846 protein-coding genes, 8 tRNA genes, 1 other RNA gene, 14 pseudogenes, 18 riboswitches and 3 other annotated features (1 of these 890 running past the window's edge) are annotated in these 922,746 nt (G+C 29.7%); of the genes and pseudogenes, 192 read left to right on the top strand and 677 right to left on the bottom strand.

Annotation, left to right across the window (positions count from 1 at the left end; translation table 11 throughout):
- Positions 1–271 carry the end of a hypothetical protein gene (locus Q6H37_RS09440; RefSeq protein ID WP_318741289.1) on the top strand. Its footprint begins 311 nt before the window's first position, so the window shows 271 of its 582 coding nt (coding positions 312–582); its start codon lies off the left edge, out of view; the stop codon is at positions 269–271.
- A gap of 543 nt (positions 272–814) precedes the next feature.
- Here the strand turns inward: Q6H37_RS09440 and Q6H37_RS09435 are convergent.
- From Q6H37_RS09435 to Q6H37_RS09335, 21 genes and pseudogenes are all read right to left on the bottom strand, one after another.
- Positions 815–1,156, bottom strand: coding sequence for a DUF190 domain-containing protein (locus tag Q6H37_RS09435; protein ID WP_318741287.1), 342 nt, complete (start codon positions 1,154–1,156; stop codon positions 815–817).
- 12 nt (positions 1,157–1,168) lie between these two features.
- Positions 1,169–1,522, bottom strand: coding sequence for a fluoride efflux transporter CrcB (gene crcB / locus Q6H37_RS09430; RefSeq protein ID WP_318741285.1), 354 nt, complete (start codon positions 1,520–1,522; stop codon positions 1,169–1,171).
- Entirely contained in the window at positions 1,523–1,969 is a 447-nt protein-coding gene (gene crcB, locus Q6H37_RS09425) for a fluoride efflux transporter CrcB (protein ID WP_318741283.1), read from the bottom strand. It lies immediately after the preceding gene.
- Positions 1,970–2,058: 89 nt separating this feature from the next.
- Positions 2,059–2,118: riboswitch (Fluoride riboswitch) on the bottom strand.
- Between the two features lie 260 nt (positions 2,119–2,378).
- On the bottom strand, positions 2,379–3,065 hold the full coding sequence (locus Q6H37_RS09420) for a HesA/MoeB/ThiF family protein (RefSeq protein WP_318741281.1): 687 nt from the start codon (positions 3,063–3,065) through the stop codon (positions 2,379–2,381).
- 2 nt (positions 3,066–3,067) lie between these two features.
- Entirely contained in the window at positions 3,068–3,292 is a 225-nt protein-coding gene (locus tag Q6H37_RS09415; RefSeq protein ID WP_007062357.1) for a MoaD/ThiS family protein, read from the bottom strand.
- Between the two features lie 15 nt (positions 3,293–3,307).
- Positions 3,308–5,131: an aldehyde ferredoxin oxidoreductase family protein gene (locus Q6H37_RS09410; protein ID WP_318741279.1), complete on the bottom strand. Its 1,824-nt coding sequence runs from the start codon at positions 5,129–5,131 to the stop codon at positions 3,308–3,310.
- Positions 5,132–5,277: 146 nt separating this feature from the next.
- Positions 5,278–6,276, bottom strand: a pseudogene (locus Q6H37_RS09405) (sigma-54 interaction domain-containing protein); the annotation flags it as partial.
- A gap of 23 nt (positions 6,277–6,299) precedes the next feature.
- Positions 6,300–6,731, bottom strand: coding sequence for an MOSC domain-containing protein (locus tag Q6H37_RS09400; protein WP_318741277.1), 432 nt, complete (start codon positions 6,729–6,731; stop codon positions 6,300–6,302).
- 30 nt (positions 6,732–6,761) lie between these two features.
- The gene (locus Q6H37_RS09395) at positions 6,762–8,669 is read right to left on the bottom strand and encodes a molybdopterin biosynthesis protein (protein WP_318741275.1); all 1,908 of its coding nucleotides are present in this window, start codon (positions 8,667–8,669) and stop codon (positions 6,762–6,764) included.
- A gap of 4 nt (positions 8,670–8,673) precedes the next feature.
- Positions 8,674–9,906, bottom strand: a complete 1,233-nt coding sequence (gene glp, locus Q6H37_RS09390; RefSeq protein WP_318741273.1) for a gephyrin-like molybdotransferase Glp — start codon at positions 9,904–9,906, stop codon at positions 8,674–8,676.
- 53 nt (positions 9,907–9,959) lie between these two features.
- Positions 9,960–10,664 carry an energy-coupling factor ABC transporter ATP-binding protein gene (locus Q6H37_RS09385; protein ID WP_318741272.1) on the bottom strand — a complete coding sequence of 235 codons (705 nt, stop codon included), beginning with the start codon at positions 10,662–10,664 and terminating at the stop codon, positions 9,960–9,962.
- Positions 10,654–11,313, bottom strand: coding sequence for an ABC transporter permease (locus Q6H37_RS09380; protein WP_318741270.1), 660 nt, complete (start codon positions 11,311–11,313; stop codon positions 10,654–10,656). Before Q6H37_RS09380 ends, Q6H37_RS09385 begins: the two co-directional genes overlap by 11 nt.
- A 24-nt stretch (positions 11,314–11,337) precedes the next feature.
- Positions 11,338–12,183, bottom strand: coding sequence for a substrate-binding domain-containing protein (locus tag Q6H37_RS09375; protein ID WP_007062348.1), 846 nt, complete (start codon positions 12,181–12,183; stop codon positions 11,338–11,340).
- Between the two features lie 632 nt (positions 12,184–12,815).
- Complete coding sequence (locus Q6H37_RS09370) at positions 12,816–15,011, bottom strand: DNA topoisomerase III (RefSeq protein ID WP_318741268.1); 2,196 nt, start codon at positions 15,009–15,011, stop codon at positions 12,816–12,818.
- Positions 15,012–15,118: 107 nt separating this feature from the next.
- Entirely contained in the window at positions 15,119–16,213 is a 1,095-nt protein-coding gene (locus tag Q6H37_RS09365) for a HAMP domain-containing sensor histidine kinase (RefSeq protein ID WP_318741266.1), read from the bottom strand.
- On the bottom strand, positions 16,203–16,898 hold the full coding sequence (locus Q6H37_RS09360; RefSeq protein WP_318741264.1) for a response regulator transcription factor: 696 nt from the start codon (positions 16,896–16,898) through the stop codon (positions 16,203–16,205). The genes Q6H37_RS09365 and Q6H37_RS09360 overlap by 11 nt, the downstream gene beginning before the upstream one ends.
- Positions 16,899–16,953: 55 nt before the next feature.
- Complete coding sequence (locus Q6H37_RS09355; protein WP_318741262.1) at positions 16,954–18,900, bottom strand: serine hydrolase; 1,947 nt, start codon at positions 18,898–18,900, stop codon at positions 16,954–16,956.
- 215 nt (positions 18,901–19,115) lie between these two features.
- On the bottom strand, positions 19,116–19,709 hold the full coding sequence (locus Q6H37_RS09350; protein ID WP_318741260.1) for a molybdenum cofactor guanylyltransferase: 594 nt from the start codon (positions 19,707–19,709) through the stop codon (positions 19,116–19,118).
- 74 nt (positions 19,710–19,783) lie between these two features.
- On the bottom strand, positions 19,784–20,959 hold the full coding sequence (locus Q6H37_RS09345) for an alanyl-tRNA editing protein (protein WP_318741258.1): 1,176 nt from the start codon (positions 20,957–20,959) through the stop codon (positions 19,784–19,786).
- Positions 20,960–21,033: 74 nt separating this feature from the next.
- Positions 21,034–21,912 carry a potassium channel family protein gene (locus Q6H37_RS09340; RefSeq protein WP_318741256.1) on the bottom strand — a complete coding sequence of 293 codons (879 nt, stop codon included), beginning with the start codon at positions 21,910–21,912 and terminating at the stop codon, positions 21,034–21,036.
- 87 nt (positions 21,913–21,999) lie between these two features.
- Positions 22,000–23,442 carry an MFS transporter gene (locus tag Q6H37_RS09335; RefSeq protein ID WP_318741254.1) on the bottom strand — a complete coding sequence of 481 codons (1,443 nt, stop codon included), beginning with the start codon at positions 23,440–23,442 and terminating at the stop codon, positions 22,000–22,002.
- Between the two features lie 121 nt (positions 23,443–23,563).
- Between Q6H37_RS09335 and Q6H37_RS09330 the strand changes: the two genes are divergently transcribed.
- Positions 23,564–24,442, top strand: a complete 879-nt coding sequence (locus Q6H37_RS09330; protein WP_318741252.1) for a LysR family transcriptional regulator — start codon at positions 23,564–23,566, stop codon at positions 24,440–24,442.
- A 143-nt stretch (positions 24,443–24,585) separates the two neighbouring features.
- Here Q6H37_RS09330 and Q6H37_RS09325 read toward each other — a convergent pair whose 3' ends face one another.
- The 9 genes from Q6H37_RS09325 to Q6H37_RS09285 all read right to left on the bottom strand — a co-directional run bounded on the left by Q6H37_RS09325 (position 24,586) and on the right by Q6H37_RS09285 (position 33,804).
- The gene (locus Q6H37_RS09325; RefSeq protein ID WP_318741250.1) at positions 24,586–24,834 is read right to left on the bottom strand and encodes a hypothetical protein; all 249 of its coding nucleotides are present in this window, start codon (positions 24,832–24,834) and stop codon (positions 24,586–24,588) included.
- Positions 24,835–25,077: 243 nt separating this feature from the next.
- Positions 25,078–26,325, bottom strand: coding sequence for a Zn-dependent hydrolase (locus Q6H37_RS09320; RefSeq protein WP_318741248.1), 1,248 nt, complete (start codon positions 26,323–26,325; stop codon positions 25,078–25,080).
- 49 nt (positions 26,326–26,374) lie between these two features.
- Entirely contained in the window at positions 26,375–27,760 is a 1,386-nt protein-coding gene (gene hydA / locus Q6H37_RS09315) for a dihydropyrimidinase (protein ID WP_318741246.1), read from the bottom strand.
- A gap of 164 nt (positions 27,761–27,924) precedes the next feature.
- Entirely contained in the window at positions 27,925–28,422 is a 498-nt protein-coding gene (locus Q6H37_RS09310; protein WP_007060244.1) for a DUF1097 domain-containing protein, read from the bottom strand.
- Between the two features lie 25 nt (positions 28,423–28,447).
- Positions 28,448–29,686, bottom strand: coding sequence for an NAD-dependent dihydropyrimidine dehydrogenase subunit PreA (preA, locus tag Q6H37_RS09305; protein WP_318741243.1), 1,239 nt, complete (start codon positions 29,684–29,686; stop codon positions 28,448–28,450).
- Positions 29,687–29,717: 31 nt separating this feature from the next.
- On the bottom strand, positions 29,718–30,983 hold the full coding sequence (locus Q6H37_RS09300) for an FAD-dependent oxidoreductase (RefSeq protein ID WP_318741241.1): 1,266 nt from the start codon (positions 30,981–30,983) through the stop codon (positions 29,718–29,720).
- A gap of 366 nt (positions 30,984–31,349) precedes the next feature.
- Complete coding sequence (locus tag Q6H37_RS09295; RefSeq protein ID WP_318741239.1) at positions 31,350–31,493, bottom strand: hypothetical protein; 144 nt, start codon at positions 31,491–31,493, stop codon at positions 31,350–31,352.
- Positions 31,475–32,893 carry a cysteine--tRNA ligase gene (cysS, locus tag Q6H37_RS09290; protein ID WP_318741237.1) on the bottom strand — a complete coding sequence of 473 codons (1,419 nt, stop codon included), beginning with the start codon at positions 32,891–32,893 and terminating at the stop codon, positions 31,475–31,477. Before cysS ends, Q6H37_RS09295 begins: the two co-directional genes overlap by 19 nt.
- Before the next feature lie 419 nt (positions 32,894–33,312).
- The gene (locus tag Q6H37_RS09285; RefSeq protein WP_318741235.1) at positions 33,313–33,804 is read right to left on the bottom strand and encodes a hypothetical protein; all 492 of its coding nucleotides are present in this window, start codon (positions 33,802–33,804) and stop codon (positions 33,313–33,315) included.
- Positions 33,805–34,062: 258 nt separating this feature from the next.
- On the opposite strand from Q6H37_RS09285, the gene Q6H37_RS09280 reads away from it, so the two are divergent.
- A complete protein-coding gene (locus Q6H37_RS09280) occupies positions 34,063–34,914 on the top strand; it encodes a GNAT family N-acetyltransferase (RefSeq protein WP_318741233.1) in 852 nt (283 codons plus the stop codon).
- Between the two features lie 543 nt (positions 34,915–35,457).
- On the opposite strand, the gene Q6H37_RS09275 is transcribed toward Q6H37_RS09280, so the two are convergent.
- Positions 35,458–36,738 carry a cation:dicarboxylate symporter family transporter gene (locus Q6H37_RS09275; RefSeq protein WP_318741231.1) on the bottom strand — a complete coding sequence of 427 codons (1,281 nt, stop codon included), beginning with the start codon at positions 36,736–36,738 and terminating at the stop codon, positions 35,458–35,460.
- A 384-nt stretch (positions 36,739–37,122) separates the two neighbouring features.
- On the opposite strand from Q6H37_RS09275, the gene Q6H37_RS09270 reads away from it, so the two are divergent.
- Both Q6H37_RS09270 and Q6H37_RS09265 read left to right on the top strand, forming a co-directional pair.
- Positions 37,123–38,406 carry a sensor histidine kinase gene (locus Q6H37_RS09270; protein WP_318741229.1) on the top strand — a complete coding sequence of 428 codons (1,284 nt, stop codon included), beginning with the start codon at positions 37,123–37,125 and terminating at the stop codon, positions 38,404–38,406.
- 3 nt (positions 38,407–38,409) lie between these two features.
- Positions 38,410–39,330: a response regulator gene (locus Q6H37_RS09265; RefSeq protein WP_318741227.1), complete on the top strand. Its 921-nt coding sequence runs from the start codon at positions 38,410–38,412 to the stop codon at positions 39,328–39,330.
- Between the two features lie 48 nt (positions 39,331–39,378).
- Here the strand turns inward: Q6H37_RS09265 and mntR are convergent, their stop codons facing one another.
- The 10 genes from mntR to Q6H37_RS09215 all read right to left on the bottom strand — a co-directional run bounded on the left by mntR (position 39,379) and on the right by Q6H37_RS09215 (position 49,020).
- Positions 39,379–39,852 (bottom strand): transcriptional regulator MntR, encoded by a 474-nt coding sequence (mntR, locus tag Q6H37_RS09260; protein WP_318741225.1) that lies wholly within the window; start codon positions 39,850–39,852, stop codon positions 39,379–39,381.
- A gap of 215 nt (positions 39,853–40,067) precedes the next feature.
- Positions 40,068–41,339 (bottom strand): cation:dicarboxylate symporter family transporter, encoded by a 1,272-nt coding sequence (locus Q6H37_RS09255; RefSeq protein ID WP_318741223.1) that lies wholly within the window; start codon positions 41,337–41,339, stop codon positions 40,068–40,070.
- Positions 41,340–41,647: 308 nt separating this feature from the next.
- Positions 41,648–41,833, bottom strand: a complete 186-nt coding sequence (locus Q6H37_RS09250) for a hypothetical protein (protein WP_318741221.1) — start codon at positions 41,831–41,833, stop codon at positions 41,648–41,650.
- Positions 41,834–41,941: 108 nt separating this feature from the next.
- Complete coding sequence (locus Q6H37_RS09245) at positions 41,942–42,571, bottom strand: hypothetical protein (protein WP_318741219.1); 630 nt, start codon at positions 42,569–42,571, stop codon at positions 41,942–41,944.
- Between the two features lie 75 nt (positions 42,572–42,646).
- Entirely contained in the window at positions 42,647–42,940 is a 294-nt protein-coding gene (locus Q6H37_RS09240) for a hypothetical protein (RefSeq protein WP_318741217.1), read from the bottom strand.
- Between the two features lie 163 nt (positions 42,941–43,103).
- Positions 43,104–43,757 carry a pyrophosphatase PpaX gene (gene ppaX / locus Q6H37_RS09235; protein WP_318741215.1) on the bottom strand — a complete coding sequence of 218 codons (654 nt, stop codon included), beginning with the start codon at positions 43,755–43,757 and terminating at the stop codon, positions 43,104–43,106.
- A gap of 324 nt (positions 43,758–44,081) precedes the next feature.
- Positions 44,082–46,004, bottom strand: a complete 1,923-nt coding sequence (locus Q6H37_RS09230; RefSeq protein WP_318741212.1) for an LTA synthase family protein — start codon at positions 46,002–46,004, stop codon at positions 44,082–44,084.
- 138 nt (positions 46,005–46,142) lie between these two features.
- Positions 46,143–47,675 carry a HAMP domain-containing sensor histidine kinase gene (locus Q6H37_RS09225; protein WP_318741210.1) on the bottom strand — a complete coding sequence of 511 codons (1,533 nt, stop codon included), beginning with the start codon at positions 47,673–47,675 and terminating at the stop codon, positions 46,143–46,145.
- 11 nt (positions 47,676–47,686) lie between these two features.
- A complete protein-coding gene (locus Q6H37_RS09220) occupies positions 47,687–48,367 on the bottom strand; it encodes a response regulator transcription factor (protein ID WP_318741209.1) in 681 nt (226 codons plus the stop codon).
- 113 nt (positions 48,368–48,480) lie between these two features.
- The gene (locus Q6H37_RS09215) at positions 48,481–49,020 is read right to left on the bottom strand and encodes a macro domain-containing protein (RefSeq protein WP_318741207.1); all 540 of its coding nucleotides are present in this window, start codon (positions 49,018–49,020) and stop codon (positions 48,481–48,483) included.
- A 259-nt stretch (positions 49,021–49,279) separates the two neighbouring features.
- Here Q6H37_RS09215 and Q6H37_RS09210 point away from each other — a divergent pair, with 259 nt between their 5' ends.
- Positions 49,280–53,323 (top strand): AAA domain-containing protein, encoded by a 4,044-nt coding sequence (locus tag Q6H37_RS09210; protein WP_318741205.1) that lies wholly within the window; start codon positions 49,280–49,282, stop codon positions 53,321–53,323.
- Between the two features lie 78 nt (positions 53,324–53,401).
- On the opposite strand, the gene Q6H37_RS09205 is transcribed toward Q6H37_RS09210, so the two are convergent.
- A complete protein-coding gene (locus Q6H37_RS09205) occupies positions 53,402–53,623 on the bottom strand; it encodes a helix-turn-helix domain-containing protein (protein WP_007060222.1) in 222 nt (73 codons plus the stop codon).
- Positions 53,624–53,856: 233 nt separating this feature from the next.
- On the opposite strand from Q6H37_RS09205, the gene Q6H37_RS09200 reads away from it, so the two are divergent.
- The gene (locus Q6H37_RS09200; protein WP_007060221.1) at positions 53,857–54,027 is read left to right on the top strand and encodes a hypothetical protein; all 171 of its coding nucleotides are present in this window, start codon (positions 53,857–53,859) and stop codon (positions 54,025–54,027) included.
- Positions 54,028–54,136: 109 nt separating this feature from the next.
- Complete coding sequence (locus Q6H37_RS09195) at positions 54,137–55,129, top strand: biotin--[acetyl-CoA-carboxylase] ligase (RefSeq protein ID WP_318741201.1); 993 nt, start codon at positions 54,137–54,139, stop codon at positions 55,127–55,129.
- A 506-nt stretch (positions 55,130–55,635) separates the two neighbouring features.
- Here Q6H37_RS09195 and Q6H37_RS09190 read toward each other — a convergent pair.
- The 4 genes from Q6H37_RS09190 to Q6H37_RS09175 form a co-directional block, all read right to left on the bottom strand.
- Positions 55,636–57,039: an amino acid permease gene (locus Q6H37_RS09190; RefSeq protein WP_318741198.1), complete on the bottom strand. Its 1,404-nt coding sequence runs from the start codon at positions 57,037–57,039 to the stop codon at positions 55,636–55,638.
- 330 nt (positions 57,040–57,369) lie between these two features.
- Entirely contained in the window at positions 57,370–58,914 is a 1,545-nt protein-coding gene (locus Q6H37_RS09185) for a DHA2 family efflux MFS transporter permease subunit (protein ID WP_318741196.1), read from the bottom strand.
- Positions 58,915–58,930: 16 nt separating this feature from the next.
- Positions 58,931–59,584 carry an HlyD family secretion protein gene (locus Q6H37_RS09180; RefSeq protein ID WP_318741195.1) on the bottom strand — a complete coding sequence of 218 codons (654 nt, stop codon included), beginning with the start codon at positions 59,582–59,584 and terminating at the stop codon, positions 58,931–58,933.
- A 16-nt stretch (positions 59,585–59,600) separates the two neighbouring features.
- The gene (locus Q6H37_RS09175; RefSeq protein ID WP_318741193.1) at positions 59,601–60,593 is read right to left on the bottom strand and encodes an efflux RND transporter periplasmic adaptor subunit; all 993 of its coding nucleotides are present in this window, start codon (positions 60,591–60,593) and stop codon (positions 59,601–59,603) included.
- 389 nt (positions 60,594–60,982) lie between these two features.
- On the opposite strand from Q6H37_RS09175, the gene Q6H37_RS09170 reads away from it, so the two are divergent.
- Positions 60,983–61,582 (top strand): TetR/AcrR family transcriptional regulator, encoded by a 600-nt coding sequence (locus Q6H37_RS09170; protein ID WP_318741191.1) that lies wholly within the window; start codon positions 60,983–60,985, stop codon positions 61,580–61,582.
- A gap of 218 nt (positions 61,583–61,800) precedes the next feature.
- Here Q6H37_RS09170 and Q6H37_RS09165 read toward each other — a convergent pair whose 3' ends face one another.
- From Q6H37_RS09165 to Q6H37_RS09145, 5 genes are all read right to left on the bottom strand, one after another.
- Positions 61,801–64,731, bottom strand: coding sequence for an insulinase family protein (locus Q6H37_RS09165; protein ID WP_318741189.1), 2,931 nt, complete (start codon positions 64,729–64,731; stop codon positions 61,801–61,803).
- A 217-nt stretch (positions 64,732–64,948) separates the two neighbouring features.
- The gene (locus Q6H37_RS09160; protein ID WP_318742973.1) at positions 64,949–65,080 is read right to left on the bottom strand and encodes a serpin family protein; all 132 of its coding nucleotides are present in this window, start codon (positions 65,078–65,080) and stop codon (positions 64,949–64,951) included.
- Between the two features lie 8 nt (positions 65,081–65,088).
- Positions 65,089–65,772: a M15 family metallopeptidase gene (locus tag Q6H37_RS09155; protein ID WP_318741187.1), complete on the bottom strand. Its 684-nt coding sequence runs from the start codon at positions 65,770–65,772 to the stop codon at positions 65,089–65,091.
- 32 nt (positions 65,773–65,804) lie between these two features.
- Positions 65,805–68,768, bottom strand: a complete 2,964-nt coding sequence (locus Q6H37_RS09150; protein ID WP_318741185.1) for an insulinase family protein — start codon at positions 68,766–68,768, stop codon at positions 65,805–65,807.
- Positions 68,769–68,832: 64 nt separating this feature from the next.
- Entirely contained in the window at positions 68,833–69,813 is a 981-nt protein-coding gene (locus tag Q6H37_RS09145) for a VanZ family protein (protein ID WP_318741182.1), read from the bottom strand.
- Between the two features lie 327 nt (positions 69,814–70,140).
- Here Q6H37_RS09145 and Q6H37_RS09140 point away from each other — a divergent pair, with 327 nt between their 5' ends.
- Together Q6H37_RS09140 and Q6H37_RS09135 are read left to right on the top strand one after the other, a co-directional pair.
- Positions 70,141–70,818 (top strand): response regulator transcription factor, encoded by a 678-nt coding sequence (locus Q6H37_RS09140; protein ID WP_318741180.1) that lies wholly within the window; start codon positions 70,141–70,143, stop codon positions 70,816–70,818.
- A 9-nt stretch (positions 70,819–70,827) separates the two neighbouring features.
- The gene (locus Q6H37_RS09135) at positions 70,828–72,366 is read left to right on the top strand and encodes a HAMP domain-containing sensor histidine kinase (RefSeq protein ID WP_318741178.1); all 1,539 of its coding nucleotides are present in this window, start codon (positions 70,828–70,830) and stop codon (positions 72,364–72,366) included.
- Positions 72,367–72,566: 200 nt separating this feature from the next.
- On the opposite strand, the gene Q6H37_RS09130 is transcribed toward Q6H37_RS09135, so the two are convergent.
- The 4 genes from Q6H37_RS09130 to Q6H37_RS09115 all read right to left on the bottom strand — a co-directional run bounded on the left by Q6H37_RS09130 (position 72,567) and on the right by Q6H37_RS09115 (position 74,806).
- The gene (locus tag Q6H37_RS09130) at positions 72,567–73,430 is read right to left on the bottom strand and encodes a hypothetical protein (RefSeq protein WP_318741176.1); all 864 of its coding nucleotides are present in this window, start codon (positions 73,428–73,430) and stop codon (positions 72,567–72,569) included.
- Positions 73,408–74,022, bottom strand: a complete 615-nt coding sequence (locus Q6H37_RS09125) for an RNA polymerase sigma factor (RefSeq protein WP_318741173.1) — start codon at positions 74,020–74,022, stop codon at positions 73,408–73,410. Before Q6H37_RS09125 ends, Q6H37_RS09130 begins: the two co-directional genes overlap by 23 nt.
- Before the next feature lie 207 nt (positions 74,023–74,229).
- Positions 74,230–74,304 (bottom strand) — tRNA-Glu (locus Q6H37_RS09120).
- A 121-nt stretch (positions 74,305–74,425) separates the two neighbouring features.
- Positions 74,426–74,806, bottom strand: coding sequence for a zinc-ribbon domain-containing protein (locus Q6H37_RS09115; RefSeq protein WP_318741171.1), 381 nt, complete (start codon positions 74,804–74,806; stop codon positions 74,426–74,428).
- A gap of 572 nt (positions 74,807–75,378) precedes the next feature.
- Here Q6H37_RS09115 and iadA point away from each other — a divergent pair.
- From iadA to Q6H37_RS09100, 3 genes are all read left to right on the top strand, one after another.
- Positions 75,379–76,554, top strand: coding sequence for a beta-aspartyl-peptidase (iadA, locus tag Q6H37_RS09110; RefSeq protein ID WP_318741169.1), 1,176 nt, complete (start codon positions 75,379–75,381; stop codon positions 76,552–76,554).
- Between the two features lie 149 nt (positions 76,555–76,703).
- Positions 76,704–77,363: a molybdate ABC transporter permease subunit gene (gene modB, locus Q6H37_RS09105; protein ID WP_318741166.1), complete on the top strand. Its 660-nt coding sequence runs from the start codon at positions 76,704–76,706 to the stop codon at positions 77,361–77,363.
- Between the two features lie 20 nt (positions 77,364–77,383).
- On the top strand, positions 77,384–78,058 hold the full coding sequence (locus Q6H37_RS09100; RefSeq protein ID WP_318741163.1) for an ATP-binding cassette domain-containing protein: 675 nt from the start codon (positions 77,384–77,386) through the stop codon (positions 78,056–78,058).
- Between the two features lie 69 nt (positions 78,059–78,127).
- Here the strand turns inward: Q6H37_RS09100 and gatB are convergent, their stop codons facing one another.
- The 12 genes from gatB to Q6H37_RS09040 all read right to left on the bottom strand — a co-directional run bounded on the left by gatB (position 78,128) and on the right by Q6H37_RS09040 (position 96,579).
- Positions 78,128–79,567 (bottom strand): Asp-tRNA(Asn)/Glu-tRNA(Gln) amidotransferase subunit GatB, encoded by a 1,440-nt coding sequence (gene gatB / locus Q6H37_RS09095; protein WP_318741161.1) that lies wholly within the window; start codon positions 79,565–79,567, stop codon positions 78,128–78,130.
- 19 nt (positions 79,568–79,586) lie between these two features.
- Positions 79,587–81,047, bottom strand: a complete 1,461-nt coding sequence (gene gatA / locus Q6H37_RS09090) for an Asp-tRNA(Asn)/Glu-tRNA(Gln) amidotransferase subunit GatA (protein ID WP_318741158.1) — start codon at positions 81,045–81,047, stop codon at positions 79,587–79,589.
- Between the two features lie 78 nt (positions 81,048–81,125).
- Positions 81,126–81,410 carry an Asp-tRNA(Asn)/Glu-tRNA(Gln) amidotransferase subunit GatC gene (gene gatC / locus Q6H37_RS09085; protein WP_007060199.1) on the bottom strand — a complete coding sequence of 95 codons (285 nt, stop codon included), beginning with the start codon at positions 81,408–81,410 and terminating at the stop codon, positions 81,126–81,128.
- 91 nt (positions 81,411–81,501) lie between these two features.
- Positions 81,502–82,785, bottom strand: coding sequence for an aspartate--tRNA(Asn) ligase (aspS, locus tag Q6H37_RS09080; protein ID WP_318741153.1), 1,284 nt, complete (start codon positions 82,783–82,785; stop codon positions 81,502–81,504).
- Positions 82,786–83,023: 238 nt separating this feature from the next.
- Positions 83,024–83,276 (bottom strand) — a binding site (T-box leader).
- A 243-nt stretch (positions 83,277–83,519) separates the two neighbouring features.
- Positions 83,520–85,040, bottom strand: coding sequence for a diguanylate cyclase (locus Q6H37_RS09075; RefSeq protein WP_318741151.1), 1,521 nt, complete (start codon positions 85,038–85,040; stop codon positions 83,520–83,522).
- A gap of 331 nt (positions 85,041–85,371) precedes the next feature.
- Complete coding sequence (locus tag Q6H37_RS09070; RefSeq protein ID WP_318741149.1) at positions 85,372–87,573, bottom strand: cellulose biosynthesis cyclic di-GMP-binding regulatory protein BcsB; 2,202 nt, start codon at positions 87,571–87,573, stop codon at positions 85,372–85,374.
- 29 nt (positions 87,574–87,602) lie between these two features.
- Positions 87,603–89,837, bottom strand: a complete 2,235-nt coding sequence (locus Q6H37_RS09065) for a glycosyltransferase family 2 protein (RefSeq protein WP_318741146.1) — start codon at positions 89,835–89,837, stop codon at positions 87,603–87,605.
- A 20-nt stretch (positions 89,838–89,857) separates the two neighbouring features.
- Complete coding sequence (locus tag Q6H37_RS09060; protein WP_318741144.1) at positions 89,858–90,982, bottom strand: glycosyltransferase family 2 protein; 1,125 nt, start codon at positions 90,980–90,982, stop codon at positions 89,858–89,860.
- 158 nt (positions 90,983–91,140) lie between these two features.
- Positions 91,141–92,706, bottom strand: a complete 1,566-nt coding sequence (locus Q6H37_RS09055; protein ID WP_318741142.1) for a glycosyltransferase family 39 protein — start codon at positions 92,704–92,706, stop codon at positions 91,141–91,143.
- A gap of 142 nt (positions 92,707–92,848) precedes the next feature.
- Positions 92,849–93,904, bottom strand: coding sequence for a mannose-1-phosphate guanylyltransferase (locus Q6H37_RS09050; protein ID WP_318741139.1), 1,056 nt, complete (start codon positions 93,902–93,904; stop codon positions 92,849–92,851).
- Between the two features lie 463 nt (positions 93,905–94,367).
- Positions 94,368–94,450, bottom strand: a riboswitch (cyclic di-GMP riboswitch).
- Positions 94,451–94,947: 497 nt separating this feature from the next.
- Positions 94,948–95,029: riboswitch (cyclic di-GMP riboswitch) on the bottom strand.
- 380 nt (positions 95,030–95,409) lie between these two features.
- Positions 95,410–95,574, bottom strand: coding sequence for a zinc-ribbon domain-containing protein (locus tag Q6H37_RS09045; protein WP_318741137.1), 165 nt, complete (start codon positions 95,572–95,574; stop codon positions 95,410–95,412).
- A gap of 348 nt (positions 95,575–95,922) precedes the next feature.
- The gene (locus Q6H37_RS09040) at positions 95,923–96,579 is read right to left on the bottom strand and encodes a B12-binding domain-containing protein (RefSeq protein ID WP_318741134.1); all 657 of its coding nucleotides are present in this window, start codon (positions 96,577–96,579) and stop codon (positions 95,923–95,925) included.
- A gap of 386 nt (positions 96,580–96,965) precedes the next feature.
- On the opposite strand from Q6H37_RS09040, the gene Q6H37_RS09035 reads away from it, so the two are divergent.
- The 6 genes from Q6H37_RS09035 to Q6H37_RS09010 all read left to right on the top strand — a co-directional run bounded on the left by Q6H37_RS09035 (position 96,966) and on the right by Q6H37_RS09010 (position 103,701).
- Complete coding sequence (locus Q6H37_RS09035; protein ID WP_318741132.1) at positions 96,966–98,573, top strand: PucR family transcriptional regulator; 1,608 nt, start codon at positions 96,966–96,968, stop codon at positions 98,571–98,573.
- 24 nt (positions 98,574–98,597) lie between these two features.
- Positions 98,598–100,439 (top strand): ASKHA domain-containing protein, encoded by a 1,842-nt coding sequence (locus Q6H37_RS09030; protein WP_318741129.1) that lies wholly within the window; start codon positions 98,598–98,600, stop codon positions 100,437–100,439.
- Positions 100,440–100,758: 319 nt separating this feature from the next.
- Positions 100,759–101,067 (top strand): hypothetical protein, encoded by a 309-nt coding sequence (locus Q6H37_RS09025; RefSeq protein WP_318741126.1) that lies wholly within the window; start codon positions 100,759–100,761, stop codon positions 101,065–101,067.
- Positions 101,068–101,264: 197 nt separating this feature from the next.
- Entirely contained in the window at positions 101,265–101,819 is a 555-nt protein-coding gene (locus Q6H37_RS09020; protein ID WP_318741124.1) for a hypothetical protein, read from the top strand.
- A gap of 302 nt (positions 101,820–102,121) precedes the next feature.
- On the top strand, positions 102,122–102,856 hold the full coding sequence (locus tag Q6H37_RS09015; protein ID WP_318741121.1) for a polysaccharide deacetylase family protein: 735 nt from the start codon (positions 102,122–102,124) through the stop codon (positions 102,854–102,856).
- Between the two features lie 35 nt (positions 102,857–102,891).
- Entirely contained in the window at positions 102,892–103,701 is an 810-nt protein-coding gene (locus Q6H37_RS09010) for a polysaccharide deacetylase family protein (protein WP_318741119.1), read from the top strand.
- A 675-nt stretch (positions 103,702–104,376) separates the two neighbouring features.
- Here Q6H37_RS09010 and Q6H37_RS09005 read toward each other — a convergent pair.
- The 14 genes from Q6H37_RS09005 to Q6H37_RS08940 form a co-directional block, all read right to left on the bottom strand.
- Positions 104,377–105,672 (bottom strand): IS110 family transposase, encoded by a 1,296-nt coding sequence (locus tag Q6H37_RS09005; protein ID WP_318733743.1) that lies wholly within the window; start codon positions 105,670–105,672, stop codon positions 104,377–104,379.
- A gap of 552 nt (positions 105,673–106,224) precedes the next feature.
- On the bottom strand, positions 106,225–107,034 hold the full coding sequence (locus tag Q6H37_RS09000; protein ID WP_318741116.1) for a transporter substrate-binding domain-containing protein: 810 nt from the start codon (positions 107,032–107,034) through the stop codon (positions 106,225–106,227).
- Between the two features lie 28 nt (positions 107,035–107,062).
- Positions 107,063–107,770, bottom strand: coding sequence for an amino acid ABC transporter permease (locus Q6H37_RS08995; RefSeq protein WP_318741113.1), 708 nt, complete (start codon positions 107,768–107,770; stop codon positions 107,063–107,065).
- Between the two features lie 20 nt (positions 107,771–107,790).
- Positions 107,791–108,504, bottom strand: coding sequence for an amino acid ABC transporter permease (locus tag Q6H37_RS08990; RefSeq protein ID WP_318741111.1), 714 nt, complete (start codon positions 108,502–108,504; stop codon positions 107,791–107,793).
- A gap of 12 nt (positions 108,505–108,516) precedes the next feature.
- Positions 108,517–109,251 carry an amino acid ABC transporter ATP-binding protein gene (locus tag Q6H37_RS08985; RefSeq protein ID WP_318741108.1) on the bottom strand — a complete coding sequence of 245 codons (735 nt, stop codon included), beginning with the start codon at positions 109,249–109,251 and terminating at the stop codon, positions 108,517–108,519.
- 36 nt (positions 109,252–109,287) lie between these two features.
- The gene (locus tag Q6H37_RS08980; RefSeq protein ID WP_318741106.1) at positions 109,288–109,767 is read right to left on the bottom strand and encodes an L-2-amino-thiazoline-4-carboxylic acid hydrolase; all 480 of its coding nucleotides are present in this window, start codon (positions 109,765–109,767) and stop codon (positions 109,288–109,290) included.
- A 354-nt stretch (positions 109,768–110,121) separates the two neighbouring features.
- Positions 110,122–110,238: riboswitch (SAM riboswitch) on the bottom strand.
- Between the two features lie 111 nt (positions 110,239–110,349).
- Positions 110,350–111,726, bottom strand: coding sequence for a glycoside-pentoside-hexuronide (GPH):cation symporter (locus Q6H37_RS08975; RefSeq protein ID WP_318741103.1), 1,377 nt, complete (start codon positions 111,724–111,726; stop codon positions 110,350–110,352).
- Positions 111,727–111,855: 129 nt separating this feature from the next.
- Positions 111,856–112,968 (bottom strand): uroporphyrinogen decarboxylase family protein, encoded by a 1,113-nt coding sequence (locus tag Q6H37_RS08970; RefSeq protein WP_318741101.1) that lies wholly within the window; start codon positions 112,966–112,968, stop codon positions 111,856–111,858.
- A 1-nt stretch (position 112,969) separates the two neighbouring features.
- On the bottom strand, positions 112,970–113,596 hold the full coding sequence (locus tag Q6H37_RS08965) for a B12-binding domain-containing protein (protein WP_318741099.1): 627 nt from the start codon (positions 113,594–113,596) through the stop codon (positions 112,970–112,972).
- A 127-nt stretch (positions 113,597–113,723) separates the two neighbouring features.
- Positions 113,724–114,278: a DUF2284 domain-containing protein gene (locus Q6H37_RS08960; protein ID WP_318741096.1), complete on the bottom strand. Its 555-nt coding sequence runs from the start codon at positions 114,276–114,278 to the stop codon at positions 113,724–113,726.
- A 33-nt stretch (positions 114,279–114,311) separates the two neighbouring features.
- Entirely contained in the window at positions 114,312–114,800 is a 489-nt protein-coding gene (locus Q6H37_RS08955; RefSeq protein ID WP_318741094.1) for a hypothetical protein, read from the bottom strand.
- On the bottom strand, positions 114,793–115,401 hold the full coding sequence (locus Q6H37_RS08950; protein WP_318741091.1) for a GTP-binding protein: 609 nt from the start codon (positions 115,399–115,401) through the stop codon (positions 114,793–114,795). Before Q6H37_RS08950 ends, Q6H37_RS08955 begins: the two co-directional genes overlap by 8 nt.
- Before the next feature lie 68 nt (positions 115,402–115,469).
- Positions 115,470–116,141, bottom strand: coding sequence for a DUF1638 domain-containing protein (locus Q6H37_RS08945; protein ID WP_318741088.1), 672 nt, complete (start codon positions 116,139–116,141; stop codon positions 115,470–115,472).
- Between the two features lie 41 nt (positions 116,142–116,182).
- The gene (locus Q6H37_RS08940) at positions 116,183–116,980 is read right to left on the bottom strand and encodes a methyltetrahydrofolate cobalamin methyltransferase (protein ID WP_318741086.1); all 798 of its coding nucleotides are present in this window, start codon (positions 116,978–116,980) and stop codon (positions 116,183–116,185) included.
- A 428-nt stretch (positions 116,981–117,408) separates the two neighbouring features.
- Here Q6H37_RS08940 and Q6H37_RS08935 point away from each other — a divergent pair, with 428 nt between their 5' ends.
- Both Q6H37_RS08935 and Q6H37_RS08930 read left to right on the top strand, forming a co-directional pair.
- Entirely contained in the window at positions 117,409–118,449 is a 1,041-nt protein-coding gene (locus Q6H37_RS08935; RefSeq protein ID WP_318741083.1) for an NlpC/P60 family protein, read from the top strand.
- A 336-nt stretch (positions 118,450–118,785) separates the two neighbouring features.
- The gene (locus Q6H37_RS08930; RefSeq protein WP_318741081.1) at positions 118,786–119,850 is read left to right on the top strand and encodes a uroporphyrinogen decarboxylase family protein; all 1,065 of its coding nucleotides are present in this window, start codon (positions 118,786–118,788) and stop codon (positions 119,848–119,850) included.
- Positions 119,851–119,979: 129 nt separating this feature from the next.
- On the opposite strand, the gene Q6H37_RS08925 is transcribed toward Q6H37_RS08930, so the two are convergent.
- The 3 genes from Q6H37_RS08925 to Q6H37_RS08915 form a co-directional block, all read right to left on the bottom strand.
- The gene (locus Q6H37_RS08925; RefSeq protein WP_007063183.1) at positions 119,980–120,804 is read right to left on the bottom strand and encodes a MetQ/NlpA family ABC transporter substrate-binding protein; all 825 of its coding nucleotides are present in this window, start codon (positions 120,802–120,804) and stop codon (positions 119,980–119,982) included.
- Between the two features lie 62 nt (positions 120,805–120,866).
- Entirely contained in the window at positions 120,867–121,529 is a 663-nt protein-coding gene (locus tag Q6H37_RS08920) for a methionine ABC transporter permease (RefSeq protein ID WP_318741076.1), read from the bottom strand.
- Positions 121,526–122,518 carry a methionine ABC transporter ATP-binding protein gene (locus Q6H37_RS08915; RefSeq protein ID WP_318741074.1) on the bottom strand — a complete coding sequence of 331 codons (993 nt, stop codon included), beginning with the start codon at positions 122,516–122,518 and terminating at the stop codon, positions 121,526–121,528. Before Q6H37_RS08915 ends, Q6H37_RS08920 begins: the two co-directional genes overlap by 4 nt.
- 655 nt (positions 122,519–123,173) lie before the next feature.
- Here Q6H37_RS08915 and Q6H37_RS08910 point away from each other — a divergent pair.
- On the top strand, positions 123,174–124,571 hold the full coding sequence (locus tag Q6H37_RS08910) for an amino acid permease (RefSeq protein ID WP_318741071.1): 1,398 nt from the start codon (positions 123,174–123,176) through the stop codon (positions 124,569–124,571).
- Between the two features lie 95 nt (positions 124,572–124,666).
- Here Q6H37_RS08910 and Q6H37_RS08905 read toward each other — a convergent pair whose 3' ends face one another.
- The 19 genes and pseudogenes from Q6H37_RS08905 to nifB all read right to left on the bottom strand — a co-directional run bounded on the left by Q6H37_RS08905 (position 124,667) and on the right by nifB (position 142,088).
- Positions 124,667–125,410, bottom strand: a complete 744-nt coding sequence (locus tag Q6H37_RS08905) for a LytR/AlgR family response regulator transcription factor (RefSeq protein WP_048030085.1) — start codon at positions 125,408–125,410, stop codon at positions 124,667–124,669.
- 4 nt (positions 125,411–125,414) lie between these two features.
- The gene (locus tag Q6H37_RS08900) at positions 125,415–125,825 is read right to left on the bottom strand and encodes a hypothetical protein (RefSeq protein ID WP_318741065.1); all 411 of its coding nucleotides are present in this window, start codon (positions 125,823–125,825) and stop codon (positions 125,415–125,417) included.
- Between the two features lie 6 nt (positions 125,826–125,831).
- Positions 125,832–126,824, bottom strand: coding sequence for a flotillin-like protein FloA (gene floA, locus Q6H37_RS08895; protein ID WP_007061022.1), 993 nt, complete (start codon positions 126,822–126,824; stop codon positions 125,832–125,834).
- A 22-nt stretch (positions 126,825–126,846) separates the two neighbouring features.
- Complete coding sequence (locus Q6H37_RS08890; RefSeq protein ID WP_318741062.1) at positions 126,847–127,347, bottom strand: NfeD family protein; 501 nt, start codon at positions 127,345–127,347, stop codon at positions 126,847–126,849.
- A 171-nt stretch (positions 127,348–127,518) separates the two neighbouring features.
- Positions 127,519–128,379 carry a sensor histidine kinase gene (locus Q6H37_RS08885; protein WP_318741060.1) on the bottom strand — a complete coding sequence of 287 codons (861 nt, stop codon included), beginning with the start codon at positions 128,377–128,379 and terminating at the stop codon, positions 127,519–127,521.
- Positions 128,380–128,609: 230 nt separating this feature from the next.
- The gene (locus tag Q6H37_RS08880; RefSeq protein WP_318741058.1) at positions 128,610–129,095 is read right to left on the bottom strand and encodes a YbaK/EbsC family protein; all 486 of its coding nucleotides are present in this window, start codon (positions 129,093–129,095) and stop codon (positions 128,610–128,612) included.
- Between the two features lie 130 nt (positions 129,096–129,225).
- Positions 129,226–129,329, bottom strand: a riboswitch (SAM riboswitch).
- Positions 129,330–129,509: 180 nt separating this feature from the next.
- Positions 129,510–129,622, bottom strand: a riboswitch (SAM riboswitch).
- Positions 129,623–129,770: 148 nt separating this feature from the next.
- Positions 129,771–130,106 carry a NifB/NifX family molybdenum-iron cluster-binding protein gene (locus Q6H37_RS08875; protein WP_318741056.1) on the bottom strand — a complete coding sequence of 112 codons (336 nt, stop codon included), beginning with the start codon at positions 130,104–130,106 and terminating at the stop codon, positions 129,771–129,773.
- Positions 130,107–130,223: 117 nt separating this feature from the next.
- Positions 130,224–130,382, bottom strand: a complete 159-nt coding sequence (locus Q6H37_RS08870; protein WP_318741054.1) for a YezD family protein — start codon at positions 130,380–130,382, stop codon at positions 130,224–130,226.
- 112 nt (positions 130,383–130,494) lie between these two features.
- A riboswitch (SAM riboswitch) is annotated at positions 130,495–130,607 on the bottom strand.
- Between the two features lie 71 nt (positions 130,608–130,678).
- Complete coding sequence (locus Q6H37_RS08865) at positions 130,679–131,830, bottom strand: pyridoxal phosphate-dependent aminotransferase (protein WP_318741052.1); 1,152 nt, start codon at positions 131,828–131,830, stop codon at positions 130,679–130,681.
- 123 nt (positions 131,831–131,953) lie between these two features.
- A riboswitch (SAM riboswitch) is annotated at positions 131,954–132,066 on the bottom strand.
- Between the two features lie 126 nt (positions 132,067–132,192).
- The gene (locus Q6H37_RS08860) at positions 132,193–132,627 is read right to left on the bottom strand and encodes an Rrf2 family transcriptional regulator (protein ID WP_318741050.1); all 435 of its coding nucleotides are present in this window, start codon (positions 132,625–132,627) and stop codon (positions 132,193–132,195) included.
- Positions 132,628–132,872: 245 nt separating this feature from the next.
- Positions 132,873–133,787, bottom strand: a complete 915-nt coding sequence (locus Q6H37_RS08855) for a PLP-dependent cysteine synthase family protein (protein ID WP_412523913.1) — start codon at positions 133,785–133,787, stop codon at positions 132,873–132,875.
- Between the two features lie 26 nt (positions 133,788–133,813).
- Positions 133,814–134,962, bottom strand: coding sequence for a trans-sulfuration enzyme family protein (locus tag Q6H37_RS08850; RefSeq protein WP_318741046.1), 1,149 nt, complete (start codon positions 134,960–134,962; stop codon positions 133,814–133,816).
- 3 nt (positions 134,963–134,965) lie between these two features.
- Complete coding sequence (locus Q6H37_RS08845) at positions 134,966–135,595, bottom strand: class I SAM-dependent methyltransferase (protein ID WP_318741044.1); 630 nt, start codon at positions 135,593–135,595, stop codon at positions 134,966–134,968.
- Between the two features lie 61 nt (positions 135,596–135,656).
- Positions 135,657–135,910 (bottom strand) — a binding site (T-box leader).
- Positions 135,911–136,017: 107 nt separating this feature from the next.
- Positions 136,018–136,479, bottom strand: a complete 462-nt coding sequence (locus Q6H37_RS08840) for a YbaK/EbsC family protein (RefSeq protein WP_318741042.1) — start codon at positions 136,477–136,479, stop codon at positions 136,018–136,020.
- Between the two features lie 59 nt (positions 136,480–136,538).
- A complete protein-coding gene (locus tag Q6H37_RS08835) occupies positions 136,539–136,697 on the bottom strand; it encodes a YezD family protein (protein ID WP_318741040.1) in 159 nt (52 codons plus the stop codon).
- A gap of 87 nt (positions 136,698–136,784) precedes the next feature.
- Positions 136,785–136,890, bottom strand: a riboswitch (SAM riboswitch).
- Between the two features lie 154 nt (positions 136,891–137,044).
- Positions 137,045–138,397: pseudogene (locus Q6H37_RS08830) on the bottom strand (nitrogenase component 1).
- 11 nt (positions 138,398–138,408) lie between these two features.
- A complete protein-coding gene (locus Q6H37_RS08825; protein ID WP_318741038.1) occupies positions 138,409–139,920 on the bottom strand; it encodes a nitrogenase component 1 in 1,512 nt (503 codons plus the stop codon).
- A gap of 38 nt (positions 139,921–139,958) precedes the next feature.
- Positions 139,959–140,786: a nitrogenase iron protein gene (nifH, locus tag Q6H37_RS08820; RefSeq protein ID WP_318741036.1), complete on the bottom strand. Its 828-nt coding sequence runs from the start codon at positions 140,784–140,786 to the stop codon at positions 139,959–139,961.
- 24 nt (positions 140,787–140,810) lie between these two features.
- On the bottom strand, positions 140,811–142,088 hold the full coding sequence (nifB, locus tag Q6H37_RS08815; RefSeq protein ID WP_318741034.1) for a nitrogenase cofactor biosynthesis protein NifB: 1,278 nt from the start codon (positions 142,086–142,088) through the stop codon (positions 140,811–140,813).
- A gap of 293 nt (positions 142,089–142,381) precedes the next feature.
- Positions 142,382–142,487, bottom strand: a riboswitch (SAM riboswitch).
- A gap of 187 nt (positions 142,488–142,674) precedes the next feature.
- A riboswitch (SAM riboswitch) is annotated at positions 142,675–142,782 on the top strand.
- A 108-nt stretch (positions 142,783–142,890) separates the two neighbouring features.
- Here nifB and Q6H37_RS08810 point away from each other — a divergent pair.
- Positions 142,891–144,174 (top strand): homocysteine synthase, encoded by a 1,284-nt coding sequence (locus tag Q6H37_RS08810; protein ID WP_318741032.1) that lies wholly within the window; start codon positions 142,891–142,893, stop codon positions 144,172–144,174.
- 130 nt (positions 144,175–144,304) lie between these two features.
- Here Q6H37_RS08810 and Q6H37_RS08805 read toward each other — a convergent pair whose 3' ends face one another.
- From Q6H37_RS08805 to ygeW, 8 genes are all read right to left on the bottom strand, one after another.
- Complete coding sequence (locus Q6H37_RS08805) at positions 144,305–145,090, bottom strand: amidohydrolase family protein (protein ID WP_318741030.1); 786 nt, start codon at positions 145,088–145,090, stop codon at positions 144,305–144,307.
- Positions 145,091–145,240: 150 nt separating this feature from the next.
- Entirely contained in the window at positions 145,241–146,371 is a 1,131-nt protein-coding gene (locus Q6H37_RS08800) for a transposase (RefSeq protein WP_318742970.1), read from the bottom strand.
- 596 nt (positions 146,372–146,967) lie between these two features.
- Positions 146,968–147,648: an amidohydrolase family protein gene (locus Q6H37_RS08795; RefSeq protein ID WP_318741027.1), complete on the bottom strand. Its 681-nt coding sequence runs from the start codon at positions 147,646–147,648 to the stop codon at positions 146,968–146,970.
- Positions 147,649–147,691: 43 nt separating this feature from the next.
- Positions 147,692–148,642, bottom strand: coding sequence for a carbamate kinase (gene arcC / locus Q6H37_RS08790; RefSeq protein ID WP_318741025.1), 951 nt, complete (start codon positions 148,640–148,642; stop codon positions 147,692–147,694).
- 18 nt (positions 148,643–148,660) lie between these two features.
- A complete protein-coding gene (locus Q6H37_RS08785; RefSeq protein ID WP_318741023.1) occupies positions 148,661–149,881 on the bottom strand; it encodes a YgeY family selenium metabolism-linked hydrolase in 1,221 nt (406 codons plus the stop codon).
- A 26-nt stretch (positions 149,882–149,907) separates the two neighbouring features.
- A complete protein-coding gene (ssnA, locus tag Q6H37_RS08780; RefSeq protein WP_318741021.1) occupies positions 149,908–151,236 on the bottom strand; it encodes a putative aminohydrolase SsnA in 1,329 nt (442 codons plus the stop codon).
- 31 nt (positions 151,237–151,267) lie between these two features.
- Complete coding sequence (gene ygfK / locus Q6H37_RS08775) at positions 151,268–154,285, bottom strand: putative selenate reductase subunit YgfK (protein ID WP_318741019.1); 3,018 nt, start codon at positions 154,283–154,285, stop codon at positions 151,268–151,270.
- A 25-nt stretch (positions 154,286–154,310) separates the two neighbouring features.
- On the bottom strand, positions 154,311–155,507 hold the full coding sequence (gene ygeW, locus Q6H37_RS08770; RefSeq protein WP_318741016.1) for a knotted carbamoyltransferase YgeW: 1,197 nt from the start codon (positions 155,505–155,507) through the stop codon (positions 154,311–154,313).
- A gap of 330 nt (positions 155,508–155,837) precedes the next feature.
- On the opposite strand from ygeW, the gene Q6H37_RS08765 reads away from it, so the two are divergent.
- Both Q6H37_RS08765 and dpaL read left to right on the top strand, forming a co-directional pair.
- Positions 155,838–157,187 (top strand): nucleobase:cation symporter-2 family protein, encoded by a 1,350-nt coding sequence (locus Q6H37_RS08765; RefSeq protein ID WP_318741013.1) that lies wholly within the window; start codon positions 155,838–155,840, stop codon positions 157,185–157,187.
- A 143-nt stretch (positions 157,188–157,330) separates the two neighbouring features.
- On the top strand, positions 157,331–158,509 hold the full coding sequence (dpaL, locus tag Q6H37_RS08760; protein ID WP_318741011.1) for a diaminopropionate ammonia-lyase: 1,179 nt from the start codon (positions 157,331–157,333) through the stop codon (positions 158,507–158,509).
- Between the two features lie 90 nt (positions 158,510–158,599).
- On the opposite strand, the gene Q6H37_RS08755 is transcribed toward dpaL, so the two are convergent.
- The 10 genes from Q6H37_RS08755 to Q6H37_RS08710 form a co-directional block, all read right to left on the bottom strand.
- Entirely contained in the window at positions 158,600–159,418 is an 819-nt protein-coding gene (locus Q6H37_RS08755) for an FAD binding domain-containing protein (protein WP_318741009.1), read from the bottom strand.
- Positions 159,412–159,879, bottom strand: coding sequence for a (2Fe-2S)-binding protein (locus Q6H37_RS08750; protein ID WP_318741007.1), 468 nt, complete (start codon positions 159,877–159,879; stop codon positions 159,412–159,414). The genes Q6H37_RS08755 and Q6H37_RS08750 overlap by 7 nt, the downstream gene beginning before the upstream one ends.
- On the bottom strand, positions 159,879–161,993 hold the full coding sequence (locus Q6H37_RS08745; RefSeq protein ID WP_318741005.1) for a xanthine dehydrogenase family protein molybdopterin-binding subunit: 2,115 nt from the start codon (positions 161,991–161,993) through the stop codon (positions 159,879–159,881). Before Q6H37_RS08745 ends, Q6H37_RS08750 begins: the two co-directional genes overlap by 1 nt.
- Before the next feature lie 67 nt (positions 161,994–162,060).
- Positions 162,061–164,625: a selenium-dependent xanthine dehydrogenase gene (gene xdh, locus Q6H37_RS08740; protein ID WP_318741003.1), complete on the bottom strand. Its 2,565-nt coding sequence runs from the start codon at positions 164,623–164,625 to the stop codon at positions 162,061–162,063.
- 132 nt (positions 164,626–164,757) lie between these two features.
- Positions 164,758–165,690 (bottom strand): NTP transferase domain-containing protein, encoded by a 933-nt coding sequence (locus tag Q6H37_RS08735; RefSeq protein WP_318741001.1) that lies wholly within the window; start codon positions 165,688–165,690, stop codon positions 164,758–164,760.
- 70 nt (positions 165,691–165,760) lie between these two features.
- Positions 165,761–166,348 (bottom strand): TetR/AcrR family transcriptional regulator, encoded by a 588-nt coding sequence (locus Q6H37_RS08730; RefSeq protein WP_318740999.1) that lies wholly within the window; start codon positions 166,346–166,348, stop codon positions 165,761–165,763.
- A gap of 88 nt (positions 166,349–166,436) precedes the next feature.
- Positions 166,437–168,146 carry an adenine deaminase gene (gene ade, locus Q6H37_RS08725; RefSeq protein WP_318740997.1) on the bottom strand — a complete coding sequence of 570 codons (1,710 nt, stop codon included), beginning with the start codon at positions 168,144–168,146 and terminating at the stop codon, positions 166,437–166,439.
- A gap of 85 nt (positions 168,147–168,231) precedes the next feature.
- Positions 168,232–169,656 (bottom strand): NCS2 family permease, encoded by a 1,425-nt coding sequence (locus Q6H37_RS08720; RefSeq protein WP_318740995.1) that lies wholly within the window; start codon positions 169,654–169,656, stop codon positions 168,232–168,234.
- Positions 169,657–169,722: 66 nt separating this feature from the next.
- Entirely contained in the window at positions 169,723–171,006 is a 1,284-nt protein-coding gene (gene guaD / locus Q6H37_RS08715; protein ID WP_318740993.1) for a guanine deaminase, read from the bottom strand.
- A 361-nt stretch (positions 171,007–171,367) separates the two neighbouring features.
- Positions 171,368–172,093, bottom strand: a complete 726-nt coding sequence (locus Q6H37_RS08710) for a lysophospholipid acyltransferase family protein (RefSeq protein ID WP_318740991.1) — start codon at positions 172,091–172,093, stop codon at positions 171,368–171,370.
- A 608-nt stretch (positions 172,094–172,701) separates the two neighbouring features.
- Here Q6H37_RS08710 and Q6H37_RS08705 point away from each other — a divergent pair.
- Together Q6H37_RS08705 and Q6H37_RS08700 are read left to right on the top strand one after the other, a co-directional pair.
- Positions 172,702–174,108 (top strand): amino acid permease, encoded by a 1,407-nt coding sequence (locus tag Q6H37_RS08705; RefSeq protein ID WP_318740988.1) that lies wholly within the window; start codon positions 172,702–172,704, stop codon positions 174,106–174,108.
- A 564-nt stretch (positions 174,109–174,672) separates the two neighbouring features.
- Positions 174,673–174,969: a hypothetical protein gene (locus Q6H37_RS08700; RefSeq protein ID WP_007060986.1), complete on the top strand. Its 297-nt coding sequence runs from the start codon at positions 174,673–174,675 to the stop codon at positions 174,967–174,969.
- Positions 174,970–175,142: 173 nt separating this feature from the next.
- Here the strand turns inward: Q6H37_RS08700 and Q6H37_RS08695 are convergent, their stop codons facing one another.
- Positions 175,143–176,288 (bottom strand): MFS transporter, encoded by a 1,146-nt coding sequence (locus tag Q6H37_RS08695; protein WP_318740985.1) that lies wholly within the window; start codon positions 176,286–176,288, stop codon positions 175,143–175,145.
- Between the two features lie 366 nt (positions 176,289–176,654).
- Here Q6H37_RS08695 and Q6H37_RS08690 point away from each other — a divergent pair, with 366 nt between their 5' ends.
- Positions 176,655–177,992, top strand: coding sequence for a PLP-dependent aminotransferase family protein (locus Q6H37_RS08690; RefSeq protein WP_318740983.1), 1,338 nt, complete (start codon positions 176,655–176,657; stop codon positions 177,990–177,992).
- Between the two features lie 661 nt (positions 177,993–178,653).
- Positions 178,654–178,720: riboswitch (cyclic di-GMP riboswitch) on the bottom strand.
- Here the strand turns inward: Q6H37_RS08690 and Q6H37_RS08685 are convergent.
- The 4 genes from Q6H37_RS08685 to Q6H37_RS08670 form a co-directional block, all read right to left on the bottom strand.
- Positions 178,677–178,856 (bottom strand): cysteine-rich KTR domain-containing protein, encoded by a 180-nt coding sequence (locus Q6H37_RS08685; RefSeq protein ID WP_318742967.1) that lies wholly within the window; start codon positions 178,854–178,856, stop codon positions 178,677–178,679. (Overlaps the previous riboswitch by 44 nt.)
- A 33-nt stretch (positions 178,857–178,889) precedes the next feature.
- On the bottom strand, positions 178,890–179,621 hold the full coding sequence (locus Q6H37_RS08680; protein ID WP_318740981.1) for an ABC transporter permease: 732 nt from the start codon (positions 179,619–179,621) through the stop codon (positions 178,890–178,892).
- The gene (locus Q6H37_RS08675) at positions 179,621–180,346 is read right to left on the bottom strand and encodes an ABC transporter ATP-binding protein (protein WP_318740979.1); all 726 of its coding nucleotides are present in this window, start codon (positions 180,344–180,346) and stop codon (positions 179,621–179,623) included. Before Q6H37_RS08675 ends, Q6H37_RS08680 begins: the two co-directional genes overlap by 1 nt.
- Complete coding sequence (locus Q6H37_RS08670; RefSeq protein ID WP_318740977.1) at positions 180,347–180,916, bottom strand: TetR-like C-terminal domain-containing protein; 570 nt, start codon at positions 180,914–180,916, stop codon at positions 180,347–180,349. It lies immediately after the preceding gene.
- Positions 180,917–180,970: 54 nt separating this feature from the next.
- On the opposite strand from Q6H37_RS08670, the gene Q6H37_RS08665 reads away from it, so the two are divergent.
- Positions 180,971–181,216 (top strand): transposase, encoded by a 246-nt coding sequence (locus tag Q6H37_RS08665; RefSeq protein WP_412523912.1) that lies wholly within the window; start codon positions 180,971–180,973, stop codon positions 181,214–181,216.
- A 199-nt stretch (positions 181,217–181,415) separates the two neighbouring features.
- Here the strand turns inward: Q6H37_RS08665 and Q6H37_RS08660 are convergent, their stop codons facing one another.
- On the bottom strand, positions 181,416–182,780 hold the full coding sequence (locus Q6H37_RS08660; RefSeq protein ID WP_318740975.1) for a CCA tRNA nucleotidyltransferase: 1,365 nt from the start codon (positions 182,778–182,780) through the stop codon (positions 181,416–181,418).
- Positions 182,781–183,730: 950 nt separating this feature from the next.
- Between Q6H37_RS08660 and Q6H37_RS08655 the strand changes: the two genes are divergently transcribed.
- Both Q6H37_RS08655 and Q6H37_RS08650 read left to right on the top strand, forming a co-directional pair.
- The gene (locus tag Q6H37_RS08655; RefSeq protein WP_318740973.1) at positions 183,731–184,909 is read left to right on the top strand and encodes a 5-bromo-4-chloroindolyl phosphate hydrolysis family protein; all 1,179 of its coding nucleotides are present in this window, start codon (positions 183,731–183,733) and stop codon (positions 184,907–184,909) included.
- Positions 184,910–184,939: 30 nt separating this feature from the next.
- Complete coding sequence (locus Q6H37_RS08650) at positions 184,940–186,082, top strand: toxic anion resistance protein (protein ID WP_007060880.1); 1,143 nt, start codon at positions 184,940–184,942, stop codon at positions 186,080–186,082.
- A gap of 160 nt (positions 186,083–186,242) precedes the next feature.
- Here the strand turns inward: Q6H37_RS08650 and Q6H37_RS08645 are convergent, their stop codons facing one another.
- The 3 genes from Q6H37_RS08645 to Q6H37_RS08635 form a co-directional block, all read right to left on the bottom strand.
- The gene (locus Q6H37_RS08645) at positions 186,243–186,854 is read right to left on the bottom strand and encodes a hypothetical protein (RefSeq protein WP_318740970.1); all 612 of its coding nucleotides are present in this window, start codon (positions 186,852–186,854) and stop codon (positions 186,243–186,245) included.
- 160 nt (positions 186,855–187,014) lie between these two features.
- The gene (locus Q6H37_RS08640; protein ID WP_318740968.1) at positions 187,015–187,392 is read right to left on the bottom strand and encodes a DUF488 domain-containing protein; all 378 of its coding nucleotides are present in this window, start codon (positions 187,390–187,392) and stop codon (positions 187,015–187,017) included.
- A gap of 25 nt (positions 187,393–187,417) precedes the next feature.
- A complete protein-coding gene (locus tag Q6H37_RS08635; protein ID WP_318742965.1) occupies positions 187,418–188,119 on the bottom strand; it encodes an FprA family A-type flavoprotein in 702 nt (233 codons plus the stop codon).
- Positions 188,120–188,247: 128 nt separating this feature from the next.
- Here Q6H37_RS08635 and Q6H37_RS08630 point away from each other — a divergent pair, with 128 nt between their 5' ends.
- Positions 188,248–188,775: a flavodoxin family protein gene (locus tag Q6H37_RS08630; RefSeq protein ID WP_318740966.1), complete on the top strand. Its 528-nt coding sequence runs from the start codon at positions 188,248–188,250 to the stop codon at positions 188,773–188,775.
- A 37-nt stretch (positions 188,776–188,812) separates the two neighbouring features.
- Here the strand turns inward: Q6H37_RS08630 and Q6H37_RS08625 are convergent, their stop codons facing one another.
- Positions 188,813–189,496, bottom strand: a complete 684-nt coding sequence (locus tag Q6H37_RS08625; protein WP_318740964.1) for a Crp/Fnr family transcriptional regulator — start codon at positions 189,494–189,496, stop codon at positions 188,813–188,815.
- 155 nt (positions 189,497–189,651) lie between these two features.
- On the opposite strand from Q6H37_RS08625, the gene pflB (Q6H37_RS08620) reads away from it, so the two are divergent.
- Positions 189,652–191,904: a formate C-acetyltransferase gene (pflB, locus tag Q6H37_RS08620; protein WP_318740962.1), complete on the top strand. Its 2,253-nt coding sequence runs from the start codon at positions 189,652–189,654 to the stop codon at positions 191,902–191,904.
- Positions 191,870–192,664 carry a pyruvate formate-lyase-activating protein gene (gene pflA, locus Q6H37_RS08615; RefSeq protein ID WP_318740960.1) on the top strand — a complete coding sequence of 265 codons (795 nt, stop codon included), beginning with the start codon at positions 191,870–191,872 and terminating at the stop codon, positions 192,662–192,664. The genes pflB (Q6H37_RS08620) and pflA (Q6H37_RS08615) overlap by 35 nt, the downstream gene beginning before the upstream one ends.
- A gap of 426 nt (positions 192,665–193,090) precedes the next feature.
- Here the strand turns inward: pflA (Q6H37_RS08615) and Q6H37_RS08610 are convergent, their stop codons facing one another.
- The 3 genes from Q6H37_RS08610 to Q6H37_RS08600 all read right to left on the bottom strand — a co-directional run bounded on the left by Q6H37_RS08610 (position 193,091) and on the right by Q6H37_RS08600 (position 197,223).
- Entirely contained in the window at positions 193,091–195,355 is a 2,265-nt protein-coding gene (locus Q6H37_RS08610) for a M56 family metallopeptidase (RefSeq protein ID WP_318740958.1), read from the bottom strand.
- Between the two features lie 39 nt (positions 195,356–195,394).
- On the bottom strand, positions 195,395–195,775 hold the full coding sequence (locus tag Q6H37_RS08605; protein WP_318740956.1) for a BlaI/MecI/CopY family transcriptional regulator: 381 nt from the start codon (positions 195,773–195,775) through the stop codon (positions 195,395–195,397).
- 314 nt (positions 195,776–196,089) lie between these two features.
- Positions 196,090–197,223, bottom strand: coding sequence for an acyltransferase (locus Q6H37_RS08600; RefSeq protein ID WP_318740954.1), 1,134 nt, complete (start codon positions 197,221–197,223; stop codon positions 196,090–196,092).
- A gap of 853 nt (positions 197,224–198,076) precedes the next feature.
- Here Q6H37_RS08600 and Q6H37_RS08595 point away from each other — a divergent pair.
- Positions 198,077–199,402: a glycosyl hydrolase family 18 protein gene (locus tag Q6H37_RS08595; RefSeq protein WP_318740952.1), complete on the top strand. Its 1,326-nt coding sequence runs from the start codon at positions 198,077–198,079 to the stop codon at positions 199,400–199,402.
- Positions 199,403–199,495: 93 nt separating this feature from the next.
- Here the strand turns inward: Q6H37_RS08595 and Q6H37_RS08590 are convergent, their stop codons facing one another.
- The 4 genes from Q6H37_RS08590 to Q6H37_RS08575 all read right to left on the bottom strand — a co-directional run bounded on the left by Q6H37_RS08590 (position 199,496) and on the right by Q6H37_RS08575 (position 203,488).
- Positions 199,496–200,581, bottom strand: a complete 1,086-nt coding sequence (locus Q6H37_RS08590) for an eIF2A-related protein (RefSeq protein WP_318740950.1) — start codon at positions 200,579–200,581, stop codon at positions 199,496–199,498.
- 93 nt (positions 200,582–200,674) lie between these two features.
- Entirely contained in the window at positions 200,675–201,700 is a 1,026-nt protein-coding gene (locus tag Q6H37_RS08585; RefSeq protein ID WP_318740948.1) for a phosphodiester glycosidase family protein, read from the bottom strand.
- Positions 201,701–201,718: 18 nt separating this feature from the next.
- Positions 201,719–202,954 (bottom strand): DUF4179 domain-containing protein, encoded by a 1,236-nt coding sequence (locus tag Q6H37_RS08580; RefSeq protein WP_318740946.1) that lies wholly within the window; start codon positions 202,952–202,954, stop codon positions 201,719–201,721.
- A complete protein-coding gene (locus Q6H37_RS08575; RefSeq protein WP_318740944.1) occupies positions 202,955–203,488 on the bottom strand; it encodes a sigma-70 family RNA polymerase sigma factor in 534 nt (177 codons plus the stop codon).
- A 377-nt stretch (positions 203,489–203,865) separates the two neighbouring features.
- Between Q6H37_RS08575 and Q6H37_RS08570 the strand changes: the two genes are divergently transcribed.
- The 3 genes from Q6H37_RS08570 (at position 203,866) to Q6H37_RS08560 (ending at position 206,708) form a co-directional block, all read left to right on the top strand.
- Positions 203,866–204,516 carry a PspA/IM30 family protein gene (locus Q6H37_RS08570; protein ID WP_318740942.1) on the top strand — a complete coding sequence of 217 codons (651 nt, stop codon included), beginning with the start codon at positions 203,866–203,868 and terminating at the stop codon, positions 204,514–204,516.
- Between the two features lie 117 nt (positions 204,517–204,633).
- The gene (locus tag Q6H37_RS08565; protein ID WP_318740941.1) at positions 204,634–205,074 is read left to right on the top strand and encodes a hypothetical protein; all 441 of its coding nucleotides are present in this window, start codon (positions 204,634–204,636) and stop codon (positions 205,072–205,074) included.
- A gap of 207 nt (positions 205,075–205,281) precedes the next feature.
- A protein-coding gene (locus tag Q6H37_RS08560; RefSeq protein ID WP_412523864.1) for an IS1182 family transposase occupies positions 205,282–206,708 on the top strand; the annotation gives its coding sequence in 2 pieces (ribosomal slippage) (positions 205,282–205,870 and positions 205,870–206,708; 1,428 coding nt in all).
- Between the two features lie 138 nt (positions 206,709–206,846).
- On the opposite strand, the gene Q6H37_RS08555 is transcribed toward Q6H37_RS08560, so the two are convergent.
- Together Q6H37_RS08555 and Q6H37_RS08550 are read right to left on the bottom strand one after the other, a co-directional pair.
- On the bottom strand, positions 206,847–208,880 hold the full coding sequence (locus tag Q6H37_RS08555) for a methyl-accepting chemotaxis protein (protein ID WP_318740939.1): 2,034 nt from the start codon (positions 208,878–208,880) through the stop codon (positions 206,847–206,849).
- A gap of 93 nt (positions 208,881–208,973) precedes the next feature.
- Positions 208,974–209,144, bottom strand: coding sequence for a uracil-DNA glycosylase (locus tag Q6H37_RS08550; RefSeq protein ID WP_318740937.1), 171 nt, complete (start codon positions 209,142–209,144; stop codon positions 208,974–208,976).
- A 297-nt stretch (positions 209,145–209,441) separates the two neighbouring features.
- Here Q6H37_RS08550 and Q6H37_RS08545 point away from each other — a divergent pair, with 297 nt between their 5' ends.
- The 5 genes from Q6H37_RS08545 to Q6H37_RS08525 all read left to right on the top strand — a co-directional run bounded on the left by Q6H37_RS08545 (position 209,442) and on the right by Q6H37_RS08525 (position 214,943).
- The gene (locus Q6H37_RS08545; RefSeq protein WP_318740935.1) at positions 209,442–209,765 is read left to right on the top strand and encodes a hypothetical protein; all 324 of its coding nucleotides are present in this window, start codon (positions 209,442–209,444) and stop codon (positions 209,763–209,765) included.
- Between the two features lie 198 nt (positions 209,766–209,963).
- Positions 209,964–211,811: an APC family permease gene (locus tag Q6H37_RS08540; protein WP_318740933.1), complete on the top strand. Its 1,848-nt coding sequence runs from the start codon at positions 209,964–209,966 to the stop codon at positions 211,809–211,811.
- A gap of 71 nt (positions 211,812–211,882) precedes the next feature.
- On the top strand, positions 211,883–212,860 hold the full coding sequence (locus tag Q6H37_RS08535; protein ID WP_318740931.1) for an RNA methyltransferase: 978 nt from the start codon (positions 211,883–211,885) through the stop codon (positions 212,858–212,860).
- A gap of 186 nt (positions 212,861–213,046) precedes the next feature.
- A complete protein-coding gene (locus Q6H37_RS08530; RefSeq protein ID WP_318740929.1) occupies positions 213,047–214,174 on the top strand; it encodes a YibE/F family protein in 1,128 nt (375 codons plus the stop codon).
- A gap of 4 nt (positions 214,175–214,178) precedes the next feature.
- A complete protein-coding gene (locus Q6H37_RS08525; RefSeq protein WP_318740927.1) occupies positions 214,179–214,943 on the top strand; it encodes a YibE/F family protein in 765 nt (254 codons plus the stop codon).
- Here the strand turns inward: Q6H37_RS08525 and fdhD are convergent.
- From fdhD to Q6H37_RS08510, 3 genes are read right to left on the bottom strand one after another with little or no spacing between them, the layout of a single operon-like run.
- Positions 214,933–215,721: a formate dehydrogenase accessory sulfurtransferase FdhD gene (fdhD, locus tag Q6H37_RS08520; RefSeq protein WP_318740925.1), complete on the bottom strand. Its 789-nt coding sequence runs from the start codon at positions 215,719–215,721 to the stop codon at positions 214,933–214,935. The genes Q6H37_RS08525 and fdhD overlap by 11 nt on opposite strands.
- A gap of 24 nt (positions 215,722–215,745) precedes the next feature.
- Positions 215,746–216,408, bottom strand: a complete 663-nt coding sequence (locus Q6H37_RS08515; protein ID WP_318740923.1) for a response regulator transcription factor — start codon at positions 216,406–216,408, stop codon at positions 215,746–215,748.
- A 17-nt stretch (positions 216,409–216,425) separates the two neighbouring features.
- Positions 216,426–217,577, bottom strand: coding sequence for a sensor histidine kinase (locus tag Q6H37_RS08510; protein WP_318740921.1), 1,152 nt, complete (start codon positions 217,575–217,577; stop codon positions 216,426–216,428).
- 220 nt (positions 217,578–217,797) lie between these two features.
- On the opposite strand from Q6H37_RS08510, the gene Q6H37_RS08505 reads away from it, so the two are divergent.
- Positions 217,798–217,956: a DUF1540 domain-containing protein gene (locus tag Q6H37_RS08505; protein WP_318740919.1), complete on the top strand. Its 159-nt coding sequence runs from the start codon at positions 217,798–217,800 to the stop codon at positions 217,954–217,956.
- 122 nt (positions 217,957–218,078) lie between these two features.
- Here the strand turns inward: Q6H37_RS08505 and Q6H37_RS08500 are convergent, their stop codons facing one another.
- Positions 218,079–218,936 carry an SDR family oxidoreductase gene (locus Q6H37_RS08500; RefSeq protein WP_318740917.1) on the bottom strand — a complete coding sequence of 286 codons (858 nt, stop codon included), beginning with the start codon at positions 218,934–218,936 and terminating at the stop codon, positions 218,079–218,081.
- A 188-nt stretch (positions 218,937–219,124) separates the two neighbouring features.
- Between Q6H37_RS08500 and Q6H37_RS08495 the strand changes: the two genes are divergently transcribed.
- The 3 genes from Q6H37_RS08495 to Q6H37_RS08485 all read left to right on the top strand — a co-directional run bounded on the left by Q6H37_RS08495 (position 219,125) and on the right by Q6H37_RS08485 (position 224,714).
- The gene (locus Q6H37_RS08495) at positions 219,125–220,852 is read left to right on the top strand and encodes a cell wall-binding repeat-containing protein (protein ID WP_318740915.1); all 1,728 of its coding nucleotides are present in this window, start codon (positions 219,125–219,127) and stop codon (positions 220,850–220,852) included.
- A gap of 201 nt (positions 220,853–221,053) precedes the next feature.
- Complete coding sequence (locus Q6H37_RS08490) at positions 221,054–223,120, top strand: helix-turn-helix domain-containing protein (RefSeq protein WP_318740913.1); 2,067 nt, start codon at positions 221,054–221,056, stop codon at positions 223,118–223,120.
- A gap of 202 nt (positions 223,121–223,322) precedes the next feature.
- Entirely contained in the window at positions 223,323–224,714 is a 1,392-nt protein-coding gene (locus Q6H37_RS08485; protein WP_318740911.1) for an MATE family efflux transporter, read from the top strand.
- Positions 224,715–224,770: 56 nt separating this feature from the next.
- Here the strand turns inward: Q6H37_RS08485 and Q6H37_RS08480 are convergent, their stop codons facing one another.
- The 5 genes from Q6H37_RS08480 to Q6H37_RS08460 form a co-directional block, all read right to left on the bottom strand.
- On the bottom strand, positions 224,771–225,913 hold the full coding sequence (locus Q6H37_RS08480; protein ID WP_318740910.1) for a S8 family peptidase: 1,143 nt from the start codon (positions 225,911–225,913) through the stop codon (positions 224,771–224,773).
- 544 nt (positions 225,914–226,457) lie between these two features.
- A complete protein-coding gene (locus Q6H37_RS08475; protein WP_318740908.1) occupies positions 226,458–227,942 on the bottom strand; it encodes a M56 family metallopeptidase in 1,485 nt (494 codons plus the stop codon).
- A gap of 5 nt (positions 227,943–227,947) precedes the next feature.
- Positions 227,948–228,319 carry a BlaI/MecI/CopY family transcriptional regulator gene (locus tag Q6H37_RS08470; RefSeq protein ID WP_318740906.1) on the bottom strand — a complete coding sequence of 124 codons (372 nt, stop codon included), beginning with the start codon at positions 228,317–228,319 and terminating at the stop codon, positions 227,948–227,950.
- A 241-nt stretch (positions 228,320–228,560) separates the two neighbouring features.
- Positions 228,561–228,950, bottom strand: coding sequence for a DUF1284 domain-containing protein (locus Q6H37_RS08465; protein WP_318740904.1), 390 nt, complete (start codon positions 228,948–228,950; stop codon positions 228,561–228,563).
- On the bottom strand, positions 228,944–229,495 hold the full coding sequence (locus tag Q6H37_RS08460; RefSeq protein ID WP_318740901.1) for a biotin transporter BioY: 552 nt from the start codon (positions 229,493–229,495) through the stop codon (positions 228,944–228,946). The genes Q6H37_RS08465 and Q6H37_RS08460 overlap by 7 nt, the downstream gene beginning before the upstream one ends.
- A 380-nt stretch (positions 229,496–229,875) precedes the next feature.
- On the opposite strand from Q6H37_RS08460, the gene Q6H37_RS08455 reads away from it, so the two are divergent.
- On the top strand, positions 229,876–230,598 hold the full coding sequence (locus tag Q6H37_RS08455; protein WP_318740899.1) for a phosphatase: 723 nt from the start codon (positions 229,876–229,878) through the stop codon (positions 230,596–230,598).
- A gap of 499 nt (positions 230,599–231,097) precedes the next feature.
- Here the strand turns inward: Q6H37_RS08455 and Q6H37_RS08450 are convergent, their stop codons facing one another.
- From Q6H37_RS08450 to ilvD, 3 genes are all read right to left on the bottom strand, one after another.
- On the bottom strand, positions 231,098–232,780 hold the full coding sequence (locus tag Q6H37_RS08450) for a PocR ligand-binding domain-containing protein (protein WP_318740897.1): 1,683 nt from the start codon (positions 232,778–232,780) through the stop codon (positions 231,098–231,100).
- Between the two features lie 240 nt (positions 232,781–233,020).
- Entirely contained in the window at positions 233,021–233,980 is a 960-nt protein-coding gene (locus Q6H37_RS08445) for a bile acid:sodium symporter family protein (RefSeq protein ID WP_318740895.1), read from the bottom strand.
- A gap of 101 nt (positions 233,981–234,081) precedes the next feature.
- A complete protein-coding gene (ilvD, locus tag Q6H37_RS08440) occupies positions 234,082–235,740 on the bottom strand; it encodes a dihydroxy-acid dehydratase (RefSeq protein ID WP_318740893.1) in 1,659 nt (552 codons plus the stop codon).
- Between the two features lie 498 nt (positions 235,741–236,238).
- Between ilvD and larA the strand changes: the two genes are divergently transcribed.
- Positions 236,239–237,531, top strand: coding sequence for a nickel-dependent lactate racemase (gene larA, locus Q6H37_RS08435; protein ID WP_318740891.1), 1,293 nt, complete (start codon positions 236,239–236,241; stop codon positions 237,529–237,531).
- An 824-nt stretch (positions 237,532–238,355) separates the two neighbouring features.
- On the opposite strand, the gene Q6H37_RS08430 is transcribed toward larA, so the two are convergent.
- The 7 genes from Q6H37_RS08430 to Q6H37_RS08400 all read right to left on the bottom strand — a co-directional run bounded on the left by Q6H37_RS08430 (position 238,356) and on the right by Q6H37_RS08400 (position 246,062).
- A complete protein-coding gene (locus Q6H37_RS08430; RefSeq protein ID WP_318740889.1) occupies positions 238,356–239,558 on the bottom strand; it encodes a M20 family metallopeptidase in 1,203 nt (400 codons plus the stop codon).
- Between the two features lie 53 nt (positions 239,559–239,611).
- The gene (locus tag Q6H37_RS08425) at positions 239,612–240,790 is read right to left on the bottom strand and encodes a PLP-dependent aspartate aminotransferase family protein (RefSeq protein ID WP_318740888.1); all 1,179 of its coding nucleotides are present in this window, start codon (positions 240,788–240,790) and stop codon (positions 239,612–239,614) included.
- Between the two features lie 120 nt (positions 240,791–240,910).
- Positions 240,911–241,735, bottom strand: coding sequence for an epoxyqueuosine reductase (locus Q6H37_RS08420; protein ID WP_318740886.1), 825 nt, complete (start codon positions 241,733–241,735; stop codon positions 240,911–240,913).
- A 29-nt stretch (positions 241,736–241,764) separates the two neighbouring features.
- Positions 241,765–242,595: a MetQ/NlpA family ABC transporter substrate-binding protein gene (locus Q6H37_RS08415; protein ID WP_318740884.1), complete on the bottom strand. Its 831-nt coding sequence runs from the start codon at positions 242,593–242,595 to the stop codon at positions 241,765–241,767.
- A gap of 106 nt (positions 242,596–242,701) precedes the next feature.
- Complete coding sequence (locus Q6H37_RS08410) at positions 242,702–243,382, bottom strand: methionine ABC transporter permease (protein ID WP_318740882.1); 681 nt, start codon at positions 243,380–243,382, stop codon at positions 242,702–242,704.
- Positions 243,383–243,411: 29 nt separating this feature from the next.
- Positions 243,412–244,482 (bottom strand): methionine ABC transporter ATP-binding protein, encoded by a 1,071-nt coding sequence (locus tag Q6H37_RS08405; RefSeq protein WP_318740879.1) that lies wholly within the window; start codon positions 244,480–244,482, stop codon positions 243,412–243,414.
- Positions 244,483–244,597: 115 nt separating this feature from the next.
- A riboswitch (SAM riboswitch) is annotated at positions 244,598–244,706 on the bottom strand.
- Between the two features lie 144 nt (positions 244,707–244,850).
- Positions 244,851–246,062, bottom strand: a complete 1,212-nt coding sequence (locus Q6H37_RS08400; RefSeq protein WP_412523938.1) for an Nramp family divalent metal transporter — start codon at positions 246,060–246,062, stop codon at positions 244,851–244,853.
- 266 nt (positions 246,063–246,328) lie between these two features.
- Here Q6H37_RS08400 and Q6H37_RS08395 point away from each other — a divergent pair, with 266 nt between their 5' ends.
- The 4 genes from Q6H37_RS08395 to Q6H37_RS08380 all read left to right on the top strand — a co-directional run bounded on the left by Q6H37_RS08395 (position 246,329) and on the right by Q6H37_RS08380 (position 249,279).
- Positions 246,329–246,937 (top strand): histidine phosphatase family protein, encoded by a 609-nt coding sequence (locus Q6H37_RS08395; protein ID WP_318740875.1) that lies wholly within the window; start codon positions 246,329–246,331, stop codon positions 246,935–246,937.
- Positions 246,938–247,020: 83 nt separating this feature from the next.
- On the top strand, positions 247,021–247,404 hold the full coding sequence (locus Q6H37_RS08390) for a VOC family protein (protein ID WP_318740873.1): 384 nt from the start codon (positions 247,021–247,023) through the stop codon (positions 247,402–247,404).
- Between the two features lie 70 nt (positions 247,405–247,474).
- Positions 247,475–248,203 (top strand): MBL fold metallo-hydrolase, encoded by a 729-nt coding sequence (locus Q6H37_RS08385; RefSeq protein WP_318740870.1) that lies wholly within the window; start codon positions 247,475–247,477, stop codon positions 248,201–248,203.
- A 929-nt stretch (positions 248,204–249,132) separates the two neighbouring features.
- Positions 249,133–249,279 carry an aspartyl-phosphate phosphatase Spo0E family protein gene (locus Q6H37_RS08380; RefSeq protein WP_318740868.1) on the top strand — a complete coding sequence of 49 codons (147 nt, stop codon included), beginning with the start codon at positions 249,133–249,135 and terminating at the stop codon, positions 249,277–249,279.
- 293 nt (positions 249,280–249,572) lie between these two features.
- Here Q6H37_RS08380 and Q6H37_RS08375 read toward each other — a convergent pair whose 3' ends face one another.
- Positions 249,573–251,771, bottom strand: coding sequence for a YhgE/Pip domain-containing protein (locus Q6H37_RS08375; RefSeq protein ID WP_318740866.1), 2,199 nt, complete (start codon positions 251,769–251,771; stop codon positions 249,573–249,575).
- A gap of 283 nt (positions 251,772–252,054) precedes the next feature.
- On the opposite strand from Q6H37_RS08375, the gene Q6H37_RS08370 reads away from it, so the two are divergent.
- Genes Q6H37_RS08370 through Q6H37_RS08360 form a run of 3 tightly spaced genes read left to right on the top strand, consistent with a single transcriptional unit; the run spans position 252,055 to position 254,725 of the window.
- The gene (locus tag Q6H37_RS08370) at positions 252,055–252,477 is read left to right on the top strand and encodes a hypothetical protein (protein ID WP_318740864.1); all 423 of its coding nucleotides are present in this window, start codon (positions 252,055–252,057) and stop codon (positions 252,475–252,477) included.
- A complete protein-coding gene (locus Q6H37_RS08365) occupies positions 252,474–253,160 on the top strand; it encodes a response regulator transcription factor (RefSeq protein WP_318740862.1) in 687 nt (228 codons plus the stop codon). Before Q6H37_RS08370 ends, Q6H37_RS08365 begins: the two co-directional genes overlap by 4 nt.
- A complete protein-coding gene (locus Q6H37_RS08360; RefSeq protein WP_318740860.1) occupies positions 253,160–254,725 on the top strand; it encodes a HAMP domain-containing sensor histidine kinase in 1,566 nt (521 codons plus the stop codon). Before Q6H37_RS08365 ends, Q6H37_RS08360 begins: the two co-directional genes overlap by 1 nt.
- A gap of 28 nt (positions 254,726–254,753) precedes the next feature.
- On the opposite strand, the gene Q6H37_RS08355 is transcribed toward Q6H37_RS08360, so the two are convergent.
- The 8 genes from Q6H37_RS08355 to Q6H37_RS08320 form a co-directional block, all read right to left on the bottom strand.
- Positions 254,754–255,626 carry a DUF1002 domain-containing protein gene (locus Q6H37_RS08355; RefSeq protein ID WP_318740859.1) on the bottom strand — a complete coding sequence of 291 codons (873 nt, stop codon included), beginning with the start codon at positions 255,624–255,626 and terminating at the stop codon, positions 254,754–254,756.
- Between the two features lie 172 nt (positions 255,627–255,798).
- On the bottom strand, positions 255,799–256,548 hold the full coding sequence (gene truA, locus Q6H37_RS08350) for a tRNA pseudouridine(38-40) synthase TruA (protein WP_318740857.1): 750 nt from the start codon (positions 256,546–256,548) through the stop codon (positions 255,799–255,801).
- Between the two features lie 173 nt (positions 256,549–256,721).
- Positions 256,722–257,579 (bottom strand): formate/nitrite transporter family protein, encoded by an 858-nt coding sequence (locus tag Q6H37_RS08345; RefSeq protein ID WP_318740854.1) that lies wholly within the window; start codon positions 257,577–257,579, stop codon positions 256,722–256,724.
- 395 nt (positions 257,580–257,974) lie between these two features.
- Positions 257,975–258,760: a molybdate ABC transporter substrate-binding protein gene (gene modA, locus Q6H37_RS08340; RefSeq protein WP_318740852.1), complete on the bottom strand. Its 786-nt coding sequence runs from the start codon at positions 258,758–258,760 to the stop codon at positions 257,975–257,977.
- A gap of 108 nt (positions 258,761–258,868) precedes the next feature.
- Positions 258,869–259,204, bottom strand: coding sequence for a LysR family transcriptional regulator (locus Q6H37_RS08335; protein WP_318740850.1), 336 nt, complete (start codon positions 259,202–259,204; stop codon positions 258,869–258,871).
- A 13-nt stretch (positions 259,205–259,217) separates the two neighbouring features.
- Positions 259,218–259,478 carry a TlpA family protein disulfide reductase gene (locus Q6H37_RS08330; RefSeq protein ID WP_007062504.1) on the bottom strand — a complete coding sequence of 87 codons (261 nt, stop codon included), beginning with the start codon at positions 259,476–259,478 and terminating at the stop codon, positions 259,218–259,220.
- Between the two features lie 34 nt (positions 259,479–259,512).
- Positions 259,513–259,701 carry a DUF6440 family protein gene (locus tag Q6H37_RS08325; protein WP_318740845.1) on the bottom strand — a complete coding sequence of 63 codons (189 nt, stop codon included), beginning with the start codon at positions 259,699–259,701 and terminating at the stop codon, positions 259,513–259,515.
- A gap of 172 nt (positions 259,702–259,873) precedes the next feature.
- Complete coding sequence (locus Q6H37_RS08320) at positions 259,874–261,115, bottom strand: dicarboxylate/amino acid:cation symporter (protein WP_318740843.1); 1,242 nt, start codon at positions 261,113–261,115, stop codon at positions 259,874–259,876.
- A 163-nt stretch (positions 261,116–261,278) separates the two neighbouring features.
- Here Q6H37_RS08320 and Q6H37_RS08315 point away from each other — a divergent pair, with 163 nt between their 5' ends.
- Together Q6H37_RS08315 and Q6H37_RS08310 are read left to right on the top strand one after the other, a co-directional pair.
- On the top strand, positions 261,279–262,154 hold the full coding sequence (locus Q6H37_RS08315; protein WP_318740841.1) for an AraC family transcriptional regulator: 876 nt from the start codon (positions 261,279–261,281) through the stop codon (positions 262,152–262,154).
- Between the two features lie 197 nt (positions 262,155–262,351).
- Positions 262,352–263,320, top strand: a complete 969-nt coding sequence (locus Q6H37_RS08310) for a polysaccharide deacetylase family protein (protein ID WP_318740839.1) — start codon at positions 262,352–262,354, stop codon at positions 263,318–263,320.
- Positions 263,321–263,387: 67 nt separating this feature from the next.
- Here the strand turns inward: Q6H37_RS08310 and Q6H37_RS08305 are convergent, their stop codons facing one another.
- A complete protein-coding gene (locus Q6H37_RS08305; RefSeq protein ID WP_318740837.1) occupies positions 263,388–264,206 on the bottom strand; it encodes a Cof-type HAD-IIB family hydrolase in 819 nt (272 codons plus the stop codon).
- A 693-nt stretch (positions 264,207–264,899) separates the two neighbouring features.
- Here Q6H37_RS08305 and Q6H37_RS08300 point away from each other — a divergent pair.
- Positions 264,900–266,570, top strand: a complete 1,671-nt coding sequence (locus Q6H37_RS08300) for a M4 family metallopeptidase (protein WP_318740835.1) — start codon at positions 264,900–264,902, stop codon at positions 266,568–266,570.
- Between the two features lie 204 nt (positions 266,571–266,774).
- Positions 266,775–267,389, top strand: a complete 615-nt coding sequence (locus tag Q6H37_RS08295; protein ID WP_318740833.1) for a PepSY domain-containing protein — start codon at positions 266,775–266,777, stop codon at positions 267,387–267,389.
- Between the two features lie 89 nt (positions 267,390–267,478).
- Here Q6H37_RS08295 and Q6H37_RS08290 read toward each other — a convergent pair whose 3' ends face one another.
- From Q6H37_RS08290 to Q6H37_RS08265, 6 genes are all read right to left on the bottom strand, one after another.
- The gene (locus tag Q6H37_RS08290) at positions 267,479–268,519 is read right to left on the bottom strand and encodes a chemotaxis response regulator protein-glutamate methylesterase (RefSeq protein ID WP_318740831.1); all 1,041 of its coding nucleotides are present in this window, start codon (positions 268,517–268,519) and stop codon (positions 267,479–267,481) included.
- 6 nt (positions 268,520–268,525) lie between these two features.
- A complete protein-coding gene (locus Q6H37_RS08285; protein ID WP_318740829.1) occupies positions 268,526–269,338 on the bottom strand; it encodes a protein-glutamate O-methyltransferase CheR in 813 nt (270 codons plus the stop codon).
- 80 nt (positions 269,339–269,418) lie between these two features.
- A complete protein-coding gene (locus tag Q6H37_RS08280) occupies positions 269,419–272,604 on the bottom strand; it encodes a methyl-accepting chemotaxis protein (protein WP_318740827.1) in 3,186 nt (1,061 codons plus the stop codon).
- Between the two features lie 86 nt (positions 272,605–272,690).
- Positions 272,691–273,185, bottom strand: a complete 495-nt coding sequence (locus tag Q6H37_RS08275) for a chemotaxis protein CheW (RefSeq protein WP_318740826.1) — start codon at positions 273,183–273,185, stop codon at positions 272,691–272,693.
- 45 nt (positions 273,186–273,230) lie between these two features.
- Positions 273,231–275,723 carry a methyl-accepting chemotaxis protein gene (locus Q6H37_RS08270; protein ID WP_318740824.1) on the bottom strand — a complete coding sequence of 831 codons (2,493 nt, stop codon included), beginning with the start codon at positions 275,721–275,723 and terminating at the stop codon, positions 273,231–273,233.
- A 79-nt stretch (positions 275,724–275,802) separates the two neighbouring features.
- Entirely contained in the window at positions 275,803–277,848 is a 2,046-nt protein-coding gene (locus tag Q6H37_RS08265; RefSeq protein WP_318742962.1) for a chemotaxis protein CheA, read from the bottom strand.
- Between the two features lie 618 nt (positions 277,849–278,466).
- Here Q6H37_RS08265 and Q6H37_RS08260 point away from each other — a divergent pair.
- Positions 278,467–280,881 (top strand): glycogen/starch/alpha-glucan phosphorylase, encoded by a 2,415-nt coding sequence (locus Q6H37_RS08260; RefSeq protein WP_318740822.1) that lies wholly within the window; start codon positions 278,467–278,469, stop codon positions 280,879–280,881.
- Between the two features lie 608 nt (positions 280,882–281,489).
- On the opposite strand, the gene Q6H37_RS08255 is transcribed toward Q6H37_RS08260, so the two are convergent.
- From Q6H37_RS08255 to Q6H37_RS08220, 8 genes are all read right to left on the bottom strand, one after another.
- Entirely contained in the window at positions 281,490–282,257 is a 768-nt protein-coding gene (locus tag Q6H37_RS08255) for a hypothetical protein (protein ID WP_318740819.1), read from the bottom strand.
- A 107-nt stretch (positions 282,258–282,364) separates the two neighbouring features.
- Complete coding sequence (locus Q6H37_RS08250) at positions 282,365–283,027, bottom strand: response regulator transcription factor (RefSeq protein ID WP_318740817.1); 663 nt, start codon at positions 283,025–283,027, stop codon at positions 282,365–282,367.
- Positions 283,020–284,300: a sensor histidine kinase gene (locus Q6H37_RS08245; protein ID WP_318740815.1), complete on the bottom strand. Its 1,281-nt coding sequence runs from the start codon at positions 284,298–284,300 to the stop codon at positions 283,020–283,022. The genes Q6H37_RS08250 and Q6H37_RS08245 overlap by 8 nt, the downstream gene beginning before the upstream one ends.
- Before the next feature lie 410 nt (positions 284,301–284,710).
- On the bottom strand, positions 284,711–285,454 hold the full coding sequence (locus Q6H37_RS08240) for an ABC transporter permease (RefSeq protein ID WP_318740813.1): 744 nt from the start codon (positions 285,452–285,454) through the stop codon (positions 284,711–284,713).
- 11 nt (positions 285,455–285,465) lie between these two features.
- Positions 285,466–286,173: an ABC transporter permease gene (locus Q6H37_RS08235; RefSeq protein WP_318740811.1), complete on the bottom strand. Its 708-nt coding sequence runs from the start codon at positions 286,171–286,173 to the stop codon at positions 285,466–285,468.
- On the bottom strand, positions 286,170–286,904 hold the full coding sequence (locus Q6H37_RS08230; RefSeq protein WP_318740809.1) for an ABC transporter ATP-binding protein: 735 nt from the start codon (positions 286,902–286,904) through the stop codon (positions 286,170–286,172). Before Q6H37_RS08230 ends, Q6H37_RS08235 begins: the two co-directional genes overlap by 4 nt.
- A gap of 120 nt (positions 286,905–287,024) precedes the next feature.
- Positions 287,025–288,122: a HAMP domain-containing sensor histidine kinase gene (locus Q6H37_RS08225; protein ID WP_318740806.1), complete on the bottom strand. Its 1,098-nt coding sequence runs from the start codon at positions 288,120–288,122 to the stop codon at positions 287,025–287,027.
- A 20-nt stretch (positions 288,123–288,142) separates the two neighbouring features.
- On the bottom strand, positions 288,143–288,826 hold the full coding sequence (locus tag Q6H37_RS08220; protein ID WP_318740804.1) for a response regulator transcription factor: 684 nt from the start codon (positions 288,824–288,826) through the stop codon (positions 288,143–288,145).
- Between the two features lie 124 nt (positions 288,827–288,950).
- Here Q6H37_RS08220 and Q6H37_RS08215 point away from each other — a divergent pair, with 124 nt between their 5' ends.
- Positions 288,951–289,562, top strand: coding sequence for a TetR/AcrR family transcriptional regulator (locus tag Q6H37_RS08215; RefSeq protein WP_318740802.1), 612 nt, complete (start codon positions 288,951–288,953; stop codon positions 289,560–289,562).
- Between the two features lie 194 nt (positions 289,563–289,756).
- Here Q6H37_RS08215 and Q6H37_RS29545 read toward each other — a convergent pair whose 3' ends face one another.
- From Q6H37_RS29545 to Q6H37_RS08160, 13 genes and pseudogenes are all read right to left on the bottom strand, one after another.
- A complete protein-coding gene (locus Q6H37_RS29545; RefSeq protein WP_412523937.1) occupies positions 289,757–289,897 on the bottom strand; it encodes a DUF6718 family protein in 141 nt (46 codons plus the stop codon).
- 247 nt (positions 289,898–290,144) lie between these two features.
- A complete protein-coding gene (locus tag Q6H37_RS08210) occupies positions 290,145–292,754 on the bottom strand; it encodes an ABC transporter permease (protein ID WP_318740800.1) in 2,610 nt (869 codons plus the stop codon).
- A complete protein-coding gene (locus Q6H37_RS08205; RefSeq protein ID WP_318740798.1) occupies positions 292,751–293,434 on the bottom strand; it encodes an ABC transporter ATP-binding protein in 684 nt (227 codons plus the stop codon). The genes Q6H37_RS08210 and Q6H37_RS08205 overlap by 4 nt, the downstream gene beginning before the upstream one ends.
- A 144-nt stretch (positions 293,435–293,578) precedes the next feature.
- Positions 293,579–294,580, bottom strand: coding sequence for a HAMP domain-containing sensor histidine kinase (locus Q6H37_RS08200; protein ID WP_318740796.1), 1,002 nt, complete (start codon positions 294,578–294,580; stop codon positions 293,579–293,581).
- Between the two features lies 1 nt (position 294,581).
- Positions 294,582–295,259 (bottom strand): response regulator transcription factor, encoded by a 678-nt coding sequence (locus Q6H37_RS08195; RefSeq protein WP_318740794.1) that lies wholly within the window; start codon positions 295,257–295,259, stop codon positions 294,582–294,584.
- A gap of 310 nt (positions 295,260–295,569) precedes the next feature.
- Positions 295,570–295,896 carry a hypothetical protein gene (locus Q6H37_RS08190; RefSeq protein ID WP_318740792.1) on the bottom strand — a complete coding sequence of 109 codons (327 nt, stop codon included), beginning with the start codon at positions 295,894–295,896 and terminating at the stop codon, positions 295,570–295,572.
- Positions 295,856–295,987, bottom strand: a pseudogene (locus Q6H37_RS29540) (IS110 family transposase); the annotation flags it as partial. The pseudogene Q6H37_RS29540 and the gene Q6H37_RS08190, both read right to left, overlap by 41 nt.
- Before the next feature lie 259 nt (positions 295,988–296,246).
- The gene (locus Q6H37_RS08185; protein WP_318740790.1) at positions 296,247–298,802 is read right to left on the bottom strand and encodes a PEP/pyruvate-binding domain-containing protein; all 2,556 of its coding nucleotides are present in this window, start codon (positions 298,800–298,802) and stop codon (positions 296,247–296,249) included.
- Positions 298,803–298,827: 25 nt separating this feature from the next.
- Entirely contained in the window at positions 298,828–300,639 is a 1,812-nt protein-coding gene (locus Q6H37_RS08180; RefSeq protein ID WP_318742960.1) for an ABC transporter ATP-binding protein, read from the bottom strand.
- A gap of 2 nt (positions 300,640–300,641) precedes the next feature.
- A complete protein-coding gene (locus tag Q6H37_RS08175) occupies positions 300,642–302,357 on the bottom strand; it encodes an ABC transporter ATP-binding protein (RefSeq protein WP_318740789.1) in 1,716 nt (571 codons plus the stop codon).
- Positions 302,358–302,604: 247 nt separating this feature from the next.
- Positions 302,605–303,018: a transcriptional regulator, SarA/Rot family gene (locus tag Q6H37_RS08170; protein ID WP_318740787.1), complete on the bottom strand. Its 414-nt coding sequence runs from the start codon at positions 303,016–303,018 to the stop codon at positions 302,605–302,607.
- A gap of 172 nt (positions 303,019–303,190) precedes the next feature.
- Positions 303,191–303,589: a helix-turn-helix domain-containing protein gene (locus Q6H37_RS08165; protein ID WP_318740784.1), complete on the bottom strand. Its 399-nt coding sequence runs from the start codon at positions 303,587–303,589 to the stop codon at positions 303,191–303,193.
- 127 nt (positions 303,590–303,716) lie between these two features.
- Entirely contained in the window at positions 303,717–304,196 is a 480-nt protein-coding gene (locus Q6H37_RS08160) for a hypothetical protein (RefSeq protein ID WP_318740782.1), read from the bottom strand.
- Between the two features lie 487 nt (positions 304,197–304,683).
- Between Q6H37_RS08160 and Q6H37_RS08155 the strand changes: the two genes are divergently transcribed.
- The 3 genes from Q6H37_RS08155 to Q6H37_RS08145 are packed head-to-tail and all read left to right on the top strand — an operon-like array spanning position 304,684 to position 306,170.
- Positions 304,684–304,851: an amidohydrolase family protein gene (locus tag Q6H37_RS08155; protein WP_318742957.1), complete on the top strand. Its 168-nt coding sequence runs from the start codon at positions 304,684–304,686 to the stop codon at positions 304,849–304,851.
- A 59-nt stretch (positions 304,852–304,910) separates the two neighbouring features.
- The gene (locus Q6H37_RS08150; RefSeq protein WP_318740780.1) at positions 304,911–305,159 is read left to right on the top strand and encodes a hypothetical protein; all 249 of its coding nucleotides are present in this window, start codon (positions 304,911–304,913) and stop codon (positions 305,157–305,159) included.
- Between the two features lie 6 nt (positions 305,160–305,165).
- Complete coding sequence (locus tag Q6H37_RS08145) at positions 305,166–306,170, top strand: amidohydrolase family protein (protein ID WP_318740778.1); 1,005 nt, start codon at positions 305,166–305,168, stop codon at positions 306,168–306,170.
- Between the two features lie 1,081 nt (positions 306,171–307,251).
- On the opposite strand, the pseudogene Q6H37_RS29535 reads toward Q6H37_RS08145, so the two are convergent.
- From Q6H37_RS29535 to Q6H37_RS08045, 21 genes and pseudogenes are all read right to left on the bottom strand, one after another.
- Positions 307,252–307,596, bottom strand: a pseudogene (locus tag Q6H37_RS29535) (transposase); the annotation flags it as partial.
- A gap of 71 nt (positions 307,597–307,667) precedes the next feature.
- Positions 307,668–307,910: pseudogene (locus Q6H37_RS29530) on the bottom strand (PD-(D/E)XK nuclease family transposase); the annotation flags it as partial.
- A gap of 311 nt (positions 307,911–308,221) precedes the next feature.
- Positions 308,222–308,538, bottom strand: a pseudogene (locus tag Q6H37_RS08135) (acetyl-CoA hydrolase/transferase C-terminal domain-containing protein); the annotation flags it as partial.
- Positions 308,528–309,157, bottom strand: coding sequence for a Crp/Fnr family transcriptional regulator (locus Q6H37_RS08130; protein ID WP_412523936.1), 630 nt, complete (start codon positions 309,155–309,157; stop codon positions 308,528–308,530). The pseudogene Q6H37_RS08135 and the gene Q6H37_RS08130, both read right to left, overlap by 11 nt.
- 157 nt (positions 309,158–309,314) lie before the next feature.
- On the bottom strand, positions 309,315–309,956 hold the full coding sequence (gene pcp, locus Q6H37_RS08125; RefSeq protein WP_318740774.1) for a pyroglutamyl-peptidase I: 642 nt from the start codon (positions 309,954–309,956) through the stop codon (positions 309,315–309,317).
- A 15-nt stretch (positions 309,957–309,971) separates the two neighbouring features.
- Complete coding sequence (locus Q6H37_RS08120) at positions 309,972–310,901, bottom strand: DUF979 domain-containing protein (RefSeq protein ID WP_318740772.1); 930 nt, start codon at positions 310,899–310,901, stop codon at positions 309,972–309,974.
- A complete protein-coding gene (locus Q6H37_RS08115) occupies positions 310,898–311,584 on the bottom strand; it encodes a DUF969 domain-containing protein (protein WP_318740770.1) in 687 nt (228 codons plus the stop codon). The genes Q6H37_RS08120 and Q6H37_RS08115 overlap by 4 nt, the downstream gene beginning before the upstream one ends.
- Before the next feature lie 225 nt (positions 311,585–311,809).
- Positions 311,810–314,032 (bottom strand): heavy metal translocating P-type ATPase, encoded by a 2,223-nt coding sequence (locus tag Q6H37_RS08110; RefSeq protein WP_412523911.1) that lies wholly within the window; start codon positions 314,030–314,032, stop codon positions 311,810–311,812.
- Positions 314,033–314,050: 18 nt separating this feature from the next.
- Positions 314,051–314,416 carry a metalloregulator ArsR/SmtB family transcription factor gene (locus Q6H37_RS08105; RefSeq protein ID WP_318740768.1) on the bottom strand — a complete coding sequence of 122 codons (366 nt, stop codon included), beginning with the start codon at positions 314,414–314,416 and terminating at the stop codon, positions 314,051–314,053.
- Positions 314,417–314,623: 207 nt separating this feature from the next.
- Complete coding sequence (locus Q6H37_RS08100; RefSeq protein WP_318740766.1) at positions 314,624–314,998, bottom strand: phage holin family protein; 375 nt, start codon at positions 314,996–314,998, stop codon at positions 314,624–314,626.
- Between the two features lie 523 nt (positions 314,999–315,521).
- The gene (locus tag Q6H37_RS08095; RefSeq protein WP_318740764.1) at positions 315,522–316,928 is read right to left on the bottom strand and encodes an amino acid permease; all 1,407 of its coding nucleotides are present in this window, start codon (positions 316,926–316,928) and stop codon (positions 315,522–315,524) included.
- 448 nt (positions 316,929–317,376) lie between these two features.
- Positions 317,377–318,432, bottom strand: coding sequence for a 2,4-diaminopentanoate dehydrogenase (gene ord, locus Q6H37_RS08090; protein ID WP_318740762.1), 1,056 nt, complete (start codon positions 318,430–318,432; stop codon positions 317,377–317,379).
- Between the two features lie 52 nt (positions 318,433–318,484).
- Entirely contained in the window at positions 318,485–319,576 is a 1,092-nt protein-coding gene (orr, locus tag Q6H37_RS08085; protein WP_318740760.1) for an ornithine racemase Orr, read from the bottom strand.
- Between the two features lie 170 nt (positions 319,577–319,746).
- Positions 319,747–321,102 carry a GlmL-related ornithine degradation protein gene (locus Q6H37_RS08080; RefSeq protein ID WP_318740758.1) on the bottom strand — a complete coding sequence of 452 codons (1,356 nt, stop codon included), beginning with the start codon at positions 321,100–321,102 and terminating at the stop codon, positions 319,747–319,749.
- Positions 321,103–321,142: 40 nt separating this feature from the next.
- Positions 321,143–323,347: a D-ornithine 4,5-aminomutase subunit OraE gene (gene oraE, locus Q6H37_RS08075; RefSeq protein ID WP_318740756.1), complete on the bottom strand. Its 2,205-nt coding sequence runs from the start codon at positions 323,345–323,347 to the stop codon at positions 321,143–321,145.
- On the bottom strand, positions 323,347–323,712 hold the full coding sequence (locus Q6H37_RS08070; RefSeq protein WP_318740754.1) for an ornithine aminomutase subunit alpha: 366 nt from the start codon (positions 323,710–323,712) through the stop codon (positions 323,347–323,349). Before Q6H37_RS08070 ends, oraE begins: the two co-directional genes overlap by 1 nt.
- 14 nt (positions 323,713–323,726) lie before the next feature.
- A complete protein-coding gene (ortB, locus tag Q6H37_RS08065; protein ID WP_318740752.1) occupies positions 323,727–325,139 on the bottom strand; it encodes a 2-amino-4-oxopentanoate thiolase subunit OrtB in 1,413 nt (470 codons plus the stop codon).
- 65 nt (positions 325,140–325,204) lie between these two features.
- The gene (gene ortA, locus Q6H37_RS08060; RefSeq protein WP_318740750.1) at positions 325,205–325,492 is read right to left on the bottom strand and encodes a 2-amino-4-oxopentanoate thiolase subunit OrtA; all 288 of its coding nucleotides are present in this window, start codon (positions 325,490–325,492) and stop codon (positions 325,205–325,207) included.
- Positions 325,493–325,903: 411 nt separating this feature from the next.
- On the bottom strand, positions 325,904–327,304 hold the full coding sequence (locus Q6H37_RS08055) for a sigma-54 interaction domain-containing protein (RefSeq protein WP_318740748.1): 1,401 nt from the start codon (positions 327,302–327,304) through the stop codon (positions 325,904–325,906).
- Positions 327,305–327,674: 370 nt separating this feature from the next.
- Positions 327,675–328,718: a uroporphyrinogen decarboxylase family protein gene (locus Q6H37_RS08050; RefSeq protein ID WP_412523935.1), complete on the bottom strand. Its 1,044-nt coding sequence runs from the start codon at positions 328,716–328,718 to the stop codon at positions 327,675–327,677.
- A 330-nt stretch (positions 328,719–329,048) separates the two neighbouring features.
- Positions 329,049–329,717 carry a transcriptional regulator gene (locus tag Q6H37_RS08045; protein ID WP_318740745.1) on the bottom strand — a complete coding sequence of 223 codons (669 nt, stop codon included), beginning with the start codon at positions 329,715–329,717 and terminating at the stop codon, positions 329,049–329,051.
- A gap of 561 nt (positions 329,718–330,278) precedes the next feature.
- On the opposite strand from Q6H37_RS08045, the gene Q6H37_RS08040 reads away from it, so the two are divergent.
- On the top strand, positions 330,279–331,577 hold the full coding sequence (locus Q6H37_RS08040) for an aromatic amino acid transport family protein (RefSeq protein ID WP_318740743.1): 1,299 nt from the start codon (positions 330,279–330,281) through the stop codon (positions 331,575–331,577).
- Between the two features lie 144 nt (positions 331,578–331,721).
- Here the strand turns inward: Q6H37_RS08040 and Q6H37_RS08035 are convergent, their stop codons facing one another.
- The 8 genes from Q6H37_RS08035 to Q6H37_RS08000 form a co-directional block, all read right to left on the bottom strand.
- On the bottom strand, positions 331,722–332,315 hold the full coding sequence (locus Q6H37_RS08035; protein ID WP_318740741.1) for an SMI1/KNR4 family protein: 594 nt from the start codon (positions 332,313–332,315) through the stop codon (positions 331,722–331,724).
- 314 nt (positions 332,316–332,629) lie between these two features.
- Positions 332,630–333,058, bottom strand: a complete 429-nt coding sequence (locus tag Q6H37_RS08030) for a VOC family protein (RefSeq protein WP_318740739.1) — start codon at positions 333,056–333,058, stop codon at positions 332,630–332,632.
- Positions 333,059–333,180: 122 nt separating this feature from the next.
- On the bottom strand, positions 333,181–333,909 hold the full coding sequence (locus Q6H37_RS08025) for an ATP-grasp domain-containing protein (RefSeq protein ID WP_318740737.1): 729 nt from the start codon (positions 333,907–333,909) through the stop codon (positions 333,181–333,183).
- A gap of 160 nt (positions 333,910–334,069) precedes the next feature.
- Positions 334,070–334,810 carry a DUF4253 domain-containing protein gene (locus Q6H37_RS08020; protein WP_318740735.1) on the bottom strand — a complete coding sequence of 247 codons (741 nt, stop codon included), beginning with the start codon at positions 334,808–334,810 and terminating at the stop codon, positions 334,070–334,072.
- Between the two features lie 194 nt (positions 334,811–335,004).
- Positions 335,005–335,424 (bottom strand): hypothetical protein, encoded by a 420-nt coding sequence (locus Q6H37_RS08015; protein ID WP_318740733.1) that lies wholly within the window; start codon positions 335,422–335,424, stop codon positions 335,005–335,007.
- A 146-nt stretch (positions 335,425–335,570) separates the two neighbouring features.
- Positions 335,571–336,788 carry a hypothetical protein gene (locus tag Q6H37_RS08010; RefSeq protein ID WP_318740731.1) on the bottom strand — a complete coding sequence of 406 codons (1,218 nt, stop codon included), beginning with the start codon at positions 336,786–336,788 and terminating at the stop codon, positions 335,571–335,573.
- A 109-nt stretch (positions 336,789–336,897) separates the two neighbouring features.
- Positions 336,898–338,187 (bottom strand): hypothetical protein, encoded by a 1,290-nt coding sequence (locus tag Q6H37_RS08005; protein WP_318740729.1) that lies wholly within the window; start codon positions 338,185–338,187, stop codon positions 336,898–336,900.
- Between the two features lie 69 nt (positions 338,188–338,256).
- Positions 338,257–338,823, bottom strand: a complete 567-nt coding sequence (locus Q6H37_RS08000; RefSeq protein ID WP_318740727.1) for a hypothetical protein — start codon at positions 338,821–338,823, stop codon at positions 338,257–338,259.
- A gap of 219 nt (positions 338,824–339,042) precedes the next feature.
- Between Q6H37_RS08000 and Q6H37_RS07995 the strand changes: the two genes are divergently transcribed.
- From Q6H37_RS07995 to Q6H37_RS07975, 5 genes are all read left to right on the top strand, one after another.
- Positions 339,043–339,261: a type IV pili methyl-accepting chemotaxis transducer N-terminal domain-containing protein gene (locus Q6H37_RS07995; protein ID WP_318740725.1), complete on the top strand. Its 219-nt coding sequence runs from the start codon at positions 339,043–339,045 to the stop codon at positions 339,259–339,261.
- Positions 339,262–339,332: 71 nt separating this feature from the next.
- The gene (locus tag Q6H37_RS07990) at positions 339,333–340,073 is read left to right on the top strand and encodes a methyl-accepting chemotaxis protein (RefSeq protein ID WP_318740723.1); all 741 of its coding nucleotides are present in this window, start codon (positions 339,333–339,335) and stop codon (positions 340,071–340,073) included.
- Positions 340,074–340,141: 68 nt separating this feature from the next.
- Complete coding sequence (locus tag Q6H37_RS07985; protein ID WP_318740721.1) at positions 340,142–340,549, top strand: Rrf2 family transcriptional regulator; 408 nt, start codon at positions 340,142–340,144, stop codon at positions 340,547–340,549.
- A 147-nt stretch (positions 340,550–340,696) separates the two neighbouring features.
- Entirely contained in the window at positions 340,697–341,224 is a 528-nt protein-coding gene (locus Q6H37_RS07980; protein WP_318740719.1) for a class I SAM-dependent methyltransferase, read from the top strand.
- Between the two features lie 168 nt (positions 341,225–341,392).
- Entirely contained in the window at positions 341,393–341,956 is a 564-nt protein-coding gene (locus Q6H37_RS07975; RefSeq protein ID WP_318740717.1) for a flavin reductase family protein, read from the top strand.
- Between the two features lie 34 nt (positions 341,957–341,990).
- Here Q6H37_RS07975 and Q6H37_RS07970 read toward each other — a convergent pair whose 3' ends face one another.
- A complete protein-coding gene (locus tag Q6H37_RS07970; protein WP_412523934.1) occupies positions 341,991–342,221 on the bottom strand; it encodes an HAD family hydrolase in 231 nt (76 codons plus the stop codon).
- A 4-nt stretch (positions 342,222–342,225) separates the two neighbouring features.
- The gene (locus tag Q6H37_RS07965; RefSeq protein WP_318740714.1) at positions 342,226–342,534 is read right to left on the bottom strand and encodes a hypothetical protein; all 309 of its coding nucleotides are present in this window, start codon (positions 342,532–342,534) and stop codon (positions 342,226–342,228) included.
- Positions 342,535–342,580: 46 nt separating this feature from the next.
- Here Q6H37_RS07965 and Q6H37_RS07960 point away from each other — a divergent pair.
- Positions 342,581–343,432, top strand: a pseudogene (locus Q6H37_RS07960) (nitroreductase family protein).
- Between the two features lie 354 nt (positions 343,433–343,786).
- Here the strand turns inward: Q6H37_RS07960 and Q6H37_RS07955 are convergent.
- Entirely contained in the window at positions 343,787–344,356 is a 570-nt protein-coding gene (locus tag Q6H37_RS07955) for a TetR/AcrR family transcriptional regulator (protein ID WP_318740712.1), read from the bottom strand.
- Between the two features lie 153 nt (positions 344,357–344,509).
- Between Q6H37_RS07955 and Q6H37_RS07950 the strand changes: the two genes are divergently transcribed.
- Positions 344,510–345,019, top strand: a complete 510-nt coding sequence (locus Q6H37_RS07950) for an HXXEE domain-containing protein (RefSeq protein ID WP_318740710.1) — start codon at positions 344,510–344,512, stop codon at positions 345,017–345,019.
- A gap of 356 nt (positions 345,020–345,375) precedes the next feature.
- Positions 345,376–346,758 (top strand): MATE family efflux transporter, encoded by a 1,383-nt coding sequence (locus Q6H37_RS07945; protein WP_318740709.1) that lies wholly within the window; start codon positions 345,376–345,378, stop codon positions 346,756–346,758.
- A 488-nt stretch (positions 346,759–347,246) separates the two neighbouring features.
- Here Q6H37_RS07945 and Q6H37_RS07940 read toward each other — a convergent pair whose 3' ends face one another.
- The 5 genes from Q6H37_RS07940 to Q6H37_RS07920 form a co-directional block, all read right to left on the bottom strand.
- Complete coding sequence (locus tag Q6H37_RS07940; RefSeq protein WP_318740707.1) at positions 347,247–348,092, bottom strand: 4Fe-4S binding protein; 846 nt, start codon at positions 348,090–348,092, stop codon at positions 347,247–347,249.
- A 233-nt stretch (positions 348,093–348,325) separates the two neighbouring features.
- On the bottom strand, positions 348,326–348,511 hold the full coding sequence (locus tag Q6H37_RS07935; protein ID WP_318740705.1) for a hypothetical protein: 186 nt from the start codon (positions 348,509–348,511) through the stop codon (positions 348,326–348,328).
- A gap of 186 nt (positions 348,512–348,697) precedes the next feature.
- Positions 348,698–348,871 (bottom strand): hypothetical protein, encoded by a 174-nt coding sequence (locus Q6H37_RS07930; protein WP_318740703.1) that lies wholly within the window; start codon positions 348,869–348,871, stop codon positions 348,698–348,700.
- 83 nt (positions 348,872–348,954) lie between these two features.
- Positions 348,955–349,461, bottom strand: a complete 507-nt coding sequence (locus Q6H37_RS07925) for a chromate transporter (RefSeq protein WP_318740701.1) — start codon at positions 349,459–349,461, stop codon at positions 348,955–348,957.
- A complete protein-coding gene (locus Q6H37_RS07920; protein ID WP_318740699.1) occupies positions 349,458–350,072 on the bottom strand; it encodes a chromate transporter in 615 nt (204 codons plus the stop codon). The genes Q6H37_RS07925 and Q6H37_RS07920 overlap by 4 nt, the downstream gene beginning before the upstream one ends.
- Before the next feature lie 220 nt (positions 350,073–350,292).
- On the opposite strand from Q6H37_RS07920, the gene Q6H37_RS07915 reads away from it, so the two are divergent.
- Positions 350,293–351,168 (top strand): LysR family transcriptional regulator, encoded by an 876-nt coding sequence (locus Q6H37_RS07915; protein ID WP_318740697.1) that lies wholly within the window; start codon positions 350,293–350,295, stop codon positions 351,166–351,168.
- A gap of 637 nt (positions 351,169–351,805) precedes the next feature.
- Here the strand turns inward: Q6H37_RS07915 and Q6H37_RS07910 are convergent.
- The 8 genes from Q6H37_RS07910 to Q6H37_RS07875 all read right to left on the bottom strand — a co-directional run bounded on the left by Q6H37_RS07910 (position 351,806) and on the right by Q6H37_RS07875 (position 359,968).
- The gene (locus Q6H37_RS07910) at positions 351,806–352,243 is read right to left on the bottom strand and encodes a hypothetical protein (RefSeq protein ID WP_318740695.1); all 438 of its coding nucleotides are present in this window, start codon (positions 352,241–352,243) and stop codon (positions 351,806–351,808) included.
- A 29-nt stretch (positions 352,244–352,272) separates the two neighbouring features.
- Complete coding sequence (locus Q6H37_RS07905; protein WP_318740694.1) at positions 352,273–353,904, bottom strand: GH-E family nuclease; 1,632 nt, start codon at positions 353,902–353,904, stop codon at positions 352,273–352,275.
- 311 nt (positions 353,905–354,215) lie between these two features.
- Entirely contained in the window at positions 354,216–354,626 is a 411-nt protein-coding gene (locus tag Q6H37_RS07900) for a GNAT family N-acetyltransferase (protein ID WP_318740692.1), read from the bottom strand.
- Positions 354,627–355,846: 1,220 nt separating this feature from the next.
- Positions 355,847–356,302: an NUDIX hydrolase gene (locus Q6H37_RS07895; RefSeq protein ID WP_318740690.1), complete on the bottom strand. Its 456-nt coding sequence runs from the start codon at positions 356,300–356,302 to the stop codon at positions 355,847–355,849.
- A gap of 200 nt (positions 356,303–356,502) precedes the next feature.
- Positions 356,503–358,056 (bottom strand): ABC-F family ATP-binding cassette domain-containing protein, encoded by a 1,554-nt coding sequence (locus Q6H37_RS07890; RefSeq protein WP_318740688.1) that lies wholly within the window; start codon positions 358,054–358,056, stop codon positions 356,503–356,505.
- Positions 358,057–358,322: 266 nt separating this feature from the next.
- Positions 358,323–358,598 (bottom strand): CD3324 family protein, encoded by a 276-nt coding sequence (locus Q6H37_RS07885; protein WP_318740686.1) that lies wholly within the window; start codon positions 358,596–358,598, stop codon positions 358,323–358,325.
- 330 nt (positions 358,599–358,928) lie between these two features.
- The gene (locus Q6H37_RS07880) at positions 358,929–359,783 is read right to left on the bottom strand and encodes a GNAT family N-acetyltransferase (RefSeq protein ID WP_318740684.1); all 855 of its coding nucleotides are present in this window, start codon (positions 359,781–359,783) and stop codon (positions 358,929–358,931) included.
- Between the two features lie 50 nt (positions 359,784–359,833).
- A complete protein-coding gene (locus Q6H37_RS07875) occupies positions 359,834–359,968 on the bottom strand; it encodes a hypothetical protein (protein WP_318740682.1) in 135 nt (44 codons plus the stop codon).
- A 385-nt stretch (positions 359,969–360,353) separates the two neighbouring features.
- Between Q6H37_RS07875 and Q6H37_RS07870 the strand changes: the two genes are divergently transcribed.
- Positions 360,354–361,028 carry a hypothetical protein gene (locus tag Q6H37_RS07870; RefSeq protein ID WP_318740680.1) on the top strand — a complete coding sequence of 225 codons (675 nt, stop codon included), beginning with the start codon at positions 360,354–360,356 and terminating at the stop codon, positions 361,026–361,028.
- A gap of 88 nt (positions 361,029–361,116) precedes the next feature.
- On the opposite strand, the gene Q6H37_RS07865 is transcribed toward Q6H37_RS07870, so the two are convergent.
- Positions 361,117–361,683: a TetR/AcrR family transcriptional regulator gene (locus tag Q6H37_RS07865; protein ID WP_318740678.1), complete on the bottom strand. Its 567-nt coding sequence runs from the start codon at positions 361,681–361,683 to the stop codon at positions 361,117–361,119.
- Between the two features lie 207 nt (positions 361,684–361,890).
- On the opposite strand from Q6H37_RS07865, the gene Q6H37_RS07860 reads away from it, so the two are divergent.
- The 3 genes from Q6H37_RS07860 to Q6H37_RS07855 all read left to right on the top strand — a co-directional run bounded on the left by Q6H37_RS07860 (position 361,891) and on the right by Q6H37_RS07855 (position 364,737).
- A complete protein-coding gene (locus tag Q6H37_RS07860; RefSeq protein WP_318740676.1) occupies positions 361,891–362,712 on the top strand; it encodes a nitroreductase family protein in 822 nt (273 codons plus the stop codon).
- A 31-nt stretch (positions 362,713–362,743) separates the two neighbouring features.
- The gene (locus Q6H37_RS29525) at positions 362,744–363,031 is read left to right on the top strand and encodes a LexA family protein (protein WP_412523933.1); all 288 of its coding nucleotides are present in this window, start codon (positions 362,744–362,746) and stop codon (positions 363,029–363,031) included.
- A gap of 279 nt (positions 363,032–363,310) precedes the next feature.
- A protein-coding gene (locus Q6H37_RS07855) for an IS1182 family transposase (protein WP_412523864.1) occupies positions 363,311–364,737 on the top strand; the annotation gives its coding sequence in 2 pieces (ribosomal slippage) (positions 363,311–363,899 and positions 363,899–364,737; 1,428 coding nt in all).
- Positions 364,738–365,420: 683 nt separating this feature from the next.
- On the opposite strand, the gene Q6H37_RS07850 is transcribed toward Q6H37_RS07855, so the two are convergent.
- The 9 genes from Q6H37_RS07850 to Q6H37_RS07810 all read right to left on the bottom strand — a co-directional run bounded on the left by Q6H37_RS07850 (position 365,421) and on the right by Q6H37_RS07810 (position 373,594).
- Positions 365,421–366,044 (bottom strand): hypothetical protein, encoded by a 624-nt coding sequence (locus tag Q6H37_RS07850; RefSeq protein WP_318740674.1) that lies wholly within the window; start codon positions 366,042–366,044, stop codon positions 365,421–365,423.
- Between the two features lie 610 nt (positions 366,045–366,654).
- Positions 366,655–367,092, bottom strand: coding sequence for a hypothetical protein (locus Q6H37_RS07845; RefSeq protein ID WP_318740673.1), 438 nt, complete (start codon positions 367,090–367,092; stop codon positions 366,655–366,657).
- Between the two features lie 29 nt (positions 367,093–367,121).
- A complete protein-coding gene (locus Q6H37_RS07840) occupies positions 367,122–367,634 on the bottom strand; it encodes a hypothetical protein (protein ID WP_318740671.1) in 513 nt (170 codons plus the stop codon).
- A gap of 442 nt (positions 367,635–368,076) precedes the next feature.
- Positions 368,077–368,958, bottom strand: coding sequence for a LysR family transcriptional regulator (locus Q6H37_RS07835; protein WP_318740669.1), 882 nt, complete (start codon positions 368,956–368,958; stop codon positions 368,077–368,079).
- Positions 368,959–369,146: 188 nt separating this feature from the next.
- A complete protein-coding gene (locus Q6H37_RS07830) occupies positions 369,147–370,352 on the bottom strand; it encodes an MFS transporter (protein WP_318740667.1) in 1,206 nt (401 codons plus the stop codon).
- A gap of 179 nt (positions 370,353–370,531) precedes the next feature.
- A complete protein-coding gene (locus tag Q6H37_RS07825) occupies positions 370,532–371,170 on the bottom strand; it encodes a lactate utilization protein (RefSeq protein WP_318740665.1) in 639 nt (212 codons plus the stop codon).
- A 728-nt stretch (positions 371,171–371,898) separates the two neighbouring features.
- The gene (locus tag Q6H37_RS07820) at positions 371,899–372,210 is read right to left on the bottom strand and encodes a transporter (RefSeq protein WP_318740663.1); all 312 of its coding nucleotides are present in this window, start codon (positions 372,208–372,210) and stop codon (positions 371,899–371,901) included.
- Between the two features lie 36 nt (positions 372,211–372,246).
- Positions 372,247–372,690, bottom strand: a complete 444-nt coding sequence (locus tag Q6H37_RS07815; RefSeq protein WP_318740661.1) for a GNAT family N-acetyltransferase — start codon at positions 372,688–372,690, stop codon at positions 372,247–372,249.
- 460 nt (positions 372,691–373,150) lie between these two features.
- Entirely contained in the window at positions 373,151–373,594 is a 444-nt protein-coding gene (locus tag Q6H37_RS07810; protein ID WP_318740658.1) for a GNAT family N-acetyltransferase, read from the bottom strand.
- A 539-nt stretch (positions 373,595–374,133) separates the two neighbouring features.
- Between Q6H37_RS07810 and Q6H37_RS07805 the strand changes: the two genes are divergently transcribed.
- The gene (locus Q6H37_RS07805; RefSeq protein WP_412523932.1) at positions 374,134–375,927 is read left to right on the top strand and encodes a stage V sporulation protein D; all 1,794 of its coding nucleotides are present in this window, start codon (positions 374,134–374,136) and stop codon (positions 375,925–375,927) included.
- A 417-nt stretch (positions 375,928–376,344) separates the two neighbouring features.
- Here the strand turns inward: Q6H37_RS07805 and Q6H37_RS07800 are convergent, their stop codons facing one another.
- From Q6H37_RS07800 to Q6H37_RS07770, 7 genes are all read right to left on the bottom strand, one after another.
- Entirely contained in the window at positions 376,345–376,584 is a 240-nt protein-coding gene (locus Q6H37_RS07800) for a hypothetical protein (protein ID WP_318740655.1), read from the bottom strand.
- A 188-nt stretch (positions 376,585–376,772) separates the two neighbouring features.
- Complete coding sequence (locus Q6H37_RS07795) at positions 376,773–376,994, bottom strand: PF20097 family protein (RefSeq protein WP_318740653.1); 222 nt, start codon at positions 376,992–376,994, stop codon at positions 376,773–376,775.
- 242 nt (positions 376,995–377,236) lie between these two features.
- On the bottom strand, positions 377,237–377,884 hold the full coding sequence (locus tag Q6H37_RS07790; RefSeq protein ID WP_318740651.1) for a hypothetical protein: 648 nt from the start codon (positions 377,882–377,884) through the stop codon (positions 377,237–377,239).
- A gap of 324 nt (positions 377,885–378,208) precedes the next feature.
- Complete coding sequence (locus Q6H37_RS07785; protein WP_318740649.1) at positions 378,209–379,513, bottom strand: hypothetical protein; 1,305 nt, start codon at positions 379,511–379,513, stop codon at positions 378,209–378,211.
- Between the two features lie 81 nt (positions 379,514–379,594).
- Positions 379,595–380,731 carry a hypothetical protein gene (locus Q6H37_RS07780; RefSeq protein WP_318740647.1) on the bottom strand — a complete coding sequence of 379 codons (1,137 nt, stop codon included), beginning with the start codon at positions 380,729–380,731 and terminating at the stop codon, positions 379,595–379,597.
- 1,626 nt (positions 380,732–382,357) lie between these two features.
- The gene (locus Q6H37_RS07775) at positions 382,358–383,032 is read right to left on the bottom strand and encodes a phage head-tail adapter protein (protein WP_318740645.1); all 675 of its coding nucleotides are present in this window, start codon (positions 383,030–383,032) and stop codon (positions 382,358–382,360) included.
- 52 nt (positions 383,033–383,084) lie between these two features.
- The gene (locus tag Q6H37_RS07770; protein WP_318740643.1) at positions 383,085–383,522 is read right to left on the bottom strand and encodes a cytidine deaminase; all 438 of its coding nucleotides are present in this window, start codon (positions 383,520–383,522) and stop codon (positions 383,085–383,087) included.
- A gap of 283 nt (positions 383,523–383,805) precedes the next feature.
- Here Q6H37_RS07770 and Q6H37_RS07765 point away from each other — a divergent pair, with 283 nt between their 5' ends.
- The 5 genes from Q6H37_RS07765 (at position 383,806) to Q6H37_RS07745 (ending at position 386,122) form a co-directional block, all read left to right on the top strand.
- Positions 383,806–384,030: a DUF1659 domain-containing protein gene (locus Q6H37_RS07765; RefSeq protein WP_007060504.1), complete on the top strand. Its 225-nt coding sequence runs from the start codon at positions 383,806–383,808 to the stop codon at positions 384,028–384,030.
- A gap of 54 nt (positions 384,031–384,084) precedes the next feature.
- On the top strand, positions 384,085–384,303 hold the full coding sequence (locus Q6H37_RS07760) for a DUF2922 domain-containing protein (protein ID WP_318740639.1): 219 nt from the start codon (positions 384,085–384,087) through the stop codon (positions 384,301–384,303).
- Positions 384,304–384,445: 142 nt separating this feature from the next.
- Positions 384,446–384,619, top strand: a complete 174-nt coding sequence (locus Q6H37_RS07755) for a YvrJ family protein (RefSeq protein WP_318740637.1) — start codon at positions 384,446–384,448, stop codon at positions 384,617–384,619.
- A gap of 274 nt (positions 384,620–384,893) precedes the next feature.
- Positions 384,894–385,538, top strand: a complete 645-nt coding sequence (locus Q6H37_RS07750) for a hypothetical protein (RefSeq protein WP_318740635.1) — start codon at positions 384,894–384,896, stop codon at positions 385,536–385,538.
- Positions 385,529–386,122 (top strand): sigma-70 family RNA polymerase sigma factor, encoded by a 594-nt coding sequence (locus tag Q6H37_RS07745; protein WP_318740633.1) that lies wholly within the window; start codon positions 385,529–385,531, stop codon positions 386,120–386,122. Before Q6H37_RS07750 ends, Q6H37_RS07745 begins: the two co-directional genes overlap by 10 nt.
- 173 nt (positions 386,123–386,295) lie before the next feature.
- Here Q6H37_RS07745 and Q6H37_RS07740 read toward each other — a convergent pair whose 3' ends face one another.
- Complete coding sequence (locus tag Q6H37_RS07740) at positions 386,296–387,540, bottom strand: IS110 family transposase (protein WP_318734740.1); 1,245 nt, start codon at positions 387,538–387,540, stop codon at positions 386,296–386,298.
- Positions 387,541–387,858: 318 nt separating this feature from the next.
- Between Q6H37_RS07740 and Q6H37_RS07735 the strand changes: the two genes are divergently transcribed.
- Genes Q6H37_RS07735 through Q6H37_RS07725 form a run of 3 tightly spaced genes read left to right on the top strand, consistent with a single transcriptional unit; the run spans position 387,859 to position 389,914 of the window.
- Positions 387,859–388,962, top strand: a complete 1,104-nt coding sequence (locus tag Q6H37_RS07735) for a DnaD domain protein (RefSeq protein WP_318740631.1) — start codon at positions 387,859–387,861, stop codon at positions 388,960–388,962.
- The gene (locus Q6H37_RS07730) at positions 388,904–389,653 is read left to right on the top strand and encodes an ATP-binding protein (protein ID WP_318742952.1); all 750 of its coding nucleotides are present in this window, start codon (positions 388,904–388,906) and stop codon (positions 389,651–389,653) included. The genes Q6H37_RS07735 and Q6H37_RS07730 overlap by 59 nt, the downstream gene beginning before the upstream one ends.
- Before the next feature lie 60 nt (positions 389,654–389,713).
- Positions 389,714–389,914 carry a hypothetical protein gene (locus Q6H37_RS07725; protein WP_318740629.1) on the top strand — a complete coding sequence of 67 codons (201 nt, stop codon included), beginning with the start codon at positions 389,714–389,716 and terminating at the stop codon, positions 389,912–389,914.
- 184 nt (positions 389,915–390,098) lie between these two features.
- On the opposite strand, the gene Q6H37_RS07720 is transcribed toward Q6H37_RS07725, so the two are convergent.
- The 5 genes and pseudogenes from Q6H37_RS07720 to Q6H37_RS07700 form a co-directional block, all read right to left on the bottom strand.
- Positions 390,099–390,908: a class I SAM-dependent methyltransferase gene (locus Q6H37_RS07720; protein WP_318740627.1), complete on the bottom strand. Its 810-nt coding sequence runs from the start codon at positions 390,906–390,908 to the stop codon at positions 390,099–390,101.
- Between the two features lie 94 nt (positions 390,909–391,002).
- Complete coding sequence (locus Q6H37_RS07715) at positions 391,003–391,641, bottom strand: TetR/AcrR family transcriptional regulator (RefSeq protein ID WP_318740625.1); 639 nt, start codon at positions 391,639–391,641, stop codon at positions 391,003–391,005.
- A 471-nt stretch (positions 391,642–392,112) separates the two neighbouring features.
- Positions 392,113–392,895, bottom strand: coding sequence for an EFR1 family ferrodoxin (locus Q6H37_RS07710; RefSeq protein WP_318740623.1), 783 nt, complete (start codon positions 392,893–392,895; stop codon positions 392,113–392,115).
- A gap of 318 nt (positions 392,896–393,213) precedes the next feature.
- A complete protein-coding gene (locus tag Q6H37_RS07705; RefSeq protein ID WP_318740621.1) occupies positions 393,214–394,137 on the bottom strand; it encodes a DUF6263 family protein in 924 nt (307 codons plus the stop codon).
- 116 nt (positions 394,138–394,253) lie between these two features.
- Positions 394,254–394,388 (bottom strand): annotated as a pseudogene (locus Q6H37_RS07700) (phosphoenolpyruvate hydrolase family protein); the annotation flags it as partial.
- A 582-nt stretch (positions 394,389–394,970) separates the two neighbouring features.
- On the opposite strand from Q6H37_RS07700, the gene Q6H37_RS07695 reads away from it, so the two are divergent.
- From Q6H37_RS07695 to Q6H37_RS07685, 3 genes are all read left to right on the top strand, one after another.
- The gene (locus tag Q6H37_RS07695) at positions 394,971–396,851 is read left to right on the top strand and encodes a sigma-54-dependent Fis family transcriptional regulator (protein ID WP_318740617.1); all 1,881 of its coding nucleotides are present in this window, start codon (positions 394,971–394,973) and stop codon (positions 396,849–396,851) included.
- Positions 396,852–397,069: 218 nt separating this feature from the next.
- Positions 397,070–399,691: a bifunctional acetaldehyde-CoA/alcohol dehydrogenase gene (gene adhE, locus Q6H37_RS07690; RefSeq protein ID WP_318740615.1), complete on the top strand. Its 2,622-nt coding sequence runs from the start codon at positions 397,070–397,072 to the stop codon at positions 399,689–399,691.
- A 99-nt stretch (positions 399,692–399,790) separates the two neighbouring features.
- Positions 399,791–399,922 (top strand): hypothetical protein, encoded by a 132-nt coding sequence (locus Q6H37_RS07685; protein ID WP_318740613.1) that lies wholly within the window; start codon positions 399,791–399,793, stop codon positions 399,920–399,922.
- A gap of 131 nt (positions 399,923–400,053) precedes the next feature.
- On the opposite strand, the gene Q6H37_RS07680 is transcribed toward Q6H37_RS07685, so the two are convergent.
- Together Q6H37_RS07680 and Q6H37_RS07675 are read right to left on the bottom strand one after the other, a co-directional pair.
- Positions 400,054–401,811, bottom strand: coding sequence for a helicase-related protein (locus Q6H37_RS07680; protein ID WP_318740611.1), 1,758 nt, complete (start codon positions 401,809–401,811; stop codon positions 400,054–400,056).
- Between the two features lie 260 nt (positions 401,812–402,071).
- Positions 402,072–402,833: a hypothetical protein gene (locus Q6H37_RS07675; protein WP_318740609.1), complete on the bottom strand. Its 762-nt coding sequence runs from the start codon at positions 402,831–402,833 to the stop codon at positions 402,072–402,074.
- Positions 402,834–403,296: 463 nt separating this feature from the next.
- On the opposite strand from Q6H37_RS07675, the gene Q6H37_RS07670 reads away from it, so the two are divergent.
- On the top strand, positions 403,297–403,926 hold the full coding sequence (locus Q6H37_RS07670) for an NAD(P)H-dependent oxidoreductase (RefSeq protein ID WP_318740608.1): 630 nt from the start codon (positions 403,297–403,299) through the stop codon (positions 403,924–403,926).
- Between the two features lie 235 nt (positions 403,927–404,161).
- On the opposite strand, the gene Q6H37_RS07665 is transcribed toward Q6H37_RS07670, so the two are convergent.
- The 7 genes and pseudogenes from Q6H37_RS07665 to Q6H37_RS07635 all read right to left on the bottom strand — a co-directional run.
- Entirely contained in the window at positions 404,162–404,962 is an 801-nt protein-coding gene (locus Q6H37_RS07665) for a hypothetical protein (protein ID WP_318740606.1), read from the bottom strand.
- 11 nt (positions 404,963–404,973) lie between these two features.
- The gene (locus tag Q6H37_RS07660; RefSeq protein WP_318740604.1) at positions 404,974–405,789 is read right to left on the bottom strand and encodes an ABC transporter permease; all 816 of its coding nucleotides are present in this window, start codon (positions 405,787–405,789) and stop codon (positions 404,974–404,976) included.
- Complete coding sequence (locus tag Q6H37_RS07655) at positions 405,755–406,519, bottom strand: ABC transporter ATP-binding protein (protein ID WP_318740602.1); 765 nt, start codon at positions 406,517–406,519, stop codon at positions 405,755–405,757. The genes Q6H37_RS07660 and Q6H37_RS07655 overlap by 35 nt, the downstream gene beginning before the upstream one ends.
- 215 nt (positions 406,520–406,734) lie before the next feature.
- The gene (locus Q6H37_RS07650) at positions 406,735–408,126 is read right to left on the bottom strand and encodes a S8 family peptidase (protein WP_318740600.1); all 1,392 of its coding nucleotides are present in this window, start codon (positions 408,124–408,126) and stop codon (positions 406,735–406,737) included.
- 70 nt (positions 408,127–408,196) lie between these two features.
- On the bottom strand, positions 408,197–409,612 hold the full coding sequence (locus Q6H37_RS07645; RefSeq protein WP_318740598.1) for a HAMP domain-containing sensor histidine kinase: 1,416 nt from the start codon (positions 409,610–409,612) through the stop codon (positions 408,197–408,199).
- Positions 409,605–410,294 (bottom strand): response regulator transcription factor, encoded by a 690-nt coding sequence (locus tag Q6H37_RS07640; RefSeq protein ID WP_318740596.1) that lies wholly within the window; start codon positions 410,292–410,294, stop codon positions 409,605–409,607. The genes Q6H37_RS07645 and Q6H37_RS07640 overlap by 8 nt, the downstream gene beginning before the upstream one ends.
- Before the next feature lie 94 nt (positions 410,295–410,388).
- Positions 410,389–411,222 (bottom strand): annotated as a pseudogene (locus Q6H37_RS07635) (lanthionine synthetase C family protein); the annotation flags it as partial.
- A 196-nt stretch (positions 411,223–411,418) separates the two neighbouring features.
- Between Q6H37_RS07635 and Q6H37_RS07630 the strand changes: the two are divergent.
- The 3 genes from Q6H37_RS07630 (at position 411,419) to Q6H37_RS07620 (ending at position 414,261) form a co-directional block, all read left to right on the top strand.
- Positions 411,419–411,973, top strand: a complete 555-nt coding sequence (locus Q6H37_RS07630) for a DUF6431 domain-containing protein (RefSeq protein ID WP_318742904.1) — start codon at positions 411,419–411,421, stop codon at positions 411,971–411,973.
- Positions 411,974–412,179: 206 nt separating this feature from the next.
- Positions 412,180–413,439, top strand: a complete 1,260-nt coding sequence (locus tag Q6H37_RS07625; RefSeq protein ID WP_318734736.1) for a DDE-type integrase/transposase/recombinase — start codon at positions 412,180–412,182, stop codon at positions 413,437–413,439.
- A gap of 15 nt (positions 413,440–413,454) precedes the next feature.
- Positions 413,455–414,261, top strand: coding sequence for an ExeA family protein (locus Q6H37_RS07620; protein ID WP_318733562.1), 807 nt, complete (start codon positions 413,455–413,457; stop codon positions 414,259–414,261).
- Between the two features lie 203 nt (positions 414,262–414,464).
- On the opposite strand, the gene Q6H37_RS07615 is transcribed toward Q6H37_RS07620, so the two are convergent.
- The 6 genes and pseudogenes from Q6H37_RS07615 to Q6H37_RS07590 form a co-directional block, all read right to left on the bottom strand.
- A complete protein-coding gene (locus Q6H37_RS07615; protein WP_318740595.1) occupies positions 414,465–414,956 on the bottom strand; it encodes a lanthionine synthetase LanC family protein in 492 nt (163 codons plus the stop codon).
- Between the two features lie 22 nt (positions 414,957–414,978).
- A complete protein-coding gene (locus Q6H37_RS07610; protein WP_318740593.1) occupies positions 414,979–418,188 on the bottom strand; it encodes a lantibiotic dehydratase in 3,210 nt (1,069 codons plus the stop codon).
- Positions 418,189–418,331: 143 nt separating this feature from the next.
- Positions 418,332–418,496: a gallidermin/nisin family lantibiotic gene (locus tag Q6H37_RS07605; protein WP_318740591.1), complete on the bottom strand. Its 165-nt coding sequence runs from the start codon at positions 418,494–418,496 to the stop codon at positions 418,332–418,334.
- Positions 418,497–418,551: 55 nt separating this feature from the next.
- Positions 418,552–418,716 carry a gallidermin/nisin family lantibiotic gene (locus Q6H37_RS07600; RefSeq protein ID WP_318740589.1) on the bottom strand — a complete coding sequence of 55 codons (165 nt, stop codon included), beginning with the start codon at positions 418,714–418,716 and terminating at the stop codon, positions 418,552–418,554.
- Between the two features lie 657 nt (positions 418,717–419,373).
- Positions 419,374–419,663, bottom strand: a pseudogene (locus Q6H37_RS07595) (ATP-binding cassette domain-containing protein); the annotation flags it as partial.
- 45 nt (positions 419,664–419,708) lie between these two features.
- Entirely contained in the window at positions 419,709–421,556 is a 1,848-nt protein-coding gene (locus Q6H37_RS07590) for an ABC transporter ATP-binding protein (RefSeq protein WP_318740587.1), read from the bottom strand.
- Positions 421,557–422,399: 843 nt separating this feature from the next.
- Here Q6H37_RS07590 and Q6H37_RS07585 point away from each other — a divergent pair.
- From Q6H37_RS07585 to Q6H37_RS07575, 3 genes are all read left to right on the top strand, one after another.
- Entirely contained in the window at positions 422,400–422,570 is a 171-nt protein-coding gene (locus tag Q6H37_RS07585) for a hypothetical protein (RefSeq protein ID WP_318740585.1), read from the top strand.
- 450 nt (positions 422,571–423,020) lie between these two features.
- Entirely contained in the window at positions 423,021–423,926 is a 906-nt protein-coding gene (locus tag Q6H37_RS07580) for a hypothetical protein (RefSeq protein WP_318740584.1), read from the top strand.
- A gap of 1 nt (position 423,927) precedes the next feature.
- Positions 423,928–424,965, top strand: a complete 1,038-nt coding sequence (locus Q6H37_RS07575; protein ID WP_318740582.1) for a radical SAM/SPASM domain-containing protein — start codon at positions 423,928–423,930, stop codon at positions 424,963–424,965.
- A 266-nt stretch (positions 424,966–425,231) separates the two neighbouring features.
- On the opposite strand, the gene Q6H37_RS07570 is transcribed toward Q6H37_RS07575, so the two are convergent.
- The 7 genes from Q6H37_RS07570 to Q6H37_RS07540 all read right to left on the bottom strand — a co-directional run bounded on the left by Q6H37_RS07570 (position 425,232) and on the right by Q6H37_RS07540 (position 434,367).
- A complete protein-coding gene (locus tag Q6H37_RS07570) occupies positions 425,232–427,202 on the bottom strand; it encodes a methyl-accepting chemotaxis protein (RefSeq protein WP_318740580.1) in 1,971 nt (656 codons plus the stop codon).
- 211 nt (positions 427,203–427,413) lie between these two features.
- Positions 427,414–428,712, bottom strand: a complete 1,299-nt coding sequence (locus tag Q6H37_RS07565; protein ID WP_318740578.1) for an MFS transporter — start codon at positions 428,710–428,712, stop codon at positions 427,414–427,416.
- Between the two features lie 215 nt (positions 428,713–428,927).
- Entirely contained in the window at positions 428,928–429,878 is a 951-nt protein-coding gene (locus Q6H37_RS07560) for a phosphoglycerate dehydrogenase (RefSeq protein ID WP_318740576.1), read from the bottom strand.
- A 74-nt stretch (positions 429,879–429,952) separates the two neighbouring features.
- Positions 429,953–430,960: a 4-hydroxythreonine-4-phosphate dehydrogenase PdxA gene (gene pdxA, locus Q6H37_RS07555; RefSeq protein ID WP_318740574.1), complete on the bottom strand. Its 1,008-nt coding sequence runs from the start codon at positions 430,958–430,960 to the stop codon at positions 429,953–429,955.
- Positions 430,961–430,983: 23 nt separating this feature from the next.
- Positions 430,984–431,883, bottom strand: a complete 900-nt coding sequence (gene dapA, locus Q6H37_RS07550; protein ID WP_318740572.1) for a 4-hydroxy-tetrahydrodipicolinate synthase — start codon at positions 431,881–431,883, stop codon at positions 430,984–430,986.
- A 49-nt stretch (positions 431,884–431,932) separates the two neighbouring features.
- The gene (locus tag Q6H37_RS07545; RefSeq protein ID WP_318740570.1) at positions 431,933–433,093 is read right to left on the bottom strand and encodes an iron-containing alcohol dehydrogenase; all 1,161 of its coding nucleotides are present in this window, start codon (positions 433,091–433,093) and stop codon (positions 431,933–431,935) included.
- Positions 433,087–434,367, bottom strand: a complete 1,281-nt coding sequence (locus Q6H37_RS07540; RefSeq protein WP_318740568.1) for a four-carbon acid sugar kinase family protein — start codon at positions 434,365–434,367, stop codon at positions 433,087–433,089. The genes Q6H37_RS07545 and Q6H37_RS07540 overlap by 7 nt, the downstream gene beginning before the upstream one ends.
- Before the next feature lie 261 nt (positions 434,368–434,628).
- Here Q6H37_RS07540 and Q6H37_RS07535 point away from each other — a divergent pair, with 261 nt between their 5' ends.
- Positions 434,629–436,416 carry a sigma-54-dependent transcriptional regulator gene (locus Q6H37_RS07535; RefSeq protein WP_318740566.1) on the top strand — a complete coding sequence of 596 codons (1,788 nt, stop codon included), beginning with the start codon at positions 434,629–434,631 and terminating at the stop codon, positions 436,414–436,416.
- A 105-nt stretch (positions 436,417–436,521) separates the two neighbouring features.
- On the opposite strand, the pseudogene Q6H37_RS07530 reads toward Q6H37_RS07535, so the two are convergent.
- The 5 genes and pseudogenes from Q6H37_RS07530 to Q6H37_RS07510 all read right to left on the bottom strand — a co-directional run.
- Positions 436,522–436,725, bottom strand: a pseudogene (locus Q6H37_RS07530) (nitroreductase family protein); the annotation flags it as partial.
- Positions 436,726–436,760: 35 nt separating this feature from the next.
- Entirely contained in the window at positions 436,761–437,201 is a 441-nt protein-coding gene (locus Q6H37_RS07525; RefSeq protein WP_318740562.1) for an OsmC family protein, read from the bottom strand.
- Between the two features lie 184 nt (positions 437,202–437,385).
- Positions 437,386–438,210, bottom strand: a complete 825-nt coding sequence (locus Q6H37_RS07520; RefSeq protein ID WP_318740561.1) for a methyl-accepting chemotaxis protein — start codon at positions 438,208–438,210, stop codon at positions 437,386–437,388.
- A 219-nt stretch (positions 438,211–438,429) separates the two neighbouring features.
- The gene (locus Q6H37_RS07515) at positions 438,430–439,266 is read right to left on the bottom strand and encodes an aldo/keto reductase (protein ID WP_318740559.1); all 837 of its coding nucleotides are present in this window, start codon (positions 439,264–439,266) and stop codon (positions 438,430–438,432) included.
- 279 nt (positions 439,267–439,545) lie between these two features.
- On the bottom strand, positions 439,546–440,358 hold the full coding sequence (locus Q6H37_RS07510) for a helix-turn-helix transcriptional regulator (protein ID WP_318740557.1): 813 nt from the start codon (positions 440,356–440,358) through the stop codon (positions 439,546–439,548).
- 254 nt (positions 440,359–440,612) lie between these two features.
- Between Q6H37_RS07510 and Q6H37_RS07505 the strand changes: the two genes are divergently transcribed.
- The 4 genes and pseudogenes from Q6H37_RS07505 (at position 440,613) to Q6H37_RS07495 (ending at position 443,787) form a co-directional block, all read left to right on the top strand.
- Entirely contained in the window at positions 440,613–441,809 is a 1,197-nt protein-coding gene (locus tag Q6H37_RS07505; protein WP_318740555.1) for an MFS transporter, read from the top strand.
- A 60-nt stretch (positions 441,810–441,869) separates the two neighbouring features.
- Positions 441,870–441,959 (top strand): annotated as a pseudogene (locus tag Q6H37_RS29520) (Tn3 family transposase); the annotation flags it as partial.
- Positions 441,960–442,243: 284 nt separating this feature from the next.
- Positions 442,244–443,200 (top strand): biotin synthase BioB, encoded by a 957-nt coding sequence (gene bioB / locus Q6H37_RS07500; RefSeq protein WP_318740553.1) that lies wholly within the window; start codon positions 442,244–442,246, stop codon positions 443,198–443,200.
- 38 nt (positions 443,201–443,238) lie between these two features.
- A complete protein-coding gene (locus Q6H37_RS07495; RefSeq protein WP_318740551.1) occupies positions 443,239–443,787 on the top strand; it encodes a biotin transporter BioY in 549 nt (182 codons plus the stop codon).
- 116 nt (positions 443,788–443,903) lie between these two features.
- Here Q6H37_RS07495 and Q6H37_RS07490 read toward each other — a convergent pair whose 3' ends face one another.
- From Q6H37_RS07490 to Q6H37_RS07475, 4 genes are all read right to left on the bottom strand, one after another.
- Complete coding sequence (locus Q6H37_RS07490) at positions 443,904–444,380, bottom strand: MarR family transcriptional regulator (RefSeq protein WP_318740549.1); 477 nt, start codon at positions 444,378–444,380, stop codon at positions 443,904–443,906.
- 189 nt (positions 444,381–444,569) lie between these two features.
- Positions 444,570–445,568, bottom strand: coding sequence for a hypothetical protein (locus tag Q6H37_RS07485; protein ID WP_318740547.1), 999 nt, complete (start codon positions 445,566–445,568; stop codon positions 444,570–444,572).
- Positions 445,569–445,710: 142 nt separating this feature from the next.
- Positions 445,711–447,084, bottom strand: a complete 1,374-nt coding sequence (locus tag Q6H37_RS07480) for an amino acid permease (RefSeq protein WP_318740545.1) — start codon at positions 447,082–447,084, stop codon at positions 445,711–445,713.
- A 265-nt stretch (positions 447,085–447,349) separates the two neighbouring features.
- A complete protein-coding gene (locus tag Q6H37_RS07475; RefSeq protein ID WP_318740543.1) occupies positions 447,350–449,833 on the bottom strand; it encodes an MBL fold metallo-hydrolase in 2,484 nt (827 codons plus the stop codon).
- Between the two features lie 216 nt (positions 449,834–450,049).
- Between Q6H37_RS07475 and Q6H37_RS07470 the strand changes: the two genes are divergently transcribed.
- The 4 genes from Q6H37_RS07470 (at position 450,050) to Q6H37_RS07455 (ending at position 452,220) form a co-directional block, all read left to right on the top strand.
- Positions 450,050–450,613 (top strand): RNA polymerase sigma factor, encoded by a 564-nt coding sequence (locus tag Q6H37_RS07470; protein ID WP_318740541.1) that lies wholly within the window; start codon positions 450,050–450,052, stop codon positions 450,611–450,613.
- Between the two features lie 3 nt (positions 450,614–450,616).
- Positions 450,617–451,075: a zf-HC2 domain-containing protein gene (locus Q6H37_RS07465; protein WP_318740539.1), complete on the top strand. Its 459-nt coding sequence runs from the start codon at positions 450,617–450,619 to the stop codon at positions 451,073–451,075.
- Between the two features lie 25 nt (positions 451,076–451,100).
- A complete protein-coding gene (locus Q6H37_RS07460; RefSeq protein ID WP_318740538.1) occupies positions 451,101–451,757 on the top strand; it encodes a DUF2953 domain-containing protein in 657 nt (218 codons plus the stop codon).
- Between the two features lie 64 nt (positions 451,758–451,821).
- The gene (locus tag Q6H37_RS07455; protein ID WP_318740537.1) at positions 451,822–452,220 is read left to right on the top strand and encodes a GerW family sporulation protein; all 399 of its coding nucleotides are present in this window, start codon (positions 451,822–451,824) and stop codon (positions 452,218–452,220) included.
- Between the two features lie 63 nt (positions 452,221–452,283).
- Here the strand turns inward: Q6H37_RS07455 and Q6H37_RS07450 are convergent, their stop codons facing one another.
- Together Q6H37_RS07450 and Q6H37_RS07445 are read right to left on the bottom strand one after the other, a co-directional pair.
- Positions 452,284–453,114, bottom strand: coding sequence for a YitT family protein (locus Q6H37_RS07450; protein WP_007060463.1), 831 nt, complete (start codon positions 453,112–453,114; stop codon positions 452,284–452,286).
- 331 nt (positions 453,115–453,445) lie between these two features.
- Positions 453,446–454,408, bottom strand: coding sequence for an LCP family protein (locus Q6H37_RS07445; RefSeq protein WP_318740534.1), 963 nt, complete (start codon positions 454,406–454,408; stop codon positions 453,446–453,448).
- Positions 454,409–454,614: 206 nt separating this feature from the next.
- Between Q6H37_RS07445 and Q6H37_RS07440 the strand changes: the two genes are divergently transcribed.
- Positions 454,615–456,276 (top strand): ABC transporter ATP-binding protein, encoded by a 1,662-nt coding sequence (locus tag Q6H37_RS07440; protein ID WP_318740532.1) that lies wholly within the window; start codon positions 454,615–454,617, stop codon positions 456,274–456,276.
- A gap of 8 nt (positions 456,277–456,284) precedes the next feature.
- On the opposite strand, the gene Q6H37_RS07435 is transcribed toward Q6H37_RS07440, so the two are convergent.
- The 21 genes from Q6H37_RS07435 to Q6H37_RS07335 form a co-directional block, all read right to left on the bottom strand.
- Positions 456,285–457,244, bottom strand: coding sequence for a hypothetical protein (locus Q6H37_RS07435; RefSeq protein WP_318740530.1), 960 nt, complete (start codon positions 457,242–457,244; stop codon positions 456,285–456,287).
- Positions 457,245–457,288: 44 nt separating this feature from the next.
- Positions 457,289–457,450: a hypothetical protein gene (locus Q6H37_RS07430; protein WP_318740528.1), complete on the bottom strand. Its 162-nt coding sequence runs from the start codon at positions 457,448–457,450 to the stop codon at positions 457,289–457,291.
- Between the two features lie 15 nt (positions 457,451–457,465).
- Positions 457,466–459,409, bottom strand: coding sequence for an asparagine synthase-related protein (locus Q6H37_RS07425; RefSeq protein ID WP_318740526.1), 1,944 nt, complete (start codon positions 459,407–459,409; stop codon positions 457,466–457,468).
- A 10-nt stretch (positions 459,410–459,419) separates the two neighbouring features.
- A complete protein-coding gene (locus Q6H37_RS07420; protein WP_318740522.1) occupies positions 459,420–459,884 on the bottom strand; it encodes a lasso peptide biosynthesis B2 protein in 465 nt (154 codons plus the stop codon).
- Entirely contained in the window at positions 459,859–460,149 is a 291-nt protein-coding gene (locus tag Q6H37_RS07415) for a lasso peptide biosynthesis PqqD family chaperone (protein ID WP_318740520.1), read from the bottom strand. Before Q6H37_RS07415 ends, Q6H37_RS07420 begins: the two co-directional genes overlap by 26 nt.
- A 100-nt stretch (positions 460,150–460,249) precedes the next feature.
- Positions 460,250–461,491 (bottom strand): nucleotidyltransferase family protein, encoded by a 1,242-nt coding sequence (locus Q6H37_RS07410; protein ID WP_318740518.1) that lies wholly within the window; start codon positions 461,489–461,491, stop codon positions 460,250–460,252.
- Positions 461,492–461,627: 136 nt separating this feature from the next.
- Positions 461,628–462,797, bottom strand: coding sequence for a Coenzyme F420 hydrogenase/dehydrogenase, beta subunit C-terminal domain (locus Q6H37_RS07405; protein WP_318740516.1), 1,170 nt, complete (start codon positions 462,795–462,797; stop codon positions 461,628–461,630).
- Between the two features lie 22 nt (positions 462,798–462,819).
- Positions 462,820–464,295, bottom strand: coding sequence for an oligosaccharide flippase family protein (locus tag Q6H37_RS07400; protein ID WP_318740514.1), 1,476 nt, complete (start codon positions 464,293–464,295; stop codon positions 462,820–462,822).
- A 106-nt stretch (positions 464,296–464,401) separates the two neighbouring features.
- Positions 464,402–465,625, bottom strand: coding sequence for a polysaccharide pyruvyl transferase family protein (locus Q6H37_RS07395; protein ID WP_318740512.1), 1,224 nt, complete (start codon positions 465,623–465,625; stop codon positions 464,402–464,404).
- Between the two features lie 35 nt (positions 465,626–465,660).
- Positions 465,661–466,893 (bottom strand): hypothetical protein, encoded by a 1,233-nt coding sequence (locus tag Q6H37_RS07390; protein WP_318740510.1) that lies wholly within the window; start codon positions 466,891–466,893, stop codon positions 465,661–465,663.
- Between the two features lie 49 nt (positions 466,894–466,942).
- Positions 466,943–468,286 (bottom strand): hypothetical protein, encoded by a 1,344-nt coding sequence (locus tag Q6H37_RS07385; RefSeq protein ID WP_318740508.1) that lies wholly within the window; start codon positions 468,284–468,286, stop codon positions 466,943–466,945.
- A gap of 149 nt (positions 468,287–468,435) precedes the next feature.
- Entirely contained in the window at positions 468,436–469,560 is a 1,125-nt protein-coding gene (locus Q6H37_RS07380; RefSeq protein WP_318740506.1) for a hypothetical protein, read from the bottom strand.
- A gap of 23 nt (positions 469,561–469,583) precedes the next feature.
- On the bottom strand, positions 469,584–470,657 hold the full coding sequence (locus Q6H37_RS07375; RefSeq protein WP_318740504.1) for a hypothetical protein: 1,074 nt from the start codon (positions 470,655–470,657) through the stop codon (positions 469,584–469,586).
- Positions 470,658–470,677: 20 nt separating this feature from the next.
- The gene (locus Q6H37_RS07370) at positions 470,678–471,844 is read right to left on the bottom strand and encodes a glycosyltransferase family 2 protein (RefSeq protein ID WP_318740502.1); all 1,167 of its coding nucleotides are present in this window, start codon (positions 471,842–471,844) and stop codon (positions 470,678–470,680) included.
- 74 nt (positions 471,845–471,918) lie between these two features.
- Positions 471,919–473,364: a B12-binding domain-containing radical SAM protein gene (locus Q6H37_RS07365; RefSeq protein WP_318740500.1), complete on the bottom strand. Its 1,446-nt coding sequence runs from the start codon at positions 473,362–473,364 to the stop codon at positions 471,919–471,921.
- Between the two features lie 167 nt (positions 473,365–473,531).
- Positions 473,532–474,134: a sugar transferase gene (locus Q6H37_RS07360; protein ID WP_318740498.1), complete on the bottom strand. Its 603-nt coding sequence runs from the start codon at positions 474,132–474,134 to the stop codon at positions 473,532–473,534.
- Positions 474,135–474,148: 14 nt separating this feature from the next.
- The gene (locus tag Q6H37_RS07355) at positions 474,149–476,032 is read right to left on the bottom strand and encodes a nucleoside-diphosphate sugar epimerase/dehydratase (RefSeq protein ID WP_318740496.1); all 1,884 of its coding nucleotides are present in this window, start codon (positions 476,030–476,032) and stop codon (positions 474,149–474,151) included.
- An 89-nt stretch (positions 476,033–476,121) separates the two neighbouring features.
- Positions 476,122–476,817, bottom strand: coding sequence for a CpsD/CapB family tyrosine-protein kinase (locus Q6H37_RS07350; RefSeq protein ID WP_318740494.1), 696 nt, complete (start codon positions 476,815–476,817; stop codon positions 476,122–476,124).
- An 18-nt stretch (positions 476,818–476,835) separates the two neighbouring features.
- Positions 476,836–477,588, bottom strand: a complete 753-nt coding sequence (locus Q6H37_RS07345; RefSeq protein WP_318740492.1) for a YveK family protein — start codon at positions 477,586–477,588, stop codon at positions 476,836–476,838.
- A 34-nt stretch (positions 477,589–477,622) separates the two neighbouring features.
- Positions 477,623–478,258, bottom strand: coding sequence for a response regulator transcription factor (locus tag Q6H37_RS07340; protein WP_318740489.1), 636 nt, complete (start codon positions 478,256–478,258; stop codon positions 477,623–477,625).
- A gap of 460 nt (positions 478,259–478,718) precedes the next feature.
- Positions 478,719–479,360, bottom strand: coding sequence for a response regulator transcription factor (locus Q6H37_RS07335; protein WP_318740487.1), 642 nt, complete (start codon positions 479,358–479,360; stop codon positions 478,719–478,721).
- A gap of 110 nt (positions 479,361–479,470) precedes the next feature.
- Positions 479,471–479,553, bottom strand: a riboswitch (cyclic di-GMP riboswitch).
- 344 nt (positions 479,554–479,897) lie between these two features.
- Between Q6H37_RS07335 and Q6H37_RS07330 the strand changes: the two genes are divergently transcribed.
- Positions 479,898–481,190: an ATP-binding protein gene (locus Q6H37_RS07330; protein WP_318740486.1), complete on the top strand. Its 1,293-nt coding sequence runs from the start codon at positions 479,898–479,900 to the stop codon at positions 481,188–481,190.
- A gap of 284 nt (positions 481,191–481,474) precedes the next feature.
- On the opposite strand, the gene Q6H37_RS07325 is transcribed toward Q6H37_RS07330, so the two are convergent.
- The 4 genes from Q6H37_RS07325 to Q6H37_RS07310 form a co-directional block, all read right to left on the bottom strand.
- Positions 481,475–482,443 carry a transketolase family protein gene (locus tag Q6H37_RS07325; RefSeq protein ID WP_318740484.1) on the bottom strand — a complete coding sequence of 323 codons (969 nt, stop codon included), beginning with the start codon at positions 482,441–482,443 and terminating at the stop codon, positions 481,475–481,477.
- Positions 482,444–482,445: 2 nt separating this feature from the next.
- On the bottom strand, positions 482,446–483,288 hold the full coding sequence (locus Q6H37_RS07320; protein WP_318740482.1) for a transketolase: 843 nt from the start codon (positions 483,286–483,288) through the stop codon (positions 482,446–482,448).
- Between the two features lie 62 nt (positions 483,289–483,350).
- Positions 483,351–484,721: a glycoside-pentoside-hexuronide (GPH):cation symporter gene (locus tag Q6H37_RS07315; protein ID WP_318740480.1), complete on the bottom strand. Its 1,371-nt coding sequence runs from the start codon at positions 484,719–484,721 to the stop codon at positions 483,351–483,353.
- A gap of 166 nt (positions 484,722–484,887) precedes the next feature.
- Positions 484,888–485,895 (bottom strand): zinc-dependent alcohol dehydrogenase, encoded by a 1,008-nt coding sequence (locus Q6H37_RS07310; protein ID WP_318742949.1) that lies wholly within the window; start codon positions 485,893–485,895, stop codon positions 484,888–484,890.
- A gap of 620 nt (positions 485,896–486,515) precedes the next feature.
- On the opposite strand from Q6H37_RS07310, the gene Q6H37_RS07305 reads away from it, so the two are divergent.
- Positions 486,516–487,415: an AraC family transcriptional regulator gene (locus Q6H37_RS07305; RefSeq protein ID WP_318740478.1), complete on the top strand. Its 900-nt coding sequence runs from the start codon at positions 486,516–486,518 to the stop codon at positions 487,413–487,415.
- Positions 487,416–487,712: 297 nt separating this feature from the next.
- On the opposite strand, the gene Q6H37_RS07300 is transcribed toward Q6H37_RS07305, so the two are convergent.
- The 3 genes from Q6H37_RS07300 to Q6H37_RS07290 form a co-directional block, all read right to left on the bottom strand.
- Positions 487,713–489,206, bottom strand: a complete 1,494-nt coding sequence (locus Q6H37_RS07300; RefSeq protein ID WP_318740475.1) for a flotillin family protein — start codon at positions 489,204–489,206, stop codon at positions 487,713–487,715.
- Between the two features lie 29 nt (positions 489,207–489,235).
- On the bottom strand, positions 489,236–489,781 hold the full coding sequence (locus Q6H37_RS07295) for an NfeD family protein (RefSeq protein ID WP_318740471.1): 546 nt from the start codon (positions 489,779–489,781) through the stop codon (positions 489,236–489,238).
- Between the two features lie 315 nt (positions 489,782–490,096).
- Entirely contained in the window at positions 490,097–491,278 is a 1,182-nt protein-coding gene (locus Q6H37_RS07290) for a PDDEXK nuclease domain-containing protein (RefSeq protein WP_318740469.1), read from the bottom strand.
- 250 nt (positions 491,279–491,528) lie between these two features.
- Here Q6H37_RS07290 and Q6H37_RS07285 point away from each other — a divergent pair, with 250 nt between their 5' ends.
- Positions 491,529–492,053: a sigma-70 family RNA polymerase sigma factor gene (locus tag Q6H37_RS07285; protein WP_318740467.1), complete on the top strand. Its 525-nt coding sequence runs from the start codon at positions 491,529–491,531 to the stop codon at positions 492,051–492,053.
- Positions 492,043–493,446: a DUF4179 domain-containing protein gene (locus tag Q6H37_RS07280; RefSeq protein WP_318740465.1), complete on the top strand. Its 1,404-nt coding sequence runs from the start codon at positions 492,043–492,045 to the stop codon at positions 493,444–493,446. The genes Q6H37_RS07285 and Q6H37_RS07280 overlap by 11 nt, the downstream gene beginning before the upstream one ends.
- A gap of 229 nt (positions 493,447–493,675) precedes the next feature.
- Here Q6H37_RS07280 and Q6H37_RS07275 read toward each other — a convergent pair whose 3' ends face one another.
- The 11 genes from Q6H37_RS07275 to Q6H37_RS07225 form a co-directional block, all read right to left on the bottom strand.
- On the bottom strand, positions 493,676–494,656 hold the full coding sequence (locus Q6H37_RS07275; RefSeq protein ID WP_318740463.1) for a DUF4367 domain-containing protein: 981 nt from the start codon (positions 494,654–494,656) through the stop codon (positions 493,676–493,678).
- A 2-nt stretch (positions 494,657–494,658) separates the two neighbouring features.
- Entirely contained in the window at positions 494,659–495,204 is a 546-nt protein-coding gene (locus Q6H37_RS07270) for a sigma-70 family RNA polymerase sigma factor (RefSeq protein ID WP_318740461.1), read from the bottom strand.
- Between the two features lie 542 nt (positions 495,205–495,746).
- A complete protein-coding gene (locus Q6H37_RS07265) occupies positions 495,747–496,766 on the bottom strand; it encodes a sugar kinase (RefSeq protein ID WP_318740459.1) in 1,020 nt (339 codons plus the stop codon).
- A gap of 20 nt (positions 496,767–496,786) precedes the next feature.
- Positions 496,787–497,434, bottom strand: coding sequence for a bifunctional 2-keto-4-hydroxyglutarate aldolase/2-keto-3-deoxy-6-phosphogluconate aldolase (locus Q6H37_RS07260; protein WP_318740457.1), 648 nt, complete (start codon positions 497,432–497,434; stop codon positions 496,787–496,789).
- Between the two features lie 80 nt (positions 497,435–497,514).
- Positions 497,515–499,002, bottom strand: coding sequence for an altronate dehydratase family protein (locus tag Q6H37_RS07255; RefSeq protein WP_318740455.1), 1,488 nt, complete (start codon positions 499,000–499,002; stop codon positions 497,515–497,517).
- 18 nt (positions 499,003–499,020) lie between these two features.
- A complete protein-coding gene (locus Q6H37_RS07250; RefSeq protein WP_318740453.1) occupies positions 499,021–500,469 on the bottom strand; it encodes a tagaturonate reductase in 1,449 nt (482 codons plus the stop codon).
- Between the two features lie 236 nt (positions 500,470–500,705).
- The gene (gene kduD, locus Q6H37_RS07245) at positions 500,706–501,488 is read right to left on the bottom strand and encodes a 2-dehydro-3-deoxy-D-gluconate 5-dehydrogenase KduD (protein WP_318740451.1); all 783 of its coding nucleotides are present in this window, start codon (positions 501,486–501,488) and stop codon (positions 500,706–500,708) included.
- A gap of 227 nt (positions 501,489–501,715) precedes the next feature.
- Positions 501,716–502,726: a LacI family DNA-binding transcriptional regulator gene (locus tag Q6H37_RS07240; protein WP_318740449.1), complete on the bottom strand. Its 1,011-nt coding sequence runs from the start codon at positions 502,724–502,726 to the stop codon at positions 501,716–501,718.
- A gap of 248 nt (positions 502,727–502,974) precedes the next feature.
- Positions 502,975–504,348, bottom strand: a complete 1,374-nt coding sequence (locus tag Q6H37_RS07235; RefSeq protein ID WP_318740447.1) for a glycoside-pentoside-hexuronide (GPH):cation symporter — start codon at positions 504,346–504,348, stop codon at positions 502,975–502,977.
- A gap of 117 nt (positions 504,349–504,465) precedes the next feature.
- Complete coding sequence (gene uxaC / locus Q6H37_RS07230; protein WP_318740445.1) at positions 504,466–505,866, bottom strand: glucuronate isomerase; 1,401 nt, start codon at positions 505,864–505,866, stop codon at positions 504,466–504,468.
- A 170-nt stretch (positions 505,867–506,036) separates the two neighbouring features.
- Positions 506,037–507,080, bottom strand: coding sequence for an aldose 1-epimerase (locus tag Q6H37_RS07225; RefSeq protein ID WP_318742947.1), 1,044 nt, complete (start codon positions 507,078–507,080; stop codon positions 506,037–506,039).
- A gap of 549 nt (positions 507,081–507,629) precedes the next feature.
- Here Q6H37_RS07225 and Q6H37_RS07220 point away from each other — a divergent pair.
- Together Q6H37_RS07220 and Q6H37_RS07215 are read left to right on the top strand one after the other, a co-directional pair.
- Complete coding sequence (locus tag Q6H37_RS07220; protein ID WP_318740443.1) at positions 507,630–509,087, top strand: hypothetical protein; 1,458 nt, start codon at positions 507,630–507,632, stop codon at positions 509,085–509,087.
- 61 nt (positions 509,088–509,148) lie between these two features.
- Complete coding sequence (locus tag Q6H37_RS07215) at positions 509,149–509,343, top strand: hypothetical protein (RefSeq protein ID WP_318740441.1); 195 nt, start codon at positions 509,149–509,151, stop codon at positions 509,341–509,343.
- A gap of 296 nt (positions 509,344–509,639) precedes the next feature.
- On the opposite strand, the gene Q6H37_RS07210 is transcribed toward Q6H37_RS07215, so the two are convergent.
- Both Q6H37_RS07210 and Q6H37_RS07205 read right to left on the bottom strand, forming a co-directional pair.
- Positions 509,640–511,142: a CoA transferase gene (locus tag Q6H37_RS07210; RefSeq protein ID WP_318740439.1), complete on the bottom strand. Its 1,503-nt coding sequence runs from the start codon at positions 511,140–511,142 to the stop codon at positions 509,640–509,642.
- Positions 511,143–511,212: 70 nt separating this feature from the next.
- Positions 511,213–511,791, bottom strand: coding sequence for a TetR/AcrR family transcriptional regulator (locus Q6H37_RS07205; RefSeq protein ID WP_318740437.1), 579 nt, complete (start codon positions 511,789–511,791; stop codon positions 511,213–511,215).
- A gap of 723 nt (positions 511,792–512,514) precedes the next feature.
- On the opposite strand from Q6H37_RS07205, the gene Q6H37_RS07200 reads away from it, so the two are divergent.
- Positions 512,515–512,658: a hypothetical protein gene (locus Q6H37_RS07200; protein WP_318740435.1), complete on the top strand. Its 144-nt coding sequence runs from the start codon at positions 512,515–512,517 to the stop codon at positions 512,656–512,658.
- 625 nt (positions 512,659–513,283) lie between these two features.
- Here the strand turns inward: Q6H37_RS07200 and Q6H37_RS07195 are convergent.
- Together Q6H37_RS07195 and Q6H37_RS07190 are read right to left on the bottom strand one after the other, a co-directional pair.
- A complete protein-coding gene (locus tag Q6H37_RS07195; RefSeq protein ID WP_318740433.1) occupies positions 513,284–515,194 on the bottom strand; it encodes a cell wall-binding repeat-containing protein in 1,911 nt (636 codons plus the stop codon).
- Between the two features lie 230 nt (positions 515,195–515,424).
- Entirely contained in the window at positions 515,425–515,625 is a 201-nt protein-coding gene (locus Q6H37_RS07190; protein ID WP_318740431.1) for a small, acid-soluble spore protein, alpha/beta type, read from the bottom strand.
- Positions 515,626–515,922: 297 nt separating this feature from the next.
- Between Q6H37_RS07190 and Q6H37_RS07185 the strand changes: the two genes are divergently transcribed.
- Positions 515,923–517,113 carry an SH3 domain-containing protein gene (locus Q6H37_RS07185; RefSeq protein ID WP_318740429.1) on the top strand — a complete coding sequence of 397 codons (1,191 nt, stop codon included), beginning with the start codon at positions 515,923–515,925 and terminating at the stop codon, positions 517,111–517,113.
- 939 nt (positions 517,114–518,052) lie between these two features.
- Here Q6H37_RS07185 and Q6H37_RS07180 read toward each other — a convergent pair.
- Entirely contained in the window at positions 518,053–519,348 is a 1,296-nt protein-coding gene (locus tag Q6H37_RS07180) for an IS110 family transposase (protein ID WP_318733743.1), read from the bottom strand.
- Positions 519,349–519,944: 596 nt separating this feature from the next.
- A riboswitch (molybdenum cofactor riboswitch) is annotated at positions 519,945–520,078 on the top strand.
- A 63-nt stretch (positions 520,079–520,141) separates the two neighbouring features.
- Between Q6H37_RS07180 and Q6H37_RS07175 the strand changes: the two genes are divergently transcribed.
- Together Q6H37_RS07175 and glp (Q6H37_RS07170) are read left to right on the top strand one after the other, a co-directional pair.
- A complete protein-coding gene (locus Q6H37_RS07175; RefSeq protein ID WP_318740427.1) occupies positions 520,142–521,164 on the top strand; it encodes a molybdopterin-binding protein in 1,023 nt (340 codons plus the stop codon).
- 6 nt (positions 521,165–521,170) lie between these two features.
- On the top strand, positions 521,171–522,388 hold the full coding sequence (gene glp, locus Q6H37_RS07170) for a gephyrin-like molybdotransferase Glp (RefSeq protein ID WP_318740425.1): 1,218 nt from the start codon (positions 521,171–521,173) through the stop codon (positions 522,386–522,388).
- A gap of 94 nt (positions 522,389–522,482) precedes the next feature.
- On the opposite strand, the gene Q6H37_RS07165 is transcribed toward glp (Q6H37_RS07170), so the two are convergent.
- From Q6H37_RS07165 to Q6H37_RS07140, 6 genes are all read right to left on the bottom strand, one after another.
- Entirely contained in the window at positions 522,483–522,605 is a 123-nt protein-coding gene (locus Q6H37_RS07165; RefSeq protein WP_007062812.1) for a hypothetical protein, read from the bottom strand.
- A 68-nt stretch (positions 522,606–522,673) separates the two neighbouring features.
- Positions 522,674–523,096: a hypothetical protein gene (locus Q6H37_RS07160; RefSeq protein ID WP_318740422.1), complete on the bottom strand. Its 423-nt coding sequence runs from the start codon at positions 523,094–523,096 to the stop codon at positions 522,674–522,676.
- Positions 523,097–523,184: 88 nt separating this feature from the next.
- Positions 523,185–524,558 (bottom strand): sulfurtransferase, encoded by a 1,374-nt coding sequence (locus Q6H37_RS07155; protein ID WP_412523931.1) that lies wholly within the window; start codon positions 524,556–524,558, stop codon positions 523,185–523,187.
- 335 nt (positions 524,559–524,893) lie between these two features.
- Complete coding sequence (locus Q6H37_RS07150) at positions 524,894–525,700, bottom strand: DUF166 domain-containing protein (RefSeq protein WP_318740420.1); 807 nt, start codon at positions 525,698–525,700, stop codon at positions 524,894–524,896.
- A 333-nt stretch (positions 525,701–526,033) separates the two neighbouring features.
- Positions 526,034–526,495: a chemotaxis protein CheX gene (locus Q6H37_RS07145; RefSeq protein ID WP_318740418.1), complete on the bottom strand. Its 462-nt coding sequence runs from the start codon at positions 526,493–526,495 to the stop codon at positions 526,034–526,036.
- Positions 526,495–527,349 (bottom strand): response regulator, encoded by an 855-nt coding sequence (locus Q6H37_RS07140; RefSeq protein WP_318740416.1) that lies wholly within the window; start codon positions 527,347–527,349, stop codon positions 526,495–526,497. Before Q6H37_RS07140 ends, Q6H37_RS07145 begins: the two co-directional genes overlap by 1 nt.
- Positions 527,350–527,583: 234 nt before the next feature.
- On the opposite strand from Q6H37_RS07140, the gene Q6H37_RS07135 reads away from it, so the two are divergent.
- Genes Q6H37_RS07135 through Q6H37_RS07125 form a run of 3 tightly spaced genes read left to right on the top strand, consistent with a single transcriptional unit; the run spans position 527,584 to position 529,464 of the window.
- Positions 527,584–527,955, top strand: a complete 372-nt coding sequence (locus Q6H37_RS07135) for a PadR family transcriptional regulator (protein ID WP_318740413.1) — start codon at positions 527,584–527,586, stop codon at positions 527,953–527,955.
- Positions 527,948–528,520: an HAAS signaling domain-containing protein gene (locus tag Q6H37_RS07130; protein ID WP_318740411.1), complete on the top strand. Its 573-nt coding sequence runs from the start codon at positions 527,948–527,950 to the stop codon at positions 528,518–528,520. The genes Q6H37_RS07135 and Q6H37_RS07130 overlap by 8 nt, the downstream gene beginning before the upstream one ends.
- A 17-nt stretch (positions 528,521–528,537) precedes the next feature.
- Complete coding sequence (locus tag Q6H37_RS07125) at positions 528,538–529,464, top strand: DUF4097 family beta strand repeat-containing protein (protein ID WP_318740409.1); 927 nt, start codon at positions 528,538–528,540, stop codon at positions 529,462–529,464.
- A gap of 122 nt (positions 529,465–529,586) precedes the next feature.
- Here Q6H37_RS07125 and Q6H37_RS07120 read toward each other — a convergent pair whose 3' ends face one another.
- The 3 genes from Q6H37_RS07120 to Q6H37_RS07110 form a co-directional block, all read right to left on the bottom strand.
- Complete coding sequence (locus Q6H37_RS07120) at positions 529,587–531,140, bottom strand: HAMP domain-containing sensor histidine kinase (RefSeq protein WP_318740407.1); 1,554 nt, start codon at positions 531,138–531,140, stop codon at positions 529,587–529,589.
- Positions 531,130–531,828 carry a response regulator transcription factor gene (locus Q6H37_RS07115; RefSeq protein ID WP_318740405.1) on the bottom strand — a complete coding sequence of 233 codons (699 nt, stop codon included), beginning with the start codon at positions 531,826–531,828 and terminating at the stop codon, positions 531,130–531,132. The genes Q6H37_RS07120 and Q6H37_RS07115 overlap by 11 nt, the downstream gene beginning before the upstream one ends.
- Positions 531,829–532,106: 278 nt before the next feature.
- On the bottom strand, positions 532,107–534,020 hold the full coding sequence (locus Q6H37_RS07110; RefSeq protein WP_318740403.1) for an EAL domain-containing protein: 1,914 nt from the start codon (positions 534,018–534,020) through the stop codon (positions 532,107–532,109).
- Between the two features lie 383 nt (positions 534,021–534,403).
- Between Q6H37_RS07110 and Q6H37_RS07105 the strand changes: the two genes are divergently transcribed.
- Positions 534,404–534,760, top strand: a complete 357-nt coding sequence (locus Q6H37_RS07105; protein ID WP_318740401.1) for a HesB-like protein — start codon at positions 534,404–534,406, stop codon at positions 534,758–534,760.
- A gap of 36 nt (positions 534,761–534,796) precedes the next feature.
- Positions 534,797–535,657 (top strand): LysR family transcriptional regulator, encoded by an 861-nt coding sequence (locus Q6H37_RS07100; protein WP_318740399.1) that lies wholly within the window; start codon positions 534,797–534,799, stop codon positions 535,655–535,657.
- A 208-nt stretch (positions 535,658–535,865) separates the two neighbouring features.
- On the opposite strand, the gene Q6H37_RS07095 is transcribed toward Q6H37_RS07100, so the two are convergent.
- Positions 535,866–537,092 (bottom strand): S8/S53 family peptidase, encoded by a 1,227-nt coding sequence (locus Q6H37_RS07095; RefSeq protein ID WP_318740397.1) that lies wholly within the window; start codon positions 537,090–537,092, stop codon positions 535,866–535,868.
- A 198-nt stretch (positions 537,093–537,290) separates the two neighbouring features.
- Here Q6H37_RS07095 and Q6H37_RS07090 point away from each other — a divergent pair, with 198 nt between their 5' ends.
- Positions 537,291–537,806, top strand: a complete 516-nt coding sequence (locus Q6H37_RS07090) for a hypothetical protein (RefSeq protein WP_318740395.1) — start codon at positions 537,291–537,293, stop codon at positions 537,804–537,806.
- A gap of 55 nt (positions 537,807–537,861) precedes the next feature.
- On the opposite strand, the gene hcp is transcribed toward Q6H37_RS07090, so the two are convergent.
- On the bottom strand, positions 537,862–539,706 hold the full coding sequence (gene hcp / locus Q6H37_RS07085; protein ID WP_318740393.1) for a hydroxylamine reductase: 1,845 nt from the start codon (positions 539,704–539,706) through the stop codon (positions 537,862–537,864).
- A 288-nt stretch (positions 539,707–539,994) separates the two neighbouring features.
- Positions 539,995–541,485, bottom strand: coding sequence for an Ig-like domain-containing protein (locus tag Q6H37_RS07080; RefSeq protein ID WP_318740392.1), 1,491 nt, complete (start codon positions 541,483–541,485; stop codon positions 539,995–539,997).
- A 282-nt stretch (positions 541,486–541,767) separates the two neighbouring features.
- Between Q6H37_RS07080 and Q6H37_RS07075 the strand changes: the two genes are divergently transcribed.
- On the top strand, positions 541,768–542,979 hold the full coding sequence (locus Q6H37_RS07075; protein ID WP_318740390.1) for a PocR ligand-binding domain-containing protein: 1,212 nt from the start codon (positions 541,768–541,770) through the stop codon (positions 542,977–542,979).
- Positions 542,980–543,033: 54 nt separating this feature from the next.
- Entirely contained in the window at positions 543,034–543,777 is a 744-nt protein-coding gene (locus tag Q6H37_RS07070; RefSeq protein WP_318740388.1) for a response regulator transcription factor, read from the top strand.
- 167 nt (positions 543,778–543,944) lie between these two features.
- Here Q6H37_RS07070 and Q6H37_RS07065 read toward each other — a convergent pair whose 3' ends face one another.
- From Q6H37_RS07065 to Q6H37_RS07040, 6 genes are all read right to left on the bottom strand, one after another.
- On the bottom strand, positions 543,945–544,085 hold the full coding sequence (locus Q6H37_RS07065) for a hypothetical protein (protein ID WP_318740386.1): 141 nt from the start codon (positions 544,083–544,085) through the stop codon (positions 543,945–543,947).
- 121 nt (positions 544,086–544,206) lie between these two features.
- On the bottom strand, positions 544,207–545,319 hold the full coding sequence (locus Q6H37_RS07060) for a sn-glycerol-3-phosphate ABC transporter ATP-binding protein UgpC (RefSeq protein ID WP_318740384.1): 1,113 nt from the start codon (positions 545,317–545,319) through the stop codon (positions 544,207–544,209).
- Positions 545,320–545,334: 15 nt separating this feature from the next.
- Entirely contained in the window at positions 545,335–546,060 is a 726-nt protein-coding gene (locus Q6H37_RS07055) for a glycerophosphodiester phosphodiesterase (protein ID WP_318740382.1), read from the bottom strand.
- A 106-nt stretch (positions 546,061–546,166) separates the two neighbouring features.
- Complete coding sequence (locus Q6H37_RS07050; protein WP_318740380.1) at positions 546,167–547,513, bottom strand: ABC transporter substrate-binding protein; 1,347 nt, start codon at positions 547,511–547,513, stop codon at positions 546,167–546,169.
- A gap of 47 nt (positions 547,514–547,560) precedes the next feature.
- Positions 547,561–548,382 (bottom strand): carbohydrate ABC transporter permease, encoded by an 822-nt coding sequence (locus Q6H37_RS07045; RefSeq protein WP_318740378.1) that lies wholly within the window; start codon positions 548,380–548,382, stop codon positions 547,561–547,563.
- A gap of 16 nt (positions 548,383–548,398) precedes the next feature.
- Positions 548,399–549,313, bottom strand: coding sequence for a sugar ABC transporter permease (locus Q6H37_RS07040; RefSeq protein WP_318740376.1), 915 nt, complete (start codon positions 549,311–549,313; stop codon positions 548,399–548,401).
- Positions 549,314–549,534: 221 nt separating this feature from the next.
- Between Q6H37_RS07040 and Q6H37_RS07035 the strand changes: the two genes are divergently transcribed.
- Entirely contained in the window at positions 549,535–551,160 is a 1,626-nt protein-coding gene (locus Q6H37_RS07035; RefSeq protein ID WP_318740374.1) for a tannase/feruloyl esterase family alpha/beta hydrolase, read from the top strand.
- Between the two features lie 96 nt (positions 551,161–551,256).
- Here the strand turns inward: Q6H37_RS07035 and kduD (Q6H37_RS07030) are convergent, their stop codons facing one another.
- The 5 genes from kduD (Q6H37_RS07030) to Q6H37_RS07010 all read right to left on the bottom strand — a co-directional run bounded on the left by kduD (Q6H37_RS07030) (position 551,257) and on the right by Q6H37_RS07010 (position 555,284).
- Positions 551,257–552,033: a 2-dehydro-3-deoxy-D-gluconate 5-dehydrogenase KduD gene (gene kduD / locus Q6H37_RS07030; protein WP_318740372.1), complete on the bottom strand. Its 777-nt coding sequence runs from the start codon at positions 552,031–552,033 to the stop codon at positions 551,257–551,259.
- A 39-nt stretch (positions 552,034–552,072) separates the two neighbouring features.
- Positions 552,073–553,446, bottom strand: coding sequence for a PTS galactitol transporter subunit IIC (locus tag Q6H37_RS07025; protein ID WP_318740370.1), 1,374 nt, complete (start codon positions 553,444–553,446; stop codon positions 552,073–552,075).
- A 191-nt stretch (positions 553,447–553,637) separates the two neighbouring features.
- Positions 553,638–554,399, bottom strand: a complete 762-nt coding sequence (locus Q6H37_RS07020) for an IclR family transcriptional regulator (protein ID WP_318740368.1) — start codon at positions 554,397–554,399, stop codon at positions 553,638–553,640.
- 128 nt (positions 554,400–554,527) lie between these two features.
- The gene (locus Q6H37_RS07015) at positions 554,528–554,941 is read right to left on the bottom strand and encodes a VOC family protein (protein WP_318740366.1); all 414 of its coding nucleotides are present in this window, start codon (positions 554,939–554,941) and stop codon (positions 554,528–554,530) included.
- 13 nt (positions 554,942–554,954) lie between these two features.
- Positions 554,955–555,284 carry a helix-turn-helix domain-containing protein gene (locus Q6H37_RS07010; protein ID WP_318740364.1) on the bottom strand — a complete coding sequence of 110 codons (330 nt, stop codon included), beginning with the start codon at positions 555,282–555,284 and terminating at the stop codon, positions 554,955–554,957.
- Positions 555,285–555,510: 226 nt separating this feature from the next.
- Here Q6H37_RS07010 and Q6H37_RS07005 point away from each other — a divergent pair, with 226 nt between their 5' ends.
- Entirely contained in the window at positions 555,511–556,305 is a 795-nt protein-coding gene (locus tag Q6H37_RS07005; protein ID WP_318740362.1) for an amidohydrolase family protein, read from the top strand.
- Positions 556,306–557,081: 776 nt separating this feature from the next.
- Here the strand turns inward: Q6H37_RS07005 and Q6H37_RS07000 are convergent.
- From Q6H37_RS07000 to Q6H37_RS06965, 8 genes are all read right to left on the bottom strand, one after another.
- On the bottom strand, positions 557,082–557,687 hold the full coding sequence (locus Q6H37_RS07000; RefSeq protein WP_318740360.1) for an HAD family phosphatase: 606 nt from the start codon (positions 557,685–557,687) through the stop codon (positions 557,082–557,084).
- Between the two features lie 425 nt (positions 557,688–558,112).
- A complete protein-coding gene (locus Q6H37_RS06995) occupies positions 558,113–558,325 on the bottom strand; it encodes an acetyl-CoA carboxylase biotin carboxyl carrier protein subunit (RefSeq protein ID WP_318740358.1) in 213 nt (70 codons plus the stop codon).
- Positions 558,326–558,435: 110 nt separating this feature from the next.
- Positions 558,436–559,983, bottom strand: a complete 1,548-nt coding sequence (locus Q6H37_RS06990) for an acyl-CoA carboxylase subunit beta (RefSeq protein WP_318740356.1) — start codon at positions 559,981–559,983, stop codon at positions 558,436–558,438.
- A gap of 252 nt (positions 559,984–560,235) precedes the next feature.
- The gene (mce, locus tag Q6H37_RS06985) at positions 560,236–560,643 is read right to left on the bottom strand and encodes a methylmalonyl-CoA epimerase (protein ID WP_318740354.1); all 408 of its coding nucleotides are present in this window, start codon (positions 560,641–560,643) and stop codon (positions 560,236–560,238) included.
- Positions 560,644–560,677: 34 nt separating this feature from the next.
- The gene (gene meaB, locus Q6H37_RS06980) at positions 560,678–561,616 is read right to left on the bottom strand and encodes a methylmalonyl Co-A mutase-associated GTPase MeaB (protein ID WP_318740352.1); all 939 of its coding nucleotides are present in this window, start codon (positions 561,614–561,616) and stop codon (positions 560,678–560,680) included.
- 85 nt (positions 561,617–561,701) lie between these two features.
- On the bottom strand, positions 561,702–562,097 hold the full coding sequence (locus Q6H37_RS06975; RefSeq protein ID WP_318740350.1) for a cobalamin B12-binding domain-containing protein: 396 nt from the start codon (positions 562,095–562,097) through the stop codon (positions 561,702–561,704).
- Positions 562,098–562,118: 21 nt separating this feature from the next.
- Positions 562,119–563,765 carry a methylmalonyl-CoA mutase family protein gene (locus Q6H37_RS06970; protein ID WP_318740348.1) on the bottom strand — a complete coding sequence of 549 codons (1,647 nt, stop codon included), beginning with the start codon at positions 563,763–563,765 and terminating at the stop codon, positions 562,119–562,121.
- Positions 563,766–563,819: 54 nt separating this feature from the next.
- Complete coding sequence (locus Q6H37_RS06965; RefSeq protein WP_318740346.1) at positions 563,820–565,328, bottom strand: acetyl-CoA hydrolase/transferase family protein; 1,509 nt, start codon at positions 565,326–565,328, stop codon at positions 563,820–563,822.
- Between the two features lie 273 nt (positions 565,329–565,601).
- Between Q6H37_RS06965 and Q6H37_RS06960 the strand changes: the two genes are divergently transcribed.
- A complete protein-coding gene (locus tag Q6H37_RS06960) occupies positions 565,602–566,561 on the top strand; it encodes a LysR family transcriptional regulator (RefSeq protein ID WP_318740344.1) in 960 nt (319 codons plus the stop codon).
- A 109-nt stretch (positions 566,562–566,670) separates the two neighbouring features.
- Here the strand turns inward: Q6H37_RS06960 and Q6H37_RS06955 are convergent, their stop codons facing one another.
- Entirely contained in the window at positions 566,671–567,540 is an 870-nt protein-coding gene (locus tag Q6H37_RS06955) for a PhzF family phenazine biosynthesis protein (RefSeq protein WP_318740341.1), read from the bottom strand.
- A 170-nt stretch (positions 567,541–567,710) separates the two neighbouring features.
- Here Q6H37_RS06955 and Q6H37_RS06950 point away from each other — a divergent pair, with 170 nt between their 5' ends.
- Together Q6H37_RS06950 and Q6H37_RS06945 are read left to right on the top strand one after the other, a co-directional pair.
- Positions 567,711–568,127 carry a hypothetical protein gene (locus Q6H37_RS06950; RefSeq protein WP_318740340.1) on the top strand — a complete coding sequence of 139 codons (417 nt, stop codon included), beginning with the start codon at positions 567,711–567,713 and terminating at the stop codon, positions 568,125–568,127.
- Between the two features lie 63 nt (positions 568,128–568,190).
- Positions 568,191–569,237: a S1C family serine protease gene (locus Q6H37_RS06945; protein ID WP_318740338.1), complete on the top strand. Its 1,047-nt coding sequence runs from the start codon at positions 568,191–568,193 to the stop codon at positions 569,235–569,237.
- Between the two features lie 1,107 nt (positions 569,238–570,344).
- Here Q6H37_RS06945 and Q6H37_RS06940 read toward each other — a convergent pair.
- The 19 genes from Q6H37_RS06940 to Q6H37_RS06850 all read right to left on the bottom strand — a co-directional run bounded on the left by Q6H37_RS06940 (position 570,345) and on the right by Q6H37_RS06850 (position 589,042).
- On the bottom strand, positions 570,345–571,640 hold the full coding sequence (locus Q6H37_RS06940) for an IS110 family transposase (protein ID WP_318733743.1): 1,296 nt from the start codon (positions 571,638–571,640) through the stop codon (positions 570,345–570,347).
- A gap of 527 nt (positions 571,641–572,167) precedes the next feature.
- Entirely contained in the window at positions 572,168–573,259 is a 1,092-nt protein-coding gene (locus Q6H37_RS06935; protein WP_318740336.1) for a glycerol dehydrogenase, read from the bottom strand.
- A gap of 27 nt (positions 573,260–573,286) precedes the next feature.
- Complete coding sequence (locus Q6H37_RS06930; RefSeq protein ID WP_318740334.1) at positions 573,287–573,832, bottom strand: BMC domain-containing protein; 546 nt, start codon at positions 573,830–573,832, stop codon at positions 573,287–573,289.
- Entirely contained in the window at positions 573,829–575,178 is a 1,350-nt protein-coding gene (locus Q6H37_RS06925; RefSeq protein WP_318740332.1) for a 4Fe-4S dicluster domain-containing protein, read from the bottom strand. Before Q6H37_RS06925 ends, Q6H37_RS06930 begins: the two co-directional genes overlap by 4 nt.
- Before the next feature lie 64 nt (positions 575,179–575,242).
- A complete protein-coding gene (locus Q6H37_RS06920) occupies positions 575,243–576,652 on the bottom strand; it encodes an aldehyde dehydrogenase family protein (protein ID WP_318740330.1) in 1,410 nt (469 codons plus the stop codon).
- Complete coding sequence (locus Q6H37_RS06915; RefSeq protein ID WP_318740328.1) at positions 576,636–577,640, bottom strand: cob(I)yrinic acid a,c-diamide adenosyltransferase; 1,005 nt, start codon at positions 577,638–577,640, stop codon at positions 576,636–576,638. The genes Q6H37_RS06920 and Q6H37_RS06915 overlap by 17 nt, the downstream gene beginning before the upstream one ends.
- Positions 577,641–577,656: 16 nt before the next feature.
- Positions 577,657–577,932: a EutN/CcmL family microcompartment protein gene (locus Q6H37_RS06910; protein WP_007062662.1), complete on the bottom strand. Its 276-nt coding sequence runs from the start codon at positions 577,930–577,932 to the stop codon at positions 577,657–577,659.
- 66 nt (positions 577,933–577,998) lie between these two features.
- The gene (locus Q6H37_RS06905; protein ID WP_318740326.1) at positions 577,999–578,811 is read right to left on the bottom strand and encodes a flavoprotein; all 813 of its coding nucleotides are present in this window, start codon (positions 578,809–578,811) and stop codon (positions 577,999–578,001) included.
- A 112-nt stretch (positions 578,812–578,923) separates the two neighbouring features.
- Positions 578,924–579,751, bottom strand: coding sequence for an ethanolamine utilization protein EutJ (gene eutJ / locus Q6H37_RS06900; RefSeq protein WP_318740323.1), 828 nt, complete (start codon positions 579,749–579,751; stop codon positions 578,924–578,926).
- A 5-nt stretch (positions 579,752–579,756) separates the two neighbouring features.
- On the bottom strand, positions 579,757–580,413 hold the full coding sequence (locus tag Q6H37_RS06895; RefSeq protein ID WP_318740321.1) for a phosphate propanoyltransferase: 657 nt from the start codon (positions 580,411–580,413) through the stop codon (positions 579,757–579,759).
- Entirely contained in the window at positions 580,400–581,086 is a 687-nt protein-coding gene (locus tag Q6H37_RS06890; RefSeq protein ID WP_318740319.1) for a BMC domain-containing protein, read from the bottom strand. Before Q6H37_RS06890 ends, Q6H37_RS06895 begins: the two co-directional genes overlap by 14 nt.
- Positions 581,087–581,112: 26 nt before the next feature.
- Entirely contained in the window at positions 581,113–581,544 is a 432-nt protein-coding gene (locus Q6H37_RS06885) for a glycerol dehydratase reactivase beta/small subunit family protein (RefSeq protein WP_318740317.1), read from the bottom strand.
- 5 nt (positions 581,545–581,549) lie between these two features.
- Positions 581,550–583,367 (bottom strand): diol dehydratase reactivase subunit alpha, encoded by a 1,818-nt coding sequence (locus tag Q6H37_RS06880; protein WP_318740315.1) that lies wholly within the window; start codon positions 583,365–583,367, stop codon positions 581,550–581,552.
- A gap of 13 nt (positions 583,368–583,380) precedes the next feature.
- Positions 583,381–583,893, bottom strand: coding sequence for a diol dehydratase small subunit (locus Q6H37_RS06875; protein WP_318740313.1), 513 nt, complete (start codon positions 583,891–583,893; stop codon positions 583,381–583,383).
- Between the two features lie 10 nt (positions 583,894–583,903).
- A complete protein-coding gene (locus tag Q6H37_RS06870) occupies positions 583,904–584,569 on the bottom strand; it encodes a propanediol/glycerol family dehydratase medium subunit (protein ID WP_318740311.1) in 666 nt (221 codons plus the stop codon).
- A 16-nt stretch (positions 584,570–584,585) separates the two neighbouring features.
- Positions 584,586–586,250, bottom strand: coding sequence for a propanediol/glycerol family dehydratase large subunit (locus Q6H37_RS06865; RefSeq protein WP_318740309.1), 1,665 nt, complete (start codon positions 586,248–586,250; stop codon positions 584,586–584,588).
- Between the two features lie 65 nt (positions 586,251–586,315).
- Positions 586,316–587,155, bottom strand: coding sequence for a propanediol utilization microcompartment protein PduB (pduB, locus tag Q6H37_RS06860; RefSeq protein ID WP_179945248.1), 840 nt, complete (start codon positions 587,153–587,155; stop codon positions 586,316–586,318).
- Between the two features lie 85 nt (positions 587,156–587,240).
- Positions 587,241–587,522 carry an ethanolamine utilization microcompartment protein EutM gene (gene eutM, locus Q6H37_RS06855; RefSeq protein WP_007062651.1) on the bottom strand — a complete coding sequence of 94 codons (282 nt, stop codon included), beginning with the start codon at positions 587,520–587,522 and terminating at the stop codon, positions 587,241–587,243.
- A gap of 215 nt (positions 587,523–587,737) precedes the next feature.
- Entirely contained in the window at positions 587,738–589,042 is a 1,305-nt protein-coding gene (locus Q6H37_RS06850) for a hypothetical protein (RefSeq protein WP_318740306.1), read from the bottom strand.
- A gap of 229 nt (positions 589,043–589,271) precedes the next feature.
- On the opposite strand from Q6H37_RS06850, the gene Q6H37_RS06845 reads away from it, so the two are divergent.
- From Q6H37_RS06845 to Q6H37_RS06825, 5 genes are all read left to right on the top strand, one after another.
- Positions 589,272–590,303, top strand: coding sequence for a LytTR family transcriptional regulator DNA-binding domain-containing protein (locus Q6H37_RS06845; RefSeq protein ID WP_318740304.1), 1,032 nt, complete (start codon positions 589,272–589,274; stop codon positions 590,301–590,303).
- Positions 590,304–590,530: 227 nt separating this feature from the next.
- Positions 590,531–591,376, top strand: coding sequence for an ABC transporter ATP-binding protein (locus Q6H37_RS06840; RefSeq protein WP_318740302.1), 846 nt, complete (start codon positions 590,531–590,533; stop codon positions 591,374–591,376).
- Positions 591,377–592,090 carry an ABC transporter permease gene (locus Q6H37_RS06835; protein ID WP_318740300.1) on the top strand — a complete coding sequence of 238 codons (714 nt, stop codon included), beginning with the start codon at positions 591,377–591,379 and terminating at the stop codon, positions 592,088–592,090.
- Positions 592,091–592,140: 50 nt separating this feature from the next.
- Entirely contained in the window at positions 592,141–593,979 is a 1,839-nt protein-coding gene (locus Q6H37_RS06830) for a serine hydrolase (RefSeq protein ID WP_318740298.1), read from the top strand.
- Positions 593,980–594,070: 91 nt separating this feature from the next.
- Positions 594,071–594,418, top strand: coding sequence for a DUF6483 family protein (locus Q6H37_RS06825; protein WP_318740296.1), 348 nt, complete (start codon positions 594,071–594,073; stop codon positions 594,416–594,418).
- Positions 594,419–594,597: 179 nt separating this feature from the next.
- Here the strand turns inward: Q6H37_RS06825 and Q6H37_RS06820 are convergent, their stop codons facing one another.
- From Q6H37_RS06820 to Q6H37_RS06800, 5 genes are all read right to left on the bottom strand, one after another.
- Positions 594,598–595,251: a VanZ family protein gene (locus Q6H37_RS06820; RefSeq protein WP_318740294.1), complete on the bottom strand. Its 654-nt coding sequence runs from the start codon at positions 595,249–595,251 to the stop codon at positions 594,598–594,600.
- A gap of 149 nt (positions 595,252–595,400) precedes the next feature.
- Positions 595,401–597,566, bottom strand: a complete 2,166-nt coding sequence (locus Q6H37_RS06815) for a sensor histidine kinase (protein ID WP_412523930.1) — start codon at positions 597,564–597,566, stop codon at positions 595,401–595,403.
- Positions 597,550–598,242, bottom strand: coding sequence for a response regulator transcription factor (locus Q6H37_RS06810; protein WP_318740290.1), 693 nt, complete (start codon positions 598,240–598,242; stop codon positions 597,550–597,552). The genes Q6H37_RS06815 and Q6H37_RS06810 overlap by 17 nt, the downstream gene beginning before the upstream one ends.
- 263 nt (positions 598,243–598,505) lie before the next feature.
- Positions 598,506–599,507, bottom strand: coding sequence for a WG repeat-containing protein (locus tag Q6H37_RS06805; RefSeq protein ID WP_318740288.1), 1,002 nt, complete (start codon positions 599,505–599,507; stop codon positions 598,506–598,508).
- A gap of 15 nt (positions 599,508–599,522) precedes the next feature.
- Complete coding sequence (locus Q6H37_RS06800; protein ID WP_007064043.1) at positions 599,523–599,678, bottom strand: hypothetical protein; 156 nt, start codon at positions 599,676–599,678, stop codon at positions 599,523–599,525.
- A 485-nt stretch (positions 599,679–600,163) separates the two neighbouring features.
- Between Q6H37_RS06800 and pepV the strand changes: the two genes are divergently transcribed.
- A complete protein-coding gene (gene pepV, locus Q6H37_RS06795) occupies positions 600,164–601,555 on the top strand; it encodes a dipeptidase PepV (protein ID WP_318740285.1) in 1,392 nt (463 codons plus the stop codon).
- 68 nt (positions 601,556–601,623) lie between these two features.
- On the opposite strand, the gene Q6H37_RS06790 is transcribed toward pepV, so the two are convergent.
- Positions 601,624–602,214, bottom strand: a complete 591-nt coding sequence (locus Q6H37_RS06790) for a 3'-5' exonuclease (RefSeq protein WP_318740283.1) — start codon at positions 602,212–602,214, stop codon at positions 601,624–601,626.
- A 194-nt stretch (positions 602,215–602,408) separates the two neighbouring features.
- Between Q6H37_RS06790 and Q6H37_RS06785 the strand changes: the two genes are divergently transcribed.
- From Q6H37_RS06785 to Q6H37_RS06760, 6 genes are all read left to right on the top strand, one after another.
- On the top strand, positions 602,409–603,932 hold the full coding sequence (locus Q6H37_RS06785) for a cell wall-binding repeat-containing protein (protein WP_318740281.1): 1,524 nt from the start codon (positions 602,409–602,411) through the stop codon (positions 603,930–603,932).
- A 678-nt stretch (positions 603,933–604,610) separates the two neighbouring features.
- Entirely contained in the window at positions 604,611–604,991 is a 381-nt protein-coding gene (locus tag Q6H37_RS06780) for a GntR family transcriptional regulator (RefSeq protein WP_318740279.1), read from the top strand.
- Between the two features lie 35 nt (positions 604,992–605,026).
- Positions 605,027–605,884: an ABC transporter ATP-binding protein gene (locus tag Q6H37_RS06775; RefSeq protein ID WP_318740277.1), complete on the top strand. Its 858-nt coding sequence runs from the start codon at positions 605,027–605,029 to the stop codon at positions 605,882–605,884.
- 2 nt (positions 605,885–605,886) lie between these two features.
- Entirely contained in the window at positions 605,887–606,531 is a 645-nt protein-coding gene (locus Q6H37_RS06770) for an ABC-2 transporter permease (protein ID WP_318740275.1), read from the top strand.
- Between the two features lie 141 nt (positions 606,532–606,672).
- On the top strand, positions 606,673–607,317 hold the full coding sequence (locus Q6H37_RS06765) for an ABC-2 transporter permease (RefSeq protein ID WP_318740273.1): 645 nt from the start codon (positions 606,673–606,675) through the stop codon (positions 607,315–607,317).
- 171 nt (positions 607,318–607,488) lie between these two features.
- Positions 607,489–608,825, top strand: a protein-coding gene (locus tag Q6H37_RS06760; protein WP_318740271.1) for an IS3 family transposase whose coding sequence is annotated in 2 segments (ribosomal slippage) — positions 607,489–607,876 and positions 607,876–608,825 — 1,338 coding nt in all. Because the reading frame shifts where the segments join, the coding sequence is not laid out codon by codon here.
- Between the two features lie 445 nt (positions 608,826–609,270).
- On the opposite strand, the gene Q6H37_RS06755 is transcribed toward Q6H37_RS06760, so the two are convergent.
- Positions 609,271–609,639, bottom strand: a complete 369-nt coding sequence (locus tag Q6H37_RS06755) for a LiaI-LiaF-like domain-containing protein (protein ID WP_318740270.1) — start codon at positions 609,637–609,639, stop codon at positions 609,271–609,273.
- Positions 609,621–610,136: a hypothetical protein gene (locus tag Q6H37_RS06750; protein WP_318740268.1), complete on the bottom strand. Its 516-nt coding sequence runs from the start codon at positions 610,134–610,136 to the stop codon at positions 609,621–609,623. Before Q6H37_RS06750 ends, Q6H37_RS06755 begins: the two co-directional genes overlap by 19 nt.
- Before the next feature lie 224 nt (positions 610,137–610,360).
- Here Q6H37_RS06750 and lepB point away from each other — a divergent pair, with 224 nt between their 5' ends.
- Both lepB and Q6H37_RS06740 read left to right on the top strand, forming a co-directional pair.
- A complete protein-coding gene (lepB, locus tag Q6H37_RS06745) occupies positions 610,361–610,912 on the top strand; it encodes a signal peptidase I (protein WP_318740266.1) in 552 nt (183 codons plus the stop codon).
- 168 nt (positions 610,913–611,080) lie between these two features.
- Positions 611,081–611,821, top strand: coding sequence for a polysaccharide deacetylase family protein (locus tag Q6H37_RS06740; RefSeq protein WP_318740264.1), 741 nt, complete (start codon positions 611,081–611,083; stop codon positions 611,819–611,821).
- 59 nt (positions 611,822–611,880) lie between these two features.
- Here the strand turns inward: Q6H37_RS06740 and Q6H37_RS06735 are convergent, their stop codons facing one another.
- Positions 611,881–612,525, bottom strand: a complete 645-nt coding sequence (locus tag Q6H37_RS06735; protein WP_318740262.1) for a hypothetical protein — start codon at positions 612,523–612,525, stop codon at positions 611,881–611,883.
- 611 nt (positions 612,526–613,136) lie between these two features.
- On the opposite strand from Q6H37_RS06735, the gene Q6H37_RS06730 reads away from it, so the two are divergent.
- Positions 613,137–613,511, top strand: a complete 375-nt coding sequence (locus Q6H37_RS06730; protein WP_318733555.1) for a transposase — start codon at positions 613,137–613,139, stop codon at positions 613,509–613,511.
- Positions 613,508–614,362: an IS3 family transposase gene (locus Q6H37_RS06725; protein WP_318742896.1), complete on the top strand. Its 855-nt coding sequence runs from the start codon at positions 613,508–613,510 to the stop codon at positions 614,360–614,362. The genes Q6H37_RS06730 and Q6H37_RS06725 overlap by 4 nt, the downstream gene beginning before the upstream one ends.
- Before the next feature lie 157 nt (positions 614,363–614,519).
- Here the strand turns inward: Q6H37_RS06725 and Q6H37_RS06720 are convergent.
- From Q6H37_RS06720 to Q6H37_RS06710, 3 genes are all read right to left on the bottom strand, one after another.
- Positions 614,520–614,603 (bottom strand) — tRNA-Leu (locus Q6H37_RS06720).
- A 64-nt stretch (positions 614,604–614,667) separates the two neighbouring features.
- Positions 614,668–614,743, bottom strand: a tRNA-Lys gene (locus Q6H37_RS06715).
- A gap of 2 nt (positions 614,744–614,745) precedes the next feature.
- Positions 614,746–614,820, bottom strand: a tRNA-Gln gene (locus Q6H37_RS06710).
- 550 nt (positions 614,821–615,370) lie between these two features.
- Here Q6H37_RS06710 and Q6H37_RS06705 point away from each other — a divergent pair.
- Entirely contained in the window at positions 615,371–616,063 is a 693-nt protein-coding gene (locus Q6H37_RS06705; RefSeq protein WP_318740260.1) for a radical SAM protein, read from the top strand.
- A gap of 1 nt (position 616,064) precedes the next feature.
- A complete protein-coding gene (locus Q6H37_RS06700; RefSeq protein WP_318740258.1) occupies positions 616,065–616,532 on the top strand; it encodes a QueT transporter family protein in 468 nt (155 codons plus the stop codon).
- Positions 616,533–616,621: 89 nt separating this feature from the next.
- On the opposite strand, the gene Q6H37_RS06695 is transcribed toward Q6H37_RS06700, so the two are convergent.
- The 16 genes from Q6H37_RS06695 to Q6H37_RS06620 all read right to left on the bottom strand — a co-directional run bounded on the left by Q6H37_RS06695 (position 616,622) and on the right by Q6H37_RS06620 (position 634,117).
- Positions 616,622–616,903 (bottom strand): STAS domain-containing protein, encoded by a 282-nt coding sequence (locus Q6H37_RS06695; RefSeq protein WP_318740256.1) that lies wholly within the window; start codon positions 616,901–616,903, stop codon positions 616,622–616,624.
- A 10-nt stretch (positions 616,904–616,913) separates the two neighbouring features.
- Positions 616,914–618,908, bottom strand: coding sequence for a methyl-accepting chemotaxis protein (locus Q6H37_RS06690; RefSeq protein ID WP_318740255.1), 1,995 nt, complete (start codon positions 618,906–618,908; stop codon positions 616,914–616,916).
- Between the two features lie 32 nt (positions 618,909–618,940).
- The gene (locus Q6H37_RS06685) at positions 618,941–619,330 is read right to left on the bottom strand and encodes an ATP-binding protein (protein WP_318740253.1); all 390 of its coding nucleotides are present in this window, start codon (positions 619,328–619,330) and stop codon (positions 618,941–618,943) included.
- A 10-nt stretch (positions 619,331–619,340) separates the two neighbouring features.
- A complete protein-coding gene (locus Q6H37_RS06680; RefSeq protein WP_318740251.1) occupies positions 619,341–620,837 on the bottom strand; it encodes a PAS domain S-box protein in 1,497 nt (498 codons plus the stop codon).
- 306 nt (positions 620,838–621,143) lie between these two features.
- On the bottom strand, positions 621,144–622,310 hold the full coding sequence (gene rpsA, locus Q6H37_RS06675) for a 30S ribosomal protein S1 (RefSeq protein ID WP_318740249.1): 1,167 nt from the start codon (positions 622,308–622,310) through the stop codon (positions 621,144–621,146).
- A gap of 230 nt (positions 622,311–622,540) precedes the next feature.
- A complete protein-coding gene (locus tag Q6H37_RS06670) occupies positions 622,541–622,951 on the bottom strand; it encodes a YjdF family protein (protein WP_318740247.1) in 411 nt (136 codons plus the stop codon).
- Positions 622,952–623,203: 252 nt separating this feature from the next.
- On the bottom strand, positions 623,204–624,169 hold the full coding sequence (locus Q6H37_RS06665) for a P1 family peptidase (protein ID WP_318740245.1): 966 nt from the start codon (positions 624,167–624,169) through the stop codon (positions 623,204–623,206).
- A gap of 214 nt (positions 624,170–624,383) precedes the next feature.
- The gene (locus Q6H37_RS06660) at positions 624,384–624,959 is read right to left on the bottom strand and encodes a flavodoxin family protein (RefSeq protein WP_318740243.1); all 576 of its coding nucleotides are present in this window, start codon (positions 624,957–624,959) and stop codon (positions 624,384–624,386) included.
- Positions 624,960–624,995: 36 nt separating this feature from the next.
- Complete coding sequence (locus Q6H37_RS06655; protein ID WP_318740241.1) at positions 624,996–625,748, bottom strand: DUF2271 domain-containing protein; 753 nt, start codon at positions 625,746–625,748, stop codon at positions 624,996–624,998.
- A gap of 2 nt (positions 625,749–625,750) precedes the next feature.
- Entirely contained in the window at positions 625,751–626,407 is a 657-nt protein-coding gene (locus Q6H37_RS06650) for a TetR/AcrR family transcriptional regulator (RefSeq protein WP_318740239.1), read from the bottom strand.
- 231 nt (positions 626,408–626,638) lie between these two features.
- The gene (locus Q6H37_RS06645) at positions 626,639–628,648 is read right to left on the bottom strand and encodes a DUF5050 domain-containing protein (protein ID WP_318740237.1); all 2,010 of its coding nucleotides are present in this window, start codon (positions 628,646–628,648) and stop codon (positions 626,639–626,641) included.
- Between the two features lie 140 nt (positions 628,649–628,788).
- Positions 628,789–629,379, bottom strand: a complete 591-nt coding sequence (locus Q6H37_RS06640; protein WP_007062297.1) for an ECF transporter S component — start codon at positions 629,377–629,379, stop codon at positions 628,789–628,791.
- Positions 629,380–629,638: 259 nt separating this feature from the next.
- Positions 629,639–630,550 (bottom strand): pseudouridine-5'-phosphate glycosidase, encoded by a 912-nt coding sequence (locus tag Q6H37_RS06635; protein WP_318740234.1) that lies wholly within the window; start codon positions 630,548–630,550, stop codon positions 629,639–629,641.
- Positions 630,544–631,638 (bottom strand): PfkB family carbohydrate kinase, encoded by a 1,095-nt coding sequence (locus Q6H37_RS06630; RefSeq protein ID WP_318740232.1) that lies wholly within the window; start codon positions 631,636–631,638, stop codon positions 630,544–630,546. The genes Q6H37_RS06635 and Q6H37_RS06630 overlap by 7 nt, the downstream gene beginning before the upstream one ends.
- A 174-nt stretch (positions 631,639–631,812) precedes the next feature.
- The gene (locus Q6H37_RS06625; RefSeq protein ID WP_318740230.1) at positions 631,813–632,271 is read right to left on the bottom strand and encodes a YbaK/EbsC family protein; all 459 of its coding nucleotides are present in this window, start codon (positions 632,269–632,271) and stop codon (positions 631,813–631,815) included.
- A gap of 325 nt (positions 632,272–632,596) precedes the next feature.
- Complete coding sequence (locus Q6H37_RS06620) at positions 632,597–634,117, bottom strand: hypothetical protein (protein ID WP_318740228.1); 1,521 nt, start codon at positions 634,115–634,117, stop codon at positions 632,597–632,599.
- Positions 634,118–634,268: 151 nt separating this feature from the next.
- Here Q6H37_RS06620 and Q6H37_RS06615 point away from each other — a divergent pair, with 151 nt between their 5' ends.
- A complete protein-coding gene (locus tag Q6H37_RS06615; protein ID WP_318740226.1) occupies positions 634,269–634,472 on the top strand; it encodes a heavy metal-associated domain-containing protein in 204 nt (67 codons plus the stop codon).
- Positions 634,473–635,176: 704 nt separating this feature from the next.
- On the opposite strand, the gene Q6H37_RS06610 is transcribed toward Q6H37_RS06615, so the two are convergent.
- Together Q6H37_RS06610 and Q6H37_RS06605 are read right to left on the bottom strand one after the other, a co-directional pair.
- Positions 635,177–636,013, bottom strand: a complete 837-nt coding sequence (locus tag Q6H37_RS06610; RefSeq protein WP_318740224.1) for a YjjW family glycine radical enzyme activase — start codon at positions 636,011–636,013, stop codon at positions 635,177–635,179.
- Entirely contained in the window at positions 636,007–637,503 is a 1,497-nt protein-coding gene (locus tag Q6H37_RS06605) for a YjjI family glycine radical enzyme (RefSeq protein WP_318740222.1), read from the bottom strand. The genes Q6H37_RS06610 and Q6H37_RS06605 overlap by 7 nt, the downstream gene beginning before the upstream one ends.
- A 157-nt stretch (positions 637,504–637,660) precedes the next feature.
- Here Q6H37_RS06605 and Q6H37_RS06600 point away from each other — a divergent pair, with 157 nt between their 5' ends.
- Both Q6H37_RS06600 and Q6H37_RS06595 read left to right on the top strand, forming a co-directional pair.
- A complete protein-coding gene (locus tag Q6H37_RS06600; RefSeq protein WP_318740219.1) occupies positions 637,661–638,212 on the top strand; it encodes a serine/threonine protein kinase in 552 nt (183 codons plus the stop codon).
- Between the two features lie 196 nt (positions 638,213–638,408).
- On the top strand, positions 638,409–638,912 hold the full coding sequence (locus Q6H37_RS06595) for an amidase domain-containing protein (protein ID WP_318740217.1): 504 nt from the start codon (positions 638,409–638,411) through the stop codon (positions 638,910–638,912).
- 57 nt (positions 638,913–638,969) lie between these two features.
- On the opposite strand, the gene Q6H37_RS06590 is transcribed toward Q6H37_RS06595, so the two are convergent.
- The 5 genes from Q6H37_RS06590 to Q6H37_RS06570 form a co-directional block, all read right to left on the bottom strand.
- Positions 638,970–639,902 (bottom strand): patatin-like phospholipase family protein, encoded by a 933-nt coding sequence (locus Q6H37_RS06590; protein ID WP_318740215.1) that lies wholly within the window; start codon positions 639,900–639,902, stop codon positions 638,970–638,972.
- A gap of 96 nt (positions 639,903–639,998) precedes the next feature.
- Positions 639,999–640,808, bottom strand: a complete 810-nt coding sequence (gene folP / locus Q6H37_RS06585) for a dihydropteroate synthase (protein WP_318742939.1) — start codon at positions 640,806–640,808, stop codon at positions 639,999–640,001.
- Between the two features lie 211 nt (positions 640,809–641,019).
- Positions 641,020–642,207: a pyridoxal phosphate-dependent aminotransferase gene (locus Q6H37_RS06580; protein WP_318740213.1), complete on the bottom strand. Its 1,188-nt coding sequence runs from the start codon at positions 642,205–642,207 to the stop codon at positions 641,020–641,022.
- Positions 642,208–642,691: 484 nt separating this feature from the next.
- Positions 642,692–643,489 (bottom strand): ABC transporter permease, encoded by a 798-nt coding sequence (locus Q6H37_RS06575; RefSeq protein WP_318740211.1) that lies wholly within the window; start codon positions 643,487–643,489, stop codon positions 642,692–642,694.
- Complete coding sequence (locus tag Q6H37_RS06570; protein WP_318740209.1) at positions 643,489–644,247, bottom strand: ABC transporter ATP-binding protein; 759 nt, start codon at positions 644,245–644,247, stop codon at positions 643,489–643,491. Before Q6H37_RS06570 ends, Q6H37_RS06575 begins: the two co-directional genes overlap by 1 nt.
- Before the next feature lie 260 nt (positions 644,248–644,507).
- Here Q6H37_RS06570 and Q6H37_RS06565 point away from each other — a divergent pair, with 260 nt between their 5' ends.
- Together Q6H37_RS06565 and Q6H37_RS06560 are read left to right on the top strand one after the other, a co-directional pair.
- Positions 644,508–644,729: a helix-turn-helix transcriptional regulator gene (locus Q6H37_RS06565; RefSeq protein ID WP_412523910.1), complete on the top strand. Its 222-nt coding sequence runs from the start codon at positions 644,508–644,510 to the stop codon at positions 644,727–644,729.
- Position 644,730: 1 nt separating this feature from the next.
- Positions 644,731–645,234, top strand: coding sequence for a hypothetical protein (locus Q6H37_RS06560; protein WP_318740207.1), 504 nt, complete (start codon positions 644,731–644,733; stop codon positions 645,232–645,234).
- Between the two features lie 193 nt (positions 645,235–645,427).
- Here Q6H37_RS06560 and Q6H37_RS06555 read toward each other — a convergent pair whose 3' ends face one another.
- The 3 genes from Q6H37_RS06555 to Q6H37_RS06545 all read right to left on the bottom strand — a co-directional run bounded on the left by Q6H37_RS06555 (position 645,428) and on the right by Q6H37_RS06545 (position 647,969).
- The gene (locus Q6H37_RS06555) at positions 645,428–646,408 is read right to left on the bottom strand and encodes an NrtA/SsuA/CpmA family ABC transporter substrate-binding protein (protein WP_318740205.1); all 981 of its coding nucleotides are present in this window, start codon (positions 646,406–646,408) and stop codon (positions 645,428–645,430) included.
- A gap of 63 nt (positions 646,409–646,471) precedes the next feature.
- Positions 646,472–647,218 (bottom strand): ABC transporter ATP-binding protein, encoded by a 747-nt coding sequence (locus Q6H37_RS06550; protein ID WP_318740203.1) that lies wholly within the window; start codon positions 647,216–647,218, stop codon positions 646,472–646,474.
- Positions 647,178–647,969, bottom strand: coding sequence for an ABC transporter permease (locus Q6H37_RS06545; RefSeq protein WP_318740201.1), 792 nt, complete (start codon positions 647,967–647,969; stop codon positions 647,178–647,180). The genes Q6H37_RS06550 and Q6H37_RS06545 overlap by 41 nt, the downstream gene beginning before the upstream one ends.
- Before the next feature lie 411 nt (positions 647,970–648,380).
- Between Q6H37_RS06545 and nadA the strand changes: the two genes are divergently transcribed.
- From nadA to Q6H37_RS06525, 4 genes are all read left to right on the top strand, one after another.
- Positions 648,381–649,295 (top strand): quinolinate synthase NadA, encoded by a 915-nt coding sequence (gene nadA / locus Q6H37_RS06540; protein ID WP_318740199.1) that lies wholly within the window; start codon positions 648,381–648,383, stop codon positions 649,293–649,295.
- A 1-nt stretch (position 649,296) separates the two neighbouring features.
- The gene (locus tag Q6H37_RS06535; RefSeq protein WP_318740197.1) at positions 649,297–650,598 is read left to right on the top strand and encodes an L-aspartate oxidase; all 1,302 of its coding nucleotides are present in this window, start codon (positions 649,297–649,299) and stop codon (positions 650,596–650,598) included.
- The gene (gene nadC, locus Q6H37_RS06530; protein ID WP_318740195.1) at positions 650,579–651,412 is read left to right on the top strand and encodes a carboxylating nicotinate-nucleotide diphosphorylase; all 834 of its coding nucleotides are present in this window, start codon (positions 650,579–650,581) and stop codon (positions 651,410–651,412) included. The genes Q6H37_RS06535 and nadC overlap by 20 nt, the downstream gene beginning before the upstream one ends.
- A gap of 72 nt (positions 651,413–651,484) precedes the next feature.
- Positions 651,485–651,874: a hypothetical protein gene (locus tag Q6H37_RS06525; protein WP_318740193.1), complete on the top strand. Its 390-nt coding sequence runs from the start codon at positions 651,485–651,487 to the stop codon at positions 651,872–651,874.
- A gap of 60 nt (positions 651,875–651,934) precedes the next feature.
- On the opposite strand, the gene Q6H37_RS06520 is transcribed toward Q6H37_RS06525, so the two are convergent.
- From Q6H37_RS06520 to Q6H37_RS06495, 6 genes are all read right to left on the bottom strand, one after another.
- Positions 651,935–653,308, bottom strand: coding sequence for a hypothetical protein (locus Q6H37_RS06520; RefSeq protein WP_318740192.1), 1,374 nt, complete (start codon positions 653,306–653,308; stop codon positions 651,935–651,937).
- Positions 653,309–653,488: 180 nt separating this feature from the next.
- Positions 653,489–654,373, bottom strand: coding sequence for a 3-hydroxy-5-phosphonooxypentane-2,4-dione thiolase (lsrF, locus tag Q6H37_RS06515; RefSeq protein WP_318740190.1), 885 nt, complete (start codon positions 654,371–654,373; stop codon positions 653,489–653,491).
- A 52-nt stretch (positions 654,374–654,425) separates the two neighbouring features.
- Positions 654,426–655,532 carry a substrate-binding domain-containing protein gene (locus Q6H37_RS06510; RefSeq protein ID WP_318740188.1) on the bottom strand — a complete coding sequence of 369 codons (1,107 nt, stop codon included), beginning with the start codon at positions 655,530–655,532 and terminating at the stop codon, positions 654,426–654,428.
- 92 nt (positions 655,533–655,624) lie between these two features.
- Positions 655,625–656,647 (bottom strand): ABC transporter permease subunit, encoded by a 1,023-nt coding sequence (locus Q6H37_RS06505; protein WP_318740186.1) that lies wholly within the window; start codon positions 656,645–656,647, stop codon positions 655,625–655,627.
- Positions 656,632–657,675, bottom strand: a complete 1,044-nt coding sequence (locus Q6H37_RS06500) for an ABC transporter permease subunit (RefSeq protein WP_318740184.1) — start codon at positions 657,673–657,675, stop codon at positions 656,632–656,634. Before Q6H37_RS06500 ends, Q6H37_RS06505 begins: the two co-directional genes overlap by 16 nt.
- A gap of 3 nt (positions 657,676–657,678) precedes the next feature.
- A complete protein-coding gene (locus Q6H37_RS06495) occupies positions 657,679–659,214 on the bottom strand; it encodes a sugar ABC transporter ATP-binding protein (RefSeq protein WP_318740181.1) in 1,536 nt (511 codons plus the stop codon).
- A gap of 376 nt (positions 659,215–659,590) precedes the next feature.
- Here Q6H37_RS06495 and Q6H37_RS06490 point away from each other — a divergent pair, with 376 nt between their 5' ends.
- The 3 genes from Q6H37_RS06490 to Q6H37_RS06480 all read left to right on the top strand — a co-directional run bounded on the left by Q6H37_RS06490 (position 659,591) and on the right by Q6H37_RS06480 (position 662,952).
- Positions 659,591–660,532, top strand: a complete 942-nt coding sequence (locus Q6H37_RS06490) for a sugar-binding transcriptional regulator (RefSeq protein WP_318740180.1) — start codon at positions 659,591–659,593, stop codon at positions 660,530–660,532.
- 459 nt (positions 660,533–660,991) lie between these two features.
- Positions 660,992–662,554: an autoinducer-2 kinase gene (lsrK, locus tag Q6H37_RS06485; protein ID WP_412523909.1), complete on the top strand. Its 1,563-nt coding sequence runs from the start codon at positions 660,992–660,994 to the stop codon at positions 662,552–662,554.
- Between the two features lie 47 nt (positions 662,555–662,601).
- Positions 662,602–662,952, top strand: coding sequence for a cupin domain-containing protein (locus Q6H37_RS06480; protein WP_318740178.1), 351 nt, complete (start codon positions 662,602–662,604; stop codon positions 662,950–662,952).
- A gap of 1,034 nt (positions 662,953–663,986) precedes the next feature.
- Here Q6H37_RS06480 and Q6H37_RS06475 read toward each other — a convergent pair.
- Both Q6H37_RS06475 and Q6H37_RS06470 read right to left on the bottom strand, forming a co-directional pair.
- Positions 663,987–664,496, bottom strand: coding sequence for a tryptophan transporter (locus Q6H37_RS06475; protein ID WP_318740176.1), 510 nt, complete (start codon positions 664,494–664,496; stop codon positions 663,987–663,989).
- A gap of 216 nt (positions 664,497–664,712) precedes the next feature.
- Positions 664,713–664,955: a binding site (T-box leader), on the bottom strand.
- An 82-nt stretch (positions 664,956–665,037) separates the two neighbouring features.
- Positions 665,038–665,715 (bottom strand): hypothetical protein, encoded by a 678-nt coding sequence (locus Q6H37_RS06470; protein WP_318740174.1) that lies wholly within the window; start codon positions 665,713–665,715, stop codon positions 665,038–665,040.
- Positions 665,716–665,830: 115 nt separating this feature from the next.
- On the opposite strand from Q6H37_RS06470, the gene Q6H37_RS06465 reads away from it, so the two are divergent.
- Complete coding sequence (locus Q6H37_RS06465; protein WP_007064254.1) at positions 665,831–665,974, top strand: hypothetical protein; 144 nt, start codon at positions 665,831–665,833, stop codon at positions 665,972–665,974.
- 12 nt (positions 665,975–665,986) lie between these two features.
- On the top strand, positions 665,987–666,157 hold the full coding sequence (locus Q6H37_RS06460; RefSeq protein ID WP_318740171.1) for a hypothetical protein: 171 nt from the start codon (positions 665,987–665,989) through the stop codon (positions 666,155–666,157).
- A gap of 72 nt (positions 666,158–666,229) precedes the next feature.
- On the opposite strand, the gene pflA (Q6H37_RS06455) is transcribed toward Q6H37_RS06460, so the two are convergent.
- The 5 genes from pflA (Q6H37_RS06455) to Q6H37_RS06435 form a co-directional block, all read right to left on the bottom strand.
- Positions 666,230–666,952: a pyruvate formate-lyase-activating protein gene (pflA, locus tag Q6H37_RS06455; RefSeq protein ID WP_318740169.1), complete on the bottom strand. Its 723-nt coding sequence runs from the start codon at positions 666,950–666,952 to the stop codon at positions 666,230–666,232.
- A 160-nt stretch (positions 666,953–667,112) separates the two neighbouring features.
- Complete coding sequence (pflB, locus tag Q6H37_RS06450) at positions 667,113–669,362, bottom strand: formate C-acetyltransferase (protein WP_318740167.1); 2,250 nt, start codon at positions 669,360–669,362, stop codon at positions 667,113–667,115.
- A 392-nt stretch (positions 669,363–669,754) separates the two neighbouring features.
- Positions 669,755–669,955 (bottom strand): hypothetical protein, encoded by a 201-nt coding sequence (locus tag Q6H37_RS06445; RefSeq protein WP_318740165.1) that lies wholly within the window; start codon positions 669,953–669,955, stop codon positions 669,755–669,757.
- Between the two features lie 130 nt (positions 669,956–670,085).
- On the bottom strand, positions 670,086–670,274 hold the full coding sequence (locus Q6H37_RS06440; protein WP_007063963.1) for a hypothetical protein: 189 nt from the start codon (positions 670,272–670,274) through the stop codon (positions 670,086–670,088).
- A 339-nt stretch (positions 670,275–670,613) separates the two neighbouring features.
- Positions 670,614–671,009, bottom strand: coding sequence for an HNH endonuclease (locus Q6H37_RS06435; RefSeq protein ID WP_318740163.1), 396 nt, complete (start codon positions 671,007–671,009; stop codon positions 670,614–670,616).
- 672 nt (positions 671,010–671,681) lie between these two features.
- On the opposite strand from Q6H37_RS06435, the gene cls reads away from it, so the two are divergent.
- The gene (gene cls, locus Q6H37_RS06430) at positions 671,682–673,106 is read left to right on the top strand and encodes a cardiolipin synthase (protein ID WP_318740161.1); all 1,425 of its coding nucleotides are present in this window, start codon (positions 671,682–671,684) and stop codon (positions 673,104–673,106) included.
- Positions 673,107–673,144: 38 nt separating this feature from the next.
- Here cls and Q6H37_RS06425 read toward each other — a convergent pair whose 3' ends face one another.
- On the bottom strand, positions 673,145–675,145 hold the full coding sequence (locus Q6H37_RS06425) for a fructose-1,6-bisphosphatase (protein ID WP_318740159.1): 2,001 nt from the start codon (positions 675,143–675,145) through the stop codon (positions 673,145–673,147).
- A 406-nt stretch (positions 675,146–675,551) separates the two neighbouring features.
- On the opposite strand from Q6H37_RS06425, the gene Q6H37_RS06420 reads away from it, so the two are divergent.
- A complete protein-coding gene (locus Q6H37_RS06420) occupies positions 675,552–675,797 on the top strand; it encodes an AbrB/MazE/SpoVT family DNA-binding domain-containing protein (RefSeq protein WP_318740157.1) in 246 nt (81 codons plus the stop codon).
- A 431-nt stretch (positions 675,798–676,228) separates the two neighbouring features.
- On the opposite strand, the gene Q6H37_RS06415 is transcribed toward Q6H37_RS06420, so the two are convergent.
- The 5 genes from Q6H37_RS06415 to Q6H37_RS06395 all read right to left on the bottom strand — a co-directional run bounded on the left by Q6H37_RS06415 (position 676,229) and on the right by Q6H37_RS06395 (position 682,955).
- A complete protein-coding gene (locus Q6H37_RS06415) occupies positions 676,229–678,256 on the bottom strand; it encodes a methyl-accepting chemotaxis protein (RefSeq protein WP_318740155.1) in 2,028 nt (675 codons plus the stop codon).
- Positions 678,257–678,452: 196 nt separating this feature from the next.
- Positions 678,453–679,115, bottom strand: a complete 663-nt coding sequence (locus Q6H37_RS06410; protein WP_318740153.1) for a L,D-transpeptidase family protein — start codon at positions 679,113–679,115, stop codon at positions 678,453–678,455.
- 122 nt (positions 679,116–679,237) lie between these two features.
- A complete protein-coding gene (locus Q6H37_RS06405) occupies positions 679,238–679,666 on the bottom strand; it encodes a hypothetical protein (protein ID WP_318740151.1) in 429 nt (142 codons plus the stop codon).
- A gap of 239 nt (positions 679,667–679,905) precedes the next feature.
- On the bottom strand, positions 679,906–680,550 hold the full coding sequence (locus tag Q6H37_RS06400) for an HDIG domain-containing metalloprotein (protein WP_318740149.1): 645 nt from the start codon (positions 680,548–680,550) through the stop codon (positions 679,906–679,908).
- Positions 680,551–680,588: 38 nt separating this feature from the next.
- Positions 680,589–682,955: an ATP-dependent DNA helicase gene (locus Q6H37_RS06395; protein ID WP_318740147.1), complete on the bottom strand. Its 2,367-nt coding sequence runs from the start codon at positions 682,953–682,955 to the stop codon at positions 680,589–680,591.
- Between the two features lie 379 nt (positions 682,956–683,334).
- Here Q6H37_RS06395 and Q6H37_RS06390 point away from each other — a divergent pair, with 379 nt between their 5' ends.
- Complete coding sequence (locus tag Q6H37_RS06390; protein ID WP_318740145.1) at positions 683,335–684,636, top strand: SH3 domain-containing protein; 1,302 nt, start codon at positions 683,335–683,337, stop codon at positions 684,634–684,636.
- A gap of 311 nt (positions 684,637–684,947) precedes the next feature.
- On the opposite strand, the gene Q6H37_RS06385 is transcribed toward Q6H37_RS06390, so the two are convergent.
- The 7 genes from Q6H37_RS06385 to Q6H37_RS06355 all read right to left on the bottom strand — a co-directional run bounded on the left by Q6H37_RS06385 (position 684,948) and on the right by Q6H37_RS06355 (position 692,069).
- A complete protein-coding gene (locus Q6H37_RS06385; RefSeq protein ID WP_318740143.1) occupies positions 684,948–685,502 on the bottom strand; it encodes a YARHG domain-containing protein in 555 nt (184 codons plus the stop codon).
- Between the two features lie 197 nt (positions 685,503–685,699).
- The gene (locus Q6H37_RS06380) at positions 685,700–686,827 is read right to left on the bottom strand and encodes a DUF1648 domain-containing protein (protein WP_318740141.1); all 1,128 of its coding nucleotides are present in this window, start codon (positions 686,825–686,827) and stop codon (positions 685,700–685,702) included.
- A 76-nt stretch (positions 686,828–686,903) separates the two neighbouring features.
- Positions 686,904–687,278, bottom strand: coding sequence for a GntR family transcriptional regulator (locus Q6H37_RS06375; protein WP_318740139.1), 375 nt, complete (start codon positions 687,276–687,278; stop codon positions 686,904–686,906).
- Positions 687,279–687,455: 177 nt separating this feature from the next.
- Entirely contained in the window at positions 687,456–687,824 is a 369-nt protein-coding gene (locus Q6H37_RS06370) for an SdpI family protein (protein WP_318740137.1), read from the bottom strand.
- A 228-nt stretch (positions 687,825–688,052) separates the two neighbouring features.
- Positions 688,053–688,901 carry a response regulator gene (locus Q6H37_RS06365; RefSeq protein ID WP_318740135.1) on the bottom strand — a complete coding sequence of 283 codons (849 nt, stop codon included), beginning with the start codon at positions 688,899–688,901 and terminating at the stop codon, positions 688,053–688,055.
- A 302-nt stretch (positions 688,902–689,203) separates the two neighbouring features.
- On the bottom strand, positions 689,204–689,947 hold the full coding sequence (gene ymfI, locus Q6H37_RS06360; RefSeq protein ID WP_318740133.1) for an elongation factor P 5-aminopentanone reductase: 744 nt from the start codon (positions 689,945–689,947) through the stop codon (positions 689,204–689,206).
- A gap of 55 nt (positions 689,948–690,002) precedes the next feature.
- The gene (locus Q6H37_RS06355; RefSeq protein WP_318740131.1) at positions 690,003–692,069 is read right to left on the bottom strand and encodes a methyl-accepting chemotaxis protein; all 2,067 of its coding nucleotides are present in this window, start codon (positions 692,067–692,069) and stop codon (positions 690,003–690,005) included.
- Between the two features lie 288 nt (positions 692,070–692,357).
- Here Q6H37_RS06355 and Q6H37_RS06350 point away from each other — a divergent pair, with 288 nt between their 5' ends.
- Positions 692,358–693,242 carry a DUF2156 domain-containing protein gene (locus tag Q6H37_RS06350; protein ID WP_318740129.1) on the top strand — a complete coding sequence of 295 codons (885 nt, stop codon included), beginning with the start codon at positions 692,358–692,360 and terminating at the stop codon, positions 693,240–693,242.
- Positions 693,243–693,362: 120 nt separating this feature from the next.
- Here Q6H37_RS06350 and Q6H37_RS06345 read toward each other — a convergent pair whose 3' ends face one another.
- Positions 693,363–693,734, bottom strand: a complete 372-nt coding sequence (locus Q6H37_RS06345; protein ID WP_318740127.1) for a DUF3232 domain-containing protein — start codon at positions 693,732–693,734, stop codon at positions 693,363–693,365.
- Between the two features lie 252 nt (positions 693,735–693,986).
- Positions 693,987–694,784 carry a hypothetical protein gene (locus tag Q6H37_RS06340; protein WP_318740125.1) on the bottom strand — a complete coding sequence of 266 codons (798 nt, stop codon included), beginning with the start codon at positions 694,782–694,784 and terminating at the stop codon, positions 693,987–693,989.
- A gap of 279 nt (positions 694,785–695,063) precedes the next feature.
- Between Q6H37_RS06340 and Q6H37_RS06335 the strand changes: the two genes are divergently transcribed.
- On the top strand, positions 695,064–695,273 hold the full coding sequence (locus Q6H37_RS06335; protein WP_318740124.1) for a hypothetical protein: 210 nt from the start codon (positions 695,064–695,066) through the stop codon (positions 695,271–695,273).
- Positions 695,274–695,484: 211 nt separating this feature from the next.
- Here Q6H37_RS06335 and trmB read toward each other — a convergent pair whose 3' ends face one another.
- The 16 genes from trmB to Q6H37_RS06260 form a co-directional block, all read right to left on the bottom strand.
- A complete protein-coding gene (trmB, locus tag Q6H37_RS06330; protein WP_318740121.1) occupies positions 695,485–696,132 on the bottom strand; it encodes a tRNA (guanosine(46)-N7)-methyltransferase TrmB in 648 nt (215 codons plus the stop codon).
- A gap of 37 nt (positions 696,133–696,169) precedes the next feature.
- Positions 696,170–696,814, bottom strand: a complete 645-nt coding sequence (locus tag Q6H37_RS06325) for a site-2 protease family protein (protein ID WP_318740119.1) — start codon at positions 696,812–696,814, stop codon at positions 696,170–696,172.
- Between the two features lie 33 nt (positions 696,815–696,847).
- Entirely contained in the window at positions 696,848–697,873 is a 1,026-nt protein-coding gene (locus Q6H37_RS06320; RefSeq protein WP_318740117.1) for a hypothetical protein, read from the bottom strand.
- A gap of 35 nt (positions 697,874–697,908) precedes the next feature.
- Positions 697,909–698,916 (bottom strand): phosphodiester glycosidase family protein, encoded by a 1,008-nt coding sequence (locus tag Q6H37_RS06315; RefSeq protein ID WP_318740115.1) that lies wholly within the window; start codon positions 698,914–698,916, stop codon positions 697,909–697,911.
- 291 nt (positions 698,917–699,207) lie between these two features.
- Entirely contained in the window at positions 699,208–700,584 is a 1,377-nt protein-coding gene (locus tag Q6H37_RS06310; RefSeq protein ID WP_318740113.1) for a PhoH family protein, read from the bottom strand.
- A gap of 369 nt (positions 700,585–700,953) precedes the next feature.
- Entirely contained in the window at positions 700,954–701,616 is a 663-nt protein-coding gene (locus Q6H37_RS06305; RefSeq protein ID WP_318740111.1) for a Type 1 glutamine amidotransferase-like domain-containing protein, read from the bottom strand.
- A 177-nt stretch (positions 701,617–701,793) separates the two neighbouring features.
- Entirely contained in the window at positions 701,794–702,012 is a 219-nt protein-coding gene (locus Q6H37_RS06300; RefSeq protein ID WP_318740109.1) for a hypothetical protein, read from the bottom strand.
- Between the two features lie 417 nt (positions 702,013–702,429).
- Entirely contained in the window at positions 702,430–703,266 is an 837-nt protein-coding gene (locus tag Q6H37_RS06295) for a methyl-accepting chemotaxis protein (protein WP_318740107.1), read from the bottom strand.
- Between the two features lie 89 nt (positions 703,267–703,355).
- Complete coding sequence (locus tag Q6H37_RS06290; RefSeq protein WP_318740106.1) at positions 703,356–703,847, bottom strand: CYTH domain-containing protein; 492 nt, start codon at positions 703,845–703,847, stop codon at positions 703,356–703,358.
- A 130-nt stretch (positions 703,848–703,977) separates the two neighbouring features.
- On the bottom strand, positions 703,978–704,166 hold the full coding sequence (locus tag Q6H37_RS06285) for an aspartyl-phosphate phosphatase Spo0E family protein (RefSeq protein WP_318740104.1): 189 nt from the start codon (positions 704,164–704,166) through the stop codon (positions 703,978–703,980).
- 182 nt (positions 704,167–704,348) lie between these two features.
- Positions 704,349–704,558 carry a hypothetical protein gene (locus Q6H37_RS06280; RefSeq protein WP_318740102.1) on the bottom strand — a complete coding sequence of 70 codons (210 nt, stop codon included), beginning with the start codon at positions 704,556–704,558 and terminating at the stop codon, positions 704,349–704,351.
- Positions 704,559–704,903: 345 nt separating this feature from the next.
- On the bottom strand, positions 704,904–704,978 hold the full coding sequence (locus Q6H37_RS29515; protein WP_412523929.1) for a BhlA/UviB family holin-like peptide: 75 nt from the start codon (positions 704,976–704,978) through the stop codon (positions 704,904–704,906).
- 58 nt (positions 704,979–705,036) lie between these two features.
- Positions 705,037–706,794, bottom strand: coding sequence for an SGNH/GDSL hydrolase family protein (locus Q6H37_RS06275; RefSeq protein ID WP_318740101.1), 1,758 nt, complete (start codon positions 706,792–706,794; stop codon positions 705,037–705,039).
- A 282-nt stretch (positions 706,795–707,076) separates the two neighbouring features.
- Positions 707,077–707,151: transfer RNA gene (locus Q6H37_RS06270), tRNA-Glu, on the bottom strand.
- A 278-nt stretch (positions 707,152–707,429) separates the two neighbouring features.
- Positions 707,430–708,050, bottom strand: coding sequence for an HD-GYP domain-containing protein (locus Q6H37_RS06265; RefSeq protein ID WP_318740099.1), 621 nt, complete (start codon positions 708,048–708,050; stop codon positions 707,430–707,432).
- Complete coding sequence (locus Q6H37_RS06260) at positions 708,028–708,339, bottom strand: DUF2325 domain-containing protein (RefSeq protein ID WP_318740096.1); 312 nt, start codon at positions 708,337–708,339, stop codon at positions 708,028–708,030. The genes Q6H37_RS06265 and Q6H37_RS06260 overlap by 23 nt, the downstream gene beginning before the upstream one ends.
- A 565-nt stretch (positions 708,340–708,904) precedes the next feature.
- Here Q6H37_RS06260 and Q6H37_RS06255 point away from each other — a divergent pair.
- Genes Q6H37_RS06255 through Q6H37_RS06240 form a run of 4 tightly spaced genes read left to right on the top strand, consistent with a single transcriptional unit; the run spans position 708,905 to position 711,840 of the window.
- Complete coding sequence (locus Q6H37_RS06255; protein WP_318740095.1) at positions 708,905–709,573, top strand: metal ABC transporter ATP-binding protein; 669 nt, start codon at positions 708,905–708,907, stop codon at positions 709,571–709,573.
- Positions 709,560–710,369: a metal ABC transporter permease gene (locus Q6H37_RS06250; RefSeq protein WP_318740093.1), complete on the top strand. Its 810-nt coding sequence runs from the start codon at positions 709,560–709,562 to the stop codon at positions 710,367–710,369. Before Q6H37_RS06255 ends, Q6H37_RS06250 begins: the two co-directional genes overlap by 14 nt.
- Positions 710,370–710,404: 35 nt before the next feature.
- Positions 710,405–711,061 (top strand): ATP-binding cassette domain-containing protein, encoded by a 657-nt coding sequence (locus Q6H37_RS06245; protein WP_318740091.1) that lies wholly within the window; start codon positions 710,405–710,407, stop codon positions 711,059–711,061.
- Entirely contained in the window at positions 711,058–711,840 is a 783-nt protein-coding gene (locus tag Q6H37_RS06240; RefSeq protein ID WP_318740090.1) for an ABC transporter permease, read from the top strand. Before Q6H37_RS06245 ends, Q6H37_RS06240 begins: the two co-directional genes overlap by 4 nt.
- Before the next feature lie 60 nt (positions 711,841–711,900).
- Here the strand turns inward: Q6H37_RS06240 and cobO are convergent, their stop codons facing one another.
- The 26 genes from cobO to Q6H37_RS06110 all read right to left on the bottom strand — a co-directional run bounded on the left by cobO (position 711,901) and on the right by Q6H37_RS06110 (position 736,401).
- A complete protein-coding gene (gene cobO, locus Q6H37_RS06235) occupies positions 711,901–712,416 on the bottom strand; it encodes a cob(I)yrinic acid a,c-diamide adenosyltransferase (protein ID WP_007062173.1) in 516 nt (171 codons plus the stop codon).
- Between the two features lie 39 nt (positions 712,417–712,455).
- A complete protein-coding gene (locus Q6H37_RS06230; RefSeq protein ID WP_318740087.1) occupies positions 712,456–713,289 on the bottom strand; it encodes a kinase in 834 nt (277 codons plus the stop codon).
- A gap of 12 nt (positions 713,290–713,301) precedes the next feature.
- Complete coding sequence (locus tag Q6H37_RS06225) at positions 713,302–714,087, bottom strand: cobalt-precorrin-6A reductase (RefSeq protein WP_318740085.1); 786 nt, start codon at positions 714,085–714,087, stop codon at positions 713,302–713,304.
- A gap of 39 nt (positions 714,088–714,126) precedes the next feature.
- On the bottom strand, positions 714,127–714,924 hold the full coding sequence (locus Q6H37_RS06220) for a sirohydrochlorin cobaltochelatase (protein ID WP_318740083.1): 798 nt from the start codon (positions 714,922–714,924) through the stop codon (positions 714,127–714,129).
- Positions 714,925–714,951: 27 nt separating this feature from the next.
- Entirely contained in the window at positions 714,952–715,668 is a 717-nt protein-coding gene (gene cobJ, locus Q6H37_RS06215; RefSeq protein ID WP_318740081.1) for a precorrin-3B C(17)-methyltransferase, read from the bottom strand.
- Positions 715,669–715,693: 25 nt separating this feature from the next.
- Positions 715,694–716,677, bottom strand: a complete 984-nt coding sequence (gene cbiG / locus Q6H37_RS06210) for a cobalt-precorrin 5A hydrolase (protein WP_318742931.1) — start codon at positions 716,675–716,677, stop codon at positions 715,694–715,696.
- Positions 716,658–717,434, bottom strand: coding sequence for a precorrin-4 C(11)-methyltransferase (cobM, locus tag Q6H37_RS06205; RefSeq protein ID WP_318740079.1), 777 nt, complete (start codon positions 717,432–717,434; stop codon positions 716,658–716,660). The genes cbiG and cobM overlap by 20 nt, the downstream gene beginning before the upstream one ends.
- A 19-nt stretch (positions 717,435–717,453) precedes the next feature.
- Positions 717,454–718,140, bottom strand: coding sequence for a cobalt-factor II C(20)-methyltransferase (locus Q6H37_RS06200; protein WP_318740077.1), 687 nt, complete (start codon positions 718,138–718,140; stop codon positions 717,454–717,456).
- A gap of 41 nt (positions 718,141–718,181) precedes the next feature.
- Entirely contained in the window at positions 718,182–718,748 is a 567-nt protein-coding gene (cbiT, locus tag Q6H37_RS06195; protein ID WP_318740075.1) for a precorrin-6Y C5,15-methyltransferase (decarboxylating) subunit CbiT, read from the bottom strand.
- On the bottom strand, positions 718,745–719,383 hold the full coding sequence (gene cbiE / locus Q6H37_RS06190; RefSeq protein ID WP_318740073.1) for a precorrin-6y C5,15-methyltransferase (decarboxylating) subunit CbiE: 639 nt from the start codon (positions 719,381–719,383) through the stop codon (positions 718,745–718,747). Before cbiE ends, cbiT begins: the two co-directional genes overlap by 4 nt.
- Positions 719,384–719,398: 15 nt before the next feature.
- Complete coding sequence (locus tag Q6H37_RS06185; RefSeq protein ID WP_318740071.1) at positions 719,399–719,863, bottom strand: GNAT family N-acetyltransferase; 465 nt, start codon at positions 719,861–719,863, stop codon at positions 719,399–719,401.
- Position 719,864: 1 nt separating this feature from the next.
- A complete protein-coding gene (cbiD, locus tag Q6H37_RS06180) occupies positions 719,865–720,953 on the bottom strand; it encodes a cobalt-precorrin-5B (C(1))-methyltransferase CbiD (RefSeq protein WP_318740069.1) in 1,089 nt (362 codons plus the stop codon).
- Between the two features lie 35 nt (positions 720,954–720,988).
- The gene (locus tag Q6H37_RS06175) at positions 720,989–721,612 is read right to left on the bottom strand and encodes a precorrin-8X methylmutase (RefSeq protein WP_318742928.1); all 624 of its coding nucleotides are present in this window, start codon (positions 721,610–721,612) and stop codon (positions 720,989–720,991) included.
- A gap of 54 nt (positions 721,613–721,666) precedes the next feature.
- Positions 721,667–722,740, bottom strand: coding sequence for a nicotinate-nucleotide--dimethylbenzimidazole phosphoribosyltransferase (gene cobT, locus Q6H37_RS06170; RefSeq protein WP_318740067.1), 1,074 nt, complete (start codon positions 722,738–722,740; stop codon positions 721,667–721,669).
- A gap of 21 nt (positions 722,741–722,761) precedes the next feature.
- Positions 722,762–724,084, bottom strand: coding sequence for a cobyrinate a,c-diamide synthase (locus tag Q6H37_RS06165; RefSeq protein WP_318740065.1), 1,323 nt, complete (start codon positions 724,082–724,084; stop codon positions 722,762–722,764).
- 80 nt (positions 724,085–724,164) lie between these two features.
- Positions 724,165–725,433, bottom strand: coding sequence for a glutamate-1-semialdehyde 2,1-aminomutase (gene hemL / locus Q6H37_RS06160; protein ID WP_318740063.1), 1,269 nt, complete (start codon positions 725,431–725,433; stop codon positions 724,165–724,167).
- Between the two features lie 2 nt (positions 725,434–725,435).
- Complete coding sequence (hemB, locus tag Q6H37_RS06155; protein ID WP_318740061.1) at positions 725,436–726,407, bottom strand: porphobilinogen synthase; 972 nt, start codon at positions 726,405–726,407, stop codon at positions 725,436–725,438.
- A 164-nt stretch (positions 726,408–726,571) separates the two neighbouring features.
- Complete coding sequence (gene cobA, locus Q6H37_RS06150) at positions 726,572–728,038, bottom strand: uroporphyrinogen-III C-methyltransferase (protein ID WP_318740058.1); 1,467 nt, start codon at positions 728,036–728,038, stop codon at positions 726,572–726,574.
- A gap of 22 nt (positions 728,039–728,060) precedes the next feature.
- Positions 728,061–728,933, bottom strand: a complete 873-nt coding sequence (hemC, locus tag Q6H37_RS06145) for a hydroxymethylbilane synthase (RefSeq protein ID WP_318740056.1) — start codon at positions 728,931–728,933, stop codon at positions 728,061–728,063.
- Entirely contained in the window at positions 728,908–729,606 is a 699-nt protein-coding gene (locus Q6H37_RS06140; RefSeq protein ID WP_318740054.1) for an NAD(P)-dependent oxidoreductase, read from the bottom strand. The genes hemC and Q6H37_RS06140 overlap by 26 nt, the downstream gene beginning before the upstream one ends.
- Positions 729,564–730,760 carry a glutamyl-tRNA reductase gene (gene hemA, locus Q6H37_RS06135; protein WP_318740052.1) on the bottom strand — a complete coding sequence of 399 codons (1,197 nt, stop codon included), beginning with the start codon at positions 730,758–730,760 and terminating at the stop codon, positions 729,564–729,566. Before hemA ends, Q6H37_RS06140 begins: the two co-directional genes overlap by 43 nt.
- Before the next feature lie 59 nt (positions 730,761–730,819).
- Positions 730,820–731,920, bottom strand: coding sequence for a histidinol-phosphate transaminase (locus Q6H37_RS06130; RefSeq protein ID WP_318740050.1), 1,101 nt, complete (start codon positions 731,918–731,920; stop codon positions 730,820–730,822).
- Between the two features lie 37 nt (positions 731,921–731,957).
- Positions 731,958–732,917: an adenosylcobinamide-phosphate synthase CbiB gene (gene cbiB / locus Q6H37_RS06125; RefSeq protein WP_318742926.1), complete on the bottom strand. Its 960-nt coding sequence runs from the start codon at positions 732,915–732,917 to the stop codon at positions 731,958–731,960.
- Positions 732,918–732,946: 29 nt separating this feature from the next.
- Positions 732,947–734,464, bottom strand: coding sequence for a cobyric acid synthase (locus Q6H37_RS06120; RefSeq protein WP_318740048.1), 1,518 nt, complete (start codon positions 734,462–734,464; stop codon positions 732,947–732,949).
- Between the two features lie 177 nt (positions 734,465–734,641).
- Positions 734,642–734,826, bottom strand: a riboswitch (cobalamin riboswitch).
- Between the two features lie 46 nt (positions 734,827–734,872).
- Positions 734,873–735,598 (bottom strand): ABC transporter ATP-binding protein, encoded by a 726-nt coding sequence (locus Q6H37_RS06115; protein WP_318740046.1) that lies wholly within the window; start codon positions 735,596–735,598, stop codon positions 734,873–734,875.
- Positions 735,599–735,603: 5 nt separating this feature from the next.
- On the bottom strand, positions 735,604–736,401 hold the full coding sequence (locus tag Q6H37_RS06110; RefSeq protein WP_318740044.1) for an energy-coupling factor transporter transmembrane component T: 798 nt from the start codon (positions 736,399–736,401) through the stop codon (positions 735,604–735,606).
- A gap of 248 nt (positions 736,402–736,649) precedes the next feature.
- Here Q6H37_RS06110 and Q6H37_RS06105 point away from each other — a divergent pair, with 248 nt between their 5' ends.
- The gene (locus tag Q6H37_RS06105) at positions 736,650–737,975 is read left to right on the top strand and encodes an ATP-binding protein (protein WP_318740042.1); all 1,326 of its coding nucleotides are present in this window, start codon (positions 736,650–736,652) and stop codon (positions 737,973–737,975) included.
- 63 nt (positions 737,976–738,038) lie between these two features.
- On the opposite strand, the gene Q6H37_RS06100 is transcribed toward Q6H37_RS06105, so the two are convergent.
- The gene (locus Q6H37_RS06100) at positions 738,039–738,593 is read right to left on the bottom strand and encodes an NUDIX hydrolase (RefSeq protein ID WP_318740040.1); all 555 of its coding nucleotides are present in this window, start codon (positions 738,591–738,593) and stop codon (positions 738,039–738,041) included.
- Between the two features lie 771 nt (positions 738,594–739,364).
- On the opposite strand from Q6H37_RS06100, the gene Q6H37_RS06095 reads away from it, so the two are divergent.
- The 4 genes from Q6H37_RS06095 to Q6H37_RS06080 all read left to right on the top strand — a co-directional run bounded on the left by Q6H37_RS06095 (position 739,365) and on the right by Q6H37_RS06080 (position 743,918).
- Complete coding sequence (locus Q6H37_RS06095; RefSeq protein WP_318740038.1) at positions 739,365–740,168, top strand: methyltetrahydrofolate cobalamin methyltransferase; 804 nt, start codon at positions 739,365–739,367, stop codon at positions 740,166–740,168.
- A gap of 29 nt (positions 740,169–740,197) precedes the next feature.
- Complete coding sequence (locus Q6H37_RS06090) at positions 740,198–740,830, top strand: corrinoid protein (RefSeq protein ID WP_318740036.1); 633 nt, start codon at positions 740,198–740,200, stop codon at positions 740,828–740,830.
- Between the two features lie 36 nt (positions 740,831–740,866).
- The gene (locus Q6H37_RS06085) at positions 740,867–741,844 is read left to right on the top strand and encodes a uroporphyrinogen decarboxylase family protein (RefSeq protein ID WP_318740034.1); all 978 of its coding nucleotides are present in this window, start codon (positions 740,867–740,869) and stop codon (positions 741,842–741,844) included.
- 250 nt (positions 741,845–742,094) lie between these two features.
- Complete coding sequence (locus Q6H37_RS06080; protein WP_318740032.1) at positions 742,095–743,918, top strand: ASKHA domain-containing protein; 1,824 nt, start codon at positions 742,095–742,097, stop codon at positions 743,916–743,918.
- Between the two features lie 286 nt (positions 743,919–744,204).
- On the opposite strand, the gene Q6H37_RS06075 is transcribed toward Q6H37_RS06080, so the two are convergent.
- A complete protein-coding gene (locus tag Q6H37_RS06075; protein ID WP_318740030.1) occupies positions 744,205–744,564 on the bottom strand; it encodes a hypothetical protein in 360 nt (119 codons plus the stop codon).
- 253 nt (positions 744,565–744,817) lie between these two features.
- On the opposite strand from Q6H37_RS06075, the gene Q6H37_RS06070 reads away from it, so the two are divergent.
- The 3 genes from Q6H37_RS06070 to Q6H37_RS06060 all read left to right on the top strand — a co-directional run bounded on the left by Q6H37_RS06070 (position 744,818) and on the right by Q6H37_RS06060 (position 747,282).
- A complete protein-coding gene (locus Q6H37_RS06070) occupies positions 744,818–745,240 on the top strand; it encodes a MarR family winged helix-turn-helix transcriptional regulator (protein ID WP_318740028.1) in 423 nt (140 codons plus the stop codon).
- A gap of 138 nt (positions 745,241–745,378) precedes the next feature.
- Positions 745,379–746,227, top strand: coding sequence for an alpha/beta hydrolase (locus Q6H37_RS06065; RefSeq protein WP_318740026.1), 849 nt, complete (start codon positions 745,379–745,381; stop codon positions 746,225–746,227).
- A gap of 401 nt (positions 746,228–746,628) precedes the next feature.
- Positions 746,629–747,282: a YidC/Oxa1 family membrane protein insertase gene (locus tag Q6H37_RS06060; RefSeq protein ID WP_318740024.1), complete on the top strand. Its 654-nt coding sequence runs from the start codon at positions 746,629–746,631 to the stop codon at positions 747,280–747,282.
- 107 nt (positions 747,283–747,389) lie between these two features.
- Here Q6H37_RS06060 and hutG read toward each other — a convergent pair whose 3' ends face one another.
- The 6 genes from hutG to Q6H37_RS06030 all read right to left on the bottom strand — a co-directional run bounded on the left by hutG (position 747,390) and on the right by Q6H37_RS06030 (position 753,425).
- Complete coding sequence (hutG, locus tag Q6H37_RS06055) at positions 747,390–748,406, bottom strand: formimidoylglutamase (RefSeq protein ID WP_318740022.1); 1,017 nt, start codon at positions 748,404–748,406, stop codon at positions 747,390–747,392.
- Positions 748,399–749,865, bottom strand: a complete 1,467-nt coding sequence (locus Q6H37_RS06050) for a PLP-dependent aminotransferase family protein (protein WP_318740020.1) — start codon at positions 749,863–749,865, stop codon at positions 748,399–748,401. The genes hutG and Q6H37_RS06050 overlap by 8 nt, the downstream gene beginning before the upstream one ends.
- 93 nt (positions 749,866–749,958) lie before the next feature.
- On the bottom strand, positions 749,959–750,780 hold the full coding sequence (locus Q6H37_RS06045; RefSeq protein ID WP_318740018.1) for a MetQ/NlpA family ABC transporter substrate-binding protein: 822 nt from the start codon (positions 750,778–750,780) through the stop codon (positions 749,959–749,961).
- A gap of 50 nt (positions 750,781–750,830) precedes the next feature.
- On the bottom strand, positions 750,831–751,472 hold the full coding sequence (locus Q6H37_RS06040) for a methionine ABC transporter permease (RefSeq protein ID WP_318742924.1): 642 nt from the start codon (positions 751,470–751,472) through the stop codon (positions 750,831–750,833).
- Positions 751,465–752,433, bottom strand: coding sequence for a methionine ABC transporter ATP-binding protein (locus tag Q6H37_RS06035; RefSeq protein WP_318740016.1), 969 nt, complete (start codon positions 752,431–752,433; stop codon positions 751,465–751,467). The genes Q6H37_RS06040 and Q6H37_RS06035 overlap by 8 nt, the downstream gene beginning before the upstream one ends.
- 158 nt (positions 752,434–752,591) lie before the next feature.
- Positions 752,592–752,701, bottom strand: a riboswitch (SAM riboswitch).
- A 91-nt stretch (positions 752,702–752,792) separates the two neighbouring features.
- Positions 752,793–753,425: a TrkA C-terminal domain-containing protein gene (locus tag Q6H37_RS06030; RefSeq protein ID WP_318740014.1), complete on the bottom strand. Its 633-nt coding sequence runs from the start codon at positions 753,423–753,425 to the stop codon at positions 752,793–752,795.
- 500 nt (positions 753,426–753,925) lie between these two features.
- Here Q6H37_RS06030 and dapB point away from each other — a divergent pair, with 500 nt between their 5' ends.
- Positions 753,926–754,741, top strand: coding sequence for a 4-hydroxy-tetrahydrodipicolinate reductase (gene dapB, locus Q6H37_RS06025; protein WP_318740012.1), 816 nt, complete (start codon positions 753,926–753,928; stop codon positions 754,739–754,741).
- Positions 754,742–754,957: 216 nt separating this feature from the next.
- Here the strand turns inward: dapB and hpdA are convergent, their stop codons facing one another.
- The 20 genes from hpdA to Q6H37_RS05925 all read right to left on the bottom strand — a co-directional run bounded on the left by hpdA (position 754,958) and on the right by Q6H37_RS05925 (position 774,655).
- Positions 754,958–755,896 (bottom strand): 4-hydroxyphenylacetate decarboxylase activase, encoded by a 939-nt coding sequence (hpdA, locus tag Q6H37_RS06020; RefSeq protein ID WP_318740010.1) that lies wholly within the window; start codon positions 755,894–755,896, stop codon positions 754,958–754,960.
- Between the two features lie 9 nt (positions 755,897–755,905).
- Entirely contained in the window at positions 755,906–756,166 is a 261-nt protein-coding gene (hpdC, locus tag Q6H37_RS06015) for a 4-hydroxyphenylacetate decarboxylase small subunit (RefSeq protein ID WP_318740008.1), read from the bottom strand.
- 35 nt (positions 756,167–756,201) lie between these two features.
- Entirely contained in the window at positions 756,202–758,895 is a 2,694-nt protein-coding gene (gene hpdB, locus Q6H37_RS06010) for a 4-hydroxyphenylacetate decarboxylase large subunit (protein ID WP_318740006.1), read from the bottom strand.
- A 36-nt stretch (positions 758,896–758,931) separates the two neighbouring features.
- Positions 758,932–759,999: a butyrate kinase gene (gene buk / locus Q6H37_RS06005; RefSeq protein WP_318740004.1), complete on the bottom strand. Its 1,068-nt coding sequence runs from the start codon at positions 759,997–759,999 to the stop codon at positions 758,932–758,934.
- A 194-nt stretch (positions 760,000–760,193) separates the two neighbouring features.
- Positions 760,194–760,739, bottom strand: a complete 546-nt coding sequence (locus Q6H37_RS06000; RefSeq protein ID WP_318740002.1) for a 2-oxoacid:acceptor oxidoreductase family protein — start codon at positions 760,737–760,739, stop codon at positions 760,194–760,196.
- Positions 760,740–760,750: 11 nt separating this feature from the next.
- Positions 760,751–761,488 (bottom strand): thiamine pyrophosphate-dependent enzyme, encoded by a 738-nt coding sequence (locus Q6H37_RS05995; RefSeq protein ID WP_318740000.1) that lies wholly within the window; start codon positions 761,486–761,488, stop codon positions 760,751–760,753.
- 13 nt (positions 761,489–761,501) lie between these two features.
- A complete protein-coding gene (gene vorB, locus Q6H37_RS05990; RefSeq protein WP_007061349.1) occupies positions 761,502–762,581 on the bottom strand; it encodes a 3-methyl-2-oxobutanoate dehydrogenase subunit VorB in 1,080 nt (359 codons plus the stop codon).
- 22 nt (positions 762,582–762,603) lie between these two features.
- Positions 762,604–762,807, bottom strand: a complete 204-nt coding sequence (locus Q6H37_RS05985) for a 4Fe-4S binding protein (protein ID WP_318739996.1) — start codon at positions 762,805–762,807, stop codon at positions 762,604–762,606.
- A 97-nt stretch (positions 762,808–762,904) separates the two neighbouring features.
- Positions 762,905–763,597 (bottom strand): hypothetical protein, encoded by a 693-nt coding sequence (locus Q6H37_RS05980; protein WP_318739994.1) that lies wholly within the window; start codon positions 763,595–763,597, stop codon positions 762,905–762,907.
- A gap of 60 nt (positions 763,598–763,657) precedes the next feature.
- A complete protein-coding gene (locus Q6H37_RS05975; protein WP_318739992.1) occupies positions 763,658–764,563 on the bottom strand; it encodes a bifunctional enoyl-CoA hydratase/phosphate acetyltransferase in 906 nt (301 codons plus the stop codon).
- 215 nt (positions 764,564–764,778) lie between these two features.
- On the bottom strand, positions 764,779–766,647 hold the full coding sequence (locus tag Q6H37_RS05970; RefSeq protein ID WP_318739990.1) for a sigma 54-interacting transcriptional regulator: 1,869 nt from the start codon (positions 766,645–766,647) through the stop codon (positions 764,779–764,781).
- An 88-nt stretch (positions 766,648–766,735) separates the two neighbouring features.
- Positions 766,736–767,239: a DUF1097 domain-containing protein gene (locus Q6H37_RS05965; protein ID WP_318739988.1), complete on the bottom strand. Its 504-nt coding sequence runs from the start codon at positions 767,237–767,239 to the stop codon at positions 766,736–766,738.
- A gap of 132 nt (positions 767,240–767,371) precedes the next feature.
- Positions 767,372–768,307: an NAD(P)H-dependent oxidoreductase gene (locus tag Q6H37_RS05960; protein WP_318739986.1), complete on the bottom strand. Its 936-nt coding sequence runs from the start codon at positions 768,305–768,307 to the stop codon at positions 767,372–767,374.
- Positions 768,308–768,399: 92 nt separating this feature from the next.
- Positions 768,400–768,969, bottom strand: a complete 570-nt coding sequence (locus tag Q6H37_RS05955) for a DUF1097 domain-containing protein (RefSeq protein WP_007061341.1) — start codon at positions 768,967–768,969, stop codon at positions 768,400–768,402.
- A 36-nt stretch (positions 768,970–769,005) separates the two neighbouring features.
- Positions 769,006–769,866, bottom strand: coding sequence for an acetyl-CoA hydrolase (locus Q6H37_RS05950; RefSeq protein WP_318739984.1), 861 nt, complete (start codon positions 769,864–769,866; stop codon positions 769,006–769,008).
- Positions 769,867–770,082: 216 nt separating this feature from the next.
- Positions 770,083–771,432 (bottom strand): hypothetical protein, encoded by a 1,350-nt coding sequence (locus Q6H37_RS05945; protein ID WP_318739982.1) that lies wholly within the window; start codon positions 771,430–771,432, stop codon positions 770,083–770,085.
- A 158-nt stretch (positions 771,433–771,590) separates the two neighbouring features.
- Complete coding sequence (locus tag Q6H37_RS05940) at positions 771,591–772,472, bottom strand: LysR family transcriptional regulator (protein ID WP_318739980.1); 882 nt, start codon at positions 772,470–772,472, stop codon at positions 771,591–771,593.
- A gap of 83 nt (positions 772,473–772,555) precedes the next feature.
- Entirely contained in the window at positions 772,556–773,215 is a 660-nt protein-coding gene (locus Q6H37_RS05935; RefSeq protein WP_318739978.1) for a GntR family transcriptional regulator, read from the bottom strand.
- An 83-nt stretch (positions 773,216–773,298) separates the two neighbouring features.
- Positions 773,299–773,544 carry a hypothetical protein gene (locus tag Q6H37_RS05930; RefSeq protein ID WP_318739976.1) on the bottom strand — a complete coding sequence of 82 codons (246 nt, stop codon included), beginning with the start codon at positions 773,542–773,544 and terminating at the stop codon, positions 773,299–773,301.
- Positions 773,545–773,752: 208 nt separating this feature from the next.
- A complete protein-coding gene (locus Q6H37_RS05925; protein ID WP_318739975.1) occupies positions 773,753–774,655 on the bottom strand; it encodes a D-alanine--D-alanine ligase in 903 nt (300 codons plus the stop codon).
- 222 nt (positions 774,656–774,877) lie between these two features.
- Between Q6H37_RS05925 and Q6H37_RS05920 the strand changes: the two genes are divergently transcribed.
- Complete coding sequence (locus tag Q6H37_RS05920) at positions 774,878–775,000, top strand: hypothetical protein (protein ID WP_278246428.1); 123 nt, start codon at positions 774,878–774,880, stop codon at positions 774,998–775,000.
- Positions 775,001–775,033: 33 nt separating this feature from the next.
- On the opposite strand, the gene Q6H37_RS05915 is transcribed toward Q6H37_RS05920, so the two are convergent.
- Together Q6H37_RS05915 and Q6H37_RS05910 are read right to left on the bottom strand one after the other, a co-directional pair.
- Positions 775,034–775,672: an amino acid ABC transporter permease gene (locus Q6H37_RS05915; protein WP_318739970.1), complete on the bottom strand. Its 639-nt coding sequence runs from the start codon at positions 775,670–775,672 to the stop codon at positions 775,034–775,036.
- Positions 775,673–775,689: 17 nt separating this feature from the next.
- Positions 775,690–776,496 carry an amino acid ABC transporter substrate-binding protein gene (locus Q6H37_RS05910; RefSeq protein ID WP_048030142.1) on the bottom strand — a complete coding sequence of 269 codons (807 nt, stop codon included), beginning with the start codon at positions 776,494–776,496 and terminating at the stop codon, positions 775,690–775,692.
- Between the two features lie 316 nt (positions 776,497–776,812).
- On the opposite strand from Q6H37_RS05910, the gene Q6H37_RS05905 reads away from it, so the two are divergent.
- Positions 776,813–777,886 (top strand): acyltransferase family protein, encoded by a 1,074-nt coding sequence (locus Q6H37_RS05905; protein WP_318739966.1) that lies wholly within the window; start codon positions 776,813–776,815, stop codon positions 777,884–777,886.
- A 929-nt stretch (positions 777,887–778,815) separates the two neighbouring features.
- On the opposite strand, the gene Q6H37_RS05900 is transcribed toward Q6H37_RS05905, so the two are convergent.
- Genes Q6H37_RS05900 through Q6H37_RS05875 form a run of 6 tightly spaced genes read right to left on the bottom strand, consistent with a single transcriptional unit; the run spans position 778,816 to position 785,321 of the window.
- On the bottom strand, positions 778,816–779,976 hold the full coding sequence (locus tag Q6H37_RS05900; RefSeq protein ID WP_318739964.1) for an amidohydrolase: 1,161 nt from the start codon (positions 779,974–779,976) through the stop codon (positions 778,816–778,818).
- A gap of 31 nt (positions 779,977–780,007) precedes the next feature.
- The gene (locus Q6H37_RS05895) at positions 780,008–781,375 is read right to left on the bottom strand and encodes an N-acyl-D-amino-acid deacylase family protein (protein ID WP_318739962.1); all 1,368 of its coding nucleotides are present in this window, start codon (positions 781,373–781,375) and stop codon (positions 780,008–780,010) included.
- Positions 781,376–781,395: 20 nt separating this feature from the next.
- The gene (locus tag Q6H37_RS05890; RefSeq protein ID WP_318739960.1) at positions 781,396–782,487 is read right to left on the bottom strand and encodes a spermidine/putrescine ABC transporter substrate-binding protein; all 1,092 of its coding nucleotides are present in this window, start codon (positions 782,485–782,487) and stop codon (positions 781,396–781,398) included.
- Between the two features lie 25 nt (positions 782,488–782,512).
- The gene (locus Q6H37_RS05885; RefSeq protein ID WP_318739958.1) at positions 782,513–783,307 is read right to left on the bottom strand and encodes an ABC transporter permease; all 795 of its coding nucleotides are present in this window, start codon (positions 783,305–783,307) and stop codon (positions 782,513–782,515) included.
- Positions 783,307–784,209, bottom strand: a complete 903-nt coding sequence (locus Q6H37_RS05880; protein WP_318739956.1) for an ABC transporter permease — start codon at positions 784,207–784,209, stop codon at positions 783,307–783,309. The genes Q6H37_RS05885 and Q6H37_RS05880 overlap by 1 nt, the downstream gene beginning before the upstream one ends.
- The gene (locus Q6H37_RS05875) at positions 784,206–785,321 is read right to left on the bottom strand and encodes an ABC transporter ATP-binding protein (protein ID WP_318739954.1); all 1,116 of its coding nucleotides are present in this window, start codon (positions 785,319–785,321) and stop codon (positions 784,206–784,208) included. Before Q6H37_RS05875 ends, Q6H37_RS05880 begins: the two co-directional genes overlap by 4 nt.
- Before the next feature lie 338 nt (positions 785,322–785,659).
- Between Q6H37_RS05875 and metA the strand changes: the two genes are divergently transcribed.
- Positions 785,660–786,577, top strand: coding sequence for a homoserine O-acetyltransferase MetA (metA, locus tag Q6H37_RS05870; protein ID WP_318739953.1), 918 nt, complete (start codon positions 785,660–785,662; stop codon positions 786,575–786,577).
- Between the two features lie 59 nt (positions 786,578–786,636).
- Here the strand turns inward: metA and Q6H37_RS05865 are convergent, their stop codons facing one another.
- From Q6H37_RS05865 to Q6H37_RS05820, 10 genes are all read right to left on the bottom strand, one after another.
- On the bottom strand, positions 786,637–786,780 hold the full coding sequence (locus Q6H37_RS05865; protein WP_318739951.1) for a hypothetical protein: 144 nt from the start codon (positions 786,778–786,780) through the stop codon (positions 786,637–786,639).
- Positions 786,781–786,932: 152 nt separating this feature from the next.
- The gene (locus tag Q6H37_RS05860) at positions 786,933–788,270 is read right to left on the bottom strand and encodes an MFS transporter (protein WP_318739949.1); all 1,338 of its coding nucleotides are present in this window, start codon (positions 788,268–788,270) and stop codon (positions 786,933–786,935) included.
- Between the two features lie 204 nt (positions 788,271–788,474).
- Positions 788,475–788,675 (bottom strand): hypothetical protein, encoded by a 201-nt coding sequence (locus Q6H37_RS05855; protein ID WP_318739947.1) that lies wholly within the window; start codon positions 788,673–788,675, stop codon positions 788,475–788,477.
- A gap of 423 nt (positions 788,676–789,098) precedes the next feature.
- Positions 789,099–791,144, bottom strand: coding sequence for a KUP/HAK/KT family potassium transporter (locus Q6H37_RS05850; protein WP_318739945.1), 2,046 nt, complete (start codon positions 791,142–791,144; stop codon positions 789,099–789,101).
- A gap of 405 nt (positions 791,145–791,549) precedes the next feature.
- Positions 791,550–792,476, bottom strand: coding sequence for a DUF4179 domain-containing protein (locus Q6H37_RS05845; protein ID WP_318739943.1), 927 nt, complete (start codon positions 792,474–792,476; stop codon positions 791,550–791,552).
- Positions 792,477–792,600: 124 nt separating this feature from the next.
- The gene (locus tag Q6H37_RS05840; protein WP_318739941.1) at positions 792,601–793,554 is read right to left on the bottom strand and encodes an oligopeptide/dipeptide ABC transporter ATP-binding protein; all 954 of its coding nucleotides are present in this window, start codon (positions 793,552–793,554) and stop codon (positions 792,601–792,603) included.
- A 1-nt stretch (position 793,555) separates the two neighbouring features.
- Positions 793,556–794,578 carry an ABC transporter ATP-binding protein gene (locus Q6H37_RS05835; protein WP_318739939.1) on the bottom strand — a complete coding sequence of 341 codons (1,023 nt, stop codon included), beginning with the start codon at positions 794,576–794,578 and terminating at the stop codon, positions 793,556–793,558.
- Between the two features lie 361 nt (positions 794,579–794,939).
- Entirely contained in the window at positions 794,940–795,791 is an 852-nt protein-coding gene (locus tag Q6H37_RS05830; protein ID WP_318739937.1) for an ABC transporter permease, read from the bottom strand.
- Positions 795,792–795,795: 4 nt separating this feature from the next.
- Positions 795,796–796,746, bottom strand: a complete 951-nt coding sequence (locus tag Q6H37_RS05825; protein ID WP_318739935.1) for an ABC transporter permease — start codon at positions 796,744–796,746, stop codon at positions 795,796–795,798.
- A gap of 102 nt (positions 796,747–796,848) precedes the next feature.
- Positions 796,849–798,426 carry an ABC transporter substrate-binding protein gene (locus Q6H37_RS05820; RefSeq protein ID WP_318739933.1) on the bottom strand — a complete coding sequence of 526 codons (1,578 nt, stop codon included), beginning with the start codon at positions 798,424–798,426 and terminating at the stop codon, positions 796,849–796,851.
- A gap of 141 nt (positions 798,427–798,567) precedes the next feature.
- On the opposite strand from Q6H37_RS05820, the gene Q6H37_RS05815 reads away from it, so the two are divergent.
- Positions 798,568–798,927: a hypothetical protein gene (locus Q6H37_RS05815; protein WP_318739931.1), complete on the top strand. Its 360-nt coding sequence runs from the start codon at positions 798,568–798,570 to the stop codon at positions 798,925–798,927.
- Positions 798,928–799,625: 698 nt separating this feature from the next.
- Here the strand turns inward: Q6H37_RS05815 and Q6H37_RS05810 are convergent.
- The 70 genes and pseudogenes from Q6H37_RS05810 to Q6H37_RS05465 all read right to left on the bottom strand — a co-directional run bounded on the left by Q6H37_RS05810 (position 799,626) and on the right by Q6H37_RS05465 (position 853,746).
- A complete protein-coding gene (locus Q6H37_RS05810) occupies positions 799,626–799,991 on the bottom strand; it encodes a serpin family protein (RefSeq protein WP_318739929.1) in 366 nt (121 codons plus the stop codon).
- 216 nt (positions 799,992–800,207) lie between these two features.
- A pseudogene (locus Q6H37_RS05805) lies at positions 800,208–800,370 on the bottom strand (DUF4352 domain-containing protein); the annotation flags it as partial.
- A gap of 246 nt (positions 800,371–800,616) precedes the next feature.
- Positions 800,617–801,480 carry a YitT family protein gene (locus tag Q6H37_RS05800; RefSeq protein WP_318739927.1) on the bottom strand — a complete coding sequence of 288 codons (864 nt, stop codon included), beginning with the start codon at positions 801,478–801,480 and terminating at the stop codon, positions 800,617–800,619.
- Between the two features lie 134 nt (positions 801,481–801,614).
- Positions 801,615–801,929 (bottom strand): hypothetical protein, encoded by a 315-nt coding sequence (locus Q6H37_RS05795; RefSeq protein WP_318739925.1) that lies wholly within the window; start codon positions 801,927–801,929, stop codon positions 801,615–801,617.
- A 440-nt stretch (positions 801,930–802,369) separates the two neighbouring features.
- A tRNA-Sec gene (locus Q6H37_RS05790) sits at positions 802,370–802,459 on the bottom strand.
- A 324-nt stretch (positions 802,460–802,783) separates the two neighbouring features.
- Entirely contained in the window at positions 802,784–803,323 is a 540-nt protein-coding gene (locus Q6H37_RS05785; protein WP_318739923.1) for a hypothetical protein, read from the bottom strand.
- Between the two features lie 101 nt (positions 803,324–803,424).
- A complete protein-coding gene (locus Q6H37_RS05780) occupies positions 803,425–803,784 on the bottom strand; it encodes a hypothetical protein (RefSeq protein ID WP_318739921.1) in 360 nt (119 codons plus the stop codon).
- A gap of 15 nt (positions 803,785–803,799) precedes the next feature.
- Complete coding sequence (locus Q6H37_RS05775; protein WP_318739919.1) at positions 803,800–804,564, bottom strand: N-acetylmuramoyl-L-alanine amidase; 765 nt, start codon at positions 804,562–804,564, stop codon at positions 803,800–803,802.
- Between the two features lie 21 nt (positions 804,565–804,585).
- Positions 804,586–804,819 carry a hemolysin XhlA family protein gene (locus Q6H37_RS05770; RefSeq protein WP_318739917.1) on the bottom strand — a complete coding sequence of 78 codons (234 nt, stop codon included), beginning with the start codon at positions 804,817–804,819 and terminating at the stop codon, positions 804,586–804,588.
- 288 nt (positions 804,820–805,107) lie between these two features.
- Positions 805,108–806,055: a LamG domain-containing protein gene (locus Q6H37_RS05765; RefSeq protein WP_318739915.1), complete on the bottom strand. Its 948-nt coding sequence runs from the start codon at positions 806,053–806,055 to the stop codon at positions 805,108–805,110.
- A 27-nt stretch (positions 806,056–806,082) separates the two neighbouring features.
- Entirely contained in the window at positions 806,083–806,901 is an 819-nt protein-coding gene (locus Q6H37_RS05760; RefSeq protein ID WP_318739914.1) for a hypothetical protein, read from the bottom strand.
- A gap of 211 nt (positions 806,902–807,112) precedes the next feature.
- Positions 807,113–808,366 carry an Ig-like domain-containing protein gene (locus tag Q6H37_RS05755; RefSeq protein ID WP_318739912.1) on the bottom strand — a complete coding sequence of 418 codons (1,254 nt, stop codon included), beginning with the start codon at positions 808,364–808,366 and terminating at the stop codon, positions 807,113–807,115.
- 33 nt (positions 808,367–808,399) lie between these two features.
- Entirely contained in the window at positions 808,400–809,524 is a 1,125-nt protein-coding gene (locus tag Q6H37_RS05750) for a cohesin domain-containing protein (RefSeq protein WP_318739910.1), read from the bottom strand.
- A gap of 258 nt (positions 809,525–809,782) precedes the next feature.
- Entirely contained in the window at positions 809,783–811,297 is a 1,515-nt protein-coding gene (locus Q6H37_RS05745; RefSeq protein ID WP_318739908.1) for a signal peptidase II, read from the bottom strand.
- Positions 811,298–811,312: 15 nt separating this feature from the next.
- On the bottom strand, positions 811,313–812,311 hold the full coding sequence (locus Q6H37_RS05740; protein WP_318739907.1) for a hypothetical protein: 999 nt from the start codon (positions 812,309–812,311) through the stop codon (positions 811,313–811,315).
- A gap of 14 nt (positions 812,312–812,325) precedes the next feature.
- Positions 812,326–812,574, bottom strand: coding sequence for a hypothetical protein (locus Q6H37_RS05735; protein WP_318739905.1), 249 nt, complete (start codon positions 812,572–812,574; stop codon positions 812,326–812,328).
- A gap of 30 nt (positions 812,575–812,604) precedes the next feature.
- On the bottom strand, positions 812,605–814,854 hold the full coding sequence (locus Q6H37_RS05730; protein ID WP_318739903.1) for a hypothetical protein: 2,250 nt from the start codon (positions 814,852–814,854) through the stop codon (positions 812,605–812,607).
- Between the two features lie 20 nt (positions 814,855–814,874).
- Complete coding sequence (locus tag Q6H37_RS05725; protein ID WP_318739902.1) at positions 814,875–816,398, bottom strand: hypothetical protein; 1,524 nt, start codon at positions 816,396–816,398, stop codon at positions 814,875–814,877.
- 30 nt (positions 816,399–816,428) lie between these two features.
- Positions 816,429–817,556, bottom strand: a complete 1,128-nt coding sequence (locus Q6H37_RS05720; protein WP_318739900.1) for a hypothetical protein — start codon at positions 817,554–817,556, stop codon at positions 816,429–816,431.
- Positions 817,556–819,376, bottom strand: a complete 1,821-nt coding sequence (locus Q6H37_RS05715) for a zinc-dependent peptidase (RefSeq protein WP_318739898.1) — start codon at positions 819,374–819,376, stop codon at positions 817,556–817,558. Before Q6H37_RS05715 ends, Q6H37_RS05720 begins: the two co-directional genes overlap by 1 nt.
- Before the next feature lie 19 nt (positions 819,377–819,395).
- The gene (locus Q6H37_RS05710; protein WP_318739896.1) at positions 819,396–819,725 is read right to left on the bottom strand and encodes a hypothetical protein; all 330 of its coding nucleotides are present in this window, start codon (positions 819,723–819,725) and stop codon (positions 819,396–819,398) included.
- Positions 819,725–820,819 carry a hypothetical protein gene (locus Q6H37_RS05705; RefSeq protein ID WP_318739894.1) on the bottom strand — a complete coding sequence of 365 codons (1,095 nt, stop codon included), beginning with the start codon at positions 820,817–820,819 and terminating at the stop codon, positions 819,725–819,727. Before Q6H37_RS05705 ends, Q6H37_RS05710 begins: the two co-directional genes overlap by 1 nt.
- Positions 820,809–821,243 carry a hypothetical protein gene (locus Q6H37_RS05700; protein ID WP_318739892.1) on the bottom strand — a complete coding sequence of 145 codons (435 nt, stop codon included), beginning with the start codon at positions 821,241–821,243 and terminating at the stop codon, positions 820,809–820,811. Before Q6H37_RS05700 ends, Q6H37_RS05705 begins: the two co-directional genes overlap by 11 nt.
- Before the next feature lie 14 nt (positions 821,244–821,257).
- Complete coding sequence (locus Q6H37_RS05695) at positions 821,258–823,438, bottom strand: phage tail tape measure protein (protein ID WP_318739890.1); 2,181 nt, start codon at positions 823,436–823,438, stop codon at positions 821,258–821,260.
- 45 nt (positions 823,439–823,483) lie between these two features.
- Positions 823,484–823,693 (bottom strand): hypothetical protein, encoded by a 210-nt coding sequence (locus Q6H37_RS05690; protein ID WP_318739888.1) that lies wholly within the window; start codon positions 823,691–823,693, stop codon positions 823,484–823,486.
- Positions 823,674–824,099, bottom strand: coding sequence for an esterase (locus Q6H37_RS05685; RefSeq protein WP_318739887.1), 426 nt, complete (start codon positions 824,097–824,099; stop codon positions 823,674–823,676). Before Q6H37_RS05685 ends, Q6H37_RS05690 begins: the two co-directional genes overlap by 20 nt.
- Before the next feature lie 36 nt (positions 824,100–824,135).
- A complete protein-coding gene (locus Q6H37_RS05680; protein WP_318739885.1) occupies positions 824,136–824,561 on the bottom strand; it encodes a hypothetical protein in 426 nt (141 codons plus the stop codon).
- Between the two features lie 432 nt (positions 824,562–824,993).
- Positions 824,994–825,800, bottom strand: coding sequence for an ExeA family protein (locus Q6H37_RS05675; protein WP_318733562.1), 807 nt, complete (start codon positions 825,798–825,800; stop codon positions 824,994–824,996).
- Positions 825,801–825,815: 15 nt separating this feature from the next.
- A complete protein-coding gene (locus tag Q6H37_RS05670) occupies positions 825,816–827,075 on the bottom strand; it encodes a DDE-type integrase/transposase/recombinase (protein WP_318734736.1) in 1,260 nt (419 codons plus the stop codon).
- A gap of 206 nt (positions 827,076–827,281) precedes the next feature.
- Positions 827,282–827,836 carry a DUF6431 domain-containing protein gene (locus Q6H37_RS05665; RefSeq protein ID WP_318742904.1) on the bottom strand — a complete coding sequence of 185 codons (555 nt, stop codon included), beginning with the start codon at positions 827,834–827,836 and terminating at the stop codon, positions 827,282–827,284.
- 180 nt (positions 827,837–828,016) lie between these two features.
- Positions 828,017–828,277 (bottom strand): annotated as a pseudogene (locus tag Q6H37_RS05660) (hypothetical protein); the annotation flags it as partial.
- A gap of 3 nt (positions 828,278–828,280) precedes the next feature.
- Positions 828,281–828,658 (bottom strand): hypothetical protein, encoded by a 378-nt coding sequence (locus Q6H37_RS05655; protein WP_318739883.1) that lies wholly within the window; start codon positions 828,656–828,658, stop codon positions 828,281–828,283.
- Between the two features lie 5 nt (positions 828,659–828,663).
- Complete coding sequence (locus Q6H37_RS05650; RefSeq protein WP_318739881.1) at positions 828,664–829,011, bottom strand: HK97 gp10 family phage protein; 348 nt, start codon at positions 829,009–829,011, stop codon at positions 828,664–828,666.
- A 4-nt stretch (positions 829,012–829,015) separates the two neighbouring features.
- The gene (locus Q6H37_RS05645; RefSeq protein WP_318739879.1) at positions 829,016–829,381 is read right to left on the bottom strand and encodes a hypothetical protein; all 366 of its coding nucleotides are present in this window, start codon (positions 829,379–829,381) and stop codon (positions 829,016–829,018) included.
- The gene (locus Q6H37_RS05640; RefSeq protein WP_318739877.1) at positions 829,381–829,662 is read right to left on the bottom strand and encodes a hypothetical protein; all 282 of its coding nucleotides are present in this window, start codon (positions 829,660–829,662) and stop codon (positions 829,381–829,383) included. Before Q6H37_RS05640 ends, Q6H37_RS05645 begins: the two co-directional genes overlap by 1 nt.
- Before the next feature lie 10 nt (positions 829,663–829,672).
- Positions 829,673–829,885: a hypothetical protein gene (locus Q6H37_RS05635; protein ID WP_318739875.1), complete on the bottom strand. Its 213-nt coding sequence runs from the start codon at positions 829,883–829,885 to the stop codon at positions 829,673–829,675.
- A gap of 65 nt (positions 829,886–829,950) precedes the next feature.
- Positions 829,951–830,988, bottom strand: coding sequence for a major capsid protein (locus tag Q6H37_RS05630; RefSeq protein ID WP_318739873.1), 1,038 nt, complete (start codon positions 830,986–830,988; stop codon positions 829,951–829,953).
- A 75-nt stretch (positions 830,989–831,063) separates the two neighbouring features.
- Positions 831,064–831,399, bottom strand: coding sequence for a hypothetical protein (locus tag Q6H37_RS05625; RefSeq protein ID WP_318739871.1), 336 nt, complete (start codon positions 831,397–831,399; stop codon positions 831,064–831,066).
- 51 nt (positions 831,400–831,450) lie between these two features.
- The gene (locus Q6H37_RS05620; RefSeq protein ID WP_318739869.1) at positions 831,451–832,101 is read right to left on the bottom strand and encodes a phage scaffolding protein; all 651 of its coding nucleotides are present in this window, start codon (positions 832,099–832,101) and stop codon (positions 831,451–831,453) included.
- A gap of 19 nt (positions 832,102–832,120) precedes the next feature.
- Positions 832,121–833,080, bottom strand: coding sequence for a hypothetical protein (locus tag Q6H37_RS05615; protein ID WP_318739867.1), 960 nt, complete (start codon positions 833,078–833,080; stop codon positions 832,121–832,123).
- The gene (locus tag Q6H37_RS05610) at positions 833,070–834,551 is read right to left on the bottom strand and encodes a phage portal protein (protein WP_318739865.1); all 1,482 of its coding nucleotides are present in this window, start codon (positions 834,549–834,551) and stop codon (positions 833,070–833,072) included. Before Q6H37_RS05610 ends, Q6H37_RS05615 begins: the two co-directional genes overlap by 11 nt.
- Positions 834,551–836,077: a phage terminase large subunit gene (terL, locus tag Q6H37_RS05605; protein WP_318739863.1), complete on the bottom strand. Its 1,527-nt coding sequence runs from the start codon at positions 836,075–836,077 to the stop codon at positions 834,551–834,553. Before terL ends, Q6H37_RS05610 begins: the two co-directional genes overlap by 1 nt.
- A 48-nt stretch (positions 836,078–836,125) precedes the next feature.
- Positions 836,126–836,698 carry a recombinase family protein gene (locus tag Q6H37_RS05600; RefSeq protein WP_318739861.1) on the bottom strand — a complete coding sequence of 191 codons (573 nt, stop codon included), beginning with the start codon at positions 836,696–836,698 and terminating at the stop codon, positions 836,126–836,128.
- 176 nt (positions 836,699–836,874) lie between these two features.
- Complete coding sequence (locus Q6H37_RS05595) at positions 836,875–837,363, bottom strand: terminase small subunit (RefSeq protein WP_318739859.1); 489 nt, start codon at positions 837,361–837,363, stop codon at positions 836,875–836,877.
- Between the two features lie 74 nt (positions 837,364–837,437).
- Positions 837,438–837,911, bottom strand: a complete 474-nt coding sequence (locus Q6H37_RS05590; RefSeq protein ID WP_318739857.1) for a hypothetical protein — start codon at positions 837,909–837,911, stop codon at positions 837,438–837,440.
- A gap of 103 nt (positions 837,912–838,014) precedes the next feature.
- Positions 838,015–838,341 (bottom strand): DUF4236 domain-containing protein, encoded by a 327-nt coding sequence (locus Q6H37_RS05585; RefSeq protein WP_318739855.1) that lies wholly within the window; start codon positions 838,339–838,341, stop codon positions 838,015–838,017.
- An 82-nt stretch (positions 838,342–838,423) separates the two neighbouring features.
- Positions 838,424–838,603 carry a hypothetical protein gene (locus Q6H37_RS05580; RefSeq protein ID WP_318739853.1) on the bottom strand — a complete coding sequence of 60 codons (180 nt, stop codon included), beginning with the start codon at positions 838,601–838,603 and terminating at the stop codon, positions 838,424–838,426.
- Between the two features lie 34 nt (positions 838,604–838,637).
- Positions 838,638–838,916 carry a YjcQ family protein gene (locus tag Q6H37_RS05575; RefSeq protein WP_318739851.1) on the bottom strand — a complete coding sequence of 93 codons (279 nt, stop codon included), beginning with the start codon at positions 838,914–838,916 and terminating at the stop codon, positions 838,638–838,640.
- Positions 838,917–838,927: 11 nt separating this feature from the next.
- Positions 838,928–839,116, bottom strand: a complete 189-nt coding sequence (locus Q6H37_RS05570) for a hypothetical protein (RefSeq protein ID WP_318739849.1) — start codon at positions 839,114–839,116, stop codon at positions 838,928–838,930.
- 90 nt (positions 839,117–839,206) lie between these two features.
- The gene (locus tag Q6H37_RS05565; protein WP_318739847.1) at positions 839,207–839,362 is read right to left on the bottom strand and encodes a hypothetical protein; all 156 of its coding nucleotides are present in this window, start codon (positions 839,360–839,362) and stop codon (positions 839,207–839,209) included.
- A gap of 118 nt (positions 839,363–839,480) precedes the next feature.
- Positions 839,481–839,762: a hypothetical protein gene (locus Q6H37_RS05560; protein WP_318739845.1), complete on the bottom strand. Its 282-nt coding sequence runs from the start codon at positions 839,760–839,762 to the stop codon at positions 839,481–839,483.
- 1 nt (position 839,763) lies between these two features.
- On the bottom strand, positions 839,764–839,952 hold the full coding sequence (locus Q6H37_RS05555; RefSeq protein WP_318739843.1) for a hypothetical protein: 189 nt from the start codon (positions 839,950–839,952) through the stop codon (positions 839,764–839,766).
- Complete coding sequence (locus Q6H37_RS05550) at positions 839,945–840,130, bottom strand: hypothetical protein (RefSeq protein ID WP_318739841.1); 186 nt, start codon at positions 840,128–840,130, stop codon at positions 839,945–839,947. Before Q6H37_RS05550 ends, Q6H37_RS05555 begins: the two co-directional genes overlap by 8 nt.
- Before the next feature lie 93 nt (positions 840,131–840,223).
- Complete coding sequence (locus Q6H37_RS05545) at positions 840,224–840,823, bottom strand: GIY-YIG nuclease family protein (RefSeq protein WP_318739839.1); 600 nt, start codon at positions 840,821–840,823, stop codon at positions 840,224–840,226.
- Positions 840,824–840,898: 75 nt separating this feature from the next.
- Positions 840,899–841,024 (bottom strand): hypothetical protein, encoded by a 126-nt coding sequence (locus Q6H37_RS05540; RefSeq protein ID WP_318739837.1) that lies wholly within the window; start codon positions 841,022–841,024, stop codon positions 840,899–840,901.
- A gap of 44 nt (positions 841,025–841,068) precedes the next feature.
- Complete coding sequence (locus Q6H37_RS05535) at positions 841,069–841,467, bottom strand: hypothetical protein (RefSeq protein ID WP_318739836.1); 399 nt, start codon at positions 841,465–841,467, stop codon at positions 841,069–841,071.
- Between the two features lie 169 nt (positions 841,468–841,636).
- On the bottom strand, positions 841,637–842,386 hold the full coding sequence (locus tag Q6H37_RS05530) for a Rha family transcriptional regulator (protein WP_318739833.1): 750 nt from the start codon (positions 842,384–842,386) through the stop codon (positions 841,637–841,639).
- 435 nt (positions 842,387–842,821) lie between these two features.
- Entirely contained in the window at positions 842,822–843,076 is a 255-nt protein-coding gene (locus Q6H37_RS05525; protein ID WP_318739831.1) for a hypothetical protein, read from the bottom strand.
- 300 nt (positions 843,077–843,376) lie between these two features.
- Positions 843,377–846,160, bottom strand: a complete 2,784-nt coding sequence (locus Q6H37_RS05520) for a hypothetical protein (protein WP_318739829.1) — start codon at positions 846,158–846,160, stop codon at positions 843,377–843,379.
- Positions 846,161–846,297: 137 nt separating this feature from the next.
- A complete protein-coding gene (locus tag Q6H37_RS05515) occupies positions 846,298–847,620 on the bottom strand; it encodes a hypothetical protein (RefSeq protein WP_318739827.1) in 1,323 nt (440 codons plus the stop codon).
- A gap of 24 nt (positions 847,621–847,644) precedes the next feature.
- Positions 847,645–847,830, bottom strand: coding sequence for a hypothetical protein (locus Q6H37_RS05510; protein WP_318739825.1), 186 nt, complete (start codon positions 847,828–847,830; stop codon positions 847,645–847,647).
- 413 nt (positions 847,831–848,243) lie between these two features.
- A complete protein-coding gene (locus Q6H37_RS05505; protein ID WP_318739823.1) occupies positions 848,244–849,194 on the bottom strand; it encodes a hypothetical protein in 951 nt (316 codons plus the stop codon).
- A 156-nt stretch (positions 849,195–849,350) separates the two neighbouring features.
- Complete coding sequence (locus tag Q6H37_RS05500) at positions 849,351–849,539, bottom strand: hypothetical protein (RefSeq protein ID WP_318739821.1); 189 nt, start codon at positions 849,537–849,539, stop codon at positions 849,351–849,353.
- Between the two features lie 33 nt (positions 849,540–849,572).
- The gene (locus Q6H37_RS05495; RefSeq protein ID WP_318739819.1) at positions 849,573–849,992 is read right to left on the bottom strand and encodes a hypothetical protein; all 420 of its coding nucleotides are present in this window, start codon (positions 849,990–849,992) and stop codon (positions 849,573–849,575) included.
- Between the two features lie 92 nt (positions 849,993–850,084).
- Positions 850,085–850,378 (bottom strand): hypothetical protein, encoded by a 294-nt coding sequence (locus Q6H37_RS05490; RefSeq protein WP_318739817.1) that lies wholly within the window; start codon positions 850,376–850,378, stop codon positions 850,085–850,087.
- Between the two features lie 402 nt (positions 850,379–850,780).
- On the bottom strand, positions 850,781–851,581 hold the full coding sequence (locus Q6H37_RS05485; protein WP_318739815.1) for a hypothetical protein: 801 nt from the start codon (positions 851,579–851,581) through the stop codon (positions 850,781–850,783).
- 42 nt (positions 851,582–851,623) lie between these two features.
- Positions 851,624–852,217, bottom strand: a complete 594-nt coding sequence (locus Q6H37_RS05480; RefSeq protein WP_318739813.1) for a helix-turn-helix transcriptional regulator — start codon at positions 852,215–852,217, stop codon at positions 851,624–851,626.
- Between the two features lie 109 nt (positions 852,218–852,326).
- Positions 852,327–852,590: a hypothetical protein gene (locus Q6H37_RS05475; protein ID WP_318739811.1), complete on the bottom strand. Its 264-nt coding sequence runs from the start codon at positions 852,588–852,590 to the stop codon at positions 852,327–852,329.
- Between the two features lie 356 nt (positions 852,591–852,946).
- Positions 852,947–853,324, bottom strand: a complete 378-nt coding sequence (locus Q6H37_RS05470) for a hypothetical protein (protein WP_318739809.1) — start codon at positions 853,322–853,324, stop codon at positions 852,947–852,949.
- Between the two features lie 20 nt (positions 853,325–853,344).
- Positions 853,345–853,746 carry a DUF5348 domain-containing protein gene (locus tag Q6H37_RS05465; RefSeq protein WP_318739807.1) on the bottom strand — a complete coding sequence of 134 codons (402 nt, stop codon included), beginning with the start codon at positions 853,744–853,746 and terminating at the stop codon, positions 853,345–853,347.
- 273 nt (positions 853,747–854,019) lie between these two features.
- On the opposite strand from Q6H37_RS05465, the gene Q6H37_RS05460 reads away from it, so the two are divergent.
- Positions 854,020–854,259, top strand: coding sequence for a helix-turn-helix transcriptional regulator (locus Q6H37_RS05460; protein ID WP_318739805.1), 240 nt, complete (start codon positions 854,020–854,022; stop codon positions 854,257–854,259).
- Positions 854,260–854,286: 27 nt separating this feature from the next.
- Here the strand turns inward: Q6H37_RS05460 and Q6H37_RS05455 are convergent, their stop codons facing one another.
- Positions 854,287–855,168 (bottom strand): P63C domain-containing protein, encoded by an 882-nt coding sequence (locus Q6H37_RS05455; RefSeq protein ID WP_318739803.1) that lies wholly within the window; start codon positions 855,166–855,168, stop codon positions 854,287–854,289.
- A gap of 61 nt (positions 855,169–855,229) precedes the next feature.
- The gene (locus tag Q6H37_RS05450) at positions 855,230–855,463 is read right to left on the bottom strand and encodes a hypothetical protein (protein WP_318739801.1); all 234 of its coding nucleotides are present in this window, start codon (positions 855,461–855,463) and stop codon (positions 855,230–855,232) included.
- A gap of 272 nt (positions 855,464–855,735) precedes the next feature.
- Between Q6H37_RS05450 and Q6H37_RS05445 the strand changes: the two genes are divergently transcribed.
- Positions 855,736–856,101 carry a hypothetical protein gene (locus Q6H37_RS05445; RefSeq protein WP_318739799.1) on the top strand — a complete coding sequence of 122 codons (366 nt, stop codon included), beginning with the start codon at positions 855,736–855,738 and terminating at the stop codon, positions 856,099–856,101.
- A 271-nt stretch (positions 856,102–856,372) separates the two neighbouring features.
- Here the strand turns inward: Q6H37_RS05445 and Q6H37_RS05440 are convergent, their stop codons facing one another.
- The 8 genes from Q6H37_RS05440 to Q6H37_RS05405 form a co-directional block, all read right to left on the bottom strand.
- Positions 856,373–856,741 (bottom strand): hypothetical protein, encoded by a 369-nt coding sequence (locus Q6H37_RS05440; RefSeq protein WP_318739797.1) that lies wholly within the window; start codon positions 856,739–856,741, stop codon positions 856,373–856,375.
- A 558-nt stretch (positions 856,742–857,299) separates the two neighbouring features.
- Positions 857,300–857,785 carry a helix-turn-helix domain-containing protein gene (locus Q6H37_RS05435; protein ID WP_318739795.1) on the bottom strand — a complete coding sequence of 162 codons (486 nt, stop codon included), beginning with the start codon at positions 857,783–857,785 and terminating at the stop codon, positions 857,300–857,302.
- A gap of 6 nt (positions 857,786–857,791) precedes the next feature.
- Positions 857,792–858,784, bottom strand: a complete 993-nt coding sequence (locus tag Q6H37_RS05430) for a tyrosine-type recombinase/integrase (protein WP_318739792.1) — start codon at positions 858,782–858,784, stop codon at positions 857,792–857,794.
- A 104-nt stretch (positions 858,785–858,888) separates the two neighbouring features.
- A tRNA-Sec gene (locus tag Q6H37_RS05425) sits at positions 858,889–858,985 on the bottom strand.
- Positions 858,986–859,323: 338 nt separating this feature from the next.
- A complete protein-coding gene (gene selB, locus Q6H37_RS05420; RefSeq protein ID WP_318739791.1) occupies positions 859,324–861,228 on the bottom strand; it encodes a selenocysteine-specific translation elongation factor in 1,905 nt (634 codons plus the stop codon).
- Between the two features lie 43 nt (positions 861,229–861,271).
- Positions 861,272–862,654, bottom strand: a complete 1,383-nt coding sequence (gene selA / locus Q6H37_RS05415) for an L-seryl-tRNA(Sec) selenium transferase (protein WP_318739790.1) — start codon at positions 862,652–862,654, stop codon at positions 861,272–861,274.
- 25 nt (positions 862,655–862,679) lie between these two features.
- The gene (selD, locus tag Q6H37_RS05410) at positions 862,680–863,714 is read right to left on the bottom strand and encodes a selenide, water dikinase SelD (protein ID WP_412523908.1); all 1,035 of its coding nucleotides are present in this window, start codon (positions 863,712–863,714) and stop codon (positions 862,680–862,682) included.
- Positions 863,715–863,908: 194 nt separating this feature from the next.
- Positions 863,909–864,499 (bottom strand): helix-hairpin-helix domain-containing protein, encoded by a 591-nt coding sequence (locus Q6H37_RS05405; protein ID WP_318739788.1) that lies wholly within the window; start codon positions 864,497–864,499, stop codon positions 863,909–863,911.
- Between the two features lie 127 nt (positions 864,500–864,626).
- On the opposite strand from Q6H37_RS05405, the gene Q6H37_RS05400 reads away from it, so the two are divergent.
- Positions 864,627–865,865 (top strand): D-alanyl-D-alanine carboxypeptidase family protein, encoded by a 1,239-nt coding sequence (locus Q6H37_RS05400; protein WP_318739786.1) that lies wholly within the window; start codon positions 864,627–864,629, stop codon positions 865,863–865,865.
- Positions 865,866–865,894: 29 nt separating this feature from the next.
- Here the strand turns inward: Q6H37_RS05400 and Q6H37_RS05395 are convergent, their stop codons facing one another.
- The 30 genes from Q6H37_RS05395 to Q6H37_RS05250 form a co-directional block, all read right to left on the bottom strand.
- Positions 865,895–866,797 (bottom strand): RluA family pseudouridine synthase, encoded by a 903-nt coding sequence (locus Q6H37_RS05395; RefSeq protein WP_318739784.1) that lies wholly within the window; start codon positions 866,795–866,797, stop codon positions 865,895–865,897.
- A gap of 113 nt (positions 866,798–866,910) precedes the next feature.
- Positions 866,911–867,291: a RidA family protein gene (locus Q6H37_RS05390; RefSeq protein ID WP_007062788.1), complete on the bottom strand. Its 381-nt coding sequence runs from the start codon at positions 867,289–867,291 to the stop codon at positions 866,911–866,913.
- 136 nt (positions 867,292–867,427) lie between these two features.
- On the bottom strand, positions 867,428–868,006 hold the full coding sequence (gene yqeK, locus Q6H37_RS05385) for a bis(5'-nucleosyl)-tetraphosphatase (symmetrical) YqeK (protein WP_318739780.1): 579 nt from the start codon (positions 868,004–868,006) through the stop codon (positions 867,428–867,430).
- Between the two features lie 34 nt (positions 868,007–868,040).
- Entirely contained in the window at positions 868,041–868,643 is a 603-nt protein-coding gene (gene nadD / locus Q6H37_RS05380) for a nicotinate-nucleotide adenylyltransferase (RefSeq protein ID WP_318739778.1), read from the bottom strand.
- Between the two features lie 51 nt (positions 868,644–868,694).
- A complete protein-coding gene (gene yhbY, locus Q6H37_RS05375) occupies positions 868,695–868,985 on the bottom strand; it encodes a ribosome assembly RNA-binding protein YhbY (protein ID WP_318739776.1) in 291 nt (96 codons plus the stop codon).
- A 15-nt stretch (positions 868,986–869,000) separates the two neighbouring features.
- Positions 869,001–870,275 (bottom strand): GTPase ObgE, encoded by a 1,275-nt coding sequence (gene obgE, locus Q6H37_RS05370; protein ID WP_318739774.1) that lies wholly within the window; start codon positions 870,273–870,275, stop codon positions 869,001–869,003.
- Positions 870,276–870,618: 343 nt separating this feature from the next.
- Positions 870,619–870,924 carry a 50S ribosomal protein L27 gene (rpmA, locus tag Q6H37_RS05365; protein WP_318739771.1) on the bottom strand — a complete coding sequence of 102 codons (306 nt, stop codon included), beginning with the start codon at positions 870,922–870,924 and terminating at the stop codon, positions 870,619–870,621.
- 4 nt (positions 870,925–870,928) lie between these two features.
- Positions 870,929–871,258, bottom strand: a complete 330-nt coding sequence (locus tag Q6H37_RS05360; RefSeq protein ID WP_007062782.1) for a ribosomal-processing cysteine protease Prp — start codon at positions 871,256–871,258, stop codon at positions 870,929–870,931.
- Between the two features lie 6 nt (positions 871,259–871,264).
- Positions 871,265–871,579: a 50S ribosomal protein L21 gene (rplU, locus tag Q6H37_RS05355; protein ID WP_007062781.1), complete on the bottom strand. Its 315-nt coding sequence runs from the start codon at positions 871,577–871,579 to the stop codon at positions 871,265–871,267.
- 139 nt (positions 871,580–871,718) lie between these two features.
- On the bottom strand, positions 871,719–873,155 hold the full coding sequence (locus Q6H37_RS05350; protein ID WP_318739769.1) for an Rne/Rng family ribonuclease: 1,437 nt from the start codon (positions 873,153–873,155) through the stop codon (positions 871,719–871,721).
- A 36-nt stretch (positions 873,156–873,191) separates the two neighbouring features.
- Positions 873,192–873,902: a TIGR03936 family radical SAM-associated protein gene (locus Q6H37_RS05345; protein ID WP_318739767.1), complete on the bottom strand. Its 711-nt coding sequence runs from the start codon at positions 873,900–873,902 to the stop codon at positions 873,192–873,194.
- Complete coding sequence (locus Q6H37_RS05340) at positions 873,877–875,736, bottom strand: TIGR03960 family B12-binding radical SAM protein (protein WP_318739765.1); 1,860 nt, start codon at positions 875,734–875,736, stop codon at positions 873,877–873,879. Before Q6H37_RS05340 ends, Q6H37_RS05345 begins: the two co-directional genes overlap by 26 nt.
- Positions 875,737–875,811: 75 nt before the next feature.
- Positions 875,812–876,657: a M50 family metallopeptidase gene (locus tag Q6H37_RS05335; RefSeq protein ID WP_318739763.1), complete on the bottom strand. Its 846-nt coding sequence runs from the start codon at positions 876,655–876,657 to the stop codon at positions 875,812–875,814.
- Positions 876,658–876,674: 17 nt separating this feature from the next.
- Positions 876,675–877,463 (bottom strand): M23 family metallopeptidase, encoded by a 789-nt coding sequence (locus tag Q6H37_RS05330; protein ID WP_318739761.1) that lies wholly within the window; start codon positions 877,461–877,463, stop codon positions 876,675–876,677.
- Between the two features lie 181 nt (positions 877,464–877,644).
- The gene (gene mgsA / locus Q6H37_RS05325) at positions 877,645–878,025 is read right to left on the bottom strand and encodes a methylglyoxal synthase (RefSeq protein WP_318739759.1); all 381 of its coding nucleotides are present in this window, start codon (positions 878,023–878,025) and stop codon (positions 877,645–877,647) included.
- 11 nt (positions 878,026–878,036) lie between these two features.
- A complete protein-coding gene (gene rodA / locus Q6H37_RS05320; protein WP_318739757.1) occupies positions 878,037–879,158 on the bottom strand; it encodes a rod shape-determining protein RodA in 1,122 nt (373 codons plus the stop codon).
- A 90-nt stretch (positions 879,159–879,248) separates the two neighbouring features.
- On the bottom strand, positions 879,249–879,518 hold the full coding sequence (gene minE, locus Q6H37_RS05315; RefSeq protein ID WP_318739755.1) for a cell division topological specificity factor MinE: 270 nt from the start codon (positions 879,516–879,518) through the stop codon (positions 879,249–879,251).
- Between the two features lie 12 nt (positions 879,519–879,530).
- Positions 879,531–880,328 carry a septum site-determining protein MinD gene (gene minD / locus Q6H37_RS05310; RefSeq protein WP_318739753.1) on the bottom strand — a complete coding sequence of 266 codons (798 nt, stop codon included), beginning with the start codon at positions 880,326–880,328 and terminating at the stop codon, positions 879,531–879,533.
- Positions 880,329–880,386: 58 nt separating this feature from the next.
- Entirely contained in the window at positions 880,387–881,019 is a 633-nt protein-coding gene (minC, locus tag Q6H37_RS05305; protein WP_318739751.1) for a septum site-determining protein MinC, read from the bottom strand.
- A gap of 139 nt (positions 881,020–881,158) precedes the next feature.
- On the bottom strand, positions 881,159–883,792 hold the full coding sequence (locus Q6H37_RS05300; protein ID WP_318739749.1) for a penicillin-binding transpeptidase domain-containing protein: 2,634 nt from the start codon (positions 883,790–883,792) through the stop codon (positions 881,159–881,161).
- Positions 883,793–883,996: 204 nt separating this feature from the next.
- The gene (locus tag Q6H37_RS05295; protein WP_318739747.1) at positions 883,997–886,663 is read right to left on the bottom strand and encodes a penicillin-binding transpeptidase domain-containing protein; all 2,667 of its coding nucleotides are present in this window, start codon (positions 886,661–886,663) and stop codon (positions 883,997–883,999) included.
- Positions 886,664–886,823: 160 nt separating this feature from the next.
- Entirely contained in the window at positions 886,824–889,484 is a 2,661-nt protein-coding gene (locus Q6H37_RS05290; RefSeq protein WP_318739746.1) for a penicillin-binding transpeptidase domain-containing protein, read from the bottom strand.
- Positions 889,485–889,499: 15 nt separating this feature from the next.
- A complete protein-coding gene (gene mreD, locus Q6H37_RS05285) occupies positions 889,500–889,991 on the bottom strand; it encodes a rod shape-determining protein MreD (RefSeq protein ID WP_318739744.1) in 492 nt (163 codons plus the stop codon).
- 11 nt (positions 889,992–890,002) lie between these two features.
- Positions 890,003–890,860 carry a rod shape-determining protein MreC gene (gene mreC / locus Q6H37_RS05280; RefSeq protein ID WP_318739742.1) on the bottom strand — a complete coding sequence of 286 codons (858 nt, stop codon included), beginning with the start codon at positions 890,858–890,860 and terminating at the stop codon, positions 890,003–890,005.
- A 10-nt stretch (positions 890,861–890,870) separates the two neighbouring features.
- Entirely contained in the window at positions 890,871–891,881 is a 1,011-nt protein-coding gene (locus Q6H37_RS05275) for a rod shape-determining protein (protein ID WP_007063280.1), read from the bottom strand.
- Positions 891,882–891,902: 21 nt separating this feature from the next.
- Positions 891,903–892,589, bottom strand: a complete 687-nt coding sequence (gene radC / locus Q6H37_RS05270; protein WP_318739739.1) for a RadC family protein — start codon at positions 892,587–892,589, stop codon at positions 891,903–891,905.
- 14 nt (positions 892,590–892,603) lie between these two features.
- On the bottom strand, positions 892,604–893,179 hold the full coding sequence (locus tag Q6H37_RS05265) for a Maf-like protein (RefSeq protein WP_318739736.1): 576 nt from the start codon (positions 893,177–893,179) through the stop codon (positions 892,604–892,606).
- A gap of 12 nt (positions 893,180–893,191) precedes the next feature.
- Positions 893,192–893,452, bottom strand: a complete 261-nt coding sequence (locus Q6H37_RS05260; RefSeq protein WP_318739734.1) for a DUF4321 domain-containing protein — start codon at positions 893,450–893,452, stop codon at positions 893,192–893,194.
- 196 nt (positions 893,453–893,648) lie between these two features.
- Positions 893,649–894,377: a hypothetical protein gene (locus Q6H37_RS05255; protein ID WP_318739733.1), complete on the bottom strand. Its 729-nt coding sequence runs from the start codon at positions 894,375–894,377 to the stop codon at positions 893,649–893,651.
- 80 nt (positions 894,378–894,457) lie between these two features.
- The gene (locus Q6H37_RS05250; RefSeq protein WP_318739730.1) at positions 894,458–894,955 is read right to left on the bottom strand and encodes a GNAT family N-acetyltransferase; all 498 of its coding nucleotides are present in this window, start codon (positions 894,953–894,955) and stop codon (positions 894,458–894,460) included.
- Positions 894,956–895,105: 150 nt separating this feature from the next.
- On the opposite strand from Q6H37_RS05250, the gene Q6H37_RS05245 reads away from it, so the two are divergent.
- On the top strand, positions 895,106–896,509 hold the full coding sequence (locus Q6H37_RS05245; protein ID WP_318739728.1) for a leucyl aminopeptidase: 1,404 nt from the start codon (positions 895,106–895,108) through the stop codon (positions 896,507–896,509).
- Between the two features lie 302 nt (positions 896,510–896,811).
- On the opposite strand, the gene Q6H37_RS05240 is transcribed toward Q6H37_RS05245, so the two are convergent.
- A complete protein-coding gene (locus tag Q6H37_RS05240) occupies positions 896,812–897,249 on the bottom strand; it encodes an ACT domain-containing protein (protein ID WP_007063273.1) in 438 nt (145 codons plus the stop codon).
- Positions 897,250–897,754: 505 nt separating this feature from the next.
- Here Q6H37_RS05240 and Q6H37_RS05235 point away from each other — a divergent pair.
- The gene (locus Q6H37_RS05235; RefSeq protein ID WP_318739726.1) at positions 897,755–899,176 is read left to right on the top strand and encodes a sigma-54 interaction domain-containing protein; all 1,422 of its coding nucleotides are present in this window, start codon (positions 897,755–897,757) and stop codon (positions 899,174–899,176) included.
- A 77-nt stretch (positions 899,177–899,253) separates the two neighbouring features.
- Here Q6H37_RS05235 and Q6H37_RS05230 read toward each other — a convergent pair whose 3' ends face one another.
- The 18 genes from Q6H37_RS05230 to Q6H37_RS05145 all read right to left on the bottom strand — a co-directional run bounded on the left by Q6H37_RS05230 (position 899,254) and on the right by Q6H37_RS05145 (position 919,124).
- Positions 899,254–899,841, bottom strand: coding sequence for a 4Fe-4S dicluster domain-containing protein (locus Q6H37_RS05230; protein ID WP_318739724.1), 588 nt, complete (start codon positions 899,839–899,841; stop codon positions 899,254–899,256).
- A 5-nt stretch (positions 899,842–899,846) separates the two neighbouring features.
- Complete coding sequence (locus tag Q6H37_RS05225) at positions 899,847–901,229, bottom strand: [FeFe] hydrogenase, group A (RefSeq protein WP_318739722.1); 1,383 nt, start codon at positions 901,227–901,229, stop codon at positions 899,847–899,849.
- A gap of 35 nt (positions 901,230–901,264) precedes the next feature.
- Complete coding sequence (locus tag Q6H37_RS05220) at positions 901,265–901,819, bottom strand: 4Fe-4S dicluster domain-containing protein (protein WP_318739720.1); 555 nt, start codon at positions 901,817–901,819, stop codon at positions 901,265–901,267.
- Positions 901,820–901,950: 131 nt separating this feature from the next.
- Complete coding sequence (locus tag Q6H37_RS05215; RefSeq protein ID WP_318739718.1) at positions 901,951–902,709, bottom strand: 2Fe-2S iron-sulfur cluster-binding protein; 759 nt, start codon at positions 902,707–902,709, stop codon at positions 901,951–901,953.
- Positions 902,710–902,720: 11 nt separating this feature from the next.
- Complete coding sequence (locus Q6H37_RS05210; RefSeq protein WP_318739716.1) at positions 902,721–904,526, bottom strand: NADH-ubiquinone oxidoreductase-F iron-sulfur binding region domain-containing protein; 1,806 nt, start codon at positions 904,524–904,526, stop codon at positions 902,721–902,723.
- Positions 904,526–905,008 carry an NADH-quinone oxidoreductase subunit NuoE gene (gene nuoE, locus Q6H37_RS05205; protein ID WP_318739714.1) on the bottom strand — a complete coding sequence of 161 codons (483 nt, stop codon included), beginning with the start codon at positions 905,006–905,008 and terminating at the stop codon, positions 904,526–904,528. Before nuoE ends, Q6H37_RS05210 begins: the two co-directional genes overlap by 1 nt.
- Before the next feature lie 321 nt (positions 905,009–905,329).
- Positions 905,330–907,477 carry a formate dehydrogenase subunit alpha gene (gene fdhF / locus Q6H37_RS05200; protein WP_318739712.1) on the bottom strand — a complete coding sequence of 716 codons (2,148 nt, stop codon included), beginning with the start codon at positions 907,475–907,477 and terminating at the stop codon, positions 905,330–905,332.
- An 806-nt stretch (positions 907,478–908,283) separates the two neighbouring features.
- On the bottom strand, positions 908,284–909,666 hold the full coding sequence (locus Q6H37_RS05195) for an FAD-binding oxidoreductase (protein WP_318739710.1): 1,383 nt from the start codon (positions 909,664–909,666) through the stop codon (positions 908,284–908,286).
- Positions 909,667–909,687: 21 nt separating this feature from the next.
- The gene (locus Q6H37_RS05190) at positions 909,688–910,674 is read right to left on the bottom strand and encodes an electron transfer flavoprotein subunit alpha/FixB family protein (RefSeq protein ID WP_318739708.1); all 987 of its coding nucleotides are present in this window, start codon (positions 910,672–910,674) and stop codon (positions 909,688–909,690) included.
- 2 nt (positions 910,675–910,676) lie between these two features.
- A complete protein-coding gene (locus Q6H37_RS05185; protein ID WP_318739706.1) occupies positions 910,677–911,477 on the bottom strand; it encodes an electron transfer flavoprotein subunit beta/FixA family protein in 801 nt (266 codons plus the stop codon).
- Positions 911,478–911,933: 456 nt separating this feature from the next.
- A non-coding RNA gene (gene ssrS, locus Q6H37_RS05180) (6S RNA) lies at positions 911,934–912,128 on the bottom strand.
- 10 nt (positions 912,129–912,138) lie between these two features.
- Positions 912,139–912,221: transfer RNA gene (locus Q6H37_RS05175), tRNA-Leu, on the bottom strand.
- A gap of 157 nt (positions 912,222–912,378) precedes the next feature.
- A complete protein-coding gene (locus tag Q6H37_RS05170; protein ID WP_318739704.1) occupies positions 912,379–912,945 on the bottom strand; it encodes a lytic transglycosylase domain-containing protein in 567 nt (188 codons plus the stop codon).
- A gap of 1 nt (position 912,946) precedes the next feature.
- Positions 912,947–913,582 (bottom strand): dephospho-CoA kinase, encoded by a 636-nt coding sequence (coaE, locus tag Q6H37_RS05165; RefSeq protein ID WP_318739702.1) that lies wholly within the window; start codon positions 913,580–913,582, stop codon positions 912,947–912,949.
- 31 nt (positions 913,583–913,613) lie between these two features.
- Entirely contained in the window at positions 913,614–916,256 is a 2,643-nt protein-coding gene (gene polA / locus Q6H37_RS05160; RefSeq protein WP_318739700.1) for a DNA polymerase I, read from the bottom strand.
- A gap of 202 nt (positions 916,257–916,458) precedes the next feature.
- On the bottom strand, positions 916,459–916,788 hold the full coding sequence (locus Q6H37_RS05155; RefSeq protein ID WP_007060800.1) for a YbjQ family protein: 330 nt from the start codon (positions 916,786–916,788) through the stop codon (positions 916,459–916,461).
- A 173-nt stretch (positions 916,789–916,961) separates the two neighbouring features.
- A complete protein-coding gene (locus Q6H37_RS05150; RefSeq protein WP_007060799.1) occupies positions 916,962–917,099 on the bottom strand; it encodes a hypothetical protein in 138 nt (45 codons plus the stop codon).
- A gap of 348 nt (positions 917,100–917,447) precedes the next feature.
- Entirely contained in the window at positions 917,448–919,124 is a 1,677-nt protein-coding gene (locus Q6H37_RS05145) for a formate--tetrahydrofolate ligase (protein WP_318739696.1), read from the bottom strand.
- 144 nt (positions 919,125–919,268) lie between these two features.
- Positions 919,269–919,354: riboswitch (ZMP/ZTP riboswitch) on the bottom strand.
- Between the two features lie 251 nt (positions 919,355–919,605).
- On the opposite strand from Q6H37_RS05145, the gene Q6H37_RS05140 reads away from it, so the two are divergent.
- On the top strand, positions 919,606–920,043 hold the full coding sequence (locus Q6H37_RS05140; protein WP_318739694.1) for a VC0807 family protein: 438 nt from the start codon (positions 919,606–919,608) through the stop codon (positions 920,041–920,043).
- 473 nt (positions 920,044–920,516) lie between these two features.
- Here the strand turns inward: Q6H37_RS05140 and Q6H37_RS05135 are convergent, their stop codons facing one another.
- Both Q6H37_RS05135 and Q6H37_RS05130 read right to left on the bottom strand, forming a co-directional pair.
- Positions 920,517–921,281 (bottom strand): SagB/ThcOx family dehydrogenase, encoded by a 765-nt coding sequence (locus Q6H37_RS05135; RefSeq protein WP_318739692.1) that lies wholly within the window; start codon positions 921,279–921,281, stop codon positions 920,517–920,519.
- Between the two features lie 240 nt (positions 921,282–921,521).
- A complete protein-coding gene (locus Q6H37_RS05130) occupies positions 921,522–922,715 on the bottom strand; it encodes an anaerobic nitric oxide reductase flavorubredoxin (protein WP_318739690.1) in 1,194 nt (397 codons plus the stop codon).
- Positions 922,716–922,746: the final 31 nt, after the last annotated feature.

The following is a 922,746-nucleotide window of genomic DNA, read 5'->3' as shown; positions in this document are numbered from 1 at the left end:
GAACAGTTCCTGGCAGAAAGGTATGATTGAGAAGAATCATGAGTATATACGATATGTGATTCCAAAAGGAGAAAGTCTGGACACTTATACACAGACAGAAGCTATAAAACTGATGAATCACATCAATAGTGAAGCAAGAGACAGCTTGAATGGCTGCACCCCATTCAAGCTGTCCCAACTGCTTCTAAACAGTGCGCTTCATAAGGTACTTAAGCTTCGGGAAATCCCTGCAGACAAAGTATCCTTAAAGCCATCACTACTGAAAAAATAAACTGATAAAGCAAAACGAAATCCACTGCCGAATTTAATTATGCACAAAAAAGGTATGTGGAATTTAGTTTTGCACGATTTTTCAGATGCCTGTTTGCCATGCTTGCACTTTATTGAAACAGGTACTATAAGGATAGTATATCCCTGTTTTAATAATTCGTAAACAGATGATTCATGATTTTAGTCCTACAAAATCATACTTTCTCTAAAATCAAGAATTTAACTTTTCATTTAACGATTCTTGTTTGCAATAGTAATTTCATACTAGTTTAAAGTAAAGTTATGGTTATATTTGCAAAAATATCTACAAATTATATGATGTTATTATAATAATTTAATAATCAAGACTTTCATTTGCATACTTATTGGGAAGTGTAGCTGTGTCTGTTACAAGAAGTTCTCACTGCCAGATGTTGGTTGTAAGATTGTAAACTGAAAAAGCAAGAATAAAAGCTAATCAAAATTTTATATACCTTGATTAGCTTCTATTTATATTATAAAACAAAAAATTATATTTTATAATCAAATGGTAACTTTCTCATTGTTAACCTACATCGTCTTTCCCATACTTCTCAACATTAACATCAAAAGTAATTACTAAACCTTTGTCTACCATTTCTTTTACTACTGGCATTGCTCTTTCAATCTTTTCAGCTTCATCAATTACCTCTATAATGATAGGAAGACTTGAACTTAAGTCAAGTATTTTAGCATTATGAATAGCTTTAGATTCACCATATCCAACTAATCCTCTTGTAACAGTTGCACCTGCCATTCCAATTTCTTTTAACTTTATTACTAATGCATGATATAAATTGCGTCCTTTGTATTTTGAATCTTCACTTATGTAGATTTTTAATATTTTGTATTTACCACTTAAACTCATGATTTTCTCCTCCTATATATTTACTATTTTAGTTCCTAATGCAAATCCCACAGTACCTAAAATTAAACTCCCTAAAATATATATAAAAGCATTAATTTTTTCTCGTTCTTGAAATAAATTAAATCCCTCATACATGAAAGTAGAAAAAGTTGTATATGCTCCTAAAAAACCATCTGCTAACAACAGCGTCATATTGCTGCTTACTGGAATTGAACTTACAACACCAAGCAAAATTGCACCTGTTATATTTATAATAAAAGTTCCTATTGGAAAATTCATACTAGATTTTTCACTTATTACTTTACCAAGACTATATCTAACTAAGCTCCCTGCTCCACCACCAATTGCAACTAATAAATATTCCATCTACTTATCCTCTCCTGATACATTTTCTAAATTTTCTTCATCATAATCATCATTTTCTTTTACTAATTTTGCAACAATTTCCCTTGCTAGTATTATTGCAAAATATGCCGCTGCTAGACCTAGCATAGTAGAGAAGCCTATATAAGATATAGAAGAATAGTAATCTCCTTGCTTCATAAGATTTACAGTTTCTTTGCACATTGTAGAAAAGGTTGTATATGCTCCTAAAAAACCTGTAGCTATTCCTAATCTTAAGTCAGAACTAAATTGCCAAATTTCAAAAGCTATAGTTAGTACAAGTGCTAAAACAAAGCTGCCAGAAATATTAATCATTAACGTATTTATTGGCACAATTTCTTTGTAATGATAAATATGAATATGTTCGATTCTGTATCTTAGCATAGCTCCAAGCATCCCACCTAATACTATAAATATGTATTTTTTCATAATCCTCCCCCTTTTTTAAAATCAATGTTATAAAAATTATGTATAAGATATTTATAAATAAAAAAACCCCTACAAATAGCATTTTTATACTACTTGTAGGAGTCATTAGCTTTCAAGCAATTATGGTGAACTCCATCACCTTCACAAAATAATTATATTACAAGCTTTTCAAAATTGCTACAAATTTTTTTGCTTTTTATAAATTATGTTTTTACTTTTAAAAGCACTAGTAAAAATAGAGATCTTAGAGTATGGTTTAATGTTAAATATTTATATCAGTTTTTTATTTGATTAAAAATTAGCACACTTGCTTTAAATACAAAAACAGTGCCAAGCTTTTAAATAAGCAAAGCACTGTTTTTTTGAAATTTAGATACTTTTTTCATCTAAACTATAAATTTTTTTACTTTCATTCAAATGAAACTACATCATAATCACTAGAAAGAAGATCTATAAAGAGTACTTTTTTTCTTAAAAGTTCTCCTCTTCCTATTAAAATTTTTATTACTTCACTTACCTCAATGGAAGCTGCTAAAGCTGGTGTAAAGGATGGATTTCCAAGCTCCTTTTCAACGCCTTTTGTTTGATTTTTATCTTTATTATAAATTTTGTTTAAAGTATCATCTCCAGGAAGTATGGTAGTAATTTGCCCATACCACCCTGCTATAGCTCCATGAACCATCGGTATATTTAATTTGTTACAGCTATCTTGAAGTAAAAGTCTAGCTGGTATACTATCAAGCGCATCTACCACCACATGATGACCACTTAAAATTTCCAAAGCATTTTCTTCAGTTAACATTTCGTTTACTGCTTTTACCTCAATTAAAGGATTCACCTTTTCCATTCTGTGTTTTGCCTCTAGAGCTTTACTTAATCCTAGAGACTCGCTGCTAGAAATTATCTGGCGGTTTAAATTGGATTCTACAAATATATCTCCATCCACTGCTGTAATAGTGCCAATTCCTATTCTCCCCAGCATTTCAATAATATATCCTCCAATTCCTCCACAGCCTATGACACAAACTTTAAATTCCTTTAATTTGTGATTTTCTTTTTCTGATAGAGTTTTCATATTTCTGTCATAACGTTCCAAGTTTAGCCACCTCCCACTGGTGGAAATAAGGATACTATATCGTTGTCATGCAAAACAGTTTCTAATTTGCCGTCTCTTCCATTTATAAGAAGTATAGCTACCTCTTCTTCATCTATTTTAAGCATATTAACAATATCTCTTGGAGTTATGCCTTCATTTAGATCTAAAAAATACTTTTTTTCTCTTCCTTCTCTAAATGTTGCAAACAATCTTACTTCAAGTTTCATTCTTCCCTCCCTGGTTTAGATTTTTCCAATATACTCTTCTAATCCAAGCTTTCTTAAAGTTTCTTCTGTAGGAATACCATTAGAATCCCATCCTCTTACTGAATAATATTCAGGTAATAATACATCTAACTTATGAACTTCTCCTTTTGATGGTCCTTCTGGAACTGGTTCCTCAAGTAATCTCTTTGGAAGAGTATCTTGTGAACTATCTATACCTGCCTTTAAGTTAAATATTTTTTCTAAAGTCCATATTCTATCTCCAGCTAATAGTAAAGAATTTACATCATGTAATTCTCCACCAACTACTGCATTATATAAATCAACATAATCCTGTGCACCAAGACCAAATGTTGTGAAAATACATAATCCAAGTGAATCTATAACAGCTGTTAAATCATGGAATACTCTAGCATATGCTGCTTTTCCTTCTAATGCAAATCTATCAAGTTTTTCTGGATAACCAAGTATTTCAGGACTTATCATATATCCTTTAATATGACAACCTCCTCTGTTATTAACAGCATAAGTTATACCATGTCCTTGCGCTCCTCTTGGGTCATATGCTGGAAGTTCCTGTTTTTTAACAGTCATTGCATATTCAGGCACACCATATGAGTCACAAAGCCTGTATGATCCATCTGACATTTTATCTCCAAATCCTTCTCTAAGTCCCATTTTCTTAACCCATTCAATCATGGACTTAGCGTCTCCCCAATTAAGTGATAATCCGTCTCCTGCTATTTCTTCATCCTTAATATAACCTCTTTGATAAAGTTCCATAGCTGCTGCAATAGTACATCCTGCTGAAATTGTATCTAATCCATATTCATTACACAACATATTTGCTGTATTTACAGCATTTAAATCATATACATCACAATCAGATCCAAATGACCATAATGTTTCATATTCTGGTCCACCGCATTCAGTTCCATCATCAAGTTTTACCCATCTTCCACAAGCAATTGGACATCTATAGCAAGCATTTTTCCTAACTAGACAATCCTTAGTCATAGTTTCTCCACTAATCTTATCTGCCTCAGGTGTATAGGATTCTTGAAAGTTTTTTACTGGGTGTATACCATTTTCATTTATAATATTAACAAGTACAGCTGTTCCGTATGTTGGAAGTCCGCTTCCTGCTACTGGATCCTTTCTTAAAATACCTGTCTTTTCAAGTGATACGGCTTTTACTTTTTCCTCATCAAATAATTTTACTTTTCCGCTTCCTTTAACTACAATAGCTTTCAAGTTCTTTGAACCCATAACAGCTCCAACACCGCCGCGGCCTGCTGTTCTATCAACATCATTCATAACTGCTGCCATAAGTGATAATTTTTCTCCAGCTGGTCCTATGCATAAAACCTTAGCTCTTGGATCTGTTTCTTCCTGAAGCATTTTTGTAGTTTCTTCTGTTAGTTTTCCCCAAACATGAGAAGCATCCCTAAATTCTACTTTGTCATCTGCTATATTTACATAAACTTCTTTATCTGATTTACCTTCAACGATTATCATATCATATCCAGCTGCTTTGAACTCTGCCCCCCATTTTCCACCTGAGTTTGCAATAGCAATAGTTCCTGTTAAAGGTGACTTTGTAACTACCATAAATCTTCCACTTGTTGGAACAGGCGCTCCTGTAAGTGGCCCTGCTGCTATAATAAATTTGTTATCAGGTGATAATGGATCTATTTTTGGATCTACTTCATCAAATAAAGTTTTTACGCCTAATCCTCTTGCACCTATAAATTTTTTCGCTTGGTCAATTTTTAATTCTTCCACTACATAAGTTTTATTACTTAGATTAATTCTTAACACCTTATCATTATATCCGTACATAAAAACCCTCCTAAAAAAATTGATTATTCAAACAATTGCATATTCATATATAGCATAAATCGTGCCAATGATGAAAATGTAGTGTTTTGAGGGTACTGCGCCAAAATTATTGTTCTATTTTGGCGCATTTTTTGTTCTGTTTCAGATCACAGTTCCATTTTGGAACACTCTATATGATACTTTTCCATCTTCCTGTATAAGGTGTTTCTTCCAATTCCCATTGCCTTAGCTGCTAAACTTATATTTCCACTGAAGGTTTTAAGAACCTTTATAATATGATTTTTTTCTACATCTTCAAGCTTCATACTTTCAAAATTTATATAACTTTCAGCAGCTTTATTTTTTGCAACTACAGAAGTTTTATGTATTTTAAGTATATAGTCTGGAATCTTTTCTGTATTTACTATAAGTTCAATAACGTTTTCCAATTCTCTTATATTTCCAGGCCACTCATATTCTAAAAACTTCTTCATAACTCTGTTATCAATATTAAACTTTTTCTTATTCAATTTTTTGCTTATTCTGGCCATATAATAATCCACTAAAATAGGTATGTCTTCTTTTCTCTCTCTTAGAGGAGGAAGTCCTAGAGGTATAACGTTAAGTCTGTAAAACAAATCCTTTCTAAAGCTTCCCTTGTTTACTTCTTCTTGTAAATCTTTATTAGTAGCTGCTATAATTCTAACATCTACAGGAATCTGCTTTGAACCTCCAACTCTGCTTACAACACCTTCTTCTATAACCCTTAAAAGTCTTACTTGTGTCTCTAAAGACATTTCACCTATTTCATCTAAAAAAATAGTTCCGCCATGAGCCATTTCAAATTTACCAGCATTTCCACCCTTTTTAGCTCCTGTAAAAGCTCCTTCTTCATAGCCAAGCAACTCTGATTCAATAAGGTTTGATGGTATAGCACCACAGTTTACTGCAATAAAAACTTTATCTCTTCTACTGCTGGAATTGTGTATAGCTTGTGCAAAAACCTCTTTACCTGTACCGCTTTCACCAGTTATCAATACAGTAGATGTACTGTCAGATATTTTTTTTGCGTATTCTACGATGCTTACAAAATTTTTGCTTTTCCCTATTATCTTATCAAAGGTATATATAGCACGACCTTGAGCTATCTTTCTTACTGATTTTCTATATACTTTTTCGTTAGAATTTTTCATACTATTTCAATTTTATCTCCTTTTTTAATCCATCCAGAACTTAACACTTTAGCAAATACACATTCCATAGTCATCACACAGTCATCTTGTAATTTTCTTCTTTCACACCCCTTATGACACTGTTTTCCAACCTCAGTAATTTCTAAAACAGCTTCACCAATTTTCATTTTTGTACCAACAGACAACTTATATAGATCTAAGCCAAAGGTAGTAAGATTTTCAGTAAATTTAACTGTACAAAAGCCATCTATTCCTGATTTTTTTATCTTATCAATGCTTTCCTGTGCCAGTAAACTCACCTGTCTATCCAATTTTCCTGCATGAATATCTCCTACAAGACCATGATTTATTTTAAAATATCCCTTTTCAACATTTTTCTTAACAACTCCTTTCTTCTCACCTATATTTATTGATAAAATACTAGGCATCCAAGTATCTCCCTTCATACAACTTATCTTTTAAATGTATACAATATTACATATATCCGAGTAATCATAGCCTCCAAGTTCATCAAGCTTCTTTAAAAATTCACTGCTTTTCATAACCCGAAGCAGTTCTTTAATTATATAAAGTTCTAAATACTGTACAGGCACTGCAAAATCGTATTCCTCATTGCAAACTGGAATAAAATCAAGACCCATCATATCTGCTGCAGAATATACTCCAAGACCACAATCAACATCTCCGTTAGCTACTGCCGCTGCTACTGAAAGGTGTGTAAATTCTTCTCTTTCATAACCATTAATTTGTTCTGGTGAAATGTGAAGCTTTTTTAAGTAATAATCTAAAAGTAATCTTGTGCCTGCTCCTCTTTGTCTATTTACAAAACGCACATTTTTTTCTGAAATATCTGAAATATTCTTAAGTGCCAAAGGATTACCCTTTTGAACCATAAGTCCTTGAATTCTTTTTACTCCCTTTACCAATACTATATTTTTATTTTTTAAATACTTATTGATATAAGAAATATTATATTCTCCAGTTTCCATATCTAATAAATGAATTGGGGCAATATGTGTTTCTTCATTTTTAAGTGCCATTATTCCTCCCATACTTCCTGTATGAGCTGAAGACAAATAGTAATGCTTATTTCTTACATGAAGCATATCTGATAATATATCTAAAATTGGGTCATGACTGCCTATACAAACAATAGTATTTTTGATTTCTTCCATATCCCTCATAAGATTTATTTCAACTTTAGTTCCTGCTTCAATACCTTCTACATTTTGAGGAACCTCTAATGTTCCATCAGCTCTAACAAGTGACATAGTAGCACCTGCTCCTCTTGATAGTGGTGTTGCAATAATCTTATTTCCCACATATCCAAGCTTCATTCTCACAAATTCTAAATGCTTTAAGGATGACATAATTCTTCTTGATAAAATTGCCTCTACTTTTTCAGGTTCTTTTGTCTTTAGCCCTTGATAATTTTCTACTATTTTCTTAAGAACTTTTTCCATTATAAAGTAAGCAGAAACAGGATATCCAGGTATACCAAGAACAGGCTTATTACTAATCTGTCCCATAATAGTAGGTTTTCCTGGTTTTATAGCAATACCATGTACATAAACTTTTCCTAAGTCAGCAATTAAATCACTGGTAAAATCTTCTCTTCCTGCAGAAGAACCAGCATTGATTATAACTATATCACACTCTGAAACAGCCCTTTTTAAAGTTTCCTTTAAAGTTTCATAATCATCTTTTACTATACCATATCTTTTTGGTGTTCCTCCATATTCAATTACTTGTGCACTGAAAACTCTTGAATTAAAATCAATTATATCTCCAACCTTAAGGTCACTACCTGGCTCCACTAGCTCAGTACCTGTTGGTATAATGCCTACTAAAGGTTTTTTGTAAACTTCAATTGCATTTACTCCTCCTGCCAGCATTGCTCCTATATCTACAGGTCTTACAACATGGCCTGATGGAACAATAAGTTGATTTTCCACTATATCTTCACCTAAAGGACGTATATTCTGCCAAGAAGCTGCACTTTTATATATTTGAATTCTATTTTCATCTATGTTAACTATATCTTCTACCATTATTACACAGTCATATTCCTTTGGAACTGGATCTCCTGTATCTACTACTATATAATCCTCCTCTTCCTTTAACACCACTGGATGCTTTTCGGACGCTCCTATAGTTTTAGAACTATGAAGAGCAATACCATCCATGGCAGAACAATTATAAAAAGGGGAAGAAATTTTTGAATAAACCGCCTCTGCAGTAACTCTTCCTAAACCTTCTTCTGTGTTTATTACCTCTTTACTTAAAAATACAGAACTTATTTCGTCTAAATATTTATTTAGTGCTTCTTTAAATTCATAATTTGATAAATATACTTTCTGTGCCATAATATCACCTCTGAAATTTATAAACATATACCTGCTGATCTTTAAAAATTCCCTCTACATTTTTATCTATCTTTACATAACCCCAAGCTTTGGTAAATCCACTGATTACAGCAGACTTAGATAAAACAGGTACAGCTATATATTCTCCTTCTATATTTTCAATTTTAACTGGAAGATATTCTTCCCTTCCTTTGGCCTTATGATAGTTAGTACTAAACTTACAAGGAATAGGATATTCAACTTCTTCAAATTTCATCATCCTCTGTAAAAGATATCTAACTATTATTCTATAAACTACTGCACAGGAAAGAGGATGTCCTGGTAACCCAAATATAGGTTTATCTTTAACTTTTCCTAGTATAGTTGGCTTACCTGGTTTTATTGCTATTCCATGAAGAAGTATCCCTGGATCTCCAAGCCCATCAATAACTCTTGCAGTTTGATCCTTTTTCCCTACTGAGCTCCCACCAGATATGAGAACTAAATCACATTCTTCATTAGCTTTTCTTACATTTTCAAATAATTTATCATAATCATCTCTTATAACTCCATAGAATATTGGTTCTCCACCATCTTCAATGACAGAAGAGTATAAAAGATATGAATTTATGTCTCTAATTTGACCAGGCTTTGGATACTCTTCTGGTGCTATAATTTCATCCCCAGTGGAAATTATCCCTACCTTTGGCTTACAAACTACTGGTACCCTAATAATTCCTAAGCTTGACAACATACTTATGCTGTAAGGTTTAAGCAGTGTTCCTGCTTTAAGCACAGTTTCTCCTAATTCCACATCTTCATCTTCATTAAGTACATTTTCACCAAAGGAAACTGACTTATTCACAAGTATAGTATCGTCGTCCATTTTGTCAGTGTACTCAATCATTACTACACTATCTGCACCCTCAGGAAGCATTCCACCAGTTGGTATATACATACATTCTCCTGGAAATTCCAATGCTTTAGAAGGCATCTTGCCCATTATAACTTCTCCATTTAACTCCAGCATAGAGGGTATACTTTCACTAGCACCCTGCACATCCCTGCATTTTACTGCATATCCATCCACAATAGATCTCTTAAAACCTGGAATATTTAATGGTGAAACAATATCCTCATAAAGTATTCTATCATTACACTGCTCTAAATCTACTAATTCTTTTCCTAAACCTAAAGAAAATTTAGATTTAATTATGTCTTTTACTTCTTCAACTGATAATACCTTATAAAAGTCCATACTTTAGTGCCTCCTATCTTCTACCATCAAAGTGATGATTTTAGTATTTAATTCTATTTTATGCAATCTACATTTAACCACATTTTAAGCTTTTCATTTGAAGGATTTGTAAAAAACTCAACCTTATTTCCATATTCGATAATTTTACCTTTATCCATGTACAGAACATAATCAGCTATTCTCTTTGCTTGATACAAGTCATGAGTAATCATTATCACAATTCTGCCATTTAAAGACATACTTTTTATTAATTTTTCAGCAACTAATGTGCTTTCTAAGTCCATACTGGCAGTTGGTTCATCTAATAAAGTTATCTTTGTCTCCAGCATAGCTACTCTTAAAAGAGCTGTTTTTGATTTTTCTCCACCAGATAAAGTTTTTGCATTCTTATCCATTAATTTTTCCATATCAAAATCTTTAATATAAGAATTATACTTTTGTAAAAGCTCTTCCCACCTTTCCCCTTTAAATAAAAGTCCTTTTATTATGTTTTCCTTAACAGAAGTATTGAAAATATATGGTTTCTGAAGCAACATCGAAATTTTATCTTTTTCATCTTTAAAATCTTTATGGTCGTATTTTATGCTTCCTGAATTAATTCTATTTACTCCTGCTATACACTCAAGAAATGTACTTTTTCCACTTCCATTTAAACCTAAAATTATGTATAATCCAGTGTTTTTAAAATTAAATTTGTCTATATTTAGCACTACTCTATTTCCATATTGTTTTATAATATTTAAAACCTCAATATTCATCAGTTTCACTTCCTTGAAATTTGTGTAGAACAATATTTATAATTAAAGAAATAGAAAGTAGTATTACTCCTATGATAATAGCTCCTTCAAAATTTCCTTTTCCTGTTTCTAACGCTATATATGTGGTCATTACTCTTGTATGATCTTTAATATTTCCTCCTACCATCATTACTGCTCCAACTTCTGAAATAGCTCTTCCAAAGCCACTGGCAGCTATAGTAAGTAACTGTTCCTTCATTTCCACAATTATAGTTAATAAAGTTTTGAATCTTGAAGCACCAAGCACTTCACAATTTTTTTTAATCTCCCTACCCTGCTTTTGTGTTGAACTAATTGTAAGACCAGTTATTATAGGAAATACCAATAGTGTCTGTGCTATAATCATAGCTGTTGGAGTAAATAAAAGCTCCAAACTGCCTAAAACACCTTTTCTAGAAAGTAGTAAATATACTAAAAGCCCCATGAGTACTGGTGGAGTACTCATAAGGGTTTCTAATAATCTTACTATAACTTTTTTCAATTTGAAGTCTTTCAGTCCTGCTAAAATCCCTATAGTTATTCCTACTACTGCTGCCATAACTGTAGATGACATGGATACCATTAGGGACATACCTATAACAGGAAGTAATTCTTTTATAAGTGTTAGCATTTTAAAAATGTCTCCCATTATAAATTATTTTTTAGCATTTGGAATAAAAAGTGCCTGCCCGTATTTGTCTTTTCCATATTCACCTATAGTTTTTTGAATTTTATCAGACAAAATCCAATTGTAAAATTCATCTGCTTCTTTTTCCTTAAGCTTAGGGTTCTTAGCAGGATTTAATTTTATTACTCCATATTGATTATATAACTGAGGACTTTTCTCTGTAACAATTTGAAGCTTTAGCTTGTTTTTCATAGATAAATATGTTCCTCTATCAGTTAAAGTATAGGCTTTCATTTCATCCGCCATTTGTAATACTGCACCCATTCCCTTGCCTGCAGATACATACCAGCTTCCACTAGGTGTAATTCCTGCAGACTTCCACAAGCCTTTTTCTTTGCTGTGAGTACCTGATTCGTCTCCTCTTGAGATAAATTTAGCATTACTATCCTTAATTATCTTTAAAGCTTCAACTGGATTATTATAAGCCTTTTCTTTAATCTTAGCTGGATCTTCAGCTGGTCCTACAATAACAAAATCATTATACATTACATCATTTCTTTTAAGACCATAACCATTCTTTATAAATTCTTCTTCCTTTGCTTTATCGTGTACTAAAAGACAATCAGCATCACCATTCTGTGCAAGCTTTAAAGCTTCTCCTGTTCCTTTAGCTACTACCTTTACATCTATTCCAGTATCCTTTTTAAATAATGGAACTAAATAATCTAAAAGTCCCGTATCCTGGGTACTGGTAGTAGTAGCTAGTACCATACTTCTAGCTTCCTTTGGTTTAGCAGCTTCTTGTTGTTTAGTAGTGCATCCCACTAAAAAAACAAAAATTAAACTTAATAATAGTGCAAGTTTTTTCTTCATAAAAAAGACCCCCTATTTAAAATTTGTATAGAAAAGAACAAAGATAAGTTCTTTCTTTTTAGTAGAATGTGTAATCCTTTACGAATCTATTCATATCAAGTCAATGGACTTATGGTTGAGAATTATCAATTAAAACTACACGTACTTTACAATTTCGACCATTATTTCATTTTATACTATCTTAATTGCAATATTATAATGTTTTTGCTATTGTTGTCAATATTTTTTTGTAAATTTCTAAATAAATTAAATATTATATAAAATTCAACATGTTTTTATGTTTTTAATTATTGACATTAATATAAGCTTCCATTACTATATTATATAAATCAGAATGGTTATGTAATATTTTCTTTCACTATTAACTAGAAAATATTTAATTTAAATTTTAGGATGGTTATTACTATGTTAATGGATGTGATCATGTTAATGATGCAGAGTCAGATTGTTATGGTTTGTCTCCTACTTATGGAGATTGTTTATTGGGTAGAGAATTTGTTCAGTGTCCTTAGCTGAATTTAAAAAAACATATTATCCAAAATCTTTTAAGTAGTTTTGGATAATATGTTTTATATAGTTTTTTTCACATTTTGTTAATTTTCTCAATATATCTCTCAATAGAAATATCTATCTTATTTTAGTTTTAATTTAGCTAATGCATCTGCTAAAGCTGAATTCATTGGAGCTTCATTTTCCTTTTTCATCTTCTTCATATAATTTGCTACATCTCTTTTACTGTTCTTACCTTCCTTATTATCAAATCTTTTATTGAAAGAAGCTGCTTTTTCCCTGAAGCTGCAAGTTGTACAAACATAAATTTGGCCATCTCCATGTCCTCTAAGCTCAAGCTTCTTGTGACAGTTCGGACATCTAGCATTAGTTAACCTTGCTAAATTTTCTCTATGACCGCAAGCTCTATCCTGACACACAAGCATTCTTCCATGCTTTCCATTTACCTCAAGCATATATTTGCCACATTCAGGACATTTAGCACCTGATAAATTATCATGTTTAAATTTATCATGGCTTCCTTTTACATCTTCCACAAGCTTCACTGAATAGTTTCTCATATTACCTATGAAACTCTTATCATTTAATTTTCCCTTACTTATTAAATTTAAATCAGTTTCCCATTTCGCAGTTAAAAGTGGTGATTTTAAATCTTCTGGTACTAATTCTACAAGTTGTTTTCCTTTAGAAGTTGGTATTATTTCTTTACCTTTTTTCTCTAAATAAAAAGTATTAAATAATTTTTCAATTATATCTGCTCTTGTAGCAACTGTTCCAAGCCCACCTGTTTCTCCTAAAGTTTTTGCATATTCCTTATTCATATTTATATATTTTTGAGGATTTTCCATAGCAGACAACAATGTTCCTTCATTAAATCTTGCAGGTGGTTTAGTTTGACCTTTATGCATCTTAACTGCTGTAAGCTTTATACTATCTCCTTTATTTATTTGTGGAAGCACTTGTTCCTTTAATTCATTTTCATGTGCATCATTATCATCAAAATCTTCATCTTTATCATATACAGCCTTCCAGCCCTTTGATTTAATTACCTTTCCACTGGCTACAAAGTTTTCTCCACTAACTTCTACCTTTACAGTGGTTTGCACATATTCAAATGGAGGAAGCAATACACTTAAAAATCTTTTAACTACTAAATCATATACTTTTCTCTCTTCATTACTTAACTTTGAAAGATTAACTCTTTCTTCTGTTGGAATTATAGCATGATGATCTGAAACCTTACTATTATCCACAAAACCTTTATGTGCTCTTATTTTTCCCTTCATAATTTCCATAGCAAATTTACTATAGTTTCCTACTGATATTGCCTTTAATCTATCTGGCAGTGTAGGTACTATATCATCTGAAATATATCTTGAATCTGTTCTTGGATAAGTCAAGAACTTATAATTTTCATATAATCTTTGCATTATAGAAAGTGTCTGCTTTGCTGAGAAACCAAAAAGTCTATTGGCATCCCTTTGAAGCTCTGTTAAATCATAAAGTGCTGGTGCATACTTTTTCTTATCACTTTTTGTTACATCAACTACTTTTCCATTTTGATTATTAACCTTTGATACTATCTTGTTTGCAAAATCTTCATCAAAAGTATTAAAATGTCCTTTACCACCTTGCCACTGAAGAGTATATCCATTAGCACTTCCTGTTATACTATAATAGTCCTTTGGTTTAAAATTTTTAATTTCCTCTTCTCTATGAACAATCATAGCCAGTGTTGGAGTCTGAACTCTTCCTGCTGAAAGTTGAGCATTATGCTTGCATGTAAGCGCTCTTGTAACATTAAGTCCTACAATCCAATCTGCTTCTGCCCTACTTTGTGCAGCTCTATACAAATTATCATATTGTGATGCAGGTTTTAAATTTCTAAAGCCTTCATTAATAGCTTTATCCGTTTGAGAAGAAATCCAAAGTCTCTTTATAGGCTTATTTATCCTAGCCTTTTCAATTATCCATCTTGCTACCAATTCTCCTTCTCTTCCAGCATCTGTAGCAATAACTATTTCAACTACATCTTTTCTATTTAACTGTTCCTTTACTGCATTAAATTGTTTACTAGTTTGTTTTATAACTACAAGCTTCAAATATTTAGGAAGCATTGGCAAATCTTCCATCTTCCATGTTTTATATTTATCATCATAAGCCTCTGGGTCCGCTAAAGTAACTAAGTGTCCCAAAGCCCAAGTTACAATATATTTTTCTCCTTCCAGGCATCCATTGCCTTTTTTACCACATTTCAATACTCTTGCAATTTCTCTACCAACAGATGGTTTCTCTGCAAGAACTAATATTTTTCCCATATACTTTAAATCCTTTCTTCAAGTAAATTGAATAAAAAAGCAAAGTTGATATAACTTATGCTTTTATATTTATAGACATATTAATTATACTCATTTTTAAAGTAATATCATAGGTTTATATATAATTTAAATTCAAATTGTGTTTTTTCTTTAGAACTTGTAACTTTTATCTCTCCAGAATGCAATTCTATTATTGTTTTTACAATTGCTAAACCTAGTCCTGTTCCTTCTCTTTTGTCACAAGATTTTTCTACTCTATAGAATCTATTAAACAAATTTGCCAGATTCTCCTGTTTTATTTGCTCTCCATAATTTATAAACTTAACTATTGCCATATCATTTTCTTTGTCTATAATTATATCCAAATATTTTCCTTTGCTAGCATATTTAATGGTGTTACTTATTATATTTTCGAATGCTCTAACTAACAAAATAGGATCTGCATTTATTTTTAAACCTTTAATTTTTGAGGTTATTCTATATTCCATATTATTATCTTCAAACACTGGTATAAATCCCATAGTTACCTGCTCAATTAATGCTTCTATGCTTATTTCAGTTTTATTTAACTGCAAATCTGCATTATTTATCTTAGTAAATTCAAAAAGCTGATCTATAGAATTCTTCAATTTCTTAGCTTTCTCCAGTGAAATATTGCAATAGTGTTTTAATTTTTCATCACTACTAGCATACTTTTCTATTAATTCTAAGAACCCAAGAATTGAAGTTAATGGAGTTCTTAAATCATGTGATAAATTAGTAATTAAATTATTCTTATGATTTTCCCATTCTCTTTCTTTTTTCATTAATTCATTTAAATTGTAAGTCATTTTATTTACATCACTTGCCAAAGTTCCAAGTTCATCTTTTCTTCTGATGGGGATATTTACATCCATGTTTCCTGTAGCAACTAAATTTAAGACTCTTGAGATTTCTTCTATATAATCAGTAATCTTGTTCATCTTATTTATAAATATAAAACACATTAAACATATAAATATGACGAAAATAACTAAAGTGAAAATTGTCATAACTGTTCTATCACTATTATAAGCATTTGCAAAACTTATATAAAGGCTTTTAGATAAAACATGTAACATTCCAAAACCTAAAACAAATATTAACATAGTCACTATAAATGCTTGCACTCCGCTGAAAAAAAAATTAGTAATTATATTATATTTTATACTTCTACTCTTCAATTTTGTATCCAACTCCCCATACTGTCTCTATTAACTTAGGCTCCTTAGGATTTTCCTCTATCTTTTCTCTAAGCCTCCACATATGAACCATAACAGTATTATTTCCTTCAAAATATTTCTCTTTCCAAACTTCTTTAAATATCTCTTCAGCGCTAAATACTTTACCCAAATTATTAACTAGTAATAATAAAATTTCATATTCTATTGGAGTCAATTTTAATTCTTTGCCTAACTTACATACTCTGTGATTTTTTTTGTTTATAGTTACATCTTTAAATTCAATAATATCAACATCATTAGTTCTATTGCTTTTTTCATTTAAAAAGATATATCTCCTTATTTGAGATTTGACCCTAGCAATAAGCTCCATAGGATTAAAAGGCTTAACCATATAGTCATCTGCTCCAATGGACAATCCCTGTATCTTGTCCATATCTTGACTTTTAGCACTAAGCATTATTATTGGTATATTATAATCTTTTCGTATTTTCATACATACCTGATAACCATCCATACCTGGCATCATTATATCTAAAATAACCAGATGAATATCTTCTTCATTTATTATGTTGACTCCCCCGGCACCATTATAAGCTTTAAAGACCTTATACCCTTCATTAACTAAATATATTTCCATAAGCTCAACTATTTCAGCTTCATCATCTATAATTAAAATATTAAACATGTAAATTTATCCCCTTATTCAATAGTTGTCCTTACTATACTATAACTTACTTTAACTATATTTTATAGCCTAAAAGATTAAAGTAATATAAAAGCCATATAAAAGTTAAATTTGCTATATTTAAAAACACATAGCATATCTTTGTCCTTATTGATACATTCTTCTTAACCAAATAACAAATTGATAAACCTAAACTAAAGAGAGCCATTATAGTTGATATAATCAACATAGTTAAAAAAAGGTAAAGTAAATATTTAAAACTAAAATCATTATTATAAATCATCATTACTGATAACATTATTGCTCCTAATGTTCCAATGACATTAAAGACTTCTATAAATATGTTTAATGGCTTGATAACTCCTATTTTTTCTGATTTCCTATATTTTTTATTTTTTCTTCTAATGAATGATACTAAAAATGAAATTATATTTATAATAAACATAAATATTGAAATACCTAATGCTGACATAATAAATCTTCTCTCATCATGAAACTTTATCTTTTCAAAGGAATTCTCACTTACATCATTAAATGCATAAGCTACCTTTCCATCCTTATCAAATTTAAAAGCAAATTTTCCTCTTCCATCTTCTCTTAAAAATACTCCATTTTTTATTTCAACAAGTTTAGTTGTGATTTCTTCTTTAGCTGATGTGAATTCATGCAAAGTTAACGTTCCATTCTTATTATCTTTAATTTTCATATCCATTGATGGATCAAAAAGTACATTTAATTTCATAATATTAGTTTTTGATGTTCCATCATAACTTCTATAGATTCCTTCATATTTACTATAATCTTTACCTACATTTTTAGGAGCAGCATTGAATTTATTATTACTTTCAGGATAAAAATAATTTAGAAATTCCTCTTCAAAATTAAATGGAAGTGGGCCTAATGAATTAGTTGCAACGTATATTCCTAAATTCTCTTTTGGAATAAAAAATAGTGTAGTAGTATATCCAGATGGTAGAGCTCCTTCATGCTTTATTATTTCTTGTCCATTTCTATAACTTCTAATAAATCCAAAGCCCATTCCTGGTAAATTCTCATCATTAGAAAATTGTTTGCTGTGCATCAAAGCTAATGTATTCTTACTTAAAATGCTGTTATTTTCAAACTGTCCATTATTTAAATTAGCTATAATAAAATTTTCCATATCCTTAGCTGTGGCAATTATTCCAGCTGATCCTGAAGTATATTGATATGCTAAAGGATTTGAAACATACTTATGATCATATGTATATCCCATAGCCGTATTACTGCTTTTTAACCTAACTGAGCTATTATTCATATTTAAAGGTTTTAATATTTTTTCTTTCACATATTCCTCATAACTAATTCCAGAGACTTTTTCCACTATATATCCTAAAAGATCATATCCCTCATTTGAATATCTAGAAATAGTGTTTGGTTCTGTAACAACTACTGGAGTATGGGTCTTAATAAAATACTCCTGTGATTTTATAGCTTTCTCATCTGTTGTAGTTCCATTAAGTTCACTCGCTTCATCAAGTCCGCTTGAATGAGTTAATAAATTTCTACAAGTAACAGCCTTATTATACTTATTAATAACTTTATATGGTCTAATATAATCATTAATATTTCTATCTAAATCTATTTTTCCATCTTGATATAACTGCATTATAGCTGTTGCTGTAAATAACTTACTTACAGAGCATGCAGGAAAACTTGTTTTGTCTGGATCAACTAAAGCTTTAGCTTCTAAATTGCTATATCCATAACCCATCTTAAATATTTCTTTATTATCTTTAACTACAACAACTGATGCTCCTGGCACTAAGTACTTCTTCATTTTTTCATGGAAGTAATTATTCATAAAACTCTTAACATCTTCATTATTATTTATAATTCCATGTACTTCGCTGGATTTTTCTTGGGCTTTCACTTCTTTTATACTGAGGTTATTACTTACCCCCACTAAGATTAAAACTATAATTAACAATGATCCAATTACTTTTTTTGATATTATATTCATAAGATTCAACTCCTTAACTTTTCTGTAATTAAATCTTACATGAATATAATTCTTTAATTTTAACTTTTTTCTTACGAAAATTTTAATTTTTTATATTTTTTTCTACAGTAGAATTTAATTATCGAAAAATGAAACAGAAGAATCTTCAGTTAATGAGGATTCTTCATTCATTTCAAGATATAATCAAAAAAGTTACCTTGTTTAGTCTGCTGGAATTAATATAACTTTTTTAAAATATCCAAATCCTTAACGTAATTTAAATTCACAAACATCTCCAAGTCCTCGCTGTAACTTCTTGTAACCTCTTCTGGAATATAATGAATCTTCGAGTTTTTTATTATGTCATAAAGAAGTAGATTATTGTTATCTATTCCCTTTTGAAAATCTTCTATTAGATCTTTAGAATAAAAGGCATACATTGGTTCAATCCATTTTCCGTTTTTAGGAAGGACACACTCGCAGTTATCTTCTTCAGCTATTTTCATCATATACTTTATATATTCTATATTTACTATAGGCATATCGCAAGCTATGAAGAAAACATATTTAGAATTGGCATATTTCAGTGCTGTATATATACCCCCTGCTGGACCATATTCTTTTTTTAAATCTTCTAGTACTGTATATTTTAATGTCTTAAACTTATCCTTTTTTTCAGCTACTAATATCACTTCATCAAAGACAGTTTCTAATTTTTCAGCAGTAAGTTCCATTAAATATTTGCCTTTTATTTCTATCTTGCTCTTATCAAAACCCATTCTGCTGCTTTTACCTCCACAAAGTATAACAGCAGTTCCAACCTTCTTCATTAAAATTCCCCCTTAATGCAAAAGTCCCATATAAAAAACAGTAGCATATACTACTGTTTTTTTAAAGCCTTTTTTTAAAGCTTTTCTCTTACAGTGGCGGATAATAACTCGCAGAACTTAATAAGGTCTTCTTTATTATCAAAGGTTCCTTGAGCTCTCTTATCTTTTCCGCCGCCTTTTCCATTAAATTCTCTTATATGTTCTTTAAATAATTTTCCACAGCTTACATCTATATCTGTATTATTTAGGAATAATATTTTTTTATCATCTAATGATGCAAAAATAACTACATAGCCTTTATTTTCAAGTATAGAACCTATTAATTGTATATCTTCAAAGTTCTTATCCTCAAATTGTATAGATATAAGTTTAGATTTTGCATTTTTAATTATACTTTCTGCTTCAATTCCTGCTATAGTACTTTTTAATCTGCTGGATTCTCTTTTTAAACTCTCTATTTCTTCAAATTGTTTATTAACTCTATCCAATATTCCATTTTCATCTACGGATAGAACTTTATTTAAACTTGTTATAATATCATGTTTTACTTGAAAATCCTTAAAAGCTCTCTTTCCACATTTAATATAGATTCTAGTCATTCCTTTATATCTTTCAGCTTTTAAAATCTTTACTATACCTACTTCACTAGTAGTTTTAACATGTGTACCACAGCAAGGACAGCAGTCCATATCTTTTGCTTCTACTATTCTTATATCCTCATCTACATTTATCTTTTTTCTTGCAGGCACTTTATCTACTTCATTCTTAGTAACTATATATGTATCAAAGGTTCTATTTGCATATATGTACTCATTTACTTCATCTTCTACCTTCTTAACCATATCTTCAGTAAAAGGATCTATATCTATGTCTACAGTTACATATTCTTCTCCTAAATGAAATCCTTTATTGTTTCCACCATAAAGCTTAAAAATAGCTCCTGAAAGTAAATGTTCTCCTGAATGCTGCTGCATATGGTCAAAACGCCTTTCAAAATCTATTGAACATTTTACCTTCTTATTTTCTGGTGCTTTATCCATATGGTGATATATTATCTCACCTTTTTCTGAAACATAACTTACCTTTATTCCATCTATTGTTCCAGTATCTGAAGGCTGTCCTCCTCCCTCTGGATAAAATGGTGTTTCATCTAGTACAACAAGTACCTTTCCATCCTCTTCTATTATATCTAAAACATTTGCTTCACATTCTGTTATATAAGCATCCTTATAATATAGTTTTTCTGTCAAACTAAACAGCTCCCTTCATTATTTAAACATTTAACTATATTTTATCCTTTTTCACAAAAGTTTTAAAGTTTTTTTTACTTTTTACTGTTCCAGAATAAACAAGATCCAAAGGTCCCTATTATAAATACTCCAAATATGGTTTCAACCATAACAAGTACACGCACTAAAGTAGAATTGGGTAATATATCTCCATAACCTAAAGTAGTGATAGTTACTGTACTAAAATACAAAAAATTCCATAAGGAGTGTTTAAATTTATCATTTACGATCTTCTTTAATACTATAGGGCTATCATCTAAAAATGAAATGGAGTTTTTCATCAAATTTACAAAATAAAAATTTAGAGGATAAAAATAGTTTTCATTATTAAAAATTTTATCATAAATTATAGGGTAATTTTCTATCCAAACTTTTACCGTGTCAATCTTTTCAAATTTATTGTTATCATTTTTATAAACTTCATAGTTATCGTGCTCATTTTTATCATTAAGACTGTATAAAGAAATCTTCAAAACATAAGTTTTAAACTTATTGATCACGTTATATTCTTTAACATCTTCTATTTTCATATGGGTAATTCCCTTTTCCTGAGCTAGTAGGTAGTAATAATTAGCCCATGTGTCACCTAATGAATTATTAAAATCAAAATTATACAGCTCTTTTCCATCTAAAATTTTTACGGGCTGCCTTTTATATTCTCCCGCTATTATTAAATCATTTATAGCATTTTTTAAATCTTTACTGCATGTACCTATTTTCATATCTTTTTTAAAAGCATTTATTCTAATATTTGTATTTATATCTTCTTGAAATACAAAAAATTCTCCTGAAGATAAATTAGCTATTTTCCAATAGATTATTCCAAAAACTAATATTGTGCTTAAATATAATATTGTTATGAGTATAAGTAAATTAACTTTTTTTACATCTCTTAAAGATTTAAGTACATTCATATTCATCCACCTTATAAATATGTTTATACCTAAATTTTATTAATAACTTTAAGAATATATAATAAAAATCTCCTTTAATTTTAGAACTTAAACTGATATTTCCTTTTCCAAATTTTCATCCTCATCTAATCTTTTACCTTTTATAGAGTGAGGAAGTAAAAATATAAAAATAAGTGCCAGCAGCAAAATTATGATTCCAAAATAATAAGTATCTCTTTGCGCAAGTAGATAAACATCTTTCACCCCTAAATGTGTCTTTTTATTATAAACCAACTGGCGAGATGCTAAAATAATGGTACTAGATGCAACTCCCAATGTCTGTCCAAGATTACGCATAGTTGCTAACATTCCAGAAGCAACTCCAGCGTGTTTTCTAGGAGCTGAACTTAGGATAGCTGTATTAATTGACGAAACACTCAAACCATTTCCAATTCCCATAACAATCAATGCAATAATTACTATAATATAATTGGATGATACTTTTAATGAACTCATAATTAAACAACTAACACAAATAAAAATCAATCCCACACTGGATGGCAAACGCGTTCCATATTTATCAGTCATGCCACCTCCAACAGGTGACATTACCATCATTGCAATTGATGATGATAACATGATCAATCCTGACTTATCTGATTGCAGCGATAATACATTTATTAAGTAAAATGGTAACAAATAAGTAATCAATTGTTGAACTAAATACGAACACATGCATGCTGCATTTGCCATAGAGAATGTTCTATTTTTAAATAATTGTAAAGACATTAATGGTGATTTTATATGTTTTTCATGCATAATAAATATATTTAATACTAAAATACTAAAAAACATACATCCTAAAAATGATTTCCATCCCAATTGATTACTAAAATTAAGTCCTACTGAGAAAGTACCTATTGACATTGCAAATAAAATTGCACCAAGCCAATCCATACTCCTGTTTTCAGAAGTTTCTTTGCTGTCATCCGGCATAATAATGCAGGTTGAAATAAAACCTAAAATACAAATTGGTACATTAAAATAAAAAATAGCATGCCATGAAAAATGAGTCAATAAGAATCCACCAATAGTAGGTCCTGCAGCTAATCCTACGGAAATAAATACAGAATTCACCCCTAAAGCTTTTCCACGTTCATTTAAATCAAAAGTTCGACTAACAATTGCCTGAGTAATAGAAACCATAATACTATATCCAATTCCCTGTAAACATCTGAAAAAAATCAGCATTCCCAAATTTATCGATAGTAATGGTGCTGCAACACATACTGCTCCAAAAAATAAAAAGCCTATTTTAAATTGTCTCTTATATCCATAAAGTTCTGCTGTACGTCCAAAAATTAGCAAAGCACAGCACGGTATCAAAGAATATACTAAAGCTAACCAGCTAACATTATTCTGAGTAACACCAAATTCTTTTGCTAGTGTTGGAAGTGCAAGATTCAAACTATTTACAGAAAATGATACTATTAGATTGGCCATACTAGTGACTGCAAATATTATCCACTTTTTGTGATTATTCTCATTCATTTAAATACAACTCTCTTTCGACTATATAACATCTTGATTTATTATATTACATATGTTAGTATTTGTTAAACGAATTTTATTGATAATATTAATTCGATTATCGAATAGTAAGGAGTTTGAAATGGATACACAAAATTTACAAACTTTTCTTCTACTCTCAAAATTGAAAAACTTTTCACTTACAGCTGAAAAATTATTTGTAGCACAGTCAACTGTCACAAATCGTATTGCTGAATTAGAAAGAGAAACAGAAAAAAAATTATTCATACGAAATAAGAAACATATAGAACTAACTGCTGAAGGTATTGTATTTAAAAATTATGCAAAGCGAATTTTAGAATTAGAAAAGATTGCTATACAAGAAATGAATCAATCAAATTTTTATAAAAATGCACTTAGGATTGGTAGCGCTAACACTATTTATGAATGTCATTTATATTCTATTACCCATTCTTTTATAACCTCTAATAAAGATATATCCGTTAAAGTAATACTTGATCATTCACATGATTTGCTTCAGATGTTAGAAGATCAACTATTAGATGTTGTTTTTTCCTATATATATTATAAGAAATTTGGATATAAGTGTATTCCTTTTGCTTTAGATGAACTACTTCTTGTTACCAGCCCTAAAAATAGCTTCTTCACAGATGGTATCTGTAAAAATGATCTATTAAAAATAGATTATCTTATGTGTGATCTTGCACTAAAAGAAACTGGACAATTTATACGTTCATTATTTCCTTCTTATTATCAGTTTCACTTTGAAATTGACAACAGCACAAAGCTTATACAATATTTACTTGATGGCATTGGTTATAGTTTTCTTCCCAAAAGCATTGTGGAACCTTATATAAGAAGCAATTCACTAATACACATACCATTAATTGATTTTGATGCACCTCAAATCAAAAGTTATATTATTTTTAAGACTAATAATGATAATATAAAAGCATTTTTATCAATGTGTTCTTCTAAGCAATTGTTGGAAGATTTTTAAATATGCAAATAACTAGCTGTTTCAAAATTTAACATTTGTAAATTTTCACGACAAAAAACCATATATAAAGGGATTTGTTTTCCTAATATATATGGTCTTTGATTTCAGATAAAAGTTTATATTCTTTCTTTAAAAATATTCTTTTATAACTCTTCCATTATCTTCTTTGCAAAATAATTTGCATTTAATTCTCCATCTACTTCTATTGCTATTACTTGACTTAAACCAGCTGCTTCTCCTGTGACATAAACTATTTCACCACATTCGTCATCTACCTTTCTAATGACCATAGCTTCATCACCTTTTTTGATTTTTACCTTTTTTCCTTTATTCGTTTCTATTATAGCATTTTGTGTAAACTGAATTTTCTCTCCTATTTTATATTTCTTCATATGAATTTCCTCCCAAAGTAATTTGTTAGTTACTTTTTATAATTTCTTAAATAAGCTCTATATTAATTAAATCGTTAGTATGTAAACTTTCTTAAGATAAAAAAGATACATGGGAATATGTAATACCCCCATGTACCTTTTTTCTTTCTGATTAAATTTACATACCCCATAGTATATATGTAAAGATAACCATAAAATGATAAATTCGTATAATTAATTTTCTATATTCTTGTTTTCTATTTCTTATTTTTGATCTGCTTTAAGAACTGCATGAAGCATTACACTTGCAGCTTTTGTACATTGTTCAACTGAAGTAAATTCAGGTTCACAGTGGCTGTGTCCATCTTTACTTGGAGCAAATATCATAGTTGTAGGAATTACTTCAGATACGTACTGAGCATCATGTCCTGCACCACTGTTGATGTACTGATTTGAATATCCAAGTTCATCCACACTTTCTTTAACGTATTCTACCAATTCCTTATCATAATACACTGTATCTCTAGCCCAAGCCTTTTCTACTTTACATGTGCATTTTTCAAATTTCTTACCATCAAGACTCTTAACAATAGCAAGAACCTTTTCAAGAACCTTTGGATCTTCATGTCTTACATCAATTGAAAAATCAATCATATCAGGAATTACTGTATGAACACATGGATGACATACTATTTCTCCAGTTGTATATACAAGATCTTTGTCACCTAATTTATCAATTTCTTCATGTAAGTAGCAAAGAGCTTTAGCTGCAGCAAACAATGCATCATGTCTCTTATGCATTGGAGTGGTACCTGCATGATCAGCCTGACCGAATAATTTGATTCTGTAGTTGAACATACCAAGTACACAAGTTACAACACCAATGTCATTACCTGCATCTTCAAGTATTGGTCCTTGCTCGATATGTGTTTCAAACATAGCCATATATCCATTAGGTGTTAATCTGTTCTTTTCTTCTCCCTTATATGGACTTGCATCTAAAGCTTGTCCAAAAGTCTTTGTGCGATCTAATATGCTCTTTGAAGCTAACATATCTTCCTTTTTAAATTTACCACAAAGAATTCCTGATGACATCATAGCAGGTGGATAAAGAGAACCTTCTTCATTTGTCCAAATCATGGCTGTAATAGGATGTCTGTGTGGAATCTTATTAGTTGCAATTGTCTCCAAAACTTCCATAGCAGACAATACACCTAAAATACCATCATAATTTCCACCATTTTTAACTGAATCACAGTGAGATGCCATTGCAATTCTTTTTAGTCCCTTTTCTGAACCTTCAATAGTTGCATATACATTAGCCATATCATCTGTCTCGATTGTTGCGCCAATTGCCTTCATTCTCTTTACAAATTCATCTCTTGCCTGATGAGCTTCAGGTGACAATGAGTATCTGGTAATTCCGCCATGACCCGCGTCACCAAACTTACTAAATGTAACAATTTTATCTTCCATTCTATCTTTATCACAAGTTATAATTTTATTTCCCATTTTAAAACACATCCCTTTTTAATCTTTAATAATTATATAATTATTTAAGCTATATCATCATCGGAGCTTTTCTTACTATAAATTTACCTGCTCCTTCTTCCCCTACAAATTTACCATCTTTAGCAACTACATTTCCTTTACTTATTGTAGTTACTGGATATCCCTTTAATTTGAATCCTTCATAAGGTGTGTAATCCACATTTTCATGAAGCATAGATTGTGTAACTGTAGTTTCAATATTTGGATCAAATACTACTAAATCAGCATCGCTGCCTACTGCAATAGTTCCCTTTTGTGGATACATGCCATATACCTTAGCAGCATTTGTTGATGTTACTTGTACAAATCTATTTAAATCAAACTTTCCGTCCGCTACTCCATAAGTATAAATTAATGACATTCTAAGCTCTACTCCAGGTGCACCATTTGGAATCTTAGTGAATGATTCTTTTCCTAACTCTTTTTGTTTCATAAAGAAAGGACAATGATCTGTCGCTACTAATTGAACAGTATTATCTTTTAAAGCTTTCCATACAACAGGCCAATTTTTCTTATCTCTAAGAGGTGGTGACATTACATATTTAGCTCCATTAAAGCCTGGTTCTCTATAGTTGTCCTCTGAAAGTAATAAATATTGAGGACAAGTTTCTCCCATTATTGGATGACCTTCAGCTCTTGCACGAGCTATTTCAGAAATGGAAGCTTCACAAGTATTATGAACTACAAAAAGAGGTGCATTAACCATTCTGGCAAGCTTTATAGCTCTTCCGCAAGCTTCTCCCTCTACTAAATCTGGACGTGATAACGCATGATATATTGGTTCAGTTTTTCCTTCTGCTAAAAGTCTTTTTGTATTATAGTCTATAGCATAATAGTTTTCTGCATGAACACAAGTTAAACCACCACTTTGATTAACCTTTGTTAAAGTTCTAAGTAAAGTGCCATCATCTACTCTCATACCCTCATAAGTCATAAATAACTTAACACTAGAGTATCCTTCTTTAATCATTTCAGGTATTTCATTCATAACATCTTCAGTCATATCTGTTATATTCATATGAATACCATAATCTATAACTGCTTTACCATCTGATTTTTCACGCCATATTTTAGCAGTTTCCTTTAATGATTTTCCTTTTGGTTGAACAGCAAAATCTACAATAGTAGTAGTTCCACCACAAGCTGCTGCTATAGTTCCAGTTTTAAAATTATCACTGGAGAAAGTACCTCCAAAAGGCATGTCCATATGTGTATGAGGATCTATTCCACCTGGAAATACATATTTACCCTTTGCATCTACAACTTCAACTGCATCTTCATTTAAATCTGATGACAATTCTACAATCTTACCATCTTTTATACCAATATCTGCCCTATAAGTATCAGAAGCTGTTACTACAACCCCGTTTTTTACTATCATATCAAACTTTTTCATTTTATACCCCCCTAAAAAATACTATACTATCTCTATAAAATCAAAACCCTACATTTAATGTATATTATCTCTTCAAACAATCTTAGTACAAAATAATTAATCTATGAAATTCATCCATATGCGGCTAATAAACCTCATATGGATGAATCCAACAATATATTCCGTTATCCTTGTTTTTCTACCAAATTCTCTTCCGTTTCCTTTTTATTGGTTAACCTTACCAATAATTCTCCACCAGCATCTGAAAGCAAGCCTACAACTGAACCCATTAAAAGTGCTACTACTGTAGATAAATAAGTTCCATTTAAAGCAAGCATTCCAAAAGTTGTAGAGCATCCAATATATACTCCTGGTACAAACGACAAGTTCTTCCACTTAGCTTCTGCAACTATACCAAATGAAATAACTCCTGTCATAATAGCAACTATATTAGGAACATGGAGAACCTTAGATACTTCCACACAAATTATGGCCCATAATACTCCTACCATATTTGCAATCATACCTTTTACCCAGCCTTTTATAAATCTCTCTCCTGATGCATAATAGGTTGTAGTGCCCATAAACCCTGCCCAAGTTGAAACTCCAACGGCTGCGCTTAAATTAGCCCATATCCATGCCAATATCCCCATGCTAATAGCACCTGACATTATCGCGCTCATAAAAACTCCCCTTTACCGTTTTTTGTTAAAGAGATATTTCTCTCTTTACACCGAAATCTTTAAATTCGATTTCTCCTTTTGTTATACATCCTTCTATTGGGCATACTAGTGCACATAAATGACAACCTACACAATTATCTTTATTTATTGAAGGTTTTCTATTTTCTTCATCCCATACTACAGCTTGATGAGCTCCATCGTAGCATGAAATATAACATCTTCCACACCCGATACACTTATCAGTATCATATTTTGGGTATACTATATAATCTCTATCTAAATTTTCAGCTGGTACCATATTGTAAAGTGCAGCACCAACTAAATCTGAAAGCTTTTCTACACCTTTTTCTTCCATATAGTATTGTATTCCACTTATCATATCTTCAACTATTCTATATCCATACTGCATAATAGCTGTAGTTACCTGAAGATTTGCTGCACCTAACAGTATAAATTCAAGAGCATCTTCCCAAGTTTCTATTCCTCCAATACCACTTATTGGAACATTTTTAAGTTTTGGTTCTTTAGCAAGTTGATTTATAAATCTTAAAGCTATTGGTTTAACAGCTTTTCCTGAATATCCAGATATAGATGATTTACCATTTACTATTGGAAGACCTACTTTTTTATCTAAGTCAACTCCAGTAATACATTTTATTGTATTGATAGCAGCAATTCCTGTAGCTCCACCTTCTATTGAAGCTATTGCTGGTACTTCCATGTTTCCTATATTTGGAGTCATCTTTGCAAGTACAGGAAGATGAGTTCCTCTTCTTACTGCTGCTGAATATTTTTTAACTAGTTCAGGATTTTGTCCAACATCTGAACCCATAGCATGACTTGTCATTTGTGGACATGAGAAGTTACACTCAATAATGTCTGCACCTATTTCTGTAACAAGCTGTGCAAGTTTAGTCCATTCTTCTTCATTTGAACCCATTATTGAAGCTACTAATACTTTGTTTGGATAATTTTCTTTAAGTTTTTTCATATCTGCAAGATTCTGTTCAAGTGAATGTTCTGAAACTTGCTCCATATTTTTAAATCCTATAAAAGGAGTTCCTTCTTTTTTATTAGCATCAAAACGTGGTGAAACTTCTATCATTTTTTCCATAGCAGCTGTCTTAAAAACTATTCCACCCCAACCTGTTTCTAATGCTTTTGCACACATTTCATAATTATTTCCAACTGGTGATGATGATAGGAAAAATGGATTTTCACATTTTACCCCACAAAACTCTATTGAAAGATCTTTTTTTCTCATTTAATCTACGCCTCCCTAATTCCTTATGTGACTATCTTGTACCTGCTAAATAAGAATCTATTGATTCTCCAGCTAATTTACCTAGTGCAACAGCTTGTACAACTGTTTTATCTCCTGCAACTATATCTCCTGCTGCAAATATGTCTGCTACATTTGTTTTACAATCTTCTGTAGCAATTATTCCTTTTCCATCAACATTTACATCTGCAATAAGTTTTGCATCTTCTGGTTCTTGACCCACTGCAAATATAACCATATCAGCTGTAAGTTCTAACATAGCAGCTTCATCAAACATTCCTGTTGCTTTAAAGCTTGCCACCTTTCCTGAATTACCTACTATTTCTGATGGTTTGAATCCTGTAAATATAGGAATATTTAATGATTGGATATATTCTCTTTCATTTACATCTGCAGGCATTTTTTCAATAGTTCTTCTGTAAACTATTTTTACATCTTCACATCCAAGTAATTTAGCAGTTGATGCACAGTCCATAGCAACGTCACCGCCACCGATAACGATTACATGATTATCTACTTTTACATCACCTTTATTAGTTTTAGCTTTTCCAAGGAACTCTACACCGTTTACAACACCTTCTAAATCAGCGCCTTTAACGTCTATAGCTTTCCCTTTTTGAATTCCACTAGAAATTAAGAATGCTTTAAATCCTTTTGATCTAAGATCATCTATTTTAATATCTTTTCCAACTTTACAATTTGTTTTAAATTCTACCCCTAGTTCTTTTATGTAGTTTATTTCATCTTCTACAACTTCTTGAGGTAATCTTTCAGGTGGTATTCCGTAACTTAACCATCCACCTAGAATATCTTTTTCTTCAAATACAGTTACATTGTACCCTTTTAATGCAAGTGTTGCTGCTGCTGAAAGGCCACTTGGTCCAGCACCTATAATTGCTACTTTTTCTTTTGTAGCTTCTACTTTGTCTAACACTTTCATATTTATATTTTTCTCGTAATCTGTTAAATATCTTTGTAACTCACCTATTCTTATAGGCTTGTCTATACCGCATCTGCTGCAAGCTCCTTCACAATATTTGTCATAAGGACATACTCTTGCACATACTCCAGCAAGCACATTATTTGTTCTTATAGTTTCTACTGCTCCTTTAAAATTTCTAAAACGAAGTGAACGAATGAATTTTGATGGATTGGTTCCTGCTGGACAAGCCTTGCTGCAAGGTGCATCATGGCATAAAAGACATCTTGCTGCCTCTTCCATTGCTAAAAGAGGTGTCAATGGTTTGTTTGTTTCTTCTAAGTATTTTCTTGTTTCCATTTAGTATTTTCCCCTTTCGAGATTTTATATATTTTATATTTTGGAATGATTTTTAGAAGGAACCGTATATTTATATATATCTGTCTTCCTTCTGTTAATATATTAACACTTATTTTTCAACATTTCTACAGCTTGTCTTCTACTTTTTACGACATAGCTTGCTGGTTTTATGTCAAGAATATTTAGTTTCATAATTTTATACAAACAGATTTTATTAATGCAATTATGAAAACCTTTTTATTTAGGTTGTTGCATTATACACACCTGATATAAATTTAAATAAATGTATATTCAGTCAATTCTGTTTTTTCGACTTTTTCTTAAATTTTTTTCTATAACTTTTAAAAAACTTTTTTTTAAAAATTTTCAAAAATCTTTTCCGGGTACTATATTTTTCCCAAGTTCGATACCAATTACTGTATCCTTTAGCTGTTTGATGCCAAATAAAAAGAGAAAGCAAAAACTAAGCTTTCTCTTTTTACTCAAATTTTTTATTTCTTTAAATTCCATTTAGTTCCTTCTTTAGAATCTAAAATTTGAATATTCATGGAACTTAATTTATCCCTGATTTCATCTGCTTTAGACCAATCTTTATTTTTTCTTGCCATATTTCTTTCTTTTATAAGTTTATCTACAAGTTCGCTATCTACATTAGAATCTAAACTTTGTTCCTCATCTGGCTCAAACAAATTCATTGATAGTACTGTATCAAAGCTCTCTACTAAATGGCATTTTTCTCTGCTGGTAAGTTCATTATCTTTTACTACTTCCCATAGAACAGTAAAAGCATTTGGCATATTCAAATCATCACTTATTTTTTCTGCAAATTTATCCTTATAATTTTTTATCTTTTCCAGGTCTAATCTTTGATCTTCGTTTGCATCCTTTGCTAGAGCTGCTACTTTATTCTTTAATTTTTTATATGCAATTTCCGCATCCTTTAGTGCATCAAAACTGAATAACAATTGTTTTCTATATCTTGATTGAAGACAAAAATATCTATAAACTAGCGGATTAAATCCTTCTTCCTCTAATTTATTTACTGTTAAAAAATCACCTTTAGATTTTGACATTTTTCCACTATCCAGAACAAGAAACTCCCCATGCATCCAGTAATTTACCCATTTATGTCCTATTGCTCCTTCAGATTGAGCAATTTCATTTGTATGATGAACTGGAATATGATCTACTCCGCCGCAATGTACGTCTATTCTTTCTCCTAAATATTTCATAGACATAGCTGAGCACTCAAGATGCCAACCTGGAAATCCTCTTCCCCAAGGCGAATCCCACTGCATAATTTGATTTTTAAATTTTGAATTTGTAAACCATAATACAAAATCTAGTGGATTCTTTTTATTTTCATCTACTTCTACTCTATTTCCAGCTTCCAATTCTTCCATGCTCAAGTTTGCAAGCTTATTGTAATCTTCAAATTTATCAATTTCATAATATACATTTCCATTTGATATATAAGTGTATCCCTTTTCCTCTAGCTTTTTTATTAAATTTATCATATCATCAATATGTTCTGTAGCTCTACAAATTACAGTTGGAGTTTCTACATTTAATTTTTTACAATCATCTAAAAATGCATTTTCATAAAATTTTGCTATTTCCCATACACTTTTATTTTCACGTTTTGCACCTAATTCCATTTTATCTTCACCTTCATCTGCATCAGACTGAAGATGACCTACATCCGTAATATTCATTACATGCTTTACTTCATAACCTAAATATCTTAAAGATTTTTTTAATACATCTTCAAATATATATGTTCTTAAATTTCCGATATGTGCAAAATTATAAACGGTAGGCCCACAAGTGTACATTCCCACCTTTCCTTCCAATATAGGTACAAATTTTTCTTTTTTTCTGGACATAGTGTTATAAACATAAAAATCCATAGGTAGTCTCTCCCTTCAATACTTTTGTTTTTATGTATTACAAAAAGTTCTTTACGTAAATTTAGGTAATAAAAAACTACAGGATAATAAAAATCACCTGCAGTGTATAAAATAAATTTACTTAAATTTCAAAAAATACTTTTAATGTACGCAGGTCGTATTTGATTTTAAATGAAAATTAAAACAATTTAAACAACAACACATGATATACGACCTCCTAAAGTTTACTATATATAAATCTTACCACAATTATGAAATAATGCAATAATCTCGAAAAACTTTTATTATATATTATGTTTTATTATTTTAATATTATACATTAACTGACACTAAAATACAGAATAAAATTTATAATGATGTTTTTTAATTAAGCGTGAACTAAAATTAATCGAATATATTTAGAAGTGTTTTTTAATAACTTACTTTAAATCCCATAAGACATTTACCAAATCTTCATTGTAATATAAATTTTCCATAGGATTATCGAAATATTTTCTGCCATCTCCATAATACATAAAGCACTCTTCCTCATTACGAGGTCCTTCCATCTGTATAGGGAAAAATAATCTTGTATACCTAAATGGTTTTACACCATCACCTATGATATCCATTTCATGTTCTTGAAGATATATAAATTCTATAGATAATGCATCGTTTTTTCTTTTGTTTATAAGCTCTTCGCTGACCTCTTTTTTTATACTAAAAACCTTTGGATTAAATCTTTTATTTGTTATTTTTACAATGTTGTCCATCTTTTTATCGGACTTTTTAATCACCTTTTGTTTACCCTCACTATAAACTATAATTTTATCAGGAATATCTATACATCCTCTGTGTTCATTATAACAGCCTATTAAACAAAGTTGAAATATGAAGGCAAAAACTAATATCAATAATATTCTATTTTTCACACCAGTCTCCCTTCTTAAAACCATAATTCTATATTGCCATTTGTCAAAATTATACCATTTTTCTTCCAATATTGCTATATATAAAACTTTACAATGTGTTCATTTCTTACGATAATTGCAGGAAATGATTATAACAAATTCATATTTTAGTCATAATTTAAAACTTTTTTCATTAAATTTTGAAAATACAGCTTTGAGTTTATAAAAAAAAACATTTTTATTGTATAATATATAGGAGATAGTAAGGGGAGAAATAAAATGATTAACTATAAAAGATGTTCAGAAGTAAGTATAGATTCAGTATTTAGTGCCTTTAAAATTGGTTTTAGCGATTATATGATAAAAATAGATATATCTAAAGAAGTTTTCATAAATAGATTTTTTAATACTGAAGGTAATTCTATAGAAAGATCCTTTATAGCACTTGACTCCAATAGTCCTGTAGGAATCATTTTGGGAGGAATAAAAAACTATGAAGGTATTCCTACTATGAGATGTGGAAGCTTTGCTGTACATCCATCCTATAGAGGTACAAATGTAAGTGTAGACTTATTTAAACTACACAGAAATGAAGCTGTAAGAAATGGATGCAAACAATTATTTTTGGAAGTGATTAAAGATAATTTTAGAGCGATAAAATTTTATGAAAATATGGGTTATCAGAAAATATATGAATTAAATTATTTTTATACACAAAATATGAAACCTTTAACAAAAAACAATAATATACAGTTGGAAATAAAAAGAAGAGATATTAACGATATAAAATTAGTATTTAAAAATTTAAAGGATTTTCACATAAACTGGCAAAATGACATTGATTATATGGATAAAGTCAATGATGCCTATTTTTATAGTGCTTACAAACAATATAGTCTTTTAGGAGTTTTATGCATAGATTCTAGTGGAAGAATAATATTTTTATGGGTGAATAAGCATTATAGATGCAAATCCATAGGCAAAACTTTATTATCCTCAGCTTATATTGATTTAAATTTATCTAAACTATCAGTAGGATTTCCTAACAATAACTTAATGCAAGGATTTATAAACCATATAGGATTTGTTAAAAATCCTATATCACAATATGAGATGTATTTAACTCTTTAAAAATAATCAACTTTAGCAATATAAAATAATGCAACACAACTTTTTAGGGGGAGTCCGCATTGAATATATGATGTATAAAAGCCAACCGTTCATTAAGTAGCTCTAATGCCTAAAATTCAAAAAATCTCTTTCTAGATATTTCTATAAAATAAAAAACAACTTCTTTTTAAACTAAATATATTATCTAAGTATTAGTTATTATTATGAATATAATTTTGTCTTACTGAAGTTACTAGTTTGGATTTTAAATTTTATGCAGTGATATATGATAAGGGCGTTATCACATTAGCTAAATTGTTTTAGTATTATTCTTAGCTCAAAATTTTTGAAAGCCTTAGAACTTTAGTCCTGTTTGAGAGAACCGAGTTTGACAAAGTTCTTAGGCTTTCAAAAATTTCGAGCTTTAGAATAATTAAAACATTTAGCCGTGATGACACCCTTATCATATATCATGGAATAAAAGTTAAAATTCAAACTTCTACTGCAACTTACATCACAATGCTTATTTTAAACCAAAACTCTTGAAAATAATCTACATTTAAATTATGCAGCGGTTTTAATAGATTCTACATATTTTTTTGCTTTTTCAGTATCATATTTTCCTTCTAACTTAGATACAACTACTACTGCTAATGAGTTACCACAAACATTTACAGCAGTTCTTGCCATATCAAGAATACGGTCAATACCAGCAATAAATGCTAGTCCTTCTAGCGGTATACCTACAGAACCTAATGTAGCTAAAAGTACAACAAAGGATACTCCTGGTACTCCTGCTATCCCCTTTGAAGTAAGCATTAGTACAACAACCAAATTAATTTGAGTTAATATTGGCAAATGCATTCCATATAATTGAGCTATGAATAATGCTGCAATAGCCTGATACAGTGTAGAACCATCTAGATTAAATGAATAACCTGTTGGTACAACAAATGTAGCAATAGATTTTGGACATCCGAACTTTTCCATCTTTTCCATAATTCTTGGTAACACTGTTTCTGAACTTGCTGTACTATATGCAAGTATAAGTTCATCCTTTAATACTTTTATAAGTGTAATAATGCTCGTTCCAGCTACTTTTGCTATAAGTCCAAGTACTACTAAAACAAAGAAGAACATTGCACCATAGGTAGTTATTGCTAACTTGCCAAGAGGAATTAAGGATTTAACTCCAAATTTTGAAACTGTTACACCAATTAATGCAAATACTCCAAATGGTGCTGTTTTCATAATTTGATTAGTTACCCAGAACATTGTATCAGCAACACCCTGACATATAGCTAAAACTGGCTTTCCCTTTTCTCCTATTGCAGCAACACCTAAGCCAAACATAACAGAGAAGAATATAATTGCAAGCATGTCTCCTTTAGCAAGAGATTCAACAATATTTGTAGGAACTATATTTACAAAAGTATCTGCAAATCCGTGATGTGATACTGTTTGTGCTGTATTCATGTAATTTGAAATATTACTCTTTACAAGTGAATGCATATCAATACCAGTTCCTGGGTGGAATACATTAGCTATTATTAATCCAAGTACAATAGCAACAGTAGTTACAACTTCAAAATAAATTAAAGTTTTCACACCTAATTTTCCAACTTGCTTAATGTCCCCTCCTCCAGCAATTCCAACTACAAGTGCTGAAAATACAATAGGAACAACTATCATCTTGATTAATCTTAAAAATATATCTCCGATTGGCTGTAAATAAGTACTAACTGCTGGATTGCCATAAAATACAGCACCTACTATAACACCAAGTATAAGTCCGATAAGAATTTGAGTGGCTAAACCTAATTTCTTCTTTTTCACTTTTACCATCCTTTCTTTTTTAATTTGTAGATTCTAAATTTACAATTTATTTTTTTATCATGAATTCATTTACATAGAAATTTTATAATAAATCCTATAAAAATCTACTAAATCAAACTTAAAACTACAAAAGAATTTTTTTAATTTTTCTTACTAATGAATATTTGAAATATTTTTATTCAATTGTATACGTTTACCAATTAATCATGACTGCTAATGTGCAATTGTACATATAACAATTGTCATTTAGTATATATATATTACACTAAAGTTACATTCTTCCAAGTACTAGCATATTTACAATTTTTCTGATATCCTTTTTCTATCAGGTTATTTAACTGGAAATATACTTATTAGAAGTGTAAAATATAAGTTCAAGGGAGTGTAACGCAATTGAAAGAAGACTTATTTATCCTAGCATTAATGATTATTACAATACCTTTAACAGGGGAACTTAAAATGTACCCATTTCATGATACTTTTCGTATCAGTTTTGCTACACCAATTTTTTTATTCTTTTTGCTGTGGATAAAAAAATTACCTTTGTTTATACCAGGATTTATAATTGGGTTTTGCGTTATAGCATTTCGCACAACTTTAGACTTTTTTGTAAAAGGAAGTTTTCAATTTTTCCCAGATTTTATTTATCATTTTTCTGCTTTCTTTTATTATGCAACTTACTCAAGCCTTTTTTATTTAACAAAGGTAAACCGGCTGCACCACCATCCACTTTTATTAGGCTCCTTATGTGCATTAATAGATATAATATCAAGCATTGTTGAATTATTTTTTAGGTATTTCTTTTTGGGTAATAAATTTTATCTCTCTACCTTAGGAATTATTATTATAATAGCAATTATTAGAAGCTTTTTTGTCCTTAGCTTTTTTAATATAATTAAGCTAAATGAGATAAAAGCAGCAGCAAAGCAGCAAAAGGAACAGAATGAACATATGCTTCTTGTTATTTCTGGCTTGTATGCAGAATCAGTTCAATTGAAAAAGTCTCTAAAAGATGCAGAAAATATAACTAGAAATTGTTATGATTTATATCAAAGTTTTCAAGATTCAAAATCTGACTTAAGTCAAAAAGATTTAGCTTCAAAATTATTAGCTATTGCTGGTCAAGTGCATGAAATAAAAAAAGATAATCAAAGAATTTATGCTGGTCTTTCTAAAATGATTTCCGCAGAAAATTCAACTGATTATATGAATATTAATAGAATAGGACATATTATTGTTGAAACTAATGAAAAATATGCTCGTTCTCTTGGCAAAGATATTGAATTTATTTTAAACATTAATGATTATTTTCCAAGTTTACATATTTACACTATATTGTCTCTTATTAATAATTTAGTTTCTAATTCTGTAGAATCCATTAAAGATAAAGGTACTATAAAAATTTCTATTTATAAGGATAATGAATTTATTAATTTTGAAGTTTGTGACACTGGATCTGGTATTCCCGAAAAGAAAAAAAACTTAATCTTTAAACCTGGATATACTACAAAATATAATATAAATGGTGAACCTTCTACTGGAATGGGGCTGCCTTATGTAAAAGAGTTAATTGGAAATCTAAAAGGTACTGTAACATTAAAGGATAACACTATTGAAAATGGAACAGTGTTTAATATAAAGCTTCCAATAAACAGTTTGATAGCGAAAGGGTGGTAAAATATGAATTTTTTGATTGTTGATGATGATGAAGCTATTCGTTCTATGCTAGGTGATATTATCGAAGATTATGATTTAGGCGAAGTTGTTGGAGAAGCTGAAAATGGTTCTAATATAAATGATCAATTATTAAAATCAAAAAAAGTTGATATTATTATCATTGATTTGTTAATGCCTCTTAAAGATGGTATTCAAACAATTCGTGATTTAGGTAATTGTTTTGCCGGAAAAATTATAATGCTTTCTCAAGTAGAAGATAAGGAAATGATTGGAAAAGCCTATTCTCTTGGAATTGAATATTATATTACAAAACCAATTAATAGACTTGAAGTAATAGCTGTTATTGAAAAAATAATTGAACATATGCAGCTTGAAAAATCCATACAAGATATACAGAAAACACTTAATGTATTGCAATTTAATAAAGAAAAGGATAGGCAGGTTCATTCTTTTATGAACAAAGACATAGTGAGCTCTGGTCAATTTCTTTTGACAGAGCTAGGTATAATAGGGGAAAGCGGAAGTAAAGATTTATTAGATATAGTTCAATATTTGTTTGAATGTGAAAACGAAAAGCCTTTTGAGCTAGGATTTCCATCTCTAAAAAAAATATTTATTGATGTAGCCATGAAAAAATTAGGACCTCTATGTGATTCAATGGATTTGAATAAAGAAATAAAAGCTTCAGAACAAAGAATACGAAGAGCAATATATCAAGCATTAAATCATCTGGCTTCTTTGGGATTAACTGACTATTCTAATCCTAAGTTTGAAGAATATGCTGCTATTTTTTTTGATTTTACAGAAGTTCGAAAAAAAATGCTTGAACTACAAAATGGAAGCAACTCTTCTATTTCATCAGTTCACATTAATACAAAAAAATTTGTTAGAGTTCTATATATAGAGTCAAAGAAAAGATTATAAAAAATATTGACTTAAGATGAAATTTCATACTTCACCTTAAGTCAAGCCTCACTTAGTTTTCTTATTTTTTCTAAACTCCACAAAATCATTTACTGTTTCCGGTCTTAATTTTAAAAAATTGATAAAATCCTGCAAGTATTGTACAGTTTCATCATTTATAGTATGTTCTACTTTTTCAGTTTGTTCCAAGACTCCATTAGAAATTCCCAGAATCTTAAAAAACCCTTCTATTATATTATGCCTATTAAGCAGGTATTTGCCCATACTTTTACCTTCTTTAGTCAAGATTATAATTCCATACTTTTCATACTTTACAAACTTTAATTCCGATAATTTTTGTACCATCTTCGTCGCAGAAGGAGGTTGTACATTTAAAGCTTTTGCTAATTCGTGTATACGCGTAAAACCTACTTTTTCTGATAATCTATAAATCATTTCCAAATAGTCTTCCATAGAAGCAGTTAATACATCACATTCCTTTTTCATATATTCACTAAAAGTGAAAAAGTCTTCATTTGCCACTTTTTCCACCTACTTAAATATTTCTCTTTTTAATTTTATAACTCATTTCCTAAAAATAGAACTGTATATTCATATAATATTCATTATATATTGTATGGTGCAGCAAAACACAACTTTTTAGAAGGAGTCCACATATTTAAATATATGATGTGTAAAAATTAACCGTTCATAAAGAAGCTAACTTAATAATTATCTCCAAATAAATCAGATTTAAACTATGCAGCATTTTTAATAGATTCTACATATTTCTTTCCTTTTTCAGAATCATATTTTCCTTCCCACTTAGATACAACCACAACAGCTAGAGAGTTTCCGCAAACATTTACAGCAGTTCTTGCCATATCAAGAATACGGTCAATTCCAGCAATAAATGCTATACCTTCTACTGGTATTCCTACAGATCCTAATGTAGCTAATAGCACAACAAAGGATACCCCTGGTACTCCTGCTATACCTTTTGAAGTAAGCATTAATACTACTACTAAATTAATTTGAGTTAATATTGGCAAATGCATTCCATATAATTGAGCTATGAATAATGCTGCAATAGCTTGATACAATGTGGAACCATCTAAATTAAAGGAATAACCTGTTGGAACAACAAATGTAGCAATAGATTTTGGACACCCGAATTTCTCCATTTTCTCCATAATTCTTGGTAACACTGTTTCTGAACTTGCTGTACTATATGCAAGTATAAGTTCATCCTTTAACACTTTTATAAGTGTAATAATGCTCGTTCCTACAAATTTTGCTATACATCCAAGTACAACTAAAACAAAGAAGAACATTGCACCGTAAGTAGTTATAGCTAATTTACCAAGAGGGATTAAGGACTTAACACCAAATTTTGAAACAGTTACACCAATTAATGCAAATACTCCGAATGGTGCTGTTTTCATAATTTGGTTAGTTACCCAGAACATTGTATCTGCAATTCCTTGACACACAGCTAGAACTGGCTTTCCCTTTTCCCCTATAGCAGAAACACCTAAACCAAACATAACAGAAAAGAATATAATTGCAAGCATGTCTCCTTTAGCAAGAGAGTCAACAATATTTGTAGGAACTATATTTATAAAAGTATCTGCAAAACTATGATGTGATACAGTTTGTGCCGTATTCATGTAACTTGAAACATTACTTTTTATAAGAGAATGCATATCTATACCAGTTCCCGGGTGAATCACATTACCTATTACTAATCCCAGTATTATAGCAACAGTCGTTACCACTTCAAAATAAACTATAGTCTTTACACCTAATTTTCCAACTTGTTTAATATCTCCTCCTCCTGCAATTCCAACTACAAGTGCTGAAAATACAATTGGAACTACTATCATCTTAATTAACCTTAAAAAGATATCACCTATTGGCTGCAAGTATGTACTTACTGCTGGATTTCCATAAAATACAGCACCTACTACAACACCAAGTACAAGTCCTATAACAATTTGAGTTGCTAAAGCTACTTTCTTTTTTTTCATTTTTACCATCCCCCTTTTTTAAAATATATAAAGTTTAAATTTATATTTGTTATGAAATCCTTTACAATGGAATTTTATAATACAATCTATAAAAATCTACCAAATTAAACTTAAATCTACATAATATTTTTTATATTTTTTCTAAACAAACATTTGATTGAAAAAATTACAATGTTTTCTCAAATATAAAACAAAGAAAAAGATTACAAAAAAATATTGACTTAAGGTGAATTTTCATACTTCACCTTAAGTCAAATCTCACTTAGTTTTGTTGGTTTTTCCAAACTCCCAATATATCTTATTTTGCATTATATTTGTCTTCTTATTTCATTTCCACATTTAAATTCTCCTTCTTCTGCGCTATGAACCTTCCAATGGGTTTTTGTATGCATGTCAGTACTCTGTACAGATTGAGCCTGAATGTTTTCCGGATTTTTTTGATCTAAATCTTGAATTTTATCTGGTGCTGTTTTTGCCATTGAACGATAAGTCATAAAACCACCTCCTTTTTATAGTTTTGCTCAGAGGAGTTTTTTTATTATATAAATTTTAAGCCTTCTTTTCCATGAATTTATTCTTTTTCAAATAAGTTTTATAAATATTTATTCTTCTGAACAAATTTCATCTAACTTAGCTAAAATATTTCTATAACCTTTTTTTATAATTTCATTTTCATATAACTGTTTATAAGTTATATCATCTATATCCATGTTAACCGCTTTTTTTAAATTTTCTCCATAAAGTTTTTTTAAAAGCATTGTACAATCTATTTTTACCAAATCGCAACTATTGTTGTCATAATAGTTAAATTCATTTGTATCTCTATTTAACTTTTCTATAATTCCATATAACTGATATATATAACTTAATTCTTTTAAATCAAATTCATTTTTTAAATAAGCAACACCACTTGAATATTCACCATCCATAGGTACAGGATACATATCTGCACTATTTTTATCATTAAAGGACTTTAAGAGTCTAATACTTTGAAAAATGGCAGTACATAAGTCCAGTCTTATTATATTAGCATATTGACGACTTCTTTTTTTCCTTATAGCCTCTTGATACTTCCTATTATCTTCCACTATTTTATTTTGCACTTCTATATTCCTATCAGTAGATCTTTTAGTTGTAAACCAACTAAAAATACCACCAATTATTGCTCCAAGTATTATTGATATAAAAGATATTAATGGTGTTATAAGATGTTGAGGCAAGCTGTTTATCATTTTTCCTCCTTAAGTATTAGTAATAAAATGCTTTTAAATTATTTTTTCTATAAAAAAGCGTTTTTATACTTTAAATCATTTTCCCCTACTTCTTTTTTGAAAATTATTTATACCATCTAAAAAGTCATGCATGAAATTGGATCCTCTAGATATAATAACCCCTGTAAGTATCATTCCCATATAAGGTATACTTATAGGAAGTCCAACTGCATTCATTAAATCTATATTGGACCCAATAGCTATAAGTTCTCCAAAAGCTAAAGCACCAAGTCTATCATAACTAAATTTGCCATCCTGCCAGAACATCTTTGTTGTTTCCCATAAAGCTTCTACTATTAAAGCTGCTATCAAAAACCTTAACAAATTCATTTTTTTATAATATTCACCACCAATTAAAATTACTAGGTAAACTTCTTAAGATGTTTTTCTACAAGTTATATATGCAGTATTTTTTAACATTATGAAAATTAGATATAAAAAATAGTAGATCCAATATGCTTGGTCTACTATTTTTCATATCCTATTTTAATATTTATATTACATTTTTCTCAGCAGATTTACAAATTTCCGTTAAATCCTCAATACTATCTATAATGTAATCCGGTTTATATTCTATAAGTTCCTTTAGTGAAAGAGCTGTATATTTTACTAAACAAGTTTTGCATCCAGCATTTCTTCCACAAAGTATATCATTATGACTATCTCCAACCATTATGGCCTCTTCTGGTAAAATGTTAAGCAGCTCACAAGCCTTTAATGCTGGATCTCCCAAAGGCTTATGCTTTTTTGTATCTTCAGGGCATACTATAACATCCATATATTTGTATATATTTATAAGCTCAAGACCTCTAAGCGCCATATTTCTTCTTTTTGAAGTAACTACAGCAAGTTTTACGTCTATGTTCTTTAAAGCTTTAAGACCTTCTTCTACACCGCTAAATTTTGTAGCTAATTCATCATGCTTACTTTCATTGAAACTTCTAAAAAGATTTAAAAGCAAATCAGCGTTTTCGCTGTCATATCTTGCCATAGCATCTCTTAAAGGTTCTCCAAAAGTCCTTACTATTTCTTCTCTTGAAATATCTTTATTAAAGTGTTTGTTAAAAGCATACTTAAAACTCTTTACAATAAGATCATTAGTATTTATAAGTGTTCCATCTAAATCAAATAAAATTGCTTTAATCATTTAATCTTCTACCTCCTGCTCATAAGTGACTCTACTACATGGTATCATAGTAAACACTTAACAACAAGGGTTATACTAATATCTTATTTAAAATCACCACAATATCTAATTAAGCTAAACACTTTTTGATAAGATTAAAGGTAAAATAAATTGTACTTATAACTATTACGTCAAAGGATAAACTTTTAAACTTTTCAATATCTATACCCTTCACTATCCTTACACCACCTTAATTTAAATTAATATTCCAATCATAAATCCACTTAAAAAAATACTTTTCACTAACATAAATGATACTCCAATAAAAATAAATTTCAATTCTATTTATTTTCCTTTGAAGGTCTTTATTAAATTATGATTTAATATATCGTCGGAATACTGAAGTTCTTTCAAATATTGTTCTTTTTCGGCTTTTAAAGCTTCAGTTTCTGGTATTTTTTCTCCTGTTTTTACATCATAATAAGTATTGGTCCAGGATATATAGAACACCTTTCCATTTGTAAAGGACCCATTTCTAAAAACAACCTTACCACTATTACTATTTAAAATATCTTTTCCTAGCATATATTGTCTAGGCAAATTAAACATATTAGCTAAAGTAGGATACAAATCCATTTGTGATGAATAAGTATGATTTACACCTTTATTTTCATCTCCAGGAAAATGTATAAACATTGGCACCTTTTGATATTTTACCCAATCATAATCAGTAGCATTATTTATTTTTTCAAATTTATAAAGCTCTTGTTCATTATCCTTTGGAATTGCAAAATGATCTCCATACAAAACTACAATGGAATTATCTAATATTTTTTCTTTTTCCAATTTATCCAAAAATGTTCCTAATTGTTGATCTGTATAATGTATTCCCTTTAAATAGTTACCTAAAAGAGTACCTTCATATTCACCTACATTAAAATCTCCATATCCCTTTGTGTCATCATAAGGATAATGACTACTTAGGGTTACTAAAAATGAATAATAAGGTTGCTTAAGAGTTTTTAGTTTATCTAAGCTTTGGTTTAAAAATGATTTATCACTAAGACCAAGTCCTACATTCTCATCTATATTAAAGCTGTGTTGTCCATAAAATTTATCAAACCCTTGTACTGGATACATTACATTTCTATTCCAAAATCCTTCATTATTAGCATGAAAAGCTTCCGTATTATATTGCTTCTCTTTAAGTTCCTTAGCCAAAGAACTATAAGTGTTACCACTATAACTATAATAAGCTGCACCTGATTCTGCAGGATATAATGAATTATTGGACATAAACTCTGCATCAGAAGTATTTCCCCCTGCTACTTGATAAAAATAGTTATCAAAATACATGCTTTTATTTATCCATCTATTTAAATTCGGAGTTATTTCTTGTCCATTTATTTTCTGATTTATAACAAACCCTTGCAGTGCTTCCACCTGTATCATTATAAGATTTTTTCCTTCCGCTGCACCTGTAAAGTTAGTTCCAGTACTTTCATTATTTTTAGCCAAAAAGTCTTTTATTTCCTGCTCCCTTGCAGTTGAAAGCTTAGATGAATTTTTTATAGATGTACTTACAAAATTATATGCATCTATGGCATGGAAATTAATATTCCCTATCATTTTGGTTAAATATACTCTATCACTCATTGAACTTATAAGAGTAGGCTGCTCTTTAGATACTGCATAAACAGATTGAGTATCCATTACAACCCCAATAAGTAAAGTTGCCATAAACATACATGCTTTTCTTAAAAACATTTTTTTATTGTTATTTACAACTTTAAACTTTTTTATAATAGGTGCAAGAAATACTATATCTATTAAATATAAAAAATCTTTTATGTTAATTAAACTTTTTACACTGGCAGATACTCCAGTTAAAAGTTTTACATTTTTTACAGCCGAAACTGTTATTACATCTTTATAATATCTAAAGTATATAATGTCCGCTATTAAAATTAAACTTATTAAAATATCTAATGCGAATAACAATTTTATTCTTCTACTCTGTTTAAACAGGGTAAAGAAACTAACTAATATAAGTATAGACGCTATAATAGGACGATCTACCTTAGCATAAAAATAATCTGGAGATATTTGTTTTCCATAATGCATGACTTTTACATATATTATAATCAAAAACAAAATTAAATCTAAATTATTTCTAATATTTAGCATTAGTTTATCTATATAAAATTTTGTCTTGTCATTTATTTTAAAAGGTATCTTATCTTTCATTTTTAATTTTATATTATTCACTTATAACCCTCCTAACTTATAAACTTATATTACTATGATTAAATTACATATTCGTGACAAGTTAATGAATAAATTGTGAATATCATTATAAAAGCAAGAAATTATAGAAGGATTATCTTTAAAATTACTTACATAAACTTACTTACATAAACTTACTATAAAATAAAATCTAACACCGTTACTTATATTTTTTACACCATATTCATATCCATGGAGCATAAGTATGTTTTTCACTATAGCAAGACCTACTCCCGTTCCACCTAACTTTCTGTTTCCTGACTTATCTATTTTATAAAATTTGCTCCATATTTTATCCATTTCATCTTCTGGTATTTGTTTACCGCTATTCTCTACATAAACTAAAGCCTTGTTATTCTCCAGTTTTTCTAAACTTATCTTAATATATCCATGCTCTCCAGTGTGCCTTATAGCATTGGTAATAAAATTGATTAAAACCTGCTCTATTCTTCTCCAATCCGCATATATTTTTATATCCTGCTGTAAATTCAATTTAAAATCTATAGAATTATTCTCTATTGGTGCTGAAAATCTTTTAATAGTTGATTCTATAAGTTTATGTGCCAAAAATTCTTCCTTAATTAATTTAAAATTTCCAGATTCCAACTGAGATAAATCCAGCATATCATAAACCAAATTCCCCATTCTTTTGGATTCATCTATTATTATATCTATGTAATAGTTCTTATCATCGCCTTCAAATATGCCATCCTTAATTCCTTCGGCATAGCCTTCTATTAAGCTTATAGGAGTTTTTAATTCATGGGAAACTGCAGCAACAAACTCCTTTCTCATTTTTTCTAATGCTCTTTCTCTTTCTATATCATTTTCCAGCTTAATATTAGCTTCTTTTAATGAAGTCAATGATTCATCCAAGTTCTCTGATAAAAAATTTAAAGTATTAGATAAATTTCCTATTTCATCTTCTCTTTGTATATAGCACTTTTCTGAAAAATCTAAAGCTGCCATCTTAGATGCTGTTTCATTAATTTTTAAAAGAGGTTTTGATATCATGTTAGAATATAGAAGTGATAATATTACAATGAGTATTACCGCTCCTACATAAAAATAAAAATAAAATTCTTTTATTACTAAAGATGCTTCATTTACAGGCTGAAGTGAAGATATAGCAAATATTATATTTCCCTTACCAACATTAGAAGTAGCAGTTACTATAGTCCTCATTTCACTACTTTTCTTGGAAGTTATCCTTGTTATAGTCTTATCTTCTTTTTTCATGATTTCCATAATATCAGAACTCATTGTCCAAGACTTTATAACTTCATTAATGATTCTAATTTTTAAATTATCTGCTTTTTCATTATTGGATTTCACTATGAATTTAAGATTACCGTTGTTATCTAATATGGCTATTTTAGCATTGTTACTTTCTTCAAATTCCTTTATAAGTTCCATTTCTCTTTCTTGTGTTTTAGCTTTGTTATAGCTTATCTTAAATTTTTGTATACCATCTTGCAAATTAGCTTTTTTCTTACTTACATAAAATTTTTCAAAAAATAAAGATTGAATTAAAAAATTAGTGCTTATAAAAATTATAAAAACTATAAAAGTTACAATAAATAACTTCCAAGTTATACTTTTATTTATCTTATTTGATATATTATCTTTAAAAAATTTTATGTTTAATTTCATATTCAATACACCTAAGCATATCCTTTCGTTTCAAATTTATATCCTGTTCCTCTTACAGTAGATATTAAATATGCCTTTTCACCAAGTTTTTCTCTAAGTCTCTTTATATGCGTATCAACAGTTCTTAAATCTCCATAGTAATCTATTCCCCATACTGAATCCAAAATTTGTTCTCTACTAAGGACCATTCCCTTATTTTTAGCGAAATAACTTAACAATTCAAATTCCTTTGGAGACAAATATATATCTTCGTCATTGATCTTTGTTTCATGGGCTTTTTCATTTATATAAAGTCCATCAAAAAAGTTGTCTTGATTATTTTCATCTGGATAAGCTCTCTTTAAAAGTGCTTTTACTTTAGCTACTAACAATTTAGGACTAAAAGGCTTTGTAACATAGTTATCTGTTCCTAACTCAAACCCCAATATTTGATCTTCATCTTCTGCTTTTGCAGTAAGCATAATAACTGGAACTTGAGATATTTTTCTAATTTCTTTACAAGTTGTCCATCCATCCATGACGGGCATCATTATATCAAGTACCACCAATTCCACAGTATTTTCTTTAAAAATCTTCAATGCATCCTTGCCATTTTCTGCTTGAAGCACATTAAAGCCTTCCTTTTTTAAATAAGCATCTATTAAAAATCGCATTCTCTCTTCATCATCTACAATTAATACAGTTTTATTCATGTTCAATCTCCTAACTTTAAATCAGTAATCAAAGATTAACAAATAGTTCTAATTACCTTTTTTTAGTTTAACCATCTACTGTTACAACACATTGTCAAACTTGTTAATAAACTTTAAACATATTCTTTTTCCTTCTGTAAAAATATGTTACAGGTTTCATCATCATAATTGCACATAACTACAGTTTCTAAACTGTCAGCCTTATTTTTTAAAAACTCAACTGCAGTTTTTAATAATATATCTGCACATCTATCCTTTGGAAATCCAAATATTCCAGAGCTTATGGCTGGCATGGATATAGACTTCAATCCATAGGCTTCTGCTACATTCAGCACATTATTAGTTGCTTTTTCTAATTTTTCTTCTTCATTTCCTTCTCCCATTTTAGGCCCTACCACATGTAATATAAATTTGCATGGCAATTTATATCCATCAGTAACAACACAATTAGTTACATCTAGAAATCCCCTCTTCTTAATTAAATTATTGCTATCCTTTTGTATCTGCATTCCACCTGCTTTTACTATTGCTGCTGCAGCGCCTCCCCCATGCTTCAACGCTCCATTTGCAGGATTAACTATAGCATCTGTTTCTTCCTTTGTAATGTCTCCTTTCTTGATTATTATGCTCTTCTTGCCGTCAATTTTAATCATAAACATCCCCACCCTTAAATTAATTTAATCTTATAAAATAAGCAAAATGCGAAGCAACTTTTTTACATTACTAATTTTATCCGACTTACACTTTTATAAAATAATCTTATAATTATTGAAGTTTTTTTTCAATATAAATACAGTAATAAATTCTTATATTTTATGCAATATACATATGTTAGTTTTAGTACTAATACCTACACATCTATGCTATAATGAAATGTATGATTTAATGTAGACTATTTAGGAGGTTTTTATTTTGGACACGAGAGAAAAAATACGAAATATATTTTTGTACTTGCTAAGTATAAAGAACATGGATAAAAAAATAGTAAGAGATGTTACAAAATATATTAAAGTAATTTCTGAATCGGATTTGTATAACAAAAAAGGATGTTTAATAAATAAAAGTGATGATGAAAACTGGCTTACAGTTGGTAAAGAATGTGATGATTTATATAACACTTTATTTAAAATATATTCTACTATGGAGAAAAACAGTGAAGATCTGGAAATAATTTGGGGACATGGACTTTTAAGCTTAGAAGTAAATGGTGAAAAAATAATTCATCCCATGTTTAGTACTAAAATGGTGCTGAACTTTAATAGCGAAAAAGCCATATTTACTCTTTCTCCCTACAATAATATAACAAACTTTGAAATAGGAATATTGGAAGGTTTGGATTTGCCTAATCTAGATAAGATATTAGATATTTCATTAGATATAAAAAAGAATGGAATAGATGCAAGGAATATATGTGATATAGAAGCTATTTTAATGAATATTTTAAATTGTTTAAGTGCAAAGCTTGAAGAAAATTCATTAAATAAAGATATTGTTTCTTTAAACTCCGTAAAGGTTTCAACATCACCTGTTTTTTATAACTCACCCTGCATTATTTTAAGAAACATAGATACTAGGATATGGGATGTGGAACTTAAGGATATACTAAATTACATAGATAAAGGTAATCCTATTCCTAAAACTATAGAAGCCTTAGTAAAGGAAACAAGCTCTTTAGGTAATAACGATATTTATAATGAATGGGAAGGCATAGGTAAAGATATATTATTTCCTCTGCCAGCTAATGAAGAACAAAAAGAAATAACTAAAAGACTTGCTAACAATTTTGGAGTAGTAGTTCAGGGACCTCCTGGAACTGGTAAAAGCCATACTATATGCAATTTAATATGTCATCTTATGGCTCACGGAAAAAGAGTTTTAGTTACCAGTCAAACGGATAAAGCTCTAAAGGTATTATCTGAAAAAATACCAGAAGAAATAAGATCCTTATGCATAAGTCTTTTAGGTAATGATACAAAAGCTTTAAAGGATTTAGATGAATCAGTAAGAAAAATAACTGAAAACTTATCCATTAATCCTAATACTCTTTTAAAGGAAATTGAGCCTGTAGAGGCAGAATTGAAAAAATGTAGAAAAAATATAGAAAACCTTATGAGCGAATTAAAAGAAGCTGAATCCTTTGAAAATAAAACTATAAATTACAGAAGCGAAAGCTTTACCCTTACTCAATTATCAAAATGGATTAATGAAAATAAAAATACCTGTTCATGGATAGATGATAGTATAGAAATGAAAACTAGAGCATCCTTGTCACAACAGGATTTTCATAGTCTTATAAAGCTTATGAAGGAAACTAAAAAAGAATATATAGATAAATTAAATAAGGTTGGAAATTTACTGTACAATCTTCCTTCTTATAATGAGCTAACGGAAACCTTAAGCAGAGTAAATTTCTTAGAAGATAATTTGAATAAATACAGAAAAAATGTAGAATTATGCACTATAGAAATTGGTAATGAGAAGCTCGAAGAATTTTTGAAATTCATTACAACAGCTAGAGACAAAATGGCATTAATAGAAAACGGATGGCTTAAATCCATATTAAAATCTTATTATAGCAATGATGCTTATGAAGAGTTTTGGAAAGATATAATTTTAAACTTAAATAAACATGTAAATGAAATAAGTGTTATAAAGCAAATAGTAAATTCACACAACATAAAATTTCCTGTTGGCATAGATATAACTAAGCTTAAGGATGACTTTAAAATAATACATGACCAAATTAATTCTAAAGGAAAACTTGGTTCCATATTTAAATTACTTCATAATCAATGCAACTACATTCTACAGGATTGTGAAGTAGATTACAGACCTTTAACTACCAAAGAACAGTGTGATATATTTAGCAAAGCTATAGACAAGGAAATTTTAGAAAGAAATCTTAGAACCTTATGGAATAATACAGTAAAAGAATATGGTGGAAAGATAATAACTAATTCAGATAGCAATCTTTTAAATACTATTTCAGAAAATATATCGAAAATAGAAATTGTAATTAATTGGGAAGAATCTTACACAAAGATCATAAAAGAATACTTAGGTAACTCCAAATTCCCTATTGAACTTAATTTATATAGTAAAAAAGATTATGATTATTTAATAAACATATTCCAATCTGTAAAATACTTAAGAGAATATGAGGAATTAAATAATAAATTACAGGCTACCAGACAGCTATTTATAAAAAATGATTATTTAAGTGAAGCTTCTGATTGGATTGCAGATTATGATAAAACAAAAATCAGAAAGTTATATGATGAACTGTGGAAGCTCAAGGATATAAAGAATACATCTGATAAAATAAATACTTATATTAGTAAACTTAAAGGTACATGCCCTACATTTACCAAAAAACTATTAAGTCAATGGTCTGATAATTCTATTGATGACAATTATAAAAATTGGGATGATGCTTGGAAATGGAAAGCTGGCAGTTCTCTTTTAAATGAAATATATAAGTTAAAACCTGATCAATTAGAACAAGATATAGAAGCTGAAAAGTTAAGAGAAACTATGCTGATAAAAGAGATAGTAGCCAAAAAAACCTGGTACAATCAAATTATACACACTACTGAATCTCAAAAAAGAAGTCTTTTTACCTGGATGGAATCTATAAAAAGGATTGGAAAGGGTACAGGAAAGCAAGCTTCAAAGTATAGAAGATTAGCTCAAAAGGAGATGGAAAATTGTAAGGGTGTTATACCTGTTTGGATTATGCCTCTAAATAAAGTTATAGAAACTATAAAGTTAGAAGATGATTTATTTGATGTAGTTATTGTAGATGAAAGCAGCCAAAGTGACATTTCAGCAATTACTGTATTACTTAGAGGTAAGAGAGCTGTTATTGTTGGTGATGAATGGCAGATAAGCCCTGAAGCTATTGGTAAGGATAATGAAATGGTGGAAAATCTAATTCATAGATATTTAAAAGAGATTCCTCACAGTGAATGGTTTGATTTAAAAACAAGCCTTTATCACACAGCATTAAGGGTATTTCCTAGTCGCTTAGTGCTTAAGGAACATTTTAGATGTGCTCCTAGCATAATAGATTTCAGCAATAATCTATGTTATTCTGGAGAAATTATACCTTTAAGGTGTCCTGAAACTTCTGATTCATTTTCACCTGTAGTTTCTGCAGTTAAAGTAGAAAATGGTCTTAAAGATCTATCTAAAAATGTAAATGAAGAAGAAGCGCTCGCTATAGTAAATAAAATAGTTCAGTGCTGCAATGATGAAAAATATAAAAATATGACTATGGGGGTTATATCTCTCTTAGGGGAAGCTCAAAGTGAACTTATAGAAAATATGCTTAAGGAAAGCTTAGGCATTGAAGAAATGATACGTAGAAGGTTAATATGTGGTGATGCTTATTCCTTCCAAGGTGATGAAAGGGATATAATTTTCTTATCTTTAGTTATTGCTAAAAATGCTAAGTTTACAGCTTTGACTAAGGAATCTGATATAAGAAGATTTAACGTAGCTGCAAGCCGTGCCAGAAATCAAATGTTCTTATTTCACAGCGTAGATATAGAAGATCTGAATCCAAAATGTGTAAGATCAAGCCTTTTAAGTTATTGTTTAGATAGCGAAAAGAAATCCTTACAGTATGAAAAGGGAAATAATTTATTAGTATCTGGTTTTAAAAATGACGTATTGTGTGCTCTTGAAAAAAGAGGCTACAAGGTTAAACCTAATATAAAAATAGGAAAATACAAGATAGATTTTGTAATAGAAGGAACTTACGGCAGGCTAGCAATAGATTGCTGCGGGGAAGACACTGCATTCTCCTCAAATTGGGAAGAAAATCATAACAGAAGAATGACTCTTCAAAGAGTTGGCTGGAAATTCTTTATACTTAGAGAAAGTGAATTTTACTATAATCCTAATAATTGCATAGATAAAATTTCACATTATTTGGAGTTAAATCAAGAATAATTAATTGTTTAAACATAAAGGTAGCAGCTGTATGTAAAAATAATATATAGCTGCTACCTTGTATTCACTTGACTTTTATTAGGCACTTAATATTAACTCGTCTACCTTACATCGTAAAACTTTCGCAAGGACGACTACTTTTTGAAAACTTGGATTTTTCTTATCCCCTCTTTCTAACTCCTCTAAATAAGATTTTGAAATTGAAGTTTCGTATTTCGGATTCTTCGTAAGATTTTGGATATCCAAAGTAGTATATCCAAGATTTAATCTTATATCACGAATTTTTTTACCGTTTAACATAAGAAAACCCCCTATTTAATTATTAAGTTCCTAGTTCAATTATAACTTCTTTTTCGTAAAAATTGTAGTACTTTTTATACGTTTTTTAACTATTTAATAACAAATTAAAACTAAATTAACATATTGTTAATGAATATAAAATTAAGTTAAGAATTAATAGTTGTGGAATAAATAATTTTCTATTATTCGGGAACATTATAATTATGTATTTTACTTTTTATGGAGGTATATTTATGGATAACAATAAAAGTCATATGAGAACTGATGATAAATCTAATGCTGAACTTAGAAAAATGTATCCAAAAGATGGTGAAGATATAGGTATAGTTCAAGGAGAAAAATTAGGCTCTCATTCCAATGGTAAAAAGTTCACCAAACGCTCCAAATTATCTCACAATGTATAATTAGTAATACATTATCAACAAAGTCCTTTTTTAATAGTAATTAAGGACCTTGTTGCTTTTTTATTTTTTGTAGTATAATGTATTAGACAATATATGCGAGGTGAATTTAATGAAAGATAAAATTCTTCATTTATTAAAAGAAAATGGAGGAAATTTCATATCAGGACAAACAATTAGTGAAAAATTAAATGTAAGCCGTACTGCCATATGGAAATACATAAATATTCTTAAAAAAGAAGGTTACCACATAGATTCCATGTCAAAAAAGGGATATAAATTAACTTTTTCTCCTGATATACTTTCTTTTGAAGAAATAAGTGAAAATTTAACTACAAAATACATAGGTAAAAATTTATTTTATTTTGAAAGCTTAGATTCTACAAATACAAAAGCAAAAGAACTTGCTTCAAAAGATGCAACCCATGGTACTATAGTAATAAGCGAAGAACAAACTTCTGGAAAAGGCAGATTGGGACGAGTTTTTGTATCTCCTAAAAGCAAAGGTATTTGGATGTCTATAATTATGAGACCGGATATTGAACCTTTAAAAGTGCCTAAAATCACTCAGGTAGGTGCTGCAGCTCTTGTTAAAACTTTTGAAAATTTCAATATAAAAGTTCAAGTAAAATGGCCAAATGACATAATTTTAAATAACAAGAAGCTTTGCGGTATTTTAACTGAGATGAGTGGAGAATTAAATAAGGTTAGTTATGTAGTTATGGGTATAGGAATAAATGCAAACTTAGATAAAGAAGATTTTCCAGAGGACTTAAGAGATAAAGCTACTTCCATAAGCATAGAAACAGGGAATTATATAAAAAGGAAAGAATTTGTAAGTATTTTAATCAATACCTTTGAAAAGCTATATGAAGAATTTGTAGAAGAAGATAACATAAAAACTTCTGTAAGCATATGTAGGGATCACTCTATACTTATCGGAAAAGAAATTAAAATTATAAATAGGAATGAAGAAATATTTGCTAAAGCATTAGATTTAGATGAAAACGGTGAATTAGTAGTTGAATTTAAAGATAGAAGCATTCACAAGATTTTTTCTGGTGAAGTTTCCATTAGAGGAATAAACGGAAGCTACACTCCTTAACATGAAAAGCCTGTAATATCTACAGGCTTTTGCCGTTTTGCTCTTTATAAACAGAACCTGTTCTTACCCACTTTTGTCCACATTGGGTACACTTTAAAATTTCGCTATTTTTTCGAATATTAAGCACTAATGTTTTAAATTTATGGCAACCACAGTTACATTTAAATTTACTTACCTTCAATATGGTTTATCTCCCTTCTCAATATCAATGAATCTCACTTATTTAAAGCTTGTTTCTCCTTATAAGCTTACATGAATTATGCATTAGTTTAACTATCAGATAAAATTTAATCTTGTTGTCCAATTATATCATATTAGCTAGCTTTATGCTAATTATACTTTTAAAACTTCTTTTTTACTACTTTATATATTAATATTTATACTGAAAAATATACTTTTCAATAAACTTTTTCACAAAATAACTAAAAAAGCTATGAATTAAGGTTAAAACCTATATTTCATAGCTTATATATTTAATATTGATATTCTCTTAATTCGCTAAATTATTATGCTGCATTACTTTTTCCACTATTCATAGCACTATGCTTATAACTGTATACGAAGTATATTACAAGTCCTATTACTAACCAAACTAAAAATCTAACTTGAGTTATAACTGGAAGTTTAAATATTAAAAGTGCACAGAAAGCTATTGAAAGTCCTGGAACTACAGGTACTAATGGACATTTAAATGCTCTCTTTCTATTTGGCTCATGTTTTCTTAATACTATAACAGCTGCTGAAACTATTATAAATGCTGTTAAAGTACCTATATTAGTAAGCTCTGCAACAACTCCTATTGGAGTGAAGCCTGCAACTACCATACTTATAATACCAACAAGTAATGTACTTTTTACAGGTGTCTGGAATTTTGGATGTACGTCTCCAAATACTTTTGGAAGTAATCCATCCCTTGACATTGCAAAGAATACACGAGTTTGACCATATAACATAACAATTAATACTGAAGTAAGACCACAAACTGCACCAACGGATACCAAAGCTGAACCCCAAGTTATACCAACCTGCTCAAGTGCAAATGCAACTGGAGCTGCTGTTTCTTTAAATTTAAGATATGGAACCATTCCTGTTAATACTGCAGAAACTACAATATACAATATAGTACAAACAATTAATGAACCTATAATTCCTCTTGGTAAATCTTTTTGAGGATTTTTTACTTCCTCTGCTGCAGTTGAAACTGCATCAAATCCTATATAAGCAAAGAATATTACTGAAGCACCTGATAAAACACCACTCCAACCATAAGGCATAAATGGACTCCAATTTGCTACATTAACATGACCTACACCTAATGCTATAAATAATAAAACAACAGCAACTTTTATCCCAACTATTATGTTATTCAATTTAGCACTTTGTTGTACACCTATTATTAGAACGCCTGTTACTACAGCAAGTATAAGAACTGCTGGTAAATTTACGATACCACCTGCATCAGGCGCATTTGCTAAAGCCTTTGGTACAATGATACCTGCAGATGCAAGAAGTTTAACTATATATCCTGACCATCCAATTGCTACTGTTGCAATAGCAAATAAATACTCAAGTATTAAATCCCATCCAATAATCCATGCCCACACTTCACCAAGAGCCGTATACCCATAGGTATAAGCACTACCTGCTACTGGAACCATAGAAGCAAACTCAGCATAACACAAACCAGCAAATGCACACGCAATGCCTGATATGATAAATGATATAACAAGTGCTGGTCCAGAATAATTTGCAGCTGCAATACCTGTAAGTACAAATATTCCAGTACCAATTATTGCCCCAATACCAAGCATAGTAAGTTCGAAAGCCCCCAATACTTTCTTCAATGACTTTTCACCCTGCGTCTCCTTTATGAGATCTTCAATGGGTTTTGTTCTAAATATATTTTTCATAATTATTGCCCCCTTTTTTAATTGGCATTTCAATCGATCGAAATTAATGTATCCTATGAAAATTTTCAAAAATGAATCTTGTTATTATATTACCACCATTATTTATATATTTCAATATCATTTTTATAATTTTAATAGTATTTTTTTAATAAAGTGTTTTTTTAAGTCATATTTAAATATCATTTAGTTAATATTGTGAATGTAAACGTATAACTTGATGCAATTGTTTTCTATGTATAATAACTTTTCTATCATTAAACCTTGAATTGAAATAAGCGTGATTTTTTCATCACGCTTTTTCAATATAATATTTTTAGTTGAGTATGAATATTAACTCTCAACGGATTCGGTTTCTACTTTAGGTTTAATTTTTATTAATAAAGTTGAAATTAACGCTATTAATACAAATAGTGCACACAACACCAATATATAATCAAAAGCATCTACAGAAGCCTTCTTCTTTAAAAGTCCCATAAGAATACTTTTAGCTTGAATTTGTGATTGTGCTTGGGATATCCCCGTAAGTGTTAATTTATTTTGCATTTGATTCAAAAATGCTGCTGCTTGTATATTAAAAGGTGTTACCTGTTCTGATAATCTATAATAATATATATCTGATTTACTTGTAAGAGAAAGTGTCATCATAGTTATAGCAGCAGATCCTGCTATTTGTTTAAAAGTATTCTGAAGAGTTGAACCTTGGGAAATTAAACTTTGTGGTAGAACATTCATTCCCAATGTAGTAAGTGGCATCATAGTAAGTCCTAATCCTGCACCTCTAAGTATTAAAATCAAATTCGTCATATCTCTGGAAGTATTTAAATCTATTTGTGCCAATTGATATGATGATATTGCAAGTATCACCAATCCAGGTAATATTATTACTTTAGGATTTATTTTGTCTACTATCTTCCCGCTTATAGGCATCATTAACCCTGTAACAATTGCAGATGGAAACATCAATATACCTGTTTGCATAGCTGTATATCCTTTGAGCCTTTGTAAAAATAGAGGTATGGTATATACTCCTCCCATCAATGCCATATTTATTAATGTTAAAGCAATTAAAGAAAATGAGAAGTCTAATTTTTTTAGTACTTTTAAATCTAAAAGTGGTTCTGAAACTGTCAGTTCATTTATAACAAACATAATAAGATTGAAAATACCTATTGTTAAAAGAACAGGGTTTTGTACGTCACTCCAATCTATAGGATTTTCGCTTAGTACATATAAAACACTTACAATACCAATCGTTGAAAATATAAAACCTGTAATATCAACTTTTTCAGGAGCCTTGTGTGGAAATTCCTTTAACAGTATTGTTGATAAAATTATTGCTGTAATTCCAATAGGTACATTTACATAAAAAATTAATCTCCAATCCAATTTTTCAATAATAAAACCGCCAAGAGTAGGTCCTATAGCAGGAGCTGCCATACTAGCTATTCCCCAAAAACCCATAGCAAGTCCACGTTCTTTAGGTTCAAACATCTGAAAAATAATAGTCATACTAACTGGCATAATCATTCCACCTCCAAGAGCCTGCAGCACACGGAAGATTATCATGGCTGAATTGCTCCAGGACATACCACATAGAAAAGAACCTAAGGTAAATGAAATTAATGCAAAAATATACAGTTTCTTATTTCCAAATTTCTCTCCTAAAAATCCTGTAAGAGGTACGATAGCGCCTAATGTAAGCGTATATGCAGTTAATACCCACTGAACAGAATCTAAAGATACATTAAAAACTGCCATCATTTTAGGTATTCCGATATTTACTATGCTAGTATCAAGAATAGCCATAAACGTACCCATAACCACTGCTGCAAGAGCAAACCATCTATATGAATCTGATGTAATATCTTTTTCCATAAAAATCTACCTCTTTTCATTTAACATGGATTTTAACAACAGTATTTATTCCAGGTAATAGTTTATATTTATTTTTAGGCAGTGAAATCTTTACAGGAATTTTCTGTACAACCTTTGTAAAGGTTCCGCTAGTGGACGTAGGAATAACAGACAAATCAGAATTAGCATAATCTCCAACGCTTATAACTTTGCCACTTAATTTTAATCCATCATATTCATCTACAGTAATATCAACACTTTGTCCCACTTTTACCTTTTTAAGCTTTGTTTCATCTATATTAGCATTTATGTAAAGAGCAGATGGATCTATCATTGTAGCAAGTGGTTGTCCTGCAGTAACCACCTCACCTGCAGTTCCTTGCTTTTTTAATATAATTCCACTAATTGGAGCTCTTACAACAGAGGAGTCTGTAGCTATATCCGCTAAATTACCCATATCAATCCTACCTACTATTTGATCCTTTTCCACATACTGACCATCCTTAATATTTATTTCTGCAAGTTTACCTGTAATCTGTGGTGCCACTTTTACCAAATCACTTTGAACTGTTGAATCATCTGTTGAAACAAAATATGTAGAATTGTACCAATAATATGCAATTATACCTCCTACAACTGCTAACATTAATATAAACACAGGAATTATTAACATCTTTCTATTTGATTTCATGATTTATTCACCCACCTTATTTTTTTAACCCTATTTCTGCAAACATACCTGGTTTTAGAATATCACTGTGATCTTTAAGAGCTATTTTTACTAAAACATCCTTATTACGAGAATCTATTTGAGAATTTATTGTTGAAATTTCGCCCTGAAACACTTTATCTGAAAATCCAGATACTTTAACATTAACTTGAAGTCCTACTTTTAACTTGGCAAGCAAGTTCTCTGGTACATAACTATCTATATGAAGTCCACCATCGTTTACAATTGTAACAAGAGGTTGGTTAGCACCAGACATTTCTCCTACATTTATATTTTTTACAGTAACTGTTCCTGATATTGGTGCTGTAATAACTGCATGAGTTAATGAAGTTTTCGATATTTCTGCTGCAGCTTCAGCTTGCTTTACAAGTGCCAGAGATGCATTTATATCACTTTGTGTTGGACCATTTTCCATAGAAGCTAGAACTTGTGAATCTGCATCATACTTAGCTTTTGCAGCAGAGAATGCCTGCTGTGCTTGTTCAAGGTTTACCTCAGCAGTGTTACCTCCCTGCAGCAACTGTTTTTGACGCGCATAATTTTTTTGAGCAATATCATAAGCTGTTTTATCTCCATCTACAAGCGCCCTTTGGGAAGCAATTGATTCCGGTCTTATTCCAGCTTTAATTTTATCTAAGTTGGCTTGATTGGTTGAAACAGCAGCTTCTGCCTGATCCACTTGAGATTGAAGATCTTTATTATCTAAGTAAATGATTGGATCCCCAGCATTTACTTTAGTGCCCACATCTACTTTAATTTCAGTTACTTTTGCATTGATTTGAGAGGATATATTGGCATAATTATTTGCTTGAATTTTTCCACTTAAAATGTATATATCTTCAGATTGTGCTTTATTTTCACTAGTCCCTCTAAAATTATTTTCACTCGAGGAACATCCTGCAAATAATGTTGTAATGGTCAATGATAATAACAATGGCATTAATTTTTTTATTCTTTTTTTAGTTAACATAAACTTATTTCCCCCTTTATTAAAAATATTAAAAATTTTGTTATCAACCAAAATCAGTTGATTCTTAAAAATTTCTTAAACATAGTTTTAATCAACGTTTTAAACAATGTTTAAATAAATATTAATACTAACCTTACTAGTTGTCAATATAATTTTCTTTTTAAAGTCAAGATATAAAAAACCATTTTTGTAAATGCCTTTATATTACCAAAACATTTTTGTAAATTATAATAAAAAAACATATACCTATTACTTTTGTTATTGACAAAAAATATATAAATTAGTATGATAATATTAAAATACGTTTTAAACATTGTTTACATATAAAATAGTAATAAGCGATTCACACAAAATCATAGATTTTTGTTAACCGCTTAGGAGGAATTCATATGAAAAATAATTTAAAAAATGCATCAAATGCAAAAGAAAGAATACTAAATTCAACACTTTATATTATTGGAAAGGAAGGCTTCCAAAATGTTACCACAAGAAAAATAGCAGCAGCTGCTGATGTTAATATAGCATCTATTAATTATCATTTTGGATCAAAAGATAATGTAATTAATGAAGCTTTAAAATGTTTTACTGGTATGTTTAGAAATTCCTTTAAAATTCTTGACAATAATGAATTAACTCCAATAGAAAGGCTTAGAAATTTTCTTAGAAGTTATTCAGATGTTAGTATAGAATATCCTGATGTATTTAAAAACTTCATTAACAAACTTATATATAATGAAGAAGTTCAACCTGAATACATGAAATTTCTTCAACAAGAAGGAATTACAAGTTTAATGAATATTTTAAAAGAATTGACGGATATTAAAGATGATTATCATCTGCATATGATGGGATTGCAAATAATTAGCACTTTAATATTTCCTATATTATTAGGTAATAAAGTAGAAAATATTGCTAGACTTGATTATAAAAATAAAAATGTTAGATATGATTATATTGAATTATTAATTGAATCTATTCAATGTAAGTAACACAACTTTTTCAGAGGACATTTGACATAGGACAGAAGACCGTGAAGGTTAATTTTTTGCTAACGCAAAAGAACCTTTAAATTTATATAAGTCATTCATGTTTCGCTTTAGCGAAACGAGTCATCAAAAATTTAATTGAAGATTTTTCGCATCGCAGCGGAGAAAAATCCTCCTTCACTCTCCTCTGTCAATTGTCCTCTGTCCTCTTAATAGATCTGCTACTTTGTTAAATGAATTATTTTATTAAACATATTCTTTTGTTCATTTATTTTATCTTTATTACCTAATACAAAGAAAACATTCTGATTAATAACCTCCTGAACCATGTCATGCATCTTATTTATATCGCCCGAGGTTGTATTTAAAATCTCATTCAATTCCCTTTCATAATCACTTTTGTTCTTTCCTTTAATTGTATCTTCCTGGCTATTTATTGCAGAATAAACCTGTGATTCTGGATTGGTTAGCTTTTTAAATGCACCTATTTTATATCGCATCATTTCATCATTATCAGATTTGAAATTTTCTAAATATGCTGGCAAGCCATCATATATCGTCATAGATTTATTAATATCTGGCATTCTAGCAGTGCTAAAATAAATGTTACCATCTTCGCTTATATTTGAATCTGCATCATATCCACCATTTGCACGTACTTGGTTAATAAGATATTCATCAATTACAGCTTGAAGAACCTTCATACTGCCACTATATTTGTAGCCAAGTTTTTCAAAATTATATTCTTTAACTACTTCATTTATATTTGCACTCAAGGTAGGAATAGCCTCATTTTTATTGGTTCCATCAAATTTATAATTTACAGGGGTAGAATTTGTATATCTGATTTCTTGTAAAAAGTTTTGAATACTTCCCTGAAAGTGTGAATAATCATCATTTGTTCCAACAAATCCAACTATAAGATTTTTTTTATTGAATACAGTATTATACACATCTATAAGATTACCTTGAATTTCACTCCATTTTGAATCAAAATTATCCTGCATGTTACATAAAAAATCATAATAAGGAAATCCTTTTAAATTGTCATTATATCTACCTTTTTCAGATAAATATGATAGAAAGCGATTAGTAGAAACTGTGCTCTTTGATGCAATTTTTGCTTGATTTATAAAATTCTTTATTTGATCTTTATTATTGAAGTTTGTATTATTAATTATCTCCTTAAGTAATTTCAATGAACTATCTATGTTACCATTTGGTGCAGCTACATATGCCTTTATTTTAGGAGAATATGCAGTAGAGGAATCAAGCCTTCCATATGCATCTGAAGAAAATTCTATATTGCCATAAGTTAAAGTATCAGTTCCATTTGTAGAATTGAACTGATTGTATTTATCATTGCTTCCATTTGTAAGGATATAGCACAATAGATTTATATAGGGGATCTTATTTTGTGGTATCATAGAAGTATCAAAATATAAATTGTAGTAAGAACCATTACTTGTATTAACCGGTGTAAACAACATTTTAGTTCCATCTGAAGAAATGGATGTATTTACTACAGGTTTATCTAATTTTAAATCCGAATTACTAAGCAAAGGCAGTTTTGAAAGCACATCTTTTGAATTTACCTCTGACTGCCACTTTTTTAATCCTTCTGTATCTTGAATAATCTTATCAATTTCATTCTTAGATAGTGATTTTATGTCTATATTTCCTTTATCTTGTGCAGCATCTTTTTGTGATTTCAGTGTAACTATAGATTTATGACTATTATTTATTAAGTATTTTTGAATCATATCTTCAAGATATCTTCCATTAAGTTCTTTCTTTAAAATATTTACATATTTATCGGCATCAAGATAAATTGTAGGATCACCATCAAATAACCATGACTGCATAATTTCATCATTTAAATGAATGCCATGTGCTGCACTTAAAGATTCATTATTTTTGTCAGATTCATAAGAAGAAATTAAAGCTTTTATATCTTTCTTATCGATTCCATTTGTTACAATATCTTTTAAAGTATCATCAATGGTTTTTTGAAATTTCCCCTTTTGATCCTCAGATACATTATCACATTCAATAGTCAAAACTGGTTGAAGATATGAAAAAGGCATAACATCTACCTCATTAAGACCATTATTACTTGCAGCTTTATTAAGTTTGGATTGAAGAATATCACATAGCACATGAAAAGAATTTACTGCTTCCGTATTTGTAATTTTATCAATTATATAATTCTCCGAAAAATAAGTACTGTTTTTATCAGTGGTACTTTCTGTATTATAGTAATATGTTTTGTCTGCACCTTTTACAAAAGGTTTTTGAAAACTAATTTTACTATCAACTTGTTCATTGTCAAATTTGCTAAGGTAATTATTATCTATATATTTAAGTGTTTCATCAATATTTAAATTTCCATAAAGATAAATATAACTATTTGATGGCTTATAGAATTTTTTATAAGTTTTTACTACATCCTCATATGTAACATTAGGAATATCCTTTGGGCTACCACCTGAATTCCACTTATATATAGTATCAGGAAGTACGGATTCAGGAGACTTATAATTCATCATTCTAGATGGATCTTCACCAGACATTTGTTCGTTATATACAACACCAGTATATTTTGCTTTTGACTTATCTGCACTGATTTCATAATGTCCTCCTTCCTGAAGAAATATATTGCGATTAGTAAGTAAATTGGGATAAAATACTGAATCCAGAAGTACTCCTGTAAAATTCATAAAGTCCTTATCATTGGAACTTGTTACGTAGTATTGTGTACTCTCCTCATCAGTATGTCCATTTTCAACCTTACATAAGGATTGATTGTTCATTGTAAGTGCAGCATTATTTACAGGATATTTTTTCGATCCATCCAATAAACAATGCTCAATTATATGATTTACACCAGTATTATCAGATGGTGGAGTACGAAAATTTATACAAAAGGTTTTATTTGGATCATCATTTTTTAAATATATTAATTTAGCACCACTTTTAACATGAACATATTGCATTACAGTAGTTTTTAAACTATTAATATAAGTCTGTTTTACTAATTTAAAACCATTATTATTATTTTCTGCTGCAGCAAAAACTAAAGTAAAATCAATACTTTGAAACATAAACACAAATGTTAATATAAAAATCAATTTACTTTTCAATAATTTCATTATAAAATTCCTCCTATAAATTAAGCCTGAATAAGAATATAAATTATGCATAACTTACATTTTTATATTAAAGCTCAATTATTACAAAAAACTAAACTAAACATAAATTTTTTAATAAGTCGGCAGTAAAACGTGAAACTCTATAAGTTTAAATGAGTAAATTATGAGAAAAAGGCGAGTCTTTATGAACTCGCTTTTTTTATAAAATACATTTTAATTATTTTTGTAGGTTTTCAACATTTCCCATAAATACTATTACTCCTGTTTTACAATCTCTTATTGCAAAAACAAAAGGTCTGTCAATAAAAAACTCAACATATCTTGCATATAAGCTAGTCTCAAATAAAATATATATTTTTACTTCTGACCCAAATATTCTTCCAATACCAAATTTTTATCAAATATTTCCTTTGCTGCCTTTATTCCAACATATCGGATATGCCAGGACTCATAATTATAACCTGTTATAGCTTCTTTTTCTTTTGGATATCTCATTATAAATCCAAATCTATAGGCATTAGCCTTTAACCACTTTCCTTCCTTAGTTTGTCCAAAGTCTACCATTAATCGACCTTGTGCACCTTCTTTATTAGTTACATCCATTGCAAGACCAGTTTGATGTTCACTAGCTCCAGGTTGTGCCACATACTCATCAGCTTGCTGCTTACCAACCTTTTTTACTCTTTCATTATAGATATGCTTTTGTGATTTATAAGATCTATAACCAGAGTTACCATATAAATTTATATCTTGCTTACCAGCATATGCGAATAAATTTTCCAAAGATCTAGCCGCCTCACCTTGCATCATTTTTTCTTCATGAGATGCATTAAATGCAAAATTCACATTAGGTATTGTTAAATTTTTAGGTATATCATTGCTTGATAACCTATTATCTCTATTTACTAAAATTAAAACATCACCTGTTTTTTTATCACTTCCATAAGCTAAATTATTTATAATTTGATTTGGCTTAAATACTGAGTAAATTATTATTACTACAGCTAGAAACAGTACTGGCATCATAAGTAACTTTTTCAATTCTATACGCCTCCATAACTTGTTTACAGCTTTTAATTATCACATAAATTCTTTATACTTTGAAACAATGCTTTATTTGAATTTATTATATTTGCATTTCCACTTACACACAGATTATTTTGCTTCATGATGCCATCCATCATAGGCGCATAATTTCGTATATCCTCTGCTGTAGTTGAAAGAATTTCATCACGATACTTTTGAACATCTTCCTGTGTTATACCCATAATATACATATTATCAGCTTCAGAAGCTTTACCTTTAGGATCTCTCAGCGTATCTATATACCTTAATGATGCTAAAATATATTTATTCATCTCATTTTTATCTGGATTGAAATTTTTTAAATAATCTGGTACCGTGTTAAATGTATCTATTGTGTTTTTTAGATTAGGGTCACTTGTAGAATAAAACGAAAAATCGGAATTATTTCTTTCTACACCTACACTGTAAGCACCACCTTTTATTCTAAGCTTTTGTGTTAAATAGCTTTGTACTATTGTCTCAAATACCACCATTTTTCCACTAGGTTTATATCCTAATTTTTTGTAGTTTCCTGACTTTACTATACACTGCACTTGTGCTGGAGTTATAAATGCTTCATTCTTTGATGAATAATCAAATGTATATTTTTGATTGTTTCCATTTGATCCATTTATTTTATTGAAAAAGGTATCAAAGCATTTAACAAAGTTACCATAATTCGAGTCATCTCCAGTATAACTTACAATTAAATTATTCTTATTAAATGTTAAATTTTTTACATAATTAAGATTTTTTATAACTTCATCAGATTGCTTATCAAAATTCTTATCCAAATCGCAAATAAAATTATAAAAAGGTAAGCTATCTATATTATAGTATTTGCCACTATCAGAGCTGTAAGACAGTGCTTCAGGAGCAACAAAATTATAAGGGTCATTGTTTATATCATTTTGCATATCTGATTTCACTTCTTTAATCAAGCTCTTTAAACGATCCTTATCTGAAAAATTACTACTGTTAGTTATCTCCTGCAGAATGTTAAAGGAATTTTGTAAATTATTATTTAGTGTGAGCATAGAAACATTTAATTTAGAATAATACTTATCAGAATCTTTATCACACATTGGACATTCTAAACTTGGATTATCAATATAAAATGTAATTCCACCAGTATTAGTACCTACTGCATTTGATAACTTATCATAAGTATAATTTTGCGTACCAACCTTTCCTAATATTTTTCTCAATAAAACTAAATACATTAATTTATCTTGAGGAATTTTACTTGTATCAAAATAAAGATTAATATATTGAAGTCCGGCTGTATAAATAGGATGTTTTAATATCTTCACTCCATTATAATCGCTTACTTCTGAAGGTATTTCTTCAGATTTTTTATTTACAGTATCTAAATCTACAGAATTATTTTTAGAATTTTGCTTTGAATAATCATCCTGCCAGGATTTAAATGCTTTATTTTGATTTATTAATTCGTTTATCTGATTTAAAGATAAACTTGCTTTATATTTTGCTAGAGAATCCTTTAACTTACTTTCATTTTCATCATCCAATCCAGGCTTAGGCTTCATAACGACAAGTGATGAATGAGTGTTATTTAATATATATTTTTGGATTAAATTTTCAAAGTATCTATTGTCTTTTTTATATTTTTCTTTAATATTTTCAATTTTAGAGATGGATAATAAACTTTGTTCTATACTTTCATTTTCACACCATGCCTCAATAATATCCTTAACGTATATTTTTTCCCTGACAGCCGATGAAGACTCCTCACGCTGGCTCATTTCATACTCGTTAAATTTAGAATTAACTAGCTCCTTATCAAAACCATTCTTAACTATGTTTTGTAAAGTACTGTTAACTACAGTTTGAAATTTTTCCTTCTGAGATTCATTTGCTCCTTCAACTGTTATGCTAAAAGGATTGTCACCTACCCAAACAGGATGTCCTAAATTATTGTCAGAAAATGCTTTTTCTAAAGGTGATGAAATAATATTCTCAAGCATAGCAAGAGTTTCTTTATTTAGATCATTTCCAAGTGCATAATTTAATGACAAGTATGTTTTATTTGTAACGCTACTTCCTTTAGGTAGAGAATAGTATCCTTCAGAAAAAGCCATTTTGTCATTAACTTTTTCATCTTTCGTACTGGTGTCAATTGAAGCCGTCTTATTAAATTTACTAAAATAATTATTATTTATGGATTCTAATATTCTTGTAATATCTAAATTTCCATAAAGACAAATAAGACTATTTGAAGGAGTATAGTTCTTTTTATAAGTTTCTAAAAGTTCTTTATAAGTAAGTTTAGGTATATCTTCAGGATTTCCTCCTGAATCAAATTGAACTGAATTTGGAAATAAAGATGCTTCTATTTTATCTTGAAGAGCTTCAATAACTGACTTTCTACCTTTTTCTTCATTATATACAATACCATTTACTTTAAGTTCATCACTAGGGGAAGATATCTCATATCTCCATCCCTCTTGTTTCATTAAATTTTCATTAATATTTGGGAAGAATACTGAATTTAATGTACCCTTCATAGCAGTTTCAAATTTTTCTTCATTCAAATCAGCTCCATGATAAAATGTGAATTTCGCATCAGTATTACTATTTCCTTGTGAAAACATGCCATTATTATGTCTTTGTTCTTCTGCGATTACATGTTCAATAATATGATTTACACCAGTGCTGTCCTTTGGTAAAGTTTTGAAAGCAACTGAAAATACTTTATAATTATCATTGTTTTTGATGTAACAAACTCTCCCTCCTGTCTTTTCATGTTCAAGCTCATAAACTGTTGAATCAATATCTTTTATATATGTCTTTGATAACACCTTAAATCCAAAGTAACTATTTCCAACAGTTAAATCAATAAGGGTATTCTCATTGGAATTTGCAGCTGCAAATACTGTATCAAAGCTAGAGCATTGGAACATAAATACAAATGCTAGTAGTAAAACAATTTTCATTTTTAAAGTTCTCATTTTTAATCCTCCTTTTATTATTTTAGAGCTCTATTATGTAAGAGACATCATATATAAAAAAGGTTCAAAATTTTTGCTGTTCGCTAGATTCATCGTGAATGCTAATTACATCTGCAATAAATTTTCCTTTATCATATTTTCCCCATACAGATATTTTTGTACCAGAGGATAACTTACTTATATTCTCAGTAGGAATTTTACTGTAGGCAACAGTTAAACTATATCCTTTTAAAAATTTTTTCTTTAAAACACCTTTTTCTAAATAAACCTTAGTAGATTTATTCAACATTACTTCAACATTCTCTTCATTAACATTTTTAGTATAATTAGAACTTACTGCAGTACTTTCGTTCTTATTATTTCTAATAATTTTATCTACAGTAACTAAATCACTACTACTATTCACCAATTTTCCAAATATATCAGCCTTACCTTTTGGAACATTTTCTCCACCAATAACTTGTTCATGCAATTTACTAATTCCTAAGTATGTCCCAAATTGATCTACAGCAATAATACCTCCACCAATAAACAATATAAAAGTTGTTATTATTATGCTCGCATAAAAAGTATTTCTTTTTGGTATCAGCTTATTGATGTATTTATATAAAACATATCCTATAATACCTCCCATAGTATTTAAAATAATATCATCAATATCACTACTTCCAACACCTAAAATATACTGAGAAATTTCAAAAAATAAGCTAAAACAAGCTGTAGATATTAACACATTACTAAACTTTGAATATTTTTCATTTAAAGAAGGTATAAAATAACCAAATGGTATAAATATTATTATATTGCCAAAAGTATTGGATATGGCACTCATATACCCCATTGTTCTACTATTAACAAGGTCTTGAATAACTGTTTTAAATGGAATTAAATTAATCGACCTCATTTTTCCATAACTTCCACTGAATAATTGACTTATTGAAAGATATCTAAATATTAAAATTTTAAATAAAGCAGCAATATATGCTATAAATAAAATCCATATTACAGCCTTTAATAAACTAGTTTTATCAAATTTAAACTTCATGTGATTTCCTCTCTTCCTTCAAAATGTAAACTTTCATTTTTTCATCGTTTTTGTATTATATTCTTGTTTTGTTTTAGTATTTTTAAAAATGCATTCATTATATTAGAAACATCTTGTACAAAAAAGGTTCAATTTATTTTATAAGTAACTGCCATAACGCCCACACTAAATAAAATTCATTGATAATTTTATAAATTAAACTAAAGCTTGATAAAAAATTGATATAGTATATAATTTAAGCTGTCAATGTCACACAAGTTTATATTAAAATTGCAATGTTACAGGAACGTGAAATAATTTAAATTTCATTAAGAGGTGATAAATATTATGTTTAAAAATCTGCTTATAGTTGAAGATGATGCAGGAATTAGAAATTTAATAGCTATGTACTTTAGAAAGGAAAATTTCAATATATATGAAGCCGAAGATGGAAATCAAGCTTTAGATAGCTTTAAATTAAATAAAATAGATTTAATTATTCTTGATATAATGATTCCTTATATCGATGGTTTTAAAGTTTGTGAATGCATTAGAAAGATTTCTAATGTACCCATTATTATGCTTACTGCAAAAACTGAAGAACAGGATATACTACAGGGATTTGATGAAGGTACTGATGCATATGTAACCAAGCCTTTCAGCCCTAAAGTACTTGTAGCAAAGGCCAATGCTCTTTTAAATAGAGTTGATAATAAATTAAATACTAATGACAATATTTTTTCAAAAGATGGTTTTATTATAGATTTTAATTCTGGTGAAGTCACTGTGGACAACTCAAAAATAGTACTGACACATAAAGAATATGATTTATTAAAATTTTTAATACAAAATAAAGGAATCATTTTATCAAAGGACATAATACTCGATAAAGTATGGGGATATGACTATTTTGGAGATCCAAGAACTATTGACACACATATTAGAAGGCTAAGACAAAAACTAGGTAATAACCACAAATTTATAATAACAGTTAAAGGTAGAGGATATAAATTTGATGGTTTATAGAGGTGAAATATGAAATTTTACAAAAGTATTATCTTTAAGCTTTTTATAATATTATCTTCAATATTAATTTCTTTTCTGTGTATTATTGTTTTTATCCAAGTATTTATAGTAGGGAGAACCTACAATATTTCGCAAAACACCATAGAAAAAGAAAGACATATAGAAGTTTTTACAGATGATTTTATAAGTAAAATTATATTCAATGATGAAGGAATAAATTCCAAATCCACTGCTTTTGAAAAAATACAATTAAATTCTTTGGAAGACTTTGAAAATCAAAACCTGATAAGCTTTGTTATATTTGATAAAGATTTAAATAATGTAAAAATCACACAAGATACAAAATCACAATTTGATCCTTATTATGTTGATTATATTAAAAATAAAATTATAAATTACAATTCCAGCATACATTATTTCCCTGACATTGGGAATGAGATGCCTATTTTTCGTATTTATAACAAATATAAAATTCCTACCAAATATATAGTGTTTGAAAAAGCCTATAAGACATCAAAAACTGACTATGTTTATGTAACCGCAATTATTCCAGAAGTTTTTACATCAGCATCTTCAAATATATTAAAAAAATATGCTATTTATATATGTTTATTTTTAATTATTTTAATTTTTATCGTTTCCATAATTCTTGCATATTGGGTAGCAAAACCTATATTGAAAATAAATAAAACTGCATCTAAAATAGCAAGCTTAAATTTTTCTGAAAGGTGTGAGATAAAAAACGAAAATGAAATAGGAAGTTTAGCTAAAACTATAAATGTTATGTCATATAACCTTGAAAATACCCTACATAAACTTTCTAATGCTAATGAAAAATTACAAAAGGATTTAGATTTGCAAAGAGAACTTGATTTGCTTAGAAGAGAATTTTTAGGCGCTGTAACTCATGAATTTAAAACACCTATTACATTAATAAGAGGCTACACGGAAAGTATAAAAGACGATGTTGCACAAGGAGAAGAAAGGGAATTAGCCTTTAAAACCATACTAGATGAAACAGAAAGAATGGATAAACTTGTAAAAGATTTATTAGAACTTTCAACCTTAGAATCTGTAGGATATAAACTTAACATTTCTGAATTCTACATAAATAATCTTATAAATAAAATAAGTGATAAATATGAAAATATTGCTAGAGAAAGAAACATTACATTTGAACTCAGCAACTATAGTGATGTACTAGTCATAGGAGATGATTTTCGTATAAGCCAAGTATTATTTAACTTTATAAATAATGCTATAGATAACACACCAGAAAAGGGATATATTAAGTTGTCCTTAGAAAACATGACCACCTACGTAAAAATATCAATTGAAAACTCTGGCAAAAATATTAATGAAGCTGAAATAAGTAGAATTTGGGAAACCTTCTATAGAGTTGAAAAATCTCGAAATAAAAAATTTGGAGGAACAGGTCTTGGACTTGCTATATCAAAAGCAATCCTTGAACTTCATAATAGTGATTACGGTGCTACAAATACACCAAATGGTGTTTGTTTCTTTTTTACATTAAGAACTATAAATTAAAAAAATCACATTAAATTGTACATGATCTTATTTGCTAAAATTATTTATTAATCATTGAATTATAGATAACTGCTAGTTTGGATTTTGCCTATACATAAATATTACTATGATAATTTAAAATCCAAACTAACATTTATTAAATTCTTGATTATGTGGTATACTACTTATGCTTTATTGAAACTAACTTTGATTTTCTAATTTTAATTTGAATTCATTATGCTCTCAGCTATTTTTGACATTTCTTCAAAACTCAATTTATTATTTTCATCAGTAAGTTGATAATTCACATTGTTTTGCGTCCATTTCAATGAATGTGATTTATTAAATTCTTCTTTAAGTTTCGTACCATTTTTGCTACTAACAGCAACTAATATTTCTTTACCGTTCTTGCAATTTTCGTTTACCTTAGCAGCCTGCTCTTTTGTCAATTTAATATCAGTAGGCAATACATGTACTATATACTCTGCCCAATATGCAGTAGTATTTCCTACAGTTACAGCTTTAGCATTTTTATATATTGATGAATCTTTCTTGGCTCCAACTTTCCAAGCACTTAACGATATACTTTCTTCCCTGGTATTGTTTTTTGAATATATACCGTCTGCTTCTTTTTTATCATATTGTTTATCTGGAGTTGAACCGTTAATATGACCAGATATTCCAGCATCAATTAATTTATATTCTCCTGGAAGAGATTCTGGCATTTTTGCATCATAGCCTAAATCGCTTTTTAGATTATCCTTTGATGGTGCCTTATCATAGCTTTTCATATCTATATATCCATTAACATACTTTCCTATGCTTTGAAGTGCTGAAACTCTAGCATCTGGAGAAAATGTAAAAACTGCTCCTGCTGCTATAAACATGCAGCATGCTGCTGTTATCATAGATTTTTTTAAATTAAAATATGGCAGCCTATCCCTCAAATTAAGTATTTTTTCATTTCTATTTGATTGAATTTCATTTCTTATATTTTCAAACATATTCTCCTTTTGAGATACTTTTTCAGCTTTATCCATTAATGCTGATTTTATTATATTATCAAATTGTTGTTGGTTTGACATTTTCATCTTGCTCCTTTCCATTCAAACTATTATAAAAGGAATACCCTTCAAACTTTTTACTTCTTAATTCCTTCTCTAAAAACTTTCTAGCATTGTGAAGCCTTGACTTAACCGTACCTTGGAAGCACCCTAAAATTTTTGATATTTCTTTAATAGACAACTCATTATAATAATAAAGAATAATAGTTGTTTTTAAAGGTACACTTAATTTATCAATAGCTTCATTTACAAAACTTTTAATTTCATCTTTTTCAGCTATATCAGATAGTACTAAACTATCTGCAATTGTTTCTCTATTATTATCATCCATACTTTCTGTATGTAAATAATTTTTTTCCTTTGAACAGTAACGCCAAACTATCCTTGTGAGTAATCGATAAAACCAAGATTGAAAGGCTTCAGCATTTTTTAGACTTTTAATTTCTTTATAACATTTTATAAAAGCCTCCTGTACAATATCTTCTGCCATGTCATTTCGTCCAATTATAAGATATACTGTTCTAATTGCTTGCTTACTATATTGGTTAAATAAAATATTAAAAGCCTCCATATCACCCTCTTTGCAGCGCTGTATTAAACTGATTTCATCCACATCATCAACTTCCTTTCTAGGTGCACCTATTATATAAGAGACACCATATACAAAAAAGGTTCAAAAATTTTTTCTTAAATACAAATATTAAATTGATATGTAATTCTAAAATTTCAATAACAACAATGCTTTCACCTACATTATAAACTACTTGCAAGCACAAAAATGCCAGTGTATTAAATTTTAATACACTGGCATTTTAATTAATGGTGACCCCTAGGAGACTCGAACTCCTGTTACCACCGTGAAAGGGTGGTGTCTTAACCGCTTGACCAAGGGGCCTCGTATTTTTTCTTTTGTTTATTAGGTTTTTTTCTTTAGCATTTCGACTACATGTATTATAATAATATATTTTCTCCTATATGTCAACATTTTTTATAACTTTTTTTCGTTATTCTTATCATTATTTTAATCTTTCTCCACAATAAGGACAAAATTCAAAATTGGAATCTACTGCCCTTCCACAATTGCTGCATCTTAATTGTGCCTGTGCCCCATTATAATTTTCTATAACCTTTAAGTCCCAATAAGTAATGGCTGAATCTTCTCCATTTTCTACTCTAATACCTTTTTCTTTAGGTATCTCATAAATAGTATTACAATTATTGCATATCAAGAAATATCTTATATTCCATTTAAAAATTGGTATGAAAAATATATGAAAAAAAGAATATTGTTTTATTAATGTATGTCTACTACTATTACAATTCTTGCAACCTATAGTATTTATATCTTTTATCTGTTTCTGTTTATCTTCTACTCCAAATATTCCTATAAAGAACATTGTACCCTCCTAACGCATTGATATGCTAAGAAAATCCACTTCATAATATTACAACAAAAACTCTCAACTTACAACACAACTTCATCTTAACACAGTATATTTTAACACATAATAAGTAATAATATAAGCATAATGCGACGTAAAGGTGCAGTAAAAGTTTGAATTACTTTTACTCCGTGATATATGATAAGTGTTTCATCACGGCTAAGTGTGCATAAACTAGGTAATAAGTATTATTTGTACACGCAATGCACTAAGAAGTAACTTTCAACTGTATGCAGACTGATATATGCTGTGAAGGAAGATTCGAACGAATTTTAGAAGTTCTTTGCTTGAGATATTGAAAAATTTCGTAATTTTTGCCAGGACGGCAAAAGCTTCGAAAGCGACAGGACGTCGCATTTGAGGAGGTAGAAATTTTTCAATATCTCAAGCATTAGAACTTCTTAACGAAGTGAGTTTTCCTTCACAGCATATATCAGACGGAATACAGTTGAAAGTTACTTCGCTTACATACACTTGTGTCACATTATTCTTATATTGCCTACTTAGTTCAAAAGGAGATGTTCATTATGATATTGATAAAAAACATAGAAATTTATTCACCAGAATACTTAGGTAAAAATGATGTTCTCATATGCTTTGATAAGATAGTCTATATATCTAAAAATATACAAATTCCAGATAAAAACTTTCCTGAAATCCAAATAATTGATGGTGATGGTTTTACTTTAACACCTGGCCTCATTGATCTTCATGTCCATATTATTGGTGGTGGTGGTGAAGGTGGATTTACCACTAGAGCTCCTGAACTAAACCTTACAGACTTTACCTCCAACGGAATTACTACCTGTGTTGGATTGTTAGGAACTGATGGAATTACAAGAAGTATGGGAAACTTACTTGCAAAAGCAAGGGCTTTGGAGGAAGAAGGTATAAGTACTCACTGTTGGACGGGATGTTATGAAATGCCTACAAGAACAATAACTGATAGCGCTAGAGGAGACATTGTTTTAGTAGATAAAATAATAGGTGTAGGTGAAATTGCTGTATCTGACCATAGGAGTAGTAATCCTTCTTCTGAAGATTTAATTCATCTAGCTTCTGAAGCTAGAGTTGGAGGCATGCTGTCTGGCAAATGTGGTATTTTACATATACATATAGGTGATGGAAAAAAAGGACTTACTCCTGTATTTGATATAGTAGAAGACTCTGAAGTACCATATGAAAACTTACTCCCTACTCATGTAAACAGGAATCCATTAGCATTTAAACATTCTATAGAATATGCTAAAAATGGAGGTTTTATTGATATAACTACAGGTATTAAACCTGAGGGAGATAATGCCTTATTTGCTTTTGATGTTTATAAAACCATGCTTAAAGAAAATATATCCCCTTATCACATTACTATGAGTTCCGATTCAGGAGGAAGTATGCCTATATTTGACGAAAACGGCAAATTACTTTCTTTAAAAATAGGCTTACCATCTACAAATATTGAAACCATAAGACAATGCATAGAAAATGATATATCCATGGAAGAATCCCTTATTCCTTTAACTTCTTCACCAGCTAAGTTTTTAAAATTTAAAAATAAAGGTAAAATTTCTGAAGGCTTTGATGCTGATTTATTAATATTAGATAAAAAATTAAACTTGAATACAGTTATATGCAAAGGTAAAATTATGATAAGCAATTATAAACCTACTGTATATGGAACTTTTTCAAAGCCAAGTGATTCTTAGACTCAGGTAATATTCCTCAAATAAAAAATGATAAAAGTGTTACATATAGCAGCTATGCTACAAATTTAATTGTTTACATCAAAAGATTATTGCGTTAAACTATTATTAGTATAACGAATTGAAAAATAAACAGAAGTGGGTTGTTACAAATGATACTAAGTCCAATAATTATTTCTTTAAAAGTTTCTTTAATTTCCACAATCTTCACATGCATAATAGGAATTGCTTTAGCTAGACTATTTACCAAATACGAGTTTAAGGGTAAGGATATTCTAGAAGTTTTGATAATTTTACCTATGGTATTACCTCCTTCCGTTGTAGGATATGGTCTTTTAGTAATATTAGGCAGGTACGGTTTTATAGGTAAATTTATTCTAAATGTTTTTAACAAAAGTCTAATTTTCACTTTAACTGCTGCTTGTATAGCTTCTTTTGTGGTTTCTCTTCCTCTAATGTACCAAAGCTGCAAAGCAGCTTTCATAAATATGGACAAAGTCTGTGAAAACGCTGCAAGAACATTGGGAGCTAGTGAACTTAAAGTATTTTTTAAAGTAACACTACCAATGGCTTTCCCAGGCATAATAAGTGGCTTAGTTTTATCTTTTGCCAGAGCGTTAGGTGAATTTGGTGCTACACTAATGATAGCTGGAAATATTCCTGGAAAAACTCAAACCATTCCTACTGCTATATATTTTGCTGTGGAAAGTGGAGATAACAGAACTGCTAATATTCTTGTATTAATAGTTTTAATTTTCAGTTTCACAACCATATATAGCCTTAACATGTGGACAAAGCGAAATTGCAAATAATATTTTTAAGGATGGATTTTATGCTTAACGTTAGAATATTTAAAAAGATGTATTGTTTTGATTTAGATGTGAACTTTTCCCTTAATAAAGAAGTGCTTGTTATACAAGGACACTCAGGTTCTGGTAAAACTACAATTTTAGATTGTATATCTGGTATAAAAACTCCTGAAGAAGGTGAAATATCCGTAGGTAATGAAGCTATATTTTCTTCTAAAAAAAATATAAATATGAAAATTAAAGATAGAAATATAGGCTATGTATTTCAAAATTATGCTCTCTTTCCTCACATGACTATAGAAAAAAACATATTATTTGGTTTAGAATGCAAAAATTTAAAAGACACTAACTACATTGAACATATTATGGAAGCTTTTAATATTGATCATTTAAAAAAGAGATATCCAAAACAAATATCAGGTGGTGAAAAACAAAGAGTTGCTCTAGCTAGGGCCTTATCTATAAAACCTGACGTTCTTCTTTTAGACGAACCTTTTTCAGCTCTAGATGTACAAACTAAGTCCATAGTATATGAAGAATTTTTGCAGTTAAAAAAGCTATATTCTATAGACATTATTTTAGTTACACACAATCCTGAAGAAGCTCGTTTGTTAGGCGATAAAATAATTCATATAGATTATGGAAGAATTAAAGAATGTGAAAATACTAGCACTTTAGAAGCTGGTATTTCTATTTAATAATTTAGAAAGCTATGAAATATAAGTTCGCACCTTAATTTCATAGCTTTTATTATATTACAATATTTTCTACATAGACTTTAATTTAGTCTCAATAAGTTCTTTTGCTATCTTAGGATTTGCCTGACCCTTTGAAGCCTTCATTACTTGACCCATTAAGAATCCAGCTGCCTGCTGTTTACCACTCTTATAATCTTCTATTGATTTAGGGTTAGCACTTAAAACTTCATCTACTATCTTTTCAAGTACATCTGATGAACTTATTTGAGAAAGTCCTTTTTCCTTCACTATTTCTTCAGGATCTTTTCCTGAATCAAACATTTCATTGAATACTTCTTTTCCTGCTGTATTACTTATTTTTCCTTCACCTATTAACTTTATAAGTTTACAAAGCATTTCTGGTTTAAGAGTCATATCAGTGCTTTCCATTTCTTTTTCTTTAAGTATTCTAAGCACTTCAGCTAAAATCCAGTTTGCAGCAGTTTTTGCATCTGCTCCAAGTGCTACAACATCTTCATAGAAATGACTTAACGCCTTATCAGAAACTAAAATATCTACTTCTTTTTCTGTAAGCTTAAATTGCTCCATAAATCTAACCTTCTTCTCTGGTGCAAGCTCTGGAATAGTTTTCTCTATACTTTCTATTTGATTGTCACTAATAACTATTGGTACTAAATCTGGATCTGGAAAATATCTATAATCATCCGCATCTTCCTTGGATCTCATAGGAATAGTTCTTCCCTTTCCGCTATCCCATCTTCTAGTTTCCTGCTTTATTTTATCCCCTTCTCCAAAAGTATAAAGCTCTTGTTGTCTTTTTTGTTCCTTTTCTAATGCTTTTTGAACTTCTTTAAAAGAGTTTATATTTTTAATTTCTACCTTAGTATTGAATTCTTCCTGTCCCACTGGTCTTAAAGAAATGTTAGCATCACATCTCATAGATCCTTGATCCATTCTACAGTCTGACACTTCTGCATACTCTAATAGCGATTTTAACGTTTTAAGAAAAGCTACTGCTTCTGCTGGTGAATGAATATCTGGCTCCGTAACTATTTCTGCTAGTGGCATTCCTGCACGATTATAGTCTATTAATGAAAATGGTTCATCTTCCAAATGAGTAAGTTTTGCTGGATCTTCTTCTATGTGTATTCTATTTAATCTTACTTTCTTTTTAACTCCGTCTAATTCAAACTCAACATATCCCCCGCTGCAGATTGGTAAATCAAACTGAGAAATTTGATAAGATTTTGTAAGGTCTGGATAAAAATAATTTTTTCTATCCATTTTGTTTAACTTATTTATTTTACAGTTTAAAACCTTACCAGCTTTTATAGCTAATTTAATTACTTCTTTATTCAAAACAGGCAATGTTCCTGGCAATCCTAAACATACTGGACATGTATTGCTGTTAGGCTCAGACCCAAACTTAGTAGAACAGTTGCAAAATATTTTTGTCTTTGTATTTAATTCAGCGTGTATTTCCAAACCAATTATTGTTTCATAACTCATAATTTTTTCTCCCTTCTGCTTACTTTATAGCTAAAGTATCTACTTTAAGTTCTTTTTCAAGTGCATAAGCAGCTTTTAATATTTTCTTTTCTCCAAAATGAGGTCCTATAATTTGAATTCCTATTGGAAGTCCTTCTTTGCTAAATCCACAAGGAAGGGATAATGCTGGAACTCCAGCTAAATTGATATTTACAGTGTATATATCCGCAAGATACATTTCCATAGGATTTTCACTCTTTTCTCCACTTAAAAATGGAAGTACAGGTGAAGTTGGACTCAATATTAAATCATATTTTTCAAGAGTTTCTTTAAACTGTCTTCTTATTTCTTTTCGGAGTTTTTGAGCTCTATTGTAATAAGCATCATAGTAACCAGAAGATAATGCATATGTCCCCAGCATGATTCTTCTCTTAACTTCTTTTCCGAAGGCTTCTGTTCTTGTTTGTGCCATTAAATCATCAACAGATTCGTAATCCTTAGCTCTATATCCATATCTTATTCCATCATATCTATCTAAGTTTGAGCTAGCTTCTGCTGAAGATATTATATAATAAGAAGAAAGTCCTTCCTCTGTTATAGGCATAGTAGTTTCTTCAACGATTGCACCCATTTCTTTAAGCTTTTCCATAACCTTTTCCAAAGAAGCTTTTATTTCTTCATTTAAGCCTTTTCCAAAGAATTCCTTAGGCACTCCTATTTTTAATCCTTTAACACTTCCATCTAATGCACTTAAATAATCTATTTCAACTTCTTTTCTTGAACTAGTACTATCCATTTTATCATAACCTGCTATAGTTTCTAATGTCATAGCACAATCTTCAACTGTTTTTCCAAAAGGTCCTATTTGATCAAGAGATGATGCAAAAGCTACAAGTCCAAATCTTGATATTAATCCATAAGTTGGCTTTAATCCAACTACTCCACAAAATGCTGCTGGCTGACGAATTGAACCACCTGTATCAGAACCTAATGACACTGGTGCAATTCCAGCTGCTACTACTGCAGCAGATCCACCTGAAGATCCACCAGGAACTCTTTTAAGATCCCACGGATTTTTAGTTTTCATAAAAGCTGAATTTTCTGTGGAAGATCCCATAGCAAACTCATCCATATTAGTTTTTCCTATTATAACTGCATCTTCTACCTTTAATTTTTTAATTACAGTAGCATCATATGGAGGAATAAAATCTCCCAACATTTTTGATGCACAAGTAGTTTTTATTCCATCTGTACATATGTTATCTTTAATTGCAATAGGTACTCCTGCAAATTTTCCAAGCTTTTCTCCATTTTTAACTTTTTCATCCACTGCTTTAGCTGATTTTATAGCTTCTTCTTCACAAAGTGTAATATACGCTTCTACCTTTGGATCTACTTCTTTTATTCTTTCAAAAAGCTTTTTTACGATTTCTTCTGAAGTAAATTTTCCTTCTTCTATACCTTTTTTTATTTCAAAAGCTGTCATAGCTTGTATTTCCATATTTACAACCTCCTGATTTTAAATTAGAGCGAGAATCAAGGTATTTTAAAAGGTTAAAGTACCTTAATTCCACTTTAATTATTCTATTATCTTTGGAACTTCAACGTAAACGTCTCTCATGCTTTTAACGTTCTGGAATAATTTTTTCTTCTCTTCATAAACTTTTACTTCATCTTCTCTAACAAAGGATTTTAATCCATCTTCATATTTATTCAAATCTACGCCGCTTAAATCAAATTTATCTATAGATGCAAAATGTCCTAATATTCCTTCAAAGTCTTTAGCCATTTTTTCTGCTTCTTCATCAGTAACCTTAAGTTTTGCAAGCTTCGCAATATATTTAACCTCATCAATGCTTATCATCTTTAAATCCTCCTATTTCTAAACCAAGATACTTTCTAATGCTTAATCATTCTAAATATTTTATGATTAATGCTAATTTTTTAAAAATATCCTAAGGCTCTAATCTCTTCATATCTCTTGGGAGTAATGTAGCTTCTCTTATATTGCTTAGGTTAAGAATTTTCATTGTAATTCTTTCAAGTCCTATAGCCAATCCGCCATGTGGTGGCATTCCATATCTAAAGCTTTCTAAATAGAATCCATAATCCTCTGGGTTAAATCCAAATTTCTTTATATTTTCTTTTAACATTTCATAATCGTGTATTCTTTGACCTCCAGTAGTTATTTCAAGTCCTTTATATATAAGGTCAAAACTCTTTGTCATTCCATCTTCATCTGGCATAGCATACATAGGTCTCTTTTTAATTGGGTAAGCTGTTAAAAATACAAAGTCACTATCATATTTTTCTTTTATATATTTTGCAAAAAGTTCTTCTCCTTCAGCATCAATGTTTCCTACTGGAGATCTCTTACCATACTTCTCTAAGAGTATTTTATGAGCTTCTGCAAGAGGTATTCTTGGAATTTCCACTTTTTCTGGAAGACTTACATCAAACATTGCTAATTCCTTTTGGCAAGTCTTTCTTAAATGCTGGAATAAGTGTCTCATAAAGCCTTCTTCTAAATCCATAATATCATTTTCATCTTTTATGAATCCCATTTCTAAATCAAGACTTATATATTCATTTAAATGTCTGTAAGTGTTGTGAAGTTCTGCCCTATATGCTGGAGCTATTTCAAATACTTTTTCAAATCCCGCTCCTACCATCATTTGCTTAAAAAACTGTGGACTTTGAGCTAAAAATGCTCTTTTGTCAAAATAGTTTATAGTAAATACTTCAGAACCACCTTCAGTACTTGCACCTAAAATTTTTGGCGTATGAATTTCTGAAAAGTCATTTTGTAATAAATACTCTCTAAAAGCTGTAACTATTTCCTGTTGAACCTTAAAAGCTGCTCTAGTTTTTGGATTTCTTAAACTTATATATCTATAATCTAATTGAGTTTCCAAATGAGCTGAGCTTTTTCTTTCATTTACTGTTATTGGAAGTTTATCATAATAAGTTTTTCCTAAAACCTTTAATTCCTTAACCTGTAATTCAATCCCACCTGGAGCCTTTTCATTTGCTACCTTAGTTCCAACAACCTCTAAACTCATTTCTAATCTTAATCCCTTTAAAAGTTCCTTACCAACTACTAATTGAATTATTCCTGTCTTATCTCTCAAATGAACAAAACCAAAGCTTTTAAAATCAATTACTTTATGAACCCAACCTTGAACTAAAACTTCATCTGAAGCTGATTCCTTAACTTTTTCTACATATAATCTTTCCATAATATTGCCTCCTAAAACATATATTTTCCACTTTTCCAAATAAAAAACCCCTGTATCTTAATAGATACAGGGGCGAATTTCTTCGCGGTGCCACCCTAATTTAGCTTTAAACACTTATCCGGTATACTTATAAATATACACATAATAAAATAAGAGTTACTGCTTCATTAGGGAATTTATGCCTTTGCATAAATTAAATTTATTTTTGAATATAAAAAACCGTCCTTATACCTTGCGGTATAGGGACGGATACTATTCCGTGGTGCCACCCTAATTTAGCTTTAAAGCTATCTCTTATCGGTACAGATAATTAAACTTACTTATCGATACCTATCCCTTGTAACATAGGGAATACGTCTAAGCCTACTCTTATAAAAATTTCGGTTAGATACTCCAGGGTGTTCTTCAATATAATCTTCATACTCGGCTTCCACCTTCCCGAATTCGCTCTGAATCTGAATTATATTTACTCTCCCTATCATTGTTTTTCTTCAACATTTCAAGTTATGTTTATATTATAATTACTGTATAAATATAAGTCAATAGTTTTTTGATAATTTTTTAAATATTTAAATATATTCTTTTCACTTTAGTTAATTAATATTACATTCTTTAATAAGTTTTTATCAAAATGCTATATTATTTAACATTGTTATTATTTGTATCAATTGCAATCCTATATACAACAAATCTTATATATGTACTTTTCCCATAACAACCAATTTATTTTCATTTTATATTTTAGTTTCAATTCGATTTCTACCATTTGCTTTAGCCATATATAATAATTTATCAACAATTTTTATACATTCATACTTTGTATATACTTCATTTTCATATACCCCTCCACTTATTGTAACATTGATCTTTTGTTTCCATGAAAGATTTGCAACACCTTTTCTAATTCTTTCAGCTATTTCTTTTGCTTTTTCTTTTTGTGTATCAGGTAAAACAACAATAAATTCTTCTCCACCATATCTTCCAATATAATCTGTAGACCTCAAATTTTTTTTTAAGACACTACTTACAGCAACTAAAACTTCATCTCCGCACAAATGACCATAAGTATCATTAATAGATTTAAAATAATCAATATCAAACATTAATGTAGTAAATTTTTTCCCTTGCTTTATATAAATTTCTATCATAGTATCTAATATAGATACTATATAATTCCTACTATACAAATTTGTCAAATCATCTCTAATTGATTTTTCGTATATAATTTTGTTTTGCATTCTCAAATTTTCTAATTTAATTATTTCATTAGAGTAATTAGTTATAACTACATAAGTTTCCAAAAATGCAAAAATGAAAATACCTATCTGAAAGCTATACCCACCACCTTTAATACAATTATCCACCAACATATCATTTATAGTTGTTATTAATAAAAATAAAAAAGCAATAAGTGATATTTCACTATTTTTTTCTTTTTTTCTAACCTTATTTATTAGAAATATTAATACACTAATCATAATAATTAGTAAGATAGCTTCATTAAAAAATAGCAATTTATCATTAGTTATAAAAAGCATAATAATAGAAATTGATGAAAATATTAATGAACTTGCAATTATCTTTTTAGATAAATTGGTGAACCATTCATTTAAAAATAAAATGTATATAGATATCCATGGATAATATGTAAATGCCTGAATTTTAATTATTTCCACATTAGGCATATTGGGAAAAACGATTTTAATTAACCACTCATTTAAAAACAAGCACCTCATTTGAACTAATAAACATAACATAAAAAAATACAGAAAAGCATTATCCTTTTTAAGCCTTTTATATAAAAATATAAATAATAATTCTAAAATAAACAAGCCACCTATTATTATAAAATCTATACCTGAATGGAATATAAATTCATTCATAATCTGGTCCTTAAATCCAAATTCCATAGGTTTAATTTCTATAAAAGGATCCTTATCATTAGATATTTGAATTACTTTATCTGCTATTTCATCTTTTAAAATAAAATATGTATATGCTTGGGCTTTCAAGTTATCTTGTACTACTTTAAATTTATCAGTATTTTTATATTTTAAATCCAATGGTTCAAGCATTGTATTATTACTTAATTTCCACTGATCTGTTAATTTATCAGTTCCTATTTTTGTAAAATTATAATTATTTAAATTACAAATACTTTCACTAGCTTTTACATTACTAGCTTTATAAGCATTTAAAAATAAACATATACTTACAAACAGAACTAAAATAGTAATACTTATAATTTTTCTCATATAATATCTCCCTTTAATAAAAATAAGTAATTAAATAATATTTATCTAACTTATCCGATGATTGTCTGATCTAATACTCATGATTACTTTATAAAATTCACTATCACTAAATCAAATATTGTCTACATCTGATTTTCTTGAAGTATAAGCTACAAGTGCCTATATACTTGAATAAATATTTCTAATCCATTAATCTAGATATATTTAAGAAATAACAAAGATGAAGTATAATTTACACCTCATCTTTGTCAACTTTATTATTCAATCGTTAAATACCGCTAAAATTACATCTATTAGAAATATTCTATTAAATTAATCTATTTTAAATTTATTAATTCTTTTTATCTTTGTTTATTATTTCTTCATTTTCTTTATTTGAAAAACCACTTTCATTTTTTAATTTTTCACCCTTTTTCTTAAATTCATTTTTACTTCTATGTAAAAAGATTATAGTTATAACACCTGCAACTATAGCTATGGACATAATTAATAGCATCCACCAATGCAAATGTGTCTTAAATTCAATATATCTTACCTGTTCCAAAAAAGTTTTTGTTATTTTAACAGTTTTTGTTTCTTTAACAGTTATAGTATGAATTTCTTTATTATTATCCAATACTGCAACTTGTCCATCTAATTTCGACAATACATTTCTATCATTTAATACAGAATTTAAAAGTTGAAGATTTGCATCATTATCATATAATATAACATATACACGTTTTGAAGTATCCCATGGGGATCTTACAACTTGAAATAATACTTTGTCTCTCAGCACTTCAGGAACTAAATCAATCCCCTTCTTAATATCCAAATTCCCGCTTTCCAAAGGAACTACTGTCAATTCATTTTTTACACTTTCTGGAATTTTGGCATTTCTATAAGACCCTAAAAACACCATATTCATCTTCTTCTGTTCATTAGTTAACTTGCCATCATTTCCTAGTACATCCCAATTAAACACTTCACCGGTGTTTTGACCTATACGTGTTGCTATCATTGATGATGCCTTCAAATCAAGTTCATTTGAAGGCTCTCCCATTCCTATAGCCACTTGTTCTTTAGTACTTGAATATTTTGTGTAAAAAAACGGAAACTTTTGTAAATTAGGTTGTATGCTTGTTTCTCCTTTAAGTAAACATACCTTTGAGTCTGAATTTATAACAGTCCATGCACTATCATAATAATCTTTAGAGCAATCAATTTTACCTAAATAGTTGTAGCATTCTATAGAAACTTTTATCTCTGGTAAACTTAAGGCAGATTCAGGTATATTAATCTTTAAAGTACCATCTTCAGCATTAGCTACTGTTAATTTAGCACTATTTACTGCCATTCCATTTATATACACTGTTATACTTGATCTATCTGAATCGAGTACTTTAGAATGCCTAAATTTCAATTCTATGTAGGAGCCTTTCAAATTTTGTATTCCCTTTGGCTGAACAAAAGATAAATCTACCTTCTGATGAAAAGCGCCTTTTAAATTAATATCTGTATATCCAAAATCAGAAAATTTATAAATACCACCTTCATTGATATCTTGAATGCTTTTATTATCTGATAACTTGGAATTAACCTTTATAGAATTGCTTATAACCTGATTTAGAAGATTATTATTTGATATAAAGTCCACTGCTTTATTTAATCCAATATCATTTTCTCCCGTTACTAAAGTGTTATAAGTAGAGTTATTTTCACTTTTTATAGATAAATATCCTTCATCATTTGACAATTTAATATTTTCTGCATTAAATAAATTATTAATATTAGAAAAAGCCGAATATTTTCCTATGAACACTTTATTTTTTTCTGTTGTTTTATCTCCTTCCTTAAACACATTATAGTCAATGTTATCTTTAGCAGTATACATTTTTCCAATGGAAGAACACATTTTTAATAATCCACATATGGAATTATTATCTACAACTTTTGGCAATATAAAATCAGTAGCTAACATATTATCATTTAAAAAATTATCATAGTATGTAGGATAAAAATTTGATAATATAGCATCTGGATATTTATTTACTGTTACATGCAATTTTGAATCTTTATGAAAAACAACCCAATTGCTAGGATTATCAATATCCTGACAATCTCCTTCTATGGATCTTTGATTACTTTGAAATTTAAGTTCATTGATACCATTTATTTTTAATTTTGAAACTGGTAATTTTACATTCCACCAACCTGATGTTTCCCTTTGAATATCATAAGTCCATTTAGTTTCCACTGGAAAATCGTTAATTAGCATAGTAATATTAGAACGAGTACTAATTAAAGTATTGGAAAATGTAAAATGCAATTCAATGTAAGAATCATCTGTAATATTAAAACCCTTAGGTAAAGTAAACCAATATGAACCTGTATTCTTAGGTAAATTTAATTTTTGATCATCTTTAAATATTTGAATATCATACCCTTTACCTGAATTATTATCTCCTGCCGCAAAAGCAGTAAATGGAACTATAAGCGCAATTATCAAAGATATAATTACTAACTCTACTTTGAATTTTAATTTTCTGTACATTTTTACCTCCCTAAATTTTAAAAATTATGCTATATAGAAACATTGTTTCTTTCAATATCTTTTTCTCTTATTTCCGTTAAGCCATGTTTAGTCTTTTCCCAATAAAATGGCTTAACAATTAATTGTATCAAAGCCTTATAAGCTGCTACACTCATTAAAACCCAGTATATAGGTGACATCAATGCATATTTAACTAATCTATATGAAAATGGTTGTCTATTCTTAAGACAGCAATCTCTTATAACCCAGTACATACCAACTCCATTAGTATATGTAAACATGAAATTTCCAAAAAACAACTGAAAAGCTGCTATGTAATAAAATGCTCCTGGAAACATAATCCTTATCCAACTAGCCTTAGTAGTGTACCATAGTAATAACATTAGCCAGAATATAGGATTAATAAGTGGAAGCAATGGTGTTCCAAGTATCATAGCTTGGTATCCTATAAACCCTTTTATTCCTAGTGACTTGTATAGCTGTATTGGATGTCTCATATGTACCAACCATGTTTGCATGTATCCTTTTATCCATCTTGAACGCTGTCTAATCCAGTTTGGCAAATCCGAATTTGCTTCCTCCCATGTACGAGAATCTACCACTGCCGTATTGTAACCTTTTTTGAACAATCTTACTCCTAAATCAGCATCTTCAGTAACATTAAATGGATCCCATGCACCAACTTCTTTTAAAAATTCAATTTTAAAATGATTTGAAGTTCCCCCAAGTGGTATAGGAGTTTTTATTTGCATTATCCCAACTAAAAGTAGTTCAAACCACATACTATATTCTTGTGTAAATAGTCGTGTTAAAAGATTCTGATTACTATTAAAATAGTTAAGTTTACCTTGAATACAAACATAACTATCTGGCAAATTTTTAAATGATAAATAAACTTTTTTTAATTGGTCTGATTCTGGTCTATCTTCCGCATCATATATAACTACATATTTCCCCTTTGCTCTAATGAGTCCGTAATTACAAGCTTTAGGCTTTGTTTTTGGAATACTATTAGGTACAATAACAGTAGAATAATATTCTGGAAGATTCATTTTTTTTACAGCTTCTATGGTTTCATGATCATCTTCTTCAAGTAATACACAAACATCTAATTTATACTGTGGATAATCAATATTTTGTATATTTTTAATTAAACTTTGAATTACTTCTTTTTCTTTGTAAACAGGTATTAAAATAGTATACACAGGTAATTTCTTTTCATCTATAGCTGCTATTTCTTCTTTACTAAAATGCAATTGTTTATCTTTATAAGAACCTTTTAAAACTATATACAATTTTAAAACTGTCATAAATGCATATATACTTTGAAAAAGCAAATTCAATGAAAGTAATGTGGCCTTATAATTAGCTATCATAAGTAATAATAAAACTATACAAGTTATTATTAGTACTATTAATTGATATTTAGAAAATGTTACAATAGCTGAATTTTCTGGTTGTTCATCATACAATTTAAATACACTTTCTTCATTTTGCTTATGACTATAAACCTCATTCCAAAAGTTATCTATTTCAAACATCGTAGCTAATACTTGCTCAACTGGTTTACCAAGATAAGTTTCAATTTCTTTTAACTGTTCATTATTTAATAACTCTTTTACAGCAATAATGTAAGAATCATTTCTTAAGTTTACTATTATGGCATTATACTTAAGTGCTAAATCATATGGCAACTTTTTAGAAATACTTAAATCAAAGTTTTTACCAACTCTACCAACATTATTTTGTGTAGCAAGATACCTATATAATCTTTCAGGCTTTATAAATCCCAAAAATAACAATATATCGCCTAATCTTCCTCCACTCTTCTTCTGTAAATCAAGTGCTTTTAAAAGTTGTTCTTCTGTTATTTCATTATTTTCTACAAGTATTTTTCCTATTGGAAGCCTATTTTTATAATTTAATTTTAAATAATCATCTAACACTTTTTGGCTTATAAAACCTAATGAAACTAGGATATTTCCTAATCTTCCACCATTCTCTTGCTGATACTTTATAGCTTGTTTTAATTGTTCAGGTGTTATAGCTTTTACATAAACCAGATATTCACCAATCTTAGAAAATTGGCTATTAACAATATACTCCGCTAATTGTTGTTCAGATATGAACCCATTCTTAACTAATACATTTCCTATAAGTTCATTATTCTTTTCTTGTATTTTTAATGCAATTTCTAGCTGCTTTTTAGAAATATACCCCAGCTTTAAGAGTCTATCTCCGATTCTATTTGTATTGCTCTTCATGATAACAAAACACTCACTCTCTATAAACTCTTATAATAATCTTCCACATTTTTAAATCTGTTAATTTCAAAAACATAAAATTTACTCATATAATAATTTGAAAAACTAGAACAAAGAATTCCAATAAAATTTCCTATATATTTATTTAATCCAAACATATTGTAGAAGATTAATAAAATTATAAATTTCATTAAAATTCCTATAAGTGATACCATTACATATTTAATAAACTTCATTCCAAAAAATTTATTTGTTAGCTGCATTTGATTTTTTAACTTATCTCCCCAAGTAATTGAATTGTTCAAAATATAATTTGATACTACAGCTATTACTGCAGATATTACTGCTGCAACTTTTACATATATGGCGGGCAGTATCACTCCTATTAGTGCAAATACACTCATATCAATAAAAACACCTATTAAACCTACTGCACAAAATGAATAAAATCTTTTATCCTCTCTACTTCTGCTTATCAAACTTAATAAATGAACTATATAATCCATCTGAACTTTCAAAGACATTTTTGATTTTCCAGAGTTTCTATTACAAAACTTATATGGAATTTCAACTGGATTGTTATATTCACCTATAACTAATATTTCAAGTAAAATTTTCCATCCAACAGTGCAAAGTTTTTTTTCATTAATTATTTGCTTTTTAAGCATAAAGATTCCACTTGTAGGATCAGAAAAATTTCTTATTTTTTTAAGCAAAATCTTAGCCATATATCTTGCCCCAGCTGAAACTAATTTTCTAAATAAATTTAAGCCTCCATCATCTCCTCCAGGTATAAACCTACTAGGAACTACAACATCTGCACCTCTATGTATAGCATTTATCATATCAGATAGTATTTCTGGTGGATGCTGTAAATCTCCATCCATTACTGCTACAATATCTCCATTAGAAATTTTAAATCCTTCAACTACTGCAGAAGAAAGTCCATTTTTAGTTTCCCTGTGACTAAACTTTACTTTCTTATCTTCAATTGCTATAGATTTTATTACTTCAGTAGTATTGTCTATACTGTCATCTATAAATATAATTTCATATTCTTCATTTAATAAAGTTTTTTCTATTCTTTTAACCAATTCTTTAATATTTTCCATCTCATTGTATACTGGAATAATAACCGATAACATTAATTCACCTTCCAATACATAGTTTTATCTGATGGCTACCTACTGTAACACTCCCACTTCTATCAAAGTAGGAGATAACAGTAGATACGCCCCTAGATAATTCATCTAATATTTAGTGGAAGAACCAAACTCCCATTAAGCAAGATTCATTGATAATTCTAATAGTTAACCTTAAATAGCTTGTACCCATCAAATTCTTTAACTAATGTACACCACTCTGCGCCATATTTATATAAATCAGGATATTGAGTATTAATAGCATCTAATTTACCAATGCCTGATTTATCTGGAACCAATATATATGTAACTCCATATTTCCAAGGATTTTTTACAGCCTCTTTAAAATTTAAACTACTACTTATTACAAGATTATCTACATTTTGAACATTCACCAATATCCCTGAAGTTAAAAATGAATCAGATAATATAATTTCATCACTTAAATCTGAATTTATATAATCAGCAACTTTATGACTCTCATTTGTAATAATTAAATTATGCTCTTCTGGCGAAAGACTAGCATCCAATAAAGCAGTTCCTGTTAAAATTGATGATAGCAATAACGAGACAATTAATACTGAAAATTCAAATTTTTTATGTTTTTTGTTTATCTCTGACAATTCGTATGGTATCCATGCAAAGCATATAGGTAATGAATAAGAAAAAAATCTAAACCATCCATAAGAATTTCCTTTAATAAGCATTGTAAAATGAAAAATTATCATAATCATTACCATAAAAAGTAATATCAGGAAGTCAATTCTTAGCAATCTTTTATTTTTAATTCTTATTATTACAATTCCTATAAACAATGGCATAAATGGCTCACATTTTTTTAAAATATATTTTAAGGCACTTATAGAATTTGTAATAGTTGCAGCATATTGGCTTTGTGCTGAATTAGAGTATGCTGAATTTAAAAAATATAAAGCATTTCCACTTATAATCCAATTGAATAGTATCCACAACATTATTGAATATAGAAAAGGAGTATATAAAATTACTAAACTACTTTCCGCATAAAAATATTTCTCTTTAAAACTATTATTAAAAACAAATTTTTTTTCTTTTTTACTAAAAAAGATGATCAATACAACACCTACTCCAATTGCTAATGCAAAAGGTACTGCTTCATATCTACAAAAAAATGCCATAGCCAATGCAAACGCAATTTTAACAATATAATTTGCAGATCCTTCTTTGATCCATAAAGTTAAACACAAGACACTGTAAATAATCATAAAGAAAAATATAACTTCACTCATTCCATTAGAACCATAAAAAAATATAAAAGGATTAGTTACATATAAAGCTATTAAAATGATGCTGTAAACCTTTGGTACTTTTAGTCTAATAAAGATTTTGTATATATAGCTGCAACTTAATGCAGAAAACAATGCTGTAATAATGTTAGCTGCTATTCCTGAAGAAACCATTGGCCTCCAAAACTTTGCCAAATATACTAATGGTAGTTGTAATACACTTGGGAGTGGATTCCACACAAGCCCAATTGACGCAAATCTTCTTGGTTTGACAAATAAAACATAAAAAGAATTTGCTGTTCTGCTTAAAGCATCATTTAATACTATATCCTTGAAATAACTAAAGTATATGCCTAAAGCTATTTCACAACTGAATATAATAAAAAATATAAGCCTCATATCCTTTTTTTTAGGTTCAGTAAACCTATATGTGATTTTAAAACTATTTTCCATATCATTCATTGTAAAAAACCTCTAAATCATGTGTATTTAAATAGGAACTTACTCAAAAATGGTTTTCAATAACCAAATAATTTTACTAATACTTAGGTACATGCTAATTATTAAATAAATTTATAATTAAATTCTTCCAAATTTAATTATGCTATTCTAAATTACTGCATAAATTTTTAGCTATTTTTATTTCTTGCTCTTTTTCCTTTGAAGAAACAAGAATATAATCTTCTGTTTCAACTACAATTAAGTTGTCCACATTATTAAGCAGTGCTTTCTTCTTTGTTATCACAATATTCTTTTTGGATTTATACACAATACTATTTTCATTTGTTACATTCCCTTCATTATCCTTTTTTCTATATCTTTCTATACTTGTCCAATTTCCTAAATCATCCCATTGGAATTCGCATGGTATAGTATAAATGCTTCTTACATTTTCCATGATCGCATAGTCTATAGATATATTTTCTATTTCCCTATAGTTTTTTTCTAAAACTAGACTCACACCTTGATCCCAATAATTTTCAATCTCAACTAACTTACTCCAAATATCCGTGGCATATTTTTTAGCTAGTTGCAAAATAGTTTCAATTTTCCAAATAAATATTCCACAATTCCATAAATATTCATCACTTTGCAAATACTTTTCAGCTTTACATAAATCAGGTTTTTCAATGAACTTATTAACTAAAAAAACCTTTTTACTGTTAACATTTACATAGTGACTATCACATTTTATATATCCATATCCAATTTCTGGTCTATTAGGTCTAATCCCAATAGTAACAATGGAATCTTTGTTTTTTGCTATAAATTTTTCTCCTACCACCAAAGTATTTATAAACTCTTCATTATTTTCTATGCGATGATCTGAAGGTAACACCACTAATGTAGAATCTTTATAATATTTTCTAATTTTAAGTGCAGAAAGTATTATACAGGGAGCTGTATTTCTACTTAATGGTTCCACTATTATATTTCTTGAAGATAATTCTGGAATCTCCTCTCTTACTAATTTAGTATATTGTTTAGAAGTAACAACAAAAATCCTTTCATTGGGAATTAATTTTTGCAATCTCTCAAATGTAATTCTAAGCATGGTTTTTTCACCTAACAATTTTAAAAACTGCTTAGGTTTTTTTTCTGTAGAGAGCGGCCAAAAACGTTTTCCTTTTCCTCCAGCCATGATAAGTGCACAAATCATAAAAAATGCCTCCTTAAATAAACTTTATTATAAAAAATACTATATATAATAATTAATTTTTGTTATAATATAATTGCAGGTTATTCCAGTAACTTGCATTATACTATTTTTACCATCAAATCAGGTAAATCAGAATACGAATTTTATTTTTAATTGCAAAGAATAGTTGTATCTGCTTTTATCTGTATGGTAATACTTTGTTGAAAGAACATAGACTATCATCTAACAATGATAATTTATGTTCTTTTCTTTAGTTTTTTAATTACTTCAGCATACAAAATCGTGTCAAATTTTAACTCAATTAAATTATCCCTCCTGTAAATAATTTTAGTTACTTTCAAATATTTCATTATTCCTCCTTTATTTTAATATTAGTATTTTTTTAATATATATAGTATATTAAAATACTAGCTTTATTTTACTTGATATTTATTCTCATCTTAACCATAAAAAACCGACCAAATAAATATTCGGCCGGTTGCACTAGTAACTCCCTATATACAAAGTGCCCAAATAAGTATATAGTTCAACATCTCCAAATTTAACAGATTATCGCAATACAAAAGGAACTTATATGCATCAAATATTAATTGATACAAATTTGTCATTTTTATTAATTATATGTTATATATTGTAATTTGTCAACATGCATATCACTTTATTTAAATGGAAATTTTAATGTAATATTAATTTGTACTAAATATTTTCCAAACTTATTCATTATTATTGAACATATTTTAATGCTAATTAAATACTTTTTATATGAAAGTTATAAAACAATTTATTTAATTTCTGAAATATATTTATACCTAAATGTAATTTTGGAATGTTCGCTTTTTTCTGTAAATTCTTTTTACTATTTTGGGCAAACTGATTGATTGTAATAATACTAATGTAACATTTTTATAATATTTTTTTATTGTAATATACCAAGCTATATTTTTACTTATGGACTCTATTATAATCCTTTTAAGAAACAATTCTAAAATATATTTTTTGTAAAATGAGTATATTGTCTAAAAATAATAAAAAACCGGCCAAATCAACATTTGGCCGGTTGCACTAATTGCTTCCTACATACAAAGTGCCCAAATAAGTATGCAGTTCAACGCTTCCAACATAATAAAATTATTTATATATTAAATACCAATTATATACACTTCTTATCTCAAATTTAGTATATGTCGTATTTAGAAAATTGTCAATAAAAATATTATATGGGTTTAATTTGTTGCTTTAAATTATTTAACCAAAATTTATGACTTTTCCGTTAATCTTTTTTGTCAATCATCTCTTTTAAATTGCAGCATAATATGAGATAAATAAAAACAAGATATATGGAATGCATAAATTCGTGTTTAAAAATGAATATTTAGGCGATGGTTTAGATGTATTATTTTGCAATTATGTTTCAAATTTTGCAAATAAGTATTTTAGTATTGCAATAAGATCCTAAACTTTAAAAGTTCAGGACTTACAAACACAACAAAAAAATTATACTGAAGTTAATATCTTCTATCATTGTTTCTTTGCTGTTTTCTTGCTTTTCTACAAGATGGGCATCTTTGTGGTTCATTTTCGAATCCTTTTTCCTTATAAAATTCTTGCTCTCCTTCTGTAAAAACAAATTCTGAATTACAATCTTTACATACTAAAGTCTTATCTGACATACCTATATACCTCCTGAATAACCTGGGTTTTAACTAATTTTTGACTAATTATTATATACTAGCAGAATATTGTCTAAAAATAATTAACCCACATATTATTGTAAATTTATTATCATTGGTAAATACAACATACTCAAAGCATAGAACTTACACTATAAATTTTATAACTAAATCCTATGACAATATAAATTGTATTTACTTTAAAATATATTCTATCCTAAAATTAAATAATTATACTTTTAAAAATTATTATTAAAATTTATTTTGATACATTTTCAATAGGATTTTTTCTACTTTTGCAATAAATAATATAACACCAGTTTTTATTTGTTATTGAAATTCTAAGAATCACTTGATAATTCTCAAGTAATTTTTTCTTTCACCTTTATTATATACTTTTTTGCAATACTCTACAGTTTCCTGAGCTGTTTTGCAAACTACATCAGCTTTTACATATTCACGAGCTTCTTCACTCATAGGCCCTCCTCCAATCAATACCTTTACATATTCTCTAAGGCCCTCCTGTTCAATTCTTTGTATACACTCCTTTACATTGTCAAAACCATTAGTAAGAAGACATGAAATAGCAACTACTTCAGGTCTATATTTTCTAATTGCCTCAATAAATTTTTCCGTAGGCACATCAACACCTAAATCTATAACTTCAAAATCATTACTACTCATAACAATACTTACTATATTTTTACCAATATCATGAATGTCTCCATAAATAGTTCCTATAACAAATATTCCACGTTTTGATGTCCCTGGAAGAATTGTTTCTCCTAATATATCGGAAGCTTCTTTAAATATTTCTCCAGATATAATAAGTTCTGACATAAAGTAAATTCTTTCTTCAAATCTCTTTCCAACTATACTAATGCCTTTCTGTAAATATCCGATAATATCCATGGGAGACACATGATTTTTTATAAGAGCTTTTACTTGTGCAATTACTTTATCTTCATTAAGCTCTGCCATTGCTTCTATAAGTTCTTTGCTCATAAAATATCCTCTCCAATTCGTATAATATATTAATAAATCTTTCATTGATATTAAAAGATCACTCATTAAATCTGAGATAACCCTTTTTCTTATAACCTTGTGCTTATATATAAATTACCATAAATATGTCACCAAAACATCTTACATAATGCTCAAATTAAGTACATAAAAGTAAACATCATGCATATATTATTAATCTAATTTTTCTGATAATCTATTAACATATACTTATTATAAACACTATTAATTTTTAAAATCAATCTTGTATACTTACCTTAAAAAATGAATATTTAATGTATAAAGTTTATGTTAAGAATTGCAATTTTAAATTAACTATTTAAATTTTATTAATAATGGATTATTATTTTTATAAGAGGTGTTTTTTTATGGAAATAAATTTAAGTACTTTTTTAAGTAAGCTCAGAAACTATAATCCTGAATTACACATTTCACCAAACTATAATACATCAATTAAATCAATTAAATTACTACAAAAAAATCAATGCTCATTCCATAATAATTGCTTATATGTTGGTACAGTATCAAATTTGCCAAAAGTATTTCCTCAAAATACTGTCATTAATTTAGTTTGTATTTTAAATAAAACTTTACCTAATAAACATATAAAAAACCCTATGTTAAACTTAATATTATTAAATAATGATATAGACTTAGCTACAGTTTTTAATGACCTTCAATCAGTTGTAGAATCCGAACAAACTCTTGCTTTAAATTCAGCAACATTACTGGATTCTCTAACCAGTGGAAAAGGCATCAAACATATAATAAATGTTGCTTCTGAACTCTTAGGAAATCCAATATGTGTTATAGATTTAAGCTTTAAAATTATTGCTCATTCTAAAGACATCAATCCAAGTGATCCTATATGGGTTGAACTATTTACTAAGGGATATTGTTCCTACAATTTTGTCTCTGTATCAAACGTGAAGAAATTTATCGAAGTGGTTCACAAAAGTACCTCCCCTGTTTTTATGAGTGAGGATAAATTTAGAATTCCTAGAATAATATCAAATATTAAAATTGATAATAAAGTGGTAGGCTATTTAGCTGCATTAGAGTGCAACAAACCTTTCAGCGAAAATGATATGGAATTGGTTTTCACCCTATGCAAAGTAATTTCCTCTGAAATGCAAAAAAGCAGGTTTATTGAAAATACCAAAGGATCAAGGTATGAACATTTTATTATACATTTACTTAGTGGCGAAAAAATTGACAAAATAACCATTGATGAAAGATTAGAATTTTTAGACTTACACTTTAAGCACAATCTTTATGTAATGGTACTAAATGTTCCTCAAAATAACTTTGTAAATATTCCATTAAATCAAATAAGAGATAGAATTGACTATATGATTGTAGACAGTAAATCCATCATATATAATGATGCCATTGTTGTAATCATAAACTGCAATAATAAAATATCCCCTATAGATAAAACCTTTTCAAAACTACTTGAATTTATGCAAAAAAATAAAATTTTTGCTGGTTTAAGCCGATGCTTTCATAATTTAACTGATATGAAAAGCTATTATGAACAAGCCTTAAAAGCTATTGAGCTTGGTATAAGTTTAAAAACAAATGAGTTCTTTTTTTCATATGAGGATTTTACAATATATCATCTTTTACAACTGTGTTCATCACAAAGTAATTTAAAAAATTTTTGTCTGAGTTCAATATTTTCTTTAATAAAATATGATCATACAAACAATACAGATTACATGAAAAGTCTTTATACTTATTTGCTAAATGGAAAGAATCAATTAGAAACAGCTGATAAGTTAAAAGTTTGTCGAAGTACTTTAGCTCATCGTATTGAAAAAATCCAACAAATTATGGATATCAATTTAAATGACTCTATTACAAGTTTTAAACTCATTTTAACCTTTATTATACTAGATTATATTGATAAAACTAAATCATATAACGAATTAAACATTGATGATAAATCCTCTCAAAACAATTGCATATTATAAAATACATACTTTGGAGGTAATATAATGAATACTTATAAGGTTGTTTTTAAACCTTTTAATGATGAAATTCTTATGCCTGAAGGATCTACAATTAAGGAAGCTATTATTAAATCAGGCGTTGATTTTGATTTTCCTTGTGGTGGTATAGGCAATTGTGGTAAATGTCGTATTAAAGTTCTAGAAAAAGCCTTACCACCTACTCTTAAGGAGCAAAACTATTTAACTGAAAAAGAACTTTTACAAGGTATCCATCTTGCTTGTGAAATAAAAATTCAGGATAATTTAATTGTAGAATTACACAAAAATAATGATAATCTACATAATATATTACAATGGTCTGTTGAAAGAACTTCTAATGTTAATCCACTCATTGACAAGACTTATGTTGAAGTGGACTTGCCTTCTCTTGAAGAACAAAAATCTGATCTAAAACGCTTAAAAGAAAAGCTGTCACTAAAAAACAGCAACTATCAAAATATAAAAATTAAATTTTCCGCTTTGAAAGATTTACCAGATATAATTCGTGAAGCTCAGCATAAAATCACTGTAATTAATGATGATAGTGAAATACTTGGAATAGAAAAAGGAAATACCTCTTCAAAAATATTAGGTATGGCTTTTGATATTGGAACTACAACTATTGTAGGATATCTAATGGATTTAAATACTGGAAAAGAATTATCCATTTCTTCTACTCTAAATCCACAAGTTAAATTTGGTGCAGACGTAATTTCCCGTACAACCTATGCTAATCAAAATGCAGATGGTATAAAAATGATGCAATGTACCCTTTTAAAGGCAATTGATAAATTAATTGAAGATGCTTTAGATAGAGTATCTATGAAAAGAGAAGATGTATACAGCATCACCATAGTAGGAAATACCTGCATGCATCACATATTTTTAGGTTTAACACCTAGATATATTCCAGCTATACCTTATGTTCCTGTAATAAGTGAACCGATAAATGTAAATGCATCAGATCTTAATCTCCATATCAACCCTTGTGGTAAAATTTTTGTACTTCCTACCATTGCAGGCTTTGTAGGTGCAGATACCGTAGCTGTAATTCTTGCCACAGAAATGGATAAAAACGAAGATATAAAATTGGCTATTGACATTGGTACTAATGGAGAAATTGTATTAGGAGATTCAAAAAAACTTGTATCTTGTTCTGCTGCTGCAGGTCCTGCCTTTGAAGGAGCTCAAATTAGCAGTGGAATGAGAGGTGCTATAGGTGCTATAGACCATGTGAATTTTGGAAAGACAATGACTTACACAGTTATTGGAGATGGCAAACCCGAAGGCATTTGTGGTTCTGGACTTTTGGATATAATTGCAGGTTTTGTAGAATTGGGTATCATTAATAAGAGGGGAAAGATTTTATCTCCAAGTGAATTTACGAATTCTTCTGCAAAAGCATTTGAAAAACGCATTATTACTTATGACGATGCAAATGCCTTTCTAGTTGTACCTGAGAGTGAAACAGCACATGGACGTCCTATTATGGTCACACAAAATGATATAACAGCACTTCAATTGGCAAAAGGCGCTATTTCAGCTGGTATTAACATACTTATTGATAAACTAGGTATAACAACCTGTGACATAAAAGAGGTTCTTTTAGCAGGTGCCTTTGGAAACTATATGAATCCTCATAGTGCTTGTGCTATAGGTTTAATTCCTAAAGATCTTGAAAATAAGGTTAAAATGGTGGGAAATGCTGCTGGTACCGGTTCAAAACTAGCTCTACTATCAAGAACAGAATATGAACGTTCTAGTAGCATTGCATCTACAGTAAAATATATTGAATTAGGTGCTCAAAAGAACTTTAATAGAGCATTTGCTAAAGGAATGCAATTTTAATATAATATTAAATATATTACTAAAAACACATATACAATTTTTTACCATTTGGCCCTGTAAAAAATAACGTTGATATTTTAGGAACAACTACAGGAGCTTCATAATATCTACATATTAATTTTATAAAATATATACACATACAACTTGTAGCACTAATTTTACCATAAAAGTTAAATTAGCCTTTGATTTTTAATAAATCAAATAGTAAAATTTATTTATTATATTGCATATATACATCATAACAGTATTTTTCATTATTTATAACGCTATCAGTGATAGTTATTAATTTATTATAAAGTTAATTTGGAGATGGTATATTATGATAAAAATTGATGACAAAGCTTTTGATTTCGTCCATGGCAAAAATCTATGCTTTGTAGTAAGTGTAAAAAAAACACCTCTAGAATGTGATTGTTGTAATTGCAGTGCTGACTTTAAATCTCTTAAGGTAAAAGTCCTATTTGAAACTGAAGTTTTGGACAAAGAATTATATAATGTTTACGAATATGAAGGTATAAAAGTATTTATTTCAAAAAATTTAAAGGCTGATGGTGATATAAATATTTATCAAAAGAAAAAAATACCTTTTATGGAACCTACATTTGGAGTTAAAGGTATTATAGCTTAGCAATATTTTCATATGAGTCAACTACAAGATGCTTTAAATATATAATAATTTATCTTAAAACTTGTTAAAGATTTAATCTCTTCTCTTTATTGTGAGGAGATTTTTTTATTGTATAAAAATTTACCAGTAATTAAATATATATTAAACAGCAACACTAAATAGTACTTGAAACTTTTATATTAAATAGCGAGGTTATTATGGACAATAATGTAACAAAACATATTAATCATAGTAAACAAACTTACAATATTCCAATAAGACTATATACCAAATATACATTAATTTTTAAAATAATTATTGTATTTTTTAGTTTATGTGCATTAGTTTTAAGTTACTTATTAATTACTAATAAAATAAAAAATAATGACAGAGAATCTATGATTAATTCTATTATGATTATTGTTCTTTTTCTACTTTTAGGTATAGATTTAATTCATGGAGAAATATTACATAGGCAGTACATTGAACTTAATAATCAAGGAATAAAAATGAAAAACTTATTATTCTCAAATTTTATAAAATGGAGTGATGTACTTTCTATAGGCATAGTTAAGCATTTCAGAACAACTGAATATATTGCAATTAAAAGGATAGAACACGAAGGAATTCTTAAAAAAATAAAAGAAATTTTCTCCTATGGTGAATACATGTCTATAAGATTGGAAAAGTACTCAGAAATAGAAACGTATATGTTTACAAATACTGTTGAAAAAAAGACTAAGGCTAATTATATTCAATTAAATAAATATTAAAGGTTCTATCTTTGTTTATACCTTTACTAAATAACATTGCGGCAAAATAAATTTAAAATATATCTTGAACATATACACTAGCTTTTATCTTAAAATTCATTAAAGAATTAATCTCCTCATTTCATTATGAAGAGATTTTTTTAGTACATAAATACTTTTATGTAGAATTTACTAGTAATTAAATACTTATTAAACAGTAACAATAAGTAATAATTAGGACTTAAATTAAAATCTTTTGTCTACATTAAATGCTTTATCAAATTACTAAAACTTTCTTTATATAAGTTAAGGAGATGTGTATTTTGAAAAGAAAAAGAATAATTTCATTTTTTGTTGCAGTATTTTTATTATGTACCTTTGTAATAACTAATAAATTGGGATTTGAAATATGGAAAGCCAAGGCAGCACCTTTAAATGCTGATAACAAGATAATTTATTTAACCTTTGATGATGGACCTAGCTCCATTGTAACCAATGATATTTTGAATATCTTAAAACAAAATAATGTAAAAGCAACCTTCTTTGTAGTAGGAAGTATGATTCAAGGAAGAGAGCCAATTTTAAAGAGAATATATAATGAAGGGCACAGTATAGGGTTGCATACTTATAGTCATAAATATAACCAAATATATTCCAGTGAAGATGAATTTATTAAGGAAATGGAAAAAACCTCAAAGGAAATAAAAAAAGTAATTGGAATTCAACCAAATATAATAAGATTTCCATATGGTAGTAACCCCCACTTAAACAATAACTTCTTAAAAAAATTACATGCTCATAATTTTAAGATTTATGATTGGAATGCTTCAATTTCTGATGGTGTAAGACCTAATACCTCTCCAGAACTATTAACTAGAGAAGCAATTGCCAGAGGTAATGGAATATCTTATATGGTTTTTTTAATGCATTGTACTAATACAAATGTAAATACTTATAAAGCTTTGCCTCAAATTATTCAACATTATAAAAAACTAGGATATGAATTTAGAGCAATCACAAACGATACTCCAGAATTTTACTGGCACCCTTCTAATTAAATATTTTTCACAACATTATATTGGAGGATAGAAAGTTGAAAAATAAACTATTTATATACTTTATGACCATAGCATTTATTAGTTTAATATTTAGTCAAAACGTAAAAGGTATAGCTGCAGAAAACACACTGAAACCAATTAAGAACTTAACAACATGTGAAAATTATGTAAATGAGAAAAATAAAGTAATATATTTAACCTTTGATGATGGTCCAAGTGATAATGTTACAAATAAAGTTTTAGATATTTTAAAAGAAAATAATATAAAAGCCACCTTTTTTCTTATAGGTAATCAAATTGATGGTTTGGAAAATGTTGTAAAAAGGATTCATAAAGAAGGACACAGCATTGGACTTCATACTTATTCACATAAAATCAAAAAAGTCTATTCCAGCAGAACTTCCTTTATAAACGAAATGCTGCAATGTCGTGAAAAAGTAAATGAAGTAGCTGGTGTTTCTCCTAATATAATTAGGTTTCCTGGCGGAAGTTATAAACGCCTTTCAGAAACCTTTCTTACCAAACTTCATAGCTACAATTTTAAAGTCTATGATTGGAATATGGTAACTTCAGATGGTTTAAAACCAAAGGTTTCTCCAGACAGACTATATAGAGAAGCAACAAAAGACAGTAAAGAATTATCTACCATAGTTTTACTTTTGCACTGTGATTATATGCACAAAAACACCTGCACAGCACTGCCTAGAATAATTAAATATTATAAAGATGAAGGATATGATTTTAAAACAATTACACAAGATACTCCTGAACTTTATTTTTCTATAACCAAAAAATCTTTTAGTTTATTTGATTTCTTGTTTCCATCTACGGATTGCAATGAATAGATAAATGAAATGCGCAAGGTAAGCATTATGCAACATAATGGTACAGTGGAAGTTTGGATTTTGACTTTCATTCCGTGATATATGATAAGGGTGTCATCACGGCTAAAGATTAAGGCGGAGCCTGCTGTTAGGCTAATATATTTAGTTTAAAAAGCAGCTTGCTTTCTATTCTGTTGAAATGTCTTAAAAGAGACTTATTATTTATGTGATTGAAAAATATAAGGCTAAAGCATACAAATATTTCAAATACATTTAATAATCAATTAACTTACTATTTTTTCAGGCTGCGCCATAGGCTATTATTAAAATAGCTGAAATATACATAAACTAGATAACAAGTATTATGAAAGCTACGCTTTTTATTTAGAGCCATATCAAGAAGTAATATATATACACGTAATGCACTAAGAGGTAACTTTCAACTGTATGGAGACTGATATATGCTGTGAAGGAAGATCCGAACGAATTTTAGAAGTTCTTTGCTTGAGATATTGAAAAATACCGTAATTTTTGCCAGGAAGGCAAAAGCTCCGAAAGTGACAGAACGTCACATTTGAGACCAGCTAGTAAAAGTCAATAAGTTTTTATAAAAAATTTTATTAATAAAAATAGGTATCACAAAAAATCCATTAAAAAACACGAATAATGGAAATTACTTCCTAATTATTTTAGCCGTTAGGCTGCTGGTTTAGATAGCTTATTAAGATACATTTTTGTATGTATTTTAGGGTCACGTAATTCATACTCTTTTTGATTTTTAAGAACAGAGAATATGTAGTTAATTAGCTTATGCATTATTGCCACTAAGCCTACTTTTTTACTTTTACCTTTCATATTTTCAGTATAAAAATTAAGTAAAACTTTATTTATTGGTTCACCGTTTCTACTTTTACGTACGGATGATAACGCGACAACATATAAGGCTCTTCGTCCTATTCGGGTACCTCGTTTAGACATAACATTTTTGTTACTATTAAACTTACCAGATTGTTTAACTGAAGGATCTAAGCCAAAATATGCAACTAAATGCTTAGGTTTAACAAAACCTTTAATATTACCAATTTCGCTCATTATTGCAATGGATGTAAAATCTCCAACACCAGGTATTGAGTAAAGTAATTGTACATTTTTCTTAAATTCATCAGAAATTCTATTGCTACACATTAATATATGAATTTCAGTTAATAGGTTTCCAATTTGGATTTCCAATGATTCTATTATTGCAATAGTATTAATTACTTTTACAAATAGACTTGGTGATTTAAGACCAATGTAAACAGCTTCCTCAGCAGCAGCATATAACTTTTTATATATCTTTTCACTATGTACTAACCCTTTTCTAGAATTGCTTGAAATGAGATTAATAACTTCATCTCTATCAGCATTTAAAACTGCTTCAGCACTAGAATACTTTTTTAAAATGGCTATTGATGTTTTTCCTGTAATATTTGAAAAAACAGACCTGTAACCAGGAAAAATGACTCTTAAATCCGTAGAAAGTTTTTTTGTAAATGTAGATTTACTATCAGTAAATTTATAGTAATCTCTACAAAGAGATTTTAAAGTGTAGATTTCAATATCAAAACTAGAAGAATATTTGACATCTTGAAATTTACCTATATTAGCAATGGTTAATGCATCTTTTTTATCATTTTTTACTTTTCTTATATCCACATTTTTGTTACAATTAGTAATGAGTGGATTAAGGATACATACTTCAAATGTATCTTTAAGAAAGTGGAAAAGAGTAAGATGGTATACACCAGTAGATTCCATGAAAATGGCTGTTTTCATGCTAAACTCTTCTTCCACTTTTTTTATTTGATCTACTAGGTAATCAAAACCATTTCTATTATGCATAATCTTAAAAGGTTTTCTATAAATTTCACCGTTAGGTGCTAGTATAGCAGCTACTGAAAAATCTGCGGATACATCAATTCCAACTGTTGGTCTATAAAAAAATTTACTCATATACATTATCTCCTTTGTTTGTAAGAGATAGAATAGATATTCCATTTCTATCAGTAATTTTGTAACCTTGTTTGTGACACAGGTAATTCCCAAAGGGAAACCTAACCAGCTAAACACAGAATTCTCACTGATGGAATGACATGCTCAGTCACGGGTAATAATGACTCGATAGAGTCATTTCCCAGGAGGTGTCCATCTATCTTCTATTCAGGAGATATTATACATCAATATTTACTAATTTGGTTTCCCCTTAAGGGAAAATAGAAAACTAAGTTAGAGTAGAAACATACACCCTGTCGGGTAAAAGAATTACGAATAATAAGAAAAAACTAAGTTGTAATATTCACAAATGGTATAGATAGTTTTCTATTGAATGTTATGGCTACATTATACAAGGAGGTAGGGATTTTTCAATATCTCAAGCATTAGAACTTCTTAATGAAGTGAGTTTTCCTTCACAGCATATATCAGCCGGAATACAGTTGAAAGTTACTTCGCTTACATGCACTTATGCTGCATAATTTTTATATTACAATCCATTTAAATTTGATTCTATTTATAAAGATCTTCCCCAAACCATTTTGTTGATAACTTGGATAATGTTCCATCTGCCTTTAACTCTTTAAGAACTTTATCTATATCATTTTTTAACTCAGTATCTTTTTTATTTAATACAAAATAAGTTGGTACTTTAGTAACTGTTCCTGTTAGCTTTACATCCAAATTTAAACTTTTTTGAACTGCAGGGAAAGCAGCTGAAGGATATACTGCAGCATCATATTGTCCTGAAGCTATCAATTTGAATGAATCAGCAGTGTTTAATGCTTCAATAGATTGTAAATTTACTTGTTTGTCTGGATGTTTCTCATTATACTCTTTAATTACAGTATAACGAGCATCATTAGCTGGAATTGGTTCTAACTTCTTTCCTACTAAATCATCCATTGTATTAATATCATTACGATCCTTTTTAGTTACAATCTTCAAATCACTTAATCCAAAAGGTTCATCAGGGAAAAGATATTTCTGTTCACGTTCTGGACTCTTATAAAAATGACATGTACCCAAATCGTATTTACCTGATTCTACACCTAGAAGAAGTGCACTTTGGCTCATACCATTAAATTCAAATTTATATTTAGTAAGTTTTTTGCTTACTTCTTTAAGAACTTCAGCATCATATCCAGAAGCTTCTCCATTTGCATCTATATAAGTAAAAGGTTTAGCATCATTTACTACAGCAATTTTTACAACCTTAGCATTACTGTTACTGCTTGAAGAATTGCTAGATTGTTTTGAACACCCTGCTGCTCCTACCGCTAATGTAGTTATTAAAGCTATTGAAACAAATATTTTTTTCATGTAAATTACCTCCATAATTATAATAATTTTAAACACTAATTTTCTTATAAACTTTTAATCTATTTTCTAAAACCGTAAATAATTTTGCAAATATATAGCACACAATGAAATATATAATTGCTGCATCTAAATAAGCTTCCAAATACTTATATCCCGAAGATGCTTCAACAGATGAAACAGCCATGATTTCAACTACCATTACAGAAAATGCTAGAGATGTATCTTTAGTAATTTGTATAAATACATTACTAAAATTAGGCAATGCTGCAACTAAAGCTTGTGGTAAAATAATTCTTCTATAAGCTTCAAAGCTTGTCATACCTATAGAATAAGCAGCTTCAAGTTGTCCTTTATTTACTGAACTTAAAGCAGATCTTATATTTTCTGAAAGGTATGCAGCTGCATTTAATGTAAATGCTATTAATGCTATGGATATATGCGATATACCACTTGGTGACACCTTCCACCCTAAGCTTTGATGCAGATAAGTTAGTAATTCTGGAAATCCATAAAATACTACATAAAGCTGTACTATTATAGGTGTTCCTCTTATAAATGACACAAAAACTGCACATATAGGTTTTAAAATAGGAATGTTATTAGTTCTGCAAATAGCAATAATTAAACCTATAACTAAACCAATTGCAATGGAAACTATAGATATGGATAGCGTCATAGGAACAGCTTTTAATATTTTAGGAAATGTATTTATGGCAAATTGAATATCAAAATTCATATTAATCATCCTTTCCGCTATTAACAATTGCTATTTGCTAGTTTTTTAATTGATTTATTGTTCATATGTTCATATAACGAAATAAATTGTTCAATTACTATAGAAATAATCCAATAAATTAATGCTACTGCAAGGAACGCTTCTAATTGTCTTACTCCATAACCATCAGAACCTATTAATTTTGCTTTTCCTAATATATCTACAACTCCTATTGTGAAAACATAAGAAGTTTCTTTTAAAAGACTTATTATTATATTTCCTAAATTAGGCAAGCAAATTTTAAAGGCTTGTGGAATTATAATTCTTCTTAAACATTGAATGTTATTCATTCCTATACTAAGAGCAGCTTCACTTTGCCCTGCATCCACTGATAAATATGCAGATCGCATAATTTCTGATATAAAAGCTCCACTATTTAAGGCAAATGTTATTATTGCAAAAATACTTTTACTCCAATCATTAATATCAATTCCAACAAAGGACAATAATTGTGGCAACCCATAAAATACTAAGAATAATTGAAGTAAGGCTGGTGTTCCTCTTATAAATGCCGTATACCCATTAGCTATGGATTTAAGTAGAATATTTTTTTGCAGTTTCATTACTGTTAAAATTAAACCCAATAATAATCCAAAGATTAGGGATGCTATCATAATAATAAGGGTTAATGGTAAAGCTTTCATAATGGAAGGTATTGAACTGAATATATAACTAGGATCAAATATCTTATTCATCTTTTTACCTCCCTAATGCTCTATTTTTTGTAAAAACTGTTTAGTTCTTTGCTCCTTAGGGTTATTAAATACTTCCTCTGGAGTGCCTTCTTCCACAACTACTCCACCTTCCATAAATATAACCCTATCAGCAATATTATAAGCAAAAGACATTTCATGAGTAACAACAATCATAGTCATGCCTTCTTCTGCTACCTGCTTCATAACTGATAGCACTTCACCAACAAGCTCTGGATCAAGTGCTGAAGTTGGCTCATCGAAAAGTATTACTTCAGGATTAATTGCAAGTGCTCTTGCAATACCAACACGCTGCTGTTGTCCACCTGAAAGCTGAGAAGGATAAAAATTATATTTATCAGCTAGTCCTACTTTATCCAACAATTTTTCACTTATTTCTTCAGCTTCCTTCTTAGGAACCTTTCTAGGAATAATCAAGCCTTCCATTACATTTTCAATTACAGTTTTGTTATGGAAGAGATTATATGATTGAAAGACCATAGCTGTTTGTTTTCTTACTTTTGAAATGTCACTTTTAGTGGCAGCCTTAAAATTTATCTTAGTATCACCAACTGCTAACTCACCTTCATCAGCTTTTTCTAAAAAATTTATACATCGTAATAATGTGGTTTTTCCAGAACCACTTGGTCCCAGTATTACAACAACCTCTCCCTTATTTACTTTTATACTTGCCCCTTTGAGAATTTCATTTTTACCAAATGATTTATGAATTCCTTTAATTTCAATCATGTAACCACTTCCTAAATTTTATTATTTAATCTTCAATTACTTTTTTGTTACTATAACATGACAGCATTCGTCACCTTTTGATAACATTTTAGGAAAATCTAATTCTATACCATCAAAACTACTAGCTATACCAAAATCTCCATAATTAGCCATACGACACAATTCAACTATTTCATCCTTAGAGCATCCAAGCTGTTTCCAAGCTTCTACTAATGCACAATGACTAAATTTTAGTTCTGATTTTTTATCTCCTGCTGCAGCTATTTCAGCTCCAAAAGCACATTTAGTAACTCCTCCTACAAGTTGAGTTGCAAAATCTTTAGCTCCATTTACATCCTTAAAATTCTTGCTTTTCATTTTTCCATATTCTGTTATTGCCTTCTTTGCTATTTTATCTGCATCGATTCCTTCTTCTTTTACAGCTTTAAGTAATAAATAAAACCAAGTTGCTCTATCACCAATTGCTCCTCTTATTGCCTTTGTTAATTCTTCTTCTGTATACTTTTTTTCACTCATTTTTTATTCCTCCAAATCAATTTAATTTTTTTACAAACAATTTTACATTTTGTATAGCATGAATATTCAAACAAAGCTTTGTATGGTATATGTAGATTTATGTTCTTGATTTATCATATTATATTACAGATTTTTTAATTTAACAATAGTAAAATTAAAAATTTATTAATTTTAGATGTACTTTTTTGATGAATGCTCATAAAAACGCGCGTTAAACTTTACATTTCACAATTAATACACTAATTTGAAACAAGTCATAATATTCATATATACCATTTTTTTATAAAAAAAAGCTATCTTTTTTAGATAAAAAAGATAGCTTATTACAAACCTTGACTTATAAATTTGCCATTTTTCTTATCTTCCAGAGTACGCATAATTACTCTGCAGGAATTAACACCAGTACATTAAAAAATAAATGCTGGTTGTCGGGTTTCATAGGGCCAGTCCCTCCACCGCTCTTGATAAGATACGTAATATATTAAATTTTCTAATAACCATTATTTATTGCTTGACTTATTACGATTATATACATTAAATTTCATCATGTCAACACATAATTAATTTTTTTTGTAAACAAAATTAAAAATTTACATCTTCTGATTTTCTTACTGCAATTTCTTTTTGCATCTTTTCAAGATTATTAGGTGTAATTTTATAAAGTAATACAATAAAAATCAATCCTACTATCATTATAATTGCTGGAATTAATGCCATTCCGTTTTTTATACCACTTATTAATTGTGCTGTAGGCTTCATATTTGCAACATATCCTGCACCTACAAGGACAGAAGTTATAATAATACTTCTTAAAAATATTGCAATTTTAATTGGAAAACTTATCAATGACATAATAAACCCTCTTGCATTCTTTCCAGTTTTCCATTCTCCATATTCAACCGTAGATGAATACATAGCAACACCTAATGCATCAGGAATTCCATATCCTAGATATGCTACAAACATCAATACTATAAATGACATATAATTCATTGGCAAAGCCCATACAATGAGCAATCCAACTATAAATATTGCAAGAGACAAAATATAAGTATTTCTTTCTCCAATTTTTTTAGCTAGTGGATTTGTAATAACAGCACCAAAAAGACATACTATACTTAGCCCTGTAAAAAATATAGTGACTACTGCCAAATTATTTACAACATATTTAAAATAATAAAATGCCATTCCAAAAATAACAAACCTTCCTAAATATCTTCCAAGTTCACCTAATAACAATCCTATAAGAGGTGGATTTACTACTATTTGTTTTAACATCTCACCTACAGACATTTTTTCTTCTACCTTACCTGTTTGAGTGGACTCTCCAGCATTTCCATAGTCTTTAGTCATAAAAAACAATATATAGTAGCAAGCAATCATAATAATGCCTCCAAGTATAACAGTAAAAGTATATCCACCTGCAGGATTACCAATAGCTTTACCTATCATCAATATTAAAGGCATACTTACTAAAGAAAAACAAATAGTACCTAATGAGTTAAACATACCTCTGTTTGATGCCATAGCAATTCTTTCTTCTCTTACTTCTGTCATAGAAGAGTTCATTGCTACATGTGCTGCGTAAAAAATATTCCAAATTAAATGGCTCACTATAAATCCCATTGAAATTATAATTGCGTTCATTGTTGAAGAACCTATCTTAGAAAATTCTAAAATATAAAATAGTACTGCAAAAGGAGGTCCTATTAATAGCCATGAACGATATTTACCCCATTTCATATTGAATTTTTCTAATATAACTCCTGCAGTAGGAACCCATACAAGGTCAAATATACTTGTAATCATAAGTACAGTACCTGCTAAAGCTGCGGATATTTTTGCATAGTCAGTTAAAAATGCAGCAAAATAATATACTTCTACATTTACAAGCAGCTGAAATCCAAAGGATGGTACTCCATAAAAATTAATAATAGATTTTTTTAATTTTTGTTCCATAACATTTTCCTCCCATAAATATTTAGTTGGTTTTATAAAAAAATATCATAACAAATAAAAAGGGCTGGTATTAGTGATACAAAATCACTAATATAACAAGCCCTAATATAAAAGTAATCTATTTTGTTTTTATCTTCCTGTAGCTGCTGAAATCATAGCCTTTACATTTTCAACCTTTGCATTTGGAGGTATTGAACATCCACTAGATAAAATAAATCCTTGTCCCATATCTTTAATAAGCTTTGTACTATAATCATATATTTCATCAGGAGTGCTAAGAACAAGCTTTGCAGCAGGTACATCTCCTTTGATACATACATGACCTCCAAGCTCTTGTTTTATCTTGTAAATATCTGTCATACCATCTGTTTCAAATACAATCTTTCCTTTTGGAAAATCCTTAAAGTAGTGCAAATCACGTTCCCAGTTTCCATCAATATGAATGTCACACACTACGCCCTCTTCTATAATGGCATCTGCTGCTCCCTTAATATATTTCCATACAAAACGCTCCCATAACCTAGGAGAATAAAATTCACTAGCTCCACGTGCTGGAGAAAGGAAGAAAACATCTGGTTTAGATTCTTTTATTTGCTTTTTTATACCTTGAATCATACCTTCTTGAATAACATCTAAAACTTCCTCAACCTTATCTGGCATTCTAAATAAATCTCTCATGAATTTTGTCATAGAACGTCCGCCACTTAAGTATTCATTTACAGTTATAGCTACAGCAGGGCTATATAATACAAATCCAGCATCTCTAACATTCTGCTGTGCTTGTGGAGAATAAGCTAAATCTGCCGCAATTTCATCAATATTAACTCCCAATCTATCTTTTAAGTAACCAGGCATAAAGCTATTCCAGCCTTTATTTATAATTGTGTCATAATCTTCCGGCTTCATCATTTCTGCTTCATCAATCTGCCAAAGCATATCATCTGCAAGTTCACGTCCCGGAAGCTTAACTTTCGCCATAAATATTAATGGAAATACAGGTCCTACACAATAAGCTGAATTAACTCCATCAACATCTCCTAAATCTTTCATAGAGTTTATTATAACTTCATTTGATTTTTTAACGCTGTCTTTTCCACAAAGATCTGCTAATTTTAGTCCCATATGTTTAGCAGCAAATGAATCATTCATAAGTATAACAGGTGTTCTGTCAGTTTTCTCCAATGCCAATGTCTTTCTAAATCTCTCCAAACGTTCATTGTATAATTCTTGTGTTGTTTTCAATTTATTTCACCTCCACAAATTTTTTACAATATTCTACAGTCTGCTGAGCATTTTTACATACTATATCTGCACCCATATATTCACCTGCAGCATCGTCAACAGGGCCTCCTCCTACTAAAACTTTTGTACTTTCTCTAAGTCCTGCATCTCCTATTGCCTTTATACATTCTTTAACGTTATCAAAACATGTTGTAAGAAGACAAGAAATTCCAACTACTTTAGGTTTATACTGTTTAACTGCTTCAATAAATTTATCTGTAGGAATATCAACACCTAAGTCAATAACTTCAAATCCATTACTTCTCATTACAGTAGTTACAATATTCTTTCCAATATCATGAATATCGTCATATATTGTTCCTATAACAAATATTCCATTTTTTGATTTACCTGTTTCACCCATGCCTCCAATTATCTCTGAAGCTTCATTGAAAACCTCTGCAGACATAATTAATTCTGATAAGAAATATTCCTTTTTCTCAAATCTATTTCCTACAATTTCCATACCTTCTTGTAAACTAGCTATAATATCTAGAGCAGGTGTTCCTTGAGCCTTTAAAGCTTTTACCTCTTCTAAAACCACATCTTCATCAAGATCAGCCATTGCTTCAACTAATTTTTTACTCATAATATTTCCTCCCCCTATAAAATATTTTTTTAATTATATATAATGTTAATTCGATCCATTTTACTATTTAGAAATTTGAAGTATATATCTTCAATATTTTTTATTGTTAATCTAAATAGTTTAATATTCATTCATTAAAAAGTATTAAACCTACATAAGAAACAGTATTTGGACCATTATAATAAGGTATACCTGCACTTTTTTCTAAAGCCATAACATCAATACCATAAGCTTCCACTGAAGAAAGTGCTTTATCAGGAAACCTGCACTTTTCTCCATCAAGATAAGTACATCTCTCACATATATCACAACAACCTGCTTTTAGTGCTAAAATATCCTCAAATTTGTATTTATCCTTTACATGATCAAGTATTTTTCCGAATATTTCATTATGCTCTTTACCTGCTGCTATCATGCCTTTATAATCAAAAGAACTTGATAGTTTATGTGCAGTTTGTATTAAAATACCTTGTTTGTAATTTTTAACTTTATCCATTAATTCATTAATAGGTCCTACAGCTGGTGGTCCCATCCAATTTGTATCATACTTGCGGCATACATTTCTTTCACAAGCTTTTCTATAATCTTCATGAAACTTGATTTTTGAAGTATCTGCCATTGCTGCGTAAGTAGCTTTTAATTCCAATGCATCTTTAATTAAATCATCAAAATTAATTTTCATATATCTACTCCTCAAAACACATATTTTCCAATTTTAACAATGTATCTTAACATGTAATAATTCCTCTAATTTTTTCAATGTTATGAATTTTAAAGTTTTCTCATCAGTTCCAAATACAATTGCTGTTATGTTTACAGTTATACTTTTAACTTTTTTATCTTCATGATTTTTTGAAGTTTTTATATTTGTATTTTTACCAGTAGTTGCAATCCAGACGTTGAAATTTTCTTCACCTTCAACAAAAGCTTTAATGTGTCCTATGAAATATTTATTTTCTAACACCCACTTTTTAAGGCTTTCTATCCAAGCTTCCAAAGAATTTTCCATCTCATTTACTGATACTTCTTTATTGAGTTCAAGTGAAATTGTATTTGAAAAAACAGCTGGAACTTCCTTAAGCTCACCATATAATTCTTCTTTTGAATGTTCATGATTACATCCACATTCACCTTCATGGCTGTGATAATACTGATGTTTCTGAACTTTGCCTAAAGGCTTCTGCAGTTTACGAATATCATTCACTGATATCCACCACCTTTTTCCACATACAGTCATCTACATTTTTACTTGCAGATACCCTATATATGTTAGCCTTTTCATTAAGGTGTTTTACATCTTTCTCTATAATCTCTAGTTCTGAATCCAAAGTTAAATCAACTTTATTTATAAGTACTGAATCCCCTTCAGCTATCTGATTTTCTATAAGTATTGGAGCTACAGTCCTTAATTCATAAAAACGTTCTGCATCAACTACAGTTACAGTTTTTATGCTATCTATCCCTTTTCCATACTTATTTAAGTTTCCTAATATTTTACCTGGATAAGCCAGTCCAGTAGTTTCAATGATTACCCACTTAGGGTCAATTTTTTCTTTTATATCATTTAAAGTAATTATTAAATCTGATGTAAGCTGGCAGCAAATGCATCCTGCAAATAATTCTCTTACACTAAACCCACCAGATTTAAGTACTTTATCATCAATGCCTATATCTCCAACTTCATTTTCAATAATTACTAAATTAGGCTTCTTTGACGTTTGACTTTCAACAATGAAATGTGCCAAAGAAAGTATTAAGCTCGTTTTTCCTGATCCAAGAAATCCACTAAAAATAATTAAATTCATCTAACCTCGTACTCCCCCTTCCTTTATTTAGAATTCAGGTTAAAACTATCACAAACATCCTTGCAATGCTACCCTATTTCAGCATTACCATAAACATGTTCTAATGTAATAGTTTCATTTGGATTTATCACTACAAATTCATCATCCCAAGGACCATTTAAAAGCTTCTTAATATATCTTAAAGTTCCAGGAATTATTTCTCGTCTTAACTTCAAATCCTTGGCAACTTGGTCGGTTTTTTTTAGAAATGTTTTAAGTGGAAAAGCATTAGTATTAATAACCCCTAACCTTTTATAATTCTTTAAAATTATTTTATACACCCTATCTGCTCTATCTTTTCCGTGTCGTCTTACAGTTTCTTTATATTCAGCCCATATATTGCTTTCAAAATCTAACCAACCCTTAGTGAGAAAATAAGTACCCTCTTCCTCTGAAATTTCCTTTCTTCTTTCACAGGAACCTAGCAACAAAGCAACACAATCATCTACCTTTGGAAAAATCATTCTGTAATCTGATGATTTCAAACCAATTAATGCATTCCCACAATATCCAAAGGCTAAAAGTACCTGCTCAACATTTGATATGTGGTCAAGTTCTTCTTGGATACGTTTTCTTAAAGATTCAGTGTTTGTATGCAGACCTGATTCTATCCACAATACAGGATATTTGCAGCTTGTTTCCTTTATAGCCATATTTAATTCATCTGTAATAGTTCTACATGCTACAATAACAGTGTTCACATCATTTCTCCACCTTTGCTACTTTATTATTAAAATAACCTCTAATCATATAATCCTTCACGGAAGGCTTTTATAAACTTTCTTGAGAATCTATCCTGTCCTAACAATGTTTGTGATGCAATTAGGGCACTTCTCATTTCTTTATTTGTAGGATCCATTATATAAGAATCCATTCCTCGAGCCATAGTTTGTACCATAAATAATCTATTTAATACTTTTCTTGCAGGCAAGCTGTAAGATATATTACTTAATCCACAAGTAGTGTGTACCCCTGGATGACCTTCCATAATATTCTGTATTGCTTGTAATACTTCTATTCCATTTTTTTGCCCTGCACTTACTGGTTTTATAAGTGGATCTATATATATATCATCAATATTAATTCCTTCTCCAGTTAATTTTGTAATTATAGAATCTGCAATTCTAATTCTATCTTCATTTGTCTTTGGCATTCCACCATCATCAATACATAAGGCTATAATTTTTGTATTAAACTTCTTTACTAAAGGTAATACTGCATTCCATCTTGGAGTTTCAAAAGTTATAGAATTGATCATTGATTTACCATTAGCAGCCTTTTTTAATCCTGCTTGTAAAGCTAATGGATTAGGACTATCTATACATAGTGGTAAACTAGTAACTTGAAGTATATTGTCTACTAACCATTCCATAGTCTCAACTTCAGTTTCTATACATGTACCACAGTTTACATCAATGTATGTTGCTCCTGCTTCTTCTTGTGCCTTTGCAATTTGTTTTATGTACTCCCCATCTTTTTTTTCAACAGCTTCTCTTATCAGCTTTCTACTTGTATTTATTAATTCTCCAATAATTAGCATTTACTATTTCCTCCTTTTTGTCTTGATAGGATAATTCGATAATTTTTAAATCAAATTTTACCAATTTTAATTTAAAACCTATAAATATTGGAAAAAAATTCAATAATTATAAACTGTTCTTACATTAAAATAATATCACATATATTCTGAAAATTCATGCTACATAATGCTTAAATTCACGGCACTAATTTATACATCATGTGTTGTAATTTTTTATACATAAAGAAAAGATCCAATAGAATTATATATTATTAATGCTATTAGAAACTAAACAGAGATATATTTACTACTAATTTATTGTTTTATTCACCTAACAACTTTATTTACAATATATTAATATTCTATATTTGGACAAAATGCTATAATATTGTGTATAGTCATGTAAACTTACAATTAGAATAATTCACAATAATTTAGGAGTGATTAACTTGAATTCCTTATTTAAAAAATCTATTTTAGCATTAACAATGTCTATAGTACTTACTACTACGGCATATGCTGAACCAGTTCAAAACAATGCTAATAATGGAAACTCTACTGTAGAAAATTTACTGATTAACATTGAAAAACTTGATAATGAAATAGAAACTGTAATGAAACAAACGGATGATAATAATAAACAAATAACTGCTACTGAAGCAAGTATTAAGACTACTGAAAAAGAACTTCAAGATGCTGAATCAAATCTTAATAATCAGAAGGATATTTTTAACAAAAGAGTAAAATCAATGTATATAAATGGATTTGATAGTTATTTAAATGTGCTTCTTCAATCTAAAGATATTGGAGATTTACTTTCAAACACTGATACACTTGTAAGATTAATAAATCTAAATGAAAATACCATTAATAAGTACAAGCAGAATAAAGACTTAGTAAGTACTAAAAAGGATGCTTTAGTTTCAAAAAATAATACATTACATGCATTAAAAACTGATAATGAAAAAAAGCTAGCTCAATTAAATAGTGCTAAAGAATCTGAACAGAAACTTTTAATTGAAGCTCAAGCTGCGGAAAATTCATATTCTGTTAATGATGAAGCAGCCCTATCGGATGCTTTCAAATATCTTAACAGTATAAAGGGTAAAGCTTCCTCAACTTCTCCTTCTGACATAGATGCAGTTATGGCTTATGCTGCTAGTTTTTTAGGAACTCCATATGTATGGGGCGGAACATCTCCAAAGCCAGGCTTTGATTGCTCTGGTTTCACACAATATGTGTGTGCACATTTTGGAGTATCCATTGGTAGAACTACTTATGACCAAATAAATGATGGTACAGAAGTACCTAGAAGCTCTTTAAAACCTGGAGATTTAATTTTCTTTGGAACTGCCAGTGATCCTCATCATGTAGGTATGTATATAGGCTTTGGAGCATATATTCATGCACCACATACAGGAGATGTTATTAAAATTTCCCCTTTAAACAGGAGTGATTACTTAACTGCAAGGAGAGTTCTTAGTAAGTAAATTATTTACTTTAAGCATTATACTAAAAGTTGAATGAATAACATAAAAAAGTTGATACTATATTGTGACCTTAAATTGGGCAAGTTGTTGAAATTCTTTCAATAAACTTGCCTTTTATTTTTTTGGAGGACAATTGTTATCTATAATTTAAGTTTATAGTTAAAGCATAAAATATTTAGATTTGAAATACATAATATACTAATCTCAAATTTAATTTATAATATACATGTTCAAGAAAACTTACTTATATTAATGTTAATGGTAAGTTAATCATACAAATTACATAATTTAAAAGTATAAGCAAGTTTTAATTTTCATAAGAAGAGGTGTATATAAATGCAATATGATGAAATGACTCCTAAAGAAAGGGCATCAGCTATAAATTCCGGAAAACCATTTGATCGAATTCAATGCTGTCCATTAATGGGAGAAGTAGGCGCAAAATTTATAGGTGTAAAAATAAGCAAACTTTGTTTTGATTATAAGTTGATGGTAGATACAGAAATAAATTCTTACAAAACGTTTGGTTTTGATGGTGCTGGGATTGGTCCAAATTTATTTGGCATTGCAGAAGCTATGGGTACAACCTTAGCTTACCCTGACAATGATATGCCATACATAGACATACCATTTTTAAAAAATTATGATGATATAGACAAACTTATTCCTGTAAATCCACATAAGGATGGCAGATTACCATTATTTTTAGAAGCTTGTAAAATAATTAATGAAAAAATAGGCGCTGAAGTTGGAGTTTCAAGTGGTCTTGGCGGCCCTTTCACCACTGCAGCTTCTTTAAGAGGCACTGATGTTTTTTTAAGGGATATTATAAAAAATCCTGAGTGGGTACATAAACTTTTGGAAATTTCCACTGAAAGCATATTTAACTACATTGATGCTGTCAGTGACATAGGTATAAAACCAAGCTTTGGAGAACCTGTTGCTTCTCTTACTGTCATAAGTCCAAAACAATTTAGAACTTTTGTAAAACCATATTTAAAAAAGTGTGTTGATAAAATAATTGAACGCTGGGGAAGTGGTCCGTCTATTCACATCTGTGGTAATACAAAAGGAATATGGGAGGATATAGCAGATACAGGTGCTCAAGTAATTAGTGTTGATAACGTAGTTGATATGGAAGAGGTAAAAAACTCAGTTGGCAATAGGTCAATAATAATGGGTAATGTTAAACCGATTGATACAGTATGTTTTGGAGGAAAAGAAGAAATTTTTAATGAAGTAAAAGAATGTATTAAGAAATCATATAATAGCCCAAAAGGATTTATCTTGAGTACAGGCTGTAAAATTCCTATGCAAACCTCAAAGGAAAATGTGGAACTATTTATGCAAGCCGCAAGGACCTATGGTAAATATCCTATTAATCCTAAAATTTTAGATTAATCCTGTAAACTAAAATATGATTATTATCTATATAAAAGAATAAGAAGGTGCTGCCCCACATGAAAATTCTATTGTGAGACAGCACCTTCTTATTTTTATAATATTATAACTTTTTACTTTAGCAACAAACTAGAATAGAGGTATCAAAGTTCCTTTTGCTTTCTTTTTTAATAATTCTTTAATTCCTTCTGTTCTATATGCATCATTTAAATCTTTAACCCATTTTTTATTTTCATTACCGTTTTTCACAACAACTCCAACTGCATATGTTTCATTATCTTTTGGACTTGCAATATATTTAGATGCATCTAAACCTGCATTTACCATATGAGTAGCTGCTAGCAAAATACAATCTACATCCTTCAAAGATTGTGGAAGTGTTTGCATGTCTGCTTCTATGAATTTAAATTTCTTTGGATTAACAGCAGCATTATCTTTAACATCATAAATTGATGGTGATTTTTTATCAGCAGGAAGTTTTATCAATCCAATTTCGTTTAATAAATTCAAACCTCTTGACTGATTTGTAGCATCATTGCAAAGACCAATAGTAGCTCCATCTGGAAGTTCCTTATAGTCTTTATACTTACTAGAGTACATGCCAAAAACAGGAGCCCAAAGTTTAGGCTTAACCATAACAAAATTTGTCTTATTAGATTTATTGTAATTTTGTAAGTATGGTTCATGCTGATATATGTTTGCATCAATGCTTCCTTCACCTAAAGCAGTATCTGGTCCAATACTATCATTAAAAGTAACAACTTTAACATCATAACCCTTCTGTTTAAGTGCTTTAGCTGCTTCATTTCCATAATCTAGAGAATCTGCTCTCATTCCAATTTTGATTGACTTCTTTTCATCTGATGAACTACTTGTAGCGTTACTTTTTCCGCATGCTGTCATTGATGTTGTAATCACCAACATACATAACATTAACTTCATAAATTTTTTCATAAGTTTTCCCCCTCAAAAATAAAATTTGTATAGATAAATAGATTAATTAAAAATATAATATGCTATTTCAATTTTTTATAAAGCGTATCACCACCATATTGAATTAAGCATACTAATACAATTAATACTACAACTATTGAATACATAATTTTCTGATTAAAATTTTGATAGCCGTGAGTTAAAGCTACTGCACCTAAACCTCCAGCTCCAATTGCTCCTGCCATTGCTGTTGCACCTAACAAGTTTATTATAGCCAAGCTCATACCTGAAATTATCGAAGGTAATGCTTCAACTAACATTACGTTGAAAATAATCTGCTTGTTTGAGGCACCAAAGGATTTTGCCGCTTCAATAAGTGATGGATCCACTTCTTTAAAACTACTTTGAAAAATACGGGCAATAAATGGTGTAATTGCCGTTGTCAATGGAACAATAGCTGCTTCCTGCCCTATAGAGCTTCCAGTAATAATTCTTGTTAAAGGAATAATAGAAATCATCAATATAACAAATGGAAAAGAACGAATTACATTCACTACAGTATCCAATACTCTATGAATAAATTTATTAGGCTGAAGCCCATTGTCATCACAGATTACCAAAATGATTCCCACTAAAAAACCTAAAAATGTTCCCAGCATACCAGATATAAAAACCATTCTTACGGTTTCTCCAAGTGCTGGTAAAATCAACATATTAATAATTTCAGTTAATGTATAATCGCTCAATTTCTCACCTCATTCCCATCATTTTTAATTTCCATCCATTCTACTTTATTTTTATCTAAATAATTAGTAACTGAATTAAAATCACTATCATCTATGTTTATAACAAAAGTAGATATTTTATCATTTCTATATGATTGAGTAGAACTTTCTATAATAGAAAATTTGATATTCAATTCATTTACGATTCTAACAATTAATTCTGAGCCTTCCAACTTTTCAATTCTGTACATAAATCGTATATTTTTGCCTTTTTCCGGCAATGCACTATTTTCAACTCCTATTAAACGTTTTAAAGCTGGTGGTTGATTTAAAAATATATCCTTAACAGTTCCTTGAGAAGCTATTTTGCCGTTTTCTAAAATAGATACTTTATTACAAATTCTTTGAATAACAGACATTTCATGAGTAACTAATACTATGGTAATTCCAATTTTTTTATTTATATCACTTAATAGGTCTAATATAGAGTTTGTCGTACTAGGATCAAGTGCTGATGTTGCTTCATCACACAGCAAAATGCTTGGATTCATGGTCAAAGCTCTTGCAATTGCAACCCTTTGCTTCTGACCACCACTCAAGTTTCTTGGCCTTGCTCCAGCTTTATCTTTTAGTTCCACCAGTTCAAGCAGTTCATTAACCTTGCTGTCAATTTCTTTTTTTGAATATTTCCAGCATCTCATAGGTAAAGCAATATTATCATAAATACTCTTTCTCTCTAATAAAGAAAAATGCTGAAAAATCATACCAATATTTTTTCTAAATTCTTTTATCTGCTTTGTATTTAAATCTTTAACTTCATAATCATTAACCTTCATGCTTCCATCCTGATAATCTGTTAAACCATTAATACATCTCAAAAGTGTTGACTTTCCTGCTCCACTCCTACCAACAAGACCATAAACGTCTCCTTTTTCAATTTTAAAATTAATATCTTCTAATACAACATTTTTATTTTCATAAACTTTTTTCAATCCAGTTGCAGTTATCAAAATATCTCTTCCCCTTATTTATTAAATTTTATAATTATATCAACAAATAAACTACGCAATAATCAACAAGTTCTGTTTAAATTGATTGTCCACAATTTGATGCAAAAAAATAACGGTTTAACAAACATTTACTTTCAATATGAGCATCAGTAAACATTCTGTGCCGCTTTAAGTTTTTTTAATGTTGATTCCTATAGCAGTAAAACAGCTTAATTACTTCAAATTTTGACACAATTTTCACATAGATAATTTTAACTCTTATAGCTACCAAAATCAAATATTAAAATATTATGCATCAACGTCATTCTATTATAATTTTTTATACATTAACAGTAAACTTATTTTTTTATATAATAGCATTTAAAAATTTCACACTTAATGTTTCATTATCGTTTCTTCTTGCATCTGCAATGTTTAATTAAATTATATAGTTATTTTTGAATATCTCTTTTACATTTTATTATAATATTTATGAATTTTTTAAGCTTTTCATGAATATTATTTAATAGTGCACTTATAAAATTATCCATTAAATTCTGAATTTTCAATCATATATAAATCTTAAGGAGGTGTTAAAAAAAATTTTGTATATGGCTATAAAGTGATTAATAATCTGTTTTAAAAGTTATTAATTAATTTTATGAGGGGGATTAAAATGAATAAGGATAATACTGGCCTGAACGAAGAACTTCATCGTGGTCTAGAAGAGAGACATATTCAACTTATGGCTCTTGGTGGTGCAATTGGTGTTGGCTTATTCCTTGGATCCGCATCAGCTATTAAAACAGCCGGTCCTTCACTTCTATTAGCTTATGCTGGTGGTGGAGCTATTTTATTCTTTATTATGCGTGCACTTGGCGAGATAGCAGTTGAGCATCCTGTTGCTGGTTCCTTTAGTGCATATGCCAATGAATTTATTGGCCCTCTTGCTGGATATTTGACTGGATGGACCTATTGGTTTATGTGGATTGTTACTTGTATGGCTGAAGTTACCGCAGTAGGTGTTTATGTTAATTTCTGGTTCCCAACTATCCCTCAATGGGTATCAGCCCTTGGTGCTGTTGTTATAATGTCCATAGTAAATTTAACAGCAGTTAAAGCCTTTGGAGAATTCGAATTCTGGTTTGCACTTATAAAAGTTGTTACTATTGTTATTATGATTGTTATAGGAATAATTATGATTATTACTGGATTAGGTAATACCGGAAAACCTACTGGTATATCAAACTTGTGGAGTCATGGAGGATTTTTTCCTAAAGGAATAAAAGGTACAGTTATGGCCTTACAAATGGTTACATTTGCCTTTATAGGAATTGAACTTATAGGAGTTACAGCCGGTGAAGCAAAGAATCCTCAAAAAACTATACCATCAGCTATTAATAAGGTTTTCTACAGAATATTAATATTCTATGTAGGAGCATTATTTGTAATTATGTCACTATATCCTTGGGATAAAATAGGAACCCTAGGAAGTCCGTTTGTTTTAACATTTAGCAAATTAGGAATTGCAGCAGCAGCAGGCATTATAAACTTCGTTGTACTAACTGCAGCCTTATCTTCTTGTAATAGTGGTATTTTCACCACCGGTCGTATGCTTTACAATCTTTCTCTTCAGGGATCAGCTCCAAAAGCCTTTGGAAAGCTTAGCAAATCACAAGTTCCTAGTAATGCAATTTTAATCTCTGCATTTTTCATGCTTATAGGTGTTTTTCTTAATTATATTGTTCCAGCTAAAGTATTTGCTTATGTTACTAGTATTGCAACCTTCGCAGGAATTTTTGCTTGGTTTATAATATTACTAGCTCAAATGAAATTTAGAAAATCTCTTACTTCTGAAGAAGCAAAAAAATTAAAGTTTCCTATGAAAGGATATCCTTATGCAAACTACATTAGTATAGCATTTTTAATATTTGTACTTGTAGTTATGTGCTTAAGTCCAGATACTCTAATAGCAGTTATTGTAGGACCAGTTTGGCTTATAATACTAGTTGCTTTCTACTATGGAAAAGGTATGAATAAACATAACAATACTAAAATTACTAAATCTGAATAATTCAACTTTTTCAGAGGACAGTAAAGGAAAACTTACCTTCACTGTCCTCTCTCAATTGTCCTCTAAAAAATGTTTAGCTTTTAAATTATAAAAATTTAAAAGCTAAACATCTTTTTAAGCATCTCATATCTTTCATGAGTAATAAGAGCATCCTTATCTGTATTTTTTAGTTTCACTATATAAGTCCATCTTCCATAAGGATATATTTTATTAATCATAGACAAATTGATAATATAAGACTTGTGACTTCTAAAAAACACTGCTTTATCCAGCCTTTCTTCTAATTCACTCATACCTTCAGAAGTAATATAGGAATTATCAATTGTGTATATAACCGTATTTCTATCTTCTCTTTGTATAATGACTATATCCTTCATATCTATGAAACTTATACCATCTTTATTCCTTATTAGTATTTTATCTAATCCCTTTTCGTGGCGGATTATTTTATACATATTTTCTTCGCTTTGAACATCATTTAAAGTTTTTATTCGATTTAAAGTTTGATAAATTCTATCTAACTTAAAAGGCTTTACAATATAATCAAAGGCATAAAGTTGAAATGCATCAGACATATATGCATCATGTGCTGTAACAAAAATAATTATAGTTCTTGGATTTATATCCATTATTCTTTTAGCACATTCTACTCCATTCAATTTTGGCATTTCCACATCTAAAAATATAATTTCAGGATGTTTTTCCTCTACAAAGGAGAGAACAGCTTCTCCATCAGCTGCCTCTCCTACTAATTTAAATCCCTCTATTTTTTCAATGGCCTTTTTTAACACCATTCTCATGCCTTCTTCATCGTCTCCAATGAAAACTTTAAGCTCCAATAAATCACCGCCTTCTTCTCCTTCTTTTTGCTCTAGGTTTACCCAATATCTCTGAATATACTATGGCCTGCATAATATTTTCTTCTTTTAGCTCTAAATTCATTGTTGTTTTTTCTTGTTCTAATTTCTTTTTTAATTCTTGAACTTTAGTTTTTTCATATTCCATATTTCTTTGAAGTTCTGCCTTTTCTGTATCTTCTGTATCATATGAAAAATTTAAATTTTTTTGTTTATTCTCTTGCAAATTATTTCCTTTTAACCAATCATAATTATCCTGCCTAGCATTATTATCAAAAATATTACCTTTAGTTTCATTAGTTACTTTTCTTGCTTTTTCACTGGAGGCTTTTATAATATCTTTCAAGACTTTTCCTGAATCACAAATAATATCCACCAAATTATCAAAATCAGTCATAATTTTTTACTCCTTAACATCATTAGGATTGCCATATGAAGTCTTTTTATCTTTTTTATCACCAACTTTAGATATAGACTCTCTCATTCTTGTATCTGATATTACATTTTGCATATCATAATAATCCATTACTCCTAATTTTCCTTCTCTTAAAGCTTGAGCCATAGCTCTTGGTACTTCTGCTTCTGCTTCCACTACAGCAGCTCTCATTTCCTGCTCTCTTGCTACTGCCATAGCTCTTCTTTCTTCTGCCTTTGCTTGGGCAATATTTTTATCTGCTTCTGCTTGAAGGGTTTGAAGTTGTGCTCCTATATTTCTTCCAACATCTACATCAGCAATATCTATAGATAGTATTTCAAAGGCAGTACCTGCATCCAATCCTTTTGCTAAAACTGTTTTAGATATAGCATCTGGATTTTCCAAAACTTCTTTATGTGAGGTAGATGTACCAACTGTAGTTACAATACCTTCTCCAACTCTAGCAATTACTGTAGCTTCACCAGCTCCACCTATTAATCTTTCTAAGTTTGCCCTTACTGTTACCCTTGCTTTTGCTAAAAGCTCAATTCCATCTTTTGCAACACCTGAAACATTAGGTGTTTCAATTACTTTTGGATTAACACTCATTTTTACAGCTTCAAGTACATCTCTACCTGCAAGATCTATTGCTGCTGCTCTTTCAAAGGGTAATTTAAAATCTGCTCTATGAGCTGCAATAAGTGCATCCACTACTTGATCTACATTTCCACCGGCTAAATAGTGAGCTTCCAGTTGATTTACACTAACTTCCAATCCTGCCTTTGTTGCTTTTATTAATGGAAAAACTATTCTTTTTGGTTGAACCCTTCTAAGTCTCATTCCCACTAAATTGAAAATACTTACCTTTACATTTGCAGCCAATGCTGAAATCCAAAGACCTACTGGTACAAAACTTAAAAACAATGCTAAAAAAATTATAAGTATTCCTAAGAATACAACTACAGTGATAGGACCATTCATAATATTTATTCCTCCTTATTTTCTAAAATATTTTTCTAACTACAATTATTCTTCCTTCTACTTTTATAATCTTTACCTTTTCATCCTTTGGAATAAACTCTCCTTCTGAAACCACATCCATTTTTATCCCATTAAAATCTGCAATACCAGCTGGTCTCAAAATTGTAAGAGTAATTCCCTGTTGACCCACAAAATATTGTAAATCCTCGGAGCCTGTATATCCAGTTTCTTTCTTTTGGGTTTCACGCAAAATTAGTATTTTTGAAAGTCTACCTTTAGTTGCAGAGCGCAGAACTAAAGTAAGAGCTACTCCTAACACTGCAATGATGATACTAACTAAAATCAATGCTTCCATAATACTTTTCGCTGTTATTACTATGCCCATTATTAAAAATATAGCTCCGAAAATTCCTGGTATTCCAAATCCAGGATGAAACATTTCTATAACTACCAGCAAAAATCCAAATGAAAAACACAATATGGCAATCCAACTTATAGTAGATAAAAAACTTACCAGCTCCATTTCTCCCTCCTCCTTTAATTGTAACTTCTGTGTATCTGTCTATACTAGTATAATACTTCCTACATGAATTAAAATGAATGCATAGTAGTCCAAAAATACATAATTCAGTTTAAAATGTCATATTTCAAGTTTTACCTTATGACTTACCCTACATCATATTGAAAAGTTTATTTATCTTGGAATCCATCCTTGAAAAACAGTAAATTCATTTTCTGTAAATACTTTAATTCCCCCTCCATATTCCTCTAGTATATGCTTTACAATAGCCAGTCCCATACCTTCTCCTTTTTCACCTTTGGTAGTAACTCCTGCTTTAAAAATTTTTTTCACAAGTTCTTCTGGAATTTTTGGTCCATTGTTCTTTATTTTAAATCCATATAACTTTAAATCTTCGAATAATTCTATTTGTATAATTCTTTCTTCATCTATTTCTTGAAGTGCATAAATTGCATTATCTACAATATTACCAAGTACCCTGCAGAATTCCCAAGATGGTACCTTTAAATCTTGAAGTGAGGAAGTAATTAATATTTCTGTTTTTATTCCTCTTTTTTCTCCATAAAGTATTTTAGCTTGAAGCAGCGCATTAACTGCTGGATTAGCAGTTTTTAATACCTTATTTACCTTTTGAATGTCTTTAAATACTTTTTCTATATACTCTCTTGCATCATGATATTCTTCCATTTCCATAAGACTATATACTACCTGCAGGTGATTCATAAAATCATGTCTTTGAGCTCTAAGAGTTTTGTTAAGTTCCCCTAGCTGTTCTAATGTATTCTTAAGCATTTTATATTCATCATTGTTGCCATTTAAAGAACGAATATCCTTAATTGCAAAAAAACTATTTATAATTCCTATGGATATAATTAAATATACCAAAAGTTCTCCACTATAAAATTTATCTTGTAAATTTAATACATTTTTATAAAAGTAATTGTACAATATCACCATAACAATTGTAGTTATTTGAATTGCATTTAAAATAATTACTGTAGTGATTGTTTTATTTACGTCTAACTTTTTCTTCATTACAAAAAACTAAACTCCCTTCCCTATTTCTGTAATCAAATTAATTATATCATAAAATAACACTACCTCCACTAAAATACATTTTAATGAAGGTAGTGTTAATAATATTCTTTTATTTTATTTAAAAAGATTTTTAGTGGATTATTCATGTCACCTAATTCTTTCATCATATTAAGCATTTCTAAATGCACAAAAATTGTTTAAATGACTTTCCAAATTAATCAACACTCTCATATTATCACTCCCCTAACATAATCATTGTATTCACAAATATCCACCAACTGACCGCAAGTTAATTTAATTACTTCATTATAATTAACTGTTACTACAAAATTTTTCATTCCTGCACAAAGATAAATATTATTTTTTCCCTTTAAAGAAATATCTATATAGGTTTTTAATGGTTTTTTTAATCCGAAGGGACTTAACCCTCCACTAGGATGACCTGTAATTTTTATTATTTCATTATTACTTAATTCTCTTGGTTTTACTTTAAAATATTCTCTAAATTTTATATTACTGATTATAGTATTTTCATCTGTAACAACCATTATGTTTTGTCCTCTTACTGTAAAAATCTGTGTTTTTGCAGTGCAAACCTTTGTTAACAAATTACTTTTTTCTTTTCTGAAAAACTTAGAATTTTTTTCAAATCGGTTAATAGAGCATTCTATTCCTTTACTTAAAAAATCATCCACTACACTACTTATACTCATTTTCATTCTCCTTTGAAATTTTTAATTTTATTAAGCTTAAATAGGCAAATCAAGTTCATTAATTGGATATACATGCACATAATAAAATCTCCTTATAGATAAGCTACAAGAAGATTTATCAAATTCTAGTTTCTTATCTCTCAGATATAATATCTGCTGGAATTAGCACCTTGAAACATAATTTCAGGTTGCCGGACATCAAAGGGCCAGTCCCTCAGTCTCTCTTAATAAGAATTTCAATATTAAATTATTTAGTAATGTTAAATAACCAAAAAAACTGAAACCTAATTATATCTTAATTAAGATAGATTAGTTTCCAGTTTTCTGGTCAACTAAAGGGATAAAAAAAAGCTATTTTTCATTTAAGAAAAATAGCTTATTTCAACAAAATTTTAGTTTATAAACCTGCTATTTTTCTTATCTCTCATTGTAGTATAAACTACTCTGTAGGAATTGACACCGATGCATATTAAAATGCCAGTTGTCGGGTTTCATAGGGCCAGTCCCTCCACCTCTCTGGATAAGAATAAATTTATTATTTTAAGCTAACTGATTAACAATTGATTTACATATTATAATATAATTGTATAAATTATAGTATGTAATACATGATATGTCAATGCTTATTTAGGAAATAAATTTAATATCACTTTTTAAACTGTAGCTTTTATACAATTATATTTCAAAAGAAGAACTCAATATTCCTTCAATTACATCACTTATACTATAATCTGTTTCAAAAGCTTTTATTCCATTAAACTTTAAAAACACTAAAGCCATATACCCTATATTTTTAACAAAAATAGCCTTACAATCCGATATCAAATTTACTAACGTTTTCATATATTTTTCATTATGACCACGCTCTTCAAAACATAAACCACTTTCTCTAGTTTCCAAATATTCTGCTATATTTTCTTTAATTTCAAAAATGAAAAGCTTTCTTGATGTTTCAAAGTTTTCGTTTACATTCTTTCCATCATTACTAACAAAAGCTACTTTATAGTTCATAAATTCACCTCCAAATTCAAACTGCAATTTCATAAAAGATTCAACATCTAAACATCCCTTAATATATAATATATATTTCGAATATGCTAATAACATTCTTGATAAATTTATTTAAAATCATACTATTCTCATTTTTTCATTTTTTTCTATTTCAACTACCATCCCATCTTGAATAACTAAAGCTACAAAACCATACTTGACAATCTTTAAGATCTCTAAAAGCTTATTTAGATTTTCTTCTGAAATACCCTTATTACTTTTATTCTTATTTAACACTTTAGTCTTCTCCTTTTAATGTTTACATTGATCTTATAACTTATAAAAAAGCTATCCTTCTTCAATAAGAAAGATAGCTTTTAAAAAATTTCCATTTCATAAAACTCCATTTTTCTTATCTTTCAGAATATGTAATTATATTCTGCAGGAATTAGCACCGATACATATTAAAATGCCGGTTGTCGGGCTTCATAGGGCCAGTCCCTCCACCTCTCTGGATAAGAATGTAATAATATTTAATTTTATTCCTTTTTTCACATAAAAATTATTTTATATACTAACCAAAAGTCAAATGACTACTTTTTTAATTTTTTTAATCTTTCAATAGCTTCAATCAATGTTTCATCTTTTTTTGCAAAATGAAATCTTATATAATTATTTATATTTTCTTTAAAAAAGCTAGATCCAGGAACAGCAGCAACACCAATTTCTTTTGCCATCCACTTACAAAATTCATAGTCATCCTTCCAGCCAAATTCTGAAATATCAACTAAAACATAATAAGCTCCTTGAGGTTCAAAATATTTTAATCCAATTTCATCCAATCCATTTAAAAACAGTTTTTTCTTTTTTTCATAAATATTATTAAGCTCGTCATAATAGCTTTCTTCAAGACTTAATCCTGCACAAGCTGCTTTTTGTAAAGGTGCAGCTGCTCCTACAGTTAAGAAATCATGTACTTTTTTACAATTATTTATAACATCTTTACTTGCAATAATGTATCCAAGCCTCCATCCAGTTATAGAATAAGTTTTTGACAAAGAACTACAGGATACTGTTCTTTCAAACATTCCTGGAAGAGACGATAGATAAGTATGCTTATTTGGCTTAAATACTATATGCTCATAAACTTCATCTGTAATAACAAAAGTATCATATTCTTTTGCAAGTTCGCTTATATATAATAATTCTTCTCTAGTAAATACCTTACCTACTGGGTTTGAAGGATTACACAATATTAGCGCTTTAGGTCTACTTTCAAAAGCTTTTCTTAATTTCTCTCTATCAAAATTGAATTCAGGAGGTACCAAAGGTACATATATAGGCTCTGCTCCTGCTAAAATTGTATCTGCTGTATAGTTTTCATAAAATGGTGAGAATACAATAACTTTATCCCCTGGATTGCATACAGACATCATAGCTACCATCATAGCTTCAGTGCTACCGCAAGTAACTACTATATTTTCATCAGGATTTATTGATATTCCCATAAATTTTTCTTGTTTCTTTGATAGTTTTTCTCTAAATTCTTTTGATCTCCATGTTACTTCATATTGATGTGGTCCTTTTTCTGCTGCTTCCTTTAAACTATCAATAAGTTCTCTTGGTGGATCAAAATCTGGAAAACCTTGTGAAAGATTTACTGCTCCATATTTATTAGCCACTCTTGTCATTTCTCTTATTACTGATTCAGTAAAATAATCTAATCTGTTGCTTAATTTTTGCATTTTATATAGCCCCCATTACTATTTATTTAAATATTAAATCATAAAAAATTAAAAAGCTGTTTTTCTTTAAATAAGAAAAACAGCCTTTGCTTACAAAATTTTAATTTCACGTAACAACCACTTCTCTTATCTTTCAAAGTAATTAAAATTACTTTGTAGGAATTGACACCGATACATATTAAAATGCCGGTTGTCGGGTTTCATAGGGCCAGTCCCTCCACCTCTCTGGATAAGAATAAAACATATTAAATTTTCTAAATAAACTTAAGTATTCTTCCATTATATCAGTGGTACTTTATTATATCAATATATTTTTTCAACTTTATCTTACACAAAAATAGATTATTACACAAAACTTTTCTTTAAATAAAATACATATAATAGTCCGCTTCACTCTTGTATTTGTTAACTAAATCTTCTAATGTAATACTATCAAAATAATCATTAATATTTTTATTTATTGCATCCCATAGATTTTCATTTATACATCTCTCTAGATCGTCTGCATCATCCCTATTTCTAATATCTACCAATGACAAATTACCTTCTAAGGTTCTTAATATTTCTCCAATAGTTATTGTACTTATATGCTTTGATAATGTATATCCTCCTTGAGCCCCTTTCTTTCCTATAACTAAACCACTTTTCCTTAATGCCGAAAAAATCTGTTCTAAGTATCCTTCCGAAATATTTTGTCTTTCTGAAATACTTTTTAATGTAACTGTTTCAGAATTAGAATACATAGCTATATCAATAAGTGCTTTTAATCCATATCTTCCTTTAGTTGAAATCTTCACACGATCACCTTTCCATCAATTGCATATTTGGTATAACAACATTATTCTCATATACCAATATTATTATATAAATACAATACTTAAAAATCAATTTTAAATTTAAACTGTCTTAGTTATATGATTTCAACTTATTTTTCAAATTAGCTAAAGAACAAGATTTAACTCAACTTTTTCAGAGGACAGATGACAATTGTTCTCTAAAAAATGCTTGACATTTTTTTTAACTGTAAAAGTTTAATATTTAATTAATCGTATATATTTTTGCTAAAATATCTATCTCCTCTGTCTGGAAATACAGTAACTATATTACCGCTGTCTATAGTTTCTGCTAATTTTAAGGCCGCTGCCATAGCAGCTCCAGAAGAAGAACCTACTATAACTCCTTCTTTTCTTGCTAGTTCTTTTACCATTTTAAAGGATTCTTCATCATTAACCTTTATTGTATGATCAACTAATTCTATATCCATAGTTCCTGGTATAAAATTATTTCCTATACCTTCTATATTATAGCAGCCCTCTTCACCACCACCAATTGTAGATCCAATCGGATCGGCTAATACAGCCTTTACATTTGGATTTTTTTCCTTTAAATATTTTGCAATACCTGTAAATGTTCCACCGCTGCCTGCTCCTGCTACAAAATAATCTATCTGGTCACCTAAAGACAAATATATTTCTGGTCCTGTAGTTATATAATGAGCCTCTGGATTAGCTCCATTTTCAAATTGCTTAAGAGAAATTGAATTGGGAATTTGATTTAAGAGTTCTTGGGACTTTTCAATAGCTCCTTGCATTCCAAGTTCTCTAGGAGTATTTATAATTTCTACTCCTAAAGCCCTCATAAGTACTTGTTTTTCTATTGAAAATTTCTCAGGTACTACAAATATAACTTTATATCCTTTATTTATAGCTCCTAAAGCAACTCCTAATCCAGTATTACCTGCAGTTGCTTCTATTATAGTATGTCCTCTTTTAAGAATTCCCTCTTCTTCAGCTTTTTCTATCATGTATACACCAATTCTGTCCTTTACACTACCAGCTGGGTTAAGATATTCTAATTTTGCAAATATATTAACTCCATTTTTTATATTAAAATTATTTATTTTTAGCATAGGCGTATTTCCAACCAATTCCCTTATATCATTAACATATATACTCATTTTCATTTCCCCCCAAAATATATTTTTTATATATTTTTTGATTTACTTAATGCTTTTTCTATATCCTGTACTAAGTCCTTCTTATTTTCAATTCCTACAGACAATCTAATCAGATTATCTACTATTCCTACCTTTTGTCTTATTTCAGCAGGTATTGAAGCGTGTGTCATAGTAGCAGGATGAGATATTAAGGATTCTACTCCTCCCAAGCTTTCTCCTAGAGTTATAAGCTCTACACCTTTAAAAAATTCATTTATGTTAAAGCCTTCTTTTAGCACAAAAGATATTATAGCTCCCGCTCCATTTGCTTGTTTTTTATGAATTTCATAACCCGGATGATCTTTAAATCCTGGATAATAGACCTTTTCTACTGCTGGATGACTTTTTAAAATTTCTGCCAAATAACTTGCATTTTCAATATGTCTGTCCATTCTTACTGATAATGTCTTTATTCCCCTTATCAAAAGCCATGAGTCAAATGGGTTTAACACTCCTCCTGTAGAGTTTTGAATAAAATGAAGTTTCTCAGCTAATTCCTTACTATTTACTACAGCAAGTCCAGCCACCAAATCACTGTGTCCTCCCAAATATTTCGTTGCACTATGAACTACTATATCAGCTCCTAGCTCTATTGGTTTTTGAAGATACGGCGTCATGAAGGTATTATCTACAATAGTTAATATTCCATGATTCTTTGCTATACCAGCTATCTTATTTATATCTGTTATGGTCATAAGTGGGTTTGTTGGTGTTTCTATAAATATAGCTTTAACATTATCTGTAACCTTTTCCTCCACAAGCTTTTCATTACTTGTGTCTACAAGTTCGTATTCAAGATTAAAATTTTTAAATACCTTATCTAAAACTCTAAAGCTTCCTCCATATACATTATCTGATATTAAAACTTTATCTCCACTCTTAAAAAGCATTAAGGCTGCTGTTATTGCTGCCATTCCAGAGGCAAATGCAAAACCTGCATAACCTCCCTCTAAATCTGAAATAAGTTTTTCTAGTGCATATCTTGTTGGATTACCTGTTCTTGAGTATTCATATCCACTATTTACTCCCAGTTCTAACTGTCTGTACGTAGACGTTTGATAAATAGGCACATTTACAGCACCTGTAGTTTTATCTCCATCCACTCCTCCATGTATTAATAATGATTCAATATCCATTTTTTATTCCTCCTTAATTCCTTTTGCTACAAATATTCCTGTTTCTGTATATTCTCCTTTACTTGAATAGCCTTTACATTTAAGTTCTGTACTGTTTACTTGAACTTGGCTAAAGCCAGCTTCCTTAAGCCAATTCTTTATCTGTTCATGTGAAAAACCAAGCCACTCATCATGCATTTCTGTTCTAGCCCACTCTCCATTGTGCTCCTCTACATCTGTTATAACTACTGTTCCATCCTTTTTAAGTACTCTAAACATTTCTTCTATTGCTTTTTTTGCATCAAATATATGATGTAAAGCCATATTTATAAAAACTCTATCTATTGATTTATCAAACAAAGGCAAGTTTTCCATAGAACCACTAATAGGATATATATCTTTTAAGCCTTTTTTGGAAGCTGTACTATGCAGTTCTTTAAGCATATTTTTAGAGTTATCTATCGAAAAAACAATTTTAGCTTTCTCCAGTAATGCTAATGATATAAAACCTGTGCCACACCCTAAATCTGCACATATTTTATCTTTTATATCAAATTGAGAAAGTGCTGTATATTTTAGCTTTTCTTCAAAATACTCCTCTCTTATCACATTCCATTGATTTGCTATGGAATTAAAATACTCTACAGAATTCATGACAATCCTCCTAATTTTAATAATTTAATATATTTTTGGACACAAAAAACTCCTGCCTCAATACAGAGGCAGAAGTTAACTTCCGCGGTTCCACTCTGTTTATTATGCATCAAAAATAGAATACATAACAACTCATAAATATTGGTACAATAATACCTCAACGCTTTAATGGGCGTACCCACTGAAGTCTACTAAATTTCGATTCAGAGCTCCGAGACGCATTTCAGTTAACTTTCACTCAAAATCTCTTACACCCAATGGAGATTTCTCTCTGCCAGCTTCCATTTACTTACTTCTTCTCATCTTTACTTTTCCTACTATTCCTATATGTTTTTCTCATTGATATTATTATATATACTATTTATTAGTATGTCAATAGGAAAAGTAATATTTACCACTTTTCCTTACTAAAGTTCTGTATACTATTCTTGACAGACATCAACCCATTCAGCATTAGTAAGCCCTTGAATTCTTTCTGGCGATATCTTAAGTGCAGTTGTTCTCGAACCTGCTGCTGGATATACAAAATCAAAATCTTTTACAGATACATCTATATAAATATCTATAGGATTTTTCAATCCAAATGGACACACGCCCCCAACTGGATGCCCTGTTATTTCTTCTACTTCATCTAAACCAAGCATTTTAGCTTTTGTTTTAAAATAAGTTCTAAATTTTTTATTGTCTATTCTAGCATCACCACGAGTTACAACCAATATATCCTTTTCCTTCAATTTAAATGCCAGTGTTTTAGCAATAAACTTAGCTTCAACACCTATAACCTGAGCTGCAAGATCCACTGTAGCCCCACTATCCTCCAATTCAAATACTGGATCTTCTTGATTCCTCTCTTTAAAAAAATTTCTCACACTTTCTACACTCATTCTTGTATCCTCCTCTTTATATTTTAAAAGTTAAAAATGAAATTTGTTCAATTCCTAATCTACACTAGTCTCACCTTTTCATTTTTTTCTATTTGTACAACTACCCCATCCTGAATAACTAAAATTACAGAACCATATTTAACAGTTTTCAACATTTCTAAAAGTTTATTTAAATTTTCTTCTGAAATACCAGCCTTACCTCTGCTACTATTTATCACATTACCCCCTCCACTTTAATCCCATTATTTGAAAATAAAAACCTCTTCTACAAAAGAAGAGGTTTTAATGCATTATAAATACTGCTCTTCTTATCTCTCAAAAATAATTTTGTTGGATTTGGCACAGTATTCTAAAAAAGAATCCGCTGCCGAGGCTTCAAAGGGCCAATCCCTCCACCTCTCTTGATAAGAATATATCATATTAAGTTTTCAAATTTTCCTTAGATATTTCATACTATTCGTATATGTTATATATTATTATATTAGTCACATTTTAATATGTCAATATTTAATTTACAATTTTTTAATATGAGATTGGAATCCATATCTTTTATGGTTGCATAAAACTAGGCACTAGCACTAACTATGGTAGTGTATATTTTTTCAAGCAGTGTAAGTGCCCCTCTATAACCTACATAAGATTTTGATATGACAACTTCATAAGATGCTGGAAATCCTATTTCAACTATAGAACCTTTTAATTCTTTTGCTAGATCTCTTTCCCAAGTAGTTCCAAAAATAATTGGAGGTTTATGCCCAAAATCAGTTTTTCTTACTTTATCATGAATGGTATAACTGTCTTCTTCAAATTCCACGTCCAATGAAACATCTTCTGCTATATTTTTATATTCTTCTCTAATGATATATCTATATTTCTCTGGTGGGTTTTCAGTTACAATTTGTTTTGCAGGTATAAGTCCTAGCTGATTTACTAAAAACTTTGTTATAGCTAAGTTGTATGCACTATCACCTACAATTGCAAATTTGGCTGGTAACCCCCACCAATACTCTGCATAAAAGTCAGAAAAATCCTCTAAATATTTATAGTATTTTCTTTCTTCACTCTCAATAAATTCTTCTGCCTTATTTTTATCTATTCCTGAAAAATCAACTACTTTTCTCAAAAAACTGCTAGTTTCCTTTGCTCATATAGGAATTATAGGGATATGCAAGTAGGGCTGACCATACTTTTTCTTTAAATATTCTGCAGTTTTAAGTCCAAGCCATGGAGAAAGTACAAGGTTGAACTGTGCCTTTTTAATATTTTTCCATTCTGAAATTCCACTACTCTCATGTCCAAATAAAATATTGACTTCAAAACCTACACCTTCCAAAATTCTTTTGATCTCTGCAAGATCACCTCTCCAAAAAGTATTATGATATGGAAGAAGAGACCACACATTTACAAGCCCTTTTTTCAAAGGCCCCTTATAATCTCCCACATATTGATCAATAATAGCCTCTGTTACAAGTTCATGCCCTATAAAATTATTTCCTTTAAATCCTCCCGTTTCAGCATATACTACAGGTAAACCTTGATCCTGAAACTCACTTACTACAGCTCCCACATCATCTCCTACAGTTTCTGGTACGCATCCTGTCATAACTACAAATAAATCTGCATCTAAGACTTTAAAAGAGGATTCTATTAATTCTCTTAATCTATTTTCACCTCCAAATACTACTTCTTTTTCGTGTATATTAGTACTTGGTATAACAGATCCACCTCCATAACCTCCTCCTTGAAATCCATTATAAAAGGATATGTTGGAAGTTTGTTTATCAGCGCATCCTGGCCCGCAGTGGGTAATTGGAATAACCCTTGGAATTGCAAAAACACTATGCATTGCTCCAATGGCGCATCCATATCTAACCTGTTCTATTGAATTTGATTTTTCTACATTTTTTGTATTTGTCACTATTTTCACTCCTATTCCACTGCATAATTTTGCTTTTCAAGTATATATGGATCTTTCTGATCAAGCCACCATTTTGTATAAGGTAATTTTACATGTTCTTTCAAATCTTGATGAAATTTTTTATGAGCTAATATTTCAAGAATGGTCTCCCCTAAATTTAAAATTCCCTGATAGCCTATTGCATGATGTTCATCACCAAGTGGTGCTGCTGGAATTCCCATACGAGACGCAAGAGGTGCTAAACCATTATGTCTTATAAGAATAAAGTCTGGATTTACATTTTTTAGTAGTCCATAAAACTGAAACTGCTGTCTATTGCTCACGCTAAAGTTAGGAACATCATCGTAGTTATCCACTAGAAATTTTAAAGAGTCTTTACTTGGATCATTACTGTCATATACAGGATCATGATGAAATACAAGAGAACCATCAACTTGAATTCCAAGTTCCTTGAGTACTGCAATAAGTCCATGAGAATATGCTGAACCTGTAGCTGCGTAACCTTTTTTGCCTTTTAAAAGTTCTTTAAGCTCTTTAAGCCTTGGTGCTATTCTCTTATGCTCTCTCTCTATATAGGCTTCTGCTTTTTCTTCCCTATGCGTAACCTTTGCAATTTCTCTTATCCATGCATCAGTCCCTGCAATTCCATAAGGTTGTGGTGCTTTAATTTCCGGTACCCCAAATTGTTCTTCCAAAACAGCTGCCATATAAGAAGATAATGTATGACAAAACGTAATGGTTGCAGCAGCTTCTGAAAGCTTTTCCAAATCTTCTACTTCAGCTAAATCAATAACATAATTTACTTTAAGTCCAAGCTCCCCCAATATAGGTGTAAAAACATCACTTCCCCAGAGATTAATTACATTTACAAGGTTTTCTTGCTTTTTAGGGTTTTTATTTACTATCTGCCTTAGAATTCCATGCTGTGTAGCATCAAAACCAGTACTCCAGTGCTTTGACATAAAACCTTCACATGGCATTGGTACAACAGGTATTCTAAGTTCCTCTTGCATTCTAGTTGCAACACTATCTATATCCTCCCCTATAATTCCCGAAGCACATGAAGTAGCAACAAAATTTGCTTTAGGATGATGTCTATTCCATGCATCCTTTATGGATTGTTCCAGCTTGTCTAGTGCACCAAACACCATATCAGTTTCTTTTATATTTGTATTTATTATTTGTATATTTTCAACAGGTAAATTTCTAATAGCAAGACCATTTCTATATATGGAATTATAAGCTACCTGTCCTGTACCACAACCTATTGGTGCATGTTGAATTAATACTGCATCTCTTACATTGCCAGCCTGACATTCTACCATTTGTTCACTACAAGTAGAACCTTGGGTAAAGGGTCCTGAAGCTTCACACAACCTTTTTCCACCATTTCCTTTACAACCTGAACACGTATAAGCAGAATCCCTGGAAAGTTCTGAAGCCTTTCCAGTTTTCCATCCAATAATAGTTCCAAGCCGCTGTTCACGAGTTTTTACTACTGAAGTTTTAAGATTAAATTTCATTAACTTTACCTCCTCATCAACTTTCTAATTATGGTATTTTACACTACTTGCTCTACCAATCCATTTTGCAAAATTATTTCTTCCAACCTTTTTTGTGACATAGGTTTTGGAATTACAAAGTTCTTATTTTTTTCTATTGCCTCTGCTAGTGATCTGTATTCATTTGCCTGATTTGATTTAGAATCAAATTGTATTACAGTTTGTTTATTAATTTCTGCCCTTTGAACTACATTGTCTCTTGGTACAAAATAAATAAGCTGTGTACCTAATTCCTCTGCAAATGCCTCCAATACTCCCCTTTCATTGTCTACTTTTCTGCTGTTGCATATAATTCCACCTAATCTAACGCCACCTTTATTGGCATATTTTTTTATTCCCTTTGATATATTATTTGCTGCATAGAGTGCCATCATTTCTCCACTAGCCACTATATATATTTCTTTTGCCTTTCCTTCACGAATTGGCATAGCAAAACCACCGCATACAACATCTCCTAAAACATCATAAAAAACATAATCCAAATCTTCAGTATATGCGCCAAGTCTTTCAAGCATGTTTATAGATGTTATAATACCTCTTCCAGCGCATCCTACACCTGGTTCAGGTCCGCCTGATTCTACGCACTTTATTCCATTAAAGCCTTTTTTCAATATATAATTTAAATCTACATCTTCTCCTTCTTCCCTTAAAGTATCCAGTACTGTTCTCTGTGCAAGTCCACCTAAAAGTAATCTTGTAGAGTCTGCCTTTGGATCACATCCAACTACCATAACCTTTTTTCCTATTTCAGATAAACCTGCAGTTAAATTTTGTGTAGTTGTAGATTTACCTATTCCACCTTTTCCATAAATAGCTATTTGTCTCATAATATATTCCTCCTAAATTTGAATTTATTTATTTTTTTTAAGTAATTCAACAGCTTTTTTTATACCTTTATTAATTTCCTGGTACATTTCAAATACTCTTATTCCCTTCTCATAGAGCCTATCCATAGGCTCAAATCCTGCTCTGACCACAAGCACAGCATTACAATCAATTACATTTTTTATTATATTTTCTATTTTGTCCTCATGTTCTCCACAATCATATACTCCATTACAGTACTTATTTACTTTTCTCTTCTCTCGAAATTTAATTTCATCATTTATCATGTCGTATATATAAAATTCTGACGCATGCCCAAAATGTTCATCAATACTTACACCTGATTTGCTCGCAATGGCAAATCTGTACTTATGATGTTTCAATTCAATTACATCTTTATCTTCTAATTTATTTTCATTATCATTTGATTCCTTTGCAATATTGTTTTCTCTAAATTGACTTGATATATCATTCTTTAAAGTTCCAATAGCATCTGCCCTACACTGCTTGCAATGATACATCTGTTTCAATATTGAATCGCAGCTTTTTCTCATGTCATTCAATTCAACTTCGGTTACTGTAGGGTTATTTTCAAATGCACTTCCTTTAACAGGTATCAGAGGCATAATATTTGCCATATATGCTCCACATTCTTTAACTTTCCTTACTATTTCAGGAACATGAATATCATTGATTCCTTTTATCATAACTATGTTAACTTTACATACTATTCCCTTTTGTGCAGCATATTTAAGTCCTGATAATTGATTGCTCAATAACACCCTTCCTGCTTCTTCTCCAACAAATACATCTCCCAAGTAGTTTACAAATTTGTATATTTCCCCACCTATTTTAGGATTAACTGCATTTATGGTTATAGTTAAATGTGTGACCCCTAATTCTATCAATTTATCTACGTAAAAAGGAAGCATTAAACCATTAGTTGAAAGACAAAATGTAATATCTTTTGATTCATTTTTTATTAATTCTATAGATTTTTTTGTTTCATAAAAATTTGCAAGTGGATCACCAGGTCCTGCTATACCAACTACAGTTAAATTTCTAACCTTGTCCTTTACTATTTTAAATTTATCTTTGGCCTCTTCAGGTGTTAAAACTTCACTTGTTACTCCAGGTCTGGTTTCATTTACACAATCATATTTTCTATTACAAAAATTACAACTAACATTACACTTAGGAGCTACTGGTATATGCATTCTTGCATATTTATGAGCAATGCAGTTATAACATGGATGCATAAATGTTTTTTCTTCTATAGTTCTTGCAAACACATTTACACTCATACTTATTTTCTCCTTTTCTAAATAAAATTAAAAACTAAAACTTGATTAATTATATTTCAATCCATTAACAATTCAAATTAGAAAAGGCCAAGTTTCACCTATCTATCTATGTAGATAGGTAAAACTTGACCTCTGGTTTATCCAGTCAATCAATAGAAATCAATATAATATTTTTAAATCAGATGAGTGTTCAAAAGAGTATACACAATTGTTAAGTTAAAAATTTAAACTTAATTTGATTGCTTAAAATAAAAAACTTTCTGTAAGAAACACAGAAAGTTAAATTCTCTTGTTTCTCATCTTCCAGGTTAATCCTGCTGGAATTAACACCTTAAATAAAATAATTATTCAGGTTGTTGGATTTCATCGGGCCAGTCCCTCCATCTCTCTTGATAAGAATTTTTATTTGATTTATACACATAATACAGTTTTTCAATTTCTTTGTCAACAAAAAAATTTATCTAAATTTTTTTAAAATTAACTATTGACAACAAAATTTAAAGGCTGTATACTTTGTAACAACGAAAGCAAACAATACTAATTAATTGTAAATTTGAGAATTATTGTTTAAAATAAAATACGGAACTTCTTATCCAGAGTGGCGGAGGGACTGGCCCTGTGAAGCCCGACAACCAGCATTTTTCATTTGAATGTATGGTGTTAATTCCAGCAGGTAAAACCTGAAAGATGAGAAGCATGAAGAAAAATCTTCTTGTAACTTATCTTACGAGAAGATTTTTTATTTTGCCAGGTTATGGAAGTTTCGTTTTTAAATATATTTAATATTTAGGAGGAACAAAAAATGAGTGAAGAAAGAAAATTATCCTTTGAAACATTACAAGTACATGCAGGTCAGGAGCCAGATCCAACAACAGGATCAAGAGCTGTACCAATTTATCAAACAAGTTCTTATGTATTTAAAAATGCAGATCATGCTGCAAATCTATTTCAATTAAAAGAGCCTGGAAATGTATATTCAAGAATTATGAATCCTACAACAGATGTATTTGAAAAGAGAGTTGCTGAACTAGAAGGTGGAGTTGCTGGTCTTGCAACAGCTTCAGGATTAGCAGCAATTTTATATTCAATACTTAATGTTGCAAGTGCTGGTGATGAAGTAGTTGCTGCAAGCACATTATATGGTGGAACTTATGAATTATTTGGAGTAACTTTAAAGAAACTTGGAATAAAAGTTGTATTTGTAAATCCAGATGATCCTGAAAACTTCAGAAAAGCAATTACAGATAAAACCAAAGCAGTTTACGCTGAAACTATAGGAAATCCAAGAATAAATGTTCTTGATATAGAAGCTGTTGCAAATATTGCCCACGAAAATAAAATACCATTAATCATAGACAATACTTTTGGTACTCCATATCTTGTGAGACCAATAGAATATGGTGCAGATGTAGTAGTTCATTCTGCAACTAAATTTATAGGTGGACATGGAACTACAATTGGTGGAATTATAGTTGATGGAGGAAACTTTGATTGGAAAGCAAGTGGAAAGTTCCCTGACTTTACAACACCTGATAAAAGTTATAATGGATTAGTATATGCTGATCTAGGTGCTCCTGCATTTGCTTTAAAGGCTAGAGTACAGCTTTTGAGAAATACTGGTGCAACTTTAAGTCCTCAAAGTGCATTTTATTTTCTTCAAGGATTAGAATCTCTCTCACTTAGAGTTGAAAGACACGTATCTAATACACGAAAAATTGTCGAATTTCTAAGCAAACATCCAAAAGTTGCATGGATTAACTATCCTGAATTAGAAGGAAGTCCATATAAAGATTTAGCTAAAAAATACTTGCCAAAAGGAGCAGGTTCAATATTTACATTTGGAATAAAAGGAGGACTTGAAGCAGGTAAGAAATTTATAAATAGCGTAAAATTATTCTCATTGCTTGCAAATGTAGCAGATGCAAAATCACTTGTAATTCATCCTTCAAGTACAACTCATGCTGAACTTACAGAAGAAGAACAAAAAGCTGCTGGAGTTACACCTGATCTTATAAGACTTTCAATTGGAGTTGAAGGTGTAGATGATCTTATATATGATCTAAATCAAGCTCTTGAACAGGCTTAACTAAGAACTAATATACATCCCCTTTGCAGTTTTTCTGTAGAGGTGATGTATTTTTAAGTATGTAGAAACTCCCTCTAAACCTAAAAATCACTTTATATAAAAGCTATTGCTAAAAAGCAATAGCTTTAGTTCACCACGTCTTCCTATATAAATACTTTCCAATAGGCTTATCTTCAATAAGCTTTCCATTGTATATGACCTTGTTTCCTCTTAAAAAGGCATGCAGCACTCTTCCATGCTGCTCAAAGCCTTCATAAGGTGTATAATCTACATTTTGCATTTGATTTTTAGCACTAATAGATGTAGAAAAATCAGGATTCCACACTACAATATCAGCATCACTGCCAACTGCAATAGTCCCTTTTTGTGGGAAAAGTCCAAATAATTTAGCTGCATTAGTTGAAGTAAGTGCAACCATTTCATTCATACTTATTCTATTTTTTAATACTCCGTAAGTATACATTAGTCCAATTCTATGCTCTACCCCTGGAGCTCCATTTGGAATCTTGCTAAAATCATCCCTGCCAACCTCTTTTTGTCCTTTATAGTTAAATGAACAATGATCTGTTCCTATAGTCATTATCTCTCCATAACACACTCCTTTCCACAATGCATCATTGTCATATGGTTTCCTAAGTGGAGGTGACATTACATATTTTGCTCCTTCAAAACTATTGCTATCTTTATCTCCATAGCAAGAATCATCTAAGAGCAAATATTGAGGACAGGTTTCTGCATAAACCTTTATTCCTCTCTTTTTAGCATCTAAAATACTTAATAATCCTTCTCTTGTGCTTAAATGCACAATATACACTAGTACATCTAGAATTTCTGCAATATTGAGTAACCTTACAATTGCCGTTGCATAAACTTTATAAATGCATATAAAAACCTTATATAACTTTATAAATTTCACTTATGTTATTCATTACTAAATAACCTTTCCTATTCACAGAGTTCTATTTTGAATAGTTTCTTATTCTACTCTAGTTTGGTGTAACTCTCCCAGGACTTAAATTCTCCCACAACGCAGGATACACATAGTATAATTTTTCAAAATCACCATTTATACTATTTTGTAGTTACCAAGATTTATTGAAGCGTTTTTATCTCTATCTATTTCTAATCCACAGATATCACATACATATACTCTATCTTTAAGTTTTAAATCTTTTTTAACATTTCCACAACAAGAGCAAGTTTTACTGCTAGGATAAAATTTATCTACTTGGATAAACTCTACTCCATTAAACTTACATTTATATTGCATTTGTCTAATAAATTCATAAAAGCCTTGTTCTTGTATAGCTTTTGATAAATGTTTGTTTTTTAGCATACCACTAATATTTAAATCTTCCATCACAACTCTGTAAGGCCTTAATTTTATTATCATATTAGTAGTTTGGTGTATATGATTAGCTCTGATATTACTAAGCTTTCTATATACAAATTTAATAACTTTTTCTAGCTTAATAATATTATTTGTTTTATTAAATCTATCTTTTATTCTATTTGCTTCATATTTTCTTGATACTTGCTTTTGTAATCTTTTTAATCTCTTTTTCAATTTCCTAACCTTAGTACATTTATTAATGTTTTTAATAGGCTTATCTATACAATTTACTACAGCTAGATTAGATACTCCCAAATCAATTCCAATAGATAAATCTTTATTAAGCTCAACTTGATTTTCGTCATGCTCAAATCCTAATGTTAGATACCAGTACTTACCATCAAAATGACATCTTGGATTATTATAGTTAGGTAAAATAGGTATATCATAATTTGTTTTATATTTTACTTTGCCTATTTTTTCAATATTGACAGCACTTTTTTTTAAGTAAATGCTATCATATCTAACATAAAAGGACTTTCTAGATTTTCTTTTGGTTTTGAATCTAGGATATTTAGCTAAACCTTTAAAAAAGTTCTTATACGCATTATTTAGATCATCAAAAGCCTGTGCTGTAAGTTGACCACTAACTTCTTTTAACCATTTATATTCCTCTTGCTTTTTAATAGTATTGTTAAATTCTTTTCTTATCTTACCTTTTGAAGGTTCTAAACCTTGCTTATATAGCTCCTCCCATCTAGCTCTGCCCCAATTATAAGCAAATCTCATTACACCACAAGATTTGAACATTAATATCTCTTGTTCTTTGGTAGGAAATAATCTTATTTTTATTGCCTTTATCATCATTTTTCACCTCATCTTCCATAATTTTATTATGACCATATAGCAAAATTATATGAGATGATTAATTATGATTTTAAAAGATTACATTTATTTTCTTTAAAAGAGTAATGTTTTATAAAGTTATATAAAGTTTTCAAAGAACATTTATAAAGTTTATTATATTTACCATAGAACGCTGCTTCTATGATGCCATTTCGCTTACGCTAGTGGCCTCGACCTTTCGGATACGAGCGTAGACTATATCATTACCCGTTATACTAACTTAGTATAAATTGGGCATCCTCCACTTCCACTACCGATAGCTTGTAGTGTACTTCCTTTACGGAATAGTCGTTGAACTTTACTCTATTCGAGTCTTAGTTGCTGATTATCCATTGTTTCAGCACTTAGGATTTAACCCTATGCCATCTTAACTATTTTTTCTGCTTTCGCCACCTTCACGTTTAGGCTTATTTCATCCTTACGTTGTAGTTAGTTAAGCTTTAGGAACTTCCAGCAGTTCAAAGGATTTTGGCATTCTTTCCGGATGCACTCCACACTCTTTATGAATGTGGGAGGCTTAGTTATAAGAAACTTTTAAAGTTTTATAACCTTTACTAAAGTTTCTGTAACTGTTTAGTTACCTCTTTTTCAACCTGTGCCGGTCTTGTCCGTGGATGATAATAAGGAGATTTATTTCCCTTTGATTTAGCTTCATTTATAAGCTCCTCTATAATATCACCATTTTCACAATGGAAAGTTATAATTCCTTTTAGTTCTTTACTTCTTTTTAAAGCTTTAAATATTACACCGTCATCTACCTGAAGTGTATTCTTATAAGCCATGTATAATTTAAATGAAGTTACTCCTTCTTCAATCATATCTTTCATTTCATAACAGGTTTCATCATTCCAATCTGTAATGCCCATATGAAATCCATAATCACAATAACAAAGTCCATCTGACTTTTTGTGCTGCTTTTTTAAAGCCTCTTTTAATGTTTCTCCCTTGTTTTGTGTTGCATAATCCAATATTGTAGTAGTACCTCCGACCAAGGCTGCCTTTGTCCCCGTTTCAAAATTGTCTGCAGTTACTACAGAACCACTTTCCAGATCAAAGTGGGTATGAGTATCTATACCACCAGGTAAAACATAGCATCCCTTTACAGATATGACTTCATCTCCAGATCTTTTTAAACTTTTTCCTATTGAAACAACTTTTTCACCTTCTATTCTTATATCCGAACAATAAGAATCTACAGCAGTTACAATTTTCCCACCTTCAAGTACTATTCCCATGAGCAAAACCTCCCTCTAAGTAAAAAACTTAAAGTATACTTCATTATCCATTTAAAGTAATAACTGTCCCTGTTTTACCTTCTAAGGCATCTTCACCTTTATAAAGTGATGTAATTATAGATTTGTGGGAAGAGTTTGCCTTTGCAAACATAAGTGCTGCTCTCACCTTTGGAAGCATTGACCCTGGAGCAAAGTGACCTTCTTCGATATACTTTTCTGCCTCTGCCACTGTAATATGATCAAGATCAATTTGATTGGCTTTTTTAAAGTTAAGTGATACCTTTTCAACTTCTGTTAATATCATAAAAATATCTGCATTCATATCTTCTGCAAGTCTTTCAGCTGCAAGATCCTTGTCTATAACTGCTGCAACACCTTCTAATGATCCATCTTCTTTTTCAACAACAGGAATACTGCCACCTCCAGCTGCTACGCAAATGGTAGAATCCCACAGCACTTTAATTACTGGAAGTTCAACTATCTTTTTTGGGAAAGGTGAAGCTACTACTCTCCTCCACCCTCTTCCAGAATCCTCTTTCATCACATAACCTTTTTCTTCTTTAAGCTTTTTCGCCTCTTCTTCACTGTAAAAAGTGCCTATGGGTTTGGTTGGATTTTTAAATGCAAGATCATTTTTGTCAACTACTGCCTGGGTTATGAGAGTTACTACTGGCACTTTCTTTTTTCTCTTATCCAGTGCCTTTCTCAGTGACTGCTGAATATGATATCCTATATATCCCTGACTCATAGCACTACATACATCAAGAGGCATAACTGGTGTAACACTATTAGCAGCCTCAGACGCAAGTAAAATTCTTCCCACTTGGGGACCATTTCCATGAACTATTAAAAGCTCATACCCCTTACAGCTTATATCTGCAATATATTCACAAGTTTTTTTTATCACTTTCAGTTGTGCCTCAGCTGTAGCTGGAGTATTAGGTTCTTGAAGTGCATTTCCACCTAATGCTATAACCAGTTTACAAAATCCCATTGTGATTCCTCCGCATAATTATTTATTTACATAATCTGTTACATAAGATAATGGAATAAGTGCATACATTGCTGCACATTTGACCAATTCATCTTTCCAGGTCTTTTCATTAGGTGCATGAGCTTGGTCTTCGTGACCTGGTCCAAAACCTATACATGGTATTTTATATCTTCCCATAATGGAAACTGCATTTGTAGAAAATGTCCATTTATCTACCTTTGGTTCACTCTTAAACAAATCTTTATAACAGCTTATAACATTTTGGCACACTTTATGATCTTTAGGCAGTACCCAGGTTGGGAAGAAACATTCTGTAGGATATTTTAATCCTGTATAGGAAGGTCTTTCATAAGTGTACATTTCAACCTCAGCTCCTGCAGCTTTAACTGATTGTAAATTTTTAATTTGTTCAATTGCATATTCCCAGCTTTCACCATCAGTAAGCCTTCTGTCAATGGAAATACTGCATCCATCTGCTACAGCACATCTTGAAGGTGATGAGAAAAAGATTTCAGATACAGTCAATGTGCCTTTTCCTAAAAACTTATCATCAATCAACCTTTCATTTAATTCCTTTAATTCATTTAATATAGGTGCCATTTTAAAAATTGCATTATCTCCTCTTTCTGGTGCAGATCCATGGCAGCTAACACCGTGAGTTGTAACTTTTATTTCCATCCTTCCTCTATGTCCTCTATATATATTCAATGAAGTTGGTTCTGTGATAACTACAAATTCTGGTCTCACCTTGTCTTCATTGATTATATACTGCCAGCAAAGTCCATCACAATCTTCTTCTTGAATAGTACCTGTTACTACTAATGTATAATCTCCTTCAAGACCAAGCTCTTTAATTATCTTACCTGCATAGACCATGGAAGCCATTCCACCTTCCTGATCTGATACACCTCTTCCTAAAATCACTTCATCATCCTCATAGCCTTCATAAGGATCATATTTCCACAGATTCCTATCCCCTATACCTACTGTGTCTATATGAGCATCCATGGCAATAAGGTGTTTACCATGCCCTATATATCCAAGTACATTACCCATTGGATCTATTTCTACCTTGTCAAAGCCTACTTTTTCCATTTCCTCTTTTATTCTCAGTATAACTTTTTCCTCACCGCAGCTTTCACTTGGAATTGCAGCCATATCCCTTAAAAACTTGGATATTTCAGTTTTATATTTTTCTGCCATCTCCAATATTTTTTGTTTATTTAAATCTAACGTCATTTAAACTCCCCCCATTTTAACTATATTTAAAAACGCTTCCACAGATCTTGTGCCAGTTCCCTGCTTCTTGCCATAATTCTTTCTTCATCAATGCCTACAAGTTTCCTATCTTCCATAATAACTTCACCATTTATAATGGTTGTATCTACACAACGTCCATTAATACCAAATAATAAATGCGAATTAATATTGCTTTCGTTTATTGGTGTAGGTGAGTTGTAGTCTACAATAATTATATCTGCCAGTGCTCCTTCTTTTATAACTCCAATTTTTCCATCAATAAATCTTTCAACAATCTCTCTATTATTATAGAAAAACATCTGTGGAATTTCAGTCCAAGCTACAGTAGAATCTTCAAAAGCATGTTTGTGAATAATATTTCCTACTTTGTAAGATTCCATCATATCTGCAGTATAACCATCTGTACCAAGCCCCAATAAAATTCCCTTCTTGTACATTTTTAGTACAGGAGATACACCTACAGCATTGCCCATATTGGATTCAGGATTGTGAACCACTATTGTATTTTTCTCTTTAATCAGGTCCATTTCCTCATCTGAAACATGAATACAGTGAACTAAAATTGTCTTATCTGAAAGTGCTCCTGCATCATACCATCTCTGTACAATACCTTTTCCATACCTTTCCTTGGTAATCTGCAAATCCTGTATACCTTCTCCTGTATGAACATGAAAACCAGTATTTAAATTTTCAATAGCATCCATGCATTTTTCCAAGGTTTTATCTGAAATCGTCATAGAAGCATGAAGTCCAAACATACCTTTAATCATGTCGTCTTTTTTATCATTGCAATACTTAATGAATTCTACATTTTCAGCAATACCTTCATCAGCAATTTTTTCTCCATCTCTATCTGAAGTTTCATAACATAAACTACTGCGGATACCTATCTTTTCTGCAGCTTCAGCTATTTTAAACAAACTTCCCTTAACTGAATAAGCACTTGCATGATGGTCAAAAGCAGTTGTAACACCATTTTTAACTTCATCAATCATTGGTACAATAGCACTATAATATATGTCCTCTGGAGTTAATACCTTGTCAAGTCTCCACCATAGTCCTGTAAGTATATCCATAAGATTTTTTGCTGGAGGACTGTCATTTGCCATCCCTCTGGCAAAAGTGCTGTAATAATGCATATGAGTATTGATAAATCCTGGCATAATAAGCTTATTCTTTGCATCAATAAACCTTGCATCTTTATATTTTTTCTTTAATGCTTCAGTTGAACCAATTTCAATAATTTTATTTTCCTTTACAGCAATACATCCATTATCAATAATGGGTCTAGCATCATCTCTAGTAATAAGCTTGCCATTTCCTATTAATAACATATATTTCCCCCCATTTGTTTTAAATGTTAAATTACAGCATGTAACTATATTTATCTATACAGCTCCTAATTACATATTCCATCTCTTTTGAGACAATGTCTTTCTCACCAATGGTGTACATGACAACTTTGTCATCTTCTCTTCTAACTTTACAAATGCCTTTTTTAATATCAACAATATAAAAGCCCTTGTTATCACTATTTTCAAAGTCATTTTCATTCCAGAAAACTGTCACCTTATCTTTATATGGATTTCCTTTATATGGACAGAAAACTCCACAATTACCACATTCATTACACATACCATCTAAATGTATAATCTGATGAGAAGAAGCAAATCCTCCTTCTACATTAATAACTACATTGGCTCTATTAGGACAAACATCAACACACAATTCGCAAATGTTACTGCAAGAAAGACATCTTTCAGGTTCTTCTTCGCAATTTTGTGAATCTCTTAATACGCCCTTTCTACCATATATTTCCTCTTTATCTATAGGGATAACTTTTTTCTCAAAATCGTTATTCAAGCCTTCTTTTGACAATATATCTTTTGCAACTGCCTTTCCATCTGCTATTGCCTTTACAATTGTAGCTGGTCCTTTTTTTGCATCTCCTGGAATATATACATTGGAAATATTGGTCTCGCAAGCTATATTTAATTTAGGAAAACCCTTAGAATCTAATTCTATTCCGTTTCTTTTCAGCAAATCACTATCTACTTTTTCTCCTACAGCAGCAATAACAGTATCCGCATCTAAAACAACCTCTTTACCACTTGGAACAGGACTTCTCCTGCCTGAAGCATCTCTTTCTCCTAAAGTCATCTCCTGACAAAGCAATTTATTTTCCCTAATAGACATTGGTGCAAGAAGCTCTTTAAATACAACACCGTCAGAAATAGCTAAATCTAATTCTTCAGAATCTGCAGGCATATATTCTCTAGTTCTTCTATATATAACAGAAACATTTTCCACTCCAGCTATCCTCTTAGCTGCTCTTGCTGCATCCATTGCTACATTTCCACCACCAATAATACAAACCTGCTTTCCCAAATTTATGTTTTCTTTTTCTGATTTATATCTTCCAAGAAATTCAATAGCATTTACAGCTTTTTCGCTGCCTTCTTTTAAAGGTGCTCTTCCCTGTTTCCAAGCACCTATTGCAAGGATAATATAATCATATTTCTCTTTTAATTCATCTATATTAAAGTTTTCATTAATGCCAAATTTAAATTTTACTCCCTGCTTTTTTATAAGTTCAAAATCCTGATCAATCATTTCATATGGAATTCTAAAATCAGGAATTGCATATCTTACTACACCATAAGGTTTTTCTTTTTTGTCCATTACAGTTACATCCATACCATTTCTTCTCAAAAAGAGAGCTGTAGAAAGTCCTGCAGGACCTGCACCTATAACTACTACCTTTTTATTACTTTTTATATCTGCTAGTTTGATATTTTCAATATATTTTTTCTCAGCATTTAAAACAACAACTTTCTTCATATCCCTAATTAATACAGATGAATCATAATCTAATCTGGTACATTTAAACTGACAGTTGTGATTACAAATAGTTGCTGTAATTGCTGGCGAAGCATTGTCTTTAGCAATTATAGAAAAAGCTTCATCATATTTCTTTTTTTCAGCCAAAGCTATATATTCAGGAATTTGTTGGTTTATAGGACACCCTGTGCTGCAAGGTGCTGCTGCACAATCATAAATAGGAAGTTCTATAGAAAGTTTTCTACCCTCCACAGTTCTTGAATTTTTAAGATAATGTTTGTCATTTAAAGCTTCCAATAATAATTTTGATAACATATCTGTATCAATTTGTGAAAAGGCACCCTTAAGCTTTTTCTCTACCTTTTGAGCCATTTGAGTTATCCTCTCATATCCACCTGGCTTTAAAATAGTAGTTGCAAATGTCACTGGTTGAATTCCTACAGCTAAAATTTTATCAACATTAAAAAAATCTGCACCACCTGAATAAGATATCTGCAAATCGCCTTCAAATTCTTTGGCTAATTTATTTGCTAATGATATTGTAAGTGGAAAAAGAGAACGTCCTGACATATACATTTCCTCCCCAGGTAATTCACTGTTTTGAATTTTAACTGGCAAGGTATTTGTAAGTTTAACTCCTATTTCCAAATTCATTTTTTTTGCAGCATCTTTCAAACGCTGTAACATTGCCACTGCATCCTCATACTGCAAATCATTTTTAAAATGATCTCCATTTAAGGTTATATAAACATATCCCATTGTGTTGAGTGTATTTCTAACAAACTTTTCTCCTAAAAGAGTTGGATTCATCTTTATAAAAGTGTTTAATTTCTTTTCTCTGAGTAAATAATTAGATATTTTTTCTATTTCTTCTGGAGGGCATCCATGTAATGTAGATACTGTAATAGATGAACAAATAACTGGAGAGATTTTTTCTAAATCTTTTTCATTGAAATTATCAAATAAATTCATATTAGAAGTAATTGCTTTTTTACATTCATTCCATACTTTTGTGTTTGAAGCATTCCTCATTCCTTCAATGTAATTATCTATTTTAGGTGATTTAATTCCATTTAAATCATAACCTACACTCATGTTAAACATAAAATCTCTTTGCTTGCTTAAATTAAGTTCTCTCATTAAAATATGAAGCAAAAACCAAGCTTTTATATATTCATCAAAAGCATCGGATACTTTTAATTCTGTAGACCATTCCACATTATAGCCTTCATCCTGTGCATGGATGCAAGGTTTAGCTACTGGTAAGTCTTCACCATCAATAACTTGCACCGTTTTCAATTCAATAAATCGACTTCCAGTTAAGTAAGCAGAAACAATGTTCTGAGTTAATTGAGTATTTGGTCCAGCAGCAGGTCCAAGGGGTGAAGCTAGCTTTTCACCAAATACCTCAATTGATTTCCCACTTTCATTTTTATAAAATTTATTTTTATGAATTCCAAAAATAGATTCCTTTTCTTTTAATTCTCTTGTAATCCAAACAAGCATTTTTTCAAAAGAAATAGGCCGCATCCTATCACTCATTTATATTCCCCCCTTGCAATATATTTTACTTTGCTAAAAACCTCGGTGGCTTTGCTTCAATAATTTCTGTAAGTGTTTTTGCAGGATCTTTTACCTTACTTAAGAAAATCATTGAAGCAACAATATATGGTTTATATCCTGCCTGTTTATAAAGTTCTTCACGATATCTATCAAATACAGAAGCAGCTACTTCCCCCTGTTTACAACTTACTCCCGTAATATCTGCAGGTAAACAATGCATATATAATGCTTTAGAATCCTTAGTAAGCTTCATCATTTCTTCTGTACATTCCCAATCTTTATAATTGGCATTTTGATTTAAAAGTTCCTTTTCAAGTACTTTTATTTCATCAAATTTACCTTCTCCATACAATTTAGTACGTTTTTCCATAGCAGCAAATGGAGCCCAACTCTTTGGATATACTATATCTGCATTTTTAAAAGCTTCTTTCATAGAGTTAGTTTTAATAAATTCACCTCCACTCTTATTAGCATTATTTTTTGCAACCTCTTCTACTTCTGGCAGTATGTCATATCCATCAGGATGTGCAAGTACAACTTCCATACCCATTCTCGTCATCAATCCAATAATTCCTTGAGGTACAGATAATGGTTTACCATAAGATGGAGAGTAAGCCCATGTCATAGCCATTTTTTTGCCTTTAAGTTTTTCTGCTCCACCAAAATAATGAATTAATTGAAGTAAATCTGCCATACATTGAGTTGGATGGTCTATATCACACTGAAGATTTACAAGAGTAGGACGCTGTCCAAGAATTCCTGCTTTATATCCCTCTTGAACTGATTGAGAAACTTTATGCATATACTTGTTTCCTTTTCCTATAAACATATCATCTCTAATTCCTATAACATCCGCCATAAAAGAAATCATATTTGCTGTTTCACGAACAGTTTCACCATGGGCAATCTGTGATTTTCCTTCATCAAGGTCCTGAACTTTAAGTCCAAGCAAATTGCATGCACTTGCAAAACTAAATCTTGTTCTTGTAGAATTATCACGGAACAATGAAATTGCTAGTCCACTATCAAATATACGTGGTGATATATTATTTTCTCTCATTTCACGTAAAATATCAGCTACTGTAAAAACTGCCTTAAGCTCCTCATCTGTTTTTTCCCAGGTTAAAAAGAAATCATTATTATACATATTTTTATAGTCTAGTTTTTTTAAATTTTGGATAAGTTCTTTTAGCTTTTCCATAAGATATGCCTCCTAATTGTAATGATTGAATAAAATGTTTTAATGCAAACATATTTTGTCTTAGATATGATGTAATTTAAAAATCGGATTAACTAGTTAGTATAATTTGATTTTATAATAATAGGATATTTTTGTCAATAATAAATTAATTTTACTTTAGTTCAAAATAATTCATAAAGCAATTCTAAAATTTATAACACCATTGGATTTTTATTTAATTGTAATATTGATAAAATATTATTAATATTATTAGAATAAAATATACTAACTAGTAAATCCAACCTTAAATTGCATTACTTTGATATAAGCTTATTTATAGGAGGTTTTACAATGTCGGAACAATCTGTAAACAAGGTAAATGAAATGCTTCCTCTTCCAAAACTTTTTACTTTAGGACTTCAACATGTGCTTGCAATGTATGCAGGTGCTGTAGCTGTTCCTATACTCATCGCCTCTTCCGTAGGTTTGACACCTAGGCAGCTGGAACTTTTAGTAGCTGCAGATTTGTTTACTTGTGGTATAGCAACTCTAATACAAGCAATTGGTATAGGACCTTATGTTGGTATTAAATTACCTGCAATTTTAGGATGTACTTTTGCTGCTGTTGGCCCTATCATTATTATTGGTAAAAGTTATGGAATGGCAACAGCCTACGGTGCCATAATAGTAGCAGCACTTATTGTAGTATTAATTGCACCAATATACGGAAAAGTGTTAAAGTTTTTTCCAACGGTAGTAACAGGTACTGTAGTAACAATAATAGGTCTCTCTCTAATTAATGTTGGTATTAGTAGTCTAGGTGGTGGTTCAGGAGCTAAGGATTTTGGAAGTATCTCTAATCTTTTACTTGGTACTTTCGTAATGATAGTTGTCATATTATCAAACAAATTCTTTAAAGGATTTTTTCAAGCAATCTCTGTTTTAAATGGAATTATTTTAGGCACAATAGTTGCTGCATTCATGGAAAAAGTAGATTTTTCAGTAGTTGTAAATGCAAAATGGGTAAGTTTTGTTAGTCCATTAAATTTTGGTATACCTAAATTCAATGTTGCATCTATAGTTATGATGACTTTTGTCATGCTTACAGTAATGATTGAATCCACAGGCACATATCTTGGTATAGGTAGAATTTGCCAAAAAAAGATTACAGAAAATGATATTGTACGAGGCCTTAGGGCTGAAGGAATTGCAACAGTTTTAGGTGGTATATTCAATTCTTTTCCTTATACAACTTTTAATCAAAATTTAGGACTTTTAGCTCTAAGTAAAGTGAAAAGCCGTTTTGTTGTAATTGTTTCTGGAATCATCCTCATATGCCTTGGATTAATTCCTAAATTTGCAGCCTTAGCTACCATCATTCCTCAGCCAGTTATAGGTGGAGCTACAACTATAATGTTTGCAATGGTAGCAGTAGCCGGCATACAAATGCTTTCAAGTGTAGACTTTGATAAAAATTCAAATATGCTAGTAGTTGCCTGTTCCATTGGCGTAGGCCTTGGAGTTACCGTTGTCCCTGGTATACTTGATCATACTCCTCAATTTTTTAAATCAATCTTCAGCAGTGGTATAGTTTCTGCTTCTGTAGTTGCAATAATTCTCAATGCATTTTTAAACCATGGTGAAAAAAATGTCACTAATATTGAAATCTCTTCTGAAAATCACCAAGAAAAACATGAATAGCAATCATCAAGGGTAGATTTTTACCATCAAAAACCATTTATGTTAATATATTGACACAAAAATAATTCAGAATTATAATAAAAGTGGATTAACTGGTTAGCAGTATTTATTAAAAATTTATATTTTTTGGGGGTGACTTATCGTTGAAATGGATTGTTAATGGTAAAAAAAATCTTAAAGAACATAAACCTTTATTAAATAAAAGTGACTTACATGAAGTTAAAAGCTTCCATGAAAGTTTTGAGCAATATAAACAAACTCCTCTCGTCAACTTAGATGAATTAGCAAATTTTTTAGGACTATCTAATATCTTTGTAAAAGATGAATCTTTTCGTTTTGGATTAAATGCATTTAAAGTATTAGGTGCTTCCTATGCTATTGGTAAACACCTATCACAAAAATTAGGTAAGGATATATCTGAGCTTCCATTTTCAGCATTAAAATCTGAAAAACTAAAAAGTGAACTGGGAAATCTTATTTTTGCTACAACTACAGATGGTAATCATGGAAGAGGAGTTGCCTGGATGGCAAAACAACTTGGATATAAATGTATTGTATATATGCCTAAAGGAAGCACCCAAAATAGAGTAAATAATATAGCTGAATTTGATGCAGATGTCAGTGTAACTGATTGGAACTATGACGATACAGTACGTTTTACAGCTGAGCAAGCTTCTAAAAATGGATGGGAAGTTATTCAGGATACAGCTTGGGAAGGATATACTGAAGTTCCTACATGGATCATGAAAGGATATTCTACTTTAGCTCAAGAAGCTATTGAACAATTACATGGAACTATTCCAACTCATGTATTTTTACAAGCAGGTGTAGGAGCCTTTGCTTCCGTTATAGCAAGTATATTTATTTCCACATTTGAAAAAAATCCACCAAAGATCGTTATTGTAGAGCCTGAAAAGGCTGATTGTTTTTATAGATCCTGCAAAGCAGGTAAACTTGAAGCTGTCACAGGAGAAATGAATACCATAATGGCTGGCCTTGCCTGTGGTGAACCTAACCCTGTTGGCTGGGATATTTTGAAATGCTGTGCAGATGTATTCGTGTCAGCCCCTGACTGGGTAACAGCAAGAGGAATGCGTGTCTTAGGAAATCCTCTTAAAAGCGATAGTAGAATAATATCCGGCGAATCAGGCGCTGTAACAGCAGGACTCTTATCGATTTTATCCGACAACAAATATAAAGACTTAGGTGAAACATTAAAACTTGATAAAAACTCCAAAGTTTTACTCATTAGCACAGAAGGAGATACTGATCCACAAATATATAGGAACATAGTTTGGAACGGTGACTATCAAAGTCTCTAGTTGAGATTTGATAACTCAAATCTTGTAATATAAGCATAATGCGAAGCTTTGCTTCGCATTATGCTTATATTAATTTAAAACTCTGTATATTTAAATTTCATTGCTTTCAAGAAAATCTCTAAGTAAATTCATGCATACAATCTTCCTATATTCTGCTGAAATCCTACCTTTTATAGGAATAATAATCTTATCATATGCTGCAAGATAATCTTTTTTTAAAACTTTTGCTTCTTGAATAGTCTTGCCAATGAGCATTTTATCAATATCTGGACGCCTTATGACAACATCACTAACTGCACCAAAGGCTGTACTGCAATTAGAAATTTTATTGTCTTCTATATTAAGAATACCTGCAAAAGATACTCTGGAAATTGCTAAGGCATTTCTTGCTCCTACCTTCTTATAATAATAGTTATCAAAGCCTTCCTTACTCATGAGAATTTCAGCAAGTAATTCATCCTTTTTAAGAGAAGTCTTTTTTCTCCCAAGATAAAATTCATTAATGGGAATAACCCTCTCTCCTTTACTGCTCACAAGACGTAATTTGGAGTCTGTAACAAAAAAGATAAGTGCACTGTCTGCTTTAGGTGATCCATTGCATATATTTCCTCCAACGGTACCTAGGTTTCGAATTGCAGGTGCTGCAATCTGTTCTACTGCTTCTTTTAGAATGGCAGGAGTTGATTTATTTTCAATAACATCTGAGAAAGTAACACCTGCACCAATACGAATATAATTTTCATCTTCTACTATACTTTTCATCTCAGCTACTTTATTTAAAAATAAATATCTGGCATCTTCATTTGCCTTAATCATTAAATCCGTTCCTCCTGCATAAGGGGTAACATCCTCTTTTGCAAGGATATGCAGTGCTTCTTTTAAAGATAATGGCATATAACTATTTACCATAAACCTTTTCCCTCCTTTGCTGCAATACCAATGGCTTTAACAATGGCATTATAGCCAGTACATCTGCAAAGATTTCCAGAAATACCTTCTCTAATCTCTGCTTCTGTAGGATTTGGATTTTTTGAAAGTATACACTCAGATGCAAGTACCATACCAGGAATGCAAAAACCACACTGCACAGCACTAACAGAGGCATATGCCTTATCAAGAACTTCAAATTGCTTGGTTTCACGATATCCTTCAATAGTCATAACATTACTTCCCTCTATACTTCCTACTGCCACCAGACAGGAGTTAACTAGTCTTCCATCAAGTATAACAGAACAAGCACCACATTCTCCTTCCTTGCAGCCACATTTTACACCAGTAATATGAAATTCATTTCTAAGTACATCAAGTAAACGCTCATTTTCATTGGCAGAAGAGCTAACTTCTTTCCCATTAAGCATAAATTTTATCATTACTTAAGCACCTCCTGTAAAACCTTCATAGTATCTTCTTGAGTAAATGGAGCTTTATTTAAATTTGCATCAAGTGCATTTTCCACAGCTTCCACATAAGCTGGAGCTGTACCAACAAGAGGAAGTTCACCTGCACCTTTTGCTCCATATGGACCATAACTATACGGATTATCTACTATTTCGGTTACAAGATTTGGTACATCTACTGCTGTTGGAATAATATAGTCACTGTAGCTATTATTACGAATTACGCCTTTGTCATTACATTCCATATGTTCCATAGAAGCATATCCAATCCCTTGTAAAAAACCTCCCTGCATCTGTCCCTGTATAATATTCATGTCTATGGGAACACCTACATCAAAAATCCCCCATGCTCCAGTTACCTTTGTAATAGCAGTAAGTGTATCCACCTCCACTTCAATGACATTTACAGACCAGGAAAAGGTTGGATAAGCATCTCCTTTGAATTTTTCCAGATTAAATGGAATCATAAAGCCAGGCTCCACAAAATGTTCCTCTACAATTTGTTCTTCTCCACTCTTCCATTCTCCCTTAAGTTTTTCTGCTGCACGTCTAAGCAATTCTCCAACTACCATTAAAGAACGACTTGCTACAGTAGGACCTGAATCAGGTACACGATCCGTATCTGGATTATTTACAATTACTCTATCATAAGAAATACCAAGAGTATCTGCAGCAATTTTGCAAAAAGTAGTTTTGATGCCCTGTCCTATGTCTGAGTTACTTACTAAAAGTTCTACTGTATCATCTATGTTTTTTCTAATTTTTACAACAGCCTTTATGAAATCACGTTCTCCACTTCCTGTAAAACCACAACCATGAAAAAACAATGACATTCCAATACCTTTTCGGTACCTGCCCTTTTGATTCTTATACATCTTGCGTTTTTTACGATAACTAGCAAGCTCATCAGCTCTCTTGATCATTTCAGGCAGAGGTACATGAAAATGATACTCTCCACTTGTAGAAGTAGAATCACCCTGTTTGACCATATATTTTTCCTTTAGTTCAAGAGAATCTACACCCATTTTCTTTGCAATATGATTCATCATCATCTCTACTGCAAAGAAAGTCTGTGGAGCACCAAAGCCACGGTATGCACCACAAGGTACCGTATTTGTCTTAACTGCACGCCCCTCAATATGCAAATTTTCTATTCTATATGCACCGCTTGCACAAATTACTCCACGTTGTAAAACAACAGGAGAAAGAGTAGTATATGCACCACTGTTGAACAGCACATCAATATCCATGCCTGTAATTGTGCCATCTTTAACTGCCACTTTATAAGTACAAATAGATGGATGGCGCTTTGAAGTAAATTCCATATCTTCTCGCCTGTCAAATATTACTTTTACAGGTTTATTAGCTTTTTTAGCTGCCACTGCAGTCTGACATGCAAGTATGGACGGAATATCTTCCTTACCTCCAAAGCCTCCTCCAGTAACATCCTGAATAATTTGAATATCCTTTTCATCATATCCTAAAGCTTTGGAAACTGCACCATATACATAATAAGGACACTGCATAGAACCACGTATGGTCATTCGTCCATCATGTGGATAAGCAATTATTCCCTGAGTTTCAAGATACGCTTGTTCCTGATAACCTGTTTCAAAGGTTTCAACAAAGACTTCATCAGCTTCTTTTAAAGCCCTATAAACATCCCCTTTTTCACATTTATAATGAAAAAAAACAGTATTAGATTTTCTCATGTCCAAGACAGGAACTTGTTCTTCATATACTATAACAATTTCACCTAAAATTCTCTTAACTTCCTTAAAATCAGGTCCCACAACCATTAAAATAGGTTCTCCAACATACTCTACAGTATTTTCAGCATAAACAGGTGTATCATTCTCTACTATTGCAACACGGTTTACACCTGGCACATCATTTTTATCAACTACAAAATATCCTTCAGGCAATTTGGGAATACGAACATCCATAATCTTAGCTTTTGCCTTTGTTGAATGTAACAGCTTGCCATAGAGCATATCATCCATTACATAATCATCTACATAAATAGCATGACCACTCATCTTTAGCTCATGATCTTTTTTCTTTACAGACTTGCTAATATTTTTCATACAATCCCCCCATGTATAATTCATAAAACTTTGAAAAAAGTCACAGCTTATATAATAAAATAGCTTTTTATTTCTTTGTCTTCTTGTAAAATGTATCTTTCAGTGGCAGTTGATTACGGAATTTGCCATCTAATCTGTAGTATGCATGAGCGCAAGCTGGTGCTGTTGGAATCAGACATAATTCCCCGCAGCCTTTTGCTCCATAGGCTTCAGCAATTTTCCCATTACCTTGTACAAGAATAACTTCAAGTTCTGGAGTATCTGTTGATCTCATAAGTCCTAGTGTTCCTAATTTGGTCTTGGGATAGCCCCCCTCAACTTTAAATTCTTCTGTCAAAGCATATCCAAGTCCCATAACAATTCCGCCTTCAATCTGTCCTTCAACGGCCTGAATATTAACAGGTGTTCCAACATCATATGCTGCAACTACCTTTTCAACCTTTCCCTTCTCATTAAGGATAACAACTTGAGCCCCATAACTGTAGCTTACATGACTTACTGGATTTTTCTTTGGAGATCCCATTGGATCTGTTTTTGCAGAATATTCCCCATAAAATTCCTTTCCTTCTAAATCGTAAAGATTTAATCCTTTATTTAATTCCGCCTTTAGCTTTTCAGATGCCCGTCTTACAGCTTCCCCAGTTACAACAGTTTGTCTAGATGCAGTGCTAGTTCCAGAATCAGGTGTATATATAGTATCTGCTCTTTCATGAACAGCAAGTGCTGGATTTAAACCAGTTGCTTCACAAAATATAGTAGTACACATTGTTGCAATTCCTTGTCCCATACAAGCTGCAGAGGTTCTAATATGAACTTTTCCATTTTTCACAGATAAAATACAACGACCAATATCTCTATTTCCCACTCCAGTTCCACTGTTTTTAAAGGCTATGGCAAGTCCTGCATAAGGATTTGATTCGTATACATCTTTAACAACTTCCAGGCATTTTGACATTGCAACACTATCATCTGCTATTTGACCATTTGGAAGTACCTGTCCTGGACGAATTGCGTTACGATAGCGCATTTCCCAAGGTGATATACCCACCATATCTGCTAGTAAGTTAATATTGTTTTCAGCAGCAAAACAGCTTTGTGTCACTCCAAAGCCGCGAAATGCTCCAGCCACAACATTATTTGTATAAACTGACATACCCAAAATGTCAATATTCTGATAATTATATGGTCCTGCTGCATGAGTACATGCTCTTTGTAATACAGGTCCACCTAAAGATGCATAAGCACCTGTATCTGCAATAATTACGCCTTTCATAGCAGTCAAATATCCGTTTTCATCACAAGCTGTTGTAAATTCCATTTCCATTGCATGCCGTTTAACATGATAATTTAAGCTTTCCTGTCTTGAAAACTTTACTTTCACTGGTTTTTTTGTGTGCCATGCCATTAATGCTGCAAGATGTTGAACACTCATATCTTCCTTACCACCAAAGCCACCTCCAACAAGCTGGGAATGACAATGTACTTTTTCTTTTGGAATTTGAAGCATGTTTGAAATTTCACGCTGCTCATCATAAACAGATTGTGAACCTGAATACAGCAAAATACCATCTTTGCCTTCAGGTGCTGCAATTGCACACTCTGGTTCCATAAATCCATGTTCCTGAAATGGAGTTTTATATTTTCTTGTTATCACATATTTAGAATTTTTAATTGCTTCATCTGCATTTCCACGCTGTATAATAGAACGGCTCATAATATTACCATCTGCATGAATTAGAGGTGCATCTGCTCTCAGAGCATCTTCAGGAGAAGTGATTGGCTGCAATTCTGTGTATTCTACATCAACCAATTTACACACCTCATCTAACTTGTCTCTATGATAAGTTGCTATTAGTGCCAGGCAATCTCCTATATACCTAGTTGTTCCCCCTTCTGGAATCATTACATCCCAATCTTGTTTTATGTGTCCAATAATATTATGTGGAACATCCTTTGCCAGTAAAACTTTTACACAATCAGGATGTGCCTGTGCTTTACTGATATCAATTTTATTTACAATAGCCCTTGGATATTTAGACCGAACTGCTTTAGCATAAATCATTTCTGGTAATTCAATATCATCCACAAAAATACCTGTTCCATTTACCTTTTCATCTACATCTACACGTTTAAACTTTTGATTCATTCCTAATTTATCAACAGGTGCTGATATCTCAAGATTGCGCCTAAAATATTTTGCTGCCATTAAAATGGCCTCTTCTATTTTTTTATATCCAGTACAGCGGCAGATATTACCTCTAATTGCCTTCTTTACATCTAACTTTGTTGGATTAAAGTTAGTATCTAGGAGGGCTTTTGCACAAATTATCATTCCAGGGATGCAAAAACCACACTGCACTGCACCTGCTTCTCCAAAACAATATTCATAAACTTCTTTTTCTCTCTTGCTTAATCCCTCAACAGTTAAAATTTTCTTGTCCACAAATCTTGATACTTTTTGTACACAAGCTTTTACTGCCTTTCCATCTACTAAAATAGTGCATGTTCCACATGCACCTTCACTGCAGCCGTCTTTTGCAGAAGTGATTTTCAAATCATCTCTTAAAAAACGCAATAGGGGTTTATCAGTATCAGAAACTACATCCTTACCGTTAATATTTAGCCTAAACATAAATAACCTCCTATTTATAATTTTTAACAATTACTGTTATAATTATTATAAAATGGAAGTTAATCTTTATCAAATTCTTTATAAAAAGAACTTGCCTATTCTATTAGTGAATTCTAATACAAAACATTCTATCTATTCCTGAAATAATCTATCGAACTCATCTTTTGCATATTGACGAACATTGTGTTCAAATTGCTCATATCTCCTTAAAAATTCTTCTCCTTCTTTTGTCAAATAAGTTTTTCCACCATTTCGACCACCATGTTTTCTTTTAACTACTGCGTAACCTAATTCCTCTTCCAATTGATTTAACATGTTCCATGCTTTACTATAAGAAAGTGCCATATGTTTACATGCATTTCTCACAGAATGTGTATTTTGAATTAGGAGCAAAAGCAATTTTGTTCTTGAATTGAAAAACAAGGTTTCCTTTTCAATGCTTATTTTAACAAATGGATGTAGAATACGCTGATTATGTTTTCTTAAAAGCTTTTCTAACTGACAAGAATCTCCTATACCATTTAAAATACCCTCATCCTCTACATCCATCACATACCTTGAAACCCCAATATTTTGGATAACTCCCTCCATACCTTTATCACCATTGTATTTTAAAATTTCGGGAATTACTTTAGAAGATATTAAAATAGGATGTCCAATTTTAGAATGATAACAGGGTGAAAGTAACTCTTTATCGCATTCTATCATTTTTTGAATGGTTTCTGGTGTGAATAAAGGAACACTTACTGGATTAACTATTACCTTATCACATTTATTTTTTAAGAAATTCAATCCTATTTTTACTGAATCAATCATCTGTGAATCTTCATACTTTGGATTATAAAGAAATATAACCCCATAATAAGCTAAATTGTGTTCAACTTCCTGAGACCTATAACCAGTGACTACCACAATATTGGAAATTCCAGCCTTTTGAAAAGTTAAAACAATTCTCTTTATTATAGTAATGGAACCAATCTTACGTAATGGCCATATTTCATTTTTTTCTGATGTTTTTCCTGCTGCAACAATTATACCTCCTGTTGTTTCTCTCTCTCTTTCCATACTTGTACTCCCATAGTTACAATTTTCATAAATATATAATTAAAATGGTATTATCCTTGCCAATAAATAACTAACTTTCTTCTTCTAAACACTGACCAATAAGGCCTTCAGCTGCATCAAAATATTTTTTCAAATCAAATTTGTCTTCATCAATAAGATACTGCAGTGATGCTCCTAACATTAAAGATACCATTATATATGTAAGCATATCTTTATAGTTATCATCTGCACCATCTTTAAACTTCCCTTTACTTAAGACTTCCTTAATACTACTGCGCCATATATTAAAGGTTTTCTGAAATTTTTCCCTTATTTCCTTATTTACTGTACCTTGAACCCAGTAATCAAGCTGCACATAATCTAATTCTTTGTTATTTAAAATATCATCTTCCTTTTGTTCAAAAAAACCTCTTATATTTTGAAAAACATCTTTATTGTCTAAATCAATATACTGCTTACGATTCTCTGAAAATTGTTTTTGTATATCATCTAAAAGGGCTATCATTATATCATTTTTAGTTGGAAAATAGTAGTGCAAATTAGCCTGACTTCTATCCGTTTCTTTTGCAATCATATGCATACGAGTACCACTTATTTTTTCCCTAGCAATTACCTTCATAGCTGCATCTAATATATTCTTCTTTGCATCTTTTGACATATCATAACCTCTTTCTAGTAAAAATTATACTTTATTATAAAATTATACCTCAAACTTAAACTCTACGCAAAATTTCCATAATATATGATTAAGCATCCGTAAATAAATCTATAAAATCAAATTTGGAATAATCAAACAATCCTCTTGAAGTTATTTTTATATCTGGAATCACTGGAAGCGCCATAAAAGCAAGTGTTAAAAATGGATCAACTTCTTTTTTAATACCAAACTTCACTGCAAGCAAATTCAGCTTTGTAATTTTATCGATGACCAAATCTGGATTCTGAGATGTCATAAGTCCACCTATTGGCAATTTTAAACACTCCAGCAATTTACCCTCAGATACAAATGCAATACCTCCATTGTTGTGTATAATATTATTCACTGCTATTTCCATATCTTTATCATTATCACCTAATACAATTATGTTATGAGAATCGTGTGCAATTGTCTGAGCTATAGCAGCTTTTTTAAGTCCTAATCCTTCTATAAATCCAACACAGTGTTTTCCACTATTTTTATGTCTTTCTATTACAGCTATTTTGTTTACAATTTCTCCTTTACCTTCAACACATTGAACTAATCCTCTATTTACTTTTACTTCTCTTTCTTCTTTTTTAGTTACTAATAACCCTGGATGCACTTTTATTACATTTACAAATTTTCCTTTAGCTTCAATATGAAATAGGTCTTCTTTTATGCAATCTACATTTACTGAAGGCTTGATAAAAACATCCTCATATATGTGATTATCTTTATATATTTTACCGTTCTTAATCACATTTTTTATCTTTAATTTTTTTATATCTTCAAATATTACCAAATCAGCCTTCATGCCAGGTGAAATAGCACCTCTATCCTTTAATCCATAGCAATTAGCTGCATTGAAAGAAGCTATTGTATATGCTTTCACAGGGTCCATTCCTTCATCTATAGCAATTCGTATACAGTTATCAATGCTACCTTCATCTACCAAATCTTCAATGTGTCTGTCATCAGTACAAAATATAAATCTACTATAATTTTTGTCATTTACTGCAGGCAATAGTTTTTTCAAATCCCTAGCTGCAGAACCTTCCCTAAGCATTACATACATCCCATTTGCTACCTTTTGTAGAGCTTCCTCATAATTTGTACATTCGTGATCTGTTCTGACATTAGCACATAAATAAGCATTTAGCTCTTTTTCATTAATTTTAGGACAATGTCCATCTATACTTTTGTTTTGATTATTCACCATTAAAATTTTTTTCAACATATTTTTCTTTCCCGAAGTAACTGCATTAACGTCCATCACTTCTCCCAAGCCTAAAACTTTAGGATGATTAATAAACTTTTCTAAATTATCTGCTTCAAGTACTGCCCCATTATCTTCAAAATCTACTGCTGGAACACAGGATGGAAGCATAAAAAATGTGTCTATATCTCCCTTTTTACTATTTTCCAGCATAAATTCTATACCTTTTTCTCCTAAAACATTAGCTATTTCATGAGGATCTGCAACAATTGTAGTAACACCTTTTTTGATGACTAAATCAGAAAATATCTCTGGAGTTACCATAGAAGATTCTATATGAACATGAGAATCTATAAATCCTGATGCTACAAACAAACCTTTACAATCAATTTCTTGATTGCCTTCATACTTACCTATTCCTACAATCACATCATCATTTATTGCAACATCTTTTTTCTCAATAGTCTGGGTAAATACATTTATTATAAAAGCATCCTTCAGTACAAGTTCCGCTTTTACCTTACCCATAGCAGCATTAATTTTATCTAATAATTTATTCATTCACTATTTCTCCAATCTATTAATCAAGTGATTCTTAGAGGAAGAGTCATTGCACTTCCCCTAAAATTACAGAATATAATATTATTTACTCAAAGGGAAGTAGTAAGTATCTTAACACAAACAGTATGGCAAGAACATAAACTATTGGACTGAGTTCCTTATGCCTTCCAGTAGCTATTTTTACTATAGGATAAATAATCATTGCAACTGCAATACCATTTGCTATGCTATAACTAAAAGCCATTAATGAAATGGCAAAAAAACATGGTAATGCTTCTGTAAAATCACTAAAGTCTATATTCCTAATTACTCCCATCATTAGGGCACCTACTATAATAAGTGCTGGTGCTGTAGCTTGTGAAGGAACTACTCCAACAAGTCCTGAAAAAAACAATGAAAGTATAAATAATATGCCTACAGTTACAGCTGTAAGGCCAGTTCTTCCTCCTGCTGTAACACCAGAAGTTGATTCAACATAGGTATTAATAGTACTTGTTCCAAAAAATGATCCTGCAGTTGTTGCTACTGCATCACAGATAAGAGCTTTTTTAAGCCTTAAAACTTTACCATTTTCATCTACCATTCCTGCTTTTGTGGCAGTTCCAACAAGTGTTCCAATAGTATCAAAAAGATCAACCAAGCAAATTGTTATAACAACCATAACAAAACTCAAAATTGCACCAGCTACAGAAGTTCCACCCTTTGAAAAAAGACCAGAAAAATCAAAAGCTGCAAAAGTAGGTGCAAGAGAAGGTGGGGCACTAAAAATGTGTAAATTTGCAAGAGAAGTAACTTTAAGCGGTATACCTATAAGTGTAGTTAAAATAATACCTATAAGAATAGATCCTGTAACATTTCTTGCCATAAGTATTCCAATTATTAAAACTCCTATTATAGTAAGCAGTGTTCCTGGATCTGCAAAATTACCAAAACCTACAAGTGTCGCCTTATTTGAAACTATTATTCCACCGCTCTTCAAACCAATAAGAGCGATAAAAAGCCCTATACCACCAGACATAGCATATTTTAAATTTTGAGGTATGGCATCAACTATCTTTTCTCGTATAGATGTAACTGTAATAATTATAAACAAAATACCTGAAGTTAACACTGCAGTAAGAGCTTGATGCCAATTAAATCCCAGTGTCAAACATACAGTATAAGTAAAAAATGCATTAAGCCCCATACCAGGCGCTTGAGCAAAAGGTAAATTTGCATAAAACCCCATTATAAATGTTCCAACAGCAGCAGCTAGACAAGTAGCAACAAATACTGCTGATACAATTGGGTCAGAACCCACATTGAATTTTGAGGCTGCATCCCCAACTACACCTGCTGAATTCATACCTGCTATTCTGAGCACACTTGGATTAACAAATATTATATAAGCCATAGTAATAAAAGTAGTAACTCCTGCAAGAATTTCTGTTTTTACATTTGTGTTATTGTCTTTCAACTTAAAAAATGATTCTAGAAATGAATTTTTCTGTCCACTGGTTCCACTTTCCATAAATTAACCCCCATTATAAAATTTATTTAAAGTTCTCTAGACTAGTTAAGTTGAAGAACTTTATTTTTAATAACACTCAGGCTCTTCTACTTTTTTGCCAGCTACATATCTTTCTTTAATATTTCTATCATCTCCAGTATAAATAAATTTTTGCAATCTTTCTTCTATTGACAATGGTTTAAATATAGGCAAACTGTTATCATCAATAACAAGAGCATCAAACTCATAACCCTCTTCAAAGCTTCCTACTTTACCAAAAAACTTTCCTCCACCTTTTGTTGCCATATAAAATAATTCTGCAGTATTAAAAGGCTTATCTACTTTACTACTTTCAAGCCATTTTAAATTTGCCACCTGACCACTACTTACAATTACGTTTGCTATTGACAAGCTGTGTCCTGCAGATATATCACTACCAAGCCCTACTGCAATACCTCTTTCAATAAACCTTCTAACAGGTGCAATTCCACTTGATAAATTACAATTTGAGTGAGGACTGTGTGCAACAAACACATTTTTTCTTTTCATTAATTCAATTTGATCTTCATCTACCAAAATACAATGAGCCATAATAGTAGGCACATCACCAAACAATCCAGCACCCTCATATACTCTTGCATAATTTTTAAATTCCGGATGTAGTTTTTTTACAAAGCTAACTTCATCATAATTCTCACACAAATGTGACTGTACTGGAGTATTATATTTCTTAGCTAAATTTCCTAATCCCTTCAATAATTCCATGCTGCAGCTTGGAACAAATCTAGGTGTAATTATAGGCTTTACAAGTTCATATTTTGTAGAATATTCTTGTAGTATTTGCTCTGTATCATAAATTGAATTTTCTGTATCCTCTACTAAGTATTCTGGTGAATTTCTATTCATGTTCACTTTTCCAACATATGCAGATAAACCCGACTGAGCAAATAAATCCATTAAAAGTTTTGTTGATTCCTTATGAATAGTTGCAAAAACACATGCTCTAGTTGTACCAAATCTCCATAGATCTTTTATTAATGCTGAATACACCTTTTTTGCATAATTGATATCATCATATTTTGCTTCCTCAGGAAAAGTGTATTCTTGGAGCCATGGCATAAGCTCCTTATCAATTCCTAACCCTATATTTCCATATTGTGATGCATGCAAATGCAAATCAACAAATCCTGGTATTATAAGTGAGTTTCCATAGTCTATTATTGTTACCTTGTCAAACTTCTTTGGAAGGTCTTTGTACACACTTTTAATGTACTTTCCTTCAACTACAATATAACCATTTTCAAATACTTCAAATTTTCCAAAGGTTTTAGTAAAAATAATATTTCCTCTAACAATGTATATTTCTCCCATTAAGGCTGCCTCCTTTAAGTTCTTACAATCTTGCATTCAAAGGTTAAAAATAGAGATTTGAACAACATGTTACTATTAAAAATGATTGTAATTTAGAATAATGATGAGTAAAGATAATGTGGTATATAATAATATATGATTGAGTAGTACTATTTATATTATACTAACTAGTTAGTCCACTTTTATTATAATTCTTAATTGCATTTATGTCAATATATGTTAATTAAGTGATAATATTCCCAAATACAGTAATAAAGCTCTACGACAAAATACTTGCCACTAGAACTTCATTATTTTAATAAGTACTACTTGTGCAATTGTAGAAAATAAGTTATATATATGATGCCACTAAATAATACATTTACTTTAAAGTATTTAAATCCTTAAGACCATTTTCAATAGTATCCTGCAATATCTTTGATAAGTTCTTCTTTTCCTCTTCTGATAGCTTATCTACATATACAGGCTCATGAATCATTATCTTAACTTCATTTCCTCTTACCTTATTTCCAACTTCCAAAACCTTATAAGTACCATCAACAGTAATTGGTACAATAGGTACATTTGCTTTAATGGCCAATTTCATACTTCCCTTTTTAAATTCACCCATTTTTGATTCCAAACTTCTTGTACCTTCAGGGAATATAATCATTGAATATCCATTTTTCAAATTTTCTATTCCTTTATTAATAGCTTTCATTCCTTCTCTAACATTTTTTCTATCAATATATACAGAATGCATTACATTTAACCAGTTACTAACTAATGGATACTTTTTTATTTCCTTTTTAGCAATAAATCCTGATAACTTACATACATTTGAATATATAAGAAAACAATCAAAAATTGCTTGATGATTAGATACAAAAACACAAGGTCCTTGTGGAATATTTTCTTTTCCCTTCACAATACTAATAGTTTTAGACTTTTTTAAAAGGTGATCAGATATTTCCTTTGACCTTCTATACACAAGTTCATCAATTGCCTCTTGTGATTTTTCTCTTAAAAAGAACAAATCTATCTTAGTTACAATACTCTTAATTAAAAGATAGATTCCAAAATAACTATACCAAAGTAATTTTATCATTTCTTATTTTCTCCTTATTCTTAATATCATTTGTTAATAAAGTTTTCCCAGTTGCTATTTTACCATAATTTTTGTCTTACAAAACTATATATTCAAAAAAAACTTTTACTAACTATTTTTCATTATTGAGTTTTAAATTTCTATCAAAATAATTATATATTTGATTGAATTTTTATCGTAGATTTCATTTAATTTTATCACTAGTTAGAATTTTATATTTCTTTTTAAAATTTAATCTTCATACTTATATAATATTTATGTATGCACTTCTAAACTAAATTTGCATTACACAAAAAGTCTTACAATAATTGAAATTTCTCATTTTTTAATATATTATTTTAAAAGTTTTAAAAATTATACAGTCAAAAAATACTAATATTATAAAGATATAATGATTACTTTTTATTTATTTTAAAAAATAATAAAATTTAAACTTTCATTTTTCTTAAAAGTTTTATATAATATAAATATTATTCATTGCCACACTGTATACTATTAAACTGTATACTGCTAAATTACATGCTAAAATGTGCTCTGAATAATTTAATACTTTGAAATTGTACATTGACAATTCAATATTCAAGTAAATTTTTTAAGGGGGCTTTTTTATGAACATTTTCAAAAAGAAATCTTTAGAGCAGTTAATGGATGGGGTTCAGAAAACTGGTTTAAAGAAAAATCTTAAAGCCAAGGATATAGCAGCCCTTGGTGTTGGTGCAGTAGTAGGTGTAGGAATTTTTGTTGCTACAGGTGAGGGAGCTCACATGGCGGGTCCAGGAATTATTATTTCATTTCTTATTGCTGGTATGGTAGCAACTCTTTGTGGACTATGCTATATAGAGCTTGCAACAATGTTTCCTGTGTCAGGAAGTACTTATTCTTATGCTTATATTACTTTTGGTGAATTTATTGCAATGATAATAGGCTGGTGTTTAACAGCTGAGTATTTGGTTGCGGCCAGTGCTGTTGCTTCTGGTTGGTCTGGAACTTTTGTTGGTATATTAAAAACATTTAATATTTCATTACCTAATGCTATTATTGCATCGCCAAGCAAAGGTGGATTGGTAGATTTACCCGCAATTTTAATAGTTTTAGCTATAACTTATCTTTTATACTATGGAATGCAGGAAAGTGCTAGAGTAAATAACATTATTGTTGGTGTTAAGGTGTGCATAATTCTTTTATTTATATTTTTAGGGGTAAGACATATACAACCATCTAACTACGTTCCTCTTTTACCATTTGGATGGAAAGGTGTTGCTGCAGGAGCATCTACAATATTCTTTTCTTACATAGGATTTGATGCAATTTCAACTTCAGCAGAAGAAGCTGAAGATCCAAAGAAAGATATTCCACGTGGTTTAATAGCGTGCTTAGCAATAGTTAGTTTCTTATATATATCAGTTGCTTTTGTACTTACAGGAATGGTTCCATTTAAGGAAATAATAGCTGAAAATGCAGTACCTGGTGCATTAGCAAGAGTTGGTATAACTTGGGGTTCTGCTTTAGTAGGAGTTGGTGCAATACTTGGAATGATTTCCACAATCATGGCAGTGCTTTATGGACAAGTTAGAGTATTTATGGTTATGTCAAGAGACGGCTTAATTCCTAAGATGTTTTCAAAGGTACATTCTAAACATAAGACTCCATATATTTCTACAGCACTAACTGGTATTACAGCAGCAGTAATAGCTGGGTTATTACCACTTGATATTATCGTACAATTCTTAAGTATTGGAACATTATTAAGCTTTATATGTGTATCTATAGCAGTCATGGTACTTAGAAAAACTATGCCTAATTTCGAAAGAAAGTTCAAATGTCCAGGAGTACCTTTTACCCCTATAGTAACTGTAATAGCTTGTGGTTACTTACTAGCTAATATGAAGGCAAAAACTTGGATAGGCTTTTGCGTTTGGTTGGCATTAGGATTAATTGTTTACTTCACTTATGGTAAGAATCATAGTGTTGTTCAAAATGCTGATAAGGAAGATACAGAAATGGATGCTGTTTAAAATAATAAGCATATTGCGGTGTAAGTTGCAGTAGAAGTTTGGATTTTAACTTTTATTCCATGATATATGATAAGGGTGTCATCACGGCTAAATGTTTTAAGCAGAGAGCCAAAATCTACGATTTTGTGCGAATCACTTACTCCTCTGAGGAAACGAAGAGGAGTTTCTTATTTATTCTTCTCAATCCTCACAAAAGTCTCTTGGTTATATTTCCACTTTTACAAAATTCACTTTCTTTCAGATAATGCCACTCATACAGTTGTTTTATCATATCTGCTATTTGTGTCATAAGATAATTGTTCTTCATGGCCTGTTCGTTCCAACTATATGTATGGGTGCTATCTTCTTGCTAGTTCTCCTGACGTTTAAATCGTTCATTCTCTATCTTCTAACATTTTATTGAATTTATAGATTTTTTTTAATCTTTACATGTTATTTTTATACTTGTAACCTATTGTGAATATTTACATTTTTCAAACATTATAACAAAAACATAATTTTTTTGTTATAATTATGATAAAAAGGAAATAAAAATATAAAAAAGTAAAATTCAGGAGGACGTAAATGAGTAAATTGACAACTTGTAAAGCATGTGGTAAAGAAATAGATAAGGGAAGTGTATGCTCTAATTGTGGCAAAGATCATAGGATTTTTTTTGCAAGGCATAAGATATTGACAGGGCTAGCAGTATTAATTATAGCAATCATTGGTTTTGTTACAAATGCTTATGTAGCAGGACAGGCAACTGTGGTGGCTATACTTATTATAGCAATCATCGGTCATAGTCTTGATAAGTCAAGACTCAAAAAATTTAGAGGGTCAGATAAACTTGCTTCAACTACTAATTCAAATACTAAATAAAGAGTTAAAAAAGGCACTTGATATACATAAAATAGAGTAACTTTCAACTGTATGCAGACTGATATATGCTGTGAAGTGAGTTTTCCTTCACAGCATATATCAGCCGGAATACAGTTGAAAGTTACTTCGCTTACATTCGCTTATGTCTCATAATTTTCATTACATAAACTTAACTAATGAAACTTTAATTTAGATACTATAAAAATAAACAACATAATTCCAATAGAAAAAGTTATCCAAAGTGTTTTATAATTTCCTTGAGTAAGTATAAAACTGCTAAATTGAGAACCTAATCCTCCACCTCCAAATAAACCTAATCCTATTAACGCTGAAGGTAGACCCTTTGCTTCGGCTGCCACATCAAAAGCTAAAGTAGCTAAAGTTGATTGTATAAATATATATCCAAACCCTAAGGTAATCACAGATATCCATGATGTTTGTAGATAAGGTAAATTTGCTAAAAGCAAAGCTGAAATTAAAGCAAGGCAGCCTCCAAATATAATTGTTTTTTTATATCCAAATCTTTTACTTACATTTCCCACCTTAGAACCTGCCGCTAGGCAAGCAAATCCGTAAAACATTACAACTGCTCCAACTTGTAAATAATTTAAACCTACACTATCATGTAAATATGCTCCTAAATAACTATATAAGCCAAGCAACAAAAATCCTGCTGCCAAAGCTAATGGAAATATAACTCTTCCCTTTTCAGAAAACACTACCTTCTTTAATTCACAAAAAAAGTTATTACCTACGGTTACTATACCATTCTCAGGAATTTTTCTTAATGCAAATACTACACAGATTGATATTACTGCAAAAAAAGCAAATGCTATTCTCCATGTAATATAATTAGCAAATATTCCTCCTAGACCAACGCTTAGTCCTTGTCCTAAAAAAACAATTCCCATGAATTTGCCCACATAAAATTGACGTTTTTCTAAAGGCACACTATCACCAATCAAAGCTAAAGATACAGCAATAATTCCAGCTGCAAAACAACCTGTAATTATTCTAAAAATGCATAATATCCATAAAGAAGTTGCAAATGCACATCCAAAAGTACCAAGTGCAAGACCGCACACAATCCAGCGTAATACTTTAGTTTTTCCCCAATTATCACTAAAAAATCCATATACGGGCTGCATTATTCCATAAGGTATCATATATGCTGTAATTATAATTCCAGTTTTTGCAATTGAAGCACCGAATCCAGCTGATATTGCTGGAAGTATCGGAGAAATGAGCCAATTATCTGCAGCTGAAACAAAACCTGCCATACCTAATATCAAAACTAACATATCATTTTTATTCTTCATGATTATTTATCCTTTCTAAATACTTAACTATAAAATTTATATTTATCTTAGTCAATATTTGTTTTGTAGTACATTTAAAGTGTAGAATATATATATGTTTGAATCAATGATAGATTTTGTCATGTGGGCTAGTACAGATAGAATCAAGTGATTCTTAGACTCAGGTGGAGTTTGCTTGTGAGGAATACCTCTTACCTGAGCAAGCTCGTAAAATATCATTTAGGTATTTTACCCATCTGAGTCTTAGAAGAACTTATCCAGGCGCGTAGCAGTGCTTATCCCCCACTTGAAGAAGATGGTGGTATTAGCAATGGTAGCGATCGGATAAATTAATACTTTAAACAAGCTTTAACAGGGGGAATAATTTTGACAAAATATGAAGCTATTATTAACTATATAAAAAGCGAAATATCAAAAGGTACTATAAAACCAGGTAAAAAACTGCCCTCCATAAGGAAAATTTGTGTACAATTTCAATGCAGTAAGGTAACTGTAGTTAAGGCATATGATTTACTTGAAAAAGAACATATGGTATATTGTATGCCTAAAAGTGGACATTACCTTATTAAAAACCATTTAACTTCAAGCAATGACATTATTACTAAAAAAATAGATTTCTCTACAGCTGCACCTGATAGTTCAATTTTACCCTACGAAGAATTTCAGCATTGTATAAATTCCGCAATGAATTTATACAAGGAAAATCTTTTCTCCAACAATAGTACTCAAGGTTTTGAAAATTTAATTCTTGCTATAGTAAAGCAACTTCAAAACTATCAAGTTTTTGCCAAAAAGCAATGTATTTTTATAACTACAGGTTCACAACAAGCTATTAACATATTGACTAAAATGGAATTTCCAAATAATCAAAAAAATATACTTGTAGAGCAGCCTACCTACCATGGCATCATACAATCTATAATTCTTAATAATATAACTGCTTTTGGTATAAAAAGAGATTCTAATGGAATAAACCTTGATGAATTAGAAAAAAATTTTAAGTATAATAATATAAAATTTTTTTATATTATCCCAAGATTTCACAATCCAACTGGTTTCTCCTATTCCAATGAAGAAAAAAAGCAAATACTTAATCTTTGCGAAAAATATAATGTTTATATAATTGAAGATGATTATCTTGCTGATTTAGAAATCAATAAAAAATCAGATCCAATGTATGCCTTAGATTCATCTTCCAGAGTAATATATTTAAAAAGTTATTCTAAAATATTACTTCCTGGATTAAGAGTTTCCGCTGTTGTACTTCCAGAATTACTATTAGACACTTTCAAAAAATATAAGATCTGGGATGACTTAAATACACCTATACTATCTCAAGGCGCTTTGGAAATTTACATCCGAAGCGGTTTGTTTGATTCTCATAAGGAAAAACTTGAAAGTGTATATTCCAAAAGAATGAAATATCTTAAAGAGCTGACAAAGGATTTAAGTAACGAAAATGTAAAATGGTATATTCCAGATTCAGGTTTTTTCGCAAATTTTGAAATTACTAATGATATGAATATTAAAGATCTAATCAAAAATTTATATTCAAAAAATGTATTACTTAGAGATACACAAGATTCATTCTTAAAAAATTACAGTAGTAATAAATTAGTTAGAGTGAGTATCAGTAATGTAACTAATGTTGAAATTAAAAAAGGCATTTCTCTCATCTTACAAGAAATACTAAAATTATGCTAATTGTGCTGCTCCATTTTAACTTAAGTTTATTAATTCATAATACAATTTAGAAATTACACTAAATACAACCTTATCCATTGTATTTAGTATTTTTTATTTAAAAAATTATTAAATTATCTCTTAAAGATTTTGGCAATATAAATTTAATTAAGAAAGAATTTTTTTCATGAAAAAAAATTCTTTCTTAATACTTACAAACATATTGGCATTTTTCTTTGTAATTATCGCTGTTAGTGCATTATATTTTCATTTACATGTTGGTTTTCCATTAGAGTATTTTAGTATAATCAACCCATTTATTTTTCTTAAAATAATTACTTTAATATCAATATTGCTTCTATATATATGTTTATTTCTAAACAAAAAGTTTCAAAAGACAGTTCGTTATTGAAAAAAAGAACTTACTAAAGTAATTCCTATTTTATCTGAAACCTTATTTTTAATTACCTGTTTAAGCATATATTGTTCTACTATTATGGTACAACCTACTTTTCCACTTGGTTTGAATCCATGGAACACATTTAAGCTTATTGCTTTAGCTTCATTAATTATAACTGTATTTCTTACACTCTATAAAAGAAACTCACTAAAAATTACTGAATATCATCGGGTCAACTTGGCCCGAACAAGCTATAATAGCAGAAAGACGGTTCTGGCCTCTAATCGCAACCCGGCTGTCGTAGTTTAAACCTTAGACCCGTGGCTCTGCGTCTTAGCGTCTGGATCTTTGATAACTGACATATTTAGTTGTCGTACATTGATTAGCGTTTTCTTCTTGCACTTCGGGCAGAATAGAGGAAGGTTTTCAATAGTTGTATCATCACGTACCCTAATGCGGGTTTTATTTTTGCATACAGGACACAATAACCATTATGCTCTCATAGATCTTTATTAACATCAATTAATTTTCATCTTTCGGGTGAATACAAGGATGGATATGACTACAGTCAAACCAGCATATCCAAGAACCCACCATATATGCGGGAATATTCCTTCAAAGTTGCTCCCCAAAACGGCTCGTCCAAGTTCAACAGCGTGCACAAACGGTAATGCGTATGCTATTTTTTTAAATAGACCTCCAACAAGGGCTAAATCAAACCATGTTCCTGAAAGCCATGCTGCTAAATTTGTAAGTACCGGTCCGCAGATACTACCTACCTGCTTGTCATTAAAGATACTTCCAAGCAGAAGTCCTAATGTAATAAAGAACATCGCAATCGGTACGGAAAAGAGAATCGCATAAACAATGTTTATAGTAATCTTCAATCCTAAAAAGATGGCTGTAATGTAGCAAATTACGCTTTGCGCCAATGAAATGGGAATAAGGGGGAGCGCATATCCCAAGATATAATCACTTGCGGTTAAGGGTGTAGTGTATAATCTTTGAATCAAAGCACTCGATCGGTCTTTTGCTATCAACATTGAAGAAAACAACGTCATAAAGGATAACCCGAATACAGATATTCCCGGCACAAGCTTGTCTATCTTGAAAAGGCTGATAGGAATATTTGCCTGTATCGCAGACAACAACAGAAGAATGACTAACGGGAATCCTATACCTAATGCCACATTTAAAGGGTCACGCAGGATTTCCTTTGTTGTATGTGTGAAAAAAGAAAGCATTCTCATTACAATCCCTCCTTGACAAGTTTCACGAAAGCGTCTTCAAAGCGATCCGTTCCGGCTTTAATTTTGATTTCATCGGCCGTTCCTACAAATAAGAGCTTACCATTCTTCATAACGGCGATATGGTCTGAAAGTGATTCTGCTTCTTCCATATAGTGCGTTGTCAAGATTATTGTAATTCTTCCTTTAAGAGAACGAATGATATCCCATAAATCGCTTCGTGCCAAAACGTCCAATCCCAACGTTGGCTCATCTAAAAACAAAATTTGCGGTTCGGAAATCAAAGCCATTGCAATACTAAGCTTACGCTGCCAACCACCTGAAAGTTTCTTTGCTTGCTTATTTGCGATTTCATGTAAGCCAAATTGACCAATCAGCTCTGTTATTTTGGCTTTAGCTTTTTCGTTGGAAAAACCATGAGCGCCTGCCATAAGCCCTAGATTCTCTTTTACGGTCAAATTAGGTGCAACAGCTGTTTCTTGTGGTGAAACAGCGATTATTGACTTTACTGCCTGTGTATCTTTAGTAATGCTTTTGCCACTCAATACCGCGTCGCCACTTGTAGGCCGTGTAAGACATGAAAGCATTTTTATTGTCGTAGTTTTGCCTGCTCCGTTTACACCCAAAAGTGAAAATAATTCTCCGGTCTGAATTGATAAGCTTAGGTCATTGACAGCAGTTATGTCTTTATACTTTTTAGTTAGGTTACTCATAACAATCGCATCCATTTACTTGCCCTCCTTATTTTTATATCGTTCTCTCATGCTCTCGTATGCATCGGTCAACATCATACTGATCATATCCCACCCCAAATCCAGATAGGATGTAGCACTCATTGTGGCAATTCCGTGAGCATAGGTCCACATTTCAATGTGAAACATAAAGGCATCATCCAAACTCATTCCGGTATTAGCTGAAATGAGGTGTAAAAGTTTAGAAATGTCCTCTCGTTCCTCTTTTATTTCTTCCTGAGACCGATCACGCATAAAAAGCAGTTTGAACAGTTCTTTTTCCTCTCTAGCAAACTTAATATAGTAGATACCACTTGCTTTGTACGGCGGATAGGCGGAATCCTCCATGCCTCTTTCAATAAATTGCTGATAAATCTGCTTTGCCGATTGCATTACATCCACTTTTAAATCTTCCATGGTGGAATAGTTGCTGAAAATCGGCTGTGTGGAACAGTTTAGTTTTTTGGCCACAGATCTGGCGTTCAAGGCTTCTACTCCACTTTCGCGAACAATAGCAAGAGAAGCCGTTATAATATCGGCTTTGGATATTTTGATTTTTGGTGGCATTCTACTTCCCCCTTTTATAATATAACTTAAGTTATATATCATATGATATTTTAATTGAATATTTTGATTCTGTCAATAGAAGGCTGCAAATTGAGAATGAATCAAATTATTCAAGCCGAAGGCTCTTTTGCAGAGATAAAACAGGATATGGGGTTTCGTAGATATCTAAGTAAAGTTAAGAAGAATGTTTGGGCCGAAAGTATTCTGTTAGCAATGGCACATAATATAAATAAGCAACATAATAAAATTCACTCAGATAGAACCAGAACACATCTTTTTCAGCTTAAAAAGGAATCATAATTTTAAAAACTATACAAATCAAAAAAGGCCTTAATATCAAAGGCTTATTAAATTGTTCCATTTTTTAATTATCGAGCTTATTGGAGAGTAAAATATCATTAAATTTTCTATGAGGCATACACAAAAACGCTGCCGCGTTAGCATATTTTTCATGCTAATGCGACAGCCTCTCTTCTTCACTTTATAGCTTTTTTCCTGCTCAATGTTTATTTATATATTCATTACAAACTATATCTGAAAGTTTCTCTTTATTATTAAGCTCAGGATTTTGTAAAACTCTCTCCAAAAGAGCTTGAAGTATTTCTCCTATTTGCTTTCCCTGTTTTATACCTAATTTTATTAAGTCACCCCCATTAATATTTAACTCCTTCATATTTAATGGCTGCTTTTCCTTAATTATAGTTTCACATTTAGCTTTAAGTGATAAAATTTTGCTATAATCACAATACTCTTCTGCTAAACCTTTAATATCTGCTATCTGAAGTTCAAATAAACACTCCAAATTTTCAATTTTTACCCTGTTCATAAATTTCTTAATGCTATAAGTTTTTATCTTATCAAACTTACTCATATGCTCATAAATCAATAGACAAACTGTATCTATAGTTTTATTATCAAACTTTAACCTTGTCAATACTTTTCTTGCAATTTCAGCACTTACTTTATTATGTCCATAAAAATGTCCTATATTTTTATCATCCATTGTGAAGCACTCTGGTTTTCCTATATCATGAAGCAATGCTGCTAATCTAATATTAATTTTATTAGGAGCATTATCGAGTACTGATAACGTATGATAAAAAATATCTTTATCATGATGTACATTATGCTGGTTAAATCCAATACAAGGAATTATCTCTGGCAAAATATATTTCAAAAGATTAGTTTCCTTTAGAGCTAAAACTCCATTACTTGGTTTATGTGATATTAAAATTTTGCAAAATTCTTCCCTTATACGTTCTACACTTATATTTTTTATTAGATTACAATTCTTCTTAATAGCACTAAATGTGCCTTCAAAATCCAATTTAAATTCAAGTTCAGAAGAAAATCTCACTGCTCTAAGCATTCTTAATGCATCTTCATTAAATCTTTCATCAGCACTTCCAACACATCTAATAATCTTACTTTTCAAATCGGAAATTCCATTAAAGTAATCAATTAGGCCTTTATCTTCGTTATAGGCCATTGCATTAATTGTAAAATCTCTGCGTGATAAATCCTCTTTTAATGAAGTTGTGAAAGTCACATTATCAGGATGCCTATTGTCCAAATATTCTCCATCTACTCTATAAGTTGTAACTTCATAAGGATTACCATTCATGAGAATAGTTACTGTTCCATGTTTTATTCCTGTTTCTATAACTCTAAATCCTTCAGCCTTAAATATCTCTAAAGTCTGCTCTGGTAATGCATTTGTAGTTAAATCCCAATCCTTAGGTTCCCTATTTATTAAACTATCTCTTACACATCCACCTACAACATAACTCTCATATCCTTTATTTTTTAAAATTTTCATTATATGTTTTGTATCCTGTGGTATAAAAATCTTGTGATCATCCATTGTTTATTGTACTCCTATGTTAATTTTCATTGTTATTTACTACTAAATTATATCATACTAATCTAAGTAAAATATTTTTCATTATATATTCTACACTACTCTTCAGTTTCAATTCCATAAATAATTACTTTAATTCAACAAAACTTCTACTGCACTTTAATATCATATGACTTTTTACAAAATTTACATTTTTTATTATCGTATTTTTTTAAAATAATTGCACATATTAATAGCATAAGGGACATAACAGTTGAACGCAGACTTCTATAGGCTCCTTTAAGTGGGGTATATACAGGTCGACCAACGACTATATAATGGTCATTAAAAGTGGCTGTTATATAGTCAGAGGGCAGATCTTCTAGGGTGGAGAAAAGTTTTATTATAGTCGACATCGATTAATTGATTATAATGGGATTCCAATTTATTCTATAAGGTCGAGTTAAGACTACTCAGGGTGCCGACGGATTGACTAAGACACAATTCATTATGGCCTTACCCATAATTTTGTAAGTTTTACTTTATTCCTGTTGATTCTATACAGCCGAAAGGTTGTATAGGGTTGAGTAGGTATCTTGTTTGGTTGAACGAACCATGATTATAGGTTGTGATTTGCTTTATTATGGTGGCAACATCATAATAAGGTAATAAGCTATCTATAATTGTGCAAGGTAGATTGTTATATTCTTTATATATAATTCTGGAATTTTATAATAAGTTCCAGTTAAAAATAGAAGAGGTCATCTTAATGGTAAATATACTATTAAAATGACCTTTTTTATATTTGTTTTATATAAGGCATCTTCAAAAAATAATTACTCTCATTAGCTTATCTAAAAACTTACATGGAGAAGTTGTTACAAATTGTAATTTATATAAGAATGATATATAATATATGCGAAATATTATTTTAATTAATTAAGTTATACGAAAATAATTTGGAGGCTGCCAAAATGAGAAGAAAGGATTTTTCTGATTTTGAAGATCAAATCAGAGATACATTAAAAAATACATTCGATGCTATAGACTTTGCTGGATTAAAAGATGATATTGACGATAGAACTGAAAATTCTTTAAATAAAGTTAAAATAAAGTTAAGAGATAGATCCCACTATTTTAATGAAAAAATAAAAAGGAAAAGACATTATAGGCATAAAAGTATGGTTTCCAAGGATACAAATAAGATACAAATGTATATTGCTAAAAGACCAGTTGGAAGCGTATCAGGAATACTTTATACAGTCTTCGGCTTTATTGGCACTGGAGCTCTATGTGCTACGCTGATTGCATACTCTGTATTCATTTCTTTTCTAAGTATAATTTCAACAATTAACTTTATTACTTTGGGACTTTTATTTTCTTTTTTTATTGCAAGTATAGCTTTAGCCTTAAGGGGTCTAAGTTTAAGAAAAAGGATAAAGCGTTTTAAAGGCTACGTAAGTACCCTCAATGGCCTTGATTATTGTTCAATAGAAAAATTAGCATCTGATACTAGAAGAAATAATAAATTTGTTGTTAAAGATTTAAGAAAAATGATTGATTTAAATATGTTCCCACAAGCACATATTGACGATAAACAGACATATTTCATGTTAAATGATGAAGTTTATGATAATTATTTAGATTCACAAGAATCTCTTAAGCGCCGCAATGAAGCTGAATTAAAAAGACAAGAAGAATTAAACGATCCAGAAAAAAAAGAATTAAGAGATGTAATTGAATTAGGAAAAAACTATATTGAACAGATAAGAAGTGCAAACACAGCTATTAACAAAGAAGAAATCTCAATAAAATTGTACAGACTTCAAAATGTTGTAAGTCAAATATTTCATCATTTAGAGAATAATCCTCAAAAGCTTCCCGAAGTTAATAAATTTACCAATCACTATCTTCCAATTACATTAAAGCTAGTTAATTCCTATAAGGATCTAAATGAACAGCCAGTTCAAGGCGATAACATAAAAAATGCGAAAAATGAAATTGAAAGAAGTATAGATGTCATAAATACTGCCTTCGAAAAACTGTTAGATGATCTATTTGGTGAGGTAGCTTTAGATATTTCCACAGATATTTCTGTACTTGAAACACTATTTACACAAGAAGGACTGACTAAAGAGGATTTTAAAAAGTAACGGCTAAAAAACAAAGGGGGTAAATTAAAATTGGATAATGAATTTAAGGAAAATGTTGATATGACACCAAGCTTAAGCTTTGAACCTTTTCAAGATGAGCTTCCCATTACTAAAATAAAAGAGGAAAAGAATCAACCAGATGTTCTTGATGATAGCTATTTAACAGAAGAAGAAAAAAAACTGGTAGATGAATTTGTAGATAAAATTGATATAACTAATACAAATTCAATTCTTCAATATGGAGTAGGTGCTCAAAAAAAGATTGCAGATTTCTCTGAAACTGCCTTAAATAACGTAAAAACTAAGGACCTAGGCGAAATAGGTGATATGCTTTCTAATGTAGTAGTTGAACTAAAGAATTTCGATACTTCAGAAGAGAAAAAAGGATTTTTTAGCTTTTTCAAAAAAGCTTCAGAAAAGATTGATCACATGAAAGCAAAATATGACAAAGTTGAGGGAAATATAAATAAAATTTGCAATACCCTTGAAAAGCATCAAATACAACTTTTAAAAGACATTGCTATGCTTGATAAAATGTACGAAATAAATAAAGTATACTTTAAGGAACTTTGCATGTATATCTTAGCTGGAAGAAAGAAGCTTTCAAAGCTGGAAAAAGAAGAACTTCCTATTCTAGCCGAAAGAGCAAGAATTAGTGGACTTCCTGAAGATGCACAAGCAACAAATGATTTTGTAGCTCTTTGTAACCGCTTTGAGAAAAAAATTCATGATTTGGAGCTGACTAGAATGATTTCTCTTCAAATGGCTCCTCAAATTCGTTTAGTTCAAAATAATGATTCCTTAATGTCTGAAAAAATACAATCTACTATTGTGAATACAATTCCACTTTGGAAGAGTCAGATAGTATTAGCTCTTGGAGTTGCTCATTCTAGTAATGCAGCTAAAGTTCAAAATGAAGTAACCAATATGACAAATGAACTTCTACGTAAGAATGCAGAAACACTTAAAATGTCAACTATAGAAGTAGCCAAAGAATCTGAACGTGGAATTGTTGATATCGATACTCTTCGCCAAACAAATGAATCATTAATTTCTACTCTTGATGAAGTACTTCGTATCCAAACAGAAGGACGTCAAAAACGTAAAGAAGCTGAAGTAGAATTACAAAACATTGAGGAACAATTAAAAAATAGGCTTTTAAAGCTTAGATAGATAATATTATTAGTTTAGAAACACTGGTATTGTGCCTTTTGTGGATACAATACCAATGTCTCTGTGTCATATCGCCTCCATGACACAATAATATTAAAAAATCTTCTCTTTTTATAAGTTTTTTTATAAATATTCTTGCCAAAGGGATCACTTTATACATCTATGACTCTTTTCTAAGCTCAAACGTCTGCTCATCAATTTGATCATATACAATTCCGCTGTTTTCCATAATTCCTACAATTAAGCTTTCCCTAATCGCATAATAATAATCAACATTTCCATGAATCATATCCCAATAAGATTTGTGGATATCTACTGTTTGATTCCATATAATGCTATTCTCATCTTCATTTGTAACCTCATTAACTCTATCGCACGGCATTCCATTCAGCAGTAAATTGTCTAAGTAATCATATGCCTCTTTTATAGAAATTCCTCTTTGTACAGAATGTTCTCTTCCAAATTTGTATACGGCACAATTAATGTCCTTAATTCTTTCTGGATGCCCATCCGTAACAATTGTAATAAGAAATGTAAGCCGGTTTTCTACAACTGTAATTTTTTCCTGTAACCATCCATGAATATTATTTTCATCAATAATATCTGCAAGTTCTCCTTCTTCTAATGTTCCACATCTATGATCGAGCTGTGAAAGTAGCTCATCCTCATATCCTTTTTGTGACACAAAATTCCTTATTCTTTTTATTAGTTCATCCTGGAATTTTATTTTTTTATATAGCCAGGTATGAATAGGTGCTAAAAATGCGCTCATATATTCCTCCTACTGGTTAAACCCTGATTTATTTATTTAACATTTTCTCGATTATCAAGCCCTGATTAAAATCACAATTCTTAAGATTTTTAAGAACCATATCATTTACATACAGTACAACTTGATGTCTGTTCACACTGAAAACAAAATATTTCTGTTATTATAACAACATATTATTAACATTCTTTAGAACCCATCTTTTTAAAACAGCTGCATTATTTTCATTGAGAGATTTCGCTGCAAACACGAATGTTATATTATCTAACAGTAATAACTCTTCACATTCATCTTTAAACAAATATGATTCTCTGTTCACTCTCAGTTCTTCTTCATACTTCTCTACAAACTCTGGAAATCTTTCACTTTTGTGTCCAAACCAGCTTCGTAGTTCTGCCGATGGTGCTATTTCCTTTTTCCAACTGTATATTTTTGCTTTTTCTTTTGTTAATCCTCTTGGCCATATACGGTCTACTAATATACGATACCCATCGGATAAAACTGTTTGTTCATAGATTCTTTTTATCTTTATTTCATTCATATAAAATCCTCAATAGATTCTTTCTCTATTCTGTCAGAGCCTTATGATAAAAATTCAAAGTAGGTTGTAACATCTTTTCTATCAAAACTCCATGGCCAGGTGCTATCATGCGAATTGAATAATTTAAAATACAAATGGCATTTTTCTTCTGTTCACTAGTTGCTTCTGAGGACACTCTTGTATAGTAAGCATCAAGTGCCTTTATAAAAACGTCTTCAGTGTATTCACTATCAAGTGGAGATTCACTTGCCAGTAGTTGTCCAAATAAATCATTAGAAAACAAAATTTCTTCTTTTTCAAAATAAGTAACCATGTTATCATTCCAATGTAATCCAGGTGTCTTAATAAACTTAAAAACATGATCCCCCAGCACAGCTTTTTCTCCTGAAGCCACAATATGACACTCCATTCCTGCTAACTGTTCTGAAATTCTTTCCTGACACTCATTTGTACAATAGATCACCATTTCTGGATACTCTCTTTTCATAGCCAAAAGAGCTCCGCTGTGGTCTTCCTCTGAATGATTCAGAATCAAAAAATCTAGTTTTTCATTTTTTAACAATTTTTTTACTTCTTGACACAGCAATTCTGCAGAACGTAATGGTAATGTATCAACCAACACATTCACCTTCCCTTTAATCAGATACGCCATAAATGAAAACTGTTTATCTGGCTTAATAATAGTCTTTCCTATTGCAAATATATTTTCTGTTATCTGATAAACCATCACAATCACCCTTCCTTTTCTTCATCATATGATAAAAAAATCACCTATTATGTTGCATACGCAACGCAACAGATACTTCTTTTTAATAAAATAAATATGAACGTTGATTAAAAAAGGAGACATTAATCATGAAAGATATTGCTATATTTGTATCTTCCCTAAGTGGAAATACTCAGAAAATTGCTGATGCTATAAAAAGGGATTTAGAACAGAAAGATTATTCTGTGGTCATGCAGGATTCTTGTATGATAATGAAAACTCTTACTAATGCACAATTTTACATTCTTTGTTTTTGGTGCAGAAGAGCCTCTTTAGATGATGACAGTAAAAAACTGTTAGCTCAATACAAAAACATACCCTTCCTTGCTATTGGTACATGTGGTCATTATCCAGATTCCGATTATGGCTATAAAATAAAAAAAAATATTACCGAATATATCAATGAGGGAAACTTATGTATAGATGTTTTTCTAAGCCAGGGAGCTGTATTTCCATTTAGCACGGAATATCGAAGAAAACTTCCTGTTGATCACCCACATCATCTGGATGATGCTGGATATGCAAGACATATGGAATCCCAAAATCATCCAAATGAAACTGATATTAAAAACGCTATTGATTTTTTAAACTCATACTTACAAGATTCCAATGATTAAACTTATTGCACATAAAAGTAAATATGCTGCCATATTTTTATTCCAAACTTTTTAAAATATGAAACGAATTCTTATCATATTCAATTAATCCTTCATTACGCATAGTATTTAATTCTCTTGTCAATGCGCTTCGATTTGCACATAAGTATTCTGCTAATTGTACACGACCTAAAGTAATATCAAAATAAGGATTATTCTGTTTCCCTGCCTCTTGTAATAAGTAGGTTGAGATTTTTTCGCGCAGCGTTTTCTTTGATAATATATCTACCTTATCCATTAACATCACATTTTTTTTTGCAATTAGCGTTACCATATTTTCGATTAATCTATGATGAAATTTGCATGCCATAGAGCAGGAATGCATAATTTGACTAAATGATAAATACAAAATTTTTGAGTCAATAGAGGTCCAAAATGATACTGTTGCATTTTTAACGGCTCCACAAGAAAAACTCTCGCCAAATAGTTCTCCTTTTCCCATAGACACCAATAACGTTCTATTGCCCCATAAATCTTCTCGAATCATATGAACTTTTCCTGATAATATAATTCCTACAAAATCTACATTATCTTCACATAGAATAATACATTGATCCTTTTTATATTCTTTTATGTATGCTCTAAAACAATTCAGCATTGACTCCATTTCTTTATGATCTATGCCATGGAACAAATACATGGACTGTAAATCTGGAATATATTCTTTGCACAAATTTTGCATAATTAGTAACCTCCGAAATTTATTCCACTAAAAAGTGTTTATTTCTATTTTAACATCTTATGAATATGTTGCAAGCGCAACATACTTATTTTATGTATAAAGTAAACTATTTATGAATTGTAAAATATATGCATAATATACAAGGAGGATTTGACATGTTAGAAAATGAACAATGGACTGGTTTTGAAGGAAGAATATGGAGAGAAGAAATCAATGTTAGAGACTTCATTCAAAAAAACTATACACCATATGATGGTGATGCAAGTTTCTTAGCAGATCCAACAGATGCTACAAATAAACTTTGGGTCAGATTACAGAAATTACAAAAAGAAGAAAGAGCTAAAGGTGGAGTCCTTGATATGGAAACAGAAGTTGTTTCTGGTCTTACAGCTTATGGCCCTGGATATATTGATGAATCTTTAAAAAATCTTGAAAAAGTTGTAGGTCTTCAAACAGACAAGCCACTTAAGAGAGCTTTCATGCCATACGGTGGTATTAAAATGGCTGAACAATCTTGTGAAAACTATGGATATAAACCAAGTTCAGAATTACACAAGGTATTTACTGAATACCATAAGACACATAATCAAGGAGTATTTGATGCTTATACACCAGAAATGAGAAAAGCTCGCAGCAGCCATATCATTACAGGACTTCCTGATACTTATGGACGCGGACGTATCGTAGGTGATTACAGAAGAGTTGCGCTTTATGGTATTGATTACCTTATGGAAGAAAAAGCAAAAGACCTTGCTAACTGCGGCGATGGAACTATGACAGATGAAGTTATCCGTCTAAGAGAAGAAATTACAGAACAACATAGAGCACTTGCGGATATGAAAAAAATGGCTGAAAGCTATGGATTTGATATTTCAAAACCAGCAAAGAATGCTAAAGAAGCAATTCAATGGTTATACTTTGGATACCTTGCAGCAATAAAGACACAAAATGGTGCGGCTATGTCAATAGGACGTGTGTCTACTTTTCTTGATATCTATATCCAAAGAGATATTGATAATGGAGTTCTTACTGAAGAAGAAGCTCAAGAATTAATTGACCATTTAACAATGAAATGCAGAATGGTTAAATTTGCAAGAATAACTTCTTACAATGAATTATTCTCAGGAGATCCTTCATGGGTTACTATTGGATTAGGTGGTATAGGTGTTGATGGACGCCACATGGTAACAAAGAATGATTATCGTTTTCTCCACACATTAGAAAATATGGGACCTTCACCAGAACCTAACCTTACTGTATTTTATTCTTCTGCCCTTCCTGAAAACTTCAAGAAGTATGCAGCAAAGATTTCAGTAAAGACAAGTTCTATACAATATGAAAATGATGATGTTATGAAACCAGAATGGGGCGATGATTATTCAATATGCTGTTGTGTATCTGCTACTCAAACTGGTAAGGAAATGCAGTTCTTTGGAGCTAGAGCGAACCTTGCTAAATGTTTACTTTACGCAATAAATGGTGGTGTTGATGAAAAGTCAGGTAAACAAGTTGGACCTGAATACAAGGGAATTATATCAGAATACCTTGATTATGATGAAGTAATTGAAAAATATGAAAGAATGAGTGACTGGTTAGCTGGTCTTTATGTAAATATATTAAATCTTATTCAATATATGCATGATAAATACTATTATGAAGCAGCAGAAATGGCTCTTATCGATACAGATGTAAGACGTACATTTGCAACAGGTATTGCAGGTTTCTCACATGTAATTGATTCACTTTCTGCAATTAAGTATGCAAAAGTTAAAACAATTCGTAATGAAGCTGGTATTGTTACAGATTACGAAATTGAAAGAGACTTCCCAAGATACGGTAATGATGATGAGAGAGCTGATGAAATTGCTATATATGTTCTTAAGTCATTCCTTGATAAGATCAAGAAGAGACACACATACAGAAATTCTGAACCAACTACATCAATCCTTACTATTACATCAAATGTAGTATATGGTAAGTATACAGGTAATATGCCAGATGGACGTGAAGCTTGGACTCCACTTGCACCAGGAGCTAGCCCATCTTATGGAGCAGAAAATAATGGATTACTTGCTTCATTAAACTCTGTAGCTAAGCTTCCTTATGAATGGGCATTAGATGGTATTTCAAATACACAAACAATTAACCCAACTGCATTAGGACACGATGAAGATGAACAAGTTGATAAACTTGTACAAGTATTAGATGGTTACTTTGACCAAGGACCACATCACTTAAATGTTAATATATTCGGTATTGAAAAATTAAAAGATGCTATGGAACATCCTGAAAAAGAAGAATATGCTAACTTTACTATCCGTGTATCAGGTTACGCAGTTAAGTTTATAGATTTAACAAGAGAACAACAACTTGATGTTATCTCTAGAACATGCCATGAAAGAATGTAATTTAGATAAAAAGATTGGGAGAATTCATTCAATAGAGAGTTTTGGATCTGTTGATGGGCCAGGGCTTCGTTTTGTTATTTTTTTAAAGGGCTGTTATATGAGATGTCAGTTTTGCCATAACCCGGATACATGGGATGTTGATGGCGGTGAAACAAAAACTGCAGATGAACTTTTGTCTCAAGCTCTTAAATACAAAACTTATTGGAAAAAGGGAGGCGGAATCACCGTAAGTGGTGGTGAGCCCCTTCTTCAAATTGATTTTCTAATTGAATTCTTTACAAAAGCTAAAGCAAAAGGCGTTCATGTCACGCTTGATACATCTGGAAATCCATTTACAAGAGAGGAACCTTTTTTTAGTAAATTTAATGAGCTTATGAAAGTAACAGATCTTGTAATGTTGGATATTAAACAGATAGATGAGGCTGAGCATAAAATACTCACAGGATGTAGTAATTCAAATATTCTTGATATGGCAAGATACTTATCAGAAATTAATAAACCTGTATGGATTCGTCATGTACTTGTACCAGGTGGGAGTGATAAGGATGAACAACTTATAAAACTTGATGAATTTATCAAGACTTTGAAAAATGTAGATCGTGTGGAAGTGCTTCCATATCATATTCTTGGAACTTTCAAATGGCAACAGCTTGGTATTGATTATCCTTTAAAGGGTGTTGAACCTCCTACTAAGGAGAGAATAGAAAATGCCAGAAAACTTCTTCATACAAGTGAATATAATGGATATTTATCAAGATAATTTATACAAATTAAATCTTTAATCTACACCATAAAATCCACGATAGAAATATCTATGAAACTCCTTCTCCTATTGTCGAAGGAGTAAGTGATTCGCACAAGATCATAGATTTTGGATCTCTACTTAAGTTGGGAATAAGCACTGATACGCGCCTGAATAAGTTCTTCTAAGACTCAGATGGGTAAAATGTCTAAATGACATTTTACGAGCTTTGCTCCGGCAATAAATGTCTAAATGACATTTTACGAGCTTGCTCAAGTAAGAGGTATTCCTCACAAGCAAACTTCACCTGAGTCTAAGAATCACTTCATATTTAGGATTAAGAGGAACTGCTACATTAAAAACAAATACTACAAAATGTAAATGCTTAGTGCAACAACTCCTTTTTATATTTAATCAGTTTCTAGTTAATTTGTTACATTGAATTTAGTCTATTGGTTTTGAATTAACAAAATCTTTAGCTATTTCATCTGGGTTTTCAATATCTGCATATATTGAAACTTCACAATAAAATCCATTTTCTTTCCAAACATACTCTTCGGATTTTGTTTGTTTATTTGGTTCAGTTTCAAAAGAATCTTCATATTTAAAAACTTCCTTGTCATTAATTTTTAACGTCTGAACTTTAAGTTGTTTTGATTTATTAGACGCATCTTGCACTTCTACATATCCATTTTTGTTTATGCTATCATAAGTTTTTGAAGTTCTTCCCTGCCAAAATGTTAATGAACCTTTGTTTAAGTTGTAAAATGTATTCAGTTCATAATTAATCTTTTTATTTTCAATATCAGAATCTCCTGAAATTCCTACTGCTGAACCTTTTATAGTTATATCTTTATTAATATTTAATGGTAGTTTAGGATCAAATCCTAAAAGTTCTTTAGCTCTTTTTAAATCTTCTTTATCATATATTGTGAAAGATGAAATTTCTGTTGAAACATCCCTTTTTACAGAATAATTTACATTTTTTGCATCTTCAATATGTTTTATTGATGATGCAACTTTTCCTACTTCATCTGTAGAAACATCCATAAATTTTTTATGATTTTTGCTTCCTTGAATTCCTTGATTGTATTCTATACTATACCACATTCCTTCATTTTGCCATACAAAAAATTTGCTTATTTTTTGATAATTCCCAGGTAATATACTTTTTATAGTGATATTAGATCCATTTATTCCTTCTAAATTCATTGCTTCTTTACTAATTTCAACTTTTCCTTCTTTTTGATTTTTTACTGTATTGGGTATTTCTACATTTTGCATCTTTTTATTTTCATTCTCAGCAATTTGTTTTAGGCATTCCTCCATGCTCCCTTTAGAAACTTGAAAGTCGAAGTTATTGCTAACCTTACCATTTTCTCTATTTTGAAAAGATATTTTTAAAGAATTATCTTTATCAGAAATTTTTATAACAACAAAACCAGGATCAACTACATAATTTGCTGGAATATAATCAGGTATCTTGAATTTAAGACCTGAAATTTCTTCTGCTTTTTTTAAATTGTCATAAACCTTTACTGGTGAATCAATAATAAACTTAGACTCCTGCTTTTTTACTGAATCATTATTCTGAGCCGCTGTAACAACTGTATCAGATTTCACATTTTTAGCATTTACACCATTTGTAAACACAATACCTCCTGCTATTACACAACATATAACTGCTGCTGCCGACATCCTATAAGATCCTTTTTTAAACTTTTTTATCATTTTTATTCTCCTTTTAATTTGGTTTTTTGTTTCAAAAAAAATTGCTAGCTGTGGAGTTTTACAATCTTTTGAAAACAATTTCGAGAAATTAATAAGATTCATACCATATTCTATAGCTTCTTCTTCCCCTAAGATTTCAAGTACATAAGCATCACAAGCATACTCTCTTTGAAGTTTCATTCTCTTTACTGAAAACCATATTATAGGATTAAACCAATGTATCAAAAGAGCAATAGTTCCAAGAAAGTTATAAAACAAGTCTTTTCTTTTGTAATGTATCAATTCATGCAAAAGTATATGTGACAGCTGCTTATAATTTTTTGTAATGTATGCATATTTAGGGATATAAATCTTTGGATTTAAAATTCCCACTATACACGGACTTTTAAAATTGTCACAAGCATAAATAGGAATATTTTTATTTACATCCGCTTTCTTTTTACATTCTTCCATTAAAACTATAACCTTTAAATCGTTAAGCTTCTTTAGATTGGAGGTTTTTCTTTTAACTTTCCATACAACCATGAAAAAAAATAGAGTTGTAATAAAAACACCCATTAGCCAGACAAAAGAAGCTATATTTAAAACATAAGTAACTGCATTTTCTTTTTTTATTTTTTCTTTATCATTACTTGTTTTTTCTAAATATGATATTTTTGATACTGTTTTATCTTTTTGTTTATCATTTAAATAGACTTTTCCTTCTCTTAGAAAATCATAAGTAAAATTAGTATTACTTCCAATGTTTAATGTTTTATTTTCATATCTACCAAATAAAATATTAAACAAGCTTATATTGCTTTGAATATTCACAGGTATTATAAGTCTTATTATAATTATGAACAGCAAAGCATGTTGAAGTCTTACTCCAATATGATTATTAAATAATTTTAAAACTAAAATTACTAATATAGCTGCAATACTTGCTGTTAATGAAACATGGAGAACCCATAAAAAAGTTCTAATTAAGGTATCCATTTTAATATCCCCCTATTTTAAAACTACAGAAACCTAACTTTATTTTCCTTCTTTCTTATTTTTAAGAAGTTGTTCTAACTCTTCAATTTCTTTTTCAGACAAAGACTCTTCCTCTAAAAATTTTGTAAAGAGCATACCTACAGCTCCATCATATACTTTTTGAAGAAAAGATTGATTTTCAGCTTTTATACATTCATTTTCAGATATTAAGGGATAATAATTATAGGTTCTCCCAACCTTTTTAAAACCTATTGCTTCTTTTTTCAAAAGCCTAGTTATAAATGTCTTTACTGTTTGTGTTGACCAATTCATTTTAACTGTCAGCGAATTAATTATCTTTTCAGATGTTAAAGGATTTTCTTTCCAGAGAAGCTTCATTACTTCCCACTCAGCTGCTGAGATTTTAGGTATTTCTTTCATGTTATATCCCTCCTTTTAAGTTTACAAATGTAGATCTACAATTACAGTCTACATTTGTAGACTAATATTGTCAAGGAAAAATATGTATTTATTTCATTATGATAACAACATCATAATGATGTGATAAGCTATCTATAATTGTGCAAGGTAGATTGTTATATTCTTTATATGTACTACTGGAATTTTATAATGAATTCCAGTTAAAAACAGAAAAAGTCATCTTAATGGTAAATATACTATTAAAATGACCTTTTTCTATATTTAGTTTTTAATTCCTCTTTAGATATTAGTAGATACTACCTGAACTCTAAATCCTAAAAACTACTTTTAACAGTTTGGACTACTCTTTTAATATTTATACTTTTAATCATTTCTATATAGGATTTTTGCTTGCTGCCTGTTATAAAGTACCCATAAGGAATGTGACTAATAGCTTTAATTAAAATAGTATTTACTATACAAGAGGAAATCCATAAAACCGTTCCTACAACTAACCAATCTCTTATGCGATATTTAAACATTATTATCTTTAAGATTGATTGAATCAATAAAACATGAGATAAATAGCTTCCAAAGGAATATTTTCCAAAGAAATTAAATATGCTATATGTTACAGTTCTATTAGATAGAATAACAGAAATTACATACCAAGCCAAAATAGAAAAAACAAAATAAAGCAAATATATTGCTCTTACAAATGGTACCATATTCATCTCATTTAAATATGCATATGTAAATAGACCAATGTATGTTACAATTATTAAAACTTTAAACTTTAAAACTGTTCTTTTAAAAATTTCATAATTCAATGCTATATATATTCCCATTATAAAATATAAAAACCAGAAAAAAGGTGATATATTTATAATTTTCATTTGAGCTGATGTAGGATTATTGAATATAAAATGTATTACTTTATCCGAAATTACATTTTGATATTTTGATACTTCATAATAGGATAAAGCCATAGTGATAAAAACAGATAACCTTAAAATAAAGCTTTGAACATGTATTTTTTTTAAAATCCATAAAATCAACGGTAGGTATATAAATAATCTTACTATCATTCCCATATACCATAAATGATACCCAGCATCTCCTGATAATACTTGCATACATAAATTAGGAATATTAATATTCTTTTTAAAATAATGCATATATACAATTGACCATAATACATATGGTATAAATATATATATTGCTTTTTTTATATAATATTTTTTCACTACAAATTTTTTTAAAGATGAATAAGAAATTACTATTCCACTAATACAAAGAAAAGCTGCCACTGCTGGCTTTGCTAAAGTATACATAAATTTAAATATTTCATAGTAAAAATAACTGATACCCTTTATATTAAAATACCCACCCATAGTATGTTGTTCTACTACAAAAATAAAAGCAAAAGCTCTTAAGACATCTAATTCCTTTAATCTAGTATTATTCAAGTCTAATTCCCCCTGCCTGATTTAACTGCTTGTCCATATTGCATTATAACACAAGCTTGTAAAAAACAGCATAAAACATAACACCTTTAAAATAATTTTTACATTTAATTTTAAGAAATTTCCTCTTTTTTCCTTGTATTTTTCAAAGAAAATTGCACATATTAATAGCATAAGGGACATAACAGTTGAGCGAAGACTTATATATGCTCATTAAACTGGGTGTATATAGGTCGACCAACGATTATATGATGGTCAAAATGGCTGTTATATAGTCAGAGGGAAGATTTTATAGGGTGGAGAAAAGTTTTATTATAGTCGACATCGATCAATTGATTATAATGAGATTCCAATTTATTCTATAAGGTCGAGTTAAGATCACTCAGGGTGCCGATGGATTAAATAAAATAACATTATTATGGCGTTAACTATAGTTTGTAAATTTTACTTTATTCCTTTCGATCCTATACAGCCGAAAGGTTGTATAGGGTTGAGTAAGTATTCTGTTTGGTTGAACGAACCATGATTATGGGTTGTGATTTGCTTTATTATGGTGGCAGCATCATAATAAGGTGATAAGCTATCTATAATTGTGCAAGGTAGATTGTTATATTCTTTATTGATTCACTGAAATTTTAAATATGAATTTCAGTTAAAAAGTTGAAGGATCATCAATATAGTAAGTATACTACATTGATGATCCTTCTCTTTATTTATTATTATTTTTACTGAAGACTTTAAAATTCTTTTGACCTCCAGAAGTTTTTTTTGGTAAACATTACCGTTTAATTTAATTTTAAATTTTTCGATAATAAAATTAGTATAACAAATTAGAAAACAATGGAGGTATATGAAAATGAAACAAAAAAAGGTACTTTCACTAGTCTTAGCCCTATTCTTAACAATCTTTAATTTCAGCATTGTTTTAGCAAAGCCTCGCTCATCACAACCACCACCTTCAGCACCTACTGGTCTTGCCATAACAAATATAACTTCTTCTGAAATTAATTTAACTTGGAATGCTGTATCAGGTGCTTCAGGCTATAAGTTGTTTAGAGCAACCACCTATGATTCTAATTATACTCAAATAGCTACACTAACTTCTAATTCTTACAAAAATACAGGATTAAGTGCTTCAACTAAGTACTGGTATTTTGTAAGAGCATATAACTCTTATGGTACTTCTGCTGATTCAACTCACGTAAGTGCTACCACTAGTCAAGTAGTTGTACCTTCTTCTAGTAAAATAGTTTTAGGCTTTGCAACTTACTATTATTCTGGTGACAGCTCATCCTATAATTCCATGGTAAACAATTCCACTACAATAAATGAAATTGCAACAGATACCTTTACTACGGATGGTTTAGGAAACATTACTGGTCTCGTTCCATCAAGTCAAATATCCTATGCTAATAGTAATGGCATTAAACCTTATGCCATGATAACAAATAATTTCGATGGAAGCATAGCTAAAACCTTATTAGAAAGTTCAACTAATAGACAAACCTTGATTAATAACATATTAAACTCTTTGAAAGCTAATTCATACAAAGGAGTTAATGTGGACTTAGAAGGAGTTTACTACTACGATAGAAGTTACTTCACTACTTTTATGAGTGAACTTTATAATACGTTGCACCCACAAGGTTTTGCAGTTACAGTTTCTGTACCAGCTAAAACCTATGACAACACTACTGATTCCTGGAATGGAGCTTTTGATTATGCTAAAATAGCAAATTATTCCGATCAGATAGTTTTAATGGCATATGATGAACATTATCCAGGCGGCTCACCAGGAGCAATTGCTTCAATAAACTGGGTTAAGAATGTTATAAACTACGCAGTTACAGTAATTCCTACAAATAAAGTTCTACTTGGTTGTGCAGCTTATGGATACGATTGGTCATCAAATGGAACTAAAGCATACAGTATTAATGGAGTTTATAATCTAGCTTCAACTTATGGTGCACAAATACTATGGGATTCAGTTTCACAAAGCCCTTACTTCAATTACACAGACGCTAGTGGTATAAAACATACTGTATGGTTTGAAAATAGTACAAGCCTTTCATACAAATTAGATTTAGTAAATAGCAGCAATATTTTAGGTATTGCAATTTGGAGATTAGGTTTAGAAAATACGGATTATTGGACAACTATAAAAACAAAACTTGTAAATTAAAAAACAAAGCTTTTTTGCTTTAAACAGACATAGTAAAAAACACTATCATCCTTATTGAATTCAATAAAGTTGATAGTGTTTTTTCATAGATTTCTATTTAAGTGCAGTTCTAATTACTTTACTATTAGAAAGTGCATATATATATTTATCTTGTATTTCTATAAAGTTTCCAGTATATTGTGTTTCTGCATTAGTTACTACATTTTTAACAGAACTTTTCGATTGATTTTTTATATATATATTACCGCTGTTAGTTATAACTATATTGCTTTTATCTGTTACCTCTGGTAACTTTAAATTTTTCCACTCAGATGTAGAGTTTTTCAAATCGCCAAACAATATACTGCTTATTTTGCCACCTTCTGAAATTCCTATATACACTTTGTCTTGAGTATCAGTACCTAGTAAGACCCTCTTACTGTTATCCTGAAAATCTATACTAGAAATATTAGTTGATGTTTTCTCATCACCTTTTTTATTTTTAATCACAGTTTGAGTTACACTTTTAATTTCTTCTTCTTCTTTATCTTCATAAACTAAATTAGAAGCAAGATTTAATATTGAAATATTACCTATTTCATTATTAGGAGTTTTAATTTTTTCAATCTGATTCATAACATTACTTCTATAAATATCGCTCTTACCATTTTTATGCAAAATTTTTGTATACATTACATGACTAGCCGTAGACAAAGCAATATTTTCTACTTTATCATTTTTACTATCCAGCTCAATAATAAGTGGTTTCATATCATGATCAGTTAATTGATTTTTACTATTTTTACTAGGGTTATAATTATAAAAATTTATTCTATCTCTACTATCCTTCTCACAAATTAAGATCCAATTGCTATCTGGCATCCATTTAAAATAAGAAATAGTTGCATTATCCTTAGTTTCTACACTTTGAACTTTTTCATCCTGAGTATTAACTATTTTTAACTCTTTATTTTCGCAATATGATATATATTTTCCATCAAATGAAACTTGAACATTTTCTGCATTTTCAGGAACTTTAACCTCATTATATGTTTTTTTCTCTGATTTTGTAGTACTTTTTACTTCTTTATAATCCGATGCGGAAGTTCTGGAATAAGCTTTATCTAAATAAAAAAACATCCCTGACTCAATCAATACTGCAATTATGCTCCAAATCAACAGTTTTTTTAACAAATTCATAACACTACAACTCCTATACAATCATATAACTATATATTTAATATACAGTAAAATTATTTAACATACATTTTAAATAATACTTCTCTTAATTTATTATTTTTCTGGTTCCACATATAAAGCTGTAGGAACTGTTCTTTCCCCATCCCATTCATTTGGACTATTGATAACTTCGCCTTCATAGTACATTGTACTTGAATATCCACCATCTAATCTTCCTGCATTAATTGCACCATGATCATATAATATCTTCTGTAAATCGTAAAGGCTTGCCCCTAACTTCACTAGATTTTTTCTACCATCTGTAACTAAAAACAGCACTGTACCATCAGCCCTTTGACCTACTGCTGTTCTTGGGTTAGCACCATCACATTGAGGATCATCTATTTGCTTTTTACCATCTATGATAAGTGTAGGAGCTAAGAAGCATACCGCCTCAGTTACATTACATGCCTTAAGTTCATTTATACTATGATCACCTACTATTAACTTTCCTTCTTTTGTGAAAGCTATTACATTTGCTGGGGTATCCTCATCGCAGTCCTTGTATATGACTTGTCCATTAGAAATAACAAAGCCTCCTGGAGTTGAACCAACTCCAGCATAATTTTTGTCAACAAAAGAACCACCATTAATAGCAGCAACAGCATTTCTCTCTTTGGCCATTTCACTAGTTTTTTGTCCTCTATCTGAATATTTAGTGTATGCAATCTTTATTCTAGTAGGATCCTTTATCTCTAAAAGATAACCATCAAATTTTTTATCATTTATTTCATATTTAATTATCTCATTATCATTTTTATGCTGTATGTTAATTTTTTCAATGTCTTCATCAGCTTTTGTTTCAGCAGTTTTTGTGCTGCCAACCAGTGACTGGATTTTATCCTTTGATAAAAACATCTCCACTAAATATCTATGTCTTGAACCCCAAACCATTCCCACTAAAGTCTTTTTTACATTTTGAAAAGGCCCATATAATACATAAAATGGTGAAGTAATTGCTATAAAAAAGCTTATATAGAGAATAAACGCTATAAACTTTTTAAACGAAAATTTATTTTTATGTTCATTGCTCTTATGTTTATGCTCATTATTCTTACGTTTACGTTCATGTTTTGCCATTAAAATATTCCTCATTTCCTACTTTATTTTTACCTTTGTGCTTTCTATATCTTTCGAAAATTGTTGTGAATCATTATCATAATTAAGCTGATTTATTACTAAATAAAGTTCCTTTGAATCTCTAAAATAAGAACTTTGAAAATTCATATTTAAACAGTTGTCAGAATCCATTTCTTCTAAATCATTATCTGCAAATAAATACTTATTACCTTTCTCATCAATTAAATAAGGTAATTTGCTATTATCTGTTTTATCATTTTTCATGATTTGACGTCCTATGGAATAACATTGTGCTGAATTTATGGTATTCTTTCCTAATTCTATTTTCATTTCAATATGTGTAGGATATATTTTTAAAGCTTTAATATTAAAATCCGTATGATTTTCCCTAAACTTAATATTATTATATACTTCAGGCTTTTTATATTTTAAACTCTGATAAGCGTTTATGTCAAACTTCCACTCACCAGCTACGCTTATTGGTTCTCTTTTAAAATTTGAAAGAAACTTTTCATACTTATTTTTTGAATAACTCATCTTATAAGCCTCAGTTAAACTTAAAAACTTTAAATTCAATTCATTTGGTATCTTACTTCCATTAACACTTGACAGTTCTATACAACCATAGCTTTCTCCACTTTTTGAATAATTTTTAAAACTGTTACCAAGTGAAGCAACTACACAACTATATTCCTTATTATATGTCAATAAATAATCTCCATCCTCATGATCTAGCTTAGCTGGAAGCTTAGAATAATAATTAGAGGTACTATCCAAAAGTACATTATCATCATTATCAGTTATCTTAAAATTTTGTAAAAAAAGATTTTTAAGTCCTTCTTTAGCCATTTTTCCATTTAAAGTATAAAATATAAACAAATTTTTATCATCGCCAACTATATTATTTATAGTTACTTTTATATTTTTGTTTATTTTTGATTCATCTATACATTGAGATGCTCCTTCTTTTACCGCATTTCCTATGTTCTTATCATAATAACACTGAAGTTCACGAGTTATTGGTTGTCCAATAGTTACATTATTTATAGCCTCAGCAAAAACCGGTATAAATTTAACACTAGTCATAAATATAACAGATATCGATGCTGCTGCCAATGTATATTTAATTAATTTAGTTTTGATTATATTTTTCTTCTTATCTTTTTTCGCTTTTTTAATAGCTTTTTCTACTACATCATCAAGCTTTTCTGAAACTTTTATTTTCTCAAAGCCATTTTTAGGTTTAAAGTCCATTTAAATAAACTCCTCCCTCAGCTGAATTCTTAATTTTTTTAAAGCTCTATGTATATAAACTTTTACAGTTCCTTCAGGAATTTCAAGCATATTAGATATTTCGGAAATAGTCATATCTTGAAAATACTTTAAAATAATTATAGTTTTTGATTTTATATTTAAACTATCAATAGCATTATAAAGATCTATACATTTAGGTATATCCGTTTCTAAATCTAAATTACTAAGATTAAAATTATCAATTTTTTCGTACTCATCAACTAAAATCACTCTCTTATTTTTCTTTAATCTATTTATAGAATTGTTTATTAATATTCTTGTAATCCAAGTTTTAAAGAATTTTGGATTTTTCAATTTATTTATATCCATATAGACTTTATATATGGTATCGCTTACAATATCTAAAGCTTCTTCTTCATTTTTTAAATAAGCAAAGGCTATTTTATAAAGATTTTCTTTATGACACTTTATTAATTCACCAAAAGCTTTATCATCCCCTTTTTGAGCTTTAATCACTGTATCAATATCATTCATCTTTTCACCTCTTTAATTGGATAATATACAGGCCATATAAATTAGACAATATTACTGTATAAAAAGTTACACTTCAAACATACTTTTTTAATTTTAATAATGTCAGTATATCATATTGTTCTATTCATTTTGTCACAATTGTGGTTATAAAACTAATAAATATTATAATCCACTAATGTCTTCTTTAATTCTAGTATAACATCAAAACTTTAAGATTTTTGAAGATATTATGAGTTAAACGCCAATATAAGGTTTGTTTTCACTTAAAAAGGCGTATTTTAAAATTTGTTAAGCGTTATAAATAACTATATAATCAGTTCATAGATTTTAATTAGTAATTAAAAAATTATTTGAAATATAATTTAGGAGGAATTGTTATGGGAATATTAAAAAAGATTAACAACATGTTTAGAGCAAAGGTTAATGGTGCATTAGATGAGATAGAAAATCCAATTGAACTTTTAGATCAAAAGTTAAGAGATATGGATGAAAGTTTAAACAAAGCTAAAATTTCATCTGCACAAATTTTAGGAAACGTTCATGAAATAGAGAAAAAAATGGATACTGCTAAAAAAACTTCTGAGGAATTTGATGAAAAAGTAAAACTTGCCATGAGCAAAGGTAATGAAGAATTAGCTAAAAAAGCCTTAGCAAAAAAAATTGAGGCTGATAAATCTTACGATTCATTAAAATTGAGTTATGAAGATGCCTTTAAAAAAGGTGAAGCTATCAAGAAAAAATTAAGGGAACTAGAAGAGGAAATTCAAAAGACTAGAACTTATAGAGATGAGGCCGCTGCAAGATATAACAATGCAGAAGCTAGTAAAAAGGTTAATGAAATTTTATCAAATGTAGATACTGGAAGTAATAAAATAAATTTAGATGATATAGAAAGAAAAATTGAGAAAAAAGAAGCTTTGGCAGAGGGATTAAATGATTTAAGAGAAGATAATTCATTGGATAAGGAATTTGAAAAATTAAATGAAGTAAATTTAGATGAAGAATTAAAAAAATATCAAGTAAAATAATTCATAAGGAGCTTTAACTCCTTATGAATATTTAATGTATAAAGTTTGTATTCACAATTTATACATTATATTGTAATATTGAATTAATAGCTATTATTTTATAGAGGGGGTATTCACATGTTTTTAGAGGAACTTAATAAGGAAGAATCTGTTGTATTTGTTAATTTAGTTCAACTTCTAGCTAACGTGGATGAAGTTTTTGCTGAAAATGAAAAAAAGTTAATAGATGATTATATGGATGAGCTTTCATTGACTAATGAAAACGTAAAAAGTTTATCTTTTCAAGAAGCTGTAAGCGAATTAAAAACTTCTACAGACAGAATTAAGAACATAATATATTTTGAATTAGTTGGTCTTGCTATATCAGATGGATCCTATGATTCTAAGGAAATAGAATTTTTAAACAAGCTAGCTTGTGAATTTAACATAAGCAAAGATAAGCAGCAGGATTTTCTAGATTATTTTAAAAAGGTAAAAGATACTTATGAAATAACTTGTGTTGAATACGAAAGTAAAATAGAGTCCTTAAAAAAACTGGCTTTGAGTTTATTGCAATAGAAATTTCATTTTAATCTAAAAAGCTATGAAAGTAAGATTGATATCTTACTTTCATAGCTCAGGCTGTTGATAAACATATTTTGTCAGCAGCTCTTTTAATTTTTTGCCCGATAGGGATTTTTTTGATTCAAAAAGGATTTTCTGTATAAATGTCGAATATATAATATAGATAAAATTAACCCGATAGGGTTTTTACGGAGGTAATATATGCTTACAAATAATTCAGAAAAACAAAATGAATTAGAATTAGTTTATATAGAAAATTTAGTTCCCAAAAACCATATCCTTAGAAAAATAGATAAATATATTGATTTTTCTTTTATAAGAGAACTAATAAAAGATTTATATTGTCACAATAATGGTAGGCCATCAGTAGATCCAGTAGTCTTATTTAAAATGCTTTTTATTGGATATCTATTTGGTATACGTTCAGAACGTCAGCTTGTTAAAGATATTGAAGTTAATGTAGCTTATAGATGGTTTTTGGGATATAATCTTACAGATAAAATTCCAAGTCATTCAACTATAAGTCAAAATAGAATAGCAAGATTTAAAGATACCAATATATATCAAAAGATATTTGATAATATTGTACTTCAAGCTATAAATAAAAAATTAGTAGATGGTAAAATTTTATACACAGATTCAACTCACTTAAAAGCTAACGCTAATAAAAATAAGTTTACTAAAGAAATAATTACTCAGTCAACTAAAGGATATCTTGAACAACTGGAAAAAGATATTGATAAAGATAGAATAGAACATGGAAAAAAACCTTTAAAAAAAAAGAAAAAATAGCTGAAACTAAAGAAATAAAAGTAAGCACTACAGATCCTGAAAGTGGATACATGGTTAGAGAAGGTAAACCGAAAGGTTTCTTCTATTTGGATCATAGAACAGTAGATGGCAAATACAATATAATAACTGATGTCTACGTAACTCCAGGAAATATTAATGATGTAGATCCTTATATTGATAGATTAAAAACACAAATAGAAAAGTTTAATTTTCACACAAAATATGTAGTTGCTGATGCTGGTTATTCAACTAATCCAATTTGTAAAAAACTTTCTGAGAAAAGTTATAAGGCCGTTTTAGGCTTTAGACTAGGACCGCACGTTAAAGGCAAATTTACAAAATATAGATTTCAGTATGTTAAAGATTTAGATGGTTATGTTTGTGAAAATAAGTACCTATTAAAATATAAAACAACCAATAGACAAGGCTATAAAGAATATGTTAGTAATTCAGATAATTGTACAAACTGTAAATATAGAGATAAATGTTTAACTTCAGATAAAGCAAGCTTTAGAACTATTAGACGCCATGTTTGGGAGGACTATAAAGAAGAAGTTTTTAAGTTTACCAAGACAGAAAAAGGAAAAAGTATATATAATAGACGAAAAGAAAAAATTGAGCGTAGCTTTGCAGATTCAAAAAATCTTCATGGTCTACGCTATGCTCGTTTGCGTGGAATCAAAAAAGTTTCTGAACAATGCCTACTTACGGCAGCAGTTCAGAATATGAAAAAGATAGCCAGAGTGCTATCGCACATTTTTTTGATTTTACGAAACAACTATTTACAAATATTTGAAGATGTTGATATTTTCTATAAATACTACCGCATAAATTAGAATCGATAATTTTACCCAGCACTTTTAAAAGTGCTGGGTTCTTGAACAATCTGAGCTATGAAAGTAAGATTGATATCTTACTTTCATAGCTTTTATTTAATGAATTTTTAGCTAACCATAAAATAATTAATTTCAAAGTTAAATCTTAAATTTAGATACAATTTCCTGCAATTTATCAGCACTTTGCTTATTATCCTCAGAAGTAGATTTTATACTTCCAAGCTTTTCATTTATACTAGCTGCCTTGCTAGCTATTTCTGTAACACCTCTAGCACCATCGCTTACAGTGTTAGCTACTTCCCCTATAGCACTAGCTATGCCTGCAATAGATGAACTTAACTCTTCTGCCACAGCGCTAAAATCACTCATGAAATTATTTACTGTTTCTGCATCATTATTATAATCCTCTCCAGTTTTCACCAAATTGCTATAATCCTTCAAAACAGTTTCATTGATAAATTTAAGAAGTTTTGATGAATTACCTGATAAATTTTGTACTGATTCTACAACCTGGCCAACTACATTCTGAATGTTACTAGCTGTTGCTGCAGATTCTTCTGCTAGCTTACCAACCTCATCCGCCACTACAGCAAATCCTTTTCCTGATTCACCTGCTCTAGCTGCCTCTATAGAAGCATTAAGAGCCAATAAATTTGTTTGTTCAGTAATATCAAGTATATCAGCAGACAATAAATTTATCTTTTCAATGGACTTAGAATTTTCAATAGCTTTTTCCAAATCATTTTTTACTGACATATATATTTCATTAGCCTTTTTGTTAGACTCAACTGCAACATTCTTTAATTTTTCAGCTCTTCCAGCAATATCATTGGCATTAGCAGAACCACCTGCAGCTTTTTCAGCCATAGAATGTACTGCATTTCCCATTTCATCTGAAGAAGCTGAAACCTCTTCTACAGTAGCTGCATTTTCCTCCATACCTGCTGAAAGATTTTCACTTTCTTCTGCTGTCTTTTCAGCATAGCTCTTTAACTCAATAGTTAGCTTATCCACTAACTCTGCATTTGAACTTATTACAGCTGAAGCTGATGTTATATTTCCAACCATTTCCCTCAATACTTTTCTCATATTTCCCATAGAACGAGCCATCATTCCTACTTCATCATTATAATTATACAACCTATCAAAACTTTCAATATTCTCTAAATCTAAATTAGCTGTTTTATCTATGAGATTAACAATTTCACCAATAGGCTTAGTAATCCTTAATGAAAATCCATAACCTATTCCTATAGCTATAATTGAAAGCAAAATAGATATAATGATTATAATATTAGTCATGCTTTTAATATCCTTTAATACTTCCGATTTATCACTAGTTGTTACTATAACCCAATTTGTTTCAGGTATAACCTGATATCCTGCTATTTTATCCTCATTTTTGAAATTATATTTAAGTATACTTCCCTTTACAGTTTCCCCTTTATTTAGTTTATCAGCTATAGCTTTTATTTCAGGAGTTTCTGTAGGCTTTCCTATTTTGTCTTTAGTAGGATGATAAATCATATTTCCTTTGTAATCCATTAAAAATGCATAACCAGATGAAAATTCATTTACTTTAGCCTTAGCTAAATACTTTGAAAAACTGCTGCCATACACAGCTGTACCTACATATCCTAAAATTTCGTTATTTAATTTAACTGGATTAGTAAAAACCACTATAGGATTGTTAGTTACTTTTGACATAATTACTTCACTTATTGAATTTTTACCTTCTAAGCTTGGTTTATTATAAGACCTATCATTTGTACTTTTCCCAAGATAATCTTTGTCACTATCTGCAATTATATTTCCTTTAGTATCCACTAAAAAGATATGCTCAAGATTTTTAGTTTCTTTCACATAATCTTGTAGTGCTAAATTCATATCCTGTTGCTGCTTATTAAAATCTTCACTATTTGGAGCATCCTTATTTACCTTAAGTAAATTTCTAACTACATTTTTTTCTGAATAAATTCTAACTGCCAACTTTTCTTTTTCAATTGTTGAACTTATAGTTTCAGCTGAACGGTCACATATTTGTTGTATTTCACTATTAGTTTTGTTTTCTATTATATTGCTAGACCTATTGTTAATAAAAATAGTAGTTACAACCATTAAAACAATAATTATTACTGCAATTAAAAAAGGTATTTTTTTCCTTATAGACATAAAAAACAGCTCCCCCCATAAATAAACCTTATTTACCCCTATTCTCGTACAGTTTGAAAAAATACTTAATATATATGGACAAATTAGTTTACTTTATAAATTATAACAATAATTTCCACATTGCTTTCCAATAGATTGGTAAACAATAATAGAAGGCATTTGCTTTGATTTTACCTTAAATAGCTTACATCCATATGGAAAATTCTTATCCCATGTAATATAATAATATTTGCATTTTCTACACTGTACCATTTCTATAGTCATACATTTCATCTCCATATACATTAAAATCAAAATTTTAAAACTTTCTATTTACATTTTAACTTGGTAATATATATATAATAACAAATATATATAAAAAAAACACAATATTATGGTTTTTTTACTTAAAATATGATAATATGAATACTTGTTACCCTGCTTATAAGTTTATTTGCAGAAAAACTTATAATTTTATGTAACTGTGAAATATTAATGGCATAAAAATCCAAAATATACCAGTATATGTGCCATATTATAAGCTTAAAATATTATTATATAACTTAAAAGGGGGAGGCTATAATGAAAACATTTCAAAGTCTCATTAATGAAACTCTAGAAGCTGAAAACTTAGACGAATTAGAAGCAGCAGCTGATTTATTCCAATTTGGTATTGAAAAAGGATATTATACTAAACAACAAGCAGATGAGTTTAACAATGCCTATTGGAAAGTAAAAAATGTTTACTTAGGCTATGAAGTTGCTAAAGAAGTAAAAGGAAGTAAATTAGATATTATTACTATAGTTTCTAATGCTCCTAACAGCGTAAAAAATGACAAAAGCAAACTTGTTGGCTATGTAAACGAACGTATAAAAGCACTTAAAGGTAAAATTAAAGGAATTTAATATGTTAAATGAAAAAATCCTCAAATTTAAGAGGATTTCTTTCATTTATTTTGCAATTTTCAAGGCTTACAGCAAATTGATTTTTATTAACGTTTTCATAAAATTTTAATTTTCTAATTTTTTAATTTCTTATTTACTTTATAAATTGTCATATTATAATATATTGTGAATAATTAACTTAATTAGTGGAGGTAAATAATGTTACGGGAATTTCTAGATATAATTATTGGTAAGCCATTACCTAATGAACAAAATTCACAAGAAAAATATAATGTTTTCTTTGGACTTGCGGTTATGGCTAGTGATGCTGTTTCTTCAGTGGCTTATGCAGCAGAAGAAATTCTTTATGTGCTTATAGCTGTTATAGGTCTAATGTCCTATAAATGGTTAGGCTGGGTTTCCCTAATGATTGTAGGGTTACTTATTATACTTACTATTTCCTATGTTCAAATCATAAGAGCATATCCTCATGGAGGAGGCGCCTACATAGTTGCAAAAGAAAACATTGGCACAAAATCTGGTTTAGCAGCAGCATCTGCTCTTTTAATTGACTACATACTCACAGTTGCTGTTAGTGCTAGTGCTGGTATTGCTGCAGTAATATCCGCTTTTCCTCAACTCGAACACCATAAAGTATCTATGGTTATAGTTCTTATTATTGTATTAACTATTTTAAATTTAAGAGGAGTAAGCGAATCATCTAAAATTTTTAGTATTCCTACTTATCTATTCATATTCAGTATGATTTTTATGATTGTTTATGGCTTAATAAAATTTTATTTGTATGGAGCTCCTGCACCTATGGTAAATCAGCAAATTAAAGCTTCTGGAGAATTAAGCTTATTTCTAATTTTAAGAGCTTTTTCATCTGGATGTTCTGCTTTAACTGGACTTGAAGCTGTTAGTAATTCAGTTCCAAACTTTAAAGAGCCAAGTCAAAAAAATGCAAAGACTGTTATGGTTTTATTATCTTTATTGATACTATTTATATTTGGTGGCACTTCAATATTAGCAAGATTTTATCATGCCATTCCCGTAGGAAATCCTACTGTAATTGCACAAATTGCTTATGGTGTTTTTGGAAATACACTTATGTTTTACATTGTTCAATTCACCACAGCTATTATATTACTCATGGCATGCAACACTGCTTTTACTGGATTCCCTATGCTAATGTATGTAATTGGAAAAGATGGCTTTGCTCCAAGACAATTTACCATAAAAGGTAAAAGACTAAGCTTTTCCACAGGAATTGTATCTTTATCATTTGTTGCTTGCATACTTGTTTTTATATTTAATGCTACTACCCATAGATTAATTCCTCTTTACTCTGTAGGAGTTTTTCTATCCTTTACTTTAGCACAGACAGGCATGGTAATTCATTGGAAAAATAGCAATGAACCTAATTGGAGGAAGCGTGCTGCAATTAACGGATTTGGTGCTGTAATAACCATTATCACTACTTTTATTATTATTTATGAAAAATTTATTGAAGGTGCTTGGATAGTTATAATCCTTATACCTATAATTGCAATTGTAATGATGAAAATCAAAAGACACTATAACTATGTAGCTGATAACTTAAGAGCTAATGAAGAAGATATTCTAAATGCTGAACTAGGCAAACAATTTGTTCATATTATGATAGTTCCTATAGCAAGTTTAAATAAAGCTACCTTAAAAGCACTACAATATGCAAGAAGTATAACTCCTGATGTAATAGCTATAAATATTTCCACAGATAAAGATCTTTTAGAGAAATTGAAAAAAAAGTGGAGTACTTTAAACACAGATATATTACTTGTTAGTAAATATTCACCTTATAGGGCTGTAGTAACTCCTCTTTTAAGTTTTATAGCGGATATAGTTAAATACTCAGGTGAAAATGAAAAAATAACTGTTCTTTTACCTCAATTTATAACTCCTGAATGGTGGGGACAATTACTTCATAACCATACTAGTTTCTTTTTAAGAGAAACCTTGTTAAAAAATAAAAATGTGGTTATATCATCATATCCTTATCATTTACCTGATGAAGAAGAATAATATTAATTAATAATAAGGGTAATTTGTTTAAAGATAACAAGTTACCTTTATTTATTAAAAGAGGTGTGCTTATGTTTAAATTAATACCTATGGATATAAACCCAAAGGTAAATCTTAATAACAAAATTAAACCCTATTTTTATATAATTAATTTTGCTCAAGATGAAGAAAGCTTGTGCAAAATGGAAATGAAATGTCTTTTCAATAAAGTTCCAGACAAAAAACATTTCTTTTCTTATCACTATATTGCCACATCTAGAAGTCCATTTATAAAAGAATCTATATCCATAATGTATACTGGAAAATCCTTAGAGGATATAATTGATAAAATTACAGTAGATAAACTGGCATATGAAAACTTCAAAGTTTCTTATGTGAATTATGGTGATGAAATCCTTAGTTATGAAAAGAGGCGTAAAATAGAATATGAAATTGGTCAAAATATAACAGGAGAAGCTAAAATGAAAAATCCTGAATTACTCTTTGGTATAACAAGAGTAAATAAAAAATGGATATTCGGCAAATATGAAAAAAATAATCCAGAATGGAAATTTCATAACAGAAAACCATACTCATATTCTAATGCGCTTGATTCAAGAGTTGCAAGGGCAATAGTAAACATTGCTGTATGCAATAAATTAGACTATAAATTAGTTGATCCTTGTTGTGGTATTGGAACTGTTATTATAGAAGCTCTGTCCTTAGGAATTGATACCAAAGGCTGGGAAATAAACCCTATGATTGCTGCAAATGCAAAAAAAAATCTAAACTACTTTTGCTGTGAAAATGTAATTACTACTGGGAATATGCATGATATAAAAGATAACTTTGATGTATCAATTATAGATTTACCTTATGGCTTATTTTCATCAACTACACTTGAAGATCAAGTAGCTATAATAAAAACTGCTCGTAAAATATCAAATAAAATGGTAATTGTTACTTTTGAAAATATGGATAAATATATTCTTTCATCTGGTTTTAATATTATTGATAAATGTTTTGTTGCTAAGGGTAAATTTAAAAGACATATAACTATATGTCAGTAAGTTTAACATAATAAGGAACAATAATAATTTACGTACTTACTTCAATGTGTTATCATTAAAATCAAAGTAATCTAAGTAGTAATGAGCTTCAATTTTAAGCTGCAGCTCATACTATATTATATGAAATATTCTTTAAATAAAAATATCAACAAAAGCAGACTTTTGGTAAAAGGAGTTACTTAAATTATGGAAAAAATATTGTCATTATTAAAGAAAAATAAATTTACTTCCATAGTTGCTATATCATTAGTACTTATTTGTGGGATTATCTACTGTTTTACATCAAACAATGAAAACTATTATGACAAAACTATAGCAAAGATAACATATATAAAAGAAACTCCATCTAAAATCACCAATATAAATGGTGATGTTGAACAAATAACAAAACAGCAAATCAAGTCAATAATTATGAATGGAAAATTTAAAGGGCAAGAAATTGGGCTGGAAAATTTATCTTCCTATTCTGGAGTCAATAATTTAAATTTAAAAGTTGGTGACGAGGTTTTTATATCAACACAGCAAGATGCAAATAATAAAATAATTTCTGCAAAAATACTTGATCTTAAAAGAGATAAATACATTGTATATATTACATCCATATTTATATTTTTAATTTTGCTAGTGGGTGGTTTTAAAGGATTTCGTTCTTTAGCCAGCGTAATTATTAATATTATAATTTTTTGCATTATAGTTAAATTGTTTATACATGGCTATAATCTCATAGTTATTTCCATAGTAGCCAGTTTATTATTTGTCATTTTATCCATATCAATTGTATGCGGAACAAATAAAAAAACTCTTTCTGCTATACTTGGAACAATAGCAGGAACTCTTTTGTCAATGTTAATAGCTGTTTTTGTAATACAGTTAAATCACTGGAGTGGAATTAAATTTGAAGAAATGGAGTTTCTTACTCATCCACCGGAACAAATATTTTATATTGAAATTCTTATAGGTACTTTGGGTTCAATAATGGATATTGCAATTTCTATTTCCTCCTCTATAAAAGAATTATGTGATAAAAACCCAAACATTGAAAGTAAAGTTCTTATTAACTCGGGTAAAGAAATTGGAAAAGATATTATGGGAACCATGACAAATACTTTAGTTTTTGCATATATTAGTGGCAGCATACCGCTTATACTGCTTTTGTTAAAAAACGGTTTTTCAATTTTTTATATTATAAGTATAAATCTTTCCCTTGAATTTGTACGTGCACTTACTGGAAGTATAGGAATCATTTTGAGTATCCCTATTACTATTTACATATCCGTAATACTTTTTAAAAATCATAAGATTGGAGTATTTTAAAGCTATGAATGTATCAATAGTACTATTAATTATATTGTTTGCTTTAATGGTGATAATAGGTGGCAAAAGAGGGATAAAATCATTTTTTACATTAATTTTTAACTTCTCAATTTTGTTTTTTATGCTCATACTCATTGCTGCTAAAATGGATCCAATTAAAATAACTTTTGTGGGATGTATAACTATTACCTATGTCACTTTATTTTATATTAATGGATTAAATAAAAAGACAGTTTCAGCACTTTTTTCAGTTACCTTAGTTATACTTATAACCATGCTTATTACATACGACATAGGAAATAATGCAAAAATACAAGGCTTTGGTGTAGAACAATCAGAAACAATTTCTGCACTATCCCTTTATGTACAATTGAACTTTTCACAAATAGTTATATGCCAAGTTTTAATTGGATTATTAGGCGCAATAATTGATGTATCTATTTCTATATCTTCCTTTATGTATGAACTATATAAACAGGATCCATCAATAAGTAAAGCTGATTTATTGAAATCTGGAATGAATATTGGAAAAGATATTTTGGGAACTATGACAAATACATTACTTTTTGCATATATAGGTGGATTTATGACATTAATTATTTATTTTAACGAACTCCATTATTCAATGTCCTCTATAATAAATGCAAAAGTATTTTGTTCAGAAGTGTTTCAGATATTATGTGGTGGAATAGGCATTATACTCATAATACCTATTACTTCTCTAATTACAGCAAACATATTATATATTAAGTTAAGAGTTAATATATAATTCTTTCTTCACCAGAATATATATTCATTTTATTCCCTCTCACAAACCCCACTAATGTAATATTAAGCTTTTTTGCTAAAGCAACAGATAAGCTAGTTGGCGCAGATTTAGATATAATAACTGGTATTTCAAGTTTGGCTGCTTTTAAAATCATTTCAAGGGATACTCTGCCACTAAGTATTAAAATTTTATCCTTAAAAAAAATTTTCTTTAAAAGCCCTTCTCCTATCACTTTATCTAATGCATTATGACGTGCTACATCCTCTGAAATAATAATTATATATTCCGTATCACTAAGAGCAACACAATGTAACCCTCCTGTTTTTTTAAAGATTTCAGAAAAATCAAGGTTTTTTTTCATAAATTCCAAGACCTTGTTTGCTTTTAAAGTTATTTTACTAACTACTGGTGTGCAATCTATACACTGTAAAAAGTTTTTAAACTCTTTTAAGCTATTATCTTTTAAATTGTCTAATTCAACCTTTTTTGAATAAAAGCTTTTTCTAAAAACATTTTTATCAAAAGTTTCTGCTTCAACTAAAGCTTTCACATCATCTAATTTAAAATATTTTATATCTTCTAAGCTTTCTATAATTCCTTCTGTTCTTAGAAATCCTAAAGTTAACTCTTTAAGTTTTTCAGGACTGCAAAGAAGCGTAGCTATCTTTTTTCCGTTAAGACAAATTGTTAGAGGATACTCACATACTACTAACTCATTAATACAGCTGCTTTCACCATTTTCAATTTTCACAACTTTACATTCTAATAGCTTATCCATAAATCCATCTCCCTTAAAATTTTTTTAATATAGCTGTATTTGACTAATAAAAACAGCTAATTCCGTTCTACTATTTAATTGGAGCTTTTCAAATATTTTTGTAACATAATTTTTAACTGTACCTTCTGATAAAAAAAGAACTTTGCAAATATCCTTATTACTTTTACCTTCAGCTACTAATTTTGCCACATCCATTTCTCTCTTGGTAAGCAAATCTAATTTATATTTTTGTGTTTTATATTTATCAAGATTTTGTTTTTCAGTAGTTATGGACTTGTACGCCTTAACTATCTTTGCTGCTACTTCAGGATTAAGAAGTATATTACCATTATAAGCAGTTTTTATTGCTTTTATTATATCCTCTGAACCAGCATCCTTTAATATATACCCATCTGCTCCATTTTTAATTCCTTTAAATATGTATTCATCTTCAGTAAAAGTAGTTAAAATAATTACTTTTACATCCTTATATTGTTCTTTAACAAGTTTAGTAGCCTCTACCCCATCCATCACAGGCATCCTAACATCCATGAGAATGACATCTGGTATTTGTTTTTCTAAAAATGACATTAATTCTCTTCCATTTTGAGCCTCTCCTATGATATTTATTTCTTCATCCAAGCTTAAAATCATTTTAATTCCTTCTCTTACAATTTCCTGATCATCAACTAGTAATATATTTATCACAACTTGTCACACTCCTATTATATTGGAATATTGGCTTCTATACTAAACCCTGAATTTTTCCCACTAAAATAATTTACTCTTCCATTTAGTAGACCTATTCTATTTTCAATTCCATTTAATCCATTAGACTTTATAATTTTATCACATCGAATTCCATTATTACTTATTATTAAGTTTATGCCTTCACTGCTCTTTACCATATTTATATTAATTTCAGTTGCTTGTCCATGCTTTATGCTATTTGTTAAAGCTTCCCTTATGGTTTTATATATTGAATTTTTAATATTAATATCTACATCATCAACACTCATGTCCCCATTAAAATTAATTTTTACTCCACCAGCTATCTCAAAGTTATCAATAAGATTTTTTATAGATTCATTAAGATGTTCTATTTCTCTTTCTTCCTTAAGAGCATTAACAGCCTTTCGTAAATCATTAACACTATCCTTTGCAATCTTTTCTGATTTTTCCAATACTCCCTTAACCTTATCAGGTTTAGAATCCATAACTTTTTTTGCAAATTCTAAATGCATAGTTAGTGCCATAAGTGAATGTCCTAAAGAATCATGTAATTCTTGAGCAACTCTCCTTCTTTCTTTAGAGATAGTCAAATCTTCAACTTTAAGAGAGTATTCTTGTAGTTTTATATTTGCCAATTTTAATTTCTCATTTAACTGCTTTGTTTCTTCTTTTTCCATTTGAATCATTTTTATAGAATATATTATACTAGCCACAGCAAAATAGCTTATTATTGTTATTCCCATATCTGACATCTTATCTACAGTATTAGGAATTCCTATACTTAAAATAGATACTATAAAAAAGGAAGTTCCATGAATTAAGAAAAAAATTTTTAACAATTTTCCCTTTACTCCCAAAAGTTCGGCTAATGAAAAGAATATATATCCGCTGGCTCCTAAGCCTCTCACAAAATATCTTAGCACTGCTGCTCCACAAATAGTAAAAAATAATGATACATACTTATACTTTGAATTTTTATTTAATATTTTATTTCTTACATAATCATTAATCATTATCACTGTACTAAACAAAAATAATAGTATCATAATTGAAACTTTCTTATTAAATCCGTGATGAATATCAACAAATACAAGCACTAAGAATAAATATTTAAAAACTACTAAAGATTTTCTCAATATGTACATTATTTATACAACCTCGCTTAATTTAATCTAAAAATTCCATTTTGGCTATTTTAAATAGCTAATTATATTTTTTAATTATATTATAGCATTATAGTTAAGTTATGGAATATTTTATATAGAAGATAACACCTCAATTATAAAAACTACCATGAATATATATAAGTTAATATCACACAATAATATCACAGAATTTTAAAAAATAAATTTGGAGGTGCTTTTTATGGAGAAGAATAACAGTATAGGATGTATCGTCTCAGAATGTAAGTTCCATGCACATAATGAGGATTATTGTACTTTAGAAAAAATTCAAGTTACTAAACACGAATATGCTACAACGAACGTTGAAGGTACAGACTGCGGAAGCTTTAAAATAGAATAATTAAACATAAAAAAGATGATGCTGTTGTAGTAATAATGAACACTACAATATATTATTAATGCAACTCCTCATCTTTTTTACTTTAAGCACTTCCTTATTCCCCCATCTTAACCCATTCTAATTTATACAGTAACCATTTTCCCACCATTTACATGTAGAGTTTCACCTGAAACAAAGCTGGAATCTTCAGAAGCTAAAAATACATAAGCTTGAGCTAGCTCCACAGGCTGCCCTGGTCTACCCATTTCCGTATCAGTACCAAATTTGCCAACTTGCTCTGCAGTAAACGAAGATGGAATAAGAGGTGTCCAAATTGGTCCTGGTGCTACAGAATTTACTCTTATATTTCTGCTTGCTAGCGAAAGTGCCATTGATCTAGTAAAAGAAGTTACAGCTCCTTTCGTTGCAGAATAGTCTATCAAAATTTTATCACCTTTATAGGCTGTAATAGAAGATGTATTAATAATTATACTTCCATTTTTCAAGTGAGGCATCACTGCTTTTGTCATATAAAACATTCCAAAAAAATTAGTTCTAAACGTTTTTTCAAGCTGCTCACTTGTAATATCTTCTATACTATTTTGAGGATGCTGCTCTGCTGCATTATTTACAAGTATATCTATCTTTCCAAATTCTTTTATTATATTTTCTACAGCTTTTATGCAAAAACTTTCATCTCCTATATCTCCTGGTATAAGCATACATTTTCTTCCTTTTTCCTGTATTACTTTTTGAGTTTCCTTAGCATCCTCATGTTCATCAAAATACACTATAGCTATGTCTGCACCTTCCTTAGCATATGCAACTGCTACAGCTTTACCAATTCCGCTGTCCCCTCCTGTAATTAATGCAGTTTTATTACTTAATTTATTTGCTCCTTGGTAATTTACATTATCATAAATTGGTTTTGGATTCATAAGTGACTCTAGTCCTGGTTGTTTATCCTGTTTTTGAGGTGGTATTGTTTTTGGAAAATCCATACTTTTATCTTCCTTTCATTTAAAATAATATTTTTTCTCCATATCTAGTATTGCTCATTAAAATCTTTATTATTTACTTAATATATTTACTATATAAGTGTTTTTATGGTAAACTCATTGTAGATGAGAACATTTAAATCTTTAATGATAAATTTTAATATAAAAAAATTTTTAGGGGGACATTTTTTATGAAAAAAACAAAATTATTAATCACTTCAATTGTAATTAGTATAGGTTTATTACTTCCAACATCTGTTTTTGCTAATAATGACACTAATAATGTTAATTCTAATAAACCTAGTGTAACTAGACTAGCTGGTTTAGATAGATATGGAACCTGTAATACCATTGTACAGAATGGATGGTCTCAATCTGATTATGCCATTTTGGTTAACTCTGATATGTTTGCAGATGCTATTACTGCTTCTCCACTAGCTAAAAAACTTAATAATGCACCAATTTTGCTTACTGAAGGTAATTATTTAAATGATTTAACTAAAGACCGTTTGCAAATGTTAGGAGTTAAAACAGTTTACATTATAGGTGGTACTGGTGTTATTTCTAATGATGTAGCAAACTTTCTAGGTTCAATAAATATAACCAGTAAAAGAATTGGAGGAGCAGATAGATATGAAACTTCCATTAAGGTTGCTAAGGAATTAACAGGAGGCAATGCTTCTGGTATGTTTGTTGTTTCAGGCGATACCTTTGAAGACGCTTTAATTACTGCTCCTATGGCTTCTAAACTTCAATATCCTATAATATTAGTATCCAAAAATTACATTCCTGTTTCAGTTAAAAATTATGCAGCAAGTGCTAAAGATAAAGATTTAATATTAGTAGGTGGTTCTGATGTTTTAGGCAGTAACATTTCTAAAGAACTATCAACAACAAAAGTTTATAATCAATCTGATAAATACAGCAGAAATCTAGCATTAATAAATGACTTTAAGGGAATTTTAGATTTAAATAAATTACTTGTAGCCAGCGATTCAACCTTTGCAGATGCTCTTTCAGGTTCAGCACTAGCAGGAAAATCATCAAATCCAATTATACTATTAGGAAATAGTAATATAAATGCTGTTTCAAATTTTATTAGTAAAAATGATGTAAAAAATGTAAATGTATTAGGTGAAAGAGGAGTTATAAGTGATGATGCTGTTAATAGTATTATAGGAACTACTGTTGTTCCAAATTCATATTTAGATTCAATTGCAGATAATACAGATTTAACTGATGCTCAAGTAGATTATTTATTATCACAGCTTCAAGGTGATTGGTACAAACAAATTTATTTAGAAGATAAGAAGGTATCCATACCTTATGATAGCAAAATACTTCACTTTAATACTAAAGCTTCTAGCAAATATCAATTTATTACAGCAAACAAAAATGATGCACAACTAGAAACTATTCAAAAAATCAAAAAAATATCTAAAAACCAATATTTGTTTTATGGCATGAGCGGAACTGATGAGTATGATACCCTGTTTACTATAGACATTGGTAATAATACAATAACTCTTGATTCAGTTGCTCTTATAACTACTAACTCTAAATATTTAAATAATGAAACTTTCATTAAAACAGATTTTGTTAACTCAATAAACAGGGCTGCTTATGTAGGAAAATTTTTAGATGGTGCTAATAACACATATGAATTCAAAGATGATCTTACTGCAGTATGGTCAAACAAAACTTTTAAATATAAAATCAAACCATTAGATAATACTGGTAATTGCTACCTTTTCGAGGAATATGATTCAAATGGCAGCGTAGTAAATAGACTAGTTTCTCAAGATTCAAAAAATGCAAGAATATTCTATATAGCTGTAAAAAATCCTGATAAACATACTGATTTCGATCCTGCATACGTAAAAGGTGCTAAATACCTTGCCTTAACTAAAGCTAACTAAAATTAATATTACAATTAATAAGTTTGTTTTAAAACAAATAATGAGTGTAAATAAAAGCTATGAAATTTAGTTATACAACCTATATTTCATAGCTTTTCAAATTGAAAAAAGTTTTTCTATATATTATACTAATCATAAATTAAAAAAATCATTAAATAATCCACCGTTTTTATTATTAGCTTAAAAGAAAGGAGATAACTTATGAGAAAAAAATACATAACTTATCCTTCCGATATGCCAGTTTCAATATCTCTAGAGAATGTAATAAATTATCCCATGCATTGGCATAATTCCATAGAAATTCTCTATGTCCTTAAGGGTAAACTCAATATCACTATAAGTTCAGATAACTATGAACTCATAGAAAAGGACATAGAAATAATAAATTTAGATGAACCTCACAGTATCGTAAGTAAGGATAAAGATAATAAAGTTTTAGTTTTTCATATAGATTCTTATTTTTTCGAAAAATACTACAGTGATATTGAAAATATGTTTTTCTTCACTAATACTACAGATGACAGAGCTCAGGAAAGTGAAAAATACGATGCTCTAAGAACATTTTTAGCTAAAATAACCTGTGAAGCAGTTCAAAAACAAGATAACTATGATAAAGAAATACAAGTTATCCTCATAGATCTTCTTTACCACCTTATAAACAATTTTCACTATTTGATGTATGAAAATGAAGATTTAAAAGAAAAAGAAGAACAACTAGAAAGATATCATAGAATTTCTAAATACATATTTAATAACTCTAATGACAATATAACACTTCAAGACATAGCAAAAAAGGAGTTTTTAAGTACTGATTATTTATCTCACGGAATAAAAGATGTTACAGGCTCCAGCTTTACAGATTTGTTAAATTCAAATAGAGTTCAAGAAGCTTTAAAACTTCTTTTAGATACAGATAAAACCATATCCGAAATTTCAGAGGAAGTGGGATTTTCTCATACTAGATATTTTAATAAACATTTTAAAGCTCATTATAAATATACTCCTCTTCAATATAGAAAAAAATTTAAAGTTGATGACGAAACCTTTGAAACTCAAAAAAAACTTAAATTTTTTGAGTTAAATGAAAGTCTTCAATATATAACCTATTATTTAGAGGATTATGATAGATTTAATTATGAGGATAAAATAACAAAAATAGATATAAACATGGGTGAAGATATTGGAGAATTTCATAAATCCTTTAAAGATGTGCTAAACGTAGGAGATGCTTTTGATCTTCTTTTAGAAGATAATAAAGACATACTTGAAGTCCTTCAGGAAGAAATAGGCTTTGAATATGCCAGACTTTTAAATGTTTTTAGTCAAGATATGTGCATCTTTCCAGGTTCTAAATTTTACAACTGGAATAGAACCAGTGATGTATTTGAATTTTTAGATACACTTAATATAAAACCTCTTATAGTTTTAGATGATAAAAACTTTTCCACTGAAGAGTTCTTAAAAGCTTTAAAGTCTTTCCTAAACTATTTTGGAGAATTGGATAATTTGGATTTGTATTCTTTTAAATTTCAATTTAGTTCAACTATGTCAGATGTTACCCAACACAAAATAGTAGAACTTTTGTGTAAGGATTATGAGTTAGAAGTATCTGATAAGCCATTTTATGCTAATGATAGTACAGACTATATTTACGATACAACATATATGATGCCATACATTATTAACAGCGTAATAAGAAATATAAATTCCTTGAACTTTTTAAGAGCATTTGATGTTTTAGATAAGCAAGTTAACTTAACTAATGAAGTATTTTTTGGATATCCTGGTCTTATAAATGACAAAGGAATAAAAAAGCCTTCCTATTATGCATATTACTTATTAAACAAGTTAGGGGATACATTAGTTGCTAAAAATGATGGATATATAGTCACAAAGTCTGATAAAGAATATCAAATTTTACTTTATAACCATAATGATGATATAGATAAACTTATTCCATTTAAAAGTTTTTCAAAGCTTAGAGCTGTAAAAAATGCTGTTGCACAAAAACTTTCATTAAATATAGTCAATATACCTTCATCTATAAAAATAACTACTTACGAAATAAATGAAAAATCTGGTTCCTCATATAACTACTGGATTGATATGGGAAAACCTAAAAGATTGAGTAAAGAGGAAAAACAAATTCTTCATAAAGCCTCTTTTCCTACTATACATTTTAAAAACCTGAAAAAAAGTACTGTATTTAATTTACAAATCACTCTAAAAGGCTATGGAGCTTTACTTATCTTGATAAAAGAGGCTTAATAATACCTAAAAATAGGTGTTATTAAGCTATTTTCCTATTTTTTCTATTTTCTCAACACCTCATAATTGTACTTTTCTTCTAAACCTTTAAGTGAATGTAAATTTCCCCCAAAACCATTATAATTTAATTAAAGAGTTAAGTAAGCAAAGATTATTTTTTTAAATGTCATAGCTTACTTTTCTAAAATTTGAGGTGAAATTTATGGAAATTGACAGTAATATTTTTGCAAAAGAAAAAATCAAAACAACCCTTTTTAAATTTGCTGTACCTGCTATATTTGCATTGTTGGTATCGGAACTTTATAACATTGTAGACACAATATATGTAGGTCACTACATAGGAGTTACTTCCCTGGCAGCTATAACCATAGCATTTCCTGTTCAAAAGCTACTTATAGCTCTTGGTCTTTTAATAGCTGTTGGTACTTCAACTTACACTGCTAGAAGCTTAGGTGAAAATAACATTTCAGAATTTAAAAGAATAATAGTTACTTCTTTAACTTTAGTTTTAACTCTCTTAACCTTAGTTTCATTTATTGTTTTTGTATTTAGAAAACCTATTTTTTATACACTAGGAGCTAGTGACATAACCTATGCCTTAGTAAATAAATATGTATCCATAATATTATTAGGTGGCATTTTTCAATCTTTATCAGTAGTAGCCTGTTATATTATGATTTCTCTAAAACAAACTAGAGCTTTATTATATACTAACTTAATTGGTGCTGTTTTGAATATAATAATCAATTATATATTAATAGTTATGCTTGGCTTTGGAATAGAAGGAGCTGCCATATCCACAGTAATTTCTCAAATAATTGCCTTTAGCTTTGCTTTTTATAAATTCAAAAATATTATAAGAGATTTTAATATTGAATTTTCAATGCATTCTATTCATACTTCGATTACCAGAGAAATTTTAACTGGTATAATAACTATTGGATTTTCAACCTTTATCATAGAAATTGAAGATGCTTTAGTTTCTGTAGTATTAAATAACCTTCTTTATTCTCAAGGTGGAGAAGCTGCCATTGTGATAATAGGAGTAATAACTAAAGTTTCAATGTTTTTATTTGTAACAATAATAGGAATAAGCTCTGCAATGCAGCCTATAGTTGCTTATAACTTTGGTGCTAAAAACTATGATAAAGTTAAAAAAGTTTTAATTACTTCAATTAAAACTGTGCTAATAGCTTCCTTTGGTTTTTGGTTGATTTTTATGTTCTTTTCAAATTCTATAATAGGATTTTTCTTAAAAGATTCTACTTTACTTAATGAAACAGTTAAAGCTTTCAGATTATGTATTTCTTTAATACCTCTAACTGGAGTATATTATATGGGAATAAATTATTATCAAGCAATTGGTGAAGCGAAAAAAAGCTTTTTACTTTCAATATATAGGGAAATTATAATATTCATACCTTTAGCTATACTATTTGTTGAACTATTTGGTATAAAAGGTACCTGGATTGCTTATCCTATAACTGATGCCATTGCTGCCTTAACTTCCTTTTACTTCTTAAGTAAAACTTTGAGAGAAGACTTCAACGAATTAGAAATAAGCCGCAAACTTAAAGTAAAAACTCATATGTAAAAAAACAGCTTCCACTTTACTTAAAATAGTGGAAGCTATTTTTTTATAAGTTATATTTAATGTATAGAATCCATGAACTTCACTGGATTAATTATATATAGACCTTCTGAAGTAGTTGTCTTGGTTTCTATTAATTTATCTATTATTTGATCAAATGTTAAATTTGGATTAACCTGCCATGCTAAAGCTGCAAGTCCTGTAACATAAGGAATAGCCCAGCTAAAGCCTCCTTCACCCCAATAAACATAATCGTTATCTGAACTGTTGCCAGCAGTAGTCCTAAAATCTCCTGGAACAATTATGCTAGACTTATCTATCCTATACTGTTTCAAGTAATTACTAATCTCATAATTTGAAGGATTATTTCTATCTTTTGAAGCATTACATCCTCCCCATCTAAACTTTTTTTCTCCTAGTAAATTAGAGTATACCACTGTTAAACCTTCTGAATTTGCTTTCTTTATAGTTTCTTGCCATTTACTATAATATTTATCTTTCTTCTCTACCCCATCAGATATTGATACAATTCTTATTTTTTCATTCTTAGGAAGTGATTTATTAATATCAATAATTTTATCTATAGCTTCCATATAATATTCTTGCCTATCTCTTGAATCTGGAGTCGCAAAGTAATATAGTTTTGCTCCACTTGCTACTCCACAAGTTTTTCCTGCTAAAATAGATGCACAAGCCAATCCATGAAAATGAGGATTGGTTTGATCACCTATTTTAATATAGGTCATCTTATCTTTAAATTCATTATGGGTCGATCTTATCGGTTTATCTATAACTGCCACACTAATTCCTTTTCCAGTAATACCTTTTTCATGAATTTTACTTAAATTAAGCCCTGGATCTTTACCTATGTCAAACCATTTATCTGGATCATACCCTTGTGGAAGTTTACTTTTTTCTGGCCACTTTGTTGATTTATCAAAGCCTATGTTTGAAATTACTTCTAAAGAAACTTTAGACAAATCCTTTTTAGATACATCCTTTCCTTGAAATCCATATATTCTCTCAAGCTCTGAATGATGTTTTTTCAAAACCTTATCTGTCACTATATCTGGAAGTTTCGAAGGATTAATTCCCCAGTTTTTAGGATCTCCCCTCTCTATAGCCTTCTTCACAAAAATACCCCCACCGATCAAAGTTAAAATTACAATCGTAATCGTAACAATTAAAATTTTTTTCTTCATTTTTGCATCTTCTCCTTTACTATAAATTTAAGAACTACAATATATTTAGGAATGATTATATAATGCAGTGTTCTGTCGCTTTCGAAGCTTTTGCTTTCCTTGCAAAAATTGTGTCATTTTTCAAATCAAATTAGGTAAATACAATTTTGAATTACTAAACTTATCTATGACAATACAATTAAATGTGTAGACTCGAAGTTATTAGTTTGGATTCTAACTTTTAGGTAGTGATATATGCTAAGTGTGTCATCACATTAGCTAAATTGTTTTAGTATTATTCTTAGCTCAAAATTTTTGAAAGCCTTAGAACCTTAGTCCTGTTTGAGGAAACCGAGTTTGACAAAGTTCTTAGGCTTTCAAAAATTTCGAGCTTTATTTTAAATTGGAAACTCCTCTCCTCAGAGGAGTAAGCGATTCGCACAAAATCGTAGATTTTGGCTCTCTGCTTAATACATTTAGCTGTGATGACACACTTAGCATATATCACGGACTAAAAGTTAAAATCCAAACTTCCACTGCACCCTTGTGTCACATTATTTTTATGCTACGATTTAACCTTTTTCAACACATAATAGCTTGGTCTTCTGCATCCAAAAGCATAGTCTCCACTTTTCCACTGAAAAAACATATAGGTTTCCCCATCAATATCTTTTATAAGATATTCACTTGAAAGCTTGTCTGCTTTATTTATAATAATACCCTTGGTCCATGATAGCCACTTTTTATCTGTTGTTCCATTTTCAAAAAACTTAAGCTCTTTAATATATATTTGTTTATTATTGTATTCCTTATATTTTTTAAAATCTGATATATATCCAACAAAATCTACACACTTCCAGCTGCCAATAATCTTAGAATCATATTCATATGGATAATCAACATTGTCCATTATTATATTTCTACCCAATTCATCTACTACATATTTAGAAGTTATATTACTATTAACATTGCCTAAAAATACATTATTTATTTTTGCTTCCGTAAGCATAGTAGCTCCAAAAACTAATAAAATAAACACTGAAATTATAAATATCTTAGGTGAAGTTCTTTTAAATTGTTTTATCACATTAATTCTTCTAACCATATCTTCAGCATTTACTGAAATACCCACTGCCATATTCAATTTTCTTTTTGTATTAAATTTAGAATATTTAATAAGATTTAACATGGTATATCCATATTCCTTTAGCTTGTCATTCTCCACATAACAAAGTGCTAGAGAATCACAGCATAATTCCATGTCCTTTTTCATCTTTTTTATAAAGCACCATATAAGTGGATTAAACCAATAAACTACATTAACTATTCTAATAATATAATTAGTCAAAATGTCTTTTCTTTTATGATGTGAAAGCTCATGAAGAAATATATTTCTGATATCATTATCATTCATGTATTCAATTATATTTTCTGGTATTAATATTTTAGGATTAAAAAGCCCAAAAATTGCTGGACTTTTTATATTTTCTCCTTTAACAACATCTATTTTAATTTTTATTTTCATGTCTTTTTTACACTTTTCTAAAATTCCTATAACTCTATCATCTGCTAATTGATTGCATCTACTAATCTCATTCAAACATATTTTATATGACATAATCATATAAAACACTCCTAAAATAACACCTGCAATCCATATTATAAATGTGAATTGTATAGTTGATATCGATGATCGATTTCCAATAATGCCTGGATTTAGATACCAATACTCTTTGTTTCCTTGAACGCTTCTCAATGCTTTCTCATCTGGATTTTCAGTGAGATACTGATCATAATCGAATTTATCTACTGCAGATACCACCGGTGGTCTATTGAAAAAAATCGGTGTTATATTAAATATACTAAATGAACTTTGAGGCAGCATAGGTATGATTAATCTTATTAAAATAAAAAGTCCCACTATATATTGAATTTGCAGTCTCAATTTTTGTTTTAAAAGCTTTACTATAAAAAAAGTAAATAAAATCAATACACTAGCTGAAAATGACAAGTATAATACCCATTTATATAAAACCATTAAATGAAACATAATCTCTACTTCCTATCATCTAATATACGTTTCAAGTCATCTATATCCTCTTCTGTCAATTTATTGTCCTCAATAAAATTCAATAACATATTTTTAGCAGCACCATTATATACTCTTTGTATAAAAGATTTACTTTCTTCCTTTATACATTCCTTCTCATTGACCAAAGGATAATAATAATATGTTCTGCCTTCTTCATTAAAACTTATAGCATTCTTTTTTAAAAGTCTACTTATAAGTGATTTAACTGTTTTAGGTTTCCATTCAGTGCTGCCTTCTAAATATTTTATTATTTCATTTGCAGTACAAGGGTTTTTGTTCCATATAATCTTCATTACTTCCCATTCTGCTTCAGATATTTTAGGTATACTACTCATATTTTAATCCTCCTATTAATTACAATCGTAATCTATATTATTATACTACAATCGTAATCAACTATTGTCAATATTATTTCAATCTATAATATTAATTAGTATGGCATTGATATGAAAATTATACTATATTGTATAAAACAATCTTTATCAAAATATTTATTTACAAAAAAAGTTTAATACCGAAAAATTTAATTTCAGTATTAAACCTATACTTAGCTATTTTAAGATTTACTTCATATAACTAAGGATTACCAAACATTCTATTTTTACAATACCCATAACTAAACCATTGACAGCTTCCACAAATCTCCTGAAATTTTTCATAACTTAAATTTTCTCTTATACTATTTAAAATATCTTTATACAAATAAGTCCTGTTTACTATAAGGTTAAGCTCATTTAACACTTTAAAATCCAATTCAAAAACTTTTTCCTGACTTTTGCAAGTGTCATCCTTCAATTTATGTGGACATTTGACACAAATATCATCTACCATCATTACAATTTTTACATACATGTTATCACTTAAATTATTCACTACTCTGTCCATATTTTTAGTAAATTCAAAACTATATCCATTACCTTCATATCCTTGAATGCACAACAAATGATGAGCTCTTAAAACTAACATTTTATTAATTTCGCCCCTAGGAGTGCTTGTTTAACTTTGACTCCAACTAGATATGCAGCTATAATTTTAGCAGTATCTAAAAGCACATAAGGAGCTGCTCCTACCATAATAGATTTTTGTAATGACATTTTTGTTACGAATGAAAGCTGAATTACACCAAAAGTATAGCAAATTAGTAATGATATGAACAAACCTAAAATTGTTACCATAATATTATGCCTTTTTTCTGTTACCTTACCTATTACAAAAGCTATAATAGGATAACTAATCAAAAAACCTCCTGTGGGGCCAAGTATAGAACTTATTCCTCCGTGAAAACTTGCAAATACAGGCACTCCAACAGCACCAAGTAGAATATAAACAAGTTGAGACATAAATGAAAGTCTGCTGCCTAAAATTATTGCTGATAAATATACTGCTAATATTTGAAGAGTAATTGGCACTGGACTAAAAGGCAGAGCTATAGATATTTGTGCTAATATTGATGTTATGGCTGCAAATATTGCTATTAGTATCATTTCTTTAGTTGATAACTTTAATTTCATACTTCATCCTCCTAATCAATCTTTGTCAACTTAATTTCTTAATAAAGTTAACAATTAAATTATAGATAATTACTATTTATTTGTCAAACATTATATCTCCAATTTTAATTAACAATTAAAGTAGAATTATTTGTATAAAAATTTAATCATTAAACATATCAGTAATTCTATATAAAAAAGTTAATAATAATTTTCATACAATTAATATACAAATTAATATTTTATAGTAAAATATTATATGAGTTTTATATTTAAATTTAAACATTTAACTATGCAGCAAAACTGTTATCTAATTATAATATGGTTAATAAAAATATAAACTTTAACATTTATTATATAATAATATTAGGTCACTTTAATTTTGAAAGGAGTCAATTTAAATGAAATATGTTCTTGATGTGCATACTCATACTATAGTAAGTGGGCATGCTTATTCTACTTTATTAGAAAATGCTAAATATGCTAGTGAAATAGGTCTACAACTTTTAGGAACAACAGATCATGGTCCTTCTATGCCTGGTGCCCCTCATGAATGGTATTTTGGAAACCTTAAAGTACTTCCTAGAGAACTTTTTGGTGTAACTATGCTTTATGGATGCGAAGCAAATATTATAGATCTTGAAGGAAATCTTGATTTACCAATGGATATGCAAAAAAATTTAGATATACTCATAGCTAGTATTCATGAACCTATAATGAAAGGAAATAACAATCCTGATTTAACTACTACTGCTCTATTGAAGGTTATGGATAATCCTAATGTACATATTTTAGGTCATTCTGGTAATCCCAAATTTCCAATTCACGAAGAAGAAATAGTAAAAAAAGCAAAGGAAAAAAATATACTTATTGAAATAAATAATAGTTCCTTTGTAAGTTCAAGAATAGGTAGTGAAAAAAATTGTTCTAGAATTGCTAGTCTATGCAAAGAACATGGCGTAAAAATAATACTAAACAGCGATTCTCATTTTGCCTATCGCATAGGTGGTTTTGATGCTGCAATAAAAGTATTAAAGCAAATAGATATGCCTGAAGAACTAATAATAAATAAGAGCAAAGAAGATTTTCTTGATTTTTTAAGAGCTAAAGGAAAAAATCTTTAATTTTAATTCAAAATGCTTTGTATACTATAAAAATATTACGGTGCAAGAGTACAGTGGAAGTTTGAATTTAGCACATAGCTTAACGCTTAAAAATTAAGGCAGAGCCTGCTGAAAACTTAACATGTTAAATTTAAAAACAAGTTATCTCTTATTTTATAGAAATATCTCGAAAGAGATTGATTTGGTAGATAATTTTCTTTTAAAAATCCTGTATTTTTAATACAATGAATAATCAATAAGTTTAATACATTTTTACAGGCTGCGCCTTATCTTATTTATTAAAAAAATCAATGCAAAATATATAAACAATAAAAATTAAGAAAGCTGCGCTTTTTTATATATAGCTCTATATTATAAGCAATTCATCATAATTAGAAGAATACACTTACTACATAACTTTTTAGGCATTAGAGCTCCTTAATAAACGGTTGGCTTTTATACACCATATATTCAATGCGGACTCCACCTAAAAAGTTATGTAGCATTGTACCTATTTTATTCACCTCTTCTTTTTCAATTTTGCCCTATATCCATTAGGTGTACAATCTTCCATCTTTTTAAATATGCTTCCAAAGTAGCTTAATTGACTATATCCAACCTTTTTACTTATATCAGATATTTTCATATTTGTTTCCTTTAAATATTCTTTAGCCTTTTCTATTCTCAACTTATTTATATAGTCTTTTAAAGACATACCATTTTTTTCATTAAAAATAGTGCTTAAATAATTAGGACTTATAAAAAACATCCCTGCAAGAAAATTCAAAGTAATTTCTTGATTAAAGTTATTTTCTATATATAAATTTATTTTTTGTATAATATCATATCTACCATTTAATAATACATTTTTTAATATGTTTATAATTTCTTCACAAGCCTCTAAAATTATATCTTTTAAGTTATTATAATCAATACAATTTTTTATTTTCTTCTTATACTTGTACCTTATATCCAAAAACATATCCTTATCATTAGTTTCTGAATATACTATTCTGCTTAAAATTATTAAAAGCTCTTCACAATTTTCTTTTATCTCTTCTATAGATAGGCCCTCATATTTAGTTATAATTTGTAAAATCATGTTATGACAAGCACTTTCATCAAGTTTCTTAATATAATCTTTCAGCTTTTCTTCTTCAGAAATAGGATATTCCATAGTTTCCGTGTAAAAATAATTTTTAGACTGGAAATTATAGTTTTGAATACTTGAAGATACTTGAGATTTTAAAAGTTTTAAATTAGCCTGCTTTAAAGCATCTTCCAAATAAACTTTTTCCTTTGTATTTTTCAGTATTTCATTATTTTTTTCACTTAATTCCTTTTCCACTAAACTGCTTTCAATAATATTAGAAATGAGCTTAGAAACTATTCCTAATGATTCTTGAAGAGCATAAAGCCTGCTTTTAGGAATTAGAGGTATATCATTATATGCAGCTATTAATTCTTCACAATCTATACTTGCATTTTTACAACTTGCTAAAATTAATTTTTCTGTATCCTTAGATTTATTTATGATAAGGTGTCCACATTTCACATAACCTATAATCTTATCTCCCATTAAAATAGGAACTATTATAGTTATTATATTATTGCAGCATTCAAATACTTTATCCTGTTTATTTAATTCACTTTCATACTTACTTTCCTTCTCTTTGCATAATCCAGCTGATTTACACAAGCTGCAAAACTTATTTAAATTTATAGGCTTTGTAATATCATTATTATTATTATCAGTAATGACTACGGAAAGCTTTAAAAGCTCTGATACTTCTTTTTGAATGTTTTCAAGTACTTCTATATCAACTATATCTAATATATGTTTATCATTTACAATAGATAAATTCTGATGTATTTCCATTAATTTTGATGGTGTATATGTTATAAGAAAAACTAATTCCTCTTGACTTGTATTTATAACTTCATGTTCTGAGTAAGGTGGACAATGAATGAGCATACCTTTTTCTAGCTTCTTTTCCTCTCCATTTATCTTATGTATACCCTGTCCTTTAATCACATATAATATTTGTTCTTCTCCAAAATGAACATGTCTAGTCTGCTTTTTACCTGGAAAAAATTTTACTAACCCTGCACTAAGTCTCTGGGTAAGTAAGTTACTTGGTTCATGTAGCCATGTAACTTCTCCCCAGTCAAATTTTTGTATATCATATTTATTTTTTTTCATCATGTCACCAATCCTAAAATATTCAAATGTTAAAATCCATTTTACAAATATATTATATCCTACTTATTTTAAATCTCAACTTACATTAATTCTACTATAAAATTTAACCAATAGTATTGAATAATAGCAAATGAATTTAACAAAAAATTAGAAAGAGGCTGTAGCACTAAGAAATTTACATACAATATGCTGTGAAATTTATTCTTAGTGTGACAACCCTGTCCTAAATATACATTATTATTAGATTGTATTACTATAATTCTGATCTTTTTCTTCTATTTGTTTATTGGACCAGAATGTTGCAAGGCTTGGTCCTGATATATTATGCCATACACTAAATATAGCTGCTGGTATAGCTGCTGCTGGTGAAAAGAAACTCATTGCAAGAGATACTCCTAAAGCAGAATTTTGCATACCTACTTCAAGTGACACTGCTCTTCTCTTAGTTTCTTCCATACCAAGCACTCTTCCAGCTAGATATCCAAATAAAAATCCGCATAAATTATGAAGCACTACTACACCAATTGCCATTGCTGCTGTACTTAATAATCTTTTTGAATTTGCACCTACAACTCCTCCAACTATTAAAACTATAGCTATAGTTGATACTAAAGGAAGTGCTTTAGTTGCCTTCTCTACCTTTTGTCCAAATATTGTATTTACAACAACACCTAAAACTATAGGTAAAATAACTATTTTTGCAATTTCTATAAATAAGCTTACTACAGGAATTGAAACCCATTTACCAGCTAAAAGTAATATTAATAATGGCATAAACAATGGAGCTAAAAGTGTGGAAACTGCACCAATTGAAACTGAAAGTGCTAAATCACCCTTTGCTAAATAACACATTACATTAGATGCAGTACCACTAGGACAACATCCAACTAAAATAGCTCCTACTGCTAATTCTTTTGGTAATTTAAATAGTATACATAGTATATACGCTATAGATGGCATCAGTATATAATGAGCTACCACCCCTATAAAAACATCTTTAGGTCTTGTAAACACTTCTTTAAAATCTTCCTTTTTTAAGGTCATACCCATACCAAACATTATAATACCCAATAATAGCGAAACTTTTGGTACTACCCACAAAAATAATTTAGGTTTAAAAAGACCTATCGCTGCTGCAATTATAACTAATAATGCAAAGTATTTTCCTAATATTTTACCTACTTTTTCTATAAAATTCATTGTATAGCCCCCTATTATGTCATTAATATTTATATAATAAGATTTAGTTAGAGATCAAGATCATGAAAATCAACTTTCTCTATCTAAACCTTAAAACAATTTTATTTCAACACTGCCCCTGTGTTTGCTGATGTAACCAATTTTGCATATCTTCCTAAATAACCCTTTGTTATCTTAGGTTCTGGTTTAACATACTTTTCTTTACGTTTTGCAAGTTCATCTTCACTAACTAATAATTCTAACTTTTTATTTGATATATCTATAGAAATTTTATCTCCTTCTTCTACTAAGCCTATTATTCCATCCTCCATAGCTTCTGGAGATATATGACCAATAGCAGCTCCTCTTGTAGCCCCTGAAAATCTTCCATCAGTTAAAAGCGCTACATCCTTATCAAGTCCCATACCTGCTATTGCAGCAGTTGGAGATAACATTTCTCTCATTCCTGGACCACCTTTTGGTCCCTCATATCTTATAACTACTACATCACCTTTATTTATATTACCTTTGAATATTGCTTCAACAGCTTCTTCTTCAGAATTAAATACTCTAGCTGGTCCTTCATGTTTAAGCATTTCCTTAGCTACTGCAGATTCTTTTACAACAGCACCATTTACTGCTAAGTTTCCTCTTAATATAGCAAGTCCACCTTTGTTGCTATAAGGTTCTTCTACAGAATGAATTACATTATTATCTTGTATAGTCTTATTCTTAATATTTTCTCCTACAGTTTTTCCTGTTACAGTTAAAGCATTTTCACAAATAAGCCCCTTTTTAGATAACTCATTCATCATAGCTGGAATTCCTCCGGCAAGATGTAAATCTTCTATATGGTATTTTCCACTAGGACTTAATTTAGTTAAGCAAGGAGTTTTTGAACTTATTTCATCAAATAAATCTAAGTCAAGTTCCATTCCAGCTTCATGTGCTATTGCTGGTAAATGTAATACTGTATTTGTTGAACCAGCCATAGCCATATCAACAGTTATTGCATTTTTAAAAGCATCTAATGTTAATATATCAAGTGGTCTTATGTTATTTTTTAATAATTCCATAACTCTCATTCCAGCATATTTACCTAATTGTTTTCTTTCACCTGAATGAGCTGCTGATGTACCATTGTAAGGAAGACCCATACCTAAAACTTCAGTTAAGCAATTCATACTATTAGCAGTAAATAAACCAGAACAAGACCCACAACCTGGACAAGCTTTTTGAGCTATGTCTTCAAGTTCTTCTGATGTAATTTTACCATCATTATAAGTTCCAACACCCTCTATTACAGTAGTAAAATCTGCATCACAACCATTACGTTTGCCTGCTTTCATTGGACCTCCACTTACAACTACTGCTGGTATGTTTAATCTAGCTGCCGCCATAAGCATTCCTGGTACAATCTTATCACAGTTAGGAATTAGAACTAATCCATCAAATCCATGGGCTATTGCCATAGTTTCTATAGAATCAGCTATAAGTTCTCTACTTGCTAAAGAATATTTCATTCCTACATGTCCCATAGCAATACCATCACATACACCTATAGATGGAAATTCCATTGGAGTTCCTCCTGCCATAGTAACTCCAACCTTTGCAGCATGTGCAATTTCATCTAAATGTACATGTCCCGCTATTACTTCATTTTGAGCGTTCACAATTCCTATTAATGGTCTATCTATTTCTTCTTTTGTAAAGCCCATACCATACATTAAAGATCTTGTTGGAGCACCTTTTGCTCCTCCTTTTACAACATCACTTCTCATTAATAAATTCCTCCTAAAAGTTTATATTAAATTTAAATTTTCGTTTAAAGTACAGATGCTAATTATATATATTGTATAATATTATAATTGAAAGGACTATAGATAATTTACTGAAAATATATTCCTTTATTAAGTTTAAATACTATAAAAATATTACTGTAAAGTATTAATATATTCCACTTTCATTCAACACTTATTATCATAATAATTAAAATTTAAAATATTTTATTTTTTCAATATATTCAATATAAAATCATATTTTGCATATCAAACAATATTTTCTCAACCTTTTATAACTTTAATTTACAATATTTACTGTAATTTTGACATTTTTACTAATATTTAATATCAATATAAAGAAAATAACAATATAATAAAAATTTAGTGACTATTTAATATAATGCATTTTTATGTTAAAATTATATAAATTGTTAATAAGATATATCTTCAATGTTATATTTTATAATAAAAACTCACAAGATTTTAGGGGGCATATTTATGAAAAATATTGAATTAAATTACGGGAGAGGAACAGTTAATCTTTCCTTAGATGAAAAAAATATAATTGAGGTCATCGAAGGAAATGAATTTAAAGTTTCAAAATCAGAAGATGAAATAATTCTAGATGCATTGCATAATCCTATTGGAAGTCCTAGACTTAAAGAACTAGTTCATGCTGGAGAAACTGTTTGTTTGATTATACCTGATATTACAAGAGCTTGGCAGAAAACCGACAAATTCTTATACAAAATTGTACAAGAATTAAATGATGGTGGAGTAAAAGATAAAGACATAACTGTTATAAGTGCGGCAGGTTCTCACAGAGAACAAACTAAAGAGGAACATGAAAAACTATTAGGAAAAGAACTAGCAAAAAGGCTATCTGTTATTAACCATGATTGCTTTGATACGGAAAATTTAGCCTATGTTGGTGAAACTACATATGGTACTCCAGTATGGGTAAATAAAAAAGCTTTAGAATGTGACCATATAGTACTTGCAGGTGGTATTGTTTATCATTTCCTTGCAGGATACGGTGGAGGAAGAAAAACTGTTCTTCCAGGAATAAGTTCTTATGAAACTATAATGCATAATCATTCACTTTGTCTTAAACCAAACTTAGGTGAAGGTAAAAATCCAAATTCAGCTTGTTCAAACTTGAAAGGCAATCCAATACATGAAGATATGATGCAAGCTGCAGCATTTTTAAGACCTACTTTCATATTTAATGTAATTGTTGGACATGATGGAAAAATTGCTGCTGCAGTTAGTGGAAACTATGTAGAAGCTTTTTATGAAGGATGCAAAATAGTGGATAAAATAGATGGAGTAACTATAAAGAAAAAAGCTGATCTTGTTATTGGTACAGCAGGAGGATTTCCTAAAGACATAAATTTCTACCAAACTAGTAAAACTATTATAAATATAAAAGAGGCTGTAAAAGAAGGCGGCACAATGATTATTTTGAGCCAGTGTAGTGAAGGTCTTGGTGGAAATCAGGATGTTCAGGATATGCTGCTTAATTATGATAATTTATTGGATAGAGAAAAAGAATTACGTAGAGAATATAGTATTTCAAAGGATATAGCTTATATTTTCTGCGAATTTGCTAGCAAATATGATGTTATATTTGTATCTGATTTAGATCCTGAACTTCTAAAGAAAGCTAATATAACAGTAGTTAAAACTTTAGACGAAGCTTTAGAACTTACTTGGAGCAAAAAAGGCAAAGACTTAAAAACTTATGTTATGACTGCTGCTGCAAGTACATTTCCTAAAATGGTAGACTAATAACTAAACTTTTGCATATACAAATTGGGACTTATTATAAAAATAATGCGATGTAAAGGTGCAGTGGAAGTTTGGATTTTAACTTTCATTCCGTGATATATGATAAGGGTGTCATCACATTAGCTAAATTGTTTTAGTATTATTCTTAGCTCAAAATTTTTGAAAGCCTTAGAACTTTAGTCCTGTTTGAGGGAACCGAGTTTGACAAAGTTCTTAGGCTTTCAAAAATTTCGAGCTTTAGAATAATTAAAACATTTAGCCGTGATGACACCCTTATCATATATCACTGCATAAAAGTTAAAATTCAAACTAGTAACTTCAAGTGTACGCACATAATTAAATTGTTATAAGCCGCTTTGTAACTGAAAATTATATTTAACCATAACTTATAACACTTAAAACTAAGGCTGCGCCATAAAGTATTATTTAAAAATAGTTCAAATATACATAAACTAAATAATAAGCATTATGAAAGCTGCGCTTTTTCTAAAGAGCTATAATTATAGTGTATTATAAGCAATTTTTCATATTAGAATTACAATAGTTACTACACAACTTTTTAGGTGGAGGGAGCTTTGAATATATGGTGTATAAAAGCTTTTGAGTGAATTTAGGAGCTCTTATGTCTAAAATTTAAAAAATCTCGTAATTTGAATCAGGACGATTCAAGCCGCGAAAGTCCCAGGAAGGGACATTTGAGCGGGTAGAGATTTTTTAAATTTTAGGCATTAGAGCTCCTTAATAAACGGTTGGCTTTTATGCACCATATATTCAATGCGGACTCCACCTAAAAAGTTGTACCGCATTGTACTTATATTATGTTGTTACAAATTTCTATGTCTATTGAATTCTTCTTTAATCTCTAATAACTTATGTTCATCTGTTAAAAGAGTAAGCCCTGTAAGTGCTAAAGCCTTTGATGCAGTTATCAAAGCTTCATCTCCACCTTTTGATTTAGCAGCTTCTCGAAATTCAGGTGTATGAGCACACAAACTTTTATCCCCTATTTTTATAATGGGCTGAATAGTTGGAACTACTTGACTTACATTACCTGCATCTGTAGAACCTATACCTTTTTTAGGAATGTTATCTATATTTATTCCAAGTAATTTTAGATTTTCTGCAAATACTTCATCGAACTTTTCATTTATAATAAAGTTATCTACCTCATTTTGAAAAAAGCTTATATTAACTTTAGCGCCGGTACTTAAAGCTGCTCCTTCCGCAATATTTTTAACCTTTTCTGTAACTAGATCACAATTTTCTTTTGTAAATGCACGTATAAAAAACTTAGCCTTTGCATAATCTGGAACAATGTTTGGTGCACTTCCTCCATCTGTTATAATTCCATGTATCCTAACATCATCTGTTACATGCTGTCTTAAAGCATTTATTCCATTGAAAAGCTGAATTACCCCATCTAATGCATTTATACCATTTTCAGGAGCAGATGCAGCATGAGAAGCTTTGCCTATAAATTCAAATTGTATAGGATTATTAGCTAAAGAATATGGAGTTACAGAGTTTTCTCCTCCAGGATGAACCATTAAGCAAGCATCTACACCCTTAAATAATCCCTGTTTGACAAAGGTTGCCTTTGCACTTCCGTTTTCTCCACCTTCTTCAGCAGGCGTTCCAAACACTAAAACTTCCCCACCAATTTCATCTATATATCTAGATAAAGTAATAGCCGCTGCTGTACTAGCAGTTCCTATAATATTATGACCGCAACCATGTCCTAAATTGGGAAGAGCATCATATTCTGCTAAGAATCCTATAATAGGTCCAGAATTTTTACTGGATTTCTTCCTAGCTATGAAAGAAGTATGATGACCTGCTAATGCTTTTTCTACCTGAAACCCTTCTTTTTCTAAAGTATCTATAAGCAGTTCAGAAGCATAAACCTCCTCATTTCCTATTTCAGGATGTTCATGTATCTTATGGCTTATATCTATATAATTCTCTTTTCTATTTTCTAATTCATCAATTATATCTTGCTGAGTTTTTTTAATATTGTGTATATTCATATATAAATGCCCCCTTGTAGTGTAAGTAAACTTATCTATAAGCTTTGAATTGTTTATATTTTATTTAACGCCCTGTCAAATTCGGAAATTAAATCATCTACATTTTCTAATCCTATTGAAACTCTAATCAAACCCTTTGAAATATTGGCCTTTTTAAGTTCTTCATCATTTAATGCTCTATGAGAAGTTTTAACAGGATAGGAAACTGATGTAGTAACTCCTGCCAAACTTGGTACAAATTTTATTGTTTCAAGCTCTCTTATAAGATCGTAAGCTCCCTTTTCCCCATTTTTCAAATCAATACTGAGCATGCCCCCATATAAGTTACTATTGAAAATCTTATTTGCAATTTTATAAGAAGGTGAACTTATAAGTCCTGGATAATATACATTTGCAATTTTAGGGTGTTTTTCTAAAAACTCTGCTAATTTCAAAGCATTATTTGAATGCTGAATTATCCTAAGCTCTAATGTTCTCAAACTTCTTATTAAAAGCCATGCATCAAAAGGACTCATCATAGGTCCATATAATGCTCCTGTATTTTTCACCTTATTTATAGTCTCTTTATCTGAAACTACGGCTCCTCCTGTTACATCACTGTGGCCATTTAAATATTTTGTGGCACTGTAAACTACCACGTCCGCTCCTAATTTTAGTGGTTGGCATACCACAGCTGTAGCAAAAGTATTATCTACAATTAACTTTGCATTATGATTATGAGCTTTATTAGAAATATCATTTATATCAATAGCTTCCATCAATGGATTTGATATAGTTTCTACATATACTAATTTTGTATTTTGCTTAAAGTATTTTTCTACATCATCATTTATAATATCAACAAATGTAACCTCTACATTAAATTTATCTAATTCAACTTTAAGAAATTGATAAGTTCCTCCATATAATACATTTGAAGCTATTATATGATCTCCTGCTTTTACTTGTGAAATAATAGCCATAGTAATAGCAGCCATTCCTGAAGAAAATACTTGAGCATCTTCTCCTTCATCTATGTTTGCAATTATTTCCTGCAGTGCATCATGAACTGGGTTCCCATTTCTTGAATACACATACCCCTTAACTTCCCCTTCATATACTGCATCTAATGTTTCTACATCATCAAAAACAAATACTGAACTCATTGATATAGGTATGGACTTTGCTGAAGATACTGATGGTGGATTCTTTTCTCCTAAATGAGCAAGACTTGTTGCAAAACTTTTTTTCATATTACCTTTCCTCCAAACTTCTATTTATCAATAGTCATTTTTATACCATTATTATCATATGTAAATATTTTTAAAATCTCTTTAGCTATATAATTTATACTCACATAATATTAGCTCAAATCAATTTGAACCATAGCTTCTGCAGTGAATCCATCCACTATATTCTGACATATCCTTGTTTTCCTTAAGTACTTCTTTTTCCTTTAAATATTTATTGGCATCCATTCCATAAATTTTTCTATCTTCTCCAACAGGGCATACCTTTATACATACTCCACATGGATATTTATAAGCACCTTTAAGTTCAGCATGATATTTAGCACATTTTTCTTTATCCATTTTAAAAATAGAGCCTTCCTTTGAAATAAATGCTTCTGTTGGACAGCATTTTTTGCATATACTGCATTTAATACATAATTCCTCTTCACACATTTTATCTTCTGGAATAACAGCATCAGTTAAAACTGATACAAGCCTTACCCTTGGGCCAAACTCCTTTGTAAGTAAAGTGTGATTACATCCAATAGTACCAAGTCCAGCATATTTGCCTGCTAAAACATGAGAAAAAGCAGCTTCTGGCTTTTTAACAAGTACAGAAATATCACCATAGCAATCCCTTGGAAAGAAAAATGCTTTGTGTCCCTTCTTATTAAGATAATTTGCAAGCTTATATGCCATATCATCTAATAGCCGATTTGTAGTATTATACAATTCAGAATAAACAACTGAAGGAGTTGTTTCGAGCATAGGTAAAAATATTTGCAATCCTAAAACAATAACTATTTTAGTTCCAGGCCATATGTTTTCAGGGAAAAATTCTGGCTTAGTATCCTTAAATTCTTCCCATCTTTGGACAGGAGCAAATCCTATAAGATTTGCTCCCATTCTTTCTGCTTCCTCAATAATAGATACTTTTAGTTCATAACCTTCATTGTTATCAATCATATCAAAAACTCCTTAATAAACACTGACTTTTAAAACACAGGTACTTGAGCACCTTTATATGTTTCTTTTATAAACTGCTTTATATCATCGCTTTGATAAGCTTTAACTACTTTTTTATAAGCCTCATTATCCTTATCCTTTTCTCTAGCAGCTATTAAATTTATATAAGGCTTAGCTTTATCATTAGTAACGTCTTCTATAAGTATAGAATCTTTAACTGGATTAAATTTTGCATCTATTGCAACTCCGCTATTTATTATAGCTGCATCAACATCTTGAAGAGACCTTGGAATTTGAGTTGCTGCAAGCTCTACAAATTGAATATTTTTTGGATTTTCTGATATATCCTTAAGTGTTGGTAAATTTCCTACACCATCTTTTAATTTTATTAATCCTACACTTTGAAGTAAGTTTAGACCTCTACCTTCATTAGTTGCATCATTAGGAATAGCTATCTTACCACCATTTTTAATGTCCTTAACAGATTTTAAAGTTTTTGAATATACTGCAAGAGGTGCAAGCACAGTATCGCCTATAGCAGTTATTTGCAAATTATGTTCTTTTTTAAACTTATCTAAATAAGCATGATGTTGAAATGAATTTAAATCAATTTCTCCCTGAGCAAGTGCTAAGTTAGGACGTACATAATCTGAAAAACTAACTATCTGTAAATCAATATTGTCCTTTGCAACTTTTTCTTTAACTTTATCCCATATCTTATGATCATCGCCTGTTATACCTATCTTTACTACCTGTTTTTTATTAGAACTGCTTTCCTGTGAACTACTGCTTGCTCCACAACCTGATAAAAGTCCCAAAGATAATGTTATTGCTAAAAATATACCTGTAAATTTTTTCATGAATCTTCTTCCTCCTTTTAGTCGGAAACACTGAGTAGTTAATCCTACTCGCTTCCGCTCATGAACTACTCGTTAAAGTCCATTTAGGACTTTAACCTCTTGAAAATTAATGTGTTACTAATCTTGATAAAATATCTCCTAAAAATTGAATAATATTAACAATAATTAAAAGTACAATTATTGTAGCTACCATAATATCAGTTTCAAAATATTGATATCCATAGCGTATTGCAAAATCACCAAGTCCACCACCTCCAACAGTACCTGCCATAGCTGATAGTCCAATTAAACTTATAATGGTTATGGTCACAGCATGAATAATGCCTGGCAATCCTTCTTTTAACATTACTCTAAATATGATTTCTAAAGGACCTGAACCCATAGCCTGGGCAGCTTCAATTACTCCTTTATCTATATCAAGTAGTGCTGATTCAATTTGTCTTGCAAAGAAAGGGGTACATCCAAATATAAGTGGAACAAGAGCCCCTTTAGTACCTATGGTAGTACCTACTAAAAGTCTTGTAACTGGAATAATAGCTGCAAGAAGAATAATAAATGGTATAGATCTAAATATATTAATTATTTTTGCAAACACTCCATTAATAATTTTATTTTCTAATATATTTCCTTCCCTTGTAACTACCAATGTAACTCCTAAAATAACTCCAATAATTGCTGATATAATTCCTGAAATAGCAACCATATAGAAAGTTTCAAATAATGCTTTTATCATATCTGGATAGAGTTTTATTAAATTCGGTGCTATATTATTTAAATATTCATTCAATCTTATCGCCTCCATGAAATTTTTAGCACTTAATTACTGCTAATTTTTAATTTTTTATCATCTTTTTTAATATCTATTGTATCTACAGAAATATTATTTTCTTCTAAATATTTTATTGAACTTGCTATACCTTCATTAGATCCATTTAACTTTACTATCAAATTACCAATTGGAGTATTCTGGATGATTTCTATGTTCCCAAATAATATACTTGCATCTACCCTAAATTTCCTTGAAATTTTAGAAATGAACGCATGACCTGTTTTTTCTCCTGTAAATGATATTCTTACTACCTTCTCTCCTTCTGTAATTTCATTAAAAGCAAAATTTTCTTTTTTAAGAAAATCATAAATTTTTTCATAGTGAAATAATGAACCTATAAATCGTTTTGTTATATCTGCTTTTGGATTTGTAAATATGTCTATTACAGATCCTTGTTCTACTATTTGTCCTCCATCAATTACTGCTGCCTTCTGACAAATCTCCTTAACAACCTCCATTTGATGAGTTATAATCACTATAGTTAATTTTAGCTTTTCATTAATGTCCTTAAGTAATTTCAAAATTGCTCCAGTAGTTTGCGGATCTAAAGCTGAAGTTGCTTCATCACATAAAAGTACTTCGGGATCATTGGCTAAAGCTCTAGCAATACCTACTCTTTGTTTCTGTCCACCACTTAACTGTGAAGGATAAACATTAACTTTTTCTTCAAGTTCCACTAGTTTTAAAAGACTTAGTACTTTTTCTTTTATCTCTTGTTTACTCAATCCTTTACCCTTTAAAGGATAAGCTACATTTTCAAATACAGTTCTACTTCTCATAAGATTGAAATTTTGAAATATCATACCAATTTTTTCTCTGCTTTTCCTAAGTTCTTTTGTCGATAGCTGCATTAAGTTTTTCTCATTTACAATTACATCTCCTGAAGTAGGCTTTTCCAATAAATTTATACATCGAATCAAAGTACTTTTACCAGCTCCACTATATCCTATAATTCCATAAATTTCACCAGCTTTGATCTTAAGATTAATTTCTTTTAAAGCTTCCACCTCAACATTTCCATTTGTATAAATTTTTTTAATGTTTTTTAGCCATATCATTTTTGTCCCTCCCTAATTTATACTTGCTTAATTATTTAAAAAATAAAAAATCCTCTTCGAAGAAGAGGATTCCCATTATAAAAAATCGTACTAAAGTACATAAATTTTCTATACCATCTCATCTTCCAGAACAAAGTTCTGCTGGAATTAGCACCTTTACATGCTCACTGCATGTGGTTGCTGAAACTTCATAGGGCCAGTCCCTCAGTTTCTCTTGATAAGGTAAAAAATATTCACTTTTAAATTTATGTTTCTGTCTCAAACAATTAAGTATTTAATGATTTACATTATAATTATAATTTTCCATACTGTCAATACTTTTATAATTAAAATTTATACTTTTTTAATTGAATATATATAAAAACACTTTAAAAAAAGGTTAAATATAGCAATAATATATTTAATGATATTATTATAGCTGCTATTAATCCGCCTAAAATTTTAGTATATTTGCCATTAGCTAATTCACCCATTAAATCCTTACGATTTGATATATATAACATTTGAATAATTGGAAATGGAAGTATAAAACTTAAAGCAACTTGACTTAGCACAAGCACATACATTGGATTGATTCCCATAGCTATAATTACCATAGCTGGTGACATAGTTATAAGTCTTCTTAAGTTTATTGGAATACTTAAATTAACAAAACCTTTCATGATAGTCTGACCTGCTATAGTTCCTACTGCAGAAGAAGATAAACCTGATGCCAAAAGTGCAATTCCAAAAGCGCCACTTGAGAAAGCTCCTAATAAAGGCTGTAATGATTTATGTGCTTCTTCTATAGTACCAACTGCTATTCCATTTTTATAAAACACTGCAGCAGATACTATAACCATTGCAGCATTAACTATAAATGCAATATTCATGGCTACAAATATATCTATTTTTTCCATCTTAAGATGTTGTAATTTGTCTAAATTAGATGAACCTGATTTTCTATATTGAACTAAATGAGAATGCAGGTATATTACATGAGGCATGACTGTAGCTCCAAGCATACCAACAGCAATTAAAACTGCTTCATTATTAGGTAACATAGGAACTATGGTATGCACACCAACTTCAATCCAATCTGGTTTGGAAAGGAATAATTCTATGGTATAAGCTGTACAAATTACAGTTATCAATAAAGTTATAATAATTTCTATAACTCTTTGACCATATTTCTCCATATATACTATTGCAAAGGTTATTACTCCAGTTAAAAAGCCTGCATATATTAATGGGATTCTAAACAATAAATATAATCCTAAAGTTCCACCAAGAAACTCTGCTAAATCAGTTGCCATCGCTCCTAATTCAGCAACAATCCAAAAAATCCAATTCACAGATTTTGGAAAAACTTCAGCACACATTTCTGGAAGATTTTTTCCTGTTGCTATACCCAGTTTCGCAGACATAGTTTGTAGAAATATAGCCATTATATTACTAAACAGTATTACCCAAATGAGCTCATAATTGAATTTAGCTCCACCAGTTATATTGGTTGCAAAATTTCCTGGATCAATATATGCTACACTAATAACAAATGCAGGTCCTAGATATTTTAATAACTGTTTTATTTTAGTAAGCATTTTATTATTTTGAGCATCAATGACTGTTAGCTCGTTAGGAACAACATTTAACTCAATTGCACTTCTATCACTTCTCATCATTATACACCTCAGCTATTTATTTTATTTTCCTGATATAATATAATTTATTAGGGGCTAAGTATCTTAACCTAGCCTAAGTTTGTTTCAGTAATATAATTATGCATTGCATTTTAAGAATGTTACCTTATAAAGTAATTTTTTCTTATAATCAAACATATATATATAGTTTATAAGGAGTGATTAATTTGAAAATATACCTAACAAGGCATGGCGAAACAGAATGGAATAAAGAGCTTAGAATGCAGGGATGGAAAAATTCCAATCTTACAGAAAAAGGTATTGAAGATGCCAAAAGTCTTGGAAACCGTCTTAAAAATATAGATTTTGATTTAATTTATAGTAGTCCTTTAAAAAGAGCCTTAGATACGGCAAAGTACATTCGAGGAATGAAAAATACAAAAATAGTAATAAATGAAAATTTTAAAGAAATGAATTTTGGATTATGGGAAGGAATGAATGAAGAAGAATTAACAACACATTATCCAAAAGAATATAAAATTTTTCTCCAAAAACCACAACTATTTAAACCTTTTGGAGGTGAAACTTTTTTAGAACTTGTAAAAAGAATAGAAAATGGCTTATATGATGTTATTGATAATAATAACAGCGCTGACAATATACTAATTGTAGCTCATGCTGTTGTTATTAAGGCTATTATGAAAATAGTTAAAGGATATGGAATTGAAAAATTGTGGAGTCTTCCATTCATACGTGGTACAAGCATTACTGTTTTAGAAGTAGAAAATAGAAATATAAAAATTTTATTAGAGGGTGATACATCACATGTCCTCTAATGTACATAAAGTGTAAATTCTTTTATTTTAAATATAAATAGAATATAATATAATTATTAAAATAGAAGTTGAGGTGTTTTATAATGAAATTTAAATTTGATCATAACAATATTAATGTTTTAGACTTAGAAAAAAGTATTAAATTTTACAAAGAGGCTCTTGGACTAGAAGAAGTAAGAAGACATCATTCTTCAGATGGAAGCTTTACATTAGCATTTTTAAAGTCAAGTGAGGGAGACCATCAAATTGAGCTTACATGGCTTAAGGATAGAAAAGAGCCATATAATTTAGGAGATAATGAAATACATATGGCAGTAAGAACAGATGACTATGAAGCTGCTCATAAAAAGCATAAGGAAATGGGCTGTATATGCTATGAAAATGAAGAAATGGGACTTTATTTTATAGCAGATCCAGATGGATATTGGACTGAGATATTGGCTTTTAAGGCATCAGAAATTAAGTAGGTTAGTATCAAACAATCTCATGTAATTTTTACCATGGTAAAGCTGATTTAAGTGAGAGGCGGGATGTATTTTGAATAAATTAAAAATACATTATTTATACAATAGCGGATTTTGTGTAGAAACTCCAAATTGTATTTTTATATTTGATTATTATAACGATAAATGTACAGAAAATGAAAAATCACTAAAAAATGGGGTAATAAGTGAAGATTTGCTAAAAACTGAAAAAGCAATATATGTTTTTACATCTCATAGCCACTATGATCATTTCAATCCTTTAATATTTGACTTCACCAAATTTAATTCTAATGTAAAGTACATTTTAAGTAGTGATATAAAAAACATAAGAGAAGATGTAAATTCCTTTATTGTAAAAAAAGGCGAAACAATAAAAATAGACAATTTAATTATAAAAGTATATGGTTCTACAGATGAAGGTGTATCTTTTTTAGTAAATTTCAATGATTTTAATATATTCCATGCAGGAGATTTAAATTGGTGGCACTGGAAGGAAGATAGTTCTGAAGACAACAAACATGCTGAAAAATGGTTTAAAGAAGAAATAGATCTTATAAAAGGTGAAAAAATTGATATAGCATTTTTCCCAGTTGATGCAAGACAAGAAGAATTTTTCTATCTTGGTGGAAAATATTTTATAGAAAATCTGAAACCCCAAATTTTCATTCCTATGCATTTTAGAGAAGACTTTTGGGTAACACAAGAGTTCAAGACAATGATGAAGGAATTCTCTACAACAATTTACAATATACCATGTAGAGGATTTGAAATAGAAATTTAACCTTACAATTTAAGCATTATGCGACGTAAAGGTGCAGTGGAAGTTTGGATTTTAACTTTTATTCCGTGATATATGATAAGGGTGTCATCACGGCTAAATGTTTTAATTATTCTAAATCTCGAAATTTTTGAAAGTCTAAGAACTTTGTCAAACTCGGTTCCCTCAGACAGGACTAAAGTTCTAAGGCTTTCAAAAATTTTGAGCTAAGAATAATACTAAAACAATTTAGCTAATGTGATGACACCTTTATCATATATCACTGCATAAAAGTTAAAATTCAAACTAGCAACTTCAAGTGGATGTACATAATTACATTGCTATAAGTAATTTTAGTAAGCCACAATCATATTTATGACTATAATTTATAACGCTTAAAATTAAGGCGTAGCCTGATGTTGGACTAATATATTTAGTTTAATTCTATTCTGTGGAAATGTCTTAAAACAGACTTATTATTTTTGCAGGCTACGCCATAGGATATTATTAAAATGGCTGAAATAATAGTTACTACACAACTTTTTAGGTGGAGGGAGCTTTGAATATATGGTGTATAAAAGCTTTTGTGAGAATTTAGGAGGTCTTATGTCTAAAATTTAAAAAATCTCATAATTTGAATCAGGACGGGACATTTGAGCGGGTAGAGATTTTTTAAATTTTAAGCATTAGAGCTCCTTAATAAACGATTGGCTTTTATACACCATATATTCAATGCGGACTCCACCTAAAAATTTGTGTCGCAATATGCTATGCTTAAATTGTAAAAAATGCGTGAACAATTATTTTACTTATTTTTACTGATATCCTTGATTTTACAATACGGTAAACATTTACATGATCATTTTTTGTATATTTGTAAATTGTTGAAAAATTATTATTATTATATTATAATATCATATGTTGTTCAAATTTTTATTATGGAGATGAAATTTATGAAAGAAGAAATCGAATCACTTAGAGAAAACTTACATGAGTTACTAGAAATAGATAAATGCTTATGCTCAAATGAGATAGTAAAACTTAGTCAGGAATTGGACAAGCTCATTTATGCATATTATTCTTGCACTGCAGAGGTATAAATTATACTTGCAATTATTAGCACTAATATTAATAATTCATTATTAAAAGTTTTATAGATTAAATTTATTTTAATACATTATATATGTATTAATTTATTTTTTTCTGAACTTTTTTAACCTTCTCTCATAATCAAATTACATAACTTAAACAAAGATAATCTTATCAAATAGATTAATCATTAATAAACATAAGCTATACCTGCAGCAATTTCTTACAGGTACAGCTTATTATTACTAAATAAATTTAATTATGAGCTTTACAACCAAATAGTTTTGGGACAATTTCTCGTTTTCTACTCTCCTGCTAGACCACTGTCTTTAAACTGTTTTACAAACTTCTCACTTAACTTATTTGCCTTCTCCTTAAAGAATACTCCAAAGAATATAGAAATCAAAAAGAATATTAATAATAACATTACATTTTTAATTAACGCTTGTGGTAAAATTCCTCCCACAGCCTCTCTCATAGCTCCTATGGCATAAGTAAATGGAAGCATAGGATTTATATTTTGGAAAAAGTGAGGCATTAATTCTATCGGGAAAGTACCGCCAGAGGCTGAAACTTGTAATACCATTGCTACCATTGCTAATGCCTTACCTATATTTCTTAAAACGGATACCAAAGTATAGATAATCATAGTAAATACAATACTTGTATAGACACCTATCATTACATATACAATGGGAGACACAACATAGGTTTTTAAAAGGACTAGATTACCTATAGTTGTAACTAATGCCTGCATAATCGCAATAGTTACAAAAGTAAAATATCTTCCAAAAAATTGCTCTCTTGCACTAAGTTCTACACCATCTTCAAAACTTTTAACTTCTACAGATAATAGTGAAAGTAATATAAACGCCCCCACCCAAAGAGACAGTGTAGTATAAAATGGCGACATAGCTGAACCATAATTGGGAATTGGGTAAATTCTATTTTGCTTTAAATCTATAGGATTTCCTAAAAAATCACTTTCTTTTTTAGCATCTTTTTTTAGTATTTTAGTAATTTCGTTAAATTTTTCATCTTCACTAAGACCTTTTAACTTTTCTGAATTTGAATGTATATCTTGTTGTATTTTAGGAAACTTATCTTTTAATTCCTTCAATTTATTCACACTGGAACCAGATGCAGTATTTATACCTCCTATTAAGCTGCTAATTAATGGCATGTTAGTCTGCATATTTTGCAGCATTTTCACTGCATCATCCGATAGTCCAGCAAAGTTTTTTAAAGACTGATCAATAGCTGGAGCAGTTTCACTATCAAAATTATCAATCATATTACCTAGTGTACCTGAAATTTTATTAGCTCCTTGTATAGCTGAATTTATATCACCAGGCAGCACCTGATTTCCACGATCTATAGTATCAATAAGCAAACTTATAAAATTTTGCTGATCTGACATTTGATTTCTAATATTTGAAAGATTATTAATAAAACTTTCCAGTCTGCTATTACTTAAAACATTATTTATTGAATTTAATAAGCTCAAAACCTGATCAAGCTTTTTTACACCATCTGCATATTTATCCCTAACATCCACTAGAATTTTTCTAGTAGCTCCAGTATCTGATGACTTTAAATCTTGAAGCTCTCTCAAAAGAGTTTCAGCATTATCTGATGTATTTTTTACAAGAGATAAATTTGCCTTTATAAATGGAGAAATAGTCTGTAATGATTGTTGTGTTTTACTAGCATATCCATTTCCTGTTTGAGCAATACTTAAAGCCTTATTCAATGCATCCGATGTAACAGGCAAGCTATTTTGAACATTCTGCATATATTTTTGAAAATCCAAAGACTGTGAATAAAAACCATCTATATCTTTACTAATTTCAGGTATACTGCTATCTACACTAACAATAACATCTATAATATTTTTAAGTTCTGGTTTCATCTTTTCCAATTCAATCCCAAATTGATTAAGATAAGATAAAATAGTATTGCTGGATGTTTCAATAAAATTTCTAGTAATTTCTTCTTGTAAATTAGTTGCTCCTTTTTGAGTAATCTTAGGAGCTATAGCGTTTCTTTTTTCATTAACTGAGTATATTAATTCCCCCTTCTTTGGAGTATCTTGAGTTACAATAGAAAGGAGATTTTGTGAAAAATCTTTTGGTATAGTTACACTAGCATAGTACTTCCCATATTTTACTCCATTTTCAGCTTCACTTTCGCTAACAAATTTCCATCCTATAGCTTGATTATTTGCTAATTTTTTTACTACATCTTCTCCAACATTTATCTTTACATTCCTAAATTCTGTTCCCTTATCTAAATTGACAACTGCAACTGAAAGCCCCTTTGTATTAGCATATGGATCCCAACAAGCTTTAATGTTAAACCATGAATAGAGTGAAGGCAATATAGCTAAAGCTATAATTATTGCTAACGTCACATAACTTGTTAATATGTTTTTCATATCTCTTCTGTATATTCTAAAAACATTTTTTATATGATTCTTAAAGATACTGAAAATATTTTTCATGTAACTTATTTTCCTCCTTTTAGAAATAATCAATTAAATCTGGTCATTATCCTCATAGTTTATGCATTATTAACCTTTCTATTAAATGTACAATAGAATTTTTAACATATTAATAAGCCTTTTTATTTAATCACTATATCATTAAATTTAAAATTAGTAAACATATTAACTAATTATTTTCATAAATTTCATATATGCTTTTCTAGTATTAAAATGAATTTACAAATTAATCTTAATAATATATTATTAAAAAGGTAAAAACTATCCAGTGAGGAGATCAAATATGGAAAACTATCTTGATAATTCAAATATATGTATTGAAAAAGAAATAGAATGCAGCAATGCAGAAGATTATAAAATTAACATTAATAATACCCTTAAAAGTATGATTTCAAAGGATGAAAGGATATGTTTTGCTATTATCGCTGAAAGGTCAGGTGTAACCCGCTTTGTAATAAGGCAGTATCCTGAATTAAGGAACTATATACTTGAAAAAATGGCCTATTATAAGGAAATCCAAGTTATAGATAGAAAAATAAATAGATCACTTAGAAGCTTATTAAAAAATAATAAGAGTGTAACTTTTATATCATTAATAAACAAGTGCAAATTTACCACAGATACTGTTTATCATAATGAATACATAAAGCAGAAAATTCGTAGTGTAATAATTGATAATGTTAATAAAAAAGGAGGAGCTTTATGAATCCACTGATTAAAGACCAAATACACATTCTTGTAGTTGATGACGAAGAAAGCATAGTTGAATTTATAAAAATGGGGTTAGAAGATGAGGGTTTTATTGTTCATACTGCTTTTGATGGTTATGAGGCAATTTCACTAGCAAAAGAGTTAAATCCTAGCATAATAATATTGGATATCATGCTTCCAGGCATCAACGGATATGAAGTATGTTCTGAAATAAAAAAATGGGTAAACGCATCTATTATTATGCTTACTGCCAAAGATGATATAGATGATCGTGTAAAAGGCTTAGATTTAGGTGCGGATGATTATATGATAAAACCCTTTAGTTTTAAAGAATTATTAGCTAGAATAAATGCTAGACTGCGTAATAATCTTCCTGAATTAAATGATGTTATGTCTATTGGAAACTTCTATTTGAACGATAAGGCTCATGAGATATATTTCAGAAATAATCTTTTAGAGTTGTCCCCTACTGAGTATAATTTATTAAAATATTTGCTTTTTAATAATGGTTTAGTTTTAAGCAAGCCTACAATCTTAGAAAAAGTTTGGGGTTTTGATTTTAATGGAGATGTAAATATTGTTGAAGTATATATAAGATACCTTAGAGATAAAATTGGTGACAATGAACATAATATTATACGTACCGTAAGAGGAGTAGGGTATAAGGTGGTTATATAATGAAAAATAGGTTTAACATAATAAAAACTCAAAGCTTACAATGGAAACTTTTATCTAGATTTTTTTTAATATTAATGTTTCTACTGTTAATAATGGAGTCTTATCAATATATAACTATGAAACAGTATTTATATAAAAGTAATGAAGAAGTTTTGGAATACAGATTCAGAAATGTTCCAATATCTGATATGAAAAAAATTCAAACCTCAAAAGATCTTGTACAAAATTCCTCAATGCTTCTAGAAAAAATGTTGGATGCTAATATAAGTGTATCTATTATTGATAATAATGGAAATATCATTGCTAGTGATAGTAGAAGTAAGAATTTAGAAATGCACAAAAATCCCAATTACAATTTAGATAACCATGAAAGTGATGATGACAATAAACTAAAATACCCTATTTCAATTCCTAAGCTTCCACAAGATCTTTATATAAAACAGATTCGTAAAAATGGAAACTTAGATGGATATATACTAGCCAGGGATGAAAATAAAAATTTGCAAGTAATTATTTTGCGTAAACTTGGAAATGGTACTTCAAGTGCTGGGTTAGTTCAATTAAGCACTCCAGCAGGTCCAGTTGAAGATATCCTTCTAAATCAAATATACACGTATATTGGTGCTTCTATTTTAGTACTAATTGTAGGTGCTTTACTGGGATTAACAATTTTCAAATATACCTTAAAACCACTTCATAATGTAACTAATACCGTGAAAAAAATAAATGCAGATGAACTAAATACTCGTTTGCCCTTAGAAACTGGACAAATTGAAATTGATACACTGTCAAAGGCTTTTAATGATATGCTTCAACGTATAGAAATATCCTTTGAACAAGAACAGTACATTAAAGAAAAAATGAGACAATTTATTTCCGATGCTTCTCATGAATTAAGAACTCCTCTTACTTCAATTCATGGATTCGTAGAAGTTTTGTTAAGAGGTGCTGCAAAAGATGAAAAAAAATTGAATTTAGCATTAAACAGCATTTTAATTGAAAGTGAACGTCTTACTAAATTAGTCAATGATTTATTGTTATTAACTAGACTAGATAGAAAAGTTCCTGTAGAGATGAAGAAAGAAAACATTAGTAATATTGTAGAAGAAGTTTATCCTCAATTACAAATACTAGTGAAGGAAAGAAAACTTTTATTACAATTAGAAGATGACCTACTTATTACTGGGAATAGAAATCAAATTAAGCAAGTTATTTTCAATTTAGTTCAAAATGCTGTACATCATACTGATGAAAAAAATGGAGTTATTAATATAAGCACAAGTCTTATAGAAGAATCCAAGAATAAATTTATAGTGCTAAAAATATCTGATAATGGAACTGGTATACCTAAAGAACAGCTAAACAGCATATTTGATAGATTTTTCAGAAGTGAATCTCACAGATCTCGTAAACATGGTGGTTATGGTTTAGGTCTTTCTATAGTTAAATCCATAATAGAAGCCCATGATGGAAAAATTGAAGTAGTTAGTGATTTGGGCTTAGGTGCTAACTTTATTATATATTTAAAACCATTTATAGAAACAAATGGTAAAAAAACAAGATGATGTAATAAATCATCTTGTTTAACTTTTTCTACTTGAATATACTATCAAAGAAACTTCTGATAGCAGCCCATATCTTACCGAAAAAGCTCTTGGCTTCATCACTTTGTAAAGTTGTCTTTAATTGATCTGTAACACCATTTAACTGACTCTTCAAATCATTAAAATTCAAATTCAAACCATTTATCTTATTCATTAAAGAAGTCAAATTCTTTATATCAGCATCACTTAAATTGTAATTGTATTTTCCAGTTACATCTTTTACTATTTTTTCTACTTGTTCTTGATTTTTAGGTTTTTCTTTAACTACTTCTTTTTTTACTTCATTTACTAATCCAGCTGCTTTATCTTGTCCGATTTTCTCGCCCAAATTACCAGTAGTAACTAACTCCGCATTAGCTGCTTCTTTTTTATTTTCATCAATCTTCTTTCCACCAGTACTATTCTCAAAACCTTTTAATATTCCTGTAAGAGCTGCTGTACCAGATACATTAAATGGAGCTGCTGCTTTAACATTAGCATTTTTTATACCTGCAGTAATTAATGCATTTCTTATCATACTTTCGTTAACCCAGTATATATTATGTGTTGTGACTTTTAATCCACCTTCATTAGTAGGTTCCACATAAGAACAAGATATGGATCTAGTTCCTATTTGCTTGTCAGTAGCTACACCTTTTAAGTACTTAGCTTCTTCATCTCTATTAACTTCAAGTACATTTGCTTCTTCTTTAGTAACACCAAAGTATTTAAGCATTTCCTGTTTTTGACTATCAGTTAAATCTGCTCCTAATGTAACATTTTTATAAGCATCAGCATGAACCTGACTCAATGGCATATACATTGCTACAGCCATAACAACGAACATAACTAGTAACTTACTCATAATCACTTTAAATTTCATAATTTTAGTCTCTCCTTTGCCTTTCATGAAAATAACCAAATAAATTAATCTAAAATCAAGATAATTTTTATTTGGCAGCATTTAAAATAACATTTATTATTATAGTATAACTTTACCTCTCAGTCTATGAAATAATTATTAACCTTTACTTTTTTATGGTATAAGTGAAAATTTAATACTGAATATCTTTTAAACACAAACCTTTTGCTGCTGCCATAGGACCTGCTTCTGCTCTTTTCTTTTCATATAGAATTTTCTCCACATCTGATGGTTTAAGAGTTCCCTTTCCTACCTCTAAAAGAGTACCTACAATAATTCTCACCATATTTAACAAAAAAGAATTTCCATTTACCTCTATTTCTATCATGCCATGCTCTTCTGTTATACTTATGTAATTAATAGTTCTAACAGTAGATTTAGTATTAGACTTTAAACTAGTAAAGCTTTGAAAATCATGAGTTCCTGTTAATACTTCCGCTGCATTTCTCATTTCACCTAAATTAAGATTTTCTTCAACATGATAAGCATACTTTCTGTTAAACACATTTCTAAATTTATTATTATTTATTGTATACAAATAAGTTTTTGATTTTGCATTATACCTTGCATGAAACCTTTCGCTTGTATCCCTTAAGGATTTAACTACAATGTCTTCAGGTAAAAACTCATATAGATAATTCAACATATCTTCTACAGTCAATATGGAATCAGTGTGAAAATTTGCTACATAATTTTCAGCATGAACTCCTGTATCAGTTCTTCCACAACCTACTACTTGAATATCTTCCCCTGTCATTTTAGATAACACACTTTCTATTTTATCCTGTATAGTTGATACACTATTATTATCCTTATGATTTTGTTTTTGCCATCCTTTGTATCTACTTCCGTCATATTGTATTAACATTTTTAAGTTTCTCATATGAACCCTCCTCTAATTTGTCTGATGACTACCCTAGAATAAATTATATGAAACTTTGTAAACATATAATAACACTGATTTTACATATATTCTATACCTTTACCATAATTTATTCTATTTTAGTTGATAACAGCTCATGAATTAATATTTCATGAGCTGTTACCAACTAAACTTTATTTACTTACACCGTTATTTGAAACTTCACTACTTTTTCTTGCTGGAATATATTTATAAGCTAAATAATATGCAAGTCCAACTAATATTGCACCACCTACTATATTGCCAAGAGTAACTGGTATTAAATTCTGAACCATATGTGATCCATCTATCATTTTATCCGGTGCTATTCCAGAAGCTCTAACAAAAGCTGGATTAGATTTAGCAAATATACCTGCTGTTAAAAAGTACATATTAGCTACGCAATGCTCAAATCCACAAGTAACAAATGCCATAATAGGAAACCATATTATAACTAGTTTACTAATAACATCCTTGGCTGCTGAAGCTCCCCAAACAGCTAAGCATACTAAAAAATTACACATTATAGCACTGGCAAAGGCTGTCCCAAATGAAAGATTTCCTTTGGTAGATGCAGTCTTTATTACAACTCCCCCAAGTTTACCTGCACTTAAACCAAATACTCCTGCTTCAAATACTAAAAATGCTATTAAAATGGAACCAATAAAATTTCCTATATATACCACTACCCAATTTTTTAAAACCTCTTTTATGTTTATCTTTCCGTCTGCTAGCGGCACAACCATAAGGCAGTTTCCTGTAAATAATTCTGCTCCACAAATTACAACCAACATAAGTCCTACTGGAAATACTGCTCCTGCTGCAAACTTAGATACCCCAACGTTAGTTATACTGTGTGAAACTACCGCAGAAACAGCTCCCCCAACAGCTATAAATGCACCTGCCAAAATACCTAATACCAATTGCTGCAAAGTGGTTAATTTTGCTTTGCCGCAGCCACTGCCTATAGAAGCATCACATAATTCGCCGGGCTTTAACATCATACTATCCATACAAATTCTCCTTTCATTATAGAAATCTTATATAATTATATGTTAATTTATAATGCACTAATTACAGATTTGTTTGAAAGTAATGTTAAAAATTTAACTTATCATGATAAAATTAAGCATATTTAAATTATTTGAAATGCCAATTTGTATGCACTTCAAATAATTTAAATACATTTTATATCCACATTGTTTTAATTTTTCCAGTATGCCATATTAATTCAAGTATAACGTTTTCAAGAACTTATGTCAATTTATATTTTACATTTGTTAACATATAACATCAGTTCAAATTATAAATTATATTATATATTTAAGCCAAGTTTATTTGTACTATATTTAACAATTTTTATGTAAAAATTTTCTAAAATGCTCTGTATAATATATTACTATTGTACTTATTTTACGCTAACTTCAAATCCATATTTTTTAAAGGTTTCTTTTGAACTATCTGTAGTTAAATAATCCAAAAATTTCTTTGCAGTTTCTTTTTCTTTAGATGCTGTAACTATTGCTTGTGGATAAACTATTGGTTTATGTGAACTTTCATCGATGGTTTCAGCTATTGTACTGTTCTTTAATACAGTAGCATCTGATTTATATACAATACCTGCAGCTGCTTCTCCATTTTCTACATATTGAACTACTTGTTTAACGTCCTTTGCATATACAATTTTACTTTTTACTTTATCCATTAAATTTAATTTTTCTAAACTTTCTTTTCCATATTGTCCTGCTGGTACTACAGTAGGTTCACCCATTGCAATTTTAGAATTAATATTCACAAGATCTGAAGTTGATTTTATTTTATCCTTATAATCCTTTGCTACTATTAACACTAATTTATTATTCAATAAATTTTTTCTACTGCTTTTATCAATTAAATTTTCTTTTTCTAAATTATCCATTTGCTGTTTTCCTGCTGATATAAATACATCTGCTGGTGCACCTTGTTCTATTTGTTTTTGTAATGTTCCTGATGCTCCAAAATTAAAAGTAAGCTTCACATTGTTATCCTTTTCAAATTTAGGTTGAATTTCCGTTAATGATTCCTTTAAGCTGGCAGCAGCTGAAATAGTGATATTTTTAGGACTTTGTTTTGAAGTTTCTGAATTTTTTTGTGAACATCCAGAAAAAATTAAGGTAGTAGCCAAAATACTTAGAACTAATAAATTTTTTTTCAATACAATCCCCTCCCAAAATTTTCAAATTAAAAAATCGTTACACTATTTAAAGTATAACGATTTTTTACACTATTGTAAACAATATTTCACCATTTATTAACTTACATACTAATTATTTTTAAAATGTTTGGAAAAAATATCTTGCAAAGCTTCATTGCATTCATCCAAAAATTCATTATATGTTTTGATAAAATCCTCAGCTTCTTGAGTAAGGATAGAACCCCCTCCTTTATTTCCTCCTGATTTACTTACTAAAAGTTCAAAACCTAATCTTTTACCCGTATTTTTAATCAGATTATGAGCTTTATTGTAGGACATACCCATGCTTTTGGCAGCTTCTGATAGAGAACCTAAATTTTTTACTCCTATTAAAAGATTATATACACCTTTTCCAAAAGTTCTCCCCTCATCCTGCAGCCAAATTTTATATTTAAGTTTTACCATTAAATTTTCACCTCTAACTACAAGCCTTTTCAAATACTTTCCGAACAATATCTTTAGAAGGAACCCCTTCATGTACCTTAACCCCATCAACATAATAAGTAGGTACATAATAATAATCATATTGTTTAGCAATATCAGGTTCACGTTCTTCATCCACTATTTTTATTTCAATGTCCTCGTATTTAGGGTTTTCTTTTTTTACCTCTTCCATAAAAGAAAATGCTTGCTTACAATATGGACACCACGAAGTTATAAACATTATTACAGTTTTCATTTGTTTTTATCACCTATCTTTCATAAGAAAAAACTTACTTATTACATTTAGTAATTACGGGTTTGCCGTTTTCATCTAATAGTACTGTTAAACCACCTGCATATCCTGCAAAAGAAAATAAATAATTTACACCAGTTTGCTTATCTCTAATAATTTTATTTCCTTCCAAATTCCCCTCAGAAAAAACTACTTCAAACCTTTTATTTTTATCATCTTCCAGCATATCATTTTACCTAAGTTATTTAATTACTAAATAATTAGGATTTTTCACTTCCTTTCTTAATAACATATTTTTAAAGTCATAAAATATTTAAGTGATTTTGTAAATTGTACTATTTATAGTTACCTTTTCTTAAATTTTATCACAAAAATACTAAGTTTACACCCTGCAAAAGTTATTTAACCTGTTTTTTGCCTTCTACAATTCTTGTTACCATCATAGCACATACTGTATTTCCGGTAGAATTTAACATGGTTGCAGGTGCATCTATAATAGTACTTATAACAGCAATTATAGGTAACAATTCTGGTGGAAAACCATATACACTTAAAATGAGCATTTCACCAATCATTCCACCGCTAGGAATAGCAGCCATTACAGCACCTACTAAAAATGCTACCAATATTATGCCCACTATAGTTGAAATACTTGTCATGTCTTTTCCAAACAAGCCAAATAGAAAAACTATTTTCATAATACCACCAAATACTGATCCATCCTTGTGTATAGTAGCTCCTAATGGAATTACAGTTTCAGCTATATCCACTGGTACACCCATTTTTTTTGTAGTTTCTAAATTAACAGGAATACATGCAGCACTTGAACATGTAGCTAAAGCTGTCACTGTTGGTGTCAATGCATTTTTCCAAAAGGTTCTTATTCCATCTTTACCATTAGCTAAAAAAGCATAAAGAGTAAAAAATCCAAAATAGTAAACCACTGAAAGAATTATATAAAGAATAAATACTCTTAAATATCCTTGTAATATTTGTGGACCTAATTCACCTATTACAGCAGCGAAATAACATCCTAACCCTATAGGTGCATAATACATTATAATTTTTACCATTTTCATAACTACTTTTGAGGCTGAGTCCAAGAATTTAGCAACAGGTTGTGCTTTTTCTCCAAGCATTGTTGTAGAAATACCAAAAAGTATTGAAAAAACAATAATCTGCAGCATATTATTTTTAGAAAATAGTCCTACAAAATCTGGTACTGTAAAAGTATTTACAATCTGCTGCAAAATTCCTAAATGCTTAATTTTTTCTGTAGGATTAGTATTTTCTGTTATAATCTTTTTTATAACAGAATAATCTATTCCTTTGGTAGGATTCATTATTAAAGCGCCTATAAAAGCAATTACTGCTGCTATAAGAGCTGTACTTAAAAATACTATAACTATTGCCCCCATAATCTTACCAAGTCTTTTCATACCATTCATATTGGATATAGCTGAAGAAACACTCAAAAATACTAGTGGTACTATTATCATAAACATTAAATTTAGAAATAAATCTCCAAAAGGTTTAAGCACCGATGCTTTTGTTCCAAAAATAATACCTACAATACCACCTAGAATTATAGATCCTAATAATATCACCGAATCCTTATAGTTTTTAAAAAGTGACTTCATTATCTATCCCCCCTATTATTATATTAATTGAAAACCATAAATTAATTTTTACCTTCTTGTTTATTATATGATAAACTTTTACTATATTTATTGCTAAAAATGCTTGAAACATTGCAAAAAATGCTGTACCATATTGAGTGAAACTTATTATAGGAGTATTAATATGCTAGACAATGAATCTTTAAAAATTTTAAAAATAAAAAGAGGCTATTTAAAAAAAGATTTTCAAATTTTTCATTTAAAAGATAAAAAAGATACACAATTTCAATTTCATTATCACAATTTTAATAAGTTGGTAATTTTCATATCAGGAAATGTAACTTATCTAATAGAAGGCAAAGCTTATAAATTAAAACCCTTTGATATATTACTTATAAACAACAATGATATACACAAAGCTGTAATAGATCCTAATAATGTTTATGAACGTATAATCATTTGGGTAAATTCAGACTTTTTAATAAAACATAATAATGGCTGCAATTTGCTAACTTGTTTCGAACTTGCTTCAAAACAAAACTTTAACTTATTAAGATTAAGTGATGACTGGATATCAAATATAAAAGATTTACTTTTTAAACTTGAGAGTGCTTCCAAGGATAAAGATTTCGCATGTGAAATACTAAAATCTTCTCTATTTTTAGAGTTCATGGTTTATATTAATAGATTATTTCTTGGAAACCAAAATATTAAAGAATTATCAGATATTGAATATGATAAAAATATTACTTCAATTTTAAATTATATAAATGAAAATTTATCTGAGGACCTATCTATAGATACACTTTCCTCTAAATTTTACATGAGCAAATACCATCTCATGCATAAATTTAAAATACAAACTGGATATACAATCCACAGCTATATACTTCACAAAAGACTTATTATGTCTAACTCGCTTATAAAAGCTGGAAAAAACATAACTGATGCTTGTGTAGAATGTGGTTTTAATGATTATTCCAATTTTGTCAGAGCCTTTAAAAAAAACTTTGGACTTTCTCCTAAAAATTATTGTAAAATGCTGTCTGAAATTAAATAAAAAGAATATTTTACAAAATCTTAATATAAAAACTTTATTTTTTGCATTAAATATTGTAGTCTTAGCTTGTATAATTTTGTATAATAGGAGTAGTGGCATGAAATTAAACTCAAAATTCCTCAAATTTGCCACAAAGGGAATTAAACTAAATCAAATTTATGTTGATTTAATTAAGAACAGATAGGAGATATAGGACAATGACTACAAACAACAATCGTATTAAATTTATACGAAACAGCGCTCTAATTTTATTACTGATAATTGGTATTTTTACTTTATCCTATAAGAGTTATAATTATTTTTATGGCTCTAAAGTAAAAGCTACTAAAGCAATATCAACTAACAAAACCCCTGAAGCTAAAGATGACAAAAATCAGTCTGCAAAAAAAGATGATAAGGATTCTAATGCTAAGGATAAAGATAAGAACAATGATACTAGTAAGGATGATAACAAACATAATGTATCTAATGATGGAAAAAAATATACTTATGATGCTCAAAAGGTAAAAGCCATAATAGATGGTAAAGGTGAAAAGGATGGAAAAAAAATAGCATTTCTCACTTTTGATGATGGACCATCTACTACCGTAACTCCTAGAATATTAGAAACTCTTAAAAACTACGATGTTAAAGCAACATTTTGTTTAATGGGTCAAAATGTAGATACAAATGAAAGAAGTAAAGAATTAGTAAAAGAAATATTTAATAGTGGACATGCTATTGGAAATCATACTTATACACATAGTATGAAAAAACTATATCCTGGAAATAAACTTGATGTAAATCATTATATGGATGAAGTTGAACAAGATAATAACGCTATAAGAAATATTCTTGGAAAAGATTTTAATACAAGAGTAATAAGAATGCCTGGTGGATACATGTCAAGACAACATTACCATGATCCTAATTTAGAAGAGTTTAATGCAAGATTAAAAGAAAAAGACATGTACAGTATAGATTGGAATGCTTATGACTTTGATGCTGAAGGCAAAAGAAAAAATGCAGCTCAACTTTTAGAACAGGTAAAAGAAAGTGTAGGATCACAAGAAAAAGTAGTTATACTAATGCATGATACCTATGGCAAAGAAGAAACAGCTAAAGCATTACCACAAATTATAGAATATCTTAAAGGACAGGGATACGAATTTAGGACAATCTCCTAAATAACTATTTAATTAGACCTTAATCAAGAGGCTGTTTAAACTACTAAAAACAGTCTCTTTTGTTTTTTTACAATACAAATTTATTAATTGCATAAGCTATTCCTGATTCATTATTAGATTTAGTTACATACTTTGCCTTTGATTTAAGATCTTGTACAGCATTTTCTACAGCTATTGGCATTCCAACACATTTTAACATTTCCATATCATTATAATTATCACCAAATGCAATTACATTTTTTAAGTCCACATCCATATTTTCTGCTAAGAATTTTAATGCATTTCCCTTTGATACATTTGGTGCCATTATATCTAAAAGTCCTTTTGCCGAACTTACAGCAGTAATTTGTTTATTTTTTGAAAAATATTTTTCCAGCTCTATAACTCTTTCATGCTCACTACAAACAAGTAAAATTTTAATAACATTTATGTTCTTAATACTTCTAACTGCATTTTCTAAATATTCTACAGGTACCTTCATTTTCTGAAAAGGATCTTTGCTAAGTTTTTCATATTTAATTCCAAGAGGATTTCCCTTATTACTATACACTTTATCAAAGCTATATATAAGAAAATCTATATTATTCTCACAACAATAACTTAAAATTTCTTCTGCTGCTGATTTTTCAATTAGCTTTGAATAAAGTATTTTACCTGTTTTTATATCTCTAATTAAGCCTCCATTACTGGATATAACAGGACCTGTAAGCCCCAACTGTTTTATAAAACAGTTAAGCATAAGGTCTGTTCTTCCTGAAGCAATTATAACTTCCATACCTTCTGATTTAACCTTTTTAAGTGCTTCCTCATTTTCATCTGATATAATACTTTGGGAGTTCAATAATGTTCCGTCCATATCACATACACACCATTTGTATTTAGTCATTTGCATATTCTCCTTTGTCTATAAATATCATATTACACATAACATTATACAAAAAAGTGCTTAACGCTGCAATTTTCCTAAGGCCTTCTTAAACTTAACGTTATTAACATAGTTCTACCCCAAGTACAAACTTTTTCATACATAATGCTCCCTTTAATCACTTGTTAATTTAAGAGATATTATATATTCTGTAATTATTATAAAATATAATTGTTACAGTACTGTTACAACATTACCTAAATTTTAAAAACTTTTCACAATAAAATAGAACCTAAACATTTTAAAAACAAGTTGAATTTTACTTTATTGTATTAAAACAACTTTATTGTTTAGGTTCTACTTCCATTTAAGTAAAATTTGTGAAAATACACATACATATATTTTGACAAATCTTTTTTTATTCTAATATTTATGTCATTAATTAGTATATTAAAATATAAAAACATTGCAATTTATAATTTTAATTTTCATTTAATTAAAATTGTAAAAAAAATTTTTTTCAATAACTTATTCTATTAAATTATATTTAATGCGTTATTTTTTTTGTAAAATAACGCAAATTTCATTACATATTTTACCAAATGGTTTTTTTTAACATTTGCTATTTATATTATAAAATTTTATAATATAAACATTCCAAAAATTGGATTTTTTGGTTTAAAACTATAATGTTAACTTAAGGGGGACTTTATTATGAAAAAAACCATGTTATCAATTATGTTAACGGCAGCACTTGTATCTACCTCATGTTGTTTTACTAATGTATTTGCAAAGGGACAATCAAATAGCAACGCTACTATAACTGAAACTTTAAACAGTAAAGCCAATGAAAATACTAATTCAAATTCTTATCAAGATAAAAAAACCAATATATTTATTACAGATAAATCATCAGATAAAATATCAATTACTGAAAATGACATTCTCAAATATCTTGAACAAAACAAATCATCTTTCACAAATGCAAGCGGCACAAGTAATTTTAAAATAATTTCTATGAAAAAAGATAATTTAGGTTATACTCAAGTTAAGATAGCTCAAGCAATAAATGGCATTCCAATAAGAGAAAGCGAAATTATACTCCACTTGGATAAAGATGGTACTATAAAAAATTTAATAGGAGCTGTTAATAAAAGCTATAAACAATTAGATAATGTAAAGGCTCAGTGTATTTCACCAAAAGAAGCAGTTAATATTGCAAAAAAACAATTTAATTATACTAATTTAAACAACACTCCTGAAGCTAAACAACAAATTATAATTAAAAATGGTTCACCAATTTTAGTGTATAGTGTAAATATATATTATACGGATCCTGAAATAGGTAATTGGGATGTATTATTAGATGCTCTTAATGGAAGTATAATTCAAAAGGTTAATAATATAAGATATGATGGTGCTGCTAAAGGTACAGGAACTGCTGTAGATAAAAGCACCAAGGATCTTAATCTATATAAATCTAAAAATTCTTATCAAATGATAGATACTACAAAACCAATGAATGGACAAATAAAGACCTATACTGCTAATAATAAGAAAGTCCAACCTGGAACTATAGTAAGTAATAGTACTAATAAATTTGATACTGAAAATTTCAAGGCATCAGTTAGTGCTCATTATTATGCTGGTGTAGTTTATGACTTTTATAAAAATTTATTTAATAGAAATAGCATAGATGATGCTGGTATGAATATAATTTCTACAACTCATTATGGTAAAAACTATGATAATGCTTTTTGGGATGGACAGCAAATGGTTTATGGTGATGGTGATGGTCGTGATTTCACCTATTTTAGTGGGGATTTAGATGTAGTAGCTCATGAACTAACCCACGGAGTAGATTCAACTTCTGCAAACTTAGATTATTCTGATCAATCTGGTGCTTTAAATGAATCATTTTCTGATGTTTTTGGAGTTTTAATTCAAAGCTATGACAACTGTAATGTAAGAAACGGCGGAACATGGAAATTTAATTCTAAAGATTGGGTAGTTGGCGATGGTATTTGTCTTCCAACTGGCTCCTACACTGCACTTAGAAGTCTTTCTGATCCAAAACTTTATAACCAGCCAGACAATATGAAAGATTACGTTAATACTTCAGATGATAACGGCGGAGTTCACACAAATAGTGGAATTCCTAACAAAGCAGCCTTTTTAATTGCACAAAATATAGGTTGTGAAAAAACAGCTCGTATTTATTATAGAGCACTTACTGGATATTTAACTACTAATTCAGACTTTTTAGCAACAAGAAATGCATTAATATCATCCGCCTCTGATTTAAATTATAGTGCTTCTGATATAGCAGCTATAAAAAATGCTTTTGATTCTGTTGGAATTACTGACAATTCAAATTTGCAATAGTTAATGAACTATAGCCTATATTGTAATTAAAAATTTTAAGTATCTGATGAATTTTTTCTTTAATAGTAGTAATTTATTATTAGCTTTCTTGTTAAATATTTAAATAATATTTAGCTCATCAGATACTTAAAATCCTCCTTACAAAGTCACAAACCTCCATCTTTCTATTGATTATTTAATAGATTTTATCAAAGGAGATAATAAATGAAAAAATTAAATATTAGTAATGCTTATAAACGGATATATTCACAAAATACAACTTCATATCAAGACAAGAAGGATAACATATTTATACAAGAAAACTCATTAAAAAAATTTCAAATAACAAAAAAAAGTATAGAATCATATTTAAATGAAAATAAATTCCTACTTTGTAGCACAAATAGCTTAAGTAATTTTAAAATAGTATCTATACAGAAGGATACCCTAGGTTATACAAAAATTAAAGCAGTTCAAACAATAAATAACATTCCTATTAGAGGAAGTGAACTAATAATGCATTTAAATGAAGATGGCACTATAAAAAATATAATAGGTGCCATTAATAAATGTTTTAAGCCTTATAATAAAACGATACAAAAAAATATTACCCAAGACGAAGCAATCGATATTGCTAAGAAACAATTTAATTATACAAATTTACAAAAAAGGCCAGAAATAATAGAACAATTTATAATTAAAAATGAATTGCCTATTTTAATATATAGTGTGAATATATACTACACAGAACCTGAAGCAGGAAATTGGGATGTGTTAATAAATTCTTCTACTGGAAAAGTCATTGCAAATATAGATAATATAAAATATGGTTTAAGTTAAAATTATAAGGCTGTATTCCTCATAGTAAAATAACACCTAATTATAAAAATAAGTTAAGTGTTATTTTTTATATAAAATATTATATGCTTTTAGACATTACTTCTATTTAAATATGGTCCTAATGAACCCGCTATGTTTTCAATGGAAACCTGCTTTTGTACAGCTCCTATATCATAAGCTACCTTTGGCATTCCATATACTACACAAGATTCTTCATTTTGTCCTATTGTAATGGCTCCTCTTTTTTTCATAGAAAGTAATCCTTTTGCTCCATCATATCCCATACCCGTAAGTATAATTCCAATGGCATTTTTTCCTGCTTCCTTTGCCACTGATTCGAAAAGTACATCTACAGCTGGACAATGTCCATTAACCTTTTCACCTTTAAAACATTTTACATAGTAATAAGTTCCTCTTTTTTCTAAGGACATATGATATTCTCCAGGTGCTATTAATGCAAGTCCATTGTAAAGTCTATCACCATTTTTAGCTTCTCTTACTTCCATAGGACATGAATTGTTAAGTCTTTCAGCATACATCCTTGTGAAAACTGGAGGCATATGCTGCACTACAACTATAGGCGGTATATTTTTAGGAAGCATTTTTAAAATAGTAGCTACAGCTTCTGTACCTCCTGTAGATGAACCTATAGCAATAATTTTATTTGAAACATTACTGCTTATAACATTGTTTGAAAATCTTTCATCACCTTTTTTCTTCCAATGTGCTACTTTTGCTACAGAAGCTATTTTTATCTTTGTAACCAATTCTTTAATAAACCCTTCAAGTCCATTAACACTTCTTCCATCTGGTTTAGTAACAAAATCTACAGCTCCTGCATTTAAAGCATCAAATACATTGCTACTTACTGCGCTAACCACAACAACTGGCAGTGGATATTGAGGCATTAATCTTTTTAAAAATTCTATGCCATTCATTTTAGGCATTTCTACATCTAAGGTAATAACATCTGGTTCATATTCAATTATCTTGTCTCTTGCATCAAAGGGGTCTGAAGCTGTGCCAACAACCTCTATTCCTCTGTCTTTTGCAATGCCTTTAGCAACAGTTTCTCTGAATATAAGTGAGTCATCTACCACCAGTACTCTTACCTTTTTACTCTTATACATACTAATCTATCCTTTCCGATAAACTCCAGGCATTATATATCTATAATCAGTTTCATCCCTACTAATAGATTCTGAATGTCCTATAAAAATATATCCTCCTGGTTCCGTCATTTTATAGAATTTATTTACCAATTCCATTTTTGTTTTAGCATCAAAATAAATCATTACATTCCTGCAAAATATAACATGAAATTTTTTCTTAAAGGGAAATACTTCATCCATAAGATTAAAAACTCTAAAAATAACTTCTTTCCTCAATTTATCTGAAACTTGGTAATTATCATTATCAATTTTATTAAAATAATTTAATTTCCAATTAGCTGGAATTCCTTCTATGGATTCCTTTGAATAAATACCCCTATCTCCCGTATGAAGAACATTTACAGAAATATCTGTAGCTAAAACTTTTTTATCCCAAGCTGCTTTATTCCCTTGGAAATAATCTTCTAGTATCATAGCCAAGGTATAAGGTTCTTCTCCAGAGGAACATCCAGCACTCCATATTCTTAAATCTCTATCTTTTACTTTGCTCTCTAAATAAGGCAAAACTTCATTTTTAAAATATTGAAAATGAGCAGCCTCCCTCATAAAGAAAGTGTGATTTGTTGTTAACTTATTAATGAGAAGAGTTAATTCATTTTTTGACATATCGTTAAATAAGAAATTCAAATAATCCCTAAAATTTTTAAAACCTTTTTCTATTAATATATTGTTTAATCTTCCCTCTATTAAAATTTTCTTTTTAGTAAGATTTATACCATAATTACTTTTCAAATACTCTGTTAACTCTTTGAATTCATCCTGTTTTATATGAATCATGCTTCACCTCTAAGATACAAAAAGGCTATTGTATTAATTTGAAAAATATGCAATAGCCTTTTATAATATTTTTACATCAATTAATACTTACCAAATTCACTATCACTAAGAGCTATTTTAGGTTTGCTGGAGGTTACTGCTGCTTCTGCATATGAATAGTCTATATCATCCACATAATTTTCTTTATTTCTATATTGATTCTTGTCATATGCTGAATTCTTCATGGAAGTACTATTAAGTCTAAACTTGCTTACCATTTCCTTTAATATTTGAGATTGACTTGAAAGTTCTTCACTAGCTGCTGCACTTTCTTCTGCTGTAGCAGAATTTGTTTGTACAACCTGTGATACTTGCTCAACTCCTTTATTTATTTGTGCAATAGCTGCTGCTTGCTCATTGGAAGCTGATGCTATTTCACCTACAAAATTAGCTGATTTTGCTACTCCTCCAACAATTTCATTAAGAGCTTTAGCTGTAGCATTAGCTATTTCTGTACCAGCTTCTACCTTTCTAATAGAACCCTCTATAAGTCCTGTTGTTTCTTTAGCTGCATTAGCACTTCTTGCTGCCAAATTTCTAACCTCTTCTGCTACTACTGCAAAGCCCTTACCATGCTGTCCTGCTCTTGCTGCTTCTACTGCTGCATTTAAAGCAAGTATATTGGTTTGAAAAGCTATTTCATCTATTACTTTGATAATCTTGGAAATATTTGAAGATGATTCGTTAATTTCCTCCATAGATTTAAGCATTTCACCCATATGTTCATTACCCTGCTCTGCATTTTCCTTTGCCTTAAGCGCTAGTTCATTTGCTTGATTTGCGTTAACTGCATTTTCTTTTGTTTGTGCTGCTACCTCATTAATGGACACTGTTAATTGTTCAACAGAACTTGCCTGCTCCGTAGCTCCTTGAGATAATGCCTGACTTCCATCAGATACCTGTCTTGATCCTGAAGCAACCTCAGTTGCTGAATTGTTAATCTCATTTAATACATCATTAAAGAAACTAATTGTAAAGTTCAAAGAATCCTTCATTCTAGCATATTCACCCTTATAATCTTCATTCATCTTAAATGTCAAATCACCTTCTGCCATTTTCTGCATTATATTTGAAGCTTCTTCTATTGGTTTAACTACTGCATCCATAGTCTTATTAATTCCTTGAATAACTTCCCTATATCCACCTTTAAATTTATCTGCATTTCCTCTTATACCTAAATTTCCATTTACAGCTGCATCAACAAGCACACTAGATTCATTAATTAATTCCTGTATTGTTTCCATCATTCTTATTATTGCAGGAAGCAATCTATCATTTTCAGATCTTCTTCCTAGCTTACGCAATTCTTCTAGTCTTGATGTATTTCCATTGGAGATATCGATAAATATAGCTTGAATGCTTGAAAGTCTTTGATGTACACCGTCTATAGCATCTGAAAATTCTTTAAGCATGCCTTTGTAGTTGCCACTCATTTGTACGCTTAAGTCATTTAAAGACATCCTATTCAAAACTTTATTAGCTTCCTTTAAAGGAGCATTCAATTCATCTATAAGTTTGTTTATTTGATCAACTATTGTTTTGTTATTTCCTTTGAATTTTGTTGAATCTCCTCGAACATCTAACTTTCCTTCAATAGCACTATTAGTTAACATTTGAACTTCAAGGAATAAATTTTTATTTGTTTCCATCATCTCTATTAATGCTGGGAGCAGCTGATCATTTTCACATCTTCTTCCCACACGTTTTATTTCTTCTAATTGACTAATATCTCCCTTTGCAGTATCATTAAAAGCTCTTTGTATTACCAATAACCTCTTGTGCAAATCATTAATGGAATTAGCATAGGTATTAAAATCCCCTTTATAACTTTTAGTCATATTACCTGTGTAATCATTAAGAGAAAACTTTTGTAAAACTATCATTGAATCATTAATAGGCTCTGCAATTGCCTCAAGAGTTTTATTGAAACCTTCTACTAATTCTTTATATCCACCCTGGAATTTTCCAGCATTTGCTCTTGAACTTAAGCTTCCATTTATGGCATTATTAGAAAGAGTAACTGTTTCATCTATTAATTCCTGTATTGACTCCATAACAGCTATGGCTGCTGGCATTAACTTATCATTTTCAGATCTTCTGCCTATTTGTTTAAACTCATCTAATCTGCTTATATCACCCTTTGAAATCTTGGTAAAAATATCTTCAGCATTGAGTAGATTTTTTTGTACAGTATTAATTGAATTGGCAAACTTTATGAACTCTCCTTTTTGATTTGTATCCATTTTTGTAGTAAAATCATTTACTGACATTTTACCTAAAACTGCATTTGCTTCATTTAATGGTTCTATCACTGAATCAAGAGTATTATTAAAACCTTCTACTATTTTACGATAATCTCCATTATGTTTGTTTGCATCTACTCTTGTATTAAGCTTTCCCTCTACTGCTGCTGCTGCAAGCATATTGGAATCCGTTATTAAATTCTTCAATGCTTGTACAATTTTTTCAAATGCCTGCATAAGAATTCCCACTTCATCTTTACTATCAATATTTAAATCCACATTAAGATTTCCAGAAGAAATACTATTTGCTGCATCTAATATTTTATTTAAAGGCTTGCTAATTATCTTTGAAACAAATAAACCTATTAATACAGACATAATTACTGCCAATAATACAATTCCAAACATTAACATTTCTGCTCTGCTTCCATTATCTACATTCATCTTATTTCGATCATCAGCTTGCTTATTATTAATATCAAAAGCTTTTGTAATAGAAGCATCCAGCTCATTTGTTATAGTACTACCATCACCATTCATTAATGCTAAGGCAGCATCCAATTGATTGGATTGTATAAGGTTAAGAACCTTATCCTTAACTGCTGCATACTTATCCACATCGGATTTTAATAATTTATAATTTTGATCTTCTTCATTTGAAGATATATATTTACTATACTCATTTAAATTATTATTTAAATCCTTATATGAATCATTTATCGTATTAACATATTGAGATTTATCTTGTGATTTACTTAATGCCATATCTCTTAAACTAATACGTACTTTTAAGAAATCCGTTTCTACTCTATATACAGGAGTTAATGGTGTTATATTTTCTTTATATATTAACTTACTTAAACTATTAATTTTATTAATATATAAAAATCCTACTGATCCAATAAGTAAACCACCAATTACCGCTATAGCCGTAATTGAAGTAATAATTTTTTTAGAAATTTTCATATTGTAAAACCATTTCATAGCATTCATTCCTTTCCAAATTAAGTTACTTATTTTGTTCAATTAGGTAGAATTACAGCAAATTCTACCTAAACTTAATAGTTATTTTATAACACTTCTTTAATAGCATCCATTTCATCATCATTTAAAACTTTTTCACAATCCAATAAAAGTTTAACTTCATTGCCTACTTTACCTATTCCTTTTACATATCGATTATGAAATCCTGTTTTTAAATCTGGTGGTGGAACAATATTTTCTTCTTCTATTGTAAGTACTTCTGAAACATTATCCACTATCAATCCTATAGAAATTTCTTCAACATCAATTACTATTATACATGTCCTATCATTATAATCTTTTGGTTCTTTTTTAAACCTTAACCTTACATCCATTACAGGTATAATCTTACCCCTAAGGTTTATTATGCCTTTTACATAGTCAGGAAGTTCTGGCACTTCTGTTATTTCTTGTATGCCAATTATTTCTTTAACATACTTAATTTCTATGCCATAGCTTTCCTTTCCAACTGAAAATGTTAAAAACCTTCCTTTTTGAGTATCTTCTGATAATTCTGTTATTTCATCAATAATTTCTGACATTTAATACACCTTCCTTCAATTTAAATTTAATAAAAAAATAATTTATTAGTACTTACCAAACTCATTATCACTAAGAGCTATTCTAGGTTTTGTAGATGCCGCTGCTGCTTCCATGTACGCATAATTCATATCATTTTTATAACCTTCTTTATTTTTGTACTGCTTCTTTTCAAATTCTGTATAATTTGAGTTTACAGTATTAAGTACAAATTTTCCCACCATCTCCTTTAATATTTGAGATTGACTTGAAAGTTCTTCACTGGCTGCTGCACTTTCCTCTGCTGTAGCCGAATTAGTCTGCACTACCTGTGAAACTTGCTCAATTCCTTTATTTATCTGTGCTATTGCTGATGCCTGCTCACTAGATGCTGAAGCTATTTCTGAAACAAAATTTGCTGATCTTGCTACGCCATCAACAATTTCATTAAGTGCTTTAGCTGTTTCATTAGCTATTTCTGTACCTGATTCTACCTTCTTAATAGAACCTTCTATCAATGCTGTAGTTTCCTTTGCTGCATTTGCACTTCTTGCTGCCAGATTTCTAACTTCCTCTGCTACTACTGCAAAGCCTTTACCATGCTGTCCTGCTCTTGCTGCTTCTACTGCTGCATTTAAAGCTAGTATATTAGTTTGGAAGGCTATTTCATCTATTACTTTGATAATTTTCGAAATATTGGAAGAAGATTCATTAATCTCTTCCATAGATTTAAGCATTTCTGCCATGTGTATATTACCTTGTTCTGCATTTTCCTTTGCCTTAAGCGATAATTCATTTGCTTCATTTGCATTAACTGCATTTTCTTTTGTTTGTGATGCAACTTCCGTAATAGATACTGTTAACTCTTCTATAGCACTTGCTTGCTCTGTAGCTCCTTGTGATAATGCTTGACTTCCATCAGACACCTGTCTTGATCCAGAAGCAACTTCTGAAGATGCATTATTGATTTGGCTTAATATGCTATTTAAAAAACTAATTGTGAAATTCAACGAATCTTGCATCTTAGCATACTCACCTTTGTATGCTCCATTCATATTACATGTTAAATCTCCCTGGGACATTTTTTGCATTACACTTGAAGCTTCTTCAATTGGCTTCACTATTGAATCCATGCTTTTATTTATTCCCTCAATAACTTCTCTATAACCACCTTTAAATCTTTTTGAATCACCTCTAATATTTAAATTGCCTTCCACAGCTGCAGAAGCAAGTGTTTTTGATTCACTAATTAAATTTTCTATAGTAACCATCATTTCTATAGCAGAAGGAAGTAATTTATCATTTTCAGATCTTTTACCAATTTTTTGGAATTGCTCCAATTTACTTGTGTCACCATTAGAAATTTTAACAAAAGCATCTTGTACACTTAATAGTCTCTCTAAAACACCATTTATTGAATCCGAAAATTCTTTAAATGTTCCTTTATAATCATTAGACATTGAAATACTAAAATCATTTAAAGATAACTTTCTTAAAACATTATTAGCTTCATCTAATGGTTTTATTACAATATCAAGTGTATTATTTACACCTTCCACTATTTTGCGATAATCTCCACTGAGTTTATTGGCATCCGTTCTCACGTCTAAATTTCCTTTTTCTGCTGCTTCAATTAAATTATTGGTTTCATTTACTAATAATTTCATGTTGTCAATCATTTTTACTATTGACTTTCCAAGCACATCTTCTTCCGACTTTACCTTTACTTGTATTTTAAAATCACCTAAAGCTATTTTATTTATAGCATTAGTGTTTTCCTTTATATTTCCAACCATTTCCTTAAATGCATGCTGAAGTTTTCCTATTTCATCTTTTGAAGCTGATTGTATATCAACTTCAACATCTCCCATTGAAATTTGTTTTGCAGTTTCAGTAAGTTTTTTTAGTGGTTTGCTTATTATATGTGATAAAAATCCTCCTATTATCAATGCTAGCATTACAAATGCAATTATCAAAATTGAAATTAAAGTTACTGCTTTATTGGCTGTAGAAGTATTAGTATCTGATTTATCTTTAGCACGATCTATCTTCAAGTTAAATAGATTTTTAGAAGATTTATCTATAGATTTTTTTAATTCAGCACCTTCTCCATTCATTACTTTTATAGCCTCTGCATCATTTTGTGCAGCTGCAAGATTTGTCACTTTATCTCTAATAGGTCTATATTTATCTATCAAATTCTTTAGATTATTGTATTCATCTTTAACTTCCTGACTATTCATATTTTTTGCAAATTCAGTCATATTACTATCTAAATCTTTATCCAGATTTGATATTTCACTTTTACTACTATTAATTTCATTTAGATCTGCACTTATAACTTCATTTCGTACCAGACTGCTCATTTTTTCGAGATCTAATGAAATAGCATTTAAATTAGCTAATGGCTTTGTACTTTTTTCATATAAATCCGTATCCAGGCTGTCTATAGCCCTAATGTCTTTAACCGCTGTATAGCCCATAATAAGCATTAATACACTTATTAGTATAAAGGCTATTGCAATTTTAAATCTTATGTTTAAATTCTTAAAATAACCCATTTATAAAGCCCCCTTATTATAAAGTTGTTAAATTTAATAATTTATATAAATTAAAAATTTTAATTTAATACATTAGAGTTTACAGCCTTTCCAAAACACCATTTACATCTATTATCAAGCTTATACTGCCATCTCCTAGTATAGTACATCCTACAATTCCCTTAACCTTTTTGATATATTTAGGTAACGCTTTAACTACTACCTGCTGTTCTCCTAATAACCTATCAGCAAAAATACACGCTGACTTTAAATCACCATCTACCATTACCATAATCCCATCTTCTATTGAAGTGACTTCTGTCTGTATATTGAAGGCCTTATGAATTCTTAATACAGGATAACACTGGCCTCTTATCATAATAATTTCATTTCCATCACAATCCTCTGTAACATCTTTTGCAGAAGGTTTAAAGGATTCTCTTATGGAAGTTGTTGGTATGGTATACTTTGTTTTTCCTACGGCAATTTCCATACCATCTATTATGGCAAGTGTTAAAGGAATTTTTATTACTATAGTAGTCCCCTCACCTGCAGTACTGTCTATTACTATGCTTCCACCGATGCTGTCAATATTTTTCTTCACTACATCCATACCTACACCACGTCCAGAAAACTCTGTGACTTTTTCTTTGGTGGAAAATCCAGGTAACAATATGAATGAAAAAACTTCTTTATCAGTAAGTTCATTTGGATTTTTTGTTAAAAGTCCATTTTCCTTAGCTTTACTCAAAATTTTTTCTCTATTCATGCCTTTTCCATCATCTTTAATTACAATCCATACATCTCCACCTTCACTTCTAGCCTCTAAAGTTATCTTTCCTTTTTCGGGTTTGCCATTTTTTATTCTCGTTTCTCTATCCTCTAACCCATGATCTACTGAATTCCTTATAAGATGCATAAGAGGATCTGAAAGATGATCTATAATATTTTTATCTACTTCAGTTTCTTCTCCAATAATTTCCAATTCAACTTCTTTATTTAATTTTTTACTCATATCTCTAACTATTCTATTCATTTTGTGAAAAGTCATAGACACAGGAACCATTCGTATAGACATTACAATATCCTGAAGTTCATTTGTAAGCTTCCTTAATTGCCTTGCAGCTTTATTAAAGCTATCTAATTGTAAGGATTCTATTTCCGGATTTCTTGTAACCATAGCTTCTGAAATAACTATTTCACCTACTAAATCCATGAGCATATCTAACTTTGAAATATTTACACTTATAATACTTTGCTGTTTGGAGGCTTTAGATTTATTTTCATTGTTCTTATTATTGACAGGTTCCACCTCATAAGTTTTTTGTTTTTCTTCTGTATTGTGGACATTTGTATCTTCCTCTTGAGATGAAGGAGCTGTAATTTTCTCTGGATATTCCTCAATTTCATTTATTTCCATACTCCTTACAAAGGCAGTTTGATTTAACAATGCTTCAACTTCTAATCGTGATTTATCAGTAGCAAAATACATTAAAAATCCGTCTTTTTTTATAACCTCTGCACTATCATTGTTATCCATAATATCTTCAGGAAAATAATAAATTTCTGTAGTAATATCCTTAATGTTATGCCAAACAGTATATGCTCTTATATTTTCCATTTCGCAATCTTCTTCAAATAGGATACATACAGAATATTTTGTTACTTTATCACTTGAAGGTTCACCTTTAAAAGAACCTACATAATATTGTGTTTTATCTTCTTCATTTTTTTCTAAATTTATTTCATTAGCTCCATTTTCATTACCTTTCATAATACTTAAATGCATCTTTATGCTCTCTACAAGTGCATCGGAATTTCCATCAGCTTCATTAAAGTTTTCCAGTTTCTCTATCTCAGCCTTTATAAAATCAATGCCTGAAAGGACTAATTCAGATAACTTTTCAAAGTCAATTGATGTAACTTTATTTTCTCTTATAAAGAAAAATAAATCCTCTAAAGAGTGAGCAAGAACAGAAATGTTATTAAACATCATCATTGCTGAAGATCCTTTTATCGTATGCATTATTCTGAAAATTTCGTTTATGTCTTCCTCTTGAAGCTTTTTATCTTTTTCACACTGAATTATTATTTCTTCTAATTGCTCTATAAGCTGATTTGTTTCAAAAAGGAACATATCCAACATTGGTTCTCTATCCACCTTAAATCACTCCTCACAATATTTTTGGTCACCGAAAAAACTTTATATACAATTATAAATTTGTATTAAATGCTACCCAAAATAACATATTTTGCTTTAATTATTTCTAAAATGTAATGTTTTTATTTAAAAAAAACAATAAACAATTTATTTTTAGTTAATTATTGTAATTTTCAGGCATTTTAAAAAATTATTGTAAATAGGATCAATAAGCTTAATGTTCTTTTCCTACTAATTTGATATTTTTCTATATTTTACAATAATTTTCAACACATTTTTAATACACATTCTTTTGTTTTGCATATATATTCTACATGGAACCCATAAATTCCTTTTTTTTGGTATTCATTAATTTCACTTTCTTTTTTTAATCAAACTAAATTCAAAGTTAAAACTTTTTTATCACCAATAAACATATGTATATAGTATATTATCGTATATTTTAAATAAACCTAATCTTCTACTAATCTAGAAAAGTAACTACTCTTCTTAATATAAATTGTACTTTTTTACTTATATGTTATAATATAGTAATGATGTGACTTCAATACTATATATTTCTTTATCTAAAAGAATGTATTTTATGAAAGGATGATATATAATATGTACATTAACAAAAAAAGTATTAAAAGGGATTTTATAAACGAACTCACCACTATGTACTCTGAAGATATTAATGAAGCATCTAACCTTCATAAATACTTTGCCCTTGCAAAGCTAGTAAAAAAGTATTCATCCCAAAATTGGATGAGAACTAATAGAAAATATAAAAATACTAAAAAAAAACAAGTATATTATTTTTCTATGGAATTTCTAATAGGAAGACTTTTAGGAAATAATCTATTAAATTTAGGAATAGAGGATACTTGTAAAGAAGCTTTAAGTGAATTGGGTATTAATTTAAATGAACTTGAAGAAATTGAAAATGATGCTGGTCTTGGTAATGGTGGATTAGGTAGACTAGCTGCTTGTTTTCTTGATTCAATGGCTTCTCTAAATATTCCTGGTCATGGGTGCGGTATAAGATATTATTATGGACTTTTTCAACAAAAAATAATAAATGGATATCAAGTTGAAGTTCCTGATCATTGGTTAAGGGATGGAAACATGTGGGAAACAAGAAAAGAAGATAAAGCTGTTAAAATTAGATTTGGTGGTAATATACATTCTGTAATGGAAAATGACTCTCTAAAATTTATACATGAAAATTATGAAGAAATTCTAGCTGTACCTTATGATACTCCTGTAATAGGCTATAACACAGATACCGTTAACACTCTAAGATTATGGAATGCTGAAACTTTAGATGATGATTTTGATTTTGCATCCTTTAATAAAGGACAATATTCAAAAGCCCTAGAATATAAAAATTCTATTGAATCCATATCTCAAGTATTATATCCCGACGATTCAAATGAGGAAGGTAAATTATTAAGGCTTAAACAACAGTATTTCTTAGTAAGTGCAGGTCTTCAAAGCATAGTTAGATATTATAAGAAAATGAATATTCCTATTAATGAATTAGATAAATACATCGCTGTTCAAATAAATGATACTCATCCATCTATGGCTGTTGCAGAGCTCATGCGAATTCTAGTGGATGAAGAAAATATTCCATGGGATGAATCCTTCAAAATTACTACAAATATTATATCTTACACAAATCACACTATACTTTCAGAGGCTCTTGAAAAGTGGCCTGTAAACATGTTTAAAAAACTTCTACCAAGAATTTATATGATAATAGAAGAAATAAACAGGCGTTTTTGTGAAGAAGTACAAAATAAATACCCAAATGATACTAAAAAACTTAATGACATGTCTATAATATTTAATGGTGAAATAAGGATGGCACACTTAGCTATAGTAGGAAGCCACTCCGTTAATGGTGTTGCCAAGCTTCATACAGAACTTTTGAAAAATAAAGAGTTAAAAAACTTCAATGAATTCTATAGCGGAAAATTTAATAATAAAACTAATGGTATAACTCATAGAAGGTGGCTTGTTAAAGCAAATCCACGTCTTACAAAAACTTTATGTGAAACTATAGGAAATCAATGGATTAAAAATCCTTTAGAATTTGAAAATTTCGCAAACTATGCTAAAGATTCAAATATTCAAAATAAAATTAGAGAAGTAAAAGAAAAAAATAAAATAGATTTTTGTAACTATGCCAAACACACATATGGCATAGATATAAATCCTTATTCTATATTCGATGTGCAGGTAAAAAGGCTGCATGCATATAAAAGACAACTACTAAATGCCTTTAATATATTAAATCTATATTATAAACTTAAGGAGAATCCATCCTTAGACATTATCCCAAGAACATTTTTCTTTGGTGGAAAAGCTGCCCCTGGTTATTATCTTGCAAAGCAAATCATAAAATTTATCAATACAGTAGCAGTTAAAGTTAATAATGATAAGGATGCTATACATGGAAAGTTAAATGTTATATTTTTACCAAACTACTCTGTATCCTTAGCTGAAAAAATAATTCCTTGTGCTGATGTAAGTGAACAAATATCAACAGCTACTAAAGAAGCTTCCGGTACTGGAAATATGAAATTCATGATGAATGGAGCAATAACTATTGCCACTTTAGATGGAGCTAATATTGAAATTAAAGAAGCTGTAGGAGATGAAAATATTATCATATTTGGTATGAATAAAGAAGAAGTGCTTTCTTTGGAAAAAAATAAAAATTACAAAGCAAATAACTATTACCATTCAGATTCCAGACTTATGAAAATTATAAATTCTCTTGTAGATAATTCCTTAAATGTATCCTCATCTGAATTTAAAGATATATATTCGGCGCTTTTAGAAAAAAATGATGAGTATTTTGTTCTAAAGGATTTTGATTCTTATACAAAGGCTCAAGATAAAATAGATAAGCTTTATAGAAATAAAAATAAATGGCAGGAAATGTGCATAATGAACATTGGAAAATCAGGTATTTTCTCTTCTGACAATACCATAAAAAAATATGCAAAGGAAATATGGCACGTTTAAATTTCATATAATATATACATTCATTGCGACACAACTTTTTAGGTGGAGTCCGCATTGAATATATGGTGTATAAAAGCCAGCCGTTCATTAAGGAACTCTAATGTCTAAAATTTAAAAAATCTCTACCCGCTCAAATGTCCCTTCCTGGGACTTTCGCGGCTTGAATCGTCCTGATTCAAATTACGAGATTTTTTAAATTTTAAACATAAGAGCTCCTAAATTCTCTCAAAAGCTTTTATACACCATATATTCAAAGCTCCCTCCACCTAAAAAGTTGTGTAGTAAGCGTATTCTTCTAATTATGATGAATTGCTTATAATATATTATAAATATAGCTCTATATAAAAAAATCATAGCTTTTTTAATTCTTGCTGTTTATATGCTTTATATTGACTCTTTTAATAAATAAGATAAGGTGCAGCCTGTAAAATGTAGTAAACTTGTTAACTCATTCATTGCATTATAGCAGTCTCCGCCTCAATTTTTAAGTGTTAAGCTATATGTTAAATACAATTTCAATTTACTAGAGTTACCTATAACAACAAAATTAAATGGCTACACATAAAGTTAAAATCCACCACTTAAAAAATTCAATTATATTAATTATTTTACTGATAATAATTTTTAATATAATTTATCCATTCGTTATATATATCTTCATCAGATTTTCCAAATACCTTTTCATAATCTTCAGTTTTAATTATCATCATTAATTTTTCCCATCCATATTTTTTATCTATATACTCTATATAAGTATTAGCAAAAGTATAACCTCCCATTTTTGAAAATTTCACTGGATTACTAGTTTTGATTTCTGAAAAAGTTGGAATATGCATATTGTAGGTATATTTTTTGTAAAAAGGTTGTGCATTGGATAAATATAAAGCCATTCCTTCAGTTAACCATAATCTGATGTGTGGATTTATTATGCTTATGTAGGCATGAACCATTTCATGTAAAGCAGCTTGCTTATTATCATCATAGTCATGAACCTTTCCTGGATTTGCAGGCGATGTCAGTATAACATTCGTTCCTATATTGTCACCAATATACCAGTCTAGCCCTAACATTGGCCCTATTAGTCCATATTTTTTCATTTGCATTGTAGACTGATGGTCATAAATATAAATATTAATATTTTGCTTTTCACTAAATCCTAATTTTTTAGCTAATTTACCAGCTCTTGCATTAGCTAACTGAAAAACATCCTTAGCTGCCGACTCTTCATCTTCATAATAAACATTCACCCATTCTCCTTCAATAATGTGCATATTTGATGCTTTTAATCTAAGAGTTGGAATAAGATTAATAAAAATAAGTAATGCGGCTATCACAAAAATAATTCCAAATACTTTAACTGATTTATTTTTTTTCATCTCTTTTTCCTCATTTCTTTTTTATTTTCTATAGAATAACTAAAATATCATTCATAAAAAAGTAACCAGAGTCATTATTTTCATATGACTCTGGTCATGTTTAATTATTAAGAAAATATTTTTGCAAGCTTTAAGGCTAACATGGTCCTATCCTTTATTCCTGTTTTATCATAAATAGTACTTATATAATTTTTTACTGTACCTTGAGAAATATATAAGAATTCTGCTATTTGAGAATTTGTATATCCATCAGAAAGCAACTGACAAATCTCTATTTCTCTTTCAGTTAAATTTTTTAATAAGTCAAAGTTATGATATTTGTTTTTATCTGTATTTTCATTTGAGCATTTTGACATTATATTTGCTAATGCAGTCATTACTTTACTATCAAGCATGCTTTGGCCATTCATAACATTAAAAATTCCTTTGACAATGACTTTTGTTCCTGCATCTTTTAATAAGTATCCATCTGCCCCATGCATCACTGCCTTCACAATGTTTTCTTCATCATAAAAAGTTGTCAAAACAAGTATTTTCATCTTAGGATATGTTGTTTTTACCTTTAATATCAATTCCTGTCCCGACATTCCTTCCATATTTAAATCTACTAATGCTATATCTACTTGTTCTTTTTCTAAAATATCTAATGCTTCTTTTCCATCATGTGCTAATCCTGTTATTGCAAAAGATTCATTCATAGATAAGATTAACTCAAGGCTTTCTAAAAGAAGTTTTTCATCATCTACTATCAATATTCTAATTTTATTCATTCTCATCACCTGCTCTTGTTGGAATTTTTAGCATTACCAGAAGTCCTTCTTGATTTTCTATTTTTAAAATCCCGCCTATAGAAATTAAGTATTTTCTGATTTTTTTAATTCCAAATCCAGAGTCCAATAATTCCTCATAATTTCTCATACTTTGTATACCTGTTCCATTGTCCTGAACTATTATATTTATATTATTTCTATCTACATTTATAATAACAATAATAGCCGTTGCATTTCCATGCTTTACACTATTTGTAACCAGTTCCTGCAATGCTCCTATTAAGAAGTCAATTCTTTCGATACAAATACTCTGCGTTTTTAATTGTTGTTCACTATAATCGATTTTGGTTCTTATTTTAATATTAAAATCATCTTTTAATTTATCAATATTTACATTTATTAATTTCATCACATCTTCTATGGTTTTTTCATTTCCTTTTGTGTTTACCCCACGTACTACTTTTCTAATGGCTTCAAGACTCTCACGCATTCTTATATTAGCAAATTTTATTTTTTCCATTGCTTTTTTAGAATTCTTATTATATACTGCTTCTGCCGCATCCAAACTCATAATCGCTGCCATTATTGTATGACCAACGCTATTATGTATATCTCTGCTTACCTGCTCCCGCTCCTCATATTTTATCTTCTGCAGAGCAATAGATTTTTCCAGTTCAAAAACCTCTTTATCTTTTATAAACTTATGGTAATTAAGCATGAGTCCAGAAGTACGATTACATAATATATAAAACAAACTTCCACAGCATAAATATTGAAGTATTCTTGGCAAAGCTCCATATAGCATTATATTTTTTAATCCGGTAAAGGGTTCAACCCATGGTTCCATCAAAAAATAAAAGCTAAGTAAATGGGCTATTAATATATTAAATACTGATTCAATAATTACTACTATAAGCTGTTTCTTTCTAAAATACATAGATGCTAATATTGTTGGAATAACAAACATTAAAACTGTTTGAAAGGTCAATAATGTATAACATATTCCTGTAGAAATCACAGCACAAGTAAGTATCAAATACTTTGTCCATGCTTTCTTAAGTTCAAATATATCTACTAAAATTGTTGGCAGCAAAAGAGGAATTATAAGTAATACATTCATTTTTACCATAACATTCTGCACGGCATCAAATATATGAATTAAATTTAAAAATCCTGCTGCAAAGCAAAAATACAGAACAATACGCATCGCCTTTGATACTGTTTTATTTGTCTCTATTTCATTTTTCCATAATAATTCATCCACCTGATTCATATTATCCCTCTTGTCTATAATATTAATTGCATAAAAATATTCTTAACTTAAAATCTTCATTTAAATATCTTAAAATTCTTCAAAATTATTTCTATAATTTTATTCAATACTTGGATATTCTTATGTTCTTTCAGTCGATATTAACAACCTAACTTATAAAATTAACTCCATTACTTGTTAAATATGGATTATAATTAGTATAACATAAATAAAATACCCCAAAATCCAAATTATCAATTTTTGTAAGTTTGATTGTAGTGCTACCCCGTAAAAATAAAAAAACACGACCACCTGTAAGCTGCTATTCAAACCACATACAAATGGACGTAGATTTTATGGTGGAGGCGAAGCACGGTTTGCAAAATCCACTATAATTTATCATATCTTTTCCTTATATCACAAAGTCAAAGTCAAATCCAATCCTTTTTAGAAAATGAACAGCAGCCTTTAATCAAATAAAACATAAATGTAGCAAAGGTAATAATGAAAAAGGAACTCCACTCCACTCTTGGTGATAAATTAATCCCTTGAGGAAACATTGCATAATATGCACTTGAATATGGAAACCATGCTCCGATATATGAGTTAAAACCCGTAATTACAATATTAGGTATAACCATAAATACATTTAATACTAATGCTCTAGAAAAACTTTCAAATTTAATTGATAACCATAATTGTAAAGCTGCAAGTGGGAATATGGCAAAGTATCCACCCACTACTCCAAAAGCCACTGTTTTCCACGGAATTATGCCAACTAATTGTATTTTATACCCTGAATAACCAATAAGAATATAACTAATTAAAAATGATAATTGTACAATTAATAAAATAATGATAATAACTATAAATTTAGAGAAATAGATTGCTGATCGTGAATAAGGCAAAGTCAAAATCTGTTTCCATACACGATTCTTATGTTCATAAGAACATATTAATGCAGCAACTATGCCTGTAAGTAATGGTAAGAAAAACATTGCATGCAGCATCACTTCTTGAAAATACAAAGTATTCCAGTTAGGTGCAAATGTTTCTTTATAGTCATTTACAGCATTGATTGCTAATATAGAGCTGACTAAAATATCCATAAGAATAAGTAAAAGAATAGATTTCCATTGAATTTTAAGTAACTCAGTTTTTATTAATTTTATCATAAAGAAGCCTCCTATTTAAATTCACTTTTTTCGAACATTACTGAACTAACAACAAGAAAGAAAACTCCCAATATAATTGACAACATAATCCAAAGCTTATAGTTTTCAATAAAAGGAGATGCTAAACTTGGATAAGCCCAGGGTAACAAGTGCAAATACTCTATTTTACTTCGTGCTAAAGTTAAACTGGAAACTCCCCCTATAACTCCTATTGTTAAAGGGATTGCTTGATTTGAAATACGTATAGATATCCATAATTGAATTGTTAATGCAGCAACTGAAGCTAAAAAACTGCTTAAGACTTGTTTTATTAAAAATATAAATGGTAATGGCTCTGAAGTATAGGTTAACCATAGTATTGTTAATCCAATAACGATTAAAGCACAAGTCTCAAACATAAATAAACATATCAAAATTAACTTACATATATAAATTTTTGAATGCTTTAAAGGTAATGAAAACATAACTTTCCATGCTCCTGCTTTATGCTCTATTTCTGCTATAATACTTGAGAGCATTGTGACAGTCAAAAGCATTATAAATGGTAGAAATATATATAGTGCATTGAAAATACCATAGGCTCCTACAGATGTTCTTCTAAAATAGCTATACCATTCAATACAAGTAAATGCAATCAATATTATAGAACTTATTACAGGAATAAAATAACATATATTTTTCAGCTTCATTTTTTCAGAAATAAGTATTTTAAGCATCATAAACTTTCACTGCCCCCTACAAGTTCTAAGAATATCTCTTCTAAAGACTTAGCATTATTACTTATATGCTTCAATTTATCCATAGGACCTTGGAATATTAATTTTCCTTCATTTATTATTCCAACATTATCAGCAACTGCTTCTATTTCACTTAATATATGGCTAGAGATTAAAACTGTCATTCCATGATTTTTGGATAAATCAATAATCAATTTTCTAATTTCTTGTATTCCAAATGGGTCCAATCCATTTGTAGGTTCATCTAAAATTAAAATTTCTGGGTTTCTAATTAAAGCTAGAGCTACTCCTAGACGCTGCTTCATTCCCAGTGAGTAACCTTTCACTGGTTTATTAGCATATTGCGTTAACCGCACTATTTCTAATACTTCGTCAATTTTCTTATCTGGTATGTCCAAAAGCTCTGCAATAATTTTCAAATTCTTATATGCAGATAAATGACCATAATATGCTGGGGCTTCTATTAGAGAGCCCACTCTTCTTAAAATATAGCTTCTATGCTCTAAAATAGATTTATTGAATATTTTTATAGCTCCTTCATCTGGTTTAATCAAACTTAGAAGTAATCGCATTGTTGTAGTTTTTCCAGCACCGTTTGAACCCAAAAAACCATAGATTTGACCTTTTGCTACCTTTAAGTTTATATGATCTACAGAAATAAAATCCCCAAATCTTTTAGTTAAATTCTCAGTTTCAATTATATAATTACACATTTCCTTCACCTCTTCGTTAACTTATATAACAAATTGTATATGCCTAACATTGTTTTAAAGTAAAGAAAAGTAAAAATTAAGTAAAAATAAAATTTAATTTATACAAAAATAAAAACCAGCCTAAGCTGGTAATTTTATTGTTACACATGTACCTATATTCTTTTTGCTTATTACTTCTATAAAACCGCCATGACATTCTATAAATTGTTTTGATAATGACATTCCAAGACCTGAACCCTCCACAGAACCATCTGTAGAACTGCCTCGAAAATATTTCTGAAACATATTTTTAAGTGTCTCTTCATCTATACCATTTCCGTCATCTTCTACTTGAATTTGAAAGTAATTTTCTACTTTATCTACAGTTACTTGAATGTTAGTCCCCCTTGGATTGTGCAGAACTGCATTCATAATTACATTTTGCAAGGCTCTACGAATTAACTGAGTGTCTATATGTAAAGCATATTTTTTTAACTTGCTGTTGAATGAAAAGGAATATTCCTTTGCTAATGGATTATTAGCAATGTCAATTACTATTTGTTGAATATATGGAATCATATCTTCAGCACTTTTCTTCAAGAATATATCCCCGCTATAAAATTTAAGAGACGTACTTAAATCGTTAATTAGATTTTCCATATGTACAGATTTTTCTTCTATTTTTTCTACGAAGCCTTTAATTTGTGTATTATCCCATTCATATTTAGGTGCAGTAATCATAGAAGAATATCCACGAATATATGCCAGTGGAGTTTTAAGATCATGAGTAATTCCAGCAATCCACTGCCTGCGATTTTCTTCTAACAACTTATGTTGCACTTCGTTTTCTAATAGTATTTCAGTTAAGCTATTTATTTGAAAAATCAGTTCTTTATACAAAATATAGGGCCATTTATTAGCTTTAACTAAATTTCTAATTTCCAATAATTCAGTTTTGTCCTCTTCTTTATAGCTCTCATCTGATAATAACCTCAACCATCTAAACATATTGTTTACAGGCTTTGCTATAATATAAATAAACATATATAGAAATATAAAAAATAATGCTAAAACGCTACAGAACTGAAATGTGTTAGCCTTAACACTTTTAAACATTGGAGTATTATATTTTACTGAGATGAACATTAATGTAATAACTATAAAGCTTATGAAAAAACAAAATAGTAAAATAATGAATACTATTAATATTCTTAAGACAATCTTATAAAAAATTTTCACTATTAAATTTCTCCTTAAGCTTAATGTGGTACAAACTTATAACCTAAACCTCTAGCATTAATTATGTACTTAGAATCTTTTTCTATTTTCTTCCTGATTTTTGAAATATATATTACTACAGTCTTTTCATCTCCCAGACTCTCTTGTCCCCATACATTTCTATACAGTTGATTGATTGTGAATATCTGATTCGGGTGTTTCACAAAGAAAAGTAAAAGGTGGAACTCCAAGGCTGTGCATTCCACTAGTTTACCTCCAGCTACAAGTTCACAGGTTTTTTCATTAATTTCAAAATCTTTAAATTCTAAATCAATATTTTCTTCCTCCTCTTTATACAATCTGCATCTATTGAGCTGTGCTTTAATTCTGGCAACCACTTCTAAGACATTAAAAGGCTTAGTAATATAATCGTCTCCCCCCATGCCAAATCCCATTAACTTATCATAATCACTAGTTTTAGATGTTAAAAAGAGTATAGGTACACTTGTCAGTTTACGTATTTTTACACATAACTCAAACCCATTTGTATCTGGCAACATGACATCGAGAATTATCAAATCTGGTACTTTCTCTTCTATAAATTCTAGAGCTTCTTTGCCATTTACAGCTTTATATATTTTTTTAAAACCTTCTTTTTCTAATACTAATTGAAGCATCTCTAATAATCCAATTTCATCATCTACCAAAAGGATAGACTCCTTCATCTAATCACTCCCTAATTTTGTTGTTGTATCAATTAACCATATATCAAATATTTATTTAATACAACTGTACTAAATAAAATTTAACATGCTCATCATATTTAGTCAAGTGTGATATAATAATGTTATGCCAAAAATTATTGATCACGAAAAACAAAAAATAGAAATAGCTGAAGCAACATGGGATGTAATTATTGAAGAAGGTCTTCAGAATGCTTCTGTAAGAAAAATCGCTAAAGTTGCTGGAATATCTGTTGGTTCTTTGCGCCATTATTTTTCTACACAGTCAGAGTTATTACTATTCTCTATGAAACTCGTTTCTGACCGTGTAAAACAGCGTATTGCACAGAGAGGATATACGAATTATTCTTTGGAAGTTTTAGAAGAAGTGCTATCACAATTTTTACCTTTTGATGAAGAACGACGAATTGAAATGGAGGTGTGGCTTATTTTCAATGCAAATGCTCTCGTCGATTCTAAATTAAAAAATCTAAGCACTAATGTATACGATGAAATGCACCAATGCATACAAAATTTTGTTAATGGATTAATCAAGCTTCAGTATACAAAAGAGAATCTTGATATGGAGCTTGAAATTCACCGACTACATGCATTGATTGATGGGATGGCAATGCATCATTTATTATATCCTGATAAATTTAATAAAGAACAGATGACAAACATACTAACATGTCACCTTCGCTCAATCTGTAAGAACAGTAGAGGCAATAGTAGATAAACTTTAATATAAAAATATACTTAATTTTATTAGAAATATACAATTGGTGGAGCTTACCCTAACCCAACAAAAAACACACCTGCTCATAAGTAGCCATTTAAGCCACTTACAGGCGGGTGCTACTATGTATGGTGGAGGCGAGGGTGACCTTTGAAATCCACCAAAAATCTTATCTTATTTTAATCCAAAATATATTACATACTAATAACCTTACTTATAAAATCCACCTCATTATTTATTAATGTATATGGAGAATATTCGTTATAACTTTCTAAATCGTTTAATGTTACTGTTTGAACACCACGTTCTAATGTTGTTACTGTTGAATATTTGATAGCGATGCTAATCTTTACCCTTGCTCAACTCTTAATACTAAGCTTCCTTATTAAATTTCTTTACTATTAGATAGCACATATTCTAGCACCTCCTTAAATTCTTACTCATCTTTAATCTCGCTAGTATCATATTTTTCTCCTAATGACTTTCCAATTAAATAAAAAAGCTAGGGATATTCTCCAAAGCTTTTTCTTATTTTATAGCTAATTAACTTTTTATCATAGATATTAAATAATTGTATTGATACTATTCACTCTTGAGTGCATCTATAATATTCTCCTTTTTTACTCTTGAGCTAGAATAAAGCATTGCTACCCCCACAATTATAAATACAGAAACTACAGCTGATAAAATGCTTATCCATGGAAGAATAAAAGCAAAATTAAATTTCCCCATGATTGTTCTATGAATCAAGTACATTATTCCAATACTTACTGGAAGTCCATATGCAAGTGATTTAATACCATAGAATATACTTTCATAGTTTATCATTTTATTAAAGCTTTTTGGTGTCATTCCAACAGATTTTAACATAGCGAACTCTCTTTTTCTAAGAGCAACGCTAGTGGATATAGTGTTAAGTATATTTGCAACACATATAGCTGTAATTAATGCAATGAATCCATAGCCAAAAACTGACATGAGTACAATCATCTGATTTTCTCTTTGTCTGATCATAAATAGATTTTGAATAGACATTTTGTTGTCTCCACCAGCATTTCTAATAGTCTCAATACTTGTTTGAAGTGCTAAAGGATCATTACTTTTTATAAACAAATTTGTATCTATGCTTTCAATTATATTTTCACGACTGCCTATTATTTTATCAAACACTTCTCTAGACACTATAACATTAAAGACTGGATTTGCCCCATGAGAAAAGATTCCTATAGGTAATTTATCTGTAACAGCTGCTATTTCTACCGATGTTAACGGCTCATCTTTTTCTGGTTCAAAGCTATGATAAAGTAAATCTAGCTTTTCTCCCTTATTTACTTTTACTGCCTTCGTTTGAATATATTTTTTGGTCTTCATATCCTTGTATTTAACTGTATCAATGACTATTGCAGAGATTTTATTTGTATCTTTTAACAAATTAAAATCTACTCCAACTTCTTTTGCATATCTTTTAAGAGATTCGTTATCTAATGCATTTACGTTAACACTATAAGGATATGCTCCATTTTTCATTATACTTTTGTCGTCACCTTTCAAGTAGTCTGCCATGGAATTTTCATTAACCCATACCCTTGCATCAAAAGTATTTACTTGATTGATCTCTTTTATGTTGTTAAGAGAGCTTATCTTTTTAACTATGTTGTTTTTTTCCTCTACATTTTTGCCCGTGATCAATACATTTATATCAAAGTTTATTCCATCTTGACTTAAAATAACAGATTTCTTCAAATCGGAAGTAAATGAGCTTACACTTAAAAACAATATCATACTAATAGTCAAAGAAAATATCGTTGCCTTATATCTACCTTTATTTCTTTTTAAATTCTTAAGCCCTATATTCCCCTCAATACCAAATATTTTTTCTGTAAACTTTGAAGTTTTTATCACTTTACCTGTTAATTTTATATCTGCGGTTTGACGAATAGCATCGATAGCAGATATACTTGAAGCTCTTTTTGCAGGAATATATGTTGAAATTAGTATAGTAAGAGCAGAAACTACAATGGCAGCGATAACAATTAACGGCGATACGACTACTCTAAAGTTTTCAGTAACACCTAAAGCTCCCCTTATCATAGAGTTTACACATAGAAATGTAAGACTCATACCTAAAAATCCGCAAACAATTCCAATTGGAATACCTATTGCCCCTATAACTGCTCCTTCAAAAAACACTGAATCTCTCTTTTGTCTTTTGGTAGCTCCTACACTTGATAGCATTCCCAAATATCTTGAACGCTCTGATACAGAAATAGCAAAAGCATTATATATGAGCGAAACAGATCCAACCATTATTATAGTAATCATTATAGCTGATAAACCAAGAAGCGTATTGCGCAGTGAATCATCCTTAACAACTCCATGATATCTAAGCAAATTGTTATTAAACTCTACTGTTTTTATTTTATTTTGTACTGATATAGCTTTTGCATGATCAAATAATCCTCTGTTAACACTTTTTAATATTACAGATGCATTTGCTTTTTCCTTCGAAGTAACATTATTCTCATCTAAATAAGCAAGCACTGTAAAACCTGGAGCCCATGTAGGCTCAAGCTTAGAACGCTTTATTATACCTACAATCTTATAAGTTTTTGTATTTTCTTTTGTCAAAGTTTCTCCAAGAGTATCTTTATTCTTTTGAAAATAATCGTTCTGCGTCAAAACCTTATTGTTGTTTTCCTTGTCTTTCGAATATCTCTTTCCAATATCAGCAGTTAAAATATCTCCTATTTTATAGTTAACTTTAGCATTATCTATAATCTCTTCTGAAATTACAACTTCATTTGCAGCTTCTGGGAACCTTCCCTTACTTAATTCAACTGGAAACTTCCTAAAGCCTTCTTTGTTGTACTCTTGTATAAATAAGTAAGGTTTACTAACATTTTTACTTCCATTTAACAATGCATATCCTAAATCCCTGTTCAAAATAACATTCTTTGTATCTTTATCACTCTTTATTGATTGAAGCTGAACGTTATCAACATCTTTATAGACAACATGCCACTCTCCCTCATTAGCTATACTTTGTCTTTGCATTACATCCATAAAAGAAACTGCGAGAGTAGCCACACCAGTTACCATTGCCGCTGATATAATTACACCTATTATAGTTACAATTGTTCTCTTTTTATTTAATCTTAAATGTCTTAAAGTCAATTTATTTATTATATTCATGAGCGAACCACCTCATCCTTTTTAATTTCACCATCTTCTATTGCTATAATTCTGTCAGCTTGTAATGCAATACGCTCATCATGAGTAATTATTATAAGAGTTTGGTTAAAAGTTTTATTAAACATTTTTAGTAAATCAACTATCTCACTACTATTCTTACTATCTAGATTTCCAGTCGGCTCATCTGCAAGCATTATAGCTGGATTACTTATAAGAGCTCTTCCTATAGACACTCTTTGTTGTTGTCCACCAGAAAGTTGGTTGGGCAAATGATTGAGCCTTTTCTCTAAATTAAGTATTTTTATAATCTCATCAAACTGCTTCTTATCTACTTTATGTCCATCAAGCAGTAGTGGAAGATTAATATTTTCTTCTACAGTAAGTACTGGAATAAGATTATAAAATTGATATATAAGTCCGATTTGTCTGCGCCTAAAGATAGCCAACTGCGTTTCATCTAAATTATAAATATCAGTGTTATCTACTAAAACCTTGCCACTAGTAGGTCTATCTACCCCACCAAGCATATGAAGCAAAGTTGATTTTCCTGAACCTGATGGTCCAATAATTGCGACAAATTCTCCTTTTTCTACTGAAAAGGATACATCGTTAAGCGCCTTTACCGCAGTATCTCCACTTCCGTAAACCTTAGATAAATGTTCTATTCTTAGTATTTCCATCTTAAAACCTCCAAGTTTTTTATCATGGTTTTAGTATATATAATTCAGATGACTTTACAGTGACTTTATGTGACTTTATTATTACAATTTAGTCACTTATGAATTTTTAAGCTTTAAATTTTGTTTTATATAAATGTCTACCTTTTACACCATTACCTTATAAAATTTTATAGTAAAACATGTCCCTTCATTTTTCCTGCTGCTTACATTTATATCTCCATTTTGACTTGTAACAATACTTTTAGCCATAGCAAGACCTATTCCCACGCTATCTTCACCTGCATTTTTGCCCTTGTAAAATCGCTTGAAAATATATGGTAAATCTTCTTTTTCTATTCCACTTCCGTTATCTGAGATCTTTATTTCTGTAAACAAAGGATTTTCATCAAAGAAGATAGATATTCTTCCATCTTCTTTCGTATACTCTATGCAATTTTTTATTATGTTGATTAAAGCCTCTGTAGTCCAGTATAAGTCCCCAATAAAGCTTACATTACTACCGCCTTCTATCACTAATGTTTGATTTTTAATTTCTATGGGAATTAGAAAAGGCTCAGTTGATTTTCTAATTAGTTCTGGTACAGCTACTCTATCCTTTTTAAAACTCACCGTTCCAGCATCTATTTTAGATAGCTTTAGTAAAGAAGTTAAAAGCCACTGCATACGATCAAGCTGCATTTCAATATTATTAGTAAATTCAATTCTTTTTTCTGCCTCTAGGTCATTATCACTTAATAAGTCTGACATAACTCTCATAGATGTAAGCGGTGTCTTCAGCTGATGAGATATATCTGAGATAGCATCAGCAAGCTGCATTTTCTCTTTTTTGAGAAGTTCCCCTTGCTTTGAAAGCATAAGAGTTACCTTATAAATCTCATTTTTAAGAATACTTAGTTCTCCCTCTTCATTATCTCTAATATCCAGCGAATACTCTCCATTACAAATACGTCTCAAATAACCAGAGAGTTTCTCAAGCTCTCCATATTCTCTTTTAATAAACCAAAAACTACTAACAAGTAAGATAGCAAAGGCTATAAAAGAAATTATTCCTGCTAGAACATTCAAGAAAAAAATACAGGCTGCTGCTATCATAGATACTATAAAGGCAATAATAAAGTATACTCTAATCTCTCTATTTCTTATCATTTTAATCACCAACCTTATATCCCATCCCCCTGACTGTCTTAATAATTGTAGGCTTTTGTGGATCATCTTCAAGCTTTTCTCTTATCCTTTTTATGTAAACCGTTAGCGTATTATCATTTACAAAATCTCCTGCTACATCCCATATTCCCTCTAAGAGCTGATTCCTTGATAAAACCTGCCCTGGATTATTTGCAAAGATCAGCAATAGACGATACTCAAGCGCTGTTAAAATAATTTCTTCATCATTTTTATATACCTTCGCATCAAGAGTATTAATACGAATATTGTTTAATTCCAATATTGCCTTTGAACTGCCGTCCTTACTATATCTACGTATCACAGACCTTATGCGAGAAATAAGTTCTCTAATGCGGAAAGGCTTTGTTATATAATCATCTGCACCCATATCAAGTCCCATTACTACATTAACTTCATCATCGCAAGCAGTTAAAAATATAACAGGTGTATCATCTTTTTCTCTAACTAGCTTGCATAGTTCATATCCGCTTCCATCAGGCAGCGATAAGTCAAATAAGCATAGATCAAATTTATTATCTTTTATAACACCCTTAGCTGAGGAAACATTATAACAAATCCTTGTATCAAACCCCTCCTGCTTTAAGGAATATTCAAGTCCAGATGCAATAGTTTTATCGTCTTCAACTAGTAAAATTTTCAAGTATATCACCTCTTTTATAGATTTAACATTATTATAACAGCCTATACGATTTTTACGTGACTAAATTGTAATAAAACAAAAATTGCAGTTATTTTAGTCACATGCAAAGTAATTAAGCTCAGACAGCAGGCGTTTCCTCGCTAATGGGTCAGGCACTACCGGAAACTTGTAAGTATATGGCACTATTAAACAATAGAACACTTAAAAAAATTTAATATCATATGTAAAAACACCCGCTATTTTATTTGTAAAACTAATAATTATATGATACAGCAATATCAACCATTAACATTTTTCCTACAGGATTTGACTATTCACTTTTACTAGACTTAGATTTTCTAGTTCTATTGAGATTATGAATAACACCTCTATAAATAGGGTTTCCTAATTTATTTCTATCATTAGTTGAAACATTGATAAATAAATCTATTAAAGTTTTACTATTGTTATTAGCATTTTTTGTTTCAAAAGTACTATTCCTTGTTAATAGCTTAGATATTATTTTTTCCTCTAAATACTCAAAATCTTTGTCTAAAAGATGACTCTCATCTAATATTTCATTTTCAGCAATATGTTGAATTGCACTACTAATTATGGTATATCCATTCAGCAGTATATGGTTCAGAATATCTGCCATCTATAACAAGCTTTTCGATTATTTTAGAGTCTTTATGATAATTCTTAATTTGAGAGTTATCATCTAGTTCCTTAGTTCTTTTAACTATGAAACTTCCGCTAGAAGTATTAAATGTCTTTTTAAAAGCTGGCTTATTTAATGCAACTAAATAAGATACATACTAACTTTTATACAAAAAACTAAAAAACCGTACTGGATTTTATCCAATACGGTCATATGTATCGTGGTTTTTAATGGTGGAGGCGAAGCGTGACTTTTGAAATCCACTAGTAGTTATTCCTCAAATTCTTTGAAAAAGGCATTATTTTATTAGTTAATTAATTCTTATATTACCCTTTATATTTCGCATCTTATAATAATGTTATTACTCCTTTTGTACCATCTACCCTTATTTTTTGTCCATCTTTTAATATATTCATCACATTGTCAATAGCTACAACAGCAGGGATGCCGTATTCTCTTGCTACAATAGCTGCATGAGAGCTTGCACTTCCTATTTCAGTAACTGCTGCACCTGCCACTTTAAATAGTGGTGTCCATATTGGAGATGTATAATTTGAAACAAGTACATCTCCTTTTCTTAGCTTTTTGAATTCAGATGGACTCTTTACTATACATACCTTTCCTTCGTATACCCCCTTACTTGCAGCACTTCCCTTTATAGAATTAGGAGTCTCCTTCTCCTCCTGTTCCTTTTTTTGTTTTGTCTCAAATATAGGAAAAGAACCTGTAGATACAAACCAATGGATACCGTTATTATGAGCAGCATATACCTTTTCAAAGGCACTTTTTCTTTTCTTAATTTTTTCTCTAAACTTTATTTTCCCAGAAGCTGCTAAACTCAATTCCTCAAGAAAAATAAAAAATACATCATGAGCTTTATCTATAACTCCTTCTTTTTCAAGTAGAGTTCCAAGCTTTAAGGCCATTCTATGTAAACAGCCTGCCACCTTTTCCAAATAAAAAACACTTTCTTCTCTGATGATTGTTGTGTTTCTTATCTTATCTAGGATTTCAACAAACTTTTTATATTCTGTTTGTGTCAGCTCTTTTTTTATGGTTTCTCTTGCAGCTAAATATGCTTCTTCCTGCTTTTTAAAGCTTTCCTCTGGATTAATGGCGGCATCACAAAGCAATGCTTCAATAATATCGTTAAGCATTTCTGGTTTTTCCTGCCATGTATCTGGTGATAACATACGGCCCATACCAATAGATGGCCTGTCCCCGAACTCCTCTAAAAAGCTCTTCAATTCTTCCTTATAAGCCTTACTGTCCCTTCCGTTTACTGCAACTGCATAAGCTATCTTAAGTAATGCTTTATTCTGCAAAGCTGTTTTAAAAGGCAGAGCTCTTTGGAGGGTTTCCTTTAATTCCTGAACCTTTTCTTTACCTACAGCCTTCTTGATTAATTTTGTAAACTTATACTCAGTGAATACACTAGGCATACCTACAATAGAGAATCTTTTATAAACGAAACTTTCATAATCCTTAAATGCTTCCTCAATATACTTTGCTAGCTTTCTAGCATCCTTTATTTTCTCTACTTCCACTTCAGTTTTTTTAATCCAAGTGTCTATTTCCTTTATAAAATCCTCAACAGAATATTGAGATTTAACGAATAAACTTTTAATTAAATTTGTTGGTGCTTTCCACAAAGTAGCTGCTGAGATTGTTGGTCCGCTATAACTTAAAGCCACACAGCCGCTTTCTCTTTCAACAGGCTTGTTTTTCTCCTTTGGGAGCTTAAGCCCAACCTCTGCAAAGGAGGCATTTATACCACTATAGAAATGGCTGAAGCAGGCAAAATCCAAAGGTGTATGAGGATATGGAGTGTGTTCTACCATACTTTGAAAAGCTAGCGGAGCTTTTTTACCCTGATAGATTATCTTATCATCAGGTCCAAGTATATCTAAATTCTCGTAAGTACACACCTCAGTATTGCTAATTATTGTAGTAATAGGCCTTGCCTGTAAAAGATAAATTTTTCCCTTTGAGAGTGCCCATTCAGTATCCTGATAGCTGCCATAGTGCTTCTCAACAAGCTGTGCTAAAGTTTTAAGCTGCATCAGCTCCTTCTCCTCAATGCAGTAAACCTCACGTTTTGACTTAGGCACCTCTTCTGTAACTGTCCCCTTTTCTGTAAGCCTTATACAAATCTCCTTTGAACCAATTGTCTTTTCTTTCATATTTCCTTCTTTTGTAATAATAAAGGAATCTGGAGTTATTAATCCACTTACAACAACCTCACCAAGACCATACCCTGCACTTATGAGTATTTCATCACTATTTCCGCTTACAGGGTTTGCAGTAAACATTACCCCTGCAGCCTCAGAAGGTATCATAGCCTGAATAACTACCGCTAGATCAACCTTAAGATGATCAAAATCCATGCTAATTCTGTAGGTTATAGCTTGAGGAGACCAAAGACTTGCCCAACATTTTTTTACATATTTAAACACAGCTTCTTTCCCATGGATTCCCAAATATGTTTCGTGCTGTCCCGCAAAAGAAGCTGTAGGTAAGTCCTCTGCAGTAGCACTAGAACGTACTGCAACTGATAATTTTCCGCCATTTCCAACTTCATGACATAAGCTGTCATAAGCACTCCCAAGCTCTTTTTGAATAATATCAGGCATAGAAGCATCCTCAATCCAGGATGAAATACATTCACTTGCCTCTTCTACTTCCTTTATATTATCTACTTTTAGATTTTCAAGCTTATTTACTATCTTTTCCTTTAAGTCTGAGGTCAAAAGATGAGCAGCATAAGCCTTAGTTGTAACTACAAAACCTGGTGGCACAGGAAGATTTGCATTTATAAGCTCACCAAGGTTAGCACCCTTTCCACCTGCTTCAAGTAACGAATCTTTATTTAACTCTTTTAATTTTTTTATATAATTGGTCATAATTATAATCTCCTTCATTTCATATTTAAGCTGTGAAACCAGTTGTTGATATGCTATTTCCTGCAAACTGGCTTTGATAGATATCTGCGTAGGTTCCATCCATTCTAAGCAATTCCTTATGTTTTCCAGTTTCAACGATCTTTCCCTGTTCCATTACCACAATTCGATCTGCATCATATATTGTTGACAATCTATGAGCTACAACAAAGCTTGTTCGACCTTTTAACAGCCTTCGCATTGCCTTTTGAATGATGAGTTCAGTACGGCTGTCTACATTAGAGGTTGCTTCGTCCAAAATTAGAATGTCAGGATTAGCTACAAAGGCTCTTGCAATGGTTATTAACTGCTTCTGACCTTGAGAAATATTTCCTGCTTCCTCTCCAAGTACCGTATTATAACCCTTAGGTAATTTTTGAATAAATTCATCAGCATATGCAGCTCTAGCCGCAACATAAACTTGTTCCTCCGTGGCATTTTCATTTCCATAACGGATATTGTCATAAATAGTTCCTGAGAATAACCATGTGTCTTGAAGTACCATACCAACTCTCTTCCTCACTTCTCTTCGCTCTAGATTACGGATATCTATGCTGTCAATGTGGATGCTGCCTCCCTTTATTTCATAAAACCTCTGCAATAGATTGATCAAGGTTGTTTTTCCAGAACCGGTATGTCCCACAATTGCTACCATTTGTCCAGCATTTACTGTAAGGGAAAAATCCTTTATTAGAGGTTCTTCAGAGTAACTAAAGAAGACATTCTTAAATACAACCTTTGCTGTTTCATCCTTCCTATTTAAAAAGGCTTTATCATACTCCTTCATTTCTTCTGAATCTAGCAGATAAAATACACGCTCTGCAGAAGCAATAGCAGTAAGTAGATTTCCCCAAAACATAGATAGCCTTGATAAAGGAGAAGAAAATTGCTGAGAGTATTGCAGAAAGGCCTGCATATCACCAACGGTTATTGAACCATTCACTACAAAGGCAGCACCTACAGCTGCAATAAGAACATAGACCACATTTTGCACCAGAATCATGCAAGGCATCATGCACCCGCTAAAGAATTTTCCCTTCCAACCAGATTTATACATCTTCATATTCACTTCATCAAATTTCTGCAGCACTTCCTTTTCTCCATTAAAACTTTTTATTACAGAAAAACCTTGATAGGTTTCTTCAATCTGACTATTTAGATCCCCCATATTTTTGTAGTAGCTCTTATTGAATTTCTTCGCCCTTGGTGTAAAAAGTTTAACTACCACAAGGCTTCCAGGGATCATAATACAAGCTAGCAGGGTAAGTAATGGGTTTATATAAAACATAAAACATATGACACCAATTACTGTAATGACTCCAGATATAAGCTGGGTCAAACTTTGCTGCAGACTGTTTGCAATATTGTCTATATCATTAACAGCAACTGACATAAGGCTTCCATTAGAATTCTTATCAAAGAAAGAAACCGGCACCCTATTCATTTTTGCTTTTAATTGATTTCGAAGTTCATAAGTGGTCTTTTGAGCAACTACATTCATGATTCTCTCCTGTAAAAAGGAAGTAATAAATACTCCTATATAAAGAACTGTTACTGTAAGTAGTATGGACACAAGAGCATGCATATCAATTCCTGCCTTGCTGCTTATTCCTTTAAAGATCAGTGTAGTTGCATTCCCAAGCAGCTTAGGACTTAATACCTGCATCACTGCTCCAATAATGGCAATCACTATTGTCAAGCTAATGAGCAAACTACTTTTTTTCATAAACCCCATGAGCCTTTTGGTACTTTGCCATAGATTATTTGGCTTTGCAGTGACTTTGGATTCTTTTTTGCTCATATTCATGCTATCTCCTCCTTATATGTCTGTGAATTAACTATTTCTTGGTAAACAGGATTTGAAGCTAAAAGTTCTTCATGGGTCCCAAGGCCTGCCAGTTTTCCTTTGTCTAAAACAGCTATAAGATTAGCATTCATAATGGTACTTACTCTTTGTGCAACAATTACTGTTACGCTGTTTGACAACTTCTTTTTCATGGATGAACGTACGGCGGCATCAGTCTTAAAATCAAGAGCTGAAAAGGAATCATCAAAAATGTATATATCAGCATCCTTAAGAAGTGTTCTTGCAATACAAATTCTCTGCTTTTGCCCTCCAGAGAAATTTCCTCCGTTCTTTTCTATAACACTATCAAGACCTCCCTCAAGCTTTGAAACAAATTCTGAGGCACAGGCTAGCTCTAAAGCAACCCATATTTCTTCGTCAGTAGCATTAGGTTTTGCCATTTGAAGGTTCTCCCTTATGGTTCCCATAAACAGTGTTGATTTTTGAGTTGTAAAACTTACTCTATCATTAAGCTCCCTTAGCTCTATTTCTCTAATATCTATACCACCAATTTTCACACTTCCTTTCTCTACGTCATAAAACCTTGCTATAAGATTGACTAGGGAGGTTTTGCCATCACCAGTGCTTCCAATGATAGCTAAAGTTTGTCCTCGTGTAATCTTAAAGTTTATATTCTCAAGAGTTTTCTTTTTTGCATTTGGGTACCTAAAATCCACATGATCAAACTGTACACTTCCATTTAAAGGTGCTACTGTCGTATCTAAATTTTGTATACTCAAAGGCATATCCAAGATTTCATAAATACGATTAATAGAAATCTGGCCGCGGGGAATAACTAAAATCACACTTGTAATAATGGCAAAGCCAAGAAGTATTTGAGCTGAATAGGTAATTGTTGCCATAATGGTTCCAACTTCCATGGTACCGCTCATAATTGAGCCTGCACCAATCCACATGATTATGATGGTAGTCAGACTAAGAATAAATGTAATCAACGGGCTAAAAAAACTCATTATAGTACCTGCTTTAATTACTGTTCTTGTATAGTCCATATTTGTATTGCTGTATTTCTCATATTCTTCCTCTTCCTTTCCAAAGGCTCGAATGACCTTTACTCCTGTAAGCCCTTCTCTAAAATAGAGATTTAGTCTATCTAATAGAATTTGAATTTTCCCATAAAGTGGATTTGCAAATTTATAGATAATAACTGATCCAAGAATCAAAAAAGGAATCACGGCCACAAAAACCAAGGATAACTTTGGACTGAGTTTATAAGTCATTGCAATTCCTCCAATTAGGTAAAGAGGTGATACAATCATAAATTTCAGCCCCATCTCTACCAAGCTCTGCACTTGAGTTACATCATTGGTGTTGCGGGTAATAAGGGTAACAGCGCCAAATTTGTCATATTCGTTTTTTGAGAAACTAAGCACCTTTCCATAAATCTCCCTGCGGATTTCTTTGGCGAAATTAAAGGCAATCTTTGAAGAAACATAAGGATTAAGCACTTGTCCAACAAGACCAATCAGCGTAAGCCCTATCATTAGTCCTCCTTGCCTCCAAATAAAACCTATGTCTCCCTTTATCACTCCATTGTTAACCATATCTGCTGTCATGTAAGGCAGATACATGGCACAAGCCACCTGAAGTAGCAAAAATGCAATTGCAATTGTTACTCTGCCCGCTGGCAGTCGTTTGATAATTCTAAACATAAAAAACCTCCAAATAATTTTTGATTTTTTCTTTATAAATATATTTTCAAGTCTTAGGTAGAGTTCTACCTTTTTAGTTGTAGATATGTAGAAGTCTACCTATTTAACTAGTGCTCTACTAAAGCTAACACTTATAATATACTAATAAGATTTTTTTGTTATTTCATAAATAAATCACTTATTATTTATGTAGGCATCTACCTAAAGTATCAAATAAAAAAGCACAATATGCTTTTTTATTTGATACTTAATCCCCACCCAAGTTTTTATAAGCGGTAATAAGTAGCTCCAGGAAAGTCTTTTTCTGCTCCTCTGTCATGCCCTTTAGCATCTGCTGCTCTGTCTCTTCAAAGACTTCTTCCATTTCCCTTACCAATTGATAACCCTTGGGAGTAATTTCTATTTGAAAAGTTCTAGCATCATTAGCTCCAGTGCTTCTTATAATATAGCCTTTGCTTTTCAACCCATTAATAAGATTCGTTATAGAGGGCCCTTTAAGCTTAAGAACTTTTTCCATAACCTTACGGGTTATTTCCTCATCATTCCTTATCCCTCGTTCAATGAGTTCAAGCAATGAAGCTTGAGAAGAAGAAACATTATACTCCTTCAATTTCTTATCATTAATGGTGCGTATCTTTTGAGCGATACTTTTTATAAACAAATCATAGGGATATTCCCATTCTCTTTCACTTATAATATATCACCTTCGTTCTAAATAGGTAGATTTCTACTTAATAGTGTAAGCCATAAATATTAAGTTGTCAATAATTTTAATTTATACAAGATTAATAATAGGCATCTATTTAATAAAGATAAGTCATCTACTTTCACAATTATTTATTATTAATTTCAATAAGTTCAATAGAATAATAAATATGAAGAATTTCATCTGCATTATCCAAAGTAATATTCGTTAGTTGTTTTATCTTGTTAATACGATAAAATAGTGTATTTCGATGTATAGCATCATTGGGAGAATTGGTGAAATAGATATAGTATTTTAGTGTTTCTAAAAAATTAGTATTATTTTTACTATCTTCCTTAGCCAAATAAATTACAGCATGATGGCAAAAATCCATAAAATCATATTGACTATTAATTAAATCTGAAATTATATATTTTATACATACATCATAATTAGAAACATATCTATTATACCTTTGGCTAATTTCATTTGCTTTAAGAGCTTGTAAATAATATTTCCTACTATTCGCCAATGATGTAAATCTCAAACTAACGCCTGCGCAAAGAGAATTTACCTTCAAATATTTAATAAAATCTGAATTTGAATTCTTAAATAAATTATCAATAAGCGATTCATCAACGAATACTACCAATGACGATTTATATACAATGCAATTATTTGTAGGAATAAATGCTTTTAAAGATTGAATAACGAAATCTTTTATGAATTATCTCTTCACTCATATAATTCTTTTCTATCAAATCAGTTAATATATAATTTGATATTAGGTCTTTATCAATATTAAAAAAATTTGTTTTTTGAAGTTCAACAGATAACAATATGCTAAATGACTCCATCAGTTTAAAATCAACTTCTTGAAATTGCCTCCCACCCTCAAGCACAACAAGTTGCCCAACTTCAACATCTTCAATATATATTAAATTCACCAAAGTACCATTGTATGGATTTTCTTTTCTAACATAATGGCTTCTTCCACTATTGCGTATCTTTGACATAATATTACTATTGCGAATAAAATCAATAATATTTTCATCTAAATACTGCCCTACGTTTATATCTTCATGGACTCCGACAATATCCTTAGCATCATAAGACGATGCTATAATTTTAAAACTGTTATCTATAACAAGCATTGTATGCCCCAAAGGCTGCAACAAGAGAACTAGAAAGATGTGTCAAAATGCTTGGTTTTAAAGGTGCTATAATAAATAGATGTATTCCAAACCACTTTATTGATGGACCTGACTTTGATCCTATTTTTAAAATGGCCGCTTAATTAGATGTACCTATTCATATACATCCTAATTTAATAAACAAAACTGTAAGAGATATCTACTACGGAAATTTCGATCCAATTGTTACATCTCTTTTAGCTTCTTCCGCATGGGGATGGCATGTTGATACTGGTATTCAAGTACTACGTTTAATTTTATCTAATATCTTTGATAAATATCCAAATCTACAAATTATTATAGGCCGCTGGGGCGAAATGATTCCTTTCTTCTTGGAAAGACTTGACGGCATGTTACCTACAAAAGTTACACATTTAAAAAGAAGCATTAAGGACTATGTGTTAAATAATTTATATGTAACTCCTAGTGGTATGTTTAATATGGCTCAATTAAAAATACCATTGAAATTATTGGACCAGATAGAATTATGTATTCAGTTGATTATCCTTATTATGATAATAAGGGAGTTAAAGATTTTATTGAAAATGCCCAAATAAGCCAAGTTGATAAAGAAAAAATAGCATATAAAAACGTAGAAAAATTGTTAAAACTTTAAACTAAATATTACAATAAATTGTTACTTAAATAAAATAACTAATTGAAAGGAAGAAAAATATGATGAACAATGAAAATAAAATTACAGCTATAATTAATGTTAGAATTTTTGATGGAGAAAAAGTAATTGACTCTAAAACAGTTATTATCGATGAGGATAAAATTATTTCCGTTAATGGTGAAATTCCATCAGATGCAACTATTATTGATGCAACAGGATGCACTTTACTACCAGGTCTTATTGATTCACATGTTCATACTTCAGAAGAAAGTCTTCGTGATGCTGTAAAATTTTGCGTTACTGCCTAATGGAAAATGATGGGAAAATATACAAAAAAAGTCAGAGAAGTATTAAATGGTATTGATGATATTGCTGATGTAATCTCGCCTGGTATGGCTGTGACTCCTCCAAATGGTCATCCATTTGAATTATTTCCACCTAATTTCACAGCACATTGGATATCAGAATTTGAAGAAGGACAAAAAGCACGCGGCGAAGAAGAACCATATGTAACATCAATAGAAAAGGCTATTAAACATGTAAATCAACAAGTAGCTGAAGGTGCAGACTTTATTAAAATCATGATTGATGATGGTTCTTTACATGAAAATCTAAATGTTCCTGTTTTAAGTGCTGATATTATGAAAGCAGCCGTAGAAGAAGCTCATAAGTTAAATAAGATTACACTTGCACATGCCATGACAGCTAAGGAATCTCAACTTGCTGTTGATATTGGAATAGATGGATTAGCTCACGTGTTTATTGACCGTCCAGATTGGACTCCTGAATTAGTAAAATCAATTGCTGATCGTAAAGTTTTTGTAACACCATGTTTAGTATTGAATTCTTCTTTTATTGGTATACCTGGTGCTGAATTTGCAAATGATTCACGTGTCAATTCAAAACTAAGTCCAAAATGGTTAAATACAATAAATTCTTGTTATAACGTCTATAAAAAAGGCAAACTAAAAGATAGCTTCAAAAATGTAATAGATCTTTATAATGCAGGCGTAGATATTTTAGTTGGTACAGACGTTGCTGTGCCAATACCTGGCCTTGGAGGTCTTGCTCATGGTGCCAGCGTTCATCACGAGTTACAACTTTTAGTTGAAGCAGGTTTTAAACCTATAGAGGCGCTTAGAGCTGCAACTTCAGTTCCTGCTCGTATTTTTAAACTTAGTGATAGAGGCAATATAAAAGCTGGAGTACGCGCAGATTTACTATTGGTTGATGGTGATCCAACTATAAATATATCTGATACATTATCTATAAGAGAAGTATGGCTTCGTGGTAAAAAACAGAATTTATTAACTAAATAATCTAATTAATTCAATATTTGCAGATTTAATTCCATTAATACACATTCTAACTTTAGCTTATTGAATAGTTTTAATAAATTTATCTCTATAAAATAGAATACCCACGAAAATCCAAATTTTAGATTTTCATGGGTTTCATGGTGGAGGCGAACCTCGTTGAACTCCTATGTGTTCTTTATATTGTAAACCATCTTAACTTCGTGTTATAGACATAATTACTATAATTAAAATACATCACGTTATAATATTTCTAATTGGGTTATACCATATTAATCCGTATTATTACCTATACTTACAAAATGAAATTAACTTTACTTTAATTCAAAATTATACCTATATATATTTAAACCTATTAATTACACTTAATGTATCCTAGAAATCGCAGCACTAACAGAGGTGGACTTGCCTTGTAAGGTGGTTATAAGCATGTTCACTTCCTGTGGCTAGCATGAATTAGAGCAACTATTTGAATAAAATTTTTTGCGTGTATAAAGACATAAAATGAATACCCTAAACGCTTGTGTATTTAACTAAACAATTAATTTGGCGCTATACAAGCTGCTAACCTTAAGAATTTACCCCAAGTTACGATGGTAGCTTGTTTGTGCGTTAAATTAACACTTGTTTGTCGAAGTAGACCAGAAAAGGCCCTATAGAAATACTTAATGCCTGCAGAGCTGCAGCGGATAAATTTGTCCATAGCTTCCTTTATTATTACTACTAAATTTACTATTTATACTACTTAACTATAGTCGAGTAGACTTACACCTCACAATGTAATCTCCTCACAGAATCTTTACGTGCGGCTTTCCCACACACGGCTCCTCATAATAACATTCACTATTTTAAAAAAACTTTCATCCTTTTACATAAACTAAAAAAGAGATTATACTCAAAAATAATACTGATGAGAATTACCCCATCAGTAAATTTTATCATGCAAAATTTTTTAATTATTAATTTTAGGTGTATTATTTTTGACTACATCTCGTACATATTCAACATCAAATTCATTTATTTCTGCAATATATTCTATAGAAAGCCCTTTACTGTATTATTTGAATATAAGTTGTTTTATTGCTTCTTGTCTACCCTCTTCTCTTCCTTCTTCAATTTTTTCCCTATCTCTTTCCAATAAAGTCATGAATTCCACCTTCACTGAAATATCATTTTTAACTTTCTGTACTCTTTTATATATACTTTTAACAAGATTTCCTTTAGACTTCTTTACTGTATCATCCGTTGAATTTTCTACATATTTAAGAAATTCTAATAATTCTTCACTTAAATCATTCATGCTTCCTTTTGTATTTAATACTATTTTTTGTGCTTAATCCTTTAATATTATACTATTATCTTCTAGGCATACATTTTCAAAAGTATATTCATGACGTCCTTTATTAAACAAATCAAATGTACAGATAAGTGAGAGTTCAAATTTTATATTTGGTCACTCGAACTTACTCAGCGAACGTATGTAAGTCAAGTTTCCTTTTACACATAACTTTTTGTAAGCTTCCTATAATCTTCGCCTTTGCTTATTAAATCTAAATCTATGCTTCCTTGATAATATCTTAGTCTTTTAGGTAAATTTTTATGCTTTCCTCGCTGCATTTCTACATTATAGATTGTATTATTTTCATCTCTAACATAAACATCAATCCTAGCGCCTTTACTTTCAAGCAATAAATCTATGGTTTTCTGTTCCTCTACCATTTGAACTTTTTCTATATCTATTTCTTAAATCTTTTTCGAGGTATTTCTATAAAATAGGGAACAACTGCTTTTTAAACTAAATATATTAGCAAAACATTAGACTCCAACTTAATTTTTAAGTGTCATAAGTTATGATTATAAATATAAATTTAGCTTACTAAAGTTACCTATAACAATACAATTAGATGCGTAGACTTGAAGTTACTAGTTTGAATTTTAACTTTTATGCAATGATATATGATAAATAAAAGTTAAAATTCAAACTTCCACTATACTCTTGCTTCGCAATATTTTTAAAATTTAGTTCTAAATCTTTTTTCATATTCTTCTATAAGTTAATGTCTAAAATCTGGATGAGTAATATTTATAAGTGCTCTAGACCTTTTCTTTAAAGATTTACCCTTAAGCCTAGCAATACCATACTCTATAATAATATAATTTACATCAGTTGCATAATAAGACTCTACTACAGGATTATCATCTACAAAATCGTACAACTTTTTTGTGCCCATTAAGAAAGTTACAACTGTTTTTCCTGGATTCAAAGTTTTTTGTTATTATTAATTGCATCTGATTCTATCAAGTCAACTACCCCATCAGATATCTTAAGCAAAATTATACCACATTTATATTTTTTAACATTATTCTTCAACTATAAATTTAAGTCTGTTTGTATCTAAAACATATATTTTCTTGTTTCTCATCTCTATTATTTTTTCATCTTTTAAATATTTTAAGGTCCTTGTTACCGTTATACGAGAACAACCCACCAAATTTGCCAATTCTTGTTGTGTCATTGGTATGTTTATTAAACATTTATTTTCTGAAATTTTTGTAGTTTGAATAAGCATCCTATATATAGCATTTATTATTTTAGCTTTAGAAGAACAAAATAAACTATCTTGCATTTGTAAAACAGATATTCTATACTTCCTAACTATGCTATGAATAAAAAAATTATAAGCTTTGGAATTCTCCTCCAAAAATTTATTTAAAATTTCTTTATTAACCAATGCTATTTCCGAAGCTTCCATAAACACAATTAGCGACCTTTCTCCTCCTACAAAATAATTTATCTCTCCAAATATCTCTCCACCTTGAAGAAAATAAAGTACTTTTTCCATACCCCTTGAATTACAAATTATACTTTTAACTTTACCTTTAATTACTATTGCTATAAAATTTTCTTTTTCAATATCTATAAATTCACTTTTCTTATACTGCTTTTTTTTACCTAAAGGAGCTAATTCTTTTAAAAAAAATAATCTCATTTCATCCTGCTTTTCTTTATCAAAAAGTTCTTTATACATACGTATTACTCCTTCGCATTTCATTTGAAATATTTATTTTAATTTTAAGCTAAAATAAAATACATAGCAACAAAATTGCTATGTATTTTAAAATAATATTCATTTTTATATATAATCTTTAACAAATTTCACCGCAAGATAACTTTATATCTTCTTTATTTTTTAGTATTGCTATTACTGCACATTCTAATGCTTTAACCATATCATCTAAAGCCATTGAAGGTACCTCTTTTTTATTAACTACTTGTATAGGTATATAAGGAACATGTATAAAACCACCTTTTATACTAGGATATTTTTTGTTAATAATATACAATAATCCATACATTATATGATTGCATACAAAAGTACCTGCAGAATTGGATACAGATGCTGGAATACCATTATTACTTATCTCTTTTACTATTGCTTTTATAGGAAGTGTTGAAAAATAAGCATTTTCACCATCTTGGAATATCTTTTCATCTATAGGTTTATTGCCATCATTATCATCTATTCTTGCATCATCCATATTAATAGCAACCCTCTCTACTGTTATATCAAATCTTCCACCTGCTTGTCCTACACATATTACTGTATCTGGATGATGTTTTTTTACAGCCTCTTCAAGCTTTTCTATAGACTTTCCAAATACAGTAGGAATTTCCTCCCTTACTATTTCTGCTCCCTCTATATTATCTTTTACCTTCTTTATGGCCTCTAATGCAGGGTTTATTTTTTCACCTCCAAAAGGCTCAAAACCTGTAATTAAAATTTTCATATTTAAAAACCTCCTTTAAAATGCTAATTTATACATAAGAATTATATGAATTATAAGCAATAATATAGCCATTGGTAGTTGAGTTATTATAATTCTATTTTTGCTTTTAGTTTCTAATAATGCTGCTGGCACCACATTAAAATTGGCAGCCATAGGTGTCATCAATGTTCCACAGTATCCTGCAGTAAGTGCCAAAGCCGCTGCTATCGCTGGATTTGCGCCTTGAGAAAATACAAAAGGAATTCCCACTCCTGCTGTTATAACAGCAAAAGCTGCAAAAGCATTACCCATTATTATAGTAAATATAGCCATACTTATACAATACACTATTACACCCAAAAGTATATTTCCTTTTGGCATAACTGTAGAAATTCCTTGAGATATAACTTGTCCAACTCCAGCTGTAGTAAACACAGTTCCTAATGCTGCTAAAAGCTGCGGAAGTATATTGGAAGGTCCTACTTGCTGCATCATTCTATCTCCATCTACAATTACATTCTTTAAAGGAGATTTTGTTATAATAATAGTAAATATAATTGCTACTACAGCAGATATTCCTATAGCTACCTCTCCTCCAAGTTTTGTATATTGTGCTACTACAAAAGCTGCTACTGCAAGTATAACTGAAGGTACAAATATCTTACTTCCTATCTTTTTAGATTGATTTTCTTTAAATTCCTCAGTAGGTTCTAGTAGTTTGCCTATATTAACTTGTTTTAAAGCAGTTAATATCCCCATAATAAGAATTAATCCACCAGTTAACTCATTTGGCATATATGTACCACCCATGAAAACTATTCCAAGTAATGCCCAAAAGGTTGCTGTGCCTATTCTTGTAGGATGCTTTTTGTCTATTGAGACATAATACGCTGTAACAATCATCATTACGCCTGATAGTATACAAAAAAATTCTAAAAGGATTTTAGATATTATTTTTATACTCATTTATTATCACCCTCAATTCTTTTTCCATATTTTTTTCTAAAACTTCTATCTAACCAAAGATTTTGTATAACTACTATTATAAAAGCTAATATCGCAATAGGTATAGAAGCTTTTGCTACATCTATTTGACTTGCGTTGTATCCTAACTTGCCCATTGTTCCTGCAATAAGAAGTACCCCTGGACTAGCAACAAAAACGTTTTGGCCATAAAAATTTCCGTAGTTTTCCATGGCTGCTGAAGCTCCCTTTATTTTTTCTTCATCCTCTTCATCTATATTTTCATATTTACTAACAGCTGCACCTTGAGCCATTGGATTTATAAGTGGCCTTATAAATTGAGGATGTCCTCCTAATTTTATAGAAAGAACTGATGCCACTTCTCTTATAAACATATATAATGTAAGTATTTTTCCTGTTGTAATAGCTTTAGTATTTTTTATTAGATCAATTGATTTTTCTTTTAAACCATACCTTTCACATATACCTATTACTGGAAAAGTAAGAACAAATAATGTCATATATCTGGTATCAGAAAAAGCCTTTCCAAGTATTCCTAATATGTCCATAAAATTTAGTCCTGCTACAAGTCCTGTAGCAAGTCCTGCTATTAAAACTACTGCTATAGTGTCCAGTTTTAAAGCAAACCCAACTATTACTATAAGAACACCTATAAGTTTTAACATTTTTGATAACCCCCTTATTTAATTTTTGATTTTAGTGTAAATTGAATTTTTACATCTATTAGTTTTAAATTATACAAACAATTCTAAATATTTTCTGTAGCCTAGACTACAAAAATAAAAATAAACTTTCTAATGATAATATAAATAAAAGAGGTTATTTCAAGGTCTCACAAGTTAACCTTTGAAATAATCTCTTTTACTCTTTTCTAATTAGTGTCTATAATTTTATGCATTTTTTACTTTCAACGCTCTCATAGAATTTAAAATTGCAATTACTGCTACGCCTACATCTCCAAATACTGCTTCCCACATGTTTGCAATTCCTAAGGCTCCTAGTACTAGGATTATTGCTTTAACTCCTAATGCAAAAACTATATTTTGCATTACAATAGACTTTGTTCTTTTTGCTATCTTTATAGCAGTTACAATTTTGAAAGGTTCATCGGTCATGATTACTACATCTGCTGCTTCTATGGCTGCATCTGATCCTAAGCCTCCCATTGCTATACCTATATCTGCTCTTGCAAGCACTGGTGCATCGTTAATTCCATCTCCAACGAAAACGAGCTTGCCCTTTGATGATTTTTCTTTTTCTACATTTTCAAGTTTTTCAACCTTGTCCTGTGGAAGAAGTTCAGAATAAACCTCATCTACTCCCAATTCTTGTCCAACTTTTGAACCTACAACATTATTATCACCTGTTAGCATGATAGTCTTTTTAATTCCTATTGACTTTAATCCCTGTATTGCCATTTTTGAATCTTCTTTTATTTCATCAGATATAACAATATATCCTGCATACTTTTTATCAATAGCTATACATACTACTGTTCCAAAAGTGTCTATGGAATCATACTGTATATTTTCTCTTTCCATTAATTTAGCATTTCCACATAACACTTCTTTTCCTCTTATTTCTACTCTAATGCCATGTCCTGATATTTCCTCATAGTTCTTCATATCACTTTTATCTATTTCTTTACCATAAGCTTTTAAAATTGAAGTAGCTATTGGATGATTAGAATAACTTTCTGCTAGTGCAGCATACTCCAATATTTCTTCCTTGGACATATCATTAAAAGCTTTAATTTCAGTAACTTTAAATGTTCCTTTTGTCAGAGTTCCTGTTTTATCAAAAACAACCATTTCCACATTATTTAAAGCTTCTAGATAATTGCCACCTTTTATAAGGATTCCATTTTTAGATGCTCCCCCTATTCCTCCAAAGAAGCCAAGTGGTATTGATATTACCAATGCACAAGGACAAGAAACTACTAAAAATACTAAGGCTCTGTATATCCATTCGGAAAAACTTGCATCACTAATTACCAAAGGTGGAATAAAAGCTAATAAAACAGCTGATATAACCACAACTGGAGTGTAGTATCTAGCAAACTTAGTTATAAACTTTTCTGTTGGTGCTTTTTTACTGCTTGCATTTTCTACTAAATTCAATATTTTAGCTACTGTAGATTCTGAAAATTCTTTTGTAACTTTAATGGTTAAAAGACCATTTTTATTGATAAATCCACCTAATATGGTATCACCTACTATAGCTTCTCTTGGAACAGATTCACCTGTTAATGCAGAAGTATCTAACATTGATTTTCCTTCTACTATAACTCCATCTAATGGTACTTTTTCACCTGCTGTTACAACAATTAAGTCTCCTATATTTACTTCTTCAGGCTTAACCTTCTTTACTTCATCGCCCAATTTCAAATTAGCAAAATCCGGACGGATGTTCATAAGTGAAGAAATAGACTTTCTAGAATTATTTACAGCTGCATCTTGAAACAATTCTCCTACTTGATAAAATAGCATAACTGCTACAGCTTCTGGAAATTGTTGAATTGAAAAAGCTCCAATAGTTGCAATACTCATCAAAAAATTCTCATCAAATACTTGTCCTTTTGCTATATTTCTTAAAGCTTGTATTACTACTTTTCCACCTATTAAAATATAACTTATAATATATAATGCAGCTTCCATCCAAAAGCTAAATTCAAAAACAGATGTAATTACAAATACTGCTGCACCAATAGATAACTGGATTAGCTCCTTTTTGTCTAGTCCTTCTTCATGACTGTGATTATGCTCATGTTCCTCATTATCATGCACTTTCTCTTTAGATAATCCTTTGTTTAACATCTTCTCTTTCATAATAACTTGTGATTCAATATTTTTGACAATTTTTTCAGCTGCTGCAATAAGCTCATCAGTTCTACTTATTTCTTCAATTTCTAGTGCCAAAGACTTTCTCATAAAATCTACAGAAACATTTGTAATACCTTCTATTCTACTTATATTTCTTTCCATCTTAGCTGCACAATTTGCACAACCCAACCCCTCTAATATAAACTCTTTTCGCAATTTACCATTCATGTTTTTTGGGGAAATTTTAATAGTCTTATTTGGTATTTTTCCTTTTTTTATTACAGTTGCCATTTTAGCACCACCTTCAATTTATCTTTCATTAATGTGAAGTAATCCTTGATCAAAAATACGCTTTACATGTTCATCATCAAGAGAATAATATACAACCTTTCCCTCTTTTCTAAACTTTACTAGTCTTGCTTGTTTAAGTACTCTTAATTGATGCGATATTGCCGATTGAGTCATTGAAAATAAAGCTGCTATATCACACACACACATTTCTGCTTTAAATAGTGCACATATTATCTTTATTCTTGTGGTATCACCATAAACCTTAAAAAATTCTGCTAAATCATACAGCTTTTCCTCTTCAGGTATGCTTTTCTTCACTTCATTTATTACATCTTCATGTATTACATTACAATTACAAAATTCAACGTTGTTTTTATTTTCCATATAATCCTCCAAATATGTTAAATTGTTTATTTGTTCATATGTTTATCTGTTCATATATTCATATTAATTCTTTTATGGCATTTTGTCAATATTTACTTTTATTCTATTTATAAATTAAGCGGCCATATAAATCCTTAGATTTTAATATGGCCGCTTATTCTTTGAACAACTATCGTATTTAAAACTATATATTAATAAGAAACTAAATTACATAGCCCTACCAGGAACTACAGCATCCAATATTCCAATAACTATGGCTGCTAATATTGAACCCATTATAGATACCCTCATATTAGGAACTAAAAATTGTGTTAAATATATTATTATAGCAGCAATAACAAATCCTTTAAGTCCTTTTCCAAAAGGTGACGCATCAACGCCCATAAAAGATTCTACTAAATAATCTAGTACAGTTATTACAACTGCAGCTAATAAAAATGACCACAAACCAATAATGCTAAAGCCTGGTGTCAAAAATGATGTTATTGCTAAAATAACTGCAACTGCTACTAGTCTTCCTATCCAGTGTAGAAGACCGCCGCCACCTGAATGTTCTTCTCTTTCTCGTTTTTCATGTGCCATTAATAATTACCTCCTTTAGAAAAGTAAATTTGACTTCATGAATACATGCTTAAGCAAGCTCAACTAAGATTTATATAAAAAATTAGAAACCTAATATCAATCAAGCTTTACTTTTATTAGCATATACATGTAGTTTTCTCATATTACTTAAAAATATAAGTGGTAAGTATTCCTTAATAATTTTAAAATACACTATTTTAAAAAATGCATCTGGGATTACAGTCATTAAATTTTTAAAATGATTTTTTATTGATGTTACAAAAGAAGATAACTATTAATACTTTTTGAAACAGCTTGGAATATATGGCCTGGATAAATTACCATATTACTCAAGTAATACATAAAGTTGTATATATAGTAAAATTTTTTATTAATAAATATCAAATAAAAAAACATCAAAATGTTTTATTTTGTTTGCGCACTTACAATAAGAAAACATTTTGATGTTTTTTTATATTCTAAATTTTTTTCATTTAACTTGTTAAACTCATATTAATTTAGAAAGCTCAATATAATATTGTTTTTAAAATTTTCCCACCTGTTCATCAGTATCTTGTCTATTATTTAATGTACTATGTCTTCTGCCATATATGAAATAAATTGAAACACCAATTAATGTCCATATTGCAAACCTAATCCAGGTAACTACAGGTAAACTTGCCATTAAGTAAATACAGAAAATTACTGTTAATATAGGTGTAAAAGGTACTCCTGGACACTTAAACTTTCTTTCAATATCAGGCATAGTTTTTCTTAAAACAATAACACCTATTGATACAATTACAAAAGCAGATAGAGTACCTATATTACACAAATCCATAAGTACAGTTAATGGTAAAAGGCCTCCTATAATAGCCGTTACAACTCCTGTCATTATAGTACATTTTCCAGGTGTACCGTATTTTCCTGATATTTTAGCAAAAGACTTTGGTATTAATCCATCTCTTGACATAGCCATAAATATTCTTACTTGACCATATGTAGTTACAATAAGAGCAGATATCATTCCTATAATAGCACCTACAGCAACTAATGCTGAACCCCAGTTAATTCCTATTCGTCTTAATGCAGCAGGAAGAGCATTATTTACATCTATTTCTTTATATGGAACCATTCCTGTAAGTGTAAAGGAAACAGCTATATACAATATAATAATTACAATCATACAAATAGTTAATCCAAGAGGAATATCTCTTTTAGGATTAACAGTCTCCTCTGCAGCAGTAGACACTGCATCAAAGCCAATATATGCAAAGAATATAATTGCTGCACCTGACATTATTCCCTTAAATCCATAAGGTGCAAATGGATGGTAGTTTGCAGGATTTATATGAGTTACTCCAAGGGCTATAAATATAAGTATTACACTTACCTTAATTATAACTATTACATTATTTACTTTGGCACTTTCTGATACCCCAATATAAAGTAAAGAAGTTACAATAGCCATAATTATAACCGCTGGCAAATCTACTATGCCGCCAGCCAGTGGAGAATTTATAAACATTTTAGGTAAATGTATATTATAAGCTTCAAAGATTCCTACTAAAGTTGATGACCACCCTGATGCAATAGTTGCTGAAACAACAAGATATTCTAAAATCAAATTCCACCCAATAATCCATGCTACAATTTCACCAAAAGCTACATAAGTATAAGAGTAAGTACTACCTGAAACAGGAAACATAGTGGCAAGTTCTGCATAAGTAAGAGCACATAATGCACTTGTTATGGCAGCTATTACATATGACATTATTATTGCTGGACCTGCAAGCTTTGATCCTTGACCTGTTGCCACAAATATACCTGTTCCTATTACTGATCCAACGCCAAGAGCTGCTATATCGAAAGCTGTTAATTTTCTTTTTAAACCACTCCCCTCTGCTATCTCTTTAAAGTCTTCTACACTCCTCTTCCTAAATAAATTCATTAGATAATCCCCCTCAGTTTTTTTATTTTTATTTTATTAAACTTTTCATTATCAATGATTACATATACAAGTTATTTTGCATATTTATATCACTTTAGTTTTAAGTGTATAATTTTATAAAACTTACTTTGATAAAATTTTAGGGAGTAAGAAAGGTTTAAATCAAGATGATTACTTACAGCACTTAGCTTACCAACTCTCTAACAGCTCTTTTTTATTGACCATAATCTATAGACACATAATGAAATATTTTATTCGAGTTGTATCTATTTCATGATTTTTCCGAAAATTTAGCCTAAAGCTAAAAAATTAACGATTTTCTATTTAACTAATAAATTGTAGTTAAATTCAGATGAAGTTTATACAAATTTATTCATTACTAAAATAAACTTCATCCAAATTAACTTTTTACTTAATAAGAATTATTTACATATATCGTAAGTTATACTTATTCTCTATCATTAACTAGATCTCGTACATCACCTATAATTGCTCTTGGTACTGGCAAATCTAGCATAGTTTTTAATCCAGGTGTAGAATTCATTACAAGTGGAATCATGTTAACACATATAGCAATAGTAGCAATACCTCCAGGAATTTCTGGTTTTATTTGAAGATCTATTTTAGGATCTCCATTTATTGTTATATAGTCCCCTGTGTCAACATTCTCAATCTCTGGTCTTATTTGTTGAGGGTGCTCCATTTTTATAAATGTCTTATCTCCTAAAGAAGCATATCCTAGCTGTCTGCAACCTGCTACATCACCAGATTTAACTGATACTATTTCTGTAGAACGCGGAACAGTTGTAAGAATTGGTTCCTTTTCTTGTCTTATATCATTGAACTTAACATTAAAAGCTTCTTCAAACATTCCAAAGGACTGTAAAAAACCAACATGTCCAGCTACAGTGTCATTTTTTACTCCTTCTATAAACTCTTCTTTTTTAAGTCCTATGCCCTGTTCCACCATAACAGCTTTACCAAAACAAGCTAAATCATTTATTCTAGATACATTTATATTATCGACTTTGTCACAAACACCAGTTAGTGCAATAACAATTAGATCCATAATAAAACCAGGATTTACACCAGTTCCTAATATAGAGACATTATTTGCTTTTGCTATTTTGTCCATTTTCTCAGATAACTCTGGATCTAAAGCCTTTGGATATGACATTTCTTCAGCTGTAGTTACAACATCCATACCAGCCTCTGCTGCCATTTTTATTAACGGAAATACTACTTTTGTAAATGAAGCTGTAGCTATCATACATACATCTGCAAAGCCCTTTTTAATAACCTGTTCAGGCTTATCCGTAACTATACAACAATTATCTTCATTTTCTTCTAAATCTAAAATATTACAAAGCTTTTTACCTACTTTATTAGGGTCCATATCAATAGCACCAACTATAGTAAATCCTTTTTTCCCCAATATCATTTTGGCTATTCCACTTCCCATGGAACCTAAACCCCAAGTTACCACTTTTACTTTTCTTTTCATAAAAAATTCCTCCTAAATAAAGTTTTTTATTTTATCTTGAGCAATTCTATTTTTATATGCTAGACATTGCTAATTCCTTTGCATAATATTTTTTCACGTATTGCGAAGTCATAGCGGCAAGAACGCATCCATAATCCATCTTAAATTTTACTATGTCTCCAACTTCAAGATCTCTTGAACTATCTGTAATATCTAAAATTAAATGATCACTGCTTGCACCAAAAATGCTTATATTTTTATCTAAAGGTATAAGTCCATCTACCTTTATATCCTGCCTTCCTACAGCTACAATAGCTCTTTTACGTATTCCCATATCTTTAAAATGAGGTTTTTCACCAAAGGCATCCCTTCCTATTTCTCCTGTAGGAACCGTAGGCTTTTCTTTAACTTCTACTATTTCTCCTTTAAGTATAAAGGCATCATCATAGCAATTAGCTATAGGTTTTCCAAAGGCTGTTTCCTTACCTAATGCAATTCCTTCTCCTACTCTTAGTTGGTTAATTTCTTTTGGTATAGTGTTATTCATCACCATATAAAGACTACTAGAATTTCCTCCTGAAATTATTGGAAGATCTATATTAAAAATCTTTTTTATATCTTTTTTTAACTCTACTAATTTGCCTAAATTATTTTCATCAGGAAGCACTCCTCCATAACAGGTAACATTAGTTCCTAGCCCTATTAAATTTATATTACTAAGTTTTAATATTTCCCTAACGGTTTCATTAACATCTTTAACAAGTACACCTTCTCTTAAATCTCCTACATCAACCATAAGTATAATGTTATGAACTTTATTAATGCTTTCAGCTGCTTCTGATAAAACTTTAATAGTTTGCAATTCAGAATTAAGACTTATATCACTGTATTTAACTACTTCTTCCGCTTCACTTTCCATTGAAATTCTTAAAAGAGTTTTTTTACAATGAATATCTTTCATGTTTATTAAATTTTGTATTCTAGAATCTCCAAAGTGTTTAATTCCACCTTTTAGCATTGCCTGTACTATAGATAATTCAGCACAAAACACTTTAGTTACCCCAACCACCTCAATACCTTTTTTACTGCACATTGATAGAATTGTCTTTGCATTATGTGTTATTTTGCACAAATCTATTTCTACACATGGGTATTCCCTTTTCATAACCAAATTCTCCTTTTTAATTAATATTTAAAAATTTTCAACTTCCATAGCTTCATTGATCCGATGACTATCCGCTCTAATACTCCTGCTTCTTAAAGCTTGAGTAAAGAGCGGCTACGTCCCTGGATAATTCATCTAATACTTAGTGTGAGAAATAAAATCCCACTAAGTTAAGATTCATTGATATTCAAGCTTTGCTTCAAAAGAGCTTCTGCAGCCTCTCTATTATCTTTACTTAGAACCCCCGCTGAAGCCATAATATATTCTTTATCTATTAATGCTTTAGCACCTTTTCTAGGCATCATAGTCACATCATCTTCTAAAAACCTTATACCTAAAAGATTTTTTTCTCCATCTGGAAGCCTTGTAAGTGCCCCTCCAGTTCCTATAATATATTTAACCTGCGATAAATCTTTGCCATAAGCTACAAAACCACTTTCTCCACCATATTTTCTTTTTATGGTTCCTACATGTCTATTTACAGCTACTTCCACTGCTTTTTTTGTAAGCATTAAACTTGCCTTTATATCTTCTTCTTTCTCAGGTATAGCTTTTATATGCTGTGATATATAATCTTTGTTAAGCTCACCAAGATCTCTAATATCCAGTAAATCTATTACATTTTTGCTATTTACAAAAACCCCCAAATCACCTTCCACTGTTCTTTTGGCTTTAGGTTCAGGACTTATTAACATATCTAAAACTACTGCACTTCCATCAGTTACAGAATGAACGTCTGTAGTAGCTCCCCCTACATCTAAAACAACTAAATCCCCTATGATATCATAAAGTATTTTTGCGCTCTCCATAACTGCACCAGGAGTTGGCATTATACTTCCATTTACCATACTCTTTATTTTGTTCATACCTGAAGCTTTTACAATATTTTTTTCGAAAGCCTCTTGTATTATTTTTCTTGCAGGTTCTACATTTAATTCATCTACTCTAGGATAAACATTGTCAATAATATAAAGTTCCTGGCCCTTAAATATTTCTTTTATTTCTTCTCTATTTTCAATATTTCCACAATAAACTATAGGCTTGTTAAACTTTTCCGCACTTATAAGTTCTGCATTGTAAATAGCTGTTTCCCTCTCCCCATAGTCTGTACCACCTGCAATCATTATCATATTGGGATTAATTTTGTGTATCCTTTTTAAATCTATTTTTCTCATTTTTCCTGAAGTAACCATTTTTATTATGCCACCAGCACCTAATGCTGCTTCTTTAGCTGCTCTAACTGTCATCTGTTCCATAAGACCATGAACTGTTATTTTAAGTCCTCCTGCAGCACTGCTAGTAGCCATCATTTTTTCCCATGTGAGAGGTTCTTTTATTTTGTTTTCTATATCTTTCACTGCATTTTCTAGTCCAATAGTTACATCGCCTTCCAACACTGTAGTACAGCTTTTCCCCTGAAAAGGAGCATCTACAAATATCTTTCCTAAGTCGTCATTCTTTACATTAAAAGCGGTTACAAGCGTAGTAGTACTACCTATTTCAGCAACTAAATAATCTACTTTCATAAGAAGTCCCTCCTATTCAAATTGCTGCTTACCTTAAAAATCATTCTTCCTCATCTGGATCAAGTCCCATTAATTTTTTAATTATAAAAGATGCAACATCTGTGCCATTAGAACCTCTTCCAAAACCAACATCCATGCCATGAGCTTTAGCTATTTCATCTGTTACTTGAGTACCACCAGATACAAGAATTAATTTATCTCTTACACCTTTTTCTACACATAAATCATGAAGTTTTTGCATATTTTTTATATGCACATCATTATGAGTGATTATAGTGCTACACAATATAGCTTGAGCCTTTGATTCTATAGCTGCGTCTACAAGTTTTTCCACAGGACATGAAGTTCCAAGATATATTGCCTCTATACCAAATCTTTCTACACCACCATGTTTAATATCAATAACTTCTCTTAATCCAACAGAATGTTCATCTTCTCCAACAGTAGCTGCAACAACTTTTACAGGATGTTCTTTTACATAGTCTCTCATTATATCTGGAGCAAGAGTTTTTCTTCTTCTTGGAAGAGTAAGTTCATCTCTCTTTACAGCTTTGAAATCACATACTCCTTTAATTTCAACTAACGTTGCTTCAGATTTTTGAAGTACTTGTTTGTGTATGATTTCTACATCCTTTAAATTCATTCTCTTTCCAATTTCTAAAGCTGCTGCTTCACTAATTTGCTCATTTTCAGGTATACATAAGGTAACTTTTAAATATCCATCCTTAGACCATTGAACTTCTGGTACTATAGTACCGTCTTCTTTAACTTTTTCCATTCTCTTGAATACGTTGTCATTGTCATCTAATTCATCTATATATTTAATTTTCGAATGATCACATAAGGTACACTTATTTATAGCATCACAAGGTTTTTTATACTGCTTTGGTACATTGTTATATCCAAAATGCGCACAAACTGGTGCAAAGTAGTCTTCTTCTCTTTTTACTATAGTTCCTACAGCATCTCCACCTTCCATTTTTCTTGCAATGCCGTCTCCATTTCTCTCTGGATACTGCCCTGAATCTATAAAGAAACCACTATCAACTGCTTTAAAATATCCGCCAACTTCTATCACTTCTTCTAAAAACAAAACTGCTCTTTCTTTAAGTTCCCTTACTTTTTCAGGTAAATATCCAGTTTTCTTAAGTTCTATCATGTCCATTAGTCCATCCATAGCTATAAATGATTGCTTTGTTGTATTTACAGCATGTATATTATTATAATGCCATGGAACATTTCTTCCTTCATCTGGAGTTATGGTACTTTGAATATCTACTGAAGTTAGTTCTGAAATTAATAAATTCAAAGTATGTCCTACTGTAGCTTCTCTTTCACAAGATTCTATATATTTAGTGTTCATTTGAGCTCTCATTTTATATCTATCAAATAATTGTCTTAAAGCCACTGCATAAGGTAAATCATATCTCATGCAAGGAGCTGGTGCTGATGTTGGTGGTACTGTAGAAAGTGATATATTCTCTGGTTTCATCCCAATCATTTCTGAAAACTTTGAATTTATAGCATGCTGAACCATAAGTTCAGGCATTACATTATAACCTTTCATAGCTGTAGCATTGGCATTATGTGCACCATCTATTTGAAGCATATCTGCCCATACCATTATTTTTTTAGCTACTGCAGCATCTACAAAGGATCTATACATATTTATATTTCTATAAAGTACATTATATTGTGGATCTTGATGTGCTCCATTTACACCTTCTTCTGCAAACATAACTGCAATATCAGGTCCCGCTACACCAGACACATAGGAATGAAAATTGATTTTTCTTCCCACTTCTTCTTCTATTAAATCTATAGCTTTCCTTGTAGCTCTAACTTCTTTTCTTGTAATAGGAACACCGCCTATTCCTTCTGGAGTTCCTTCTATTAATCCATCATAATGGCTTTGTCCTGCTGTCCTTATAACCATTAAGTGATCAGCTCCGTGCCAAGCTGCCATTCTCATTCTTCTTAAATCATCTTCAAATCTGCCTGAAGCTATCTCTGTAGTAATAACAGCCTTTGGTTGAGGGTCTATTCCATTAAAACTTCTTGCTGCAGGAAGAGGTTCACTATTTTTTAAAGGTTTAGATATTTCATGATAGGTAAATTCTCCAACTTTTCCTTCCGGATAAGGTTCTCTCCAATGCCAGCCTCTCCACTTTGGTTCATATTTATCTAAATCTTTTAATATTTCTTCTACATTAAGCTTTTCATTTTCTTTTAATTTTTCAATCATTATCTTTCACCACCTTTCATTTTATCCACTACTAAATTCCATCCTATTCCTTTAGATAATTCTTCTCCTGCTTTCAAGTAATCCATATTTTTTAATTTTGCATAGGTCAAAACCACATTTCCTATACCTTTACCTAGTAAATTCCACTTGGTTCCATATTCAACTATTGGCTGCGCTTCTAGACTGGAAAACCCCATTCTTAAAAGTACTGAACGTTCAATAGCTGGGGATGTATATTGATAAGATAAATCAACTAAAGGCTTTACAATTTCAGAAGTAAGGCTCCAAAACCTGTCATAAAGTTGTTCATCTGTTAAACCTTTTAAATGCTTTCTTCTCTTTTCATAATCATCTTCTCTTTTCATAATCTTCACCTCTTCTATTCTATTTCAATATTATTTTGCTTTAATGCTTCTACAACCTTTTCTTTGCTCAATTTAGTCTCACTACATAAAAATTCTAAATCTGTTTTTCCAATTTTATTTTCTTTTACTTTCTTAAAAGCATTTTTCAAATAAGATTTTCTTAAATTGTCCATATTTTCATCAATTACAGTAACTAATCCAGGATGAGAAGGTAATATTATGTTTTTACCCGGTACTTGATCTTTTGGGTCTCCTACTAAAACCTCAATGCCATTTTCTTTTGCAAAGTTAAGTTGTGCTATGGGACTTTTGCCTGCTCCTGTATATTCAGTTTCTTGGATCACTATTATGTCGTCATCCTCATATTCCTGAGCAATTACAAAGGCCGATGCTAATGAAGTGTTTCCAGCAGGTCCTCTTTCTAATCCTTCTAATTGAGCTAGAAGCTCGGTCATCCAAAATACTTCACCTTGGGTTATTGTCACATATCTGTCCATGTATCTTAGTGGTCTTGCTGCACTTCTTGGCACATCTGATCTATCTGGATTAGTCATAAATGGTATTCCAAAACCAGTGTGACCTGTTGTAAAAGATTTTTTATTAAATGCTATATCTGATGCCATATGCAAGCCACTTAAATCCACAGATGCTCCTATTATTTTTGTATCCTTTGCTCCTGATTTTATAAGTCCTCTAGCCGTTCCTGTAACATTACCTCCACCTGCATGAGTTATAACCACAGCTTTAGGATCTTTTCCAAACTTTTCTCTACACTGCTCTGCTATTTCAAAGCCTAATGTTTCTATACCAGCTACTCCATAAGATGAGTACAATGAAGCATTGTAATATTCCATATCTTCAAGTATCTTTAGAAAAGTATAAAATAGTTCAGGCCCTACAGTAAGCCTAACAACTTCTGAACCATAGCCCTCACACTTTCTTCCCTTTTCCAATATCTCAGGTTGGCCAACTTTTCTTGAATCATAGCACTCATTAGCAATTATGCATTTAAGGCCTCTCATATTAGCTTGCGAAGCCACTGCTGCACCATAATTTCCTGATGTAGCTGCAGCTACTCCTTTATATCCTCTTTTCATTGCATCGTATACAGATACTGATGCTCTTCTATCTTTAAAGCTTCCAGATGGATTACAGCTTTCATCTTTTACAAATATTCTAGCTGCTTTTCCTGTTTTAGATACTTTCCTTGCCAATTTTGTAAGATTTCTTAATTCTAATAATGGTGTGTCTCCTACACCTACTTCTTTTTGAATTTTTTTAATTTCTTCTAGAGAATATCCAACATCCTTCATAAGACCATCATAATCAAATGAAAGCTCACCATTTTCATATTTATCAAAATCAATGCCAACAGATTTAAGCATAATTTCATTTTTTCTTGACATAAGCTCTTCATATTTATTCATGCTTTATAGACCTCCTACTATGAACTTTTATTTTACCGTTAACGTTTTCTCGAAAGGCAGTGTGCCTACTTGATCATATCTCTGGCTTGTTTTCCTATATATCCAAGTTCGCTAACATATTTTCCAAAGGAATGATAGTATCCCGGTTCTACATCAACTACCTTACCTTGCGCTATTCTTCCTACATTTGTTTCAACATCTACTTCATCACCTAATTCACAATCATTTAAGCAATTTCCCCTTATCCAGCATTTAAGAGGAGTTTTTTTGGTTTCTTCTGGTATATTTTTAGCTCTTTCCTCAGGTGTCAATACGATCTCCTCAACCTCAACCCATGTACCTTTTTTTATCATACTTCTTCACCTACCATAAATATAATTTTGTATGTAACTAATGGAACCTTAGTTTCCATTAATTTCTTCAATAATAGATAAAGCAAATAATATGCCATAGGTTAAACCTTTTATTTTATGTAGATTAATAACTTAAATGTATAAAATTACGCAAAAAAGTTTGCACATAAATAATACTTAATGGTATTTTTTTGAAAAATCCAATATATGTAACCGTCTTGACATATGCAAAATATTTTTACATATGACAAATTATTTTGCTATTATATTAATTAATTAATTTTTTTGAATATTTATTTATTCTTAACACAACAAATAAAAACTAGTATGTAGATATGCTTCTATGTACATACTAGTTTTTATAAACTTTTATATTGAAAACACAATAAACATGTAGTAGTACTTTCTTTACTACTCTCCTTCATGCTTAATATTGTGCTTTTTTAATTTATACTGTAAATTTTGTCTTGAAATATTTAATTGTCTAGAAGTTTTACTTACGTTATAGTTATTTTTTTTAAGAATCTTTTCAATTACGTTCTTTTCTATGCTGCCTATATATTTTTCTAAATCAATTTTTTCACAATTATCTATATTAAAATCTTCATACAGCCCACTTATTGATTTATTAAAAATTTTAGATTCAAAATTGTTACAATTTAAAACAGAAGAGTCGTCTGCCATATTTACGGCAGATTCAATTACATTTCTAAGTTCTCTTATGTTTCCCGGCCAACTGTACTTTAAAAACCTTTTCATTAAATCTTCATGTATTCTTTCTATATTCTTCCCCATAATCTCATTGCACTCTTTAAGAAATTTATTAGCTAAAATAGGTATATCCTCTTTTCTCTCTCTTAACGGTGGTATTCTTAATTTTATTACACTTAATCTATAATAAAAGTCTTTTCTAAGTTTTCCTGATTTTACAAGTTCCTCAGGTTCCTCATTTAATGTAGCTATTATTCTTACATCTATATCTATAGTTTTATTGCTTCCAATTGGTCTTATGTATCCATCTTGAAGTACTCTTAAAAGTTTAGATTGAAGATATGGTTCCATTGAATTAATTTCATCTAACAAAATAGTTCCATGATTTGCTTCTTCAAATAATCCCTTTTTATTTTCCGATCCTGTAAAACTACCTTTTGTTGTTCCAAACATCATTCCTTCAAGTAAAGCTGCTGGTATTGCAGCACAATTAATTGGTATAAAAGGGTTATTATTTCTTATCCCACCATAGTGAATACTTTGAGCCATTACTTCTTTTCCTGCCCCTGTCTCTGCATAAATTAAAACTGATGAACTTGACAAACTGGACCTTTGGGCTTTTTTCACTACCGCCTTCATCTTATCACTATTAGTAATTATATCCTTAAAGGTAAACCTTTTTTTCACTTTTGTATCATTTCCCTGTAACTTATATATATATTCAGTAAGTTCTTTTAACCTTGTCATATCTTTAGATATTTCAATTGCCGCTACATTTTTACCATCACATGACACAGGTACAGTAGTATTTATGGTCGTAACCTTTTTCTTATATTCATTACTATATTGTTGAATTAAATCTACAATTTTTTTCCCACTTTTTAATACCCTCATAAGAGTCGATGTATCTTCTTTTACATCTGATAAATATTCATTAACACGCTTTCCTAAAACTTCATTGGGATTTATTCCTTCCACCTTACCCATTACCTGATTATAATATATAGTTTTACCTGTAGAATCTACAATTTGAATTCCTTCATCTAAATTTTCCAATAAACATTCTAAAATTTTTTTATGGTCCAGTAAATTTTCTACCATGTTATCCCCCTTACTATATTATTTTTACATCAATTCTATTTTGCGAACATTACAATGCAAATTAAATTTACCTATAAACACATTTCTATTATTTTAATTTTTATAATAATATCTTAGAATTAATTTACTTTTTTATCAATAGTTATCAGCCAAAATTTTACACACAAAAAAGTATCAACAGTAATTATATCCTATTGGTGCTTATCTCAAGCATCTTACCAAGAATTGTTCCAAGTCCAAGAACAGTTGCAATAAATGCTAAAAAAAGTATCATGAAATAGATATTATATAGCGAGTGTAAACAAAATGGGAACATCCTTAGATTTGTATAAATCAAATCTAAGAATGTTCCCTTATTTTTACTGAAATATTATCTTCTAATGGAAATCCTTCCACTATATTTTTTAGTTGCTTCTATAACTGCTTTTATATTTTCAATTGGAGCACCACCAGGAATATCACATCCAGATCCAACTATATATCCATTTGGACTATCTGCTGCTTTTTCTATACAGCTTTTGACTTCTCTATAAACATCTTCTACTGTGCCATTTCTTATAATTGAAACAGGATCAATATTTCCAACCAAACACACCTTATCTCCTAGTGCATTTTTAACTTCTTCCATATCTTCACAGTTATCAACACTAAAAGCTGATATATTTAAATCTCGCAGGTCGTTCCAAATTCCTTTTGTTTTTCCACATATATGAAGTGATGGTTTTTCACCAGTTATCTTATATATACCATCTATCATTTTACTAAGATATGGTTTTGAAAATTCCCTAAACTGCTTAGGACTTATTAAATTTGCACAGGATATAGGGTCTCCAATACCACACATTAATCCGTGCTCTCTATAAACGGCTTCAACATATGCTAAATTACACTCTACTATAAAGTCCAATAACTTATGTACACCTTCTTTATTTTGTATAAAATCCTTCATAAGATTTTCTGTTCCTCTAATGGCAGAAGCTGCACTAACAGGCCCTGATACTCCACTTCCAACACTTGCTTCATTACCTAATTCTTTTTTTATTTTACCCAGCGCTTCTAATGTTATTGGAAGTCGGCCATCTTTATAAGGGTTTACAACCTCCATGTTATCTAACATTTTATAATCTTTTAAAACAGGATCTATTAAAAATGAGGCCCTTGAATCACTATATCCCATTTTGCTCCCAAGTGCTTCTCCTAGTCCTCTTAAAGTCACATTAATTCCACAGCTTTCTGCTCCAAATTCTCTTACTATAAACTTTTCAGCTTCCAACATTTTATTAGAATCAAAATAGTATTCTTCAACATTTATGCCTGCATATACTGCTGCGGTTTCTTCAAACATAATAGCGCAAGGTAACCTATCTACTTCTTCTCCCCTAAAATAGGCTTCTCTTCTCTCTTTAGAAGTCATTTCCTCTCTAAAAATCCCCACAATTCTACCTTCCTTTATAATTTATAATATTCTTATATTTTTTATAGTTTATCTAACCTCAAATTATACTAACTTTTTCTACGTTTTTCTACAAATATAAAAAAAAATAATAGTCAACCTATATACTATTATTTTCTGCTAATTTATCTGATGCTAATCAGTAATTTGCTCAGTGGTCGCAGACAAACTTCACCTAAGTAAAAACAAAAAAATAAAGCATCAATAGCTATTTTTCAAACCATTAATGCTCATATTACTATTTCTCATTTCAATAAAACATGTCCTAAATTAACATCAAAATTGCTTATTTCAATGAGTGGATTTAAATTTGTTAAGGTATCTATATATTGTAGGTTCTGATACTTGGAGTGCCTTTGCAACTTCTACAACTGCACCTTTAAGGTTAAATGTACCTTTGTCGTATAGTTGTTTTACAACATACATTTTTTCGTCAGCTGACATTCTTTGAGGATCTATGTTTACATCGCGAATTATATCGTGGATCATAGTATGGAGGATGTCATCTACATTATCATAGAATTGCTCCTGGGTTTTTATATCTTCAATTTCTTTCTCAGACTCATCGCATATAAAACTGAGTTTATCCATTAATTTTTTTACATTATTGTACTCTTCTATATCTATGTTTATACATATCGCTCCTACTATTTTATTTTTTTCATTTTTTATAAAATAACTTGCAGATCTAAAGGTTTTAAAATTTCCCTCTGCTTTATAATTTGCCACAAAATCCTTATTTTTGTAGCTCTTATTCTGTATTATGTTAAGGACTAGATTTGTAATAGGTGACCCTATTCTCCTACCACTTAAGTGTCCATTTTTTATAAATATTACAGAATGATTTGGATCGGTAACATCGTGTATTAAAACTTCACAATTATCTCCCAAAAGTGCTGATATAAATTCTGCGATAGGTATATGTTTTTCAATTAATTCTCTGTCATTCAAAGTTTCCACCTCACTAATAGTAGTAAATTGACTTTTTAAATGTATAGAACCACCATTTTTTAGTATTTAGAATACAGGACTACTAAAAACGATGGCTGAAACTTGTATATATTATAGCATCAAAATGAATTATTATAAAGATTAAAAACATTTAATGTATTTATAAAAAAGGATAAATTCAAAAATAATAATTTGAACTACGACTGCTATGGCTTAAAACAATTTTTTTAAACTAATTATCCATTAGACTCTATTATACAAATTTCTGCTATATTATGTTGACATTACATTTTTCGTGTGTTATATTCTTATTGCAATAAAAAATTATTATATTGATAACTATTTATTCTCACAATTCAAATTTTACTACTAAATTTTCGAAATAACAATATGGGGGTGAAAATAAAATAAATAATCAATTGAAATAATACATATTTAAATTGATGGGTTTAGTTTAAGTCTTGAAGACTTACTGCTCATAATGATAACGGTTTCGAGCAAAGAGAATAAATATTCTCTTTAATAAGTGCGATACCAAATCGGAAAAGAAGTATAAAGGAGACGTTAAAGATGATTCAAGAAAAATTTCAGGAAACAAAAGAATATAAAAATCCTAATAAATGGCATAGCCAAGATACAACTTGGGCAATGAGCCTTTTTGGAACAGCAATTGGAGCAGGTGTACTCTTCTTACCAATTAATGCAGGAGCAGGCGGAATATTATCTTTACTTTTAATTACTATAATTGCATTCCCTATCATGTATTTTTCACACAGAGCCATGGCAAAAATGATTTATTTTTCTAAATCTGGTGATAAGGGAATTACAGCTACTGTAAGAGAGTATTTTGGAAATACGGCAAGTAAAGTTTTTGATGTTGTCTATTTCTTCTCTATTTATTCAATACTATTAATGTATGCAGTTTCATTAACTAATACTGCAGAGAGTTTCTTACAAAATCAAATGAATATGCAAGCACCACCAAGAATGATATTATCACTTATTTTAGTTCTTTTTCTAATATTCATTGTAAATTTTGGACAAGATATCACTGTAAAAGTAATGAGCTATCTTGTATATCCATTTATAGCAACCTTAGTTTTTTTATCTATATATTTGATTCCACAATGGAATGTATCAAATTTAAGTTTAGCCGGTAACTTTGCACCAGCAAATGGAAAAGTTGGTATTACTACTGTATTAGGAGTAGCTTGGTTTATTCTACCAATCATTGTGTTTTCATTTAACCATTCTCCAATGATATCTACTTTTGTTGTTAAGCAGCGTGAAACTTATGGAATGGAAAATGTAGACCGCAAATGTGCTCAAATTCAAAAGGTATGTTATACAGTAACAATTTGTGTTGTATTGTTCTTTGTGTTCAGTACTGTTTTAAGTGTAACTTCTGCTGACCTTGCACTTGCTAAAAAAGAAAATTTACCAGTTCTTTCTTTCCTTGCTAACAAATATAAGATGCCATTATTCGCTTATGGAGCTCCTATCATTGCTTTAGTTGCCATTACAAAATCTTTCCTTGGACATTATATAGGAGCATATGAAGGTTTGGAAGACATTATTGTTCAGGGTGCTAAATCTTGTGGAAAAGATTTAAATAGTAAAACAGTTAAAAACATTATTGTTGGATTTATGATTTTGACATGTTGGCTAGTTGCTTATAAAAATCCAAGTATTCTTGATCTTATAGATAGAGTTAATTCACCACTAATTGCAATAATTCTATTCTTATTACCTATGTACGCAATATACAAAGTACCTACATTATCTAAATATAGAAAAAGCCTTAGTAATGCATTTGTTATTATTGTAGGATTACTAGTAGTTTTATCAAGTATTAAAGCATTCTTCTAGGATTCTTTAGAAATACATAAAACTCTAAATAAAATTAATATTATATCGCTGAATAAAACTTTACATATTTAATACAGGATAACCCCCTTGATTGTTCAAGGGGGTTATGATTTTTATGTGTTTTATATTTAAATTTATACATTTTTACTCCTCTTCATCCTTTAAATAAATAAAATCATTATCTATTAAATCCTGCAAATATTCATCAAAACTATCTGCAATAACTCTATATTCATCAGGATCATGCAAATATCGAACAATTTGACCACATATGCCTTTATCTGAAGGATTAAAATCTACATAAAGTCTTGACGTTCCACCATTATTCATGCAATCAGAAAAATGAATATATGTCCCGCCAAGAAGTCCTTCTAAATTTATTTTAGGATCTACAACCTCATCATCATCTTCTTCATCTTCAAGAAGATATGATACATCTTCATCCTCTTGTGAACTTTCAAGTATCTGCTGCACAGACATCAAATAATAAGGATAGCTACCTCCACTAACATCTGAAGCTAAAATACAAACTGAAATTTTCTTTTCACCATATTGTCTCCAATATGTTCCATCAATATTTTGAAGCAAAGAGATAAGAGACTCAGGGCATTTTGGATATTTTAATCTGAGCTCATTAATATCCTCTATTTTAGCACCTGTCGCCACATCTAATTCCTTAAGTTCATCTTGTGGTAATGCTGATTTCAAACCTGTTAAAAACTTTTCCACTAATTCCATTCTTTAAACCTCCAATATTAAAATGATATTTAATTTATTGCTGATTCTGGTAACTTATTCTTTTTAGACACTTGACTTTCACAAGACAAAAAGAGATATCATAAACTTATTACCAGCTTTAATTATATCACCATCACAAGCTATTATTATTTCTTCAGTCCTCATTCATTCCTTAATACAAAAACAAAATGCGTTGATTCAAGAATTTCAATTCTATCAATCACCGCATTAGATATTTCATCATCAAACTCTGCGAGCAATACTTCTAGCTCATTTATAACTTTTATAATTTCGTCTACTCTATAAAGTATTTTCTAATCTTGTTCTTGAACCTCAGCAGATAATTCCCAGTGTACTTTAAATTTATCTATAAGCGAACCATAGCAAGTGCTGAAGAATGTTCTAGCTAATGGGGTTAAAACTTCCCCACCTTCTTTCAAAGTTGAAAATGCATGTTGTATTTCATCAACATTACCTTCTACACATATGCAAACAAGGGAACCATCCTTATTTATTTTTTCTAATGAATCAGATAACCTGATTAAATTGTCTCCCAATTGAATAGTGGCTTGAATAATCCAATTTTTTTGTTTTTCTGAAAGCGGCGGCATGTTGGAGTTTGGTGGAATGTCACTAAATCTCATTATATTTTTTGCCTTTGTTTTGAAAGCTTTTGAATATAAGTTTACTGCCTCTTCACATTCACCATAAAAATAGATATATGGTCTGACTTTCACACTCATTACCTTCTTTCCTCTTATTTAAGTGTTTTGTTATAAATAATACTATTCAATTATTGTTAGCTTTTTTGAATTTTTTATAAGGTAAAAGGTAGAGATATTTTCCAATGGAACCTCGGCCATCTTTAAAAGTCACACTCATCCACACTATTTGTTAGCTCTGCCCATCTAGCTGATAGCAATTTTGCATAATCTATGCTTTGTAATCCATATGAACCCAGAGAATATCCTTCATTTACTTCTATAAGTAATGTTTCTCCTTTATCTGTTACTCCAAAATCTATTCCATAACCATAAGGAGCGGAAATAAACTCTGAAATAGCTTTATCAACAATCTTGGGATTTAAATAGTTTCTCCAATCACCCCTATATCTTCTGACATCTAGTATTTTTCCGTATCTTACAAAGCAGCGCCATTCCGAAACAAAATTTACAGTTTCAGAACATAAAATATCTATATCATTTTCACCATTTCTAAGCCCTATGAAATCTCTAAATTCTTTAACCACTAACCCAGTAAATCTTTTACCTTCTATTGGTTTAATAAATATATTCCACTTTGAAGGATCATTTTCTATATTACTTAATTTTGATTTCCATACCTTTCTTCCTAAAAAAGCTTTTAGTTCATCAGGATAACATATCTCCGGAACCTCAATTTTAAATTTACTTAAAGTTTTTCTAGTATCTTCAATTGTTCCAACTATCAAATCTTCTTTTCTGTTATCTGTAACTTCATCTATATTCTCATAAAATATAATTTCAAATCCCATATCCATGAAGCCTTCATATGCTAAATAAATATTATGGCTAGCAATTTCTCCCTTGGAATTTTTCTTAATATATATCTTCATACCAATTTCCTCCATGTGTTTAAAGTTTAATGTTTTTAGCCTTTCGAAGTCAATCATAAATAATTTGAATTCAAACCAAGGACTTCATTTATTAAATTGTACATTCTAACTCTATTACGTTTCTTAGCTAATTCTATTGCTGATAATCCATCATTTTACCTTAATCCCACCAAAAGAACCAAACATGTGAATGCAAAAGCTCTAATGCAAGCTCTTTTAAGGTATATTCATCCAGTGATATAGATGAATGCTGTGCCACTCTATCAAAGCAAAAAACAAAGTGTTCCATGGCAAGTAATTTTGCCTCTTCAATATTATGTGGTAACTTCTCTACATAAAACTCCCATTTATTATGGCTTACCACTGCTGGAATAGCTCTATATTTAGAATACCAATATTCCATAACTGAAATTTGTCTTTCAATTTGATGATCATACTCATAATGACCACCTTCATACAAATAGGCTCCTACTTTCCATGGCTTTTTTGTTGGTATCTTTGCTAAAACAATATTATAATTAAGATTTTCTTCTCTATCCAAATAGGAACTAAACTTATTTCGTATATAAGCATTATCTATTATTGTTTCTTTATCTCCATATTCATCTAGGTATTTAATGCAGTCCTCATAATACTCTGAGTAACACAGTTCATGGCTGGTTATTTTATACTTTTTTGATTTTCTAATAAATTTTCTTCTACTTTTATCAGATTTGTGGATAAACAATTGATTGCAGGGCTCCATACACAATATTAGCGGCGTATATCCTTTAATTTTTCCTTCTTTAAGGTACCATAAATATTTTTTCATACTAAAGCTTTGAGTTCCTTTTCGGAAAACTTCACAAGGACAGTTTAAATATTCTATGATATACTCAATTTCTTTTTTTTCATAACACATTATAGTAAAACAATCCCTTCATAATATCTGTTTCTGCTTCCCATTATTAGCTTAATTAAGAGTTTACAAACATACTCTTTATAACTTCATCAAGTATTTCTTCACGAGTACATCTGTTTACATCTAATACTGTATTCTCAAGTGCTAAAAGATTGATTTTCTTAACTTTATAAGTTCAGGATGGTAACTCACCTTCAATTTTTATCATATATATCTAATCTCGCAATATCAAAAAAAGTATACTCTCCTATTAATCGTTCATCCCTTGAAAAATAACCTAAATTGAATTCTGCAATACCACAATCAACTATAACAGGATTAATAGATACTATTTGTCCAAATGCAGAATATGACCATGTACTATTGGGCTTAATAATTAGATCCTTTACTTTATCTTTATTCTCACTAAACATAACTTCCCACTGAATCTCTATTCCCTCTAAAAAATCAAATTCAACCCTATAAGAGGCTCCGACCTCAAAATTTACAGGGAATCCAAATGCACGATATTCTTTATTATTAATCTCAAATGTCACAACAGCCTCATTTGCTTCTTCTGAAAGCCATTCCATTTTTACTATTTTTACTTGTATATCATCTTTTATTATAATCACCTTCTAAAGTACTTTTCACTTTCATTACACAAAAGTGGAACAAAAAAATTCTTTTCTAGTGATAAAAGTTTTTCTTGTTCCAATGTCTATATTAAGTTCAAAATGACAAGCTACGCAAGGTTGGCTGTCCCCATTGCCTATTTATCCTAATCTGGCAATGTATATATTACATCAAATGGATCTTTACCTCGAAAAAATTCACCATATAGTTCTCTAATTTTAATAGAATTCAAATTGTCTTCCTTTAATAATATATCTCCTAATTTCTCAAAAATCTTTGCCTCTCTTAATGATAGTATTTTAGCTTCCACCATTCTATCTGCAGTTCTTGATGAGCTCCAACTCCAATCATAACAAGCTCCAGCATATGAAAAATATGAAAATTGCAGAGTGCTCTTATTAACATTCTCTCCACATAATGGATGAACCACTAATAGAAACTGACAAATAGCATTTGAACGTCCAAGCATTCTAGCTGCTTTTTTTACCTCCATCAAAAGTTCAGAAAATCTATCTGGAATTTCGCCCCACTCATAAATGTTCATTCTAGAAAGAATAGCTATGGTATGTTCTTTATCCTCTAAATTCTCAGCTAATTTTGTAAATACCTCTACAGAACTTATACCAAGATCTATAAAGTTATTCAAACAATGTGCAGCATCTTCACACATATTATCATTACATAATACTACATAATCATCCAAAAGCTTATTCAAGCTATAGTTTTCAACCCAATATTTTTTCTTAAGAATATCAGCTTCATCTGTATTTATAGAATTTATTATAGTTTCAATTAATAAGCTTCTGTCCATATTGTTTCTTTGGATTATTGCTTGTCTATCAAACTCATCAGCTTTACTAATTTGATTTTTATATTCCTCACTATTAACCATGTTATTATTTTTAATAAGAAGCTCTATCAATGTCTTAGTAAACTCCTGACCATAGTAATCAAATAACTGCCAATTATCTTTGAGGCTTGGCAATAAAGCCATAAAGGTATCATATTCCTTACTTCCAATTTCTCTTGCTAAATATGCCAATATTCGATTAAGGATTCTAGCTCCATCTTTAGATCGTCTAAACATATCTGGAAGATACTCGGTTTCTTTCACTATTGGTGCTTTTTTTATGTATAGTATTCTTTCCATAGTTTTTTCAATATCACTATTACATTGTTTATATATCTCAAAAGCTTCGTTTACACTAATACCTGTCTTTTGAACAATTGGTGCCATTTTATACTGCTTTAATAAATCAAAAGCTTTTTCAACATCATTATCTGCTTCCTTCAAAACATTTCTGCAATCTTTAATTGATGCTGCAATTAATTTTCTTAACTTCTCAATATTTTGAGTTTCCACTATAACTTCACCTTTCTTATATATGTAAAAATATAACTCTATTTTTGAATTCAAGCTCTCATATTCCCATTAGCTTCTTTCATCATAATATTAACTCTCCCTTAAGATTCTATTTCTTCCTCTCAACCATACGGCCACCTAGATATTTAAGCTCAGCTTCCTTATTACCGTTTTCAAACCAAGAAAGATAAGATACTCCATCTTCATTGATGCCATTCTTTAAAAATTCTTCCCATCTAATTTGACCATTCTCATAATAAGATACTAAATGCCCATTATATTTTCCCTCATCATTAAATGGCTGCACATATTGTATTTTCCCGGATTTATACCAATCTTTCCAAAGGCCAATCTTTATACCATTATTATAAAAATGTTCATACTGCAGTTGTCCATTATCAAACCACCCTCGTGATTCACCATGTATTTTATCATTTATGTAATATGCTTCATGTTTTAGTTGTCCATTTTTGTAAAATTCCCTTACCTGCCCATTTTTAATGAAATTATGAATGCTGCTGTTGGAATTTTGTAGAACTTCACTAAAGTATTCTTCTTTATCCTCCCAATGACTTAAAATATGCTCAATTTGCCAAGGATAGAGACACTGGATTAACTTTTCTATGTTAAAGTACACCTCATCTCTGCTTTGTGGCAAATATTTAATTTCAATTATTGGAGGATGTATCTTTAAATTTTGATATGCTAATAATTTATGATGACCATCAAGCACAAAATCTGCAGATTCATCATCCTGTTCTTTTAAATAGCAATTATATATGATAGCAGCTGGTCTATTCCCCTTCTTAATTTCCTTTTCAAAATAAGCAACCCTTTCTTTGTTTATTTCTGAAAAAGGTTGTGTAGCAATTAAAGCTTTATAATATCCATCATAAAAACCAGAAGTAGAATATTCCAATATGCTAGGTACAAATCCATTATTTTTTGCTTTTTCAATCAAATATTTCTCATAAGAAGTTTTAATTTTCTCAGTATTTTCAATATCTGTATCTTTTTCAGAAAAAATAATTTTCCAATCTTCATAATGAACATTAGAATAATTATCATTTGAAGTTTTATATGCAAAAAAAGCTTTTTCACTGCTGTTATAAAAATTCAAAGAATAGTTTCCATTAGGAAAAAGCTGAAAAAGAGGTTTTAATATTTCATGCAGTCCTTCTATATTATCAGAGAAATCACCATTCAAACTATCAATTATCCTATTTCTTAGTTCTTTCCTATAATTTTTATTATAGGGTAAAAGGCATAGATATTTTCCAACAGAACCGCTGCAATCGTACCATGTAACCGATATTGGATTATGAAAATTTAGGTAACTGCCTATTTCCCCTAAACCTATGGATATCATATTTAATCCTTCAGTTATTTTAAATTCCATAATACTTTCTCCTTCATTTTATTGAGCATAGATTATAATCAGCATCTATGCTCAAGTCAGTTTCCTATATCAATTGCTAAGCCGCAGTTCATAAAAGTACTGCACAATTGGGTGCTTCAACTTCATTTTCTCAGCCATCTTTAAAAGTCGCTTTTTTCCCACACGTCTGTCCACCAATGCCAATACATTTAATAATATATCCTTACTCTCTAAACTTTCCTCTATAGAAATAGTTAAAAATCTATTCACTACATCATTGAAATTTGATTTGCTTAATGCTGACTGTGCAGATAGTATTTCCTTTGCATATTCTGATATTTTTCTATTTCTTGCAATTATTTTTAACCTATCCTCTGGTACTGTGCCCTTTGTATTCTTTCTAACCATTTCAATTTCCTCATTATCAATAGGAATTTGAATATCTGGATCATTTTTTATTTCCTGCTCTGTCTTATACCATCTAATTAAGGTGCTTGTATCACTCATATTGAATATGTTCTTTTTATCTACCTTTATATAACATTGCCCAGCTTTATCAGGTAAATATCGGTAGCTAGTTGCACCATATTCTACTCTGCCATATAATGCAGGGCAAAGAAAACTCTCTAGACTTTGTTTCATTTTGCTCCAACTCATAAAATCCTCCTATGAATTAACATTTTAAATTATTATACAATAACCAGAATAGTTTTTGTTGATAAATTGAAAATATATACAATATGTGATTATAACCACGGTATAATCATCCATTTAAAGCTATAATATACTGCAAAATGCTTTTATATAAACAAAAATAAAATTGATAAACCTAAAAACTTTATTAGCATCATGAAAGAGTATAAAGGAGGAACCTTTATGAAAAGTATCAAATTCAAAATTATTGGCAGCTTTCTCATTCTACTATTACTAATTATAGTTAATTTCATTTTTATTTTAAACATGCTTAAATTACAAAAGCAAGATGCTCTTTTAGTTAATCTAGCTGGTAGACAAAGAATGCTAAGTCAGACAATGAGCAAAGATACCTTTTTACTTGTTCAAAATGATAAAATCCAAGGTGCCAATATAGACTAAAGGCAGACTTAAAAAAGTCAGCGGACCTTTATGACAAAACTAGTAAAGCATTTTTAAACAGTGCAACCACTTTGCATACTAATAACACAGAAGTAACCATTAATAATTTAGGAAAAAATGTTCCTATAGCTCAAAAAGCTGATGATCTGTGGAAACCATTTTATGAAAGTGTAAAAAATGTTTTAGAAAAAAATGATATTAAATCCATTAAATTTATAGCTGAAAATAATAATAATTTGTTATCTCTATCTAACGATATTGCTACTTCTCTTCAAAAACAATCTGAAGCAAAAATTAATTTAATAAAGATTGTTCAACTTTTTATTACCATTATAACTTTTATAACTTTCATTATTATTGTACTATTTGTAAACAAATCAATAGTAAATTCATTAAAAATTGCTGTTAGTAATTTGAACACTATTTCTACAGAAGATCTTTCTAATGTAATCTATGAAAACAGAAAAAAACGTGAAGATGAAATTGGTGAAATTGAAAATTCTACAGAAATTATGTTGTGTTCTCTCAAAAATTTAGTAAATAACATAAAAGGTGCTTCAAGCCATATTGAAGCGTTAATTACCAATATTTCAAAAAATACCTCAGACCTAAACACAAATATAAATGAGGAAGTTAGAAATCTAGCCGAAAAATCAAAAGCTACAATATTTGAAATACAAAATATAAATGCCAAAGTGACCGAAGCCGTTAACATAATAAATCAAGAATCCAGTGAAATAATGCATCAAGCTTCACTATCAAGGAAGAGTACAGAAAATTTGACCATAGATATAAATAAATTTAGTTATTGACAAGATTGATAGTTGACACTATAATCATAGACATAAAAGCTCTTTAATGTATTTTAGGTGGTGATTATTTGAAATATACGAAAGCAACTAATTATGCTTTGCACACAATTTTATATATGATTGAAAATGCTAAAAGTAAAAAACTTAGTGTATATGCCCTTGCGAAGCACTTTAATGTATCCGATACATATCTTTCTAAGATACTAACTCAGTTAGTAAAAGCTGGTATAATAGATTCAACTTCAGGAGCAAATGGTGGGTATTTTTTTAGTAAGAAGGTAGAAGAAATTTCTTTTATAGATATTATCAATGCAGTAGAAGGAAACTTTGCTTTATTTAAATGTGAATTTAACGAAAGTAAATGTCCTATTCATAAAGTAATGGTAGACGCTGAAAAACTAATGGAAAGTTATCTGCAAAACAAAAAAATATATGAACTAGCTCACGAAGAAAACTTTGAAGTTAATGAAGAATAGTCATATATATTACTTCGATTAAGTCCTAATGGGACTTGTCACTTCAATTAGAGATATAAAACATCTTTAATATACTTTATAAGAAAGTAAAATATTCACTATCTAAGAACTTAAGAATTTTAAATTAGTATGAGGAGGGTTAATTTTATGCATGAAAATAATTTCACAGTGGAAGGTATGATTTCTATGCTAGAAGAGCGAGATAGAACTGCTCCAATCAACGAAGAGTGCGATAAATTTAATATTAAAAATGGAGATATTGTAATTGACTATGGTTGTGGATCAGGTGGATACACTAAAAAAATATCAGAATTGCTTGGTGAAAATGGCAAGGTTTATGCCGTTGATATTCATGAGCTAGCAATAGAATCGGTAAAAAAGAAAATTAACAAATACCAACTTACAAATGTAGAAACAGTGTTAGTAAAGAATATTAATGAAATAAGAGATAATGCAGCCAATATAATAATTGCTATAGACATGTTTCATATGGTTCAAGACAAAAATGTATTTCTAAAAGAATTATATCGCCTTATTAAGAAAGATGGTACTTTATTTATTAGCACACATCATATGACATCAGAGGAAGCACAAAGAATAATATTAGATTCCAAGTTATGGAAAATACAATATGAACTAGATAATTGTTTAAAATGTATTCCATTGATTGAATAGCTCTTTTTATACAAAGCAAGTAATAGATCTAAATCTCAAGAGCATTTATTTTGGGGCGTGATCTATCTATATGATAACTCATAGAAAAGAAACAGTCTATATTTTTTTTTATTTATCCATATAATTAATATTGTTGCAACAAATAAATATATGGATTGGAGAAAGAATATGATAAAGAAGAAAATAGCAAATATCCCTTTTGGACCATTTATTACAGTTTTAGCAGGGGCGATGGTTAATGGAAAACCAAACTATGCCACACTAGGTGCATATGGTGTTGTAAGTGAGAAGCCTGTATTATATATTTCATTGAAAAATTCCCACTATACAACTTCGGGTGTAGTAGAAAATGGATTCTTTAGTGTAAACATACCATCCTCTGAAGCTATTGATAAGACTGATTTCTGTGGGTGTGTCTCTGGTAATAAAGAAGATAAATCCAACGTTTTTGATTCCTTTTATGATGATGCAGGAAATGCGCCAATGATAAAAGAATGTCCTGTGAACTATCTTTGTAAGGTAATACAGTCAATTCCTGTATTTGATTTTACAATGTTCCTTGGAGAAATTGTTGCAGTATATGTGAATGAAAACTGCTTGGAAGATGGGAAACCAAATGCTCTAAAAGTTAAACCAACAATAATGATGGATTCAGGGTACTTTGATCTAAAGGATAAAGTTGGTTCAATATTTGAAACATATAGAACCATGAATTCCACTGATCCTAAATAAGATAAATTAGCAACAAAGATTGCTCGTTTCACTTCTAATCTTTGTAAAGGGTCCGTCCTCTTACAAAAACTGGAACAGTTTTTGTTGCTAATAGTTCTTCTTTCATTATGAAATTATCAATTGCATAAGCTATACCAAACTCATCATTTGATTTAGTTACATATTTAGCTTCTAATTTAACCTTATCAACTGCATTTCCCATAGCTATAGGCATTCCTACTTGTCTAAACATCTCAATATCATTATAATTATCTCCAAAAGCAATAACTTTACTTTAGTGAACTTACCATTGTAATATCCTGAATTTCTGAAAAATCACTTTCTGCCAACTTAACCCGTTCAGTATCTTTACAAACCAGCAAAATTTTAAAAGCATCAATTTCATCTAAATTTTCTATGATTTCATCATTTACATACTTTATTGGTATTCTTAAATCCTCTGAAAATGACTTATTTAAAATTTCATATTTTTTAGCCTTAGGATTATTTTTACTAGAATATACATTATCAATAGTGTATATAAAAAATTCAACATTATTTCTTATACAATAAATTACAAGTGTAACATTTTTTAACATGAAAGTTGAGTTTACAATAAATAAAAACATGAATGGAGATGGTAATATGATGAAAGTAGATACTGAAAAGTGTGTAGGATGTGGATTATGTGTTAAGGATTGTTTTCCAAAGGATATAGAAATGGTTGATAACAAAGCTAAGATTACCAATGTAACTTGTTTTAAATGTGGCCATTGTATAGCAGTATGCCCTAAAGCAGCAATAACAACTGATGAATACAATATGGAAGATGTAAAGGAATATAATAAAGAGGAATTTTCAGTACAGCCTGATAGTTTATTGAATTTCATTAAGTTTAGAAGAACTATAAGACAATTTGAAAATAAGCCAGTAGAGAAAGAGAAGATTTCTAAAATTATAGAAGCAGGAAGATTTACTCAAACTGGCAGTAATATGCAGGATGTATCTTATATAGTAGTAGAAAAAGGAATACAAGAACTTAAAGCTTTAACTCTTAAAAGTCTGAAAAAAATAGGAGAAACTATGTTAGCTAATCTAACTCCTTAGACTATGGCATATAAGAGATATGCTGAGTTATGGTTAAAAATGTACGAAGAATATTTAGAAAATCCTAATTTCAATGACAAACTATTCTTCAATGCTCCAGCACTAGTAATTGTTACAGCTAATTCAGTTGTAGATGGAGCCTTGGCTTCTTCAAATATGGAATTAATGACTAATGCCTTAGGGCTTGGAACCTTCTTCAGTGGATTTTTCGTAAGAGCTGCACAGGACAATAAAGAGATTTTGGACTTCCTTGGAGTTAAGGAAGGTAAACAAGTTGTTACCTGTATGGTGATAGGATATCCAAAAGTTAAATATATGAGAACTGTACCAAGAAAAGCTGCAGATGTATCCTGGAAATTGTATTTAGATATTGTGAAATTGTATTTTTGATATAGGGGCTCTGGCAACAGATTTTCCTATTTTTAAAAATGGTATCATGCAAAAGCAAATAGAAACTTCCAATTTCTACAATAACCTCAGTGGTACTATAGGCGAACTCAAAAGTTCGCCTTAATAAGACCCCAGGTTCTTATGGAATGGATAACATTTAGCTATATTTGGTTACAGCTCTATTTTTATATTTTTTTCCGTATAATCTTTCAAATTAAAATTATTTTATCTCAACTCTACAAATTTGAATTTAATACTCAACATGAACTTCTTCTTTTTCTAATTGTCATGTAAATAATTTAAATTACACATTATTTCGATAATAACTATTTAATAAGCACAATTATGATATTATTATTGGCATGGATAGTCAAACACTTCTGCTAATTTTAAAAAAATTTGAGTATGATTAGTCAATTCTTCATATCCATCATTTTGCAGGCACCACCTAATTGAAGTCATAACAAGTGCTGCATATAACTCTGACAAATAATCTAAAATGTCAGGGGACTTTTTATTCTTTGTTTTATACTGGTCATAAAAACTTCTCTTTAAAAAATCAGACATATCATCATATAAATGAATCGTATCTGTATTAATGGTATAAAGAGCTAAAGTTTCTTCTCGTTTAACAGATAGTATCTGATATAAAGGTTTTATAACCATAAGAGCATCTTCTACATTAGCACATTCAAATCGATTTTTCACACCGGTTATTAGTAAGTCAAACACTTCATTGCAAAGAGTTTCTGCCAGCTGATATTTATCTGTGTAATGCTTATAGAATGTAGAGCGGTTAATCAAAGCCCTGTCCAATATATCTTGCACTGTTATTTTGTTAAAGTCTTTTTGCCTTAGTAAATAAATAAAAGATTCTTCTATATATTTTTTTGTCTTTATAACACGCAAATCATTTTGATTCATATGCAATTCCTCCATACAATTATTTTAAAATATTTTATATAGATAAACAACACTTTGTATTATTTTTGTATTTTAAGTGCATAAACACTTAGATATTGATGTTTGAAACATTAAAGTAAATGAGTAAAATAAATAACAAAGGAGGAATGAAAAATGAATGAATTAAAATGGTTTGTATGGTTGTTTCCATTATTATTTATTGTACACGATATGGAAGAAATTATTATGGCAAAGCACTGGTGCAAAAAGAATTTAAAACAATATGTCCGCCTGCCTATAACACCCTTTGGAGGCACAAAAAATACAGCTGGATTCGCAATAGGTGTATTTGAAGAATTGATTTTATGGCTTATAGCTACTATGATTGGTAATATTACTGGATTTTATGGTTTGTGGTACGGTTTGCTCGTGGCAAATATCGTGCATCTAATTTTATTGCATATTATATTATTACCATTGTCCTACCGTCATTATGTTCCTGGTGAAATAACAGCATGGCTGACAGTTATTCCATGCTGGTATATTTTAAAACTTGCTCAGAATATCTTGGGGTACTCTGTTATTGAAATTACTATTTGGGTAACGATAGGGATTGTATTTGCTTTCGTAAATATGAAGATATTGCATAAACACATTAATAAATTTTCTAAATTGGTGGAATGATTATATGTTAATAAAGAATAGGGGCGTAACTTACAACGTTACATCCCCTTAGTAAAAATTTAAATACATTGTGAAGTTTATACTCTCACCTCTATGATTTTCATAGCTTTAACCCTTGCAATACATCTCATTAGATTGATAGTTTTTTGAAGTCAAATAATACCAGAATAAAAGTGATAATTATTGTCATAGGTACAAGTTTATAAAAATAGCATTTAATGGTATACTTGTCCTTAAGAGTTAAATCCAATTGGTATTTTATTATGAATTAAGGAAGTGATTGTATATGAAAAGTAATATAATTAACAATCTATTATAAATATATAATTCAATATAACTTTTTTGGAGGCAATAATATGACTGAACTTGAAAATTTTATTTTGGAAGGTAATATCAAAAAATTACTCTTTAAGTTTTCTCTTCCTGCTGCAAGCGTATTTTTAGCTAATGTATTATATAATATTATTGATGCAATTTTTATAGGTAATCAGCCTAGTGGCAGCTTAGGAATTGCAGCTTTAACTATAGTCTTTCCTATTCAACAAATAATACTGGCTCTTTCTCAAATGATCGGGGTTGGAATTGCTTCTGTAATTTCCAGAAGTCTTGGAGCCGGAGATAAAATAAGAGCTGAAAAGGCTGTGGGTACTGCATTAACATCCTCTATTCTATTAGGAATTTTAATTATGGTTATGGGCCTTACTTTCATCAGACCTATATTGTATGTTTTTGGTTCCTTAGAAACTATACTCCCCTATGCTGTAACATTCTTTAGAATTACTTTATATTGCAGTGTTTTTTTCGTTTTTAGTATTGTTTGCAATAGCATCATACAATCAGAAGGACATGCTAATATTGCTATGATAAGCATGATAATAGGACCTGTAATTAATATTCCGTTAGATTACATATTGGTTACAAGACTTCAATATGGGATAAAAGGAGCTGCAATTGCTACAGACATTTCCCAAATAATATGTTTCATATTTTTGTTGGTATACATATGTTTTAATAGCAAAATTTTAGGAGTAAAAGTTAAAAATTTAGCAATCAATATAAAGTTATTAAAAGAAGCTATTTTCTTAGGAACGTCCACCTTTATGACTCAACTGGCTTATGGAATTCTAGCCATAGTATTAAATAATTCGTTAAAAATTTATGGAGGCTCTGACTTATATGTTTCTGCAATTGGTATATATAATCGTGTATTCGGTTTTATTACTATTCCTATGTATGGAATTAGACAAGCTCTTCAGCCTATTATAGGATTTAATTATGGTGCTAAAAAATTCAATAGAGTAAAACAAAGCTTAAAGCTTGGAATTTTAACATCAGTTGTAATTTCATTGGGATTTTTAGTTATAATTATTGGTTTTACAAATAAAATAGCAGGTGTTTTTACATCTGATAATGGATTAATAACACTTACGGTTCCTATTTTAAGAGTACTGATATTTATGAGTCCTTTAGTAGGTGTTCAAGTAATTACTGCAAGTTTTTTTCAGTATATTGGCAAACCTAAGCCTGCATTATTTTTATCAATAATGAAACCATTTTTATTTTTAATACCATTAATATTAATCATCCCAATATTTCTTAAAGTCAATGGTATTTTTGTATCTGTTCCGTTATCTGATTTTCTTACTGCAATGATATCTTTAATTTTTATATATCGTGAGATAAAAAAGATGAATGAATTAAACGTAATTGAAGAAAAAAATAAAAATGTATGTGTTTAGGATAATTTTCAAGCTAATAACATCAAGTGATTCTTAGACTCAGGTGGAGTTTGCTTATAAGGAATACCTCTTACCTGAGCAAAAGCTCGTAAAATACCATTTAGATATTTATTGCCGGAGCAAAGCTCGTAAAATGTCATTTAGACATTTTACCCATCTGAGTCTTAGAAGAACTTATCCAGGCGCGTAGCAGTGCTTATCCCCCAGTTAAGTAGAGAGCCAAAATCTATGATTTTGTGCGAATCACTTACTCCTTCGACAATAGGAGAAGGAGTTTCATATAAAGAAAGTTGGGGTATTAGCAATGGTAGCGATCGGATAAATGCAAATAGCAGACAAATATGAGAATTTCCACATACAATAGTTGTTATAACTACTATTGTATGTGGAAATGAATTAATATTGTTTTAGCAGAAAATTTATGAATTTAAAATTAATCTATCGAATAGCATCATATACTACATTTATGATAGTTGTGAGTTTTATGGTTAATTATCAGGACATATCACCTTAGGAATTTTACTTTCACAAGGCACACCTGTTTGGCATTTTCCACAGCCATATCTAGGTTTAAACTTTTGTGCTGTTATATCCAAAAATTTAGAACATATGTTATGATCCTTTCCGTTCTCTAAAGATATCGCTTTTGCAGGACAATTTCTTATACAGGCACCACACATAGAACAATATTCATAAACCTCTTTATATTTTCTTTCGTCAGGTTTAAATGATATATCACTTATAATACTTCCAAGTCTACCAGCTGCACCAGCTTTAGTTATAATTCCTTTTGAAAGACCAAATGTTCCAAGTCCACATACGAAGGCAGCATGTCTTTCAGACCAGTTGCTTGTAAAAGAGAGATTGGGATTAGAAGACTCTTTAGTAAGAGGACCTTTGAACCAAAACCTTTCATCTATAGAGGGAACAACCACCTTATAACCTTCATTCATTAGTTCTGACTTTAAATATATGGACAGTTTGTTGATTAGAGCTTGACCTTCTATACGTCCATGAAGCCATTCTTCTGATGGCCAAGACATATTCTTTCTATTTCCAATTTTCACTGCTTGACTAAAAGGTAAAAAAAATGATATAACAGTTTTTGCCTGTGGCAGCCATTCTTTTGGAAGCATAAAATGTTCTCCAATTGCTTCTGAATTTTTAAGTAATGAAAAGTATTCATCTTCTGCAGATCCAAAAGCAAAGATTGGTGCTTCAAAAATTTTCATTCCTACAACATTTTCAGAAATAGCAATCTCTTCTGTTATAATATTATCCTTTAAACTTTCAACAAAATCTGCTGCCATTTTTATTAAATCTTCTTTTACCATTTTAACTGTTAGTGAGAATACTCTGTCTCACTAATACACCTTCTTTCATATATTTTCTATATATAATTATACTATAACACAGTTTATCTTTTAACATTTTGAGTGCATTTCATTTCTGGTGATTCTGATTATATCATCATTTACTTAGATGAATTTAATTTGTTGTATAATTCCATTCCCTTACTTGTTAAATTAGGCAATATAAGACTCCGCAATGTAGATAACTAATTTTTTCAATCATTAGTTTCTTCTCTCTCTTTATATAAGTGGCACCATTTAGCTTCTTCTTTGCAAGTCAATTTACAGTTTCCACGCCTTATGCAATGTAAATCTGGATTCTTATATTTACTCTTAGGATTAACTTTTACATGTATGCAGTTAATGCATATCTTATTTATTAAAGTATTATTTTCTTTCATTGTAACCACCTATTCACATTTTTTTATTCTAATATATTATTCCATATAAAACTATTGTAACATTAACTAAAATCACATACCAATATATAGAATAAATATATTTTTATTAACCCCCTTTATACTTACATCTGATTAATTACTCTAATTTCTAATAAATTTATTAAGAATTAGATTTAAATTTTGATTTTACACTTGACTCATAATCCTGATACCTTTGTAGGTTCCTTCTTCAATATTGCTTCCACCCTTAGTTAATTCAGCAATTAATTTTTTATCTCCGAATTTATCACCTGTTATAATTTCCTCAGAATTATTCAATACATCATCTTTCACCAATGATTCTTTATATTTTTGATACAAATAATTGTACTTTTGATATAGGAACTCTGGAAACAGAGCTTCCTATCTTTAAGCACTAAAATGTTGTTAATTATCCATTGTTATCATTTAAATATTACACCTACTAAAGCCGAAACTAGTAATATAACATTTGTAGATACACGTCTTGATATTGCTAATACAAAACTTGCCAATGCAATTGCAATTGTTTCTATATCAATACCATTGTTTACAAATATTTTAAATACAACTATTACACTAAAAGTAGATATAACAATCACTACACCATCAAGCATGCCTTGTGTTGCAGGATAACTGGCAATACGATTATAAAAGCGTTGAACAATTAAGATTAATAATGGTGGTAAAAGTAACGCAATGCATGCCAACAATGCCCCACGTAATCCAGCAACTAAATAGCATAAACTTACAACCCAAAGTCCATTAGGTCCAGGAGTAATTTGTCCAATTGCTAAGGATTCAGTAAATTGTTTTTGTCCTGTCCATCCATAATTTATAAAATCAGAGTGCAAACTAGGTAACGGACCGTAACCTCCTGAAGAGAATAAAACTGATTTAAGTAAAGTCCAAAAAAATATAAGCCAGCTCATTTATTAACCCTCATCTCTTTCTTAGAAATATGCCAATAAGCAATAGCAGCACATAGGCCGCCTAAAATATATAACAAAATTACAGGTGGATTTAAAAGTATATAAATAATTCCACTGACCATCATTATAACAAGTGTTATCCAGAAAATCATGTGTCCTCGTTTATAATTTTTCATAATAACAGGTTGTACATTTCTCCAATTAGTAGCTAAAGCTATACCAAAAATAGCAGCAAATACTGTATGAAGCATAGAATGTACTTTTGGTAACTTGCTAATAGAGGTATAAATTGTAGTTAATGCAATTGTAACTGCTATACTAGGAAAAATAAGTCCTACTAAAGATAAAAATATTCCCATACCGCCAGACAACTTTTTCCCAATAAGTATCGTATATGCAATAATATTCATACCTGGTGTTATTTGACACATTCCAATGATATTAGAATATTCTTCGACTGTTATCCATTTATGTTTATAAATAAATTGTTCTTGAATAAGATATTGAGTAGTAGCACCACCACCGAATGATGTAAAACCAATTTGCAGCCATGTAAGAAACATCTTGGTAATTGTAAAAGTATCTGATTTAATTTCATTTTCATTAATCATTTTAGCTCCTTTTAAATTAAAAATTTCTTAAAAATATTTGATTGATGATATCATCAGTAGCATATAACAATTAGTAAATACACATGGGTACTTTTTTAATATGCATAATGATTCCTTCTTAATCATTTAATTTAATTATATACATCATATGTTATAATGTATAATGATACTATTTTATAAATAGTCATAACTAAAAGTAATGAATAAAGGATTAATAACTATGGATGAAAAAGACTATAAACTAATATTGATGCTATATGAACTAAAAAGTATTACAAAAACATCTGAAAAATTATTTATCACTCAACCTGCTTTGACAAAGAGGATTAAAAAAATAGAAAAAGATTTAGGCACTGACTTGCTTATCCGCTCTAAAAAGGGAGTTTTATTTACTCCTTTAGGTGAAAGCATCATCCCGTATATTAGAACTGCAGCAAATACTTTAGAACAGATGCGCCAACATGTATCCTCTAACAATAACTTTATCGGTGGAAGTCTAACTTTAGGAGCTTCATTAAATTATGCACGATATCGCCTTCCTAAGGTTTTAAAAAGTTATACAGAGTCATTTCCAAATGTTGATGTTAATATAATTACTGATCATAGCAAAAATTTATATAGTAGACTTAAAAATGATGAATTTTCTATGGCTATCATACGTGGAGAATATAAGTGGGACGAACACATCATACTATTAGATACCGAACCGATGTGCCTCGTATGCAGTAATGAAAATGCAAATCTCTCTCTTAATTCTTACTCATACATTGTCAAAACTACTGATCCTATTTCACAAGGAAAAATCCAGACTTGGCTTTTTGAAAATGGCATATCTATTGACAATGCAAAACTTTGGATTGACAATATTGATACTTGCTTAGAAATGGCTAAATGCGGATTAGGATGGAGTATTCTTCCTAAAATTTGTTTAGACAACTTTGATGGATATGTTAAAGATTTATATTTTTCAGATGGAACTCCATTTTCCCGTAGTACTTATATTTTATGTAAAAATTCTTATTATATGCTGCCACAGATTAAACTACTTATAAAATATTTAAAATGTAACCAAAGACATCATCATCAGTCACATTGATAACACTATAATAAATAAATTTTAGATTTGTTTTTCAAATAACTTCTAATCATAGAATTATTGGTGTATTGGTTAATGTTATTAAGCATCCACTTTCTCTTTATACTTATAGAGATTTCTTAGTAAAAAAGGACCTTGTTAATACTGGATAGCAGGATGCTGTTGAAAAGGCTATAAGTTATGGATTGAATGATAAAGAAATGATAAATTTAGTAGAATTGTTTTCCAAAATGGTTAATCAGGTTAAATAAAAATGAAACTATATAAATTATAGCTTCATTTTTATATTTGCTTCACATAATCTTTGTATTATAAACTTATCTATTTATTTTAATATATCAATATTAAAATGTAGCTTTTGAAAAACATAACTAAAAACACTCCAAAATTCAAAATTGAATAATGCAGTGTTCGTAAAAATTATTTGATTTTCAGAATTAAATCGTTAGATAAGGGGATATGTGATAAAATTAATGTTAAAATTATACTACCTCAAATCATTAGCCTTTTATTACATTCTTTAACTAACCCATCCTATTCATCTATTTCTTATTTTGTTCTGTTATTTTTTAGTAAGCGTAGTTAAAGGACGTTACAAAGCCTTAGTTAAGCTTGCTTGCTGCTGGTTATTTTTGAATTAATCTTTTATAATACCTTTTCTAAAGAAATTAACATATTTCCTGTCTTCACCTTGAAAACATCTTCCATCTGACATTTCGTTAGCTGCAGAGAAATATTTTAATGCTCTGTCATAGTCCTTCATTCCAAATAACACCTTAGCTGCCAAAAAGTATCTCTCTCCGCTGTCAATTCTAAAAGTAGCACATTCAAAAAGTTCATTCGACCACTTTTTAGCTTCTTCAAAATTGTTCAATGATATATAAGCTCTACAAATAGCTTCTGCTAGGTGAAAACTCTCACTATAGTTTTCTTTTGGTAAAGGTAACAGGTACCATGCTTGTTTTAAAGTTGCTAGTATTTTATCATAGTTCTTTTGCTCATAATACTGATTAGTTGAGCACATTAAATCATCTATGATTTTACTTAATTTATCATTTAATATTAACTTTTCCATTACAATCACTCCATTCATCTGTTTTAATTTTATTTTACTGGTGGTAATTTTACAGGAGGTACTTCTTCTATAGGTGGTTCATCTATAGGAGGTAAATCCATTTCCATCTGTTCCCACACATCTGAAGGCTTTTCTTTATCTAATGGGGGTAGGTATGTTTCTTTTATTCTTCCGCCATCTGCTCTGTTTTTGCTACGGTGTTCAAGATAATAATTATCTGGATTTAACATCCATTTTCTTACTTCTGGAGCCCTTTCACCATACTTTCTTCCCTCTTTATTCCACCATTTAACTGCATCAGTTATATGTGACATATCTCCGTAGCTTAGTTCATACCATTCACCATCATACGCTTTAAATTTAGTTTGGCCATTCTGTACTTTTATAGTACCATCTTTTAACATTCTAGCAATAACTTGTTTGCCTGTACGTGAGGTTTTACTAGGTGTTTTTCCTACGCATTGTAATCTTTTTGTGATTCCGGCTATTAGTGGTGAATCTTCTCCACCTAATACATTATAGATATGTTGACCCTTTGCTTCATTTAATTTATCAATATTATAATTTAACTTATCTTCACTAAGATCATTAGCATTTAACAGGATTTGACCAACAATCCCTCCTAAGACATTATTAGCCACCTCGTCAGTATAGCGGTCTAGCCAAGAATCCTTTGGATTCTCATTTCTATATTTGATTATTTCTTCTTCGATTTTCTGTTTTTCCTCTATTGTATTAGCTTCAAACCATTTTAATGATAAAGCTACTAATACATTTTGAGATTTAATTGAGTACTTATCTGAATCCTTATCTTTATCATATAATATATCTGGAAATGATATGGCTTCTTCTCTTAATTTACAGTATTCATCTTGACCTAAAATAATTTCTGAAAGCTCTAACATATCAATTTCTTCATCTGTTAAATCTTTTGGATTCTTCATCATTAATTGCAGTATTTTATTTTTGTCTACTTTTCCATCCACTGAAATAAGTCCCATTTCTCTAATCTTACGTAAATCATTATCAGACATTCCGGACATATGCCTAAACACTGAACATATATTGCTTTCCAATGTCTTAACACCACTGCAATACTGATTAAAGGAATCGTTAAAATCTGTCAAACTAGTTGTTTGATCTTTTAGCGACTTTCGTGCCTTTTCAATATCTTCTCCAATAGGAAATGTTGTAAAGGTTAGGCTATTCAATAAATTTTGTATTTCTACAAATTTAGAATCCATTTTTTTTAAATGGTTATTTACACACTCATCAACATTTTTATTTATTAGAGCTTGACCTGAGTATTGAAGTGAAATAATCCCTATATCATCATGTGTAAGAGCCGCTCCTCCTGCACTTCTTTTTATACAAGCTTCAAAACCCTCACATCTTTTCTTTAATTTAATCGCATCTGGCTTTGCATATCTTTCCATTACATTTTCCATATACTTAAAATCTTCTTCTAAATTTGTATAAAACTCTTGCTTTTTACTATGATTTTGTTCAAATTTATCTTTTGCTGCACCTGACCATCCCATGTCTGTAAGTTCTTTAACTGTTTTATTTATATTTCCTTTTTGTTCTTCTAGTATCTTTATAAAATTTTCATAGTCTCTTATTGTATTAGTCAATTCCCCTATGTCTAATTTAAAATCCATTTATTTTCTCCCCCATGCATGTAGCTTTACATTAATATTCACATACTCCTTTATTTTAATTTTCATTCATATATATGTCAACATTAACTTATTTTTCCCATGATGTTAAAAACAGTTTAATTGATTTTGAATTGAACTCAAATACAAAAATATCGACCTTTCCCTTTTACAAAATGAAATTTTTCTTAATTAGTTAATATTAATAACATAATAATCACTGCATTATTAAATTTTCAAAGAACGATTTTTACATATTTAAATTTTTAGATTGTTAGACATTATTTTCATATTTCGTCACTACAGTATTTTAATTAAGGCCTATTAAACATAAATTTATAGAAATCCTCTTCTTTAAATCCACACTTCAAATATAATTTTTCAGCATACTTTGTCCAAAGAACTTTACTTGTGTCTTTTATATTTGCATGGTTGTTTATAAACTCAATTAGTTTTTTTCCCAAGCCATTCCCCCTATATTTTTCATCAATAATTACATCTAATATTAAACTGTAAACAGCATAATCACTTACAACTCTTGCAAATCCAATTTGTATATCATTGTGATAAATTGCAAAACAAAGTGAAGTTTCAATTGTTTTAGCAATGGTTTCAACAGATCGATTTTTAGCCCAATGAGATTGCCTTAACAAGTTACAAACTTCACCTAATTTAATTCGAGTAGAGTTATCTGTAAATATGTATTCACCTTCAATTATTTCCACTTTAAAAACCCCCTCCAAATCGTTCTAAAAATTTCGGAAACAACGATAATATTCCAAATACAAAGCATTTCTTACTGCTTGCTGAAACAAAGCCTAATGTCATATCAATTCCGGCTGAAATACCTTATGATGTATTAATGTCCAAATAATTAAATAGTAGAATATTAATATTCATTTATTTTTAATTTTCATTATAAATTTTTTTCTAGAAAAGAGAGGGTAATTCCTAAAATTAAAAACAGTATACCCACAGTAATATATCCTATTACTACTGCTGGAGCATCTAAACCATATTTATAATGTCTCCTCCTTGTATAAGATATTCTACAACTATAATACAACATAAGAAACTTGCACAATTAATTACCTAAATATTTTTGCTTTTCTCGATTTTTGTATTTATAGTCTTTACTACGTTCCATATTAGAATAATTGGAATTATAATTTTTAAATAAAAAATAGAATTAAGATATATTCTATTTAACAGAACTCATAATCCTGCCGCCTTCGTAAAGCTTATTTTTATTATATTTTAATGTTGATTTAAATCTTATTCAGTTACTACAAGCTTTATAAATACTATTATCCATGAATTCTGTTCCACTGCAAAAGACTTAACACTTTCAATTCAAGAGATGCAAAAAGCTATAGATCAAGCTTCACTATCAAGGGAAAGTACAGAAAAATTGAATATGGATATAAATAAATTTAAAATATAGTTCTATAGTTCCTTTGTATTAAAGTTTCTATAAAAGATTTGACGGGTTAAGTCAGCCTTTTTTATTATTTCTGTACTTCCTTGGAGTTAAGAAAGGTAAATTCTTCACATACAATGCCAAAAGTGATATTATTGTATCAAAAACAAAACGCTTAGTTTCTGCATCAATACCCTTTACAGCTCCCATGGTTATAACTACTTTTTTGCGCCAATCCTCAGTTTATAAAGCATGTGTGGAATATGCTCTGCTTTGGGCAAGTTTCCAATTCTTACAGGTTCCCTGCTATCTGCAATCCATGATACAACTTTATCAAAATGAATATAGACAAATTGAGATAAAACCAAGCTATCTACCAGATTGAACTTGGTAGTTTTAAAATCCTCCATTTGTCATTTTGCATAATCCACAATAAATCTATTAAATACGTCTGTCATTGCAAATATAAAGAAAAACTTATTCTCACCATTTCTTATTTCACAATAATTGAAAACTAAAATATATTTACTTACATATGTTGTAATACTTATCTATCATTATTCTATGGGTATTTGGTATATCCTTAGGTAATTCTTCATAACTAAAAAACTTTAATTCCTTAGTTTCTAAACCATCTATATTTAATATTCCACTGAAGCTTTTAGTAAAATATCCAACACTTATAAAATATGCCTTATCGCCATTTGGAAATTCTATGAGACATTCTTCTCCTGAAGTGGTTCCTAATAAATTTAGTTCTTTAACCTCTAATCCTGTCTCTTCCTTTGCCTCCCTAACTGCAGTTTCTTCAAGGGATTCTCCTAATTCCGTAATTCCTCCAACTAGCCCCCATTTATATGGGAATGTTCCTCTTCTTTGAAGTAAAATTTCATTGCTAGGATTTATTATCAGTACATTTACTCCTGTTAAATTTATTGCATCATGCCCAACTCTATTGCGTATATATTTAACATAATCCATTTTCTAACTTGCTACCTCCTAATTACATCTGCAAAAGTTTGTCAACGGCTTCATATCTAATAGGAACACCTGCTTTGCCTCTCCTTATATCTCTTTTACCTATCATATTAGCAACATATATGTCCTCAGAAACTTGAACAAATTGAATTTGTTAACAGCCCCCGGAAGTCCTTGCGAAGCCTTGCCAGAGCTTACTAATATCATTTAGTAGAGTATCTCCAATCTTCACAACTCCATACATCTGTTGCAATATCTCTATAAAACTCTAGCTCGTGACATACTAAAATTATACTTCCATCATATTCTTTTAAGGCACGTTTAAGTTCATCTTTAGCATATATATCCAAATGATTTGTAGGTTCATCTAAAACTAATACATTTGTAGGTTTATTAATTAGCTTGCATAGTCTAACTCTAGCTTGTTCTCCTCCACTTAATAAGTTAATGGAGCTATCTATATGTCGTCTTGTTAATCCACATTTAGCAAGGCTGCTTCTTACTTCTGTTTGAGTGAAATTTGGAAAAGCGTTCCAAACCTCATATAGAACTGAATTAGTATTATCTCCTATAATTTCCTGCTCAAAATATCCAATCTTTTTATAATCACTTAAAATTACTTTACCATTTATAGGTCTTAATAATCCAAGTAAACTTTTTAAAAGAGTAGTTTTTCCTAACCCATTAGCTCCTGTTATTACAATTTTTTGTCCTCTTTTCATACTTAAATTTAAAGGCTTGCTTAAGGGTTTATCATATCCAATAATTAAATTACTAGTTTTAAAAATTATGTTTTCTGGCATTCTTATACTTTTAAAATTAAAATGAGGTTTTATGATTTCTTTTTTAATTTCTATTTTTTCAATTTTATTAAGTTGCTTTTCTCTTGCTTTAGCTTGTTTTGCAGTTGCTGTTCTAACTTTATTTTTTCTTATATATTCTTCAAGCTTTGCAATTTTATTTTGCTGCTCTTTATATTCAATTATCCTCTGCTGTTTTCGTATTTTATAAAGCTTAACAAAATAGTCATAGTTTCCTTCATATCTTGTTAATACTTTGTGTTCAAGGTGATAAACTACATTTACTACACTATTTAAAAAACTATTATCATGGCATATTAATATAAATGCACTTTCATAGTTTGATAAATAATTTCTAAGCCATTCTATATGTCTTTCATCCAAATGATTAGTTGGCTCATCTAACAATAAAATATCTGGTTTTTCTAAAAGCAGCTTGGCAAGTAAAACTTTAGTTCTCTGCCCTCCACTTAAATCTGAAACATCTTTATATAAAAGCTCATTAATTCCAAGACCAGCTGCCACTCCCTGTATTTTCGAATTAATACTGTAAAAATCACTCTTGTCTAAGATTTCCTGCAAAGTAGAAATTTTATTTAAGCTTTTATTCATTTCCTCCATATTCATATTACCAAGTTTAATATATAAATCATTAATTCTATTCTCTATATTAAATAAATTTATAAATGCTTTTTTTAAAAAATTTATTGCAGTAATTCCTTCTTTTAAATCAACCAACTGATCCATATATCCAATATTGAATTTGCTATTCCATTCAATAGTACCACAATCAGGTAAAATTTCATTATTTATAATTTTCATAAAGGTTGATTTACCTTCGCCATTAGCACCAATAAGTCCAATATGTTCTCCTCTTAACAATCTAAAAGATGCATTATTAAATAATATTCTGTCACCAAATGAATGACTCATATTTTCGATTTTTAAAATGCTCACAATTATCTCCTCCTTATATCTCACAATGAATAATATCATCATAAGATGCAAAGACCAAGTTCATAAATAATTCTGTAATGTTTATAATCATATGTGGATGCCTCACTAAGGAATTTACATACAACATATTGATTTACAAATTTAAAATCAACATAATATTATTGTAGTATTTATTCTTAATACAACATTCCCTTTAAAAATACTTATATATGAAAATTAAAGACATATTTTTCATAGTAATAACTGTGAAAAACATGTCTTTTATATTAATCATATTTTTTTTGCTTTCTGATTATTCTTCTAATACTGCTTTCTGTTAAAAAATACTCTTGAGATAAAACTTTAACAGGCACGCCTAAAGAATATCTATCAAATATTTCTTTATCCCGTTCTTGAAGATATTTTTTAGTTTCAGTATTTTCCCCCCAGGATTTTTTGTTTTCATCTTTTCGAGGTATATATATATATCCACCATCAATATAATTTTGAATTATCTCAATTATATTGTCTGGCAATATATTTTGTGCTTTTTCATATTTCATAAATTCTTTGCTCCAATCTACATTTAATATATAAATGAAGATGCAAAAATTAATTAAAATATGAAAAACTTAATATATTGGCTCCAAGCAAAAGTTTTTCATATCTTACAATCTTTGCATGGAGCTAACTACTATAGTTAAAATCATGATAAATTCACCTCCTTTTTTATTATACACTACAATATTTCAGTAATTTATGTCAATTTTAAATTTACTTGTTTTGCTTTTGCATAACCAAGTACTTTATTATAAAACATTTTAGTTGAAGATGTTCTCCTTTCAGTAGAGTAAATCAATTGTACATTACCATTTTTTACATATTTTCTATATTTATAATTTCAAAACCATTTCATATTGGCTAACATTTTGTTCAAATTTTAAATTCAATAAAAAATCTTTCATAGAATCGCAGTGATTATCTACATTTAGAACCTTAATATTATATGCTTCCGTATTCTTAAATAAATCTGCAAATATACTTCTCCCAATCCCCCTACCTCTATAATTTTTATCTACTGCTATCTGTGGGATATCTCCTGTATATTTATCAATAATTCCATAACCAACTATAGTATTATCTATGATTATAATAGAATATACAAATGTACCTGATGCATCATTAACTGAATCAATAGAATTTTGCCATGATGGTTTAAAATCCCAAAACTTTGCAAATTCTTTCCAATTACTTTTAGTAATACTATTTATATGTTGAGTCTCATATGCTGCTGTAGGAATATATTTATTTTTATCTAAATTGAAGCATTCAAACTCTCTTAATATTTCAAAGCCTTGTTTTTTATATAGACGAACTGCAGAAATATTTGATTGAATTACTTCAAGTAAATATTGTTCCACGCCCATTTCTTCGAGCAGCTGTTTTGTATTAAAAAACATATTACTTGTTATTCCATGTTTTCTATAAGTTTTTATAACACCTGTTCCTGTGTCATATGCAGTTAATTTACCATCCCAGTACCTAATTCCATTTAAAAGAAAACCAACTAATGCATTATTTTCAAATGCTCCTATTGAAGCTTTTGAAACATATCCTCGTCTTTGAAGCATTTGTTGAAACTTTAAAATCGGTAAATCAATTTTTACTTGATAATCAGAAAATGCTTCTATAAAAGTTTTATATAATTTCTCCACATCTATACTTTCCAAAGTGCTGTAATTAAACATTTCTTTCCTCCTTCTAGCTGTATTTTTTGTTCATTTGATAACTAAACTCTTTATTTAATCGAAAAACTTCTCGATATCCTTTTTTCATATTGGAAATCAAAAATTCCAAAGAAATTAACTGCACTTTGTCCAAAAAAGTCCATAGAACTTTTAAAAACAGAATCCTCAATTCTTTGATAATCCATAATTATTCTCCTCTAATTATACCAAATTTTACTTAACATAGTATTGGTATAATTTTTAGAAATTTACACCTGTGGAGTATTAAAAGTGTTTGCCTGAAATTTCTAATTTTTGCGAACCCTAGAATAGTTTTTTTTTGCTACTATTAGCAAGTTCAACCAAGGCTGTGCAAAAAACTAGTTTATCATGCAAGATTTCAACAACTATATTGCAAAGAGTATTAGTGTTTTATATGAAAAAGGGCTTGATGCCATTAATTTATTAGTAAGCAGCAATACCATTTTGGAAATATGATATAATATTCATAAAGTTTAAACGAAATACTAAAATAAAATATAATATAATAGAGTTTAATTATTTTTATTTTATGAGTTTGGAGAGATATTGATGTCTATTGAAGAAAACAAATATGGTAATATAACTGGTATTGTTAGTAAAGTAGTAAAGATATCGGATGATAAATTAGATAAAGAAATTCACCAAGTTATGGAAATGTATGCTAAATTAGTAACTGCATGTCCTCATACATTTAAAGAAATAAAAAAGTATTTTTTAGAACAGTGTGATGCTATGCCTATAGCATTAAATGATGAGCGTATGGACCTTTTTAAATCAGTTGTGATTATGAAACATTTTAAAGATGAAGAGCATAAAGCACCAAGATTTTCTGATATGACAAATGAAGAAATAGCCAAATGGCATAAAGAAAAAAGTGATATGTTTTATGATGCTCATTTTGAGTCTCCTCAACAATATGGACTTAATCTTCATGGATACTATTTACCATATACAAAACGTAATGAAGTTTTCTATAATGAAGTGTATTCAAAATTCAAGAACTGTACATATGGAATTGCTAACAGATCTGAGATGGATGATATTTGTTTCTTCTTTGAAGAAACTACTGGAGATTATTATTTTACCTGTCCTGGATGTAGTCTCATGTATAAAGTGATAATTTTTATTGGTATAAATGAGGAGGATATTAAAAAACGTAATCAACGTTTTGCAACATACTTCAATGCAATGGTTCAAATGGGGTATTTGCCTAAATTGTATTAAGAATAATAAATTTTAATACTTATCATCCTTTTCAAATAATTTCTCTAAAACCTTCTTACATAAAAAAGTATTTGTAAAAAATATAGTTCTATAGTTCCTTAACATCATAAATTAAAGGATTTATAAGCTTTAATACAAGTTCTGCAAGTTGTGCAGGAGTTTCTATAAAATTATTTTCCAGCCAATGAGCTTTTACTTGAACTAAACCACCTAATAGAAAATGTTTCATATATGATATTTCTAAATCAGAGTTGGCATAAAGTTTAATAATTGCTTGGTCAAAATATTTGCCCATATAGGGATAATAGAAATCCATAACTTTATGATTGACCTTACTTTTTTTTACTAATAACAAAAAATCCTTATTTTTATGCCAATAATGAAAATAAGTTACCAATATTTTATACATATTCTTTTGGGGCATTTGTTCTATTTCATCAAAACAGTCTTTATATAATTTTTTTACATATTCATTAAGTACTTCTTCCTTTGTATTAAAGTTTCTATAAAAGGTTTGACGGGTTAAGTCAGCCTTTTTTATTATTTCTGTAATTGTAATCTTATTAAATTCTTTTTCTTCCATTAACGCTAAAAGAGCTTCTGTAATCCACGTTTGAGACCTTAAAGCTGTGATGTTTTGTGTTTCTTTTTTCATAAAGGTTACATTCCTTTCTATAATGTATCACTTAAGCTAAAAGTATTGACCATACTTTTCTAATATTATATTATATAAGCAAATAAGTTACAAGTGTAACACTTCTTCAGAGGACAGAGGACACTTCTTCAGAGGACAGAGGACAATTGACATAGGACAGTGAAGAATGATTTTATAATAAATAAAAATACGAGTGGAGATGGTAATATGATGAAAGTAGATACTGAAAAGTGTGTAGGCTGTGGATTATGTGTTAAGGATTGTTTTCCAAGAGATATAGAAATGGTTGATAACAAAGCTAAAATTAACAATGTAACTTGTTTTAAATGTGGCCATTGCATAGCAGTATGCCCTAAAGCAGCAATAACAACTGATGAATACAATATGGAAGATGTAAAAGAATATAATAAAGAAGAATTTTCAATACAGCCTGATAGTTTATTGAATTTCATTAAGTTTAGAAGAACTATAAGACAATTTGAAAATAAGCCAGTAGAGAAAGAGAAGATTTCTAAAATTATAGAAGCAGGAAGATTTACTCAAACTGGCAGTAATATGCAGGATGTATCTTATACAGTAGTAACAGAAGGAATACAGGAGCTTAAAGCTTTAACTCTTAAAAGCCTGAAAAAAATAGGAGAAACTATGTTAGCTAATCTAACTCCTCAGACTATGGCATATAAGAGATATGCTGAGTTATGGTTAAAAATGTATGAAGAATATTTAGAAAATCCTAATTTCAATGACAAACTATTCTTCAATGCTCCAGCATTAGTAATTGTTACAGCTAATTCAGTTGTAGATGGAGCCCTGGCTTCTTCAAATATGGAATTAATGACTAATGCCTTAGGACTTGGAACCTTCTTCAGTGGATTTTTCGTAAGAGCTGCACAGGACAATAAAGAGATTTTGGACTTCCTTGGAGTTAAGGAAGGTAAACAAGTTGTTACCTGTATGGTGATAGGCTATCCAAAAGTTAAATATATGAGAACTGTACCAAGAAAAGCTGCAGATATATCTTGGAAATAATATTTAGGTGTTGTGAAATTGTACTTTTGATATAGGGGCTCTGGAAACAGAGCTTCCTATCTTTAAGCACTCAAATGTTGCTTCTCATGGCGATTTAGTTGCTGCAGGTGAGAATAATGGTAATTGGTGTGCTACATTAAAATTTTTCATGCAGGAAAATGGCACTCCATTCCTTAGAGCTGCCAATCCTAATTATAAAGATATTCCAATGACTTCTAATCATAGAATTATTGGTGTATTGGTTAATGTTATTAAACATCCCCCTTCTCTTTATACTTATAGGGATTTTCTAGTTAAGAAAGATCTTGTTAATACTTGATGGCAGGATACTGTTGAAAAGGCTATAAGTTATGGGTTGGATGATAAGAAAATGATTAATTTGATAGAGTTGTTTTCTAAGATGGTGAAACAAGTTAAGTAACTCAGGACCTATAATTAAAATTATAGGTTCAGGCTGTTGATAAACATATTTTGTCAGCAGCTCTTTTAATTTTTTGCCCGATAGGGATTTTTTTGATTCAAAAAGGATTTTCTGTATAAATGTCGAATATATAATATAGATAAAATTAACCCGATAGGGTTTTTACGGAGGTAATATATGCTTACAAATAATTCAGAAAAACAAAATGAATTAGAATTAGTTTATATAGAAAATTTAGTTCCCAAAAACCATATCCTTAGAAAAATAGATAAATATATTGATTTTTCTTTTATAAGAGAACTAATAAAAGATTTATATTGTCACAATAATGGTAGGCCATCAGTAGATCCAGTAGTCTTATTTAAAATGCTTTTTATTGGATATCTATTTGGTATACGTTCAGAACGTCAGCTTGTTAAAGATATTGAAGTTAATGTAGCTTATAGATGGTTTTTGGGATATAATCTTACAGATAAAATTCCAAGTCATTCAACTATAAGTCAAAATAGAATAGCAAGATTTAAAGATACCAATATATATCAAAAGATATTTGATAATATTGTACTTCAAGCTATAAATAAAAAATTAGTAGATGGTAAAATTTTATACACAGATTCAACTCACTTAAAAGCTAACGCTAATAAAAATAAGTTTACTAAAGAAATAATTACTCAGTCAACTAAAGGATATCTTGAACAACTGGAAAAAGATATTGATAAAGATAGAATAGAACATGGAAAAAAACCTTTAAAAAAAAAGAAAAAATAGCTGAAACTAAAGAAATAAAAGTAAGCACTACAGATCCTGAAAGTGGATACATGGTTAGAGAAGGTAAACCGAAAGGTTTCTTCTATTTGGATCATAGAACAGTAGATGGCAAATACAATATAATAACTGATGTCTACGTAACTCCAGGAAATATTAATGATGTAGATCCTTATATTGATAGATTAAAAACACAAATAGAAAAGTTTAATTTTCACACAAAATATGTAGTTGCTGATGCTGGTTATTCAACTAATCCAATTTGTAAAAAACTTTCTGAGAAAAGTTATAAGGCCGTTTTAGGCTTTAGACTAGGACCGCACGTTAAAGGCAAATTTACAAAATATAGATTTCAGTATGTTAAAGATTTAGATGGTTATGTTTGTGAAAATAAGTACCTATTAAAATATAAAACAACCAATAGACAAGGCTATAAAGAATATGTTAGTAATTCAGATAATTGTACAAACTGTAAATATAGAGATAAATGTTTAACTTCAGATAAAGCAAGCTTTAGAACTATTAGACGCCATGTTTGGGAGGACTATAAAGAAGAAGTTTTTAAGTTTACCAAGACAGAAAAAGGAAAAAGTATATATAATAGACGAAAAGAAAAAATTGAGCGTAGCTTTGCAGATTCAAAAAATCTTCATGGTCTACGCTATGCTCGTTTGCGTGGAATCAAAAAAGTTTCTGAACAATGCCTACTTACGGCAGCAGTTCAGAATATGAAAAAGATAGCCAGAGTGCTATCGCACATTTTTTTGATTTTACGAAACAACTATTTACAAATATTTGAAGATGTTGATATTTTCTATAAATACTACCGCATAAATTAGAATCGATAATTTTACCCAGCACTTTTAAAAGTGCTGGGTTCTTGAACAATCTGGACCTATAATTAAAATTATAGGTTTCTTCTTTAATAACTATATTTAATTCGTATAATTTTTGAAATATAACTTAACCATTCATCTATATTGATTATGAAATGTTTATGTGGTACAATCTTATAATTGTGTACTGTACTCGACTCCTGACTGAGAATGCCGGTGCACTCGATTTCTGTGATAAAATGATTGTCTTTGACAAATTGATAATTTCACTTTCGTTCTATACACTACTCTTTATCATTGCTTGTTTTATGGGAGGAGTTGGTAACATGACAGCTTGTTTATTAGTTAACTTAATAACTAATTTTATTGCAGGATTCAGAGGTCGGGTAGAGTACACATCATTTTGTTATGATTTTCACTCACTTTTATCCATCCAATTTTTGAATGGAACAAATTAAATGATAAAGAAATGACTAATTTAATAGAATTGTTTTCTAAAATGGTTAAGCAAGTTAAATAATTTAGGACCTATGATTAAAATTATAGATCCTTTTTTATAACTATATTTAATTCATATAATCTTTGTAATGCGACGAAAAAACACCGTAGAATTCAACTTTGAATAATACAGTGTTTAGATAAATCGTTCGTTTTTTCAGTTGTTACGCTAAAAAAAAGGTTGCAAACTAATCATCAATATCATATACTAACTCCTTAAATTCTTTAATCGATTTGGAATTAATCAAATTAGGAAATACATCTCTGATTTCATTAAGAAGCATCATAGATTTCCTTTTGACTTCTTGTTCAAATTCTGTATATGATATGAAAGATTCTACAAAATCGGTAGTTTCCATTTCAACATCCTTTGTGAATGTTTCACCTGTATTTAACACAATCTCTGCACAAAGAGGAGTCACTGACATTGCAGGTGTACCTCCATATTTAAAATTTTTAATATTATACGGAATTTGTCTAAGTTCTCTGACTTTAATACTGTCACCTAATTTTGTTAGATCTATCCAATCACTACATTCAATTTCAGAAAAGATTAAATAGTTATTTTTCCTTAAAAGTTTCACTGCTTGAATAAGGTGTGTAAACCATAATATTACCCACTCATCTTGGAAGCATCCTACCTTAAACATTTCTTCAGAAATTTTTCCTTCAAATACATAACCTATTTTATTGCCATTAAAATTCAACTCAATTTGTCCCTCAAAGTCATTGAAATCATCATCAAAAACTTCAGGTGTTAAAAGCAAAAGTTCTTTTATATCCTCAACTATCCTATATTTAATTTCAAACACCTCATATCACCCCCTAGTATGTACATTCTCGTTACTTCTGTAAAAATTAATTATAAATTTCTTACTGTTGTACAATAGTTTACGATTGTGATTTAATCAATATAAAAATTGTACCACATTTTCCATATATTTTTAGAATTATATAAAAAGCGTAGGGATTTTTAACACTGAATTATTCCATTTTCAAAGACCATCGTTCGTATTTCCTTCTACAGTATTTATGTCACAATATTTTCAGAAAGAGTATATATCGTAAATTTAAAATAAATACAAATAGTATTTGTATTATAACATCATCTGTTTATTTTAATATATCAATATTAAAATACAGTTTTTAAAAAAGCAACTAAAAACACTCCAAAATTCAAAATTGGATAATGCAGTGTTCATAAAAATTATTTGATTTTCAGAATTAAATCGTTAGATAATGGGAGATGTGATAAAATTAAAGTTAAAATTATACTACCTCAAATCATTAGCCTTTTATTACATTCTTTAACTAACCCATCCTATTCATCTATTTCTTATTTTGTTCTGTTATTTTTTAGTAAGCGTAGCTAAAGGACGTTACAAAGCCTTAGCTGCGCTTGTTACTGACTATTATTTTGAATTAATCATTTGTAATACCTTTTCTAAAGAAATTAACGTATTTCCTGTCTTCATCCTCAAAACATCTTCCATCTGACATTTCATTAGCCGCTGAGAAATATTTTCGTGCTCTTTCATAATCTTTCATTCCAAATAATACTTTAGCCGCTAAGAAATACCTTTCTCCACTATCAATTCTAAAAGTAGCACACTTGAATAGTTGGTTTGACCATAGTACTGCTTCTTCAAAATTATTTAACATTATATAAACTTCACAAATAGCCTCTGCTAGATGGAAACTTTCATCATAATTTTCTTTTGGTAAAGGTAACAGGTACCATGCTTGTTTTAGAGTTGCTAATATTTTATCATAGTTCTTTTGCTCATAATACTGATTAGTCGAACGCATTAAATCATGTATAGCCTTACTTAATCTTTCATTTAATACTAGTTCTTCCATTCCAATCACTCCATTCATCTGTTTTAATTTTATTTTACAGATGGTAATTTTACAGGAGGTACTTCTTCTATAGGTGGTTCATCCATAGGAGGTAAATCCATTTCCATCTGTTCCCACACATCTGAAGGCTTTTCTTTATCTAATGGGGGTAGGTATGTTTCTTTTATTCTTCCCTCTTTATTCCACCACTTAACTGCGTCTGTTTTATGTGCCATATCTGCGTATTTTAATTTATACCATTTGCCATCATATGCTTTAAACTTAGTTATACCATTCTCTACTTTTATAGTACCATCTTTCAACATTCTATCAATAACTTGTTTACCCGTAGGTGATGTTTTACTAGGTGTTTTTCCTACGCATTGTAATCTTTTTGTGATTCCGGATATTAGTGGTGAATCTTCTCCACCTAATACGTTATAGATATGCTGACCCTTTGCTTCATTTAATTTATCAATATTGTAAGCTAACTTATCTTCACTAATATCATTAGCATTTAACAGGATTTGACCGACAACCCCTCCTAAGACATTATTAGCCACATTTTCGGTATAACGTTCTAACCAAGAATCCTTTGGGTTCTCATTTCTATATTTAATTATTTCTTCTTCGATTTTCTGTTTTTCTTGTATTGTATCAGCTTCAAACCATTTTAATGATAAAGCTACTAATACATTTTGAGATTTAATTGAGTACTTACTTGAGTCTTTATCTTTATTATATAATATTTCCTTACTTTTACGGACTAAATTCTCACAAAATACTATTAAAACAACAACTGCACTTAAATAAATATCTAAGCGAAGTTGTTGTTATTTATATACAATGTTTCATCTTAGTATTTGGTTCGTCCTTTAAGAAAAATATAAAAACTTTTAACAGTATTCTTAATAATAGAGAAGAGATTTTATTAGGATATGAAGCAATAATTCACACATTAACTGATATTTCAAAGCTGAAGTTTGATGGCTTAAGCCGGCAGGACTAAGCACTTTCTTGTATTAACATTATGAAGGACTTTAATGCTGGAGAAATCCATTTGTCCTTATGGCAAATAACTTGTGTCATAATATCAAAAGCTGGTCCACTCCAATTAAGTTCTATTAACTGTTTGCTATCCAATTCATTAAGAACAGTAAACCGTGGAAGTAATGTTATACCAAAACCCAAAATAGTAAGCTGCTTAACTGTTTGAATATTACTAGTTTCTAAGGTTATTTTAGACGTAACCTCGGTATCTGACAAAATTCTTTCAAAAATATTTCTAAAGAAGCATCCTTGTCTGGTAAGTAACAGTGGATGCTTAGACAAATCTTCGGAGCAAACACTGCCCTTTTGTAGTAAAGGGTGGTTAGGAGCAACTAATAAGGATACTGGTTCTTCTTGGCTGGATTTTATAACAAATTCAGGATAAGATATTACCGAATCCAGTAAAATTGCTACATCAATTTGATTATCCCGCAATAATGATTGTAGTTCCCGGGAATTACCGGTTTTTAGAACAATTTCAACCTCAGGATAAAGTTCATTGTATTCTTTTAGAATGTTCGGAAGTTTGAAAGCGCAAATAGATTCAACCACACCAATAGAAAGGGTTCCTTTGATAATATCTGAGTTAGAGGCAATACCTTTAGCATTTTCCCATATATTAAGCAATTGTTTGGCGTATAAAAGAAATTCTCTTCCTTCAGAGGTTAAGGATACTTTTTTGCCAATTCTATCAAATAATTTAATACCTAATTCTTTTTCTAGTAACTGAATTTGAGAAGTAATAGCTGACTGTACATATCCCAATACATTTGCTGTTTGAGTAAAACTATTCAATCTTGCAACAGTTGTAAAGGTTACTAATTGTTTCATATCCATATTTTTCACCCCTTGTTATCCAAATTACTGATTATAATTGCACAAACTATTCACAAAACTAATTAACATGCTCATAATAACATAACCTTAGAAAAAAATCCATGACCACAAGAACATTTACAAGGTCATGGATTTTATTAGATTTTCACACAATTGTAATTTTATTGAACCGTTGTCCTATGGAATGATTAAAAATTTAAGCTGCTACTTTTTTTAGAACTAATATGAAATAAAAACATTGTTAAACTTATACAACAAGCTATTAGCATTATGAAAGGCCAAACTGCAGTTATACCAAATTTATTTATATATCCCCCCATGAAAAATATGCCACTAGCTCTTCCTAATGAGTAACAAATGAACATTAAGGAGGAGTAACGTCCTCGCATTTCTTCATTACTATTGTTTGCAAGATATACTCCAAAGTTTGTAGAATTTAGTATTTCTCCAATAGTCCAAAATATTGTAGACAATATGAAAAGAGAAAAATGCCTAGAGATACCTATCATTCCAAAACCAATAGCATATAAAGCACCTCCAAAAGTTATATTAATAAGAGAGGATTTTTTTCTCATTAAATAGGTTATTAAGGCTGTTAGTGAAACAACTGTAATTGCATTAATACTCATCAAGTAACCGAAAAATACAGGACCATTACCATCGAATAAGCTATTTAGCATAAGTGGTAATGAAAAACTGTTTTGTGCGTAGATAAAACTATACATTAAATATAAAAATAGAAAAAATATGATTTTATAGTTTGTTTTTAACTCATGTATAAAACCTAGCTTATTTTTGGTGTTAACTTTTAAATTTCTTTTTCCTTCATCTTTTATATTAAATACCACTAAGCCCACTGCAACAAAAGAAGTAGCAGCATCGCAAATAAAAAACAATTTTAAATAATGATTAAACATAAACCCAGCTAAAAGTGTTCCAAGGGATACACCTAAATTCACCCCTAAATACAAAAGGGATTGTCCAGTTTTTCTTTTATTGGGAGGTAAAAAGTCATATAACATTGTATTTACTGTTGGCTTAACAGATGCGCTAAAGAAAGCCGATAGAAAAATTAAAATAACGATCCATATTTTGTTATTTATGAATACACATGATAATATGCATAATCCCGATAATGTTTGGGATAAAATATATGTGCCCTTTCGACTCCAATAATCAGAGATAATACCTCCCAGCATAGAACCTGGAATCTGCAATAGAACTATGCAAGTTACCAGTATGCTAGCTGTTTTTGAATTGAATTGTAATTTATTAATTAGAAACATTGCTAAAAATGGGACAACAAAATCACCAAGTCTATTTATTAATTGAATCCAAAATAATATATATACGTTTTTTGGTAATCCTTTGTAAAGTTTTATAAAATTAAACATTTGTATCTCCTTTATTTAATGCCTTAAAAATTGTTTAATAGATGTGCCATGAAATTATATACAAATATAAGTTAAGGAGATTGTAGTCAAATTTTCTAATATATATATATCTAAATATATCCAAGGCTAGACTAACTCCAGAATAATTATACTTCTTGATCATCATTAGCTATGAAGTATTAATACCCTAGTTCTTCTCCAATGACTAATACGGTTATATTGCTTTGCATAGGCTTTCGTTTAATGACAGAATAAACTCTGCATCCCCTGGTACTACTATGACAATCCATGCAAACTCCTGTTTTAATACAAGGATTGTCCCAATTTAATTTTTTTATGTTCAATGGTGCAGCTATAGTTTCATTTCTATTGAATGCTTCTTCAGTGTCACGGCATATTTTATTTACTCCAACAGCTATTATAACCTTTTGAGGACCAAAGGTCATTGCGCTAACCCGGTTACCAACACAATCAATGTTTACCAATTCCCCATCCAATGTTATTGCGTTACTACTGCAAAGGAACAAATCACAAGTAAGTTGCTGCCTTCTTATAGCTTGTTTTTCGTCTTTCGAAAGTGCAGGGTTATTGTGATCTAGGATAATTGCCTTTTTATCTAATGCCTTTTTTTGAATTCCCATTTCAGAAATTGTTGCTGAACCGCCAAAACCGATTTTATCTCCTTCTTTGATGTACTCCATAATATATGCAGTTGCCTCCACTGAAGTTTCAAAATAAATTGCATCAAAGAAATTTTCTTTTAGAGATTCCACAACCCGTTCTCCGATTACTTTATCATGCCATTTTTTATTTTCCATTATTATTCCTCCTGATTATATATTTTTTATTAACTTATTGTCATGTACTCCAAGTGATTTTAATAATAATATCGATATTTTTAATATTTGTATAATTTAATTACTCTTCTTTGCATATTTATGATATCATAGGGGATTGTATTAGTAAAATTGATAGTTTTGATTATAATATTCGAAATAATTGATTGATATGTAATGTTGTAACAAAACACTTGCCTTGAGCGTAAAATTAGTTCGTTCATTAATGGGGTACCGCCAGTAAAATGAGGATTTACGACGTTAAGGAATAAAAAGCTGTAATTTGAATAATCAGTATTATTTATAGCATAAAAATAAAAAGGCAAGAATGCCTTTTTTAGTTGTTGAATAATATCTTACTATTGTGTCACTTGCTAAATTTTATTAAATGGAGCCTCCAAGTCATTGAACTACCCATTATTAGCCTTACGAGAATGATGATAACACTCCAAATTATGTGAATAATTGAGAGTTATATTAGGTTCTTTTAATCCCATTACGCATTCAGGAGTTATGTTATAATTTATGAAGAATACGTCTTAACTCAAAATACGAATTATACTCATACCCTCACCAATATATTTAAATTTATTCACCTATTTATTCATTAGAAAAATCCCCATAATACATACCACAACACCAATAACCTTTTGTATAGTAAAGCTTTCTTTAAAGAATAGTGAACCAGCAATTAGAAGAAGATTCGCTACTCATATATTGGATATAAGAGCACCTTTGCTTATTTCCCATCCTAAACGATACATAATAATATATCCACCTTCAATGCCAACTACAAGTAATCCTAATAAAATATTTGATATATTGATACTTGAAATTTCCATAGTTAAGTTGCTTTTTGAAGTAATTAAAAATGTAATGATACTTATAAAACAAGCAACTCCACATGTTGCAATTAAACCAATAAATGGATTTGAAGTATTTGACATATTCTTACTAGTTAAATGATAACAAACATTGCATATAATCACCACTAAAAGTGGCATAAGAGAATTTATATTCATTTTTACAAGTCTCCTAAATCCCTTTTCATACATAATTTATTTTTTATATAACATATCTATATGCGGAATATTATCCTCTAGATATTCTTCTGAAACTGCCTTAAAGCCAAGACTACTATAAAAATTAAGTAAATATACTTGTGCTTGAATTTTAATAGTATCTTCTTTTAAAGTGTTTTCTATAAACTCAATAGCTTTTAACATCATTTCTCTTGAAATTCCTTTACCACGGTGATTTTCTTTTACGACTACTCTGCCTATTGATATTTCATCATAAGAAACTCCCTTTTCCAAAATTCTTAAGTATGCAACTACTTTTCCATTTTCTTCAGAAAATAAATGATATGAATTTAAATCTTTATCATCACAGTCAAGGTATGCACACTCCTGCTCTACAATAAATACTTTGTTTCTTAATGCTAAAATTTTGTATATTTCTTCGACCTTAAGTTGATTAAATTTTTTAATGTTCCAATTCATTAAATTACCTCCATCTACATCAAATATTATATTTTAATATAATGCTTAAACTCCCCTAAAAAACACAAAAGCACCGAATCTCATTCCTCCTTAAAAAGGCCCTAATGGAATAAGAATCAGTGCTTATTAATATTCTTACCCGGGGATAAGAATAAGCATCATATTATTTAATTACTATACATAATATCATAGAATTAACTTTTAAGCAATAGTGAATTTAAACTAGCTGATAAATTCTTGTTTATCTTTCTGTTATGCAAATAATTGATATGTCACATTATCTAACTATTGTGTCACTTGCTAAATTTTAAATGGAACCTTCAAGACATTAAACTATTCATTATTAGCCTAATTAGAATTACTACACCATGTCCAATTATATGGATAATGAGAAGTTATATAAACTGATAACCTATAGGGGACATATTAACTATTTATGTCCCTTATAAATTGGAATTTGTTAAGGAAGTTTCATATACAAAATAGGGTACGGGTTTCCTTGTTCATCTATGTCTGTACGTTTATAAACTTGAAATCCCATATGTTCATAAAACCCTTTTGCTTGTGGATTTTGTTCATTTACTCCCAATTCATTTACGGAATGGTGTTTTATTCCATATCCAATTAACTGTTTACCCAATCCTTTTCCTCTCTCTTCTGGAGAAATAAATAGCATTTCTAATTTTTCACCTTCAATTCCCATAAAAGCAACAGGCTCATTTTCATTATTTGTTGCAATTACTAAATGAGGAATTTGTTTTAAAGCCCTGGGGATATACTTTGCTATTTCTTTAATTTCGCTATCTGATAAAAATAAATGCGTGGCTCTTACTGATTTTACCCAAACCTTACACAGTTTATCTATCAGCATTTCATTTCTATCTTCAACATTTAAAATTTTCATTTTATACTACTACCTTTCAAATTACTATTTATCTACAGATTATTATAAATTGTTTTTACTTCATATTTATTTAAAATTGACTACACTTTTTAATAAAACTTTATATACTTCAACTTCTTGTTATTAGCCTAATGGGAATGATAATAGCACGCCTAATTATATGAATAATTGAGCGTTATATTAGGCTCTCTTAATCCCATTACGCATTCAGAAGTTATGTCATAATTTAAGAAAAGTGTGAATTAATTAAGAACTAGTAAGAACTTTTTTTATAAAACAATTGTCATAATATGCATCTTCTTTTTCAGTACTTGGGGTAGAAGGAGCAGCCATGTTATCAAGTACAAAGTAACTTGCAAATAATGGTACATTATGGATATTTATGGAAATTTCGAGTAATTAAGAGTTACAATTTTTGAATTTTTATCAAAATTTAACATTTTTTATTGTTATTGTATGATTTTTTATGAATTGTATTTTATAATAGTTTTATAGTACTACATGAGTATCATAGGGTTATCATTAAGAAGGAGGCAATTATTTTGGTACAAAAGGAAAAAAACAATTCATCAAAAAAGTTATTTTTCATAGTAATTATGATGATTTTTATATTTTCAGGTTTAATAGGAAGGCTTTTTTATATCATGAAAATTAAATCTTCATTTTATAGTAACAAAGCTTTATATCAATGGACAAAGGATTTTGAGATTCCTGCAAGAAGAGGTAAAATATTAGATCGTAATGACATGGAAATAGCCGTAAGCATGAATGCATATAGAGTAGATCTTGATATGGTTACATTAAGAGAAAGCTTAGTAAATAAAAAAATGACAATAGATCAACTTGCTGCAAAGTTATCGCCTATACTAAACACTAGCACTGATAAACTATCTGACATTTTAAGCAAAACCTCCTCTAATGGGTTTGCTATTCTAGCTAGAGGTATTGATAAAACTCAAGTGGATAAAATAAAGGAATTAAACATTAGAGGTCTTATAACATCATCTGATTCAAAAAGGTATTATCCAAATAACAACTTTTTAGCTGGAGTACTTGGATATGTAAATTTGGAAGGCAAAGGTGTTTCAGGAGTAGAATTAAATTATGATAAAGAACTATCTGGAACTCCAGGCCGTACTACCTATGAAACAGATAGAAACAATGCTCAACTACCTTATGGCAATTCAGATTATACGGCACCTGTTAATGGTAAAGATGTTACTTTAACTATTGATGAGAATATTCAATCTATAGTTGAAAAAGCTGCACAAAAAGCTTTAACTGATAATAATGCTAAATCAGTTACCATAACCGTAATGGATCCCAAAACTGGTGAAATATTAGCTATGGTAAACAAACCAGATTTCGATCCTAATAATCCTAGTAAAAATTTAAAAGGAACTAATAAATCCATTGATGATGTTGTAAAAAACATTGCTGTGCAAAGTGCTTTTGAACCTGGTTCCATATTTAAAGTAATTACCGCTTATGCAGCAATAAAAGAAAATGTAGCAAATGACAGCAGTACTTTTTACTGTAATGGAAGTTTGAATGTAGACGGAGGAATTATTCATTGCTGGAAATTAGATGGTCACCAAACAGAAAGCTTTGAAGACATAATTAAAAATTCCTGTAATGTGGGATTTGGCAAATTAGGACAACAATTAGGTAAAGGACGTTTAGGCTACTATGTATCCTTATTTGGATTTGGCAAAAAAACTTATATAGATTTACCAGGAGAATCTATTGGAATAGTTAAAAATCCTGATACATTAAATAATTTTGACTTATCCAGCCTAGCTTTTGGACAAGGTCTTTCTGTTACTTCAGTTCAATATTTAGCTGCTTTTAACTCTGTAGCAAATGGTGGTACCTGGATAAGACCTCATATTATGAAGCAAATATCTCATACAGATGGAAATAATAATAAAATTGTGGACAAAACTTTTAATGACTTTGGTAAAAAAGCAATTCTTGACGCTAATTCTGTTGCTACATTAAAACCTTATTTAGAGAAAGTAGTAAGTGATCCTCATGGAGTTGGAAACAATGCTTTCATTGAAGGTTATCATATTGCAGGTAAAACTGGAACTGCTCAAAAGGCAAACCCTAAAGGTGGTGGTTATGAATCTGATAAGTACTTTTCTTCCTTCGCTGGTATGGCCCCTGTAGGTGATCCTAAAATTACTTTACTTGTTTCAGTAGATGAACCTGATCCATCAAGATATTATGCATCTGAAGTATCAGCACCAGTAGCTAAGAATCTTTTTAGTGAAATCTTTAATTATATGATAATGAAAGGACAATTATCATTAGATAAACCTACTAACTAGATATATTGAATGTACTATTTAATTTTGCAGAAAGTGCATAAGAGTAGCTAAACTTATCCAAAAGTTTATGAATTTTATCTAATTTTGAATAAATTTATTCTAAAATTACATATACATGGGTGTCGCCAACATTTCCGACAAAACCCACGCTAAGCCAATTATATCCAATAACCAAATACCATAAAGGTTATTTTAGAGTAGTTTTGGCACTTTGATTTTGGTAATAGTTTTAGAACTAAAATTTAGCTATAAATCAGATATTTTAAAGGCTTAAAAGAAAGTACCATAAACCCTTGTTTATGGTACTTTCAAATAAAATAAAACTAGAGTATTTTTACTCTAGTTAAGTTAGTAAACAATATAAGAAAATTATGTATCAAAACTTAGGCATATAGTATTATTTCATGTATTTTACTTTTAAGAATTTGATACATTCCAATTCCATCTTGCATTTATTGTATCTATAAATTTATTGATTTGTTCTTCTGTTAAATCTTTTTCACCAGTTACTACGTTAATGTATCCTTCAAGTTTCCAAGTTTCATCATAAGGTTTCTTAGGTACTTTCCATCTAACCGAAAATCTATAATTATCTCCATTAATTTTTACTTGTAACGATAATATATCTCCATTAAGCATAAACTCCTTCATTTCCATCTTATAAATACCTCCATTGTTATTACTTATACAATATGAACATTTACTATTATTAGTAAATATTTAACCTGTTTAATTTGCTATATTTTATAATTTCATGGTATAAAAATAAATATTAGGTATAGCCTAATATTTATTCATGTAATCTTTCTGTTGTTTAAATACCACAGATTTATAAAAAATCATAGTCACTTAACATCAATTATAATCTTTTTGCATATCTCACAATAATTAGATTCAATATGAGTTTTAAGCATATTTGCTTCATCTAATTGGATGCAATCACTATTAATGATTTTTGATATAATACTTCTTTTTTTATTTTCTTCTACCCATATCAACCCAACTCTTCCATCGCCTTCAATAAATCCTTTTTTCATATCACTTTGACAGTATGGACACTTAACCATTCAAATACCTCTTAATTGTCTATTTCACATAAGATTACGACTATAATTCAATATTACCATTTATTAGTCTAGAAATAAAGATTAAGTAGACGCCAATTTTTATTTTATATAATTTTTCTATAGTGTCACAAATTTAATTTAAAATAAAAAACACACCTTAATTAGTGTATTTTTTAAATTATTTATTTAAGTTATTTTATTTAAATAAATAACTCATTCTTTTGTATTTACTAGTTCCAATATTAAAACTTTTCAATATTACTAAATTCGCTACTTTTTTCTGCTTCCCACTTAATTACTATATTTAAAGTACTTCCAATTATTTCTGATAAGTTTTTAAAAACTACACAAATATTTTTATCTTTTACATATACATTCTCAATAATAATTCCCATACCAAATACAACTTCGGTACTTAAACTATCAAAAAATATATTTTCGGTATCTAAATGAGTAGTTCCTCTTAATTTTCCATAGTTAAATTGACTTAAGGTATATCTGTTTGATAATATTTCAACTTCTTGCCACTTCTGTGGATTAGAATAACAACTAAAATTTAGTTTAACTCTATCTGGATTGAATTTTAAAGGTATAGTTTTTACATATGTTTTAGAAGCAGGAACATTGGTTGACGTATCTGTAAATACTCCATAATCTATCTTCTGAAATTTATCTATTATGTCTTTTTTTATGATTTTCAGTTCATCTTCAACTCTCTTATTTACCAAAATTTTAACTAAAAAATATAAAGATACTCCTGTAGCCGCAATAATAACACTTAATATTGCCCATGTAAGACCTAAAGAGAAATTTACATTATTCTGCACCAGATTAATTTGTTTTTCTAATGAATCAATTTTCTGTATCAATTCTTTTACTTGATCTGACATATTTTCACATCCTTCCATTACATATTTTTCAACAAAAAGATGTAAAATCCTTTTTTATTTTTTATATTCACTATATATTAATATACTGCAAAATAACATTATATGGATTATTATAACTATAGGTATTACTTTAAAATTAAAGTTTAAAAACATACCATGGATAGTAATATTACTAAATAGATTATTAGGCTTGCAATAAAATTTATAGTTAGTACATCTAAATTTACTATTGTGTCACTTGCTAAATTTTATTAAATGGAGCCTCCAAGGCATTGAACTACCCATTATTAGCCTAATGAGAAACTTAATTAACTATTTAGTTTTCTATTTTAGCAAATCAATTACTTTATTAGAAGATAATGTCCTAAAAATATCAAAATAACCCTTATTTGATTTTATAATTTCCAAGTTTAGTCTTGCCTCTTCAAGATTTGGATTAATTTTCATAGCTTCTTCAAAATGCATTATGGACTTAGCTTTGTTACGAAAAATAACACTTGCATATATTAATCCTAATATATTATGTAAAGACTCTTTGTCGTCTTTTGTATGCTGCAAAGCTTCTTCAAAGAATGCAACTGCTTTATCGTATTCTTTATAAACTTCTAAATACATTTCTCCCATATTTATAAAAGGTAATGGATTATCTTTTGAGCACTGTATTGCTAGCTGAAAATACTTCTTTGCATTTAAATAATCATGAAGCTTTTCTTTATACACTGCTCCAATGTTATTCAATACTTCACTATCATCAGGTGCTACTTTGCTAGCAGTGAATAGGTACTCCAGGGCTTCTTTATATTTTTCAAGTTTCATTGCATATAAACTACCAATATTAAACAGGCTATTTAAACTTTTGCGATCTTTCTCCAACACTAAAAGATATCTTTTTTCAGCCTCTTGAAAATTGCCAAACTTTTCATCTATTAAAGCTATTGTATTATTATATTCAAATTCCTCTTCGTATTGGTCGACTATGTAGTTAAACAATTTCTTTGCTAGCTCTAATTTACCTCTACTATACTCAATATGTGCTTTTAAAATAATGCCTTCCTTGTGACCATGATTAATATGTAACCATTTAATTAGTTTATATTCCTGCTCTAAAGGATTTTTTTCATAATATATCTCCATAATTTCATCAAAATTAATTTTTTTGTCATTAATATTTCCGCTATATAATCTAGTCTGTAATTCAAGCATTTTACCCATTTGTTGTGTAATTTGCTTGTACATCTGATGTTGTTCATTTATATGCTCTTTTTCTACTAGCAATCTATTTAAATCAAAATCCTTTTTAATTTCTTGTCTAAGTAATACTATAAATTTATTAATTATTTCTTTACTAGCACACTTACTGTTATCATATGGATTATTATTAAAATCATCTATATTTAAACTTTCCTCTCCTAAGTTGAATAAATTTATAATCAAATCTACATTTTCTTGTCTTGTCAAAAAGCTATTAAACTTATCTCCATATTCATTTCCATAAATATTATAAAATTTTTCATGTGCACGCTCATATGCATTACCAATTTTATATTGCAAATCATCCTTTGTTATACAACTATATACGCCATTACCTACAACTCCAGTAAAAATGCTAACTAAAGTTTCTATAATCATAATATCCCCCTATATAAACTTAAGCTTTATGTTATAAATATTGCCTATTTTCTTTATCTTCAAAAACCTGAAGTTGCATATTTATGTCTCATAATATGTTTTATTGATCCTAGAGTCTTTATTTACTAATGAAATTTTTTCAAAGTTTTCAAAATTAATTGTCTCATTATACCACCAAAACAATAACTTTAACTTATTGGGTAGAATATTATCAATTTTATGTACAAAATCTATACATACTTGAAGATATTCAACTAATTGATTATAATTTAAGTTAAGTAGTGGTTGTGTTTCACAAATTCCTGTTGAATGGTCAATAAATGGTGAAGCATGAACATAACGATCTCTATATTTAATCACTTTTTTGTACTTACTAAAGCTTTCCATTAATACTTCCTGAGAGCTAGGAAATAAATGATAAATTACCTGCTTAACTATTTGCTCATCCTCTATTTTCTTCATTTCTAATAGATCCTTAATGCCTTCTTTACCCTCTATGTAAGTATTTTTGATGCAATAAAATAGATTATATAAATATGCCTCAACGAAACTGACACCAATAAAAATTAAGCTTCTATGCAATGCTGCCAGCTTATAAAGGTTTTCTCTGGTATCTTCTTTTTTGTAATATTCAAATATTTCTTTTTCAGAAAATAAAAGTTTCCTTTCTGCTTCAAGTTTACTCTTAATATCAATATAAAAATTCCATTGTACCTTTAGATCACTAAACACAATGCACTCTGGTATTGTTAACATAAAACCTCTTAATAAAGAGAATTCAATCCAATGGTGATTTGAAACAGCCTCAATATTAAAATGCTTTTTCAAATCAATATATCTTGAAAACTCTGAAACTAGAAATAATGATTTTTTCTTTTCCTTTAGTTCCTTCAGTCTTTCCCTAAAAAATTTTATAATATTATTTAAAAAATCCTCATCGTATGGTGGTTTAAAATAATTTTTTTCTAGGCTTGAATTCACAATAGATGATATTCGTGCTATTATCCCATCAAAATTGGTTTGTTTTCTAGGAAGTTTCATTACTTCATCAGCCTTTTGAATTGAAATTTTTTGAGCTTCTGTATAGTGATTTCCAGTAATTAAATTAATGAACATAGAGCAAATACAATACTTATAGACAAGTTTTTGTTTTCCACTCATTTTATTAAGCCTTTCTCTGCCTATAATATTCTGTAAAAAATCAATCTCTCCTTGCATACTATATCTCCATTCCAAACTTAACATTACTAAATGTATATTAATATAATCTAATCATGTTTTTGATCAACATGATATTTTAACATTTCAACCTTTTAACCATTATGTAAGATAATGATATATCTATCTAATATTAAAAATCTAATTTTAGACATTACCATTGTTTAAAATAACATTTTGGATTTTCTAAGCTTCTAATTATAGACATAATTACTATAATGAAAATATATTACATACGTCATAATATTTCTAATAAAATTATACCATATTAACCCACATTAATACTTATATTTACAAATCAAAAATTAATTCACCTTTATTTAAAGATTACTCAATATCATATAATGCATATTAATTTCACACAGCCTATATAAAACCATAGCACCAACAGGGGTGGACTTGCCTTGTAACGTGGCTGTAAGGACAAGTCTTTTTAATACTTGTACTTATAGCTAAATATTAGAAGCATGTCCACCCCTGTGATCTAGCGTGAATTGAAATACCTATATGAATAAAACTTTCTGCGTGTGTAAAGACGGAAAAGGAATACCCTAAACGCTTGTCTATTTAGCTAAACAATTAATTTGGCGTTGTACAAGCTGCTGACCTTAGAGAATTACCCCAGGCTCTGCTAGTAGCTTGTTCGTGCGCTAAATTACCACTTGTTTGGCGAAGTAGACAAGCGGGAAGACCCTTGAGGAATACCAGGAAAGGGTGGACCTGTCTTTCTGCGAAAATCTATATGAACACGTCTTTTTAATGCCTGTACATGCAGATTTTTGCAGGAAGCAAGTCCACCCTCACGCACTCTGCCGGGTACCCAAATAAAGGACTAGCTAAAGTCGTGAAATTCTTAGTTTATAAAAGGCTCGGATTAAAGGAGAGACTTTCATAAACTTAGAGTTACTAGATAGGAGCCTGTACTTTTTGGGGTGGCAGTATTAGTGCCGAAGATATACTATGAGTATTAGCATTACTTATACTATTACTATATACATTATAATTAACACAGTCATATTACACTTACAAATCTATACAATTGTTTAAATGCATTTTTTATAAAGTTTATTCATCTTCTATTCCATAATTCTATAAAATATAAAACTTAAATGCAGTTATATTTTTTCACCTTGGACTAGCTATTGTTTTGAATGTAAGGAGTGCAGCTCACGACCCCATAGGAATACTTAGTGCCTGCAAAGCTGCAGCGAGTGAAGTGAAAAAGAATAGCTTGTTCAAGGTTTCCTATTTGGTTCATTGGTTAAAGGGCTCTTTCTACCGATTTTTTAATTAACTTGCAAGCAATTTAAAATACCTATTTATTTTCTTTAATACACTAGGACTGTCTTTTAACCAATTATCATTTTTGCTTTGGACAAGATTATCGGCTGCGACCCTAGAGGAACACTCCACGGCTGCAGGGGATAAGTTTGTCCAAAGCTTCCTTCCGACCAAAGGGAGACTATTATAAGACCTGCAGAGATTTGCTTCCTGGGTTTGGGGCGGAGCAGCCCATTATATTTAATGTCTATGGATAAGCTTTTATTCTGACGATAGGAAGAGTTAAAGCTGGTCTATAGCTTCATTTATTATTACTACTAAATTTATTATTTATACTACTTAACTCTAAATTGGAATTTGTAAGCTTTTGCATATTTTATTTTTAATGCGAAGACTGGCTTCAATATGCATTATCCAATGTCGTGAAAATGGCATTTGAATTAAGCCCTGAATATTTTTATCACACCAATAATCAATTAACCAAATAGCATTATCATCATTGCTCACTACACTTAATGACTTAAGCAGCTTCTTATCCTGTTCAGTCATTTTTATTTTTAAATCCTCATATGAAAGTCTTTTTAATAATTGTGTTGTCGAAACATCAATATCACTAATATATTGATATAATTCATCCAAATTTAGTTTAGATGAAAATATTGAAATTTCTTGTTTTACCAGCTCGTTCCCAGTTGTCATTATAGGAGATTTCAATCTTTCACGATAGTTATCTTTAAAAAATATTTGCTCTCCTTTTTTAATCAAAGAATTGGATACTATATCTTCTATTCTAAAAATATGATACAAAGAATAGGCAATTGTTTTATTATGATATCCTTTCGCATTGATAAAAGGCATTGCATTAAAATCTTCTCTTTTCAATAATTTCTTGAAATCTATTATTTGTTTCATCAATTCTTTTCTTAACTCCAATAATATGTCAATTCCTGCATGAAAAGTACTTTTTTTCTTTATCTGTACCTGCATTTTTTTATTTAAATCTGACCATTCGGCATTCATAAAATCTCCTCCACAAATTACTATTTACATTACTCAAACCTAAATTAGAAATTTATTGATTCGATTCACTATTCTTACAACGATACATTCCCCACCAATCTGGTAGGAGCTTTTCTAAAGTCAATGTTTCTTGTTTTTCATAATCAACCATGATTTCCATATCTTTATTTTTAATATTTAACTGCATTAAAAACTCTCGACAAGCACCACAAGGCATTCCACTTCCTTCTCCAAAAGGTGCTTTATCCCTAAATGCTATTAACCTTTTGATAACAGTTTGTCCGCTATTTATATACATATTTAGTGCAGCTGTTCTTTCTGCACATAAATCAAGTACTCCTCCACAGCTTTCGATACAAAATCCAGTAAAGATTTCACCATTTTCACTTTCTAAGGCACAAACAACATGATGTGCATATATAAATGGCGATACTTCTTCAGGATGATATTGTTCCTTTGCTTTTAAATATAACTTTTCCCAAATATCCATAATTTCATCTCACTTTCAAATTACTATCTATGCTTTTACTACATTGTAACATATTTTGTAAATATCATATTATTCAATTTTCAATAATGAATTCATCTAATTTTCCACTTGTCCATTCTTCTCATTTACTACCTTAGCAAACATAAGCCTCCATTTTTTGCAATAACCTTAATGGTACTAGCTGAACTCAAAACCATGAATACTGTAATTACTAACCTACATAAAATCTCTGTCTCCTTTTCAAAAACTCAACCTATATATTAAGTGAAAGGAGATGATAAGCATGGCTGCAAAAGCAACAAAGCTTGAAACTGCAATGATTCTTAAGTACAAGGATGGTGTAGACAAAAATGGAAAGGACGTAATCAAAAAACAGAGTTTCTCAAAGGTGAAAACTTCAGCAGCAGATCAGGATATTTTTGATGTAGCAAAGGAATTTGAAAAGCTGCTTGGAAAAACTTTAAATGAACTTGTAAGAGAAGACCAAAGTGGAATAACCAACGCTTAAACTACAAAAATTAAACACTTAACTATTTTCAAATAACAAAAAGGAGGCATTAATATGGCAAAATCATTATCTATGACTTTTTTAAATGAAGAAGGCAAAAAATCTTCCATAACCTTAAATAATGTTAAAGAAGATGTCACTGAAGCTGAGGTTAAAGCAGCTATGGATGTAATATTAGCTAAAAACATATTTACATCCGGTGGTTTGGATTTAAAATCAAAGGATTCAGCTCACATAGTAGAAAGAAATAGTTCCAACCTAGCAGTAAAATAGGCAAATTTCAAACTTATAACTAACAAGGGGAGCTGTCTTAAAGCTCATAAGTAAGCATTTAAGGCAGCTTCTTCTCTACTTTATATTTAAATTTTGAAAATGCTGTACTAAATAACTTTATACTAACTTGGAGGTTTTTAACATGGACATGAATCTTGTAAATTTAATAGGCGATTTAGGATTTCCAATTGCAGTATCTGCTTACCTCTTAGTAAGAATTGAAAGCAAAATGGAAAACTTAACTTGCAGCATAAATAATTTATCCAATGCTATAAACCAAATGATAAGAGATGAAAAGAAATCAAATGATTCCTGATGTAAAATAATCAACTTCAAAAAATTCTGATTGAAAATAACTCAATCAGAATTTTTTTTGAAATATTTTTTCCATAAAATTTATCTATATAGAAGAAATTCAACACTAAAAACAGTTATGTTTCTTTCTCAATTTCAAATAATCCTCATATAATGCCAACTTTCAGCATATTGTAGAAAAAAGCTGTAAAAATAATTAAAATTGGTTGTGCAACATTTTATTCATAAATTGGAAATAAGCTATTGAAGGAAAAAAAAGAAAGAGAGGTAATAATATGCTTACTTACGAAACTGATTTTGAAAACTTTTTAAAAAGATTAAGGTCCAAAGACAATGAAGCCTTTGAAAAACTGTTCAAATACTGTGAAGGCTTCATTATAAAAAAATACCATGAAAAGATTGGTAAAGCTTATGGGAACCAATATTGGCATGATTATGAAAGTGAAGTATTTACGTCAATTTTTAAAGCAACTTTGAATTTTAATGGAAACAATAAAAGTAACTATAAAAGTTATATATATGAAACTATATTAAATTGTTTAAGAAAAACCATTAGAAATAACTGTGATTCTCAAATTATAATTAAATATTTAGATGACGAAAACGATTTAGCCTATGTAGAAAAAAATTTTATCTATAAAGAAGATAGTGCTTTAAATGAAGTTTTATTTAATAAAGATTTAATGGATTATTTAAATCGTAAGCTAAAACCTTTAGAAATTGACTTGTTTCAATGTATTTTTTATAAAAAGGAAACACTAAAATATTTTTCTGAAACTCACAATCTAAATTATTCCTCTGTAAGATCCATCTTTCGCAGAATGTTAAAAAAATTAGACTACAAAAAAATAAAATCCTTATTAGAATTGAAACACAGTTTTTTCCTATTTATCGCCTGTATTGTTGGGGGGTGCTTATAATATTACAGCTTCTAGATTTAGTAAAAAAGGCCCAAAATGGAGATGAAGCATCTCTTCAAGCTATACTCAAAAACTTTGAAGGCTTTATGTACAAAACTGCTAGTTCTATTTACATAAATGGGTACGAAATAGAAGATCTAATACAAATAGAAGCTATAGCTTTAATTAATGCTGTATTTAAATATAACTGTGGATACAAAAATGCTTTTACAACCTACGCGGCTACTGCTATTAAAAATGCTGCATTCAATGAACTTAGAAGTTATTTAAATAAGAAAAATGGAGAAAAATTTGAATTTAGCTTAAATAATACTATAGATGAAGACACTGAATTCATGGACATGCTTCTTAGTGATGATAATGTGGAAGAGGATATTTTGCTAAAAGAAGAGGTAAAAACTTTAAGAAAAGCTTTGAAAAGTCTGCCTGACAACTTTAGAGAAATTATATGCTGGCACTATTTTAAGGAAAAATCTTTAAAGGAATATGCAGAGTTTAAAAATATAAAATACTCAGCTGCAAAGAAGCGACATGAAAGAGCACTTGAAAAGTTGCAGCAAATAATTATAGCAATAAGTAAATAAAATTTCTTTTATGTCAAAACGAATACTGTTTTTAAAATACAAAATTATGTAGTTAAAGGATTGGTGTTAAGGTTGAAAATAAAAGTATGAACTGTCACTAGTGTAAAATTGCATAGCAAACAAGCCATCATTTGATGACTTAAAAAAATTAAATATAGATGAGAACAATAAGTTTAGGTAGCTGACTTGATTTTATAACCTTGGAACTGTGCCATTAAAATAGCTTGCTCCACTGTGATTTCGCGTTCAACAGGAATAGCATCTGCTTTTTTATAAAGTTCAGCATTATAAGTTTCTTTATTTTTTAACATATTGTATAATGCTGTTAGAAGCATTCTTGCTATTGCAATGATTGCCTTCTTGTGACCGCGGCGTTTCCTTAAGCGGAGGTAGCGATTGCGGATTTCTGGATGCTTTTCACTTTTAACCACAGAAGTAGCACATTGTACTAAAAGTGGCTTAATGTAGCATCCAGCTTTGGAAACCCGGACAGATTTTTTCTTCCCTGCACTTTCATTGTTGGTAGGTGTTAGACCTGACCATGAGCATAAGTGTTTCGCCGAAGGAAAAGCCTCCATTTTGACACCAATCTCTGAAATGACAGTGATTGCAGAGAACGGATTTTTAAATGATGGAGCAGTTAGAATTAGGTCGAGTTCTTGTTGATAGGGACTGGCGAGCGCAAGAATCAGTTCTTCTAGCTCTGCTTTCCGGGATTCCAAATCCTCAAAATGTTTCTTTATAATCTTTAATTTACCAGCCTGTTCAGTAGAAATAAATCCATCAACGGCGAGCTCTATCTCAGGAATTTTGTTCCTCATAGAGCCATGAATTAAAGGTTTAATATCAAAGGAAGTATCCAAAGGATTTTCAAGAATCTTGTCTAAAATTCTTTTTGAACTTTTACCAAAAGTGTCCGAAACAACGTTTCCCAATTGGATATTAGAAACCGTGAGACAATTTTGAAGACGATTCTTCTCACTAGACATAAAGCAGGTTAGTTTGTAACGATAGCGCATAAGGTCACGAAGCTGACGAATGTCAGTAGGAGGCATAAAGCTACCGACAACAAGATCATGCTTAAACAGGTCAGCAATCCATTTCGCATCTTTCTTGTCAGTTTTTTTACCACGAATAGCCTTAACATATTTAGGATGTGCCAATACAATGGAACAACCTTTCTCTAAGATGTTGTACACAGGAATCCAATATTTACCTGTGGATTCCATACAAACATCCTTACAATTTGAATCAAGCAGCCATTGTAACAGCTCTTTCAAACCATTCGTGTAGGTAGAAAAGCGATGGCTCTTGTAGGTGGTAACACCTTTAGAATTAGTGGTTGCAATACAAGCAACTACAAAAGTATTGTGGACATCAATGCCACAACAGATTTTGTACACGATTTTTAAAGCCATAGGGACTCCTTTCTGAACTAAGAAGTTCTAAAAAAATTATAGGGAGAAACAGCATTGACTGACAGCCTAGCATTTAAACGAGATTGTTTAAACAAAGATAAGGTTACGTGCTCAAGGCACACTTATTTGTGCTTGAAAAGACAATCTACACATATAATTATTCGGTCATCTGACAAGTCAGACAGCCCACTCACCGTCCCGTGATTTGTAGTATACTGAAAATCCCTATGACTTAATAATAAAATATAAACTCACTCAAAGCCAACACTTTTCATTACGTTTTGTGCCTTGAGCGAAGTGAAAGGAATGGATATAATTATGAAAAAAGTACTTTTGGAAAATGAAACCACTATGGTTTTTCAGCCTAAGCTTGCCGAAATTTTTGGAATTACAGAAAGTATAATACTTCAACAAATTCACTACTGGCTTTTAAAAAGCAATCACATAATAAATGGCACACCATGGATTTATAACAGCTATGAAGCCTGGCACAATCAAATAAGCTTTTTGTGCAAGAGAACCATAATAAGAGCTATAAAAAAGCTTGAAACTGCAGGAGTAGTTTTAAGCTCTAATTTCAATAAATCAAAAATGGACAAGACTAAATGGTACACCATAGATTATGAAAAACTTGAGATCTTGTGTGATTCTTTTGAAGATGGTACTAATTCAACAATTGGCACAAAAGAAAAGCCAGGTGAAAATTCATCTGACATTTCTAAAGATGATAAAAAACTAGAAGCTCCTGACAACTTAGAAGCAAATGAAACTTCTATGGATGAAAATATTTATTACAACAATGATAACGCCTATGAAAATTTAGATGATGTAAATAAGTCCAGCAATACGTACCTTTCTCCTTCTTCCATTGAGTCAAAAAGTCAAATGGATAATGCCTATTTTAATAAAGCAATACCAGAGATTACTACAGAGACTTACTTAAAAAAAGAAGAAGAAGGGCTCAGCGATGTTGTCAATTTTTACAGTGACAATATAAGCTGTGCTAGTCCTTATGAAATTGACCTACTAAAAAATTTTATGGAGGATTTTAATTCCAAGGACTTAATTATCCTTGGCATAAAGCAGGCCCTAAAAAGCAATGCCAAAAATTTGAGATATATTGAAAAAGTGCTTTACAGCTGGAAAAATAAAGGTTTAAGGGATGAAACGGAAGTCATAAACTATTTAAATAATTATAAAAAACATAAGAGTTATTACGGTTTTCATAACTTTAAAACTAACAGTGATTTTCTTGATGATTATAAAAAGCTGCAAGGAGGGGAAATCTTTGGAAGAACATGGAGAAACTATGAAAAGAGTTGGAGATATAATTCAGAGACTGAGGAAAAAGAATTTGGAAAATATGAAAGAGAGGACGAAAAAACAGAATGGTATCAAGGAGACATGGAAGGAGTCATCTGAAGTTGATGCTTTAGAAAACTGCCCTATTTGTGGCGGAAAAGGATATATTATAAAACATTCTCCTAATTCTCAAGATACTATTGCCTTTTGCAAGTGCAGAGAAATGGATAAGCTTAAGAGAATGTGGAGTTTTTCAGGCATAGAAACACAAAGAAATAAACTTATCTTTGGAAACTACAAGGTTTATAACGAAGCTACAAAAAATGCAAAGGATACTGCTCTGAAATACTTGAAAAACTTTAAACAAATAAGAAATACCAGAAAAAACAGTATAGCTTTTTTAGGACAAGTTGGTAGCGGAAAGTCCCACTTGAGCACAGCTATAGGTTTGAATCTTCTATCAAAGGGCATTCCCGTAATTTACATGTCCTATAGAGAACAAATATTAAAATTAAAACAAAATATTTTAGATGAAGAATACTATGAGGCTTGCACACGAAAGTTCAAAACAGCACAAGTTTTAATAATAGATGATCTCTATAAAGGCAAGCTTACTGAATCAGATATAAATATAACCTTTGAAATAATAAATTACAGATACATGAAGAATTTACCCATAATAATTTCTTCTGAATTTACTGTGGAAAAGCTCTTGTCCTTTGATGAAAGCATAGGCAGCAGAATTTTGGAAATGTGCAAAAATTTCATTGTAGAAATTCATGGTAAGGAAAATAATTATAGATTGAAATAATTGTATGTAATCTTATAATAATTAATTACAAATTAAATTGACTATGGGGAGGTATTTAAATTGAAGCTTGAGAATAAAAAAGACAAAATAGATATAATTGAAAGCTCACATAGAAGATCCATATATTATGGTATTAAAAAAAGCAGAATATTTCCAAAGAAAATTCTAAATCCAGAAGAGACTATAAATAGCAGTAAGAAAAATGAAAAACTTTTAAATATAGCTTCTAGATTTATGAGAACCTTATATGATTTTTTATAGGGATCAGGATTTTTTATAGTTTTGCTTAATAATGAATATAGAAGCAAACAGAATTTTTCAGTTTCTGTGACGACCATATGGGTACTAGGCGAACTCAAAAGTTCGCCTTGCTACAGCTTGTCATTGGAAAAATTTACATGACTAGGATATTGGCGAGACCTAGAAGGTTAATCTTGCTAATAATTTATTTAATTCCATAAATCAGTCCGATTCGTCCAAGCATAAATCTAGTTTTAAGAATTCTCGGAATGAATTTTTCGTCCTTTGAATATATCAGATGAATTTCACAAATACCCTCGCTTTTTAATTGCTCTACAAAGTTTCCAATATTTCCATAGAATTTTTCCTCAAAAAATAGATCATGGAAAGCAAAGAAACCACCTTTTTTTACAACCCTTAACGCCTCTCTTACAACCTGTTGTTTATCCGGCTGACTGTTTACCTCATGAAAGACAAAGTTGCTAATTGCTCCGTCAAAATATTCATCCGGAAATTCAAGATTTGCCGCATCTCCTTTTTGGAATGTAATTTGATTTGAAACTCCTTCTAATTTTGCGTTTGTGTCACATTGTTCCTTGGCAAAATTCCAAACTGTGCCCCAATAATCCACACCTGTAACAATGCTGTTTGGAAATTTTTTTGCTACTTTAATTGCAAAGGCTCCATTTCCACAGCCAATATCTAAAATTTGTCCATGGTCAAATTTTAGATAGGATAAAACGTAATCCAAAATCTTGCTCTGTATTTTGCTTTTGCCTTTATAAGAAAACAAACACCTACAGATAAAAAAATAAATTGTCACAAGCAATGAACCCATTGTAAGTACTATTAAGATACCTCTGATACCCCATTGCACACTGGCTGGCCATATTGTTGTAAAATAGGAAAAGCTGGTAATGCATAGAATAGTAAAAATCAATGTAATCGCTATCCACAACCTCATCATACTGGCTGATACCCAATTTCCGTAATTAATACCTCTCCTGTTATTCATATTTATACCTCCTTCTATATAGCAACATAACACATGTTATGTTGAACTGCTAAATAAACTTGAAGATCTTATTTTTTAAATCTTCAAGTGTACTTTACCGTATGTTATTCATTACTCTTTCGAAACCACCAATTGCATAGTTTGCTACTATTTCAGCTTGTATCAGTACTTCTTCTAAAGTCAGATTGTTTTGCAATATTTCAAGATAAGAATGCATTCTCCATGAAACCATGCAATGAATTGCATATTGAGTCATCTTTGAATTAATAATTTCTTTACCATGATATAGCTGAAAAAACTCACCAAATAATTGCTCTAAAAACTTAACTATTTCACAATAATAGCTCTCATACGAAGACCCTTGTGCTTTAATAGCCAATAAAACAAATGCATCTTTATTGGCATATATGTATTTCATCATATCCTTTTCGTGATCTATATCTGAAGAAAAGGTATTTGCTTTCCCGGCACTTAATGCGCTCTGGTACTCAATCTTTTCCTTTTGCGCAAAGGCATAAATCATATTTTTAAATTTTATAGCAACATCTTTTACAATGCAATCAAATATGTCTTCCTTGTTTTTAAAGAAAAAATACAGTGCTCCTGTTGTCAGTCCTACATTTTTGCAAATTGTTCTTAATGATGCTTTTTCAAAACCGTTTTTTAGAAATTCCTGCTTTGCAGAAATCAACAGCTTTTCTCTTGTTTCAAATTCATTATCTATTATAATCACCCTCGCTCCACATAACACATGTTATGTTATCATATTAACATTAATTTGTCAATCATGTTAAAAATAATAATCCCAATTTGGAAGTTTCTCCATTAAAGGCAAACTTTTCATTTTCAATATAGTTTCGCTTTGTCCAATAATTTTTTCTAATAATTATATTTAATTAAAGAAAATGAGCTTCTTCAGCTAAAGTTATACATAGTATCTTTAATATGTATTTTCTATCCTAAAAGAGTTTATTAAATTTTATAAAAAAGAAGAGAGGATTAAAATGAACGATGACGGGTCTGAAGGAGATTGACTTCGCCACTCCAACCTTATTATTGTGGAGTGCTATTATTCTTCACATGTTTCTTTCTTATAATCCTAGGGGTAATAGACGAACTCAAAAGTTCGCCTTGCTAGCTTTATTTATTGGTATCTCTCAAATTATTTTTAATATTTTTTCAAATTGACCCAAGATGGTGCTGTTTAATCTCTATGGTTTTGAAACAATTCCATAACCTTTATATCTGGATGATGGTATCGTCCTCTTTTAACTGTGTTTTTCTTATATTGTATAGATTGCTGTGGACACCACTGCATACATGCAACACATAATTCACAGTTATGCTGCCACTTTGGTTTTCCTTCAATAATTTTTATATTATTTGCAGGACAAATTTTTGAGCATGTGCCGCATCCATTGCACTTTTCGTCCGTCCAAAAGTTTTCATCTTTATCATTGGGTTTAAAGCTTTTATATATAAATCCCCAAATAGTATTCACAATCAGATTGCCATTTTTACCTACAACTTGATTATTTTTTATTATTGCAGCAATTTTAAGAATTTCTTCTTCCTCTTTTTTAAAAAGCTGCTGCTGCTTTTCCTCTGAATATGGAGGATACATAACCTGATAGCTGCCAGGCATAGCAATACCAAAACTTGCAGACAATTTTGCTCCCTTTTTATTTAGTATATTCTCTATTTGCTTAATTGAAATACCACTACCTGATCCAAAAGTTGCCACTGCAAAAATATATGCATTTTTATTGATTTGAAGTTTTTCTAAAAAACTCTTAACAATTGTAGGTAGCCCTAAAAAATAAACTGGAAATACAATTCCTATTTTCTCAGATAGATCACTGTCTATGTCTTCTATATTGTTCTTACTTATTTGTACAAGTCTTACCTCATCTAACGCATCACTTAAATCCTTTGCCACTTTTAAAGAATTTCCTGTTCCTGTGAAATAATAAATTGTTGTACCCATAGTTACCTCCCAAATTTAATTAATTTTCCTCATCTCTATTTTACTATATTATTTATAAAATAGTATTTTAATAAGCAATTATAAATTTGATATTTTAGATGTAAGGCAACTAATAGAATATCCTGCATAACCTAAAATAACGACATTCTAAGTAACAACAAAAATAAAGCATCAATAGCTATTTCTCAAACCATTGATGCTCATATTACTATTTCTACACTCAATAAGACATGTCGAAATCACTTGCTAACTTTTTACAAATTTTGAGTGGTTCCAGACCTCTTAGCAAGGACATGCTTGCTGTCTGAGCTTGCTTATTTATTTCCTTGTAGTTTCATAAGTTGTCTTTGTTGATATTTCTGTTGGTATCTTTACATTTTTACCATCAAGTGTAACATCCATATCTCCACTCATATTTTCTATAAAATCACCTTTTGCCATAAGGCCAGTTTTTTTATTAATATTTATCATTCCTTTGCAATCACCTTTTAGCTCCATATCTGCTTGAGTTGCCATAAATTGTACTTGCTTACCCTTAGTATCTGCAACTGTTGATTGTACATCAACAGTTAGTAATTCATCTTTTTCACTTAAAAGTTTAAATTTGTTGCTAGCTTCCATTGGATACAATGCCATTATGTTATATTTGTTTTCCCATGTATCATTAACTTTAACTCTATTTGATGGTTGGTAGTTGATGCTTTGACTAACCATTGATTTAATAGCATCCTCACCAAAATTTTGTTTTAAAGTATTTTTCACAGCATCTGTTTGATTATCACCTGATAATTTGCTAAATATTGAATTTAATAACTCATCTGCACCCTTAGTTTCTAATACTTGTCCTTTTTTACTCACCTTTACAGTAAAGCCTTTTCCAACAACAGCTCCATATGTATCAGCTAAAGGATTGTTTGAATCTGGGTTCTTAGAATCATATTCCTTTTTTGAAACAATATCTTCTGTAGATACTTTTATAGAATCATACTTATAAGATAGAGTTATATTTTTATCTTTGTCCACATCTTGTACTTCCATTGTAAGATTCATATCCATTACTTGTTCTGTATTCACATTCAAACCATGAAGTGTCGTAGCAACTTTTTGATCAACTACTTCATGAAGATTATACTTGTCACCTTTTTTTACATTTATACTCCAACCATTCATAATATTACAGCCTACTAAAAACAACAGTACTATTGTTACAGAAAGTGTAGCCACTATCTTTTTTGATTTCATTTTTTCCCCCTTATTTTCTTAATATTATTTACTATTTATTCATTTTATTTCACATTATGTTATTTTACCATAATCTACAAATCTGTCAACAAAATTCTAACAATAATTAAAATTTTTAACATCAAAAGAAAATCAGCTCCACCTTTTTCAGCATACTTTGCTGTCATTCCCGTACCTGTTACTACACCAACAATATGGTTTCTATTTTTTATTTGTATCTTGATATTCTCTAACAACCTTTCTCTATCCATACTTTAAAGACCTCTTAATGAAACTTAATTGCCTACTAATCCGCATCTGATTCTAGGCATATGAATAGTGGCATTATTTGTAGCTCTTTATATTATCTAGTACTATAATATACTCTGAAATATCCATTTTTTCACAAAAATACAATTTGTACAAGTCTTACTTCATCTAACGCATCACTTAAATCCTTTGCCACTTTTAAAGAATTTCCTGTTCCTGTGAAATAATAAATTGTTGTACTCATAATTACCTCCAAAATTTAATTAATTTCCCTTATCTCTATTTTACTATATTATTTATAAAATAGTATTTTAATAAGCATTTATCAATAAGCAAATTCCATTGCCATATTATAACGCTATGCCTTTGTAATATCCTTCGACAGAATCTAACGAACATGATAATATAAAGAAAAGTAATGTACTTTAAAAGAAGCTATAGATAGTTAAAAAATTATCAGAAAAAACAGAAAAAAGAATATTTATTTAAATTTATTGCAAATTATGTAAAGTTAGATTAGTAAACAAATAAGTTTTAAAAAATATAGCATATAAAATTAAATTTATTATGGGGAGGTATTAAAATTGAAGCTTGAGCATAAAAAAGACAAAATAGATATAATTGAAAATTCGCATAAAAGATCAGTAGATTATGGCATTAAAAAAAGCAGAATATTTCCAAAGAAAATTCTAAATCAAGAAGAAGCTATAAATAACAGTAAGAAAAATGAAAAGCTTTTAAATATAGCTTCTCGATTTATGAGAACCTTATATGATTTTTTAAAGGGATCAGGATTTTTTATAGTTTTACTTGATAATGAATGCTGCATTTTAAAAGTTTTAGGAGATGATGATGTAGTAAAAGAAGCATTAAAATTGAATATGGTAGCCGGTGCTTATATGTCAGAAAATAGCATAGGTACAAATGCAATGGGTATTGCTTTAAAAGAACATACTCCTATTCAAATTTCTGAAAGCGAACATTTTACTACTGCATATCAAAGATGGACTTGCTCTGCAGCACCAATTCATGATATAGATGGAACTGTAATTGGAGTGCTTAATTTAACTGGTGATAGACAAAAAGTTCACCAACATACACTTGGTCTTGTAGTTGCAGCTGTGAAATCCATTGAAAATCAAATAAAATCGGAATACATGAATTCAATAGTAGATTCCATTTCTCTAGGAGTTTATGTGATCAATAAAGATGGAATTGTAAAAACCATAAATAAAGAAGCCTGCAGCATTTTAGGTATAAAAGAAGAAGATATCGTTGATAAAAAAGTTGATGTTATCCTACCCGATTGGGTTAATATATTTGAAAAAATTAAAAAAGGAAATATTTATAATAATATAGAAGTAATTTTAAATAATGAAATTGCAAAGGCAAGATACAATATATCTGCAACTCCAATGGAAATTGATAATGAAATTAGAGGTATGGTTATTGTTTTTACAAAAATACAAAAAGTAATTAAGCTTGCAAATAAATATAGTGATGGTAAAGCTGTTTATAATTTTGAGGATATTGTTGGTCATAGTAAAGAAATTAAAAAAGTAATAGAATATGCTAAGCTAATAAGTTATTCTTCATCTACAGTGCTTATTCAAGGTGAAAGTGGAACAGGAAAAGAGCTTTTAGCTCAATCTATACATAATTACAGCGCTAGAAATAATAATACATTTATAGCTATTAATTGTGGAGCTATCCCTGAAAGTCTCATAGAAAGTGAATTGTTTGGCTATGAGGATGGTTCTTTTACTGGAGCTAGAAAAGGTGGCTGTGCAGGTAAATTTGAACTTGCAAATAGAGGTACTCTTTTTTTGGATGAAATATGTGAGATGACTCTTAATATGCAAGTTAACCTTTTAAGAGTTTTGCAGGAAGGATATATAACTAGAGTTGGTGGAAATAAAATCATTCCTGTAGATGTAAGAATTATAGCTGCAACATATAAAAATTTAAAGAAAGAAGTTGAAGAAGGAAGATTTAGAGCAGATTTATTCTATAGATTAAGCGTTGTTCCAATAAAAATCCCTGCACTTAGAGAAAGAAAAGGAGATCTACCAATCCTCATTGATCATTTTTTAAAAATAAAGGCAAAAAAATTAAACAAGCCCCTTCCAACTATTAGTGCAGAAGTATATGAAAAAATGCTAAATTATGATTGGCCTGGAAATATACGAGAATTAGAAAATTGTGTTGAAAATATAGTACTTTTAAATGGTGAAAGTACTATGGTCTTTGAAGATAATAATAATACTACTATGAATGAGAATACTTCAAATAAAATATTAAGTGTAGAAAACAAAAAATTTTATACTTTAGAAGAATCAGAAAAGAATGAAATAATAAGAGCACTAAAACAAAACCAGTACAACCTTACAAAAACAGCAAAGACTTTAGGTATAACTAGGGCGACTTTGTATTCCAAAATGAAAAAATATGATATACCTCATTAAAAATCTAAATCAAGTGAAAAATAATATATTGTATTAAAATTATACGATGTTTAAAATTTATACGATAAAAACTGGTAAAAAGCATAAAAACTATACAATGTTAGAAAAGTAAACTTGATGATGTAAACGATTTAATTGCATAAGAGTCTGGCATGTCTTTTGCTAATATAGTTAACAAGATTATTTAAAGCAACTATATTTAAGAAAGAGGTGTTCCCATGAAAGAGACTAATGTTAAACTACCAAAGAAAGCAACTACAGAAAGAGTTACAAATGCTGAAGAATTAGCTATCAGGATGGCTGAGGTTAGAGAAGCACAAAAAAAGTATTCCACTTTCACTCAAGAGCAAGTAGATCATATATTTAAAGAAGCAAGTATTGCAGCAAATGCTCAAAGAATTCCTTTAGCAAAATTAGCTGTTGAAGAAACAGGAATGGGACTTGTAGAAGATAAAGCTATAAAAAACCATTTCGCTTCAGAGTATGTATATAATCGTTATAAAAATGAACAAACTGTTGGTGTTTTCGAACATGATGATGGCGGTGGTATTTCTAAAATTTACGAGCCAATTGGAGTTTTAGCAGCAGTGGTTCCAACTACAAATCCAACATCTACAGGAATATTCAAAGCACTTATAGCTTTAAAAACTCGAAACGGTATCGTTTTCTCTCCACATCCAGGAGCTAAAAAATGTACTATTGCAGCAATTAAGGTAGTAAGAGATGCTGCAGTTGCAGCAGGCGCACCTAAAGATATAATAGCATGGGTAGATGAACCATCCATAGAACTTTCAGGACTTGTTATGAAATCAGCTGATTTGATACTTGCAACAGGTGGTCCTGGAATGGTTAAAGCCGCTTATTCATCAGGTAAACCAGCTGTTGGAGTTGGTTCGGGAAACACACCAGCAATTATTGATGAAACAGCTGATATTAAAATGGCTGTAAGCTCAATTTTACTTTCTAAAACTTTTGATAATGGAACAATATGTGCTTCAGAACAAACAGTAATAGTTTTAGAAGAAGTATATGAAGAAGTTAAAAAAGAATTTATAAAAAGAGGAGCTTATTTCTTAACACCAGATGAAACAGAAAAAATAAGAAAAGTAATATTAGTTAATGGTTCATTAAATGCTAAGCAGGTAGGTAGAGCCGCTTCAGTTATAGCAGGTCTTGGAGGAATTAAAGTTCCAGAAGAGACAAAAGTTCTTATTGGAGAAGTTGAAAATGTAGAGCTTGATGAAGAATTTTCACATGAAAAGTTATCTACAGTGCTTGGTATGTACAAGGCTAAAAATTTTGATGAAGCTTTAGCAAAAGCAGAAAGACTTGTTGTACTTGGAGGCTATGGTCACAGTTCAGTATTATGGACACACAGAACTAAGTCTAAAGACAGAATAGCTAAGTTTGGTTCAGTTATGAGAACTGGAAGAATTATGATTAACATGCCATCCTCACAAGGTGGAATAGGTGATATATTCAACTTTAAGGTTAATCCTTCATTAACACTTGGTTGTGGATCATGGGGTGGAAATTCTGTTTCAGAAAACGTTGGAATTAAGCAACTATTGAATATTAAAAATTTAGCTCAAAGGAGAGAAAACATGCTTTGGTTTAAAGTTCCATCAAGAGTTTATTTTAAATATGGCTGTCTTGAAAACGCTATAAAAGAACTAAAGGTATTAGGCAAGAAGAAAGTATTCATAGTAACTGATAAGATTCTTGTTGATCTTGGAATTGTTCATAAAGCTACAAAGATTCTAACAGAACTTGGAATGGATTATAAAATATTCTCAGAGGTTTTACCAGATCCAACTCTTGCTACAGCAAAAGCAGGTGTTGAACAATTGAATAGCTTTAAACCAGATACAATTATGTCAATTGGTGGAGGATCACCTATTGATGCAGCTAAGATTATGTGGGTATTGTATGAGCATCCAGAAGAAAAATTTGAAGATTTAGCTATGAGATTTATGGATATTCGAAAGAGAGTTTACACCTTCCCTGTAATGGGTTCAAAATGTTATATGGTTGCAGTTCCAACTACAGCAGGAACTGGTTCAGAAGTTACTCCATTTGCAGTAATCACTGATGAAAAAACAGGAGCTAAATATCCAGTAGCAGATTATGAATTGCTTCCAAATATGGCTATAGTAGATGCAGATCTTATGATGAATATGCCAAGAGGATTAACAGCAGCTTCAGGTATAGATGCTTTAACACATGCTCTAGAAGCTTACGTATCAGTTATGGCTTCAAGCTTTACTGATGGATTAGCTTTAGAAGCAATAAAAGAAATTTTTAATAATTTACCACTAGCATACAATGAGGGTCCTGATAACATAAAAGCAAGAGAAGCTATGGCTCATGCTTCAACAATCGCTGCTATGGCATTTGGAAATGCATTCTTAGGAGTATGTCATTCAATGGCACATAAATTAGGATCAAAACATCATGTAGCCCACGGAGTTGCTAATGCATTATTAATTAATGAAGTTATAAAATATAATGCTGTAGACAACCCAAGAAAACAAGGTACTTTCCCTCAGTATGAATATCCAAATGCTAAAAGAAGATATGCAATCATTGCTGAAACTCTAAACTTAGGTGGTTCTACAGATGATGAAAAGGTAGATTTATTAATTAAAGCTATTCAAAAGCTAAAAGATCAAGTTAATATTCCTAAATCTATAAGTGCTGCAGGAGTTAAAAAAGAAGACTTCTATGCTACATTAGATGAGATGAGTGAATTAGCTTTTGATGACCAATGTACAGCTGCTAATCCAAGGTATCCATTGATTAAAGAAATTAAAGAAATGTATATTAAAGTGTTCGAATAATAGATTACTCAACAACAAAAAAGTTTGAAAATAAATATTTAAGGTTTGATAACATATATATCAGCAGTCTCCCTAAAAATGAAAGGATGGTGTAATCTCATGGCTGTAGATGTAAAAAATATGTCTGATGAAGAAATGAAAGAAAAATTGCTGGAAATCAAAATTGAAAACCTTAAAAATATTGAAGCAAAAAAACAACTTGAGCTTAAAAAACCGAAAAAAATAAAATAGGACAAGACTGTAAAAATAGATTTTCATTAGCAATCAAAACACTACCAATATTCTGTATAGCATCTAATTTATACAAATTAGATGCTATAATTTTTTACCTGACACTTACTAAGATTTTTTCCGCTGCATCATCATATATTCAATAATATTTTATTAATATCTTCACTTACCACCATACGTTCATCATAAACCCACTGTTCATCAAATTCTAAATTAAAAATCTTAGAGAAAGAATAATAAAGATTTATCTTTTGATAGTAAAGTTCTAATTCATTAAGATCTTTTATTAAACAAGTTGGCTTAGAAATTACATCACTATGAGCTATAAAAAGCTCATCCACATAAGTTAAAAAAGCATCCATCATTGTAGGATTGGATACGTCAAAAGGTATTTTAAGTAGAGTCCACTCCGTTTTTTCATCTAATTTATAACCCTTTATCTTATCTAATACTATGATGTACTCTGAAATATCCATTTTTCTATAAAAATACATCTTCTCTTCTCGTGTACTCCATAATGCAAGCTTTTCTCTTAAAGGTAAGCTTTTTATTTTTAATATAACTTCACTTGGTCCTATAACTGCTTCTTCTATAGTTCTATCTCTTACATTTATCATCTCGTTTATGAATTCTTGAGTGCCTCCATAGGATGCTACATACCCAATATCATATATGCCCTTTCTTCCTGCTCTTCCCGCAATTTGTTTTACTTCTTGAGAATTTAAAAATCTCACTTGACTTCCATCAAACTTTTTAACATTCATAAATATAATTCTTCTAATTGGAAGATTTACTCCCATGCCAATAGCATCAGTAGTTACCAATATTTTTGTTTCTTTATTTATAAACTGCTCATACTGCTTTCTTCTCACTTCAGGAGGCAGGTCTCCATAAATCAAGCTGGCTTTTATGCCTAAACTTCCATAATAATATGCTAATTCTAATACTCTTTTTTTAGAAAATACTACAAGTGCATCTCCATCTTGAATACTTTTACGAGAAAAAGATCCATACTCCATCACAAGAGGTATGCTTCTTTTATATTCTTTAAATTCATATTGATCCTGACAATCTTCAATTATATCAATCAATAACTCTTTACTATTAATGGCTCCACAAATATGTATCTCTTTACAATTTAATCCTAACAATGCTCGTGTCCATGCTGCTCCCCTTTGATCATCATTTATCATCTGGATTTCATCTATAATTACTATATCATACTCTTCATTAACATCTAATTTTTCTATAGTACAGGATATATGCTGTGCTCCTTCTACTATTATTTCTTCTTCTCCAGTCATAAGGCTGCATTTTACACCTTCAGAATTTAATCTCTCATAGTTTTCTAAAGCCAATATTCTTAAAGGTGAAAGATATACTCCTTTTTTAGCTTGCTTTAATCTTTGCATGGCATTATAAGTTTTTCCTGTATTAGTTTCTCCTAAATGAAGATAAAATTTTCTAATGAGCTTTCTAGCATGTTCATATTCATCCTTAGGATTTGCCGGAAATACATTGTCAAATTCTTTAGATACAAGCTTAGGTATATGCTTAGTTATAAGCACACTGATTATTCCAGAACCCAAATAACTGTCATAATTATGTTTTACTATTTCTTTAAAACTAAAATTAGTACCATTTTTTCTATTGTACTCATCCACAAGCCTTTCAGATATGTATTCTAATATTTCTAAATATTGCTCATAAACACTTTTAAAATCCCTAAGACCATCATTTTCAAATTCTTTTAAATGTCTTATTTTCTTTCTCACAGAAACTTCATGTTCCCACAATGCATTTGTCTTAGTATGCTGTACTATTTCTTCTATTTGAGGAATTTGATTTTTTATCTTTCTAAAATTTCTTTCTACTGCTCCTTTTTTCATTGACTGTCCTCCTAAGCAGAATTTATTTAATTATTATATCACTCTCATAATATTATTAGCAAAAATTCACTTTTAATTGTATAAAAATATTTATTACAAAAAAGAAAAAATCAATCCAAAATTTACTAGATGGATTGATTTTTTACTTTGTCTTCTTTAACATAAGTTCTCTTGAAATTTTTACTGACTAATTTTTATACTGTATTAATTTAAAATTTGAAATATATACTGTGAATCATTAAATATAGTAGCTATCTTTATTAATGTGGATGAATCTTACCATCTGGACTTAATTCCAATATATGACCATTTTCTTTAGTTACTAATATGAGATCTTGAAGAGCAGCTCCAGAAGGATTACTTTCACATCCATAGAAAACATAACTTGCGTTTAACATATCATCAGATATAAATTTTTTTAAAATATTTATATTAACAACCTCTTGTGCAGGTTGAAAATAACAATCAGGATATGCATTTTCAACAATTTCTAATGCTTGTTTGTAATTGACTGCTCTATGTTCTTTATTATGTGTATTATTGTTATCGTCATCGTTTTTCTTTGCTGTATTTTCGGCTTCCAATTTATATTTGGCTTTTTCTTGCTGATCTTGAACTGCTTTTGCAAATATATCTTTTAAGTTTTTAGCATCTGTATTATTAGGATCTATTTTTAATATTTCATCTAAGTATTTATTAGCTTCTTCATATTTGTTGTTTTTAGCAGCATCATTAGCAAGCTGAATATCTTTAGATATAGTTTCTTTCTTATTATTCTCATTTTTTAAATTTTGAGCCAATGCTAAATTCCCCTGAATATCTCTATCATTTTTATAGCTTAAAGCTTGTTGAAATACTTCAATAGCCTTATCATAATCTTTTTGAATCATATATTGTTTTCCTTGACTAGCTAAATTATTAAAAGCTTTTGATTCATTATATTTATATGTACCGAATATTGATATTACAAAAATTGTAATTACTAATAGTATGCCTAATAATATTTCGTATATTTTCTTCAATTAATAGCGCCTCCTTTTTTATGTGTATTCTCTATGTCCCATAAAGTTCCTCTATAATTATGACATAGAAATAAAAAAAGGAAAATATTAAATGAACTGAAAAATATTTAAGATAGTAAGTATTAAAAGAAGATTACCAATTACCTCAACGATAAATTGAAATTTAATTATATAAAAACAACTTATAAAAATAAAAATTAAATAATAAAAACTGTTTCAATCTTTGTTGCTAAGAAACAAAAACTAAAGTGGTGTAAAATCTATTTTAGATTTTATTTTTGTATATTAACTGTAATGATTTTTTTGCAAAGGATAAATTTTAGAAAAGGAATTTTTAATTCAATATAGAATACTATTTAATACAAGTGACAGATAATGTTATTACCATAAGCTAGTTGACAGTCGCATAAAGGGAGCACTTAGTATAGTAACATACACTAAATATATTAAGGGGATGGATAATATGATTTTAGGAATTAGTGCAAGTGGCAGAAAAGATGGAATTATCAGCAAGACAGTAAAAGCCATATTGGAAGCAAGTAATTCAGAGTATGAATACATTTCATTGTCAGGTAAGAGAATTAATGGTTGTATTGGATGTACACTTTGCGCCGCCGATAATCAGTGCAAAGTTAAAGATGATTGGAATGAGATAGCAGAAAAAATGTTAATGGCAGATGCAATTGTTTTTGGTGCACCTAATTATGGAGAGACTATAAATGCCCTTGGTCATGCATGCTTGGAAAGAACTTTTTGCTTTCGACACAGAGAAGCTTTTAGTCTATCCGGCAAGATTGGTGTAGCGGTTAGTGCTAGTTATAGTGAGCAAGGATCCAGTTTAGTCAATATGATTATAAAAAAATCTATGATGGTTAATAAGATGTCAGTAGTTGGTTCTGTATCCGCTCATGGATATTCCCAATGTTACACATGTGGATTTGGTCACAACTGTAATGCAGGGAATGTGGTTAAGAAATATGGTCCTTTGGATAAAATCGAAAAGAAACATCTTCCACCTAGTTTTGAAGAGCAGGAAGATACAATTTTTCAAGTTAATAATATTGGAAAATTATTAGGGTCTTTAGGAGTCTGAATTTAGTTAGGTTTACTATAAATGCTGTTGCCAAAAGATTTATTTACATTTTGGCAACAGCATCTGTTAATGCATTAATACCTTTTTCATAATCTGCAATTCCAGCTAAGACTTTAAATTCATCTTCATCTATGATTGATTGCAACATTTTTTTCTAAGAATCTTCTGTCCATCAGGATCAACTTCCAGTTTAATTTTTTCAAAATAAGGATTGCTCTGATGATCATATTTTAAATTAATGTTTATAATCAACTTTTTGAAAAATAAAACAACTACATGCACATATAATAAAAATAGCGATGATAACTATTCCTAAATAAGACAAGCTTTTAACTCCTGCTGTAGTTTCAAATCCAAAGTTTCTTAAACTTACTATAATATAAAATAAAAACTTTGAAGCAAACATTCCAGCAATCAAAATTCCCCAAGTAGCAAACATTGCTGATATAGGATTTGGCATTGCTAAACTTGCTGCAGTACTTATACTAGATACAAAACAAAATACACAATAATAAATAAAAAGGTTTTTAAAAAAATATACAACTGATTGGCCAAAAGATAAACTATTATTTATTAAAAATACCTTTGTTTCACTTACACTAGGATAAATTAAAAATGAGATTATATAAGATAAAACAAAAACAAACAGACACATTATACCATTAAATAGAAATAATGATATAACTTTACTACATATAACTTTATATTTTTCTTCTCCTCTTATTAATATCATTCTTAAGTATTCCCTTTTTATTTCACTATTTACCACACTTATTCCCATATATGGAATTAGTATAAATAATATTATAGATTCAACTTCTCCTAATATAAATATAGGCATATTTAATCTGTTTAATGGTAATTCAAAAACTTTATTAGAATATTTTACAGCATCAAAAACATTATAATGTCCTTGATTAAATATTTTTAAATTGATTGTTACTAAAACTAAAACTATAGTCAAAAATGCAAATAAGACAATTGTACTTTTCTGCTTAAATATTCTATAAAATTCGCTTTTTAGAAGTCCTATCATTTCTTAATCTCCTATTCTAAATAATTTTCTTTTTTAATAAAATATACAGAAGCACTATAAAAGATAATCCCGTATAAGAGTATAATTAAAATTATTGTTATATTGTTTTTTAAAGAAATAACAGCTAGTGCACTTATCATGTATTCCTGAATAAATTCTATTGAAGTACTTGCTGTTAACATTAATGCATTTACGTTTTTTATGAATATAGAACATATCTTCGGATAAATTTCAAGCATAAGCCAAACACCTACTGTTATTCCTGATGCAATAGTTATACTCTTACTTACAACACAAATAAAACTTATTAAAGCCATAAAGCTTAGTATAGTTATATACGCTATAATATAAAACTTAATTGTATACAACGCAGCCTGTATTCCTTTTATTTGTACTTTTCCTAAATGATTTATAATAATGCTATTTCCATTAGGAATGAAATTATTTGCATATATATATGCAAATAGTCCATATAAAAGCATATATGCAGCCATTACTACAGATACTACTAACACTTTAGCTGCTATAATCTTTTCTTTCTTTACTCCTCTTGACAATATCATTCTTATTTCACCACTTCTAAATTCTTGGGTTATAGAAGATACTAGATAATATATAACAAGCAAATCCATAATAAGTGTTATTTGCTCTTTTAATACTAAATAGGTAAAACTAGTTGAATTTACAAGACCTGGCTGTTCTGAATTCATTCTCATAATATATTTTGATGTTATAAATATTATAAATGGTATTATAATAAAAGATAATCTTATAATTCTTGATTTCCAAAATCTATACCACTCCATCCTTATTAAAGTTTTCAGCATTTTCACCTCCTAATATAGAAACAAATGCTTCTTCTAAATTTTCTTTTCCTTTAATACTAATTAGTTTCTCTTTTTTTCCTTTCCATTTTATTTCTCCATAATTTATAATTACAAAATCAGTACAAATTTGTTCAAGTTCATTTAAATAATGACTTGATATAAAAAATGTAATTCCCTTTTCTCTATTTAGTTTCAGTATTAATTCTCTAAGTTCTTTTATACCTAATGGATCTAATCCATTAGTAGGTTCATCTAATATTACAAGACTTGGATTATTAAGAAGAGATTGCGCTATTCCCAATCTTTGCTTCATTCCCAGAGAGTATGTTTTAACTTTATCTTTCTCTCTTCCATTTAAGCCTACAATAGATATAACTTCTTTTATTTTCTCTTCTCTTTCGTTTTTACTCATATTTTCATTTAAAAATGAAAGATCTCTTAAATTTTCTTCGCCACTCATATATGGGAAAAATATTGGTGATTCAACTATTGACCCTACATTTTGTAATGCCATTCTTTTGTTTTTTATATCAATTCCATTCAACAATAACTTTCCTTCATCCTTATTTATAAGTCCTGTTATCATTTTTATAGTTGTTGTTTTTCCTGCACCATTAGGTCCTATAAAACCTGTTATATTTCCTTGTTCTACCTCAAAGCTTATATTTTTTAGTATCTGCCTCCTCCCAAGTTTTTTCGAAATATTCTCTAATACTAATGCTTTCATCATATTTAACCACCTCAAATTTATTATAAAATATAAATATAATTTTTTTCTAAACTTTTACTTAATTAGAAAATTATTAATTTGTTAAAATACATAATAATATATCTATCTATTAATACTTTTTCATTACATACTTTTATAAAATAAAAAATCCGTAGAATTAATCAATAAAAACTATTGATTAATTCTACGGAAAATATGTTAATGATTACTACAACTTATTCACTTAAAGCATTATATGCATTAACTAACCCATGTCCAAAATATTTACTAGAATCATTTCCATTTACTTTCTCTGCAGACTTATAAATTTTCTTGCACACCTGTTTTGATCCAATATTTCCATACTTACATATGATAAGGGCTGAAACCGCTGAAACTTTAGGTGCAGCCATTGAAGTTCCAACCAAGTATGCATATTCATCACCATATGTACTTAAGCACATATCTGTATATATAAATTTTTCAATGTCTGTTAGTTGTCCTCCTGGTGAAGCTATATCTATAAATTTAGATCCATAATTAGAATAAGATGCAATTTCATTATTATATGTTGTTGCAGAAACTGTTATTACTCCTTTAATAGTTCCAGGTACTTCATATCCTATTCCTTCATACCTAAATCCCTTTTGGCTGTTTATTTTGTTTAAATAGTCCCCTAATTCTTTTTTATTTGCACAATCTAAAGCTTCATTTCCTGCTGATGATACTACTACTACACCATGATCAATAGCATATTTTATAGCACGCTTATATAATGAATATTCTGCTACATCATCTCCTATTTTATATGTTTTATTTGTAGCAGGATCAGTAAAAAAGCACTTTCCTTTTAAGTCATATCCTCCAAAGCTTAAATTTATAACTTTAACTCCATCATTAGTTGCCTTAATTATAGCTTTTGATGCTATAGTTGATGTAGTATCTAACTGTGAATTAAATATGCGGTATGATTTGAAACCTATATTAGGTGCTACTCCTTTAATTCTTCCATTAGCCGCAATAGCACCTGCTACATGTGTACCATGTCCATTTCTGTCTTGAATATCATTTGGATCTCCCATTTCAGACAAATCTCCTTTAAATCCTTTAGGTACAAAATTTGTTCCTCCCAAAAAATTTGCCTTTAAATCTGCGTGTTTGCCATTAACTCCTGTATCTATAATACCTACAATTACATTATGATTTCCCGATTCTAAACTAAAACTTTTTCCATTGTTAGTTACTTTTTTTATATCCCATTGATACTTATCATACAAATCATACTTTCCTACATTGTTTCTTACATCATCATTAAATTTCATTACTTTTTCTTCATTTAATTTAATTTCATTGCTAGGTGATATAGAACATACACTAGAATCTTTTTTTATTTTAGGTATCAAACTTGGACTGCATTTAACTTCTAACCCTCCTATTTCAGGCAATTGAGAAATAACTTCTCCACCAGATTCAAGTACATATTTTTCAACATTATGATTAATATTATTGTCATTGAATAAAATTACTAAACTTATACTGGATATAACATCATCCTTTGCATAAACAGGAACATTAACACAAAAAATTGCTATTAATATAGCAACTACATATATTTTCATTTTTCTCATAATTATCCCACCCCAATACAACTATTTAGAAATTATAACAAATTTTCATTTTTAACATATACTTATATATTCAAATTACTCTACATGATTTTATGAATCCCTCTACAACAGCTCCTCCATTTTCATGATTGTAAAATTTTACATTACCTTCATTTTTTTCAATTATGATTTTTATAATATAAATTCCTAATCCAAAGTGATGCTCGCCTTTAGAACTATTTTTATCACAAGTAAAAAACATATCTAAATGATGTTCAATTATATTCTCATCAAAACCTTTTCCATTATCCTGAAATAAAAAAAAGATTTTATCATGTTCACATTTAAATCTTACATTAATTTCTCCATTATTAGGTGTGAATCTTAAACTATTATGTAGAATATTACTTATAACCCTATCTAAAAGTAAAGCATCCAATATATATTCTTCATGCTTGTCCTTGTATTCTTCATATACTAAATTAATTTTTACATTTTTACTTTTAGCTACAATAGAGAATTCCATAATTTTTTTATTAACCCATTCCCATAAATCAATAGGTTCTCTTTTTATAACTAATCCTACTCCCTCCATTTTTGATATAATAATTAAATTATTTAAAAGAAATATTATCTTTCCACAATTTTCATCAATAATTTCTAAGTACTTTAATAAATTATTTTCTCTTTTATCCGCAATCTCACATAAAAACTCACAATATCCTTTTATTACTGTAATAGGCGTTCTTATATCATGTGCAAGTGAGGCTATCATAACTTGTTTTTGATTCCCCATTCGTATATTTTTTTCAACAGATTCTTTTAATTGCATTCTCATTCCATTAAAATGATATGCTAATCTTCCAAATTCTGTATCACCAAAATCATCTACCATAAAATTAAAATTATTGTTTTTTATTTTAACTACCCAATCTTCAAACTTATCAAATTTATATTTTGTTTCAGTATAAAATATTCTCATAAAAATTAATGTATAAATAAGTGTAACTAAAAAAGGGGTAATCATCATTGCAACATACAAAATGATATTTTTAATATTATACTCCACATTTACTTCTGAAAATCCAAAAGGATATCTTAAATAGTATACTCCTTTGATTTCTCCTGTTTTATTTTGAAGTGGAATATACTTTTCCCCATAATTTTTGTTAATATGACTTATGTTTAATTTACTTGTTAAATTTCCACCTTCATATAATCTATCACCACTAATATGATTCCCATTTAATTGAAGAACTTCTCCTTTTAAATTTTTATCTAGAATTCTTATATCAAAATTATCTTTATCTAGCAGCTCTATTTGATTTTTTATTATTTCTTTTGTTGCTTTACTTACTAATGACTCATAATAATTAGCATTTCTACTAGTGGACACTAATATATATCCTTCTATTCCTTCAAAAATAATTGTGGTTACAAATGAAAAAGCAAATATATATACCATTAATTTCATAACACTTTTTCTTATAGATAGTTTTTTAAACATTTTTTTTCTCCCACTTATATCCCATTCCCCAAATGGTGTCTATATATGAATTTTCATCATCATATTGTCTAATTTTATTTCTTACTTTCTTTATATGTTCTGTAACTGTCTCTATATCACTTTCACAATTATATCCCCAAACTTTTTCAAATATGTCTACTTTAGAAAATACCTTTCCTTTATTCAAAATTAAAATTTCTATTAATTCATATTCTTTTTTTGTTAAGCATAGCTTATGACCATTACAAAATACTTCCTTGCACTCTAAATCTATTCTTATTTTTCCACAAGTAAAACATTTTCTATTTTTTGTTTTAATTCTTTCTTCTCTTCTTATATGAGATTCTATCCTAGCTTTTAGTTCTTTTAAACTGAATGGCTTTGTAATATAATCATCTCCACCTAGTGAAAGAGCTTGTATTTTATCATCTTCCATATCCTTTGCACTCAAAAACACTATTGGGCATTGTATTTGTTCCCTTATTTTTCTGCAAACCTTAAATCCGTCTACTTTAGGCATCATAATATCCAATAATATAAGATCAATATCCTCACCAAGCTTTTTTTCTGCTTCAAAATAACTTGTTGTTTTAATAACTTTATACTTATATAATTCTAAATAATTTTTTATCATATCTCCTATTTGTTCTTCATCATCAATTACAAGTATTTTTTTACACATAATATTCCCTCTTTTACTTTTCATATCTATATATTAAGCTAATTATATACAATTTATCTCACATAATCAATTTCATTACAAATTTACATAATATTTAAGATAGTAAAAAAGCATAATCCCATGGAGTTTTTTTGCCCAATTCTACTGCTAATATGGATAAAATTACGCCTACTACACCATCTAAAAGTCCAATAAAATCTAATTTTTTTAAGTTTTTTTCTTGTAATTCAATATTTGAAAATCCAAATGGATCCTTTTCATCATAAAACTTTAATACCTTTTCCTCCATATCATCCGCAAAATCTTTAAATTTTTTTTCATTTGTTTCCTCATAAAATCTATATGCTATATACATTATCCCACAAAACCCATGACAAAAAGTAGGTGAAAATATGCCCTCTAAATTATCTTGCCTCATTACACCATGAAACGCACTTTTGGCAAGCTCTACATATTTTTTATCATTCAATACTTTTCCTGTTTTTAACAATGCATATGCAACCCCTGGAGTTCCATAGCACCAGGCATCTCTTGAATATTTGTCATGTATTTTTCCATTTATAAATTCTTCAAATGATATAACAGTTGTCCATTTAATTGAATTATTGATTTTATAATTAAATTTCATTAGAAAATCTGCTATTTTCCTTATAGCTTTTTCTTGATTATCCACTATTATATTATTTTCATATGCATAACTCATTAATAACATTGGACCCGGTATTCCATGTGATAACCCTAAGTTGAAATTACCATTTTTATACTTTTCCTTGTCAGATTTTAAAAATTGATTTTCACTTCCTATATGCCATCCTGGAATCATATGATTATTAAATTCTATATCTTTTGTTAATTTAACTAGGTAAATTAATATATCTTCCAATATTTTTTTGAATCTAGAATCATCTTTAAAAATCATACAATATCTGCCTAAACCTGTTAATTGTTATTAAGCAATTTATTTGCTTAATAACAGGTTCAAAAAAAGTAAATTATAATAGCCTTTCTTTTTACGTCAGATTAAATAATCTGACACAAAAAGAATAAGATTATTTAATCTGACTATAATTTAAAAATATAAAAAAATTTTATAGGACTGAAAAAAAGTGATAGAAATAATAAAGATGCCTTACGGCATAAGAAAATATAATAAGCTTAATAAGTATAATAGGTTTCCCATAAAATATGGATGCGAAGCATGCGGATATGAAGGAAAACTATATAGACATGGATTCTACTATAGAAATTTGATTACATTTAACAAAGCTTATAGAGTAGTTATCATTAGATATAGGTGCAAATCATGCCATAAGACGTACTCTCTTATTCCAAGTTTCATAATACCTTATAGACAATACACCTATCATGTTATATTAACTTGCCTTATTATTATGTTTAAATTTAATTACTCATTTAGCAAAATTATTAAGTTTGTTAACTCTATAAATTGTATGTTATCCATAAACAAAACTCATTTATCATTTTGGAAAAGCAGACTAATAACTTCTTTAACGGCTATTCGCCTATTTTTTGCACAACTTAAAATATTTTGCCCTGATACCAAAAATGTTTTTCCATCCAATTTACTTACAATGATTACTGATTTTTCACGTTTAAGATATGATTTTAATTTAAGATTTTTCTTAGATATGCCTAAATATTTTTTCTGTAAACCTTAATTACAGAAGCTTTAGTTTTTTTGCCCTTTATCAAATTAAACACTTCTTATTTTTTTAATGCTTATTTACTTAAAACTTGTCTCAACTTTTAAATTTTATTTTGAAGTTCTTATATTTTTCCACACAACTTTTAACGGTTAAGGCTGATTATTGAGGTACATAATTAAAAATGAAAATAAACTCAAAGTTGAAGGAGGCATTTAATTATGATATCTCATGAATTAAGCCAAAAAATAGCTCTGTTTAGATACTCTCTAATTGCACCTATAATCACTAATACTTTTACTCAATCTTCTGTTAAAGAATATTTATCAGAAATTGCTGCTAAATCTTATACTATGCCTAACGGCGGAAGAAAAGAGTATTCTCCGGCTACAATTAAAGGTTGGTTAACCTTATATAGGAAACATGGTATAGACGGTTTATATCCTAAAACAAGAGATGACAAAGGTTGTTCAAGAAAAATTTCGCAAGAAACAAAGCAGTTCATTATAAACTGCAAAATTAATTCCCCCAAAAAAACTGCTAAACATATATATCATGAAGTTATTGCCAAAGGATTTGAAAATGAAAACAATATATCTCTTTCTACAATAACTAGATTCATAAAACAGGCTAATATAGCACCTCAAAAGCTGGCGCCTCAAGATAGAAGAGCCTTTGAATTTGAATATGCGAATGAATGTTGGCAGTCTGATGTATCTGTTGGACCTTATCTCACTATTCAAGGCAGAAAATATAAAACTTATATTATAGCTTTCCTTGATGATGCTAGTAGGCTTATTGTTGGATGTAAAGTATTTTTTAAAGATGATTTATTGTCTCTTATGGCTGTTTTTAAAGATGCGGTAGCATCTAAAGGTATTCCTAAAAAAGTTTTTGTTGATAACGGAAAGATATATAAAAGTGAACAGTTTCAACTTATATGTGCTTCACTTGGGTCTATTTTAAGCTTTGCTAGGCCATATTCTCCTCAATCGAAAGGTAAAATTGAAAGGTGGTTTCAAACAATGCAAAAACAATGGATGAATTCAATAAACTGGGGTGATTTTAAGTCAATAGACATTTTGAATGAATCTCTATTGACTTATGTTAATCACTATAACAAAACCTTTCATTCATCAATAAATTCTACACCCTTTGATAAATATATGAATAATATTGAAAATTTAAGGTTTGTTTCCTCTAAAAGTGAACTTGATCATTTATTTTTATATAAAGTTCAACGTACTGTTAAAAATGACTCCACAGTATCCATAGGAACTAAATTATTTGAAGTTCCATTAAAGTATGTAAGAGAAAAAATAAATATTCGTTATGATCCTACTTCACTTGATAAAGCATACATCTTCTCTGAAGATGCTAAGCTTACAGATACTATTTTCCCACTAAAAAAAATTGATAACTCAAAGGTTAGAAGATCTAATAATGATTCTGTTGATTTTTCTGCCTTTAAAGCTAACTAACCGGAGGTTGATATTATGTATAAAACTTTTTATGGGTTAACCTTTGACCCATTTGATAAAAATATTGATTTAACACACAGCTTTAAATTCCAAGACTTTAATCACGCATTAAGCAGATTAGAATTTTTAAAATCTGTTTTGGGCATTGGTGTACTTACTGGTGAACCCGGAGTAGGTAAGTCTTTCCTACTCCGTTATTTTGTAAATTCACTCAACCCCAATTTATATAAATGTATATATATTCCTATTTCGACCTTAACGGTCATGGATTTTTACAGAGCTCTTTGTGATGGTCTTGGAATAATTCCTGCCTGTAAAAAAGTTACTATGTTTAAACAAATACAGGAAGCTATATACACTTATAGTCATAGTAAAAATATAACCCCAGTCATTATATTAGATGAATGTCAGTTTTTAAGCAATTCCATCCTTGATGATTTAAGAATTATATTTAACTTTAATATGGATTCAAAGAATTATGCTATGCTAATTCTTTCAGGTCAACCTAACTTTTTACTTCAACTCAGCAGACAAATTCATGAAGCGCTGCGCCAGCGAATTTTAATGAATTATTGCTTACGAGGGCTAACGCCAGAAGAATGTAAACCCTACATAATTTCAATGCTTAAAGCCGCAGGCTGCATAGAACCTATTTTTACTGATGATGCATTTGAACTTATGTATTCAACCACAAATGGCTCTATAAGACCTTTAAATTCTCTAACGAGAATGTGTCTTATTTCTGGTGCTAATCAAAAACTTTCCTCTATTAATGCTGAAATAGTTTATAAAGCTCAAAGCGAAATTGACCTTACAATTTAATTTTAAACACTGCTTACTTGGCAGTGTTTTTTTATACCTATATTAATTGTCTAATTTTCATATTTTATACATTGTGGATATTGTGAAGAAAGGTTGATTTAATTTGACTTTTTACATATTTTTTTCTATCGTAAGATTATTTAATCTGCATTTTTACCATATTATTACTTAATTTAGGTTGAAATAATTTGACTTTGAATAGCTTAAATAATTTGACGCGTAACAGTTAATCCTTGAATTACATCATAATCATTTGAATCAACATATTTTTTTTCGTTGCACATATTCATATAATATTGAAAATAAAGTTGTATGAAGTTGTTGATTTCATTTACTATCTTTTTATATCTTGTTCTATTTTTAGATACACAAATTGTTGCAAGTCCTACTCCTGATGCACCACTAAACATAGACAGGTTATAAAATCCATTTTTTTCTATTAGTTTTACTATTAGTTTCATATATTCATGTCCAATATCTTCCCATGCTTCCTCTGGAAAGTGTTCTTGTAATTCACCATATATCATTGGTAAAGCTGTAAAACCATTACTTAATGTTAATTCACCCCATGTTTCAATTTCTTCGTTCTCATATTTAATATAATTTTTTCTGTCTCTACACATGTTGTATATATAGTGATAATCTTTGAACTTTATAGCCAGATTTTTTATTATTTCTATAACTTTTGTATTCATATTTCCTCCATACTTCATAACATTAATGCTGTACTTTTACAATATCCTTAAAATTCATCTTATTTTTTTCGTCCACAGTTTTTATATATTTTAAAGCATATAATGTATGCCTAGTTAATGCCATTAGTTTTCTTTCTAACTCTCTATCTACTCCTAATAATCTATTACAATGCAAGTGTATAATACCAGCTAAAATATTTTCATTTGTGTTCGTGAGCTGAGTTTCTTTTTCTACTCTATCTCTATATTCTCTAACTGCTTCATTTCTAATATTAAGAATATTTAATATTAAATCTCCATCCTTTCTTTTTCTTAGATTTTCCCAATTGTTATAATCGTTGCATAAATTCATGTATTCTTTTCTATTTTCTTTAAATTCATCTCTATGTTCCTTGCTTTCAATAATACTGTTCAACCATTGTAACTGGTCATTATATTCATATTTAAAATTATTCATATAATGTATCATGCTTATCATTGCTATTTTCTGTATTTCCAAGGTTATGTTACCTAATTTTTTTTCTCTTAAAATATTTTCTACAACTAAACTATCTTTAAAAAAAACATTTTCGGCTGAATCAATAAGGTTTACTCCACCATATCTTTCAATCTCTCTATCATAACAACTTAAATTATAGTCACTTATAATCCCATCATGAAATAACTTTTCAATCCATTTATCTATAATAGGATATACTTGTAACAATTTTATCATTTCACCATTCAATCTTAACCTAATATGTGGAACTGGATCCGCATATCTCATAAAGAAATACTTATAAATATATTTATTATCTATAAAATTTTGACACAATTCTTGAATATAGAAAGAAATAAATTCTTCTTCCCTTGATCTTATTCCATATAATTTTAAGAATATCCATTCCTGAAAAGGTCTCTTTAATCTTACAGAAGGTATACTTGATAGTACATTATTATTTAAATTGTTTGTTACTCGTTTTAAGCTATTAGGTTTGCATCTTATTATAGGAATAACAATTTCAGCAATGTACCTTCCATGTTCTCCTTCTATAGCATTTTCTATATTATCTTCTACCTCTGTTATTATTATTTCACTTTCAAAGTTATGCTTAAAATTTTCGTATAATAACTTTAAACATTTATCATTTTTTAAATTTAACAATACCCTATTATCCGCATCCGTTATATACACATAATCAGGTATATCATATATATTCTTTTTATTAGTAAACTCATGAATAAAAATATCATAAGTCAAATTATCCTTTTTTATATTTACAAAATTCATGTTAATTTTGTCTAGCTTCCATTTTGCTAATGATACTGTTATATTTTTATACTTTATTCTTGGTATATAAACCATATTTTCATATATAACCCACCATGGCAAATCTGACCATTCTCTAATTCCATCTTGAGATACTTCTTTTAAAAATCTACAAACATTAGATGCTCCTATGTTATTAAGCATATTATTATTAGTTATAATCAACTTTTTGTTTAGCATTTTACTTTTTACATAAAACAATCCATTATTATCAATACCTAATACCAAATCATCCAATGATATAGTATGTTTTTCATCTTTTGAACTGTTTGTACATATAGCAATTTCATATTTTCTATTGTTACAATTTCTTACTACATTTGCACTTCTTATTGTATTAGGTAAATATACTATTTCACAAAACTCCGTATTTTCGTCATTTAACAATGCTCTTTCTTTGTCATCAATTTCCTTAAAAAGTCCTTTTTCTTCTGCTAATATATGGGTAAACCTTCCAAATGTTCTACCTGCTGAACTAGCTCCTATATTAGGTCCAAGATTTAATTCATATTCCCCTTGTTCAAAACTTTTTTGTGAGGATGATGTTAGCATAAAATTCAAATCTAATGATAAAGGCATTTCATCAACATTTACTTCTTTTAAATCTAAGCTGTTAATTTCATCATCCTTAATTTCAATATATGTGTTATTGTGTACAGCTTGATAATATTTTAGCCAAAAATACTTGCTTACCTTATCCGATATAAACTTTGTTGGTTTATTATAAATTTTTCTATTGTTTTTAGGATACAAATATGATAATGGTGATCCTATTCCAATATCATTATCTAACACTTCTAAAAGTTCTACTTCTCTATTTTCACCATATCTTTCCATGAATTCACCTTTATAACTTTCCATTGGTGTGTCTTTCCCTTTTAATGGCAATGATAATTTTAAAACCATCTCTATGAAATCATTTACATTTTCTACTACTTTTCTATCTATACTGCACTTAGAAAATGAAATTTTACTATCTACTTGAAGTGGTGTTTTAGATTCTTGAATCAAATTCATTTTATTATATATATTAATATATGTTTTTTCTCCTTCGCCTATCTTAATAGTATTATATTTATCAATTAAATCCTTAATCTCTCTAAGTTTGTATAATATATCATCATTATTAATAGATTTATCTTCTAGTTCATTTATTAAATATTCTAATTCACAGTTACATGTTAGTGGTGGTCTTAAGTTTGAAATTAAGAATTCTTTTTCTATTAACTGATTAAGAAACTGCTCTATCCTTTTCTTATCTGTATTTGGATACATTTTTATTAAACTATTTACAATATCCGTATAATTTCTGCTTTTTATTTTACACAATTTGTATATAATATGGAAGGCATTTGTAGCTCTTATAGATATTTCATTTATTCTTTCATTTGACTTTAATTTTGATGTATTATATGGTATGCTTGCTCTATTTCCCTTAAAAAGAATACTGCTATTATCAATAAAAGTTAATTTTTTATTGACTTCTATATCATTCTCAAGTTTTTTTATTATGTTATATAACCATTCTATATCTACTCTACTTCTTTTAATATTTTCTGATTCATTAACTATTATGTTGTTTTTATTTTCTATGTTTCCAACTGCTATTCCTGAATACATACCAAACGGTGTAGTTCTTGTACTCATTCTTATTAAATATTTGCTAATAGATTCTTTAAACTTATCCATTTTACTTTCATCTTTATCTTTAATAAATCTATTTATTCTGTCATACAAATCTTTGCTTGATACTAATACAGCCTCTTTAAAAATGTTATTATTACATATTTCCAGTAATGAATCATTATTTAAACTCTTATCTTTATTTTCATAATAAAAATTTTTATAAATTTCATAAGCTAACATAGGAACCCTAATCATGAATTTTCCCAAATCAGTATAATTTTTCTTTGTCTTAATCATGTTACTCCCCACCTTTTAAATATGTATTGTAATAAAATATTTTTTTATAAATTTATGTAAAAGATACTTTAAATATTAGTTGTATGAACATGACTTAATATTCAAAGTATCTTTTAATTACAAATAAAATTAGATTCACTTGATTAATGAGATGTACGTTTTTGTACTACACAACATGCAGATCCATATGTCATAGTATATGAGCATCCTGGTGTACATAATGCTACACTAGTAAGATTAGGTTTTACTGTGTTGTCCTTGTCTATATTTACCTTTAAATCTAATTCAAAATCATCAAATTTAGCCATCTTTTCTTGTCTCCATTTTAATTATTATAAATTATTTTTATAACACTGTAATCTATCAACATGTAAAATAGGTTACCCCTGCACAATTTTGTATACATGTATAAACGGTTTCTCCACAACCTGGTGTACATAATGCTACACTAGTAAGATTAGGTTTTACTGTGTTATTTTTGTCCACATTTATCTTTAAATCTAATTCAAAATCATCAAATTTAGCCATTTTTCTCACCCCCTTTTTCAATTATGATTTTACCATTAATTTCTAAAATTTTTCTAAAGTTTTTTCTATTTTTAATCTTTTTTTCAAATTTAATAATTAAATGTAACATAATGTAATATAATAAAATAACTTATCTATAAAAAAGAATTTATAATTAATCACATAGCAATAGATTTATTACATGAAAATTACTTTTAATCGAGTAAGAATTATACCCATCAATCTAATATCTCCAAAATTTGTTTTATGATATAATTTTTTAAGAAATTGAATGTAAGAAAAGTTATCATAAAATACACAAGAGACTAAAGATACTAATAAACAATGTAAAAAATATTCTCAATTGAATTTTTGGATAAACTGAGCAAAAACAGAATTTGCTAAAAGAAAAAATTAACTTAATGTGGAAATATTTTTAGCATTACATACTTTTTCAAGCAATAGGATGCGTTTATGTATAATTTGCAACAATTTAAAAGGTATCTAAAAAAGTTACAAATCAATTTTTAGATACCTTTATAAAACAATATTAAAATTTAAAATAACCAGTTTCGTTTTTGCCACAGTAGTAAGCTTCCTAAAAAAACAATTAATATAAATGAAATGAGGTATGATCTTATGATAATCATTCTAAGCTGACCTATTCTGTATTCCTCTGTCTCTTTGAAGTTTAAGTATAAATTTCCTTAATTTCCTCATTCCAATTGGATCTAGCTCATTAATAAGTTCGTCCAATATCATTAATTCTGGATTGTTTAATAAAGCTTGTGCAATTCCAAGTCTTTGTTTCATTTAAGCAATCGTATTATTGTAGTTTTTCCAGCTCCATTAGGACCTAAAAAGACACATATATCTCCTTTACAAATTTCAAATGATGCATCTTTTATTATTTCTTTTTTACTAACTTTCTTAGACAGATTTTTGGTCTCAATCTTTTTTATTTCCACTTATACATCTTCTTAAACTTTTATCAATTTTAAAGCTAATTATATTTATTCAATTCCTACAGTATTGATTTTTACATTATTAGATATTAAAAAACCATTTTGTGTATTATATAGGAATTCATAGTATCCCTTTCTTTTTAAAAGTTCCTCATGGTTTCCATACTCTATAATTTCTCCATTTTCTATAACTATTATCTTATCTGCAAATTTTGCATTAACAAATCTATGAGTAATGAATATACCTATTTTATTATCAATTAAATTAAAGAAATTTTGAAACATTTCTTTTTCTGATATAGGATCTAAAGCTGAACTAGGTTCATCTAAAATAAATAATTCAGCATCTGTCATAAATGCCCTTGCTAATGCAATTTTTTGCCATTGTCCTCCTGAAAGCTGATGCCCATCTGAAAACCACATTCCAAGTTGTGCATCTAATTGTTCAGGTAAATTTTTTATTATGTTGTATACTCCTGAATTTTTAGCTGCATTTATAATTTTTTCATTATTATGAAGTTCCCTAATATTACCAAAACCTATGTTTTCTCTTACAGTTAACTCATAGCGTATAAAATCTTGAAATACGGTTCCTAATTTCTTTCTAAAATCTTTTTTACTAAATTTATTTATCGGTATATTATTAATTAAAATTTCACCTTTCTCAATATCATATAATCTTGTTAATACTTTTACTAATGTAGTTTTACCAGATCCATTTTTTCCAACTATAGCAACTACTTCACCCTTTGATATTTTAAAACTTACGTTTTTTAGTGCATATTCATTAGAATTTTCATATTTGAAATATACATTTTTAAATTCTATGCTTTCTATACTTTCAAGATTTTCATAAAACTTTTTATCAGATTCATCATTATCTACACTAACATCCATAAATTCAAATAATTGTTTTACAAATAAATTATTTTCATACATATTAAACATCAAATTTATAATGCTTTCTACATTTGTTTGTACTAAGGATACTGCTCTTATAAGTCCTACTGCCCTTCCTATTAGTATTTGCTTTGAAAATGCAGACCATATTATCATAAATACTATAATGTCTCCAGAAATCTGACTTATCATTTCAGATAGGAACAAAATTATTGTTTTCTTTTTTAGTATATATCTGTCTTCCTTTATAAATGAATTATTAATTTCCTTATACTTTTCCAAAAGATATTTTCCAAGATTATATAATTTTAATTCTTTAAACGCAGTATCCCTTGTTGAAAGGAAACTTATATACCATGCTCTTCTTTCTCGTGGAGCTCTATTCCAATGAATTAAAAACTCCATTTGTCCTATTTTAAGAGTATATATAGAAGAAACTAATGGTATAAATATAAGAAGCAAAACAATCCAACTTTTCCACAATAATAAAATTAACAGAGATGACATAAGTGTAACTACTCCAGATATCATAGATATAATTGATGAAAATATTTGATACGGTCTAAAACTAACTTCATTTTGTGCTCTTGTTAATTTATCATATACACTTGAGTTCTCAAAATCTGCAAGATTTAAACTATTTGCTTTTTCCATAATTATTGTATTTAAGTTATAGTTTAACAAGTTCTGAAACATACTATCATAATATCCTTTTATGCCCGATATAATATCTGATGCTAACGAAACAGCTATAAGCATTACAAAAGGAATAACAATATATGCAAGTGGTTTATTTGTACCAGTTTGTATTGAATTTATAACATTTTGAGTAGCAATAAGTGATGCTGTAGGCATACAGCCACTTACTACAGTTAAAATCAGTATGATTACCAAATATCTTCCATTTGTACTCCACAATAATTTAAATATTCTCGGCCAATATTTAAATGATTCACATATATCTTTTAATTTTATAGATTTATTTACATTTTCCATAATTATTTTCCTTTTTATGTATTTTTAAATAATTTTCTTTATTTCCACCTATTTTGCAATCTAAAAACATTAAATTATTTAAAGTTATAAAAAAATCTTCTATGATTATTATCTTGCAAAAACTTATTGCACGATTCATTAATTCCTGAGTCAATTTTATGTTATGCAACATAATTACCATATTCGCTAAATTATAACAAATAAGCCCAAATAATACAAACATATTCCATACCTAATAATTTGAATTATACTTATTGCTAAAGCAGTATATCATTTTTAGCATACTTTAAATTTGTATTTTATTATATATAACTGTTTTTATTATATTATTGATAGTATCAATTATTTTTACATTTAAATGAAAATCATTACATTTTGCCATTCTTTCTTCCTCCTTCCTTATTTACAATTCTATCATAAATTTCTAATTTTTTTCTAAACTTTTTCATAATTATTACTAATTTTTTACTTTTTTTAAAAAATCAAAACTAAAATATTGCTTAAGGCTAATACAAAAATGAACAAACAATAAGCTTGCTGTTATAAAACTTTAAATCAATCATAATTATATTTAATATTTGTATAAAACTTATATTGTCTGCTATAATTCTATAACAAAACATGCTTTACTTAAAAATTACGGGGGTGTGCAATTTGAATGGAAAAATACTCTTAGTAGGCGATGAAAAAAGCAGAAACATATAAGCAATATAATGATACAGTTATGGCACAAATGATCATAGAAAAATCTCCTAAAATTGCAAAGGCTGTCTCAGAATCATTATCTAAAACTCAAAAATTATTATTATTGACAATTGATCAGGTGACGGAAAAAGTACAGTTGTGTCAAAGATTACAGGTTATGTAAGTGATATCGTATCTCAACTTCCTGAAACTGCAGAAGCATTAACAGGTATTAATATTATGAATTTCTTAAATAAGTCACAAAAAGTTTATACTGAAAAAAAGAAACAATCTGATAATGAAGTTATTAGTAAAGAGAGTTCTAATTAAAAAATCAATAAAGTAAAAGCTAAGATATTAGCTCAAATATAATTTAAAATTAAAAGGAAGTATTCATATTAAATACGGTCCTTTCTGAGTTTGGGGTATATCAATCACTTAAAAAGAATGGCCATTCGGATGCGAACGGATTGACCCCTTTGTTTTGGACAAAACCTAACAAATTCTTTGTTTTTCTTAAATTTACACTCTAATTTCAATGTTAGTTAGTTTTTCTCCAAAATGAATGTTATAAAATTCATTTGAAGGCATAAACCTTAAGCTTGAATGAAGTCTCCTATTGCTATAAAATTTCATGAATTCAAAATATTATAGATCTACAAAATGCCCTCTAGTGTCAGATAAATCTGAAATCATCAGGCTTTATAGAAATTCATGGTATAATATTCTTGGATAAATATCTGATAAGCTAATTAAAAAATATAAAGGTAAGTGATTAAAGTGATACACTATTTAAAAAGTATACCTGGGCCTCAATTTCTTTTACTATTTTTTAAATATGTTTTATGCGTTATTTTTTTTACAAGAATTTCTCTATTTTTTACTAGAACTAGATTGAAACATAGATATCATAAAGAGATACTTCAAGAAGATTTAATAACACCAATAGAATTAATAGTAATAAAAGATACCAATGTATGCAGTGAAATTATTGAGTTCTATCTTTATAAGCTATGGAAGGACAAATATCTTTCATTGGAAGGTGATAAAACTAATCCTTATTTTAAAACAAATAAAGATAGTAAGCTCTCTTTCTTGGTTCCAGATGAAATAGAACTGGAGATTTTAAAGCATTATGATAATAGAGATACCCCAAATAGTATCATGCATTCAAAAATTTTGCTTAAAAAAGTTGAAAATCTCATTAAAAAAACTAGAAAAAAACTAGAGAATAAAAAATCTGTTAATATCAATTCATTCAATGATAATGAAAAAATTATAAGTACAGTAGGCTTCTTAGCTTTAACAATCCCATTTATAATCAAACTTTGTCTAGGCATTATTAACAAAAAGCCTGTTTTGGCACTAGTAGTTCTTTATGTATGGATGTTATTTATTTACGCCTTAATTAATAAAGTCAGGTATAGACCATTAGTAATAGATAAAATGGAATCAAAATATCCAAAAGTTTCTTCGTCAAAAGCATCAGATGAACAATTAGAATATTCTATGTGTCTATATGGACCAACTTCATTGATAAATTATCCTGAAACAATTTTATTTAGCTCTATAATAGCAAATCAAGATAATCATTCTTCTATTAATTCATCTTCAAATAATACTTCAGGAGGAGGAGGCTCATCTTGCAGCGGTTGTTCATCATGCGGTGGATGTGGGGTGAATTAATTTGTTTTGTGTACCAACTAGCCGATTAACCTTGCAATGGCATATAACAGCAAAATGTAATCAAAGGTGCAAACACTGTTATCAAGAATCCTATGCAGGAGAAGAGCTTTCATTTAATGAAATTCTTAATATTTTAGAGCAATATAAAGACCTATTAAGACTTTATTCAAAAAGTAAAAATAAAGATTTTATTAGAGGACATATAAATATAACAGGAGGAGAACCTTTCACTAGAAAAGACTTTCTTCAGATATTGAATGTATTTAGTAAAAATAAGAAGTATTTCTCTTTTGGAATACTTACTAATGGCAGTTATATTACAGATGACATAGCTAAAAAATTGGAAAGTTTAAATGCAGCTCATATACAAGTAAGTATTGATGGAAATAGAGAAACTCATGATGCTTTAAGAGGCAAAGGAAATTTTCATAGAACTTGGAATGCTGTTAAAATACTCAGAAAACACAATATAAGAACTTTAGTATCATTTACAGCACACAAAGGTAATTATAAAGATTTTCCTGTAGTTGCCAGGTATGCACGAAAATATAGGGCTTCAAAATTATGGACCGATAGACTTGTTCCTATAGGAAATGGACAGGATATGTTGGACATGTTATTTACTTCTAAAGAGGCTTTAGAATATTTCTCCATAATAGTTAATGAAAAGAAGAAAACTCTTAGAAATAAACTAGCTGGTCTTGAAATTTATTCTAATCGAGCTTTGCAATTTCTAAAAAGTGGAGAAATGCCTTATGGATGCAGTGCAGGAGACTCATTAATTACTATTCTTGAAAATGGCGATGTACTTCCCTGCAGACGAATGCCTATACCATGTGGAAATGCTCTTAAAACTTCTCTAAAGGATATTTATTTTAATAATAATGTATTCAAAGACTTGAGAAATAAAAATATTCCTGATAAATGTTTTAAATGTGCATACTCAGAAAAATGCAGGGGAGGACTAAAATGTTTATCTTATGCACTGTATAAGGATTATAAACAAGCAGATAACTGCTGCCCTATCATTTATAAATAAAAAAAATTCCATCCTTTGTTTTATTATATAAGTACATTCAAATAAAACAAAGGATGGAATTCTGTTTTAAATTTATTACCAAAACTAAGTCATTCTACCAATTCATTTAATTTTGATGCTATAGGATTTAATCCTTGTAATGCAACATCCCTTGGCATCCAGCTTATCAAATGACTTTATCTATTGTTTCATATTATTTAAAATATCTACATGAATCTTAAATATGAGTTCTTCTATTCATTGTACAATCATCTATTCTTTATTTACTACATAGTCTTAAACATATTAATTAATTTCTCAAGATTTTCTGCCATTTCACCAAAATTTTGAGTCGATGCTGTTATTTCCTCAATTGAAGCCACATGCTCTTCTGTTGCAGCAGATATGCACTGCGTATCTGAACTTAATTCTTCTGAAATTTTAACTATTGTATTTAAATTATTGGATACTTCTTTGCCTTCTTTATTCATAGATTCTATTGAGCTGTTTACTGATTCCATGTTTGCTGAAATTTCCTTAATAGCTTTGAATATTAACCTAAAATATGTATTTGCCTCATTTATTACTTCTGAACCACAAGTTACTTCATTTACACCTTTATTTATTACAGCAACTATATGCTCCGTTTCTTTATGAATCCCATTTGTTATATTACTTACTTGTCCAGTAGCAATCTTAGTTTGTTCAGCTAAGTTCCGAACTTCATCTGCAACAACTGCAAAGCCTTTCCCATGCTCACCAGCACGAGCTGCCTCAATAGCAGCATTTAACGCTAATAAATTTGTTTGCTCAGATATATCTTTTATAACTTTCGTAATTTGTTCTATTGCTTTTGCATGTTCTCCTAGTTTATTTATTACTACAGCAGTGTCATTAACTGAACACTGAATATCTTTCATACTTGTGTTTACTTTTAATAATTCATTCCTTCCCTTTTCAGAATAAGCAGATGCATCCTTAACTACCTCCGAAACAGCATTAGATTTTTTGCTTATATCTATCATTGTTTTATCCAAGTTACTCATATTAGTGCTTATTTTATTTATACTACAATTTACAAGCAAAGTCTTTTCTGTAATTCCGCTAACACTATTTGCAGTGTTAGAAGCAACTTTGGTTTGCTGGTCGCAAACACTAATCATTTCTTTAGATGATTGCGAAACTCTTAAAGCATATTCTTTAACTTTATCTACTAATTCTTTCAAATTAGTTAACATTTTTTCAAAAGCTTTGCCTAATGTGCCTAACTCATCTTTTGACTTTATGCTTATATCTTTAATCCTTAAATCTCCTTTTGCAATGCCATTTGCTGCAGACACTAGTACTAGAATTGGTTTAGTTGCCTTACTAGATAACAAGTACATTACAATACAAGTAATAACTAGTATCATCAAACCTATTAGAGAAGTAGTTATTGAATCTTGTATACTTTTTTGAACTGCTATACTATATGGAATTTCTGCACATATAAGCCATCCAGTTTTATTATCCTTAATATAACTCACGAGCATACTCTTACCATTAACCGTAACTTTCATTGAATTACTATTCCCTGCTAACCCCTTCTTTACAAATTCGAGGTTACTTAAATCTGTGCGATCACCTAGTTTATCTACTTTTTGTGTAGGATGAGCTATCATCTTACCATGCTGGTCCAAAATGTATACTGTAACATCGCCTTTCGAGAGCTCTTTAACAAAATTATTTAACATATCAAGTTCAATAGTTCCCTGTAATACACCTATTACATGTCCATTTTCACTATCTCTTATCGGTGTGGCCAGTATAGTTTGAAGTTTTCCTGTAGATTTACTTGCAAGAACATCGGATATAACCTCTTCTTTTCCTTTAATAGCCAATTGAAAGAATTCACGATCATATATATTAACAAATGCTGAGGTTTCTGTTTTTACAAATTGTTGACCATTAGGATTAGTGAGTGAAATTGCAAAAAAATCCGGGTATACTTTTTTAGCTTCTAGAATAATTGGTCTTATTTTTTCTTTATCACAAGACCTAATAACTGGATTTTTTGCCAAAACCCTTACACCTGATAAATCTTTATCAATTAAATTAAATATCTTTTGCTGAACCACTTGTGCTTTTCCTAAATTTTCTGACATAATACTTTCTGTGACAGTTCTTTGCGAAAAATGTAAGCTAATAACAATAAAAATTATAAGCGGAAAAGAACTTGCTAAAAAAAGTGCTGCTGTTAATTTTTTCTTAATACTCATGTATTATCCCCCTAGTATGTTTTCATAACTTTTATCTTACAGCTAAGTGCAATATCATATTGTTTCCTTTTACACATCTCTTAATATCTTACTGTAAGTATTAAATCAATATTTACACAATGCTATAATTAAATTCTAAAAATAAAAGCTTTCCTTAATATACATATAACTAAGAAAAGCTTTTATTGCATGTAAAAATTCTTTATTATGATTAAGCTACAGTATATGATTGATTTTTAGGTTCAATTCTCTCCACTTTACCTAAAAGGAATACATAATTAATAATTCCAAGTACAATTAAACCAGCCGAGAATAATAATGCAGGCACAAATGAACCAGTAGCTGTAACAATAAATCCAGTAATGATAGGTCCTACTACTCCACCCATATTAGAAACTGTATTTTGCATTCCAGCAACTATAGATGTCATATTTTTAGGTGCAACATCTCCAGGTAATGCCCATACTTGGGAAGCCGCTATAGTATTACCTGACTTAGCAATACACAATAATACAACTGCTAATACTGCAGAGTGAGTGAACGCTGCTACACCTATAAATGATGCCATAAGTAAACCAATTATTAAGAATAGTTTTCTAGTTGCAGTTAAAGAAAGTATCCCTTTTGAATAAACCTTATCTGATGCCCAGCCAGCTGCTACTTCTGCAATCATTGCACATATTAAAGGTAATGATGCTGCAAATCCCATTTGCATTAAATTCATGCCTCTTTCTTTAACTAAATATGTAGGTAACCAAGTAATAAAGAAATATGAATTGTAGTTAATCATAAAAAATCCAATACACATTGCCCAAATATTTTTATATTTTAAAAGCTCATACCATTTCATAGGCAGCTCTTTGTTACCTTCTTCTTCCTTCTCCATTCCTTCACAAATGTAATTTAATTCAGCTTCATTTACACCTTTATGCTCTTCAGGAGTTTCTTTAAAATATAAAAGCCAGATCACAGTCCATACTATACCAAGTGAACCTATGATTGCAAAAGTCATTTTCCAACCATAACTTACTATAAGCCATGTTATTAGCGGCATAGCAACGGCTCCTCCAAATTTGGAACCACTATCAAAAAGTCCTGAAACTGTAGCACGCTCTTTTTTAGGAAACCACTTTGCTGCAATACCTGCATTACTTGGATATGCTCCTGCTTCCCCTACACCCAAGCCAACACGTAATCCTAACAAAGACTTAAATCCTACTCCTAATCCAGTAGCCGCAGTCATCACTGACCACCAACCAACAGCAAAACCCAAAGTCTTTTTTTGACCGAATTTATCTGCAAACCATCCAGCTGGGATTTGCAAAAGTGCATATGACCAGAAAAATCCTGACATAAGAATACCCATTTGTGCAGATGATAGATGAAATTGTTTGGTTATTTGTGTAGCTGATGCTGAAAGAACTGTACGATCGATATAATTAATAGCTATTGCAGCCCACATTAAACCAGCTACAATCCAACGAGCATTTGATCTTTTATTGTTTTCCATAAATTTCCCTCCTAAATTTAATATTTTAAATCTTTTGTAATCGTATTCTTACATGCTAAAATTCTCCCCATATTCAGCATACAAAACCGTTCATTTATAATTAGATAAACAGCATCTTAACATATATCAACAAGTTTATAAGTCATTGTTTTATTGAATATTCTCAATTATCTTGCAATTTTTCTACTGAATATGGGGTGAAATGTTTAAAACTATTAAAGGCCATTTACAACAAAATTAGGTTTTTCATTATTTATTAGTACATTAACAATATTTTTTACACAAGTCATTCCAAGTGCATCAGTAGCTCCAGCTGTATATCCTGCAATGTGAGGTGTTGCAATTAAATTAGGTAATTCAAACAATGGATGGAACTTTAAAGGTTCTTCTTCAAATACATCCAAAGCTGCTCCTGAAATTACATTTTCTTTTAATGCTTTATAAAGATCTTCTTCTACAACAATTCCACCTCTTGAAGCATTAACTAAATATGAACTTTTTTTCATCAATCTAAGTTTTTCATAATTAATTAAACCTTTAGTACTATCTAAAAGCGGAATATGAATTGAAACAAAATCACTTTGCTTTAATAATTCGTCTATTGTTACAAATTTAATTCCATTTTCAGCTGCAAACTTTTCGTCTGGATAAGAATCATATGCTACTATGTTCATGCTGAATCCCTTTGCTCTAAATGCAACTTCCTTACCTATATTTCCAAGTCCAACAATTCCTAAAGTTTTACCATAAACATCAGTTCCAAATATTCTTGGCCATTCGCCTTTCTTTGTTAAATTGTCAGCTTGAGGAATTTGTCTTGCCGAAGCAAGCATAAGTGTAAATGCAAAATCTGCAACAGCATGTTTATTGGCATTAGGTACATTTGTTACATATATATTTCTCTTTTTTGCTGCTTCTACATCAATGTTGTCAACTCCAACTCCATGTTTACATACAATTTTTAAGTTTGGAGCATTTTTTAATACGTTTTCATTTATTTGAGTAAATGCAACTATTAATGCATCAACATCATGTATTTTTTCTATAAATTCATCCTCAGCAATACCTGCTGGTAAGTAACTTACTTCTATGCCATTTTTATTTAACAACTCAATAGGTTCTTTTGAATACTTTGCAAATGAAGGTGATGTAGATATAACTTTCATTTTTTACACGTCCTCTCTTACTTTATCAAATCAGCATGAAATAAATTTTCATACTGATTTGATAATTAATATCATTAATTATTATCTTTAGGCACTAATTCAACTGCAGATTTAATTGCCTCTAACATACTCTTGTCATCAGCTATATTCTTTCCTGCTATATCAAAAGCCGTTCCATGGTCAACAGATGTACGTATTACTCCTCCGTTTAAACCAACTGTTACATTTATTCCATCTTCCATTCCAAGAACTTTTATAGGAATATGTCCTTGATCATGATAGCATGCAACTACAATATCAAACTCACCATTTACAGCACGAAGAAATACTGTATCAGGTGGATAAGGGCCACTTACTTTTATGCCTTCTTCTTGAGCTTTCTTTATTCCTGGAATCAACTTTTCTTCTTCCTCACCATTTCCGAAAAGTCCATTTTCACCAGCATGTGGATTTATGCCAGAAACTGCAATCTTCGGATTCTTGTATCCGGCTCTAGTTAATACATCATTAGCTAATTTAATAACCCTATAAGTTCTTTCAGGATTTATCATTTCAACTGCTTTTACAATACCCACATGTGTTGTAAGATGAATTACCTTAAGTTTTGGTGATGATAACATCATTGAATAATCTTTTGTATTAGTTAATTCTGCTAAAATTTCTGTATGTCCAGCAAATTTATGTCCACCTTTTTGCATTGCTTCCTTATTTAAAGGTGCGGTGCAAATAGCTTGTATTTTATTTTCTTTTGCAAGTTCAACAGCTTTTTTTACAAATTGAAATGCTGCATCTCCGGCAACCGGTGACATTTTTCCAATAGTTAAATCTTCAGGAATTATATCAATATTAAAGCAATCAATTTTACCATATGAAAACTCTGCATCCTTTATATCATTTATTAAATTTAAGCTTACATCAAACTTAGTAATTTTTATTGCTTTTTTTAAAAACTTTGGATCTCCTATTACAACTGGTGCACAAATATCATATACATTTCTATGACTTAATGCCTTTACTATAATTTCAGGACCAATTCCCGCTGCATCACCCATTGTAATACCAATTACAGGTTTTTTAAGCATCTCTTTTCCTCCTTGCTATAAAATTATCTCATTCCTTTATCTGCATTTTCCTTTAATACTTTCTTTAAAGCTTCAATACCTTCTTGTGGTAATTGATTAAAAGGTGCACGACATTTACCAACATTGTATCCTAATAATGATACTGCTGTTTTAACAACTGTATTTGGATTTCCATATTTGAAGCAGCCACGGAAACTAGCTATGCTATCTTGATATTCTTTGGCCTTTTTCCAATTACCTTCCATATAAGAATTATAAATTGATGCCATAGTGTGAGGATATACATTAGCACATCCTGCAATACCTCCAACACCACCTGCTTTTAAAGCCCAAAGAATTAATTGGTCATTTCCAGATAAAACACTGAAATTGTTTTTTTCAGTTGCAGAAATATATCCAAGAATATTTGTAAAATTACCTGAAGAATCTTTTGCACCAATAATGTTAGGAATTTCACTTAACTTTCCAACTGTTGCTGGAGCTAAAGCATTACCAGTACGAGCTGGAATATTATATAATATGATTGGCATATCTACTGCTTCAGCTACAGTTTTATAATGATCATATAATTCATTTTGGCTGGCTACTGCAAAGCTAGGTGTAATTATACTTAATGCATCAGCTCCTAAATCCATTGCCATTTTTGATTGTTCAATTGTTTCTTTAGTTGAAACGCATCCTGTACCTGCATATACTGGAACACGTCCATTAGTTTCTTCAATTACAGTTTTAAGAACTAACTTCTTTTCTTCTTTATTTAAAATATAACCTTCTCCATTAGTACCAAAACAGAATATAGCATGTACACCACTTTCAATTTGGCGATTTACTTGTTCTCTAAGTGCATCAACATTTATAGATTCATCCTCATTCATTGGTGTAATCATTGCTGATATAATTCCTTTAATTTCAACTTGTTTCATTTTTAAACATCCTTTCTATAAAACCTTAATTTTCTATAAAAACTTTAATTTAAAGAATTTGTTTATATAATTCACATGCATCTTCTTTGGTAACTTTACGCATATTATTATCTAGTAAACGTGTAACCTGCATTCCTGCATCAACTAAAAGATCCAAATCAGATGCTGGTACATCAAAAGTAGATAGACTTGTTGGAATATCCAAATGCTTTACAATTTTTTCAAACTGATTAATCATAAATTCACTTTTTTCTTCCACAGTAGTGCAAGTTTTTTCTCCATGAACACATCTGTCATATGCTTCAGCAAATTTTTCACGGCATACTGGTTCATTAAATCTCATTACAGGTACCAAAAGAATCGCATTAGAAACACCATGAGCAATATGATATTTACCACCAAGTGGGTAACTTAAAGCATGTACAGCTGTTGTTCCTGAATCTGTTATTGCAACTCCTGCGTAAAAACTTGCAATTTGCATTTTATTTTTAGCACTCATTGCTTCAGCATCATCACAAGCCTTAACAATATTATTAAGAATCATATCCAAAGCCTCTAGAGCAAAAATATCACTGAAAGGATTTGCCTTATTTCCAGTAAAGCACTCAATAGCATGAGCTAATGCATCTACACCAGTAGCAGCTGCAATTTTTCTAGGTAACTTTTTAATCATAATTGCATCTAAAATAACATAATCTGCAATCATTTCTTCATTTACTATACCTATCTTTAATTCTTTCTCAGGAACTGCCACGATTGCATTAGGTGTAGCTTCAGCTCCAGTTCCAGCCGTTGTAGGTATCATCAAAGTCTTTATACACTTTTTAGCTAATTTAGGTTCATCTAATAATTCATGAACTCCATACTCATCTGTTGCAAGTATACTAGCAAGTTTTGCAGTATCCATAACACTGCCTCCGCCTACTGCCATAATAAAATCAGCTTTACTTGCCTTAAATTCATCTACAAGCTTTTGTACTTGACTATATGTAGGTTCAGGTGGTAGATCATCAAGTATAGTTACTTCAACTCCTGCTGCATTCACAAAGTTCATAGGATAATCTAATAAACCTGCACTTTCAATTCCTTTGTCTGTAAAAACAGCTAACTTATTTACTTTATTTTCCAAAATAATTGTTTTTATATTTTCTAATGAATTTTCCCCGCTATATACAACACGTGGCATTTTTAGATTATATTTTTCTAACATTTTATAACTTCCTTTCCCTCATTTAATCTTAAAAGCATTTTTGATAAATCGCTAAATAGAGTTTTTTTACCAAACCCTCCAGATTTTGAAATTACATTTAGCATCTTTCCATCATAATTAAGCTGTGAAAGTACAACTCCACAATCCATTTCACATACAGGAAATATCCCCTTAATACCAGCCTCACGTGCAAATCCAAGGAGTGAATCTCCCCCCATAATGAAAATGGTGCTATCACATCCTTTGTCAATCAACCTTTTCAGAATCTTGCCCATGCCAGACATAATGTGTATACGCATCTGTTCAGCTGAAATTCCTCTTTTCTGTGCATAAGCAGTTGTACTTTCAGTGCCTTCCATATCGTTTGTATCAAGAATGACCATATGATTATTTTCACTAGAATCATACAAATTCTGAATAAATTCATCTGCATCACAATTTTCTGCCCAATCAGTGTTCAGCTTTTGCTCTGGAGTAAGTCGAAAATATGGTATTCCCTTACACTTTGCATCATTGCATTGAGCAACTGAAACTGGATTAACACTACCGCATGCTATAAACATATTGGGTTTTATTTCAGGTACTCTAGGTCTTTCGCTTCCAAGCTGAAGAATCTGTGATAATATAGAAGCTAATCCTGCACAACCAGCTATTAGATGCATTTCATCCTTTTTCTTAAGCTTTTCAGCAATATTTTTGATATCCTGATCACAACTGGAATCATACACTATGATTCCCTCTGTTGATTCACATGATTCTGAAATATCTGCACCCATAATGTGAACTGGAAGCTTAGACTGAGAATTAATAATTCCTTTTATATCTGAGTAACGGACTGGCTCAAACGGATCCTTACCAAAAATACTTTGAGCAACAGGAACTCCATTTATATAATGTATACCATTTACAGTAGTGCGACCCATTTTCGGAAATGCAGGAATAAAATGAATGTGTTTTGATCTACTTGCCAGCATTGCCGCCGTGAGTTCTGCACCAATATTTCCACGCAAACCAGAATCGGTTTTTTTATAAATATATGGAATCCCAATTTCAGTTGCTTGTCTCACAATTGAAAATACTTTTTGATAAGCTTCTGCCTTATCAAGATGGCGAGTCTCTGCATCAATTACTAATACTTCCACATTTGACTCTATTTTAGTGTAATCGATTTGAGAATCAACTATCACATATGTTACAGCACCACTAACTGTGAACTGTACACCTGTATCTAGTGCTCCTGTAAAATCATCTGCTATTATCAATAGTTTAACCATGTAATGTAAGGCCTCCTCCAATTAATGTAATGATTTCTATTAATAAAGATAAAATATCTAATAAAGATTTCCTGCACATTATGCCGTGTTCTTTATGACCTTATAATATCAGAACTTATAATGCCATTAAATGAAAACGTCCACATTTTTTGTTTAATTTTGAAACAATATTAAAATTTATTGTATTTATTTATAAAATATTATAATATTGTTACATAAGCATTTCATATTTGAACATATAATTATAAGGAGAGATATAAAATGTCATCTAAAATAAGAATTTTAGCTATTGCACCCTATGCCAGTATGCAGCCTTTACTAATTAAGATCTCAAAAGATTATCCCAATATAGATCTGACAATTACGGTAGGAGATCTAAAAAAAGGAGTGGAAATCGCTCAAAATAATTTTCACGGAAACTACGATGTTATTATATCACGAGGTGGTACTGCTAAATTACTTCAACAGTCAGTTTCACTGCCTGTAATTGAAATTAACACATCTGTTTATGATATTTTACGTACTCTAAAATTATCAGATGCTGATACAAAAAAAGTCGCAGTAGTTGGTTTCCCAAATATCACAAAAAATCTTTTATCTTTAATGGAATTATTGCCATATGAAATTGACATATTTACAATAAATTCTGCAGATGAAGATATTTCAATTCTACAAAATTTAAAAGATGCTGGTTACCATGCTATTCTTTGTGATATGATTACCTATACAACTGCTAGAAAATTTGGTATGAATGCATTTTTAATTACATCAGGAATTGAAAGTATTCGTGCTGCATTTGATACTTCTGTCTTTTACTGTAATAACTATACTAATATGAGATCTGAAAATCACTTTTTAAGACAACTTATCCATGGAAGAGATGCCAAAACAGTAGTTTTTACAAACGATGGAAAATTATTTTATTCTACGCTTTCAGATGATGATACGGATATTTTAGGTACACTTCATAAAAAAATAGATGAAGTTCTTCCAACTGGAAAACGTCATTTCTTACATCGTCAAAATAACCTGCTTTATTCTATTCAAGGACAGAGAATTCTCTCTGACGAATTTGAATATATAGCTTTCTATTTTTCTGTTAGTAAGCCTCCACTATCTGGCAACAAATGCGGTATCAATTACAGTGGGAGTAAAGAAGCAGAAGCAGATTATTTCAATAGTGCTTATAGTATAGTTGGTTCAATTGATAAACTTAACAGCACCATTGACCAAGTAAATCAAAATTTTTACCCTGTTATGATTTGTGGTGAAGATGGTACAGGAAAAAAGCAAATTGCTAAGGCTATCTATCTAAACAGTCCTGCAGTTAAGCAGCCATTTATAGAAATTGATTGTACTCTATTAAGTGATAAAATATGGGATTACATTTTAAATAATCATAATTCACCTTTATGTGATTCTGGTAACACTATCTTTATAAAAAATGTAAATGGTTTAAGTCAGCAGCAGCAAAAGGAGCTTTTAATTGCCATGACAGATATGGAAATTTGTAAAAGAAATAGAGTTTTACTTTCATGTATAAGTTCTTCTAGCGGAACACTTGATTCAAATATGATGGCATTTGTAAATCACCTGCATTGTTTTATCATCACTTTGCCAGCATTAAGAGATGATCCAGCGCGCATAGATTCAATTGTAAAACTATATCTTAACAAACTAAATATATCTACTGGAAAACAAATTTTAGGAATCACTCCAGATGCACTACAGATGCTTTGCGAATTTTCATGGCCTTATAACTATACTCAATTTACTCGGGTTATTCAAAATCTCGCTATAATAACTAAAGGTCAATATATTTCTTCTGATGAGGTAAAAGAAGTCTTAAGTAAAGAGAAAACTATTTTTTCAACTTCTTTCAATTCTAAATATTCTGCAGAGCTATTAGACCTATCTCGTCCTCTTAGTGAAATTGACAAAAATATTGCACTAAAGGTAATTGAGGTGTGTAACGGCAATCAAACCAAGGCTGCTGAAAGTCTCAAAATCAGTCGAACTACATTGTGGCGTTTAATTAAATCTAAATAGATGATCTTCAAATACTAAAACAAAAGCACTACAATTTAAGTGAAGTTGTAAGATAAAAGCATCTAACCACTACAATTTTTTGTAGTGGTTAGAAATGTTAAAGGCTTATTCTATAAAGGTATCATCTAATGGATTTCTATCAACTAATCTCTTATAACTATACTTAGGATAACCAACCATAACGGCGGCTACGGCCTTTTTATCTTCACGAATATTGAATAATTTAAGTAGTGGTGAGTTTTCAACAGCTATGCAATACTCAAAAATTCCTGCCCAGCATGATCCAAATCCTAATGAAGGTGCGAATAATAAATCATTACATTCTAATAAATTATTTTGATTTTTCATTCTAATGTAATCTTTGCCTTTTCTAGTTCAACAGCATTTCCTATTGTATCTCCTACCGGGCATCTTTTCTCAATTAATTCAATAAACTTCTTAATTTTTTCTTCTGAAGCATCACTCTTTATATGCATATTATATCTTACCTTCTGGTATCCCGGTCTTACATCCGATAACCCCATAAATCCATCTGGATCTAATTCACCTTCTAACTCTATCCAAAAATCCTCAAGATTTATTCTCATTTTTTCGGCAAAAGATGCTGCAAGGATTGTTTGACATCCACCTAGAGCGCAGAGAACTAATTCAACTGGATTCATTCCAGTGTTAGTTCCACCTAATTTTTCTGGTTCGTCAATATCTACCTTAAACCCTCTTGCTTCTGATGTAACTGCAAGACCTTCCTTTCGTCTTGTTACTGCTCTAAATGTTGTTATCGCCATAATACCACTCCTTTATAAATTTAATTAACATTACAACTACAAGTATCTCCCAATCAATTAATACTAAACATTATTTTTAAATCGTATAGTAAATGAAGAAATTCCATTCATTGTTTTATTGTATAAGCACGTTTAAATAAAACAAAGGATGGAATTCTATTTTAAATTTATTATGAAAACTAATTTATTTTGCTAATTCATTTAATTTTGATGCTAGAGGACTTAATTCTTGTAATACAGCATCCATATTTTGAATTTGAGATAACTGGTCTTTAAAGGTATCCGTTGTTGACACAATACCATTAGAAATATTATGTACTGAATTTTCTATTTTAGTTAAGGTATTATTTATCTCATTTATAGATTGATTACTTGAACTGGATAATTTTCTAATTTCTTTTGCAACTACAGAAAAACCTTTTCCGTATTCTCCAGCTCTAGAAGCTTCTATAGCAGCATTTAAGCCTAAAAGATTAGTTTGAGAAGCTATGTTTCTAACAAAATTTAGTATCTCATCTGTATTTTTAGCATTCTCATCAGCTTGCTTAACTTCAGTTAAAATAGTATCATTAGCCCCTACAGCAACTTCAATTCCTTTTGAAATTAAACTTGCCGCTTTAGACATTTCACTAAGGGATTCAGATAAAGTTTTTGATAAATTTAATATTTCATAGTGCCTTTTTAAACTTTTAACAAGAACTATACTGCCTATAATAACCCCTTTGTCATCCTTTACAGGAATCCCTGTAGCCTTGATCTCTACTCCAAAAACCTCTTTTGGAACTATTGATGACACTGTTTTTTTTGCTTTAATACACTCATAAGCAGCACCACCTGGCCTTAAAGGATCTCCTGGCTGTGCATTCATATTTATGTTTTCACTGTTTACTACTTTTATAAAATGATCTGTTGTTGACATAGTAAAAGCTATTTCGTCTTCAAAAAAGCTCTGCATATAAGGCATCATTTCTTCAAAAGCCTTTTGTAATTTATTTTCGATTTCAATCATTATTTATACCCCCAAAAAACTCAAAGTGCTATACTAATAGCATAACATTATATATAGGACAAATACCAATTAAAAGTTAATTACATTATATCATGGCTTAAGTTGAAAATGCATCCTATTTTGAGTACTTTCATAAGAAAAGAAGTATAGCTTAGTTATAAGTACAATAATTATTCCAGAATACAATAATTGTTATAATTTCACATATTATACTCCAATTTATTCCAAACTAAGGTATGTGGTATTTTCTGGAACACCAGATACAGATACATTATCCCCTTCATTTAATGAATCTAAGACCTTCATATCTTCTTTAGAAAGTTCAAAATCAAAAATATCTAAGTTTTCTTTTATTCTTTCTTCATTTGAGGATTTTGGTATAGGTATAATTCCTCTTTGTATATGCCATCTTAATGCTATTTGTGCTATAGTTTTTTTATATTTTTCTGATAAATTAATCATCACTTCATTTGAAAATATTTTTCCCCTCATTATTGGACTCCAAGCTACCAGCTGAATATTATTTTCATTACAATAATTGAGCATATCATTTTTAGAACTTAAAGGATGTACCTCTATCTGATTTACCATTGGCATTATTTTTGCGCTTTTTCTTAATTCTTCTAAATGTCCTATTTTAAAATTGCAAACTCCAATTGCTTTTACTTTACCTATTTCATAAAGATATTCAAAGGCTCTCCAAGTCTCAGAATTTAGCTTATTAGGCCAATGAATAAGATATAAATCTATATATTCTACTTGTAATTTTTCTAATGATTCATTAAAAGCCTTAATAGTTTTTTCATATCCATGGTTATCATTCCAAAGCTTAGTTACCAAAAATATTTCTTCCCTATTTACTCCACTATCTTTTATACCATTGCCTACTCCAACTTCATTACCATAAAAGGATGCAGTATCTATCTGTCTATATCCTGTATCTAGAGCACATTTTACTATTCTTGCTGTTTCACCGTTACTTCCAGATTTATATGTTCCAAATCCTATTAAAGGCATCTTTACACCATTACATAATACTTTAAATTTTTCACTCATAATATATAACCTACCTTTCACATTTCTTAATAAAAACATATCAATAAAAATTTATTTTGTAAATATACGTTCTAATAAAATTTCACTTTCACTTAGGGTTGAAGAAGAATAACTAAATTTCTTAATCAATCCATTTAATGAATAGCCTCCACTTGGGTTGCTGCCTACTGCTGTTTGTACTCCTGTAAAATCCTTGAATCTTCACTGAAGGCTTCTTTTCAATCTTATGAAGCCAGTATCTTCTATCTTTTGTAGCAAGTTAATTTACATTACCAAATTTTAAAGTGTCAGTTGTTGCAATTTATTTTTTGTACTCTCGTCAACAGGCATCTGAATCATAACATATGCACCTTTTATTTCAGTCGTTTCTAAAGTTATATGACTAAGGTATAAATCTCCGACTGTTGGGTGATGTAAGAGCTTTTGCCCTTCTGGAGTCCCAACGACTTCTGCGCTATTCCACCAATGCTTGAAAAATTTATCATTCTGTAAGTCATTAATCATATCCACCATAAAAGAATTGTTCTGATATATACTTAGTTTTGTCCTCAATTGTTCCACTCTTAGTTTGGCATATCCTTCCCAGTCATCCAAAATTTCCTTGATATATGGATCGTGAAATACCCTCCAAACTAAGTTTCGCTCTTTTTCATTTGCATTTTCATAGCCGCCATAGACCCTTGTAGCTGCTTTATTCCATGCAATGACGGTAAAGTTACGATCCATGACATAGGCAAGGCTTGGATTCTGACTATCCAGAAATTTTTGTAGAGTTTCTGAAACCGTTACATATGGCTCATCATCCATTGGCGGAATTTTATCTACCAAATGAAATAGATATTCTTTCTCTTCAAAATTTAGTTGTAATACCTTGGCCAATGAATTTAGAACGGCGTCTGATGGGTTTACGTTTTCTCTGCCTTGCTCAATACGTACATACCAATCAACACTAACTCCTGCTAAATCAGCAACCTCTTCTCGCCTGAGTCCTTTTACCCTTCTTCTACTATCTACAGGAATCTTGAATTGCTCAGGACACAATGTCAGGCGCTTCATTTTTATAAAATATCCGAGTTCCTTACTCTTTGTCATATGATACCTCCTAAACATCCGCAGTTAGTGTAAAGTTTTTTACACTACTTTTTAATTTGATCTTTTATATATCCAATATCTTTTAAAAATAAATTCTCAATTAATTTGGTTCATTGCCAAATATATTCCTCCGCACACTTCTTCTCCGTCGATGGTATAAATTATCCTAGGATAATTACATCTCTTTTACTCCAGTATTGAAACCGATATACTCTCTTTGAGAGTTAAATTTCAAAATTTAGAGGGGGAAAAGAATGCAAATTAAAAATAGACAATTTTCCAAATCACTTTTAATCATATTAACGGCTGTGTGTGCCGCCGCCGTTGCCAATTTATATTACGATCAGGTTTTGCTTTTTAATATTGCTAAATACTTCTCAGTTTCCATATCTACTTCCGGGCTGCTGGTCACGGCAATTCAAATAGGTTACACAATCGGCCTGTTTCTGTTAGTACCACTCGGAGATATGTTTAGCCGACGAATACTCATTTTATCCGGCCTTGTCTTTTCGGCAATTTTCATCTTTCTAATTACTATTATATCATCATTTTATCCGGCAGTGGTAATAGGTTTCTTTTTAGGGTTATCTACGTTTTTTGCCCAAGTGATTATTCCATTTGTCTCCTCACACACACCAGCCGAAACCCGGAGCGCCAGGGTTAGCCATTTATTGACTGGAATTTTTCTTGGTGTTCTGTTTGGCAGAGTGTTTGGCGGGTTCATCGGACAGTTTTTAGGATGGAAAGCGGTACACGAAATTGCGGCCGTTATTTTGTTAATAGTCGCAATCTATTTATATTTTACTCTACCGGACGATCAAACAGAGAAAGTAAAATCATATAAAAAAATAATGGGCTCTCTGCTTCCACTGCTAAAGCAAGAAAAAGTGTTAAAAGAAACTATTCTTTTTGGTACATCCGCCTTTTGCGTATTCAATATTTTCTGGGTTTCATTATCTTTTATATTAGAGAATGCGCCTTACTATTATGGAAGTGCCGTTGTTGGCGCTTTTGGGTTTATCGGAATTGCGGGAACACTAGCGGCGGGATTTTCCGGAAAGTTGGCAGATAGCAAAAAAGTGGACTTGTGGAATATCCTTGCACTCTCAATTATGCTAATCTCTTTTCTTGTGCTGGGTGCCGGTTGGAATCAGATCATTGTATTGATTCTCGTCACTTTTATTCTGGATGTCGGCTCAAGAATGAACACGACTATCAACCAAGGACGCAATTACAAATTAAATCCCCAAAATCATAGCAGATATAGTTCTCTATATATGTTTTTTTATTACTTGGGCGGTTCTTTAGGCTCGCTAATCGGGGCAAATGTTTATCATGCATTTGGAGTTATAGGAATCGTATTGGTAAGTTGCGCTATTTTCTGTGTAGTTTATGTCTATTTCCTGATATCCCGAATTCATGCTCGTAAAAGTGCATCTATGTTCTCGTAACAATAAGGGAACGATTTGAAACAAAGTGCAAAGGCAGTGGCCTTAATTTTGCATTTTTTTCATCATACAGATACTGCTGATTATACTGATCAAGTATTTGAATTAAGTCATTTACTGGGATTTAAGTTTGCACCTAGAATCAGAGATATATTTGAATCATATTCATAATTTATAGCATTATTTTTTATTCTGTACAGAAGCCAGTTTGTTTGTAGTTGCTCCTGTTTGTGCCCCTGCTACATATGCATACTGTGTTTCATACTAATAAAACTTATTTTTTAAAGCTTAGAACAAACATTAAGTACAATTGTTAACTATAGTATTAAATTTAGTTGACAATGCTTTTCCATTCATATATACTTCAATATATACAAAACATGATTTTTGATAATTTATAATGGATACATATTAAGTATTTACGGAGGTTTTTAATTATGAAGGATTTAGCAAAACAAATTATTGCAGGTAGACGTTTAAAAAGAGACGAAGATTTCACTTTCTTTTTAACATCAGATATAGAAGAATTACTTGAAGGTGCCAATATGATTCGTGAAGCATTGTGTGGCAACAAGATTGACCTTTGTACTATTATAAACGGCCGCAGTGGTCGCTGTAGTGAAAACTGTAAGTTTTGTGCTCAATCTGCTCATCATCACACTGGAATTGAAGAATATGAATTTTTAGACCCTGATGTAATTTTGGAAGATTGTAAAAAAAATGAAGCTAATGGAGTTCACCGTTATTCTATTGTTACCGCTGGTAGATCTCTATCAGGAAAAGACCTTGATAAAGCCCTTGAAGCCTACAAAAAAATGCATGAAGAATGTAACATTAGTCTTTGTGGATCTCATGGACTTTTAAGTGAAGAAGAGTTTATTCGTTTAAAAGAGGCTGGTGTTTCAATGTATCATGAAAATATAGAAACCTCAAAACGAAACTTTCCTAACATTTGTACTACCCATACATATGAAGACAAAATTCATGAAATTAAGCTAGCAAAAAAGATAGGTTTTAAAGTTTGTTCTGGTAGTATCATTGGTATGGGTGAAACTTGGGAGGATCGTATTGATATGGCAGTAAGCTTATCAGAATTACAAATTGAATCTATTCCTGTCAATGCACTTATGCCTATTAAAGGAACATGTTATGAAAATTTGAAACCTATTTCTGAAGAAGATATTTTAAGAACCGTAGCTATCTTTCGTTACATTAATCCTACAGCATATATCCGTATGGCAGCAGGCAGAAGTTACTTTAAAGATGGTGGTAAAAAAATTTTTCTATCTGGTGCTAATGCTACAATCACTGGTGATATGTTAACCACTGTAGGTAATAATACTATACAAGATAAAGAAATGTTAACTAACTTAGGCTTTGATATTTCAAAATAGCCTTTAGCTATTATATACAATAAAAATGGAGGAAAATTATGAAGAAGAAATCTAATGCTTATCAAATGGCAGTTATAGGTGTCATGGCTGCAGTCATGTGCATTCTTGGACCTTTATCAATACCTATTGGTGTAGTACCAATTTCCTTTACAAATTTAGCAATCTATTTTGCACTTTACGCACTTGGTATGAAAAAAGGATCTATCAGCTATATAATCTATATGTTAATCGGTTTTGTTGGAATCCCAGTATTCTCTAATTTTTCTGGTGGTCCATCTAAACTATTCGGACCTACTGGTGGCTATATTATCGGATTTTTCTTTATGGCACTGATTGCAGGATTCTTCATCGATACTTTTTTTGATAAATGGTATTTATGCTTTATAGGTATGGTTCTAGGAACTGCTGTATGCTATATTTTTGGCAGTATGTGGTTATCATATCAAGCTCATATATCAGCACATGCAGCATTTTCTGCAGGCGTAATTCCTTTTATACCTGGAGATCTTGCTAAAATTATAATTGCTACTTTGGCAGGTTCTAAAATACGTGAGCGACTAATTAAGGTTAATTTATTTCAAGCTTAATCATCCTAAACTATAATTAACTAGGGCTGTTACATTAAGAATAAATACCAAAACTATGTAAATTCTTAATGCAACAGCCCCTTATTTTTTATTATCAATCGAAATACTCTATAAAATTAATCATTCAAATAATTCTTAGTGAGTTCTTCTTGTATTTTTAATAGTAATTCATTAAAACGTTTCTTTTCATTTTCAGTTAAAAAGTTTAGAAGTACAGATGTAAATTCCTCATATTTAGGTAATATACTATTAAATATTTCCTTTCCATTATCTGTTACTACAGCTTTTATGCTTCTTCTATCACTTTCATTTATGATTCTTTCAATTAATCCTCTTGATACCATTCTATCAACAAGGGTTGTTATATTAGCTCTTGTTACATTCATTTTTTCACCAAGAGTAGATAAAGTAATTCCATCATCTCCAGCTAAATAAACTAAATATAGTGCAGAAAACTGAGTTTCGGATAACATAAGTTCCTTGTAAAATTTATTAAGTACCTTCTGAACCATATTGGAAGTTTTAGAAATTACCTCTAATAATCTTAATGAACTACTTCTATTATCATCTAATTTTTTGCTTTCTTCGTACAACTGTTATTCGCTTCCTTTCACAAGTATTATTCTTAACCAGTTTCCTGAAAATTTAATTAACATATAAATTGTCGGCTTACTAATTATTTATAATATATACTGATTTTATCACCATTGTCAAGCGGATTAAGCAATATTATACCAAAATGAAAACAACCCTTAAAATTAATTAAAGGTTGTTTTTATTAACTATTTATGAGCTTTTTGTGGAAAAGCTGCTTTAATTGCATCTGCCTGAGCTTGTGTTATTATGTTAGAGCTAACTAACTCAGCAAATAAATCAGTTTTCTGCTTAGGATTTGCTGCAAAATAAGCTTTTCTTTGATCTGCTGTCATTCCTTTTACTTTTTCCATTTGAGCTTTCATATCAGCAGCTTTTTGCTTTTGAAAATCTAATATTTTTGTTTCCTGATCTGCTGTTATTGTTCCTGCTGTAACAAGTTTATCAAGCTGTGCTTTAAAACCTTGTTTTTGTGGAAAAGTAGCTTTAATTGCATCTGCTTTAGCTTGTGTTATTATGTTAGCACTAACTAATTCAGCAAATAAATCAGTTTTTTGTTTAGGATTTGCTGCAAAATAAGCTTTTCTTTGATCTGCTGTCATTCCTTTTACTTTTTCCATTTCAGCTTTTCTTTCAGTAGCCTTTTGTTTTGCAAAATCCAATATCTTAGTTTCTTCATCTGCTGTTATTGTTCCTGCTGTAACAAGTTTATCAAGCTGTGCTTTTATTCCCTGCTTTGATTTATTTTCATTATGTTTTGCTTGTTTTTGTGGTAAAGCTGCTTTAATTGCATCTGCTTTAGCTTGTGTTATTATGTTAGCACTGACTAATTCAGTAAACAAATCAGTTTTTTGCTTAGGGTTTGCTGCAAAATAAGCTTTTCTCTGATCTGCTGTCATTCCTTTTACTTTATCCATTTCAGCTTTCTTTTCAGCAGCTTTTTGTTTTTGAAAATCTAATATTTTTGTTTCTTCATCTGCTGTTATTGTTCCTGCTGTAACAAGCTTATCAAGCTCTGTTTTTAATGATGTTCCTACATTCTTATGACCTACCTTGCCGCTTTGGAAAGCTTTAGCTTTAGTAGTTGGAGTTGCACTTTTAGCTGATGCATAAGTTACAGTAGAAAAAAGTGTACCACTTACCATTAATGCTGCTATAACCTTGGTCATTAGTTTTTTATTTACCATTTAAATTTCCCCTTTCAAGCTTTTTAATATTTTTGTTTTGTTTACATTTTTATATTAACCTGCTTGTGTGTCAGTTTCATGGCAAACAAATGAAATTTATGTTACACCGTAAGCAAAATAAGGAAAAATTCACTTTAATTTTTTACTTGTTTAATGTGCTATGTTTTATACCATAAATAAAGTAAATACAAAGTCCTATTACTAACCAAATTGCAAATCTAATCCAAGTAACCATTGGTAAACTTGCCATAAGATAAATACAAAAAATTATGGTTAATGCTGGAGTATATGGTACACCTGGACATTTAAATTTTCTTTCAATGTCAGGCATTGTCTTTCTTAAAATCACAATTCCCATAGATACAAGTATGAAAGCAAATAAAGTTCCTATATTACATAAATCCATAATTACATCTAATGGCAAAAAACCTGCCATAACAGCTGTTACAATTCCCGTTATTATAGTACATAATTCAGGAGTTCCATGCTTTTTAGATACTTTGGCAAATGATTGTGGTAGCAATCCATCCCTTGACATAACCATAAATATTCTAACTTGCCCATATAAAGTTACAAGAAGAGTAGAAATCATACCAATCACAGCCCCTACACCAACTAAAGATGACCCCCAGTTTATTCCTATTCTTGATAAAGCACCTGGAAGTGCATTATTTACATCTATGGATGTAAAGGGAACCATTCCTGTAAGTATAACTGCTACAGATATATATAATACAATGACTGCAATCATACAAATTGTTAATCCTATTGGAATATCCTTGTTAGGATTAGCCGCTTCCTCTGCTGCTGTAGACACTGAATCAAATCCTATAAATGCAAAAAATATAATTGCCGCTCCTGACATTATTCCCTTAACTCCATAAGGTGCAAAAGGATGATAATGTGCAGGATTTATATGTGTAACTCCAAGAATTATAAACACAAGTATTACAAATATCTTTACACCAACTATAATATCATTTACTTTTGCACTTTCTGACACACCTAAATACAAAAGCCATGTCACTACAGCAGTAATTAAAACAGCTGGTAAATCTACAAGTCCTCCTGACATAGGAGACTTTATAATTGCTGCTGGTAAATGTATACCGTAGTCATTTAATATTCCAACTAAAGTTCCTGACCAGCCTGAAGCAACTGCAGCTGCTGAAACAAGATATTCAAGTATTAAATCCCATCCTATAATCCATGCTATGATTTCTCCAAAAGCAACATATGAATATGAATATGTGCTGCCTGCTACAGGAAAAATAGTTGCAAGTTCTGAATAAGTAAGAGCACAAAGCGCACTTGTTATAGCTGCTATTACAAAGGATATAGTAACAGCTGGACCTGCCAAGTGGGCTCCTTGACCCGTAGCAACAAATATACCCGTTCCAACTATGGATCCAATTCCAATTGCCGCTAAATCAAAAGCCTTTAATTCCTTTTTAAGACCACTCTTTTTAACGGACTGTTTAAAATCCTCTAAAGATCTTTTTCTGAATAGATTCATTAATTTAAGTCCTCCTGATAATCTTGAAAAAATTTATTTATACAAATGTATTAATTATAAATAAAAACAAATAGTTATACAACATTCATATAAGTCAGTATGAAGCATTTTTCAACATATTAACCCTTTTTTCTTTAAATAAAGTAATCTTTCTTATATAAAAATAGGCGAACTTATATATTCGCCTATTTCCTATTTATATCATGTATAAACCTATCCTGAAAATAAATCTCACATTGATGCAGCTGCAATTTTTATTTTTTATTTACCATTTGAGACTACATCCTGTTTTATATTCAAATTCTTCTTTTATTACTTTCATTTTTTCTTCTTCTAAATTCTCTAACTTTAACTCTATACTTAAATTTAAAGGGTTAAAAGATGGATTCTTCTTTATAATTATACCTTCTCTTCTGCAAAGCACCTGTGCTATTTTTATTATTTCATTTTGATTTACAGCACTGGATATACTCATATTCCACCCTGTAATTTTAGCAAGCTCACTAACTTTTTCTGTATACTTTTTTCCAATTACAGGTGATATAAATGAAAGTTCTATATACTTACCTTTATCATTTGATTTTATTCCCTTTTTATATGGTTTGAATTCTTCTTTTTCAAAACCTTCTTCTATAATCTTTAAAGCTTGATTTTGCTCCAATGCCTTAACTTCATTTTTACTTTCTATTACGTCATTTCTTAAATCTTTAATTGCTCCAGAGCTTTGTACTAAAAGTTCTAATCCTGTTTTTTCTTTAAAAATGTTTAATTTACTTTGTTCCACACTACATTCAGAATTCAATATAACCACAGCTTTCTTTTCTTCAATCCTATAGGATATCTTTTTTATATCTAGGTCATATAAAAGCTCTGATATTAAACTGTCCGATGCATTTATATTTACTTTATCGCTTATTTCTACCTTCCATTTTGTTTGTTTTTCAAATTTCATACAGGCTTCATATATATCTCTATCTACTACATCAGGAAAATCAAAGCTCAATATTACTTTCTTTTCATTATAAATAAGTCCAGCTTTTTTAAAGTTATATTTTGAAAAATATTCAGCTATAAAATCATTTAACTCATTAGGCTTTAACTCTTTTGGCTTCAATTCTTCCTGTACTACTTCTTCACTTTTACATTTAAACAAGAATAACCTTTTGTTATCATTTTCAAAATATACAGACTGTACTACTAATTTTTGAATTTCATCCATTTCTAAAGTTTTTATTTTATTACTTCCGGTCCATATATATATTAACTCTTCTACAGTAAAAAATTTTTCTCCATAATTATGTAGTATAAACTTCCATAATTCCTTTATACTATTTTCATCTAATTTGCTGCTTGATTTTATAACATGAGGCATTTGCTTTTTCCACTGTTTTCTCGGATTTTTTATATTAACCTCATAACATTCTCCACATTTTGGTGCATATACCCTTCCTCTTACTTCTGATAAAAGTTCCTTAGAAAAGCTTTCTACAACTTCTTCATTACCATGTACCATAAATATGTTATTAGGAGTTAATAAACTTATAAGTGACTTTATTTCTCCTTTATCTCCATGAGCAGAAAGTCCTACCTTTTCCACTTTACATTTCACAGGAATACTTCTTCCATTTAACTCTAACTTTTTATCTTCTTCCTCCTCCAGCAAATTTAATAATTTTCTACCTGGAGATTCTTCATCCTGATATCCAGTTATAACTATGTACCCATTTTCCATAGGAGCTATCTTTTCTGCATAATACTGGCTGTAGCCTCCTGTAAGCATACCAGAGCTTGAAATTATTATACAAGGCTCCTTATCTTCTAATATTTTCTCCCTAATTTCTTTCTTGTCCACAGCAATTATATTATCATCATAAAAAGGCTCAATTCCTCTTAATATCTTTTTACCAAGAGAATTTTTTAAGTAAAGTGGATTTAACTTATATACTCTATTTATATCCTTGATCATTCCATCTACATATATCTTTACATTTTTTATAGATTTCTTATTTAAAGCCTTCTTAATAATTAAAATAATCTCTTGTGCTCTTCCCAAAGCAAAAGCTGGAATTAGCATTTTTCCTCTATTTACTTCACATTCATTTATAAGTTGTAAAAGTCTTTCTTCCTCAACTTCTCTATTAGCATGAAGCCTGTCACCATAAGTAGTTTCAAAAATTGCAGCATCTGGTCTAAGTTTTGGAACCTTTAAGCCCTCTACTGTTTTCTGTGAAAATACTGAAAAATCTCCAGAATAAAATAAAGAGCCTTCTGGTGTAGTAATATACACACAAGAAGCACCTGCTATATGACCTGCTGTATAAAAAGTTATCTTTATATCTTCAAATATAGGAAATTCCACCATATAATTTATAGTAAATATCCTATTTAACATATTTTCAACATCTACTTCTGCATAAAGAGGAATTTCTGCTTCTCTATTGTTCATTATTTTCAAACTATCATACAAAAGAACCTTCATTAAATCCTTTGTCATATTATTTGCATATATTTTAGCACCAGGATATTCCTTGCTTATTATTGGCAATGATCCTATGTGATCCATATGAGCATGACTTATAATTATTGCATCAACTCCTCCTTGTTCCTGAATAGTTCTGAAATCTGGAAGAGGATCTTTAGATGCACCTTGCCTTATTCCACAATCTAAAAGTATATTTTTATTATAAATTTTTAGGAGTATGCAGCTTCCCCCAACTTCATGTGCTCCTCCTAGAAATGAAATTTTCATGATTACACCTACTTTCTAACATTCATATTATATCCCAAATTTATTTTTTGAGAAAGTAAATAAAAAAACTACTTTTTTTGAAACTTTATTGTTAATATATGTGTATATAGTATTATGCATGGAATTATAAGTACTTTATTTAAAAATAACATAATAATGGAATACATTTCTGTGTTTAGTCTGTATTTAATAAGTTCTATTAGAGGAGGAACCATATTGGACATAGATAAGAAATTAATATTGAGATGTAAAAAATATGACAAGCCTGCTCTCATGGAATTGTTTAAAATATACGAAAAATATTTGTATAGATTATGCTACAGCTATTGTCAAAACCAGCAGGATGCTCTTGATTTAGTTCAGGAAATTTATATAAAAATATTTAACAACATAAACAAATTTAATGATGATATGCCTTTTCATCCCTGGGTGAGAAAGCTTTCCGTAAATATTTGTTTAAATTTCAAAAGAACTGTTAAATCCAATGTAGTATCTTTAAATGGAGAGTTAAATGAAGATTCCACTTTAGAGGATACCATAGCTTCTGATTTCAATGTTGAACATGAAATTGAAAAAATGGATTTAAAGCGAATTATAAAGGAAAATCTTAAAGCTTTGCCAGAAAACTATAGATTAGTTATAATATTAAGATACTATGAAAACTTAAGTTATAATGAAATTTCTGAATTGATATGTAAACCTCTTGGCACTATAAAAACAGATCTTTATAGAGCAAAAGCTTTACTTAAAAAGAAACTAGAAAATATTCGGGAGGAATAAAAAATGAGTTGCAAACTTGATAAAAAGTTTCTTTATGCTTATGCAGATAACACCATAGATCCTCTGGAAAAAATATTTGTAGATGAACATCTAAAATATTGTGATGAATGTACTAAAGCTTTAGAACTTATATATGACATAGATAAAAACCTGAGTACTATGGATGATGATTTAGTTTTTCCAGAAAGGTTGAGCACAATTTCTGAATTGATAGCAGAAAATTGTATATCACAAATTGAAGAAAATGATTTAAAATTAAAAATTCAAAATGACTATAGAGTTTATAGAAATTTCAAAGGAAATATAAAAAATTCAAGAAAGCTTTATAAGAAGAATCCATTTAATAAATTTATTCATAAAAGTATAACCAAATCTATAAAATTTATAGAAAAACCAATAAAGAAATCTATAACTAAAAAAATTAAAAAAATAAAGCTTTTCAAACTATTTAACGCAAGTTAATTTTTGTAAAATGAGGTGTATTTAAGTGTTTATACTCATTACATTTTTAAAGGTACTTGGAATATTGTTATGTATTATACTTTTTATACTAGCGTTATTGTTATTTATTCCGTTTAAATACAATTTGTATTATAACATTAATGATAGTTCAAATTTTGAAGGAACTATATTATGGCTGTTTAACTTATTTAAAATCAAAGTTTTACAGGAAGAAAATTTTAAAATAACCCTTTGCATAGGCAGCAAAGCTATTTATACAATTTCCGAAAGTGAACATTCAGAAGATAAAGAAGTGGAACATGATAATAAGAAATCAAAAAAGACGAAAGCAACTAGCATTAAAAACTTCTTAGAAAAAAAATTTATAAGCTGTGTGCTTTCTTACTTTAAAGATATGTTAAAAATAATAAAACCTGATGAAGTAAAAATAAATGGTGTTTATGGTTTTGATGATCCGTGTATCACGGGATTATTATCTGGTTTTATCCCAATAATTGCACAAGTAATTCCTCACAGCCATATAAACTTAAATCCTGTCTTTGGTGATGATGTTATAGATATAAAAGCTAGCATGTGTGGAAAAATATTTTTATTTTTAACGGTTTTTAGAACTTTAAAATTTATATTAAAAAAGGATGTTAGAAAAATTTTACTAAAAAAATCTAAAACTAGTGAAACTTAATTAATACTTTATGTGTATTAGTTATTGTAATAAAAAATTGAACAAATTTAGGAGGATTTTAATTATGGCAAATGGTTCATCTATTCCAGAAAATTTAGAGGTGTTATTTAATAAATTACAAAACTTTTTAAAAACTGAAACTGTTGTTGGAGAGCCTATTATTATTGGAGAAACTACTTTAATTCCTATTATATCTGTAAGCTTTGGATGCGGTACTGGTTACGGTGGTGGCACTGATGATAAAGGAAATAATGGTTCTGGCGGCGGTCTTGGAGTTGGCGCTAAAGTAACTCCTAATGCTATGGTTGTAATAAAAAATGATTCTGTTACCATGCTTCCTGTAAATAACAAAAATAATGTTGAAAGTCTTTTAGAAATGGTGCCTGGTATAGTATCAAAGTTTAAAAAAGATAAAAAAAATAATAGTACTGAAAGTACTGAAAAAAAATCTGAAGAAGAGTAAAAAAAGGTATATAGATTTGTACAAGTTCAAATCTATATACCTCTTTTTATAAAAAATAAATATCTAAGTAAGACTAAATCCCTTTCCATAAACCTCATAGGAATCTTGAACTAAAACTAAAGCATTATTGTCCACTTCTTTTACAATTTGCTTTAATTTAATTATCTCCTTACTAGTAATTACACACATTAATATTACTTTTTGGTCATCTGTATATCCGCCTCTTGCTTCTAGCTTAGTAGTTCTTCCATTCATTTCTGTTAAAATCAGTTCATTAATTTTTTCAATATTATCAGATATTACATAAACTGATTTTGAGTCTTTAAATCCTTTAATATACATATCAACAACTCTTCCTATTATGTAAACCGTCACAACACCATATAATGCTTTTTCTATTCCAAATACATAAACAGTTAAACAAACAATAGATAAATCAATACACATCATAACTTTACCTACAGGCTTGTGTATAAATTTAGATATCATCTTAGCTACTGTATCTGTTCCTCCTACAGAAGCTTGTTTACTTAGCAGCATTCCTAATGCAAGTCCTGTCATAACACCACCTAATACTGTTGCTAAAAATATATCCTTTGTGAATGGACCAACTCCACTAGTCAATTCAACAAAAATTGGAACTAGAAAAGCTCCAAGTACTGTATTAATAACAAACTTTTTACCCAATATATATAATCCCATCAAAAAAATAGGTACATTAAATATTCCTATTATTATTGACTTTTTCACATGAGTCACACTTTCAAGTACAATGGCTAATCCTGTTACTCCTCCTGGAACAATATGATAAGGAGAAAAAAATGCATTTAATGCAAAGGAAAATAAAAAAATTGCAAATACAATAACCCCTAGGTCAATCAACTTGTTTTTCATACCCATCCACCTTTCTTAAATAAATATAAGTTCTAAATCATACAACATAAAAACCTCCCATCCTACATTAGGATGAAAGGCCGAACTTTCCAGTATTAATCATACATTAAAATTAATACTAATCATCTTCATTTCGCTTACATATTAAATTTTTCAAATTACAATAATATCATACCATAATTTATTATACACTGCGCTTTAAATTTGTCAATGAATTTAAAGGTATTATTTTAAATTTCAGGTACTATTTTAAGTAATATTTAAACTCAATATATTATTTTAAGTAGCATCTAAATTTAGAGCTAATATTTTAAGTAATATCATAAAAATTTTATTTGACAGCACTAGGTTTAATATCTTCAAATATATATTGGTGCATTTGATTTTTAGTAGCATTTAAATCAAATATTAAATACCAAACATTATCTATCATTTTTCCATAACAATAACCATCTAGAGGAAACCTTTGCTCTCCTATATTTTTAATACCTAATGTATACACAGATGTTATCATCTTTAATATATCAGTATTTGACATACTTGTTTCTGTATAAGGAAGAATCTCAGAAACTATATTTACCACACTTCTAGAAGGCATTTTCTTAATTTTATTTAACACAGCAATTAATACTGTTCTTTCTCTTTGAGTTCTTTCAAAATCTCCACCAGAAGTATGTCTTATTCTTGCATAATCCAATGCTTGTTTACCATTTAATTTTTGAATTCCAGCATTAACAGCAGTATGTATTGATACATTTCTATTTTCAATATTTGTATTGTTAATAATATATTTTGATTCTTCTGGAGTTATATTTATATCTACACCACCAATACTATCAATTATTTTTTCAAATCCCCAAAAATCTATAGTGATATAATCTTTTATATTTAAATCAAAATTTTTATTTAAAGTTTTAATTGATACTATTGGTCCTCCATAAGCATATGCATGATTTATTTTAGTCATTCCATAACCATCGATATTAACATAAGAATCCCTCATAATAGAAGATATTTTTATATTTTTGTGTTTTTTGTCAAGAGTCAAAATCATAAGCGCATCAGAACGTGATGCTTCATCCTTATACCTTCTATCAATCCCAAAAATAGCTATATTTATAATTTCATCATCCTTTTTAGTTGCATTATTTTTTATATTTAATTCTGAATTAGCTTTTGGTATTTCTGCTTTCTTTACTTTGTTTAATTGACTATTAAAACATAAAATAATAATTCCAACTGTCACAATTAAAAGAGTTATAGTAATCAATACAATTTTACTAGTTTTTTTCATAAAACAACCTGCTTTTAATATTGTTAATTCTATTATATGTAAACAAACTTATAAAAATTGCTATAAATAAGTTTTATTTATAGTCTTCTTTTATGTTAATAGAAACAAGTTGAACTTATTTTACAATAATTGTAAAATAATATTATGTATATGCATTTTACAAAAATTTCATGTCATAGATATACCATATTAGAGGGGGGTTTAGTATGAAAAACTTTTTCATTAAGTTAAAGTGGATACTGTCACAAACTAAAGGTTCTGCTTTTTCATTAACACTAATTATAATTTTCAGCGGAACAGTTTCATTATGTAATGTTTATAGAGCTATTGTTACCAAACAATTAATTGATTCTGCAACAGATAAGCAGTTTAATCTAATGACTTTTTCATTCATCATACTTGCTGTACTTATACTTGGTGACGTAGCCATTCGTGCAGCCAGTTCTGCGTTATCAACACGCTGCTATATTAAAATTTCTAATTCTATACAAAAAAAGTTTTATTCTCGTCTTATGCGAACAAGTTGGTACGATTACTCTAAATACCACAGTGGAGATATTTTAACTCGAATGACCACTGATATAGATGCTATAACTAATTTGTTGGTTAACCAACTTCCAAGCATAATAGAACTTTCAATAATGTTAATAGCATCTTTTATAACATTGCTATTTTACGATAAAACACTCCCTATTTTAATTCTTATAATTTCTCCTTTTCCTCTTTTACTTAGTCGTATATTTAGCAAAAAGCTTAAAAAAATATATTTAAAGATTCAAGAACTAGAGTCTACATATAGATCATTTTTAAATGAATCTATACAAAACATTATAGTTATTAAAAGCTTTTGCCTTGAAGATATAAGTACTAAAAAATTTAGTGATATGCAAAAATCCAAATTAAATTTATCTCTGAAACGAAACAACATGAGTGTATTTACAAATAGTACTCTTTACTTAGGTTACTGTATAGGTACTTTGATAACATTCAGTATTGGATCTATGAATATATATAAAGGCATTGCAACATTAGGAACCCTTACAGCCATGCTTCAATTAGTAGCAAGTATTCAAAGCCCTTTTTCAAGAATTGCTTCATCATTGCCAGAAATGATATATGCAATTGCTTCAAGTGAGAGAATTTTAGATTTTGAAAAACTAAGCCTTGATTCCATCAAACCTATAGATATTGATCTAAATTCTGCTGGCATTAAGTTTGATAACGTTAGTTTCTCTTATGATAAAAATTTACCTGTAATTAAAGATGCTTCTACTAATATTAATCCAGGAGAAATAATAGCTCTTGTTGGTCCTTCAGGGCAAGGAAAAACAACACTTATTCGTTTAGTACTTTCATTATTAAATCCTGAAAGTGGTCATATTTTTATAATTGCTAATAACAATGAATATGAAGTCAGTGCCTTAAGTAGAAGACTTATATCTTATGTACCACAAGGTAATACTCTTTTCTCTGGTACAATAGCAGATAACCTTCGTTGTGGGTATTCAGAAGCTACAGATGAAGATATTAAAGAGGCTACTAAAGTTGCTTGCGCTTGGGATTTTATTAAGGATTTACCTAATGGAATATACACAGAAGTAGGTGAAAGAGGTGTAGGATTATCAGAAGGTCAGGCTCAGCGTATAGCCATTGCACGAGCTCTAATTCATAAGTCTCCAATATTAATATTTGATGAGGCAACCTCCGCTCTTGACATAGAAACAGAAACAAAAATAATTAAAACAATTCAAAGTTTACATAATAAACGTACCTGCATAATCATAACTCATAGACCAACTGCATTAAGAATATGCCAAAGAATATTCAAAATTGATAACTGTCATTTAGTAGAAATTGAGAAAAACTAGTATGGCCTTTAAGCTGTACTAGTTTTTCTCAATTTTCTTTCCTTCAAAAGTATATCTAAAGTTTTTTTCACAATTTCAATTTGCTCCTTTACAGTGTATTTATCTTCTGGCCTTACTATATAATAAAATGGTATAATCTTTACAATATCAATACACTGCTTAAAGTAATCTACGTTAATTCCTAATCTTAAAAGTATAGTTGAATAATAAATATTCTTAATAATATTCCACAGTTTATCTGTTCCTTCTAACTTTCTAATTCCTATAGTACAATCCTGTTTAGGGCAGAGTTCAAATATTGCTACAAGAGGCATAGGCTCTGATTTAAAATTATTAGGATCTGATATAACATACTTATGGTCAGTATTAGAAGCTAATGAAAGACTTGCAATATCATATCCCATCATCCTTGCAGAATCACTACATAACCTTTGTTGTGGAAATGCAGGTTGAACCATTGGAATACCTTCTTCATTTAAAGTAATTACAGAAATATCATCAGATAAGAACTCATATTCATTTTTTCTAAAGGCAGAACATAGGGTAGACTTCCCAGCACCACAATCTCCAGTAAAAATAACACATTGATCATTAATTATAACGGAGCTTCCATGTATTGGCACCATACCTCTCTGCAGTAAAACAACACCAAATGCGGTTCCCATAAGATATACATTGATAGATTTACTATCTGCTTTTTCATATGGTTCGATTAAAATCAATTTACCATCCTTTATATAATAACGTCCAACATTTTCCACAGAAAATAAAAATTCTGTTTTTGACATCTGGTAGTCGTCCGCTTTTATAATAATATGATCAATCTTCGAAGGAACTTTGCCTAATATAATTTTTATATCTTCATCACCTTCACTAGGTAAAAGTTCTGAAATAGGTATTTCTGATGATATTTTTAATCCAAAGACTGTGTATATTCTTTTAATTTTAGATGAATTTTTCTTCATCATTTTAACTCTCCATTTAAGTATATAAATTTAAAAATTATAATGTGTTATTTTTTACCTCTAGGCAATGGTAATGCTGGTCCACTAGTTCCTATAAGAACGTAACCATTAATATCGTAATGAACTCCATCACCAGCACCACCATTTCCTCCTGCTTCAGTATATTTTGCACATAATGTCCACAATTCTGGATTCTTCCATTCTTTCATATAATCACCTCCCATTTAGCATACTAATTTTATAAATCTTCCAAAAATTATACTGATTATTATCATTTGAATACATTCATAACTATCATCTTTGGGATGATCTCCTATATCATTTAAAACTTTTTGTAGCTTATCAGTATCAAGATATTTCTCAAACGTTTTGCATTTAATTATATATTGAAGCTCTCTTTTTATATTAGGCCAATCAGGCAATAATCGTTGTATCCAATCAGCACTTTGACATCCTCTTGAAGTATAGTTTAATCTTATTTTATCTGGTAAAATACCTTTCATAGCTCTACGTATTAAACTTCTTTCTTTGCCTTTGTTAACAAATTGTTCTCCAGGAAGACTCATGCAAAATTCAATAATACGTTTATCTCTAGTAGGATCACGTTTTGCTATACCATACTTTAAGGATAATTTCGTCTCTATTGCACCAGCATGTGAAAATAAAACTGAATTTGCTAAAAAACGATGAACCTCTTGTATATCTAAATTATTTTTTAAATATGGTCCCAATCCTACCTTTTTTAATCTATCATTTACATTCCACTTTGATGCATATTCAGAGTTTACTGGTACTTGTAATTCATTTTTTTCATCTATGGCATTTATCTTATGATAAATACTTTTTATACAATCTGGTAGAACAATTTTTAAAAAATATTTAAATACACTACTATATGTACGATTATAAAATTTACTATAGTCCCTAATTTCCCTTAATGCTGAAATCAACTTTCCTTTTCTATATAAAGTCATTAAATAACTAGTAATGTTTCCAAAAGATATAGTATAATTTCCTGATTGACCATCAAGAAGTACTGTACACTTGCTTTGAGCAGCCTTTAAAGCTATATCATTTAACCAAAAGGAATTTTGTACAAATTTATATGGCTGTTCCAAAATATCTATCAATTCATCAATACAATTAACTGAATTTAATCCCTCACAATTGCAATATGTTACATCTATATTTCTATGTTCTTCCATATAAGCTTTAATATAATCTCTTTCATCTGCAATAGCAGTTTTAGGCAGCCAATCCTTATAATCTGAGATAGGTATGGAAGTAAACGCTTTTAGTCTCTTTCCTTCCTCTTCTAACTTCAATGCTGCAATACTAGCTATAGATCCTGAATCTAGCCCTCCACTAAGCATAATTCCTACTGATCCAACGCTGTGAAGTCGGCAATTTACTGCTTCGAAAAAAACTTCTCTAAAAGCCTCCTCGTAGTCCTCATCTGATTTAAGGTGAAGTTTTGGAACATCTAAAGGATTCCAATACTTTCTTATAACAATGCCTCTAGGATTTATCTTAAGTGTATGTGCTGGAGGCAGCTGAAAAATATTCTTATATATAGTATGATTGCAATCAACCTCATGAATGGGACCCTGTAATGCCAAAAAGTCTGCAATCCATGCATCATTTAGCTCATTAGGATTTTCTTTAATAATAAGTAGCGGCTTCATAACAGTACAAAAAGCAAATACTTCTGTGCTGTTATAATAATAAAATGTTCTTTTGCCAACATGATCACGAGCACAAAACATTTCCTTTGTTTTCTCATTCCAGATAACAAATGCAAAATCTCCAACCAAATGCTTAGGACACTCTTCTCCCCATTTAATGTATGCTAATAATATGAGCCTGCTGTCAGGTATTTGGCACCATTCTGTTACAGGTATATTAAATAGTGATAAGAGTTCTCTACGATTATCAATAATAGCATCAGCATTTATAACTAAACCATTTTCTGATTGAAAGTAAGGTAGCTTCTCTAAACTACTTTCAGGTGTAATATATTTAATAACACTTCCTAAAAACACTTGATTCTTCTCCCAGGTTCCTGAAAAATCATTAGGATAAGCTTTCAACTTTTCCATCATTGCTGAATTTATTTGTTCTAGAACTTTTCCCCCAATTAAGTTATATATTCCACATATAGCGCTCATTGTTCCACCTCTAATCATTAGTCGCAAACTTTGCCACTTTAGTAAATAATATTTTTTCATCCCCTCCGGTAATGATATCTTTACCACTTCGAAGCCAAGCATGAGCTATAAGTTTATTTTCCTTGTCTTTTGCTACACCTAAGTACAAAGTACTGCTTATCCTTTTTTGTTTTAGTAATACTTGTGCAGTAAGTGCCTTAACAAGACATTTGCTTTCCCAGGGTGTGTTTCTACTTATTATATTAACAGCCCAACTAACTCTTTTAGCTGTAAATCTATCCATATCACTTAGGTATTTTGGTGATTCTTCTTTATATTTACCTGCAAGCTTAGTTAACGTACTAAAAGCTATAATTAAAATTGCAAACCGTATTAGTCCAGTAAGAAAAAAGGCTTGAAATAATAATATTTTATCCTTACAAGGAATTTTAAAAAACTTATAGAATTTTTTAACTAACAGATATAAGTTCTTCATCATTCAGCCTATTTAAAAATGTAAGTACAGCTTCTTCACAAGTCTTTGTGTCTACATTGTATTCCTTTAATAAAGCTGACTTTATTTCTTTTATAGCAATAGGATTTTTGATTAATTCCCAAATTCTACTTCCAACACTATTAAATCCATAGTATTTACCTTTATCAATATCCATCATAACTATTTCTCCATCTATATCAGTTGCATCTAAACCCACTTTTTGGACAACAATTGTATCAAAACTAATCATCTTATCTATTTTCATATAATCATTTCCCCTTTGTATAGAATATTTTTCCTATACTATATAAATATTATTATATTTTAAATTATATGATAATAAATTTACATTTTTAAGACCTTATTTATAGATTTAACCATTTAAATAAGTTATCTCGCTTTCTCAAAAATTCTGATTCTGGTAATAGAATAAGTTTTTTTTGTTCAATATTATAATCCTTGCGTATGATACCGTATATCATACGGTGTAACCAAGCTATTGGTATAAGCATAGGGTATTTTTGTACATAATTATATCTTTTTCCAAGATTATGATGCTTGGGGAAAAAAAATACTAATATATATTTTAATTTTCTCATAAAACTATTAGATTGATCTTTGTTTCTATAATAAGATAATAAATTTTCATTTAGTGGATATAAATTTGCTTTTCCAAAAATTCCTCCATAAACTCCTTTAGAAAAAACATTATCTATAATCATATCTATATATTGGCTATTTTCTAATTCCTTATTGTATAGTATGTCTGGCACAACCATAGCAAATAGCCTTCTGCAAACTTCAAATATAGCAATAACAAAACTTTCAATTTTGCACTTTTTAATTTTTTCATAAAAGCTATTCCAATTTATTTCGTTTCTCTTTGATTCAACTAAAAGCACAAGATCTGAAAGTTGCCTAAGCCCAAATCCTGAAGAAACAAAATGTACTGCCATATGTAAACATAAATGTACCATTTGATTTTCAATAGAAGGGACCAATATAGTTGTACCACATATATTACTAATCTCTGTATTTTTCCATATATCCTCTTCTAAATAATTAGCATTCTTAAAGCAATCTGTATCTACTAGCAACCAATGAAGTTCAATAGGATTATATTGTTTGTGTAAAAATATTGCATGTTTTAAATCTCTATGATCTTCGAAATACCCACTATTAAGGAGAATTTTTTTTGCTTTATCTAAATCTCCAACATGTATAAGTATATCTGAATCAGACATAGTTCTAAGTTCTTCTACTGGATAAAGTTTTCTAAGTGCTAATCCCTTTAATGCTATTACTGGTATTTCAGCCTCATTAAATACTTTTAATACAAAGCTCATTTTATTTGTATTTTTCACCTGATTTAGTGAAGCTAAAATAGTTCTTTTTTTCCATTCATCCATAATTTCATATGCTGGTTTTATATCATAATGAAGGTTTTTTATTACAGGATATAAAAGTGTATATATATCTTGTTCTTTTGACATTTCAAAAATTATTCTCCAATTAACATTATGTATATTATTGTTATTAACTTTTTTCCTACGTATTGATGAACATAAAAGATATACTACTGTTTCTTGATTACTATTCATATTCATACTTATATCTCCTAATATATAGTATTCATCTCAATTGTTATTTCATTATTGATTGCACCTAATATGTTCATTGAGGTGAATTTCTTTTTTCAAACTGTAAAGCATAAATAAATTCAATGCTTAATAAATAGGAAATTTACTCGATCAGTAAGCCTATTCTTCGTACTACCTTTTTAATTAAAAACTTAGTTTTCTTTTTCGTTCTTACAGACAATTTTTCTGTACAGTATTTTTTCATAAGTTTATCAAAATCAACAGCATTTAGTTCTTCGTAAAACTTATCTCTATTTTTATTAGTTTGCATAGAATTTACCATAGCAGGATTATATTTTATAGCACTTTTAAATTCAACTTGTTTATATACTAATTTATTTTTAACTTTGTCTAAAACAATTTTTCCTTTTGATGAATGAATTAATAATAATGAAATACCTTTATCATCATTTATTTCAGGCATCAAATTTTGTATACCCCAAAAATCCGCTAAAGTTATATCTGCTTGTCTTTGTTCCGTTTTATAGTAACATTCATAACAAGAAGGTCTTAAATACAAATTTTTATTAAACCCTACTAGGTACATATCTTTATTAATTGTACTAATGTATTTACTACCATTTTCATGCATTATAAACAAAGAGAAGTTCATCCAACCTTTTGTCTTGTTTCTGAATGAAATAAATTTTATTGGAGAAGAGGCTTTCTTTTCTCTAAATATCATATACTTCTTCCATACAATAGGACTAGGAACTCCATGACAAATAACATCTTGACAAATTAAATTATCATAGTCTTTTCCTAAATACGATTTTAATCCTGCTACTTGACATGGAGTACCTGTGAAAAGTACTAATCGATTTTGTTCCAAGAAATCTTTAGCTTGACTATATGTGTACCCTATTTTACTTTGTACATATTTTGAAGCACGTAATTTAGCTAAGTCTTTTTTATTGTCCACAACAATATGTTCTACATTAAAGTGCTCATCAAATGCTGCACCAAACACAACTCCACATTTATCAATAATATGTTCTGCAATTAAAGTAAAGATACCACCTGAAGAACTTTCCATGCGAATCCTTTCATCCTTATTATAACCAGCATATGCAATAGGATTATTGAACAATTTACTGGTATGTAAAATATGACATACTTTTTCACATAACCCACATTTTACGCAATTTTCTTTATCCACTTTAGGATATAAAAAGCCTTCATTATCGGTTTCCATTATAATTGTATGATTCGGGCAGATATTGGCACAAGCAGAACAACCAGTACATAATTTTTTGCTTTTTATTTCTATCATATCTTTCCCACCTTAAACAAACTTATGATAATTTAGTCTTTTTAGTCATCATCTTTCCTATTAACCATAGTGCATATATTGAAAATAATAGCGCCAATACTCTAATAACGATATTTCTTGTAATAGCTGTTACTATCGTCTGTATAAGCAAGGCTAACCACATAAATATAATTTCTTTTGAAATTAATAGTGAATGGTGCACTACTCCCCTTCGTATGTAAAAAGGTATAAATACTACAGTTGTTATAAAATATGATATTAAATATGCAATTGCTATTCCAATTGCCCCTAAAACACGAATGTGCCATAAAATTCCTAAAAATGTTATTCCCCAAAGAGCATTACTCATAAATGCCCACCACATTAAATTGTTACTAACTAAATTTCTTGCTATACCTTCTTTGTAAGATAAGATACAACATGTTAGTACAACAATTAATAGTGAAACATTTAATTGAAATCCGTTAAACTCTCTTCCGTATAACCAAGAAATTAATTCTGGTGCTGTTAAAATTGGAATTGCAAAACAAATTACCATTATCCATCCAAAAAGTATATTGATTTTTTCAAGACGTTCATTACCTTTGTTAGCAACAATTAATGGTAAAATTACACTTCCTACAGCAGTTGGTAAAAATGTCAATACACTTCTCCATTGGTTGGCAGCATTAAAAATTCCAATTTGAAAATATCCATTAACACTTGAAGTTATAAATGTATTACCAATCCAAGTCACAGGCCCTACCATTACATTTGAAAGCATTGAAGGCAAGGAAAACTTCCACATTATATATAATTCTTTATGAGCATTCTTAATATCCATATAAATTCCATACATTTTTCTAATCTTATTATTTTCAAATTCATATAGTATAAGCATGATACATCCAATTATGATATAACCAATAATTAATCCATTTACGCCAAGGAAATATGTGAATACAACATATATTGGAAAAGACATCAATCCCTGAATTATAGATAATTTCGCTATACTTTTAAAATATTCAAATCCAGATAATGTACTTATCTGAATTGTATTGACTGTATTTGTAATTAGCATAATAGAAGCAAGCATTAATCCTGAAGCAAGATGAGGTGCATTGAGTTGTTGTATTGCTAACCATGGAGCTAATATTACAAGTGCCATAGCCATAATAATACCTGAAATTATTCCAATAAGGTTTGTCATTCCAATTATTCTTCCACATTTCATCTTATCTGTATTTCTATATTCAGCAACAAAACGTGTTGCTGTAGTACCTAATCCTAATCCTGCAAATGTTGAAAACATTAATACAGTACTATTTATAACTCCAAATTCTCCATTTTTATCAACGCCTAACATTCTAGCTGTTATAACCGATGCTATCATCAAAAAAACTTTTGAAAAAACAGTTCCAATAATATTCCAAGCCATTCCCCCTATTAATTTCTTTGCAATTGGATTTTCAAAAATTAATTCATGTTGTATTAACCTTTTTACTTTTTTCTCCATTCTCCATTAACCTATCAGATAAAAATCACTGATTTTCCTTCCTGTATCATCTTCATTAATTATTCAATTATTTCTATTGCATAAAATCCATTAATTCCATTATCAATTATGTTAGTTTTTTAAATAAATTAACTATTCTCTGTTCATCACTTTGAATTTCTTCAATTCGATTCTTAATTTTTTTCGAGATAATCTCTTTATTATTTAACATTTCTAAAGTTTTATCCTTTAATTCTTTTTCCATTTCTACTAATGGAATAGCCCATTCAGAGTTACCATAAATATAATTTGCCATACCTAATCCTTTTTGACTATAAAACAAAAATATTGTAGGTATACCTTCGCAAATTGCATTAATTGCACAATGCATTCTTGCAGCAATAACAATATCACATTTTTTTAAAAATTCCTTGGTTCCTAAAAAACCTTTACCAGACTCTAACAAACTTACAGATTTTATGTAATCTCTAGGTATACTATTATAGATATCTTTTAAATAAATCATATCATTATCCTTGTCTGATAATGGGCTTATTACATGTGGTACTAATACTATCTCTGTATTTGGTATTGTAATTAATTTTTTAATAGTATTTATAATTTGTTTTTTAAATGAAACGCTAATTTTCCCTATTTGTTCTCTAATAGACAAAGGACTCAAATTCAGAGCAATTTTTATCTTGTTTGACTTTAAAAAATTTTCATGTCTACCTATGTCTTTAATATAAAATGCTGGATCAGAACATAAACTTAAATTAGATATTATATTGTTACTTTTCAAATAATTAAAAGTGGTTTTTTCTCTGCAAAATATCTGTTTGACATCTTTTAGATGATTAAAATAGTAATTCTTGATTCCTTCTTTTTCTCCAAAAGGTCCTATTGATGCTCCCCATATTACAAGAGGCTTATATTGTAAAATTGTTTTACCGAATTCAACAATATCACTATGTTTTGTTTCTTTATTTTTATCTATAATATTTTTTGGTATAGTATAAATATCTCCACCTATTGAAAAGATAATATCACACTCATTAGCAACACTTTTGGCATTCCAAAATGTTAATTGCTTTTGTACAAAAATTATTCTTAAAAATTTATTTATTATACGCCTCAACATTATATATCTTTTCATAGGAATATATTTTACTATAATATTTAAATCACTCACTGCTTTTCTATCTTCTTTAGGACAATATGTATATAATATTATCTTACAATTTGGCCATGCTAGTTTTAGTAATTCATAAGTACCTCTAACAATAGCCTCACATCCATAATTATACAAACCATATATTCCAAATAGACCAATTTTTAATTGTTTTTCCATTATAAAATACCTCTTTAAATTAGTTATTTATAACTTTATATATTTTTTAAAATCTTCCTTGCCACATATTCTGGTGTCAATTGTTCTGATATATAATATTCGCCTTTATCTAATTGTTTTTTTGCTCTTTCAATTGCGTCTCTTATAGACTGTTCTTGATTTTTACATAAAATAAATCTTTTAAATGAATTTAAATAATCTCCTAGCTCTTCTTCATATTCTCCATCTAAAATCACCACAATAGGTTTCTTATATGAAGCACAATAATACACTTTTCCAGGAATTTGAGTTCCTCTTCTATTGCATATGCATACCAATATGTCTGTTTTTTCTTCCATTTCTACAGCTTTTCTATAAGAAATCATTCCAGTAACGTATATATTCTTTGTACATTTCAATGTAATATCAGAGGCCCCACAAATATTCAACATAAACCCTTCCTCTTTCGCAACATTATATAAAGGTTTAATATTTCTAATTTTTGAATTATATGCTCCAAAATAACCTACTAATATATTAGAATTTTTTTCTTTACTCCTATACATACTATTAATATTGGTATAAGCTTGACTAGTATAATCCATTTTACAAGTATGCCTTGGGTAAGTTTCTTTTTGAATTTTTAGTGTTAGCGGTGATGCATATACAACCTTATTAGCTTCATTAATTAATTTATTCTCATTGTATTTTACTAATCTATCACGCCAATTACTTTCCCTAGTTATATCATTTAGCATTGGATCACCCCAATATTGAATCCATCTTGCATTACAGTTTTTATTCTTTTTATAAATTCTCTCTGCAATTAAATGTGATGACTTAGGGTCAGAAGCTGAAATAATAATATCATATTTACTATAATCTATATTCAGCTTTGATACTCCTTTTACATTCACTTTTTGAGCATCAAAAATGGCTATATTTTTATATAAATTTTTTATGATAACACGAATCTTAGAATATATCCTATTTATGATATTAGTCCTATATTCAGTATTTTTTATGTGTAATTCCTCATTATTAAGCTTTTCTTTTTTAGTCCTCAAGACTGCATATTTACGGTCAACTTCAATATAATACACATTATTTACAAAACTTTTTACATTATCCATTGAATCATCATAGCCAAGACTATTGTTCATTGGCATCAATGTCATAATGTCCACTTCGTTTTCACATTTATACAAGCCTTCCACAATTCCTTTATTCTGAATTGTTGCAGATGAATTGTCTTCAAATGGTACCATAGATATAAATAGTATCCTCATAATGTACTCCTTAAATTTAAAAATAATTTAGATCTTGAATACCTATAAGTCATGTTATTATAAGCCTTACTAATATATATATACTTAATAGTAAAACCATCAAACAAAACATTATCCAAAACCATAAATACTTGTATTTTTTTTTAGTTTCAATAAATTGTCTAGCAATCATAATCATAAGAAATGGGTAAATAAATATAAAATGACGAAATGTAAATGTGACCAAAACAACACTACAAAAAACAATAAAGAAAGTAAATGTTAAAGTATCTAGGTACTTGATATTACGAAGTGTGTATGGAATCATAAATATCTGAAATATAACGCCCACCGCTATAAAAAAATTAAACAAAACTGTCACACTATCAAAAATATATAAAATCTTAAGAATACTAGTTGGAATCGGAGAAAATAAACCTGCAACAATCCTTAGTATCCAACCATATGGAACTAATGGTATTTTAAACAAATAAATTGACAAACCATCCATATCTCCAAATACATATGTAGAATAAAATGATGTAGTTCTTAGAACTTTATCCCATATCCCCATGCTATTAAGAAATATAATACCAAATAACGATACTATACAAAGAATAAAAAAAGACTTATTATTTAAATTTTTTATAGACAATATAATTGACATAATTACAATGAAGCCTATTAAATATATATTCTCTGCTCTTAACCAATATGCATAGTATGTAACCATTAAAGTTATTACAACCTTTGGAATACCTTTGATATTATCCTTATGATTCCAAATATAATAAATAAAGAATAAAATTGCCGAATTAATAGTATCTCTAAACACATGAATACTGATATAAATTGCGTTGGGAAATAAAGCAAGGGCCAGAAATGAAATTATATACTTTTTAGCACTATATCGATTATGAGTCATATCAATTAATGCTTTATATGCTAATATAGCAGTTGAAATCCATATATTGATGTTCAAGATTCTAAAAGCAATAGTATGATAACCTCCAAATATACCGCATATCCTCATAATCCAAGACAATAAAACAACAAATGCCTTGCTATTGTTAGCTGATTGCATATCATAATTAATAGTTTGGAATATAAAGTACTTATTATTTTCTATAAGCTCTTTTGCTTTATTTTCAAACATTAAATCATCAGATCCACCAATATAATAAGGGATTCCAAATTCATTGATATATCCATAATATAAAATTAACATCGCAATAATAGATACTATATACGCTGCAAACACTGCATAATATAAACGTTCATCACATTTTCTAATAACTATAGTAACGATAACTAGTCCAATTATTCCACATATAAATATGCCACAATTTTGAAATAAGACTCCAACTGCGGAAGATATTATTAAATTTAATATAATAAATGTTAATTCATTCACAAAATGTTTATCATGCAAAACTTTTATGCTTTTTTTTTAGTAACTACATTCATAATTTATTTCTCCTATAAAATTATTTTTTGCATCATTTGAGCTTAAAAACAAGAGTTATTTAATTCAACCATCATCTCACTTACATATAATATAACTTATTTCTGTGCTTTAATTAACCTTACCCATCCCCAAAAATAATCTATATTAAGTGATATAAAATATACTCCAAAAGACAAAATTTTCCCTATTGGTCCATGACCAATATATCCATCCTTAAAAATATAGATAAATACCATATATCCCATATATAGTACTATTTGTAATAGCAACACTGCTACCCAAACTATGGAATAGAAAGAAAGTATAACATTACTAATAAATGTCAAAATCATTAAAAAAGGACATATCCATCGAATTACTCTATGAGATACATACACAAACCCAATTTTAGAGGGTAGCAACAAACGTGGAAATTCTCGCAAAATTTGATAATATCCCATACCTTCTCTAATGTGATTTTTAATTTTATTTTTACAGTTTGTATACTGTTTTTCTACTACCCATGTATCAGTATCATACACAATATCAAATTTACTATTTAAAATGTAAGTCACTATATATAAATCAGCATTAATAATATTATTGGGAACTATTGGTGTAATACTTTTCCGAATTGCATAAAAAACTGGATTCACCCCTGTAAGTATTCCGATCTTTGATTCAAGAACCTTTATATAATTTTCATACCGAAATATTAAACTTTCTGACACAGTATCACTATCTTCGTCATGGTTTATATACTTTATCCTACCGCATACACATCCGATATTTGCACAGGAAAATTTATTGATTAAGCAAGCAATTGTAGAATAATTGATAATTGTATTAACATTAGAAAGCACTACAATATCACCAATTGCTAAACTTGTTAACATGTTAATATCGCAGGTATGTAATCTACTTTTAGATTCAACAAACTGTAATCCTATAACTTGACTATATTCAGTCATTAATTTATCCCTCAATATTTTATTTGTACTAATTATTACTTCCAATACCTCATCATGACACAACAAAGTTCTTAAACTTTCAATTTTATCTCGCAGCAAAAGTTCATTACCACAATAAGGAATTACTATTGATATACTTAAATTTGTTTTTTTTGAGTATACAAAAGATTTTTTTAAAATCAGCTTCAATAATATTGGATACATGACATATGAATATATTGGGACCAAAATAGTTATAGAAAATATTAAAACAAAAACTAAATTAAACAAAATATTTCTCCTAATCCATTATTTTAATTTTTCAAAAAATATATAATTGCTTTGTCAACTTTTTTTTCATCCTCAAACACTTCTAAAAGAAATTTTTCACATTTTATTGAGAATTTCTCTGGGTCAAAATTTCTAATATAATCGTTAATTACTTCCTTTATATCGTCATTAAAAGGATCCACAGAAAATCCTAACCCATACTTTTTTACCACTTCAGAAAGATAAGTACCTTTTGTTGTCATCAATGGTTTTTTAAATAATGCTGCGTCATATAATCTATTTGGAATTGCATATTGAACTTCTGAGGAATTCAAACTATACATAGAATTAATTATATGTATATTACTATATAATCTTGCTTTATTATTATTATCATATTTACCTATAACCGTTACATTTTGTGCACCAATTTCATCAGCATATCTTTTTAAATCACAATCTGAAAAAGGTACACCTATATACGTAAGGGTATACTTAGAATCATTTTTTAATCCTCTTATTAAAACACTATTAACATCGAAGTACCTTACATAGCCTAAAAAGCCAATATTTATAGTTGATATTCTTTGCAGGTCTTCTGCCAAGGATTCTCTATCACTGATATTAGAAATATTATGATTAAATACAATCTTCTTGTTATCATTCAGAAAATTCAAAAATCCTCTCGAAGACATTACAGTTAGTGATGAACAGTTAATAATATCGTTTACCCATTTTTTAAAAAATGAATAATGCTCATATGTAGCATCTCTATAATCATATATATATTTCCCCTTATATTCATTTAACAAACTACTTTTAATTAAAATAGCTGGCATTGTTGTAAATATAATCAACTTGTCATACTTATTCTTTTTAATCAAATTTACTAAAATCTTTTTGTATCTAAAAACTGGTAACATTTTTTTTAATCTGCTTGTAGTAGTCATATGGCAATATGTATACTCATTTCTTTCAATGAGTAATTTGTCACTTGTAGTATCTCTATCAAAGAATAAAATATCATAATCAATATTTTGATCCTTTAATAATTTTTCATATTTATTCAAGTAAGGCATATAAGTCCTTGTGAAAAAACCTATAAGAAGAATTTTCAATTAATCATCCCCTTCATACATTATCGCTGTGTCTCCCATATTGCTTTTTGTTGTTTTCTTAAGAATCTAATACATCCAAGCAACAAAGCAAAATTTATTGCCATAAAGTAAAATATAAAACGAAAAAACTTTTCAAAGCTATTATTAATATTTCTATTTTTATTAATTATAAATTCATAATAAAACCCCAAAGTTAAATAGCCTATAATTTGACAAACAAACAATATTTCCATAAATAATGATTGTGTTAAAAGAAGAGCATTAGTAATAAAAGTACTAATAAAGCAAAATGGAATAATCCATCTTATTACTCTGTGTGAAATATGAACAAGACTTCCCTTTCTTGGCAAAAGCATTCTCCAAAAGATCCCAATAGACTGATAGTGACCAGCACCATCTCTAACGTGACGTTTAAATTGACTTAAAAATTCATCATTAGGCTCTTCATACGCTACAGCTTTTGTTTCCAAAATAACATCATATCCTAGCTGCAATGCATTAGTTGCAATATAAAAATCATCATTAATAATACCTTTTCTAATTTCCTTAATTAAATCTTTTCTAACTGCATAAATCGCTCCATTTGCACCTGAAAGTTTACCTAATTTTGATTCAAGCGCTTTTATGCAATTTTCATACTTCCAGTATAAGCCTTCAGACTTAGCACCATTACCTGAAGATTCATCTAGCTTATATCTAAGTTGTCCACTTACACACCCTATTGTTTTATCTGTAAAATACTTTACTAATTCTTTTACTGCTTTTGAATCATATATAGTATTAGCGTCCGAAAATACTAAAACTTCTCCTTTTGCTATTTTTAACATGCTGTTCAAAGCATTAACCTTGCCACCTCTTGGAAGATCAAGAATTCTTAAATTTTTAATATGTGAATAACTCTTTGCAATATCTACGGTTTTGTCAGATGAGCCGTCGGACCCAATAATAAATTCTATCTTGTCATCAGGATATTCAAGCTTACTAAGATTAATTATCTTTTCTTTAATTACTTTTTCTTCATTATATGCAGCTACTAAAATCGATACAAAAGGACGATAATTTTTATCAATCTTATACTTTTTTTGAAAAAAAATACCTACAACTTTTAACAAAACAGGATATACTACATAAGTGTATATTGGAGCAAATATAGATATTGCTAATGTTACGTATAAAAATACCTTCACTAGAAATTCTCCATTCTAATATTGATTTAATAAAAATAATTTTCTAAATTTAAGGTAAACTCTAACCATCTACCTTATCCTCTACTAAATAGATATTTTCTAAATGTACCAAAAGCTTTCATTGTTCTAACTGCATCATCTTTGCTAGTTAAACATTCAACTAATTTCATAAAAATATAGCTTGGACGTAAATAAAATCTTTTTCTGGCATAATTACAAAAGTCCACAAATTCTTGGCTCATTATATTGTCAGTAGAAAGTATACAATTATGCATTCCATCTTCCTTTAACCATTCTCTATAATCTTTAGCTTCTATAAAATTGTTTTTCTTCGCCCAATTATAAGCTTCTGTTCCTGGGTAAATCATTAATGGAAAAAACTGAACAGTATCAAGTTTTAACTTCTTAGCAAATTCTAAAGTTTCCATCATAGTCTCCTTTGTTTCACCAGGGTTTCCTACCATAAAACATCCATGAACTCTTAGTTTCGCTTTCTTAGCATCTTCGTTAAATCTCAATGACTGCTCAAGAGTAATACCTTTATGCATATTATCAAGAATTTGTTGATTACCACTTTCAAAACCAGCAACAAGTAATTTACATCCTGCTTTCTTCATTAGTATCATTGTTTCATATTTAAGATTAACTCTAACCTGCACAGTCCACTTCAGTTTAATATTAGTTTTAATCATTAAATTACAGAATTCTTTTATATTTTCTTGATCTACCGCAAAATTGTCATCATCAATAAGTATCTCTTTAACTTCTGGAAAATTCTTAGTTATATAAACACATTCATCAAATAAATTTTTTGCACTACGTTTGCGATAGCTCTTTCCAAACATAACTTGTGAATACATGCAGTAAAAACACTTAGAAGGGCATCCTCTACTTGAGAAAATACTAATAGTTGGATAACTAACATGAGCATAAAAATAATCTTTTATATCTAAGTATTTTTTGTACACTTCACTAACAAAAGGTAACTCATCAAGATTATGAATATATTCTCTATCTGGATTATTTACTATATTATTATTCATAATATAGCTAATACCTGCAATTTCACCATACAACTCAGGATTTTCTAACTTTTCAGCCAATTCCCTAAGCGTATAGTCATATTCACGACGAGCAATAAAATCAATAAATGAATTCTCTTTTAATATTTCATCAACACATGCTGAAGCATGGGTTCCAACTAAACAAACTTTACAATTAGGTAATGTTTGTTTTATTTCCTTAGCAAATTCTAAATCATTGCTTATACTTGGAGTAGATGTATCAATAACTATTAATTTAGGACTGAATTCCTTTATTAAGGTTAATGTTTCTACCTTATCTAAACACTTTGCTGGTGCGTCTATTAATTTCAACTCATGTCCGGCTTTATCTAGAACTCCTGCTGCATATGATAACCAAAGTGGAAAATAGATTGTACCACTTTTAGTAACTGCTGGACTTCTTGAACTCTTAGAGTACTTATTTAAAAATGGTGGATTTAATAATATTATTTTCATTCAAATACCTACCTCACATCTGTTTTATATATATTAATAGAACATAATTGATACTTATTTATAATTTATTCTATTATCATTGCTAATATGTCTTAAATATTGTTTTTACATAAAGCAACTTATTTACTTTTTCAATATAAATTCTGCAATGATTTATGCTCAAATTTCTATGCCTGTATATCATTCTTATTTTTAATCTCCCTTATGCCACTATCAATAACCCCATCACATCTTAAAACCTTAAACACAGTTCTAACTAATATCTTAAAATCAAACCTAACAGATCTATTTTTCAAATAATACTCATCATAAGAAGTTTTCATAGCATCATTTAACAAATCCCTCCCATTAACTTGAGCCCATCCACTTAACCCAGGTAATAATTTATGAACTCCAACTTTAGTCCTCATTTCTTTTAATTCATACTGATTATATAAAGCTGGTCTTGGACCAATAAAAGTCATATCTCCTTTTAAAATATTAATTAATTGTGGAAACTCATCTATACTTGTCTTTCTTAAAATTTTACCAAAGCATGTCACATAACTTTGTGAATTTTTTAACTCTTCTGTTGAAACATTAGGTGTTCCAACAAACATAGTTCTAAACTTATAAAATTTAAATAGCTTATTTTCTTTACCAATTCTCATCTGAGTAAAAAATACTGGTCCTTTTGAGTCTAATTTTATAATAATCCCTATTATTGCAAATAACGGAATGAACAATATTAAAAAAAACAAACTGATTACTATATCAATAAACCTTCTCATAAATATCCCTCTTTTCAAACAAAATTAGATATAGCTACCTCTGATTCAAACCTTTTATAAGTAGGTACTATCTCTTCAAGTTTGGACATAATTTTTTCTTTATCATCTTCTTCAACTATTGCCTTAAATTCATTAATTTTAATAATTAAACTACTAAAATCTTCAAAAGTAGCTCTTCCTACAAAGATTTTCTTATGAAATGTTTGATTCAAGCCTTCTTCTTCAGTCAAAACTTCTTCATAAAGCTTTTCACCTGGTCTAAGTCCTATAAATTCTATTTTAATATCTTCATTTGGGACATAACCTGAAAGCCTTATTAAATCACACGCTAGATCATATATTCTAACTGGCTCTTCCATATCTAAAACAAATATTTCCCCACCTTTAGCATATACACTAGCTTGAAGAACTAACTGAGCCGCTTCTGGTATAGTCATGAAAAATCTATTAATATCCTTATGTGTTACCGTAACAGGTCCTCCATTTTTGATTTGCTCTATAAATAATGGTACTACTGAGCCATTACTACCTAATACATTTCCAAATCTTACTGCAGCAAATTGAGTTTTACTCCTCTTATCTATAGATTGAATAATCATTTCGCACACTCGCTTTGTAGCTCCCATAATATTAGTAGGATTTACAGCTTTATCAGTTGAAATAAGAACAAATCTTTTAACTTTATATTTATCAGAACAAAGTGCTACATTTAATGTACCAAATATATTATTCTTTATTGCTTCACTTGGGTTTTCTTCCATGAGTGGTACATGTTTATGAGCTGCTGCATGAAATACAATATCTGGTCTATATTTACTAAAAGTTAAATCTAGCTTTTTCTTATCTTTAACCGAAGTAATAACATATTTTACATTCGCAGATATATTATTTCTTCTAAACTCTTGTTGTAAAACATAAGCATTATTTTCATAATTATCAAGTACTATTAACTCTTTGGGACTAAATTTTATAATCTGCCTACATAATTCAGATCCTATAGAGCCACCTCCACCTGTTACCATAATAGTTCTTCCTTTGATATAATCACTAATTTGTTCCATATCAAGATTAACAGGATCCCTTCCTAATAAATCCTCAAAATTAACTTCTCTTAATTTATTTAAAGTAAACTTACCATCGATAATTTCATATATTCCAGGTATCAATTTAACCTTACAGCCAGTTTTCTTACATATATCTAAAAGTTCTTTCTTAGTTTTACTATCTATAGCTGCAATTGCTATAAGTATCTCATCAATATTTAACTGTTTTGCTAATTCAACTATATTACTTCTTGTTCCCATAACTTCTACACCAGCAATACTAGTTCCAACTTTATATTTATCATCATCAACAAAAGCTACAGGCAAATAATTTACTTCACTACAAAATTTCATTTCCTTAACAATCATTGTTCCAGCTTTACCAGCACCGACAACTAGTACCTTCTTACTAAATGAAACATGAGGTTTAACCTTTACATCTAAATACACTCTAAATATTCTAAAAGACATTCTAAATCCACCAATTAAGAGAATACTAAGTATACCTGATAAAATATCAATGCTTAATGGAAGTCTTTTTCCAAAAGTAAATCCATATATAGTTCCTAATAAATTACCTATAATACAAGCACATATAACAGTCAAAAATTCATCAACACTAGCATAGCTCCATAGATTCTTATAAAGTTTAAATAAATAAAACACCATTAAATAAATAATTGTAATTACTATTGCATCATTCTTAAATATTGCTAATTCATAGGTCGGTATATCAAAATTAAATCTAAAACAATATGCTAAGACATAAGATAAATTTATCAAGATAATATCTATAAGCATTAATATATATTTTCTTGAAATTTTTTTAATTTTCATTTTTCCACTTACCATCATAAATAAACCATCCCTCCTATTGCTTACCTTTATCTGATGCAATCTCTTTTTTACAATTAACAAGTTATCATCTGCACAAACTGAAAATTTTAACTTTCCTTTATTTTAAGTTTTCTACATCTAGAATAATAATACCTAGAGTATCTTCTCTGTTTAATATCCATCTTGCTTAGAACCACTCCCAATATCCTTGCATTTACTTTTTTCAAAAGTTCTTTTGCCTTGATAGCTACAGCTTTTTCTACTTCTGATGATGCAACTACAAGGATACAACCATCAGCATATGAAGAAATTAACTGTGCATCTGTTACAACTATTACAGGCGGCGTATCTAGTATTATATAATCATAATTTTCCTTCAAATCCTCAATAAACTTTTTCATCTTATCAGAGGCAACTAATTCAGATGGATTAGGTGGTTTTGTTCCAGATGTAACCATACTTAAATTAGGTATTTCTGTTTTTTGAACTGCCTCTGAAAATTGTATATTACCCACTAAAAAATCTGATAGTCCTTTTTCATTTGATATATTAAATAGCTTGTGAATACTTGATTTTCTCTGATCACAATCTATTAGAATAGTTTTACATCCATTCTCAGCCATTACTACAGCTAAGTTAGCACAAGTAACAGATTTGCCTTCTTTTGGTCCAGAACTTGTAACAACAATTGTCTTCACTTTGTTATCAAAAGATGAAAAATTAATATTTGTTCTTAATGTTCTATATGATTCTGCAATTAAAGATTTAGGATATTCAATGGTGATTAGTTGATTATTTTTCATAACTTTCACTCCATTTATTTAATATTTCACAGTATCTTTAGGTATAATTCCAATCACAGGAAGACCTAAATATTTATTTATGTCCTGCTCTGTTTTCAAAGTGTTGTTCATATACTCAAGTAAGAAAGAAACTCCTACAGAAGCCATTAATCCTATAAAAAATGCTATAACAACATTTAATCTCTTTTTTGGCTTTATAGGTTTTTCTGGTATTTCTGCTCCATCCATTATCTGAACATTTTGACCTGGATAAATTCTTTCAGCTTCTTGCATAAATGAATTACAAACAGCATTTAACATTAAATATGCTGTTTGAGGATTACTATTATAAGCTTTAAATTGAATAAGCTGAGTATTGGCCACTGGAGTTATAGTTATACTACCTAATATATTCTTGGAGGAAATGTTATCTAATCTTGATGATGCTTTTTCTGCCACAATTTCTGATTTTCCTATTTCAGCATAAGTTTTTACAAGATTTTGGTACATCATAATGTCATTGAATTCATATTTCGACTTATCACCTAAACTTGCATTAGTTTTCCCTACCACAATAGTTGCTTTAGATTCATACATAGGTTTTATTACACAATAACTTAAAATACCAGCGACAACAGTACTTAATGTAGTTATTAAAAGTATTAATTTTATCCTTTTTCTAATAATATGTGAAAATTCATGTAAGTCTAACGATATTTCTTCTTCCATATTTATATCCATTCCTTTCATTTCACTCAAAACAGAAAGTACATTTTGAAGGTAATACTCCAATTCTGTATTCTACTTGCATAAGGATAATAAATTTCTATTTCTCCTGCTTATCTATTAATCCATATTTATTCCAGTAAATTGCTGCTTCTGCTCTGTCTTTAATATTTAACTTATTAAATATATGACTAATATGCTTTTTTACAGTGTGCTCTGTTATAAAAAATTTCTCAGAAATTTTTCTATTACTCAATCCTTTCGCTGCCTCCATTAGTATTTCTCTTTCCCTACTAGTTAGCAACTCCAGTTTATTTGGCAAACCAATATCTTGATTTATTATTGAATCCACAAAATAAGAATCAAAATATTTTTTCCCCTCATACACATGTTGTATTGCATATAATATTTCTTCTTCACTTGATTTACCTAATACATAACCTTGAACTCCACTCTTTAATGCTTTTACAAATAACTCTTTGTTACCATAAAAATCTAAAATTATTATTTTAATACTTACCTTTAAAGAGATTAGTTGACTAATTAAGTGTAGTTCATCTTCGTTATCCTTATTTATATCCATCAATACAACATCAGCCATGTTACTTTTTATCATAAACATAGACTCCTTTATTGTTTCACCAACAAACTGTATGAATAAGTTATCGTACCTAGATATAATCGCTGCTACTCCTTCTCTTATGACAGAGTAATTAGATATAATTATAATTTTCATAATACTTCTCAATTCCTTAATTTGTATTATTGTAATCTTCCCGGATATATACTCATTTTAGGAATGCAACTTGATCAAGTTTTATTACACTCTCATACTATCATCTATGGTTAAAATTTCCATCACACTCCAGTTTAATCTTTTGTTAATAAGTTCCATACACGGTATAATACACTTCTACTACTAAGGTAGTATAATTTTATATTAAAAACAGGCATTTTATTGCTAATATGTCATTCTAAACTTTTTCAATTTATAATGGTAAACTAAAATATTAATTGGTTTGCCAGATTTATTTTCTGATCATTTTCGTTCAAAAATATAATCATATATACAAAAAAACTACAATAGATAAACAAATAACAAATTGTTTATCCATTATAGTTATCTTTTTTAACAATTAATTAAAATTTGATCTACCATACTATCGTGGGTACTGCTTAATAATAATCTTATATATTTAAGATATATTAGCATCCCTATCCAACATTCCACATTTATTGGCATACAAAGCAAGCTGTGTCCTATCTCTTATATTCAGTTTATCAAATATATGATTGTTATGTTTTTTTACTGTGTTTTCAGAAATGCAAAGTTTTTTCGATATTTGTTGATTACTCATTCCTTTTCCTATTTCACATAAAATCTCTTTTTCCCTTGCTGTAAGCTGCTGTATTTTTTCAGGTTCAACTCTGTTTTCTCTAACCATACAATCTATAAAATAAGAATCAAAATACTTTTTACCTTTATAAATTTGATCTATGATATATATAAGTTCAATTTCATCCGACTTTCCTAATATATATCCTTCTACACCACACCTAATAGCTTCTACAAAGATGTTCTTATCCTTATTAAAATCAAATATTATAAATTTGCTCTTTACACCACATTCTTTTAATTCTTTAATTAGTAGCAACTCATCTTTATTTTGTTCATGTAAATCAAATAAAACAATATCAATTTTAGTTGATTTAACTAGGCAAATTGACTCTTTCAATGTTTCTGCAACAAGCATTATATCGACACGATTACATCTTGACATAATTGAATATATTCCCTCTCTTATTAAAGCATAATTTGATATAATGATAACCTTCACATATACACCCCCAAAAACTTAATTTTTAATAAATGAATTAGGTTATCTTTTCAACTATATTTTTTATTATGACAAATACAATAAAAAAGCCCAATTAAACCATACACATGGTAAAATCAGGTCGGTTGCACCACTGACTCTGTATACTTTAAGGTGCCCAAATGCAAGTATACTTCTTTGTCTCCTTTTTAACTATAACCTTTTTAAATAATCATTACATAACAATTACCTACTCCTTTATTTAATTATACATTTTATTTATTTTTTGGAATATCATTATTAAAATCCTGCATCATAAATCAGTTTTCACACATCCTGACAGGTTACCAAGTAATAAGAATTACTAAATTAGTATATACATATGTAAATGAAATTTCAATTATTCTATATACGCATCTTTCTTGCCAATTTGACTACATATGAAATCTCACTAAATAATATATTTAACTTTTAATAAAACTAGAACATCTTTTGTAGTAACAAAAATATATGATATAATGAAAAAATAACTTTTTATTAAGAAATGGGGGCTATTCTATGACAGAAAAAAATCACTGCCAAAATTTATACTTAAGTTCAGGAGGTTTAATTATATACAGGAATCTTTTAAATGATCCTGTTATAAGTAAATTAAGAAATCTTTTAAAAGAATTTTCAAAGGATAATCCTGATAAGGAAAGTGTGCTGAATTCATATTATGATATGCAGCACAAATTATTAGAAAGTGCAGAAAGCTTAAATTTAAGTGGAAATGTACTGAAATCTTACGTTATAAATCTTTTAGTAAAAGATAAAAACTTTTTTAGCTTAACTTGTGAAAAGTATGGCTGTAATATACAAAAAGATTTATACAATGCTGCTTTAAATGATATAAGAATTATGAGGTCTATAGTTGGGGTGAATTTAAATTCTATAGTTTCCTCATTAGATTTTCCTTGCAATTTCCTAGAAAATTATTCTCCTACAAATAAATCGGAGAAAATATGCGAATTTCAAGATTATGTATCTGCACTTTTTAGTTCTGATTCTGATGAAGCTTTATTAAACGCTTTAATAAATTATTACTCTAATATAGGATGTGCTGAGCTTTCAAACCATATTGCATTTAAATGGCATAACACTAATGGTTTAATTGGCGTTGAAAATTTTGATAAGGTTAACTTAGATGATATTGTAGGCTATGAATATCAAAAAGAAACTTTAGTAAAGAACACACTGGATTTTGTATCTGGAAAGCCTGCTAATAATGTTCTTATAATAGGATCTGCTGGAACAGGAAAGTCTTCTTCAGTTAAAGCTGTAGTTAATAAATTTTATAGCAAGGGACTTAGATTGGTTCAAATATCAAAGGAACAACTACTTTGTTTATCAGATGTGTTAAAGGAACTAAAATCCAGAGGAAAATACTTCATTATATTTATTGATGATTTATCTTTTGAAGAATTTGAAACAGACTATAAAGAGATGAAATCTGTATTAGATGGTGGAGTTGAAGACATTCCTAAAAATATTTTAATTTATGCCACTTCTAATAGAAGACATTTAATAAAAGAGACTTGGAATGATAGGAGAGCTGATGAAGAACTACATTCATTTGATTCCATGAATGAAAAATTGTCTCTTTCTGAACGTTTTGGAGTTGTTATAACGTATGATAGTCCAGATAAAAAACATTATTTAAAAATAGTTCAATCTCTTGCTAAAAAGCAAAAAATTGAACTTGATGAAGAAGCTTTAAATCAAGAAGCTTCAAAATGGGAATTGAGAACTCATGGACGATCAGGAAGAACTGCAAAACAATTTATAAACTACATTTCATCTTCTATATAGCTATATTTTTAGAGGACAATTGACATAGCACATAGGACAATGAAGTTAAAAATTCAATAAAAACGAAAGACGATTATGCACGAGTTCTAGTAGACTTTTTTAATTATTTTGAAGATGTTTCTGTATTTTTTAAAATCCCCCCATATTTAACTATGAGGGGGGTTCTTATTGTATACAGTTTTCAAACTTAATTTTTTATCTTAAAGGATAGTTGTAAAGCCGTTATCTATGCTAATTATCCAACCGTTTATATAATCAAAATCATGGATTGCAAATCATAAACCTTATTTGTCGATTAATTTGCAAATTGTATTTGCGATGCCTTCTGGGTCCATTCCATAATACTTATAAACCTCCATTGGGTCACCAAGAACGGAAAATTCATCAGGCAATCCAATTCTTTTAAACTTTCCACCAAAGCTTGCCTCTGCAAGCACCTCAGCAACAGCTCCACCGAGTCCACCGTTGATACTGTGCTCCTCAACTGTAACAACACAACCTGTCTCTCTAGCACACTTAATAATCATTTCCTTGTCAAATGGCTTAATAGTGTGCATATCAATTACACGAGCATTAATACCCTTCTTAGCAAGCTCTTTTGCCCCCATCAATGACCAGTAAACACTACTTCCTGCACTAATAATAGTAAGTTCATTACCTTCCTTAACCTCAATAGCCTTACCAATTTCAAAATCGTAATCACTATCAACATAAACATTAGGTTCAGCTCCACGTGCAATTCGAATAATCATAGGACCTGGATATGTCATTGATGCTCTTACAGCCTTTATACACTGCCCTGCATCTGCTGGAACAACTATCGTAAGATTTGGAATAGCTCTGTATAAAGCTAAGTCTGCAATATCATTATGAGTAGGTCCACCCCCCGCTGTAACACCAGAGTGTGTTCCAATAAGTCTTACAGGAACATCATTATATGCAATATCTATATGAATTTGATCACCAGCTCTTAATGGCAAGAATGGCCCAAAAACCTGTGCAAATACTATCTGACCCGATAGTGCAAGGCCTGCTGATGCTCCAACCTGATTTGGCTCTGCAATTCCAAAGTTAAAGCATCTCTCAGGGTATTTCTGAATAAATTTACCTGTTGCTGATGATGGAGCAACATTGTCACTATAAGTGAATACAAAATCCAATCCCTCATCTGCCATTTTCATTAACTCCTCGCCGTATGCCTCACGTGCATTAGACAACATTTGGTCAAAATCAAAAGTGACTTTTACTGCCATAATTATCTCACCCTCCTATTCTTCTCAATGCAATTTAGCGCCTGTTCTAGCTGCTCCTTAGCGATACCACCACCATGCCACTTTATGTTACCTTCCATAAAATCAACACCTTTACCCTTAATGGTATTGGAAATAATAAAAATTGGCTTTCTGCGAACATAAGGATCAGCAGGTGGAAGTGACTGCAAAGCCTCGCAAACAGAATACATATCATTACCATCAATTTCGATAACATCCCAACCGAATGCTTCAATCTTTTTATCAAGTGGATCAAGATTCATAGTGTTAGCTGTAGTACCTGTCATCTGTATTTTGTTCTTGTCGACTATTGCAACAAGGTTGCCGAGCTGATAATGAGCTGCCGCCATTATAGCTTCCCAGTTTGTACCTTCATCCATCTCTCCATCACCAACAATAACAAATGTTCTCCAGTTTTTCTTCTGTTTTCTAGCGCCAAGAGCCATACCAAGAGCAATTGGCAAACCATGACCTAGTGAACCTGCTGATGCTTCGATTGCAGGAACATATTTTCTGTTACAGTGCATGCCAAATTCTGCAGTATCAAGGGTTTCAAAGTGCTCAACCATATAATCCATAGTATACATTCCAAGATCCGAAAAAATTGTATAAAGAGTTTCACTACAATGACCCTTGCTTAAAATTAGCCTGTCACGTTCTTCCCATTTTGGGTTCTTAGGATCATAATTCATGTATTTATAGTAGAGAGCAACTGCCATTTCAACTAATGAAAGCTCTCCACCTAAGTGACCCATGCCTATACGATATATAAAATTAACTAGATTTTTCCTGATTTCTACACATTTTTCATCCAGCTTCCTGACCATTTCTATGTCAATATTGTATTTATACATACTGCTTTCCTCCTTTTTAGCCAATAATCTTTTTATTATGCCTTGTTTATCTCTTCAATCATGTGTATATGTGTTTTCTTATCTATAGTATAGAAATACAATATGACACCTGATCCTAGTAATGCAAGACCACAAACTAAATTCATGCTAACATTTATCGCTGTCATAACCTTTATACTCTGAACCTGATTTGCAACATACCCCAAAGCTCCTAGCACCCATCCGATAACTGCTGTACAGATTGCCATGCCTAGTTTAAATGCAAAGTTAATGTATGCAGATAAAAAACCAGCTGCATGTTGATGATACTTGTATTGGGTATATTCTGTTGTATCTGGTACCATACCAAATAGAGAAGCGATACCAAGGCCTCCTCCAATACCTGTCAAAAAAGTAAGCCCATGATATAGATTAAGTCCCACAGTAGTGTGTATTGGCAAGTAGTTCATGATAATCATAAGAATACCCGAAAAAGTAAATCCAATCATTGGAAGTGTTCTCTTATTATTTACTTTAGCTACTAGATATGCTAATGAAAATGTTCCTATAACACGTCCTAAGAACACTAATCCAGAATTCAGCATAAATAATTTATCGTCGCCTACATAATATTTAAAATAGTACATTCTTACTGCACCACCTGCTGCCTCATAAAAGCCCCAACATACAAACGAAAGCACTAAAATCATTACAGGGGTATTGCCTTTTAACACCTTAATTTCGTCTTTCCAACTTACCTTTTCTATCTTTACCTCTACAACCTCTTTAGTTGTTTTAAAACAGAAGATATATAATGGTAATGCTATACATGAGAAAATGACTGCCGCCCAAAAAAATCCTTTTCCTTCATTTCCTCCGCCAACCCATTGAACCACGCGTAGTACAAGCTGTGAGAGAAGCAATGTTGCAATAAATGCACCAGTCATACGATAACTCGAAAGACTAGATCGTGTATCTCCATCTCGAGTTAAAGTCGCTGGCATTGCAGAATAAGGAACATTTACACATGAATAGACAAGTACTAACACTAAGTAACACGCAAAACAATAAAATGCTCTTGTATTTGCAGATTGCGAAGGTAATACAGTAAAGCACATAATATTTAACAACAACATAGGAACACATGCAAATAGAATCCATGGTCTGTAGCAGCCCCATTTTGATTTAGTTCTATCAGCTATTGCACCTAAAATAGGATCAAACACTGCATCACATAACTTAGAAACCAGCATAAAGGTACCGCAAAGTATAGCAGGTATAAGTGCAACATCTGTCCAAAAATACATCAAATAGGTAGAAACCAATGACCAACTAAAATTATTTGCAACGTCACCAGAAGCATACCCTATTTTTTTGAACTTAGAAAGCTTAATATTTTCGGAATTCATCTTATCAGTAACAGACATTTTGAAAATCCCCCTTTTTTATAGAACTTTAGGCTTGATTATAACTGTTTCCCTTTTTATTTTAGTTCCTGGCATAGCTCAAAATCATTTGCTATGCCTTTATCAATTATAGCTGCAAACGCATACCCATGTTTTATTGAAATACTTTTCTTCGCATATTTCTGTATTATTTAGAGCAATCAAATAAAATCTTAGGGTAAATTGATTTATTAAACAGTTCAAACCCTTTCACCGCATCACTCAGCGGCATTACCTTACCAATAACCTTATCAAGCTGTAATCTTGGAATAAGATTGATAGTACGAGGCATAATTGAAGTTGTAGTAAATACTGTTTGAATCCTACCTTCCTTCATATATAGTTCATAGAGATTCAGTGACATTTCATATTTAGGGGGAAATACTGCAAAGTAAACTACTGTACCACATTTGCCCATAATTTTCAGTGCTGGTTCTGCCGCTTTAGGAGAACCTGATGCCTCAAATACATAATCAAAGCCATTACCATCTGTAATTTCCATCGCACGCTTTTCCATATCTTCATTAAATGGGTCAATCACATACTGTGCTCCCATATTAAGTGCCATTTGACGTTTGGATTCTACAGGATCAATAGCAGTTACCCTTGCACCGCCTGCAAGTAAAATCATATTTAAAAGAATAGAACCAATACCACCTACGCCTGAAATTGCAACCGTATCACCATGCTTTATTTTGGCTAAGTCCATAGCTCGTATGGTGCAATTTGCTGGTTCCACTAAACTGTACCATTGTAAATCAGCATCATCTGGAATCTTGAAAACAGCACTGACATCAGTCACCACATATTCTGCAAAAGCACCTGTGTCCTGAGAATTATGACAGTATTGGGGCTGTCCTTTTTTACAGGCTGGACATTTTCCACAACTTGTTACTGGAAAAAGCGAAACCTTATCTCCAATTTTAAATCCAAACTTGTCAGCGCCCTCGCCTAACTCTTCAATGACACCAGATGCTTCATGACCAAGACGCATTGGCGGCTTTGCACCTAATACTCCCATGGTTACCATATGCACGTCTGTTGCACAAAGAGCAGCATATGCAATTTTCACCTTTACTTGATTCGCAGCTACTTTTGGAATTTCCACATTACGAACTTCTACCTTATTTTCATCTGCAAACCATACCTGTTTCATTTTTTTCAATTTTCTTCACCCCTTCTGTTAACATTAGACTTTAAAAAAATACTTGGTTTATTTTTCCATTTATACAAATCCTTTAAATTTGGCTAATTATTTCTTAGATTCTTTACCAATTATCAAAACGTTTACATTAATCATTTTAATTTTATTCATTGTTTATTAGAATCTTTGCTATAAGGCATAATGTTACTTTCAGTTGTCCTCCTGCAGACGAACACCCCTCTATTGCCTTTTTCTTAAACTTATTTAATTTATCAATAAAGTGAATAAAATCTTCTTATACACATGTGTTAATTTTATTATATATTCTTTGTTATGCTTGAACAATGAACGAAAAGGACATAAAAATATAGAGACTTGTCTCTTTAGTGTAAATTTTTTCATGGAAATTTATCGTTTTTTTCTATTATGTATTTGCATGCATTGAAAACTCTATTTGTCATTTTTATATCAATCATTACATTGATTTGAAATAAATTACACTTCATGTTAAAATTATTTTGTGAAAATTCAAATAATTTCAGATATTCTTAATAGTAATATCTAATAACTATAATCAAAATTTTATGCAAGCATTTCAATACCTGATTACTTTTAATATTTGGAGGAAAATTATGATAAATAACATATATCAACCCTATATTACAAGAATTCCTATGTTAACCTCTGAAATTTTAATTCGTCATGTAGAGCTGCTTGACAATAGAACCTCTGAGTTTCAGCATTCACATAATTCTTATGAAATCTACTACTCAATTGAAGGAAACTTAAGAATAAATGTATCTGGTCATATAATTAGTGTACCAACAGGTCATCTGCTTTTATTGCCTCCACATACCTGGCATGGAACTATATATGAGCCTGATGTACAGCGAAAATATTTTATTATAATTTTTGAGCTTCCTGAAAATCTTACCAAAAATATAGGTACTAATTATGCGGAATTTGAGACATCAGATATTCAGAGAATTTTTTCAAATGTAAAAGAGGGCAAGTATTACGTAGCTCGTGATGACACTAATTGCTGCAACATAATAAAAAAAATATCTACAGAACTGAATGATAAAAAATTCGGTTGGCAATTAAACATTAGAAGTCTTTATCTCAGCTTTATAATCTTAGCAATGCGAAATCTTATTCCTGAAACCTATGCTGAAGTTGATGAAAACAGCCAAAATGTAAATTTAGCCATAAAAATCTCTAAATATATGCACGCAAATTACAATAAAGACATAAGCCTTCAAAGCGTTGCTAAAGCCATGTATGTAACCACACGTCATGTAAACCGTGTTTTTGAAGCCTGCTTTGCCACTACCTTTAGTAAAACCTTAAGTATTTTTCGCCTAAATTATGCTAAGGATTACCTATTTAAAACTGACTATTCTGTGGATAAAATTGCAAATTTAGTCGGCTTTTCTTCCTCCAGGACACTATTAAAGCTATTTCATGAGGTAGAAGGCATAACAACCACCCAGTATCGTAAAATGGTTCGAAAGTCAAAGATTAATGAGTAATATATTATTGTGTAGTAGTCTCTATCCAAAATCAAAACTTATGAAAAACAATGCAAAGCTTGATACTTGCTATAATGTACAAACAACAGTAGACAGCAAAAGCCCTTGAAGTCAAGGGCTTTCTATTGTATCAAAATTATAGTTTATGTGCTTCCGTGGAACTGATGTTTATGGTATATAAAAGCATTAGAGCTCATTAATACGGTTAGCTTTTATACACCATATATTCAATGCGTACTCCACCTAAAAAGTTGTTTAGCATTATGCTTATTTTATCCATCACTAAAGTTGAAAGATTTAATCAGCATTTCCTTCCTCATTATTTTCTTTTTTGTTTTCTTTAGAATTACTTGTAGCCTTATTTAGGAAATCCATAATATTAACACCAGTCAAAGCTTCTACAGTTTCAGGAAGCTGAGACATAATATCACTTACATAACCTGTAACCTTTGCAGCACCTGTGCCTTTTCCTTCACCTGATCCATTATCAACAATGACAATCTTTTCAGTTTTAGATAATGGTTCTGATACAGCTTTTGCAATTTCAGGCAATTTTTCTACAATCATTTGAGCCATAGCAGCATTATTATATTGTTTATACGCTTCTGCCTTTTTCATCATAGCTTCTGCTTCTGCTTTACCTTTTTCTCTAATAATATCAACTTCTGCCATACCTTGAAGTCTTAGTGCTTCGGATTTTGCTTTACCTTCTAATTCAATTGCTCTTGCTCTTGCTTCTGCATCAGCAATTTCTTTGTATTTAATTGCATCTGCTGTTTGGACACTCATATACTTATCCGCTTCTGCTTGCTTTTTAACAGTAGCTTCAAGTTCTCTTTCTTTTCTCATAGCTTCTTTTTCTGCAAGCTCAATTTCTCTCTGTTTCTTTGTAATTTCTACTTGTAAAGCAGCATCTGTCAATTCTTTCTCTTTTTCTTTCTTAGTAATTTCTACTTGAACTTGTGTTTCAGTAACTTCCCTTTTAGCCTTGTTTGCTTCAATTTCATATGCTAAATCAGATGCAGCCTTTGCTCTTTCCTGTTCCATTCTATACGCTTGTACTTTTAATTCTTTATCCTTTGTGGATTCAGCAATTTGTGTCTCTGATAAAATTTTTGCAGCTTCACCTAATCTAATTGCTTCTGCTGTTTTTATTTTAGTTTCTTTTGCTGCTTCTGCTTCTGCAATTTGTGCATCTCTTTTTACAGCTGCTATTCTTGGTTTACCAAGTGCTTCTAAATAACCATTTTTATCTGAAATATCCTTGATAGTTAAAACCTTTAACTCTAAACCCATTTGTGCAAGATCTATTGCTGCAACTTCTTGAACATGGGATGCAAACTTTTCTCTATCCCTGTATATTTCTTCGATAGTCATTTTTGATACAATTTCTCTAAGTTTACCTTCCATAACATTCTTTGTGGTATGTTCGATAACATCAAGAGTATGCTGAAGTCCATTTGATGTATTAAATTGTTCTGCCGCAGATAAAATTGAATCTGTATCTGATTTTACTTTTACAACAGCAACTCCATCTGCAGTAATTCCTACTCCCTGTCCAGTTAATGCCCCTTCTATACGAACATCAATCTGCATATTTTCTAAAGAAATCTTATCTGTTCTTTCTAAAAGTGGAACTACAAATCCACCACCACCAGTGATAACTCTCTTTTTAAGACCTGTTACAACAATAGCCTTATCTTGAGGTACTCTTTTCCACATGGAAAAAACGCCCAAAATAAGAAGTAGTATGACCCCTACAATAATTGCAGGAATAAGAATAGTTGACATAATATTTGCCACTCCTTTTTCAATAAATTTTAATTTTCCTCTTCTAAAGGCTCTACATAAAATACATTACCTTTAATTGAATATATCATTACATCTTGTCCTTGCGCTATGGATCTTTTGTTAACATGCTGTGCTGGAGCATTATACTTACTTCCATTAACAGTATAAGATATAGTTCCAAAGCCATTCTCAAGTACTGGTGATATAACCTTTGCCTTCATTCCTATAAGCTTGTTTTGTGAAACTGCACTTGTATTTTGTGCTTTATATAGTGGTATTAATACAAATCTATATAGTAAAAAAGAAACAACAATTCCTAAAACAGCTGCTACTACAAATATAATAACTGCATTAAATTTATATCTAGTACCTAAAATTCCAATACCGCCAAATACAGTAATAAACGAAACTATAGTTATAGGTTTTAGTGGAAAAAGTGAAAATCCACCATGGCTATCAGCGTGTATATCAAAATGACTGTCTAAATGAATTGCTCCTAGTAAGTCTCCAACTACAAATGTTACTAAGGTGTATATAACTCCTACCCAAAATAGAATTGTATAAGCTTTTTCCATATAAGCCCCCCTCGCATAATCAAATCATATAATGGATATTCTCCTCACCTCCCAATAGAACTTTAACTTGAAACTAAATAGATTAAAGTTAACTTAACCCACTTTAATACGCAGGTGCGTATCGCTTTAAGTAATATTAAATATCACTTAATGTGATATGATTATAATATTACTACATAAAAAACACAATTGCCATATCAACTATAATTTTCCACAAAAGTCTTAAAAATAATAACCTATATGTATAAACATCATAGGTTATCATTTTTGCTCTCTTTTACTCTTGTATAATACATCAATTAAATATTGACTTAATTAACCTTTCAATTTTTCTTTAATCCCAAGTCCTATCTTTTTTACTGTAGGTAATATTGATTTAAATTCCTTTGGAATATCCTGTGCCAAACTGTATTCTTTATCTTCTTCAGAATTTACATCATCCTTAAAGGCATACTGTACAATTAGCTTTTCTTCATCTTTGCATATTAAAATACCTATAGAAGGCTTATCTTCTTTTTTCTTTAAATTATCATCTATCAATGAAAGATAAAAGCTAAGCTTTCCTAAATATTCTGGTCTAAACTTACCTATTTTTAATTCAACATTTACATAGCATCGTATATCTAAATTATAAAATAGTAGCCCCACATAATAATCTTCTTTTTCTACTTCTATATGAAAATTACTTCCCACAAAAGAAAAACCTGCATGGATCTCTAGGAAATATTCAACAACATGATTTTCAAATTGCTTTTGCAAATCTTTTTCTGTTGCTTCTTCTAAAAAAGTCAAAAAATCAAGCATATATTTATCTTTTATTAATTCAATTGATATATCTTGCTTTAATATCATTTCGTCAATATGATTGTCCTCTTCTTCCCAAAGTTCCTTTAATTCAGAATCCGTTTTCTCTGCAGTCTCTACTATAGGTTTACTTTCAATAACATCATTGTTGTCAATTTCACTATCTTGTTTTTCATTAACATCTGTTTCATCAATATCTTCTTTATAATTTTCTTTTTCATCATTATCATTTAAACTTTCTTCTTCACTATTTTCAATTTCTATTTCTTTAATAAGTGTAGTTTTTCCCCAAGAATTTTCTATAATTTTATTTATGTAATATACTCTTTTATCGTAATCATCAATTTCATCCATTAAAATTATGTTATGAGACCAACTGATTTTTGAAGCAACTCCTTTAACAAATTCCTCATCTTTATAAGCCTCAGCAAACTTGCGCATACATCTTAAATTTCTCTCTGAAAAACCCTGCATATTTGGAAATGCTATTTTTAAATCCTTTGATAACTCATCAATAATTAAATCTTCTAGTATTCCTTCACCTTGTTTATTCAAAATTAAATTTCCAATATTCCAGTAGAGCATAAGTAATTCTTTATTTACTGATATTACAGCCTTTTGCTGCGAATCAATTATTTTATCTTTTAATTCATTTAAAAAAGTAACATACCCTTTATCATATTCTTTTAACATCAAAGTCACCTCATAATTCCTTAATAGCTTAAGTTGATTATATCTCAATATACAAAAAAAGTATATGTTATTAACCATTTCGTTACAAATTTGGACTTATCCAAAAATAAAATCTTACAGCAAATAGTTATTGTATAACTTGTTACAATATAATAAATTAAATGTGTTAAAAAGTGAAACTTTTTCCTGTGTCAAAACATCTAACATATGTAAAAACAAAAATGCTGCAGCATTTGAAAGAGGGTATACAATGAACATAGAAACACTTGTGCTTAAAAGCAAAAGCGGAGATATTTCTGCATTTATGGAGCTTTTAAAACAAAAACAAGAATTATTTTATAAAATTTCCTTTACCTATACTAAAAACTCATACGATGCAGAAGATTGCATATCTGAAGCTGCCATAAGAGGTTTTGAAAAAATTAAACAGCTAAAAAATCCAAATAAATTTTACAGCTGGTTTACTTCAATACTTATAAACATATGTAGAAAAGGATTTAGAGAAAATACAGTTACCTCATCGGAAAAAGAAATAAATGAAGTTAGAGATATGTTCTCTTATGATTCTATTGAAGATAAAATTGTAATTGAAGGCTTACTTAATACATTAAAAAATGATGAAAGAGAAATATTGGTTTTAAGATATCTTAAAGATTATTCTATACAAGATGTAGCAGAAATTATGGATATTCCTATAAATACAGTTAAAACAAAAATATATAGAGCTCTTAATTTTTTAAGATCAAAGAGTGGGAGGACAAAAAATGAGTATTAATAATATTCCCGAAAGATTAATGGAAAATGTTGAAAATAAACTTAGGAAACATGTTGAAAATAAAAAGAAGAAACTACATTTTTATGCATCAGCTGCTATTTTAATCATAGCAATTATGCTTCCAATATCAGTTTTTGCATATAGCAAATATTACAACAATATACCCTTTAAACAAGAAATAGATTTAGCTAGGCAAAATAATAATGTTTCTAAAATAAATAAATCATTTGAATATAAAAATGTAGAATTTACTATAAAGGATATAATGGCAGATGAAACAGGAATAGAGGTTATTTACAACGTATCTAATCCTAAATATTATATAGATGGATTAAGTTTTAAAGATGCAGATAATAAAAACTTTCACCTATGGGGATACTCCCTACCAGATTCAAGTGACAACTCAGACAAAAAAGAAAAAGCTTTTTTCATTTTTATTGGTAAAGAAGAAGCAAAGTATATACAAAAAAATCCTATTACTATAAATATAGACAATATTTCATATAAAAATATTGAATACAATAATAAAATTATGGCTAAAATAAGTTCATTTATTAATCCTAAAAACGATAGTTTTAAAGTAAACTGGACTTTAAAAACTCAAGTAGCTATGCAAAATGTTAAAAATATCCCTATAAATAAAGAATATAACCTTAATATAGGTACATTAAAACTTAAAAATTTAAAAGAAGGAATACTTAAAACTATTCTAGAATATGATTTCACTCCATCAGATGGAAATATAACTGGAATGCGACCATTATTCTCAATGCGTCTAGATAATAACTATACTGATAATATTAATGAAGAAGAAAAACTAGGTTACGAATCATTTGGATATATCCATGGAGAAGAATTTAAATCTATATATTACAAGAATATAAAAGAAATAGGCATACGATTAGTGGGTGCATCTGTTAATTATTGGTATAACAAAGAATATGAAATTTCTAAAGACAAACTTCCAATGCAATTTGATTTTAATGGTGAAAAGTTTAAAATTACATCTATGACACAAAAAGATAATTGTACAGAGTACAGCGTTGAATATGATAAGACAAATAGAATTTATGAACGCATTGGAATTATCCCAGTTAGATTTAGTGATACTGATAATTATGGTTCTAAGTCACATCACAAAAATGAAAAAGTACAATTTAAAGATCAAGCATCTAGAAATACTGTTTATAACACTTTAATAAACAAAACTCCTAATTTAAATTCTATTTATAATAATGCAGGTTATTCTGGTATGGGAGTAAATAATGCTGTTGTAAGTGAAAATTTCAGTTTTAAAGGCCGCAGTGTTCCTAATAAATTTAAAATTGAAAGTACAGCAAGAAGTTTTCTTTATGATACTGATGAAATAGTAATTAAGAATAACTCCAATTAATATTAATCACTATTCTAGCTATGAATGTAATTTTTTCTAATATTAGCTACACATTAATAATGGGACTGCCACATTAAGAATAAATGCTACAACATATTGTGCTAATTTTAAATTTGCAAAGCAATATATTATATGTAAATTTCTTAGTGTGACAGCCCCATCACTTATTACTTAAATAAAAACTTATCTGATAACTCTTACTGTAAATAAAATTCATTGATTACACAAATTATTTAACAGACTCTGCAATTTTTATTAATTCATCTTTTCCAAATGCTTCATTACCCAATACTTCATAAAATACATTATCATATTCCCAGTCAATACATCTATCATCACTTATGGCAGCATCTTTTCCATTAACTTTTACTTTTTCAACTTTACCATCTGTTGAACTTACAAATTTAGTATTATTATTTGCAACTCTTTGAGGCATAAAAATCTCTTTGCCTGTTTTTTTATTAGTAAAAAATATAAAAATGTATTGATTACTAACTCCTCCATCCTTATTTTTTATAAACTCTGCTCTATCAAATTTATAATCTTTTGGCAAATAAGAAGGAAGCTTAACTTTGAAACAAGTGTATTGATTTAATGTGCTAGAATCTTTAACTATTAGAAATTTCTCTTTTCTGCTTTTTTCAGTTTGTATTGTAACATTATTAGGATCTTTTCCTGAACTAACAAAGCCAGTAATTCTTTCTCCAGTAGCTGTATAAAATTTAGTACCATCAGTGAATCTTGTTATAGGTTTGCCATTTTTGTCAAAAACCTTTCCTTTCAATTTATCCGGTATAGGACGATAAGCATTTTTATCAGTTTTAGGAGTTTCTTTTTCTTGCATAATCTTTGTACCATTATGACCAATAAACACTGTACTTATTACTTTTCCTAATACTCCTTTTGCAAAAGATGTTTGGCTTAAAGCTCCACATATTATTAAACAGCATGCAGCTGCAACAGCAATACGCTTAATTTTATTTGAACCTTTCACAGCATTATTTTCTTTATTCTCATTTATATTTTTCAAAGTTCTACTAAAAACAGCTTCTTTATTACTATTTTTACTAAAGTCCTTATTTGCTAGGGATTTTCCAAGATTTAAAATTTTATTGTACTCGTCATTTTGAGGTTTATCTACATTTTCTATACCATTAAAATAAGCATCCATATCTATTGAAAATTTATCTTCTATACTTTTTTTATTCATAGCTATACCTCTCTTTCCATTTCTACTTTAAGCTTTTTCATTACCCTATAAAGTATTACCCCCACATTGCTTTCTGTAAGCTTTAAAATTTCTGCAATTTCCTTATTTTTTAAATTTCCTCCAAATTTAAATGCCAAAATATTTCTCTCTTTACTGTTCAGAACTTTTAGAGCTTTTAAAAGTTTGTCATTAGTTTCAGCTGTTAAGACTATCTCTTCTGGATTATTTTCTCTTGATATTAATTCTTTGATTTTATCCATAGAAAATATTTTATATTTCTTTAAACTTCTAAAATAATCATTTATTACATTCCTTGCTATAGCAAATAACCACACTTCAAAGGTTGCCTTATCTTTAGAATAAGTATCTATTTTTAACATCACCTTTTCAAAAACCCGACTTGCCAGATCTTCTGCTTCCTCGTTAGAATTAACTCTGTAATATATATAGTTGTATATCCTTTTGTAGTAGGTTTCAAAAATATAGGTTAAATCTAATTCTTTATTTTGGCCTTTATCCGAAGAATTAGATAAAGCAAACTGCTCCATATTTTTAAACACCTCCTTTTCCTATTTTTTACTTAGCTAAGTAATCACATATGTTAATACGCATAATTCTTAATTTCATTACAATATTTTTTTTAATCTTTAAACAAACATATATAAAGTCAATTATAAACCTTATTGTTTATATTTTTAATGTACTCAAATATTTCATATAAAATTTTAACTTAATAAAAGCATAATGTGACACAACTTTTTTAGAGGACAGAGGACAATAAAGGATGATTTTTCTCCGCTTTGCTACGAAAAATCTTTAATTAAACTTTTGATGACTCGTTCCGCTAAAGCGAAACATTGCTGACTAATATAAGTTTAAAGCTCATTTTGTGTTAGCAAAACAAGCTTTAGAAATAAATTAGTTTTCTGACATAAGGAGGAAAACTTACCTTCATTGTCCTCTGTCCTCTGTCCTCTGTCCTCTGTCCTCTGTCCTCTGTCAATTGTCCTCTAAAAATAAGGACTCAACATTAAAACAATTTTAACATTGAGTCCTTATATGAACTACAAATCTACATATTAAATTTCATCTATCTTTGTACACTACCAGATGCATTTCCTGCTGCAAGTTCTAGAACTTCATTTTCTGTGACAATATTTGCATCTCCGTCTATTGTGTGCTTTAATACTGAAGCTGCTACTCCAAACTCTAATGCTTCTTTGTGACTTTTACCTTGCACTAATCCATATATTAATCCAGAAGCAAAAGCATCTCCACCACCTACTCTATCCTGTATAGTAAAATCATATCTCTTTGATCTATAAAGTTCTTTTCCATCATAAATTATAGCTGAAAGAGCATTGTGTGAAGCTGAAAAATTCTCTCTTAGTGTAGATACTACATATTTTATATTGAACTTTTCTATCATCTTTCCAAATATAGATTTAAACCTTTCCTCATCTAATTCTCCCTTTGAAAAATCAGCTACCTTATATTCACTTTGTTTTCCTTCTACACTACTTAGCCATCCAAAGCAAACATCTACACCTTCTAATAGTCCTGGCATTACCCTTTCAAATTCTTCAATGCCCCAAAGCTGCTTTCTATAATTTAAATCTATACTTACTGGAACTTTATGTGCTTTAGCTGCTTCTACAGCTTTTTTTGCAAGTCTTATACAATTTTCTCCTAGAGCTGGAGTTATTCCTGAAATATGAAACCAATCTGCATCTTTAAATATTTCATCAAAATCAAAATCATCAACATTTACCTTTGTAATGGCTGAATTAGCTCTATCATATACAACCTTAGATGGTCTTACAGAATTTCCTTTTTCAAAGAAGTAAATACCTACTCTTTCTCCACCTCTATGAATGTGTTCTGTATTAACACCATATTTTTTTAAGTTGTTTATAGCACTTTGTCCTATTGGATTATCAGGTAGTTCAGTGACAAAGCATGAATTTATTCCCCAATTTGCTAAAGATATAGCTACATTGGCTTCAGCACCACCATAAACTATATCAAAGGCTTGTGCTTGAGTAAATCTTTCATATCCTGGTGTGGATAATCTTAGCAATATTTCTCCCATAGTCACTACTTTTTTCATATCTAAGTTATCCTCCTTAACTATTTACTTCTAGCTTCTTTTACTTTTTCTACGAAAAGTCTTGCAACTCTAGTTACTTCATCATAATTACCAGTGTTTGCACCAGCAGTTAATTTTCCACCTACTCCTACTGCAATACATCCATTTTTTATCCACTCACCTACATTTTCCAAGCTTACGCCACCTGTTGGCATAATAGGTGCCTGTGGAAGAGGTGCTTTAAAATCTTTTACTATGCTTGGACCAAAAGCGCTTCCTGGGAATACTTTGATAACAGATGCTCCAGCTTCCATTGCTCTAATTATTTCAGTAATTGTCATACATCCTGGCATATAAGGTATTTGGTATCTATTGCATAATTTAGCTGTTTCCAAATCAAATCCTGGACTTACTATATATTTTGCACCTGCAAGTATAGCTATTCTCGCTGTTTCACTGTCAAGTACTGTTCCTGCTCCTACTATTAATTCATCTTCTGTAAATTTTTCTTTTAATGAAGTTATTACTTTATCTGCTCCTGGAACAGTAAATGTTACTTCTATTGCCGGTATTCCACCTTCTATACATGCTTTTGAAATTTTTTCTGCTTTTTCAGCATTTTCTGCTCTAACTACTGCAACTACACCTACTTCAGTAATTTTTCTTAGAGTTTCTAATTTTTCTATCATTATAAATTCCTCCTATTAATCTATTTTTTATTTCTAAAGTTTAGTCAAAATGTAAATTCAAATCTATGGTTAAAAAATTACTATAATGTCACTCCATTTTTAAATATAGCTATTTCTCTGAATTCATTTTTTTCATTATTCACCAATTCACCACTAGCCACTTTAATTATATATTCAATAAATTTCTCTAATAAGCTATCTAATGTTTTATCTTCTACCAAAGTTCCTGCATTAAAATCAATCCAATGAGGTTTTAATTTATAAAGCTGTGAATTAGTTGATATTTTCATAGTAGGAACAAAGCTTCCAAAAGGAGTTCCCCTTCCTGTTGTAAATAAAACCATTTGACATCCTGCTGCTGCTAAAGCAGATGCTGCTACCAAGTCATTTCCTGGAGCACTCAAAAGGTTTAATCCTTTTGTTTTCAAAGTTTCTCCATATTTAAGCACATCCACTACTGTTTCTGTACCTGCCTTTTGTGTACATCCTAATGACTTGTCTTCAAGTGTTGTTATTCCTCCAGCTTTATTTCCTGGTGAAGGATTTTCGTATACTGGTTGGTTATAATTCATAAAATACTCTTTAAAATCATTAATTAAGTGAACAGTTTTATCAAATACCCCTTTGTTTTCAGTCCTATCCATTAATAATGTTTCTGCTCCAAACATCTCTGGAACTTCTGTTAAAATTGTGGTTCCACCTTGTGCTATCAACCAATCTGAAAATTTTCCTACAAGAGGATTTGCAGTTATTCCTGAAAATCCATCTGAACCACCGCATTTAAGTCCTATTTTAAGTTCAGATAAAGGCACTTCTTCTCTTTTATCATTTTTCATATTTTCATAAAGTTCTTTTAATAGTTTGAATCCTTCTTCTATCTCATCTGAAACTTCTTGAGCAACTAAAAACTTTACTCTTTTTTCATCATATTCTCCCAATGCCTTTTTAAATTCATCCATATTGTTGTTTTCACATCCAAGCCCCATAACCAATACTCCACCAGCATTAGGATGTTTAACTGCATCTATTAATATAGTTCTTGTATTTTTATGATCATCCCCAAGTTGAGAACATCCATAATTATGTTTTAAAACTAAAGTATTATCTATATTCAAATTACCTAATTCAGCTTTAAATTTTTCTATAACTTTATCTGCTATACCATTTATACATCCAACTGTAGGCACTATCCACAGTTCATTTCTTATACCTACATTTCCATTATTTCTTCTATATCCCTTAAAAGTTAAGTTTTTATTTTCAAATACATTCTTAATAAGCCTTTGATTAAAATTATAATCTTTTATACCATCTAAGTTGGTTTTTGCATTATGTGTATGAACCCATTCACCCTCTGATATATCACAAATTGCATGACCTATAGGAAAACCATATTTGATTATATTTTCATTTAATTTAATTTTTCTTACAGCTATCTTATGACCTCTTTTAACAGCTTCTTTAATACTAATTTTTTCATTATCTATTTCTACAATTTCACCTTTTTGTAAATCTGTTAAAGCTACAACTACATTATCATTCTCATTTATTTTAATAACGTTTTTCATGAAATTACCTCTCACTTTCTACATAACTTCTTTAATTGCTTCCTTAATTCCTAGCTTTTCAATTTTTGATAAGTAGTTAGTTACTATGTCTGTTAATCCTTCAATTTCATTTAAATTCATTTTCCAATTCTTTTCATATGATAAAACTGCATTTACTATATTCTTTAATCCTGCTTCAGTTCCATCATAATTTGCCCATAAGGATTTATATAAATTTAAAATATCTTCATTATCTGCTAGTTTTATATCTTCTTCTTCCCTTTTACCTTTGTAGAATTCTATTAATGCAGCCAGTGAGAAACATAATTTTTTAGGAAGTTTTCCTTTTCTATTTACATACTCTCTTAAGGATGGTAAATCTCTTGTCTCAAATTTTGACATTGAATTTAGTGCTATACTCATTAAGTAGTGTTTTACGAAAGGATTAGCAAATCTTTCAATTACCGCACCTGCAAAGTATTTTAATTCTTCTTCTGGCAAATCCAATGTTGGTATTATTTCATCATACACAGTTTCCTTTACATATCTTCCAATAACATCATGTTCAACTGCTTGTCCTACGGTTTCTAAACCATAAAGGTATGCCACTGGTACCAAGGATGTATGTGCTCCATTTAAAATTCTAACCTTTCTTGTTCTATAAGGAGTCATGTCTTCAACAAATTTAACATTTAACCCTGCTTTATCTGCTGGAAACTCATTTTTTATCCATTCAGGTCCTTCAATTACCCATAAATGAAATTGTTCACTAACATCCACAAGACTATCTTCATAACCTAATTCTTTTGTTACTTCTTCAATTGTATCCTTTGGATATCCTGGAACTATTCTATCTACAAGGCTACAGCAAAATGTATTAGCCTCATTTAACCAACTTGCAAATTGTTCTTCTAGATGCCAAAGCTTTGCATACTTTAAAATTATATTTTTAAGCTTTTCACCATTTCTATCTATAAGTTCACAAGGAATTATTATTACTCCTTTATCTTTTTCTCCCTTAAAAGCCTTAAATCTATGATATAAAAATGCAGTTAATTTTCCAGGGTAACTGTTTTGTGGCTTATCCTCTAGTTTATCGTTTTCATCAAATGTAATTCCTGCTTCAGTAGTATTTGAAAATATAAATCTTATTTCAGGTTGTTCTGCTACTTTTAAATATTCATCATATTGTTCATAACAATTAATCCCTCTACTTATACTATTTATTACAAAATGTTCTTTAATAGCTTTTCCTTCTTTTATTCCTTGCAAATATAAGTTAAACAAGCCGTCTTGTTCATTTAATTTATCAACTTTTCCATTCTTAGTAGGTGGAATTACTACTACACTTCCATTAAAATCTGCTTCTCTATTCATTTTGTCAACTTGCCAATCAACAAAAGCTCTTAAAAAGTTACCTTCTCCAAATTGTAAAATCTTTTCTGGATATTTTTTGTACTCTTTATAAATTTTTTTATTTAGTTTCATAATTAATCCTCCTAATGATTATTGTTCACGTGTGCAATTAAATTCAATTCTCAACCTTAAGTCATATATAAATTTCATATTTGTTTATTTCTTTATTTTATTATACTATCTTTTGCACACGTTAACAATAGGTTTGGGAGAGATTTTTTTATAAATATTTTGATTTAATTTGCCCCTCTAATAGTATGATTTGAGTTCAAATTAAAACAGATTATAATAAAACTTATAATTAAATTTTATCTAACTAACCATCCACCATCTACGGCTAAAATATGTCCATTTACATAATCTGACGCTCTACTTGCTAGAAACACTATTGCTCCCATCAAATCAAATGGTTGTCCCCATTTAGCTGCTGGTATTCTTGACAATATTTCATTATTTCTATTTTTATCAGCTCTTATTGGTGCAGTATTAGCTGTTTCTATATATCCTGGTGCTATTGCATTTATTTGTATATTGTGACAAGCTAATTCATTGGCAAAAGCCTTTGTTGTTCCTGCTACACCATGCTTACTTGCTGTATATGGAGGAACAAATTTTCCTCCCTGGAAAGAAAGCATTGATGCTACGTTAATTATTTTCCCTGCTTCCTGCTTTACCATAATATTAGCTACATCCTTACTCAAGTAGTAAAGAGCATTTAAATTTATATCCATAACTGCTTGCCAATCTTCATCCTTATACTCAAGCAGAGGAGTTCTTCTTATTGTGCCTGCATTATTTACAAGTATATCTATCTTTCCATAGACCTCCATACATCTTTTTACTACTTTTTCTCTATCTTCTTTTTTTGTTAAATCAGCTTGAACAAACTCTACTTTTCTTCCTGTTTCTTTAATTAATTCTCTTGTTTCTTCCCAGTTTGTACCATGAGTTGATATTAGTAAATCTGCTCCAGCCTTTGCTAAAGCTACTGCATATCCTTGTCCAAGCCCTGTATTTCCTCCTGTAACAATTGCTACTTTTCCATCCAGTTTGAAAAAATCCATTGAAAAATTTTTTAATTCTGTATCCATATTATGCTTGTTCCTTTCTATTAACTACGTTGAAAATATTTTGTACTCGCATTTCACGCACAAGTGCTTGTTTCACAATGTGAAAAATAATTTCATATTATGAACCCATCTCTATTATATAAAATTAAATTTTGTTTTTCAATAGAAAATTTGCACACAAAAAAATTTTGATGTAATTATTAACTAAAAAATAATCACATCAAAATTTCGTTGTGCTAAATATCATATTAACTATTCTCATTTAGTTTAAGAACAGAATCTCTTATTACAAGCTTTGTCTTAAGAAAAATTTTTTCGCCTTTATAGCTTTCTCCATTTATTACATCAATTATCTTCTTTCCACCCATTATACTTATATCTTCTATGGGTCTTTTTACAGTTGTAAGTGATGGCGTAGAATATTCTGAAACTGCTATATCATCAAACCCTAATATTGAAATATCTTTTGGCACACTAAGGCCACTATCAAAAACTGCCTTTATAGCACCTATGGCCATATCATCATTGGAACAAAATACTGCTGTAGGAACTTTATCTAAATTCATAAGTTCTTTCATAGCATCATATCCACTTTTCATATCATAATTTCCTTTAATCATATATTCGCTGCGTACTGGCACACTATAGTGAATTAAAGCTTCCATAAATCCTTCTTTTCTATTTTTAGTAGATTTAAATTCTTTTTTCCCTTCTATTATAGCTATATCTCTATGTCCGTTTTCTATCAAATGCTCTACAGCTTTAAAAGTGCCTTCCTTATCATCAGATACTATATTTATTAATGCTTCTTCTTCTAATTCCCTATTTAAAACAACTAATGGAATCCCCTTCTGCATTACATCATAAACAAAGGAATTATCATTGTCACTTTGACTCATCAAGACAATTCCATCAAATCTCTTTTTATTAATGGCTGTAAAATCCTTGTAATTATCAATTCCTCTTACAACTAAATTATAATTTTCTTCTATAGCGCTATTTACTCCTGTTACTGTTTCAAAGAAAAATCCTGAGGATGTACCTCTACTTATGCTGGAAAAAAATAACCCTATGGTATAAGATTTATCTAATACTAAGCTTTTTGCAATATAATTAGGTACATAATTAAGCTGTTCTGCTATAGCTTTTATTTTACTTTTTGTTTCTTCATTTATTAAAGGACTATTATTAAGTGCTCTTGAAACTGTTGTATGTGATACATTTGCTAATTTTGCTATATCTTTTATTGTTACGCTCATTAGTTCCACCTTTCTTTTGAAAACAAATATATATTTTTCTTTATGATAATATCATATTTTGTATGACTAAACTATATGTAATAAAATATAGTCCTCTAAACATTATATACCTTTATACAATAAACTTTTCAACTTGTTCTAAAACTTTCTTTATCAGATTATATAGTAAAATGCAAGTATTCACATTTTAAAAACATAAATACTTGCATTAGTAAAAATTAACGGGGTTGTATTAAGTGAAACTCAAATTAATCATTTTCAAATTTTCCATTCTGTAAATCAGCTACTATATCTCTATATTTATCATCTGACAAATTATATAACAAACCAATTACAACAGCGGCTATAGCTAATGCAACAGCTGGGTATAATGCCATTACTGCTTTCATTCCTAATAATGTTTTTGCAGTTTGATGTGCATTTGCTACATATCCTGTTAATTGTAAAGCTCCTAAAGTAACATAAGCTGCTATAGATTGAGCTATTTTTCTTGAGAAGTTAAATGCAGCGTAAGTTATACCTTCTTTTCTCTTTCCTGTATGCCATTCACCATAATCAATAGCATCAGAAACGAAAGCCCAAGTAACACCATTGGGAATGGCAAGTCCTGCATATCCTATAGTTACAAGTATTGTGAATACATAGAAGTTTGCTGGCAATATAAAATTTAATCCATTAGCAATGATACCAATTGCGAAACCTATCATAGCAGTTTTCTTTTTTCCAAACATTTTAACCATTTTAGGAATAGCTGCGATTCCTAAAATAGAACATCCAATCATTATACTGTTTATAACTGGTTGAAGTTTAACATTTCCAAGAGCATATTGACAATAATATATCATCATTTGATTGTTTGCATTCATTTCAGATATTGTAAATAAAGTCATAAGAATTAAACATAATAACGGTTTATTTGTGAATACTGCTCTAGCATAATCACCCACAGTTGTTTTTTCTTGTACTTTTGCTTTAGGTTGAATGTGCTCTTTAGTGTTTCTAAAACAAATATAAAATGAAATTACGCCTATTAAAGCCATAATAGCAGCAGCTACTGGATATCCTATTTTAGGATCTGAAAAATGTATAAGTATAGGTACAAATGCTACACCAGTTATTAATTGTGCTGCTAAAGATCCTGTTTGTCTGTAGGTTGCCATTTGACTTCTTTCGTCAACATCTTGAGTCATAACAGATGCCAATGATCCATAAGGAACATTTGTAAATGAATATATAAGTCCCCATACCATATAAGCAGCATATGCATATACTAGTTTACTAGTAGGTGTGGTACCAGGCATTAAAAATGTTACAATTGTTAGTATAGCAAGAATTATACTTGAAACCATCATAACTGGTCTAAATTTACCATGTTTACCTGGTTTTTTTGCATCAACGGTTGATCCAGCTATAGGATCCATAAATGCATCAAATATCTTTGTATATACAAAAATATTTTTTGCTGCTGCTGCTGGTATGCCACATACATCAGTAAAGAACTTAGAAAGATATGCCTGTCCTAAATCGAACATAAATCCATTACCAAAGTCACCAAAACCATAGGATATTTTTTCTTTTAAGGTCAACTTTTTGCCAGTTTTCTGAACCTTTTTTTGCTCCATGTTTTTACTCCCCCTATTGTATAATATCGTTTACATATATTAAAATCGTATACATTTATTTTCAATCTTTACTGCGCCATAAACGCAGTAAAGATTAAACTATTTTTTATTAAATTTCTACATTCCAAAATACTCTTTTGCATTATTATAAGATATATTTTGTACAATTCTTCCTAAAAATTCCATGTCATTTGGATATTCTCCATTTTCAACCCATCCACCTATTAAATTACAAAGTATTCTTCTAAAATACTCATGTCTTGTATATGATAAAAAGCTTCTAGAATCAGTAAGCATTCCTACAAAACGGCTTAATAGACCAAGGCTTGCTAAAGATTTCATCTGTTCTATCATTCCATCTTTGTGATCATTAAACCACCATGCTGATCCAAATTGTATTTTTCCTGGAACAGTTGTTCCTTGGAAATTTCCAAGCATAGTTCCAAGCACAAAGTTATCTTTTGGATTTAAAGTATATAAAATTGTTTTTGGAAGTAAATCTTCAGTTTCTAAGGAATCTAAAATCCTTGAAAGAGGATAAGCAATACCTTCATCATTTATAGAATCAAATCCTGTGTCTGGACCTAGTTTATTAAACATTTTAGTATTATTATCTCTCATGGCTGCAATATGATACTGCATTGTCCATCCTAATTTTGCATAGTTTTCTCCTAAGAATTTTAAAACCGCTGTTTTATATTTGCTTACTTCTTCTACAGTTAATGGTTCACCTTTTAGTGCTTTTAAGAAAATCTTTTCAATTTCTTCTTTAGATCCTTCTGCATACAGTACACTATCTAGTGCATGATCTGACACTCTACATCCTACTGAATGAAAGAAATCAATTCTGCTTTTTAATGCTTTTATAAATTCATCATAACTATTTATATTTTTACCATATGCTTGTCCAAGTTTTTCAATCCATGGTACAAAAGTTTGCTTATTTATGTTAATTCCTTTATCAGGTCTAAAAGCTGGTAAAACCTTCACATCAAAATCCTTGCATTCCTTAAGTTTTAAATGATATTCTAAAGAATCCACTGGATCATCTGTTGTGCATACAATTTTTACATTTGATCTTTTAATTAAGTCTCTTGCTCCAAATCCCTCTCCATTTAATAATTCATTTGTCTTTTTCCAAATTTGAGGAGCAGTTTTTTCATTTAAAACTTCATATATTCCGAAAAACCTTTGAAGTTCTAAATGTGTCCAATGGTAAAGAGGATTTCCTATAGCCATTGGCAACGTTTTCGCCCAAGCTATAAATTTTTCATAATCAGTTCCATCTCCAGTAATGTATTTTTCATCTATACCATTACTTCTCATAGCTCTCCATTTATAATGATCACCATAAAGCCAAACTTCAGTTATGTTTTTAAATCTTTTATTTTCAAAAATTTCTTTTGGATTTAAATGACAATGATAATCTATAATAGGCATGTCCTTTGCATATTTATGATACAAATTCACTGCAGTATCATTGTCTAATAAAAAATTTTCATCCATAAATTTTTTCACTATAATCACCCTACTTTTCTTACTATTTTTCTTATTGTTCACGTGAACAATTTAACTTAATCTTATTATAATCGTTTTCTTTTAAAATTACAACAGTTTTTTGTTAACGTGTGCAGAAATATTTAAATAGAAAATTTTTCAAATGAATTTGCCCCCTATAAGCTTAATATTTATTTTATATCCTCAACATATATTCTTGCTGTTTCACTCCAAGTGTTCTTTGGCTCTAGTGTTTTAAGTCCTGTTATATCCTTATTTAAATTAATATTAGGTGCATTTATCACGCAAGTTTGAGGTTCTATACACACATAATTCTTGTCACCCATATCGTTCCATATAACTATATGTTTATATTCTTTCCCCATTTCATATAACACTCTCATATTTTTAGACTTATCTTCAATTATTGCGCCATGAAATTTTGACCCATCAATCTCCATATTTTCTAATGTATAATGAGATTCTATTTTGTCACCTAGTGGTACTATACCTTTATTAATATACTGCTTTTCTACTTCTGTTAAATCTAATATTTCTTCCGTTGGTAAATTTCTTTCATCTTGTACCCATCTTTTGCCTATAGATACTATTAACCTATAATCTTCATCTTTACTTTCTGGATGAAAAGGTACATTAAAAGCTGTATGATATCCTATAGCTATTGGCATTTTTTCACTACTTAAATTAGTAATACTTGTAGTTTGTTTTAGCCCTTCGCTAGAAAGATTATAAAGTAATTTAAATTGAAATTCATGAGGTAAATACTTATAAAAACTATGTTCCTTATCAAAATTAAAAACAGCCTCTATTTCAACTTGATCTCCAGGAATAATTTCTTTTTTTGTTATTTCCCATTTATCATTTTTTACAAATCCATGAATATAATTATGATTTTTAGGCTCATTTATAGGAAATTGGTATACTTTATGGTCCACTTTAAATTTACCATCTTCTATTCTATTTGGCGGAAATAATAATGGTAATCCATATACTTGAGGCCTTTCTCTAAATTTTTCAAATTCCAAATCATCATTGGGACTTCTAAGTATACTTACTCCCTTAAAAACATTTTTTAATTCTACTATATTTGCTCCTACTCCTGGTACCATAAGTGCTTCATATCCACCTGCACTGAAACGAATAGCTTTGTGATTTTTCCATAAGACTTCTTTTATGCTGGTATTTTCAGTTTTGTTATTAATCAAACTTATCATCTCCATATTTATTTTTACATCACAAGTAATAATTTGGCGTTTGGCTATTGTTATCGTTAACAATAACTAAAATAATACTTTATTCACACTAATTAATTCGCCAAAATGTTTATTGTTAACGTTAACAAAGATTTTATTATCATTATATAATACTTTCTAAATATTTATCAATAGCATTTCAATATTTTTGCTAACAATTAAGCTTAATTAACCTTAAAAATAGTTCAATTCTTAAAAAAACCTTATTTTAATGTCCAAGTACTAGTAAAAATTAATTCTTTGCTATATAATGGTTTTGTTCAATAAGCATCATTGCTAATACTCCTATTCCCTATTCAAATAAAATGCATAAGCATTGATAAATAATGTAGTTAAATTAAGAAAAATTAAATTAAGCAAATCATAGATTTTGGGTTACTGCTTATGTTACCTATCATGTTTATTAATGTGGACTAGCACTTTCTAGTATTTCAAGCATCTTTTACTTAATTTAACAATAAAATAATTATAATGATTTTATAACAAATATTACTATAAGGATGTATGTTTATGAAAAGGCCAACAAGAATAAAAAAATATAAAAAAGCCAAAAAAATTAAATTTGTAATTTCAATTTTTTTTATTTTACTAGTTTTAGCTGCTTGTTTTTGGGGATTTAAGTTCTACAATTCAAAAAAGCTAGCTAATAATGTAAAAGTATCAGCTAATAACCCTGCAAAAACTAAGTGTAAAAAAAATAAAACTGCAGATAGTATACCAGAGAGTGTACTAAATTCTAATACTGAAACTAAAGATTCTGAAAATAAAGATATAAGAAAATTTCCATATCCATTTAAATCTATGCTTTCTATATGCTCTGACATAGATGACGCTACCTTAGAAGAATTTCAAACTTACCATAAATTTTTGAACACCAAGGAAAAAACTCCTTATGGTGAAGGTTTAGGCTTAGATATCGGAGATTCATTTTGGATGTATATGGGCGACAATATGAAATCCACAGTTGATACTGAGGGGCATGGAGTAGACCACATAATGACATTTTTTAATGGGACCAGTAAAACAGAAAAACATAATGCCGACGAAATGACTCATTTTATGGGTTCAGGATGGATAGATTCTATTCATACTTTTGGAGACTTTTCAACCAAAAGCGAAAAAAATACCCTTTTTAATAGAAAATTAGCCGAAAATGCTTGGAATACTTTAAACTCCATAGGTTTTAAACCTACAATTTGGATAAACCATGGTAACAAATCCAATAAACAAAATTTCGGTGCTCATGGCACTTCAAATTTTATGAGTTACCAACAAGGTGATAACCCTAATTCATCTTACTACCATACAGATTTAACTATACAAAATGGTGTTAAATATGTATGGAATTCTTTAAGTGATTCTAATTTTGGACATAGTTATCCACTTTATGAGCTGTCCTTAAGAGATGGACAAAAAGTTTGGGGATTTTATAGATATACAAATAATCTAGTAGATGGCAAAATGGATTGGACATGGACTCCCGAACATATTCATCGTCAACTTACTAAAGAAAACTTGGACAGCATTGTAAATAATAAGCAGTACAGTATAGTAGCTCAACATTTTGGTGTCAACACAGAATATTTGTTTAAACCAGAAAATATTCAATCCTTAAAATTATTAAAGGAATATGAAACTAATAACAAAATACTTGTAGCCAAAACTTCTAGACTTCTAAACTATGCTGATGTTCACAAATACCTAATGTATAATAAGTTGAATGAGGATGGTAAAACCTATATCAATATAAGTTCTGTAGATGATCCTATATTTGGAAAGTTTACTCCTACCATTGATAATATACGTGGAATTACTTTCTACTGTGATGATCCAGAAAACACAGTATTGTTGTTAAATAAAAATAAAATAAGCAGTGATGATTTGCAAGTAAATTCTAAAGATGAAACTGGAAAAGCTAGTATATCTATTAAATGGTTTAAACCAGACTATACGGATTATACAAAGTAATCTAATCATCGTAATAAGCACAATACGACACAACTTTTTAGGTGGAGTCCACATTGAATATATGGCAATAGGGATGTTTAAGGAAAAATTTATAAAACTATTAATTGAACCAAATGACATGATTAGAGATGAAAAGCTGATACAATTGCAAAGATCTATAGAAAAATATGCTCTTCATATAAGAAACTTTAAAAGCCAAGAAAGAAAGCATAATTTTTCTAACAAATATCAAAATAACCAAAAAAGTAGTTTTTAAAAGAGCAAAAAAATTTATCTTTAAATGGCTAGGATTTTTATGCTCTTTTTTTGACTTTAAAATAATTAATTATAATTTATTTAATAAAGAATATCTGTAATAATACTTAAAAATTCTTAAGTTTATGATGTTGGGCTATGCCGGTGGATATTTATTTCTTATACCTTTTTTTAAATATATAACCCCCAAAAATATCCGTGTATGGCGATTTAGTGTAACACCTCCTTATTTTATTACACAATAGTTATACCAATAGTAATTATTGCTGCTTGACTACCAGTGATACTTCAAGCCCTTTACAGTATCCATTCCGGCTTTGCTGACCCCATCGGTCTAAGAATTGGATCATTCCAGTATGCAGGTGTGGCTGAGTAGGTTACTGCTGGCGCAAGTCTTCTTACTTCTCCCAAAGGAGTATCTCGAATTATAGCTTCAGGTACAGATAGCCGTTTTCCTAAACTTGAAGCAGCTTTCATTAATTCATGTGGAGATAATTCATAAATTTTCTGAAAGGGATTGACAGCAAATTCGATATCCTTTTTAGGAATTAGCCCCAAACTTTGGTACCACATTGCATTTCTAGTTAGGCTGACAGTTACATGATAACTTCCACCTTCTTTTGCACGTTTGAGAAGTGCGGCAGTGGCACCTGCTGCGCCCATATACCCTGTAACATAATCATTAATCAAACCTGTCGGAGGCATTGCAGGCATGCCATTTTCGCCCTCTAACATTGCCAATCCTGATGCAGCAGTTCCTAGCATATCAAAACCACCCCTATCAGACCATGGACCACCATAGCCATAACAACGAACGCTTACCACAATAATACCTGGTCTGATTTTTGCAAGCTCTTCAGGCGAAAATCCAAATTCAGCAATCTTGCGACTTCGATAGCTATCTACAAATATATCCGCATTTTGAACCAATTTTTTGGCTCTATCATTGTCCTTTGGATTTTTAAGGTTCAGGTGTGTAGAACGATGCCCAACATTTGCATCATCATAAACCCAATTATGTTCAAAATCATCAAAATGATTAAATTGAAGCACTTGGGCTCCTTGTTCTGCTAAAGTTCGGCCTACAACTGGTCCAGCTACTGCATGAGTTGCTTGCAGAACATTTATATTGCCAAGCGGTCTTTCTGAAGGTTTAAAAGCTTCGGGCGCACTATCACCAATTTTGCGGATAGCAATTACCGGCTCATTAGATAGATAGTGGCCTTGTGGATGATTAAGCCATTCTTCTGGTGTACGTGCTATACAAGCGGTAAGCCCTTGACTGTTAGCTGTATCTTCGAGTTCTTGAGCATTCCATTTCGCGACACTGGCTGCAATTTTTTTATGATCTGGCCCACAATTAAAGAAATTTAACCAGTCTGACTGTTGATGTGGATAAACTGCCGATGTATATATCCACCGTCCATCTTTTGTTTTATATGGAAATATTCCAAATGGATGAGTTTGTCCCATCCAGTTTGGATATGGGTTACCGTTAATTGTAGGATGAAATGTAAAATCAGGATTTATACCATGTGCCGCTTTGCGAATATCAATAGAAAGATCTTGTCCTTCACCAGTACGCTCTCGCCAAATAGCTGCTGCTCCAACGGCGGCTGCCATTGCCGAAAGTGAAAACGCAGTAGCTAGGCGAACAGTACTAGGGAACAATGGATCTTCACCCATAATATTGATTTTTCCACCACAATCACTTATTGAAAGCCCTATTGGGTTTATTAATTTCTCAAGATGTTCCAATGGGTTGAACTTTTTACTTACTTCTGAATCTTTATACGCCATTTTCTAACCTCCAATTTATTTTATATAACTTTTAATTAACTTAAATTTAGCTGTAGTTTACTGGATTACTCTATTTCAATAATCCATATTTTATAAAATCTAAAAACGAATTAATATAATACTCTTGCTTATCTTCATCATTAGACAATGAAGCAGATTTTGCATAACTTAAAGCTTGGAATAATTTAAAACAAGCATAGGCAATAACAGTCTCATCCACATCTCTTACCTTTCCCTTACTTTTCCCTTCTTTAATTGCATCTGCAATAATACTTATAATATCCTTTTCAATCATATTGTAGTAGTCTACACTAAGGAATGGTGAACCTTGAACCCCTTTATCTTTCAGAATTTTTGTGAGAAAGTTATCTTCCATAAAATACTCAATAGATACTATAAAAAACTTTTCTATCCATTCAACTGGATCATTGATATTTTTAACACGTTCAAGGATCATTTTCCTTCCCTTAAGCGTTTCATTTATAACTAATTTAGTAAATAAATCCTCCTTATCCTTAAAACACTTATAGATAGTTTTCTTTGATATGCAGCAGTCTTGAGCAATCTCATCTAATGTAGTTTTTTTAAATCCAAAATGGTTGAATCTTATCTTTGATTTATCAAGTATTCTATTTTTAATATCATCCATACAAAATCCTCCCTTGGAAACTATAATACTATTTTAGTTTCCAAGTGTCAAGACTTATTTTACCTGTTGAATGATATTTTTTATCAAACCATGCATAGATAATATTGTTATCAAGTGGCTCAATTTTACATTTTAATATAATACAAATATAAAAAGTAAAATTAATGAAAGGATTATTTTTATATCTAAAGTTGAACCAATAAGAGACAAAATCAAATAGATGTATTAAAAAAATATTTACTTGCATGGAATTTACAATATTACTGCTTAATAAATTTTATGATTAATGTACATTTACGTGTTAGCGATGTACTTAACCTAAAATGGAAAGATGTCTATGATTATAAAAAAAGAAATCTTAATGATCACATAGTTGTTAAAGAGAAAAAAAAACTGGCAAGCTAAATACATTAGTACTTAATGATATGTCAGTAAAAGGTTTGAAAATGTATTTGAGTTCATTAAATTTATAAAAAAAATTGGTAAACAAGAATATTATTGACCTTTGGAGTAAATCCGTCAGATTGTCCAAATTGCGGAAGAAAGATGAGATTTAATGATATAGTCTATTATGTGGAAAGTATTAGAGAGAAATTGAAAGAACAAATTATGATAAGTAATGAAAAGAAGATAGAATAGCTAATACATGATTATGGAGTGATAAAAGGAATAATTCGTAGCAAAATAGAGCCAGTATTTATATAAGAAAGGGTAAGATGTAAAATGGCTAACAATAAAAAGAAAGTAAAAGAAATGAAAGTCTTTAGTAAAGGCATTTTTGAAGAAAAGAAGAATGATACAATAACTTATGAGTGTTTAAGTTGTGGTGTCAAGATTATCTATAAAAATGCATATGACTATGGATGAATTTGTAGAAGTTGATATACCCGAATATGCATGCGAAGCACGTGGCTCTACAATGATAATTAAAAATCTTAAAAGCCAAGAAACAAAGCATAACTTTTCTAACAAATATCAAAATAACCAAAAAAGTAGTTTTTAAAAGAGTAAAAAAATTTATCTTTAAATGACTAGAATTTTTATGCTCTTTTTTTGACTTTAAAATAATTAATTGTAATTTATTTAATAAAGAATGTCGGTAATAATACTTAAAAATTCTTAAGTTTATGATGTTGGGCGTAGCCTACAAAAGTAATATATTTGTTAATTATTAACTATGCTTTGATATTAGATTTTTCAACAATCTAAAAGATCAATCTCTTTCGAGACATTTCTATAAAATAGAAAACAACTGATTTTCAAACTAAATATATTAGTACATTAGCAGGCTACACCTTAATTTTAAGGGTTATAAATTATGGTTAAATATAATTTTAAATTACTGAAATTACCTATGACAATACAATTATATGTGTATGCTTGAAGTCATTAGTTTGGATTTTAACTTTTATGTAGTGATATATGTTAAAATCTAAACTTCTACTGTATTCTTGTGTCACATAACTTTTACTTTATGAGTATCCATTTTAATTTAATTATTAAGTTTTTGATTTATAACGTCCCAATAATCAGCATTTTCTAGTCCCAATCTCCATATGGCAACTCCAGCTAAATCATAGTTATTTACAAGATCTAATTTATATCCAATGCTTGTACTATTTTCAAACCATACGCTATGATAAACACCATAATTATCAGTATAATTGAAATATGGACTTTTAGATGTTGAATCCCATTTAACTTGAACACCATTCCTGTATGCTTTATTATAAGCCTGATTTATAGTATAAGCATCTGCATTACTGCCATTTGATGCCCAATCATATCCATATGCTGCTAATCCCAGCATTATCTTATCATTAGGAATAACATTAATTGCATAATTAATTATTTTTTCTACCCAACCTATAGATGCAATAGCTCCTGGTGAACCACCTGACCAATGTTCATCATAAGTCATTATCATAACCTTATCTGAAAATTTTCCAATTTCACTATAGTCATATGCTCCAGTTCCTGTATCTTTAGGATTGTCCACAATTTTTGATGGAATTGATACAGTTACTTCAAATCCCTGTGGATACAATGTATTATATAAATCTCTTATAAATTGGGTAAATTCATCTCTGTTATAATAAAATATACCTTCCAAATCTACATTTACACCTTTATAGTTGTTCTTCTTTAAAGCGTCCAATATATTATTTATCAAATTCTGCCTATTTGTATCGCTTTCTAATAAAGTCTTAGTTATATTTCCATTAAAAGAATTTGATATCATAGCATAAGTCGAAATTTTATTTGCATTTGCATATTCTATTTGTTCTTGAGGAACAGTACCAGTTATATTCCCAAGTCCATCCACATTATAAGTATCTGTGGCAATACCATCAATTAACCCTGAGTAACTAACCAAAGACTTATACGATAAGTCATCTCCTGAATAGTAAGAACCTGTATATGCTAGTACACTTTTTGCAGGAAATAAAATTGATTGTACAAGCTTATCAGATATAACTCCGCTTCCACCTAATACTTTAAAATAATCTATGTCACTTAATTTTGACTTGATTAAGCTCCTACCTTTAAAATAGTTTGTATTTACCAATACAATTGGTGAACTACTCTTTCCTGCAGCAGCAGAACCACATAATGCATCTGGGAAGTTTTCTCCTGAAGTTAAATATGTAGTTTTAAAATTTAAGTCTGCTAAAAATTCATTTATAATAGCTATATTAGTTTCATATCTGTCATTACCATTTAATCTTTTAACATTTGATATATTTTTTATAGAACTGTTACTTATAACTCCAGTACCACCTAGTACATAACATTTCTTTATTGCATTGCCATTTATATATTCTTTAACACTATTGGGAAGAACATTAGTATCAGTAAGAATTATAGGCATAGCTTTCATAGCCGCTATAGGCGCTATAGATAATGCATCTGGAAAATTTTCACCATATGCCAATACAATTTCACTACTTTCTCCCAATTCCTTCGCTACTTTTATACTAGTTTCATATCTATCTTGTCCACCTATTCGAATTGTATTTATATTGTTATCATTTAATTCTTTTTCAATACTAGGAAGTATAACACCTTCCCCACCTATTATAAAAACCTGTTTAGTTTTTAATCTCTTAATTTCATCAAATACTTCAGAATTCAAACTGTTTCCTTTAGTTATCAAGATAGGAGCACTATATTTTTTTGCAAGCGGCACAGCACAAATAGCATCTGGGAAATCTTCACCTGAAGCTAAAACAACATAATCTGATTCATTCCAACTATCTTGTGAAACTTTTACTGCCGTTCCATATCTATCTGCTCCTCCAATTCTTATACTATTTGGAGCTGCAGATACCTTTGTTACTAAAACAAAAAACAAAACTATAATTGTATAAAATGCTACGGAAAATTTTTTAATTGTAATCATTTTTTCCTCCTAGTATAACTTGTGTTTATTCTAATTATAATTATTTATGAAATTGCATTACAATTCAATAAGTATATTTATCCTCATATTCCATAGTTTAAATTTGAGCTAGAAAGCATAACAGCTTTTATTAACTTTCCATTAACCATTTTGCAAATTTCACACAAAAAAATATGGCCATTACAGCCATATTTCAGCATTGGTATTTTTTTATTAATTATAGGATTACATTATCTTTTTCCACCTGCCATATTTTCTTCTGCTGCTTTAACCATTCTTTTTACCATTTCTCCACCTACATTACCTGAATTTTTATCATTACCAAATTGTTTTCTATTCATAACATTTTCTAATGCCATATCCTTTGCTACTTCTACTTTAAATTTATCAAGCTTTCCTTCTGACGATGGTACTAATGGTTTTTTTGACATTTTAATACCTCCTCATATTCTTCATATATGTGTAGTTTGTTTTTTTTTAAATTTTATTATTCATTTGTAAAATAATGATTTAGTAATTTCTATTTAATTTTATACATCAATTTTTTAATCTTATCCCATCAATACTAATAGCAGTACCCCCAATTACTTAAAAGTTTAAACAATGATTATTATACTATTATAAACATGAAAACATTTTACCACTATTTGCGTGTTGCCTAGATTAGCTTGCCCCAATATAATTGTACTTGTACTTAATACAAAAATTAGTGATAAGGAGATTAATTTATGAAGATATTTAAATCTAAACTATTAATCACTCTATTTCTAGCTACTTCTATAATTGCTCCTACTCAAAGTGTAAATGCTGCTTCTCAACAATCTATAACTAGAAGTGAGGCAGAACAAAGAGCGTTAAATATGATTAATTTAAGTTGGAATTACTCTGCCGATAAAAATGGAGCTTTACCTGCTAACTATACTTCAAGTGTCACACAACCTAGTCAATTTAAAGATGCAACAACAGTTACAGCTACTGGTATCCCCTATAATTGGGGTGGGCAAGATTCTTTGGACTCAAATTCCTATGGATCGCCTTGGCTAAACTTTTTAGATGCTGTAAATAAAGGTGCTTTTACTGGAAATGTTAATACTGAAGCTGGTTTTGGATATATTTCTGGTACTGCTGGTATAGATTGTTCTGGTTTTGTACAAGCTGCCTTTAATGTAAAGGATTCTAAGTTGTCAACTTCATCTATGTTCGATACTTATTTTACTAAAATTAATCTAAATGATATTAAGCATATGGATATACTTAATAAATCTTATGATCATGTAGTTATTTTTGATAAATGGGGTACACTAAATGGAGTTAATGGTGCTTTTACTTATGAATCCACACCAGATCAAACTTATGGCGGTATACAAGGTACTAAAAAGTATTTTATAAGTATGAATGAAATTAATAAAGGATATATTGCAGGAAGGTATGTAAATATAGTTGAGGATTCTTCTAGCACTCCTCCAACATCTACTAATACTACTGGCAGCACTAGTAATATTCCTCATCCAGTAGACGCTGGTATATTTGCTAAAATAACAAATGTAACCACTGCAGCAAATTTTAGATCTAAAGCATCTACAGACTCATCTATTATTGGTAATATATCTAAAGACACTATTCTATATTTAATTGATTATTCAGCAGGTTGGTATCAGATAAGTTATAACGGACAAACTGGTTGGGTATGGGGTAACCTAATTACATCTATCCCAAGTGGTAAATATGTTACCATAAATAAAGTGTATCAACTAAATATAAGAAATAACCCATCAACATCAGCTGATATAGTTGGTTACCTAAACCAAAATCAATATGCTGAAGTAATTGACTACTCAAATGATGGCAAATGGTTGAAAATTCGTATAAATGGAATTGAAGGATATACCTATGGTGCTTATTTAAGATATATATACTAATTAACTTTCGCAGTTTAAAAATAATACGATGCAACTTTTTAGATGGAGTCCGCATTGAATATATGGTGAATAAAAGCCAACCGTTCATTAAGGAGCTCTAATACAAAAAAATTAAAAAATCCCTACCCGCTCAAATGTCCCGTCCTGGGACTTTCGCGGCTTGAATCGTCCTGATTCAAATTACGGGATTTTTTAATTTTTTTGCATAAGACCTCCTAAATTCACTCAAAAGCTTTTATTCACCATATATTCAAAGCTCCCTCCACCTAAAAAGTAGTAAATATATACTTCTAATATCGCAAATTACTTATAGTATATTATCATATATCAAGGAGTAAACGTTAAAATTCAAACTAGTAATTTCCAAGTGCACTCACCTAATTACATTGTTATAGGTAATTTTAGTAAGCCACAATCATATTTATAACTATAATTTATAACACTTAAAATTAAGGCACAGCCTGTTGTTTGGCTAATATATTCAATTTAAAAAATAGTTACTTTCTATTCTGCAGAAATACCTTAAAAGAGACTTATTATTTTGTAGTCTGCGCCATAGGATATTATTAAAATAGCTAAAATATACATAAACTAGATAATAAGTATTATGAAAGCTGTGCTTTTTATTTATAGTCATATCAAAAGATACTATATATTCACGTAATGCACTAAGAAGTAACTTTCAGCTGTATGCAGACTGATATATGCTGCGAAGGAAGATTCGAACGAATTTTAGAAGTTCTTTGCTTGAGATATTGAAAAATTTCGTAATTTTTGCCAGGACGGCAAAAGCTCCGAAATCGACAGGACATCGCATTTAAGACCAGCTAGTAAAAGTCAATAAGTTTTTATAAAAAATTTTATTAATAAAAATAGGTATCACAAAAAATTCATTAAAAAACACGAATAATGGAAATTACTTCCTAATTATTTTAGCCGTTAGGCTGCTGGTTTAGATAGCTTATTAAGATACATTTTTGTATGTATTTTAGGGTCACGTAATTCATACTCTTTTTGATTTTTAAGAACAGAGAATATGTAGTTAATTAGCTTATGCATTATTGCCACTAAGCCTACTTTTTTACTTTTACCTTTCATATTTTCAGTATAAAAATTAAGTAAAACTTTATTTATTGGTTCACCGTTTCTACTTTTACGTACGGATGATAACGCGACAACATATAAGGCTCTTCGTCCTATTCGGGTACCTCGTTTAGACATAACATTTTTGTTACTATTAAACTTACCAGATTGTTTAACTGAAGGATCTAAGCCAAAATATGCAACTAAATGCTTAGGTTTAACAAAACCTTTAATATTACCAATTTCGCTCATTATTGCAATGGATGTAAAATCTCCAACACCAGGTATTGAGTAAAGTAATTGTACATTTTTCTTAAATTCATCAGAAATTCTATTGCTACACATTAATATATGAATTTCAGTTAATAGGTTTCCAATTTGGATTTCCAATGATTCTATTATTGCAATAGTATTAATTACTTTTACAAATAGACTTGGTGATTTAAGACCAATGTAAACAGCTTCCTCAGCAGCAGCATATAACTTTTTATATATCTTTTCACTATGTACTAACCCTTTTCTAGAATTGCTTGAAATGAGATTAATAACTTCATCTCTATCAGCATTTAAAACTGCTTCAGCACTAGAATACTTTTTTAAAATGGCTATTGATGTTTTTCCTGTAATATTTGAAAAAACAGACCTGTAACCAGGAAAAATGACTCTTAAATCCGTAGAAAGTTTTTTTGTAAATGTAGATTTACTATCAGTAAATTTATAGTAATCTCTACAAAGAGATTTTAAAGTGTAGATTTCAATATCAAAACTAGAAGAATATTTGACATCTTGAAATTTACCTATATTAGCAATGGTTAATGCATCTTTTTTATCATTTTTTACTTTTCTTATATCCACATTTTTGTTACAATTAGTAATGAGTGGATTAAGGATACATACTTCAAATGTATCTTTAAGAAAGTGGAAAAGAGTAAGATGGTATACACCAGTAGATTCCATGAAAATGGCTGTTTTCATGCTAAACTCTTCTTCCACTTTTTTTATTTGATCTACTAGGTAATCAAAACCATTTCTATTATGCATAATCTTAAAAGGTTTTCTATAAATTTCACCGTTAGGTGCTAGTATAGCAGCTACTGAAAAATCTGCGGATACATCAATTCCAACTGTTGGTCTATAAAAAAATTTACTCATATACATTATCTCCTTTGTTTGTAAGAGATAGAATAGATATTCCATTTCTATCAGTAATTTTGTAACCTTGTTTGTGACACAGGTAATTCCCAAAGGGAAACCTAACCAGCTAAACACAGAATTCTCACTGATGGAATGACATGCTCAGTCACGGGTAATAATGACTCGATAGAGTCATTTCCCAGGAGGTGTCCATATATCTTCTATTCAGGAGATATTATACATCAATATTTACTAATTTGGTTTCCCCTTAAGGGAAAATAGAAAACTAAGTTAGAGTAGAAACATACACCCTGTCGGGTAAAAGAATTACGAATAATAAGAAAAAACTAAGTTGTAATATTCACAAATGGTATAGATAGTTTTCTATTGAATGTTATGGCTACATTATACAAGGAGGTAGACATTTTTCAATATCTCAAGCATTAGAACTTCTTAATGAAGTGAGTTTTCCTTCACAGCATATATCAGCCGGAATACAGTTGAAAGTTACTTCGCTTATGTTGTAATATGCTCATATTAAGTTCCAATTTTGTATGTTGCAAACTTGAATTGTTGTAAAATTTGACATACTCACAATCTTTAGTATAAAATTAAAATAAGTTATTCTCCGAGCTTATGAACCTAAGGATATTTCTATGGATTATAAGCCTGGACATAAGTCCACAGGGTGCTTTAGGAAACAAAAGTGCCTCCACGTTTTTAGGAAAGGAGATGGGTTAAAATTGTATTATATTTATTACTCATATCTCCTAAGCGAAAATTTTAAATTTAACTTGAGGAGGGAATTATAATGAAAAAAATACCTACAAAAGAAGCTGTAGGAAGCATTCTATGTCATGATATTACTCAAATCATCCCAGGAAAAATTAAAGGCAGGGCTTTTGAAAAAGGTCATATTGTTACTGAAGAAGATATCCCTGTTTTACTATCCTTGGGAAAGGATAACCTCTATGTATGGGAAAAAAAAGAAGGTTACTTACATGAAAATGAAGCTGCAGAAAGGCTTAAAAATCTGTCAGCTGGTGAAGGTTTAACCTTTTCAGAAGTAAAGGAAGGTAAAATTACCTTTATTTCAGATAAAGATGGAATTTTAAAAATAGATATAGATCTTCTCACTCAATTAAATTCCATAGATGAAATTATGTTAGCTACAATACATAATAATACACCTGTTAAAAAAGGTGATAAAGTAGCTGGTACTAGGGTAATTCCCTTAGTTATTGATGAGAAAAAAATTTTAAAAGCTGAACATTTAGCTGAAGGTAGAAAGATTGTAAGCGTAAAGCCTTATAAGAAACTTAAAGCAGCTATAGTTACTACAGGTAATGAAGTATATTATAAAAGAATAGAAGATGCTTTTGGACCTGTAGTTAGAAAAAAGTTATCTCAATTTGACTGTGAAACAATCGGCAGTACTATAGTACCAGATAACATTGAAACAATTACTGCTGCTATAGAGGATTTTATAAATAAAGGTGCAGAAATGGTTATCTGTACTGGTGGTATGTCTGTTGATCCTGATGATTCAACACCTGCTGCTATTAAAAATACAGGAGCACAAATAGTAACTTATGGAGCTCCAGTACTTCCTGGTGCTATGTTCTTAATTTCATACAAAGGTGATATTCCTATTTTAGGGTTGCCAGGCTGTGTTATGTACGCAAAAACAACTATATTTGATTTAGTACTTCCTAGAATATTTGCTGGTGAAAAAATAAAAAAGGAAGATATAATTGTTCTTGGTCACGGAGGACTTTGTTTGGAATGTAATGTATGTACCTATCCTCATTGTAGTTTTGGAAAGGGGTGTTAACTGACATTGCTTGAATTTATAGAGCTAGAAGAAGCTAAAGCTATTTTGAATGCAAAAACTCCTTCTTTACCAAAAGAAGAGGTATCTCTTATGGATTGCCATGAAAGAGTTTTAGCAGAAGATATATTCTCTCGGATAAATCAACCTCCATTTAATCGTTCTCCTTTAGATGGATATGCATTTAGAGCTGAAGATTCCATACTTGCAAATAAAGATAGTGGAGTTAGATTAAAAGTTATAGAAGAAATTTATGCAGGATTTTGTGCCAATAAAGAGGTAACTGAAGGTACTGCAATAAGACTAATGACTGGTGCTCCAATTCCTAAAGGAGCAAATTGTGTTATAAAACAAGAAGATACTGTTTTTAAAGATGGCTTCGTTGAAATATTTAGTAAGTTTTCACCTTGGCAAAACATTTGTTTTGAGGGAGAAGATATAAAAAAAGGTCAACTAATTTTAAAAAAAGGCACTATTTTAAAATCCAACGAAATTGGTGTACTTGCCAGCATAGGTTGTAAAAATGTATCTGTTTACCCTAAACCTAAAGTTGGTATTTTAAGTACCGGCGATGAATTAGTGTCAATTGAAGAACAACTAGCTCCTGGCAAGATATATAACAGTAGTTTGTATTGCCTATGCTCCAGACTAAGAGAACTTTACTGCGAGCCTATAGACATGGGAATTGCAAGTGATAACATTAATACTTTAACTGAAAGAATTAAATATGCTCTAAGTAAATCAGATATTCTTATAACTACAGGTGGAGTATCTGTAGGAAAAAAAGATTTAATAAAAGATGTTATGAAAAACTTAGGTGCAGATTTACTTTTTTGGAAAGTAGCTATAAAACCTGGTTCTCCTATATTTTGCAGCAGCTTAAATAACAAATTAGTTATTAGTCTTTCAGGAAATCCTGCTGCAGCTATAACTACCTTTGAAATTCTTGTGCGCCCTATTTTGTCAGAAATTACTGGAAGACAAAATCTTGCGCTGCACAAAGTAAATGCAGTACTTAAACAAGACTTTAATAAAAAAAGTAAGGTTAGACGTTTTGTAAGAGGTACTCTATCATATACAAATGATACGGCTGTAGTTGACATTACAAAAGGTAATCAAGGTAATGGTATTTTAAGTTCCTCTTTAAATTCTAATTGCCTTATAGATATACCACCTAATTCTTCACCTCTAAGTAAAGGACAAGTTGTACAGGTTGTATTAATATAAGAAATTTAAAGACTATATATAGATAAAAAACAACACAATATATTGACTTCTAATTAAGATTTCAATATATTGTGTTATTTTTGCATGGCTTCTCTTATGGCAACCCTCGCACTGGCTTATTCATGTTAGGATCAACCTTGCCAGTAATGGGATTAGATGTTTTTTCATTTTTAGTTTTATTATCATTTTTTCTATTTTTTTCACTTTTTTTATTCATACACAAACCTCCTTTTACCACATTATAATATCCAGCACCATGTATTTTTATGTATTGTTATATTTAAACTATTTATTTACTCTAAAAAAGTCTAATATGAATTTCAAGCACTCTAGAATTACAATTATAAAAATAGCTATTACAAAAAAATGATAGGCTTCTAAAGCTACCGCTTTTTTAGATATAATAAAAATTATACAAAGTAGATTTATAATTACGGTAATTAATCCTGACTTAATAAACTTATTACTTTTTATTTTAATACTCTTGTAAATTATCATAATAATAACTATAAAAAAAGTTGCTATTAGTAAGCTTTTATATATATTCATTAAACTTGAATTAAAAATACCTTGTTCATATGCTTGTCTTTTAAATACTAAATATCTTATAACTCCCATCTTTTTATCCGAAAGATATTCTAACACTATTCCTGGAATTAAAACTATCATTTGCATAATTGTCAATATAATCTTTATCTTATTTACCATTATCACACACCCATTCCCATTAAACTATTAATTTCATTTTTAATTTTAAAAAAGGCAATATAAATATATCGCCTTTTCAACATAATTTTTACTTTTTAGGTTCTCCTGTTTCTATAGGATTAGCTGGATTTCCAGTGTTTCCACTCCATTCATTCCATCCACCATCATAAAGGGATATATTTTTCAATCCCATAACATCTGCATAAGTTAACACTTCTGATGCTCTCCAACCTGTTCCACAATAGAAAGCTAATCTTTGATCTGGTGTAATTCCTGATTGTTTCCACATAGCAAGTATTTCATCTTTATTTCGCATTGTATTATCTATGTTTCTGTAATCCTGTAGATGAGTTGCATCAGTTCCTGCATGCCCCCATACTGCACCTGCAGGACGACCCTTTGGTTTTATATAATCATATCCTGAAGTCTTACCTATATACTCATCCCAGCTTCTTATATCAACTAATTTACTGTTTTGTTTATCTGCTATTATTTCTTTAGCTTGTGGTAAATCTACAATATATCCTTTATTAGAAGGAACTACTGCTCCAAAGGATTCTACAGGAACTTTTTTATTAGATGTTTTTTCTAATGAATATCCTGCATTTTTCCAGCTAGCAGTACCGCCATTTAATACTCTGACATCTTTAACACCCATATATTTTAATATTACACCAACTCTAAAGGATGGCATTGAATCAGCCCCATATAGTATAACTGTAGTATTTGCTGTTATACCACTGTTTTCTGCAAATTTCTTAAGTCTATCATCAGAAAGACGATTCCAAAGTGGACCTTCTTCAACTTCATCAGTATTTATGTGAACCGCTCCCTTTATATGTCCTTCCTTTAAATAATCTGGTGATTTTGACTCATCTCCCCAGCTTACTTCAAACACTTTATATGGAGTTCCAGTATAAGTTTCTGGTTTTTTTCCATTCATTAAATCATTAACCCATGATGCTGGAACTAACATTTGATAATTTGCATAACTTTCCATTGGAAGTTTATCATCTGAAGCCCATTTCTTTACATCATATTTATATATATTTTTTATTCCGTTTTTAGTTAAATATTCAGCTACTTTATCAGCATCTTTTCCATTGGCATCATATAAAACTACATTCTTTTCTGATGTAATGCCTTTTGTCTTTAAAGTTTCCTTTAATGTTTTATCTTTATCCTTTGTATCAACCTTTAACCAATTTGCTGAAAAATCTGTAGCTCCCTTAATATGTCCACCTTTTTTTGCTCCATCTAATTTCCATCCATTAAAAGCATCATTACTTCTTGTATCAACAATTACCCAATCACTTTTGCCAATTTTATCTTGTAAATCTTTAGTTTCCATAGTTTTGGGTGTTGTTGAATCATTTTTTGCTGTGTTATTTCCACTAGAACACGCAGCAAGCGATAACATACCAATTGTTAAAAAAACTGCAGCTAATGAATATTTTTTTATCCTTTGCATAAAAAAACCTCCTAAGTTAGTTTAATATGTAGTAATTTACTTAATAAGCTTACAAAATGTAGCTTAAAGAATTATTTCACTGCTTATTATTATATTACATTGTATAACAAAAGTATAATAATATATTGTTATAAATTTTATTTATCTATAAGTTTAATTTATAACAAAGTTATTACACTAAAATATATTATAGATCATACAAGTAGTGTTAAATCAAGTATTCAAATTTAAAAATTATACTAGTTCAAAAAATCTTTAAGCAAGGTACACTTTTAACTATATTATAAGCTACCTTACTTAAAGATTTATCTCAGATATTTTATCCATTAAACTTTACAAATTTCTGCATTTTCTAATGCACTATAATGCGCATATCCTCCTATATGAAGTGGTGTATCACCTATTTCTGGATCTACATGCATGCCACCCATACATGGATAACTATGCCAAAATTTTGCTACTATCTTCTTAGCTTCTTCTCCCAATTGTTTTCCTATAAGATGTTTTGCTATATTGTAGCCATTTCCACAAGGAGCAGAAATTATAACCTCAGCCTTTACAATAATATTATCTTTATTTACATGTAATTTAAATTTAGGTTTTCCTAATTTAAATTCATCTATAAACTTATTTATTGTCTCAAATTTTCCTTTATTTAATGTACAAAATGGTTTAGGAAAAGCATATTCCAATCCAAGTTCTTCACATTGTTTTATAACAAATTCTCTAGTCCATCTTGATACCCAATCACCACTCTCACAAGGTACTATTAACCCCTTACCTCCACTTTTCTTTAAAATATTAGGTATCTCAGCTAATATATCCTGATGTACTCCAATAACCACTGCAATATCATGCTCCTTAAACTTATGTGGTAAATACGTTAATGGTTCATCTTCAAACATTCTGTATACATCTGGTAACTTTATTATTTCAGATATGCTGTCTTCAAAATTTAAATTATAGTTTCCCCTGCACCACACACACTTTTTTCCACACACAGTACAAACTTCTTTTTCATCTATTAAATTAGGTATGAATTTTGAATTTGCAAACCTAGAATCAGTTTTAATATAGAATTCATTCTCAGGTAACTTACCACTTTTTTCTGAACATATAATCAATAATTTCATCTTATTACCTCCTAATTACAAAATAATCCAAAAAAATTTATTAGATAATATTTTATCCGATCGCTATCATTGCTAACCCTCCACTTTCCTAAAGCGGAGGATAAGCACTGCTACGCACCTGGATAAGTTCTTCTAAGACTCAGGTAGTTTAAATGTCTAAATGATATTTAACGAGCTTGCTCAGGTAAGAGGCATTCCTCACAGACAAACTTCACCTGAGTCTAAGAATCACTTGATATTAATTATAATAAATATGCTCCGAAAAATCGGTAACCTTTGTTACTTTATGGTAAAAAAATAAAGAGAGGTTCTTTTCCTCTCTTTCAATCACAATTATAAATTTTGTAATGCAATATTTACATCTATAGGAATGTCATCTACAGTTAATTGAATACATAAAATTTTATCTACATTCATCTTGATTTGTATATCTTCTCCATATAATAACGTTGGAGTGGATATATTTACATTCACTCCTATTTCAGACAAATTAATACTAGCATTAGCAGTTAACATATTGGTGAGTTCTGATAAAGCACTTTGCGCCATATCATCTAACTCATTTACCGGCATGCCCATCATCATTTTAGATGCAATTTTTTTACCACTTTCAATATCCGTTATATAAACTACATTTCCTTTTGCATCTCCTACAATACCTAAATTTATAATAATTCCTTTACTTTTAATTTCTTTATTTAAAACGACTCCCTTTTTTTCTATGTTAGTAAATCCAATTTGAGGCATTATGTTAAAAAAAGCTTCAATAAATGGGTTAACATGATTCACATCCATTATTCATCACCTCTTTTAAATCCAACATTCAATAGAATTTCTCCGAAATCTGTATGAGTTAGCACTGATAAAGTATCAATTTTTGACTTAGATATTTTAATTGATTCTCCATAGAATATAGTTGGAGGTGCAACTCTTAATGCATAAACTTTATTTTTTCTATTCATCATGGAACATGCATTACCTGCAATTATATTGGCAAACTCTCCCATAACATTCAATATTTCTTCTTGATTTTTAGGATCTCTTCTTAACATAACCTTTGCCATATTTTCAGCACTTTTATTAGATAAATCTATAATCATTCTTCCTGAAAAGTTACCTATAATTCCTATTACTACAGAAATCCCCCTTGATACTTCTACATCATTGGATTTTTTATCCTCATCAAAGGTTGTTATAGTCTTTGTAAACCTAGTAACCCCACCTGAAAATGCTTCTTTAAAAGTATTGAAATAGCTTTCTTCAAGTTCCTTAAATATTTTATCACTGGAAATAACTTTTTCTATTTGAGCTATAAGCTCTTCTGGATCTATTGGTTTTTGAATATATCCTGATACTTTACTTTGCTTAGCTTTTTTAAGTATTTCCTCATCCATCATTGAACTTATAACTATTACTTTTATTTTTTCATCTATTTTATGTATTTCTCTTGTACATTCTAAACCATCAGTTCCTGGTAAAGTCATATCCATGGTTACTAATTGTGGTCTTGTATCTTTTACAACACTAATTACCTCTTCAAGATTTCCAGCTTCTCCTACAACTTCAAAGCCTTTATCTTCTAATATATCTCTAATAACATTAATTGAAAAAGGTGAATCATCAACAATTACAACTTTTACTTTTTCCATAATCCGTTACCTCTTTTCTTATTATTTTCGTGTTAAAATACAAAATTTAAAGAACTTTCTATATGTTGCTATTATACCATATTTGCCTTCATAAACAAACATATACTGTATGTTTAATTGTACTAATTTTATGGCTTTTTGTTGTATTTAAATTTTTATTACACAGTACCTTGCATTATTCAGTACTGTGTACTATAATATAATCTATAAAATGGAAATGAAAGGATTTTAACCATGAATGTTCAATTTAAAAAAGGTGTCTTAGAATTGTGTGTACTGGCAGAACTGTACAAAAGAGAATTTTATGGATATGAGTTGGTAGAAGAAATATCCAAACATATAGATATTTCTGAAGGAACCATTTATCCTCTTTTGAGAAGGCTTAAATCTGAGGGCTATGTCACAACTTATTTACAAGAATCCAGTGATGGTCCTCCTAGAAAATATTATAAACTTACTTCACTTGGAAAGGAAAAAGGTCTTGTTCTCATCTCGGAATGGATTCGTTTTGTTAGCGGAGTACAACAAATTGTAAGTAGTGCTAATTTGGAAAATTCTCCATCATGTATGGAAAAAAACATAAAAGAAGGTGAAATTAATGAATAAAGAAGAATTTATGAAAATTTTAGAACAATCTCTCGGAAATATGGATTCATATGAAAAAAAAGATATACTTTACGATTATGAAGAACACTTTAGAATAGGTTTTGAAAAAGGTAAAACCGCAGAAGAAATTATAAAAGAACTTGGAGATCCAAAAACTATTGGTAAATCCTATAGAGCTTCTGCTGCAGTAGAGGATGCTATGGAAAACCCATCTACTAAAAACATTGGGAAGGCAATTTTGGCTGCTTTAGCTCTTGGATTTTTTAATCTTGTAATAGTTCTTGGCCCATTTTTAGCTTTGGCAGCAGTTTTAATATCACTATTTGCTTCTGCTATAGCTGTGTTTGCAGCAGGAATAGCTAGCATATTTGCAGTACTTTTTCACCCATTTTTAGGCTCCATTGTAGCAATTCTAGGCAATCCTATTGCTATATTCCTTTTAGGTATTGGTACAACTGCTCTTGGTATATTATTCTTTATTGGAACATGTTATTTATCTAAATTCTTTTATAAAGCTTCTATAAAATATCTTAAATGGAACATTAATATCATAGCTAAACAATAAATTATTGGAGGTTAAAAATGTTTAATATTAATATAAAAAAATTAGTAATTATTCTTATATCAATCATAGTTTTAAGTTTTTCTGCTGGAGGTACCATACTTTTAGCTACTGGCAGCTTTGAAAACTTTAATTCATTAGGAGTTTCCAGCAAAGCTTATATTATAAATGATGAAAAAACTCAAAAAATAGATGGTATAAAAGAAATATATATAGAAGGTTCGAGTGAAAATATTTCAATAATATCAGAAAATAGAAAAGATGTTAAATCTCATCTTTATGGTGATATAAGCGCCTCCTTTAAACCAGAGTTACAAAGTAGAGTGGAAGGAAGTAAACTTATAATATCTGTGAAAAGACCTTCTGGTTCCTTTAATTTTTCCTCCAGGGAAGGATTAAAATTAGATATAAATGTTCCTGAAACTTATGCATCTGATATGTCTGTTAAATTGAGTTCAGGAAAAATAACATCATCTAATCCAATCAAGCTTAATAACTTTAATCTTGATTTAAGTTCTGGAAGCGTAGATTTAAAAAACTTAACAGCATCAAACTTATCACTTGAAGCTACTTCTGGTAAAATTTATGGTGAAAATATTGTATGTGAAAATTCATCATTAAGACTTTCTTCTGGAAGTATAAATTTAAACGGCTTTAAAGGAAATATAAATCATCGTTGTACCTCTGGTAAAACAGAAATAACCTACTCTGAATTCAATAACAATGTGAATTTAAATGTTTCTTCTGGAGAAATAATATTGAATCTTCCTAAAAGCTCTCAATTTGCTTTAAATGCTAAAGCTGACTTAGGTAATATAAAATGTGATTTTCCTGTAACTATTCAAGGGGAATCCAAACGTAATCAGCTAAATGGTGTGGTTGGAAATAATAAAAATCAAATTAATATATCTGCTACTTCCGGTAGCATAAAAATTAAAAATCATTAGAATTAAGGTATCTGAAAAAAAATAATTAGACTATCAAGTGGACTTATTATTTTTTTGAAGATGCCTAAGGAGATATTTAAAATACATTGGTATGTATTTTAAATATCTCCCAATAGAAATTACTATTCATTGCATTTTTCTGCATCACATTTCACAAAAAATATTATGTTTTTCTCCTTTACCTCAGCCCAAATTTTCCCTCCATGCAATTCTACAATACTTTTAGCAATAGCAAGTCCTAATCCACTTCCACCTGTAGCTTGTGATCTTGACTTATCCACTCTATAAAATCTGTCAAATATTTTTTTAAGCTCTTCTTCATTTACATTTTCACATTTATTCTTCACAGCTACAACTACAAATTTATCCTCTCTATATAAATCTACATTTATTTGTCCTGGTTTAGGACTATATCTTATGGAATTCATAAGCAGATTTTCAAAGACTCTAACCATCTTATCTCCATCTACATATGCACAAATTTTTTCATCTGGTATACTCTTTTCTATAATCACATTGTTTTCTTCACATATGACATAAAGCTCTTCTATAAGTTGTTCTAGAAGCCCATTAAAGGATATATTTTGCTTACTCAAGCTTATACCTTTATTGGTTAATTTTGTGTATTCAAATAGATTGTTTATAAGTACTTCTAATTTTTCGGACTTATTATAGGCTATATTTAAATATTCTTGAAGTTCATCTTCGCTTTTATATTTTCCATCTTTAGCAAGTCCAATATATCCTTTTATAGATGTAAGAGGCGTTCTTAAATCATGGGATACATTGGTTATAAGATCACTTTTAGTTTTTTCTGCATTTCTTTCACTTTCTATTTTTCTATTTAATTCCTTAGCCATAAAATTTATGTTACCTGCTAATTTTGCTAATTCATCCTTACCTTGTATACATACCCTAGAATCCAAATTTCCTCTTGCTATTTCAAATAACCCTTCTGAAACACCTTCTATATATTTCATCTTTTTATTAGTGATAAGATAAAATAACATTATAAATACTGCAATTGCTAATATTATTGAGAAAAATGAGCTGTCAGATTTTATATGAGTAGTTTCTCCATGAGGAATACCCTTAACTATTACATAAGCCTTCCCATCAGAAAAATCCGCTGCACCAAGCTCTACATATTCTGAAACTTTATCTAAGCTTATTATTCTTCTACCACTTTCACTGGCATACCTATAATCATTATAATCATTTTTATATTGAGAGGTTTTTTCGATTAAATCATGTATACTAATTTCGTTTTCTTCCGCATTTTTTGACTTATATAATACTTTTCCATTTAAATCGGTTATAAATATTTTTATAGTCTCATTAGCACTATTATTCGCTTCTTCATTATTTATAATATTTGATAATGAATTTTCATCTTTTAAGCTTAAATTTTGTTGTTTAATTCTACTTTTTATTGTAGAACATTGATTTACAATTAAATTTATACCTTCACTATAATCTATAACTGTTGTAGTATAGTAACTATTATACCAAGCTGCTGCTGTAAAAGAAGCCACAAGACATACTAAGAAGGTTACTACCAACTCCATTCTTATACTTCTACTTACTTTTTCTTTACTAAAATCATATATTCTAATAGTAGGTCTGAATAATCTTTTAAAAATTCTTTTTATAAATTTAGGACATCTAATTCTCAATTTTATAGCCAACTCCCCATACAGTTTTTATATACTTAGGTTTTCTTGAATTTTCTTCAATTTTTTCCCTTATCTTTCTTATATGAACCATAACAGTATTATCTGACTGATAAAATTCTTCATTCCATACTCTTTCATATATTTTTTCTGTGCTAAAAACAATCCCTCTATTTTTAGCTAATAACTCTAATATGTCAAATTCCCTTCTGGTAAGGTTAACTAATTTTTCTCCTACTTTTACTTCATGGGTACTTACATTTATAGTTAAATCATCTATTTCAATTATATCTGAATTTATATTTTGTATTGCATTATTCAATTTAGTATATCGCCTTAATTGGGATTTTACCCTTGCCAAAAGTTCCAACGGATTAAATGGTTTAGTTATATAATCATCTGCTCCTGTTGTAAGCCCCATTATTTTATCCATGTCCTCCCCTTTAGCAGAAAGCATTATTATAGGCATATTTTTATGTTCTCTTATTTTCATACAAGCTTCCATTCCATCCATATTAGGCATCATAATATCTAATATAATTAAATGTACTTGCTGACTTTTAAGTACCTTTAAAGCTTCACAACCATCTGAAGCTTTAATAACCTTATACCCTTCATTTTCTAAATATATTCCTATTAAATTTCTAATCTCTTTTTCATCATCAACCACAAGAATAGTTTCTTTTGACATATAATTACCATCTCCATTTCAAAATACTCATACACTGTCAAATTATTTACTTATAAAATTATACCAGATACTATACATAATATAAAACTTTGCCATGTGAAAATTTATTTAATAATTATACCAACTTAACCTTAAATAAATTTTATGAAATTCCTTAATATTTTCTTAAAAAAACATATATTATAGTATAAATAATAAAAACAACACCTACATATAGATGTTGTTTTACTTAAAAAACTTTTCACTTTTTCTAAAATTATATATAAAATGCTGTATCACTAATTAATTTTTCTATTGAGTGTTAGTCCAGTTTTCAAAATATTTTCTGCATCTAGTCTCTTTAAAGGCTTGCTAAAATAGTAGCCCTGTATTTTATCGCATTTTTTACTTTTTAAAATTTCCACCTGTTCCTCTAATTCAACACCTTCTGCTACAATATCTAAATTCATTTTGTGTCCTAAAAATACCAATGCCTCTATTATTATTTCCTCGTTAGTTCCTGTACAAATATCATCTATAAAAGATTTATCAATTTTTATTCTATTAACTGGAAGCATTTTTAGATAATTTAGAGATGAATATCCTGTTCCAAAATCATCTAAAGCTACTTTCACTCCAATAGCCCTTAATTCTTCTAATTTTTTAATATTTAAATTCAAAGACTTTATTAATGTACTTTCTGTAATTTCTATTTCAAAACTTTCAGTTCTTATACCTGTTTCCTTTAATATACTTTTTACAGTGCTAACAAAATCAAGCTGTTGTAGTTGGACAGCAGAAATATTTACTGCAATATGATCAAACTTATAATTTTTTTCACTCCAATTTTTGTTTTGAATACAAGCCGTTTTTATAACCCATCTGCCTATAGGAATTATAAGTCCAGTTTCCTCCGCTATTGGAATAAATTCAGCTGGGGATACAAATCCTAATTCTTTACTATTCCATCTTAGCAAAGCCTCAAATCCTTCAATTTGACTATTGAAAACATTAACCTGAGGCTGATAACATAAAAAAAATTCTTCATTTTCTAAGGCTTTATTTAAACAATTTTCTATTTTTATCTTTCTTTCTAAAGCTTCACTTATAGCTTTATCATAAAATACATATTTATTTAACCCTGCCTCTTTTGCCTTATACATAGCAGAATCTGCATTTTTAATAATGGTTTCAGTATTACTATCTGTATAATTAAATATATGCACTCCTATTGAAACAGTAATTAAAATTTTATATCTTTCTATACTCCATTGTTCTTTAAAAGTTTTCAATATTCTTTCCACTATATCTATTAAAAAGGTTTCTTCCTTAATATTCTGTATAAATACTAAAAACTTGTCACTCTCAAACTTAAATATGTATGATTCATCATTTAATAGTATTTTTTTTAATTTATCACCACATATTTTTAGAATTCTATCACCAAAGTCGTATCCCAAAGTATCGTTGACATTTTTAAAATTATTTAAACCCAGTATCATTAGAGAACCTTTTGAAACATTTTCTTTTAAAGAACTTTCAAGAATTTTAGCATTGAATATTTTATAGAAGATTCTCTTGTTAGGAAGGCCCGTAACAGCATCATTATATGCTAAAGATTTTATTTCTTCCCTTTCACTTTCTAATTTTTTGCTCAAATTATACAGTTTATCATGTGCTTTCTTAATCTTTTTCTCATTCTCGTAATGTTTTATTGAATCATAACCCACATCAATAAGCATTTGAGTAAATTCTTCTATAAATTTAAGTAAAGTGTTAGTTTTTTCTGATATTAAAGTTTCAAATTGTTCTATACCTTTTAAACTCTCATATTTATTAAGACTATAAATACCTGCATTTTTTGTTAATTGCTCTTTATCAAATTCTAGGAAATAAAACTTACCTGCTATAATTACAGCAATTGGCTCATTCTCTATAACAATTGTTCCAGCAATATTTATGCCTCCATCTTGACATACTTCAATTAAATGTGTTTCACCTTTTTTTATTCTTTCAACTACCTTTTGAATACTATAATCGCAATTTAACTTTAGTCGTTTTACACATAAATCTGTCTTCCTAGCAAAAACTACCATCTCACCATTCATATCGTATATTGCTAGTGGAACCTGTGCTATATTACTAAAACTCTCAATAATAGATTGAAGTTTTTTTAAACTTATCAAATCAGAAAATTTATATTTAATATTCAAAAACATCTCCTCCGCATAATTTGAACAAACTATTTAGTCAAATTATTTTTTATATAAACATTTAAATGTACTCTATTTAATAATAGTTATTTCAAAAATTCAAAATATTAACTCAATATTTTAATACCTCGTATAATTATATTTTATTTTTTATTATAGTTCAATGTTTTTATTTAAAATCCATAAATTCAAAGTTACTGTATTTTATACAATATCTATCATTGCTAAAACTCCCATCTTTACAGAAACCTCGTTCTGAACCTAAGAATCACTTCACATGCATAGTATAACATGAAATTTGTTGAATTTCTTTCTAAATTATAATAACATTTACTTAGTGGAAATTATTTTTCTAACTAAATTATGAAAAGAGGTTTAACTAAATGAATTTTCTTAAAATAACTGATTTAGCTTATAATCAATTAAAAGAATTCTTAACTGAACAAAATGTACCTTGCAATGGTAATATTAGAATATACTTGGCAAGTATGTCTTGCCATGGTCCTGTTTTTAATATTTCTGTAAGTGAGCTACAAGAAGGAGACTTATCACAAAAAGTTGGCGATACTACATTTATAGTTGACAAAAATCTTTTTGTTCAATTTAGCGGTTTTGTATTATTAAGCCCTGACGAAAACGGTATGGGAGGATTTACTCTAGAACCAATTCATAAACCTGAAAATATAGGTTGCTCTGGTGACTGTTCTAGTGGATGTTCAAGCTGCGAAGATTGTGAATAATTTAAACCACTCATAGTAAAAAAGGTGGTAAATTTCATGGATATTAGACAACTTAAATACTTTATAGCAATTGCAGAGGAAGGTCAAATAACAAGTGCTGCCAGAAAATTAAATATGGCTCAACCACCTCTTAGTTATCATCTTAAACTTCTGGAAGACGAACTTGGTGTTAAACTTGTAGAAAGAGGAAGTCGAAAAATCAAATTGACTGATGCTGGAAAAATGCTGTATGCTAAAGCCAATCAAATATTGAAGTTAACTGAAACTACTGTTAAACAATTAAAGGATTTTGGTCAAGGAATCAAAGGAACTTTGTTTATTGGTACAGTATCATCTTGTGGTGCTACATTACTTCCTGATAGAATACATAATTTTAATAAAAAATGTCCAGATATAAGCTTTGAGATATACGAAGGAAATACCTATAAACTATTAGAACTACTTAACAATGGTTTAATAGAAATTGGAATTGTACGAACTCCATTTAATGCAGAATCCTTTAACTTAAAGTATCTATCCAAAGAAACAATGATTGCAGTATTTAATACTAATTCTAATTGGTATAAAGATAAAAAGAGTATATGCATTAATGATATTATGGATAAACCACTTATAATATATCGTCGTTTTGAAAAATTAATATCAAAATGCTGCCAAAACTCTGGATTTAATCCAAAGATAATATGCAAGTGTGATGATGCAAGAACAGCTCTACTCTGGGCTGATTCTGGTATAGGTCTTGCTATTGTACCCAAATCTGCTATTAAGCTTGTTAATAATAGTGATTTATCTTATATAGAAATTGATGAATCAGAATTAGAAACAAGAGTAGCTGCTATATGGCTGAAAAATCAAAATCTATCAGAGGCTGCTAAATATTTTCTAAATGTAATTTAAATTGCATAAATAAAGATAATATTTATAAATATTATCTTTATCTTCTGATTCTTCACATAATATAAATTTTAAAAGCTATAAAATATAAGTTTAATAATTTAATTTCATAGCTTTTTTACTTTACTATTGATTTTCAATAGATTTAAAACCAAATTCATTTTTACAATTATTTAATACATCTAATGCAATTGAGTCTATATATTTATCTTTAACTATTAGATCTCAAGTCTCCAATTAATTTTGATGGATTAATTATTTTTCCCAATTTATATAGCTTATTATTGTTTTTTAATTCAATTGTGTCTCCAGTTTTTAATGCTGACTCCCAAAATTCATCAGGTGTTATATTCGGTTTTACTTCACACGCTAAAGCATAGACACCCGCTATGTACGGAATTGACCAACTCCACCCACCTTCTCTATAAAATACATAATCATTATATCCTGTTGGACTTGCTGTACATCTCGAATCCATTGGAATAAGTAAAGTATTATTTGAATCAAAATTTTCCTTATAATAGTCTTTTGTCCAGAACAAACCTGGAGTATACGATGAAGGAATATCAGGATTAGATAGTGGATTTCTACCAAGGCCAGTAAATTTGAATCCATAAGTATCTTTAAGTGATGATGACACAACAAATATATTTTCCTTTTTTGCATTGTTTACTGCTTTCGTTACTTCATTATAACCTTTTTCTCTTGGATCCCATCCTATTGAAATTGAAATAACTCTTATTTTTTTGTCTTTCGGTAATTTCTTATTTATTTCTATTATTCTATTTATAGCTTGTGCAGTATAGTTAAAGTCAATCTTTGAACTTCCAGATAGATTCATAGGATTTTGTCCTATATAATATAAATCAGACTTTGGTGCAACACCTGTTGTTTTACCAACAGCTATTGAAGCTACTGCCGCTCCATGCATCGAAGTTTCAGGAGCACAGTGAATCTCTTCATAAGATTTAATTCTATCTTTGTATTCAGTATGATTTACAAGAAGTCTTTGATCTATTATTGCAATACTAACACCTTTACCATTTATCCCTGAACTATGAAGATTCTTTATTCCAAGTCCAGGATTTTTACCCAATGACATGATTTTTTCAGTTGAAAAATTTGATGATATGTTTTGAGGCCATTTTGTTTTACTATCAAAACTATACTTTAAAAGGTCATTTTCTTTCCCTGTCATATTGATATTTGACAAGTCACTTGAACGTAAATCTATATCAAGATTACCATCAGGATTGGAATTTGGATTTGGAAGCTTGTTTAATTTTTTAATTTTCCAGTTTGCAGGCTTTACTTTTACTGCAATTCCAAAACCATTCTTATTTAATGCAGTATTAGGGCTAGTCAATACCTTCAAAGCTATAATACCAATAATAATTAATAATACTATTACAATTAAAAGTTTATATCTTTTTTTCATTAAAAATATCTCCTATCTTTAATTTTTAATATAGATAAATTTTAATGTTTATTTTTGAAGAAACACTTATTAAATTTATTAAGATTTAATAAAGATTTCAAAATATAATTTGTTTATGTCACAGTATCGTCACAAATCTATTTTAAAATATAAATTAAAGTATTCTATAAAAATCCAATACAAAAGGAGATAAAAAATATGTCACTAAATTCAATATCACCATCAATACAAGCTAAACAAATACAAGCTTTATCAGAACTTAATGGTAACAATTCTTCTCAAAATACTAATTCATCATTTGCAATGGCTCTTGAAGAAATGATGAAAAATATATCCGCTAATAATTCTGGAAATTCCTCTAATTCTATACCGGACAATATTACTGATTCAAGCTCAAGTAATGTTGTAAGTGGTCTTGACAGTTTATCCCTACAACCTCAAAAAGCACTGCAGATGCTTCAAATGTTGTCTTTACAAAATCAATCTTCAGATTCTTCAAGCTCCAGTATTGGTAGTATTCCTGATGACGATGACAGCGATGATATAAGTATTGATAACGATAATAGTAATGATAATATGTCTCAAATGATGGATGTCATTCTTCAATCTATGATGGAAAATCAAAATAATAGCACTAATACTAATTCACAAACTTATAGCAACTTTAACTTGTCTAACACGTTGAATACTCCAGGAACTAATAATAATTTATAAAATAAATCAGGTGAGATTTTTATCTCACCTGATTATTAATAACTCAACTTTAGTTTTATCCTAATATTTCTTTTATATCTTCTTCTGGAGTGCTTATAGGAGCTATTCCAAATTTTTCTACCAACACATTAATTACATTTGGTGATAAAAATGCTGGTAATGATGGTCCTAATTTTATACCTTTAATACCTAAAGAAAGTAATGTAAGTAATATACAAACTGCTTTCTGTTCGTACCAAGATAAAATTAATGATAATGGTAAATCATTTACTCCACAATTGAAAGCTTCTGCTAATGCTAATGCAATTTTTACTGCTGAATAAGCATCATTACATTGTCCCACATCTAAAAGTCTTGGAAGACCTGCTACTGTTCCAAAATCAAGTTTATTGAATCTATATTTACCACAAGCTAATGTTAATATTACAGTATCCTTTGGAAGAGATGTAGCTAATTCAGTATAGTAATTTCTTCCTGATTTCGCACCATCACATCCACCTATTAAGAAGAAATGCTTAATAGCTCCACTCTTAACAGCCTCTATAATTTCATTAGCATGGCTTAATGTAGCATTGTGTCCAAAACCTACTAATATTGATTTTTCTTCTTCATCCTCAGTCCATCCACCAAGTGCTAAAGCTTTTTCTATAATTTCTGTAAAATCTTTCTTTCCATTTACTTCTTCAATATGTGTAGCACCAGGCCAAGCTACTACACTAGTTGTATATATTCTATCCATATAGTTGTCTTTTGGTTTTTGTATACAATTTGTTGTCATAAGTACACAACCTGGAATGTTATCAAATTCTTTTTGCTGATCCTGCCATGCACCACCGTAATTTCCTACTAAATGAGGATATTTATTTAATTCTGGATATGCATGAGCTGGAAGCATTTCTCCATGAGTATATATATCTATTCCTTTTCCTTCTGTTTGCTCTAATAGTTCTTTTAAATCCTTCAAATCATGTCCTGAAACTACTATGAAAGGACCTTTTTTCTTAGTAACTAAAACATTAGTAGGTGATGGATTACCATAAGTTCCTGTATTAGCACCGTCTAGTAATTCCATTACTTTAAAGTTTACTTGTCCAAGTTCCATAGCTAGTCCTAGCCAATCGTTTATATCTAGCTTATTATTCAAAGTAGCTGATAGAGCCTTGTAGAAAAATTTATTTACTTCTTCATTTTTCTTTCCTAAAATAAAAGCATGATGAGCATAAGCTGCCATTCCTTTTAATCCATATATTGATAATTCTTTTAAAGATCTTATATCTTCATTTACAGTACTATCTGCCATTATGCCAAATTTTTTTGCATCATTTATCATCTCTTCTTTAGATTCTGGTGCTTTATAATCTGCTCCATCAAATACTTCTGAAACTTCCCCAGCTAAAGCTTTAACTTCAATCTTTATATTATTAGCTTCTTTTACTAATTCTACTAATTTATCTTCATCAAAATTTACATTTGTAAGAGTAGTAAATAATGAATCCATAGTGAACTTGTCTATTTTGTCCCCTAATACTATTCCCTTTTCTATAGCTTTATTTCCATAGAAACCAATACCTTTAAGTTGATGTATCAAAAGATCTTGAAGTGCTGCAGCCTTAGAATTCTTTCCACAAACACCTGCTTTTGTACAACCTTTTCCTCCTGCAGTCTGTTCACATTGATAACAAAACATATGTGATGCTTCTGCTGAATCTTCTAAACCTTTATTTAATTTTTTAAGTAAATCCTCTAAATCTATTCCATGAACACCAACTGCTTGTTCTAAAGATTCCATTTGTGATGATGGACATCCTACACAGCCCATTCCATGTGACATTAAGATTTCTACAGCATTGGGATTTATTTTTAATATATCCCCTATTAGTGTATCCTTAGTAATTCTCATATTTCACCCTCCTAAATATAATAACTTTTTATTAATTTTGTTTTTCTATCTTATGATTTTATTTTACTAATTTTATACTTCAAAATCAGTAACCTAGGTTACAAATTTAAAATTAAAGAATAAAATTTCTATTTATGGATAACATGTATATAAATAAAATTGGATAAAGAAACAAAAAAGTAGAGTAAAATCTTAACTTTACCCTACTAATAAAACATATTTAAAAGTTTTTATTGAATTATAAGTAAATTTAGCAAACTTAAACAAAGAGAAGATCTCATTGTAAAATTATTGTTGAGGTACATACATAAAGTATGAAATAGGATCCTTTGTTTCTGTAGCAAAATTTATATTTCTCTTATGATAAGGATCACCCTCATATTCATCTCCTTGATTATCACATATATATGCATATTCATGCGAATTTGGATCAACCCATCTCATAAAGGTGTATGTATGTGTTGGACCTGTAGAATCATAAGCTATAGTAAAGCATATATCTCCTGATCTAAGTTCATCCAAATTTGTGCTTTTTACCCATCCACGATTTAATAATTCTGTTGTAAGTGTGCGTGTATTAGCTACACTTTCTGGTAAATCACTAAGTCCTGCTCTTCTTAAAGCCTCACTGGCAAAATATGCACAATTGTTGCTTAAATCTCCACCGTGTAGTTCTATTGCTCTTGCCATTACAGATTGTCTATTGTCTGCATTTGAAAGATAGTTATATAAATTTTTCTGAAAATCAGAATGAGTTTTTATTTCTGGAGCAGTTATTGTTAAGTTTAAAACTGCTTTTACTAAACATCCTTCAGCTGTTCCATAATAAGTGTACTTTCCTGGTTCCCTATTTGTAGTTATAGGGTTGTCCCATTTTACTTTTACCTTTACAACTTTTCCATCTGGTGTTACACCATCAATTGTATCCGGTGCAGTAAAATCATCGTATTGTTTAGCAGTCAAATTAATATCCTTTGTAGAGTCTATCTTTAATTCATCTGTTGGACTACTTGGCGAATCTAAACCAGTTATTGTCAAATTTAAACGTACTTTTTTTGAATATCCATCAATAACTCCATAATAAGTATATGTTCCTGGTTTACTTGAAACATCTACATGCTTGTCCCATGAAATATTTACTTTCTTAGTTGTTCCATCAGACATTGTTGCATCTATTGTAGTTGGAAAACTAAATTTATCATTTTCTTTTATAGTTACATTAATATCATCTATATAAGATATTAGTGTGTCTGTTTTTCCTGGTGCTGAAGCAGTTTGTCCAGCTGTTTTAAATTCCACATAAACTGGGTTATTTAATGACTTATTATTTTTAGACTTAAGATCTTTATCAATAGTTAACGAATAATTACTATTAGGATCACAATGTGAAGAAATAGTAACTACAGTATCATTTTCACTTAAAGATACACTTGAACTTGTTTCAACTCCAGTATCCCTGTTTATAATTTTTATTTTATCTTTTACCAAACTAGAATCCAGTGGCATATTAAATCTTATTTTCCATACTTTATCCACAGGAACATCTACCTTAGAAATTGAACTTAGTCCTGCAATATCTGCGTTTACATATTTAGAATCTTTTATACTTTTTTGTAAATTTTCATTATTTATATTATTAACAGTTTTTGAAGAAACTGTTGTAATGGCACTTGAATTTGCTGTATCATTTGCTGCTGCAAAAACCATATCATTTTTTATGGCTTGAGAAAAAATAATACATCCACACATTATAAGTATTTTTATTACACTTTTTTTCATTAAATTCAATCACTCCAATGCTTAAAATTTAGTACACTTAATAGTCTACATCTTTTTTTCATAATTTTCAACCTACATTTGCTAAAAAGCCTCAAAATTAGCAAATTCGCATTTTGCAATATCCATCTATATGTGATTCAATACATGTTTTACATACAAATTTTGAGGTAGAATTCATAAAATATACATATATGAAAATAAGTATAAAAAATCTATTATTTTACTAATTGTTTTGTGATATTATATAATTAGTAATTTTACTTTTAATAAAGAGGTGTTTATATGAATACTTCAAAAAAATACAGATTAGAGGAACTAATAGACATAATATCTGTACAGCACATTCAGGATAAATTTTCAAAGTTAACTAATATGTCTACAATAACAGTAAATGAAAAGGGAACCCCCATAGTAAATCCAAGTAATTTTTCTGAATTTTGTAATCTTATAAGAAGTTCTGAAGAAGGTTTTAAAAAATGTATTAATTGCGATGCTAATGGAGGATTAAAATCTATTTCATCAAGAAAGCCAGAAATTTATACTTGTCATGCAGGACTTACTGACTTCTCTGCACCTATAATAGTAAACAATTACTACCTAGGAGCTATGCTTTGTGGACAAGTATTTGTTAAGGAAAAAAACAACAGAAATTTTATTAACATAAAAGAACTTAGTGACAAATTTTCCTTACCATGTGAAAAACTTGAGGCTGCTTTAGATAAGGTAATTGTATTAGAATATAATAAAATAATAGATATGGCAGAATTTCTCTACCTATTTGCTAATTTAATTGCTAAAATGGGCATGTCAAATTTAATTCAGGGTGAACTCTTAGATGAAACAAAAGAAAAAATGAAATTTCAACAATTAGCCAAAGATATGCAGCTTAAGTCTTTGCAAGCTCAGGTAAATCCTCACTTTTTATTTAATACATTAAATACTATAGCTAGAATGTCTCTTATAGAAGACGCTCCAAATACTGAAAAACTCATATATGCTCTTTCTGACATTCTTAGATATAGTCTCAAAAATTCAGATAACATGGTTCAATTAAATACAGAAATAGACAATATAGAAAAATACCTCTTCATCCAAACTACTCGATACAGTGATAGAATAAATTTTGAAATAGATGTTCCTGAAAATATTGGAAATTACAAGATTCCTGTGATGACACTTCAGCCCTTAGTAGAAAATGCCATAATACATGGTCTTGAACCCAAAAAGGATCCTGGATTAGTTACTATAAAAGCTAAAATCTTTAATGGTAATATAAATGTAGAAATATCTGATAATGGAGTGGGTATGACACCTGAAAAAATAAATCTCATAATTAACAATACCACTACTTTACCATCTAATACTACTGGTCTAGGTATTCAAAATGTGAATGGAAGAATAAAATACTATTTTGGTCCAAAATTTGGTATTAAAATAGAAAATAATTATCCTGTAGGAACAAAAGTATCTGTTACTATACCTGCTATAATTTAAAATAAGGTTTATTTAGTATTTAATACAAATATTATTATATGGGAGGTATGTTTTTTGTATAAGCTACTTATTGCTGAAGATGAATCCTTAGAACGTAAAGCTTTAAGAATTATTCTCCAAAAAAAATTTGATAATGTAGAAATAATTAATGATGCTAAAACAGGCATAGAAGCTATAAATTTAGCTTATAAGTATAGACCCGAAATAATTATTATGGATATAAAAATGCCAGAAAAAAATGGTATAGAAGCCTTAGAATCTATTACTCAATTTCTTCCTTACGTTAAAACTATAATTTTAACAGCCTATAATGATTTTGACTTTGCTAAAAGAGCTATACAACTAGGCGTAATTGATTACATTCTAAAACCAGCTAGGCCTTCTGAATTGTATCAATCTATGGATAAAGTTATAGGTTTATTGCCAAATATTAATGATAACTTCGTTGATGTACAATCTTCTTCTAAATCAGATCCCATTAATGAAGCTATAAATTATATTCATAAAAATTTCAATAAGAATTTAAGCTTAGAATCTGTATCATCACATGTATATTTAAACCCTCAGTACTTTAGTCGATATTTTAAAAGTCATACTGGAGTTAATTTTATTGATTATGTTTCACAAATACGTATACAAGAAGCAAAAAAGCTACTAGTTTCTACCAATAAGAGTATAAGTAATATATCATTATCCGTAGGATACATAGATCCTTCATACTTCAGCAAAGTATTTATAAAGTATGAAGGTGTAGCCCCTCATAAGTACAGGTGGGTTATAAATCATGATCGTGCATAGAATCATTTTATAATTATTCATAAATTATGTTTTGAATCCAAAAAGGAGGCCCTTTTAAAGCAGCTTCCTTTTTTAATTAGCTTTATTTATTTTTTACATTACACACAAGTTCACAAATAAAAATCTAATTTTTATCAAAAAATAAAAAAAAGACCTGCCGCAGGCAGCTACTTCAATGGTCTTCTAGTTTTGCTGTTTGTTATGTTAATCCTTTGAGTAGTCTTAACTCTTTTTTCAAGGATATCAAGAGATTCACATAAACATTCTTCGATAACATCAGACGTTATCACTGTTAATTTTTTATTCAAATTTTCACCTTCTTTTATAACACTTTTTATTATATAACACTTATGTAAATATGTCAATATAAATTACACGAACTTCACTAGTAGCTTAACTTACATATTATAATGCAAGTTAAGCTTCCTTTTAAAATATTACATTTTCTGTTTCACTATCAAAGCCATGAATATATCTATTATCTATGGCAACCTTCACCTTGTCTCCTACTTTTAACTTTACATCTACTGATACCTTTGCTATGATATTGTATTCTTTTAATTTTAAGTGCAAATATGTTTCTGCACCTAAAAATTCAATTAACATAATTTCAACTTCTATCATAATGTAGTTTTCTTGTTTTTCTCTTATATTTTCTGCCAAATGTATATGTTCTGGTCTTACACCTAATTTTATAGTTTTATTTATATAACCTTCTTTTTCTAGCTTTTCAATTTTATCTTTACTAAATTCAAAAGCATTTTCTTGTATTATTCCTAAAAGTTTATTATTCTTCTTAATAACTTGTACATCAATAAAATTCATTTGAGGACTTCCTATAAAACCAGCTACAAAAATATTAGCCGGATTATTATAAATCTCCATTGGAGACCCAACTTGTTGAACTATTCCATTATTCATTACTACAATTTTAGTTCCCATTGTCATAGCTTCAGTTTGATCATGAGTAACATATATAAAAGTAGTGTTTAATTTTTTATGCAGCTTAGCAATCTCTGTTCTCATTGTTACTCTAAGTTTAGCATCTAAATTAGATAGTGGTTCATCCATTAAAAATACTTTTGGTTCTCTAACTATAGCTCTTCCTAGTGCAACTCTTTGCCTTTGTCCACCAGATAGCTCTTTAGGTTTTCTACTTAAGAGATTGTCAAGGCCTAAAATTCCAGCTGCTTCTTTAACCCTTTTATCTATTTGCTCCTTATAAACTTTATTGAGTTCCAATGAAAAAGCCATATTCTTATATACACTCATATGAGGATATAGTGCATAATTTTGAAACACCATTGCGATATCCCTATCTTTAGGTTCAACATTATTAACTAGATTATCACCTATATAAAGTTCTCCTTGAGAAATATCTTCCAATCCTGCTATCATTCTAAGAGTAGTAGACTTTCCACATCCTGAAGGTCCAACTAATACAACAAATTCTTTATCTTCAATTTCTAAATTCAAATTTTTTACTGCGATATATCCATTTTCATAATATTTATTAATATTTTTTAAACTTAATTTAGCCATACTGTCTACCTTCCTTTACAAAATCTTTTTTAATCTATCTGGATAATTTGTTATGATCCCATCTACTCCTAACTCTATAAGTTTTTTCATATGTGTTTCTTCATTTACTGTATATGTATTAATTTTTATTCCATTTTGCTTAATACAAGTTACTATTTTTTCATTCATTACTGATGGATAAAATGGATGAAGTGCATCTGCTCCTACTGTTTTTACATAATCCTGTACATTATAAAGAGTTGCTGCACACAGCAGCCCTGTTCTAATATTAATATCACATTCCTTTACTCTGATCATTGAATAATGATTAAAAGACGACAATATCACATTATTTTGCAAATTATATTCATAAACTTTTTCTATTACTTTTTTCTCAAGTTCATGGTAATGTACTACATCATTTTTAAGTTCCAAATTTATTAATAAATCTTTATCCCTTACATAATCTAAAAATTCATCAATAGTAGGAATTTTTTCTTTTTCAAATTCCTCACCAAACTTAATTCCTGCATCAAATTTACATAGTTCCTCATAACTGCAATCATTAATAAAACCGCTGCCATTTGTAGTTCTATCTATAGTTTCATCATGACAAATAACTATAATTCCATCCTTTGTCATATGTAAATCTGTTTCAATTCCATCACAACCTGCTTCCACAGCTTTTTTAAATGCAAGCATAGTGTTTTCAGGATAGTTACCACTAAATCCTCTATGTGCAATATTTAAACTTTTTTTCATGTATAAGATCTCCTTACAAACTATTTAATTTAAAGAGACTGCCTCAAATACACAATTACGTATTTGAGGCATCCCCTTGATTTAAGCTCAAACTAGTTTTAATGAATTATTTATTGGATTTATTATATTTATCAATAGCTTCATTTATACTCTTTGCTGAATTTTGGGCTGCTTCCTCAGGGCTCTGCTTGTTTTGAAGCATTTCTTCTATATTCTTTTCAACAGTTTGTCTTGCTTCTGGGAATACAGACATTAATGCACCTTTAGCTGTCTTTGGTGATGCATGTAACTGATCTATAGCAGTCTGGAATTGTGGATATTTCTTCAAATTATCCTTCATAACTTGAACGTCATAAGCCTTTTGTGTTACTGGGAAATATCCCGTTTGTGTATTCCAATAAGCTTGTTCATCAGGTGATACCATAAATTTTATAAATTCCCAAGTTGCCTTTTGCTTTGCTTCATCTTTATTATCTAAAGCCCATAGTGAAGCTCCTCCTATTGATACACCGCCATCATTTACTCCTTGGAAAGATGGTAAAAATGCCGTTCCAAGTTCAAATCTTCCTCCAATAGCACTCAAGTCTGATTTTAAATCTGCTGTAGATTCAATATACATTGCTGTTTTACCTGCAATAAAAGCATTTTCAGTATCATCTTCATTTCTTCCAAAATTACCTATGTTACCAGAATCAACTAGCTTTTTCCACTCATTTAGGATCTTTAATGCTGATCCATTTTTATCAAATTCCACTGCTGTTGGTGCTGACTCTCTACCATTGCCATTATTTGCATAGTTAGTGCCTTGTTTAACAATGAATTGTTCAAAGAACCAACCATATATAGCCATAGCATATCCATACTGACTAGCTTTTCCTGAACCATCTTTTTTCGCCAAAGCAGCTGAATACTTTTCTATATCTTCAAAAGTTTTTGGAGGATTATTAGGGTCTAAACCAGCTTCCTTAAAAGCAGTCTTATTATAATACAATATTGGGGTTGATGTATTAAATGGCATTGAATAAAGTTTATTATTAACTGTATAATATCCTAATATGTTAGGCTCTAATTGAGATGTATCATATTTTTCTGCATCTATAAATTTTTGCATTGGAACAACCCATTTACTATCAATCATAAATCTGGTACCAATATCATATACTTGCATTACATCTGGTCCACCATTTGCCTTTTTAGCACTTTTTAACTTATTTATAGCTTCATCATACTTTCCTTGATACTGAGCATTTACTTTAATGTCTTTATGTGAACTATTAAAGTCATTTACCATTTTGGTTATTGCCTGTCCATTCTTTCCTCCCATTGAATGCCAGAAGGTTATTTCTGTGGGTTTTCCACTTCCTGAAGCACTCTTACTACTGTTTCCGCATCCTGCTAACATACCAGTTACCATTAAAGATGCTGTTATCAAACTTATAAGTCTTTTTTTCATTATTTTTCTCCTCTCAAAATACATTTAATATTTAAACTATTATATTATTACCCCTTTACTGCACCTGATGTCATGCCCTCTACAAGTTGTTTTTGTCCAAATATAAAAATCAATATAGAAGGTAATATTACCATTACAATGCCTGCCATTATAAGACCAAAGGATTGATTTTCTGAAAACTGAAGCATACTTATTCCTATTTGTACTGTTCTTGAACTATCTTTACTTGTCACAAGTAATGGCCATAGATATTGATTCCAAGTTACTAAAAAAGTATACACTCCTAATGAACCTACTACTGGTTTTGACATAGGCATTACTATTTTTATTAAGAACTTCAAACTACTGCACCCATCAATTTTAGCTGCTTCATATAACTCTTTAGGCAGCGTTAAATAATATTGTCTCATCATAAATATTCCCATAGCTGAACTTAAGTATGGTACTACAAGAGCTTTATAGCTATCTAACCATCCAAATGATCCTACTGTTAAATAATTAGATATCATAATTGCTTCAGCTGGAATCATCATTGTTGCTAGCATTAACACAAATAATATATTTTTTCCCTTAAAGTTAAAAAAGGAAAAAGTAAAAGCTGCCATACAAGAAGTTATAACCTGACCAAATGTTACCAATAAAGATACAACAAAACTGTTTACTATAAATTTAATTATTGGTGCTGTATTTAATGCCTCTACATAATTTTGAATGTAAAAACTCTTTGGTATTAACTTAGGCGGAAAAGCAAATATCTGCTGAGGCGGCATTATACTAATAAGTAATGCATATAAAAGTGGTGCTACAGCCATTAATGCAAATACCACATTTACTACATAAAGAAGTACTCTATTTAATTTCTTATTCATTTCTATGTCACCTCCATTAGTTATAAAACACTTTATTTTTTTCATATCTAAATTGAAGCATTGTTATAACAAGCATTATTATAAAAAGAACTATGGATTCAGCACTGGCTATACTAAATTTATTATTAAAAAATGCATCCCTGTATATTGAATATACAAGCACATTAGTAGCTTCTCCTGGTCCCCCTAAAGTCATGATGTTTATTTGTCCAAAAGTTTGAAATCCGTTTATTATATTGATTACCAATACAAAGAACAAAGTTGGTGACAAACAAGGTAATATTACATTCTTCAAGCACTGAAAATAATTTGCTCCATCTATTGAAGCGCTTTCCTTTAATTCTTTAGGAATATTTTGAAGACCGGCTGTAATGAATATAAAATTTATACAACTATTCATCCAGATAGTAACAATAGATACTGCAATTAATCCCCAAAATGGACTAGTAAGCCATCCTATGTTTTTTTTAAGTACATAATTAATTAAACCTATACTTGGATTAAAAAGCAGGAGCCAAATAATAGAAGCAGATGCTGATGATACAGCCATTGGCATAGCATACATTGTATTAAAAATACCTTTAAATTTCAATTTATTATTACATAATAAAGCTGTAATAAGTCCTATTAAGATAGATGGGAATGTGGTTAAAATTACAAATTTAAATGTAACTAATATGCTATTTATAAAAGAAGGTGAGTTAAAAAGTTCCCTATAATTTGTTAATCCTGCAAAAGATCCTATTTCACCTTGAGCATTAGTATTAAACAAACTCAAGTAAATAGTTTTAAAGAACGGAAAATAAGTAAAAGCTAAAAAGATAATTAAACAAGGAATAAGATAAAAATATGGTTCTAATTTTTTCAAAATCCCTTTTTTGACTTGAATTCTATTATCAATGGAATCCAATTTTTCTACTACTTGTTGCATTTATATACCTCCATGTGTTCGACGTTTTTCATACATATGGTAACACTGGAATATTATAAAAAGTTTATGCATTTGTTAAAAAAAATTTACATTAAAAAATATTGATTTATAATATAATTATGTGATGTCAAGTCATTATACAAGTCAAAGACTAAAAATATAGGAAACTAACTGCTTGGAAAGTTCCCACTAAAATTACATATAATATGGAGGAATGCTTAGTGGAAAAACGATTTAAATTAAAAGATACCTTAAATTCATCAGCAACATCTACCGAAATACAGCCTAAAGTAGACGCTGACTCTATAAAAAATTTTAAATTTCAAAACAATACTACCATAGTAACTATAACTAAAATGAGTGGTGCTACAGTTATTGTTGATAGTGAAAATGTTATTTTACCCGATTATTACAAGGTTGAAGGAAGAATCAATGAACGAACTGGTATAGGATCTGATGGTCCTTGTGAATATTATATTGGTTTTGAATTATGTCTTCCTAATGAATGGAATGAGCGCTTTTACTTTGAAGGTGGCGGCGGCAGTGATGGCATCATACCTCCTAGAATAGGTATAAGAAAAGTTGGCAAAGTTCCTGCTTTATCCAGAGGCTTTGCAACAGTTGCTACAGATGGTGGACATCAAGGCAATACTGATTGTAAATTCGGTTACGATCAACAAGCAAGAATTGATTATGGATACAATGCTATAAATCAAGTAACTATTACAGCAAAATCTATTATTAAAGATTATTATGGAAAGTTACCTAAATATTCATACTTTATGGGTGCATCAAATGGCGGAAGACAAGCCCTAGCTATGGCTCAACGTTTTCCTGGATATTTTGATGGAATTATTTCAGGTGCACCTGCTTTGAATTTAACAAATGCAGCTATTGCAGAAATGTGGGCTAATCAGATCTTTGGAAAAATTTCACAAAAAGATGAAAATGGTAAACCACTTATACATACTGCCTTCTCTGAGGCTGACATGAAACTTGTGGCAGATACTATATTGAAACAATTTGATGGTGCTGATGGATTAGAAGATGGTATTATTTTAGACATAAATGCTGCTAGAAAATTCGATCCATCAACATTACCTAGAAAAACTAAGAATTCACCAGGATTAACTGATGAACAAATAAATGCTTTAAAACTATTATTTGATGGACCTAAAGACTCTAAAGGTAATGTATTATATTCCAATTGGCCATGGGACCCAGGAATTTTAGATCCAGAATGGCGTTCATGGACTTTAGGAACAGAAGAATGTCCTCCAAGAAATGTTTCTCTTGGTGTAGAAAGCATGGCCCGTGTATTTACAACTCCTATTCCAGAAGAATATGATTCTAGTAAAGCATTAGAATGGTCCTTAGATTATGATTTTGACACTGATCCTTCAAAGTTGATCCTATCTTCTTCATTCATCAATAATGTGTCAACATATCTTGAACCATTTAGAAAATTAGGTGGAAAATTAATTCTATATCATGGTATGGCTGACCCAGTTTTTTCCGCTTATGATACAATTAATTACTATGATAAACTTATAGAAGCAAATGGTGGATTAAAAGAAACCCAAAAATTTGCAAGACTTTTCTTAATTCCCGGCATGAACCATGTTGAAGGAGGTCCTGCAACTGATCAATTTGATGCTTTAACAGCCATTCAAGAGTGGGTAGAAAAAGATAAAGCTCCTACTATGATTGTTGCACACGGTTCTAAGGACAAACCATTCGAAGATATAAGTCGACCATTATTTCCATATCCAATGCAGGCTGTTTATAATGGTAGGGGAGATGTTAAATCCGCTTACAGTTTTGTAGCTAAAGAACCTATAAAATAATTATTGATATATTAACAATTAAACTAAATTTAATAAAGCTATTTTTGTTTAACAATACAAAAATAGCTTTAAAATGTCAGTATATTGTGTTATATGTTATCTTACTAGCCAACCACCATCAACGGCTAAAATATGTCCATTTACATAGTCTGATGCCCTACTTGATAAAAATACTACTGTTCCCATCAAATCAAACGGTTGTCCCCATTTAGCTGCTGGTATTCTTGACAATATTTCATTATTTCTATTTTTATCAGCTCTTATTGGTGCAGTGTTAGCTGTTTCTATATATCCTGGTGCTATTGCATTTATTTGTATATTGTGACAAGCTAATTCATTGGCAAATGCCTTTGTTATTCCTGCTACTGCATGCTTACTTGCTGTGTATGGTGGAACGAATTTTCCTCCCTGGAAAGAAAGCATTGATGCTACGTTAATTATTTTCCCAGCTTCCTGCTTTACCATAATATTAGCTACATCCTTACTCAAGTAGTAAAGAGCATTTAAATTTATATCCATAACTGCTTGCCAATCTTCATCCTTATACTCAAGCAATGGAGTTCTTCTTATTGTGCCTGCATTATTTACAAGTATATCTATCTTCCCATAGACCTCCATACATCTTTTCACTACTTTTTCTCTATCTTCTTTTTTTGTTAAATCAGCTTGAACAAACTCTACTTTTCTTCCTGTTTCTTTAATTAATTCTCTTGTTTCTTCCCAGTTTGTACCATGAGTTGATATTAGTAAATCTGCTCCAGCCTTTGCTAAAGCTACTGCATATCCTTGTCCAAGTCCTGTATTTCCTCCTGTAACAATTGCTACTTTTCCATCCAATTTAAAAAAATCCATTGAAAAATCTGATAATGACATAATTTTTCCTCCTTAATATTTCTATATAAACTTATATGATTATTTAGCTATTTCACAATTTTTACCCACGTTTTCTTGAGCTGCATTTTTTCCAACTATTTTCTTTCTATTTATTATCATTAATGCTAGAGTTATTACTGTCATAATGGTAGCACCTATGAATTTTAAGTTTGTTAATTTATATATAGCCCAAGGAAGTGGACTTGCAGCATAATCAACACTTGCTACCATACTTGATCCACCTGGCAATTTTACACTAGCTAATTTAGCTGCTTCTGTAAATATTGGTGCTAAACTAGTAGCAAACAAATCTCCAACTACTAACATAATTAAACCTATTATAAATGTTTTGAATACATCTCCCTTTGTTATTGGAAGTACCAATGGAAATATATATATTAAGCCAGCTAAACTAGTTAATGGCAAAAATTGATTTCCTGGTATTATAACTGATAAGAATAATATAAAAGGTACAAGAAGCAAAGATACAACCAAAGTTGTAGGATGTCCAATTACTAATGCTGGGCTCATTCCTATAGATAACCCTGAACTATTTTTAAATTTTTTATTTATCAATTCTTGAGTGGCCTTGGAAATTGGAACCAATCCTTCAATAAAGAATGATGTTATTTTAGGTATCAAAACCATTACAGCTCCCATAGTTATTCCTAATTTCAAAACATTATTTACTGGATATTTGGCAATTACCCCCAATAAGCATCCTATAATTGTTCCTAAGAAAACAGGATCTCCAACTACTCCAAATTTCTTTTGTAGTGCTTCTGCATCAAAATCTAAATTTTTTATTCCTGGTATCATATCTAATAATTTATTTAACACATATGCAAATGGTACAAATGCCACACAAAATCCTTGTGGAATAGATATTCCCTCCATATTATCATAGTATTTAGCTACTCCTTCACTAGTAAAGTCAGCAATTATTACTGTTATTATGAAGTTTATAACTGCAGCAAATAACCCCCACCACATACTTCCAGTTGCAACTGATACTATAGATCCCGTAAAAGCAAAATGCCAATAATTCCAAATATCTATGTTTACTGTTTTAGTTGTCTTTGTTATTAGCATGATAATGTTTACTATAAGTCCTATAGGAATCATCATGGCTCCAACCTTTGTTCCAAAAGCTATAGCTGACGCTGCTGGCCATCCGATATCGATTACATTTAAATTTAATCCAAAGTTTTTTACCATGTGATTAACTGCTGGTCCTAAATTGTCTGACAATAAAGCAGTAACTACACTTAATCCAACAAATCCTACTCCTACAAATAAACCTGATTTTAGAGACTTTCCAACCTTAAGGCCAAGTAATACACCAAGTATGGTAAATATTATTGGCATCATAACACTAGCACCTAAACTTACAATATAGTTTAATACTTGCATACTTTTCTCCCCCTATAATTTTTATTTTCGTTTCATATTATGAAACGTTGTATCATAATATGAATTATGTTTTCATTATACGATATCATGTTTCATTTTTCAAGAGAAAAAACAAAAATTTAACAAAATCTTTAGAGTAATTTCATTTACATTTTTTAAATAAAGTAAATAAAAAAAGAACTTGGTTACATTTAACCTCTGTAACCAAGTTCTTTTGATATTTTATTTGCACATTCTAAAATCATTTTTGAAAAATATTCTATCTTATCTTCTGTAAAAGTTATAATTGAACTAGATAAACTAATTGCTCCGGATACATTGTTTTTATGATCTTTTACTACCGTTCCTATGCATCTTATTCCTATTTCAACTTCTTGATCATCAACAGCATATCCTTTTTCCCTTATTTCTGACAAGCTTTCTTTTAATTTTTCAATATCAATTATAGTATTTTCAGTAAGCTTTTTTATATCACTGCTATTCCAAATTTCTTCCACTTCTTCTTCTGACATCTGAGACATCATAGCCTTACCCATTGCTGTGCAATACATAGGTTTTCTCATTCCTATTCTAGTGTACATTTTCATGGACTTCTGAGGTTCTACTTTGGCAAGATACATAATCTCATTTTCTTCCCTTACTACTAAATGAACAACTTCATTAGTCTTTTCCATTAGTTCCTTTAAGTAGGGCTGTGCTATTGTAACAAAATCCATTTTTTCAACTTTTTTATTTCCAAGTTCAAATAGTTTTAATGTTAAACCATACTTACTAGTGTTTTTATTTTGCTTTATATATCCTTTCCATACTAATGTATTCAAAAGTCTATACACTGTACTTTTATGTAAATCAACTTTTTCAGCTATTTCAGTTATACCTAATCCATCTTCATAATCAGATAATACTTCTAAAATACAAAGTGATCTATCAACTGATTGAACTATCTCTGCCATTTTAATTGTATCTCCTTCTTCAATTTAGTAAATTTAATATTATATTGCTATAAATATATATTTTCTTAATACATTCTATCATATATTTTTAAATAATAGAACATTCGCTAATTTATAATTTGTTCATGCTAAATATTTGATATGAGTACATCTCTTATTTCAATTTCAGTACCTTCTGGTGCTTTAATTTTAAATAAATATCCATCTTCAACTTTATAAATTTCCTCTCCATTCTTAATCTTAAAATTGCTATAACCTAATTTTTTTATTCTATTAAATTCTTCATGAACATCATCAACTAAAAAACACATATGTACTACTCCCTTATTTAATGAACTCCAATTATTTAACTTATCTCCTTGTTTAGCAGTCTGCAGTTCAATCATAAATGTTCCTAGTTTTAACCATGTGTTAAAAGCTCGTTTGTGAAAATTGGCTGTTTCTTTAACTAACTCAAAACCTAATATTTCAGTGTAAAATTTAAGTGATTCCTTATATTTTTCTGTTTGAATACAAACATGGTGAATTGTTTTTATACTCATAGCTTTATCTCCTTTAAGAATGTATCTTTTGATAATTTTTTCCCCACTCACACATTGAACTTAAGATAGGCTTCATACTTTCACCCAACTCAGTAAGTCCATATTCTACTTTAGGAGGAACTTCTGCATAAATCTTTCTATAAATTATACCATCTCTTTCTAGTTCTCTTAATTGAAGTGTCAATGTTTTTTGAGTAATGTTATTTAATAATCTTTGCAATTCATTAAATCTAATTACTCCCTTTGATAAGTGCCAAAGAATTGACATTTTCCACTTTCCACTCAATATATTTATAGTTACATCCATAGGACATTGAGTTGTTATTTCTTTTGCCTTTGCCATCTTAACTCCCCTTTACATATTTCAATTAATAACATTATAGTATCATTTACTACACTACGTTTCAAATTTGTGCGTACTTTAAATGAATTGCTTTTAATGCTATTCTCTTAAATAGAAAAACTTATTTGATATTTATCAGTGATTATTTTCAAGCTTGGATAATCTTAAAAGATCCCAATAATATTTAAATAAAAATTATTTAATTTAAGAAAGAAGGAAATCCTAAATGATAATTGATAGTCATGCTCACGTAATGTTACCAACAGAAAAACAGATATTAATGATGGAAGAGGCTACTATAGATAAAACTATATTATTTTCTACAACACCTCACCCTGAAAAAGCTAACGATTTGAAATCTCTAGAAAGTGAACTTTCTGTACTAAATAATATATTATCAAGCAATACTTCCGTAAATGAAAGAATTGAAAATATCAAAAACACTACGAAAACATTAAAAGAAGTTATAGATAAAAATCCATCAAAATTTATAGGTTTTGGCTGCGTTCCATTATCTTTAACCTATAATGAAACAGCAGATTGGATAAGTAATAATATAATAAAAAACAATTTTTATGGTTTAGGGGAATTTTCGCCTATGTCTGGTAAAGTAAATTCCTTAGAAATGGTTTTTCAAGCTTCTAATGAATTAGGTAATTTACCTCTATGGGTTCATACATTTTATCCATTAAATTTTGATGATATTAAAGAACTTATTGATTTATCTAAAAAATATCCAAAAGTACCCTTAATACTAGGTCATATGGGTGGCACTCACTGGCTTGATATGATAAAAGTTGCTAAGGAAAACTCTAACATCTATTTAGATGTATCTGCTACCTATACGATTTTAGCTCCTGCCATGGCAATTAAGGAATTACCTGAACGTACATTATTTAGCTCAGATGCACCCTATGGAAACCCTCTTATATTTAGAAAAATAATTAAAATGAGCAGCCCGGATAAAAAAATTTCTGACATGGTACTAGGTGGAAATATATCAAGACTATTAAATTTATAATGTATCACCTTATTAATACTTAAGCATTGTCAATAAATATCACAGCTTGAAACATTTTCTACATTAGGCTGTGTCACTTTTCCAAACCATATAGTAATTTACTTGACCTTCACAGTTTAAAAATTATGCGACACAAGCGTGTGTAAGCGAAGTAACTTTCATAATACTTATTACCTAGTTTACGTATACTTAAAATATTTTAATAATATACTATGGCGCAGCCTGAAAAAATAGTAAGTTAGTTGATTGTTAACTGTACTGGGGACATTTGTATATTTAAGTATTATATCTTTTAACGGCATAAACAATAAATCTCTTTCGAGGTATTTCTATAAAATAAAAAACAACTTCTTTTTAAACCAAATATATTAGTCAAACATCAGGCTCCGCCTTAATTTTTAATTGTCATAAATTATGATTATTAATACAATTTTGACTTACTAAAATTACCTATAACAATACAACTAGGTGCGCACACTTGAAATTACTAGTTTGAATTTTAACTTTTGTGTAGTGATATATGGTAAGTGGTTCATCACATAAGCTAAATTGTTTTAGTATTATTCTTAGCTTGAAGATTTGGAAAGCCTTAGAACTTTAGTCCTGTTTGAGGGAACCGAGTTTGACAAAGTTCTTAGGTTTTCCAAATCTTCAAGCTTTAGAATAATTAAAACATTTAGCAGTGATGAACCACTTACCATATATCACGGAATAAAAGTTAAAATTCAAACTTTCACTGCACCCTTACGTCGCATTATGCTTATATTAAGTCAAAACTATATATGAATGTTATAATTTCTTAGATTATCTCTTAAATCCTTAGGACTTTTTAATAATATAGTTCCAAAATTAAGCTTCCTCGCACTTTCAATATTAATTTCTGTATCATCTATAAAAATTGATTTCTTAGGATCTATATCATATTCCTCTATTATCCTTTTATATATGTCAACTTCAGGCTTTAATAATTTTTCTTTATATGAAACAATTCCTCCATCAAAAAGTTGAAAAAAATCATACTTGCTAGTTACATATTGAAATGCTAATAAGTGAAAATTAGATAAGAAATAGATATTATATCCAGAGCTTTTTAACTCTCTTAAAACCTTGACTGAATCCTCAATTGGTGCAAGAAGTTCATACCAATTTTCAAAAGCAAGTTTTATTAATTTCTCATTTCCTACACTGTTTTGAACTATAATATTTATGGCCTCTTCTTCAGTAATAGTTCCTCTATCAAGCATTGCCCACTGCTCACTTTGGAATATTTCCTTATATATTTCTGAAACCTTGTTAACTTCGGTAATTTTTGTTTTCAGATATTCCTTTGGATTAAAATTTAATAATACATTTCCTAAATCAAATATAATGTTTTTATACATAATCTTTTTTTCCCCCATTATTTATAATAAATTAGTACAACAGCTTTTTTCTTACAAAAAATACGATTCCCGAACTAAAAAAGTCCGGGAAAAAGTGTAAAATTTAATTATACGAGAATATTATACCACTTGTAGTAGCCTTTATCAATTAAAATTACCTCTAATCTAAGTACTGAATACATAATTGAAGAAGACAATTCTATAAGGTTATTAAGTCAAGTTCTAGATGAGAGGAATTTATCAGAATCATATCAAAATTATTTCTAAATAGTGAAAAATCAATCAACTCTAAGACAGATGCTTAAAGTTATGTTATATGCTTAATTACAATAATTGCTCAATAAAAACCCACATAGTATGAATTCTTACCAGCATCCATACACGAACTTAGATAGCATATTTGTATTAATAAAATCTATAGCTTTTTATTCAATTACTGCTATGACATCATCTTCATGTACTATATCACCCACATTGGCCTTTATTTCTTTCACTGTCCCTAACGCTCCAGATACTGTGTTTTCCATTTTCATAGCTTCTATTATAAATAATTCAGCATCTTCGTCAGTAATTTCTTGACCTACCTGAATGTTGATTTTAAGCACTTTGCCTGTCATGGGACTTGTTAGATTTGCCATTGTTTTTACCTCCTAATATTTTTTAAGATCTTGTAAACATTTCTCTAATCTTATTTCACAAACAAAAATATGAAGCTAAGCAAGTATTAATTAATGTTACTTGGTCGCTATTATAACGGTAAGTTGCCATGTTTTTTGAATGGTCTTGTTTCTTTCTTGTTTGAAAGCATTTTAAATGCCTTTATTAGCATTGGTCTTGTAGTTGATGGTTCTATTACGTCATCAATAAATCCCCTACCTGCTGCAATGTATGGTGTTACTAATTTATCTTTATATTCTTGAATTTTCTCAATTTTAGTTTGTTCAGGATTTTCTGAATTACTTATGTCTTTTTTAAATATTACAGTAGCTGCTCCTTCTGGTCCCATTACAGCTATTTCTGCTTGAGGCCATGCATATACAATATCAGCTCCTAATTGTTTGCTTCCCATTGCATCATATGATCCACCATATCCTTTTCTTATAATAACTGTAATCTTTGGAACAGTTGCTTCTGAATATGCATATAATACTTTAGCTCCATGTCTTATTACTCCACCATATTCTTGTTTTAATCCAGGTAGGCATCCTGGTACGTCAACTAGGGTAAGTATTGGTATATTAAATGCATCACATGTTCTAATAAATCTTGCAATCTTATCTGATGCATTTATATTAAGACAACCTGCTAGTTCCTTTGGTTGATTTGCTACAATCCCAATACTGGAACCATTTAGTCTTGCAAAGCCTGTTATAACATTTTTAGCAAACTTTGCTTGTACATTCATGAAATCTCCATCATCAACTATTGTTCTTATAATATCTAACATATTATAAGGCTTTCTTAGGTTCTCTGGTAATATACTATTTAGTTTATCTTCTATTCTATTTGGATCATCATTTGTTGATAATATTGGTGCAGTTTCTAAATTATTTGATGGTAAAAAGCTAAGTAGCCTTCTTATCTCTTTTATGCACTCTTTTTCATCTTTAGCCATAAAATGAGCCACACCGCTTATACTATTATGTACCTTGGCTCCTCCTAAATCTTCTGCTGTCACTTCTTCACCTGTGACTGTCTTTATAACCTGAGGCCCTGTTAGGAACATTTGACTAGTTTTATCTACCATAAATATAAAGTCTGTAAGAGCTGGAGAATATACTGCTCCTCCTGCACATGGTCCCATGATAACAGATATCTGAGGTATAACCCCTGAAGCTATTGCATTTCTATAGAATATTTCTCCATAACCTGACAGTGCATCTACTCCTTCTTGTATCCTAGCTCCACCTGAATCATTCATGCCAACTACTGGAGCACCTACTTTCATTGCCAAATCTAATACATTACTTATTTTTTTAGCATGCATTTCTCCTAAAGAGCCGCCCATTACAGTAAAATCTTGTGCAAATACATATACAATTCTGCCATTTACTGTCCCGTAGCCTGTAACTACACCTTCTCCAGGTGCCTCTTTAGCTCCCATACCAAAGTCTGTGCATCTATGCTTTACAAATGCATCAATTTCAGTAAAGCTTGACTCATCTAGTAAAAGTTCAATTCTTTCTCTTGCAGTAAATTTACCTAATGCATGCTGCTTGCTTATTCTTTTTTCTCCTCCGCCTAGTGATACCTTATGTTTTAGTTCATGTAACTCTTTAATCTTATCAATAACCATTTAGAAACCTCCTATAATAATTTCTTTCACTGCACTCTAGTGAAATCCAATTTGTATTTTTCAATGCAAAGAGTGATATTAGCTTATTGGCGCTAATCTCGCGATGCTAGCGCCAATAATCTAGTATAGGCGTTTAAATTTAAAAGATTTTAAAATTTCGCATAAAAACACTAACTCTCTATTATGTCTGATTTACCTAGAAAGACCCTAACTAAAAAATTTAAAATAGAACCTTAGGCGATATCTTGATATTTATTCACGCTGTGTTAGTTCCAGTAAAATACCACCAGTGGATTTAGGATGAACAAAGGCAATACTTGCACCACCCGCACCATAACGTGGAACTTGATCGATTAGTCTAACATCTTTAGCTTTGAGATCAGCTAAAGCATTTTTAATGCTATCTACATTAAGAGCAATATGCTGAATTCCTTGACCATTCTTCTCAATGAACTTAGCAATTGGACCATCTGGCGAAGTGGATTCAAGAAGCTCTATTTCACTATCACCACTAGGAATAAAGCAAACCTTAACATGTTGTGAATCAACTACTTCTTCACCATGTGCCTCCATACCTAACTTCTTAGTATAAAACTCTTTAGCAACCTCTAAATCTTTTACGGCAATTCCAATATGATCTACTTTTAAAACATTAAACATAAGATTACCTCCCTTTATTTATCTTAAATTAGTATTAACGCAAATAATTATCTAATAATTTAGAAACAACGGTATAAGGATCGTGCATTCGTTGTTCGATACTAGTTACCAGTGAATCAAGCTCACCAGATACTGTTATCTTGGCTAACATGCGGCGACTAATCTGTTCATTAAGAAGTGATAAAAGCTCATTTCGCGTACGCTTTGTTCGGCGAATAGCCAATTCATTAGAGTGATTGAGATAGCTAATATGTTCTTCTATCTTACTTATGAGTTCCTCTACCCCACTACCATTACTCGCGATTGTTCGTTTAACAGGTGGACGCCAATCTACCGTACTCTGATTTAAGTTAAGCATCATTTCAAGCTCAGTATTTAATCGTTCAACACCGTCATGATCAGCTTTGTTTATCACAAAAATATCGCCAATTTCAAGGATTCCAGCTTTGATAGCCTGGATATCATCACCTAAACCAGGAATCAAAGCTACTATTGTCGTATCAGCAGCTTTAACAATATCCACTTCTGACTGACCTACTCCAACAGTTTCAACAAAAATAATGTCTTTACCCGATGCATCCAATAATTTCACAACATCAGAAGTCTTAAGTGCCAGACCTCCAAGACTTCCACGAGTTCCCATACTGCGTATAAACACTCCTGGGTCCATAGTCAATTTATTCATTCTAATACGATCACCAAGAATGGCACCACCAGAAAACGGGCTAGTAGGATCAACTGCAACAATGCCAACAGTTTTTCCTTGCTCACGATATTGCTTAGCCAATTTATCAGTCAGAGTGCTTTTACCTGCTCCAGGCGGTCCTGTAATACCAATTACATGCGCTCGACCAATATGTGGATATATTTTTTTCATAATAGAAAATGCATCATCATATTCATTTTCTATTGCTGTAATAGCCCGTGCCAAAGCATACGGCGAGCCATTCAAAATTTCCTTAACTATATCCATTAGATCTGCCACCACCTTATCTACAAATATTATAAGAACTAAGGATAGTAGTTGAAAATACTACCGACTATCTTGCTCTACAATACTATTTTACATTTTCATTAATATAATCAATAGTTACTTGTGTAGGAGTTCCTGGTCCAAATATTTCGGCAACTCCAGCTTTCTTGAGACCTGGGATATCTTCATATGGGATAACTCCACCACCGATCAGAAGTACACTACTCATATTTTTTTGCTTCATTAATGCAATTATCTTTGGAAATAAAGTATTATGTGAACCTGATAATATGCTTACAGCAATTACATCAACGTCTTCTTGTAATGCTGTTTCAACGATAATTTCTGGTGTCTGCCTCAGTCCAGTATAGATTACCTCAAAGCCAGCATCACGAAGAGCACGGGCTACAACTTTAGCTCCACGGTCATGTCCATCAAGACCTGGCTTAGCTACTAATACTCTAATATGTTTTTTCATCATTATTCCTCCTTTTTTCTTCGTTTATAAATTATCTTGTGGTTGATATTCACCAAATACTTTACGCAATACGCCACAGATTTCACCAAGAGTTCCATATTCTTTAACAGTGTCAATTACAAACGGCATTAAATTTTTATTTTCATCTCTTGCAGCTTTTTCTAAGGCAGCTAATTTTGCTTCAAGTGCAACGCTATTTCGTTTAGCTTTCATTTTAGCTAATTTTTCTTTCTGCAATATAGAAACAGATTCGTCTACATGAAGAAGACCTTTCACTGGTGGCTCTTCAATCTGGAATTTATTTACACCAACGATAATTCGTTCTCCACTTTCCACTGCTTTTTGCCATTTATATGCACTCTCTTGAATTTCTTTTTGGATATAACCTTTTTCAATAGCTTCAACAGCACCACCGATGTCATCAATCTTTTTGATATATTCCCAGCATTCTTCTTCTATTTTGTTTGTCAAAGCTTCAATATAGTAAGAACCCGCTAGTGGATCGACTACATCACCCAAGCCACTTTCATAAGCAACGATTTGCTGAGTTCTCAAAGCTACACGTACTGAGTCTTCTGTTGGCAATGCCAGTGCCTCATCTTTAGAATTAGTATGCAATGACTGAGTTCCGCTTAAAACAGCAGCTGCTGTTTGTAAAGCAACACGTACAACATTATTTTCAGGTTGTTGAGCAGTAAGCATAGATCCAGCAGTTTGCATATGAGTACGTAACATCATAGACTTAGGATCCTTTGCATTAAACCTTTCTTTCATAACTTTAGCCCATACACGACGTGCAGCTCGGCATTTACAAATTTCTTCTAAAAAATCGTTATGAACATCCCAGAAAAAGGAAAGTCTTTTAGCAAAATCATCAACATTTAGGCCAGCTTTAATAGCTGCTTCAACATAAGCTATGCCGTCGGCAATAGTAAATGCAATTTCCTGAACTGCTGAAGATCCGGCTTCACGGATGTGATATCCTGAAATGGAAATAGTATTCCACTTTGGAACATTTTTAGAACAATACTCAAATATGTTAGTGATAAGCCTCATAGAAGGTTTAGGTGGAAAAATATAAGTACCACGAGCTGAGTATTCTTTCAATATATCATTTTGAATGGTACCTTTAAGTTTGTCAGCCGAAACGCCTTGTTTCTCAGCTACTGCAATATACATTGCTAATAGTACCATTGCTGGACCATTTATGGTCATTGAGGTTGAAACCTTACTAAGATCAATATCTTTAAAAAGCACCTCCATATCGGCTAAAGAGTCGATTGGCACTCCTACTTTACCAACTTCACCATCTGCAAGTTCGTCATCTGAATCATAACCAATTTGAGTTGGCAAATCAAAAGCACATGATAAGCCAGTTTGTCCTTGATCTAGAAGATATTTGTATCTTTTATTTGATTCTTCTGCAGTGGAAAATCCAGCATATTGACGCATAGTCCAGAAACGGCTACGATACATAGTAGGTTGTACACCTCTTGTGTAAGGATAGTCACCTGGAAAGCCCAATTTGCTCTCATAATCAAATCCTTCTATATCTAGCGGAGTATATAATCTATTGTGGGCAAGATTTTTACGTTCTGGAAATTTCTCAGAAACTTTTTTTACTTTGGCATCATACGCCTGCATTTTAGCTTTTATTGATTCATTAGCCATACTCTTTTTCTCCTTTTCATTATCATTATTTGTAAAGTAATTATCATTATATGTTTATCCGTTGAATTTCATTGATTTTGTATTTAAAAATCTAGAGTGCCAAGATAAGGCCTCATCAAGAAGGTTAGGGGTCTGTGCAAAGCCTGTTGCCTTCTCCGCTCTTTCCAAATAATCCATCAACATTGGCTGATAGTCAGGATGAGCACAGTTCTTAATAATGACACGTGCACGTTCTTTTGGACTAAGGCCACGAACATCTGCTATTCCACGCTCAGTAATGAACACATCAGTATCATGCTCAGTATGATCAATATGTGAACACATCGGAACAATTGAGGAAATAGCGCCATTTTTAGCAGTAGATTTAGTGAAGAAGATTGTTAAGTAACCATTACGAGCAAAATCACCCGAACCACCAATACCATTCATCATCTTACTGCCCATAATATGAGTAGAATTTACATTACCATATATGTCAAATTCTATAGCCGTATTCATAGCTATTACTCCCAAACGTCTAGCTAATCCCGGATTGTTAGATATTTCCTGTGGTCGAAGTAAAATCTTATTGCGATATTCATCAATATTAGCATAAAATCGTTTTAAACCCTCTGGTGAAGGCGACAATGCAGTTCCGGATGCAAAGTCCAATTTACCAGCATCAATAAGATCAAACATTCCGTCCTGAATAACTTCTGTATAAACGCTGAGGTGTTTATATTCCGATCTCACCATACCTGATATAACAGCATTAGCCACAGATCCTACACCTGATTGCAATGGCAATAAATTTTTTGGCAACCTGCCATGTTTAACTTCAGAATCGAAAAAATCCATCAGATAGCTACTTATGGCTAAATCATCGTCACTAATTTCTGATAGTGAACGCGTAACATCGGGACGATCACAAGGTACAATATAAGTAATTTTATCAGGCTCAACTGGAATATAAGTAGTACCAATTCGTTCATTAACCTTAGTAAGTGGAATTGGTAATCGATTAGGAGGATCCAGTGGGATATAGACATCATGCATGCCTTCCAATTCCAGTGGTTGAGTGGTATTTATTTCTACAATCACAATATCAGCACTTTGAACATAAGAAGCTGTATTTCCAAGTGATGTTGTTGGAATAATATAACCTTCTTCAGTAATAGCACAAGCCTCCACAATAGCAACATCAACTTTATCTAAAAAACCATAGCGAACCATTTGTGCAACATGGCTAAGGTGCATATCAATATATTGAACCTCTCCACTATTAATTTTATTACGCAAGTCCTTATTTGTTTGGTATGGTAGCCTTCTTGCAATACCATTAGCTTCTGATAGTGCTCCATCAAGCTCATGGCCAACTGAAGCTCCTGTCCACAGATTAATTTGAAATTTTTCTTTCTTCATTCTTTCAGCCAAAGCCAATGGGACTGCCTTTGGATACCCCGATGGAGTAAAACCACTAACGCCTATGTTCATGTTTGGTTTGATGATCGCTGCCGCCTCCTCAGCAGTAACAATCTTAGAATGCAAAGCTTTGCTACGAACACGATCCTTAATGTCAATCATTTATATATCACTTCCCTAATTTATTTGTTTTACCGTACCTATTGTAATGTGAACTATTTAAATTCAATATTCAAGGAGTTTTTACATTAGAGTTATTTATTATTCTATGCGTACGCATTGTATATTCTCATTATTAAGATTATTATGATTATTGTGAATCATTAAATAATTATTTAATAATTATATTGTAATCCTCAACGTACTATGTGTAAAATGTTATTATAATTATGATATCCATAGGATGAAACTATATGAAAAAAGGAGGGATTTAAAATGGATATTTATCAATTTGAATATGTAATGGCTATCGCAGAAGAAAAAAGCATTTCTAAAGCAGCAAAGAAATTGTACATAACCCAGCCTTCTTTAAGTCAATACATTATGAGATTAGAAAATAATTTGGGTGTAAAATTGTTTGATAGAAGTGCTAGTTCAATGATTCTAACTTATGCAGGAGAGATATATGTTGAAACTGCTAAAAATATTCTCAATTTAAACACTGGAATGAAAAGGAAACTTAGTGATATCGCAGGTTCAAAAAAAGGACGTCTTGTAATTGGTGTACCTCATCAGGCAGGAAGACATGTGCTACCTTTGGTATTACCAGAATTTCACAAGCAATATCCTGAAATAGAAATAGTAATGAAAGAAGATGTGACTATGCGATTAGAGGCAATGCTGGTAAGTGGTAAAATAGACATTGCCATCCTAAATCTTCCAATGAAAAATCAAAAAATTCTATATGAAACTATAGCCACTGAAAGAGTGTTTCTTGTAGCTCCAAAAGATCATTGGATATGTGATTCTCAAATGCCCCTAGAAGATAACAATTGTAAAATCGATTTTAATTGTTTAAAAGATGAGCCGTTTATTTTACTAGAACAGGGGCAGAGAATGAGACTTTTGATGGATGAAATATTTAAGAGAGCCAATTTCAAACCAAATGTTCTTATGGAAACTAAAAACCTTGATACTGCATATTGTATTGCTGCTGCTGGCATGGGATTTACTTTCGTACCTGAAAATGTTATATGGCTTTTAAACGTAGATGCAGATCAGCATAATAATTTTTTGATAGATAATATAACTTTGACCTTGGTCGTAGCCTACAGGCGTGGAGAGTATATTACGAAGGCAACTAATGAGTTTATTAATATTGCAAAGGAAATTTTAAATTTAAAAGAAAGAGAAAGAAAATATAGCAGTATATCTTATCGTAGCATTCATATATAAAATGGCTAATCCAAAGCTGATAGCAAATGATGGAAGATTTTTTCGATTCTACCGTCATTTGCATTTCTTATATAACATTATGTGAAATTGTCCAATTTTTTGTACATTATCACAATTCAATATTTCTTTCTTTAATATTTAAAGCAATTCCACCAACTTTTACTTCATTAATTTCTTCATTATCAACTATCAGACTAGCTAAAATCTCTGATGGTTTTTTCATAGAATATCCTTGCTCAAAAGACAAATTTTTAATATTTTCTTGTGAGACAAGTCCATATTTATATAAATAACAGCTTAATGCCCCATTTGATGTTCCTGTTGCAGCTTCCTCACAAATATCATATAAGGGTGCAAAATTTCTGCAGTGAGCCGTAGAACCATGTTCTGTTTCCAATGTAAAAATATGATATCCAACAACATTTTGTTTTTTACTAATATGAGCTATTTTCTGAAAATCAGGTTTTATTTTATATAATGACTTCAATGATTTAATTGGAATTAAAATATCCTTTAATCCTGTAGACACGATTTGAATGGGAATATCACTCATAATTTCCTCTTCATCTATATTTAATGAATCAGCTATATCTGCTTTATTTAACACTTCATAAAATTTAGGATTAGTCTGATTCATATATATCATATTGTTATTTCTACATTCCACTTTTAAAATGCCAGCTTTAGTTTCCTGAGTGTACTGACCTGATTTTATTATTCCCTTACTTGCCAACAAATAGAAGGTTCCAATAGTAGCATGTCCACATAAATCAACCTCCTTATTAGGAGTAAAAAAGTTAATCTTAAAATCAGCCTTATTAGATTTCTTAATAAAAGCTGTTTCTGAGAAGCCAACCTTTTCTGCAATTTTTTTCATGTCATATACCGATAAAGAATCTGCATTTAAAACAACTCCAGCAGGATTCCCTCCATTATCTGTTTTAGCAAAAGCATTTAGTGTATAAACTTTTATTTGCATTCAAACCTCTCCTTTTATATAAAATCTTTCATTTTTATTAATATTATACACCTTATATTTGAATTCAATTGAGATAATTTGAAACTTTGATCTATATAATTTAGAATAATATTTACCCTACAGTGAAAAAATACTTATTACACTATATAAAATTAAAGGGGTTGATTATAATGAAAATTGAAGCTTTTTTTAGTGGTATAAAAAATGCCAACAGTGCTGTTGAAAAATTAAAATCAGAAGGCTTTAATAAATCAGTAGTAGATTTAAATGACCATTATGTGGAATATAATGATAGAAATGATCCTCCAAAAGCCATAAATGAGGCTGAAACTTTGTCATCTCTTGTGCTTAATTCTGGTGGACTTTCTGATGATGTTTCAAAAAGACCTTTAGCTGCAGCAAGTCCTATGGTAAGTGGAATGGGCGGCTTTGAAGAAATAACAGATGTAAATTATAGAGTAATTGTAAACTTAGAGGAAAAAGATGCTGATAAAGCTAAAGATATTATAAAAAATGCTGGTGGTGATTTAACTAATCCTAATTTGGATTTGCCTCATAGATTGGAAGATATTCATCCAAAATTATAATCCTTACAAATTATCTTATTTGTGATTTATATTTAAATATAATTTTTAAAATATTGTAAGGTGGTGATTATCTCGAAAATATTTAAAGCAATTTCTGCAATTTTAATAAATCTTTTAATTACTTCTACTTTTAGTGGATGTAGTTTTAATAAAAATAGTTCAAGTGCTCAGGAAAGCACTCCAAATACTACCTCTACAAATGTTTCTCCTATAACAACTGCTGCAGAAAAAATAATACCATCTGTAGTTGGTATTACAACTACCTTTACAAGCAATAGAAATAAGGAAGTTCAAGGTGTTGGTTCTGGAATGATAATTGATAATAGTGGCTACATACTTACTAATAATCATGTAGCTGGAACTGATGCTAAAAGTATAAAGGTTTCTCTATATGATGGGAGGGATGTTTCTGCAAATACTGTATGGTCAAATGAAGGCTTAGACCTTTCCATAATTAAAGTAAATGAAAAAAACCTTACTCCTGTACAATTAGGAGATTCATCTAAAGTTAGAATAGGCGAAACTGCTATTGCCATAGGAAATCCATTAGGATTAAAATTCCAAAGAACTGTTACTTCTGGAATTATAAGTGCCATAAATAGAACTATTGAAGCAAGTGAAGGTACCTTTATGGAAGATTTAATTCAAACAGATGCTTCTATTAATCCTGGGAATAGCGGTGGGCCTCTTTCAAATATAAATGGAGAAGTCATTGCTATAAATTCTGCAAAAATTACCAGTGCTGAAGGTATAGGCTTTGCCGTACCAATTAATATAGTTAAGCCAGTACTAAAAAGTTTGAAAGAAACTGGCAAATTTAATACTCCTGTTATTGGGATAGTTGGCTTTGATAAATCCATGGCTGGATACTTAGACATAAATTTTGAAAAGGGTATTTATATTTATGATATAGCTGCTGGAAGTGGTTCTTATGAAGCAGGGCTTAAAAAAGGTGATATTATTCTTTCTATAAATGGTAAAGAATTAAAAAGCATGAACGATTTAAGGGAAACTGTATATACCATAGGAGCAGGTAATACAGTAAAGGTAACAGCAAAAACTTCAACTGGTACTAAAGATTTTAATGTGAAAATAAAATCTTCTAGTTAAAAACTCAACTTTCGCACATACAATTTTGATTTAATATAAAAAAAATGCGATACAAGGGTGCAGTGGAAGTTTGGATTTTAACTTTCATTCCGTGATATATGATAAGGGCGTCATCACGGCTAAATGTATTAAGCAGAGAGCCAAAATCTACGATTTTGTGCGAATCGCTTACTCCTCTGAGGAAACGAAGAGGAGTTTCCAATTTATTCTAAAGCTCAAAATTTTTGAAAGCCTAAGAACTTTGTCAAACTCGGTTCCCTCAGACAGGACTAAAGTTCTAAGGCTTTCAAAAATTTTGAGCTAAGAATAATACTAAAACAATTTAGCTAATGTGATGACACCCTTATCATATATCACTGCATAAAAGTTAAAATTCAAACTAGTGACTTTATGTGTACACATTTAATTACATTGTTATAAGTAATTTTAGTAAGTCAAATTATATTTATAATCATAACTTACAAAGCCTAAAGATTAAGGCGAAGCCTGCTGTTTGGCTAATATATTTAGTTTAAAAAGCAGCTGCTTCCTATTCTTCTGAAATGTCTTAAAAGAGACTTATTATTTATATGATTGAAAAATATAATGCTGAAACATACAAATATTTCAGATACAGTTAATAATCAACTAGCTTACTATTTTTTCAGGCTGCGCCATAGGGTATTATTAAAATAATTTAAATATGCGCAAACCAAGTAATAAGTATTATGAAAGCTACGCTTTTTATTAAGAGTCATATCATAATGTATTATGTGTAAACGCAATGCATCAAGAAGTAACTTTCAACTGTATGGAGACTGATATATGCTATGAAGGAAGATTCGAACGAATTTTAGAAGTTGTTAAGCAGAGAGCCAAAATCTATGATTTTGTGCGAATCGCTTACTCCTCTGAGGAAACGAAGAGGAGTTTCCTTACTTGGTCTGAAAAATTTCGTAATTTTTGCCAGGAAGGCAAAAGCTCCGAAAGCGACAGGACGTCGCATTTGAGACCAGCTAGTAAAAGTCAATAAGTTTTTATAAAAAATTTTATTAATAAAAATAGGTATCACAAAAAATCCATTAAAAAACACGAATAATGGAAATTACTTCCTAATTATTTTAGCCGTTAGGCTGCTGGTTTAGATAGCTTATTAAGATACATTTTTGTATGTATTTTAGGGTCACGTAATTCATACTCTTTTTGATTTTTAAGAACAGAGAATATGTAGTTAATTAGCTTATGCATTATTGCCACTAAGCCTACTTTTTTACTTTTACCTTTCATATTTTCAGTATAAAAATTAAGTAAAACTTTATTTATTGGTTCACCGTTTCTACTTTTACGTACGGATGATAACGCGACAACATATAAGGCTCTTCGTCCTATTCGGGTACCTCGTTTAGACATAACATTTTTGTTACTATTAAACTTACCAGATTGTTTAACTGAAGGATCTAAGCCAAAATATGCAACTAAATGCTTAGGTTTAACAAAACCTTTAATATTACCAATTTCGCTCATTATTGCAATGGATGTAAAATCTCCAACACCAGGTATTGAGTAAAGTAATTGTACATTTTTCTTAAATTCATCAGAAATTCTATTGCTACACATTAATATATGAATTTCAGTTAATAGGTTTCCAATTTGGATTTCCAATGATTCTATTATTGCAATAGTATTAATTACTTTTACAAATAGACTTGGTGATTTAAGACCAATGTAAACAGCTTCCTCAGCAGCAGCATATAACTTTTTATATATCTTTTCACTATGTACTAACCCTTTTCTAGAATTGCTTGAAATGAGATTAATAACTTCATCTCTATCAGCATTTAAAACTGCTTCAGCACTAGAATACTTTTTTAAAATGGCTATTGATGTTTTTCCTGTAATATTTGAAAAAACAGACCTGTAACCAGGAAAAATGACTCTTAAATCCGTAGAAAGTTTTTTTGTAAATGTAGATTTACTATCAGTAAATTTATAGTAATCTCTACAAAGAGATTTTAAAGTGTAGATTTCAATATCAAAACTAGAAGAATATTTGACATCTTGAAATTTACCTATATTAGCAATGGTTAATGCATCTTTTTTATCATTTTTTACTTTTCTTATATCCACATTTTTGTTACAATTAGTAATGAGTGGATTAAGGATACATACTTCAAATGTATCTTTAAGAAAGTGGAAAAGAGTAAGATGGTATACACCAGTAGATTCCATGAAAATGGCTGTTTTCATGCTAAACTCTTCTTCCACTTTTTTTATTTGATCTACTAGGTAATCAAAACCATTTCTATTATGCATAATCTTAAAAGGTTTTCTATAAATTTCACCGTTAGGTGCTAGTATAGCAGCTACTGAAAAATCTGCGGATACATCAATTCCAACTGTTGGTCTATAAAAAAATTTACTCATATACATTATCTCCTTTGTTTGTAAGAGATAGAATAGATATTCCATTTCTATCAGTAATTTTGTAACCTTGTTTGTGACACAGGTAATTCCCAAAGGGAAACCTAACCAGCTAAACACAGAATTCTCACTGATGGAATGACATGCTCAGTCACGGGTAATAATGACTCGATAGAGTCATTTCCCAGGAGGTGTCCATCTATCTTCTATTCAGGAGATATTATACATCAATATTTACTAATTTGGTTTCCCCTTAAGGGAAAATAGAAAACTAAGTTAGAGTAGAAACATACACCCTGTCGGGTAAAAGAATTACGAATAATAAGAAAAAACTAAGTTGTAATATTCACAAATGGTATAGATAGTTTTCTATTGAATGTTATGGCTACATTATACAAGGAGGTAGGAATTTTTCAATATCTCAAGCATTAGAACTTCTTAATGAAGTGAGTTTTCCTTCACAGCATATATCAGCCGGAATACAGTTGAAAGTTACTTCGCTTACATGCGTTTATGTCGCAATGTACTTATTATTTATAAATCTTTCCAAGTGAATCTGCTGTAAGTATAGCAGCATATACATCATCTGCAGTAACTTTAAATGGCATATTGTGAATACTTTCACCTTCTGCACAACTAGCTTCTGCTACTTTTCTTATTTCTTCTTCCTTAACTTCAGTTATTCCCATATCATCCAAAGTAATAGGAAGTCCTAAATCTATACATAACCCAATAACTTCTTCTATTTCTTCCATTGGACTATTTTCTAAAACTAACTGTACAATAGTACCAAAAGCTACTTTTTCTCCATGATATAAATGATGACAATGCTCAAGTACTGTAAATCCATTGTGTATAGCATGAGCTCCTGCTAATCCACCACTTTCAAAACCTACACCACTTAAGTATGTATTAGCTTCAACTATATTTTCAACTGCTTCAGTACAAACTTTATTCTCCACTGCAAGTTTTGCTTTAAATCCATCTTCTAATAATGTATTATAGCAAAGCTCTGCTAAAGTAATTGCAGCTTTTGTTATCTTTCCTCCACTTAAATTTAAGCTATTGGATCTTACACAAGCTCTTGCTTCAAAGTAAGTAGCAAGTGCATCACCTATACCTGATACCAACAATCTTGCTGGAGCCTTAACTACAATACCAGTATCCACCAAAACTAATTCAGGATTTTTAGGTAGTACTAGGTATTCACTAAATACTCCTTCTTCTGTATAAATAACTGATAAAGCACTACAAGGTGCATCTGTTGACGCTATAGTAGGAACTACAACTACAGGAAGATTTTCATAATAAGCTACTGCTTTTGCAGTATCAAATATTTTTCCTCCACCCATGCCTACTACTACATCACAATTATTGTCCTTTACACATTTTCTTAATCTATCTATTTCACTTTTACAACATTCTCCATTAAATTTTTCAAAGGTAAGTTTGGCATCTGATCCTTTAAAGCTGTCTTCAATAATTGATTTGCTTCTTTTTATTCCATTTTCACTAGCAATTATGAAAAATGATTTTCCAAGAGCTTTAGTATGTTCTTTAATATTTTTTAATTCACCATTTCCTTGCACATATCTACTTGGGGCTATTATTATCTTTGCCATATTTTATTCCTCCTTTAATGTGGAAAGTTATAAAAATTTAATTAACTGCTTATCTGGTCCAGATATTACGGCTTTATTTACAAACATTCCATTGTCCAAAGCAGTGTTAGCACCTACTGTAACTGCATTCTTAACTGAACTTACATCTCCAGTTAAAGTTACAAAGGATTTTCCACCTATACCTATACCTAACCTAAGTTCAATTAAGTCTACATTAGCTGATTTTACAGCAGCATCTGCTGCAATTATAGCTGCGGATACACTAAAAAATTCAAGTACTCCTAAATCCTTTATTTTCTCCACATTTGTAGCTTCATTAATAGCTGGTATAACCTGATAATGCACATTTGGAAGCATTAATTTATCTACCAAATATTCCTGTGCAAATTCTTCTCCTGTATTTATAGCTGATTTTACAGCACCAACATTTCCCGTTATGAGAATAATGTATTTTCCAGGACATATTGTTCTTGCAAGAAGTAAATCTACTTCTGCTGCTTTAACTACTTTATCTGCTGTTTCAAGTCCTTTTGCTATACTGTTTAATTCCAACATTCCTATAGTTTTTATCATACAATCACCTCTGGCTTCATAAGCTTTATAACAATCCTGCCATCTTTTATGTCTGATACAACACCATCTATGCTAGCATGTATATTGGCACCCATATTTCCTTCTTTTATTTCTCCTATTTTCTGTCCTTTAAATACTTTATCTCCTAAAGAAACTATGGCTTCAGCTGGTGCTCCTATATTTTGTTTAAGTGGTATTTGTACCTTAGAAGGTATTATTTCTTCTCCTTCTTTCAAAACCTGGCCAATATAATCATTTAGGTGAAGTCTGCTGATAAGTCTCTTTGTAGGTACTTTTCTATAATCCCTTACTAAAGATGCTTCAAATCTTTTCTTATCATTTACCCACTTTATGCCTTTCTTTCTCAATTCATTTTTAAAATATACATTTATCCTTTTTGGAGATAATCCCATAGGACAAGCATACATTTCACAAACTCCACATTCACAGCATATAAGTGTTTCTTTTAAGGCTTCCTCATCCTCAACGCCAAAAGCCACATTTCTCATAATTTTATGAGGATGCATAGGATGTCCTATTAAATTTCTAGGACACATATCAGTACAATAGTGACATTGTATACAAGCTGATTTTGCTTGTTTCTTCATATGCTCTATGGTAATTTTTTCTCTATTAAATAAATAGTGTTCTGAAGACAGTACTATAATAGCTCCATCGGTTTTAGTTATAAATCTGCTTTCTAGATCCTTCTTTAATACCCTTTTTCCCATCATAGGTCCGCCCATTATTACTGCATAGTCATCAAGTTTAGCTCCGCCGCAGCTCTCTATACATTCTAATACAGGAGTACCAATAGGAACTTTAATTATTGAAGGTGTTCCAACTTCTCCTATAACCGTAACATATTTATACATAACAGGCTTATCTTCCATAGCTTCATATATATTAAAAACCGTACTAACATTAGATACTACAGCTCCTACATTTAAAGGAATACCTGCTGGTGGTATTGTCCTTCCTGTAACTTCATACACCAGTGTTTGTTCATCTCCTGCAGGGTAAAATACATCTGATAAATATAAAGTTACATTAGAATTTAATTTGTCTATAGACTTCTTTAGTGCTTCTATTTCTTTTTCATATTCCTTTTTTAAACTTATAACTATATTTGAAGCTTCCACTAATTTTCCTATTTCCTGTGCTGCTTTTACTATTTCATCACTTTTATTTCTCATTATATATTTATCTGATTGCAGGAGAGGTTCACATTCCAATCCGTTAATTATAAAATATTCTACTTTACAATTAAGCTTTTTATCCGTAGGAAAACCTGCACCTCCTGCACCTACAACGCCTGCTTCATGAATCTTATCTATAAGGCTCACAAGTTACCCCCCTTTCTTTTTATGTTGAAAGTTGAGTCTCAATTCTCAACTTTCAACTTTTAAATTATACTATTCTAAAAGAATCAACCATTGTGCATCTTCTTTGTCTTGTAAATGTTACTGCATTAGTAATTCCCTCTCCTGTAGGTCCTGCTATAGTGAAAGTTGTATGTCCTTCACCACCAAAGCCTATTCCGGCATAAGATGGTGCATTCTTTACAAATATAGTAGTATCTATAGCTCTTGCCATTTTAGTTAAATTAACTACATTTTTAGAATGCATCATAGCAGTGTGTCTATTTCCATGTTCATCTTCTACTGCTGTTTCTATAGCTTCATCTACATTCCTTACTTTTACTATAGGTAAAATTGGCATCATAAGTTCTTCTTGTACAAATGGATGACTATTTTCTGCTCTATAGATTAAACATTCAACTCCAATACCTGCATCTTTTCCAATGCTTTCTAATAAGTATTTAGCATCTTTTCCTACAAATTTTTTATTTATAGAATACTTTTTGTTTTTCTCATCATAATTTAAAACTTTACCTACTAATTTTTCTGCTTCCTCATCAGTAAGTTCATATACAACTCTGTTCTTCTTAAATTCTTTTATAAGTTCCTCATAAACAGACTCTACTACAATAGCTTCTTTTTCTGCTATACAAGGTAAATTATTATCAAAACTGCAGCCTGCTATTATGTCTCTTGCTGCCTTTGGTATATCAGCAGTTTCATCTACAACTACTGGAGGATTTCCTGCTCCTGCACCTATAGCTTTTTTACCTGATGATAAAACTAATTTAACTATTCCAGGACCACCAGTTGCTACTACAAGTCTTATTCTCTTGTGGTTTATCATAATATTTGTGTTTTCTATTGATGGTGCTTTTACAGAAGTTATAAGATTTTCAGGTCCACCTGCTTCTTTAATAGCTTTATTTAGTATTCTTATCATAGTAAGACATGAATTTAATGCTCCTGGGTGTGGTGAAAATACTACTGTATTTCCCCCAGCTAACATGCATATACTATTGCAAGCTACTGTAGCTGCTGGATTTGTAGATGGAGTTATAGCACCTATAACACCAAATGCTCCATGCTCTATAAGAGTAAGACCATTATCTCCTGTATAAACTTCTGGTCTTAAAATTTCTGTTCCTTGAGTTTTTTCAACTATTAATTTAAGTTTTAAATATTTATGATCTACTCGTCCCATTCCTGATTCTTTTACACATAAATTAGCTACTTCCATAGCATTATCCATAATTGCTTTTCTCATAGCTTGTATTAACTTTTCTCTCTGCTCTAATGAATAACTTGAATATTTTTTCTGAGCTTTATAAGATGCTTCTACAGCTTCATCCATGGTATCAAATATGCCATCGCTTTCTTTCTTACCAAACTCTTTTTTATTCATTTCCTTTAGGACTTTCTCTATTATAACGGATAATTCATTACTTTCTAATTCCATTTAAAACTACCTCCTCAAAAACTTCTACACCATATTTAGATACAAGCATGTCCTGTTCTGCGGTTCCACCACTTACACCTATAGCACCAACTAATTTATTTCCTATTTTAAGAGGATATCCTCCCCCAAAAGTAATTACCTTTTTTAAATTTCCTATGCCATATAGTTCGCCTTCTGGAACGGCCATATCTTTAAGTTCATTTGTGGCCATTTTAAAAGCTACAGCCGTATAAGCTTTTCCCATAGACACTTCTATGCTTCCTAAAAGAGAATCATCCATGCGCTGTAACATAATTAAATTTCCACCATTATCTACTATAGATATAACCATAGGAATCTCTATTTCGTCTGCCTTTCTTATACAATGAGAAGTTATATATTCTGCCAAATTTCTATCCAGCTTTTCAATTTTTGAATTTTTATTTGACTTTTCTGTGTTACCCAAAATATTTCCTACATTTTGATGTACCTTTTCAAATATATCCTTATAATCTATATATCTTGCTAATGCATATATAGCATCTGAAAGCCTATTTACATATTTAAGAAGTTTTTCACTTATATCATACTTTGAAATAAGTTCTGTCATATATCTCTCAGCTCTCCTTGCGTCTGTCCTTGCTATATCCAGATATGAAGATTCCTCTGTTCCACCTGGAACTATAAATCCATTGATATCTGGTTTTAAACTTTCCATTTTATCAATAGTATTCTCTAAGAAATTAATATCTTCTTCTTTTACTCTTTCTTTATAATTATCAGTACCAACTGAAGCAAGTTCAGCTCCTAATTCAAAAAGTGTCTTTTGAATTTTAAGTATTATCTCCCTAATCTCTTTATTATCTATATGACTTCTTGCCATTCCAAGTGCTGAATTTGTTTCATCAATAGTGCCATAGCACCATACTCTTATATCACTTTTTTCAGTTCTACTTCCACCCACAAGACTAGTTGTTCCTTTGTCCCCAGTCTTTGTATAAATTTTCATAGGATTTCCACCACCTTTAACTGTCTGTTACTTCAACAGAATCCACAATACCAATAATAGAAGCATCTGATGGAATTACTCTTTCTGAAGTGTCAACATACCTTGCACCACTTCCTGTAACTACAAGAACTATTTCACCGTTTCCAGCTCCAACTGTATCTATAGCAACCAACGATTCTCCTATTAATTGTCTATTTTCATCCATTTTCCTAACTATAAGAAGCTTAGTACCCACAAACTTTTCATCTTTTTGAGTTGAAACTACATTTCCAACAACCTTTGCTAAAAACATGCTACTCTACTCCTTTGCTACTAGCATGTAAAGTAAAAGTATAAATTCTAACTTACTTCACACACCTTAATAATATTTTACTTCTATGCCCTTGTTATAAATATAATCCTGAGCAAGAGAGGTTATCAAAGCTCCCTGCTTCACATGCAATTCTTTACTTCCATTCAGTGCTATTATGATATCTTGCATTGTCAAAACACCTGATAGAACCTTTATATTTTCCTTTTCTTTTTTACAAGTATCTATTTTTGCTTCTTGAGCTTTTTCTTCACAGTTATTATTTTTAACTTGATCTACACTTTTTTCAAACTTGTTAATATTTATATCAAATTTTAATTTTTGTTGAAGTGCTTCATCAAGTTGTTCTGAATTTATAAACTTTACTCCAAAGGATACAAGTCTTTTTTCATAATCTGAAATAAAATTATTGTAGACAGGATTTTTAGAATATCCTAAAGATATATTTACATTATTGGATGGATCAAAACTATCTTTTACTGCTATTACTTCCTTATTCATCATAAGACTCTCAGCTATGCCAAGAGTAACTAAATTATCTGATATGCCTAGTGCACATTTACTTAAAGTATTTCTAGTCATAACAGGTACTAATATTACATCTGCTTCCTTTATAGCCTTTACCATATCATTTTTACAATTTATTAAATTTCCATTTAAACCTTTTATGCATTCTTCTGGTATAGACTTATTGGAACCATCAGTACGTACAATATCATAATGTACTATTCCGTAAGAAGAAAGAGTGTTAAATATATCTTTTACATTTACAGCTCCACCACTTATAAACAATAGTACTTTTTTATTCATCATATTTAATATTTGAGTAACTATAGGCTTTATTAATTGCTCAATTTCCATCTATTACTCACCTCTTTTACTAATCAAATAAACCTTACTTTAAGTTATCTAGTTAGTACAATCCCCTATTAATATTTTTCATATCCATGAGTATTATATCTTTATGTATACTCTAAACAGCTGAACTACTCATAGATATACCCATAGGTGTCACAAGTAATGGATCATAAGGTTTTATTGTCTCTATACCTGTATATTTCTCCACTACTTTTTCGATATCTTTAAGGCAGCAAGTTCCCCCTACTAAATAAATTGTCTTTACATCATATCCCCTAACGTGATGCAAAATTATATTAGCCATTTTCTCTACTACTGGCCTTACTAGTGGAAATACTGTATTATAGTTTTCAGACTTAACCTTATATTCATCTGCATCTTCATAATCCATATCCAAACTTCCGGATATTACTAAGCTCAAATGATGTCCTCCTGTTGGTTCATCTGCCGAGTAAACTACATTTCCATCCTTTAGTATAGATATTCCTGTAGTTCCTCCACCTATATCTACAACAGCTCCATTTTGAATTTGAAGTACTTTTGAAGCTGCTGTTGGTTCATCTATTACACTTGTTACTTCAAATCCACAGGATTCTACCACATTTGTTATAACTTTTGTATTTCCTGAACTTATTCCTGGTGGAATAGCTGTAGCTGCGTAATCAAGCTTTCTATTAAGTTTTTTCTCTAGCTTTTCCTTTAATTCTCTAACTATAGTAACTGCTTTTAAATATTCCACTACTATTCCATCCCTAACCACTGATGCTTTTCTCATTTCACCAGCTACGGGATTGTTATTTTCATCTAAAACAGTGACTACTATATTTGAAGTACCTAAATCCACTCCTACTTTAAGCTTTGTCTTATTATCTATTTCTTGAGGAGTTTCAAAGGTTTTCTCCATATTCTTTATAAAGTCATTTGCCTTATCTAAACTATCCATATCAATCACCTATTCTTGCTTATAATTCTTATGAAATCATTACTCTTAATTTCAGCTGCATTAGCTTCATCTGTATCTATATGAAATTCCAATGCAGATTTTGTACTTACTCTTATGAGAACATTTTTAAATATTACTCCTTTAGGTCCATTGGTTTCAACCTGAACCAAATCTCCATCTTTTACACCATACTCCTCTGCTTGAGGTGGAAGCATGTGTATATGTCTATTTGCACATATAACTTTATTTTTAAACACTATCATACCTTTAGGACCTATTACACATAAGCTTTCAGAGTTTTCAAGATCACCTGAATTTCTTACTGGTGGTTTTATTCCAAGAGTATAAGCATCTGTTCTCGATATTTCTACTTGACTATAACTTCTTACAGGTCCGAGTATTCTTACCTTATGAAAAGCTGCTTTTGGTCCTGCTATAGTTACAGTTTCATTAGCTGCAAATTGACCAATTTGTTTTACTGGACTTTTCACTGTAAGTTCATAACCTTTTCCAAATAGAATTTCTAAATCTTCTTGAGTTACATGTATATGTTTGTTAGAAACTCCTACAGGAATTGAAAATTCTGTATTTTTTATTTGATATTTTCCCATTATGTTTTCTACTATATCAGCTATGAGCTTTTCTTTTTTAATCTCTGCCATTTATATCACCTTGCATTTCATTGTAATGTATACACATATTCTTAGGCTGTCCTTTTCTACGAGGACACGCAGCATCATGACAAATATTGCATATTTCGCTATCCTCTTTTAATTCTTGCTGTTTTATATTTTCTTTAGGTTCAACTATTTCTTCTTTTTTTTCTACTTCTTCTTTTTCCGTTTTTTTTTGAATATTTAATGTCTCTTTTTGCTCTGTAACTGTCTTTTCTTTATTTATTTCCTCTTTATTTGTTTCATCTTTAATTACTTTTTCTTCTTCGTGTTTTGCCTCTTCTTCTTCATCTTGTTTGGTTATTTCTTCTTTAGCTATCTCTACTTCTTTGTTGTCTTCCGAAGCTTCTTTTTTATTATCTTCTTCTCTTTCAATACCAACAGTTGAATCAGACTCTATAATACCTTGAATTCCCTGTGCTGGTCTTGGTATTACCAAAGTAGATACAACCTTGTTTACTTTAGCTGCACTAACTTTTGCTGATTCCACAGCTGCCTTTACCGCACCTACATCACCTTTGATTTTAACTGTTACCATGCCTTGTCCTCTTGTTAATTCATATCCTATAAGTTCCACATTTGCGGATTTTACACAAGTATCTGCTGCTTCTATAGCTGCAGCCATGCCAACAGTTTCAATAAGCCCCAGGGCTTCTTTCATAAAAATGCCCCCTTTAACTCACAAATTTATCTATTTTTTAATATATCCATTACAGCTGCTGATATTTTCTCTATAAGCTCTGCATCTGCTTCATTGGATTCATTTACATCTTTAAATGGCATTGCCTTATATAACCTAGCTGCGTTAGAACCTATTTTTCTTGCTTTTTCTTTTTCATAAAAATTTAATTTTATATCTAATAATGGTTTATCTTCTTTTAATTTGTTGTAGTGAAGTACCACTGTACTTTCCTGTACACCAACAGCTATACCCATTCTAGACTTATGACAAAGAGAATAAATTTTTTCTACAAAATTCTTTTTTTCTATAGGCTTCTTTATTAAATCATAAGGTATTCCTTCTTCTTCTATACCAGCAAGAATCTCTTTAAAAAGAGATTCTTGCTCATTTTCTACATATACTAATATACTTGGCCTATCTAAAACACTATTTACCATAATAATTACCCTCTCAAGTTGTTATAATAAGATAACACAAGTCCCGTAGCCACAGCGTTCCTTGGTCCTTCTATTCCTCTTATATTTCCACTTCCACAAACTATACCATAGTGAGATAATTCTTCTGATACCATTTCTGGAATTTCAAAATCAAGAGCAGATCCTCCAACTAATACCACAAATTCTATACTTCTCAAATTTCCATTTGGTGCTGTATCTCTAAGTGCTCTTATGGCGTTAGTTACAAACACCTTTTTCTTTGCATCTCTTCTAACAAGCCTTATCTTTTCCAAAGAGTCCTTAGTTGGTATTGGAATCATCTCATCATTCTTTACAACTACATTTCTTGCAAATAATGAAGCATCTAAAGGCTGTTGAAAAAAACACACCGTTCCATCCTCATACCTTAAATTGAAAAGACTTTCTACTTTAGCTAAAGGATATTTTTTTATATCTTCAGATAAGTTATAATCATCAAGACCAAGCTCTGAATTTATAAACATGGTAACCATTTCTCCTGCTCCTGCATGATGAATGGATTTTACCTTACTTTCTTTACTTATATATGCAGAATCTGTAGATCCTCCTCCCATGTCAAGTATTACAAGAGGCTTATCTGTTCCAGGGGTAGTTAATGCTCCAAGCACTGCCATGTTGGCTTCTACCCCTCCAATTACCACTTTAATACCTGTGCTTTCTTGCAATTTTCTTGCTATGTTTTCCATAGGTAATTTACTAGTTTTAACCATTGCAGCTAATGCTACAGCATTTTCTAATGCAAATTCACCAGCAAGTCCACCTTGCACTTTTTGAGGTTTAAAGGTATCTACAGCTAAAATATCCTGTATTTTTATATCTTCAATATTTTGTGATGTAAGTTCACCCATTATTTGTCTTACTCTTTCTATCATTCCACCTACATTAGTACCTGACTCTCCACTTACATCATTAAGAGGCCATACTTCACCTAAGTTTTTCATTATACCTTCAGAACCTTCTTCAATAGAAACCTTCTTTTCTGAAGTTCCAAATAAAATAAGTTTTCCTGCAGGTATAACTCTTTCTTTTACATCTCCTTCAGGAGTTCTTATAACTACTGCGGATCTGTTTCCTATTAATGCCCTTGATATAGGAATTATATGCTTAGTTTCTTCTGGTGAAAGATTAAATAAAGTAGCAAGTCCATAAGGATTAGATAGGGTCTTTATTGTTTTTCCTACTTCTGCAACCTCTACAGCTGCAAGCATTCCCATAGGTACCTTATCTATGTAAGAAACTTCATCAATAACTGGTATTTTTTTATGCAATCTGTTACATATTATAACTCCGTCGTCACCTTGTGCTATAGCTCCAGTTATCTCCAAATTTCTTTCAAAACCTTCATTTAGCTTTTTTGATGCAGTTTCAAAATCAACATTTTTAGGAATAACACATATTACCTTATCATTTTCATGAATTCTTTCTAATTCATCTAAAAATATTGTTCTTCCTGTTCCTACTCCGACACCTCCTGGAGTATCAGGATTATGCCCTATCATGGTAGATTCAGTTATTATGGTTTCTGTTATAGTTTCCATAGCAACATCACCAATAACTGGGGTAGCTTCATTTATGCATATAGTATTTAAATCACTTATGTTCTTGTTTAAGTTGCTGCAGGCATCTTTAAGAGCCGTTAAAATGCCTGCAACATTGTCTAAAGTTCCTTTTACTCCTGAGGTTTTTACTATGCTACTTGTTAAAAATTTAAGTTCACCATCTACATCACCTATGGCTACTTCTGTGGTAGAATTTCCTATATCAACTCCTGCTACAAGTTTCACTTAGACCACCTACCTAAACTCTTAGTTTTTCCCTCTTTTCATATACTTCACAAGCTTCTCTAACAAGGGAAGCACAAATTTTTGCATTGTATTTATTTTCAAGTTCATCTGCTATATCCAAAAGTTCCTGTTTTGTTGACCTATAAGGTCTTAATGCATTATATATTTCAAGTACTCTATCATCAGGTACAAATGTAAGTTCAGCTGCTCTTCTTAAATTTGCTGCAAATTGATCTCTGCCTATTGACTCTGCTATTTGAGCTTGATATAAAAGAACTTCTGGAGTAATCTTTATATCATCAAGAGTTACACTTCCATTTAGAACATTCTCCATATTTATATCATCAAAAGTCTTGCCGCTTCTTGTCTTTATTAAGTCACTTCTCTTTTTAGCTAGTGGGTAATCAGCATCTGTAAGAGTATCACAGCTCTTTTTAACTTCACAAGCTGGTTTTGAAACTTCACCAGATGACATTTTATTTAAAATCTGATTAACTATTTGTTCTATTAAAGCATTATTATCCATAATCTCACCCCTATTCAAAAACTACTTTTAATTCTATAGGTTTTGCACCTTTAACTACATGCTCAGTTTCCTTTATATGAAGTACTGCTGATTTAGCCTGATACTTTGGTCTTGCCATTTGATCATTTCTAACTGGAACTGGATCTGGTGATTCTCCTTTAGCATATTTAGCAGCATTTTTGCCTATAGCTCTAAAAGTTTCTCTATCTATTAATGGTGCTTGTGGGAATAATTCAAGGTTATTTAGCGGTTGTAAATCCTTTTGGTGTATAACCGTAGTACCTTTTGATTGTATACCTATACCTATTCCAGAGCCACTTATTTCAGCAGCATCATGAGCCATAAAAGATACATCTGATGTACGTAAAACTTTTACAACTCTTGGAGTAATGCCCTCTTCTTCTATACCTGCAAGTACCTCTCTTATTACATCATCATGAGGAATTCCTACTATTGTCTCAGTTTGATACTTTCCAAAAGCTGGACCTACTGCTACAACTACTTCATCGCTTCTCTTTCCAACTTCAGCATTACCTACTTCCTCTAATTTCATTTTTCCAACACTTGAAACAGCACTGGAAGTTTTAGAGGCACTTGAATTGTTAGATGTCAATTGATCCAAAACTTGTTTAGTTATCAATTCTATTAACTCCTCGTTAGATACTGAATTTACCATACTTAACCGCTCCCCTCTACATTTTATCTGGATCTAAAGCAAAATCTATGTTCTTAATCTTTTCCCATTTCTCTCCATCCAGTCTATATCCTGTTCCAGGACCCATATAATCATTTTGATCATTAACTCCACTTATTACGTTGAAGTTTTCATCAAATATAGCTGATGCATGAAGATAGTCTCCTGCTATTCTCTGTTTTAATAAGCTCAAAACTCTTTCAGCTATATCAGGGAATCCACCTTTATGAAGAGCTTTTACAAAGTCAAGACCTGTAACCCCTCTTGATAACATATCTTGTGCTGCTTTCAAGTCTTCTACAACATTTCTCTTTGGCATATCGTTGCTGCCATGAGCATAAGTTGCAGCTTCAACTTCTTCATCAGTTATAACTGGAAGTCCTAATTCTTTAAATAAAGCTTGAATTGCTTTTGCTGCCTTATTTCTAACAGCTATTACATCTTCTTCTTTTACTGGAACAAGGCCTGCATCAACTTTTAAATCTCTTTCCATAACTACCCAATCATCGTAGTCTTCTGCATCCCAATTAGATCCTGCAAACATATTGTCATAGTTTGGAGTTGAGCTGTATCCTGAACAAATGAAATCAGTTCCTGGTAAGAATTGCATCATAGTTCTTGCAGTTCTTCTTATATCAGAATGAGTAAATGTCTGGTCATTACTTGATGCAACTTCTAGGTCAAGCATTGTAGTTATAAGGTTTTCAGCAAGTACTGCTCTTATGCCTCCTGGTACTGCTGCAGGAACACCTATACAACTAACAGAACCATTCTGTAAGCCTTGAGCTCCAGCACCTCTTGTTATCATTATGCATCTTGCTTCTAAGTAAAGCATTGATTTTCCTTCTGCATATCCCATTTGAACTTCTGAACCTGTTCCTGATGTAAATCTCATCTTAAGTCCTCTTGATGCATAAGCTGATGCCAAGAAAGCTTTTGAGTAAGGTGTATCATCACCATCTACAAATACTGGTTCAGTTCCATATACAGAAATAGTTTCTGCATATGCAGTATATCCAAGCATACCTTGTTTAAGTTCGGTTGCTTCTTCAAGTGAGCATTGAGTAAGAACTCCAGCTCTTCCAACTTGAGATCCTACAAGAATTGCAACAGCATTAAATGGAGCATATCTTACTATACCTACTGTTGTTTCTTCTTCATCAAAGCCTCTTAAAGCACCTTCTGCTGCATCTGCTGCAATTTGAATAGGATTATCACGTAAATTTGTAACGTGAGCCTGATTTGAAGGATGTTTTCTAACTCTCATCTTTTGAAGAGCCATCATCATTTCAACTACATTTAGCTTGTCCACTACTTCAACAAGCTTTGCAGGTGTTATAGCAGTAGCTATTTTAACAATCTTTTCTCTTGGAACATTTATATCTGTAAGCATTCTGGCTATTTCAATTGAATCTATTGCCATAGCCTTTTCGGTATTTTCTATATTAATAGCATGGCCAGCTAAGAAAGTATCTATAAAATCAAAATCCTCTCTTTTTTTACCATCCATTTCAGTTATTTTACCATTTTCTACTTTTATACTTGGAATTGGATCCTTAGGACTTCCTATTGCAATAAGTCCTACTTCTGGCCACTCTTTTACAAATCCATCATTGTGCACTGGTCTTTTTTCCAATATTTCAAACCTTTTAGATCTTTTCATTAATTTCAGCACCACCTTTTTTTAATTAACTAAGCACTACTATTTACTGACTGATCAACTAAATCTTAAATGTATGGTTCGCCTGTAGTTGATACAGGATCTTGGCCCATTGATTTTGCAAGTGCAATTCCTACTTCTCTAGCAGCAATTACTGATTGTCTAACAGCACCTGAATCTCCAGTTATTGTTATAATAACCTCGTTAGTAAGTGAAGTTCCCTGACTTGGACTTGCATAACTTACTAAATCTACATTAGCAGTTTTTAATGCTGTATCTGCCATTACAACTCCAATACCTGCTGGAGCACCAACAATTATTCCAAATGCCTTTCCAAGTGGAGCACCAAAAGCTTTTTCTAAAGCTAAACTTGCTCTTGCTGTATAATGAAGTTCTACATGTCCTGCATCAAATCCATAAACATCCCCAAAAGTTCTATCTGTATCTTTAAGAGCAACTTCTACAGCTCTTCTAGCATCAGATACATCTTCTGCAGCGAATATGATTAAAGCACCATGTCCAGCTCCACCCTTTGTATCTCTTGGTAATTCAATACTTACTATTTCTGTATTTGTAGCCTTTACAGCCTCATCTGCAGCCATTATTTGAGGGCCTGCACCTGTTCTGTCACTTATTATACCTATTGAACGGTATTTTTTATCCAATCCCATTTTCTCATGTAATAAAGTATCAACATTAGCTATAACTAATCCCACTGTATCTCCATAATTTGCTGTACCTACAAACTCTGTTATTGGTGATGGTGCGCTCATTGCATTTGCCTCCTTTTTTTCTTCAACTTTATTTTGCTCAATTTCTTTCTCTTGAACCTTTTCTTCTTTAACATCATTGCTTAACATTTGGCATGCTATGTTTTGAACAATTTTACTTATCTGTTCTTTATCCATGCCATCTATATTTATTCTTTTCTTAACTTCCTCTAAAACGTTTGCAATCAAGTTATTATCCATTATTCATTACCCCTTAAAAATATTATTCTATTACTTTAGGTAATATTTTCTCCACATCAGTATGTGGTCTTGGAATTACATGTACAGATACTACTTCTCCTACACGTTTAGCGGAAGCTGCTCCTGCATCTGTAGCTGCCTTTACTGCACCTACATCTCCTCTTACCATAACTGTTACAAGACCTGATCCAATTTTTTCATATCCTATAAGAGCTACATTTGCTGCCTTTACCATTGAATCTGCTGCCTCAATTGCTCCTACTAGTCCTTTTGTTTCTATCATTCCCAATGCTTCTTGTCCCATAAAAGTACCTCCATAAATTTAAATTATTTTTACTCTTTTATTTTATAATATATTAGGTAAGAATTTTCTGATTATTTTGTTTACTTTCCTTATTTTATTGACTTTATGATTAGTAATATTTTTACTTGTTTGGGTAATTTATTTACATATTCAATTCAGCAACTAAAAAAAAGATTATCTTAAAGTTAATTTTTAAGATAATCCCTATTCTATCATCAGAACGACCTTGATTTACACGAAGTATTAGGCTGAACAATCTCTGATGACTGCATTATTTTATTTTCTTGTAATATTTTGCGTTCCTTTCTAAAATAGTAAAAAGAATATACCATTATGAATATTTCTGGAAAAGCATATCTCCCTTGTCCTTCTGTTATAAAATATATAGCACTAAACATAAAAAATAAAACCACATTATACAATTCAAATTTATCTAATTCATAATCTTTTCTTTTAATAATAGCCTTTAAGACAGCAAGACCTTTTTTGAAAATGTATATAATAGCAGGAATAAATATGATATTTCTTATAATATTAGTTAATATAAATAAGATAATAATAAGATAAATTTTCATTCCAGTTCCATATGTAACATATAAAATATCATCACCTAAACAATAATTATTAAGTAGTCTTTCAAATCCTAATTCTATAAAACGTATTGGATGAGTTTTTATCCAATTTTTAGCTGCCTTAGTTAACATTTTATCTTTTTCTGTAGCATTAGCCTTCTTATATTCTTTTGTCTTTACAATAGAATTTTTAACATTTTCTACTGGCATCCATCTTCCAAACTTATTCTCTGAATTATTGTTTATATATAAAACTATTCCTCCATTATTGGACACAAAAGTAAATTGACCCATCATCTTAGTATTTCTATAAACCCATGGTGATATTACTAGTGATGCCATAACCAATATGATTAAAGAATTTTTCAGTGCACCAAAAAACTTTTTATTCATAATAAATTCAATTAAAAATACAGCAAAGAAAAATACCAAAAAAAATGGTTTTATCATAGTATTTAAACCACATAAAATACCTATCAGTATATATTTGCATTTCCATTTACTAAAGTAAATAATCGTTATAAAGAGCAAGATCATAGTAAACAATATTTCTGTAGCGAGAATACTATTGTAAAATATATTGTTTGGAAAAAACACAAATAATGCAAATATAATTCTTCTGTCTTTTTCATTTATGTCTAATTTTCTTAATATATTTAGGAAACATATATAACATATAAAAGTAAGAACAATATTAAATATTTTAGCTTTTAATAAACTAGCACCAAATAACTTAAATATGCCTCCCAAAACAATAGAATAACCTATTGATGTATAAGTATCTCCCCAAGACAGACCATTAGCAATATCTGTTGCTATCTCATAATAATATTTAAAATCTGATTCTAGTTTTGTATCTACCAAAACTATCCAAAGTATAGATAACAATATTCCTAAAATTATTGTAATTTTATAGTAGTTCTCACTTTGCAAGTATTTTTTTATCATATGTAACTTACCCCTCAGCATTAATCTTCAAACCATATTCTACTAAAATTTTCTTAAAAAAACCTTATTAAAATTGTAAATTTTTTATTAAGATATCCTTTATCCAATGGATATCATCCATAATAATCTCATCCTCTTTAAATAACTTCACCATTGCATACGTTATCAATATAATTTTTTTCCAATTCATAGTATAATCTAAATATATTTTATCTTAGGTGGTGTATTAATGACTCTTTTAAATATAGAAAACTTATCAAAAGAATGTGGAAATTTAAGATTATTAAATGATTTAAATTTAACTTTAAATCACGGAAAATGTATAGGTATAAAATGTCCTAATGATACTTCAAATCTTCTATTTAGATTGATTTTAGGAAAAACTAATTACTCTAAAGGAAACATTTATATAGAAAACACTCGAATTAGTAAATGCACTAATATAAAAAATATTATCACTGTTGTACTTAGCAATGAAGGCATATATGAAAGGTTAAAAATTTATGATTACATGAACTTCTTTAAAAAAATTTACAACTCTAAAAGTTCTATAAAAGAAATATTAATTAAATTAGGCTTATTTGACATATCAAATAAAAGAATAAAGACTTTAACTTATTCGCAAAAGAAAAGGCTAAGCATGGCACGTGCTTTACTTAGTAATAGTAAACTTATTTTAATACAAGAACCTACATTAAATGTTGATAGAGAAAGTGCCTTAATAATAAGAGAATGCATACCTTACATTTGCAGTTTAGGAATTTCCATTCTCGCTACTTCTGTATCATTAGAAGATATCATTTTGTTAGGTGGTGAAACTTATATTTTAGATGAAAAAGGACTTAATACTGTTGAAACAGATATATCTACTAATGAAACTGATGAAAAATCCAATAATGAAGCAGATTTAGATTCCCCATATTTTAAAGTAGATAAAATTCCTGCAAAAATAGATGAAAAAATTATTTTGCTTAACCCTACAGAAATTATATCTATAGAAAGTTTAAACGGTACAAGCTATTTAAATGTTGGTGAAGAAAAGTTTCCTTGTACCTTAACACTTAATGAACTTGAAAACAGATTAAAACATTTTGGTTTCTTTAGATGTCACCGTTCTTACTTAGTTAATCTTCAGAGGGTTAGGGAAGTAGTCACTTGGACAAGAAATAGCTTTAGTCTTATATTAGATGATAAAAACAAAACTTCCATTCCTCTGTCCAAAGGAAGAATGAATGAACTGAAAGATATTTTAAAATTCTAGATATGCTTTAAAATGCAGATCTAAATAACCATTATGTTTCTCCTGTTACATCTTTTTAATGTCATATTCACCATTTTAAAAGCTGCCTTGATGCTGAAATATGTATACTTTAGCAGCTTATTTGCTCCTTTCATGGAAATTTTATATAACAATGCTTATAAATATCATATAATCATTAATGTAAACAAAACAGGTAGTTATGTTTGATATTTGAAAGGAGCTTTTGTATGGATAATGTAATTGTAATGAAAAATATCACAAAAAATTTCAAAGAAAAAAAAGCATTACATGGATTAAGTTTTGAAATAAAATCAGGAGAAATATTTGGTTTTTTAGGTCCTAGTGGTGCTGGCAAAACTACAACAATTAAAATGTTAACTTCCCAGATTTTACCTTCTTCTGGTGAAGGAAAAGTTCTTAATGAAGATATCTATTCTTTAAATAGAAACATTTTCAAACACATAGGAGTTCTTACTGATACTAGTGGAATATATGAAAGACTTTCTGTGTATGAAAATTTACAATTATTTGCTAAGATATATGATATAGATGAAAAATATATAGATGAAGTCTTAGAAAAAGTTTCCCTATTAAAGGATAAAAAAACTAAGGCTAAAAAGTTGTCTAAAGGAATGAAACAAAGACTTTTACTAGCTAGAACTGTACTTAACAAGCCTTCACTTTTATTTTTAGACGAGCCTACTTCATCATTAGACCCTGGTACTTCTAATGAAATTCATAAACTTCTTAAAGAACTTAACCAAAGTGGCACTACTATATTCTTAACCACTCACAACATGGAAGAAGCAGATAAGCTTTGTCATAGAGTAGCTTTTTTAAATGAAGGTACCATAGTTGAAATGAATACGCCTCTCAAACTAAAGCAAAAGTATGCTGAAGATTGTATAGAAGTTAGATTAAAAGGATTTGATGATTTAATAACTATAAAAAATGATGAAACTGGTGGAGAAAAAATAAGCAGCTGGATGAAAAATGGACAATTATTATCCATCCATTCAAAAGAGCCAAATTTAGAAGAAATATTTTTAAAATTAACCGGGAGGGAATTATAGATGGATTTTTCACTTAGAAGAGTTAATGCCTTATTTATTAAAGAATTAAAAGATTTTTTTCAAAATCCAAATCTTTTAGTTATGTACATGCTGCCTATTATGTTTGCTGTATTGTATGGTAAGATGATGGGAACTAGAATTCCTAAAGTATCTTCTTTAGAAACATGCTTACTTCTTAGTTTGACAATGGTAGGATGTTCATCTGCAGCCTGCTTAATTGCAGAAGAAAAGGAAAAAAATACTTTAAGGACACTTATGCTTTCTCCTCTTTCTCCAATTGAATTTTTAACTGGAAAATCTTTAATTTCCTTGTTTTCATGCATGATTTCAAGCTTGATTGTATTTTTTATAGTAAATGCACCCAACGTTAATTTATTTTTATATATAATAATATCCTTAATTTCATCTATTACTATAATACTCTTAGGCTTACTAATTGGACTTCTTTGCAAGAGTCAAATGGAAACAGGAATTGCCTCTACTCCAATTATTATGATATTAATGTTAATTCCTATGTTTTCTGGAATCAACTCTGTGGTAAAAAGTATTGCGAATTTTTGCTTTACTTACCACGCTTTAGCTGCAATTTATAAAATATCTGAAGGTAAAAGCTTATTAGATTTAAAATACAATTTACTAAACATTTTTGTATGGCTTATTGTTTCTTTATTCTTACTTGTTTTTGTTTATAAAAAAGTGAGATTGGATAAATAGATTTAAATGCTAAAATACATAATCGTGGACATAAGAAAGGATGATAAATGATGTTTAAAAAGACTTTTTCCTATTTATTAATATCAATTTTTATTACATGCTCTAATGTAACTTTTGTAAGTGCTGCACAAGATACTTCTGGCAGCACAAAATCAACTGCGGTTGCTACAGCATATCAATCAGATTCCATTAAAGTTAATTTTAATGGAAAACCTATTTCAGTTAACCGTTATGATACTTATTTTGATTCAAATTCAAAGGTTATGCTTCCACTTACTCCTGTACTAAAAGCAATAGACACTGCTTCAAATGTAAGTATATCAGGTGAATATGCTACAATAACAACCAATAAAGACACAATAAAAGTTCATAGTGGTGACAAAAGTATAACTTTAAATGGTACTTCTATTGATTTATCCACAAAATCCTTTGTTAATAATGTAGAAGTATTTGTACCTTTACAATTTTTTAGTGAAGTACTTAATAAAGTAGTAGACTTTGATAGTGACAGCAATACAGTAAATATATCTGATATTCAAAAAAATACTGAAGCCTATTTTAGTAATACTTCAAGTCTTTCAAGTGACAAGGACATTTCTAAGAAAGTAGATGATTATTTAACTGCTGAGCAAAAGCTTTATAATTTCTCTGGAAGTGTTCTTGTAGCCAAAGGAGGCAATATACTTCTTGACAAAGGTTATAATATGTCAAATTTTGATCAAAACATTAAAAATACACCTTATACAACCTTTGCTATAGGTTCAATGACAAAACAATTTACAGCAACAGCCATAATGCAATTAGTTGAAAAAGGATTGATAAATGAGCAAGATAAAGTTTCTAAGTATATTCCTGATTTTCCAAATGGGGATAAAATAACTATAGACAATCTGCTTACTCATACATCTGGTCTATCAGATGTCACTCCTACACTTTTAAATATGAAACTTGAAGATTCTAAAAAAGTTGAAAATATAATTAACTTATTTAAGAATAAACCACTTTATTTTAAACCTGGAACTAAATTTCAATATTCTAATTCAGGTTATATTTTACTAGGATATATAGTAGAAAAAGTTAGTGGAATGAGCTATGCTGATTACCTTCAAAATAATATTTTTAAACCTCTTAATATGAACCATACAGGTATGGGGTATAATGGTCCAATAAAGAATTATAATTCTAATGGATATAATGGATATCTGGATGTCTCACCTATTAGCGATAAGTCATCACTTAATGCACTTTATGGTGCAGGTGCATTATATTCCTGTACAGAGGACTTATATAAATGGGATAGATCCTTAAAGGAACATAAATTATTGACCGAAAAAACATTAGATAAAATGTTTTCTAAACATGTAGCAATGTCTGATGGTGATGACTCTGCATATTATGGTTATGGCTGGATGATATACGACTCACCTGCTGGGCATGAAATTTATCATGGTGGTAATGTACTAGGATTTACAAGCAATATAGAAAGAGTTCCAGATAAGGATTTAACTATAATTATATTAAGCAATATAGGATATTATCATGTGAATTCAATAAACAGTGCATTATTTAGTATATGTCTTGGATATAAATATGAAATGCCAAAAGCAAAAGAAGTAATAAAACTTGATGACAATTTATTAAATAATTATGCTGGAGAATATTCTTTTAAAGATTTGGGAGTAACTGGTTCTATAACAAGTGAAGATGGGCATCTTTATTTTATCTTTGCAGGCCAGCCAAAATGTGAAATGTTTGCTGAATCTAAAAACAAATTTTACTTCAGAAGTTTTGATGCTACTCTAACTGTTAATACCAATGAAAAAGGACAGGTTACTAGTATTGATTTATACCAATTAGGCGCTAAATATAGTGCAAGTAAGGTAAAATAAATTTTTTAGTTATTTCTTGTATTTTGACATATATTCTAATTCTCTATAAAATTTAATACAAATTTATAAAAGATAAAGAAGGGTTAAAGCTATGGATTATTTTGAAGAGCTTATGAAAGGTCTTGGAAAAATAGGTGCAAAAGTTTTGCTTAATAAAGAAGAAAAAAGCAGCGAAACAATTAATATTGATCAAATGGGTTCCATTGACATATTTAAAATAGTGTTAAAAAGCTTATATATTAAAGGGAATTATAATGAAGCTGAAAACTTAATTTTTCACGAATTAGAAAAAAATAATTCACCAGAAATATATAAAGCATCCTTTGATTTCTATAATCTATTGCTAAAGAAAAGTGATGAAGAATTACTTAAAAATAACTTTTCAAAAGAAGAAATTTATCAAGGATTAGAAGATATGAAAAAATTCAAAGCAAATTAAGTAAATGAATTACAGTCTTCTTTGATTTAGTAACATAATGTAATTTATCCATCAACTAAAAAGATATTACTGGCTTTTTAGTTGATAGATAATACATTTATCTTAAAAAATCATTTTAAAAGTTTTCCTTATTATCGAACTATCTATAATTATACTGTAAATAGCTATGGTACTTTAAATTATAAAAATGGATTATAGAGTAAAATTTGACCTATAAATGAAAAAACAAGATAAAAACAAGCTTCATGACGAGCTAAAAAAGATATGTTTGTATTTTCTAAGCTGTGAATTTGTTTTTCTTTCTTATTTTTAAATAGTTTGTCAAATAAATAGAAAAGTACCCAACCTAAAAATGTTCCAATTGTATTCATCATTAAATCATCTATATCAGTAAATCGTATATTTAAAAGTTGACTTAATTCAATCGCTAATGAAAATAATAGTCCTGTGTACACCACTTTTCGAGCCGATTTAAATTGTTCCCAAATAAGAGGTAATAAGAAGCCAAAAGGCATAAACATTATACCATTTTCAATATACATTATAATTTCTCCAGAAGTATGACTAAAAGGTATTAAATTTATTTGAGTTAGTTCAGCAATTGGTGCATGTACTTTAATATAAAAATTAAACTCATAAATATTCCCAATCCCTGTACAATTAAATACAAGCATTAGATATATATAGAAAATATACACCCATATAAAATGTTTCAAACTATACTCATGTCCATTTTTTTGTTCTTTTTTAACCATAACTATTTGAAATATAACACCTAAAAATATTAAACATGTATATTCGTAAAGTATTGATTCAACAACCTTAATAATCATAAATGTTTCATCTCCAATAATTGTAATTTCTAATCGTCATTATATATAACAATTAAAACTGATGGCAAAGTTATTTTCTTATCATCACATTCAATGATTTGTAAGAAGAAGATTTCAACTAAGAATAAAAGTAGAATAAAAACCCTATCTTAGTCAAATTTAACTTGATTAAATCGAATAATAGCCTTAAAAAGATCTCCATCAATTTCTATATTAAGCGTGCCACCTTGAAGTTCCACAATACTTTTTGCAATGGCAAGCCCTAAACCTGATCCTTCTGTATTTCTTGATTTATCTCCTCTTTTAAATCTTTCGAAAATTTCTTCTGCATCAAAATCCATTTCATAAGAAGAAATATTTTTCATGACAATCAAAATTTTATTATCTTCTTCCATTAAATTAATATATACCCTGGTATTAGGTGCTGAATATTTTATAATGTTATTTATTAAGTTTTCAAATACTCTCCAGGTTTTTTTCCCATCTAAGTTAGCATAAATATGCTTATTTGAATACTTAACCCTAAGAGTTAATGAAGCCTTTTTAATTTTCTCATCTAATTCTGCTATGGACTGCTCTAATAGAGCTGCAACATCAACTTTTTCTATATTTAATTCAACTGAACCGCTAGACATTTTTGATGCTTCAAATAAATCCTCTATAAGGACTTTAAGTCTTTCCGATTTTCTATCTAAAACACCAATATATCCTTTAATTTCATCTTCCGATAATCCTTCTTTTTTTAATAAATTTATATAGTTTATTATAGATGTAAGAGGTGTTTTTAAATCATGAGAAACATTCGTTATAAGTTCTGATTTAAGTCTCTCACTTTTAATCTGACTTTGCAGAGATTTTTTATATCCTAATTTTATGTTATTAATATTATGAGCTATTTTTGAAAGATGGCTTTCTTGCTTTTCTTGTATAACATAATTCAAATTTCCTGAAGCTATTTCTTCAGTTCCTTTTAATATTTCATTTAAATAATCTACCTTTTTAAACATAACACGTAAAACTAAAGTTATATACACTGTGCCTATTATAATCCCTACCATTATATTATGTGATTGTATTACTAATACAAATGTAAATGCAGCAAGTATAGCTGTAATATCTACAATAACTAAGATTTGAAACTTCAAATTTCTTCCTATAAAACTTCTTTTAGCAGCATTAATTAAACTGTGAGTTAAACTTTTATTCCACTCGTTTAAAAATTCCTTTTTATTTTTTATAGGTCTTATATTCTTTTTAACATATAAAACCACATATGCAGTATATATACCAACAATTGTAAGTTTAATAAAGTGTTTAATTCCTAATGGTTTATAAAAAAAACTAGTATGCATCATATAAACCAACATTATAATTGTATAAATAAAAAGTACACACATACCTAAATCTATAGGTAATTTTTTATATAAACTTGTTGCTTTTTCTTGAAAAGCTATTTTCAAGCTTTCATCTTTTTTTATGCCCACTAATACTAAAAGAGCTATAATAAGCGACCCGCATCCCATTATCATTTCTTTAATAATTCTGCTTCTAACAGAATTGTAATATTGATAATTTTCTAATATATAATTATTAGAATATGATTGTTTGGGAATCATAATATACCCTTCCCATGAAAAACTTTTAAACATGGAATTAGTATTTTGGAACTGTTTATATTCAATACTTTTCAATGGAAACTCAATAGTAAAAAGTGATTCTTTTTGTATATATTCTTGAATTGTATCCGGCCCTGTTAAGTTATGATATATTTCATTCGTTTTTGTATTTTTAATATAATATTTTATATCATTTCTATTTTGCACACTTTTTTTAATGGCTTCATAATCTTTGTCATATCTTGATGCAACTTCCTTCTTAAGTTCTTCATCAGTTTTAGTATTTTCCTTTTTTACTTCTTCAAGTTTTTTACTTTTTTCATCCATTAATTTATTAACTTTATCTTTATCTGAAATCCTTTGTGCTTCTTGTATATCATTGTTATACCTATTTTCAATTTCAGTTTGAGAATTTTTCAACTTATCTTCGTAAAACAGCCTCAATCCTTCTATATCTTCTTTACTAGCTTTATTTTCTCCAAATTTATCATTATAATCTTTATAATGTACATAAAAATTACTTAAGTTTTCACAGTAACTATATATTTCTTGTCCAAATTGATAACTATTAAAATAAGTTTTATTCTTAATGTAGCTGGCATTTTTAACAACATCACATGCTGACAATACAGAAAATGCAGCTGCATATATTCCTAAAACACACAAACAAATATATACAAACTTATTTTTCAATTTTATACCCAATTCCCCACACCACCTTTAAGTATCTAGGTTCTCTTGGATTAATCTCTATTTTTTCTCTTATCCTTCTTATATGTACTGCTACAGTATTTTCTCCATTATAATAAGGCTGCTTCCAAGCTTTTTCATATATTTCTTCAATAGAAAATACCCTTCCTTTATTGTCCATTAACAGCTCTAATATTCTATATTCAATAGCTGTAAGTCTTATTTCTTCTCCATCCACAGTTACCATCTTTGTCTTTTTATCCAAAACTAAACCTTTGATAGCAATTTTATGATTATTTTCTCTATAATTTCCTAAATTTATATATCTTCTAAGTTGAGACTTAACTCTGGCCACTAACTCTAAAGCATTAAAAGGTTTGGTCATATAATCGTCTGCCCCAACATTAAGTCCTAGTATCTTGTCCATATCTTCAGATTTTGCAGAAAGCATTATTATAGGAATATTTTTGCTTTCCCTTATTTTAAATGTAGCCTTAATTCCATCCATTCTTGGCATCATAATATCCATTATAATAAGATGAATTTCTTCTTCCTCCAAAAGCATTAAAGCATCTATGCCATCTTTAGCCTTAAACACTCTTATACCTTCATTTTTTAAATAAATTTCTATTGCTTCAGTTATTTCTTCTTCATCATCTACAACTAAAACATTATACTTTTCCATATTCTCTTCCACCTTTCTTTATAAATTATATCATTTTTAATCCCTCCTTTGCTTCAGCTACAAATTAATTATACTAGAGAATTTTTACAAATAACTTATCAAAGTTCTTACAAATTTCTTAACAAAAGATTTTATTGGAAATAAAATAAAAGCTATGAAAGTATGATATTATACTCATATTTCACAGCTTTCTATTTTTAATTCAATTTTTTCTTAAAATAGATTCGATAAACTATTCTATAAAATTAAAACTCTATCTAATTTTAAAGCTTCCAGATATAATCACCATTTTTGTTTATATATCTAGTTCTATTTTCAAAAACAACTTTTGCAACACCATCTACAAATTTTGATACTTCATCAAAAATTGGCTCTATAATGAACTTTCCTGCTTTATTTATGTATCCCCATTTACCATTTACCTCTACAGATATTAAATCTTCACTTATGGTATCTACATTATCAAATTTTACAGGAATTATTTCAACTCCAGATTTATCTATAAAGCCATACTTCTCTTTAATAGCAACTGCTGAAAACCCTTCATAAAAGTTATCTGCCCAATCATATTTAGGTGAAATTATCATTTCTCCTTTTGCATTTATAAATCCATATTTACCGTTGCCCTCTATTACTGCTAATCCTTCAGAAAAACTACTAGCTTCCCTATACTTAGGAGCAATTACAGTATCTCCTGATTTGTCAATATATCCATATTTATTATTTACTTGAACCACTGCTAGCCCTTCAGAAAATCCATAAGCATAATCATATTTTGCTTCTATTACTTCCTTACCAAGCTTATCTATATATCCTAATTTACCTCCTGATTGAACCAAAGCTAAATCTTCTTTAAAATCATCTGCATATAAAAATTTGGGCTCTACTAATATTTTTCCTTCTTTATCTATGTAGCCCCACTTATATCCTAATTTTACTGCTGCTAATCCTTCTGAAAAATCATAAGCCTCATCATATTCAGCTTTTACAACCAATTTTCCTGTGTTGTCTACACAACCATACTTTCCATTTATTTCAACTATCGCTAAGCCTTCTTTAAAATCATAGGCATCATCATATTCAACTTTAACTACTATATCTCCTTGTTTGTTTATAAATCCAAAATTTTCTCCAATGCTTACCATAGCTAATCCTTCACTGAATTCTTCAGCATAATCAAAATTAGGTTCTATAGAAATTTTTCCTGTATTGTCTATATATCCATATTTACCATCTAATTTTATTGGATAAAGTACTTTTTCCATTTTGCATTATCTCCTCTACTTATCAAATAATCCGCCTGTCTTCTTATTTATGATAGCTTTTCTAGTTCCACCTATATTTTTGTCTGCTCTTAAATGTGACCCTTGCTGAGCACTTTTTTTCTTTTTAGCTTCAATTATTTTTTTCATCATTTCAATATTTTTATCTGACATTTTCTATTCTCCTTGTATATAGCATAATATATTTCTTATTATCACATTATACTATATTATTTTATTCTATTTGCATTAATTTATAAATTTTCTACACAACATAAAGTGATTTAATGGATTTTTAAAATATGTTTTTTTATAAATATTCACTTTTTTTACTATAATAGGAGTAATGTGAAGGTATACTTAACTGCAATGAATATATTAATTATTTTGCCAGTATTTCAGTAAGATATTTGCTATAATGCCGTTTAATAACTATCTTTAAATATGATAACATGTACATTGTACATCTATAATTATAAAAAATAAATTGATAGGTATAACTATAGCTACTATAATTCTTTAATAAAAGAAGTGATATAATAGCTGTAAATAATATTTTGATTTTCCATATAAAAGGTTTACATTGTTTTTAAATTATATATAAAGTAAGGACCGAATATCTTTTGATAAAGGCCCTCAAAAATAGGAGGAATGACAATATGGAAATAAACAGAAAAATTGACGAACTTAAAGAAGGCTTAATAAAGTCTTCTCAAGAACTTGTAAAAATTAAAAGCGTTGAAGAACCCGCAAAAGAAGGTATGCCTTATGGTGAAGGTGTGCACAATGTACTAAATAAAACTTTAGAAATTTGCCAAAACCTTGGTTTTAAAACAGTAAATATGGATGGATATGTTGGCTATGCTGAATATGGTGAAGGAGAAGATTATGTTGCTGTACTTGGCCACTTAGATGTAGTTCCAGAAGGAGATGGATGGATATATCCACCATATGGTGCAGAAATTCATGATGGAAAAATATATGGAAGAGGAACTATGGATGATAAAGCTCCAATGGTAGCTGCACTTTATGGACTTAAGGCTATAAAAGATTTAAAACTTCCATTATCAAAAAGAGTTAGAATTATATTTGGTACAAATGAAGAATCAGGTTGCAATGAAATGCCTCACTACTTGGAAAAAGAAAAAGCACCTGTATCCGGTTTTACACCAGATGCAGAATATCCAATAATATATGGAGAAAAAGGTATTACGATATTTGATGTAACTAAAAAATTAACTTTAAAAGGCACTGGAGATGTAATCATTAAATCCTTAAATGGCGGCCAAAGAGCCAATGTAGTTCCTGACTACTGTGAAGCATTAATATCAACTAAAAATACTGAAGCTATTATTAATGCTGCTAAAGAATTTAAGAGCAAAACTGGTTATGATGTAACTGCAGAAATTAAAGATAATATGATAGTTGTAAAATCAGTTGGTGTTGCTGCCCATGGAAGTCTACCTCATTTAGGCAAAAATGCCATAATGCAAATGTTTAAGTTCCTTAGAGAACTTCCTCTTGGAAAATGTGATATTGCAGATTATATAAATTTCTTTAATACGTATGTTGGATTTGAAACTGATGGAAAATCCTTTGGAGTAGGTCTTGAAGATAAAGAATCTGGTAAACTATCATTTAATATTGGAACAATATGTATGGATGAAGAAAAAGTTTCTATGGCACTAAATTTAAGATATCCTGTAACATTTAAATATGAAGATATGATGACACCATTTAATCAAAAAATAGAAGCTGCTGGTATGGAAATCGAAAATATGCTGCATCAAAAACCTTTATTTTTCCCAGCAGATCACCCTATTATAAAATCATTACAAAAAGTGTATACAGAACAAACTGGTAAAGAAGCAAAACTTCTTGCAATTGGCGGAGGTACTTATGCTAAAGAAATGCCAAACATAGTTGCCTTCGGACCAATATTCCCTGGAAAACCTGACCTTGATCATCAGGCAAATGAATACATTGAAATAGATGACTTAATACTTAATGCTAAAATCTATGGTCATGCAATTTATGAACTTGCAAAATAGTTAACATTCTAACCTTAGTAATATAAAAATATTGTATTGCAATATTTTTATATTACTAAATCTATGTACTACAAATCATAACCTAATTTTCTAGCTCTATAGTAACAAGATACAAGTCCTGCTACATCATATCTAGCATCATGAAAATCAACGTCTTCGCAATTAAAAAGCTTTTTAGCACCTTGAAGCACTTTATTCTGATCTACTCGAAGAAAATCCATAGTCTCTTCTAATCTGGGACTTTTTAGTCGTCCAGTTTTTGTCTTTGCATTTACTTTTGATTTAAAATACTGCATAGTGCAAAAAAACTTAGCAGGATTCCAATGGATACTATTTAATCTCTCAAATTCAGCAGTAACAAATTTCTGATCAAATTTTACATTATGAGCGATAAAAATTCCTCCTTTTAAATCTGCAGCTACTTCTGAAGCTACATCTTTAAATCCTTGTCCCATAGATAAAGTTTTCAACCTTTCTACACTAAAACCATGTACAGCTTCTGCAGATGGTTCAACATAATCTACATCAAAGAAAAAATTCTTTGCAAAACAAACCTTTTCTTCCCCTCTAGAATTTATATCACAAACACAATATGTAAGTTGTATAATTTGTCCTGGTTCAAGTCCTGTAGTTTCTGTATCTAAAAAAATTTTTTTCATATGAATGTACTCTCCTTATTATGTTCAGTTTAATGTTTATTTTAATATATTATAATGAATTTTTTTGTAAAGCTCTACCTACATTTTACATTATTCCTTTATAATTATAAACATTACATCCACTAAATGCCATAACAATAATATAAAAATATGTGTTAAAATAAAACGTAGAACAGTATAAGGGGTGAGGGTAGATGTTTTTAAGAAAAAAATTTTTAGTAGTTTTAGCATGTTTTTTATTTGTGTTTTTTGGCACTTCTATGAAAGTATCAGCTAATGCTTCAACTCAAAGACTTGGTGGTGTAGATAGATATGAAACATCAGTAAAGATTTCTCAAAATAATTGGGACAAATCAGATTGCGTTATACTAACTTCAGGTGAAGACTTTCCAGATGCTTTAAGTGCAGCACCACTATCAAAAAAATACAATGCACCTATTTTATTAACAACAAGAAATAGTATAAGCAGTAATGTACTACAAGAAATAAAAAGACTAGGTGCAAAAAATGCATTTATAATAGGAGGAACTGGGGTAATATCTGAAAATATTAATAAACAATTAGACAGTCTCAATATAAGCTATACTCGAATATATGGACAAGATAGATATGAAACTAGTGTAAAAGTAGCAGAACTTATAGGAACAAACAATGGAATTTTTATTACTTCTGGTGAAAATTTTCCTGATGGAGTATCAGCAGCTCCTATTGCAGCTGCAAAACAAATGCCTATACTTCTTACCACTAAGGATATATTGCCTGATAGTGTTAAAAACTTTATTGAAAAAAATAACGTAAATATGGCTTATATTGTTGGCGGCGAAGGGGCTGTTAGTAATACTAGTATCAATTTTAAGAATAGTAAAAGATTAAGCGGAATTGACCGATATGCTACTAACTTAGCAGTTATTAATGAATTTTCAAGTACTATAACTTTTAATAATGTATACTTAGCTAATGGAGAAAATTTTGCAGATGCTCTATCAGGGTCTGCTGCCGCTGCAAAAAAATCATCACCAATTGTTTTAGTAAATAACTCATATAATACAAAAAATTCTATAATTAAAACTAATTTAAGTAGTATATCCACTATAAGTATATTAGGTGGAACTGGTGTAATTTCAGATTCATTAGTAAATAAGCTTATAACTGGAAGTGGATCAATAAAAATAGCTTTAGACCCAGGCCATGGAGGCTATGATTCTGGCGCAGTTGGTCCTACAGGAGTACTTGAGAAAAATGTTAATTTAGCTATAACACTAAAAGTTGGAAAAATCCTCCAAGATAATGGTATAGATGTTGTATACACTAGAACTAGTGATAATGTATCCTGGCCTTCAGATGTAGGACAAGACCTCCAAGCACGATGTGATATAGCAAATAATGCGGATGTCCAATATTTTGTATGTATCCACGCTAATAGTGCAGATGATCCAAGTGCTAATGGAACAGAAACATATTATCTATCAGGCAGCCCTGAAGGTCAAAAATTAGCACAATCAATACAACAAGAATTGACTAAAGCTATAGGTTTGCAGGACAGAGGAATAAAAACAGCAGGTTACTATGTTTTGAAAAATACTAATGCGCCAGCAATATTAGCGGAAATTGCATTTATAAGTAATCCTACTGAAGAAAAACTATTAAATGATGATAGTTTTCAAAATAAGGCTGCACAAGCTGTAGCAACAGGAATACTAAAAGTAGTAAATCAATAAATGTAAGTTTATAATATAAGTACATTGCGACACAACTTTTTAGATGGAGTCTGCATTGAAAACATTTGTAGGTTTCAGCATTATATTTTTCAACGGCATAAACAATAAGTCTCTTTTGAGGTATTTCTACAAAATAAAAAACGACTTCTTTTTAAACTAAGTATATTAACCAAACATCAGGCTCTACCTTAATTCTTAATTGTCATAAGTTATGATTATGAATACAATTTTGACTTACTGAAATTGTATGTAACAATGCAATTAAATGCATACACTTGAACTTGATAGTTTGAATTTTAACTTTTATGCAGTGATATATTATAAGGGTGCACTCACATTAGCTAAATTGTTTTAGTATTATTCTTAGCTCAAAATTTTTGAAAGCCTTAGAACTTTAGTCCTGTCTGAGGGAACCGAGTTTGACAAAGTTCTTAGGTTTTAAAAAGTTTTGAGCTTTAGAATAATTAAAACATTTAGCCGTGAGTACACCCTTATAATATATCATGGAATAAAAGTTAAAATCCAAACTTCCACTGCACCCTTATGTCGCATTATGCTTTTTTTGTAAAGTTTATTAAATTATTTTTTTAATAATATTGACACGATTGTTATAACTGTATATACTGTTCATATACAGTATATTATATATACACACTCTTTTGCAAGGAGAATCTTACTATGAACATAATTATTTCAAACTCAGTTGGTGAACCAATATACGAACAAATTACAAAACAAATAAAAAATCTTATTTTTAACGGAAGTCTTTGTGAAGGTGAGTCTTTACCATCCATAAGAAACTTAGCTCAAGAATTAAAAATAAGTGTTATTACCACAAAACGAGCCTATGAAGAACTAGAACATGATGGTTTTATTGAAACTATTCCAGGAAAGGGTTCCTATGTTGCCAGTCAAAATAAGGAACTCTTAAAAGAAAAAAGATTAAAAATTATTGAAGATAAACTTTTAGAAGCTGTTGAGGAAAGTAAACTTGTAGGTTTGTCATTAAATGACTTAAAAGAAATGTTAGACATATTGTTTGACAGTTCCTCAAGTTAAATATATTGCAGTAATAATGATTATGGAGGATTACTATGAGTAATATTTTAGAAATTAAAAATTTAAGAAAAGAATATAAAGGTTTTACATTAGACAACATAAGCTTTAATCTACCAAAAGGCTTTATTATGGGATTTATAGGCCCAAATGGAGCTGGAAAAAGTACCACTATAAAGCTAATAATGAATCTAATCAAAAAAAATTCCGGTGAAATAAAAATTTTGGGACTTGATAATATCAAAAATGAAAAGGACATAAAACAAAAAATAGGTTTTGTTTATGATGAAAATTATTTTTACGAAGAATTAACTTTAACAGAAATGAAAAACTTGATAGCTCCATTTTATAAAAATTGGGACAATACAGCTTTTAATAAATATATGTCAGATTTCAATTTACCTGAAAAGAAAAAAGTTAAAGAACTATCAAAAGGAATGAAAATGAAGTTTTCTCTTGCCATTGCCCTTTCTCATAAGGCAGAACTTATTATTATGGATGAACCTACTTCTGGTCTTGACCCTATTTTCAGAAGTGAAATGCTGGATATTCTTTATTCAATAATACAGGATGAAAATAAAGGAATACTTTTTTCAACTCATATTACTACAGACTTGGAAAAAGTTGCAGATTATATAACCTTTTTAAATAAAGGAAAAATAATATTTTCTGATACAAAAGATGATATTCTTCAAAACTACAGTATTGTAAAAGGTGATAAATCTCTCTTAGATAGTGATACAAGGAAAGAATTTATTGGTATAAGAGAAAATTCCTTTGGCTTTGAAGCTTTAACAAATAATACTGAAAAAATTAAAAGACTGTTTAAAAACAATTCTTTAATTGAAAAAGCTACTTTAGAAGATATTATGGTTTATACAGTAAAGGGGATATAAAAATGTTAAACTTAATTTTAAAAGATGTTCTTATTCAAAAAAAATATTTACTTTTTTCTATTTTATACACTTTGTTTTTTGCCTTTTGTTTTAAATCTAATACTTCTATGATATTCGATATGCTTCCAGTGATGATTTCATATGTGCTTATATCTGGAGCTTGTGGTTTTGATGATAAGAATAAATCTGAAATAATGCTTAATAGCCTGCCTATAAATAGAGTTAACTTAGTAATATCAAAATATCTATCTACAATACTTTTTATATTCATTGGAATAGCTTTAGTATTCACTTTTTCAACTATATTAAACATCTCTGGTTTTATCCACATGAATAGACTAATGAATTTAGAAGATGTTTTTGGAACCTCTATTGGCACCTTGATTATGAGCTGTTTACACTTTCCTCTTTACTTCAAATTGGGTTATCAAAAAGCTAGATATTTTATGGGAGCTACATTCATGTTGATTTTTGCTATTGTAATGATTTTGGTTAAGAATGTTAACAAAACTTCTATAAACTTTATGGCTTATTTAAATAATCAACCTGATTGGCTAATAACTAGCTTTATTGTTGTAATTGCAGCTATACTATTTCTTATTTCCATACTTCTTTCAATAAAATTTTACATTAATAAAGATTTATAAATAATTTTTTAAATTTCTTTGGCTTTGAAGCTTTAACCAATAATACTGAAAAAATTTTAAAAAACCATTTAAAAATAATTCTTTAATTGAAAAAGCTACTTTAAAAGATATTATGCTTTATACAGTAAAGGGGGTCTAAAAATGTTAAATCTAATTTTAAAAGATGTTCTTATTCAAAAAAAATATTTACTCATTTCTGTTTTATATGCTTTATTCTTTGTATTTTGCTTTCAATCCAATGCTTCTATGATATTTGCCATGATTCCATATATGATCCCATATATGCTTATATTAGGAGCCTGTGGTTTTGATGATAAAAACAAATCCGAAATAATGCTTAATAGCTTACCTATAGATAGAACTACCTTAGTTATAGCAAAATACCTATCTTCACTGTTTTTTATATTTATAGGAATACTTGTATCATTTGTTTTTACAACTTTATTAAATTTCTTAGGCTTTGTCCACATGAATAGACTAATGAATTTAGAGGATATTTTGAGTATTACCATTGGAGTCTTAATTATTTGCTGTGTATATTTCCCCTTCTATTTTAAATTTGGCTATCAAAAATCAAGATATTTTCTCATTGCTATGTTTTGTTTGTTTTTAGGTACTACAACTTTTTTAGCTAGTAATATAATAAGAGTTCCTAAAAATCTTATATCTTCTTTAAATAGCCAGCCTGATTGGCTAATAGCTAGCTTCATTGCTGTAATTGCAGCTATACTATTTCTTAGTTCCATACTTATTTCAATAAAATTTTATATTAATAAAGATTTATAAATAGCTTTTTTAACTTCATAACTATTCTTTAAAATACTATAATAAATTAATAAAAAGTGTAATTCTGAATAAAATGTACCCTATAGAGTAGACAAAGAAAAAAGAGTCTACCCTATAGGGTATTTTTGTTATAATAAAACAAGCTGAGATTGAGAGATTGGGGTAGGTTGAATGAGCAAGAAAATATTCACAAATGAAGAACTAGAAATACTATCTAAGAACAAATATGTTAAGCGCGTCAGCGCGAAGGGAATAACCTATACTGATGAATTTAAGCGCATCTTTATAAGTGAGGACGGAAAAGGCAAGTTTCCAAGGCTAATATTCGAAGAATGCGGATTTGACATAAATATTTTGGGGAAAAAGCGCATAGAAATGGCAGCTTATAGATGGCGTACTGCGTACAATAAGGAAGGTGTATTAGGATTACAGGATACCAGAAAAGATAATTCAGGGAGGCCTAGAGATACGGAACTCTCCATCGAAGAAAAATATGAACGTCTTAAGGCGCAAATTAGTTTGCTTAAAGCTGAGAATGAATTGTTAAAAAAACTCGATATGTTAGAAAGGGGGATGATGAAAAAGAAATAAGCCTACCGGCTGAACAGAAGTTCAATCTTATTAAGTTGGTAATTACAAAGCATAAGTTGAAAAACTTGATTAGTTATTTATGCAAAATAGTAGGTGTATCGCGTTCTGGATACTATAATTATTTTTCATCAAAATCCCATAGAGCAAGGAATAAACGCACTGGTAAGGATGAGATGTCGAGAGATATCATTCTAAAAGCATATAACTTTAAAGGACGCAAAAAAGGAGCTAAGCAAATAAAAATGACATTAGAAGGTGAATTTGGAATCGTATACAATTTAAAACGTATTCGAAGGATAATGATAAAGTACGGAATTATTTGTCCTATTAGAAAAGCAAATCCTTATAGAAGAATAATGAAAGCTACTAAAGAACATACCACCCTGCCTAATTTATTAAATAGGAATTTTAAACAAAATACACCTGGGAAGGTGCTTCTCACTGATATAACTTACTTATTTTACGGCAATGGTAAGAAAGCATATCTATCAACAATTAAGGATGGATCTACTAATGAAATTCTTTCATATAATCTATCAGATAAATTGACGCTTGACATAGCTACAGATACGATAGACAAACTAATAAATGAAGGACAAGTTAAACTTACTATAGATGCATTTATTCACTCTGATCAAGGCGCTCACTATACAAGTCCTAAGTTTCAAAGCCTAGTGAAAGGCTACCGCCTAGGACAATCCATGTCAAGGCGCGGTAATTGCTGGGATAATGCGCCGCAGGAATCGTTTTTTGGACACTTTAAAGATGAATCGTACATTAAGTCATGTGAAACTTTAAGTGAACTTAAGGAAGAAATCGAAAACTACATGTTTTACTATAATAACTATAGATATCAATGGGGACTAAAAAAGATGACTCCTGTACAATACAGAAATCATCTTCTTAATTTAAAATAACTCTTTTTTTATTGTCCTTGACAAAGGGCACACTTTAGAACTTTCATTTCAGTATTATACTTTTTTATATAAAACATCTCTAAGTTGAATTTAATTTGCTTATAAAAATACTTCTCTTCTTTAAAATAAAAGATCAATATACAAATTCTAACTTATTATATTTTATACTAGGATTTACTTCTAAATTACTACCTAATTCACATTTAATATCCTTTTTTATAGATGCTTTGCTAAGAAAATAAAATATTCTGCCATAAGAAAAATACCTATTCCTATACATGTAATAATCATTGTAATAATACTTTTCCTGATATTCATAAATAATCCACCTTTATATTGTGCCTAAATGACATTTTACCAGCTTTGCTCGGGTAAGAAGTATTCCTCATAATCAAACTACTTCACAGGACTCTAAGAATCCATTGATATTGAAAACTACAAAAACTTATACAATGCAACTTAATGATGTAATCATATAAGGTATATAACTAACATGTCTTTTGTAAAATAACGGTGAAGTTGGATCTAATAACTCAGTGCTAAATTTACCAAATGCATAAAGGCCAAAGGAAAATATTAATACTACCATTATTAGAAAAATACTTAAAATGTCAAACTTTACTACAGAATCATTTTTTAATGAATAATATCTATAAATTAAAACTTCTGCACCTAATGATATTAATACTAATGGCCAAAACTTAACAATAGTAAAATCAATTGGAAAGTTGAAAACATTTATTAAGAGATATAGTACTCCAACAATTATAAACACCCCACCTAAAGTTAAAGTTCCTACTCTTCTTCCTTGCATTTTTCTTCACCTGCCTTTAGATAAAGGACCTTTTTTTTTCTTAAAAGAAATAATCCTAAAACAATGAAGAAAACAGACATACCAACACATTTTATATATCTTATAACTGAGTAATCAATATAACTACTTGCTAGTGGAACTATTATATTATTAATTAATGCTAATATACCTACAATAATTAAAAAATATCCAATATACTTTTCCATAGATCTGTTTCCCCAAAAATCTTCTTTGTGCTGCATACTAGAAAATATTTTTAAATTTGAATCCACTAGAGGTTCTTCACTCATAACTTTTGACCTCACATCAAAAATACTGTAAAACCATATTATTGGTAAAAAGACACCTAAAAACTCCAAACCAATACTAGAACTTAAGAAAATAGTAAAGAAAAATAGCATCATAAGCTCAATTCCTTGTCTTGTAAGTCCTAAATACATATGTCCTGCTCCTGGTAACATAGCAAAGAAGGTTGCCATACTTTTTGAATTTTTCACGATATATACACTCCTTATTATTTAAACTTTATTATGTATCCATTGTATATTGTAAATCTTAAAATAAAGCTCAATAGTTTCTTAATATTTTCTTAATATTAAATGTGTTTATTACATAAATTACTGAAAAAATCTTATTTACAAAAACTACATAAACAGTCAATTAAAAATTCATATATTTTTGATATACTTAACATCATATTAAAGAATTAGGGAGTGAAAAAATGGATAAAGAGGGTAAATTGAATAAAAGTAATTTTATAAAAGAAGCTAAAGATTTAATATTTGTTATAGTAACTGCTTTAATTATGGCTTTGCTCATTCATAGTTATGTTTTTGCAAGAGTTGATGTAGATGGACCGTCTATGCAGTCCACTCTTCATGATAAAGATGTTCTATTTATTGAAAAAGTAAGTACAGAAATGAACAAAATTAAAAGAGGAGATATAATAGTATTTGATTCTAAAGATGTTAATGGATCTAATTACATTAAAAGAGTTATTGGTATAGAAGATGATAAAATAGAATTAAAAGACGGTAAAGTATATTTAAATGATCAAGAACTTAATGAACCTTATCTAGATCCTCAAACAGTTACACAACCTCTTACTTCTCAAACAAAGTTTACAGTTCCTAAAGGCTGCATATTTGTGCTTGGAGACAATAGAACCAACAGCACTGACAGTAGAATATTGGGACCAATTAACTTAAAAGATGTAAAAGGACATGCTGTTGTAAGAGTTTTTCCATTTAATAAATTAAAGAACTTTTTTTAGATATATTAATAAAAAAGAACTGGATTAGTTGTTATTTAATAATTCAGTTCTTTTTATCTATGTTAATTATTAAAATTTTTCATAGTGCATATACTACCTATAAACTTAACTTGAGTAATCTTTTAAGTATAAAACTAAAATTTGAAATACACTATGGAGGAATACACTATGAAAATAAAAAATAAAGCAGTATTAATTACGGTTTCATGTCTATTTATCATTTTTATATTGTTTAACTGCACTATACCAATAAGTTTTTATAATAATGTTAAAGCATCACCAAGTTCTATGGATGAAAAAGTTATATATTTAACCTTTGATGATGGTCCTAGTACTAATGTAACAAATAAAATGTTAGATATTTTAAAACAACAAAATGTAAAAGCTACTTTTTTTGTGGTTGGATACAAAATAAATGGTCGAGAAGATATTTTAAAAAGAATGTATAGCGAAGGTCACAGCATAGGATTACATACCTATACTCATGTGTATAAAAAGGTTTATGCAAGTGATAAAGATTTTATAAATGAAATGAATGAAACTTCTATGGAAATAAAGAAAGTACTTGGTATAGAACCTAAAATAATAAGATTTCCTTCTGGAAGTAAAAAACACCTAACTAAAAATCTTTTAGAAGAATTACATGCAAAAAATTATAAAATATATGATTGGAATTTATGTACTTCTGATGGAATTAATTATAACATCAAGCCAAATAAACTATATAGGGAAGCTACTCAAAAATGTATTAATCCTAACAAAATATTTTTACTCATGCATTGTGATGCAAACAATAAAAGTACCTGTGATTGTTTAGAATCTGTTATACTATACTACAAAAATTTAGGCTATCATTTTAAACCTATTACCCCAGATACATCTGAATACTATTTTAGAGTGAAAAACTAAATGTTAATATTATATATAACAAAATAAGTTAACTGTCAAAATCACAGCTAACTTATTTTTTAATAGTTTAAAACTCTTTTTATTTCTTTTGATATATTATAAAATGCTTTTTCATCTTTTCCATCTAATGCGCCATCTGCTAATGCATAAAGTGTACTTAAATATAATTCGTCTCTTTCTTTTTTACTCAATGGATTAATCAAAAATCCCATTTCATAACCTAGAGAACTCATAATTTCCTTACCTTCATAAATGTTTTCTAAAACATTTATATAAGTCAACAATTCCTTTTTTAGTAGTGTAAAAAATATTCTACTTGAAGAATTTTGTTTATGCTTTACAGAACATATTTTTACATGATCCTTGTCAAGAGAACTTAGAATTATTTCACCTTCAAATTCCACAGTAAAACTTTTTTCTAAATTTGACTGATTATTTGCTGCATCAATAGTAAAGTTAGTTAAAAAATCTATATATCGTTTAAAAACTTCCTTAGTAAAACTATAAGTATTTGAATGAGTTTTACCATTATTATTCTTCTTAAATGATACATTGTAAGCATCTTTGCCACTAATGTATTTTTCTATAGAAGCAACCATAGAATCCGTTGATTTATTCAATGTTCTTTTTGGTATAAATTTTGTGCCATATGCAAAGCTGTCATTTTTAGTATTTTCATATAATACAAAATTATTAATTTTCATAAAACAACTCCCCATTTATATAAATATATATTTCATTATAAGCGAAAAAAGTCGTTTTATGCTGTTATACATAATATTAAAAAAATTAAAAAAATAAGGCTTAAATCACCTTATTTCAATAGCAAACTAAATATACGTAAATTTTTCTAATTATTTATTATAATAAACACTTTTTTATAAAAAAATACCTAGACAAATTAATACATTAAGCTAAATTAACAAAAATTCAGCTTAACGAAATTTGGTTTAATAACTTATCTAACTATTTTTTCTTGAATAAAGCAAATCCCCCCATAATAGCTATCACCAATGAAGATACAGCAATAGTAATTACTGTTTTTGTTCCTAACTTTTTCAAATAAACTCACCTCCGCAAATACAACCAAAATATTTTGATTGTTACTTTTTTATATATTTTTCATTTAATTCTGTCAATTTATATGATTAAATTATAATATGCATTTATACAACTTTCAACACTTTTATATATACAACTTATAAAAAGTAAAAACATGACTTAATATAAGAAAGTGAAGTTGTAAGATAAAAGTAGACATGAAAAAAGCATGTCTACTTTTTTCATGTTAAAATCAAGTTAGAAGGATGTGATTATGATGAGTAGAACAAAAGGTGGTCAAAATAAAAAATGGTCTAAGGAAGAAAAACTCCGTATTGTCCGTAGATATTTTGATGAAGGTATTGGTCGGCCAACTTTAGCAAAAGAAGAAGGTATCGCAAGTGGTATGATTGCAACATGGATTCATAAATATTTAAATGAAGGTGAAGCTGGCTTAGAAAATAAAAAGAAATCAGGAAATAAGTTTGCAGCATTACATAGAAGCAAATCAATGAAGGAATTAGATCGACTTCGTTTAATTGTAGCAAAACAAGAAATCGAAATTGAAAGGTTAAAAAAAGGGTACATGGTGAAAGGAGTTGGTGCAAACAAGGAGTTCGTTTCTATAAAAGATCCGAGTACGAAATAATTGACAACTTAAAAGTTAAATATTCTCTTAAGGCTCTTTGTATTTTAATGCAGGTTAACCGTTCTGGGTACTACAAGTGGAAATCCCGTCAGGGTGTACAGAATCGATATGAGAAAGATAGGGAACTACTTACAGATTTACTGAAAGAAGCTCATAGCAAACATAAATCATATGGATATCATAGACTCGCTGCAGTCATCCGCAAGGAAACTGGGTGGTCGTTTTCAGATAATCTTGCACATAAGTGCTGTAAAATCAGTGGCATCAAATCCAAAGTTAGAAATTATAAATATAGGAGACCTGGGAATGAAAATATCGTTTATCCAAACATAGTTAAAGGAAAGTGGAATGCTTCAAAACCATTAGAATTAGTAGTTTCAGATATGACTTGCCTTAAACATAGAGGCCGCTTATACGAATTAACGTATATTATGGATACATACAACAATGAGATTATTGCACATCACCTCACATCTAAACCCGGTGATAGACGTACCTACTTTTTATGTTTGAAAGATTTAAAGAAAAAAATTGAAGAACAAACAACTCCAGTCGTTTTGCACACGGATCAAGGAGCAGTCTATTCTTCAAGAGCATTCGCAAAAGCTCATAATAATTGTAACATAATTCGCTCTATGTCGCGAGTAGGAACTCCAACAGATAACCCAGTTATTGAATCAATAAACGGTTGGATTAAAGATGAAATGGCAGTTGATTTTAGATTTTGGGAAGAAGATGATCTATTTGAATTTGTGGACAGATACATCCATTATTACAATAATGATAGACCAGCATATGCATTAAGTTATCAAAGCCCCATTCAGTATCGAACTGAACGAGGCTTTGGTTAATATTGCTTTTATTGTTGTCTACTTTTAGTTGACAACTTCACTTAATATAAGAAAGTCATGCTTTTATAAAATTCATGATATTTTTACTTTACCAAATTATTTTTCAAATAAAAAAATAAGTAATATTTACTATCACTTATCCATGTAATCTAATAATTGGTGCAGGTGAAGGGAGTCGAACCCCCACGCCGTTGGCGCTAGATCCTAAGTCTAGTGCGTCTGCCAATTCCGCCACACCTGCATATAAAATTACAATTTACAAATTAATATTTGTAAATTAAATAATTTACTTATTAATTTTTATTTGGTGGCTTACCGGGGAATCGAACCCCGGACAACATGATTAAAAGTCATGTGCTCTACCAACTGAGCTAGTAAACCAATGGCTGGGATGGCAGGATTCGAACCTACGCATGTAGCAGTCAAAGTGCTATGCCTTACCGCTTGGCGACACCCCAATTTGTATTGTGCATTTCCTCAGCACAGTTATTAATTATACTGGCAAACATATAATTTGTCAACAGTTTTTTGCATTTTTTTTATTATCTTTTCTATTATGCATTCTTTTCTACAAATTAGACACTTTTGTACCTTAAATTACAATACTAATAAATTATTAATTTATTATCCAATGTATTACTTTAGGTGAATTCATTAATATGGTTAATATAAATGGAACTAGCATTGCAGCTGCCAGAATAACCCATATTATTTTAACTGTTGCCTTTTTCAAATTACATACCTCCTTTCTTATTTATCCATTTTATATAACTATAATACACTCTATATATTTACAATTAATGAATTTATCGTAAAACTTTTATTAGTTTTATTCTAAATAACCACAGAAAAATTTTCAATTTTAGCATGGACGTTTCCAAAAATAAATACTATAATAGTAAAGTATTCTATAAATTTAAACACTTAATGTCGATCATACAATTCAATAAGAAGTGTTCACCTTGATCAACCACTTCTTAAAATAATAAAACAAGGAGGAAATGATATATGATTCGTTACAGTGATATAACCAATAAAAATCAAAGAGAAATTGTCCTATTAAAGGCTTCACCCTGTGCATGGGGAAAATGTACCTTCTGCGATTATATAGAAGATAATAATAGTGACACTCAATTCAATGTAAATTTCAATAAGGAAATTTTAAAAAATGTTACAGGAAAGCATAATGTACTGGAAGTTATAAATTCAGGCAGTTGTTTTGAACTACCTAAAGAAACTCTAGATGATATAAAAAATGTACTAGATTCTAAGGGTATAAAAAAACTATTTTTTGAAAGCCATTGGATTTATAGAAACAGACTTGAAGAAATGAAACAATTCTTTAATATTCCTATTATATTTAAATGTGGTATTGAAACTTTTGACAACCATTTTAGATGTGAAGTTTTGAAAAAAGGGGCTGTATTTTCTGGCCCAGAAGAAGTATCAAAGTACTTTAACTCCATTTGCCTTATGGTAGGAATTAAAGGACAAACAAAGGCAATGATAAAGACAGATATAGAATATCTACTAAAGTATTTTAAACATGGATGTATAAATATTTATGTAGAAAATTCTACACCATTTAAAAGAGATGAAGAACTAATTAGCTGGTTTAGAGATAACTATAGTTTTCTTGAAGAAAATGATAATATAGAAATACTTTGGAATAATACTGATTTTGGCGTTGGAGGTAATTAAAATGAACTTAAAGAAATTAATTAAAATTGCAATAACAGCCGCACTATATGCAGCATCTACTATGGCTATTGCTCCTTTAAGTTATGGAGCAATACAATTTAGATTTTCGGAAGTTATGACACTTTTAGCATATATAGACCCTATTTATATTCCTGGTTTAGTGCTTGGATGCGCGCTATCAAATATATATAGTCCTCTAGGTCTTATTGATGTGTTAGTTGGAACTACAGCTACCCTTATAAGCGTTTATATGATAAGTAAAACCAAAAATTTATTTATTGCTACTCTTTGGCCTACTATAAATTGCGTGTTTGTAGGTGCTGAACTTTACTTTGTACTACATCAACCATTTTGGATCTCTACATTATATGTTTGTCTAGGAGAGTTTGTTGTTGTAACCTGCATAGGTTATCCATTATTTAGATTATTGTTAAAAAGAAAAGATGTACTTAATGTATTAAAATATTAATAACTCAACTTTTATAATTAAGAATGAAAAATTAATAGTGAAGGATGATTTTTTCTGTTACATTACAAAAAATCATCCTTCTTTATAGTCTATTTATGTATTTCAAATACCTTGTCTAATCTAGTCATACTAAAAATCTTCATAACTTGTTCATTAATTGAATAAAGTTTAAGACTTCCATTTATACTTTTACACTTTTTATAAACTGAAACCAAAACTCCAAGTCCTGTGCTGTCAATAAAAGTACATTTTCTAAAATCTAATGCAAAATTTTTTTCTCCATCCTTCATTAAATAGTTAAACTTTTCCCTAAGTTCATCTGCTTCATCTACTGCGAAATTTTCTGGCATTTCAATTTTAAATTCATTCATTTAAATCACCTCAAACTATAAATTTTTCCACAAGATTGTTTAATGATATTGCTAATGCACTAGATTCTTGAGCACTAGCAGCCACATTTTCAATTGCCGAATTTTGTTCTTCAGCAGATGCAGCAACCTCTTCACTATTAGCTGCATTATTCTCAGTAGCAGTTGCAACTGTATTAATAAGATTTATTATCTTATCAGATGTAGCCACTTCATCCTTTGTAACATCTACTATTTGCTCTATATCCTTTGATATTTGTTTTACAGCGTCTATAATACTAACAAAAGATTTATCTGTATCTTTTACTATGGTAACTCCATTTTCTACTGCATTTTTACTTAAGCTCATACTGTCTACAGCTTTTCCTATTTTAGTTACCATTTCACCTATCAATGAAGATACCTCATTTGCACCAACATTAGTTTCCTCGGAAAGTTTACGAACTTCTTCTGCCACTACAGTAAATCCTTTTCCATGTTCTCCAGCTCTAGCTGCTTCAATAGCTGCATTTAATGCCAACAAGTTGGTTTGAGATGAAATATTATTTATAGTACTAATTATTCCACTAACTTTTTTAGAAAGTTCTTGTAAAACCTTTAGTGTATTTTCTGTTTCAGCTGATGCTTCGCTAATATTTTCAATAGCTGAAACTGTCTGTTCAATCTTATTTCTTCCTTGTTCTGCACTATCCATAGTATGCTCTGAATTTTTTTTGGCTGTAACTGCTCTACTTTGTGATATTTGAACTAAGCTTGATAGTTGAACTAAAACTTCTGATACTTCTACAACCGAATCGCTTTGAGCTTGAGAATTTTGTGCAACCTGCTCTATGGTATTTGCTATTTGTTCTGTTGTAGAACTTATTTCTTCATTGGAAGCTGCTAGCTCTTCTGAAGATGCTGTTAAACTTTCAGATGCCTCTCTAATATGATGTATTGTATTATCTTGATGGTCAATCATTTTGTTAAAATATTCACCTAAAGTTTGTATTTCATCTTTTGTATTTATTTCAGCTCTTACTGTTAAGTCCCCATCTCCTGCCTTTGTCATTAAACCTTCTAAGTATTTAATAGGATTTATTATGTTTCTTATAGTAAGCCTGTATGCTAAAAATACTGCAATAATTACAGATAATATAGCTATTAGAATAGTAAATTTCTTGATAGTTGCAGCTGGGGACATATATTCCTTATAATCAGCAGTTACTGCTATAAACCAATTGCTAACAGGAACGAATTTTACAAATTTTCGAGCTCCACCATAAGTATAATATCCTTCTGCTGCTTGTCCCGATTTAGCTTTATTAAATAAAGTTTTTAACTGATCATTATTATCATTTAAAATGTTCTCCTTAAGTATCTTTTCACTTGTAGGATGATAATCAATTAAACCATTTTTATCTACTATATAGCTATAACCATCATTTCCTATTTTTACTTGTGAAGCATATTTTGAAATATATTCAAATTTAATAGTAGCCCCTACTATACCTGTAACTTTATCATTAAGTTTTAACGGAGCAGCAATTACTATTACTGGTTTTCCTGTAGTTTTAGACGTTATAACCTGACTTATGTTCTTGTTTCCTTTTAAAGCATCTTGTACATAATCACGATCACTTAAATCAACATTAGGTTTTTCGGATTCACTACTTATAACTTCCTTACCAGAAGCATTTGTAATGAATACATCCTCTAGTTGATTACTATTTTGTTTTTCTAATTGAGCTAAATAACTAAAGACATCAGCACTACTTTTCTCATCACCACTTGCAATGCTAGATAACCTACCATCTAAACTTAACATTTCAACATAACTATTTACTGAATTTATACTTTCATTTATTAATTTAGCTGTTTGATTTGTAGTACCCTCTAATTGTTGTTCAACTGTATTTTGCATTAAACTTGAAGTTCTAAAATACGAAAAACTTCCTAAAACAATAAGCGGAATAGCTATAAATACAAAAAACATCAAACCTAACTTGTTTTTTAAACTCGTCCTCATTTTAATACCTCCATATTTATAATTGTGATAATTTATCCTGCTAATGTTTTTTCTATAATCACCATATTGGGCTTTAACTCAATATGGTCTGAAAGATTTTTGATAAGGAATAATCCTCTTCCCTTATCTTCTAAAATATCTTCATCATCCAAATGATCATTAATTATTACATTTTTAAGTCCAGTTCCACAATCTTGAATTTCAAATTTTACGCTTGAATCATCATATGAATATCTCAAATAAATAGGTTTATCCACATTCATATTATTTCCATGCTTAAAGGCATTTGTTAAAGCTTCTGTTAAGATTAATTTTATATCAAAATCATATTGTGAAGCATTTAACTCTGAAATAACTTTATCAATAACCTGTTTATATTCTGATAAACCATATAAAATAAATTCATTACTTTTCACTTGCATTCCTCCTAAACTATTTAATTTCTAAGGCAATAAGTGTACTATCATCCTTCAAAGCTCCAAAATCAGCAATTACATTATTTAAAATATTTTTCATATACTCTATAAATTCAGTTATTGTATGTTCCTTAAGATAATTATCTTTAATTTCGTAATCATCAAATATAAATTCCAATCCATCTGTAGGAAAATAAAATCTATCTCCCTTTTCAAAGGAAATTACTTTTTCATCAAATTCTCCATCTTCAAACATACCTAAGAAAGGGCCCTTTACAATAAACTCCTCAGCACTGCAATTACTTTTTTGAAACATAAATTGATTTATTCCTGCACCTGCTATTCTTGCTTCATTTTTCTTTAAGTCTAAACTAAAACAACATGCTGCTATATATTTGTCTAAGTAATTTACAATTTTTTTGTTCAAAATTTTAACTATTTCACTTGGATCATAACTAATTAAAATTGCTTCACGAAATAGCACAAAAAATGCCAACACACTAAGAGCTGCTGTGATTCCTTTACCACTAACATCTCCAACTATCCCAATCGCCAAATCTTCATTAACTTTATATATTTTAAAAAAATCGCCGGTTACAGTTCTAGCTGGCATATATAATGTTTCCATTTGAATTTTTTCTGGAATAGGTGATATGGTTTCGATATATTTTTTTTGAAATTTAGCAGCCTGATTTAGCGCTCTTTTAGTTTCTGTAATATTTCTAATTACTGCTTGAATAGCTGGTCTACCTTTATATGTTAAATAACTAGCAGATATCTCTACTTCTACTGTAGTTTGATCATATCTAACAATTTTATGATCAGATGTACTCTTCGCTCTTTTTTCTTCTAATATTTGCTTTATTTTTTTGCGAATAGTTTTTACACTTTCACTTTCTATATATTTATATATACTTTCTCCAATAATCTTACTATAGTCTGTACCTACTAACTTGCAAGCTTGATGGTTTGTTAGAACAATTCTATTGTCAACTACAATAGCTATAGCCTCAGGTGAAAGGTTAACTATCTTACGATATCTTTCTTCACTTTCTTTAACAGTGTTAGCCATTATCCTTTTTTCAGTAATATCTTTTAATTGTTCAACAACAAATATTATTTCACCAGAGTCATCTAAAACTGGATTGTAAGTGCACTCCATAAACCGGTTAAATTCTGGAACATACTTTTCTATTATTATCATTTGCTTAGTTCTTATGGCTTTTTCTACATCACAGCTTTCACAATTTTTTTTTCTGTTTAAAGTTTCAAAACACTTCTTCCCTCTAACTTCACCTCGAGTCTTATTATAAAATTTGTATCCAGCTTCATTAAAAAACAAAATTGTATTATCCGAACCAAATACTCTAATAATATCAGGAATTCCTTTTAATACACCTTCTAAAAGTTCTAAAGTATAATCTACATTACTTGTTTCATATTTGTTAAAACGTGTTGTGCTATTAATAAAACTTTCTAAATTCAGTTCACTTTTTTTCAATTCATAGTTCAAACAATACCACCTCTGTATCAATATAAATAATAAAAATATTTATATCTAAAATATAATTATTATTGTAAAACATTTTGTGAACTTATAATAAAGCTATATTACTAAATACAATTTAATATCAACTTACATAGCCTAACTATAATAATATACTATTTACGCATTTTTTTAAAGTTACATTATGGGAAACAATTCATTAAAAGTAAGTTATTATCGTTTACAATATATAAAATATATGCTTGCTTAAATGCTGAAATTAAAAATAAGCTTCAATGGCTGCAAACTCCATTAGAAGCTTATTCTTACACCTTAAAATTTAAAATCTTTTAGTAAATCTGCTAAACTAGTACCTGCACTTTCATTATCATTGAATTTATCTAAATCCTCTTTTGGTTTTTCAACTGCATCTTTAATACTTAAGCTAATTCTATTTTCCTTATTATCTATATCTAATATTTTTACTCTAACCTTATCTCCTAAACTTAGTACATCTGAAGGTTTTGCTATCCTTTCCTCTGATATTTCTGAAATATGAACAAGTCCTTCTACTCCAGGCTGAATTTCTACAAACGCTCCAAAGCTTGCAAGCTTCGAAACTTCACCTTCTACTACATCTCCAATTTTAAATTTATTACTTACACTTTCCCATGGGTTTTCATTTACATCCTTTAACGCTAATGCTATTCTATTGTTTTCTTTATCTACAGATAATATATAAACTTCAACTTTATCTCCTACAGAAACCACATCCGCTGGATTATTAACTCTCTTCCATGATAATTCTGAAACATGAATAAGTCCATCTACTCCACCTAAGTCAACAAATGCTCCAAATTTAGCAAGTCTACTTACTACACCACTTCTTTTTTCTCCTGGTTTAATGCTATTTAAAAGCTGTTGTTTCTTTTGCTCTGCTTCAGCCTTTTCTATTACTTTTCTAGATAAAACAACCTTTTCATTATCTTTATCAAATTCTATTACTTTTACAGTTAAAGTTTTACCCACAAATGGCTTTAGATCTTCTACATAAGATAATGACAACTGAGATGCAGGTATAAATGCTCTTATACCCTTTATGTACGTTACAACTCCACCTTTTACTACTTCTTTTACTGTTGTTTCAACATCTGATTTTTCTTCAAAAGCCTTTTTCAATTCATCCCAAGCTTTTATTTTATCTGCTGCCTTTTTAGATAAAAGTACATTACCTTCACCATCATTCATATCTAATACATAAACATATATTTCTTCATTTTCTTTTAAAATATCACTTAGATTGTCTTCTTCATTTTCAACTACTTCACTTTTAGATAGTATTCCATCTGACATATATCCTATATTTACTATTGCATCATTTTCTGTTACAGATATAATCTTACCTTTTACAACTTCTCCTCTTCTAATTGATTTCATAGATGATTCTATGTCCTCCATAAACTCCTTCATAGAATTTGTATCTTTAATTTCTTCTGACATCTTTATCTCCCCTAACTTAATAATTTTTGTCTAAAACACCTAAGTAATATTATATCTAACTTTTGTTAATTATTGTACACAAAATTAACTATAAAATTTATTAAATTTAAAATTACTTTCAAATAGCTTGTCACATTTATAAACTTTTATATTAGACTATATTATACTTACATCTAAAATATTTATTCAAAAAGAGTTGGCAATCTAATTGTCAACTCCTTCTTCCATACTTAATGACCTTTTTTCTTTTGCTTCTTTTTTTCCTGTTTAAGTTCAAACTGCCTTTTCTTTTCTTCCTCTTTTTTAGCCTTAGAAACTTCTTTTCTTTCTACTTTTTTACTTTCCTGTTCTAGCCTCATTGTTTCTTGAGCCTTAGTTGATATTCCCTTTTTTTCAGTTTCTTTTTTTACTTTTTTCTGAAGCCTTTTAGCATTTATTTTCTTCTCTTTCAAGTCCATCAATTTAATAGGTTTAGTAAACCTTAGCTTATAAAAATTACGAAGCATAAATTCATAAACCTCATAATCCTTAGGCTCAGAACCAAATGTTACTTTAGAAACCTCATAAAGGCTATTTGAAGTTCTTTCAAATACTCCTACCCAAAACGGATCTTCGAAATAAACAGTAAGCTTAATATTCATTTTTTTCCCCTCCAAATTAAATTCATACAGAAAATGGACATCCCGAGGGGGAAGGCTACTGACATATTAAAATTACTTAATATGCGTCCGGACTACCTACCGAACTGTGTTTTTATTCCTGCAAATAAATTCTACAATATTTGTGATTGCTGTGCAAGTAATATTTTTCCTGCGGAAAATGAGCATTATGCAACATAATTTTTCTTGAGACGACAGATGACAATTGTCCTCTAAAAATAATAAAGTTATCTACTATTTATCTAAATTTTTATATGCTTTGTATCCTAGCATTGATTCTGCACTTTTAACAGCTCTTACGACTGCTTGTTCAACTACTCTGGCAGCTAAAAGTCCCACTACACTTATATCTGCTTCTATTTTTCCTGTACCCATAGTGAATATTGTATCTCCGTCAAACATTGAATGAGCAGGTCTCATAGTTCTTGCATATCCATTGTGGGACATAGAGGCTATTTTATTCATTTCTGACTTTGTAAATTTACCATTAGTAGCCACTACTCCTATTGTAGTATTACCACTAAACAAATTTTTCTTTTCTGAATATCGTGATATCATAATTTCTTCTGTATTTGCAAAAGTTTTTTTATCTTCCTTCAAAGCCCCAGCTATAATTTTTCCTGTAAAAGGATCTATTACATCTCCAAGACAATTAACTGCAATACATGCACCAACTTGAAGTTCTCCTACTTGAACAGCATAACAACCTAATCCACCCTTCATTGAATATTCACTGCCTAATATCTTACCCACGGTGGCACCTGTACCAGCTCCTACATTACCTTCTCTACATTCATTTAATTCAGCATTTTCACAAGCTTTGTAGCCCATAAGTTTATCTGGCCTTATTCTATAATCTCCAATAGCTAGATCGAATAATACAGCAGAACATACTATTGGTACCTTTGTAACAGTAACATCAAAACCCACATTCTTTTTCTCTAAATATTCCATTACTCCACTAGCTGCATCCAATCCAAAAGCACTTCCTCCTGCTAGTATTACTGCATGAATTTTATCTACCAAATTTACAGGGTTCAGCAAATCTGTTTCCCTAGTACCTGGTGATCCTCCTCTAACGTCTACTCCAGCAGATGCTCCTTCTTCACAAATTACTACTGTACAACCTGTTGGTCCATTTAAGTCTTCAAAATTTCCTATTTTTATTCCTTCTATGTCACTAAAACTTATTTCCTTCATTTTTTATACTCCTTATTTAAAACCTTTTTCTATAATTTTATCATAATATAGATAGTATTTTTTAGGAGAAAACTAAATATTTTTAGAGAACAAATAACAAATATCAAATAAGGATATTTTATATTTGTTATTTGGACTTTGAACTTTTGAAATGCTTTGTGTCACAATTTACTTATTATATTAAGTTAAAGTTTTGTATGTGCGAAAGTTGAGTTTATTGCAATTTAGCCCCTATTTTTCTTGATTTGTTTAACATTTTTTCGGAAATATTTCTATTTGTTTTACTTCCTGACTTTACAATCTTACCTACTATCTTATATCCACCATAATGCAAAACTTCTTTTACAGATTTCATTGCGCCTCTACTTTCTGCCGCTATAAAGTTAAATGGCCATGGTGTACTGCATGATACAACTATCACTGCTTTTTTTCCTTTCTGCCTTGCTATTGGCATGCCACTATCACTTTCTCCCATAAAAACTGGAACATTACGTTCAAACAAAACTTTCAGTTGAGAACTCATATTTCCCCAATAAGTAGGAGTTCCAACTATCAATACATCTGATTTTTGTATTTTTTCTCCAATAGAGTTTGCATCATCTTTAGGCAATACACATTCATTATTTGTCCTACATTTCATGCAGGCTATACATGGTTTCATTTTTAAATTGTATACATCAATCCATTCTATTTCATTGTTATCTTTTGAACCATTAACTATTTCTTTTAATAAATTATAAACTATACCATCTTTACGTGGACTTCCATTTAGTACAAGTATTTTTTTCATTACACACCATCCCACTATTTTCTACTTTAATATATATTACTTTATTTGAACTGTTATCTTATCAATTATATTTTTTGCTGTAGTTACTTTAGATAAATCTTTATATAAATTTCCATCAGATCCATCAGGGCTACTATGTCCAATAAGTTTTAAGTCGTATATTTTATTTATTGAATTCAAATTAATATTTGAGCTATAAATCAAAGCTGGCTGGCCACTTCCCCAAGATCCACCTGAATAATTATCCTTTCCTTGTTCAGCATTTTTAGGGTAATATTCATTAAAATCTGTTGACATGTTAACTTCAGCAAAAATTATATATCCACCTTGCTTTTCATTAATTTTGCTACTTATTACAGAATTGCCCTTAGGTGTAGCTGATGACATAGTATCTGGATTAATTTTATTATTTCCATGTTTATGAGTCCAATAAGGCAATGCTTCCTCTCGTTTGATTTTGCCACCTTGTGCTGAATCACCTGGCGCCTTACTCCAATTTTGATTAACAATTTTCGAGGTTGCATATATTGTATCAATATAATTTCCATTTAAATCTTCTATCCAAATAGCAAATTGCGGAGGAGTTTTTATACTAATAAAAGAATTAACTTGAAATTTATGAAGATATTCTTGTCCTTTTATAACTGAAATAGATAATTTTTTTCCTTGCTTTTCACTTGTTATGGAAATATTACTGGTTTTATTAATCTTTATTGTATCTATAATCTTATACGATGCCAGCGCTACAACAACAAATGTCATAAGTAAAAACACTATTCTTTTTTTCATAATTAATTCCCACCTTTACATTTAACTATAGATCTTATCATGAATTCAAATGTTTCCCCTATTAACTGAGTTGCTTTTATGTTGTAATAATGTTCTAAATAATCTTGTTTTTTAACAATGTTATTGAAAATACCAGAAATACTTGACCATAAAATAATTGTTGTAGTATCTATATTTATGTTTTCCAATACCTCTCCTTCATCTATTCCTTGCCTTAGTATTTCTTTCAAATTATTCAGTGCCTTTTCACCTTCTTTATAGCATTCCATAATTACTTCATTATTACTGCTAAAGTCTGATTGCTGATTTTCATAGTCTACTATAACCCTAAAATAATCAGGATACTTAATACTAAAATCAATGAAGGTTTTTCCTAACAATTTAATTTTTTCTATGCTGTTAACTGATTTATATTTTTCTAAATTTTCATTTATCATGCTATTTAAATTTTTAAATGCCCTAAGCATAATTTCATAATAAATTTCTTCTTTACTTTTAAAGTAAACATAAACTGTTCTCTTACTAAATTCAGCTTCTTTTGCAACCTCATCCATAGTGGCTTGCTGCATACTCTTCTCAAAAAAAACTCTTTCTGCTGCATCTATAATATCATTCTTCTTTATTAATAATTCTTTCTCTTTTCTCTCTTTTGTTCCCATAAAGTCCTCCAACACTATTATGTAATAAAGTAAACTAATAGTTTACTTTATTACATAATAGTACATGTTTTTTTTAATGTCAATGATTTAATTTCATAATAATACTGCATATAATTAAAATTTTTAATACACAATAAAAAATTAGTGCGAATATAAAAAACGCACTAATTTTATAAATTATAATCAGGTTATTTTTGCTTAAACTTCATAACTAAAGGCTACGTTAAGTTTTTATTCAACAATTTGATTTGAAGATCCATCTAGTTTCATTCTATATAACTTACTTGTCATATTACCAGACATAAGATCTAAATGATATACCCAATCTCCTGCTACATACAAGGAAATAACAGATTTATCTTGGCTTATCTTTTCATAGCCAGTTCCATCATTTTTTATTTTATAAACTCCATTTGAATTGAATCCTGAACAATAAACATAATCACCTTGAACCTCCACTGCAGTAGAACAATCTACATCACTTAACATCTTATTTTCTGATCCATCTAATTTCATTTTATACAACAAACCATTATCATTTTCATCTATTGCACTGTAATATATATAATTTCCCACAATATTTATGTTTCTACTATTTGAATTATTAAGTTTTTGTTTCTCTGAACCATCAAGTTTAATTCTATATAAATTATTATTTTCATTATCACAGTAGTAAATCCAATCACCTACAACACTCATATAATTTTCTGCAGAATCATTGCATAAAAGTTTTTTGTCTGTCCCATCTGTTCTCATTTTATATATTTTAGATCCATCATCTAAATTAGCATAATACATCCATCCATCTTCTAATGTCAAATACATTCCATGCTCATTTCCTATAGCTTGTTTTCCAGTTCCATCTTTTTTTATTTTATATATAGAAAACTTGTCCGAGTCTACTTTATTATATTTCGCGTAATAAATATAATCATCTTGAAAATTCACATAAACAGGTGCATCATCTGTTAATTCGCTTCTCTCAGTACCATCATTTTTCATTTTATAAAAACGGTTTTTTTGATCTTCTCCATAATAATTAATGTAATAAATATAATCACCATCGATCCAAATTTTTTTTGCAAAATCATCTGATAATTTCACCTTGTCTGATCCATCACTTTTTTCCTTATAGAATTTGCTGGTTGATGATGAGCTTCCATTATTTACACTATAGTAAACCCAATTTCCTTGTTTAACTATAGGTGAACCGTTATTCTGAACACTTGTATCTGTAGTTGGCGTATTATTTGAAGTATCACCACTAGTACTATTAAATACATCTTGTTCATGCAATTCCTTAATTCCTGAAGTTCCACCAAAAACAGTAATATTTTTAATTTCGTTTTCTTTAGTAGTTAAAAAATATTTAGTATATTCACTGGCTTTATCACCCATCAATATAATAGGATTAGCTCCTTGTGCTGCAAAAACAGAACCACTTAAAGCATCTGCAAATTGTTCTGAGTAAGCCATGCATACATTACTAAAATCAACCTTATCTCCAAAAGCTTTGATAATATTTATATTTTTTTCATACTTATCCTTACCACCAATTCTTTCAACATTAGGGAACTTAAGTGCTGTATCTTCAGATATTACATCTTTTCCACCTATTATGTAAGTTTTAGAAATATTCTTACCAGCCATAAACTTTTCAACAGAACCAGGTATTCCATCCTTAGGCATTAAAATAATCGGCATTTGATATCTAGCTGCTATTGGCGCAATAGACAATGCATCTGTAAAATCATTATCTGTAGTAAGTATAACTCCATTATCAGCACCAATTTTCTCAGCTACTGCTGCTGAAGTTTCATTTCTATCTTGTCCACTTAATCTCTCAGTAATTATCCCCATATTTTTCATTGTACTTTCTACACTAGGAGTTATAACAGCTGTTCCTCCTACAATAAATACATGTTGCACTTTTAATCTTTTTAATTCATTATAAGTTTTATCACCTAAAGTGCTACCTTTGGCTAGCAATATAGGTGCATTATATTTTTTAGCTAATACAGATGCGCTTAAAGCATCTGGAAAATTTTCTCCATTAACTATTACTGCATACTCACTTGTACTCTTCCATCCTTCTTGTACAATTTTACTGCAAGTTTCATATCTATCAGCTCCCCAAATTCTTTTAACTTCAGGGAACGCAGCATTAACTTTACTTGTACACAACATTGATAAACTAACTGCTGCAACTGAAACTAATAAACAAAATTTCTTTTTTAACATTCTTCTTTCCTCCTGGTAAAAATAGAATTCAAATCTATTATAGCACAGTGTAACTATAATTTTCTAATATTTATTGCATTTAGAATTAAATATAAAAAATCCTTGAGCTCAATTTCATTATGAACTCAAGGAATATTTTTCTACCTATGTTTTATTTTATTAACTGCAGTTACTACTGAAACTACAATAATCATTGACAAAATTATTTCTGGAATACCATTAGTTACAGCAACTGCAATTATACCTTTTTTAGCAGCACTTAAACTTAAATTTAAAGCCTTTGCGTAAGGTCCTAAGTATATAAGGTACAACATTCCAAGTACACCTATAGTATTAGTAAGTGTACCTACAGCAGCTCCAAATGCAATTCCTAGAGATTTCGACTTTAACTTAACAACCTTATAAACATAATAAGAAGTTAATCCTATAAGTACTCTAGGCAATACAGAAACCAGTGGATTCATAAATGCAAAAGAAACTGGTGTTGGTGCAGTTATTGATTGTACAATACTAAATATACCAAAAATCAATCCTACCATAGCACCTACTACAGGTCCTTCTAGTATTGCTCCAATAATAACTGGAACATGCATGATAGTTGCTTTTACAGGTGGTATAGGTATAAATCCTAACCCGGTCAATCCCAATATGATTGAAATTGATGACAACATGCCTATTACAGCAAGCTGTCTTGTGCTAAACTTAGCTGTAGATTTTAATCCTCTTTCCATTGATAATTTACCTCCGTTCTTATTCCTTTTCTTGGATATAATTCGGAATTTCTTATTAAAAAATTTCCGTTCGGTTTCAAATTGAATACCGACGATTTAATTTTATCACCTTGAAAATAAAATTCAATACAAAAAATTAAAAAAGATAATTTTATATTTTCTAAATATTAAACAATTTTATAAGAGTCTATAATAAAAAATTAAGCATAGGTATATATAATTAATCTGATATATACCTATACTTATATTATACAAAATTTTATTTACATAATTCTACTGCTAATTCTGCACCTAATGCAGCATTATTATAAACAAGTCTTATATTGGATTCTAAACTGTCTCCTCCAGTTATTTCTTTTATCTTAGCAAGTAAAAATGGTGTTGATTCCTTACCTCTTATACCTTTTTCTTCTGATTCCTTTAAAGCATCCTCAATGGCTTTATTTATTACATCATAGTCCATTTGATATTGTTCAGGAATTGGATTTGCAACTATAAGTCCACCTTGTAATCCTAAATCCCACTTAGCCTTTATAGCATCTGATAATTCTTTAACTGAATCAATTTCATAGTCAACTCCGAAACCACTTTTTCTTGTATAGAAAGCTGGCATTTCATCTGTTCCAAATCCTACTACTGGAACTCCATTAGTTTCTAAATATTCTAAAGTTAATCCTATGTCTAGTATAGATTTCACACCTGCACACACTACAGCTACATTTGTATGTGACAATTCTTCTAAATCTGCTGATATATCAAAGGTTTGTTGTGCTCCTCTATGTACTCCACCAACTCCACCTGTAGCAAATACTTTTATTCCAGCAAGTTCTGCAATAATCATTGTAGATGCTACAGTAGTTGCTCCATCCATTTTTTTTGCAATTATAAATGGAATATCTCTTCTACTTGTTTTTATTACATTTTTACCATTACCTAAATGTTCAAGTTCATCATTAGTAAGACCAACTTTTAATTTGCCATTTAAAATAGCAATAGTTGCAGGAACTGCTCCTTTGTCTCTTATAATTTTTTCAACATTTCTTGCTGTCTCAACATTTTTAGGATATGGCATTCCATGAGATATTATAGTAGATTCTAATGCTACTACTGGTTTACCTTCCTCTAGTGCTTTTTTAACCTCTGGGTTTATATCTAAGTACTTTTCTAACATAATTTTAATTCCTCCATTTTTTTATTTATATTTTCAATTGACATATTAGGATTTATGGTATTTTCATGAGATAGAGCTAAAATAGATGCTGTCATAGCAACCTCAGTGCTCTCTTTCATTGATAACTTATTCATTCTGGAATAAACCAGTGCTGCCAAGAAGGCATCCCCTGCTCCTGTAGCATTTAATACATTAACTTTTGGTGTTTTTACAATATTTTCTTCACATCCATCATTATAATAAACTCCATCTTCTCCAAGAGTTATGAATACTCTTTTAACACCTTTATCTAAAAAATATTTTCCACATTTACTCAAATCATCATTACTTTTAATTTCTACACCTGAAAGAATTTCTGCCTCAATTTTATTAGGCTTTATAGTATGAAAACATCCTATAATGTCCTTCACCTTTTTTGCCTTAGTTGTGGATACCGTATCTAAAAAGAACTCAGTATCCTTATGATTTGTTACAATGTATTCAATAGTTTTCTGTGGTATATTTGTATCTATAACACAAATACTAGCATTATCTATTACATGCTTTTTCTTTTGTATAAATTCAACTGTCATCTGCTCTAAAATGTCCATATATGCAATAGCTACCTGCATATCTCCTTTCTCATTGAGTATGCATAAATAAGTAGAAGTTGGCTGCTCATGAAGTACAAGAGAATGCTCCATATCCAGTCCTATGTTTCTTCCTTCTTCTATTATCTTATTGCCATATACATCATTACCTATAACAGTAATAAGTTTGGTCTCTACATCCATTTTTCTTAAATTTTCACCTATGTTTCTTCCAACACCGCCTAAGGATATTTTTACTTGACCAGGATTAGAATCCTTTTGTATTAATATTTGATTAGGAAATCCCTGGATATCAACATTAGCACCGCCTACTACACATACATAAGGAGCTTCATTTAATACATATCCTTTTCCCTTTATATATCCCTTTTTCATTAAATTTGTAATATGTACTGCTGCTGAAGAACGGGTAATGCCCAAAATTTCTGAAAGCTCTTTTTGAGAAATCATAGGATTACTTTTTATAAGCTTTAAAATTTCTTCTTCTCTATTTGTCACGTGACTCCCTCTCTTTATAACATAACTTTCTTTTTTCTTAACTTTTGCTTACTAAATTAATTTTAGCTTATCTAAATTTGAATTACAATATGTTTTTTAAATATTTTTAATAAAAAAGTTGAAGAATCATATTATGTCTAATATAATCCTTCAACTTTCATATTACTCACATATTTACTTGCATAAATCTTCCCAGGTACCTTTAGTTATCTTCTCTAATTCATCAACAGCTACCTTTACTGCAGCATGTGGTGATCCTGCTGCTGGATATACAAAATCAAATTTTTTAAGGGATACATCCAAATATGTATCCATATGATTCTTAAGTCCAAAAGGACAAACTCCTCCTACAGGATGACCAGTTACTTCTAACACTTCATCAGGACTTAGCATTTTAGCTTTAGTACTAAAACAATCCTTAAACTTTCTATTATCTATTTTAGCATCACCCTTTGAAACTATTAAAATATCCCTATCCTTCAATTTAAAAGCCATAGTTTTTGCTATACGTTCAGGCTCTACCCCTATAGCCTGAGCTGCTAATTCTACAGTTGCTGTGCTTTCATCAAGCTCAAATACTTTCAATTTTAAATTTTCATCATGAAATTGCTTTTTTACACTTTCTACACTCATTAGTTAGCCCCCTAATAATTTTTATTTCAACAATTATACCACATTATTTATATTTTAACCACCATATTACAATTTTACTTTTAATTTGCAGTTACGATTCAATAACTTACTTTCCGCAATATTTCTGAGAGGACAGTGAAGGTTGATTTTAGATACCCGCTTTAGCAAAACAAGCTTAAAAATAAATTAGTTTTCTGACGTAAAGAAGAAAACTCACCTTCATTGTACTCTGTCATCTGTCAATTGTCCTCTGAAAAAAAGTTGCGTCGCAATATTTTATACTAAGTCAAAATCTTATACATACGAAATCTGAGTTAATAATACTCTATTCCCTGCTAACAGGAAAACCTTCAGGAAAATATTCTTTTGGATACAATAAATCTATAATTTTATGCCTGTTGCATTTTCCATTTTTCATAAATACATTAGGTATTCCTTTGAGAGAAACTCTTACATTCTCCAAATTGAATATGTCACAAACATTTTCTATACATTCTACTACAGCAGCATTCTTACTCTTCTTCACATATCTCTCTATATCACTGCCAGTAAGCCATTCCTTTGCACATTTATAATCCTCATCGTAATTTATAACTGTACACTTAAGTTTATTTTTATCATTTCCTGAAATAGAAGACATAAAAAAGGTTTTCACCATAATATCATCCAATGGCAAACTATATCCTGCAAATATTATATGTTTTGCATTCTTCATTAAAAGTCCCATTTCTGTTTTTATTTCCTCTAAAGGTGGTATACTTTTTTGTTTTGCTAAAGTTTGCATTATAAGCGGCATGTCAAAAGGATAAGTTATTTGTCCACAGTATGGACACTCTATAGCTCCCTTTTTATTCTTTTTTTCATTTTCACTTTTATATTTCCATGATTTTTGTAAATCTTCCAATACAGATGGTCCGAAGACTTCTGTAGATAACCTATTCCAGCTTCCTCCAAAGGTTGTTATATATTTTCCACATTCAGGACATATCCTTGATCCAAAAATACCATGAGGAAAAAGAATTTTTCCTATTCTTACAATTCTAGATGGGTACTTATAATCATTTATCCTTTTGCATTGTGATTCCTCTACTGTATACCATATTTCTGGCTCATCACTGTCTATTTTTATAGAAGCAATTTGAGTCCCAAAATCATCAAAAAGCCTAAGCTTTAAACCATCTTTTAAATAATATGAATTATCATTTTGTTCCTTATGTGAATTAAATATATTCCACAAAATTACAGGGTCCCAATTAAACGATATTATAGCATAAGAATATAAATAGAATCTCCTTGTATCTTTCTCATATCCTCGCCTATCAAAAATATCTCCTTCTTCTTTCATAATGTCTGTCAATATTTTAGTAAATTGATAATATGGATCTAAATTTTTTTTATCCATATACCCTGGCCTTTTTTGTATGCTTAATCTTTCTAGTTCCTCGATTAGAAGAATTAAGCACCTCTTAGCAGCTTTTACTCTCTCTACTCTTAAAAATTCTGTTTTTCCATTACAAAAAGCATTAAATCCCATATTACTATCTATTAATTGATCAAGCATTGTAAAAAGTTCATGCATATTAATTTTTGTATTTGTGTTTATAATAGTTTGCAGCGCCTTTAAATCATATATTTTTGAAAGTTCTCCATCTTCTATTAAATATTCTGTCACTAATTTTTTAAAAGATGATTTCAATTTTTCATCTTTACCATCTAAAAAAGAAAAATCATTTTTATTTATCTTTATTACAATTTGAATTAATTCTTTTGTAGCATAAAGTCCTAAAGAATTGGTAGCACCAGCCCCCCATAATATTACGGTTTCAGGCCAATATTTTTCTGGCATTGAACTCACCTTTGCTTTCATACTTTTAACTATTGAATATATCTTTAATTATAGTACTTCTTTTTTAACATTATATGTATTTTGAATAAAAATTTATATTTCTTATAATACTAAAATGTGTATTTTGAATATATTAAGGAGTGGATAAAAAATGAAAACAGTTCATTATAACGTTTCAGGCATGGTATACCCTGAAAGTAAAACTAAAATTAAAAATGCTCTAGATAAAATAGAAGGGGTTCAAGAAATTGCAGTAGACATAGCTCGTGGAACTGTGGAAGTAGAATTTAATACTCCTGCAGATGCAAAAAAAATAGAGCAATGCATTACAAATACAGGCTACTCTATACAATAAAACAACTTAATATGAGCAAATTGTGACACAAGAATGCAGTGGAAGTTTGGATTTTAACTTTCATTCCGTGATATATGATAAGGGTGTCATCACGGCTAAATGTTTTAATTATTCTAAAGCTCGAAATTTTTGAAAGCCTAAGAACTTTGTCAAACTCGGTTTCCTCAGACAGGACTAAAGTTCTAAGGCTTTCAAAAATTTTGAGCTAAGAATAATACTAAAACAATTTAGCTAATGTGATGACACCCTTATCATATATCACTGCATAAAAGTTAAAATCCAAACTAGTAACTTCAAGTGTACGAATCTAATTACATTGTTATAAGTAATTTTAGTAACATCAATTATATTTATAATCATAAATTTCAACGCCTAAAGATTAAGGCGGAGCCTGTTGTTATGGTAATATATTTAGTTTGAAAAGCAGTTGTTTTCTATTCTGTTGAAATATCTTAAAAGAGACTTATTATTTATGTGATTGAAAAATATAATGCTAAAACATACAAGTATTTCAAATACATTTAATAATTAACTATTTTACTACTTTTGTAGGCTTTGCTATAGGGTGTTATTAAAAATAGCTAAAGTATACATAAACTAGAAAGCTACGCCTTTTATTTAGAGTCATATTAGAAAGTAATATATATACACGTAATGCACTAAGAAGTAACTTTTAACTTATGAAAGTTGAGTTAATAAAAACCTTACACTATAATTACATTTTCACATCCATTACTGCAAGCTTTAGTTTTAAGTTGTTCCATCATTTCATCAGTAGGTTGACGTGTATTAATCTTGTCCTCACGAGTACCTATACTTCTATACTTTATAAGTTTATATCTTATTTTAGGATTAATATTTACTATAAGCTTACTTATTTCATCTACATTTCTATAGTTATCTAAAACTTCAGGTACTATTACTGTTCTAATTTCATATAACTTATTTATACTACCTAAATATTTTGCATTTTCTATAACTATATTATTATCTTTTCCTGTAAGCATCTTATGCTCATCTTTATCAAAAGATTTCATATCTAGCATAACCATATCCAACAAGTCAGTAAGTTCCTTATACTTTCTAAAATCAGTGCTTCCATTGCTATCTACAAATATTGTCAATCCTAATTTTTTTACCTTTTCAAACAACTCCACGAGGAATTGCCATTGAAGGGTACACTCTCCTCCTGATACAGTTATCCCAGAAATAAAAGGCTTAACCTTTAGTATCTGTTCTAATATGTCATCTGTATCCATACTTCTAAATTTAGGTCCACATTGATTTTTACATATCTTAACACACAGACCACAATCCTCGCACTTTTCTGGATTCCATACCACAGATTTTTCAACTAAAGATATTGCACCATATGGACAATTATCTACACATTCTCCACACTGAATACAGCTTTTTATAGTTTCTGGATTGTGGCAGTAAAGACAATCAAAATTACATTCTTGAAAAAATATAGCTGTCCTGTTTCCCGGACCATCTACAAAGCTAAACGGGATAATTTTTCTTACAATTCCCTTTAACATTTTCTTACCTTTCTCTCCAATACTCTTGAATTTTTAACTGCACCTAATCCTAATGCTACTGTATCCTGGAGTACAGCTTCTCCTCTATCTAATTTTTCCAAATCTGATTTTTTTACAAGATATCCAGTTATTCTTATTACATCACTATCTGATGCATACAATGAAAAATATCTCATTCCCTGATTAAATGCACCTTTTATTATATCTAAAATAGCTTCTGGATTTTTCTTTGCTGTTATTTGAAATGGGAATATATCTCCTATTCCAGATGGAAAATATTTATGAAATTCAGCACTTTGAATTAGATGTTCATGTAATTCTGGCTCTTCTCCTATAGGTATTCTACATCCTGGACTTGTACCCTTATCAGTTTCTATTCCAACTTGAGCATGAAGTAGAAAATGTCCTTCAGCTGCCTCACAATATGGGTTAGTTCTCTTATTTACTACCTCATACATTTTTTGTATAATTCTTAAACCTAGTTCATCAGCTTTCTTATTATGTCCAAATCTCTTACCCAAGTCTTCCGCACCTAAAAGTGTATTAACACATTCAGCAAGACCAAACATACCAAACATAGCTGTAAATTTATTTCTACTTATAAGGCCTTCTTTTACAAGGAAGTTGGAATCAAAGAATCCACTTTCTTCTACTAAAAATCTTATTCTTTCATCCATATATGAAGCCATTTTTTCCATAGTAGCTGGTAAAAGATCATTTATAAATTCTTCTTCGCTGCTAGCTTTTTCAGCTAAAGCTTTTAAATTTAATCTAACTAGAGTATAGCTTCCTCCACCTATACATAAACCATTGTAACAACTTGCTATAGCATATCTATTAGGTTTAAACTCTTCTAAAAACATTTCATGATTTGCAAAACTTGGCTTTGCTGTAACTAATGCTGTACTTACAGCATCCACAGCAAAATCATCACATGTTTCTTCTTTACTATATTTTAAACTTATATTAGGTATAGCCGTTTGAATTTCCCTTTGTACCTTTAATATTATTCTACCCGCCTTTGTATCCTTAGGTCCTATATTACCGTGACAAAAAGAATCTGTTACAGTTCTATCTATATGAATGAAAAATAATTTTATTGCCTTATATGATTCTTCTTCATCCTCAATAAAAGGTTCTAATAAAGTATCAACGTTTCCTACATAAACAGGCATTGTTGTAACTGAAGGCACATGCTTATATAGTATTAATAAATTATTTACAGCTTCCCAAATATCTTTTGGAGGCTTCAATCCTAAAAATTCACTTCCTTGTTCCATGAATTTTTCATAATCAGGCAATACATATCTTGGCCTATAAGGTGCATTACCTTCATTAAGATCACAGATTACTCCTTCCTCCCTAAGTTTTTGTACATCATCACTTATATTTAACACGTTTAAGCTAGATTCCGCTCCACCTGCAAGTGCTATTAATCTTTGCTGATAAGTTAATTTCTTATCTTTTATTATTTTTAATATATCATCCATATTATATAAAGCTCCCTTCAAATTGTATTGTTTGTAATGATCCTATATATTTATAGTAATTTTTTATTATAGTGATGTCAAATGTAAATAACATTTAATATTATATACTAAGCAGACACAATATACAGCTAAAATCACATAATATGGAGGTAAAAAAATGAATAACTCAGTAGATAAGAAGTATTTAGGAGTTAATTTGAAGGAATGTAAATTCATCGGTAAAGGTCGTCAAGGATCTGTATACCTTCTTCCAGACAAAAAAAGAATTATTAAAATATACAATAAGGAAAAAGGCTGCAAGGGTGAACTAGAAATATTACTAAGAGTACAGGATAATCCTCATTTTGCTAAAGTATATTCTTATAACAATAGAGCTATGATAAGAGAATATATTCCTGGAATGTGCATTAAAGATTATATAAGGAAAAATGGACTTTCTGAAAAACTAGCTATAAATCTTATTAAACTTGTAGAAAGCTTTAAAACTGCTGGATTTAAAAAACTAGATATAAGACTTGCTCATATTTTTGTTCAATCTAATGAAGATGTTAGAGTAATAGACCCTAGAAAAGTTTTCGAAAGGAAACTTAATTACCCTCTCAAAATAATGGAAGGATTAAAAGAACTATCAGTATTATCTAAATTTATGAAAATATTAAAGGAAGAATACCCAGACTTATACAATCAATGGAGTAGAAAGCATAAATAAACTCTTAAATGTATCTTCTAATATCTATAATAGAAGATACATTACATATATACATAATAAAAATACATACTTTTGTCATAAAATTTTAAAGATATAACACTAGTTTATTAATATTAATTTTTAAAATAATTTAACCCTTCACTACTTAACACATATACTGTTATTATAATGCTATAATTTGGTGGGATAACTAATTATGTATATGCTTAGAGCATCACAATATTCTAGAAGTGATTCTGTAAAATACGCTTTGAAGTATGCTTTAAACCCTAATAAAAAATATAGATACTTTCCTTTAATAAAAAATAACAGTGGTGATTGTGCAAATTTTGTTTCACAATGTTTATATGCTGGAGGCGTACCAATGATTTTCAACCGCAAAAATTCATGGTGGTACAACAATAATAACCAGTCACTTTCTTGGACTTTAGCTCATTCTCTTTACTGGTATTTAAAAATAAATGAAGAATCTAATCTACCTGGCTGTAAAGGAGTTGAAGTATCTAATATTAATTCTCTAGAATTAGGAGATTTAATATTCTATGAAAATAACAAAAATATTATATTTCATTCAGCGATTATAACAGGATTTTCACAAAATAAGCCTTTAATTTCTCAACATTCTTTTGAAGCACTAAACATATCCTATTTAAAAACTTGGAGATCACCTAAATACCACTTTTTAAAGATACATCTGTAATAAGCAACTAAAAATGAACACTATAAAAATATTGCGAAGCTTTGCTTCGCAATGTGCTTATATTGAAACTTTTTTCTGAACATAACATCTAATGTATTCTCTAAAATCCCATTCATTAAGAAACCTTTCTGCACTTTCATATCCTAAATCAAATAGCCTTAAACTCTTATCCCTTGTTATATCAAACTCTGTAGTTTTAACATCAGCAGTAGGTATAGATATAGTTCTTACTCGATCTTTATCCGTTAAATAAGTCTCATCATAATTATCAATTACAGATTCCACTAAGTCCATTACAAAACATAAAAAATCATTTCTTTCCTTTTCACTACATGATTTAGATACTTTTTCAAACTTAAATCCGAAAGTAGGCAATTTAGGTACTCCTGTAACATCAAATATCCACACTGGAAAATTACTTAGTATTCCTCCATCTACTATAAAACTATATTTATCTCTATATCTTAATTTTTCAGGTTTGAAATAAAAAGGAATACTTGTACTCATTCTAACGGCTTTTGCAATTTCAAATTCCATGGGATCAATTCCATATTTTATAAGATCATCTGGAAGAATAAGAATACTTTTTTTAGTTATATCCGAAGCTATTATTTTAAGATTTGATACTCCATTTTTACTTACATCCTTAAATTTAGTTTTACCTTTAGCTTTTAATAACTCATCTATCCAAATTTCTATATAGTTTCCTTGATAAAGTCCCTTTTGACCCACAATTCCTAGCACTTTGCCTATAATAGGAAGAGATTGTAATCTATTTTTATCTAAAAAGCTAGTATAGTCTAATGTACTCATTATGTTTTTCAATTCTTTACTAGTATATCCTACCGCCAATAATGAGGCTATAATTGCTCCTGCAGAAGTTCCAGCTAACTTTTCCCACTTATATCCCATTTGTTCAAACTTAGTAATTGCTCCTACAAAGCCTATAGCCTTAACTCCTCCACCTTGAAAAACAGCATATGCCTTCAAAGATACATCACCTTTTTAATATTAATACACTATACTATACTATTAAAAAACTAGTTATTTTGTGATTGATATTAGAAATTTATATACATGTTTCTATTAATATAATCTAACTATAGCATCTGTCATAACACCTGCTCTTTTATTTTCTTTTATATCATGAACTCTTACAAAATCATAACCTTTCATTATTCCTATAACTGTAGTAGCTACAGTACCTTCCACTCTTTCTTCTGTAGGAAGATTTAACGCATTGCCTATCATGGACTTTCTTGAAGTTCCTAAAAGCAATGGATATCCAAATTTACGAAAATCCTCTAAATGGTTCATAACAATCAAATTTTGTTCATAAGTTTTAGCGAAACCTATGCCTGGATCTAAAATGATCTTTTCAGGTTTTACACCTGCTTCTAAGGCAATATCTATACTCTGTTTTAAATCACTTAATACATCTTCCATTAAGTTTTCATAATCCTTATTTTCTCTATTATGCATTAAGCAGCATGGCACTTCATACTTTGCTGCTACTTCTGCTATATAAGGGTCCTTTTTAAATCCCCAAACATCATTTATAAGAGCTGCCCCTGCTTTTACAGCTTCTTCTGCTACTTTTCCTTTATATGTATCAACAGAAATTGGTATATCTATTTCCTTAGCTAATGCTTTTATTGCAGGAACCACTCTGTTTAATTCTTCTTCCTCTGACACTGGTGTATGATTAGGCCTCGTAGATTCTCCACCTATATCTATTATATCTGCACCCTGCTCTATCATTTCCTTTGCATGCTGTATAGCTTTTTCTATGTTATTAAACTTACCGCCATCTGAAAAAGAATCTGGAGTAACATTTAAAATACCCATTATATAAGTTCTTTTACCAATTTCAAAATCTTTTTTTCCTATTCTCATTATCTTATTCATACAAATCTCTAGTTAAACTAACTTTTTAACTAAATTCCCTCCATTTCTAAATTATTATAATCTTCACACACTTTTTAGTTCAAATACATTATAACATCTTATTTAACAACAGTGGTATAAAACTTAAAACATTGTAAATAAAAAACTATATCTAAAAATCAATACTAATTCTTAGATATAGTCCTTTTTACATCTACTTTTATTTATACAAATCTCTTAATTTCTGAAATGCATTAAAAGATCTTTTTAGCATTTCTGTATCAACACAATAAGAAACTCTCACATATCCTGGACATCCAAAATCTCCTCCTGGAACAATTAGAAGATTAAATTTCTTTGCATTTTCAGAAAAATTCACATCATCTTCTTCTAAAGCCTTTACAAATAAGTAAAAAGCACCATCTGGCTTTACACATTGATAACCCATTTTAGTAAGTTCATTATACAACAATTTTCTATTTGTATCATATAGCGCTATATCTGATGTTTTACCTAAACACTTCAATACTACCTTTTGGAATAAACTTGGTGCACATACATATCCAAGTGAACGTCCAGCTCCACATACAGCTGTATAAACATCCTTAGCATTTTCTACACAATCAGGAACTAGTATATATCCTATTCTTTCTCCTGGAAGTGAAATTGACTTACTATATGAATAACATACGATTGTATTCTCATAATAAGCTGGAACATATGGTATCTGTATATCATCATAAACAATCTCTCTATAAGGTTCATCTGATATTAGATATAAAGTATTTTGATATTCTTCAGATTTCCTTTTTAACAAATCTGCTAAATCCTTGAAGGTTTTTTCTGAATATACAACACCTGATGGATTATTAGGAGAATTTATTATAATTCCCTTTGTATGAGAATTAATGGACTTTTCTAATAAATCCATCTGAATTTGAAAATTTTCTGTATCTGCTGGTATTACTACAGCCTTTGCACCTGCACTTTTTACAAAAACTAGATACTCTGGAAAATAAGGTGCAACAATAATAAACTCATCTTCTGAATTTACAGTAAGTGCCTTAAGTGCAATACATAATGAAGCTGCAGCGCCACATGTCATATAAAAATTATCCGCTTTAAGCTGTGAATTATATGTATTGTTCATATAATCAGCTATACCTTTTCTTACTTCAAAATCTCCTTGTGCAGAAGTATAACCATGAATTTCATCTGACTTTTTTGTTTCCAGCAATTCTATAATAGCTTCTTTTACACATTCTGGTGCTGGAACAGTTGGATTTCCAATACTGAAATCAAATACATTTTCTTTTCCAACAATTGCAGCCTGCTGTTTTCCATACTCAAATAATTCTCTAATTACAGAACGTTTTGATCCTAATTCATACATCTCTTTTGATACCATTATCTTGTCACTCCTTCTAATTATACTGTTCTCCTACAAATACTACTCTTTACAAGATCATTAACATCTTCCATTACACATTTTATTAGTACAATATTGTTATAAAAATAATTCTCTGTTTGTTTATAATAGCCTTAAAGACATTAATATATAATATTCAGTTCCTGTAAGCAGTTTTAATTGTCAATACTTAAAATTTATATTAATTAAATAGCATTATAGCAAATAACCTACAATACTTTCCAATATCATATTTTGAGCTATAATGACTTAAAGTTATAATAATCAATAAAAAATGCTTAAAACAAAGAAATATGGCAAATACTAAATAATTAGAATATTTGTGCAGAATATTTATCATTTTTTTATATTATTCATACGCATACAATCAAATATATTCAATTAAAGTTAAAATCTAAACTATCACTTCATTTTAAAAGTAAAAAAATAGCCTTATGCCATAAGGCTATTTCTAGCTTAATTATTAACGTTTCAATATAAGTCTTTTTTCTACAAATTCAACACCTTCATACATTACATAAGCTAAAATGGATAATATCAATATACTTAACATAACTGTATCCAATTGAGAAATTTGACCTCCATATATTATTAAGAAACCAAGTCCTTCCTTTGCTACTAAAAATTCACCCATTATAACACCTACCCAAGAAAGTCCCACATTTATTTTAAGAGAAGAAACTAATGTAGGTACTGAACTTGGAATTATAAGATGTATTAATATTTGAAGTTTAGAAGCACCAAAAGTTCTGAGAAGCTTGATTTTATCCGTATCGACCTCTTTAAATCCATTCAGTACAGATATTATTGTAACTACTATAGCTATAAGTAAAGTTACAACAACTATTGCCTTCACTCCATTTCCAACCCAAAATATTATAATAGGAGCAAGTGCTATTTTAGGCAGTGCATTAAGCACTACAATGTATGGATCTAAAACCTTACACACAAAATCCGACCACCATAAAAGTATAGCAATTAAGGTACCTAGAATAGTGCTTAATAAAAATCCAAATATGGTTTCTATACATGTAATTCCTATGTTATTAAATAAAGCACCTTCTGAATATAATTTTAATAAACTTTTCCACATTCTTGATGGAGTGCTAGTTAAAAAGGGATCCATTATCTTTAAATCACCTAATACTTCCCATAATGCAAAAATTAATATCAAAATTAAAAATCTAGTAAATACTATTTTTCTTTTTGTTTTTTCAACATTGCTAATATATAAGGAATGTTCTTTTACTTCATCTATCATTATGAATTTAACTCCTTCCATATATTATTAAAATATATTCTGAATTCTGGTTCTTCCCTTGATTTTAATGGTGATTCGTGTGGAACAGAAAATTCTATATTGAATATTTTTCTTATTTGTGCAGGCCTACTGGATAATACTATAACTCTATTAGACATAGATATAGCCTCTGATATGTCGTGAGTTACCATAATTGCTGTTTTACCTTCCTTTTTTATTATCTTGAATATTTCATCACTTATATTAAGTCTAGTTTGATAATCTAATGCTGAAAAAGGTTCATCTAAAAGCAATACCTCAGGATTTACAGCTAAAGTCCTTATTAGTGCTACCTTTTGCCTCATTCCGCCCGAAAGTTCCTTTGGATAATGAAATCTAAAATCCCATAATCCATAATCTCTAAGTAATTTATTTATATTTTCAGTATAATCACTTACCTTTTTATGTTGAATTTTAATGCCTAGCATTATGTTATCCCACACAGTAATCCATTCAAATAATTGATCACGCTGAAACATATAACCCATTTTACTAGAAAAACTAGCTAAACTTTCATTATCTATATAGATTTCACCAAAAGAAGGCTTCAATAATCCTGCTATTATATTTAAAAGTGTTGATTTACCACAACCAGAAGGTCCAACTATACTTAAAAATTCCCCTTCCTCTACAGCAAAATTTATATTCACTAATGCCTTAGTAAAACCTTTTAAAGAATGATAGTTCATATAAACATTTTTTACACTTACTTTATCCAAAACCTCATCTCCTTTAATTTAACCTAACCCTTGCTGTATTATATGAATTTTTATAGTATAGTGTTAAAAATTAAATCACAGTTATAGGATAGAACAAAATTAAAATTAGAAATTTCAAATAAACATTAACAATAAATAATAATAAATACTATTTATTGTTTATACACCAATGTACTATATGTAATATATTTTGTATTATATAGTTGACTTTTTGTTATGTATAATATACTGTAAGTTATATAAGAGAGGTGTATTGATTCTTGGAAAAAATCAAAATATTTAAAACCAAAATTAAAGTTTTAAGAGCAGAAAATGACATAACACAGGAACAATTAGCAAAGGAAATAGGTATTTCAAGAGGAACTATTTTAGAGATAGAAAGGGGAACTTTTAATCCATCTTTAAAATTAGCTTTTAAAATTGCTAATTATTTTAATAAAAAAGTTGATGATGTTTTTCAATTTATTGAGGAGGATGATTAGTGTGCATAATGTAAAGATATTAACTCAATTAGGAATTTTTATACCTATAATGTGGGTTGCAACAAGAAATGTATTGTTTTCAAAAGAAAGAGATGAACGTGAAATTTTAGCTTTATTCAAAGCATTAAAAACAACTGTTATATCTGTAGTATTTATACTGGGATTAATAATAATTTTAAATTTATTAAATGGAATTACTTCAATACCAATTATATATATTTTTATAATCGCATTACTTTCTTGTATTTACTTAATAATTTTATATAAATTAAATCTTAATACTGAATTTAGTATGTCTAATATACTTAGTAAACAGAAAAGTTCCAGATTAATATGGAATATATTTATGGTAACTATGATAATAGATTTGTTTGCTTTAATAGGAATATTTATAAGCTATAAATATTTTGATTTTAAAGGATTAAAGTTTTTAACTATATTAGCTTATATTTTAGCATTTATTAGTGATTATTTTTTTTGTAAGATAAATGCTAAAGGTATATAAAGAACTTCTAGTTTCAAATGGGATTTTCTTGTAAGAATGACTTTTCCCAAAACAATACTAATGATCATATAAAGTTCTATACAAATTAATTACTAAATTTCTCTAAAGCGCAAACTAAGGGAACTCTTTTTATAAGTTCCCTTAAAAAACTTTATGTTATCAACACTATTATTTATCGTATCCAAACTTTAAACTACTTACTAATATCCTGTATTAATGATTTTATATCAACTTTCTTTTTAAGCATTCCATTTTCCATTAAGAAATCCTGTGTTTTTTCCAGTTCTTTTACATCATTATCTGTTATCTTAGGACTAAAATCATACCAATTGTACATTTCCTTAACTTGATCAACAGATATTTGTGTTTCTTCTGAAGCTAATTTATAAGTTTCATCTGGATTATCCTTCATGAATTGAAGACTCTTATTATGAACATTCATATATCTTCTAGCTACATCCATATGTTTATCCAAGAAATCCTTTCTAGCTGCAATTACTATAGTAGCGTCTAGTATTCCTTCACCTGTAGTAATAATATGTGCTTTTTTTGTCAAAGCTTGTGGTACTGATGCTCCTGCAACTAATGCTGCATCTGCACTACCAGACATTAATGCTGAAACTCCCTGTGGTATTCCCATATTTATAAACTGAACATCACTAGCCTTCATGTTTTTATTTCTAAGTGCACCTAAAAGTAATTGATGAAGTATTGTCCCCTTAGGACCTACCACCTTTTTTCCTTTTAAATCTTCTATAGATTTTATACTTGGATCTTTAGCCATAATTGTAAATGCTTTTGGTGCTCTACTGTACATTCCTATTATCTTAATATCAACACCATTAGCAGCACCTAAAATAACTGAAGTAGCTCCAATTGCATTACAAAAATCTAATGAACCAGAAGCTACAGCTTCTGTCATCTTTGATCCTTCTGTAATCTCAGGAAATGTTACTTTTATGTTATCCTTTGAAAACTCATCCTGGAATAAGTTTTTTCTCTTTTCTATTATAGATGGCACATTTAAAGGTGATTTAACATAAGAAATATTTATGTTACTTACCTTCTGCTGAGCAGCGCTATTAGAACTTTTTTGAGCCTCACCACAACCTGCTAATGCTGTAGTAACCATAGCAGCTGTTAATAATAAACTTAATTTTCTTAATGCTTTCATTGTTAGTCCTCCTTGTTTTTTATTAATTTAAGCCATAGGCTAATTAACATTTTCATTTGTACTTTAAATTAAAAATTCTTTGAGTAAACTCCTTTTTATCTCTAAAAATTTATTAGAAGAACTATCTCTATAATAATCCATATCAACAATTTGTTCCTTTATTATATGGCCTCTATCCATAACTACTATTTTTTGTCCTAAGTAAATAGCTTCATCTACATCATGAGTAACAAAAACTATAGTCTTTTTATTTTCTAAAAATATATTTATAAATTCTCTTTGAAGTTTCCTTCTATTAAATGCATCAAGAGCACCTAAGGGTTCATCCATGAGAATTATTTCAGGATTATAACAAAGGGTTCTCCCTAATGATACTCTTTGAGCCATACCTCCTGAAATCTGAGAAGGATAAGCTTCTTTAAACTTTTCCAATCCCAGCATATTTAAGTATTTATGAACTACATCATAAACTTCCTGTCTATTACCATTTTTAATAAGTGGAAAGGCCATATTTTGCTCTACTGTAAGCCATGGCATCAATCTGGGTTCTTGAAAAACTATACCAACCTTCTTTTTAGAATTATTACCCTTAAGTTTTCCATCGCTATATATAGAGCTTATATTTCCTTCTGTTTGATTTTCAAGTCCACATATTATTCTAAGTAAAGTAGTTTTACCACATCCACTTTTTCCAACTATAGTAACAAAACTTTCATCTTCTATTAATAAGTTAATATTATTCAATGCACTAACCTTAGTACCTTTTATATCAAAGCTCTTGCACAGTTTTTTTATTTTCAGCCCTGCCATAGTCCACCTCTCTCCCATAAGAATGTGCAAACTTACTAGTTATCCTAATGAAAATATAATCAACCAAATACCCTAAAATTCCTATAGAAAAAATTCCAACTAGTATTATGTCTGGTCTGGATAATTGCTCTGCATCCATTATCATATATCCTATACCAGAAGAAGCAGCTATAAGTTCTGCACCCATAAGTGATCTCCAGCTGTATCCTAATCCTAATTGAATACCCGTTATTATAGAAGGTACTGCTTGAGGTAAAATTATCTTAAAAAACTTATCTACAGTACTAAATCCAAAAATTTCACCTACCTCTAAAAGTTTTTCATCATAGTTAGTAACTCCATTTAAAGTATTTGAAAATATAGGAAAAAACGTAGCAAGAAATATGACTGCTAGCTTTGAAGTTTCTCCTATTCCAAACCACAATATTAATATAGGAATAACTGCAATAGGTGGTACATGTCTCATAAATTCTAAAAAGGGTTCTATATAAGGTAAAAGTTCTTTCTTCATTCCTAAGATAATAGCCATTGGAAATGCTATTGCAAAAGTTATGAAAAATCCTATAAAAACTCTGCTAAAGCTTACCCCTAAGCTTTTTATGAGTATACCATTCTTAATTAATTCCAAAGTAGTATTAAATACATCTGCTGGACTAGGTATTATATAATCATTAAATATATGAAGTTTAGAACCAATACACCATACAAGTATAATAACTAAAGGTATAACTAATCCTTTGAATTTTTTCATACAATTCCTTTCCTGAATGCAAAAAACTTCCCCAAAACAATAGTTTTAGGGAAGGTCATTATTTTACAAACAAACACCTTTTGTATTTAAACTTCCCCTTCAGATTAGACTATTCCTTTCTGTTAGGTGGCATCATTTTCAATTGAAATTAGAACAATACTTATTGCATCAAATATCTCGGATATTATCCAAGCTATCTGAGTTAGCAAAATTGTATTTATAAGAAATATTTTATCATTACATTCAAAATTCATCAAGTTAATTTAATAACCACATGCTGGATAACTATAAGTAAAATTCTCTTAACTTACTTATATATGTAGTTGATATTATTTCTTTTTGATGTTATATTCTATATATAAATGTATATACACCTGTAAAATAATATATGTATACACCGGAGGTATGAATATGAAAAATGATTTAAAAGATAAAATATTAAAGATAAAAAAGGATAAGGGAGCAATAATTCTAGCTCATTATTACCAAAGACCTGAAATTCAAGATATTGCAGATGCTGTTGGAGATTCTTACTATCTAAGTAAAATTGCAAAAGATTGCAGTGAAAATATAATAGTTTTTTGTGGCGTTAAGTTTATGGCCGAAAGTGCAAAGATATTATCGCCTGAAAAAACAGTTTTACTACCTGCCTTTGATGCTGGTTGTCCTATGGCTGATATGGCTAACCCTAATGACATTTTAACACTAAAAGATAAACATCCTAATGCTAAAGTTGTATGTTATATAAATTCTTCTGCTGAAGTTAAAGCGGTATCAGATGTATGCTGTACTTCATCTAATGCTGTAAATATAATAAATAATTTACAAGAGGATGAAATAATTTTTCTTCCTGATAAAAATTTAGGAGAATATGTTCAGCAGCAAGTAAGAAATAAAAAAATTATACTTTGGAATGGCTTTTGCATAACTCACAAAAAAGTTTCAGCAGTAGAAATTCTAAAAGCTAAAAAGCTTCATCCTGGTATAAAAGTATTGGTACATCCTGAATGTGAAAAATCTGTGAGAGAACTTGCTGATTTTCTAGGAAGTACAGGCCAAATCATAAATTTTGTAAACAATAGCACTGATAAAAAATTCTTAATTTGTACTGAAGAAGGTGTTCTTCACAAAATTAAGCTTAAAAATAAAGATAAAGAATTTTACATTCCAAATGGAGGCATGACCTGCATAAATATGAAAAAAACTTATTTAAATAACGTTTATGAAAGCCTGCTAAATATGGAATATGCTATAGAAATAGATGAAAATATAAGGAAAAAAGCTTACAAAGCACTTATCAATATGCATGAACTTGGGGGAAAATAAAATGGATATTTATACTGATGTTTTAGTTATAGGTACTGGAGTTTCGGGACTTTATTCAGCACTAAATTTAAGGGAAGATTTAAAAATAACAATGATTTCAAAAGGTAAAATAGATGAGTGTAATACCGCTCTAGCACAGGGTGGCATTTCTGTAGCTAGAGGCACAAATGATATAGATTTATTTGTAAATGACACCTTAAAGGCCGGTTCTTACAAAAATGATATTAATGCAGTAAAAATACTTGCAGAAGAATCCATGGAAAATATAAATGATCTTTGTAAAATGGATTTTGATTTTGATAAGGATAATGATGAATTGTCTTATACCAGAGAAGGAGCCCATAGCATAAATAGAATAGTTCATTATAAAGATAAAACTGGTAAAAAATTAGAAGAAACTCTTTTAAAACAAATTGCATCAAGAAAAAATATAACTATTTTTGAAAACTGCACCATGCTGGACATTTTAAAGAAAGATAATGTTTGTGCAGGTGCTTTATGTATAAAGGATGGTATTCAATTTAATATTCATGCGAAAATTACAATTATGGCTGCTGGAGGTATTGGTGGTTTATTTAGAAATTCCACTAATCAAAAAATATTAACTGCAGATGGAATTGCTATATCTTTAAAAAATAACATAAAAGTAAAAAATTTAGGCTATATTCAATTTCATCCTACAGCTTTCTTCAACTCTAATGAACATGAGAGAAAATTTTTAATATCAGAATCTGTTAGAGGTGAAGGTGGAAAGCTCATAAATTGTAACGGAAATAGATTTGTAGACGAATTACTTCCTAGGGATGTAGTTACCAAATATATATATGAAGAAGAAAAAAGCACCCATACTTCAAATGTATATCTTGATGTAACCTTTATGGAAGAAGAATTCTTGAAAAACAGATTTCCAACTATATATAAAAAGTGTTTAGAAAATGGAATAAATATATCTAAAGAACCTATCCCTGTTTCCCCAGCCCAACACTATTTTATGGGTGGTATAGAAGTAGACACCTTTGGAAAAACTTCTATGGAAAATCTTTTTGCCTTTGGAGAATGCAGCTGTACTGGTGTCCACGGAGCCAACAGGCTTGCAAGCAATTCTTTACTAGAGGCATTGGTATTTTCAAAACGTGGTGCTAAAAAAATAAATAAAGATATTTCAAATATTCCTATAACTAATATTAATTCACCTTCACTTAATTATGATAAAAAATACTATGAAGACTTAAACAATAAAATATTTATAGAATCCCTAGTTAAAGAAAGAGGAGACATAAAAAATGAATTGGTTAATTGCTGATAAAATAATAAAAAATGCTCTCAATGAAGATATTTCTTATGGAGATATAACCACAGAATCCATTATAAAAAATTATAAAAAGGCTAAAGTAGATTTAATAGCAAAAGAAGATGGAGTAATATGTGGTTTAGAAGTTTTTAAAAGAGTTTTTACTATTCTTCAAAATGCTGAAGTTGAATTCTTTGTAAAAGATGGTGATTCTATTTTTAAAGGTAAAAAAATAGGACAAATTTCTGGAGATGTACGAATTCTTCTCACCGGTGAAAGAGTTGCTTTAAACTTTCTCCAAAGAATGAGTGGAATCGCAACTCTTACAAGAAAGTTTGCAGCCGAACTTGAAAATACTAAAATTAAACTTTTAGATACACGAAAAACTACTCCTAATTTAAGAATATTTGAAAAGTATGCTGTAACTATTGGTGGAGGTTGTAATCACAGATTAGGACTTAACGATGGTGTTCTCATAAAAGACAACCATATAGCTGCTGCTGGAAACATTAAAAATGCAGTTAACATGGTAAGACTTAATGCTCCATTTGTTAGAAAAATTGAAGTTGAAGTTGAAAATTTAGATCAATTAGTTGAAGCTTTAGAAGCTAAAGTTGATATAGTAATGTTAGATAATATGGATATACCTTCAATGGAATCTGCCATAAAGATAATAAATGGTAAAGCAGAAATAGAGGTTTCTGGCAATGTAGATTTGAAAAGTATTAAAAGTTTATCCAAATTAAATATAAATTATATATCAACAGGTGCTCTAACTCACTCCTTTAAAGTTTTAGATTTAAGCATGAAAAATCTAACATATTAAACCATGTATAAACCTCCTTGTAAAACTAAAAATAAATATGTGTTGATTACAATATAAAAGGAGGATTCATATATGACAAATGAACATGAAGTTGATAGAGAACTACAAAAAAGAAGAGTTCAAGAACAAAATGAAAACAGAGTAGAACAATTAATTAATACTGTAGACAATTATACAAGAACTGAAAGACATCTAGAACAACATTCAGATATAGGTGATCCTGAAAGACTTGAACGTGCAAAAGAGATTCAAAGTGAGAGAAAATCTGAAATGGAACGTTTAAAAAATAATATTGTATATGGTAATGAAGCTTCTACTAATGATCTAGAAAATTTAAAAGAAAACTATAACGATACACAAGAATATATAAATAATTATGGTTCACAGATGAGTAATGAAGATTTAAAAAATTTAAAAGAAAAGCAGCAAAATAGATTAGAAGAACTCGACAGACAAAGATAACAAAAAATAAAGTTCAACTAAACTTGTAATATAAAGAGTTTAGTTGGACTTTATTTAATTCTATAAAAATATTATAGCTGTTATAATAGTGCATATAATTCCTATAAATACAGGTATTAAATTCTTTTTTGCAATCTCAAAAGGCTGCACATCGCATATAGCAGCAATAGGTACTAAACTCCAGGGAATTATAGTTCCTCCGCCAACCCATATGGTTATTATCTGTCCTAAGGCTGCAAGTCCTTCTTTATTTATATTAATACTAGAAGAAAAAACTTGTGCCAAGGTTCCTATAAGAGGTAACCCAGAAAATCCTGAACCTCCAACTCCTAAAAGGGCACTTATAAATGACTGCATTGTTATTACTGAAGCTTTATTTATAGGAAACCTTTCAGATATATATAATCCTACATCTGAAAGAATCCCTGTAGAACCTACATTTTTACCTAATATTTCTATGGCAGTTTCTTTACTTCCGAGAAAAAAGAAAGCTCCTATAATAATAACTGGAGCAAATACCTTCATGCCAAATATAAAACCATCCTTTATACTTCCTGCTACTTCTCCCAACGCCCTTTTAAAACTATATTTTATTATAGAAACTACCACAGTAACTATTACTGCAGTACCACCTATAAGTGACGTAGCTTCTGCTCCCTTCAATTTAAATTTATATATTAAAAATATGTCCATAATAAATATTAAAGGTGTAACTACAGCTATTATTTTTGTAGATGTTTTTACTAAAACAGTCCTAACTTCATTAACTTCTTTTAATTTTTCTTTTGGACTTTTTATAATATCTCTTTTCATCATAATAAAAGAACTCACAATGGTTGATATACTCATTACTGACCAAAGTAATAAGCTAGATTTTATTAAATAAAATGGATTATTAATTCCTAATGCTTTAGACGTAATGGCTGGTGCTGCTTGTATGAAAAAATCACTTGATAGTGCCATCCCATTGCCGAACAAATTTAAAGCTACTGCCACCCAAATAGCTGGTAAGCCAGATTTTAGAGCTGCCGGCACCATTATAGTTCCAATAAAAGCTACTGCAGGAGTTGGCCATATAAACCATGATACAATAAGCATAGTAAATCCTAATATAAAAAAAGATATTGTAGGATTTGTCATAAACTTTTTTATAGGTTTTACCATAAATTCGTCTGCTCTAATATCCCTTAATGATTTAGACATAGCGCTTATTAACGAAATTATAACTATTATTTCAATAAATTCTCTTGCAGATACCACTAGTGCTTTATATATAATTTGTACTGAATTTAAAACATTTCCTGTAGCAACATATCCTATAATTCCTATTCCTATAAGACAGGGTAAAACTATATCTTTTTTATAAATCATCATAATTAAAATAAATACTATAATTGCCAAATACATATAATGAAGTATTCCTATTTGTACCATACCACTCCAACTTTCTATTAAAATTATCAATATGATATATTATTATGTCCATATACAGGCATTTTACAACGGCAAACTATTTCAAGAAAAAATAAAAATGCAGCTAGTTCTAATTTATTAAAAACTAACTGCACTTAGAAATTTTACTTTTATGAAATTACTCTTTTTACATATAAATAATTATTTATGAATAGCATCCTGATAGAATTCATAAGCTTCTTTATCAGTTGCTTTTTCATGAACAATCTTACGTATTGCTTCAGCCATTTCAACTGGATGAAGACTTTGAAAAATATTACGTCCCATATCTAACCCATGCGCCCCCCCACTCATTGCATGATATGCCATTGTAAGTGCTTCATTTTCAGGTAATTTTTTTCCACCTGCCACGACAATAGGAACTGGACATGCTGCTGCAATCTCTTCAAAGTTCTCACAGTAGTAACTCTTAACGATATTGACACCTATTTCAGCTAATATACGTGTAGCAAGTTTAAAATAGCGATCTGTACGTGCCATATTCTTTCCTACTGCTACAACACCCATAGTTGGAATGCTATAACGTATACCTTCATTTATGACCTTAGATAAATTGTCAATGCTCTCAAGTTGACCATCTGCACCGATAAATCCTTGAACAGCCATACAATCTGCATTACAACGAATTGCATCTTCAATATCAACAGCAACTACTTCATGAGATAAATCTTCACTTAGCATAGATGATCCAGACGAAACACGTAGTGCAACTGCTTTTTGTCCAACTGGTTGTACACAAGTACGCAGTGCTCCTCTTGTACACATCAAAACATCAACATGATCCACAAGTTTGGGAATCAATAAATCAAGTCTTTCCAAACCTGCCACAGAACCCATAAAGTATCCATGATCAAATGCAAACATTACAGTATTACCACTTTTTTTATTAAAAATATTAGCAAGATGTTTTTGCATTCCCCAATCTAAATTATTAGCTCCTTTAACATAAAAAACTTTAGAATTACTTGCAAACTCAATGTCTGTATGGTAATCTTTTGCTACCTTAAAACCTTCTATATCTGGCATAATTAAAATCCTCCTTGTAAATTTATCTTATTTATCGCTTGAAATTAAATGATTAAAAATCATAATTATTCATATTGTCCTTAGTAAATACAGTTCTTTCAGGTAATAATACAACTCCTGACGTAGTATCAGAAGCACTTGCTGAAGCATTAAGAACAGTATTAGGCATAACTTCTACAGTACCAATATCAGGAATTTTAATTTTATCGCCAACTTTCACATTATTGCCCGCAGCAAGATAATATGCCATATAACAACCCATAGCACCTTGAATTCCACAATCCCATAGTCCCCAACGTGTAATAATACCATCTTTACAATACTGCTTTATAGAATTAGGAGAAGCAAAACCAGTTATAGTAATATCTTTAGCTTTTTTGCCTTTGTTCTGAGCTGCCTGACATTGTCCAGGAAGTGCAGTAGAATCATTACAAATTACTAAATCAATATCCTTATGTGCTGATAATATAGATTCACCAACTGAAATAGCTTGTTCAGCATCCTGGTTTGAATAATAGTTATCTGGTGCAACATTTTGCCAATTAGGATATTTTTCTTTAATATATTTTTCTCCTTCTACTCTCCAAGAGTTCTGGTCAGTAACACTTGCATTTGAATAGTGCCAGCAGTATTTGATAGGATCTTTATCTGGGTTTTTACCACGTTCTTTTAATGAATCATAACTCATTTTAACTAACATTTCTCCTAACTGCTTAGGTGTACCTTGAGAAACCATAATTTTACGAACAAATGGATCTACATCAGAATCCCATGTAGTAACTTTAACACCTGCTGCTGCTGCAACTTTTAAAGCATCTTTAACACCAGCAGCATCAACAGATGACATACAAATTGCATTTGTACCCTGTTGAACTGCTTTATTGATTACAGCTACTTGGGCAGATGCAGATGCACTAGCATCACCTTCATAATCAACTTTGAAGCCCCATTTTTGGGCATACTTTTGAGCACCTTTATTAGCAGATTCAAAGAATGCATTACCTGTAACCTTTGGAATAAATGTTACTGTAATTTTACTATTTTTAGAAGAAGTATCTTTTGCTGCAGAATCACTTGAAGTTTTGTTAGATGAACCACATCCGGCTAGTGTTGTAAGTGCCATAACAACAGTTAATGTCAATGCAAAAAACTTTTTCATTAATAAAACCCCCTGTTTTTTGTTTTTATATGCAGACGTAAATATTCGTCTATATATATCTAATAACAATTGAAAAATTATAAAATTTAATTCTAGTTAGGTTTGATGGATATATAATGACGAAAAATTGTAGAAATCTTCTGATTCTTAGAAATACAGCTTCCTGCAACTACAATAACTAACATAATGCCTACTGGTATATCCAAATATTGATTTGGCATACCATTCATAGAAAGACCAAATCGCATTATTCCAATTACAACAGCCGCCAATGCTGAACCAATAACCCCACCTTTACCTCCTAAAGTAGAGGTTCCACCAAGTACTACAGCTGTAATTATTGGCATAGTTAAATCACCTCCAAAATCAGATTTTGAAGATCCAAGATAGCTTGTCATAATGATACCTGCCACAGAAGCTGCCATACCTGAGAAAATATATGTACTCATAATGATAAGCTTTGAATTAATACCAGTAAATCCTGCTGCATTTTGACTAATACCACAAAGAAAAACCTTTCTTCCATATTTTGTACGATGTAAAATAATATAAGCAATACTCGAAAGTGCAATGAAAATAAGAAATTGCGATGGAACAATACCGAAAAAACGTTTCTTAGTAAAGCTTGTAAAGTACTCTGGAAAGCCACTAATACCAAGATAAGCAGCAGTCTTGGATATATTTGATACAGCAATAGCAATTCCAGAATATAAGAAAGACCCGCCTAAAGTAACTACCATTGGTTGAACTCCTGTAAATCCTATAAAAAAACCACTTAAGGCACCACACAGTCCACCAACAATAATAGCTATCAAGCATGCAACTAAAATATTAACTCCCGCATTTTTCCACATTACCCCAATAACTATAGAAGTTAATCCAACTATTGAACCAGCTTGCAAATCAATACCACCTGTAATGAACACAAAGCATGTAAAAATTGCAATAATACAAATAGAAATAAAATCGTTTACACTTCCAAATAGAACTTGAGGCTTTAAAAATCTAGGATTTAAATTGCCAAATACCACCACTTCTGCAATAAGCAATATTATCAGGAAATACTCCCAACGAAACTTTAATTTTGTAAACATTACTTTTAGTTTCTGTTGCATGTTCTATTTCCTCCTTCCACTTCACATTCAATAACTTCTGCAGTTTTTGCTGTCAAACGCTCTCTTCTTGACTTTTCCACATTATGCTTCTGAATCACTGCATCTATAACAACAATAGTAATTAATAAAATACCAGTAATTGTATTATCATAATTAGATGATAAGCCCAAAAATACTAATATACGACTTATAGATGCCATAATTAACGCACCAAAAGTTGCTCCAATCATATTTCCAATACCACCAGAAAGACTTATACCTCCAATAACACATGCAGCAATAGCTTTCATTTCATAACCATTACCAGACATAGGAGTTACAAATCCAATACGACTAACAAATATTACAGAAGCTACAGATGCACAAACTGCACAAATTATAAAACTAAGCATCTTAGTCACAGTAACAGGAATACCTATATGTATGGCTCCATCTTCATTATCGCCTACTGCTTGAAAATATCGTCCGTGTGTTTTCTTTGTTACATAAAGATGTATAAGAATCATAATAATAATGGTACCTATATAAAACCATGACAATCCAAACATACCCATCTGTGAAATTTCTTTAAAATGGCGGGGAATATTTTCAACCCAAGCACCTTTAGTATAAACATAAGAAAATCCCCTTACGATACCGTTTACACCTATGGTCATAATAATGGATGGAACTTTAAGAACTGCTACACCAAATCCATTAACAGTACCTATAATTACTCCAATACCAATAGCTACTAGTAATGCTACTATACTTGAATTTCCATCTCTTATCATTGTAGCTGCTACTGCAGCTGATAATCCCAATGTACCTCCTATGGATGCATCAATTTCTCCTGTAAAAATAACAAATGCCATACCAATAGAACAAACTGTATAAACAGCAGAACCGTTTAAACAAAGCATAATATTATTTAATTTCCAAAATGCTGGGTTTACAGCACCTGCAATTATAAATAAAGCAAATAAGAAAATTATGGAGGAGAACTCTCTTCTTTTTGTCACTTTTTTTATAAAGCTCATATTTTCCATACTTTATATTCCCTCCTTTTCTTCCTCATAAACACCAAATGCAGCGCTCATGAGATTATTCTGATTTATATCCGCTTTATTAAATATATGGTTTATTCTTCCCTGAAACATAGTAACTGCTCTATCTGAAAGTTCAATGATCTCTTCCATATCCGATGATATCAATAAAAAGGAAAATCCTTGTTCTTTTAATTTATTCATAATTGAATATACATCACCACGAGCTGAAGCATCAATTCCACGGGTAGGCTCATCCAGTATAATCAACTTTGGATGTGTTAAAAGCGTTCTAGCAATTACAACCTTCTGTTGATTTCCACCTGAAAGACTTCCAATTAACTGATCTTGTCCAGTTACTTTGATACGAAAATCACTTATAGATTTATCAGTTAATTTTTTTTCTTCCTTAGAATTTATAAAAAACTTAGAAAGATGATCTAAACACCCACATGTAATATTCATTGTAATATCACCAATCTTGAAAATGCCATCCTTTCGTCTATCTTCAGGAATATAACTGATACCCTTTTCCATTACTTGAGCAGTTGACATTCCAGTAATATCCTCCGACTCTAAGTAAACCTTTCCACCAAGTGCTACATCTTTACCAAAAATTGTTGTTGCAAGTTCAGTTCTTCCTGCACCTACAACACCTGCCAACCCTAGAATTTCACCAGGATATACATCAAATGTAACATCCTTAAAACCATACCCACTAAAATTTTTCAAACTAAATATCGGTTCTAAATTTTTATAATCTGGTACTACACTATTAAAATTAAGTTCCTTTTTTTCTGCATCAGTAGGAAGCAAACCCTGCACAAGCATATCACGAGTAAAATCTTTAACTTCTCCATTAAGTGTTATGATACCGTCTCTCATAATTGCAACATGAGTAGCTATGGTAAACACTTCAGCAAGTCGATGAGTAATATATATGATACCAATATTTTTACTTTTAAGATCATTAATAATTTTAAATAGAGATTCTACTTCATCAAAAGTTAATGCACTGGTAGGCTCGTCCAAAATTAACAATTTAGCATTGCGTAGTAATCCTCGCAGCAATTCTACTAATTGTTGTTCTGCAATAGATAAACTCATAGCTTTTCTGCTTAAATCTAAGTGCCATCCAATTTGTTTTAATAAATCCTTAAGTCGTTTGTCCAAATCTTTAGGATTTTCTTTAAACCCTATTAGTATATTCTCTTCTACACTCATATTGGGAAAAAGCATAGGTTCCTGAGGTACAAGATACATACCAAGTTCCATTGCATCTGAAGGTTTAGAATTTAAAACTTTCTTATCATCTACATAAATATCACCAATATCCTGCTGATAAATGCACATGATTATTTTCATTAAAGTACTTTTACCTGCTCCGTTACCACCAATTAATGCTAAAACTTCACCCTCGCTGACATCTAGATTAATGCCTCTTAGAACTTTATTTTTTGCAAATGATTTATGAATATTGCGTACAGAAAGGAGAGTTTTATGGTGATTTCTTTCTGAATTTTTCAAAAAATTTTCTTCCATACTCCCAGCCTCCATAATTAGATTAGTTAACATTTGTTATGCAATAAGTAAATTTGTTTGTTTACAAAATCATAAGACATTTTGTAAGTTTTGTCAACCTTTTACAATAAAGTTATTTATTTTATTATCAGAATTTTTTATGAATTTTCTTTTGTATTATTTAGCTATTCTATAAAAGTCCTATATTGTTAGCATTGTGTGACACTATGCTTATTCTATTAGACAAATTTATATAAAAACAAATAAATTTCTTTTACAACAAATTTCCATATTGACATTAAAAAGCCATGTTGTTATACTATTTATAAAGTTATCATATGTTTTAACTAAAAACAAATGATAGGTTGTTTTGAAATAGAAAGCGAGAGAAAAACAAATGGATAATGAAGAAGCACTTATGATTAAAGTGTCATGGTACTACTATTTTGATAATATGACTCAGCAGCACATTTCCGAACTTCTTGGTATTTCACGTATGCGCGTGGTAAAACTGCTAGATAAAGCACGTAATACTGGAATTATTCAATTTAAGCTGCGTGATGATTCAGCAAGCCGACTTCAACTGGAAAAAAAATTATCACAGTTATACAAACTTAAAGATACTTTTATTGTACCTTCACCGCCAAAAGAAGTTTCTATTAACGAGAACATTGCACGAGCTGCTGCTATGTATATAAATAACCGCCTAAGCAGTAATAATTTTATTAACATGGGATATGGCGATACTCAAAGTCGTATTTTAAACAATCTAGCAACCATGGCCGAACAACCTATATCTGTAGTATCAATGACAGGTGGGGTTAGTTATTATTTACCTAATAATATGTCTACAATTTTTAATGCCAAACTTTACCTCATTCCAGCACCACTTCTAGTGTCTTCTAAAGAAGTAGTAGAAGCAATACGCAATGAGGGATCTATTAATGAAATTTCACGCATGTTGCAACTTTCTTGCATGTCTGTTGTAGGAATCGGTTCCATTAGTGATAATGCTACAATTATAAAAAGTGGAATTTTAACCAAAAACGATCTTCTCTATCTAAAGATGAAAGGTGCTGTTGGTGACATATTGTGTCATTTCATTGATAAAGATGGAAATTTAATAGAAACAAATATAGAAGAGCGATTAATTACAACCCCGCTTTCTACACTTCTCAAACTTAATAATGTAATCGGAGTTGCCGCAGGCGATGATAAGGTATGTGCAATCAAAGCTGTCTTAAAAGGTGGTTACATCGATATTTTGATTACAGATGAATCTACTGCTCTGCAACTATTAGATATTAGTGAAAATATTTTGCAAAGTCCAGAAGATTAATTTTATTTTACTTTATACCTTAATATTTTTATCAATTTTATATTATAATTATTGAAATTTAAAATTTGCAGATTTTTTACTAATTATGTTTTTAACACGAATTATATAATATGATAAATTCGTGTTAAGAACCCTTCTATATATATGTAATTTACACTACAACTATCTAATCTAATGTTCTATAAAGCTTCAAGAAAACGATTACCGCAGAGCTGATACTCTTCTTTAATTTATTACAAAAATCAGTTATACCAATTTCTAGATTTCAGATTGATATTAAATATCTCTAAATGCAATCCAAAAGATGCATTTACTAATATAAATCACTAATTACTCCCTGCTCATAAAAATCTACATCTAATAATTTAAAAGCACTTTGCTTGCGCATGCCGCTTCCATCATGTTGCAGAGGAGGAAAATATAGAAGTTTAACAATTGATTATTAAGGAGGTCTTACTGATGCAAAAATATTTGATGGCTGTTGATGCTGGTACCGGCAGTGTCCGTGCTATTTTGTTTGATTTGGAAGGTAATCAGATTGGCTGTACGCAACAGGAGTGGGTTCATAATGAAGATCCTAAATGGCCTGGCAGCATGAATTTCGATTGGAATCATAACTGGAAACTAGCATGTCACTGCATTCACGGAGTAATAGACCAAACAAAAATTGATTCAAAAGAAATTGCAGCTGTATCTACTACCTGCATGCGTGAAGGAATTGTACTATACGATAAATTCGGAAAAGAAATATGGGCTTGTGCTAATGTTGATGCTAGATCTAATGACGAAGTTGGTGAACTCATAAGCATGAATCCAGAATTAGAAAAAGAAGTATATTTGGAGTCTGGTCAAACTTATGCTCTTGGTGCACTGCCACGTATTCTATGGGTAAAAAACAAGATGCCTGAAATATATAAAAAAATTGCACATATAGGTATGTTTAATGACTGGCTAATTTTTAAAATGACAGGCAGACTAGCTGTTGAACCAAGTAATGGCTCTACAACTGGCATCTTCGATCTAAAAAAAAGAGCTTGGGATTCTTCTATAGCTAACAAATGCGGCTTAAAGGATACTATCTTTCCTGATGTTGCTGAATGTGGTTCCATAATAGGTAAAGTTAACGCAAAAGGTGCTAAAGACACTGGTCTTGCTGAAGGTACTACCGTTGTAGTAGGCGGTGGCGATGCACAGCTTGGTTGCATAGGTGTAGGTGTGGTTAAATCAACGGAAGCTGCCATATTTGGTGGGAGCTTTTGGCAATACGAATTTAATACAGATGCTGTAAAAACCGATTCAAACTGCCGTGTTCGTGTTAATTGTCATGCAGTGCCTGATGTTTGGCAGTACGAAGCTCTGGCTTTCAAACCTGGTTTAGTAATGCGCTGGTTTAGAGATGGATTCTGTCAACTTGAAAAACAGGAAGCTGAAAAAACAGGTAAAGATCCTTATTATATAATGGATCAAAAGGCCGCTGAAATTCCAGCTGGAAGCTACGGAATGATGTGTGCATTTTCTGATGTTATGAATTTTATTTCTTGGAAACATGCTTCTCCTACTTTTACAAACTTTCAACTGGATTCCGAAAAATTTAACCGTTATACTTTTTATCATGCTATTTTGGAAAATACAGCTATGGTTACTAAAGGCCATCTAGACTTGGTAAAAGAAGTTACTGGCAATATGCCAGAAAGCATTGTCTTTGCCGGAGGCGCTTCAAAGAGCCCATTGTGGTGTCAGATCTTATCTGATGTTCTTGGTCTGCCAGTTCGCGTTCCAGTAGTAAAAGAAGCAACTGGCCTTGGTGCTGCCATTCTGGCAGGTTATGGAGTAGGAATTTATAGCAACATCTCAGAGGCAGCAAGAAAACTTGTACATTGGGATAAGACTTATGAACCATCTATAAAAAATCATTCTCTTTACGAAAACCTTTACAAGAAATGGCGCAAGGTGTATGCTGCACAATTAGAACTTTGTAACCAGAAGCTTACAAATAATATGTGGATCGCACCAGGTCTATAGTACCTATAAAATCAAAAAATTTTAACAAACAAGGAGGAATTTTGATTATGTATATTATTGACGAAAAAGAAAAAGAATATCGTTTTGGTGACCATGGTCCCAAATATTTGATGAAAGGTCCTAGAATGAATTTTGCACTAGTTCAGTTTCAACCAGGTCAAGATTTTAAAGCTCATTTCCACAATATTATGGAAGAAAATTTCTACATCATTGATGGTGAAATTGATATTGTTGTAAATGGAAAGGTAAACCACCTAACAAAGGGGCAATTTATTCACATTGAACCAGGTGAGATTCATTATTGTGTGAATAATTCCAACGCTGCAATTAAAATGGCCTCTACACTTGCTCCTTATCAAGAGGTAGATAAAGTAGAAGTGGATGATTACAAATATTAATTGCACTTTAACAAAAACTATCTACTCTATATAATCAACTTATAAGTATTATGTGACGTAAGGGTGCAGTTGAAGTTTGGATTTTAACTTTCATTCCGTGATATATGATAAGGGTGTCATCACGGCTAAATGTATTAAGCAGAGAGCCAAAATCTACGATTTTGTGCGAATCGCTTACTCCTCTGAGAAAACGAAGAGGAGTTTCCAATTTAAAATAAAGCTCGAAATTTTTGAAAGCCTAAGAACTTTGTCAAACTCGGTTCCCTCAAACAGGACTAAAGTTCTAAGGCTTTCAAAAATTTTGAGCTAAGAATAATACTAAAACAATTTAGCTTATGTGATGACACCCTTATCATATATCACTGCATAAAAGTTAAAATCCAAACTAGTAACTTCAAATATACGTACATAATTAAATTGTTATAAGTAATTTTAGTAAGCCAAATTATATTTATAATCATTAACTTATAACACCTAAATATTAAGGCGGAGCCTGCTGTTAGGTTAATATATCTAGTTTAAAAAGCAATTACTTTCTATTCTACTGAAATATCTTAAAAGAGGCTTATTATTTAGATTGCTGAAAAACATACAAGTATTTCAAGCATAGTTAATAATGAACTAACTTGCTATTTTTGAAGGCTGCGCCATATGATATTATTAAAATAGCTGAACTATACATAAACTAGTTATTAAGTATTATGAAAGCTACGCTTTTTTTATTAGAGTCATATTATAAGCAATTTTTCATATTAGAATTACAATAATTACTACACAACTTTTTAGGTGGAGGTAGCTTTGAATATATGGTGTATAAAAGCTTTTGAGAGAATTTAGAAGCTCTTATGTCTAAAATTTAAAAAATCTCGTAATTTGAATCAGGACGATTCAAGCCGTGAAAGTCCCATGAAGGGACATTTGAGCGGGTAGGGATTTTTTTAATTTTAGGCATTAGAGCTCCTTAATGAACGGTTGGCTTTTATACACCATATATTCAATGCGGACTCCACCTAAAAAGTTGTGTCGCATTATGCTTATATTGTTGCTTTCCTTTTAAGTGCTACATTTATAGCGTTAAATAAAACCGAACCTGCAACAGTATTTATAACAACAGCTGGAAGTACTACTGATAAAAATAATACACGGAAGCTAGTTGGAAGCCCTACCATAATTGAAGCTAATGACAAAAATGCTGTACCACTTATAAGCGTCCCTATAGCTGTAGTTATAATTATTTTTATTTGATTATTCAAAGCTTTCCTAATAGGTTTTAAGAATAAAAACATTAAGTTGGTAGTTATTAATTTATCTATTACATTTGGTATTTGTCCACCTGGAAATCCTGTAGTTGCAGCTGCTAATATACCAGCTATAAGTCCTGCACTTATACAAGATTTATAATCCTCATTTAATATCATTATTATAAATAGCATAGCTAGTGAAAAATCCGGTTTCATTCCAAGTACTAGTGGAGGCGTGATTTGATGCAGCACTGCACCTATAGCTAAAAGTAGCGAATTGGTAATTAATCTTTTTAAATTCATAATAAATCTCTCCTTTTTAATTAAAAATCAATAGATTATTTTCAAATATACAGTTTAAATTTCCAAAGTTAATTAATATTTGTGTAATGAATGATGCCTTGTAATTTAAATACTAATTAAAAATTATAGTAATTTACTTAAGACGTCTGCAATTAACAAATTTATATAGAAAGCCGGCTTATAAATTTGTATAAAAAAACTCCGTCCTAAAAAATATATTAGGACGGAGATACTTCCGCGGTACCACCTAAATTGTGTACTAAAACACCACTCTTTCAGATACTAACATATCCTATCCATTGTAACGTACGGATAACGGTAACCACTACTCTTCAAAATCTTGAATTTCGATTTACTCCTAAAAGGTCCATTCACCATTCGTTATCGTATTGAGATTCCACCATCCTCAACTCTCTATGACTAAACAGCCTGGCTACTCTTCCTTATCAAAGGATTTACTTTTAAATTTATTATATAATATCATTTTAATTAAAACATGTCAACCACTTTTTTAATTTATTTAAGATAATTAATTTTTAAATTATTTACATACACTTTTTATAGCTTCATAAAGTATTTCAGCAAACTTTTGTCCACAAGAAGGCAGTTTGCTTTTTTTATGTGGAATTATTCTTAGTATCACTGGTAATTCTATGTGATAGCTAATCCACCTTTTATCTATTATTGTAGAAGATTTTGTAGCTTTAAAATATATTTTATCAAAACTTGCATTTATCTTAAGTTCCTTAATCTTACAAGTATCTTTATCTTCTCTATCTTCATTCCATTTTCTACAAATAATACTTTCTAGACTTTCTTTCAATTCTAATGCATATTTTTCATCTTCTTTACATCCACTGGATATTTCTATATCATTTCCTGAATGTTCCATACCATGTCCATGAATTTCTATCAAATATCTAGGATCACATTTTTCAAGGGCTGTATAATAGTCACTGTAATTATCATTGTGATTTTTATTTACATCTATGAAATAATTACACGCGCACAAAAAAGAAGCTTTAAGCTTTTCTGCAATGTAATTTCCTATATATCCTGCATTTTCATCACTATAGGGATGAGAATTACACGGCATCTTTATTGTACCAGATGGAGTATGATGAGGTACTCCTATAACTATATTTGATTCTTCTTTTATATCAGCAATAAATATGCTTGCATTATCAATTTTCAAAATATTTGTATACAGAGCCACCATCTCCTTTTTTGCCTTAATATTATTTTAACACATCCAATTGATTTTTAAACATATCAGCTCACAAGTATAAAAGTTTTTTTACAGGAAAATATAAATACGAAAGGAGTGCTTAGCTATGCCAAAAAAGAAACCAAATATATATAATAGAGAAGATCTATATACAAGAGATAAAGAATTTAGAAATGAACCCAAATACGAAGACGAAAAACGACAACAAAAGGAAACACCTGGAGTATCCGGTAAATTTTCCGGAAGATAGGAGGTTATACTTATGACTAAAAAGAAACCGCATCATGGCGAAGATGCAAAGCTTAGATCTGCATTAGATCACAGCGATGATAGCCGAGAATCCCAAAATGGATATATGGAAAGAGGAAATCCATCTGTTTATGCAGCTAAAGGAAGAGTTATGCGCAATAATGATAATGGTTCACACATTTAATATTAAGTTTTCATTCTCCAATAATAAAAACTAAGAACCTGTAACTTCTAAGTTCAGGTTCTTTTTTAGTTTTTATTGCCTATCTTCCATTTCCTTGTTAAGTATTTTATATAACTTATCTAATTCTTCTTTATTCATAGAATCTACATGCGATAATTTATATTTAATTCCCATTTTATTATATTTTTCCGCTCCTAAAGTATGATATGGAAGAAGCTCTACTTTTTCTACATTTTTTATACTTTTTATTATACTAGCTAGCTTTTTTATATGTTCTTCTGAATCTGTTATTCCTGGTACTACTACATGTCTTATCCATAACTTTGTATTGGATTTCTGAACTGCTTGTAAAAATTCATCAAAACCATTTTTACTTTGGCCTACTAAATTTTTATATCCACTATCATCTACGTGTTTTATATCAAGTAATACCAAATCTGTATACTTCAAAATTTCATCATATTTTCCTGAACCATATCCAGCAGTATCTATAGTAGTATGAATTCCTTGTTCCTTGCATAATTTTAATGTTTCTATTAAAAATTTTGGCTGCATTAGAGGCTCCCCACCTGAAAACGTAACTCCGCCGCCATTTTTAAAATAAGGCTTAAACCTAGAAATTTTCTTAACAAGTTCTTCTGGTGTAATTTCTGTTCCTCCTTGGAAGTTCCAAGTATCAGGATTATGACAATATGCACATCTTAGAGAACACCCCTGCATAAATACCACCGTTCTTATTCCTGGTCCATCAACTAATCCCATACTTTCAAATGAATGCATTTTACCCAAAGTCATAATTTTACCTCCTTATTCAAAAACTTTTTTAATTCACTATCTTAATTGTAAATATACCCGTTGCTTAATACAACGGGTACATTTTATTATAAGGATTTTATTATATTTTAGGCATTTGAAAAGATTTTTCTTTTCAAGCACCTGAATCTGGCATTTTAAACTACATTTTTTCATGGAAAGTTCTGCTTATAACTTCTAGCTGCTGTTCTCTAGTTAATCTGTTGAAATGAACAGCATAACCTGATACTCTTATTGTAAGTGTCGGATATTTTTCTGGATTTTCCATAGCATCTATCAGTGTTTCCCTGTTTAACACATTTACATTCAAGTGAAAGGCTCCTTGTGAGAAATACCCATCCATCATGTTTGCAAGGTTTACCATTCTGCTTTCTTCATCTTTTCCAAGTGCATCTGGTATTATGGAGAAAGTATTTGATACTCCATCCTGACAGTAATTTCTATATGGTATTTTCGCCACCGAATTAAGTGATGCCAATGCTCCATTTTCATCTCTTCCATGCATTGGATTTGCTCCTGGTGCTAATGGCTCACCTGCTTTTCTTCCATCTGGCGTTGTTCCTGTTTTCTTACCATATACCACATTTGATGTTATTGTTAACACTGATAATGAATGTTCTGCATCTCTATAAGTTTTATGCTTTTTAAGCTCATTTGAAAATTTCTTAACTAATTGTACTGCTAAATCATCAACTCTATCATCATCATTTCCATACTTAGGAAAGTTCCCTTCTATTTCAAAGTCCACAGTTATTCCATCTTCATTTCTTATTGGTTTAACCTTTGCATATTTTATAGCACTTAATGAATCTGCTGCTACTGATAAGCCTGCTATTCCAAAAGCCATAAATCTTTTAACAGCTGTATCATGAAGGGCCATCTGTCCTGCTTCATATGCATATTTATCATGCATGTAGTGAATTGTGTTCATTGTATCTACATATAATTCAGCCACATATTCCATAACTTTGTTATAACTCTTAATTACCTTATTAAAATCAAGAACTTCATCTTCCATCTTTTCTATATCTGGTACAACCTTAATCATACTTCCGTCCTTAGCTTTTTTCTTTTCGTCATATCCTCCATTTATTGCATAGAGTAATGATTTTGCAAGGTTTGCTCTTGCTCCAAAGAACTGCATTCTCTTTCCTATTTCCATAGCAGATACACAGCAAGCTATACCATAGTCATCTCCATATATTGGTCTCATTATATCATCATTTTCATACTGCAAAGAGTCTGTTTTTATGGACATTTCAGCACAATAATTTTTGAAGTTTTGTGGCAGCTTTTCTGACCATAAAACTGTCATGTTTGGTTCTGGTGCTGGTCCTAAATTAGTTAATGTGTGTAAAAATCTATAAGCTGTCTTTGTAACCAATGATTTCCCATTTACTCCAATTCCGCCTATGGATTCTGTCACCCAGTTAGGATCCCCTGCAAATAAATCATTATACTCTGGTGTTCTTAAATGTCTTACCATTCTTAATTTTATAACAAGCTGATCTATTATCTCTTGTGCTTCTGCTTCTGTTATAACCTCATTTTTTAAATCTCTTTCTATATATATATCAAGGAATGTTGTATTTCTTCCTATAGACATTGCTGCTCCATTATTTTCTTTTACTCCTGCCAAATATCCAAAGTATAAGAATTGAGCTGCTTCTACAGCATTTGATGCTGGCTTTGATATATCTATGCCATAAGATGCCGCCATAGCTTTTATTTCACCTAAAGCTCTAATCTGCATTGATACTTCTTCTCTAAGTCTTATAAGTTCATCTGTAGTTGGTCCTACTAGCTCATTTAGATCTTTTTTCTTCTGTGCTGTTAAAAAGTCTATTCCATAAAGAGCTATTCTTCTGTAATCTCCTATTATTCTTCCCCTACCATAAGCATCTGGAAGTCCTGTAAGAAGTCCAACCGTTCTTGCTTTTCTTGCAGCTTCTGTATAAGCATCAAATACTCCTTGATTATGAGTTTTTCTATACTTACTAAAATAATTTTCTATATTTTCATTCATCTTAAAGCCGTATTCTTCTAAGGACTGTTCTACCATTCTCATTCCACCAAAAGGATTCATTATTCTCTTTAGTGGTGCATCTGTTTGAAATCCTACTATAACTTCATTTTCCTTGTCCAAATAACCAGGTTTAAAATTATTTATACCTGAAATCTCATTAGTTTCAACATCTATAATTCCTTTTTTAATTTCTTCTATAATTAACTCTTCTGCTTCTTTCCAAAGCCTATTTGTTTTTTCTGTTGGTGCTTCTAAAAAGCTTTTGTCACCTTCATATGCTGTATAGTTTTTTTGTATGAATTCTCTTACATCGATTTCCTCTGTCCATATACCTGATTTAAATCCTTGCCATTGTTTCATAACCATACACGCTCCTTCTATTCGATATTTTATTACATTTATTTTAACTTAATTACGTTTCATGTCCTATCTGATAATCCTATTATATACTTTTTTATTATCTGTATCAATACTATTTTTCGTTGTATTTACGCATTTTTTAATAGAAAAATAGTACAGAGTTTACATCTGTACTATTTTTCTTCATTTATCTACAATATATAAATTTTCATTTTATTTTTTATATTATATAAACTGCTATTTTAAAATATTACAAAAAATTACATTAAATCGTATTTCACTAATAAAAATAAGGGTTAATACTAAAATTAATTCTAATTTCAGCACTAACCCTTCTAAATTTTTTAATTTTAAAAAAATAATAGTTTTACGTAAAAAATTTCAAAATATAACATTTACTAATCCTGTTCATATCCTTTTAACAGATTTTCAATTTCAGTTCCTAACTGATGTCCTTGTTTATAGGACGACATATGCTCTAATGATACACTTTCTTTTAAAAGATCTTTTCCCATAAGACTATCTACTATTCCTTTTTTAGCCGCTGGAATATGTCCTACATGAACATCCTTTATATCTTCTAATTTAAACTCATCCATTAACTTAATGCCCCCTTATATACATTTTTCATTAATTATTATTACCTCATAATATAATAAAAATGCATATTAGGACTTTAGTTATACAATTATACTTTGACAACTTATTCCATAAAAACCATTTCAGTAATTAATCCGATTTATTAGAATACTCATGCTCCACATATTCTAACTTTTTTAACATATCTATTATGCTTTTTTGTAAGTCTTCATCAACTTTTATGCTATCGGAACTAATATAACTTTCTGCAATTTTTAATCCCTTTATAATGTCACTAATTTCCTTTAAGTTCAAAAGCATTAATATATCTTCTTTCATTTTTAAGCCCCCTTCTTTTTTCATATTTCACTTTTAAGAGGATATTAAAACTTATTCAAGCAATGCTAATGTATAAAATTTTATTTTCACATTTATACAAAACTAAATTTGTTCAATAAACACAGAATAAATTTCACCTCAATCAAGTTATACTTGATTCATTCAGTATATTTAAGAATAAGTTTATAAAAATAAAATTTTTATTTGAAAATAATCTTTATTAATTAGTAACTTTATTATTTTAATATAATATACTACAAATTATATAAAATGACAAGTGATGTAAATTAGATATCACTTGCCATTTCTCATTTGTAAATTAACTTTTTTATTCATATACTAGAAATTTGCTATAAAATCACAATATTCCTCTAACATATATTGAGTATAAACTTTCTTACCCATAAGTCTATATATTATATCAGACTTTTTGTATCCCTCTTTATATAATTTATATTCTTTAAAAATTCTTTTTAGCATACCTTTATTTATATGAAGCAAATCAACTAATTCATCTAAAATATAAAAATCTTTGTGCAGCAGCATTTCTAACTTTTTTTGCAGCTCCAGCTTATATTGCAAATCTAATTTTCTATTTTTGTGCGGCCCTTCCTTACCCCTATGATGTTCATGACAAAGATACTTAAAATTTAGCGGAAAGTCAATTCCTCCCTGACTTCTGTAAACTATATGATGCTTATCCGCTTGTCTACCGCAGATTTCACACTTTAGCAAATTTTCCCCTCCTAATACTTAAAAATGATTTTAATTGATTCATTACATTTATATTTAAATTATATCATAGGTTTAAAAGTATTACACTTTGAAAAATTATGAATTTTTCTATTTCAAGACATATATTTTATGTTAAATGTTATAATAAAAATATATGTTTTTAATTCCTTAATAGTGCAGTTTGATAGAAAAATATAATTATTCCTTTAAAATTGAGAAATCTTATAGAACTTTCTAAATTTTAAAGGAATAATAGTTGTATTTATAGAATATTTTTATATTAATTATAGACTTAAATTTCAATTAGTATAAAATGCGTATCCATTGCATTTCAACACAGCACCAAACATCTGTGCTGTGTGCTACTTCCTATTTTTCATAATAGTCTTAATAAGTATTATTAATATAAATATAAATAATATAGAGAATACAGGAACAGCTGAATAATATATTATTTTTTCAAAATCCATGTATATCACCCTTTCAAACTGTTATATAAATCATCATATTAAGTATATTCTATAAATATAAAATATTCTATAGTTTGCAACGAATTCTTTAATTTATTTTGTAAGACTGCATCAATCTTGTAATTTGTCAAATAAAAATATGCTATAATTTAAGTAAACTTTATAATTTTATGGAACATTATTTTTATAGGAGGTAGTACATTTGAGATCAACTTTATCTCTACTATTTATTATAAATGCTATAGTTTCTATAATACTCATAGTTCTTGAAAGAAAGAATCCTGAAAAAACTATTGCATGGCTGCTAATTTTTATTGTGCTGCCACCTTGTGGGTTAATTTTGTATATTTTTTTAGGTAGAAATTGGAAAAAGCACAAATTGCACAATGAAACAAACATCAACATAGAAGAATTAATTTATGAAGCATCAAAAGATATAAAAGATAATAGTTATTCATCTTTAATAGAACTTCTCTCTAAAAATAGTGAATCTCCACTTTTTACAAACAATACAATAAAAATATTTAAAGACGGCAGTGAAAAGTTCAAATCACTAAAAGATGAATTGTTAAAGGCTAAAAATCATATCCATCTAGAATACTATATAGTAAAAAGCGATACAATAGGAAATGAAATAAAAGATATACTTATAAAAAAGTCTTTGGAAGGTGTTAAAGTACGATTTATTCTCGATAGAGTGGGTTGCATAAGAATAAAAAGGAAATATATACAAGACTTAAAGGATGCAGGAATAGATGTAGTTCAATATTCCTATTTTTTAGCTCCTATCCTGCGTCATATTAATACGCAAATAAACTATAGAAATCATAGAAAAATCGTAGTAATAGACGGCAAGATTGGTTTTGTAGGCGGAATTAACATAGGTGATGAATATATAGGCAAAAGCAAATATGGATATTGGAGAGATACTCATTTAATGGTTAATGGCGACTTTGTTCTAGGGCTGCAAGCAGTATTTTTAGACGATTTTGCCACTATAAAAGAAGCTAATAAAGAGCTTTTCTATTACGATGACAACTTCGAAGAATTCTTTCCATCTACAGAAAATAATAATAAAAAGCTAATGCAGCTAATAAAAAGCGGTCCTGATTCTGAATTTCCAGCTATTGAGCAGGCAGTACTTAAAATGATATCTTTAGCAAAAGATCATATTTACATTACTACACCATATTTTATACCAAGTGAAAGCATTTTGAATGCTCTAAAAATAGCTTCCTTAAGTGGAGTTGACGTTCATATACTTTTTCCTGGCAAATATGACCACATTTTAGTTCATTATGCTTCAAGAACTTATTTAGAAGACCTAGTAAAGAACGGAATAAGATTGTACTTTTATGATCAACATAATTTTGTACATGCAAAAACTACATCTATAGATGGTAAAATGTGTACAATAGGCACTGCTAACATGGACATTCGAAGTTATGAATTAAATTATGAAATTAATGCTGTAATTTATGACGAAGAAACTACAGAAGAACTAGAAACTCTATTCTTTGAGGATTTAAAAAAGAGTAAACGAATCACATTAGATTATTTCAACAATCTTTCTCCTTACACAAAAGCATTTGAAGCATTTTGCAGAATTTTTTCATCTTTAATGTAAGGCATCTTCAAAAATAATAAGTGGTGAAATTATAATTTTCACCACTTAGATTCATATCCTTCTTTAATTAATCCCTTTCTGTAAGCTATAAGAAGCTTTTCTAAATCCTTTACTTGACTCTTAAGCTCCAATCCTTTATCAGTATCCGCTACTCGTTTTCTAGTTACTACATGCTCTAAAATTATGGTAGATGATAAAATATCCCTATCATTTTTAACAGCATCCTTTATGGCCGCAAAAGGTTCATGAGATGTCAAAAGCAATCCATATGAATTATAAATCAATGTATATCCTGCTATTCCTGTTTGTGGTTGATATGCTTTACAAAATCCACCATCTATTACAAGAAGTCTTCCATTAGCTTTTATAGGACTTTCCCCTTCTTTTGTCTTAACTGGTATATGTCCATTAACAATATGTGAATTATCAGAATCTAAATTGAATTCAGTTAAAATATTCTTACATATTTTTTCATTATCTCTGTATTTATAATAATAATTTCTCTCTTCATAATGGGTATCTTTATCGTCTATAAAATATCTTTCAAAGGTAGTCATTCTCTTTTTTCCAAAAACTGGTGAATTTGGACCGCACCATAAATACCACATCATATCCATACCATAATTTTTAAGCTCCATATCATTTTTAAAGAAAAATGAATCTCTTGCTACACGATCAAATCTATCCAACAAAGCTTTTCCACTATATTTTATATTTCCTATTTTAACCTCTTTAAAACTTCCATTTTCATTTAACGGAATGCATCCATGATATAAAAGGTTAGAATTATATACTAAATACATATTTCCTTTACTATACAAAAATTTAATGTGCTTTTGAAGTTTTTCACTATTTATGAAGGAACGAGTTAACTTATTTATTAAATCTCTCTCTCCTTCCGTCAATTCATAAGGATTTTTCCAATCTATAGTTGGAAATGTAGTATCATTTAGCTTATATGTTTTTCCATATAAGTTTATTTCTCCTGTTTCTATATTTATTTTATCTAATACCATCCTATCATCCATCTGAAATTCGGGATGCTTCTTAATAATACTACCTTCTACTTTAAATTGGATTATTGAAATGGCTTTGTGCATTTTTGCCAAAAGATTTAACTCATTATTACTTATATCTTTATCTAGAGTTCTAGGTTTAAAACCTTTGCATTCATCCTTTTCATAAAATTCCATAGCATAGGTAGCAAGTGGTAATAAGTTAATTCCATATCCGTCTTCAATAGTTCTTAAATTAGCATATCTTAAAGATATTCTAAGAACATTACATATGCAAGCCTCACATCCTGCTGCTGCACCCATCCATAATATATCATGGTTTCCCCATTGGATATCTACAGAATGATGTTTTATTAAAGCTTCCATTATAATATCTGCACCAGGACCTCTATCATAAATATCACCTATAATATGAAGTCTATCTACTACTAAATTTTGTATAACCTTAGATATAGCTACAATAAATTCTCCAGCTCTATCTATGTCTATTATAGTTTTTATAATTCCATTATAGTATGCATGTTTGTCTACTCCATCTTCTTGCTCATGAAGTAATTCTTCTATTATATATGCAAAATCCTGAGGTAAAGCTTTTCTCACTTTTGACCTTGTATATTTCGAACATATATTTTTACATAATTCAATAAGTTGATATAAAGTAATTCTATACCAATCTTCTGCGTTAACTTCTGTTTGTTTTATCAATTCCAACTTTTGTTCTGGATAATAAATAAGAGTAGCTAAAGCAGCCTTTTGTTTTTCCCTCAAAGAATTACCAAAAACATCATCTATTTTTCTCTTAATAACTCCTGAAGCGTTTTTCAGCATATGGGTAAAAGATTCATATTCTCCATGTATATCACTTATAAAGTGCTCCGTTCCTTTTGGCAAATTTAAAATAGCCTGTAAATTTATAATTTCTGTACTTGCACTTGATATAGTTGGATATTGATTAGAAAGTAATTGAAGATATCTAAGGTCTTTTTCTATTATTTCTAAATTATCTTCATCATAGAAAATCATATTTCTTCTCCTTCTATAATTTTTTCATTTCCATAATAATAATGTTATACTTTATTTTATGCTAACAGCATATTTACTGCTATTAACACAGTAATAGTATAGCATATTTATTTATATTTGAACAATTTATATTTTACTCCTAACACTTAAACAAACTTTTATTTCTTGATATTTTAAAGCTTTATCTATTCCTATCTTTATGTAATAAATAACTTATAGTTTCCTATCTTCCTTTAAATATACTTTTTACATTTTTCATGCTTTATTTTTATTTAATGAATTTTTTTCCATAATTTTTTTATAATTTTATATTTATTAGAAAAAATACATTTTTTCATTGACTAATAATAACATTAGTGTTATTATTTAAGTAATAAAAGTCGAATTTTGTTTTAGGAGGAAAAAAATGAAGTCAACAGGAATTGTAAGAAAAGTTGATGAGCTTGGAAGAATAGTTTTACCTATAGAATTAAGAAGAACTCTTGATATTGCTATTAAAGATCCTTTAGGAATATATGTAGAAGGAAATCATATTATATTAAAAAAATATAATCCTTCCTGCATGTTCTGTGGTGATGCTAAAGATGTAGTAAACTACAAAGGTAAAAATATTTGCAAGCATTGTTTGGAAGAATTAAAAAATTCCATATAAGACAAGCTATGCAAGATATATCGCAAAGTTATATCTTGCATAATTTATTTTACATATTTTTTATAAAAAGCACAATTGATTTGTAGCTTTTTATTTTTTTCTTTTATTGAAATTTTCTAAAAATTCTTGAACAATCATTGACTTTCACCTCCACTATGATATAATGTCTATTAACAGCTTTTATATATTGTTGTTAGTAGTTCTTAATACAATTTGTTTAAAACTCTTCCCCTGAATATATGATATTTTCTCTTCTTTCAATATTTAAATGAAAAACTTTTAATATTGTTTATGGACACTATTTAAATTATATCTTTCAATAGAAAGGATTGATTTAAAATTCAAAAGTTATATGAAATCCCTATAGTTGAATTAAGAACTACTTAAAACAGCTGATTATGTTTAATACAATCAGCTGTTTTTTTATTTTATTAAATTTTAAACTTATTTGTTTCTAAATTAAGCTCTTGTGCTACTTCATTTAATTCTGATGCAAATTTTGAAACACTCTCTGTATTCGCTAACATCTCTTCTGACGACGCTGAAATTTCTTCTGAAGCTGCTGAAGTTTCTTGTGACACAGCAGTAACTGATTCTACCTTGTTCATAATTGTTTCCTTAGACTCCATTGTTTTCTCAATAGATTTATAAGTATCCTGCACTAGTGGTGATATTTTAGCTGATGCATTAAGCATATCTTCAAAAGATGCCACAGTTATGTTTACTGTATCCTTTTGCCTTCCTAAAAGATTTTTAACTTGTTCTGATGTACTCATTACATTTGAAGTTTCACTGCTTATAGATTGAATTAACTTTTGTATTTTCCCTGTTGATTCTTGGGATTGTTCTGCAAGTGTTCTCACTTCCTCTGCAACTACAGCAAAACCTTTTCCTGCTTCACCAGCTCTAGCAGCTTCAATAGCAGCATTTAAAGCAAGTAAATTAGTTTGTTCTGATATTTCATTAATCACATCAGTTATACTTCCTACTTGAGATACACTTGAATTTAAATTGGCAATCTTATCAGATACTATATCAAATGATTCTTTTATATTTTCAATAGATTTCAAAAGAATTTCTATCTGAGATTTTCCTACTTTAGCTTTTTCTTCTGTTTCCTGTGAACTTTCCTTAACGCAGGATATTTTACTGTATATATTTTGAAGTTCTTCAGACAAGTTAGATATATTATCAACTACATCAACTAAATCATTTGCTTGCTTTGTTGCTCCGCTGGTAACATCCTGTACTGCACTTGTTACTTCATCAGCTGCACCAGCCATTTGCTCAGCATTATTACTTAAATCAGATGACATGCTGCTTACTCTAGAAGCTTCATTTTTTAAATTTCCTATAGTTGTTTTTAAGCTATCAGACATAGATTTAAAACTTCCTGCTAAAATTCCAATTTCATCATTACTTAATATTTCAATTTTATTATCAAGTTCTCCATTTGCAATTTTTTTAGATACTTTTACCAAAGCATTTAGTGAATTTATTATTTTTTTAGCAACTATAAGCATAATAATTGAAAAAATAGCAAAAGCAATTATTGCAATAATTGTTGTAATTATTATCATATTGTTAATAGTTTTATGTACATTTTCTGTAGAAAGACCTATATCTATAGCTCCTATGTGAGCACCATTTTTATAAACAGGTACAGCTACATCATATACTTCAATTTTTCCTTTATATTTATATGTATATGCATTTACTTTTCCTTGGACTGCTGCAGCCTTACTTCCCTCATCATCAACTGTTTTTCCTATTCTATCTTTATCACTATGTGCTACTATCTTTAAATCTTTAGCTATATATAAAGAATAAACTATTTCCTTATTATTAGCTATCAGCTCATCAATCAATGTTTGAGTTTCTAAGCTTGTACTTAATTTTTGAACTGTATTTGCAAGTATACCTATTTGAACAATTCCACCATCAGGCTTTCTAACATATCCATACTTGTAATAATTATTATTTTCCCTACTTTTTCTTATGTTTTCCATTAGTTCTGTTTTTTCTCCTGTTAGCACAACATAAGATATATGTTTATTATCAAATACAGAACCTAAACTAGATTGTAAATTAGAGTATATTATTTTACCACTAGAGTCAGTAACATTTATTTCATCTACTTGAAATTGTTTTGACAATTGAAGTAAATATTCATTATTTACTTTATCTGGATTAGCCCCTATAAAATCACCTAATGTTTTTATTCTAGTTTCTATCGAACTATTTAACAAATCCATGCTATTACTATTTTTCCCCATTTCACTGGATATCTGCTTAGCTAAGCTGGTGCCATCAACTTCCATCTGACGTATCAGTTTTGATTTTATTTCAAATATACATAATGTTGATATTGAAAATATTACCAAAAATATAATAATTAGCGGCACAATAAGAACTTTAAATTTTATTGATTTGCTCTTAGATAAAAAGCTTTTATCCATAATATCTACCCCTTCCTTTTAGTTTTTCACAAATGTCTTTAACATCATTAAGAACATTTGTAATTAATTATGTTTTTAATTGCCTTAATAATGATATCACATATTTAATTTATTTTCATTAAATGCAAGCAATTTATAATTCAAATTTTCTACAATTATGCAAATAAATAATGAATGGTGATAAAATTACCATTCATTATTTGTAAATTTCTATAGTTGTTCCATTTGGTGCATATTGTTTTAATATATTAATATCTTCATCAGTCAATGCAATACATCCATAGGTCCAGTCATATTTATTTCCGCCGCCATGCAATCCTATCTCTCCACCTAAAGGGGTATTCCATGGTGGTTGCTTTTTATCATTTACCGCTCTTTCTATTCTTTTATAGGCAGTTTCATTTATAAGCCCCTGTTGCAATCCTCTTTTAGCATCTTCAATATTTGGATAACTTATACCAATAAAGTAAGTATATTTTGTATTTCCATTCCTATAGCATATATAATAGCTTCCTTCTGGAGTTTTATTGTCTCCTTCTTTTTCTTTATATCCTTCCGGCGACCTCCCTAACCCAATTTTAAATCTTCCTACTAATTTATCACTAGAATAAAGTTCTAATACTCTTCTTTTTTTATATACCTTAATCGAGGCCTTTTCAGGAACAGCTTCTTGTTTATTAAAAAAAAGTTTTTCATTTTCTTTTGTAGAATCAGTACTCTTTTGCACAGAAACCTGTTTGGCACTATCAGCCTCTTTTGTCTTTACATACTTTTTTATAGATATTCCAGAAACAAGTACAATTAAAAAAATACCAAATATTAAAAATACCAAAGGGAATTTCTTGTAATCATTTTTCATGTTATACCTCCAGCTATTTTAACGATTTAAATTTTCTCTTCTTAATAATGATTTTCGTTAACTTTTTCATTTTCATTACTTATATTTAAACTTTATTATATAAAATATTCATTTAATGTTTTTCAAATTCCAACTATTGATTTGATCCATTGTATTAAACTATCATTTTTCTTTCCCATTACCTTAAATTGATTGTATCTCTTATTATATCTGTCTAAGCTAGCATTATACTCCGCTAAGCTATTTCTATATTCCGATAGCTTTTTATTATAAATTATAATACTGTTATTCCACTCCTCTATATTATCAGATTTTAATTTTCCTAGATTTGATTTCATTTGTTCAAGTTCTTGATTTTTTTTAATTAATTCATTGCTCATCTTTTCAATATTTTTTCTATCATTTTCAATGGAAACATTCATCTCTTGAACTTCTTTAGAGTTTACAGTTGATTGACCACTTCTTAAATCTACAAGACCTGCTACCAAAACTAGAAATAGAATTCCTAATATGGCTACTATTTCAAACATAAGTGACTTGAATTTATTCATAATATCATCCCCTAAATCACTAACGCATCATTTACTATTAATTCTATAATATACTTATTTTACCATATGTTTCAATATAATATATTATTCTAAAATAAAAATTAATAATTAAAAACTTTTACCTTACAAAATAATATTAGATAAATCTTGGATTTAAATTTAAACACAAAAATCCATAAACCTTTATATAAAGTTTATGGACTTTAATAATTGTAGTATTTTCTTTCAGATGCCTTAAATTATTGTTTAGAAGATTTCCGTGTGAACCTTTTACATTTTTCAATAAAAGTACTTACATTATTATTTTCTAACCTTATCCTTTCCGATGTCATACCACCTCTTCCTAATCTATCGCACAAAGAAAGTAATGCCACCTCTTTAAAATTCCCCTCTGATATCATATCCTTAATGTTAGCAAAAGGCATATCTTTAACTACAAAAAGAGTCTGCATATGCCACCTTACTAAATAAGAAACTTTTTCTATAAAATCTTCGCTGCATCCAAATTCCGTTAAAAAATCTACTGAAAGTTCTTTTCCAACTTTGTCATGATCGTAAGATGTTATTTTTCCCTTTCGCATCTTTGTAGTCGGTGCCTTTCCTAAATCATGCAGTAATGCTGCCCACATAAACACCCTAGAATCTTCACTTTTATCCTTTCTCTTAGAAGCTTCATCTATAACAAGCATAGTATGATTCCAAACGTTTCCTTCTGAATGATGCAATGGAGACTGAGGAGTTTTCATTAAATCCTTAAACATAGTTAGTGGATATACTTTTTCAAACAATTCAGTTTCAGCTATAGAATTAAAATATTCAGACGGTCTTTCATCTTCCAGCAAGTGTTTATTGAAATTCTTAAATATCTCCTGTAAGTTTTCCATATTAAGTACCTCTTTACCATAATAATATTTAAACTATATTATTTATTTTCCCAAAAGTTCTTTATAATATTTTCTACTTCTTTAATATTTCTTACAACAGTATTGGCCTCCCAATGTTTTGGAAAGAGTTCTCTATAATTTCTACTTGAAAATCTTTCATCCATTAGCATAACTATTCCTCTATCTTCTTCTGTCCTTATTACCCTGCCAGCTGCCTGCAGTACTTTATTCATTCCTGGATACATATAGGAATATTCATAACCCATATTATTTTTATCATTAAAATAATTCATTATTATATCTCTTTCGAAACACAGCTGAGGTAACCCAACTCCAACAATTCCTACGCCAATTAGTTTATCGCCCTTTAAGTCTATACCCTCCGAAAACATGCCTCCTAAAACAGCAAAGACAACCATGGTTTCTGAATAATTTTTAAATCTATCTAAAAAAGTCTTTTTTGATTCCTCAGACATAGAACTTTCTTGAATTACAGCATTAATATCGGAGTATTCTTTACAGAATATATCATAAACATTTCTCATATATACATAGGAAGGAAAAAATATTAAGTAATTACCTTTTCTACCACATACTAATCCATGTATATATTCTACTAATAAATTATAACTGCTTTCTCTATTTTTATATTTAGTAGATATTCTGTTTGCAAGAATTAATTTCATATTCTCCTTTGGAAAAGGAGATGGAATTCTCATTGTATAATCCTGTTCATTCCCTCCTAATACTTCTTTAAAGTAACTTATTGGTGATAATGTAGCAGAAAAGAATACAGCAGCTTTTCCTCTCTTTACTGCCTCATTTAAAAGATAAGAAGGATCCAAACAAAAAATTTTTATCTTAATATCATCTCCCAATTTTTCTACATATGTAATGAACCTATTATCATAAAATTCACTTATTCTGGTATAGGATAAAACATCAAAATATAATTGTAAAAGTTCATCATAACCTTCCAACTTATTATTTTTAGCAAGCCATTCTTCTGATTCTTTTGTAAATCTTCTTAATAAATTATATATATCCTTTATTTCTTCTTTTTGAACATAAATATTTCTATCTTCTTCTTCACAAATTTTCCTAAGTTTTATCATATATGAATTTATACTAGTTAAAGCTTTAGCTATTTGGGGTTCTTTTTTTGTCATTACTTTCTTTAATTTTAAAAAAGGCTTTTTATAAAGTTCAGCTGAGAACATTTCCCTTCCTCTATCTGCTAAATTATGAGCCTCATCAATTAAAAATACATAATCTTCTTTTCCATTTTCAAAAAAACTCTTTAAGTATACTTGAGGATTAAAAGCATAATTATAATCGCAAATAATACAATCAACCCATAGAGCTGTTTCTAAAGAAAATTCAAAAGGACATAACTTATTTCTTTTTGCATATTCTATTATTACTTCTCTATTTATTAAAGTTTCTTTGCTTAAAATTTCATTTAGTGCATCATTTAATCTATCATAATGTCCTTTAGCAAACTCACATTCCTCTGGATTGCAGGAAGGTTTATCTTTGAAACATACTTTTTCCTTTGCAGTAATAACTAAAGTTTTTATTTTCAAACCCTTATTATTCATATTTGTCATACATTCCTGCGCCACATTTGCAGTTATGGTTTTCGCTGTAAGATAAAATATTTTAGAAATAAGCCCTTGCTCCATAGCCTTAATAGCTGGAAATAAAGTAGATATAGTTTTTCCTACACCTGTAGGTGCTTGAACAAATATTTTACTTTCTTGTTTTATAGTGTTATATACTGCAACTGCAACCTCTCTTTGTCCTGGTCTGTATTTATCAAAAGGAAAATTCATATTTTTTATAGAACTGTTTCTTTTAACAATCCATTGGTCCATGAAGTTTGCCCACCAAAAATACTTATCCAGCAAATCTAAAAAAAATAATTTTAACTCTTCTATATTAAAGCTTTTTATAAAATATTTGCTTTCATCAGCACTTATACTATAATAAGTTAATTGCACATATATATCCTTTAAATCGTTTTGAATAGCATAAATATATGCATAACATTTAGCTTGTGCCATATGAAGAATATTATAATTCTCATCTATTAATTCTAATGGTTTATTTACAGTTTTTATTTCATCTATAACAATTTTTTCTTTTTCTACTATTACTCCATCTGCACGGCCCTCTATAATAAAACTAAATCCTTTATATTCTATATTATATTTTAAACTTACCTCAGCATTATATTGTCTTTCTATATTATTCTCTTGTTTATACTTTTTTTGAAGTTTTTGATGTGCTCTTGTTCCTTCTAATGCTCTGCTGCTCCCTACAAATTTAGAATCTAAATCTCCGCCTCTTAACACAAACTCTACTAAATTTCGAATGGATACTTTTATTTTCTTATCATCCACTAAATCATCTCTTTTCTAATACAGTTGTACATTTATATATTTTAACAATACATTAATATATAATTCAACTTTCGTAAACACAAAATTTTAATTTAGTATAATAATCATGATGCGACGCAAGTTACTTCACTTATATGAGCTTGTGTCACATTATTTTTAAACTGTGAAAGTTAGATATATAAATAATAAAGTATTAAAAAAATTAATGTAATCAAGTTCCTTACTTGCATTATTCTGCACATATATTATAATTTATTATATAACATGTAAAAAAACTATTAACTTTTTTAATTATTAAACGATAATGTTTTTGAATTATAATATAAATTAAACTATATTTTTAATTTAACTATAAAACTTACGAAAGGAAGGTAGCATAATGAATAAATCGAAAAAATTAGTTTTTGCTTTTTTTATATCTGCTTCCCTAATGAATGCTAAATGTCTATTACATAATTCTGTGCATGCTGCTGGAATCATGCCAAATCCACAAGATGCCTCTTATGTAAGCGATTCAAATATTTTCACTAAATATGGATATAAAGGACAGTGTACTTGGTTTACTTATGGAAGGGTTTTAGAAAAGCTATCCGTAAACTTACCTTCAGAATTTTATGGAAATGCTGTGGATTGGTGGTATGCCAATGCAAAGGATAAAGTATACAGTTATGGTTCTGAACCCAGAGCTAACTCCATAGTTGTCTGGGGAGGAGGAAATAAGGGTTATGGTCATGTTGCCTTTGTGGAAAAGGTAGAAGGTGACACTGTATATTTTAATGAGGGTAATTTCAATATTAGGGGTGCTTATGACGGTCAATTAAAATCTTTATCTAAAGAGGAAATAAAGAATAGAGGAAATTTATTTTTAAAGGGATATATCTATGTATCATCGTCACCTTCTAACAATTCAAATAGTGGACAACCTAATACTAATACAAATGCTAATAGTAGTAATACTCAACCCGAACAATCTAAATCTGCTAGTGGCTTAGTTAATATTTCTAGCTACAGTTCTACTCTTAACGTAAGAAGTAGTGCCAGTGGCTCTTCAGGAGTTATTGGAGTTCTAAAAAAGGGAAGTTCTGTAAACGTAGTTGCTGTTAGTGGTGACTGGTATAAAATAAAATATAACTCATCCTATGGTTATGTAAGTTCTAAATACATAAGCCTTGGTTCAAGTCAACCTGTAGTTAATAATTCTAACAGCACCAGTACTGCTGCTGTTACTAATTTAACTTCAAACAAATTTGGCGTTGTAAATTTAAGTAATCAATCTTCTTATCTCAATTTAAGAAATAATCCTTCAGGTAACGTTATAGGAAGCTTACCTTCTGGAACTAAGGTTCAAATATTAGGTACTTCTGGCAATTGGTATAAAGTGAATTCAAATGGAACTGTAGGCTACGTGTCTTCTGATTATGTTTCTATTTCTTCCGGAAGCACTGTTACTACTACTGCCGCTACTAATCCTCAACCACAAGCTAGCGGAAAAGTTGGAACTGTAACTCTTAGTAATAAAAATTCAACCTTAAATTTGAGATCTGCTCCATGGACAGGAAGAGTACTTTCTGAGCTTGCTTATGGCAGTAAGGTTCAAATATTATCATCTAGCGGTCGTTGGTACAAAGTACAAGCAGGATCTGCTGTTGGATTTGTACATTCGGATTATATAGCATTATAAAAAATGCGAGGCATTTTTTTGAGAGGGCAGAGGAGAATTGATAAAGGACAGTGAAGGATGATTTTTCTCCGCTATACTACGAAAAATCTTCAACTAAATTTTTGATGACTCGTCTCACTAAAGTGAAACATTGCTAACTTATATAAATTTAAAGCTTCTTTTACATTAGCAAAAGAAGCTTTAAAACTCACCTTCATTGTCCTCTGTCCTCTGTCAATTGTCCTCTTGAAAAAATTGTGTCACAATATGCTTATATTAAAAACAACATTTACAAATAAAAATACCCTTTTCTTTTATATAAATGATTTATCCTAATTTTTAACTCCCCTTCTATCCTCCTCAGCCTTTATAAGATCAACATTATAAGTTTCCACATTACTTAAAGTAACATTTGTGGTAATAGGAGAATACCAACTTTGTGAATTAAAATAATTTCTATACTTTGCTGTACTAAATATATAACCATGCCTTGCATAAATCTCATTTCTAGCAATCCCTAATTGATAATTACTTAAGCTAGCTATTTGACTTTTAGTAAGATAAGAATAACCACTATTTGAAAATATAAAACTTCCATTAACTACAGGCGCTGGAGATGGTTCTCTTACAATTACCGTATCCGGCTTACTATTAGTTTGAGGTGCTTGATTAATATTAACTGTTACTGGTGAGTTGTCCTTAGCATTTTGATCTTGCTTAGCCATCTTATCCGACGCTGTTTGCGACTTGTTTCCATCATTCTGCTGCTTATTCTCACTTTGAGCTGGTTTGTTATCTGAATCAAACGAAACACGTATTCCACCACACCCTATGAACAGAAAGGTGGTTAAAATGGAAATTATACAAATTATTATTCTTTTTTTCATTAATCCCCCTTTTTAATTACACATTAATACTATTACCATAATATGTCTTATATACTTTAAGAGGAACTTAATTTTTAATCGTTAATCTATATATTAAATACAATTTTCATTTACTAAAATTATCTATAACAATATAAGTAAATATATAAAATTAAAACTACCACTGCACTTTACATCACATAATTCTTACTTTTTCCCTAATGAATCAATATTGGCAGTGCAATGATTAAAATTATAAATACAACAGTGATTATTATACTTTTGGTGTTTCCAAAATTCATAGTCCATCCAATACCAAATCTTTTTTCTACAAAAATGGCTGGATCATCCTTATTTACGTAAATGCTATTAGCTAACTTCCAATACTTATCATCATCCCTATCTTGTACTTTTTCATTCTCTTCATCCATATTTCCAACCTTAATTTTACTTCCACCTTGACCTGTTTTTACAGACATAACTATACTACTGACAATTATAAGCATTGTTATTGTAAATATAACGATCATACTAGTTTTAGCGCTCATTTTTATAACTTGAAGTATGCTTAAATTTCCTACAGTAAATAAAATATTAATACCTATAGCCATTAATATCATATATGCTGACCATCTGTATCTAAATATTTTATTTCTTTCTTTAGATGCTTTAGGATCAGAAGCACTTATTTGCTGCTTTGACCACCCAATAATTTTATAAGAAAAAAACATAATTATAGTCATAAAAAGCTGTACTGCAGGCATTTGTATTATTAGTTTATATGACTTTGGAGTCCACCCATTTGCCTCACCAGCAAAATCAAAATGAGTTGGAACAATATCAGGGAGATTAGGATATACTCTATATCCTATATATAAATTTATAAATATCATAAATAAAGGTATTAAAAACCACCATGGTGATACTAACATACTTTTGTTTTTCTCTTTAGTAAAATTAGTGTCAATAACAACTACTGATTTTTTAGTTTTACCCCAATTTAATTCATTCTTTACTTTTTTTACTTCCTTATTAGCTATAAAATAAACAAAAAAACTTATTACCAAATAAACTAATATTAATACAACATTCAATATTTCAAAATAAGCATTAAGATAATAGCACAATAAAAATACTATAATTATATATGGTATTGAAACTATTATGTTGTTTGTTACATACTTCTTATAAATATTTTTTAATTTTTCATTTTGAAGTTGATTTTTAGGTATTCTTATACCAAAATATATTTCCTTCCTAGTAAGTCTAGGAGTTAAAACTTGAATTAAAAATATTAAAATTACAATAAATACTATTGATATTGACGATATAATTCTATTATCCATTTTTATTCCTCCAAATTTGAAAGACTAATTTTATCATTATTTCACATTTTATTTTTTAAAATGATTTACATTTTTACTATGTATATTCCTTAAATATTTCTTCACTGATGTTTAAAAAATTTTTTTCATCTACACCTCTACAGTAGGCTTCTGCTATTATGTATCTCAATTCTTCTGATAAATTTTCCATATATTCCTCAGAATATGTTTTCAACATTTTATTTATTATGGCACCTTTTCTCCTATCTATAGTTATAAAACCATCTATTTTAAGCATATTATATGCTTTATTAACAGTATGCATGTTTATGCCTATATCTTCTGCCATTTGTCTAACTGAGGGAAGACTATCTCCTTCTTTTAATTCCCCCTTTGCTATACCTTGTATTATTTCTCTTTTTAATTGAACATATATAGGCGTATCTGATTCAAAATCTATTTTTATTAGCACAATGCTTCACCTCCATATATAAATGTAAATATTCTATCATACACATTTGTTATATTGATACTATAACTAATATAACAAATTGTCAATACATAAATCGTTCATCCCAGAATTACATATTTTGCATGTCTGCAAAAAAAAATAAAGATCAGTAAAAAATCTTACTGATCCTATCTTTTATTATATACCTTTTTCTTTTAATTTACCTGAATTATTTATTCTCACACCATTACTATCAAAAACTTTTTTCAAATGCTTTTCTGCTGTAAATACTGTTACTGACAATACTGGAACAAAAGCTATAAGAGGAACTAAGTATGGCTTATTAGCGACAAAAGCATAGGAAACTCTTCCTATAATTAATAAAATAATACCTGCTATAATATATTGATTCGATGAATATCTATTTCCTTCATCCCAAGTTTCTTGATTTATTGTTGACATAGGTGTCCTATATCCATACCAAGAATTAATTTTCTTTGGTCTTACTATTTTAGGTATTAACCCAAATGCTAATGTTACTAAACCAAAAATCAAAGAATATACCATATAATACCATCTCCTTTAAAATAATGTTTTATTATATCCATGAGATTTTTTTATATAAGTAAACCGTTCTCATTAAGCTATAAATTTTAGCTTTCTATCCATGTCACTATAATAAAACAAAACTTATAAAAAATCCAGTATATTTTTATAATTCTGTCAGACAGTTTATGTAATTCAATTTTCTAATATTCCACATATTGAATTCATTTCAATATACTAATGTAATATCTATTTTTGCTTATCACTACCATTGATTTTCTTCTGCATTTTTGATTCTAAGTTATCCAATAAGTCTTCACTTTCTTGTCCATCTTCAGGATAATTAACAAAAACACATTCTATTTCATAATCCTTGTATCTAGAATCTTTATTTTTAATTTCTCTATAACTGTTTTGTATATTTTTCTCTATTTTATCCATAGGATTTTTATCCTTCCATGGAATAACTCCTACAAAGTTTGAAAATCCGTGTTTTACAAATAAATCCGGTAATTTAAATAAACTTTTCAATTTTTCATATACTGAATCTATTAAAATTAAATATGTTTCCTTTATATCAATTTTTTCTTCAAATAATTCTGAACCTGGCTTTACCAAACTTACCATCATAATTAAAACCTTTGTATTTTCTTCCTTTGCCTTACTTATTTGTTTTATCATGTACTCTTTAAAGTTCAAGTAAATTATTTCTTCTGGCTCTTCTCCCTTTTCATGCGACACAATCAATTTATCTATTCTTCCCAAAAACATTTTTGGATCAAATGGTTTTAAAATATATTCAGAAATCCCCTCTTTTATACATGTTATAAAATCAATTCTTGTATTCATTTTAGTTAATACCATTATAGGTATTTTCAAATTCATTGCCTTAATCTTTTTCAAAACCTCAAATCCATCTTCAGTACTTAATCCTACTTCTAATATTATTAGGCTTATCTCATTTTTTTTATCATAAAGCTTATTAAAAAAATCAAAGGATGTAGCAGCTTCATAAATTTCTATGCCTTGCTCATCTAATAATTGCTTTACCCTATATCTTATATATGCCATATCATCTAATATTATTATCTTATACATACTTACCCATCTTTCATATAATGATTACTATTTTACTTATTACCATGCAAATTCTAACATATTTATTTATCGTTTATAACGTCTATAATTTTATATATTTATTTAAAATTAAATTTTTAGAATTATTATTATTTATCAAAACTTTTCACTATTCAAATATTAATTCACAGGCTGTGGATAACTTTGTGGATAACTTGTACATAAACTGTATATAACATGTTTATCATATATAAAAATATGCCGCACCTACATTAAAACTCTTAGGGTACGGCATTGTATTTTTACTTATTTCACCATGTTAGTTAATTCATTCCACCATCTATTGTTATTATCTGTGCAGTAATATATTTTGCAGCGTCACTACACAAGAAAACAACAGTTTTACCTATATCTTCCCCCTTGCCAAACTTACCTATAGGAATCTCTTCCTCTAACGCTTCTCTTTCTTCTTTATTTAGAAAACTATTCATTTCTGTATCTATAACACCTGGTGCCACTGCATTTACTCTTATATTGGAAGGTGCCATCTCCTTTGCTAAAGCCTTTGTAAATAAATTCACAGCTCCCTTAGAAGCAGAATATATTACCTCACAAGATGCTCCAACATTCCCCCACATAGAAGACACATTTACTATACAACCAGCTTTTTTACTAACCATATATGGAATAACATTATGAGAACAATTGATAACTCCATTTAAATTAACATTAATAATTTTTTCCCACTGCTTTTCATTCATATCCATAAAAAGGCCTATATATGAAACTCCTGCATTATTAATCAATATATCTATTTTTCCAAAATGTTCTATTGCACTATTTATAAGCATTTTAGCTTGTTCATATACACTAACATCTGCTTTTACTATAATAGCAGCTCTACCAATTTTTCTAATTTTCTCTAAAGTCCTTATAGCTTCTTTTTCATTACTAGTATAATTTATTACTACAGATGCTCCTGCTTTAGCTATTTCTAATGCTATACTTCTTCCTATGCCTCTAGAAGAACCTGTAACTACTGCCACTTTTCCTGTTAAACTTTCCACTTCTGAATCTTCACTCCCTTAGTACAAAATTACACTTGTACCATTATACCACTACTTAACTTTCTTTACATAACTTAATCTTAAATTCACTTATGGATTGTAGTAATTGTTCTGCACCTTGTGCATTTTTACTTGATTTATCGCATATATGCAAATTTTCTTCTTTAAGGTTTTCTATATTATCCACAATATCAGTTGATGCATCTGCACATTCACCCATGGACTCTGTCAAAGTTTTCATGTTCACTGTCATTTCTTCTATTGAAACATAAATATCCTGTAATAATAAATTAAATCCTTCTATTATACTTTGAAATTTACTTCCATCATTTTTATAATCATCACTTACAACCATAATTTTATCATAACTTTCTAATATCTCGTTATCTATAACATTTAAAATAAACTTTGATGACTCAGAAAGCTTTTCTACTGAATTTAAAACATTTTTTACATTTTCCTGTATATCTTGAACTACGCCATTAGATTGCTCTGCTAATTTTCTTATTTCATCTGCTACTATTGAAAACCCTTTTCCATGTTCACCTGCTCTTGCAGCTTCAATGGCAGCATTTAAAGCTAATAAATTTGTCTTTTTAGATATATCTTTTATGACTTCTGCCATTGTAGAAATATTTTCAACAACCTTTGTGTTCTGTAATGCTGCATTTAATTTTTCTTTTGATTCAGAATAAATATCTAAAATTTTAGTTCTAGAGTTTTCGGTTTCATTCTTCATTGAATTTGCTCTACTTTTTATACTATTAGCCAACTCTAAACCATTTTTCGCTTCCTCTACAGTATTATTTATTTCATCTTCTATATTTAAAGACTTACAAGCTAATTCTTCGATATATGCAGAAGCTTGCTGCATATTAGCTGAAATTTTATTAGATTTATATGAAACATTTTCTACATGCTTATGTATTTTTTCAAACATATTATTTATATCATTTGTAGATTTTAAAGTATCTTTTCCATTAAGCTTCACAGAATATATAATCTTTTCCACATTATTTATAGCTGCATTTAATGAATTAGCTACTTGTCCAAATTCATCCTTTCTAGCTATGCTTATTCTATGACTTAAATTACAATTTGATAATTGTTCTGCATATTTTTTTATTTTTAATAGTGGTAGTTTTATAGACCTTGATATTATAAAACCTACTGCCATACCAATTAATATAAATAGTATAGTTATAATTATAAATTTATATTTTAATTCATTGGCTTCATTAAATATTTCCTGTTTAGGTATAGTTAATGCCATAGACCACTGTGTATCTGGAACAGGAGCATAGGACATAAACATTTCTTTCCCATCCTTAATATAATATCCAGAACCTTTTTCTGCTTTTATCATCTTACTTTCTAATTGTGCTAATGGCACTAAACTTTTATCTTTATTAGCATTTTTAATAGTATTATCCTTGCTTAAAACTAACTTTAAATCTTTATGTGCAACTTTAGTACCTTCTTTATTTATTATAAAGCTGTATCCACCGTTACCTACCTTTGTTTTTTGAACTATTTCATTTAATTTCTTAGTAGTCATATTAGAAAATAGAGACCCTATTACTTGTCCACTTTCATTTTTTATAGGTACTGCTATGGCTATAATTTGTTCCCCTTCTACATTTGTAACTGGGTCAGATATGGAAGTTTTACCTTCTAATGCTTGTTTTAAATACAAGTTATTTGCTGAAGAAAGATCAGTTTGAGTTTTTCCTCCATCTGCCAAATGGGTTAAACCATCATGTTCAATTATATTTAAATTTATATATCCTAAATCTTTAGCTTCTGATAAAAGTATAGGGCTTTGTATTTGAATATTCATTGATTTAATTTCTGGTCTAGAAGCTATTTCATTCATTACTCTAATATCCTGTTGAATAGTTGAACTTACAAGTGCTGAGCTATCATAAGCTTTGGATTCTAAAAAAGATCTAATAGTATATTCCAAACTATTATAAGAACTACTATATGAAACATAACCTAAAATTCCACATACAAGTATAAGCAATACAGTTATTTGCATCATTATTTTAATTCCAACACTGTTTATAAAATGGATTTTTACGATATTGTTTAGCTGTAATTTAGTTGAAATGTTTTCCATAATTATCCTCCTCAACATTAACATTAAGTAATATTTCCCTTAATTATTTTACTATTAAAAAGCAATAATATTATCAAATGACAAATACTTTAACCTGTTTTTAACACTACCACATAATAAATTAACATAATTTTAACTTTATGCTAAAAATAATTAATTTATAATATTAATATCATATTTAAATATAAAAATACTGTTTGATAAATAGTATTTTTATAATATAATATTTATATAAGCAAATAATATTCAATATTATTTAATATTAATTTTTATAGAAAGGATGTATATATGCTTAATTTTAAACCCCTATCTCTAGAAGATAAGGAACTATTTGATAAATACTTAAAACCATACTCATTTGAAACCTGTGAATATTCCTTTACAAATCTTTTTATATGGCGAAAAGCTTGTGATATACAATATGCTATTTATAAAGATGTGATAATTATTAAAAAAATGGACTTTGATGGAAGTTATCATTTTATGCAGCCTATAGGCTATAAAAAAGAAGCTTTAAAAGAAATAGTTAATGTTTTGTTAGAACTTAGATCTTCATATGACCTGAGTTACCTTTTTAAAGATGCAGAACAACCATTTATAGATGATCTCTTAAATGTTTTTGGTGACACTTTTGTTATAGAGGAGGATAGAGATAATTTTGATTATATATATGAAAGTGAAAAACTTATAAGTCTTTCTGGAAAAATTCTTCATAAGAAAAAAAATCACTATAACTATTTTGTAAAAAATTATGATTATAAAATTTCTGAAATGACTCATGAACTAATACAACCATGCATAAAAGCTGCTCGTGAATGGTGTCACAAGCATATATGTAAGGGATACCTTTTATATGAACTCAGATCTATAGAAGAATTGCTAAAAAATAGTGACAAATTAGATTTTATAGGAATGGTTGTTCATGTTAATGATAAATTATCTGCTTTCACTATAGGAGAAAAAGTAAGTGAAAATATGGGAATAATACATATTGAAAAAGCAGATTCAGATATAAGAGGTCTCTATAACTTTGTCAATAAGACCTTTATAGAAAACTACTTTAGCCAAATTCCACTCATAAATCGTGAACAGGATTTAGGAATTGAAGGCCTAAGACAAGCAAAATTATCTTATTCTCCTGTTGAGCTTGTTAAAAAATTTAATGTAAGTTAATCAGTGCCATTTTGCTTAGAATGAAAAAAAGCATGAAAGAACATAATCTTTCATGCTTTTTTTATAATTGTTTTTATTGTATTTCTACCATTGCTAATATCCCTGCTTGATATTTTCCAATTATAATCTTCTTGTACTAAATAATTCATCTACCACTTTTTGTGCAAATTCAGCTACTTCTACCCTGTCTTCTTCATTTCCTTGATACATTGGTGGTAAATTATTTATTCTACAAAGTCTGTTAATAATTTTAATATTAGATATTAGATTATCATGTGCATTACTTCTTTGTTTGTCAAGTTTCTCAATATATTCTCTATACTCATTATCTTCTTTACTATACTTTCCAACCATTATTCCTACTTCTAACACATTAACTCTTCTTAAATAATCCCCAGCAGAGTCTATCAATTCTTCCATCATATCTAAACATTCACAATCCTCAGTTTTAGAAATAACTCTAATAAATTCATTAATTTTTTCTCTAAACATAGTACGTTAACCCCCATTTTATATTTTGTATACAATAATATTATTTTAGCACAAAACATAACACTTTTACAAATTATTCCAAAACAAATGTAAATGAATCTTCTTTTCTTACTATTTTATCCGATCGCTATCATTGCTAATACCCCACTTCTTCAAGTTAGGGATAAGCACTGCTACGCGCCTGGATAAGTTCTTCTAAGACTCAGATGTAGGGAGTATTCCTCACAAGCAAACTCCACCTGAGTCTAAGAATCACTTGATACTAATAAGAATTAAACTTACTAAAAAGGTTATTGTAGAAAGTATTACAGATATCATTAGAAATCCTGTTATTAAAATATTATACTTTATTAAATCAATAGCCAAGATATATTTTGTTAAATTTAAAGCATTTAGTATTAATAATATTATAAATATAACACATAATCCTCTGGAAGCTCCCTTTATGTCTGCAGAACTCAAAGATATATGTGAGGATATACATATAGATATAAACAGAAATACATAAAAATATGGATTTTCAAAATTCTTTAAAGAAAAAATAACTTTTATTAAACCCAAGTAAGAGTTTATTATTCCTTCAATTATACTTTTGTTTAATACTGTAATATGCAAACTTCTAAACAATATATTAATAAAACTGTTATAAGCTCTTGGTATTATAAATTTCATCAAACCAATTATAGAAAAAACTCCTCCAAATATAGGTGCTATACCTATAAAAAAATTTCCTATCTGCTGATAAATACTGTTTTGATTATAACCATGTTGTACATATCCCATTACGCCATTCTCATCTGGTTTTTGAAGCAATTTAATTTTAGTAATTTTATGCCCAAATAATACCGCAAAAATAGCATGACTCAACTCATGTATTGGAACGCCAATAAACCCTGTTATCATTACTGCATTGCTTCCAAAACTCTTTTGAAAGTTTTTTATTGAATTATTTCTTAGTACCCCAAGGATCAATCCAATTAATATAATCATACCTGTCAAATAAAATGTTTCTACAAAAGTTCTTCCTAATATTCTCATTATAAAATCCATAACTAACCATCACCTTCCAATACTACAAAGCTATACTAAATAAATAATTTAAATAAAAAAACACATGTTTGTGCCATTATTTACACTAAAAATACTATAAATTTCGCTATTTATTTTAACACATTCTTTCTATTTATAAAAATAAATATTGATGATAATTATATAATTTTCTATATTAAATAAGAAATTTTTTTATTTCAATTTTATAACTTTACATTGCAAAAATTACTCTTATACTTTTCTTTAATATGTACATTCTATAAAATGAGGTGAATATAAATGAAAGAAAATCAAAGTAAATTAACTAATAAAAATAAAATAGGTTTTACAACAGAACAAAGTGTTTCTCAAACTGATTCTCCTATAAATGGAATGTCTACTGAAGAACTATATAGACAAAAGGAAGCATATGATGCTAAATTTACTCTTTATAAAGGCTCAATACTTCCAACTGATACCTATAAGGATAGTTTTGGCAATCGGAAATAGTAACTTTATTATTTAAGTGACAAAACACCTTATGCAGTTTCAATTATAAACCAATACTGCTGACAAAACATATCTTGTTAGCAGTATTTACATTTAAATTTACTGTGAATATCAGCAAATAATTTTTCTTTAAAAATAAAAACACATTAGAGAACAAGCTTTGATCTCTAATGTGAATTATTTAGTTTAAAGCTATTTATACTTCCAAAATCTATTCACTGGCTACAGCAAGCTTTGCTAATAAAAACATAGTTTTCATTCCCAAAGAAGTAAATTTACTCTCATACTCTGTAACTATATTTTCCTGAAAATCGCTATTATGAAGATCATAAGTTATATATTCAATATTAAAACCATTTTCCTTAAAGTAAACTTGAGAATCCTCAAACAAATCTCTGTCATCAGTTTTAAACCATATTTCACTTTCAGGTTTTAAAAATTGCTTATATTGATTTAAAAATCTTGTATGTGTAAGTCTTCTCTTATTATGTCTATCCTTTGGCCATGGATTGCAAAAATTTATATATATCCTGCTTACTTCATTTTCATCAAACATTTCTGAAATATTTGTTATATTAGATGGAATAATTCTAGCATTAGTAAGCTCTTCTTGAATTAGTTTTCTTAAAGCATATATTAATACTTCATCTTTTAAATCTATCCCTATATAATTTATATTGGAATTTTGTTTTGCATGTTCGCATAAAAAAGTTCCTCTTCCACATCCTAATTCTAAATATATAGGATTTTCATTCTTAAATTCTTCTTTCCACTTTCCTTTATACTCTTGCGGATTTATAACAGTTAAAGGACTTTGTTCCATCTCTGGTCTCGCCCACCATTTTTTCCTTAGTCTCATAAAAATTCCTCCTGATGTATCAACATAGCATTTTGTTTTATATTATAACATTAGCAATATGCATAAATGCAACATATAAAAGTCTTGATGGTATTCCTACTACATAAGTTGCTATAGGTGTTACTATAATTACTAAAAGTATAATCATTTGATATCTATATAATGTATCTGATATTTTATAATAGTAACCAGGAAATAAATCCCTTAAAATATGAAATCCATCCAAGCCTGGTATTGGTATAAGATTAAAAATAAAAAGCATACAATTTATACTAACTATATATGAAATTATTATTGAAAGTATATCATATAATCCCGAAACATTACCTAATGAATTAAATCCATACTTAGATAATAGCGCCATAAGTATTGCTCCTATGAATGCCACTACTAAATTTGCTAATGGACCAGCAATAGATACTTTCAAATCATCTTTATACCTATTTTTAAAAGCTGATGGATTTATTTGAACAGGTTTTGCCCATCCAAAACTCACTATTAATATCATTAAAAACCCAATTATATCTATGTGTACAAATGGATTTAAAGTAAGTCTTCCTTGAAATTTAGGAGTTTTATCTCCTAATTTATCTGCCACTATGGCATGAGCGTACTCATGAAATGTAAATCCTATAAGTATAGCTGGTACCACAAGTATCTTAGTTAACAACCAATTATTCAAATTTAATCATCCCTCCTTTAATAGAAAAACTATCTAATTAAATAAAGTTTTTACAAGTTTTCCATCACTTATTGATATAACTCCTCCATTATACATTTGTACAAAAGTACCTGCATAATTATATTGTTTTCCACTTGAAAATTCTTTTACAACGCCTTTAAGACTATCATTAACATAAACTTTTCCTTCTCCAGTTATATATATATTATTTTTATCTACAGTACTGCCTAAATCTATAGTTTGGAATTCATTTCTGCCTTCTTTTACAGTTCCGTAAAATATTTTAGTAACTTTATCACTATTAGTTTCTCCTATATATACATTGTCATTATCATCTACACCTAATAAATTTGGATTACTTACGCCACTTATATCCAAAGGTTCATCTTTATCAGTCATATATATTCTACTGTGAGTTAAATCTTCATATATTAATTTGTCCTCATGTGGAAGTACTCTTATACTTCCTATTTGATAACTTCTTGTTTCAACCTTTTTCATTTCCTTCATTATATTAACCCAATATATACTGCTGCGCTTTCCACTATTAGCCACCTTAACATATATGACATTAGTAAGTGGTGATGCTTGTATATCTTCAACTTCTGATTTTTTATCAGCCCAATCTAAATCTTTAATATCTTCTTTCAAACCTTTATCAACATCATAATAAGCTAATTTCAAATTTGATTCTTCATTTGAACTTTCCTTTTCAGCTATAAGCATTCTATTTCTATCAGAAAGCCATTTATAAAAAGATACCTTTATTCCACCTTCAAATTCTACGCTTTTTTCTTCCCCTGTTAAAGTATTTACTACTTTCAATACATCTCCATCATAATAAGCCACAAACTTTCCATCAAATGATATATTTGTGTTTTTTGCATTATCTGGTATGTTAATTTTAATATCTGGTTTTTTATTGTCACTTTTCACTACTTTCTTAGTTTTGATATCTGTGCTTGATGCAAATAAGTATTTATTAGCATAAAAAAGTCCTGCACACTGTAGTGTTAATGATATCATTATCCATATAAGAATTCTTACGAAAATCTTCATTGAGCACTCTCCTTCTAATACTTATCTAGTGTACTTTAAGGTTTAACATAAACAGCAGAAGGTACAGATCTTTCTCCTAAAGGGTCACATGGATTGTTTATTACTTCACCTTCATGGTACATAGTTGACGAAGAACCTCCATCCAAGTTTGTAGCATTTAATGCACCGTATTCAAGCATTATATTCTGAACATCTTTTAACGTTGCACCTACGCTTTTTGCTTGTCTTCCGTCTATAACTAAAAATAATATAGATCCATCTTTTCTCTGTCCTATGGCAGTTCTTGGAGCTACTCCCCAACCACCATCACCAGACTTTATAGTTCCCTTACCGTTTACAACCAATGCAGGACCAAAAGAGATAGCATCCGTAACACCCAGAGACTTCATTTCTGATAAACTGTGTGAGCCTACCAAAAGCTCTCCTTTACTAGTCATTGCCATTACTTCCATTGCCTTATCTTCATCTGATACGTCATTATACACTTCTTTTCCATCACTCATAAGTATTCCAACAGGTTTTCCACCAGTCCCTGTCCACTTACTATCACCTGAGGAACTATCTGTAAATCCACCACCATTAATTGCTGCTACAGCATTATTATCCTTTGCTATTTGGCTAGTTAACTCACCAGCTACACCCAACTTTTTGCTATACCCTACTTTTACTCTTGTAGGATCGTGAATAATAAGCATATATCCGTTAAACTTTCTTCCATCACTAATTTCTTCTCTTTCTATGCTGCTATCATGATTATTTTCAAACTTTAATTGAGAAACATTATCTTGCTGAATATTGTCTATAGTATTTTCTCCTAAAATTTTATTAATTTCATCATCAGATAAAAAAAACTTAGCAATATATTGATGACTAAGTGTTGTCATTGCAGATTCAACTACAGTCTTTTTTACATTTTGAAATGGCCCATAAAATATTAAAAGAGGAGCAGTTATTCCAGTAAATAATACTTCAAATATTATAAAACCTACAACCAACTTCCAAATGGATTTACCCCTTTTACCATTTGTTTTTCTTTTGTCCATATACAAAAACCTTTCCTTTCTAAAATTACATCTCTCAATATTGTACAATAAATGATATATTTTTTAAATAGAAATAATTATAAATAGATCATAAAAGATGTTAATAAAAATTAAATTTTGAATATGTTAAGGATTTTCTAAAAATTGTTCTACTTCATTCTTTATACATTCATGCCCAATTTTCAAACTATATTTATATATAAAATTATTGACATATGTTCCTATTTGAATACGTTTTAAGTGAATAAAATTTCTTATAAAAAAAGCGGATTAACTCCGCCTCTTAAATTATTATAATCTTTTTGAAGCCTCATATGATAGTGGTGATCTTTCACATTCATTGTAATTCATTGTTACTTGATAACATAAATTACTACCTTTCATTTTTTCTGAAGCATAGCAAAGTCCATTTGATCTTGAATCAAGGAATGGTTGATCTATTTGATCTGGGTCTCCTATTAATATAAGTTTTGTTCCTTCACCTACTCTTGTTATAATTGCTTTAACCTGCTTTGGTGTTAAATTTTGTGCTTCATCTACAATTACCCAGTTTTTAACTATAGATCTTCCTCTTAAATAAGCTACAGCCTCTGTAGTTATAATTCTTCTATCAAAAAGTTCCTTGATTTTATCTGCTAATTCCTTTTCGTTTTTATATCTCTGCTTTTCATTTGAATCTACTAATATTTCCAAATTGTCAAATATTGGCCTCATAAAAGGTGCTATTTTATCCTCTTCTGTCCCAGGTAAAAATCCTATATCTTCATCCATAGTAACATTTGGTCTACATACAAGAATTCTTCTATATTGATCAGTATCACACTCCATAATCTTATGAAGTCCAACCGCTAAAGAAAATAAAGTTTTAGCTGTGCCTGCTGGCCCCTTTACTATCACTAAAGGAGCTTTATCTGCATCTGTGAACAATGCTTCCATCATAAATTTCTGTCCTACATTTCTTGGACTAATACCTAAAAAAGTATTTTCCTTGCAATTCAAATTTACTACTTTGTCACCATTAAATCTTCCTAATGCTGTTTGCCTAGGATTTTCACTGCAGTGAATTATAACAAATTGATTAGTATAAAAATTAGGTACAATATATTTTCCTTGTGTTTCTTCATAACACAAAACATCCTTTATTTCTATAAATTTATTGTGATAAAATTCTGATATTTTTTCACTTGAAGCGTAAACATCAATTCTTCCTGTATATTGATCTTCATTTTCCGGTACTACCTTTTCATAAAAATCTTCCACATCTATACCAACAATATCTGCTTTAATCCTCTCAAAAGTATCTTTTGTAATAAGGCATACATCTTCTCCTTGTTCCTTAAGAGCTTTACAAATCTGTATTATTCGATTATCTGCCTTATTTTTATCCCAGCATGGAGGTATTTCTGTATCATAATGATTCATTTCTACCCTCAATTTTCCTCCTCCTGGTATATTAACTCCTTCATTAAGCTTTCCCTGCCTCCTAAGCCTATCTATAATTCTAGCTGCATGTCTAGCATTAGCACCTAAATCATTCTTTTGTTTTTTAAAACTATCCAATTCTTCTAATACTATTTCAGGTATAATTACATCATTATCCCCAAAAGTAAAAATAGCTCCTGGTGAATATAGAATAACATTTGTGTCCAAGATATAGGTTCTCTTCAAAATTACTCCTCCCTTCTCCCATTACTAATATTATATTCACTACATTTTATAAATGTATTAAAATTTATTAAAATACAATTTTATTACATTAATTTAAATAAACACCAGTGTTTTCACTAGTGCTTACCTAAAACAAAATATATCTATAATAAGGGGGGAGCCTTATTATATTTTTAAATTTTCCTCTAAGGTTTATTTCCTTAGGACAATTATTATTATATACAGTAATTGTTACGATCTTGTTTAATATTTGTTATATGTTAGTATATATTTTTTTAACATCCTATGAATAAAACACCTGGAATTAACCAAGTGCTTTATTCATAGGATATTAAAGCCTTATTTTATATCAAACAAAAAAATTCTAAACTATCTACTGAATGTATATGTATCTCCTAATAATGTAGTTACATTATTATCAATAATTATTCCTCCAGTATTTTTAATTGCATACACTGTATCTGATTTTTCGCTTAGTACCTTGTTTATGTATTTTTCCTGTGTTTCTGTCCCCTCATAATGTACTTGAATATCAAAGTTGTTAATAAAATTCAACCCTTTATTATATGAAAATTTATCATAGTCTTCATCTGGAGTAATATGATAATCTTTTATCTGAATCATTGCACCAGCACTACTTCCAATAATTATACCTTTAAAGTTTTCAATTTCATTTATTAAATCAAACTCCTTTAGCCTGTACATCATTTTATCAGGTAAGCCTCCAGTGAAAAATATTATATCACTACTTCTTATTTTATCTTTTGCACTTTCCCTAGTATCTTTAAAATAGTTTATGCATCCTATATTTTTTTCACTAACTCCATAACTCGAGAACGTTTTCTCTATAACTTTATAATGCCTTCCTTTATACTTATTAAATTCACTCTGCCACTCCATATCGCTTTTTATATATTTATCAAAAGAAAATGGAATTATTAGAACTCTATTATTAGAGTTTATATACTTTGATACCATATTTTTTGCCCATTTTTCATTGAAGTTATATAAACTAAATAACATATTTACCATTGATATTCCCCCCTGGTTTATTGAGCATGTTGTGCCATTTTTATTTAACTAATGGTTATTATATCACATTTTTTCTGTAAACTATATGAAAGATATTATATTAACAAAGGTTTCTGCTGCTGCATGAAAATATCATTTACTATGATGCAGCAGCATGTTTTTATACTCTTAAATATGCTATTTTAAAATTTTATTCCAGTCTTTTTCTCTAATGACTCCATCTGCTCCATAAATACTCCATATACCAGCTTTGACTTGCCATATCTTAACTTTTTCAACTGTATCAATATCCCATAATTCATTTTTGGGCGTTATACCTATATACCACTTTATAAACTTTGTAGCTGTAGGATTAGAAGCCCACCCTGCTCCTATAGTTGGTTTGTTAATTATCAAATTCAGAGCATTAATAATTTACTAGAATAGTTTTTGTCATTTGCTGATACATATCTGATATATACTATTTAATTTTCAATCAATTTGTGCATAATTATATTATTGTTAACTTTTTAATTTAGATTTCCAAAATAATTATTAATGTAAACATGGAGATTGAAGATATGGAGATATGTGTAGTATTTAATACTTGTGGAAAGAAGCCCTTTATTATTAAACGCTTTAACAGTGAATATGAAGCTATTAAGAATATAATAGCTAAAGGATTAGATGTTTTTACTCGCAATACAGATGGTATAAGGTTTATACTACAATCTTTTCAAAAATGCCACATCATTCAAAATATAAGCCTTATACTTTTTATACAAAAATCAACCTTCATTAAATTTAACCCATTGCATTCTATAGTCCGCATTTTTAAATTTTTTTAGCTAGTTCTTTCAATATTTCAGCAGTTGAAGATAATTCTTGAATAGATGAAGTTATTTCCTCTATTGCACTACTTGCTGCTTCAAAATTTGAATTTGATTTATTTATACTATTAGTAACAAGTTCCATTGAGTGAGTAATTTCTTTTAAAACAGAATCAATTTTTTTAACTGATTCACTACTTGATTTAGACAATTTTCTTATTTCTTGTGCAACTACACTAAAGCCTTTTCCACTATCTCCTGCTCTTGAAGCCTCAATAGCTGCATTTAATCCCAAAAGATTAGTCTGACTGGAAATACCTTGTATAAATTTCAAAATTTCATTAGTATCTTCAACATTATTATTAGCCTTATTCAGTGCATCATAAGTATTAGAATTTGAATTAACTATTTTTTGGATTTCTCCGCAAATATCGTTGCTTGCCAAAGACATTTTTTTAAGAGAACTTGATACATTCTGAGAAAGACTTAGTACATTATCCATATTTTCAAGACTTTCTGCTGCTAATAAAAGACCAATCACATTATTATTGTTATCTTTAATTGGAACCGAATATGATCTAAAAGGTACTCCATATAATTCTTTAGGAAGAATTTCTACTACTGGTTTTCCAGACTTTAACGCCTTTCCTGGAGCACCTGCTTTAGGTGTTGGATCTCCTTCTTTACTACTTAAACTTAATTTGTCACTGCAAAGTATTTTTAAAATTCTTTCTGTATCAGTAATATAAATAGTTATATGATGATCAAAAAGTATATCTATGTATTGTAATGAAGCATTTAAAGAGTCAAATATTGTATTTTCAACAACTGGCGATAACATATTTTTCCCTCCTATGTAATTTATTATAAATTCAATATATATTATACAACTTATATATATAAATTAAAATATTTCCTCATATTAACATGTTAGACTCTATGGATATCTGTAGCTAATTTTCGATTTTTATACTTGTTGTTATTGGTTACCTCTTCACCAAACCAGTTTGGCTTTTGAAATAATTGAGCTTCTTCCTCTGTTTTAAATTCAACCTCTACCATAACTAACCCAAACAATTGTTGTCTATAAATATCTATCTCTGCTATTAAACCATTTTCTAGTGGAACCTTGTATCTAAGCTTGTTTATAATATTTCCCTTATACATTTTTAAGGATATTAAATCTTGATATTTGTTATAAGGTATTTCAAACTCTACTTCCTTTCTTACTAAATCATCTTTCGATTTTATTGTCATAAAGCATTTACTTTTACTGTAGCTATTTTCAATTTTTCGTATTCTTACTTCTCTATCCTCTGTGGATATATAAGCTTGTTCTATGCTATATTTATTATAATTGTTTAAATTTATTTCTGTTAGAAGCTCATCCTCATTTACTAAAAACTTCCTTTCAATTTCCAAATTAATTCCTCCTTCAAATTTGCATTTAGTTATATTTTTAAAATAAATAAGCATCAGTATTTCTACAAATGCTTATCTAATATAAATAATATTTTATTTTTTAGAATACTTCAAATTCCCTATATATAGTTTAAGCAACTTGTACATTTTCATTATGTATAAGTTTATTGTAGTCATTTAATAAAGAATCGAGCCTTTGACTTATTTCAACCATTTCATCATCGGTTAGGCTTACTCCTCTTTCAATAATAACATACATATACTTTCTCATATTGTCAATTTCAGTAAGCAAACATTCACACTTTTCCATATTTTTCATGGCTACACCTCCCTATATAATCTCCCCATTTTATGATAATCTTTCTATTTTTATTATATTCCATATTTTCTAAATTTTCAATCATTTGCTATTTTATTTTTTATATTTTTATACAAAAGAGCACTCTACCTACAGAGTGCTCTATAACATTAACCATATTAAACTGTAATTATACTTTATATCTAATTTTTCATACTAACGTTTTTTTTGTATTCATCTTTTTTGCTTTCTTCTATAACTTTTATATTATTATTTTTTGTAGCTACATATAAATAACATGGATTCTTTACACAAAATATATGTGATATTCCTACTGTTACATACTCCACTACTCCATATAACCCTTTCCATTCATTTTCATCCTGTATTTGTACTATATCTCCAACTTTCATCTGTTTCACCTCTTTTAAATTCAAATAATCTTCAGTATTATCCTTAGCTAATTCCTACTTAAAACAAAATCTATTAATATAATAAAATAAAGCTCATTATATTTTCCACTAAGTTTCATCTGCTTATATAATTATTATATATAGTATTTGTTACAATTTTGTATAATTCTTATCAATTGTTATTATATACTTTTTTAATGTTCTACGAATGAATCTTTCATATTTAACAAGTGATTACATTGGTATATATTTGACAGAAATATGAAATATTTTGCATTGGATAATGCTCTTTTAACTTCAAAACTTTATATTATATTTTTTAAGCAAAAAGATTTTAAATTCATACTAAAAAAGCAACACCTCAAATAATGCTATCCATATTCCTTGATTAATTTCAATTTTAAATATTTCATTTTCCATATCACAACTTATTAAAATAATATATTGTATTTAAAATATACTTTTTAATAATTGACTCTTATAAATTATACAATATACTAGTATAAACAATTGCACAATCATTACTTTCTGCATCTGGTATCTTAATAAAATTTGCAAATGTTCCTGATCCTAATATTTTTCCATTAGTATCATATTTTATTATAGGTTCATCCTTTATATCTATAAAAACTTTAATATTTATTTCACTAATTTCTATATAAATGCCTGTTTCTGCAATACTCTTTGAACTAATACCTACATCTACTGATGCTACTTTTACATAATTTTCAATGTTATCAATTTCCGTACTTCTCCTTTTGTATGTGCATAGTTCAAAAATACTATCCTTTAAATTTAAAAATATTCCATTGTCTGCAGTATCAAAAATAGGAATTATTAAATCTTTACAGTCTTCTATATTGGTATCTAATTTTAATTTAAATAAAACATTGTTGTTAAAATAATTTTTATAAGTATATGGCATTATACTATTTTTACTCTTACTCCCATCTAACTTTTGAATAAAAGATATTGGGGAACTATTGCTTGGTATTTCTTTCTTAACATAAAACCCTACTGCTGAAACTTTATTATTATTTCCTGTGCATAACTGCAATCTGTTAAGCCCAAACTTTAAAATACTTGTTTTAATTAATCTATACATAAAACCTTTTTCAAAGTAATACTGTTTGAATGTATCTTGTAAAACTAATTTTTTACCATTTATCATTGCATAAGGTTTTTCTATATCAGTTAAACATAAATTCATTTCATGATTTTCACCAGGACTAATTTGTACTGTGTATATATTCATATCATTTTCCATATTAAATATTATAAAATCTTGCACTAATATATCATCTTTATTTTCTTTATCATAATAAGCATAGCTTTTAAAATTGTAATTGTTATACCATAAATTTAATAAATTATTTTCATAAGATATTTTATCACTTGGTATACCACTTTTAATATTCTGAGAACTAAAATCTAATATTAATGGTTTGTCATTATTTATCATAACAACTCTTGGACAAAAATAAGCAAATATTATTTCACTTTCAAATTTATGCCCTAAGTCAATAAAATGAAGATTATCAGGTATTATGTCTTTTAATTTATACAACTTATTACTAGCCAAAAACTTTTCTGTATAATAATTTAAATCTATTAAATCTATATTATATTTTCTAGCAAGTTCTTTTTTTACTTTATTAGCAACAGAGTTTATACTTTCACTAGTACGATATGGATACAAATTGCAATCTATAGTCCCCGGCTCTACAGTGGCTTGAGTAGTTAACAAAAATGGTTGTATGCGTTTTGAGTAACACCATTTAATTATATTTTCTATATCCTCTTTAAACTTTTCTTCATAGGCCTTTGTAGAAACTTTTCCAAGTCTGTCATTAATGCCAAATCCTATGCCAATCATCTTTACATCTGAATATACGCCACTAAATATGGCATCTATGTTTTTATATCCCCACTGTGCTATTTGTCCACTAAATCCAGCATTATATATACGTGCAGTTTTAGAATTTGTATACTCTCTTATTAAATTCTGAAGATAAGTAGTAAAAACATTAGGTGGCTCATGATCTGTACCTATAGAATTACCAATCCATCCAGTAGTATTATATCCATCATAAGTACTGTCTCCAAAAAAAGCTACAGGAAACTTTTCTTTATTTTCCCAAGCTACCCATGCATCTTGAAATGTTATTTTATTTTCACTACTATTTGTTTCCGAAGATTTCATCTTATTAGATATATTTTTAACTAAACTTTTCAAAATAATAACTTCCTTTCTATTATTAATGTTTATATTCATTATATAATAATATTTTAAAATTCATTGTATTTAACTATATCTTTTTTTAAGGCAAATATGGTAGTTCATATCGGAAATAATGTACTAGAACTCTCTAATACTGTTTCAGAAGATTTGCTTTTCAAGATTTTGAAGGTGATATAAAAACTATGGTATAAAAATGGTGCAAAATTTTTAAAAATATAATTCAAAATAAAAAAATAAGAATACCTTAAACGTTGCCGTTAAAGCATTCTTATTTTATGGTAGCCACTAGGGGAATCGAACCCCTGATTCCACCTTGAGAGGGTGGCGTCTTCACCGCTTGACCAAGAGGCCATATTTAACTTACTTGTATATTATATTATACATTACTGGTTAAGTCAAGCAATTAATTACATTTTTCTATTAAAATTTGTCCGACTCTTTTTAGCGTACTTCTCTCCTTATCAGCTACATTATCAGAAGATTTACTTATAATATTGGTAACTTATATTTTCACATTCATGATTTTCAAAAATTTTTCTGAAAAAATGGCTTATTTTTTATATACATTTCTTATTAACGTTTTCACTTCAATTTAAACTTGTAGCTTTAATCATTAGTAATTCTTGTAATTATACAGATTTCAAATTAGATATACTTTTCATAAACTTCATATTACTTTCCATAAAATCAACAATGATTGGATCATACATGATATTTTTATTAACCACTATTTCTTCCATACACTTTTCAAAATCCATAGCTTTTCTATAAGGTCTTATTGATGTCATTGCGTCAATAGAATCGCATACTGCAATTATTCTAGCTCCTAATGGTATATCTAATTTAGTTAGTCCATTTGGATAACCACTTCCATTCCATTTTTCATGATGATGAAGTACAATTTTAGCAATATGCTTTAATTTATTTGATTTATTTAAAATATCAAAACCTATTTTAGGATGCATTTTTATACGCTGCCATTCATCTTCTGAGAGTTTTCCAGTTTTATTTAATATATTGTCAGGTATTCCTATTTTCCCTATATCATGAAGATGAGCTGCCATATGAATATTTTCTAATTCAGTTCCTCCTATACCAAGCTTTTTTGATAATTCATATGCCATAAATGCTACTCTTTCCGAATGTCCTCTTGTATAAAAATCCTTTGCTTCAAGAGCTGTTACCAAGCTTTCTATTATATCGTGGTAAATTTCCATTTCATTAAATTCAATTACATCTTCTCTTAGCATTTGATATCTCCTTAGCACAATCTTGTATAATACTTTCCATATGAACCCAAGACCTTTTTGAAAACACGATTTTCACATCAGATTTCTTCGACTCTTCTTTTGCAATACCTGTTAAACTGTGACCTACATAATCTACTAATACCAACACCAAATCTGTTTTTTCTGGAATTCTAATTTTTCTATCACTTTTCTTTCTTCCTGTTATATGATGTATTTTGTCAAAACCTGTTTCCTTCAATTTTTCTTTGATATTACAAATATTGTCTCCACCTATAACTAAAACACTCATAAAAAATCTCCTTTCTAAATTATATTTTTAATTGCTTTTGTAACATCATATTACGAAACTAATTTTCAATTTATACATTTTGAGGCATACCGAAATTCACTAATTTCTACCTCTTTTCAAAATAAAGTCCATATCAATCAAAAGTCATATCATAATTATTTTAAAAAAATATAACGAATTTCAATTTCTAATTTCAAAACTTTTATCAATTGATATTGATTTTCATTATCATATATAATACTACTTTGTTTTAAATTTGTAAACCTGTTATAAAAATAAATTTAGTATAATTATATTTTGAAGTTATGAATAATGTTTGTTTTTTAGCATAAAATTTCATTGTATACTAAATTTATGTATTTACTTGTTGCAAATAGTTTGCATATAGGTATATAATATTATAGTAAGTAATACCCATAAAAATATATTTAACTACTTACTTTTTGATAATTGCATTTATTTATAGTTATAACTATTTATATTTTATTAATAATTATAACTATAAATGAATGCAAACTTTCTTTGGGTTAAATAAAAAATATAATTAATAAATTGGAGGATTTTAATGATAGAAATCAAAAATTTAACTTTTTCTTATACCGGCAGCGAGCCTTATATCCTTAATAATATAAACTTAAATATAAAGAAAGGAAATTATGTTTCTATTTTAGGTGAAAATGGTAGTGCAAAAAGTACTTTAGTAAAACTTATACTTAATCTTCTAGCTCCAATAAAGGGAACTATATCATTAAAAACAAATAATATTGGATATGTTCCTCAAAAGGTTGAAGGTCTTAATACACAATTCCCTATTACAGTTTATGAAATACTTAAATGCCACATGAAATTATTGAAGATTAAAGATTCTAAGGTTATAAATGAAGTTCTTGAATCTGTAGGAATGGAAAACTTTAAAAATAAATTAATAGGAGATTTATCTGGAGGACAGCAGCAAAAAGTATTTATTGCTAGAGCTCTACTTGGAAATCCAGAATTATTAATACTGGATGAACCTTCTACAGGCGTTGATATAGCAAGTCAAAATGAAATTTATAGAATTATAAAAGGCTTAAACCTTCGTTCTCATATTACAGTTATATCAGTAGAACATAATCTTAAAGCTGCACTAGATAACTCTACACACATTTGTAAAATGGAAAATGGTTTTGCTAGATTATATCCAATAAACCAATTTAAGTATCACGACTTGGAGGTTTCAAATGCTACATTATAATTTCATGCAAAATGCCTTAATAGCATCTGTATTTATTTCTATACTATGTCCAACAATAGGTGTTTTTTTAGTTTTAAAAAGATATTCCATGATGGGTGATGCTTTGTCTCACGCCTCACTAGCAGGAGTGGCTGTTGGATTAGTATTTGGGTATAACCCAATATTGTCAGCTTTTATTTTCACATCATTTTTTGGTGTTGTTATAGAGTTTTTGAGAGATTATTATAAAAAATATGCTGAGGTTATACTTGTAATTGTTATGACTCTTGGAATAGGTATAGCCATTACTTTAATAAGCATGGGTAAAACTAATGCAAATGTAAATTCTTACTTGTTTGGAAGCATCTTAACTGTAAGCAGCACTGAACTTTATACTGTTTTTATTCTTAGTATAATATCTGTTATAATATTATGTGTATTCTTCAATCAATTGCTTTATATAACCTTTGATGAAGATGGTGCAAAGATTATGGGTGTAAAAGTTAAGCTTTTAAACTACGTTTTTGCATTATTAGTTGGTGCTACTGTTTCCGTTTCTATAAGAATAATGGGAATACTTGTAATATCATCAATGATAGCAATGCCTGTTGCCGCAGCACTTCAGCTTCATAAAGGCTTTAAAACAACTCTCATATTTTCTATAATATTCGGATTCATAGATGTTATTATAGGTTTAATATTGTCATATTATATAGATAGTGCTCCTGGAGGCACTATAGCTCTTACTTCTGTAGCTTTAATGCTTGTAATAATAATTATCAGGAGATTAACAAAAACTAACTTAAATTATGCTTAACTTTTTGAAAAAGCATTTTAGGAGATTTCTACGTTATGTGTATATTAAAATTTTCAAATGTATCCTTTAAAGATGATAACAAATATATTTTGAAAAACATATCTTTAAGTATAAATGAAGGAGACTTTGTATCAATTGTTGGTCCTTCTGGAAGTGGTAAAAGTACTTTTTTAAAACTATGTTCCACTCTCATAAGTCCCGACGAAGGAGACATACTTTTTAAAAACAAGAACTTCAAAGAATATGATGCTGTAAATTTAAGAAAAAAAGTATCTTATTGCTTTCAAATACCTTATCTTTTTGATCATACTGCAGAAGATAATCTTAAATTTCCTTACGTATTGCGTAATAAAACTTTTGATATAAGCAGAGTTAAGGAACTTTTTAATATTTTCAATATGGATATTAGCTTTATAAAAAAGGAAGTAAACAATTTATCTGGTGGTGAGAAACAAAGAATTGCTCTTATTAGAAATCTGTTGTTTGAACCTGATATATTGCTTTTAGATGAGGTCACTTCTGCTCTTGATAAAGATAATACATTAATTGTGGAAAATGTAATAAAACTAATGAACGAACGTGGTATAACTATACTATGGGTAACTCACAATGAAACTCAAAGCAGAAAATATGCTAATAAACTAATAACTATTGAAAGTGGTTTACTAAAGAATTTGGAGGTATTGAAATGAACTCAGCAAATTCAATGAATTTATCTTCTCTTCTTATGGCATCTTCTTTAGTTTTAATATCACTGTTTTTTTCTTACTACCAAAAATTAAAATTAGAGAAAGAAATTATAATTGGAGTTGTTCGTGCTGTAATTCAACTTGTAATTATTGGATACATACTAGATTTTGTTTTTGGACTTAAAAGTCCTCTATTCACAACTTTTTTAATTATGTTTATGATTTTTAATGCAGCTGTTAATACATCAAAACGTGGAAAATCCATAAAAGGTTCATTATTAATTTCCTTTATTTCTATAGCATGCGGTACGACTTTAACTCTTATAGTTTTAATTTTCGCCAAAGCAATTAAATATGAGCCTTTTCAAATAATACCTGTAGGTGGAATGGTTATAAGCAATGCCATGGTTGCTATCGGACTATGTTATAAACAAATGATTTCAGATTTCCAGGTTAAAAGACAGGAAGTAGAAACAAAGCTTGCACTTGGTGCAGATATTTTTCTTTCCTCTAAGGAAATTATAAGAAATTCTATAAAAACAGGTATTCTTCCAACTATAGATTCAATGAAAACTTTAGGAATTGTATCCCTTCCTGGAATGATGACTGGTTTAATACTAGCAGGAACCTCTCCTATTCAGGCCATAAAATTTCAAATAATGGTTACATTTATGTTATCCTCCGCCACTACAATTGCTGCTTTTATTTGCTGCTATCTATCCTATAAAAAGTTTTTCAATGATAGAAAACAACTTATTTTTCAAAAAATAAATAGAGTATAGGTGCAATCTCTATACTCTAAATTCTAATTTCTAGTTTTGTTTAATCAGTATATTTATACCCTAACTCTCAATACCTACTCTTGCTTGAACTCCTTGATTATAGTAATGCTTTATTTCTTTCATTTCTGTTACTAAATCTGCTTTTTCAATAAGTTTTTCATTTGCATATCTACCTGTAAGTATTACTTCTACATTTTCTTTTCTACTATCCAACATTTCTATAACTTCTTCTACAGGGAAAAGCTCATAGAATATAGCAATATTTATTTCATCTAAAACTACTACATCATACTCTCCTGAAGTTAAGACTTCCTTTGCTCTTTCTAAGCCTTTTCTAGCTTCTGCTATATCTGCTTTAGTTGGTTTATTGAATATAAAATGGTTTCCCCCAAATTGTTCTAATTTAAAAGTAGGCAAATACTTTACAGCATTTAATTCACTGTATTTCATTCCTTTAGTAAATTGGCCAAAGAAAACCTTCTTACCAGCACAAACTGCTCTAAGTGATAATCCCAAAGCTGCAGTAGTTTTTCCTTTTCCATTGCCTGTATACATTTGAATGTATCCTTTATCCATGATAAATACCTTCTTCCTTTATATAATAAAAATAATTTTCTAAAATATCTTATCTAAGGTTTGCACTGGATATATTTTATAGCCATTTAGTTTTTTAGCAAACCTTACAGCATAATCAAACTTGTCATCATCTTCGTATATTATACCCAATACATTTCCGCTGTGAGCTCCAATTATTCCAAGACCACATGTTTCATTCTTTATGCTTATAACATCTTTTATCCAATCATAATAAAGTCTTTTTTGATTTCTAATAATACTTTCTGTAGATACATAGGACAGCTTTTCTAAGCTTTTTTCCTGTACAGCTTCTTTTAAAATTTCAAATAAATCATCTGCGTTACTTAAATCAGGTAACTTTTTACTATTAAACTCAACTGTATCTACTATGTTTTCCCCTTCAAAAGCAAGCACATTATATTTAAAATATGGACCTATCTTCTCTTTATAAAGACCTTTCTTATAGTCAAAAAGAGTGGCTTCATTAAAAATGATACTATCTGTAGGTTCTATTTTTATACATTGGTCTATAAGCTCCTGTTCGTTAAATTCTTTTTTAAACATTTTTAATAAACAGGAATATACTCCACATAAATCTGCAGTACTACTTGCCATACCCTTGCCATAAGGTATATGAGAGCATATTTCTATATCTAAATTATCTACATAATTCTTATAATCCCACTTAGTTAAAATGTTATCCAAAAATTTAGCTGCTTTTTGCCATTTAAATTTATTACTAGGGCTTGTACTTTCTAATACTTTAACATTAGTATAAACATTAACTGGACAAGACAGCAAAACATCCCTATTATGTACCCTACCTTGAAGCACTTCTCCAAAACTCCCTGGGTATTTTGTTGTAAACTCCATAAAATACACCCTTTACATTTTAGTTTTTGTTAATTTAAGTTTTTCTATAATATATTGTACTAAATTTTCCTCATCATAAAAAATAGTTTTATAATTTCTTGTATTTCTCTCTATTATAAAAGCATATATATCATTATCTACACATGCTTTTATTTTTTCTTCTGTGCCGCCTTGAATACCGCTATCTTTTAATATCATAGCTTTTGCTTCATATTCTTTTATAAAGGCACAATTTAAATTATAGCTTATAGGTCCTTTTATAGCTATTATATCATCAATTTTTACACCTTTACTTAAACATTCATTCATAACTTTTATAGAAGGCAATACTCTATGAATTATTCTATTTTCTACACCTAAAGATAATATCTTATCTAAATTTCTGCTTCCACTGGTATTAAGTACAGTTCCTTTTATATACTTTAACTTATCATAAAGCCCTTCATAATTTTCTACTTCTATAACTTTTTCATGGTCTTTAAATTTATCTACACAGGATGCTCTTTCATATCTTACATATTCTATATTTAACTCACTGCAAGCTTTAATAGCATTATCAGTAATTTCTACTGCATAAGGGTGTGAAGCATCTATAAGCATTCTTATACCCTTTTCTTTAAATAATTCCTTTAATCCTTCTAAATTTAAAGGTTTTGTATTTAAATATGCATACTTATAGTTTTGCAATAGTTCTCCACCATATTCAGTAGCAGTAGATATTAAAATATCTTCAGTAAATTTATTTAAAAGAGATAGTATGCTTTTCCCCTCTGAAGTTCCAAGAATTAAACCTATCATATTAAAAATCTCCAATCTTTAAAGTATATAAGAAATACCCTATTTACTTAATAATGGATTACCCTTTATAGAATCTTTAATATGCTCCACATATATATCTTGAAAAGCTTTATTTTCACCTAATCCATGTAGATACACATTAACCTTAAATCCTTCTTCCTCTAATTGGGTTTTCCAGGAATCTTCTTCTCCTGCCATATCATTAATAGCATGGTCTCCTGCTACCAACATAAAAGGCATTAATGTAACCTCTTGTATATTATCCTGTTTCATCTTTGGAATCAAATTTTCTAAAGTAGGATATCCTTCTACTGTTCCTACATATACACTATCTAATCCGTCATCCTCTAGTATACACTGAAGTAATGCATAACTAGAATTAGCTGGATGAACAGAACCATGTCCCATAAGCATTACTCCTTGATAACTATTCATATCAGGAAGCTGATTTTTTAGTGCATTTACTGCTATCTTATAATCACTTTCTCTATATAAAATGGGTCTTCCTAAAACCAGTTTAGAAAAGGTATCTTTATATTTATTTACTCCATTTGCTATCTTATCATATTCATCCCCAGGCATAATGTGTAATGGCTGAACATAAACTTCATCAAAACCATCAGCATTCATTTTTTCTAAGGCTTCCTCCACAGTATCTATGAAAAGTCTTTTTTCTTCTTTTAATTTTTTAATTATCATATAAGAAGTAAATGCTCTTCTTACTTCATATTCTGGAAAACACTCTTTTATCTTGTTTTCTGTACTTTCAATACAAAGTTCAAAAGCTTGTGGAATACTTGTTCCAAAACTTGCTACCAATATACCCTTTTTTCCCATGTCAAATTCTCCATTCTTAATTATTAATTAAACACTGTATCCTCTAGGAGTTACAAATTCATTATCCTTTATATAACTTTTAGTATTGCCTATTATTACGATTGAAAACATATCTACATTAGTATCATCAAAAGAATCTATTGTAAATAATGTTTTTTCTTCACCATCTCTTAAAGCATTTTTAACTACAGCAACTGGCGTATTTCCTGATCTGTATTTTTTTATCAATTCCATACACTCCTTTAAATAAAGAGGTCTTCCATTACTCTTAGGATTATATAATGAAATAATAAAATCTCCTTGTGCTGCTAATTCAACTCTCTTTTTTATAAGCTCATAAGGTGTCATAAGATCACTTAAGCTTATATTGCAGTTATCATGCATAAGTGGTGCTCCTACCACTGAAGCTGCTGCTGAAGATGCTGTAACTCCAGGTACTATTTCTACATCTTCATCCTTTTTCATCTCTAATATAAGTCCTGCCATTCCATAAATTCCAGCATCTCCTGTACTTACTATTGAAACAACCTTATCCTTTGACAATTCAAGTGCCTTTTTACATCTTTCTACTTCACCGCGCATCCCTGTAGAAAATACAACCTTATCCTTTATAATAGGTTTTATAAATTCTATGTATTTAGTATACCCTACTATAATATCGCTCTCTTCTAGTGCTTTTACTGATTTAACAGTCATATAATCCAATCCACCTGGTCCAATTCCTACAACATAAAGTTTTCCCATATGAACACACATCCTTCCACTAAGTTCAAATCTGACCAATACAAATAGTCATACCATTAGCTTTTATTTTTTCTGTAATTAGTTCTGCGCCCATTAATTCAACACATGGTTCACATACAGCCCTAACCCCTATAGTTTTTTCTACAAAATCACTGCCTACATATTTGTGATGTATTTTTCTTATTTCTTCTAAAGAAAATATTTTAAGTTCACATTGCAAATATTCTTTTAATTTTAATATGGCCTTTTCATCTTTTTTAATTTCCACTGTAGCAACAGCCTTTACTGCTCTTTTATCTAAATTGTATTCTGCCAAAATATCATCTACGGAATCTCTCATTCTTTCTGGATCAAAATCCTTTCTACATCCTATTCCAAGTATAATATCTTTTCTTATAAGCCTTAACATACTTTCTTTATATATATCGGAGTTTTCTTTTAAATTATGGGTAACATAGACAATCCCTTCAGCTTCTTTTATATTGCTAGTATATCCTTTTGGCAAGGTTATGATATTTTTCTTATCCAGAAAAGCCACTTGTTTTTTATCTACCAATAAAGCTGCAATTTTTTTAGCATCCTTAAGATTGTCTATTACAAGTCCATAATTTTTTGCAATTATATCTGGTGCAGTAACTCCCATATTATCAGTAGCAGTTGTTATAACAGGAATGCTTTTAAGTATATTTGCCACCTTTAAAGTTAATTCATTAGCTCCTCCTAGATGTCCGCTGAGTAAGCTTATAACAAACTTAGAGCTGCTGTCTATAACTAATATTGCTGGATCTTTATCCTTACTCTCCAGATAATTTGCTATGGCCCTTACTGCTATTCCTGTAGAACTTATAAATATTACTGCCTTATACTCTTTAATAATCTTTTCAGTTAAAACCTTTATACCACTTTTCTTTACACTTTCTCTGGAATATAGGTCTATATCTAAACTTTCCTTAAGTTTTTCTGCAATAATATCTCCTTGTTCAGTTACACTAATTACTGCTATCTTCATCTTTTCCCTTTCTGAACATATGTGAGAAACCTTCATCATATAAAAGGCTCTTATTGTATTCACAATCTATAAAGTCACCTACAAGTATTTGAGCTGTTTTTGTTATATTCTCTTTTTTAACCTTTTCAGCTATATCATCTAAAGTTCCTATAACACATTTTTGATCTTCCCAAGTAGCTCTTTGAATTACAGCTATAGGCACATTTCTTCCATATCCTTTTTTAAGCTTTTCTACTACTTTATCTATCATACTTACAGAAAGGAATAGTGCCATAGAAGCACCTATAGATGCTAGTCTTTCTAAACTTTCTTTTTCTGGTACTGGAGTTCTTCCTTCTACTCTAGTTAATATAACAGTTTGACTTACATTTGGAAGAGTAAACTCTTTTTTTATGGCAGATGCAGCTGCTGTAAATGAACTTACTCCTGGAACTACTTCATAAGGTATATTAAATTTTTCAAGCTCATCCATTTGCTCTTTTATTGCTCCATATATAGCTGGATCTCCAGTATGAAGTCTAACTATTTTTTTGTTTTCTTTATAAGCTTTCTCTATTACATCTATAACTTCATTTAATGTCATTGATGCTGAATTGTGTATTTCTACACCTTCCTTACAATTTTTAAAGTGCTCCTTGCTTACTAATGAACCTGCATATATTATTACATCAGCCTCCATTAATATATTTCTTCCTTTAACAGTTATTAAATCTGGATCTCCTGGTCCTGCTCCTATAAAATATACTACATTTTCCATAATCAGTCTCCCCTTTTCTTTAGTCTCTTTGAGCTATTATAAGTGACATATAATCCTTATTTTTTAATATTTCTTCTCTATCTCTGAATACTTCTTGACCTTCCCTATATGCTCTCTTTACAAAAACATATTTGAAACCTTTTTTATCTAAAACATCTAATACTTTTTCTTCAACCCTATAAACCTTCATTATTACTACAAATTTTTCATCAGTAATTTTGTCTACTTGACTTGCTGGAAGTATTAAAACTCTTTCATCACCTATAACTATAGGCTCCCCTGCAATACTTGCTCCAGCACAAAATGAAGTTATTCCAGGTACTGTTTCTGTATTATATCCATGATCTTTTATATACTTTAAAAGATATATGTACGTACTATATACAAAAGGATCTCCTATTGTTAAAAAAGCAATATTCTTTCCTTCTTTTAATTTTTCTTCAATTGTTTTGAAAGCTTTGTGTATTTTTTCTTCCTGCTCTGCTCCTCCCATAGGAAAATGTTTTACCATTACCTCTTTATCTTCAGTAATGAAGTTTTTTGCAGTTTCTAAAGCAATGCTGTTTCCACCTTCCTTAGCAGATGGAGCTATTATAACATCACATTTTTTAATAACATTTACAGCTTTTAATGTTAAAAGTTCTTCTCCTCCTGGTCCTACTCCTACACCGTATAGAGTTCCTAGTTTTGTAGCTTTACTTTCCATGTTTGTTACACTCCTATTTTTTATTTTTACTAAAAACTAATCTATTTTGTTTTTGTTCCTGTTAAAATGAATATGCTGTTATTTGAAAACATCATATAACTCTTTCCCCTATTTTTATTTACAGAAATTTGCATACACTCAACATTATAATCTAAAGACTTTAAAGTATTCATAGCTTTATATAAGTTATCTATGGTAATAAAATTCAATACCATATTTTTTCCCTTTTTAAGCTTTAAATCATAACTTTCAATGATTTTTTCTATACTTCCACCGCTGCCACCTATAAATATAGCATCAAAAGGAGCTTGTATATCTTTTTCTACTCCCATTGCTTCTCCTTCTACTATATTCAAATTACCGGTTTTGAATTTTTCTTTATTTAATTTTATTACCTTAAGAGCTTCCTCATCCTTCTCTATGGCTGTTACTTCACCTTTCGAACAAATTTTAGCAATTTGTATACTTACAGAACCTGTTCCTGCGCCTATATCCAAAACTCTATAATCTTCTTCAAGCTCCAGCTTAGCAGTACTCAAAATTCTAACTTCTTCCTTAGTCATAGGGCAGTCCCCTCTTATAAATTCCTCATCCCTTATATAAATCATTTTTCATTTTCCTCCATATAGTACTCCAAGTTTTCTACTACTACTACACATAAATTACTAAAACTCATATACTCCATTTCTTCTATATCAGCTATAGTGATTTTTTCATCTTCGTAGGATAAATTTTCTCCAACATATACTCTAGCTTTTATATTTTTTATTTTCAATTCTTTGCATATATAAGCTGGTGAATGCTTGCTGTCCGTGAGCCATATAGACACAGCATTATCTCTCACTATATCATGGAAATTATCTTCTCTTCCATGAAGACTTCCTAAAAAAGCTCCCTGCCAGCTCTTTCCTATCTTGCTCATCATATATTGAAAAGAACTTAATCCCGGAATTATTTCTATGTTCCCTTTATAATTTTTCTTTAAATAATCTGTTATACCATAGAAAAGAGGATCTCCTGATGCAACTATGGATATATTTTTATTCTCTTCAGAATTTATCACTTTTAATATATCTGTAAGCTTTTTTACTATAAGCTTTTCTTCCTTGATAAAGTAAATACTTTCCACAGCTCTTTCAAATCCAACTATTAAATCAGAATTTTTTAAAGTATCTACAGCTTTGGGTAATACATAGTCTTTATTTCCAGGACCTATACCAACAATATAAACTTTACTCTCCATTTCTCAAAACCACCTTTATAAGGTTATATAAACATTGTATCTATCGTCTATTAACCTAATGTTTGCTCCACATTTCTCCCAAACTTTTTTAGAAGGTAAATTATCCTTTTTAATTGTAGCCGATACGCATTTGATTCCTTTTTTTCTAGCAATATTTAGCACTTGAAAAAATGCTTCACTTGTGTATCCATTCCCCCAATATTTACTGCCAATCCAATAACCGATCTGCGCTGTATGTTTATCTAGATCTTGATGACTTAATGATATTGTTCCTATTGCAATACCATCTAAAACAATAGCAAATATTTCAGCATTTCTACTTTCACACCATTTTTTATTATAACCAGTAAAAGCTCCTTCTGATATTTTATTTTTCTTTGAGCCTAAAGCATATAACAGTACACTATCATTATTTAAAATATCCACAAGTTGTATTACATATTTGTCTTCAATATTTTTAATCAATATAATACTTTTCACTTTAAATACCTTCTTCTATACTACTATAAAGTACTCCTCTATCCATAGAATACATGATAATATCTGCCTGTATACTATTATAAGTGTACTGCTCCATTTTATTTTTAACTTTTATACCAATGTTTTTATACAGCTGTTCATATCCATCTCCAAGAAAATTCACAGCACCTTCTGTAGTTTTTTGATTATAAACTTGTTGTACAAGTTCCCTATCTTTCCCCATTAAAGCGAGCTCTAATGCTAAAGTTTCTAATCTTACATCACATATTCTACTGTGAGTATTAAAGCACCCTGATGCAACCTTGCATAACTTGCCTATATGTCCAACTATAACTACTTTTTCAATACCTTTTTCTACACAAAAATTCAGTGCATGTCCTAAGTAGTTTGAAAATATAACCATCTTATTAGGATCAAGCCCCTGTTCTTTGGCCATATTTTCACCCATATTTCCAAATAAAAGTATTAGATCTTTATACCCTTTCATACTTTTTTGGTTAATCTCAATTTCTATGGACTTAGTAAGAGCCTCCTCTGACATTGGCCTTACTATGCCTGTGGTTCCTAATATAGATATTCCACCCTGGATATTAAGTCTTGGATTAAAGGTTTTTTTAGCTACTTCTTCTCCTTTAGGAACAAATATAGTTATTTCCACCCCTTTGCCATTTAAAAGCACTTCTTTTACTTCTTTTTCAATCATTTTTCTTGGTACTGGATTTATAGCTGGCTCACCCTTTGCTACATATAAGCCTTCACTGCAAACAGTACCTACTCCGATTCCACCCTTTAAGCTATAACCATTTTCCTTCTTTTCTGCTCTTGCCCATATTTCCATACCATCTGTAACATCAGGATCATCTCCGCCATCCTTTATTACACAACATTCTATGTAATCTTCACCTTTTTCTATTTTTTCTATAGGAATTAAAAGTTCTATACCATAGGGTGTATCTATTTTTATTTCCTTCAATTCTTCATTAAAATACAACATTCTAGTTGCTGCTTTTGCTGCTGCTGCTGCGCAGGAGCCTGTAGTATATCCACACCTTAATCTTTTTCCATCACAATTCACATACATATCAAGCATATTTTCACCTTCTATCTGGACATTTTTATATGATACTATCTAGCTATCATATACATAAGTGCATTTACTATACAGGCTGCTATACCGCTTCCGCCTTTTCTTCCTCTTATAGTTATCATTGGAACATCCAGTTTCTCTATTTCTTCTTTAGATTCTGCAGCTCCTACAAAACCTACAGGAGCTCCTATTATAAATTTAGGGTTTGCCTTTCCTTGATTTGTAAGCTCTATAAGCTTAAATAATGCTGTAGGTGCATTTCCAAAAACGAAGAATTCTACCCCTTCATCTACAGCCTTCTCAACTGCTGCCATAGAACGAGTTATTCCTCTATCCTTGGCAATTTGTGCTACATCTTCCCTTGCTACAAAACATTCTACTTTGCTATTAAGCTTTTTTAATGCATTTTTATTTATACCTGATGCAGCCATATTAGTATCCGTATAAATTGTAGTGCCTTTTTTTAGAATTTCCAGTGCACTATCTATAGCACCTTCTCTTATATAAATTAAATCCTTATATTGAAAATCCGCTGTGGTATGTATAACTCTTTTTACTATTTTAAGTTCCCTATCAGAAAAATTGTGGGGTCCCATTTCTTCTCCAATTATTTCAAAACTTCTTTCTTCTATATCCATAGGAATTTTTATATAATCCATAATTCATTCTCCATTCTGCTTTTATTGATATATCTATAATTTAAACATATTGCGAAACTACTTTTCTCTAATATCCACATAACACTCACTATTTAGTGCTGCTTCTTGGAATGTGGCCATATTATTCATAGCTTCGAGAGCTGCTTCTATAACGTTAAATGCAAGAGGACAACCAGAACCTTCTCCCAATCTCATTCCTAAATTAAGCATTGGTTTTAAATTAAGTTCTTTCATCATATAAACTGCTCCAGGTTCTGCTGAAAGATGTGAAGGAAATATAAAATCTATGACACTGTTATTTAATCTATATGCACAAAGTGCTGCTGCTGAAGATATTAAACCATCTATTACTATAGGCACTCTATTTTTTGCTGCTCCTAAAAAGCAGCCACAAATTCCCGCTATATCCAAACCTCCTATTTTAGAAATTACATCTATAATGTCATTTTTATCAGGTTTGTTTACTTCTATAGCTTTCTGTATAACTCTTTTTTTATTTTCAAATTGTTCTTCAGTAAGTCCCGAACCTTTTCCAGCCACAACATCTACTGAAAGCTCTGTTAACACACTCAAAACTGCTGCACTAGTACTAGTATTTCCTATCCCCATTTCTCCTGTGCCAAACAAATCATAGCCTTCTTTAACTAACTTATCTACAACTTCTATTCCTGCTTCTACAGCTTTTACAGCTTCTTCCCTAGTCATTGCAGCTTCCTTAGCCATATTTTTAGTACCATATACTACTTTTTTGTTTACTATTTTAGGATTGTTAAAGTCTTCCTTAACTCCAACATCTACAACAGTTATATCTGATTTAGCATATTTAGCCAAAACGCATACTCCTGTTATACCTCTAGTAAAATTATTAGTAACAGTTGCAGTAGCACTTTGATCACAACAGCTTACTCCTTCTTCACAAACACCATTATCTGCACACATTATTACTATATTTTTTTTGTTTATTTTATTATATACTTTCCCTGTAATACCAGCCATTTTTGCAGCTATTTCTTCTAGTTCTCCTAAGCTTCCTATAGGTTTTGTAAGATTGTCTAATCTATCCCAAGCTGACTTTATAGCTTCTTTATTTGATGGATTAATTGCTTTCAATGTTTCTTCTAATAATCCCACTATTCTTCCCCCTTGTATTTTTTACTTAACAAGCTGTTTAAGCATGTTTAAATTGCCAAAAAAGTGTACATGTCCATAAGCACCCATTGTATTTACTTTGGAATAACCACACTGCCATTTTTTTAACGATCCATCATAAACTTCTTTTGTTAAAGTACATATTTTATTTTCTTTTAAATCAACATAAGACTTATGAAATTCATGGCAATTAACCTTTGTTCCTATATTAATAAGATTATTTTTTTCTTTAACTTCAAGCTCTGCATATCCAAAGTTTTGAAGCTTTTTAGTCATATAAGCCTTACCGTTTAAAAAGCCTACAGTTTTAAAATATTCACTATTATCCATTACCTGTATTCCATCTGTGAGATACATTAATCCTCCACATTCAGCATAACAATTTATGCCTTTTTGAAGTAGCTCTTTTATACTTGAGAGCATAGATTTATTTTCACTCAATTCTTTAATAAAAACCTCTGGATATCCTCCACCAAGATATAAAAACTCTGTATGCTCAGGTACTTTTTTATCTTTTATAGGACTAAAGAAAGTAACTTCTCCTATTTCTTTTAAGAGTTCTATATTTTCAGTATAATAAAAACTAAAAGCCTTATCATAAGCAATTGATATCTTTTTTCCCCTATTTATTAAATGATAGTTATCTTCATAATTTTCTGTTTCTTTTAAACAAGTTAAAAGTTCTTGTAGGTTAACATATTTTAATATTAAATCACTGCATAAATCTATCTTTTCATTTAAATCTTCTACTTCACTACTTTGTACAAGTCCTAAATGCCTGCTTTTTAATGACAGCCTTTCATCCTTAGGAACATATCCCAAGACCTTAATATTACAATTCTTTTCTACTGCAGCTTTTAACAATTTATAGTAACTTTCACTTATATTATTGAATATAATACCTGCTGCATTTACCTTTTCAAAATTAAGTATGCCATTTATTTCCGCACATAAAGTAGCACTTTGAGCCTTAGGTGTTATAACCAGTAATACAGGAAGATTTAGAACTCTAGCCACATGTGCTGTAGAATATTTTGAATCTATTCCCTTACCATCATAAAGTCCCATAACCCCTTCTACTATACCTATATCTCCTTTTCCTCTAGAAAAAGCAGCTTTTACACCTTCTTCGCCCATTAAAAATAAATCTAAATTTCTAGAAGGTTTTCTTGTTATATAGCTGTGAAAAGCTGGGTCAATGTAATCTGGACCTACCTTATATCCTTGTACATCAAATCCCTTTTTCATAAGAGCCTTCATAATTCCTAAAGTTATTGTGGTTTTTCCTCCACCACTACTGTTAGAGGATATTACTATACTTTTCAAGCACTTCACCCCCTATTTATTAAATTTCACACTTTAATGATATTGCGAAGCAAAGCTTCGCAATATTTTTATATTCTATCTTAGAATTTTCTCATTAATTCAGCAAATTTTTCTACATGTTCCTTTGTATGTTTTACACATATAAACATGCCTTCAAATTGAGATGGTGCCATCATTATTCCGCCCTTTAACATATGTTCAAAGAATCTTCCATAAAGCTTAACATCAGATTTTTTAGCCTCATCATAATTTGTAACCTTGCCACCTTCATTGAAGAATATAGTCATCATAGTTCTAGCTCTATTAACAACTATAGGAAGTCCTTTTTCTTTTCCTATTTCCTCAGCTGCTTTTTGAATTCCTTCTCCTATTTTATCCATCTGATCATAATACGATAAGTTGTTATAAAGCTTTGTAACTGATGCTAAACCTGCTGCCATAACTATTGGGTTTCCAGACATTGTTCCTGCTTGATAAACTGGTCCTAATGGTGTCAATTGTTCCATTAAGTCTCTTCTTCCACCATAAGCTCCACAAGGAAGTCCACCGCCCATTATTTTAGCGAATGTTACCAAATCAGGTTTTACACCATAAAGACTCTGAGCTCCTTTATATGCAACTCTGAAGCCTGTCATAACTTCATCAAATATTAATATAGCTCCATATTTAGTACATAGGTCTCTTATACCTTGTAAAAATTCCTTTTTAGCTGGTACAACTCCCATATTACCTGCTACTACTTCTATAATAATTGCTGCTATTTGTTCTCCTTGTTTTTCAAAAAGTTCTTTAACACTATCCAAATCATTATATTTAGCAACTAGAGTATTTGCTATGCTTCCTTCTGGAACTCCAGGTGATCCTGGAATATTTGAAGTCATAACTCCTGAACCTGCCTGAACTAAAAATCCATCAAAATGTCCATGATAACATCCTGCAAATTTTATTATTTTATCCCTTTTTGTGCATCCTCTAGCCAATTTTACGGCACTCATAGTTGCTTCTGTTCCTGAGTTAACCATTCTTATCATTTCTACATTATCTACAGTAGTACATATATGCTTTGCTAATTTTAATTCAAGTTCTGTTTGCGTACCAAATGCAATTTCGTTTTCTGCTGTTTCTTTTATAGCTTTCACTACATCCTCATCCTGATGTCCAAGTATCATAGGACCCCAAGCATTTATAAAATCAACATATTTATTTCCATCTTCATCATAAATATAAGCTCCAGAACCTTTTTTTATAATTGGAGGATCAATAGTTAATCCTACATATGCTCTAACAGGACTGTTTACTCCTCCTGGCATATATTTTTTTGATTCATTAAATATATCTGAATTTCTCATTATTATTTTTCCTCCCTAATCCATTTAGCTGCCTCTAGTGCATAATATGTAATAATCATTTTTGCTCCTGCTCTTTTTATAGATGTTAACATTTCAAGTGCTACTGCTTTTTCATCTATAAGTCCTGCTTTAGCTGCTGCTTTAACCATAGCAAATTCACCACTTACATTATAAGCTGCTATTGGAAAATCATATCTGTCTCTTGCCAATCTTATTACATCTAAATAAGGCATAGCTGGCTTAACCATTATAATATCTGCACCTTCATCTATATCATCTTCTATTTCAAGCATAGCTTCTCTTACATTTGCTGGATCCATTTGATAACCCTTTCTGTTACCAAACTGTGGTGCTGAATCTGCTGCTTCTCTAAATGGTCCATAAAATGCTGAACAGTATTTAGCACTATACGCCATTATAGATATATTTTTAAAGCCATTTTCATCTAATGCTTCTCTTATAGCAAGTACTCTTCCATCCATCATATCTGAAGGTGCTATCATATCTGCTCCTGCTTTTGCATGAGATACTGCTATTTTAGCTATGTAATTTAAAGTTTCATCATTATCTACTTGATGATCATGAATTATTCCACAATGACCATGACTTGTATATTCACACATACAAACATCTGTTATAACAAACATTTCTGGATCCAATTCTTTTATTTTTCTTATAGCCTTTTGAATTATTCCATCTTCATCATAAGCTCCACTTCCACATTCATCTTTATGATCTGGAATTCCAAATAATAGTACACTTTTAACTCCAACTTCCTTCATTTCATCCACTATTTCATGCAATCTATCTATAGAAAAATGATAATTGCCTGGTAAAGATGAAATTTCCTCTTTTTTATTTGTTCCTTCTACTACAAATAATGGATATATAAAATCGCTTGTGTGAAGGTATGTTTCTCTTACCATTCCTCTTATAACTTCATTTTCTCTTAATCTTCTATGTCTTCTAAACATTTCGTCATTTCCCCTTTATAAATTATTTTTTTATATTAATAAATATTTTTTATTATTATTACATTTTATTTCACATAGTAAGCAACCTTTTTGAGAGGACAATTGTCCTCTGTCCTCTCAAAAATATTGTGTCACAATATTTTTATATTACCACAGTTGAACTTTTAACTATTACTCTTATCTAGCAACTTCTTAATTACTCCTTCTGTAGTATACTCATCACAAACTTCATATTTTATGCCCTGTTTTTCTAATGCATTACCTGTGATTGGTCCTATGGAAACTACTCTTTTTTGTTTTATACTATCTACTCCAACTAATTCTATCATATTATTTACAGTGCTAGGACTTGTAAATACTACTGTATCTACATCATCAAAACATCTTTCACTAGGCAGTGTTCCTAATACTGTTTCATAAACATGACACTCATCCACAGTACATCCATTTTCTCTTAACACTTCTGCTAAATAAGGTCTTGCATTTTTAGCTCTTGGTAAAAATATTTTATCTCCAGATTTTATAAAGTTTTTCATTTTTTCAAATAAGCTTTCTGCTACAAACTTTTCTGCAATGATTTTAGGAATAATTCCTCTATGCTTTATAGCTTTTTCAGTGGCAGGTCCTATAGCAGCAAAGACTGCTTTTATTTTTCTTATATCATAATCATTGTTATTTAAATACTTAAAGAAACTATTTACACCATTTACACTAGTAAATACTATGTAGTCATAAGAATTCAATTTATCTATATATTGTCCCATTGCTTCTTCATTATATTTTATCTCTATAGAGTTTATTTCCGTAACCTGAGCTCCCAAATCTATTAACTTTTCTCTTATTTCTTTTGCCTGCTCTTTAGTTCTAGTGATACATATGTTTTCACCAAATAGCGGCTTTTTTTCATACCAATTTAATTTATCATTAAATTGTACAACTTGTCCCACCACTATTATAGATGGTGAATGCAGTTCTGCTTTTAAAGCTTTTTCTTCTATATCCTTTAAAGTTCCAATTACCTTTTTTTGTTTAGCAGTAGTTCCTCTCATAACTACTGCACAAGGAGTAGCTTCGCTCATTCCATTTTCCATAAGTTTTTTTGAAATAACACCCAAATTTTCAAATCCCATTAAAAATATAAGTGTTCCTCCAACATTTGCTGCAGCATTCCAATTGATATTTAATTTTTCTGCACTTTTTCCAGTAAACACATGAAACCCTTGTGCTATCTTTCTATGAGTTACAGGTATTCCTCCATAGTTAAGTACAGAAATAGGAGATGTAATTCCTGGAATAACTTCAAAGTCTATTCCTTCATCTATAAGCCTTAAGGCTTCTTCTCCTCCTCTTCCAAATATGTACGGATCGCCACCTTTTATTCTTCCAACAATATGTCCCTGTTTAGCTAATTCTACTAGCATATTATTAATTTCATCTTGAGTTTTATAGTGACATCCTGGCTCTTTTCCACAATAATATACTTTACAATTTGAATTTAAATATTTTAAAATACCTATTCCTGCAAGTCTGTCATACATTACAGCTGTACACTGTTTTAACTTCCTTACAGCTTTTAGAGTTATAAGTTCTTCGTCTCCTGGCCCTGCTCCTATAAGATAAACCTTTCCCATTTAATTCTCATCCCTTTCTGCATTATGCTTCTATAATTTTTTTAGCTAATTTATATCCTAATTCCATGTAATCTTCTTTATTGCCAGATATCTCTCTTTTTATAAGATTATCTCCAACTTGAAATATTCCTATAATACTTATAGTATTTTCGTTTATTTGTGCATAAGCTCCTATAGTTGAATGACAATCTCCATTTAAAGTTCTCATAAAACTTCTTTCAGCTTCAACACATATTCTTGTGTTCTCATCTTCCATTCTTTTAAATATATCTTCATTTGCACTGTTCTTTTTTGTCTCTATTCCTAAAGCTCCCTGACCTACTGCTGGCACCATCTCATTAACATCAAAATAATCCGTTATAATATTTTCCATATTCATTCTTTTAAGACCTGCTGCTGCTAATATTATTCCATCTAAATTCTCTTTTTCTATTTTAGATATCCTAGTTTGCACATTACCCCTTATAGGAACTATTTCTAAATCAGGTCTTAAAAGTTTAACCTGTGCAGCTCTTCTATTGCTGCTAGTTCCAATTTTCGCTCCTTTTTTTAATTCTTTAAAATGTACACCGTTCATAGAAACAAATGCATCTCTAACATCTTCTCTTGGAGGTATAGACACTATATCAAACATATCCGGAACATCAAAAGGCACATCTTTCATACTATGTACTGCAGCATCTGCTTTATCCTCTAATAGTGCTACTTCTATTTCCTTTATAAAAAGACCTTTTCCACCAATTTTACTTAAAGATACATCTAATATTTTATCTCCTGTAGTCTCTACTAAAAGCTTTTCAGCCTCAACATCATGATTTTCCTTTAACATTTTCATTATATTTTCTGTCTGCACTTGTGCAAGCTGACTTCTACGAGTTGCAATTTTTAGTTTCAAAATCAATCACCATCCTATTATCAATATGTTCATCCATATAAAACATCTTTAGTACTATATCCCCTTTTCCTTTTTCATAAAAGAAATAAAAATCTTCAGAACATACAAATTTCATTATTTCCTTCTTTATAATGCTATTTTTTAACCTTTTTCTCAAATCTGATGTAAATTCAATAAACTTATCATATTTAGCTGCATAATCTTTTATCTTTTCCGCCAAATATACAGATGCTCTAGGATTTCCACTAAAAGTATTAACTCCTAAAAAAATATTTTTTGTATTCCTTTGGCAGGGTGTAACGCACATTCCATCCTCTGAAGATGTGCAATCTATATATAGTTTGTAACTTTCTGTGCAATGTAATCTTATTTCCGAATTTATCTTTTTTGAACTAGTAGCAATTATAACCAAATGATTACATTCTATATACTCTTTTTTATATTCTGATTTTATAATTTTCAAATTACTATAATCTTTTAACTCCTTAAACCCATCATTGAACTCCCTAGAAACTACTGAAACTAAACATCCTTTTTTCACAAAAGTTTTAGCCTTTGTAAGAGCTGCATTTCCTCCTCCAACAATAAGTACTTTTATCTTATTGGATATAAGTGAAAGCATTGTATATTCTATTCCGCCACATAAAATATCTTCTTTATTATTTTCATACAATCCTCAGCACTTCCCTTCAGTTGTTCCTCTTTTAGTACATCTATGGCTCTATTGATAAAAGCATCTGATGTACTTTTAAATAGTACTTCAGCCAATTTTTCGTTATCCTTGGTATGCCTTTTATTTTTGAAGGTTTTATATCTCTTTTTATATACCTTTTCTCCACACTTTTTAAGATTTACTATTTCTCCAGAAATACTCTGTATTTTCTGCCAATCCATAAACTCTTTAATATATTTATCAACTATACATCTATTTTTAATCATTATATCTTTTCTTTTTTTTCTATTTTCATCATCTATGGAACTTACCTTGTCAATATTGTATACTGTTACATTTTCCATACTGCAAACTTCTTCTTCTACATCTCTAGGCACAGCTAAATCAAATATAGTCATAGTTTTTTCTGGTAAGTTATTCTTTCTTACTACACAGTGAGGTGCTGAAGTACATGATATTATACAATCCACATCATTATAATTTTCTACTCTTTCATCAAAATTTATAACTTTCACTCTAGGATCTTCTATATCTACAACCTTCGGATTTCTTACTGCTATATATAGCACCTCAAAACCTGCAGATAAAATATATTTTGCCGCAAGCTGTCCAACTTCACCAAAACCTAACAGCATAAATCTTTTTATTCCACGTTTTCTACTTTCATTAACTGCTATGGATGATGAAGATACAGGTATTTTATAAAGACTTGACTTGGTTCTAAACTCTTTTCCACAAGTCACTGCAGTTTGAAAAAGCCTCTGCAAATCTCTATGTACAGTTTTTGAATTCAAAGCAATTTCATAAGCTTCCTTAACTTGAGCTAAAATTTGATCTTCTCCTAAAATCAAGGAATTGAATCCACATACCACATCCATTAAATGCCTAATTACTTCATTGCTCTTATAATGAAAAGTATAGTTTTTCAAATTTTTATCCCAACCTAATATATCAAAAACCTTATTTACCATGGCATCATCATGATCTTTAGCATTAAAATATATTTCAGTTCTGTTACAAGTACTTATTACCACAACTTCATCACAAACTTCTTTTAAACTCTTTGTGAACTTTTCACAACGTTTTTGTATTACAGAAAATTTTTCTCTTACTTCTAATTTTACATCCCTTTTTAAACCTATAAGTTGTATCATTATTACCATCTCCCAAAATAATTCACTACCACTACCATTGGTAGCAACCGTACAAAAACTTAACTTAATGAATTTAAAAGCTTTATAATTTTATTATTAATTTCCCTATTTTTAATAGCTAGCCTAATATATTTATCATTTAAGGTTTTAAAGTTATCACATTTTCTAATTGCAATTCCTTTATCTAAACATATTTTATACAATTCATCACAATGTAAACTTTTAAGCTTACATAATACAAAATTAGAATAGGTATTATACACTTCTTCTATTAAACCTACTTTTTTCAAATTTGAAATCATATATTTTCTCTCTTCATCAATCCATTTTAATGAATCTTCTATATAATTTCTATCCTTTAAAACATATTTTGCTGCAATTTCTGCAAAACAATTTACATTCCAGGGATTTTGTTTAATTTTAATTTTATCTATAAGTTCCTCATTTTTGCTTATTCCATATCCTATTCTGATGCCAGGCAAAGCAAAGAATTTAGTTAAAGCTCTAATTATAAGTATACATTTATAATTTTTCATTTTCTCTAAAAAGCTAAAATTATTTTTCCCTGTAAATTCTATAAAAGCTTCATCTATTATAATTGTTTTATTATTTTCTTCGCAAAAATCTAATATTTTTTTAAATTTATCCTTATCTATTATTCCCCCATTAGGATTATTAGGGTTCCCTATGATAAGTACATCTGACTTTTGTGTTTGCAATAATATATCTTCATAATCATAAGTCATATCCTTTTTCATGGTAGAATATATTATGTCACATCCCCACTTCAAAGCATTTTTCTCATATTCTATAAAGGAAGGAACTGCTACACAAACCTTTTTAAAACAGCTTATGGACAAATCTATAATTTCTGCTGCACCATTGCCAAGAATTATATCCTTTTCAGATATAAAAAATTCACTTTTTTTATCATAAACTCCAGGTTTAAAATAATCCACACTAAAATCTAAATATTCCTTAATGCACTTTTTTAAGCTTCTATATTCAGCATCTGGATACTTTTCTACAGCTTTTATAGCTTCATCTATATGATCTGTAAAGCTTTTCGGAACTCCTAATGGATTTATATTAGAACTAAAATCTAAAATTTCTCTTCCCTTTAAAATTCCTTCTGTATATATATCTCCTCCATGTTCCATATCAATCACTTCCTAAATCCTTTTTAATAAAACATATTTACTTCTTAATAATTACAAACATAAATACTACATATATAATTATCATAAAAATTTCAGCAGCATACATAAGCTTTATAGACTCATTTATATGTTCAAAACTCAATGTCTTTTTCTTATCTCCTATTGTAGGCTTATAAACTACTTCTCCAAAATATACATTAGTTCCACCTAGCTGTACCTTCATAGCTCCTGCAGCAGCTGCTTCTGGATAGGCACAATTTGGACTTTTATGATTTTTTCTATCTCTAACCATTATACAAAAGCTTTCTATAGCATTGCCTTTAACTACAAAAGAACTTAAACATATAAGTATTCCAGTTATTCTTGCAGGAATAAAATTGAAAACATCATCTACCTTAGCTGGAAAAAATCCTATATATCTATATTTTTCATTCATATATCCAAGCATTGAATCCATGGTATTTATAGCTTTATACATCATTGCCAAAGGTGCTCCTCCAATTATTGCATAAAATAATGGTGCAATAACCCCATCTGAAGCATTTTCAGCCACTGTTTCAACATCAGCTCTTATTATCTCATTATCACCAAGCTGTGTTGTATCTCTTCCAACTATATATGAAAGCATTAATCGAGCTTTCTCTATATCTTTATCCTTCAATGCATGATAGACCTTTTTAGCTTCTTTACTTAAACATTTTGCTGCCAATGTAGTCCATATTATCAACACATTAACAATATGAAATAACCAAGGCAGTGAACTTGCTAACTTTAAAATACCAAATGTTATAAAAAAGCTTATACCCGCTACAATTATTACAATAAGTCCGCCAAAAGCTTTAATACTTCCATTAGATTTACATAGTTTTCTTCCTTTTTTATCAAGAAACCCTATAAGTTTTCCTATATATATAATAGGATGCGGCAACCAATTAGGATCGCCTATTAGCCAATCTATTATTACAGCTAAAATTATATCTAATATATTCATTGCCATGAAAGATGCTATCAAAATACATCACCCCATTATTTCTTCATTCCCATAATATTATATATACTTGTTATATCCATATTTTGCCTAACTATGTCTGCAAGTCTATCAAGTTCTTTTTCTCTTAAATTTTCATATACATAAGATTTTTTAGTTTTCATACCTTTTTTTGATCTTATTTTATTTAAAATATATTCTCTAAAATCTACACCATCAAAAACTCCATGTATATAACTTCCTATAACATTTTCTTCATTATTTACAGCACCATCCTGAAGACAAACCTCTTCTCCATTCTTATCTGTGATTTCAAATAAAGGTTTTGCTTTTTCACCATAAGTACATATTCCCATATGTATTTCATAGCCATATACATCTATTTTTCTTTTTTCTGTTGAAGCTTCATTCTTATATACATCAAACTCTCTTATACTTTCTGCTTTTACCCTTGTAGTGACCTTTTCTTCCTCAAATACAGTATCTATATCCAAAAGACCCATAGCTTCTACCTCTGGAACTTCTGTTTCTACACCATAAGGATCTTTTATTATTTTTCCAAGCATTTGATATCCGCCACAGATTCCTATAACTAAACCATCTTTGCTGTATTCCTTTATGTGTGCTTCTATACCGGATTTTCTAAGCTTAAGTAAGTCCTCAATAGTATTCTTGCTTCCTGGAATTATAACTAAATCTGGATTTCCAAATTCTTCAACAGTTTCTATAAATCTTACTGATACATCCTCTTCACTCTTTAAGGAATCTAAGTCTGTAAAATTAGATATGTGTGGAAGCTTTATTACAGCTATATCTATAGGTGCTGTCACTCTCTTGTTAAACTCTACTGCACCATCTTCATCTTCTAATGCCAAATGAAAATAAGGAATTACACCTAGACATGGTATTTTTATTATATCTTCTAGCATAGTAAGTCCTGGTTTTAATATTTCCACATCGCCTCTAAATTTATTTATTATTGTACCCTTAACTCTCTTCTTTTCTTCCTCATTAAATAGAACCATGGTTCCTGCTAAAGATGCAAATACTCCTCCTTTATCTATATCCCCAGCTAACAAAACAGGTGCATCTACAATTTCTGCCATACCCATATTTACTATGTCTCTATCTCTTAAATTTATTTCTGCAGGACTACCTGCTCCTTCCATAACTATGATATCAAACTTTTTTTCCATTTCTTCAAATTGCTCTTTAAGCATATCCCTAAATTGTAATTTCATATTATGATATTCCATAGCAGTACTATTACCATATACTTTTCCATTAACTATAATCTGACATTTTTTATCAGAAGTAGGCTTTAAAAGTATAGGATTCATATATGCTTCTGGTTGAAGTCCTGCAGCATAGGCTTGAAGCACTTGTGCACGCCCCATTTCCTTACCATCTAGAGTTATATATGAATTTAAAGACATATTTTGCGACTTAAAAGGACATACAGAATATCCATCCTGCGTAAAAATTCTACAAAGTGCCGTTACTAGTATACTCTTTCCTACTGATGATCCTGTGCCTTGAATCATAATTTTAGCCATACCAATCATTCCCCTCTCAAAATTTGTATAAACGAAAAAATTGTCCAAAAGTGCTCCATGCAATATCCCCATATTTTTAACATATTGCATATTGTTTGACTTTTAAGACAATTTTCTTTACAAAATAAAAAACCGGCAAATGCCGGAAGTACTATATTAAAAGTCCTTTCCCTCCGAAAGCATATGTTTTAATCAGGCAGGTCTCCTGGCTTATGAATCATTCTCCCCTTTGCCTTCCTCCAATATTAATATAGAGTGGCCAGTAAAGGTTTGTCCTCAATTACAGTAGCGGGGGCTGCTGCGGAATTCAACCGCATTCCCTTTTCACCTTGTTAAAAGGCACCTGAAGTTACAATATTCTCTTTTATAAATTTAGTTTATTACAATTAAGTTACTCTGTCAATAATTCTACTTTATATTATAATGAACTAAAAAATCGTTATCATTGATCACAGAATTATAATCATCATCTCTTACAATAGTATGTTCTTCTGAGAAAACTAAAGCCCTTTTAAATACATCTTGTACATATTCAAAATCATGGGTAGAACAAATTATAGTTTTACCACTGGAATTTAATTTTATCATAAGATCTTTCAAAAATCTTTTTCCTTTAGGATCTATACCATTCATAGGTTCATCTAAAACTAAAACCTCTGGATTTAAAGCTAAAACACTAGCTATAGCTACCCTCTTTTTCTCCCCACCACTTAAATTATATGGTTCTCTTTCTCTAAGATCCGCTACATCTAAGAGCTTTAGGCAATCTTCAACTCTCATATTCACTTCTTCTTCCTTTAAACCCATCTGCCTTGGTCCAAATGCTATTTCATCATACACATTAGAACAAAAAAGTTGTGCATCTGAATTTTGAAATACAAAACCTACACTTTTGTGAAATAATTTGCAAAATTTATTATCTTCTAACTTTTTGCTATTTATTTCTTCACCCTTAAAACAGTATTTTCCTTTTTTTGCGAATTCTATTCCATTTACAATTTTCAAAAATGTGGATTTACCACTGCCATTAGGCCCTATTAAAGCTACAGCTTCCCCTTCTTTAATACTTACATTTATATTTTTTAGTACATCTGCATTTTTGTATTTAAAATAAACATCTTTAAATTCAATCATCCTTATCACATCCTAGCAAAATAAAAATACATTAATATAATTACTATATTTATTATAACATAAGCAAAATCCTTAAAAGAAAAACTAAAGCTTGAATAAGACACATACTCTCCTGTGAATCCTCTACATTCCATGGCGGAATACATTTCATCACCTAATTCCTTTGATTTTAAGAAAAGATTTCCCATTACTTTAGATAAAGAAGAGTATTTACCACTATTTACACCTATAGATCTTAACTTTAGAGCATAAATCATTTCTAGAGAAAATTCTCCAAGAATATAAATATATTTTATGGTTATATCGAACACTAATATGAATATATCTGGTATGAAGAAGTTTTTAAGTGCTTTTGTTATGTCATGCCACTTAGTAGTATAAGATAAGATATTTATAGCTAATATAGTACCTATTACTTTTAAGATAAGAAGTATACTATTTCTTACATTTCCCATCATTATAGAAGGTATAATCATAATAAATGTAAAAATTGGTACCACTATGCTTACTGCTAAAATTTTTTTTATGTCTTCTATGTCTAATAAACTCAAAGTAAATAGCATATATACATCCACAACTAATATGTACATAAGATTCTTAGACATTGACAAAAATATTATGTTTATAATTGTAAAAATCAATTTTATAGATGGATTAAGCTTGTACATAAAATTATTACTAACTTTGTTGCTTCTCTTTATTAATGATAAAATACTTAGAAGTCCCACTATAGTTTTATCTATAAAACTATCTTTGTCAGCTTTAGGTACATAGTCATCTTTCTTTAAAAGCCAGTCTCCCATTACTATTACACCTACTTATTACAAATTATTTTACATATACTCAAAATATATCATATATAAAAACTTAATGCAATTAATTTAAAACTTATTATATTACGTATAATAATTGTAAAATATTAAATTAATTAATATTTATTTTACATTTTGCATATATTTTAGGAGGATTTAAAATGCTTTTGTAGAATATGTGTTATTAGTGCATCATTATACAACAGTTTATTTTAATAATAATGAAAGGAGTTCTCACTGTGTTAAGTTCTGATTATTCTTGTTTATTTTCAAATAACTCTAATAATAATTTTATTGTTAATACAGATCTTTCTAATGATAAAAATATGATTAATACAATTATAGACAATGTTCCTATAGGAGTTATAATTTTAGACATCAAATTTAACATAATACTTTGGAATTCCGTACTAGAAAAAATGTCAAACATATACAATAAAACTGTTATAGGAAAAAACTTTTTTCAGATTTTCCCCAAGGTATTTACTAAAGATATCAATATTAAAATCAAAAACATTACAAGTACTAAAGAAACTATAATATTAGATAATCTTTCAGTAAACAATTTCTTTTCAAGTAAACATTACAAATACTGTAATATAAAAATTAGTGCTTTAGAAAATAAATCTTCAATATCAAATGGCATAATGTTTACCTTTGAAGATTGTACTGTACTGCAAAATGTAAGATATGAATTAAATAAAGAATGTTCTATTGTTAAAACCTTAATCAAAAAAATAAAAGAAGATAAATTACACTTAAGTAAGATGCAAGAAATTGACAAATTAAGGACAGATTTTTTTACCAACATCAGTCATGACCTTAGAACACCATTAAACATAATTCTAAGTGCACTTCAACTTATGAAATCTTTTAACAATTTAAACTGTAATGAAGAAAAGTCTTTTAAATATTTTAAGAGCATAAAACAAAATTCTTTAAGATTATTAAAACTTATTAATAATTTAATAGATATAACAAAAATCGATAGTGGATATTTTGAAATTCGCACTGGCAATTACAATATAGTTAATATAGTTGAAGATATAACACTATCTGTAGCTCAATATGTAGAGAATAAATCTATAACTCTTACATTTGATACAGATACAGAAGAAAAATTTATGGCTTGTGATCCTGATAAAATAGAAAGAATTATGTTGAATTTAATATCTAATGCTATAAAATTTACAAATCCAGGTGGACATATATTTATAAACATGTTTGATGAAAACGATCATATTGTTATTTGCGTAGAAGATACTGGTATTGGCATACCTGAAGATGATTTGGATATAATTTTTGAAAGATTTCGTCAGGCAAATAGAGCTTCAGCAAGAAACTATACAGGAAGTGGCATAGGATTATCTCTTGTAAAATCCTTAGTTGAAATGCATGGAGGAAAAATTTCAGTTAAAAGCACTTATGGAAAGGGTACCAAATTTGTTATAAGACTTCCTGTTACTATAAAGGAAACCGATAACGCACCTACACAAAATATTAACTTTAATAAAAGTCATATTGAAAAAGTAAGTATAGAATTTTCTGATATATATACATCATAAATTAACTTTAGCACAGGATTAGTACCTGTGCTTTTTTTACAAAAATTTTTTTATTTTAAAACCTTATAAATTACAGCCTTCACAAAATATATACCATGTTCCCATAGCTACAGCTGTACCTTTTGCCTGTTCCTCTAATAAAAAGTTTTTTAAATTATTTTTATTTACCAAAACAACTTCTATTTCCTCTTCTGATTCAAGATGTTGTTTAGGATTTAAATTTTCTTCTATTGTCTCATCAATTTCTGCATTAGCTACACGCACAGTATCCGTCAATAGTGCTGCATTTGAATATAATTCAGGACTTATAGTTTTTATTTTTCCTACATATCCTGTTTCTTCTTTAAGTTCTCTTAAAGCCTCCTTTTCTAAATCTTCACCTTCTACTAATCCTGCTGGAAATCCTAAAATATAATTATTTATAGCTGGACGATATTGTTTTATCATTAAATATCTGTTTGATGGAACAAGTTTAGGTATTATGACCACAGTTTTACTAGTATTAGTCCTTTCTATACTTTCCCACTTTACAGTTTCTCCACTTTTACTCTTATAGGTTGTTTGCTTTAATGCCAACCATTTCCCTTTATACAAAGTTTTTTCTTCAATTTTTTTCATAATCAATTCACTCCAATCTTGCAAAAATCTTAGTCAATATCACTAATCATATTCTACTATACTATGTTTAAATTTTACATATTTTTATTATAAAAAAACATATGAGAAATATCTATGTTATTACGGGCGTTTATGCTTATATTAAACCAAATTGCTATTTTTTGATCTTGTTCCTGCAGCAGCTTTCTAATAAAAGGATTTATATCAGATTTCAAAAGGATGTTCTTTGCTTAACTCATTTAATTTCATAAGCACCTCTAATTTATACATTTTGTATAAATTATTCTTAAAAAATCTACATTCTGCAAATAGAATTAAAAATTTCCATTTGCTATAATGTAATTATATCAAATGGTTGGTAAATTACAACGTTTTCTGCTGGTTCTTCTGTTACTTATACAATAATAAAAAATGTATAAATTCAGTCAGGAGAATTAGAGATTATGGTATATCCTTTCAATTGATGCAACAGATACATATCCTAATTATGGTCAATTAAATGTTGTGAACAGCTGAGAGGTTACACTGCCCTAATGTAAATGTTTAACATGACTTTTTTCGGTGTAGGATGATGAAAATATCATATGCAAAAACATTGTAAAAGCACCCAATCTGATTTTTCTGAATGTTGTGTTATTTCTATTAACTATGTGTACAATGGGTGATATAAGAATGAAAAAATAAAGTACAAATCAAAGAAATTTAAAGTGTTGTAGTACTAATTGATATGATTGTAACTTAAAGTAAATGTTTAAAAAAGGGGTGTATATTATGATAGTAATTGGTGAAAAAATTAATGGAGCGATTCCTTCCACGGCTAAAGCCATTGCAGCAAAGGATGCAGAATTTATAAGAAATCTTGCAATAAAGCAAGCAGAAGCAGGTGCAGATTTTATTGATGTTTGTGCTTCAGTGGATGATGGAATCGAACTGGAAACAATGAAATGGCTTATAGACATCGTACAGGATGCAACCGATGTTCCCATTGCAGTGGACAGCCCTAACGTTCATACATGCGTAGAAGCCATGAAATACTGTAAGAAACCAGGCCTTTTCAATTCCGTATCAATGGAAGGGGACAAGATTGACGTGGCATTTCCTGCAATCGCTGATACAAAATGGGAATGTGTTGCTCTTTTGAACAGCGACAAAGGAATCCCTAAAACTGCTAAAGATCGTTTGGATGTATTTGCAGATTTAATGGCAAAAGCAAAGGAATACAACATTGATCCATCTAGGATGCATATTGATCCCTTGATTGAAATGCTATGTACATCAGAAGATGGGATCACCATGGTAACCGAAGTTATGAAAAAAATTAAAGAATTGTATCCTACTATTCATGTTGTTGGAGCCGTTAGTAATATCTCCTTTAATATTCCAGCTAGGAAAATTGTCAATCAGGCATTTGCAGTATTGGCTATGAATGCAGGAATGGACAGCTTTATCCTTGATCCACTAAATCAGGATTTAATAGGGATGTTGTTTGCAACAGAAGCACTATTAGGTGAAGACGAGTACTGCATGGAATATATTAGAGCATACAGAGAAGGAATATTTGGTAAAAAGAAATAATTATATAAAATAATAAGGAGGAAAAGATAATGTCTAAAATTGAAGAAGTAAAAGCTAATGTAGAGAAAGGTAAAACTAAACTTATTAAAGGATTGGTGCAGGAAGCACTAGATGAGGGAAGCAAAGCAGAAGATATACTTCAAGCTATGATCGACTCAATGGGTGTTGTAGGCGATAAGTTCTCAACAGGAGAACTATTCGTACCTGAAATGCTAATAGCAGCAAAAGCAATGGCAAAAGGTGTAGAAGTGCTTAAACCTCATCTTGCAAGTGGTTCTTCATCTTCTTTAGGAACATGTATTATTGGAACAGTGGCAGGCGATTTACATGATATTGGAAAAAATTTGGTTTCAATGATGATTGAAAGTACTGGATTCAAAATAGTAGACCTTGGTGTAGACGTACCTGATGCTAAATTTGTTGAAGCAGTTAAGACAAATGAAAATGTAAAAATAGTAGTATGTTCAGCACTTCTTACTACAACAATGCCAGCTTTGAAGAAAACAGTTGAGACTTTAAGAAAAAGTGGATTAAAAGGATTCAATATAATGGTTGGTGGTGCTCCTGTAACAGCTGAATTTGCGGCTTCAATAGGGGCAGATGCATATACGCCTGATGCAGGTAGTGCTGCAATTAAGGCTAAAGAATTGGCAACAGCATAGATATATCATAAATAATATAAGGGGAGGTATTGATATATGTTAACTAAAAGACAGAATTTACTCGAAACTATTAAAGGTGGAAATCCGGATCGTTTTGTTAATCAATATGAATTTTTAAATATGATTCTGGAAATGCCTTTGGGAAGTGGATCTAAATACGGTTGTACTTGGAAAGACAATTGGGGAATAACATGGCAATGGCCAGAAGGTCAACTTGGTGCGTTCCCTGTGCATGATGACGAACACAGAGTTTTAAAAGATGTTACTGAATGGAAGAAATACGTTAAAATTCCTGAAATCGACACTTCCGATGAAGCTTGGGCTGCCGCTGTTGCTCATGCTAATTCTGTTGACCGTAACGAGGAATTTGTCTCACCTTTCTATGCCCCAGGTGTCTTTGAAATGACACATCATCTTATGGGTATGGAAGATGCATTAATGGGTTTATATGAAGAGCCTGAAGCTATGCATGAGTTAATTGATGCCATTACGCAGTATGAGTTAGATGCTGCAAAAGTGATAGTTGAAAAACTTCACCCAGATTGTATTTTCCATCATGATGACTGGGGTAGCCAAAAAAACTCTTTTGTATCTCCTGAAATGTTCGAAGAGTTCTTTCTTCCAGCTTATAAAAAAATCTATGGTTACTATAGAGCCAATGGTGTTGAATTGATTGTTCACCACAGCGATTCTTATGCCGCTAACCTAGTTCCATATATGATCGAAATGGGCATCGATATCTGGCAAGGCGTTATGAATACTAATAACATTCCTGAAATGATCAAGAAATATGGTGAAAAAATATCCTTTATGGGAGGTCTCCACAGCGGTTTGATTGACTTTCCGGATTGGACACCTGAAAATTGTACCAAACATGTAGAAGAAGCTTGCAAAGCTAATGGAAAGAAATACTTTATTCCATGCCTAACTGCAGGTTTACCTAAGGGGTATTTCCCAAATGTATATGAGACAGTAAGTAATGCAATAGATGAAATGAGTAAAAAAATGTTTTAAGGTACATAACTAGGCCAAAACATTTTTGTTGTAAATAAAAAACATTTTGGATCAATATTAAAAATAAATTAATCCAAAATGTTTTTTGTATTTTTTCTTAATGAGAGTTATTCGTTTGTTACAAGATCAAACACGAGTCTCACTTTATTGTCCAATGTATAGGGAACTACTATATTCCAAAACTTAAATTATGTATATTCAAGTAGAATATAATTATACTTAAAGAAAAATATTTCATAGGGGGAATTATATGAATATTTCCAATAAAAAATTTCAACTTATTACTAATTCACAAAATGGTAAAGACGTCATAAAGGTTAAACCAGGTGAGAATTTATTTAATATATTAATGGATAACAAAATATTTATAGATAGTCCCTGCAATGGAAAAGGAATTTGTGGAAAATGTAAAGTTAAAGTAGTAAAAGGATTACCTGAACCTACTCCACTCGATATAAAGCATTTAACTAAAGAAGAGTTAGAAAGTGGATTTAGGTTATCCTGTAATTTGACTATAAATGAAGATTTAGAAATAGTACTTTTAGAAAAGAATAAAGATATGGAAGTATTAATAAATGGTACAGAACAGCAATATACTCTAGATACTGTAGTGAAGAAAAAATATTTAGCAATTGAGAAACCATCCATTAATGATCAACGAGATGATTATAGAAGGTTAAGTGATGCTTGTGAAAATGATGATTTACTCATTGGTTTACAATATTTACCTCAAATAAGTGATTTGTTAAGAGGATCTGATTTTAATGTTACCGCATCACTTTATAATAATCGTCTTTTACATTTAGAAAATGGTAATTGTTTACATCAAAACTATGGACTGGCTGTAGATATAGGCACAACTACTATAGTAATCTATTTATTAAATCTAAATGATGGGAAAGTAATGGATATAGATTCAAGAGTTAATAGCCAGATAAGTTATGGGGCTGATGTAGTTTCAAGAATAAATTTTACTATTGAGAATCCAAAGGGATTAGATATATTGAAGGATAATATTGTAAATCAGCTTAATGATATGATAGAACTGTTATGTAAAAAAAATAACATAAGTAAAGATAACATATATGATATAGTTATTGTTGGAAACACTATTATGATTCACCTACTACTTGGACTTCCATGTAAAAATATAACTATGTCACCATATATTCCAATGGTTACAAAGGCACTGGAGCTTGAAGCTAAGGAGATTGGAATTAAGGCTAAAGGCATGATAAGCTTACTTCCTGGTATATCAGCTTTTGTAGGAAGTGATATAACTGCTGGTATATTATCCTGTGGTATGTTAAATTCAGAAAAATATTCATTATTGTTAGACCTTGGAACCAATGGAGAAATTGCGCTGGGTAATAAAAACGAAGTAGTAACTTGCTCTACGGCTGCTGGACCAGCTTTTGAAGGTACAAATATTAAGCATGGAATTGGTGCCATAAAAGGAGCTATAAGCAAAGTTGATTTATCAAGGGATAAAATATATGAAACAATAGGAAATGAAAAACCCTGTGGAATATGCGGCTCAGGAGTGTTGGATGCTGTGGCACAATTTGTGAAGTTTGGAATATTAGATGAATCAGGTAGAATGGCTTGCGCGGACGAAGTGGAAAACACGGATTATCAGAATAGGATTGTTGAGATAGATAATATGAGACAGTTTATTCTAGTACAAAATAGTATACATGATGAAATTATTACCTTTACACAAAAGGATGTACGAGAAGTTCAATTGGCAAAGGCTGCTGTATGTGCTGGCATCAAAATACTTTTAAAAGAAAAGAACATAAACTTTAATGAAATAGAAAAAGTATACATTGGCGGTGGATTTGGTAATTATATGGATATAGAAAGTTCTGCTACCATAGGCATGATACCCAAAGAGCTCAAGGGTAAGATTGAATCTGTTGGCAACTGTGCAGGTGGTGGAGCTAAAATATATTTGCTATCAAAACAAATAAGAGAGAATGCAGTAGATATTATTAATAAAACCACATATATAGAGTTATCAAAAAGAAAAGATTTTCAGGAATATTTTATAGATTCTATGATACTGGATTAATATCTTCAGTGATAGATGCAGAAAACAAATTATTATTATGTGATTTCACGGATTATTACTGACAAGCTTCAGCAGATTTAGAATATTCATTCAAGATTATCCTTAGCAGAGGCTGCCGACAATGAAATATCACTTTCGTAAATTGCAAATAAAGCCCGGCAAGTTAATTTGCTGGGCTTTATATTGCTTACAAATTATACATATATAATTTGTATAAACTAAATAGTATTAATATTTTTTTCAATTAGGTGTTGATAATAAAAAAGACTTCTTCTTCACAATATTATTAATTACATATATCACAATAAGGGCACTTCCAAAATGTATCTTCTGATTTATCTGGATGAATTTTATTGTCAAGTTTCTGATTTTCACCAAACTCATGATAATCTCTACATTCTTCTTGAAACGCTGCTTTAGGTGAGTCAGCATAGCTATATTTAAATTTTTTATACTTCTCTCCAACATGTTGTTTAAGCCTTCCATTCAAATCAGAGTCAGCTCTTCCAACATATTCAACTATAAAATGATTATTCGCTTTATTAATATGTCCTAAAGCATAATTTCCAGGTGAGGTTTTTGTTACTTGGTTGTCTATTGTTTCTGTATTTAAATCAAAAGAACCTCTCATTTCTAATGATGCCATAATATCATCTCCTTTTATATTAAACTTCTACAAAAGTATAATAATCCCCTCTAATTTTCATTCGTATTGTTTTACTAAAAAAGGTACCCATTTTAACATTCATTAATAATCGCTAATATTCAAACTACCACTACTGTACCTTGTATCACATACTACTTAAACTTTTAAGTAAAGTTTTAGCAAATATAGATATTGTTTATGTATATATAAACAATTATTTGACAATAGTTTTATATAAAACTATAATTAAAACATGCAATCAACAGATATAATATCATTAATTTCAAAAATAAGAGATAGTGCAAATAAATTTATTACAAATGAGATGGATAGCTGGGGAGTAAAAGGACTTGTACCGTCTCATGGAGATATTCTTTTTGCACTGTTAAAAAGTGAAAAATTAACAATGAAAGAACTTTCAGAGAAGATTCAAAAAGACAAATCAACAGTAACTGTACTTGTAAATAAGTTGATACAACAAGGATATGTAGAAAAGACAAGGGATATTGATGATAATCGTGTAGTGTTCGTAACTTTAACTGAAAAAGGTAAAGGATTAAAAACTATGTTTGATTCAATCTCAAAAGACTTATTATCTACAGTATACAAAGACATTTCAGAAAATGAAAAGGAGGATTTGATTAATACATTAATAAAAATAAAAAATAATTTTTAATTTTTTTAATCAAATAGTTTGATATAAAACTATTTGATATAAAACCATTTGGTATTATATAAAGTTATTTTATTACAACATCTAGAAGTATAAACATTCTGGATTTAATAAAATCAAAATAGATGAAGGAGAAGTAACATGGAAAAAGTAAAAATTTATAGGAATATGGCCAAATTGAAGAACATTGATATGTTCTATTTAGATACTAAAACTGAAGGTACAACTATTCTTTGTCTTCATGGAAGATACGGAAGAGCAGAAACCTGGTATGATTTCATAAATCATTATGGAAAACAATATAGAATTATTGCACCAGACCAAAGAGGACATGGATTAAGTAGTAAATCTATAATTTCAGAGGAATATACACCTGAAAAAATGGCTGAAGACATCATTCAACTAATAAATTTTTTAAAAATAGATTCAGTTATTTTAGTAGGTCATTCAATGGGTGGACGAGTGGCCGGTTATTTAACAGCATTATATCCTAAGTTTGTAAAAGCATTATCCCTGCTTGATATTTCTTCATCTAAACCTGAAGAATCTAACCAATTATGCTTAGATAAAAGTGAGCTTATTGATCCTTTTACAAAAGACTGGCCTCTACCATTTGCTACACTAAATGAAGCAATGAACTTTATTAAGCAAGCTGCTAGTTCAAATTTGGAGTACCAGTATTTTATGAATAGTTTAGTAGAATCTATAGAAGGATATGAAATGATGTTCAATTCTCAAGCTGTAGCTGCCATTATTGCTCATTATGAAGATTGGTTTCATCTATTACCAAATATAAATTGTCCAGTATTGTTAATTAGATCTAAAAGTCATGAAGCAATACCAGATAATGATTTTATAAAAATGCAATCTTTAATTTCAAACTGCCTTGTACATGAAATGTCCCATCCTGATCACAATGTTCATTTAGGAAACAAAGAAGAATTTTATAAGTATTTTGATGAGTTTTTAAATAAAATATCAATTAACTAAAACTATATGTCACATAGTACTTAAACTTCTTAGTAAAATTTTAACAAATATGCTTGCTTTATTAAAATTTCAATGATATAATTCAAATAGTTAATAATACTACTTAAGGAGATAGTAGCAATGAGATTAAATGTTTTAAACTTAATGCAAATTGTATTTTTGTTTATTTGTATTTCAAGTATATTCTCATATATAATATACTCTTATAAAAAATACACAAAGCATATTTATATAGATATTTGTGCAGCTATTAATACAAAAGCTGTTAAATACATTAAAAAACTACATATAGAAGATTATTCAGTTTTTGAAAAATATAATATTTGGAGATTTTGTGTGCATTTTAAAAATATTGTTTCACTAAAACTTATCTTTTAATCAATAAACAAGGAGAGATTTTAATGAACATTATTTTTAACCTTTTCAACCAAATATTAAGTAGTATTTTCAATTTCACTGGAGATTGGGGTATTTCCATAATTTTTTTAACTATATTAGTAAGGATAATACTTGTTCCATTTTCCATAAAACAAAAATCTGAAATGTATAATCAGCAGAGAATCTCACAAAAGATTCAGGATATAAAAAGTAAGTATAAGAATAATGAAAAAAGAATTAAAGAAGAAACTGTTAAATATGAACAGCAGCTTGCTAAAAGTACTTTAGGATGTCTAGTTACCTTTATACAGCTGCCAATACTTTTCACTTTGTATAATGTAGTGATGAAAATGCCAGTGCAAGTTGGCACAATTATTCTACCTTGGGTTTCAAGTATTAAACTATGTGATAGTTACTACATTGTTCCAATTATATATGGTTTAATTTCTATATGCCCACAGCTTATTACTAATTTGGATTATTTCAAAGTGTTAAAGGAAGTTAAACTTTCTAAAACAAGTTTAATTATAACCAGTATATTCAGTATACTAATAACTATAAAAGCTCCAATAGCACTCGGACTATACTTCATAACTACAAGTCTATTTACTTTATTTGAAGAAATAGGCTATAGACTTTATATAAAAAAATTTAGTGTAGTTTCAAGTAACTCTTAGTTTTTTCTATACTTTACTTATAAGAATAGCTTTAGCACAATATATTGAAGTTTTAATATATTGTGCTATTTTTATTTTGAACTATAAAATTAAATATAACTTTTGTATTAATAATATGATAAATTATTGATCTTAGCTAAAGCTGTAACTACTGAAAATATTATAACTGCTGCTAAATTTGCAGTATTATTATCTTGATCAAATCTTGGGGATACTTCAGCTATATCAAAGCTTATTACTTTATTTGATTTTAAAATATGTTTAATGAACTTTAACACTATTTCAGGATCTAATCCTAATGACTGTGATGCACTTACTCCTGGAGCAAAAGCAGAAGAAAATACATCTGAACATACAGTTATATAAATGTGTTCTTGATCCTTCATAAAATTATCCAACTTATCTAATTGATCAAATATATTGTTTCCTGAAATATCCTTTGCCAAAACATAGTCTACGTTAAGCTTATCTGCAGTTTTAAACAACTCTACAGTATTACTGTGCTTTTGAATTCCAATACAAAAGTAATTATATTTTAACTCCTTTTCCTTACAAATATCTGATATTTGCCTAAACATAGTTCCTGAAGTTCCTCCATTTTCATAAGGTCTAATATCAAAATGAGCGTCAAAATTTATAATTCCTATATTAGGTTTATTCTCACTTTTTAATAAGCTGTTTAATATTCCATTATAATGTCCAAAGGCAACCTCGTGCCCTCCACCTAAAACTATAGGAAAAAGATTTAAGGATAATATTTTTGACACTGCTTCCGAAAGCAAATTTTGACTTTCCTCTAAACTTATACCATCACAAAATACATCTCCTGCATCGAAAAGTTCAACATCCTTTGCAAAAGCACAAGGCAACCCACTTAATTCTTTTCTAATACTTTTAGGTCCATTAACAGCTCCAACTCTGCCTTTATTTCGTTTAATTCCTTCATCACAACAAAAACCAATAAAAGCAAAACCTAACTTTCCAGTAAAAGGAGTCAAATCCTCTTTCCTTAAATCAATACTTTTAACCCATTGATGCCATCTAAATGCATCAAAATTAGTTTCACTATCAATTCTTCCTTCCCAATCTGTTTCCTCTTTAATTCTATAATTTTCACTAAACATTTTCTTCTCCCCCAATTTCTTTCATTAAGTTTTCAACTTCACTGCCAATTATTTTAAATCCTATTTTTATTTCCTCTTTTGTTACTCTGGAAAATCCTAATCTAAATGTATCAAAGCCTTTACTATCTGTATAAAAAATATCCCCTGGTGTAAATATGATACCCTTATTACAACATCTATCTAATAATTTTCTAGCGTTAATTCCATCAATTTTTATGAATATATGCAATCCTCCTTCTCCCATAACCTGACCTGTAGAAATATACTTTTTGGCACATTCAATTGCAAATTCATATTTTTCTCTATAGACTTTTCTAGCTTTTTTTATATACTTTTCAAAATTTCCACCCTGTAAGTAATCGTAGAACACAGCTTGATCCAAAAATGAGGTATGAATATTTCTACTTCTTTTCACACTTTCTAAATATCCGATAATATTTTCATCACCTAAAATCCATCCAACTCTTATACCCGGAAAAAGTACTTTTGAAAAGCTTCCTATATATATTACACTATTTCCTTCTCCACACAATGCTGCTATTGGAGCAACATGTGCTCCTGTATATCTAAGTTCTTCATTAAATCCATCTTCTATTATTGGAATATTGTACTTTTTCAATAATTTATAAAGCTTAACTCTTTTTTCTGGTGACATTACAATCCCTGTAGGATTATGATAGGATGGAATAAAATAAGAAAGTGCGAATTTATCCTTTTCAAGTTTTTTCTCTAGTTTTTTTATACTTATCCCATCAATATCCATATCCACGCCTTCAATAGTTAATCCATGAAGCTTCATTATTTTTATTGCTGTATTGTGTGTAGGATTTTCGCAAAGTACTTTATCATTTGTCTTTGTAAGAGATGATAATATTATATCAAAACCTTCAGTAAAACCATTGGTTATTAATATATCCTTGCCTTTTATATTAACTCCTTTATTTTTCATATATTTAAGAAGATAATTAATCAATGGTCTATAACCTTGAGCATACCCATAATTTAATATTTTTTCACCTTCTATAGACATACGATTTAAAAAAGCTTTTTTAAATTCTTCCACATCAAAAAGATTTTCATCTGGTGCTATGCTTTTAAAGGATATCATTCCTTTTTTCCACTTAGCCTCATGTTTTACAATATCAAGGCTTTCAGAAGCTCTTGCATAATCATTTATCAAGGTGTTCCAATTTACATTCCACTTTTCCTGCATTTCTACATGAATTTCACATACAAATGCACCTTTTCCTTTTTTAATAGATATAAATCCCTCATCCTCCAAAAACTCATAAGCATATATAATAGTATTTCTACTTACTTTCATAATAGATGACATTTCTCTTGTAGAAGGCAGCTTTTCTCCACTTTGGAGCATGCCTCCAAGTATCATTTCCTTAATATAATCCTTAATTTGTATATATACAGGTACTTCTTTATTAAACTTTATATCTGAAAACATAGTTTCACCTCTAAAATATATTCTTACATAAATTTAAAGATAAATAAAGAGGCTAACACACTAATTAGTGCATCAGCCCCCTAAACCTAAATATTAAAATGATGGAATTATACTTCCTTTATATTTTTCTTCTATGAACTTTTTGATTTCTGGTGAATTAAGTGCTTTAGATAAAGCTTTTATAGAATCTTTATCCTTATCCTTAGTTCTTACTGCAAGTACATTAGCATATGGTGAATCCTTTGGTTCTATAGCAATAGCATCCTTTGTAGGATTTAAATTTGCTTGAAGAGCATAATTTGCATTTATAACAGCTGCATCTACATCACCTAAAACTCTTGGAAGTTGAGGTGCATCTAATTCTTTTATTTTGATATTTTTCTTATTTTCAGTTATATCTGCTTTTGAAATAAGTTCACCATCTTTTACTTTAATAAGTCCTGCATTTTGAAGTACTTTTAAAGCTCTAGATCCATTTGTTGGATCATTAGGTATAGCAATTTCTGCACCATCTTTTATATCAGCTATCTTTTTAACCTTATTTGAATATACTCCCATTGGTTCAAGATGAACTTTTACAGTATAAGATAACTCAGTATGTTTTTCTTTATTAAACTGTTCTAAGTAAGGTACGTGTTGATAAAAATTTGCATCTAACTGTCCTTCATTTAAAGAAGTATTTGGTGTTACATAGTCTGTAAATTCAACAATTTGAAGATCATAACCTTCTTTTTGTAGTATTGGTTTTACTTGTTTTAATATTTCCGCATGTGGTACTGGTGTAGCACCTACTTTTATTACTTTTTTATCCTTGCTTGTGCTGCTTGAAGCATCTCCACTTTTAGCACCACAGCCTGCTAATGATAAAACAACAAGTGATGATAGTATTAAAGATATTATTTTTTTCTTTTTCATTTTTATTACCCCCGCTTAATTATATTTTTATTTTGTTATTTAAAATAATGTTATTTACTTAATTTTCTATAAATAAATGTACCTAAACTTTGAAAAACCTGAACAAGTACTATTAAGATTACAACAGTGTAAATCATTATATCTGTTTTAAATCTATAGTATCCATAGTTAATAGCTACATTTCCGAGGCCCCCTCCGCCAATAGCTCCTGCCATAGCAGAATAACCAACTACACTAATAACTGTTAAAGTTATTCCTAATATTATAGAAGGAAATGCTTCCTTTAGTATTACTTTATATATTATTTGCCAGTTGCTTGATCCAAAGGATTTCGCTGCTTCTATTACACCATTGTCTACTTCCTTCATAGAAGATTCTATTACTCTAGCTGCAAACGGTGCTGCTGCTATTGTCAAAGGAACTATAGCTGCATTTGTTCCTATACTTGTCCCAACTATTAATTTTGTCAGTGGAAATATAGAAATCATCAATATTAAAAATGGGAAGGAACGTAAAGTATTTATTATAAAATCCAATGTCTTATACACAACTTTATTAGGTTTCAATCCACTTTCATCTGTTAATACAAGTATAATTGCTGGTATAAATCCTATAGCCACTGCTAAAAAAGTAGATATTAAAACCATTTGTACTGTTTCCAATAATGCTGGAAGTAATATTTCATTAATCATCATTTTCAATCACCTCCCAAATTATAGACTTTGAATCCAAGAATTTGCATATATTTTCTTTGTATTGTTCATTTGTATTTATAACAAGTGATCCCAAAACATTGTCTCTGAACTTTTCAAGCTTTCCCCATACTATAGAAAAATCTATATCAAGTTCTCTAGCTATTGAAGTTATAATACACTGCTGACTGTACTCTTTGGGAAAAAATATTTTTATATTCACTCCACTTTCAGGAAGTACTTCATTTTCACCTAATAGCTTCTGTAAATCCTTATCTGGTTTTAAGAACAACTCTTCTACAGTACCTTCACCTTTTATTTCTCCCTTTTCCATAAGTGCAACCCTATTACATATTTCTTTAACTACTTCCATTTGATGTGTAACTAAAACCACTGTAATATTTAATTCTTCATTTATTTTCTTTATAAGTTCTAATATGGATTTTGTAGTATTCGGATCTAATGCTGATGTAGCTTCATCACATAATAATATTTCTGGATCTAAAGCTAATGCTCTTGCTATACCAACCCTTTGTTTTTGTCCACCACTTAAATCTTTAGGCATACTATGAATTTTATCTTCAAGTCCTACTAACTTAACTAAATTGGTTACTTTTTTTTCTATATAAGCTTTATCAAAATTCCATACTTCTAAGGGAAGTGCTATATTATCAAATACATTTTTTCTATTTAGCAGGTTAAAATTCTGAAATATCATACCCAACCTTTTTCTCATAGTCTTTACTTCTTTTTCACTTAATTCTTTTAATTCATTCCCCATAATAGTTACGCTTCCACTATCATAAGTTTCCAAAGCATTCAAACACCTTAAAAGTGTAGACTTTCCAGCTCCACTATGTCCTACAATACCTACAATGTCGCCTTTTTTTACATGTAAATTTATATCTTTAAGCACTTGGTTGCCAGAAAAACTTTTATTTACATCTACTAATTTAATCATTGGCCCTTTCCTTTCTTCTAGAAATTTATTACTTTAATTCGTTATAACTGTGATTAGTTAAATCATAGTAGTTACAAAAACTATATGTCTTGTATAACCTTCTTAAGACAAAAATTAAAGCCCGAGGAAAAACCTCGAGCTATTACTCTTAATTTAACCTCTCATCTCTCAGCTTACGCCGCAGGAGTTAGCACCAATATACCATTAAAAAAATGATACTGGTTGCTGGGTTTCATCGGGCCAGTCCCTCCACCACTCTTGATAAGTGCGAAATTTATATTCAATTTATGTTTTAAATTATAACAACACAAATATAGATTGTCAACTTCTATTTTTAAATTTTATTGTATTATTCTCAATTATTTATTATCTTCATAAATAAATTTCTTAATTTTTCCATAAACATCTTCTTCACCTATTACCAACAAAGTATCTCCTTCTTGGAATGCAGCATTAGGTCCTGGTGAAAGTATTAAATTGCTTTTTCTTCTTATTCCTACTATAGTAGCACCTGTATTTTGCCAAAACTTACTTTCGGATATAGTGTTTCCTATAATACTAAGTCCTTTATATATTTTAAACTCAAAAGGCATGAAGGGATTAGTATTAATAAATCTATTAGAATAATCTATAAGTTCATCAATTTTTCCTTCAATTTTTTCCTCTAACAATTTTTTTTGATTTATTAAATCTAATATTTCTTTCCTAGATAAATTTATAGAATCTATATCTTTAAATTTATCTATAAACTTTACACAATTATCCACTGATTTAATAATAATTCCACTACCTCTTATTACTTCCACTATATCCATGTCATTTAAAAGAATAATTGCTCTTCTAATAGTTTCAGGCGAAACATTGTAATAACTTGAAAGAGATGATCTTCCATGAAGTTTGTCTCCTACAGAAAAATCACCAGATAATATTCTGTTCGCTATATCAATTGCTATTTTTTGATAAACTGGTTTTTTTATGTATTCCGATGACATTTTAAATTATACTTTAAAATATATTATATCTTAAAGTAAATCCTCCTCCCAATAATATTCTATTAAAAAAATATTAATATTCACTAATTTGATACACTAATAATCCAATTTCATTTAAAACGATAAAAATTCACCACTAAATTGAAATTAAAACATTTTTACATATACATAATCAGTGTAATTCCATAAAATATAATACCATAATAATAATTTTTAAAAAAGCTTTATACTACTAATTTAAGCTTTTTTCACATTTTAGTTTTTTTCAATCTATAATAATTAAAAACTTTATTTTAGCATTAATTTACACAAAATCATAAATATTCAGTATTTTAAACAATATAGAGATAATTAACTATTAATGACAAGTAACAACTTGTATGATATAATAAAGTTGTTACTTTTAAAAAATATGTAAATCAATACTTAGAAATGATTTTTACTCAATATTTTCATATCTAAAAGTTTTGATGTCATGGTAAGAAAAAGGAGGAAATAATATGATTAAAGTAGGTCTAATAGGTTTAGGCAAAACAGGACAACATATCGCAAATGGAATTTTAGGACAAAATAATATGCAAATTGTAGCTGCAGTTTGCAGTCCAAAAAGCACAAAAAAAGGAATGGACTTAGGAAAGTTACTTGAAAATAGTAATACAAACATAAAAATAAGTACTTCTAATGAACTAGAAAGCATAATTTTTAAAACTAAGCCTGACGTGTTCATAGATTTTTCAACTCCTGCAGCAACTTTGAAAAATGCTGTTACATTATCAAAAATGAAAATAAATATGGTCATTGGTACTACTGGTTTTACTGAAGAGAACATCAATACTCTTCAACATATATCCTATAAATTTAAGAACGGTATAGTTTATGCACCTAATATTACTCTAGGTGTAAATGTAATGATGTTACTAAGTAATATTGCAGCAACTATACTAAACAGTTATGATTTTCAAATTATAGAAATGCATCATAAAAACAAAAAAGATTCACCTTCAGGTACAGCATTAAAATTATCAAATGAGATTAAACATGGACTTCAAGCTGCAGGAGTAAATAATAAGGTTATTCCTATTGATGCTATACGCGCTGGCAACATAGTAGGAAAACATAAGTTACTTATAGTTGGAGAATACGACCAAATAGAAATAAGCCATGAATCCTTTTCCAGAAAAGCTTTTTCCTTGGGAGCTATTAATGCAGTAAATTATATATATAAAAAATCTGGATACTATGAAATGAAAGATATACTAGATCTAAAAAAAATACTATGTGAGTATATTGATTCCTTAAATATAGTTTCATACTAATATAAAATTGTAATTTTCACCAAATTCATTCCTTTTACCATGTTTTTAGGCAAATCTAAGCCTGGAAACCATGGTAATACTTACATATCCTTATATAATTTATTTTATCTTACTTTAGATAAGTTTGTTAGGTACAAAATATTTTCAATATAGGTATTAAGATAATTTGAGCTGGAGAAAGACTTACCTCATCTCCAGCTCTATTAAAATATAAGATTAAAAGGGCGTGTTATCACCTATATAGCAAGCTATATTATTATCTAAATATAACTGCTGAAGATGTTCCATTTTTTCATTTGTCACATCTCCATATTTACTATATTCGTATTCTTTCCCCAATTGATTCCACTTTGTTTCTCCTAATCTGTGGAATTTCAAAATGTTGATCTCATATAGAGAATTTTTATTCATATATTCAATTAGCTTGTATGCATTTTCATCACTGTCATTATATCCTGCTATAGTGGGTTGTCTTAAAACAAGTCTTCCATTCCAGTTGGACTTTTTAAGTGCTTCAATATTTGAAAGTATTAAATCATTATAAACTCCAGTTCCTTGCTTATGCTTTTCTCTATCCATATTTTTCACATCAATAAATGCAAAATCAATGTGCTTTAATACTTCTAAAAAAACTTCCTGTTTTGCATATCCACTGGTTTCAATTGCTTTATGAATCTGGCTATCATAACATTTTTTAAGTACTTCCACCAAAAATTCATGATGCATTAGAGGATCTCCTCCTGTAAAGGTTACTCCTCCATCAGGACCCCAATTATTGAAATCACGTTTTAAAATTGTCATAAGTTCATCTACTGTATATTCCTTAACACACTGCTTCAAAGCATTATTGGGACAGATATTAACACAATCAAAAGTTTCACATTTTTCACAAGTATCCCAGGAGATTCCCAACCTGCCATTCTCATTAAATTTAATTGAACTATACGAACATACATTTATACATGCACGGCAGCCACTTTTCCATTTGCATACATTTTCTGCAACCATAATATGTTTTTTCTTAATCCAACTTTCTGGATTGGCACACCATTTACACTGAAGTGGACACCCTGTAAAAAATACACTGGTTCTACAACCTGGCCCATCATGTACAGAAAAACTTTGTATATCAAATATTAAACCTTTTTCCTTCATATCATTACCCTATTCTGCTTTATATCCTGGACATGTAGAAGCACCACAAGTAGCATATGCCCAGTTTTCTTTTTCCAAGCCTTTGCATGTTCCCAATCCATATTTATCTGGATTACAAAAGCTTTTGCAGTTTCCGCATTTTTCAGCCACCTTAAAATTAGGGCAAGCCTCACTTCCTTCACCATCAATAGGAACCATTCCTTTTGTTAATGCACAAAGACCTTTTTCACAATCTAAATTTATATAATTTTTACAATCATAGTGGCGCATTGCTATTACCTCCATTCATTTTTTAGTATACCTTATTATTTATCATATTCAGTTCTATAAATAACTTCATCTTGAATAGGCTTACCGATTTCACACCAGTATTGAGTAAATCCAGCTACACGAACCATAAGTTCTCTATATTTCTCTGGTGTAAGCTGAGCATCCCTCAATGTTTTAGAATCAACAACATTAAACTGAACATGGAATCCACCTTTTCTCATGTAAGCACGTACAAGATCAAGAAGTTTTCTTGTTCCACTGATACCTTTAACTGCTGTTGGATGCAATTTTAAATTCATCTGTGCATTTTGATGCATTGAGTGATCATAAACTGTTGCAGATTCAAATATAGCATATATACCATTCTTATCTGTTCCTGCTGCTGCAGATACAGAACCATCTGAATAAGTTGTTCCTGCAAGTCTTCCATCAGCTGTAGCCAAGGTTACAAAGCCTTGAGGACCATGTGTTGATACTGAAATCTGGCATAAATATAAAGGTTTACCATAGTATGAACGGAATTTATGTGTCATATCATAAATATAATAATGATACGCTTTAAAAATTTCATCTGCATACTTATCAGCATTACCGTATTTCGGTGCATTTACACATGCTGCAAAGATTTTCTCATATTTAGTGCTCTTATCTGTACTCTCTCTGAAGTCAGGTGAGAATACCCCTGTTTCATATGCAGTCTTAAATCCAAAATTATTAAGCATTGCATCTGTCATTTCTTCAATTGTAAATTTATTTTCATCAAAGACATTCTTCTTAATAGAAGTCAATGAATTTACTAAAGTAATAGTGCCGCAGGATTCAAAGTTAATACATGAGTTATATCTCGCTCCCATAGTGCCAATGTGTTTCCCCTTTGTAAAGCAATCAGGTTTTAATAAAGAATTAACAGCTGGCATGTTATATTTTCTCCAAATATCCATTTGAATATTGTTACACCTATTTACAACATCTGTAGTAAGTTCCATATACTCTTTCCATTGATCTACCATTGTTTCATAAGAATCAAGCTTCTTATTATGAGGTGGATATACTTGTTTTCCTGTTCTTTTATCTAAACCGTTTGTTAAAACAAGTTCAAGTACTTTAGGCATACCAATAAAATGAACACCTGTACCACATGTAGGTGATGCGCCTCCTGGGATCATTGTTACTTTTCCATTATATTCAAGTGGCAAAAAGCATCCAGGGGCAGATTCTAGACATCCTCCAAGACACCATGCTCTTGCATCATGAAGATCCATTCCCTCTGCTCCATAGTTTCTCATCATAAAGTTCATACCTGTCTGGTTGTTCATCCATGCAGGATATCCAAGCCCTAGTTTTGTACATGAAGCAGCCTTCATAAGGAAGTCTTCTGGCGTTTTTTCATCGTATAATACACTCAACGTAGGCTGAGGAGTTTGATTTCTCATGCCTGCTTCAACAATTAAATATTCTAGTGGAGTAACTGCTGAAAGTCCATCATAATTTTGTCCGCCTAATGAAAGGTTGTTAAAGGTATTACCAGAAAGAACGCCGCCAGATACACCAGCTGATGCAAAACATTCAATACAAGTAATTTTAATTCTGTATAACTCAAGAAGTTCAATTACTTCTTCATCTGCCATAACACCATCCTCTACATCTTTTTCATAGAATGGCTGCAATACTTGTCCAAGCCTACCAATTGAAAGACCAGATTGAGGATCTTCATTAACAACACCTAAATGACAGCAAAGCGTCATCTGGAGTGCTTCCCAGAAATTTGCAGGTTTCTTATGAGCAATGTTTCCCATAACTTCTTCAATTTTTTCATAGTTAGCTTTAATTTCTGGATCTGTTTCAATAGAAGCTAAATATTTCGCTCTCTTTGAATAGTTTTCACACCATGCACTTAACCCCTTAGTAATTTCCTTCATTGCTGCATAGTAATAACCTCTGCTCATGCCGAAATTGCCGTCATCACCAGCTTCACCCATAACTTCAGCAATTTTTTCATCACATAACTTGATAATTCCATCAAAACCATACTGCAAAGGCATATAATAGTTAATTACTTCACGTCCCTGTGGAATTGCAAAGGAATCGAACATACAGATAACACTTTCCATGATATTTTTAAACTGATCATATCCTGGTGTCATTTTTGAATACTTATCACTTAATTCTTCTACTGAAATTCCTTCCCAAGGCTTTGAGGTTTTAACTAGAACCGGAATTTCTTCCTTTCTCATACCAAACTTTTTAGCAACAGAGATAACATTTCCATAACTTTCAGTAACATTACCTCCACCAGCACCAACAACACTTACTGAATCAGCTTCATTTTCTGCGGGAGCATCAACTTCGTTCATTAAAGCTTCTGCTTGAGCATTAAAGAAACTTGCACAAACCCAAGGAAATGGAAATGCACCTCTAACATTTTTTGTCTTGTTCATAACAAGCTTCTCATAAGGTAAAATTGTAGGTGTCATGTGTGATAAAGAAGCTGCTACAGCTTTAGCTCTTCTTACTTCAATTACTTCACCATCATTTTCCCACCAAGTTCTGTTATACCAATACGCAGCTTCCATATCTGCAGTAACTTTTAAAGTATAATAAATATCCATAAGCTTTTGAGTGCTTTCTTTTGCTTCTGGAATATCTGCTTCTGAAATATTATCAACATCTTTCATGTCAATACCACGACTTTTTAAAACATCTTCAAGTTTAGTTTCTTTAACGTTCATTAAAAATACCTCCTTTTTAATATTTCCTAAAACATATTATTCAACATATTCTCTTGCTTCTTCTTCACCCTTTAATACTCTAAGAGTTCCCAAAGCCAAAGATTCCATTTCATTTTCACCAGGCATAATCTCAACAGGTGCAATAAACTCTACACGCTTTTTAATCCAGTTAGTTATCATATCAGAATATGCTATACCTCCTGTAATAACGATAGCATCTACCTTACCTTCTACTACTGTTGCAAGTTCACCTATTCCCTTGGCAACCTGATAAGCCATAGCTTCATAGACAAGCTTAGCTTTTTCATCTCCACTTTCAATCATTTTTTCAACTTCTCTAGCATCAACAGTGTTAAGATAAGCTTTTAATCCACCATTTCCTCTTAATTTTTTCTTCATAGTTTTTTTATCGTATTTTCCTGAATAGCAAAGATCTATAAGTGCATTGCAAGGAACTTTTCCAGCTCTTTCAGGTGAAAATGGTCCTTCGTCATCTGCCATTATATCTACCATTTGTCCTTTTCTATGAACATTTACTGATATTCCTCCACCTAAATGAGCTACAATAAAATTCATATCTGAATATTTTTTACCATATTTTTTTGCAACCTTCATTGCCATTGCTCTTGTATTTAATGCATGACTAGTACTTGTTCTTGGTATATCTGGCATACCTGATATACGAGCTATATCCTCTAATTCATCTACTCTAACAGAGTCATATATATAGGCTGGTACTCCAATAGAATTTGCTATTTCATAAGCAATTAAAGCTCCTAAATTTGAAGCATGTTCTACTACTGGATTATTTTTCAATCTATTTACCATTGTTTCATTAACTTTATAAGCTCCAGATTTTACTTTTGGAACCATTCCACCTCTTCCAACAACTGCAGCTAATTCTTTAACTTCATATCCATTTTGCTTAAAAAATGAAAGAACAACTTCTTTTCTCATATCAAATTGATCTGTCACATTCTCATATTTTTCAATTTGTTCAGCTGGATGATCTAACGTTTTGCAAAATATTTCTTTTTGATCTTCATATAAAGCTATTTTTGTAGAAGTAGATCCTGGGTTAATTGCTAATATATTGTAACTCATTTACTATTCCTCCTATTTTTAAGTTAATTACTCAATTTTCGCAGTTTAAAAATATTGCGAAGCAACTTTTTTAAAGAGGACAATTGTCCTCTGTCCTCTTTAAAAAATGCTTCGCAATTTGCTTACATTAAGTTAAAATTGTATGTGCGAAATTTGAGTTATTAAACTTTATATTATTACAATCCTCTATATTTTTATTTTTGAGACCTTCCAATTTCAAGCCCTTTTTCAAAGGCTTGTTTGTTTAATGGAAGTAACTTTGGCTTTTTACCAAGTTTGTGTTCAATTGTTTCCCAAACAATTTCAGGAGAAATAACTTCAGTAAACCCTATATATACGCCAAGCATGATAACATTAAGAACTTTTGCATTTCCAAGCTCAAGAGCAAGCTCTGTTACAGGTGCAGAAATTATTTTAATATCTTTTCTTGCAATGTCTTTTTTAACGATTGAGCTGTTACTGAAAAGTCTACCGCCTTCTTTTAATGTATCAAGAAATTTATCTAATGATGGTTCGTTCATAACAATCAAATCATCCATAACGTCACCTAAAGGTGCTCCTATCATTTCGTCTGAAATAACAACGAAACAGTTTGCTGTACCACCACGCTGCTCAGCTCCATATGATGGGAAGAAAGTAACGTTTTTATCTGTAGAATCACAGGTTGCAGATGCTAAAAATTTTCCAAGTGTCATGACACCCTGTCCGCCGAATCCGGCAACACACAAGTTTGTTTCCATATCTCTTCCTCCTATTTATCTCTTATTACACCCAATGGGTATTCTGGAAGCATTTTTTCTTCAATGAATTTAAGTGAATCCAGTGGTTCAAGTCCCCAGTTTGTTGGGCAGTTTGTTACAATTTCAACCATTGAAAATCCTTTACCATTTAACTGGTTTTCGAAAGCTTTTCTGATTGCATTTTTAGTTTTAATTACATTTTGTGGAGTATTGCAGCTTGTACGCTCTAAATATGCTGGTGCTGTAAGCTGATTTAATATTTCACACATATGCATTGGATATCCATGTTCCTCAGCTATACGTCCTTTAGGCGCTGTACTTGCTTTCATACCCATTAATGTAGTAGGAGCCATCTGGCCTCCTGTCATACCATAAATACCATTGTTTATAAAAATAACAGTAATGTTTTCGCCGCGGTTTGCTGCTGAAACTGATTCAGCAAGTCCAATAGAAGCAAAGTCACCATCTCCTTGATACGTAAAAACCAATGTATCTGGGTTTGCTCTTTTAATACCTGTTGCAACTGCACAGGCACGTCCGTGAGGAGAAGTTATATTGTCATATGCAATATAGTCCATATGAAGTCCGCAGCATCCTATACCAAGAACACAAGCAGTTTTTTCAACAATGTTCATTTCTTCTAAAACTTCGCCTATTAATTTGATAACTGTACTATGCATACATCCCGGGCAGAAACCGGAAACTTTATCTTCTTGGATTGTTTTTGTTCTTGAATAAACCTTTTCCATTTTCTATACCCTCCTAGTTTTCATTAATTTTTTTAATAGCTTTAATAATAGCTTCACGGCTCATAATGTTACCACCTGAGCATAAGCATGTATCAATTGAACAACGTTCTTTTACGCCTTTTTCTACATCCTGTAAAAACTGTGCTGGAATAGACATTTCAACATCAACAACAGCTTTACACACATCATAATTGATATTATCAAAGGCTTTATATGGGAAAGGATGTACCGTAATTGGTCTGATTAATCCAACTTTGATACCTTCCCTACGAAGAATATCAACAGCTGATTTTGATACACGAGCTGAAATACCATAAGCTGCAACAACAATCTCTGCATCTTCTATCATATATTCTTCTACTTGTACATCTTTTTCCCATGAGGCATATAAAGCAGCAGCTTCTTCATTTACGCTCTGCATTTTGCTTGTCAACCATTGACCTGGTTGAATCCATGCTCTATTTTTGTAGTCTAATTTATGACCAATACAAGCCCAATCTTTGTTAGATGCTTTTAATTCAGCAACTTCTTCATCTGTTTTCATTTCAGGTAACACAACTGGTTCCATCATTGTTCCAATAACACCGTCACAAAGAATTAAAACAGGGTTTCTGTCTCTTTGTGCATAATCAAATGCTTTATATGTCATGTCAACAGCTTCCTGAACTGTAGATGGAGCAAATACTAACATTTGGAATCCACCATTACCTGAAGCTTTTGTTGCTTGAAGGTAATCTTGCTGAGCTGGTTGGATAGAACCTACACCAGGGCCTCCACGTGATATGTTAGCATACACCATTGGTATACGTGCTGATGCACAGTATGAAATACCTTCACTTTTTAGTGATATACCACAGCTTGATGATGATGTCATTGCTCTTGTTCCTGTTGAAGCAGCGCCATAAACCATATTTACAGAAGCAACTTCGCTTTCTCCTTGTACAAAATTTCCTCCAACTTCAGGCAATCTTCTTGCGAAATATTCTGGAATTTCATTTTGTGGTGTGATAGGATATCCGGCAAAAAATCTACAGCCGGCTCTAACAGCTGCTTCTGCAATAGCTTCACAGCCTTTCATAAATATTCTAGACATTTTTTCTCTTCCCCCTTGTTTATTATTTATATACTTCAATAGCAGCATCAGGACACATTCTTGCACACATGCAGCATCCTATACAAGCATCCATATTAACTGGCACTACATATTCATAGCCTTTTGAATTAACTTCATGTCCTACAGCAAGTACACCTTTAGGGCAAAACTTAATACAATATTGACAACTCTTACAGCTTTCTGATCTAATCTCTGCTTTTGCCATTTTAATCAAATTCTCCTTTCAAAATAAACATGATTTAAACATTTCTATTAATGTTCATAGCTAATTGATCCCTTTGTAATCAAAGGTTTACCAAGAATTATTGGTTCCACGGATATGTCAAATATAAATGAATAGGCATCAAAGGAATGTCTGTCCTAGATTTTACTTTCTCATATAAAGTCTCATTGACACAGGTAAAATCTATATTAATTAAAGCTCCTATCATTTCAAGCATTTTTAAGTTTCCTTCTAATACTTCTTCAACTGTCGTGGAAACCCCATTATTCGGATTACTTATCATATGTACTTTATCTAATTTAATATGAGACATTTTCAATATGGATGAAAGTGTTCCATCTATATGATTCAAATTACCAGACCATGGTCTATATGCATTCAAAACATAATACACAACCGTATTATCTTGATTTACTTTAGGAGCAAATCCCCCTATGGCACGTGCACCTATATCATTTCCGCCAACATCCATAACTACATAACAATTTTCATCCTTGAGCAAAAGATTAACGCCGCCTACAACTGTTGGTGCATCAAAGAACTGTTCTTCATGATGAAATATAATACCCATTTCTTCAATCTCTGCCTTCACATCTCTGGACCTAAACATTGGTTTTGTCATATCCATATCAAAAAAATGTACTGGTTTCTCATTGAGATCAACAAGGTATTTTGCGAAATTTATTGCAATCTCACTTTTACCGCTCCCGGCTTCACCAACAAAAATAAAATTCGATTTATTCATTGTGAACTTTTTGCAATCAATATTCATAAGCAGCCTCCCTTAATCATTTTTCCTTATTTCTTTTTGTAAGTAATTATTCTAAATTTATTACTTAGCTGCTGATGCAGATAATACTAATGATAGATATTTTTCTTCAGCTGAAGATCCTCTTGAAGTTAAAACAATAGGAACCTTAGCTCCAACTATAAAACCTGCCATCTTACCACCTGCAGAGAAAACTAAAGCTTTTCCAAGTATATTCCCTGCAGTAATGTTTGGAACAATTAAAACATCTGCGTCTCCCACTACAGGACTGCCGTATCCTTTTATTTCTGCTGATTCTTTACTCATAGTTAAATCATAGGATATAGGACCTTCAACAATACAGTTTTTTATTTCTCCCTTTTGATTCATTTTCTTTAATAAAGCTGCATCAACAGATTCAGGCATTTTAGGATTAACCTTTTCAACAGCTGCTAAAACTGCAACTTTTGGTTTTTCATATCCAATATCTATAAGTGTATTAACAGCATTTTCAATGATTTGCTTTTTCTCATCTACATTTGGATACATCATCATTCCACCATCTGTAGTTACTATTAACTTGTGATAATTAGGTATTTCATTAATAACAAAATGAGACATAACCCTTCCTGTTCTAAGTCCCTTTTCCTTATTTACCACTGCTTTTAAAAGGTCAGCAGTTTGAATTTTACCCTTCATTATAAAGTCTGCTTTATTGCTATTAACAAGTTCTACTGCCTTTGCTGCTGCTGAAGCATCATCTTCTGCATCAATAATAGAACTATCATCTAAATCTTCTTTTAAGTTACTTAATATTTCTTTTATTTTTGATTTATTTCCTATCAATAAAGGCTCTGCTATATTATCTTTTCTAGCTTTAAATACAGCTTGTAAAGTGTGTTCATCTTGTGCTGCTACTACTGCTGCTATTTTCTTTGATCCTGAATTTTGAACTTTTTTAATTAATTCTTCAAAATTTTTAAATACCATTTTACTCCTCCTATATAACTAAAAATCATCCTTCACTACTAACTCTTATCCATTAGTTCTTAACTTGTGAAGCTTTGCTTCTCATTATACCTATTATATTAGCAACTTTCATGCCAAAATAAAAAACAGACCTAAAGCCTGTTTTTGTGTAAATGTTTTTATTTTATTGTTTCAGTAAATTAACACTATGTTTCATTTTATTTACATTATCCATGTTAACATTTACCTTTTCTCCATAACGCTGTTCTACTTATGCCTAGTTTTTTTGCAATTTCGTTTTTTGACATTCCACTGCTCTTCAACATTTGTATTACCTTCTCTTCTACATACTTATTAATTTGCTTTAAATCTAATAAATTCTCATCGTTATCTAACTTATTGTTATCTTCCAGCATTTCATTTTCATCTAAATCTACTTCTTGAAAAATCAAATATCTTTGAACAACATTCCTTAATTCCCTAACATTCCCTAGCCACGAATAATTCAGTATCTTTTTTTCAATTTTACTTTCAAGCTTAAACTCACATACTTTTTTTGATAATGTTTTTAGATAATGCATAAATAGTGGAATTATATCTCCTTTTCTTTCTCTAAGAGGTGGTATATGCAGTTCTAAAATACTCAATCTATAAAACAAATCACTTCTAAAGGTACCATTTTTAATTTTTCCTTTCAAATTTTCATTGGCAGCTGCAATAATTCTTACATCTAGAGGAATAACATAATCTGATCCTATTCTCATTACTTCTTTTTCTTCTAAAACACGCAAAATCTTTGCTTGAAGATTCAAAGACATACTATTTATTTCATCTAAAAATATAGTTCCTCCATGAGCAAGCTCAAATAAACCTGGTTTTCCGCCCTTTCTTGCACCTGTAAATGCTCCTTCTTCATATCCAAATAACTCACTTTCCAAAAGACTTTCAGAAATTGCTGCACAGTTAATAGCTACAAAAGGTTCTTTTTTTCTGTTACTTATGTTATGAATACTCTGAGCAAACATTTCCTTACCTGTACCGCTTTCACCATAAATCATAACAGTACTATCATCTAATCCTATTTTAATAGCTTTTGATACTGTATTTTTCATTATGGGATCATTGGCAATGATATTTTGAAATGTATACTTAGCAACAAGACCTTTTTTATTTAATTCATATCTTATCTTTTTTTCTAAATTTTGAAGCTTAGTAATATCTTGAAAAGAGCAAAGAACGCCATGAGTTTGTCCATCTATATTCAACACAGATGTATTAGCTGTGATTACTATTTCAGGCAAATTTTTTATTTCATTATATTGATTAACTCCACTTTTTAAAACATCCATCATAAAAGTAAGTTCTGGACAAACTTCCTCAATATTTTTATCCATGACATTGGTACTAGACTTTTTTAATAATTCCTGTGCTCTTTCATTGTATAATATAATTTTTCCATTCCTATCTATAGCAATAACTGCATCATGTACACCGTCTAGAATCATATTTAATACTTCATTTCTGTAATTTTGTTCATACAAACTATCTACTAACTGTTTTGCATGTTCAAATATATCACAGATAGATTCATTGCTTGCACCTATAGAAACATTATCTATTCCTAAATTTTCAGCGTACATGCAAGGAATACCGCCACCAACCACTATGACCTTATCTCTTATTTTCTTATATTTATTAATTATGGATTCTATATTATCCTTATCCTCAAACTTTTCAATTATAATCTTCTCATGAATAACATCCTTCCAATCCTCATAACTAAAATACTCTAAATCTGATATGACAATAACTATATCTTTCTTATATTTACCAGCCTTCTTTATTGCATATAAAATATCTAACGTACTTATTTTTAAATTTATAACTGGTACATTTACCGTACCTACAGTATGACGATATCCTCCACTTCTTGCTATAATAGCACTTGCTCCCCTATTCTCCAGCATCTTTCCTTGTGCTTTCATATTATCAGGATCTAATATATCTATAATTATTTCGCCTTGTTCAACTTCTTTTCTAAATAAATGTACAACAATATCCTTTAATTTTTCATCCGAGGCAATAAATCCTATTTTTTTTATCATACACATTCTCCTTAAAAATTACTAAATACAAGACAAAACATTTAAAAATTAAAGCTGCAAATTCATTTAAACTTCTCATCTTATCGAATTACTTTTTTATCATTGTAATTAGTAAATTCTGAAACTTTAATACACCTATACCTACATACCATACTCCCATTAACATGGATATTCCTATTTGAATAGGTAAGGTTCCCCAATTCATATTTAATGGAGCCATAAGCAATAAAGTTATTGCCCATCCAGATAACCATGCTGGCAAAAATATTATTTTTTCTAATTTAGTACTTGCAATAATTACTGCTAGTCCTCCTAAAATAAATAAAGCGCAAAAAAGTTCTATATTTTCATTTAATTTTACCATATCCATTGCTTTCAGTGCTATACACCCCCATAAATCTCCTAGCAAAAAACCTATAGATATCTTAACACCATCTTCTACTCTATTTCCATTTGCAAGAAAAATCCCAGCACAAATCAAAGCTACAGCGCCTGTAGTAATGCCAAAATAAGGACTTATTACTGCCCATATTGGAGGCAGCAGTGCTATTCCCAAAGCTAATGTTAAAACATTTAATTTTCTTTCGTTCATATAATATACCTCTTCCTAAAATTTAATAATTTAATAGGCTGTTACACTAATTATTGTAACAGCCTTCTTTTAGACTAAAATTTTTTAATAAAACTAAATTTTTTATGTTAATCCATAATACTTTTGAGTATTTTACTTTTCTGGCATTGTTCCTGTAATAAAGTTCTTATAACTTTCCAAACGTTGTTTATACTTATCAGTTTTTTTCATATCCGCAATTGTAGATATAGTCTTTCCAATATCATCACCATGCTTAAATTTTCCAGATAAAGTATCATGTGCATGTTCTAACTGTTCTTCTGGGAATTCAAACTTTACTTTACCATCTACAATTTTAATGTCACCTTCAATACCACATAATTCGCAAATAGCATGTGTAGATTCTCTATCTAAGAAGAAGTTTCTAGAATGACAATGTGGACAAACGCCCTCTTCTCCTTTATATAAAGCATTTGAAATATCCTTTGCTGCATTTGCAATGTTAACTCCTATTTGATGAACCCTTGCAACTCTTTCATCATCTATAATAATACCAGAAGACCATGGGAATGTTTCATTATTAATAACCTTCCACATAGGAGTTAAAGCCTGCATTGCTGCGGTACATTGGAACTTTATAGTCCAATCAGAACCACCAATTCCCATGTAGGAAATAACCTTATCCTTTAATATTCTTGGATCTGGAGCTTTTCCACCTTTTTCTTCAGCAATTTTAGCTGCTATTACATTATTTCCTCTATCCATTCTTGGTCCAAAACGATCTGTGATTGTCTGAAAAATTCCAGGCACACCTTTTTCAAAGATTGGAAGTGCCACAACTATTCCATCTGCATCTAACATTTTGTCAAGCAGCCAATCAAAGTCATCTTTTAAAACACACATATTTCCTTTTCCTGACATAAGTGTTTGAACACAAGCTGTACATCCAGTACAATGTTTTATATCTAAATCCATAAGACGGATAAATTCAACTTCTGCGCCTGCCTCTTTTGCACCCATAAGAGCTTCTTTGCACATAGCATCATTATGACCATTCTTTGTTCCACCTGAAATACCCAAAATTTTCATTTTTAACCTCCAAATATAATTAGTTAGTATAAAGATTTTTACAAATTCTTTTACTCTATTTTAATCTGTATAATTATTTTACAAATTTTAAATTATACAGTTTGTTGTTTTTCCTCTTGTCCACCAAATACGTATTTAGGCCACTCTTTACCAAGAAATATATTGCAAAGTGCACCACCACCAGCTACTAATACTACTGACATTATCATTCCATAAAGAAAGAATCCAAATAAATGAAATGGTGTTATTGCTGGCGCATTAGCTGGATGAATTGAAAATATAAAAAATGTTTCTGCAAGCCCTAAAAATAATGCTGGTATATTTGCGAATATAGTATCTCTCAATAAATTTTCATGGACAGTTAATATAGAGAATATTACAACAATTGTCAATCCTACACCACTAGTCCATGGTGGCAAGTCTTTTAATGCTCCAATTAATACACCATTAAGCATTGCCCATAAAATTCCTATAGGGTAGCACACTATCATAGATGGTATCTTCTTAAAATCTGCACCCATTGCAAAGAATAAAAGTAATACAACAAATAACATCCAATTATAATTTGCAAACCCAAAAGCTCCCATAGGCTGCATTAGAAGGGTTAGTATAACTGCACCAAAAGCGCCTTGAATTAAAAGTGCCTTTCTTTTAATTGACATGCTTATTCCCTCTTTCTCCATAATATATTTGATGATTTAACGCATAGGAATAAATCCGCGATACTGTGTATAGTTATCACTTTCAGCAATATCTGTTAAGAATAAACTTGAAATTTCAAATTTAGGTTTCAAATAAGGGAATTCATCATACTTAGCCCAAGATGGTTTTTTAATCTCTTTTGCCCTTTCCACTGCAGTTCTGTGCCAGCCTGAAGGACAATTAAACCAAATTTCAACCACTCTTTGATATGGACAGTTATTAATGCTTTGGATAATCTTGCTTGTTAACATTCTTGTTACATCTTGAGATTCCTGAAATTTTGGTACAACTTCTTCATAAAACCACTTGTCCCCTTCTTCCATAGATACACCATCTGGATATTTCATTACAAACTGCCAACGATAATTAGGCCCATCTTCCATAGTTCTTCCTTCACCTTTTAAATCTTCTTCCCAGGAAATAGGCACAAAAGCCCAGATAAATGGAGGCATACCATTATCACCACCTGTTGATCTTGCAGCATCTCCTGATTCCATTTTATCTGTTTCTTTACCTTCAAGAATTGCTACTTCATTATCATCTGGAACATTGCCTTGCCATTTTAATACGTCAATTGGAAAATATTCAGTCATGGCTTTATTTTTAAATTCAGGTGTTAGTGGATTAACTAACCAGTAATGTTCTGTTAACTGCATTCTGTGAGTTCCAAATCTTTCTCCATCTGGTGGTGTTGGTAATGCAGGATAAAACGCATATTTACTTACATATGGACCAAACTGCGCCATACTTTCTGGTACATGATGATAGTAAAGCCAATGCTTTAACATGTGTCTGTAATCCTCTTTTACAACATCTACATAAATAAGGCTTCTCATGGGCTGAAATTGAATTGACATTTATAATTCCCTCTTTCAATAATAATTTATTTTTAATTATTTACCTCACATCTATAAAACGTTTACTTTTTAAAATTATTAAGCAATTAACATTTTGTATTTATAGTAATGGGATATAGAAATATCTAATCCCATTACTATAAATACAATGACAGCAACTTATTATTACGGAAAGGTACTGTTAAATTACAAGCTGCTCTTCTATAAAATAGTAAGTTAAACAGTACAACGTAATATATACAATCCATCCATATATGTATCTATATAAATATAACCACGATCATCAACTAAAACATCCTCTGTTATTGCAACTCTTGCTCCTGGTACTAAGTTACCTTCTCCATTATTGAATAAATCCTTCTTTGGATCTGGTGGAAGGAAATATGCTATTTCTTTTGGCACATAAGGATCACTTACATCGTAAATACGAAGTCCAGCATTAAAATGACAACAATAAACTCTATCATTACGTTTCTCATAAACATCTTGACCAAATGCATCAAATATATTGTGAGGTCCAAATGGAATACGCACTCCATCAACAACATTAAAGTTTGTACCATGAGTATATCCTTCAGGTACTTCAGGATATGGGAAAATGGAAATAAGACTTGGATTACTTACATCTGTAACTTCTACTATGCTAAGCATATTCATAGGCTGAGTTACAATTTTCTTAAATAATCCTTCTGTTGTTTCATTGCTGAAATATCTTGACCTTTCTCCTTCTGTTGTAACCACTACATAAGGTCTGTCTCCTAATGGTAAAACAGAATGAATTGGCGCTCCTGCTGATCCTCCTCCAAATGGTGGATTAAGAGGAAGACAATTTAACATTTTAGGATTTGTTTTATCCTTTACATCTAACATAATAAATCCCTTATTTGCATATGCCATATAAACAATATCATCTTTAACAACACATGCATGAAGGAATGGTGCAGATAATGCTTCTGCTGATCCATAACGTGCACTGCCTGATGATACTTTATTATTCATAAACTGTTCGTCAGCCCACCATCTTCCAACTTCTACAGGATTTTTAGGATCTTCAATATCTACTATTCTTAAGATAAATCCATTAAATCCTTCTGCATTTCCGGTTACGTATACATACCTTCCGCCATTGTAGAAGAATCTATGTACTCCAGCTCCACCTTTACATTGAAACTTGGATAATAAAATTGGGTTTTCCGGATCTGTTTTTACATCCCAGATCATTATTCCTCCCCAGAATGGTAAACCAATTTCTGTACCATGTAATTCTTTCATTGTTCCACCATGTGCTGTAACCATAATTCCGTCAGCAATTTGAATCTTTGGTGTACCCTGTCCATCATGCAAATCTTCAGACAGCCATGGACCTTGAAGCCACTTAACATTTCTTGGATGTGCTGGATCAGTAACATCAATTATATTCCATCCATTGTGTCTAAATGAAGCTGTATAGATATAATATTTATCTCCAGATTTTTGCATAGCCATTTGAAATCCTGGTTTGCCATTCATATCGTCATAACCTATAAATTCAATGTTTTTACATAACATTTCAGTTCTTGTACTCATAAAATGCCTCCAATTTTATAAATTTTGCAAATATTATAAGATATATCTTATAACATATATCTTTATTAAAATAATATCAAATATAAAACCATAAGTACAATGCCTAAAATATAAAATAATCCATATCAATTTTGATATGGATTATTTTACATTGCAAATTATTTTAGATGTCGTATAAATTCATTAACTAACACATGTACAATTTCACTTTTATTATTTTTATTCCATGCCATGCTCACCTCATGATTAGAATCTAATAAAACATATTTAAAGGATGGTGTATTTATTATATTTTTTCCCCATGTATCAAAAAATGTTACACCCAATCCATTTTCTACACATGCAAATATAGATTCCATATTTGGTGACAACTTTAAATGTGGTACAAATCCATAGGACTTACAATAATTCCGAATTTCTAATTCAGCATTATGCGCCTCTTCATTAGCTATAACATAAAAAGTTTCATCTTTAAAATCATATGGTGTTAGATTTTGTTTTTTAGGTAGTTTTTGAAATTTAGAATACAAAATCAACTTTTGAATTTCAGTTACTTTTTGTTTATTAATATCCTTTATACCATCCAAAGAGTTATCTAAGGTTAATATCACATCTAAATTATTAGTAGTTAATGCTTTTGTAAGTTCATTTATTTCCAAACATTCTACTGAAACTGAAATATCAGGAAACTCCTTTGAGAATTTTTCCAAAATACTAGGTAAAAATGATGAAATGCTCCATCCTACAATATAACCTAACCTTATAATACCTTGCTTTTTACAATTTAGAGAATGAACTTTTTCCATTGTATTTTCAAATTCTAACTGAAATCTACGAAAAAAATCGTAGTATATTTCTCCTGCTTCAGTTAATTTAATATGCTTATTTGTCCTATCAAACAAAGATATTCCAAGCTCTTTTTCAAAAGCTGCCATATACCGACTTATAGCAGGTTGTGTTATGTATAAATTATTAGCTGCTTTTGTGAAGCTTTTTTCATAGGCAATTTCTAAAAAACATTTAATTTGAGTATCATTCACTATATCACCTCGTATTTTCCCAGGCATTTTACGAGCTTTTGCTCAAGTAAGAGATATTCCTCACAAACAAACTCCACCTGAGTCTAAGAATCACTTGATTTTCTATGTACAAGGCAATTCAATAAAATTTCTGTAGCCTGCTTATACTCTTTTTCCATAGATGTTACAGCACTATCAATATTTTTTTCAAGTACAGCATTATATATATTAATATGATTATCAATACTAGTCATGCCCTCTCTTTCTTTACGATAGGCACTTCTAAGCATACTTTGCTGTCCTTTTATTAATTTTGACATAGCTATAAGTCTGGAGTTATCTGCATATTTATAAAAAACTCTTATAAATTCTTCTATACTTTCTGAACGTTTTATTTCATCATTAGCCTCTTGAAAATTTTTAATATTATGCAATAATTCACTTGAAATCTCATCAATTCTACCATTCTCTATGGCATACCTTATAGCAGCACAATCTAATGTTAAAGCAACCTCTTGAATTTCAATAATATCTTTTTTTTCAATACTAATTACACTAGCCCCTATATTATTTTTATATTCAATTAGTCCTTCTTTTTGTAATCTATTTAAAGCTTCTCTTATTGGTGTACTACTTATTCCAAATTTATCCTGAAGTTCATTGACATTTAACCTCTTCCCCCAAGGAATTACCTGTTCAATAATGTCATCTCTAATTTGAATATATATTTGATCTACAAGAGACTGTTTTACTAAAGTTCCCATTTTATTCTCCACCTTTTTCTTTTCTTAAGTTATATTATAATAGAATTTCTGCTCCATAGTAAATTTACTTATAAACATATTAATTAATTATTTTTAACGTTATTTAGCAAAACCTTAGAATTTGAAGTTATTTTTTTCACAGTATCTAGTATTTCTTCTGTAGATTTAGCTTGATCAATTGATACTTTTTCTAAAGGTGATTTTATTTTTTCTCCATTAAGTACACATATACACTCATTTTCACTAGTAACATTAATTGCACAATCACCACCAACTAAACTTTTTATAGCAGGAACAAATTCAATTAAATATTCAAGTTTCTTATTCATTTTTCTCCCCCTCAAATTTTACACATAATATAACATTATCCACAAGTATAATATATCATGCAAGATATATTATATAACATATAACATAATATTAAATTAAATATATATTTTTAAACACTTAACTAAACTTTTTAAAATAAAAAAGACATGACTTTTAGTCAATGTCTTTTTATTTAAAATTCATAGTATATGCATATTACAAAGATAATTATCTTACTTCAACCAATGAATACTCAGTTATTTTGTCTAACAAATCTGTATATGACATATTTACAGCCTTTGCACTTTTAGGGAATAAGCTATTTTTAGTCATTCCTGGCAATGTGTTTAACTCAAGTACATATGGTACTCCTTCTTTTATTATCATATCTACTCTTACATAAACACTACATTTTAAAACTTTCCAACATTTTAGTGCCATTTCTTCTATTTTGTTTTGAATTCCTTCTTCAAGTTTTACTATAATTTCGTCTGAACCACCATCTGCATATTTTGCTGTATAATCAAAGAATTCTGCATTAGGCTTTATAGCTATTAATGGAAGAACTTCTCCATTCATCATACAGCAAGTTACTTCATCACCTTTAATATATTTTTCTATCATGACTTCAGTGTCATAATCTAATGCTAATCTTACTGCACTTTCTATATCCTGCTTTTTCTTAATTATATTTGTAGCTACACTTGAACCTCCACAATTAGGTTTTACTACTACAGGATATTCCATTTTTTCTATAAAATCATAATCTATTTCTTCCACAGATTTTACAGATAACCAATCTGCTGTATTTATTCCTGCTGATCTTAATAATTTTTTAGTTATGTCTTTGTCCATGCATATACCACTTGTTAATGGACCGCATCCGGAATAAGGGATATCCATAGTTTCAAGTACTGCCTGTATTATTCCATCTTCTCCAAACTTACCATGCAGTGCTATAAATGCAAAATCTATATCTTTTGCCTTTGCAATAATATCATCTTTTTTATCTATTACTATTGGAACAACATCATATTTTTCTTTATTAAAATATTTTACTATCTCTTTTCCTGAATTTAAGGAAACTTCTCTTTCAGAAGATATTCCACCCATTATAACTCCTATTTTCATTTCAATTCCTCCATGTACTTTATTTTTCTTCTTACTTATATTTTATACACAAGCTAAAATAAATAAAGTACCACCCTTCAGCTATTTTAACTATGATGTGGTATTTATGTGTGAAATTAAATATAATATTGGTTGTGTTTCTGGAAATATATGGTATAATAGTTAACATATTCTTATTTTAGTCCCATTAAATTTCTTTACTATTAGGAGGAAGATTATATTATGAAAAAAGTAGAAAATTTCGAAATAACTAGCGATGTAATTGAAGAATGCTTAAAAGAGTGTTTAGACAATTGTAATTTAAAAAAAGAAAAGAGAAAAAAAACTTCAATTAGTAATAAATAACTGAAGTCTTTTTCCAATAACAAAAGATTAAAATTAATATACAGAATATTTTTTTTCAATATTTCTAAATACCGTTACAAGTATTGAGGTAATAAATAAATATATTACTGCAGCTATCATAAAAGGGGTAATGGTGAAATCTCGTGTTACAATTTCCTTTGCAGCTCTGAGCAAATCACCAATACCAATAGCTGCAACTAATGCTGTATCTTTTATAAGATTTATACTTTCATTACAAACTGCAGGAATAACATTTCTCACAGCTTGAGGTATTATTATTTTTATCATAGTTTGTCCATAACTCATTCCAAGAGCCTTAGCTGCTTCAAATTGACCCTTATCAATGGATTCTATTCCAGCTCTAAATATTTCTGCTAAATATGCTGCATAATTTACAGTGAATGCTATACTTGCTGCTGTTAATGGTTCTAATCTTATACCCATTACAGGAAGTCCAAAGTATGTGAAAAAAAGTTGAAGTAATAAAGGAGTTCCCCTGAAAGCCCATGTATATAAACTTAATACTATTCTCAAAGGTTTTACACTTGATATTTTTCCTACTGCAACTAAAACCCCTAGAGGTATTGAAAAAACTACGACTATTAAAAATAATTCTACAGATATTAAACTCCCTTTTAAAATAAATCCTGTAACATCCATAAGATTAGTCATTTAAACCACTTCCCTCTTTATTTTGCAATTATATTTTTGCCAAACCATTTTTGTGATATTTTATCTGCTGTTCCATCTGCTTTCATAGCATCTAAAGTCTTGTCAAGTTCATTCTTAAAAGTTACATCTGATTTTCTTATACCAACACCATAATCTTCTTTACCGAAATCTTCATCAGCAACTTTATATTGTCCAGGTTTTTTTGATATGTAATACCTTCCTACTACTTCATCTACAACTACAGCATCTATACGTCCTGTTTTTAAATCCATCAATGCTTCTGTGTTATTAGAATATTTTTTTATTTCTTTTATAGATTTTGCAGTTGCACTGTCTGCATTTAATGCTGTTTCACTACTGCTTCCTAATTGAAGACCTACTTTCTTTCCTGCTAAGTCTTTTTTAGTTTTTATATTGGAATCATTGTTTGTAACTATGATTTGTTTGTTTTGAAGATATACCTTAGAAAATGCTATTTGCTGTTTTCTCTTATCTGTAATTGTAAGTCCGTTCCATATAACATCTATATCTTTATTATTCAAACTAAGTAAAACACCATCCCATTGAACTGGTTTTAATTCAACTTTTACGCCCATTCTCTTTGCTGCTTCCTGTGCCATATCTATGTCAAATCCAATAATCTGACCTTTATCATCTTTAAATCCCATTGGTGGAAAACTGTCATCTAAACCTAATACAAATTTTCCCTTTTGCTGTATTTCCTTCCACGAGTTATCAGTAGCTTGTTCCTTTTTTCCACAACCAGAAATTAATAAGCCTAATGTAAATATTGCAATTACTAAAAATACAAGTTTCTTTTTCATTTTTATATCCTCCTAACAAAATACTTTCAATTATATTAATGATTATACTTTATCATGCTAAATTTGTAAAGTGACAAAATATAAAAAAATTGTTTTTTCTTTAACTAAAAAGTAATAATTTATATTTAATTTTAAAATATCTATTTAATATAAATTAATAATCGTGTAGAATTAAGAAGGTAATAATCAAAGCTTTATTAATCAATTACACTTTAATTATATGTTGTATAAATTGTTTATTTTTCTACTGCAATAACTACATTAATATTTTAGGCATTCAACAAAGTCCTAAACGGAGGTGTTTTAAATAATTCACATGTTTATATTATTATTGATTATTTTACTTACTATTATGTCATTTAGAAAGATTTTTGAAAGAACATTTTCATATAAACTAGATAAAAATTGTACTGAACAATTAAAGTGTATTGCCATACTTTTAGTTATTTTCGGACATCTTTCTGCTGACAAAATAATTCAAGCTCCATTTTTATCTCACGCTGGATCTCAAGGAGTAACTTTATTTTTATTTCTTTCTGGATATGGACTTACTAAATCATACTTAAAAAAAGGAATAAACAAAAAAATACTATTTAATAGATTTTCAAAAATTTTACTTCCTTATTCCATGATAACAGCTCTATGGATAATTATTGATACATTTATATATCATAAAGCTTATTCAAAGAGTACTATGATTTTGTCAATTATAGGTTTTGATTTCAATAGAAGCATTGATGCTTCCATGTGGTATATTTCATTTATATTATTATGGTATATATTCTTTAACATCATATTTAAACTTCCAACAAAAAATATACTTAAGTTGATATTACTTTTATTTGTAGCTTATTTATTTAAGTATCATCCTGTATACAGATATACTCATGAAGTATCTTATCAATGGGGATTAAATGCATTTACCTTTCCAATAGGTGTAATGGCAGGTTTGTACCTGGATACCATTAATAAAAAATTAGGATCAAAGCGCATTAATTTAGCATATGGTTTTGCATTTTTAATATGCCTATTTACATTTATAATTTCTCTAAGAAATATCAGCTTAGGCACCCACATTTTTGCAATATCAAACTGTGCCTTTGCATTTACAACAATTATAATAATATTATTTATAAATACTATGGGATATTTTTCAAAAGTATTGAATTTTATAGGATGCATATCCTATGAACTTTATTTATTAGAAGCTGCACTTATGTGGAAATACTTAATTATACGCCACCTTCAAGCATATAATGTGTGGTTGTTCCTTATAGTGTATTTCCCTGTAGTTATTACTTTAAGCTATTTATTAAATAAACTCATGGCAATGATTATGAAACCTCGTACTTCTAGTGAGCAGAAAACAAGTATTAATATGTTACATTAGATCACTTAATGAGCATAATGCGATACAAGGATGCAGTAGAAGTTTGGATTTTAACTTTTACTTCATGATATATGATAAGGGTGTCTCATGGCTAAATGTTTTAATTATTCTAAAGCTCAAAAATTAATGCCGAATATACTATTGCACTAATATATTTAGTTTAAAAAACAATTTCTTACACATGGTGACATGAAAATGTAGTTAAATTTCAAGGTAGATATATTGTTAAACTAAATAATAAGTATTATGTGTACAGGTAATGCACTAAGAAGTAACTTTCAGCTGTATGCAGACTGATATATGCTGCGAAGGAAGATTCGAACGAATTTTAGAAGTTCTTTGCTTGAGATATTGAAAAATTTCGTAATTTTTGCCAGGACGGCAAAAGCTCCGAAATCGACAGGACATCGCATTTAAGGAGGTAGAAATTTTTCAATATCTCAAGTATTAGAACTTCTTAATGAAGTGAGTTTTCCTTCACAGCATATATCAACCGGAATACATTTGAAAGTTACTTCGCTTACATACGCTTATGTCACATTATTTTTAAACCGTGTAGTAAAACTTTACATGAGTGCATAACAAAAAGGCGTTTAACTAATTTTTACATCATTTAAACACCTAATCACAATACCATTATCAAAATTTTCAAAACAAATAAACTATGTAAATTTTTTATTCTTCTACGCTTTCATCATCACTCATTTTTTCCTGTAGAATTACTTTAATATCCTGGAGTTCTCTTAAAATCTTTTCAACTATTTCCATTTGCTTTTCATCCATGAAGAATACCCCCTCAAATTTTTATTATATTATTAATTATATACAGGCTTTTAACTTTTTTCTATAGGACTTTGAAGGGTGTATTTCTATATAATTACTTATTATTACTGTTTTTTACATAACGATTTATTATTTACTTTTCTGGTCTAACTGTTCAAAAAGTCTGCAGTAAACTGAACATATAAGGCAGTTCCCCTACTTAATGCACTTTCGTCTATTATAAACTTATCATTATGATTTGCATACATGCCAAGCTTTTTGTTTCCACCACCTAAAAATACAAATACTCCTGGAACCTTATCCATATAGTAGGTAAAATCTTCTGAGATAGTTAGTTTATCCATAGGTATTAAACTACCCTCTCCATAAAGTTTCTTGGCAGACTTTAGCGCTGTATTTGTTAATTTTGAATCATTTATAAGAGGAGCTGGACAGTATTCATATTCCAGTATTCCTTTAGCCCCATAGGTTTGAGCTGTATTTTCAACTACTTCTCTCATTTTCTTTTCTAGAACTTTTCTCACTTCCTGTGAAAACGCTCTTGTAGTTCCTTCCATAACTACTTCATTTGCAATTATATTAAATCTATCTCCACCTTTTATAGTTCCAACAGTAATAACCACTGGTTCAATTGGATTTATATTTCTGCTTACTATACTCTGTAAATTCATAACCACTGCTGATGCAGCAACAATAGAATCTACCCCCAAATGAGGTGTGGAACCATGACTTGCAGTTCCTCTTATTCTTATTTTGAAGGTATCTGCTGAAGCCATTCTAGCACCAGGCTCTATATTGAATTTTCCATACTCCAAATTGCCCCATATATGCATACCAAATATTGCATCTACACCTTCAAGTACATTATCTTCTTCCATTATCACCTTCGCACCAACACAAGTTTCCTCTGCGGGCTGGAATATAAATTTTACTGTACCACTAAATTGATCCTTTATTTCAGATAGTATTTTAGCTGCACTTAAAAGCATTGCTGTATGACAATCATGACCACAAGCATGCATATACTCATTATTTGATTTAAAAGGTAATTCTGTATTTTCCTTTATAGATAGTGCATCTATATCTGCTCTAAGAGCTAATGTTTTTCCTTTTTTTGCTCCTTTAAGAATGCCTATAATACCTGTTCTTTTAAGCCTTTTAGTTTCTATTCCAAATGATTTTAGTTCTCTTTCTATAAGCTCTGTCGTTCTAAATTCTTTCCATGATGGTTCAGGATTTTGATGAATATCTCTTCTGATGTCTATGGTATATTTTTCACTTTGTTTTGCTAAATTTTTAATATCCATAATTCAATTCTTCCTTATTCTTTTATCTATTCTATTTATCTATTATTGGCTTTCCTGGTAAAACTTCATCTATTATATCACCATCTTCTACAACAATTGTTCCATTTACAATTACATAATGAATTCCTTCTGGTTTAGCATCAGGTTTTCCTTTACCTAGAAAATCAGATTTATCACTTATTGTTTCTATATCAAATATTACTATATCAGCATCTAATCCTTCTTTCAATCTTCCTTTACTGGTAAGTCCAAGAACCTTTGCTGGTAATAGAGTACATTTTTCTATAGCCTTAATAAGAGAAATACTCTTTTGTTCTCTTACCATTTTTCTAAAAAATCTTGGAAATGTTCCTGCATTTTGTGGATGTCCTTCTGATCTATTTCCAGAAGGGCTAGGCCCTATGTCTGAAGATAGCATAACATAATCCTTTAAGAGTACTTCATAAATTTCATCTTCAACACCTGTAAAACAAACTATAGTTTCATTTTTATAGTTATCCCTAAGCTCTTTATAGAGCTTTTCTGTTAATCTCTCTCCTTTATATTTACCTGTAGAAACTAACATATCATTAAATTTCCAATTAAACTTTTTAATATGATCCTCATCAAAAACACTGGTACCTATAGATGTAGCAAAATCTGTATACATACCGCTGTCTACCCATACATTTAATCCATTTTTTCTAGCATCATCTACAATTTCAAGTGCTTCTGTCATTATACCTGTTCCATACTGATATACAAAATGTGATATTTGAACTGCTGCACCTGTAATTTCAGCAATTTTTACAGCTTCCTTTAAAGAATCAAGATCATCTGGGCCATCCAATCTAGTGTGTATTGCTACTAATTTTTTATATTTAGCAGCAATACTACTAAGTGCAATAACTTCTTCAAAAGATGCTCCTGGAGCATACTCCAAACCAAAGGATAATCCAATAGCACCTTCTTCAAAAAGTTTTCTTTCTATATTTTCCATGCACTTTATCTGAAAATCCGTTGCAGCTATATAAGGATTTGTTAAGCCTACATTGTTTCTCAAATTAAAGTGCCCTATAAATTGAGCTTGGTTTATTGGAAAACCTTTTTTATCCTGTTCAACAAAGAACTTTTTTAAATCCTCAGGAGAAAAGCCACAATTTCCTCCTATAGTTGTAGTTACTCCTTGAAATACAGACAATTCTCCACATTCTCTATGACCATCTATGTGACCATGAATATCTATGAATCCTGGACAAACAATATATCCTTGTGCATCAATTTCTCTTTTTCCACATATATTTTCTTTGGTGATTATGGCTATTTTACATTCATTAATACCTACATTTCCATGAATCATAGTATTACTTTCTGGATCTATCAGCGTTCCATTTTTAATTAACAAGTCATAAATATCCATATTCTCACCTTCCTAAAATTTTATTGTTGTTTAAATTCAGACCAGATTAAATCATAAGTTTTAGCTGCATCACCTAAGTCTTTAAAATGTTCCCCTTTTTTGAAATTTTCATCTGGAATAAATACAGCTCTATTATTTAAATATTCCTTTGACATAAACTGTTTAGCTGCAAGGTTAGTATTAATATATTCATTAGCTGTAGTAGCTGCGTTACTTATTTCTCCATCTAGCATGAAGTTTATAAATTGTTCTGCATTTTTCTTATGTGGTGCTTTTACTGGTATTACAAAATTATCTTCTTCTATATTCATTCCTTCTTCAGGATATACTATTTTTAATTTAGGATTTGCTCTTACAGCTGCTGATGCTTGTGAACCATACATAAATCCTATACTAGTATCGCCACTTATAAGACTATTATGTGGCGTATCTGCATCAAAAACTTTTACATTAGGTCTTAATTTCTTTAATTCTGCTTTTGCTTGATCTAGCTTAGTCTTATCAGTTTCATTCATTGAGTATCCTAACTTTTTAAGAGTCATACCTATTACTATTCTTGAATCATCCACAAGTACCATAGAACCTTTAAGTTCTGGATTCCATAAATCTTTATAACCTTTAATTTCAGTTTTTATTTTATCTGGATTGTAAACAATCATTTGAGTACCTAATGTATAAGGTATGGAATATTTATTTCCTTTATCGTAATCCTGATTTAAATATTTAGTATCTACATTTTTGTAGTTAGCTATGTTTGCTTTATCTATAGGCTGCATTAATACATCTTTTTGTTTTCCCATAACTTCAACTATATAGTCGCTGCAAATAACTACATCATATTGTGATCCTTTAACAGCTTGAAGCTTAGCAAGCATTTCCTCATTAGTTGAGAAATTAGTATAATTTACTTTAATTCCTGTTTTCTTTTCAAATTTTTTTACAACATCATCTGGCACATAATTTGCCCAAGTAAATATATTCACTACCTTTTCTTCACTTGATTTTTGTGTGTTACTAGATGTGCTAGTTGATTTTGAGCATCCTGAAAATGCAAATGTTGATAGTACTGCTACAAGCAGTAAACTTAAAATTTTTGATAATTTCTTGTACATAAAACCAGTCCCCCTCTAAATATAATTAGTTTAAATTTTTATCCTGTCTTTTAAATCTTATACCTTGTGAAACAATAATGAGGATAAATATAAAAATTAACATTATTGTACATAGTGCATTAATTTCTGGAGACAATCCAAACTTTAACATTGAAAAAATCTTAATTGGCAAGGTAGTACTTTCTGAACCTGATACAAAGAAGTTTATAATTACATCATCAAAGGATAATGCAAATGCCAGCATGGCACCTGAAAGTATACCTGGTAATATAAGCGGTAAAATTATGCTGGTAAATACTTTAAACCTGTTTGCACCTAAATCCATTGCAGCATCCTCAATAGAACTATCAAATCCTGCAAATCTTGCTCTTACTACAATAAGTACAAATGGAATGCAAAAGGTAGCATGCGATAGAACTAAAGTAGTTATTCCAAAAGGTACATTAAGCTGTGCAAAATATATTAATAGTGATATTCCCATAATAATTTCAGGTATTACTATGACTATATTAAGAAGCATATCAACTATACTTTTCCCTTTAAACTTATATTTATATAAGCCTATAGCACCTAAAGTTCCTATTACTGAAGAAATTATTGTACTGGAAACTGCAATTATAAGACTGTTTTTAAAAGCAATCATTACATTTGTATCATCAAATAATTTTTCATACCAATCAAGGGTAAATCCAGCCCATATTGCATTACTTTTTGATGCATTAAAGGAATAAACTATTACTACAAATATTGGCACATATAAAAATAAAAATATTAAAGCAGTATATAAAACTGAAATCCAATTAAAAACTTTTTTATTCATTAGAAAACCTCCACATCTACTTTTTTACCGGTAAGTTTCCTACAAATACCTATAAGAATTAATGCAACAATAATAAGGACAATTGAAAGTGCTGCACCAAAAGGCCAATCTCTTGAAACTAAAAATTGATTCCTTATAAGGTTTCCAATTAACATAATATTGCTGCCGCCCATTAAATCAGGTATGAAGAACAACCCCAGAGATGGTATAAATACCAATATACATCCTGCAATAATTCCCGGCATAGTAAGTTGCAAAGTAACAGTAGTAAATGTTTTTAAACTATTTGCTCCTAAATCCTTTGCTGCCTCCACAAGAGATTTATCCACTTTTTCAATAGAATTATAAAGTGGAAGCACCATAAATGGAAACAGGGTATAAACCATTCCTATTAAAACTGCTCCATAAGTATAAAGTAATTTTAAAGGTTCTTTAATCAATCCTAAATTTAAAAGTATATGATTAATGAGTCCTTCCGTACTAAGTAGTGCCATCCAAGCATACGTCCTTATAAGTGAATTTGTCCAAAATGGAATTATTATCATCATAAGTGCAAATATACGAAGCTTCTTTGGTGCTTTTGAAAGGAAATAAGCAAAAGGATATCCAAACAAAAAGGTTAAAAAAGTAGTTATAGCAGCTATCCCCAAAGAATCAAAAAAAACTTTAAAATATAGAGGCTTTATCATTCTTTTATAATTTTCAAAGGAAAAAACAAAATTTATTCCACCTTCTGCACCTCTTTGCATAAAACTTATAACTACAACATAAGTTAACGGTATGGCCACAAGTAATATCATCCATAAGGATATTGGAAAAATCAAAGTAAACTTATAAAAATCTATTTTTTTACTTTTTACTGTTTTAGCTTTATCTAAATCTTTATAATTCAAGGCGCTCATAGTGTCACTGCCTCCCCTTGAATTGCTTCTTCTATATTTTCACCTTCATGTCCTATGAATACTAAATCTTTTTGATCCCAATATAAGAATACTTCTTTTCCAACTTCAGGAACACTTAAGCTTTTTTCATAGTCGCTTACTATTATCTCCTTATCATTTGGTAATACTACTATAAATTTAAGAGCAGCTCCCATGTAACTATGTTCTTTTACAATTCCTTTTATGTTAAAATTATTTACTGGATTTGTTGAGTATTTCATTTTTTCTGGTCGTAAAGAAATAATCTCTTTATCTCCCATTTTCAAATTTCTATTCTCAACAATTAGATTTGACTCTCCTATATTTAGTACTGCTTTATTCCCACAGACTTTTTCTACCACAGCATCAAATATATTTGATTCTCCTATGAAATCTGCAACAAACCTAGTTTTAGGTCTTTCATAAATTTCTTCTGGGATACCTACTTGCTCTATAACTCCATTATTCATAACAACAATACGATCTGACATATTAAGTGCTTCCTCTTGATCATGAGTTACATATATAAAGGTTATACCTAGCTTCTTTTGCAGCCTTTTTAATTCAACTTGCATTTGTTTTCTCAGCTTTAAGTCTAATGCTCCTAAGGGTTCATCTAAAAGAAGCACTTTAGGATTGTTAATTAATGCTCTTGCAATGGCAACTCTTTGCTTTTGTCCTCCACTTAAATGCTTGGGCATTTTCTTTTCATACCCTTCAAGCTGCACTAAATTCAACATTTCTTTAACTTTTATAGATATTTCTGATTTATTCACCTTTTTAATTTTTAATCCATATGCAATATTCTCATATACATTCATATGAGGAAAAAGTGCATAGTTTTGAAATACTGTATTTATATTAAGTTCATAAGGCTGTTTATTTTCAACATGTTCTCCTTCTAAAAGTATATTTCCCTCTGTAGGATTTTCAAATCCGCCAATCATTCTTAAAGTAGTAGTTTTTCCACATCCACTAGGACCTAATATGGTTAAAAATTCCCCCTCGTCAATATCCAAAGACAAATCCTTTACTACCTTTTGTTCATCAAACTTCTTTGCTACATTTACTAATTTAAGAATCGTTTTTGACATATTTACATGCCCCCTTTTACATTAAATGATTCTTTTACCAAATAAAACTTATATAAAAAACTCCTACCTCCTTTCAGAGGCAGAAGTTTACTCCTACTTCTTTTTATCATTGCAATTCAGAGTATTTTTGTCTGATATGTTTTAATTATAATTACTATGGTTTCATATGTCAATACCTTTTATGGTTATATTTTCATACTACCCAGACACAATTTTATATAATGTTTCACAGGTAAAATACAACCTTAGAGTACAATTTTATAAAATATTGTGTTATAATAAATCTCAATACGCAGAAAATTAGAAAAATTAGAATGAAAATTTAAGAGGTGATAACTGTGCCAATAAAATTAAATGATGATTTGCCAGCATTTGAAATTTTAGATAATGAAAATATATTTGTAATGCCTGAACATAGGGCTTTTCACCAGGATATTAGGCCTTTAAAAATTGCTATTTTAAATCTTATGCCTACTAAAATTACCACTGAAGTTCAATTATTAAGACTTATTGGTAATACATCATTACAAATAGAAATAGAATTATTACATCCTAAAACACATGTTTCTAAAAATATTTCAGAAGAATATCTTACAACCTTTTACAAGACCTTTGATGAAGTTAACCATCAAAAATTTGATGGTTTAATTATTACAGGTGCTCCTGTAGAAGAAATGGATTTTGAAGAAGTTAACTATTGGGACGAACTTAAAGAAATAATGGATTGGAGTGTTCACAATGTATATTCAACTTTGCATATATGTTGGGGAGCTCAAGCAGGTTTGTATTACCATTATAAAATACCTAAGTATCAACTTGAAAAAAAGATGTTTGGAGTATTTTCTCATAAAATTATTGGTAAAAAGGTTGAAATATTAAGAGGTTTTGACGATGAGTTTTTTGTACCTCATTCCAGACATACAGAAGTTAGAAGGGAAGATATAGAAAAAGTTCCTGATTTAAATATATTAGCTGAATCAGAAGAATCCGGTGTGTATATGGTTACAGCAAAAAAAGGAAGACAGATTTTTGTAACTGGACACTCTGAATATGATCCTTTAACATTAAAGTCTGAATATGATAGAGACGTTAATAAAGGTCTTGATATAGAAGTTCCTAGAAACTACTTTCCACAAGATGATCCTACAAAGGACCCCATAGTAAAATGGAGAGGACATGCTAACCTATTATATTCAAATTGGTTGAACTATTATGTTTACCAAGAAACACCTTACAATTTAAATGAATTAGAATAAAACTTATATACAAAAAGAGGGTACCAACTGAAAGTTAGTACCCTTAAATTGGTTAATATTCATTTAAAGTACCCGCATCTCTTTTTTATACGTAATGACCTATCTGCAATATAACCATCTAAATCCTTCTTTCCTTTTTTCTTAGCTTCTTGATATCGAAGTGCAAGTAATTTGAACTGTTCTAGACTTAAACGAACTTCCAATATTATCACCTCAAGGATATTATAACATTTTTATGCTATCCTAGGTTATGATTATGTAAATTATTTATATTAATAATTCTTTTTTTTAAATTTTTTTAATTATAATTTTTTTTAGAAACTTATATTACGGTTCAAATTAAATGTTTATTCAATTAATTTTTTTCATTAATTTCATGAAGACTTCTACCTTTAGTTTCAACTGCTGCAAAAGCAATAAGCACTGCTACTACTGCAAATACTATGGTAATCATAGTAAATACATAAACAAATCCAGCTTGTTTTCCTTTACTTTGATATACTAATCCCACTATGTAAGGAGCAGCAATAGCACCAATACGTCCAACTGCAGCTGCTGAGCCTACTCCTCTGCCTCTAACCCGCGTAGGATAAACTTCTGGTGTATAAGCATATACTGCACCCCAGGCTCCAAGGCTGAAAAAGTAAAGCAAACAACCATAAACAATTACATTATTAACAGATGCTGCCTGGCTAAATAGGTATGCTGAAACAGCAGTTCCTGAAAGATAGGCTACTAAAACTGCCTTACGACCAATACTTTCTATTAAATAAGCCGCACTATAATAACCAGGTAATTGAGCAATACTCATAATTAATGTAAATTGAAATCCCTTTACTAAACTAAATCCTTTACCCATAAGGAGTGTAGGAGTCCATAGAACAAAACCATAATAACCAAAGTTAATACCAAGCCATAAAGTCCACAGTACAAAAGTACGTCTAATATAATCTTTAGACCACAGTTCTGAAAGTGTGATATTCTTCTTCCTTTTTACCTTGTTACTTACAGTAGATCTATTACTGTTTATTCCTGCTTGCTGTTCCATTTTGCTTACAATTTCATTGGCCTCCTCAAAGTATCCTTTTTGTTCCAAATACCTTGGAGATTCTGGAATACCTTTTCTAAGATAAGCTGCATATAGTGCTGGCACTCCTCCTAAAAAGAAACCAATACGCCATCCATAAACAGGAATTAGTAAGTAAGCAATTAAAGAAGCCACAATCCATCCCCAAGCCCAAAAGCTTTCAAGTAAAACAACCATACGCCCCCTTGATTTAGCAGGTGAAAATTCACTAACTAAAGTAGAGGCTGCTGGTAATTCTCCACCTAGTCCCAATCCAGTTAAAAATCTTAATAATAGTAATATGCCAAAATTAGCTGCAAATCCTGATACTGCACTTGCTAATCCATACAACACAAGAGTAAATGTAACTACAGTCCTCCTCCCCCACCTGTCAGCGGCCATACCTGCAACAGCTGCTCCAATAGCCATGCCAACTGCTGAAGCACTCCCCAGCATACCTAAATCAGCAGGAGTAAGCTTCCACTCTCTTCCTATAGCAGCCATAACCCCTGCCACCATTCCCTGATCCATAGCATCAAACAGCCAACCTATACCTGTTAAAAAAAGCACTTTCCAAAGCATTGGCGTAACCGGCAATCTCTCTATTCTTTGTGAAATAGTAACCATTAATTTATCCCACCTTCTGTGTTAATATATACCTTTTTAAATTTTTCCCAAGGTACAACTTTTTTATGCTTTTTACTAAATTACCTTTTAATACATGCTTTTTATAAATAATTTTTAACAAAGTTATCTTTTTCTTTGCAAAATAAAAAGGAGCTACAATGCTCCTAATCAACTTTAGACTTTATTATTATTTATATAATTAATTTACCTACTAAAAACCACAAATCCATTTTCAGGCAACTTATTTATAAAGGGTGCAATTTTACTTATCTTCTCTATTCCATAACTTTTCAATAACTTATTCTGTTCTTTTTCGCTTTCTGGAACTTTACCTAAATTCTTTAGTTGATTGTTTTTTACAGTAAACAAGTTACCGCCGCTCTGAAATAAGAATTTCTCTTTCATAAAATAACATCTCCTTCCATATATATAACTATTCTACATATAGTAATAAAACTCCTTCTAGGATTCGTTAATTTTTTAACTATTTTATTTTCAACTTGCTGGACAAATTGATTAATATCATAATGTTTTTTATATTAGCATTTACATATAAAACGCAAAGGTTTCACTATTATCATAACCAGATGTTTTAAATATATTATTATCTATTTAGTTAAAGTAAAAAAGTAGCCCACCGACGCAATTGGTAATGGCTACTTTTTTATAATCTTAGCTTTATCAGTTGCCTAAGCAACTAAAATTGTACACTCCAGGGTGCTACCAACGCCCTGTTTTTATTAAGTTTTTTATTACCTTTATTATATCAAATAAATTAAAAAACGGAAAAATTTATTCCTATATAGGTTATAATTTGTGATTGAAATCCTAAGCATTCTTTTTCTCTCTAATATCATGGTATGTGACTTTATTGTCCATTCGTGTTAACATATGTGTTTCTTTACTTTTCATGAACAAAGGAACAGATTCTTCAATGGTACTTGCGTTTTCTAGTCCAAACCAACGAACTGGTGATCCTGTGTAATTATTAATATTGTATTTTAATCTCATAAAGGCACGGTCAATTCCTGAAATGTCACTGTCAGGAGCTAAAGTTTTTCGGATAAGAACAAACATAAAATCACCTACATTTTTTTCATCATACAAAGAGTAGACTTGAGATTGTGGCTTTATTTCGCCACTTTTCATCAGATCATGAATAATCTGTCTCATATAAACATTGATTCGTTGGTCCACTTTAAATCCTAATTTTAGTTGAACTTTGAAGCAGAAATCTGTGCCAAAATTTTGAATCCTATATTCTCTTGTGTAAGGTTTATCTGCAACTTCTATATGAATGAACCAATAAATTTGTGCTCGCTTTGGACGTTTGTCTAAAATGGAATACAACACATCTCTTTCAAGATGATTCATATTTCCGTTGCTTGTTAAATACACGAGATTGCAGGCAGTATAAGGAATAGTAATATCCTCTCTTAGTTGCCTTAATTGATTCACAAAACGCTTTGCTGGGAAAAGTTTAGATTGCTTTTGCTCAATTTGGTATCCTTTATGCCAGGTAAGCATTACAGTAAATAAAGCTAGAGCTAGTAGAACCGCTACATACCCACCATGCATAAATTTTGTTGCACTGGACAATAAAAAAGAAGTTTCTAATGCACCAAAAAATACAAGAAAAGGAACAGAAAAAATATTTGGTACATTTTTGCTGCGTAAATATTGGAACAGTAAAAATGTGGTCATGAGCATTGTTGCTGTAATTGCTAATCCATAAGCAGCTTCCATTCTTCCTGAGGATTTAAAGAACAATACTACGCCAATGCATGAAATCCAAAGGAGATTATTGACCTTAGGAATATATATCTGCCCTTTTATTTTAGAGGGATATTGAATTTGCAAATGGGGCATCAAACCTAAATGGATTGCTTCTGAAACAAGAGTAAAGGAACCAGTTATGAGTGCTTGTGAAGCAATAATCGCAGCCAATGTACTTAAAATTACTGCAAAAAGTTGTAGAGAATTTGGCATCATGGAGAAAAATGGATTTAATTCAGTTACAGGATAATTTTGTGGATGTAATCGTGCTTGCATCAACCAAGCTCCTTGTCCCAAATAATTAAGAATTAAACAGATTTTAACATAAGGCCAACTACCATAAATGTTTAGCTTACCAACATGACCCATATCAGAATATAAAGCTTCTGCTCCTGTAGTTGCCAAAAAAACACTACCTAATATCATAAAGCCAGCTTTATTATAGGAACTAAAAAGCAATTGGATACCTCTAAGAGGATTTAGAGCTAAAAGTACATGTGGATTGAATCTAATGGATAATATGCCAATAACTCCAAGGAATGCAAACCAAAGGGCCATTATAGGTCCAAATGCTTTTCCAATCAAACTAGTTCCTGAACGTTGTACAAGAAATAAAGAACTAATAATAACGATAGTTATTAATATAATTGTTCCTTGTCCTTCTCCTATAAAATCTGAAAGCAATGGAATACCGCGCAAGCCTTCAATTGCTGAAGTAACTGTAACAGCAGGAGTAAGAACACCATCTGCTAATAATGCTGCACCTCCAATGATTGCAGGAATTACAAGCCATTTTGCACGTTTCATTACCAATGAATATAAAGAAAATATGCCACCCTCTCCATGGTTATCTGCCTGCATTGCAACCATAACATATTTGACAGTTGTTAATAGGGTCACTGTCCAAATAATTAAAGAAAGTGCACCAATAATAAAATTATCATCTAATGTGGCAAGTCCACCATTTCCAGAGACAATTGCTTTCATTACGTATAGTGGTGATGTACCAATATCACCATACACAATACCCAGTGCTATCAAAACATATTCAAAGCGTAAAGGGATCTGTTTCTGTTTATCTTTTATAAAGTTTTTCATAATCTCCTCCAATATAAATCAATTTATCAATACTTACTACTTACACAACTTTTTCAACTATATAAGTTACTATGATTTTTCAATTTTTTTGTTGCATAATTGTTTAAAATACTTTTTAAGAAGATTTAATATTGGTTAAGTACATATTGTTTTCATTCGTATCTCTCCTATTTTACATTTTATTATACTTTATCTTACAAATTTCAACTGTATACATGAAAATTATAGTATACTTGTAACATTACTACAACAAGAATTTAGTAAATTTTTTTCATTCGTCCACCCATAATTTGTAAAATCAGAATATAGACTAGGTAAGGGACCATAACCTTCTGATTAGAATAAAACTGATTTAATCAAAGTCCAAAAACAGAAAATCCCCATATAATAACAAAATACTTAAATCTATTTTAATGTAAGCTTTGACTCTTCTTCACTATAATTTCCATTACAGTCTAATACACCAAGCCCCATCTTAATTATCACCTTATCTTTCGATATATCATCAAATTCTGCAACATATCCAGCACCAGTGTCCCCTATGTTTTGAACTCCAATACCTGTGCTAGTATACAAATTTAAAAGCATATTAAATACCTGCTTTTTATCATCACCTTTAATATATACATGAATCTTTCCACCTTTTCTCTCCACGTTATAAATTTCAGCTTTTTTTCCATTCTTAAAGGTAATTTCTTTTGTATAAACTATGCCTTGTTCCTCTTTTTGGGGAAGTTTAGCAAATTCTTTTTCTAATTTATCACAATACGCTGCATTTTCTTCTTTTGTCATATTTTTAAAGACATCATCTTTTATTTCTTTTTTAGTATGCTTTATAACTGAAATGTTATTGCAATTTATATTCTCTACGAAGGTACAAAAATTGTCATCCTTTCCACTTCCTCCTCCAAATATAGGATAAATCTTGTTATCTATCTTGAGGTAAAAACCGTCCATCCATTTATTACTGCTAATAATAGCACCAAAGGGATTGGCTTCAATATGATTGATATCTATTCCTATATTCTTAGACATAGTTACCTGTTTTTCAATATCTTCCTTAAAGTTTTTTGAAAAGTCTCCCTTTATATCCCATACTAATGGTTTATTAAAAGCATCACTAGTAGCTTCTATTTTAAAGTTTAACTTACTTGGATACTCCTTACCTGTTTCAGGAAAATTAAGAACCTTAAGTTCTGTATTTTCATCAATACTTCTTGAACCCCCAAAGGAACCAGTTTTTAAAACTTTATCATTAATTTTATATCCAAAGAATACTAAAGGTTTCTTTGATTTTGACCACTTATCACCATACTCTGTCTTTAAAGCCACCTTTATTACATTCTTTTCTTATAACTTCGAATGCTTGATGTGCACTTCTTTTAACTCTAAATCCGTGAAAAAAATCAACATTTAATAGAATAAATTGTTACTAAAAATCATAAACATCCTGTATTTAAATGAGATGACATGCCACAAAATGATCTTTTTCTACTTCTTTAAATTCCGGTGTTTTTTCTTTACATTCTGGTTTTGCAAATTTACATCTTGAAGCAAATCTACAGCCCGGTTTAGGATTTATTGGACTTGAAACTTCACCTTCAATCATTATTCTATTTCTCTGTTTTTTAATTTCAGGATCTGGAATTGGAATAGCTGAAAGTAATGCTTTAGTATAAGGATGAATTGGATTTTTATATAATTCATAGCTGGATGCTAATTCTACTATGTTCCCTAAATACATAACTCCAACTCTATCTGATATATGCTTAACCATTGAAAGATCATGGGCAATAAACAAATATGTTAAATCTAACTCTTTTTGAAGTTTAATTAAAATATTAACTACTTGAGATTGTATGGAAACATCCAGAGCAGATATAGGTTCATCACACACTATAAATTTAGGATTTATAATAAGTGACCTAGCGATACCTATTCTTTGTCTTTGTCCGCCTGAAAACTCATGAGGAAATCTAGATGCATGTTCTTTATTTAATCCAACTAAATCTAATACTTCATATATCTTTTCCATTCTCTCTTTTCCCTTATACATATTGTGTATATCTACACCTTCACCAACTATATCACCAACCATCATTCTTGGATTTAAAGATGCATAAGGGTCTTGAAATATCATTTGCGCTTTTTTTGTAAAATCTACTTTTTGTTTTCCCTTTAATGTATGAATATTAACCCCTTCAAATAAAACTTCACCACCTGTAGCAGAATAAAGTCCTAAAATAGTTCTTCCACAAGTTGTTTTTCCGCAGCCTGACTCTCCAACAAGACCTAAGGTTTCACCTTTTTTTATATTAAAGCTCACATCATCTACTGCTTTAAGAATAGAACCTTTTCCCACATTAAAATACTTCTTAAGATTTTTTATTTCTATTATATTTTCACTCATATCATTCTACCTCTCTGCTTGCAAGTATTGGGTTTCTCACTTCAGGAGCTTCAGGATCTTGCAGCCAACAAGCGGCTTCATGAGTTTCACTAATTTTTGTATACTCAGGCAATTGTTCTCTACATATAGCCATACAATATTTACATCTGGAAGCAAAAGCACATCCTGCAGGTGGTTTTAGTAAATCTGGAGGAGTTCCTTGTATAGAATACAATTTACCTTTATGATCAGTGTCGAGTCTCGGAACTGACTGTAAAAGTGCCCAGGTATATGGATGCTTTGCATTATAAAATATTTCATCTGTGGAGCCTCTTTCAATTATCTTTCCTGCATACATCACCTGTATTCTATTAGCTATATCTGCAACTACTCCTAGGTCATGGGTAATCATTAATACTGCTGTTCCATACTTAGCTTGAATCTCTTTTATAAGATCTATTATTTGAGCTTGTATTGTAACATCTAGTGCTGTAGTTGGCTCATCGGCAATTAAAATTTTAGGATTGCAAGCCAGTGCAATAGCTATCATGGCTCTTTGTCTCATACCACCTGAAAATTCATGTGGGTATTGGTTAATTCTTTTTTCAGCATTGGGTATATTAACCACCTTCAGCATTTTTTCAGCTTCTTTTAGTGCATCAGCTTTTTTTATTCCTCTATGTATAATCAAGCTTTCTGCAATTTGATTTCCAATTTTTGTTGTAGGATTTAAAGATGTCATAGGATCTTGAAAAATCATACTTATTTCTTCTCCTCTTAGTTTCCTTAAATCCTTTTTAGACATATCTAAAATACTCTTACCATCAAGTAATATTTCTGAACCTTCTTTTATTTCACCAGATGGAGTTTGTATTAATCTCATTAAAGATTTAGCTGTTACAGTTTTACCGCATCCTGATTCTCCGACTACAGCTAATGTTTCTCCTTTATTTAAATGAAAATCTATCCCTCTAACAGATTGAACTTCTCCTGCATAGGTATGATATGATACTCTCAAATTTTTAACTTCTAAAACTTTTTCCATATTTACCCCCAATATCCAATACATTGTTATTACTCAAAAAGTTGTCTCTAACATTATAGTTATATATATTATTACTTTCTCTAGCCTTTATTGCATTCAAATGGTTATAGATATACTGTTAAAAAATCTTATTATGAATTTTGCAAGTATATATTTATTTCTAAGCATACCTAAAAAGCTTAAGAATAATTAATTATTGCTACTCTTACACTTGATTTTTGAATTTCTATAGCCTTTTCTTCATTTTACATTTGCAAAATAATGTTAGCCATCAGCACTTGGAATAAATTTTAATTATTAGGTTGATGGCTATGGGACGTTCCTCCAAATGGCGTTACAAAAACTGGAACAGTTTTTGTTGTTATCTTTCATTAACCTTAGGGTCAAATGCATTTCTTAAGATATCTCCAAGTACATTAAAGCTTAATACTGTTAAAAGAATAAGTATTCCAGGAAATATAGCCAGATTAGCCGCATCACCAATGTACCCCTGAGCATTTTGGAGCATACTTCCCCAAGATGAATTAGGCTGCCTGACCCCAAGCCCTAAGAAGCTTAATGAAGACTCCATAAGTATTGCAGTGGCTATATTTATAGTAGAAGCAACAATTACAGATGGAATAACATTAGGAATAATATGCTTAAATATTATTCTACCTGAACCTGCACCTAAAACCTTAGCACAAAGTACAAACTCCCTTTCTTTTAATGATAAAGTTTCTGCTCTTACGATTCTTGCCATACCCATCCAGCTAAAAAGACCTATTATAATTATGATATTTTGTATTCCTGGTTTTAAATAAGCATTTAATATTAATATAATGAAGAAAGTGGGAATGCACATTAATATATCAATAAGCCTCATTATTATATTATCAACTGTTCCACCTAAATAACCACTGATTGTTCCAGTAATAGTACCAATAATAGTTGAAACAATCATAGATGCAAATCCAACTGTAAGAGATACCCTACTTCCATAAAGTGCTCTGGTAAAGTAATCTCTTCCCATATCATCAGTACCAAATATATGCTCTATACTTGGCGGCATAAGTCTACTCCCAATGTCAATTTTATTACCATCATAAGGAGAAAGAAAAGCAAATACTGATGAGACTATTAAAATAATTATAATTGATAAGGAAATTACCCCCAGCTTATTCTCTTTGAATTGTATCTTTATATTTGTCATAGTTCTTTCATTTACAATCATTTTATCACCTCATGCTTCTTATTCTAGGATCAACGATTCCGTACAATATATCTGCAAGTAAATTACCTATAATAAGTAATAAGGAAGAAAACATAGTTATTGCCATAATAATAGGATAGTCAAACTTGAATATTGATGTAATACCTAGTCTTCCCATACCAGGCCATCCAAACACTGTTTCTGTTATAAATGCACCAGATACAAGATCAGGAAGTGACATACCTAGTATTGTTATAATAGGAAGTACTGTATTCTTCAAAACGTGCTTATAAAGTACTTCTTTTCTGCTTAACCCTTTTGCAATAGCCACAATTACATAGTCTTCACTAAGCTGTGTTATTGCATTTGAACGTATATACCTAGTTATAATGGCAAGGTTTTGAAGACAAAGCACAGCACATGGCATTATACCGTGTTTTAAAATATCTATTATTGAATTAATTCCTGTGGTATGCATACCTATACTTGGGAGCCAGTGGAGCTTTAAAGCAAATATATAAATTAATATCATTGCAAACCAAAAACTAGGAATAGATATACCTATATATGAAAGTGTTGTTATTACATTATCTATAAATTTATTCTTATAGAATGCAGATATAAGTCCTAAAATGATACCTAATATAACTGAAATAATAAGTGACGACGCCATAAGTCCTAAGGTTGCAGGTAACCTTTGAACTATTTCACCTAAAACTGGTTTATAACTTATTATTGAGTATCCAAGATTGCCCTTAAGCACATTAAGAAGCCAAAGAAAATATTGAATATAAATAGGTTTATCTAGACCAAGATTATGTCTTATCCTTTCTATGTCATTGGCACTCATTTTAGGGGTTATAAAAGATTGAATAGGATCACCTGGTGCAAGTTTTATGAGTAGAAAAGATACTATGGATATAAAAATAAGCATTGGAATAGCTTGCAAAACTCTTTTTATTATAAGTTTAAACATTTTTCCTACCTTTCTGAATTAAATGTTAAATTCTATAAGACATATAAAAAATAAACCGGTATCAGCCGACTATTAATTGGCTGCTACCGCTTTACCTTTTTACTACTCTGTAATATAAAGCTTTGATAAATCTTGGAACATGAAAATAGGTACTGTTTTAGCTTCCTTAATTCCTCCATATTTCTTGCTTACTGCAATTATAGCCTTAGAATAAGCTATAGGATATATGGCAACATCATCAGCTATATTCTTCTGAAGCTTTTTGTATATATCTTTTCTCTTAACCTTATCTGTTTCAACTGCTCCCTTATTCCATAAATCATCATTATCCTTACTTTCATATTTTGATCCATTGTATAATTGTCCTGTCATAAATGCTCCTTTGTATGCATCAGGTTCAGTTCCATTAACATATGAATTAAATGCTAAATCATAATCTGCTGGACCATTGCTAAATAGTTTCTTATAGAAAGCACCTTGGTCCATAGGTGTAAGTTGTACATCTATTCCCACATTCTTAAGATTTTGTTGAATTACAAGAGCTTGTGACTCCTGACCTTTATCCGAATTTATATAAATAAGTGTAAGTTTTAATCCCTTTACTCCTGATTTACTTAAAAGCTCTTTTGCTTTGTTTGGGTTAAATTCAAATTTGTTTACATCTGATGTATAGTAAAGTGTGTCAGGTGTAAATATTGAGTACGCTTTTTCTGCATATTCTGAAGATATATAAGAGCTTTTTATAAGTTCATCTTTATTTATTGCATATGCAATAGCTTGTCTAATATCTTTATTTTTTAACACAGTGTTAGAACAATTTATTAGCATGTTATCAAGCATTCCTTCGTTATAAGTTACCATATTAAATTTATTGTTGTTCTTATATTTACTTGCGTCCTTTGGCTCTACATATTTCGCACCTAATTCTCCATTTTCAAAAGCAGCATTTGCTGAATTGGTATCGGCTATAACCCTAAATACAACTGAATCAAGATGAGGCTTTCCACCAACATAATCATCATTTTTTGCTAATGTAACACTTTCACCTTTTTTCATTTCCTTAAATTTATAAGGGCCTGAACCTATAGGACTATCATTTTTAGCACTTTTTGAAAGATCCGTTTCTTTTTCATATACATGTTTTGGTATAGGGCTAATTTGAGATAAAGAACTCATAAATGCCATGGATAAACTTGGAAGTTTAAATTCAATGGTAGTATCATCAAGCTTTGAAACCTCTACAGGCTTTCCATTAAAAATAAATGAGTCCCTTAAGAAACTATTTTGCTTTTCATCTAATATTTTGTTTATTGTAAACACAATATCATCAGCATTTAAATGTTTTCCATCATGCCACTTAAGGTTCTTCTTCAATTTTAAAGTATATTTCATAAAATCACTAGATGGTGTAACACTTTCTGCAAGATAATACTCTATCTTATTGCCATCCATAACAAAAAGTGGAGAATATATTGCATTGTCTATTGTCATTGTAACTCTATCTGAAGCATACATAGGATTAAGAACCTGAGGATCACTATTTATAGGAAATACAATACTCCCTCCATCTTTTATTTTGGCAGCATTTTGAGCACTGCTGCTTGCAGGCTTATTTCCACATGCAGTTAAAAGAGTCATCATTGATACAATTGCTGCGACTAAAACTTTTTTTAATTTCATACCCAATCCCCCTTAAAATTATTAAAAAACTGAAATAATTAATTCATAATCATCTATATTTTACTTCATTTACATAAAATAATAAAATAGCCAATTTTTATACAACAAATTGCATCTATAACAAACTAAAATAGCAATGCGATGTTTATCAATTTTATCACTAAAATTATACTTACAAACAATATGCAACTTTCAAATCATGATGCTCAACTTTCTAGATATTTCAATGCTGTTCCAGAAGTAAAACTAGGTATACTAACAAATGGAATTCAATATAAATTTTTCACTGATTTAACAGCTGACAATATAATGGATGATGCCCCATTTTTAGTCTTAGACATAACTAATGTAAATGATACTGATATAGAAAACTTATCAAAGTTTAAAAAAGATATTTTTGATACAGATTCTTTAGTTAAATATGCTGAAGAACTCGTATACGCTTCAGCATTAAATACTGCTTTAAAAGATTTGTTTAAGAATCCAAATGATGACTTCTAAAATTAAAAAGGCTAGTATAATTAAGTACCTGCTAGTCTTTTCGTTTGCGAAAAATCATACTAATACTAGATATCTTCTACTATTTATTTCAATAATCTTATCTTGTAGCAGCAGAGCTTGTCAGCTAACTTCTAATCTCTATAAGAAGTCTGACTCCTTACAAAAACTGGCACAGTTTTTGTTGCTATGGAACTTAAAAAAGGCATCCAGCGTAGTGGATACCTTTTTTATCTTAGCTATTGATTTTACTATATTTAAAAAATCTAAAATTTTTATGATACTTATATTAGTTATTATTTATAACTTTATATTCCTTAATTTCTTTATCTCTATATTTTATTTCTTTAATTCTCTCCCGCAGCCAGCACTTGCACACAACTAAAAATTCATTTTTTGCTTTTGTTTGTGTAAGAGCTTCTAAAACTTCTTTCGTTTTGCTTTATACAGTTAAGTTGTAAATATCAACTTCTAATATTATTATTTTGCCCAAATTTGGGGTAAATATACAATAAATTTTATTATTTTTTATTTTATATTCTTTTTGGATAAATTCAATTTGATCTTTTAATAATAAGTATTAAATTCTGTTTATGCTATACCATAACCAAACAAATTTTAGATATCATTCTCAATATAATATTTATCCTATTGGATTTTCACCTTCCCTATAAATATTACAACTCCTGTTTTACAATCTCTTATAGCAAATACAAAGGGTGTATCACAACAAAATCAACCTTCTCATGTTCTACTGGTGCAGGTAATCCACATGCAATTTCTACTGTTATAGCCGCTGCCTCTGTTCCTTTTTCATCTACACTGATAAAAGTACTCTTGGAAATTCCATCTAAGCTTGATTCTTCTGGATCAAAGGCCTGCTGCATACCTAAATTTTTAAGCACATCCTTCATATTATCCTCTTCATACTCTAATTTAAACTTAGGTATTTTCATATTAACATCAGCAACAGAAAACTCTTTTAGCCATTTATCAAAATTTTCTTTTCTTGCTTCTTTCATAAAATCATTTACACTTACACCTCCATCTGGTAAAAACAAATCCATTTCCAAGCCACCATAATAAGGAAGTTGTCCTCTTTTAGATAACTATTTGTAATTGTGCTTTGTATAGTATCTACTTTTACCTTTCCACCACTAGATAAAGTAAAGTATTCTTATTTATTAACTATTTCATCAAATTGAAAGCAAAATTATTATTTCCCTGAATTACTGAGCTGGATTGATTATCTTTTAAGAAAAAGCTTTAACATTCGCTAAAACTTTAGGAACTTCAACTACATATACTCCTGTCACCTTTCTTTCTTCCTGCTCCAAGTTTTCCGTCTAGTTGACCTGCATTAGCTGCTGTTTGTCCTGTTAAAGAATATTCACATTGTCTTCCATCTTTATCTACTACTTTAAACATTATCATCGAAGAAACTCCATGTTCCTTCTTCAACATTTTAGCCACTTCTCTACTGTCTATAGTTAGATGTTTATTAACTGCAATATTTATTAATTTATTTTTCATTATTAACACCCTTTCTTTAAATATAAATTTTCTTCTATAACTATGTGATGTTTTACTAAAGAAAACTGCCATTTCTTTTTGTAAAAATAAGTAAAACAAAAAGACTTAAATTAATAAGTCTTTGAGTGGTATAATCTTTCACCTTTGTTACTATTATATTTACAAAATACTGTTATCAAATCCCTTTCCGTCAACCTCGGAAGCATCTATTATAGAAATAAGAGCATCTTTATCTATATTTTGTATTGAATATTTTAACTCTGGTAAATGAGATAAACGTACTATACAATACAAAACTTTCCTTTCTTTACCAGTTAATGTTTGCCCATTTAAAATAGTAGCTCCTCGATGCATATAAGTCATGATATAATCACATACTTCTTTCTCTTTTTCAGTAATTATAAACAAAAGCTTTTTTCTTACCATACCATGAATAATTTTATCTGTTACAACTGATGTGATATACATTGATATTAATGTATAAAGCGCAATTAATATACCATTTAACAATGCAGCTATACATAATATAAGGCAATTAAAAATAAGCCCAATTTTACCAACATCATAATTGTCATGTTTTTTCTTGAATAGCATTGTTATAATATTAATTCCACCCATAGAACCGTGGTTTGCAAATGTTAACCCTATACCAAGCCCATTTAGTACTCCACCATATAGGCAATACAATAAAGTATCATTAGTGATTATTATACTTTGCATATCTTTAGTAGCAACTAAAAAGACTGAATAACAAATCGTACCTATCACGCTATAAATCGTAAATCTCACATTTAATTTTTTAAAGCTAATGACTAGCAGAGGTATATTAGCTAACATTATTGTATAACCAGCTGGAAATTTAGTTATATATTGAATTAAGATAGCAAGACCTGACACGCCACCACTATACAGTTTTGCATGCACAATGAACATATTTAATCCTATTGAAGATAGCAAGCAGCCCAATATTATGAGAACTACATTTTTTATTCTTAGGTTATTTGTTATTGTTTGCATATTCATCCCTTACCCTTATATAGTTATTTTTATATTCATTTATATAGAATATCAAACTATACTTGGTAGCACAATATCTTTCCTATAAGACATAAAAAGCTATACCTTTAGGTAATAGCTTTTCGTTACGATTAATGATCTTATAATCCAAATATTTCTTCTAATTTTTCCGCATCAGTTTTATTGTATTTTGTATCTATTCTTCCCTTTAGTTGGCTTTTGTCAGTTAAAAACATATCTGAAAGATCCATCTTAATTCCATCTACATATGCTGCTTCTGCTATTCCATTTTCCATCACGAACTTTACTGTACCTGTATTAAGATGAGAACTGCTTTTTTTCTCTGCTAAGATATTTGAAAATTCTTTTTGTGCTGTTACTGAATTATTTTTTGTAGTACTATTATTAGTTGAATAATTTAAATAATTATATTTATTTTCTATTGCTAATCCCATTTTATTAGCCTTCTTTCTTTAAATTAATTTAGTTAGCTTTTATAAATATCGTATATATTAAGGCTTCCTTTAACATGAAAATTACATTTATATTTCCATTCATTACAGCATTACAATATTTTTTCATTTACAAATATATCTATTAATATCTATAAGTAGCTATTTATAAAGCTTATAGATATACATAAATATTAATATTTACTATTGCAACAATTAAGATACTCTTTTGCGATTTCTTTTTTAATTATTTTATAGAAATAGAGATTACCAACTAACTTCCAATCTCTGTAAGAGGTCAAACCCTTTACAAAAACTGGCATGGTTTTGTTGCTAAAAATCCGCATAACAGCCTTTTAAAAAATTTACAAAATGCAAAAGGCTTAGACGAACTTTTTATAATTCATCTAAACCCTTGATATATAAACATTTTTCTTTTCAATTGGCGGGAATATGTGGGAATCGAACCCACCTATCGTGGTCTTAGCACGACAGAACGGTTTTGAAGACCTTTGATTCTCAAATTGCATCCCAATCCACCTATTCATCTATATTCAAAAGATTTACAGTTCATTTTGCGTAACGTACATTAAACATTATGCTTATTAGTCATTATACTACTATTTCTATATAATACTCAATAAAATTTTTTAAACTTTTGTAGCTTTCTTATATAAAATTCCTACATTATATATATCTTTTCGCAGTTATTTTTCTAAAAGTTTTTCATTATATAAATAACTATTTGTTTATTCTACATTAAATTTTATGCTTAAATAAAGGGTAAGCATTTTCATACCTACCCTATTACTTGATTTTTTTTATTTTAACCATTTACACCTTTTAATTTTAAATTATTATTTAAGTATTTCATGAGGAGCATACCAATGTTCCCCATTTTTATCTTCTATTTCATCCACTATACCTGTTTTTACCACTGTTACTTTTGAACCTTTTGGAATAACTTTTGATTCCCCCCTACTCTCCATATTTTCAATTGCTTGTTCGTTTTTATTTTTTACGTAATTAATCATTTTATCTACATTATCAGCAGATGAACATACTGGAGCATCTGCTGATAATGTAATTTCCTTTCCCGATTCTATATTTGTAGAATTACTATTATCAAATGATTGTGTACTTTCATTAGTTGATTGAGTAGAAGTACTTTGATTTTGTGTAGAAGCATTCGTTGTATTTGTTACCTCACTTGATTGACTTTCATTATTATTATCTTGCTGTCTACTTATACTATCATCATTTTCTGTACTTACTTTTGACGAAATACTTTTATTATTTTGTGAAGTGATTTTATTTTCAGCTAACAATCTTCCACCATAATATGAACCTAAAAATAAAAAAATTGCTATATAAATTGCTCCTACTACTTTTTTCATAAGCATACTTTCCCCCTATAAATTTCATTAACACTTTATTCATATAATATCAATATTCTACAAAATATAGTAAATTCCTGCCAAACCATTCTATTTTATATTTATTTTACTTGTCCAATTTTTATTTTAGTCACTGTACTTTTTACAATATCATATATATCTGTAGAATCTAATCCAGTTTTATTACTTATAAATTCTACTGCCTTATTATATTTTTCTTCACCTTGCCAATTATATTGTTTACCTAGTTCCTCTACTTTTAAAACAAGCATTTCAGCAATTTCTTTATCTTTTTTATATTGTTCATCACCTAATTGTTGTTTTAAAGATTCTTCTTGAACCTTTAGAAAATCAGCATGTTTTATTTGAAATAATCTTACTTGATAAGCTATTATTCCAAAAATAGTTGTTATAATTAAATAACAAGAATCTGATATTATTTCTTTTATTAAATTATCCATATGTATTAAACCTCCCTAATTACTTAATCTCTTAGAACCACCATGACCATTATTATCGTTCCAATAAATATCTATAAATCCTTGTCCAATTGCTATATAATTTCCTCTATCTTTATGTATAATTAATCTTCCATCTTTAGCTTGTTCAAAGTAACCATTAGTCCCGATAATAGAAAATACTCCGTCTGGAATAGTTACATCATACTTTGGTACTGTTGATTTTACTGGCTGAACTGGTGTTGCATCTTCTACAACTTGCCCTGTAATTCCTTTAACAATAGCATTAGCCATCTTCTCAGAATCCCATTTGTTCATGTCGTCTTGACTATCTACAAAACACTGTTCAACTAGAAGTGCTGGCATGTTTGTGTTATTTAATACATATAAATGTCCATAACCATCTTGTCCCTGTATCTTAACACCTCTGTTTCTATAACCAAAAGCATCTGCTATATTTTCTGTAATTCTAGTAGCTATATCTACACTAGAACTAGAACCACACCAAACTTCTGTACCAGTTCCACCTCCTGCGTTAGCATGAATTGATACATATAAATCTGCACCCCAATTATTAGCGATAGAAACTCTAGCTCCTAAGCTTTCACCAACGCTTACATCATTACCTATATTATTAATGACATCTAACACATCATATCCTAGTGATTTTAATTTAGATATAACCTTATCTCCAGTTTCTATATTCATAGTGTTTTCGTTACCAATGGCTACAGCCCCTATATCTTGCCCTCTGTTATGTCCTTTATCAATTGCTATTTTCATAGTTTAATTTCATCTCCCTTATTATTTAAAAATATGTGATTGAATGGCATAAAAAAAGAACCCAAGCAAAGCACTTGCTCCAAGTCCTATTAACCATTTGATTGCACCTGTTAAATTTTTAATGTTTTCACATAGGTTTTTAATTTCTGTTCTAAACTCTCTTCCATCCTGTTCAACTCTATCAAGTCTTTTATCATGATCTTTTAATGTTGTATCATGTTCTAATATTTTTATTTCTATTGTTTCATTGTTCATACTATTTTACCTCCTAAAATTAATTAATATTTACAAATTATTACTTATATGATATTATATAATTGAAAAAAACGAGCATATTGTTGGACAATCCTTTTATTACACATATTATAAAAAATATTTTCTACTACTCTTGAAGGAAGTATTTTTACGTTGTAATTTAAAGTTGTCACTAAACTGCTGTTTTTGGCAACAATTAGGAACTAATAATTCTTAATTGTTGTTTTTATTTTTGAAAATAGGTAATAAAAAAGACCTATTAAGTCTCACATATTACCCTCTATCATATTAATTTGATTTCCACATCTTTATATCGAATTGTGAATTTAATTTTTCATAAGGTTTATATGAATTTGTATTATAAATCATACTAGAATTAGTAACAGAAGTATCATCTGTCCATTCTAGTAATTGCAAACCTGTTCTATCTGGAAATGTGCTATTCCATAAAGATTCAGATATTAAAGTTGGATCATCAAAACCATTACTTTTAAAATTAGCATCTTCTAATACTTGACTTAATGAATTCAAAATACTAGTTCCATTATAAGTATATAAATTGGAATTTTTATCTTGAATTAGATATTTTATAATTGGATGACCATCACTTGACCAAATTGCATTTGTAATAGTTCCAATATTGGAATTAGTTGTCAAGTCATTTATCGTTGTTCCTGTACCTTCATCAAGTTGCCAATATCCAATTAAACCTGTCTCATTGCCAATTATACTTCTTTTCATATTATTCTTAATATCATTTTGAGTTCTTGCAACATTCCATATTCTTACTTCATCAATTAATCCATTAAAATAATATGAACCACCTTGATATAAGCCAATATTAATATTTGTAGTAGATGTTGGTATAGATGGCGTTCCAGTCCATGTACTAGAAGTATCTACTACACCATCAATATATATCTTTCCCCCTGTGGAATCTACTGTAAATGCTATATGATGCCAAACACCATCTGCTACATTTTTTGTTCCTATAAAATTTATATGATTGGCACTTGTACTATAATAATACACTTGTATTTTTCCACCATCCAATGTCACAGTCCACCCATTTGCTGATGAATCTACATATTTATTAATTATACCCCTTTGTGTAAAATCATTAACACTTGTTTTTATCCAACACTCTACTGTTAATGTTAAAGTATTATATATACTTTTATTAGTAATACTTACTACACTATTTGTTCCATTAAAACTTAATGAACATTTTGTCATCTTCTCACCTCTCTTTTAATAAATTTTTTAATTTATATTATTTACTGATTTAAACGTTGAATCTAAATTGAATTTAAAATATTTACCACTACCTAAAGTAGTAGAAGTTGAATTAACTTGCCCTGTAGACAAAGTATTAGTTAAAATACCAATATCATCAAAACCATTATTAATATAATCATTATCATTAGGTTGAGTTCCACCTTCTAAAGTAAGAGGACTAAACCCTGCTTGTCCATAAAATTCGGGTTTTATTGAATAGTAACTTGTTCCTTGCTTTATTAAAAATTTTTCTGGTTTTGGTATACCATTAGTACAATATCGTATATATTGCCAATAACTATCAGATATACCTGGAGTTGCTGTTCCAATAAATATTCTGTTAGAGGTATATGAATCAAAATCTGTATTTGATATTATTAAATTATTGTTTACATATATTTCATATTTTTCAATACCATATTTAATAATTTTAATATCATTAAAATTAGACATATCAACATTATAAGAGTTTTTTACTGTTGTAAATCCACTAATTATTGTATTTATTTTATCTGTTTGTAATCCAATTGTTATGGCTTTTTCTCCATCACAAATTTGTATCATTAATCCAATAGCCATATTTGAATTTACTATTTTTAATTTTGTTTCTATTGTAGTAATATTAGATTTTGATACTATATCATTCATAATAAGGTCATTATAAGATGATGTACTATTATCATATATTCTTAATTGATTATTTATTATACTTAATCCATTAATATTATCAACTATCCATGAAGGTGTTGCGTTTTGTGGTAAAACAGTACAATCATATATATTTGTCCAATTTGGGGAATACATAAAATCACTTCCAATCTATTTATTTCTATTTTTAAATTTTGATATAATTATTGTAAATAAAATCTATCTTTTATTTACATTTATTTTATTAATTTTAAAATATCTAATAAATGTATAAAAGTATAGATCTATGGACAGTTTTTTATTATTTATTTTGGGTAAAGTAAAAAGAGCCTATATTTCAGGCTCTTAATACTTCTATTATCAATTTTTATTTACTATATTCATCTACCTCATAAGATGATATTTTATCAAATACAATATACTCAGTTTTCTTACTAAATGGTTGTAAGTTATCTTTTTTATCAAATGTATAATAAGCTTTTCCGGTACTTCCACTCACTCTGTTATCATACCAACTTATAAAATCATTTACTTTACTCATAGGTACTGTATATGATTTTACATTGCCATTAGTCATGGTTATTGTTAAAATAGCATTTCCAGTATTGTCTGGATTAGTTGGTGTTGTACCTTTTGGCGTTACAGTTACAGTACATGAAGTACTTATATTAGTTCCATCAATTGTTGCTGTTATTGTCGCTATTCCTTCTTTAATTGCTGTCACTTTTCCATTTTCATCTACTGTTGCTATATCTGGTTTGTCTGAAATCCAATTTATTTTTTTATTTATTACATTATCTGGTGTTACTGTTGCAACTAAATCATGTGTGTCACCTACTGGTAAATTCATTGATGTTTTATCTAATGATATTGCTGTTGGATTAGATTCATATTCTACTACATCATTATATATTTCTATTGATTGTACATAACCTTTATAATAAATATTACCACTTTTACCAATACATAAGTTAGAATCTGACATTGTAGAATCTATTTGAGTGTCACCACTATTTGCAGGATGACTTAAATCATTACAAAATATTTTTGCCTTATTTTCATCTTTGTTAAAAACACCTAGTACTTTTAATTTTGTTAATTTAGGAATACTTGTTGAAACATCATTACCATAAGTTTTTGTATTGTAATCACATACAAATCCTATAGTACCATTATCATAAATTCTTAAAAAAGTTCCTAAGCTACTTTGATAGTTATTGCTATCATTTACTAAAATAGGTGCAAAATTTTTATTATCATCTACTTTAATATTAACTAATATACTAAATGAAGTGTTAGCATTAAACACAGAATTGTTAGCAATCGCATATGCATTAGTTCCATTAAAATAAGCACATCTACCTAAATCTGTATCATTTTGAAAAGTTATATTATTCATAGTTAAGTCATTACCTTTTCCTGATAAATCTTTAGCAATATTTCCTTTTATATAGTTAGGATTAGTGTCATCAAAAATCCATTTTGCGACTAAATTACTTGAGTAATCTTTTTTAGGTACATAATTTGTTGAATCAGCAGCAAAAACATTACTAAAGCATCCAATCATAATAGCAAAAGCCATAACAAATATAATACTTAATTTTTTACCAAACTTATTCATATATTTTCCTCCATGTCAATTCATTCAATTTTATTAAAACTTATAATTTGGATTAGTAAGCATATACTCACCTATCTTAGTTAAATCATCATCATCTATAGCCTTATTTACAACAATATCAGTATTATATTGAGTAAGTGTTGTTGGATCTTCACTATAATGTCTTCCATCAATACCTAAATCCAAAAGTGTAAATTGTCCATCTTTATTTACATCTGCAAGAGCTTCATTATCTATCGTTATTGTTGCTTGTCCACATTGATCATCCGTTAAATCCTTCTCCATAGTAATTCCATCTGAAACTCTACCTTTAGTTACATCAACTAATGCATCTCCTGCGGCTATTCCTTTAAAATTTAGTTTTAATAATGTCTTTTTAGCTTCAACTACATTAGCTGCACCTTTACTTGCAAGGATAAGCCTTAATTCTCCGTCTTTTGCATCATTTTTTACTAACTTTATTCCATCTACTTCAGTAGCACCTAAAAACTGTAGTTTAGTGTTATCATATTTTATTCTTACATCTTCTGCTGCAATATCCTTTATATTATCTATTGTTAAATTAGCTGATACCGTTTCATTTAATTTTATTTTATTTTTTTCTGGTTCAACATTTAATATAGTTTTTATTATTGGTAGATCTTTATTATAAGGTTTAATCTCACCATTTTTATCAATATCTATTGCATCCATTACTGCATAGCCATCACCTCCAAATTTAATGTCACAACTATGTTCTTGAGAACTAATATCTTCATTTTCATAAACTAATACCATTCTTTTATTTGCATATTGCAAACTAAAATTTTTAGTTACATTATCAACTATTACACTTACACTACTTGTAACCTCAGGATGGTATGGCATTATTAGCCTTATTTTATCCCCAGTAAAATTAAATTTAACTTCATTTTTGTCATTTCTTCCAGCAGTATGAAAGTAGTTTGCTGAATCGGAAGATTCCTTACATTCCCATACCCCACCCAAATACTGTATATTTACGTTTGAATCCTCTATTCTTTTCCATCCATCTTCCGGACTACTTAAAACATCTCCTATGTTTGCAGCATATACATTACTACTCCCTAAAACTCCAACTATTAAAGCCATAGCAAATACTATAACTATTTTACTCATTAAACTTTTAAATTTGTTCATATGTATGTTCCTCCATTTAAAATAATTTTTAACAATTTGTGAACATGTCCAAAACCTATTTTAAATGTAAATTTTAATTAAATCAATAAAAACCGTGGAACAAATTTCTCTAAATGTCTACAAATGTATAAATATAAGTTATTTATTGTAAATTTTATTATGAAATCCCATAATTATTTTAAATTTTACATATTTTAACTTTAAATTTTTAAGTATTTACTTATATAAAAAGATTATAATATTATAAAACAGGTGATATTAGTAATTAATCTTAACATCACCTGTAATATATAAGTATACTTTTATTTCACTATTATTTATTTCCACATCATATTCAGAATCCTTAGCTTGTACCCATACTCCATTACCATCATATTGTAAAGAAATACTATCAATGGTTTCAACATCACTTATATTATCCATATCTAATACATAAGCAAATCTAATTTTTTTACTTATAGTAACATAATTCCATCTATCAGCAATAGCATTAAACTCATCAAGTGTATTACCATGCTGCTTTACATTATCTAATGTTAGTTTATCTATAGTTTGAAAGCTTGTACCATTAAAATACTGCCATGTAACTCCCCCATCTGTACTACTAACAATTCTAATGTTATTCCCTGTAGATACTAAATTAAAATAATCTACATGCTCTACATTTGATAAGTTATAATCTTGCTGCTGAATTAATAACCTATCATTTGGTATTGCTTGATAAATTAAGTTAGGATATACACTGTTATCTACATTAAAATTAGCAAAATCTTTAAACCCTGCTTTGTCAACATGATATGTCCATTCCTTACCTTGGTTTAAATCTCTGCTATAATTCATCTGCCCACCATAAGAAGTAAGTAAATGAGCTTTACCATCAAATATAATAGATTGGTCTGAAACATAATTACTTTGTTCTATAGAGTTAAAGTTTCCTTCAATAATAATTAAGTTATTTTCTAAAGCTTTATATTTTAATACATTGACTTTAGGCATTTTAAAATCTGTTGTAGTGTATGGAAGTGATATAATTTCAGGTGTTGTAGTTGTACCTTTAACTCCCAACTGTGTTATTTGTTGATATTCATAACCTTTGCTAATAGGAACAACATCTTCCACTGGAGATACTACCCACATACTAGTGTCTTTAGAATATGATATTATAAACTTATCATCTACATTATTTGTATTAACATCAGCTAATTCACCTAATTTCATTTTAGGTTTTTGATTTTGAATTTCTTGTATTGTTTTGCTACTGCTCCACAAAGTATCAGTACTAGGATTATTATCATCAATTTTTAGCAGATTACCAACCATAAGATTCCAAAATCCATTAACTTCATAATCTGTTTTAAAATCTGTTGCACTTGTATGAGACATTGTACAAATATAAATGCAATTATCGTAAACCACATAATCTGCACTTTTATAATTAAAACTTGATCTCCAGAATCTTAGTTTATTATTTATTATTAAGCTTCTTAATTTAGCTAAAGTGTCCCCATCTGCTGGAACTCCATCTTTTAAAGCATTAATAGCTTTAGTAATACTATCATTCACTTGAGTATCACTTTGAAATTTACTGTCATTTTCTAGTTCGCTTACTTTCGTAGGAATTGTAGGAATATGTATATTATTTAAATCTTCCTTAGTAGCTTTTAGGTCTAATTCTTTACCTATTTTATAACTACTCCAAGTTTTTTCTGTATTCCTTATGGTATCATCAATTTGTACTCCAGAACTATTAGAAATATTATAAAAATTACTCACTATATCACCCCCCAACTAACTAATATTTAATTGAAAACTTCTTACTGCAAAATTATGATTACTCAATCCTTTATATATTTTTATATATACATCTATTTTAGTATTTGGCACTAACTCTGTAAGAGTTACTGTATCTGTATAGGTTGTACCATCCAAAGACAATTGAATTGTATCGTCCGTTGAATCTACGGTGTTTACAATCAAATTTTGATATGTTTCTTTTCCAATATTTTTAATAGTTACTTTTTCTAGTAAGCTGTCTAACATTTCAGGATTAGGACTTTCATTTACTACAGTACCTTTATATATAATCTCTAAATCATATATAGATAATATATATACATCTCCATACTGTAAATCTAAAACTTCTGTCCTATATATTTCTTGTCCAAAGGAATTTTTAAAGATAAACATACCTTTAGTAACACAATCTAAAAATATTTGACATTGTAAATCCTTATCGAAAACTTTTTCCTTAACTACATTACCACTAGAATCACATAAATCTACTATTGTAGACTCTGGAAAATTTAATAAAGTAACATAAGCATTTTTATAAACTGTATAATTTTCTAATGTAAATGACTTACTTCCATTCTTTTTAAATCCTTGTTTATTAATAGTATCAGCAGTAGTTACACCACCTATATTAGTCCAATTTATTGAATTATTAGATTTATAAGCTTGTACATATCCTTCGTTTCTTAATATCTTTAAATAGTTGCTTTCACCATGAATATCATCTCTAATACCATATTCTTCATTTGTATCTGTTCCAACATAAAATTTTACATATTCCCCATCAACATAAGTATCCCAATTTTGTTTTTTTACTACTATAACAAAATCATCATAATCAAATTTTCTTTCAATCTTATTGTTAGATATCAACGATATAGTTTTATTTGTAATATCTTTTTGAATAACTGCATCTCCAACAAAATCTGCAAAATTAGAAGAGAGATAGAAATTATCTACCTCTCTTTTGCCATCTTCTATTTTTACTAATTTCATGTAATCACCACTTTCTATACATTTGGTGTCATAATGAAATCTAATGGCATGATTTGGACAACCATTATTTTGTTAATATTTGTGTACTCTCCACCACTAGCCAATATATTTTTTGCAGCCTGTTCTACTTTAGCTAAAGAAGGATCTATTGTTTTAATATCCCATCCATACATACCCTTAGATAAAACTGCCCATTGAGTTTGTCGTGGTTGGTTGAATGTTGTATTACTATACATGACTGCTTGATAATTTTCACTTGCCATAATATAAAACCTCCATTTATTAATTATTTTTTAATTTGTTTTTGGCATCCCTTCGGATGCCTTTTTGTCTAATCTTTTTGTTTCTATATTGTAATGTCTTATTTCTTTGTCTTTATCTGGTGTATAAACAATATCATCCTGTGGGTTATTATCTAAATTAGATTGGTTTCTCCAATAGTCCATTTTGCTTATATCCTTGAATATAGGCACAACATTGTAATGATGATTTTTCATATACTCAATTAAGTTTGCTAATAATTCACCTGCATATTTGAGTCCCCTAAATTGTCCTTTTTCCTTATCATAATCACAATTAAAAAATATCTTTTCTGCTTCCCAACGTATCCATCTATACGCTCTGTAATAATGTTCCGTAGCACCTTTATTATTTAATTCCTTAATTGTACTATCCATGTTTAACCATTTATCTAAGTATTCCATAATAAACCACATAGCTTCTTGACCTGTACAATAACAGAATTTTCTTGCTGAATGGTGTACTATGTTTCCTACAAAATTAACCATCTCCATCATTATATTAATAGCTACAGGCATTTCTTCTATACCTCTATAACTATCATCATTATCCATATATGGATTTACTGACATAGAATTAGGATGATTATTATAAATTTGTGGTAAATAATCATATGGTATTGCTACTTTATGTTTAATATAAAATTGTGTTTTCATATTTTCTATGATATTGAATAACATTTTTTCACAGGCTTGGTCATATTCTATTTCAGTTTTATAATTACTTTTATCTGGATATGTTACTCTATAATATCCTAAGCCTGCACTACCAACTAAAGGATGCTCTGTATAATCATAATTGTAAGGTAAAATCTTTTCATCAGTTTCACCTTCTGGATAAACTACCCACCATCGTCCAGTTACCTCAAAATATTTCTTTATATCTGGAATAAATAAAGGTGTAGCATCTGTTTTTCTTAAACCTTTAGTAACATTTTTATACATTTGTATTGGATCTGGTTTACTTACTTCTTTTGGTGAGAACTTACTTATAGGAGTTATAACTTCTTTATGCAAATAATATTGTTTGAATTTATCAATAAAATTGATATTATTCTTAAATTGTGCAAATTTCAAATTTGGTTTTTCCATTTTCTTTATTATATCTGTTCTTAAATACTTACATTTATTCAAAGTATCTATATACTTATAGGCATCATTTAATAATCCCTTACCATAAGCAAGTTTTGCCATATCTAAAACATTGATTTTATAACATAGTTTAGTTTTTAAACTTTTGAGTATAATAAAATATCTGTAGAGTTTTAATTCATAATGTTTATCTTTAAGTAATGTATAAACATTATATTTTTTAATGAGCTTTGCTTTTTCTAAAGTACCTATATTTTTAATGTTATACTTACTTAATTTTTTAATTTGATTATTTTCCATAAACATAATATTATTTCTTAATAAAGATTTATTTTTCAATACTTTATCTAAAAACGTTACATTATAACGTTCTAATTCCTTAGTTTCATTTTTTTCAATTTCTCTGATATAATCATGTTCTAATATTTTACTGATAGCTTTGTTAATTGAATGTACATCATATCTAAGCAGTTCCTTTGCATATTCAGCCTTTTCCAATTGAAAATGGTCTTTACTGTCATTTTTAAATTGCTTTTCACCATTATTTATAAAAAATTCTTTAACAGTATCTAAATCCTTTAATTCTATAACACAGTTTACCTCTATTTGTGGAATAGTCATGTTTTTTAAATCTTTATAAACAAAAGCCATAGACTCCATTTTAGGAACTATGGTTTGTAATTGTAACACTGAATTATTTACCCACACATTATTATTTATAATTTTAGTTAACTGTTTAACTTCATTTTTATTTAAAGCAGGGAACCTAACGAACTTTTCTAATTGCTTGCTCCCATTTTTATAAATTAATTTATCTATATCGTGAAGAAATATATAATTATTACTATACATTATTAAATCTTCTTTTTTCAAAAGCTTTTTATCAATCTTAGACATTATAACTTCTTCAAGCCTTAATATTTTAGCTTTATCATCTTTTGTAATATTTCCATAAGTCCTTTCTAGTAGTTTTAATTTATTGTGTTTTGCTAAATAAGCTTTTGCTTCATATTCAAATTCAGCACTTCCTAAAACTAAGCCATCTACATACCTAAAAAGACCGATTATTCCTACACCTGGCTTAGTTTCTATTTTAAAATCAGTAGTATTAGGAGTGTTAATACAATAATTAAAGGTATGTAGTATGTCCATTGGCTTTACCTCCTGTTTTATTAATCTGTTAAATTAGAATAGATTCTTATAGCTATGCAGTAAAATTGATTTGGTGAATTGGTAAATAAAGAATATGGTGCATTAATTTTAAACTTTCTATACCATTCTTTTACACCATCTTTTTCATAAACAAGCCTATCAGTATCATTCAAAGCTGAAGCATCTCCTACCATGACATTCTGTAAAATACCTCTTTCCATATCCACTGGATGTACTACAGTTATATTATCAAAGGTGTGTTTATTCATATTCCATCTACTACCTTGAAAATCACACTTATCCATGAAATTACTAGTACAATAAAAAGCTGGATAATGTGGTTGATAAGGTGCTCCTATTTTATTACCGACCATACAAAAATCTGTTATACCTGTTCCTGTCCTTTTTCCAAACTTAGGTATATAATTTGGTTCTAAATCTGAAGATGTACAAAATCCAAAATTGTAAATATCATCAGTGTAAGCTGCATCTTGAACTGGTTTTACAGCACCTACATATGCCCAACTAGTTAAATAATTTTGGTATGGATAGTTGTCCACGCTTGGATCTCCTCTAAGAACAATATTTACACTATCCTTATTTTGTGTTAACCAGTATTGTACTGGGAGCCAATCTCCAACGGTATCATCTAGTGTGCTATACCAACTAAATCTAGCAGGAACAGAGCAACTATCATCTACTAAAGCTTTTATAGTAACTTGCACTTGAGTTCCATCATCTTTTTTTTGCATTACCTGTTGGTCTTCAATTTTTGTACCAACAGTAATCTCAAGATGATTTCTATTATCTAAACTTCCTACTATTTTGGCATATTGCTGCATTTCTGAATCAGTAAGTTCTAGTGATTGTCTATAAGATGCTAGTGTAGATTGTTCTCCACTAGTTAGTGTAATTCCCATAGCTTCTTTTAAAATAACAGTTATTATGTAATCACTAAAAATTTTCTTATTTTTCTTTAAATCCGTAACTTTTTGCAATTCTTCTGCTGTCAAAATATGACTTTCTTTAAAAACCTGATATTGATTCTCTTCATCAGTAGTCATACTTTCTCCAAGTAAGTATTTTTTTGCTAATTGTAATTCCACATCACTAATGTTTCTAACACTTATAACAAATTGTAGTAACTCCTGTTCATCTTCAGATAAAGTTGAAGAATCTTTTTTAATCAAACTCACTTCATTTGATATAAACTTACCTAAATCTAAACTTCCTATATACCTTTTAAGTAGTGCTATTTGTTCATCTGTATAAGGTTTACTATTATTATATTTATCAACTATAGCCTGTTGTGCTGAAGTAGGTGTAGTCGCTGCACTTCTTTCAAATTTAGTATAAAAAACCTTATCACAATATAGGTTTTTCGTTGATATTACAGCATAGTCTGTAATTATACCTACATCATTTGGATAAACTAATGTCCATTTATAAATATCTGTAGCATTTCCTACTATTTCTGTAACTAAAGATTTAACTATATTTTTTACGGAAGAACTACCTTCTACGTAATAAAATTCATCTGCCATATTATATATCACTCTCTTTCTCTATTTATTTTATAAATCTAATGGTTTAAATAATTTAATATCTCTGTAAACACTTTCCCAATATTTTTTATCTTCATCATTTACTGGAATAGTGTATACTGCTTTATCTTTAAAAAACTTTATAATATTTTCTTTAAAAATATCTGGTGTTAAATGCTGTTCTAGTGCTTGGTCTGTACAAAATATATAATTATCAAAATTATTTATTTTATAATCTATCGCACTTTGTATTGTTACAACATCATAGCTACCTCCACCAAATTGTGGAATATTAGCCATGTTAGATATGAAATTAGTAGCTAAAGTTTTATTCGCAAAATCTTTTCTTACAAAATCATATCCACCCTTTTTACAACTACCAGTTCTATCTGCTACAAAACATATTGTTACTTTGTCGCTATCATCCAAATTGACAAGGAATTTTGCCATAAGTGTAGACATTTGTGCTAATATTCCCCACATACTTCCAGATACATCTAGGAATAAAGCTGTGTCGCCACCTATTGGTAAGTTCTTTCCTAAAAATAAATACTCAATATCAAGATATAACTGTCTTGAATTACCACTATTATTATGAACAGTAAATATTACTTCATCATTTTCCTTGACTTTGTAACTATTTTTTTTACCAAAATAATTATAAAAAACATGAAAAGCCTTATGTTCGCCTAATTCCTTAAAAAGAACTTTAATAAACAAAGGCTGTTCATGTTTTCCTATAATTTCTCCATCTTTATCTCTGTTATAATGTTTTACTTTTAAACTGTAAGCATCATGTGGTTTCCACCCTGTAGATTCTAACTGTATATCTGTTAGTGCAATAAATCCTGGAGACTTCCACACTACATCAAAGTCACCTTTTAAAGGTGGTATATCTTCCCAAATACCATCATAATGTTGTTCTCCTCCGTATTGTGGAGGTATTAAATCATTTATTTTTTTTGCTAAATATTTAAATTGTTCTTCTGGAAGTAAGTCTTCTAATTCTCTTAAAAGTTCCTCAGAATTACTAAAAATATCTAATTTTTCTTTTACCTTTTTTAATAAAAGTGGGTCTAATTTATCTTTAAATAATTTTACAAACTCATCTGTATTAATCCAATATTTTGATATACTATCATTATTTTTAATAGTCATTATGTTGTATAAGGCTTAAATCCTTTCACATACTTTTCCATAAATTCATATCTCTTAGGAAAGAAAGTTTTTAAATAATTTGGATTAACACAATAACAAGAATGAGTTTCAGCAAAATCTTCATAAACTAGAGTACAGCCATATAAACTTATAGGTGGTTCTTTATCACTTTCAGAACATTCACTTGCCCACTTTGTAGGTCTTAATTTAGAAATAGTTTTAGGATCTCCACTTTCCCATCCCCCGATATTTCTCCATTCAGCCATATCAGATAAATTAGTACCATTTAAAGTTCCATATTGAAAATCAATTCCATGTCCTAGTTCATGTAAAAATACTCTAACTGCCATCGTTTTACTATCCCCAGTACAATAAGAACTATCAACTTTTTTAGTTTCCCACTTTAATCCTGGGAAAAATCCATCTACACCAATGACACTATCACCTGTAACTGTTTGTCCATCAGAATATAATCTAAAGAAAAATGGATTTAATACTTCATCTTCACTTGGTGTAAAAGTTGTAGGGTCTAATGCTGAGGGTTCGACATTCATGTAAGTCCTAAATGTCTTAAAATCTCCATTGTTACCCAAATCTAAATTAAAAGCTCCTACTGATTTATCTGGATTTACATCACTAAAATCTATCCATTCCAATACTCTCAATCTGCTTACAGGTAAATAAGTTTTAAATTGATTTATATAATCGGCTGTAAATAAACTTGCACATGAAGGGAAAATTAATGTAATAGTTTGGAATGTATAAGTTAAATATATTTGCGTCTGCTCAACTCTTGTTAAAGCTTGTAAACCATAGCCACCACTACTTACATCTTTATTACAATTGCTAATAAAAGTAGTGTAATCTGTGGTCCAATCGCTTAACACTAACCCATTATCCCTTATATCTTTCTGTAATTGATATAGGTATTTATGGTAATTAGTTATTGTTGTTATAACAGAATTTTTATATGTACTTCCATCGCTAGAACTTGCCTGTAAATCTTGTAATAATGTATTTCTTCCTTCCCAAAAATCATTAGGAATCCTTTCTGCTGCCATTGTCCAATATGTGGTATCTATTTTTGTTGGGTCTATATAGCTTGAATCTATAGTGTCTGTAACAACAAATCTTCTCAAATATTTTGCTGTAGTTCCAGTAGTAGTTAGTGTGATACTACTTCCTGTGCCACCACCAATAGTTGAACCACTTCCAGCATTAATTGCTGGTACATCAAGTACATGAAAATCAAGCCATAAAACTTTATTATTTAAAGAATTGTTATGGTAAACTATTTTAACAATAGCTGATTTACTAATTTTTTGATAAACATTTAAATATTTATGCTCTCCAAAACCTTTCGCAAAAACATTTTTAAATATTTGTGTCTCTGTTTGTCCATCTTCTATATATAAATCGAAATTATCTTTTAATCCATAAATTTTAGTAGAATTAGTCTGGAAAAATGTTATTCCAGTTAAAAAGCCTTCTGTCTCAAGTGGAAATTCACTTGTTACTTCAGCTATTGCTCCTATATCTATAGCATCGCCTAATATTTTTTCTGTACCAATTACACCAAGGTTAGCACCAAAAGCATCTAACTTTGCACCTAATAAATTTAAGGCACTGATTAAATCTTTATAATCAATGCCTTGAATCTCACCTTTTATTTCATTTAATAATTGTTCCATAGTTGAAGTATCTACAGTTATTCCACCTAAATTTACTGCTATACCATTCTTTAAATAGTCTATAAGTTTACTAGCTAATTCATCAAAGTTTAGTACATAATTAGCCACACTACTTAGAATTTGTGCCATATAGTCTCACCTCCTGTTATTAACTCTTCTCTATATAATGTACAAGTGGATCTCTTATTAACTGTATAATTTCACTTGTTTCATCTGGATAAGTGTACTTTATTTTTTCTACTTGTTCATCTGAATTTTTTATAAATTCTTCACTCCATTGACTAACACCCACTCCATGTAATATTTTAACAACAATATTATTTTCATTTCTTATTAGTTCAATTGGATATGTTTCTAATTCACCGTTCCATTCAGTATTATCTATAGATATTTTATTTTTTAAATTTCTCTTTCTAAATTCCTGATCTAAAACATAAACAACTGGTTCTCTAAAATTTTTATATCCAAAGTTACCCATTAATTATTTACCTCCTTGTCGATACCAGAGGAAAGCAAAACTGGTATTTTATAAATTGTTCTTTTATCCCTCATACCTTGTAGTTGTAATGTATCCATATAACCATCAGCAGAAACTTCTGTATCAATTCCAACAACTAAATAATATCCTGGTGGAGTATTTTCATTTCTTATTAGTTTTACAACTTGTCCTATATCAACATCCTCATTTCCCTTTTTTGGTATAATCGTTAATGGAGTACTATTTCTCCACATTTCTAAGAATTTATATCCAGCAACGGCTTTTCTTTTTTCCTGTGTATTAGCTAATGTATTTTCTATAAAATCTAACCACTTCTCATTATTTAAGTAACTAGTCATACTTGGATCTTCATAAATATCATAATTATTATCACAATTTATTTTTAATAAATTCTTCATTAAAGTAGCATCTCTACCAGCAACCGAAGAAGAATTATTGGTATCACTTGTATATGTCCAATCAAAATGATTTACATCTCCAGCACCTTCTGTATAATCTGGATACTGTTCCTCTAATAAAATTTCTCCATTCTTAGTTGCTCTAATACTTCCATGTATAGTTTCTAAAAAACTTTGTATAACATCTAAATAAGTTGTTCCTATACTAATATTAAGTTTGTTAACAGGGTAATCATTTCCCCCACTTCTATAAAAATTTAATCCTGCTCTATGTACTATATCCTCAATTATAGCTATCGCTGTTGTATTTTCATAAACAATTACAGTATCAGTTACATTTAAGAGTCTATATATCATATCATTACAGGTTAGATTAACTGTTTTTTCTAACTCATTATATTCATACTTTTTAATAACTCCAGTAAATTGTATTTTATTATTAAAATAAATTTCTAACTTTGCAAAATTATCAATAATTCCATTGTTACCACCTTGAAAGCTAGCCATTGGCAGATGTTCAAACTGTGCAACTATTTGTGCCTGTCCTGTAGCTGTAGTTTTTGTTTTATTTATCTTTATATCTATAGGACTATTCTTTAAAATTAATATATCTTCATCTTTATCACTAAACGCTCTATATCCATTCTTTTTATATATCTTCACTTTATATTCCATCCAAATCACTCACCCATCCACTAATATCATGGTTACACAACATTTCAACATTTATATAATAAATATCACCCTCAATTGGTGTATTTAAATCAAATTTATTTTGTATATATCCCTTATATATAATTCCAAACTCATTTTTTAAAATAAATCTTTGAGAATATTTTTGAATAAATTTCATATATTTTTGTGCATTAGCTTCAGTTTCAACATCCGTATTACCTTTTATTTGAAAACTAATCATAAATTCAATAATACAATCACTTTTAACATTGTCCTGAAACTGAGTATATCCACTTATAGTTCTTACACCTTTACGAAAATATGCTGGACGAGGTGGCTTATAGTTACTTATAATTCCACCTGTTTCAGTTCCATCATCATAGAATAATTCAACAACAAAATCTTTAAGTCTTGATATATCCATAAGACACCTCCTCACTAATTTCTTACAACATCATTCATAAATAATTCAATTTGTGCATCTTTCAATGAATTTTGTGCCATTGTTTTTAGATTATCTGTTAATTGTTTAGTTCCCTTTTCACCTGTATCAGCTACAGTTACATACATTTTTATATCATTATGTAGACTAAATTGTTTATTAGTAGTTCCAATATTTTTTGAACCATTTATATCTAAACTATTTAATTTACTTATTCCATCTAATCCACTAAATTGTACTTTTGTACTAGCCAAGCCTTTTATTTTATTTGCAATTCCACTAAATTTGGTATCAATATTTTTTTCTTGTCCATCTATTCCATTTATAAGTCCTTCACCAATAAATCCACCATATTCCATAAATACTCTAGAAGGTGAATGTATTCCTAATATAGACTTAAATCCATCTTTAATCTTACTTCCTAAATTAGAAATCACTTCGCCTACTTTTCCAAACATAAACTTAACACCATCTATAAGTCCTTCTACTATGTTTTTACCTATTTCAAACATTCCTTTTCCTAAATTAGAAAATATAGATATCCATCCTAAAGCAACTTTCTTTAAAAATTCACCAAAAGCACTAAAAATAATTTCCCATCCTTTTACTACTTTTTTTAAAAGCTCTCCAAAAGCTTGAAATATTATTATCCATCCTTTTACTACTTTATCTATAAAATCCCAAATACTTTTAAAAACATTTTTTATAAAAGTTCCAAATGCAAAAATATATTTTTTGAAAAAATCCCAGTGTTTTATAACTTCATAAACTATTAGTGCAAGTCCAGCAATTACACCTATAATTATTAAAACTGGAGGATTTATTAACGCTGGTAAAGAACTAAATATACTAGCTCCTGTTTTTATAGCACTAAATGTTTTACTTAATCCACTAATAGCACCACCTAGTTTTGTTATTAAATTTATTGCTGGTGCAAACATTCCTACAATTTTACTAAAAATAAGCATAACGGGTCCGATTGAAGCTAAAAATAAACCAACATATACAATAACAGTTTGTATTGGTTTAGGTAGAGTTGAAAATTTATTAGTTAAATCAGCTATAAAATTGGCTGCTTTCTTAATTCCTGGTGCTAATACATCACCTATTCTTATTGCAGCAGTTTCAATAGAACCTTTCATTGCTTCAATGGAACCTTTTAAATTGTCCTGCATAGTTGTTGCCATTTCATGTCCTGCACCATCACATTTTTTAAGTCCATTAGATAATTCATTAAATTTTCCACCGCCCTGATCTACTAAAGCCAACATACCTGACATAGCTTCTTTACCAAACAAAGTCTCCATTGTACTAGCCTTTTGCTGTTGAGTTAACCCTTTAGTTTTGTCTTGCAACTGTTGTATTACTTGTCCAAGTGGTAGCATTTTACCCTGTGCATCAAAGAAATTCATACCTAATTGTTTCATAACATCACTTGCTTTTTTAGAAGGACTTGCTAAACTTGTCAATGCACCTCTAAGTGTAGTACCAGCCTGACTTCCTTTTATTCCAGCATTACTTAATAATCCAATCGCAGCAGTAGTATCTTCAAAGCTTATACCTAACGAATGAGCAACTGGAGCTATGTATTTCATGGCTTCACCAGTATCTATTATTCCAGCATTAGTATCCCCAGCAGCTTTAGCAAGTACATCAGCCACATGAGTAGTTTTATCGGCTTCCATACCAAAACCTCTTAATGCAGAAGATGCAATATCACTAGCATCTGCTATACTTACATCACCAGCCGCAGCTAAATCAAGCATACCAGGCATAGCCTTCATGATTTCAGTATTTTTAAAACCAGCACTTGCTAGATTTTCCATCCCCTCGGCTGCTTCACTTGCACTAAAGTTTGTATCTGCACCAAGTTGAATTGCTTGTTCTCTTAAATCATTAAAGTCCTTACCTGTAGCACCAGAGATAGCTTTAACCTTTGACATTTGTGCTTCAAAATCCATACTTGTTTTAGCCGCTACTGTGCCAACTCCAACTAAAGGCAAAGTCATTCCCACTGTCATATCTTTACCAACAGAAGTCATAGCACTTCCTAAACTTTTTACATCTCCACTACTAGCAAAGTTCTTTAAATCTGCACCAGCACTGGCTAAAGAATTTTTAAAAGAACTTCTATCTAGTGTTAAATAAGCTACAGCCGTTCCTACATTTATTGCCATTACATTCTCACCTCCTACCTTATAAAATTTTAAAATGGCTAAACACTAATTTTTGTTATTAGCATTTAACCATTCAATTAAATCGTCATTATTTGTTTTATGTATTTGTTCATCATCCTCAAATTTAGGCTGTTTAGCATCTTCTTTACTCATTTCACCTATTATATATGTACAAGCTTCGTCAAAACAAAACGCTTCATAATCATTAGTCAATCCTATAATTTCACTAGGGCACTTATTGAACTGTTTCGCCATTGCTATCGTGCTTATTATCCTCTGACTCTTTACGAAAGGATTCTATCTCTTTTAACCCCTCTTGTGTGTAATTAAATAAAGCCACTAATTGTTCATCTGTTAATTCTAAATCTACTTCTTGTAAATCCTTAACAGAAGGTTCTACGAGTGCATTTTCTGCCATAATAAACATAACATTAGTTAACTGTGCTAAATCCACATTTTTACTAGCTTGTTTACCATAAAATAATTCTTCAGCAGCACTTAGAAGCTTATTAGGAATAATACCTTTTCTAACTAAATTTAAAAGAGATACCCTTTTTACTTTTACATTAAAAGGTATCTCTTTCTTAAATCTAGGTAATTCTATAACATCATATTCACTCATCTTTTTTAAATCTTCTATATTACTTACTTTTAATTCCATATAATTAATCCTCCATTATTTTAATTTTTAAATACTCTAAACTGTTGTAAAATCCACTGAAATTGCTGTTGTATCTGCTGTAGTTGCTCCTGAACTTCTTATCGCCAAAGCTGTTGCAGTATAAGTTACACCCTTTGCTATAGATGTTGGAACAAATGTAACTATTTTCTTTGTGGTATCTATTGTTACATTTCCTGGTACTGCCACACTAGTTGTCTTATTTACAACTTTAAAATTAGTTACTGTAGCATCTGAATCATTTATTGCTGTTGTAAATGTCCATGTAACCCTACAATCAGAACCTATAGTTACACCTGGTGTTTTAGTAGTTCCATCTGGAGTTATTGGTGTTGGCGGAGTTGGTACTGTAGCTCCTCCTGTAGTTGTTCCTCCTCCAGTTGTATCATCTGGAATAGTGGTTACACTATCAATCGCAACGCTTGTTTCACCTTTAAATGGCACAGATTCAGCATCAAATTCTGGTACTATAAAATCACCATCTTTTATATTATATTTAGGTACTTTTCCTTTACAATGTTTCCATGTAAATTTAGTATAACCTGTTGTTCTAGAATAATCTTTTTCTTCTGTATATACTTCAAGTGTAAATAAATCTTTTTCTACAACTTCTCCAGCTGGAATAGATGTATAATTACCACCTGTAATAGTTGTTACGCGTCAAATTATTTAAGCTATTCAAAGTCAAATTATTTCAACCTAAATTAAGTAATAATATGGTAAAAATGCAGATTAAATAATCTTACGATAGAAAAAAATATGTAAAAAGTCAAATTAAATCAACCTTTCTTCACAATATCCACAATGTATAAAATATGAAAATTAGACAATTAATATAGGTATAAAAAAACACTGCCAAGTAAGCAGTGTTTAAAATTAAATTGTAAGGTCAATTTCGCTTTGAGCTTTATAAACTATTTCAGCATTAATAGAGGAAAGTTTTTGATTAGCACCAGAAATAAGACACATTCTCGTTAGAGAATTTAAAGGTCTTATAGAGCCATTTGTGGTTGAATACATAAGTTCAAATGCATCATCAGTAAAAATAGGTTCTATGCAGCCTGCGGCTTTAAGCATTGAAATTATGTAGGGTTTACATTCTTCTGGCGTTAGCCCTCGTAAGCAATAATTCATTAAAATTCGCTGGCGCAGCGCTTCATGAATTTGTCTGCTGAGTTGAAGTAAAAAGTTAGGTTGACCTGAAAGAATTAGCATAGCATAATTCTTTGAATCCATATTAAAGTTAAATATAATTCTTAAATCATCAAGGATGGAATTGCTTAAAAACTGACATTCATCTAATATAATGACTGGGGTTATATTTTTACTATGACTATAAGTGTATATAGCTTCCTGTATTTGTTTAAACATAGTAACTTTTTTACAGGCAGGAATTATTCCAAGACCATCACAAAGAGCTCTGTAAAAATCCATGACCGTTAAGGTCGAAATAGGAATATATATACATTTATATAAATTGGGGTTGAGTGAATTTACAAAATAACGGAGTAGGAAAGACTTACCTACTCCGGGTTCACCAGTAAGTACACCAATGCCCAAAACAGATTTTAAAAATTCTAATCTGCTTAATGCGTGATTAAAGTCTTGGAATTTAAAGCTGTGTGTTAAATCAATATTTTTATCAAATGGGTCAAAGGTTAACCCATAAAAAGTTTTATACATAATATCAACCTCCGGTTAGTTAGCTTTAAAGGCAGAAAAATCAACAGAATCATTATTAGATCTTCTAACCTTTGAGTTATCAATTTTTTTTAGTGGGAAAATAGTATCTGTAAGCTTAGCATCTTCAGAGAAGATGTATGCTTTATCAAGTGAAGTAGGATCATAACGAATATTTATTTTTTCTCTTACATACTTTAATGGAACTTCAAATAATTTAGTTCCTATGGATACTGTGGAGTCATTTTTAACAGTACGTTGAACTTTATATAAAAATAAATGATCAAGTTCACTTTTAGAGGAAACAAACCTTAAATTTTCAATATTATTCATATATTTATCAAAGGGTGTAGAATTTATTGATGAATGAAAGGTTTTGTTATAGTGATTAACATAAGTCAATAGAGATTCATTCAAAATGTCTATTGACTTAAAATCACCCCAGTTTATTGAATTCATCCATTGTTTTTGCATTGTTTGAAACCACCTTTCAATTTTACCTTTCGATTGAGGAGAATATGGCCTAGCAAAGCTTAAAATAGACCCAAGTGAAGCACATATAAGTTGAAACTGTTCACTTTTATATATCTTTCCGTTATCAACAAAAACTTTTTTAGGAATACCTTTAGATGCTACCGCATCTTTAAAAACAGCCATAAGAGACAATAAATCATCTTTAAAAAATACTTTACATCCAACAATAAGCCTACTAGCATCATCAAGGAAAGCTATAATATAAGTTTTATATTTTCTGCCTTGAATAGTGAGATAAGGTCCAACAGATACATCAGACTGCCAACATTCATTCGCATATTCAAATTCAAAGGCTCTTCTATCTTGAGGCGCCAGCTTTTGAGGTGCTATATTAGCCTGTTTTATGAATCTAGTTATTGTAGAAAGAGATATATTGTTTTCATTTTCAAATCCTTTGGCAATAACTTCATGATATATATGTTTAGCAGTTTTTTTGGGGGAATTAATTTTGCAGTTTATAATGAACTGCTTTGTTTCTTGCGAAATTTTTCTTGAACAACCTTTGTCATCTCTTGTTTTAGGATATAAACCGTCTATACCATGTTTCCTATATAAGGTTAACCAACCTTTAATTGTAGCCGGAGAATACTCTTTTCTTCCGCCGTTAGGCATAGTATAAGATTTAGCAGCAATTTCTGATAAATATTCTTTAACAGAAGATTGAGTAAAAGTATTAGTGATTATAGGTGCAATTAGAGAGTATCTAAACAGAGCTATTTTTTGGCTTAATTCATGAGATATCATAATTAAATGCCTCCTTCAACTTTGAGTTTATTTTCATTTTTAATTATGTACCTCAATAATCAGCCTTAACCGTTAAAAGTTGTGTGGAAAAATATAAGAACTTCAAAATAAAATTTAAAAGTTGAGACAAGTTTTAAGTAAATAAGCATTAAAAAAATAAGAAGTGTTTAATTTGATAAAGGGCAAAAAAACTAAAGCTTCTGTAATTAAGGTTTACAGAAAAAATATTTAGGCATATCTAAGAAAAATCTTAAATTAAAATCATATCTTAAACGTGAAAAATCAGTAATCATTGTAAGTAAATTGGATGGAAAAACATTTTTGGTATCAGGGCAAAATATTTTAAGTTGTGCAAAAAATAGGCGAATAGCCGTTAAAGAAGTTATTAGTCTGCTTTTCCAAAATGATAAATGAGTTTTGTTTATGGATAACATACAATTTATAGAGTTAACAAACTTAATAATTTTGCTAAATGAGTAATTAAATTTAAACATAATAATAAGGCAAGTTAATATAACATGATAGGTGTATTGTCTATAAGGTATTATGAAACTTGGAATAAGAGAGTACGTCTTATGGCATGATTTGCACCTATATCTAATGATAACTACTCTATAAGCTTTGTTAAATGTAATCAAATTTCTATAGTAGAATCCATGTCTATATAGTTTTCCTTCATATCCGCATGCTTCGCATCCATATTTTATGGGAAACCTATTATACTTATTAAGCTTATTATATTTTCTTATGCCGTAAGGCATCTTTATTATTTCTATCACTTTTTTTCAGTCCTATAAAATTTTTTTATATTTTTAAATTATAGTCAGATTAAATAATCTTATTCTTTTTGTGTCAGATTATTTAATCTGACGTAAAAAGAAAGGCTATTATAATTTACTTTTTTTGAACCTGTTATTAAGCAAATAAATTGCTTAATAACAAATAGTTCCACCATCAACTAATTGCATAACCTTCAAACTAAAAGTATTATCCTTTAATTTTAATTTATAACCTATAACTATATCTTCAGTTTCATTTATTCCTAAAATTTTATTTTTTACTCTTAATATATCCCTTTTACCTTGGCTCAATATTGGTTCTACTTGTATTTCACTAGCAGTATCACCAATATCGAATTTTTCGTTTGTTTTTTCATTTATGACAAAACATTTTTTTACATTTACTAAAGTTTTTCCTTCCATGTTTTACCTCCTCAATTTCTTAAATTGTTGATATTCTATACTTGTAGTATAAGCTTCTACCTCACTGTCAATGACAGTTGGTGTTTCATTTCCTGTTGGCTTTAATTCATCAATACATTTCAAATCTTGTTTTATGTTCTCCACATAAAGTTCCATACTAGAATAATTAGTAATAGGATGGTAAATTATAATATCAAATAATTTGTATCCAGCTACATTGCCAGCTTTAGCAAAAACCCCATTTTCTTTTATAACTATATAACTATTTTCACATTTATCTCTTTTTTGTCCTATAGAATATACTTCATAACCTAAGTTTTTCAAATTTAGATATATTTTTTGCCATAATGTTTGTGGTACAATACTGTCTAAACCTTCCATCTATATCACTTTCCCAATAAGTTATCCATACCTTTTAATATTTTAGGGCTTAATTTATTCACAGTTGGTTGTAAAATAGCATACTTTTTATCGTTACATAGTTCTAGATAAGGAAAATATTCTGTATTTCCAGCAACATAAATATCAATATTATCTCCATTTTGTTGTGTGCCGCCCTGGATAGTTTGTCTACTTTGTCCAGTTCTATCTTCCCAAGATGCATTTTTCTTAGCTTCAGCTTCAAGTTTTTTTGCTGCTGTATCACCATATAACTCCAACGCAATTTTACTTTTTGTTTCAAATTTAAGTAGACCCTCTAGTACATCTTTTATATCTATATTAAAGTCACTCACAACATCACATCCTATCAATAGTCATATTTAAGACTATATCTTCTATATTTCCTGTATCAATAATTTTATATTTAATATCATTTAATACAAAATAATCATCTTGTTTTATATCTTTGCTTCCATCATTAAATACTATCAATAGTTTTTCGTTGTATTGGTCATTAATTGTTCCAGATTCACTTAAATTTAATACTATTTTAGTTTCATTTTTGTAATAATATCCTTTTACAGTACAGACTTCTAAATCATCTTGTTTTTCTCCAAAATCATTTTTATCATTTCTTTTAATAACAACATCTTTCATTAATCCTTTACTGGTCAACGCTTTTAATATTTGTTTACTATATTTAACTCTATTAATTCCACTCATTAGCAACCATCAACTCTTTTCATACTAGTGTTATATTGTATTTTAGAAGATAGCAAATCTTTGAATTGTTTAGCTAAACTTAACCAATATTCTCTATTGGAAGGAATTTTAATTCCTGCAACTTCTATAGAATCTACAGAAGCCTTTAATAAACATCCATAGTAAGTCGCAGTAACTACATCTCTATATTGCTCAAGTAACATTTCTAAATCAGTATCCTCAAAGTATGGGTACTCTCGCTCCTGTAAATTAAATTTTAATTTTTCTAAATCTGTAGACATTTAAATACACCTACTTTTTGTCTTCAGTATCATTAGATTGTTGTGTATCTTCTTGTGTAACTTGAACTTCCAAAACTTTAATCAATTTTTTGCTGACTAATTCTTCTTGGTCATCCTTATTAATCTCAAATTCATCATCAATTTTTAAAATTAAATTATTGTATTTTATATTCTTTAAGGCTTTTACCTTTATTAATTCAATTTCTTTTTTATTATTTGCCATATATTAAAACCTCCAAAATTTAAATATTTGAAGGGATACAATATCATGTACCCCCTTGATTAAAACTAAACCACTGTTGCTATAAATATTTCTTCTATTCTCTCAAATGATGGTAAGCATATTTGAGATACTTTTGTTAAAACTTGCACTGGATCATCGCTTATGCTTGTAGATATCGCAATTCCTGTGTTTACAATAGAAACATTTGCACTTGCTTTTACCATTAAATCAGCTTCTTCAGGTGTAGTACCATAATAAGTTGTACCAAGTGTTCCATCTGGAATAAGAGTAAATATATTGTCTGGAAAATACTGTTGTTCTGTTTTGTCTTCAGCAATAAATTTACCACTTACTATAGCTACTGTTACGCCTACTTTATCCAATAAATACTGTTTTAATATCGCATCTGTGATTATGGTTGTACCATCTTTATTTATATCTAATTTAATAGATTTGTTATTCTTCAAGTAGTTGAAAGTCTTTCTAGTGCAAATTGCTCTACTAGGTCTTACTCCTGTATCCTCTTCAACTAAGTCCTGCCATCTTATAATATCGTCCACTGGTGTGGAATTAACAAAATCACTCCATTTTGCAGTACCACTTAATGTTTCCATATGACCATTTGGCATACCATAATCAAATGCTATATCATTTTCATTACTAGTTATGTATATCTTACCTGTGCTCAGTAGTGCCATTCTCATTCTTTCAACCTGTACAGATGCACCTACTACAAGTTGATTTATGTTATTATAAATCTTATCTAAGACTAAGTTCTTCCAAGTTGAATTGATTGAACTCATTGCCATTAATAAATCTTGTCTATCTCTTTCGTTTATTGCTACTGCTTCTTTGAAAAATGGCATTTCTTTGGTATCTTCTTTAATATCTGCTTTTAAACTTCTAACCTTTACATTTACATCAAAAGCACTTTGAGATAAAACAATAGGTTTCTCTTTAGCACCTTTGATTAAAGTAATATCAATTCCTAATTGTTTCTTATTAGGAAAAAGTTCACCACCAATTGTAACTGCCTGTGGTAGGCTTGTAATATACTCGCTTATACTTTCTGGGTTTAATACGTCTTTAATATTTATATCCATATAGATTTCCTCACTTTCAATTTTTAAAAATTTTAAATTTAAATATTTTATTACAAAATAAAAACAGACTACAAATTAGAGTATTGTAATCTGTTTTAGTGCTGTTTTTGCCACATCTGTTGGAGCAATTGGTAACTTAGTTCCATCTATGAATCCATGTATTACAGTGCTTATTGATTGACTTCCATTTGTTACATCAATATCATACATTGTAATTCCAAAAGCTGTTCCATCATTTACAACTTTACCATCTTTACTGATAATGCTACCTTGTGGAATAATCTTTTTACCTGTAGAATCTGCTGTAACTAATGTAGCATCAATCTTTACAGGCAATGCCACAAAATGATTAGCCACTGCTAATATATTTTTCTTTTCTCCAAAAATTGTTCTTGTTACTTGTTTACTCATCGTAAAACCTCCATTTTTATAATATTTTTTTAGTTTTATTAACTACTAATTTTATTTAAAGAAAGAACTTTCTCCATTATTAGTTCCCATCTGCTCTAATCTTTGTTTTGCTAAAAAACCACCTATGGTCTTAAATCCATCTGTAGGTTGTTTGTCTTTATTTAAATTTGAAGTTAATGAAGTTCCTAACTTACCAGTTCCACCTGTAATCTCTGGCTCAAATAAATAAGAATCTGATTCTTTTAAAGACTTTAATTGCTCATCCAAACCAATAAAAGTATCATCTACTAGTTTTACTTTTTCTAAATCTAATAAAGCTTTTAGTGCTTTAGGATTCTTAGGCTTGTAACCAACTAAAGCCTTTTCAAATTTAGTATCAAAGTTTATTTGTGATATTTTAGATTCATAGTCTTGAGTTACCTTTGTATTTTCATTCTTTAACCTTTCAATTTCGGATGTTAAATCTTCATTGCCTTTAACTTTGTCCCCTAAATCCTTTAACTGTTTATCTCTATCAGCTAACTGTTTTTTATACTCTTTTCTTTCTGTATCAATCTTATTAAAATCTTCTTTAGTTATATAATTAGAAGATTTTTTATTATCAACTAACAAAGAAAATTCAGTATCAGAATTGATTTTATCAAAGGTATTTTTTCCTTCGACTTCGCCTAATGTTTTTTGTAAATATTGTAATAAATCCATATATTATTACCTCCTGTTTTTATTTATTTTTTAAATATTCATCTAGCAATTTGTCTGATTTTCCATTAATCCACTTGTTTAATCTAGTTCCAATTGATTCTAAGTCATCTTCTACTATTCCATATTGACTGCATAAGCATTGAGGATGTGGTACTGGAACATTTTTTATAAGAAAATTACCTCTTCCATATCCATCATCATTATTAGCATATCTGTCACAAATATCTGTTCTTCCATGCATCCTTATAGAATGTTGCAGACTTAATTCCCAGTGCATTATATTTATGAAAGGATTCGCTTCACAGCTTCTAATATTACTCAAAAAATATGAATGATTAATAGCTGTTCGTGCTAATCTTTGGGCATTATAATCAACTTGTTTATTCCCGATATTAGGATATACAGTTTTCCAATCCCAAGATTTTTTAGCACTTGGATTAACATAAGTTTCTAGGTCTTTAGATAACTCATAAACAGATTTTTTTTGAATAATTGCTTGTTCTATAATATAATCTATATCTCCATTAACCTTATTTTTAGTAAACCAAATTCTTTTACTTAAACCTCTTCCATCTTTATAGAAATTACCAGATATTATTTCACTAATGGCTTCTAATGGTACTTTATTAAACATATTTGTAAAAGTTTCTTTTAGATTAAGATTGTATTTTTCATCAATAAGATTGAAAAAATCAAGTTGAATATTAGTAGCATTATTGGAACTTTGTTCAATAGCGTTTTCAATAGATTTTTCTAGTTCATCACTGATTATTCCAGTAATTTTTCTTAGTTGCTTGATATAATCCTTAACCACACCTTTACTAAGAGTTTTATTTTTCATATTTGAAGATTTAATTGTTAATTTCTTAGAAGCTTGTACAAATATATCTCTTATATCTTTATAATTTTGTTGTGTAAGATTTATTTGCTTATTTCTAGCTGCATTTACTAATTCTAAATACTCTTTATTAGTTTCCATTTACATCACCATTTGTATTATTATCAGGAATGAACTGGTCATTTTCAACTTCATTAATTTCTTGTATTTCCTCTAAAATCTCTTTCCATTCGGTTTCATAATCTTCTACATCTCCAAATTCTTTTATATATGTCTTTCTGCTCTTTAAGTTAGCATTTACCTCGGACATTGCTAAATTCTTTTTATCCTCCACATCTTCTGGAATTGGATAATTATGCTTAAATAATATTTTAAAATCTAAGTTGTTCCAATCTTCTTTCCATGTAGCATAACATTTAAATTTAATACAAGACTCTATTATAAGTAGTATCATTTCTCTGAATACATTTTCCCAGTCTTTCCATTTTTCTTCACATCTAGCAACTAGGTCATTATATATGTATTTAAGTGCCTTTGCTGAAGGGATATTATTCAAATCATCAACACTAGGCATATCTAACATATACCTCATATCTCTTTCTATCCTATTTAAAAAGTTCTCTAAAGCTTCACTTCCAGAAAAGTTAGTTTCAAGCTTTTGAACTGTAGCTGTTTTACCTTCTACAGATATTAATGGAGCCAATGCATTAGGTGCTATAGTCATTTTATTTACTGAATCTGGTGTAGCATCTACAGTTACAGTTTGTGGAAACATGTTAAATCTTAGAGCATCAGCAAAATCAGAAACTTTTCTATTATACTGATTTTGTGGACTTCTTAAATCTTCCAAATCACTTTCTCCAAATTCCTCATTTAATAGACCTCCATTTATAACAACCCACATGGGTAATCTACTTAGTTTAGTATCAGAAGTAACTTCACTAAATGGCTTATCTAATAAATTAGAATGATAAGATTGAACATTTAATTTACAGGTTCCACCTTCCATAAAATATGTATATTTTAGCCATACTTGGTCATTTATATTTAAATCTTCTGTTATAGGATCAATTTTAACAATAGTTACAGTTTCTACTTCCTTAGTGTTGGAATTAGCTGTATAACTAAAGTCCTTTATGTCCTCATAGTAGATTTTAATAGGTTCACTTGGATTAATTTCTAATCTTAATAATACCCTTTTCTTAATTGTACACATTAAAAAAGCCTTTAAAGTCAGAGACCAAAAGCTATTATCCTCTAAAATTCCATCTATAAATTGTCTTAATTCTTCACATTTATCCTTATCTTCTAGCAAATAAGGCTTAAATAAAATATCAGGTTCTTTACTAAACATAAATCTAGCTTGTTTACGCAACAAAGGTTTTACTTTATTTCTAATATCTTCGGCAGGAACATAATCAATATCATCAGTAGTTATCCAATTCATACCAAGTTTATCTTCATCTATAAGCAATAAATCTTTCCTGTCTTTTTCTTTACATTCTCCCAAGAAAAAATAGTAATCATTTCTCACTCTTTTACGTTCTCTAAGTTCTTTACTGTCAGAATTTAAATTCAATAGTGTATTTTTTATTGTATGTTTATAATCCATTAGAACACTGTACCTCCCTTCCTATAAATTTTATTTTTAAGTCCCATACCTTTTTTATAAATTGCATCATCATACTGAACTCCAGCACTATTATATAACCTATATTTTTCAATAAACTTTTCACACAATCCAGTAATAGCATCTTCAATATCATCATGTTTATTTTTACCCATGCGTTGAAAATTGATTAGATGTTCCCAAGCTTTACTCCACCTAATTTTAGAATTTATAGGAAAATAAACATGTTCTTGTACAAATGTAGAGTTCATAATAATTCTAGTTATTTTATTTTTAGTCTGTGGTAACTTAGTAATTACACATTCTCTAGTGTAATATTCTTTCCATAGTTTATCCTCAACATTTCTAGCAAACCCTCTACCACCATTATTACTTTCTATCCAGCAATGTCTAACATGATTATTAAATAAAGATCCTGCTACTAATCCTTCAGTTACTTCCATTGGTTCTTGTGTGTAAATAATATCTAATATATATAATTCTCCATTATAAACACCACCAACAACACTTGCCAAATAGTCTGCTCCTGTGTCTGCTGTATCCACATAACATAAAATATCTTGTAGTAGACTTTCCCCATTAACATCAAAAGGCAATGTTTCATATTCTTTAAAATCAGAATATAAAGCACCTTTTTTATTAATAGGAATCTGCATATAATTTGGCAGAAATATTTCCTCTTGAATATGTTTTTTCTTATATTTATATTCCTCTATATCCATTATTTCATCACATAGCATTGTATTATTTGATTCATCTATAACAGGCAATTTTAAAACATACCAATCGTTGCCATCATCCTCATTTAATACCCTTCCACATAAGTCAAACTCACTCCATCTAGTCATGCATATAATTTGTAAAGCATCATGCTCCATTCTTGAAATAAAAGTACCATTATATTTATTGTAAAGTTTATCAAGATAAGCTTCATTCAAAGCTTCATCTACTGTCTTAATTTGGTCATCTACGATAAGAACTGTACAACCTTTTCCAGTAGCAGAACCATCCCATCCAGTACCCGTATAAGTATGATGTGTACCTTCTAATGCCCAATCATTCATACTTCCATTTCCTTGTTTGATTTTAGTATCTGGAAATATATCAGAATAACCTATGTAATTATCATTGTTGCCTAATATAATATCCCTTGTATTCCTGCTAAAATCTGTTGCAATGTTGCAGTTATAACTTACTGTCATAATACTATTCATTTTATTTTTACCTAGTATCCAACTACAAAAATTACCCAGAGTTCTTGATTTTCCATGTCTTGGTGGCATGTTTATTATTAGACGTTTAAAAGGTTTATTAGTATCTGAATTTATAAGTTTTCTTTCATATAATTGCTGCAATAACTCACAAAAATTATGTAAATATATTCTACTATCTTTATAGAAATCTGGTTCTCTCACTTTACAGTAATACCAAAAGCTTTCTCTACTTTTTATAATTGCTAACTGTTTTTCAAGTTCTAATTTACGTTTTTTATACTCTGTATCATTCAATAAACATACCCCCTTTCCTTAAAAATGGATATAAAAAAAGAAGATAGCTTATTTACTACCTTCTAAGTCTTTTAAAATTCTATATACAGTTGTTCTACTAACTCCTGTTTTATTAACAATATCCTTTATTTTATAACCTTCCTTACACATTAACTCTACTATATCAGCCTTATCATTTCTCTTATTAGGTCTTCCACCTTCTCTTCCTCTAGCTTTAGCACTTGCTAAACCTTCTTTAGTTCTTTGACTTATAAGGTCTCTCTCTAGTTGTGATAGTCCAGCCATTACAGTTAATAAGAAGTCATTATAAGGATTGTCTGTAGTAGTATCTAGCCATGTATCTTTAATACTCTTTATACTAGCATCTTTATCTTTAATCTTAGCAACTATTTCTAATAAATCTTTTGTACTTCTACTTATTCTAGTCAAGTCTGCAATTATAACAATATCATTTTGTTTAAGTTCATTAATCATTTTATTAAGCTGCTCTCTATCTCTTTTAGTACCTGTAATCTTTTCTTTATAGATATTCCTTTCATCTACTCCATATTTAACTAAAGCATCTATTTGTCTATCTAAAGATTGTTCTTCTGTACTTACACGAGCGTATCCAACTAACATAATTAACCACATCCTTATTCAACTATATTATAGTATTATGGTATCATAAACGTACCACAATGTAAATAGTTTTAGGTACGTTTTACGAAACACTTTTATATAGTTTGAATGTGATAAAATCGTTATAAAAAATAATGTACCATAAATCACCGTTTAAGGTACTTAAAATACAAATTTTATTTACTTTCTTTCAAGTTTTCAAGTTCTTTTAACTGCTTCTCAATTTCATCAGCCGATAAATCAGAATTGCTATTATCTTTACTTGTAATAACTTCTTGCTTTTCTATCCAGTTGTAATTATTTTTTAGCGTAAAAATCGCACCTACTGTTGAAGACTTATCAAATAATGAATCTTCATACTCTGCTTCAATCCTTCTTTTAATTTCTTTAATCGTGTGGCTGTACTTTTTCTTTTCCTCTTCACTTAACCTTTTTAACCAGTCATATTCTTTATAATTCTCATATCTAATCAGGTCTTTTCTATCGCATCCAAGATAATAAGCTAATCTTGTAACGGTAGGTCTTTTTTTATTTTCCTCACACCAATCAAAGAAATTATTAGCATATTCAATTAATTCATTAACATTTTTCCACTTCAAAGGTCTTCCACCATTTTCACCCTGTCTACTTACTGTCCCATCTTTTTTTAATTTTTCTTCACTCACTCTTTTCTCACCTACCTTTTATTAATATTTTCCACAATAAAAAACACCTAATAACAGGTGTTTTTACTATATATTTAAATACTATTATCCAAACTGTTTTTTCTTGAAGGTCTTAAAATAAATTTTCCATAAGGTATAATAGGTATGAAAATATTATTTTGTTCATACCTATTATTAATAATTAATTCAGCACTTGAACTATTATATTCAATCCTTTCACAAATTTTAACTCTTGGATAGTCTAATAAATAAAATTGGTTTATTGGCATAATAATATTTTCATTCATTAATTCCATACTAGCTTCCTGAAAAGCCATAAATGTTGATATATTTTTAATCAAAGGTTTTATTACATCCATGAAATTATTATTATTATAGTCTAATATACCTATACCATTTTCTACTTTACTTAACTGATCTTCTAAAGAAAAACCTTTTTCATTTTTTAAATAATTTTTAATTGCATTTTTACATATCTTAACTTCTTCTTTAGTTACATCAATATGTTCCATAATATTTATTTTTTGAATTAAATATCTTTCAGACATTTTTTTATCCACATCCCTCATAAATTTCTAGTAATATTATACCATTTTATGAGATAATGTGAAATTGATTGTAAAATAGAAAGACTTGCATCTCTACAAGCCTTTAACCACTAATAACTCCAAATAAGACCTTAATAATTAAATATAATAAAAATCCCCAGAATGCTAATCCAAATAAACCTTTAATTAAATCTATAAAAGCATTGCCTGTAGTTTCTTCTTTCTTGACAACTCTATTATTACCTTTTTTAAAACTATGATTTGTTCTATATTGTATTCCATCTTTGCCAATGGTTGTTCTAACACCTTTTTGATTTATTGATACTCTAGCACCTTTAACTCCTGTAGATACACCAATACCACCACTTTTACTAAGATTAATTCTAGTATTTTTACCTATTTTTATAGATTTTCTAAAACTTAACCCCATAAAAATCACCCCCTATTTATTTTAACATATATGGTTATATTAACAAAAGGGTTTTTAATAATATATATAGTACTTTTTACAACTATTTATTAAGGTTTTTTCTTATAAAATCTATTACTTTATCATCTTCTAAATAGAAAACATCAACATCTTCCACTGAAGCTACAATATTTAATATTTGACCTAACCTTAAATCAGGATTTTTGCTCCAGTATTCTCTCAATAAATCCAATAATATATCTATTCTTTTAATATCTCTCATACAATAACTTCTTCTAAAATAAAGAATGCTCCACTTAATAATCTTCAATTTTATCTAAAAATTTTTCTAAATAATTTATACCTTTTTTCGTAATACCATTAAACCATATCATAAAATAAATATCTTTTTTTCCACCATTTGTTTTATTTACAGGATTTATTAATTCCTCTTGCTCCATACTTTTAATTAAATCACTGTATTCCTCTGGTGTTAATACTTCATCATTTACATAATCCGTTTTATTTGGTTCCTTTCCTCGTTCTAAATCTGACAAAATAGAGCATTTAATTACTTCTAAACTATCTTTATCCATTATAATATCTCCTATTTATAAAATGATTTAAGAAATTCTATTTCATCTTGATTAATAACATCACTATCGTTATTGATTCTTTTTATCATTCTTTCATTCCAATCATCTAAAGTTATAAGCCCTCTTTCCATTAATATATTTGTAATTTCTTGAACTTCTAATAATGTTTTTAAATTAATTACATCTTTTTCCTCTCTCATATTAATTCAATTCCCTTCATAAAATAATATTTATCATATTCTACAAAAGAAGGCAAAATTCCTTTCAAATCCAACAACTTTTTCTACAAATTACCTTATTCTAATTCTATCTCTTACACTAGGTCTATTTACCACAGGTCTTAAATTATTTTGTTCATCTTTATCTAATTTCTTATCAATTTTATCCAGATGTTTTTCTATATTCTCCAATACTCTTATAATCTTATCATACATTAATCTATCCATGATATTATTCCACCTTTCCTCTTTTTACAATTTATGTTATAATTTATTTATGGGATGGTAGCTATGAACTACCACCACCATTTAATGTTATGAATTGTTTTAGGTTTGGGCGTTTGCTTTATGTAATCGCCTTTTCCTTTTGCTTTAAATATCTATTCTTTAACTCGATACTTTCTTTTCTTATTTTTTTATAAATATTTAAAAACCCATGTAGTTTACAAACACAATTTGTATTATTAAATTCTCTAATAGCCATTGCTACTCCTAACGAATTTTCAAATACACAATAACTTTCCAATGTATCTTTATCAATCTTCATTTCATAATTTACATTTGGAACATTACACAAAATAAAAACTGCTTTATTAAAACTATATATCCTTCGTTCATTTTCCTCCATATTAATTCACCTTCGCCCTTTCTCTCCAACATAAATTCCAAACACTTTCTTCTTCAAAAATACCATTATTTTCAACGTGGTATAAAACCCCATCAAGATCCATAAACTTTTTATTTTTAAATTCTGTATTGATTATTCGCATCTTCTCTTTAAAATTTTTATAAGGTATAGCTATACAATTTCTAAACATCTTTATCACCAGATTCCACTAATCTTTTGGCAATGGACCCAAACAAAAAAGTATTTATAAATAATACTCCTGAAATAATTATTCCTTTACATCCCATAATGTTAGCTATAATAACTCCAACATTAATACAACACATAATTGTATATATCATTAAAGCCTTTTTAACTCTATTTTTCATCTTTATTTACCCCTTTCGATAATTTAATAATGGTGTCCAAAATAACGGACACCATTGTATAATTTTTTATTTTTGGTTATAATATAAATAACGTTATAGATTTACTGTATCGCCAAATACAGTGCTATAAGAAGTTGTATCTACGCCAATAGATTCAACTTTATTTTTATTATCTTCTATATGTATACTTGCCCACCTTTTACCATTTCTAATATTATTAATATGTGTTAAAGATACATTATACATTATAGAAAGTTCCTCATCATTATATGTATTATTTTTTTGATACACTTTAATTTGCCTTACCTTGTTTGCATTTAATTTTGTGCAATGCCCGTTATTTTCTCCAGTCTGAGCTATTTGCATATTACTAGTATCACTTACAGTTTTACTTTCTCCACCATGTTTTTGTTTATTTATAACATTCCAACCATCAATATTATCTGCATATTTTATCCACCAATCTTCTAATTCCTTTAACTCAGATATTTTACATTCTTCCAAAATTGTATATTTAATTCTTTTACAATCCAAGTTATAAGCACTTTGTAATTCTTTATATCTATATTCATTATTTTTTAAGAATGCTGCATGATTAGACCATCTTTTTGCAATGTCCTTGCTGTGTCCAATGTATATATCTCCTGTCTCTACATCTTCTATACCATATATTCCTATCACCTTTTGTTTCATATTTACATTTCCCCTTTCAATCTTTAAACTTTTTTATAAAATAAAAAGAACCATCGCATTTCTGCAACAGTTCAATTACCTATACTTTTTCTTTCTTTTCTTAACTTTTCTCATTTTTATTAATATATATCTATCTCTATATAGGTCTATAGACATCATCACTATCATAAATCCAGTAACGATAATCCATAATCCCATCACTGTAGACAATAACCACCTACATATTAACCAAAATATAACCATTTCTATATTATATCCTTAACCATTTTTTCGTTTTGAAGCAACCCCTGTCTTATACAATGTCCAATCGGTGTTGCAGAAATCATCAAATTAGAGTAAAAGTCCTCATCTTCATCGTATTCATCCCAGTCTAGATTAAAAGCATCTATAAACACTTCTATATCGTTATATTTCATAATTTCATCTAAGACTTTACAAATCTCTATTGTTTCAGTATTTAAATACATCATTTCATTTTTAACATTTTCTAACCTTATTTTATATTTATTCTGTAATAATTCATTGTCTCTGTATTTAGCTATAAGTCTCTTATATTCCTTTTCTTCTGTGCATAGATTTTTTGCCTGTATTTGAATGCATCCTTTTTCCTCTAATTCTAATAAAGTATCATATAAATTTAACATATAAATTTTCTCTCCAATCATTTAATTTCTACGGGACAATATTTTCTTGTCCCGTAAATTCCTTATTGACATTATGTATTTTTTCATGTTATAATAAATTGACAGTAAAAATATTATTAAAATTATGTAATTTTTTAAATGAAAGTAAAAATCAATTGATAATATATATTTAACTTATTTTATTTTCCAGGTCTTTTATCTTTTTATTTCTATGAGCAATCTTTTGACCTCTATGTCTATTCTCAGCCATATGGCTTATAGTCTTAATACTATCTTGCAATTTTAAAAGATTATAGCAATCACCTATATTCGTCACAGATTCTTTCGCTAACCTATCATGTAATCTAGTTATACCTTTTACAGTACTATTACATCTTATAACTCTAGTTTTAGTATCCAATGTTTCAGCATATGCAATAAATTCTTCAACCAATTGCTTAATATCTTCTATTGAACAATCTGCAAAAGTATTTATAGTTCTCTTTTCACTAAATCTAATTTTATTCCAATCATCTAAAGACATCTCACCTTTACTATTCATTACTTCAGAAACTTCCTGTAGTTGTTGTTCCATCTCATTAAATTTATTAATATATTCAATTTTAAATTTAATTGCTTTAGCTCCTGTAAACCCCATAGCAAGTAAAGTAAATCCATCTTTAGTAATTAAATATTCCTTATAAGTCTTTCCTCTAGAAATATAATTACTTTTAATAAAATAATTTTCAAGGTGGGAAATCCCACTCTCAATTAATTCATTAATTATTCCATTATTTTTAGTTGCTCCATTGCTATCTATTCTACCATCTATAGAATAAATGACCTCTTTGTGATCCTTTCCAAAATCCTCAGCTATTGTCCTACTTGTAGCATATACCTTTCCATTTTCTGTTATCAAATTAATTTTACTGTTGTTCATCAAAACAACCTCCTAAAATAATAATTAGGCAGCCTTTCACCTGCCCATGTCCTCACTGTTATGGACTTCTCACTTCAATCCATTTCTCTGTAATTATTATTATAGGAGATATAATACTGTCATCTCGACATGATATATCCTTTATTAAATTTAATATTAATGAGGGTATCTTTAATATCGGAGAACATCACCTAAAACTCCGTAACCAGTCCAAAATTTGTCCTTGTTAATTTATATATTAAATTTTAAAAGGATGCACCTTTTTTAACCCCGTTGTGCTTCGGAACTATATTTAATTTTATATAAATTTATAGTGGCAGCGAACACCTCCAAAAACTACCACTATAATTTTAAAAAATCTTATGCTGCGGTTGATAGGTCATGTATATATATGCCTAACTTGGCGACTTATGTATAAGATTCATATACCATATATTAGTTATGTATTTTTGACACTACACTAGAAAATAGATTTTCTTCTGGATGCATTGTTCTGAAGCAAGCTTCACTTAATTGTTTCATATCTGCATCTATTATATCTTTCGCATCTTGTAGAGTTTTATCTTCTCCAAGTTCTATTATTTTTAGCACCATAGCTGTAAGCAATAAGACCATTTGTTTAGAATCGTCTCTATCCTGTTTTACTATAGCTAATTCATTTTTTAGTTCATCCACATTACAGTTATCCATATTTTTTACCTCCCATAAAATTATTTTCAAAAAACTATTGACTTTTTGTTACAGTAAGAATAAAATTACAGTAAGGATAATTGTATAGTTTTTTAAAAATAAAAAAATTTATAAGGACAGATTAATACCTGTCCTTAAGTGTAAGTTCATATCACCTTACTGGTTTATTACGAGTCCTCACTCTCTTTCCATCTTAAGAATTTCAAAAATGTCTACAAACGTTGATATTAAGCCATTTATAGGGGATTTACGTTTTATTTTTTATTTTCAAAATTCCTACAAATGGCTCAACCATGCTATCTAAGAAGCTTTTCCAGAACGTGTAACTTTCTTATTTCTATTCCTATTTCTTTCTGCTGTAGCATCTTTAGAACAACTTGTACATCTAATTTGGTTATTTGTTTCTCTCTTAACTCTTTTACCACAATCAATACACATGAAATATCCATCATCTAAAGATTTTTTAATATTTTTATTTAAATTATTAATTATAACAGCTCCAAACACATTCCATAAAAAAGTCATTCTTAGGTCATTTGTTTTATAAGTATATTTTATTATCATATCAACACAATCAACATAATCAATTCCTATAGATTTAGAAAAATCTAAAAATTCTTTTCTAGATTCACTATAAAACATTTCTTTAAAATTTGTTTTCTTCATATCCTCTTCATCTTCATTTTCAAATTCTCTAGCATATTCATTAATATTATTTAATGTAATTTTTTCTAATTCTAAATATTTAGCAATTACATCTTTATTCACTTCAATATTCTCTTGATTATTCATCAAAGTCTTCATTCTAAAAGTTCCAAATCCTTTATTGTAATCAAATTTTATATTTCCTATACTTTCTATATCATTACATATTCTATCCATTACACTGTTGCTCATTTTCTTACACTGTAATTCTTTTTTATTCTTAGCATATTGGAAGAAGTAAGGGTATTTTTCTTTTTTAAGTACATCCTTAACATCTTTAGGTAACTTAGGGAGAGATAAAGTTTTAGCAGAATCTATTACATCATTGTTATAAGCACAAAGCTTTTGCATTAGTGGATATTTTTCCATTGGATTTTCACTATTCCATAAGTTAGTTAATTTATTACTTATCTTCCCTATATTAGCCTTATCATATACAAATTGTAAAGATTTAAATATATTATCATTATTTATTTCTTTTGCTCCGGATTTACCCATCTCAAAATAAATAGGCTTAATATCATATTTTTTAATCATATCTTCAGCTAATTTTATAATCCAATCTGTACTAAGAACTAAAGCCTCATCTCCGTCTACGTCAAAGGCTAATATTTTGCTTATAATATCATGTGTAGAAGTATATAGTCCATTAGTTTCATACCATTTACATTTACCAGTTGTTGCCCTTATATTAGTCCTAATAACATGTTCAAAACTTAAACTTGGACTTCTTAGGACATCAAGCTTATTTGTGTCTTTATATAAGTTACAATATACTTCTCCATCTTTTAAATAACCTTCTGGTTTTTCTATTTTTCCAAATAACCAATCGCAAAATGCTATCGGATCAGATAGTATAAATACTCTTCTACTATCTTTAATCTTTATTTTACCACTACAAGCTTTTTTCTTTTCTGCTGTAATTGTTGCACTAATTTGTTTTTTAACATAAGCACTCTTTAGCATTTCTGGATAAATTCTCATAGCTTCTTGAAAGTAATTTCTATGTTCATTTTTCTTAGTTGCCCCTAAGAAATCTAACATAGCACTTCTATTGTTATGTACTTTATTAATTAAACCCTTAAAATCCTTAGTCAATAATTTAATATGTTTATCTTCCATATTAATAAGCTGTTGAAGCATTTGATAATTAATATCCATATCTTTATATTCATCTTCATCTTGCATGCAAACATTAGCAGTACAATTATATTTCTTAAAATTAGTGCGATAATCCTCCCAATCTTTATAAAATTTATATAATTTAAATTGACTCTTAGTAAAAATAACCTTTATATCATCTTCTATAATGTCCCATTCCTTACCGTATATATCTATTACTTTGGAACTATAACCTTTTTCTTTTATATAAGATTTCACATCAAAATAGGTTAAAAGACCTTTAATCCAAGGACATCGAATTTGTCTATTTTTCTTGTATTTTTTATCTAATATTATTCCTAATCCATCAAAATGGGGTACTGGAACATCCATTGTTTTATTCTTAATTATGTCCCATTTAGCAATATCATTTTTCCTTTTTTGTTTTATTTGTTTTCCTTTTCTTTCAAACTCTATTTCTTTTTCTATTGTATTTGTTTGTCTATCTATATAATCTACAGTAGCTGAAACCATTGTTTCAAAGTCATCTACAACAATTGCTTTATCTATGCTAAAGTCCTCCCATACAGTAGATTGACTATTATTCAAACTAAGATATGCCATAAACTTAGATATATTCATACCGCCTTGTCTATTGATTTCTTCTTTAGTAAGTCCACACATTAATGTTAACATTGCAGCATCTAATTTTTTGTTATTTAATATCATCATAAATTTTTTAGTTCTTGTTTGTCCTGCTCCTGCTGTAAAGAAGTTATAATGTTGTTTTGTTCCATCTGTATTAATTACAGTAAGACCATCTTTAACAATTTTCTCTACTACTAAATAATTCATATCTCCAACTTTAACTGTTATTATTTTATCTGTAAAATCTCCTAAATTAAGTCCCAGAGTTCTTACTAAATTATTATCTCCTATAGCAATAACATCTTTTTTTCTAATATTTTCAACTTTAACACTTCTATTTAAATTCTTATTAACTATATATAATTCAGATATTTTTTTCTTAATTAATTTTAATTCTTTCTCTATCTGTAAATATCTTTTACTATCCTTTATTATTTCTTTAAATAATACACTGCACTCTTCTGTCCAATTTTCAGTATTTAATTTATTTTTTACATATATGGATAAACCTTGTCTAAATTTATATTTCCTTTGCTTTATATCATTTCTGGCATTTCCTAAACTTTTTTCTTCCTTAGTTCTCACCAAATTTAATTTTATACAATATAACTTTACTTGTTTATTTAACATATAACATATCCTCCTAATCATTAATTTTAATACGCAAAAATAGGATCTACATCTGCATTTGTACACCCCTGTAACAATGTATATTTAATTTTTAGTTCCACACTTGTGTAGAATGGCTTCCTTCAAAGGAAACGGTATTAATTTTTACTATACCATATTACTTTTTCTCTTTTTCCAGACATCATAGCATCTAAACTTTTTTGTTTTTTTATAACATCATTATCATATAGTTTGTTTTTAGGTTTATTTTCTATCGGTACAGCATCCTGTTGTCCATAACTTTGTGGAGTAATTTCTTCATCCTCTAATTCCTCTAAATCACCATAATCATCACTATTGTATTTATTAGCTTCTAAAGCCGCCTTAACAACTTCTTCATCAGAAATGTTATCCATATCATCAATATCCGTTTTAGGCTCTTCTTCACCCCAATTATCTGCAACTTCTACAGGACTAACATTACTAATATTAAAATCATTTTCTTTAATAATTCCATCTGTTCTAATTGTAATAAAGTTAGACTTTCTTATTTTATAATCCTTATCTCTCATTTTTACAAAATTATAATAATTTAATTCTAAACTATTTAATTCTCTAAATTTCTCTTTATCCTCTATATCTTCTATACAAGTTATATTATTTTTCTTTTGATAATTCTTATATATTTGTTTTAATCTCCTCTGTTCATCCTGTTCTTTTTTGTCTTTATTTCTTTGAAAAGATTTATTAATTTGTCCTTTTTTAACCTCTAAATACTTATTAAAATATTCCTTATCAGCAAACTTACTATATATATTTGAAGTGTTTTCGTAAGTATTATTTTCTTTATCTAATTTTCCTCCTGCATTACCTATGAGCAATAAATTTAGTTCCTGGAATATCTTATTATTAGCTACTAGTGTATTCTTAGCCAATCCTATTTTATTTGTTATAGAATCAAAAGTACCATACCAACATTTATATCCTTCTGGTACCTCTTCTTTTTCTTTTTTACCTTTAAATCCATTAACTATAAAGGAATAATGTGTAATTAAATCTTCTACACTAACATTCTTTCCCACAGAATACTCAATTAGCTTATCTATCTCATTGTCATACAACATCATAAACGGAGCATCTTTATTATCATTTAGCTTGGTAAAATATATAGTAGAATTATTAATATCTTCCACTGGAATATTACAATTAGTGTCTTTACAAAGAATAAATAGATTATTATTCATATCCTTTATTTTATTTTTTATCCTATTCACAAATCTATTATTATTTTTCTTGTTTATTAATAATATGTCTGCTATAGAATTAACACATATTGGAATAGTATTTCTAGTTGTAACACTTCTAAGTAAAATGCTATAAATAACAAATCCTAATGTCCCATATTTTTGTATTAATGTTTCTTCCCCTTCTGGAGCATAAAACCATTTTTTATCTACTTCAACCCAAAAATTATTATCCATATCAAAATCATTCCTCCATAATCATTAATTATTTCTATATTTTTCTTTAAGGTTTAATAAATCATTTAATGCCATTCTAAATTGATCTGTATCTTTAAAACTATATACCATATCTCCTGTAAACTTGTCCGTAAATTTCATATATCTAAAACCCAAATAAGATAATGAATCTGCTAAATATAATTTTTTCACATGAAAACAACCTATCATAATATTGTTACCTCCTATCTATCCAATTCCAATCCCAATAATGAGAAAGAAAAATGAATGAATGTATTTTGGTTTTTCCGTAAGGAAAACTCGTATCTAGGTTTTACCTAGTGCGAAATAAAAAATTCTTTTTTATTATAATGATATTTTTTATTCTTATTCTTTTTTATTTCTGTCCAAGTATGCAAGCAATCTCTGTAACACACTACCTATTTTGGGGAGTGTAAAACAGAAATATCTGTACCACACTCCTAGTGTCCTACAGCTTTTACTGTAATCTAATTTATCACTAGTAGTGAAAATGGCTATATATCTATATTTACACTCCTATACACTACAGATATTTCTGTAACACACTAGGAGTGTATCTACCACACTTACAGCAAAGTCTGTAGTTGTTACAAGTGCTGCAATTAACTAATATTTTTGTTTTCTTTAATTGTAATTGATTTTAAATCATTAACCTGTAACGTTTTAAATTCTTCTTTTGTAACATTAGGAATTACAATTAACTGTTTTTTATAATCAAAATATTTAGCTTGACTATCTTGTTTTCTGTTATATAAAGCTACTAACATATCTGGTGTAACATTACAACCAACTTGCCATTTTCTTGTTATATAATTATATTTTTTTACTTTATCTCCTCTTTTATATATATCTACCCAATTTACTTCAGTAATTTTTTCCATTCCATTTATACGTGGAGCAAATTCAAACAAATTGGTTACACTGTTATAATCATTAGATTTTAGCTTTGTGAAATCTTCTTCATTATCAATTTTTTGTATTGGTTTAATAACTTCTCTATAATTTAACAACATATCATTTAGATAGTCCTCTAATTCTTCATAAGTACCAAAATTGAATATTTTATTATATAACTCTGTATGTTCAAAACCTTCCATACATTGATGATTACTATATCCTCCAGTCCAATAAAGTATACTAAGGAACAATGGACTAGAATCCCTATCTTTTCCAGTAATAAATTTTTTATACTTATGTTCCCAGTGGTCTTGCAAAAATGCATGGATTACTTCGTGATGTATAATTTGTTTTAGATGTCTATAATGGTATTTCCTCACCCAACTATTTTCAAACCGATGACAACACCAAATATACTGTTTTGCTATATATATTTTATGAACAAGCTGCTTTTCATCCCATTCGTACAAACCAAGAACATCAGGATCTTCCTCTTTATAAAAATTTCTCTCCATAATCTCAACATCATCAAATAAAAAATTTCTCCTCTTCCAAGGAAAACACTTTTTCCTTAGTTCTTCTAACACTTCTGTCAATGCCTTATTTAATATTTTCTGCCTTACTGCCTTGCTTGTCCTACTTACATAATCAATCATGAATATTTTTCCTCCTAATTATTTTCTTCCTCCATTACCGGTACAACTTTTTGAAATAAAACCCCATAGAATTAATGTATCTAAGGTTTTTAATTTCGTGATTCGTGGGATTAAATCATTATTTATTACCCTGTGGAACTGTGTCCATAAAATGATTTAAATAGGACATATTCCATATAATATATATTCCTTCTCCAATTGTTCTGCAATAGAAATAACTTTACTTTCTTCTCCCCAAAACATACTATCTATTACTTTTATAAATCCTTGTTCCAAAAATAAACCTTCTATCTTCTTTCTATCTAAATCTCCATCAATTCCATAAACAGCAAATCTTTTTTTCATCTTAATTTTCCTCCTATATAAATTCTCTTATTTTTATATTAATTTATCTAAAATTTCATCTATAGGGGCGGGAAAATCTATTTTTATCCCTGTTCTTATGTTTTCTATAGCCTGTACATTATCCAATGTTACAAAATCCGTTGTTAACCACCATGTACCTGGCTTTTGATTAACCTCTAAAGCATCTGCCCACTTTTCTCTTAATATCCTATCTTTACCCTTAGTGAATTTCTTTCTATAATCTTTCCATTTAATAGCTAGTATATCTTTCATTACAAATCTAATTTCACCTTTATCTACTACAGACCCTTCCAATCCATTGCCCGAAGGAGTGATAGATGTAGTAAACCAAACAGCATAATCATCTAAAATGCCTCTTGTTAATTTTAAATAGTCACAACTTAATATTTGTGGTAAATGAAATGTACTTGTGTAATGATAAAGTCCCTTCATAAATCTTTTCCTCCTCTAAGTTAATTTATTTAATAATTTTATTTGGAGAGGATTTACCCCCTCCACAATATATTCTTTAGTTGTTTTAAAATTTAAGCCAATCCTTGTCTCCAAGGTGTTTCTTTATTTTTTGTTACAATTCCTTTAAGTAATTCATCCATTTGTTCTTTATTAATATTTTTACATTCCTTGCTAGTTTTTGCTGCTGATACTTTACTATATATCTGATCTGCCTTTTGTGGTGTTATCTCAAACTTTTTAGCTGCCTCTTCTAATACAACTGAGTCATGTTTTGATGGATAATATCCACCATCGAGCTTTTCATAAAAAGCCCATCTTTCCTTGCAATAACTATAAACTTGTAAATCTGTAAATCTTCTTTTCATCTTAAATTTCCTCCTGTTTTTTCTTAAAATTTTAATAAAATATACTCATTTTTTTACTTTTTGGTATATTGACAAATTCTAAAGCGTTGGTATATAATAGTTTTAAGCAATAGTACACATAATGGTTATTATATGTACTTTGATGAACGCATGTTTGGGTTATGTTTAATTTTCAAAGAACTTTATGAATAAACGTGATGTCATCTGGTTATAATATATATTAATTAGGTATGAACTAATCGGCAAATTAGTCCTGTACCCTAAATAATAATATGATTATTTTTTGTTTTCAAATTACATACAAGTTCATATTTTAGTATTTTTTGTTAAATAACAGAGTTATAAGGGAAAGTGTTTGTTTTTTCGTGTGATTGCTCTGCTTATTGGTGTTTTTTGAAATAATTATCCTGCTAAACATATTTCTTCTACAAAATCATGTTTTACATTTCCTGAATACCCAATTTTAAATTCAACTCCATTACACATATAATTAAATCTTAATCCAGTATACTCACATTGTGTTTGTATAAAGTTTCCATATCCATCATACTGTTTTATTATTTTGCTACCATAATATAAATTTTTAACATCTAACTTATCACACTTTAGATTAGCATAATATTCCCAAGCTTCAGGACAATTTTCCGTATAATTAACTTCATACCACATACCACTATTAAATAATACATTATTTTTTTCTATAATATCTTTCTTAGTTTCTTTAATATATTCTGTTTCTGTATCTACAAAAGCAAATTCTGTCCAGAAGTTTATACTTTTCTCTAATTCCTCAATCGAATCAATATTAGGATCGAAAACTTCTTTTTCTGATACACCAAAACTTGGATACATAGAGATTAAATTAAAAGTACCTTTACTATTGTATTGCTCTTTTACAACAAATGTAATTACGTTAGTCATACATGGCTTTTTACCTTTAACAAATCTGCTATAAATATTTCTCCCATTACGTTTTGCCCAAAATATGTTGTCATTTTTATCAACTGGAACAATAGTAACAAAACCAACAATCGGAAACTCAGTTACTAATACATGTACAACATTAAGATCACTATTGCATTGTAATAATATTTCATTTTTAACTTTCTCTGTTAGGTACTTTTCATATTCTCCATCAAAACTATTTCCATGTGCTTTCATATGTTCTTTAAATCTTTCACTTAATACTAATTTCTTATTCATAATCTTTCTCCTCTTCTAGTGGTAGGTCACTACCCATATATTTTATTTATCATATTTTTTTGCTAATTCAATAAATTCTTCTGCAAAATCATCGCTATCATAGCCTTCTCCAACCCAATCTGGCAATACATTATAATAGTGTGAAATTGCATCGATCGTAAAATTTAATATTTTTTTATTCTTATGTCCTTTAATTAATAATGCGACTTGTTCAAGCATTTGAAGCTCAATATCATCGTTTATATTATTGGTAATTTTTCTAAAATCTTCAATAACTTGTGTCTTCTTTATTTGAAATTCCAAATCATTCATTTCCTCAATATCATATATAGGTTTGTCAACTATATCGACATCACCTCTAACATTTAATCGTAAATCATAGCCTATAATTTCAGGATTTAACTCCATTTTCAGTTTCTCTTTTTGAATTACTAATTTATCAATATCATCAATTTCTTTCTGAAACATATACTCTGGAATTTTGAACATCTCAGCCAATATAGGTAAATATTTCTTGCTAATATTCTGTTTCTTTTTAATCCACAAATTTATATTTTGTTTCTTTATGCCAAGTTTTTCAGCTAGTTCTTGGTGCTGCATATTATAGAGATTTAGTACGTACTCGAGACCGATCATTTAGCTCATTCCTCCAATATTGTTTTAAACAATTTTATTGTCTAAGTAAATATTAACATCATTTATTGTTCAAGTCAATATTGTTTCAGTAAATATTTTAAAACATTTTTTAACTAGCCATATTAAACTTTCTAGTCCTAATATAATTTATTACCTCAGATGCATCTGAATATTCAGCCACAAGATGGTATCTGCTTTTCTTTTTAGGATTTCTAGCAACATTAAATTCAAATAGCTTGTACTTATTATCCTCATTACTGATAATGTAATTCTTTAAATTATGTGTACAACTCAAGCTATTATTACCATATATGTTTATTGTTGGATTATAAGATATATTGTTCTGCTCCAGTTCTTTAATTATGTTATTCATATTTTTCTTTCTTCCTACTTGCTTTCTATTTTGTTTTTGTAAATTAAAAGAGATTATCACATATAGATGACAATAATAGTCTAACCGAATCTTATCTACATTTACCAAACGTAATTTTTGAAAAACAAACATTACGCTCTTACAAAATGTCTCCAACTTTCGATTAAATTTTTAAACCTATTATTGTTTTCTTTTCTATATGTAATAATCTCTTTTAATAATTTCTTTTTATTTATAATATTGCCTCACATGACAACAATTTCTTCTAATTTACAAAATTTATTTTATTACATATAAAAAGCTTTGTCAATAGTTTTTTTATTATTCTATAAATTTCTTTTTCAATTTACTTTTTATTACAATTGTTCAAAATAATAATCATAAACATTTATAACAACTTCTAAATTCATTTCAAAACATATTCTAAATTGTTTTAGTTCTGAATCATATATTATATCACCTATAATTTCTAAAGCATCAAATGATATTAAATCCTCTTGCATGGCATAGTCAATTATAATAAATTCTTTATATAGTATCTCATCTTTTATGTAAATATTAATACTAGCTTCCCATTCAGAACCTCTATCTTTAGAATAGATATTTTGTCCTAAATTTATCATGCCTCTAGTTTCAACTGTAATACTTCCTTGATCTGAATCTGCTACTTTATTAAGAATATCTACCATTTCTTCTAAAGTTACTGGTATTAAGTCTGTTTTTGCTTGCTGCATTAATATCTCCTCCTACCCTTTTATATCCTTACTCTTGCTCTAATATTATTATTTAATGCAATATGATTTTCATCATAATTATAGAAATAGTAACCATTGTATTTGTCTGAATGTTCTATCCTGCCATCGTTCCAAGCATGAGACTCAGTGTTATAGATTTCTACTGGATAGCCACATGTAAGTTCTATGTTTTCTAATGAATATCTACCATTGGATTTTAATTGTAGATACCCTTCTTGAATTGGTTTAGAATAATGTTTTATGTCTCTTATAAAGCCCTCTAGATCCTCTATTAATTTCTCTGTAGCTTTGCATCCTCTAATGTCTTCAAAATTTGCTGTTGAAGCATTATCATATATGCTGTTGATTCTGCATAGAGTATTTTCTGCAATGTCTAAGGCTTTAGTGTAGTTTTTGTTCATGTTCATTCCTCCTATTGATTTAAATATTGCATCCTTTCCACGAAAATGTTATACTTTAATTACCAGTTAAGAGTATTTGACCTTCGGGTTGGATACTTTTTTATTTATCTTTATATATAAATTATACCATCTATAGATATGATACGTCAAGATGTAAAACAAAATTTCTCAATTTTATAAATATATAGTTAAAAATACCTCTTATGGTATTTACAAATATGATATTTAGAGGTATAATATATACATAAATTGAATGAAAGAGGTAGTTTAAGAATGATAAAATGTAATTTAAATAAATATCTTGAATCAAGAAAACTTACTAAGTATTGGCTTTCAAAAGCTACAGGGATTTCAACAAATGCTCTTAGTAATTTAGCTAATGGAAGAACTCATAGCATTTCATTTGATATGTTAAGTAAAATTTGTACAAAATTAGATTGTCAGATTGGTGATATTCTTGAGAATGTTAAGGAATATACAGAAATTAATAAAATAGAAAAGGCAGAGGACTAATGATCCTACTGCCTCTTCTTCATTAAATTATGATTTTTTAAAAACTCTATTAAACAAAGTGTCAAATTGTTCCCAATTATCACATGCTCTCATAAGCGTTACGATACTAGCTAAATGTCTATCCAAATGTGGTATTCCTGTTTCTTCAGTTAAAAATTGATGATGCCTATGTTTTCTATAATTTTTATTTTCTACAATAGGATTTTTTGTTCTTAATTCATCTAAAACACTTTCTGGCAAAACTTCATATACTATTTTATTAGTTAATTTTCCTACATATTGTGTTTTAGCTTTACCTTTATATTCCCATTGACCCAATCTAAATATTTCTTTGTAATATTCTTCTGGAAATCTTGTTGTCCACGGTGAAAATTCTTCACGAACATATGCTGCTATTAATTTTCTTAATTCATATTTTTTTCTTTCATATTGATATCCTGTAACTTCATCAATTAATGCTACTATACCTACTTTCGCAAACACTGACATTATTGAAAGCATCCTATCAGCTATCTCTTTTTGATTACCATTATTTAGCATAGTTAAATTTTCAAATACCCCATCTTTATCTGCTTTTACATAAGCTTTACATAAATCAACAAATAATTCACAATCAAAAGGATAAAATTCTTTTCCGTTGTTGCCTTTAATTTTTTCTATTTCACCATTTCTCATTTTATATAACCAATCTTTAAGTCCTACACTTAAATATGTTTCAATCCATTTACTATTTAGGTTACGAACTAAGGCTCCAGAACCTCCACCTTTTAAGCCCATAGCTCTTGCTGTTCCTCTCAACGAAAGTAATCTCCTAGAATCCTTTGTTACATAACAATCAATTTCAATATTATTTCCTTCATCTATAACCCATTTACCAAAATGTGTTATTTTAACTTCATTTGTTTTCATCATAATCCACCCTATATTTTATTTAAAATCAAAGTATAACAAATAAATCTTTTTCCATATTTTAAACAGTTTTTTCATGTGATAATTTAGTAGTATCTGCTATTGTAACAAAAATGTCTATCTCATTTTCTAATACCTTCAAGACATTATAGTTATACTCACATACCAATATTTCATTTTCTTTCGTTATATATATTTGTGTATGTGGAACAAATACAGCACTTAATATTTCAGTATTAATCGTTTTCATCAAAATATTATTATAGTTACTCTTTTCTATAAATCTTAACCTCATTTCAACACTCCATTTTCCTTTACAATTTTTCTGTAATTCGAATTACGAAAATCATTTTAGCATATTCGATTTATTTTTACAAGTTTTTTCTTTTTGTTACAAAAAAAATAAATTAATAAATAAAATACCATTTTTTTTATAATTATTTATTAATTTATTTTAATTATTTTAAAGAATATTAAAATAGCGTCATTGAATGTAACATAAGTTTATTATTACAACTTAGAATGTTATAATATAGTAAAATAATAAAATAATTGGAGGAATGTTGTATGGCTACATATGATATGAGTGATTTTACAACTATTGGCCAACCACGAGGAAAGGCTTATTTTATTTTTGACAAAGAAACTATAGCAAACTTTTTAGATTTTTGTAATATTAATAAAAAAGATAATATGATTGGTTTACAAATTGAGTTTTACGAGAACGATGCCACTTCAAATTGGATAGAATTAACCGAAGAAGAAGTGCATTCAAGCAGGTTGTTAATATGCGACAAAATAGAAAACAATCATTGCTTTCTACCAATTAGAAGCTATAAAAATAATTTTAATAACATTAGTACTTCTCTTATTAAAGAGTGGAAAGAAAAAAATAAAGACAGAAAAGATGTATATATGGTTTACATAGAATAATTATTATATTAATTTTTAAAAAATGGACATGAAGTTATTTTCAGTCCACTTTTTATTTATTAATCTATTTTTTAAAGCTTTTCCTTGTACTAATCCTTGTAATTCAGGAATTATTTCATTTAATTTTTTATAATTTAATAAAATATCTTGACTTATACCTAATTGCTTAGATAATTGTTCTTGTGTTATTATCCCATCCGAATTATTCAGTTAGGAAATACCTGCACTACCTTGTCTAATACCATAAATTTCTTCAAGTTGCATAATCCATTTAGCCATTTTCAAGAAGTTCTTTTATAATCCAGTGAGTATTATCTTGTCTACTTTCTACCTTAGTACTCGTCCTATTTACTTTTATATCATCATTATTTTTATCAATTATTTGAATATCGAAAGGATATGGATCTCTTTCAAGCCTTAGTAATGATTTGATAGAGCCACTATAATTTTTTAAGTAAAATTCTATAATTCCTTCTGAACAATTATCTTTACTCCAACCATTCCCATTATAATTATATTTATTAGGTTCATGATAAATTATATCTGAGTTGTTTTCAAATCCTGTTATATCTTCTATAATCTTTTTTCCCCCTTCTTCATATTTTATTATTAGTTTGTATTTGTTTGTATCATATAACATAAATTCCATCTCCCTTTTTATATTCTATATATAATTATCGATATAAATTTACTAAAATATTCACCTGTTAATAAGTATTAAGTATAATTAATTCTTATTTAGTATTTATTTCTATAGTAATTTTGGCATAACTTATATATAACAACTGTCATTTCTTTAATATAGTTAATGTCGTATTAGAGTTTTTACAAACAATTGTTCTGTGGATAATGTGGATAAGTATATAAATTTATATGAGTTATATAGAAATTCGAGAAAAACTAAAAGCTATCTTTATTAAATAATCTGTTTATGTGTCAAATTTGTTCCCTAGATTACTTAATACAAATAGCTTTTACCGAGTTATAATTATTTTCGGACATAACAAAAATACCTTATCTCCTGTAATTTTAAAAAAGTGCAAATTTAATAAACATAATTTTTGTTAATTTTTTGAAACACCTTTATAAAAAACAAAATATATGATATGCTAATATTAGTGTTAAGCATATTTATTTTTAATGTGCTTTGGAACTTAATGGTCGCTATCCATTAGGTTCTTTTATTTTTTAGTCAAATTTATTCCAATAACTCTTCTGAGTTATATTCTTTATATCCTAAAAGCATATCTTCCAAAGAAGAAAAATCATACTTTCTCATCTCAAAATTATTAAAAGTACTCTGCTTTTCTTTTTTATCTACTTTTCTTTTTTGCTTATAAGCTTTATATGCGCCTTTTAATGCACTAGTAACCTTATGTGCCACCTGTTTGGTTTGTTTGCTTACAATAGTTGTTATATTAGATATACTACCACGCCTTTTTACTATAATATATGAAAATTTCTTCAATGTTTTTATTGCCCTCTGAATTGTTCTAAGGCTTTTATTTATGGCTTTTGCTATAGTTAATTGTCCAACATATGTTTCATATTTATTAGCGTAACAAGCACTACATAAAACAGCATACACAGTTTTTTCTGTGGAGGTTAAACGAGTATCATAAAGGTATGCATTATCTATATAAGTGCTACCTTTACTATTTGACTCTATAAACTTATTAGTCATTACTTTCTACCCCCTATCTTCCTGTAAGTATTTATCAATTATGTTATATTTCTTATGCTGTTTTTGTAAATCTGTAGTATCTAATTGAACATATCTTCTAGTTGTTTGGACTATCGTATGCCCCATGATTCTTTGTATCGAAAATAAATTCATTCCATTTTTTACACAATTCGTTGCAAAAATATGTCTGAATACATAACCAGTACACCTTTTTTTAATACCAGCTTTTTCTCCAAGCCTTTTTAAACTTAAAGACAAATTATTTTCTTTAATTTTTCCTCCATATGTGCTTTGAAAAACATATTCACATTGCATTTGTTTAGCAATACTAATTAACTCTTTTAGTAATTTTGTTGTTTTATGAGAAATGGGTATTTGTCTTTCCTCTCTTGTTTTAGCAATTTCTGCCCTTACCTTTATTAGCTTATTACTTAAATTAATATCATCAATTTTTAATTGAGATGCTTCTCCTATTCTAATGCCACAATCAAGTATTGTTATTATTAACGAAAAATCTCTAAAACCTGCATAAGTACTTAAATCACAGCTATTTAATAATTTTTTAATCTCTAAATCTGATAATAGAGTTACTGAATCCATTGGTACTTTCATTAGCTTTATTTTTAAAGCAAAATTTTCTTTAGTGTATTTCTGATCTTTTAACCATTTAAAAAATGTTCTTAAAGTCCTTAATCGGACATTAACAGTAAATGGAGAATATTTCTTTTCATTTACCATATATTTTAAATAATCTTTCAAAATTTTTTCATCAACAACAATACGGTCTATGTTAGTACGATATGCATATTGAACGTACTGATTAAAATATTTGAAGTGTTGTTTATAATCACGAAGGGTTCTTGGTGCAAGTCCTTCAAGACTTTTATCGTCTAAAAACTCTTTATGTAACTTGCTTAGTTTTGATATAGTTAAACTATTATCCTCTCGTACCTTTTGCATAACGTTATTTAAATTAACTTTAATCTTCTTATTTCCCATGTTTACACCCTCTTAAAGTATTAATTTGCATAACGTTTATTTGTACAAAAAACAAATAAGGTTAAAAGACATGCAAATCTTTTAACCTCTTAATAATCAATAATTGGCGGGAATATGTGGGAATCGAACCCACCTATCGTGGTCTTAGCACGACAGAACGGTTTTGAAGACCGGCAGGCACACCAGCACCTATCTACTCCCTTATTAATAACATATTTAATTCATTATAGTTAAAAACATGAATTAAAACCTGTTATATTATACAAAACTTTAACTGGAATTGCAATGTATTAAAAATTTTAATAGTTAGTACTGCAATCCATTACACTTAGTTATTATAAATTAAGAATCTGTTTATGTCAACTTTTTTCAACATAGTTTGTGACTTTTTAAACATATTTTTTTAAAATTTTTTAAACTGCACATTTTATCAGCATATAATTATGAATTATAAACCTGATAATACAATTTTATCTAAAAAATATTAAAACTATTTTAACAAAAATTGTGCATAATTGTGATTTTTAATTTAATAAACTTTAATAGAGTACTCTCTTATCATCTACTCTTTTGGTCAATTTTATTCCATCAAAATGTTCTATTAGTGCCATAGCATACTTTCTACTTGTATTAAGCTCGTCTCTAAGCTGAGCTAAGGTTAAACTTCCATTGGTGTTTATAAAATTAACTATAAGCTCTTTAACCTTATCATAATCCTCTTTCAAGAATAAGCAATCCTCTGATACTTTAACTATAATACCTTCATCTAATAAGGAATCAAATATCATTTTAAAGCTCTTCTTATCTTCTTGCTTTTCTTCTAGTTCACTATATTTAGGAGGAGAAAATTTAGCAGCTTTAAATACCTTTATAATGTTATCTCTTGTATTCTTCTGCTCCTTAGTATATTTTATAGTGAAGCCTTCTAATGAAATAAAACTGCCATGTATGCTTATTTTATTATCCTTAACAAATAAATCCAACATTTCATCATATATTTTTTGTTTTATTCCTTTAAATACTTTGTTTTTTATTTCTTCTTTAGATATTCCCCATTTTAAAGGATTTTCTTTGTGGAATCTTTCTAATAGATCACACATGATATTTACTTTATTACCTATATACTCTTTGTGAACATATACAGCTTTATCTCCTGTATCAAATCTTACTATTTTATTTTCATCTACAAGCAGCTGAAGCTTTTCTTCAATTTGTTCTTCATTTTTTCCTAAAGCTTTAAGTATATCAGAAGCCTTAGGATACTGATCACTTAACTTTTTAACATTATTTTCAATTATATTTTCAGTTTTGCCGCTTTCTTTTACCTTTAATTCTTCCAAGTATTTTTTGTCAAATCTTTTTGCTTTTTTAGCTAAAGGATCTATTATAGAGCCGCCGCCTATGGTATACATTGGAGAATAACTTCTTATTACAAATCTATCATTTCTTTGAGCTGTTAAAGGCTTCTCCAACCTTAATTGAACATAAGCTTCTTCTCCTTGATTTAACTCTTCTTTATCCAATATTACAACTCTACATATTATCTCACTAGTTCCATGATAGAGTCTAACCCTCTGCCTATTTTCTAAAGGTCTGGATGCACTTTTTAAATAGTACAACTTACAATCTATCATGAGGGAAGGTTCCATTAAATTGCTAGCTGCAATTACGTCACCTCTTTTTACAGCACTAGTTTTTACATTAGCTATATTTATGGCACATCTTTGCCCTGCTTCTGCTATTTTTACAGATTTATCATGTACTTGAATTCCTCTTACCTTAGATACTTCCTTAGAAGGATAAATTTCTACATTTTCACCCTCTTTAATCATTCCACTAATTACAGTACCTGTAACTATAGTACCAAATCCACTTACTGAAAAAACTCTATCCACAGGAAGTCTAAAATGTCCTTGAGTATCCTTTGCATCAATTTCTTCTGTAAGTTTATCTACATCCTTTATTAATGCATCCAATCCAACTTTTGTTTTAGAGGAAACTGCATGTATAGGTGCATTTTCTAAGAATGTACCTTTAAATTCCTCTTTTATATCCTCTTTAATCATGGAAAGCCATTCTTCATCCACTAAATCTGATTTTGTAAGCGCAATTAGTCCTTTTTTTATATTTAAAAGTTGAAGTATTTCAAAATGCTCCCTTGTCTGAGGCATTATGCCTTCATCTGCTGCAATTACCATTATTACTATATCTATTCCGCTTACACCAGCCAGCATATTTTTTATAAATTTTTCATGACCTGGAACATCTATAATGCCTGCTCTTCTTCCTGAAGGCAAATCAAAAAACGTGAATCCTAAGTTTATGGATATACCTCTTTCCTTTTCTTCTCTTAAAGTATCCGTTTCTCTTCCTGTCAAAGCCTTTATAAGAGTTGTTTTACCATGATCTATATGTCCTGCTGTGCCTATTATAATATGTTTCATAAGTTCACATCCTTTCTCCTATGTAAATATGCCTTCCAATTATTTAAAACCTACTAAATGTTTCAGCAACAGCATTAAAATCTTCATCAAACATAGTTCTTACGTCCATGATAACTTCATCATTAGATACCCTTACTATTATTGGAACCTTATTTTTTCTTAACATAACTTCCAATTCTTCAGGTTTATATTTATCACTTTTAACCTTTATAACATAGGTTGGAATTTTTTCTATAGGCATAGATCCTCCACCTACCATAGAATAATCTTCTTCTACAGAAAATTTAAATTCCTTGTTTTTATTTTGAAGCTTTCTTTTTAGTGAATAAGCTCTTTTTTTATGCTCATCTTTACTGCTTAATATCATATGAAGAGTAGGTATTTTTTCTATTGCTTCTTTTTCATCTAAATAATATTTAATGGTACCCTCTAAAGCAGCTAAGGTCATTTTGTCTATTCTTAATGCTCTGGTAAGTTGATTTTTCTTCATCTTATTTACAAATTCTTTTTTTCCTACAATTATTCCTGCCTGAGGTCCTCCAAGCATTTTATCTCCACTGAAAGTAACTACATCTACGCCTTTTCGTATACTCTCCTGAACTGTAGGTTCATATACAAAATTATATTTTGAAAAATCAACTAAAGTTCCACTTCCTATATCTTCAATTACAGGTATAGACTTATCTTTTCCAAGTTCCACTAACTCTTCTAGTGAAACATCCTCTGTAAATCCAAGTATTTTAAAATTTGATGTATGAACCTTAAGTAAAACCCCTGTATTTTCATTTATATTATTTTCATAATCATATAAATGAGTTCTATTTGTAGTTCCAACTTCCACAAGGCTGGCACCACTAAAAGTCATTACATCTGGAACTCTAAAAGATCCTCCTATTTCTACAAGTTGACCACGGGAAACTATGGCTTCCTTATCTTTACATAACGTATTTAAAACCAGCATTACAGCTGCTGCATTATTATTTACAACTAAAGCTGCTTCTGCACCTGTTACTTTTTTTATGAGTTCCTCTACATGGCTATATCGGGAACCTCTCTCACCTTTTTTTAGATCATATTCTAGATTGTTGTAATTTGCAGCTACTCCTATAACGTTTTCTACAGCTTCTTTAGAAAGAATTGATCTTCCTAAATTAGTATGTATAACTACTCCTGTAGCATTTATTACCCTTTTAAGATTTGGTTCCTTACTATCTTCTAAAATCTCTTCAAATTTTGATAATATATCTTCTTTTGCAAAGTCATTTATTTTGTCTTTTAATATATTCTCTCTATATTCATCTATGGAAGCTCTTAGAGAATCTATAACTAAAGTTCTCATGGTATCATTTAATCTATTTATAACTACATCTTCTTTTAAAAGTTCATCCATTTTAGGCAATTTTCTTAATAACTCTTTTTTTTCCAACTAATATCACCTCTTATGTATTTACTTATTCAACTATTATATAATTTTCACCTTGCTGCTGTATAACTTCTCCAATAACAGCTGATGGCATTTCCAAAGTAAGAAGTTCTTTCATAATTTTTTCTCCTTCTTCCTTGGAGCATGTAATTAAAAGTCCACCTGATGTTTGAGGATCAAACAATATATCCTTCATCCATTCAGGTATATTTTTCAATTCATATTTCCCATCTATGTAATTTCTATTGTTATATGATCCTGCAGGCACTAAACCCATTTCTGCATATTCCTTTGCTTCTTCTATATAAGGTATTCTATCTGAATAAATCTTTAAAGAAACCTTTGAAGCAGAAGCCATTTCATAGCCATGCCCCATAATGCCAAAGCCTGTTATATCTGTACAAGCACTCAAATTATACTTTGCTACAATTTCACCTGCATACTTATTTAAAGTTGACATAACTTTAACTGCCTTGTTATAAGCTTCCTTTGACGCTACTTCTCCTTTTATGGCCGTATTTATTATACCTATTCCTAAGGGTTTTGTTATTATAACTACATCCCCTTCTTTTGATCCATAATTTTTTAGAATTTTATCTGGGTGAACAATTCCCATAACAGATAATCCATACTTAGGTTCACTATCTTCTACAGTATGGCCTCCTACTACAACTGCACCTGATTCTAATACCTTATCCGCTCCACCTCTAAGTATTTCTCCTAAAATATCTATAGATATACAAGTAGGAAAACAAACTATATTTAAAGCTACTGTTGGTTTTCCACCCATAGCATATACATCGCTTAATGAGTTAGCCGCAGCTATCTGTCCAAAAGTATAAGGATCATCTACTACTGGAGTAAAAAAATCTAAAGTTTGAATTACTGCCATTTCATCATTTAATTTATAAACTGCTGCATCATCAGAAGTTTCTATTCCAACTATTAAATTTTTGCTTTCCATCTTTGGCAGCTTTCCTAAAATCTTTTCAAGGGTCTCCGGCCCTATTTTAGCTGCTCATCCAGAAGTTTTTGTTAACTGTGTAAGTCTTGTTGTAGACACAATAGCACCTCCTAAATTCATAATCACATATATATAATACTTTACTTTTAGCCATAAGTATAGCAATTGTTATATTTTATAATAGTAATTACTATATTTTTGCCTACTAAATATAGTAATTATTATATTTAGTAGTAGTAAATTGATACTTAGGAATCATATTTAATTAATTCTGAAGTTAATTTTACTAAATATCACCTAACCTCTATTTTATCCTTGATTTTTTCTAGTGTCTTATCTCCTATTCTTCCAACCTTCTTTAAATCCTCAATAGAATTAAATGAACCATTTTTTTCTCTATAATCTATTATCTTCTGAGCTGTCACATCACCTATTCCTGATACAGTCTTCAATTGTTCTTTGGTGGCAGTATTTATATTCACCTTTCCATCTGATGCTGGATTAGAATTTGCATTGCTGCCTGAAGAAGCTGGCAGATTTTTATCATTTTGCTTATCTACATATATATAGTCTTCATCTTTAAGTTTTTTTGCAAGATTCAATTTTGCTTTATCCGCAGTTTCATTAAATCCTCCTGCAGAATTTACTAAATCCTGTACTCGGCTCCCAGACTTTAGTTTGTAAACTCCTGGCTTTTTAACTTCTCCATTTATATAAATAGTCATATCTTTATTATCTTTACTTTCTACAACTGCTGCATCATTGAAGACTTCTTTAGCGTTTAAATCCTTTGATGGCCTTGATAAAACATATCCTGTTATTAAAAATATTGTAAATATGACCAAAATAACTATAGAACCTATAATTTTCTTTTTTTTATTCATTATAAACCTCCAAATAAAACATATTTTCTTATGCATTATTTAAATTATTGACATGTTTAAAAAATTCTGTCGCAAAAATAAAACTTTTTTGATATAATTATGATTAACGATGTTTGAGGAGGCTAAAATGAAAAAATTATTAATTTTTATGATGAGTTTTGTATTTTTACTTTCAAGTGCTCCACTCAAAGCACAAGCAAAAGCTGATCCTCCAACTGTTTCTGCTGATAGTGTAGTACTTATGGATGCAATAACAGGATATGTTTTATATGGAAAAAATGAAGATTCTGCTTATCCTCCTGCTTCTACTACAAAGCTCATGACTGCACTTTTGACTTTAGAAAAATGTAAATTAGATGATGTAGTAACAGTAGGAAAAAATCCACCTTTAGTGGATGGAAGTAAAATATATTTGTTTGAAGGTGAACAATTAAAAGTTAGAGATCTATTATATGGTTTGATGCTTCAATCTGGAAACGATTGTGCAGAAGCACTAGCAGAGCATATAGGTGGTGGATCAATAGATAATTTTGTAGTATTAATGAATAAAAGGGCTTTAGAATTAGGCTGCAGAGATACAAATTTCGTTAATCCTAGTGGATTATATAATGAAAAACACAAAACTTCTGCAAGAGATTTAGCTCTTATAATGAGAGAATTATCTAACAAAGCTGAATACACACAAATTGCTAGTACCAGCTTTTATGAGATAGCTCCAACAAATAAATCTGCTGCAAAAAGACCTTTGTGGAATGAAAATAAGTTAATACAAAAATCTTCACAACTTTATTATGATGGATGCAAAGGTGGTAAGACTGGTTATACTATTCAATCAGAACATTCCTATGTATCCTATGCTACAAGAAATGGACAAAGACTTATAGTGTCCTTAGTACATGATAAAAATAAGACCTTTTTTCCTGATGCAGTTAATTTATTTAATTATGGTTTTAGTACTTTTGAAAGTGTACCATTATATAAAAAAGGTGATCTTGTTGCTACATATAGTAATAATGGAGTAACAGTACCTCTTTTAGCAGCTTCAGATTTTTACTATGTTAAATTAAAAGAGGATACCACTGTACCAAAATTTGTTCTTAAGGATGAAAATTTAAGCACTAAATTTTTCAAAACAGGAGATACAATTGCAGAAGGAACTGTAGTTAAAAATAATCAAAATCTGGGTACTTTAAAACTTACAAGTGGTACTAGCCATGAATTAAAGCAAGTACTTCAATCAAGTCCATTTAAAAGCATGAATTTAAAAATGGAATACTTGATTCCCGCCATACTAGTAATAATTGGTGGTGCAATTTTCATGTTTAAAAAGTACAACTTATTTAATAAATTATTTAAAAAGGAATAAAAAAATTGATGACTTTATATATAAGGTCATCAATTTTTTATTTTCTCTATTAATTCTTGTAAATCCTTTGGAAGTCCTATTTCTAATTCTAACATCTCTCTGGTTCTAGGATGTGGAAACACTAGTCTATAGGCATGTAAAGCCTGCCTTTCTATATATTTCTTATCCTCAATTTGTCCGTATAAAGTATCACCATACAGCGGATGTCCAATATGTGTCATATGAACCCTTATTTGATGTGTTCTTCCAGTTTTTAAAGTAAGCTTAACTAAATCCCCTTTATTAAAACTTTCCTGAACACTATAACAGGTTATACTTTCCTGTCCTCTTTCATCCACAACTCTTCTTATACTTCCATCACCAGTTCTATATATAGGAAGATTTATTATTCCTTCCTTTTCTTCCAAGTTGCCATGTACCACAGCTAGATAACTTTTTTCAAAGTCCTCCTTATGCATATCTCTAGCCAGACTCATATGTGCAAATTGATTCTTTGCTATTATAATAAGGCCTGAAGTATCCATATCTAATCTGCTGACTAATCTTACTATGCATTGTTCTCCTTTTTCCTTAAAATAATATAAAAGTCCATTAGCTAAAGTCCCATTTGGATAGCTCTTTGTAGGATGGACTACCATACCTGGTTGTTTGTTTACTACTATAAGATCACTATCCTCATAAACTACATCTATATCCATTTTTTCTGGTTCTATATTTTGGCTTTCCTTTTTTTCTACATCAAAAGCTATTTCATCATCAAGTTTAACAACATAATTTAACTTAACTCTATTACTATTTACACTTATTCTTCCATCAAGTGCTGCTCCTTTAATAAGCCTGCTTGAAAGTTTTTGAACATCTTTAAGGTATGCTCTAAGCTTCATACCTTCTTCATTACCTTTTACTCTAAAAATAAGCTTATTTTTCTCCATACACTGCTCCTTAAGATTTAAATTTAATCTTATAGTTATCTCTATATATTTGTCTTCTATGCACAAAGAGTGAACCTTTAAGTTCACTCTTTATTGTAAGTATGTAATTTTAATTAGTCTACTAAAGCTATTACTTCTATTTCAACTAAAGCATCTTTTGGAAGTGTTACTTGTACGCAAGATCTTGCTGGCATATCTTTTGTAAAGTATTTTGCATAAACTTCGTTAACAGCAGCAAAATCTCCCATATCTTTTACAAATACAGTTGTTTTAACAACTTTATCAAAAGATGTTCCTGCTTCTTCAAGTAAAGCTTTTATATTTTCTAAAGATCTTTCAGTAGCTTTTTTGATATCTCCTTCAACTAATTTTCCTGTTTCAGGATCTAGTGGAATTTGACCTGATGTAAATAATAAATTTCCAACCTTAACAGCTTGTGAATAAGGTCCTACAGCACCTGGTGCTTTTTTTGTACTTATTATTTGTTTTTCCATAATGTTAAACCCTCCTGTAATTGGGATAGTAAACCATTACTATCCATCTTTTATAGTTTTGCTCAAACAATACCATTATAACAAACTTTTTATTTTTTTGCTTGATTATTTTATGTAATTTAAATAATTTTATAAACTATTTATTTATTTTTAGTTGTAAAATTATGAAATTTCTACCTTCTATGGTATCTAAATGAATAAGTTGTCCTTTTTCTAGTACAAATTTTATGGTATTGTTAAAAGACATTAATAATGCTTTATCCAAATTTTCACAAGATATTTTTCTTAATTCTTCTACTCCTGGAAAATCCCTTAAGGGTTCCACATAATCAGCCAAATATATTATCTTTTCCAATTGACTCATATTTTTTCTTCCAGTAGTATGATAAGCTACAGCATTTAATATATCTTCATCTTCAATTCCCATTTTTTCTCTGGCTATTACAGCAGCAACTGCTCCATGAAGCAATTGAGGACTTTCCTTAAATATCTCATCAACTCGTAAATTATAGTTTACAGCTATGTCTAAAATTTTTTCATCGCTCATATTTTTAGCACAATCATGAACAAAACCTGCAATTTTTGCTTTTTCTATATCTTCATTATATAACTTTGCTAATTTTATAGATGTATCCCTTACACTTAAACTATGTTCATATCTTTTAGGTTTAAGATTGTGTATTAGATAATTTTCGATTTCCTGCTCATTCCACACGTTACATCACTCCAAATAACTATTATGCATTAAATTATTTATATAGTCCAAGTTGTTCTATAATATAGCACACACTTTCAGGCATTAAATGACCTACTTTTCTTCCTTCTTTTATATGTTTTCTTATGTTTGTAGAAGAAATTTCAAGCAAAGGTATATCTAAAAAAACAATTTTATTATTACACTTCTTTTCAATTGAAATTTTCTTCTTCAACACACTTTCTATACTATAGCCAGTTCTATTAAAAACCACAAAAGTACATAGATTAAGTATTTCCTCAGTATTTTTCCAATTTTCAATATCCATAAGACAATCAACACCAGTTATAAAATACCACTTAGTTTCCTTTTCCAAATTAGTGAAATGTTCTAGTGTCTGATATGTATAACTCAAATTGTCTCTATTTATTTCATAATCACTCACATCAAAGTTATCTTCATTTCTTATGGCCGTTTTTACCATTTCATATCTTAAAAAAGCTTCTGTAATATTTTTATTCAATTTATGTGGTGGATTGCCTGATGGCATAAATATAATTTTATCTAAGTTCAACTTATATAATGCTTCATAAGCTATATGCAGATGTCCATTATGAATAGGATCAAAAGTTCCTCCAAAAATAGCTTTTTTTATCATATATACCTTCTCCTAAACATATTATATAGGTCACTGACTTATACTTAATTACTAAGGAAGTTCTATTTTAGGCTTTTTACTTGATCTTTTATATAATACTAACTTATTTCCTATGGCTTGAATTCCTTCACAACCCAATTCTTCACAAATCATATCTGAAGCTTCTCTAGCATTGATTCCGCTATTATTTAACACAGATATTTTTATAATTTCCCTTGCTTCTAAAGCATCCTGTACTTGTTTTAAAAAGTTATCTTCTATACCTTCTTTTCCCACCTGAAATATTGGACTCATATTATTTGCCAAAGATCTTAAATAACTTCTCTGCTTACTTGTAATCATTTGTAACCTCCAAAATTATAATAAATATTCAAATTCAAAATCATTAAGTCTTACTAAATTACCGTCTTCAATACCCATTTTTCTTAATTCATCAAGTACTCCCTTATTTTTTAATACCTTATGGAAATATCTTAAATCATCAGAATCATTTACATTTACACTTGCTAAAAGTCTATCTACAAAACTTCCTTCAACAATATATGTGTCATCTTGTTTTCTTATAGTATAAGTAAATTTCTTTTCTTCTGGTACAAACTTCTCATCTTCGCTTATTTCAATTTCTGTAACTGGTATAGTACTTAATACTCTCGCAGCTTCCTTTATAAGCTCTTCTACGCCTTTGTTAGTTGCAGCTGATATTTTAAATACCTTATCATATCCAAGTTCCTTAACCTTTTTCTTGAAATTTTCAAATACCTCATCATCATAAAGCATATCAGCTTTATTTGCAGCTATTATCTGCGGTCTATCCCAAAGCTTTACGCTATACTTTTTAAGTTCTTCATTTATCTTTAAAAAATCTTCAAAAGGATCTCTTCCTTCAACTCCAGATATATCTACCACATGTATTAGAAGCCTTGTTCTTTCTATGTGTCTTAAAAACTTTATTCCAAGTCCTACACCTTCTGAAGCTCCCTCTATTATACCAGGAATATCTGCCATTACAAAACTAGGTATACCAGACATATTAACTACTCCAAGATTAGGATTCAAAGTTGTAAAATGGTAATTTGCAATTTTAGGTCTAGCCTTTGATACTACAGATAGCAAAGTAGACTTTCCTACATTAGGGAATCCAAGCAAACCAACATCAGCAAGAATTTTAAGCTCTAATGTTATCCATCTCTCTTCTCCTGGCATTCCTGGCTCAGCAAAATCAGGTGCCTGTCTTGTAGGAGTAGTAAATCTAATATTTCCTCTACCGCCTCTACCGCCTTTAGCAATTACATATTTATCTTCTTTATGAGATAAATCTGCCATTATTTTGCTTGTTTCTGCATCCCTTACTACAGTTCCCATAGGAACCTTTATATATAATGTTTCTCCATCCTTACCAAAGCATTTAGAACCACTTCCATTTCCTCCTGGTTCTGCTTTGTACTTCCTTTTATATGCAAAATCTAAAAGAGTAGTCATATTAGGATCTGCTACTAAAACTACATTTCCTCCTTTGCCTCCATCGCCACCATCAGGACCTCCAAGTGCTATATACTTTTCTCTTCTAAAAGTACTTGCACCATCTCCGCCATCTCCAGATTTAATAAATATTTTTGCTGTATCTACAAACACTAAATTCATCTCCCTTTTTTACCTAACATTAACTGCTTAGTACTATAAAAAACTTATTCTAAGCCAAATTGTAATAAACTTTTTCTAGTCCATAACTAAATATATATAAACATCTTTAATGCTGTTATCAAAGTCACTAAATATATTATTAACTAAATTACACTTTTAATTATAATATATATTAAAAATTTCATATCAAATTTTACACTTAATGTTGATTTTTATACTTATATTCTTTATACATTTCTATCAATAAATACTTTTATCCATTCCAAATTAAACCATTTATTAGCTAATTAAAGTTTTAAAAAAGCACCCTCATAAAGGGTGCCTTATTTTTAAATTATTCTGCTGCTACAATTTCTTCAACATCTACAGGATACACGCTAGCTTTTTTCTTGTCTCTTCCAACTCTTTCGTATTTAACAACTCCATCGATTTTAGCAAAAAGAGTATCATCTCCGCCTATGCCTACGTTATTTCCTGGATGAATCTTTGTTCCTCTTTGTCTAACTAATATGTTTCCAGCAAGAACAAACTGTCCGTCAGCACATTTAGTTCCAAGTCTTTTAGATTCACTGTCTCTACCGTTTCTTGAGCTACCTACTCCTTTTTTATGAGCAAATAACTGAAGGTTAATTAGTATCATTCTACTACACCTCCTCTACTTTTACATTTATATATTCACCATAGTTAATTTCAATATTTTGCAAACCTAACAATAAAGTTTCCATTAATACTTGACATGCTTTAATTTGTTCTATATGTAAATTTTCAATACTTATGCTTAAAAATCCATCTTCATCTATATGGAAATCTGGCTTAAAGTGCATTACATCAGTTATACCATTAAGTATGGCTACACTTAATGCAGAAACTGCACTGCAAACTATATCTTTTCCATATTCATCAAATCCTGCATGGCCACTAGCTTTCATAGAAACTAAGTTATTCTCTTTTTTTGAAAAATTTATGCTAATCATAACTAATTAAGCATTAATTTTTTCAATTTGAAGCTTAGTATAAGGCTGTCTATGTCCTTGTTTCTTTCTGTAATCTTTCTTTCTCTTATACTTGAAAACAAGAACCTTTTTAGCTTTTCCTTGAGCTACAACTTTTGCTGTAACTTTAGCTCCATCAACTGATGGTTTTCCAAAAACTGTTTCTCCGTTTTCTTTATTTACAACAAGAATGTTGTCAAGTTCAACTGTTGATTCAACTTCAGCATCTAATTTTTCAACGTATATAACGTCTCCTTCAGAAACTTTATACTGTTTTCCTCCAGTAACTACAACTGCATACATTAAAATACACCTCCTCAATCCAGTCTCGCCATTTAAGGTATACAACATAAGTTTATTACCTATTATTGTAATTTAATAACCTTCTCAGTGCGGCCTACAAATGCCATTCTAACATATGTATTTATATTTGTAAAGTTTTTTATTCATAAATTTTAAACATCTCTAGACTTTCTATTTGATTTGCAAAAATTAAAGGTTCTACCTTAAAATGTTCATCTCTTCTATAGGTAACATAAATACTCTTATCCAGTGCATTTATGTTTTTTACAAATGTAAGTACATCTCCTTTTATATTATCAGCATAAATTTCATCTATTTCTATATGTATATCTTTTATATCTCTTTGCTCATCTATTTTAAAAATTTCATTTTTTATGAGCATACATACATATGAAAATCTTAATTTTTTTCCTTTGCCACCGCACAATTCACAATTTTCTTCTAGATAATCATATATAGATTTTCCTGATCTTCTTCTAGCTATCTGCACTAAATTAAGCTCTGTAAATGGATAAATTACTGTTTTATTTTTATCATCTCTAAAGCCTTCTTGAAGCTTTTGCATTATTTTTTCCCTATTTTGTTCATTATCCATATCTATGAAATCTATAACTATAATACCACTTAAATTTCTAAGCTCTATCTGTCTTGCAATTTCTTCGGCTGCCTGGTAATTAGTAATATATGCTGTTTTTTCTATAGAACTGCTTTTTACATTTTTCCCTGAGTTTACATCTATAACATACATAGCTTCTGTTCTATCAATAACAATGTATCCTCCACATTTTAAATAAACCCTGTTATTTCTAAGGCTCAATATTTCCCTTTCAATACCATAATAATCAAATAAAGTTCTATTATCATCATAAAGTTTTACTGATACCTTGCCGTACAAAGAATCTGATAAAAATTCATTTATGTATTGAACGTCTTCTTCAGTATTTGCATATACCTTACAATTATTATTTAACCTATCTCTCAAAACCCTTCCTAAAATTCCTCCATTATCAAATAACAGACCAAATTTATTAAAGTATTTTGCTTCATTATTTATATTATTATATATACTGTAAAGTTTCGATATCTCTTTATTTATATCATCTATGGAAGCATTTGCACCTTCAGTTCTTATCATTATTCCTACATCATTAGGTTTTTTTAATTGTTCTGCCATACTTTGCTTTAAAAGCCCATCTTGTATTTTTCTTGAAAAAGTTACTTCCTTATTCATAGTCATCAATACGCAGTATTTACCTGGTATACTTATAACATTGGTAACTTTGGCTCCCTTATTTCCCAAATCCTCTTTTAGCACTTGTACTAAGAGCTCCTGACCTTTTTTCAATTTTGTATTTTTAAATTTATTATCTAAATAAATATATACATTTTTTTTATGACCAATATCTATGAAAGCACATTTTATGGCAGGTACAATATTTTTAACAATACCCTTATATATTTCTCCAGGATAAGGTTCTCCAGTTTCCTCTTCTATAAAACATTCCTTTAAAATATCATTTTCCTTTATAGCTATTCTTAAAAGATTGTTTTGCCTCTCTATAAATATATCCTTCAAGTTAATTCCACCTTTTTATTTAAATACAAAAGTTAATTATGCTTCTCTTTCCCTTGCAAATTGATACAATGGCAATAGTTTTCCTTCTGATTCAGCATACATTTCTTCTCTCTTTATATCCACGAAAGCTTCCATATTGGCCTCTTTAGTATTTTGCCCGATATATTTTGCTAAAAGCTCTGCAGATAAGTTTTGTCTACTTCCACAAGCTATAAGAGTTTCTACAATTAAAACATTATCTTCTATTTTATAGCTAAATTCTTTAATCATAGTTTTTATATCTACTTCTGCTTCTCCGCTTTTGCTTTTCTTTATGGTATTCCACTGGCCTAAATTTAATAATTTCTCTATTTCTTCATTTAGTGACTCTATATTTTTATACTTTATACGTATTATATATTTTGCTGCATCTATGACTGCCATTGATTTAAATATTTTTTTATTCTCAATATCCTGTATTTTTACAGCGTCAAAAACCTTTATGCCACTTGGAGCAACTTCATTTAATTTTTCTACTATTATATTTTCAGCTGTTTCTTCCAGCATCAAATCCATATAATCTCCAGAAGAATACACTCCAACAGCTAGGGGCTGTGCTATAGACATATTTACATGTGGATTAAAGCCTTTAGAATATTCTGCAGAAAGCTCTGATCTTTCAATCATTCTTTGAATAGTTCTCATAAAATCCAAATGTCCTATGAATTTTATATTACTTTCTTTACTGAACTTTATTAAATAATGCATTATCAAAGCACTTCCCTTCTAAATTAACATTTACTCCACAATTATAACATCCCTGTCTGCAATCTGGAGTTACTTCTCCTTTTTTAGCCTTTTCATTTTCTCTTATTAAGAATTCTTTATTTACTCCAACATCTATAAAGTCCCAAGGAAGTACTTCATCATATTCTCTTTGTCTGTAAGCATAAAAATCACCATCTACATTACATTCTTCAAATGCTTCCATCCATGTATCAAAGTTAAAGTATTCTGACCATCCATCAAATTTAGCACCTTTTTCAAATGCTTTAATTAAAACATCACAAACCCTTCTATCTCCTCTTGCAAATATAGCCTCTAAATAGCTAACAGGGCTTTCATGCCAATTATACACAATGTTTCTACTCTTTATTGCTGATCTTAAAACACCTATTTCTTCCCTCACATTTTCCATTCTTATCTGTGGAACCCATTGGAATGGAGTAAATGGCTTAGGTACAAATATTGCAGTACTTACTGTTACTCTTAAGCCTTTCTTTCTCTTTTCCTTTGGTACACCAAAATATTGATCTACTACCTTTTGTGATAAATCAGCAATACCTTCTACATCTTCCATAGTTTCATAAGGAAGTCCTAACATAAAATATAATTTTATAGTAGACCAGCCTGATTCAAAAGCACTTCTTGATGATTCCATTAGATTTTGTTCTGTTACACCCTTATTTATAACATCTCTCATTCTCTGAGTTCCAGCTTCTGGTGCAAAAGTTAAACCTGTTTTTCTAACCTTTTGTATTTGATTTATCATATCTACAAAAAATGAATCTATTCTAAGAGATGGAAGTGATACTCCTACTCTATCCTTTTCATATTTTTCTACAAGCATATGTATTAAGCCTTGTATATTTGAATAATCACATATACTTAAAGAAGTTAGTGAAAGCTCTGAATAACCTGTAGACTTTATAAGCTTTTCTGCAAGTTCCATTAACTTATCTGTTGTTTTTTCTCTTATAGGTCTATATATCATACCCGCCTGACAGAATCTACATCCTCTGCTGCATCCTCTGAAAGTTTCAAGCATTATTCTATCATGTACTATATCTGTATATGGAACAATAAATTTATCTGGATATGGAACATCATTAAAATTCTTTATTATTCTCTTCTTTACTTTTTCTGGTACATCATCATACAAAGGTTTAAATTCTTTAATAGTTCCATCTTCTTTATATTCTACACTGTAAAGTGATGGTACATAGATACCCTCTATATGTGAAAGTTCTCTTAAAAATGACTTTTTCTGCTTCTTACCCTTATACTTTTTGTACAAATCCATGATCTCATCCATTTGCTCTTCGCCTTCACCCATAGCAAAGAAATCTGCTATGTCATAAAGGGGTTCTGGATTGTATGCACATGGACCTCCGCACATAATTATAGGATCTTCTTCTCCTCTTTCTGATGCTCTAACAGGAATACCTGCTAAATCAATCATATTTAATATATTTGTATAACTCATTTCATATTGAAGAGTAAATCCTATAAAATCGAAATCCTTTATAGGATCCTTAGTCTCTAGTGCATATAGAGGTATATTGTTTTCCCTCATAAGTTTTTCCATGTCTACCCAAGGTGCAAATACTCTTTCACAAAATGTATCTTCTCTTTCATTAAGTGTATAATAAAGAATTCTCATACCAAGATGAGACATACCAACTTCATATACATCAGGAAAGCAGAATGCAAACCTAATATCCACTTCATTTTTATCTTTATTATAGGAATTAAGTTCTCCTCCTATATAACGAGCGGGCTTTTCAACCTTAAATAATATATCATCAGAAATCCTATTCATTAATAATCCTCCTCTTGTGTTATCACTTGATATTCTAACATAACAAAATATAAATTTAAAATACAAATTTATATTTTACTCGTGAATTTTCATAAATTCCTCTAAAGTTATATTACCGTGTAATTTAAGTCCATCTATTACATCTTCTTCGTAAACTATATCAACAACTTTCATGTCATTATCTAAAACAGTAAACATATTATATTTATTTTTATCAAACAGGCCCATAACAGTTAGCAAATCTTTCTTATAATATACACAAATATTTTTACTTTCTATATAACCCTTATTTATAAATTTATATTTCTTTTTTATAATATCTCCCATAATTATATATGATATCCTTTCCTTTTCTTTAAATGATGATATTATTATAAATAATCCTATAATTCCAATATTAAAATTATTAAATCCTTTTAAAAATAGTACTATATAAAAGAACATAAGAAAAGCACCTATTACAGTACTTATATTTATCATAATTCTGTTTGCTTTTTTATATGAAAATTTAAAATATAGTATATCTCTTAATATTCTGCCTCCATCTAAAGGAAAAGCAGGTATGAGATTGAAAATACCTATAGCTATATTTCCTGCGAACAACATATAAATTTCATCACAGTGTACTATTCTATTTACATAGTAAAGAATTGCAGCTAATACAAAATTGGATAAGGGACCTGATAAAGATATAATCAAATCCTCCTTGGGAGATGCATCATCTAATTCTTTAAATTTAATCGAAGCTCCAAAAGCTATTAATTCTATATCAAAACCTGAAAAATTATAATGCTTAGCAGTTAAATAATGAACAGCTTCATGAATTATAACAATAAAAAAAGCATATATAAGATTTCCTTTATAACCTACAATAATTAAAAATATAACATAAGGAATGAAATACTTATTTATTCTAATCACGCAATTACCCCTGCAAATTAATTACCTAATTTATTAAAATAGTCATTGGGATTTTTATTTTCTCCCATATATAAAAGCTCAAAATGAAGATGTGGTCCAGTAGATTTGCCTGTATTTCCACTTTTGGCTATAACCTGACTTTTCTTGACCACATCTTCTTTTTTTACAAGTGCCTCACTTAAGTGACAATATTTAGTTTCAACCCCATTCTTATGATCAATTAAAATATACTTACCATTCCCAGAATCCTCACCACATTCCCTTACTACTCCATCATAAGAAGCTTTAACTGGTGTACCTACTTTTACATCCAAATCTATTCCTGAGTGAAATTTATTTTCTTTGGTTATTGGATCTTTTCTATAACCAAAAGCAGAAGTTTCAGTTCCTTCTACTGGTATAATAAATTCTTTTCTTATTTTATCCTGTACCATATCTGTTCCCGTAAGCTTACTTCTAATATTTTCAATCTTATTAATTATGCTATCTTGAAGTTTTTTAAAATCAAGGCTTTTAGTTCTATTTAGAATATCTTTATAATTGTAATTTTCATTTATTATAGATTTAGAATAATTATATGCTGACACCGTTCTAGTATTATTTACTGCTTTACACATTATAACGAAAATAAAAAGTACAAATACTCCTATTAATTCTCTAATTATTCTTCGAGTCCAATAGTTTGATGTTTTCTTTTCTCCTCTATCAGATATAAAAGTATTCTTATAATTAGGTAAATATGTAGCTCTACTTCTATGTTTTAAAGAATTATAATAGTTTTCATATTGAGAATTATAACTTCCCATATCCCGATGTTCCCCCAATTTTAAACATATTAAGTACTGTGATAAAGCACTTAATATATATATACTTCTTGGTGCCTTCTTTTATGATAGCTGCATACATATTTCTTATATCTATATATGATATGGGTAAAAAATAAAAACCCTAACTCATATGGTTAAGGTTTTTTATCATTCTATTTTTTTATTCTTCAAATACATGTGCCTTAAGTGCTTTTACAAAAACTTCTGCTGAACCTATGTTAGTAGCAAGTGGAATGCAGTGAACATCACATATTCTAAGTAATGCTGAAACATCAGGTTCATGAGGTTGTGCTGTAAGAGGATCTCTTAGAAAAATTATAAAATCCATATTTCCTTCAGCAATCCTAGCACCAATTTGCTGATCACCACCTAATGGTCCTGAAAGGAATCTATGAACCTTTAGCCCTACAATCTCGGATATAATTCTTCCTGTAGTGCCTGTCCCGAATAATTCATGATCCTTAAATACATCTTTGTACCTTTTAACAAATTCCACCATATCATCTTTTTTCTTGTCATGTGCAATGAAAGCAATTTTCATAATACATCCCCCTAAAAGTTAATTTTTTTCCTTCTCATCCCTACATTTAAAACCAGTGCTAATCCCATAAAACTAGTCAGCATTGAACTACCACCATAACTCATAAACTGAAGAGCGATTCCAGTTATAGGTGCTATTTTTATTGTCATCCCTATGTTTTGATATATGGAAAATAATAGTGAAGACACAATTCCTACACATATCATAGAACCAAACCTGTCCTTTGAATTTCTCGCTATATTTATAAATTTATATATCAATATACCATACAACAATAAAAGTACTAAAGCACCAACAAGCCCCCATTCTTCTCCTAGTGCTGAAAATATGAAATCTGTATGCTGTTCTGGAATATATCCTCCTGCTACTTGAGTACCTTTTAAAAATCCTTTTCCCCAAATTCCACCAGAGCCTATTCCTATTAATGATTGACCGACCTGAAATCCTGATCCCAAATCATCTGATTGTGAAGTTATAAATGACGTTAATCTGGTTTTCCAATATTCTTCCATTAAGGGTGAATTCCAAACAATAGCAACAAGTCCTACTAAGCTTACAAGGCCACCTACTATTACTTTCAAATCCAAGCCTGCTACAAAAAACATTCCAAGTACAATAAAAAAACATACCATAGTCATACCCATATCAGGTTGTTTTATTATTAAAATCATAGGAATTATAGCATAAACCGCTAACTTTAAGAAGTTCTTTAAATCATTTATTTTTCCTTCCATAACATCTAACTGCTTTGCCAGCATTATAATCATTCCTAATTTTGCAAATTCCGAAGGCTGCATTAACTGCACTCCTCCTATTTGTAACCAAGAAGCTGCTCCATTAACAGTTGACTTAAATATGGTATCATTTAATACTAATAAAAATACTCCAAACCAATAAATTATACCAGCATAATTTTCAATAATGACATAATCAAATAGAAGTATTATATATGTTAGTATCAACCCTGCTGCCAGCCACATCAGTTGATGTTTTAAAAAAAAGTATCCAAACTTTAAACGAGTAGCACTATAAATATTAAAGCAGCTAAATAACACTATAAGTATTACTGAAATAATCGATATAAAATCTAATTCTTTTAAAAGCCTTCTATCCAAGGTAACTTTTTCTAGCATGTTTTCTACCTCCAATAAATATGATTATACCACACACTAAAAAAAAATCTATTCATATTTTAATTCTTTAACATATAGTTTATATATGGTTTACTTGTCAACCTTCATTCTTTTTACCGGTATGCTTGCAATTAAAGCTGGTGAATCCCCTTCAAGCTCCTCCATTTTAGTCATTTTTACGTCTATTTCACCACTGTCTATTTCCATATATTTAGATAATACTTTAAGTATATCTTCTTTTATCGACTCAAGTATTTCTGGAGACATACTTGATCTATCATGTATTAGAATCAATTTTAATCTCTCTTTAGCTACATCTTTTGAGGAAGGTTTCGACGAAAACATTTTAAATAAATCCATTTTAATACCCTCCTACTTAATACCAAATAACTTTTTAATTCCTGAAAAGAAACCTTCTTGGTTATTGCTCAAATCCATAAAAGGTACCTTTTCTCCTACTATTCTTTTTGCTATATTTCTAAATGCTTGTCCTGCTGAAGCCTTATCATCTAAAACTATAGGCTCCCCCTTATTAGTTGAAACAGTTATATTTCTATCATCTGGAACTATTCCTATAAGTTCTATAGCCAAACTGTCTAAGATATCATTTACATCTAACATATTTCCATTCTTAACCATATCGTAATTTATTCTATTCACTATGAGTTGATGATTTTCCAATCCTTTAGCATCTAATTTTCCAATAACTCTATCTGAGTCTCTTACAGATGTAACTTCTGGATTTACTACAATTAGTGCTCTATCTGAGCTAACTACAGAATTTTCAAATCCCTGCTCAATTCCAGCAGGGCAATCTATGATAACATAATCAAATTCCTTTTTTAATTCTGATATTAATTTAACCATTTGATCTGTGGTTATATCATCCTTATCTCTAGTTTGGGCTGTTGGTAAAAGATATAAACTTGGTAATCTTTTATCTCTAATAAGAGCTTGTTTTAATTTGCACTTATCCTCTATTACGTCTAACAACGTAAATACTATTCTATTTTCAAGTCCCATCAAAACATCAAGATTTCTAAGACCTGTATCCCCATCAACTACCACAACACTTTTACCTAATGATGCAAGTCCTGTTCCAATATTAGCTGTAGTAGTAGTTTTACCTACTCCACCTTTGCCTGATGTTACTACAATAGCTTCTCCCATTTACACTACCTCCATTAAACTAATTTAAAATTACAAGTTATCATTTAATAACAAACCTTTATATAAATTTATTAGGTAAATATGGTTCTACAATTATTGTCCCTCCTTTTACTCTGGCAACCTCTGGATATTGAGGTTTATCACTGTCTTCTGGAGATCTGGTCATTACATTTGCAATTTGAAGTATTTCAGGCTGAAGATAGAAAGCTGCTACAATAGCTTTAGAATTTCCTCCAAATCCTGCATGAGCATAGCCTTTTAATGCACCTAAAACTATTATATTTCCGTCTGCATATATTTCAGATCCTGCATTTACATCTCCAATTATAACTATATTTCCTGGGTAATTTATAATTTGACCACTTCTTACAGTACGTCTCAAAAATTTTGTACGTCCTTCATAAATTCCTGAAAAGACTTTACTGCTTTTTTCGTCTTTATCTTCCATAATACAATCTTTTATTAAAAATTCTTCAAATAAAACATCCTTTAATTTTCTAAAGTCTTTTTCAGTTATATACTTAAGTTCAGTGGTTATTTTTAAAGTACACCCTTTATAAAAAATTTTACCTTTCGACAACCTCTCTGTTAAATTTTCGAGCATATCGTCGAAATCTTTAAACTTATTCATATTAATAATTGCATTTATTCCATCTCTATTGCCTTTAATTATAAGACTATTATCTCCCATATTAGACCTCCATAAATCTCCAAGTCACATCAATGTAATATTTCAACATTAAAATTTTAAATCCTTCTAAGTCAATTTTATTTTAAAAAAAAGATATATACAAGCATTTTTTCCTTATATATACCTTTTAATTACATATTCAACTTATTTTATTAAAATATGCTTCATAAATCTCTTTTGCTACATAAGCAGAACTAGCTCCTTGGCCTCCATCAAATATCATGACACATACAGCTATTTTAGGATTTTCTAAAGGTGCAAATCCAACGTATACGGCAAAATCTGTCCTTCCGAATGTTTCTTGATCATTCAAGCTAGCTGTACCAGTCTTTCCTGCTGTCTTTATACTAAATCCTTTAAATGCTTCTGACGCAGTACCTTTTTCGTTAACAGCCTTCATTCCTGCTTTTATAGCTGCTATATTTTCAGGTTTAATCCCTGTTCTTTCTAGAACTTCAGTTTTAACCTGTTCAATTACCCTTCCATCAGGATCTAAAAATTTATCTACAAGATGTACACTGTATCTGGTTCCCCCATTAGCTATAGTTGCAATGTAATTTGCTAGTTGCACAGGAGTAAATTCATCCATACCTTGGCCAATGGAAGCAAAATACATAGGTGCCCCTATTTTAGTTTGCCTATAAGCATCTGAAACTGCTATATAATAAATATTGCTTATTATAGAGTTTATTTGATCTTCATTTATATTAGCACCTTTATATTTAGGATCTTCCTCTATCAAATTATTAATTAGATTTTTATAAGTATTCTTATTGAAATCTTCATCTCCATCCTTTATCGAATTTTGTATCTGTTTCTTTATATCATTTTTTATTTTTTTAGCTTTATCAGAATCTCCACTTCTATCATATAAATCTATGGCTGTGATGTTTTTTCCTCTATCATCTACCCCAGCTTTTAACTCTTGCATAATTTTCCACAAATATGTTTGTGCATACTGATTTTTTTGTGACCAACTATTAAATACTTGACCAAAAGCTTCTGATATTTCTATTCCTGTTGATGGTTTTACATTGGACTTAGGATCAACTCCCAATCCAAATTTCCAGGCATATTTGGCTAATGAATCATCACCAAAAGCATTTCTTAAAAGTTTAGCTAAATGCATGAAATATGGATTACTAGACTTTTCTATAGCGCGTGTTAAATCAACCCATCCATTGGCACCATCTAATTTAAACTGTATAACGTGACCTCCTCCTATATCATATTCTCCTGTATCATCTACTCCATAGTTTGGAGTTATTACTCCACTTTCAAGGCCTGCAATTGCTGTCATAGGTTTAAATGTAGATCCTGGAGGTACTCTTGACTGAGTAGCATAGTTGAATAAAGGCTTTGGACACACATCATGGATATCTACTCTTACAATTTTACCTTTTACACTTGTATCTATAGGAAACAACTTATTTAACACATCTTCTTCACTTTGTTCTGAAAAATAATTCATAAGCCCTATTCTTTCAATATACTGCCTTCCAAATTCATTTATATCAGGATAATACTTTTTATAAAGATCAGAAGATAGTCCACCTGGTGCTGCAAAAGCATTTGGATCAAATCCTGGTCTGCTGGCTAGTGCTATTACAGCACCAGTGTTTACATCTATAGCCACAGCTGCTCCTCTGGTAGCATTAATTGTATTGGAACCTTGTTGCTCAAGAGGATTCTCTCTTAAATATTTCATTCTGCCATCTAATGCCTTTTCTGTAGCTGCCTGAACATCTTTATCTATGGTAAGTTGAATTGTTTGGCCTGGATAAGGATCTCTACTTCCAAGTTCCTCAATTATTCTCCCATATTTATTAAGCTTTACAATTTTTCCACCTTTAGATCCCTTAAGTCTATCTTCAAAGGCACTTTCAATTCCAGACTTACCTACATAATCCGAACTAATGTCATATCCCTTTTCTGAATATTTATCATTACTTGAATCCATCTTAGCTATATGTCCTAAAACTCCAGATGCTAATTCTCCATTGGGATAAATTCTCATAGGTCGTGTAGTTACATCCATGCCGGGAAAATTATTTAACATTTGAATAAATTTAAATGCAGTATCCTTCTTTATATTGTTGGCAACTACTACTGGTCTATATCCTAAAAAACTATTCATTTTCAACTCATCTTTTATTATCATAAACCTTCTTTGTTCATCTATTGAATATTTTTTGTCATCAATTCCATACCTCTTTACAAGCTTGTTAAAGGTTTCTTTTGGAGTTATATTTAGGAGCTCTTCATCAACTTTTGCTTTTTCATCACATGTAAGCTTCCCCTTCTTATCTTTATATAATTTATTCTTTATTTCATCTGCAAATCCCCTGTCTGTTTTAAATCTTATTTCAAGTGATCTTTTAGTTTTATCATCATCACCTCTAAATTCAAAGGTAAATGGATTTACTTTAAGTTCAAAATCATCTTTTTGGGTTTCTCCACTTTTATCAAGAATATTAAATACATTACTCATGGTATCAAAAAAATATTTATCACTCTCATCTGTTTGATTATAAACTAAAATATAGGTTTGGGTGTTTAATGCCAGCGGTAAACCATTTTTATCTAAAATATTTCCCCTCGGTGCAACCTCTGGTATTTCCCTTAATGACTTAACACTTGCTTTTTCTCTATATGTTTCACCATTAAAGACTTGCAAAGTAAATAACTTTGAAGAAATAGCAGTAAATATAATTATCATAATCAATATCAATGCACTATAACGAGTAAACTTTCTTTGTTTTTTCTCTTCCATAAAATCACCATTCTTTTAAATTTTACAAAGCTATCAATACATAAATATATAAATATCCTAATATGTATAATGCTTCAATGTTAATAATTAAATTCCTGGTAATTTTTAACAGAAGAAAAGACATATACAAGTATTTTTCCTTGCATATGTCTTTTTATAACAATTAACACTATTAAATTTTCAATAGATATGTTTTTTTAACTACTAATTATCATTGTTATTACTATTAGTATTTTTACTATTACTGCTACCTACTTTGAAATATGCTTCATACATACTTCTTGCAACATAAGCTGCTCCACTACCATGACCACCATCATATATCATAACACATACAGCTATCTTAGGTGTATCTGAAGGTGCAAATCCAACATAAACTGCTGTATCTGTTCTTCCAAAGCTTTGTGCATCATTTGATATAGTTGCTGTACCTGTTTTTCCTGCTGTTGGTATAGTAAAACCTTTAAATGCCTCTGCTGCAGTACCCTTTTCATTAACTGCATTCATTCCAGCTTTAACTGCATCCAAAGTTTCCTGTTTAACCCCTGTCTTTTCTGCAACTTCAGGCTTAACCTGCTCAATTAGCTTTCCATCAGCATCTAAAAACTTATCTACTATATGTACACTATATCTTGTTCCACCATTAGCAATAGTTGCAATATAGTTTGCTAATTGAACTGGAGTAAATGCATCTATACCTTGTCCTATGGAAGCATCATACATACTAAATCCTGCTCTAATCTGGCTATTGGCATCAGAAACTGTTACATTATAAATAATATTTACTACAGCTTTTATTTCTTTGTCACTTATATTTTTATCCTTATACTGAGGATCTTCTTGTATTAAATTGTTAATTAAACTTGTATAAGTATCCTTATTAAAAGCTTTATCTCCATCTTTTATTGAGTTCTGTATCTGAGTCTTTATATCACTTTTTATTTTTTTAACCTTACTTGAATCTCCATCTCTATCATATATATCTATGGAAGTGCACTTATTTCCTTTATCATCTGATCCAGCTTTTAATATTTCCTCAGTTTTCCACAAATATGTTTGGGCATAACTATTTTTTAAAGACCAAAGGTTATATACTTGTCCAAAAGCTTCTGGTATTTCTAGTCCTGTAGATTTTTTAGAATTAGAAGTAGGATCAGCTCCTAATCCAAATTTCCATGCATATTTAGCTAAAATATTATCATCATATGCAGTTCTAAGCATTTTACCTACAGTCATAAAATATGGGTTGCTGGATTTTTCTATAGCCCTTGTTAAATCTACCCATCCATTTGCACCATCATCTCTAAAATATACTCTTCCAGCCTCTCCGCCACCTTTATCAAAGTACATTTCATCATCTACACCAAAATCTGGAGTTATTACTCTAGTTTCAAGACCTGCAATTGCTGTCATCATTTTAAAAGTAGATCCTGGCATAGCTCTTGATTGGGTAGCATAATTAAATAATGGCTTTGGTAATGTATCCTTAAGGTCCTTTCTTATGGTTTTACCTTTTACACTTGTATCCACAGGAAACAAGTTATTTAATGTGTCTTCTTCATTTTCTCCTGCGATACCCATTCTTTCAATGTATTTTTTTCCTTCATCAGCTATATTCGGATAATACTGTTTGTATAAATCTGAAGATAATCCACCTGGTGCTGCAAAAGCATTAGGATCAAAACCTGGTCTGCTGACTAGTGCTATTACAGCGCCAGTATTTACATCTATAGCTACAGCTGCTCCTCTGGTAGCATTAGCTGTATAAGAGCTACCCTGTGAAGGATTCTCTCTAAGTTCCTTCATTTTTTGATCTAATGCATCTTCTGTAGCTTTTTGTATATCTTTATCTATTGTAAGCTGTATAGTTTGTCCCGGATAAGGATCTCTTTTTCCAAGTTCTTCAATTTTTCTTCCTTGCTTATTAAGTTTTGCAATTTCCCCACCTTTAGATCCCTTAAGTCTATCCTCAAAAGCACCTTCAATTCCAGATTGACCTATATAATCTGTACTAACATCATATCCTTTTTCCGTATACTTATCATCACTTGAACCTATTTTAGATATATATCCTAAAACAGCAGATGCTAATTCTCCATTCGGATAGCTTCTCATAGGTTCCCTAGTTACATCTATACCAGGCAACTCATTTAACATTTGATAAAATTTAAATGCAGTTTCCTGCTTTATATTAGTTGCAACTACTGCTGGTTTATATACAGAAAAAGTATTCATTTTTAATGTATCTTTTATTATCATAAATCTTCTTTGCTCATCTACAGAATATTTTTTATCATCGATTTTATATAACTCTACAAGCTTCTTGAAGGTTTCTTCTGGTGTTATTTTTAGAAGTTCTTCTTCAACTTTTGCTTTTTCTGCACTTGTAAGATCACCTTTTTTATTTTTATATAGCTTATTTTTCATTTTATCTGCAAAGCCTCTATCTGTTTTAAACTTTATTTCAAGTGCTCTTTTAGTTTTGTCATCATCGCCCCTAAACTGAAAACTATATGGATTTATCTTAAGTTCAAAATCATCTTTTTGGGTTTCTCCACTTTTATCAAGAATATCAAATACCTTACCCATAGTGTCAAAAAAATGTTTATCACTTTCATCTGTTTGATTATAAACTAACGTATAAGTTTGAACACTTTTGGCTAATACAGAGCCATTTTTATCTAAAATATTTCCCCTTGGTGCAGCCTCTGGTATTTCCCTTATGGACTTGTTATTTGCTTTTTCACTGTAGAATTCACCTTGAAGAATTTGAAGAAAAAATAGCCTTCCAGCAATAGCAGTAAATATAATTACCATGATTACTATTAACGCAGTATAACGAGTAAACTTTCTTTCTTTCTTACCTTCCATAAAATCACCATTCCCCTAAAATTTCATTATATATAATTAATACCATAATATTCATAATACTTCAATATAAGGTATTAAAGTACTTTTAATACAAAAAATAAAAAAGATATATACAATCATTGTTTTGATTGTATATATCTTTTATTCATTTAATATCATTTTAATTTTGTGTAGATGTATCACTTTTTGAAGTATTACTGCTACCTACTTTGAAATATGATTCAAACATACTTCTTGCAACATAAGCTGCTCCACTACCATGACCACCATCATACAACATAACACATACAGCTATTTCAGGTTTATCTGAAGGTGCAAATCCAACATATACTGCTGTATCTGTTCTTCCAAAGCTTTCTTGATCATTAGCTATAGTAGCTGTACCTGTCTTTCCTGCTGTTGGTATAGTAAAACCTTGAAACGCTTGTGCTGCAGTACCTTTTTCATTAACTGCATTCATTCCAGCTTTAACTGCATCTAAAGTTTCCTGTTTAACTCCTGTTTTTTCGGCAACTTCAGGCTTAACCTGTTCAATTAGTTTTCCATTAGCATCTAAAAATTTATCTACAAGATGTACATTATATCTTGTTCCACCATTGGCAATAGTTGCAATATAATTTGCTAATTGGACTGGAGTAAATGCATCTATACCTTGTCCTATGGAAGCATCATACATACTAAATCCTGCCCTAATCTGGCTGTTAGCATCTGAAACTGCTACATAATAAATGGCATTTATTATGGACTTCATTTCCTTGTCACTTATATTCTTATCCTTATACTGAGGATCTTCTTGTACTAAATTATTAATTAAACTCTTATAAGTATCCTTGTTAAAAGCTTTATCTCCATCCTTTATGGAACTTTGTATCTGCTTCTTTATGTCACTTTTTATACTCTTAACCTTACTTGAATCTCCATCTCTATCGTATAAATCTATAGCTGTAAACTTATTCCCTTTGTCATCTGATCCAGCTTTTAAGGTTTCCATAGTTGTCCATAAATATGTTTGAGAATAAGTATTTTTCAAAGACCAGCTGTTAAATACTTGTCCAAATGCCTCAGGTATTTCTATTCCTGTAGATTTTGTAGAATTGGACGTAGGATCAGCTCCTAATCCAAATTTCCATGCATACTTAGCTAAAATATCATCATTATATTTATTTCTAAGACGTTTACCTACCTCCATAAAATATGGGTTACTAGATTTTTCTATAGCCTTTGCTAAATCTACCCATCCATTGGGACCATCTGTATCAAAATGTGCCCAATTATTTCCACCCTTATCAAATTTCGCTTCATCATCTACACCAAAATCTGGAGTTATTACACCACTTTCAAGACCTGCAATTGCTGTCATCATTTTGAAAGTAGATCCTGGCATAGATCTTGATTGAGTTGCATAATTAAATAACGGTTTTGGTAATATATCTTTAGCATCCTGCCTTACTGTTTTACCTTTTACACTTTTATCTACAGGAAACAATTTATTTAATGTATCTTCTTCACTGTCACCTGAAATACCCATGTTTTCAATATATCGTTTACCAGCTTCTGCTATATCAGGATAGTATGTGTTATATAAATCAGAAGATAGACCTCCTGGTGCTGCAAAAGCATTTGGATCAAAACCTGGTCTGCTGGCTAGTGCTACTATAGCACCAGTATTTACATCTATAGCTACAGCTGCTCCTCTTGTAGCATTAGCTGTATAAGAGCCTTGCTGTTCAGCAGGATTTGCTCTTAAATATTTCATCCTGTCATCTAATGCCTTTTCTGTAGCCGCCTGAACATCCTTATCTATAGTAAGTTGAATTGTTTGACCTGGATAAGGATCCCTTTTTCCAAGCTCCTCAAGTATTCTTCCTTGCTTGTTAAGTTTTACAATTTTTCCACCTTTAGACCCTTTAAGTCTATCTTCAAAAGCACTTTCAATTCCAGATTGACCTATATAATCTGTACTAGCATCATAACCCTTTTCTGTATATTTATCATCATTTGAGCCTATTTTAGATATATATCCTAAAACAGAAGATGCTACTTCCCCATTGGGATAAGTTCTCATAGGCTGCGTAGTTACATCTATACCAGGAAAATCATTTAGCATTTGGATGAATTTAAATGCAGTTTCCTTTTTTATGTTGGTTGCAACTACTGCTGGCTTATATCCTGAAAAACTATTCATTTTTAATGTATCTTTTATTATCATAAATCTTCTTTGCTCATCTACAGAGTATTTTTTATCATCAATTTTATATTGCTTTACAAGCTTCTTAAAGGTTTCTTCTGGTGTTATTTTAAGAAGTTCTTCATCAATTTTTGCTTTTTCCGCCTCTGTAAGCTTATCTTTTTTATTTTTATACAGCTTATTTTTTATTTCATCTGCAAATCCTCTATCTGTTTTAAACTTTATTTCAAGTGCTCTTTTAGTTTTGTCATCATCGCCTCTAAATTGAAAATTATATGGATTAACTTTAAGTTCAAAATCATCTTTTTGAGTTTCTCCGCTTTTATCAAGAATATCAAATACCTTACTCATAGTATCAAAAAAATATTTGTCACTTTCATCTGTTTGATTATAAACTAAAGCATAAATTACACTACTTGAAGCTAGTACAGAACCATTCTTATCTAAAATACTTCCTCTTGGTGCAGCCTCTGGTATTTCTCTTATGGACTTATTATTTGCTTTTTCGCTATATGATTGACCATCAAGTATTTGAAGAAAAAATAATTTTCCAGCAATAGCAGTAAATATAATTACCATGATTACTATTAAAGCAGTATAACGAGTAAACTTTCTTTCTTTCTTACCTTCCATTAAATCACCATTCCCCTAAAACTTCCATCTTCGCTGCATATATTGCTTTTCACACAATCTGTAAATTTTCTTATACATTACAATACTCATAATCATAGCATAAAGACTTATAAAAAATATACTGCTTATATCTGTATATATTTTATTTAAGTATAATATTGAAACTAAAATTAACCCTTTCAAAAGAGTTAGTAAAAAACATGATCCTATAGGAATCATACTCTTTTCCTTAAATATATTTTCACCTATGAATCCTGCTATTACACATATAATCATATTAGCAAATGTATTTACTCCAAAACCATTTATAAAATATGAATCCTGAAGTATACCACAAAAGACTCCAAGCCATAAACCTTCCCATTTCCCATTTACAATAGAATAACATATACAGAATACTAAAAGTAAGCTAGGATATATGGTTCTAATAGCTAAAAATGGCATAACTACATTATCTAACATGAAAAATAAAATTGATAAAAGAAATAGAACTAATATTTTTCTCATTTTATATCACCTTATTGTTTCACATCTATTTTGTTTTTAGGTACAACTATAAGAACTTTCTCAAGTTTATTAAAATCAACATAAGGTTTAATTACAGCATTTTTCATTACCTTACCCTTATCATCTTCTATTTCCGTTACAGAACCTATCCTGATACCCTTAGGATAATTTCCTATATCGTCAGTTGTAGCACCAGACGTTACAATTGCATCTCCAACTTTTATCTTAGAATCTTGAGGAAGGTAATATAATTTTGCAAGCAATCTATTATTAGTATCTTTATACCCTCTAACTATACCATTTTCATTAGTACTTCCCACAATACCACTTACCGCAATATTTTCATTGCCTAATGTTTGAATGATAGCCCAATTGCTTCCTACAGAAGTTACCTGACCTACTAAAAGTCCACCGTCTGCTATAGCTATACGCTGTTTTTCTATACCATCCTTACTTCCTTTGTTTATATAAAACTGATCCAACATTCCATTTCCACTTTTTCCTATTATGTCACAGCCTATATAATTATAATCTGAATTTTGCTCTTTAAAATTGAGCATATTTTTTAATTCTGTATTTTGACTTTTAATTGAATCATATTCTATAAGTTTGCTTTCCAATTCGTTATTTTTCTTTTTTAAATCTTCATTTTCTTTTTTAACACTAGAAAAACTAAAAATAAAACTTACTGATTGTTTTATTTTATTATTAAAGTTATATATACCACCTTGAACTGAATTAAAAGTAAAACCTATGCCATTACCCAAAAAAAACATTTTATCTCTCTTGATACTTTGTGAAATTAAAACTAAAAATGTAACTGACAGTACTACAATAGCTACCGCCAGTTTATTTCTAAAAATCTTCATAACTTATATACTATTTTCTACTAGCTATTATTTTATCAATAGTATCTAATGCTTTTCCAGCACCAAGTGCAACACAATCAAGAGGAGATTCTGCTATATGAACAGGCATATGAGTTTCTTTATTTATAAGTTGGTCTAATCCTTTAAGCATTGCACCGCCACCTGCAAGCATAATTCCTTTGTCCATAATATCAGAAGCAAGTTCTGGTGGTGTTTTTTCTAATGTAGTTTTAATAGAATCTATTATTTGAGCTACTGGTTCACTTAATGCATCTCTTACTTCGCTTTCAGTAATATTTACAACCTTAGGAAGTCCTGATATTAAATCTCTTCCTCTTATTTCCATTGTTTCCTCTTCTCCAATATCAAAAGCTGAACCTAAAGTTATTTTAACATTTTCAGCTGTTCTTTCTCCTATCATAAGACTATATTCCTTCTTAATATAGCTTATAATAGCCTGATCTAGTTCATCTCCAGCTACTCTTAAAGATTTACTTGTAACAATACCTCCAAGTGATATTACTGCAACCTCAGTAGTACCCCCTCCAATATCTACTATCATACTTCCAGTTGGTTCATTTACTGGAAGTCCTGCTCCTATAGCAGCAGCCATTGGTTCTTCCATAAGTAAAACTTCTCTAGCACCTGCCTGCTTTGTAGCTTCATCTATTGCTCTTTTTTCAACTTCAGTAACTCCTGAAGGAAAACATATAACTATTCTAGGGCTTGTAAACGCAGACTTAGGGCTTACTTTTTCTATGAATTTTCTAAGCATAGTCTGAGTAACATCAAAATCAGCTATTACTCCATCTTTTAATGGTCTTATAGCTACTATATTTCCTGGAGTTCTTCCTATCATCTGCTTTGCTTCTTCTCCAACAGCAAGAACTTTCTTAACATCACTATTTATTGCTACAACTGAAGGTTCACTAAGTACTACACCTTTTCCTTTAACATATATCAAAGTATTAGCTGTTCCTAAATCAATTCCCATATCTCTAGATATTCCAAAAAAACCCATATTAATTTCTCCTTTCAAACTTTACAATATTCCTTTTTCTTTTAAGCTAATATACCTTCCATTACCTATAATTAAGTGGTCTAGTAATTCTATACCCAAAAGTTTGCCACATTCCTTTAATCTATTTGTTACATTTATATCCTCATTGCTAGGTTGTGGGTCCCCTGAAGGATGATTATGACACACAATTATAAAAGCACTATTTTTTCTTATAGCATCACAAAACACTTCCCTTGGATGAACTATAGATGAATTCAAACTTCCAACGGAAACATCCTTAATAAACAATACAACATTCTTTGTATTCAACATAATAACCTTTAGGTGCTCCTGCTTAAAATTTTTCATCTCATCCATAACAAGTGCTGCTGCATCCCTAGGTTTAGACACCTTGTAGTCATTACCATCTCTGTAAGATTTAAATCTTTTAGAAATCTCCAATAAAGCCATAAGTTGTGCTGCTTTTGCTTCTCCAATACCGCTGAGACTCATAAAGTCTTCTGCCGTTGACTTTAAAAGACCATTTAAGCCTCCAGTTTCCTTTATAATTCTATTACTTAAGCTCAATACATTTTCTTTCTTAGTTCCAGAGCTTAATATTATAGCTAAAAGTTCAGCATTTGATAAGCTTTGTGTACCATACCTTAATAATCTTTCTCTAGGCCTTTCATTTTCAGGTAAATCCATAATTCTCAATGTTTGTTCCATTAATTATACTCCTTCTATAGATTTACCCCCATCCCTCTTAACATTTTTGACAACTTATTCAAAGGAAGTCCTACAACATTATAATAGCAACCGTGAATTTCTTCAACAAAAATTCCTCCATACCCTTGAATGCCATAAGAACCAGCTTTGTCTTTATGTTCTCCTGTTTCTATGTATTTTTTTATTTGTTCATCTGACATTGGTGAAAATTTCACTTTTGTACAGACAAAATCTCTCTTTATGTTTCCTGACGTACTATCTAATACAGCTAATCCTGAATACACTTCATGCACATTACCACTTAACATTTTAAGGGTATTAAAAGCATCTTCATCATCCTTAGGTTTTCCAAGTATTTTTCCATTAAAAGACACAATGGTATCACAACCTATAATTATAGCTTGATTTTTCACCCTGCTTTTAACTTCCAATGCCTTTCCTTCAGCTATATCCATTACATAAAGACCACAATCATCCTTAAATTTAATAGTATTTTCGTCAAAATCACTTATTATCACATTAAAATCATTTGTTAATCTTTTTATCAGTTCCTGTCTTCTAGCGGAAGCTGATGCTAAAATAATCTCCATCGTATCCCTTCTTTAATGTCTTTTATATAATATTATAGCCATAATAATACCAATTATAGTCATAACATTAATATTAAAGTTTAGTCCTAAAGTTACAATCATGACTTTAAGATTTAATGAAATTGGTGTAGACGTTCCTATAGCATAAGAATTTTTCAAAAAACTTAAAAAGCTTAAATTATTTCCTAGTATGTCACCTATAAGGCTTCCGCATACTGCTCCTAGAAATATTATAAACCACAAAAAACCTATACCTTTTTCAGCCCCTCTCAAAATAAATCCCCTGCCTTAATTATATATCTAATATAGTTTATCATTTAATAAAAACATAAACAAGTCTATATAGTATTGTTTAAAAAAAATTTTAATATAACAGATTAAAATATAATTAATTTTATAATTTTATCTAAAAAAAAAGATTTAAATAATGAAATCCATTATTCAAATCCTTTATAATTTATAATTTGAACTATTTATTAATACCTACTTTTTTTAAAATTTGATATAAATAAATATAATTTTCTGCTGCTTTATCTTTAGAAATTTCTTTTGGCATTTTATTTACGTCATTTTTAAGTTGTTTTAATACAGCTATATTTTTACCTTGATTATTTTCATTATTAAGGGATGAACACCACTTTTTAAGTTCTGATGTCTGTATAGCTTTAACATCTTTTTCTGAAAGTTTATTTAGTATTTGTATATTAGCACTTATAATTTCAGCTATTTCCGCATCACACATATTATCTTTATTTATTGTAAATAACATTTTAGAATTATCCACTTTTGCATCATTAAGAGATTTTATAATTTTCTCACCTTGGTCCTCAACGTATATACCAAGCAGCACCCTAGTTTTATTGTCTTCAGTCACAGTAAATGGAATTCCATAAGCATTCAATAAATTTTTTTCTGCTTCTGCATTTTCTTTATTTTCATATATTCCTCCTTGTATGACTATAAACTTAGCTGCCTGAATGCTATTTGGGTTTGTTACATTCTGCATATTGCCTTTACTAACAGAGTTTTTTCCAGTGCTTGTCTCACTTTTCAAGCTCTTTCCACCGTTATAGTTTCCTGAAAAAAGTTTAAAGATTATAGTTCCAAATAAGAAAGCTAAAACAAGTACCAATAATACAAGCAGAATAAAAGTCTTGCCATTATTTTTGTTTTTTAAATCATATCGTGTGTATTTCATTTTCTCACCCCTAAATTAAATGTTTCTATAATATTAATATTTAGGCATGAGAAAATTTATTCCTATTATAAATCATGTTTCTATCTTTTCATGATTATCATATCCTTATATTCACCATGAATATTATAAAAGTTTTTTACTAATCTTATGCTCACAAACCCCAACCCCTTCCAGAAATCTATACTTTTCTTATCTTCCTTCATCATTCTAATAAAAAATGTATTGATACCATATTCATCGGAAAAATACTTCATAATTTTTTTTGCAGTTAAGCTATTAAGTTCTGTATTTTTATAATTATCATTAATATAGAAATACCATATCCATGCTTCACTTGGATTTTTAAATTCTAATCTTCCTTTTAAAATACCTATTAATTTTAAGTTTTGATTTATTTTTAAAAAGAATTCACATTCACTAATATAGCTCTCCAAAAATCTTTCTCTCAAATCATTTAAATCAGTTTCTTCCTTAAAAAAGCTTTTTTGACATTCCATCCACTTTTGAACCTGCGGCAAATCTTCTTCATTTATATTGGACATTTCTATATCATCAAATTGTATATGAACATCTAGCATAAACTCACCTCTTTTATCCCTTTAAAACTCTGTTTACTTTAGAAATTCTACATTGAGTTTTAAATTCCTTTTATTATAAAAAAAGCTGTAAACTTTTACTTTAAAATATGGTATCATAATTATAGATTTTTCTGGGGGGGGAATGTTTTTATGATAAGCATATCAGACAATGAAACTTATTCTAACTTACTAATTTTTAAATTTAAAAATTTTGAAATGGAGTATCCTGAAAACATCAAATCAATATTACGATTTAGTGAAAATACTGGAGAAAATAAAGATCTGGAGTGCATTAATACTTTAGGAAAATGCAGATATAAAAATATTTTTGTACTTGGAATAGGCACTACAGAAGAATTCAATTCAGTAAAACTTTTCAAAACTTTAGGTGATGCCATATTAAAACTAAAAAATTCATTATCAGAACTAGATATATTACCTACCTTTCCAAATAATTTTAACTATACTATAGGTGAAAGTCTTCAAATCGCTTTATATAAATACAATGGAATAAAAAAAGTAGAAAAGAAAATAAAGCTTCAAAAGATAAACATAATTTCAAAATATAAAGATTCTATAAACAAAGGTTTAATCATAGGACGCAGCATCAATTATTCACGTCAGCTAGTTAACATGCCAAGTAATTATGTAACTCCAAAATATATTGCCAAGCAAGCTGAAAATATTGCTAGAAATGAAAATTTAGATATCCAAATACTAGACAAATATATGCTAAAACAATTAGGTATGAATTGTATATGCAGCGTTGGAAAAGGAAGCATCCATAATCCACATCTTATAATTATGCAATATTTTGGTAATCCTAGAGATAAAAAAATTTTATCATTGATCGGTAAAGGAGTTACTTTTGATACTGGTGGTATTTCACTAAAGCCTTCAAAAGGTATGGAAGATATGATATCAGATATGGCAGGTGCTGCATCTGTTTTATGCGTAATGAAATGCATATCTAAGCTGAAACCAAAAAAGAACATAATTGCCTTAATTCCAGTAGTAGAAAATATGCCTTCAGGAAGTGCATATAAGCCTGGTGATGTAATAATTACATATAGTGGCAAAACTGTTGAAGTAGTAAATACAGATGCTGAAGGAAGGCTTATCTTATGTGATGCAATATCCTATGCAAAGGAACTTGGATCTACAACCATAATAGATATAGCTACACTTACAGGCTCTTGTGCTAATTTTCTTGGAAACATTAATATAGGTCTTTTAAGTAATTCTAACGAACTTGCACATGATATTATAAACTGCGGAAAAAATGTTGGAGAAAATTTTTGGAGACTCCCTAACAATATTGAATATATGAATGAATTGAAATCAGATGCAGCAGATATTAAAAATACTTCAACAAAATGTGGTGCTATATTAGGCGGTATGTTTTTACAAAGCTTCTGCGAAGATATAAATTTTGCTCACATTGACATAGCTGGCTGTGCTTATAGTTCCAAATCTTCATCCCCTTATGACAAAGGTGCTAATGCCTTGCCAACAAGAACACTTATAGAATATATTATGAAGAATGATAGATAGGTTAAAATTAGCTTCATTCTATAATCATAATGCAGCACAACTTTTTCAAGAGGACAATTGACATAGGACAGATGACAATGAAGGTGAGTTTTCTTCCTTACGTCAGAAAACTAATTTATTTTTAAAGCTTGTTTTACTAACGCAAAAACACGCTTTGACTTTATATAAATCAGCAATGTTTCACTTTAGTGAAACAAGTAATTGAAAATTTAGTGAAAGATTTTTCGTAGTGTAACGGAGAAAAATCATCCTTCACTGTCCTCTGTCAATTGTCCTCTGTCCTCTTAAAAATATTGTCTGCTTTATTCTACTGCTACTAAATCTACTCTTATAACACCCTTAATTGTTTTAAGTTCTTCAATCAAATCATTAATTTCGGTTTCTACTTTTGATGCATCAAAAGTTATGGTAACGCTTGCTGCATTATTTATAGGAATATCTTGATTAATAGTAAGTATATTTCCTTTTCTTAAAGCTATCCCATCTAGTATTTTTGATAAAGTACCTGCTTCATGAGCAAGAACTAAACCTATGGTAACTTTATGACCAGTTATTCCTTCTGATAACGTAAATACACAATCTTTATATTTATAGTAAGTACTTCTACTTATACCAACCTGCTTTACTCCTTCAGAAATGTCCTTTACTTTGCCAGTTCTTAACAATTCTTTAAGCTTAACAACTTTTATAAATACCTCTGGAAGAATTTTTGTGTCAATTATCAAATGCTTATTATTCATAAAACCCCTCATTTCTGTTTGCTTTTAGCACACACTTGTACGCCTATAGCACAATACATTGTCATAATATTATCATAAAGAGTAAATAATTTCAACCTACAGAATATATTATTAACAAAAAACATAAATACTTTCCATATCAAAATGATAAAAAATATATATTTTATCATTTTGATATATTATACCTGCTTAAAAAGTACTTTAGTGCAGGATATTCCTGCACTAAAGTACTTTTTTCTCTATTAATAGGGTTATTTAGGTTTAGGGCTATTAAAAATTTTTTTCAAAACTGTATTCGTATATTATATTACCATCTTTTATACTATTTATGCAAGTCTAATATTTCCGGTACATATTTAAATGCTATATTAATATGGCTATAGTTTCAAAATGATAAAAAAACTATTTTTTATCATTTTGAAATAAGTTTTATTTTATTTTCTCAAAATGTATGATATACTAAATATTGTAATATTGGTTTTTATTTTTATATAGGGGGTAAAATATGGAGAACTTTGATTACTGGGATAATTCAAATGATATGTGTAGAATTGATATGGACAGTATATTAGAATATGACATATCTTCTTTTATACTACAAGCAATTTTTGATTCTGCAAACGAAGGATTAATTGTTACTGACGAAAATCTCTTAATAAAAAAAGTAAATATTACAACAGTTAAAATATTAGGTATAAAAGAAGAACTATTATACGAAACTTTCTTAAGTGATATATTAAAAGAAGATGTTATAAACAATTCCATACTCACAGGAGAAAGTTACTTTAATGAAGATTGCAGCTTCAACATTAATGGAAATAGAATAAGATCTATTATAAATATAATACCTGTAAGATTAAGAGGTAAAAATATAGGATTGGTATTGTCCTTAAGAGATACTAAAAATTTACATAAATTAGTTAATAATTTTGCAGGTTATAAAGCTTCCTTCACCTTTGATGATATTATTACAAGAAACCAGAAGGTAAGGCTTTTAATAGAATCTGCCAAAAAAGCTGCTAAAACCGATTGTAATGTTTTATTAGAAGGAGAAAGTGGTACTGGTAAAGAAGTATATGCCCAGTCTATTCACAATTATAGTTCAAGGCGCAATGCTCCTTTTATAGCAGTAAATTGTGCTGCTATACCAAGGGAACTTGTAGAAAGCGAACTTTTTGGCTATGAAAAGGGTGCTTTTACTGGAGCAAACAAAAGTGGTTCACCTGGTAAATTTGAATTAGCTGATGGTGGTACTATTTTTTTAGACGAAATTGGAGAATTGCCTTTTGATGTACAATCAAAGCTTTTAAGAGTACTTGATAATCTTAAAATAGTAAGAGTTGGTGGCACTTATGAAAAAAGTATAGATGTGCGAGTTATTGCGGCTACTAATAGAATCTTAACTGAAGAAATTGAAAACAAAAATTTTAGAGGTGATCTTTATTATAGATTAAATGTAATGAATTTACACTTGCTTCCTCTAAGGGATAGAAAAGAAGATATAGAACTTTTAGCTCAATATTACTTAACTAAGCTAAATATGAAAAATCCTTGTGAACCAAAATATCTAGATCCTTCTTATGTTGAAAAATTAAAAAACCATAATTTTTCGGGAAATGTACGTGAACTTAGGAATATTCTAGAGAGATCTTATTATCTTTGCGAGGATTCACTAATGACTTCAAAGCTTCTTGCAAAAATAAAAAGTGTAGTAACCCATACACACATAATATCTGAAGATGATGAAACTGTGCATGTTGCTCCTAGAGAAATTCTTCCTTTAGAAAAAGTAGAAGAAAGATGCATAATAGATGCTCTTAAATTTTGTGATGGAAATGCTATAAAAGCTGCTGAACTTTTACAAATAGGCAAGGCTACTATTTACAGAAAAATAAACAAGTATGATATAAATATCAAAGTACTTTAAAAAAACCTGCTGCTTTTTAATTTATGAAAGCAGCAGGTTTAATTATCAATTTATAGTAATTAATCTACCTAATATAACTATCCAATTTGATTCATGTTATCTAATATTTCATTTGCATTATTTTTACGTTTTTCTTTAATCATTCTTTCCATTTCTTCATGGTCTACTATTCTTAAAGCTTTTGTTGGACACACCTCTGCACAAGCTGGTCCACCTTCTCTTCCTGAACAAACATCGCACTTACGTGCAACAATTCTTTCTTTTCCCTCTTGGCTAGAATTTTCATCATTAACCTTAATTTTTGCCTGAAAAACTCTTTTGCCATCCTTAAATTCTGGAATCATATCTATTGCTCCAATAGGACAAGCAACTGTACAAGTTTTACATCCTATACACTTTTCCTCTTCTACCTGTACATATCCATTTTTAGTACTGATAGCATCAACAGGACAAGCTTTAGCGCAAAGAGCGTCCTCACATTGTCTGCATTGAATTGGAGCACTTACTTTTGCATTTTTTACTACGCTTAAACGAGGAAAAAATTCAATTTCTGATACTTCTGAAGTAAATATATCTTTTTTTGAGTGAGCTACAACGCAAGCTATTTCACAAGTTCTACATCCTATACATTTAACTGGGTCCGCTACTACAAAGCAATTAGGCATATTTTTTACTCCTTTCTGGATTTGTATTGAGTATGCAGCAATTCATGTGACTTGTGTCCTAAAGGTTTTTCCAAGAATTCACTGTAAATTTTCTTAATACTTGGATTTTCATGTGATTTTCTTAATTTTAAATTAGAATCATGATCATATAGGCCTTGTTTTCTATTAGTGTAAGCTTCTTCTTTATACTCATCTAAAAGTAATTTTGGTTGACCGCCGCCACTAACACATCCTATTGGACATGTCATGAATTCTATAAAGTGAAGATCACATTCACCTTTCTTTATGGATTCAAGCACTGGTGCTGCATTCTTTAATCCTGAGACTATACCAACTTTTAATTTTAAATCTCCAACCTGAACTTCAGCAGTTCTAAAGCCTTCTCCACCTCTAACAGCACTAAGATCTACACTTGGAATTTGCTTTTTAGTTATAAGTTCATATCCTGTTCTAAGAGCAGCTTCCATAACTCCTCCTGTAGCACCAAATATAGTTCCTGCACCTGTATACATTCCTAGAGGATCATCAAACTCTTCTTCTTCTAACTCTTTAAAGTCTATTCCACTATCCTTTATTAAATAAGCTAATTCTCTTGTAGTAATAACTAAGTCTACATCTCTATATCCGCTGTCTTTCATTTCTTCTCTGCCTGATTCAAAATCCTTACATGTACATGGCATAACAGATACACTTAACATTTTAGCAGGATTTACATTATTAATTTTAGCGCCATAAGTTTTAAAAACAGCACCTGCCATTTGTTGTGGAGATTTACAAGTTGAAAGATGGTCTAAAAGTTCTGGGTAAGTTTGCTCTAAATATTTTACCCATGCTGGACAGCAGGATGTAAACATTGGAAGAGTTCCACCTTTAGTTACTCTTTCTATAAGTTCACTTCCCTCTTCCATTATCGTAAGATCTGCTGAAAAGTTAGTATCATAAACTCTATCAAAACCAAGTTTTCTAAGAGCTGCTGCCATTTTTTTAGGACTTAAAGTTCCAAGAGGCAATCCAAAATCTTCACTTATTCCTACTCTTACAGCTGGAGCACATTGTACTACCTTAAATAAGTCTTTATTTTCAAGTAAGTCCTTAATCTTTTTTACTTGACAAGCTTTGTAAGCTGCAAATATAGGTTCTTCAACATCATCTAGCATACCTCTGTCATAGTATTTCTTACTAAGTGGTGTTGCAGGCTCATCATATACAGAATAATATCCCTTGCAGACCTGAACGCATTGTCCGCACATAACGCATTTATCTGTGTCTATATGTTGTGGCACCCCATCTTTACCTTCTATAGCATCTACAGGACAAACTTCACTACAGCGTCTGCAGCCTGTACATAATTCTTCATCTATACGTATTATGGCAGTATCATTTGACATTATAACATCCCTTCCTTTAATGGATTTTTTATTAATTATATATCACTATTAAAGTCTAATAATCCTAAAGCTGCTTTTATATTACGATCTTTCTTTTCATCCCTAGGAACAGCAAGTTTTAAAGCTTCTTTTGGACAAGCCTTAACACACGCTGGTGTACCACCATTTTCTTTACACAAATCACATTTATGAGCTACTAATTTTACCTTTTCTTTAAAAGCAGCACCTGATTGCTTTTTATCATATCTTGGTAAAAGATCTACAGCTCCTACTGGACAAACAAGCATACAAGTTTTACAACCTATGCAAGCACTTTCATTTACTCTTATACTTCCGTCATCCTGCTCTATAGCATTTACTGGACATGCATTAGCACAAGGTGCATCCTCACAATGCCTACACTGAATTGGCATAACAACTTTTTCTTCTTTTACAAGATAAAGCCTTGGGACAATTGGAGTATCCATAGTTCCTACTGTAAAACCTGCATCCTTATCTCTATGACTTGCCGCACAAGCTACCTCACAAGATCTACACCCAATACATTTACTTGGATCTGCTATTACAAAAGAGTTAAGATCTGCTTTCATTTAATTTACCACCTTTCTCATACACAAAAGTATATTATCGAAAACTTTTCAATAATTTTCGAATAAAAAATATCTCCCATAAAAAAGTGTCTTATTTATGAAGACACTTTTGCAATTTTAATACTAGAACATCAAACTTTTTCATATATTTCTTTTACTTCATCAGCACCAGCTTTTCTTTTGCATTTATCACAGAGAACTTTACCCATATCCAATTCTTTTCCTATCTTTTCATACGCAAACTTAATATGCTCCTCTGTAGCAAAAGTTTCTCCACATTCAGAACATTTTACTAGCTTAAATTTCTTTCCCCATATCTCTCTTTCACCATCTTTATCCACTATCTTTATGGCATTAGTTGGACATACATTAGCACAAGATCCGCATCCTATACATGCTGGTGAAGGTTCATGGTAAGGTGTATCTACTTCCTTATAAATTCCCCTATTAACTGTTGATATAGCTCCTGTTCCTAATTCTTTACATGCTTTTGCGCAAAGTCCACAAAGTACACAATTTTCTGTATTATCTAATTTAAATCTCTCTACTCTTTTTCTCTCTACGCCAAAAGCTTCAGCCATTTTTGCTACTTCTTCGTTTTCCGGACATCTAACTTGAAGCATAGTCATTATATTTTTTCTTATTCTCTTTATTTTATCTGAATTAGTTACAACTTCAACTTCCTTAGTAACTGGGAAAAGGCATGAAGTTACAACTTTTGCTCTTCCTCTATCTATAACTTCTACTACACATAATCTACAGCTTCCAAGACCTGCTAAAGCATCACTGTGGCATAGTGTAGGTATATATATATCATTTCTTTTTGCTATTTGAAGAATAAATTCTCCTTTTTCAGCCTCACATGATTTTCCATCAATTATAATTTTCATTACGTCACCCCCTATTTAACCTTAACTGCATCAAATCTACACATATTCATACAGTTTCCGCATCTTACGCACTTATCATCATCAATTACATGAGGTTTTTTAACGTCTCCTGTAATAGCATCCACTGCACAGTTCTTTTTACATATATCGCAACCTTTACATTTATCTTCATCTATAATAAATGTTGTAAGTTTCTTACATACACCTGCTCTACATCTCTTATTTCTTATGTGTTCTTCAAATTCATCTCTGAAATATCTTATTGAGGCAAGTACTGGATTTGCTGCACTCTTTCCAAGACTGCATAATGCTGCTTCCTTTGACATTGAAGCAATTTCAAGAAGTTCTTCCAAGTCTCCTTCTCTACCTTCACCGTTACATATGTCTGTCATTATTTCCAGCATTCTCTTTACGCCTTCTCTGCAAGGTACACATTTTCCACAGGATTCTTCAGCTAAAAAGCCTAGATAGTATCTTGTAACATCAACGATACAAGTCCTATCATCCATAACAATCATACCACCGGAACCCATCATTGAATCTGCCTTAGTTAAAGTATCATAATCAACTGGCAAATCTAAATATTCTTCAGGCAAACATCCTCCAGAAGGTCCGCCTATTTGAACAGCCTTAAACTTTCTATCGTTTAATACTCCCCCACCTATATTAAATATAATTTCTCTTAAAGTAGTACCCATAGGAACTTCTACAAGACCAGTATTCTTAACCTTACCAACTAGTGAGAACACCTTTGTACCTTTACTCTTTTCCATGGTTCCTATTGAATGATACCACTGTCCACCTTTGTCAAGTATTATAGGAATATTAGCCCAAGTTTCAACGTTATTCAATACTGTAGGTTGTCCCCATAAGCCCTTTTCTGTAGTGTGTATATATTTAGCTCTAGGCTCTCCTACCATACCTTCGATTGAAGACATAAGCGCTGTAGACTCACCACAGACAAAAGCTCCTCCACCTCTTACTATTTGAATATCAAAAGAAAAATTAGTTCCTAATATATTTTTGCCTAAAAATCCTCTTTCTCTAGCTACGTCTATTGCCTTCTGCATATTTTCAACAGCTAGTCCATACTCATCTCTTATATATGCAAATCCTAAAGTACCTCCAACTGCATAAGCACAAATTGTCATACCTTCAATAACACTGTGAGGGTCACCTTCCATTATACTTCTATCCATAAATGCGCCTGGATCACCTTCATCACCATTGCACACTACATATTTAGGTGTTGTATCAATTTCTGCAGCTGTCTGCCATTTACGGGATGTAGGGAATCCAGCGCCACCTCTTCCTCTGAGTCCTGAATCGCCTACTTCTTTAAGTACGTCCTCTGGCTTCATTTCTGAAAGCACTTTCTTTAACGCTTTGTATCCGCCTCTTTCTGTATAATCCTCTATAACTGTTGGATCAATTTCACCTACATTTCTAAGTGCAATTTTATTCTGTCTTTTGCAAAATTCGCTTTGTTTATGGTTTCTTAATCTTTGTTTAGTAGAAGTTTCAAAATATAATAATTTTTCAATAATTTCTCCATTCATTAATGTCTTTTTAACAACATCTTCTACATCTTCAACTTTTACTTTAAAATATGCTATATCATCTGGATAAATTTTTATTACTGGTCCTTTTTCACAAAGTCCATCGCAACCAGTTGCTTTTAACTTAACTTCTGTTTTTACTTCAGCATTTGCTCCTAGCTCTGCAACTTTTTTCTTAAGCTCTTCAAATACTTCCATACTGTGCTTTGCTAAACATCCTGCTCCGCAGCATACATTAACTGTTTTCTTATTACTCATTATTTTTCACCCCTATACTCATCAAGAATTTCTTTTATCATTTTAGGTGTCAAATTTCCATAATATTTATCGTTAATCATCATTACAGGAGCTATAGCACAACATCCTATACAGTTAACTGTATTAATTGAAAACTTAAGATCTTCTGTTGTTCCCCCAGGTCTAATACCTAATATTTTTTCAAGTTCATCTAACACCACCATTGACCCAGATACGTGACAAGCAGTTCCATCACATACTGTTATAATGTTCTCCCCCTTTGGTGTTAAACTTAGAGCCTTGTAAAAAGTAGCCATACCATATAGTCTACTAACTGGAGTTTCTAAGTACTCAGCCAAAGCTTCTAAAGACTCTCTAGGGATATACCTATACTTTCTTTGTATATCTTGCAAAATAGCTAAAGTATATCTCTGTTCTTTAGGATATTTTTGTATTACGTCTTTACCATTCATGTCTAAATTTTCTTTTTGTGCCACATCCATTAAAATTCACCCTCTTACCTAAAGATTTATATAAATGGAATAACAAATTATTCCATTTACCCCGATTTAACAAATTTAACTTTTATAATTTATATTTAAAACCTTTAAAACTTGAACACAATTATCTAACAAATTCATAAGGCAATATATTCGTATTTGAATACCTTTACATAATAAAATTATATAATATATTAGTTCTTGAAAGACCTACCTTTAAATAATTTTTAACTATCAAGCAAAATCTTTGATTTTGGTATAGTAAATTTCTCCTGTTCTAATACAGCAAAGAACCTAATTTAAAGATAGATCTTCATTTACATACTATTTACAACATTCCAAATTTATGTTCATCTTTTTTCTTATTTTAGTATACTCATCCTGTACATATTGTTCTGCAGCCTTTTGATCTTTAATATTTTCTACCTTTACAGCACAATATTTATATTCTGGTGTCTTAGATATAGGATCTAAGTTATTTAAAGTAAGCTCATTACATGCTCCTACCCACCATTGGTATGTCATGTACACTGCACCTTTATTAACTCTATCTGTAACTAATGCCTTAGCTACTACAGATCCTCTACGTGAACTTATTCTCACAAATTCTTGATCTAATATATTTAAATTTTTAGCATCCTCTGGATTTATTTGAACATAACCTGGCTCATCAGCTAACTGCTGAAGTGCCCTACAGTTACCAGTCATTGTTCTTACTGAATAGTGACCAACTTCTCTTACTGTAGAAAGTACTAGAGGGTATTCCTTATCTGTACTCTCCATAGGTGCTCTCCATTCTGCTGCAAATAAATTTGCCTTTCCACTAGGAGTATTAAATTTATTTCCTTTATACAAATATGAAGTTCCTGGATGATCTTCTGAAGGACATGGCCATTGAATTCCACCTAGTTCTTCAAGTCTTTCGTAACTTGCTCCCTTAAAGTTTGGACACAAGTTTCTTAATTCATCCCAAATTTCCTTTGTATTTTTATAATTCATGTCATATCCCATAGCTTTAGCAATTTCTGAAATTATCTGCCAATCAGGCTTTACATCTCCTGTAGGTTCTATTGCCTTACGGAATCTTTGGAAACCTCTATCAGCCGAACTATATACACCTTCATGTTCACCCCAAGAAGTAGCTGGTAATATTACATCTGCATGAAGTGCTGTTTTATTCATAAATATATCTTGAACAATTACAAGTTCTAACTTGTCCAAAGCTTCTCTAACTTCTGCTGCATCTGGATCACTTTGTACTGGATCCTCACCCATAATGTAATAAGCTTTTATTTTATCCTCTTTAAGCACTAAATGAGGAACTTCAGTTAAGTGATATCCAACTTTATTTGGAAGTTTTACTCCCCAAGCATTTTCAAATTTTTCTCTTATAGTATCATTTGTTACAGATTGATATCCTGGATATACATTAGGAAGTGCACCCATATCACAAGCGCCTTGTACATTGTTTTGTCCTCTTACAGGACCAATTCCTACATTTGGTCTTCCGAAGTTTCCAGTTAGAAGTGCCAATGACGCTAATCCTTTAACTACGTCAACTGCCTGTCCAAATTGACATACTCCCATACCATAAAGTATCATAGCATTTTTAGCTTTAGAGTACATTCTCATTGATTTTCTTATATCTTCTGCTGGTACTCCAGTCATTTTCTCTGCATACTCTGGAGTATACTTTTCAACTAAAGCTTTATATTCTTCAAAGCCTACTGTATGTTCTTCAACATATTGCTTGTTGTACAAGCCTTCATTTATTAAAACATTTGCAAAAGAATTTACTAGTATCATATTAGTGCCATTTTTTATAGGAAGCCATAAATCAGCTATCCTAGCCGATTCTGTTATTCGTGGATCTGTTACCACTATTTTAGCTCCCTTTCGTTTTGCATTTACTATTCTTCTTGCAACTATAGGATGTGAATCCGCACCGTTATAGCCAAAAATAAATACTAAATCACAATCATCTATTTCATGAATACCATTTGACATTGCTCCATTACCTAATACGTAAGCCAGACCGGCTACGGATGGCGCATGTCAAACCCTGGCACAGTGATCAACATTATTTGTTCCAATAACCGCCCTCATAAATTTTTGCATAATGTAATTAGCTTCATTTCCAGATCCTCTAGCACAACCTGTTCCCATAATTGAATCTGGTCCATATTTCTCTTTAATTTCTTTCAATTTTGAAGCTGTAAAATCTATAGCTTCTTCCCATGAAACTTCTTCAAGTTGTCCATTTTTTCTTATCATAGGTTTCTTTAAACGAGATGTTAAAATTTTAGGATCATTTAAGAAATCCCATCCATAGAGTCCTTTAAGACATAAATTACCCTCATTAGTTCTACCATTAGCAGGTTCAGCTCTTACTATCTTTCCATCTTCTACAACCAGATATAAATTACATCCAGCTCCACAATAAGGACATACAGTTAATACCCTATTTTCCATTTAATTACCCCCTAATTAAATCCTTTACTTTTTAGCCTGATAACGAACAACTGAACTTCATAAATCCATTAATTGAAAAAACAATCACTGTTGTAAAGCATTGTAAACCATCTTATATATAAATATATTAAAATATTCTGAAATCAATGTCAAGTTAGGCCTGTTAAAGTTTTTAACAATCTTTTTACAAAAAAAATGTATTTAATCTAAATAAAGCAAGTCTATTTCAACCTATTCTTAAATTATACTCAATCTTTCCCTAAAACTTTTTTTATAAAAAATTGAATTTAATAATATAAAGTAAAAAAATATCGTTATATTTTTATCATTATTAATGATATTTGTGCTTATTTTTGGTATATTATACATCAATTTTATGGAATTGTTCTAATCTTATCGATAAAATATAATATATAATACACTTACTAATATAAAGTATGTTAAAAAAACTAACAAACTATAATTTCATTATAATTATAAACATGTTTCTTTTTGTAATAAATTTAAATACACATTATTTAACAAAGAAGTTTTTATACAAATTATTTTTAGAAATTTCATTCTAATTTTGTAATAAAATAGTTCTAAAATCAGTTAAAAATAAAACATTTTATTTTTATTTCAATTTGATATATATGTACCACTTTAAGAAATACTGTATTATTTCAATCATTTTTAAGAAAAAATAATTTTGAATTTAAAATATTATTAATATTATCTTAGTTTACTTATACACATAGATGCTTGATAAAGAATATAAAATAAGGAAGCAATTTACTTATTACTTCCTTATATCTTTGCACTTTCTAATCTACTATTGTTCCTGGATTTAATATTCCATTAGGATCAAATACCTTCTTGATCTCCTGCATTATTCCTATTTCTCTTTCACTATATTGAAGTGACATGTGTTTCTTTCTTGTTTTACCAGTACCATGTTCTGCTGTAACAGTTCCACCATATTTAATAGCTGCTTTATACATATCTTCCTTTATATCTTCAAAGTAAACTGGTAACTTACCATCTTCTGCCATTATAAAATTGTGAATATTACCATCTGCAATATGTCCAACAGACGGAGTAATAGTATTATACTTGTTGGCTATTTCAATTAAGTCGTCAATAAGACTTGGAACAGAAGCTGGAGGAACTGCTATATCCAAAGCATCTGCCACATTTTCCTTAAAAGCAGTATACGCATTACTTCGTATCTCTAAAATATTTCTTTGATCCTTGGTAGTTTCGGCTATTAAGCTATCAATAGCATTATATTCTTCACATAATCCCACAATTTTTTCGCTTCTTTCATATAAATCATCTTCTGTAGCTTCATTTAATATAAATATTAAATCAACATTTCCCTTTGTAGCTGGCCATACTTTTCCAATGTGTTTTGCCGATTCTAATGCTACAAACCTTTCCATATACTCTATAGCAAGTGGCGTTATTCCTTCTTGAAGTATTTTAGATACAGCTATTGATGCATCTTTTCTATCATCAAAGGAAACAACAAGTGTACCTGTATTGCTTGTTTTTGTATATAGTCTTAAAGTGACCTTTGTTACTATTCCTAAGGTTCCTTCACTGCCTATCATCATATTTAGCAAATCATATCCCATATTATTTTTCAAAAGTTTATTTCCCAGATTAACTAATTCTCCAGTAGGGAATACCACTTCTAAGGCTTTAATATGGTTTCTCATAATACCATGTCTTACAGCATTTACTCCTCCTGCATTTTCAGCAACCATTCCACCAATTTGTGCACCTTCATCTCCTGGATGGATAGGGAAAAATAGTTTTTCATGCTTATTCAGTCTTTCAAGCATACTTGCAAGAGTAACTCCTGCTTCTACTGTAATCATTAAATTTTCTTCATCCAATTCAACTACTTTATTTAATCTCTCAAGAGATAAAATTATACTTGGCTTAAGTGGTATTGTTGCTCCGCACAACCCTGTACCACCACCTCTTGGAATAACAGGAATTAATACTTCATTTGCATACTTAACTATTTTAGATATTTCCTCACTGCTGCCTGGTTTTACAACTACACAATCTTCACAAGCCTTTGGTCTTAACAATGTCTCTGTTTCATCATATAAATAACTCTGCATCTGTGATAGCTCACTAATAACAAAATCTCCCCCAACTACGCTTTTTAAATTATTTATTATTTCCTCTTTCATTTTATATCCCCCATTTAATAATTAATTGTTTTTAGTCTTGATTTTATTTATAAGCTGAGGAACTACTTCATATAAGTCCCCCACTATTCCATAGTCTGCAACATTAAAAATAGGTGCAGATGGATCTGAATTTATAGCAATTATAGTATCTGAATCCTTCATTCCTGCTAAATGCTGAGGTGCTCCAGAAATTCCACAAGCAATATAGATCTTTGGTTTTACCCTATTTCCGCTGTATCCTACTTGATGTTCTTTTGAAATAAAACCATCATCAACTACGCTTCTGCTAGCCCCTACAACTCCTCCCAGAGCCTTTGCTAATTCTTCTAGCATTTTAAAATCTTCTGCAGACCTTAATCCTTTTCCACCTGAAATAACTACATTTGCCTCTGTAATATCAAACTCTTGTCCCTTAAGCTCCTTTACTACTTCTACCAATTTATCTTTAATATAAACAGATTCTACTTTTATTACTTCGCCTTTACGCGATATGTCCCTTTTTCCTTCAGAAAATTCTTTATATCTTACTGTTGCCATTTGAGGATATGTTTCCGTTTTTATATGAGCCAAAATATTTTCGCTAAAAGCAGGTCTTATCTGTATTAACTTTCCATCTTCATCAACTTCTAAACCAGTGCAGTCTGCTGTCAGACCAGTTCTAAGAGCAGCAGCTACCCTTGGTGCTAAAGAGCGTCCAAAGCTAGTTGCACCTATTAAACATATTTCTGGCTTAACAGTGTTAATTAAGTTGACTAAGTTTATTTTATAAATCAATTCTTCTGGTTCATTAAACATATCATCTTCTAAATAAAATACTTTATCCGCACCTCTGTATATAAGTTCCTCTGTTTTTATATTGGCAGGTCCTAGTACCACTGAGTATAAAAATACTCCTAACCTATCTGCAATTTTCCTTCCTTTGCCTAATAACTCATAGCTTACTTTATGAATTTCACCATTCTTTTGCTCTGCAAAAACTAAAACTCCGCTGAATTCTTTTAAGCTCATACTTATACCTCCAATACCTTTTTATCTTCTAATACAGTAATTATTTCCTCAAGGCCTTCGTTTATATTTTCTCTAAATAGCTTTCCTTCCCTTTTAACACTTGAAGGAACTTCTATTTTCTTTACCTTTGTAGGAGAACCCTTAAAACCAACTTCTTCTAACGTTAAAACTTCCTTCAGCTCCTCCATACTCCAAACAGTTATTTCCGCCTTTCTTGCTTTCATCTTACTTTTAAATGTTGGTAACCTAGGTTCATTTATATCTTTCGTTACTGTAATCAGCACTGGAAACTGGGCTTTCTTTAAGTACGTTCCTCCCCAAAGTCCACATTGAGCTACCATATTCTCTTGATTTATATCTTCTATTTTTTCCACATAACTTATATGTGGTATATCTAAAAATTCTGCAATTTCAGGTCCAACTTGTCCTGTATCTCCATCAACAGTCTTTTCTCCAGCAATAATCAAATCAAATTTTCCAATTTTATTTATAGCACTAGCTAAAGTTTTTGAAGTTGCCCTAGTATCAGCTCCACCAAAACTTCTGTCACTTAATAATATTCCTTCATGAGCTCCTCGTGCTATTGATTCTTTTAATGCTTCATCAGCACTAGGTGGTCCCATACTTATAACTGTAACTTTTCCATCCATTTTTTCACTTATTTGTACCGCTGTTTCTAATGCATTTAGATCAAAGGGATTTATTTCCGTGCCAGCAGATTTTCTATCAACTACTCCTTTTTCTCTATCAAATTTAACTCGTTCCATGTCTGGTACTTGTTTTATTAATACCACAATATTCATGTCTCCATACTCACCCTTTCATATATATTAGCAATTAGGTTATTTGCATATATATTTAAAAAATCTTCAATGTACCTTATCTAACATTTATATGCTTTTTAAATACAAATTTTATTACAAACAATACTACTATACGAATGAGCTACATTATTATAATTAACATATAATAATTATCAATAATCATTTTAAATCCTTTTTATTATCGCAATAATGCGATTATTCTGTAAATTTTTATCATAATATCAACCTTAAGCTAAATTTTAGACTTTATAAATACAATACACTTACCCTAATTATATCTATTCTTCAATATTTTTGAAAATCCTTTAAGATAAAAAATTAACAAAATATTTCTATTAATGTGTTATATAAAAAAAGTACTACACGCCTATAACCACTTTTGTGATTTAAACGTGTAGTACTTTTTATATTAATCCGTAAACATAATTTACTAAATTAAAATCCAAAATACCGTTACCCTAATTTTGACACCTATCTCTCCGATAGGTGGGTGCCCTCACAGATGTTTCTATCAATCCCAAAGCCGTCAAAAGGTCTCACAAGGAAGTACATATCTGCATCTAAATTTTGAACTCCCGTTTTAGTAATGTAGGTTCAAAATATAGAGTCTGTCGAATATTCCAGAAATTATACAAATTTATGGTGCAGAAGACGGGACTTGAACCCGTACGATTACTCACACGCCCCTCAAACGTGCGCGTCTGCCTATTCCGCCACTCCTGCATACTTATTTGCTTTTTGCAACTACGACTATTATACTATGTGTTTTTATCTTCGTCAATAAATTGTTTTTAACAATTGTTAACTAAAAAATAGGACTTAATACTTAATATAAATTTAATATCAGTATTAAATCCTTAAATTTTCTCTTTAACTACCATTACTTTTTTTGTAATCTTTTATCTTTATTATATAAATATTTATATATATTACAATTTACTTTAACTTTTTTAACATACTTGTCCGTTTCCTTAAAAGGAATGTAGTGAAGGTTTTTTCCATCAGAAGAATGTTCCGAGCTCTTTAACCATTTTTGAACATTACCTCTTCCTCCATTATATGCCGCCAGCACTAATTCCATATTATTATCAAATTCATTTTTTAAATTATCTAAATACCAGCATCCCATATTTATATTGAAGTCGGAATCATTTAGCATATCTGTTTTGAAATTCTTCACGCCCATTTTCTCAGCTGCCCATTCCGCTGTGTCTGGAGTGATTTGCATAAGTCCATAGGCATTTTTATTTGACTTTGCATTTTTATTAAAATTACTCTCCGTCTTTATAACTGCTGCTACTAAATAAGGATCTAAATCATATTTACAGGAGTATTTAAGTATACTATCTGCATATTTTAATGGATAAAAGTATTCAACTATATTCTTTGCATTCATTAATAATACAATTAATGCTATAAAACCTATTGCTCTTTTAATTCCTTTCAAATTAATTTGTGCCTAATTTACTAAGGCACTTCACCCCCCTAAAATTTCTGCCAATCTCTTTTAAAGTTATATTTAATTCTTCTTCTGTATTCTTTAAACTTTTTGAATTATCTATGGTGTAGTCTGCAAATTTAATTTTTTCTTGTAAAGACATTTGTGAATTTATTCTGTTGAGAATTTCGCTGTGTGGCAACTTATCTCTATTTTTAATTCTTTCAAATTGTGTTGAAGAATCTACCCAAACCAGTATATTTACGTCCATATATTTATGTAAATTATTTTCTATTAGGGTAGCAGCATCAATTATACACACTTCTTTTCCATCCTCATCCAATTGATTTATTCTATAAAATATGTCTTTTACAATAAAAGGCATAATTATCTCTTCATATTTTTTTCTTCTTTCTTGTACAGCAAATATAAAATTACCTAACTCTCTTCTTTTTAATTTATTATTTTCATCAACAAATGTTTCTCCAAAATTTTTCTTTATTTCACAAATAATTTCAGGATATTTGTTTAATACCTCTCTGGCTACAATATCTGCATCTATAATATCAAACCCTCTTTTGCTAAGCATTTCAGAAATGGTACTCTTTCCACTTCCTATTCCACCAGTAAGTCCGATTTTAAGCATAAGACACCAACCCCTTTGTATTTGAAGAAATTTATTTTGCCTCGTACCAATTATCTCCAAGATTAATATCCACTTCCAAAGGTACTCTTAATTTCATAACATCTTCCATTTGATTTTTCACTAATGCTTTTACTTCTTCTAACTCATCCTTATATACATTCAAAATAAGTTCATCATGTACTTGAAGTATTACTTTACTCTTTAAATTTTTACTCTTTAAGATGTTATATACATTTACCATGGACATCTTTATTATATCTGCAGCACTGCCTTGAATAGGTGTATTCATGGCCAATCTTTCACCAAAAGCCTTTACCATCTTTTTAGAATTTTTTATTTCAGGTATAAACCTTCTTCTATTCATTATAGTAGTTACATACAGATTATCCTCTGCTTGCTTTATAACATTATCCATATACCTTTTTACACCTGGATATCTTTCAAAATAAGTATCTATATAATTCTTAGCTTCTTTTCTTGATATCTTTAAGTCCTTAGCCAAACTAAAGTCACCTATGCCGTAAACTATACCAAAGTTTACAGCCTTAGCATTACTTCTTTGAAGCTTAGTAACTTGGTCTATAGGCACTTTAAACACTTCTGATGCTGTTTTAGTGTGAATATCACTATGATTAAGAAAAGCATCTATTAAATTTTCATCATCTGCTATATGAGCAAGTACTCTGAGTTCTATTTGTGAATAATCTGCTGAAAGTATTATTGAATTTTCACCTTCAGGTACAAATACTTTTCTTATTTCTCTACCCATTTCATATTTTATTGGTATATTTTGAAGATTAGGTTCCGTGCTTGACAATCTTCCTGTAGTAGTAACTGTTTGATTAAAGCTAGAATGTATTTTTCCATCTTTATCAATTACAGCTTTTAATCCTTCGATGTATGTAGAATAAAGCTTAGTAAACTGTCTATAGTAAGTTATTTTTTCTATAATAGGATGTTTATCTGAAAGCTGCTCTAAAACCTCTGCATTAGTGGAATATCCTGTTTTTGTCTTTTTAATTACAGGCAAATCAAGTTTTTCAAATAATATTTTTCCAAGCTGTTTAGGAGAATTAATATTAAACTCTTCTTCTGCCAATCCATATATATCCTTCTGAAGCTTATCTATTTCTATCTTAAACTTTTCTCCTAGTTCCTCTAATTTTACAGTATCAACCTTAAAGCCTTCATATTCCATAGCTGCTAATACCAATGTAAGAGGCTGTTCTACTTCATATAAAAGTTCTTCCATATTCAATTCTTTTATTTGTTTATTTAGAGTTTCAAAGACATCCTTTAAAAGAGAAGTTTCCTTTACTCTGATTTCATCTTCTTCTCCTTGAAGCATTATTTTAAGATAATCCTGTATAATAGAGTTTAATTCATATTCACCCCTAGAAGAATCAATTAAATAAGCTGCTATTTCTGTATCAAATTTTACACTGGTAAAGTTTATTCCCATTTTCTTAAATACAGTATATGGAACCTTTACATTATGACTTACTTTTTCTATTTTATTATTTTCAAATATATTCTTAAGACATTTTAATGTATCTTCATTATTTTCTTCATATATTTTATTAATCTCTACTACATAATTTTCGTTATCTATATTTAAAAACATCTTTTCTATATAACTTTCTGAGTAAATATTGCCATCTACAATTTTAAAAGTTAAGTATAAAATTTCATCTTTTGCAATTGAACTTATGTCTTCCCCAAGCTTTTTTAAATCCTTTATATTACTTATGTTTTTAAAGTCAACTTTAATATCTTCCTTTTCAATTTCTTTCTTTAATTCTTTTTCACCTATTACTTTATCTATAAGTGATTTAAATTGAAGCTCTATAAATAAGTTCTTTACACCTTCTACATCATAATTTTCCTTAGATTTTATTTCATTTAGATCTATTTCTATAGGAACATTAACCATGATAGTAGCAAGCTTTTTGCTGAATACTGCCTGCTCACTATACTGCATTAAATTTTCCTTTATTTTTTTTCCACTAATATTATCTATATTATTTAATACATTTTCTATACTTCCATATTCTTTTATAAGTTTAAAGGCTGTTTTTTCACCAACTCCTGGAACACCAGGTATATTATCTGATTTGTCTCCCATAAGGCCTTTTACATCTATGAATTGAGTTGGTGTAACTTCAAATTCTGAAATCATTCTGTTTTTATCATATATTTCTTTTTCCGTAATTCCTTTTTTTGTTATAACAACTTTTACATTATCTGTTGCTAATTGAAGAGCATCTCTATCTCCTGTAACTATATAAACTTCTATATCTTTTTTTTCTGCATATACAGAAAGGGTTCCTATAAGATCATCTGCTTCAAATCCGTCAATTTCAAACATACTTATGGAAAGCATATTTAATAGTTTTTTTACCACTGGAAATTGTTCTGCCAGCTCTTCTGGCATTCTTTTTCTACCAGCCTTATAATCCTTGTATTCATTGTGTCTAAATGTAGGAGCACTTCTATCAAAAGTACAAACTATATAATTAGGATTAATTTCTTCTCTCATTTTTAAAAGCATTGTTACAAAGCCATATACTCCATTAGTATGTAATCCTTGAGAGTTAGTTAACGGTGGCAGTGCATAAAACGCTCTATTCATTAAACTATTTCCATCAAGTATCAATAACTTTTCTTTAGACATAAGACCCTCCAAATTTGTTAATTATTTTATCTATATAAACTAATTTCAATTTCCCATTTTCTCAATCTCTTTATTATATCATCTTAACAAGTATATTCTCTATTTTTTTTAATATTTTATTAAATTAAGTTTCTTTTTATTTTAATGATACCCATATTTCTAATAAAAAAACATCTACAAATCAATGCAGATGCTTTCTTAATTATTCCTTTTCTACTTTAACTGCCGTTCCATAACATAAAACTTCTGTTATTCCTTGTGTTACTTCATTAGCATCGTATCTGACTCCAATAATAGCATTTGAACCTATTTCATCGGCATGCTTCATCATTAGTTCAAATGATTCTTCTCTGGTTTGTTCACAAAGTTCTGTATACAAAGATATATTTCCTCCTACAAGACTTTGTAATCCAGCTCCTATGTTTCCTATAACACTTCTTGAACGAACAATTACGCCTCTCACTAATCCACAATTTTCTATAATCTTATATCCTGCTATATCAAATGCTGTTGTTACCATTGATTTATCCATATTATTATTCTCCCCCTTCTTAATTCTAGCTTAGACCGCAGCTTGAATTTTTCAAATAGATATGATAAATTCTGCTTGATAAAATTACAAAGATAAGTATGTCATTGAAAATATTAAATTACCACAAAGAAAAAAACAGCAGAAAGAACTCTGCTGATACCGTATTAAAAATTTTAACCCCTACTAAATAGAACACTAACCATATCGAAAAGAAACTTATGTGATTCTCTTCTTCTTATTTTTTTAACTGCTTTTTTATCTCTTTTAGCAGCTTGAACATCTTTTTTATTTTCATTAATAATATCTTTCATGAAAACCACTCCCCTTTTACCCATTAATATGCATTTCAAATAAGTTTAGTTACAACAAAATCATAGTAGTAGGCTTCCCCTTTTGTTTAACACTTATATTACATATGTTTTTTGTTATTTTATAATACTATTATAATATTTTTATAAATAAATGTCACTACCTTTTAAAAAGAATATTGAAAATATTTAGAATATTATCTTAAATGCAATTTTATTCATTAATATTATAGTGATTTATTATATCTTTACTATAAATTGAAGCCAATGCTTCAGTATACAAAATACCACTAAAACATTGGCTTCTTATTTTTTATATTAATTTTTGAGATTATATAAACAAGATACTTACTAGAATAATCCGCTTATTACTCCATCTTTATTAACATCAATTTTTTCAGCTGCTGGAACTTTAGGAAGTCCTGGCATTTTCATTATTGCTCCAGTTAAAGCAACAACAAAACCTGCTCCTGCTGAAACTGTTACTTGTCTTACAGTTACTTTAAAGCCTGTTGGTCTTCCAAGTTTAGTCTGATCATCAGTTAAAGAATATTGAGTTTTGGCCATACATACTGGAGTTTTACCAAATCCATTTTTCTCTAATTCATCAATTTCTTTTTCAGCTTGTGCTGTAAATACTGCATCATCAGCACCATAAATCTTTTGGGCTATAGCTCTTATTTTTTCTCTTATTGGGAGTTCTGCATCATAAGCAAATTGGAAGTTGTTTTCTTCTGTTTCTATTAATCTTATTACTTCCTTAGCAACTTCAACTCCACCTTCTCCACCTTTTGCCCAAACTTCTGATAGTTTAACATTTACTCCAAGAGCTTTACATCTATCTTCAACTAATTTTAATTCAGTTTGAGTATCGGTTGGAAATGCATTTATTACTACTACTGCTGGTAATTTAAATACCTTAGTTATATTTTCAACATGCTTTAATAAATTTGGAAGTCCTTTTTCAAGAGCTTCTAAGTTTTCATTATTTAAATCAGCTTTTGGTACTCCGCCATTGTATTTTAATGCTCTTACTGTAGCAACTATTACAACTGCATCTGGTTTGAGTCCTGCCATTCTACATTTAATGTCTAAGAATTTTTCAGCTCCAAGGTCAGCTCCGAAACCTGCCTCTGTAACTACATAATCTGCAAAATGAGTAGCCATTCTTGTAGCCATTATTGAGTTACATCCATGAGCTATATTTGCAAATGGTCCGCCATGAACAAATGCTGGTGTTCCTTCAAGAGTTTGAACTAGATTTGGTTTTAATGCATCTTTAAGCAATGCAGTCATAGCACCTTGCGCATTTATTTGTCCAGCTGTTACAGGTTCTCCAGCCCTTGTATATGCTACAACTATTCTAGCAAGTCTAGCTTTTAAGTCTTCTATATCGCTAGCTAAGCAAAATATAGCCATTATTTCTGAAGCAACAGTAATATCAAATCCATCTTCTCTTGGTACTCCGTTAACTTTTCCCCCCATACCGTCAACAACAAATCTTAATTGTCTGTCGTTCATATCAACACATCTTCTCCAAACTATTCTTCTTGGATCAATGTCTAAAGCATTTCCTTGATATATGTGATTGTCCAACATTGCTGCTAATAAATTGTTAGCTGCTCCTATTGCATGAAAATCTCCAGTAAAATGTAAGTTAATGTCTTCCATTGGAACAACTTGTGCATATCCACCACCTGCTGCTCCACCTTTTACTCCAAATACTGGTCCTAATGATGGTTCCCTTAATGCAACTATTGTATTTTTGCCTAATTTTGATAAAGCGTCAGCTACACCTATTGATGTAGTAGTTTTTCCTTCTCCTGCTGGTGTTGGATTAATTGCTGTACAAAGAATTAGCTTACCTTTTTTTCCTGGAGTTTTCTTTAATAAGTTGTAATCTACTTTAGCCTTATATTTTCCATAAAGCTCAATGTCATCTTCAGAAATACCTATTTTTTCAGCTATCTTCCTTATGTCTTGTGGTTTACACTCCTGTGCTATTTCAATGTCTGATTTAAAACCCATTTTAAATTACCCCCATCTCTAATTTTTTTATTTTTATCTCCTTTGTATTAGATATTAAGGAGATTGTTTAACTTTACATAAAATTTTTCTTTAGATTTAATTAAAGATGTCCAACAGTTAACAAAAAACGTAAAACCGCCTGGACACATTTGCCCAGGCGGTCGACATTTATACTTTATAAATCACACTCCCTGTGGTAAACTCCACTTCCGCCAGTCGTGCGACTCTTAAATTTTCAAAATAAAAATTACTGCTTCAATAAACATGTAATTGTAAATTTTATCACTGTATCTTAATATTAAATGATAATGCTAATTATGTCAATTAGTAAATATAAAAAGATTTGTATATAGTTTTCATAAAAAACATGTTGACTTTATATATCAGAGTGATATATAATAAAGACACAGTATATCACTCTGATATATAAATCAAATTTAAATAATAATTTTATGTAATAGTTGAAAAGGGGACTGAAGTTATGGAAAAGATGAATACAAATAATAATAATTCAATAATAAACAATATTTTAAACAAAGATTTTATCATTAGTGCTATTATTCCTGTTTTAATATGCTTAAGCTTTAATAAAATTAACATGACACTTAAGGGTATAATATTAGCAGGTATTTGGAGTATTGGTGTAGTGATCCTTAATTTTATTAAAGACTATGAGATTAATGCCCTTGCAGTAATTACCGCTGCTTTTTCTGGAATCGGTTTGCTAGGTACTGTAGTTTCAAATAATCCAAATTTTTATCTATTAGCACCAATAGTGAGAGATGTTTTATATGCTTTAGTCTTCTTTTTATCTGTGCTAATTAAAAAGCCATTAATTCAAGTTATAGCAGAACAAATATATCTTAAAAATGTTCCAGAAGAAGTTAAGAAAAAAAATCTTATAAATCAATTTGGGTAATTCTTACCATTGCATGGGGAATTTTAAATGTAAGCCAAGCAGTTGTTGGCGTTATATTATTGCATTATGTATCTATGAGTTCATATTTTACTATAATTACTCTTTACACTAATATTTCTACTCCATTACTTTTAGCTTTCTCAATTGCATTTCCAAAATGGTATAACAAAAGAGCTAAATAGAAGGATTTTATTAAGTTATTCTTAAACTCAGGTAGAGTTTGCTTATGAGGAATACCTCTCTCCACCTGAGTCTTAGAAGAACTTATCCAGAGACGTAGCTGCTCTTTGCTCCCACTTGGAGAAGTGGGAGTATTAGAGCAGGTAGTCATCGGATAAAGATGATAAATAAAAAAATCCCTAATGTTATTCATATTATAACTAAGGGATTTACTTTCTATTTATATAAATTATGCTTTTAACATTTGATATTCTTTATTTATTATAGTATACTTCCTATACTTTATTAAAATATTACCTCTGTTTATTACCTATTGCCGCCATGTATACTATAAATTCATTTTCTCCATCCAAATTTAACATTTGGTCAATAAGATTTTGATCATAAATTCCAATAGCACATGTTCCACATTCTACAGATTCTGCTGCTATGTAAAGATTCTGACAGAGATGCCCAGCATCAAGTAAAATCTTTTTATGGGCTGTCACATCAAATTTATATTCTGCTCTATAGGGAATACAACTCCATGCAAACAATACTGCACTCTTAGAAGCAAAATTTGGTGCAAAGGGTTGTCTAGGTGTTGCCTGATCAATTTTCATTTCCATCTCTTCTATAGTATTAATAAATACTAGTTTATGTTCTAAAGGCAAATATCTATATATTCCTTTATTCAATCCTTCAACCATATTTATTATCAAATATGTCTCAAATGTATGTGCTGCTCCACCTGAAGGTACTCTTCTTATCGTAGTCATATTGTTATTCATAACTTTTTGAATTCCTTGAGTTGCCCAGAGCAAATATGACAATTGCTCTAAACTAATGCTTTCTTCAGCATACTTTCTTATACTACGCCTATTCTCTAAACAATCAAATACATTGCTTTTTGATAATATATCTTTAGATACTTCAGGTAAATCAATTAATATTGAATCGCTATCATATTCTTTTTGAAAAGCAGGGAATGGCAGTCCCTTTTGTCTGTCTGTTTGAACTTCATCTAAAATCTGAAAATTTGCTTTTAAAAACTCCCTATTCTTTTTATATCTGTTCATACCTTGCTCCTTATTATATAAGTATAATTAAACTTTAAGAAAAACAGAAATACTACTTAAAGCACTACTGTTTTTCTTGGCTATTCTATATATTAACTTTATTTAACTGTTATATATTAGTTTAATTATCTCTTAACTATTATCACTTACTTTATTTAAGTATACTACCCTATAAAAATTATTTCTGTAACTTAGGTTACACACTAAAACATATAATAATTTTTAATTGTATTCCTAAAATTAGACTTGTATTTTTTCTAAAACATTACTTCCAAACTCTCTGCACCTGCTTATTCCCTCTTCATCTGGATTCCATAATTCTTTTATTCCTTCACTTACTATTTCGAAACCAGCCTCATTTAATTCTTCACTAATAATTTTTACTGATTCGCCACTCCAACCATAACTACCAAAAGCTGCCCCTTTTTTTCCCTTGAAATCAAGTCCTTTAATCATCTCCAATATTGCGGCTGTCGAAGATAATATTCCGTTATTTATTGTTGATGAGCCAACAAGCACCATTTTTGATTTAAATACTTCGGTAATAATATCATTTTTATCATTTTTAGATGAATTAAATATCTTTATAACAATATCCTTGTTTGAACTTTTTATTCCTTCTGCTATGGCTTCAGCCATCCTTCGTGTGCCATTCCACATTGTATCATAAATTATTGTAATCTGATTTTCTTGGTAATCCTTTGCCCATTCCATATACTTATTGACTATTTGCAGCGGATTATCCCTCCACATTATTCCGTGACTAGTGCAAATCATATTGACAGGTAAATTAAGACTTATTACCTCCTCTATTTTCTTTACAACAAATTTGCTGAATGGAGTTAAAATATTAGCATAGTATTTTATTGCCTCCTGAAATAATTCACCTTGATCAACTTTATCGTTATACATCAATTCAGAGGCATAATGCTGCCCAAAGGCATCATTGCTGAATAGAATATTTTCACCGGATAAATATGTAAACATTGAATCAGGCCAATGAAGCATCCTTGCTTCTACAAATGTCAGTTTATTTCTACCTATATTTAGACTATCCCCAGTCTTTACCTCTACAAAGTTCCAATCCTTATGGTAATGTCCCTTTAATATTTTTACACCACTTTTAGTACAATAAATTGGGGTATTGGGTATTTCTTTCATTAGCTCTAAAAGCGCACCACTATGGTCACTTTCAGAGTGGTTCATTATTATATAATCTATTTTGTTTAAATCAATTTCTTTTTTTAAGTTGGCTACAAATTCTTTGGCAAATGGATACCAAACAGTATCAATAAGTACTGTCTTTTCATCTTTAATTAAGTATGAATTGTATGAAGAACCTTTATGTGTAGAGTATTCTTCACCATGGAAAGTTCTTAGCTCCCAATCAATCTTTCCAACCCAGGTAACAGTGTCATTTATTTTAAAACTCATATAAAAAAACCTCCATTTAATTATTGATATT

The organism is Clostridium sp. JS66, assembly GCF_033561535.1.
GTDB classification, from domain to species: domain Bacteria; phylum Bacillota; class Clostridia; order Clostridiales; family Clostridiaceae; genus Clostridium_AM; species Clostridium_AM carboxidivorans.
The sequence above is the reverse complement of the archived record's forward strand: the minus strand, read 5'-3'. Positions and strand labels throughout refer to the sequence as shown.

Excerpts from the sequence above, each read along its gene's own strand:
- Q6H37_RS09435 (WP_318741287.1), bottom strand. The coding sequence starts at position 1,156 with ATGAGTTTAAGTGGTAAATACAAAATATTAAAAATCTACATAAGTGAA.
- crcB (WP_318741285.1), bottom strand. The coding sequence starts at position 1,522 with ATGGAATATTTATTAGTTGCAATTGGTGGTGGAGCAGGGAGCTTAGTT.
- crcB (WP_318741283.1), bottom strand. The coding sequence starts at position 1,969 with ATGAAAAAATACATATTTATAGTATTAGGTGGGATGCTTGGAGCTATG.
- Q6H37_RS09415 (WP_007062357.1), bottom strand. The coding sequence starts at position 3,292 with ATGAAACTTGAAGTAAGATTGTTTGCAACATTTAGAGAAGGAAGAGAA.
- Q6H37_RS09410 (WP_318741279.1), bottom strand. The coding sequence starts at position 5,131 with ATGTACGGATATAATGATAAGGTGTTAAGAATTAATCTAAGTAATAAA.
- Q6H37_RS09400 (WP_318741277.1), bottom strand. The coding sequence starts at position 6,731 with ATGCCTAGTATTTTATCAATAAATATAGGTGAGAAGAAAGGAGTTGTT.
- Q6H37_RS09395 (WP_318741275.1), bottom strand. The coding sequence starts at position 8,669 with ATGGCACAGAAAGTATATTTATCAAATTATGAATTTAAAGAAGCACTA.
- glp (WP_318741273.1), bottom strand. The coding sequence starts at position 9,906 with ATGGACTTTTATAAGGTATTATCAGTTGAAGAAGTAAAAGACATAATT.
- Q6H37_RS09385 (WP_318741272.1), bottom strand. The coding sequence starts at position 10,664 with ATGAATATTGAGGTTTTAAATATTATAAAACAATATGGAAATAGAGTA.
- Q6H37_RS09380 (WP_318741270.1), bottom strand. The coding sequence starts at position 11,313 with ATGCTAACACTTATAAAAGAATTACTTCCTGTTATAGGTATGTCCCTA.
- Q6H37_RS09375 (WP_007062348.1), bottom strand. The coding sequence starts at position 12,183 with ATGAAGAAAAAACTTGCACTATTATTAAGTTTAATTTTTGTTTTTTTA.
- Q6H37_RS09370 (WP_318741268.1), bottom strand. The coding sequence starts at position 15,011 with ATGGGAAAAATATTAGTTCTTGCAGAGAAACCATCTGTTGGTAGAGAA.
- Q6H37_RS09360 (WP_318741264.1), bottom strand. The coding sequence starts at position 16,898 with ATGTTTAATATTTTAATTATAGATGATGAAGCTGAAATAGTTGAGCTT.
- Q6H37_RS09355 (WP_318741262.1), bottom strand. The coding sequence starts at position 18,900 with ATGAATATAATATCAAAAAAAGTAATTGGATCATTGTTAATTATAGTT.
- Q6H37_RS09350 (WP_318741260.1), bottom strand. The coding sequence starts at position 19,709 with ATGAAGAAGGTTGGAACTGCTGTTATACTTTGTGGAGGTAAAAGCAGC.
- Q6H37_RS09340 (WP_318741256.1), bottom strand. The coding sequence starts at position 21,912 with ATGAATGTACTTAAATCTTTAAGAGATGTAAAAAAAGTTAATTTACTT.
- Q6H37_RS09335 (WP_318741254.1), bottom strand. The coding sequence starts at position 23,442 with ATGAATGAGAATAATCACAAAAAGTGGATAATATTTGCAGTCACTAGT.
- Q6H37_RS09330 (WP_318741252.1), top strand. The coding sequence starts at position 23,564 with ATGGATACACAAAATTTACAAACTTTTCTTCTACTCTCAAAATTGAAA.
- Q6H37_RS09325 (WP_318741250.1), bottom strand. The coding sequence starts at position 24,834 with ATGAAGAAATATAAAATAGGAGAGAAAATTCAGTTTACACAAAATGCT.
- Q6H37_RS09320 (WP_318741248.1), bottom strand. The coding sequence starts at position 26,325 with ATGGGAAATAAAATTATAACTTGTGATAAAGATAGAATGGAAGATAAA.
- hydA (WP_318741246.1), bottom strand. The coding sequence starts at position 27,760 with ATGAAAAAGTTTGATATGATAGTAAAAAACGGGGTTGTAGTAACAGCT.
- Q6H37_RS09310 (WP_007060244.1), bottom strand. The coding sequence starts at position 28,422 with ATGAGCGCGATAATGTCAGGTGCTATTAGCATGGGGATATTGGCATGG.
- preA (WP_318741243.1), bottom strand. The coding sequence starts at position 29,686 with ATGAGAAAAAAAGATCTTTCAATAGAGTTTTGTGGGGTAAAATGTGAA.
- Q6H37_RS09300 (WP_318741241.1), bottom strand. The coding sequence starts at position 30,983 with ATGGAAACAAGAAAATACTTAGAAGAAACAAACAAACCATTGACACCT.
- Q6H37_RS09295 (WP_318741239.1), bottom strand. The coding sequence starts at position 31,493 with ATGGAATTTAAAGAAATAAAAAATTTGAGTAAAAAGAGAAAGCTTAGT.
- cysS (WP_318741237.1), bottom strand. The coding sequence starts at position 32,893 with ATGGATTTTTATGTTTATAACACTATGTCCAGAAAAAAAGAAAAATTT.
- Q6H37_RS09280 (WP_318741233.1), top strand. The coding sequence starts at position 34,063 with ATGATTAACTATAAAAGATGTTCAGAAGTAAGTATAGATTCAGTATTT.
- Q6H37_RS09275 (WP_318741231.1), bottom strand. The coding sequence starts at position 36,738 with ATGGTAAAAGTGAAAAAGAAGAAATTAGGTTTAGCCACTCAAATTCTT.
- Q6H37_RS09265 (WP_318741227.1), top strand. The coding sequence starts at position 38,410 with ATGAATTTTTTGATTGTTGATGATGATGAAGCTATTCGTTCTATGCTA.
- Q6H37_RS09255 (WP_318741223.1), bottom strand. The coding sequence starts at position 41,339 with ATGAAAAAAAAGAAAGTAGCTTTAGCAACTCAAATTGTTATAGGACTT.
- Q6H37_RS09250 (WP_318741221.1), bottom strand. The coding sequence starts at position 41,833 with ATGACTTATCGTTCAATGGCAAAAACAGCACCAGATAAAATTCAAGAT.
- Q6H37_RS09245 (WP_318741219.1), bottom strand. The coding sequence starts at position 42,571 with ATGATAAACAGCTTGCCTCAACATCTTATAACACCATTAATATCTTTT.
- Q6H37_RS09240 (WP_318741217.1), bottom strand. The coding sequence starts at position 42,940 with ATGAATTTGTTAAGGTTTTTGATAGCAGCTTTAATAGTAGAAGCTTTA.
- ppaX (WP_318741215.1), bottom strand. The coding sequence starts at position 43,757 with ATGATTAAAGCAATTTTATTTGATTTAGATGGAACACTTATAAATACT.
- Q6H37_RS09225 (WP_318741210.1), bottom strand. The coding sequence starts at position 47,675 with ATGAAATTAAACATAAAATTTTTTAAAGATAATATATCAAATAAGATA.
- Q6H37_RS09220 (WP_318741209.1), bottom strand. The coding sequence starts at position 48,367 with ATGAATAAAACTGTATTAATTGTAGATGATGAAGAGAGAATGCGATTT.
- Q6H37_RS09215 (WP_318741207.1), bottom strand. The coding sequence starts at position 49,020 with ATGATTAAAATTGACGGCAAGAAGAGCATAATAATCAAGAAAGGAGAC.
- Q6H37_RS09205 (WP_007060222.1), bottom strand. The coding sequence starts at position 53,623 with ATGTTAAACGGTAAAAAAATTCGTGATATAAGATTAAATCTTGGATAT.
- Q6H37_RS09200 (WP_007060221.1), top strand. The coding sequence starts at position 53,857 with ATGGATAACAATAAAAGTCATATGAGAACTGATGATAAATCTAATGCT.
- Q6H37_RS09195 (WP_318741201.1), top strand. The coding sequence starts at position 54,137 with ATGAAAGATAAAATTCTTCATTTATTAAAAGAAAATGGAGGAAATTTC.
- Q6H37_RS09190 (WP_318741198.1), bottom strand. The coding sequence starts at position 57,039 with ATGAAAAATATATTTAGAACAAAACCCATTGAAGATCTCATAAAGGAG.
- Q6H37_RS09185 (WP_318741196.1), bottom strand. The coding sequence starts at position 58,914 with ATGGAAAAAGATATTACATCAGATTCATATAGATGGTTTGCTCTTGCA.
- Q6H37_RS09180 (WP_318741195.1), bottom strand. The coding sequence starts at position 59,584 with ATGAAATCAAATAGAAAGATGTTAATAATTCCTGTGTTTATATTAATG.
- Q6H37_RS09175 (WP_318741193.1), bottom strand. The coding sequence starts at position 60,593 with ATGTTAACTAAAAAAAGAATAAAAAAATTAATGCCATTGTTATTATCA.
- Q6H37_RS09170 (WP_318741191.1), top strand. The coding sequence starts at position 60,983 with ATGAAAAATAATTTAAAAAATGCATCAAATGCAAAAGAAAGAATACTA.
- Q6H37_RS09165 (WP_318741189.1), bottom strand. The coding sequence starts at position 64,731 with ATGAAATTATTGAAAAGTAAATTGATTTTTATATTAACATTTGTGTTT.
- Q6H37_RS09150 (WP_318741185.1), bottom strand. The coding sequence starts at position 68,768 with ATGAGAACTTTAAAAATGAAAATTGTTTTACTACTAGCATTTGTATTT.
- Q6H37_RS09145 (WP_318741182.1), bottom strand. The coding sequence starts at position 69,813 with ATGAAGTTTAAATTTGATAAAACTAGTTTATTAAAGGCTGTAATATGG.
- Q6H37_RS09140 (WP_318741180.1), top strand. The coding sequence starts at position 70,141 with ATGTTTAAAAATCTGCTTATAGTTGAAGATGATGCAGGAATTAGAAAT.
- Q6H37_RS09135 (WP_318741178.1), top strand. The coding sequence starts at position 70,828 with ATGAAATTTTACAAAAGTATTATCTTTAAGCTTTTTATAATATTATCT.
- Q6H37_RS09130 (WP_318741176.1), bottom strand. The coding sequence starts at position 73,430 with ATGTCAAACCAACAACAATTTGATAATATAATAAAATCAGCATTAATG.
- Q6H37_RS09115 (WP_318741171.1), bottom strand. The coding sequence starts at position 74,806 with ATGTTCTTTATAGGAATATTTGGAGTAGAAGATAAACAGAAACAGATA.
- iadA (WP_318741169.1), top strand. The coding sequence starts at position 75,379 with ATGATATTGATAAAAAACATAGAAATTTATTCACCAGAATACTTAGGT.
- modB (WP_318741166.1), top strand. The coding sequence starts at position 76,704 with ATGATACTAAGTCCAATAATTATTTCTTTAAAAGTTTCTTTAATTTCC.
- Q6H37_RS09100 (WP_318741163.1), top strand. The coding sequence starts at position 77,384 with ATGCTTAACGTTAGAATATTTAAAAAGATGTATTGTTTTGATTTAGAT.
- gatB (WP_318741161.1), bottom strand. The coding sequence starts at position 79,567 with ATGAGTTATGAAACAATAATTGGTTTGGAAATACACGCTGAATTAAAT.
- gatA (WP_318741158.1), bottom strand. The coding sequence starts at position 81,047 with ATGGAAATACAAGCTATGACAGCTTTTGAAATAAAAAAAGGTATAGAA.
- gatC (WP_007060199.1), bottom strand. The coding sequence starts at position 81,410 with ATGATAAGCATTGATGAGGTTAAATATATTGCGAAGCTTGCAAAACTT.
- aspS (WP_318741153.1), bottom strand. The coding sequence starts at position 82,785 with ATGGAAAGATTATATGTAGAAAAAGTTAAGGAATCAGCTTCAGATGAA.
- Q6H37_RS09075 (WP_318741151.1), bottom strand. The coding sequence starts at position 85,040 with ATGAGAAAAATTATAAGTATTACTATTTTAGTTCTGTTTGTAAGTATA.
- Q6H37_RS09070 (WP_318741149.1), bottom strand. The coding sequence starts at position 87,573 with ATGTACAGAAAATTAAAATTCAAAGTAGAGTTAGTAATTATATCTTTG.
- Q6H37_RS09065 (WP_318741146.1), bottom strand. The coding sequence starts at position 89,837 with ATGAAGAGCAATACAAATAGAATCGGAGATAGACTCTTAAAGCTGGGG.
- Q6H37_RS09060 (WP_318741144.1), bottom strand. The coding sequence starts at position 90,982 with ATGTTATCGGTTATTATTCCAGTATACAATGAGATGGAAAATATTAAA.
- Q6H37_RS09055 (WP_318741142.1), bottom strand. The coding sequence starts at position 92,706 with ATGAATGATATGGAAAATAGTTTTAAAATCACATATAGGTTTACTGAA.
- Q6H37_RS09050 (WP_318741139.1), bottom strand. The coding sequence starts at position 93,904 with ATGATTTGTGCACTTATCATGGCTGGAGGAAAAGGAAAACGTTTTTGG.
- Q6H37_RS09045 (WP_318741137.1), bottom strand. The coding sequence starts at position 95,574 with ATGTCAGATAAGACTTTAGTATGTAAAGATTGTAATTCAGAATTTGTT.
- Q6H37_RS09040 (WP_318741134.1), bottom strand. The coding sequence starts at position 96,579 with ATGAGCAAAGAACTTATAGAAGCAATGGCAGAGCTTAATGAAGATAAA.
- Q6H37_RS09035 (WP_318741132.1), top strand. The coding sequence starts at position 96,966 with ATGGAAATAAATTTAAGTACTTTTTTAAGTAAGCTCAGAAACTATAAT.
- Q6H37_RS09030 (WP_318741129.1), top strand. The coding sequence starts at position 98,598 with ATGAATACTTATAAGGTTGTTTTTAAACCTTTTAATGATGAAATTCTT.
- Q6H37_RS09025 (WP_318741126.1), top strand. The coding sequence starts at position 100,759 with ATGATAAAAATTGATGACAAAGCTTTTGATTTCGTCCATGGCAAAAAT.
- Q6H37_RS09020 (WP_318741124.1), top strand. The coding sequence starts at position 101,265 with ATGGACAATAATGTAACAAAACATATTAATCATAGTAAACAAACTTAC.
- Q6H37_RS09005 (WP_318733743.1), bottom strand. The coding sequence starts at position 105,672 with ATGAGTAAATTTTTTTATAGACCAACAGTTGGAATTGATGTATCCGCA.
- Q6H37_RS09000 (WP_318741116.1), bottom strand. The coding sequence starts at position 107,034 with ATGAAAAAAATATTTGTTTCAATAGCTTTAATAACTACATTAGCGGTA.
- Q6H37_RS08995 (WP_318741113.1), bottom strand. The coding sequence starts at position 107,770 with ATGAATTTTGATATTCAATTTGCCATAAATACATTTCCTAAAATATTA.
- Q6H37_RS08990 (WP_318741111.1), bottom strand. The coding sequence starts at position 108,504 with ATGAATAAGATATTTGATCCTAGTTATATATTCAGTTCAATACCTTCC.
- Q6H37_RS08985 (WP_318741108.1), bottom strand. The coding sequence starts at position 109,251 with ATGATTGAAATTAAAGGAATTCATAAATCATTTGGTAAAAATGAAATT.
- Q6H37_RS08980 (WP_318741106.1), bottom strand. The coding sequence starts at position 109,767 with ATGAGTGAAAAAAAGTATACAGAAGAAGAATTAACAAAGGCAATAAGA.
- Q6H37_RS08975 (WP_318741103.1), bottom strand. The coding sequence starts at position 111,726 with ATGGAACAAAAATTAAAAAAATCTATTATTAATTTTTATGGAGTACCA.
- Q6H37_RS08965 (WP_318741099.1), bottom strand. The coding sequence starts at position 113,596 with ATGAGTAAAAAATTAGTTGAAGCAATGGCTGATCTTGATGAAGATGTG.
- Q6H37_RS08960 (WP_318741096.1), bottom strand. The coding sequence starts at position 114,278 with ATGAAAATTAATTTTGATGATTTAATTAAAGATGCATTGGAATTAAAA.
- Q6H37_RS08950 (WP_318741091.1), bottom strand. The coding sequence starts at position 115,401 with ATGAATTTAATTATTTTTAGTGGATTTCTTGGATCAGGAAAAACGAGC.
- Q6H37_RS08940 (WP_318741086.1), bottom strand. The coding sequence starts at position 116,980 with ATGCTAATTATTGGAGAATTAATAAATACAAGTAGAAAGCTGATAAGA.
- Q6H37_RS08930 (WP_318741081.1), top strand. The coding sequence starts at position 118,786 with ATGCAATATGATGAAATGACTCCTAAAGAAAGGGCATCAGCTATAAAT.
- Q6H37_RS08925 (WP_007063183.1), bottom strand. The coding sequence starts at position 120,804 with ATGAAAAAATTTATGAAGTTAATGTTATGTATGTTGGTGATTACAACA.
- Q6H37_RS08910 (WP_318741071.1), top strand. The coding sequence starts at position 123,174 with ATGAATAAGGATAATACTGGCCTGAACGAAGAACTTCATCGTGGTCTA.
- Q6H37_RS08900 (WP_318741065.1), bottom strand. The coding sequence starts at position 125,825 with ATGACTGATTTTGATAATTTGGTGGATATTATTTGTGATTCAGGAAAA.
- floA (WP_007061022.1), bottom strand. The coding sequence starts at position 126,824 with ATGAATGGTCCTATCACTGTAGTTGTATTCTTAGGAATACTTATAATT.
- Q6H37_RS08890 (WP_318741062.1), bottom strand. The coding sequence starts at position 127,347 with ATGGAGCTGGTAAGTTTTTTATCTACTATAAGTTGGATTGCCATATTG.
- Q6H37_RS08885 (WP_318741060.1), bottom strand. The coding sequence starts at position 128,379 with ATGAAGAAAAAGTTAGACGTAAATAAAACAATCACTACAGTAATTATT.
- Q6H37_RS08880 (WP_318741058.1), bottom strand. The coding sequence starts at position 129,095 with ATGAGTATAAGTAGTGTAGTGGATGATTTTTTAAGTAAAGGAATAGAA.
- Q6H37_RS08875 (WP_318741056.1), bottom strand. The coding sequence starts at position 130,106 with ATGAACTATAAAGTAGCTTTTGTTAGTAATGATGGAAAGAATGTAAAC.
- Q6H37_RS08865 (WP_318741052.1), bottom strand. The coding sequence starts at position 131,830 with ATGCAAAAATTAAGCAACAGATTAGATTATTTTACTGAATCAGTAATA.
- Q6H37_RS08855 (WP_412523913.1), bottom strand. The coding sequence starts at position 133,787 with ATGAGTATATATGTTAATGATATAAGGGAATTGGTTGGAAATACGCCT.
- Q6H37_RS08850 (WP_318741046.1), bottom strand. The coding sequence starts at position 134,962 with ATGGATATTGAATCATTATTAATACATGGAGGAGTGGATGGAGATAAA.
- Q6H37_RS08845 (WP_318741044.1), bottom strand. The coding sequence starts at position 135,595 with ATGAATTCTGTAGAGTATTTTAATTCCATAGCAAATCAATGGAATGTG.
- Q6H37_RS08840 (WP_318741042.1), bottom strand. The coding sequence starts at position 136,479 with ATGAGTGTAGAAAGTGTGAGAAATTTTTTTAAAGAGAGGAATCAAGAA.
- Q6H37_RS08825 (WP_318741038.1), bottom strand. The coding sequence starts at position 139,920 with ATGAAATTTAATCTTAAAACTTCAGTAGTAAAAACTCGTGAACAGCGG.
- nifH (WP_318741036.1), bottom strand. The coding sequence starts at position 140,786 with ATGAGACAAATAGCTATTTATGGAAAAGGTGGAATAGGTAAATCTACA.
- nifB (WP_318741034.1), bottom strand. The coding sequence starts at position 142,088 with ATGAGTGTAAATGTGTTTGCAAGAACTATAGAAGAAAAAACATTTATG.
- Q6H37_RS08810 (WP_318741032.1), top strand. The coding sequence starts at position 142,891 with ATGAGTGAAGAAAGAAAATTATCCTTTGAAACATTACAAGTACATGCA.
- Q6H37_RS08800 (WP_318742970.1), bottom strand. The coding sequence starts at position 146,371 with ATGATAAAGGCAATAAAAATAAGATTATTTCCTACCAAAGAACAAGAG.
- Q6H37_RS08795 (WP_318741027.1), bottom strand. The coding sequence starts at position 147,648 with ATGGGAATAGTACTTGAAGGTGGGAAAATTGTAACTGCTGTAGATTCT.
- arcC (WP_318741025.1), bottom strand. The coding sequence starts at position 148,642 with ATGGGATTTTGTAAACTGGTTATAGCATTAGGTGGAAATGCACTTCAA.
- Q6H37_RS08785 (WP_318741023.1), bottom strand. The coding sequence starts at position 149,881 with ATGACGTTAGATTTAAATAAACAAAAAATATTGGAGATGGCAGAAAAA.
- ssnA (WP_318741021.1), bottom strand. The coding sequence starts at position 151,236 with ATGTTATTAATAGGAAATGGCAAGCTTATTACTAGAGATGATGCTAGA.
- ygfK (WP_318741019.1), bottom strand. The coding sequence starts at position 154,285 with ATGAGTGATAGGATGCGGCCTATTTCTTTTGAAAAAATGCTTGTTTGG.
- ygeW (WP_318741016.1), bottom strand. The coding sequence starts at position 155,507 with ATGGAAAAGCTAAAAGAACTTATCCAAAATTTAAAAAAACTAGACTAT.
- Q6H37_RS08765 (WP_318741013.1), top strand. The coding sequence starts at position 155,838 with ATGTCGGAACAATCTGTAAACAAGGTAAATGAAATGCTTCCTCTTCCA.
- Q6H37_RS08755 (WP_318741009.1), bottom strand. The coding sequence starts at position 159,418 with ATGGTAAATAGTTATATGCCATTATCTTTAAAAGAAGCACTGCATATC.
- Q6H37_RS08750 (WP_318741007.1), bottom strand. The coding sequence starts at position 159,879 with ATGATAAAATTTATGCTTAATGGGAAAGAAGTTAGCTCTTCTGCCAAT.
- Q6H37_RS08745 (WP_318741005.1), bottom strand. The coding sequence starts at position 161,993 with ATGAAAAATATTAGCAAGTCTGTAAAGAAAAAAGATCATGAGCTAAAG.
- xdh (WP_318741003.1), bottom strand. The coding sequence starts at position 164,625 with ATGTTTAGGCTAAATATTAACGGTAAGGATGTAGTTTCTGATACTGAT.
- Q6H37_RS08735 (WP_318741001.1), bottom strand. The coding sequence starts at position 165,690 with ATGGAAAGAGAGAGAGAAACAACAGGAGGTATAATTGTTGCAGCAGGA.
- Q6H37_RS08730 (WP_318740999.1), bottom strand. The coding sequence starts at position 166,348 with ATGTCAAAAGATGCAAAGAAGAATATATTAGATGCAGCTATGAAGGTA.
- ade (WP_318740997.1), bottom strand. The coding sequence starts at position 168,146 with ATGAATAAATTATTAGATAAAATTAATGCTGCTATGGGTAAGGTAAAA.
- Q6H37_RS08720 (WP_318740995.1), bottom strand. The coding sequence starts at position 169,656 with ATGGAAAGTGGAACCAGTGGACAGAAAAATTCATTTCTAGAATCATTT.
- guaD (WP_318740993.1), bottom strand. The coding sequence starts at position 171,006 with ATGGGAGAAATATACATTGTTAGAGGAAATATTATTTTTACTAAAACC.
- Q6H37_RS08710 (WP_318740991.1), bottom strand. The coding sequence starts at position 172,093 with ATGATAAAATTACTTTGGTATAGTTATTTTGGAATCTATCTTTTAATT.
- Q6H37_RS08705 (WP_318740988.1), top strand. The coding sequence starts at position 172,702 with ATGAACATTTTCAAAAAGAAATCTTTAGAGCAGTTAATGGATGGGGTT.
- Q6H37_RS08700 (WP_007060986.1), top strand. The coding sequence starts at position 174,673 with ATGAGTAAATTGACAACTTGTAAAGCATGTGGTAAAGAAATAGATAAG.
- Q6H37_RS08695 (WP_318740985.1), bottom strand. The coding sequence starts at position 176,288 with ATGAAGAATAAAAATGATATGTTAGTTTTGATATTAGGTATGGCAGGT.
- Q6H37_RS08680 (WP_318740981.1), bottom strand. The coding sequence starts at position 179,621 with ATGAGAATGCTTTCTTTTTTCACACATACAACAAAGGAAATCCTGCGT.
- Q6H37_RS08675 (WP_318740979.1), bottom strand. The coding sequence starts at position 180,346 with ATGGATGCGATTGTTATGAGTAACCTAACTAAAAAGTATAAAGACATA.
- Q6H37_RS08670 (WP_318740977.1), bottom strand. The coding sequence starts at position 180,916 with ATGCCACCAAAAATCAAAATATCCAAAGCCGATATTATAACGGCTTCT.
- Q6H37_RS08660 (WP_318740975.1), bottom strand. The coding sequence starts at position 182,780 with ATGGATGATCACAAGATTTTTATACCACAGGATACAAAACATATAATG.
- Q6H37_RS08655 (WP_318740973.1), top strand. The coding sequence starts at position 183,731 with ATGAGAAGAAAGGATTTTTCTGATTTTGAAGATCAAATCAGAGATACA.
- Q6H37_RS08645 (WP_318740970.1), bottom strand. The coding sequence starts at position 186,854 with ATGAGCGCATTTTTAGCACCTATTCATACCTGGCTATATAAAAAAATA.
- Q6H37_RS08640 (WP_318740968.1), bottom strand. The coding sequence starts at position 187,392 with ATGAATGAAATAAAGATAAAAAGAATCTATGAACAAACAGTTTTATCC.
- Q6H37_RS08635 (WP_318742965.1), bottom strand. The coding sequence starts at position 188,119 with ATGGTTTATCAGATAACAGAAAATATATTTGCAATAGGAAAGACTATT.
- Q6H37_RS08630 (WP_318740966.1), top strand. The coding sequence starts at position 188,248 with ATGAAAGATATTGCTATATTTGTATCTTCCCTAAGTGGAAATACTCAG.
- Q6H37_RS08625 (WP_318740964.1), bottom strand. The coding sequence starts at position 189,496 with ATGCAAAATTTGTGCAAAGAATATATTCCAGATTTACAGTCCATGTAT.
- pflB (WP_318740962.1), top strand. The coding sequence starts at position 189,652 with ATGTTAGAAAATGAACAATGGACTGGTTTTGAAGGAAGAATATGGAGA.
- pflA (WP_318740960.1), top strand. The coding sequence starts at position 191,870 with ATGTTATCTCTAGAACATGCCATGAAAGAATGTAATTTAGATAAAAAG.
- Q6H37_RS08610 (WP_318740958.1), bottom strand. The coding sequence starts at position 195,355 with ATGGATACCTTAATTAGAACTTTTTTATGGGTTCTCCATGTTTCATTA.
- Q6H37_RS08605 (WP_318740956.1), bottom strand. The coding sequence starts at position 195,775 with ATGAAAGAAATACCTAAAATCTCAGCAGCTGAGTGGGAAGTAATGAAG.
- Q6H37_RS08595 (WP_318740952.1), top strand. The coding sequence starts at position 198,077 with ATGAAACAAAAAAAGGTACTTTCACTAGTCTTAGCCCTATTCTTAACA.
- Q6H37_RS08590 (WP_318740950.1), bottom strand. The coding sequence starts at position 200,581 with ATGAATTTGTTAAAAAAACTGTTGATTTGGAGCATAATTGCAGTATTG.
- Q6H37_RS08585 (WP_318740948.1), bottom strand. The coding sequence starts at position 201,700 with ATGGCAAAACATGAACGTAAACGTAAGAATAATGAGCATAAACATAAG.
- Q6H37_RS08580 (WP_318740946.1), bottom strand. The coding sequence starts at position 202,954 with ATGGACTTTAAACCTAAAAATGGCTTTGAGAAAATAAAAGTTTCAGAA.
- Q6H37_RS08575 (WP_318740944.1), bottom strand. The coding sequence starts at position 203,488 with ATGAATGATATTGATACAGTGATTAAAGCTCAAAAAGGGGATGATAAA.
- Q6H37_RS08570 (WP_318740942.1), top strand. The coding sequence starts at position 203,866 with ATGGGAATATTAAAAAAGATTAACAACATGTTTAGAGCAAAGGTTAAT.
- Q6H37_RS08565 (WP_318740941.1), top strand. The coding sequence starts at position 204,634 with ATGTTTTTAGAGGAACTTAATAAGGAAGAATCTGTTGTATTTGTTAAT.
- Q6H37_RS08555 (WP_318740939.1), bottom strand. The coding sequence starts at position 208,880 with ATGTCTATAAGGAAAAAAATACCTTTTTTAATTGCAGTAATAATTATT.
- Q6H37_RS08550 (WP_318740937.1), bottom strand. The coding sequence starts at position 209,144 with ATGACTATAGAAATGGTACAGTGTAGAAAATGCAAATATTATTATATT.
- Q6H37_RS08545 (WP_318740935.1), top strand. The coding sequence starts at position 209,442 with ATGAAAACATTTCAAAGTCTCATTAATGAAACTCTAGAAGCTGAAAAC.
- Q6H37_RS08540 (WP_318740933.1), top strand. The coding sequence starts at position 209,964 with ATGTTACGGGAATTTCTAGATATAATTATTGGTAAGCCATTACCTAAT.
- Q6H37_RS08535 (WP_318740931.1), top strand. The coding sequence starts at position 211,883 with ATGTTTAAATTAATACCTATGGATATAAACCCAAAGGTAAATCTTAAT.
- Q6H37_RS08530 (WP_318740929.1), top strand. The coding sequence starts at position 213,047 with ATGGAAAAAATATTGTCATTATTAAAGAAAAATAAATTTACTTCCATA.
- Q6H37_RS08525 (WP_318740927.1), top strand. The coding sequence starts at position 214,179 with ATGAATGTATCAATAGTACTATTAATTATATTGTTTGCTTTAATGGTG.
- fdhD (WP_318740925.1), bottom strand. The coding sequence starts at position 215,721 with ATGGATAAGCTATTAGAATGTAAAGTTGTGAAAATTGAAAATGGTGAA.
- Q6H37_RS08510 (WP_318740921.1), bottom strand. The coding sequence starts at position 217,577 with ATGTACATATTGAGAAAATCTTTAGTAGTTTTTAAATATTTATTCTTA.
- Q6H37_RS08505 (WP_318740919.1), top strand. The coding sequence starts at position 217,798 with ATGGAGAAGAATAACAGTATAGGATGTATCGTCTCAGAATGTAAGTTC.
- Q6H37_RS08500 (WP_318740917.1), bottom strand. The coding sequence starts at position 218,936 with ATGGATTTTCCAAAAACAATACCACCTCAAAAACAGGATAAACAACCA.
- Q6H37_RS08495 (WP_318740915.1), top strand. The coding sequence starts at position 219,125 with ATGAAAAAAACAAAATTATTAATCACTTCAATTGTAATTAGTATAGGT.
- Q6H37_RS08490 (WP_318740913.1), top strand. The coding sequence starts at position 221,054 with ATGAGAAAAAAATACATAACTTATCCTTCCGATATGCCAGTTTCAATA.
- Q6H37_RS08485 (WP_318740911.1), top strand. The coding sequence starts at position 223,323 with ATGGAAATTGACAGTAATATTTTTGCAAAAGAAAAAATCAAAACAACC.
- Q6H37_RS08480 (WP_318740910.1), bottom strand. The coding sequence starts at position 225,913 with ATGAAGAAAAAAATTTTAATTGTTACGATTACGATTGTAATTTTAACT.
- Q6H37_RS08475 (WP_318740908.1), bottom strand. The coding sequence starts at position 227,942 with ATGTTTCATTTAATGGTTTTATATAAATGGGTATTATACTTGTCATTT.
- Q6H37_RS08470 (WP_318740906.1), bottom strand. The coding sequence starts at position 228,319 with ATGAGTAGTATACCTAAAATATCTGAAGCAGAATGGGAAGTAATGAAG.
- Q6H37_RS08465 (WP_318740904.1), bottom strand. The coding sequence starts at position 228,950 with ATGTTAGTTTTAAGAGCTCATCATTTGTTGTGCATTCAAGGATATGAA.
- Q6H37_RS08460 (WP_318740901.1), bottom strand. The coding sequence starts at position 229,495 with ATGAAATTAAAGTTATCAACTAAAGAAATGATACTAATAGCAATATTT.
- Q6H37_RS08455 (WP_318740899.1), top strand. The coding sequence starts at position 229,876 with ATGAAATATGTTCTTGATGTGCATACTCATACTATAGTAAGTGGGCAT.
- Q6H37_RS08450 (WP_318740897.1), bottom strand. The coding sequence starts at position 232,780 with ATGAAAAAAAATAAATATGATATACAAAAATTTGACTGGGGAGAAGTT.
- Q6H37_RS08445 (WP_318740895.1), bottom strand. The coding sequence starts at position 233,980 with ATGAATTTTATAGAAAAAGTAGGTAAAATATTAGGAAAATACTTTGCA.
- ilvD (WP_318740893.1), bottom strand. The coding sequence starts at position 235,740 with ATGAGAAGTGATGTTGTAAAAGGAGGAGCAAAAGGTGCTCCAACAAGA.
- larA (WP_318740891.1), top strand. The coding sequence starts at position 236,239 with ATGAAAAATATTGAATTAAATTACGGGAGAGGAACAGTTAATCTTTCC.
- Q6H37_RS08430 (WP_318740889.1), bottom strand. The coding sequence starts at position 239,558 with ATGAATATACACAATATTAAAAAAACTCAGCAAGATATAATTGATGAA.
- Q6H37_RS08425 (WP_318740888.1), bottom strand. The coding sequence starts at position 240,790 with ATGAAAAAAAGTTTTGCAACAAGTCTTGCTCATTTAGGAGAAAAGAAT.
- Q6H37_RS08420 (WP_318740886.1), bottom strand. The coding sequence starts at position 241,735 with ATGATTGATAACAATGAAGGTTATGAACTAAAAGTATCTATTATTGAG.
- Q6H37_RS08415 (WP_318740884.1), bottom strand. The coding sequence starts at position 242,595 with ATGAAAAAATTTACAGGTATATTTTTAGCAATAACATTATCTTTGGGA.
- Q6H37_RS08405 (WP_318740879.1), bottom strand. The coding sequence starts at position 244,482 with ATGATATGGCTAAAAAACATTAAAAAAATTTATACAAATGGAAATGTT.
- Q6H37_RS08400 (WP_412523938.1), bottom strand. The coding sequence starts at position 246,062 with ATGCTTACTAAAATAAAACAGTTATTAAAATATCTAGGACCTGCATTT.
- Q6H37_RS08390 (WP_318740873.1), top strand. The coding sequence starts at position 247,021 with ATGAAATTTAAATTTGATCATAACAATATTAATGTTTTAGACTTAGAA.
- Q6H37_RS08380 (WP_318740868.1), top strand. The coding sequence starts at position 249,133 with ATGAAAGAAGAAATCGAATCACTTAGAGAAAACTTACATGAGTTACTA.
- Q6H37_RS08375 (WP_318740866.1), bottom strand. The coding sequence starts at position 251,771 with ATGAAAAATATTTTCAGTATCTTTAAGAATCATATAAAAAATGTTTTT.
- Q6H37_RS08370 (WP_318740864.1), top strand. The coding sequence starts at position 252,055 with ATGGAAAACTATCTTGATAATTCAAATATATGTATTGAAAAAGAAATA.
- Q6H37_RS08365 (WP_318740862.1), top strand. The coding sequence starts at position 252,474 with ATGAATCCACTGATTAAAGACCAAATACACATTCTTGTAGTTGATGAC.
- Q6H37_RS08360 (WP_318740860.1), top strand. The coding sequence starts at position 253,160 with ATGAAAAATAGGTTTAACATAATAAAAACTCAAAGCTTACAATGGAAA.
- Q6H37_RS08355 (WP_318740859.1), bottom strand. The coding sequence starts at position 255,626 with ATGAAATTTAAAGTGATTATGAGTAAGTTACTAGTTATGTTCGTTGTT.
- truA (WP_318740857.1), bottom strand. The coding sequence starts at position 256,548 with ATGAGAAACTTAAAAATGTTAATACAATATGACGGAAGTAGATACAAA.
- Q6H37_RS08345 (WP_318740854.1), bottom strand. The coding sequence starts at position 257,579 with ATGGATAGTATGATGTTAAAGCCCGGCGAATTATGTGATGCTTCTATA.
- Q6H37_RS08335 (WP_318740850.1), bottom strand. The coding sequence starts at position 259,204 with ATGGTAAAACTTAAATATAAAATTTGGCTGCAGGATGAGGGGAGAACT.
- Q6H37_RS08330 (WP_007062504.1), bottom strand. The coding sequence starts at position 259,478 with ATGAAAACTGTAATAATGTTTATAACTTCGTGGTGTCCATATTGTAAG.
- Q6H37_RS08325 (WP_318740845.1), bottom strand. The coding sequence starts at position 259,701 with ATGCTGGAAGATGATAAAAATAAAAGGTTTGAAGTAGTTTTTTCTGAG.
- Q6H37_RS08320 (WP_318740843.1), bottom strand. The coding sequence starts at position 261,115 with ATGAAGTCACTTTTTAAAAACTATAAGGATTCGGTGATATTATTAGGA.
- Q6H37_RS08315 (WP_318740841.1), top strand. The coding sequence starts at position 261,279 with ATGCTAGACAATGAATCTTTAAAAATTTTAAAAATAAAAAGAGGCTAT.
- Q6H37_RS08310 (WP_318740839.1), top strand. The coding sequence starts at position 262,352 with ATGACTACAAACAACAATCGTATTAAATTTATACGAAACAGCGCTCTA.
- Q6H37_RS08305 (WP_318740837.1), bottom strand. The coding sequence starts at position 264,206 with ATGACTAAATACAAATGGTGTGTATGTGATATGGACGGAACATTATTG.
- Q6H37_RS08300 (WP_318740835.1), top strand. The coding sequence starts at position 264,900 with ATGAAAAAAACCATGTTATCAATTATGTTAACGGCAGCACTTGTATCT.
- Q6H37_RS08295 (WP_318740833.1), top strand. The coding sequence starts at position 266,775 with ATGAAAAAATTAAATATTAGTAATGCTTATAAACGGATATATTCACAA.
- Q6H37_RS08290 (WP_318740831.1), bottom strand. The coding sequence starts at position 268,519 with ATGTATAAGAGTAAAAAGGTAAGAGTACTGGTGGTAGATGACTCACTT.
- Q6H37_RS08285 (WP_318740829.1), bottom strand. The coding sequence starts at position 269,338 with ATGATTCATATAAAACAGGATGAATTCAAAGAGTTAACAGAGTATTTG.
- Q6H37_RS08280 (WP_318740827.1), bottom strand. The coding sequence starts at position 272,604 with ATGAAATGGTTTTACAATATGAAAATTTCTAAAAAAATTATTACTTCA.
- Q6H37_RS08275 (WP_318740826.1), bottom strand. The coding sequence starts at position 273,185 with ATGTCAGAAATTATTGATGAAATAACAGAATTATCAGAAGATACTCAA.
- Q6H37_RS08270 (WP_318740824.1), bottom strand. The coding sequence starts at position 275,723 with ATGGGTTATTTTAAGAATTTAAACATAAGATTTAAAATTGCAATAGCC.
- Q6H37_RS08265 (WP_318742962.1), bottom strand. The coding sequence starts at position 277,848 with ATGTTGGATATGTTCCTTTTTGAAACAAATCAGCTTATAGAGCAATTA.
- Q6H37_RS08260 (WP_318740822.1), top strand. The coding sequence starts at position 278,467 with ATGTACATTAACAAAAAAAGTATTAAAAGGGATTTTATAAACGAACTC.
- Q6H37_RS08255 (WP_318740819.1), bottom strand. The coding sequence starts at position 282,257 with ATGAAAAAAAATAAATCAGTTAAAGTATTTGGAATTATTTTTGTGATA.
- Q6H37_RS08250 (WP_318740817.1), bottom strand. The coding sequence starts at position 283,027 with ATGAATAAAATTAGAATATTGATAGTAGATGATGAAAAACTTCTTTTA.
- Q6H37_RS08245 (WP_318740815.1), bottom strand. The coding sequence starts at position 284,300 with ATGAATCAGGTGGATGAATTATTATGGAAAAATGAAATAGAGACAAAT.
- Q6H37_RS08240 (WP_318740813.1), bottom strand. The coding sequence starts at position 285,454 with ATGATAAAATTAATAAAAACTGAGTTACTTAAAATTCAATGGAAATCT.
- Q6H37_RS08235 (WP_318740811.1), bottom strand. The coding sequence starts at position 286,173 with ATGATGCTTAAAATACTTATTTCTGAAAAAATGAAGCTGAAAAATATA.
- Q6H37_RS08230 (WP_318740809.1), bottom strand. The coding sequence starts at position 286,904 with ATGTGTAATTATATAATTGAAACTGAGAATTTAACTAAAAGATTTGGG.
- Q6H37_RS08220 (WP_318740804.1), bottom strand. The coding sequence starts at position 288,826 with ATGAAGGAGTCTATCCTTTTGGTAGATGATGAAATTGGATTATTAGAG.
- Q6H37_RS08215 (WP_318740802.1), top strand. The coding sequence starts at position 288,951 with ATGCCAAAAATTATTGATCACGAAAAACAAAAAATAGAAATAGCTGAA.
- Q6H37_RS08210 (WP_318740800.1), bottom strand. The coding sequence starts at position 292,754 with ATGAATATAATAAATAAATTGACTTTAAGACATTTAAGATTAAATAAA.
- Q6H37_RS08205 (WP_318740798.1), bottom strand. The coding sequence starts at position 293,434 with ATGGAAATACTAAGAATAGAACATTTATCTAAGGTTTACGGAAGTGGA.
- Q6H37_RS08200 (WP_318740796.1), bottom strand. The coding sequence starts at position 294,580 with ATGATAAGAAATAGAGAGATTAGAGTATACTTTATTATTGCCTTTATA.
- Q6H37_RS08190 (WP_318740792.1), bottom strand. The coding sequence starts at position 295,896 with ATGGCAGATATTCTGAACCATATACTGCTGAATGGATATACCATAATT.
- Q6H37_RS08185 (WP_318740790.1), bottom strand. The coding sequence starts at position 298,802 with ATGACCAATTATATAAAAAAATTAAAAGAGTTAAATAAAGATTCGTTA.
- Q6H37_RS08180 (WP_318742960.1), bottom strand. The coding sequence starts at position 300,639 with ATGAGCAAAAAAGAATCCAAAGTCACTGCAAAGCCAAATAATCTATGG.
- Q6H37_RS08175 (WP_318740789.1), bottom strand. The coding sequence starts at position 302,357 with ATGTTTAGAATTATCAAACGACTGCCAGCGGGCAGAGTAACAATTGCA.
- Q6H37_RS08160 (WP_318740782.1), bottom strand. The coding sequence starts at position 304,196 with ATGCTTGTTATAGATAACAGTTTTAAAATTATAGCATCGTCTTATGAT.
- Q6H37_RS08150 (WP_318740780.1), top strand. The coding sequence starts at position 304,911 with ATGATGAACAATGAAAATAAAATTACAGCTATAATTAATGTTAGAATT.
- Q6H37_RS08145 (WP_318740778.1), top strand. The coding sequence starts at position 305,166 with ATGATGGGAAAATATACAAAAAAAGTCAGAGAAGTATTAAATGGTATT.
- Q6H37_RS08130 (WP_412523936.1), bottom strand. The coding sequence starts at position 309,157 with ATGAGATTATTTTTTTTAAAAGAATTAGCTCCTTTAGGTAAAAAAAAG.
- pcp (WP_318740774.1), bottom strand. The coding sequence starts at position 309,956 with ATGAAAATTTTAATTACAGGTTTTGAGCCTTTTGGAGGTGAAAAAATA.
- Q6H37_RS08120 (WP_318740772.1), bottom strand. The coding sequence starts at position 310,901 with ATGAGTATAAAAATAATATCTAAAATCCTTTTAGAATTTTTTTGTATA.
- Q6H37_RS08115 (WP_318740770.1), bottom strand. The coding sequence starts at position 311,584 with ATGTTAAAACTTATAGGTGTTCTTATAGTAATAGTTGGGTTTGCTTTA.
- Q6H37_RS08110 (WP_412523911.1), bottom strand. The coding sequence starts at position 314,032 with ATGGCAACTGTAATAAAAAAAGGAAAAATACCAAATAAGACTATTAAA.
- Q6H37_RS08105 (WP_318740768.1), bottom strand. The coding sequence starts at position 314,416 with ATGGAAAATAAAAACAACGTTGAATTTTGTAATTGTAATGTAATACAT.
- Q6H37_RS08100 (WP_318740766.1), bottom strand. The coding sequence starts at position 314,998 with ATGGCACATGAAAAACGAGAAAGAGAAGAACATTCAGGTGGCGGCGGT.
- Q6H37_RS08095 (WP_318740764.1), bottom strand. The coding sequence starts at position 316,928 with ATGAATTTATTTAGGAAGAGGAGTGTAGAAGACTTTAAAGAGATAGCA.
- ord (WP_318740762.1), bottom strand. The coding sequence starts at position 318,432 with ATGAAAAGAAAAGTAAAAGTGGTAACTTGGGGTTTAGGTTCCATGGGA.
- orr (WP_318740760.1), bottom strand. The coding sequence starts at position 319,576 with ATGAAAAGGGAATACCCATGTGTAGAAATAGATTTGTGCAAAATAACA.
- Q6H37_RS08080 (WP_318740758.1), bottom strand. The coding sequence starts at position 321,102 with ATGAAAGTAGATTATTTAGTTGCTGAAATAGGTAGTACTACTACGCTT.
- oraE (WP_318740756.1), bottom strand. The coding sequence starts at position 323,347 with ATGATTGAAAAATTAAAAGAAAATGAAAAGCTTAATGTAGAAGAAATA.
- Q6H37_RS08070 (WP_318740754.1), bottom strand. The coding sequence starts at position 323,712 with ATGAAAAGAGAAGATGATTATGAAAAGAGAAGAAAGCATTTAAAAGGT.
- ortB (WP_318740752.1), bottom strand. The coding sequence starts at position 325,139 with ATGAATAAATATGAAGAGCTTATGTCAAGAAAAAATGAAATTATGCTT.
- ortA (WP_318740750.1), bottom strand. The coding sequence starts at position 325,492 with ATGATAAAAAAAGGTACATGGGTTGAGGTTGAGGAGATCGTATTGACA.
- Q6H37_RS08055 (WP_318740748.1), bottom strand. The coding sequence starts at position 327,304 with ATGGTAGAAAATTTACTGGACCATAAAAAAATTTTAGAATGTTTATTG.
- Q6H37_RS08050 (WP_412523935.1), bottom strand. The coding sequence starts at position 328,718 with ATGACTTCTAAAGAGAGAAGAGAAGCCTATTTTAGGGGAGAAGAAGTA.
- Q6H37_RS08040 (WP_318740743.1), top strand. The coding sequence starts at position 330,279 with ATGATTCAAGAAAAATTTCAGGAAACAAAAGAATATAAAAATCCTAAT.
- Q6H37_RS08035 (WP_318740741.1), bottom strand. The coding sequence starts at position 332,315 with ATGGAATTAGTGGAAAAGTTTTTAACAGGTTTGAAATCAGCATTACCA.
- Q6H37_RS08030 (WP_318740739.1), bottom strand. The coding sequence starts at position 333,058 with ATGAGTGTGAAAGTCAGACCATATATCTATTTTTATGGTGAATGTGAA.
- Q6H37_RS08025 (WP_318740737.1), bottom strand. The coding sequence starts at position 333,909 with ATGAAGATATATATTAAGAAAAATTCCAAGGGAGAAATTGCTAGCCAT.
- Q6H37_RS08020 (WP_318740735.1), bottom strand. The coding sequence starts at position 334,810 with ATGTGTTATGAAAAAAAAGAAATTGAGTATATCATAGAATATTTAAAC.
- Q6H37_RS08005 (WP_318740729.1), bottom strand. The coding sequence starts at position 338,187 with ATGGAATTTAAAATAACTGAAGGATTAAATATGATATCCATAGGTTTA.
- Q6H37_RS08000 (WP_318740727.1), bottom strand. The coding sequence starts at position 338,823 with ATGAGTTGGAGCAAAATGAAACAAAGTCTAGAGAGTTTTCTTTGCCCT.
- Q6H37_RS07995 (WP_318740725.1), top strand. The coding sequence starts at position 339,043 with ATGAAAAGTATCAAATTCAAAATTATTGGCAGCTTTCTCATTCTACTA.
- Q6H37_RS07980 (WP_318740719.1), top strand. The coding sequence starts at position 340,697 with ATGCATGAAAATAATTTCACAGTGGAAGGTATGATTTCTATGCTAGAA.
- Q6H37_RS07975 (WP_318740717.1), top strand. The coding sequence starts at position 341,393 with ATGATAAAGAAGAAAATAGCAAATATCCCTTTTGGACCATTTATTACA.
- Q6H37_RS07965 (WP_318740714.1), bottom strand. The coding sequence starts at position 342,534 with ATGTTAAAAAATGTTACACTTGTAATTTATTGTATAAGAAATAATGTT.
- Q6H37_RS07955 (WP_318740712.1), bottom strand. The coding sequence starts at position 344,356 with ATGAATCAAAATGATTTGCGTGTTATAAAGACAAAAAAATATATAGAA.
- Q6H37_RS07950 (WP_318740710.1), top strand. The coding sequence starts at position 344,510 with ATGAATGAATTAAAATGGTTTGTATGGTTGTTTCCATTATTATTTATT.
- Q6H37_RS07945 (WP_318740709.1), top strand. The coding sequence starts at position 345,376 with ATGACTGAACTTGAAAATTTTATTTTGGAAGGTAATATCAAAAAATTA.
- Q6H37_RS07940 (WP_318740707.1), bottom strand. The coding sequence starts at position 348,092 with ATGGTAAAAGAAGATTTAATAAAAATGGCAGCAGATTTTGTTGAAAGT.
- Q6H37_RS07935 (WP_318740705.1), bottom strand. The coding sequence starts at position 348,511 with ATGAAAGAAAATAATACTTTAATAAATAAGATATGCATTAACTGCATA.
- Q6H37_RS07925 (WP_318740701.1), bottom strand. The coding sequence starts at position 349,461 with ATGAGCTGGCTTATATTTTTTTGGACTTTACTTAAATCAGTTTTATTC.
- Q6H37_RS07920 (WP_318740699.1), bottom strand. The coding sequence starts at position 350,072 with ATGATTAATGAAAATGAAATTAAATCAGATACTTTTACAATTACCAAG.
- Q6H37_RS07915 (WP_318740697.1), top strand. The coding sequence starts at position 350,293 with ATGGATGAAAAAGACTATAAACTAATATTGATGCTATATGAACTAAAA.
- Q6H37_RS07910 (WP_318740695.1), bottom strand. The coding sequence starts at position 352,243 with ATGGAAAAGTTAATATTAAATGATAAATTAAGTAAAATCATAGATGAT.
- Q6H37_RS07905 (WP_318740694.1), bottom strand. The coding sequence starts at position 353,904 with ATGGATTTTAAATTAGACATAGGGGAATTGACTAATACAATAAGAGAC.
- Q6H37_RS07895 (WP_318740690.1), bottom strand. The coding sequence starts at position 356,302 with ATGGATTATGTTAAATATATACGCAATAGAGTTGGGCATGATGCAATA.
- Q6H37_RS07885 (WP_318740686.1), bottom strand. The coding sequence starts at position 358,598 with ATGAAATATGAAAAAGCACAAAATATATTGCCAGACAATATAATTGAG.
- Q6H37_RS07880 (WP_318740684.1), bottom strand. The coding sequence starts at position 359,783 with ATGTTTAATTACAGCACTTTGGAAAGTATAGATGTGGAGAAATTATAT.
- Q6H37_RS07875 (WP_318740682.1), bottom strand. The coding sequence starts at position 359,968 with ATGGATTATCAAAGAATTGAGGATTCTGTTTTTAAAAGTTCTATGGAC.
- Q6H37_RS07870 (WP_318740680.1), top strand. The coding sequence starts at position 360,354 with ATGTCTATTGAAGAAAACAAATATGGTAATATAACTGGTATTGTTAGT.
- Q6H37_RS07865 (WP_318740678.1), bottom strand. The coding sequence starts at position 361,683 with ATGAAAAAAGAAACACAAAACATCACAGCTTTAAGGTCTCAAACGTGG.
- Q6H37_RS07860 (WP_318740676.1), top strand. The coding sequence starts at position 361,891 with ATGATGAAAGTAGATACTGAAAAGTGTGTAGGCTGTGGATTATGTGTT.
- Q6H37_RS07845 (WP_318740673.1), bottom strand. The coding sequence starts at position 367,092 with ATGGAAGAACTAGTATTAAATGAAAGATTAAGTAAGGCTATACATGAT.
- Q6H37_RS07835 (WP_318740669.1), bottom strand. The coding sequence starts at position 368,958 with ATGGATATGAAACAATTAGTAACCTTTACAACTGTTGCAAGATTGAAT.
- Q6H37_RS07830 (WP_318740667.1), bottom strand. The coding sequence starts at position 370,352 with ATGTTTAATTTTATAAAACTTTACAAAGGATTACCAAAAAACGTATAT.
- Q6H37_RS07825 (WP_318740665.1), bottom strand. The coding sequence starts at position 371,170 with ATGGAAAATAAAAAATGGCATGATAAAGTAATCGGAGAACGGGTTGTG.
- Q6H37_RS07820 (WP_318740663.1), bottom strand. The coding sequence starts at position 372,210 with ATGAATATAAATTCTCTTATGCCACTTTTAGTGGTGATTATATGCAAT.
- Q6H37_RS07815 (WP_318740661.1), bottom strand. The coding sequence starts at position 372,690 with ATGAATTGGAACATTAAAAAATTTAATCAACTTAAGGTCGAAGAAATA.
- Q6H37_RS07810 (WP_318740658.1), bottom strand. The coding sequence starts at position 373,594 with ATGAAAATTTTAAATGTTGAAGATAGAAATGAAATGCTGATAGATAAA.
- Q6H37_RS07800 (WP_318740655.1), bottom strand. The coding sequence starts at position 376,584 with ATGGAAATGAAGGAGTTTATGCTTAATGGAGATATATTATCGTTACAA.
- Q6H37_RS07795 (WP_318740653.1), bottom strand. The coding sequence starts at position 376,994 with ATGGTTAAGTGTCCATACTGTCAAAGTGATATGAAAAAAGGATTTATT.
- Q6H37_RS07790 (WP_318740651.1), bottom strand. The coding sequence starts at position 377,884 with ATGTCAGATCAAGTAAAAGAATTGATACAGAAAATTGATTCATTAGAA.
- Q6H37_RS07785 (WP_318740649.1), bottom strand. The coding sequence starts at position 379,513 with ATGATTATAGAAACTTTAGTTAGCATTTTTACTGGAGTTGTAGGTAAT.
- Q6H37_RS07780 (WP_318740647.1), bottom strand. The coding sequence starts at position 380,731 with ATGCAAGGAGAGATTGATTTTTTACAGAATATTATAGGCAGAGAAAGG.
- Q6H37_RS07775 (WP_318740645.1), bottom strand. The coding sequence starts at position 383,032 with ATGAATGCCGAATGGTCAGATTTAAATAAAAAAATGCAGGTACAGATA.
- Q6H37_RS07770 (WP_318740643.1), bottom strand. The coding sequence starts at position 383,522 with ATGGATATTTGGGAAAAGTTATATTTAAAAGCAAAGGAACAATATCAT.
- Q6H37_RS07765 (WP_007060504.1), top strand. The coding sequence starts at position 383,806 with ATGGCTGCAAAAGCAACAAAGCTTGAAACTGCAATGATTCTTAAGTAC.
- Q6H37_RS07760 (WP_318740639.1), top strand. The coding sequence starts at position 384,085 with ATGGCAAAATCATTATCTATGACTTTTTTAAATGAAGAAGGCAAAAAA.
- Q6H37_RS07755 (WP_318740637.1), top strand. The coding sequence starts at position 384,446 with ATGGACATGAATCTTGTAAATTTAATAGGCGATTTAGGATTTCCAATT.
- Q6H37_RS07750 (WP_318740635.1), top strand. The coding sequence starts at position 384,894 with ATGCTTACTTACGAAACTGATTTTGAAAACTTTTTAAAAAGATTAAGG.
- Q6H37_RS07740 (WP_318734740.1), bottom strand. The coding sequence starts at position 387,540 with ATGGCTTTAAAAATCGTGTACAAAATCTGTTGTGGCATTGATGTCCAC.
- Q6H37_RS07735 (WP_318740631.1), top strand. The coding sequence starts at position 387,859 with ATGAAAAAAGTACTTTTGGAAAATGAAACCACTATGGTTTTTCAGCCT.
- Q6H37_RS07730 (WP_318742952.1), top strand. The coding sequence starts at position 388,904 with ATGAAAGAGAGGACGAAAAAACAGAATGGTATCAAGGAGACATGGAAG.
- Q6H37_RS07720 (WP_318740627.1), bottom strand. The coding sequence starts at position 390,908 with ATGAATAACAGGAGAGGTATTAATTACGGAAATTGGGTATCAGCCAGT.
- Q6H37_RS07710 (WP_318740623.1), bottom strand. The coding sequence starts at position 392,895 with ATGGGTACAACAATTTATTATTTCACAGGAACAGGAAATTCTTTAAAA.
- Q6H37_RS07705 (WP_318740621.1), bottom strand. The coding sequence starts at position 394,137 with ATGAAATCAAAAAAGATAGTGGCTACACTTTCTGTAACAATAGTACTG.
- adhE (WP_318740615.1), top strand. The coding sequence starts at position 397,070 with ATGAAAGAGACTAATGTTAAACTACCAAAGAAAGCAACTACAGAAAGA.
- Q6H37_RS07685 (WP_318740613.1), top strand. The coding sequence starts at position 399,791 with ATGGCTGTAGATGTAAAAAATATGTCTGATGAAGAAATGAAAGAAAAA.
- Q6H37_RS07680 (WP_318740611.1), bottom strand. The coding sequence starts at position 401,811 with ATGAAAAAAGGAGCAGTAGAAAGAAATTTTAGAAAGATAAAAAATCAA.
- Q6H37_RS07670 (WP_318740608.1), top strand. The coding sequence starts at position 403,297 with ATGATTTTAGGAATTAGTGCAAGTGGCAGAAAAGATGGAATTATCAGC.
- Q6H37_RS07665 (WP_318740606.1), bottom strand. The coding sequence starts at position 404,962 with ATGATAGGACTTCTAAAAAGCGAATTTTATAGAATATTTAAGCAGAAA.
- Q6H37_RS07660 (WP_318740604.1), bottom strand. The coding sequence starts at position 405,789 with ATGCTGAAAACTTTAATAAGGATGGAGTGGTATAGATTTTGGAAATCA.
- Q6H37_RS07655 (WP_318740602.1), bottom strand. The coding sequence starts at position 406,519 with ATGATGAAAGCATTAGTATTAGAGAATATTTCGAAAAAACTTGGGAGG.
- Q6H37_RS07650 (WP_318740600.1), bottom strand. The coding sequence starts at position 408,126 with ATGAGAAAAATGAAAATATATGTAGTTGCTATATTAATAGCAATTTTT.
- Q6H37_RS07645 (WP_318740598.1), bottom strand. The coding sequence starts at position 409,612 with ATGTTTAAAAAACTATCTATAAGAAAAAGTGTTATGAAATTAATGGTA.
- Q6H37_RS07640 (WP_318740596.1), bottom strand. The coding sequence starts at position 410,294 with ATGTGTAAAAAAATACTTGTAATTGATGATGAAGAACAAATAGGAGAT.
- Q6H37_RS07630 (WP_318742904.1), top strand. The coding sequence starts at position 411,419 with ATGCCTTACGGCATAAGAAAATATAATAAGCTTAATAAGTATAATAGG.
- Q6H37_RS07625 (WP_318734736.1), top strand. The coding sequence starts at position 412,180 with ATGATATCTCATGAATTAAGCCAAAAAATAGCTCTGTTTAGATACTCT.
- Q6H37_RS07620 (WP_318733562.1), top strand. The coding sequence starts at position 413,455 with ATGTATAAAACTTTTTATGGGTTAACCTTTGACCCATTTGATAAAAAT.
- Q6H37_RS07615 (WP_318740595.1), bottom strand. The coding sequence starts at position 414,956 with ATGAATACAAAAGTTATAGAAATAATAAAAAATCTGGCTATAAAGTTC.
- Q6H37_RS07610 (WP_318740593.1), bottom strand. The coding sequence starts at position 418,188 with ATGATTAAGACAAAGAAAAATTATACTGATTTGGGAAAATTCATGATT.
- Q6H37_RS07605 (WP_318740591.1), bottom strand. The coding sequence starts at position 418,496 with ATGGCTAAATTTGATGATTTTGAATTAGATTTAAAGGTAAATATAGAC.
- Q6H37_RS07600 (WP_318740589.1), bottom strand. The coding sequence starts at position 418,716 with ATGGCTAAATTTGATGATTTTGAATTAGATTTAAAGATAAATGTGGAC.
- Q6H37_RS07590 (WP_318740587.1), bottom strand. The coding sequence starts at position 421,556 with ATGGAAAATGTAAATAAATCTATAAAATTAAAAGATATATGTGAATCA.
- Q6H37_RS07570 (WP_318740580.1), bottom strand. The coding sequence starts at position 427,202 with ATGAGTATTAAGAAAAAATTAACAGCAGCACTTTTTTTAGCAAGTTCT.
- Q6H37_RS07565 (WP_318740578.1), bottom strand. The coding sequence starts at position 428,712 with ATGGAAAACAATAAAAGATCAAATGCTCGTTGGATTGTAGCTGGTTTA.
- Q6H37_RS07560 (WP_318740576.1), bottom strand. The coding sequence starts at position 429,878 with ATGAAAGTTATATCTACATCACCTTCATTTGCAAAGTATTCAAAAGAA.
- pdxA (WP_318740574.1), bottom strand. The coding sequence starts at position 430,960 with ATGCTTAAAAAACCTGTAATTGGTATTACAATGGGTGATGCAGCGGGA.
- dapA (WP_318740572.1), bottom strand. The coding sequence starts at position 431,883 with ATGAAACAAGTTGAAATTAAAGGAATTATATCAGCAATGATTACACCA.
- Q6H37_RS07545 (WP_318740570.1), bottom strand. The coding sequence starts at position 433,093 with ATGTTAGAAAAATATAATCTAAAAATGCCACGTGTTGTATATAGCGGG.
- Q6H37_RS07540 (WP_318740568.1), bottom strand. The coding sequence starts at position 434,367 with ATGGTTAAACTATTGATAATAGCAGATGATTTTACAGGAGCACTAGAT.
- Q6H37_RS07535 (WP_318740566.1), top strand. The coding sequence starts at position 434,629 with ATGTCATCTAAAATAAGAATTTTAGCTATTGCACCCTATGCCAGTATG.
- Q6H37_RS07525 (WP_318740562.1), bottom strand. The coding sequence starts at position 437,201 with ATGGCGATAACAACATTTAGAGCAGTAACAAGACGAAAGGAAGGTCTT.
- Q6H37_RS07520 (WP_318740561.1), bottom strand. The coding sequence starts at position 438,210 with ATGATTGAAATCGAAAATAAATTACAAAAGGCTTTTGAAGAAATGATG.
- Q6H37_RS07515 (WP_318740559.1), bottom strand. The coding sequence starts at position 439,266 with ATGAGTGAAAAATTTAAAGTATTATGTAATGGTGTAAAGATGCCTTTA.
- Q6H37_RS07510 (WP_318740557.1), bottom strand. The coding sequence starts at position 440,358 with ATGACAAAGAGTAAGGAACTCGGATATTTTATAAAAATGAAGCGCCTG.
- Q6H37_RS07505 (WP_318740555.1), top strand. The coding sequence starts at position 440,613 with ATGCAAATTAAAAATAGACAATTTTCCAAATCACTTTTAATCATATTA.
- bioB (WP_318740553.1), top strand. The coding sequence starts at position 442,244 with ATGAAGGATTTAGCAAAACAAATTATTGCAGGTAGACGTTTAAAAAGA.
- Q6H37_RS07495 (WP_318740551.1), top strand. The coding sequence starts at position 443,239 with ATGAAGAAGAAATCTAATGCTTATCAAATGGCAGTTATAGGTGTCATG.
- Q6H37_RS07485 (WP_318740547.1), bottom strand. The coding sequence starts at position 445,568 with ATGGTAAATAAAAAACTAATGACCAAGGTTATAGCAGCATTAATGGTA.
- Q6H37_RS07480 (WP_318740545.1), bottom strand. The coding sequence starts at position 447,084 with ATGAATCTATTCAGAAAAAGATCTTTAGAGGATTTTAAACAGTCCGTT.
- Q6H37_RS07475 (WP_318740543.1), bottom strand. The coding sequence starts at position 449,833 with ATGAAAATTTCATTTCTAGGAGGAGCACATGAAGTTGGGGGAAGCTGC.
- Q6H37_RS07465 (WP_318740539.1), top strand. The coding sequence starts at position 450,617 with ATGAGTTGCAAACTTGATAAAAAGTTTCTTTATGCTTATGCAGATAAC.
- Q6H37_RS07455 (WP_318740537.1), top strand. The coding sequence starts at position 451,822 with ATGGCAAATGGTTCATCTATTCCAGAAAATTTAGAGGTGTTATTTAAT.
- Q6H37_RS07450 (WP_007060463.1), bottom strand. The coding sequence starts at position 453,114 with ATGAAAAACAAGTTGATTGACCTAGGGGTTATTGTATTTGCAATTTTT.
- Q6H37_RS07445 (WP_318740534.1), bottom strand. The coding sequence starts at position 454,408 with ATGAAAAAAACTAGTAAAATTGTATTGATTACTATAACTCTTTTAATT.
- Q6H37_RS07440 (WP_318740532.1), top strand. The coding sequence starts at position 454,615 with ATGAAAAACTTTTTCATTAAGTTAAAGTGGATACTGTCACAAACTAAA.
- Q6H37_RS07435 (WP_318740530.1), bottom strand. The coding sequence starts at position 457,244 with ATGATGAAGAAAAATTCATCTAAAATTAAAAGAATATACACAGTCTTT.
- Q6H37_RS07430 (WP_318740528.1), bottom strand. The coding sequence starts at position 457,450 with ATGAAAGAATGGAAGAATCCAGAATTGTGGACATTATGTGCAAAATAT.
- Q6H37_RS07425 (WP_318740526.1), bottom strand. The coding sequence starts at position 459,409 with ATGAGCGCTATATGTGGAATATATAACTTAATTGGGGGAAAAGTTCTA.
- Q6H37_RS07420 (WP_318740522.1), bottom strand. The coding sequence starts at position 459,884 with ATGAAGAACTTATATCTGTTAGTTAAAAAATTCTATAAGTTTTTTAAA.
- Q6H37_RS07415 (WP_318740520.1), bottom strand. The coding sequence starts at position 460,149 with ATGAAAATAGATAAGATGATTAGTTTTGATACAATTGTTGTCCAAAAA.
- Q6H37_RS07410 (WP_318740518.1), bottom strand. The coding sequence starts at position 461,491 with ATGAATATGAATAGTAATCAAGAAACAGTAGTATATCTTTTATGTTCA.
- Q6H37_RS07405 (WP_318740516.1), bottom strand. The coding sequence starts at position 462,797 with ATGATAGAAATAAAAAGCAAAAAATTATGTACTGGTTGTTCTGCTTGT.
- Q6H37_RS07400 (WP_318740514.1), bottom strand. The coding sequence starts at position 464,295 with ATGGAGAAAAAAGTAAAAAGGTTAATACAACATGAATTAATTTTTGAA.
- Q6H37_RS07395 (WP_318740512.1), bottom strand. The coding sequence starts at position 465,625 with ATGGAAAAACAATTAAAAATTGGTCTATTTGGAATATATGGTTTGTAT.
- Q6H37_RS07390 (WP_318740510.1), bottom strand. The coding sequence starts at position 466,893 with ATGAGGATACTATTTATATCTATGGTACCATTTGAAGACAATTCATCT.
- Q6H37_RS07365 (WP_318740500.1), bottom strand. The coding sequence starts at position 473,364 with ATGAAAATAATATTATTAAATCCACCATTTTTAAATAAGTACTCTAAG.
- Q6H37_RS07360 (WP_318740498.1), bottom strand. The coding sequence starts at position 474,134 with ATGAGAAGGTTTATTGATATAGTAATCAGTTTGTTTTTTTTAATATTG.
- Q6H37_RS07355 (WP_318740496.1), bottom strand. The coding sequence starts at position 476,032 with ATGATGGTAAGTGGAAAAATGAAAATTAAAAAAATTTCAAGAAAATAT.
- Q6H37_RS07350 (WP_318740494.1), bottom strand. The coding sequence starts at position 476,817 with ATGAAAAATAATCAACTAATCACCATTGAATATCCTAAATCTTTAATT.
- Q6H37_RS07340 (WP_318740489.1), bottom strand. The coding sequence starts at position 478,258 with ATGAAAATTATAATTATATCTAATTACTCTGTCATAAGAGAAGGAGTA.
- Q6H37_RS07330 (WP_318740486.1), top strand. The coding sequence starts at position 479,898 with ATGACAGAAAAAAATCACTGCCAAAATTTATACTTAAGTTCAGGAGGT.
- Q6H37_RS07325 (WP_318740484.1), bottom strand. The coding sequence starts at position 482,443 with ATGGCAGTAAAAGTCACTTTTGATTTTGACCAAATGTTGTCTAATGCA.
- Q6H37_RS07320 (WP_318740482.1), bottom strand. The coding sequence starts at position 483,288 with ATGGTCAGGAAGCTGGATGAAAAATGTGTAGAAATCAGGAAAAATCTA.
- Q6H37_RS07315 (WP_318740480.1), bottom strand. The coding sequence starts at position 484,721 with ATGTCTGTTACTGATAAGATGAATTCCGAAAATATTAAGCTTTCTAAG.
- Q6H37_RS07310 (WP_318742949.1), bottom strand. The coding sequence starts at position 485,895 with ATGAAACAGGTATGGTTTGCAGATGAAAATAAGGTAGAAGTTCGTAAT.
- Q6H37_RS07305 (WP_318740478.1), top strand. The coding sequence starts at position 486,516 with ATGATAAATAACATATATCAACCCTATATTACAAGAATTCCTATGTTA.
- Q6H37_RS07300 (WP_318740475.1), bottom strand. The coding sequence starts at position 489,206 with ATGTCAACTATTCTTATTCCTGCAATTATTGTAGGGGTCATACTACTT.
- Q6H37_RS07295 (WP_318740471.1), bottom strand. The coding sequence starts at position 489,781 with ATGGAAAAAGCTTATACAATTCTATTTTGGGTAGGAGTTATATACACC.
- Q6H37_RS07290 (WP_318740469.1), bottom strand. The coding sequence starts at position 491,278 with ATGTTAAAAGAATATGATAAAGGGTATGTTACTTTTTTAAATGAATTA.
- Q6H37_RS07285 (WP_318740467.1), top strand. The coding sequence starts at position 491,529 with ATGAACATAGAAACACTTGTGCTTAAAAGCAAAAGCGGAGATATTTCT.
- Q6H37_RS07280 (WP_318740465.1), top strand. The coding sequence starts at position 492,043 with ATGAGTATTAATAATATTCCCGAAAGATTAATGGAAAATGTTGAAAAT.
- Q6H37_RS07275 (WP_318740463.1), bottom strand. The coding sequence starts at position 494,656 with ATGAATAAAAAAAGTATAGAAGATAAATTTTCAATAGATATGGATGCT.
- Q6H37_RS07270 (WP_318740461.1), bottom strand. The coding sequence starts at position 495,204 with ATGGAGCAGTTTGCTTTATCTAATTCTTCGGATAAAGGCCAAAATAAA.
- Q6H37_RS07265 (WP_318740459.1), bottom strand. The coding sequence starts at position 496,766 with ATGAAAAAAGTAGTGACTATGGGAGAAATATTGCTAAGATTATCCACA.
- Q6H37_RS07260 (WP_318740457.1), bottom strand. The coding sequence starts at position 497,434 with ATGATAGAAAAATTAGAAACTCTAAGAAAAATTACTGAAGTAGGTGTA.
- Q6H37_RS07255 (WP_318740455.1), bottom strand. The coding sequence starts at position 499,002 with ATGAAAAACGTTATTAAAATAAATGAGAATGATAATGTAGTTGTAGCT.
- Q6H37_RS07250 (WP_318740453.1), bottom strand. The coding sequence starts at position 500,469 with ATGAAACTAAATAAAAAAATTTATAAAGAGTACAAAAAATATCCAGAA.
- kduD (WP_318740451.1), bottom strand. The coding sequence starts at position 501,488 with ATGGATACAGAATTAAAAAATTTTTCAATGGATTTTTTCAAACTGGAT.
- Q6H37_RS07240 (WP_318740449.1), bottom strand. The coding sequence starts at position 502,726 with ATGAGCGTAACAATAAAAGATATAGCAAAATTAGCAAATGTATCACAT.
- Q6H37_RS07235 (WP_318740447.1), bottom strand. The coding sequence starts at position 504,348 with ATGGAGCAAAAAAAGGTTCAGAAAACTGGCAAAAAGTTGACCTTAAAA.
- Q6H37_RS07225 (WP_318742947.1), bottom strand. The coding sequence starts at position 507,080 with ATGATAAGTTTGATTAATAACAAAACTGAAAATACCAGCATAAAAGAA.
- Q6H37_RS07220 (WP_318740443.1), top strand. The coding sequence starts at position 507,630 with ATGAAAAGGCCAACAAGAATAAAAAAATATAAAAAAGCCAAAAAAATT.
- Q6H37_RS07215 (WP_318740441.1), top strand. The coding sequence starts at position 509,149 with ATGGCAATAGGGATGTTTAAGGAAAAATTTATAAAACTATTAATTGAA.
- Q6H37_RS07210 (WP_318740439.1), bottom strand. The coding sequence starts at position 511,142 with ATGGCGTATAAAGATTCAGAAGTAAGTAAAAAGTTCAACCCATTGGAA.
- Q6H37_RS07205 (WP_318740437.1), bottom strand. The coding sequence starts at position 511,791 with ATGGATGATATTAAAAATAGAATACTTGATAAATCAAAGATAAGATTC.
- Q6H37_RS07200 (WP_318740435.1), top strand. The coding sequence starts at position 512,515 with ATGGCTAACAATAAAAAGAAAGTAAAAGAAATGAAAGTCTTTAGTAAA.
- Q6H37_RS07195 (WP_318740433.1), bottom strand. The coding sequence starts at position 515,194 with ATGATTACAATTAAAAAATTTTCCGTAGCATTTTATACAATTATAGTT.
- Q6H37_RS07190 (WP_318740431.1), bottom strand. The coding sequence starts at position 515,625 with ATGTCAAAAAAACCATTAGTACCATCGTCAGAAGGAAAGCTTGATAAA.
- Q6H37_RS07185 (WP_318740429.1), top strand. The coding sequence starts at position 515,923 with ATGAAGATATTTAAATCTAAACTATTAATCACTCTATTTCTAGCTACT.
- Q6H37_RS07180 (WP_318733743.1), bottom strand. The coding sequence starts at position 519,348 with ATGAGTAAATTTTTTTATAGACCAACAGTTGGAATTGATGTATCCGCA.
- Q6H37_RS07175 (WP_318740427.1), top strand. The coding sequence starts at position 520,142 with ATGAAAAAAATACCTACAAAAGAAGCTGTAGGAAGCATTCTATGTCAT.
- Q6H37_RS07165 (WP_007062812.1), bottom strand. The coding sequence starts at position 522,605 with ATGAATAAAAAAAGTGAAAAAAATAGAAAAAATGATAATAAAACTAAA.
- Q6H37_RS07160 (WP_318740422.1), bottom strand. The coding sequence starts at position 523,096 with ATGGTAAATAAGATAAAGATTATATTGACAATTATGCAAATGATAGTT.
- Q6H37_RS07150 (WP_318740420.1), bottom strand. The coding sequence starts at position 525,700 with ATGAAATTATTGATTATATGTTCAGAAAAAAGTGGTAAGTTACCTGAG.
- Q6H37_RS07145 (WP_318740418.1), bottom strand. The coding sequence starts at position 526,495 with ATGGATGTGAATCATGTTAACCCATTTATTGAAGCTTTTTTTAACATA.
- Q6H37_RS07140 (WP_318740416.1), bottom strand. The coding sequence starts at position 527,349 with ATGGAAAAAGTAAAAGTTGTAATTGTTGATGATTCACCTTTTTCAATT.
- Q6H37_RS07135 (WP_318740413.1), top strand. The coding sequence starts at position 527,584 with ATGAATGTTCAATTTAAAAAAGGTGTCTTAGAATTGTGTGTACTGGCA.
- Q6H37_RS07130 (WP_318740411.1), top strand. The coding sequence starts at position 527,948 with ATGAATAAAGAAGAATTTATGAAAATTTTAGAACAATCTCTCGGAAAT.
- Q6H37_RS07125 (WP_318740409.1), top strand. The coding sequence starts at position 528,538 with ATGTTTAATATTAATATAAAAAAATTAGTAATTATTCTTATATCAATC.
- Q6H37_RS07115 (WP_318740405.1), bottom strand. The coding sequence starts at position 531,828 with ATGTCAAAAGAAACTATTCTTGTGGTTGATGATGAAAAAGAGATTAGA.
- Q6H37_RS07105 (WP_318740401.1), top strand. The coding sequence starts at position 534,404 with ATGAATTTTCTTAAAATAACTGATTTAGCTTATAATCAATTAAAAGAA.
- Q6H37_RS07100 (WP_318740399.1), top strand. The coding sequence starts at position 534,797 with ATGGATATTAGACAACTTAAATACTTTATAGCAATTGCAGAGGAAGGT.
- Q6H37_RS07095 (WP_318740397.1), bottom strand. The coding sequence starts at position 537,092 with ATGAAAAAAAGATATAAACTTTTAATTGTAATAGTATTATTAATTATT.
- Q6H37_RS07090 (WP_318740395.1), top strand. The coding sequence starts at position 537,291 with ATGTCACTAAATTCAATATCACCATCAATACAAGCTAAACAAATACAA.
- hcp (WP_318740393.1), bottom strand. The coding sequence starts at position 539,706 with ATGAGAATTACTAAGGATACACTAATAGGGGATATATTAAAAATAAAT.
- Q6H37_RS07080 (WP_318740392.1), bottom strand. The coding sequence starts at position 541,485 with ATGAAAAAAAGTGTAATAAAAATACTTATAATGTGTGGATGTATTATT.
- Q6H37_RS07075 (WP_318740390.1), top strand. The coding sequence starts at position 541,768 with ATGAATACTTCAAAAAAATACAGATTAGAGGAACTAATAGACATAATA.
- Q6H37_RS07060 (WP_318740384.1), bottom strand. The coding sequence starts at position 545,319 with ATGGCTAAATTAAGTTTAAAAAATATTAATAAATATTATGAAAATGGA.
- Q6H37_RS07055 (WP_318740382.1), bottom strand. The coding sequence starts at position 546,060 with ATGAAAAAAAGTTTAAATATTGCACATAGAGGATTTAGTGGTAACTAT.
- Q6H37_RS07050 (WP_318740380.1), bottom strand. The coding sequence starts at position 547,513 with ATGAAAAAAAGACTTATAAGTTTGATAACAGCATCTTTAATGGTAACT.
- Q6H37_RS07045 (WP_318740378.1), bottom strand. The coding sequence starts at position 548,382 with ATGAATAAGAAATTAAATAGAGTACTTCTTTATGTAGTAAATGTGGTA.
- Q6H37_RS07040 (WP_318740376.1), bottom strand. The coding sequence starts at position 549,313 with ATGCAACAAGTAGTAGAAAAATTGGATTCCATTGATAATAGAATTCAA.
- kduD (WP_318740372.1), bottom strand. The coding sequence starts at position 552,033 with ATGTCATTATCAGATTTTTCAATGGATTTTTTTAAATTGGATGGAAAA.
- Q6H37_RS07025 (WP_318740370.1), bottom strand. The coding sequence starts at position 553,446 with ATGCAAGTATTAAACTATATTGTAAGTTTAGGTGCTAGTGTTATGATG.
- Q6H37_RS07020 (WP_318740368.1), bottom strand. The coding sequence starts at position 554,399 with ATGGCAGAGATAGTTCAATCAGTTGATAGATCACTTTGTATTTTAGAA.
- Q6H37_RS07015 (WP_318740366.1), bottom strand. The coding sequence starts at position 554,941 with ATGAGTATAAAAACAATTCACCATGTTTGTATTCAAACAGAAAAATAT.
- Q6H37_RS07010 (WP_318740364.1), bottom strand. The coding sequence starts at position 555,284 with ATGGCAAAGGCAAAAGAAATAACAACTCAATGTCCTATGGATGTAACT.
- Q6H37_RS07005 (WP_318740362.1), top strand. The coding sequence starts at position 555,511 with ATGATAATTGATAGTCATGCTCACGTAATGTTACCAACAGAAAAACAG.
- Q6H37_RS07000 (WP_318740360.1), bottom strand. The coding sequence starts at position 557,687 with ATGTATAAAAACATTATATTTGATTTAGGAAATGTATTATTAAATTTT.
- Q6H37_RS06995 (WP_318740358.1), bottom strand. The coding sequence starts at position 558,325 with ATGGCAAATCTAACAAGTCCCATGACAGGCAAAGTGCTTAAAATCAAC.
- Q6H37_RS06990 (WP_318740356.1), bottom strand. The coding sequence starts at position 559,983 with ATGGTTATTGATAAGATTAAAGAGTTACATGAACTAAAACATAAGGTA.
- mce (WP_318740354.1), bottom strand. The coding sequence starts at position 560,643 with ATGTTTAATGTTTTAAAAGTAGATCATATTGGAATTGCCGTAAAAGAT.
- meaB (WP_318740352.1), bottom strand. The coding sequence starts at position 561,616 with ATGGATATAGTTAAGGAAATTTTGAATGGCTCGCCGTATGCTTTGGCA.
- Q6H37_RS06975 (WP_318740350.1), bottom strand. The coding sequence starts at position 562,097 with ATGATGAAAAAACATATTAGAGTATTAGTAGCTAAGCCAGGTCTTGAT.
- Q6H37_RS06970 (WP_318740348.1), bottom strand. The coding sequence starts at position 563,765 with ATGGCTAATGAATCAATAAAAGCTAAAATGCAGGCGTATGATGCCAAA.
- Q6H37_RS06965 (WP_318740346.1), bottom strand. The coding sequence starts at position 565,328 with ATGATTGACATTAAGGATCGTGTTCGTAGCAAAGCTTTGCATTCTAAG.
- Q6H37_RS06960 (WP_318740344.1), top strand. The coding sequence starts at position 565,602 with ATGGATATTTATCAATTTGAATATGTAATGGCTATCGCAGAAGAAAAA.
- Q6H37_RS06955 (WP_318740341.1), bottom strand. The coding sequence starts at position 567,540 with ATGCAAATAAAAGTTTATACACTAAATGCTTTTGCTAAAACAGATAAT.
- Q6H37_RS06950 (WP_318740340.1), top strand. The coding sequence starts at position 567,711 with ATGAAAATTGAAGCTTTTTTTAGTGGTATAAAAAATGCCAACAGTGCT.
- Q6H37_RS06940 (WP_318733743.1), bottom strand. The coding sequence starts at position 571,640 with ATGAGTAAATTTTTTTATAGACCAACAGTTGGAATTGATGTATCCGCA.
- Q6H37_RS06935 (WP_318740336.1), bottom strand. The coding sequence starts at position 573,259 with ATGGCAAAGATAATAATAGCCCCAAGTAGATATGTGCAAGGAAATGGT.
- Q6H37_RS06930 (WP_318740334.1), bottom strand. The coding sequence starts at position 573,832 with ATGATAAAAACTATAGGAATGTTGGAATTAAACAGTATAGCAAAAGGA.
- Q6H37_RS06920 (WP_318740330.1), bottom strand. The coding sequence starts at position 576,652 with ATGGAATTAGAAAGTAATGAATTATCCGTTATAATAGAGAAAGTCCTA.
- Q6H37_RS06915 (WP_318740328.1), bottom strand. The coding sequence starts at position 577,640 with ATGAAAATTTATACAAAGACTGGGGACAAAGGAACAACTAGTCTTGTG.
- Q6H37_RS06910 (WP_007062662.1), bottom strand. The coding sequence starts at position 577,932 with ATGTTTTTAGCAAAGGTTGTTGGAAATGTAGTTTCAACTCAAAAAGAT.
- Q6H37_RS06905 (WP_318740326.1), bottom strand. The coding sequence starts at position 578,811 with ATGGAAATTGAGCAATTAATAAAGCCTATAGTTACTCAAATATTAAAT.
- eutJ (WP_318740323.1), bottom strand. The coding sequence starts at position 579,751 with ATGGATAGTTTAGATAAGGCAAATGACTTTATAAAGAATATGGAGAAA.
- Q6H37_RS06895 (WP_318740321.1), bottom strand. The coding sequence starts at position 580,413 with ATGGCAGAGATTAAAAAAGAAAAGCTCATAGCTGATATAGTAGAAAAC.
- Q6H37_RS06890 (WP_318740319.1), bottom strand. The coding sequence starts at position 581,086 with ATGAAAGAAGCCCTGGGGCTTATTGAAACTGTTGGCATGGCTGCAGCT.
- Q6H37_RS06885 (WP_318740317.1), bottom strand. The coding sequence starts at position 581,544 with ATGGTAAATAGTGTTTTAGATAGGCCAAGTATATTAGTATATGTAGAA.
- Q6H37_RS06875 (WP_318740313.1), bottom strand. The coding sequence starts at position 583,893 with ATGGATAATAATGCTTTAATAGAACAAATAGTTAATCAGATTTTAAAT.
- Q6H37_RS06870 (WP_318740311.1), bottom strand. The coding sequence starts at position 584,569 with ATGGTAAATTCAGTATCTAACGAGGAGTTAATAGAATTGATAACTAAA.
- Q6H37_RS06865 (WP_318740309.1), bottom strand. The coding sequence starts at position 586,250 with ATGAAAAGATCTAAAAGGTTTGAAATATTGGAAAAAAGACCAGTGCAC.
- pduB (WP_179945248.1), bottom strand. The coding sequence starts at position 587,155 with ATGGATAAAGAACAGATAAGTAAAATTGTTCAAAACATAGCATGCCAA.
- eutM (WP_007062651.1), bottom strand. The coding sequence starts at position 587,522 with ATGGGACAAGAAGCATTGGGAATGATAGAAACAAAAGGACTAGTAGGA.
- Q6H37_RS06850 (WP_318740306.1), bottom strand. The coding sequence starts at position 589,042 with ATGATAAAAAAATACTTGCAAAGTGAGAACTACTATAAAATTACAATA.
- Q6H37_RS06845 (WP_318740304.1), top strand. The coding sequence starts at position 589,272 with ATGACTCTTTTAAATATAGAAAACTTATCAAAAGAATGTGGAAATTTA.
- Q6H37_RS06840 (WP_318740302.1), top strand. The coding sequence starts at position 590,531 with ATGGATAATGTAATTGTAATGAAAAATATCACAAAAAATTTCAAAGAA.
- Q6H37_RS06835 (WP_318740300.1), top strand. The coding sequence starts at position 591,377 with ATGGATTTTTCACTTAGAAGAGTTAATGCCTTATTTATTAAAGAATTA.
- Q6H37_RS06830 (WP_318740298.1), top strand. The coding sequence starts at position 592,141 with ATGTTTAAAAAGACTTTTTCCTATTTATTAATATCAATTTTTATTACA.
- Q6H37_RS06825 (WP_318740296.1), top strand. The coding sequence starts at position 594,071 with ATGGATTATTTTGAAGAGCTTATGAAAGGTCTTGGAAAAATAGGTGCA.
- Q6H37_RS06820 (WP_318740294.1), bottom strand. The coding sequence starts at position 595,251 with ATGATTATTAAGGTTGTTGAATCAATACTTTACGAATATACATGTTTA.
- Q6H37_RS06810 (WP_318740290.1), bottom strand. The coding sequence starts at position 598,242 with ATGGAAAAGTATAATGTTTTAGTTGTAGATGATGAAGAAGAAATAACT.
- Q6H37_RS06805 (WP_318740288.1), bottom strand. The coding sequence starts at position 599,507 with ATGGAAAAAGTACTTTATCCAATAAAATTAGATGGTAAATATGGATAT.
- Q6H37_RS06800 (WP_007064043.1), bottom strand. The coding sequence starts at position 599,678 with ATGTCAGATAAAAATATTGAAATGATGAAAAAAATAATTGAAGCTAAA.
- pepV (WP_318740285.1), top strand. The coding sequence starts at position 600,164 with ATGGAAATAAACAGAAAAATTGACGAACTTAAAGAAGGCTTAATAAAG.
- Q6H37_RS06790 (WP_318740283.1), bottom strand. The coding sequence starts at position 602,214 with ATGAAAAAAATTTTTTTAGATACAGAAACTACAGGACTTGAACCAGGA.
- Q6H37_RS06785 (WP_318740281.1), top strand. The coding sequence starts at position 602,409 with ATGTTTTTAAGAAAAAAATTTTTAGTAGTTTTAGCATGTTTTTTATTT.
- Q6H37_RS06780 (WP_318740279.1), top strand. The coding sequence starts at position 604,611 with ATGAACATAATTATTTCAAACTCAGTTGGTGAACCAATATACGAACAA.
- Q6H37_RS06775 (WP_318740277.1), top strand. The coding sequence starts at position 605,027 with ATGAGTAATATTTTAGAAATTAAAAATTTAAGAAAAGAATATAAAGGT.
- Q6H37_RS06770 (WP_318740275.1), top strand. The coding sequence starts at position 605,887 with ATGTTAAACTTAATTTTAAAAGATGTTCTTATTCAAAAAAAATATTTA.
- Q6H37_RS06765 (WP_318740273.1), top strand. The coding sequence starts at position 606,673 with ATGTTAAATCTAATTTTAAAAGATGTTCTTATTCAAAAAAAATATTTA.
- Q6H37_RS06755 (WP_318740270.1), bottom strand. The coding sequence starts at position 609,639 with ATGCAAGGAAGAAGAGTAGGAACTTTAACTTTAGGTGGGGTGTTTATA.
- lepB (WP_318740266.1), top strand. The coding sequence starts at position 610,361 with ATGGATAAAGAGGGTAAATTGAATAAAAGTAATTTTATAAAAGAAGCT.
- Q6H37_RS06740 (WP_318740264.1), top strand. The coding sequence starts at position 611,081 with ATGAAAATAAAAAATAAAGCAGTATTAATTACGGTTTCATGTCTATTT.
- Q6H37_RS06735 (WP_318740262.1), bottom strand. The coding sequence starts at position 612,525 with ATGAAAATTAATAATTTTGTATTATATGAAAATACTAAAAATGACAGC.
- Q6H37_RS06730 (WP_318733555.1), top strand. The coding sequence starts at position 613,137 with ATGATGAGTAGAACAAAAGGTGGTCAAAATAAAAAATGGTCTAAGGAA.
- Q6H37_RS06705 (WP_318740260.1), top strand. The coding sequence starts at position 615,371 with ATGATTCGTTACAGTGATATAACCAATAAAAATCAAAGAGAAATTGTC.
- Q6H37_RS06700 (WP_318740258.1), top strand. The coding sequence starts at position 616,065 with ATGAACTTAAAGAAATTAATTAAAATTGCAATAACAGCCGCACTATAT.
- Q6H37_RS06695 (WP_318740256.1), bottom strand. The coding sequence starts at position 616,903 with ATGAATGAATTTAAAATTGAAATGCCAGAAAATTTCGCAGTAGATGAA.
- Q6H37_RS06690 (WP_318740255.1), bottom strand. The coding sequence starts at position 618,908 with ATGAGGACGAGTTTAAAAAACAAGTTAGGTTTGATGTTTTTTGTATTT.
- Q6H37_RS06685 (WP_318740253.1), bottom strand. The coding sequence starts at position 619,330 with ATGCAAGTGAAAAGTAATGAATTTATTTTATATGGTTTATCAGAATAT.
- rpsA (WP_318740249.1), bottom strand. The coding sequence starts at position 622,310 with ATGTCAGAAGAAATTAAAGATACAAATTCTATGAAGGAGTTTATGGAG.
- Q6H37_RS06670 (WP_318740247.1), bottom strand. The coding sequence starts at position 622,951 with ATGAATATTAAGCTTACTGTTTATTTCGAAGATCCGTTTTGGGTAGGA.
- Q6H37_RS06665 (WP_318740245.1), bottom strand. The coding sequence starts at position 624,169 with ATGAAGGAAATAAGTTTTAGTGACATAGAAGGAATAAAAATAGGAAAT.
- Q6H37_RS06660 (WP_318740243.1), bottom strand. The coding sequence starts at position 624,959 with ATGAAAAAAATACTTGTACTAAATGGAAGTCCACGTAAAGATGGTATA.
- Q6H37_RS06655 (WP_318740241.1), bottom strand. The coding sequence starts at position 625,748 with ATGAAAAAAAGAATAGTGTTTTTACTTATGACATTTGTTGTTGTAGCG.
- Q6H37_RS06650 (WP_318740239.1), bottom strand. The coding sequence starts at position 626,407 with ATGGGAACAAAAGAGAGAAAAGAGAAAGAATTATTAATAAAGAAGAAT.
- Q6H37_RS06645 (WP_318740237.1), bottom strand. The coding sequence starts at position 628,648 with ATGTTAAAAAAGAAATTTTGTTTATTAGTTTCAGTTGCAGCAGTTAGT.
- Q6H37_RS06640 (WP_007062297.1), bottom strand. The coding sequence starts at position 629,379 with ATGGAAAGAGGATTAAAATCTACAGCTAAGTTTAGCACAAGACAGCTT.
- Q6H37_RS06635 (WP_318740234.1), bottom strand. The coding sequence starts at position 630,550 with ATGTTAGAAAAGTACTTAGATATAAACCCAGAGGTTAAAAAAGCACTA.
- Q6H37_RS06625 (WP_318740230.1), bottom strand. The coding sequence starts at position 632,271 with ATGAGTGTAGAAAGTGTAAAAAAGCAATTTCATGATGAAAATTTAAAA.
- Q6H37_RS06620 (WP_318740228.1), bottom strand. The coding sequence starts at position 634,117 with ATGCCAGAAAAATATTGGCCTGAAACCGTAATATTATGGGGGGCTGGT.
- Q6H37_RS06615 (WP_318740226.1), top strand. The coding sequence starts at position 634,269 with ATGAAAACAGTTCATTATAACGTTTCAGGCATGGTATACCCTGAAAGT.
- Q6H37_RS06610 (WP_318740224.1), bottom strand. The coding sequence starts at position 636,013 with ATGTTAAAGGGAATTGTAAGAAAAATTATCCCGTTTAGCTTTGTAGAT.
- Q6H37_RS06605 (WP_318740222.1), bottom strand. The coding sequence starts at position 637,503 with ATGGATGATATATTAAAAATAATAAAAGATAAGAAATTAACTTATCAG.
- Q6H37_RS06600 (WP_318740219.1), top strand. The coding sequence starts at position 637,661 with ATGAATAACTCAGTAGATAAGAAGTATTTAGGAGTTAATTTGAAGGAA.
- Q6H37_RS06595 (WP_318740217.1), top strand. The coding sequence starts at position 638,409 with ATGTATATGCTTAGAGCATCACAATATTCTAGAAGTGATTCTGTAAAA.
- folP (WP_318742939.1), bottom strand. The coding sequence starts at position 640,808 with ATGAGAATAGGAAAAAAAGATTTTGAAATTGGTAAAAGAACTTATATA.
- Q6H37_RS06580 (WP_318740213.1), bottom strand. The coding sequence starts at position 642,207 with ATGGTATCAAAAGAGATGTATGAATTAGGATCAAAACGTTCTGTAATT.
- Q6H37_RS06575 (WP_318740211.1), bottom strand. The coding sequence starts at position 643,489 with ATGATAGATGAAGTAAAAGAACATTCCTTATATATTAGCAATGTTGAA.
- Q6H37_RS06555 (WP_318740205.1), bottom strand. The coding sequence starts at position 646,408 with ATGAAAGCATTAAGAAAATTAAGTTTATTATTAACAGCTGCTATGGTT.
- Q6H37_RS06550 (WP_318740203.1), bottom strand. The coding sequence starts at position 647,218 with ATGGCAGGGCTGAAAATAAAAAAACTGTGCAAGAGCTTTGATATAAAA.
- Q6H37_RS06545 (WP_318740201.1), bottom strand. The coding sequence starts at position 647,969 with ATGAAAAAATTCAAAGGATTAGTTATACCTTTAGTTATTATACTTGTA.
- nadA (WP_318740199.1), top strand. The coding sequence starts at position 648,381 with ATGAAAAATGATTTAAAAGATAAAATATTAAAGATAAAAAAGGATAAG.
- Q6H37_RS06535 (WP_318740197.1), top strand. The coding sequence starts at position 649,297 with ATGGATATTTATACTGATGTTTTAGTTATAGGTACTGGAGTTTCGGGA.
- nadC (WP_318740195.1), top strand. The coding sequence starts at position 650,579 with ATGAATTGGTTAATTGCTGATAAAATAATAAAAAATGCTCTCAATGAA.
- Q6H37_RS06525 (WP_318740193.1), top strand. The coding sequence starts at position 651,485 with ATGACAAATGAACATGAAGTTGATAGAGAACTACAAAAAAGAAGAGTT.
- Q6H37_RS06520 (WP_318740192.1), bottom strand. The coding sequence starts at position 653,308 with ATGGTACAAATAGGAATACTTCATTATATGTATTTGGCAATTATAGTA.
- lsrF (WP_318740190.1), bottom strand. The coding sequence starts at position 654,373 with ATGCCAGATATAGAAGGTTTTAAGGTAGCAAAAGATTACCATACAGAC.
- Q6H37_RS06510 (WP_318740188.1), bottom strand. The coding sequence starts at position 655,532 with ATGAAAAAGTTTTTTGCATTGACATTAACTGTTGTTATGGCACTTACA.
- Q6H37_RS06505 (WP_318740186.1), bottom strand. The coding sequence starts at position 656,647 with ATGCAACAGAAACTAAAAGTAATGTTTACAAAATTAAAGTTTCGTTGG.
- Q6H37_RS06500 (WP_318740184.1), bottom strand. The coding sequence starts at position 657,675 with ATGGAAAATATGAGCTTTATAAAAAAAGTGACAAAAAGAAGAGAGTTC.
- Q6H37_RS06495 (WP_318740181.1), bottom strand. The coding sequence starts at position 659,214 with ATGGAAGAAAATTTTTTGAAAAATTCAGAAAGAAATCACCATAAAACT.
- Q6H37_RS06490 (WP_318740180.1), top strand. The coding sequence starts at position 659,591 with ATGGATAATGAAGAAGCACTTATGATTAAAGTGTCATGGTACTACTAT.
- lsrK (WP_412523909.1), top strand. The coding sequence starts at position 660,992 with ATGCAAAAATATTTGATGGCTGTTGATGCTGGTACCGGCAGTGTCCGT.
- Q6H37_RS06480 (WP_318740178.1), top strand. The coding sequence starts at position 662,602 with ATGTATATTATTGACGAAAAAGAAAAAGAATATCGTTTTGGTGACCAT.
- Q6H37_RS06475 (WP_318740176.1), bottom strand. The coding sequence starts at position 664,496 with ATGAATTTAAAAAGATTAATTACCAATTCGCTACTTTTAGCTATAGGT.
- Q6H37_RS06470 (WP_318740174.1), bottom strand. The coding sequence starts at position 665,715 with ATGGTGGCTCTGTATACAAATATTTTGAAAATTGATAATGCAAGCATA.
- Q6H37_RS06465 (WP_007064254.1), top strand. The coding sequence starts at position 665,831 with ATGCCAAAAAAGAAACCAAATATATATAATAGAGAAGATCTATATACA.
- Q6H37_RS06460 (WP_318740171.1), top strand. The coding sequence starts at position 665,987 with ATGACTAAAAAGAAACCGCATCATGGCGAAGATGCAAAGCTTAGATCT.
- pflA (WP_318740169.1), bottom strand. The coding sequence starts at position 666,952 with ATGACTTTGGGTAAAATGCATTCATTTGAAAGTATGGGATTAGTTGAT.
- pflB (WP_318740167.1), bottom strand. The coding sequence starts at position 669,362 with ATGGTTATGAAACAATGGCAAGGATTTAAATCAGGTATATGGACAGAG.
- Q6H37_RS06445 (WP_318740165.1), bottom strand. The coding sequence starts at position 669,955 with ATGGATGAGTTTAAATTAGAAGATATAAAGGATGTTCATGTAGGACAT.
- Q6H37_RS06440 (WP_007063963.1), bottom strand. The coding sequence starts at position 670,274 with ATGAAAGAAGATATATTAATGCTTTTGAACTTAAAGGAAATTAGTGAC.
- Q6H37_RS06425 (WP_318740159.1), bottom strand. The coding sequence starts at position 675,145 with ATGATTTTCTATGATGAAGATAATTTAGAAATAATAGAAAAAGACCTT.
- Q6H37_RS06420 (WP_318740157.1), top strand. The coding sequence starts at position 675,552 with ATGAAGTCAACAGGAATTGTAAGAAAAGTTGATGAGCTTGGAAGAATA.
- Q6H37_RS06415 (WP_318740155.1), bottom strand. The coding sequence starts at position 678,256 with ATGGATAAAAGCTTTTTATCTAAGAGCAAATCAATAAAATTTAAAGTT.
- Q6H37_RS06410 (WP_318740153.1), bottom strand. The coding sequence starts at position 679,115 with ATGAAAAATGATTACAAGAAATTCCCTTTGGTATTTTTAATATTTGGT.
- Q6H37_RS06405 (WP_318740151.1), bottom strand. The coding sequence starts at position 679,666 with ATGAATAAATTCAAGTCACTTATGTTTGAAATAGTAGCCATATTAGGA.
- Q6H37_RS06400 (WP_318740149.1), bottom strand. The coding sequence starts at position 680,550 with ATGGAAAACTTACAGGAGATATTTAAGAATTTCAATAAACACTTGCTG.
- Q6H37_RS06390 (WP_318740145.1), top strand. The coding sequence starts at position 683,335 with ATGAATAAATCGAAAAAATTAGTTTTTGCTTTTTTTATATCTGCTTCC.
- Q6H37_RS06385 (WP_318740143.1), bottom strand. The coding sequence starts at position 685,502 with ATGAAAAAAAGAATAATAATTTGTATAATTTCCATTTTAACCACCTTT.
- Q6H37_RS06380 (WP_318740141.1), bottom strand. The coding sequence starts at position 686,827 with ATGGATAATAGAATTATATCGTCAATATCAATAGTATTTATTGTAATT.
- Q6H37_RS06370 (WP_318740137.1), bottom strand. The coding sequence starts at position 687,824 with ATGGTATATTCTTTGATTTTTGGTTTAGTAACATTAGCATTTGGGTTA.
- Q6H37_RS06365 (WP_318740135.1), bottom strand. The coding sequence starts at position 688,901 with ATGTATAAGATAATAATATTAGATGATATGGCATATATAAGATATAGG.
- Q6H37_RS06355 (WP_318740131.1), bottom strand. The coding sequence starts at position 692,069 with ATGGAAAACATTTCAACTAAATTACAGCTAAACAATATCGTAAAAATC.
- Q6H37_RS06350 (WP_318740129.1), top strand. The coding sequence starts at position 692,358 with ATGCTTAATTTTAAACCCCTATCTCTAGAAGATAAGGAACTATTTGAT.
- Q6H37_RS06345 (WP_318740127.1), bottom strand. The coding sequence starts at position 693,734 with ATGTTTAGAGAAAAAATTAATGAATTTATTAGAGTTATTTCTAAAACT.
- Q6H37_RS06340 (WP_318740125.1), bottom strand. The coding sequence starts at position 694,784 with ATGGATTTTATAATGAGAATATTAGGAAGAACTTTTGTAGAAACATTT.
- Q6H37_RS06335 (WP_318740124.1), top strand. The coding sequence starts at position 695,064 with ATGAAAGAAAATCAAAGTAAATTAACTAATAAAAATAAAATAGGTTTT.
- trmB (WP_318740121.1), bottom strand. The coding sequence starts at position 696,132 with ATGAGACTAAGGAAAAAATGGTGGGCGAGACCAGAGATGGAACAAAGT.
- Q6H37_RS06320 (WP_318740117.1), bottom strand. The coding sequence starts at position 697,873 with ATGAAGATTTTCGTAAGAATTCTTATATGGATAATGATATCATTAACA.
- Q6H37_RS06315 (WP_318740115.1), bottom strand. The coding sequence starts at position 698,916 with ATGGACAAAAGAAAAACAAATGGTAAAAGGGGTAAATCCATTTGGAAG.
- Q6H37_RS06305 (WP_318740111.1), bottom strand. The coding sequence starts at position 701,616 with ATGGTAAATATGTTATTTAGTTTATATAACTTCAATGAAAAATGGGCA.
- Q6H37_RS06295 (WP_318740107.1), bottom strand. The coding sequence starts at position 703,266 with ATGTTATCGCCAGTTGTTGAAAATACAATATTTGACTCTTTAAATGCT.
- Q6H37_RS06285 (WP_318740104.1), bottom strand. The coding sequence starts at position 704,166 with ATGAAAAATATGGAAAAGTGTGAATGTTTGCTTACTGAAATTGACAAT.
- Q6H37_RS06280 (WP_318740102.1), bottom strand. The coding sequence starts at position 704,558 with ATGAAAGTTGGAGATATAGTACAAATACAGGATGAAAATGAATGGAAA.
- Q6H37_RS06265 (WP_318740099.1), bottom strand. The coding sequence starts at position 708,050 with ATGCTAAGAGAAGATGTAATTGAATTTAATGAAATGGAAATTTACCAC.
- Q6H37_RS06260 (WP_318740096.1), bottom strand. The coding sequence starts at position 708,339 with ATGAGTGTTTTAGTTATAGGTGGAGACAATATTTGTAATATCAAAGAA.
- Q6H37_RS06255 (WP_318740095.1), top strand. The coding sequence starts at position 708,905 with ATGATAGAAATCAAAAATTTAACTTTTTCTTATACCGGCAGCGAGCCT.
- Q6H37_RS06250 (WP_318740093.1), top strand. The coding sequence starts at position 709,560 with ATGCTACATTATAATTTCATGCAAAATGCCTTAATAGCATCTGTATTT.
- Q6H37_RS06245 (WP_318740091.1), top strand. The coding sequence starts at position 710,405 with ATGTGTATATTAAAATTTTCAAATGTATCCTTTAAAGATGATAACAAA.
- Q6H37_RS06240 (WP_318740090.1), top strand. The coding sequence starts at position 711,058 with ATGAACTCAGCAAATTCAATGAATTTATCTTCTCTTCTTATGGCATCT.
- cobO (WP_007062173.1), bottom strand. The coding sequence starts at position 712,416 with ATGGATAAAGGATACATTCAAATGTATACAGGCAATGGAAAAGGAAAA.
- Q6H37_RS06230 (WP_318740087.1), bottom strand. The coding sequence starts at position 713,289 with ATGGAGTTTACAACAAAATACCCAGGGAGTTTTGGAGAAGTGCTTCAA.
- Q6H37_RS06225 (WP_318740085.1), bottom strand. The coding sequence starts at position 714,087 with ATGATAGGTTTAATTCTTGGAACTTCAGAGGGGAAAAGCATACTATCT.
- Q6H37_RS06220 (WP_318740083.1), bottom strand. The coding sequence starts at position 714,924 with ATGGGAAAAAAGGGTATATTGGTAGCAAGTTTTGGAACAAGTATTCCA.
- cobJ (WP_318740081.1), bottom strand. The coding sequence starts at position 715,668 with ATGGGAAAACTTTATGTTGTAGGAATTGGACCAGGTGGATTGGATTAT.
- cbiG (WP_318742931.1), bottom strand. The coding sequence starts at position 716,677 with ATGAAGATAGCAGTAATTAGTGTAACTGAACAAGGAGATATTATTGCA.
- cobM (WP_318740079.1), bottom strand. The coding sequence starts at position 717,434 with ATGGAAAATGTAGTATATTTTATAGGAGCAGGACCAGGAGATCCAGAT.
- Q6H37_RS06200 (WP_318740077.1), bottom strand. The coding sequence starts at position 718,140 with ATGGAAAGTAAAGCTACAAAACTAGGAACTCTATACGGTGTAGGAGTA.
- cbiT (WP_318740075.1), bottom strand. The coding sequence starts at position 718,748 with ATGATTTATATAAGGGATGAGGAATTTATAAGAGGGGACTGCCCTATG.
- cbiE (WP_318740073.1), bottom strand. The coding sequence starts at position 719,383 with ATGGAGAGTAAAGTTTATATTGTTGGTATAGGTCCTGGAAATAAAGAC.
- cbiD (WP_318740069.1), bottom strand. The coding sequence starts at position 720,953 with ATGCTTGATATGTATGTGAATTGTGATGGAAAAAGATTAAGGTGTGGA.
- hemL (WP_318740063.1), bottom strand. The coding sequence starts at position 725,433 with ATGAGAAATTCAGATATATTTAATGAATCAAAAAAATATATGCCAGGA.
- hemB (WP_318740061.1), bottom strand. The coding sequence starts at position 726,407 with ATGTTTAGAAGACATAGAAGATTAAGAGAAAATGAAGTTATAAGAGGA.
- cobA (WP_318740058.1), bottom strand. The coding sequence starts at position 728,038 with ATGGGAAAGGTTTATCTTATAGGAGCAGGGCCAGGAGACGAAGAACTT.
- hemA (WP_318740052.1), bottom strand. The coding sequence starts at position 730,760 with ATGATACAACTTATAGGTTTAAAAAGGGATGTAAAATTAGAAGTAAGA.
- Q6H37_RS06130 (WP_318740050.1), bottom strand. The coding sequence starts at position 731,920 with ATGGAACATGGAGGAGATATATATACAGAAGGAATTTTAAAGGGAAGA.
- cbiB (WP_318742926.1), bottom strand. The coding sequence starts at position 732,917 with ATGGCAATGAATATATTAGATATAATTTTAGCTGTAATAATAGATTGG.
- Q6H37_RS06120 (WP_318740048.1), bottom strand. The coding sequence starts at position 734,464 with ATGGCTAAAATTATGATTCAAGGCACAGGATCATCAGTAGGAAAGAGT.
- Q6H37_RS06115 (WP_318740046.1), bottom strand. The coding sequence starts at position 735,598 with ATGATTGAATTTAAAGATGTTTATTTTAAATACAAAAATGCAGATGTA.
- Q6H37_RS06110 (WP_318740044.1), bottom strand. The coding sequence starts at position 736,401 with ATGGGAGACTGGCTTTTAAAGAAAGATGACTATGTACCTAAAGCTGAC.
- Q6H37_RS06100 (WP_318740040.1), bottom strand. The coding sequence starts at position 738,593 with ATGAAAAAAATTGAAGAAAAAACTTTGTATAAAGGGAAATGGTTGGCA.
- Q6H37_RS06095 (WP_318740038.1), top strand. The coding sequence starts at position 739,365 with ATGATAGTAATTGGTGAAAAAATTAATGGAGCGATTCCTTCCACGGCT.
- Q6H37_RS06090 (WP_318740036.1), top strand. The coding sequence starts at position 740,198 with ATGTCTAAAATTGAAGAAGTAAAAGCTAATGTAGAGAAAGGTAAAACT.
- Q6H37_RS06085 (WP_318740034.1), top strand. The coding sequence starts at position 740,867 with ATGTTAACTAAAAGACAGAATTTACTCGAAACTATTAAAGGTGGAAAT.
- Q6H37_RS06080 (WP_318740032.1), top strand. The coding sequence starts at position 742,095 with ATGAATATTTCCAATAAAAAATTTCAACTTATTACTAATTCACAAAAT.
- Q6H37_RS06075 (WP_318740030.1), bottom strand. The coding sequence starts at position 744,564 with ATGGCATCATTAGAAATGAGAGGTTCTTTTGATTTAAATACAGAAACA.
- Q6H37_RS06070 (WP_318740028.1), top strand. The coding sequence starts at position 744,818 with ATGCAATCAACAGATATAATATCATTAATTTCAAAAATAAGAGATAGT.
- Q6H37_RS06065 (WP_318740026.1), top strand. The coding sequence starts at position 745,379 with ATGGAAAAAGTAAAAATTTATAGGAATATGGCCAAATTGAAGAACATT.
- Q6H37_RS06060 (WP_318740024.1), top strand. The coding sequence starts at position 746,629 with ATGAACATTATTTTTAACCTTTTCAACCAAATATTAAGTAGTATTTTC.
- hutG (WP_318740022.1), bottom strand. The coding sequence starts at position 748,406 with ATGTTTAGTGAAAATTATAGAATTAAAGAGGAAACAGATTGGGAAGGA.
- Q6H37_RS06050 (WP_318740020.1), bottom strand. The coding sequence starts at position 749,865 with ATGTTTTCAGATATAAAGTTTAATAAAGAAGTACCTGTATATATACAA.
- Q6H37_RS06045 (WP_318740018.1), bottom strand. The coding sequence starts at position 750,780 with ATGAAAAAGAAAAAAATAATATCTTTAATACTATCATCACTTGTTGTT.
- Q6H37_RS06040 (WP_318742924.1), bottom strand. The coding sequence starts at position 751,472 with ATGATTAATGAAATATTACTTCCAGCATTATTGGAAACAGTACAAATG.
- Q6H37_RS06035 (WP_318740016.1), bottom strand. The coding sequence starts at position 752,433 with ATGATTAAATTAGTAGATGTAAATAAAAGTTTTTCTGGCAACCAAGTG.
- Q6H37_RS06030 (WP_318740014.1), bottom strand. The coding sequence starts at position 753,425 with ATGTCATCGGAATACATAAAAAAACCAGTTTATCAAAAAATAGCAATT.
- dapB (WP_318740012.1), top strand. The coding sequence starts at position 753,926 with ATGATTAAAGTAGGTCTAATAGGTTTAGGCAAAACAGGACAACATATC.
- hpdA (WP_318740010.1), bottom strand. The coding sequence starts at position 755,896 with ATGAAGGAAAAAGGTTTAATATTTGATATACAAAGTTTTTCTGTACAT.
- hpdC (WP_318740008.1), bottom strand. The coding sequence starts at position 756,166 with ATGCGCCACTATGATTGTAAAAATTATATAAATTTAGATTGTGAAAAA.
- hpdB (WP_318740006.1), bottom strand. The coding sequence starts at position 758,895 with ATGAACGTTAAAGAAACTAAACTTGAAGATGTTTTAAAAAGTCGTGGT.
- buk (WP_318740004.1), bottom strand. The coding sequence starts at position 759,999 with ATGAGTTACAATATATTAGCAATTAACCCAGGATCTACTTCTACAAAA.
- Q6H37_RS06000 (WP_318740002.1), bottom strand. The coding sequence starts at position 760,739 with ATGGAAACAAACTTGTGTGTTGCCGGATTCGGCGGACAGGGTGTCATG.
- Q6H37_RS05995 (WP_318740000.1), bottom strand. The coding sequence starts at position 761,488 with ATGGAAAAGGTTTATTCAAGAACAAAAACAATCCAAGAAGATAAAGTT.
- vorB (WP_007061349.1), bottom strand. The coding sequence starts at position 762,581 with ATGTCTAGAATATTTATGAAAGGCTGTGAAGCTATTGCAGAAGCAGCT.
- Q6H37_RS05985 (WP_318739996.1), bottom strand. The coding sequence starts at position 762,807 with ATGGCAAAAGCAGAGATTAGATCAGAAAGCTGTAAGAGTTGTCAATAT.
- Q6H37_RS05980 (WP_318739994.1), bottom strand. The coding sequence starts at position 763,597 with ATGAATATTGATTGCAAAAAGTTCACAATGAATAAATCGAATTTTATT.
- Q6H37_RS05975 (WP_318739992.1), bottom strand. The coding sequence starts at position 764,563 with ATGGTATTTAAAAATTTTGAAGAATTAATTAAAAAAGTTCAAAATTCA.
- Q6H37_RS05970 (WP_318739990.1), bottom strand. The coding sequence starts at position 766,647 with ATGATAAAAAAAATAGGATTTATTGCCTCGGATGAAAAATTAAAGGAT.
- Q6H37_RS05965 (WP_318739988.1), bottom strand. The coding sequence starts at position 767,239 with ATGAACGAAAGAAAATTAAATGTTTTAACATTAGCTTTGGGAATAGCA.
- Q6H37_RS05960 (WP_318739986.1), bottom strand. The coding sequence starts at position 768,307 with ATGAAAATTTTGGGTATTTCAGGTGGAACAAAGAATGGTCATAATGAT.
- Q6H37_RS05955 (WP_007061341.1), bottom strand. The coding sequence starts at position 768,969 with ATGTCAATTAAAAGAAAGGCACTTTTAATTCAAGGCGCTTTTGGTGCA.
- Q6H37_RS05950 (WP_318739984.1), bottom strand. The coding sequence starts at position 769,866 with ATGTCAATTCAATTTCAGCCCATGAGAAGCCTTATTTATGTAGATGTT.
- Q6H37_RS05945 (WP_318739982.1), bottom strand. The coding sequence starts at position 771,432 with ATGAGTACAAGAACTGAAATGTTATGTAAAAACATTGAATTTATAGGT.
- Q6H37_RS05935 (WP_318739978.1), bottom strand. The coding sequence starts at position 773,215 with ATGGGAACTTTAGTAAAACAGTCTCTTGTAGATCAAATATATATTCAA.
- Q6H37_RS05930 (WP_318739976.1), bottom strand. The coding sequence starts at position 773,544 with ATGAATAAGAAACTTGAATATTTAATTGAATTTGTTCCTGCTATAAAA.
- Q6H37_RS05925 (WP_318739975.1), bottom strand. The coding sequence starts at position 774,655 with ATGAAAATAGGAGTTATAATGGGTGGAATATCTTCTGAAAGAGAAGTT.
- Q6H37_RS05920 (WP_278246428.1), top strand. The coding sequence starts at position 774,878 with ATGAAAAAAGTAGAAAATTTCGAAATAACTAGCGATGTAATTGAAGAA.
- Q6H37_RS05915 (WP_318739970.1), bottom strand. The coding sequence starts at position 775,672 with ATGACTAATCTTATGGATGTTACAGGATTTATTTTAAAAGGGAGTTTA.
- Q6H37_RS05910 (WP_048030142.1), bottom strand. The coding sequence starts at position 776,496 with ATGAAAAAGAAACTTGTATTTTTAGTAATTGCAATATTTACATTAGGC.
- Q6H37_RS05905 (WP_318739966.1), top strand. The coding sequence starts at position 776,813 with ATGTTTATATTATTATTGATTATTTTACTTACTATTATGTCATTTAGA.
- Q6H37_RS05900 (WP_318739964.1), bottom strand. The coding sequence starts at position 779,976 with ATGGATATTAAAAATTTAGCAAAACAAAGTGAAAAATATACCATAGAC.
- Q6H37_RS05895 (WP_318739962.1), bottom strand. The coding sequence starts at position 781,375 with ATGGATATTTATGACTTGTTAATTAAAAATGGAACGCTGATAGATCCA.
- Q6H37_RS05890 (WP_318739960.1), bottom strand. The coding sequence starts at position 782,487 with ATGTACAAGAAATTATCAAAAATTTTAAGTTTACTGCTTGTAGCAGTA.
- Q6H37_RS05885 (WP_318739958.1), bottom strand. The coding sequence starts at position 783,307 with ATGAATAAAAAAGTTTTTAATTGGATTTCAGTTTTATATACTGCTTTA.
- Q6H37_RS05880 (WP_318739956.1), bottom strand. The coding sequence starts at position 784,209 with ATGAGCGCCTTGAATTATAAAGATTTAGATAAAGCTAAAACAGTAAAA.
- Q6H37_RS05875 (WP_318739954.1), bottom strand. The coding sequence starts at position 785,321 with ATGTCAAAAACGATTCTTAAATTAGTAAATGTAGCAAAGAAGTTTGAT.
- Q6H37_RS05860 (WP_318739949.1), bottom strand. The coding sequence starts at position 788,270 with ATGGTTACTATTTCACAAAGAATAGAGAGATTGCCGGTTACGCCAATG.
- Q6H37_RS05855 (WP_318739947.1), bottom strand. The coding sequence starts at position 788,675 with ATGAAAGAGAAATTCTTATTTCAGAGCGGCGGTAACTTGTTTACTGTA.
- Q6H37_RS05850 (WP_318739945.1), bottom strand. The coding sequence starts at position 791,144 with ATGAAAAACTTTATAAAAGATAAACAGAAACAGATCCCTTTACGCTTT.
- Q6H37_RS05840 (WP_318739941.1), bottom strand. The coding sequence starts at position 793,554 with ATGAGTGAAAATATAATAGAAATAAAAAATCTTAAGAAGTATTTTAAT.
- Q6H37_RS05835 (WP_318739939.1), bottom strand. The coding sequence starts at position 794,578 with ATGGAAAAAGTTTTAGAAGTTAAAAATTTGAGAGTATCATATCATACC.
- Q6H37_RS05830 (WP_318739937.1), bottom strand. The coding sequence starts at position 795,791 with ATGATTGTAAATGAAAGAACTATGACAAATATAAAGATACAATTCAAA.
- Q6H37_RS05825 (WP_318739935.1), bottom strand. The coding sequence starts at position 796,746 with ATGTTTAAACTTATAATAAAAAGAGTTTTGCAAGCTATTCCAATGCTT.
- Q6H37_RS05820 (WP_318739933.1), bottom strand. The coding sequence starts at position 798,426 with ATGAAATTAAAAAAAGTTTTAGTCGCAGCAATTGTATCAATGATGACT.
- Q6H37_RS05815 (WP_318739931.1), top strand. The coding sequence starts at position 798,568 with ATGTTTATCAATTTTATCACTAAAATTATACTTACAAACAATATGCAA.
- Q6H37_RS05810 (WP_318739929.1), bottom strand. The coding sequence starts at position 799,991 with ATGGATTTGTTTTTACCAGATGGAGGTGTAAGTGTAAATGATTTTATG.
- Q6H37_RS05800 (WP_318739927.1), bottom strand. The coding sequence starts at position 801,480 with ATGAATATGCAAACAATAACAAATAACCTAAGAATAAAAAATGTAGTT.
- Q6H37_RS05795 (WP_318739925.1), bottom strand. The coding sequence starts at position 801,929 with ATGGGATTAGCAATAGAAAATAAATATAATTATTTAAATTATTCAACT.
- Q6H37_RS05785 (WP_318739923.1), bottom strand. The coding sequence starts at position 803,323 with ATGAAAAAAGTAGTAGGAGCAATTTATATAGCAATTTTTTTATTTTTA.
- Q6H37_RS05780 (WP_318739921.1), bottom strand. The coding sequence starts at position 803,784 with ATGGATAATTTAATAAAAGAAATAATATCAGATTCTTGTTATTTAATT.
- Q6H37_RS05775 (WP_318739919.1), bottom strand. The coding sequence starts at position 804,564 with ATGAAAATAGCAATTGATAAAGGACATAACAGAGGGCAAGATATAGGG.
- Q6H37_RS05770 (WP_318739917.1), bottom strand. The coding sequence starts at position 804,819 with ATGAACAATGAAACAATAGAAATAAAAATATTAGAACATGATACAACA.
- Q6H37_RS05765 (WP_318739915.1), bottom strand. The coding sequence starts at position 806,055 with ATGACAAAATGTTCATTAAGTTTTAATGGAACAAATAGTGTAGTAAGT.
- Q6H37_RS05760 (WP_318739914.1), bottom strand. The coding sequence starts at position 806,901 with ATGTATTCCCCAAATTGGACAAATATATATGATTGTACTGTTTTACCA.
- Q6H37_RS05755 (WP_318739912.1), bottom strand. The coding sequence starts at position 808,366 with ATGAATAAGTTTGGTAAAAAATTAAGTATTATATTTGTTATGGCTTTT.
- Q6H37_RS05750 (WP_318739910.1), bottom strand. The coding sequence starts at position 809,524 with ATGAACAAATTTAAAAGTTTAATGAGTAAAATAGTTATAGTATTTGCT.
- Q6H37_RS05740 (WP_318739907.1), bottom strand. The coding sequence starts at position 812,311 with ATGAAATTAGTAAAAATAGAAGATGGCAAAAGAGAGGTAGATAATTTC.
- Q6H37_RS05735 (WP_318739905.1), bottom strand. The coding sequence starts at position 812,574 with ATGGCAAGTGAAAATTATCAAGCAGTCATGTATAGTAATACAACATTC.
- Q6H37_RS05730 (WP_318739903.1), bottom strand. The coding sequence starts at position 814,854 with ATGGACATACTACATACCTTTAATTATTGTATTAACACTCCTAATACT.
- Q6H37_RS05725 (WP_318739902.1), bottom strand. The coding sequence starts at position 816,398 with ATGGCAGATGAATTTTATTACGTAGAAGGTAGTTCTTCCGTAAAAAAT.
- Q6H37_RS05720 (WP_318739900.1), bottom strand. The coding sequence starts at position 817,556 with ATGACTATTAAAAATAATGATAGTATATCAAAATATTGGATTAATACA.
- Q6H37_RS05715 (WP_318739898.1), bottom strand. The coding sequence starts at position 819,376 with ATGGCACAAATTCTAAGTAGTGTGGCTAATTATGTACTAAACTTTGAT.
- Q6H37_RS05710 (WP_318739896.1), bottom strand. The coding sequence starts at position 819,725 with ATGGGTAACTTTGGATATAAAAATTTTAGAGAACCAGTTGTTTATGTT.
- Q6H37_RS05705 (WP_318739894.1), bottom strand. The coding sequence starts at position 820,819 with ATGGAATATAAAGTGAAGATATATAAAAAGAATGGATATAGAGCGTTT.
- Q6H37_RS05700 (WP_318739892.1), bottom strand. The coding sequence starts at position 821,243 with ATGGATATATCAAGACTTAAAGATTTTGTTGTTGAATTATTCTATGAT.
- Q6H37_RS05695 (WP_318739890.1), bottom strand. The coding sequence starts at position 823,438 with ATGGCAATAAATGTAGGAACGGCTGTAGCTTATTTAACACTAGATAGA.
- Q6H37_RS05690 (WP_318739888.1), bottom strand. The coding sequence starts at position 823,693 with ATGGCGAAACAGTTCAATAAGTGCCCTAGTGAAATTATAGGATTGACT.
- Q6H37_RS05685 (WP_318739887.1), bottom strand. The coding sequence starts at position 824,099 with ATGGAATTAAAAGTAAGTAATATAGAAGATTTAAAAAAGATGAGTGAA.
- Q6H37_RS05675 (WP_318733562.1), bottom strand. The coding sequence starts at position 825,800 with ATGTATAAAACTTTTTATGGGTTAACCTTTGACCCATTTGATAAAAAT.
- Q6H37_RS05670 (WP_318734736.1), bottom strand. The coding sequence starts at position 827,075 with ATGATATCTCATGAATTAAGCCAAAAAATAGCTCTGTTTAGATACTCT.
- Q6H37_RS05665 (WP_318742904.1), bottom strand. The coding sequence starts at position 827,836 with ATGCCTTACGGCATAAGAAAATATAATAAGCTTAATAAGTATAATAGG.
- Q6H37_RS05655 (WP_318739883.1), bottom strand. The coding sequence starts at position 828,658 with ATGGAAGGTTTAGACAGTATTGTACCACAAACATTATGGCAAAAAATA.
- Q6H37_RS05645 (WP_318739879.1), bottom strand. The coding sequence starts at position 829,381 with ATGAGTGGAATTAATAGAGTTAAATATAGTAAACAAATATTAAAAGCG.
- Q6H37_RS05640 (WP_318739877.1), bottom strand. The coding sequence starts at position 829,662 with ATGTCTACAGATTTAGAAAAATTAAAATTTAATTTACAGGAGCGAGAG.
- Q6H37_RS05635 (WP_318739875.1), bottom strand. The coding sequence starts at position 829,885 with ATGGCAAATAATAAAAAAGAAATTGAATTAATAAAGGTAAAAGCCTTA.
- Q6H37_RS05630 (WP_318739873.1), bottom strand. The coding sequence starts at position 830,988 with ATGGATATAAATATTAAAGACGTATTAAACCCAGAAAGTATAAGCGAG.
- Q6H37_RS05625 (WP_318739871.1), bottom strand. The coding sequence starts at position 831,399 with ATGAGTAAACAAGTAACAAGAACAATTTTTGGAGAAAAGAAAAATATA.
- Q6H37_RS05620 (WP_318739869.1), bottom strand. The coding sequence starts at position 832,101 with ATGGATTTATTACAATATTTACAAAAAACATTAGGCGAAGTCGAAGGA.
- Q6H37_RS05615 (WP_318739867.1), bottom strand. The coding sequence starts at position 833,080 with ATGGAAACTAATAAAGAGTATTTAGAATTAGTAAATGCAGCTAGAAAT.
- Q6H37_RS05610 (WP_318739865.1), bottom strand. The coding sequence starts at position 834,551 with ATGGATTATAAACATACAATAAAAAATACACTATTGAATTTAAATTCT.
- Q6H37_RS05600 (WP_318739861.1), bottom strand. The coding sequence starts at position 836,698 with ATGTTAGTTGGATACGCTCGTGTAAGTACAGAAGAACAATCTTTAGAT.
- Q6H37_RS05590 (WP_318739857.1), bottom strand. The coding sequence starts at position 837,911 with ATGTCTGAAAGATATTTAATTCAAAAAATAAATATTATGGAACATATT.
- Q6H37_RS05585 (WP_318739855.1), bottom strand. The coding sequence starts at position 838,341 with ATGGGGTTAAGTTTTAGAAAATCTATAAAAATAGGTAAAAATACTAGA.
- Q6H37_RS05580 (WP_318739853.1), bottom strand. The coding sequence starts at position 838,603 with ATGAGAGATATTAAAAGAATAGATATATTATTGGATTTATTGAGAGAA.
- Q6H37_RS05575 (WP_318739851.1), bottom strand. The coding sequence starts at position 838,916 with ATGGATAAAGATAGTTTAGAAGTAATTAAATGCTCTATTTTGTCAGAT.
- Q6H37_RS05570 (WP_318739849.1), bottom strand. The coding sequence starts at position 839,116 with ATGAGAGAGGAAAAAGATGTAATTAATTTAAAAACATTATTAGAAGTT.
- Q6H37_RS05565 (WP_318739847.1), bottom strand. The coding sequence starts at position 839,362 with ATGGATAGATTAATGTATGATAAGATTATAAGAGTATTGGAGAATATA.
- Q6H37_RS05560 (WP_318739845.1), bottom strand. The coding sequence starts at position 839,762 with ATGGAGGAAAATGAACGAAGGATATATAGTTTTAATAAAGCAGTTTTT.
- Q6H37_RS05555 (WP_318739843.1), bottom strand. The coding sequence starts at position 839,952 with ATGTTTAGAAATTGTATAGCTATACCTTATAAAAATTTTAAAGAGAAG.
- Q6H37_RS05550 (WP_318739841.1), bottom strand. The coding sequence starts at position 840,130 with ATGAAAAATAGAGTTAAAAAGGCTTTAATGATATATACAATTATGTGT.
- Q6H37_RS05545 (WP_318739839.1), bottom strand. The coding sequence starts at position 840,823 with ATGAAACAAAAGGTGATAGGAATATATGGTATAGAAGATGTAGAGACA.
- Q6H37_RS05535 (WP_318739836.1), bottom strand. The coding sequence starts at position 841,467 with ATGTTAAATTTATATGATACTTTATTAGAATTAGAGGAAAAAGGATGC.
- Q6H37_RS05530 (WP_318739833.1), bottom strand. The coding sequence starts at position 842,386 with ATGAACAACAGTAAAATTAATTTGATAACAGAAAATGGAAAGGTATAT.
- Q6H37_RS05525 (WP_318739831.1), bottom strand. The coding sequence starts at position 843,076 with ATGGATAACTGTAATGTGGATGAACTAAAAAATGAATTAGCTATAGTA.
- Q6H37_RS05520 (WP_318739829.1), bottom strand. The coding sequence starts at position 846,160 with ATGTTAAATAAACAAGTAAAGTTATATTGTATAAAATTAAATTTGGTG.
- Q6H37_RS05515 (WP_318739827.1), bottom strand. The coding sequence starts at position 847,620 with ATGGATAATAATTTTTGGGTTGAAGTAGATAAAAAATGGTTTTATGCT.
- Q6H37_RS05510 (WP_318739825.1), bottom strand. The coding sequence starts at position 847,830 with ATGATAGGTTGTTTTCATGTGAAAAAATTATATTTAGCAGATTCATTA.
- Q6H37_RS05505 (WP_318739823.1), bottom strand. The coding sequence starts at position 849,194 with ATGATTGATTATGTAAGTAGGACAAGCAAGGCAGTAAGGCAGAAAATA.
- Q6H37_RS05500 (WP_318739821.1), bottom strand. The coding sequence starts at position 849,539 with ATGAAAAAAAGATTTGCTGTTTATGGAATTGATGGAGATTTAGATAGA.
- Q6H37_RS05495 (WP_318739819.1), bottom strand. The coding sequence starts at position 849,992 with ATGAAGGGACTTTATCATTACACAAGTACATTTCATTTACCACAAATA.
- Q6H37_RS05490 (WP_318739817.1), bottom strand. The coding sequence starts at position 850,378 with ATGAAAAGAAGATTTACAGATTTACAAGTTTATAGTTATTGCAAGGAA.
- Q6H37_RS05485 (WP_318739815.1), bottom strand. The coding sequence starts at position 851,581 with ATGAATAAGAAATTAGTATTAAGTGAAAGATTTAAAGAACATATGAAA.
- Q6H37_RS05480 (WP_318739813.1), bottom strand. The coding sequence starts at position 852,217 with ATGATCGGTCTCGAGTACGTACTAAATCTCTATAATATGCAGCACCAA.
- Q6H37_RS05475 (WP_318739811.1), bottom strand. The coding sequence starts at position 852,590 with ATGAATAACATAATTAAAGAACTGGAGCAGAACAATATATCTTATAAT.
- Q6H37_RS05470 (WP_318739809.1), bottom strand. The coding sequence starts at position 853,324 with ATGCAGCAAGCAAAAACAGACTTAATACCAGTAACTTTAGAAGAAATG.
- Q6H37_RS05465 (WP_318739807.1), bottom strand. The coding sequence starts at position 853,746 with ATGAACAAAAACTACACTAAAGCCTTAGACATTGCAGAAAATACTCTA.
- Q6H37_RS05460 (WP_318739805.1), top strand. The coding sequence starts at position 854,020 with ATGATAAAATGTAATTTAAATAAATATCTTGAATCAAGAAAACTTACT.
- Q6H37_RS05455 (WP_318739803.1), bottom strand. The coding sequence starts at position 855,168 with ATGAAAACAAATGAAGTTAAAATAACACATTTTGGTAAATGGGTTATA.
- Q6H37_RS05450 (WP_318739801.1), bottom strand. The coding sequence starts at position 855,463 with ATGAGGTTAAGATTTATAGAAAAGAGTAACTATAATAATATTTTGATG.
- Q6H37_RS05445 (WP_318739799.1), top strand. The coding sequence starts at position 855,736 with ATGGCTACATATGATATGAGTGATTTTACAACTATTGGCCAACCACGA.
- Q6H37_RS05440 (WP_318739797.1), bottom strand. The coding sequence starts at position 856,741 with ATGTTATATGATACAAACAAATACAAACTAATAATAAAATATGAAGAA.
- Q6H37_RS05435 (WP_318739795.1), bottom strand. The coding sequence starts at position 857,785 with ATGACTAATAAGTTTATAGAGTCAAATAGTAAAGGTAGCACTTATATA.
- Q6H37_RS05430 (WP_318739792.1), bottom strand. The coding sequence starts at position 858,784 with ATGGGAAATAAGAAGATTAAAGTTAATTTAAATAACGTTATGCAAAAG.
- selB (WP_318739791.1), bottom strand. The coding sequence starts at position 861,228 with ATGAAACATATTATAATAGGCACAGCAGGACATATAGATCATGGTAAA.
- Q6H37_RS05405 (WP_318739788.1), bottom strand. The coding sequence starts at position 864,499 with ATGAATAAAAAAAAGAAAATTATAGGTTCTATAGTTATTTTGGTCATA.
- Q6H37_RS05400 (WP_318739786.1), top strand. The coding sequence starts at position 864,627 with ATGAAAAAATTATTAATTTTTATGATGAGTTTTGTATTTTTACTTTCA.
- Q6H37_RS05395 (WP_318739784.1), bottom strand. The coding sequence starts at position 866,797 with ATGGAGAAAAATAAGCTTATTTTTAGAGTAAAAGGTAATGAAGAAGGT.
- Q6H37_RS05390 (WP_007062788.1), bottom strand. The coding sequence starts at position 867,291 with ATGGAAAAACAAATAATAAGTACAAAAAAAGCACCAGGTGCTGTAGGA.
- nadD (WP_318739778.1), bottom strand. The coding sequence starts at position 868,643 with ATGATAAAAAAAGCTATTTTTGGAGGAACTTTTGATCCTATTCATAAT.
- yhbY (WP_318739776.1), bottom strand. The coding sequence starts at position 868,985 with ATGATTACAAGTAAGCAGAGAAGTTATTTAAGATCTTTGGCAAATAAT.
- rpmA (WP_318739771.1), bottom strand. The coding sequence starts at position 870,924 with ATGATACTAATTAACCTTCAGTTATTTGCTCATAAAAAAGGAGTAGGT.
- Q6H37_RS05360 (WP_007062782.1), bottom strand. The coding sequence starts at position 871,258 with ATGATTAGCATAAATTTTTCAAAAAAAGAGAATAACTTAGTTTCTATG.
- rplU (WP_007062781.1), bottom strand. The coding sequence starts at position 871,579 with ATGTATGCAGTTGTAGTTACTGGAGGAAAACAGTATAAAGTTTCTGAA.
- Q6H37_RS05345 (WP_318739767.1), bottom strand. The coding sequence starts at position 873,902 with ATGCATTATTTAATAAAGTTCAGTAAAGAAAGTAATATAAAATTCATA.
- Q6H37_RS05340 (WP_318739765.1), bottom strand. The coding sequence starts at position 875,736 with ATGAATAGGATTTCTGATGATATATTATTTAAGGTTGAAAAGCCCGCT.
- Q6H37_RS05330 (WP_318739761.1), bottom strand. The coding sequence starts at position 877,463 with ATGGGAAGTTATAATTCTCAATATGAAAACTATTATAATTCTTTAAAA.
- mgsA (WP_318739759.1), bottom strand. The coding sequence starts at position 878,025 with ATGAAAATTGCTTTCATTGCACATGACAAGAAAAAAGATGATATGGTG.
- rodA (WP_318739757.1), bottom strand. The coding sequence starts at position 879,158 with ATGCTAGAAAAAGTTACCTTGGATAGAAGGCTTTTAAAAGAATTAGAT.
- minE (WP_318739755.1), bottom strand. The coding sequence starts at position 879,518 with ATGGATTTATTTAAAATGTTTTCGTCGAAACCTTCCTCAAAAGATGTA.
- minD (WP_318739753.1), bottom strand. The coding sequence starts at position 880,328 with ATGGGAGAAGCTATTGTAGTAACATCAGGCAAAGGTGGAGTAGGTAAA.
- minC (WP_318739751.1), bottom strand. The coding sequence starts at position 881,019 with ATGGGAGATAATAGTCTTATAATTAAAGGCAATAGAGATGGAATAAAT.
- Q6H37_RS05300 (WP_318739749.1), bottom strand. The coding sequence starts at position 883,792 with ATGGAAGAGAAAAAACAAAGAAAGTTTACTCGTTATAGTGCATTGATA.
- Q6H37_RS05295 (WP_318739747.1), bottom strand. The coding sequence starts at position 886,663 with ATGGAAGGTAAGAAAGAAAGAAAGTTTACTCGTTATACTGCGTTAATA.
- Q6H37_RS05290 (WP_318739746.1), bottom strand. The coding sequence starts at position 889,484 with ATGGAAGGTAAGAAAGAAAGAAAGTTTACTCGTTATACTGCTTTAATA.
- mreD (WP_318739744.1), bottom strand. The coding sequence starts at position 889,991 with ATGAGAAAAATATTAGTTCTATTTCTTTTATCAATTTTATTTTTCATG.
- mreC (WP_318739742.1), bottom strand. The coding sequence starts at position 890,860 with ATGAAGATTTTTAGAAATAAACTGGCGGTAGCTATTGTAGTACTGTCA.
- Q6H37_RS05275 (WP_007063280.1), bottom strand. The coding sequence starts at position 891,881 with ATGGGTTTTTTTGGAATATCTAGAGATATGGGAATTGATTTAGGAACA.
- radC (WP_318739739.1), bottom strand. The coding sequence starts at position 892,589 with ATGGAACAAACATTGAGAATTATGGATTTACCTGAAAATGAAAGGCCT.
- Q6H37_RS05265 (WP_318739736.1), bottom strand. The coding sequence starts at position 893,179 with ATGGAGATTATTTTAGCATCAGCTTCCGCTAGAAGACAGGAACTGATA.
- Q6H37_RS05255 (WP_318739733.1), bottom strand. The coding sequence starts at position 894,377 with ATGAAATACACACGATATGATTTAAAAAACAAAAATAATGGCAAGACT.
- Q6H37_RS05250 (WP_318739730.1), bottom strand. The coding sequence starts at position 894,955 with ATGCTAGATGTTCATATACAATTTGATGATATAGAAATGTCCAATATA.
- Q6H37_RS05245 (WP_318739728.1), top strand. The coding sequence starts at position 895,106 with ATGATAAGCATATCAGACAATGAAACTTATTCTAACTTACTAATTTTT.
- Q6H37_RS05240 (WP_007063273.1), bottom strand. The coding sequence starts at position 897,249 with ATGAATAATAAGCATTTGATAATTGACACAAAAATTCTTCCAGAGGTA.
- Q6H37_RS05235 (WP_318739726.1), top strand. The coding sequence starts at position 897,755 with ATGGAGAACTTTGATTACTGGGATAATTCAAATGATATGTGTAGAATT.
- Q6H37_RS05230 (WP_318739724.1), bottom strand. The coding sequence starts at position 899,841 with ATGCCTAATTGCTTTGTAGTAGCGGACCCAGTTAAATGTATAGGATGT.
- Q6H37_RS05225 (WP_318739722.1), bottom strand. The coding sequence starts at position 901,229 with ATGTCAAATGATACTGCCATAATACGTATAGATGAAGAATTATGTACA.
- Q6H37_RS05220 (WP_318739720.1), bottom strand. The coding sequence starts at position 901,819 with ATGAAAGCAGATCTTAACTCTTTTGTAATAGCAGATCCAAGTAAATGT.
- Q6H37_RS05215 (WP_318739718.1), bottom strand. The coding sequence starts at position 902,709 with ATGAAAATTATAATTGATGGAAAATCATGTGAGGCTGAAAAAGGAGAA.
- Q6H37_RS05210 (WP_318739716.1), bottom strand. The coding sequence starts at position 904,526 with ATGAGTAATAAGAAAACAGTTAATGTATGCTGCGGAGCAGGATGTTTA.
- nuoE (WP_318739714.1), bottom strand. The coding sequence starts at position 905,008 with ATGGATGTGGCACAAAAAGAAAATTTAGACATGAATGGTAAAGACGTA.
- Q6H37_RS05195 (WP_318739710.1), bottom strand. The coding sequence starts at position 909,666 with ATGAAAGAGGAAATAATAAATAATTTAAAAAGCGTAGTTGGGGGAGAT.
- Q6H37_RS05190 (WP_318739708.1), bottom strand. The coding sequence starts at position 910,674 with ATGAGCTTAAAAGAATTCAGCGGAGTTTTAGTTTTTGCAGAGCAAAAG.
- Q6H37_RS05185 (WP_318739706.1), bottom strand. The coding sequence starts at position 911,477 with ATGAATATTGTGGTATTAATAAAACAAGTACCAGACATGGAACGAGTT.
- coaE (WP_318739702.1), bottom strand. The coding sequence starts at position 913,582 with ATGCTTAAAATCGGACTTACTGGTGGAATAGGAAGTGGAAAGAGTACC.
- polA (WP_318739700.1), bottom strand. The coding sequence starts at position 916,256 with ATGTCTAAAGAAAAGTTATTGATACTTGATGGAAATAGTTTAATGAAT.
- Q6H37_RS05155 (WP_007060800.1), bottom strand. The coding sequence starts at position 916,788 with ATGGATAAATCAATGGTAACAACAGCATTTGATATAGCAGGATATAAG.
- Q6H37_RS05150 (WP_007060799.1), bottom strand. The coding sequence starts at position 917,099 with ATGAAAGATATTATTAATGAAAATAAAAAAGATGTTCAAGCTGCTAAA.
- Q6H37_RS05145 (WP_318739696.1), bottom strand. The coding sequence starts at position 919,124 with ATGGGTTTTAAATCAGACATTGAAATAGCACAGGAGTGTAAACCACAA.
- Q6H37_RS05140 (WP_318739694.1), top strand. The coding sequence starts at position 919,606 with ATGGAAAAGATGAATACAAATAATAATAATTCAATAATAAACAATATT.
- Q6H37_RS05135 (WP_318739692.1), bottom strand. The coding sequence starts at position 921,281 with ATGAACAGATATAAAAAGAATAGGGAGTTTTTAAAAGCAAATTTTCAG.
- Q6H37_RS05130 (WP_318739690.1), bottom strand. The coding sequence starts at position 922,715 with ATGAGTTTTAAAATAAATGACACTGTTACCTGGGTTGGAAAGATTGAT.